Origin of the sequence: Actinoplanes sp. HUAS TT8, from assembly GCF_051380535.1 — a bacterium.
In the GTDB taxonomy this organism is placed as follows: domain Bacteria; phylum Actinomycetota; class Actinomycetes; order Mycobacteriales; family Micromonosporaceae; genus Actinoplanes.
In genome coordinates, this window is sequence record NZ_CP195646.1 from 4,570,130 (window position 1) to 5,492,875 (window position 922,746).

Genomic DNA, 922,746 nt, shown 5'->3' on the forward strand with positions numbered 1-922,746 from the left:
TCATCACCGGTGGCGCACGCGGCATGGGCAAGTCGCACGCCCGGCACTTCGCGGCCGAGGGCGCCCGGGTGGTGATCGGGGACGTGCTCGACGACAAGGGCGCCGCGGTCGCCGACGGCGTCGGCGGTGTCTACGTGCACCAGGACGTGACCAGCGAGGCCGACTGGGCCACGGCGATCGGGACCGTGCTGAACACGTACGGGAAAATCGATGTTCTGATCAACAACGCCGGGATCCTGCGGCACGGCGCGATCGCCGACATGGACCCGGCCGAGTTCCGCCGGGTGCTCGACGTGAACCTGGTCGGTTGCTGGCTCGGCGTGCACTTCGCGGCGCCGCCGATGATCGCGGCCGGGCGCGGCTCGATCGTCAACGTGTCGTCGATCGAGGGTTTCGCCGGGGCGGCCGGGCTGTCGGCCTACAGCGCCAGCAAGTTCGGCATCCGCGGCATCACCCGGTCGGCCGCGCAGGAGCTCGGGCCGTCCGGGATCCGGGTCAACTCGGTGCACCCGGGTGGCGTCATGACCTCCATGGCGATCAGCGCGGCCGAGCATCTGACCGGCGTCGATCCGGCCGCGTTCCTCAAGTCGCTGCCGATCGCGCGGTTCGCCGAGCCGATCGAGATCTCCCGCCTCGTCGCGTTCCTCGCCTCGGACGAGTCGTCCTACACCACCGGCGCCGAGTTCCTGGCCGACGGCGGGCTGCTCGCCGGGCCGGGATACTGAGATGGGCTCCCTGGACGGGCGGATCGCCGTGGTCACCGGCGCCGGGCAGGGACTCGGCGCGGCCGAGGCCCGCGCGCTGGCCCTGGAAGGCGCCCGGGTCGTCCTCAACGATCTTCCGGGACCGGGTCTCGATCGAGTGGCCGCCGAGATCCCGGGGGCCGCGGTCTGCCCCGGCGACGTCGCCGAATGGTCGACCGGGGAGGCGCTGCTGGCCGCCTTCGGCGGGGTGGACATCCTGGTCAACAACGCCGGGGTGCTGCGCGACCGGATGATCTTCTCGATGTCCGAGCAGGAGTGGGACGCCGTGATCCGGGTGCATCTGCGCGGCCACTTCGTGACGACGCGGCTGGCCACGGCGTATTGGCGGGAGCAGAGCAAAGCGGCCGGGCGGCCGGTCTACGCCCGCGTGGTCAACACCGCGTCCGAGGCGTTCCTGCTCGGGTCGGCCGGGCAGCCCAACTATGCCGCGGCCAAGGGCGGGATCGTGGCGTTGACCCTGGCCACGGCCCGGGGGTGCGCCCGCTACGGCGTGCGGGCCAACGCCATCTGCCCGCGAGCCCGCACGGCGATGACCGGGGCGTTGATGGGGCCGGCGCCCTCGGGGGCCGATCCGCTCGACCCGGCCCGGGTCGCGCCGCTGGTGGCCTACCTGGCCGGGCCGGGCGGGGAACGGATCAACGGGGAGGTGTTCGTGGCCCACGGTGATGTGGTGGCGCTGCTCGGGCCGCCCACGGTGCGGGCCGCCTTCCACGCGTCGGGCGACCGGTGGACGGTCGACGAACTGGACGCGACCCTCGGAAAAGTGTTCACGGCCGACCCGCCGCGGACCGGGTTCGTCTGCGAGGAGACGTTGCCGCTGGCCGACGCGACATTCGGGGAAGCCTCGTGAAACAGCGCGACACCGTCTCGATGCCCGCGGCCGAGATCGCCGCGCTGCTGGCCGCCGGTCGCAAACTGCAACTGGCGACGATCAACGCGGACGGTACGCCGCACCTGGTCAGCATGTTCTACGGGATGCGGGACGGGCGGATCGCGTTCTGGACCTACCGGGCGTCGCAGAAAGCCCGCAACCTGGCCCGCGACCCCCGGGTGACCTGCCTGGTCGAGGACGGCGACGACTACTTCGACCTGCGCGGCGTACAGGTGACCGGGGTGGTGACCGTGATCGAGGACCTGGCCGGGGTGACGGCGGTGGGTCGGTTGGTGGCCGCCCGGATGCCCGGCCCGACGGGCGGCGACCTGCCGGCGGAGGCGCTGGACGACTACGTCGCGCACGCGGCGCCGAAACGGGCGGCCTACGTGGTCGAGCCGCGCCGAGTGATCAGCTGGGACCACCGGCGCCTGCTCGGTTGACTCACATCATCTCGTCACCGGTCGGGATCAGGACCGTCTTGAGTTCGGTGTAGGCCTCGACGGAGGAACGGCCGCCCTCGCGGCCCAGCCCGGACTGGCCGAAGCCGCCGAACGCGACGTGCGGCTCCAGCTGGTAACCGTTGATGCCGACGGTGCCGGCGCGAACCGCCCGGGCCATCCGGATCGCGCGCTTCACGTCCGCGGTGTAGACGGTGGCGGCCAGCCCGTACGAGGTGTCGTTGGCCAGCCGGACCGCCTCCTGTTCGTCGGTGAACGGCACCACGGCCAGGACCGGGCCGAAGATCTCCTCCCGGGCGATCGTGGCGTCGTTGGCGACGTCGGCGAAGACGACCGGGTCGACGAAGTTGCCGGCCGACAGTTCGCCGTCCGGGCGCCCGCCGCCGCAGACCAGTCGCGCGCCCTCGGCCTGCCCGCGCTCGATGTAGCCGAGCACCCGGTCCAGCTGCCGCTCGTTGATCAGCGGCGCGGCGGTGACCTCCGGATCGAACGGGTCGCCGTAGGTGACCAGGCTGGTCATGCCCTCGGCGATGGCCAGGAACTCGTCGTACACGTCCCGGTGGACCAGCGCCCGGGAGTGGGCCACGCACGCCTGGCCGGAGAGGCCGAGGGTGACCGTGCCCATGGTGAGGGTCGCGGCGGCGTACACCTCGGCGTCCGGGAAGACGATCGACGGGCTCTTGCCGCCCAGCTCCAGGCTGACCCGCTTCATGCCCTCGGAGGCGGCGGCCAGCACCCGCTTGCCGACGGCCCGGCTGCCGGTGAAGGTGATCTTGTCGAGGAGCGGGTGGGTGATCAGTGCCTCGCCGGTCGGGTCGCCCGGGCCGGTCACCACGTTGAGCACGCCGGCCGGGAGCCCGGCCTCCTCCAGCAGCCGCACCAGTCGCAGCGCGGCGAACGTGGCGAACTCGGACGGCTTGAGCACGACGGTGCAGCCGGCGGCCAGGGCGGGGGCGATCTTCTGCGCGGCCAGCAGCAGCGGACCGTTCCACGGGACGACCGCGGCGACCACGCCGACCGGTTCGCGCAGGGTCATCACCAGGTGGTCGCCGCCCTGATAGCCGGGCAGGGTCTCGCCGGCCAGCTTGTCGACCCAGCCGGCGTGGTGGTCGAAGACGTCGGCGACACATTCGATCGACATCGCGTACTCGTCGCCGAAGGTCAGCGGTACGCCGTTGTCGAGCGCCTGCAGGGTGCGCAGCTCGTCGGTGTGGGTGCGGATCAGCTCGGCCGCCCGGCGCAGCACGGTGATCCGCTGCTTGGCCCGGGACCGCGGCCACGAACCCTCGTCGAACGCGGCGCGGGCGGCGCGGACGGCCGCGTCGACGTCGGCCGGGGCGGCCACCGCGAAGTCGCCGACCTGCTCGCCGGTGGCCGGGTGACGGTGGGTCCAGGTCCGGCCGTCGGCCGCCGGGCGCCAGACGCCGTCGATCAGCAGCTCGCCGGTGGCCAGGCCGACCGCGTCCCGCCTGGTCTTGATCGAGAGAACCATCCGGCACCTCCGGTGCGGCAATACTGAAACACGTTCTACTTACGCGCAGGGTACGCCGCGCCTCGCGGGTCCGCCAGAGCTTGCTCCGGGTGGCCACGGCGTACAGTCGTCGGTTGATCTTCAGCATCTACCGAACGGGGGCACAGCTGTGACGACCGAGGTGACGGCCGAACTGGCCGAGGCGATCCAGCGCGGGTACGACCAGCGCGACCGGGAGAACATGGCCCCGACGATCGCCTACTTCGAGGCACTGCTGGCCCGGCACCCGGACCACCCGGTCCTGGTGTACGAGGTGGCCGGCGCCTACGACACCGCCGGTCAGGAGCAGACCGCCCGCGGCCACTACGAGCGCGCCCTCGCCCTGGGCCTCGACGGCGACGTGCTGCGGCGGTGCCTGTGCCAGTACGCGAGCACGCTGAAGTGGCTCGGCGAACTGGACGAGTCCCTGGCCGTGCTGGACCGGGCCCGCGAGCAGTTCCCCGACTCCGATGCGGTACGGGTCTTCCGCGCCCTCACCCTCAACGACGCCGAACGCGCCGACGAGGCGGTGGCCGAGCTGCTCACCGTCGTCACCGGGCACGCCGAGGTCACCGACCTCGGGCGATGGGCGGTCGGACTGCGCGGCCTCGCGAAGTGGCTGGCCGACGGCCGCCCCGAATAGGGTGCACGCGGCGCGGAGCGGCCAGAGGTTGGATTGAACAGGGTCACTAAGATCCGGGCCGTGACCTATGCACAGCAGCCTTCCCTGAACGTCCACGTCACCCGGCGCCGCATCTTCGCGACGCTGATCGACGGCGTCGTCCTGAGCATCGTCCTCAACCTTCTGGGCCGGATCTTCGACGTCAAGGTGCCCTCGGGCACTCTCGACCTGACCACCCTGTCGTTCGGTGGCAGCCTGCTGACCGCCGTGGTCGTGCTCGCCTACTACATCGTGCTGGAGGGCTGGTTCGGCTGGACGGTCGGCAAACTCGTCACCGGCATCCGGGTGGTCGACGAGAACGGTAACCGGCCGGGCTTCGTGTCGGCCCTGGTCCGCACGCTGCTGCGGCTCATCGACGGCATCCTCGCCTACCTTGTCGCCTTCATCGTCGTGGTCAACTCGTCGCGCCGCCGGCGCCTCGGTGACATGGCCGCCAAGACCCTGGTCGTCCGCGCCTGACCGGCGGGCCGGTCAGATCGGTGCCGGGCGCCGGATCAGGACGTCGAGCGACAGGGCGACGGCACCCAGGGCGGTGACGGCCAGCGTCACCTGGGCCGCGGCGGCGGCCGACAGCAGCAGGCCGTTGGTGAGGGCCTCGACCAGGACGATGCCGCAGACGACGGTGAGCGCGCCGCCCCGGCCGCCGCGGACGCTGGCGCCGCCCGCAATGGCGGCGACGATGGCGGCCAGGCCCAGGCTGGTGGTGGGCCACGGACCGGCGGCCTGGGCCCGCCCGATGTCGGCCAGGCCGGCCAGCGCGGCCAGCACGCCGACGATGACGAAGCCGAGCAGTTTCGTGTGCCGGGCGCCGGTGTCGCCGGAGTCGTGGGATCGGCCGGCCCGGTCCAGGCTCGCCGCCACGCCGGGGTTGGCGAGGGCCAGGGCGAAAGCGAGCAGGATCAGCGCCAGGACGACGATCTCCGGAGTGCCGATCCACCACCGGAGTTGCCGGTCGGTGACCGGGACCACCTGGTCGCCGAGGATGTAGTAGCGGAGCAGTTCGGCCAGGCCGAGGACGCCGAGCGTGCCCAGCAGGGCCGGGAATCGGGCCCCTCCGACGGTGCCGGCCAGCACGCCGTTGAATCCGCCGACCACGGCGCCGGCCAGGATCGCCGCGATCACCGCGGCGCCCAGCGGCCAGTGGTGGGTGCTGACCAGGACGGCCGTGCCCGCTCCGGTGAGGCCGGCGATCGAGGCGGCCGACGGATCGATGTAGCGCATCCGCAGCAGCAGCGTCTGGCCGACGGTGAGCAGGCCGAAGCTGACCGCGGTGATCGCCATGTTCCGCAGGTTCCGCGGGTCCAGGAACACGTCGGTCCGCGACTGGAAGTACAGCGCCCCGACGACCACCACGACCACGACTCCGGCGGCCCAGCCGGCCCGCTCCCCGGCCACCTCGCCCGTGCCGGGGGAGGTCACCGGGACGGCCGGACCGTGATCGTGCCGAGGAACGCCGTCACCTGGACTCCTCTCACCGGGACGCAAGGATTGTGGACCCGGCCGCGCGGGGCTGCCATCCCCCGGGAGTGTCGGGGCGGGCCGCTAAACGGCGGGCAGGTAGCCGGGCCGTTCGCCGCCACCGTGGACGGTGACCGCCGCCCCGGACATGTACGCGGCCAGCGGCGACGCCAGGAGCAGGCACACGCCGGCCACCTCCTCCGGTGTCGCCGGCCGCCCCAGCGGGATGGTCCGCGCCACCGCCTCCGGGTCGAGGCCGAGGTCGCCGATCGGGCCGGGGACGACGCAGTTGACCCGCACGGCCGGGGCCCATTCGGCGGCCAGGCTGGTCGCGAGGTGGTGCAGGCCGGCTTTGGCCGCGCCGTAGGCCGCCGTTCCGGGTGACGGGCGGGTGCCGCTGACGCTGCCGATCATCAGGATCAGGCCGCCGCCGGGCTGTGTCCGCATGACCGCGTTGGCCGCCTGGGCCACGTGCAGCGGCGCGATCAGGTTGAGTTCGATGATCTTCGCGTGCAGCCGGGGGGACGCGGTCGCGGCCGGGGCCGGTGGGGCGCCGCCGGCGTTGTTGATCACCACGTCGACCCGTCCCAGCCGTTCCTCGGCCGTGGCCAGCAGGGCGGCCGCCTGGGCCGGGTCGCGGACATCCGTCCGTACACAATCGATCGGCCCTTGATAGGGACCCCGGGAACAGATCAGCAGGCGGGCGCCCGCGGCCAGGAAGGCCGAGGCGATCGCGGCGCCGAGGCCGCGGGTGCCGCCGGTGACGACCACACCGCGGCCGGTGAAGTCGAGGGGATCCATGGCGCGATGCTAGCCGACCAAGCAAGCGCTTGGTTAGACTCGCGGCATGGGCGTACACCTCGAAACCGGCGCCGTCGCCGAGGTGGTGATCGACTTTCCGCCGGTCAACGCGGTGCCGGCGGCCGGCTGGCAGTCCATCGCCGACCTGGTCGGCGCGGCCGGGAACGACCCGGCGACCCGGGTGGTGGTGCTGTCCGCGCGGGGCCGGGGCTTCTGCGCCGGGGTCGACATCAAGGAGATGCAGCGTTCCGCGGGCCACGAGGTGCTGCTGGCGGCCAACCGGGGGTGCGCCGCCGCGTTCGCCGCCGTCTACGACTGTCCGGTTCCGATCATCGCCGCCGTGCACGGCTTCTGCCTCGGCGGCGGTGTCGGCCTGGTCGGCAATGCCGATCTGATCGTGGCCGCCGACGACGCCACGTTCGGCCTGCCCGAGGTCGACCGGGGCGCGCTCGGCGCCGCCACCCACCTCGCCCGACTGGTCCCGCCGCAGCTCATGCGGGCGATGGTCTACACCTGCCGGCCGGTCACCGCCGCCGACCTGCACCGCTTCGGCACCGTCCACGAGGTCGTGCCGGTCGCGGAACTCTCCGCTGCGGCCAGAGCGGTGGCCGAGTCGATCGCGGCCAAGGATCCGGTGGTGATCCGGGCGGCCAAGCAGGTCCTCAACGGCATCGATCCGGTCGACGTGAAGCGGTCGTACCGGTTCGAGCAGGGATTCACGTTCGAGCTCAACCTCAACGGCGCCGGTGACCGCGCCCGGCGCCATTTCATGGAGGGCCGATGACCGTGATGAGCGTCAATGACGTGGTCGCCGAACTGCGGGACGGCATGACCATCGGCGTCGGCGGCTGGGGGTCGCGCCGCAAACCGATGGCGCTGATCCGGGCGATCGGCCGGGCCGGGCTGCGCGACCTGACCGTGGTCTCGTTCGGCGGGCCGGACGTGGGACTGCTGGTCGCCGCCGGGTGCGTGCGCCGGGTGGTCACCGGGTTCGTGTCGCTCGACAGCATCCCGCTCGAACCGCACTTCGGGCGGGCGCGACAGAGCGGGACCGTCGAGCTGACCGAATATGACGAGGGCATGCTCTATTGGGGCCTGCTCGCCGCGGCCAACCGGTTGCCGTTCCTGCCGATCCGCGCCGGCCTCGGCTCCGACATTCTGAAGATCAACCCCGAACTTCGAACCCTGATTTCGCCGTACGCCGATGGCAGTGAATTGATCGCGATGCCGGCGATCACTCTGGACGCCGCATTGGTCCACCTGAACCGTGCCGACACGGGCGGCAATGCGCGATATCTCGGCCCGGACCCGTACTTCGACGATCTGTTCTGCCTGGCCGCGCGCCGCCGTTTCGTCTCCTGCGAGCGCCTGGTCAGCACCGCGGAACTGGTGGAGGGTGGGCCGCCGCAGGGCCTGCTGCTCAACCGGATGATGGTCGACGGCGTGGTCGAGACGCCCCACGGCGCACACTTCACCAGCTGCGTGCCCGATTATGATCGCGACGAGTCGTTCCAGCGGGAGTATGCGACGGCCGACTGGGAGACGTTCCGCGCCACCTATCTGGACGGCGACGAGGAGCACTACCAGAAAGCGGTGGCCGCGCGATGAGCCGGGCCGACGTGTGCGTGGTCGCCTGCGCCGACGCGTGGCGCGGCGACGGCCCCGTCCTCGCGTCGCCGACCGGCCTTATCCCCCGGCTCGGCGCCCGCCTCGCGCAGCTCACGTTCGAGCCGTCGCTGCTGCTCACCGACGGCGAGGCCACGCTGACCCACGACGACGAGCCGGAGGGCTGGCTGCCCTACCGGGCGGTGTTCGGCGTGGTCGCGGCCGGCACCCGGCACGTGATGATGGGCGCGAGCCAGCTCGACCGGTTCGGCAACCAGAACATCTCCTGCGTCGGCGACTGGCGAAAGCCGACCCGGCAGCTGCTGGGCGTCCGCGGGGCGCCGGGCAACACGATCAACCACACCACCAGCTACTGGGTGCCCCGCCACGAACCGCGCGTCTTCGTCGACCACGTCGACCTGGTGTCCGGAATCGGTCATGACCGGGGCGCCGTCGAGATCCGGGTCGTGGTGACCAACCTGTGCGTGCTGGACTTCGCCACGCCGGACCGGTCGATGCGGCTGCGCTCGACCCACCCCGGCGTGACGGTCGGCGAGGTGCTGGCCGCGACCGGTTTCCCGATCACCGTGCCACCGGACGTGCCGGAGTCGCGCCTTCCCACCGCCGAGGAAATCACGCTGCTGCGCGACCGGCTCGACCCGGACGGCCGCCGGGAGTTCCGATGAGGACCCGTCTCACCGACCTGCTCGGCTGTCCGCATCCGATCGTGCAGACCGGCATGGGCTACGTCGCCGGCGCCGCCCTGGTCACGGCCACCTCGTCGGCCGGCGGCTTCGGCATCGTCGCCTCGGCCACGATGACCGTCGACGAACTGCGCACCACCATCGAGAAGATCAAGACCGGCACGGACGCGCCGTTCGGCGTCAACATCCGCGCCGACGCCGCGGACGCCGAAGACAAAATCGATCTTCTCGTACGGCATCAGGTGCGCCTCGCGTCGTTCGCGCTCGCCCCCAGCCGCGACCTGATCCGGCGCTGCGCCGACGGCGGCGTCCTGACCATGCCGTCGGTCGGGGCGCGCCGCCACGCCGAGAAGGTCGCCGAGTGGGGCGTCGACGCGGTCCTGGTCCAGGGGGGTGAAGGTGGCGGCCACACCGGGCCGGTCCCGACCACGCTGCTGCTTCCGCAGGTGGTGGACGCGGTCGGCATCCCGGTGGTCGCGGCCGGCGGCTTCTTCGACGGGCGGGGCCTGGTGGCGGCGCTCGCCTACGGCGCGTCCGGTATCGCCATGGGCACCCGCTTCCTGCTGACCACCGACAGCCCGGTCGCCCTCGACGTCAAACGCCGCTACCTGGCCGCCGGCCTCACCGGAACCGTCGTCACCACCCGGGTCGACGGGGTCCCGCACCGCGTCCTGCGAACCCCGTTCGTCGACTCCCTGGAACGTGCCGGCCGCCTCTCCGGCCTGATCCGGGCCTTACGCAACGCCGCCGCCTACCGCCGTTCGACCGGCCTGTCCTGGCCCGACCTGCTCCGGGCGGGACGGGCGACCCGGCAGGGGCGCTCCCTGACCTGGGCCCAAACCCTGATGGCGGCCAACACCCCGGCGATGCTGCGCGCTTCCATGGTGGAGGGCCGCTCATCGTCCGGCGTCATGTCGGCGGGCCAGGTAGCCGGCCTGATCGACGACCTGCCCTCCTGCGCCGACCTCATCAACCGCATCATGAGAGACGCCGACGCCCGGCTGGCCGCCCTGGCCGGGTGATCAGGGTTGCTTCCCACGAATCCATGACGCCTGGCGGCCAATGGGCTTTGGGGTGGCCCTGACCACCGCGGAGGCCGCCCTGGAGGGATTCGCGTTCTGGGCCGGCCACGGCCCTGCGAATCCCGGAAGGGTCCCCGCGGGAGCTGCCCAGAAGGACCACAGCGGAGATGGGACATGAAGAATTTGATCTTGATTTTGGGGAAACACCCGATGCCCGGCCGTGGTGGGCCGGGCATCGGGCAGGTTCGGCCCGGTCAGTCGAGCGGCTCGGAGCCCTTCACCACGAAGGTCCAGTGGCCGGGCTCGAAGTCGGGGGTGACGTCGAACGACGCGACGTCGCCGACGCCCTGGTAGAGGTACTCGGCGTGCTTGCTGCCGACGTAGTATCCGTCGGCGGCAGGCGTGATCACGAACAGCTGCTCGGCCTTCTCGATGTCGCACGGCTTCAGCCGGAGACTGCCGAACGGGTCGAGGGCCTGTTCAAGGCACAGATTCTTGGGGCCGGCCAGGCTGAACTGATAGTTGTTGGTCTTGTCGTCGGTGTGGATCAGGTGGAACCGGAGCGCCGTGCCCTTCTTCGAGGCGCTCAGATAGCCCTTGCCCAGGTCGGTGATCGAGGCGCCGGAGCCCGCGGCCGTGACCGTGACGAGGGACTGCGCCTCCGGCAGCTTGGGCTTCTGGGCGACCGGCTTGCTCCGCGGAGCGCTCTTGACGACCGGCTCCACGCGCTTGGTGGCGGCCGGGGCCGCCGAGGTGGTGGCGGCCGGGGCGGCGGACGGCGCGGTAGTGGTCGTCTTCGTTCCGGCCGAGCACGCCTGCGCGGTGGCGGAGACGAGCACGAGGGCGGCGACGGCACTGATTCGGGAGATTGTGGTGTTCATCGGACTTCCTGTTCTCGGAAAAGGGCGCGACTGTGCCACGGACGTCGTGTGATTCGGGAGTGGGGCTAGTCGACCGGGGCGGCGGTGGCCGGACTGGCCAGGCCGACGACCGCGACCGCGGTGCTGTCCTGCACCAGCAGGATGCGGGTGGTGGGCTGCTCGGCGCCGGCGTCGGCCTCGGTGGCCCAGGCCTTCAGCGCGGCCTGCGACGCGTCGGGCAGGGAGATCTGCTTGTCGCTGGTGTTCACGACGACGGTGCCCTTCGGGCCGTCCAGCGTCGCGCACATCGCGGTGTTGTTCGCCTCGACGTACCACGCGTCGGTGCCGCACGGCAGGCCCAGACCGCCGAACCAGCCGTCGGTCTGGCCGCGCTCGGCCGGCTTGCTCAGCTCGTCACTGATCAGATAGACGTCGACGGTCGAGGCGCCTTCCGGCAACTGGGCGGGCCCGACCGGCCAGCCGATCCAGGCCACGAACGCGGCGACGAGCACGGCGACCGAGACCGGCGCCCAGATCACGAGGGGGTTGACGCGGGTTCTGGTGGTCATGACACATTCCTCTGTTCAGAGGCCGTTTTCATCGACCTCGTTCATGGGAATGACCCTACGGACGCCCCGCCGGACGGCCATCCGACCACGGTGCTCATCCCGCGTGGTACCGCGGTACCACGCGACTCAGACGAGCCCGTTCGTGTGCGCCCAGATCACCGCGTGCACCCGGTCACGGGCCCCGAGTTTGGCCAGCACCCGGCCGACATGGGTCTTCACCGTCGACTCGGACAGGAACAACTCCCCGGCGATCTCCGGGTTGGACAGTCCACGGCCGATCGCGACCAGCACCTCCCGTTCCCGGGTGGTCAGCTCCTCCAGCAGGGTCGCGCCGACCGGGTCGGGGGCCCGCCCGCCCTGGTAGTGGTCGAGCAGGGCCCGGGTGATCCGGGGCGAGACCACCGCCGCGCCGGCCGCGACGGTGCGGACCGCGTCGATCAGGTCGGCCGAAGGCGCGTCCTTGAGCAGGAAACCGCTGGCCCCGGCGCGCAGGCCGGTGAACGCGTACTCGTCCAGGTCGAACGTGGTCAGGATGAGGACCCGGGTGCCGGGACAGTTGGCGACGATGTCCCGCGTCGCCTCGATCCCGTCCATGATCGGCATCCGGACGTCCATCAGCACCACGTCGGGGCGGCGGTCCCGGGCCAGCAGGGCACCGGCCCGGCCGTCGCCGGCCTCACCGACGATACGCAGGCCGGGCGTCGCGCCGAGGACCATGGCCATGCCCTCACGCAGCAACTCCTGGTCGTCCACGAGCAGCAGGGTTATCTCAGACATCGGCGCCTTCTGCGGGATGGGGCAGGGTTACTCGTACGGTCCATCCGACCACCTGACGGCCGGCCTCGACGGTGCCGCCGTACATGGCGACTCGTTCGCGCATCGCGTTCAGGCCCTGCTCGCTGCCGACCGACGGGGCCGGCGTGGTGCCCCGGCCGTCGTCGGCGACCACGATCCGGATCGGGTCGTCGCCGTAGTCCAGGTCGACCAGGACGTCGGAGGGCCGGTCGGCGTAGCGCAGCGCGTTCGTCAGCGACTCCTGCACGACCCGGAACACCACCCGCTGCACACCCGGTGAGGCCGGATCCGGCCCGTGGCGGCGCAGGGTCACCGGCAGACCGGCGATCCGGAACGTCTCGATCAGGCTCTCCAGGTCACCGGGGGTGTCCGGGCTGTCGTCGCGCAGCACGCCGAGCAGCCGGCGCATGTCGGTCATCGCCTCCCGGCCCAGCGCGGCGACCCGCTGCACGGCTCTGGCGGAACGCTCCGGGTCGGTGTCGGCGACCGCGGTCGCACCGTCGGCCAGCCGGACCATGATGGTCAGGTTGTGGGCGACGATGTCGTGCATGTCGTGGGCGATCCGCACGCGCTCGCGGGCCGCGGCCAGCTTGCCTTCCTGCTCCTTCTCCCGGGCCAGCCGGGCGGCCCGGTCCTCCAGCGACCGCACGTGCCGACGGCGGGTGGCGACGGTCGCGCCGACCAGCACCGGAATGATCACCGCGAGCCCGTAGAGGCCGATGAAGGGGCCGAGCCCGTAGTGGCCCTCGCGCTCGTAGGTGACCACCCCGAGCACGGCCAGCGAGAGCACCGCGCCGATCGTCGCGGCCTGCAACGAGCGGTGCACGACCAGCGAATACATCACCACGGCGAACGCGAACAGCTGGGTGTCGCCGGACAGGGCGTCGCCGGTCACGGTCACCGCCAGCACCGCCCACGGCCACGACCGCCGCCAGATCAGCGCCAGCGAGATCACGGTGTTGAGGGCGACCGCCTGCCAACCGGCGCGGGTCATGTCACCGGTCAGCATGTCGAAGTCGAGGCCGGCCGCGAGGCTGATCACGACGATGATGACGGTGGCCAGGTGGGGATGGTTGGCCCAGAAGACCCGGATCCCGGTGTCGGGTTCCACGGGTCAGAGGTTCCCGAGAGCCGTCGACGGGTCGGCCCCGACCATCATGCTCACCACCATCAGCACCAATCTGACCAGCAGGACGGCGCTGAGGGCGAGGCTGACAGCGGACGCCGTGTGTTTGACGGCGAGCGTGACGGCGAACGCGAACAGCGCCACGAGCACGCAGTATCCGATATCGACGGTCAGCGCGCCGAGGACTGTGCCGTAGCGCACATCGACGGCGTAGGCCGGTATCAGGCTCGCTGCCCCGAGCACCACCGCGACCGTGGTCACCACCAGGGCTTTCGCGGTCATCACGGCGATCCGCCGGGGAGTGGCCAGCAACGTCGTCCGGATGGTTCCGGTGGCGTACTCCGAACCGGGCACGACGGCCGCCACCACGATGATCACCGCCTGGAGGACCACGGCGGCGAGGCGTCCGGACAGCGCCGCGGCGGCGGGGGTGAGAACCAGCGCGGTTCCCGCGCAGATCCAAAACGATGTGAGGGTACGGAGTTTCAGCCACTCGGCCGCGACCAGGCGGATCATCGGCCGCGAGCCAGAGCCAGGTAGACGTCCTCGAGGGAGGCGTGCACCGGGGTGTTCTCGACCAGCAGGATCCCGGCGCGGACGGCCAGCCCGGCGATGTCGGCCGAGGTCAGCCCGGTGACCTCCAGGCGGCCGTCCGGGCGCAGGGCGACGGCCGCGCCGCGCCCGCGCAGCAGCTTCTCCAGGTCGTCCGGGCGGTCGGTGCGGACCCGCACCGCCGGGACCGTGTGCCGCGAGATCACCTCGGCCGCCGGCGCGTCGGCGAGCACCCGGCCTCGCCCGAGAATGATCAGCCGGTCCATGTCGTGGGCCGACCCGCCGGTCAGGCGGCCGGTGACCAGGACGGTGCGGCCCTCCCGGGCGAGCGTGCGCAGCAGGGCGCGCAGCCAGGCGACACCGTCCGGGTCCAGTCCGGCCGCCGGATCGTCGAGCAGCAGGGCCGGCGGGTCACCCAGCAGCGCACCGGCCAGGCCGAGCCGCTGCCGCAGGACCGGGGAATAGACGCCGGCCCGCCGTCGCGCGACGTCGGCCAGCCCGGTCATCTCCAGGACCTCGTCGGTGCGGCGGTCCGGGATCCCGTGGGTCCGGGCGAGGATCCGCAGGTGGTCGCGGCCGGTGCGGCCGGGGTGCGCCGGCGGCGGGGCGAGCAGGACGCCGACCTCCCGCAGCGGGTATGCCAGATCACGGTAGGACCGGCCGTCGAACCGGCACCGGCCGGACGTGACCCGCTCCAGACCGACCATCAGGCGCAGCGTCGTGGACTTGCCGGCGCCGGCCGGGCCGACGAGCCCGTGCAGGGAGCCGGGTTCCAGGCGGAACGACACGTTCCGCACCGCCGTGACGCCGCCGTACGTCCTGGTCAGGTCGTGAACCTCGATCACCGGGCCGACGTTACGGACGGCCGGGCGGCCAGCCATCCGACCACGGTGCTCATCCGGCGTGGTACCGCGGTACCACAGCGCCGCTAATGACGTTCGATGATGGTGACGTTGGCCTGGCCGCCGCCTTCGCACATGGTGAGCAGACCGTAGTGGCCGTCGCAACGCTCCAGCTCGTGCAGGAGGCTGGTGAGCAGGCGGGCGCCGGTCGCGCCGAGGGGGTGGCCGAGGGCGATCGCGCCGCCGTTGACGTTGACCCGGGAGGGGTCGGCGCCGGTTTCGTGGAGCCAGGCCAAAAGGACGCCGGCGAAGGCCTCGTTGACCTCGAAGCGGTCGATGTCGGCGATGCGCAGGCCGGCGCGGTTCAGGGCGTGCGCGGTGGCCTCGATCGGGGCGGTGAGCATGAGGATCGGGTCGCCGCCGCGGGCCGACAGGTGGCGGATGACGGCGCGGGAGCGCAGGCCGTATTCGTGCAGCGCCCGGCCGGAGGCGACCAGCAGGGCCGCGGCGCCGTCGGCGAGCTGGCTGGAGGTGGCGGCCGTGGTGACGCCGCCGGGTCGCAGCGGGGCGAGCCCGGCCATCCGTTCGGCGCTCGTGTCCCGGCGCGGCCCCTCATCGGTGTTGCTCCTGGCGGTCGGTGCGATCTCGGCGAGGAAGCGGCCCTGGTCGACGGCCTGGATGGCTCGGCGGTGGCTGGTCAGGGCCCAGTCCTCCAGCTCGCGCCGGGTCAGGGACCACTTGGCGGCGATCTCGTCGGCGCTGCGGAACTGATCGACCTCGTCCGAACCGTAGCGGGCCGCCCAGCCGCGGGATCCCCGGTACGGCCCGTCGGGCCTCATCGCGCTGCCGATCGGCACCCGGCTCATGCTCTGCACTCCCCCGGCCACCACCAGGTCGGCCGTCCCGCTCATGACCGCCTGCGCGGCGAAGTGGACGGCCTGCTGGCCGGATCCGCACTGCCGGTCGACGGTCACCCCGGGCACGTGTTCGGGCAGGCCGGCCGCGAGCCACGCGGTCCGTGCGATGTCGCCGGACTGCGGCCCGAGCGTGTCGACGCAGCCGAGGATCACGTCGTCGACCAGGCCCGGGTCGAGACCGACGCGGTCGAGGGCGGCGGTGATGACGTGTCCGGCCAGGTCGGCCGGGTGCACGCCGGACAGGCCGCCGCCGCGTCGCCCGACGGGGGTGCGGGCCGCCGCGACCAGGTGGGCAGTTTCCACGGTTGACCCCTTCGGCCGGATGGACTCTACTAGAACTTGTTCTAATCCAGGACCCCGGGCGGGCGCAATGCATGTGGGATACACACCGGAGCAGGAGAAGCTCCGTCAGGAGCTACGGGCGTACTTCGCCGGCCTGATGACGCCGGATCTGCGGGCGGCGCTCACCGACGACGACGGCGAATACGGCGACGGCGAGGCCTACCGGTCGGTCGTGCGCCGGCTGGGCCGGGACGGCTGGCTGGCGCTGGGCTGGCCGGTCGAGCACGGCGGGGGCGGGCGGTCCCGGATGGATCAGCTGATCTTCGCCGACGAGGCGGCCATGGCCGGGGTCCCGGTACCGTTCCTGACGATCTACACGGTCGGTCCGACGATCGCCCGGCACGGCTCGGATCGGCAGCGGGCCGAGTTGCTGCCGCGGATCGCGGCCGGTGAGGTGCACTTCTCGATCGGCTATTCCGAGCCCGAGGCCGGCACCGATCTCGCGGCGTTGCGGACCCGCGCGGTCCGGGACGGCGACGAGTACGTGATCAACGGCCAGAAGATGTGGACCAGCCTGATCCGGTACGCGAACTACGTGTGGCTGGCCTGTCGCACCGATCCCGACGCACCCCGCCACAAGGGTCTGTCGATCCTGGTCGTGCCGACCGACGCGCCCGGGTTCTCGTGGACGCCGGTGCGCACGATGGCCGGTCCGACCACCAGCGCCACCTACTACGCCGACGTCCGGGTGCCGGTCTCCGCGCGGGTCGGCGCCGAGAACGAGGGCTGGCGGCTGATCACCGATCAGCTCAACCACGAGCGGGTCGCGCTCACCTCGGCCGCCCCCTTGCGCCGCGCGCTCGACGAGGTCACCGCGTGGGCGGTCGGGACCCGGGCGATCGAGCGGGAGTGGGTGCGGTTGCACCTGGCCCGGGTGCACGCCAAGACCGAGGTGTTGAAGCTGTTGAACTGGCGGGTGGCGGTCGGCGCGGACGGCCCACCGGCGGCGGTTCAGGCATCGGCCGGCAAGGTGTACGGCACCGAGCTCGCCGTGGAGGCGTACCGGCTGCTGATGGAGGTGCTCGGCCCGGCCGCCACGATCCGCGGCGGCGCTCCGGGCGCGCTGCTGCAGGGCCGGATCGAGCGGATGCACCGGGCGTCGCTGATCCTGACGTTCGGTGGCGGCGCCAACGAGGTGCAGCGCGACATCATCGCGGCCGGCGCGCTCGGCCTGCCGGTCAGGCGTTAGGGGCGGACGATGGACTTCGAACTGACCGAGGCGGCCCGCGATCTGGCCGCGCTGACCCGGGACCTGATCGCCTCCGGTCGTCCGTTGTGGCCGGCCCTGAACGAGGCCGGGGTGGTGAACGCGACGCTGCCGAAGGACGAGGGCGGCCAGGGGTACGGCCTGGTCGAGCAGTGCGCGGTCCTGGTCGAGCTGGGCCGGGCCGCGGCCGACGTGCCCTACCTGGAGACGGTCGCCCACCCCACGGTCGGGGTCTGCGCGGCTCAGCTCGGGGTGGTCGAGCGCGCCCTGGAGATGACCGCCGGGTACGCCCGGTCCCGGGTCCAGTTCGGCCGCCCGATCGGCTCGTTCCAGGCGGTCGCGCAGCGGCTGGCCGACGCCCACATCGACGTCGAGGCGCTGCGCCTCACGATGTGGCAGGCCGCCTGGTCGCGGACCGAGGCCGACGTCGCCACCGCGGGCTTCTGGGCGGCCGAGGCCGGTCACCGGGTGCTGCACACCGCGGTTCACCTGCACGGCGGTGTCGGGCTCGACCTCGAGTATCCGCTGCACCGTTACTTCCTGGCCGCGAAGCGCCACGAGTTCCTGCTCGGCGGGGCCACCCGGCAGTTGCTGGCGCTGGCCGACACCTTCCCGGTGGAATTAGAACAGGTTACAGTTCGAGGATGAAGTTCAGCCTCGGCATCGCGCTCAGCCCCCTCGACCAGCTCATCGATCTGGCGCGGACCGCCGAGGAGTGCGGTTTCGCGTCGATCGCGCTGCCCGACTCGCTCTTCTACTCCGAGGAGGTCAGCGCGAAATATCCGTACACCTCGGACGGGAGCCGTTTCTGGTCGGCCGACACACCCTGGTCGGATCCGCTCGTCACGGCCGCCGCGCTGGGCGCCGCCACCAGCCGCATCCGGTTCTACACCCAGGTGCTCAAGCTCGGCCCGCGCAACCCGGTGCTCCTCGCCCGCCAGGTCGGATCGGTCGCGCACCTGACCGGCAACCGGTTCGGCCTGGGTGTCGGGCTCGGCTGGTCGCCGGAGGAGTCGCTGTGGTGCGGCGCCCCGTTCGCCGACCGGGGGGCCCGCGGCGACGAGGCGATCGAGGTGCTGAAGCTGATCCTGGGCGGCGGCACGGTCGAGTTCCACGGCAAGCACTTCGACTTCGGCCGGCTGCAGATGAGCCCGGCCCCCACCGCACCGGTCCCGATCTACGTGGGTGGTCACGCCGACGTCGCGCTGCGCCGGGCCGCCCGGGCCGGCGACGGCTGGTCGTCGGCGATGATGCGCTTCGACGACCTGCGCGCGACCATCGCCCGCCTGGCCGAGCTGCGAGCCGAGTACGGCCGGGCCGATCAGCCCTTCGAGATCCAGGCGGTCTGCGTCGACCGTTTCGGGCTGGACGGTTTCCGCCAGCAGGCCGACGCCGGCGTGACCGACGCGATCGTGGTGCCGTGGCGTTTCTACGGCACCGGCTTCGACGGCCCGCTGTCGGCCAAGAAGGACGGCCTGCGCCGCTTCGCCGACGAGGTGATCGCCGAGTTCAGCTGAACGCGGCGTCCACGTCCGCGCCGGTCAGGCCGAAGTCGGCCAGGTCGTAGCGATGCGCCGGCCCGTTCCGGCCGGTCCTCGGTGCGGTCATCGCCGCCCGGGCGGCCGCGCTCAGCGGCACGCCCAGGCGCTGGTAGATCCTCTCGACCGTGGCGATCGGGTCGGCCACGAAGTCGTCGTAGTCGACGTCGACGAAGTGGGCCGGGTCGTGCCGGGCCCGATCGGCCGCGAACGTGCGCAGCCCGCGCGACCACAGTGCGAGCTGCGCCCGCCCGAGCACCTCACCCCGGAACACCGTGGACCATCCGGCCGATGCCTGCGCGTTGAGGCTGCACACCGAGGCGATCACGGTCCGCGGCGCGCGATGGGTCTGGATCACCACGGCGTCCGGGTACGCATCCAGCAGCGCGTCCAGCGCGAACAGGTGGCTGGGGTTCTTCAGCACCCAGCGCCGTTCCGGGTCGTGCAGGCCGATGAGTTCCAGGTTGCGCCGGTGGCGCCGATACGCGGCGGTCCAGTCCTGCCCGGCCAGCCACGCCGAGTAGCCCGGGATCCGGGCCAGGCACTCGAACGACACCGACGTCATCGACTGCCGCAGCAGCCGCCAGCACTCCTCGACCTGGTCGGCCGCGGTCCAGTGCGCCCCCGCGAACGACGGATGCTCCGCATGGTGCTGCTCATATCCCGCCCGCAACATCGCGTAGACCGGGTTCTCCTCCCACATCGACCGTGGCGGGCGCGGCTGCGGCGCCTCGGTCAGCCACAGCTCCAGGCCCTGATGGGCCGGGTCGGCGGTGAGCAGCCGGTGCAACGCGGTGGTCCCGGTGCGCGGCAGCCCGGTCACGAAGACCGGCCGCACGACCGGCGCCCGCTGCGGGAACTGCTTCCACGCGGCCTCGCTGAGCAGGCGGGAAATCAGCGCTGCGCGCATCAACCCCCTGCTCATCCTGCTGCCGTCCGGGGTCAGGCTTGCTTCTTTCCCGTACGAGGTCAGCAGCACCCCCATCCCTTCGAGGTGGTCGTCCCCGCCGAAGTCGTCGAGGCCGGTAAGCCGGGTCGCCGACGCGTGCAGGTCCTCGATCGTGCCGACGTCGGTGCGCGTGCTGCGCATATCCGCCTCCCGAACCGAGCCGTCAGTGGTGGAATTCGCCGCAGTTGACGTCCAGGCACTGCCCGGTGATGCCGCGGGCCAGCCCGGAGAGCAGGAACAGCACGGCGTCGGCGACCTCGTCGGGTTCGGGCAGGCGGCGCAGGTCGGTGGTGGCGGCGATCTCGTCGTAGATCTGCCGGGGTGGCACCTCGCGCTGGGCCGCCTGGTAGTCGAACCACATGCGCAGACTGTCGGCCCAGATCCAGCCGGGCGCCACCGAGTTGACCCGCACCCCTTTCGGGCCGAGTTCGCTCGCCAGGTTCTGCGCGACCGCCAGCAGGCCGGCCTTGGCCAGCTTGTACGGCCCGAACGGGTGCCGCGAGTGCCGCAGCACGGCCGAGTTGACCATGACGACCGCGCCGCCGGACTCGATCAGGGCGGGCGTGAGCAGCCGGGTCAGTCGCAGCGCGGCCAGCACGTTGGCGTCGAAGCTCGTCCGCAGGTCGTCCAGGTCGACCTTGCCCAGGCTGCGCATCGGCGGCATCACGAACGCGTTGTTGACCAGTCCGTCGACACGGCCGAACTCGTCGAGGGCGGCCCGCACGAGCGTGGCGGCGGCGTCATCGTCGGCCAGGTCGGTGGGCACGACGAGCGCGCGGCGGCCGGCCGCGGTCACCTTGCCGGCCACCTCGGCCAGGTAGGACTCGGTGCGGGCGACCAGGACCACATCGGCGCCGTGCCGGGCGGCCCGGACCGCGACCGCCTGGCCCAGTCCGGGTCCGACCCCGGCGACCAGGACGACCTTGTCGGTGAGCACGGTTCAGCCCAGCATCCGGGCCGCGGTGGCGGCCTGCCGGGCGGCGATCCGTTCCCGCCACGCGGCCGGGGTGATCGGCTCGTGGTACGGCAACTGTTTGGGCAGGTCGTCGACGGCGATCAGGTCGACCCGGGGGCCGTCGGCCGCGGTGAGCGAGCGGGACAGGCGCTGCCAGCGCAGTTGCACGTAGCCGCGGTCGTGACCGGTGCGCTCGATCCAGTTGGCCACGCCCGGGTCGCGCTCGCTGATCACGTACCGGATCATGCCGTCCGGGTCGATCCGCGCCTGCGGGACCGTGAGGCTGGTCTGGTGGTTGGCGTAGTCCAGCGAGACGTACCACATGCTGCCGAGCTGCAGCCCCTGGTAGGGCGCGTCGGAGACCGGGACGGTGACGACCATGGCCTGCTCGTCGGCGAGCTCGTAGTGCCCGACCGAGGAGTACTGCGTGGACAGGCCGCCCGGGGTCGGGCGGGGCGAGGTCAGCGTGTTGACCGGCAGGTTCAGGTAGAAGCGCTCGGCGAAGGCGAGGAACGTGCGGATCCGTCCGACGAGCATCTTGCCCGCCACGGCGTACCGTCGGGTCAGTAATTCCTGCGTGAGTGGCGCGGGCCCGGCGCCGACGCGATCGGCCCGGTGGATGCGCAGCATCCCGGGCTGTTCGGTCGCCCAGTCGCTGAACACCTCGCGCACCACCAGCATGGCCGAGCCGGGGGCCAGCGAGAACGCGTTGCGGCCGCTCAGGCCCGGCCCGAACCGGAGTTCGAAGCTTCCGTCGGCGTCGATGTCGATCGCCCGGTCGTCGAACGCGGCCAGGCTGTCCGGCACGTCGACCGGCGAGTAGGAGCCGTCGAGGATCTGGAAACTCAGGTCGGTGGTGCTGCCGCGGCGGCCGGTCACCACATACTCGGCGTCGTCGCGCAACCAGGCGTGGAAATACAGAGTGTCCGGATTATCCAGACCCATTTTGGTGTACGGACCGGTGGAGCGCACGAAGTACGGAAAGTCCCGGTCGTAGGCCCAGGCCATCTGGATCGAGGCCCGGATGCCGCCGGCCAGATAGTCGTGGCCCTCGACCAGGTCCTGCTCGCCGCGCAGATGGGGGGCTTCGGCGATGACGCGCTCGGCCTGCGCGACGGCTTGGGCGAACGGCTCGGTAAGCACGACTCATGCTAGAACGCGTTCTAACTTCGGGTCAACGTCGGTTCATCGGACGCTTGACCGGCGTTAGAACGTGTTTCACTCTTGGGCTCATGCGCGCGTATCGGATGACCGGCTGGGACCGCCCGCCGGAGCACTGCGAGGTGGCCGAGCCGGCGCCCGGGCCGGGACAGGTCCTGGTCCGGGTCGCCGGGTGCGGGCTGTGCCGCTCCGACCTGACCATGCGGCGGATGCCCCGGGCGGCGGGCGAGCGCCTCGGCTGGCGGATGCCGTTCACGCTCGGGCACGAGACGGCCGGGTGGCTGCCCGACGGGACGCCGGTCGCCCTGGTCACGGCCGCCTCCTGCGGCACCTGCCGGCTCTGCGTGCGCGGGATGGACAACGCCTGCCCGCGCGGGCTGACCGGCCGCGGGTACGGCCTGGACGGTGGGCTGGCCGACTACGTGGTGGCCGACCGCCGCGGGGTGCTGCCGCTGGGCGGGCTGGATCCGCGGCACGCCGGGCCGCTCACCGACGCGGGTGCGACCGCCTATCACGCGGTGCGACGGGCCCGGCCGCGGATCGCACCCGGCGGCACCGCGGTGGTGGTCGGTGCGGGCGGACTGGGCGCGTTCGCCGTGCAGTTCCTGCGGATCCTGACCGGCGCGCGGGTGGTCGCCGTGGACGTCTCGGACAGCCGGCGCGCGTACGCGGAGTCGGTCGGTGCCCACTCCTGCCTCGACGCGGCGACCTCCCTGACCGGAAAGGCGGATGTCGTGCTCGACTTCGTCGGCACCGACGAGACGATCGGGGCCGGGATCGCCGCGGTCCGGCCCGGCGGGGCGTACGGGCTGATCGGCTCGGCCGGCGGACGTCTGCAACGCCCGTGGTTCGGGACGCTGCCCGCGGACGGCGAGGTGTTCACGTTCCAGGGCTCGTCGATCGCCGACGCGCAGGAGGTGATCGCCCTGGCCGGGGCCGGGCTGATCCGCAATCAGGTCCAGGAATTCCCCTTCGACAGGACCACCGAGGCGTACGAGATGCTGGCGGCCGGCACGCTCACCGGCCGCGCCGTCGTCGTCCTCAGTTGATCAGCTTGCCGAGGCGGGCCAGGGTCTCGTCGGCCTCGGCGACCAGGTCGGCCATCACGTCGGCGACCGGCCGGACCTCGTTCATCCGGCCGACGATCTGACCGACCGGCATCGGGACGACGCTCGGATCGCCGGACTCCATCAGCCGGGTGTGTGCCTCGGCGACCAGGAGGTTCTGCAGCGGCATGGGCAGCGGACGCGGTGCCTGCTCGTCGCTCCACGCATCGGTCCAGCGGTTGCGCAGCAGCCGGGCCGGTTTTCCGGAGTAGATCCGGCTGCGCACGGTGTCCGACGAGCCGGCCCTGAGCAGCGCCTCGCGCAGCGCCGGGGCGCTCTGATACTCGGCCGTGCCGAGCCAGACCGAGCCCATCCACACGCCGCGAGCGCCGAGCGCGAGGGCGGCCGCGACCTGCCGTCCGCTGCCGATCCCGCCCGCGGCCAGCACCGGCACGTCCTCGCCCACCGCGTCGACCACCTCGGGCACCAGGACCATGCTGGCGATCTCGCCGGTGTGCCCGCCGGCCTCGTAGCCCTGGGCGACCACGATGTCGACGCCGCCGGCGACGTGGCTGCGGGCGTGACCGGCCCGGCCCGCGAGGGCGGCGACCAGGACGCCGTGGTCGTGGGCGCGGGCGATCACGTCGGCCGGCGGCGGGCCGAGCGCGTTGGCGATCAACCGGATCGGGTGGTTCAGGGCGACCTCGACGTGCGAGCGGGCCACCGAGTGCAGCCAGCCGAGCACGCCGGCCCGCCGCTCCGCGTCGACGTCCAGCGGGGGCACGCCCAGGCGCAGCAGGGTTCGCTCGACGAAGTCGCGGTGTCCCTCGGGGATCATCCGGTCGAGGTCGACGGCGACGCCCTCGGTGGGTTCATGGCTGGGCATGACGACGTCGACGCCGTACGGGAAACCCTGGGTTTGATCGTCGAGCCACCTCAGGACCGATTCGAGTTCGTCGGGGTCGTTGAACCGGACGCAGCCGAGCACGCCCAGGCCGCCGGCCCGGCTGATCGCGGCGACCACCTGCTCGGACGGGCTGAAGCCGACCACCGGGTACTTGATGCCGAGACGTTCGCACAGGTCAGTCCGCATGGGTGGGCTCCTCGGCCGGGTGCTCGGAGGCGTACTGATGGGCCCAGCGGTAGTCGGCCTTGCCGCTGATCGTGCGGTGGATCTCGGTGACCAGCCAGACCGCGCGGGGCACCTTGTAGCCGGCGATCCGCTCGCGCAGGTGCTCCTCGACGGCGGCCAGGTCGAGCTTCGCCGACGGACGGGCCTGCACGAGTGCGGCCACCCGCTGGCCCAGCCGCTCGTCCGGGACGCCGATGACCAGGGCGTCGAAGACGTCGGGGTGGGTCTTGAGCGCGCCCTCGACCTCCTCCGGGAAGACCTTCTCGCCGCCGGTGTTGACGCACGTGCTGCCCCGCCCGAGCAGGGTGATCGTGCCGTCCTCCTCCAGCCGCGCCAGATCGCCCGGGAACGCGTACCGGACGCCGTCCACGTCGGCCAGCAGGGCGGCGGTCTTCTCCGGGTCGTTGTGATAGCCGAGCGGGAGGTAGCCGCTCTTGGCCAGCCGGCCGACCCCGCCGGGCGGCACCGGACGGTTGTCGTCCCCGAGCACCACGGTGTCCGGGCCGGGCATGACGCGCGGGTCCTCGATCGCGCCGCCGGGCACGTCGGCGACCACGCCGAGCCCGGTGAAGCCGGTCTCGGAGGCGCCGATCGCGTCGGTGACCAGCACGTTCGGCAGCAGTTCGAGGTACTGCCGCTTGACCACCGGGGAGAACAGGGCGCCGCTGGATGAGACCGCGACGACCGACGAGCCGTCGTAGCCGCCGGACGCGAACGCCTCGATCAGCGGGCGGGCCATCGCATCACCGATCAGCACGACCACGTTGACCCGGCGCCGGTCGACGGTCCGCCAGATCTCGTGCGCGTCGAAGTGCGGCAGCATCACCACGGTGTCGCCGGCGAACAGGGCCATCAGGGCGGCCCACTGCGCGTTGCCGTGGATCAGCGGGGCCAGGCAGAGCCGGACCATGCCGTCGGCGCCGAGGCCGCGCTGCGACTGCTGCCACTCGTCGTCCAGGGGGATGCCGGTCATGAAGTCGACGCCGCCGCCGAGCGCACGCCAAACGTCCTCGTGCCGCCAGAGCACGCCCTTCGGGTATCCGGTGGTGCCGCCGGTGTAGAGCAGGTAGAGGTCGTCGGCCGAGCGCTCACCGAAGTCCCGGCCCGGGTCGCCGGCCGCGTCCTCGTACGGGACGCCGTCGGCCTCACCGCCGGTGCCGTCGGGCAGCACCACCACGGTGCGCAGGCCGGGCACGGTGGGCAGCACGGCCGCGACCCGGTGCGCGAAACGACGGTCGTGGATCAGGGCGGTCAGGCCGGCGTCGGCGAAGAGAAAATGTAACTCGTTCTCGACGTACCGGAAGTTGACGTTGACGACCGCGGCGCGCAGCTTGTAGATGGCGAGCATGGCCACCACGGCCTCGATCGAGTTGCCGGCGTACAGCCCGACGTGGTCACCGGGCGCGACTCCGCGATCATGCAGGAAGTGCGCCAGGCGGTTGGCTTGCCCCTCCAACTCGGCGTAGCTGATCTCCTGCTCGCCGAAGCACACCGCGGTCCGCGGCCCGAAGGCGTCGACCGCGTGCTCGAACAGGTCCGCAATATTTGCCGCCATCATCAGAAAGTAGAACCTGTTATCGTTCCTGGCAAGGACTCGGCTAGGGGGCACTTGTGGAGCCGCACGCGATCGTCGACCAGCGCGGACCGATCCTGATCGTCACGATGAACCGGCCGCGGGTCCGCAACGCGCTCTCGGCCGAGATGATGGCGATCATGCGGGACGCCTGGGACCGGGTCGACGACGATCCGGAGATCCGGGTCGCCGTGCTGACCGGGGCCGGGGGCGCGTTCTGCGCCGGGGCCGACCTGCGGGCCATGACGTCGTCCCACCCCGGGGACACCTTCGACGGCGCCGACCTGTCACGGATCGACGCGCTGCTCAAAGGCCGGCGGCTCAGCAAACCGCTGATCGCCGCCGTCGAAGGGCCGGCCGTGGCCGGCGGAACCGAGATCCTGCAGGCCACGGATGTACGCGTGGCCGGTGCGAGCGCGCGGTTCGCGGTGTCCGAGGCGCGGTGGGGACTGTTCCCGCTCGGGGGCTCGGCTGTGCGGTTGGTGCGGCAGATCCCGTACACCATCGCGGTGGAAATGCTGGTCACCGGGAGGCAACTGAGCGCATCCGAAGCTCGGGACGCCGGACTGATCGGTCACGTGGTGGCAGATGGAGAGGCACTCGGCAAAGCCCTCGAACTGGCCGAGATGATCGCGGCCAACGGGCCCGTCGCCGTGCAGGCCATCCTGCGGACCATCCGGGAGACCGAAGGGCTGGCCGAGAACGACGCGTTCGCCGTGGAGTCGAAGATCGGGATGGCGGTGTTCCGGAGCGAAGACGCGAAAGAGGGGCCGCGCGCCTTCATCGAGAAGCGCACCCCGCAATTCAAAGGACGCTGACCTGGATCTTCAGCGGTGCTCCAAGCAGTAGGGGGCTCCGGCCGGATCGAGCAAGACGGGCCCGTGCGGGCCGGCGCCGACGAAAGTGGCACCGAGCCGCTCATGCCGGGCCCGGGTGGCCGAGACCTCCGAGCAGGCGACGTCGAGATGGGCGGAGGCCGGCTGCTCTCCATCGAGCCGGTGCAGGCGAAGACCGATCGGAATCGGGCCGGTGGGCCGCAGCCGGGCGTGGGCACCGTCGACCGGCCACCCGGTCAGCGTCGCCCAGAAGGCCAGCTCGGCGTCGAACTCGGACGGTGCCAGGTCGAGGCACACCTGATCCACCCGGGTGAGCGTTTCCCGACGGTGCTCCCCCTTCCATGCGGCGACACAGAACGCCAGCCCGGCCGGCGAGGTCAGCACCTGCCAGGAGCCGTGGTCGGCGGACACCGTGGCACCCGCCGCCGTGGCCTGCCGGACGAACGCGTCCGGGTCGCCCACCGAGAAATCCAGGTGGATGCCGGGCGGACCGTCCAGCACACCCTGCACCAACAGCCAGTCGTCCACGTCGGGCCGGCGCAACTCGATGAACCGGTCATGCTTCACCGGCTGGGCGACAGTGCCGGACACCGCCGCCCAGAACCGGGCTGCCTCGTCCACCTTGCCGAACGGGCGATCGATCACCGCGACCACCCAGTGGATGTCCGTGCCCACACTGACCCCCTCGCCATCGGCATCAACGACAGGCGCCCGGGCTGCCCATCCGCAGCAGCATTGTCGCAACCACCGGCCGGTCTCCCCTTGCCGAGCCCCTCGACCGGGAAGGGCGGCGGGCCAGTCAGGCGGTGCCTCCGGCCCGCTGAACCCGGAGGTGTGGTGGGGGCGGTAGGTTCGCGGTCATGAGCGAGACGCCACTGTCGGATGTCATGGCTGAGCATGTGCGGGACGAGGATGCGGCGACCTATGAGCGGTTCGTCGTGCTCTTCCGGTCGTCCATCGTCGGTGTCCGGGTCAGCGGGACTCCGGTGCCGGACGGGCAAGGGGGCTTGGTGTCCGACGGGTCGGTCGGTGTGGGCCGGACCGATTACGGCGATGGGCAGTGGCGGCTGCTCACGTTCGCCGATCCGGAGGCTTTCGCCCGTAAGTACGGGCCGCAGTTCAACGCGGGCATGTCGGGTGAGGCGCTGCTGGGTATCGCGGCCGGTGACCCGGAGTGTCAGGGCATCCTGGTGAACAGCGCGATCCACGACAACAGCGTCATCATCAGCAAGGAGACCGCCGCCGCGTTGATCTCCGATACCGAGTAGGGACACCCCGGCGGACTCAGATGGCGCGGTCTCGGCCGGACCAGTAGGGGTCCCGGAGGAGGCGTTTGTAGAGTTTGCCGTTGGGGTCGCGGGGCAGCTCATCGACGTACTCGATGGTTCTGGGGAGTTTGAACTTGGCCACCCGGGCGGTGAGGAATTCCAGCAGCTCAGCGGTCAGGGACGGGCCGGCCGCAGCGCCCGGGGAGGGCTGGATCACCGCTTTGATCTCCTCGCCCCACTCGTCGTGGGGGATGCCGAAGACGGCGACGTCGGCGACGGCCGGGTGGCCGGCCAGTTCGTTCTCGATCTCGGCGGGGTAGACGTTGACGCCGCCGGTGATGATGACGTCGCTCTTGCGGTCGCAGAGGTAGAGGTAGCCGTCGTCATCCAGGTATCCGATGTCACCGACGGTGAACATGCGGTGGTGCCAGGACCGGCGGGTCTTCTCGGCGTCGCCCAGGTATTCGAAGGTGGCGTCGCCCATCTGCAGGTACACCGTGCCGGGTTCGCCGGGCGGGGCGTCGGAACCGTCGGCGTCGAGCACGCGGACCCGGGAACCGGGCCAGGCCTGGCCGACCGATCCGGGGCGTTTGAGCCAGTCGGCCGCGGTGATCAGGGTGCCGCCGCCCTCGCTGGCCGCGTAGTATTCGACCACCACCGGACCCCACCAGTCCAGCATCCGGCGTTTGACCTCGTGCGGGCAGGGCGCGGCGCCGTGGATCATCACGCGCATCGAGCTCAGGTCGTGGCTCGCCCGGACCGATGCCGGTAGGGCCAGCAGGCGACGGAACTGGGTCGGCACCATGTGACTGTGAGTGACTCGATGGCGTTCGACGAGCCGTAGCATCTCGTCCGGGTCCCACCGGTCCATCACCACGACCGGATGCCCGAGCTGCAGCGAGATCACGGCGAAGTTCATCACCGCCGTGTGGTAGAGCGGCGAGCAGCACAGATGCACGTGCCCGTCATGGGGCTCAAGACCGAAAAGACCGAAAAACCACAGAGACACCTGGGGTACGGCGTCAGGGTCGGCCCCGGTCAACGGCCGCCGCACCCCTTTGGGCCGCCCGGACGTGCCCGACGTGTAGACCATCAGCGCCCCGGCGGTGCGCGGCTCGGGCCGCCCCGATCCGGGGCCGATGGCGGCGAGCGGCTCGAATCCGGGCACCTCCCCCACCGCGAGCCGCGCCGGCACCCCGGACTCCTCGGCCGCGTCCACGGCGGCCGGCGCGAACCGGGAGTGGGCGACGAACACCTCGGCGCCGCTGTCACGCAGGATGTACGCGATCTCGGCGGCGGTCAGATGCCAGTTCAGCGGCACCGAGTAGAGCCCGATCTGCATGGTCGCGAACTCGACCGCGAGCAGGTCGGCGCCGTTGGGCAACAGCATCGCCACGGTGTCGCCCGGGACCAGTCCGAGCGCCTGCAGGCCGCGCCCGATCCGGTCGGCCTCGGCGGCCAGTTCCCCGTACGTGACGACGCGCCCGTCCGGGTCGACGACCGCGGTCCCGTGCGGGTCCCGGTCCGCGATGTTCCACAGCCCGATCTCGCTCATGAGCGTCACTCTATAACGCGTTCCAGTCGCCGAACAGGCGTTAGGCAGAGGGCTTGATGCATCAACTTAGAACGTGTTTCACTGACGTACGTGGCCGCGCTCTCCGCCCCTCTCGACATCGCGTTCGACTACACGCGTTCGCTCGGTCCCGTGCTGGGCCGGTTCATGACCGGCCTGCGCGAACGGCGGGTGCTCGGCAGTCGCACGGCGGACGGCCGGGTCCACGTGCCGCCGCTGGAGTACGACCCGCTGACCCACGCCCCGGTGACCGACCTGGTCGAGGTGCGATCGACCGGCACGGTGACCAGCTGGACGTGGACCGACCGGCCGCTCGACGGGCAGCCGCTCGACCGCCCGTTCGGCTGGGCGCTGATCCGGCTCGACGGGGCCGACACGGCGCTGCTGCACGCCGTGGACGCGGGCGAACGGGCGCGGATGCGCACCGGGATGCGGGTGCGGATCCGCTGGGCGGACGAGCGGGTGGGGCACATCCGGGACATCGCGTGCTTCGAGCCCGGCCAGGACACGGTCGACCTGAGCGAGGCGGGCGGCGAGCCGGTCACGGTCATGACGACACCGATCCGGCTGTCGTACACGCACACCGCCTCCGACGACGAGAGCCGCTACCTGCGGGCTCTCGCCGAGGGACGGCTGATCGGGCAGCGCTGCCCGATCTGTCGCAAGGTCTACGTGCCGCCCCGGGTCTGCCCGGCCGACGGGGTGCCCACCGAGGAGGAGGTGGCGATCGGCGACCACGGGACGGTGACGACGTTCTGCGTGGTCAACGTGCCTTTCGCCGGGCAGCGCCTCGAACCGCCGTACGTCGTCGCGCAGATTCTTCTGGAAGGCGCGGACATCCCGATCCCCCATCTGATCCTCGGACTGCCGGCCGACCAGGTGCGGATGGGCATGCGGGTGGCCGCGGTCTGGCGCGAGCCGGAGAGCTGGACGACGAGCCCGGAGAACATCGCGCACTTCCGGCCGACCGGGGAGCCGGACGCGCCCTACGAGTCGTTTCAGGAGCATCTGTGAGTACGGACGTCGCGGTCATCGGGTTCGCGCAGGCGCCCTGCCTTCCGTCGGCCGGCACCACGAGTGGCGTCGAGACCCTGGTCCCGGTGTTCCGGCGCGCGCTGGCCGACGCGCGGCTGGATCGGCGCGAGGTGGACTTCTGGTGCTCGGGGTCGTCGGACTACCTGGCCGGGCGGGCGTTCTCGTTCGTCAACGCGGTCGACGCGATCGGGGCGTGCCCGCCGATCGGCGAGTCGCACGTGGAGATGGACGCGGCGTGGGCGTTCTACGAGGCGTACGTCAAGATTCTGGCCGGAGAGGCGGAAACCGCTCTGGTGTACGGGTTCGGCAAGGCGTCCGCCGGCCGGCTGCGGCGGGTGCTCGCGCTGCAGCTCGACCCGTACGTGGCCGCGCCGCTGTGGCCGGACTCGGTGAGCGTGGCCGCACTGCAGGCGCGGTGCGCGCTGAACGCCGGGATCGTCAGCGAGCGGGCGATGGCCGAGGTGGCGGTGCGCAGTCGTGCCGACGCGGCGGCCAACCCGTACGCGCAAGTTTTTGGTGTCTTTGACGTTGATGATCTTCTCGGTGGAGCCTATGTGGCCGATCCGCTGCGGGGGCACGACTGCCCGCCGGTCTCGGACGGTGCGGCGGCGCTGGTGCTCGCGGCCGGTGATCGGGCCCGCCGGCAGCCGCGGCGCGCGTGGATCAGCGGGATGGCGCACCGGATCGACGCGCCCGGGCTCGGCGAGCGCGACCTGACACGAGTCCCGTCGGCGACCGGAGCGGCCGAGGCCGCCGGGCTGGGCGGTGATCTCGACGTGGCCGAGCTGCATGCCCCGTTCACCCATCAGGAGCTGCTGCTACGGGCCGCCCTCGATCTGGACGAGTCGGTGCGGATCAATCCGTCCGGTGGGGCGCTGTGCGGAAACCCGATGTTCTCGGCCGGGCTGGCCCGCATCGGTTCGGCGGCCGAACAGGTGATGTCCGGGCGGGCGCGACGGGCGGCCGGGCACGCGACGAGCGGACCGGCGCTGCAGCAGAACCTCGTCTGTGTGCTGGAGGCGTCATGATCCGCGCGGCCGTGCTGGGCACCGGGCAGACACACCACCGGACGCGGCGCACCGACGTGTCGATGGCCGGGCTGTGCCGGGAGGCGATCGACCGGGCCCTCGACGACGCCGGGGTGGACTGGCCGCAGATCGACGCGGTGGTGGTCGGGAAGGCGCCCGACCTGTTCGAGGGCGTGATGATGCCCGAACTGTTCCTGGCCGACGCGCTCGGGGCGGTCGGGCGTCCGCTGTTGCGGGTGCACACGGCCGGCTCGGTCGGCGGCGCGACCGCGAACGTGGCGACGACACTGGTGCGGGCCGGAGTGCATCGGCGCGTGCTGGCCGTGGCGTTCGAGAAACAGTCCGAGTCGAACGCGATGTGGGCGCTGTCGATCCAGCCGCCGTTCACCGCGCCGATCGGGGCCGGGGCGGGCGGATACTTCGCGCCGCACATCCGGTCGTACATCCGGCGGGCGCACGCGCCTGGGCACATCGGGGCGCTCGTGGCCGTCAAAGATCGGCGGAACGGGGCGCTCAATCCGTACGCCCACCTGCGGCAGCCGGACATCACCGTGGAATCGGTGCAGGCGTCGACGATGCTGTGGGACCCGGTCCGCTACGACGAGACCTGCCCGTCGTCGGACGGGGCCTGCGCCATGGTGATCGGCGACCAGGCCGCGGCCGAGGCGTCGGCCCGCCCGGTCGCGTGGATCCGGGCCACCGCGATGCGGACCGAACCGACGTTCTTCGCCGGCAAGGACCACGTGAACCCGCGAGCCGGCGCCGACGCGGCGGCCGCCCTGTGGCGGGCCGCCGGCATCACCGACCCCCTGGAAGAGATCGACGTCGCCGAGATCTACGTGCCGTTCTCCTGGTTCGAACCGATGTGGCTGGAGAACCTGGGCTTCACCGAGGCCGGGCACGGCTGGAAACTCGTCGAAGCGGGCGAGACCCGGCTCGGCGGGCGGCTACCGGTCAACCCGTCCGGCGGGGTGCTCTGCTCCAACCCGATCGGCGCGTCCGGGATGCTGCGCTTCGCCGAAGCGGCCATGCAGGTGATGGGCCGGGCCGGGGAACACCAGGTGGACGGGGCTCGGACGGCGCTCGGCCACGCCTACGGCGGCGGCTCCCAGTTCTTCTCGATGTGGGTGGTCAGCAGCAGCTGATCGTCAGGCGAACTTGCGGGCGGTGGACTCCAGGCGCTCGCGGTGGGCGGTCCACCCGTCGCCGGTCTCCCGCACGTTGTCGCCGGGGCGGCGCCAGCCGGCCGCACCGTCGATCAGCTCGCGGACGATGTCGGCGTGCCCGGCGTGCCGGTTCAGCTCGGCCAGCATGTGCGTCAGGATCTGGTGCAGCGTCACCGGCTCGCCGCGCCACCAGCGCACCGACCCGGGCGCGTCGACCGGCAGCGCGTCGATCGTCGCGTCGGCGTGCGCCCACACCCGATGCCACAGGTCGATGAGGTCGTCGCGGGACTCGTCGGCGGTGGCCCACATGTCCGCGTTCGGCTCGGCGTCGTCGCCCACGGCCGGCAGCGGCCCAGGGAAGGGACGGCCGAACGTCTCCCCGAAGTAGCCACCGGTCACCATGGTCACGTGCTTGACCAGGCCGAGCAGGTTCGTGCCGGTGGGGACGAGGGGGCGGCGGACGTCGTACTCGGACAGGCCGTCGAGCTTGCCGAGCAGGGCGTCGCGGGCCTCGCGCAGGTAGCGGTGCAGGGTGGCTTTGGCGTCCAGGTCAGTCATGCCGACCAGGATCCCACCGTCAGGGCAGTTCGGCGACCAGGGCGCGGAGCCGCCGGAAGGCCTGCTCGACGTGCGCGTCGAGGCCCGTCGCGGGGTCGGCGTGCCAGTGGCGCATGGCCTGGGCGAGCGTGCCCCACCCCGTACGCGAAGCGATGTTGGCGGTTTGTTCGTCGAGGCCCCGGGCGCGCAGCGTGGTCGACAGCAGATCGATCAGGTGGGCCTCCTTGGCGGCGGCCCGCTCCCAGAGGGCCGGCGTCGCCGCGATCACCCGGGCCAGGGGTTCGGCGGTGGGACGGTTGCGCTCCAGCATGGGCACGATCGTGCGGAACGCGACGAGCAGTGTCGGCAGCGCGGGGACCGTCGCGGGAATCTCCGTCAGTGCGGCGGTGAGCTGCTCGGTGAGCATCCGCTCACCCTCGAAGAGGACCTCGCGCTTGTCGGCGAAGTGCCGGAAGTAGGTGCGCTCGGTGACACCGGCCCGCTCGGCGATCTCGGCGGTCGTCACGGCGTCGAAGCCGCGGTCGAGGAACAGGTCGATCGCGGCCTGCTGCAGGCGCGCTCGGGCTTCCTTACCGCTGCGGGGCATGAGGCGACTCTAGCAGAGTTAGTGACAGCGACTGACGTAACGTGTAGCGTCAGTCGCTGTCACTAACTCTGAGGGGGACTTCATGCGCACAGTGCGATTCCACGAGTACGGGCCGGCCGGCGAGGTCCTGCGCCTGGAGACCGTGCCCGTTCCCGAGCCCGGACCGGGGCGGATCCGGGTCGCCGTGCAGGCCTGCGCGCTCGCCCCGGCCGACTGGGCCCTGGCCGGCGGGCTGTTCCAGGGCGACCTGCCGCGGGGCATCGGCATCGACGTGGCCGGGACGGTCGACGCGGTCGGCGACCAGGTCACCGGCGTCGCCGTCGGTGACCTGGTGCTCGGCAACGCCGACTGGCGCGGTGAAGCCTCGGCGGGCGCGTCCGACTTCGCGATCATGAATCGGTGGACCGGTGTTCCCGAAGGGCTTGATCCGGTACGGGCGGTGGCGCTGCCGATGGCCGTGGACACGGCATACCTGCACCTCAGCCTGCTCGGGCTGGACGCCGGGCGGACGATCGTGATCCACGGGGCGGGCAGCACGGTCGGGTATGCCGCGGTGCAGATCGCGCTCCGCCACGGGATGCGGGTGATCGCGACCGCAGGGCCGGCCTTCGCCGAGCGGCTGAGTGCTTTCGGGGCGCAGGTCACGCCGTACGGGGAAGGGATGGTGGAAAGGGTTGTGGCGATGAGCGGGCGGCCGGTGGATCTGGTGCTCGACACCGCGCCGGTCGGTGGGGCCCTGCCGGACCTGATCAAGATCGCCGGCGGGGATCCGAAACGGGTGCTGACCTGCGGTGGTTCGGTCCCGGAGGCGGCGGGGCTCGGTGCTCGCGACACGTTCCACGAGGTCCGGCCGGCCGCCCATGACGCGTTGCCCGAGTTCGTCGCGCTCGCCGCCGATGGGCGCTTCGAGGTTCCCGTGGCGCGCACCCTGCCGTTGGAGGATTGGGCGACCGCCCTGGAGATCAGCCAGAGCGGGCAGGCCCGGGGCAAGCTGATCCTGCTGCCGTGACCGGGGGTCGGGCCTGTTATCGGGCGGCTTCCTCCACCAGCCGCTCGCGAATCCGGTCGGCGGCGGGCATGCCGAGTTCGGTGTAAATACGCAGGGCCGCCCGGTAGTGGATCCGGGCGTCGGCCGGCCGGCTCAGCGACCGGAAGGCCTCCCCCAGGCCGGCCTCGGCCCGCGCCTGCTGATCACGGCTGCCGATGTCGACGGCGATGACGCCGGCCGCCCGGTGGTGGATGATCGCCCCGGCGGGGTCGCCGCCGGCCTGGGCGGCCTCGCCGAGACCGTTCAGGGCCCAGGCCTCGGCGTCCCGGTCCCCACTCTCGCGCACGACGGCAAGCGTGTGCCGGTGGCACTCGGCGCCCCGGGCCGGTTCGCCGAGCCGGGTGTAGGCGGTGCCCAGGTCGTCCATGACGGCGGCTTCGGCGCCGCGGTCACCCAGCTTGCGGTATCCGGCGATCGCCTGCTCGCAGTAGTCGGCGGCCGCGCGATGGTGGCCGAGCTGGGCCTCGACGTATCCGAGGGTGGCCTGCGCGTCGGCTTCCCCGACCGGATCACCGGCCCGCCGGCACAGGTCGAGGGCCTGCCACAGGTGATCGGTGGCCGCCGGGTAGTGGCCCTGCCGTGTCTCGACGACCCCGAGGTTGACCAGCGAGCGGGCTTCCCCGGCCCGGTCACCGGCCCGGCGGAACAGCGTCAGTGCCTGCTCGTGGCAGTCGGTGGCGGCGGCGAACCGGCCCCGCCGTTTCTCGATGTTCCCGAGGTTGCCGAGCACCCGGGCCTGGCCGGCCGGGTCGTCCGCGGTCCGGAACAGTTCGAGCGCTGTCCGCAGGTGCTCGGCGGCCGGCTCGTACCGGCCGAGGCGCAGGTGGGCGGTGCCCAGCCCGAGGAAGGCGTGCCCTTCGCCGACGGTGTCGCCGGTGTCCCGGGCCCGCGACTGGGCCTGGGCGTGCAGGAGCAGGGCGTCGTGCGGGTGCCCGCCGTCGAGATAGCGGTAGAGGGTGGTCGACAGACGAACCAGATGGGAGGTACGGCCGTGGCCCGCCACCGCCACCAGCGTGGACCGTTCCGCGTCGAGCCAGGCCCGCGCGGCATCCGGGTGGCCGACGTCCGGCGACGGGCCCCGCGGCCGGGGCACGCGTGGCCGCTGGCCGGCCTCGGCCGGGTACAGCGTGTCCACCGCCGCGGCCGACACGGCCAGGTAGTGGTCGAGCATCCGGGTCATCGCGGCCCGCAGGGCGCGCGGCGGGTCCTGATCGCGGGCCCGGTCGGCCGCGTACACCCGGATCAGGTCGTGGAAGGTCCACCGGCCCGGACCGGACCGCTGGACCAGATGGTTACGGCCGAGGTCGTCCAGCGCCGCCCGGGCCGTGTCCAGATCGGTCTCGGCCAGCGCGGCGGCGGCGTACAGATCAAGGTCCTGGCCGGGATGCAGCGCGGCCAGCCGCAGCACACGCTGCTGAGATGCCGCGAGGTGCTGGTACGAGCGATCGAAGGCCAGCTGCACTCCACTGTCGAGCCGCCGGTCCCGGTGCCGCTCGTCGAGACGGTCGGCGTGGTCGGTCAGGGTCCAGCCGGGCGCGCTGCGGATGTGCCCGGCGACCAGCCCCAGGGCGAGCGGCAGACAACCGCAGCGGCGGGCGATCCGGGCCACCGCGTCCCGGTCCGGGCCGGTCGGCACCCCGGGCGTGGAGCGGATCAGAAACCGTTCGGCCTCGGCCGGTGAGAACACGTCCATGGTCAGCTGGATCGCCGGGCGAAGTTCGGCGACGCTGCGCCGGCTGGTGACCAGCACGACGCAGCCGGGGGTGTCGGGCAGCAGCGGTCCGATCTGGCCGGCCGAGGCGGCGTTGTCCAGGACCATCAGGGTTCGCCGGCCGCCCAGCCGGGACCGGAGGGTGGCCCGGCGGGCGTCCACGTCGAACGGGATCTGCTGGGCCGGCGTGCCCAGCAGCCGGAGGAAGCCGTCGAGCACCGCGCCCGGGTCGACCGGCGGCTGGGCCGGATCCAGGTTGAAGCCGCGCAGGTTGACGAACAGGACGTGGTCGAACGGCTTCTCCCGGGCCAGCCGGTGCCCGAACCTGATCGCCAGCCCGGTCTTGCCGACCCCGGCCATGCCGGCGATGGCCAGCACACCGCCGGGCGCGTCACCGCCGCGCCGCAGCCTCCTGAGTTCGGCGTCGCGACCGGCGAACCCGGGCAGGTCCGGCGGAAGCGTGTCCTGGACCCGGACCTGCGCCGACGCGTGCGCCTCACCGCCGATCACCCGCAGCGCCTGCCGCCACTGGGTCACGTAGCCGACGTCCGGGTGCAGGGCCTGCACGACGGCGATGACCAGGTCGGTGTTCATCCGCCGCCGGCCGGCCTTGAAACAGTCCGCGACGGTCGCCTTACGGGCCAGCTCGCCGCCGGGCCGCCCGGCCGCCCGCCAGGCCTCGTTGATCCGGTCCTTGATGGTGTCGTACGAGGGGTCACCGGCCCAGACCTTCAGCCGGCGCAGCCCCTCGGCGACCTCGTCGAGCGTGCCGGCCCGCCCCGGGTCCGGAAGCACCGCTGTCACACCGTCACCCAACACCGACCCCGCCACGATGTCACCGCATTTGTCCGCAATCCGGCGCGACCGGCGTCCGGGATCGTCCGGGATTCCGCTCCCGGAACCGTCGCGCCCGCACTCTCGACATCGGATCGGCGTACGGCCGGACCACCGGCTCGGCGGCATCCGAGCACAAGGGGGTAGGAAGAAAAGTGGAGTTCCGCAGCAAGATCACAGCGGTCGCCGTGGCGGTGGGGGCCACGGCGGCCGTGGTGGGAGCCGCTCCCGCCCAGGCGGCGCCGCCGCCTCCGAACGGCAGCATCTGCGCCATCCAGACCAGCAACGGCCGGTTCGTGACCGCGGTCGGCGGTGGGGGCCGGATCACCGGCGTGATGCGCACCGACGCCACCGGGGTCGGGCCGAACGAGAAGTTCACCCTCGAATCGGTCGGGGACGGGGTCCACGTCGACCTGCGGACCCGGACCGCGAACTACGTGACCGCGGTGAACAGCGGCGGGCTGACCCACAACCAGGTCACCGACGTGCTGCACACCGACGCGGTGGTACGCGGGACGTGGGAGCTGCTCGAACTGGTCGGGCAGGGCGACGGGACGGTCGGGATCCGGCTGTTCGACCGCCACTTCCTGACCGCGGTGGACGGCGGCGGCCACTCCAGCGGCGCCTTCGACTCCAACCGGACGAGCGTGCAGTCCTGGGAGAAGTTCCGCTTCATCTGCGGTTTCAGCAGCTGATGATGCCGTTGCCGGCAGGGACCGAGTCACTCGGCTCGGCCCTGCCGGCACCGATCAGCCGTCGGCGGGACCCGAGACCCGGGATCGGTGTCAGCCGTAGGTGACGTACGACCTGGTGGAGTCGTCGCTGATGACGAACTGGGAGAGGCAGGTCCCGGTGGTGGAGGCGACCTCCCAGGCGTGCCCGCGGTAGGTCGTGATGTTGACGGTGGCGGGCGGCTGCAGGGTGCGGGCCGATTCCCGGCTTCCGGACGTGTTGTGCCAGTACAGGACGAACGGTGTCCTGGTGCGGTTGGCCACGGTCAACCGGACCGGCGTCGAGTCGACCGAGTGCGACATCATCGTTCCGCACGACTGCCGTAACACGCCGATGGTGATGTAGGGGTTCAGCTGGCGGACCGGCTCGACCGTGTCCGGGTTTGCGCAGTTGGGCTCGCAGTCGGTGGCCGAGGCCGGGCCCGCCCCGAACGTCAGCCCGGCCGCCATGGTGACGGCCGCGGTCGCCGCACGTGTCAGCATCTTCATGGCCCGGAGTTCATCACCATATTTCCGGCACCATTGCGGTGTTCGCGTACAGCGGACCGCATACCGGAGTTATCGGTAGCGGACCGGCAGGTGTTTGATGCTGTTGAGCCAGCCCGACCGCAGGCGTTCCGGCGGGCCGGCCAGGCTGATCCCCGGCATGTGGTCGGCGATGGCGTTGAAGATCAGGTCGATCTCCAGGCGGGCCAGGTTGGCGCCGAGGCAGAAGTGGGCGCCGCTGCCGCCGAAGCCCAGGTGCGGGTTGGGGCTGCGGGTGATGTCGAAGCGGTCCGGGTGGTCGAAGACGTCTTCGTCGAAGTTGGCCGAACCGTAGAAGAGCGCGACCCGGTCGCCCCGGGCGATGGGCTGGCCGCCGAGGGTGGTGTCGCGGGTGGCGGTGCGCTGGAAGACGTTGACCGGGGTGCCCCAGCGGACGATCTCGTCGACCGCGGTGCGCGGCCGGGTCGCCTGGAACGCCGCCCACTGGTCGGGGTGTTCGAGCAGGGCCAGCATGCCGTGGGAGATGGCGTTGCGGGTGGTCTCGTTGCCGGCGACGGCCAGCATCAGCACGAAGAACCCGAACTCGTCGGTGGACAGGTGTTCGCCGCCGATCTCGGCCTGGACCAGGGTGGACACGATGTCGTCGCGCGGGCAGGTCTTGCGGTCCTCGGCCATGGTCATGGCGTAGCCGAGCAGTTCCATGGCCGGTTCGAGCGGGTCGGCGGCGCCACTGAACTCCGGGTCGTCGTAGCCGATCATCGAGTTGGTCCAGTCGAAGACGTTCTTGCGGTCCTCCTGGGGGACGCCGAGCAGTTCGGCGATGGCCTGCAGGGGCAGCTCGCAGGCGATCTCGGTGACGAAGTCGCCGGTGTCACCGCGGCCGGCGTCGCCGACGATCCGTTCGGCGCGGGCGGTCAGCGCCGCGCGCAGGCTGTTGATGGCCCGCGGGGTGAAGCCCCGGGACACGATCGCGCGTTGCTGGGTGTGCTGGGGCGGGTCCATGTTGAGCAGCACGTACCGCTGCATCTCGATCCGGTCGCGGGGCATGCCGGCCTGGAATCGCACGATCGCCGTGTTCTCCCAGCTGGAGAACGTCTCGCTGTCGCGGGACACGGCCATCACGTCGGCGTGCCGGGTGACCGCCCAGTATCCGTCGTCGTCGAAGCCGGCGCTGCCGCGGGCCTGCGGGATCCACCGCACCGGGGTGTTGCGCCGCATCTCGGCGAATTCCTCGTGCGGGATGCCGTTGACGTAGATCTCCGGGTCGGTGAGGTCGATCACGGATCCTCCTCGGAACAGGTTCTACCGATTCAAACATGTCAACACCCGCTTTAGGTACGGACATTGTGCTTCTATATGGAAACACGTTCTAGTACGAGGAGGGCCTCGTGGGCGTCCCGGTGATCGTCGAGGCGGTCCGCACACCGATCGGCCGGCGCGGCGGCGTGCTGTCCGGTCTGCATCCGGCCGAGCTGCTCGGCGCGGCCCAGCGGGCGCTGCTGGACCGGTCCGGGCTCGATCCGGCCCGGGTCGAGCAGGCGATCGGCGGTTGTGTGACGCAGGGCGGCGAGCAGTCGAACAACGTCACCCGGACCGCCTGGCTGCACGCCGGTCTGCCGCACACCACCGGCTGCGCCACCATCGACGCCCAGTGCGGTTCCGCGCAGCACGCCGTTCACCTGATCGCCGGGCTGATCGCGGCCGGGGCCGTCGAGGCCGGTGTGGCCTGCGGGGTGGAGTCGATGAGCCGGGTTCCGCTGCGGGCCAACCTGGGCGACGCCGGCCGGCCCCGCCCCGACTCGTGGGATCTCGATCTGCCCAACCAGTTCGTCGCGGCCGAACGCATCGCCGACCGGCGCGGTCTGACCAGGCAGGATCTGGACGATTTCGGGGTACGGTCGCAGGCCGCCGCGGCTCGCGCGTGGCGGGAGGGGCGCTTCGATCGTGAGGTCGTGCCGGTCGCGGGCGCCGACCGGGACCAGGGGCTGCGTGCCACGACCCGGGCCGGGCTGGCCGGGTTGCGACCGGTGCTGCCGGACGGGCGGCACACCGCGGGCACGTCCTCGCAGGTCTCCGACGGCGCCGCGGCGGTGCTGATGATGGACGACGACCTGGCCGGACGTCTGGACCTGCGGCCGCGGGCGCGGATCCTGGCTCAGTGCCTGATCGGCGCCGAGCCGTTCTATCACCTGGACGGTCCGATCACCGCCACCGAGCGGGTGCTCGCCCGTACCGGAATGAAGATCGACGACCTTGACGTGATCGAGGTGAACGAGGCGTTCGCCAGTGTGGTGCTGTCCTGGCTGAGCGTGCACCGGGCCGATCCGGAGCGGGTCAACCCGAACGGCGGGGCGATCGCTCTCGGTCACCCGGTCGGCAGCACCGGCGCCCGGCTGATCACCACCGCGCTGCACGAGCTGGAGCGCACGGGCGGCGGAACCGCGCTGGTCACCATGTGTGCGGGCGGCGCGATGTCGACCGCGACCATCATCGAGCGGATCGGGTGAGGGCCGGGAGGGTCACCGTGAACGTCGTGCCCGACCCGGATTCGCTGCCGACGGTGATCGTGCCGTGGTGCAGGTTCACCAGGGAGCGCACGATCGCCAGTCCGAGACCGGATCCGCCCGGTGCGGCCCGGGACGGGTCGGCCCGCCAGAACCGTTCGAACAGGTAGGGCCGGTGCTCGACCGGAATCCCCGGGCCGCTGTCGGTGACCGTCACCGTGTGCTCGGTCGCGCCGGCGACGACGGTGACCGCGACCGCCACGCCGTCCGGGGTGTGCTGCAGGGCGTTGCCGAGCAGGTTGCGCAGCACCTGCGCGAGCCGGGCGGCGTCGCCCAGGACCCGGGCCGGCTCGCCGGTGTAGCGCAGGTCGCGGTCCGGCGCGAGCACCCGGGCGTCGGCGACCGCCTCGGCGGCCAGGGTGTCCAGGTCGACCGGTTCCTGGTCGACCGGCCGGCCGGCGTCGATCCGGGCCAGCAGGGCCAGGTCGTCGACGAGCAGCCGCATCCGCACCAGCTGGGTGTCCACCCGGGTCAGGGCGGCGTCGAGCCGGGCCGGGTCGTCGAGGCCGCCGCGCAGGTAGAGCTCGATCCACCCGTGCGCGACGGTCAGCGGCGAGCGCAGTTCGTGCGACGCGTCGGCGACGAACTCGCGCATCCGGTTCTCGGCGTCCTGCTGGGCGTCGAACGCGGCGTTGACCGTGCCGGCCAGCCGGCTGATCGCCGGGTCGCCGTCATCGTCGCGGGGCAGCCGGCGGGTGCGGTCACCGTCGGCCACCTGTTCGGCCCGCGCGGCCATCACCCGCAGCGGGCGCAGTCCGCGGCCGACCACGACGACCGCGGTGGCGATCAGCGCGGCCAGGGTGACCACGGCGACCGACACCACGGTGACGGCGACGGTCGCGACCGTGGCCGCGCGATCGCTGTGGTCGGCGACGAACACGATCCGGGCCACCGTCACGGTGCCGCCGTCACCCGAGCTGTAGGTCACGGCCAGGCCGCCGGTGTCGACCGCCACCGCGAGATGGTCGGTCCCGACCTCGACCGGGGCCGGGGAGACCACCGCCGACAGCGCGGCCACATCCCGGGCCGGCAAACCCTCGATCACGGTACGGCCGTCGGCGGTGACCAGCACGACCTGGTACGCCGAACCGATGGTCTCGCGCAGCGTCGGCCCGTCCAGCCGGACCGGGCCGGCCGCGCGCAGGCCGGCCGTGACCCGCGCCGACAGGTCGGCCAGCCGGGTGGTGTCGCGGGCGCTCAGCCACCGGGACACCACGGCGATGCTGACCAGCGTGGACAGCGCGATCACGAGCGCGGTCACCAGGGCCAGGGTGACGGTCAGGCGGGCTCGGATCGAGCGCGGCCTCACTCCGGTTCCCGGATGCTGTAGCCGAAGCCGCGAACCGTCCGGATCAGCGCCGGCCGCCCGTCGTCGATCTTGCGGCGCAGGCTGGAGACGAACCGCTCGACGATGTTGGCGTGGCCGCCGAAGTCGTACTGCCAGAGCGCGTCCAGGATCTGCCCCTTGGACAGCACCTGACCGGCATTGACCAGCAGCAGTTCCAGCAGCCGGAACTCGGTCGGCGACAGCTCGACGTCGTCGGGGCCGCGCCGGACCACGTGCCGGCCGGGGTCGAGTTCCAGGTCGGCGCAGCGCAGTACACCGCCGGGGGCCGGTCGCTCGCCGCGGGCCGACCGGCGCACCAGCACCTCGATCCGGGTGACCAGCTCGACCGCGCTGAACGGCTTGGTCATGTAGTCGTCGGCGCCCAGGCGCAGGCCACGGACCTTGTCCTCGACCGCGTCGCGGGCCGACAGGAACAGCACCGGCAGGTCCGGGTGCCGGCGGCGGATCATCTGGACCACGTCGAAGCCGTCCTGTCCCGGCATCATCACGTCGAGGACCACGACGTCGACCGGGCCGTCCCGCAGCGCGGTGTAGGCGTCGGCGGCGTCCGCGGCCAGGGTCACGCCGAAGCCGGCGAAGGCCAGGGTGGAGGCGAGCATCTCCCGGATCTCCTCGTCGTCGTCCACGACCAGGACCTGCACCGTCACCACCTACCGGTTCGCGGTCAGGAGGAAGTCCTTGACCAGCCGTACGAAATAATCGGGTTTGTCCAAGTGGATCACATGGGTGGCGTCGACTCGCCGGTAGGTGCCCCGGCGCAGCAGGGACAGCGCCCGGCCGGCGTCCTCCTCGGTCATCGCGCCGTCGAGTGTGCCGTCGGCCAGGACGCTGAAGTTCGCCTGGACCAGCAGGGCCGGGCAGCCGATGGCGCGCAGGGCGGTGGCGTGGTCGAAGCCGGTGTGCCAGGTGCCGTCGTGGAAGGCCGCGCCGAAGCGGGGGTCGAACCGGTCGAGGCCGCGGATGAACTGGCGGACGGTGTCGTCGGGCAGCAGCCCGATCTCCAGGGGCTCGCCCGGGTGGGCCCGGCGGCGCTCCTTGACGGCCTCGACGAGCAGGCGGGCCGCGCCCCGGCCGACGTTCCGGTCGAAGAACGGCTTGCTGGCCCGGATCCAGTAGAGCAGGAAGTCGTCGGTGCCCTCGCGCACGGCGTTCGCGCAGGTCCGGAACGAGCGGTCGGCGATCGTCCGGGCGATCCGCGGGTACTCGGCCGAGAACAGCGGCGGGTCCTCCAGGACGACCGCGCGCACCAGGTCCGGGCGGTTCGCGGCGAGCCAGGTCGCCAGGAGCCCGCCGGAGGAGTTGCCGGTGACGTGGGCCGGTGCGCCCACGACGTCCTCGACGAATCGGGCCAGGTCGGCGCCGATCCGGGCGGCCGTCATCGGATAGCCGGGTGGGGCCGGGGTGCCGCCGTGGCCCGGGTAGTCGACGTCGAAGACGTGGAACGACTCGGCCAGCGCCGGCAGCACCCGGTTGTAGCTGTACCAGTCCATGTGCTGGGCGTGCAGCAGGACGAGCGGCGGGCCGTTGTCCGGCCCCTCGGCGTAACCGATCGCCAGGTCGCCGACCTGGGCGACCCGCTGCCGGTAGCCTGCCGCATCGACGAGTCGCTGCCCGGGATCCTGGTACGTGTCGAGCTTGTGCTTGAGCACGGCCAGCCCGGTCGCGGCGGCCACGGCGGCCGCCGCTCCGGTCGTCAGCAGGGCGCGACGGCCCAGGGAACGTTTCGTCATGACTTCCGATCCGTCGGTGGCGGTCGGAGTCAGTAAGGCCGACACGGCTTTCGGCGGCTCTACGGGAACCTGACGATTCGCTGACGGTGCTGGGATCCGTACGCCGAGCGGATCTTGATTTTTTACCAGGTGATGCCGGAAGCCCAGGTCAGAAGCTCGGTGCGGGCGGCCGTGAGTGTCGCGGCGGGGACCGTGGTGGTGTCCGAGGTGTTGATGATCAGGGCGACGTGGACGGTGCCGGAGGTGGCGCCGGACGCGGTCAGCAGCAGGCGCTGGGCGGTGGTGGCGCCGGTCTCGGGGCCGGCCGCGATCGTGCCGGTCGACGGGAGGCCGGTGCGGGTGCCGAGGTCGCTGACGACGGTGGTGCGGGCCGGGGCGAACGAGCCGGGCAGGTGCAGTTCGGTCGGGGCGGTGATGCCGGTGTCCCGCCAGACCAGGACGCCGTACTGGCGGGCGGCGACCAGGGCGGCGATCGTGGTGAGCCGGGACGGGACGGTCAGCCAGGCCTTCTGGGTGCCGGCGCCGGCGAACCCGTCGCGGGCCAGGTCCTCGTAGGCGAAGGCCAGGGTGTGCCCGGCGACCGCGGACGGGTAGAGGCGGTCGAGGACGCGGCGGTCCAGACGCAGGGCGCCGGACGCGATCACCGAGTGGTCCTCGCCGTTCCAGGCGTCGCCGGTGGTCTGGACCTTGCTCGGGTTGCCGTTCATCAGCTCCGAGTGGCGGCCGCTGTAGACGTCCCACTGCCACTGGGTGGCCGACAGGACCGGGCCGGAACCGGCCGCGTTGTTCCAGAAGTTCGCGCCGGACAGGCGGGAGTCGAGGCCCTGGTACATGGCCCGGACCATCCACGGTGTGCGGGAGTTGCTCATGGCGTTGCCGAACTCGGAGACGAATCCGGTGGTGCCGAGGGTGACCGCGCGGTCGCGGATGCGGTTCATGGCCGAGGAGTACGTGCCGTCGCCGGCCGCGGTCGGGTCGACGGTGATGCGGGCGCCGTCGTAGTAGTGGCTGTTGAAGACGTACCGGCCGCCCAGCGCCGGGATCGTGGACAGACCGCCGGCCTCGCCGAACGTGGTGTTCCAGAAGACCAGCGGCTCGGCGTAGAGCGGGAGGGCGGACCAGCCGGCGGTGTCCATCACGGCCCGGAACCGCTGGTAGAACGGCAGCAGGTAGGTCTGCTCCCAGGTCGTGCCGGACGCGCCGTCGAGGCCGCCGTCGAACGGTTCGTTGAACGGGTCGACGCCGAGCAGCATGTCCCTGGGCAGCGCGGTGCCGAGGTAGGTCAGGGCGGACATGGCCTGGGCCAGGTACGCGTCCTGCACGCCGTAGGTGTTGTGCCAGAAGTCGTAGGCGGGTTTGCGGACGGCGTTGTTGGTCAGCATGTTCTGACCCCAGAGCACGCAGATCCCGCACGACTCGGTCGGATAACTCCCCTTGGCGATCACCCATTTCGGGGCGCCGTCGCCGGTGTACCAGCTGCCGGTGTTGAAGACGTAGGACGAATAGAGGTCCTGGTGGTAGTCGAGCAGCACGTGAATACCGCGATCGGTGAACTGTCTGATCTGGGCGGCGGCCCGGCTCAGATAGGCCGTGTCGATCGTGGTCGCGGCCGGCTGCACGCCCTCCCAGCTGATCAGGAAGCGGATCGCGTTGGCGCCGGTCTGTTCGCGCATCGCCGTGGCCGAGGCGGCCGCGTCGGCGGTGCTGCGGAACGGGAGCAGCCCGCTCTCGTGGAGCTTGGTGCTGCCGGAGACGTTGAAACCACGGAAGGTGAGCTCGCGGCCGTACGGGTCGGTGAACCCGCTGGCGGCGGCGAACGCGGGCTGCGGCACGGTGACCGCGAACCCCAGGAGCATCAGCACAAAGATCCATCGCGCTCGCACCATGTATTGACGTTAATCGATCAGAAACCGGGTGCAACGACCCGAATACGCGCCACCTGCCACATGACGCGGAAGGCCGGAGCCGGGGAATGCCACGATTCCCCGGCCGGGCCGGCCTAGGAAATGGGGACGCAGGCCTGCGCCGCGGTGTATTTCTCGGCCAGCAGAAGGCCACAGACGAAACTGTCCGCGGCCGCCTCGACGCCCGGGGTGAACGCGGCCATCGCGCGGTCCGGGGAACAGGCGACGGTCTGGACGTCACCGAATTCCACGCCGCTCGCGTCGGCGCCCGAGACCCGGAGCATGACCCGGTCGTCGCAGGCCGACGCCGGCGTGAACGTCACCGTCATCGCACTGCCGTCGACCGTCGTGCACAGGCTGCCGGCCGGGTCACCGGCCGGGGCCGAGGCCAGGAAGACCTTCTCGCATTGGCTGAGAGCCGTGCTGCTCCCCGGGCTGGTGGCCGCGTTCGCGATGGCGACGCCGGCCGCGGTGACCGCCAGCAGGCCGGCCGTGACGATCGTGCCGTTGGTCAGTGTGCGTCTGCGCATGATTTCCCTTTCCGGTGCTCCATGGATGACGGCTCACCGTGGTGAAACATTCTCGGAGATCAATGGGAGCGGTCTGTCAAACAGCTATGCGACCGGGCCGCAGAAACTCCGCCCATCAGGGATTACTACAGGCAGCACACATAGAGCGACGCTTTTCTGTATTTAATCTGTGGATTTTGACACCCATCGCATAGCCATTCCACAGCGTCGATTCCTAACTTCAGCGCCCATGACCGAATCCACAGTGCCCACCCTCCACCGCCGCGGACTCCTGCGCGGCCTCGGCCTTCTCGCCGCCGCCGGCGCCGGCCTGGCCCTGGCCGGCCCGGCCCGCGCGGCCACCGCCTCCGGCACCCTGACCGTCCCGCCCCTGCTCGACCCGGCCACCGGCAGCGACGGGGTCAAGGTCTTCACGCTCGGCCTGCAGTCCGGCACCACCGAGATCCTCAGCGGAGTCCAGAGCGCGACCTGCGGGTTCAACCAGGCCTTCCTGGGGCCGGTGCTCAAGGTGAACCAGGGCGACACCGTACGGATGGACGTCACCAACAACCTCGGGGACGTGAGCACCGTCCACTGGCACGGCGCGCACGTGCCGCCCTCGGTGGACGGCGGGCCGCAGAACACCATTGCCGCGGGCGCGACCTGGTCGCCGTCGTTCGCGATCGACCAGGCGGCGTGCACGCTGTGGTTCCACCCGCACGCCCTGGGCACCACGGCCGAGCAGGTGGCCAGCGGTCTGGCCGGCATGCTGATCGTGGACGACGACACCGACGGCGCGGCGGCGCTGCCCCATACCTACGGCACCGACCAGTTCCCGCTGATCGTGCAGTCGAACCCGGTCAGCACGGCCGGCGTGCTGCAGTTCACGACCGCGGGCGAGACGGCCCGGACGACGTCGTTCCCGCTGCTGGTCAACGGGTCCAACGTGGCGGTCGCCGGCACGCCGGAACTCACGGTCGACGCCGGCCGGGTCCGGTTCCACCTGCTCAACGCGTCGATCGCCGACATCGTCACGATCACCCGGACCGACGGGGCCGCCCTGACCCAGGTGGCCACCGACGCCGCGCTGCTGTCGGCGCCGCTCGCGGTCACCGCCCTGACCCTGGTCGCCGGGGAACGGGCCGAGATCTGCCTGGACGTGACCAGCACGGACACCATCACCCTGCAGGCCACGGTCACGGCCGGCGGTGCCCGCGGCGGCAGCGGCACGTCCTCGATCGTGACCCTCACCTCGACCGCCACCGCCGCGGCCGACGCCCTGCCGAGCACGCTGGCCACGTTCACCGCGCTGGACGTCAGCAGCCCGGACGCCACCCGCACCATCGCACTGTCCAACAGCGGCAACACCATGCTCATCAACGGCGTGGCCGGAACCACGATGACCGCCATGGCGGGCGCCGAGATCATGACGACGCTCGGGGCCACCGAGGTGTGGACGATCACCAACGCGACCGCGCTGACCCACTCGTTCCACCTGCACGACGTGCCGTTCCAGGTGCTGACGGTCAACGGGGTGACGCCGACCGGCGGGTACGCCGAGTGGAAGGACACCATCCTGATCGCGCCGCAGAGCACCAACGTGATCGCCATGCGGTTCGTCGACTACGCCGACGACACGTACGGATACATGCTGCACTGCCACAACACGGTCCACGAGGACGAGGGGATGATGGCCATGCTCATGGTCATGGACGCCGCGAACTGACCGTGGTGACCGCCGTACCGTAAGCGGATCTTGATCTTTCGAAAGGGACGCCGGAGAACCGGCCGGGACGACGGCACCCGCCGCCGCCCCGGCCGGAGGTCACAGGGAGAGCGTCCAGCTGTCGAGGTATCCGGTGTCGGCCGAGGCGGCGTCCTGGACCCGCAGCGTCCAGGTGCCGTCGGCGGTCTCGCCGGACAGGTTCACCGTGTACGTCTGGTTGATGTTGTCGGTGCTGCCCCCGGCCCGGTTGTGCAGGACGTAGGCGGTGCCGTCGGGCGCGATCAGGTTGACCACCAGGTCACCGATGTAGGTGTGGACGATGTGCACCTCGACCGCGCTGGTCACCGAGGGGGTCGCGGTGCACCCGGCCAGTTCGACGGTGCTGGTCACGGTGGTGTTGTCGGGAATCGTCACGTCGGTCGCGTTGGTGGCGACGCAGCCGGCCGAGCTGTTGACGGTGACGGTGAGCGCGGCCGTGCGGGTGATCGACGCGGCGGCGGCCGTGACGGTGACCGGGGCGCTGCTGCGGCTGGCCCCCTCGGCCGCGCTGACCGTGACCGTGGTCGATTCACCGGCGGTGACGGTGGCCGGGTCGAACGAGACGGTGACGCCGGCCGGGGTGGTCCCGGCGCTGAACGTGATCGCCTCGGCCTCGCCGTTGACCAGGGTGGTGCCGACGGTCAGGGTGGTGGAGGTGCCCGGGTCGATCGCCGTGGTGGCCGACGACAGGGTGAGGGCGAAGTCGTTGCCGGTGGAGCAGAAGTCGTCGCCGGCCACGTTCACCGCGGTCCAGGCGGCCTGGACGGCCTTGTAGTCGGTGCCGCAGAAGCCGTACAGGTCGGCCGCCGCGGCCAGGGTGTAACCGCGCGCCGCGGTGTAGCTGGTGCTGGAGACGAAGTAGCTGTCCAGGGCCCGGAACCAGATGGCCGCCGCCCTGTCCCGGCCGATGCCGGTGACCGGGGACGCCGAACCGCAGAGCGGCGAGGTGCCGTACGCGGTGGCGCCGCTGCCCTCGGCCAGGTCGAAGAAGAAGTGGTTGGCGACACCGGACGAGTAGTGCACGTCGACGTTCTTGGTCGTGCTCGACCAGCAGCCGTGCGACGAGCCGTCCAGCGTGGGGTTGTACATGTACCGCAGCGGCGCCCCGGTCCCCCGGATGTCGATCTTCTCGCCGATGTCGTAGTCGCCCGGGTCGGCCGAGCTGTTAGCGTAGAACTCGACCATGCTGCCGAAGATGTCGCTGGTGGCCTCGTTCAGTCCGCCCGGCTCGCCGGCGTAGGTGAGCCCGCCGGGCACCACGTTCTCGGTGACGCCGTGCGACATCTCGTGTCCGGCGACGTCCAGCGCCACCAGGGGTTTCGCGTTGCCGGAGCCGTCGCCGTAGGTCATCTGCGCGCCGTCCCAGAACGCGTTGACGTACGCGCTGCCGTAGTGCACCCGGGACGGCACGCCCACCCCGGTGCCGAAGATGCCGTTACGGCCGTGCACGTTCTTGAAGTAGTCGAACGTGGTGGCCGCCCCGAAGTGCGCGTCGGCCGCGGCCGAGGCCCGGTCGCTGTTGGCGCCGGTCCCCCACACGTTGTCGGCGTCGGTGAAGACCGCGCAGGTGCCCGAGGTCCGGTTGCCCATGTCGCAGGTGTAGCCGTTGCCGCGCACCGGGTCGGTCAGGCTGAAACCGCTGTCGGTGGACGTCGTCTCGACCGCGACCGCACCGGCGTACAGGCTGTTGCCGGTGCCCGCGACGGTCTCGATCTCGTCGTACGAGCCGGTGACCGCCCCTGTCCGGGCGTCGCTGAGCACGTGCAGGCGTGACGGGGTCTGCCCGTCCGGAAGCCATCCGCTGACCACGGTCTCCCAGGACAGCACGCCGGTGCCCCGGCTGGCGTCGACGAACAGCTCCGGGGTGCCGGTGCCGCTCGCCCGGCCCTTGAACGCGGCGGTCGCCGCTTTGCGGGCCTTGGCCGCGGTGACCGTCGGCGTCGTGCCCAGCGTAAGAGGTTTGGCCAGGCCGACCGAGCTGCCGGCGTAGGCGCCCTTGGCGTCGGTACGGATGATCAGGTCACCGCCGTAGACCCGCAGCCCGTCGTAGGTCCGGGTGTAGCGGACGGTGCCGCGGCCGGCGGCGTCGGTCTTGCTGCTGTAGACCTGGTAGGCATCTTCGGACGAGGCCTTCACGGCGGTGGGGTGCTGGGCCAGGGCCCGGTCGGCCGCGGCGATCAGCGACGTTCCGGGGGTGACGGGCGGTGCGGCCGACGCGGTCGTGGCGGTCGCCGCCAGCCCTCCGCCGGCCAGCACGATGATGCCGGCCAGCGCGATTCCGGTTCTCACTAACGTCCTCCTGCGATCCGAGAAGAAGACATCTATTAATGTCTATACTTCTATATCCGCAGGCTTATGCGACGCGATACGTGTGTAAATTTCATGTTCCAAACCGGACAGTTAGCATCGACCGGATGTTCACCGACCCGGGAATTCGCCTCGCCACCGCAGCGGACCTCGACGCCCTCGTCGACGTCCACCGCCAGGCCCGCGAGGCCGTCTACCGCGGCGTGGTCGCGCCTGACCCGGCCTGGCCGGCCGCTGCCCGCCGAATCTACGCCGACGCCCTCGCCTCACCCGGACACGCTGTGTTCTGCATCGACCGCGACACCGAGGTGGTCGCCCTCGCCTACCTCACCACCGCCAAACTCGTCGGCCTCTACGTCCGGCCCGACCATTGGCGGCACGGCCTCGGCGCTCGGCTGCACGATCGGAGCGTCCAGCGCTGGCAGGCGGACGGCGTCCACACCGCCCGCCTCGACGTCTGGGACCGCAACCAGCAGGCCCGAGCCTTCTACTCCCGCCGCGGCTGGCGGCCCGACGGCCACAGCCGCCCAGGTCCGGGCGACACCTGCTTCCTCCGGCTGACCCTGACCGTCCCGCTCGCCACCTGACCCTCGATCCATCCGAGAGTGCTACCAGTCCAGGAGGGTTCTGGTGTCGATCTCACAGCGGAACGGGACGTCGAGCGTCAGGGTGGCGCCGAATGGCACATCGGCGTGCTCGACGTAGTGCTGGCCCTCGATGCGGAACATACGCAAGGCCACCGACTCGAAATCGGTGAGGTCGGGCTCGACCAGCAGATACCACCCGATCTGGGCGGCAGCGTAGAACTGCATCTTGAGGAGCCGGTCGTTCGCAGCATTGCTCGGTGAGACGATCTCGCAGATCAAGGCGACCTCGGATGCCTCGATCACGCCACCCTTGGGATCCGTGTCGGCCACCACAAGATCAGGAATGACGATCCGGTCGGTGCCGAGCCGGACGTTGGCCGCTTCGTAGGCACGCAGGCCGACGGCCCGAGCCGCTGGGCGGATGCCGGCCATCAGGAGGAAGGAGATGTCCTGATGAGGTTTGTTCGGTGCCGGGCTCGCCCACAGTCCCCCGTCGATCAACTCGATCCGGTTCGGCGTCTCACCGAGCGCGAAGTACTGCTCCTCGTTCCATGGACCCGGATGCTCAAACAGCGCCACACTCATCGACAACACCTCCAGACCGATAACGCGCCAATTCTGCCACGCCGTCCAGCCGGGCAAGGCACTCGCCAGTGGCCGCCCTCCAGCTGCGGCGCTCCGCCCCGAGATTCCACCCATGCCGGTGACGTCGTCCCAGCCGAGCGCCTCCACCTCACCATGAGCGCCGGGCGGTCAGGGGTGCTGACTGCTGACCGAGATCACCTCGCCGGTCAGGTAGGAGGCGTAGTCGCTGGCCAGGAACGCCACCACGGTCGCCACCTCCCACGGCTGCGCGGCCCGCCCGAACGCCTCCCGCCGGGCCAGCCCGGCCAGCTCGGGCTCGCTGATCACCTTGCTCAGGAACGGGTGGGTGGCCAGGCTGGGCGCGACCGCGTTGACCCGGATGCCGTGGGCGGCCACGTCGAGCGCGGCGCAGCGGGTGAACGCCATGACCCCGGCCTTGGCCGCCGCGTAGTGGGCCTGCCCGGCCTGCGCGCGCCAGCCCAGCACGGACGCGTTGTTGACCACCGCTCCCCCGCCGCCCTGGGCGATCATCTGCCGCAGCGCGGCCCGGGTGCAGCGGAAAGTGCCGGTCAGGGTCACGTCGAGCACGCGCGACCACTCGTCGTCGGTCATCCGGTCGACCGCGCGTTCGCCTCCCAGCCCGGCGTTGTTGATCATGACGTCGAGCCGCCCGAACTCGGCCGCCGCGCCGCTCACCAGCGCGGTCACGTCACGCTCGTCGGTCACATCGCACGGCAAGGACCAGACCCTTTTCCCGTACGTCGTGAGAAGCCGCTCGTGAGCCGCCGCAAGTCGCCGCTCGTGCCGGTCGCTGAGCACCACCCGGGCACCCTCGGCCAGGCAGCGCTCGGCGATGGCGGCGCCGATCCCGGTGCCGGCCGCCGCGGTCACCACCACGACCTTGCCGGCCAGCAGTTCGCGCCCGTCCGGCCCGGCCGTGTCCGGTGCGTCCAGGTGGTGGCCTTCCGGCATCATCGGCGGTCCTGCCGGGGCAGCCCGAGGACCCGCTCGGCCAGGATGCCGCGCTGGATCTCGTCGGAGCCGCCGTAGATCGTGTCGGCCCGGCTGAACAGGAACAGCCGCCGCCACCGGTCGACCTCGCCGTCCCCCGGCTCGGACGCCACCCCGGCCGGCCCGAGCACGGTCATGGCCAGTTCCCCGAGCCCTTTGCGCCAGCGCGACCAGAGCAGTTTGATGACCGTCGCCGTCCCGGCCGCGGGCGGCTCGGACAGCAGCCGCAGGGTGTGCGCCCGCAGCACGGTCAGGTCGATCCAGGCGCGGGTCAGCCGTTCCCGCACGGCCGGGTCGGTGGCCGCGCCGGTGCGCCGGGCCAGCGCGACCAGGTCGTCCAGGTCGTGCTGGAAGCCGACCTGCTGGCCGACGGTGGCCGCGCCGCGCTCGAAGCCGAGCGTCGCCATCGCCACCTTCCAGCCCTGGCCGGGTTCGCCGACGACCAGGTCCCGCTCGGTGCGGGCGCCGTCGAAGAAGACCTCGTTGAACTCGCTGTCGCCGGTGAGCTGCCGGATCGGCCGGACCGTGACGCCGGTCTGGCGCATCGGCACCAGCAGGTAGGACAGGCCGGCGTGCCGGGACGCACCTTCGGGGATCGGCGCGGTGCGGGCCAGCACGAAACACCAGTCGGACACGTGGGCCAGCGACGTCCACACCTTCTGCCCGGTGAGCACCCAGTGGTCGCCGTCGAGGTCGGCCCGGGTGGTGACGGCGGCCAGGTCGGAGCCGGCGCCGGGCTCGGAGTAGCCCTGACACCACAGCTCGGTGGCCGCGGCGATGCCGGGCAGGAACCGGTCCCGCTGCTGCACGGTGCCGAGCCGCATCAGGGTGGGGCCGACCATGGTGACGCCGATGTGGTCGACCCGGCCGGGGGCGCCCGCTTTCGCGTACTCCTCATGGAAGATCACCTGCCGCGCGAGGGACGCACCGCGGCCGCCGTGCTCGACCGGCCAGGCCAGGGTGGACCAGCCGTCCGCGGCCAGTCGCCGGGTGAAGGCGAGACGTCTCCCGAACGCCTCGTTCTCCCGGCCGGCGCCGCCGGCGCCCCGCAGGTCGTCGGTCACGTTGGCGGCCAGCCAGTCCCGGATCTCGCGCCTGAACTCCTGGTCATCGTCCACTGGCGTCGCCTCCCGCTCCGCGCGTAGGCTCACCCTACCAAGCACTTGCTTGGTTGACCACGGTCGCGGAGGCGGTGCCATGACCTCGACGATCCCGGCCGCCGTGGCCCGCGCGGCCCACGTCTTCGGCTCGGCCCCGGCCCTGGGCGGGTTGACCTGGGCCGGCCTGTCCGGCCAGGTCCGGCGGGTGGCCCGAGCCCTGATCGCGGGCGGTCTGCGGCCCGGCGACCGGCTCGCCCTGTGGGCGCCGAACTCGGCCGAGTGGGTGCTGACCACGCTCGGGACGAGCTGGGCGGGCGCCACGCTGGTGCCGGTCAACACCCGGTTCACCGCGGTCGAGGCCCGGGAGGTCGTCGAGCGCAGCGGCGCCCGCGGCCTGGTCGTGGTCGGCCCGTTCCTCGGCACCGACCGCCTGGCCGAGCTGCGGGCGACCGGCGCGTCACTACCCGACCTGGTCGTGTCGATCCCGGCCGGCTGGGACGACTTCCTGGCCTCCGGGGACACGGTCCCGGAGGAGGAGGCCGACGCGCGGGCCGCGGCGGTCACTCCCGACGACGTCGCCGACATCCTGTTCACCTCGGGCACGACCGGGCGTTCCAAGGGCGTGATGAGCGCCCACCGGCAGTCCCTGGCCGTCGCCGCCGCCTGGGCCGGGATCGCCGGGCTCGGGCCGGACGACCGCTACCTGGTGGTCAACCCGTTCTTCAACAGCTTCGGACTCAAGGCCGGCATCCTGTCCTGCCTGGTCAGCGGCGCGAAAATCGTGCCCCAGGCGGTGTTCGACGTGGCCCGCGCGATGGAGCTGATCGCCGCCGAGCGGATCACCGTGCTGCCCGGCCCGCCGACCCTCTACACCAGCCTGATGGACCATCCCGAGGCCGGTCGGCACGACCTGTCCAGCCTGCGCCTGGCCGTGACCGGGGCCGCGGTCGTGCCGCCGGCCCTGGTCGAGCGGATGCGCAAGGAACTGGGAGCCGAGGTGCTGACCGCGTACGGACTGACCGAGGCGGTCGTCGCCACGATGTGCCGGCCCGGGGACGACGCGGCGACCGTGGCCGGGACGTGCGGGCGGGCCGCGGCCGGCTTCGAGGTCCGGGTCGACCCGCCCCACGGTGAGGTGCTGCTGCGCGGGCCGAACACGATGCTCGGCTACCTCGACGACCCGGACGCCACCGCCCGGGCGATCGACGCGCGGGGCTGGCTGCACACCGGGGACGTCGGGCGGCTCGACGAGCACGGATATCTGACGATCACCGACCGGCTCAAGGACATGTACATCTGCGGCGGTTTCAACGTCTACCCGGCCGAGGTCGAACGGGCCCTGGCCCGGCTGCCCCAGGTCGCCGAGTCGGCCGTCATCGGGGTGCCGGACCAGCGGCTGGGCGAGGTCGGGCGGGCGTTCGTGGTGTGCCGTCCGGGGCAGACGCTCACCGAGGCCGAGGTGATCGATTTCTGCCGGGGACGGCTCGCCGGGTACAAGGTGCCGCGCGGCGTCGCGCTGCGGTCCGAGCTGCCGCACAACGCCTCCGGCAAGGTCCTCAAATACCTGCTGCGGGCGGAGGCGGCCGATGGCTGACGAGGTGCTCTACGAACGCCGGGGCGTGGTCGCGGTCGTGACCATGAACCGGCCGCGGTATCGCAACGCACAGAACTCGGCCATGACGTACGCGCTGGATCTGGCCTTTACCCGGGCCGTCGACGACCGTGCGGTACGGGTGATCGTCCTGGCCGGCGCGGGCGAGCACTTCTCGGCCGGGCACGACATCGGCACGCCCGAGCGGGACGCCGACACGTCGTTCCCGCGGCGGGCCGCGCTCTGGTGGGATCACACCGACCGGTCCGGCGCCGACCGCCGCTACGCCCGGGAGATCGAGGTCTACCTGGGCATGTGCCGGCGGTGGCGGGAGATCCCGAAACCGATGATCGCCATGGTGCAGGGTGCGTGCATCGCCGGTGGGCTGATGCTGGCCTGGGTGTGTGACCTGATCGTCGCGTCCGACGACGCGTTCTTCGCCGACCCGGTGCTGCGGATGGGCATCCCCGGCGTCGAATACTTCGCGCATCCGTGGGCCCTCGGGCCGCGCTTCGCCCGCGAGATCCTCTTCACCGGCGATCGATTCAGTGCCCGGCGGGCGTACGAGATCGGCATGGTCCACCGCGTCGTGCCCCGCGACGACCTGGACGCCGCGGCGATGACGCTCGCCGGTCGGGTCGCCGAGATGCCGCCGTTCGGGCTGGCCCTGGCCAAGCGGGCGCTGAACCAGTGCGAGGACCTGATGGGCATGCGCGCCGGGATGGACGCCGTCTTCGGCCTGCACCACGTCGCCCACGCCCACAACGCCGAGGTCACCGGCGATCCCCTGGCCGGCCTGGACCCGAAGGCGATGAAGGAGTGAACCTCGACCTGCCGCCCGAGGCCCACGCGTTCCGCGACGAGGTGCGGGCGTGGCTGGCCGCGAACGTGCCCGCCTCACCACTGCCGAGCATGGACACCCCCGAGGGCGACGCGGCGCATCGGGCCTGGGAGCGGCGGCTGGCCGAGGCCGGGCTCGCGGTGGTCACCTGGCCTCGGCAGTACGGGGGCCGGGCCGTACCCCCGATGCAGTTCTTGATCTTCGAAGAGGAGTATCACCGCGCCGGGGCGCCCGCACGGATCGGTCAGAACGGGTTGTTCCTGCTCGCACCGACCCTGTTCGCGCACGGCACCCCTGAGCAGCGGGAACGGATCCTGCCGCCGATGGCCCGGGGCGAGCAGGTGTGGGCGCAGGCCTGGTCCGAACCGGACGCGGGCAGCGACCTCGCGGCGATCCGGTCGCGGGCCGAGCGTGTCGAGGGCGGCTGGCGGCTGACCGGGCAGAAGACGTGGAGCTCGCGGGCGGTGATCGCGGATCGGGCGTTCGGGTTGTTCCGCAACGATCCGGCCGCCGAGCGGCATCGGGGACTGACCTACCTGATGGTCGATCTGCGGGCGCCGGGGGTGACCGTGCGGCCGATCCGGCAGCTCGACGGCGATCCCGGGTTCGGCGAGATCTTCCTGGACGACGTATTCGTGCCGGACGCCGACGTGATCGGCGCGCCCGGGGACGGCTGGCGGGTCGCCATGAGCACCGCCGGACACGAACGCGGGACGGGTCTGCGCAGCCCAGGACGGTTCACGGCGGCGGCCCGGCGGCTGGTCGCGACGTGGCTGGAGGGTGGCGATCCGGCGCTGCGGGATCGCGTGGCCGACGCGTGGATCGGGGCTCAGGCGTATCGGATGCACGCCTTCGCGGGGGCGCCCGGCTCGGCCAGCATGATCAAACTGTTCTGGTCGGAGCTGGACGTGGGGCTGCACGAGACCGCGTTGGAGCTGCTCGGACCACAGGCCGAGGTCGATCCGGCCTGGACCGACGGCTATCTGTTCTCGCTGGCCGGGCCGATCTACGCGGGGACCGACGAGATCCAGCGGGACATCGTCGCCACCCGGGTGCTGGGACTGCCGCGATGAACCTGGTCCCCTCGCCCGAGCAGGCTCAATTCGCGGCCGTCCTTCACGATCTGCTGTCGGCCGCTGGGGTGCCGGCCGCCGCGGACCGCTGGGCTGACGGCGATCACGGGCCGGGCCTGCGACTCTGGGAACAGTTGGCCGAGGTCGGGGTCACGGCCCTCGACGACCCGGCCGACCTGGTCATCGCCGCCGAGGAGCTGGGGCATCACGCGGTTCCCGGGCCGGTGGCCGAGACCATCGCCGCGGTGCCCGCCCTGTCGGATCGCCGTGGGCTGGGAACTCTGGCCGCGCCGCCGTGGCTTCCGTACGCCCTCGACGCCGACGTCGCGGACGTGGTACTCCTCGCCGACCACGGTATGGTCGGGCCGGCCCGCGCCGTCGTGGCGCACTCGTCGCTGGACCCGACGCGACGGCTGTTCGAGGTCGTTCCGGACGGGCCGGCCCGGACCTGCCCCGACCTCGGTCGCGCCCTGGACCTCGGCGCGCTGGTCTGCGCCGCGCAGCTGCTCGGCGCCGGCCGGGCACTGCTCGAAGCGGCCGTGGACCACGCCCGGAACCGGCATCAGTTCGGCGGGCCGATCGGGCGTTTCCAGGCCGTACGCCATCGTCTTGCCGACGTCGCGGTGGGCCTGGAGTTCGCCCGGCCACTGCTCCACGCGGCCGCGGTGACCGGCACCGCCCGCGACATCTCGGCCGCGAAGGTCGCCTGCTCGGGCGCGGCCGGCCGGGCCGCCCGCACGTCACTGCAGGTGCACGGCGCGATCGGCTACACGCGGGACCACGGCCTCGGCCGATGGCTGACCAAGGTCAAGGCCCTGAGCCTGGCCTGGGGCACCCCGGCCGACCATCGGGCGCGGGTGATGGCCGAACTGGCCAAGGAGGACCGATGCGACTGACCGACGAGCAAAAAGCATTGCGCGATTCCGTACGTGGTCTGCTGGCCGCCCGCCCCGACCCTCTCTGGCCGCGCCTGTGCAAAGAGATCGGCGTAGCCGCCCTGGCTGTCGACGCCACCCTGCTGGAGTGCCAGGTCGTGCTGGCCGAGCTGGGTCGGCAGCTCACGCCGTCGCCGATGCTGGGCAGTGCGGTGCTGGCCACCCAGGCGCTGCTGAAGGTCGGCGCCACCGAGCTGCTGCCGTCGCTGTTCGCCGGCGATCGCGTCGCGGCCCTGAAGTTCGCCGACTTCCCGGTCCTCGACGCCCCGACGGCCGACATCATCCTGACGGTCACCGGGGACACCCTCTGGGAGGTCACGCCCGCCGACGTCACCGTGCGGCCGTGCGACCTGCTCGACCCCACCCGCCCCCAGGCCGTCGTGCACCTGGGCGACGCTCCGGCCCGACGCCTCGGCGAAGCCCCCGGACTGGCCTCCTGGCTGCGCGACCTGGCCTGCGTGGCATTGAGCGCGGAACAGATCGGCGCGGCGTCCCGAGCCTTCGAGATGACCCACGATTATGTACGGCAGCGGGTCCAATTCGGTCGGCCGATCGGCTCGTTCCAGGTCATCCAGCACCGGCTGGCCGAGGCGTACCTGCGCCTGGAAGCCGCCAGCACCGCGTCCTGGACCGCCGCCGAAGCCCTGGTCGCCGACTCCCCCGACGCACCGACCCGGGCCGCGATGGCCAAGGTCCACTGCTCCGAGTCCTTCCAGGCCATCACCGCCGAAATGGTCCAGATGCACGGCGGCCTGGCCATCACCTGGGAGCACGACGCCCACCGCTACCTGCGCCGCGCCTACGGCGACGCCCAGCTCTTCGGCGCCCCGGCTACCCACCTCGACCGACTCGCGGCCACGCTGCTGCCGTACGGCATGATCGGTTCTCATGGTGGTGGCACCTGACGACGTCGACCTGGCCAACCGGCACCTGACCCCGATCGCCGGCCGCCCGCTGATCGCCTTCCGCCTGGGCGGCGGCGTCCTGCTGGAATTCGGCGATCAGCCGTTCTACGAAATCCTCGTCGAGGGCCGGATCCGCGTGACCGGCCCCGACCGGCCCGAACTCCACAGCGAGCCGGTCACCACGGAAGTCGCCGCGGCCCTCGTGCCGCTGCTGAACACCGACGTCACGGCGATCGCCCTCACCCCGGCCGGCATCCTGACCATCAACTTCGGTGCGACCCGTCTCACCGTCGAACCCGACATGATGTACGAGGCCTGGCAGCTACGCGCCGACAACGGCCTCCTCGTGGTCAACGTCCCCGGCGGTTCCGTCGCGATCTGGGAACCCGAATGACCAGCGCCAGCAACCAGGCGCCGCAATCACCTCGTCGGCGCAGCGGCGGCCGCCCTATCGTGAATCCTGACCGGTTCCGGGGCTGGTTCCTGAGCGACATCGCCGTCGCCGCTTCGCGGGGCGGCAGCTCAGTGCGGATCACGCTGACCTCCGGTGGAGAGGATGCGGCCGAGGTCGCGCTGGTGGTGGAGCAGGTCGTGCACCTCAGCATGGACACGTCGGGGTCCTGGGACGACTTCGTCGATGAGCTGAGGGTCCTCCGGCTGGCGCCTGACGAGCCGTGGCCGGAGCAGGTCCGTCATCTTCTGCACCATCACGATGGTCGTGACACCCTCACATGGCTGTATCTGGACGGCCCCGGCCCCGTCGAGGTTCTCGGCGGCGGCCTGGACATCGGTGAGGACTGATTCCATGAGTGATCGCACAGGTCTGAACTACGCCGAGTACCAGATCCTCGGTGATCTGGAGTCGCCCGCGAAGCTCCAAGAACTCGGCCGGGACGGGGCGCCGTCGCGGGAGGCGGTCACCGAGGTCCTCGGGCCCGCCCTGGTCTCGCTGGCCGAGGACGATCTGATCGAGGTGCGCCGCTTCGAGACCTGGCCGGCGCCGTGGGCCGACGGGGTCCCGGTCTCCGGCGACGAACTTCGGCAGGCGAGCGGCCGCGTCGAGGAATGGTCCGGCGACACCGATCACGATGTGCTGGTGGCTGACGTCACCGAGGCCGGCGCCGCCTACCTCTGAATTGGCTGGTCGGCACGGCAGCGGCGCCCTACGATCGGCGACCATGATCGAGCGTTGGGTCGACGGGGTGGAACGGGTGGCGGTGCTCACCGGCGCGGGTGTCTCGACGGATTCCGGGATCCCCGACTACCGGGGGCCGTCGGGGGTGTGGACCCTCGACCCGGAACTGGTCAAGGCGTTCACCTACCAGTCGTTCATGGCCGACCCGGAGGTCCGGGCGGCCTTCTGGCAGACCTATCACGGCCACCCGGCCTGGTCGGCGCGGCCGAACGCGGCCCACCGCGCGCTCGCCGACCTGGAACGCTCGGGTGTCGCGGTGCGCGTCCTGACCCAGAACATCGACGGCCTGCAGCAGACCGCCGGCTCCAACCCGCGCAAGGTGCTCGAACTGCACGGCACGATGCGCGAGGTGGTCTGCACCGGCTGCGACCGGCGCACGCCGAGCGAGCCGACGATGGCCCGGGTCGACGCCGGGGACACCGACCCTCGCTGTGTCGACTGCGGGGCGATCCTGAAACTGGCCGTCGTCCTGTTCGGTGAGCATCTCGACCCGGCCACCGCCGGCTTGGCCGAGCGGATCGCCGCGAACGCCCAGCTCATGATCGCCGTCGGCACCTCGCTCCGGGTCGAGCCGGTGGCCTCGCTGTGCGCGGTCGCGGTCAACGCCGGCCACCGCCTGGTGATCGTCAACCGTGATCCGACCCCGTACGACGACCTCGCCGTCGAGGTGATCCGCGAGCCGATCGGCACGGCCCTCCCCCGGATCTGCGCCGCCGTCGCCGAGGCCACCCGCGTCGCTCGCTGAGTGACGCGGGGCCGGCGCCGAAAAGCGTTGGCCCTTTCCGTCCGCACCCAGCAGGATGCGCTCGTGACCGCCTACCTCACCACCGAACGCCTGACGCTGCGCCACTTCACCGCCGACGACGCCGACCTGCTGATCGAACTGGACAGTGACCCCGCGGTCATGCGTTACCTGTCCGGTGGTGAGCCGACCGACCCGGACGAGATCCGCGAGCGCCACGTGCCCGGCATCCTCGCCGCCTACGAGCGGTGGGGCGGCAACTTCGGCGTGTTCGCCGCCCAGGACCGGAGCAGCGGCGCCTTCATCGGCTGGTTCCTGCTGCGCCCGGAGCGGGAGGGCCCGCTGGACGAGGCCGAGCTCGGCTACCGGCTGCGCCAGGCCGAGTGGGGCAAGGGGTACGCCACCGAGGGCTCACGGGCGTTGCTGCACAAGGCGTTCACCGAGCTCGGCCTCCGCCTGGTCTGGGCCGAGACGATGTCCCTGAACAGCGGATCCCAGAACGTCATGAAGAAGGTCGGCATGACCATGGCCGGCACCGTCGACACTCCCCCGGACATGCTGATGGTCGAGGGCGCCGAGCACGGGGGCGTGCGATACGAGATCACCGAGAAGCAGTGGGGGCAACCCTAGGACGCCGCGGAGGCGGTGGAAAGAATTGTCGTCACTCCATCGAGTGCCGACCAGGGAAGAAACCGCCGACACGGTCCCATAATTCACGGCTGTGCCCATTCCGTCGACTCCCGGCGCCTCGCAGCCGACCGAGGAGAATTCCGAACACCTGTCACGTCGCGGCGATGCCGGCCGGGTGCCGATCGCTCGGATCGGATCGGAAGTCGAGGATTCGCCGGACGGCGACCCGCAGGCCGAGCCGGATCTGGCCAAGCGCATGTGTGGCGCGGTCGCCGATTCGGTTGCCGCGAGCGCGGCCCGGCTGCACGAACTGTCACCGGCAGGGCTGGTCGGCTTCCTGTGTGTCTCCGCGCTGGCTCCGGTGATCACCACGGCCGCCGGTGCGGGCGCGGTACTGGCGGCCGGGGCCGGGGTACTCGGTTCGGTCGGAGCCAACGTGCTCACCGATGTGATCACCACAGCGGTCGCGAAGTTACGCGACCGGGGCGGCGACCGCGACGTGCCGGTGGCCGAGGTCCAGCGGGCAGTCGCCGATCGGGTCGCCGCGGCGTTCGCCTCGGCCGATCCGTCGCATCAGGATCTGCGCGACGAGATCATCACCCTGTTCGCGACGGTCGATGTCGCCGGGACAGCGTTGCGGACGGCGACCGTGGAACGGCCGGAACTGGCCGCGAACATGGCCCAGGCGTTCGTCGCCCTCAACGAGATGTTCGGGGAATTCGGCTGGGCGTTGAGCGCGGCCCGCCTGAACCTGAAAGCGCTGCACCAGGATCTCGGCCGGGAGATCGCTCGCCAGCAGGCCGACCGGGAACGCGCCCGCCAGGTCGAGGGCGACATCGGCCGCATCCTGGAAGCACTTCAGGTCCTGCAGACTTCCGGCCCGGCCGTCGCGGACGCACCTGATCCGGGTCCGGGCCGGCAACCTCGTTGGAGCGGTTCCCCGTACCGGGGCCTGTTGCCCTACGAACAACGTCATGCCGGTGTGTTCTACGGCCGCCGGGAAGCAACCGCCGGCCTGCTGGAACATCTGCGCTCGCGGCTGACCGGCGGCGGTATCGCGCTGGTGCTGGGGCCGTCCGGGGTGGGAAAGTCGTCGCTCCTGCATGCCGGGTTGATGCCCGCGCTGGCCGAGGACCGCCTGGTTCCCGGCTGCCGACTGTGGCCACGCCGGCTGATCACCCCGGGCGCCGATCCCCTGCTGATGCTGGCCACCCACCTGGGTGATCTCGCCGGCCTCGACGCGGTCACCGTCGAGAAGGTACTCACCGGCAATCCCGAACAGGCGCACCTGCTGGCAGCGCAGATCGTGGCCGGAAGCGCCACCGGTGACAGCGGTTTTCCCGCTCGGCTGGTGCTGGTGATCGACCAGTTCGAGGAGGTGGTCAACATGCTCGGCGACCAGCAGCGGCAGGCGGCCTTCCTGACCGCCCTGCACGCCATGGCGGTGACCCGGGGACCGGCCGATGCGCAACCCTCGGCCCTGGTCATCGCCACGATCCGGGGCGACTTCCTCGATCAGGCCGTTCGATTCGGCCCGCTGCGGGAGGCGGTGGAACTGGGCGTCTTCACCGTGGCCGCGATGAGCGAGTCGGAGTTGGCGGAGGCGATCACGGCACCGGCGCAGGAGGCCGGCCGGCGGGTGCCCGCCGAGGTGGTGACCGCGGTCCTCGACGACCTGCGCGACCGTAACCTGCCCGTCGGGTTCGACGCCGGCGTGCTGCCACTTCTGTCGCAGGTCATGTGGGTGATGTGGGACGACGTTCAGGGCGGCGAGCTGACACCGGAGGGCTATCGGCGCACCGGCGGGGTGGCCGACATCGTGCGGACCAGCGCCGAACGGGCCTACCTCGGATTGTCCGAGGCCCACCGGACCGTCGCGCAACGGGTCCTCAGCCATCTGGCCGTCGCCGCGGACGGCCGCCTCACCCGCCGCCCGGCCGGCCGTGCCGCATTGCGGGCCGCGGCCGGCTGCTCACCATCCGACCTGGATGTGGTGCTCGACGAGTTCACGGCCCGTCGGCTGCTCACCCGCACCGACCCTGACCTGGTCGGCATCGCCCACGAGGAGCTGCTGCGCTCGTGGACGAGGCTGCGCGGCTGGCTGCAGCCCAGCCTCACCGACCAGGCTCTGCACCGGGCCCTGATCGACGACGTGCACGCCTGGCAGAGCCACCAGCGTGACGGCTCCTACCTCTATCGCGGTGGGCAACTTCATGCTGTAAGGGAGGCCGTCGACCGCTGGACGGCCGGCACCACCCGGCAGCTGGCGGTCGACGCCGAGGCACAACAGTTCCTGGCCGCGAGCCGGCGCCGCGACCGGCGCCGGCGCGGGCTCTACCAGGCCACCGCCGCGGCTCTGGTCCTGCTACTGCTGTCGTTCGGGACAGCCGCGGTCCTGGCCGGCCGCAACGCGGACACCGCGGAGGTCAACGCGCGCCGGGCGCGGGAGCAGCACGCCATGGCGCTCTCCCGGCAGCTGGCGGCGCAGAGCGAGAACCTGAGAAGCTCCTCGTGGCGCACGGCGCAGCAGTTGGCGGCATCCGCCCTGTACGCCGCCAACACGCAGGAAGCGGGCGCCGCGGCCAGTGCCCTGCTCCTCCATCAGCCCGACACGCTCGGCCAGGCCGGTTCACCATCCGATGTGAAGTTCAGCCCGGACGGCAAACTGCTCGCCGTCGCCAGCAGCGGAGCCGAAGGTAGCGGGGTTCGGATATGGAACCCCACCACTGGAATCCCGGTCGGCTCCCCGTTGAGTACCGGCACAGGCCCGGTGCACGGGGTGGCATTCAGCCCGAATGGGAAGCTACTCGCCGTCACTTCGGTAGCCGCTGGCGCCCGCAGCGACTCGATACGACTCTGGAACCTGGCTACCGGCGAACCGGTCGGCGAGCCCTTGGCCAGCGTCAACGGCCTGGTGTCGGACGTGGCGTTCAGTTCGGACGGCAAGCTGGTCACCGCCGCCGTCCTGGACGAGTCGGGCACAGTCTTGCGCCAGGCCAAACGGTGGGACGCAGCTACCGGTCGTGCGGTCGGTGTATCCCTGGCCGGCGATCCCAGCGACGTATCGGACCTGGCGTTCAGCCCGAACGGAAAGCTTCTCGCCACCATCGGCCACAGTGGAACCGAACTCCGGCTCTGGAATTCGACCAGTGGTCAACCGGCTGGCAGGCGACTGCCGATCAAACGCATCGACGTATCGAGCATGGCGTTCAGCCCGGACGGAACGCTGCTCGCCGCAGGCCAGACTAACGCCGAAACCGGCGACAGTCTGCGGATCTGGGACGTGACCACCGGGAAACCTATCGGAGTATCACTCGGCCCGGCCGCGGGATCGGTGTCGGATGTGACGTTCAGTCCGGACGGGAAATTCCTCGCCGCCGCCACCGACCAGACCGGAAGCCGCGACAAAATCGGGCAGGTGCTGCTCTGGAACACTGCCACCCGTAAAATCGCCGATATACGGATCGCCGACGCCGGGTCGTTTGTCAGGACTGCATTCAGCCCGGATGGCAAGCTGCTCGCCGTGTCCAGCGACAATGGGTCGGTGCGGCTCTGGAACCCGGCCACGGGAAGATCCGCCGGCGCACCGCTGGCCGACACTGCAGGCCTGGTGTACAAGGCGGCGTTCAGCCCGAGCGGAAAATCGCTCGCCACCGCTGGTGTAGGCACATCGGCAAGACTCTGGAATTGGGCGACGGGAACACCCACCGGCGTTCCGCTGGGCAGCGATGCCTATCCCACAATTGATGTGGCGTTCAGCCGGGACGGAAAACTGCTCGCCACCGCCAGCGTCGGCGCAGGCGACAGCAGCGGGCCGGTGCGGCTCCGGGACCCGGCCACCGGACGACCCGTCGGGGCACCACTGGCCGACGAAATGAACGCCGTAACCGAGGTGGCGTTCAGCCCGGACGGAAGACTGATCGCCGCGGTCATCGACGACTACAACACCAACATTGCCGGCGATCAGTTGCAACTCCGGGACGTCGCGACCGGCAGATCCGTCGCGGCCCCGCTGGCCCGCGACGCCCACCAGGTGAACCATGTCGCGTTCAGCCCGGACGGGAGACTGCTGGCCACCGCCCCTGCCACCGGCCCGGTACAATTCTGGGACCTGTCCACTAAGAAACCCGTCGGCTCATCTTTGGGCACCGACGAGGACTCGGTGGAGGAGATGACGTTCAGCCCGGACGGGAAACTGTTCGCCGTTGTCACCGCCAAAGAATTCGGCGGTGCCAGCCAGGCGCGGCTCTGGGATCTGGCCAGTGGCAAGCCGGGCGGAACACTCGGTGGCGGCACCGACGCGGAGGTCCACGTGGCGTTCAGTCCGGACGGAAGTCTGGTCGCGACCGCTAGCAGCGACCGCAATCTGGACATCGGTTGGGTGCGGCTCTGGAACCCGGCCACCGGCATTCCGGTCGGCGTGCCGATCACCGCTGACAGCGGTGTGGTCAACGATGTGGAGTTTAGTCCGGACGGGAAACTGCTCGCCATCGCCGACGACGCAGGCGTGCGATTGTCGAATTACACGATCTATCTCGACCCGATTCGAAGTCTCTGCGATCAGGCCGGCGCGATCTCCGAGAAGGATTGGGCGAGGTTCGCGAGTGGTGAACCCTACGCCCCGGCCTGCGGCACCCGTTAGCCAGGCGGAGGGCGCACCACCGCGTGTGTCCGGCGGGGACTCGCCATCGGTCGATGGGTGCCAATCCGGAAGTTGATGACCGCTGATTTCCTGCTCACCCTGACGGGGCTTCTCGGGGCGTTCATCATCCCGACCCACGGCGAGTAGGCGCGGCGATGATCAGAATCGGTTTTTGAACAGCGGCGCGGAAAGTTCAAGCGGGCCGTCGACCCAGTTCCGGAGCGAGGCCGACAGCCGCCCATTGCGAACCGCGCCCTCCGGCTCCGCGACCACCACCGCATAGGCGATGAGGACCTGACCGGCACCGGCCATTCCCGCGGGAGTCCGGCGCTCCGCCAGCACGATTCGTTTGTCCCGGCCGGAGAGCAGAACAATTTCCTCGTACGGCGTCCCGTCCAGGAAACGCAGACGCCGGAAACGATTCACGACCGTCCGGATGAAAAGGTCGTCGCTCTCGGCCGCTCCCAGATAATTCTTCTTGTCGCTGCGCCGGGCGAACTTCGCCACGGGTACCGCGCCGACCGCGAGTTCGCGGCGCAGCAGGCCACAGACGAGGCCGAGGTCGAGGGCCGAGGCGATCGGTGCCACACACACCGCGTGAGCGAAACCGTGCCGGTGACTGTTCGCCGCATCGTTGATGCCGCGGAAGACGTTCGCCAGTTCCTCCTGGGGATTGACCCGCGGTGGTGGTGTGGGCTCGCCGTATCCGATCTCGAACCCGAATTCACCCATCGATGTCCCCCTTCCAGCACGACCAAAGCACCCTCAGGATCCGCTGATCATGGCGCCGACAACCGCGAACACCAGGCAGCCGACCCCGGCGCCGGCGACCGTTTGAGCCCAGTGCGCGCCGAAGATCCAACCGCCGAGTGAGGTCGCCAGCAGTACGATCCCGGCCGCGACCAGGAACCCCTGCAGCTTGACGGCCAATCCACCGATCGCCGCTCCGATAATGATCACCAATAACAAGAACAGGATGCCGAGAACGACCTTGCCGACCAATCCCAATCGGTCGGCCGTCGTCTCCGTGGCAGCCAGGATCGCAAGTGTGGGCACGCGAATCGCCTCCTGCCGGAATGATCAGGTATTCCCAGAAGGATTCGGTGATGCTATCCACGTGGACGGTGCGGACCTAATGGCCCGTCCGGCCCATCTGGACACGGCAGTCAGTCAAAAGCAGCCGACGAAGGTGCGGGTATTGAACAATTCACCCGAAGGAGGCGGCTTGAAGCGGTCTTCCACTGACACGTCGAGCCGGGCCGGGCCGCCGACGGGCGGGTCAGATCCAGTCGGTGTGGCGGGGCCAGGCGAGAAGGGTGTCGACGACCTCGGGGGTGGCGGAGAGCGGCGGCGGGGCGGTCGCGTGGTAGCGACCCTTGTAGAACAGCAGCGGCCCGCCCTCCCGGCACGCGCCCAGGGTCAGGACGCGCCCGACGACGATGGCGTGGTCGCCGCCCGGGTGGACGGCCGCGACGGAGCATTCGGCCCAGGTCAGCGCGTCGTCCAGGATGGGCGCGCCGAGCGGGGACGGGCTCCAGGCGAGGCCCTCGAACCGGTCCGGGTGGCGGCCTCCGAACGTACGGGACAGGTCGTGGTGTTCTTCGGCGAGGACGTTGACGCAGAACACGCCGGTGCGCTGGATGCGCTGCCAGGTGTGGGAGCCGGCCTGGGGGCAGAACAGGACCAGTGGCGGGTCCAGGGACAGCGGGGCGAAGGCCTGGCAGGCGAATCCGGCCGGGCCGGGTGTGGTGATGACGGTGACGCCGGTGCAGAAGTGGCCGAACACCCGGCGGAATTCGCGGGCGTCGACGTCGGTCGGGAGGGTCACCCGTGTCCGCCTCCGAAGAAGCGGTGGCCCCACACGCTGTGCGCGGTGGTCTGCCGGGCCACCCAGGTGGCGTCGTCGACGGTGAGGCCGGCGGTGCCGTATTCGATGTCGAAACCGCTGGGGGTACGGACGTAGAAGGAGATCATGTCGTCGTTGGCGTGCCGCCCCAGCGTGGAGATCATCGGCGCTTTGTTCCTGGTGCAGCGGTCGATCGCCCGGCCCACGTCGTCGATCGTGGCCGTCTCGGTCATCAGGTGGACGAGTCCGCTGGGTGCGGGGATCGGCGCGAGCGCGACGCTGTGGTGCCGGGGGCCGCAGCCGAGGAAGCGCATCCACAAGGGTTTGTCGCTGGGCGGCAGGCCGACGTGTTCGGGGACGAGGCGCATCGAGTCGCGCAGCCGGAAGCCGAGCACGTCCGTCCAGAAGTGCAGTCCCGCCTCGTCGTCGAAGGACGGCAGCACCACGTGACCCATGCCCTGTTCGCCGGTGACGAATCTTGTCCCGTAGGGGCTGATCGCGGGCCGGGTGTCGAGGGCCGCCCCGCAGAAGAATTCGAGCCGGTTGCCGGACGGGTCGTCGACGCTGATCATCCGGTCGACCCGCCGTGCGGCGAGTTCTTCGGCCGCGCCCTCTTTAAAACCGACACCCGCTTCTTCCAGTACGGCGGTGAGCTGCGCCAGCGCCACCGGGGAGGCGAGCTCCCAGCCGCTGGCGGCGAGCCGGTCCCGTTCGCCGGGCACGACGACGATGCGCGCCGGCAGGTCGTCCATGCGCAGGTAGACCGCGGCCGGGTCGGGTCCGCGCCCCTCGACCAGGCCGAGCACTTTCACGCCGAAGTCGCGCCAGGCCGGCACGTCGGTGGCCTCGACCCGCAGGTAGCCGAGGGATCGGACGAGACTCATGACGGGTCTCCTTCCAGGAAGTCGAACGCCAGGCGGTTGAACTCGTCGAACTTCTCCAGGTGGGCCCAGTGCCCGCACCCGCCGAAGACGTGCAGCCGGCAGCGCCGGATCAGTTTGAGCGCGACCAGCGCGCCGTCGAGCGGGTTGACCCGGTCCTCCCGGCCCCACACGAGCAGGACTTCGTTGCGCAGCCGGTGCGCGTCCCGCCAGAGCAGGCCCTCCTCGAAGTGCGGGCCACCGAACGAATCACGCAGGAAGGAAGAATCACCGGCGGCCGCGAGCCGGGAGTCGATCAGCTCGTCGGTGATCAGGGACGGGTCGAAGACGAGGGTGCGCAGGAACGCGGCCATCCGCTCCCGGCTCGGGGCCACCCCGAACGCGCCGAGCCGTTTGACGCCCTCGGTCGGGTCGGCCGCGAACACGTTCAGGCTGAGCCCGCCCGGGCCCATGAGCAGTAGTTTCCCGGCCCGCGCGGGGTGGTTCAGGGCGAACCGGACGGCGGTGCCGCCGCCGAGCGAGTTGCCGATCAGGTCGACCCGGTCGAGGCCGAGTTCGTCGAGCAGCCGGGCCAGGGCGTCGGCGGCGTGGGTGAAGTACTGCCCGGTGAGTTCGCCGAGCTCGGAGGCGCCGTATCCGGGCTGGTCGACGGCGAGGGTGTCGAACCGTTTGGCGAAGACCGGGATCGTACGGCCGAAGTTGCTCATCGCCGTGGCGCCCGGTCCCCCGCCGTGCAGCAGGACGAGCGGCGGTGCCCCGGCCGGCCCGGCGCGATGGAAGGCGAGTGTCATGGCCGCCTCACACCATCGCGTCGGCGACGGACAGGCCGAACTCGCCCCGGCCGTACATGGACAGGGCCCGTTCCGGGTCGTTGATGGCGTGGACCCGGCCGGCGTGCGCGTCGCGCCAGTAGCGCTGCATCGGGTGGCTGGTGTAGATGGCCCGGCCGCCCGAGTTCTCGAACAGCCGGTCGACCGCCTGGATCGCCAGTTCGGTGCCGCGGACCTGGTCACGACGTACGCGCAGGCGAAGCCGCATGGGTAGTTTTTCCCCGGCGGTGACCAGGTCCATCAGCTCGCGCATGTCGGCGGTCAGGGTGAGCCAGGCGGCGTCCACGTCGGCGGCGGCGCGGGCGACCCGGACCTGCGAATAGGGGTCCTCGGCGGCGCGCACCCCGGCGTAGGCGGCCCGGACGCGTTCGCGCATGTAGGTGACGTGCGCGTCGTAGGCGCCGGTGGCCATGCCGATGATCGGGGTGGTGATCGTGTACGGGAAGATCGACCCGTACGGGATCCGGTAGAGCGGCGCCGTGTTCAGCTCCTGCCCGGGGCAGACGCAGCGGGCGGTGTCGGCGAAGCTGAGCGACCGGTACGCCGGGACGAACGCGTCGGCCACCACGATGTCGTTGCTGCCGGTGCCGCGCAGCCCGATCGTGTGCCAGACGTCCTCGATCGTGTAGTCGGCGGCCGGGATCAGGAACGTGCGGAAGTCGGCCGGGGTGTCGCCCGCGCCGGGCACGATCCCGCCGAGCAGCACCCAGCTCGCGTGGTCGCTGCCCGAGGAGAAGCTCCACCGGCCGCTCACCCGATATCCGCCCTCGACGGCGGTGATCCGGCCGGTCGGGGCGTAGGAGGAGGACATCAGCGTGCCCGGGTCGTCGCCCCAGACGTCCTGCTGGGCGCGGTCCGGGAAGAGGGCCATCTGCCAGTTGTGCACGCCGATCACCGAGGCCACCCAGCCGGTGGAGCCGCAGGCGGCGGCGATGTCACGCACGCAGCCGAAGAACGTGACCGGGTCGGCCTCGTGGCCGCCGAACCGGGCGGGCTGCAGCAGCCGGAAGAAGCCGGTGGCGGCGAGCGACTTGACGGTCTCGGCCGAGATCGACCGGCGGTCCTCCGCCTCCTGGGCGCGGTCGCGTAGAACGGGTAACAGTTCCCGCACTCCGGAGGCGACCGCTGCGGCGCCTTCCATGAGATCACCTCTCACCGGCTTGGCTGGCTGTGCGAACGGTCCCTATACTAGAACACGTTCTACCTGACGGGCTACCGCTACCGGAGACGCCATGAGCGACGGCACGACAGCACGCACGATCGACAGCGGGGTCGTGCCGACCAGGTTCGCCCGGGGCTGGCACTGCCTGGGCCTGGCCGGCTCGTTCCGCGACGGCCGGCCGCACGCGATCGAGGCGTTCGGCACGAAGCTGGTGGTCTTCGCCGACTCGGCGGGCGCGCTGCACGTGCTCGACGGGTACTGCCGGCACATGGGCGGTGACCTGACGATGGGGACGGTCAAGGGCGACGAGATCGCGTGCCCGTTCCACGACTGGCGCTGGCGCGGCGACGGGCGCTGCGCCGCGGTGCCGTATGCGCATCGCGTGCCGCTGCGCGCCCGTACCCGATCATGGCCGGTGTGCGAGCAGAACCGGCAGTTGTTCGTCTGGAACGACCCGCAGGGCCGGCCACCCCCGGCCGAGGTGGCGATCCCGCGGATCGAGGGCGCGTTCTCCGACGAGTGGAGCGACTGGACCTGGGACTCGATCCGGATCGACGGCGCCAACTGTCGTGAGGTCATCGACAACGTGGTCGACATGGCGCACTTCTTCTACATCCACTTCGCGTTCCCGACGTTCTTCAAGAACGTCCTCGAGGGGCACGTGGCCTCGCAGTTCCTGCGGACCCGGCCGCGGCCGGACGTGCCGATCACGGCGAAGCAGTCGGGCGACGCGACGCTGCGGTCGGAGGCGGCGTACTACGGGCCGTCCTACATGATCGATTACCTGTACAACGACTATCGCGGGATCGACGTCGAGTCCGTGCTGATCAACTGCCACTATCCGGTCGCGCCCGACTCGTTCGTACTGCAATGGGGTGTGATCGTGAAAAGGCTGCCCGGCTTGACCGATGAGCAGGCGGCGCGGGCGGCGGTGAAGTTCTCCCGGAGCATCGGGATCGGGTTCGAGCAGGACGTGGAGATCTGGAAGCACAAGAGCCGGATCGACAATCCGCTGCTCTGCGCCGAGGACGGGCCGGTCTATCAGCTGCGGCGGTGGTACGAGCAGTTCTACGTCGACACCGAGGACGTCACCGAGGACATGGTCGCCCGCTACGAGTTCGAGGTCGACACGACCCGGGCCGTCGAGACGTGGACCGCCGAGGTGCAGGCCAACCTCGAACAGCAGGCGTGATGCTCTCCGAGCGGCAGGAGTATCTCGAAGGCGGCCTGTCCGAGCTCGCCTGTGAGCGCTGCGCCGCCCTGGTCCGGGTCCGCAAGTCGAGTCTGGAGCAGACCAGCGTGCAGTGGACCACCGCGGCCGCCGGGCAGTGCGACACCGATCTGGGCGCGCTCGTGCCGACCTGCCCCGGGCTGCAGGCCAGCATCGAGCGCGCGGTGCTGGCCGGTCGCTTGGAAGTTCCCTGATGGGGCACCGGTTGCGAGTCGCCGAGGTGATCGCCGAGACGGCCGACGCGGTCTCGCTCGTGCTGACCGTGCCGCCCGAATTATCGGATATATTCGCGTATCGTCCCGGCCAATACCTGACGGTCCTGCAGCCGGTGGCTCGTTGCTATTCGCTGTCCAGCTCGCCGCAGACCGACAAAGATCTAAAAATAACGATCAAGAGGGTACGGGGCGGGGAGGCGTCCAACTGGATCTGCGACCACGTCACCGTCGGCGACACATTGGAACTTCTCCCGCCGGCCGGGGAGTTCACCCCCGACTCGCTCGACGATGACCTGCTCCTGCTGGCCGGGGGCAGCGGGATCACGCCCGTCATGGCGATCATCAAGTCGGTGCTGGCGAGCGGACGCGCGCGGCTGACGCTGATCTACGCGAACCGGGACGCGGACTCGATCATCTTCGAGGCCGAGCTGTCCTCCTTGGCCGAACGGCACGCGGATCGGCTCGTCGTGACCCACTGGCTCGACAGCGAGCGCGGTAACCCCGGCCCGGACGCTCTGGCCGCGCTGGTCGCGGACGAGCGCGCTAAAACGCCGTACATCTGCGGGCCTGAGGTTTTTGTCGAGATCGCCCGTGAGGCGCTGCAGCGAGCCGGTGTCCCGCGGGATCGCGTCCGGGTCGAGCGTTTCGCGCTGGATCAGGTGATCACGGTCGATGCCACCCTGGACGTGGAGCTGGACGGGCGCACGCACCGGCTGCCGTGGCCGGCCGGTAAGCGGATGCTCGACGTGGTGATCGAGGCCGGGCTGAATCCGCCGTTCTCGTGCCGGCAGGGGCACTGCGGGGCGTGCGCGTGCCGGCTGCTCGGCGGCAAGGTCGAGATGATCAACAACGAGATCCTGGAGGAGGAGGACTTCGCCGAGGGGTACGTGCTGGCCTGCCAGTCGGTGGCCCGCAGCGAGAACGTGTCGATCACGTACTACTGAGTTGTAAGCTTTCAATTCAATTACTTCCATGTTTCGATCGCATGAATCGCAGTACATCCCCTCCGAAAGGAACTGCGCCCATGCGATCCACCATCAGGAAAGCGCTTGCCGCGTCGGCCGTCGCCACGGTCGCCCTCGGCCTGCCGGCCGCCCCGGCATTCGCCGCGACGGTCGTGGTCAGCAACGTGACCGACCTGACCAGCGCGATCAAGAACGCCACGGCCGGCACGGTCATCCAGGTCCGCGCCGGCACCTACTACCCGACGGCCACGCTGCAGTCGACCAACAACGGAACCTCCGGCTCGCCGATCACGCTCACCGCGTACGGCTCGGAGGTGGTGAAGATCAGCGGGACCAGCCTCCCCAGCGGTTCCTGGATCTTCAAGCTGACCGCCGACTACTGGAACGTCTCGAACATCACGTTCCAGAACTCCCCCGACAGCGCGGTCGTCTGCCAGTCCTGCATCGGCACCAACTGGAACAACATCAAGACGATCAACGGTGGTGACTCCGGCTTCACGCTCACCGGCGACGGGACGTCGAACAACACGGTCAAGAACATCGACTCGTACGGCAATTACGACGCCGCCGAACACGGGGAGAACGCCGACGGGATCGCCATCAAGTTCGGGTCGGGCACCGGGAACCTGGTCACCGGGGCCCGGCTCTACAACAACTCGGACGACGGGATCGACTTCTGGTCCTTCTCCTCGCCGGTGACCGTCGAACACACCTGGTCGTTCGGCAACGGCAAGAACCGGTGGGGCGACTCGGCCTTCGCCGGGGACGGCAACGGGTACAAGCTGGGCGGGGACGGCGAGACCGTGGCGCACGTCGTGAACAACTCGGCGGCCTGGGACAACGCCGGTAACGGGTTCACCGAGAACTCGAACAAGGGCGCGATCGTGATCAACCGGACGACCGCGTACGCCAACGGGAACTGGGGTTACTACTTCGCGACCAGCTCGGCCAAGCTCGGCAAGAACCTGGCCGTCAGCAACGGGAGCGGCTCGGTGTCCAAGGGCTCGTCGGTCACCTCGGCCGGCAACAACTGGGACAGCGGGATCAGCACGCCGTCGTTCGTGTCGACCGACGCGACGAGCTGCTACAACGCTCGTTCGTCGAGCGGCACGCTGCCGGCCACGACGTTCCTGACCACCGGTAGCAGCACGATCGGCGCCACGATGAACTAGCTCATCGTTCGGCGGCCAGGCGGACCGCGATGTCGATCAACTGGTCCTCCTGGCCGCCGACCAGCCGGCGCTCACCGGCGCGCACCAGGATCTCGGCGCCGGAGACGTGATACCGCTTAGCCAGGGTGAACGCGTGCGTCAGGAAGCTGGAGTACACCCCGGCATAGCCCATGATCAGCGACATCCGGTCGAGCTTGCACTCGTCGGGCATGACCGGGCGCACCACGTCCTCGGCGGCGTCGACGACGGCGAAGAAATCCACGCCCGTACGGATACCGAGCTTGTCGCAGACCCCGACGAACGCCTCCACCGGCGTGTTCCCGGCGCCCGCCCCGAACCGCCGGGTGCTGCCGTCGATCTGTCGCGCGCCCGCCCGCACCGCGAGCACCGAGTTGGCCACGCCCAGGCCCAGGTTCTCGTGCCCGTGAAAACCGACCTGAGCATCGTCGCCGAGCTCGGCCACCAGCGCGGCGACCCGATCGCCGACCTGGTCGAGCACGAGCGCACCGGCCGAGTCGACGACGTAGACGCACTGGCAGCCGGCGTCGGCCATGATCCGGGCCTGCGCGGCCAGGACCTCGGGCGGCTGGGAGTGGGCCATCATCAGGAAGCCGACGGTCTCCAGGCCCAGCTCACGGGCCAGCCCGAAGTGCTGTTCGGTGATGTCGGCCTCGGTGCAGTGGCTGGCGATCCGGCAGACCGTGGCGCCGTTGGCCGCGGCGGCGCGGATGTCGTCGAACAGGCCGATCCCGGGCAGCATCAGGAACGCGATCTTCGCCGTCCTCGCCGTGGCCACCGCCGCTTTGATCAACTCCTGTTCCGGCGTTCTCGACAGGCCGTAGGTGAAGGACGAGCCGCCGAGGCCGTCGCCGTGGGTCACCTCGATCACCGGGATGCCGGCCGCGTCCAGGGCGGCGACCACGGCGGTGACCTCGTCGACCGTGAACTGGTGGCGTTTGGCGTGCGAGCCGTCTCGCAGGGACGAATCGGTTATCTGGATCACAGCTCCTCCCCCACCCGGACCGCCGCCGCGGTCATGATGTCCAAGTTGCCGGCGTACGACGGCAGGAAGTCCCCCGCACCTGATATTTCCAGGAAGACCGCGACTCTTCCGGCGTCGAACTGAGGCTCGTTGAGCAGCCGATAGCCGGGGACATATCGGGCAACCGCTGCCACCATTTCCTTGATCGACGCGGCAACGGCGTCGGTGTCCGCGTCAGGACCGATCGCGCAGAACACCGTGTCCCGCATGATCATCGGCGGGTCGGCCGGATTGAGCACCACGATCGCCTTGCCCCTCGCGGCACCCCCGACCGTCTCCAGCGCGAGGCCCGTCGTCCGGGTGAACTCGTCGATGTTGGCCCTGGTCCCCGGCCCGGCCGAGCGCGACGCCACGGTCGCGACGATCTCCGCGTAGGCGACCGGGGTGACGCGCGAAACGGCGTACACCATAGGGATCGTCGCCTGACCCCCGCAGGTGATCAGGTTGAGGTTGGACGCCCCGAGGTGTTGTCGCAGGTTGACCTCGGGCACGACGAGCGGTCCGACCGCGGCCGGGGTGAGGTCGATCGCCCGGATCCCGGCCTCGGCGTAGCGCGGCGCGCAGGCCCGGTGCACGGCCGCGCTGGTCGCCTCGAAGACCAGATCCGGGCGCGGGTCCTGATCCAGCAGCCAGCCGGCGCCCTTCGCACTCACCGCGAGGCCCAGGTCGGCGGCGCGACGCAGGCCCGGACTGTCCGGGTCGATGCCGGCCATCCATCGCGGTTCGATCACGGTCGAGCGGATCAATTTGTGGAGCAGATCGGTCCCGATGTTCCCGGACCCGACGATCGCCGCCGTCAGCACAGGCTCAACCTCACTTCGCCCAGGCCGGTGAAGACGGCGCGGAAGTCGTCGCCCGCGTGCGCGTCGACCGCCCGGGCGCACGCCCCCGGCATGATCAGATGGCCGGCCCGCAGTCGCACCCCGAAGCCGGCGACCGTCCGGGCCAGCCACGCGACCGCGGTCACCGGGTTGCCCAGCACCGCGTCGGAGCGGCCGCGCACGACCGATTCGCCGTTGCGGAACAGCACCGCGTCGATCCCGCGCGGGTCGATGGCGCCCGGCGGCACCCGGCCCGCGCCGACCACGAACCCGGCCGACGACGCGTTGTCGGCGATCGTGTCGGCCAGCCGGATGTTCCAGTCCTCGATGCGGCTGTCGATCAGCTCGATCGACGGCGCGAACGCCTCGGTCGCGGCCAGCACGTCGTCCTCGGTGCAGTCCTCGCCGGGCAGGTCGGCGCCGAGCCAGAACGCCACCTCGACCTCGACCCGCGGGTAGCAGTAGCGCGACGCGTCGACCGGATCGTTCTCGGACAACCGCATGTCGGCCATCAGGTGCCCGTAGTCCGGTTCGCCGACGCCCATCATCTGCTGCATGGCCTCCGACGACAGGCCGACCTTGTGCCCGACCACGGCGCTGTCGCGGCGGCGGACATTCAAGAGCTGGATTTGGTACGCGTCGGAAGCGCTCAGATCGGGAAACTCCCGGGTCAGCGGGGGTATCGGTTTTCGGTCGCGCTCGGCGACACGCAGTCGTTCAGCGAGCATCGGCAGCATGGCGGCCCCCTCGGCGCCCGGAGAAGACACAGTCGGCCAGCGACAGCCCGCTGACGTAGCTGCGCGAACAGATGCCGACCGCGGTCCGCCCGGCCGCATACAGTCCGGGAACGCCCACCACCTGCCCGGTCCGTTCGTCGACCCGTAAGCCGCCGAGGGTGAGCATCGGCGCCGGCACGACGGTCACGTCGATCAGCGTGTACGGCGGCGTCCCTTCCCGGTCCCCCGCCGTCGCCACCAGCCCGGCCGGATCCACTCCCGCCCGCCGCGCGACGTCCGCCGGCGTCGCGCCACCGACCCGCCCGGCCGTGAGCAGCCACCACGCCTGCCACCGCTGGAACCACAGCGTCTGCGACCACACCTGACGCCGCGCCTCGGCCAGCACGCGGGCGTCGACCAGCAGCCAGGCCCGCCCGCCCGGTGACCGCAGGACCGCCTCGCCGACCGCCGCCCCGTACAGGTTCTCGTCGCAGACGTGCTTGCCGTCCCGGTCCACCAGCAGCCCACCGAGCAGCGCCGACGGCGGGCTCAGGAACCGCCAGACGCTCACCCGGCCGAGGTGCGCGGCGGTCGCGCCGGCGGCGACGCCGAGCCGGATGCCCGAACCGTCGTCGCCGGGTGTGCCCAGCCGCAGACCGCCCCGATAGTCCGGGGCGTGCTCGCGCATCATCGCCCGGTCGAAGACGAACCCGCCCGCGCACAGGACGACACTCCCCGCGGTGATCCTTGCCGGACGCCCGAACCGTCGCTCCAGCCAGGCCACCGGCCGGTGCAGCGCCCGGCCGAGTCCCGGCAGGTAGAGGCCCGGCTTGACCGACAAGCGGTGCAGCACCCGGTGGGCGGGCCGTGCCCAGCCGGGCAGGGTCCGGCACTCCACGCCGGTCACCCGTCCGGTCGCGTCGGTGACCAGCCGCTCGGCCCGGGTCTCGGTGAGCACCGTGACGCCGCGCTCGCACGCGGCCCCCGCGAGCCGCCGGTAGAGCGCCTTCCCCGAGGTGCCGCGCGCGAGCACGCGGTGGCCGCGCGGCGCCGACTGCCCGAAGGCGATCTCGCTGCCGGAGAAGTACAGGTAGTGCCGGTTCGTGGGGTACGACGTCTTGTACGGACACGTCCGCGCGTCGAACGGCACCCCGAGCCCGGCCAGCCAGTCGATCATGCCGGCGCTCTGCTCGCAGAACCGTCGCAACGTTGCCGGCGAGACCGTGTCGCCGACCTCTTCGCGCAGGTAGGCGGCCATCTCCTCCGGCGTGTCGACGACGCCGGCGGCGCGCTGCGGCGCGGTGCCGCCACCGGCGTAGACGACCCCGCCGGAGATCGCGGTGGCCTCGCCCCCGCCGAATCGGTCGAGCACCAGGACCCGGGCGCCGGCGTCGGCGGCCTCGATGGCGGCGCACGCGCCGGCCGCGCCGAAACCGACCACGACGACGTCCCATCTGGCGCTACCCATGCCCGAAACTATAACCTGTTCTAGTGGAGGCCGCATTCGATCTGATCGTTGTCGGCAGCGGTGGTGCCGGCATGGTCGCGGCTCTCGCCGCGGCTCGTCACGGGCTGAGCACGATCATTCTGGAGAAGGCTTCGACGTACGGCGGTTCGACCGCACGCTCCGGCGGCGGCCTGTGGCTGCCGGGCAACTCGGTGCTGCGGCGCGACGGCGTGACCGACCACGCCGAGGATGCGCGCGACTACCTCGCCCACGTCGCCGGGGACACCGTCACCCCGGACCGGCAGAACGCGTTCCTGTCCGCAGCACCGGAGATGCTGGACTTCGTGCGGGCGCACACGCCCCTCGACTTCGGGTGGGTGCCCGGCTATCCGGACTACTACCCCGAGGCGCCCGGCGGGCGTGCGGGTGGCCGCAGCATCGAGCCCAAGCCCCTGGACACGCGCCTGGTCGGGGCCGATCTGGCGACGCTGGCCGAGCCGTACAAGAAAGCGCCCGTCCCGGTCACCCAGGTCGACTACCGGTGGCTGTCGCTGGGCACCCGGCATCCGCGGGCCGTACTGACCGCGGCCCGGCTCGTCGCCCGAGGCCTGACCGCCCGCATCTCCGGGCGGCACACGCTGACGATGGGGCAGGCGCTCGCGGCCGGCCTGCGGGCCGGGCTGCGCTCGGCGGGCGTCGAAGTGCGGCTCGACACACCGATGACCGAGCTGATCGTCGCCCCGGACGGCCGGATCGCCGGGGTGCGCTCGGGTTCGCTGGTCCTCCCCGCGCGGCGGGGTGTGCTGCTGGCCAGCGGCGGGTTCGAACACAACGAACCGATGCGCCGCAAACACCAGAACATCGGGGTGGAATGGACGGTCGGCGCGACCGGGAACACCGGCGACGGCATCGAAGCCGGCGAACGGCTCGGGGCGGCCCTCGACCTGATGGACGAGGCGTGGTGGGGGCCGTCGATCCCGCTCACCGGCGGGCCGTACTTCTGCCTGGCCGAACGCAACCAGCCCGGCTGCCTGCTGGTGGACAGCAGCGGGCGGCGGTTCGTCAACGAGGCCGCGCCCTACGTGGACGCGGTGCACGCGATGCTCGACCCCGCGGTGCAGCTGCCGGCCTGGCTGATCGCCGACCAGACGTACCGTAATCGGTATTTGTTCGCCGGGCGCGGGCCCCGGACACCGCTGCCGTGCCGCTGGTTCGCGGCCGGGATCGCGCACCGGGCCGACACCCTGGACGAGCTGGCCGGGGCGATCGGGGTGCCGGCGGCCGCCCTGCAACGCACCGTTTCACGATTCAACGACTTCGCGGCGTACGGGCATGACGACGACTTCGGGCGGGGCGACTCGGCGTACGACCGCTACTACGGCGACCCGCGGCAGCGCCCCAACCCGTGCCTGGGCGCGGTCGCCCGGCCGCCGTACTACGCGTTCCGGATGGTCCCCGGCGATCTCGGCACCAAGGGTGGGCTGCGCACCGACGCGCGGGCCCGGGTGCTGCGCCCGGACGGCTCGGCGATCCCCGGCCTGTACGCGGCCGGCAACGTCAGCGCCGCCGTGATGGGCCGCAGTTACGCCGGCGCGGGCGCCACCCTCGGCCCGGCGCTGACCTTCGGCTACCTGGCCGCGCTCGACGTGGCGGGTCTACGCCAGGAAACGGGATCGCCATAGTCCCCCCGAGCAGCGCATCCACCTCGCCTGACCATTCAGACGTACGGGCGATCGATACCTCGCTCGGCCAGCGTGGCCTCGTAGAACTCACGCACGCCGATCAGCTCACCGACGAGGTCGTCAAGGTCCTCCAGCGCGTCCCCGTCACTCGGATCCCGCCGGAGCTGCCGAGCTGCGTCGGCCGCCTGCCGCACCAGCTCGGCGAACGTGTCCCCCTGAATGTGCACCCCGGGAAACGCCCGCCCGGCCAGCCGGGTCACCGCAACATTCCCGCCGCGCGCCAGCACGTCCGCCCGCTCATCACTCACCGATCGAGGATCGCATCAGCCATCGTGGGCACGGCCGCCTAGGGTTCGGTCAGGATTCGGAAACCTACCGCTCCGTGGTCGTTGTCGCCGAACTCGATGGCGTAGACGTGCTGGCCGTTGAACGTGTAACGGTCGGTCACCCAGCTGCTCGAGGTGAAGGGACCGTTTCCGTCGGTGTCGTACCTGAAGGTCTCACGCCCGGTCGTCGCGATGTTGACGCAGTCATAGCTCCAGGTGTTGGCGGTCTGATCCTCCACGCCGACCACCAGCATGCGCCGGCCGGACTCCAACGGCACCGATACCGGATCCGACCCACCCAGATTCACCTTTTTGTTGGATGTTTCGAATTTGGCCGAGATCTGGAGTGCCGCGGATTGGCAGTCCTCCGGCGTGAAATCCCCCGAATAGGTCCCGGCGAACGTTCGAATCACGTTGTTCCCGGCCCGGTAGTTCCCGCTGGAGCGCTGACCGGTGACGTTCACTTCGTGGACGGACGCCTGAGCAGGGACGGGAACCAGCAGCAGGCCGAAGATCAGACCGGCGGCACCGGTGACGACCCTTGAGGTGGAACGCATGACATTCTCCGCGGTAGACGTCGGGGACGCGATTTCTGTCAAGAGCATCTTCGGGTGTCCCAGCCGGGCCCGTGCCTGGTTTCACATTTTCGGGAAGAACAGCGCGATCTGATCAAGGCGGCGTGCGGCGGGTGGACCGTGGAGGCTGACGGTCTGGTCGCGGGCGCGACCGTCCACTCGATCGACGTCCCTTGCCCATCGGCGGGGCGCTGAGGTGGGGCTGCGCCCGGGCCCAGGTTCTGGTCGACTGTCCCGATGGATGGCGAGTCGCGTTTCAGTGGGCTGACGCTGCAGATTCCGGTCGGGGACGTCGAGGCCGGGCGACGGTTCTACGCCGGGCTGTTCGAGCGGGAGCCCGACTTCGCGCCGCACGACGACTTTCTGGAGTGGCGCGTGCTGGCCGGGGTCGAGGTGTGGTGGCAGGTGGTCGGACAGCCCGACGGCGTTCGGCCGCTGGGCTCGCGGATCCGGCTGCGTGTGGACGACGTCCGGGCGGCCACGCAACGAGCACATGCCCGGCTCGGCGTGGCGGCTTCGCCGATCACGACTCTGCCCGGCGTCGTCAGTTTCAGCGACTTCGACGATCCGTGGGGTAACCGGATCGGCTTCTACCAGGACCTCGTGCCCAGTGACGAGCAGCCCGAACCCGGCGGCAGCGCCCACGACGAGCGGATGTTCGAGCAGGAATGAACGGCCCGCTTCCTACGGGAGTTGTCGAACCCGATCGGGTGCTTCAGCCCCGGTCGAGGATCAGGCCGCTCGTGGGGACGCCGGTGCCGGCCGTGACCAGCACCGGGCCCTCCCCCGGCACCTGGTTGGCGGCCGTCCCCCGCACCTGCCGGACCGCCTCGGTGATCCCGTTCATGCCGTGGATGTAGGCCTCGCCGAGCTGCCCCCCGTGCGGGTTGATCGGCAGCCGCCCTTCGGCGATCACATGCCGCCCTTCGCCTCGGCCGCAGAACCCAAGTTCTTCCAACTGCATCAGGACGTACGGCGTGAAGTGGTCGTAGAGCACGGCGACCCGCATGTCGGCCGGGCTGAAGCCGGACTGTCCCCAGAGTTGCCGCGCCACCACACTCATCTCCGGCAGCGCCGCCACCCGATCGCGGTAGTAGCTGGTCATCACGAACTGCTCCGCCCCGCTGCCCTGGGCGGCCGCGCACACCACGGCCGGCCGCCGGCGAAGGTCGCGGGCCCGTTCGGTCGAGGTCACGATGACGGCGACCGCGCCGTCGCTCTCCTGGCAGCAGTCGAGCAGCCGGAGCGGTTCGGCGATCCAGCGTGATGCCCGATGGTCGTCGAGGGTGATCGGCCGGCCGTGGAACCAGGCGGCCGGGTTGGTCGCCGCGTGGGCTCGCGCGGCCACGGTGACCCGGCCGAAGTCGTCGGTGGTGGCGCCATAGTCGTGCAGGTAGCGCTGGGCGACCATGGCCACCTGGGCGGCCGGGGTGGCCAGGCCCATCGGGTAGTGCCAGCTCGCGTCCGGCCCGGGCGGGGCGGTGGCCTGTCCGAAGCGGCGGCCGGAGCGTTCGTTGAGCGCGCGGTAGCAGACCACGGTGTCGGCGATGCCGCAGGTCACGGCCATCACGGCCTGTTGGACGATCGCGCAGGCGGCGCCTCCGCCGTACCCGATCCGGCTCAGGAAGGTCAGCTCGCCGGCGCCGATCTCCCGGGCCACCTCGATCTCGGCGTTGGCGTCCATGCTGAACGTGGTCAGGCCGTCGACGTCGGAGGGTCGCAGGCCGGCGTCGTCGAGTGCGGCCCGGACCGCTTCGACCGCGAGCCGCAGCTCGCTGCGCCCGGAGTCCTTGGAGAACTCGGTCGCGCCGACGCCGACGATCGCGGCGCTTCGCGCGATCATGACGCTATCCGTACGGTGCCGGAGACGTGCTCGCCACCCGCGGTGCGCCCGGCCACCGTCACCACGTCGGCGCGGGCGTGTCCGCTGAAGGTCAGCGTGTCGTACGCGTAGCAGGGCGCCCCGAGCCGGATCGCGAGGCCGCGCAGCACCGCGTCCGGCCCGGCCCAGTCGGTGACGTAGCGCTGCACGAGCCCGGTGGTGGTCAGGATGTTGAGGAAGATGTCGCGGCTGCCCCGGCGCACGGCCGCGTCCCGGTCGTGGTGCACGTCCTGGAAGTCGCGGGTGGCCAGCGCACTGCTGATGATCACGGTCGGGGTGGCGGTGAGCTGCCAGGACGGGAGTTCGACGCCGGCCGGTCGCCAGATCGGCAGGCCGCCGTCGAAGCCGGCCCGGACCCGGTCGCCGATGTTCGGGCGCGGACCCCGCAGTTCGGCGACCATGCGTACGCCCTCGTCCAGGTCGACCAGCGCGACGGTGACCGGCGAGCGCCGTCCGGGCAGTGGCGGATGGTGGTGCACGACGAAACTGTGGATCGTGCCGTCACCGGCCGCGACCACGTAGCCGGGCTTGAAGGCGCCGCACGCCGGGCAGCCCGGTCCGGGCGGGTGTCGCAGCGCGCCGCACTCCCCGCAGCTCTGGATACGCAGTTCACCGGCCTCGATCCCGGCCCAGAAGAACGCCGAGTCCGGCCCGGTCACCGGCCGCAACGGTTCTGTCCTGGGCACGGGTGGGCCGCCGGGCCGGTATTTCAGGATCCGGAACCGCATGTCGGCCACCACCTCGCCGCCGACCTCCCAGGTGCTCTCGGTGGTGACGAACCAGCCCTCGCCCAGGGCCGTCCGTTTCGGGCCGGTGACCGCGGTGAGCCGGCTGCGAACGGCCACGGTCTCGCCTTCGTGCAGGTAGCGGTGGTAGTTCTGGGCGCAGTCGGTCGCGACCACGGACGGGTAGCCGGCCTCGTCCAGCACGGCCGACATCACGCGCAGCGGGTCGGCCTCGTCCTCGGTGGCCGGGCGCAGGCCGCGCATGGTCCAGACCTGCACCATCGCGGGCGGCGCGACACCGTCCCGCTCGTAGACCGGGTTGTCGTCGCCGATCGCGGCCAGCCAGTCCCGGATCGCCGGCCGGTTCACCGGGTCCCGGGCCGGTCGTGCCGGGGACGGCCCGGCCTCGGCCAGTCGTCGGGCCGCCGCCTCGATCGTCTCCGCCATCCTGACCCCCTTCTGGGCCCTCGCCTGCGGCTTGCCGAGAAGCCGGCCTCGGGTGCGGGCCCTATCTCGGCACCCGGGGTAGGCCCAGGCCCGCCGACGCGATCAGTTCCCGCTGGATCTCGTTCACGCCGCCGCCGAAGGTCAGCACCAGGTTGCGTTTGGACTGCACGTCCAGCCAGGTCAGCAGCTCGGCGGTGGCCGGATCGGCCGGGTCGCCGTGCCGCCAGACGACCTCTTCCAGGTCCTGACCGATCCGGAGCAGCCGCTCGGAGGCGAACACCTTGGTCGCGGACGCGTCGGCGGCGCTCGGCTCGGCGCCGGTCACCTGCCAGTTGAGCAGCTCGTTGACGCGGCGGCAGGCCTCGGCGCGGGCCAGGGCGCGGCGCACGTCGGGTTCGTCGTGGGTCGCGGCCCATGTCCGTACGCGATCGATGAATGCCCCGAAGCGACCGGCCGGACCGAGCATCACCCGCTCGTGGTTGAGTTGGGTGGTGAGCAGCCGCCAGCCGCCGTTCTCGGCGCCGACCAGGCGATTCGCGGGCACCCGCACGTCGCTGAGGTAGACCGCGTTGACGTGGTGGGCGCCGTCGCAGGTGATGATCGGCGTCCAGGAGTAGCCCGGATCGCTGGTGTCCACGATCAGGATCGACAGGCCCTTGTGGCGGGGCGCGTCCGGGTCGGTGCGGCAGGCCAGCCACAGGTAGTCGGCGTCGTGCGCGCCCGTGGTGAACATCTTCTGCCCGTTGACCAGGTAACCGTCGTCGTCGCGGACGGCTCGCGTGCGCAGCGCGGCCAGGTCGGTGCCGGCCTCCGGTTCGGTGTAGCCGATCGCGAAGTGGATCTCCCCGGCCAGGATCCGCGGCAGGAAGAACTCCTGCTGCTCGGGTGTGCCGTGGGCGAGCAGCGTCGGCGCGACCGTCTGCAGCGTCACCGCGGGCAGCGGCACGTCGGCGCGGGCCGCCTCGTTCACGAAGATCTGCTGCTCCACCGGTCCGAGCCCGCCGCCGCCGAACCGCTCCGGGAACCCGAGCCCCAGCCAGCCGTCCCGGCCCAGCCTGCGGACCAGGTCGCGATAGACGCGCCCGTGCCGTTCGCGCAGCACCGCCGAGCGTTCTTCCGAGGTCAAAATCTTGCTCAGGTACGGACGGAGCCGCGCCCGGAGCGCCGACTGCGCCTCACTGAGCTCGATCATCATCGCGGCCTCCCAGCCGGTCGAGACAGTTCTCGGCGCCGCCGAGGTGACGGACCAGGTCACGAACGAGTTCGGTGTGCCGGTGCAGCGGGTGGTCGGCGGCCAGGCCGAGCCCGCCGTGCAGGTGGTGGCAGATGCGCAGGGCCGGGAGCGCCTCGCTGCACAGCCAGTACGCCGCCGTCCACAGGTCGGTGTCTGCGCCCTTCTCCAGGTTCCAGCTCGCCGCGAGGGCGGCCAGGTGCATCGTGCGGGAGGCGATGTAGACGTCGGCGATCTGCTGGGCCACGGCCTGGAAGGTGGCCAGCGGGCGGCCGAACTGGTGGCGTTGGCGCACGTGATCGGCGGTCATCGCCAGGGCCCCGGCCAGGGCGCCGTCGCCCAGCGCGCACGCGCCGGCCACGCCGTACCGTAAGGGATCGGCTCTTTGATCTCCCAGAGGTTCGGCCGGGACGTCGTCGAGCCGCAGCGCGAACTCGTCGCCGCCGGCCGAGGTCGGGATGCGATGCCGGGTCACTCCGGGCGCGGTCGGGTCGACCAGGGCGATCGTCTGAGCGGCGGGCACCAGGATCCGGTAGGCGCGGTCGGCGTCCGGGACCGCGCGGCATGTCCCGGTCAGCCGCCAGTCCGCGGTGGCGGTGACCGGCTCGCCGAGGGCCGCGGTCAGCACCCGGCCCTCCAGCACGCCGGGGAGCAGGTCACGCTGCTGGTCCGGCGTGCCCCAGCGGACCACCGGCAGCACGCCGAGCGACAGCGTCGACCAGGCCGGGACCCGGGCCGCGTGCCGGCCCAGCTCGGTCAGCAGCAGGCCGGTGGCGAGGGCGCCGAGCCCGGATCCGCCCAGCTCGACCGGCACGGCCAGGCCGAGCAGCCCGGACTGGCCGAGCGCCTTCCACAGTCGGTCCGGCGAGCCGGCGTGGTCGCCGAGCACCTCGCCGGCCAGACGGACGATCGCCTCCTGGGCGTCGTCGAGCGCGAAGTCCGGACCCATTCCGCCATTAGAACACGTTTCAGTTCTGCCGGAAGGTCAAGCGCCGCAACAGACTGTCAACATCCCGTTGCTAGGCTGGTAGGACCACTGCACCACGAGGGGTAGACCATGGTGACTCCGAGAACAAGTACCAGTGTTCGCGCGGCGCGCAGCACACTCGACGCCGAGCAGGGCTCGGCCGCGCAGCGCGACCGGCGCCGCCGGATCCTTGAGGCCACCCTGGCGCTGGCCTCCAAGGGTGGCTACGACGCGGTGCAGATGCGCACGGTCGCCGAGCGCGCCGAGGTCGCCCTGGGCACGCTCTACCGCTACTTCCCCTCGAAGATCCACCTGCTGGTCTCGGCCCTGGCCGCCGAGCTGGAGAAGACCCAGGAGAAGCTGGAACGCAAGCCGATCCCGGGCGACACCCCGGACGAGCGCATGCGCTTCGTGCTCAGCCGGGTGACCCGGGCGATGCAGCGTGAGCCGCAGCTCACCGAGGCGATGACCCGGGCCTTCATGTTCGCCGATCCGTCGGCCAGCGCCGAGGTCAACGCGGTCGCCCGGCTGATGGAGGACATGTTCACGCGGGCCATGCACGACGGCGAGCCGACCGCCGACGACCGGGCCAAGGCGCGGGTCATCGGCGACGTGTGGCTGTCCAACCTGGTGGCCTGGGTGACCCGCCGTGCCTCGGCCAACGACGTGATCAACCACCTGGAGCTGGCCAGTCGCCTGCTGCTGCGCTGACGTCCCGGCGCTATTCAGCCAGGGCGACCAGTTTCGCCAGGGCCTGCTGACCGGCGGCACCGGCCTGCTTCTCCAGCATGCCGGCCATCGGGCCCTTCAGCGCCGGGCCGATGAACTCCATCTCGTACGTGATGTGCGAACCGCCCTCGGCCGGCGCGATCACGAACAGGTTCTTCGCCTTGACGCCCATCGGGCCGTCGCCGTTCTGCTCCAACCGGCCCGGTGCGTCGGCCGTGGTCACCCGCCAGGCCATCTCGGCCGGCATGCCCATCAGCTTCACCTTCTGCCGGTACGTGACGCCGTCGCCGAGGCCGGCCGGCACGTCGCCGACGAATCCCTCGTGCATCGTGTTCCATTCCGCGACCCGCGACAGGTCCGACACGACATCCCAGACCCGCTGCGGATCCGCCTTGGTATCGGCCTCAACGGTCACCTTGGCCATCACGCGCCTCCTCCAGTTGAGCAACTAGAACAGGTTATAGCAGTGTGACTTGATTCACTAGTTCGCCGACGCTGATCGGCGGCGATGCTGTTGTCATGGAACGACAAGCGGTGACCCACCGGCGCGAGGCCATCAGCGAACTCGGCGACGCCCTGCGATCCCTGGTCGAACACGCCACCACCACCGAAGCGCCGACCGACCACCTCCTCGACGCCGCCGCCACGATCCGTGCCGTGATCGCCCGGCTCGGCCGCCGGGTGCGCGACCGGGCCACCCTGTCCAGCGCCGACGACCTGCTCGGCGGCATCCGTATGTACAACCCGGTCACCGGGACCGGCAGCGCCCTCGCCCCGCCCCTGCGCATCGAGGTGGCGGACGGCACGGCGATCGGGCGGTGCACGCTCGGCCTGGCCTTCGAGGGGCCACCGACGTTCGCGCACGGCGGCGTCAGCGCGATGCTGCTCGACCAGATCCTCGGGCACGCCGTGGTCGCCTCCGGCAATCCCGGGATGACCGTGCGACTGGACACCGTCTACCGCGCGCCGGTCCCGCTGCTCACCCCGCTGCTCCTGACCGCCTCGGTGGGCGAGGTCGACGGCCGCCGGGTGACCGCGACCGGCACCATCGCCACCGAGGCCGACCCGGGCACGGCCCTGGTCACCGCCACCGGCACGTTCGTCGGCCTGCGCGCCGACCAGGCCACCCGATTGTTCGGCCAGGTCCGGCAATGATCGGTTTCCATTGACAGGAACCCGGGCAGTACCTCTGGCGTGGATCGTGGAGACCTGATCAACGGCCGCTATCGGCTGGGCGAGATGCTGGGCCGGGGCGGGATGTCGGTGGTCTGGCGGGCCGACGACGAGGTGCTGGGCCGGGAGGTCGCGGTCAAGGTCCTGTCCGCCGCGCTGGCCGACGATCCGGGGCTGCGCCAACGGATCCGGGCCGAGGCCCGCGCCGCGGCCGGCCTGCGGCACCCGGGCATCGTCGAGGTCTTCGACTACAGCGAGTTCACCGAGGCCGGACGCACCCTGTCGTACGTCGTCATGGAGCTGGTCGAGGGCCGGTCGATGGACGACATGCTGACCGCCGGCCGGCTGCCGTGGCGACTCGCCGTCCTGATCGGCGCCCAGGTCGCGGCCGCGCTCGCCGCGGCGCACCGGGCCGGGATCGTGCACCGGGACGTCAAACCGGGCAACGTCATGGTGACCGCGACCGGGGTCAAACTGGTCGACTTCGGGATCTCGGCGACGGTCGGCGAACTCGACGGGCAGGACGGCATCGTGCTCGGCACCCCGGCCTACCTGGCGCCGGAACGCGTGACGGGACAGCCGGTCCGGCCGGCGACCGACGTGTACGCGCTCGGCCTGCTGCTCTACCGCGCGCTGGCCGGGCAGATGCCGTGGAACGCGACGACCGTGACGCAGATGGTCAAGGCTCACGTCTACACGAGCCCGGCGCCGCTTCCGGCCGTACCCGGCCTGCCCGCCGAGGCCCGGCGGCTGCTGGAACGCAGTCTGGCCAAGAAACCGGGTGACCGGCCGTCGTCCGGCGAGATCGCGGAGACGCTGGGCGGGATCTGTGGGCTGCCGCCGCAGACCCTGATGCGGACCGCAGCCGTGCCCACGGTCGCACTCCCCCTGCTCCGGCGCCGTCGTCCGCGCCAGGTGCTGGTCGGCGCGGCGGCCGCGGGCGTGCTGGCGTTGAGCGCCGCCTGGTGGAGCCTCGACGAGGTCCCGGTCTCGCCACAAGCCGCGGCCGCAACGCCCACCTCGACGCCGGCGACCAGCACTTCCTCTTCGCCGAGCCCGTCGGCGACCGTCTTCGTGCGGGTGGTCGACCGGCCGACGTCGGAAAAAACGACCGCCGCCCCGGCACCCGAGGCGAAGGCGGCCCATCCCGCCGCGCCGAAACCGGCCGGGCCCAAGCCGCCCAAGCCCGCCAAGCCGCCCAAGCCGCCCAAGGTCAAGCCCGGGAAGTAGGCCGGACGGTCAGCGTCGGCGGCCCGGCTGTCCTAGCCTGGCCCGATGCGATCGATCACCGCGCTTGACGCTCCGTCCAACCTCGGTCTGCGGGCGCCGGCGCCCGGGCTCGTGCCCGGCTGCTACAAGCTGGCCGGGGCGCTGCGCGACCAGGGACTGCTGCGGCGCCTCGGTGCGCGCGACGGCGGGGTGGTCGTGCCGCCGCGCTACGACATCCGGGACTGGAAGCCGGGCGACGGGGTGCTGAACGCGGCGGCGCTGGCCGGCTACACCCGGCGGCTCGCCGACCGGGCCGGGACGGTGGTCGACGACGGCGAGTTCCTGCTCCTGCTCGGCGGGGACTGCTCGATCCTGTTCGGCGCCATGCTCGCGTTGCGCCGCCGCGGGCGGTACGGGATCGCCTACCTGGACGGCTCGATCGACTTCCGGCACACCGGCAACAGCGACTACGTCGGCGCGTCGGCCGGTGAGACCACGGCGATCGTCACCGGCCACGGCCAGCCGGACATCGTCGACCTCGACGGGCTGGCGCCCTACTGCCGGCCGGAGGATCTGGTCGTGCTCGGGGTCCGCGACTACGACGACCAGGTGGACGAGGTCCGCGCGCTGGGCATGCCGGTGTGGACCACCCCGGACATCGTCGCGCAGGGCCCGGGCCAGGTCGGCGCGCGGGCGGTGGAACGGCTGGCCGGCCTCGACGGTTTCCTGGTGCACCTCGACGCCGACGTGCTCGACCCGTCGGTGATGCCGGCGGCCGACGCGCCCGACCCCGGCGGCCTGGACTATCCGCAGCTCGTCGAGCTGCTGCGCCCGCTGCTGGCCGCGCCCGGCTGCGTCGGGCTGCTGGTCACCATCTACGACCCGGACCTCGATCCGGACGGCCGGTACGCGGCCGCCCTGACCGATGCGGTCGTCTGCGCGCTGAACAGCTGAACGACCTCAGCGCGGGGTCGGCCAGGGCCGGTCCGTCTCGACCGGCCGGCTGTAGTCGACACCGGGCACGTCGAAGCCGTACAGGCGGCGGAACTGGGTCCGGAACCATTCGATGTCGACCAGCTCCGCGGCGGTGCCGGGCGTGACCGACTCCCACCGCTCGGCGACCCGGGCCCGCACCGACGGATCCAGCTCCCAGCGGTCCAGCCGGATGCGCCCCTCGTCGTCCAGGTCCAGAGGTTCCGCACCGGTCAGCTGATCCCACATCCGCACCGACTGCTCGATCGGCGACTGCATGTCGTCGCCCAGCACGGCGTGCACCAGGCCGAGGTAAAGGGCGAGCCCCGGGATCGCCATCGACGCCTGGGTCACCGCGGCCCCGTTGACCGAGGTCAGTGCCCGCCCGCCGACCGCCGTCAGCCGCTGTCCGATCCGTCCGGCGGTGACCTCCAGGTGCTGTTTGGCCGCGCCGATGGTGCCGGACCGATAGATGGCCGAGGTCAGCTCCGAACCGATGTAGGACAGCGCCACCGTCCGGAACCCCGGGCGCAGCAGACCCCGGTCGGCCAGCGCGTCGACCCAGAGTGACCAGTCCGCACCGCCCATGACCTGGACCGTCGCCGCCGCCTCCTGGTCGGTCGCCAGCTCGACGCTGATCTGCCGCAGCACCGCGGTTCCGTCGCTGTCGAATTCGAGGGTCTTGGTGGTGTGCGCGGCACCGATCGGCTTGATCACCGACTGGAAGGTGGTGCCGGTTACCGGGTCGGTGCGGCGCGGCGCGGCCACGCTGTAGATCAGGTAGTCCAGCGCCCCGAAACGGTCGGCGACGAGGTCCAGGACCTCGGCCTTGGTGCTGTCGGCGAACGCGTCGGCGTTGAGGAACACGAACTCACGGTCGAGCTCGCGGGCCAGGGCATCGGTCGCGATGGTCCGGTACCAGCCGGCCGTCCCGGTGCGCCGGCCGGGCGGACGCTCGAATCCGATGCCCACCCCGCGAATGCCGTGGCGGACCAGGCCGGCGACGGTCGCGGCCAGCCCGTAGCCGGCGCTGGAACCGATCACCAGGGCCGTCGGTCCCGGTCCCGGTACGTCCTTCCGGGCCTCGACCACGGCCCGCATCTGCGCGACCGACTCGAAACAGCCGGCCGGGTGCGCGTCGAGGAGCAGAAACCCGCGACCGCTGGGACTCACAACGCGTTCAGGCATGGACGGTCCTTCCGCAACGGCTGGTCTGGCCACCCATCATCGGCCCTGAACCGCCGATCAGTATTCCGGGGGCGCCGAGGACGGGACTCCACGCGGCGGCCGGTTTTGCGATCATGCTGCGGTGCTGGTTGTGTTGCTGGGTCCGGTGGCGGTCACCTCCGACGATGGGGTGGCGGTGGAGATTCCCGGCGCCCGGCTGCGCATGCTGCTGGCGCGGCTGGCTCTGGCCGGCGGGCGGCCGGTTCAGGCCGACGCGCTCATCGACGATCTGTGGGGTGAGGACACCCCGGCCGGCGCGCCCGCGGCACTGCAGGGGCTGGTCTCCCGCCTGCGCCGGGTGCTCGGGACGGCCGGGACGGTGGAGTTCGCGGCCGGTGGGTATCGGTTGCCGGTGCGGGCCGACGATGTGGACGCGCACCGGTTCGAGCAGCTCGCCGCCCGGGGTGGGCAGGAGTTGGCGGCCGGGCGGTTCGCCGAGGCCGCCGACACTCTGACCGCGGCCGGGGAGTTGTGGCAGGCGGCGGCGCTGTCCGACGTTCTGGACGCGCCGTTCGCCCGCAACGCCGCGGCCCGCCTGGACGAGGCGCGGGCCGGTGCCGCTGAGGACCGGTTCGAGGCGGAGCTCGCGCTGGGCCGGCACGCGCAGGTCCTGACCGATCTCGGGGCGGCCGCCGCCGCGCGCCCGCTCAGTGAACGGCTCGCCATGTTGCGCATGCGGGCCCTCGCCGCGTCGGGCCGGCAGTCGGACGCGCTCGGCGTCTACGAGCGGATCCGGGCCGCGCTCGGTGACCAGCTCGGCGTCGACCCGTCGCCTCAGCTGCGGGAGCTGCACGTCTCCCTGCTGCGGGGGCAGACGGAGACGCCGGCGGCGGCGCCGAACCGGCTCCCGGCCGGCGTCACCAGTTTCGTCGGCCGCGAGGACGAGCTGGCCGGGATCGCCCGGCTGATGGGTGCGGCCCGGCTGGTCACGATCGTCGGGCCGGGCGGGGCCGGCAAGACGCGGCTGTCGGTGGAGGCGGCCCGGCGGGATCCCGCGTACGGGCCGGGCCGGGTGTGGTTCGTGCCGCTGGCCGGGCTCGGCGATCCGGAGCAGCTGGCCGACGCGGTCCTCGGGGTGGTCGGCTCGTCGCACGGCCGGCTCTACGGCGGCGGGCCGGCGACCGGGGCGGTGGACCGGCTGGCCGAGCTGCTCGACGTCGGGGACGCGCTGCTGATGCTCGACAACTGTGAGCACCTCGTGGAGGCGGCCGCGCGGCTCGCCGACGAGCTGCTCGGACGGGTGGCGCAGCTGCGGATCCTGGCCACCAGCCGCGAACCGCTGGCCATCAACGGGGAGGCGCTGTGCCACCTCGGCCCCCTGGACCTGCCGGCCGGGGAGCCCGACCTGGCCACCGCCGCCGGGGCGGCCGCGGTTCGGCTTTTCACGGAGCGGGCTACCGGCGTACGCGCAAATTTTGTTCTTGATGAGCGCACGGTGGACGCCGTCGTGGAGATCTGCTGGCGCCTGGACGGGATGCCGCTCGCGCTGGAGCTGGCCGCGGTGAAGCTGCGCTCGATGGCCGTGGAGCAGATCGTCGGCGGTCTCGACGACCGGTTCCGGCTGCTGACCTCGGGCAGCCGGGCGGCCATGCCGCGGCAGCGCACCCTGCTGGCGATGGTCGAGTGGAGCTGGGATCTGCTCGACGAGCGGGAGCGGATCCTGGCCCGGCGGCTGTCGATGTTCCCGGGCGGGGCGGGGACGGCCGCGCTGGAGGCGGTCTGTTCCGACGTGGCGCTGCCGGCGCGCGACGTGCTCTACGTGGTGGACTCGCTGGTCGAGAAGTCGATCGTGGAGCAGGTCGGCGGGCGCTACCGGATGTTGGAGACCGTGCGGGCGTACGGGGCGCAGCAGCTGGCCGCGTCCGGGGACGACGTCGTGGCCCGGTTCGCCGACCACCACCTGGAGCTGGCCGAGCGGCAGGAACCGCTGCTGCGCACCCGCGAGCAGTTGAGCGCGCTGGCCGTGCTCGACGCCGAGCAGGACAACCTCGCGGCCGCGTTGCGGGCGGTGCTGGACGCGGGCGACGCCGTTCGTACGTACCGATTCATCAAGGCCCTGTTCTGGTATTGGGCCAACCGGGGGCTGAACACGCAGCTGGAGGCGTTCCTGGCCGAGCTGTGCGAGCTCGGCGACCGGGTTCCGGCCGGCGCCCACCGCGCGCTGGAGCTGGTGCGGTCGACGTTGCGGGCGCAGGAGGTTCATCCGGCCCGGCTGCTGTGGATCTCCCAGCACGCGTTCGCGCCCGAGGCCGCCGGGATCGAGCAGGCGTTGACGTCGGCCGATCCGTGGGTGCGGGCCAGCGCCAACTGGGCGCACAACTTCACCCTGGTCGAGCACGGTGACCTGGAGGGCGGCGCCCGGGCCCGGGAGGAGGCGGTCCGCGGTTTCGAGCAGGCCGGGGACCGGTGGGGTCTGGTGATGAGCCTGCTGGCGATCGGGCGGGTCCCGTCGCTGCGCGGCGAGTACGCCACCTCGATCGCCGCGTTCGAACGGGCCGTCGCGATCAGCGCCGAACTGGGCACCGAGGACTATCTGTACTGGACGCGGAACCGGCTGGCCCGGGAACGGATGCGCGCCGGGGACCTCGACGGCGCCGGCCGCGACCTGCGGGCCATGCGGGAACGGGCCGGGCACCTCGGGCGGCGGCGGGAGGCATCCCTGCTGTTCGGGGTGGCGAGCCTGGAACGGCGGGCGGGCGACCTCGACGCGTCCGAGCGCATCCTGGACGGGCTGCTGCTCCGGGTGCGGCACCTGCCGTACCCGGAGCAGATGGCCCTTGATCTGATCGACGGCACCCGGATGATGAACCGTCTCGCCGCGCGCGACGCCTCCGGGGCCCGCGCGCTGCTGCCCCGGGCGGTGCGGCCGAACATCGCCCGCGAGCAGAGCAACGGGCTGGCCTGGGCCGCCGAGCAGGTCGGGGAGCTGCTGGCGCTGGAGGACCGGCCGGGCGACGCGGCGACCGCGCTGGGCTGGAGCGAGGCCATCCGCGGGGCCTTCGACCACGGCGAACCGGTCCTGCGGACCCTCGTCACCGGGCTGGTCGGCGCGCTCGGCCCGGACGGCTATCACGAGGCGTACGGCCGCGGCGCCGAGCTGCCCCGGGAGCAGGCGTTGCGGCTGCTCACCGGGGCGGTCAACGGCTGAGCGCCCGGAACACCTCGTCCAGGCCGGGCAGGCGCAGCCCGAGCTCGTCGGCCGGGATGCCGGCCGCGTCGAGCCGGCGGACCAGCGCGGACAACAGCATCGGATCGCCGGACGGGACGGTCAACCGGCCGGTTCCGGTGTCGCGGGCCGGGGTCACGCCGGTCAGCTCGTGCAGGATCCGGGCGACCGCGTCACCGTCGGCCGCGACCGTGGCCCGTACGTGCAGGATCTGACCGCCGGTGCGGCGGCGCAGCTCCCCGGCCCGGCCCTGCGCGACGACCCGGCCCCGGTCGAGCGCGACGATCCGATCGGCCAGCTGGGTCGCCTCCTCCGGGAACCGGGTGGTCAGCAGCACCGTGGTCCCGTCGCCGGGCAGCCGCCGGATCGACTCCCAGCGTTCGTCGCGGGCGTGCGGGTCGAGACCGGCGGTCGGTTCGTCGAGCAGCCCGACCGGGCCCTCGACGGTGAACCGGCCCGCGTCCGGGCCGGTCAGGCCGGCCAGGACGCGGACCAGGGTGGACTTGCCGGCCCCGGACGGGCCGAGCACGGCGGTGACCTGGCCGCTCGGGGCCCGCAGGTCGACGCCGTCCAGCGCGGTCGTCGACCCGTACCGTTTGACCAGCCCTTCGACGGTGATCATTTCTGGTCGTTGCTGAACTTGGCGGTGGCCCAGAAGTAGCCGAGGACTGCGAGGCCGACGCACCAGGCGACCGCGAGCCAGCCGTTGTGGCCGATCTCCGTGCCCAGGAGCAGGCCGCGCAGGGTTTCGATGGCCGGGGTGAACGGCTGGTACTCGGCGATGGGCTGGAACCAGCCGGGCATCTTGTCGATCGGGACGAACGCGCTGGACAGCAGCGGCAGCAGGATCAGCGGCATGGCGTTGTTGCTGGCCGCTTCGGCGCTGGGGCTGATCAGGCCCATGCCGACGGCGATCCAGGTCAGGGCCAGGGCGAAGAGCACGAGCAGCCCGAACGCGGCCAGCCAGTCCAACACGGTGGCATCGGTCGAACGGAACCCGATCGCCACCCCGACCAGACCGACCAGCACGACGCTGGCGACCGACTGCAGGACGCTGCCGATCACGTGCCCGACCAGCACCGACCCGCGGTGGATGGCCATCGTCCGGAACCGGGCGATGATCCCCTCGGTCATGTCCGTCGAGACTGACACCGCTGTGCCGATCACGGTGCTGCCGATGGTCATCAACAGAAGACCGGGGACGAGGTACGCGATGTACTCCGCCCGTCCGCCGCCGAGCCCGGCCCCCAGGGTGTCGCCGAAGATGTAGACGAAGAGCAACAGCAGCATGATCGGGGTGAGCAGCAGGTTCAGGGTCAGCGACGGGTAGCGGCGGGCGTGCAGCAGGTTGCGGCGCAGCATCGTCGTCGAGTCGCGCAGGGCGAAAGTACTCATCGGGCGGCCTCCGTCAGGGTGAAGAACACGTCGTCCAGGTCGGGGGTGTGCACGGTCAGTTCGTCGGCCTCGACGCCGGCCGCGTCGAGCCGGTCGAGGATCGTGCGTAGGTCGCGCTGGCTGCCGTCGCTGAGGATCTGCAGGGCCAGGGACTCGTCGTCGCGGTGCGCGTCCGGCAGCGCGGCGGCAGCACCGCGGTAGGCGTCCGGGTCGGTGAAACCGAGCCGCACATGGCCGCCCGGAACGATCCGCTTCAGCTGCTCGGCGGTGCCCTCGGCGACGATCTTCCCGCCGTGCAGCACGGCGATCCGGTCGGCCAGCTGGTCCGCCTCCTCCAGGTACTGGGTGGTCAGCAGGACGGTGACACCGCCGGCGACCAGCTTGCGGATGATCTGCCACATGGTGTGCCGGCTGCGCGGGTCCAGCCCGGTGGTCGGCTCGTCCAGGAAGATGATCCGCGGGTCCCCGACCAGCGTCATCGCGATGTCGAGCCGCCGTTTCATGCCACCGGAGTACGTGGAAGCCGGCTTCTTCGCCGCCTCGACCAGGTCGAAACGCTCCAGCAGCTCGGCCGTTACCCGCCGCCCCTCCTCCTTGGACAGGTGGTGCAGGTCGGCCATGAGCAGCATGTTCTCCTCGCCGGTGATCAACCCGTCGACCGCCGAGAACTGCCCGGTGACCCCGATCGCGGCGCGCACCGCCTGCGGGTCGGCGGCCAGGTCGTGACCACCGACCCGGATCCCGCCGGTGCCCGCCCCGGCCGCCACGAGCGTGGAGAGGATCTTCACGGCGGTGGTCCTGCCGGCACCGTTCGGACCCAGAAGAGCAAAAACCGTTCCTTCCCGTACGGCGATGTCGACCCCGTCGAGGACGACCTTCTCCCCGTACGACTTGCGCAGCCCGTTCGCTTCGATGGCCAGGTTCGTCATGGTCGTGCTCCCTCAGTTGCTCTGGGCGGTGATGTCGCCGTACGCGGTGGTGGCCTCGATGGCCAGCTCGATCGAGCCGTCGTTCTTGAGGCTGTTGCTGATCCGGCCGTAACCGGTGTGCGCGTTCAGCGCCGCCGAGACACCGGCGGCCGCGCCGACCGTGATCGAGCCGGCCTGGGTGCCGAGCACGACCTCGCCCCGGACCGCTTCCACGATCCGGATGTCGCCCTTGCTGGTCCGGATCTCGGCCGGACCGGTGAGCCGGCCGATCGACACGTCCCCGGCGGCCACACCGAGCCGGGCGCCGGCCGCCTCGTCGATGTCGATCGGGCCCTGCGCGGTCTCGAAGACGACGTCGCCGAAGCGCCCGACCGCCCGGAAATCGGCCGCGGCGGCCCGGCCCTCGACGCCGGAACCGGCCGGCACCCGGACGGTCACCTCGACGAATCCCGGGTTGCCGAAAAGCTCGTTCCTCGCCGCCCCGGCCTCGATGCGCAGAATCCCATCGACGTACGCGATGGTGGTCTGCTCGGCTGCCTTGACGTCCCGGCTCTTGGCCGGGTCGGCCGGCAGCACCTCGACCGTGGCCGTGACCTGGTCGGCGGCGGTGAGGCGGATGCGGCCGGCCGGGACGCCGAGGACGACGGCGATCGGGGCGGTGGTGTCGAACGTCTGCATCATGATCTCCCTGGGTGCTCTGCGTTGGCCCACAGACCATGACCGGCGGCGCTAACACGGCACCGACAGCGCACTGACACGGGCCGGAACGCGTGTCAGTCACCCGGACGCGTGCCCGCGCGCCGACGCAGATCGCGTCCCCGGCCGGTGTCGTCGGCTACGGTCTCGGACGGTCCCATCCCACAGTCCGGAACGGTGTTTCGTGTCAGGAGTCAACAGCGCTGTCGGTCCGTACCCGAAGGCGGGCGAACTGGCCGTCGTGCAGGCTGTTTTCGAGCAGTTGCCGCACATGGTGTGTGCTTTCCAGGGGTCCGAGATGCGTTTCGTGGCCGCCAACGCCGCGTACCGGGCGTTCAGCGAACGCGACGACATGGTCGGTAAAGGGATCCTGGAGGCCGTACCGGAAGTCGGGGACCAGCACTTCACCAAGTTCCTGCGCGAGGTGATGGCCTCCGGACGGCCGGCCTCCCTGCGCGATTGGCGGGGACGCATCAAGGTCCCGGACACCGGCGAGTGGCGGGAGTTCTTCGTCGACTTCACCCTGCTGCCGTTCCGGACGCCCGATGGCGAGGTCTCCGGAGTCATCGTCGACCTGGTCGACGTGACCGATCGGGTCCTGGAACGACGCGCGGCCCAGGAACGTACCGCCGAGGCGGAACGCCGCTTCGCCCAGGCCCGCAACGTCATCGACATGCTGCAGCGCCAGCTGCTGCCGCCCGGCCTGCCGGTCCTGCCGCGGGTCGACCTCGCCGCCGCGTACCTGCCGGCCGACGCCGACACCTCGGCCGGCGGCGACTGGTTCGACGCGGTCGTCCTGCCCGGCGGCCGGGTCGCGCTCGTCGTCGGCGACGTCGTCGGACACGGTGTGGCCGCCTCGGCCGCGATGGGCCAGCTGCGCGCGGTCATACAGGACCGGCTCGACGAGACCGGCGACGTCCTGGCCGCGATCGCCGCCGCCGACCGGATGGCCGGCCGCGTCCCGGACGCCCACGCCGCGACCGTCTGCGTGGTCGTGCTCGACCCGGCCGACGGGACACTGACCGGCTGCTCGGCCGGACACCCGCCGCCGCTGATCGCCGGCCCGGACAACGCCCGGCTGCTCGCCGTCGCGCCGCACGGGCCACTGGGCACCGGCGCCCGGTACACGACCTGGGCCGACCGGCTCGGCCCGGACGAACTGGTCCTGCTCTACACCGACGGGATCATCGAACGGCCCGGACGAACCCCGTCCACCTCCGTCGCCGAACTCTTCGAGGTCGTACGCCGGGCCGTCGCCGGGCGCGGCCTCGACGCCGGAGCCGGGCTGTCCACGGCCGAGCAGGTGTGCGCGCAAACCCTGGAACTGCTGCTGCGCCAGACCGGGCACAGCGACGACGTCACCCTGCTGGCCGCCCGCCGCCGCACCCCGGTGCCGCCGCTACGGCTGGCCGCGCCGAGCGCCACCACCTCGATGAACGTGGTCCGCGCGGCCGTCCGGGCCTGGGCCGTCGACGTGCACGTGGGCCGGGCCGACGTGGAGGCGCTCACCCACGCGGCGGTCGAACTCGTGGCCAACGCCTGCGAACACGCCCGGCCCGGCGCCGGCGACATCACGATCACGGTCACCGCCTCGGTGGAGGAGGACGGGATGGCCCGGCTGTCCGTGGAGGACAGCGGACGCTGGTGCGAACGGGCGGCCGAGGAGGACCGCTGCCGGCCCGCGCGAGGATACGGGCTGGCGCTGGCCCGGTCGTTCGCCGACTACTTCGAGGTGGATCGCGGACGGGAGGGCACGACGGTCACCGTACGGCGGCGGCTGTCCCGGTCGGCAAGACTGCTCACCCTCGACCTGATCAACTACGGGGGCGTGGTCACCGAACCCGACGAACTGATCATCGTGGCCGAACCGGATACGCCGTCCCGCCGGATCGCGATCAGCGGGCCGCTGGACGGGAGCACGGTGGACCAGCTGCGGGCCGAACTGGACCGGCGGACCCACGGCGGCACCCACGACCTGGTGGTCGACCTGAGCGGGGTGACCCACCTGGCCAGTTCGGCGGTGGCCGAGCTGTTCCGGCCTCGGCCGGGGAACGCGCTGACCTTGTACGCGCCGGCCGGCAGCACGGCCCGGCACGTCCTCACCCTGGTCGACCTGCCCCACACCACCGACAATCCACGCTGAACCCCACCACCTCCGGAAACCGCCCGGAAATTCGGCCGCCTGCGCTCTGAACGCCGAGCTGAGCACGCCGCCGTCAAGAAGGTCGTTGAGGTCGTCGTCCTCCAAGAGCGCCGGAAGTGAGGTGTGGTGTCAGCGGGGCATTCGGGCGATAACGTCGTCCCAGATTTCCTCGGGCCAGTCGTGGCCTACGCCGGGGAATTCCACGAACTGCGCGCCGGGGATCTGGGCGGCCAGGTCACGGCCCGCACTCGGCTTGAGCATCGGATCGTCGGCGCCCGAGACGACCAGGGTCGGCATGGTGATGCCGGACAGCGGCGGCAGTTTCACGGCTCGACCGGCGGCGAGGTGCCGCTGGGTGGTGCGCGGATCGCGGGGCGCGCGGGTGTGGCTGAGCGTCGCCGCTTCGCGGACCCACTTCTCCGGGAACGGGTAGCCGGGCGAGGCCTGCGCCCGGTAGATCGCGACCAAGTTGTCGATCTCCTGCTCGGATGTGATCGCCTTCGGCAGCTTGCGGAACTCGCGGAAGATGCCGAACTTGAGATAGCGCAGCGTCTGCAGAACCCCTGCGGTCGCCGGGCTGCTCATGCAGAGCGTGAGGCTGCGTACCCGCTCAGGGTGCAGCAGCGCCATGGCCTGAGCGATCGCCGAGGTGCCGCCCAGCACGTGCGCGCCGGACCAGCCGAGCGCGTCCATCACCGCAAGGCCGTCGGCAGCCATGTCGGCAATCGTGTACAGGGGGCGGGTGCGGCCGACCAGCGCCCGCCACGGGCTGCCGTCCGCCGGCTGCGGGTAGTGCGTGGACAGTCCGGTGTCCCGGTTGTCGTAGCGGGCCACGTGGAAACCGGCCTCGACGAGACGCTCGCAGAACGCGTCGGGCCACCAGACCATCTGATAGTCCAGCCCCAGGACCAGCAGCAACGGTTCACCAGCCGTGCCGAAGGTTTCGTAGGCGATTCTGGCGTCACCGTTCACGGCGTACTCGATGCCCATGCCTGCCTCCCCATGTTTTACAATGCGATCGCATGATAAAGGGCCGCAGGATTCGATGGCAATGCGTTCGCATGAGATAGGTTCGGTGTGTGCCGAAGCAGGTCGATCACGAACAACGCCGCCGCATCCTGGCCGAAGCGGTCTTCGCCGTCATCAGCACGCAAGGATTCGAGGCGGTGAGCCTGCGCGACGTCGCCGTGCAAGCCGGCGTCTCCATGGGAACCGTGCAGCATTACTTCCCCACCAAGCAGCAGATGCTGTTGTTCGCCCTGTCGCACATGCGCGAACGCGTGATGGCCCGACTCCAGGCCGCCGTCGCCGCGCTGCGTGAGCCCACCCGCCGCGATCTGATCCGTGCCGCTACCGCGGTCATGCTCCCGGTCGACTCGGCCGGCCGCGAAGAGGCGTGTGTCAACATCGCGTTCTTCTCGGCCGCGACGGTCAACCCGGCATATGCCGAGCAGCTTCGCGACGGATACGGACGCATCCTGACGGTGTCGGTTGCCAACTTCCGCGAGGCGTCACGGCTGGGCGAACTGCGCGCCGGCATCGATCCCGACACGGAGGCACCCGCGCTCTACTTCCTCACCCAGGGACTGGTGGGGCCGATCCTCGTCGGTCTGTACAACCCGGAACAGGCACTGGCTCTCGTCGATGCTCAGCTTGACCGCGTGTTCGGCCCGACATCCCCGGAGACTGCAACATCCTGATCGTGCTCGACGCCGGACATGGGGCCCCGCGCACTTCCGTCACAACGTTGGACTCGTCCTGGTCACCGGTCGACCGCATCAGCGACCGATCCACCATGAGGCCTCGCCGAATTCGCTGGTCTACGCCAGGGCGGCCGTGAACACGTGCTGGAAGCGGTTCACGAAAGCTTTTTCGGTCAAGGTCCAGGCCAGTCCCTCGGCCGGCGAGGGGCCGGAGGTCACCGGCGGCGCGGCGGACCAGAATTGCTCGTTGCGCAGGAACCGCTGCCCCACCGCGGCCATCAGGCGGGCGCGTTGATCAGCGGCGAGCCCGTACGCGTCGGCCAGGACGCGAACCTGATGCGCCTGGCCGCTCGCGTCACCTCGGGCCGGCTTCGACGAGATGCACCAGGACCAGGCCATGTAGGCGACGTCCTCGATCGGGTCACCCACGGCGGCGAAGTCGAAGTCGATGAAGGCGACCGGTCGGCCGGCCCGGAAGACGGTGTTGTTCGGGCCGGCGTCGTGGTGGCAAATCACGGATCCGCCACCCAGGCGCTCGGCGAAGGACCGGCTCGCCTCGTGGAAGCCGCGCAGCAGCAGTCCAGCACCGGCGACCTGGCCGTCGGTGAACGCACGCCACTTCGCGGGGACGTCGCCGGGCAGAAAAGTCAGGATGTCGCGGCCGAGTTCGTCACGGCCCAGGTGCCTCGGAACACCATGGAAGCCGGCCTGAGCCAGATGCGTCAACAGCATCGTCGTGAACGGCGAGGCCGGTCGCCGGACCGTCTCGCCGACCCGCACGACCCCGGCGGTCAGGCGCCCTCCGCCCAGGATCACCGCGTCGTCAGCCATGCGCCCAGCCTAGGTGCGGCCCGTCCGCTGAGCTGTTGTCGCGGCCGGGCCGGCGGGTGTGTCACGTACGTGCAGGGCGTTGGCGAGTTGGACGCGCGAGCGCACGTCGAGCTTCGCGAACACCGACCGCAGGTGGGTGCCCACGGTGTTCGCCGAGACCTGGAGTTCGGCCGCGGCGGAGCGGTTGGTGTGTCCGGAACCGATCAGCTCGGCGACGCGGTTCTCGCTCTCGGTCAGCGCCGGCCATCCGTGTGTCGGCCGGGCCGCGCCGCCGGAGCGGGGGCGGCGGCCGACGCCGAGCGTGTCGTCGATCGCCCGGGCGTAACCCCAGGCGCCGGCCTGCTCGAACAGTGCCCGCGCCTCCTGCAGTGCCTCGGCCCCGTCGGCGCCCAGGACAGTCCCGAGGTCGCGCAGGGCGCCGGCCAGCAGCAGCGGCCGGGGTGAGAGTCGCATCGCCGCGACCGCCCGCCGCAGCGATTCCGGGTCGCCGTCCAGGTATCCGCTCAGCTGCAGAAACACGCCTTGCAGGGTGGCGACTCCGGGGTTGCGGCGGGCGCCCAGGTCGGCGATGTGCCGGGCCTGCCCGGCCAGGGCCTCGTCACCGGCCCTCCGGGCGAGGCCTCCGAACGTACGCATCCAGGCCGGTGACCACGCCCAGAAATGGTGGCCGTCGTCGGCGGCGTCGAGCAGTGGCCGCACGATGGTCAGGGCCGTCTCCAGGTCGCCCTCCTCGCCGGCCAGCCACGCCCGGGCCAGGTGCAGGCGGGAGGCGCGCAGTTCGTCGCGGCTCTCCGGGCTGTTCTCGAGCGGGGCGATCGCCGCCCGGGCCTCGGTGAGCTGACCGCGATAGATCGCGCAGGCACACATGATCATGCGGGCGTTCATGGCGAACGCGAAGTTGCCGACCGCGTCCGCCTCGCGCAGCAGGGTGCGGGCGGTGACGTCGGCCGCCTCGATCTGGCCGAGGTTGTGGTGCTGCCAGGCCTGCGCGAACAGCAGCGACGGCAGCATCCGGTCGAGGTCGTCACCGGCGTCCCGGCGGGCCGCGGCCAGCAGGGCGCCCGCGTCGTCGTAGCGGTCCAGCTGTTGCAGTGCGCGGACCCGTTCGGCCACGTGCGCGCCGGGCGCGATCGTTTCGAGCCGGTCGAAGTGGTCGAGCACCCGCTGATGCTCACCGAGGTTGCGGGAGGCCTCGGTCAGCGCCAGCAATGCCGTACGCCGAGTGATGTGATCTTTGAATGTGGTGCCTTCGGCGAACGCGGCCTCGGCCGCGGCCACCGCGCCCGGAGCGGACCTGGTCCTGGTCGTGGCCAGTGCGCGCAACGCCATCAGGCGGGCCCGCTCGATCGGCGGCACGCCGGGCCGGGCGGCCGCGGTCGCGGCCCGGCGTTCCAGCTCGTCGCAGTCGCTGGTCTCCCACAGGGCCCAGCCGGCGGCGATCTCGATGCGCGCCCGGGCCTCCTCGCCGGCGAGGGGCAGCAGCGTGTCGGCCAGCTCCAGGACGTCGCCGTTGCGCTGCGCGTCGACGAGCACTTCGAGGGCCCGCTCGCCGGTCTCCGGGCGATCGTCGAGCTCGAACGCCTGCCGGGCGAGCGCCGCCGCCTGGGCCGGAACGAGCAGGACGCTCTCGGCCGCGGCGCGCAGCAGCACCTCGGCGGCTTCCCGATCGCCGGCGGCGGCACCGGCCTGGAAGTGCGGGACCGCGGCCAGCGCGGGCGACCCGTCTGCGATCAGCTGCCGGCCGCGCGCCCGGTGCAGGCGGTGACGTTCGCTGGGCGGGATGTGCGCGTACACGGCCTCCCGGATGACGTCGTGCGGCAGCGACAGACCGGCCTGATCGACGGTCAGCAGACCCTCGTCCTGGGCGTGCGTGGCCGCCTCGACGACCAGCTCAGCCGTCGTGTCGTCCAGGATCGCGGCGACCGCGGCGGCCGGAACGGTCCGCCCGCAGACCGCGACGACCCGGACCACGGCGGCCACGAAATCCGGCAAGGCGGCCATGCGGCGGCGAAGACCGGCAATCAATTCGGGGTACGGACCGGCGTCCGGCCGACCGCGAGCACGCCCGCGCCGCAGGGAGGTCAGCACCTGCACCGCCCAGAACGGACTCCCACCGACCCCGCGCAGCAGCTCGGTGACGGTCTCGTCCGAGGCGCCCAGGAAGTCGGCGGCGAGCGCGGCCAGGTCGTCGAACCCGATCGGCCCGAGCGGGACACGCGTGACCGCCGTCGACGGGTCGGTCGCGGCCAGGATCTCCTCGACCGGCTCGGCCGGGGTCAACCGGCTGCCCAGCAGCCACACCACCGGCGAACCGGCCAGCCGCGACGGCAGCATCCGCAGCGCGAACCGGGTCAACGGATCGGCCCACTGCACGTCGTCCAGCCCGATCAGCACAGGCTGCCGGGCGGCCACCTCCTCGATCAGCTCGGCGATGCGGTTGACCAGCCACAACTGGCGTTCGTGGAGGTCGGCCAGCTCGGCGTAGGCGGCCGCGTCCAGCAGCGGCTGCCGGCCGGACCGCAACGCGACCAGCAGCGGGGCGCCCGGCGCGATCCGGTCGATCTCCTCACTCTTGCCGACCCCGACCGCGAAACCCTGACGGCGGGCCTGCTCGGCGGCGTCGAACAGCAGGCTCGACTTGCCGATCCCGGGCTCGCCGACGATCGCGACCACCGCGGCCTGCCCGGTCCGCGCCACATGCCGGAACGCGGCGAGGACCTGGCCCAGCTCGGCCGCGCGCCCCCGCAAAATCACTCGCCCCATGATCCCCAGTCTCCGGCGCCACCCTACGGCGACGGCCACCAGAAGATCGAGGAGTTCGGTAGATCACGCTCACGCCCCGGCCTGATCCCGGGAGCCGGGCCGCGGGGTTCACGGCCCGGCCCCCGGCGGTGACGTCAGGACTGGACGAAGGCCAGCAGGTCGGCGTTGATGGTCTCGGCCTGCGTTGTCGGCATGCCGTGCGGGAAGCCCGCGTACGTCTTCAGCACGCCGTTCTTCAGCAGCGCGGCCGAGAGCGGAGCCGAGTCCGCATAGGGCACGATCTGGTCGTCGTCGCCGTGCATGACCAGCACCGGGACAGTGATCTTGCGCAGGTCGTCGGTGAAGTCGGTCTGCGAGAACGCGACGATGCCGTCGTAGTGGGCCTTGGCGCCGCCCATCATGCCCTGGCGCCACCAGTTCTCGATGATCGCCTCGGACGGCTCGACACCCGGCCGGTTGAAGCCGTAGAACGGGCCGGCCGCCAGGTCACGGTAGAACCGGGACCGGTTCGTCGCCGTCTGGGTCTGGAGGTCGTCGAAAACGCTCTTCGGCAGGCCGCCCGGGTTCGCCTCGGTCTGCACCATGATCGGCGGCACCGCGCTGATCAGCACCGCCTTGGCCACCCGGCTCTCGCCGTGCCGGGCGATGTAGTGCACGACCTCGCCACCGCCGGTCGAGTGTCCGACGTGCACGGCGTCCCGCAGGTCGAGGTGTTCGACCACGGCGGCCAGGTCATCGGCGTAGTGGTCCATGTCGTGCCCGTCGGCGACCTGCGCGGACCGGCCGTGCCCGCGGCGGTCGTGCGCGACCACCCGGTAGCCGTGCTGCAGGAAGAACAGCAGCTGCGTGTCCCAGTCGTCGGCCGACAGCGGCCAGCCGTGGCTGAAGACGATCGGCTGCCCCGAGCCCCAGTCCTTGTAGAAGATCTCCGTGCCGTCGGTCGTGGTGATGGTGGGCATCCAGGCCTCCTGTTCCGGGCGCGGTCTTCCCCGCGCCTCCGATAGCCAACCTCCGGCCGCCGCCCGCACACGAGACACGCCCGCCGGCCGGATCGCTCACACGTTCAGGTGAGATGGTGTCACCGATGGGTGGACGATGTGGGGTGATGGGTCGCCGGAAAAGCCGGACTCAGGCGGCGTTCGCCAGTTCGTCGAGCTGTTGGTGCAGGGCGGCGCGGATGCCGGCGCGGGCCTCCTCCCCCACCGCGATCCGCAGCGGCGGTGTCGGGTTGTCGGCCGCGGACAGGATGGCGGCGACCACCTCGCGCGGGTCGCCCACGGTGTCCGGGCCGAGCTGGGCGACGGTCTGCAGGAACGCGCCGACGGTCGGGGCGTAGACGTCGTCCGGGGGTACGACCGTCGCCGTGGTCACGAAGCCGGTTCCGTAGGTGCCGGGCTGGATCGCGGTCACCGACACCCCGGCCAGGGCCGGGCGCCGGCGGCCGGTGGCGATGACCGTGTCACCGCGGGCGGCCACGGTGGTGGCCAGTTCGCGGCCGAAACCGGACGTTGCGCCGGTGATCAGCCAGATCTTCGTACCCATAATCGTGTTTCTCCTTAAAAATGACGTTCGGTGAAGGCTTCGACGGTCAGCGGGGGCCGGCCGGTGATGGTTTCGACGGTGTCGTTCGTGCCGGCGAAGATGCCGTTGCGGTAGTCGACGGCGACGGCCAGCAGGTGCTGGACGAAGTGCTCGTCGTAGCCGCGTTTCCGCAGGTCGCGACCGAATTCGTCGAGGCTGATCGGCACGTAGGTGACCGGGCGCCCCAGCGTGCGGGTCATCGCGTCGGCGATCTGCTGGTGGTTCAGCTCGACCGGTCCGTGCAATTTCAGGATCTTTCCCGCGTACGGCGTGGGGTCGGTCACCAGCGCGGCGATGACGCGCCCCTGGTCCTCGGCCGCGATCGGTGCGTGCCGCGCCTGCTCGAAGGGCAGCCGCAACTGGCCCGTGGCGGCGTCGAAGAAGCTGGTCAGCCACTCGGCGAAGAACGTCGGCCGCAGGTGGACGACCGCGCCGGTGAAGTGGTCGAGGACCCGTTCGGCGATCCAGTGCTGGCGGGCGGCGTTGCTGACGGCGTCGCGCCGGGCCGAGATCTGCGACATGTTGACGATCGCCGCGACGTTGTTCTCCTCGGCCGCCTGCAGCAAGATCGCGCTGGCCTCGATCAGGCGCGGGGCGATCGGGTAGGCCAGGTAGACGGCGTCGATCCCGTCGGCCGCTTTCACGACGGCGTCGAGGTCGAGCAGGTCGGCGACGACGATCTCGGCGCCGACGGCGGCCAGCCGTTCCGAGCGTTCGTCGGCGCGGCGCACCAACGCCCGTACGTGATGGCCTTGGTTCAGAAGGGTTTTCGCGGCGTAGCCGCCGGTCTTGCCGGCCGCGCCGGTGATCAGGATGTGGCCGGTCATGGTGGCCTCCTCGCGGTGATCGGTGTCGGACGGCCGGTGCAACGCCCGAGGATAGGGGCATATGCCCGTAGTGATTATGGGCACATGCCCGTTTTTGCTGGCATGATCGGCCGGAACCCGGCGTTGGAGGCCCCGAGGTGGGTACCCGAGATGCAGTCCGTGGTGCAGAACTGTTACGCGACGGCGGCCCGCAAGGCGGCCCGGCGACTGACCGCGCTCTACGACGGCATCCTGGCCCCGGCCGGCCTGCGGTCCACCCAGTTCGCGATCCTCAGCCAGCTCGCCGTCGGCGGCCCGGCCTCGATCAACGAGCTGGCCCGCGTGCTCGTGCTGGACCGCTCCGGCCTCGGGCACTCCCTGCGCCCGCTGCAGCGCGACGGCCTGATCACCCTGGGCCAGGACCCGAGCGACCGCCGCAGCGTCACGGTCACCCTCACCGACCAGGGAAAACAAAAATTCGAGGCGGCGTACGGGTTGTGGCAGTCCGCCCAGGACCAGGTCGTCGCCGTGCTCGGGGCGACCGAGGCCGCCGAACTGCGCGACCGCCTCAACACGGTGGCCGAGGACGACCGCCTGAGCTGACCCGCCGGCCGATCGGTGAGGTGTTGAGCGCCGCTTCCTGAAGAACGGCTGAGGACGGTCCGACCGGCCACTTCTCATGGTGGCCGGCCGGCCGCCGAATTCTGCGGGCACCTCGTCGGAAGGCCCGCACCATGAACGTTCGCAAGATGCTCCTCGCCACCGCCGCGGGCGCCGCCGTGCTGACCACCGGCGCCTGCGCGGCCGGCACGACAAGCACCACCACAGCTCCCGCGGGAGCCGTCACGTCGCCGGCGCCGCTCGCCCCGGCCTGGTACAGCACCGGTGGCGCGGCGGCGCCGACGGTCGCGCCGGCCCAGGTCGCTCCGGGCGCTTACCACCCGGTGGCCACGTCGACCGGCCTCTACCTGGCCGTCTCCCCCGCCACGTCGACGTCGCCGGCGGTGATCCGGTCGGTCGCGCCGACGGCCAACTGCTCGCCGATGCTCGGCCCGGCCACCAACGTCCCGGTCGCGGCGACGGCCGGAACGGGGACGATCACCGCGCGCTGGACCGATCTGAGCGACCCGTCCGTGCTCACCTACCGGGTGGCCGCGATCCCGAACAGCGGTGCGCCGACCACGTGGCTGACGCTCGCACCCACCCACACCTGCAAGACCCTCACGACCACGATCACCGGGCTGGCCAAGGGCCACAACTACGAGATCTGGCTGGACGCCACCTACCGGGTCAGCGGCGTCACCCAGGAAACCATGATCGGCCGTTCGGCCGCCGTCACCGTCCTCTAGGGATCCCGCCATGCGCCCGTTCACCGCCGCCCTGCTCGCCGGCATCACCGCGTTGACCACTCTGACCGGCTGCACCGCCGCGACCACCGTCGCCGCATCCACACCCGCACCCGCATCCGCGTCCGCGCCGACCGTCAAGACAAAAGCAGTCCCCACCAGCAAGGCACCCGCCCTGACCAACACCGGCACCAGCTGGCCGAAGGTCGTCGGCTCGCTGATCACCTACGGACAGTGGCTGATCGCCAACCCCAACCCCGGCCTGGCCGGCACCATCACCGTCGCCGGATGCGCCGCCGCCGATTCCCTGACAAGACAATTGCAGACGTACGTCGATCAGAACGCCTACGTCCAACCGGCCGCACCCATGCTGACCAGCATTGTCGGCCCGACCACGGCCGGCGCCCAGGTGACCTTGGACATCACCGCGGTGCGGGGCAGCGAGCCGATCCACCAGCGCACCACGACCCGCGGCACCACGCACGTGACCACCGAGCGCCCTGCTCTGCCGCCGACCACCATGAATGTCACCCTGATCCGCGGCGCCGACGCCCGGTGGCGGTTCTGCGCCGTCACCCAGAACGACACGGACACGCTGAACCGCCTTCTGTGACAAAACGGTGGAGGCTATCAGTCAGACCTTCCCACCGGGCGGTTAACGGATAGACCACGACCTTGGATGCCGCCCGTCCCGCGCTGATCGCCACGGAACCGGACGGCCTGGCCCAGTGGCGCCAAGTCCCTGACCAGCAGCTGGTTCCGCTGGCCAAGACCGGTGACCTGGTCAAAGGCGAGGCTCTGATCGCCTCGGGCGGCGCGCTGGACCTGGCCGACAAGAGCTTTGGCGGCGCCCTGGACTCGCCGGCCGAGTCCGGGAGCACCGCCGGCCGGCAGGCGTTGGCCGACGCGACCGCGGCCCGGAGCCGGCAGCGCCCGGCAGGCCGAGGCCGAGGTCATCCAGTCGCAGGGTCAAATCTCCACGGTGGCCCGACTCTCCGGCGACCTGCGGGAGCTGGTGCGCGGTTTCCGGTACTGACCCGTTCCGCGTGCAGCGATACCTGTGAATGGCCTTTCAAACACATATGAAAAGGCAAAGGATTATCACGTACGGGGGAATGGCCTTTAAGAATGGCGTAAGAATTGTCGTTCGGACATTTTCTCGGGGCCGGACGGGCAGCATGCTGGGCGGGACCAACGCGTTGACAGAAAGGTCGGCCGGTTCATGCTGCGAAATTCGAAGGTGCTGTCCGGGGTGGCGGTGGCGGCGCTGCTGGCCGCCGGTGGGTGCGGCGGCTCCGATTCGGCGTCCCCCACCTCCTCGTCGGCCGGTGGTGGCCGGGGCGGACCCGGTGGCGGGCAGGGCGGCCCGGGCGGCGGCATGGGTGGGCAGACGTTCACCGCGGTGAATCTGAACACCGACGGGGACAGCCCGGGCGGGGCGAACACCGCCGAGGTGGTGACCGCGGCCAACGCGTTTCTGGCCACGCTGGACGACACGCTCAAAGCGAAGATCAACCTGGCCTTCACCGACAATCAGTCGCGGCAGACCTGGTCGAATTTTCCGGCCAGCACGGTCGCGCGCAAGGGCGTCGCGCTCAAGGATCTGAGCGAGACGCAACGCGCCGCGGCCCTGGCGATGATGAAGGTGGCGCTCAGCGCGGACGGATACCAGCAGGTGCTGAACATCCAGAAGGCCGACGACTACCTGAACGGGCTGGGCGGGCAGGGCGCCGACGGATTCGGCAACCTGGTCGACTACTACGTCGCGGTGTACGGCACGCCGTCGGCCACCGACCCGTTCATGGTCCAGTTCGGCGGGCACCACCTGGCCCGCAACCTCACCTACAACGGCACCAAGGTCAGTCAGACCCCGCAGTTCGTCGGGTCGGAGCCGACCTCGTTCGAGTCCGGCGGGCAGACCGTGGCGCCGGTCAAGGACGAGTCGACGGCCATGTTCGCGATGATCGCGTCGCTCGGTGACAGCGAGAAGGCTGCGGCCAAGCTGACCTCGGGGACCTACGACGACCTGATGATGGGGCCGACCCACGACGACGGGCAGTTCCCGGCGTCCGAGGGGCTGGCCGTGTCGACGCTCACCGACGCGCAGAAGAAACTGGTGCTGGCGGCGATCGCGCCCTACGTGGACGACCTGGCCGACGACGCGGCGGCCAAGCTCCTGGCCAAGTACACGTCCGAACTCGACTCGACCAAGATCGCCTGGGCCAACAACACCGGGCCGGACGACGAGAGCAGCTACCTGCGCATCGACGGGCCGAGCGTGTGGATCGAGTTCATCAACACGCGCAGCATGAGCACGCCGAACATCCACTACCACTCGGTGTACCGCGACAAGACCGACGACTACGGCAGCACCAAGCCGTCGTGAGGGTCGCCCGGTTGGCGGCGTGCGCGCTCATCACGTACGTAATAATCGCTTTTCTGCCTTTCTCTCCGGCCTCGGCGCATCCGATGAGCACCACCGCGATCCTGCTCGACACCGGCGGCACGAACGTGACCGGCGAGATCGAGCTGCCGATCGACCGCCTCGAAGTGGCGCTGGACGAGACGCTGACCGCGAGCAGCGTCGTGCAGCCGGACCGGCTGGCCGAGCTGCGCGGTTACGTGCTCGCGCACACGTCGGCCGGGTCGTGGACGGTCGGGCTGACCGGTGGGCGCGTCGAGCAGGTCGACAGCGTCGACCATCTGATCTTCGACCTCACGCTGACCCCGACCAAGACCGAAAACCTGTCGCTCACGTACGACGCGATCCTGCACAAGATCGTGTCGCACCAGGTGTTCGTGGCGGTCCGGTCCGGCCACAGCGACGACTACACCACCCTGGGGATCCTGGACTGGCGGCAGCACACCATCGCGGTGCCGGACACCGCACCGGCCGGCGCGGGCTTCCTGGCGGCGATGCGGCTCGGGGTGCGGCACATCGCCGGGGGCGCCGACCACCTCCTGTTCCTGATCATGCTGCTGTTGCCGGCACCGCTGCCGGCCCGCCGGGGACGCTGGGTTCGCGGCGGTGACCTGCGACGGCACTGCGTGCGGGTGGTGCACGTGGTGTCGGCGTTCGCGGTCGGCCACTCGATCACCCTGGCGCTGGCCGCCCTCGGCTACCTGTCGGTGCCGTCCCGCCCGGTCGAAGCCCTGATCGCGCTGTCCGTGCTGGTCTCCGGCGTGCACGCGATCCGGCCGCTGGTGCCCGGCGGCGAGACGTGGATCGCGGCCGGGTTCGGGCTGATGCACGGCTTCGCCTTCGCGGCCCTGATCGACCAGCTCGGGCTGACCCGCGGCTCGCTGGTCACCAACCTGCTCGGATTCAACCTGGGGATCGAGCTGACCCAGCTGATCGTGGTCGCCCTGGTGATGCCGTCCCTGCTGGTGCTGAGCCGGACCGGGGCGTACCCGTGGATCCGGCGCGGGCTCGCCGGGGGCGGGATCGTGCTGGCCGGCGCCTGGTTCGCCGAACGGACCACGCTGATCGCGACGAACCCGCTCAACCGGGTCGCGGACCAGCTCGTCGAGCACCCGTTCGCCCTCGCGGCCCTGCTGGCCGCCACCGCCGGGGTCGCGGCGGCCTGGCCACGGCTGCGGTCCGGCGCGAGACGGCCGGCCCGCACATCGATGATTGCGGATTCCGTACCGATTCCGTTCGACTGACGTTCACCCCCGCCACCCGGCCCAATTCATCGATGAACACAAAAGTAGGGAGACGTGTCGGCCGATCATGCGATCCGGGCCCGGGCGGTCGTCAAACGCTTCGGTGACGTCGTCGCGCTCGACGGCGTCGACCTGGACGTGGCCGCCGGGCAGATCCACGGCCTGGTCGGGCCGAACGGCGCCGGCAAGACCACCCTGCTCGGCCTGCTGCTGGGCCTGGCCGTCGCCGACGGCGGCACGCTGGAGATCCTGGGCACGCGGGTCTCACGGGCGCTGGCCGGACCGCACGGGGTAGCCGGTTTCGTGGACGGTCCCGGCCTCTACCCGTCGCTGACCGCCCGCCAGAACCTGGCCGCGCCGGCCCGCCTGCGCGGCCGGCGGGCCACTCACGACGCCGTCGACGACGTGCTCGACCAGGTCGGCCTCACCGACGTCGCCGACGACCGGACCGGCGGTTTCTCGCTCGGCATGCGCCAGCGGCTCGGGCTGGCCGCCGCTCTGATCACCCGGCCGCGACTGCTCGTGCTCGACGAGCCGTCCAACGGCCTCGACCCGGCCGGCAAACGCTACGTGCACCGGGTTCTCACCGCGCTGGCCGCCGGCGGCGCGACCGTGGTGCTCTCCAGCCATCGGATGGACGACGTCGAGGCGCTCTGCTCCGAGGTGACGATCCTGCACACCGGGCGGGCGGTCTTCTCCGGCCCGATCAGCAAACTGGTCGCCGAGCACCGCGAGTTGGACTACCGCCTGGTGACCTCCGATCCGGCGGCCACCCGGCGGATCGCGGACGAGACGCCCGGGGTCGTCGTCGCCGGTCACGCGCTCGTGGTCCGCGCGCTCGTGCCGGCCCTGGACGAGTTGATCGTGCGGCTGGTGCGGGCCGGTGTCGCGGTGCGCGAGCTCACCCCGGTGGTGTCGCCCCTGGAAGCGGCGTTCCTGGAGTTGACCGAAGGAAACGAGCGATGACCGCGATCACCGTGCCGTTCACCCGCGGGCTGCGCTTCGAGATCGTGAAGCTGATCTCCCAGTGGCGGATCCGGCTGCTGGTGCTGACCTGCTGGATCGCGCCGGCGCTGTTCGTCATCGGGGTCAGCCGGCAGTCCACCCTGCCGGTGGACACCCTGTTCGGCCGGGAGATGCTGGCCGGCGGCTGGGCCGCCCCGCTGGTGATGCTCGGCTTCGCCGGCACCTGGGCGCTACCGCTGCTGACCTCGCTGACCGCCGGCGACGTGTTCGCCGCCGAGGACCGCCTCGGCACCTGGCGGCACCTGCTCGTCGCGGTTCGTTCGCCGCGCCGGATCTTCGTGGCCAAGGCGCTGGCCAGCCTGACCGTGATCCTGCTGATGGTCGCCGGGCTGGCCGTCGCCGCCACCGCCGGTGGCCTGATCGCGGTCGGCGATCATCCGCTGACCGGTCTCGACGGGCACCTGCTCACCCCCGGTGACGCCGCTCTGCGGGTGCTGCTGGCCTGGGTGGCCGCGCTCGCGCCGACCCTCGCGCTGGCCGCGATCGGACTGCTCGGCTCGGTCGTGCTCGGCCGCAACCCGATGGGCCTGCTGCTGCCCGCCCTGGTCGCGCTGGCCATGCAGGTAGCGCAGATGCTGCCGCTGCCGGTCGCGGTCCGCCTGGCCCTGCCCGGCTACGCCTTCATCTCCTGGAACGGCTTGTTCACCACCCCGGCGCAGCTCGCTCCCCTGCTGATCGGGGTCGTCGTCAGCCTGCTGTGGGCGATCACCGCGACCGCCGCGGCCTATCTGCTTTTCGTACGTCGTGACTTCACCGACCTCGCCCACGACGGGTCGGGGCGCCGGGCCCTGCTCGGTGGCGTCCTGCCGCTGGGTGTCCTGGCCGCGCTGACCGTCGCCGTGCTGCTGGCCGCCGTGCCCGGCGCGGCCGGTTCCGGCATCACCCAGGACCGGGTGCAGCGCTCCCTGGCCGTCGCGTTCGCCCACCTCTACCGCCTGCAGGCCGCCCAGCTGCACCGCCCGGACGTCACCGAGGGCCAACTGCAGGCGAGCGCCGCCTGCGGCAAGGGTGGCGGCCTGGTCGACGCCGAGGGGGCCGGCAACGACTGGCGCTGCGTCGTCACCTGGCACCTGCCCGGCATCGCCGCCGTCGGGCAGGCCGTCTACCAGCTCGACATCACCCCGGACGGGCGTTACGTCGCCGACGGCGACGGCCCCAAGGAGGTCAACGGCTACTTCGTGGTGCGCACCGGCAACGGCGATGCGCCGAACCCGCTTTGGCAGTTCGACGGCAACGTCGAGCTGCTCACGAAGGGATGACGCGCATGCAGGTGTCACGACGCCGGCTCGTCAAGCGGCGCAGCGGGCGATTCGCGCTGCTCACCGCGGCGGCAACGGTCGCGGTGGTCACGGTCGGGGCCGGGACGGCGTACGGCTCGACGTGGTTCTTCGGCACCGACCGCGTCGGCGAGGTCACGGCCAAGGGCCGCGTCGTCTCCTCCGATCAGTACCTCGACCCGATCGGCGACCGGCTGGTGATCGACAACGGCAAGATCATGTCGTCGGTGGTCAGCCCGGATGGCACGCACCTGGCCGCCGCGATCACCGACGGCGGAATGGCCCTGGCCGTCGTCGACCTCAAGACCTGGCGGACCCAGCAGCTGATCGGCAACAGCGCGGCGGCCGACCTGCGGATCAGCGGCAACGACGTCGGCCAGGAGGGACCCACCTACTCGCCGGACGGCAAGCAGCTGTGGCTCGGCCAGGCCGACGGGTACCGCCGGTTCACCGTGAACGCCGACGGCAGCCTGGCCGACCCGTCGTTCGTCACGATCCCGGCCGACGGCGCCAAGCGGGCCCTCGCCTCCGAGGCGGTCTTCTCCCCCGACGGCTCGACCGTCTATTCCGCCGTCAACGGCCAGAACCGGGTGATCGCCCTGGACGCGGCGAGCGGCGCGATCACGCACAGCTGGACGGTCGGCACCGCGCCGCGCGATCTGATCGCGGTCGGGAATCGGCTGTACGTCAGCAACGAGGGCGGCCGGGCGGCCCGGCCCGGCGACACCACGATCAACTCGTACAACACGCCGGTCCCGGCCGACCCGGTCACCGCGGCGACCACCACCGGCACGGTCAGCGTCATCGACCTGACCGACCTGTCGGCCCCTGTGCGCAGCATCGACGTCGGCCTGCACCCGACCGCGTTGTACGCCTCGGGCCGGACCCTGTTCGTGGCCAACACCGCCACCAACGACGTCTCGGTCATCGACACCGCCCGCGACGCGGTCGTCCAGACGATCGCCACCCGGCCCTGGCCGGAGGCGTCGGTCGGGTACGAGCCGGACGCGATCACGCTGACCGGCGACGGGCACCTGCTGGTGACGCTCGGACGGGCCGACGCGATCGCGGTCTACCGGTACCGCGGCGCCCTCGAACCGGTCAGTTACGTCGGACTGCTGCCCACCGACTACTTCCCGGCCGAGATCACCACGGTCGGCCGCGAGGTGCTGGTCTCCAACACGCGCGGCATCGACGCGCGGCGGGCCACCACCGCCGCCGGGCACGGCACCCACGACACCACCTCCAGCCTGCAGCGGTTCCGGCTGCCGAGCGACGTGCTGATCAAGGCGTACACGGCCAAGGTCTTCGCCCAGAACGGGTGGACCCCGGGCTCGGTCGTCAAGGCGGCCGGGCGTGCGGCCCGCCCGGTGCCGGTGCCGATCCGGCTCGGCGACCCGTCGACCATCAAGCACGTGTTCCTGGTGGTCAAGGAGAACCGGACGTACGACCAGCTCTTCGGCGACGACACGCGCGGCGACGGCGATCCGGCGCTGACCACGTTCGGCGCCAACGTGACACCGAACCAGCACGCCCTGGCCCGGCAGTTCGGGCTCTTCGACAACACGTACGACATCGGCACCAACTCGGCCGAGGGACACAACTGGCTGATGCAGGCCGACGACCCGGAGTACACCGAGTCCTCGGCCGGCGAGTACCTGCGCAGCTACGACACCGAGGACGACGCGCTCGGCCACCAGCGCAGCGGCTTCATCTGGACCGGCGCGCAGGCGGCCGGCCGCAGCGTGCGCGACTTCGGCGAGTTCCACCAGTTCCTGACCAAGCCGGCCGGCGCGACCTGGCAGAACCTGTACTGCGACACCCGGAGCATGGCCGCCACCGGCGCGGACACCGCGTACCCGATGGTCTCGGCCTCCCCGATCCCGTCGCTCAACAGCGTCTCGGTCGCCGGGTTCCCGAAGTACGACACCAGCGTCCCGGACATCTACCGCTACGAGATCTGGAAGCGGGACTTCCAGCGCAACGGCCCGGCCGACCTGAACATGTTCTGGTTCTCCAGCGACCACACCGGCGGCCCGCCCAACGCGGCCGCCCAGGTCGCCGACAACGACCTGGCCGTCGGCAAGCTCGTCGACACCATCTCGCACAGCAAATACTGGAAGGACTCGGCGATCTTCGTGGTCGAGGACGACTCCCAGGCCGGCCTGGACCACATCGACGGTCACCGGGCACCGATCCAGATCATCAGCCCGTACGCCCGGCACGGCGTGGTCGACAGTCGCTACTACTCGCAGATCACGATGATCCGGACCATCGAGCAGATCCTCGGGATCCACCCGATGAACCAGAAGGACAGCGCGGCGACCCCGATGTACCCGGCCTTCACCGGGCGGCCCGACTACACGCCGTACACGGCGGTGCCGAACCGCACCTCGCTGACCCTCGGCCTGGCCACCCCGCCGCCGTGCGGCGAGGACGTGCCGGCCGCCCAGGACCCGGCCGCCGCGTCCGCGCCGACCGCGGTGATCCCGGCCGCCGCCCGGCCGCTCGCGGCGGCGTGGGACACCTGGACGGCCGGGCAGCGGCTGACCGGGCCGGATGCCCGGCCGGACTACGCGAACCCGGCCCAGATGAACCACTTCACCTGGTACCAGGCCCACGACTGGAAGCTGCCCTACCCAGGCGAGACCACCCTGGTCACCCCCGACCGGGTCCCGGGTGCCTACCTGCCCTCCACCGACACCGACTGAGTTCGGTCTTCACCGAATCCTCAGGTCGGCCGGTCTACCGTCCGGCCGTGAACCAGGTGCTGCAATTCATCACGTCGGTCCCGCTGTGGCTGACCTACCTCGTGATCGGGGCTCTCGCCTTCGGTGAGTCGGCGGCATTCGTCGGTCTCGTCCTGCCCGGCGAGTCGGCCCTGCTGGTCGGCGGTGTCCTGGCCGGCACCGGCCGGCTGAACCTGCCGCTGGTGGTGGCGCTGGCGGTCGTCACGGCGATCGCCGGCGACTCGGTGGGCTACGAGATCGGCCGGCGCGGCGGGCCGGCCATCACGACGAGCCGCGCCGGTCGTTTCGTCGGCGACGCGCGCTGGGCCCGGGCGGAAGCGTTCACCCGCCGGCACGGCAGCTGGGCCGTGCTCGTCGGCCGCTGGGTGGGGTTGATGCGCGCGCTGGTGCCACATCTTAGATCCGATGTCCAGGCCAAGCTCGGGAGCGAGACGCACGAAGCCCCCGCGGTCGTCCTGGCCGCGGGGGCTCCGGCGGATGCCACGACGCTAGATCTTGAGCGATTCCGAGGGCTTGGGCAGCAAGGACTGAATCAGCTGGCCCAGGCGTCGACGGCCAGCGTCACCGGAAAACCCGGAAGCCGCAGAGCCGACCTTCCAGAACTCGGGGCCGTCCACCACGGTCTGCTCGCCATTGACCACGGCATAGCCGGACAGCGTAGGTAGATCCGTCATAACCTCGGCATACGCATCGGCATTACCGAGACCGGCGCCATTGGCCCGGACCACCTCGATGACCAGCGGCAGGACGCGGTGTAAGGCGACGACGCCCTGCCCCTTCTGGATCACGTAGTCCTCGGGCTGGCCGGCGAACGCCTCAGGGAGCACCTGGGCGATACCGCGCCAGTATGCGTTTAGGATCTTCGCGACGGTGACGTCGTCGGCCTGCTTGAGCAGCGGCATGTCTAGCACCGGCTTGAGCGAACGAACAAACATCGGCATCGGCATGATCATGCCGTCGCCAGCGCGCTTCCGCGTGTTCGCGGGCTGGAACCGGCCGGTCCATGGCCCGTTGAGCTTCTCCAGCTCGTCCATCACGCTCTGCCCGCGTGTGATCCAGTCTTTTTCCCCGGCAACCAGACGATCGTGCAAGGCGTGGTCGGTCTGGGCGAGCTGTGCCAGCAGCGTGAAGGCCAGGCTGGTCGAGACGGCCTTCGCATTGGTATTCACCTGGTAGAACTCGTTCATCTCGGCACGAGTGGTCAGGCCCAAGGTGATGCTGACCGGAGTGGGGAACTCGTCGAATTCGGCCTGCTCGTCGACCAGCCGGCGCAACCCAGCACGGCGGTGCTGACCGTCGTAGACCCACAGCGGCACGTCGGGCTGGATCTCGATGTAGCCGGTGCCGATCCAGTTGCCACCGTTCTCAACCGCCGCGTCGTAACCGTCGCTGTCCTCGTCGATGCCCAGGACAACGCCGTTCTCGAAATCCTCGTCGCGGACGTTAACCAGCAGGGGGTTTGGCATAAGTCCGCCATCCTTGTAGTACTCGGCGGTCTGCTTGGTACGGGCAGTCACCAGTTGGCGCTGATAGCCAGACTCGGTCTCTGGATCGTGAACGTCGATGCGACCCTGCTTGGCGAGCAGCGGGGCAGGCGCGTAGGTCTGCAGCATTGGGATGCCGCGCTGCACGCACAGGGCGCCGTACAGGCGGGTGGTCTCGGTGAGGGGTGTCTCGGTCATCTGATCTCCAAGGCGTTGATGTTGGAGTCCGAACACTACCCGGCCAGGTAGATCTGCGCAACAGATCTACTTTTCAGATCTTCGCGGCAGATCTAACTGTTGGAATCCGCATGCTGGATCCGACCAGCGGATCTGCCGAGCAGATCTCCACAATAGATCTGTGCTGACTTCGGGGCTAAGAATCAGACGGGATACTCGGCTGGGAATGGCCAGCTAGGCCGCGGCCGGTGCCGGTTGACCGTGCTGTCCGCAGCCGGGGAACCGGCCGACGGGACGCGGCGCATCGCCCCGGCCGACGTCGTCGCGTTGCCCGGCCAGCTGCCCGCCACCGAAGGCCACGTACGGCGCAGGGCGGCGCCGTCTGGGCGACGGTGGTGGTCCTCGGCGGCTACTACGCGGGGGCGTCCTGGCCTCGCGTGCAGGGGCTGCTCGGGACGGCGACCTACGTCGCCGCCGGGGTCGGGGTGCTCGGCGTCCTGCTGTTCCTGGCCCGCCGGTACGCCCGGCAACTGGCCGCCGTGACCCTGGTGATCTCGCTGGTCGCCGCCGGTGCGGGACCGCTGCTGACATACCGCTGATCCCGGCCGCGGCCGGATGCCGGAAAAACATCCGGTGGCGATTTTCAGGCCGGTCTCAGGACCGCACCCCCATCGTCATCACCGACCCGCTGCCGCCCCGCGTGGCGGACTCGGCACTGACAGGAGAAACGATGGAGTACTCCAGCGGTCTGGCCACGCGCACCAGGAGCGCCTGGCTGACCAAGGTTCCGGCGATCACCGCCACGTTCTGGGTGATCAAGGTTCTGTCGACCACGGTCGGGGAGACGTTCGCCGACTATCTGGCCGTCAACGTCGGGCTCGGCCCGCTGGTGACCGACGCGGTGATGATGACCGTGCTCGCCGTCGCCCTGTTCCTGCAGTTCCGGACCCGGCAGTACACGCCCTGGATCTACTGGCTGTGCGTGGTGCTGGTGAGCATCGTCGGCACCCAGATCACCGACTTCTTCACCGACACGCTCGGTGTCAGCCTGTACGTGAGCACCACGGTCTTCGCGGTCATCCTGGCCGTCGTCTTCCTCACCTGGTACCGCCAGGAGCGCACCCTGGCCATCACGTCGATCGACACCCCGCGCCGGGAGGCGTTCTACTGGGGGGCGATCCTGACCACGTTCGCGCTCGGCACCGCCTCCGGTGACCTGGCCACCGAGGCGCTCAGCCTGGGCTTCCGCACCGGCACGATCATCTTCGCCGGCCTGATCCTGGTGACCTGGCTGGCCTCCCGCTTCGGCGCCAGTCTCGTGCTGACCTTCTGGATCGCGTACGTCCTGACCCGCCCGCTCGGCGCGTCCCTGGGTGACCTGCTCACCCAGTCGAAGGACTTCGGCGGCCTCGACCTGGGTGCCAGCGCCACCAGCCTGCTGTTCTTCGCGGTGATCGTCATCCTGGTCGTCCGCGAGCAGCTGCTGGTGAACAAGCACGGCGTGGCGGTCAAGGGTCAGGGGCCGCTCGGCGGTGCCCGCGGCGACTACGCCTGGGCCGGAGCCGCCGCGGTGGTCATCGCGATCGCCGGGGCCGGCCTGAGCGCCCTGCACAGCGGCACGACCACGCCGAGCGCGGCCGTGGTGGCGCCGGCCGCCGGTGCGACGGCGCCGGTGACCAAGGTCGTGCACCCCACCACCAAGCTCGGCAACCTGACCGCGTTCGCCACCATCACCGCCGACCTGCAGGCCAAGGTCGCCGCGAGTGACCTGGCCGGCGGCAAGACCCGCGTCAAGGACCTGGAGGTGGCCTGGGACGACGCGGAGGCCGGGCTCAAGCCCCGCGACTCGGCGAAATGGCACGTGCTCGACGGGCAGATCGACGAGGTGCTGACCGCGTTGCGGGCGGCGAACCCGAGCCAGGCCGGCTGCGCGGCCAAGCTGACCACGCTCGCCGGCACGCTGAACCAGTACGACGGCGTCTGAGCAGCGTCTTTCGGCTCGCGACCGCCCGGCGACACCCCTGAAAGGGGGGGTGCGGCCGGGCGGTCGCCGTTGCCCCCGCCCTCCCTGAGAGACGCACGGCCGGCATCTGCGACGACAAGGGACCGCGCCACCATCCGATCCGGTCGGCCAGCATCTTCGCCCAGCTCGACGCCGCTCACCGTCCGTGGCGCAACTACGCCGAGGACCTGCCCGGCCCGTGCGCCCGCCGGAACAGCACGGACGGGAAGTTCCTGGTCCGGCACACGGCCGTGCCGTACTACACCACCGAATCCCGGCTCTGTTCGATCGGCCAGGTCGAGCTCGGCAGTGCGTTGCCGGGCGATCTCGCCGCGGGCCGGCTCCCGGCCTACTCGTTCGTCTCGCCGAACGCGTGCCACGACATGCACGGCGGGCCCGGCTGCCCCGCGAACGTGGTGGCCGGCGGCGACGGCTGGCTGGCACGGTGGGTTCCGCGCATCCTGGCCGGCGCCGACTACCGGGCCGGCCGGCTGGTCGTGATCATCACGTGGGACGGGGGCTCACTCACCGACAATCACATCCCGACGGTGGTGCTCTCGCCGACGACCCGGCACGTCGTCGCCACCCGGCCGTACGACCACTGTGCGACCCTGCGCACCACCGAGGACCTGCTCGGATTGCCCGCACTGGGCTGCGCGCGGACCGCCACACCGATGACCGCCGACTTCCACCTGTGAAAGGTCCGCCTCACCGGCGGAGCAGACCGCGGGCGACCAGTTCGAGCGTCAGCGCGGCGGCGATCGCCTCGGCGGCCAGCAGCCCGATCAGGACCAGCAGCTGGGTGGCGCCGGCCTGGACGGCCGAACCGCCGCCGAGCAGCACACCTACGAACGCGCCGGGCAGCGTGACCAGGCCGACCGTCCGGGTCTGGTCCAGCGCCGGGACCAGGGCCTGGCCCGCGGTGGGCCGGCAGATCTCAAGGGCGGCGTCGCGGGGCAGGAAGCCGAGGGCGAGGGCGGCCTCGTACTCGCTGTGCCGGTTGCGCAGCTCGTCCAGGGCCCGGCGGCCGGCGAGCGAGGTCGCGGTCATCGCCCCGCCGATGAGGATCCCGGCGATCGGCAGCACCGCGATCTCGGTCGGCGGCACGGTACCGGTCGCGATGATCAGCAGACCGGTCGTCACGGCGCCGGCCACGATCGGTACGAGCACGAGCCCGCCGCGCCGCAGGGTGCTGACGCGCCGGGCCGAGGTGGCCGCCGCGACCAGCAACATCACCGCGACGAACCCACCGGTCGACCACCACGATCGCAGTACGGCAGTGATCAGCAACGACACCAGCGCCAGTTGCGCCACGGCCCGGACCGAGGCGGTGACCACGGCCCGGGACACGCCCAAGCGGCCGATCGCGGCCGCGGCCACCGCGATCAGGGCGAGCCCGCCGAGCACCACGGCCAGAACCGGCCCGATCGAGATCGTCCCCTGGGTCATCGCTCGATTACACCGCCCGCGGCCCGGACCTGCCGACCGCGAAGCCCTCCCCCACTTTGTCGATTGAGGGTTTTTCGCAGTAGGAAGTGCACATCGCCGGGAAAGCTTCAACCGTTTGTTCAACGATACCGTTGAAGGGGTGAACATTCAGGACGTGGCCCGTCCGTGCGACGGCGCGGGCATCTCAGCATTTCTGCAATCCCTTCCCGTACGGCCTCGGCTGCTCGGCCTCGGCGAGGCCCGCCATTTCGTCCCCGAGTTGGGCGAGCTGCGCAACGAGATCTTCCGGCACCTGGTCGAGCACGAGGGCTATCGCGCGCTGGCCGTCGAGAGCGACTGTCTCCTGGGCCTGCTCGTGGACGACTTCGTCACGACCGGCGCCGGTGACCTCGACGACGTTCTGGAGCGCGGCTTCAGCCACGGTTTCGGCGCGTCACCGGGCATGCGCGACCTGGTGGAGTGGATGCGCGACCACAACGAGCAGCACGACGAGAAGGTGCGGTTCTTCGGCTTCGACGGCCCTCTCGAATACTGGGCGGCCAGTCCGCGGCAGGCCATGACCGGCCTGTTCGACCTGCTCGACGGCCCCCTTCCCTGTTCCGGGGAAACCCTGGACACGCTGCTCGGGGCCGATGAACGCTGGTCGGACGAGGCCACGGTCATGGACCCGTCCCGGTCGATCGGGCAGTCCGCCGACGCTCAGCGGTTGCGGGTGATCGCCGACGATCTGCTGGCGCTGCTCGACCTTCAGGTGCCGGGGTTGAGCCGGGCCGACCGGGACCGGGCCGAGCTGTACGGACGCACCGCGATCGGCCTGCTCCGCTATCACCACGGGATGGCCGACACGTCCCCGGCCCGGATCTCCCGGCTGTCCGGCCTGCGTGACGCGATGATGGCCGCGAACCTGCAGGCGGTCGCCGAGCACGGGCCGGCCCTGGTCTTCACCCACAACCTGCACCTGCAGCGGAATCAGAGTGTCATGTCGCTCGGCGAGCATCGGGTCGAGATGTGGAGTGCGGGCGCGATCCTCGCGGCCCGGCTGGGCGACCGATTCGCGTACCTGGCCTCCGCGTTCGGTGAGGTCGGCGGTGACGTGCCGGCGCCGGACACGATCGAGGGCGTCCTGTCGACGCTCCCCTGGGACAACTCCCTGGTCGACGTTCGTTCCCTGACCGGTCTCGTCCCGCGTGTCTCCCCCGACTTCGCCTACTTCCCGCTCGACCCGGCCCACCTCGACCGGATCGACAGCCTGGTCTTCCTCAAGCGGGCCCACCCGAGTAGGTGAAGCGACTGACGGTGACCGTGCCCTCGGCCGCGTAGACGCCGGTGACGCGGCCGGTGAACGAGGCCGCCGTCTCGCACGACCAGTACCGTCCGTCCAGCTCGGCCAGGCACACGTCCCCGGCGATCAGGCGGATCCGGTCGGCGCCGTCCCCGCCCGGTTCCGGCACCACGGTCTCGATGCGCAGCTCGACCTCGCCGGGCGGGACCGACGCGGTCCAGCTCTGCTCCAGGTCGGCGACCCGGGCGGTGGCGGTGACCGTCGTCCCGCGCGCTTCGACGGTCACGTGGAAGGTCTCGTCGTAGCGGCAGCCGAGCCCGCCGGCGCCCCGGCTCGCGTCCAGCATGGCCGTGAACGTACTGCTCAATTGTCTTTGTCGTCGGCCGAGGAAAGCGGGCCGCGACGCTCGCAGGCCGCCGGCGATCCCGTGCAGGGTGAGGCGGCCCGGTGTCTCGGTGAGCGAGGCGACCTGCGCGGGTGGGCGGCCGACGGCGAGCCAGCCGGGATCGTCGAGCGCCGCCGGGTCGGCGAAGTCGAAGTGCTCCTCGACCGGAACCGCGCGCGGCGCGGGCAGCGGCGCCACTTCCGGCCAGCCGTCGTGCCAGGTCACGGTGGTCGCGAAGGTTTCCCGGCCGAGCGGGGAGAACGCGGCGGTACGGCCCAGCGGCCGCACCCCGAGCAGGATCATCACGTCCGAGCCGGCGACCAGGTCGGCGTGCCCGACGCACTGGATCGGCCCGCCGAAGCCGGCGGCGGTGAGGATCGGGTTGGCCGGCGCGCCCTCGAACGGGCCGGTGATCGCCGGGCCGCGGGCGATGCTGACGGCGTGCCCGCGTTCGGTGCCGCCCTCGGCGATCATCAGGTACCAATGTTCGCCGCGCCGGAACACGTGCGGCGCCTCGGGGAACTGCCGCCCGGTGCCGGACCACAGTTGGCGCGGCTCTCCGAGGATCTTGCCGGCGGTCAGGTCGACGCGGACCTGCCGGATGCCGTGATGGGTGCCGGCGTCCGGCCCGGTGACCACGAAAGCCGAGTACGTGACATACGCGTTGCCGTCGTCGTCCCAGGCCAGGTCCGGGTCGATGCCCTCGATCCCGTCGATCGTGACGCCGTCGTCCCACGGCCCGGCCGCGTCCTCGGCGGTGAACACGACACAGCCGCGCGGGCTGCCGGTGACGATCACGATGAGGTGGAACCGGCCGTCGTGGTGACGCAGTGTGGGCGCCCAGACGCCGAGCCCGGACGCGGTGTCCTCGATGCCGAGCTGTTCCGGCCGGGTCGCCACGTTGCCGATGTGCTCCCAGGTGATCAGGTCGTGGCTGGAATAGATCGGCAGGCCGGGCAGGTACTCGAACGTCGAGGTGACCACGTAGTGGACGCCGTCGACGAGCACGGCGCTGGGGTCCGGGTGGAAGCCGGGCAGTAGCGGGCTGGGCAGGGCGGGCACGGAACTTTTTCCCCTCATCGGGCGGTGTGGAAAGTCATCGGGCGGTGCGGACTCGGAGGATGGCGACCGCGGCGATCGCGGACAGGACCAGGGCGACCGCCCAGACCCCGCGGTAGCCGCCGGCCAGGGCCACGACCTGACCGGCGAGGACCGGGCCGAGCGCCTGACCGAGGTTGGAGCCGAGACCGGCGATGCCCAGGTCACGGCCGGCGGCCTCGCGGTCCGGCAGGACGTCGATGAACAGGGCCTGGTCGACCGGCAGGTAGATGCCGAACGCGACCCCGGCCAGGATGCTCTGCAGGAACAGCGCGGGCAGCGCGGCCCAGAGCAGCGGGATCAGCATGGAGCCGGCCATCAGCACGGACGCGGCGATGACCAGCGGTTTGCGGCGCCCGATCCGGTCGGAGTAGCGGCCGGCCAGCAGCAGCGCGACGATCGTGCCGGGCAGCGACGCGGCGGTCAGCAGCGGCGCCGTCCGGGTCGCCTCGGTCAGGCTCAGCGCCGGCGTGATGTAGCTCTGCAGCATGAACAGGGCAAACGTGGTCGACGCGGCGTAACCGAAGGTCAGCAGGATCCGGGCCAGCCACACCCAGCGGAAATCGTGGTCGCGCAGCGGGATCAGGAAGCCGCGGAAGAACGGCCCCCAGCGGTGCGGCGGCACGACCAGATCACTCGACGGCCGGTCCCGCACCAGCAAAACAAAACCGAAAACCCCGATCAAGACCAGGATTGCGTACGCGTAAATGATGTTCAGTCCGAGCACCGGGAGCAGCACCCCGGCCCCGATTCCGCCGACGATGCCGCCCGCGAAGTTGCCCAGTCCACCGATGCCGGAGGTCGTGCCCATCTTCTCCTCGGCGACCCGGTCCGGGACCGTGGCCTGCAGCGTTCCCGGGATCATGTTGAGCACGGTCTGCGCGCAGGTCCAGAGCAGGGCCAGGATCGCGATGGTGGGCGCGTAGCGGACCGCGATCAGGAAGCCGGAGCCGACGACCGCGCCGAACACCATCCACGGGGCCCGCCGCCCGAACCGGCCGCGGGTGCGGTCGGAGAGCACGCCGACGACCGGCTGCACCAGCATCGTGGCGACCACGGCGAGCGACGTGACCAGGGACAACGCTTGGGCGCGGGCGGCGTCGAAGCCGGCCAGGAGGTCGAGCAGCCGCTGCTGGTCGGCCGTGGCGGTGGTGGCCCCGGACGCGACCGCGGCTTTCAGGTCGTTGAGGGCGGCCAGGTCGATTCCGGCGTCGGCACCGGTGAACCAGTGCCCGAATTCGATCATCTGGACCTGGTTGGGCAGCAGCACGCCGAGCATGCCGCCCCAGACGGCGGTGATCGCGGCGAACGCGAGCGTGTACCAGAGCAGGTAGCGGCGGAACGGCTTGCCGCTGAGGTGGACCGGCGGTGCTTGATCAACAGACACGGGAACCCCTTGAGCGGCCCGGAAAGAAAAAGTTGAGGACGGAGCCGGTGCGACCTGGCTCACGTGAAAGCTGAGTAAAGAGTGAGTTTGGGTTCCGTGTCAAGGATGTTTCCCGAGGTCTTGCCGTCCTGCTGATTCGATTGCTAGCTTCCACTCAACATTCGCGTCGGAGGTTGGCATGAACACCGCACCGTCCCGCAAACGCGGCCCCTACCAGCGCTCCAAGGAGCGCCGTGAGCAGATCGTCCTGGCCGTCGTCGACCTGGTCGACGAGCTCGGCCACGACGGGGTGACCACCGCGCTGGTGGCCGCCCGCTCCGGGTCCAGCGAGCCGACCGTGCTCTATCACTATCCGACCAAGGACCACCTGCTCGTGGCCGCCCTGGAACGGATGGACGACCTAGAGGCGGAGATCCAGGTCGACACCGATGCCGGCGCGATGCTCGACCTCGACGCGCTGCGCGGCAACGCCGACGCCACCGTGGTCACCAGCCAGCACCGGCTGCGCCTGTTCGTCGTGCTCAAGGGCCAGGCGGCCACGCCCGGGCACCCGGCCGGGGAGTACTTCACCCGGCGCACCGCGCGGGCCATGGAGATCTTCGCCCGGCTGATCGCCGGCCGGCAGAAGGCCGGGCTGGCCCATCCCGGCCTCGACCCGCGGGACACCGCCCGGCAGGTGATCGCCCTGTGGGAGGGCCTGACGTTCATGCGCCTGACCGACCCGACCTTCGACGTGGGCCAGTCCCTGGTCGACGGCATCCGCCGCCTGACCTGCGAGAACTGGATGCGTGCCCTCGCCGTCCTGAACGACCCGACCACCGGAATCTAGGAACCACCATGACTTTCGAGCACCCGTACGTCGACGTCGACGAGCAGCGTGAGACGCCGTACCCGCACCGGTACGTGCACGGCGGTTTCACCGGCACCGAGACGCGCTTCTCGATCTACTTCCCGCCCGCCGACCGCTATCAGGGGCGGTTCTTCCAGCACATCACGCCCGTGCCGGAGAGCGAGCACCTGGCCCCGAGTGCGACCGGGCAGGAGGACAGGATCGGGTTCGCGTTCGGGGCCGGGGGCTACTTCCTGGAGACCAACGGCGGCGGGCCGTCCGGTGGTCCCGGCTCCGGCGCCGACCCGACCATCGCCGGCTTCAAGGCCAACGCGGCCGCCGCCGAACACTCACGGTCCGTCGCGGCCGAGGTCTACGGCGACCATCGGGCGTACGGGTATGCGTACGGCGGCAGCGGCGGGGCCTATCGCACCATCGGCGGGGCCGAGAACACCGCCGGCGTGTGGGACGGGTTCGTGCCCTACGTGCCGGGCAGCCCGATCGCCGCGCCCAACGTGTTCAGCGTGCGGATGCACGCCCAGCGCCTCCTGCGCGACAAGCTCGACCGGGTCGCCGTGGGTGACACCTCGACGCTGACCGCCGAGGAGCGCGAGGCGTTCGACGAGGTCACGCGGATGGGCTTCCCGGTGCGGTCGTGGTTCGGGCACCGGACGATGGGCTCGCACGCGTTCTCCACGATCTATCCGGGCATCGTCGCGGTCGACCCCGGCTATTTCACCGACTTCTGGACCGTGCCCGGTTACCTCGGCGCCGACCCGGAATCCTCGGTGCACCGTGACCGGGTCCGGCTGACCACCGAGGTCACGGCCACGCCGACCCGGGCCGACCGGCCCGATCTCGGCCCGTACGCCGAACCCGAGCAGGTCCCGCCGGGCGGTGTCGACGAGGCGTTCAAGGGGGCGCACACCGGGCAGGACACCGTGGTCGCGGTCCGGCTCGCCCGTACGCCGGACGTCGCCACGCAGGGTGCGGAACTGGTCCTGCCGGGTGGCGCGCGGCTGCGGCTCAAGGGCGTGCATGGCGACCTCGCCGTGATCGACATGCCGGACCTCGACGACTCGGCGGCCAAGCTCGTGCCCGGCGACGTCGTCGAGCTCGACAACAGCAACTTCCTGGCCGCGCAGACCTACCACCGCCACCAGGTGCCCGGCCCGGAGTTCACCGTGTGGGACCAGTTCCGCGCCGCCGACGGGACCCCGCGGCTCCCCCAGCGGCCGATGCAGCTCGGCCCGATGTTCGCCGCGGGCGCCGCCGGCACCGTCCAGACCGGGAGGATCACCGGGAAGATGATCATCGTGGCGAGTCTGCTCGACCGGGAGGCGTTCCCGTGGCAGGCCGCCTGGTACCGGGACAAGGTGGCCGAGCACGCGCCCGGCGACGTGCGGCTCTGGTTCGTCGACAACGCCCTGCACGGTGACGACGAACGGCAGGAACATCCGGACTTCACGGTCAGCTACCTGGGTGTGCTGCACGAGGCGCTGCGCAGCGTGGCCGGCTGGGTGGAGAGCGGTGTCGAGCCGGCGGCGGACACCCGTTACACGGTCACCGACGGGCAGGTGACCGTGCCGGACACGGCCGCCGAGCGTGGTGGGGTCCAGCCGGTCGTCACGCTCTCCGAGGCGGACGGCGTGCTCCGGGCGGTGGCCGAGGCTCCGGCGGGCGGGGCACCGATCGTACGGCTGCAATTCGATCTTGATGGGGACGGCGAGTTCGACATCGACGAGGCGGTGCCACCGGCCGCACGCGTCGTGCGGGAACTCGCGCACCCCGGCTCCGGTGTCGTCACCGTGCGGGTCAGCGCCCAGCGCGACGGCGACCCGGACACCCCGTTCGGTCGCATCGACAACCTCGCCCGGCTGGCTGTTCGTCAGGACTGACGCAGGATGCGCAGGGCCCCGGTGAAGGCGGCCTGGCCTTCGCCGAGGCCCGCGAAGAAGACGGTGTCGCACGCCTCGACCGCGACCACGGCCCGGTTGACCAGGTCACGCCCGGCGTCGGTGGCGGCGACGGCCCGGGCTCGCCGATCGGTCGGGTGCGGCGGCCGGTGCACCAGGTCGCGGCTCTCCAGCGTCCGCAACACCTGGGAGGTCATCATCGGGTCGGTGGCCGCCATGTCGGCCAGCGCTTTCTGGGTGACCGGGCCGGACGCCTGCAGGTAGGTGAGCGTGGCCAGCAGCACGAACTGGACGTGGGTGATGTCGAACGGCTTGAGTGCCGCCCGTTGAGCGGCCTGCCACCGGTTGGTGACCTGCCACAACAGCAGGCCCGGGCTGTCGTCGGCACTGTCGTGCGCGGTGTTCAGGCTCATGCCGGCGCGGCCATGGCGGTGCGGATCCGGTCGAGGTCGCCCTCGGTCAGCGGGACCAGGCCGCGGCGCAGCTGGACACCCCAGCCGGGCTGGGCGGTCAGGTCCAGCGACAGCGAGCGGATCGGGGTCTCCCGCGCGTCCGGCCGGTAGGTGATCCGGCGTCGCCACGGATGGAAGTCGCCCTCGTCGGCCTGCCAGATCTCGTCGTCGGCGACCACGCCGATCGCGGTGAACGCCTGCAGCGGCCGGCCGTCGCGCAGGCTGGTGCGCGGCGAGTAGTAGACGAACCAGTCGCCCGCGGCGAGCCGGGCCAGCCCGGGGCGCTTGCCGTGGCCGAGCTGGGCAATCCCCAGCTCGACGCCACGCTGGACATGATCGCGGCAGACCACGCCGAGCCAGTGGTTCATGCCGGCACCCCGGCGGCCCGGGCGGCCGCGTCGAGCCGGGCGAGGTCGGCGCCGAGGCCCTTGGCGATGTCCTTGCCGAGAACCGCGTTCCAGACGAAGGCGAGCGGGCCGGTCAGGGTGACCCGCACCGAGACGGTGGTGAGACCGTCATCGTCCACGGTCACCAGGTGCTGGAAGGTCAGCCGCGCACCCAGCAGCAGGGAGACGTCGGTGAACTCCCGCCCCGGGACGAGCGAGGCGACGACGAACCTGGTGACCGGGCCGCCCTTGGGTTTCAGCTTGCCGGTCGCGCCGGTGCGGAACGGGCCGTCGAGCCGGACCCACGCGGTGTCGGTGTTCCACTCGGGCCAGGTGGCCATGTCGGCCCAGCGCTCGAAGAAGGCCTCGGGCCGGACGTCGGAGGTGATCTGTGCGGTGGCGATCGTCGTCATGCATTTAGTATGCGCGCTTACTATCTCCGGCGCAAGCCGGTGGCGCCACCGCTCCCGTTCACATCGGTGCCCGAGGGCGGCGGCGCGCCGCTGCGATCAGCGGGCCGTCAGCGGTCCTCCCGGAAGTCGACGTGGCGGCGGGCGACCGGGTCGTACTTGCGCAGCACGAGCCGGTCCGGATCGTTGCGGCGGTTCTTGCGGGTGACGTAGGTGAAGCCGGTGCCGGCGGTGCTGCGCAGCTTGATCACCGGGCGCACGTCGGTGCTCCGGGCCATCAGCGCACCGCCCCGCGGGCGCGGATCCGGGCCACCACGGCCTCGATGCCGTCGCGGTCGATGACCTTCAGGCCGGTGGTGCTGACGTTGAGCCGCACGGTCGAGCCGTCGGCCAGGCGGAAACGGCGGCGCTGGACATTCGGGTTCCAGCGGCGCCGGGTGCGGCGGTGCGAGAAGGACACGGCATTGCCGAAGCTCGGCTTGGCGCCGGTCACGTCACAGACGAAAGACATGCCCACCATCTTGTTGGAAATGGTTTTCATTGTAAAGTCGGCCCGTGAGTATCGACCCGATCACCTCCGTCGCACCGGCCCGCGCCGATCACCGGCCCGCCGTCACCGTGCTCTCCGGCTTCTCCCCCGCCGCCGTCCAAGCGGCCGCCCGCGCCGTGCTGCTCGGCGACGACCGGCTCCTGGCGATCAGCCACGACCTCACCGGCATCCGGGACGGCATCGTGCGCCGAACGGTGCGCTCGGGCACCGAGCTCATCGAGCAGCGCACCGTCGAACTCGTGCACGGCTGCGTCTCGTGCACGCTGCGCGAGGACGTGCTGCCCACCCTGGCCCGGCTCGCCCGGGACCACCCCGGCCAGGATCTGCTGCTGGTGCTGCCACCGGCCGTCGAACCCGAGGCGGTCGCCACCGCGTGCGCGAACCACCCGGTCACCGGCACGGTGCGATTCGACTCGTACGTCACCGTCGTCGACGCCGACCGCTTCCTGGACGACCTGGCCAGCACCGACGACCTGCGCGACCGTGGGATGCACGCGGCCGACAACGATCACCGGGCGGTCGCCGAGGTCGTCGTGCACCAGGTCGAGTACTGCGACACCGTGATCCTCTGGAGCCGCCCGGACACCGACCCGCTCGAACTGAGCCGGCTCGGCACACTCGTGCACCGGCTCGCCCCGTGGGCCGTCCAGGTCCCGACCGGCACCACCAACAGCCTCGACTGCACCGGCCTGGCCGCGCTGATCCGGCGCACCGGCCGGCACGACCCGACCCGGCCCGGCATGCTCGGACGCGCCCTGGAAGGCCGGCCGATCGCCGTGCACGACCCGAGCCCCGACGGGGTGACCTCGGTGTTGTTCGAGGCCCGCCGCCCGTTCCACCCACAACGACTGCACGACTCGCTGGAGACGCTCACCGACGAGGCTTTGCGCGGCCGCGGACAGCTGTGGATCGCCAGCCAGCCCGACGCGGTGGTGGCGTTCGAATCCGCCGGTGGCGGCGTCAGCATGGTCGGCCTCGGCTACTGGCTGGCCGCGCTGCCGGTCGAACGCTGGACCGAGACCAGCGACCAGCGGCGCCTGGCCGCCGACCTGAGCTGGGACCCGTACTACGGCGACCGGCGGACCGTGCTCGCGCTGATCGGCCTGCACCTGGACCAGGCCGCGATCACCGAACTGCTCGACTCCTGCCTGCTCACCGACGCCGAACTGGCCGACGGCTTCGACCGGTGGCCGGCCCTGACCGACCCGTTCGCGGGCTGCTTCCCCCTGACCGACCACAACGACAACACCGAGGAGAACTGACCATGAAACGCGGCATCCACCCGGAGTACCGGCCGATCGTCTACCGCGACCGCGGCGCCGGCTTCGCCTTCCTGACCCGCTCCACCGCCACCAGCGACAAGACCGTCGCATGGGAGGACGGCAATACCTATCCGGTGGTCGACGTGGACATCTCGGCGGCCAGTCATCCGTTCTGGACCGGCCGCAAACGCCTGATGGACACCGCCGGGCGCGTGGAGAAGTTCCGCGCCAAGTACGCCCGTCACCAGCGCTGACTCCGGTGGGAGCGCGGATTCCGCGCTCCCACCGGGAACCTCTCAGACGATCACCGGTTCGGCCCGGCGATGAGACTTTCCCTGTCCGGCAGGACTGCCGGGAGTGCACGGAGCACGGCGATGATGCCGACCAGAGACGTCGCCGCGTAGGCAGCCAGAGCGATCGCGGGCCGGGCCGGTAGATCGAGGAGGACCCCCAGCCAGTTCCCGAGGATCGAGGCGGCCGCGACGAAGCTGAACGACCAGCTCATGATCCGGACGAACCTCTTGCCCTTGAAGGACTGCTGGCGCAGCGTCACCGTCAACACGGCGCGCGCCCGTGAGACAACGCCCAGAAGGAGGACGAACGCCACGCCGATCACCCAGAGGCGATGCCTTTCGACAGCACCGGCAGACGCAGCCATGACAGCTGACATCGACGCACCGAAAGCGTAGGTGACCAGCAAGGAGGCTCGCGGCGTAAGGCGGCGGCGCAGCATCGGGGCGACATACGGCCCGATGGTCGCGCCCACGCCGAACGCGAAGAGGACCACGGCCAGCGCGGCACCGGCCGGCCACGGCATGAACGACGCCACCCAGAGGTAGACGAAGACGCCCGACACGGTGGCTCCGACCTTGAGCACGAACTCCATGGCGGGCGACGCCGGACCGGTCCGCAGAAGATCTCCGAGGAACTCCCGGAGCCGCATTCTTCCGCCGGCGGCGCTGTACTCACCCGCGTCCTGGTCGTAGACCGCCCCGACCGGCAGCGTGCGTGAGCTCACGAACCTGAAGGCGGAGCCGACCAGGGAGAACAGCGCGTTCGCGGCCACCAGCCAGGCAATGGATCGGCTGGTCAGCCAGCTGCCGAGGGGCATTCCCACCACCAGACCGACAAAGCCCAGGACCGAGTAGATGTTCGCGTTGAACGCCAGCGCCTGCTTCTCGTCCCACTGCGCAATCTGCTGGGCGTAGAGCTCCTCGACGACGTCCATGACGGTCGGAAAAATGGCGACGACGAGCAGGTATCCGCCCAGAACCGCGGATTGCCTGGCCGGGAACGCGACGAGCAGGGCGAGCGCGACGCCGGACACCACGGCCTCGACCAGGTCGGATGCGACCAACGTCCGGGCCGGGCTGTGGGGCGCGGTCAGCCCGGCGATCAGCGGGGCGGCGAAACTGATGCCGGCGCCGGCCGTGGCGAGGACGGCCAGCCAGGTGAGCGGCAGGATGGTCTCGGCGACCGCCCCGTTCGAGCCGCCGTCGACGATCCGGGTCCCGATGATCGACATGGCGAGCCCGAGCGTCATCCACCGGCGCGCTCGGGCCACCATGGTTGCCGATACCGAGATCATCGATTCCTGAGTATGCGTGATGACTATCGGGGACCGGCCGGCTTCTCAGCCGATCGACGCGGCCGCCTGCACGATCGACTCGACCACCGCGGCGGGCTGTGAGGCCGGGATCGCGTGCGATGCCCCGGACAGTTCCACGGCGGCGCGGGCACCGGCGCGTTCGGCCATGAAGCGGTGCGCCTCAAGCGGGATGTTGAGGTCGAGCTCCGGGTAGACGAACCACGACGGTAGGTTCTTCCAGGCCGGCTCGCCGGAACCCTCGTTGAGGGCCGTGGTGTTGAGCGGGCGCTGGGTGGCGGCGTCGAGGGCGGCCCGCTCGGCCGAGACGTCGGCGGTGAACTGCTGGTGGAACCGGTCCTGACGGATGTAGAGGTCAACGGTGCCGTCGGGCAGGGGCACCTCCTGGAGCGTGTCGCCGAGCGTGCTGCCGGGGAACTTGCCGGACAGCTCGCCGATGCTCTCGCCGACCTCGGGGGCGAACGCGGCGACGAACACCAGCGCCTTGACGTTGTCGTGGCCGGCCGCGGCGTTGGAGATGACCGCCCCGCCGTAGGAGTGGCCGACGAGCACGACCGGCCCGTCGATCGTGGTGAGGAGGGCGGAGACCCCGGCCGCATCCGAGGACAGGCTGCGCAGTGGGTTCGGCGCGGCGATGACCGGGTAGCCGTCGGCCCGCAGCCGCTGGATCACTCCGGACCAGCTGGCGGACTCGGCGAACGCGCCGTGGACGAGCACGATGGTGGGTTTCATGGCAGTTCCTTTCGTGACGGCAACCAGGTGCCGAGCAGTTGTTCCGAGCGTTCCCAGAGGCCGCGAGCCAGATCGGCGTCGGCCGCCTGCGGATGGTTCGGCCGGACGGCCTTGTGCTTGTAGTAGTAGGCGCCGGACTGCCAATCCGGGCCGGGCGTGCCCTCGGCGAGCCACACCAGCTGGGACGCGCCCTGCTCCGGGGTGGAGAACAGGACACGACGCAGGCCCGGAACGGACGCGGCGAACAGGACGGCGCGGATGACCGGCTTGGTGGCCTCCGACCCGAAGTTCGTCAGGACGTTGCCGGGGTAGAAGGACGCCGCCGACAGGCCACTGTCGTGGAAGCGCCGGTGAAGCTCGGTGGTGAACAGGATGTTCTCCAGCTTGGACGCGCCGTAGGCGTCCACCGCGTCGAAGTTGCGGTCGTGGTCGAGATCGTCGAGATCGATCGGCTTGGCGAACCGCACCGTGCTCGACGTCTGGATCACCGAGGCCCGGGAGGCGACCAGCGTGTCCAGGAGCAACCGGGTGAGCAGGAACGGCGCCAGGTGGTTGACCTGGAACGTCTTCTCGAAGCCGTCGACCGTCATGGTCCGGGCCCCGAGCATGCCACCGGCGTTGTTGGCGAGCACGTCGATGTGCGGATACGCCGCCCGGAGCCGGCCGGCCAGGTCGGCGACCTCGTCGAGGCGGGCGAAGTCGGCGACGTAGCCGTCGACACCGAGCTCGGCACGGACGGCTTCGAGCCGCGGGGACGAGCGGCCGACGAGCACGACGGTGTGCCCGTCGCGGTGCAACCGGGTCGCGGCGGCGGCGCCGATGCCGCTGCTCGCCCCGGTCACGACGATGACCTTCTTCGTAGCCAACCCGCACCTCCAGTGTGGAACTCAGTCCCACTTTAGGTGCTCAGTACCAGATCCGCGATCCGGGACTGGGAATTCGGGAAACGCCCAGCACAGCACGGTCCGGCCACTCCCGAGGGTGGCCGGACCGTGATGGCGGTCGTTATGGCGAGTTAGGCCGGTGACGGGTTGATCAAACCCATCGCGCGGTCGAGCAGCGAACCCAGTTGCTGTGTTCCGTTGCCGGCGATCCACGCGGCGACGGCGGCGTCCAGACAGCCCAGGGCGCTCGCGATGAGGGCTCGGGGACGCGGATCGGTCGGGTCGTCCGGGTTGGCGCCGAGGCGCCGGGCCAGCTCGGGGGTGATCAGGGCGTGGAATTTCGCCTGCTTCTCCCGCTGGACGGTGGCCAGGGCCGGGGTGGCCACGGCGAGGGCGGCCAGCCGGAAGGCGCGCTCACTTCGGCTCGCGTAGGACTCGACGAGCGGGCCCATGGAATGGCGGAGCGCCGCCCACGGGGATTCCTCGTCCGGCCGCCGGCGCAACAGCTCCAAGATCTCGTCGACGGCGGACGAGGTCTCGCCGGCGAAGACGTCTTCCTTGGCGGGGAAGTAGCGGAAAAAGGTGCTCCGGGAGATTCCGGTGGCCGAGCAGATGTCCTCGACGGTGGTCTGGTCGAAGCCGCGGTCCAGGAACAGGTCGAGGGCCATGTCGGCGATCTGCGTCCGCACGGCCCGCCGGGCGAGCTCACGTGCACCGGGCCGACGCTCACCCTGATGCGACGGACTGCTCATTCGGTTAACAATACTACACGTCAAAAGTGGCACTGGTCTCAGAAATGTTACTCAGTACCATCTAAGAGCCTCGACAAAAACCCGATCAAGTACGGCGTGAAGGCGCGCGACCGGGTCGGCCAGCTCCGTGCCGAGGTAGTCGTCGTACCAGACCCGGTAGGCGGCCACCGCGCAGCCGACGAGCAGCCGGCGCCGCCAGTCGTCCGGATCGGCGCCCGGGTGCCGGGCCGCGAGCAGGGCGACGACCGCGTGTTCCTGCTCGACCGTGCCGGTCCGCGCCGCCCGCAGATGCTGGGAGCGTTCGGCGACCAGGCGTAGCGCGGTGAGCAGGTCGCGGTTCTCGATGGCGTACCGCCCGAGGGCCAGCAGGGCCGCCCGCAGGACGTCGGCGTCGGCCGTCCCCGGCGGTGCGTCGCCGATCCGGTCGGACACCACCGCCGTCATCTGCCGCAGCGGCTCCCCGACCACGTCCTCCTTGGCCGGGAAGTACCGGTGGAACGTCCGCGGTGCGATCCCGGCGACCGCGCAGATGTCGGCGACGGTCACGTCGTCGTAGCCGCGCTCGATGAACAGCCGCCACGCGGTCTCGGCGGTCATCGCGCGGTTCTGCTCGCGCTTGCGGTCCCGCATGCCGGCGATCTCCGTGCTCCCCTCCGGTCGGTGTGACTCCGCTCTCACCAGGCGCGGCCGTACACGTCGTCGCAACCTCAACGTGGCAGTCTCTGCCTCGTGGCAGATTGTGCCACGAAAATCTGAAGCCTCGGGAGCCCCAGCCCATGTCACAGACCGCAGAAGTGAGCGCGCCGCCCAGCGCCGAATCCGGGCACCAATGGACCAGCAAACAGCTCGTGATCATGCTGGTGATCGGCCTGGGCGCGCTGCTGGTCTCGCTCACCCAGTCGCTGCTCGTGCCCGTCCTCGGCGAACTCGCCGTCGACCTGCACACCGGCGCCGACGGCGTGGCCTGGATCCTCACGGCGACGCTGCTGGTCTCGGCGGTGGCCGTGCCCGCGTACGGGCGGCTCGGTGACCTGTTCGGCACCCGGCGCATGCTGCTCATCGCCCTCAGCGCCCTCGTCGTCGGCTCGGTCGTCTGCGGCCTGGCCGACAACGTCACCTGGATGATCGTCGGCCGCGCGATCGTCGGCCTCTCCTCGGCCGCCGTGCCGCTGGGCATCAGCCTGGTCGGCGTCGCCCTGCCCCCCGAGCGCGCCCGCTCCGGCATCGCCCTGGTCAGCGCCATGCTCGGCGTCGGCGGCGCCCTCGGCCTCCCGCTGGCCGGCCTGATCGCCGAATACGCCGACTACCACTGGCTGTTCTGGATCTGCGTCATCGGCGGCGTGCTCATCCTGCCCGCCGTCCGCCTCCTCGTCCCCGAGCCGACCCGCGACGCCAAGGGCCGTTTCGACATCCCCGGCACCCTGCTGCTCGGCGCCGCCATCCTGTCCCTGCTTCTCCCGCTCTCGCAGGGCAAGGCCTGGGGCTGGACCAGCGGCCGGACCATCGGCCTGCTGATCACCTCGGTCGTGCTGATCGTCGTCTTCGTGCTGGCCGAGCTGCGCATCAAGTCCCCGCTGGTCGACGTGCGGACCACCGCCCGCCCGGCCCTGCTGCTGACCAACGTCGCCTCGCTGTGCGTCGGCTTCGCCCTGTTCGCCACCCTGATCGGCACCGCCTCCTACGTCGAGGCCCCCGAAGCCACCGGCTACGGGTTCGGCGCATCCGTCCTGGTCGGCGGCCTGTGCATGCTCCCCGGCGGCCTCGGCATGCTGATCTTCTCGCCGGTCTCGGCCAAACTGAAGCCGCGCACCGCCCTGATCGTCGGCGCGCTGATCATCGCGGCCGGATTCCTGTCCCGCATCTGGCTCACCGGCGCCATCTGGCAGATCGTCGTCGGCGCCAGCATCGCCGGCATCGGCACCGGCATCGCCTACGCGGCCATGCCCGGCCTGATCATCCACGCCACCCCGCGCTCCGAACTGGCCGCCGCCAACGGCCTGAACACCCTGTTCCGCAGCGTCGGCAGCTCCCTGGCCAGCGCCATCGGCGGCTCCATCCTGGCCGGCATCACCATCAACCTCGGCGGCTTCGAGTTCGCCTCGCTCACCGCGTACCGCATCCTCTTCGGCGTCTGCGCCGGCGCGGCCGTGCTGGGCGCCCTGCTCGCCCTGCTGATCCCCAAGCACGCCGAAACCGCCGACGCGGCCATGCACGACGAGTAGGTCCCCCGGCACCATCAGCTTTACCGCGCGCGCCCGCACTCAGTGCCGGCGCGCGCGGCCGTTCTCGCGGTCGCCTTCGCGCCGACCAGGACGCTGCCGGCGCAGTAGGCGGAGGCCGGGGATTACTCCGGGTGCGGTAGGCGCGATGCCTGCGGGTGGACGAGGCAGGACGGCGGGCCGGCCCGGCACCATGGGATCCGGACGGCGAACAGCTCCTCAAACAGGGCGGACGCCGGTCGAAGAGAGAACAACCGCCTTATTTCGCAACGTGGGTGTTTCGGGACTTCGGAGTCAGATCGACGCCACCCCGGGTTGGCTGAGCTCGCGCCGCCGATTCGATGTCGAAAACCTTTGACGACGTACGCGATGAATGTCGGTTTTCCGGGTTTGATCGGCACTGCCTGGCAACGCATGATGCCCCGCGCTCGGGGGAGCTGCGGGGCATCGGTGCGAAGATCACGACATTCAGTTGCCGAAGTCCTGGGTGAAGTACGGGGTGCCGTTCTCCGAGTACACGGCGCCGACGCCGACCGTGGTGGAGCTGCAGTTGAGGATGTTCGCGCGGTGGCCGGCGCTGTGCATCCAGGCGTCGACCAGCGCCTCGGCGGTGGGGTAGCCCCAGGCGATGTTCTCGCCGGACGGGCTGGCGTAACCGGCGGCACGGGCCCGGGAACCGAAGTCGGAGCCGTCCCGGCCCACGTGGGAGAACTGACCGGTCTGGCCCATCCAGGCGCTGTGGTCCCGGGCGGCGGTGGTGAGCTGGTCGTTCACGGTCAGCGCGGCGCAGCCGTGCCCGGCGCGCTCGACGTTGGTGAGGCGGACGATGTCGGCCTGCAGGGTCTGCTCGGCGGCCTTGGTCTGCACCGGCGCGGCCTCGGCCGGGGACGCGGTCATCATGACGCCGGCGGCGGCCGGGACGATGAGGGCGGCCAGGGCGAAACGGCGGAGGAGAGAGCGCAAGAGGTCGACCCTTTCGATTGGTGGCCCCCGGCGTCTTCGCCGGTTGCACCATTCCCTTCGTCGGGCTTCCGGCCGCGGTGATCGCAGATCGGTGGTGCGTCGGTCGCCGTCCGGTTGCCGGGTCGCCCGACGTTGACCTGCACGTGATGGCTCCGGTTGGCGGCTCGCTCGGCGCTGACCTGGACGCGACGGCCGGCGGATTCAGCGGAAACATCGCCATCGGCCTCAAACCTCGTACCAATGGATGAATTGTGTTGAAAAGTTGGTATGCCCACGATGGGGGCAACAGTCGGTTGATTCTGGATAGGTGTCCGCCGACGCCGCCAAGTCCCGTCAGATGACGATCATCGTGGTCCTGGCCGTCGCCATGGCCGTGGGCCAGGCTGCCGCCCTGGCCAGCGCCTCGACCCGGCCGTGGATCTTCGGTGGGTCGCTGGCGATGCTCGACGCGCTCGGGGTCGTCTACAGCTGGCGGGCCGGCGCCTACAGCCCGATCGGCGCCAGTCCGTGGCGGCTGATCGCCGTCGGCCGGGCCGTCTCGCTGGGCAGCGTGGTCGCATTGGCAGTGGACGGGCTGATCGGTAGCAGCGCCTGGTGGGTGTGCGGCGCCTCGCTGCGGTTGCTGATGTTCGTGCTGCTCGCTGCCGGGGTCTTCACGGCCGGTCTGATCCAGGTGAACGGTCGTGCCCGGGTCGCGCTGCTGGCCGAGAACGTCACCGTCTTCGCCGGTGGTTTCCTGGTGATCTGGTACTTCGCGCTGGAACCGACGGCCGAGAACGAGCGGCCCTCGGTCTCCTGGATCGCCGGCGTCGGCTGGCCCCTCGGCGACATGCTGCTGCTGGCCGCCGCCGCCTCGGTGGTGCTGCGCGGCTCGGTGACCCGGTTCGCCGCCCCGGTGACGCTCTACATCACCGGCCTGGCCCTTTACTGCGTCGCCGACGTGACCTGGTTCGCGGTCACGGCCGCCACCCACGCCGGTGACGTACCGGTCACGATGACCGGGATGGTGGCCGCGAGCCTGCTGATCACCGCCGCGCCGATGCTGACGGTGGCTCGGGCCGGTCAGCCGGCCGAACGTCGCGACCGACGCCCGCCGGCCTGGGCGACCCACCTGCCGGCCGGCGCCATGCTCGCCGGATGCCTGCTCGTGCTCAGCGTCGCCGTCCTGGAAGGCCAGGTCCTGCCCTGGGGTGTTCTCGCCTGCGGGCTGGCCGTGATGCTGAGCGCCGCATCCCTGCGCCAGCTGCTGTCGCTGCGGGACAGCTGGGATCAGGCCGTCACCGAACCCGTGACCGGGCTGGTCAACCGGGCCGGGCTCGACGCGGCCCTGGAACGCCGCGCCCGGCAGGGCGAGTCGGCCGCGCTCCTGCTCATCGACCTCGACGGGTTCAACCTGGTCAACAAGGCCTACGGGCACGCGGCCGGGGACGAATTCCTACGGCACGTCGGCCGCGACCTGCGCTCCACGGTGCGCAAGGGGAACGTCTGCGCCCGCATCGGCGGTGACGAGTTCGCGGTCCTGCTGGTCGACGTCACCCGCATCGAGGACGCCGCCGCCGTCGCCGACCGGGTCCTCGCCTCGCTGGCCGAGCATCCCGGCCTGATCGAGGGCGACCTCGTCCCGGTGCGGGCCAGCGCCGGGGTCGCCTTCGCCGCCGCCGACTACGACAGCAAGACCCTGCTGCGGCACGCCGACGTCGCCCTGTACGAGAGCAAACGGGCCGGCCGGCACGGATCCACCAACTACGAGCCGGCCATGCCCGACCGTCGCGCCGCCGACGCGGCCCTCGCCGACGACCTGGAACACGCCCTGCACCGCGGGCAGTTGCACCTGCTCTACCAGCCGCTGGTCGACCTGGCGACCGAACGGCCGGTCGCCGCCGAAGCCCTCCTCCGCTGGCAGCACCCGGCCCGGGGCCCCATCTCGCCGGTCGAGTTCATCCCCATCGCCGAACGCACCGGGGCCATCGTCGGCATCGGCCTCTGGGTCCTCGAACAGGCCCTCACCCAGCTGACCGCCGGCCCGGCGACCCTGTACATCAGCGTCAACCTCTCGCCCCGGCAACTTCGGGAACCCACAATTGTGTACGACGTGAAGACCGCCCTCGCTCAAGCCGGAGTCGACCCGCATCGGCTGGTCCTCGAAGTCACCGAATCGTCCCTGGTCAACGAGACCGGCGGCATCGCCGCGCTCCGAACCCTGCGGGAGCACGGCGTCCGGATCGCCCTGGACGACTTCGGGACCGGCTACTCGTCGCTGCAGTACCTGACCCGCCTACCGGTCGACATCCTCAAGATCGACCGCAGTTTCGTCGCCGAACTCGACGAGACCCAGGAAGGCGCCGCCGTCACCGAGGCGATCATCCGGCTCGCCCAGGTCCTGCACCTGAGCATCGTCGCCGAAGGCGTCGAGACCGAACAGCAGGCCCGTGAGCTGCGCGAACTCGGCTGCGAAATCGGGCAGGGCTATCTGTACGCGCGGCCGCTGACCCCGGAGGACTTCGCCCGCTACACGGCCGACGCCCGGGCGGCCTGACCTCTCGATCACCCACGCGAGAAGCCCGGCCGCGCGGGCCGGGCCTCCCCTTGCCGATCGATCAGGCGGGCAGGTCGAACTCGCCGTTCCTGACACCGGACAGGAACGCGGCCCACTCGCCGTGAGAGAAGAAAAGCGTTCCGCCGTCGCGGTCCTTCGTGTCCCGGACCGCAACGACCTGCGGAAGGTTCTCGGCGACCTCGACGCAGTTCTGGCCACCGCCGGATCGCGTGCTCTTGTGCCAGACAGCGCCGGTCAAGTCGTGGTTGGTCACGATCGTTGCTCTCCTAGGCTCTGCAGAAGCGTAGTGATCATCTTAGTTGAATCCTCCTTGCTGAGAGCGAGCTCGGCCAGCGCGGACCACGCGTCCTCATAGACCTGCAGTTCATCGGTCTTGTCGAGATAGATCGCTCCGGTGAGATTCTCGGAGTAGACCGTTGAAGGCTCGCCCTGCTTCCCGCCGGCCAGTGGAGGAAACTCAAGGATGGTGAAGGAGCCGGCGGTGGACCCTGGATGAACCCCCACCGAGAGTGGTAGCACCCTCACCGCGACGTGCGCCAACTCATTTGCTTTCAAGAGGTGCCACAACTGCTGCTGCATCGCGCCTGGGATGTCCAACTCCCCCAGCAGCATTGCCTCCGAAACGATCGATTCATACTCGGGTGGCGCGGGAAACGACCTGGACAAGATCCGTTGTCGTTCGTGCTTCACCTTGATCCGGGCTTCCATCTTCTCTGTCGAGACTTTCGGCCGATCTGCTCGGACTACCGCCTCCATATAGGCGGGGGCCTGCAACAGGCCAGGAACGATCATGGACTCGAACTGCCTGAGCCGCGAGGCACCCGCTTCCATACTGAAGAAGAGCTCCGACCATTTCAGGATGGTGCCGCTGTAACTCTGCCACCACCCCTCGGCCTTCGCCGCTGAGGCCAGGTTGCGCAGGACCTCGGCCTCGTCCGGCGGGACGTCGTAGAAGCGGGCGAGCGCCTCGATCTCGACCGGGCGAATGGTCACGCCCGGTGTGCCGGTCTCGATCCGCCACAGTCGCTGGTACGACCAATCCAGATAGGTGTAGGCGTCCAGCATCGTGATTCCGGCGCCCTCGCGGTACTCCCGGAGAAGCCGGCCGAGCTGACGACGAGGCACGGTGGAGCCGGTTGCTCTGCTAGGCATATGTCTAGCCCTTCCTCCCATGCTGGCCAGCCAAAACCTGGCGTCTGTGGACTGCCGGACCGGCCAATCTGAAAGGAATACCGCATGATCTTGCCCAATGCCAAGAAAAGGGGTGGATTTTTCATCCAGCGCCATTGTGCGAGGCGCCGCAGCGGGCAAACATCGTCGTCGCGGCCGGGTTGTCAGCCTGACTCCGGTGGACCACCCGGCCGGCTACCTCACCATTCGATCGGCGCGAGGGGGATTGATCATGCTCGTCGTAGTCACCGCCGTCTGCTGCCTGCTCGGCGGCTATCTCGCGGGTGTCGCCCTGGGACGGGTCAGCGGCCGCTGGTGTCCCGGGTGCGGCCGCAGCCGTGAATGCCTCATCTGCGACCACGGTCTGATCTTGGAAAGGAGAAAGCGTGATCACACAAAGTGAAATGATCGCCGCTCACTTCGCACTGCTCCACGACGAGTAGGTGACCACGGTGGACTACCTGGGTCTGGTCGAAACCGTGTTGGCCGACCGTCCGCGGCTGTTCGGCAGCGCCGAGATCGGCGAACGGATCGGGGTGAGCCGCCAGCGTGTTCAGCAACTGGCCGAGCGCGACGACTTTCCCGAGCCGTACCAGGAGTTGCGGATGGGCCGGGTCTGGCTCGAACACGACATCGAGCTGTGGATCGTGATGTATCGGTCGGCCGAATAGCGGCGGACCGTCCCGTACGGGGAAATCGGGGTTTTTGGGGTTGATCCGGGCGAGAAGGAGGGGGCTGATCGGGCGTGGTTAGGCTTGGTGGGGATCAACGTTGAGCTGCTGGAGGATGGCGTGTCGCAGTCGAGCATCTATGTGGTTCAGATCGCGGATCTTCAGGGGAAGCCGCTGGATCTGGAGCAGTTCCGGGGCAGCGCGACGCTTGTCGTCAACGTGGCGTCGCGGTGTGGGCTGACCCCGCAGTACGGGGTGCTGGAGCAGCTGCACGAGCGGTATGCGGATCGCGGGTTCAGTGTGCTGGGGGTGCCGTGCAACCAGTTCGGTGGGCAGGAGCCGGGGACCGCTGAGGAGATCTCCGAGTTCTGCAGTGCGACCTACGGGGTGACGTTCCCGATGACTGAGAAGATCGAGGTCAACGGGGAGGGCCGGCATCCGCTGTACGAGACGTTGACCGTGGAGCCGGATGCCGAGGGGCACACCGGGGACATCCGGTGGAATTTCGAGAAGTTCCTGGTCGGGGCCGATGGGACGGTTGTCGCCCGGTTCGGGCCGCGGACGGCACCGGATGCGCCCGAGGTGGTCGCCGCGATCGAGGCGGCGCTGCCCGCCTGAACCCATCGGCGGCCGCGGTTCGTCCACAATGCAGGTATGAGTGAGTTCCTGGCGGACGAGGCGCTGAAGGCTCTGCAGCTGGCGACCGACGAGACGACGAAGCTGGTCGTGCCGGCGGTGGTGGGGGCGACGTTCGCCGGCGCGACCCGGCTGCGGGATCTGATCTTCAGCCGGGTGACGACGCTGCCTCGCGATCCGGGGGCGGCGGTGCGCAAGCTGGTGGGGAAGCTGGAGGCCGACGCCGAGTTCCGATCCTTGCTGTACGCGGAGATGGCCGAGCTGCGGATCGGCGGCGTGGCGGACGTGACGGTGCCGCCCGGGCCGGAGGGTTTCCGGGATCGCACCGCCACGCTGGCCGAGCTGACCGGGCCCGGCATCCGGACGATCATCGGGCCGCGGGGCTGGGGGAAGACGTACGTCCTGCAGCAGGTTCGTCATCTGCGGGCGCGGGAGTTCGGGGACGGCAGCGCGATCGTCGACTGTGCCGAGTTCCGCACCGACGGCGTGCTGCGGTACTCGGAGGTGTTCGGGTCGGTTCTGGAGCAGCTCGGTTTTGCCGTGGCCGAGACCAGCGACGCCGCCCTGTCCGCGCGGTATGAGCGGGCGCTGCTGCACGGTCGGTTCCTGATCGCGTTCGACAACGTCGCCGATGTGGCCGAGGCGCGGGCGCTGACCCGGGACTGGGAGTCGAGCCTGGTCCTGCTGACCACGCGCGAGACGTCCGGTGACCTGGCCCGGTGGCATCGGACGACCCGGCTGGTGCTCGGTGGGCTGGACGACGCCGAGGCGGCGCGGGAGGTTCTGCGGGCTCAGGCTACCGAGTCGGTGCTCGACGCCGAGCCGGTGGCGACCGGGCAGCTCCTGGCCCTGTGCAACAACGTGCCGGACTTCCTGAACCGGGCCGGGGCGACGCTGCGGCTGCGGCGTGGGGAGGCGAGGCCGGTGGCGCGGCTGGTGGCCGATCTGCGCGCCGGTCATCACCCCCGGGAGTTCGACGACATCCTGACCGGTCTGGGTATCGAGAGTCTGCCGCCGGGGGTCGCGGCCGATCTGACCGTGCTGGCCGGGCATCCGCTGGGGTCGTTCACCCGGGACAGTGCGGACGCGCTGCTCGGGCATCCGTCCGGCGCCACGGTCGACACCCTGATCGGGGCGGGGCTGGCCGTCGCCGGTCCGGACGGGCGGCTGCGACTGCTGGAGTTGGTGCGGCGGCAGAGCGCTCCGGCCCGGGCCGACGCGGACGTGGCGCTGCGGCGGATGCTGGCCACGGTCGACGACCTGGCGACCGCCGCCGACCAGGCCCTGGAGGGCGATCGGCTGCGTCCCGTCATGCTGACCGGCCGGCCGGACTGGCCGTTGACGCACCTGACGCCGCTGGAATACCTGGACGGGCACGCCGCGCTGATCGTCGAGCTGGTGCAGTTCGCGCATCACGACGGGCGTCATTCCGAGGCGATCCGGCTGTGCGGGGCGTTGGAGATGGTGCTGACCTACCACGGGCGCCATCACCTGATCGCGACCGCGATCGGCTGGGGCATCGCGAGCGCGGAAGCCGTCGGGGACGATCGAGCCGCCGCTCGCCTGCACAGCACCCGGGCGCGCATCGAGACCGCGTTGGGCCGGTTCGCCCAGGCCGAGTCCAGTCTCGACACGGCCGATCGGTTTGCGGCCCGGGCCGGATTCGCCCGTCTGGACTCGTCCCTGCTGGAGTTCCGGTCGCGGCTGGCGCGGGAGCGGGCCCGGGGCGCGGACGAGGGTGAGTTCTTGGCGCGGGCCACGGCGTACATCAGGAAAGCTCTTGATCTTGATCGGGCCCATGGGTTGAACCGGGCCCGCGGCATCCACGCCCGCGAGCTGGCCGGTCTGGAGCTTCGGGCGGGGCGGCCGGACGCGGCGATGGCCCTGCTCGACGAGGCGGCGCAGTTCACCGACAGCGATCGGCCGCGAAATCTCTCGCGCATCCATCTGGGGCGGGCCCGCGTCCACGACCGGCTGGAACAGTGGGAGCGGTGTGATGCCGAGATCGCGGTCGCGCGGCGACTCGTCGCGGACAGTGGCGCTTCGGCCTACGACCTGGAGATCGACGAGCTGATTGCCGACAGCGCGGCGCATCGCGGTGACGACGCGACCGCGCGGCGGCTGTGGGATGGGCTGGCCCAACGGGCCTACGCGGCGGCCGACCCCCGGTACGACCGGTACAAGGCCAGGCTCAGGCCGCTTCCACCCGCACCTCGATGATCCGGTCGCCGAGCCGCAACCGTCCGTCGCGGGCGCCCCGGAGGTAGGCCCACGACGCCAGCACGGTCACGTCGTCGACCCGGGCGCGCACGACGAACTCGGCCTCCCGCGTGAAGACCCAGCAGGTGTCCGGGCCCGACTGGGCGGTGATCATCTCGGCGCGGGGCCACTGCCGGAGCAGGTCGGCCGCCTCCCCCGGGTCGGCGGCGCCCACCCGCAGGATCGTGGCCGCGGCGACCTGGTCCAGCCGGGCGCGGTCGAGATCGGCGACGAGGTGTCCCGCGTGTCCGGTCACGGCCGGGTAGCGGACCATGGACACGAGCGTTTCCGAGACCTCCGCGGAGACGACCATGGCCACGGGCGGGGTGGGCTGCCGGGCGGGCACGGGCACCGGGGTGAACTCGGCCGCGTGCGGGGGCTCGTCGAGGGCCATCATCTCGTACAGCAGGGATCGCAACCGCGCGGCGGTGCTGCCCGGATCGTCGATCGCCGAGGCTGTGAGCGGCGCGTACTGGCGGGGAAGGTGCGAACGGATCGCCGCGTCGACCTGGCCGCGCAACCCGGCCGACTGATCCAGCGCGGGCGCGTGCCGGGCCAGCGCCTCGGCCGGGGACCCGGGCACGGTGGTCGGGCTCGCGTGCGGGGACAGCAGCAGCGGCTTGTCCAGGGCCGCCGCGTACACGCCGAGGGAACCGAAATCGGTCAGCACCACCGAGGCGCCGAGCAGGGCGGCCTGCCATCCGCTCTCCGGTGGGACGATCCGCAGGCCATACTCGGCGGCCCGTGACCACCACGCCCGCACCTGCCACGGGCCGTGCGCCCAGATGCCCGGATGCAGCACCGCCACCACCCGATACTCGTCCACCGGCAACTCGGCCAGCAGGCGTTCCGGCAGCTCAGGCCAGAAACCGAGCAGCGCGTCGGGACCCCAGGTCGACGCCACGACCACCAAGGTGCGACCGGCAGAATCAAAGGCACGACGATATGCGTACGGGCGGTGCCGGCTCGCCAGCATCCGGCCCAACGCCGGGTCACCAACCACGCGAGCGGTCGCCGCCACCGGCGGGTGGGCCGCGGCCAGCCGCCGAACCTGATCGGAATGCGACACGGCGACGACCGACCGGGGTGTGCCCGCGATCTTGCGCAGGCGGGCCGGGGTGGCGCCCGAGACGGTTGACGTGCCCGGATAGAACTTCAGGTGACCGACACCGTGCGGCAGCAGGATCACCGGGGCGTCGAGCTGGTCCAGGGCGTCGTTCTCGCTGGCGGCCAGCGCAAGGTCGTAAGTCTCACGGGTCGCCTGCGCCCAGGGGATCACCACCGCCTCCAGACCGTCCAGGATCGACCGGGTGCCGGTGGCGAGGCGGGCGCTGTTGGCGTCGTCAGCGGTGAAGACGACCTGGACGCGGCGATCCGGCGCGATCAGGGAGACCACATCGAGCAGGCGGGTGAGGGTCGTGGTCGTCCGCACCACCACCAGGACACGCCGTTCCGTCCGGACCGACCGCCACCCGTCTCCGGGTTCCTGGTTCACGGCTTCCGGCTCCCGGCTCCCGGCTCCCGGCTCCCGGCCAACTATCGGGGCCGGTTGAGGTTACGGGTGTCGGCGGAATCGGAAGCACACCGTGACACTAGTCAGGTATTTCACCCGGTCACGGTGTGGGACCCGGGAGGACCGTCGGCGGCCACCGCGAACTGGGCGGCGAGTTCCTCGACGAGTTGCCGCACCCGGCGCAGGTCGTCCTCACGCGTGCGGCGCCGCCCGGTGGGTGCGGGCTGCACCCGCCCGGCCCGGTCGTCGGGCCCGATGGTGACCGCGACCTGGACCGGACGGTGCAGGTGCCGGGACAGGGCGAGCTGGATTGTCGGCCGCAGGCGCAGCTCGATGACGTCGCGGGTGTACGCGTCCGGGACCACCAGCAGGACCGTGTCCCCGACGATCGTGTCGATCACCACCTGTTCGAGGTGGGCCCGCTGCTGCGCGGAGGCGATGTCGACACCGATGACGGCGACGACGTCGGCCCACAGCTGCTCGGGGTCGACGGCCGGCGCGGTGAACAGGTCACGCAGGCATCGGGTCGCGTAGACCCAGTCGATGGTTCCGGCCCGGTCCGCCTCGGCGTCGAGTGTCGCGGCGGTCGACGGGTCGAGGGGCACGTGCAGGACCCGGCTGCCCGGCTGGGACCCGGTGATGAGGTCGGTCAGCGCACGCTGCCGGCCCGCTTCGGTCAGCCACTTGTCGACGGTCATGCCGGCGGCGGCCGCCGCCGCGCTGAACGCCGAGTGATCGGTTGCATTGATCTTCACCTTCGCCACCCGCGACATTGAACTCCTCGTCAGCACGACACGCGAGCGGCCGATCGCCCCACAGCACGCCCGGGCGTGGCGGCACGATCCCTCCCCTGGCCTCGGACGACGGACAGATCGTTCGCCGGAATCATCCGGCTATGCACTTTTCCAAGTGAAGCGTTCCCAACCTCCCGCAGCCAGGAAATGGGACCTCAGGTCTCATGAAGTGGGACGGGTAACGGCATTTTCTTGTGAGGTCGAAAAGGTGTCGGCAGCCCTACCGACAAGCACTGGCAGTGCTGCCGGAGCAGTTGCGGTCTCCGGCAGGGCTGCCGGCAATAACAAAGCCACCGAAACGCACCTGAACGGGTCAGAAAAATATGTCGGTAGGGCTACCGACAAATCTCCGGCAGCACTGCCGGAAAGCACCACCGCGAAAATCGTGGCAAAACAGGGAGCGGCAACCCGAACGCGCGTTCGTCCGCACGTCAGCACACACGCGTTCCGGTTGCCAGCGGCAGATCTTCGGGCCTATCGTCGCCTGCCGTGACCCCCGAAACGCATTGGAGAACACGCGAGGCGAATCGCATCGTCGGCGAATACCATGCCGCTGGACGATGGTTCGACCGCCTGTACCAGAACCTGCTTCCGCACCTACGAAGGAATAGGCGTGAGGACCCGGCACCCGCTCACACCGACGGATTCACCGAGGTCGTTCAACGCGTTACCCGTAATACGTTCACCACGTCCGCGGTCCCCTGGCCGTACCTCGTCATCGACGCGACCGTGCTCAGTTCCTACGCCCGGCTGGACAACCTGACCGTCGGCATCGCGCTCATCGACGCGGTCACCGATGCCGGTTGCCGCCTCATCAGCTCGCCGCTGGCCTACCTGCGCGCGTCGGCCGAGGTCTACGCCACCCGCGGGTCCCACCGGTTACGCCGGATCCTCACGGCCGAACCGGACCCGGACACCGACGATCGGATCCTCACCGTCCCCGACCTGGCCGCGACCGACATCACCACCGTCGTCGCCATCGACGCGTACGAGAAACCGGACGTCGTCCATTGCGCGCTGTTGGCCCTCGCGCACCGCTGCGTGATCGGAACGCTCGACCCGGCCGCGTACCACCGCCTCGGCTACCTGCGAACCCTCGACCTGACCTGACCCCGGAAAGAGATCCGCCATGAACGTCTCCCTGATCAAGTACTACAAAGCCATCCCGGTGAGCGAACTCAAGGTCGACCCGAGCCTGGACTCCCAGCGACTGTTCCAGAAGTCATGGGCCGCGAAGTTGAATCGGATCTGGGACCCGGAGCTGCTCCTCGTCGCGATCGTGTCCCGCCGACCGGACGGCTACTACCTCATCGACGGCCAGCACAGCACACGGGTCGCCCGGGAACGCGAAGGGGCCGGTTTCCTCCGCGACTGCATGGTCTACGAAGGCCTGACCCGCCGCCAGGAGTCCAGATTGTTCCTGGCGGCGAACCGGGACCGGAAGGCGGTCCGCCCGTACGACACGTTCCGGGTCGAGCTCGCCGCGGGCGAACCCCTCGCCCTCCAGTTACAGGCCGAGGTGCACGCGTGCGGGCTGGAGATTGCCGGAAGTCCGTCGACGAACCGGGTCGCCGCGGTCCAGAAACTCAAGGACATCGCCAAGCTGCGGCCGGTACTGGTCACCCGCACACTGCAGACCGCGGAGCAGGCGTGGGGCCGGCACACCACCTCATGGGACAACATGATGATCCAGGCCATCGCCGTTGACCTGCACCTGAACTGGGAGCGGATCAGCCTCGACCGGCTCGTCCGGACCCTGGCGAGTCAGCCGGTCAGCCTGTGGAAGGCGAACGCGATCCAGGCGAGCACCGGCGGTGGCGGTTCGAAGTCCCGTTCGACCCCGCTGGCCCGAAACATCGGTGTGGCCTACAACAGGCGTCTTGGCCCGGACCGGACTCTCGTCCTGCCGTGAGCCAATCCTGACCGTCGCGCGACCGCGGATCGGGCGCCGGGCGAGGTCAGCGGTCAGCGGCTCCGTTGTCGTAGACCTGGATCAGGGCGTCGAGGAACTTGAGGACGGTGGCGCTCTCCTGGTCGGACAGGGTGGCGATGAGGTCCTCGACGCCGCCGATCAGGGGGGCCACCAGGCGGTGGGCCTCGTCGGCGGAGGGCTCACTGGCGGTCACGACGAGTTTGCGGCCGTCGGTGGGGTGGCGTTCGCGGCGGATGTGGCCGGACGCTTCGAGGCGGTTGAGGACCAGGCTGGTGGCGGCCGTGGAGATGTCCAGGCGCCGGGCCAGGTCGGTGGGGCTGGTCGGCCCGGCCGAGATCAGGTGGTCCATCGCTTCCAGGCCGGGCCGGTCGACGCCCAGGTCGCGGGCGATCCGCCGTTCGAAGCGCTGCTGACGCAGGGTGAGTTGCTGGATGCGGGCCCGGATGTCGCCTTCGGCGGGCGGGCCGGCCTGGTGACGGTCGGCACCTCGGTTGACGTCCACGCCGATCATAGTAATACTCGATATTGCTAACATCGTTGATTATCAAGGGGCGAAGCTAAATGACGTACCGATGGCGGTGGCTGATCCTCGTGGTGATGCTCGCCGCGGAGATCATGGACCTGCTCGACGCGACGATCGTCAACGTCGCCGGTCCGTCGCTGGAGCAGTCCCTGGGCGCCTCGCCGCTGGGGCTGCAGTGGGTGATCGGCGGTTACGCGCTCACGCTGGGGGCGGGACTGGTCGTCGGCGGGCGCCTCGGTGACCGGTTCGGGCGACGCCGGATGTTCCTGTTCGGCCTGGCCGCGTTCACCGTCGCGTCGGCGTTGTGCGCCGCCGCGCCGTCGATCGAGCTGCTCATCGGGTTGCGTCTGGCTCAGGGCCTGGCCGGGGCGATGCTGCTCCCCCAGGGCCTGGGCCTGTTGCGGGAGAACTTCTCCGGCAAGGAACTGGCCCAGGTCTTCGGGGTCTTCGGACCGGTGCTGGGCCTGGGCGGCATCGTCGGCCCGGTCCTCGGCGGCGGCCTGATCTCGGCCGACCTGTTCGGCTGGGGCTGGCGCACGGTGTTCCTGGTCAACGTGCCGATCGGCCTCGCTTCGCTGGCCGTGTCCTGGCGCATCCTCCCGCGCCGTCCCGGTGACCGTTCGGTGGGGGTCGACCTGCTCGGCACGGCTCTCGTCGTGGCGTCGTCGGCGCTGCTGGTACTGCCGTTGAACTTCGGTCAGGAGCGTGACTGGCCGCTGTGGACCTGGCTGAGCATCGCGGCCGGGCTGGCCGGTTTCGCCGGGTTCGCGCTGCAGCAACGCCGGGCCGCGGCCACGGGTCGTACCCCGCTGGTCCTTCCGACGATCTTCGGCCGGGGCGCCTACACGATCGGGCTCGTCGGCATCGCCCTGTTCTTCAGCGCGCTGATCGGCACCCAGTTGGTGCTCACGCTGTTCCTGCAGATCGGCCACGGCTTCACCGCCGGTCAGGCCGGTCTGGGCAACCTGCCGGTCGCGATCGGCACCGCGGTCGGCGGCGCCGTCAGCGGCGCGATCCTGGCCGAGAAGCTCGGCCGGGTGGTCCTGCAGCTGGGCGCGGTCGTCCAGCTCGGCGGGGCAGCCCTGCTCTGGAACGAACTCGGCCACGGCGGCGCGTTCTCGATCTGGCCCGTCGTGCCCGGGATCACGCTGATCGGCGTGGGTTCCGGCGCGGTGATCGCCGCCCTGTTCAGCGTGATCCTGGCGGCGGTCCGGGACGACGAGATCGGCTCGGCGTCCGGGGTTCTGACCGCGGTGCAGTCCATCGCCAGCTCGATCGGGGTGGCCGTCTTCGGGTCGATCTTCTTCGACGCCGTCACCGACGGGACGGCCGAGCACGCGTTCCGCCGCACCCTGATCGCGCTGGCGGTGCTGCTCGTCGCCTTCCTCGCCCTCACCTTCGCGTTCCCGAGGAAGGCGCGACCCGACACCCATGCGGCCGAGCCGATCGAGGCGTCGACGGTCGCCTGATCACGCCGTACACCAATGGGGTCTTAATTGATCTTGGCGGCCGCCCGCGAGACCGCCTTGGCGTCGTGAGCGAGGTCCGGATCGTTCTCCGGTCGCGGCACACAAAGGACAAGAGCCTGCGGCCGTACGGAAATGAGCAGCTCGTGGCCCGGATCGATCAGGTCGCCGTCGAGCTGGCGCGGCTGGGCCCGATTGCTGCGGATCTCCACCGTGGAGGCGGTGAACGTCTCCATCCGGGCGACGGCCGGCTTGCGCCGCAGAACCCCCCAGGCCAGCGCGAGCCAATGGCGCAGGCTGCGCGGGCTGAGGACCGCGACGTCGAGGTGACCGTCGTCCGGCTGGGCATCCGGGAGCAGCCGCATCCCGCCCTGCAACCGGCCGACGTTGCCGACGATCACCGTGCGCGGTCGGCGGGCGAACGGTGTCCCGCCGTCGAGGGAGATCCACACGCGCATCGGACGGTCCCGCAGGTGCCGGGCCGCGCCGGCGACATAGGCCAGCCAGCCGACGTGCTTCTTCGCGGTGTCGTTGGTGGCGTCGAGCATCTGCGCGTCGAAACCCATCCCGGCCATCACCGCGAAACTCTGCTCGCCGACCCGGCCGACGTCGATGCGCCGCCGGCCGCCCTGCAACGCCACCTCGATGCCGGTGGCCAGGTCGGTGCCGAGCCCCAGGTTGGCGGCGAGCAGGTTGCCGGTACCGGCCGGGAGCACGGCGAGCGCGACCTCGGTTCCGGCCAGCGCGGAGACGCAGGCCATGACCGTACCGTCGCCGCCGCAGACGAAAACGAGCTCGGCGCCGTCGCGGACCGCCCGGGCGGCCTGGCCCGCGCCGGGATCCTCGACCGTGGTCTCCAGCCACATCGGCTCCGGCCAGCCGGCCGTGGCGAGGGCGTCGGTGATGGTGCGGCGTAGTTCGTCCAGATCGGGCACCTTCACCGGATTGACGACGACGGCTGAGCGCGGTGCTGTGTCCATGGGCGTCCCCGTACCCAGATCCGGCTCGGCTCAGTCGGCCCGCCCCCGCGGTGCGGTCGGCCGAGTTCGAGGTTCGACCGGTTCGCGTCCGAATCGACGGCAATGCTGGCGAAATGCCGGAAGACGAAGACGATCACGGACCCTACGGCCACGACCTCGGGCTCGGCTCGGCCACCAAGGGCTTCCTACTGACCCTCACGGTCGGCGTGTGACCGCGGCGACCGGCCGCGGCCTCCACCGTTGTAGACGGTGACGTCGGCGCGTTCGCCGTACTCGCGGAAGGTGTCCACGGCTTCGGCGCGCAGCACGTCGAGGCGCACCCGGACACCCCGAGCCTCAAGTTGTTCCCGCCAGTCGTCGCGCATCGGGCCCTCGTCGAAACCGGTCAACTGCTCGATCTCGTCGCCCTCGCCGGCGACGGTCAGCACGCCGACACCGGACCACAGGGTGGCGCCGTAACACATCGCGCACGGCCGCCAGTTGACGGTCAGTTCGACCGGCGGCCGGCCGGCGCCGCCGAGATCCCAGCTCCCGGTGGCGGCCTGGGCCAGGCAGAGCGCGACCACCTCGGCGTGCATGCTGGACAGGCCGCTGGCCAGGACCACGTTCACCCCGACCGAGATGATCTCGCCGGTGGCGGCGTCGGTGACCGCGGCCGCGAACGGGCCGCCCGTGCCCTCGACGTGATTGCGCCGGGCCAGGCGGTGCACGAGCCGCATCCGGCTCTCCGCATCCGGCAGCAGCGGGTCGACGGTGTCGAGTTCGGCGGTGACCCAGGCGGGCAGTTCGGCGCCGAAACGTACGGAAGTCAATTGCATGTTTTTGTCCCTCGGTTCAGGCGGTGAAAAAGTGGCTCAGGCCGAGGGCCTTGAGGCCGCGGCGGTACGCCACGGAGCTGCGATCGGCCGCGATGTTGACCCTCGATGTGCGGGGCGAGCGGCAGGTTCTCCGGTTTCTGGACCTCGACCGGGCGGCGGTCCTCGCAGGTTGAAGTCGAATATCTCATCCGGCGGCTGGTCGACGGCGAAGTTCTTGGCGATCGGCGCGAACATCCGGGTCCTGCGGGCCGACACCGGGGTGGCGGCGTTCATGATGCACAGCCGGCCGCGCGGGTCGAGGGATGAGAGGCTGACCTGCGTGATCAACAGAAAAATTCACAACCTGATTCAGAGGTACGGCCGGTGAGGCGCACCCTGGTGACCGGGGCGTCACGCGGCATCGGCCGGGCCGTCGCGGTCGCGCTCGCCGCGCGGGGTGACCGGGTCGCGGTGCACTACGCCACCGGGCGGGCGGAAGCCGAGGAGACCCTGAGTCTGCTGCCCGGCTCGGGTCACACCCTCGTCCAGGGGGATGTGAGCGATCCCGAACAGGCCGCCGGCATCGTCGAGGCCGCCGTGGCCGCGCTCGGCGGTCTCGACGTGCTGGTCAACAACGCGGCCGAGGCCCCGTCGGAGAGCAACCGGCACGCCGTCGCCGACGTCTCGTACGCGGACTGGCAGCACGCCTGGCGCCGGATGCTCGACGTCGACCTGATCGGCGCGGCCAACGTCACGTACCTGGTGGCCCGGCACCTGATCGACCGCGGGGCGTCCGGCAGCATCGTCAACGTCGGCTCGCGCGGGGCGTTCCGGGGCGAGCCCGAGTACCCGGCGTACGGTGCCGCGAAAGCCGGACTGCACGCGTTCGGCCAATCGATGGCCGTGGCGCTGGCCCCGCACGGCATCTCGGTGACCTCGGTCGCGCCCGGTTTCGTCAGCACCGACCGGCAGGCCGGGAAGATCACCGAGGCCTTGCTCGCGCAGAGTCCGTTCGGACGGGTCGGCACGCCCGAGGAGGTCGCCGCGGCCGTCGTGTACCTCAGTTCCCCCGAGGCGACGTGGTCGTCGGGTGCGGTGCTGGACCTCAACGGGGCGTCCCACCTACGTACCTGAGAATTACCAGAACCGCAGGGCGTAGACGACCGTCAGCACACTCCCGCCGGTGATCACCAGGGCTCGGACCGCCCCCGGTGCGACGATGCCGCTGAGCCGGCCGGCGGCCGAGGCGAGGACGTTCTTGCGGGCGTTGACGTGCCTCGCGTCGGCGTCGCCGGGGGCCAGCGCCAGCAGGGCCGACAGGATGATGCCGAGGCCGGCGCCGAAGAAGCCGCCGTAGACGCAGGCCAGCAGCAGCCCGGCCCGTTCGGAACCGCCCGGAATGGCACCGCCCGCTCGGGCGCCGCGCAACCGGGGAGCGACCGCGAACAGGGTGGTGGCGGCGCCGATGAGCAGCGGGATCGCGACCTGAAACGGCCGTACCGGAAGCAACAGCAACAGGAGCGAGCCGACCGTGCCACCGCCACTGCCGCATCGCGGATCCTCCCGTCCGGGCGGTCCCGACAGTACCGGCGACGGCTGGTCGGCTGTTCAAACATTCCAGCCGCAACTTTTTCTCCGACAGGCGATACTCAAGATCGGTCAAATAACCATTAAAGGAGATTTCGTCATGTATTCGCGCTTACTCCCGATCGCCACGACCGTGGCGGCTCTGACTGTCGGCCTCCCCCTCCCCGCCCACGCCGCCGCCGGCGACCGCACCGTCACGGTGTTCGTCGGCAACGACACCGACTTCCCTCTTGAGAAGACCCAGTTCAACGTCTACGAGGGCGAGGTCGCACTTACTTCGAACGACACGATCGGTCCATCCGACAGCGACTACTTCGGGTCCAAGTCGACCGAGGAGCGGGGAGGAACCTCCGGATCGGCCCATTACCGATTCCGCGACAACCAGTTCATCAGGATCGCCTGGTCCAACCCTTGGGAGGGGCAGGCCACCTTCGACTGCCGCGCGCCGAGCAGTTTTACCTGCACCTATACCGCGACTTACGGGCACAACGCCACGGCGACCTTCACCGTCAGCGAGTGAGACTCCTCGGCTCACTTTCTTCAACTCGCAGTGGCGGTGGTGCTCGCGGGGACAACGGCGGACACGGTGAGCACCATCGACCCTGATCCCTGAAGGCCGAGTTCAGTGGCCGTCCAGTGGGCGCCGATAGCTTGCGCCGGTGACCACCTTCAGCGATCTCGGCACCGCCAAATACGTCCTTCTGACCACCTTCCGCCGTGACGGCCGGGCTGTGGCGACTCCGGTCTGGGTGCTGCCCGCCCCGAACGGTGAGGTGGCGATCTGGACCGGCGCCGACAGCGGCAAGATCAAACGCATCCGGCACGACGGCCGGGTGACGATCGCCCCCAGCACCGTCCGTGGCCAGGCCACCGGTGACCCGGTCGAGGGCCGGGCCCGGATCGGTGACGAGGCCGACGTGCGCTGGGCGGCCCGGCGCATCCTCCGCAAGTACGGCCTGATCGGCTTCTCGGTCTTCGCCGGCAGCATCCTGCGCCATCGCCGTATCGGCGGCACCGCCGTCTTCGTCTCCCCGGTCTGACCGCTGTTTCTACCCGCCTTCGGCCGGGTCGCCCTGGTCGCTCAGCCATCCCTGCTTGGCCGCGAGCACGGCGATCTGGAAGCGGGTCCGGGCCCCGAGCACCGCGCCCGCGTCGCTGACGTGCTGCTGAACGGTGCGACGGCTCACGTTGAGGATCCGGGCGATCGTCTCGTCCTTCATCCCGACCGCCATCATGCGCAGGATCTCCCGGGTCCGCAGGTCACGGCCCGAGGTCGGCAGGTCGTGCCGTCTGGTCAGCGACACCGGTTCGGCGCGTTCCCACACGCTTTCGAACAGTGCGACGAGCGCGGTCACCAGTGCGGGCGAGTGCACGACCAGGGAGCCCGAGGACGGGCGGTCGCCCCGGATCGGCAGCAGGGCGGCGGCCCGGTCGAAGATCACCAGTTTGACCGGGATCTGCGAGGTGAGCCGTAGTTTTCCGCCCTGGCCCGTGCCGCGCCGGGCGGTCAGCAGCGACACCGCGTCGGTGAAGCCGTCGGTCTCGTACACCGAGCGCATCTGCACGCCGGACGTGACTCCGACCGCCTCGGTGGACGCCGATCCGCCCGTCACGTACGGCGGCTTGGCCAGATGCAGCACCTCGAAGGTGCTTCCGGTGAGCAGTTGGCGGTAGCGCTCGGGCACCTCGTCCGCGCTCTTCAGCACCTCCACCACGTCGGTGGCGGGCGGCCCGGACACGGCCTCGTGGGTTTCCGAGAGCCGCTCCACGAGGTCCTCGACGAGGGCCAGTTCGGCCCGGCGCCGGGCCAGCAGGGCGCCGAGCGACGGTCGCGGCGGCGCGGCCGCCCATCGCGGTGCCGCGCCGCCGGTCGGTGTCGCCAGGGCCGAGTCGGCCAGGTGCCGCAGCGCCCGCTCGGCTTCCGAGGGTGTCACCCCGGCCGCGGACGCCACCTCGTCACGGTCGGCCGAGCGCACGGCCACCAGGTGTTCCAGCACGCGACCGGCCAGTGGATCAAGACCGGTGGCCGACCACGGTATGTCCGATTCATCCACACGTCCCCGTATCCCTCCGAGGTGAGGATGCTCGGGGCGCCGCCCGCTCCGATGAATCGGGGATTACGGATATGTAAGAACTCGTCCGCAGTGGATTCGACGGGTCTGCGCACTTGCGCAAGTGCACAACGTCGTCCTTGTGACGGAGGTCGGCGCCGGGGTGAGGTGGGCGAACCGGAGCCTGTTCACAACTCTGCAGGAGCAACAATTGCGTAGATCCAAGGCACTACCCGCGATCGCTGTCCTGGCGACGACCGCCCTCCTTGGAACCACCGCTCAGGCCGCGCACGCGGCCACCCCGGCGCCGGAGGCTTCCGTCCCGGCCACGGACACCCCCTCCATCGTGGACGAGATCGCCGACCCGGTCGACGCCACGATCGCACCGGACCGGGCCGCCAAGGCCCACCTCGCCGGCCACCAGGACCGCTACAAGATCAGCGATCCGGCCGGCACGCTCACCACCGAGAGCGTCGAGACGCAGGGCGAACGGGAGACGGTCCGTCTGGACCAGCGGTACAAGGGCCTGCCCGTGTTCGGCGCCCAGTACGTGGTGCGCACCGAGAAGTCGGCCGGCAAACGTACCGTGACCGGAACGTCAGGCAGCTACTTCACCAACCTGGACGTCGACACGACGGTCACCCCGATCCCGGCCACGGTCGCCGTCTCCCGCGCGGTCGAGGAGGTCCGCAAGGGCCTGCACCCCGGCACGGCCGTCGTGGCCTCGGCCACCACCTCCGACCTGGTCGGCACCGATCAGGGGCTGCTGATCATGCCGACCGGCACCGGTGTGCTCGCCCGGCGGGTGCTCGTCCAGGGCAAGGACGTCGTCACCGGTCAGCCCGTGCTGCGTGACGTGTACGTCGGCGCCACGAACGGGGTGCCGCTGCTGAGCGTCAGCCGGATCAAGTCGTTCGCCACCGCCCAGCAGGCCGCCGCCCTGGCCGCCGACGGCAAGGCGGCGGCGCCGACCGCGACGAAGCCGCACCCGGCGGCGGGCGGCGGGACCGGGTCGGTCGTCGGTCAGGGCACCACCCTGCACGGCGCCACCGTGGCGCTCCCGCTCGTCAAGTCCGACACCGGCTCGTACCTGATGAAGGACCAGAGCCACAAGGTCCCGGCCGGTACGACGGTGCCGATCACCACCTGGGACGCCCGAGGCCGGGACTACTACGAGTTGGGCGGCGGCCAGTGGCCCGAGGGCCTGGCGCCGTTCGCGTCACCGTCGGCCCAGCTCGGCGCCGACCTGACCGAGGCCGGCGCGGTGGACGCCGCCTGGGACGCCGCCAAGGTGTTCGAGTGGTACCAGTCGAAGCTCGGGCGCAACAGCCTGGACGGCGCGGGCATGCCGATCGATTCGATCGTCGGGATCACCTACGGCGGCAATCCCTGGGTCAACGCGTACTGGGACGGCACCCGCATGGTGTACGGCAGCGGCGACGACGAGTACCTGCCGCTGGCCGCCGACCCGGACGTCGTCGGGCACGAGATGACGCACGGCGTGGTCGAGCACACCGCGAGCCTGGTCTACGCCGGGCAGCCGGGCGCGCTCAACGAGGCGATCGCCGACTACTTCGGCAACGCCATCGACGTGGACGCGTCGGGCACGTCGATGACCGACCCGCAGGCCAGTCTGATCGGCGGCGACCTGTGCCGCACCCTCGCTCCGGCCCGGTGCGCGCTGCGGGACCTCGACGACGGCGCCACCACGGCCGACTTCCAGCACCTGATCGACATTCCGTCGATGGACGACGGCGGTGTGCACCTCAACTCGACGATCGTCTCCGGGGCGCTCTGGGACCTGCGTCAGGCGCTCGGCAAGACGGTCGCCGACAGGATCGTCTACCGGGCGGTCACCGACTACCTGACGCCCATGTCCGACTTCGTCGACGCCCGGGACGCGGTGCTCGCCTCGGCCAGGTCGTTCCGCCTGAGCAAGAAGGACCTCAAGGTGGTGCAGACGGCGTTCGACTCGCGCGGGATCACCGCGAAGTGGAAGGCGACCCTGTACGGCAAGGGCACCGACGTCCTGATCGACCGGCTCAACACCGGCATGTACGCCGATATGAAGGCCAGCACGGCCGGCGGCTGGTTCGCCGTGCCGCGGTCGGACGCCAACCGCACCGAGCCGACCTCGATCTGGGTGGGCCGTATCAACGGCAAGGGCACGCCGTACCGGATCTCCCCGGATGACGGGAGCATCAACGGCTTCCCGCACACCGACGGCAAGCGGGTCGTCTGGCTGTCGATCGGGTTGAACCCCGATTCGCCGACCGGAGAGACCAACCGCATCCTGTCCGCGTCGCTGAGCGGTGGCCCGGTCAAGGAGCTCTACAGCTCCCCGGACCGCATCAACGGCCTCGGCTTCGACGGTGACATCGTGGCGTGGAGCCAGTACGACGCCACCCAGGGATACCTCGACGTCGTGCGCTACCTGCAGGGCGGTTCACGGACGGTGCACACGATCGCGCACCCGGACTGGTTCGGTCCCGCGACGGCGCCGAGTGTCAAGAACGGGAAGATCTCCTACGTACGGTACGAGATCTACCAGCAGCCCGACGCCAACGGTCAGTACTGGTCGCTGGGCGTCGAGGTCTACGACGTCGCGACCGCGCGGCGGACCTACGCCGGCGGCGACTACGGCGCCGAGCGGATGAGCTACCCCGATCTGTCGGCCACCGGGGTCGCCTGGATGACCGACCGTGACTACGGCACGATCATCAACGGCGAGTGGAGCCAGGGGGCGTACCACGACTCCGTGCGGCTCTTCGACTTCGCCACCAGCACCAGCCACCTGCTGTTCGAGGAGAACTCGCCGCAGGCGATCCGCGCCGACACCGTCGCGCTGTCCGACACGACCCTCACCGTCACCGAGGAGGCGCCGGTGGCGGCCTGGCTCGCGACCGGTGGTTACCCCGACAACTCGCTCAATCCGAAACTCAAGCAGTACACGTTCCAGGGCACGTTCGTCGGTCCGGCGTCGTGCAGCCCGGGCGCGCAGATGTACGCGACGGCCGGGAAGGGGCGCGAGGTGGTCTTCATGGACTCGTCGGCGTCCGGCTTCGGCCTGGCCTACGCGTCCGGCGCCAAGTCCTGCAAGTAGATGAGAACAGCGACGCGCCGGGAACCGTCCCGGCGCGTCGCTGGTGCACCCGGCTCAGGTGCGGCTGGCCCCGGCTTCGGGGCCGGCCAGCCGCTGGGCCAGCCAGACCGGCAGCACCGAGAGCACGATCAGGACGGCCGCGACCACGTTGACCACCGGCGCCTGGTTGGGCCGGAACAGGTTGTTGAAGATCCAGATCGGCAGCGTCGTGACGCCCGGACCGGCGGTGAACGTGGTCACGATGATCTCGTCGAAGCTGAGCGCGAACGCCAGCAACCCGCCGGCCAGCAGCGCCGACCGGATCATCGGGAACGTGACGTACCGGAACGTCTGCCACGGCCCGGCCCCGAGGTCGGCCGACGCGTCCTCCAGGTTGGTCCCGGTCCGCCGCAGCCGGGCCAGGACGTTGTTGTACACGGTGACCACGCAGAACGTCGCGTGGCCGACGACCACCGAGAACAGGCCCTTGCCGATCCCGAGGTCACCCATCACCGAGCGCCACGCGCTGTCCAGGGCGATGCCGGTGACGATGCCGGGCAGCGCGATCGGCAGGACGATCAGCAGCGACAGGGTGTCGCGGCCGAAGAACGCGAACCGCTGCACCGCGAACGCCACCATCGTGCCCAGCACCAGGGCGATCGCGGTCGCGGCCAGACCCGCCTGCACCGAGGTGAGCAGGGCCTGCCGGGCGCCGTCGTTCTCCCAGGCGGCCGACCACCAGTGGGTCGTCCAGTCGTGGGGCGGCCAGGCGAACGTACGATCGCCGTTGAAAGAATTGACCAGGACCAACATCAACGGTACGTAGATGAAGGTCAGCCCGACAGCCATGAAGGCGCGCAGCGCCCAGCGGGCCGGTCCGGACAGTGTCACAGCTCCTCCAAGGCGCCGGATCGGCGGACCGCGGTCAGGTAGATCACCATGATCACGACCGGGACGGTGGCGATCGCGGCGGCGAACGGCAGGTTGTTGGCGGCGCCGATGTTGGCGTAGACCAGGTTGCCGATGAGCTGGGTCTTGCCGCCGACGATCTGCACGGTGATGTAGTCGCCGAGCGACAGCGAGAACGTGAAGATCGAACCGGCGAAGACCGACGGGATCAGCATCGGCAGGACCACCGAGCGGAACGTGCGCCCGGCCCGTCCGCCCAGGTCGGCCGAGGCTTCGAGCAGCGAGTCGGGCAGCCGTTCGAGCCCGGCGTAGATCGGCAGGATCATGTACGGCAGCCACAGGTACGACAGCACCAGGATCGTCGCGAACAGCCCGTAGCCGGGGGTCGCGCCGAACACCGACTCGATCGGTCCCCCGTTGGCCAACAGAATCCGCCAGGCGTACGCCTTGACCAGGTACGACGCCCACAGCGGGGTGAGAATCGCGATCACCAGCCAGTGCCGGGACCGGGGTTTCGCGACCTTGGCCATGAAGAACGCCATCGGCACCGCGAGCACGACGCAGATGACGGTGACCGCCGCCGCCACCCCGAGACTGCGCAGGGTGACGGCCCGGTACACGTCCTCGGACAGGATGGTCCGGAAGTTCGCGAGCGAGAACTCCCGGACCACGCCGCCGGTGAAGCCGTTCACGGTCCAGAACGCGGACACCAGCAGCACCGCGAGCGCCCCGAGATACGCGACGACCAGCCAGAGCAGGGGTGCGGAGAGCAGGCCGGCCAGGCGCAGGCGCGGGTGCCGGTGCAGGTAGGAACCGAGAGAGGACACGTTATCCCTTGATCGTCGTCCAGGCCTGGGTCCAGGCCGAGTAGTCCTTGCAGGTCACGTCCTTGCGGCCGTCGACGCACTGGGCCAGCGGGGTGGTCCAGTACCAGACCTGGTCGAAGTACGACTCGTCGCTGGCGTGGAACGTCGTACAGAAGGCCTTGTCGGCCGTCTGGTCGCAGGCCAGCTTGTTCGCCGGCGCCTCACCGAACCACTCGGCGACCTGGGCGTTGGCCTTGGGCGAGACGATGTGGTTCATCCACAGGTACGCGCAGTTCGGGTGCTTGGCCTTGGCCGCGACCATCCACGTGTCGGACCAGCCGGTCGCGCCCTCGGTCGGCAGAACGGTCTCGATCGGGGCACCGTCGGCCTTGGTCAGGTTGGCGATGACCTGCCACGACGTACCCAGAACGCTGTTTCCGCTCTTGAAGGCCTGAACCTCCTTGGTGTAATCGGACCAGTATTCGCCGATGTTCTTGTTCTGCTCCTTGAGCAGGTCGACCGACGCCTGGAACTGCTTGTCGTCGAGGGCGTAGGGGTTCTTGATGCCCAGGTCCGGCTTGGTCTTCATCAGGTAGAGCGCGGCGTCGGCGATGTAGATCGGCGAGTCGTACGCGGTGATCTTGCCCTTGTACGGCGAGTTCGCGTCGAACACCGCGCCCCACGAGGTCGGGGCGGGCGTGACCGTGTTCTTGTTGTACATCAGCAGGTTCGCGCCGCGGCCGTGCGGAATGCCGTAGGCGACCCCGTCGACCGAGTTCCACGCCTTGTTCTTCAGGCCGTCGAAGACGTCCTTGTAGTTGGCGATCAGGTCGGTGTTGACCGGGGCCACGTCACCGCCGTAGATCAGCCGCAGCGACGCGTCACCGGAGGCCGAGACCACGTCGTAGTCACCGGTCTTCATCAGCGTGACCATCTCGTCCGAGGTGGCCGCCACCTTGTTGTTGACCTGGCAGCCGGTCTCCTTCTCGAACGGCGTCACCCAGTCCACCGTCTTATCGGTCGACCCGTCCTCGACGTAGCCGGCCCACGAGACGATGTTGACCGTGCCCTCGCCGGCACCGAGGGTGGCCAGCTTGTCGGCCTTCGGGACGGACAGGCCGCCGGGGCCGGAGCCCGTCGTGCTGCTGCTTCCGCCGCCGCAGCCGGCCAGCGTGAGCACGCCGGCCGCCAGGGCCGCGAGGGCCATCCTGCTATTACGCATCAGTGCGCTCCAATTCACCGGTGGGGATCTCGATCACGTGCTCGTCAAGCCAGCTGAGCCGGACCCGCTGCCCGCGCAGCCCGGTCCGGAGAGTGCGGTTCTGCTCCACCACGACCACCCGGGTCCCGGCGTCCAGGTCCACCACGTAGCGGGTCACCGCACCCGCGTAGATCACTTCCGCGACGACGCCGTTGGTCTCGCCGTCGAGCGAGATGTCGATCTTTTCGGGACGAATGCTGAATCGCCCCTCGCGACCGACGAGGCGGCCGTCCAGAATGTTGGAGGTGCCGACGAAACCGGCCACGAACGTGCTGGCCGGCTGCTCGTAGACCTCCGACGGCGTGCCGACCTGCACGATCTTCCCGACGTCGAAGACGGCGATCCGGTCGCTCATGGTCAGCGCCTCGTCCTGGTCGTGGGTCACGAACACGAACGTGATGCCGACCTCGCGCTGGATCTGCTTCAGCTCGACCTGCATCTGCTCGCGCAACTTCAGGTCGAGGGCGCCGAGCGGCTCGTCCAGCAGCAGCACCTTCGGCCGGTTGACCAGCGCCCGCGCCAGGGCCACCCGCTGCCGCTGGCCACCCGACATCGCCGCCGGCTTCCGAGATCCAAAACCCTTCAGCTGTACGGATTCCAAGGCCTGCTCGGCCCGTTCCCGGCGCTCCTTCCTGGGGACCTTGCGGACCTTCAGTCCGTACTCCACGTTCTCCAGCACGCTCAGGTGCGGGAACAGCGCGTAGTCCTGGAAGACGGTGTTCACGTCCCGCTCGAACGGCGCCAGCCGGGTGACGTCGCGGCCGCCGAGCTCGACCGTGCCGGCCGTCGGCAGCTCGAAGCCGGCGATCATGCGCAGCACGGTGGTCTTGCCGGAGCCGGACGGGCCCAGCATCGAGAAGAACTCGCCGTCGGCGATCTCCAGGTCGACGCCGGCGACCGCGTCGACAGCGCCGAACGACTTGCGCAGGCCGGTCAGCCGGATCGCTGGGGTGGATGTGTCGGTCACGTTCGTCCTCAGGCTTCGATGTCCTCGGTGCGGGGTAGCGAAAAAGTATGGTGCCAGACTTTAAAGGTCAAGATTGTCCGGTAACTTCTTCGTGAACAGCGATGAGGAACAATCGAGGCCATGGGGACGGACCGAACCAGCACGTCAGCACGGGTCTTCACGCCCCTCGACCCGCACAGCCGCGCGGAGACGGTGGTCCGGCGCCTCACCGACGCGATCACATTCGGCCTGCTCACCCACGACGAGCAGCTGCCCAGCGAGTCCGACCTGGCCGCCCAGTTCGGCGTCTCCCGGGTTACCGTGCGGGAAGCGCTGGTCGCGCTGCGCCAGCAGAACCTGGTCGAGACCCGGCGCGGGCGCGGCGGCGGCAGCTTCGTGCGCGCCCCGGCCACCGGCGTCGCCTCGCCACTGCGCTCCCGGCTGGCCGCGACCAGCCTGCCCCAACTACGCGACACCGCCGACCACTACGCGGCCATCGCCGGCACCGCCGCCCGGCTCGCCGCCCAGCGCGCCGACGCCGACGACCTCGTACGCATCAAGGAAGAACTCGACGGCCGGGGCCGCCCCCTGCACCGCGTCGAACGCGCCTTCCACCTGGAGGTCGCCGCGGTCGCCCAGTCCGCGCGGCTCGCCCACGCCGAAGTAGAGTTCGCGGCCGAACTGGGCACCCTGCTCTGGTCCCCGATCGTCCCCATGAGCAGCACCGACCCCGACCCGCGAACCGAACACCACCTGATCGCCACCGCCATCGCGGCCGGCGACGGCGACCTGGCCCGTCAGCTCACCGAGGAACACATCGCGCGCGCCGTCGAGCGTCTGGTAAACCTGCATCTGCAATTGGTCGACTCGTGAAGGCTGGTCCCGTGGGACAGACGACTGCCCGCACCACCGCACCCGCGCTGGCCGACCACGTCGCCGCCCTCGTGGAACAGACGTTCACCACCGTCGACGGCCTGCGCGCCCAGGCCGAAGCCGCCTTCGCCGCCGCCGGCCCGCTCACCTCGACCACCCTGAACCCGCTGCGCCCGCACGTGAACGCCGCGCTCGGCGGCCTGATCAGCGGCGCCGGCGTGATCACCGTGCCGCTCACCGACGGCCTGCCCGGCCTGGAATGGTGGATGGGCGCCGACCCGGCCCAGCGGACCCGCCTGGTCCTCGACGTCGACCCGGACAGCGACACGTACGTCGACCTGCGCCGCATGCCGTGGTTCTCGGTGCCCCTGGAGACCGGTCGCCGGCACCTGACCGGGCCGTACGTGGACTACGTCTGCGCCGAGCAGTACACGCTCACGTTCACCATCCCGGTCCGCGCCGGCACCCAGGTCACCGGCATCGCTGGGGCCGACGTCACGGTCGGCGACCTGGAACGTGTCCTGCGCCCCGCGCTGCGGGCCGTCGGCTTGACGGTCGCCCTGGTCAACTCGCACGGGCGGGTGATCGCCGGCAGCACCGCCCAGCACATCACCGGTTCCCTGCTCCGCGACCCGAACATCGGCGCCGCCATCCTCGAAGGGACTTCCCAGTCCCTGCCTGACGGCGTCCACGTCCACCCGTGTGGCGCTCTCCCGCTGGCCGTCGTCACCTGGCCCGCTCCGCGATAGCCGGCACCACTGTCGGGTCCTTTCCGGGGGCCGTTCCTTGCCCAACCCCGCCGACCCGCTCCGCTCAGCCGGGCAGCGGGGACGTCGACCCGCTGCGGGTGAGCATCGCCATGTCGACCATGAAACAGCCGACGCTTCCCGTCGCGGTGCGGCCGATCCAGACCGGATAGCCGCCGTCACCCCAGCCGGTGCCGAAAGCGATGAGGTTGCCACCCGGCCCGGTCCCCGGCACCTCGATCGGCTCGTCGCGCGCCTTCAACTCGAACAGGGCCGGGTCGCTGTCGACGAGCGGGGCCATGGTGGTGAACGCGGCCTCGTCGAGAAGCGCCATGGTTCCGGCATCGACCCCCACGTTGTACGCCTCACCCGGGGCGAGCGCCGCCAGGTCCTCACCGGGCCGCAGCGCCATCTCCCAACTCTGAATCGGCAACTGCTCGACGGTGAGCCGCGCCGCGGCGACCCGGCTGATATCCGGCCAGCTCACCATGGCCAGGGTCACCGGATAGGAGCCGGCCGGCACCGTCACGGTGTAGGGCACGACGTTCAGGTTCTCCGCATTCCCGAACCAGGTCGGGTCGGCCGCGATCAACCGGCCGGTCGGCATGCGAAGTGTCCCGCCGGGCTTCGTCGTGGCGGTCACCCAGTCCCCGTTGTCGAGCTGATGCCGGCTGCCGTCCTGGAAAAGCCCGGCGGTCTGCTCCGGCAACGGGTATCCGGGAGGAGCGGCACTCTGCTGCGGCGTAACCGCGGGACGGTCACAACCGCCCAGGTCGACCGCGCCGGCCACGAGAGCAAGCCTGAACGCATCACGCCGATTCCAGCCCATCCACCCACCTCACGATCTTGGCCAACCAGCGGCAAAGGATACGACCACCCAAGATCAAAAAGAACCAGGTGGCTCCCCGGTTTCACCGGCACCTCGACCCCACCCTGGCGACTCAGGAACGCCGGCCCTCAATCGGCGCGCAGGTGCCGCGACCAGCGGATACGCACGCAGTTCGGGTGGCCGTACCCAAATCCGGTCATCGACCGGCCGGGCGGCTACGTGTGGGTCGGCCACCAGCTGGCCGCGCTGCCGTCCAGGTGGACTACCTCTGGCCCAACCGGCAGCCACCGGCTTGCTGGTCAACTGACTTTGAGATCCCGGTACGAGCCTTGACGTCGGAAGAAGTCTCTTGGTCGCGGCGAAGGATTGCTCTGACTGGTGCCGCGATCGGGCAGGTGAGCCGGAACCTCACTGGGCTGGTTCGTCGTCCTCGTCGAAGGGGCCCCAGGAGGCCTCGGCGACGAACTTCTCCAGGTCGGGCTGGAGTTTTCCGGCGTCGGCGACGATGGTCTCGATCGAGCGTGGGCTGCCGGAGGCGAGAGAAATGAGCTCCGGGACCGGCTCACCCACCGGTTCCGGGCGGCCCAGGGGTCCGATCCCGCTGGCCAGCAGATGAAGATAGTCGCCGAGGTTCCGGGCGATCACCGCTTGCTCGCCTTCGGAGCCGAGAAGCACGACCGGCTGAGTTTCCGGTACCGCATCCGGGTCACGCAGCCAGATGGCCACGTGGTCACCGGAACCGCTTTTGCCGAAGAGCCGGAGCGGCGGCGCCTCGGCATCCTCGTTGTCGGTCCACAGCCGCCACCATTCGGTGGCCTCCTCCGCCGAGTCGAACTCGTCGAACGGCTGGAAGTCGTGTCGGCGGTAGTCGACGGCGGCGAGCGCTGAGGCCAGCGGGGCCGGCAGCGTTTGATCGAACACGAAAAGCAGCCTACGACTCGGCGACTCGCCTGAATGCCGCCTTCCAACCATTCGATGTGCCAGTTGGCGCCCGCTGTCGAGCGGGCACGAACCGGGCCGCTGCCCGTCGTGACCGGTGCGACTCGGACTGGCGACTTCCCGCCCAGAAGCCCGGAACGCGGGCAGGACGCCGAGGTCACGCGACTGGTCCGGGCGGGGCGTTCAGAGGGAATTCAGAGGGTTCGGGTTGGTTGCGCGGCATGACGGTGGACGAAGTCGATGCGGTGGTTGTCGGGTCGGGGATGGGTGGGCTGGCGGCGGCCCGGATGCTGGCGCAGTTCGGTGGGAAACGGGTGCTGGTGCTGGAGCAGCACTACACCCCCGGTGGGATGACGCACGAGTTCTCGCGGGCCGGGCGGTATCGGTTCGGGACCGGGCTGCACTACATCAGCGCCAATGCCGGGCCGTTTCTGAACTTCATGACTGATGGGCGGGTGCAGCTGCAGCCGCTGCCGGACGACTACGACGTGCTGCATTTTCCCGGGTTCGACTTCACCGTGCCGGCGACCCGGGAGAAGTTTCAGGCTCGGCTTGTGGAGATGTTTCCCGGCGAGGCGACGGCGATCGAGCGGTACTTCCGCAAGGTGCGCCGGGCGATGCGGGGGCTCGCCGCGCGGAATGTGCTGTCGTCGATGTCTGCTCCCGTACGCAAATTGGGTTTCAAAGGTGTTGAATGGCTTTTTCCGGCGGCCTATCGGTCGTTGCGGGACGAGGTGGAGCGCAGCGTCGCCGATCCGCGGTTGCGGGCGATTCTGCAGGCCCGGTGGGGTTTGTACGGGACGCCGCCGGCTCGGAGCGCGTTCGGGTATCACGCGGCGGTGCCGACGACGTTCTTCCTGGACGGGACGGCGCATCCGGTGGGTGGGCCGAAGGCGATCAACGAGGTGGTGCTGGAGATTCTGGCCGCCCGCGGTGTGGAGGTGCGGACGCGGCAGCTGGTGCGGCGCATCGTCGTGGAGCGCGGGCGGGTGGCCGGGGTGGACGTGGTCGATCAGGCGGACGGGCGTGAATATCGGGTGGCGGCTCCGACGGTGGTGTCGGCGGCGGGGGTGCGGAACACGTATGCGCTGATGGGGCGGGAGGTGGATCTGCCGGCCGAGCCGTCCGCGGTCATGCTGTTCCTCGGGTTGAAGCGGTCGCCGGCCGAGTTCGGGCTGCGCGGGGAGAACCACTGGTTCATGCCGGATCTTGACGGTTCGCCGGACGGGACGCTGTACGTGTCGTTCGCGTCGCTGAACAATCCGGCGGCCCGGTTCCACACCGTGGAGATCCTGGAGTTGCTCGACCCGGCCCGGTGGGAGCGGTGGCGGGGGCGGCCGGATGGGTACGAGCAGGTCAAGGCCGAGTGGACGGAACGCCTGCTGGACCGGTTGGAGCAGCGCTGGCCGGGGTTCCGGGACCTCGTGGACGTGGCCGAGCTGGCGACGCCGTTGACGTTCGAGAACTATCAGCACAGTGTCCGGGGCTCGTTCTACGGGCTGGCCGCGACCCCGCAACGACTGCGCTCTTCGGTCGCGGGCGCCCGTACGCCGGTGAAAGGCCTGGTCGTGGCCGGGCAGGACGCCTGGGGGTCCGGGGTGGTCGGTGCCCTGGCCGGTGGCCTGATGGCGGCGAACGCGGTCCTCGGCGGCCGGCAGACCGGTGCGATGTGGCGCGCTCTGCTCAAGCCGGTGCCCCCGCCCGCCGGTGAGTGGCGAGGGTATCTGCGGGTGGCCGCGATCGAGGCGCTGACCCCGGAGATCCGCAAGATCCGTCTGGAACCGCTCGGGGGCGGTGGGCTGCCGTTCGAGTTCGTCGCCGGGCAATACCTGAAGGTCGAGGTGCCGGTGGCGGTCGAGCCGATCGAACGCTCCTATTCGATCTGCAGCGGGCCGGTGACGGCCGGTTTCGCCGAGATCGCGGTGAAACGGGAGGCGGACGGCCTGGGCTCCCCCTTCCTGCACGACGAGTTGCTGGTCGGTCAGGCGTTGCGGGTGGCCGGGCCGTTCGGCACGTTCACCTGGTCGCCGGAGCAGGCCGCGGCCGAGCGCGGCACGCTGCTGCTGATCGCCGGGGGTGTCGGCATCACCCCGCTGATGAGTGTCCTGGCCTCGGCTGCCGACGCCGGCCACGACGGTCCGATCATGCTGCTGATCGGCTGCCGGGACGAACCTCCGTTCGGGCGTGAGCTGGAGGAACTGAAGGATCGGCTGCCCGGGCTGGTGGTGCTGGTCTTCAGCAGCGGGCCGGACGGGCGGGGGCGGATCGGCCTCGACGCGCTGCGTCCGCTCGCCGTCGGGGTGTCCCGGGTGCACCTGTGCGGGCCGGCGCCGATGATGCAGGACCTGCTCGGGCATCTCGCGACGCTCGGGGTGCCGCGCGACGTCGTGCACACCGAGGCGTTCGTGTCCGGCCGCAGCGGGCTGACCCGTCAGGAACGGGCGCACGCCGTCGCCCGGGCCGCGCAGGAGGCCGGGGTGACCGAGTACCGGATCGCGCTGACCGACGGCGGGTCGTTCGGGTGCCCGCCGGGGCGGACGGTTCTCGACGCGGCCAACACGGCCCGGATTCCGTTTCCGCAGTCGTGCGGGGAGGGTGCGTGCGGGACCTGCCGGGTGCGGGTGGTCAAGGGCGAGTACGAGACCGACACCCGGGGGATGTTCTCGGCCGCCGAACTCGACGAGGGGTGGCGGCTGGCCTGTCAGACCCTGCCGACCGGCGACCTGGTCATAGATCGTTGAGCAGATCGTCGGCGCGCCGGGCGAACAGGTGGGCACCGCGTTCGGCGGACAGCGCCCGCGCGTGCTCGGCGGCGGCCCGCACCTCGGCGGCGGGTGCGCCGCGCCCGGCCAGCAGCCGCGCTCGCAGCAGGAGCAGCAGGCCCTCCGCGTAGCGTTCGCCGTAGGTGCCGATGGCCCGCTCGGCGCGGTCGAGGGCGTCCGCGGCGGCGTCCGGCCGGTCCGCGGCCAGCCACATCTCGGCGATCAGGCAGTACCAGGTGGACAGGCCGGTGAGCGGCGGGTCGAGCAGTTTGGCGGTGAGCACGGCCTCGGCCTCGGCGGCGGCCTGCTCGGCGGCCCGGCCGGTCACCGCGCGGGCCCAGCACCGGTTCATCCGCAGGTGGGCGCCGAAGAAGCCGAACGAGAATCCGGGGTCCTCGGCAAGCCCCTTCTCGGCGGTGCGCAACGCCCGGTCCGGGTCCCCGGCCAGGGCGGCGATGGTCGACGCGAACGCGGCCCACAGCGTGATCGCGTACGGGTCGTCGCCGGCCGCTTCGAGCGTGTCGAGCACCGGCCGGGCGGCGTCGAGGTCACCGTGCAGGGCGGAGATCTCGGCGTGCATGCCGGCGGCCATCAGGTGCAGGTCGCGGCGCAGCGAGTACTCGCTGAACCCGTCGATGCCTTCGAGCAGCGTACGGTCGGATCGGCTCTGATAGTCGACCGCGGCGCTGATGTCGCCGACGGCCCACCGGTAGATGGCCCACGAGTGCAGGCCGTAGGCCCGCAGCATCGGGTCGGCCGACGCCGCGGTCTGCTCCCGGAACTGCCGGGCCAGCCGCTCGGCCCGGTCGAGCCGCAGGCTCTGGCAGTAGGCGGCCAGGCGGGAGATCAGGAAATTGACGGCTTCCTGTTCGCGGCCCAGTTCGCGGGCCAGTTGCTCGGCCCGTTCCAGCTGATCACTCGTCGAGGCATAGCCCGGCCCCATCCCGACGACGGCGGTGAACAGGGACAACGCCGTCAATTCAAGGTCGGCATGCCCGGCCGTACGGGCGAGCTGGGCCGACGACCGCAGGTGCTGCGCGGCCGCTTCGAGGGCGGACTTGGACGCCGCCCGCCGGCCGGCACAGATCAGGGCGTCGGCGGTCCGGGCCGGGTCGGCCAGCGGCCCGGCCGCCCACAGGTGGTGGGCGACGCGTTCGGCGACCGACTCGACCTTGGTGTCGGTGGCTTCGAGGGCGTCGGCGACCCGCAGGTGCAGCTCGGTCTTGTGGTGCGGCAGGGTGGTGGTGGCGACCGACTCGCGGACCAGGTCGTGGGCGAACCGCAGGGCGAACGGGTTGCCGGGGGCGGGCACGAGCAGTCCGAGTTGCTCGACCGGTTCGATCCGGTCGAGCAGGGTCTGCGCGTCGACGGCGGCGACCCGGGCGAGCAGGCCGAGTTCGACCTCCCGGCCGATCAGGGCGGCCGCCTGCAGCAGGTCACGGGCCTGGTCGTCGAGGCGGGAGACCCGGTCGCGGACGACGTCGCGGACCGTCGACGGCACCGAGGTGACCACGCCGTCATCGGCCAACAATCGGGCCAGTTCCTGGACGAAGAACGGATTTCCTCCGGTACGGGCGTGGATGCCGCGGGTCACCCCGTCGCCGGGGTCCCGGCCGGTCTCGCGGCGCACCAGCTCGGCGACGTCGGCGGCGGAGAGCGGGCCGAGCCGGACCCGGCGGTGACCGGCGATCCGGCTGACCGCGGCCAGCAGCCGGGACAGTGGTGAGCCGGGCCCGTGTCCGCGGTCGCGCAGCAGGCCGAGCAGCGCGACCCCGGCGGGCAACCGGCCGGCCAGGTGACCGAACAGCCGCAGCGAGGCCAGGTCGGCCCACTGCAGGTCGTCGACGACCAGCAGCACGGGCCGTTTCGCGGCGACCTGGGCGAGCAGGGCGACCACCGTTTCGAAGAGCCGGAACTGGCTTCCCGAGTCGGGAAGTGCCGGTGGGGTGTCGACGCCGCCGGAGGAGTCGACCAGGGGGCCGAGTTCGCCGGCCAGCCACCGCTCGCGGGCGGGCGCGGCCAGGCCGTCGAGGATCGTCTCGACGGCGCGGGTCCACGGCCACATCGTCGGGGTGCCGGCGTCCTCCAGGCAGTGGCCCCAGACGATCCAGGCGCCCTGCCGATCGGCCTCGCCCGCCGCCTCCTCGGCCAGCCGGGTTTTGCCGGCTCCCGGTTCCCCCTCGATCAGGACCAGCCCGGTGTCGCCGGCCAGCGCCGACTGCGTGGCCTGGCGCAGCACGGCCAGTTCCTCGGCCCGGCCGACCAGGGATTCGACATGTGAGCGGCCGTCCGCGGCCGGTTCGGTGACCCGGTGGTGGGCGGCCCGCAGAGCCGGGCCGGGGTCGATGCCCAGCTCGTCGGCGAGCCGGGCCCGGACCTGCCGGTACGCCGTGCCCGCGTCGGCGGTGTGCCCGGCCGCGGCCAGGGACGCGACGAGGGCGGCGTGGACCGGTTCGTGAAGGGGCGCCATCGCGGCGGCCAGGCGCAGCGGCGGCAGGACCCGGTCCGGCCGGCCGAGCGAGACGGCCAGGCCGGCGGTGGTGACGCACACACTGAAGAACTCGTCGTCGAGCCCGGCGAAGACCGCCAGGCCGTCGCCGGCCGGCCCCCGCCACAGCGCCAGGGCCCGCGTGTACAGGTCGAGGGCCTCACCGCCGGTGACCTGCTCGGCGCGGTGGACGAGGTCACGGAACTCGGCGAGGTCCAGGACGGCGGGGTCGGCGGCGAACAGGTAGCCGTTGCCCCGGCGGTGCAGGTACGACCCGCTCGCCCGGGCCGGCAGGGACGGTTCCAGCAGCCGGCGCAGCGCGCCCACGTACTTCTGGATGACGTTGAGGGCGCTGGCCGGGACGTCGTCGCCCCAGAGCAGGTCGATCAGTTCGTCGGTGCCGACCGCCTGGCCGGCCCGGGCCAGCAGCAACCCGAGCAGCACGCTCTGCTGTCGCGGCCCGGTGTCGACGTCCACGCCGTCGCGCCGCAGACGCAGCGGTCCGAGAATGTCGACGCGCAGCACCCTCACACCTCCAGATCTCGCAGCAGGTCCTCGGCACGGCGGGCGTACAGGTGGGCCTCGTGGGCGGCCGACAGGGCCCGGGCCCGTTCGGCGGCGGCCCGTACGACGGCGACCGGTTCGCCGCGGACCTGCAGCAGGCGGGCGCGGATCAGCAGGACGAGTCCTTCCGGATAGCGCTGGCCGAAGGTGTCCAGGGCCCAGCCGGCCCGGTCCAGGGCGCCGGCCGCCGCGTCGGGCCGGCCGGCCGCCAGGTGGGCCTCGCCGAGCAGGGCGAACCAGGTGGCGACGCAGGAGCGCGGCGGGTCGAGCAGGTTGGTGACGATCAGCTGTTCCATCCGGTCGGCCGCGCCGGACGGGTCCTGGCCGGTCATGGCCAGCGCCCAGTTCCGGGCCAGCCGCTGGTAGGTGCCCTGGAAGACGAATGTGAACTCGGGGTCGACGGCGATGCCGCGTTCGGCCGCGTGCCGGGCCCGGACCGGGTCGCCGACGTTCGCCGCCGTCCGCGCGGCCATCGAGGACCACACCGTGATCATGTACGGATCGTCGCCGGCCAGCGCTTCGAGGGCGTCGAGCAGCATCGTCGCGGTGTCCAGGTCGCCGTGCTGGGCGGTCATCTCGGCGAAGATCGCCGAGGGCAGCATCTGCAGGTCGTGGCGCAGTGGATCGTCGGCGCGGCGGGCCGCGTAGTCGGCCAGGGTCCGGCCGGCCCGGTTGAGCAGGCGCACGCCCTGCCCGACGTTGCCGACGGCCCACTGGTGGATGCCCCAGGCGTTGAGGCCGTACGCCTTGATGGTCGGGTCCTCGGACGCTTCACCCTGTTCGAACAGTCGCCGGGCGAGCGGGGCGGCACGGTCGAGTTCGATGCTCTGGGCGTATCCGGCCCAGCGGGAGAACAGGAAGTCGGCCGCTTCCCGTTCCCGGCCGAGGCCGCGGGCCAGATGTTCGGCCCGTTCGAGCAGGTCGTGGGCGGCGGCCGCACCGTACACCGAGCGCATGCCGACCACGGCGGCGAGTTGTTTGAGGGCGGACAGTTCCAGGTCGGCCAGGTTCGCGGTGCGGGCCACCTGGATGGCGTTGCGCAGCTGTCGTTCGGCGGCGTCGAGCGCGGACTTGGCCGCGGCGCTGCTGCCGGCCCGCACCAGGGCGGCCGCGGTCCGGCCCGGGTCGGCCAGCGGGCCGGCCGACCACAGGTGGTGGGCGAGGCGTTCGGCGACCGGGGTGGCCCCGGGCGCGGTGTGTTCCAGGGCGTCGGCGAGCCGCAGGTGCAGCCCGGGACCCGCGCCGGCCGGGGTGACGGCGACGACCGACTCACGGACCAGATCGTGCGCGAAACGCAGCGAGAACGGATCGTCCGGGGCCGGGTCGAGCAGGCCGAGCGCCTCGGCCGGTTCCAGCCGGATCAGGCAGGTGCGGGCGTCCAGCCCGGCCGCGTGGGCGAGCAGGCGGACCTCGACGTCACGGCCGGCGAACGCGGCGATCTGCAACAGGGCGAGGGTTCCGGGATCAAGACCGGACATCCGATCGCGTACGACATCACGGACGGTCGCCGGCACCTCGGCCCGGGTGGCGGCCTCGGCGGTGATGACGCCCTGGTCGGTGGCGAGCAGGCGGGACAACTCCCGTACGAAAAAAGGGTTGCCCGCGGTGCGGGAATGGATCCGGCTCGACACCTCGGAGCTGGGGCTGTGCCCGGTCTCGCGGCGGACCAGCTCGGCGACCTCGTCGGCGACCAGGGGCCCGAGCCGGATGCGCCGGTGACCGGCCACCCGGCCGGCCACGGCCAGGAACCGGGTCAGTTCCGAGCCCGGCACGGGCGCCCGGTTACGCAGGGCGCCGATCAGCGCGGCGCCCCGGGGCAGCCGGGCCGCCATGTGCCCGAGCAGTCGCAGCGACGACTCGTCGGCCCACTGCAGATCGTCGACGACGAGCACGGCGGGCCGCCGGGCGGTGACCTGGGCGACGACGTCGACGGTCTGCTCGAACAGGCGGAACTGGGCGCCGCTGTCGGGCATCAGTGGCCCGCCGGACACGCCGTGCCCGGGTTGCACGAGGCGGCCGAGCTCGCCGGCCAGCCGCTGATCCCGCTCGGCCGGCGCGAGCGCGTCGAGCAGGCCGGTGATGACCTGCGTCCACGGCCACATCGACGGGGTTCCGTCGCCCTCCAGGCAGCGGCCCCAGACGACCAGGGCGTCACGGTGGACGGTGGTCTCCTCGAGCAGGCGGGTCTTGCCGACGCCGGGTTCGCCCTCGACCAGGACGAGGCCGGTGCGGCCGCAGAGCGCGGAATCCACCGCCAGTCGCAGAACTCTGGCCTCGTTGACCCGGCCGACCAGTGCGCCGGTCGCCACGGTCGGCTCCTCGGCGGCATCCGGGGCCGGCGTGAGCACCCGCTGGTGGGCGGCGTGCACCTCGGGGCCGGGGCGGATGCCGAGCTCGACCGCGAGCCGTTCGCGCACGGTCGCGACGTGGGACAGCGCCCCGGCCTGCTGCCCGCCGGCGCCCAGGGCGAGGATCAGGCCGGCCTGCACCGGCTCGTGCAGCGGCGCCATCGCGGCGGCCCGGCGCAGATGCGCCAGCACCCGGTCGGGCTGCCCCAGCGCCACGGCGATCTCGGCGGCGGCCACACAGGTGGTGACGAACTCGTCGTCCAGCGCGCTGGTGACCGCCGGTCCCTGCCAAAGATCCAAGGCTTCGGCGTACGTGTCGAGCGCCCGCTCGCCGCTCGCCTGCCGCGCGCGGGCCACGAGGTCACGGAAGTCGAGCAGGTCCAGGACGCCGGGTGCGGGACGGAACCGGTAGCCGGTGCCGTGCCGCAGCAGGTACGAGCCGGGCTCGCGGGCCGCGAGGCCGGGTTCGAGCAGGTGACGCAGCGACCCGACGTACTTCTGAATGATGTTGTGTGCGGTCGCCGGAGCCTCGCCCGCCCAGATCAGGCCGGTCAGCTCGGCCGTGCTCAGTGGCCGGTCGGGGACGACCAGCAGTGCGGCCAGCAGACCGGCCTGCTGGCGGGGACCGGGGTCGATCTCGAGGTTGTCGCGCCAGATCCGCAGTGGGCCGAGGATCTGCAGGCGGAGAGCGCCGCGCACGGGATCGGCCACGGCCGAACCCTATCGTCCTCTTCCCGTCGCATCCAGTAGCCGTTCAGAGCCGGTTTCTAGCGTCGGGCCACGGTTTGCCGAAGGGGGAGAAATGGTACGGAAAATGGGGACGCGGGTGGCGGTGGCCGCGATCGCGATGGCGGGGGCCGGCCTGTTCGCGGTGACCGCGGACAGCGCGTACGCGGGCGGGCGGCCCGGTCCGAAGCCGACGATCGTGCTGGTGCACGGCGCGTTCGCGGACGGCAGCGGGTTCACCGCGGTGATCAGACGGCTGCTGGCCGACGGCTATCCGGTGGTGGCCGCGCCCAACCCGCTGCGCGGGCTGTCGTCGGACGCCGCGCAGGTGCGGGCGCTGCTGGACAGCGTCGAGGGGCCGATCGTGCTGGTCGGTCACTCGTACGGCGGTGCGGTGATCTCGGCCGCCGCGGCCGGGGATCCGGACGTGAAGGCGCTGGTCTACCTGGCCGCGTTCGTGCCGCAGGCCGGGGAGAGCGTGGAGCAGCTGGCCAACCGGTTCCCGGGCAGCACGGTGGGTGAGTCGCTGAAACCGGTGCCGCTGCCCGGCGGGCAGGTCGACCTCTACATCGACCCGGCGCTGTTCCCGGCCAACTTCGCGGGCGACGTCCCGGCCAAGGAGGCGGCGGTGTACGCGATCACGCAGCGCCCGGCATCCGGGGCGGCGCTGGGCGAGCCCGCGTCCGGACCGCAGGCGTGGCAGACGATCCGCAGCTACGACCTGATCAGCGGCGCCGACCGGATCATCCCGCCGGCCGCGCAGCGGTTCATGGCGCAGCGGGCCGGCGCCGAGGTCCAGGTGGTCCGGAGCGCCTCGCACCTGGTCTTCGTCTCGCAGCCGGGCGTCACGACAGCGTTCATCGAGAGAGCGGCCCGCGAGACGGTCCGCTGACCTCGGCCGCCTCCCATATGATCGGAGGCGGGGGTGCACAGAATGACGCGGCCACGCCTGCAGCTGCTCGGCCCGCTGCGGATCTGGCGTGACGGGGCCGAAGTGGACGCCGGCCCACCCCAGCAGGCCTTTCTTCTCGCGGTCCTGCTGGCCCGGTCCGGTGAGACGGTCGGCGTCGCCGAACTCGTCGAGCTGATCTGGGGGACGGACGTCCCGGCCAGCGCCTTCAACACCATCCAGAAGTACGTCGGGTCGCTGCGGCGCCTGCTGGAGCCCGGGCTCGCCCCACGCGAGTCCGGGTCCTATCTGGTCCGTCACGGCGACGGTTACCGGTTCTGCCCGATGCCCGGCATGCTCGACGCCGTCGAGTTCCGCCGGCGGCTCGACCAGGCCCGGGAGTCGGCCGACGCCCTCGGCGGCTATCTGCAGGCGCTGGAGTTGTGGCACGGGCCGGCCGCGGACGGTCTGCCCCGGGCGGCGAGCTTCGCGGCGCTCGACGAGGAGTTCCTCGGCGCCTGCGTGACCGCCGCCGACCTGGCCGTGCCCCGGGGCCGGCCGGAACGGGTGCTCGGCCCGCTGCGCCTGGCCGCACGGATGGCACCCGGCGATCCGCGGATCCGGGCGAGCCTGACCACCGCCCTGGCCGCGGCCGGCCGCGACACCACGGGGCCGGGCGCCGGCCTGATCGGGCGGGTCGAGGAGTTCACCGTGTTGCGCCAGGCGGTGGAGTCCGGGCTCGGCGGCGGCACGGCCGTCGTCGTCGTGGAGGGCGAACCGGGCGCCGGCAAGACGCGCCTGCTGGAGGAGATCGCCGCGTCGGCCGGGCGGCAGGACGCGTACGTCGTGTGGGGCCGCTGCCTGGAGGGCGACGGGACGCCGTCGATGTGGCCGTGGGTGCAGGCCGTCCGCACCCTGATCGACAGCCTGCCGCCGCCGGCCCGCGAGCGGTGGCGGGACGGCGAACTGGGCCGGCTCGTGCAACCCCACCACGGGGTCCCGGCCGGGCCGATCCTGCCCGACAGCGGCTCGCAGTTCCGCCTGTTCGAACAGGGCGTCGCCGTGATCGCGCAGGTCGCGGCCGGGCAGCCGGTGCTGCTGATCGTCGACGACCTGCAGTGGGCCGACGTGGCCTCGCTGCAGATGTTCGCCCACCTGGCCGCCCGGCTGCCCGGCGCGGTGGTGATGATCGGCGCGCTGCGCGACCGGGCCCCGGCCCCCGGTTCGGAACTGGCCCGGCTGCTGGCCGCGGTCAGCCGGGCGCCGGGGTACCGCCGGATCCGGCTCGGGCCGCTCGGCCCGGCCGAGGTGGCCGAACTCGTGCGCCGCGAACTCGGGCGCGGTGCCGACGACAGCACGATCCGCGGCATCCACGCCCGGACCGGGGGGAACGCGTACTTCGTCCGCGAGCTGGCCCGGTTCCTCGGCGCCGGCGGCAGCATCACCACCGTGCCGGCCACGGTCCGCGACGTCGTCGACGACCGGGTCTCGCGGCTCGGCGACGAGGCCGGTGGCCTGCTGCGGGCCGCCGCGCTGATCGGCCGCAACGTCGAACTCGGCCTGCTGGCCCGGGCCGCCGACCTGACCGTGCCGACCTGCCTGGGTCACCTGTCGGCGCTGGAGGCGCTCGGGTTGCTCGAACCGGCGCCGGGCAACCCGTTCCTGGTGCGGTTCCCGCACGACATCGTGCGCGAGTCGGTCGCCGAGACCACTCCCCCGCGCTCGGCCGCCCGGATGCACCTGCGGATCGCCGACGCCCTGGAGAGTCACGAGTCGGCCGAGCGGCTCGCCCACCACCTGTGGGCGGCCGGCCCGCTGGCCGACCCGGCCCGCACCTCGGACGCGCTGATCCGGGCCGGTCGCCGGGCCGCCGGCAAGTCCGCGTTCGAGGCCGCCGAGTGGCAGCTGCGGGCCGCCGCCGACGTGGCCCGCGCGGCCGGGCTCGACGAATCCGAGCTGGCGGCGTTGTCCGAGCTCACCGCCGTCGTCGGCATGCGCTCGGGGTACGTCGGCTCGGCCCTGGACCTGCTGGAACGCGCCGAGGAACTGGCCCGCCGGCTCGGCCGCGAACGGGAAGCGGCCGACCTGCTGTTCTCCCGATGGGCCGCGCACTCGCAGGGCATCCAGCTGGACCGGGCCGGCCGGCTGGCCCGGCGGCTACGCCAGCAGGGCGAGGTGTCGCACGATCCGGTCGTGCGGGCCTACGGTCTGCATTCGTGGGGCATCCACCAGTGGGACATCGGTGACATCGGCGAGGCCTACCGGTACCTCAGCCAGTCCAACCGGACCGTGCTCGACGACCTGGCCGACCGGTCCGAGGATCCGCTGCGCCGCGACCTGCAACTGCTGTCGCCGGTGATGCTGGCGCTGATGACCGCCCTGGCCGGGGACGTGGACCGGGCCCGGCAGCTGCTCGCCACCCTGGAGGCGGCCGCCGGTGACGACTCGTACCCGTTGACCGTCTGGGCGGCGTTCGCGGTGACCGTCGCGGCCCTCGCCGGCGACCCGGCCGAAGCGCTGCGGGCCGCCGAGCGGGGCATCGCCGCCGACCCGGACATGACGTACGTGTTCCTCGGCGGCTACCAGCGGCTGGCCCGGTGCTGGGCGCGGGCGGTGACCGGGAACGACCCGGCCGCGGCGGCGACCGAGGCACAACGGCTCATCGGCGTGGCGCTGCTCGACCCGCCGCGCTCCGGCGTGGCCACCTGGTACGGGCTGCTGGCCGAGATGTGGCTGGCCGCCGGTTCACCGGGCGAGGCCGCGGACGCGCTGGACCGGGCCGACCGGTTCCTCGAATCCCACGGCCAGCGCTACCCGGAAGGCCTGATCCGGCTCAACCGGGCCCGCGTGATGCGGGCGGCGGGCGAACCGGTCGAGGCCGTCCGGGCGGTCGCCGAGCAGGCCCGGGAACTCTCGGCCGAGCGCGGGGCCCACCTGTTCGCCGACCGCGCCACCCGATTCCTGGAGTCCTGGTAAGAACGTCCAGATCCGGTCCAGAACGCGTTCAGTAGGCGCTCCTACCTTTTGCGGATATCCGATCTCCCCGCAAGAAATCAGGAGCAGAGATGTATAAAAAACCCTCGCAAGACATCGAACCCGATCCGGTACGGGCCCAGGCCATCCGGCGCCTGCACCTCAAGCGGGGCCTGCAGGTTCATGCCCTGACCTACATGATGGCCAACGTCATCCAGGTGGTCGTCTGGTTCGCCTACACCCGGGACCAGTTCTTCTGGCCGCTGTGGTCGATCCTCGGCTGGGGGCCCGGCCTGGTGTTCCACGCCTGGGCGGTGTACTCGGGCGCCGGCATCGACGAGGCCCGAATCGCGCGTGAGGTCGAGCGCATCAAGGGCTCACCGGGCCACTGAACGAGGGGCTCCGGGCGTTCAGTCGCCGTCCAGAGCAGGTCCGTGATAGTTCAATGACCTCTCCCAAGGTTGAGGTGCCGGCGCGGCCGGCCCGCACGTCGACCTAGGGGGCACGGTGAGCACGCTTCGCTTCGAGATCCTCGGGCCGTTACGGTTCTGGCGCGGCGGCACCGAACTGGATGCCGGTCCGCGCCAGCAGCGGTGCCTGCTCACGCTGCTGCTGGCCGCGTCCGAGCAGCCGCTGGGCATCTCCGAGCTGATCGATCTGATCTGGGAGTCGGCGCCGCCGTCGAGCGCGGTGAACATCGTCCACAAGTATGTCAGCGGCCTACGGCGGGTGTTCGAGCCCGACCTGACCGCGCGTGACTGCGGCCGGTACCTGTTCCGGTACGGCAACGGTTACCGCCTGGTCGCCGGTACTGCGGCGGTCGATCTGCGGGCCTTCCACCGGCACCTGGCCGATGCGCGGGCCGGCGAGGGCGCCGGTGTCCCGGACCGGGCGCTCGACCACTACACCGACGCCCTGCGGCTCGTGCGGGGACCGGCCGGCGGTGCGCTGGCCGACAGCCTGCGGGCCGCGGCGGTGTTCACGGCGTTCGACAGTCAGTTCTTCGACGCGACGGTGGCCGCCACCGAGATCGCGGTCCGGATCGGCCGGCCGGCCGAGGTGCTGTCCGCGGTGCGGCTGGCGGCGACGATGAGCCCGTTGCACGAGCCGGTGCACGCGAGTCTGGTCACGGCGCTCGCCGCCACCGGCCGGCAGGCCGAAGCTCTCGACGCCTACCGGACGATCCGGCAGCGCCTCGGCGACGAGCTGGGCATCGACCCGGGCCCGGCGCTGCTCGAAGCCGAGCGGCGGGTGCTGACCCGGTCGGTGGCCCCGGCCATGGCCGCGGCGCCGCGACCGCCGAGCCCGCACCCGGCGCAGCTTCCGCCGGACCTGCCGCTGTTCGCCGGCCGGTCGGCCGAGCTCGCGACACTCGACGGCCTGTCCGCGCCATCCGGGCCGCTGGTGGTGGCCCTGGACGGGATGGCCGGGGTCGGCAAGTCGACCCTGGCGGTGCGGTTCGCGCACCGGGTGTCGGCGCGGTTCCCGGACGGCCGGCTCCACCTCGACCTGCGCGGCGACCGGGACGAGCCGGTCACCGCCGGCGAGGCCCTGCGATCGCTTCTGTACGCCCTCGGCGTTCCGGCGGCGAAGGTGCCCGACACCGTGGACGCGCGGCTGGGCATGTACCGCAGTCTGACCGCGGACAAGAAGATCCTGGTGCTGCTGGACAACGCGCGGGAGGCCGGGCAGGTGCGTCCGCTGCTGCCGAACTCCACGACGAGCACCACCCTGATCACCAGCCGCTGTCCCCTGCCCGGGCTGGCCGCGTTCGACGGCGCCCACCTGATGCACGTCGACCTGCCCGATCAACCGGCCGCCCGGGAGTTGCTGAACCGCCGGCTCGCCGGGCTGCCGAACCGTCCGGCCGCCGGAACGGCCGACGAGATGATCGAGCTGTGCGGGCGGTTGCCGCTGGCCCTGGCGATCGTGGGCGCCCGGCTGGCCGCGCACCGGCACCTGTCGCCGCAGGTGCTGGCCGCCGAGCTGCGCGACGACGGGCGGCGGCTGTCGGCACTGGCGGTCGGCGCCGGCGACCAGGATCCGCGGACCGCCTTCTCCTGGTCGTATCGGCAGCTCAGCGCCGGTTCGGCCCGGCTGTTCCGGTTCCTGTCGACGACCTCACCGACCGGGGTACGGGTCCTCGCCTGCGCCGGTCTGGCCGGGCAGGACGTCGCCGAGACCCGCCGGCAGCTGGCCGAACTGGTCGAGGCCGCGCTGGTGACCGAGCACGGCGACGGACGCTTCACCCTGCACGGGCTGATTCGCGCGTACGCCGGTGAGCTGTTCCGGACGATCGACGCCGAACCGCCGACCGCGCGGACGGTCCTCGATCGGCGCTGGTCGGTGCTGGCCGGTTTCCAGCACGGCGGGCCGGCCCGGCTGGGGTCAGTCGTCGGCCAGGACAGCGTGCACTGACGAGACCGCGCTGGCCCCTTCGCCGACCGCGGTGGCCACCCGTTTGATCGAGCCGGAGCGCAGGTCGCCGACCGCGAAGACCCGGGCCGCGCTGGTCTGGAACGGCAGCGCCGACCGGCCGTCCGTACGCACGAATCCGCGTTCGTCCCGGGCGACGCCGGTCAGCCAGTCCGAGACCGGATCGGCCCCGATGAAGCAGAACAGCGCCCGGCAGTCGAGCCGGTCCGCCCGCGCGCCGTCGCGCCCCACGACGATCGACTCCAGGGTGTCGGTGCCGAGCAGGTCGCGGACCGCCGCGCCGGTGTGCAGACGGATCGCCGGGTGCTTGTGGATCCGGTCGGTCAGGTACGACGACATCCGGGCGCCGAGGTCGGCGCCGCGCACGACCAGGTCGACCGTGGCGCCGCGGGCGGCCAGCGACAGCGCGGCCTGCCCGGCCGAGTTGGCGCCGCCGATGACGGTGACCGGCTGATCCTCGTAGCCGCGCACGTCCAGCTCGCTCGCCGCGTACCGGATGCAGCCGGCCCGTTCGAACGCGGCCCAGCGCGGGATGTCGAGCCGCCGGTACTGCGCGCCGGTTGCGGCGATCACCGCGCGGGCTTCGACGCGGGAGCCGTCGGCCAGCAGCACCGTGGGCCGGCGCGGCTCGGACAGATCCAGGTCGGTCACGGCGCACGGCGAGAAGATCCGTACGCCGAACTTCAGGGCCTGGATCATCGCGAGCCGGGTCAGGCTCTCCCCGCTGACACCCTGCGGGAAGCCGAGATAGTTCTCGATCCGGGCGCTCTTGGCCGCCTGCCCGCCGATGCCGGAACGGTCGAGCAGCACCGTGGCCAGGCCCTCCGAGGCGGCGTAGACCGCGGCGGCCAGACCGGCGGGACCGCTGCCGACCACGACCAGGTCGGCCGGGCGGCCGTCGGTGCGGTAGGTGAGCCCGAGCGCCTCGGCCAGGGCACCGGGTGTGGCCCGGCGCAGGACCGTCCCGTTGACGACCGCGGCCGGCAGCTCGGCCTCGCCGATGCCGGCCGACCGCATCAGGGCGATTCCGGGCACCGCGTCCGCGTCGAACCAGGCATGGGGCAGCAGCAATTGCGCCACATACGTACGCAGGTCCCGCGCGGCCACGTCACCGGAGCGCCCGACGATCTCCAGCGCGTTGCCGGCCGCGGCCCGGATCGTGTCGCGGCGGGCCCGGAACGCCTCGATCAGCACGTCGGCGAGGTCGACCTGCTCGGCCAGGACGCGGCGCAGCCCGGCGGCACCGACCCGGACCACGTCGCCGGCCGACACCACCCGGGCCGTCAGGTAGACGTGCTGCCCGGTGAGCAGGCTCAGCTCGCCGAGGAAGTCACCGGGACGGCCCTGGTAGACGCGATGTTCCGGCTCGATCGTGGTCGCCTCGCGGACGATGTCGACGCTCGCCGAACCCAACAGGAACAGGTCGTAGGTGTCGTCGCCGGTGACGTACAACCGGCGGCCGGTCTCGGCGTGCTCCACGGTGCCGTACCCGGCGAGCCGCCGGAACTGCTCGTCGTCCAGGCGCGGCCCGCCCGGCGGGTTGTCGGTCATGTCGAAGTCCTCCGGATCGGCTCGTCGCGCCCCGGAAGGCTGCCGCCGCGCACTGGACGCCGACTTGACGCCGGCTCCAGTTGGCCGGCGCCAGGATCGCGGACGACCACCGAGGCGTAGCTCGCCGGCCGGTGCCCACGGGAAACGCCACCGCGGGCACCGGCCGGTTGAGGATCAGCCGATCTTGATGACCTGGGTGCCGCCGGCGAACTTGTCGAACCAGTGCTGGCGCTGCGGGTCGCTGTTGATGTTGGCGGCGACCAGGATGACCGCGGCCAGCTCGGCCAGGCCGCCGATCAGGGCGCCGACGACCGGGACGATGCCGAGGATGCCGAACCCCATGTAGATGTTGCGGCGGATGGACTGCTCCATCGTCGGGTTGCTGGCGTGATCGGGGCCGTAGACCCGGAGCTTCATCACCTGCTTGCCGAGGGTCTGGCCCTGGTTGGACTCGAAGTAGGCGAAGTAGCCCAGGTAGAGAACCGCGGACACCACCGCGGTGACGAAGTTGGTGAGGAACCAGGAGTTCGACATGGAGCCGAGGATGAAGTTGATGATGGCGGCCACGACGCCGACGATGAGGCCGTCGATGAGCCGCGCCACGAACCGGTCGACCAGGGTGCCCGGCTGGCCCACGCCGGTCGCCGGCGGGCCGTAGGGAGGCTGCTGCCCGTACTGCGGCGGACCGTAACCGGGCGGGGTGTACCCGGGCGGGGGCGGCGGGGGAACCTGCTTGTCGGCGGGCTGCCCTTCGAAGGGATCGGGATTGCTCATTGCCTTTTCCATTTCTCGTAAGTTTGGCACTATTTGACGCACGCGCCCGATTAGGGCACTCCCGTCCAGGTACTGACGTTTGTCGGACGCTGCCCTGACCTCAGCGACATAAATGTGTTGATCGGTAGGACAGCGAGATCGCGTGATCGCACATGGTGCCATGATCAGGGCCTCTGGGGAACTCCTGTCGCACTGCGGACAGTCATTCGCGGCCGAACACCGGCCCGGGGCAAAAGCATTTCCGGGCAAAAAGAACGACGATGCGACCCGGATTAAAAACACTCACCGTTTTCGTGCCGGCTCAGAGAATTCTTGCCGAGGCGCCGGCGACCCCCGAACAGGTCAGGCCGGGTCGAGGTAGGTGATCAGGGCGGCGAGGTCGCGGCGGCGGGAATCGGCCGGCCAGCTCGCCCAGGTCCGGCGGATCAGCGGGGTGCCGATCAGCGGCGTCCAGGCCACACCGGCCGGCAACGGCTGGGACCAGCCGCGCGGGGCGAACGCGAACGCCTGGCCGGAACTGACCGCCGCGAACTTCACCTCGGCGATCAGAAACTGCCCCGGCGGCACGGCCGGGCCCGGCTGCACGCCATGGCTGCGCAGGACGGCGGTGACCTCGTCGAACCAGGGCGGGCTGTCGGCCCGGGCGAACGCGAGCCAGGCGAGACCGGCGAGCTTTTCCAGCCGTACGCCGGCGGAATTTGATCTTTGATCGGAAGCGGACAGCAACACGCCCAGCGGCTCCTCCACCACCAACGTCGCGTCGAAGTCGCTGTCCAGCGGATGCGAGCGCAGCAGCCCGAGCTCCAGAGTGCCGTCGCGCAGCGCGTCGAGCTGCGCGGCCGACGCCAGATGACGCACCTCGGCCCGGGTCCGCGGATGGCTCGCGGCGAGTTCCGTGAAGGCGTTCGGCAGAAGATCAGAAGGCAATTCCAGGGGTACGCCGACCCGCAGCCGCGTGTCGGCGGCCAGCGCGAACCGGCCGACCGCGGACAACGCCTGCTCGTAGCGGGCCAGAACCGCCCGGGCCTCGGCCGCCAGCACCGCCCCCGCCTCGGTGAGCTGCACGCCGACACTGCTGCGGACCAGAAGCTCGGCGCCGACCTGCTGCTCCAGGGCGGCGACGGTCTGCGACACGGACGGCTGGCTCACCCGCAGCCGGCGGGCCGCACCGGACAGGCTGCCCTGTTCGGCGATGGCCAGAAACACCCTGAACTCCCGGAGATCCACCCGAGCATCGCACCACATCGGCCCTGATAGCGGCCGATAAGCGGGGCTTATCGCGGGCGGGATGGCCGGGCCGGGCCGGTGCTGACACCTTCCGCGAGTCCCGCCGGGGGCGCCACGGGACAGCGTCAGTCGGCGGCTTCCTGCCGCCTCACCTGTCGCAGGCGACTGGCCGCACCGTAAGTGCCCGCGTGCACCTCGCTCTCGAGCTCGCCGATGCGACCTTCCATGACAAGCAGATCGAGGAGCCGATGGTCCGCCGTCCCCGGAGGGGTGATGCCGGTGAGATCGCGCAAACCATCGACGTCACGTTGCTTGAGGAGAAAGTCGGACAGGAGCACGGCGGCGGATATGTTGAGGTGTTCGAACTCGATGACGTCCCGCAAGGCGGCTACGTCTTCTGCGGTCACACCACGCGCAGCGATCAGATTGACGAGGTCTCGACTTGCACTGTGGTCGCCGGCTCGGGTGGGTTCGTGGAGCATGGTGTGCGCCTCGTCGGCACGCCCATCATCGACGAGTCGTTCGACCAATCGATAACTGGCCATCTCGTCGCCGCTGTCGGCCCGTTGGCGCAACTCGTCCTCCCGCCCCAGCGCGGCCAGCAGCCCGCCCAACCTGAACTCGGCGGGTTCGTCGCCGGCGTCAGCGCGTTGCCGCAACTCGTCGACCTGTCCCTGCGAGACGAGAAGATCGGCCAGTAGGCGGGCGGCTCCTTGGTCGTTGGGGTGGGCGTCCGGGTTCGCCGCATGCGGACGCAGGATGGTCATCGCCTCCTCCACGCGCCCCTGGCGGGCGAGGATCCTGGCCAAAAGCATGGTGACACCCACGCTGCGCCATTCGGTGGCCTCCGCCTGACCGCGCAGGACGGTGATCGCCTCGTCGGAACGTCCACGCTGTTCCAGGAGACGGCCCAACCAGTACGTGGCATCCAAGTCACCGGCGTCGGAGCGTTTCCTCAACTCGTCCTTTCCACCTTGCGCGGCAAGCAATTCGGCCAGCAACCCGGCTGCGGACTCGTCACCCGCATCGGCATGCTGCCGCAGCTCGTCGACCTGCCCCTGTTCGTGCAGCAGCCTGATCAGCCGGTAGGAGGCGTTGCGATCGCCGGCTTCGGAACGTTCCCGCAATTCGGCGGCCCGGCCCTGGCGGCCGAGAAGCTGCACGAGTTCGCGCGAATGTTCCTCACTACCCCCGTCGGCGTGCCGGCGGAGGTGAGCTTCGATTTCCTCGGTCCGGCCCTGTTGGTTGAGCAGTCGGACAAGTACCAGGCCGGCGTACACGTCGCCGGCATCCGCGATAGGACGAATCAGGGATATCGCCTCATCGGCGTCCAGCACATTGATCACTCTGGTCAGTCGCCAGATCACCCGCGGCTCGCCTGATGCAACGCGCCCCCGTGCGATGTTTACGGCGGCCTCGATGTCACCCTGTTCGGCCAGGACATCGACCAGTTTCCAGGTGGCGTGCTCGACGCCCCGCTCGACGAGCGACCGGATCTCGTTGACCGCCTCCTGGCCACGGCCGTCTCTCTTCATCAGGCCGACGAGAGCATCAAGGGCGTACGGGACACTCGCGGCAAGCTCCCGGTAGAGCACCTCGGCGTAGATGGACCGGCCACGCCCTTCGGCACTGCCGGCCAATCGGCCGGCATCGTCGGGATGGTGGTGATCGACGAGAGCCTGCCAGACCTGGTCGGGCAACGCCGTGGTCCGGCGGGCCCCGCGGGCGTGTTGGTGCAGGTAATCGGCCGTGAGGTAGCCGGCGACACGGCCCATCCCGGCCGGAACCGGGGCCAGTGCGGACGCCGCGCCGTGCAGGGGGCGGGTGGCGTAGGCCAGCGCCCGATCAAGCCAATCCGCCGGGGCGGTGGCCTGTTGGCCGGGCGTGAGGTAAGCGGGTGCGGCGTCGGTCAGGAAATCGCGGGTGACGGGAGCGGGAGCGCCGACACGGCGGGCGTCGAGCGCGGCGGTGATGACCGCTTTGCCGTAACACTGGTCGGCCGGAGCGTTCTCCCAATGGCTGACCAGCGCCGGCCCGGCAGCCAGCACCTGAGTGAATCCGGCGTCCGGAGTGTTCAAGGCGATGCGGATGCGCGGGTCGGCGGCCAGTCTGGTGGCGCGGTTCAATTCTTCGGGACTCAATTTCTCCGGCACGGTCACGGTGCGGGCCAGGCCGAGCAGCTCCCGGTCGTTGGCGTGGGGGTCCGGCCGGCCGGGAGTGCGCGGCGCGGCGCGGGAGCTGTACTCGTCCGGCCACAACGTGGCCACCACCACCGTATTGGCGTTGACCAGGCTCCGCAGGACACCGACGGGCAAGCCGTCGGGATGGTTGAGGTAGCGCTGCAACTCGTCCAGCCACACCACCGTACGCGGAATCGGCCGAGCAGCCGCCGCGACAAGTGCCGGGGCGTCAGCGGGGTGAAGGAGCCACCACTCGGCCAGGACCGCGCTGACCGCCTCCCAAAGGGTTCGCGTCTTACCCACCGACGAACCGCCCACCAGCAGCACCAACCCGCCCGTGACCGCCGCAGCGGTGACCGCCGTGCGCAACTCGGCGTCCACATCCCGTGGCACGTACGGGGGTAACTCTCCGACCGCGCCGGCAACACGAATCGAGCCGTGCACGCCCAGCACCCTCGGCCGGGCCAGCCGTACCCGGACCGCTCCCATCGGTGCTCGCAGGTGGCTTGTCGAGACGCGTTCCCACGCCGCACGCCATGGACGTTGTTCCTCGATGCTCAGTCCACACGCGGTCAGGAAGGTGGCCACCGTGTCCGGCCCCGGCACCGACTTGCCGTTCAGCAGGTTGCTCACCGTCGACCCGGGAAGTCCGCCGCTGGCCGCAGCAGCTCTGTTCAGATCCTTGTACGAGCGGGCACCCCGAAGCTGATTCAGGGCGAGCGCGAACTCCGGCAGTGTCTGCACCTGCTCCGGGTCGGGTCCGCCGTTACCCGAACCAAGAGTCGTGTCGCCCATCCTGACCCCCTTCGGCGAGATCCACCGAACCGGACCGAACCAGCGTAGGACGCACCGCGGGTTCGTGCCATCGCCGCCCACGACCCGGTCCGAGGAGCGCTGAGCCCTTCGGCTTGCTGCCGACCCGGTGCCGAACCGTCGGCCGACGGCGCTTGATGGAGCTGTCACAGGGAGAACCGGCCGGCTCCTCCCGCCCGAACCCGTGACGGGAGCGCACAGTGAAACCTCAACCATCCGAGACGGGGACGTGGCGGCAGAGAATCGCCCTCGCCACCATCACCGGCGTCGTCTCCGGCGCAGTCCGAGCCATCACCGCCAAGATCCTCGAACACCTGATGTCGAGCTGACGATAATCCTGCGGGCCCGGCCGTGCCGGCCGGGCCCGCCCCATGGCACTCGGCTGGTAGCTTCGCGGGAAGGCCGGCCGCGACGGAGGTGGGCATGGACGGTTCCCCGACCTGGATCCAGCACAACACGGCCGGTGCCGGCGGCGTCGTCTACGGCGTCCAGGACGGACGAATCGTCCAGCACGGTCAGCCGCGCATCCGGATCCTCTTCCTGGCCGCCAACCCGGCCGGCACCACCCATCTCGCGCTCGACACCGAGGCGCGGGAGATCACCGAGAAGCTTCGGCTGGCCCGCGACCGGGACACCTTCGAATTCGTGACCCGCTGGGCGGTCCGTCCGGCCGACCTTCTGCAGCAGCTCAACGAACAGGCTCCGCAGATCGTCCATTTCAGTGGGCACGGTGCCGCCGCCGGCGAGATCGTGCTGTCATCGGCCGACGGGCGTTCTCAGCCCGTCACCGCGGATGCACTCGCCCGGCTCTTTCAGGTCATGAAGGACAACGTCCGCGTCGTCGTTCTCAATGCCTGCTACTCCGCGGTTCAGGCGCAGGCGATAGCCCGGCACATCGACCATGTCGTCGGCATGAACAAACCGATCGACGACCGGTCGGCCACCGTTTTCGCCGCATCCTTCTATTCGGCGCTGGCTTTCGGGCGTTCGGTCGCGGAGGCCTTCGACCAGGGAAAGATCGCGCTGATGCTGCACGGGATGCCCGACCACGATGTGCCGGAGCTGATCACCCGGCCCGGCGCGGCGCCCACCGATCACTGGTAACCGCCGCGGAGCAGGTCGTCGTGCAGCCGCTCCGGGTCCGCGGTGAACGGCTCGGTCGTGGCCGGCCGCAGCGGGATGAGATCTCCGCGTCTCACGAGCTCGTCGAGTTCGCCCGGCCCGTAGCGCACACAGCCGGCGTAGATCCGTAGGGTCTCCAGCAACGGCATGATCGTCGCCGGGTCGCCGTCGAGAGGGACCGTGAACAAGGGGCCGAAAATGTGGTTCATGCCGTCGACCGGGGTCGCCCCGGGCCGCAGGAACCCTAGACAAAAGGCTGTGTCCTGCTCCGATCCGCCCCAGAACAGAACGGCCGGATCGGCCGCCGCCGGAGCCCAGTGGGCAACCGCGCCCTGGAAGACCACCGTCAGCGAGTTGGGCGACGCGACGTTGAGCACGATCGCCGTCGCACCGGTGTGATCCCACTCCAGCGCCAGCAGCACGATGTTCGCGAGGTTCCCGTCCCATGGCCGGGCGGAGGCGGCCAGCAGTGCGCCGTCCAGCAGGGACGGGCGACGACCTTCGAGATCGTGCTCGACCTGCTGCACCACTTCGGCGAATCGTTCTTCCGCCGTTTCGTTCTCCCGGCGGGCGAGGGCCGCCTCCGGGAACCGCTGGGAGTGCATGAGCATCTGGTCGAGCACCTGGGCGGCCGACCGAAATCCGTTCAGGTGAGCCATCGGGTTGGCTTCGCACAGCTCCCGGTGAACGGCGACCGATTCTCTCAAGCGCTCAACGCCCTCCGCGAGGCGCCCGACCGAGAACAGCGCCGCACCGTTGTTGAGGAGGGTGCCGGCCAGAGCGGGTAGGAACAGGTCCGGGTTCCGGGCGGCCAGCTGCCGGCGAAGGACGAGAGCTTCTTCGGCGGGCGCCAGCGATGCGGCGTCGTCGCCGGCCGCGGCTTGGATCACGCTGAGGTCGTTGAGCGCCGTCGCCAGCGGGGGCACGAAGATCGCGGGGTTGACCTCGGCCAGCTCGCGGGCCATCGTCACGGCCTCGTGGATGATCGGCAACGCGGCGTGCGGCCGCCCGTTGTCCGAACGGGCCATCGCCTGGACGATGAGTGCGCCCAACAGCTCGGCCCGGTAGGCGGACGGGTTCCGCCGGGCGAGGGCGCGGAAGAGGTCGGCGGACTCCTCGCTCGACGCCAACGCAGGGGGAAGCTCGCCGGTTGTGGCGAGCAGCCCTGCGAGATCGCCGAGAGCGGCCGCCAACTCGGCCTCATAGACCTCGTCGGCCGCGTTGCCCGCGCCGTCGATCCGATGGCCGGCCAGCGACCGGTGTATCTCGACGGCTTCGCCGAGCAGGTCGATGGCCTCGTGCGGACGGCCCTCGGCGGCACGGATGGCGGCCAGGCCACGGACCGATCCGGCGTACGCGAGGCGACCCGGCTCCGGCAGCGGTCCTTGCGCCCGATAGATGACGACGACCTGTTCCACGACCTCGCCGGCCTCGGATTCCCGGCCCAGTTCGCTGAGGCAGGATGCAAGATCGTTCAAGGCCAGGACGTACGCCGTCCCGTGGGTCACGATGTCGGACATCATCAGTGTCGCCAAGCCGGCAACGGCGGACCGGATTCGGGGCAGCGCCGTATCCGGCCGTCCGGCGTTCGACAGCCGCCAGGCGAGGATGTGCTGCAACCGGGCACGTTCGGCCTCGTCGCTGGTCACCGCAAGCCGGTGGTCGGTCAAACGTTCGGCAATCGCGGCGATTCCGATGTCCACGTCCGGATCGGGTCGTTGCGGAAACCCGCTCTCGATCGCCTCCAGGACATCGACCGGAAGGTCCTCGATCGCGTTCAGGGCGAGCAGCGCGGCGTTCCCGGCCCGGACCACCATCTCCGGCCTCGACCGGACCAACGGGTAGAGCGCCCTCTCTCCGACGTGCGGCCAGCGTTGCGTCGCCGCTGCCAGATAGATGACCCCCCTGGTCAGAATCTGCGGCGTCGCCAGAAGCGTGCCGATGGTGCGGGGCGCCCAACCCTGGGCCGGGTAGGCCAGATCATGCCCCGGTGTGCTGAGAGCCAGCAGATCCTCGGCCAGGCGGTCCGGCTGAAGCGGTTCGAGCACCGCGGGCGCACTTGACGAAACGGGTGGATAGCAGGTCGTGTGGTCGGTCAGGATGCGATCGGCGTCCCCGGCCAGGTCGAGTTTCTCCACGAGCGCCGTACCGGCGGCCCGGGCCATGCTGCCGGTCAGGGCCGCCGCAAAAACGGTGTGATGCATGACGTCGGGCGACGTGCGGTACGTGCGTTCCGACGGGTTCAGCTCGTGTGTCGTGTCGCCGTAACGCAGCGCCCAGTGCAGGTGCTCCCGGTCGATCAGGTATCGCGTCAGTTCCCGCATGCCGGCGGGCGCGCGGGCGCCGGTGACCCGCAGGTCGACGCCGACCAGCGCCGACATGTGCACCGCGAGCGTCAGTCCCAGCTCCGGATCGGCCAGCGATCCTGCCGGCTCGACACCCGCCCGGTCGGTCAGCCCGTACACCTGGGCGAAGCCGTCGACGGCCGCCCGGAACATCGCCTCCCGGCCGTCGGGCGTGTTCGGCAACGGAGGTAACGCTTGTTCGGACAGATCAAATCGGTACGTGTTGTACTCGCGCCGCAGCGCCGCCTGCAGGGCCGGCCATATCTCGATGCCGCGGGCCAGGAGCAGCACCCGGGTAGGTCCGCCGGTGTGCAGTATCCCGTTGCTGAACAGCCAGATCAGGTGGGTGAAGGGCCACCGGTCGGCGTAGTCGACGATCAGTAGAAGGCCCGCCGAGCCGCCGGCGCCCAGATCGTGCTGGCCGCGCGGCGCAGCCAAGTTGCCCGGCCCGTGTTCAGCAACGACGACCTGCCAACCGGCCTGCACCGATGCGGCCGCGAACTCATCGGCCAAGCGGGTCTTGCCCTGTCCGCCCGGCCCGAAGAGCCATCGGACGGCGAACGGGTCCGCGCTGTCCCGCCACGTGCGAAGCTCCTGCAGGTCCGCCGACCGCCCGGTGAACCGGACGACGCGGTTCCGGCTGTCGAGCGCCTGGCTGGGCAGCCCACGCAAGGTCTCGGGATCGACGGGCTCCGAGCGGCTCCACGGCCGCACCGTGTAGAGCGGCACGCTGGTCCCGAACACGTGCATGTCAGCACCTCGGACGCTGTGAACGAACGCCCCCGTGTTCAGCTGGTTGCCTTCGCCTCTCGGCGGCTCCTTCGCATCCCGTCGCGGCGGCCGGGGAACCTCGTCGCCGGCGTGCAGGTGCAGGTCCCCTTCCTGCACCGCGAAGACCTGGCCGTCGCCGACGGCCCTGGCGCGTCGCAGGCGGGCGTCCATCTCCAGCACGGCGGCGACATTCCGCCGGGCAGCGTCCTGGTCGGTGGCGGCCGACACCAGGTCGGCGGCCCGGTCGAGCATCCGGGCCGTCTCGTCGCGGTCCGGGGCATCGACCCGGTCGAGCACGGCGTCACGGACGGCACCCCATCGCCCGGTTCCCATGGCTCGAACTACATGGTCGACATCCATGACCGCACCCCCTGCCTGGTCTGAATGCGAGAATCGCATTCACCAGTGTGGAACGGTGCGGCCCTTCCGTCTCTTCTTACCCGTACGTTCGGGGATGCCGACACCGCCGACTTCCGGGCCGAAACCGGCTGGGCGGCCGGACAGACAACGGCGATACGCCGGCCACTACCTCTGATGACGGCTCATAAGGAGGCCTTATCGCGGGCGGGATGGCCGGGCCGGGGCCGGTCGCTTACACCTTCCGCGAGTCCCGCCCGGGGCTTGCGGGACAGAGAAGGTGTTCGAACATGGCAACTGCACTATCCGGTAGGACGGCCCTGGTCACCGGCGGTAACAGCGGCATCGGCCGGGCCACCGCGGTCGCGCTGGCCGCGCGGGGAGCCACGGTGGTGATCGCCGGGCGGGACGCCGAGCGCGGCGAGCGGGCGGTGCGGCAGATCGAGCAGGCCGGGGGTTCGGCCTACTTCGTCGCGGTGGACCTGGACGGCGAGCGGTCCGCGCGGGAGTTGGCGGCCACCGCGGAGCGGCTCGCCGGGCCGATCGACATCCTGGTCAACAGTGCCGGGATCTTCCCGTTCGGGCCGACCGAGAAGATGACCGGCGAGCAGTTCGAGCAGGTGTACGCGCTGAACGTGAAGGTGCCGTACTTCCTGGTCGCCGAGTTGGCGCCGCGGATGGCCGAACGCGGTCACGGCGCGATCGTCAACGTGACCACGATGGTCGCCGAGTTCGGTCTGGCCGGCATGGGACTGTACGGGTCGAGCAAGGCCGCGATCGGGCTGCTGACCCGGTCGTGGGCGGCCGAGTTCGGGCCGAGCGGCGTGCGGGTCAACGCGGTCAGCCCGGGGCCGACCCGTACCGAGGGAACCGCGGTCCTCGGCGAGAGCCTGGGTAATCTCGCCGCCGCCGCGCCAGCGGGCCGGGCGGCGGCGCCCGAGGAGATCGCGGCGGCGATCGTCTTCCTGGCCGGGGACGAGGCGTCGTTCGTGCACGGCGCGGTCGTGCCGGTCGACGGTGGGCGCACCGCGGTCTGACCGCAGTTCGATACCCGTCGATGACAGAATGACCACAAAGGTAATCCCCGATTAATCGGAAAGCACAGTGAAGGGCACTCGGTTACTGACGAGAGGAGCCCTTCCCGTGTACGGACGAAGAATCGTGATCCCGGCCGCCGGACTCGTGCTGGCGGCCGGCCTCGCCGCCCCGGCCGCCGCATCGCCCGCGGACACCGGCCGGGTCGTCGACCGCCCGGTGCGCACCACCGGCTGCGGAAAACGCCCGCCGGCCGCGCCCGGTGCGGCGGTCACCCGGACCGTCGTGAGTGGCGGCCTCACCCGGACGTATCTGCTGCACCTGCCGTCCGGCTACCGGCCGGGCCGGGCCATGCCGGTGGTGCTGTCCTTCCACGGGCGCACCCGGACCAGCGAGTACCAGCAGGAACTCACCGGCATGGACAGGCTGGACGCGATCGTCGCCTACCCGCAGGGCACGATCGGCACCGACGGCCAGCCCTCGTTCCAGGGTGCGCCCTACTCGTCCGGCGTGGACGACGTGCTGTTCACCAGCGACCTGCTCAACCAGTTGCAGCGGCAGCTGTGTGTCGACCCGTCGCGGATCTACGTCTCGGGCAAGTCGAACGGTGGCGGCTTCGCCGGCGTGCTGGCCTGCCGGTTGTCCGGCCGGATCGCGGCGTCCGCGCAGGTCAGTGGCGCCTTCTATCCGCAGGGCGGTGCCTGCACCCCGACCCGGCCGACGCCGGTCATCGAGTTCCACGGGTCGGCCGACACCACCATTCCGTACGACGGGAATCCCGCGAAAGGACTCCCGCCCATCCCGACATGGCTGGCGGACTGGGCGGCGCGCAACCGGTGCACCGGCGGCCCGGTCACCAGCACGCCGGTCCCGGCAGTGACCCGTTCCGTGTGGCGTGGGTGTGCGGCGTCGGTCGTGCACTACCGGATCGAGGGGCTGGGTCATACCTGGCCGAGCACCACGTCCAACCCGGACTCGGCCACCCCCACGGTGATCGACGCGACGCCGATCATCTGGAAGTTCTTCCGTGAGCACCGCCTGCGCCGAACAGCCGGTCGAGCTGGTCGGTGAGGATCCGCAGGGCGGCGGCGCCGTCGCGCTGGCCGCCCAGCACGCTGGAGCCCAGGCCGTTGGTCAGCGCGAGCAGCGCGGCCGCGGCCAGGGCCGGGTCCACGTCGGCGGCGACCTCGCCCGCCTCCTGCGCGGTGGCGATGTGCGTGGCCAGCATCGCCTCCAGCCGGTCGGGGTAGTTGGCGCCCGGCCGCTTGTCGAGGTCCGGCTCGCTCAACACCAGGCTGTAGAAGCCGGTGTAGGCCCTGGTCAGCCGCACGCTCTCCTCGTCGGTCGGCAGGGCGGCAGTGAGCGTGCCGTAGACGACGTTGCGGGCGGTGACCGGGCTGCCGAGCGCCCGGATGCTCGCCGACACCCGGGCGGCGAGCTGCTCGGCGAGGTAGGCGAGCGCGGCCACCAGAAGCTGCTCCTTGGTGTGGAAGTAGTACTGCACCAGCCGCAGCGAGACGCCGGCCTCGGCGGCCACCTCGCGCATGGTCGCCGACTGCAGGCCGCGGGTGGTGGCGATCCGCAGCAGGGCCTCGCCGATCTGCCGCCGTCGCTGCTCATGGTCCACGCGTTTCGGCACGCCTTGATGATACGGTGGTATCAACAAAAGCGTTGGACGGAGGCCGTGATGCCGATCGGCGAGTTCCGCAACGATCAGGCCCGCACTCGTTTCTTCGACGTCTACGACGACCTCGTCACCCGGCTCTGGCCGTCCACGTCGGTCAGCTCCGACGTGGACACCAGCTTCGGCACGACCCGCGTGCACCGGCTCGGCTCCGGCGAGCAGGCTCCGTTCGTGCTGCTGCCGGGCTCGGGCGGGCCGTCGCTGATGTGGCATGCGTACGTCGCCCGGCTCGCCGCGTCCCGGCCGGTCATCGCGATCGACCCGGTCGGCGAGCCCGGTCCGTCGGTGCAGACCCGCGCCATCGACAGCGGCGACGAGTGGTCCGCGTGGCTCGACGAGGTCCTCACCGCACTGGGCGTCGGCCGGGCGCACCTGGTCGCCACCTCGTACGGCGGATGGGTCGCCCTGCGTCATGCCATGCGCTCGCCGCAGACCGTCGCCGGCCTCGCGCTGCTCGACCCGGGCGGCTTCGGCAAGGTCAGCCCGAAGTTCATCGCCTGGATGATCGCGTGCGGGCTCACCTCGTTCACGCCCCGGCCGGTCCGGCACGCGCTGGCCGGGCCGCTGCGCAACGTGACGCTGCGCGACGACGACGCCATGCCGCTGGTCAAGGCCACCTTCGGCTTCCGGCGCCGGCACATCCTGCCCACCCCGTTCACCGACGGCGACCTCGAACGGATCACGGCGCCCACGCTGGTGCTGCTCGGCGGCCACAGCCAGCTGTACGACGCCCGGCAGGTCGCGGCCACGATCACCGCCCGGATGCCGCACGCCGTCGTCGAGATCATCCCCGAGGCCGGCCACGACGTGGTCCTCCGGAATCCCGAGGGGCTCGCCGCCCGGATCGTCGCCTTCGCCGAGGCCGAAGGCTGAGTGACACCGGGCCGGGGTCAGCCGTGCGCGGCGACCATCTTCTCGATCTCGGCCCGGACCAGGTCGGGCTGGTCCTGCGGAATCTCGTGGGAGCTGCCCACGGCGGTGACCAGGGTTCGGCCCGGCCCGGCCTTGACGAACTCGGCAGCCGCGTCCCGCCAGTGCTGGGCGTCCTGCGGCGACCCGTCGAACGGGGTCTTCTCCGACACGATCACCGTGGCGGGCACGCTGTCCGGCCACGCGACCTGGTGATACGCCCGGTGCGCGGGACCGTAGTTCTGCGCCGTGGCGATCAGCTGACGCGACTGCTGCGTCGACGGTTGCGACCTCGACGCCGCGATCTGCGCCGTGCCGGCCGCCACCACCCGTGCGATCTGCTCATCGGTGGAGAACTGCGGCAGGCTCGCGTCCACCAGCACCGCACCGGACACCAAACCCGGATTTTCCCGTACGAGATAGGTCGCCACCTCGCCGGCCTGAGAATGCGCCACCAGGATCATCTTCTCGGTGACGCCCAGTCCGGTGAGGCCGGCCCGCAGGTCCGACACGGCCGCGTGCACGTCCCACGCGCCTTTCACCTCGTCGCTGGCGCCCATCCCGGCCCGGTCGTAGGTGATGATCTCCGATCCGGTCGCCGCCGACAGCTGCGGAACCAGGTCCTTCCACTGCGTGTGGTCCTCACCGCCACCGGCGTCCAGGACGATGGCCGGCGAGTGCCCCGGCGTCACATAGAACGCCAGCTCATGCCCGTTATTGTTGATCATGTGGGTCTCCGTCGCCGGTGTCCCGGCCGAGGCAACCGGTGCGGCCGACGCGGGAACCGACAACGGCGGCCGCGTCGCAGGATCACTGCACGCGACCAGAGCCCCGGCCGCGATCACGGGAAGAGCAACAGCGAGGGCCGCCCGGTGCAGCCGGGACGGGGTGTAGACGTTCATGGCGTTTCCTCTGGGCGCGGGAGCGACAACGGCCCGATCAGTCTTCGCGGCCGTCGGCTGTCGCCCGATCCCGCTGACCACCCGATCCGGGCTACCGCCAGCCCGAGTATCGCCACGGGGGCTGTCCCTACCGCGCCCCTGCCCACAAGCGGACGGCGCGCCGGCCGACCTGGACGGCATGATGCGCCGGATCGCCGCGCACCTCGACCTGGACGTCCCCGAACCGGTCTGGCCTCGCGGACCCTGATCTGCTGGCCTGGCTGCGGCGCTGACCCGCGGGAGCATCATCAGGGTGCGGCTTCGTCCCGCAGCGCCGACACCAGCGCCCGGGCACGCGCCGACGGCTGGACCCGGGTGACCGCGACCGTGGCGCGGCCGGACTGACGGCTGCCGGTGACCGGAATGGTCCGGACTCCGCCCGGCAGGGCCGGTACGGCCAGGTCCGGGACGACGGTGAGGCCGAGTCCGGCCGCGACCAGGCCGAGCCGGGTCGACCAGTTACGGGTGGAGTGCGCGACCGTCGGCTCGGACAGGGTCGGCCAGGCGCCGAACTGCGGTTCGCCGGCCGCGCCGGCGCCGACGATCCACGGCTCGTCCTCGAGGTCGGCCACCGTGAGTTCCCGGCGGTCGGCGAGCCGATGCTGCTCGCCGACCGCCACCAGTAGGGACCCGGACCGCACGGTGGTCCGGTGCAGGTCGGCCAGGTCGTAGTCCGGCAGGCCGTGTCCGACCCCGATCACCGCCACGTCGAGCCGCTTCGCGCGCAACTGGCGCAGCAGCGCCGGGGTCGACGCCTCGACGAACTGCACGGCGAGACCGGGATGGGTGGCCCGCAGCCGTGCCAGGGCCCGCGGGACCAGGGCCATGGCGGCGGCCGGGAACGAGCCCACCGTGAGCCGGCCGGCGAGCCGGTCACGCAGCCCGGCCAGCTCCTGCCCGGTGGCGGTCACGTCGGCCAGGATCGAGGTGGCCCGCCGGATCAGGACCTCGCCGGCCGCCGTGAGCTTCACCCCGCGGCGCCCGCGCTCGAAGATCGGTGCGCCGGCGGCGGCCTCCATCGCGGCGACCTGCCGGGACACGGCCGACTGGGTGTAGCCAAGCAGCTCCGCCGCCTGGGTGAACGAACCGGAGACGGCCACCTGCTGGACGACGCGGAGCCCCACCAGGGTGAACTCGGTCATGCATGCGATTTTCGCATGGACAGCAGTCCGGAACGTGTTTGGAGAGCATGGCCGGGGCGCGTCAGGGTGGAGAGCATGACGACACCGAAGTACACCCGCGACGAACTGGTGGCCCGCCTGGTCCGGGCCGGCGAGCTGGAAGTCTCCGGCGAGAACCCGGACGAGGTCGGAACCTACTTCGACACCGAGAAGTTCCGGTTCCACGGCCCGGACGGCTTCGAATCCGACTACGCCGGCCTCACCGCTTACTTCGCATCGGTGCGCGCGGCCTTCGACAACCGCTCGATCCGCCGCGGCATCGTGGTGGCCGAAGGCGACCGGATGGCCTGCCAGACCTGGATCGAAGGCACCTTCGTCGGCGAGTTCACCCAGTCGCCGGCCGGGCCGCTGCCGCCGAACGGCCGCCGGATCGTCTTCGACCTGCTCAACATCTTCCGCTTCGACGAGCAGGGGCGCCTCGTCGAGGAATGGGTGCACACCGACAACCGCAGCCTGCTGCGCGAGCTGAGCGCCGGCGAGACCGATCCCGGACAGCCGGGATGACACCATGATCAGCATGACCGCTGACGAACACGCCGCCCGCGCCGCCGAACTCGCGGCTGAGGCCGAACGCCTCTACCAGATCTGCCTGGTCGACTACCAGACCAACATCAACGAGGACGATCACTCCGAGGAGCCGTACGTTCCCGGCGCCGACCTGGCCATGCTCACCGCGACGACGCAGCTCGCCCAGGTCCACGCCACGCTCGCCCTGCGCCACCCGGCGACCGCGGTCACGGCCGAATAGCCGTGCAGGGCGCGCGATCAACTGGCCGGTAGGTTGGTCGGCATGTCTCAGGATTCGACGCCTCTGCTGCCGGAAACCGGCCGTGCGCTGCTTCACCGGCTGGCCACCGCCCAGGTCGCGGGCCGGACTCCGTCGATCGTCGCCGCTGTCGTGCGCGGCGGCCGCCCGGTGTGGCTGGACGGTCGCGGGAGCGTGGGCGGCGGGACGCCGGACGGCGACGTCCAGTACCGGATCGGGTCGCTCACCAAGACGTTCCTGACCGTGCTGGTGATGCGCCTGCGCGACGAGGGCAAACTTGCGCTCACCGACCGGTTGGAGCAGCACCTGCCCGGCACGGCGGCCGGCCAGGCCACGATCGCCGGGCTGCTGTCGCACACCGCCGGCCTGGCCGCCGAGACGCCCGGCCCGTGGTGGGAGCGCACCCCGGGCACGCTGCGGCCCGAGTTGTCCGACGTGCTGGCCGCCGAGCCGTACGTGCTGCCGCCGGGCCAACGTCACCACTACTCGAATCCGGGTTTCGCGCTGGTCGGCGCGCTGGTGGAGCGGATCCGCGGCCGGGCCTGGGGTGAGGTGCTGCGCGACGAGGTGCTGGAGCCGCTCGGGATGGCCCGGACCACCCTGCTGCCGGTGGCGCCGCACGCCGACGGCTGGGCGGTGCACCCGTGGGCCGACGTGCTGCTGCCCGAGCCGGCGGTCGACGCCGGGCGGATGGGCCCGGCCGGTCAGCTGTGGTCGACCGCGGCCGACCTGGCCACGTTCGCCGCGTTCCTGCTCGACGGCGACGAGCGGGTGCTCAGCGCCGCCTCGGTCGCCGAGATGCGCGCGCCGGCCAGTCCGCCCGAGGCGGCTTCCTGGGACAGCGGCTACGGGCTCGGCATGCAGCTGATGCGCCGCGACGGGCACGTGCTGTCCGGGCACACCGGTTCGATGCCGGGTTTCGTCTCCACCCTGTGGATCAGCCCGGACGATGCGCTCGGTGTCGTCGTGCTCAGCAACGTGACCGCGGGCCTGCCGGTCCCCACCATCGCCGCCGACCTGCTGCGCCTGGTCGCCGAGCGGGAGCCGACGATCCCGGCGCCGTGGCGGCCGCTGCCCTCGGTCGATCCGGAGGTGCTGGAGCTGGCCGGTCCCTGGTACTGGGGGCCGTCCCCCTGGGTGCTGCGCCCGGCGGCCGACGGTTTCGTGGAGATGGGCCCGATCGCCGGGGGCGGTCGCGGCACCCGGCTGCGTCCGGCCGGCGACGGCGACTGGGTGGGCCTGAGCGGCTACTTCGCCGGTGAGCGGCTGCGCGTCGAGCGTGACGCCGCGGGCGCGGTCAGCCACCTCGACCTCGGCAGTTTCGTGTTCACCCGCCGGCCCTACGACCCCGCGGCGCCTGTTCCCGGCGGTGTGGATCCGGCCGGCTGGCGGGCGGGCTGACCGGGCGGAGCGGCACCGACGCCTGGTGCACGAAGGCCGGCGGCAGGTTGCGCCACACCACGCGGCTGGTGCCGGTGACGCCGAACCGTTCCCGCAGCTGCCCCGCGAATCGGCGTCCGGGCGGCGTCCAGGCCGCGTGGGCGTACGCGAAAGTGGTGAAAACGCCGGAAGGCGCGAGAACCGTGGTGACCGCGTCCAGGATCCGCCGCCGGACCGGCTCGGCCATGACCGTCCACGGCAGACCGGAAACGATCACGTCCACCGGGTCCGTGACGAGCGTCGCCAGGTCGGTCGCGGACCCGTGGACGATCTCCACCGGTTCCCCGCGGTACCGGCGGGTGAGCTGCTCGGCGAGGTGACCGTTGAGTTCGACGGCGACGATCCGGGTGCCCGGGGCCACCCGCCGCCGGATCGCGTCGGTGAAGACGCCGGTCCCGGGCCCGAGTTCGACGACGGTCCGGGCCTGCTCAGGGCCGATACCGGCGGTCATCATCCGGGCGAGTGCGGGTGAGCTGGCGGCGACCGCCCCGGTCAGCAGCGGGTGGCGCAGGAATGCGGTGAGGATGGACATGACCGGGACGCTAGGAGCCATGATCGTCGCCGCTCGTCCTGCCGCCGGGCCGCTGTCGTCCTCCTGGAGAAGGACCGATGTCGCCGTACGGATGGACGCCCCGGCCCGCCGTGACCGATAACGTCGGCCCGTGCGCCCCCTCGTCAATCCGCTGCTGGCCGTAGGTCTGGCCGCGCCCGCGGTCGTGGCCCCACCGGCCGGACGCCCGTTCTGGGTTCAGGCTCTGGTCCTGGCCGGGCTGGTCCTGCCGCTGCTCGGGCGGCGCCGGCACCCGGAGGCGATGGCCGCGATCGTGCTCGCCGCGGCCTGGTTCGGGCTGCTCGCCCACGCCTGGGCCGGGCATCTTCCCCTGGCCCACCTGTCGTTGCCGGTCATGATCTACACCCTGGTCGTGGGCGGCCGGCGGCGGGCGGCCCTGATCGTCGCCCCGGTCGCGGCCGGGTTCTTCGCCGTGTGGTCGGCCGACGGCTGGAGTGCGCTGACCTACGGCCTGTCGCTGGTCACGGCCGGGCTGCTCGGCGAGTACGTGCGGGTCCGGCGGGCCTACCTGCGCTCGGTCGAGCGGCGGGCCGACCTGGCCGACTCCGAACGCCGGGCGCTGGCCCGGGTCGCGGCGGCCGAGGAGCGCACGCGGATCGCCCGGGAACTGCACGACGTGCTGGCCCACAGCGTGAGCGTGATGGTCGTCAACGCGGAGGGCGCGCAGCTCATGCGCCATGCCGACCCGGACGCGGTGGACCGGACGCTCGCCCTGATCAGTACGACCGGGCGGCAGGCGCTGACCGAACTGCGACGTCTGCTGGCGGTGCTGGGGACTGACGGTTCCATGTCCGTACCTCAGCCGGTTCTTGATGATCTGCATCGGCTCGCGGAAGCGGTCGGCGGGACCACGATGCGGGTCCTGGGAAGTGGTGAGGACGTGCCGGCCGGGGCCGTGGTGCAGGTCTACCGGATCGTTCAGGAAGCGCTGACCAACGTGGTCAAGCACGCCGGAACGGGCGCGAAGGTGCAGGTCACCGTGGATCTCGGTGAGCCCGGTCCGGGTCGGACGATCCGGATCGAAGTGTGCGACGAGGGTGGTGTCGCGACCGCGCGGCTGCCGTCGTCCGGGCGGGGCCTGGCCGGGATGCGCGAACGGGTGGCGATGTTCGGCGGCACGCTCGGCGCGGCGCCCCGGGCCGGCGGCGGATTCCGGGTGCACGCCACGCTGCCGCTCGACCCGCCGGTCACAGCCCCCTCACAGGCGACCCCCGGCAGCATCAGTGAATGTTCGACGAGCCAGCGGCACGCGTCCTGATCTGCGACGACCAGGAGATGATGCGGGTCGGGCTGCGCATGGTGGTGGACAGCCAGCCCGACCTGACCGTCATCGGCGAGGCCGCCGACGGCTTCCAGGCCATCGACGCCGCCGCCCGGCACCGCCCCGACGTCGTCCTCATGGACGTCCGCATGCCCGGCGTCGACGGGATCACCGCGGCGGCCCGGATCCGGGCCGCGCTGCCGGCCACCCGGATCCTGATGGTCACCACGTTCGACCTGGACGAACACGCGTTCGCGGCGCTGCGGGCGGGCGCCGACGGCTTCCTGGTCAAGGACGTGCCCGCCGCCGAGATGCTGGTGGCGATCCGCGGCGTGCTCCGCGGCGACCCGATGGTGTCGCCGTCGGTCACCCGGCGGCTGCTGGCCCGTTTCGTCACCGAAGGCGCCGAACCGCGGCCCGACCCGCGCCTGGACCGGCTCACCGACCGGGAACGGGAAGTGCTCGGCCTGGTCGCGCGGGGGCTGAGCAACGCCGAGATCGCCGGCCGGCTCTACCTCGGCGAGACCACCGTGAAAACCCATGTGAGCCGGATCCTCGGCAAGCTCGGCGTGCGGGACCGGATCGGGGCGGTCGTCATGGCGTACGAAAGCGGTCTGAGTCGGCCCGGAACCTGAAAGGTTTGGCCGGGCACCGCATGGGTTACTCGCCGGGCGGCAACTTCGGCTGTTCAGAGGTGGGGTACTCCGGTGGCGTCGCAGAACAAGGCCCGGCGCGGTGAGGCCCGCCTGCCGTCCGCCCTGACCGTGGTCGTGGCGATCGCGCTCTACGCGCTGCTGCCGGAACAGCTGATCCTCGGGCCGCGCCTGGTCATCCCCGCGCTCGAAGTCGTCCTGCTGATCGCCATCGTCATCGTCAACCCGCGCCGGATGACCCGGGACAGCCCGTGGGAACGCGCCGCCGCGCTGACCCTGGTCGGCCTGATCGCCGTCGCCAACGCGGTCGCGCTCGTCCTGCTGCTGCGGCAACTGGTCACCACCGGCGAGGACCGCGCCGTCGAACTGCTCATCGCCGCCGGTCAGGTGTGGCTGACCAATGTGATCGTCTACGGCCTGGCGTTCTGGGAACTCGACCGGGGCGGGCCGGTGGCCCGCACCCACCTGCCCCGGCGCGAACTGCCGCAGGCCGACTTCCGCTTCCCGCAGGACGAGGACCACGACACGGTCGAGGAGGTCCAGGCCGGATCGAGCAAGGTCAGCGACTGGGTGCCGGCGATCATCGATTATCTGTACGTGTCGCTCAGCAACTCGTCGGCGTTCAGCCCGACCGACACGATGCCCCTGTCGTCCCGCGCCAAGATCCTCATGGGCATCGAGTCGACGTCCGCCCTGGTCATCTCCGTCCTCGTGATCGCCAAGGGCGTCGGCAGCCTCGGCGGTCAATAAAGCAGGTCAGGGCTTGCGGCCGACCCCGCAACTGCCGTCGGTGGCCGTCGGCACCTCGTCGGACTCGGGGCGCCACTGCGGGATCGGCACGACCCCGGGTTCGAGCAGGTCGAGCCCCTCGAAGTAGCCCGCCACCTGCGCCACGCTGCGCGCGTTGTACGGGTGCCCCTGCTCCTTGGCCGCCCGGTGACCCGAACGGGCCTCGCTGCTGGAGTCGGTCCCGTCGGAGAGCACCAGGTAGCTCCCGGACGGCAGCGCGCCGAGCAGCCGCCGCAGGATCTCCCGGGCCTCGTCGTAGTCGGCGACGTTGCCGAGGATGCCGAGCATCGTCAGCCCGACCGGTTCGCTGAAGTCGAGCGTGCGCGCCGCCTCGGTCAGGATCCGCTCCGGGTCCTGCACGTTCGCGTCGATGTAGTCGGTGGCGCCCTCGGGGCTGCTGGTGAGCAGCGCCCGCGCGTGGCTGAGCACGAGCGGGTCGTTGTCGACGTAGACGATGCGCGACTCCGGCGCCAGGCGCTGGGCGATCTGGTGCGTGTTGTCGGCGGTGGGCAGTCCGGTGCCGATGTCCAGGAACTGGCGCACGCCGGCCTCCCGCACCAGGTGGCCGATGGCCCGGCCCAGGAATTTGCGCTGCTCGCGGGCGAGCACGGCGATCTCCGGGAACTTCGCGAGGATCTGCGCGGCCAGCGCCCGATCGATCTCGAAGTTGTCCTTGCCGCCGAGGATGTAGTTCCACACCCGGGCGCTGCTCGGCTGGGTCACGTCGATCTTCGGCTCGCTCACACTGTCCACAGTGTCATCATGCCCCATGGATGTTTGACGCCGGTGCACCACCGGCGGCCCCGTGAGGCAGCATCGAGGTCGTGGAGACGACTCCGGCTCAGTTGCTGCGCCAGGCGCACGCCAGCTCCGACATCGACGAGCTGGTCGGCATCGGGTGCGACCTCGCGGACTACGGTGATGCCACCGGCGCGGAGTTGTGCTTCCGGAAAGCCGCGGACCTCGGCGACGCCGTCGCCGCCTTCAACCTGGGTAACACCCTGGCCGGCCAGAAACGCCTCCACGAGGCGGTGGACGCCTACGAGCTGGCCGTCGACCGCGGCGAAACCGATGCGTGGCTCAGCCTGGGCATGGTGCTGGACGACCTCGGCGACCTGGCCGGGGCGATGCGCGCCTACAAGCAGGCCGAACGGGCCGGCGACAGCGGCGGCACCGTGTCGCTGGCCTTCTCCCTGCGGGAGCAGGGTGAGCGTTCCGCGGCCTTCGCGGCGATGGAACGGGCCGAGGCCGCGGGCAACCGGCTGGCCGCGGCGGTGCTGGCCTGCTGGCGGTGGGACCAGAGCCTCGACCCCGCCCTCGAACCGGCCCTGCGCGCGGGGGCGGAGCTGTACCCGTCGGCCCGCGCGGACCTCGGCATCCTGCTGGTGAGCACCGGGCGGGTCGACGAGGGTCGCCTCGTGTTCCTGCGCGGCCTGGAGCTGGGCGAGACCGAGAGCATGGTTCCGCTGGGGAACCTCTACGCCGATGTCCTCGGGGACGACGACGCCGCCGAGGCCGCCTACCGGGCCGGCGCCGAGCTCGGCGATACGCACGCCCACCACAACCTCGCGGTCCTGCTCGAGAGCCACGGCGACCTGGCCGGTGCCGAGTGGCATTTCCGTCAGGCCGCGGAGGGCGGGGACGCCCTGGCCGAGGCGGCGTTGCGCGACCTGCTGGAGGACTGAGCGCTGGCGCCGCTCTGGTCGCTCTGGTGCGCCGACGATCAGGCTCGGCACCGGAACGTTTCGGCGATGCGTGAAAAGTGGACGCCCAAGGCCAAAAATGGCCGAGCACCGGGGTGGCGGTGGAGTCAGGCCGAGGTGGTGGCCAGGCGCAGGCCGAGGGTGATCAGGACGGCTCCGGTCAGCGCGTCCAGGCTCCGGCGGACCCGGGGACGGGAAAGGGCCCCGCGCGGGCCTCCCCTCGGATGCCCGCAACTCTGCCAGGCGAACGCGCCGGGCGCCGACCCCGGTGGAACCCGCTCGACCTGGAGGGGCCGGGAAATCCCCCTCGAAACCTCCCGGCTCCTCGCCCCCAGGTCAGATCATGCCCGCGCGCAGGGCGTAGGCGACCGCGTGTGAGCGGTTGCGCAGGTTGAGACGGTGGGTGAGGCCGTGGATCACGTTCTTCACGGTGCGCTCCGAGTAGCAGAGCTGCCCGGCGATCTCGTTGGTGTCCAGGCCGTCGGCCATCAGCCGGAGCACGTCGATCTCGCGGGTGGTCAGGCCGGAGACGTTGAGGCCGTTCGGGGCGAGCACCTCACGTTGCAGCCGTTCGATGTGTTTGAGCAGCTCGCCGACCATGTTGGGCGGCATGACGCCGCCGCCGTTGGCCGCAGCGATCACGGTGCGGATCAGGCGGTCGGCGGTGACCGCGGACCGGTGCAGGATGGCCACCACCCGGCATTCGATCGCGGTGAGCAGTTCGGCCTCGGCAATCTCGTTGATCACCAGGACGACCGGCAGGCCGATCTCGGCGGCGGCCCGGCGCAGCGCGGCCACCGTTTCGGGGCCGAACCGGTCGCAGGCGAAGACGAGGGCCCGGCCACCGGTGCGATCGCCTGCGCGCAGCAGGTTCAGTTCGGCGCCGGATCGGAGAAGACTGGCCAGTCCCGCATGACTGACCGGGTCCGATGCCTGGAGAACCACCCGAACCCGTTCCACTGCTCCACCTCCGTTGTGTCGAGACGCGGCGACAGTCTCCGGAAGTGATCTTCAGAAAATCTTCAAGCCCGTGCGCGGCGCAGCGCTTCGATGTATTTCGGCAGCTCGACCAGGGCCTGTTCGAGGCGGCCGGGGGCCATCTGGTCGGTCAGGACGGCGGTCGTGACCTCGTCGGCCAGGTCGTCGCGCAGCTCGTCGACCCAGCCGGTGGGCATCTGCTGCCAGATCCGGATGACCCGCAGCCGGGCCCGTACCTCGGAAAGGGTTCGTTCCAGACCGGCGATGACCGCGTCGGCCTGGCGCGCTTCCATGACCAGCCGTCCCTCGTCGGCGAGGGTGAGCATGAGTTCGCCCGCGAAGGGATTGGTCAGGTAGTCGGCTGGCCCCGGCACGCGACGAGTCCATCAGCGAACCGGCCACAGCGGAACCCTCTGTTCGGTCAGCGTGCCCGACCCGGCCACGATCTTGCCCACTCCGGCCGGGCCGGGCTGGACGCGGGCCGGACCCAGCGACTAGAAATGTGAACATGCCCGGCTTTTGCGTCACGTTCCGGATGTGCCGCTGAGTGATGGATCTTCGACTGCTGGGGCCGGTGCACGCGGTCCGGGACACCACCGAGATCAGCCTCGGGTCCGCGCGCAGCACCGCCGTGCTCTGCGTGCTGGCCCTGGACGCCGGCCACGCGGTCTCCCGGGACCGGCTGATCCACGCCGTCTGGGGCGAGGACGCGCCGGCCAGCGCGATGGGCAATGTCTACACGTATGTGAACGCGCTGCGGCGGATGCTGGACGGGCTGATCGACTCCGGCGGCGGGACCTATCGGCTGAATCTGCCGGTGGAGTCGATCGACGCGCACCGGTTCGAGGCGCTGCGGGAGACCGCCCGGCGGCACCGGGCCGCCGGTGACGCCGAGGCCGAACTGGCCGCGGTGCGGGCCGCCGGCGCCCTGTGGCGCGGCGACGCCCTGGCCGGGGTGCCCGGGCCGTTCGCCGAGGCGCACCGGCTGCGGCTGACCGAACTGCGGATCGCCACCGCCGAACGTCACGCGGCGCTGCTGACCGCGGCCGACCGGCACGAGGAGGCCACCGACGTGCTGCGGGCGCTGGTGACGGCGTACCCGGGACGCGAGGACCTGCGGGCGATGCTGGCCGGGGCGCTGCGCCCGGCCTGGCGGCAGGTGCCGATGACGGTGACCCCGTTCGCCGGTGTCCCGTCGCTCGGGCCGCACCGCACTCACCCGGAGGTCGAGCGACCCTCGTTGATCGGCCGGCAGCACGAGATCGACCGGCTCCGGCGGATCGTCGCCGACGCCGCCGGTGGGCGGGGCCACAGCGTGCGGGTCGAGGGGCCGGCCGGGATCGGCAAGTCGGCGCTGCTCACCGTGGCGCTGCGGGACGCCGTACCGAAGCAATGTCTTCTGGGTTGGGTTGTCGGTGACGAGTTGTCCGGCCGGGCGCCGCTCGGGTTGCTGCTGGAGTGTGTGGACAGCGCGCTGGCCGGAACGCCGGCCCGGCATCTGGCCGCCCAGCTGGTCACCGTGGCCGGCGACGCCACGCACACCGCGCCCGAGGCCACCGTGGCCGAGGCGGTCGAGCTGGTCGTGCGGGCCGCGCGGGAGGCGCCGCTGCTGCTGGTCGCCGACGACCTGCACTGGGCCGACCCGCTCACCCGGCAGATCTGGGACGAGCTCGGGCGGCGGACCGCCGAGGTGCCGCTGGTGCTGGTCGCCGCGGTGCGGACCGGGTCGGCCGGGGCGCACGCGCTCTCCGTCGGCGAGGTGCTGGCGGTGCCGGCGCTGGATCCGGCCGCAGCGGCGGCGCTGGTGCGGGCGGTCGCGGCCGATCCCCCCGAGGCGCCGCGGCTGGGCCGGATGGTGGACGAGGCCGGCGGCAATCCGTACTACCTGCGGCACCTCGCGGCCGGTGAGACGGTGGCCGGTGGACTGCCCGCGGCCGTCGCCGCGCATCTCGCGCCGTTCGGCGCCGGGACCCGGGAGGTGCTGCGGGCGGCGGCGTTCCTGAGCGCGTACGAGCTGGCGGTCCCCGGATCGCAGCCGGTCGGGTGCTCGCGGGCATCACTCGCCGCCGCCACCGACCGTACTCCGGCCGACCTGTCCCGGGAGCTCGCGCCCGCGCTGGCCGCCGGCCTGCTGGTCACCAGCGGCGAACGGGTGGTGTTCGCCCACCGGGTGGTCGCCCGCACCCTGCACGAGGGGACGCCGGCCGCCCTGCGGGTCCCGGTGCACCGGTCGCTCGGGCTGCGGCTGGCCGAGGCCGGCGCACCGCCCGAGGAGGTGGTGGTGCAGTTCCTGGCCGGGAAGGTGCCGTTCGACACGGCGATCGGGGCCTGGCTGGCCGAGCACGTGTCCCGGCTGGCCGAGCGCGCCCCGATGATCACCCTGACCGTGCTGCACCGGGCCCACGCCGAGCCCGGCCTCGACCCGGAACTGCAGGTGCCGCTGACCGCGTGGCTGGCCCGGCTGCTGCTGCGGCACGAGCGCAACGCCGCCGTGCCGGCCGCCTGGGTGGCCGCGCGGACCACCGATCCGCAGGTCGAGGGCGAGATGCTGTGGATCGCGGCGCGCACCCACGAACGCCGCGACGAGCCGGAGACCGCGGCGGCGATCGCGCACGGGGCCCTGCGGGCCGGCCGGATCGCGCCCGAGTGGACCGAGCAGATCCGGGAACTGCTGGACCGGATCCGGCCGCGGCTGCCCGGCGACCCGACCGAGCCGCACATCCGGCGTCGCCCGGTCGTGGACGGTGATCGATGAGCGATGCACCGGTGCTGCGTGTCTCGGTCCTCGGGCCGGTCCGGGCCTGGGCCGGCGACCGGGAGGTGCCGCTCGGCCCGGCCCGGCAGCGGGCGGTCTTCGCCGGCCTGGCCACGGCGACCCGCCCGCTCGGGCGCGACGAGCTGATCGAGAGTGTCTGGGGTGCCGCGGCGCCGGCCACCGCGACCGGCAACCTCTACACGTACGTCTCCGGGTTGCGCCGGGCGCTCGGGCCCGGGCTGCTCACCTCCGGTCCGGCCGGGTACGCCCTGCGCCTGTCCCCCGCCGACGTGGACAGCGTCCACTTCGACCGGCTCTGCGCCGAGGCCGCCGGGCAGCGTGACGCCGGGCGCAACACCGAGGCGGCCGCGACCCTGGACGAGGCGCTGCGCCTGTGGCACGGGGAGGCGTACGCCGGGCTGACCGGCCACCGCTTCGAACTGGAACGCGCCCGCCTGGCCGAGCGCCGGCTGGCCGCGGCCGAGCAGCGCGCCCGGGTGCTGGCCGAGCTGGGCGACGACAGCGTGGTGGCCGAGCTGGCCGGGCTGGTCCGCGACCATCCGCTGCACGAGCCGCTGCACGCGTTGCTGGTCGGCGCCCTGCACCGGGCCGGGCGGCGCGACGCGGCCCAGGCGGCCTACCGGGCGGCCCGGGAGATCCTGCACACCGAACTCGGCGTCGTGCCGGGACCGGAACTGGCCGCGCTGCACGAACGGATCGTGGCCGCCCCGGCCGGTCCGCCGGCTCCGGACCGGGCGCCGCTGCTGCGGATCCTGCCCGATACGGTGGCCCGCGACCTGGAAAGCAAGCCGCGCAACCGGGTGCCGGGCGGGCGCGACGCCGAACTGAACCGGTTGCACGGCCTGGTCACCGTGCTCGCCGCGGGCCGGGGCCGGGCGGTGTGGATCGAGGGCGAGCCCGGGATCGGCAAGAGTGAGCTGATCGCCGCCGCGTTCGCCGGTGTCGGTGCCCGCGGCTGCCAGCTGGCCTGGAGCATCGCCGGGGGCGACGACACGGTGAGCCGCGCGCTGGGGCGGCCCGGGCCGGACGGGGACGATCTGCCGGCGTACGTCCGGAAGTTGTGTTCCGATGCTCCTCTGGTGTTGATCGCCGACGAGCTGGACCGGGCCGGCGACGCCAGCCTGGAGGTCTGGGAACGGCTGACCGCCATCACCCGGCGGCTGCCGCTGCTGCTGGTCGCCGCGACCCGGCCGGGCACGCACGAGGGCCGGCTGGCCGGGCCGCGCCGCGGCGTGCAGACCCGCCGGGGACACCTGATGCATCTCGGCCCGCTGCCCACCGAGGCGATCGAACGGCTCGTCGCCGACCTGGCCGGCGCGCCCGCGGGACCGAATCTGGCCACCGTCGTCCCGCTGTCCGGCGGCAATCCGCGCTACGCCCGGGAGATGACCACCGAGCTGCTGCGGCGCGGTGTCGTCGAGGTGAGCGGTGGAGTCGCCGAGATCCCCGGCTTCTCGCTGGTCCAGGCCCCGGCGTCGCTGCTGGCCACGGTCGGCTCGACGATCCTGGGGCTGTCCCCGGGCACCCGTGACGTGCTGCGGTCGGCCGCCCTGCTCGGACCCCGGTTCGCCGTCGACGACCTGGCCGCGGTCACCGGCCGGTCACCGCTCGGGCTGCTGTCCACGCTGGAGGAGGCGTTCGCCGCCGACGTGATCGCCGACGCCGGCACCGACCTGGCCTTCCGGCATCCGGTGCTGCGCCAGGCGCTGTACGAGAGCATCCCGGCCACCGACCGTCCCGCCCTGCACCGGCACACCGCCGAGGTGCTGCATCGCGGCGGCAGCCCGGTGACCCGGGTCGCCGAGCAGCTGATCGCCCACGGCCTGGTCGTCGACGCCTGGACGGTGTCCTGGCTGACCGAGCAGCACACCGAGCTGGCCCGCCGGGCCCCGCAGGTCGCGGCCGGGCTGCTGCACCGGGCCCTGGACTCTCGCGTGCCCGACGCGCGGCAACGCGAACAGTTGCTGGTCGCCGCGGTGCGACTGGACTTCCGGCACGAGCGGCGCCCGCTGGAACGCGCCCGGGAGGCGGCCCGGCTGGCCACCGACCCGGCCGAGCGCGCCGAGATGCGCCACCTGCTGGCCGGCATGCTCGACCGCCACGGCGAGACCGCGGCCGCCGTCGCCGTCCTGGCCGGCTCGCTGTCCGACCCGCGGGTGCCCGCGCTCTGGCGGACCCGGCACCAGGTGCTGCTGGCGAACTTCCGGCGCGGGCCGCTCGACGATCTGGACGAGGCCGACCGGTCGGCGCGGGCCCGCAACGACGCCGCGCTGGCCGAGGGCAAACCGTACGAGGCGGTGTACGCCCTGCAGACCAGCTGGCTGACCCATTCCATCCGCCGCGACCACGAGCGGGCCCTGGAGTACGTCGATCGCGCGCTGGACATCATGCGCGACCACCCCACGTTCACCGCCATGTACCTGGACCTGCTCGACAACCGGACGTTCACCCTGCAGAACCTGGATCGGCTGACCGACGCCGAGGGCACCCTGCGCGAGGGCGCGCTGTTCGCCCTGCGCCACCGGTTGCCGTCCGGCCTGCACGTCGCCTCGGCCGTGCAGCACTACTGGCGCGGCCGCTGGGACGACGCCCTGGCCGAGGTCGGCACGGTCACCGGCGGGCCGCGGTCCACGCTGCTCGGGATGCGGGAGCCGGCCGCGGTCACCACGCTGCTGCACGGGGTGGCCGCGCTGATCGCCGCCCAGCGCGGTGATCCGGTGCTGACCGGCGGGCACCTGAACCGGGCCGAGGCGCTGCCGGCCAGCGACGCGGAACGGGAGAGCACCGATTTCCAGCTGGTCGCCCGGGCGCTCGCGGCCGAGCAGCAGGGCCGGGCCGACGACGCGGTCCGGATGCTGGAGCCGCTTCTGGTGCCCGACTTCGCGCCGCTGATGCTGCGCCACCAGTGGTTGCCGTACCTGACCCGCCTCGCCCTGGACCGCGGGCACCGCGACATCGCCGAACGGGCCACCGCCCTCTGCCTTGAGGAAGCCACCAAGGAGGTACGGCGGGCCCGGGCGTACGCCGCCGCCGAACGCTGCCGGGCGCTGCTGACCGGGGACCCGGAGCCGGCGCTGGCCGCGGCCGGGCACTACCGCGGGGTCGGCCGGGTCGTCGAACTGGCGGTCACCCTGGAGGATGCGGCGGTGCTGCTGGCGGCGAACCGGCGACCGCACGAGGCGGCCCGGGCCGGCGGGGAGGCGGTCGAGCTGCACGTCGTGCTGGGCGCCCGCTGGAACGAGCGGCGCACCCGGGACCGGCTCGCCGAGTACGGCGTCGAACCGGCGGCTCAGCGCACCTCGATCTCGAACAGCGAGTAGCCGTACGCGCTGTTGCGCTTGGTGCCGTACAACCGGACATACCGGCCGGGGACCTGGTCGAGCGGGACGGTCACGGTGCCGCCCACACCCGACGTCGTCGAGTAGACGGTCGTCCACTTCGTCTTGTCGGCCGAGACCTGCACCCGGTAGGCCACGCCGTACGCGTGCTCCCAGCGCAGCACGACCTGGTCGAGCCGGTAGCGGGCGCCGAGGTCGACGGTGAGCCACTGCGGGTCGCTGAACGCACTGCTCCAGCGGGTGGCCGGGTCGCCGTCGACGGCGTAGCCGGCCGCGTACGGGTCGCCCTCGCTGCCCGATGTGGTCACCGGGCGGCCCAGCGCCAGGTTGCGGCCGGACGGGTTGCTCCGCCCCGTCGGCGTGGCCTTGGCCGTGGCCACTCGAGTCGTCTGTACCGGGGTCGGGACCGCGGCCGGCACCGACGACATGGCCGAAGGCGGCTGCACGGCCACCTCGGGCGCTCCGCCGGAAAACGTCACGGCGACCGCGGCCGTCGCGAGAATCGTGGCCACGATCGCGGCCACGGTCACCGCCCGCCGCCTCCCCCGGGCCGGCGGGGCCGGCGGGGCCGGCGGAACCGGCACCGGGCGGTCGCCGACGAGCATGCTGAGCAGCTCCTGCGCGGTCGGCCGGTCGGCCGGCTCCTTGGCCAGGGCCAGCCGCACCGGCGCGAGCAGCGGCTCCGGCAACCCGTCGAGGTTCGGCTCCTGGCTGAGGATCCGGCCGACCGTCGCCGACGGCGAGTCACCGCGGAACGGCGTCTGGCCGGTCCCGGCGTACGTCATCAGGCAGCCCCAGGCGAACACGTCGGCGGCCGGCGTCAGCGTCCCGGACGGATCGGCCGAGAAACGCTCCGGCGCCATGTACGGCACGGTCCCGACCAGCACGTCGGCCTGCGTATGCCGGCTGGTCGCCTCGAACGCCCGGGCGATCCCGAAGTCGATCACCTTGGGGCTGCCCGGCGGCAGCAGCACGTTGTCCGGTTTCAGGTCCCGGTGGATGACCCCGGCGCCGTGGATGCCGGCCAGCGCCGTCGCCAGCCCGACCGCGAGCGACTCGAGGGCGCTGCCGCGCAGCGGGCCGCGCTCCTCGACGACGTCCTCCAGGCTGGGGCCGTCGACGTACTCGGTGACCAGGTACGGCGGGTCGTGCTCGAGGTCGGCGCCGAGGAACCCGGCGGTGCAGAACGACGGCACCTCCCGGACCCGTTCCACCTCGCTGCGGAACCGGCCGGAGAACTCCGGGTCGGAGGCGAGGGCGGCGTGGACGAGCTTGATCGCCACGTGCGTGCCGCCGGCGCTCTTCGCGAGGTACACCACCCCCATGCCACCCGAGCCGAGGCGGCCGACGAGCCGGTACTCACCCAGCCGGTCCGGGTCGGACGACCGCAGCGGTCTGACGCGGTAGGCCGCTTCCACACACTCTCCTCAGCGCCTCGCGCTATCCGTGGGGAGCGAGATCATCCCACGCTGCCCGGCACCAACAGCACCAGGGCACCATCAGCTTGCGGCCGCAACATCGCCCTCCGCCGTGATCTCGACGTCGACCGGCGCCACCGACAGCGGCGTCACCACCGGATGCTCCGCGGTGTCCACGGTCAGCGCGGCCAGCGCACCCCGGTTGATCTTCGCGGTGGCGCCCTCGGTCCACTCACCGCCGTCCACCGCGGTCACCAGCGGCTGCCTGATCCGGGTGGGCATTTCTACCGGTACGCCGCCGACGGGCGCGGACTGCCCGGCCCGGGACGCCTCCACCAGGACGCCGAAGTCGCGCATCCCCTCGTCGAGCCGGGCCCGCAGGTCGGTCGCCAGCTCCCGCATCCGCCGGGTCCGCGCGGCCACGGTGTCGTCGTAGAAGAGCACCAACCGGTCCGGGTCCAGGGCCACGTCCCGGACCCGGCCGGCGCCGGCCGGCAGTTTTGGCGGGCGCACCCAGAGCCCGGCCTGGACGATCTCGACGACCGCGTCCGGGGCGTACCAGTAGACCCGCTCGTCGACCTGCTCGGCGCCGGTGATCGGCGGCCGGTGCCGCAGCACCCGCGGCCGGATCGCCTCGCCGCCGGCTTTGCGCGGGGAAAACCCCAATTCGATCGCGTACGGCTCCCAGCCCAGCACGCCGTCGGTACGTACCGCCTTGACCTCCGTCCGGTACGGGCTGCCCACCGGCACGCCGCTGTAACAGACCACCGGGTTCTCCAGCACGTCGGCCAGGGTCTGCCCGAACGAGCGGCCGGGGTGCAGCTGGACCTCGCCGTACTGGACGAACCGGGCCCGTTCCCGGTGGGCCGGGGCCAGGTCACGCCAGAACCGGATGATGTCGTCGAGGTGCAGTGTGCCCGTTCCGGGGCAACCGACCAGCACGGTCATCGCGTGGTCGGTGCAGGGCACGTCGGCGACGAGGCGGTTGCGGTGCCGGGCCAGTACGGCCGGATCGCCGGTCGGCCGGACCCAGAGGCCACCGGGCAGCGGCTCGATCTCGCCGCTGGCGCTGGACGCGGTCACGTCGGTGACCGCGGCGTCCCACGGCGGGGCCGGGAAACGCTTGCCCAGCAGGACCGGGGCCTTGCCGCGGCGGAACTGCACCCAGCCGCTGCCGGCCGCCGAGTCGACGAACAGCGTGCCCGCGGCGCCCCGGACCAGGACGCCGTCCGGGGCCACGACCGTACGGTTCAGGCGCTCGGAGAGCCACTGGCCGACCAGCGCGGCCATGCCCCGATGCTGACCGCAGGCCATGATCCGCAGGCCACGGCGGCGACGGGGCAGCGCCGCCGCGATCGACTCCCAGGAACTGGTCGGCAGGCCGGCGCCCAGGTCGAGCACGACGATGTCGTGCTCGGGGTCGGCCGCCACCGCGAGGGCCAGGTTCTGCGCCTCCGCGCTGATCTTGTCCGTCCCGTGCAGGACCAGGGCGTGGCCGACGGTGTGCCGGGCCATCTCCCCCGCGTCGTCGCCGCCCCGGAGCAGTCCTCTTATGCCGAAAACCATGTGCGGCTACCTCGATATCTCGCTCGGAGCTAACCCACCGACGCCAGGCCACCCTCGGCCCGGTCGGTGAGTCCGTACGCGGTCAGGCCGCCGACGTCGGCGACGGTCAGAGTGCGGGCCGCGGCCGTGCGCGCGAGCGCCGCCGAGAGCCGGTGGGCCGCGACCACGGTCGGCTCGGGCAGGGTGGTGACCAGCCCGGCCAGCGACGCCCGGACGTCGTCGGGCACCTCGTGGCCGCGCCGGACCAGGTAGCCCACCGCGATCTCGGCCAGTTCGGCCGCGGTGAAGGCCGGGAAGTCCCACTGCTCGGCGAACCCGTCGCGCAACGCCGGCACCTGCCGGAACAGTCCGGCCAGCGCGGCCGGTTCGCCGGTCAGCACCACCACCGGATCGCCCGGGGCGGCCAGCACCTCGGCGAGGGCCTCGGCCACCTCGACCGCGTGGTGGTCGTCGCCGTCGAGGTCGTAGTCGACGACCAGCACCCCGGCCCGGGCGTCGTCGACCGCCCGGGCGACCAGGCTGCGGGCCTGGCCGGGCCACTGCGCGCCGAGCTCGCGGGAGAACGCGACCGGCACCACGTGACCGGACGGGAGCACGCCGAGCTCGGCCAGCGCCTGGGCGTAGAGCCGGGCGATCTCGTGCCGGCCGCTGCCACGCCGCCCGGCCAGGATGACGTTGCCCTGGTCGGCGTAGCCGCGGCGACGGTTCTTGAGGTCGGCCAGGCGCAGCACGTTCGCGCCGGCCGCCTGCCGGACCCCGACCAGACCGGCCAGTTCGCCGAGGCGACGCCAGGCGTGACTGGCGGCCAGCGCCGCGGACGGATCGGTGGCCGCGTCCGGTTGGGCCGCGGCCGGCTGCGGCTCCCGCAACTGGGCGATCTCGGGTTCCAGGTCGGCGGCGGTGAGCCGGTTCAGCTCGGTGTCGCGCGACGGCGGGGCCAGCGCGAACCGGGACGCCTGGTTGTTGACGACCGCCTCGAACAGTTTGCGGGCGACCCGGCCGTTGCCGAAGGTCGGGCCCTTCGGCACCCGCTCGAAGTACGTGTACAGCGACTGGACCGCGTCGTCGGTCAGCTCGTAGTAGTGCTTGCGGCACAGGTTGGTGGCGATGGTGACCAGCTCGTCGACGCTGTAGTTGGGGAACTCGACGGTCCGGGTGAACCGGGAGGCCAGACCGGGGTTGGACGCCAGGAACTGCTCCATCAGCTCGGAGTAGCCGGCGACGATGACGACCAGCTCGTCCCGGTGGTCCTCCATCATCTTCATCAGCGCGTCGATGGCCTCCTGGCCGAAGTCCGGACCGGAGCCGCCGGAACCCGCGCTCAGCGTGTACGCCTCGTCGATGAAGAGCACCCCGCCGATCGCCTTGGTGATCAGCTCGGTGGTCTTGATCGCGGTCGAGCCGATGTACTGCCCGACCAGGTCGGCGCGGGCCGCCTCGACCATGTGGCCGCGCGAGAGCACCCCCAGCTCGGCCAGGACCGTGCCGTAGAGCCGGGCGACCGTGGTCTTGCCGGTGCCGGGCGGCCCGGCGAAGACCAGGTGCCGGCTCATCGGCGGCATCGGCAGGCCCATCCCGCGGCGCATCTCCGACATCTTGATCAGGTTGATCAGGCCGGTGACCTCTTTCTTCACCCCGTCCAGACCGATCAGCGAGTCGAGTTCCCCGAGCGCGCCGGTGAGTTCGGCCGCCGGCGCCGGATCGGCCGCGGCCGGGACCGGGTCGGGGGCCGGCGGGCCCGAGTCCAGGGTGTCCACCGTGACCTGATGACGCTGCGGCCGGCGTACGGCCTCACCGCCGCTGCCCTGGATCGTGCAGCCGCTGAGCCGGCTGGGCTGCTCGGAGTCGATGCGCACACCGTCGCCCGCGCTGTCGAGCACCTCGCACTCGCTGAGCGTGATCGCCCCACCGGCGTCGACCCGGACCCCGTCCCGGCGCGCGGAACGGATCCGGGTCCGGGTCGCGGTGAGCGTGGCCCCGGCGCCGACCAGGATGCCGTCGGACTGCGGCTGGTGCACCTCGCTGTCGCGTACGCTCGCCTGCGCGCCGTCCCCGACCAGCAGGCCGCCGCCGCTGAGCCGGACCGCGACCAGCGACGCGGCGCCGGTCCCGGTGACGCCGACCGCGTGCTCGGCGGTCGTGGTGACCCGGCTGTCCTCGACGGTGACCCGGCCCTCGATCACCTGGATCCCGGCGGCCCGGCCGGCCTCGATCGTGGCGCTGCGGACGGTGGCCCGGCCGGCACTCTCGACGACCACCCCGGCGCCCTCGGTGATCTCCGCGTGCAGGCGGGTGAACGCGACCTCGGAAGCGCCGACGGTGGCGACCCGCTCGGTGGTGCCGGTGACCGTCAGGCCCTCGAACCGCGGTGCCGCCTCGCCGTCGGCGACGACCCCGATCGGGCTGTCGGCCACCACGCAGTCGGTCAGATGCGGGACGGCGCCGTCGGTGGCCCGGATCGCGATCCGGCCGGCCTGCCGGAACGTGCAGCCGGTGAACCGGGCCGACGACCCGCCGGCCAGGTGCGCGGAGTGCGCGCCGGCCCCGGTGAACGTCGACCGGCCGATCCGGACCGGGCCGGTGCCGCGCAGGAACAGGTCGACGTTGGCGCTGCCGGTGACCGTGAGCCGCTCGGCGGTCAGCCCGGCCCGTTGCTCGACCACCACGGCCGGTTTGGCCGCGTCGACGATCTCGCAGTCCTCCAGGACACAGACGGCGTCGCCGTTGACGCAGACACCGTTGCCGGCCACGCCGATCGCCCGGCAGCGGCGCAGGGTGAGCCGGCCGGTCTCGGTGACCACCACGGCCGACGAGGCGACGTCCTGGAAGACGGTGTCCTCGATGGTGCTGGCCCGCTCGGCGGTGACCACCACCCCGGCGCCCGTGGCGCTGCTGATCGTGCAGCCGCGAGCCGCGATCGAGCCCTGCAGGCGGGCCAGGACGGTGGTCCACGACCGGCTCTCGACCCGGCAGCCGTCCAGCGCGACCTCGCCGCTGTAGACGTCGACCGCGGCCAGGCTCTCGTCGTCGCAGATCAGGTGCAGACCGCGCAGTGAGACACCGGCGCCGTTGACCACCAGGACACTGCCGGACGCGGCGTGCACCACCACCGACTCCGCGGCGTCGGCGGCGACGATGCTGACCCGTTTGCTGATCTCGAGGTTCTCCTCGTACCGGCCGGCGTGCACCGAGATGGTGACGTCGTCGCCGGCCCGGGCGAGCGCGGCGGCGATCGTGGGCAGCGCGCCCGGCTCGCCGCCGCCGACCACGAGCACCTGGCGGTTCATCGGCTCTCCTCCGAACTCTCGGCCAGACCCGGGACGGCATGGAACCGCGGGCGGGCGGCCGCCCCGATCCGCGACGGCGACTCGGCGTCGGCCCAGCGCGTGGCGTAGGCGTTCAGGGACTTGACGGCCAACTCGTCGAAGGACGTCCGGTTGTCCCGTACGCGGCCATCGGGGTTGATCTCGCTCGCGCCGACCTCACGCAGCAGCAACCGCCCGCGCCGGTCACCCGCCGGTTCCTTCCGTTCCAGAATCTTGAAGCTGGTGCCCGGCAGGAACAACACCCGGCTGCCCGCATGGTCGTCGTCGCTCGGCTCCAGCAGCTCGGTCCGGCGCGCGGTCATCGCCCAGATCAGCACGTCGGTGTCGCCGGACAGGTCGCCGCTCGGCTCGATCAGGGCGTTCAGGAAGCCCCACTCGGTCAGCATGATGCGCCCGGCCAGCAGCTCCCACTGATCGGCCGTGAGCGAGGTGGCCAGCCAGCTCGCGCCCCGGTGCGACGGCAGGCGGGTCAGACCGGCGACCGCGCAGCGCGCCAGCGGGACGTGCGGTCCCTTGCGCGCCGAACGCAGCGCCGCATCGATCACGCGGCCCTTGGCCGACAGGTACAACCGGACCGCGACCGAGTCGGTGAGCGCGTCGTCCGGGCTGATGCCCTCACCACGCAGGAGCACCGGGTGCTGCGAGAGAACCCGCGAAACCGTGGTCGCGACCAGGTCGAACTCCTTGCTCAGGGTGCGGCGCAGCCAGGCCCGCTCCTCGGTGAGACCGCGGCCCGGCGGCGGCAGGGCCGAGGTGGCGCGGTCCGGGATCGGCTGGAGACGGGGGCGCGGCCGCTGCGAAGGCGGCGGCATCGCCGCTGGTCGCGCTTCAATTGTTTCCCGTACGGCGATAGCCGGCGGCTCGGCGGCCGGACCGTCCCCGGTCGGCGTCTCCGCGGTCGGGGCGCCCACCGTCGGCGCGTCCCCGGTTGGGGCGTCCCCGGTCGGGGCGTCAACGGTCGGGGACGAGCCGGCCAGGATCGCCTGGATCGGCATGTCCATGACCGGCTCGACCGGCGACAGGGCGGATGGCGCGAGGGGCGGTGGCACCACTGCGGGTTCCCGGGATCGGGGCACCAGCAGCGGGGGCGGGGGCGGCAGCACGAACGCCGGGTCCGGCTCCGGGAGAGCGGGCACAGGTGCCATGGGCGGCGTCTCCTCGGCCCAGTCCGAGGCCGCGACCTGCGGAATCGGCAGCGCCGGAGTGACGGGTGCGGGGGTCGGCGCGACCGAGGCCGGAGCCAGCGGCGGCGGCGCCTGAACCGGCGTGCCCGGCACCGTCTCCTCGGCCGAGAACGGCGTCGGCGCCTCCTCCCCGATCGTGCCCACGGCCCGCGCGGGCCCCCGCGACGACGCCGCCACCACGGCCGAGGCGGCCAGCAGTTCGGTGCGTTCCCGGGTCGCCGGGTCCAGTTGCGCGGCGACGTCGGCGGCCAGGGTCCGCATCCGTTTCGCGCGGGGACCGTTGGCGTCGTCGAAGACCAGGGCCGGACGTTCCGGGTCGGCCAGCGCGGCCCGGATCCGGTCGGCGTCGCGCGGCGCCTCGCTCGGGCGCAGCCACAGACCGGACTGGAGTACTTCGACGACCGCGTCCTCGGCGTACCAGTAGACCCCGGCGCCGAGCTCCTCCCCCAGTTCGAGGGGGATGCGGTGCCGAATGATCCGGGGGCTGGGCGCGGGCGCCGACGGCCGTTCCCGCGGCGTGTAGGCCAACTCCTCGGCGAACGACTGCCAGCACAGCCGGCCGTCCTCGTCGACGGTGAACAGCTGCGGGCGGGCCGGCGGGCCGACCGGCACGCCGCTGTAGCAGACCACCGGGGTGCCCAGCGCGTCGGCGACCGCCTGCCCGAACGGGTCCCGGCCGGGGACGTCGATCGGGCCGTACCCGACGAACCGGACCCGACGGCGGTCCTCCTCGCCGAGCCGGCGCCAGAAGCGGTGCACGTCGTCCAGGGGAAGTTTGCCGGTGCCGGGGCAGCCGAGCAGGACGACCAGGATGCCGGGCTGGCAGGGCACGTTGGCGTGCAGCCACTCGCGATGCGGCTGGATCGCCTCGCCGGCGGTGCTGTCGTGGATCCAGACGCCGCCCGGGATCGGCTCGGCGACGCCGGTGGAACTGGTCGGGTTGGCCTCGGCGGCCAGCCCGTCCCACTCCGGGCGGGGGAAGCGTTTGCCCTCCCACTGCGGCTCCCGGCCGGGCCGGTACCGGATCCAGCCGGTGCCGGCGCCGGAGTGCACGAACAGGGCCCCGCCGGCGGCCCGCAGCACGGTGCCGTGCGGGGCGACGACGGTCCGGTTGAGCCGTTCGGACAGCCACTGGCCGACCAGGCTGCTCGGCTCGGCGTTGTCCCCGCAGATCACCAACCGGATACCGGCCCGCCGTCGGCGCGGCAGCGCCTGGGCGACCGACTCCCAGGTGAGCACCGACATCCGTCCCGGCGCGTCGAGGACGACCACGTCGTTCTCCGGGTCCTGGGCCACGTTCATGGCCAGGGACTGCGCCTGCGGGCTGATCTGTTCGGTGGAGTAGAGCACGTAGGCGTTGCCGACGGTGTGCAACGGCATGCCCCGACTGCCCTTGCCCCGCCACGACGACAGCACGGCCATCGGTTACCTCCCCGGCTCGGAGCTGGCGCCGGCGCTGGAGGGCGGCGGCTTGAGGGTCTTGAGCTGAACGTTGCCGGGCGTGGTGGGCGCCTGAGGAACGGTCGGCCCGACCCCGGCCCCGGCCGAGGTGGCGATCGCCTCGATCGCGAGGTCCGGCCCGCTGGTGATCCGCTGCAGCAGGGCGCGCGGGAACGGCACCTGGTATCCGTCGACCAGCCCGAGCGCCGAGGTCGCCTTCTTGTCGGTCAGGTGGTACTTCTGCCCCTGGTCGGCGATCAGGTACGGATCCGGCGGGCTGCTCGCGCTCGCCGGTGGGATCGGGTACACGACCATCCCGGTGCCGGCCGGCAGCCGTACGCTCGCAGTCCCGTCCTGAGCCAGCGCGGCGTTGCCCGGCGCGGTCACCACGACCCGGCTGTCGACGCTGTTCTTGCCGGACGGCGTCTGCCGCTGGCAGAGCACGAGTCCGGAGCCGTCCAGCGCGGTGGCCTCGGCCAGGCCGTCGAACGGCCCGGTCAGCGACCGATCATCGGAGCGCGGCGCGGCGGCGACCGCGGCGGCGTCCAATGCGACCGGCCGGGTGTGGTACGCCGCCTGCAGGAGCAGAAGCATGGTCCGGTTGACCGCGGTGAGCCCGTCCTCGCGCAGCACGAAGTACTGCTCACCGCCGTTGGCCGCCTGGCTGAACAGCGCGCCCGCCTTGACCCGGCGCCCGTCCACGGTGACCTCGGCCTGGCCGGCACCCGCGATCTTCGGCACCTCGATCGGGTCGCCGGCCGGGACCATCTCGGTCCACGCCGCCGGGGCCGGGATCGGCACCGCGCTGGTCGCGCCGAGCGCCACCGGGATGCTCGGATCGGTGATCAGGTGCCGGCGCCCCGACCAGATCAGATACTCCTTCGACCCGGACGCGACCAGGGCGAACCGGTCTGCCGGCAGCTCGGCCGCGGGCGCCGCCGGGTCCAGGTTGATGCCGATCTGGTCGCCCGCCGACGCGTTGACCGAGCCGCCCAGGCAGGCCAGCCACGGGCCGCGCAGCATGTCGCCGGCCGAGGACGGCATCAGCTGCGGGGCGCCCGGGATGCCGATCGGCGCACCGACCGGAACGTCCTTGAGGGAGTTGCGGGAGACCAGCTGGATCTTCGCGCCGCCGTTGAGGATCATCGCCGAGGCCAGGTTCAGGGTCGGGAAGAGCCGGCCGTCGAGATAGACGTACCGGGTGCCGGACTCCTTCTCCACGATGATCGAACCGCCCTTGCGCCACGAGTTGTTGCCGCCCGGGACGATCCAGCCGTACACGCCGAAGCAGACCACGACCAGCAGTCCGATGACGACGCCGACGGCCAGCCCGATGCTCGTGCGGCGCATCGGGTTCTCGGCCATCGACGGGTCGCCCAGCAGCAGGGCCGAGCTCATCCGGGCCATCTGGAACTGGTGCGCGTGCACGTGGTCACGTTGGGTCTGCATGCTCCTCCTATCCGAACAGGCCGCGGGCCCACGCGTACGTGTGCATCAGCTGCAGGGCGATCGGCAGGATCGCGACGCCGGCGATCACGTCGAAGACGGTCGCGGTGAACTCCCAGATCGGCAGCAGCCGCCGTGGCCACGGCCGCATCGCGGCCAGCACGGTCACGACCAGCAGGACGAGCAGGAACAGCAGGATGACGACGAGCCAGCCGGCCGTGGCCGCCCCGGCCGCCGCCAGCAGCAGCATGACCACCCCGGCGCCGCCGCTCGCGGTCAGCGCCACCCGCTGCCACACGTTGAGCAGCACCCGGGCGCGCAGCAGCAGCCCGGCCGACAGGACCGTGGGCAGCGCCCAGGACGCCCAGCCGCCGGCCGGCAGGATCACCGTGTAGAGCACCGGCAGGGCGACGCTGACACAGACGACCAGCACGCTCAGATAGTTCTGGGCGGCGTGGGCCCGGCGTTCCATCTCCTCGGCCGGGTACGGCTCGATGTCGAACTGCAGCTCCCGGCCGGTCTTCGGCAGTTGCGGGCCGCGCAGCCGGCCGGCCCGCAGCACCAGGTTCGGCGCGAACAGCACGAACGCGAACAGGATCACGGCACCCAGGGCGGCCGCCCCGGCCGCGTCCATCCCGGCCATCCGCCGCAGACCGATCACGCCGTCGACCACCGCGCCCAGACCGGAGATGCTCAGGAAGACCGGGTAGAGCAGGGTCGGCGCCCACAGGCGCTGCACCACGACCAGCGTCAGCGCGACCCCGGCGGCAGTTCCGGCGCCCGCAGCCGGCCCGGCGTCCGGCCCGGCCGCGTCGGCGACCGTGACCCCGGCCAGCAGGATCGCCGAGAGCCCGAACAGGGTGGACAGTGCCCGGTCGCCGAGGTTGCGGGCGTAGAGCACCGCGGCGATCAGCAGGCCGGCCGCGACACCACCGCCCACGCCGACCTGCAGCGACAGCGAACCGGCGTGCCGCAGAACGACGGTGAGCAGCAGGACGACCGCGGCCGAGACGCCGATGAACAGCGGCCGCCGGTACTCCGGCTGCCACTTGTCGCGCCGCTCGTTGACCGTCTCGGCGATGCCCTCGGAGATGTCGTCGAAGTGCATCTCGGGCAGCTGATTCTCGACCGGGCGCAGGTAGAGCCGCTCCCCTTCGAGCCAGTCCAGCGACTCCGGGGTGCCGGTCGGGTCGAAGGGCCGCCCGCCCATCCGCTGCAGGACCCAGGACTCCTCGGGCCGGGTCAGGTCGAGCCCGCCCTCGGCGGTGTGCTGCAGCAGCACCGGCAGCAGTGCGGCCACAGTGGTGGTCAGGGGTACGGCGAGGTCCATCCGCCTGTTCGGCCCCTCGACCGAGATCCGGCACAGGTCGCCGTTCAACGCGGTTGTCACGCAAGCATCTTGGACCGCCCGGTCGCCGGGGCCGTAGAACGTTGGCCCATAGGAACCACGGTTGTGCCCCTTGAGCCATATTCACCGTCGTGGGCATCGCCACCGGCTCGCGCGTAGCTCAGGGTGTCACCATGACGATCTTCGTGTCGATCGCGTCGTACCGGGACAGCGAGCTGGTGCCGACGGTGCTGGACATGCTGGCCAAGGCGCGCCGCCCCGAGCGTCTGCGGTTCGGCATCTGCTGGCAGCACGGCGACGACGAGGACATCACCCCCCTGCTGGACCACCCTCAGGTCACCGTCCTGGACGTGAACTGGCGGGACGCGCAGGGCACCTGCTGGGCCCGGGCCGAATGCATGAAGATGTACGACGGCGAGGACCATTACCTGCAGTTCGACAGCCACCACCGGTTCGTGCCGGCCTGGGACGACAAGATCATGCACCAGCTCCGATCCGCCGCGGCCGACAAGCCGGTGCTCTCGGCCTACCTGCCGGTCTACGAGATCGACGAGGAGCCGAACCTCGGCGCCGAACCCCTGGTGCTCACCGCCCTCGACATCGGCGCCGACACCATCCCGCGGGTCTGCCCGATGCCGATCCCCGGCTGGCGCGACCGCGACCGCCCGGTCCGCGCCCGCTTCGTCTCGGGCCACTTCCTGTTCGCCGCCGGCCAGTTCGTCGAAGAGGTCCCCTACGATCCCGAGCTGTACTTCCACGGCGAGGAGATCACCCTTTCGGTACGGGCGTTCACCTGGGGCTGGGACCTGTTCCACCCGATCCGCACGTTCATGTGGCACAACTACGGCGGCTTCTACCGCCGCAAACACTGGGACGACCACCAGCCGGGCGCCGAGGTGTTCAAGAGCTGGGGCGCCCGCGACAAACTGAGCCGGATGACCGCCCGCAACCTCCTCCTGCGCAACCCGACCGGCCCGCTGCGCTGCGGCACCGTCCGCACGGTCGCCGACTTCGAGGCGTACGCCGGAATCAGTTTCAAAGATCGCACGGTCTCGGAGGAAGCCCGGCTGGGCACCGAGCCCGCCGCCTGGGCCCCGGCCCTGGCGCCGGTCTAAACCGTGGCCGGCAGGAGACGCTCTTCGATGCCGACGCCGGTGACCCAGCGGTAGAACAACCGATGCTTCGGCGCGTAGGACCATCCACCGGAACCGCTGTAACTGCTGCCGAAATCGCCGTGCGCCGGTGGGCTCGCGAGATTCAGGTCGGGCATGCGGGACACGATCTCCCCGGTCAACGACACGAGGGATGAGCCGTTGTCGCTCGTCAGCGCGACCAGACAGCCCGACTCGGCGTCGTAATGCAGTTCGCCCTTGACCTCCCCGTCCTGGTTGCGTGGGAACACCTCGCAGTCGACGAGCGAGTTGGGCTCGAGCAATTCGTCCGACGGCGTCTCGGGGATGTCAAAAAACGCCAATTGACGGTACGGGTCGGTGCCGTCCCCTTGTTCGTCCAGCGCGAGCACGAACGTGCGGTCGCCGATGAACGCGCACGGCCGGTCCCAGTTGTAGCCGAACGCCGTCGAAACCGAGACGCCCGTCTCCTCGTACCCGGAAAGGAATGCCTCGGTCGAGAAGACGTTCACGAAATCCACGGGCGACCACGCCCAGCCGTTGCTCAGGAACCGTCGCGAATCAGGCGAGACATGCAGCAGCGAATGGAAATAGTCGATGTAGTTTTGGCTCTCGAAGACCCGGAATCCTCGCTCGTCACTCCGCCCGGTGTCCCGATTGAACACCTCGCGTTCGGTCAGGTTGGCTCCGGTCCACGCGTCGAAGACGTCCAGCCGATTCCATGCCGTCTGAGCGAGCAGCAGCGTTTGCCCGTCCCGCTCCAGAAAGCCGATCGAGTAACTGGACACATCGGAGTGGTAGTCCTCCCGGCGGAGTTCGCGAACCGCCCCGGTCGTGGTGTCGACGAGCGCCGCGTTGACCCCGAACCGCTCGGTCACACAGACCCACGGCCCGTGAACGTAGAGCCGGATCTCCAGTTCCCGGTCCTCGATCCGCCCGTCGCCGGTGCCCTCTCCGGCCTCCCGGACGTTAGGCATCTCGGCAACCACTTCGGCCTGCTCGGTCCCGGCTCCGGTCCGCCACAACCGGCCGTCGGCGAACACGAAATACGAATGCCGGACGTCGTCAGCCGCCGCGACCGCGCGCACCTGCCGATCGGATAGACGTTTCTCCACGCGCGGTATTGCACCAGAGCACCCGACTGCCGCCACGGCTGGGGTGCCACCGCCTAGACCTCGCCGACCTGGATCAGGCGGACCGCGCGCCGGGTGACCAACTGGGCGTGGCCCGGCGGCAGCTTGCAGCCGATCCAGGGCGGTCTCGAGGAAGCCCGCCTCGGCACCGAGCCGGCCGCCCGGGCCCGGCGCTGACCCTCGTCTGAACGGAGGCTCCCCCAGGGGGAGAGTCCAGCGCTTGACCCTCCGGTGCCGCGAGGCCGCACGGTGGGCTCATGACACACCACGACGACCTCCGGTCCGATTCACTTCCCGCCGCTGTCCGCGGTTTCCTCACCGCGCACGTCGTCCGCGACGCCGACACGGCATCGTCGTTCTTCGCCGAGGACGCGGTGGCCGTCGATCAGGGCGAGTCCTTCCGCGGCCGGGAGCAGATCCACACATTCCTGCGCGACGCCGGCTCCGAGTTCGAGTACACGACCGAACGGCTCGGTGCCGCCCGCGTCGACGACGACCACTGGGTGGTGACCCTGCGGCTCGCGGGGACGTTCCCGGGCGGCGTCGCCGAGCTCGACTACCGGTTCACGATCCGGGCGGACGTCATCACCGAACTCGTCATCGCCAACCACGGTTCCTGACCAGCCCGTACCCCGCAAATTTTTCGAGGAGAGAGAATGTCTACGTCAGATCGTGACCGTCTCGACGGACGCCGTGCCCTGGTCACCGGCGGGTCGAAGGGCTCGGGCCGGGCCGTCGTCGAGAGGCTGCGGGAGATGGGCGCCGACGTCTACGTGACGGCCCGGACAATGCCCGACGGCTACGAGCACCCCGACCGGTTCATCGAGGCCGACACCTCGACGGTCGAGGGCGCGAAGGCTGTCGCCGAACGGATGGCCGAGACCGGCGGCGCACTGGACATCCTGGTGCACGTCGTCGGAGGTGCCTCGACGCCGTCCGGCGGGTTCGCGGTCATCACCGAGGAGCAGTGGATGATCGAGCTGAACCTGAACTTCCTCGGAGCGGTGCGGCTCGACCGAGCCCTGCTCCCGGCGATGATCGAGTCCGGGTCGGCGGTCGTGCTGCACTTCACCTCGATCCAGCGGGAACTTCCTCTGCACGACGCGACCCTGGCCTACGCGGCCGCGAAAGCCGCGCTGCGCACCTACAGCAAGGGGCTCGCCAACGAGCTTGGCCCGCGCGGTGTCCGCGTCAACGCGATCAGCCCCGGCGGGATCGAGACGGAGGCCTACGAGAGGCTCGTGGACCGCCTCGCCGACGGCAACGGAATCAGCCGCGAACAGGCCAAGCAGAGCATCTACGACTCCCTCGGCGGCGTACCCCTGGGGCGGTTCGCCAACACCGAGGAGATCGCCGACCTGGTCGGGTTCCTGGTCTCGGACCGCGCCTCGGCCATCGTGGGCGCCGAGTACGTGATCGACGGCGGAACCGTCCCGACCGTCTGAACGCTCCGACGCGGCTGAACGGCGTCGGCGGCCGCCTGGACGAACTCGCGCACCCGGCTGCTCGCATTGGCGGTCGCCCAGTTCGGTCCCGCAACGGCACGTAGGCCAAGTCGGGCCGCGGGTAGAACCGGGCCGCGTGCTCCCCGACCGGAAACACCCCCTGGCCGGCCGCGATCAGCGCGAGCGCCTCGCCGAAGCTGCCCGCCCGCGGCCCCGGCCGGACCGGGTGGCCCTCCGGGGTCCGGTCGGGGACGGGGCACCGCCGACCCTCGATAGGCCGGCCAGCTTCATCTCGGCTCGCCATGCGCGGATCACGGCAAATGAGTACGACTGCACGAGGGCTTGATGCCGCCACCGCCGGGTTGCCGTGTCGATGCGGATCACTCTAGGATTTTGAGGGTGCGTAATCACCGAAATTCCCGCCGTGTCGGTCGGTAACCGTCTCGCACTTGCCGAGATAGGACGGCACCGCTGGGGAGGGTATCGGTGCGGCTGCGGAAATACAGCGGAGCATGTGGCAGAAATGTTTACCACGCTCATTCAAGCCGCAAATCCAGAGGATGTAAGGGAGATCGACTTCTCCGGGCATCTTGAGTCCAACGGTGGGCTGTTCGAGGTGGCGGTGCCGTCGGTGAGCGTCATCCTGGCCGCACTCGCCGCAGACGTGACCGACTTTGCCGAAGTCGAACTGATCTGGCTGCTGGAGTCCTTGGTATCCAGCGATTCTCACTACAGCGAGGAACTCCTAGGGCGCCCCAGCCTTGGGGAAGACTGCCGCGCCCTGGCCCGTGAGGGGGTCTGGGTGATCCTTCGGTACGTTTTTGGCCGCAATCGCGAAGAAGCCGGAAATATACTGTCAATAATCGAACTTGATGGCCCGAGGCGAGACTATTACAGCCGCTTCAGCAACAGCGCTCGAAAACCTCGGCACTGAAACACTTGCTCATGGCAAGCCAAGGTCATCACACGCTCGACGCGCTCTCTTCGGCAGATCAAGGCGCGGAAGCAGGCGCTTAGACCTCCCCGGTCTGGATGAGCCGGACGGCGCGCCGGGTGACCAGCTGGGCGCGACCCGCCGGCAGCTTGCGCGGCGCCGCCTCCCCCAGGAACCGCCCCTCGTCCTTCGGATAAGAGAACAGCGCCGCCGGCGTCCCCAGCTCCCACATCCGCCGGATGGCCGGGTCCATCATGGCCCGCATCGCCCCGGACGTAGTCCGCGCGATGATCAGGTGGAACCCGATAGCCGCGCCTTGGGCGATCAGCGGGATGAGCGGGTCAAGGATCGACCCCATCCCGCCCGGATTGGCCATCATCTCGTAGTCGTCGACCACCACGAACAGTTCCGGCCCTTCCCACCAGTCCCGCTTACGCAGCCGCTCGGAGGCGATGTCCGCCCCGGGCAGCCGGCGCCCCAGCGACACGGACGCCTGTTTGGCCAGTTCAGCCATATTCTGCGCAGTGATCGCATACCCAACGCGATAGTCGGCCGCGATCGCGTTGTCGAGATCCCGCCGGGTGTCCCCGATGACCACCTTGGCCTGCGCCGGCGTATAGCGCCGGGCGATGGCATCGAGCACCAGCCGCAGCATGTTGGTCTTGCCGGTCTCGTTGTCGCCGAGCACCAGCAGGTGCGGCGTGACCATGAAGTCGTGCCACACCTCGGCCAGCCGCAGTTCGTCGTGGCCGAGGCAGACCTGGAATTCCGGTTTCGGCCCGGGCAGCCGGGCGGCGGGCAGCCGGGCCGGCAGCAACCGGACCGGCGGCGCCGGGTCGCCCGGCCAGAACGTGCTGATCTCTTCGACGATCGTCTTGGTCGCCTCGGGCAGGTCGTCGGTGGCGGTCCGCCCGTCGAGCCGGGGCAGCGCGGCCAGGAAGTGCAGCCCGGCGGCGGTGATGCCGCGTCCGGGCTGGTTGGGCACCGAGGCCGCCTTGCGGGAGCCGACCTCGGACTCCATCGAGTCGCCGAGCCGCAGCTCCAGTTTGGTGCCGAGCAGGTCGCGCACCCAGGTGCGGATCTCGGACCACCGATTGGCGGTGACCATCACGTGGATGCCGAACGACAGACCGCGCGAGGCCAGTTCACCGAACTGCTGGTCGAGTTCCATGAAGTCCTGTTTCATGGTGAACCAGCCGTCGACGATCAGGAACACCCGCCCGTGCGGGTCCTGGATGCGGCCCTGGGCGCGCGCCGCCAGGTAGGCGTTGATCGACTCGAATCCGTGCTCGGCGAACGCCGCTTCCCGCAGCTCCAGGACGGCCCGCAGTTCCTGGATGGTCCGGACCACCCGGTCGCGTTCCATCCGGGTGGCGATCGAGCCGACGTGCGGCAGCCCGGTCAGCGACATGATGCCGCCGCCACCGAAGTCGAGCCCGTAGAACTGGACCTCCTGCGGGGTGTGGGTCAGCGCCAGCGCCAGCACCAGCGTGCGCAGCAGGGTGGATTTGCCGCTCTGCGGGGCGCCGGCGATGCCGACGTGCCCGTCGGCGCCGCTCAGGTCGGCGATGAGCAGGTCGCGCAGCTGCTCGCTGGGCCGGTCGACGACTCCGACCGGCACCCGCAGCCGGCCGTGCATCTCGGCCGGCTCGACGGTCATTCCGCGCATCGGGTCGGGCACGACGCTGGGCAGCAGCGAGTCCAGGCTGGGGGCCTCGGCCAGCGGCGGCAGCCAGATCTGGCGGGCCGGCGCCCCGGCCCCCTCCAGCCGGTCGATGATCACGTTCATCAGCCGCACCTCGTCGGACGTGGCGACGGGTTCGACCGGGCGCACGGCCTCGGTCTCGGGTTCGGGGCGCCGCCGCCGGATCATGCCGCTGGCGGTGGTGAACGGCACGACCTCGACCAGCGCGCGGGCGTGCGGCTCGCCGTCGGCGCCCGGGGCGCTGCGCTCGTACGGGCCGGACACGTAGGCGCCCTTGAACCGGATCAGGCTGGTGATGTCCACCTTGAGGAAGCCGTTGCCGGGTTCGGAGGGCAGTTCGTAGGCGCTGCCGACGCCGATCACCGACCGTGATTCCATGGAGGAGAAGGTCCGAAGGGCGATCCGGTACGACAGGTGCCCCTCGACCCGGTTGATCCGTCCCTCGTCGAGCCGTTGCGAGGCCAGCAGCAGGTGCACGCCGAGGCTGCGCCCGAGCCGGCCGATCGACACGAACAGGTCCATGAACTCCGGTTTGCTGGAGAGCAGTTCGCTGAACTCGTCCACGACCAGCAGCAGCACCGGGAACGGGGCGAGCGGGGCGCCGGCCGCGCGGGCCTTCTCGTACTCGAACAGCGATGCGTATCCGGCCGCCCGCAGCAGTTCCTGCCGCCGGGTCATCTCCCCGTTGAGCGCGTCCTGCATCCGGTCGACCAGCGGCAGTTCGTCCTGCAGGTTGGTGATCACCGCCGAGGTGTGCGGGAGCCGATCCATGCCCAGGAACGTCGCGCCGCCCTTGAAGTCGACCAGGACCAGGTTGAGGATCTCCGACGAGTGGGTCATGGCCAGGGCGCAGACCAGCGTGCGCAGCAGCTCGCTCTTGCCCGAGCCGGTCGCGCCGATCAGCAGGCCGTGCGGGCCCATGCCGCCCTGCGCCGACTCCTTGAGGTCCAGCTCGACGACCTCGCCGTCCTCGGTGACCCCGATCGGCACCTGCAGCCGGGCCCGCTGCGCCTGCCGGGACCGCCACAGCCCGGGCACGTCGAACGTGTACGCGTCGCGCACCCCGAGCAGCGTGGTCAGCTCGAAGTCGCTGCTCATCGGCTCGTCGACCAGTTCCAGGGTGCCGCTGGTCCGCTTCGGGGCGAGGATCCGGGCCAGCGTCTCGGCCTCGTCGAGGCTGAGCGTGTCCGGCACCGCGCTGCCCGTGGTCGCACCGGCCGGGAACTCCACCCGCTCGCCGTCCACGGTCAGCCGCAGCACGCGCGGGCCGCCGGGCAGGTCGTTGGTCAGGTCGAGCAGGCCCACGTTGCGGATGCCCTCGCCGAGCAGGCGCGAGCTTTCCGGGATGGCCGTGTGGTGGGCGACGACGAGGATGTACGGCTCGGTCGCGCTCGGCACCACCGACTTGTCCAGGTCCCCGCGGTCGGTGACGTCGGGCCCGAGCAGCTCGAACAGCTGATCGTGGTCGTCGGCGAACAGCCGCACCGGCCCGGCCGCGTCCTCGGCGGCCGGGTGCGCGCTGTGCGGCAGCCACTTGATCCAGTCCCAGTGTTTCTCCCGCTCGGCCGGCCCGCACAGCACGGCGACCCGGAACTCGTCCGGGGCGTGGAACGTGACCAGCTGGGCGATCATCGCGCGGGCCAGCCCGAGCGTGCGTTCCAGTTCGCCCTCCAGCTCGATGCTGGTGAAGCTGCGTGCGCCGACCGCGATCGGCACCCCGGACACGGTCCGGTAGGCCTCGCCGAAGCGGCGCAGCGAGATCGACGACAGTGGTTCCAGGTCCTCGATCGGTTTGGTCGACGGCGCCACGTACTTCACCGACGAGCCCTGCCGGCCCAGTCCGATCCGGACCCGGCCGAAGTCCTCGTGGCTGGGCCGCCGCTCCCAGATCCGGGTGCCCATCGCGATCGACCAGAGCGCGCCCGGGTCCGGGTTGTTCCAGAGCACCGACTGCCGCTGCTCCTGCGCCGACTGCCGCGCCTTCTTGCGGATCTGTGCGATGTAGCGCAGGAAGTCGCGCCGCTCGCTGCGCATCTTCGTCTTGCGTTCGGCGGCGTTGCGCCCGATCTGCATCGCGCCCATGCCGGCCATGCCGACCGCCATGACGATGCCCATCACGTACATCACCGGCGACCGGTTGGACATGCCGTAGAGCAGGAACATGCCGCCCATGCCCAGGCCCATCGGGATGACCATCATGAACGCCCGGAAGTCGGGCTGGGCCGGTTCGGCCATCACCGGCGGCTCCTGCAGTTCCACCTGGCCGTCGGGCAGCTTCGGCGGATCCACCCGGGGCGGGCGTTTGACAGTGACGATGCTCATCGTGCTCGGCTCTCCGTTCCGGCGGCGATCATCCGATCACCCCGTCGACCGCGTCGTCGCGGTTTCCCCACTGCGTGTCGTCGCGGTCGAGCAGGTCGGCGGCCCGGCGCTCGGCCGGTTCCTCCTCCTCGGCGTCGTCGTCACGGTCCAGACCCATCTCGATCCGGGTCCGGCGCACCCGTTCGGCCCGTTCCGCGGCGAGCCGGCTGCGATCCTCCGGCGTCAGGTCCGGCCCGCCGGAGCGCAGCGGCATCTCGGCCAGCAGCACCGACTCGTAGGACTGCCCGGACGGCCGCGGACGCGCCTTCGGTTCCTCCTCGGCCGGCGGCGGAGGCGGGCTGGACTCCACCGGTTCCGGCCCACCCCACGAGGACGGATCGTCCTCACCCTCGACGTCCTCGGTCTCCCACGGAAGCGGTTCGCTGTCCCACGACCCGAAGTCGTCCTCGGACTCCCGCACCACGGCGATCTGATCCGGCCGGATCTCCTCATCGGCCGACACCCACGCACCCTCGTCCTCATCCAGCAGCTCGCCGGCCTCGGAGCGCTCTTCCGCCCGCCGTCGCTCGGCCGGCAGCAGCGGAGGCGCGGCCAAAGGCGCCTGGTCACGCCGGCTGCCGCGCCTCTGGCCGCTTTCCCCAAAACCAACAATTAGGGGTACGGACGGAAGCCCGCCCAGTGGCAACGTCGGCGGCACGTAGTCGGCACCGCCCGCCGCCCGGCCGCGCTCGGCTCCGTCCGGAGCGTCCGGAGTGCCCGCACCCTGATCCTCGTCCCACACCACATCGTCACCGGCGACCAGCGCGGACGAGTCCGAACGGTCGGCCGCCCCACGCTGACTCTGCGGCGGCGACATCTGCGGCATCATCGGCATGCCCGCACCCGACGCGCCCGATCCGAGTCCAGAACCACTACCGGTGCCGGTGCTTGTCTCCGCCGACTCCAGCGGCGGAATGCTCGGCGACGTCACGCCACCGAAGCCCGAACTCACTCCTCCACCACCGCCGGCACCGGGCGCGGCACCACCCGAAGCCTCCGGCGCACCCGGCACCGGACCCGCATCCCAGTCCTCGGCATCACCACCGACCAGCCCGGACGAATCCGGCCGATCGGTCGCACCGGTAGCGGACTGCGGAGGTGACATCGGCGGGAGCATCGGCGTCTGCGCCCCCGGACCCAGCCCGGTGCCCGAGCCCGTTCCCGGCGACTCCACGGACGGAATGCCCGGCCCGGTGACACCGTCCACGCCCGAGCCCACGCCACCGCCGACGGCACCGGGCACGGCGACACCCGCGCCACCGCCACCGGCACCGCCGGCACCGGGCGCGGCACCACCCGAAGCCTCCGGCGCACCCGGCACCGGACCCGCATCCCAATCCTCGGCATCACCACCGACCAGACCCGACGAATCCGGCCGATCGGTCGCACCGGTACCCGACTGCGGCGGCGACATCGGCGGCAGCACCGGCGTCTGCGCACCCGTGCCGGTACCGATCCCGGAACCGGATCCGGGCGACGACGTGTCCACGCCGGGGATGGACGGGGTGGTGACACCTCCGGGCGTCTCCAGTCCGGTCCCGCCACCGGCACCCGGTGCGGCGCCGCCCGAGGCCTCCGGGGCGCCGGGCACCGAACCCGGATCCCAGTCCGCGGCGTCGCCGCCGACCAGCCCGGACGAGTCCGAGCGGTCGGTCGCGCTCGTGCCCGACTGCGGCGGCGACATCGGCGGCATCATCGGCGGCGATCCCGCCCCGGTGCCGGTGCCCGTTCCCGACGAGCCGCCGGCGCCGGTGTCGATGGGCGCGTCGACCGAGGTCAACGGCGGGATCACCGGCTTGACGCCGTCGGACGCGCCACCGTCGGCGCCGGGCGCATTGCCCGACGCGTCGAAGCCCGGCGCGGACCCGCCGGAGCCACCGCCCGCGCCCCCGCCGGGCGCGTCGGCACCGCCGTCGAACTCCGGCACCGGCACGTTGGCCGCGCCCTTGCCGCCGTTCGTGCCGCCGCTCGGAGAGTTGCCGCTGGTGAAGGGTGGGATCGGGGTGTTGGCCCCGGTGCCCGTACCGTCGCCGGTTTGATCGAAGCCCGGGAGGCCGCCGCCGTCACCGCCGGCGGCGCTGAAGGCCGGCGGATCGGCGCCGGAGGCGCCGGGCGGATCCGGAGTGTCGGCGGCGCCCGAGTCGGGGATGTCGGTCGGGTCGGGCACGTCGTCCGGGGTCGCCATCGCCGACATCGTCGCGTCCGGCGCGTCCGGTGGCGGGACGTCGGTCGCCGACGGGTCCGGCGCGTCCGGTCCGCCGGTGACCTCGTCCGGGGCGTCCGTCGAGAGCGCCGGCGGGGTCGGGGTCGGCGTGGCCGACGCCGAGGGGGTCGGCACGCTGCTCGGGGGCGGTGTCGACGACAGTTCGGGCGGGGCGCTGCTGGAGATCGACGGGGTCGGCGGCAGCGAGGACGACTCGAACGGCGGCGGGCTGTACGACGGCACGCTGTTCGACGGCAGCGAACTGTTCGGGGGCGGCGTCGAGCTGCCACCGGTCGGCGAGCCGGTCTCCGGGTTCATCGGCTGCGGGGTGTTCACCGCGCTGGTGCCCAGCCGGACGTACTCGGTGACCAGTTTGCCCATCACCTCGCGCATGGCGTTGGTCATGATCTCGGGCAGGCCGTCGACCTCGCTGACGTGCACGACGCCGTCGCCGTAGTCCTTGACGTAGTTCGATGCCCAGCCGGCGTAGAAGTGGTCGATGTAGAGGACCTGTTTCTGCGCCCACTCCAGCATGTTGCCGCTGTGGAAGAGCTGGTTCGGCACCGAGACGCCGAGTTCGCCGTCCCCGCCGTTGATCCGTTCGGCCTGCCGTTCCAGGTAGTTGGCGACGTCCAGCATCTTGGCCTTGAACGTCTCGGCGGCCGTGCCCTGCCAGGCCCGGCCGTCGCCGGCCAGGCCCTTGATCTGCGACGCCAGGTTCTGCGCCACGCCCCGCATGACCGACTGGGTGTTGTTGAAGATGTTCCCGGCGTCACGCAGCGACTGCGGGTTGACCAGGGCCGCGGCGTTCTGCGCGGCGGTGGCCGCGCCGTTGGCGTTGTTGACCGCCGAGGAGCCGGTCAGGACCGCTTCGATCCACTTCCAGTCCTTGTCCGTGTAGTCGTAGACGTTGCCTTCGCTACCGGTCTCACCGCTCGCATAGATGCCGTTGGGCCCGGTCGAGACCAGCGGGGGCGGGGAACTGGACGGATCGGCCATCAGGCGTTCTGCCCGTTCCCGTTGCCGTTTCCGTTCCCGTTGCCGTTCCCATTTCCGTTCCCGTTGCCGTTGCCGTTGTTCTCGGTGCCGGTCCCGTCGGTGCTGGTGTTGCCGTACTGCCCGTAGTGGCTGATGTTGGTGAACGCGTCGTTGAACACGTTGTTGAGTTGCTGCGCCGTGATCCCGTTCCACTCCTCGGTGGAGTCGTAGTCGGTGATCAGCGTCTCGATGTCGGCCCGGATGTAGGTGAAGGTCTCGCTGACGCTCTGCAGGAACCGCAGCGTGTCGCCGCGCAGCCCGGTCTGGATGGCCGCGCTGATGTGCACCCCGGCGCCGAACGTGCCCGGCGCGACCTTCACGTCCTTGACCGACGTGTGCTCCTTGACCACCAGGTCCTCAAGCATCTTCAGGTTCTTGGCGAACTGCCGCAGGGCCTCGGTGCTGACCGTGACCGAGCCGCCCTTCTCCCCCGAGGTGTTCAGCGGCGGCGGCAGGACCTTCGGATCGTCCAGCGCGTCCTTCGGCTTGTCGTCCGGCATGTCGGTGTCCGGGTTGGTGTCGTTCCCGGACAGCGTCGGCGGTTTGCCGTCGGTCCACTCGTTGACCAGCTTCTCCACCTTGTCGTGGATGGCCTTTTCCTCGGGTGTGCCGGCGCTGTACTCCGTACCCCACGCGAAGTAGGTGTACTTCTCGTCCTCGGTGATCGTCCCCGAGTCGACGAGTTTCTCTGCGATCTCGGAGGGTGCTTCGCCGGACATGGTTTCCTTTCGAGGCGGGGGCGACGAGTGGACCCGGATCCGGCCGGCGGTGGAGGAGAACCGGCCGGATCCGCGGGATCAGCGACCGGTGTAGGTGTTGGCCCAAATCTGCGAGGCGCGCTGCTCGGCGCTGCCGTAGCCCTCGGAGATGTTGTAGAGCGAGACCCGGCCGGACTGCAGCGCCTGGCTCATCGTCTGCAGGCCGGCCCGCCACTCGGCCTCGGCGTGCGCGTACGCGGTCTGCGCGTCACCGGTCCACTCCTGCAGGTGCGCCCGGCTGTTGCGCTCCAGCTCGTCGAGCGCCTGCTTCAGGTTGTTGTTGACCGTGTCCATGTGGTCGAGGGTGTTGTCGGCCACGGTGAAGTTGAACTTGTAGGAACTCATCTCAACGCCTTTCGGGAAGTCGGTCGGGGGTCGGCGGTCACATGCCGGGCAGGCCGCCGGACGGCGCCGCCACCGGGGCGTCCTGCACGCCGTTGCCGAGCGCCTGACCCCACTGCTGCGCGAGGTTCGAGGCGGTGTCCTCCTGGCCCTCGTACAGCTTCGCGTTGCCGCCGAGGCTCTCGATCATGCTGATCAGGGCGGTGATGACCCGCTTGAAGCCGCCCTCCCAGTTGTCCATGGCCTGGTTGAAGTTCGACGACGCGGTGCCGTCCCACGTGCTCTGCAGGACCGCCATCTCCTGGTTCACACTGGACAGCTGGCCGTTGAAGATCTGGACCTTGCCCTCGAACTCGACCCGGGCCGCGGCCATACCCTCTTGGGTAGTTCCGACGTTCTGCTGCTGAACTGCCACTGTTACCTCCCGCGAGGGCCCCACCGGGGGTGGGGATGCCCGCTCTGTCCAGGAAGCTGCGATGCGCACGCTTCGCGTTCATGGAGCGTCCCAGCCGTTTCGACAGCGGCAAATGCCTCGCCACCGTCTGTGCACGCTCGGACCGGCGATCTGCCCCGACTGACATCCGGCCCGGACAGGCGGGTAACGCTCTTGCCCGTCCCCACCCCATCGGCCCCGAATCCCTTGTCGGCCGTCGCCGGTCCCGGCTTTGCTGGGTGGTCACCGACGGAAGGGCCGAGCATGTCCGACGACCACCGCCTCGAAACCATGTTCGAGGAGTACCAGCGTCAGCGCCTGAGCCTCACCGAGCTGCACCAGCGGGTCCAGGCGATCCGGGCGACCGCGTCGTCGCCGCGCCGGGAGATCGACGTGACGGTGAACCACGGTGGTTCGGTCACCGACATCACCTTCCAGGGGACGGCCTACCGCAAGCTCGCGCCCAAGGACCTGTCCGCGCTGATCCTCAAGACCATCGACGACGCCAAGGCCAAGGCCGTCACCGAGGCGGCCGAGCTGCTCGCCCCGATGATGCCGCCCGGGATGAACGCCCGTGAACTGCTGGCCGGCAGCCTCGGGCTGGACCGGATGGTCCCGGCCGACGGGCCGCGCCTGCCGCAGATCGTCAACGAGCAGCTCCAGCGTTAGGGGTCACGATGTCGGACGAGCCGCTGTACGTCGACCCGGAGCGCCTGGCCGCCCACGCCCGCCCGTACGAGTCGGCGTCGCACGACTGGGCCCGGTTGAAGAGTCGGGTCACCGACATCCGGGCCCGCTACTCCGGGGTGTGGGGCGACGACGACCTGGGCCGGCAGTTCGGCCCGTCCTTCACCGAGGGGTTGGATTCGGTCGAGGGCCGGGTGAACGTGGTCAGCACCACGCTGGGCTACTACGGCGAGGGCCTGGTCGAGAACGGCAAGATCTACGGCGACGCCCGGGAGGACGCCGACCAGTCGACGTACCTGCTGCTGGTCGACTCCGAGACGGTCGGCGGCTACGAGGCCCCGGCCGATCCGAACGCGCCCGCCCGCCGCTTCATGACCACCGAGGGCGCCACGTACACCCCGGTCGAGGGCACCGAGCGGCCACTGCTGCGCCGCGCGATGACCGTCCAGGGCCGGATCCTCACCCCGGCCGAGGAGGGCGAGGAGGCCGAGGCCGCCCCGCGCCACCTGGCCCGGGGCCGGCTGCTGACCCCCGACGAGGAGGGCGAAACCACACCGCGTCACCTGGTCCGGGGCAAGCTGCTCACCCCGGACGAGGAGCTGACACCGCTCAAGCCCGCCCTCCTGATGCGCCGCGAGGCCGTGGCCGAGCCCGGAATCGCACCGCTGGAACCGCTGCTGCCGGCCCGCCGCGAGGCCGTGATCGAGCCGGAGGTGACCCCGCTGGAGCCGACGCAGTCGCACGTCTTCTACCGCAGCGTGCACCCCGCGACGCCCGCCGTCCCCGCGGAAGAGCCGGAGTAACCGCACCGCATGGACCTGCACATCCCCGACGACCCCGAGTACCAGTGGGCGTACACCGCGATCCTGATCGCCTCCGGCGAGCAGCTCCCGAAGGCCGACATCACCCAGCTCCGGGCGATGACCGCCGAGCTCACCGGGGTCGTCGCGGGGATGATGGCGCTGAGCACCGGCATGGGCGGCCTGTCGACGAGCGTCTACAGCGCGGTCAGCGGGCAGACCGCCCGCGAGTTCTACAACGCCACCCGCAACGTCACCGACGGCGTACCGGACGACATCAACCTGCTGCGGCAGATGATCGCCCAGGCCGACAATTTCACGCTGGACGCCGAGCAGACCCAGTACTCGGTCGCCATCGCCATGTTCCTGACCGTTTTCGACATCTTCCTGGCGCTGGTCTCCGGCTTCTCCTACCTGGTGCCGTTCCACATCGCGTCCGGTGGCGGCGTGGTCCGCGCCCTGATCCAGGGCCTCAAACTGCGGCACGTCGGCCGCAGCCTGTCCAAACTGCACGTCCCGCCGCTACCCAAGGCCCCCAAGCCCCTGCCGAAGGCCACCCCCAAGGACGTCCCGCACACCACCCCGAAGCCCACACCGAAGGACACCCCCACCCCGACCCCCAAGGACACGCCGACCCCCACCCCGAAGGACCCGCCGCCGGCCCGGCCCACCCCGCAACCCCTGCCCAAGGACGCCCCTCCCCCGACGCCCAAGGACACCCCCACCCCCAAGCCCAAGGACACCCCGTCCCCCAAGGACACCCCGACGCCCTCGGCGAAACCGCCGAGAACCCCAAAAGAACAGGCCGTCAGGTACGGCGGGGAAGTCGTCCAGGAGGCGGTCGAAGAAGCGTTCCAGGAGATGGCCGAAGAGGGCGCCGCCATGGGCATCCAGACGGCCGAGGGCAACCGCAAGGTCGGCCAGGTCAACTGGAACCAGTGGCTCTTGGCGGGCGCCGGCGGCGCGATGATCGGCGGCGTGGCCAGCGCGTGGAGCGGCGCGGTCAAGAAGATCCTGCCCCACTTCTCGGCCGGCAAGGACGGTCGCGCCATCAACGGCGCCATCGGCGAGGTCCTCGGCGAACTCGGCTTCACCAGCATCGTCGGCGGCGACTTCGTCCCCTGGGCCACCGTCACGTCCTCGATGATCGGCTCCTACGGCGTCGACTACGCCCACCAGGCGAGCAACAACCTCGCAGGCGTCCCCCAGGGCACCGGCGGCCACGGCTCCGGCAACGGCCACACCACCGTGACCCCGCAGTCCGTCCAGAACTACTTCAACCAGCTCTCCGAAACCCTGCGCAACGCCGGCGGCAACTTCCCCCAGGTAGCCCCGGTCGTGGACGCCCTCGGCGCCGACGTGGTCAACGAGATGACCGGCCAGCCCCTGACCAACGGCCCCACCGACCCCACCACCACCGCGCCCCCGACCACCGCGCCCCCGACCACCGCCACCGGTGGCATCCCCACCAGCACCGACGCCCCCATCACCACCGAAAGCCCCACCCCCGCAGCGTCATCTCCCACGGCCACCCCGTCATCCCCCTCAGCGCCGCCATCCCCAGCGCCGCCATCCCCAGCGCCGTCATCCACCTCAGCGCCGTCATCCTCGTCGGCAACCGCCTCTCCATCCACGGGCACGGCGACCCCAGCGGCCCCGTCGTCATCCACCTCGACACCCGCGCCGACGACTTCACCCCCTACCACGGCAGCCCCAGCCCCGGCGACTTCAACGGTCGCCCCGCCGACGTCCACATCGGCGCCGACAACATCCGGCGAGGGCGCCAACACATCGCCCCAGTCGCCGACCAGCGCCCCAGCCACCCCCTCCTCCACCAGCGGATCAGCAAGCGGCCTCCCCGGCTTTGACGCCCAGCCCAGCACCGACACCACCAGCACCAGCGGCAACCCCGCGCCCGACACCGCCGGCACCCCCAACGCCCCCGCCGGCACCAGTAACACCACCCCAAGCAGCACCAGCACCACCGGCTCTTCCATCACCAGTTCCCCCAGCACCGGCGGCTCCAGCACCACCCAGGGCAGCCCCACAAGCTCGTCCCCCACAAGCTCGTCCCCCACGCCCTCTTCCGCCCCGCCCCCACCCCCCGCGGCACAAACCACGACGACCAGCACCTCGTCCCCCACCACCAGCACTTCCTCCCCAAGCACGAACGCGCCCCAGACCAGCACCTCCCAGCCATCCACCTCCCAGCCGTCCACCTCGACGTCGTCCACACCTACCTCGACGCCGACCACGACCACTTCGCCGTCGACCACACCCCCAATCACCTCGGCGCCCATCTCCACCGACTCCCCAGCACCCACCGCCGACACCACCCCGCACTCCGAAAACCCGCCGTCCTACCAGGAATCCACCACCCCCCAATCCACAACGGACCAGACCACCGAAGCTCCCCCGTCCTACGACTCCCTGGAATCCCCTCCCCCGGCCTACGACGCACAGGACTCCCCGGCCACCACCACTCCCGACCCCACCAGAACCCCGCTCGACCCAGCCAAAACCGCCCCCCTTTCGCCCAGCGACAAAGCCCCCACCCAGTCCCAGAACCCGGCCCGAACCACACCTCAGTCAGCCACCCCCGCTCCACCGGCAAAGACCGCCACCGAGACCGACACCCCCAACGTCAAGACCTCCCTCGAGTCCGACGTCAAACAGGCCATCGCCTCCCTCGACCCCCACCACCACGGCGGCCATTCCCCCAAACCCGGAATATCCGAAAAATCGGGTCGAGGCGGCTACCCCACGCCCCTCATCGAGCACCAGCCCACCCCTCTGGCCTGGGCCAACGACTCCCAAAACCCGAACCCCAAAACCGACCCCACCGGCCCGATCCACGTCCCCGCCGGCCTACGCCTGATCAACGCCGATTCCGACCCGGCCCACTTCGACCACGCCGGCAAAGCCCCCAAATCCACCACGTACCAGGTCTACGGCCACGGCACCCCCGACGGCATCAAGATCGGCCCCCGCACGATCGGCGCCACCGAGCTGGCCGCGATGATCAAAAACGACCCGGCCTGGAACAACCGCCCGATCCGCCTGATCGCCTGCGACACCGGCGCCGGCCCGATCAACTCCGACCGTTTCGTCAACGACTTACGCCAGCGCCTCCCCGGCGTACGCATCGACGCCCCCCGCCGAACGGCCTGGACCACCACCGACGGCAACGTCTTCGTAGCCGGCGCGAAGATCGTCAACGGCCGCCGCCGCCCGGACCCCACCCCGCACCCGGACAACGCCTGGTCCACCGGCACCGCCCAGCGGAACCCGAACGAGCCCGACGACTCCCCGGCCACGATCAAAAACCGCCCGGTCACTGAGTCGATCACCGCCGAGAACCGCCCCCCGACCGAGTCCGACCTGGACCCGGACGACCCGTGGGCGATCGGCGTCGAGATCGAAACCCAGTTCGCCTTGGACACTCCGGGCGACGTCGACGTCGGTTACGCCACGGTCCTGGCCCAGACCCGCGACGGCATCCATCCCGCGATCAAACTGGTCATGGACCACTCCGGCGGCGAACAGATCATCGAGATCGTCACCGAGCCCTTGGGTGTCATCGACGGCGAGAACCGGCCGCCTTCACTCCCGGCGTTCCAGCTGATCAACGACCTGATCAACCGCCTGCACCAGGTGACCGCAACCGATCAGAACACCCCGCTCGCCGCGGTCCTCTCCACCCTGCCCCAGTTCGAGGTCAGCACCGTCGGCCGCCAGGTCGGCATCATCGGCGGCCAGTCCCCGAAAACCGTCTACACCCAGTACACCGTCGGTGTCCCCCTGGCCGGCATGCCCGAGTTCCTGCAGAAGGTCATCCAGGACACCCGCACCAGGAACACCCGCGAGCCGCTGCAGCACGGCCTCGATTTCGCCCAGCGCCTGGCCCAGCATTTCAGCAGCACCACCTCGAACGACCCCTACCTGAATCGCCTGGTCCAGGGCATCGGCGCGATGGCCTACACCCACACCGCCGCGATCTTCTCCAGCGCCGCCGACCAGCTCGAATCCCAGCGCGACAACAAGCCGATCGAACGCCTGACCAAGAACTACCTGGGCGCCGCCTCCCGCGTGCACCTGGCCGCGATGAACGCCCAGCTGCCCCCGACCGTCCAGCAGTTCCTGGAGCAGAACGCCGACTCGATCGGCCAGGAGGTCCTCAACCAGTACCGGCAGCAGTCCCCGGACAAAGCCGCCCTCCTCGACCAGAAGATCAACACCGACAACAACCTCACCAGCCTGTACGACGTCGACCCCCGAGCCCGCACCCTGTTCCTGAACGCGGTCCTGACCGAGGACACCCGCAACGCCCGCGGCATCCCGGTCATCGACCAGAGCGACGCCCTGGGCATCCGCACCCACCTGACCGCTCTCGATCACCACACCCCGGGCGGCCCGGTCGTCCCCCTCGAAGTCCGCCAGCCCGACACCTACCAGGGCCGCCAGCCGGGTCTCGAAGGCTCACACGCCAAGTTCACCGAGTACGCCAACCTGAGCAACCAGCTGCACCAGCTGCACGGCACCCCACCGCCCGAGCACACGCTCCCGGGTGAGCCGATGACAGGCGTCGATTCGATCACCCCGCCGCAGGACGTCGACATGGCCGACGCGATCGGCTGGGGAGACGGCTCGGGCTCGAATCCGACGGGCCCGATCCACGTCGACAGCGGCCTGCGCCTGATCGACGCCGAGACCGACCCGGCCCACTTCGAGCACGCCGGCAAAACCCCCAAAACCACCACCTACCAGGTGTACGGCCACGGCACCCCCGACGGCATCAAGATCGGCCCTCACACGATCGGGGCGGCCGAGCTGGCCACGATGATCCGCAACGACCCGGCCTGGCAGAACAAACCCATCCAGCTGGTCGCGTGCGACACCGGCGCCGGCCGGTTCGTCGACGAACTACGGCAACACCTTCCCGGCGTACGCATCGATGCTCCTCGTCGCCCAGCCTGGACCACGGCGGACGGTGACGTTTTCGTCGCCGGCTCGACCATCGTCGGCGGACGCCGACGCCCCGACACCAGCCCACACCCGGACAACAGCTGGAACACCGGTGTGGCCCGGAAGAACCCGGACGAGACCGACGACTCCCCGGAGACGATCCGCAAACGCCCGGTCAGCTCGAAGACCTACCACTCGGTCCATCCGCCGACCGGCACCGACCTGGACCCGGACGACCCGTGGGCGATCGGCGTCGAGATCGAGACCCGCTTCATCCTGACCGAGGACATCCCCTACAGCACCGTCCTGGCCCAGACCCCACCCGGCACCCACCCCGCGATCAAACTGGTCGTCGACCACGACGGCATGAACGATCCGATCATCGAGATCGTCACCGAACCCCTGGCCACCATCGACGGCGAGAACCGTCCGCCCGCCGCCCCGGCCTTCCAGACCATCGACAACCTGGTCGAGCTGCTGCACGCGGCGACCCGCTCGGGCCGCAACACCTCCCTCGCCGACGTGCTCGCCCCGCTGAAGTCGTTCCAGGTCACCGACGCCGGCCGCAACGTCTCGTACAGCACCGGCCTCTCAACGCCGGCCGTCACCGACCTGTTGCAGCAGGTCGCGAGCACCGCGACGAACCCGGACGACCCAGCCGCCGTCACTCTGACCCGGGGTGTCGAGTTCGGCCGGCGGCTCGCCGAGCAGCTCGGCGACGACAGCGTCCGCGGGGTCGGCGCGCTCGTCTACACCCACACCGCGGCGATGTTCGAGGCCACCGCGGACGCCATGGCCGGCGACGGCAACCCCGAGGAGCTGCCCCAACGCATGCGCGACTACCTGGCGGTCGCCGCGCCGGTGAACCTGGGTTCGATCGCCGCCGACCTGACACCCGAGGCCCGGCAGCTGATCGAGGACAACTTCACGAACATCACCCGCGCGCTCGCGATGACCTGGAAGCAGCAGAACCCGCAGAAAGCCGCGTTCCTCGACGCGAAACTCGGCGACGGCCAGACCTACTACGACCTGGCCCGCCCGATCCCCGCCGTCACCGCGAACATCCTGCTCACCGGCCCCGCCCTGGCGCAGTCCGGCGTCCCGGTCATCACCGCCGACAGCCCGGCCGGCCAAGCGTTCCGCAACACTCTCGCGCCGCCGGCCGCGTTCCAGGTCAGCGACGCCGGCCGCCACGTCCAGGTCGAGGGCGAGGCGGTCCCGACCGGCCTCTACACCCAGTTCACGGTCGGTGTCCCGGTCGACGGCATGGCCGAGTTCTTCCAGGCCGCAGTCGAGGACGCCACCAGCAAACCGCGCCGCTCCGGCAAGCCTTCCCCGGCTGCCAAGCTGCTCGCCGACGGTCTCACCTTCGGCGACCGGCTGGCCCAGGAGTTCGCCAAGACCTCCACCGACCAGCACCTGCGACAGATCGTCAAGGGCGTCGGCGCGCTCGCCTACAGCCACACCGGCGCCATGTTCGAGGCGAACGTCGACATCGTCGAGAAGCAGACCAAAGACAAGAACATCCCCCGGCTGACCAAGAACTACCTGACCGCCGCCTCCCGCGTCGACCTGAACGCGATCAACGCCCAACTCCCGCCCCAGGTGCAGCAGTTCCTGGAACAGAACTCGCGGGCCATCGCCGAGCAGGTCCAGACCACCTGGAAACAGGCCGATCCGGAACGGTCGAAGGTTCTCGACCAGCAGCTCGCGCCCGGTCAGACCTACTACAACCTGGACGACAACACGCCGCGCGTGCTCGCCAGCACGATCCTCTCCAAACCCGCGCTGGACCGCGCCGGCATCGAGCCGATCAACCAGAGCGACGCCTTCGGCATCCGCACCTTCCTGACCGAGGTCGACTCCCACACGCCGGGCCGTCCGGTGGTGGCCTTCGAGGTCCGCCAGCCGAACACCCACCAGAACGACCCGAACCGGGCCGGCATGCCCGGTACGCGCTCCCGCTTCGACGACTACGCCGGCCTGACCAACCGTGTCTACCACCAGCCGACCACCGCCCCGGCACCGGCCGACACCGCCATGGCTGAGGCGCTGACCTGGGGAAACAACACCGAACCGACCGGCCCGATCCACGTCGACAGCGGCCTGCGCCTGATCGACGCCGAGACCGACCCGGCCCACTTCGACCACGCCGGCAAAACCCCCAAAACCACCACCTATCAGGTGTACGGCCACGGCACCCCCGACGGCATCAAGATCGGCCCCCGCACGATCGGGGCGGCCGAGCTGGCCACGATGATCCGCAACGACCCGGCTTGGCAGAACAGGCCGATCCAGCTGGTCGCCTGCGACACCGGCTCCGGGACGTTCATCAACCAACTACGGCAACACCTTCCCGGCGTACGGATAAATGCTCCTCTCCGGACGGCCTGGACCACCGCGGACGGCGGAGTTTTCGTCGCCGGCTCGACGATCGTCGGCGGACGCCGGCGCCCTGATCTGACCCCGCACCCGGACAACGCCTGGTCCACCGGCATCGCCCGGAAGAACCCGGACGAGAGCGACGAGTCCCCGGAGACCGTGGCCAAGCGGCCGGTCTCCGAGTCCACCCACCCGTCGACACCGCTCGACGGCGACCTGGACCCGGACGACCCGTGGGCGATCGGCGTCGAGATCGAAACCCAGTTCGCGCTCGACACACCCGGCGACGTCGACGTCGGTTACGCCACGGTTCTCGCCCAGACCCGAGACGGCATCCACCCGGCGATCAAACTGGTCATGGACCATTCCGGCGGCGAACAGATCATCGAGATCGTCACCGAACCGCTGGGGGTCATCGACGGCGAGAGCCGGCCACCCGCGCTGCCCGCGTTCCAGCTGATCAACGATCTGATCAACCGGCTCCACGAGGTGTCCGGCAACGATCGGAGCACTCCCCTCGCCGAGGTGCTCGCCACGTTGCCGCAGTTCCGGGTCAGCGACGTCGGCCACCAGGTCGGCATCGTCGGCGGCCAGTCCCCGAAGCAGGTCTACACCCAGTACACCGTGGGGGTGCCCCTGGCCGGCATGCCCGAGTTCCTGCAGAAGGTCATCCAGGACACCCGTACCAGGAACACCCGCGAGCCGTTGCGGCACGGCCTCGACTTCGCCCAGCGTCTCGCCCAGCACTTCACCGCCACGGTCTCGACGGACCCCTTTCTCAACCGGCTCGTGCAGGGCATCGGAGCGATGGCCTACACCCACACCGCGGCCATCCTGGCCGGCGCCGCCGACCTGTACGAGTCGCAGCGCGACAACAAGGCGATCGACCGGCTCACCAAGAACTACCTGGGCGCCGCCTCCCGGGTGCAGATGTCGGCGCTGAACGCCCAGCTCCCGCCGGTCGTGCAGCGGTTCCTGGAGGACAACGTCGAGAACATCGGCCGGGAGGTCGTCGACCAGTTCCGGCGGCAGTCCCCGGACCGGGCCACGCTGCTCGATCAGAAACTCGCCGCGGACGGCATGACCAGCTTCTACGAGGCCGACACCCGGGCCCGGACGCTGCTGTTCAACGCGGTGCTGACCGAGAGCACCCGCGCCGAGCGGGGCATCCCGACCATCGACCAGAGCGACGCCCTGGGCATCCGCACCCACCTGACCGCTCTCGATCACCACACCCCGGGCGGACCGGTCGTCCCCCTGGAAGTCCGCCAGCCCGACACCTACCAGGACCGGCAGCCCGGCCTGGCCGGTTCGCACGCCAAGTTCACCGAGTACGCCGACCTCAGCAACGAACTGCACCGCCGGCACGGCTCCGCGCCGGACGTCGACATGGCCGACGCGCTCGGCTGGGCGCCGCCGGTGCCCGGCCTGGCCCGTACGCCGTCGTTGTTCACCATCGCCGAGGAGCCGGAGACCGACGCCGAGCTGGCCCAGGCGATCCGCCGTGCCCTGCCCGACTACCTGCGGGAGAGCCGCCGCCTGGGCTTGGCCCAGCAGGTGCTCCAGGCCCGGATCGACCCGCCGGACCTGACCACCGTGGCCCCGGATCTGGACGCCGCCATCAATCGGCAGCTGCAGAAGCTGATGCGCACCGACGTGGACCATTTCCTCGGCGACGCGCACGCCGAACCGGTCACCGTCGACGGCCGCCCGGCCGAGCTGGTGATCCGCTCCGTCCTCGACCCGGACCACCTGACCGTGGCCGGCCGGGACGACGCCAAGAACGACGGCGAGAACGTCAAGGCCGGCACCAAGGACACCGGCAAGACCACGCTGAAGAGCGGTGTCGCCGACGACCAGAGCCTGAACCCGCGGGTCGCCGTGACCGCGTTGCCGCCGGTCGTCGGCGACCTGTCGATCACCGTGCCGATGGCCGCCAGCACCACCGAGGCGCACACCGGCACGGTCGAGGACACACTCAGCAGCACGCTGAAACTCAAGAACGGCATCCAGGTCGACATGCCGTTGCGGTACGTCATCGAGCTACGCGACCCGGACGGCACCCCGCTGCGCGACCCGCTGACCGTGGACGGACGCGTCGACCTGGTCGTACCCCGGGATCTGCACCGCCCGAAGGGTGAGCGCAGCCGCCTGCGCCCGCCCACCGCGGCCGTCGTCGAGAGCGCGATCGCCCGCCCCGGCCCGGCCGGCGACTTCTACACCCAGGTCGCGCGCGAGATGCACCTCGACGCCGACGGCAAGCGGATGCTGCGCGACTTCCTCGGCGACCGCAACGTCCAGAAGGAGCTGCACCGACTCGAACACGGGGCGGACGCGCGGCCCAAGGCCGGCTGGGTCACCTCCGACCCCCTGGCCGAGCGGCCCAGCCGCAACCCGTTCCGCGGGCCGCGGCACACCGCCGTACGGATGCGTCTTGTTCCTCGCCTGACCCGGGTCGTGGAGACCGTCGAGGACGCCAAGCACGAGGTGACCAGCGCGCACGCGGCCGAGCAGAGCGACCGCCGCACCGCCTCGCGGACCGTCGGCGTGACCGGCGGGGTCGGTGCGGGCACCGAGACCGGCGCGGTGAACTTCGCGGTCGGCCCGCGCGCCGGGTACTCCCGCACGGCCGAGAACAGTCAGGAGCACTCCACCGCCACCGGCGGCCGGCAGATCACCAGCAGCGAGGGCCCGATGGTGCGCTACCAGGTGGTCTACGACCTGGAGGTGGCGCTGCCGGGCCGCAAGCCGTGGAAGCTCGACGGCACGGTGGAGAGCTTCCAGTGGGCCACCCCGGAGCGGGTCGCCGAGGCCGGTCTGGACCCGCGGGCCGACGCCGGGTGGCCGGGCCGGCACGGCGACGACCGGGAGTGGCACGCCCCGGCCAACCTGGAGCACGGCCTCTCCTTCGACGGCGCGATCCCGCAGCTGGGCGACGCCGGCAGCCTGTACGAGGCGATCGCCGACGCGCTGCGCGACGTCCCCGGCCGCCCCCGCCTGGACCGTTCCCTGTTCGGCCTGTTCCTGTCGGCCAACGACCTGCTCGGCGACATGGGCGACCCGAAGTACGACGGCCACCTGGACCCGGACGACCGGGCCGCGTGGCAGCGCGCCGACGCCGTGCGGGCCGCGCTCTCCGAGGATCAGCTGGTCAAGCTGCTCAACCGGATCGTCGGGCCGGGCCTGCACATCCCGGTGCTGTACGAGGGCACCCGGCACAACTACCCGACCATCATCAAGATCACCGGCGAGATGGGTCCGCTCTCGGACGGCCCGACCGCCCGCCGCCGAGCCGACGACACCGGCACCCGGCTGAAGGAGAAGAGCGGCACCGTCGCCGGCCGGGGCACCACCACGACCGGGGAGGTCGGCGTCGAGGGCCGGGTCTACGGGCCGCTGTCCAAACTGTACGGAACGCTGCTGGCCGGCATCCGGTTCGCCCGCACGTCCACCCGCGCCCAGTCGCTCGGCGTCACCCAGGGCGCCACGTTTCACCTGGACCACGGGACCGCGGTGGACGCCGACGGCAAGATCGCCCCGGGAACCGTGCGGGCGTTCGCGACCGAGTTGACGCTGACTGTGGAGACCGAGTCGTACCGGACGCTGAACACCACCGGCCGGCGCACCTCGATCGGCGGCCCGCGGCGCGGCATGCCCGGCCCGATCGAACCTCCCGCGATCCCGGCGCAGACCCACAAGCTCGACGTACGCCTGTTCGTGCCCCAGGACCGGACCACCCGCGAGCGGCCGGCGCCGCCGGACACGGGCCGGGCGGTGACCAGCGAGCCGATCGAACGGCCGAACCCGATCGCCGGGATCGGCGGCGGCTACTCCCGGGACCTCGACGGCAACCGGCTCACCTCGTTCACCGCGTCCAAGGCGCTGCAGGACGCGACGATGCGGGTGCTGCGCAAGGCGTCCCGGGACGACCCGCTGTTCGACTCGTCGGCCACGAACATCCCGCTGACCGTCGGCGAGGTGCTCGCCCCCGAGTCGATGACCGCCGATCCGTCCCTGTTCAGCGCGGCCACCGAGATCACCGGCCTGACCCACGAGCGGCGCACCTCGGACACCACCGCCCAGGCCACGATCCGGTTGCGGCCGGCCAACCCGCGGATCGTCGACGGCACCGAGTACGACAAGAGCAAGCAGTCGCACACCGGCGGCACCCGGGCCGGCAGCGCGAAGAGCCGCCAGTTCGAGTTCGGCCCGACCGTCACCGGGGTCGGCTCGGTCGCGCACACCCCGGTGCCGGCCGGCTGGCTGCGCTACATCCCCGGCGGGATCTTCGTCGGCCAGCTCGCCCCGCTCGCCCACCGCTGGGGCACCGGCCGCGGCCAGGACCTGACCGGCCGTTCCCGGCTCTCGCTGACCGGCCGGGCCGAGCGCAAGGTGCTCGTCCAGCTCGACCTGGACGCCGAGGTGACCGCCGAGGTGCACGAGAACCCGTGGCACCCGGGCCGCGGGAGGACCACCGCGGCGGCCGAGCACGTGCTCATCCCCGACGGCGTGCAGATGTGGATGACCGAGGCGCAGTACCACCGGCTGCGCGAACACGACGCCGAGTTCGACGCCACCCGGGCCGACATCGAGCTGGCCCGGACCCAGCAGCGGCAGCGGCAGGACCTGGCGACCGCCCAGCAGCAGGAGTTCGACCAGCAGCGGGGCACGCACGCCACCGAGCAGCGCGACCTGGGCCGCGCGCAGGAGACCGAACGCGCCGCGCTGGCCGCCGACCACACCCGGGCCCTGAGCATCCGCAAGGCCGGGCACCGCACGGGCCGGGCCACGGTCCAGAGCCGGATCGACGCCGCCCGTGACCTGGACCGGCTGCGGGCCGAGCATCGCGCCGAGTCCCGCGCCCTCGACGACAACCACACCGCGGCCCTACGCACCCTGGCCGATCACCAGACGCAGGCGCGCGCCGACCTGGCCACGGCCCACGAGGCGGCTGCCCGGGAGATGTCCCGGCAGCACAACAACGCGATCCTGCTGCGGCTCGACGAGCGGGTGGCGCGGGCTAACGCCGTACGCGAAGAATCCCCCCGGCCCGAAGCGAAGCGGGCCGTGCCGGACGGCCTGCTCCACCCACCTCCCGTGGCACGCCCCGAAGGGGCCGCGCCGGCCACCGGAGCGCCCAGCGTCGGCCTCGGCGGCACGGTGACCCCGATCGATCTCAGTGATCGGGTCGACCAGCTGCGCACCAACCTGATCAAGGGCTTCACCCGGGAGTACGACGGTGACGAGGCCAAGGCCCGGGTGACCGCCGAGCGGCTGCTGCCCCGCGACACCCTGGCCGGCCCGCACGACAACACCCGCGCGGTCCGCGACTTCCTGGCCACCCTCAACCGGCACCTGCCCGGCGGGCTCAACGGCGGCCGCACCCAGCCGCTGCGCCTGGAGGACCGGCTGACCGGCCACACCTACTACCTGACGGCCGACATCACCTTCCCCGCTCCGCTGACCGCGGCGACCGTCGCGCACGTCGACGAGCTCGGCACCTCCGGCAAGGTGGAGATCGAGGAGAACGAGGTCCGGTCCCGCTGGCGGCAGAAGCTCGGCGGTTCGGTCACCGCCCGGTTCAACCAGACGCTACGCGAGTCCGGGACGACGGCCACCGCCCCGCGGGCCGGCTCGCTCGGCACCGCGCTGCGCACCGGCCTGAAGTGGGGCACCCGGGACAGCCGCGACACGATCAGCCGCAAGACCGTGCACAAGCAGTCGCTGACCGCGACCGGGCCGATGGTGGCGTGGCGCGGCGAGGCCAGGATCGAGCTGTTCATCACCCACGGTGACCGGCACCTGGGCCGCGACGGCGAGCAGGTCGGCGACGTGCTCGCCACCGACGTGCGCACCCGCGAGGTCGAGTTCCACACGCTGCCCGGCGACACGCTGCCGGCCCCGGCGACCGGGCAGACCCGGCTCGGCCAGGCCGGCCCGATCCTCACCGTCGACCGGGCCCAGCACACCGCGGCGGCCCGGGCCGCGTGGCGCACGGCCGACGGGAGCCTGCGGCTTCCGGAGGAGCCCGACGCGTACGCCGTGGAACGCCTGCTGCCGGACATGGCCGCCCTGCGCGCCGCGGCCGCGCAGGCGATCCTGGAGTCGCACGGCGACGTCGACGACGACACCATCGCCGCCCTGGACAGCGCGCTGACCCCGGACACGGTGGCGACCGCGCTGCGGGCGATGACCGACGGCACGTTCGCGATCCCGCTGCCGATCGACGCCGACCGTTTCCTCTACGTCGACGCCCGGATCCTGGCCGCCTCGGCCCGGCTGACCGGCGCCGACCACCGCATCAAGGTCAAGAGCTCGGTCAGCGACGAGCACAAACGCCGGCAGGAGGTCACGACGACCGGCCTGCAGACCACCACCGCGCCGGTCGTCGCCGCCGCGGCCGGCAGCACGCACGGCGAGCAGCGCCGCGACTTCGGGTCGGTGCTGGGTTCCACCCAGGCCGACCGTGACCTGCTCACGACCGGGTCGCCGGCCCTGGAAACCGGCACCGAGCACGGCCACGAGCTCGGCGCCAAACCGGCCACCGAACGGCCGGCCGACCAGACACTGACCCGCGGCCTGCTCTACGACGTGAAGTTCCGGTTCACCGTCGGCACCAAGCCGGGCGTGTTCTCCGACGGGCCCCGGCGCACCGGCGGCACCGAGCTCACCGTCACCGACGCGGCCCTGCTGCGGGTCCGCGACGACGTCGCCGAGGAGCTGACCGGCCGGACGCTGCCGGCCGCGCTGACCACGGCAGCGCAGGACCTCGCCGACGCGTCGACGGCCTACAGCGCCGCAGCCGTGCGGACCGACGCGGTGCGACGCCGCGGCGCCGAGGGCGGGCCGCTGGTCGCCGCCCGGGCGGCCGAGGAGGCCGCGGCCAAGACCTGGGAAAAGACCATTCGCGCGTACGGCGTGGAGCTGGCCCAGGCGCAACGTGACCCGATCGCCCCGGCCGCCGCCCGGGCCGATCCGTCGGCCGCACCGATCTGGATCCTCGGGCGCGACGACCGCGCCGACGCGGGAGTGCTCACCGACACCGACGGCACGGTGACCGCCCTGACCTTCGGACTCACGCCCGAACACACCACCGGGTTGCGCTCTGAGGCCGAGGCGGCGACCCGCGCCACCTATCTGCACCACGACGACGGCACCCGGGTCGGCCGGGCCGTGCCGTGGCGCGGTGACCAGCCGCTGTCCGTGCACGGCGCGAGCGACGGCGACGGGCACGTGGTGGTGAACCTCGCCGGGCGCGGCGCGGTCCGGCTCACCCCGGCCGACTTCGCCGAGCTGACCGCCCGCACCCTGCGGCAGCACGGTGCCGCGCCGGACCGGTTGCTGCTGGTCCCGTCCGGGCCCGGCCCGTTCGCCCAGGACTTCACCCGAGCGGTACGCGAGCGGCTCAGTGAGAGCGTCGTCGTGCACACGGCCGACGGCCCGGTCACCGTCCGCAACGGTCGTCTGGAGGTCGGCGCCGGCCGGATCAGCACCGACACCCCGCCCGGCGCGACACCCCCGGCCGCGGCCACCCCGCGTCTGCGGGGCAAGCCGTACACGGTCGCCGACGTCAAGCACACCGTCCTGCCCGACCCGGGCGCGAAACGGGTCGCGATCATGTTCCCGTCGCGGGCCGGCGATCGGGAGACCATGCCCCGGCAGGCCGCGGCGATCATGCAGAGCGGCACGTCCTGGTACGACGTGCTGCGCGACGGCCCCGGCTCCCCGACCGAGGGCCGGGTCGAGATGCCCGGCAGCACCGGCGGCCGGACCCTGCTCGTCGAGGCGCACGGCACCGCCGACGGTTTCCAGGTCGAGATGAACGACGGCGAGATCGTCACCGTCGACGGCGACGACATGGCGATGCTGGTCCAGCAGGCGGCGGCGCTGCACCCGCAGAGCACGATCCTGCTCGCCGCCTGCGACACGTATGCGCAGGACGAGGCCGGGACGGCGGCGCACGACTTCGAGCGGCGGGTCCGGGAACTCGGGCACCAAGGACCGGTGCTGGCGCCGACCGATCAGCTGATCGTCCGGCACAAGGACGGCGACAACGACGAACGCGAGGCCGGTGACCACGTGCTGCGGGTCGCGCACGGCGGTCGGATCGCCCGGGTCGGCGACCGGGCGGCCGCGCTCGCCTCGGCGCCGCTCGGCGGGAGCCGGCACGTGCCGCTGTCCGAGGACCGCCACGACGATGTGCTCAGCCCGGCCGACCTGACCGAGGTACTACCGCCGGCCCGGCTGATCGACCGCAACGGGCAGGAGTTCGGGGTCACCTTCAGCCACGACCCCGGGCCGGTCCAGGATTGGGCCCGCACGATCGATTCCGGACAGCTGGACACGGTGTGGACGTACACGGGGGCGATCGGCGAGGGCGAGCCCAGTGCCGGGCTAGCCGACTTCTCGCCGCGGCACGGCAACGCGGTGTACGTGGTGCACACCGATGGCGCCGACGGGTGGTCGGCGTCGGTGCCGCTGCGCGACGGCGGCAGCGGACGGCTCGACGGCGCCGGACTGGTCGGCGCGCTGCGCAGCCCGGAGCACGGCGGCCTGCTGCTCGACCGGTTCCCCCGGCGGACCTCGATCCTGCTGCTCGCGCCGTGGGCCGGCTTCCACGACAGCGACCGGCACCTCGGACATCAGGTGATGCGGGCCGCGCAGCACGCCGACTTCCCCGGGAACGTGTTCGCGCTGCGGACCACGGCGGCGCTGTGGCCGGGTGGGATCGCGGTCTCCCACGACGGCGGGTTCACCAAGTTCGTGCCGTCGCGGGTGTACTTCAACCAGATCGTGCCGGCCGACACCGATCCGGCCGCCGCGATGTTCCGCGACAGCGCCACGGCCGACGCCTTCACCGTCGAGGAGGTCGCGCCCGATTCTGCACCCGCATCCGCTTCCACCCCGGTCTCCTCCACTTCCTCTTCCGATGAGGGATCACTATCGGACACCGACTCGGAGAGTGAGAGCGACAGCGACGACGATCTGCTCGACGAGAACCGCGACCCGCGCCCGGCCGTCCCGTTCACCCCGCCGGTCCGCACCGCAACCGACGGCACGCCGCGGTCCACTCTGCACGCCGACCCGCACGGCCGCCCGTTCGCCGTATCGCTGCTGCCCGATGCCGCGCTCACCCAGCGCATCACCGACCAGGCGGCCGACCTGCCGGACGGCTGGATCGACAAGGTCGAGGGCCGCCACCTGACTCCCGCCCCGTGGGCCGACGGCGCGCTGCGCCCCGACGGCCGCCCGATCACCGTCTACCTCCGGCGCGAGTTCAACGCCACCGACCTGGTCGTCCCCGCGCACGGCGGCGGCACCCGGACGCTGAAGCCGGCCGAGGTCATCGCCGAGCTGTACGCCGACCCGAACTTCCAGTCGCTGGACCGGGGACCGATCGCCACCCCGATGGTGTTCGTCATCGAGGCGATCGGCGACCCCGAGTGGACCGCACGGACCGCCCGGGAACTGCTCGACGCCCAGATCGCCCACAGCGGCTACCGGCCGTTCTACTACCTGCACGGCCTCTGGCTCAGCCAGGGCAAACTGCCGTTCTCGTACGTCGAGGAACCGGGCTCCGGTTTCCGCCTGGTCCGTGGACCGCAGGCGTCCGACCTGGAGATCGTCGAGCTGCCCGGCGGGCGCGGCCTGGCCTTCCCGACGTCCGACGAGAACCATCCGGTCACCCAGGCCGCCCGGGGCGCCCGTCGGCTGCCCACCGGCGACGACTTCTTCGTGGCCGTGGACGGCGACGCGCAACGGTTCCACCCGGCGGTCACCGGTGGCGGGCGCCAGATCGCCCTGACCGGCGCCGCCCTCGCCGCGGTGCTGGCCGGACACGGCACGTACGCCGCGCTGCCCGCCACCCGCGAGGTGACGCTGCTCTCCGGCTCGGCCGGGCAGCACAACCGGGCCGGGCACAGCGGTTACGACTTCGCCGCGGCCGCCGGCCATCCGGTCTTCGCGGCGGTCCCCGGACGCCGCCGGCGCATCGGCGCGCTCCGGCCCGAGGACGTACAGGCCATCGCCCTGCAACACCCCACGGCCGGCTCGATCGGCGCGTACTTCCCGGGCCACCAGGACTTCCACACCCACACCCACTATTCGTACGACAAGTGGCAGGAGAACGCGTCCCTCGGGCAGCTCGGCGTCTACGCGACATCCCACAAACCGACGCCGTGGGGGTACAACAAGCCCACGGTGGTCGTGCTGCGCGACGTGAACCGGGCCGGGGTCAACCTGCGTACCGGCGGCATCCTGCACCAGGGCACCGAGCACCTGCCCCCGCACGCCGCCGCCCGCGCGATCGTCAGCTCCACCGAATTCCGCGCGGCCGCCGTCGAGGGAAAGTTCACCGCCCGGCCGGTCGTCCTGCTCCTGCCGAAGGACACGCCGCCCGCCACGGCCGCCCGGCTGGCCCACGCGACCAGCCGTGAACTGCGCCGCTCCGGCTACTTCCGAACCCTGCACGCCATGGTCGGATCGGAGCCCACCGCCGACGGCTCACTCACCGAACCGGACTGGCACACCACCATCGAGCCGGATCCGCTGCGGCCCCGCGACGTCGAGATGCACGCCGTGTACTACCGCGGCGGCGGATACGCCGGTGTCTCGTTCCCCAGCCGCGACCTGGCCGCCGACTCCACCTCGACCGACCTGTTCACCGACAGCAATTTCGTCCGGCGCACGGTGGCCGGCGGCCCGCTGCGCTACAGCAGCATCCGGGAGAAGTTCGACGAGATCGGCGCCACCAGCCATCCGCTGCGCGAAGCCGACGACAAGTGGCACGCGATGATCCTCGCCCACGGCACCCCCACCGACGTGATCACCCGGATGCGCCGCGGCCCGGACCGCCCGATGGTCGACGGGGACGTCATCGCCGACCTGCTGGACCGCTCCGGCCAGCGGCAACGGTGGTCGCCGGACGTCTACGGCAGCTTCCTGGCCGCGATCTGCCTGATCGGCCAGAAACATCCGGCCGGGCCGGCGGCCGCCCTGCAGCGCCGCCTGGCCGAACTGGGCGACGACCGTCCGCTGCTGGCCGGCAGCATGAGCGTGGTCCTGCAGACGGTGACCGGCGAGATCGCGGTCGACGAGAAGGGCGAGTACCGCACGTTCCCCGCGCCCACCCCTTCCACGGCCGCGGCCCCCTCCGACAGCACCCCTTCAGCCGGCGGACCGTCCGTCACCACCCACGCCTCCGAGCAGGGTTCGCCGGCCGGCAACGAGTCGGCCGCGGCCGGCGAAGAACGAAGGCCGGGCGAGGAAGGCGTGCCGCGGCCGGACGGGGTGTTGCCGCCCGGCCCCGCCCCCACCGCGCCGGCGGCTCCGGCCGACCTGACCCTGGCCGACGTCGTGATCACCACCTCGACCGGACCGGGCGGGCGACTGGCCGCGATCGGCTTCCCGCTCGACCCGGAGCAGGCCGAAGCGTTCCGCTCGGCCGCCGTGATCTCCGAGGTCGACGGGCAGCCGGCGATCACCTTCCTGCTCGGCGACTCCTACGGCGACACCGTCCTGGTCCACCGGCGCGGCGCCGGCATCGTGCGGATGCCCGGGTCCCAGCTGGCCACCATGCTCGCCCGGGCCGGGCTGCGCTCGGTACCCGGCGTCGGCCCGCGCACCCCCCTGGTGCTGTGGAGCGGCTGGGCCGGAACCGGCTCGGCCCACTCGTTCTTCACCGGCCTCAGCGACGCCCGGGTCCCGTATTCACACGGCCTGGCCCCCGACGTCGCCGTCGAGGAAGCCCCGGAGTACGCCGAGCTCACCGACAACGGCGAGTTCCGCTGGTACGTCAACCCGAAGCCGGAACCGGCCGAGACCGGCCCGCGCATCGTCACCATGCCCCCGACGATCCTGCCCCAGCGCCGGCCCCTGCCCGTGACCGCTCCTCCGCCCGACCCCTATCGCGACGCCACTCCCCCGGCCCCCGCCCGCCATCACGACCCCGAACCCCCGATGCCCGCCGGGCCACGGCTGGAAGATCTGTGTCAGCGGACGCTGACCCGCGACGGCACGCTGGTGGCGATCGCTTTCGGTCGCGGCGCGAGCGGCCCGTCCGGCATCCGCGACGTGCTCAAGAAGATCCACGACGGCGACCAGACCCACTACGTCACCACCGACGGCCATCGGCGGCCGACCAGGCGCCGGCTCCCGTTCCCGAGCCGGGACACCGGCCCGGCCCCGACGCTCTGGATCGACATCCGCGGCCGGGGCGACCACTTCGAGGTCGACACCCCGCTGCGTTCCGGCCGGTCCACGCCGGACACCACCTACGCCTATTCCGGATCTGCACTGGCCGACCTACTGTTCCCGGCGATCGCCCAGTCACCGGCCGGGCACCCTCGGATCGTGCTGCTCGCCTCACACAGCGCGGAAACCCAGGAACCGGGCCAGGCCGGCTTCGACTTCACGACCCGGCTGGACCAGCTCGGCTACACCGGCCAGGTCTTCGGCCTCACCGGCCCGCACCACCGCGGCGCGACCGGCTCCGCCCTGATCGGCGTCGGCGGCAACGGCCGCATCACCGAGATCGTCACCGCTCCGGGCGCCGAGCCCGCTCCGGCCTCCGCGCCCGCGCCGGCTCCCGAGCCCGCCCCCGCTCCGCAGCCGGCGCTGGTCCCGGCCGGCACCCCGGTCGTCGACCCGGCCTCCGTCAAGATCGTCCGGGTCACCGATCCGGCCACCGGCGCCCTGCTGGCCGCCGCTTTCCCGTCCCCCAAGGACAAGGTCGACGGCATCCGGCCGTACCTGCAACGGGTGCTCAAAACCGGTCACCGCGTCTACGCCCAGACCGCCAAGGGCCGGCTCACCCCGAAGGCCCTCACCACCCCGTGGGGCGGCGCCGCCGGCCTGAACGGCCGCCCCCTGCTCATCCTGGAGTTGCACGGCAACGAGAAGGTCTTCGCCATCGGCCAGACCGGCGGGCGCAAGGCCCTGCTCAACGGCCGGCAGTACGCCGACCTGCTGATCGCCCTGCGCCTGCTGGACGAGGCCCCGGGCGTCCGGCAGGGCGTGATCGTGATGTTCTCCTGCCTGGTCGGCGCCAACGACCGCCCGGGCGGCGCGGCTCACGACCTGGACCGCACGCTGCGCGAGTCCGGCGAGTTCGCCGGCTCCCTCTACGCCCCGACCAAGATCTTCAACAAGATGCCGGACGCCGGGCGGCATCCGCTGATCCAGCCGTTCCAGTTGATGGGGGTCCGCGGCGGCGGCACCTTCGTAGAGATCGGACAAAGAACGTGACCGACGAATACGTGCTGCTCCTGGACCCGGCCTGGTCTCCCGACGACGGCGCCGAACCGCCGGTCGAGGCGATCGCCGGGCTGTGGCCGATGCGCGCGGACGGCACGCTGGGCCGGTTCCGCAGCAACCCGGACTACCGGCCGGTCGACCCGGATGCGCCGACCGACCCGATCGACTCGGCGCTGCGCGATCTCGCCTACGAGCAGTCCGGCACCGACGTCCTGGAGGTCGTGCTCCGTGACGCGCTGGTCGAGCTCGCCCTCAACGGCGACGGCCGCCCGCTGCTGCATCGCTCACCGGACGACGTGCTCTGCGCGGTGATCGCCACCGCCGAGCCGCACCGTCGGCGCATCACCGCCCCGCAGTGGCTCCGGGTCACCGTCGAGGAGATCGCCGAGCGGCTCCCCGACGACGTCGACCTGCTGATCAACCCGCAGGGACCCGCGGCCGTCCGCCTCACCGCCGGCTTCGTCCGGCGAGTCGCGGCGATCTCCGACAAGGACCTGATTTCGGCGTACGAGCGGATCACCGTCCCGTGACGGCGATCGCGACGTACCTGTTGATGATGGACCCGGACTGGACCCCCGGCCCGGACGACGAGGTCCCGCCGGTGACGGCCATGGCCGGCTCGTGGCCGGTCGGCTCGGACGGCGACATCGGCGGGTTCCGGCCGAACCCGGATTACCGGCCGGCCGACCCGGACGCCCCGGCCGACCCGCTCGACGCCCTGCTGCGCACCGCCGTGACCGAGGCGCCCCCGGTCGAGCTGGTTCGGCTGCTGCTGCGCGACACGATGGTCGACGTCGCGTGCGACGAGCACGAACACCCCCTCGTCGTGTACTCCCCGGACCACGCGCTGTGCCTGATCGTCGCGACCAGCGCCCCGCAGCGCGACATCGTCCCGGTGGCCGGCTGGCTGCGCACCGACCTGCTCGGCCTGGCCGGGCTGCTCGACGACGGCGTGGACGTGCTGGTCAACCCGTACGGACCGGTTCCGGCCCGGATCACCGGTGACGACGTGCGGGCCGCCTACCTGCTGGCCGGCGACGAACTGGCGGCGGCCCGGGACCTGCTGCGGGCCCGCTATCCGCTACGCGACGCGGCGGTGCTGCCGTGGATCGGCGGTCCGTCCGGGCAGACCTGACGGGCGGATCGAGCAGAGGCGCGCCGCTGGGCTCGCCTCCCGGCGCAACACCCGTCACATTGGTGGTCGTGTCCGCCGTACGGGAGCAATTCTTTGTCTTGATGGACCCGGCCTGGGTGCCGGGGCCGCGAGGTGAGGCGCCCGCGTTCGAGGCGGTGATCGGCCTCTGGCCGATCCTGGACGGCGGCCGGGTCGGCAGTTTCCGCACCAATCCGGACCATGTCCCGTCCGGGATCGGAGCGCCGGCCGACCCGATCGACGCCGCCCTGCTCGCCGTCGCCACCGCCGGCGCGGGTCTGGATCAGGTGCAGGTGCTGCTGCGGGACTGCCTGGTCGAGATCGGTGTCGACGAAGCCGGTCGGCCGCTGATCGCCGACTCGCCGGACGACGTGCCCTGTCTGATGGTCGCCACCAGCGCGATCAATCGCGGTCACGCCCCGGCGATCCCGGGCTGGCGCACCACCGACCTGGACGGCCTCATCACCGTCCTCGACGACGACGTGGACGTGCTGCTCAACCCGGGCGGCCCCCGGATGACCCGGCTGACCGGCGGGTTCGTCCGTGCGGCGCTCGCCCTGGACGAGACCGAGGTCGCCGAACTGCTGGCCGGGACCGGCGCGCAGCCACAGCATCTGACCCTCATACCGTGGGCGGCAGACCGATCGTGACCGTGACGGAAGGAACCCGATGACCGACGCCGCCCTGCACGAGCTGCTGTTGCGGGTGGCCGGCAACGCCGCCGACGACCTGGTCGCCGGCGCCCGCGACGAGCTGGCGGCCGGCCGCGCGGCCGAGGTCGCGCGCCTGGTCGCGGCCGCCGCCGGCAGCGGCTGGTTCCGGCCCACCGACGCCGACCTGGCCCTGCTCACCTCCCTCGAACCGTCGATCGACGCCGCCGCGCTGCGTGCCGTCGCCCCGACCGGTGGCGACGCGGAATTCGCCCCGGCGGTGCCCGTGCCCGGCGCTCCGGCCCTGGTCGCCGTGGACCTGACCACCGGCGGCGCGGCCCTCGACGGCCCCGACGACACCGCCGTCCGCACCGCCGCCGCGACGGCCGGGTCGGTCGCGCTGTGGCGGGCCTGGCGGGCCCCGACCGAGCTGAACCCGGAGGTCGGCCGGGTCTACCTGCTGGCCACCACCGCGGCCGCGCACGACCTCCCCGGGATCGCCGCCGGGATCCAGGCCGCGCTGCGCGGCGCCGGCGTCGACGACCCACAGGTGGAGGTGTTCCGCCCGGACACCGAACTGCCCGCCTACCAGCGCCGGGCCCGCGGTCGTTCGGCGCTGCTCTGGGCTCGCACGCCGGCCGCGCCGGTCACCCTGGCCCGCGACTTCGACGGCGACGACCCGGAACTCGGCCCGGTCTTCGACCCCGACCACGAGCACCTCGACGCCGGCGAGGCGGCCCGGGTCCTCACCTTCCTGGACGGCGGCGAGCCGCTGCTGGCCACCACCACCCGGGAGGCCGACGTGCTCGACAGTTCGCTCGGCGAGGTCGTTCCGCAGAGCTTCCGGACCGACGGAACCTGGATCTGGACCGACACCGCCGGGTACTACCTGCGGACGTACGGCCTCGCGCCCGACCCCGAGCTGCTGGCCCACATCCGCGACCGCGACTACCGCCCGGCCGTCCCGGACGACGTCGAACGGCACCGTGCGCTGGTCGAATTGTTCCGCCCGTTTCCGGCTACCGCGCAGTAGTACGCCCGATGCCGACGGCTGTTGATCGTCTGCCACGATGGTTGGCTACGGCACGGGGGATGATCGAGAGGGACCGCGGTACATGAAGCCACTGTCGCCCACCGACCCCCAGCAGGTCGGTCCGTACGATCTTGAGGGCATTCTCGGGACCGGGGGCATGGGCACGGTGTATCTGGGCCGGTCACCGGGTGGCCGGCCGGCCGCCGTGAAGGTGATCAACCCGAGTTACCTGGCCGACCCGGAGGCGGTCGCCCGGTTCCGGCGCGAGGCCGCGATGCTGGGCACGGTTCGCAGCGCGTACACCGCGGCGCTCATCGACGCGGAGCTGACGACCGCGCCGTATTGGATGGCGACCGAGTTCGTCCCCGGCCCCACGCTGGCCGCGGTCATCGCCGACGAGGGCGCCCTCTCCACCGAACGCTGCCTGCAGTTGCTGGCCGCGGTGGCCGAGGGCCTGGCCGACATCCACCGGCACGACATCTGCCATCGCGACATCAAGCCGCAGAACGTGATCCTGTCCCCGACCGGTCCCCAGCTGATCGATTTCGGGCTGGCCCGCGGGATCGGGGAGAGCGGCCTGACCATCGGCGGCATCACGCTGGGCACGCCGGGTTACATCGCCCCGGAGATGATGGTCTCCGACGACCTGAGCCCGGCCGCGGACGTGTTCGCCCTGGGCGCGACGGTGACGAATGCCGCGACCGGGCGGCGGCCGTACGGGAACGGGACGTTCGAGACCGTCTACCTGCGACTGATGCACGAGGAGATCGACCTGGACGGGGTCGATCCGGGTCTCGCCGGGCTGCTGCGGGCCTGCACCGCCAAGGATCCGTCGGCGCGGCCGACCCCGGCCGGGATCATCGCCAAGTGCCGCGATCTGCGCGCCGCTCCGGCCCGGCCGGCCCCGACACCCGAACCGGCCGCATCCACACCGTCACCGGCTGAATCGGCGCCGGTCGAACCGTTGCCGGCTGAATCAGCGACGGCCGAGCCCCCGGCCGCCGCGGCATCACTTCCGTCGCCGCCCACCGCCTCGTCGGCGGACCAGCCCACGGTCCGTTTCCAGCACCGCAAGCGACTGGCCACGGCCGCCGCGTTCGCGCTGGTCGGCGTGCTGCTCTTCGCCGGCGGCGCGTTCGCCGCCCTCCGGCTCGTCCCGACCGGCACCCCGGTCACGGTCGCCGCCGGTTCCGCCCCGCCGGCCCCGATCGTGCCCTCCCTGGAGGCGTCCGCGCTCCCGCTGCCGAGCCCGTCCCGCACCTCACCGTCCCCGTCCCGCAAGCCCTCGCCGAAACCGTCCCGGACCCCCAAGCAGTCGCCGTCGGCGAAAGCCTCCACGGTCAAGCCGGTGACCACCCCGACCACCGGCGACGGCCGCTGCATCGTCATGCCCGACTCGGACGTCAACGGCATGAAGATCTCGGTCGCCAAGTGCACCGGCGCCGCGAATCAGAAGTGGACCTTCACCAAGGAGGGCGCCCTGATGAACGCGGCCGGCACCCGATGCCTCGACCTGGGCGGCAATGCCGGCGCCGACATCCAGTACCAGGTCCAGATCTGGGACTGCAACTTCAGCGGCGCCCAGCTCTGGGTCCCCCAGCCCGACGACACCCTGTTCAACGCCGGCTCCGGTCGCTGCCTGGGCGTCCTGCCCACCGCGGCCCTGTCGGCCAAGGTCTGCACCAGCACCGCCGTCAACCGCTGGCGCCTCCCCGCCTGACCGCCCCGGCGCCGGGCGCTACCCGCCGCCGGTGTCCCGATCCTCCTTGCGCAGATCGGGACACCGCGGCGGCGGGTCGAGCCGCTCCGGGGGTAGGGATCGCCGGCCGGACCGTCCGGCTCATACGACGGGAAGCCCGCACATCGACGCCGGTTTCATCGACGCTGCATCGCGACACCCACGGTGACCGCCGTCAGCACGGCCACGCAGGTGAGGAGGACGCCGGCCGCTCCCCAGACCACCATGAGCACGGACAGGGCAGCCCACAGCAACGCGCCACCGACCGCCAGCAGGATCAGCGCCAGCCGCCGCGGGATGACACGCATCGGTCTGGCCAGCGACGGATCCTGCTCGGTCAGCCGCCCGACGATCTCGTCGAACTCCCGGCGCGTATCTCGGATGGACATCGCGGTCACCACCAATCGCAGCATGTGTCACGTCGCTGCGCTATGCCTACCCCGATCAGCCCGCCCCGGACGCACGGTCGCATGACAGTTGCATGTCATTCCCCGGCGGGGTCGAGCCGGTGCAGCACCACGACCGGGATCCGGCGGGTCGTCCGGGCCTGGTAGTCGGCGAAGCCGGGCGCCTGCGCCACCACCTCGGCCCACAACTTCTCGTACTCGTCACCCTCCGGGACGGTGGCCGTCGCGCGGAACGTGTCCGGGCCGAGCTCGACGGTCACCGCCGGGTCGTGCCGGATGTTGTGATACCAGCCCGGATTCCTCGGCGCGCCCATGGCCGAGGCCACCACGACCGCCTGCCCGCCGACCTCCAGATAGCCGAGCGGCACCGTGCGCGGCCGGCCGCTCCGTGCGCCGGTGGTGGTCAGCAACGCCAGCGTGGCGCCCTGGAACATCCCGCCGACCTTGCCACCGTTCTCGCGAAACTCTTCGATGATGCGACGCTGAAAATCCATTCCCACCCTCTGCACATAGATAGAGGACGGCTTCCCAGCCGGGAAAAGACACAGAAAAACCCCGCAGCCGTACGCGGTACAAGGAAACCGGGCTGGAAAGCCACTACCTCCACGCGTAGGCCCATACGGGGCTCGCCCGAAAATTAGCACTCACGGCGAGCCGCCGCAACGCTCAGAACGGTGGCGAGTTCCGTCGCCGAACTTCCACCGGCCCAGATGCCGAGCGTGGTGGCGTCCAGCAACGCGGCGATCGCGTCCCCGCCGCGGGTCACGCGCGACGTCGACCATCGGGGCGAACGTTCAACGTCTACGTAACGACGCCCGGTACCGCGGTCGCGGTACAAGGCCAGCCGCGGTGGCCGCCGATAGCGCACCTGCGGTACCCGTGAATGCGGTGCGAGGCTGACGACGCGGACCCCCTCCGGCCGGGACTCTGGTGACCGTCACCGATCACTACCGAGGAGTCCTGTCTCGATGGCTTCGTACCTGTCCCGGCTCGGGGCGTTCAGCGCCCGGCACCGGTTTCTCGTGTTCGTCGTCTGGAGCCTGATGCTGGCCTTGGGCATCGTCGGAACCGTGACCGGCATGAAGTTCAGCGACGGCGGTTTCAGCCTGTCGAGCACCGAGTCCGGCCGGGCCCTGGAGGTCATGCAGGCGAAGTTCCCGGCGACCGCGACCGACGACACCAAGGGCACGTTGCAGCTGGTCCTCACCGCCCCGAGCGGGCAGAGGATCACCAGCGCCGCCAACAAGAAGCTGGTCGCCGCGGCGACCGCGAATGCCGCCAAGGTCGATCACGTCGGGTCGGTCAGCGACCCGTTCGCCAAGGACCGCCCCTCCGTGTCGGCCGACGGCACCACGGCGGTCGCGACCGTGACCCTGACCGGGCTGACCGACGACGTCGACACCGAGCCGATCTACGAGAAGGTCGTCGCCGTCGCCGGCCAGGCCCGCGACGCCGGTCTGAGCGCCGAGGTCGGCGGCACGATCGGCGATCAGACGCCCGGGCAGAGCCCGGCCGAGGGCATCGGCGCGATGATCGCGTTCGTCATCCTGATCATCACGTTCGGGTCGCTGATCGCGGCCGGCGCCAACATGCTCGGCGCGCTGCTCGGCCTGGCCACCGGCCTGCTCGGGGTGTTCGCGCTGTCCGCCTGGCATCCGATCGGCTCGACCACGCCCACCCTGGCCGGCATGATCGGGCTGGCCGTCGGCATCGACTACGGGCTGTTCATCCTGGCCCGGTTCCGCACGGAACTGCGCGAGGGCCGTACCGTCGAAGAAGCCGTTGCCCGCTCGATCGGCACCGCCGGGTCCGCGGTCGTGTTCGCCGGCGCCACCGTGATCATCGCGCTGGTCGGCCTGGCGGTGGTGCGGATCCCGTTCATCACCGAGATGGGCATCGCCGCCGCGGTCACCGTCGCCACCACCGTGCTGATGGCGCTGACCTTCCTGCCCGCCCTGATGCGCTCGATGGGCTACCGGGTGCTGTCGCGCCGCGAACGCCGCGGGCTCCGCAACGGTGTTCCGCTCCAGAAGCAGGTCGCGAAGCGGGGACAGCGCCGCTCGTTCCTCAGCGGCTGGATCCGTACCGTCGTGAAGGCGCCTCTGCCCATCGCGGTGGTCGCCATCGCCGGGCTGCTCTTCCTGGCCATGCCGACGTTCTCGCTCAAGACGGCGCTGAGCACGCCCGGCGGCGAGGACCCGGCCAGCACCCAGCGGGCCGCCTACAACGTGATCGCCGACAAGTTCGGTGCCGGCAGCCAGAGCGCCCTGATCGTCCTGGTCCAGGGCACCGACGTGGCCGGCCGGATCGACCAGGTCACGAGCATGATCAAGTCGGTCGGGGACGTCGCCGCGGTCAACCCGGCCGGGGTCAGCACGGACGGCACCACCGCGATGCTGCAGGTCGTTCCGAACAGCGGGCCGATCGACGACGCGACCCGCGACCTGGTCCGCGACATCCGCGACCACGCCGGCGAGGTGCCCGGGGTGACGATCGCGGTCACCGGCTCGACCGCCGTCGACATCGACACCAACGACATGCTCAGCCGGGCGCTCGTCATCTACCTGGTGCTGGTGGTCAGCCTGTCGCTGGTCCTGCTGATCATTCTGTTCCGCTCGCTGCTGGTCCCTCTGGTCGGCACGATCGGCTTCCTGCTCTCGCTCGGCACCGCGTTCGGCGTCACCGTGAAGGTCTTCCAGGACGGCTGGGCCGACTCGCTGATCCCGGCCCCGTCCGGCAACCCGATCCTGAGCCTGCTGCCGATCCTGATCGTCGGCATCCTGTTCGGCCTGGCCATGGACTACCAGGTGTTCCTGGTCTCCCGGATGCACGAGGCCCACGCCCGCGGCATGAGCCCGGCCGACGCGATCGTCGACGGCTTCAAGCGCACCGCGGTGGTCGTGGTCGCCGCCGCGGCGATCATGATCGCGGTCTTCGCCGGCTTCGCCACCGCGGTGTCGCCGTTCGTCGCCGCGATCGGGTTCGCCCTGTCGGTGGGCGTGCTGGCCGACGCGTTCATCGTCCGCATGATCATCGTCCCGGCGGTGCTCAAGCTGCTCGGCCACGCCGCCTGGTGGATGCCCCGCCGGCTCGACCGGCTCCTGCCGAACATCGACGCCGAGGGCCGCGCCCTCGAAGCGGCCGACCAGCCCGCCCCGCAACACACCGACAACGACCTGTTGACGTCGGCCGGGATGCGCTGACGAAAACCGGAGAGGCGGTTGCCAGAACCTTGGCAGCCGCCTCTCCGGTTTCTGGTCAGGCGAAGTCGGTAGAAAGCGACAGCTCCTCCCAGGCCGCCAGGTCGTTGTCGACGACCTGGCGGCCGGCGCGCACGATGCGCAGCGCGTCCGAGCCGAGCACCAGGTGCCGTGGCGGCCGTGGCTCGCCGATGATCCTCAGCACAGCGGCGGCCGCGCGGGCGGGGTCGCCGGATTGCCGGCCGCTGGCCTGCTGTCGGGCATCGCGAATCGGGTCGAACACCTCGTCGTAGTCGCCGATGGTCCGGGGTGTCCGGATCATCGAGCGACCGGCCCAGTCGGTACGGAACGATCCCGGTTCCAGGGCGGTGACGTGGATACCGAAGCCGGCGATCTCCGGGCCGAGCGATGCGAGGAGGCCTTCGAGCGCGTACTTGCTGGCGCAGTACGCCGACACGCCGGGGAAGCCGACCAGGCCGCCCATCGAGGAAACGGCCAGGATGTGACCACGGCGGCGTTCCCGCATGTGGGGCAGGACGGCCTGGATGGTGGCCGCCGCGCCGAAGACGTTGACGTCGAACTGGGCGCGCAGCGCGGCGAGCGGGGTTTCCTCGAAGGTGCCCTCCACCCCGTAACCGGCGTTGGCGATCAGCACGTCGACCGGGCCGATCTCCTTCTCCACGTCGGCCACCACGGCGACGACGGCGTCGTGGTCGGTGACGTCGAGCAGGCGGGCATGTGCTCGCCCGGGATGCAGGCCGGCGAACGCCGCCGCGTCCGCCTCGCCGCGGACGGTGCCGATCACGGTGTGCCCGGCGTCCAGAGCGGCGACGGCGAAAGCGCGACCGAGGCCACTGCTCGCCCCGGTGATCAGGAGGTTTGTCATGTCGCCCAGCGTGGAGGGCGGGTCAGCGGACCACCAGGACGGTCTTTTCCTGGGCATGGCATACCCAGGCACGCCGCCGGGTTCCGGCCTAGCCTCGTACGGTGACCGGTAACGACCTCGGAGACTTCCTTCGCGCCCACCGTTCCCGGCTCCGGCCCGACGAGGTGGGCCTGCCGTCCCACGGACGACGCCGGGTGGCCGGGCTGCGCCGCGAGGAGGTCGCCGTGCTGGCCGGCATGAACGCCGACTATTACGCCCGGCTGGAGCAGGGCCGCGAGCGCAGCCCGTCGCCGCAGATTCTCCACGCGCTCAGCGGCGCCCTGCGCATGGACGATCCGGCCCGCGAGCACCTGTTCCGGCTGGCCGGCACGTTGCCGGAGACCCTCGGGCCGACGCCGGAGACGGTGAGTGAGCCGCTGCGGCACCTGCTCGACGGGCATTCCGGCGCCCCGGCGTTCGTCCTCAACCCGGCCAAGGACTTCCTGGCCGTCAACGCCCTGACCGAGGCCCTGTTCTCGCCGTTCGAGCAGGTGGACAACCTGGCCCGGATGACCTTCCTCGACCCGGCCGCGCCGCGGTTCTTCCGCCGCTGGGACAGCTTCGCCGAGGCGATCGTGGCCGGCCTGCGCCATGCCGGTGCTCTGGCCCCGGATCATCCGCGCCTGCCGGAGGTGGTGCAATCGCTCGACGACCACAGCGAGTCCTTTGCCGCCCTGTGGTCCTCGCACACCGTCTACGGCAAGACCCAGAGCCCCGTCGAACTCCTGCACCCCGATGTCGGGGCGCTCTCGCTGGTCTCTCTGTCCTTCGACGTCCGCGCGGCGCCAGGCCAGTTGCTGGTCGTCTACCAACCCGAACCGGACAGCCCCAGCGCCCACGCGCTCGCCCTGCTCGGCACGCTGCACGCCACCCGAGCCAGAGACGCGGCCTCGTAGACTTCGGAAACTGCGCCGTTCAGATGAAGACCGGCTCCCGCGACCGGGCTGACCCGACCGCCGCCGGGGACGCGCCGCACGGACGCCTGTTACCGGGTCACGACGGCCAATTCGAGGTCAGGCCGTTCTCGACGAGCCGGGCCGCACGATGGACGTCGGCCGTGACCTCGTCACGCAGCTTCGCCGGGTCCGAGGTGGTGGCCAGGTGGCGGCGCAGGCTTTGGAACTGGACGCGCCAGAGGCCGAGCAGGGCGGTGGCGGCGATCTGCGGCTCGGGGTCGTCGGGGCGTTGCCCGGCCCGGTCGGCAAGCAGTTCCGCGGCCACGGCGACGAAACGGTCCATCGTGTCGCTCTGGTAGGCCCGCAAGGAGGGTGTGGAGGCGATCAGCTCGCCGAAGCGCCGGTAGCCGGCGATCGCCGGGCCCGGGTCGCCGCCGGCGGTCAAGCCCGCGGTCATGGCGGTGAGTTCGGCGTCGAGGATGCGCAGCGCCGCCTGCACCGGGGACACCGAGTGGTCGGCCAGGCCGGTGCGCAGACCCGACATGGTGGTCTCAAGCTGGTCCAGGACCAGGGATTCCTTGGTCGGGAAGTAGTTGAAGACCGTTTTCTCGGAGACGCCGCAGGCCTCGGCGACGTCGGTCACCCGGAACGCGTCGAAGCCGTGCTCCAGGAACAGCCGCGCCGCGGTGTCGGACAGCTGGCGGCGCATCTCGCGCTTCTTGCGCTCCCGGAGCCCTTCGGTCATCCACCCAGCTTAGTACAGCCCCAGAATAACTTCTGTTACAGTAAATTTTCTGGGACTGGAAAAATATGGAGGCAATGGTGAGCGAGTTCCGCATCGTCCGCGACTACCCGTACCCCGTCGACCAGGTCTGGCGGGTGCTGACCGAACCCGAACTCGTCGCCCGGTGGACCGTCACCGGGCAGGGTGGGCGGCCCGAAGGCTTCGAACCGGTCGCCGGCACGCACTTCCGGCTGATCGCGAAGCCGGTGATGGGCTGGCGCGGGATCGTCGACTGCGAGGTCCTCGAGGTCGACGCGCCCCGGCTGCTGCGCTACACGTGGGTCGGGGACGAAGGTGAGGCGCCCAGCTTCGTGGCCTACCGGATCGAGGAGTCGCCGACCGGCACCCGGTTCACCTGGGAACACACCGGTTTCACGGGCGTCGGCGGTTTCTTCATGGCGAAGCTGCTGCGGTCGGTGCGGGCGAAGATGCTGACGGTCGCCGTGCCGGCCGTTCTGGAGCAGACCTGTCGACCGGCCTGAGCCTCCGAGCGGCGGTCGTGGAGCCTCGAACGCGGCGATGGCCCGCAGCCGGCTGCCGACCCGGGCGCCCGGCGTGGAAGCCTGGCCGCTCTGGTCGAGCAGCAGATCGACCGCCGCCCGCACCCCACGGGATCCGCTCGCCGGTGCCGCGCTCGCCGGCGACCTCCGGGTAGAGCCGGGACAGTCACCACCCGGTGACGGCCCGAAAGCGCGACGAAATAACGTTTTTCCCGCGACTATTTTCTAATTTTATGAGGGCCCGGAATCCTTGACCGCGCCAATTCCGATAAGCCAGAATCGGCAGCGCGACCGGGCCGTTGCGGCGCTGGTGGAGCGGGGAGGGGTCCCGCCTCCCACCGACGCGACGAGCACTCACCCCGGTTTCACAGGGGTGGTGGCGTACCGCGAAAAGCTGCGCCGCTACCCCGTTTTTCATTTCCGGCACCATTTTGCCGCGGCGAATTCCCGCCGGGCCGGTGCCGATGTTGTGACCCACGCCCGAGCCCGGTCGGCGACCCGGCAGGAGTGGGTGCCGGCGCGCTTTCCCGTGTACATCGCGAGGTCGGCCCGGCGCAGCAGGTCGCTACCGCCGTACGGGAAACCGGTCTTGATCTGCGGTTTTAAAGGCCCGCGCGGGGGTCGAGCGATCGGGCGATCTCCCCGGTGATGCCGCCGAGGTGGGCGGCCTGGTCCGGGGTGAGGCGGTCGAAGACGTGCTCGCGCAGGGTGGCGTAGTAGGTGGGGGCGGCCTCGGAATACTTCGCCGAGCCGGCCTCGGTCAGCGACGCGATCGTGAAGCGGGCGTCGGCCGGGTCCTGCGCGCGGACGAGCCAGCCCTGTTTCTCCAGGCGGGACGCGATGCGCGACAGGTGGGACGGGTTGACCCGGGAGAGCTCGGCCAGCGAGCTCATCGTGTGCGAGCGGTCGCCGTGCTGGGTGAGGCACCACAGGATCAGGAACTCGTGGTGGCTCAGGCCCCACTTCTTCAACCGGCTGTCGAGGGTGGCCGGGAGCCACAACAGCACCGACAGCAACGATTCCCAGGTCTGGGCCTGCGCCGGGGCAAGCTCGTGGTCAGCTCCCATGGGCGTGACGGTAACACGCCGATACTTTCCGCGGAAAGTGATCTACGAGACGCTTGCCGCGGAAAGTAGCTTACTCTACGTTATTTTCTAGAGAAAGCATCAACGATCGAGGAGTTCACCATGCGTGCTGCCCGCTACCACGACCACGGCCCGGCCGACGTGCTCGTCATCGAGGACGTCCCCGAGCCGCACGCCGGCCCCGGCGAGATCCGCATCCAGGTCACGGCGGCCAGCGTCAACCCGGTCGACTGGAAACTGCGCTCGGGGGCGGCCGCCGCCGCGTTCCCGGTCGACCTCCCGGCCATCCCCGGGCGCGACGCCGCCGGCGTGGTCGACGAGGTCGGCGACGGCGTCACCGGAGTCACCGTCGGTGATCGCGTCTTCGGGCTCGGCGGCCTGTTCGGAGCATCCGCCGAGTATGCGACGCTCTCCGCCTGGGCGCCCGTCCCGGAGCACTGGACCCTGGAGCAGGCGGCCGGGGCCGGGCTGGCCGTCGCCACCGCCGGGCGCGGACTCGACGCGCTCGGCGACCTCAAGGGCCGCACCCTGCTGGTCGAGGGCGCCGCCGGTGGGGTGGGCAGCGCCGTCGTCGCGATGGCGGTGGCCCGCGGCGCGACCGTCATCGGCACCGCCAGCAGCGGCAAGCACGACTACCTGCGGTCCCTGGGGGCGGTGCCCACGACGTACGGGAATGGCCTGGTCGATCGGGTGCGCGAACTCGCGCCCTCCGGAGTGGACGCGGTGCTCGACGCCGCCGCCTCGGGTTCGCTGGGCGACCTGGTGGAGATCGCCGGCGGGCCGGACCATGTGGTGACCATCGCCGACGCGGGGCGGGCGGCCGGGCTCGGGGTGCGCCACCTCTACGCGGAGAACAACTCGGCCGTGCTCGCCGAGGGCGCGGCCTGCGGATACACCCCGCACCTGGCCTCGACGTTCCCGCTCGACAAGATCGCCGAGGCACACCGGGAGGCCGAGCGCGGCCACACCCAGGGAAAGATCGTCATCGTCCTGTGACGTGCCGGCCGTCGCCGGGCCCCCGCCGGACACGGAGACGGCGTACCGTGCCGCTGTGCCCTCGCCGTGGAGGTTGTTCCTCACGTACGCCGGCGCGAGCCTCGTCCCGGTGCTGCTGCTGGGGCTGGTGCTGACCTTCGCGCTGGCGCACGAGGCCCGCGACCGCGGAATCGGTGTCGCCCGGGTCGAGGCCGCCCTGGTCGCGCGCACCGCGATCGAACCGCACCTCGCCGGCCGCGCCCTCGACACGCCCCTGCCGGCCGACGAGATCCGGGAACTGCACCAGGTCGCCGACAGCGCGATCGGCTCGGGCACGGTCGTCCGGCTGCGGGTCCGCGACACCACCGGTCGGGTGGTCTTCTCCGACGACGGCTCCGGCATGGGCGCCGACATCGAGGACGAGGTCCTGGAGGCCGCCCGCGGCACCGTGGTGGCCCACCTGACCAGGCTCAACTCCGACCGCAACGACACCGGACCGGCCGGGCCGGAAGTGGTCGAGGTCTACCAGCCGATCACCCACGGCATCCTCGAGATCTACCTGCCCTACGACCCGATCGCGCACGAGGTCAGCCAGGGCATGCACACCGTCTACCTGGCGCTCGCCGCCGGCCTGGCCGCACTGTGGATGATCCTGGCCGTCATCAGCGGATCCACCATGCGCTGGATCGCCCACCAGGCCGGCCACGACGCACTGACCGGCCTGCCCAACCGCACGGTCTTCCAGCGCCACGCGGCCGCCGCGGTCGAGGCGGCCCGGCGCGACGGCCGCACGGCGGCGGTGGTGCTGGCCGACGTCGACCGGTTCAAAGAGGTCAACGACACGCTCGGGCACCGCACCGGCGACGCCCTGCTGCGCGAACTGGGCAGCCGGCTGGCCACCGCGGTGCGCTCCGGGGACACCGTGGCCCGGCTCGGCGGCGACGAATTCGGCCTGGTCCTGCCCGACCTCGGCGCCGACGAGATCGGGCCGCTGCTCGACCGGCTGCGAGCCGCGCTCGAAGCCGAAGTCGTGGTCGGCACACTGCCGCTGTCCCCCGAGGCCAGCTTCGGGTACGCGCTGGCTCCGGCCGACGGCACCGACGTGGACACCCTGCTGCGCCGCGCCGACATGGCGATGTACCTGGCCAAAGGCACCCGCAGCGGAACCGCCCGCTACGACCGGCGGCGCGACCACTACGACGCGGCGCAACTCGCCCTGGTCGCCGAACTGCGCCGGGCCATCGAGACCGACGAGCTGGTGCTGCACTACCAACCCAAAGCCGAATTACGTACGGGAAAGATCTGCGCCGTCGAAGCACTGGTCCGCTGGGAACATCCGCGGCGCGGCACGGTGGCGCCGGACGCGTTCCTGCCGGTAGCCGAACAGACCGGGCTGATCGACCCGCTCACCCGGTGGGTTCTGGCCAGCGCCCTGGCCCAGATCACCGAATGGGGTACGGCGTGCGACACGCTGAGCGTGGCGGTCAACGTGTCGGCCCGCAACCTCGGCCGGGCCGACTTCGCCGACACCGTGCTGGCGGCCCTCGCCGAGGCCGGAGTTCCGGCCGGGCGGCTCGTCGTGGAAATCACCGAGACCGCGCTGATGACCGACCCGGCGATCGCCTCCGACGTCCTGAACCGGCTGGCCACGGCCGGGATCCGGGTGAGCATCGACGACTTCGGGCGGGGACAGACGTCGCTGTCCTATCTGTCGACACTGCCGTTGCACGAGCTGAAGATCGACAAGAGTTTCGTGGGTGACCTGCCGGAGAACATCGCGCACGCGGCGATCGTGCGGTCGGTGATCGATCTCGGCCATAACCTGGGGTTGCAGGTGGTGGCCGAAGGGGTGGAGACGACCGAGGTGTCCGACCTGCTGAAGGCGGCGGGCTGCGATGTGGTCCAGGGTTATCTGCTGGCCCGCCCGATGCCGGCCACCGACCTGCCGCCCTGGCTGGACGCCCGCCGCGCAGCCGTCATCTGAGGCTCATTACTCGGCATCGACCACCAGCGCGGACAGGGCCTGGCCGGATTCATGGGCTGGACACACTTCTGCCCGAATACCCTAAAATCACGCACGTGTCGCCGAAACGCACTGCGCTGGTTCAGTCCTGAATCCTGGCAATGATTTCGATACGCCGAAATCCGCTCCTCCGGGCTGTGGAGTCCCGCTCGGTCGACGACGATCGTATAGGCCTGAGCCTTCCCGACATCTATCAGGCCAGCAACAGAAGAATAACGGACACTGTTGCAGCCATCCTCAGATGCGTACCGGAATGGCCCTGGCAGAAACCATATCGGAGAGAAGACGCCTGATTCTGCACAAGGCGAGCATGGGCTCTGAGAATTGACGCTTGGCCGTCAGAGTGCTGTCGGCCGGTAGCTCAGGGCGATGTCGACGATGCGGTCGGGTGGGGCGTCCACCAGGTCGGGCGGCGGCCAGAAGATCAGGTCGGTTGCTCGGGGATGTGGGACGTTGGTCGTCAGCAGGAGGACGTAGTAGTCCGTGGCGTCGTCGGCGGCCTGGATCCGGCGCACGATTTCGGTCAGCTCGTCGCGAGTGATGTCGGGGATCTTCGGCCGGGAGGGACGGGCGGCCTCCAGCGCGAAATCGTCGAGGTCGCGGGACTCCCAGTAGGTGAGGAACTGCTCCGCGGTGTAGGAGTGGCCGGTGTCGGTGTTGAACGCGGCGATCGCGGCCTCGGCCGGGCCGCCGTCGTCGAGCAGCTGGGCGATGTCCTCGATGGCGGCGCTGAGCTGCACGACGCGCTCGGGTGAGATGGCCGGCGGGCAGAGCTCGGGGCGGAGTTCCATCAGCCCTGGGGTCCGGCGTCGGCGGGGGTGGTGTCGTCGAGGCTGGAGCGGGCGAGCATCTCGCCCAGCAACGGGGCGAATTTCATGAGATTTTCGCCGTACGTCGTGAGCACGCGGCCCTGGCGCGCGAACTGCAGGCCGTCGCCCAGGTCCGGGTTGTGGGTGCAGTAGATGGTGGCCGTCGGGTGGGGATCGACGAACGGCAAGTGCTCGGCCACATAGGCAGTAAGGGCGTCCAGTGACGCCTGTTCGGCCGCCGGGCGGCCGTTCTCCCAGCTGACCAGGGCTGGGGCGATGTCGCCGCCGACCGCCCAGGTGTCGGCGGCGGCTCGGTGCTGGTAGGTGCCGAGGACACCCTCGGACGGTTCGGTGATCCAGCACTGCAGGGGCTCGGGAGCGGCCGGGCGGATCGGGAAGCTGACCCGCAAGTGATGTTCCAGGGCGGGTGGGGTGGTGATGCCGACTCCGGCGGCCAGGGCTGACGTGCCGGCTCCGGCGCAGATCAGGGCGGTGTCGAACGTGTCGGCTTCGGCGCCGGAAATTACCCGTACGCCGGCTGGGGTCTCTTCCAAAGCATCGACGTGCGCTTGCCGGACGTGGCCGGTGGTCATCCCGGTCAGGAACGCGCGGATCAGGTCGACGCGGATCACGCCGCCGGCCGGGTCGATCAGGGCCGGGCCGGGGAACGTCCTGGCCGGCAGGCGCAGCAACGGTGAACCGGGGTCGACGAGCTCGTGGGCGGCGCCGGCCGCGGCCATCGCGTCGGCCCACGCTCCGGCGCCGGGACCACTGACGACCGTGCCCACGTTGTCGACGAACTCGGGGTTCCACTCGGCGAACAGCGCGCGGGAGCGGGCGGCGAGCTCGACCATGTCCGGGTAGACGTGGGCCAGGCGGAAGATTCGGGTGTCGCCGGCCGAGCGTTCACCCATCGGCTCGCCCGCCTCGAAGCAGACGACGTCGGCGCCGCGCCGGAGCAGCGCGGCGGTCGCCGACAGGCCGACGACTCCCCCGCCGATCACCGCCACCCTCATGTCAGAGCTCCTCCCGATCCTTGTCCTTCGTCGGGGACGGCGGCATGAACGCGTCCAGGAGACCGGTCTGCTCGACCGGCAGGGCCGAGTCGATCACCTTGGCGTGCGAGGGTACCGGGGCCGACAGGTGCCGGGTGAACCACTCCCCGGCCGCGACGGCGACCTGCTCCAGGGCCTGCGGGTCGCTGAAGTAGCGGTCCGCGCCCGGAATGACACACACGTCGCCGTGGGCGCGCATCACCTGCTCGGCCTCCTCGTTGAGGGCGCGCAACTTCGGGTCCAGTTCGCCGACGATGAGCAGGGTGGGCGCCTGCAACTGGGCCAGGGCGCCACCGGCCAGGTCGGCACGGGCGCCGCGGGCTACGACCGCCTGTACGTCACCGGGCCGGGCGGCGGCCGCGACCATCGCGGCGGCGGCGTTGACGCCCGATCCGAACAGGCCGATCGGCAGTTCCATGATTCCCGGCTGGGCCCGCAGCCAGCGCAGGGTGCCGATCAGACGGTCGGCGACCAGGTCGATGTCGAAGCGGCGGGCCTCGACGGCCTGCTCGTCCGGGGTGAGCGGCTCGATCAGCAGGGTGCCCAGGCCGCGTTCCCGCAGGAGGGCCGCGATGGCCCGGTCGCGGGGGTTGTCCTGGGTGAGCACCACCAGGCCGGGGGCGGCCGGCGGGATGGTCAGGTCGCCGTCGAGGCGGATACCGGCCGTTTGAATCCACATGGGCGCTCGGTTACCCCGAACAGGAGCGGTTCAACAGCCCGTCCGGGTGGGGAGTTGCCAGTCGCCGCCGCGGTCCTCCTTCGCGAAGCGTGCGGCCAGGTCGGGGATGCGCAGAAAACCGGCCAGGGCGGTGGTGGCCTGGAACGCGGCGATCGCGCGCTGGGTCGTCGGCATGCCCAGGCGCAGCAGGCGCGGGTTCACCTCGGCCTGGATCCGGTCCACGAACGGCCGCAGGACGGTGTCGTAGTTCGCCAGCGCTGTCGGCAGGTCGCCCGGGTGCCGGTTGATCTCGCCGGCCAGCACATAGGCGCCGACCAGGCCACCGGAGACACCCATTCCGCTGTACGGGGAGGCGCAGTGAGCGGCGTCGCCGGCCAGGACCACACGCCCCTTCGACCAGGTGTCGGTGCGGACCTGGACAACCTCCTGGGAGTAGAAGAAGGGGCTGCCGCGCATGCCGTCGAGGAAGCGCTCGGTCTGCCAGCCCGCGTCGCGGAACCGGTCGGCCCAGAACTCCTGCTGCAGCTCGACCGGCTGCCGGTGGATCGCCGAAGCCTCCGCGGATCTGTCCCGCAACACGAAGTACACCTGCGTCTCGGCCGGGTTGTGGCTGCGGCGCATGATCTGACGGCCACCCGGGACCATGTACGTGTCGCGGATGTTGCTGTCCGAGGCGATGCGCGGGACGAACCAGTAGGCCATGTGGATGCCGACCCGCCAGTACGGGTCGGTGCCGTCCGGGAGAATCGCCCGGCGCAGGCGGGAGCCCTGGCCATCCGCGCCGATCAGCAGGTCGAACTCGCCGGTGGAACCGTCCGAGAAGTGCGCGACCACCCGGTGTTCGTCCTGTTCGAAGCCGTCGACACCACGATCGAAGAGGTACGTCGTGTCGCCCCTGGCCGCGTCGTAGAGGATTCGCACCAGGTCGCCGCGCATGATCTCGTACTCCGACGTGAGGGTCTGCCGGCCTCGGCCGGAGGTGTTGGCCATGATCGTGGCCCGGGGACGCCCGTGCGCGTCGATAAAAGCCACACCCGCCTCATCCACCAACTGATCGCGTACGGCGTCGAGCAGGCCCATGCGCCGGATGGCCTCGATGCCCTGACCCCGCAGGTCGACCTGCGCGCCGGTGGCCCGCACGGCCGGGAAGCGTTCGGCGACGGTGACCTGGTGGCCGCCGCGCGTGAGCCAGAAGGCCAGAGCCTGCCCCGCGATGCCGCCACCGGCGACGAGGATGCGCAGAGACATGTTCCTCACCCCAAAATCTATCAGCGATAGGTTCTCTCCGAGATTATCTATCGGCGATAGACTTGGCAACGTGACAAAAATCCGCCGCGAGACCGTGGTGTCCGAGGCACTCGATCTGCTCGACGAGGTCGGGCTGGACGCGGTCAGCACCCGGCAACTGGCGAAACGGCTGGGCGTCGAACAACCGTCGCTGTACTGGCACTTCCGCACCAAGAAAGACCTGCTCGCGGCCATGGCGCAGGCGGCGATGGACCCGCATGCGGACGCGCCGCTGCCCGTGGCCGGCGACTCCTGGCCCGACTGGTTCCGGGAGAACACGAGAGACTTCCGCCGTACGCTGCTGATGCGCCGCGACGGCGCGAGGCTGCACGCCGGCAGCAGCCCGGCCGGGGACCTCGACCGGATCCTGCGCAAGATGGAATTCCTGACCGCGTCCGGCGTGCCCGAGCACGACGCGCAGATGGCGATGCTGGCGGCCAGTCGCTACACGGTCGGCAGCGTGCTGGAGGAACAGGCGGATGTGGGCGGCGGCGCCGACCTGCCGCCCGGCGTGCCGAAGATCGACCACGAATCGGCCTTCGAGGCCGGACTGGCCCTCATCCTGGACGGCCTGGCCCACCGCAGTCGGAGAGATTGACCTTCGCGGCGTCTCAAACCCGACTCACCGACCTGACTGCAGACTCGGCTGACCGGGCGTGGACGAGTATCAAACGGCAGCCTTCAAGCCACGCCTTCTCGAACCAGACCGCACGCCTCTGCGCGGCCACCCGATCGGATCGCGGCAGATTCGATTACAAATCTTGGCGAGCCGGAGTTCCTAGCGGCACATCCTGCCAGCGTGCCGCGTCAGCCGGTCACCGCCGCGATCAACGCAGAACTCGTTGACCTCGCGATCGATCCAGTAGCTCTGCCCAACGTCGATAAAGGTCGGCTCGTCCAGACAAAACCAGCGATCCACCACGCTGACGAGAGTCAGCTGATCAGCAGTCACAAGCTTGAGCATCTCAGCTCCTCAATCGGAAGCCGCACCGCACGACTCCGATGAACGTACGCCGGGCCGATAGTCACCCGCGCCGCGCTCAACGCCGAGCGGCGGCCTCACCCAGAACGACGACCCCTTCGCGGCAGAATAGTGAGCCCGCGAAGCCACTCGCGCGGGTGCCTCTGCGGCGGGTAGTCCTGCTCGCGCGCCGGGCAAAAGCAGATGGGAAGGGCGCCATGCTGACGCTGAGCACTCGAGCAGACTGGGATGAGCCGGTTGGAATCCGGGTGCCTGGCGCACCCTATCGGCGGCATGACAGTGCGCCGCTGACCGCACAGTTCCGCCGCTCTTTCGGCAGGGGAGATTCCCTCCCTCCGCCACGGCCTACGGCTCACTCCGGCGCCGCAAAGTCGCGTCAAGAACGGTGACATTTCGTGTGGTGAAGGCATTGACGGCAGCTGCGCCGAAAACGCACAGGCTCTGTTCCCACGGATGTCCAACGATACCGAACGCCTGGTCTCGTCCAACGAAGATGGTGTAGTCACCATTCGGAAACAGTCCGCCGGTGTCCCAACCCGGGACATCCTGAGGCTCGTCGGCTTGATGTGCTCGGAACAGAGCCGAAGGATGAACCGCGTCATGAAAGGCCACGGCCTCGTACCAATCGGTGCAGTCCTGCAAAGTACCAAGGACCAAGCCTGCCACCGCGATCATGCCGGCGGTAAACCCACCAGGGCAGTCGCCTTCGAAGATGGGCGACAGATCCCACGTGATTGACGGCGCCGGCTCAACGATCGCCGGCCAGTTACTCTGAGTGGTGCCAGCGCGAAAATGGAACCGAGCAGCGAAGTCGTTCCATAGAATTTTGCCAACTTCCCAGTCGAGATCAATCCAGCAATCCTCGGACACAAAGAGAGGGTAGCTACAACCTCGAAGCTTGCCCACTCCTCTGGTCTCCAGCCTCATCCGCTCTTCATCGGCGGGAGCATGAGCCAGCCAGCACGCGGAGGCGGTGAACCGTGCGTCGCGACCGGAGCGCGGCATGAGAGGGCGACCGGCAGCCGGGCTGGTCAGCCGCCCTCACCGACCTCCGAGGCGCTCCGATGAGGCGTTAAGGTTGTCTTGGATGAATGACGTGACGCTCGGGTCTGGAAGCCTTGCCGGAAAAGGCGTTTACGCCGCGCGCAACTTTGCTGCTGGCGAAGTGGTAGTGGCATACCAGCTCCGGCAGCTTGACGAAGCCGACTACCAAGCCCTCCCCGCCGGTGACGACCTCTTCGTTCACAGCTTCGGCGGACAGCGCTACCTTTACCCGACGCCGGCCCGCTTCGTCAACCACTCCGACGACCCGTCCTGCTATCAGGATTTCGACCGATGCTGCGACATCGCTTTGCGGCCCATAGCCCGAGGCGAACCGGTGACGATCGACGCCAACGCGGAAACCGCCCGTGAGTTGAGCACGTTTCTCGGGGCCTACGAATACGCGCTGAAGCATCGATCGGCGCATCATCTGGCTGCCTTGATCAGTGGTGAGGCCGACCTGTGGATCGACAACGAGGTTGCACGCGGCGGTGATGCTGTCGTCGCCGCGCTGCTCCGTGCCGGGCTGACGTCGTTGTCCCGGGTCGAGTGGATCATCGGCACAGGCCGGTGGAAGGCACTTTGCTCCACCAGAGCCGAGACAAACCTAGGTTCTCAGCACCTGACCGTGCTGCTCAAAGTTCTTGCCGGAAATTGGCAGATCGTCTATCAGCACGCAGGGTGAGCACATCGCCGATTGCCGAGTGATCTGTTCTTGGCACGACAAGACGCCAGCCCCAGACAGTCGGCCACCCGGCCGTGACAACGGCGGCCATCCTGGCGCGGATCGCGGCAGAAGAGGACGTCCTGTCGTGCCGTCACGAATGTGTTGCGGTGTCAATCGAGGTCGCGAGGCATATGCCCGAGAACGAGGCCGTCCATCGCCAGCGGCATTCGACCGAATGTCGCCAGCCGATCGACGACAAGGTAGATCTCTTCCCGTTCATCAATCCCGAGCCAACTCCAGGAGCACGTCCCGGCACCGAGTTCTCCGATGGGAGCGATACTGCGGCACTGATCGGCGCTCCACTCGATGAACCTGCCTGCCTCGCCGTCACACGCGGTAGGCATGAGGTTGAAGGGCTCACGAGCCCGGGTGATACCTGACCCGCCGTCGATGAAGCTGAGGCCTCCAAACTCGGCGAGAAACTTCTGGGCTGCCGGGTGCAAGGCAGGGAATCCGTCTGCCACCAGTTGGGCTTCCCACCGTGCCGTGTCGACCCTGCGGCCGACATACCAGCCGGAGTCCTCCAAGCATCGGCGAGTCTCCGCCGCGAAGCCGTCCATGTATTCCACGGCACGGAATGTAGAGGGCAGCGGCGTACGAGTCGAGTACACCGATGCACTCAACTCGACAAATGAGCACGCGGCGGGGCGTAAAGCGCCACCGCTTGAGGCGATGACAGGCGCGGCCGGGGCCCTGGTCTCGGGGCCCTGCGGGGCGGTGGGTGACCGGCCGCCTGGTGTGCGTGCTCAACCAGCCGCAACCTCATCGAGCGGCTGGTTGAGCACGGCTTCTCAGGGGAGGGTCCAGAGTTGGTTGGGGGCGGCCAGGCAGTCCCACAGGTGGATCTGCTGGCCGTCGTTCGACTTCACTTCGGAGACGTCGAGGCAACGGCCGGACTGCGGGTTTCGTACGGTTTTGTCGGGGTAGGCGACCCAGTTCTGCGCGGCGGAACCGTTGCAGGTCCACAGCTGGGCCTTTGTGCCGTTGGCGGTTCCGCCGCCGGCCGCATCCAGGCACTTGCCGGACTGGGGGTTGCGCCAGATCTGGCCGGTGATCGCCCAGTTCTGGGCGCCCGAGCCGTTGCACGTCCACAGCTGGATTTTCGTCCCGTCGGCGCTGCCGCCGCCGTTGACGTCCAGGCACTTGTTGGCGAAGCCGCGGACGGGACCGGTGCCGGAGCTGGACCCGCCCAGCTCCTTGATGCGGACGTTGCGGAACGATGCGTGGTCGGCGTCGCCGTGGTTCTGGAGGCCTATGTAGCCGGGCAACGACCGTACGGGATCGGGGTTGGTGAAGTCGTTGATCTTGACTCCGTTGAGGAAGATCTGCAGGTGCTCGCCTTCGACCCGGATCTCGTAAGCATTCCACTCCCCCGGCGGGTTGAGGGCGGCGTCGCGGGCGGCCGCGGTGGCGCCCTGGAACGTGTAGACGCTGCCGGTGGTGCGGTCGGGTGTGTCGGTGGCGTCGATCTGGATCTCGTAGCCGTTGTTGACCGCCGACCACGGGTCGTTCGAGGCCGGGAAGCCGATGAACACGCCGGAGTTGTCGTCACCGGTCAGTTTCCAGTCGAGTTTGAGCGAGTAGTTCGTGAACTGCTTGGCCGAGTACCAGAGCAGCCCCATCCCGCCGGTCGACGACAGTGTCGCGTCGCTGTTGGTGAAGCCGCCGGGCCCGGCCTGTGACCATCCGCTGGTCGAGCCGTTGTAGAGGGTCGTGTAGCCGGTCTCGGGCCGGCAGTCGGCGTGCGAGCGACCCGCCGCGTATCGGATGCCGCCGAGGAGATGAGCACGAAAAGCCGGATCCGCGTACGACTCGATCGTGTGGCCGCCGCCGGTGTAGAACGATCGTCCGCTGCTGAGCGTCTTGCACCACGCGTGCGGATGATCAGCACCCATCCCGCCGCCGGAGTAGGAGCTCTCGTCGAGGGTGGCCAGCACGTGCGCGGTGTCCCGCACGTTGGTCCGGTAGTTGTACCACTCGTCGGTGCGTGGCCAGGTCTGCGGCAGGTGCGCGGTGGCGGCCTGCGCGCGGTCCTCGACCTTGACGTTCGCCTGCTGGATGGCCGGGTGGGAGGCGAACCAGGCGCCGACGAGTTCGCCGTAGAACGGCCAGTCGTATTCGGTGTCGGCCGCCGCGTGCACGCCGACGTAGCCGCCACCGGCGCGGATGTACGACTCGAACGAGGCCTGCTGGCCGGCGTCGAGCACGTCACCGGTGGTGTTGAGGAAGACCACCGCCTCGTACGCGGAAAGGTTGTTGAAGGTCGTGGCGTCCTCGGTCGCGGTGACCGTGAAATTGTTGGCCGCGCCGATCTCCCGGACGGCCTGGACGCCGGCGGCGATCGAGTCGTGCCGGAAACCGGCCGTCTTCGAGAAGACGAGCACGTCGTAGGCGGGGTCCGCGGCGAGAGCGGGTGCGGGCAGGAACGCCGTGGCCAGGACGGCGCTGAGCAGGATTCTGATCATGAGATCGTCCAGAGTTGGTTGGCGGCCGCCAGGCAGTCCCAGATGTGGATCTGCTGCCCGTCGTCGGACTTCACTTCGGAAACGTCAAGGCAACGACCGGACTGCGGATTTCGTACGGTCTTGTCGGGGTAGACCACCCAGTTCTGCGCGGCGCTGCCGTTGCACGTGTAGAGCTGCACCTTCGTGCCGTTGACGGTCGCGCCACCGGCGACGTCCAGGCACTTGCCGGATTGTGGATTGCGCCAGACCTGCCCGTTCACCGCCCAGGTCTGTGCGGCCGACCCGTTGCACGTCCACAGCTGGATCTTCGTCCCGTCGGCGCTGCCGCCCCCGTTGACGTCGAGGCACTTGTTGGCGAACCCGCGGACCGGTCCGGTGCCGCCGGTGGTGAACGTGAACGTGTCCACGTCGAACAGGGCTCCGGTGCCGCCGCCGCTGAACGTCAGGTACAGCGTGGTCGTGCCGGCCGGCGGGCTGGTGATCGTGGTGCTGACGTCGGTGAACACGTTCCACGCCCCGGTCACCGGCACGGTCGCCGAGCCGAGCACGGTCCCGGTGGCCGAACCGGCCCGGACCTGCAGGGTTCCGCCGGCGCCGCCGGAGGAGACCCGGGCGCTGAGGGTACGGGCGTTGGCCAGGTTGTACGTGGCGAACGCGATCCAGTCACCGTTGTTGATGTCGCCGACCGTCTTGCCGCCCTCGGCCTCCGGCTTGTCGAAGACGTTGACCCCGGACGAGGTGGTGAAGTGCTCGGCCTGCCGGTGCCGCGGCTGCAAGCGGTGCTGCTTGTGGGTGATCAGGCCGCCGTTGTCGGCGTACTCGGCGTCGAAGATCGGGAAGATGTTGGCCGCCGAGTCGTGCTCGCCGTCGACCGGGATGGTGATCGACCCGGAGCAGCCGGCCGCCGACGTGATCTGGTGTCCGTGCTGGTCATGGCCGAGCACGTAGGTCATCTTGGCCCGCGAACAGGTCACCGTCGCGTCCTCCGGGTCGCTGACGGTCAGGCTGAACGGCACGGTGTCGCCGAAGCTGACCAGTTGCCCGTCGACCGGGGCGTTGATGGTGACCGTGGGCGCGGTGTTGCCGACGCCGACCTGCACACCCCCGGTGCCCGTCGCGCCCTGTGGATCGGTCACCGTCAGTGTGACGTTATAGGTGCCATTGCCGGCGTACGTGTGAGCAGGGTTAGCCGACGTGGATGTTCCGCCGTCACCGAAATTCCACGCGTACGTGAGTGCCCCGCCCTCCGGGTCGGAGGAACCCGCGGACGAGAAGTTCACGGTCAGTGGCGCCTGCCCGGAGGTCTTGTCGGCCGTGGCGACCGCGGTCGGCGCCTTGTTGCCACCGCCCACGTAGTCGTAGCGGTAGAGCGCCGAATTGGCGTCCCCGTTGAAGTAGCCGGTGCCGTAGTCGAGCACGTAGAGCGAGCCGTCCGGACCGAACGCCATGTCCATGACCTGCTTGCCGTTCCACGCGAAGTTCGCGATCTCGTTGATCGAGCCGTCCCCGTTCAAGTGGATCGGCTTGATCCAGCCCCGGCCGAACTCGCCGGCGAAGAAGTGGCCGTCCAAGTCCTGCGGGAACTTCGTGGCCGACGGGTTGGCGCTGTCGTAGTGGTAGACCGGGCCGCCCATCGGCGACTCCGAGCCGGTGCCGAATTCCGGCGGGGTGCCGGCGTCACCGCCGTACCGGATCCAGGCGTTTTTTGCCGGTGGCAGTTTGCTGAGACCGGTGTTGCGGGGCGAACTGTTGGTGGGGCCACCGGCGCAGTCGAACTTGGCGCCGACCGTGCCGGTGGCGAAGTCGAAGTCGGCGTAGGTCTCGGTGGCGGTGTTGGTGCCGGTGCAGTACGGCCAGCCGTAGTTGCCGGGGCCGGTGATCCGGTTGAACTCGACCTGGCCGCCGGGGCCGCGGGTGGAGGTCGCGCCCGCGTCCGGGCCGTAGTCGCCGACGTAGACGATGCCGGTGGGCTTGTCGACGCTGAGGCGGAACGGGTTGCGGAAGCCCATCGCGTAGATCTCGGCGCGGGTTCCGGCGGTGCCCGGCGTGAACAGGTTGCCGGCCGGGATTCCGTACGTCCCATCGGGGTTGACCTTGATCCTGAGGATCTTGCCCCGCAGGTCGTTGGTGTTGCCGGCCGAACGCTGGGCGTCGAAGGCCGGGTTCCGGTTGGCCCGCTCGTCCAGCGGCGAGTACCCGTCGGACTGGAACGGGTTGCTGTCGTCGCCGGTGGACAGGTAGAGGTTGCCGGCCGCGTCGAAGTCGAGGTCGCCGCCGACGTGGCAGCAGATGCCGCGCGAGGCCGGCACGTCCAGGACGGTCTTCTCGGCGCTGAGCTTCCAGTCGGCGGTCAGCGTGAACCGGGACAGCCGGTTGACGCCCTGCCAGGCCGAGAAGTCGGTGCCGGTGTCCGGGGAGTCGCCGGCCGGGGTGCTCAGCGGCGGCGCGTAGTACAGGTAGATGAACCGGTTGGTGGCGAAACCGGGGTCGACGCCGACGCCCTGCAATCCCTCCTCGTCGTGGGAGTAGACGGCCAGGGTGCCGACGACCGCGGTGGTGCCGGCGGCGTCGGTGCGGCGCAGGGTGCCGTTGCGGGCGGTGTGCAGCACCGAGCGGTCCGGCAGCACGGCCAGACTCATCGGCTCGCCGACCTCGGGTTCACCCTTGGCCAGGGTGACCTGCTGGAAGTTGCCGGGATCGATGTCGTGGGCGCTCGCCCGGGCGGGCGCGACGAGCAGAGCGGCGACCAGGACGGCCACCGAGGCTCTGATGCGGTGTGGGGACATGGGCGGGAGTCCCTTCTCAAGCGGGACGTTTCGGGCGCGCGGAAGCGGCGCGGCACCCGGGAGGGGTCCCAGCGGATTGAAGGCCTTTGTTACCGGGACATTAAAACTTCTGAATGTCTCTGTCCATCTTTCTGATCGATGCCCATCAACTTTTGTCACATCCGGCAAAAGTGCTGCGGGCTGACGGTTGGGCCCGGCGTTCGGTTGCAGCGCGACGGCGGGTGAGACATATAACTCTGTGTATAGCCTGTGTATCTCCCCGGAACGTGCCATGGGCAGTGGGATGCCGACACATCACGGGCTCGGCTCGGTCAGCATCCCGACGGAACTGATCACGAGGGGAGCCCCAGGCATGAGTAACGAGGCGCCACGACTGAGCGTTGTCGTACCGGTGTTCAACGAGGAGGCGGTGCTGCCGCTGTTCGCCGAGCGGATGCGGCCCGTGCTCGACGGGCTTCGGATGGGGTACGAGGTGCTCGCCGTCGACGACGGCAGCCGCGACTGCACCCCGGCCGTGCTCGACGGGCTGCGCCGGCAGTGGCCGCAGCTGCGAGTCGTGCGGTTGCGGCGCAACAGCGGGCACCAGAACGCGCTGACCGCCGGGCTGCGTCGCGCCCGGGGGACGTACGTGGTGAGCATCGACGTCGACCTGCAGGATCCACCCGAGACGATCGGCGACATGGTGCGGCTGGCCGAGAGCGCGGGGCTGGACGTCGTCCACGGTGTACGCACCGACCGCAGCACCGACAGCGCGTTCAAGCGGTGGACCGCGGGGCTCTACTACGGGCTGATGCGCCGCGTCGCCGGCACCGAGGTTCCGCGCCACGCGGGTGACTTCCGGCTGCTCAGCCGGACCGCCGTGGACGCCCTGGCCGAACTGCCCGAGCAGCAACCGGTGTACCGGCTGCTGGTGCCGTGGCTGGGCCTGCCCAGCGGGGAGGTGACCTACACGCGGGAGCAGCGGGCCGCGGGACGCTCGAAGTATCCGATCACCAAGATGGTCCGGCTCGCGCTGGACAGTGTCGTCGGCTTCTCGGCGGCGCCGCTGCGGGTCGCGACCTGGCTGGGGCTGCTCGGCATCGCCGGCTGCGCGGTGCTGGCGGTCGCCGGCGGGGCCGCGTACCTGTCCGGGAACGTGGTGCCCGGATGGACGTCGCTGCTCGTCGCGGTGCTGTTCCTGGGTGCGCTGCAACTGCTCTGCCTGGGGCTGCTCGGCGAATACGTGGCGCGCGTGTTCACCACGATTCAAGGGCGTCCCGCGTACGTGGTGACCTACGACTCCGGCGTGGAACAGCAACCGGCGGAGGATCTGCTGTGCAGGCTCTGATCGAGGAGACCGCGGCGCCGCGGATCGCCGTACGGGAAAAGCGTCTTTTATCTTCTCCACGACCCTGGCATGCGGCTCTGCGGGCCGCGCTGGCGGTGTGGACGGTCTTCACCGTGCTGCACCTGGCCGTCAGTGCCCTGGCCTGGCTGCCGCGCGGCGGTGATCATCCGGGCGTGTGGGCGACGGTGCTGGACTGGAACAGCTGGGATGCCGGCCACTACGTGCGCATCGCCGAGAGCGGCTACCACCTGGGCCCCGGATTTCCGGCCTTCTTCCCGCTGTACCCGCTGCTGATCCACGTGGTGAACGCGGTCGTGCCGGGCGACGGGGTGGTGGCCGCGCTGCTGGTCGCCAACCTCGCCGCGATCGGCGCCCTGGCCGTGCTGCACCGGCTGGCCGAACACGAGTTCGGGCCGCGGGTGGCGCAGCGCGCGACCTGGTACCTGGCCGCCTTCCCGATGGGGTTCTTCCTGTTCATCGGCTACAACGAGTCGCTGTTCCTGCTGCTGGCGGTGGGTGCGCTCTACGCCGGGCGGCGCGGGCACTGGTGGCTGGCGGGTGCTCTGGGCGCGCTGTCGTCGGCGACCCGGCTCTTCGGGCTGCTGCTGATCGCGCCACTGGCCGTCGAATACGTCCGGCAGCGCACCCTCAAAGGGATCCGGGCCGACGTGCTCGCGCTGGCGCTGGTACCGCTCGGGGTGGTCGCCTACAGCGTGTACTGCGCGATCGAGCTGGGCAACCCGCTGGCGTTCAGCATCGCGCAGGACCAGTGGGGGCGGCGGTACACGTTCCCGGGCGGGGCCTGGATCACCGCGTGGCAGCAGATGAGCGGGCCCCTGGCCCCGGCGACCCTGGGCGCGCTGGTCGACGCCGGCACCACCCTGGTCGCGGTGGTGCTGCTGGTGCTCGCGGTGGCCGGGCCGTGGAAATTCCGGCGCGACCAGCTCTACCTGGTCGTGCACGCCGGGCTGACACTCGTCCTGCTGATGTCGACCGAGGTCGGCGGGCGGTCGATGCAGTCGGCCGCGCGGTACTCGATGGAGGCGGTGGCGGTGCTGCTGGTCCTGGCCCGGGCCGGGGCCCGGCCGATGGTCGACCGGGTGGTGCTGGTGACCGGGGTGTCGCTGCACGCGGTGTTCCTGGTCGTCTTCATGTCCGGGAAATTCCTGGTCGCATAGGCGGTCACCAGCCGCTCGTGCCCGGGGCACCCTTGAACGGGCCGACGATGCCGGACGTGATCCAGCCGCCGTAGAAGTCGCCCTCCTGCGGGCGGACCAGCTCGCCGTCGACCCGGCACTCCTGGACGCGGCTCGGATAGAAGGCAACGGCGCCGGTGAGGTCGCGATAGGAACGAGAAGGATTTTCGTACGACCAGCCGGCCTGCGGGACCCGGACCTCGGCGACGACCAGATCCCAGTACGTGGCGTAGCCCTTGAACTCGCAGAACGAGCGGCCGGCGGCGGGTTCGAGGGCGCCCGCCGCGATGGCGTCGCGGGGCACGTAGTAGACCGGCGGATGCGAGGTCTCCAGCACCCGCCAGCAGCGATCGGTGTCGACGATCAGCTTGCCCGCGTGCGTGATCGTCACCCGGGCGGTGGTGCGCTCCAGCCGCGGCGGACGCGGATAGTCCCAGACTGATTCCATCCGGCCAGCCTGCCATATCGACGCGCGAATCGACGCAACTTGTTTGGGGGCGGATCGGCCGGGTAGTTCACGGTCAGCCCCAAATCGAAGGAGACATCGTGAGCACCGTGACCGAGTCCGTGGACGTCAACGTGCCGATCGGTACGGCCTACAACCAGTGGACCCAGTTCGAGGACTTCCCCAAGTTCATGGACGGCGTCGAGTCGATCACCCAGACCGGCGCGACCCACACCCACTGGGTAACCAAGATCGCCGGGCAGAAGCGGGAATTCGACGCCGAGATCACCGAGCAGCACCCGGACGAGCGGGTGGCGTGGAAGAGCACCGGCGGTGACACCAAGCACGCCGGCGTCGTCACGTTCCACCGCCTGACCGACACCGAGACCCGGGTGACCATCCAGCTGGACTGGGAGCCCGAGGGGATCGCCGAGAAGGTCGGCAGCGCCGTCGGCGTCGACAGCCACCAGGTGAAGGCGGACGCCAAGCGCTTCAAGGAGTTCGTCGAGAACCACGACGGGACGACCGGCGCCTGGCGTGGCGACATCGACCGCCCCGGCGTCTGATCCTCGCAGTGAGTGCTTCGGTTGGGTAGGTTGAGCCTCCGTAGGTTCGGCCTACCCAACTGTTCACCTGCCGGCCGGAGGTCGACGTCTTCATCGGCCGTCACACCGAGCTGTCTCTGCTGACGAAGCGGATCGACCACATCAAACGGACCGGCACCGGGCTCTCTGGCCATGTCATCCTGAGTTTCCCGGCGGCCCCTCGCTCGGAAACAAAAGCGGCTCCTCGCCCGGGAACAGGACCGGGTCCTCGCTCGGGAACAGGATCGGGCTGAGCAGGTAGCGGGTGCGGTCCGGGGTCGCCGGATTCGTCAGGCGGGGCGCGATCACGGCCTTCAGCTCGGCGAGCAGCGTCAGGAGTTCTTCGTTGTCGAGCCAGACGGCGTGCTGGCGGTAGCCGACCGGGTCCGTGGACGGGTCGGTGTTGTCGCGGTCGAGGTAGGCGCCGAACTCGGCGATCATGGTGGCCATGGCGGTGGCGAAGGCCTGCCGGTGGTCGTCCTTCGACAGGGAGCGGGCGGTGTCCGGGTCGATGCCGGCCCGATGCTCGTGCAGCCGGTAGTGCCGTTCGACGGCGCCGCGCACGCGGCGTTCCTCGGCGACCTGCAGGACACCGCCGGTGGCCAGTGCTTCCACGTGCCGGTAGAGCATGGCCTTCGACACGTCCGGCAGCAGCGCGCCCAGCTGAGCCGTGGTCAGTGTGCGGCCGCCACGTAACGCGTGCACGATGCGCAGCCGGGCCGGGTGCCCCAGCAACTCTATGGTTCCCATCTCCGCACGATCTCATGTTCTGCTACCTTTCTCGCAAAACGAGAACGATGGCGGTGGATGATGACGACCGAACCGACGGCGCTGGCGCTGGCGATCATCGACCTGGCCCGGGCGGACCGCTTCACCGAGATCGAGGCGCTCTTCGCGCCACCGCTACGAGCGGCCGTCTCGGCCGACACGTTGCGGAGCGTGTGGGCGGCCGAACGGGCCCGCATCGGTTCCACCTGGGACATCGGGACCCCGGTGGGCGAACCGGCCGACGCGGGCCTGACCCGGGTCGAGGTGCCGGTGACCGGGGAGCGCGACGGGCACACGGTCATCCTCAGCGTGGACCGGGCCGGGAAGGTGCACGGACTCCGGATCGCTCCGGCCGCCACCTCGGCGTGGCAGCCGCCCCGATACGCCCGGCCGGACCGCTTCGAAGAGCAGGAAGTCGTGGTCGGCTCCGGTTCGCTGGCCGTGCGCGGCACCCTGTCGATGCCGCGCCGGACCACCAGGCCTCCGGGCGTCGTGCTTCTCGGCGGCGGCGGACCGTTCGACCGCGACCAGAGCGTCGGGGCCGACAAGCCGCTCAAAGATCTCGCGTGGGGACTGGCCAGTCGTGGCGTGGCGGTCCTGCGAATGGACAAGGTGACCCACGCGCACCCCGGGCTCGCCTCGGCGCCCGGGTTCACCATGGTCGAGGAGTATCTTCCGCCGGCGCTGGCCGCCCTCGAACTCCTGCGGCGGCACGCCGGACCCGTCCACCTGCTGGGCCACAGCGCGGGCGGCCGGGCGGCGCCCCGGATCGCGGCGGCGGACGGAGCCGTCGCCGGGCTGATCATCCTGGCCGGTGACGCGGCGCCACTCCCCCGGGCCGCCGTGCGGGCGGTTCGCCACCTGGCGGCGGAACAGCCCGGACCGGACGGCCAGGCCGCGATCGAGGCGATCAGCCGGCAGGCGGCACTCGCGGAAAGTTCCGATCTGTCACCGTCGACGCCGGCCGCGGACCTGCCGTTCGGCTGGCCGGCCTCCTACTGGCTCGACCTGCGCGGGTACGACCAGGTCGCCACGGCGGCCACGCTGGACGTGCCGATGCTCGTCCTGCAGGGTGGCCGCGACTATCAGGTCACCGTCGACGAGGACCTCGCGCGCTGGCGGCACGGCCTCGCCGGTCGCCCGTCGGTCACCTTCCGCGTCTACCGGGACGACGACCACTTCTTCTTCCACGGTGGAGACAGTGGAGGCGGGCGGCACGTGGATCGGGCCGTCATCGCCGGCATCGCGGCCTGGCTGCGACCTCACCCGTTCCGGCGGCTCACCGCCGCTTGCCCATCTCTCGGCGGTCTCCGGGGCCGGCGCCCCTGACCAGCCGGCTATCCCCAGCAGAGGCAGAACGGGTGGCCGGTCGGATCCGCGTACACCCGGTAGTCCGGGCCTTCGTGCGGTAGCCGGGTCGCGCCGATCGCCAGCGCCTCGGTCTCGGCCCGGTCGATGTCGTCCACCATCACGTCGAGGTGGAACTGCTGGGGATACTCGGGGTCCGGCCAGCGCGGTGCGCGCAGGTGCGGGACGCGCTGGAAGGCCAGCCGGCGATGATCCGCGTCGTCCCGGATCACCACCCAGTCGTCGCTGTCGCGTTCAACCCGCATGCCGAGCAACCGCATGTAGAAGTCGGCCAGCGCCCGCGGGTCGGGGCAGTCGATGACCACGTGCTCGTAGCGTCCGATCATGACGTCTCCTCACGGCTCAGGTTCAGGACCTCGTCGACGGTGATCTCGAGTAGGGCGGGGTGTGGATCCGGGCCGGGCCGGTCGCCGCGGGTGCTCTCGGTGCCGTGCCAGATCACCCGGTGGCGGAGACGGTCCGGCGGCGGTCCCCACAGCGCCGGTGACATCGGCCCGAAGAGGGTCACCGACGGCGTCCCGTACGCCGTGGCCAGGTGTGACACCCCGGTGTCCCCGCTGATCAGCAGGCGGGCGTGCGCGATCAGGGCGGCGAGCGACGACAGCGAGGTGTCCGGCACGGCCGCGGGGACGAGTCCGGCGTCCGCGACCACCTTGGCGGCCACGTCGCGTTCGGCCGCGCTGCCGGTGACGATCACGTCGTGACCGGCGGCGTGCAGCTCGCGGGCCACCGCCGCGTACCTTTCCGGCGGCCACCGCCGCGACGGCGACTTCGCCCCCGGGTGGACGATCGTCACCCCGTGCGGCACCGGGTCCGAAGGTATGGCGAGGCCGAGCGCCGACGGGTCGGTGTCGACGCCGTAGAACTCCAGGAGCCGGCACCAGCGCCGCACCTCGTGCTCCTGGCTGGACCATTCGGGCCCGACCGGGCCGCCGAACGCCCACAGCTTTTCCGGGTGCTGTCGCAGCAGCAGGCGGTGTGACTGCGGCCCGCTGCCGTGCAGGTTGACCGCGAGTGACGGCGCCTCGACCCGGAACGGGGTGAGGCCGTCGACCGGCAGGACCCGGTCGACGCCGCCGATCAGGGCGATCAGCGGCGTCAACCAGCCCGGCGCGGCGAGCGTGAGCGTCTGCGACGGGAAGGCCGCGCGCAGGGCGCGCAGCGCCGGGACCCCGGTCGCCAGGTCGCCCACGCCGAGGGCACGGAGGACGAGGATCACGGGTACGACGTCTCCGTCTCCCCCGCGATGATCAACTCCCGGACGGCGCAACCGGCGGGCTGCCGCAGCGCGAACAGGATCGCCTCGGCCACGTGGGCGGGGTCGTTGAGCTTGGCGTCCGGTCCGGGCTTGTACCGTTCCTCGCGCTCGTCGAAAAACTTCGTCCGCATCCCGCCGGGAATGATCAGCGTAACGCCGACCTGCCCGGCCAGTTCGGCGGCGAGCGCCCGGGTGAAGCCGACGACCCCGAACTTGGCCGCGCAGTAGGCGGTCGCGTCCCCCACTGCCTTGATCCCCAGCGTCGACGCGATCGTGACCACGCCCCCGTGCGATTCCTTGAGTGCGGGCAGCGCCGCCCGGATCACCGCCGCCGTGGCCAGAAGATCAACGGCGACGATCCGATCCCACACGTCCCCGGGTACGTCGTCGAGCGCACCCGGTACGTCGAAACCGGCCGCGGTCACCACCCCGCTCACCCTCCCGCCCGTCTGCTCGATCGCCTTGCGGGTGGTCTGTTCGGCGGCGCGCGTGTCAGCCAGGTCGCACTCGATCCAGGGCACGCCGGCGCTCGCGGGGGCCTGCCGGTCGATGACGAACGGCCGCCCGCCGGCCCGGTCCACGGCATCGACGACCGCGGCCCCGAGACCGCTCGATCCGCCGGTGACGATGACTGCGTCCATGACTACCTCCCGCTCGTGGTGGTGACGGCGGCCTGGGCCGCGGCGATGGTTCGGGTGGTGGATCGGCCGTCCAGGTACGGCACGATCACCGTCTGACCGTCCCAGCGTTTGACCAGCTCGGCCTCGGGCAGCTCGGCGTAGTCGCCGCCCTTGACCCACACGTCCGGCCGCAGCCAGGACAGGACCGCCTCCGGTGTCGGCTCGTCGAAGACGACGACCGCGTCCACGCAGTCCAGCGCGGCGAGCAGGCGGGCACGGTCGGCCTGCGGGTTCAGCGGGCGGTCGGGGCCCTTCAACCCCCGTACGGAATCGTCGCTGTTCAAACAGACGATCAGGCAGTCACCGAGCCCGCGGGCGGCGCGCAGGGTGGCCAGATGCCCGGCGTGCAGCAGGTCGAAGCATCCGCCGGTGGCCACGACGACGCCGTTGCGGTCGCGGATCGAGGCGGCGAGCTGCCCGGCCGCGTCGGTCCCGATCCGTTCCGGGCCGGGCGCGGGCGGCGGGAAGGGCTGCGGGGTGAGGGCCGCGCCGACTCCGCCGGCCAGCACGTACGAGGTGGCCGCGGCGACGGCGTCCTGCACCGCCTCGGACACCAGCGCCCCGGCCGCGAGCGACAGCGCCGCGGTGGCCGCGAACCGGTCCCCGGCCCCGCACGTGTCGGCGTCCCCGGCGTCGGCCGGGGCCGGGATGACCAGTGGGGCCGGCCCGGCCGGGCACAGGATCGCGCCGTCGGCGCCGCAGGTCACCGCGACCGCGTGCGCCCGCCACTGCTCGCGCAGGTGGTAGCCGGTCCGGCGGCCGGCGCTCAGCGTGGATCCGTGCCCGGCGTCCCCGGTGAACGCCACCGCCTCGGCCAGGTTGGGCGTCACCAGCCGCACCCCGGGCACGGGCGGTGGGCCGGACGGATGCGGGTCCCAGACGATCGGCGCGGACGCTTTCTCCAGCGCCGCCCGGACCGCCGGGTGCCCGGCCACGCCGCGGCCGTAGTCGCTGACCAGGATCGCCGTGGCGGCGCCGAGCACGTCGAGCAGGCCGTCCGGGGCGTCGCCGGGCGTCCGGGCCGGGCCGCCACGGTCCAGCCGGATCAGGACCTGGCCGCGCGAGCGCATCCGGATCTTCTCGGGCGTGGCCCCGGGCAGTGGCAGCGCGTGCACCTCGACGCCGGCCGCGGTGAGCAGTTCGCTCAGTCGTGCCCCAGCCGCGTCCGGGGCGAGCGCGGTGACCAGGGCGACCCGGTGGTCGCCGGGGGCGGCCGCGAGCAGGGCGGCCAGTCCGGCGCCGCCGGGTCGTTCGGAGACGGCCTCCTCGTCGAGGACGGGTGCGGGCGCGTCCGGGGCGATCCGGCGGACCGCGCCGTCGACGTCGCGGTCCAGCAGGGTGTCGCCGACGATCACCAGCAGTGGTTTCGTCACGGTTGTTCCTTCCGGTGAGCGGTCCGGGGCGAGGACCCGGGGCAGGTTCAGGTCGATGTGTTCGCACATCACGTGCACGGAGATCAGGTGCAGCTCCTGGACGACCTGGGATTCCGGGGACGGGCAGTGCAGCACCTCGTCGCTGGCGTCCCCGACCGGGCTGGGACCGGGCCCGAGCATCGCCCAGGTCCGCATCCCGCACTCGCGGGCCGCGTGCGCGGCGGCCACCAGGTTCGGGCTACGCCCGCTGGTCGACATCAGCAGCAGCACGTCGCCGGGGCGTCCGTGGGCCCGGACCTGCCGGGCGAACACCTCGTCGAACCCGTAGTCGTTGCTGATCGCGGTGACCGCCGACGAGTCCGGGGTGAGCGCGATCGCCGACAGCGGCATCCGGTCGTCGCGGAGTTTGCCGACGAGTTCGGCGGCCAGGTGCTGGGCCTCGGCGGCGCTGCCGCCGTTGCCGGCGATCAGCAGACGTCCACCCCGCCCGAGGTGGCCGGCGAGTTCGGCACCCCAAGCGGCCAGGCGGGCGGCGACCGTCCGGTACGGCCCGAGCGCCGCCGCGACCGCACTCAGATGCCTGTCGAGGGGGTCGGTCACGCCATCACCGCCGGGATCGCGGCCACGCCCGCGTAGACGGCGCTCATCCGGGCCGCGATCTGCGGCCAGGCGTAGGCGTGCACGGCCCGGTCGACCGCCGCGGCCGCGTAGCCGAGCCGCCGGGTCGGGTCGCCGAGCAGCCTTCGCAGTGTCAGGCCGAGTCCGCGCGGGTCGTGGGCGGGCACGAGGTCGCCGGTGACGCCGTCCACGACGGTGTCGGTGAGCCCGCCGACCGCGGTCGCCACCACGGGTACGCCGCAGGCCATCGCCTCCAGCGGGGTGAGGCCGAACGGCTCGTACCAGGGTGTCGCCGCGACCACGTCGGCCGAGCGGTACCAGGCCGGCATGTCCCGCGCGGGCACGGCCCCGGCCAGCCGGACCCGGTCGGCGACCCGGCACTGTTCGGCGAGGGTGAGCAGGTGCCGCCCGTACGTGTCGGCCGGTCCTCCGACGATCACCAACTCGGCGTCCGGCACCTCGGGCAGCACCCGGATCAGGTCCTCGAATCCTTTGCGCGGCACCAGGCGACCGACCGAGAGGATCCGTGGCCGTTCGCCGCGCGGGGCGGCCGGCCCGTCCGGGCGGAACCGCTCGACGTTGACACCGGACGGGACCAGGGTCATCCGCGCCCGCGGGACGCCGAGCCGGACCAGCTCCTGGATCTCGTCCTGGCACTGCACGATCACCCGGTCGGCGACCCGGCCGAGCTCCCGTTCGTAGCCGATCCGATGCGCCGGGCTGGTGTCGTCGGCGCCCTGGTGACGCCGTTTGACCGTGCCGAGCGCGTGATAGGTCAGCACGGTCGGCACGTCGTGGCGGCGCGCGGCGGTGACCGTGGCCAGGCCGCTCATCCAGAAGTGCGCGTGGGCGACGTCCGGTGCGTAGTCGCGCCAGTCGTCGGCCATCCAGGACGCGAACTCGGCCATGTACGGCAGCAGCGCGTCCTTGGGCAGTTTCGCCGCCGGGCCGGCCGGCACGTGGACGACCTCGGTCCGCTCGCCGACCGGCGTCACGACCGGCAGGTCCGGGTCGTCGCGGCGGGTGTAGACGCGCAGCTCGTGCCCGTCGGCGGCCAGGGCCGAGGCCAGCTCGGCGACGTGCGCGTTCTGGCCACCCGCGTCGACCCCGCCGAGGGCGGCGAGCGGGCTGGCGTGTTCGGAGATCATCGCGATCCGCACAGGTATCCCTCCAGCAGGTTGTCCCAGTCGGCGAGGAAGCGGTCCAGCCCGTAGCGGGCGAGGGCGGCGCGGCGGCCGCGGTCGCCCATCAGGCGGGCCTGGTCGGGCTCCTCGATGAGCCAGTGCGCGGCCTCCACCAGGGTGTCGACCCGGGTGGAGAGGATCCCGGCGCCGTCCGGGATCGCGGCGACCGCCTCGGTGGTGGCCAGCGCGATCACCGGCACGCCGATCTGCATCGCCTCGATCAGGCTCAGCCCGAGCGAGGTCCAGCGGCACAGGTGCAGGTAGGCGCGGCGGCGGGCCAGTTGCTCGTGCATCACGCGCTGGGGCGGGTCCTCGTGGGCGGTGATGCCGGGCGTCGACAGGGCCCGCACGCCCATGCCGAACACGTCGAGCGGGGCGACCGGCAGGAACCGTTCGTACAGATCGGTTCCGGTCACCCGGCCCCGGCGGACCGGCTCGTTGGTGACCACCGCCAGGCGTTCCAGCTCGCCGGTCCAGCGCACCGCCGGTTCGACGATGCCGTGCTCGATCACCGCCGTCGGTGTCTCGCCGGTGTCCCAGAACAGCTGGTTGAAGTAGGTGACGTGGGCGATGACCAGGTCGTCGCGGTCGGCCATCGGGTGCCGGGTGTCCGGGACGTCGCCCTTCGGCGTGTTGTGCTCCACGTAGATCACCGGGAGGCCGGGCGGGACCAGGTCGATCTCCTCGGGCCGTTGGACGATCGCCACGTCGGCGTCACGGATCGCCTCCAGGGGCAACTCCTCGACCGATTCCGGCCAGTCGAAGGTGCAGGCCCGGCCGCGGCCCCACTGGTCGCGGGCGTCGTTGACCGGGATCAGATAGCGGTGCTTGCCCTGGACGAACGAGGTGGTCCACGAGCCGTGCACATGCCAGAGCAGGATGTTCACGCGGCTTCCTCACGAGATGCGGTGACCGGGCGGGCGCCGACCCGGGCCACGGCCTCGAGCACGCCGGCCGGGTCGACAGTGGACAGGCAGGGATGACCGGGGACCGGGCACACGGTGGCCCGGGTGTCCCGGCACGGCGCTCCGGCGACGCCGAGGCGCACGACCGGCACGCGGTAGGGACCCCACTGCGCGAACGGGACGGTGGGGGCGAACAGGCTGACCACCGGGGTGCCGACGGCCGCGGCCAGATGCGCCGGGCCGGTGTTGCCGACGACCAGGGCGGCGGCGCCGGCCAACAGCTGGGCGAGATCGGTCAAGGTGGGCGGGTGGGCGAGCTCCGCGACGGACCCGGCGACGTACGTCGCCAGGGCCGTTTCCGCCGGACCGGCCGTCACCAGGACGCGATGCCCGGCCCCGGCCAGGGTTCGCACCACGGTCCTGAGCAGCTCCGGCGGGCCGGAACGGGCCTGCACGCTGGCGCCCGGGTGCACGACCACGTAGCCGCCCGGCCCGGGCCGGCGCACCCCGCGGACGCGCAGCGCGCCGTCGTCGGAATCGGGCAGCCCGAACCCCGCGGCGGCGGCCACGCTCCGGGCCCGCTCGGGTTCCGGCACGCCCGGGGGCAGGCCGCGGTGCCGCACGTCCAGAAGCGACCCGGGATAGTCCTCGCTGATCGCGCTGATCCGCCCGACACCGGCCCTGCGCAGCACCAGGGCCAGGGGCAAGGACGATTGATGGTACGAGGTGAAGATGACCGCCTCGTCGATCCCGGCCGCCCGTACCCGCGCGGTCAGCCCGTCCAGATCGGCGTCGGCGACCGGGTCCGGCTCGGGGTCGATCCACGGCAGTTTCCACTCGATCAGCTCGTCCACGCCGGGCAGCAGCTCGGCCGCCGCCCGCCCGCGCGGCCCGCACAGCAGGACCACTCGCTCGCTGCCGTGGGCCAGGGCCCGGATCGCCGGCCCGGTGACCAGCACGTCCCCGGCCGAGTCGGAGCGCACGGCCAGGACCGTCCCGGCCCGCTCCCGGGCCACGACCGGCCGGACCAGGGCTTCCCGTTCCAGGATCAGGTCGGCCGCAGCGGTGAGGCTGCCGACGACCGCCGGAGCCGCGTCCACCTCCTCCGGCCGGGTGACCGGGGTCGGCACGAGGATCCCGGCGGCGCCCGCGGCCAGCGCGGCGCCCATGTCCCGGCCGATGTCGCCGACCACCACGCAGCGGCGCGGGGTAGTGCCGAGCGCGGCCGCGGCCGCCTCGATCAGGCCGGGTGCCGGTTTGCGGCAGTCGCAGCCGGCGGTGTCGTCGTGCGGGCAGATCTGCCAGGTGCCGAACGACCCGAGCAACTCTTCGACCTGGCGGTTGACCTGCGCGAGCTGGGCGATCGTGAATCGGCCGCGGGCCAGCCCGGACTGGTTGGTGACCACGCCCAGCCGCAGCCCGGCGGCCCGCAACCGGTCCAGGGCGGCCCGGGCGCCGGGCATCGCCACCACCGCACGCGGGTCGCCGTTGTAGGGAACGTCCGCGACGAGAGTGCCGTCCCGGTCGAACAGGACGGCGTCGTAGAGCCGGGACATCAGGCCGGCACCGCCTCGGCGACGAGCCCGGCCGGCACCGGCCGCGCGGCCCGCCAGCGCCACCAGCCCCGCAGCCAGTGCGCGACGGCGACCGGTGGGATGGCCGCGCTGGTGACCAGCATGGTGGTGACCTCAGGCCGGTCCCGGGGGCCGGGGACGATCCGGGCGGCGGCGAACTCGCCGGTCCCGGCCGCCCATCCGGTGGCGCTCGCCGCGGCGGCCAGGGCCAGGGCCCGCTTCCCGGTGACGGCGGCGGCGACGCCGGTGACCAGGGCGGCAGCGAGCAGGCCGGTGATCGCCGTGTGCCGGGGACGCCGGCCCGGCGGGATCTCCAGCAGGTCGCGCCAGCGGCGGCCGTAGAGACGGCGGAGCAGGGCGTCGTCGGCGTTGCCGCGCTGGGTGCGCAGGCTGACCCAGGGCGTCTCCGGCCGTACGGGATGAAGGATCTTCCGATTTCCGATCTGCAGCTGCCACCCGGCTCGGCGCACCCGGAAGGCCAGTTCGGCGTCCTCCCGGAACGCGCGGGGCAGGCGCTCGTCGAAGCCACCGACGGCGGCCAGGGCCGCGCGGCGGTAGGCCATGTCGGCGGTGATCCACCGGCCGTCGGCGAGTCCGGCGGTGACCCGCTCCCAGTCGGTCGGGCGCCGGTCCTCGGGCAGCGGCACGCACACCACGCCCTGCACGCCGCCGACCCGCGGCCCGGCCCGGTACAGGTCCTCGGCGAGCCGTTCGGCCCAGAACGGGCCGGGAAGGACGTCGTCGTCGAGGAAGACCACCCAGTCGTGGCGGGCCACTCGCCAGCCGGCGTTGCGGGCGGCGGCCGGTCCGCGGGCCGGGCCCTTGACCACGGCGGCGTGATCGGGAACGGTCAACGGCTCGCCGGGATCAGCCCGGTCGTCGACGACCAGCACCTCCACGTCCCGCGGCAGAGCGTCCAGCAGGACCGGCAGCGACGGCCGGCCCAGGGTCGGCACCACGATGCTTATCACGCGTCGAACACCCGCGTCCGGTGGACCGCGAACGGGCCCAGGGCCAGCAGGTCGACCGGCGCCGAGCCGAACAGCTCCATCGCCTCACGTGGTGTGTCCACCATCGGGCGCCCGGCCGTATTGAGCGACGTGTTGACGACCACCGGCAGGCCGGTGAGCCTCTCGAACTCGGCCAGCAGGGCGGCCACGACCGGCTCGGACTCATGGTGGACGGTCTGCACCCGGGCCGTCCCGTCGACGTGGGTGACCGCCGGGATCCGATCCCGCCAGTCCGGTTTGACCCGATGCACGAAGAGCATGTACTCGCTCGGGTAAACGCCGTCGAAGATGTCGTGGAAGCGTTCGGCCCGCACCATCGGCGCGATCGGGCGGAACTGCTCACGGCCCTTGACGTCGTTCATCCGCCGCTGGGTGTCCGAGCGGCCGGGGTGCGCCAGCAGGGATCGGTGGCCGAGCGCGCGCGGGCCGTACTCGCTGCGGCCCTGATACCAGGCGACGATCCCGTCCCGGGCCAGAGCCTCGGCGGCCTCGGCGGCGATCGAATCCGGTCGCGTGTAGGGCAGCGCGGCCCGCTTCAGCTCGGCCTCGAGCTCCTCGTCGGACCAGCCGCGGCCGAGCGCGGCGGTGGCGAACGGGATGCTCTGCCCGTGCACGGACAGGGCCGAGCCGAGCGCGGTGCCCGAGTCGCCGGCGGCCGGCTGCACCCAGACCCGCTCGAACGGCCCCTCGGCGGCGATCCGGCCGTTGGCCACGCAGTTGAGCGCGGTGCCACCGGCCATCGTCAGCGTCGGCAGGCCACCGGAGGCGTCGTAGGTCCACCGGGCCAGGTCAAGAATGACCTCTTCCAGGCGTTTCTGGACGCTGGCGGCCAGGTCGGCGTGCGCGTCGGTGAGTTCGCCGCCGGGCCCGCACGGCTTGGCCAGGGCGCTCCAGTCGATGCGCTCCACGACGAACCCGCCGTCGCCGGTGGCTCTGATCAGCTCGCGGAGAAGATCAAGAAACTTCGGTTTGCCGTACGAGGCCAGGGCCATCACCTTGTACTCGTCGCTGGAGTGCAGGAAGCCCAGGTGGCGGGTCAGATCCTCGTAGAGCAGCCCCAGCGAGTGCGGCAGCTCCTGAGTGCGCAGCACGGTCAGTTCGCCCCCGCGGTACGCCCCGGCCAGGTGCCCGGCGACCTCCCCGCGGCCGTCCAGGACCAGCACGGCGTTGTCCTCGGGCACGGACAGCCCGGCCGACGCGGCGTGCGCGACGTGATGCGGCACGAAGCGCACCTGCTCGGGGTCGAGCCCGGGCAGTGCCGCGGCCAGGAACTGTGGTGCTCGCCGGGCGTAATCCAGCCGCAGGTGATCCCACGGATCGTCAAGGCCCAGGTCGGCGGCGTCCCGGCTGATCCCCGGGTCGAAGGAGTAGGCGACCGCGTCCAGGTCGCCCGGGCGCAGACCGGCCTCGGCCAGGCACCACGCCGCGGACAGCTCCGGCAGCTCCCAGGCGGCGAACGGCACCGGCCGCTTGCCGTGCTTGCGGCGGCTGAACCGCTCCTCCTCGGCCGCGGCCACCACCTGGCCGTCCACGATCAGCGCCGCCGCCGGATCATGAAAGATCGCGTTGATTCCCAACACACGCATGGCGCGCCGGATACCCAGCACTTTCCGGCGTATTCACAAGGTCACAAAAAACTTCGACGGTCGAAGTGGTTCACGTTTGCGCCGGTCAGAGCCGGGAAATCGGCCGTCCATGGACGAGGTCACGCAACTCATCGCGGGGTCCCGGCGCCCCGGCAGCTCCGGTCGAGAATTGTCGATCATCAATCCGTCAGACGATTCCCCGGTCACCCGGGTAATCGTTTCCGACGAGGCCGACGTCCGGGACGCCGTGGCCGCCGCGCGCGAGGCCGCGCCCGGCTGGGCCCGGACCGCACCGGCCGCCCGGGGCGCCGCGCTGCACGCCGCGGCGAACGCGGTCGAGGCCGCCGCCGGCGAACTGGCCGAGCTGATCCACGCCGAGATGGGCAAGCCGGTCGGCGACGCCCGCGACTCGGTGCTGGCCGGGGTCGGGACACTGCGGCAGTACGCCGAGCTCGGCCCGGTTCACCGCGGACGGACCCTGGCCGGCGACGACGAGGCGATCGACCTGATGGCCTACGGCCCGCGCGGCGTCGTCGCGGTGATCACCCCGTGGAACGACCCCGTCGCGGTGGCCTGCGGGCTGCTCGGAGCCGCCCTGGTCACCGGGAACACGGTGGTGCACAAGCCGAGCGAGCGCACCCCGGGCACCGGGTACCGGCTCGCCACCCTGATCGCCGTGCACTTCCCGGCGGGCGTCCTCAACCTGATCAATGGCGACGGGCACACCGGCGCCCTGCTCAGCAGCGCCACGGTCGACGTGGTGGCCCACGTAGGCTCCACGGCCACCGGGCGGGCGATCGCGGCGGCCTGCGCGCGGACCGGCGCCAAGGCGCTGCTGGAGAACGGTGGCAAGGACCCCCTGCTGGTAGACGACGGCGTCGACCCGGCGTGGGCGGCCGGCCAGGCCGCGCTGGGCGCCTTCGCGAACTCCGGCCAGATCTGCGTCGCCGTCGAACGCGTCTACGTGGTCGCGTCGGTCGCCGACGCGTTCCTGGACGCGCTGGTCGCCGAGGCCGACGCCTGGGAGTCGCGGATCGGGCCGCTGGTCGACCGGCGGCTGCGCGACACCGTCGACGAGCAGGTGCAGCAGGCGGTCAAGGACGGCGCGACCGCGCTGCGCGGCGGCTCGGCACCGGCCGGCCCGGGCGCGTTCTACCCGCCGACCGTGCTGTCCGGCTGCACCGACGAGATGGCGGTGATGCGCGAGGAGACGTTCGGTCCGGTCGCGCCGGTCGCCGTCGTCGACTCCTTCGCCGACGGCCTGCGGCGGGCCTCGCAGTCCGAGTACGGGCTGGCCGCGACCGTGCTCACGCCGTCGATGAGCCACGCGCAGCAGGCCTGGCGGGCACTGCCGGTCGGCACAGTGAAGATCAACGCGGTCTTCGGCGGCGCACCGGGCGGTGCCGCGCAACCGCGCCGGCTCAGCGGGCAGGGCTTCGGGTACGGGCCGGAGCTGCTCGACGAGATGACGGTGACCAAGGTCGTACATCTCGAAGCGCCGCCCGCCGGCTGGTAACGCTCCTCAACAGCGCTTCCCAACAGCGCTTCTCAACAGCGCGAAGGTCCGGCGCGGGTGCGCCGGACCTTCGGGACAGCAGCGGTGGATCAGGCCATCTGCTCGGCCGGGACCAGCGGCTCCGGGTGCGGCAGGTGCAGCCTGCGGCCCTGGGCGCGGGCGATCGCCACCGCCCCGGCCACCGCCGCGGCCGTGGTGACCGCCCCGCCGATCAGCAGCGCGCCGCGCGGGCCGACGGTGTCGCAGAGCCAGCCGACCGCGGGCGCGCCGACCATCCCGGACAGCGACGACACGATCCCGACGGCGGCCAGCACCCGCCCCCGCATGTCCTCACGGGTGTCGAGCTGGATGCGGGTCGAGACGACGGTGTCGAAGACGACCGCGCCGGCCGCGATCGGCAGGATCAGCCCGGCGAACGACCAGACGTTCGGGGCCAGGCCGGAGCAGATCTGCAGAACACTGATGGCCAGGCCGGTGCCGAGCAGCACGCGCAGGGTCGAACGGCCGGAGCCGGCCAGCAGCAGCCCGCCGAGCACGGCACCGACCGCGAAGACGGTGGAGAGCAGGCCGTACCCGCCGGAGCCGCCGTGCAGCGGCCCGGCCGCCATCGACGCCATGCTGACCTGGTAGTTGCGGCCCAGCGAGCCGAGCACGAAGGAGAGCGCGAGTACGATCAGCACCACCGGCTGCCCGGCGATGTAGCGCAGGCCCGACCGCACGCCCCGCTCCCCCGCTGCGGCCACCGGCAGATCCCGCAGCTCATCGGGGCGCATCGCGGCCAGCGCCCCGATGACCGCCACGTACGAGATCGCGTTGATCACGAAGAGCACGGCCGGGCCGGTGACGCCGACCAGCACCCCGCCGAGCGCCATCCCGCCGATCCGGCCGGCCGAGCTGAGCACCGAACCAAGCGCAAGCGCCGAACCAAGCGACGACGGCGGGACCAGCGCGGAACCGAAACGGCCCAGCGACGGACCCTCGAACGAACTGATCACGCCCGAGGCCAGGGCCACCGCGAAGATCAGCGCGTGGCCACCGTGCGCCACCAGGGCCAGCGCGAGCAGCGCGCGCACCGCCTGGCTGGCGATCAGCAGCGGACGGGCCGGCAGCCGGTCGGCGAGCGCGCCACCCCAGGTGCCCAGAACCAGCACCGGCAGCGCCTGCAGCATCACGACCAGACCCATGGTGGCGGCCGAGCCGGTGTCGGACAGGACCAGCCAGTTCAGCCCGAGCACCTGCATCCAGGTACCGGCCGTCGACACCAGGTCGGCGCCGGCCCAGAGCCGGTAGTTGCGCTCCTTCAACGGTGCGAACATCGGTGCCAAAGCGGCGATACCCCCTGCGGTCCCCCGGCTCCGGATCTCGGCGCCGACGGACTGTTCGCCCGGAGTCCACGACCGCTTCGCGCGGAGCGCCACGCACTACCGGACCGCAACCGCGACGGTTGCGACGGCCGCGTCCCGGCACCCCGGCGGTCCGCCGCCGCACCGGACCGGCCGGCTCGCCGCCACCCCCGCGACTGATCCTCGCGTGCCCGTACGCCCGCGTTTTCCCAGCCCCGACCGGTTCCGGATGTGTGCCAGGTCTACTTGTCGAGTGTTTTAGCCGCCTCGATGAGGGGCACGGAGGTACTCGTGAGCAAGGAGGTGGGCGGTGTGACCACGGAGACGGCGCCGGCACAGGGCGCGATCTTCACGGTTACCGCCGATGTCCGCAGGGCCACGGGCGAACAGCCCGACTGACCACGAGCACGGGAGAAGACACGTGAAGGTACTCAAGCTGGCCGTCGGATTCGCTGCCGGTTACGTCCTCGGCACCCGCGCGGGGCGCGAGAAGTTCGAGCAGATCGCCGCGTACGCGCGTAAGGCGAGCAACCACCCGACCGCCGTTCAGGCGCAGGAGAAGGCGAAGACGCTGCTGGCCACCGGCACCCAGGCGGTCGTCGCGAAGCTTCCCCACACCGACACGACGGCGACGAGCCAGCCGGTCACGGTTCCCGCGACGACGCCGCCGGTGAGCACGCCGAGCCCGGTTCGTCAGCCCAAGCCCGCCCGGACGGTGCCGTCCGGCGTCGGCGGCGACCCGCTGGTCTAGGTTCGTCCGCGCACGTAGTTGGGGGGCAGGTACCGATCGGTACCTGCCCCCCAACTTTCTTCTGGATCGTCAGCGGGCCAGCGCGTGCTCCAGCTGGGCCTTGGACATCGAGGAACGGCCGGCGATGTTGCGTTTCTTGGCCTCGTTGTACAGCTGCTCCTTGGTGCGGCCCTGAGCGCCGGTGTGCGAACGCTTGCCGCCGCGGTGGCCCGACGAGACGTCGTCGAGTGAGGTGCGGCTGGCCGTACGGGACTCTCCGGCTCGGGCGCGCTCCTTGTTGACCGTGCGGGCGGCGATCTCCTTGGCCACTTTCTCCGAACCGCCGCGCTTCTCGACACTGTCCTTGATGTGCTCGTACTGGCGTTCCCTCTTGGGACTCGATCCTGCGGGCATGACTACCTCCTACGGTTTCAGAGAATGGGTTTGCCGCCGGTGACCGGGATGACCGCCCCGGAGATGTAGCTGGCCTCGTCGGAGGCGAGCAGCACGTAGGCCGGGGCGACCTCGCGCGGTTCGCCCGGGCGGCCCAGCGGGGTGTTCTTGCCGAACTCGGCGACCTGGTCGGCCGGCATGGTCGAGGGGATCAGCGGCGTCCAGATCGGGCCGGGGGCGACTGCGTTGACCCGGATGCCGCGGTCGCCGAGCATCTGAGCCAGACCGGCGGTGAAGTTGGCGATCGCGCCCTTGGTCGTCGCGTACGGCAGCAGCGTCGGCTTCGGCTGGTCGTAGTTGACCGAGCTGGTGTTGATGATCGACGCACCCTCGCCCAGGTGCGGCATCGCGGCCTGGACCAGGCGGAACATCGCGGTGATGTTGACGTCGAAGGTGTTGACCCACTCCTCGTCCGGGATCTCCTCGACGGTCTTGTAGGTCATCTGGTGGGCGGCATTGTTGACCAGCACGTCGAGGCCACCGAGCTCGCGCACGGTCCGGTCGATCACCTCGCGGCACTGGTCACGGGTGGACAGATCGCCGGGCAGCAGGACCGCGCGACGGCCGGCCTTCTCGACCAGAGCGGCGGTGTCGCGGGCGTCGTCCTCCTCGTTGAGGTACGAGATCGCGACGTCGGCGCCTTCCCGCGCGAACGCAATCGCGACGGCCCGGCCGATGCCGCTGTCACCACCGGTGATCAGCACCCGCTTGCCGTCGAGGCGGCCGGAGCCGCGGTAGCTGTCCTCACCGTGATCGGGCTTGCGCCGCATCGCCGCGGTGCTGCCGGGCGGTGTCTGCGCGGGTTCGTTCTCGGGCATCCTGAGCCTCCTCACATCGGGATGCCGTTGTCATTCCCCGGATGCGGACCCCAAAACGGGCACGCACATCGGCGACAGGGCGAAGGCTGACGCCGGTCCGGCCGGAGGATGCCAGTGCAGACCACGGTCAGTGATCTTGCACTGGCCCCTGTTTCGCTCTCCGCTCCTGACGGCCGGAGACCTGGGGGTTGACAGTATTCATGGGCATGTCGCCGGAGCTGACCTTCTCGCTGCTCGGTCCGCTGGAGGTTCGCCGCGACGGTCAGGCCCTGCCTCTCGGCTCCCGTCAGCACCAGCTGATCCTCGCCCTGCTGCTGGCCCGGGCCGGCGAGCAGGTCCGCGGCGACGAGCTCGTCGAGCTGCTCTGGGGCGATCAGCCGCCGGTCACGGCGCTGAACGTCGTTCATCGGGCCATCAGCCGGCTCCGGAATCTGCTGGAACCCGAGCGGTCTCCGCGGTCGGCCAGCCGCTGGTTGACGGGTGGGGTCGGTGGCTACACCTTCATTGCCCGGCCCGGCGCCCTGGATCTGCTGGAGTTCCGCGAGCTGGCCGAGGAGGCGCGTGACCGGGCCGCCGAGGACGAGGCGGGGGCGCTGAAGCTGTTCGTCGAGGCGCTCTCGCTGTGGACCGGTGCCTGCGCGGGCGGCCCGGCCCCGGGCGAGCCGGCCCGGCCGGCGTTCGCTGCTGTCGACGCCGAGGGTTCGGCCGTCGCCCGGGAGGCGGCGAAGCTGGCCCTGCGCACCGGACAGGCCGGTCTCGCGCTGCCCGTCCTGGAGCCGATCGCCGCACGGCACCCGTGGGACGAGGCGTTACAGGCTCCGCTGCTTCGCCTGATGGCCGCCGACGGGAAGCAGGCCGCGGCCGTGATGCTGTACGGGAATCTGGCCTCCCGGCTCTCCGAGGAGCTCGGTGTCGACCCCGGGGCCGAGCTGCGGGATGCGTACCGGTCGGTGATGAGCGGCAGTGTCGACGAGCCCGTCGGCGAGTCCCGCGTGGCGATGGCCGGACCGGCGCAGCTGCCTCCCGACATGCCGTACTTCGCCGGGCAGCAGGCCTTGATCCAGCAGATCAGCGGATGGACCGATCACGGCCGGGAGGCGATGCCGACGGTCGTCGTCGACGGTATGCCCGGCGTCGGCAAGACCACGCTGGCGGTGCACATCGGGCACCTGGTCGCGCCGCAATTCCCGGACGGTCAGCTCTTCGCCGACATGCGGGGATTCCATCCGTACGCGGAGATCGCCGACCCGGCCGAGACTCTGTTGTCGTTCCTCACCGCGCTGGGGCTGCCCGCCGGCTCGGTGCCGCAGGGCGTGGAGAGCCGATCGTCGCTGTTCCGCAGCGTCGTGGCCGACCGGCGGATTCTGATCGTGCTCGACAACGTCCGCGGTGTCGAACAGGTCCGGCCGCTGCTGCCCGGCTCACCCGGGTGCATGGTCGTGGTGACCAGTCGCAGCCGCCTGCCCGAGCTGGTCACCGCGCACGGCGCCCGGACGTTGAGCCTGGGTCTGCCGTCGATGGCCGAGTCCCGGGCGGCGATGGCCGAGCGGCTCGGTGGTCTGGCCTGGCGGGAGCCGAAAGCGCTCGACGAGATCGTGCAGCGGTGCGGGCGGCTTCCGCTGGCCATGGCGATCGTCGGGGGCCGGGCGGCGGCCACACCCGACTCCCCGCTGTCGGTGATCGCGGCCGAGTTGCGGACGGCCGGGGAAAATCTGGACGCCTTCGACGACGGCGACCTGAACCGGGACGTCCGGGCCGTGTTCACCTGGTCCTACCAGCTGCTCAGCCCGGCGGCGGCCCGCCTGTTCCGGTTGCTGTCCCGGCTACCGGCGCCGGTGACGACCCTGCACGGGGCGGCCGCGCTGGCCGGGATCGAACCGGCCGAGGCGCACGCCCATCTGCGCGAGATGATCCGGACCCGGCTGGTGGACCGGTGCCAGGCCGATCGGTACCGGGTGCACGACCTGGTCTCCCGGTTCGCGGGCGAGCTGTGCCGGGCCGAGGACACCGTCGAGGACCGGGCCGCGGCCTGGGGCCGGCTGTGCGACTACTACCGGCAGACCGCGCACCTGGCCAACGAACGGCTGACGCCGCAGAGCCCGCCTGGGCCGGTGCCCGCGCCGCCGCTGCCCGGTGTCGTTCCCACCCCGATCGAGACGAGTGCCGAGGCGACCGCCTGGTTCACCGCCGAACTGCCGGTGCTCCGCGCGGTCGTCGAGCGCAGCACGGCCGGCGGCGCCGAGGCCGTGGCCTGGCCGCTGGCACTGACCACCGCAGTGTTCCTCGACCGGACCTGCCGCTGGCACGAATGGCTGGCGCTGATGAACACCGGGCTGCGGGCCGCGGCGATCGCCCAGGACCTGCACGGGGTCGCGCTGACTGCGCACAGCCTGGCCGGGGCGCACTGGCGGCTGGGCAACCTGGCCGAGGCGTCGTGGCGGTTCACCTTCGCCGAGGAGCGTTTCCGGCGCGTGGCCGACGAGGACTCGGCGGCTCATGCCAAGATGAACCGGGGCATGGTCGAGATCAGCCGGGGTAACCGCCGGGCCGGCGTCGCCGACCTGGTCCGGGCGCTACGGTTGCTGCGCCACAGCGACCGGCGCCAGCTGAGTGCGTCGGCCCGCTCCAGCCTGGCCCGATGCCTGCTGGGTCTGGGCCTGCTGACCGCGGCGAACCGGCTGGCCGCCGAGGCGCTGGGACTGTATCGGGAGCTGGGCGACATGACCGGGATGACGATCGGGCACCATCTGCTGGCCGAGATCGACTCCGCCGCGGCGCGGCACGAGTCCGCGATCCGCCGGCACGAGCGGGCGGTCTCGTACGCGAAGAAATGTGGCGCTCAGGTGAACCTGGTCATGGCCTATACCGCCCTCGGCGACGCCTATCTCGTCGTCGGTGACACCGAAGCCGCGCGCCGGGCCTGGATCGAGGCGAGGTCCCAGGTCGACGATCCGACTCTGGAGCCGGTCGCCGCGATCACCGCCCGGCTGCAGAAGATCTCCGGGTGACCGGCTCCGTCCATCGATTCCAGATCCTCGGCCCGCTGCGGGTCCGGCGTGACGAGACCGAACTGCCCCTCGGCCCCCGCCAGGGCCGCGTCATCCTGGCCCTGCTGCTGGCCCGGGCCGGGCAGACGGTCACCACCGGGGAGATCCTCACCGCGCTGTGGGGGGCCCGGCCGCCGGACAGCGCGGTGAACATCCTGCACCGCTACATCGGATCGCTGCGCCGGGTGCTGGAGCCGGACCTGGCCCGGCGATCGCCCGGACGCTGGATCCTGCCCCAGCTCGGCGGCTATCACCTGCCCCTGGATGCGGACTGCTTCGACCTGCTGGCGTTCCGGGAGATCGTGCGGCAGGCCGCGACGGTGGCGCCGGCCGAACCCGAGGAGGGGCTGCGGTCGTACCTCATGGGTCTGGGTCTGTGGCGAGGGCGACCCGCGGCCGGGCTGACACCGCCGTCGGCGCCGCTTCCGGCGCTGTCCGCGATCGAACGGGAATACTCGGGCGCCGTGATCGAGGCCGCAGCGCTCGCCCTGGCCCTGCAGCGGCCGGTGAGCGTCCTGCCCGCCCTCCGGCAGGCCGCCACCTGGGATCCGGCCAACGAGAGGCTGCACGCGAGCCTGTTGCTGGTGCTGTCGGCGGACGGTCGGCAGGCCGAGGCGCTCAGCCTCTACCAGGAGGTCCGGCGGCGGTTCGGCGGGGCGGTGCCCAGGTTGGACGAGGCCTATCGCCGGATCCTGCACCAGCTTCCGGAATCCGCTCCCGGGCCGAGCCCGTCGCTCCCCCCATCCTCGGTCACCGTGTCCGCGCCGGGCCCGGCCGTGATCCGGCCCGCGCAGTTACCGACCCGCTTGCCCCGGTTCGTCGGCCGGGAATCGGAGCTCGCCCGGCTCGACGAGATCTTCACCGAGCGACGCCGCGCGCTGCTCACCGTGGCCGTCTGCGGCATGCCCGGGGTCGGCAAGAGCACCCTGGCCGTGCACCTCGCTCACCGGGTCGCCCAGCACTTCCCGGACGGGCAGCTCTACGCCGACCTGCGGGGCTTCTCGGCCGGCCCGCCCGTGACCCCGGGGGCCGTGCTGGGGTCGTTCCTCGAAGCTCTCGGGGTGCCGCGGGCCGCCATCCCGGAATCGGCCGACGCCAGGGCGGCGATGTTCCGCAGCTCGCTGGCCGGTCGCCGGATGCTGGTCCTGCTCGACGACGTGCGGGAGTCCGACCAGGCGTCGCCGTTGTTTCCGGGCGACGCCGGCAGCGCCGTGGTGATGACCAGCCGGCGCCGGCTGACCGGGCTGGCCGCCAACGTCGGCACCCGCCTGTTCGCCCTCGACGAGCCCGCGCCGGAGGAGGCGGTCGCCCTGCTCGCCGCGCGGATCGGCGACCGGACGGCCGCCGATCCGGCCGTCCTGGCCGAGCTGGCCGAGCGGGCCGGACGGCTACCGCTGGCCCTGAGCATCCTGGCCGCCCGGACCCTGCTGGAGCCCGGAGTCACACCGGCCTCGCTGCTGGCCGAGTTACGGCGGCCCGGCACCGGCCTGGACCCGTTCAGCTCGGACGAGCTCAACGAGGACCTGCGCACGATCTTCTCCTGGTCGTACCGGACGCTGAGCATCGAGGCCGCCACCATGTTCCGGGCGCTCGCCGGGCACCCGGGCCCGGACATCACCGTGCGTAGCGCCGCATCGTTGCCCTCGGCTCCGGTGGGACCGGCCCGGGCACCGCTCGAAGAACTGGCCGCCACCGGGCTGTTGACGGCCCGAATGCACGGCCGATACGTGATTCATGACCTCGGCCGCCGTTATGCGGCCGAATTACCGGAACTGTTCCGGACGGCTCACCGGATCTGATCCGGATCGCGTCCCGAATTCCTGGCATTGCCTGTCGCCGGCCGGCTTCCGGCTGCCCTTTTACCGGGTCCCACCAGCGCGATCAGAGCTTTTCCACTTGCATCCCAAGGAGATGTAACAAGGGTCTGCCTACTCTCCCGGCGGCGCGGAACCACCCACTCGGGTGAATCACTCGCTGTGTCCCTAGAACCGAGAGGCAATACCCGTGACTTCGACGCTGAGCGACCCGGTCTCCCGCATGGAGGAAGTCCACGCCCTGCACGGACGGCCACTGCTGCACTTTCTGCTGAGACTCACCCGCAACGAGCGATCCGTCGCGGAGGACCTGTTCCAGGAGACGATGCTGCGCGCGTGGAAGCACATGGACACCCTGCCGGTCCAGGAGGAGAACGCGCGTCGCTGGCTGTTCACCGTGGCCCGCCGAATCGCCATCGACGCGGCCCGGATGCGGCAGGCCCGCCCGTCCGAGGTGAACCTGCTCGACGCCAGCAGCCTGCTCTCCGAGGAGGACAGCACCGAGCAGTCGCTGGCCGTGTTCACCCTGTCCGACGCGCTGGGCCGGCTCAGCTGGGCGCACCGGACGATCCTGCACGAGCTGTACTGGAAGGGCGCGTCCACCGACGAGACGGCAGCCCGGCTCGGAGTGCCGGTCGGCACGGTGAAATCGCGCGCCCACTACGCCCTGCGGCACCTGCGCGCCGCGTTCGGCATGTCCGGTTGATCCGGCCGGCCCGATCACTCCCGGCCCCGGCCCTCGGCCACGCCCGCCGCGACGACGATGTCGGCGGTCAGCAGCGTACGCAACTGGTCGACGGTCGGTGACGGCAGCGACCGCAGCCGGCCCGCCTGCCGGGTGATCGCCTCGTCGAGCACCTTGCGGGCGTAACGACCGTTGCCGAAGGTGCGGTTCCGCGGTACCCGCTCGAAGTGTTCCCGCAGGACCACCAGCGTCTCCCCGGGACATTCGTAGCCGTTGGACATGGCCAGCCCCTGGAAGATCGCGACCAGTTCGTCCGGACTGTAGTTGGCGAAGTGGATCCGCCGGGAGAACCGGGACGCCAGACCGGCGTTCGCGGCCAGGAACGTCTCGATCTCGTCCTCGTAGCCGGCCGCGATCACCACGACGTCGTCACGGTGGTCCTCCATCAGCTTGACCAGCGTGTCGATCGCCTCCCGGCCGAAATCGTTCTGCACACCGGGCGGGGCGAGCGTGTACGCCTCATCGATGAACAGCACGCCGCCGCGGGCCCGCTCGAACGCCTCCCGGGTCCGCTGCGCGGTGTGCCCGATGTACTCGCCGACCAGGTCGGCCCGCGCCACCTCGACGAACTGTCCGCCGGCCAACGCGCCCAGGGCGGTCAGCAGGTCGCCGTAGAGCCGGGCGACCGTGGTCTTGCCGGTGCCGGGCGGACCGGAGAAGACCAGGTGCCGTGAGAGCGAGGGGGCGGGCAGGCCGGCCGCCACCCGGGCCCGGACCGTGGCCAGCAGGTCGATCATCTCGGAGACCTCACGCTTGACCGCGCTCAACCCGATCATGGCGTGCAGCCGGCCGAGCATCCGCTCCACCTCGCCGTCGCGGGCGTCACCGACCCGCAACCCGCCGGCCTCCGGCGCGCCCAGGTCCTGCGGCAGCAGCTGGGCCAGCTCCACACCCGAGGTGGAGCCGGCCTGCGCCAGCCGGAACGCCTGCCGGCCCACCATCTCCTCGAACACCTTGCGGGCCACCCGCGCGTTGCCGAAGTTGGCGTCCCGGGTCATGCCGTCGAACAGCCCGGCCAGAGCGGTACGGGTGTCGTACTCCAGCGCGTAATGATGGGTGCGGCACATGCTCTCGGTGATCGTCACCAGCTCCGCCGTCGAGTAGCTCTCGAACTCGATGGTCTTGGAGAAACGCGAGGCCAGACCCGGGTTGGCGGACAGGAACGCACGCATCTGCGCGGAGTAGCCGGCCACGATGACCACGACCTCGTCGCGGTGGTCCTCCATCAGCTTGACCAGCGTGTCGATCGCCTCCCGGCCGAAGTCGTGGCCGGAGCCACCCTCCACCGGCGCGAGCGTGTACGCCTCGTCCAGGAACAGCACCCCGCCCTTGGCCGCCTCGAACCGCTCGGTGGTCTTCACCGCCGTACCACCGATGTGCTCGGCCACCAGGTCGGCGCGGGCCACCTCGATCAGCTGACCGGTCTTGAGCACCCCCAGCGCGGCCAGGATCCGGCCGTAGAGCCGGGCCACCGTGGTCTTGCCGGTGCCCGGGGCACCCGCGAAGACCATGTGCCGCGACATCGGCGGCGCCGGCAGACCGGCGGCCGCGCGGCGCTGCGCCACCCGGTGCAGGCCCACCAGCGTGGCCACCTCCTGCTTGACCCCGGCCAGGCCGACCAGCTCACCCAAATCCTTGAGCAGCGGCGTGGCCGGGTCGCCCGGATCGGCGGACACCGGAGCCGCCGCGGCCGGGCCCGGCACGGCGGGAGCCGGCACGAGGTCCGGTGTACGCGACGGCGGCGGGACGGTGCCCGCGCCGCCGGTCTCCAGGGTCGCGTTCGGTACGGCCTGGCGGATCCCATCCGTACCGTTGCCGAACAGCGAGCCGCCGGTCACCCGGACCGGTTCGGTCGTCTCCACCAGCACGCCCTCGTGCCGGTTCTCGATCACCTCGCAGTCCTCCAGCCGGCCCGACGAGCCGGCCGCGAACCGCACCCCGGTACCGCAGCCGTGGATCCGGTTACGCACCCCGGTCAGCCGCCCCCGGTTGCCGACCAGCACACCGGCGTCCCGGGCACCGGCGACATCGCAGGAGCGCAGCGTGGCCACCCCGTCCGGTTCCACGGTGACGCCGTGCCGGCCGTCGCGCACCGACAGCTCGATCGCCTCCACGGTGGCCCCGGCGCCGACGGTGACCCCGGCGACCGCGCACCGCTCGATCCGGCCACCGCGGACCGTCACCGCGGCTTCTTCGGTGACCTGCAACCCGAAGTCCGTACAGTCCCGGGCCGTCAGCTCCTCGATCACCGGCGTGGCCGAACCGGCCACCGCGACGCCACAGCGCCCGGCGGCGACCGTCAGGCCACTCACCACGGCTGCGGACTGGCCGGCGAACAGCAACCCGATGTCGCCGCCGCCGTCGACCTGACCGCCGGCGAACCGCGGTGCCGCCGTGTCGCTGACCGCGATCCGGGCCGCCCCGCTCTCCGCCACCCGGCAGTCGGTGAACTCCCCGCCGGCCGAGCCGACGACCAGGATGCCGTGCCCGGCGGCGGCACCCACCCGGATCCGCGACACCACCGGCCGGGCCGTCCCGGAGACCACCAGACCGTGGCCGCCGACCGCGCGCACCTCGCAGTCCTCGATCACCGGACGGCCACCGGACACGGCGATGCCGACGCCCGCCGTGTCGTGCACGGTCGTGCCGGTCAGCCGGATCTCGCCGTCCTCCTCGACCGTCACGGCCGCGCCGTCCACCGAGCTGATGTCGCACTGGCGAACCGTGCCGCGCCCGCCGCGCATGCTCAAGATCCCGGTTCCGCGTACGTCGGTGATCGTGCACCCCTGGAACAGCGGGTCCGCGCCGCCGGTGACCACCAGCGCGGAGGTACCGATCTCCCGGACCACCGTGCCCGTCACGGTGGCCGCGCCGTCCCGCTCGATCAGCAGCCCGGCGCCTCCGGGGTTGCGGACCGTGCAGTCGTTCATCTCCAGACGGCCACCGCGTACGTGCGCCGCCAAAACGCCGTTTCCCCGTACCTCGCAGTCGGCGACGGTGGCCACGCCCCGGCCCACCTGCATCGACGGCAGTTCGGCACCACCGCCGGTCAGGATCAGTCCTCGCAACGTCGGCGTGCCGCCCGCGACGAAAACCGCCACACCGTCACCGCCGTCGATGGTCACCGTGCCCCGGCCGTCCTCGGCGACCACCGTGACGTCGGCCGACAGCACCAGCTGCTCCTGATAGACGCCCGGCTGCACCACGACGGTCGCCCCCGGCGCGGCCGCGGCCAGAGCCTCGGTGATGCTGGACCGGCACGCCGGATCCGTCTGGGACACCGACACCAGGCTGTTGTTCATGCTGGTCCGCTTTCGGAGGTGAGTGGTGTGGCCGGACGCCGGTAGGGCCGGCCGGCCGAGTCGAGACCGGGCGCGAGAGCCGGCCGGGCGACGCCCACGCCGCGCGGGGCGTCCCGCAGGCGGGAGAGGATACGGTCGGCGCCCTCCGGCGCACCGGCGCGTGTCCGCCGGACACCGCCGGCGTCGCGCAGCAGCACCCGACCGGCCGCGGAACCGTCACCCGGCCGGTCGACGGCCAGCACGGTGAACCGGGTGCCGGGCGGGAACAGGGCGGCGCCGTCCAGGACGTCCAGCCCGGCCAGTCGACGGGCGCTGGCCGACCAGATGGCGAACTCCATCCGGTCCGGCGTGGGCGCCCCCGGCGCCAGGTCGACGTCGAGGAAGGCCGGCTCGACCAACTCGTCGCCCGGCTGGTAGCCGGCCAGCAGGGCCGGCTCGGCCAGGGCGGTGCCGAAGACCGGCCCGAACACGGCGGGAAGGCGGCGCAGGCCGTACGCGGCCGTGCGGGCCAGCAGAGCCACGCGGTCCCGCTCGTCGTCGTCGCCCTCGCCGCGCAGCACCTGGTTGACCGTGTCCCGTTCGTCGAGCAGGTACGCGCGTACCGCCACCAGCCCGGCGGTCAGCTCGGCGGCCGAGCTGGCCACGGCCCGCAGTCCGGGGTCCTCGGAGAGGCGGCGGGCGACGATGCGAGCGTGGGCGTCGTACCTGGTGCCGAGCGCCTGGCGGACCCGGACGCGCTCGGCGACGGCCTGTTCCGGGCTCATGCCGGCCAATTCCTCCGGCAGCCAGAGCACGTCGGACGGGGCCTGGACGGCGACGACCGGTGTCTTCTCGGCCACCGGCTCGGCGATCTCGACGGAGGCCGGTTCGGTCACCGTTTCATGCGCGGGCGGGGGTGGGCCGGCCAGCGCGGCCGGCCAGCTGTGCGGCTGACGGCCGGCCAGCTGCAGGATCAGGTCGGCGGCGAGCGGCCTCGGTTCCAGGGAAGCCGGCGCCGGTGACTCCCCCGGCGCGGCGGCGGCCGGGGCGGCTTGGCGGGGAGCGAGCGCGGCCGGGAAGAGCACGGTTCCGGGTACGACTGCGGCCGGCGCGGGTGCGGTGGGCGCGGGTGCGGTGGGCGCGGGCAGAGCCACCGTCGCGGGCTCGGGGACGGCCACCGCGTCGGGCCGCGCGAGGGCCGCTGCCGCCACGGGTGCCGTCACCGGCGTGGCGACCTCGACCGGCGGCGTCACCTCGACCGGAGGCGTCACCTCGACAGGCGGCGGCTGCGGGCCCGGCGGCGCCGATAGGTCGCCGGTGCTGTGCGGCGCCGTCTTGTCGGCGATCGGATCGGCCTCGGACGCGGGCACCGGCTCCAGCTTGCGGGCGGCGCCCACCGGCGAGGGCGGCAACACCCGGCCGAGCGGATCGATCCGACGGGCCGGGCGAACACCCGCCGGGCCGGCGACCCGCGGATGCCAGCGACGGAAGGTTCCCGGGGTCATCGCCAGCCCGGTCGAGCTGAAGGACACCTCGCCGTCCGCCGCCGTCACCGGCCGGGCCAGCGCGTCGACGAGCGAGCCGAAGAGCAGATCCAGGGCGGGTCCGGCCGCGACGGTGGCCGACGGCACGACGAGCAGCGGACGGTGTTCCGGACAGACCGCGGCGAGCAGCCCGGCCAGCGCGCGGGCGGTCAGCATGCGCCCGGCCACCCGGAAACCGACCGCGTTCACCTCGATCTCGACGACGTAGCCGGCCAGCACCGGGCTGGTGAGCACGGATTGGCGGTCCCGGAAGTTCCAGCCGGCCGGCGTGGCCGTACCGGGAACATCCGGCACGGCCACGGACAAGGCCGGGCGGGTGACGGTCACCGGTGGGGGGCCGACCGGTGAGTGCCACACATCGGGCCGGTCGACCGGCCGGTAGGCCGTCGCTGCCTCACCCACCGGCACGAGCTCCAGCGGCAACCCGCGTGGGCTCTCCGCGGCGAGCGGCGGAATGGACGCTGAGGACATCCGGCACACTCCCCGTTTCGCAAGCCCGGCCCGATTGCCGTTACATGTAGACGTCATGACTGACGGCCCGGTGCCGCCAGAGTTCAATTTCGGTCAGCCGCGGTGTCGTTCGCGTACAGCCGGGCCAGCGCGCGATGCATCGACACGGTGTCCACCTCGGGCGGCTGGTAGTCCGCCGCGCGGATGTCGGCCAGCAGCTCCGGATCCGGCGCCAGCTGGTGCTCGGCCAGGTAGTAGACGGTGGCCCCGGACCAGATCCAGCGCCCGTCGGTGTGGAACGAGACCGGCACCGCGGCGGCCCGGGCCGAGTCCAGGATGTCCCCGGTGTAGCTCGGGCTGATCACCAGAGGAACCCCGTCGCCGAGGTATTCGAGCACCCGGTCCCGCTCCTGTTCGGACAGCACGGTGTGATCGTCGGCGAAGCTCGGACCGTCCTGCGGCGTGTAGTTGTCGAACAGGCGGGCGGTACGCAGCTCGGCCGGCGGGGCGGCGGCCCACACCAGCGCGCCGAAGCCGAGCGCGGTGCTCTGGTAGGCCGGCAGCAGGCCGGGATCGCGGAAGACCTCCACCTGCGGGTCGGTCTCCCCGGTGGTCGCCAGGGCGTCCTGCAGCGCCGCCGCGACCGGCACCAGCTCCGCGTCGTGGCCGGCCGCGGCCTGCACCAGGTAGAGCCGTCGCGCGGGCGGCCATTGGGTGTGACGCGCGGGGAACCGCCACGCCCGCCACACGGCCAGGACCGTGACCCCGGCGGCCCGGCCCTCGTCCAGCCCGCCGATCACCGCGGCGTCGATGTGGTCGGCGCCGCCCGGACCGTCGTACGCGATGGTCAGGTCCAGGCTGTAGGGAATGGTGTCGGCGTGCTCGGCCAGGATGTCGGGGCCGACCGGGGCGAGACCGTAGAGGGTCTGCTCGTCCGTCTCCGAGCGCTCCAGTCCGGCCACCGCCTCGGGGTCCTCGCCGGCGTCGCGCAATGTGGCCGCGAGCAGGTCGGCGTCGGCCGTGGTGACCGCGACCCGCCCGGCCAGCGCCGCGAACAGCACCGCCTGCGCGACCGCTTCCACGTCACCGGCGGCCAGCCACTGCCGGGCCGTGGCCACCAGTTCGTCGGGCAGCCGACCGGCGGCTCGCAGCAGCAGGTGATGGTAGGCGGCAACCTGTTCGGGATCGGCCCGGCCCGGTCCGGTCATCGTGCTCTCCTTAGGCGTCGGCGTCTCGGTGCCCCGCTGGACCCCAGCTCGTCCATCACGACGGAAGGCGGCGATCCCGGTTCAACCCGGGCCGGAGTTCGGCTCGCGCCACGCTGAGGTCGACGGACCGCCGTCAGCGCCCGAACAGTGCCGCCTCGGCCCGGAGGCGGTCGACCATGGTGGTGGCCGGCGGCCGGTGATCGGCCGAGCGGATCGCCGCCAGCAGCGGGCCGAACGGGGCCAGGCCGTGCTCCCCGGCGTAGTAGCCGGCCGCGTCCGGCCAGATGAACCGCCCGTCGGTGCGGTAGGTCAGCGGGACCACCTCGCCGCGGGCCGGATCGACCACATCGGCGGCGAGCGCGGTGGTCAGCAGCACCGGGTCGGCCTGGTAGAGGTAGGCGGCCACCCCGGCCCGCTCGGCCTCGTCCAGGATCGGATGGTCCGCCTCGAACCGGGGGCCGCCCGCATCGTCCACACCGTCGAAGACCGGCACCAGCTCGGGCGGCCGGGCCTCGGCCGCCCACATCAGGGTCGCCGCACCGAGTGCCGCGCGCTGATAGTCCGGCAGCGATGTCCCGGACCGGAACACCTCGACCGCGGCCACCGCGCCTCGGCCCGCATCGAGCGCCGCAGCGGCGAGCCGCACCGGGTCGGCAGTGTCGCCCACCTCGGCCAGGACGATCCGCTCCGGCCCGGGGCGCAGCACACACCAGACGCCGAGCAGATCCGGCTCGGCCGACAGCCGGGCCAGCACCGGGTCGGACTGATCGATTCCGGTCAGGTCACGATGCCCGTCGAAGGGCTGCCAATCCTGGTCCGGCGCCCGCAGCCCGACGGTGGCCAGCGCCGAGGCGGCAGCCGCCGGACCCTGGCGGCCGGCCAGGATCGCGACCGCGGCCAGGTCCGCCGTGGTCAGGGTCGCTTCGATTTCCGGTACGGCGCGCAGCACCTCGAGCATCGCCGGGGGCCCGTCGCCGGGGTGCGGCTGGTCGTCCGGGCCGGCCAGGACGGCACGGGCCCAGGCCAGCTCGGCGTCCGGGATCACCCCGGCCAGGGCCAGCAGCAATCCGTGCCAGGAATCGGTCACCGGAATCTCCCCTCACTGCCGGACGCGCCGGCGTTCCACGATCGGTTGGTGCGTGCGCCGTGGTCGGCGGGAGGCCGCGGGCCGGCCACGGCGGAACGGGCCGGCGCCGTGGTGGACCCGGGGCTGATCGCGATCCACGGTCCGGCGGCACCGGGCCCGGCGACACCCGGTGGCGGCCCGACCGGGCGGTCCAGGCCGCTCGGTGAGACCTGCACGTAGCCGCCCTCGAAGCGCGGCCGCAGGAATCCGAGCGGATCCGCGCCAAGAGCACCGGTCCAGGTCTGCCCGGCCTGGTTGACCAGCAGTTCGCCCCGGACGCCGAAGACCCGGAACCGGGAGCCGAGCCGGGCCGCCAGGGCACGCGCCGCCGAGACCGTCCGGTGCCGGTCGCTCGCGGCGAGCGTGCTGCCGGCCAGGTAGACGTCGTGGTCCCCGGTCGGGTACCGGCGTCGCAGCTCACGCCCCACCACCTGAGCGAACACGTCGGCCGGGACCGGGCGACCGTCGATCACCGGCAGCCCGCCGGCGCCCGGCACCAGCACCGTCGCGGCGCCACGCGGCACTCGCAGCACCGGCAGCAGCGCGGCCATCTCGGCCGGCCATCGTCCGGGTACCGCGAGAGTCAGGACCTCCGGCCGGTCGGCCGGGCTCGACATCCACCCCGACAGCTCGGCCACGGTCACCGGCGACGGGCTGGCCGGCCGCTGTCGCAAGGGTGTGGTCGTCGCCCGGGCCGGCCGGTGGATCGCCACCGAGACCGGGCCGGCTTCTGGCGCGGTGAGCAGCGGCGGCGCGTTCAACGGACGCGTGAGGCCAAGCTGAACCAGCAACGCCAGGTCCTGCAACCGACGGGGTTCGAGATGACGGGCCAGTCCGTGGACGTGGTTGGCGATGTCGGTCCCCGGCGCGGGATCCTCGCCGTCGAGGACGGCATGCACGGACCGGACCGGCGTCGTCCCGAACACGTGAGGCAATCCCGGGTGTCGCAGGATCAGGTTGTTCAGGGCGGCGTTGTCGACGGCTGCGCCTCCGTGGAGCCGGACCGCAGCCTCGATGTCGCGGAACAGCAGTCGCCCCAGCGCCGCCTCAAGGGGCCCGACCTGATCCGGATGGTCGAGGAAGATGTGCATACCGACCAGGGTCAGCGTCGTTTCCACGAGCGACATGTACCCGCGCGGCACGACCGCGAACTGCCCGCCGTCGACCGGCGGCAGATTTCGCTCGGGCCCGGCGAGCGAGGCGGCGAACCGGGCCGTCTCGTCCCTCCCGAGGACGCGTTGCCGGGCTGCGGGCACCCCCATCCGCTCGCCCCATTCCCGCGCCGGCAGAGGCCCGGAAGCGAACAGCGGGTCGAGGACCATCTCGTAGACCCGGCCCTCGTGCGCCACCGTGACCAGCGGCGCCACGTGCGTCCGCCAGTGCACGGAACCCCGGTTGTCCCAGCTGGACCCGGACGTGCCGAGCATGCCGACATCGAGATCGGCGCGGATGTAGAGCTGGCGGGACCGGATCCCCCACCGGGCCAGCCGGATGCCGCCCAGTTGCGCGGTGACCAGGCAGCCGTCCTCCGGCGTGGCCGCGCCGGCGGGCACGATCGGGTTGCCGTCGGTGATCCCACGATGTTGCTCGACCAGCAGCTGGTACGCCCGGACCGCCTCGGCCGGAGTGATGACCGGTTGGTCCAGGTGACCGTCCTCGGTGGTGTGCCGCAGGTAGTCGGCCCATGGTCCGGGGAGCTGCGCGCGCACCGCGGCAATTCGTTCCGGTAGCCGCAGGTCCCAGGAGGGCCTCGGGAAGGCCGTCGCGTAGGCCCGGGCGAACCGGGTGAACTCGGCCGGATCCCGCAGTAGCGGGCCGATGGTCCAGAAGATCTCGATCGCCGCCCTGAGCGGATCGCCGTCGAGTGCCTCCTCAACTCGGTGAGTCGCATCGGTGAGCTCCCGGGGAGTCATCGGGCCGGTCGGGCGCGGGACAGCGATCAGCGTGTTCACGAGCGTTAGGAGGTCGCCCAGGTGACTTGGGATCATCTCCGGCAGCCGGTTCAACCCGCCGATCTCGGCGGCGATCTGGTCGCGCAGGCCGTCGTCGGCGAGCACCCGGGACAGCTCGCCGAGGAACCGGCCGGTCGCGTCGGCCGGATCGGAGCGCCGCAGGTCGCCGAGCGCCGTGTGCAGCCGGTCCGAGACCCCCCGCGGGTCGAGCGGGGTGTTCGGGCTGTTCCGCGCCCAGCCCGGCACACCTTCCAGCGCCGCCTGACGCAGCAGGACGTCGAGCATGCGCGGCGGAGCCGGGGTGGTGTCCAGATGATCCCCGACTATCGGGGTGGCCGGGCGCCGCCCGTCCATCAGCTTGACCCACGGGCCGGGCGCGGCCGAGCCGGGCCCGGCGGTGAGCCAGCCGTCGCCCAACGGCGTACGCCGGACCGCTCCCCTCTCCAGGGTCAGCCGCTGGAAAGGCACGGCGCGGCCGGGGACCAAGGCCCCCTGGGCGTCGACGGTCGCGGCTCCGCTGAACATCGCGCCGGTGGTGGTGCTGGCCCAGACGGGGGCGCTGCTGGCGATCACCGACGGGGCGATCGGGTGATTGCCGGTGGCGAGCGCGCGGAGCATCCGCTCGGCGACGCCGCCCGGCTGGTCCAGCTCGCAGCCGGCCAGCACGATGCCGTCGGCGGCCCCGAGCCGTACCGCCGCCGGTGTGACCTGTTCAAGGGCGGCGGCGGTCCAGCCGTCGAGGTCACCGGTGAGCGGCGTGTGCGTGGCGACGCCGACGTAGCCCTGCGGAAGCCGGGCCGCGCGGGCCACGGCCGCCACGTCGTCCGAAGCGGGACCCTGCGGTGGGCGGACCGCGACGGTCGTGGATTGGGCGGGTGGATCGACACTGGTCCGGGCACTGCCCGGGGCGCCGGGTGACACGGGACCGCCGGCCGGGTACGTCAGTGACGTCGGTGGGCGCCCGAGGTTCTCCTGGTCCCGCGAAGTCCGGCGGACCGACATCTCCATGACCCCGCCGGCGCCCGGGCCGGTGCTGTTCAGCTGACTGGCCGAAGCACCGGCCAGCGCGTTCGCGGCGGACATCAGGTACGGGACGGTCGGTGTCGACGGCAGGTCGGGCAGCATGCTGCGGATCCGTGTCCAGACCGGCCCGACCGCGTCCTCCACCCCGGTCGAGGCGAGCGGCATCCTGGCCGTCCCCGTTTCCGCCGTCATCGCCACGGTCGAGGTGGGGGCCGTCCGGATCGCCTCCGCCCAGGCCGGCGCGTCACGCAGGCTGAGCAGGGTCAGGCCGGCCGGAACGTCGACGGCCAGGGACGCGCCGCTCGTTCCCACCACGAGCACGGTCACGTCGGCGGTGTAGAACCGGTAGGCCTCACTCCGCTCGTTGTTGCGCTCGGTGGTGGTGCTCAACTCACTGCCGTTTTCCCGGCCGGAGTCCCAGGCGTACTCGAGGCCGCCGCCGACGCCGGCCTTCTTGGCCTGGAAGCCGAGAATCAAGGAGGCGTCGACCGGCCGGCCACCGTCGCCGGCGACCCCGACCTCGCTGCCGCTGAACTGGCCCATGGACTCCTTCGGCGCGACGGTCACCTGCTCATAGGCCCGCCACTTGAACCGGCCAGTGACCGGGTTCCGGTCGGCGTCACGCAGCTGGAACAGGCCGTTGACCAGGAGGTATACGGTCTCATCGCCGATCTTGACGCCGTCACCACGGAGCAGGTCCAGGACACGCGGGCGCAGCATCGACTCGGACGCTTCCCGGGTGGCGAGCAGGCCCAGGGAGGCCGGGCTGTCCCGGTCGGCCGGGGACGGGCCGGTGGCAACCTGCCCGGACGCCACCTGCCCGGCGTGCGGATGCCGGGCCAGGTCGATCAGCCGGGCGATCTGTTCGGCGGCCTTCAGGGTGAGCGGCTGGAACGATTCGTCACCGACGACGGCCGCGTTGTAGGACACCCGGGTTCGCAGGGCCGAAACCTCGGCGCGGGACAGCCACGCGCCGTTCTGCGGGGTGTGCGCCAGGGCCGGGGTGATGAGGTAAGGGCCGGCCGGAAGCGGGGCGACGGCGTGCCGCGCTGCGGTGGCCGGGGAGACACCGGCGTCGCGACCGCGCGAGGGCAGCGGCTCGGTGAGGTAGGTCGGCACGACGTACCGGACCGTGCCAGCCACGTTCTCCCGCCGATGCCGGGTCGTGCTGTGCAGCTCGGCGGTCGCGGTGAACCGCTCCCGCACCGTCCGGTAGAGCTTCATGGTGGAGTCGACCAACTGGCGCGGAGCGTTGGTGAACCGCACGTCCACGGCGATCGTCAGATTCTCGGTGAACTCGGTCATGTGCTTCGACTTGGTGTTCATCCGGTAGATCGTCTTGGTGGTGGTCGCCTCGCCGTGGCTGGTCACGCTGCCGGAGGCCGCACCACCGCCCGGTGCGACACCACCGCCGACGCCGGCTCGGTTGATGTTACGAACCCGGCCACCGGCGAAGGTCACGTCCGCGGACCCGGCGTGACTCTCCTCCGACTCTTCCTGAATCCCCTGGGCACGGTACGTGGCCTCGGCGCCCGGGCGTGGGTAGTCACCGGTCGCGACCCGCCCGAGCACCTGGGCTTGGACCGTGACGAATCCGGTCTTCGGGCCGTCGAGCACCGGGTACCAGCCGACCAGGCCGGAGCCGAACAGGTCGAAGTGACCGGACTCCAGGCGCTGCGAACGGAACGTCTCGGCGATCTGGCCGTGCAGAAGGTCGTACGCCTCGTTGCCGACCCGTTCGTTCGGCAGGATCTCCCAGAGCTTGAGCGTGCGCAGGATCCCTTCCAGAACCTCAGGGGCATCGATCTGCTCGACGTGCGTGAACGCCCGGGTGAGGTCCAAGTCGATCAGTCTCCGGGTCAGCCGCGCGCTCGGAGCGGGCGGCACTCCGGGCAGGCGCAGCAGCGACGCGAGGCGGTTGTCGGCCAGGAACGACAGCAGTTGGGCGCCCTTGATACGGACGACCTCACCGGTCCGGGTGGTCCGCCGCCGGTCCGGCGTGGTACCGGTCGGCCAGGAAAGCACCCGGACCTCGAACGCCACGGATGCCCGGTAGTGGCCTCCCCGGGTGGTTTCCCGGGTGATGTTGACCATCCCGTGCTCGCTGCTCCGGCTGGAACCGAGGGTCCAGTTCCGGCCACGGCCGACGGTGAAGGTGCCCCGGGTTCCGTGGTCGTCGTCGTCCGGCACCGGGTCGCTGTGTCGGGCCGGCTTGGTGCTGAACGCCCCGCCACCGCCGAGCGACGCCCCGTACGAGTAGTCGGTGCCGTCCTTGATTCCGGACTTGCCGAGGTGTTGGGAGTATTTCTCGATCTCGCCGTCCTCGGCGGTGTCGCTGCGGACCACATCGGTGACCACCATCCTGATCACGGCGGCCGACTCGGTGCTGCCCCGCCGGCCCAGCGGCACGTACCAGCCGCGCTGGGCGGTCAGATCACCGAACGCGGCGGCCAGCTCACCGCCCTCGCCGAGCATCCGGATCGGCTTCGGCCAGGTCATCGGGTTGGACCGGAGGTTGTGGGCCCGGGCCCAGAGCCGGGCGACCGCCGCCGACAGTTCCGGCACGTTGCCGAAGAACGGCCGGATGCCGTGCACACCGTACTGGCCGAGCGGCAATGCCCGAGCCGTCAGGGTGGTCCAGGCGGCATCGGTCGGCACCGGTTCGACGATGCGGCCCGGGGCGATCTGGTCCGCCTGGGCGGTGAATTTCTCGTAGAACGCCGGCACCGACAGGTGCTCGGTGATCGGATCACCGAGCACCCGCCGGACGACCGGATCGCCATCTCCCACGCTGACCGCGATGGTGAACTCGGTCGGGATCCGGACGCTGCGGTCGACGGTGAACTCGGAGCGGACGTACTCCTTGAGCGAGGCGCTCACCGACTGCTCGTGGCCGGTCTCCCGCTCGACGCCCGCCCGGCCGGCGATGATGCCGCGGGCGGAGCTGTTCCGGCCGACCCGGGCCTGACCGGCGGGCGCGAAGCCGACGCTGGACGACGTGCCGCGGCCGGCCTCGACCGCCGGGCCACGGACCGCTCGGGTGTTGGACAGCACCTGGTCGCCGAGCTCGCCGGCGATCAGGTGGCCGGGGTGGGCGGTGACCACCACGTGGTAGGTGCGCTCGCCGAGCCGGAACTCCTCCTGGGCGCCGGCCCAGACCCGGTCCGGTTCGGCTTCCAACGTTCCCTTGCCGTACGCCGCCTCGAGTAGCTGCCGGGCCCGGGCCCAGTCCTGCATCGGCACGTTCTGGCGACCGACCGCCTGGACGAGCATCGTCTGGACGGCGGGCAGCACCCGTTCGACGCCGGGCCATCTCGTCTCCATCGCCTCGGCGTGCCCGCGGCCGGCCGCCAGCGCGACCGGCATGTGCGGCACCGCCGGCCGGGGGGTGACGACACCGGGACGCAGGTGCGGGGCCATCGGCAACGGCGCACCGATCAGCTGGTCCAGCTGCTCCGGGCTCAGCGCGCGGGACAGATTCGACGGTGGCTCCGGAGGCAGGGTGATCAGTTCGGTGTCGGTGTCCCGCAGGATCCGGCCGAAGTGCCGGAGCTCGAACGCCGTGGCGTCACGCTCCAGGACGCCCAGCTCACCCACGACGGGAGCGGCCGGGATGTCGACGATCGACCGATCGGCCGCCTGGAACTCGACGACGGCGGCGAACTCCGTACGGTAGAGGTACTGGTCCTCTGTGGTGTTGAGGACGGTGTGGCTGCCGCTCTTCACGTCGAGGGCGCTGTCGGTGCCCCAGGTCCAGGACAGCTGCGGGCCAACCGTGACGTTGCCGCGGGCCACCGAGCCCGCGGCGCCCTTGAGGCCACGCGGCAGCAGTTCGAGCCCGGCCGACACGGAGAGACTGTCGGACCGATTGCGCGACGAGCCGCGGAACATGCCCTTGTCGTCGCGGATGGTGACCCGCGGCCTGGTGGTGCCGTCGAGACGTTGCATCCGGACCGCTTCCAGGCGGATCACCGGTTGGATCCGGAGGCCCTCGACCTCGATCGGGTCCATCACCACGCCGTTGCTGAGCACCGTGACGCTGCGGTTGCGGAAGGCGCGTTCGTTGAGCACGTCCGCGGTCATCCGCCGGGCGATGTGGGCCCGGCCTGCGGCGGACAGGTTCGGCACGGCCGCCAGAGCACGGTGCACGCTGCGGACCAGATCTCCGAGGCGCACCGCGTTGATCACCTCGCGACCGCCGGTCCCGGTGTCGCGCTTGCCACTGCTCCAATCCTTCGTGGTGGCCGCGGCCGGCCGGGGTGGCGCGGTCACGTGCGCGGTCGGGAAGCGGACCGCGAAGTCGCCGGCGTCCGGTGGCGTTCGCAGCGGCGGCAGCGGCCGGCCGTCGATCGAGATGTCGAAAGCCAGGGTTCCGGTGAAATCGGTGAGGTCGACGGCGAACAGCTTGCGGCCGGAGATCACCTTGAGGTCCTGCCCGGACCCGTGCCCCCGGGCGGTGCCGATACCGATCTTCGGGACCGAGACAAGGAGCCGGGAGATGTGATCGAGCACCGAGTCCAGCAGGAACTCCGCCCCGAAGTCCGCGATGGACTTCTCGCTGCCGCTCTCGGCCGCCGAGGCGACCGCGGTGGAGGCGAACGAGACACCGTACCGGCTGGTGCGGTCCGGCTGCGGGTCGCGCACGACCAGGTTCTCCGGACGCGGCCTGATCCAGACCAGACGTCCGGCGATCGGCATGGTCACACCCTCGTGCAGGACCTTCTCCCAGTAGTCCTGCAGTGCGGTGGCGTCCTTCGACCGGTGCGCCTGGGACAGCATCTGCTCGATCTGGTCGCGTACGCCCCGCAGGAGCTCCGGCTCCGGCAGGACACCGGCCAAGGCCGCGGCCATCAGGTCCGCGGTGTCCGCCGGGTTGGTGAAGTCGGCTGCCGAGACGGCGACCTCGCCGAAGGCGCCGTGCTCGGTGTACCAGGCGGCCCGGCGTTCCCGGACCACGCCTGGAGCCGCCGGCGGGTCGGCCAGCGCGCGCAGCCGGCCGCCCTGCCGGACGAGCGGCAGCACCGGGCCGGTACTCGGCCCGTGGAACGTGGTCACCGCCCCGGCCTGCGCGGTGGTGACCCGGGTGTGGTCCCCCATCTCGCCCAGAATGATCCGGATGCCGGAACGGGCGGCCACGACGTCCGGGTCGCGATTCGCGACCGGGTCCTCTTCCAGCGCGGCCCACTCGGCCCAGGTGGACTGCGGAAGCGGTACGTCGGCCACGTCGGCCGCCTGGCGCAGCGCGGCGATGAGGTCGCTGCCGGCGGTCACCGGGGCCGGCAGGACCACGCCGTCGGCGAATCGGAGTCCCTCTCGCAGACCCGTCGCCAGCGCGGACAGCGCTTCGGCCCGATCCCAGAGGAGCGCCATGGCCTGCGCGACGTCCTCGCCGTGTCGCGCGGCGGTGAGCATCTCGGCCGGCAGCTCGGCCGGCACCGAGCCATCCGCGTCGAGCAACGCCCGGGCCGCCTCGCGGCCCGCTGCCCCGGCGGCGTCGATCGTTGCGTTCCGGCCGGTCAAGGCCTCGATCGCGGCACCCAGCTCGGCCGTCACGAGCAGGTCGTACCGCTGCTCGGGCGTGCGATCGGGCAAACCGGCCACCCACTGGCCGAGGTGGTGCCGCAGCGTCGGGGCCGAGGCGTCCTCGATCAGCCGGCGGATCTCGGCGTGCTGGGCGACCACCCCGGCGGCGGTCAGGAACTCGTCCGGGTTCAGTCGTGACTTCTTTTCCGCGTGGCTGTTCACCACGTCGAACATGTCGCGGTACCGACCGGCTGTGGCGGTCACCGCCTCACCGGTGAAGGCCGAGGTCAGGCCGTCCAAAACGGGCTCGTTCGACCAGCGCCGGACGAGCACCTGGTCGGCCTGGGACAGGTGCATCAGCGGGTGGTCGACGGTCAGCGAGCGGGTCCGCTGAGGGCCACGCATCAACGACGGCAGGCCGTTCCTGAGTTGGGTCCGCGGGTCCATCCGAGCGCGGGACGACTGCGATGCGTTTGCCGGAGGGTCGTCCTGGCCGGTCTGCCGGGCGGCCAGGTCGTCCAGGGTAAGCCGGGTCATGCTCGGCGGATCGGAGATGTCCCGACTCAGCGGCAGGAACATCAGATCCGTGACGGTGCGCGGGGCGCGGGCCAGCCCACCGCGCTGACCGTCCAGGAACGACACGCCGTGCTCGTCGTGCACCACGACGAACGCGTGCGAGATGTCCACAAGGTCGCCCCGCACCACCACCATCGCGTGCGATCCGACCGGAGCCGCCGCCATCGTCTCCCGGATCGCCGCGAACCCGTCGGCCCGGAAGATCCGCGCCTCGCCGTCCGCCAGCCCCAGCGTCTGCGCCTGATAGTTGGCCAGGTCCCGGGTCGGCAACGGCGACGCCGCCGACGCCTGATGCGGTGCACCCTCGCGCAGACTCATCGACGTGGCGATCGCCGTGATCACGCAGTTGGTCTCGAACTCACCGCCCGTACGCTGCAACGGGTTGACCCGGTGCAGCCACGGGTACGTGACACGCACCCGGTCGGCCGCCACATCCGACTCGACCGCCACCGCGAACATCTCCGGACCACCCGCGGTCTGTCCGTGATCACCGGGCCCGTCGCGCCGCTCGTCCCGGTCCCGTCCTGCTTCCTGCTCGCCGCGCAGGTCATCCCGGTCACCGGAGATCCCCATCCGACCGAACGAATCCTCCAGCGTCGGTCCATCCGGCCGGTCTCCCGACGCCGACCGGGCCGATGACCCCTCCGGGCCGGCCTGCGGGGCCGGCGAGAACGCCTCCACCAACTGATCCAGCTGCATATTCGCCTGGTGGACGAGCACCCTGCCGTCATCCGACCGGACCTGGCCCGCCGCCGCCGTGACCCGGCCACGAATCTCCCGCAGAACCGTGTCGGCCTGATGAGCGACAAAGCCATAGGCTGCGAGCCAGCTCGCCGCCTCGGTCAGAGTCCGCAGCTCCAGACTGGTCATCTGGGGCCCCGCGGCAGCGCTCCGAGCCGGCGTGGCCCGCCCGAGTTCCTCGAGGATGGACCCGAGGTCTCTCACGTCTTCCAGCACCGGGCTTTCGAGCACCGAACGCAAGGTCGTCGTCAGCGAGGGGGACTGCCGGGTGGCAACCAGATCGACAGCGAACTCGTTTACCGCCCGAACCCTTTTTTCGATCCGTTTGTAATTAAGCCGCGCCGTCGCCAGATCTACCCGAGGCCGATCGAAGTCCCGCAATTCCAGCAACACCAGCGGCACCGGGAGAGCACCGTTGTTGCGGTCCACCTGCGGATACGTGTCTTTGAGGCCGATGCCGTCCGCCTGGGTGACGACGGTGCCGGGAACGGACAACAGCGCATTGTCCAGATAATCACCGATACTGCCGGCGCCCTCCGGCGTTCTCAACGTCAGCAAATCAGGCGGCGGAGCCTGCCCGTACAGCATCTGATAAGTCGAGTCGTAGTCGGGATCCGAACCCCGGAAACTTTCTACAAGCACCGCACGGATGTCGTCGGCCCGGCGTTCCATGAATCCCATCGCCGCCGGACTCAGCAGCGCCCGCACATTCGCAAAATTGGTCCGCAGCACCGCGCTCAGGGAGTTCTTGATCATCGCTCGCACGTTCTTGTACGAGTTCAGCACGGCGGCCGTGTGGGTGTAGGCGAGCAGCAACAGCCCACGCAGCTCCTGCACCTCCCGCACCGCTGTCAACGCATTCTTGTCGATGGCACGCCAGTCGGCGCCCAATAGATCAGCGGCAAACTCGGTAGCGAACCTGGCCGCGAACCTCCGTCCGTCAGCCATCATCCGCTGCGAACTCAGGCGGAAGACCCGCCCGTTCAGCCAGGCGAGCAGCCCGTCCACACCGGCCAGCGGAACCCCGGCCGTGTAATGCATGTGCAGATCGGGAGTCGCCCCCGGTGGCGGCGGCAGAATCTGCGCACCCCGCCCGGCATCCTCCACCACGAAGCCTTCGGACGACGGGAACAACTCCGCCAGATCGGTGCCCCGCATGGTGTCCCAAGTCGCACCCCGGACCACCTCAGCGCCACCCAACCGTCCCAACACATCCGCGATCGACCTGAACACCGCATCCCGGTCCTGCCGATCGGTGTCCCCGGGCACCACCCGGATCGGGTCGGAAACCACCTCCGCGATCCACGCACGCAGCCGGCTTCCATCCGAATAGCCAGCCCGGCGAGCAGCTTCTTCGGAACCGAAAACCCGCCGTTCAGGGGTCACCCAGTAATTCGTGTAATCCAGCACCAGACGCACCCCGGCAGCTGGATGACTCACCAGCACCTCGGCGCCGACCGCAGTGAAGCCGCGGCGCAACCGCACGATGTGGCGGTCCTCGCCCTCGATCCCCATCCCCGCATAGTCGTCGCTCACCGCATGATCGAGCTGCCCGGCCAGCTCCGAGGCCGACTCCGGGGCGGCCCAGTCACCCGGTGACACGACCTCGCCCCGGCCGTTCAGGATCACCGCGCGCACCTGAACCGCACGACGCAACTCCGGCGGCAGCACGCCCTCCGGACGGACCGGCTCGTCGCGTTGCGGATCACCCCACCGCACGCCCTCGGCGGTGTGGTGCAACAGCAACGCATGCCCGTCCCGGCCACCCGCGAACGTCACCAGAACCAGCGCGGTCGCGCCCGGACCGGATTCAGTCACCGCAGCACGCAGCCGATCCGGATCACCCACCCGAGCCCAGCCGTCACCGGCCAGCAATGCCTCGACCCGGACCCGCTGCGGCGCGTCGAGCCGGAGGTCGTCCGCCGCCCGCAACGGCCGGATCCGCTCCCCGTACACCGTCCGGGCGAATCGCCGGACAAGCGCGGCGCACTCGGCCAGCGTCGGGGTACCGGTCACCCCGAGCGCCCGCACCGCGACCAGCATGTCCCGCAACCTCGACACGTCGAGGGAAACCGGAGCCCCTGGCCAACCGGTCGGCCGCGATGGCCCGGCGGGCGGCGACATCGGCCCCTGCGACGCCGCGGCGGCAGCCGTGTCCTCGGGATTCTCTGGTACTTCTTCTTCCCGGATCGGCTGAAGACCGATCCACTCCTGGGTGGAAGGCGTTGTCCCCAGCGTGGTCGAGGCCAGGGTCGCGGCGGCGGTACGGCTGTTCACCGGGCTCTCGGACTCGTCGACGGCCTCAGGCCCGGCGGTCTCGGTGCCGGTGTCCTCGACCTCCTCGATCGGGGCGGCGGTCAGCGGTGGTGGTGCGGGCATCGGGGCGGGCGGGGCGAGCCGGCCGCGCAGGGCGGCGGCCTGCGGCGCGGGTGCCTGCAGGATGAGGGCTTCGCCGGTGATGGTGATCGCCCGGGCGACGGCCGGGCCGGTGGCCGGATGCCAGACGAAAACCCAGCGCAGCCGGTCCACGGTAACCCGGTCGACGTCGCGGCCACTGGTCTTGTCACCGGTCTCGCGCAGGCCACCGACGTTCAGGCTGATCTCGGTGTCGACCCTGCTGTGGAATCCGAGGTCGAGCTGTCCGGCGCTGCTGTTGGTTCTCGGTTGCCCATCGATGCCGGCCGACGGGCTGTCACCAAAGCCAGGTGCGGTCCGGCGGCCGGTCAGACCCATCCTGCTGGTTCGGTTCGCTGAGTGCGTACTGCTCAACGACGTGGTGGTGCGCTGGTAATCCTTGATGATCGTGTTGCCCATCCGGGCACCGGTCGGGCCCACGTCACCCGTGGTGCCACCGGCAATCGGCTCGGGCACCCCGACGTGGATCTCCAGGCTGCCCACGTCATCGGAGAGATAGCCGGGTTCGGTCAGCTCGAGCGGCAACCGCTGCCCGCCCAGCAGCGGGATCAGCCACTGGTTCAGGAACGCCGGACTGACCACCTTGTCGATCCGGTCGTTCATCCGCTGCCGGCCGATCATCCACGAGCCCGGCACTGAATCCGGCCCGAACATGTCCTGCACCAGATCCCGGATCTCACGCAGCCCGCCGATACTCGCGACCCGCGCCTCCTGCAACAACTCCGGATCCAGCGACGGCGTCGGCACCGGCAACTCCGGCAGCGCCTGCCGGGCAGCGATGGTCTGCCGGATGCCGGTACCCCATCGGTAGAGCCCCGCGACCGAGGGTACGGCCAGGTCGACCAGCTGCGCGATCGGCGACGGCAGAACGGTCGTCCACGACATCAGGGGACCCGGCAGGGCAGGTAGTACCCCGGCCGGCCGGAAATCCTGCACCTCTGGCGCCGGACGCGGCTGCGGACGCTGCCGCTGCAGCAACTCTTCCGGCCAGGCAACCTGCAGGCCGTTCGGCACCACCTCCGGCTCGATCGTGTACTCGGTGTGCACCCCGGGAAGCAGCGTCACCGTGTTCAGCAACCACGGACCGATTCCCGGCACCGCCCGAACCCACGGCCCCAGCCACGGCCCGAACGAGTCCGCCAGCCACGGTCCGGCCACCGGCAGCGACCGGACCCCACCGTTCGCCGTCACCGCCCGGGTGAGCGCCCCGAAGAGCGGCGCCAACGGCACTGACAACGACGAATCGATCGTGACGTGGAGCTGCCGCTCCAGGCCCATCGCGAACTCCGCGTTCCGGGTCGGGAACTGGCCACCCGCCGACGTCAGGTACGACACGTACTCGTCGAAGACGTTCGACGCTTCCTCGGCCCGCGTGAACTCCCGGTGGTACGTCCCGCTGGCGGTGACCGCCCAGTCCGAAGCGAACGGGTCGGCCGTGTCCGCGATGAACCTCAACGCCGGCCCACCACCCCAGTTGGTGCTCCGGGAGTTGGAACTCGACCAGGAGGCCTGCCGCGAGTTCTTCTGCTCGATCACCTTGGCCGAGTCCTGCCAGCCGGTGAACGTGGGATTCAACAACTGCTGCGACATCCGCACCGTCACGGTCTGGTTCACCCCTCCCGACCGGACCGGGAACACGAACGAGAACTCGTTCATCGCCGAGACCAGCAACGCCCGCGTCGCGGTCTGCGTCGTCGCCTTCGTCAACTCCTCGGCGATCACCTCCGCGGTATGCCGGTCCACATTCGGCCGGATCTCGTCCAGCATCCGGGCCCGCAGATCCCGAGCCTGCGGAACCCTGCCGACCATCATGTAATCCAGGCCGTCGTTACGCAGCACACTGGTCGGCGGCAACAACGTCGCGTCGGCCGGCGAGATCACCGGCGCCGGCACCGGATCGGCCAGCCCGACCTCACGCGCCCGCTCCACCGTCATCAACCCCAGCGTCCGCGCCGTCACCAACCGCGACCGCGACGACACCGGCGCCTGACCCGGCAACAGACTCCGCAGCAGACCCGGCAGCTCAACCGGCCGTTCCCGCACCGTGACGATCAGATCCGTCGACCCCAGCGCCCACACGTGCGGGCCCATGTGAATGGTGACCCGGTCCTCGTCACCGGCCAGCCCACTCTGCTCGGTCACCGACGAGCCCCGCGAGTAGTTGCCCGAGGCCGTCGGATTCAGACCGTAGGGGCCACCAGCCCCGACGAACGTGGCCCCGATACCGCCCACGATCGACGGCTGGAAGTTCGCCGTGCTCTGGTTCTGCCCAACCGCGGCATGCAACAAAGAGTGCTGATACGAGTACGAGTGGTCGCTGAGCCCGATTTCGGTCAGCTGCCGCGGCACCGCCTGCAGCACCACGTCGTATTGACGCTCCTGCCCGGTCAGGCGTTCCTGCCACGATCTCGAGCCGAGCAACCCGAAGTCCAGCGTGCCGGACCAGACCGTGGCCTCGTCGAAGTGCTCACGCACCCGGGGTCCGGCGGCCAGCAACCGTGAATGGATCTCGGCCAGCACGTTCGCCGGCAGCGCCGTGACACCCAACTCCCGGAACCCGTCAAGGGCCGAGCCCATCAGGTGCCCGGTGTCCGCGACGAGCAGGACATCCTGCAGGTCGTCCTGACCGTTCAGGGTGATGTCCCAGACCCGCGGCGGGGTCGCCGGTCCGGTGGGCATCCGCACCACAGCACCGGACACCTCGTCGACCGCGGACCGGAAGTCGAGCGTCGACCGCCACGCGCCGGACTCGTCCCGTTCCTGCACGAGGTCCTCGGCCACCTGCATCTGCACACCGACGGCCAGCCCGGCCTGCCGATCGAGCACCCGCCACCCCGGAGCCGGCGCAGACGGCGAGGACACGGTGTCCGGGAAAGGCCCGACCACGGGGCCGTCCGGACGGCTCGGAGCGATGCGAGCGGGCCCAGGCGCGCCGGGGCCCGCTGGGACGGCACCCGGCGGCACGACCGCGAATTGGTTCGGCGTTCCCGACACGAGGTGGGCCGGCGGCGGCGGCATGAGCGGGGCCACCATGCTGGCACCGGTGGTGAGCACCAGCGGGGGCAGGCCGGCCGGGGCCGGGTTACGCGCCGACGCGTCGTACTGCGGGCGGGACGGGGCGACGACCAACTCGATCTGGAAGGTCACCTGACCGCCGAAGACCGACAGCCACTTCGCGCCACCGCCCTGCGAGCCGGCCACGTCGTAGCCGCTGGACTCGGTCCGCGACCGGGACATCCCCAACCGGCCGCCGAGCCGCCCGCTGCCCTGACTCAGGTGGTCTTGGCCGGCGAACTGGTAGCTACCAAGGCCCTCCAGGCCCATCGACGCCGCCCACTTACGCGTCGTCGAACTGCCGAGGCTGTTGTTCGTACCGTAATAGACCTCGGAGTTCGCCGCCTCGGACCCGGTGTGGCTCTGCCGGCCCGGGTCGTAGACCGCGGTGACCCACAACGCGACCTGCTCACCAGCCCAGTTCTCCGGACGCGCCAACACGATCAGGTCACCGCCGTTGACGATCACCTCGAGCCGCCGCGCCAGCTCCTCCGGATTCAACGCTCCGGACAGCAACTCGAAGTTGTCGAACTCCCGGTTGTTCCGGTCGTGCACGACCCCCGGGAACGCACCCGGCATCGGCAACGAATCACCGTCCAACGGATCCGGCACCGTGGTACCCGGCAACAACTGCGGATAATTTCGGTTGACCAGCCGCAGCGCCGACTCCAGCACCTGGGACGGGTCGCTGGTCCAGTCCTTGAGCCGGGCCAGCGGTGGCAGCCAGCCCGCGTACTGCGGCGGTACCCGCAACGCACCCGGTTCCCGGCCCCGCCGGGCCTCCGAGTCGGTACGCTCCTTCACCGCATCCGGGTGCTGCGACACCATCGCCGCCTGCTCCGGTGACGGCGCGGTCAGCAGATTCAGCGGCCGGCCGCCCTGGGCCACCAACCTGTCCGCGTCCACCTTCAACATCCGCAGCCATGTCGTGACCAGAACCTGCCTCGACTCGGCCCGGCCCTGCTGCTCGGCGGTCACGGTCAACCGGGTCGTCGCGCGGACGAACACGGTGGGCTCATCGACGTACTTGACCTTGAAGATCTGCACCTGGCCGGTACCCGGACCGGACCGGCTCTGACTCACCGAAGACATCACACTCGGCGCCAGTTTCACCGCACCCGTCCACCTCGGCGAGATCGTGAACGGCAGTTGCGGCAACACTGTCGGCTCGAAGGTTTCCTCCGCGGTGGTCGGCTGCGACGTCGTACGCACGTAGACATCCTGCGAGTCGACCCGGCTGAACTCGTCGAACGGGTTCACCACCTGCAGATCGTGGAAGCTCGCCTCGATCGTCACCGAACTCTTCCCGGACGCACGCCCGAAAAGGTTCGCCTGATGCAACTGGCCCGACCGGTAACCACCGGACGCGGCCTCGGTCAGGTTACCGAGCACCTGCTGGACATCCACATAGTTCAGCAACTGACGGCCCGCACCGGAACCACTGCTGTCGGCGACCCCCGGCGGCACCACACCGAACACCGCCGCCCGCACCTGCGACACCCCGGTCGCCGCGACGAACCAGGTGTTCCGCGGCAACCGCACCGCCGGCGACCCAACCGTCAGAACCGGCGCATCCGCCGCATCCGTACGCGCCGAGAAACCCGGCGCCCGAGCAATCCGATCCCGCGTCCGCTGATGCTCATCACGCAGATCAGCCGCAGTCGCATGACTTTCCTCATGACGCTCGCCCCACCACCGGGCGTCCGCACCACGCGGACCATCACTCCCCCGCTCGGCCGAACGCGCATTCTCCCGGTCATACCGCACCACCACCGCATCCGCAACAATGCCGTCGGCATACCGCACCCGCTCACCCGGCGCCTGAACAAACACCTCCACACCCGTCGACCGATAACCGAACGTAACCCCCCGATAACTGGTCGCCTTCGCCGCGTTCGTGGTCACCGCGGTCACCGCGGACCTACTGGTCGTCGACTCGCCACGCAGCATCGAACGCAGCTGCCCGGCCCACGACAAGGAGTCCAGCCAACTGCTGTCCTCATCGAACTGGTCCGTGCTCGCGTAGTGCGGCGACAACTCGATGCCGGAACCGAGTGACCGGCCGGTCGCGATGGTCCGCTGCGCCTCCAGAATCTGCTCGGTACGCGACTCGCCCTTACCCTCCGGCAAAACCCGATACCCACCGAACGTGCCACTACCCACCAGCGGAGTACCCCGAGTGTCGGTCAGCTGCTGCCAATCGGCCAGCCGCAACCGCACCGTCACCTCATGAACCACCCCACGCACCGGCACGAACACCGTCAGCTGATCACTGACCGCCTGCTGGACCTCCCCCACCAGCACATCCGCACCCCACCGATCACGCAACCACGAACGCACCCCGTCCCGATCCTCGACCGGGAACCGCCCGGCAACCATCTCGACCAACTCGTCCTGCAGAACATCACCGACCAGATCGACCGTGTCCATCCCCACCGCCTGCCACAAACCACGGTCCGTGCCGTAGGTGGGCGGCGCGAACACCATCCGCGCATCACGCTCGTCATAAAGATCGACCCGCGTCGGCGGCAACGCATCGACAGGCTCCGGAGCGGCGAGCGTGTCCGACATCTGCGGCCAGGCGTCGTAATGCTCACCGGCACCGTCGTACCAGAGCCGCAACGCCTCACCACCGGAACGCTGCACCAACGCGTCCGGATGTACGTAACCAGCCGGATTCACCCCGTCGCCGATCACCAGCGGCAAACCCAGCGCATCCGCAACCAGCACCGGGAAACCATCACCAGCACTCGACGACCAAGAATTCGACCACGACCGGACCTGCCCCGCCAAAACCACCCGATCGGCAGTCGTCGGAACATAGTCGGCAGGATTCTCGGCCACCCCGGACCGGATCGCGACCTCCCCGAAACCCGGGAACGGCGGATCCAGAACCAACTCCGCGAGCCGGCCCGACAACACCCGCAACACCGCCGGGAACTCACCATCGGCCAACACACCCCGCGCGGTCACCGGATCCGCCAACCGCACCGGCAACCCCCGCAACCAGCCGACCTGCGCCGGACTGAAACCACCCAGCCGGGCCACCGCCTCCGGCGCCGACAACACCGCCGACGACAACACACACCAACCATCACGCGGCACCCGCAACACCGGCCGCGGACCCACCACCGGACTCACCACAACCTCGGCGGCTCCGCGAGACACCCCGAACGGCGCCCGCACCACCACCGGCTCCGACGGCACCACCGAAGCACCACGCCAACCCGGACCCGGACGACCCGGCGCAAACCGCGCACCGCCGTACCGCGCCAACGCCACCCCGAGATCCACCTCGGTGACCTCGGTGTACTCCGGACCGATCTGCCACCACGCGTTCTCCGGCGAAACCCGCAGCGTCGTGTCACCCGAGATCCGGCCCGACAACAGCGAACCATCGGTGCTCACCACGATGTCCGCCGGCGTCGCGAACACCGTGCCGCCGTAGGCCTCCGCGAACATCTCGGCGAACGTCATTCCGCCGGCCACCGCCAGCACCACCACCCGCGGTTCACCGGCACCCGGCTGCGGCTGGAACTCCTGCGACCGCGCAAGAACAGCAAGGTCCTCCGGCGAATACCGCCCGCCGCCATGCTCCTCGGCCAACACCACGCTCCCGGCCGCATCCATCCGGCCACGCAACACCAGCACGCCGGAACGCTCCCCGGTACCGGTGATCGAGAACTCGGCCGGGACCACCGTCACCGGCCACCGAGCGCTCGGCGGACCGTCGAGCACGGCCGACCAGCGGCCACTCGACGGGCCGTCGAACGTGGCTGACCAACGGGCACTTGCCGGGCCGTCGAGCATGACCGGGCGGCGGGCGCTCGGCGGACCGTCGAGCGTGACCGAACCATTCGGCTCGGCAGCCGCCGTGCCGCCCTCCAACGGAGCACCGAGCAACGGTGGCGCCACCATCATGTCGGCCAGGTCGGCGTCCTCGGCCGGCAAACCCACAGGCGTACCGACCTCGGCCACCGGCACCACACCGACAGGCACGAACAGGATCTGATCGGGATCGGACGGCAGCATCGCAGGACTGCCGTCCTGGCTGTCCACGAACAAGACACCGTCCGCGTCGTGCACGACGTTGAACACATGACCGCGGTCACTACCCGCGGCCCGGGTGATGACGAAACCGTGCGCGCCGATGCCGGCCGCGCCGACCGCGCCGGCCACCTCAGCGAAGCTGCCGACCCTGGTCAGCCGCCGGTCCTGGGTGTCACCGGAGTCATTCGCGTACGCCACGACGTCCCGGACCGGCAGACCACGCTGCCCCCGATCCAGCGCCGGGGCCTGCCAGACGGTCTCCGGATCGGACACCGTCATATGCGCGGCGATGGCCGTCAGCATGCAGTTGACCAGCCAGTCGTGCTCCGGACCGACTTCCCGATCGTTGACCCCGGCCAGCACGCCGTACCGGTCACGGAACGCGGCGCCCGCGTCGCCCTCCGGACGCCACCAGGTGAACGCCTGCGGCACCACCGGGACGGAATCGCTCGGCGTCACGTCCACCGGTACGGCCGGGGACAGGCCGGCCGGGCGGGGTGTCTCGAACGCCTGGGTCATCCGGCTGAGCGCGGGCGGCAGGTGCCCGGGGGCTCCCTCAGCGGACAGGTCGGCGGTGCCTGCCGAGGTCGTGGCGACGTCCGGATACGCCGGCAAGCTGGTTACCAGCGCCCGTCGGCGGGCGTCACCCTCGGTGAATCCGGACCGGGTACGCCGGTCCTCGATGTTCCCGGATTCAGCGGCGTTGTCGACCGTCTCGGGAGCGGCGGGCTCATCCACATGGATTACCTCGACGTGAAGGGAATCGTCGGTATCGAGGTCCACGCTGTACGCCGATGCGGTGTCCTCGACCTCATCGATGTACACCTCGATGTGGGCGATTTCGACGTCGTCCGATCGCTCGCCCGAACGGGGATCAATTATCTCGATGTCAATCGATGCAGTGTTCTCGGAGCGGGATCCGGCGCCCCCGAAGAGCGACGCGTTGTCCTCGATGGGGGCAACGGTCAGCGGTGGTGGTGCGGGCATCGGGGCGGGCGGGGCGAGCCGGCCGCGCAGGGCGGCGGCCTGCGGCGCGGGTGCCTGCAGGATGAGGGCTTCGCCGGTGATGGTGATCGCCCGGGCGACGGCCGGGCCGGTGGCCGGATGCCAGACGAAAACCCAGCGCAGCCGGTCCACGGTAACCCGGTCGACGTCGCGGCCACTGGTCTTGTCACCGGTCTCGCGCAGGTCACCGACGCTCACGCTGATCTCGGTGTCGAACCGGAAGTTGACCGCGCTACCGAGCTGACCGGCCCGGCTGTCAGCCATCGGATTGCCCTTGGCATCGATCGGCGGGTTGTGGCGATACCGGAAATCCGTCTTGCGGCCCGACACACTCAGCCCGCTACCTCGCGATGCCGAGTGTGAACTACTCAGCGACGTGCTGTTGCGCTGGTAGTCCTTGATGATCGTGTTGCCCATCCGAGCCCCGGTCGGTGCCACGTCACCGGAGGTACCGCCCCGGCTGCCCGGGTCGGGCACCCCGACCTGGATCTCCAGACTGCCCAGGTCGTCGGAGAGATAGCCGGGTTCGGTCAACTCCAATGGCAGCCGCTGGCCGCTCAGCAGCGGGATCAGCCACTGGTTCAGGAACGCCGGGTTGACCACCTTGTCGATGCGGTCGTTGAGCCGCTGCCGGCCGGCCATCCACGAGCCCGGCAGTGGATCCGGTCCGAACATGTCCTGCACCAGATCCCGGATCTCACGCAGCCCACCGATGCTCGCGACCCGCGCCTCCTGCAACACTGCCGGATCCAGCGACGACGACGGCACCGGCAGCTCCGGCAACTGCTGCCGGGCGGTGACGGTCTGCTGGGTGCCGGTGGTCCACCGGTAGACCACCGCGGCGATCGGCCCGACCGTGGCGAGGACCTGCGGCATCGGCGACGGCAGGGCGGCCAGCAGGGAGGTGAGGAATCCGGACGGGGCGGGCACCACCTCGGCCAGGCGGAAGTCCTGCACCTCCGGAGCGGGGCGCGGCTGCGGACGCTGCCGCTGCAACAACTCCTCCGGCCAGACGATCTGCAGTCCGTGTGACAGCACCTCCGGCGCGATCGTGTACTCGTCGTGCACGCCGGCCAGCAACCCCGCCGTGTGCTGCAACCACGGCCCGGCCACCGTGGTCAGCCACGGACCGGCCACCGGCAACGCATGAATCCGCTGCCCCAGCCACGGCCCGAGGGTGTCGGCCAGCCACGGGCCGGCCACCGGCAACGGCCGAACCCCACCGGTCGCGGCCACCAGCCGCGCCAGCGGCCCGGCGATCAGCCCGACCGGCCCCGGCACCGACGAGTCGATCGCGACCCGGATCTGCCGCTCCAGACCCAGCTCGAACTCCGCGGTCCGGGTCGGGAACGGACCACCGGCCAAGGTCAGATACGACACGAACTCGTCGAACACGTTCGACGCGTTCTCGGCCCGGCCGACCCGCCTGCTGTACGGCACACTGCCGGTGATGTTCCAATCCGAAGCCAGCGGATCCGCCGCGTCCGCGACGAACGTCAGCGCCATCCCGCCGCCCCAGTTGGTGCTCCGGGAGTTGGAACTCGACCAGGAGGCCTGCCGCGAGTTCTTCTGCTCGATCACCTTGGCCGAGTCCTGCCAGCCGGTGAACGTCGGGTTCAGCAACTGCTGCGACATCCACACCGTCACCGTCCGGTTGAGCAGCCGGGACCGGACCGGGAACACGAACGAGAACTCGTTCATCGCCGAGACCAGCAACGCCCGCGTCGCGGTCTGCGTCGTCGCCTTCGTCAACTCCTCGGCGATCACCTCCGCGGTGTGCCGGTCCACATTCGGCCGGATCTCGTCCAGCATCCGGGCCCGCAGATCCCGAGCCTGCGGCACCCTGCCGACCATCATGTAATCCAGGCCGTCGTTACGCAGCACACTGGTCGGCGGCAACAACGTCGCGTCGGCCGGCGAGATCACCGGCGCCGGCACCGGATCGGCCAGCCCGACCTCACGCGCCCGCTCCACCGTCATCAACCCCAGCGTCCGCGCCGTCACCAACCGCGACCGCGACGACACCGGCGCCTGACCCGGCAACAGATCCGCCAGCAGGTCGACAGGCTGCTCCCGCACCGTGACGATCAGATCCGTCGCCCCGAGCGCCCACACGTGCGGACCGATGTGAATCGCAACCCGGTCCTCATCACCGGCCAAGCCCTGCTGCTCGGTCACCGACCAGCCAAACGAGACATTGCCCGACGGCCCCGGGGTCAGGCCGTGCGTGTGATCACCCCAGACGAACGGGAGCCCGAATCCGGTCGCCGCGGACGGCTGGTAATTCTCCGCGCTCTGCGACTGCCCGAACGCCGCATGCAACAACGAATGCTGATACGTGTACGAATGATCGCTGAGCCCGATCTCGGTCAGCTGCCGCGGTACCGCCTGCAGCACCACGTCATAGCGGTGCTCCCGGACATTCAACCGGTCCAGTCGCGGCCCCGACCCGAACAACGCGAAATCCAGCGCACCGGACCACACCGGCGCCTCGCCGAGATGCTCGCGCACCCGCGGACCGGCAGCAAGTAACCGCGAATGGATCTCGGCCAGCACATTCGCCGGCAACGCGGTGATCCCCAGCTCCCGGAAACCGGCAAGGGTCGGCCCCATCAGCTGTCCGGTGTCCGCCACGAACAGCACGTCCTGCAGGTCGTCGTGGCTGTCCAGGGTGATGTCCCAGACCCGCGGCGGGGTGGCCGGCCCGACCGGCACCCGCATGGCCCGGCCGGACACCTCGTCGACCGCGGACCGGAAGTCGAGCGTCGACCGCCACGCGCCGGACTCGTCCCGTTCCTGCACGAGGTCCTCGGCCAACTGCATCTGCACACCGACGTCGAGACCGGCGGCCCGATCGAGCACCCGCCAGCCCGAAGCCTGGGCAGACGACGGGGACAGGGCGGCCGGAGCGGGCACGGCCACCGTGCCGTCCGGAGGGCCCGAGGCGGGTCGGTCCGGCAACGGCGTGCCGGGACCCTGCGGCCCGGCCGGGAGATCGTCCGGAGTGGCCGGCGCAAGGTGGACCGGTTGCGACAGGGGCTGGGCTCCGGTGGTGAGCACGAGCGGGGGCAGGCCGGCCGGGGCCGGGTTGCGCACCGACGCGTCGTACTGCGGGCGGGACGGGGCGACGACCAACTCGATCTGGAAGGTCACCCGGCCGCCGAAGACCGACAGCCACTTCGCGCCACCGCCCTGCGAGCCGGCCACGTCGTAGCCGCTGGACTCGGTCCGCGACCGGGACATCCCCAACCGGCCGCCGAGCCGCCAGTCGACGCCCTTCAGATAGCTCCGGAAACCCTTCAGGAAGTTGAACGGTAGGTCCAGACCCGTCGACGCCGACCACTTGCGGCTGGTGGAGCTGCCGAGGCTGTTGTTCGTACCGTAATAGACCTCGGAGTTCGCCGCCTCGGACCCGGTGTGGTTCTGCCCGGCCGGGTCGTAGACCGCGGTGATCCGCAGCGCGACCTGCTCACCGTGCCACCCGGCCGGCCGGGCCAGGGTCACTAGGTCGCCGCCGTTGACGATGATCCCGAGACGCCGGGCCAGACCCTCCGCGCTGAGCGTGCCGGACAACAGATCGTAGTTGTCGAACGCGTGGTTCTTCCGGTCGCGTACCGGACCGGGGAACGCCCCCGGCATCGGCAGGGTGTCCACGTCGGTGACCGTGGTGCCGGGCAACAGATTCGGGTAGTGCCGGCGGACCAGGCGCAGCGCCGACTCCAGCACCTGGGACGGGTCGCTGGTCCAGTCCTTGAGCCGGGCCAGCGGCGGCAGCCAGCCCGCGTACTGCGGCGGTACCCGCAACGCACCCGGTTCCCGGCCCCGCCGGGCCTCCGAGTCGGTACGCGTCTTCACCGCGTCGGGATGCTGAGACACCAGCGCCGCCTGCTCCGGTGACGGCGTGGCACGCAGTCCCAGGGGCCGGCCGTCCGACCCGGTCAACCGATCCGCGTCCACCTTGAGCAGGCGCATCCAGGTGGTGAGGCGCACCGTCCGCTGGATCGGCACACCGTCCACGTCAGCGGTCACGGTCAGCTGGGCGGTGGCCCTCACGAAGACCGTCGGCTCGTCGACGTATTTGATCTTGAAGATCTGCACCTGGCCGGTACCCGGACCGGACCGGCTCTGACTCACCGACGACACATGGCCCGGGTTCAGCATGTTCACCGCCAACCCGAGCTTCGGCGACAGCGCGTACGCCAGTTGCGGCGCCAGCGCGCCCAGCTCGAAGGTGTCCTCGGCGCTGCTCGGCTGCGACGTCGAGCGCACGTAGACATCCTGCGAGTCGACCCGGCTGAACTCGTCGAACGATTTCACCACGGTCAGATCGTGGAAGGTCGCCTCGATCGTCACCGAGCTGTCCGGCGGCAACACACCTGGCCCGAACGGACTCGCCATGTGCAACTGGCCCGACCGGTAACCACCGGACGCGGCCTCGGTCAGGTTACCGAGCACCTGCTGGACATCCACATAGTTCAGCAACTGACGGCCCGCACCGGAACCACTGCTGTCGGCGACCCCCGGCGGCACCACACCGAACACCGCCGCCCGCACCTGCGACACCCCGGTCGCCGCGACGAACCAGGTGTTCCGCGGCAACCGCACCGCCGGCGACCCAACCGTCAGAACCGGCGCATCCGCCGCATCCGTACGCGCCGAGAAACCCGGCGCCCGAGCAATCCGATCCCGCGTCCGCTGATGCTCATCACGCAGATCAGCCGCAGTCGCATGACTTTCCTCATGACGCTCGCCCCACCACCGGGCGTCCGCACCACGCGGACCATCACTCCCCCGCTCGGCCGAACGCGCATTCTCCCGGTCATACCGCACCACCACCGCATCCGCAACAATGCCGTCGGCATACCGCACCCGCTCACCCGGCGCCTGAACAAACACCTCCACACCCGTCGACCGATAACCGAACGTAACCCCCCGATAACTGGTCGCCTTCGCCGCATTCGTCGTCACCGCGGTCACCGCCGACTTACTGGTCGTCGACTCGCCACGCAGCACCGAACGCAGCTGCCCGAACCCCGTCACATCACCGGGCCAGCCGGTGTTGTCGCCGGACTGGTGCGTACCCGCGGCCTGCCCGGACAAATCCACGCCGGAACCGAGTGACCGGCCGGTCGCGATGGTCCGCTGCGCCTCCAGAATCTGCTCGGTACGCGACTCGCCCTTACCCTCCGGCAAAACCCGATACCCACCGAACGTGCCACTACCCACCAGCGGAGTACCCCGAGTGTCGGTCAGCTGCTGCCAATCGGCCAGCCGCAACCGCACCGTCACCTCATGAACCACCCCACGCACCGGCACGAACACCGTCAGCTGATCACTGACCGCCTGCTGGACCTCCCCAACCAGCACATCCGCACCCCACCGATCACGCAACCACGAACGCACCCCGTCCCGATCCTCGACCGGGAACCGCCCGGCAACCATCTCGACCAGTTCGTCCTGCAGAACATCACCGACCAGATCGACCGTGTCCATCCCCACCGCCTGCCGCAAACCACGGTCCGTGCCGTAGGTGGGCGGCGCGAACACCATCCGCGCATCACGCTCGTCGTACAGGTCGATCCGAGTCGGTGGCAGGGCCTGGACCGGCTCGGGGAAGGCAGGCGTGTCCGACGGCAAGGGCCAGGCGTCATAGTGCTGGCTTGCCAGGTCGAACCACAGCCGCAGCGCCTCTCCACCGGTGCGTTGCACCCGCGTGTCGGGATGCACATAGCCCGCTGGACTGCTCGGACCACCGATCACCAGCGGCAGACCCAGCGCGTCGGCGACCAGAACCGAGAAACCGTCACCGGCGGCCGACGCCCAGGAATGCGGCCAGGACCGCACCAGAGCGGCCAGGCGCACCCGGTCCGCGGGTGTCGGCACATAATCGGAGGTGGCCCCGGCTACCCCGGACCGGATCGCGACCTCCCCGAAACCCGGGAACGGCGGGTCCAGGACCAACTCCGCGAGCCGGCCCGACAACACCCGCAACACGGCCGGGAACTCGCCGTCGGCCAGCACGCTGCCCGCGGTCGCCGGATCGGCCAGCCGGGCCGGCAACCCACGCAACCAAGCGGTCTGCTCCGGGCTGAAACCATCCAGCCGGGACACCGCCACCGGCGCCGACAGCACCGCTGACGACAGCACACACCAGCCGTCGCGGGGCACCCGCAGCACCGGCCGCAGAGCCGCCACCGGATCGACCGCGACCTCCGTGGAACCGGGAGACACGCCCAGTGGCGCCCGCACCACCACCGGCTCCGATGGCACCTGCGACGCACCCAGCCAGCCCGGACCCGGCCGGCCCGGCACGTACCGCCGACCACTGAACCAGGCCAGCGCCACAGCGAGATCCGCGTCCATGACCTCGGAGTGCTCCGGACCGATCTGCTGCCACCCGTTCTCGGGCGACACCCGGAGCATCGTGCCCTCCGCGGGCATCCGCCCCGCCAGCATCGAACCGTCGGTGCCCACCACGATGTCCGCCGGCGTTGCGAAGACCGTTCCTCCGTACGCTCGCGCGAAAGGCCCCGCGAACGTCGCGCCACCGGGCACCGCAAGCACCACTGTCCGCGGCTCACCGGCACCGGCCTGTGGCTGGAACTCCTGCGACCGGGCGAAGGCGGCCAACCCGTCCGGCGAGTACCGGCCCCCGCCGTGTTCCCCGGCCAGCACCACGTCCCCGGTGGCGCCGTCGATCCGGCCACGCAGGACCAGCACACCCGAACGCCCGCCATCACCGGTGATCGAGAACTCGGCCGGGACGACGGCCTCGGACTGGAACACACCGGCCGGGCCGTCGATCGTGACGGCCTGGCCGCCGGTGATGCCGTCGAACGCCAGCGGGATGCCGTCGACGACCACGTCGTTCATGACGTCCCAGCCGTCCGAGACCGCGTCCGTGGCCGCAACCGCCCCCGGTTCTGCCTCATCGGCGCCGAGCTGCAGGCCCGCGACATCCTCCGCGAGCGACGTGATAGTCACTGGGCGGGCCAGCTCGCCGTAGCGCCAGTCGCCCCGCTCGTCATCACCGAGCCCCAGGCGACGCCGGACCCGCTCGGGCAGATCCAGGACCGCGACGCCCACCGGCTCAGCGAGGTGGTAGGTGTTCAGCAGAGTCCGGTCGGTGACCGTCCGTACCCGTCCGGGCAGACTCGGCTCGGTCAGTATGAACTCGACCACCGCCGTCCACGCGGCGGCCGGGTCCGGCAACCCGTTGACCACTGGCGCGACCGAGGTCAGATGCAGATCAGCCCGCCGGTTGAACATACCGCGGATCAGCGTCGCGGCGACCCGGGCGAGCACCTGCGGCACCTCCCGCGGGCTGTAGGAACGCGGTGCCGCGAACGGATCGCGAGTCAGCCAGCTGTTGCCCGACCCCATCGAGATCTGCTGGATGGTCGGCATCGCGCCCGGGTGGCTGCCAAGGGATTCCCGCACCGACTCCAGCAGGTCGGGTCCCGTTCGGGCCATGATCGAGTGGCGTCGAGCGCGTAACTGGTCGTTACGCGCCCACAGTTCGGCAGCGGCCCGCTTCTTCGACGGATCGGATCTCAACTCTCGCTGGGTGTACGAGTAGTTCTCCTCGATCCGCTGCTCGTACAACCTGAAGAAGGGATGGTTACGGGAACTCAGCAAGGCCGAGTTGCCGTACACGGTCCCGAACGGCAGGACCTGGGAGCTGTGCGCCGCGAAACCCCGATCCCGGAACAGCGACTCCAGCTCCGCCACCCACAGAGGCCGACGGTCGGGGCGGTTCGCAGGGCCGGCCTCCGGCCCGGGTTCGGCCACCCCGTCCGAATCCAACTCCCGGGGGAGGTTGTCACCGTCGGTGTAAAGACCACCGAACCGATTCACGATCTCGACTCGAAGAATGTCACTCGCCGCGCCGAATCCCCGCCCCTGCTGTTTCGCCAACTCCGACCGGTAGAAACGATCCAACGGCATCGGATCGTTGGCGTGGAACACCTCATCGGCATTTAACAGCCGAATGTGGGTCGCCCGCGCCCAGGTGAGCATGTCCCGCACCGCCTCGGCGCGAGGCGACGTACTGTCCGGCGTCACCGCCGCCGGCGACGTTCTCTCCGCGGCTTCGAACTCCGCCCTTGTCACGTCCGTCCACAGATTGACCCGGAATCCGCCTGCGGCCGCCGACGCCACCCAAGCACTCAGATTGTTCCGGAATTCCTGCGTGGAAGCGCTACCGGCCAGCGGCCCGCCCACCCAGATCGCGTGGACGTTGAGCGACATTTCCAGGACCTCGGGCAGTTCACGTAGCTCCTCGGGAACCTCACTGTCCTCGGGCGCCCAGCTTCGCCGTTCCGGATCACGCTCATCCGTCCATACCGTACGGAGATCCGGCATCAGCGTGTCCGGCGTGATCATTTCGACCGGTTCGATGTGCCGGGCCAGATCCAACGCCTCGAAGAGGGAATCGAACTGATCAGTCTGCAACTCCTCGGCGCGGAAATCACCGAGGAACGCGGGCCGGGGCGGTGTGTCCAGCACACCGAACAGATCCGGCCCCAGCAGATCGTTGCCCAACGGCGCATCTGACCGAGCCATGTCACGCAGCCCAGCCAGCAGATCCCGGTAATCGCCGCGCGCAACCGGTGACGGTGCCGTGCCGGAGGGCAGTGGGGCGGCCGCGTTCTCTGGCTCAAACAGCAACCAGGACGCCGGGTCGGGCGACACGATCTCACCCGGCCGGCCCGGCACGCCGACCACCACCGGACCGGGCGGGGCGAGCACGTCCACCCCGGCCTCGGTGGCGAAGGCCCCGGCGAAGCCGGACCCCACCGCCGCCGTGCCACAGGAGACCAGGGCGACGTCCCGGCCGGGGAACAGATCGGCAGTGATCGCCGCAAGGTCGCGGGGCGAAAGCCGGACCTCACCGGGCGTGCCGTCCGGGCCCCGCACCGGCACCCGGACGAACTCGCCGGCGCCGTGCACCAGCACCGCGGCCCGGTCCCCGGGCGGCAGGAGGCTGGTGATCCCGTCCACCGACGCCCAGTCGGTGTCCGACAGCAGCGCCATGCCGGACCGGTCGCCGGACATCTGCCGCACCAGCACGGTCCCGCCGTCGGCAGTCCACGTGCCGTCCGCCGTGCGACGCACCTCCCGGGCGACCGGCGCCATGCCCTCGCCGGCCATCCGCAGACCGGAGAACTGGCCGGGCAGCTGAAGCCCCGGCATGGGCGCCGAAGGCTCCGCCGACAGCAGCTCGGTCAGGCCGGCGTCGTCGCCGGGCAGCCCCACCGGCGTTCCGACCTCGGCCACCGGCACCGCGCCGACCGGGACGAACAGGATCTGATCGGGATCGGACGGCAGGGCGGCGGGTCGGCCGTGCTCACCGTCCACGAAAAGCACGCCGTCCGAGTCGTGGACGACGTTGAACACCTGGCCGCGATCGCTGCCCCGGGGCACGGTGATGACGAGACCATGAGCGCCGACACCGGCCGCGGTGACCGCGGTGACCACCTCGCCGAAACCGCCGACCCTGGTCAGCTGCCGCCCTTGCGTGCCGCCGGATTCATTCGCGTACGTCAGGACGTCGCGAACGCGTAGGTCGCGTTGAGCCGGCGCGGGAGCCTGGTGGACGGTTTCCGGAGCGGCCATGGTCATGTGCGTGGCGACGGCCGTCCGCATGGAGTCGACCAGCGTGGTGGCCGGCTGGCCACTGGCCTGGGACAACGCTCCGTACCGGCTGAGGAAGGCGTCGCTCGGGTCGCCCTCCGGGCGCCACCAGGTGAACGCGCTGGGCGCCGCCGGAACGGATTCGACCGGGGCCGTCTCGATCGGGGACGGGACGTTCTGAACCGGGTGTGTGGCTGCCGGAGCGGTCTGGCCGTCGAGAGACGCCGGCGCCGTGGACGACGCGACCTCGTGGGCCGGCACCTGGCTCGACGGTACGGCAGTGCCTTCGGCGAGCGCGGGCGCCGTGGGCGCGGGCGCCGTGGGCGCGGGCGCCGTGGGCGCGGGCGCCGTGGGCGCGGGCGCCGTGGGCGCGGGCGCCGTGGGCGCGGGCGCCGTGGGCGCGGGCGCCGTGGGCGCGGGCGCCGTGGGCGCGGGCGCCGTGGGCGCGGGCGCCGTGGGCGCGGGCGCCGTGGGCGCGGGCGCCGGGCCTGGGACGGTGCCGGTACCGGTGTCGGGCGAGACGGAGACCGGCTCGTGGACCGGGGTGGGGCCGGAAAGGTTCGTGCCCGGGGAGGTCTGGCTCGGAGTGACCGGGGACGGCTGCGCCGCGGACGGTACGGCTTCGGGAACTTGCGACGTGGGCTGGGGCGCCGCCGGTGACGTGGTCGACGGCGACGTAACCGAAGGCGACGCGACCGACGGCGGCGTGGATGGTGTGGCGCCGGGCGAGGACGTGGTCGCCGCAGGCGTGGCCGGCGACGCGGGAGTCGCAACACCAGTCGGCGGAGAGGCCGGCGACACCGCCCCAGTGGACGGAGTGACACCAGGGGCCGAAACCGGCGACGGAGCTGCCGTGGACGGAACGGCGCCAGGCGACGAAGCCGGCGACGGCGTCACCGATGCCGGCGCCGAGGGGTCGGCCCACCCCGACCCTGCGTGAGGCTGTCCGCCGGTGGTCGGCGCTGCCGGATCCGTGACGTTGTAGCTGGGCGGATCGTCGCTGGTCCCGGGCTGAAGGGAATCCGGACCGACTGCGGTCACCGGCGTGGTATCACCGCCTGCTCCCCTGCCCGTTCCCGGCGCCGGGGTGTGTCCCGGCGGCAGTGTGGCGGAGTAGTCCGGCGCCGGGGTGTTCAGCAGCGTCTGCTCTCCCGTGCCCGGGGCCGGTGTGTACGTCGGGACGGGATCACGGTCCGGGATCGTCTCGGAGTCACCGGGCCGAGGGCCGGCAGCGGTCGGATGGTTGCCGTGGCCGAGTCCATGTCCGATCCCGGTGACATCACGCAGATGGGCACCGAGGTGGTCGCCGCCGAACTCGACGGTGCCGGAGGTGACGCCGGACGCGGCGCCGCCGAGCGATCCGCCGAGATCCCACGTCCCGTCCTTGATCAGCCCCCACATACCTTCGGTGAGGAATTCGGTGAGACCCTCGTGTGCGACGTTGTGCGCGTAGCTCTTGGCCACGTCCCACTTGCCGGTGCCGGCCGGTGCGCCCTTCACGTCGGGGCCGGCCTTTCCTCCCTCGGTGAACAGAGTTTTGGGTGCTCCGTCCGTACCAAATCCGGCTTTTGATCCGTCGACGGAGTCGGCGGTGTCCTTGGCCACCGAGGCGGCGCCGGCGTCGGCCGCGAGGTCGGCCGTCGCGTCCTTGCTGATGTCCTTGCCGATGACGGACGGGTCGGCCAGCGAACCGATCTTGTCGGGTTTCGGCAGGTGGGGGACGAGATGCTTGAGGCCGTTGCCGAGCAGGTGGCCGAGCCCGCCGACGCCCAGCCCGACCGCCCCGCCGAAGGCGCCGACCTGCATCGCGTCGAAGGTCTTCTTCCGGTCCCAGTGCTTGCGGGTGCCGTCCTGGATCTGGATGGCCTGGACCACGGCGTCCATCAGCACCTGCATGAAGATGCCGACGGCCTCGGCCATGCCGACCGCGATCAGTACCCGGGCCAGCCAGTTCCAGATCTTGAGCCGTCCGACCAGCAACCGCATGGCCAGGCCCTCGAGAAGGTTGGGAAAGAGCCAGGAGAGGGCCATCGCGACGAGGAATTCGATCAGCAGCTCGACCAGGGTGGCGATGATCATGCACTTGGCGTACTCGACCTCGGTGGCCGAGCTCTCCAAGCCTTGACCGAGCCGGTGAACGTACTTACCGGCCACGGTCAGATAGCCGGGATCGGTGATGTAGTCCTGCATGGCGTCGACGAACGCCTGTTCGGACGCTCCCTCGACACCCTCCGCGATCGTCCGGACCGCGGTCTGGAAGTACGGGAGGAGATCCTCGAGCCCTTCGGCCGCGGTAACGTGAGCCTGGGCTAGTTGGCGCAACTTGGTCTCGTCCGCGCCCGGGAACTGCTCACCGGACAGCCACAGCTGAAAGTTGTTGAGCTCGTCGGAAACGTCGAGACCCATGCCAGACTCACCTCCCTCGCACTACCGTCGTTCGCACCTCGGTTGATGCCGCCCTATCCCCGGCCGGTCGCGCGCCCCCCACCGCGGGCCGGCCCGTACGGGGCGTTCGGGTTCTGCGGAACCGGCTGCCAGGGCGCCCGCTCCGAAGTCTCGGCGTCGTCGAACTCGTCCCGGCCGAGCACCGACGGCGCGAGGTCCGGGTCGGTGCCCCAGACCTCTTCGTCCTCGGCCAGCCAGGTGGTCCGCTCCCGTTCCTTCTCCTGCTGGTTGCCGCCCATCGGCATCATGGGCGGCATCATCGGCGGATAGCCGCCCATGCCGGCGGCCCCGGCGCTGCCCGGCGAGCTCGCACCGGCCGCACCCACCGTGCCGGCCGTGCCGGACAGCCCGTCGAGCCGGGCGCCCGCGGCCGGGGTCGAACCGCCGGCGCCCGGCATACTGCCTACGCCCGAGCCCGGCATGCCGCCTCCGCCTGAGGCCCCGGTGGCCCAGCCGCCGTTGCCGCCCGCGCCGGCCTCCAGGTTTCCGGCGCCGAGGTTCGAGCCGAGTGGGCCGATCGACAATCCGCCGTCCGGAATTTTGCCGGGCGCCCCGGACGACGCTCCCCCGCCGAAGTCGAAGCCACCGCCGGTTCCGCCACCACCGGGCAAGCTCGTGCTACCGCCGCCAGGCAAGCTCGTGCTACCGCCGCCAGGCAAGCTCGTGCTACCGCCGCCAGGCAAGCTCGTGCTACCGCCACCAGGCAAGCTCGTGCCGCCGCCACCAGGCAAGCTCGTGCTACCGCCACCAGGCAAGTTCGTGCTGCCGCCGCCGGGCGAGACCGTGCCGGCGCCGGCACCCGGGGGGATCGTGCTGCCGCCACCAGGGCCGATCGTGCCGCCGCCACCGGGCAGGCTCACTTCCGGCTGAGATCCGGGCAGGCCGGGCAGATTCACCCCGCCGGGCTTTCCGGCGCCGACCGACGGGTCGATGTTCGAGCCACCACCCGGTTGGACACCACCCGGGCTGACCGTGGTCGGCAGCCCGTCGGGCCGTCCGTCACCGTCGGCATCCAGTTGGCCGGGCAGATTGAGGCCGGGTGAGTTCTTGCCGCCGCTGCTCGAGCCACCGGACGGCCCACCACCGAGACCCGGAACCGTGATCGGCGTGCCCGGAAGGCCGCTGAAGCCGCCGCCCGGACCGCTGACTCCACCGCCTCCGGTAGAACCGACACCGCCGACGCCGGTCCCGCCGGGAAGGACACCGCCGGGAACGAGGCCGCCGGGGTTGAGGCCGCCGATGGCGGTTCCGTCCGAGCCCCCACCGCCGAAGCTGCCGCCACCGCCGGGCCCGGCGCTGCCGGCGCCGATCAGGTCGTCGAGGGCCGGGGCGCCACTGCCTCCACCGCCCGCACTGCCCCCGCCACTACCGCCGCCCTCGAAGATGTCGCCGAGGTCGGGGGCACCGGAACCGCCACCGGTGCTACCGCCACCGGCAGGGCCGTTGAGGCTGCCGCCAAGGTCGGGTTCGCCACCGCCGCCCCCACCGGCCGCAATACCGTCGAGGCCGGCTCCGACGCCTCCACCCCCACCGGCCGCAATACCGTCGAGGCCGGCTCCGACGCCTCCACCCCCACCGGCCGCAATACCGTCGAGGCCGGCTCCACCGATTCCCGGCGACGCCACCGGCAGGTACGTACGCATGTCGTGCATGTTCAGCCGGGTGGTGTCGAGGCTGTCCCGCAGCGTCACGTACTGGCTCGCCATGGTGGCGTCCATGTTCGCCACGCTGGCGATCCAGTACGTCTGCATGTCGGTGTTGAGCTGGCTGAACGAAGCGTCGGAGAGCAGGTCGTAGGTGCGCGCTCCGGTCCCGAAGTCCAGGCTGAACTGCATGGTGACGCCGTTCGGCGGGCTGGCGCCGAAGCCGGCCGCCTGGGCCTGGATCTGGCTCAGCACCTTGCTGATCATCCCGGACGGGTCGTGCTCGCTGTGGCCCCAGAAGTCGTCCCAGGCCGCATCCACCTGCCGCCAGAAGGCACGGGCGGCCGCGGCGTTGTCGTGCAGCATCTGCACCCAGTCCTGATTGGCTTTCAGGTCGGCCTGCATCATCTTCAGCTCGTCCTGCAGATCCTTGAGGTTCTGCACGAAGGCGCCCGCCGCCGTACCGTTGAACCCGCTGTCCGGACCGTCGACCGCCTTGATCTCGGCCTCCAGCGTCTGGATGGTGCTGCCGAGCCAGGACCAGCCGTTGTAGAAGGCCTCCGCCGCGGTCTCGAACGAGTTCGGGTTGAGCACGGTGCTGCTGACCGGACCGCTGGACAGCGCCTTGACCGAGCTGTTGATGAACCTGACGTAGCTGTCGTGCGGCGAGTCCGGGCCGCCCTGGTACCAGTTCACCTGCCCTTCGAGGATCACATACTGCTGGGGCGTCGCGACCGTGATCTGGGTGGCGCCCCCGGCCGATGTGGACGCCTGCGCTCCCCCGTTGCGGTACAGGATATCCACTTTCCGGAACAGGTTGAACATGTTGTCGCCGGCCGCGGCCGGTGGCTTGTTCGAGGTGTACCAGCGGATGCGACTGAGCCACGGCATGCCCAGGAAGGTCATCCGGTCCATGGGGTCGGCGCCCAAAACCGTGATCAGGCCCGATTCCCAGGGCCTGCTGGTGTCCAGTGGCTGAGTCATCGCATTCCTCGCTAGTGGGTGTGCCTGCGGTCCGCCGTGGCCACGTCGATCGCATCGGACTCGGCGTTGGCGAGAATCGTGCTCAGGTCCTGGACGCCGGAGACGTCGCCCTGGGTGAGCCGATGGACGCTCTCCAGCATTTCCGTGACGATCTCGACCTGGATCGGGACGCTCTGGCGCAGCTGCGAGTCCAGCTGTGAGGAACGGTGGTGCTGCACCACCGGCATCGCGGCGGACGCTTCGGACTTGAACCGATCGATCACCGACCGCATGTGGTGGCGCGAGGCCTCCAGCGCGGGGCTGTTGAGCAGATCGGTGTCGGCCCCCAGGTTCTCCGGGCTCATTTCTCCTCCTCCGCGTCGGGTCGCAGACCGCCGTGCGGCTGCTGGGTCTCCCGGATCGTCTTCATGACCTCGCCCATCGCCTCGTCGAAGTCGACCGGTTTGGACAACATCTCCAGCACCGGCAGGCCGGCCGGCAGCAGGCTCTCGAACATCTGCGCCGCCTTCTCGCGCGCCTGCTGCTGCGCCTCGCCGATGGTGTCCACCAGCAGCCGGCCCAGTTCGGCCGGCGCCATCGTCCGGTACGTGCCGACCGGGAAGCGGATCTCGCTCAGCTCACCCTTTCCGTTGACGGTGACCGCCACCGCCCGGTTCTTCGCCGTCACCGTCGTACTGGCCTCGGCCACCCGGTGTTCGAAACCGTCCATCGCCGCCCGGTGCCGCTCGAACTCGGCCATCGCCTGCTCGATGCGGTTCTGCATAGGGCTTGTCATCAGACAACTCTCCGATCAGTAACCACGGCCCGACGCACGGCCACCGCCGCGAGCCGGTCCGTACGGGGCATTCGGGTTCTGCGGGACCGGCTGCCAGGGCGCACGCTCCGGGGTCTCGGCCTCGTCGAAACCATCGCGGCCGATCACCGCCTCGACGATGTCGCGGTCCGTGCCCCAGACCTCTTCGTCCTCGGCCAGCCAGGTGGTCCGCTCCCGTTCCTTCTCCTCCTGGTTGCCACCCATCGGCGTCATCGGCGGCATCATCGGCGGGTACCCGCCCATGCCCGAGGCCCCGGGTGCTGTGGCGGGTGCACCCGGGCCGCCGACCGAGCTCAGCGAGCCGGGCAGCGCACCGATCCCCGGCCCGCCGCCCACTGACCCGGCCCCACCGGGAACGCCGGCCGCCCAGCCGCTGCCGCCGCTGCTACCGCCGCCGAAAGCGCCGGTGCCGAAGTCCAGGGCCGCGCTGCCGGGGGGCGAGCCGAGCGGACCGATGCTCAGGGCGTTGTCCGGGGTCCTGCCCGGGTTCCACGGCAGTTCGCTCCCGTCGGAGCCGAGGCCACCTACGGAGCCGAGGCCACCTCCGGAGCCCGCCGGACCGCCGATCGAATCCAAGCCGCCGATCGAACCCAGTCCAGAGCCACCACCGGAACCACCACCGATCGAACCCAGATCAACGCCACCGCCGGAACCACCACCGATCGAGCCCAGATCAACGCCACTGCCGGAACCACCGATCGAGCCCAGGCTGCCACCACCGCCGGAACCACCGATCGAGCCCAGGCTGCCACCACCGCCGGAACCACCGATCGAGCCCAGGCTGCCACCACCGCCGGAACCGCCGTTCGAGCCCGGGCTGCTGCCATTGGCCGGCACAGTTGTCCCGGGCAGGGTGACCTCGCCGTCGTTACCCCCGCCGATCGAGGGAACGTTGACGTTCGACCCACCACCGGACGTGACACTGCCCGGGGAGACCGCGGTGGGACCGCCACCGAGCGGGACGTCACCGCCGGCATCCTCACCGGACAGATCGGTCAGGTCGTCGAGGCTCGGGGTGTTCTTGCCGCCGCCGCGCGAGCCGCCGGCCGCCCCACCGGCCGAACCGGTGATCAGGCCCAGCCCGCCCGGCAAACCGCTGAAGCCCCCGCTGGGGCCGCCACCGGTGGTGGTGCCGTTCGAGCCCACCTCGCCGACACTGGTTGCGCCGGTATCCCCGACGCCGAAGTCAGCGCCACCGCCAGGCCCCGAACCTGGCCCTCCGCCGGTCTGAAGCAGGTTGTTCAGATTGGGCTCACCGGCGCTTCCGCCGCCACCGGTGCTTCCGCCGCCACCGATAGTGCCGCCACCACCGCCGCCGCCGGCCGCTTTGAGGCTGTCGAACTGGAGGCCGCCACCGACCGTGCCGCCGCCTCCACCCCCGCCGCCGCCACCGACCGTGCCGCCGCCTCCACCCCCGCCGCCGCCGGTGCTGCCACCGCCGGTGCTGCCACCCTGGGGGATTCCGTCGAGGCCGGCGCCGGCGGTGCTGCCGCCGCTGCCGGCGGTACCCGCCGCCGGCGCCGTCGGTGTGTAGGTACGCATGTCGTGCATGTTCAGCCGGCTGGTGTCGAAGCTGTCCCGCAGCGCCGCGTACTGGTTGGCCATCGTGATGTCCATGTCGGCCACATTGCCGATCCAGAACGCCTGCATCGCGGTGTTGAGCTGGCTGAATCCGTCCCCGAGCACGTCGATGGTGTGTGGCCCGTTACCGAAGTCGACGGTGATGTCCCATCGCGAGATCTCGGTCGGGGGCTCGACGTGGTTCAGGGCGTCGGCCGAGGCCTTGAAACCGGCCAGTGCCTTGTTCACCTCGGCGGACGGGTCGTGGCTGGGATCGCCCCAGAACTGGTTCCAGGAGTCGGTGATCCGCTTCCAGAACACGTTCGCCGCGTCGCCGTTGTCGTGCAGCATCTGCACCCAGTCCTGATTGGTCTTCAGGTCGGTCTGCACCATCGTCAGTTCGGCCTGAAGATCTTTCAGATTCTGTACGAACGCGCCCGCCGCGCTGCCGTCGAAGCCGCTGTCCCCGCCCTCGACCTTGTCGATCTCGGTATTCAGCTGCTGGATCGTCCGCCCGAGCCAGTCCCAGCTGTTGAAGAAGCTCTGCGCCGCGGTGTGGAACGTCTCCGGGTTGAGCACGCTGCCGGCGGGCCCGGTCGACAGCGCTTTCTGCGTACTGTCGATGAATTTGACCCAGAAGTCGTGCGGTGAGTTCTCGCCGCCCTGGTACCAGTTCACCTCGCCCTCGACGATCAGGTACTTGTCGGCATTCTGGGTCTGGGTGGCGTAGGGCGTGCCGTTGTTGTTGACGACCTGCAGACTCGTGCCGCCGTCCAGCTTGCGGTAGAGGTTGAACTGGTTGGCCCCGGCCGCTCCCGGGGCGCTGTCCCCGACATACCAGCGGGTACGGCTGATCCACGGCATGCCCAGGAACCGGCTGCGGTCCATGGGGTCGGCACCCAGGACCGTCATCAGGCCCGTCTCCCAGGGCTTGCCAAGGTCCAGCGGCTGAGTCATCGCATTCCTTCGGGGCGGGGTGGATCAGCTGACGAGTACAGCGGGAGCGGTCAGACCGCCGGCGATGCGGGCGGCGCCACGATCGACTGGGTTCCGGTGCCGGTGTACCGGCCGTAGTCGGTCAGCGACATGTTCGTCAGCTCGACGTGGTCGCTCGATGCGAGTACGTGGTCGAGGCCCTGGACGACCTTGTCGAGTTTCTGGTCGATGCCGGCCAGGCGCTGGTCGAGCTGGCCGGCGACCGCGGTGACCCGGGCCTTCACGTCCTGGCCGCTCTGGAAGTTGCCCGAGCCGGGTACGACCGCCAGGTTGGCGAGCTGTCCACCGCGCGGGTGGGCCATGTCGAGCGGGTTGGCACCGCCCCGGACGACCGAGACGTTGTTGCGCATCTTGCTCAGGTTGTCGCGCACCTCGGTGATGAAGTGATCATCGACCTTGATGTTGCCGCTGTTGTCGGGCATGCCCAGCTCCTTTGACTAGGTTCGGGGAAGGGACGGATACGGGCGGCAGCGACAGCGCCGCCCGTACCCGGTTCAGCGCTGGAACCCGCGCGCACCCTGGAGGTCGGCGTCGATGTAGCCGTTGGTGATGTGGTTCAGGCTGTTGCCCTTGATCCCCAGCGCGTCCTGCATCTCCCGCATGCCCTGGGTCCACAGCTGCTGGGCCTGGTCATAGCTGTCGATGGCGACACCGGCGTTGGCGCCCTTGAACTGCTCGGCCTTGGCCATCAGCTCGGCGAGCGACGACTGCAGCTGGTCGGTGACCTGGCGCAGCGACTGCACCCCGTCCGTGGTGATGCCGGTGTTGACCGCATACGTAGCCATACTGTTCTCCTCTCCTGGTGTTCGAGTGGCCGGCTCAGGTCCAGCTGGCCGAGACTTCGCCCTGGGCGGCGAGCGCGAGGTTGTCGTCCTCGGTGCTCTGGGTCAGCTTGGAGAACTGGACCATGCTCTCGTCGAGCATGTTCAATGCGTTCTGCACCTTGCCCAGGCCCTGCATCCACTCGCCGAGACCGTCGCTGAACCGGCCCGACGCGGTGCCCTTCCAGCCGCCGACCAGGCTGGCCTGAGTGGTGCTGACCGAGTTGTGCGCGGTCTGCTGGTCGTCCGACGCCTTCTTGAAGGCGCTGATGAGGGCGACGGTGGTCGCCTCATCAACCTGCTTCATACCGTCTGCTGCCATTTACCTCGCCTTTCCAATCCCGGCCCGGATCGGGCCCGGTTCGTGGGGTCGTGCTGTTGCGTCCCGGCGAGACATCGCCCGCGGGCCGCGACCCGGACGTGACCCCGGCGCAGAACGCCGCGGTCCGCACGGGTGTCGAGGGTTCCGGGGCCACCCGGATCCGGCGTTCACTGCTGCACCGCCGACATGCCCAGCAGCGGTCCGGTGGGCAGCAGATCGAGCAGGCGGGGCGGGACCGGCCGGGCGTCGCCCGCGGGATAGCCGAGCCGCTCGGCCGCGGCGGCGTCGGCCACCGGGTACCTGACCCCGGAGTCGGTCACCAGGAACCGGCTGTTGCCCAGCGCCTGGTCGAACCGGCCGGCGACGACCAGCCCGCCCTGGCCCGGCTCGACGGCGATCGCCGCGGCGGTCCGCGCCGTACGGGTCCGGCCCAGGCCGTCGGTGACCATTCCGGCCTTGGACACCGGCGAGTCCGCGACGATCTCCACCGTCCCGTCCGCCATCCACTGCCGGCTGCACCAGGTGGTGCCGTCGGTCGGGAGGGGCACGATCCGCGGCACGTCCGACGGGACACCCGGCGGCAGTGCCGGCAACGACGAGGTGGGCAGCTGCGCCAGAGCGGAGGGGCTGACCTCGGCCGGCCGGACCGAGCCACCGGCGTAGAGGGCCGCGGTCGCCGGATCGGCCGCCAGCATCGCGTACGCCAGCGGGCTCAGCACGCTCAGGCCGTCGCGTTGCAGCAGGTAGTTACGGGTCTCACCGGTCGCGGCATGGGCCACGAACAGCTGGCCGATCCGGGTCGGGCGCCCGTCGATCGGCCGGCCCGCCCGCCCTCGGCCGGGCACGACCGGCAACGCCAGGTCCGGCCCGGCCGGTACGACCTCGAGCCAGGCGTCGTCGACCGGTGCGGCGGTGACGGTGGCGCCCAGCAGCTGGGGCAGCCAGTCCGTGGTGACCTTCAACCGGCGGCCACGCCAGATCATGAAGATCTGAGTCTCGGAACGAACCAGGATGGCCTCGTCCGGCGACAGCGGCACACCACCGCCGTGGTCGGCCGAGGTGATCGCCAATGTGGTGGCTGCGGTCTGGCGTCCGGACTGGTCCGACAGGGTCGCGGCACAGACCGTCCACACCTGGCCGGCCACCTGACCGGCCGCGGGCAGCATGTCGGGGGCACCCACGACGCCCACCGGCTGCCCGTGCGGCACCCCGGCCAGCGAGCGCCGGGACACCGACACGACGGTGGGGTCCTTGGCCAGGATGAGCCGGACCGAGGCGAAGTTGAGGATCGGGCGCAGCTGGCCGCCGACGTACACGAAACGGCTGCCCGTCTCCTTCTCGACCACCAGCGCTCCGGGCGACTGCCAGGCGGTGGAACCGCCGGGACGGATGAAGCCGTAGACCGCGAAGCCGCCGACGACCAGGACGGCGATCAGCAGGCCGGAGACGGTTCCGACGACGGTACGCCGGTTCGGGTTCTCGGCGGCGTCCGCGTCGCCGACGATCAGGGCGGTGACCAGACGGCTCCAGACATGCGACTGCGCCTGGACCTGATCACGTCGGGTCTGCACGACTCAGCCGCCCATCGCGCGTGCGGCGCCGTACAGGTCGAGTACGGCGGCGAGGACCGGGAGCAGCGCGACCGTGCCGATCAGTTGCAGCACGTCGCCGACCCGGCCCCAGATCGGCATCGTCCGTTTCCGGGGCAGGGTGCGGGCCAGGATGAACAGCAGCACGGCGAGCACCGCGAGCAGGGCGGGCACGGCCAGCAGCCGGGTCGGCGGGCTCACCCGGTCGAGCACGACCAGCGCGGTGGCCACCAGACCGGTCACCGCCGGACCGGCGATCGCCACCCGGTGCCAGCTGTTGATCAGCGGGCGCACCGCGAGCAGCCGGACCAGGGCCGCGAGCACCACCAGGACCACGGCCGACCGGCCGCCGTCCAGCGCGGTCAGCAGCAGACCGGCGGTCGCCGCGACACCCAGTCCGCCGTGCAGCCCGGTCATGTACCGGTCGGCGACGGCGGCCTGCCGCAGCAGCGCCTCGCTGGGCTCCGGGTCGATGTCCTCCTGCAGATGCTCCGGCTTGGTGGGAAGCGGGGCCAGACGGATCCGGGCCAGCCGGAATGCCGTCAGGGGCACCCCGACGGTCAGCACCGTCGCCAGCACCGCCACGATCGCACCGGCGCTGCCGGCGTCCAGGCCACCGAAAGCGGCCGGTGCCGCGCCGGCCGCCGCGCACACGGCGGCGATCCCCAAGCCGCTGAAGAGCGGGCCGCCCGCCCCGGCCAGCAGGCCGGACAGGGCCACCTGGGCGGTCGCGACGAGCACACCGGCGAAGATCTGCGGCGCACCGAAGACCAGGCGGGAGGTGCCGTCGGCCAGGTTGGGGGCGATCATTCCGGCCAGTCCGCCGTACCCGATGCCGCCGAGCAGGGCGACCAGGCCGAACCGGCGGTCGCCGAACGACCGGGTGAAGACGAAACCGGCGGTCAGCAGCACCAACGCGATCCCGGCGGCGACCCCGGCACGAGCGGCCACCGGGCCGGTGTCGGCCAGCGCGACCAGGCCGGCCAGCAGAACCACGGCGAACGTTCCGGCCGAGGCCCAGGCGGCCATCTCGGCCCGCCACCGGCCCGGCCGCTCGCGTATGCCGCTGGCCAGCCCGTCGGCCAGGTCGTCGAAGTGCACCGGCGGGATCTGCTCGGCCCGCGGGCGCAGGTACACCACCGTGCCGTCGATCAGGCCGAGCGATTCGATCGTGGCGTCCTCGTCGAGCGGCCGGCCGCCGAGGCGCTGCAACACCCAGCCGCCGTGCGCCAGGCCGGCGTCGGCCAGCCCTTCGCCGAGGTGATGCAGCAGCGCCGGCAGCAGATCGGCCACGACCACCTGGGCGGGCGCGGCAATCTCGATCTGCCGGTCCGGTCCGCACACGACCAGCCGGCACATCTCTGCAGTGGAGGCGCCTGTCATGCCCGATATCGACGGGGCGGACGGCGGCTGGTTCAAAACAAAAATTATTTCTTTCGGATTGACCTCAGGGGGCCTGCCATCCGTCGTACTTCCGCAAAGTTCGGCGAATCGGAGGCGACAAAGAGTGAGCACCGTGCTGTTCCGGCGTCCGGCGCGACGCAACGGCCCAGCCATGCCGACCGGAGAACTCCAGCTGCAGGAGCCGCCCGCCCTGCCGGAAATTCAGAACAACGGCATGCGCCAAGCCATGATGGTGCTGCCGATGGCCCTGATGTCCGGGGTGATGATGCTCATGTTCGTCGGGCCCTCACGCGGCACGGTGACCTGGGTGATGATCTCCATGATGGCGGTGGCCATGGGTGGCATGGCGGTGGCCCAGATCGCGTTCGGCAACGCCGACCGGCGGCAGCGCGTCGGCGGGGACCGCAGCGACTACCTGCGGTACCTGGCGCAGAACCGGCGGCGGGTCCGCAAGAACGTGGCGAGTCAGCGTGAGGCCGGCCTTTGGCAGCATCCCGACCCTCGATCGCTGTGGTCACTGGTCATGACGACCCGGCGGTGGGAACGGCGGCCGACCCACCCGGACTTCCTGGAGGTCCGCATCGGCACCGGCGAGCAGCGGCTCGCCACCCGGATCACCCCGTTGCAGACCAAGCCGATCGAGGATCTGGAACCGCTGTCGGCCAAATCGTTGCGCCGGTTCATCAATGCCTACACGACCCTCGCCGACCAGCCGGTGGCGCTGTTCCTGCGGGGCTTCTCGCAGATCCGGGTGAGCGGCCCGGACCGGGAGGCCAATCGCGCCTTCACCCGCTCCCTGCTGATCCAGCTCGTCGCGTTCCATGCGCCCGAAGAGGTACGCCTGGTGTTCTGCGTCGACGAGGCGGGCGCCGAGGCCTGGCAGTGGGCCAAGTGGCTGCCCCACACCCAGCACCTCACCGAGCAGGACGGCGCCGGCCACGTGCGCCTGGCCGCCGACTCCATCGAAGCCGTGGAACGCCTGCTCGGCGAGGCTTTCCTGGAACGAGCACGGTACGAGACCGGGGCCACCCCCAACCGCGACGAGCCGTACGTGCTGGTCGTCCGCGACGGCGGCCGGATGGGCAACGGCGCCCGGATGGGCACCGCCGGTTACCGCAACGCGGTGCTGCTCGACCTGGACGACCCGTCGCCGGCGAACGCCAAGGGCGTGCTGAGCCTGCACGTCGACGGCGACGACCTGATGAACCTGCGCCGCGACCGGGTCGGGGCCGAGGTCCGTTCCCGCACCGGCCGCCCGGACCGGCTGAGCGCCGGTCATGCCCGGGCCGTCGCGCGCCTGTTGTCGCCGTACCGTCTGGGGGTGGTCACCGAGACCACCGAGGACAACCTGAAGAGCATCTTCGACCTGGGCACCCTGCTGCACATCCCGGACCTGGGCCGCATGGACGTCGACCTGCTGTGGGCACCCCGGGCGGACGCCGACCGGCTGCGCGTGCCGATCGGCATCGACAGTGACGGCAACCGGGTCGAGCTGGACATCAAGGAGTCCGCGCTGGGCGGGATGGGCCCGCACGGCATGCTGATCGGCGCCACCGGCTCGGGAAAGAGTGAGCTGCTGCGGACCCTGGTCCTCGGGCTGGCCGCCACCCACTCGTCCGAGACGCTCAACTTCGTCCTGGTCGACTTCAAGGGTGGCGCGACGTTCCTGGGCCTGGACCGCCTGCCGCACACCTCGGCGGTGATCACCAACCTGGCCGACGAGGCCGCCCTGGTCGGCCGGATGCAGGACGCGCTGCACGGCGAACTGGTCCGCCGCCAGGAGTTGCTGCGGGCGGCCGGCAGCTACAGCTCGGTCCTGGAGTACGAGCGGGCCCGCGCCCAGGGAACCCCGCTCGACCCGCTGCCCACGTTGTTCGTGGTGGTGGACGAGTTCAGCGAGCTGCTGGCCACGCATCGCGACTTCATCGACCTGTTCGTGATGATCGGCCGGCTGGGCCGGTCACTCGCCGTGCACCTGCTGCTGGCCAGCCAGCGGGTCGACGACGGGCGGATCGGGCAGCTGGAGTCCCACCTGTCGTACCGGATCGGGTTGCGCACCTTCTCGGCGATGGAGTCCCGGTCGGTGATCGGTGTCCCGGACGCCTACGAGCTGCCACCGGCGCCCGGCAACGGCTATCTGCGGACCGACGTGTCCACGCTGATCCGTTTCAAGGCGGCGTACGTCTCCGGCCCCTATCGTCCACGGACCGCCCGCGCACCGCAGGAGATCGTTCAGCAGCAGGTCGTCCCGTACACCCTGGAAGCGGTCGAACTGCGGGTCCCGGAGCCGTCCTCGATGCCTGAGCCCGCCGAGTCGGAGACCACGACGGCGGACCCGGCCGGCCGGGACAGCATGCTGTCCGTGATCGCCGGCCAGCTCACCGACCGGGGTGCACCGGCCCATCAGGTGTGGCTGCCCCCGCTGAGCGCCTCACCGACGCTGGACCAGCTGCTGCCCACACTGGCGCCCGACCCGGAGATGGGACTGTGCGCCCCGGAATGGGCCGGCAACGGCCGGCTGATCGCCCCGATCGGGTTCATCGACAAACCCTTCGACCAGCTCCGCGACCTGCTGCTGGTGGAGTTGGCCGGGGTCGGTGGGCACGTCGGCATCGCCGGGGGCCCGCGCAGCGGCAAGAGCACGCTGATGCGGACGCTGATCTGCGCGCTGGCGCTCACCCACAGCCCGCGTGAGGTGCAGTTCTACTGCCTCGACTTCGGTGGCGGCACGCTGAGCACGATCGCCGGGCTGCCGCACGTGGGCAGCGTGGCCGGGCGGCTGGACGCCGACCGGGTGAACCGCACCGTCGCCGAGGTGACCGCGCTGATCACCCAGCGGGAGCGCCGATTCTCCGAGCTCGGCGTGGACAGCATGGCGACGTACCGGCAGATGCGTGCCGACGGGCGGATCACCGACGATCCGTACGGCGATGTCTTCCTGGTCGTGGATGGTTGGTTCACGCTGCGCTCGGAGTTCGAGACGCTGGACGCCACGGTTCGTCAGATCGCCGCGCAGGGTCTGAACTACGGCATCCACCTGCTGCTGACCGCGGCCCGCTGGTCCGAGGTGTACCACGGGATGCGGGACCAGATCGGCACCCGGCTGGAGCTGCGCCTCGGCGACCCGGTCGACTCGGTGATCGACCTGCGCCTGGCGGCCACCGTGCCGCAGCTGCCGGGACGCGGCCTGACCTCGGACAAGCTGCACTTCCTGGCGGCACTGCCGCGGATCGACGGCAACCCGGACCCGATCGGCATGGCCGAGGGCATCCGTAGCCTGGTCGCCACCATCGACGAGTTCTGGGACCTCGACCCGGCGCCCCGGGTTCGTACCCTGCCCGCGGTGCTACCGGTGGAGGCCCTGCCCGCGCCCGAGGGTGACATCCGCATCCCGCTCGGCCTGGACGAGGAGCGGATGCTGCCGGTCTGGCACGACTTCGCCGACCTGCCGCACCTGACCGTGCTGGGCGACGACGAGAGCGGCAAGACCACCGTGCTGCGGCACATCGCCCAGTCCGTGGTGTCCCGGTACACACCCGACCAGGCCCGGATCATGTTCGTCGACTACCGGCGTCAGCTGTTCGACTGCGTGCCGGCCGAATACCGGCTGGGTTACTCGGTGTCGCTGGACTCGACCAGGGACACCGTCAAGGACGCCGTCCTCGGCCTCGCCCCGCGGATGCCCGGCGCCGACGTCACCCCCGAGCAGCTGCGCCGCCGCGACTGGTGGACCGGTCCGGAGCTGTTCGTCCTGGTCGACGACTACGACCTGCTGGCCGGGCACGACTCGCCGCTGTTGCCGCTGGTGCCGTACCTGGCCCAGGGCGCCGACATCGGGTTCCACCTGGTGCTGACCCGGGGCGCGGCCAACGTGATGCGGATGTCGATGGATCCGGTGATCCGCCGGGTGCAGGAGACGAACACGCCCGACCTGGCGCTGTCCTGCCCGCCGAGCGAGGGGCCGCTGCTGGGCAATGTGCGGCCGCGGCAGCTGCCACCGGGACGAGCGCTGCTGTGCACCCGGCGGGGCGGCAAGCTGATCCAGACCGCGTACCGCCCGGTCGAGACCGCCGTGTCCTGAACGGCGGACGGCCCGGCCGGTGATCACCGGCCGGGCCGTCCACTCGGAACCGTTATTTCAGGGTCGCCAGCGACGGCGGCGGCCTCTGCGCAGTGCCACCACGACCAGATGGACGATCCCAGCGGTCAGCAGCGTCACCACCCCGATCACACCGGCGATCAGCTTCACCGGGTCGATCCCCGGCGCCGCCGGGATCACGAACCGGCCGGCCGGCAGCGGCGCCACCGGCGCGTCGTCGTCCGGGCCGCCGGCCACCGCCGCGTACACGTCCAGGGATCCGGGAACACCGGGCCCGGCACCCGGCTCGGCCGCGGTGATCAGACGCCGCGTCACCTGGTCGGCGGTCAATTTCGGAAGGTACGCCCGGACCAGCGCGGCCGAGCCCGCCACGTAGGCCGCGGCGACCGCCGAGCCACCGACCGTGTAGTTGCCGGTGCCGTCCGGGCCGACGCTGTACGCCTGCTCGCCCGGCGCGAACAGGTCCAGGCCCGATCCGGGCGACCCGGCCTCGGTCGCCAGCCCGTTCGCCGTGATCCCGCCGACCGCGATCACGCTGTCGTCACTGGCCGGGTACCAGGGTGCGGGCGGACGCCCGCCGGAACCCTTCTGGTCGGTCACCGCGGCCACCACGACCACGTCCCGGGCGAGCGCCTCCCGGACCGCCGCCCTCAACGACGCGTCGGGAGTGGGCGTGCCCAGCCCGACCAGGACGACATCGGCGCCGGCGGCCGTCGCGGCCCGGATGCCCTTGGCCAGGGCCTGCGGGGGGACCTTGCCGTCCCGGCCGACGACACGGATCGGCAGCACCGTCGCCTCGGGCGCGACCCCGACGAAAAGACTTCCCGGGGTCGGGCGGGCGGCGATCACCGCGGCCAGGGCGGTGCCCCGGCCGAGGCAGTCGGCATCACCCCGGCCGACCCGGGTGACGTCCTGGCCGGCCAGCACGGCCGGGCCGCCCAGACCGCCACCGCCGCGGCTGACCCCGGTGTCGACGACCGCCACGGTCACCCCGGCGCCCCGGGTCAGCGGCCACACACTCGCCGGGCCGACCCGGCGGAACGCCCACGACATCTGGTCGGCGACCACCGGCGACGGGCCGACACAGCCTTCGGTCGCGGCCGGCAGCGGAGGCGGTTCGGCCCCCGCGGCCCGTACCGGCACCGGGCCGGCCAGCGCCGCACCCGCCACCAGGACGCCGGTCAGCACCACGGCGCCGTCCCTGTTCATCCGCATCCCAGCGCTCCACCGTGCCTTCTCCGCTGCTGCCCGACGATCAACCCCACAGGTACGACGGGCCACGGCACCTGCGGTTCACCGAGGTCCGGAGGAAGTTGCGGGTGACATCTGACGTACAGTTCGAGCCGGAGGAGCGATCAACCCCGTCGCCCTTTCCGGGCCCGACGCTGCCCTTCTCTCCTGAACGACACCCTGGCTTCGCAGCCCGAGTAAGGAGAGATCACATGGACCTGTCTTCGGACCCGCGCCGCACCGAGGCCCAGCCGCCCACGGTCGCGGCCTGGCAGGCCTCGGCCGCCGCGCCGATCGCCCCGGAACCGGTCACGCCCGAGACGGCCGACGAGCCCGCGGCCGGGCCGCAGCCGGCGGAACGCCCGGCGCAGTGGGGCTGGCGGGGCCGCGCCAACCGGCTCAGCAACGGCCTGATCCACCTGCCCGCCCGCCCCGACGAACTGGTGCACCGCGCGGCCCGTAAACGTCTGCTGCGCCCGTTCAGCCGCACCATGACCATCGTGGTCGCCAACCCGAAGGGCGGCGCCGCCAAGACACCGACCTCGCTGCTGGCCGCGGCCACCCTCGGCTTCCACCGCGGTGGGTACACGCTGGCCTGGGACAACAACGAGACCAGGGGCACGCTCGGGATGCGGGCCGAACAGGCGACCCACCAGCAGACGGTGATCGACCTGCTGCGCGACATCGACGGCTTCCTGTCCACGTCGGCCAGCGTCGGCCGGCTCTCCGGCTACCTGCGCCCGCAGAGCGCCCGTTTCGACGTGCTGGCCTCCGACGACGTACCCGGCAGCATGGAGATCATCGACGATCAGGCGTTCGGCAAGCTGTGGACGGCACTGAGCCGCTACTACCGGCTGCTGGTCATCGACACCGGCAACAACGTCCGGGCCCCGAACTGGCGGGCCGCCACCTCGAAGGCCGACTGCCTGGTGGTGCCCACCACAGTCCAGCAGGACGTCGCCGACAGTGGCCTGTGGATGCTCAATCACCTGATCCGCAGCGGCCACGAGAAACTGGCCGCGAACGCGGTGGCGGTGATCTCCTGCGCCGACCCGAAGACCGACGCGGCCCTGCTGGACGACATCGCCGGGCGTTACCGGGCGATCGTCCGCGAGGTGGTGGTCATCCCCCACGACCCGTACATCCGCTCCGGCGGCCGCATGGCGTACGACGCGCTGGCCGACAGCACCCGCCGCGCCTGGTTGCTGGCCTGCACCGCCGTCGTCGACTCCTTGAGCATCCGGGACCAGGACTGAGCCCGGCCGGGATCAGCCGGCCCGGGCCGTTCCCCGGCGCCGGGCCTGCTCGGTCCGGCGCAGCTGCACCCGGATCCGGGAGTCGTCGTCCGAGGTGACCTCGCGCAGCAGCACCAGGCCGGTCTCGACCACCAGGACACGGAGCCGGGTGCCCGCCGGGAACCGGACGTGACCCGCTGCTCCGGGTAGCCGCCGGCCGCTCGCCGACCACACCGCGACCACCGCCCCGGCCGGCTCCGTGAAGTCCGGTCGGGCGAGCGCGTCGGCCGGTCCGCCCGTGATCACCTCGCCGCCCACCCGCCAGCCGCCGGGCGGCGGCTCCCAGGCGGTCCAGACCGTTCCCCGGTACGACGGAAGGCCGTCGTCCGCCGAGGGCTGAAGGGTCCACATGCCTTCGGCGTCGAGCAGCGGTGCACCCCCGGGCAGGGGCACGGTCACCACGACCGTCGGCACCGCGACCGCCGCGCGTGGCACCGCCGGCCGGGCCGGCTCATCCGGGAGCGTCGTCGCTGTCCGGGGTTCGATCACCGCGAACTCTCCGGTCCCGAGCAGGTCCGCCGACGGCAGCACGGCGAACTCGCCGTCACCGACCACGACCAGCGGCGGCCCGAACCGGGCGACGATCTCCCGCCAGCCCGGCGCCTGCCCGTCCCGGGGCGGCCGGGTCACGACCAGCCGCAGGCTCCGGGCGACCCGGGCGGGCAGGGAGCCGGCCAGCGCGTCCAGGGCTCCGGGGAGTTCGGCCACCCGGTCGGTCGCGGCGACGCCCAGCACAAGCAGCGGCTGCGTCTCGGCCGGCACCCGCCGGGCCTGTTCCGCATCCGGGTTCTCGTCGCCCCGCAGCCACAGCCCGGCCCGGATCACCTCCACGGTCAGCCCGGCGCCGACGCGCTGGACGGGCTGGTCGCCGGTACCGCCCGGCAACGGCGCCCGCCAGGCGACGATGCGGGGTTCGGCGGCGGCGCGGTAGCGCACGCGTTCCGCGTACGGCTGCCATCCGCGACGCCCTTCGGCGTCGATCGTGGTGAACACCGGCACGCCGTCGTCCGTGTCGGGCACCCCGGCCACCACGTCGATCTCCCCACCGGTACGGATCGCCAACCGCTCCCCGATGAGGTGGGCCACCACGCTGCCCAGCCCGTTCGGCAGCAGTGTCAGCCGCCGCCGGATCGCCTTGGGCAGCGCCGCGAGGGACGTCAGAGCCTGCTCGGGGTCCATCGGCGGCTCGCCCGGATGGCCGAGCAGAACGGTCGGCCGCTCCGGATCGACCGGCACGGACAGGACCTCGGCCGGCAGCGGCACGTCGTGCATCCCGCCGGCGGTCAGCCAGAGTCCGGCGGGCACGCCGCGAGCGTTCAGCCCGCCGGGCAGGACACGCGGAACCGCGTCGGGCGTCCACTCCCACGGCGCCGCCGGGAACCGTGACCCCTGCACCTCGGCACCCTGTCCGGGCCGGAACGCGATCCATCCGCCGTCGGCCACGAAGAGCAGCCCCGACGGCAGCAGCAGGACCGAGCCGGACGGCGCCACGACCTCCCGGCGCAGTCCGTCGGCGAGCGGTCGGGCGACGTCGGGGCGCCCCGCCCCGGAGAGCACGAGCCGGATCGAGCCGACCCCGATCGGCAGCCGATCCTCCAGCAGTCCGCCCAGCTCGCTGAGCCGCAGCGGCGGATCGGCGGCCACGATGACGGTATGCCGCCCCGCCTCCGGGCCGATGGCGGTCACCGCTTCCGCCGGCGGCGGCTGCACCCCCCGGTGGACGATCGTGACCCCGGCTGTACTCAGGACACGGGGCGGGTCGGACCGAGTACTCACCGGCCCATCATTCCCCATCCGGCTCACGCCGCCCGACGGCCGGGCTCCGATCGCAGTTTCTGTCCGCGCCGATGAACCACCGGCCCGCCGAGCCGTCGTATCGGGAAGGCTCCCCGGTGACCAGGAGGATTTTCGTGTCGAACCCGGCATCGTGGCCGTCACATCAGAACGGTGTTCTGGCAGCGGTTGCCACCATTTTCACCCTGGGCGTCGCCGGCGCCGCGGTCGCCAGCCAGACGGGCGGAGCCGAGACTCCCACCGGCGGGTCGGCCACGATCAGCGAGTCGTCGGCCCCGGCCGCGGCGGCCGTCCTGCCCGGAGTGGCCTTCGGCCAGGCTTCTGCGTCCACCGTTGCCTCCGGCGGACCGGCCGTGGCCAGCGGCACCTCGACACCCGGAAGTTCGACCAAGCCCACCAACCCGGTCACCACCGCCGTCGTCCCGGCCGCCACCACCGCCCCGGCCGGCACGGCCACGTCCGCGGCCGCGGCTTCCGTGCGGACGACCACGGCCACGCCGAAAGTCACGACCGCGCAGACGACGACCACACCGGCCCCGGCGACTCCGGCCTCCACGATCGCGGCGTTCGGGAACAAGTGCGTCGCCGCCGGCGGGGCGGGCACGCAGCTCCGTGTCCGCATCTGTGACGGCAGCGCGGCCCAGCGCTGGACGGTCGGGTCGGACGGCACCCTGCGCAACGCCGGCCTGTGCATGGGCCTGGCCGGGGCCTCCTCGGCCAACGGCACCAAGGTGCTGGCCACCTCCTGCTCCGGCGACTGGTCGCAGAAGTTCATCGTCAATCGCGCCCACGATCTGGTCAACACCGTCATCGGCAAGTGTGTGGACATCACCGACCGGATCAACGCCGACGGGACGCTGCTCCAGCTGTGGGAGTGCACCGGCGACAGCAACCAGAAGTGGATCCGTACGGCCTGATCGGGCCGCGCTACGGACCTTCGGTCGTACCGAACCGAGAACAGCGAAGGGGACATGATGGCTGACACGCCGATCGTCCTGTTGCACGGCTTCTATCACGGCTCGTGGGCGTGGACGGAGGTGATCACCCATCTCGCCACGCGGGGCCGTTCCGCGGTCGCGGTCGACATGGCGGGACACGGGCTTCATGCCGTGCCCCCGTCCTCGGCCGGCCGTCGGCCGTTCGATCCGGCCGCCTTCGCCACCGAACCGTCTCCGGTCGCCGATATCGGCCTCGACGTCGCCGCCGACCTGCTCCTCGCCCAATTACGGCAGGCCGGCGCCGGCCGCCCGGTGTCGGTGGTGGCGCACAGCATGGGCGGCGCGGTCCTGACCAGGGCGGTGGAACGGGAACCGGAGCTGGTGGCGCACATGCTCTACATCTCGGCCTACATGCCGGCGTCGGGCACGCCGTGCCTGGCCTATCCGGCGCTGCCCGAGGCGCAGGACAACCAGTTCATGTCGCTGCTGGTCGGTGACCCCACGGTCACCGGAGCTCTGCGGGTGGACCCCGGCAACCTCGATCCCGAGGTGCAGGCGGGTTTCCGCCGGGCCTTCTACGGTGACGTAAACAAGACGACGGCGGCCGCGGCGACCGCGCTTCTCAGTTGCGACGCTCCACTGGCGATGGTGACGGAGAGCACCGAGCTCACCGACCGTTGGGGCTCGGTGCCCCGCACCTACGTCCTCTGCGCCCAGGACCGCACCATCCCCGCGGCACTGCAACAGCTGTTCATCACCCAGGCCGATGCCGCGTTCCCGGCGAACCCCACCGAGGTCGTCAAGCTCGACGCGTCGCATTCGGCGTTCCTCTCGGCGCCGGCCCAGGTCGCCGAGATCGTCGCCGCCCTTCCGTGACCGCGGGGTCCGCCGCTCATCGATAGGCCGGGACACCGCGGTCCCGGCCCTGCTCCCCGGCGACGGCGTCGCCGACCGGAACGCCGGCCCTGGCCATGTGCTCGGTGAACCGATCGGGCCCCACGATCTCGGCGAAGATCGCCTCACGACCGCGGACCAGCGCGCCCAGGCGCTCTGCCGCCGCACGCCCGGCCTCGGCGGCGCCGCTGCGATGGCAGGCCTGGGCCAGCACCAGCGTCGCCGTGAAGGTGTTGATCTCATCGGTCACCGCGCCGTGGTCCAGCGCCCACCGGGCCATCCGGATCGCCGTCTCGTCGTCGCCGGCCTCCAGCGCCACCGCGGCACGCTTGATGGCCAGGGTGCAGCGGGCATCGTCCATCCCGGCCTCGCCCGCCAGCGCGAAACCCTCGTCGGCGGCAGCGGCGGCGGCCGTCAGGTCGCCGTCGTTCTGCCGGCTGGACGCGAGCTGCAACAACGCGTACAGCAGCACGCTGGCGTCGCCGGCCTGGCGGGCCGCATCGACCGCACGCTGTGCGTATCCGACCTGCTCGGCCCCGGACGAGGTCCCCGGGTAGGCGAGGTTGCGCAGGATCTGTGCCTGCCCGATCAGGTCCTTGCGGCTCTCGGCGATGGCCAGCGCCCGGGTCAGATATTCACGGGCGAGATCCGGGGCGTGCGGTCGTTCCTGGATCGCCGCCTCGCGCAGGATGAGCGTCTCAAGTCCCTGATCGCCCAGCGCCGTGACCGCCTCCACGGTCCGCTTCGCCTGCCGCCGGATCTCGGACGTCGATTCCGGGTGGGAGGACCGCATCGGCCGCACGTGCATGAGGATCAGGGCGGCCGGCCGGGCCCAGCCCCGGTGCAGGGCGAGGTCGGTCACCGCGACCACGGCCGCGCGCTCGCGGACGTACCAGTCGTGAGCCGCCGTGACGTCGGCCGGAACGGGCGGAAAGACGCCGGGCGGCGGCGGCCCCAGGTCGGTCGGGGGCAGCACCTGGAAGGTCAGGTACGCGTTGCGGGACGCATGCACATAGTGTTCGACCAGCCGGCGTTCGGCCTGCTCGCGGTTGTCCGCGTCGTCGTCGAGCAGTTCCGCGGCGTACGTCTGGAGCAGGTCGTGCGCCGTGTACCGGCCGGCGCTGAGCAGCGTGAACATGTTGGTCACGGTCAGCTCGGTCAACTCGGCCCGCACGTCGGCACCGGCGATGCTCGCCGCGGTGTCGGCCGACAGCACCGCACTCGGATACGCCGCGAGCAGCCGGAACAGACGTTTCGCGGGCTCCGAGAGAACGGTGTACGACCAGGAGAAGGCTGACCGTACGCTGTCGTGCTCCTCGCCGGTGTCGAGCCCGTCCAGCGTGTGCCGGGCCGACTCCAGCTCGGTCACCACGCTGGTCAGGGATTCCTGCGGGCTCACCGCGATCCGCGCGGCCGCGATCGACAGGGCCAGCGGCAGGCCGGCGCAGATCTCGACGAGCCGGTCCGTCGCGGCCGGTTCGGCCTCGATCCGGCGCGGGCCGAGGCGACGGGTCAGCATGTCCTTCGCCGCGGGCCGGCTGAGCCGGCCGACATGCACCGGCCAGGCTCCTTCCCGCGCCACCAGGCCGGGCATCCGGCTACGACTCGTGATCACGGCCAGGCAACCGGGGGCACCGGGCAGCAGGGGCCGCACCTGAGCCGAGTCGCGAGCGTTGTCCAGCACGATGATCATGCGACGGGTCGCGACCAGTGTGCGGAAACGGGCGCCGAGGGCATCCGCATCCTCGTTGTCGGGTGCGACGACGCCCATCAGGCGCAGCAGCGTCGTCAGCGCCTCGACCGGGTGCAGCTGGCGCCCGCCCGGATGGAACCCGCGCAGGTCGAGGAAGAGTTGACCGTCCGGGAAATCGGCGGCGACCCGACGCGCCCAGTCCACGGCGAGCGTGGTCTTGCCGACACCACCCATGCCGCTGAGCACCACCAGACCCGCTGCCCGACCGGCTTCCAGAGCGTCGGTCAGATCCTCGCGCGCGCTGAACCCGGGGATGCGCAACGGAAGCTGCGCGGGCCGGGGCGAGGCCGGCGGCACCGGCGCGGCCAGCGCGTCGCGATACGCGGCCTGCAGCTCGGCCCCGGCATCGACGCCCAGATCTTCGGCCAGCCGGTGCCGCACGGTCTCGAACTGCGTCAGCGCCTCGGCGCGGCGCCCGGCCGCCGTCAGCAGCCGGATGAGCCGGGCCTGCAACGGCTCATGGATCGGCATGGCCTGCGCGTACGTGGTCAGCAGGGTGAGCAGCCGCTGCGCCGCCGGCTCACCCAGGGCAAGATCAGCGGCCTGCACCGCCACCTGCGTGCGGACGGCCTCGATCGCGGTGAACACGGGCAGGCCGAGCACCTCCGGCGGCAGCCCGGCGAACGGCTGATTCCGCGCGAGAGTCAGGGCCCGCTCCAGCTTCTCCACGGCGTCAGCGGTGTCACCGGCCGCCCGGGCCTCGGCCGCCAGCGCGAGAAAGGACATCAGATCCGACGTGTCCGCGTCCTGCCGCAGCCGATAGCCCTCACCGACCGGTAGCAGCCACTCCCCGGTCTCCCGGTTCGGCAGCTCCGGCTGGAACAGCCGGCGAACCTGCCCGATCAGCCGTTGAAGCTGATTGACCGCGCTGGCCGACGGCCGATCACCCCAGACGGTGTCGACCAGGTCGGCCACGCTCACTGTGGCGCCCCGCGCCGCGAGCAGGACAGCGAGCACGGTCCGGACCCGGGCCGACCCGATCGCCACCTCGGTGCCCGAACGCCACATGCGCAGGCCGCCGAAAACGCACACCCGCACGGGATCACCCGCCCCATCCACGAACTGGTCCGGCCGCACCCTCAACTGGTGAGGGCGGCGACCTGCGGAATCTCCCGGAAACCGGCCAGGGCCGCCTCCGAGCCGACGGTCGGACGAAGGTCGGGGCGATTGGCGTACTCATGGATCGCGCGGGCCAGGAACTCCGCCTCGATGCCGGGGGCCGGCAGCAGGGTGGGATCGCCGAGCCGGAGTCCCCGCTTGCCGACCAGCTCGGGACGCGCGAAGTAGAGCCGCACCCGCTGCGAGTCACGCGGCAGAGCGGCACGAGGTGTGGCCAGCGCGTCCCACGGCACGCGCAGCGACCCGAGCGGTTGCCGGTCGAGGATTCCCTCCGGGGTGAGCCGCACCCCGAACCGGCCCAGAGCCGTCAGCCACTGGACGGACAGCCCCGTGAGCAGCACCACGACCAGGACGGCTCCGAACCAGAGGTCCGTGTCGTCCGCGACGTCACGGACCGCCGAGCCCATCATGTAGACCGCGAAAGAGGTGTACGCCGCGGCGCCGAGGACGGCGGCCGGGTTCGCCGGGCGCTCGAAGGCGGGAATCTCAGGCCGTGCCACGAGGATCGCCGGGCGGTGGATCCGGCCGGCAACAGCTGCGAGCAGGCCGAGCACCACCATCGACAGAACGGCGACGACGAAGCCCAGCTCCAGGCGGTGATCATTCCCGACCAGCACCTGAAGAGCGACCGCCAACACCAATGCCGCTATCAGTACGGCCACCCGCCGGCGAGCCACCCACCCGAAAAACCTGATCCCCATAGCGGCAGCGTAGGTGATCCTCACCCGGGCAGGTAAGGGTCGGCCCACGCACTGATCACCCGGGCCGCGCGCTGGGCCTGACCGGGCGCGGACAGCAGATGGTCGGAGCCCTCCAGCGCGATGAAACTGCGGGGATGCCGCGCCGCCCGGAAGATCCGGCTGGCGTTGGCCACGCTCACGGTGCTGTCGGTCGGCGAGTGCATCACCAGCAGGGGCCGGCCCAGTTCGACCACGTGGTGCCGCAGCTCAGCACGGCGGGTGTCCTCGACGAACGTGCGTTTGAGGATCAGCGCCTTACCGCCGACCAGCCACTCGGCGTGCCCCTCGCGCATGACGCGATCCACGAGCGCCTGGTAATGCCGTTCCACGTTCTTCGGCTCGAACGGTGCGCCGATCGTCACCACCGCCCGGACATCGGGCAGCCGACCGGCGGCGGCGATCACCGCGGCGCCGCCGAGCGAATGACCGACCAGGATGTCCGGCGGGGTGCCGCGCTCGGTCATGAACTCGGCCGCCCGGACCGTGTCGTCCACCTTCACCATGACCGAACCGTCGCCCCAGTCGCCCTCCGAGTCACCCAGACCCAGGTTGTCGAAGCGCAACATGCCGATGCCCTCGGCCGCCAGCTGCTTGCACGTCCGGGCCGCGGCCGGCGAGTCATTGCTCAGCGCGAACCCGTGGGCGAACACACCCCAGCCCCGGACCGCCCCGGCGGGCAGGTCGAGCCGCCCGGCCAGCATCGGCCCGAGACTGCTGGCGAATCGCACCTGCTCGGCCACGGCCGAATCCCGTCCTCGGTCTGCGGAACCGCCCCTTCACCCACCAGAATTCCCGAGGTACGGCCACTCCCGTGCACAAATCGCCCGGAATCCTCGCGGGAGTCCGTGATCGGGTCACGCGCCGGTCAGGAGCTTGAGGAGCAGGACGACGGGCGGGGTGGCGGCGGCCCGCCGGGTGGTGACGGCGGCGATGTGGCGGACCAGGCGGTGCGGGCCGAGTTCGACGACCGCCTGATCGGCCGAGTCCTCCAGGGCGACCCGCGGGATCAGGGACACGCCGACGCCGGCCCGGACCAGGGCCTGGGCGAAGAAGTAGTCGCTGGTCGCTGCCGCCACGTCAAGCTCGAGACCGACCCGTGCGGCGTACCGTCGCAGGTGTTCCTCGGTTTTGAGGCAGCCCAGCACCCAGCGCTCGCCGGCCAGTTCGGACAGGTCGAGCCGGGTGCGGCCGGCCAGCGGGTGCCGGCGGGGAAGGACCGCGACCATCGGGTCGTCGGCCAGTGGGGCCCAGATCAGCCGCCGCTGTTCGCCGGGGGTCAGTGGCTGCGGCTCGTCGAGGGTGTAGGTCAGGGCCAGGTCGGCCGAGCCGTCGCGCACCCGCGGCAGGCTGTGTTCGGGTTCGCGTTCCAGCACGGTCAGCTCCAGTTCCGGGTGCGCGGCGAGCAGCCGGGTCAGCGCGTCCGGGAGCAGTGCCCGCCCGCCGCTGCTGAACGTGGCGATCCGCAGCGGGGTGCGTCCGCCGGCCAAGCGGTCGATGCGCTGCCGGGTGGCGGCCAGTTCGGCGGTGACCGTCTCGGCGGCTTCGACCAGCAGCCGGCCGGCCTCGGTGAGCGTCACCCCGCGCGGGGTGCGGATCACCACCGCCGTGCCGATGGTGCGTTCCAGGGCGGCGACCTGTTGGGAGACGGCCGACGGGGTGAGTCGCATCGCGGCGGCGGCGCGGCTGAAGCTGCCGTGCCGGGAGACCTGGTGCAGGATCCGCAACCGGCCGGTGTCGATCATCAACGTTAAGCCCTCCTTAAAGCCATACCAGTAGATCATTACTTCTGCTGGAAGGTGGAGCGCGGCAGCATCGGTGATCGTGAGAGTTCTGATCATCGGGGGGAGCCGGTACTTCGGACGCCGGCTCGTTCATCTGCTGCACACCGCCGGGCACGACGTCACCGTTCTGAACCGGGGGTCGAGTGCTCCCCCGGGCGGGGTCGCGCACCTGGTCGCCGATCGGGACGACGAGCCGGCCCTGCATGCTGCGCTGGGCGGCCGGGAGTTCGACGTCGTGCTCGACCAGGTCTGCTACACGCCGCGGCAGGCCGAGATCAGCCGCCGGGTCGTGACCGGGCGGGTCGGCCGGTACGTCATGACCTCGACCGTCGAGGTGTACTTCCCGTACGACGGTGCCGCGCCCGCTCTCGCCGAGAGCCTGGTCGAGCCGGCCCGGTCCGAGGCCACGACCTGGGACTACGGGGACGGCAAGCGTCAGGCCGAAGCCGTGTTCAGCCAGGACCCCGGCTTCGAGTACGTGTCGGTGCGTCTCGCCCACGTCCTCGGCGGTGGCCGGGCCGACTTCACCGGCCGTCTGGCGCACTACGTGTCCCGGATCAGCGCCGGGGAGCCGGTGGCGGTGCACGGCCGGCCCACACCGGCCTCGTTCATCCGTGACGAGGAAGCGGCCGCGGTGCTGGCCTGGGCCGCCGCGGCAGCCGTGACCGGGCCGGTCAACGCGGCCTCGGACGGGTCGGCCGACGTGTTCGCCCTGTGCGAGGCGATCGGCGCGCGTGTCGGCCGGGAGCCGCGGTATCGCACGGTCGCGGACGGCGAGGCCGCCTCCCCGTTCTCCTTCCCGGCGTCACGCCCGATGGACACCGGTCGCGCCGTGCGGCACGGGTTCACCTTCGACGAGCTGCGCCGATGGCTGCCCGCCGCGATCGACGAGGTGGCCTGAGATGCGGCTACGACAGGTGGGACAGCATCGGGTGGGCGCGGTCGGGCTGGGCGCGATGCCGCTGTCGATCGAGGGGCGGCCGGACGAGGCGCGGGCCGTCGCCACGATCCGGGCGGCCGTCGACGCCGGGGTGACCCTGATCGACACCGCCGACTCGTATCACTGGCACGCGGGCGAGACCGGGCACAACGAACGCCTGATCGCGAAGGCGCTGGCCGGGGTGACCGGTGTGCTGGTCGCCACCAAGGGCGGGCGCGGCCGGCCCGGTGACGGCTCGTGGACGGTGGACGCCCGGCCCGCTTCGCTGATCCGGGCCTGCGAGGCCTCGCTGCGCCGACTGGGCACCGACCGCATCGGGCTGTACCAGTTGCACAAGCCGGATCCGGCCGTGCCGTGGGCGGAATCGGTCGGCGCGCTGCGCACGCTGCTCGACACCGGGAAGATCGAGTCGGCCGGTGTCTCCAATGTGACGTGCGCGCAGGTCGAGGAGGCCCGCGCGATCCTCGGGGCGGATCTCGTCGCGGTGCAGAACCGGTTCTCGCCCGCGGTGCGTGAGCACGCCCCGGTGCTGGCGCTGTGCGACCGGCTCGGGTCGGCGTTCCTGCCGTGGAGCCCGCTGGGCGGATTGTCGCGCAGTTCGCTCGACGGCCGCTCCGGGTTGGACGGGGTCCTCCCCCGGTTCGCCGCCGTGGCCCGGGCCCGCGGGGTGAGCCCGCAGCGGGTCGGTCTGGCCTGGCTGCTGGCGCTGTCGCCGGTGGTCGTGCCCATTCCGGGGGCGAGCCGCCCGGAAAGCATCCGGGACTCGGCCGCCGCGTCGGATCTGATCCTCGATGCCGGGGAACTGGAGGCGCTCAGCGGATGACCGCCGTCCATGGTTGCGCCGATAGTGATCAGCTGCACACAATGGGTGCTCGCTCGTCATGGAGGGGCCCATGTCGCGACCGGCGAAGCTGGGGCCGAACGATCCGCCCCGGATCGGGCCTTACACGACGCTCGCCCGGCTCGGCCGCGGTGGGCAGGGCGAGGTGTATCTTGCCGCCGACGACGACGGCAACGAGGTCGCGGTCAAGGTTCTGCGGGTCGACTGGGATCCGAGCGGCACGCTCAAACGCAACCTCAACCGTGAGCTGGTGAACGCGCGCAAGGTCGCCGAGTTCGTGACCGCCAAGGTGCTCGACTTCGATGTGGTCGGTGACCTGCCGTACATCGTCAGCGAATACATCGAAGGGCTCGACCTGGCCGAGCACGTGCGGGAGAACGGGCCGTTGAAGGGTGGCGACCTGCAGCAGCTGGCGGTGCAGGCGCTGACCGCGCTGGAGGCGATCCACCACGCCGGCGTCGTCCACTGCGACTTCAAGCCGGCCAACATCGTTCTCGGGCAGGGTGGGGCCCGGGTCATCGACTTCGGGATCGCTCATGCGCTCGACTCCACGCATCGGGTCGGGGAGGTCGCCGGGTCGTTTCCGTACATGGCGCCGGAGCAGATCGCCAACCAGCATCTGACCCCGGCGGTGGATCTGTTCGCGTGGGGTTCGACGATGGTGTTCGCGGCGACCGGGCGGCCGGCGTTCCCGGGTGACCGGCGCGAGCAGGTGTTCCAGGCCATCCTGACCGGCGCGCCGCAGTTGGAGGGCGTCGAGGGACCGTTGCTGACCAGTGTCCGCGCCTGCCTGCGGAAGGAGCCGCAGGACCGGCCGACGGCCACGCAGGCCCGCCGGCCGTTCTTCGGCCGCAGCCCGAACCGCCCACCGGCCGCCACCCGGCCCACGAAACCGGCGCCGCAACCCCGCACCCGGCCGGCCGCCGCCCGGCCCGCGAACCCGGCGCCGCAACCCCGCACCCGGCCGGCCCCCGCCGGGCCCGCGAACCCGGCCCCTCAGCCGCGCACCCGGGTGGAACACCCGGTCACGCCGCCGGTCGAGACGAACACCCGCAAGGCGGTGGCCGCCCTCGCCGGCTCGGTCGTGGCCACCGGTCTGGTGATCTGGGCCGTGCTCGGCCTGCCCGACGGCTCCGAGGGGCAGCCCGGCACCGCGTCCGCGTCGCCGTCCACGGCCGTCACGACGCCCTTGTCACTCATAGCGGAGTACGAAGCTTTCTGGCCCGGCCTCCGATGCGATCCCGACCCCCTCAAGACGGGTCAGCAGATCAGGGAGAAGTGCTCGCTCACGAGCTCGATCGCCATGACCTGCGTGCAGTGGACCGACCGGGCGACGATGACGAGGAAGGGCAACCGTCCGGCGAGCGAGGACAACGACCGGCTGGAGCAGTTCGAGGGCTGGCGTAACTCGTGGAAACGGGCGGATTCGGGACGGCACGGCCGGTTCTACAGCTATCCGCTGAGTGAGGACAAACACCGCGGGCGCTGGTCGATCTGGTGGGAGGACAGCGACCAGCCGATCTCGTGCTTCCTGCAGGGGCCGACCGGCAGCGAGCCCACCCTGGTCGACGCCTTCCAGCAGCACGGTTTCCTGTTCACCGAGCCCACGCCGTCCCTGCCGGCCTGAGCACTCACGGGTGGGCCCCGCTGGTCGCCACCACCCGGTCGCGGCCGGTGTGTTTGGCCTCGTAGAGGGCGACGTCAGCCCGGGCGATCAGCTCCTCCGACGTCTCGCTCAGATCCCACGACGCCGCGCCGGCCGAGAACGTCTGCCCGGCCGGGGTGACCTGACGGAGTCGTTGCATTATCGCGCAGGCGGCGTCCAGGTCGGTGTCGGGCAGCAGCACGATGAACTCCTCGCCGCCGTACCGGGCCAGGATGTCGGAGCGGCGCACCTGCCCCAGCCACGCGGCCGCGGCCTCCTTGAGCAGACGGTCGCCGGCCTGATGTCCGTACGTATCGTTGAATGCCTTGAAATGGTCGAGGTCGACCATGCAGACGCTCACCGGCCGGCCGCTCTGCCGGGCCTGCTCCAGCACCCGGGGCAGTTCGTCGGTCCAGGCCCGCCGGTTGGGCAGCCCGGTCAGTTCGTCGCGGCGGGCCAGGTCGCGCACCTGTTCGTTCTGCCGTTCGACGTAGCGCAGCAGCACGGTCAGCCGGGTGACGACGAGCACCGACATGATGGTGGAGCCGGTCGCGATGGCCCAGCCGTGCCGGAACGCACCCTGCGACATCTGCAGGACCAGCACGACCGGGGCCATGAGCAGCGCGAGCAGCAGGGTGATCATCAGCGGGATGCCGGGCGGGCGGGGCACGGCGCCGGCGCGTTGCTCGTCGGTGGCGGTGGCGTACCGGACCGCGTAGGCGAGGATCACGAATGCGGCGAAATACACCGCGTCGGTGCCGCGCGACACCCAGCCGGGCATCGGGTTGTCGCCGACGATGAGCCAGAACAGGTCACCGGCCAGAAAGACGATCAGGCCGGTGGCCAGCCACGGCGGCGCCAGACTCCAGCGGGCCCGGCCGGCGCCGGTGACGCCGCCGCTGCGGACCAGGATGAGGGCCAGGAAGATCAAGAGCAGATCACCGACGATGTACGCGACCCGGACGAGCTGCCCGAACCGGGTGTAGTCGGGGTCGCGCAGGGCCGGCTCGATCGCGTACACCCAGGCCAGCACGCTGATCCCGGCGGTGATGGTGGCCGCGTCGAGCAGCGCCGGCTGGATCAGCTGCGGCGGCCAGCGCCGGATCATCAGCGCGATGCTGGTCAGCACGGCCGGATAGAACAGCAGGTAGAAGGCGTCGGCCACGCTCGGGTAGGCGTCGCTGCCGAGCACGTCGTAGATGATGACGTTGGGCACCACCGCGGTGCCGTTGGCGAACTCGCCGAGCGCCAGCAGGTACCACGCGGCTCGCGCGTTACGCGGCAGCCCTCGTGCGGCGACCACGATCGCGGTCGTGGGCAGCACGGTGTTGACCAGCGACCAGGACATCTCCAGCCACTGGCCGGTCGCCAGCAGGAGGTATCCGGCGATGGCGAGCACCATCGCCGCGACGGAGATCCGCCACCAGCGCCGACCCATGGCACCCAGAGAATCGCATTCCGGCCCCGCCCGTCTCCCGAATCGGCTTAACCGCGCAGGCCGGGCCGCTTGACGGCCGACCCGACCAGCACCGTCTCGACGTCCGGCACCCCCAGTCCGGCCAGGTCGGTGGTGATGAACCGGTGCAACGCCTCCAGGTCGGCCAGCCAGACCGCGACGTGCAGATTCGCCCGGCCGGTGGTGCTCAGCACGCCGTGCACGGCCGGGTGCGCGGCCAGCGCGGTGCCGACCCGGTCCAGGTCGGCCGGCGGCAGGCGCAGCCACAGGTTCGCGTCGACGTGCAGGCCGAGCCGCAGCGGATCGACATAGGTCTGCGTGCGCAACGGCAGCGCGGCCAGCCGCCGCCGGATCGTCGACTCGGGTTTGCCCAGCCGCGCCGCCACGGCCGCGGCGGGCCGGCGCGCGTCCGGTGCCAGCTCGGCCAGGATCACAAGATCAAGATCATCAAGAGCCTTGGCGCGTACGTCCATGGCCAGCGCCCCACGCTCATCAGCGGTGAGCACGTCGAGCCGCCAGGCCGATGCGTCCGCGTACACGTGCAGGGCGGTCTGCGCCTCGACCGAGGTGACCGCCCGGGTCGCCGGGAGTTGCCGGAACACGAGCCGGTTGCGCGGGTCCCGCCCGGCCGCCAGCACCGCCGAGATCTCGTCCCCAGCGGCCGAGACGTCCCGGTAGGGCACGTCGTCGCGCCTGGGCGAGACCTACACGGCCTCGCTCGGGCAGGGCGCGTTCCGCGACGGTGTGCGGATCGGGCCGTCGGCCAAGACCGAACTGGGAGCCGCGCTGGTGGCGACCAGTCAGCCGCCGTTCGCGGCGGCGCAGCCCGAGGCGGTCCGGGCGGCCGGGCGGTCGCTGAGCGCGGTGCTGCTCGCGGCCGGGGCGGTCCGCAATCTCGGGCCGACGTCCTGGCAACTGGCCGACGTGGCCGCCGGGCGCATCGACGCGTTCTGGGAGTACGGGCGCGACGACAGCAACGTGCTGCCCGGAGTGCTGCTGGCCCACGAGTCCGGTGCGACCGTGACCGACGCGAACGGTGCGCCGTGGCGGGTCGGCGCCGACAGCGTCGTGGTGGCCGGCCCGGCCCTGCACACGCCCCTGCTGGCCGCCCTGGACCCGGCTCACTGAAGCTCGGAATTTTTGCTTGTCCGGGGCGGCCTGGTGCCGATGTTCGAGGCCGTGACCGAAGAGGCGGACCGCTTCACCCTGACGACCGGGCCCGACGGGCGTGCCCTGCTCACCCTGGCGCTGCGGCGTCACCCCCGGGTGAGCGCCGACGGCTTCGTCCGCGCCCAACGCTACTGGGCCTGCATCCCGGCCGGCGCGCAACCGCGCTGGCTCGCGCTCGGCGGGCGGCCGGGTGCCCCGCAGCGGGCCGAGGACGTGCACGAGGTGACCGACGTGCACGCCGAGGCCGAGGCGTACCTTCCCGGGGTTGCCTGCTCCGGCTGCGGCGACCGCTGGTGGAAGCCGATGAACCGCCACGTGGTGACCAGGTACGTGCTGACCGGCATGACCGGCGGCTGCCTGAAATGCCACCGGCCCCCGGCCGAACCGGTCGTCGTGGCCACCCCCGCGCCGGAGCCCGAGCCGGTCGCCCCCGCCCCGGCCGACTTCGGGCCGCCGCAGGTGGTCGAGGCCCGCATCCTGCCGGTGTTCAGCGTGCAGGTGGAGGGAGCCGCCGCGGCGATGCTGTGGTCGGCCACCGGCGGCAACCCGCAGATGATGTCGTTGCTGGTCACCGACCTGGTCTCGCGTAACTTCGGCATCCGCCGCCCCGGCCACGCCACCCTGTGAGGCGACGCTCCGGCTCAGGGTCGGGGTGGTTCGACGGGCCGCCAGAACGGGCGCGGCACGCGAGCGGCCGGCGAGCGGTGACCCGGCGGAAGCGATCCGGGCCTCACCCGGCCAGGGGGTTACGAGCCTCGGCGGCGGCCGCGAGGATCAGGTAGCCGGCGGCGGTCCACGTATAAGCGCGGTCGCGCAGCCCGGCCCCGGTCTCGGCGTCGAAGTTCTCGGCGAAGCCGGACTTCTCGCACAGCGCCCGGAACCGCTGGCTGATCTCGTCGGCCAGCGTGATGTGCCCGGCCCGGCGCAGGCCGTCCTCGATCAGTACGGTCGACGGCGCCCAGATCGGCCCGCGCCAGTACCCGTCGGGTGCGTACTGGGCGGAGTTCGTCGGCTCGGTGGCCGGCCCGTGCGCGGTCAGGTGCGCCGCGATGCGCCCGGCGAGCACGTCGCTGACCTGTTCGGGCAGGTCGGCTCCGACGGCGATGGGCATCAGGTCGAGCAGGCTGGCGCTGGCGCTGGTCGCCCCGGTCGTGGCGTCGCGGGCCAGGAACCGGCTGCCGTCCCACAGTTCCAGCATCGCCTCGCGGATCTCCTGCGCGGTCGCCGTCCAGTGCCGGGCGGCGGCCGGGTGGCCGAGTTCGGTGGCGAGCCCGGCCAGGCAGTCGAGTTGCTGGGTGAGGAATCCGGCCAGGTCGGCGGTTTCGACGACGCGGGCGGTGTCGAACGTGGTGGCGTTGTCCCAGCCGCTGTCGTTGCCGTGCTGGTAGTGCGGCAGCGCATGCCCGGGCGCCCGCCGGTGCACGAGCCAGAACTCGGTCCACCGGCTGAGCCGTTCGTAGATGTCGCTCAGCTGGGCCTGGGAGAGCGTCAGGCGTTCCCGCAGCTGCCGCAGCGCCCACCCGTGGATCGGCGGTTTGACGAAGTTGTGCAGCACCTCGGAGTGGGTGATCGAGTCGGGCAGCGCCCCGGACGGGTCCTGGTGGTCGAAGGGCAGCAGGAACTGGTCGAGGGCCAGGGACGGTTCACCGGCGGCGAGGGCGATGGCGTTGAAGCAGTGGTCCCAGCTCCACACCTTGTCCATCCAGTGCTTGGACATCAGCACGGCCGGCCGCCCGACGAACCCGGCCGGGTCGACCGTCGCCGACCACAGGACGTACGCGGCGAGTTCCGCGGCCGGGGTGCGGTCGCTGCGCCAGGGGGCGACGGCTTCGACGTACGCGGAGAACGTCGTGAATGCGGAGGCGGTGACCGTGTCGAAATCGCCGGCGGCGGTGTAGGGCGCCCGCGCGGTCCGGTACTCCTCGATCGCGATCTCCCACGCCTGGTCCTCGGGCAGCGTGAGGTGCCGGTCGGCCGCGCCGAGCGCCTGATCCCCCGAGCTCGCCGCAAGCGTGCCGGTGAGCACGGTGACCCGGTACCGCCGGCCGGTCTCGTAGCTGGTGAAGACGTGCGCGCCGTCGACCGGGTCCCGGTAGAGGTAGCTGCCCGCGAACGGCGTCAGCGCCGGCGCCGCGGTGGAGATCCGCAGACCAAGACCGGAACCACGCAGACGTACGGTGTCCGCCCGCTCATAGGCGGCGTCGATCCGTCCCGTCCCCCGGACCCAGGTCAGCCGCGCCGGCGTGGCGGTCACCTCCGTCTCTGCCCGGTCGCCGCCGGTCAGCGGCGTGAGGCCGAGGACCGGGTGCATCCGGGTCTGGTGGGAGACCAGGTGCACGTCGTCGGCGTACGTCTGCTCGGCCACCACCGGGGAGAGCCCGAACCAGGAGCCCCGGTAGCTGAACGGGATGTCGCGCAGGGAGAACATCGATCTCGCTTTCAATCCTTGACCGCGCCGGCCGTGACCCCGGCGGCGACGTAACGCTGGGCGACGATGAGCAGCAGCGTCGCCGGGATGGAGGCGACCACGGCGGTCGCCATGATCGCGTTCCACTGCTGGTTGTTGTTGCCGATGTAGTGGTAGATGCCCAGCGTGATCGGCTGCAGACGCCCACCGCCGTCCAGGGTGCTGGCGAACACGAAGTCCGACCAGGCCCACAGGAACGCGAACAGGCTGACCGTGACGATCGCGTTGCGTGACAGCGGCAGGATCACCGAGACGAACGTACGCCACGTCGACGCGCCGTCGATCATCGCCGCGCTGATCAGCTCGCCGGGCAGGCCGGACATGAACGCCGTGAAGATCAGCACCCCGAACGGGACCGCGATGGTCGAGTCGGCCAGGATCAGCCCCCACAGGCTGTTGAGCACGCCCGCGCGCAGGTAGATGGCGTAGAACCCCATCGCCATGATGATCCCGGGGATCATCTGCGCGATCAGCAGCACGAAGTTGAGCGCGCCGCCGCCCCGGGGCCGCAGCTTGGCCAGGGCGAATCCGGCCGGCGCGGAGAGCACGAGAGTCAGCACCACGGTGCCCAGACCCACGATCAAACTCGTTCCCAGGTACGGCATCTGCTGGTCCAGCACGGCCCGGTAGCCCTCCAAGGTCCCGTTGAACGGGAACAGATGCGGTGGGTCGGCGCGCATGTCGGTGTCCCGGGTCAGCGACACGTTGATCATCCAGTAGACCGGGAACAGCATGATCGCGGTCAGGATCACGCCGATCGCGGTCTTCACCGGCTTAGCCACGGCGTTGCCTCCGGATGTAGATGAGCCCGAAGAACAGGGCGATGATGATCAGCAGGTTCCCGACCGCGGCCCCGGGCCCGAACTCGGGCAGCAGGTTGCCGAACGACAGCCGGTAGGACCAGGTGGCCAGGGTGCTCGACGCGTCGGTCGGCCCGCCCCTGGTCATGATCCAGATGATGTCGAAGACCTTCAGCGTGTAGACCAGCCCGAGCAGCAGGGTGATCGCCGAGACCGGTCGCAGCAGCGGGAACGTGACCCGCCAGAACCGCTGCCAGCCGTTGGCCCCGTCGATCGCCGCGGCCTCGTGGACCTCGCCCGGGATGGCCTGCAGCCCGCTGTAGAGCAGCACCAGGTTGAACGGGATCCCGATCCACACGTTGGCGATGATCACGCTGGTCAGCGCCCAGTCCGGCGAGGTCAGCCAGTTGACCGGCTCGGCCCCGACGCTTCTCAGCAGGAAGTTCACGACCCCGGAGTCGCTGTTGAGCATCCACGACCAGGTCGACGCCGAGACGATCAGCGGCAGCAGCCACGGCACCAGGAACAGCGCCCGCAGCGTCGCCGACAGCGTGAAGTTCTGGGCGAAGAAGACCGCAAGGGCCAGCCCGGCGGCAAACTGGAAAGCGATGCTGACCAGCGTGAACACCATTGTGTGGAGCAGCGCCGGCCCGAACGCGGGGTCGGCGAAGACGGTCCGGTAGTTGTCGAGCCCGCTGAACGGCGCGTCGCCCCGCACGAAGCTGCGCACGGTGTAGTGGCGCAGGCTCAGGTCCAGGTTGCGGTAGAGCGGGTAGGCGTAGAACGCGATCAGGTAGACCAGAACGGGGGCGAGGAACGCCCCCGCGGTCCAGCGTTGCCGACTCACTTACCCGCCGCCGCCTGAGCGTCGGTCAGCGCCTGCTGCGGCGTCTTCGACCCGGACAGCGCGGCCTGGAACGCACCCCACAGCGGCTGCGAGATCCTTGGATACTTCGTGCCGAGGTCGTCGCTGGTCCGCCCCTTGGCCGCCTGCACCGCCTCGACCCACACCTTCAGATCAACATCGAAGGACTGCTTCTCCTGTACGGCGGTGGTGGCCCCGATGTAGGACAGCGTCGTGTCGGTCGTCAGCGCGTTGTCGGCGCTGGTCAGGCACGCGATCAACTTCTGCGTGGTGGTGTAGCGGGCGGTATGCGACTGCACCGGGGCGGTGACGAACTCGCCGCCGGTCGGCGCCGGGGCGGTGCCGCCGGCCTGGGACGGGACCGGGATGATCCCGTACGCGAAACCGGTCTTCTTGGCATTGGCCAGTTGCCACGTGCCGTTCTCGCCGAACGCGAAGTCGCCGGTGGCGAACTCCTGCCAGCTGGTCGTCTGGGTGTTGTTGAGCACCGAGTTCGGGGCGTAGCCGCTCTTGAGCCAGCCGGTCCACAGGTCGAGGGCGGCGACGCTCTGCGGCGAGTCGAGCTGGGTCAGGTTCGCGCCGGAACCCCAGAACCAGGGCAGGTACTGGAACGAGCCCTCCTCGGTGTCGATCGCCGAGAACGTGATGCCCTTCTTCCCGGACGCCTTCACCTTCTGCAGGGCGGCGGTCAGCGACGCCCAGTCCTTGATCGCGGCCGGGTCGACGCCGGCTTTGTCCAGGACCGCCTTGTTGTAGTAGAGCGCCAGGGTGTTGGCTCCGATGGGCACACCGTAGGTCTTACCCCCGGACCGGCCGGCGGCGAGCAGGTTCGGCGAGAAGGCCGACGTGTCGACCTTGAGATCGTCGGTGGTGGTCAGCACGCCGGCCTCGGCCAGCGTCGAGACCACCGGGTTGTCGACGATCAGCACGTCCGGGGAGTTGCCCTGCTGGGCGGCGAGCAGCGCCTTGTTGGTCAGGTCGGTGGTGTCGTAACCGGTGCGCTTGACCGTGACCCCGGCATCGGTGCCGCACTTGGTCAGCAGCTTCACCCAGTCCGAGCCGTTGTCGAACTGCGGATACGGGTCCCAGACGGCGAACTCGGTACTGCCGGCCGACGACGACGTGGCGTCGGTGCCGGAGGAGCATCCGGTGACGGTCAGGGCGGTGGCCAGCAGGGCGGCGCCGACCAGGCGGAACGGTTTCATGACGTACCCCTCGATGAGGTTGATCTTCTGGGTTGGTTCTCACAAGGTCGAACCGATTCGACGGTTCGGTTCGCCAGAGATTAGGCTTGACATCGCGCCGTGGTCAATGCTCGTGAAACATTTAGCGAATCGGTTCGACACATCGCAGTGGCCGGTGTAGCGCGCAGCCGGGGTGATCCGGCAAGCTGACGGCCGACGAGTGGGGAGCACGGATGAACATCGGGGAGATCGCCCGCCGGGCCGGGGTGTCACGCAGCACGGTGTCGTACGCGCTCAGCGGGCGCCGCCCGGTCAGCGACGACACCAAACGGCGCATCCAGGCCGTCATCGACGAGCTGGACTACCGGCCGAACGCCGCCGCCCGGGCGCTCAAGGAGGGCCGGACCCGCACGCTGGGCCTGGTCATCCCGCCGGCCAGCGCCCGGCTGACCGACATGCAGCTCGGCTTCGTGGCCAGCGTGGTCGAGGCGGCCGCCCGCGCCGACCTGGACGTGCTGCTCTCCCCCTCCGGCGGCGATCACGACCGCTCGTTCGAACGCCTGGTCTCCGGCCGCCGGGTCGACGGCGTGATCCTGATGGAGATCCGCCTGGAGGACGCCCGCGTCACCCGGCTGCAGCAGGCCGGGCTGCCGTTCGTGACGATCGGGCACACCGCCCACCCGGAGGGCACCGGCTGGGTCGACGTCGACTACGCCACCCTGGTCGCCCGCTGCGTGCACCACCTGGCCGACCTCGGCCACCGGTCGATCGCCCTGGTCAACCGCTCGGCCGAGCTGGTCGCGGCCGGGTACGGTCCGGCCCACCGGGCCTCGGCCGGGTTCACCGAGGCCGTCTACCAGCGCAACCTGACCGGCGCCGAGGTCCACTGCGCCGACGACGCGGCGGCCGGCGAGGACTGCTTCGAACAGCTGCCGGACGTGACCGCCATCGTCACCATCAACGAGGCGGCGCTGCCCGGCATCCAGCGCGGCATCGAACGCGCCGGCATGACCGTCCCGAAGGACTTCTCGGTCGTCGGGGTCGCCGCCCGGCACTGGGCCGAGGACTTCCGCCCGCAGCTGACCGCGGCCGACGTGCCCACCCTGGAGATGGGCTCACGCGCCGTGGAACTGCTGCTGGAACGCATCGCGGCCCCCGAGAACCCGCCCCGGCACGTGCTGCTCACCCCGCCGATCTCATTGCGGGCGAGCACCGGGCCGCGGCCGGAGCGGGCTCGGACTGCTGTCGAGCCGGCCCAGTGACGCCCATCCGGTCGACCTTCGGGCCGGCCTGAGACGCCGCCGGCACCCACGACCGCCGACTTCACCTCCCGAGGTCGAATCGGCCCGGCGCTGAGGGCCGCCGTCCTGTCGCCGGGACCTGCGGGCGGGGCTCAGCCGTACGCGCGGATGGTTTTTGGTTCGGGAGTCAGGCCGGGCACGCCGTAGCGGGCGTCGAGGATCTGCATGGCGGCGCCGGCGGCGATGGCGTTCTCGGCGAGGGAGGACAGGGAGACGTTGACGGTGAGCCAGTCGGCGCGGGGGACCTGGGTGCGGACCGCGGCGGTGACCGCCGTCAGGTAGGTGGGGCTGTGCCGGAGCAGGTCGGCGCCGGCCAGCACGATGTCGCCCAGGTCGAGGGTCTGCAGGAGGTTGACGACGCCGACGCCGAGGACCCGGGCCGCCCGCGCGATGTCGCCGGCCCGGACCGCCTGGTCGTGGACGGCTTCCAGGCAGCCGTGGCGGCCGCAGGCGCAGGGCGGGCCGTCGAGCTGGACGACGGTGTGGCCGAACTCGCCGGCGTTGGTGTGGGCGCCGCGGTGGGCCGAGCCGCTGAGCCACAGGCCGGCGCCGACCCCGGACTCGACCATGATCAGGGCGGCGTCGCGCAGGCCGGGGCCGCGGCGCCAGGCTTCGGCGGTCACGCCGGCGGTGACGTCCTTGTCGACGTGGACGGGCAGGCCGAGCGCCTGCTGGGCCTGCGCGGCCAGGGGCACGTCGTGCCAGTGCCGCAGCCCGTGGGCGTCGCGGACGGTGCCGGCGGCATGGTCCAGGGGGCCGATCATGCCGACGCCGACGCCGACCAGCCGCCGGCCGAGGTCGCGGGTGCCGCGCAGCTCGGCGACCTGCGCGGCGAGCGCTTCGAGCAGTTCGGCCGGGGTGAAGTCGGTGGGCAGCGGAACCACGGCCGACTCCAGGACGACACCGGCGAAGTCGGTCAGGGCGAGCCGCAGGGTGCGGCGGGACACGTGCGCCCCGATCGCATAGCGGCTGGTGGGCACCAGTTCGTACACCCCGGCGGCGCGGCCGGTGGCCGGGCGCCGCACCCCGGCCGGGGCGATCACCCCGTCGTCGAGCAGCCGCGCCAGAACCTTCGAGACCGCCTGCGGGGTGAGCCCGGTGGCCTCGGCGACGGCGCCGCGCTCGAAGGTCGCCGCGGTCCGCGCCTGGGCGATCACCAGGGCCTCGTTGTAGCCGCGCAGGAAGGTCTGGTGCACCGGATCACTCTAACTGGATCGTTTCGCAACAGCGTTGCTAAAGTCCGCGACCATGGAACACCTCACCGCCCGGCACCGCTGGACCGCCCTGCTCGCCCTCGCCCTCGGCGGCGTCGCGATCGGGCTCACCGAGTTCGCGGCCATGGGGCTGCTCCCCGACATCGCCCAGGACCTGCTCGGTGGCGACTCCCCCGGTCAGGTCGCGCACGCCGGGTGGACCATCACCGCGTACGCGCTCGGGGTGGTCGCCGGCGCCCCGCTGATCGCCGCCCTCACCGCCCGGTGGCGCCGCAAGCGGCTGGTTCTGGCCCTTCTCGTGCTCTTCGTGGCCGGTACGGCCGCCTCGGCCCTGGCCCCGACGTTCGGCCTGGTCCTGGTCGCGCGGTTCGTCGCCGCGCTGCCGCACGGCGCCTACTTCGGCGCGGCCGGGCTGCTCGCCGCCTCCCTCATGGGTCCCGGCAAGGAGGCGCGCGGGTACGCGGCCGTGCTCAGCGGCCTGACCATCGCCAACCTGGTCGGCGTCCCGGCGATGACCAGTCTCGGACAGGCCGCCGGGTGGCGCTCCTCGTACGGCGTGATCACCGGCGTGTTCCTGCTGACCCTGCTGGCCGTCGCGGTCAGCGTGCCCGAGGCCCCGGCCGTGCAGGCCGGTTCGGCCCGTTCCGAGCTGCGCGCGCTGGCCCGCCCGCAGGTGTGGCTGGTCGCCGCGACCGTGGCCGTCGGGTTCGCCGGGTTCTTCGCCGTGAACAGCTACATCGCGCCGGTCACCACCGAGGTGACCGGGCTGTCCACCGGCACGGTCCCGTGGGTGCTGGTCGCATTCGGGCTGGGCATGACCGTCGGCAACGCCGTCGGCGGCTGGTTCGCCGACCGCGACCTGCGACGGGCCCTGCTGCTCGGCTTCACCGGCGTGATCGGGGCGATCCTGTTCTTCGCCCTGTTCGCCGGAACCACGCCGGGCTTGTTCGCCGGCGCGTTCCTGGTCGGGGCGACCAGCCTGTTCCTCGGCCCGGCCCTGCAGGCCCGGCTGATCACGGTCGCGCCGGGCGCCCAGCTGATGGGTGCGGCGGTCAACCAGTCGGCGATGAACGTGGCCAACAGCATCGGGGCGGCGCTGGGCGGTGTGGTCATCGCCTGGGGCTGGGGCTACCTGGCGCCGGCGTGGACCGGGCTGGCGCTCAGCGCGGCCGGACTGATCCTGGCCGCGCTGAGCTTCGCCCTGGATCGTTCACGCTCCCCGCAGCCGGCCCTGGCCGACGGCTGACAGTCGCGGGAACAGCAAGCGCGCGTTGCGGATTCTCACGGCGGGAGCCGGGCGACCTGTCAGGGCCGGGCGGGGCCGGCGTACATCTCGTCGATCAGGCCGGCGTGGTTGCGGGCGACGACCGCCCGTTTGACCTTGAGGCTGGGCGTCATCTCGCCGGCCTCGATGCTCAGCTCACGCGGCAGGATCCGGAACTGCTTGACCGTCTCCCACCGGTTGAGCCCCCGGTTGACCTCGTCGACCGACCGGCGCACGGCCGCCTCGGCGTCGCGGGTGGACAGTCCGCGCGCCGCGTCGGGGTCCAGGGCGACCAGCAGACTGGCGAAGTTGCGCCCGTCGGCGATCAGGACAGCCGCGCTGACCAGCGGACACGCGGCTTTCAGGGCCGACTCGATCGCGGTCGGCGCGATGTACTTGCCGCCGCTGGTCTTGACCAGGTCCTTCTTGCGGTCGGTGATGCGCAGGTAGCCGTCGTCGCCCAGTTCACCGATGTCGCCGGTGGCGAACCAGCCGTCGAGGTCGACGGCGGCCGCGGTCTCTTCCGGCAGCCGGTGGTAGCCGCGCATGACGCCGGGCCCGCGCAGCAGGATCTCGCCGTCGTCGGCGATGCGGACCTCGGTGCCGGTCACGGCCTGCCCGACGGTGCCGGCGCGGACCCGGCCGGGCCGGTTGAAGAACGACACCCCGGTGGCCTCGGTCAGCCCGTAACCCTCCAGGATCGGCAGCCCGGCGCGGGCGAACCACTCGGCGATCTGCGGTGAGAGGGCGGCGCTGCCGGAGAACAGGATCTGCAGCCGGCCGCCGAGCAGGGCCCGGATCCGGGCGAAGACCAGCCGATCGGCGACGCGGCGCCGCCACCGCGCGGCCGGGTCGAGGGCGAACGCCCAGCGGAACAGGGCGCGCGAGAGCCGGCCGCGACCGGCGGTGGTCGCCACGCGGCTGTACATCTTCTCGAAGATCCGGGGCGCGGCGGCCATCACGGTCGGCCGGAGGGTGGCCAGGTTGTCGATGATCCGATCGGCGCGGCCGTCGATCGCGGTGACGAAACCGATCTCGTACTGGGCCGCCAGCAGCAGTTTGCCGAACACGTGGGACAGCGGAAGCCACAGGAAGTGCAGATGCTCGCCGTGCATGAACCGCTCGCCGGCCAGGGCGGCACCGAGCGACAGCCAGTTGCCGTGGGTGAGTTCGACGCCCTTGGGCCGCCCGGTCGTCCCGGAGGTGTAGACGATGGTGGCGACCGCGTCGGCGTCCAGCCCGTGCAGCACTGCGCGAACCGCCTCCGGATCCTCCCGCCGGCCCCGGTCGATGAGCTCGCTGATCGTCAGCACGTCCGGGTCGGCGACCGGTTCGAGGACGACGACGTGCCGGATCGCCGAGATCCAACCCCCTTCGGAGGTACGGAGTTTGGCGACCTGCCCGGCGTCCTCGGCGAAGACGACCACGGCTCGGCTGTCGTCCAGGATGTAGGCCACGTCGTCGGCGCTCGTGGTCGGATACACCGTGGTGGTGGCCGCGCCGGCGCACATCACGGCGAGGTCGGCGAGCACCCACTCGATGCGGGTCGAGGCGGCGATGGCGACCCGGTCGCCGGGTGACACGCCCAGCGTGAGCAGGCCGGCGGCCAGTCCGGTGACCCGCTCGGCGACCTGCGTCCAGGTCAGCGACGACCAGGCGTCCCCGGGGCCGGGGTGGCGGAACGCCTCGGTGTCGCCGAAGTCGGCGCAGCGGTCGAGGAAGCGGGCGCCGACCGAGGTGGCGGGTGTCGTCATGCCGGCTGCCTCTCGCCGGTGGCGGTGATGCCGGTGCCGGTGATCCCGGCCGACTCCAGCAGCCGGCGCCAGGCCCGTAGATCGGCGTGGTCAGCGGCCGCGGCGATGATCCGGTCCGGGCGGACCAGCAGGGCCTGCGCTCCGGCCGTGTCGAGCAGCGCGCCCAGGGCGTCGTCGGTCGCGGCGTCGAGCACGGTCACGCCCAGCGTGTCGAAGAACGCCCGGAGGCCCGGTTCGAACGCGTCGAGGCCCGGCCCTCGGCCGATGACGGCGAACCCGTCACCCAGGACCTCGTCGAGCCTCACCGGATGGCCGGCGACCTGGATCGTGGGCTGCGGGCACGGCGTTCCGGCGCCGGGAGCGACCAGTGGGCCGGGTGGAAACGCCGGCCAGGCGGTGTCGAGAACGCGCTGCTCGACCCCGGGGATCCGGGTGACAGCGCGTAACCACAGGCGGCGGGCGGCGGTGCCTCCGGTCATGATCCAGCCGACCAGGATCGCCATCCGGATCACGCGGCGTGCGTACGGGCGCCGTTCACGCCCGTACGTCGCAAGAATCTGATCCTGTGCTTTTCCGGTCAGAACCAGGGCCAGTTTCCAGGTCAGGTTGGCCGCGTCGCGGATGCCCGCGCACATGCCCTGGCCGATGAACGGCGGTGTCAGGTGGGCCGCGTCGCCGAGCAGGAACACGCGTCGGTCCTGCCAGCGGTCGGCGACCGCGCCGCGGAAGGTGTACCAGGTGCGGCGCCGGACGGTGACCGCGGCCGGGTCGACCGGGCCGAGCCACGGCCTGATCAGATCGTGCACGTCCCGGTCGGTGAGGTCGTCGGGTTGCTCGCCCGGGCGCAGCCGGAACTCCCAGCGGTAGCGACCCGGGGTGACCATCATGAACGTCGCCGCCCGGTCGCGATCGCAGACCTGCTGCACCCCGGCGTAGGCGTCGAGCGGTTGCGGGCTGTGCACGTCGACGACCAGCCACCGCTGCTCGAACCCGAGGTCCTCGAGGGCGGCGCCGATGGTGGTCCGGGTCAGGCTGTTCGCGCCGTCGCAGCCCAGCACCGCGTCGGTCCACACCTCGTGCTCGGCGCCCGAGCCGACCTCGCGGTAGCGGACCCGGACCGGGGCCGGACCGCCGGTGACCTGCTCGATCGCGTGCACCTCGACGCCGCCGCGCGGCTCCGCCGCCGGCAGTTCGGTCAGCCGGTCCCGCAGCAACCGCTCCAGGTCGGGCTGGTCGAACATGTTGGCCTGCGGATAGCCGTGCAGCGGCCCGGCCGGGTCGCGGGTGAACTCGGCCAGCACCCGCAGCCGGGCGTCGACCAACTGCATCCCGGCGGCCGGCCGGGAGATCGCCCGCAGCCGGTCGCCGAGGCCGATCCCGGCCAGAATCCGGAAGACCTCGTCGTCGAAGTGGACGGCCCGGGGCAGCGGGTAGACCTGCGGCCAGCGCTCCAGGACCAGGCAGGCGATCCCGCGCCGGGCCAGCATGATCGCGGCGGTGGCGCCGGTCGGCCCGGCCCCGATGACGACCGCGGGCACGTGTTCGGTCATCGCGCTCACCGCACCGTGGTGTGCTGGACGCCCAGGTCCAGGACGCCGTCGTCGGTGCGGATACCGGCCGTGACCTGGTCGCCCGGTTGCAGGTAGGCGCGGCTGCGCGCCTGGGTGCGGACGAACATCTCCCAGCGTTTCGCCTCGGGCAGCAGCCCGGCGATCCGCTGGACGAGGGCCCCGGGCGGTTGCAGGGCGACCCCGCCGGGTGTTCCGGTGAGCAGCAGGTCGCCGACCTGCAGGTGTTCAAGACCGGACAGCTCGGTCAGGGTGGCGGCCGGGTCGAAGACCATGTCGCCGGCGAGGCCGTCCTGACGTCGGACGCCGTTGACCGACAGGGTCAGCCGCAGGTCACGCCATCGGGACACCTCGGCGGCGTCCGGAACGCACAGGTAAGGCCCGACCGGGCAGAAGCTCGGATAGCTCTTGCCCTTGAACCACTGCCCCTGCGGCAGCTGCACGTCACGGGCGCTGACATCGTTGGCGACCACGAAACCGGCCACGAACTCGGGCAGGGTCTCGTCGGTGACCGTGATCGGTCCGGTGATCGCCCGGCCGAGCACGATCCCGAGTTCGATCTCATAGTCGAGCAGACGTACGTGCGCGGGCCGCACGATGGCGTCGTCCGGCCCCGATAGCGACGCCGTCGACTTGGTGAACAGCATGTTGAAGGCGCGGCCGGGATCCATGCCGGACTCGGCCATGTGCGAGCGGTAGTTGGCGCCCTGGCAGAACACGCGCGCGCGTGGCGTCGGATGCAGCAGCCGCACCTCGCCGATCGCGGGACCGGCCGCATCCGGGTCGGCCAGCAGTTTCCGGGCCGCCTCGACCCCGTCGGCCAGGACATCGACGACGGTCACCAGCCCGGCCGGCAGGGGCAACAAAAACCCTTCCCGGGGTACGGCCCACCGCGGTCCCCCGGCAGCGAGGTAGCGAACCAGATCGACGCTCATGACGACGCCACCTTCAGCAGACCGATCAGACGACGTACGTCGAAATCGTTGGTGTCGTCTCGCAAAGCCGAGATCACATCCCTGATCAGGTGCGGGGACGGCTTGGCGCCGAGGAAGTCGCGGGTGACCGACGGGCCCCACTGGGCCAGACCGCTGGCCGACATCTGCGCCCAGCCGGCCGCGATGCTGTTGTCGAACAGGTCGCCGTCGGCGAAGTGCTCGACCATGACACTGTCCGGGTCACGCCAGTAGTCGAAGATCTGGCTGCCCTGGATGTGCCGGCCGATCCCCCACGCACGGTGATAGCCGCGCTGCTTGAGGAACTCGCCGCCGGCGGCGACCGCGTCCAGGTCGGCGACCTGATAAGCCGAGTGGACGTAACGCGGCGCCGGGCCCAGATGCATGGCCAGGGTGTGATGGTCGGCCGGGGTGCCGCCGCGGTCACAGCGGATGAACGCCATGGTCGGGCCGCGGTCGCGCTGACCCGGGAAGTACAGGAAGTCGCTGACGATCAGGCCGAGATGGTGCAGATACCAGTCCAGGTTCCGGGCGAACGACGGTGTCTCGACGACCACGTGACCGAGCCGCTCGATCCGGGCCGGCGCGCGTTCCGGGCGCTGCGGGGTGTTGGTGCGCCGGACCGTCCCGAAGTTCAGCGGCAGCGGCGCCTGGCGCGGCAGCTCGGGCAGCGACTCCACACCGGCGACGACCCGCACCGGCATGCCGGACGGATCCCGCAGCTCGACCACCGCTCCCCCGCCGACGCCCCGGCGCTCGTCCACGGTCGCCCCGGTCTCGCGGGCCAGCCGCCGCAGATCGTCGACGCCGGCCGCGCGGAACGCCGGACCGACGAACCGTGACCGCGGGCCCCGGCGGATGATCACGCACTGGGTGCCGGCGATCGTGCCGCGCAGGTGAAGCTCCTGGCCGGTGCGGTAGGCCGTGCTGAACCCGAAGTCGTGGGCGAACCGCTCGGCCGCGTCCAGATCGGGTTTCTCGAACTCCAGCCAGGCCAGGTCCTCGACCTTGATCACCGGATTCGCGTCCCGGTCGGCCCGCTCACCGCGGTGGGCGCCGTCCTCGCTGTGCAGATCCTCGTGAGCCGTCACTGAGTGATCCTTTCCTCGTTGCTGATGAAAGTATCAGTTTGAGGAACCGGTCCGTCAATGATGGAGTCATCACTTATCGCGGGGGGCGCCTCAGCTCAGTGGGGGCAGCGAACGAGCGGCTATCGCGCGGGCCTCGTCGTGAGGCAGGCCGAGCATGCGCAGCAGGTGGACGGCCAGGCCGTCGGCGCGGCGGTCGATCTCGGCCGCGTCCTCGGTCTCCAGGCCCAGGTGCATGACCCCGAGCAGGGCGCCGCCGACACAGGCGATGGCCAGGGCCGGGTCGTCGAACTGCAGGCGGCGGACGTCACGGGCGTGCTCCAGATCTCGCAGCGCCCGCGGCGCCAGCCCGGACTTCGAGGTCAGGTAGCGCGCGCCGGTCCGGTCGATGATCTTCGCGATCTCCGGGTTGGTCTTCGGGAACCGGGCGGTGATCCGCACGGCGACCGCGAAGACCTCGGCGGCATCCGAGAGCCCGGCGGTCACCTCGTCGAGCATCGCGCCGTGCTCCTCGATCACCTGATCGATGGCCGCGTCGAACAGCTCCTGCTTGGAGGCGAAGTGGTTGTAGAACGTGCCGAAACCGAGATCGGCCGCGTCGGTGACCTCCTGAATGCTCACCTCGGCCGGGTCGCGCTTGGTCAGCAACTCCCGCGCGGCGGCGATCAGGGCGGCCCGGGTGCGAGCCTTGCGCCGGTCGACCCGATTGCCCTCAGCGCCGCTCACCATCCGGTCATCGTATCCGCGGCCTGATGACAGCCGGATTTCCCGCCCGGCCGGCCTCCCGCTCGGCCCACGTGGTGAAATCGGTCGCCGGGCGGCCCAGAACCTGCTCGACGCCGTCGGACAGGTAGGCGTCGGCGCCCGAGCGGATCCCGCCGAGCATGGCCATCCGCCAGTGGATGTAGCCCTCGGGTGTACCCGCGGCCCGCAGCCGGGCGACGTGCTCGTCGTCGCTCTCGGACTCGAACCGCACCGGGCGGCCGGAGACCTTCTCCAGGACCGCGGCGGCCTCGGCGAACGTGATCGCCTCCGGGCCGGACAGCTCCAGGATCTGGCCACGACGGCGGGCGTCGGTGAGCGCGGCGGCGGCCACCTCGGCCAGGTCGTCGACGTCGACGAACGGCTCGGCGCCGTCACCGACCGGGGCGATGATCCGCCCGTCGGCCGGGACGAACATGGCCTCGGTGAAGTTCTGCGCGAAGTGGGTCGGGCGCAGGATCGTCCAGGCCAGCGGGCCGGTACGCAGCGCCTGCTCGGCGTGGGCGACAGCACCGTCGGGCAGGAACTCGACGCCGCGGGCCGACAGCAGGACGGCGTGGGCGGCGCCCGCCCGCTCGGCGCGGTGCAGCAGCCGGGTCAGCGTCGGACTCCAGTCGGTGGCCGAGCCGGGGCCGACGACGAACACGCCGTCCGCGCCGGCCAGCGCGCTGTCCCAGGTGCTCTCGTCGTGCCAGTCGAAACGTACGGGGGTGTTACGGCCGACGGGAAGCGCCGCATCGCCGAGCAGTGCGGTGAGACGACGACCGACCTTGCCCGTACCGCCGAGAACTAAGAAATGTGCCATGCGATTGACGTTAGAGCCGGTGCCTGAGACGACCAATGCGTGAAAGCCGTCAGTCTATTCGTGTTCGTCTACGCTGGGTCGGTGGACATTCTCAGCGACGAGCTGGCGCGGGCCCGGGCCCAAGGCGCGCTGTTCTCGGTGCTGCGCCGGACCGGCCCGTGGGGGCTGCGGTTCGCCGGGGACCGTCCGCTGACCGCGCACATCCTGCTGGACCAGGACGGCTGGCTGGAACGGGCCGGGCACGAACCGCTGCCGCTGCGGGCTCGTGAGGTCGTGCTGGCCACCGCCGGTGAGCCGTACTCGGTCGTCAGCGAACCCGGCGCCGTGACGGTGCCGATCGGCGAGGCCCGGCAGCGGGGATCGGATCTTTCACCCGGGCCGGCCGCGACCGTGCTGTGCGGGGCCTACGTCCTGTCCGGAAGTGTCGCCGCCACGCTGCTGTCCAGCATCCCGCGCTTCGCCGTCGTCGCCGCGACCGAACCGGGGCACGCGGCGGCGGTCGACCTGCTCGCCGTGGAGATCAACCGGGACGGGCCCGGCCAGCAGGCGCTGCTCGACCGGCTGCTCGACCTCAACCTGGTCTATGCGCTGCGCTCCTGGTGGCAGCAGGCGGACGTGCCGGCGCCGGGCTGGTTCCGGGCGATGGGCCACCCGGCGTTGCGGCGGCTGCTGGAAGAACTGCACGCCCACCCCGAACGGCCGTGGACCGTCGCGACGATGGCGCAGGCCACCGGCCTGTCGAGGGCCGCGTTCGCCGAACTGTTCCACCGGCTGGTGGGCCAGACGCCCAGCCGGTACCTGACCGGGCTGCGGATGAGCCGCGCGCAGGACGCGCTCATCCGCAGCGACGTGCCGCTGGCGTCGATCGCGGTCAACGCCGGTTACCGCAACCAGTTCGCCTTCGCGACCGCGTTCCGCCGGGCCCACGGCCTGTCCCCCGGCCGCTGGCGCCAGCAGGCCCACGGGTCCCCGCCGCCGAGCTGACCCCTCAGCTCAACGGGGTGCCGGTGAGCTCGGCCAGCGCACCGAGCAGCCGCTCCTGGAAGGCGGCGTCGTGCACGGCCGGGTGCGGTGTGCGCCGCCGCTGGTGGAACCAGTAGCCGCCGCTGGTCAGCGCCTCCGGGTCGGTGCTGGTGGCCAGCCACTCCTGGGTCAGGTGCCCGAGCCGCAGATCGTCCGGGGCGCCCGGCCCGCCCATCCGGGTCGGCACCCAGCCCGGATCGACCGTGTTGCTGTACACCCGCGGCCGGAGCCGGGCGACCGCCGCGGCGAGCGTGGCGACGAACAGTTTGCTGTCGGAATACGTGCCGCCGCGCCGCAGCCGCGACACGTCGGCCCGGCCGCCCTCGTGCATGCCACTGGTCAGGTAGACGAGCCGTTCCGGCCCTTCGATCAGCGCGGTCAGCAGGTACGGCGCGACGATGTTGACCGGCATGATCTGCCCGCCCTGATAGACGCCCGCGTTGTGGATCACCACGTCGACCCGGCCGAGCCGACCGACCTGCTCGGCCACCGCCCGTGTCTCGCCCTGATCGGCCAGATCCCCGGCGACGGCCGCCGCGCCCCGGTCGATCAGGTCCTTGACCGCGGCCAGCCGCTCGGTGCTGCGGGCGTGCACGACGACCTGGTGACCCTCGTCGAGCAGGGTCCCGGCGGCGGCCCGCCCGAGACCGTCGGCCGACCCGGTGATGAAGATGCGCGCCACGTTGCTCCCTGTCCGCCGGCCGACTCCGGATATCAGGCATACACCCGGCCCGGCGCGGATGCCACCGCCGCCCGGTGTTCGCGGCGGCGCAGGATCAGAGCGGTGACCAGCAGAGCGGTGAACAGCGGGACCATCAATGCCCCGTACACCTTGAAGATCAGGTAGGGGTCCTCGGCCGCCAGACCGGCGAAGTCCCAGAGTCCGTGCAGGACGATCGCGGCGAGCAGCCCGGCCGCCGACATGGCCCAGCGACCCACGGCCGTCCGGCGCCGGGTGCCCGCGGCGATACCCAGCCCGGTCAGCGCGACCAGGAACGCGTGCATGAACGGGATGAGCACGAGCCGCAGGACGAACGTGACGGCCAGCAGCGTGGTCGCGTCCCGGTCGCCGGGCGTGAACTTCGTCAGGGCGCCGCCCAGGTAGTAGATGTTCTCGGTGAACGCGAACCCGGCGCCGGCCAGCCCGCCGTAGACGATCCCGTTGAGCAGCCCGCTGATCCGATCCCGGCGATGGACCAGCAGCCAGACCAGGAACAACGCCTTGAGCACCTCCTCGGTGACCGGTGTGATCACCAGCGGATGGAACCAATGGCTGAACCCGGGACCGCCGACCGCGTCGGTGAGCTGCTCGATCCATCGCTGCGAGAAGATCGCGCCGAGCGCCGCGAACGACGCGCCCCACAGAAAGGCCGAGGCGAGGCGCCCGGGACGTTCGCGGTCCCACCGGTCGAGCCAGCGGATCGCCGCCACCACGACCGTCGCCACCACGGCGGCCACCGGCAGGCCGGCCAGCGCCCCGCTCACTCCGATCTGGGTGACGACCCAGGTGTTCGCGCCGATCAGGGCCACGCCGGCGGCCAACGGCCAGATGATTCGCTGTGCGGAAAGAGTCACCCGGGCAGGAGACACTGTGCCGTCGCGGCATACTCAACCCCCGATTCGCGTACGGGAGTAAAAAGTGGCCTGGAGCACCCGCGAGCTCGCCCAGCTGGCCGGCACGAGCCTGCGCGCCGTGCGGCACTACCACGAGATCGGGCTGCTCGACGAGCCCGTGCGCCGGTCCAACGGGTACAAGGTGTACCGGACCGAGCATCTGGTGCGCCTGGTGCAGATCCGGCGGCTGACCGAGCTGGGTTTCTCGCTCGCGCAGATCGCGACCATGGACGAGACCGGACCGGCCGGGCGGGACGAGGCGATCCGGGCCGTCGACGACGAGCTGACCGCGGCGATCGCCCGGCTCGAACAGGCCCGCGCCGAGTTGGCCGAGTTCCGCCGGCACGCGGCGCCACCGGACATGCCGCCCCGGCTGTCGGCCGCCGCCAGTGACGCCGGGTTGTCGCCGGCCGACCGGTCGTTCTACGCCGTGCTGGCCCAGCTGTTCGGCGCGCAGAGCACCGAGCACTGGCGCGACCTGGTGCGCAGCTCGCACCGCGACGCCGCGGCCGAGGAGTTCGACGCGCTCACCGAGGACGCCGACGATGCCGTACGGGAAAACCTCGCCCGTCGTTTCGCCGAGCGGGCCGCCGCGGTGAGCGCGGAACATCCGCCACCGGCCGCGCTGACGGTCGGCCCGGCGGCCGGTGAGGCCCTGATCCAGGTGCTGCTCGACGTCTACAACCCGGCTCAGCTCGACGTCCTGCGCCGCATGTGGCAGCTGCTCGGCTACCTCTGATCGCCGGCCGCGCCGGGGAACGCGTCGACCCCGGTGAGCTGCGCCGACAGGGTCCACAGCCGGGCCGCCTCGCCCGGGTCCACGGCGTGGGCCATCACGCCGCCGGTGGAGTAGTCGAAACTGGTGGTCAGCTCGGCGACCTCGCAGTCCTCCAGGTAGAGACCGCCGAGCCCGTCGAGCTGCGGCGAAGTGGCGGCCCAGACCGAGGTCGCGGCCCCCTGCTCGGGAGTCTTGTAGGCGTCCGGGTCGGCCGGGGTGCCGTCCTCGTTCGCCCAGCCCATCGCCACCTGTTCGGCCAGTGGCAGATGACGCTGCAGCTCGGTGTCGATGACGCCCGGGTGCACGGCGAACGCGCGCACCCCGGACTCCCGGGCGAGGGCGTCAAGACGTACGGCGAAAAGGCTGTTGGCGCTCTTCGACTGCCCGTAGGCGAGCCACTTGTCGTAGTCCGAGGCGGTGAAATCCGGGTCCTGCCAGCGGATGCCGCCGGCGTAGTGGCCCTTCGAGCTGACCGCCACGACGCGGGCCTCGGCGGTGTCCCGGAGAGCCGGCCACAGCCGGTTGACCAGGGCGAAGTGGCCGAGGTGGTTGGTCGCGAACTGCGACTCCCGGCCGGCGCCGACGCGTCGCAGCGGCGGGGCCATGATCCCGGCCGAGGCGATCACCATGTCCAGGCGGCGCCGCGAGGCCAGGAAACGATCGGCGAACCGGGCCACGCTGTCCAGGCCGGCCAGGTCGAGGGCGTCGACCTCGGCACCGTCGAGGCCGGCCAGGGCCGTTCGCGCGAGCTCCGGTCGCCGGGCCGGCACGACGACCCGGGCGCCGGCGGCGGCCAGCGCCCGGGTCGTCGCGAGCCCGATCCCGGAGTAACCGCCGGTGACGATCGCCACCCGGCCGGACAGGTCGCGTCCTTCCAGGACCTCGGTGGTCGTCGTCCGCGGGCCGAAGCCGGAACCGATTTTGTGCTGCATCGCATCTCCTCAGGTCGGTGGGGCCGGTCCAGCCAAGCCGGGCCGGCACCGACGTTCCAGACTCTGCAAGGGGGCTACTTTCGGTGACTCCCTGCGGGGTGAGCCGGGCGGTATCGTCGCGATCATGGGGAGTTCTCCACAGGCCCGGGCCGAGATGCGCCGGCAGATCCACGGCTTCCTGTCGGTGCGGCGGGCCCGGCTCACGCCGCGACAGGCGGGCCTGCCCGCGGGCACCGGCCACCGGCGGGTCACCGGCCTACGCCGGGAAGAGGTGGCCGCGCTCGCCGGCATCAGCGTCCAGTACTACATCCGGCTCGAACGCGGCGACGCGACAGGAGTCTCGGAGACCGTGCTGGGCAGCGTCAGCCAGGCGTTGCAGCTCACCGCCGCGGAACACGAACACCTGGTCGAGCTGGCCCGCACCGGCGACGGCACCCGCCCCTGCCGTCCGGCCCTGGCGGGCACCGGGCTGCGGGCGCCGGTGCGGCGCATCCTGGACGCGATGACCGGGATCCCGGCCGTGGTGGTCGACGGGCGTCTCGATCTGGTCGGCGCCAACGCGCTCGGCCGGGCCCTGTACGAGCCGATGTTCGCCGGCGGCTGTGCCGGGGCCAACCTCGCCCGGTTCCTCTTCGGCGACCCGGCGGCGCGGACCTTCTGGCGTGACTGGGAGACGGTCGCCGACGACACCGTCAGCCGGTTGCGGGCCGAGGCCGGCCGTAACCCCTGCGACCATCGGCTGGCCGGCCTCGCCCGTGAACTGGCCGCGACCAGCGCGGACTTCCGCGACCGGTGGGCCCGGCACGATGTCCGGGTGACGGCGTCCGGGGTCCGGCGCATCCATCACCCGGTGGTCGGGGAGCTCGAACTGCCCTTCGAGACCACGCCGCTGGCCGCCGACCCCGGGCAGACGCTGCTCATGGTCACCGCTGAGCCGGGGAGCCCGAGCGAGGACGCCCTCACGATGCTGGCCGGCTGGACTGCTACCGCCCGTACCTCATAGGCGTTTTTTGAAAGAACCGCCTATCCGGGTCGGCGGGCACTCTCGGCGGCCCGGGTGAATGCGCGCAGGGTGGTGGCGAAGGCGAGCCGGCCGGCGAATCCCACCACCGGATCGATGTGCCGGGTCAGCCGGCGTGGCGAGACGGTCACGTCCTCGGTCCAGGCGACCCGGCAGTGCCGGCCGGGCAGCGGTGTCACGGTGAACAATGCCCGGCCGTGCACCACCCGCCCCGACTTGGCGACCTCGCAGCGGCCGGGGGCGGCGCCCGGCTCGTCACCGGCCGGCGGCTCCCAGACGACCACGGTCATCGGGTCGTCGAAGGCCAGCGGGCCCACGCCGGTGCGGGCCACGAACCTGGCGCCGACCCCGTCCGGGCGCGGGGTGGTGGTCCGGACCGTGGTCAGCGGCACCCAATCGCCGTGCCGGGGCCAGTCCACCAGCACGTTCCAGGCGACCGACGCCGGCGCGCGGACGTCACGGGCAACGGTGAACAGGGCCATCGCGGTACTCCCGGAACGTCGGCGGGCAGGGTCGCTCGCGGCAACGATAGGCGCACCGATCGTCAGTAGCCGGTTTCCACGCGGATGGCCACGGCCGGGCAGACGGCGGCGGCCTGCTGCACATCATCAAGAGAACCAGGATCGGGTACGGCGGTGAGCAGCACCGCCACACCGTCCTCGTCCCGCTGATCGAAGACCTCCGGGGCGGCCATGACGCACTGGCCGGAGGAGACGCACTTGTCCTGGTCCAGGATGACCTTCATCAGGAATCACCAGCTCACGGGGAGTTCGTAGACGCCGTAGACGGCGCCGTCGTGTTTGAACGGGATGTTCTCCAGGGCGGTCGCCCGGCGCAGGGTCGGGACGCGGCGGTAGAGCGTGCTGTAGACGACCTGCAGTTCCAGCCGGGCCAGGGGCTGGCCGAGGCACTGGTGCACGCCGAAGCCGAACGCGACGTGCCGGCGGGCGTCGCGGGTCAGGTCCAGCTCATCAGGGTCGGGGAAGACGTCCGGGTCCCGGTTGCCGATGTCGTTGGCCATGATCAGGCCTTCGCCGGCGCGGATCGTGACGCCGGCGATGTCGATGTCGGCCAGGGCCACCCGGCGCCGGCCGGTGTGGGTGATGTTGAGGTAGCGCAGCAGTTCCTCGACGGCGCCGGCGACCAGTTTCGGATCGTCGCCGTCGCGGAGCAGGGCCAGCTGGTCCGGGTGTTCGAGCAGGGCGAGCGTGCCCAGCGCGATCATGTTGGCGGTGGTCTCGTGCCCGGCGACCAGCAGCAGCACTCCGATGCCGGCCGCGTCGGACCGTTGCAGCTCACCGGCCTCGACCCGGGCGACCAGCTGGGACAGCAGGTCGCCGGTGGGCTGATCGGTCTTCTGTTCGAGCAATCGGTCCAGGTAGTCGTGCAGCGCCTGGAACGAGGCAGCGCGCTGTTCCGGGGCGACACTGCGGCTGATCAGGTTGCGGCTGTGACCCTGGAACAGGTCGTGGTCGGCGTACGGGACACCGAGCAGCGCGCAGATCACCAGCGACGGGACGGGCAGGGCGAACGCCTCGACCAGGTCGACCGGGTTCGGGCCGGCCAGCATCTCGTCGATCAGGTCGTCGACGATCTTCTGTACGGCCGGGCGCAGGGCCTCGACCCGCTTGATCGCGAACGGGGCGGTGACCATGCGACGCAGCCGGGCGTGCTCCGGGTCGTCCATCAGGATGAACCCGATGTTGCCCCCGGCGCCCGGCCGCGCCGGCGAGGGGAACGGGTAGCCGGGCCGGCGTGGGTCGGAGCTGAGCCGGGGGTCGGCCAGCAGCGTGCGCTGCTCGGCGTAGCGGGTGACCAGCCACGGGGTCGTGCCGTCCCAGAGCTCGACCCGGGTCAGGGGCGCCTGTTCCTGGAGTCGATGCAGGTCAGGGGGTGGATCGAACGGGCATTGGGGGGCCCGTGACATGGGGAAGGCGGCAGCGGTTTCGTGCGCCATGGGGTTAACCTCCTCGATACAGTCGTGCCGAGGTGTTAGGGCTGATTTCGGCCCTTCGTCGGGTTCAGTCAACGCGTGGGGGCCACTTTAAGTCAAGCATCTGATTTACGACTCGGAAGGCGTTCCTGGTCCGGCGACGAGACCGTCGTCGCATTGACGATTTCCCGGAGGGCGGCGACGTGCCCCTCGTACGCCTTGCGGCCCGGACGGGTCATCGACAACCACACCCGCCGGGTGTCCGAGCCGAGACGTTCCTGCTTGACGTAACCGGCGTCGACGAGGGCGGCGACCTGTTTGCTCAGTGCCGACGGGCTCAGATCCAGATGGTCCTTGATCACCGACAGCTCTACGGTGCCGCCGGCGACGAGCATCGCGCAGATCCGCAGCCGGTGCGTCGGGTGGATGATCGGATCGAGTTCCATGGTCACCGCGGCGCCCCGGTCGACCGGCGGTGCACCACGCTGCCGGCCAGGTAGAAGGAGGACGCCGCGATGGCCAGGACGACGATCGGCCACACATGCGTGGTGGTCTCGGCGACGATGAACGCGCCGAGCAGGCACGCGATCGCGGCGACCACCGAGGCGAGGAAGAGGCGGCTGGTGGGGTAGGCGAACGGCGTGCCCATCCGATACCCGGCCAGCATGTTGACCGCGATGAGCACGGCGCCGCCGGCGAGGAGGGGGACGAAGCCGTCGTCGCCCAGCGCGAAGGTCAGCGTCATGGCGCCCACCAGGAGGGCGTTGACCGGGTAGAGCCAGACGGGCCAGGGAGTGTCCCGGACGGCGCGCTGCACCGTGTCGATGTTCGCCAGCGCTTCGCGGGCCTCGGCCGGGTTCGGAACCTGCAGTTCGTTTTCCATGGTGGAAACTATCGCAGATACTTTCCGCCATGGCAACCTTCAACCGCTCGGAAACTATATGGGCGCACACGGCCTACGCTCGAACTGTGATCACCTGCGTCGTGCACTACACGATCGACCCGGCCCGGATCGAGGCGTTCGAACGGTTCGCCGGTGAATGGATGCGGCTGGTGGCCAAGCACGGCGGCACCCACCACGGCTACTTCCTGCCGGCCGAGGGGGCCAGCGACCGCGCCGAGGCGTTGTTCAGCTTCGAGAGCCTGGCCGCCTACGAGCGCTACCGGTCCCGGTTCGGCCAGGACCCGGAGTTCGTCGCGGCCGACCGGATCCGGGACGAGTCCGGCTGCGTCGTGCGATATGACCGGACGTTCATGCGGCCGCTGCTGCCGCCCGCACCGCCGGCCTGGGCCGGACTGATCGAGGGGCTGGCCTGCTCGCCCGGCACCCGGGCAACCCGGAACATCCGCTGCACGTCGAGGACGACCAGCTCTTCGTCCTGGCCGACGCCACGTCGTTCACCGACGACGAGTTGGACCGTCTCGTGTCGCTCGGCTTCACCGTGAACCGCGAGGGCGGCTTCTACTCGTTCCGCTTCGACGGCGCCTGAAACCCATGAACGGTCACGGTGAAGAGGTGCTGGTTCCTCCGTACGCGCAAATGGGGTTGATCTAAACCTCGGGGATCGACCGGCCGAACGCTTCCGGGGTGATGGCGGAGATGCGGACGAGGGACTTGGTGGCGCGGCGGTCGATCATGGCGTCGTAGGCGTCCTTGATCCCGTCGAGCCCGGTCTCGTAGTCGAAGACCAGCCCCGGGTTGATGCTGCCGGCCAGCACGTCGGGCAGCAGCTCAGGGATGTAGCGGCGGGCCGGCGCGATGCCACCGCGCAGACCCACGTTGCGGAAGATGACCGTCGGCAGTGGCACCGACGACTCGTGGGGCACGCCGACCGCGCCGACGATCGAGCCGACCCGGGCGACACCGAACGCGGTGGCCATCGACTCGCCGGTGCCCACGCATTCGAGGGCCGCGTCGACCCCGATCCCGCCGGTCAAGTCCATGATCAGCTTGGTGGCGTCGTCGCCGCGCTCGGTGACCACGTCGGTCGCGCCGAACTCGCGGGCCAGGGCCTGGCGGGTCGGGTTGCGGCTCAGCGAGATGATCCGCTCGGCGCCGAGTCGTTTGGCCGCGATGACCGCGCACAGCCCGACCGCCCCGTCCCCGACGACTGCCACCGTGTCGCCGGGCTTGACGCCCGCGCTGAACGCGGCATGGTGCCCGGTGCACATCACATCAGAAAGGGCCACCAACGATTTGAGTACGGCATCGGAGTGCGAGCCGCCCGGCACCTTCACCAGGGTCGCGTCGGCGAACGGCGCGCGCACGTACTCGCCCTGCCCGCCGTCCACGCCATGATTGCCGAACGAGCCGCCGTTGAGGCAGTTCCCGGTCCAGCCGGCCCGGCAGTTGGCGCAGGTCCCGTCGCAGAACGTGAACGGCGCGATGACCAGATCCCCGGGCGCGATCGTGGTGACGGCGGCCCCGACCTGCTCGACGACGCCGATGAACTCGTGACCGATCGGCCCCGGGGCGTGCGGGTTCACGCCGCGGTAATACCAGAGGTCGGAGCCGCAGACGCAACCGAGAGTCACTCGTACGATCGCGTCGGTCGGATGTTGAATGTGCGGGTCGGGACGCTCGCCGACCGTGATGTCGCCGGGGCCGCCGTAGAGAGTGGCACGCATGATCAGTGGTCCTTTCCTGTGGTGCCACCAGCAAACCCCCGGCCGACACCGACGGGGAGCCACTGGTCAAAGGGGTACCAGCAGGGACCCCCTCACGCGGTTCCGGATGCCTAACCTGGGTTCATGGACAACCGCGATGAGGTACGGGCGTTCCTCAGCTCCCGCCGGGCGAAGGTCACCCCGGAGCAGGCCGGGATTCCCGCGTACGGAAGTCGCCGGGTCGCCGGACTCCGTCGTGGTGAGGTCGCCGCCCTCGCCGGGGTCAGCGTCGAGTACTACACCCGGCTGGAACGCGGCAACCTCGGCGGCGTCTCCGACAGCGTCCTGGACGCCGTCGCCCGCGCGTTGCAGCTCGACGACACCGAGACCACCCACCTGCACCACCTGGCCCGCGCCGCCGGCCCCACCCCGGCCCGGATGCGAACCCGCCGGGACCGGGCGCCCGAGATCCGCCCGGCGGTCCGGCGCGTGCTCGACTCGATGACCGGGGTGCCCGCGTTCCTGCGCAACCACCGCTTCGACATCCTGGCCGCGAACCCGCTCGGCCTGGCCCTCTACGCACCCATGCTCGCCGGCGGCGCGACGCTGCCGGTGAACACGATGCGGTTCAGTTTCCTCGACCCGCACGCCCCGGCGTTCTACCCGGACTGGCCGCAGATCGCCCGCTCGTCGGTCGCCGCCCTGCGCATCGCCGCCGCCCGGCACCCCGACGACCAGCAGCTGATGAACCTGATCGGCGAACTGTCCATGCGCAGCGAACCGTTCCGCGGCTGGTGGGCGACCCAGGACGTGTACGTGCACCGCCACGGCGTCAAACGTCTCCGGCACCCGGCGGTCGGCGAGTTGGAGCTGGCCTTCGAGGGTTTCGAACTGTCCGGCGAGGACAACCTGACCGTCCTGACCTACTCGGCCGAGCCGGGCACCCCGTCCGGCGACGGCCTGGAACTGCTCGCCACCTGGGCGGCGACGCAGGACAGCGTCACCGCCTGAGCCCGCATGACGGTCCCCCGGGCTCACCGCTCGGCGTGCAGCTTGGCGGCGATCCGGTCGACGGCCTGCTTCGCCTCGACCAGGCTGACCCCGGTCTGTTTGCGGTAGGCGCGGACGGCGTGAATCATCTGCCCCTTCTCCAGGTGACGAATCACCTCAGGATCCTCGGGCGCGACGATGCCGAGGTGGTCCATCACCAGGTCGAGCTTGCGCTGGACGGCCGCGAGCTGGGCCGCGGACGGGTTCCGGTCCTGGAACCAGGCGCCGACCGCGGCCGCGATCGAGCCGATAGTGGCGATCACCAGCAAGGACGCTTCGAACGGATCCATCGACACATCTAATCAGCGGCGCGCAAGCATGATCCGGCGCCGCCCCGGGTACCAGCGCGCCGTGACGAGCGACGAGCAGACCGACCTGGAGCAGCGGCGCACGACCGCGGCCATGCACGACACGGCGGAGAAGCTGGAAGTGATCGAGGGCCGCCTGCACGACATCGCCGAGCGGGCGCGCGGCGCCGACACCACCGCCCGCATCCACGCGCTCGGGGCCGACGTCACCGCCGAGGCCGCCGCCATCGACCGTCGCGCCGACCTCCTCGACGAGACGTGACTCTCAGTGCGGCCGGTCCGGGCGTCCTTCGTTCCATGAGTTGCCGCAAACGCCGCCGGACGCGATGTGCCGCTTCCACTCCTGCTCCGCGGTCGCCTTCATAGCGGCCGGCTCCCAGTACGCGTTGTAGTCGTCGCTGAGGCACACCCGGCGGGCGGTCAGATCCTGCTCGGCGGGGGTTCTGACCCGGGACCACAGCGAACCTCGCCAGGTAAGGGCCGGCCATTCGCGGTAGGGCGCAGGTTTGCTGCAGACCATCATCCAGCCGGTCACCTCGGTGTCCGGCCGCTCTTGCTGGTCGGCGGGATCCAGGTAGGCGCCGTCGGGACCGTAGCCGACCGTGACAATGGCGTCGGTGACGCTGATGCCCAGCGATCCATCGAGAAAGACGGGGGCGATCCAGCCTTGGTGGTGCCCGTCGTCCGAGATGTAGCTCATGGCACTCCCCTGTGTCAGAAATCTTGACCAGTGCTCTTCAGATGGTGCCAGCAGACATTCCTCCGACGCGGCCACGGAGCTTCAGGAACCGGGGCGGATCAGATCAGCCGGTTTACTCGGGCTTTCTCCCTACGAGGGTCGCGACCGGCAACACCAGGCGGTTGCTTGACCTGGAGGAAAACGTTTACCCAGGCCTCTTCCCGAAAACGTTTTCGGCGCGCATATTGATGGATGCCCATCAATCTCGTGACCCCCTTGGAGGGAACGATGCGCATCCGAACCCTGATGGCGGCGGCCGCCGCCATCGTCCTCGGCACCACGATGGCCGTCACCGCCGGGAGCGCCTCCGCCGCCGCGGCCGGCTGCCAGGTGTCGTACACGATCAGCTCTTCCTGGTCCGGTGGTTTCGGCGCGAATGTGGCCGTGACCAATCTCGGTGACCCGATCACCGGGTGGACGCTGCGCTGGTCGTTCGGCGCGGGCCAGACCGTCACCCAGGCCTGGAATGCCGGTGTGACCCAGAGCGGCGCCGCGGTCACCGCCGTCAACGTCTCCTACAACGGCGCTCTGGGCACCGGCGCCAGCACGTCGTTCGGTTTCAACGGTTCCTGGACGGGCAGCAACCCGGTGCCGTCCGCGTTCACGCTCAACGGTGTCGCCTGTACAGGTTCGGTCACGCCGACGAGCAGCCCAACGCCGGTACCCAGCGGAACTGCGGCCACGAAGACGGTCCGGGTCTTCTGGCTCAAGCCGACCGACGTCACCTACGACCAGCGCTACCCGGACGGTATCGCCGCGGTCATGCGCGAGGCGCAGCGCTACTACAAGCAGGAGATCGGCAAGACGTTCACGCTGAACACCACCGTCGTCGAGGTCGTGAACGGCGAGCACGACCGGAACTGGTACATCACCACCAACTGCACCGGCAGCGACCACTACTGGTGCGTGGTCCAGAACATGCAGCAGGAGCTGATGCGCCGCTTCGGCATCGCCGCCCAGGACAGCCGCTGGCTGTGCGTCGGTGAGATCAGCGCCGAGGAGCTCAACCAGTCCGGTGGCGGCGCCAGCCCGGGCTGGGTGGTGCTGAGCGGCCACGACGCCGACGGCGCGGCCGGCGTCAACGGCGCGATGAACCGCTGGTACGGCGGCATGATCCACGAGCTGGGCCACGGCTTCGGCCTGCCCGACTCGACCTCGACCGACGGCACGCCGATGTCCGGTTCGTTCTACGACTACCCGAACACCCATTTCAGCCAGGCCCAGAAGAACGCCATCCTGGCCGGCCCCTACGGCAGCTTCCTCTCCTGATCCACCAGGAAAAATTCCACAATCAACCACGATTCGGCGTACGGGGCGAGCACCGTCCCCCGGAATCCTTGATCGCTCCGCCCCGGCGCCGATTACCCGTCAGCACTGTCACTTGAGGTCACAGGGGGATCACATTGCGTTCTCGTCTCGCCGTCCTGGTCGCCGGCTCTCTCATCTCCCTGGCCGTCGCGGCCCCGGCCGAGGCCGCCGCACCGGACCTCGGTGCGCAGGGCCTGAAGCTGTTCAAGACGTACCACGGTGACGGTGACTGGCAGTCACCCACGGTCAAGCTCAAGAAACGCGACTACCGGGCGACCGTGAAGTACACCTGCACCGATTCCTCGGGCGGTTTCATGTACCTGTCCTGGAACGGCGACCAGAACGGCTACGAGTCGGCCCACTCCTCGAAGGCCCGCGACACGGTCACCCTCAACGGCCACAAGGGCGCGATGACCGGCTACTTCAAGGTGTCGACCTGGATCGACTGCGACTGGACGGTCAAGGTGTACCAGTAAGCAGCCGGCGACGGTGGCGAACGTTGCGGATCCGCCACCGTCGCCGTCGTCTACTTGGTGTTGCAGCGCAGCCAGGAGAAGTGGTAAATCGTCTCGATGCTGCCGTCGGTCGAGTCCATCGTCAGGTAGCTGACGTCGGTCGAGGTTCCCTTGGTGACCCGCAGTTCGGTGTTGATGTTCAGGTTCCGCTGCTCACCGCAGGGGCGGAAGACCTGCGAGGCGATCGGCACCTCGTCGGTGGCGATCCAGTTGTCGTCCAGCGGCGCGGCGATCGCGTGGTTGGCGTAACTTCCGGTGGTCATGCCCTGGAAGTAGTAGTTCGCCCGCTGCTGGGCGGTCGCGCCGCTCTTGAGGTACCCGTAGCCACGGTAGTCGACCTTGGCGATCGCGAAGGTGAACCCGGCGGGCGCGTGCACAAGCACGTTGAGCTGGCAGTTCTTGCGGTTCTCGGTCACCGGGACGCCAGGTCCGGCCTGCGCCAGGTAGGCGCTGTAGATGGCGGTGAACGCGGAGTTGTCGGGCGAGACCGCGACGTCGGCGGTGCCCGGTGAGCAGCCCGAGCCGGCCATCGCGACGAGCTCGATGGACATCTCACCGGTCGGCGGAGGGTCGGTGAGAATGATTCTCGCGGACGCCGGTGATGCGATGAGCAGCGATGACGCGAGAAGCGCCAGCACAGCACAGCCGTGAGTTAACAACCTTTTCATTTTCATCCCTTCGGGAGCGGGGCGGACGGGCTCAAGCTATTGATGAGACTCAATGTGCGTCAACAGCTGACGATCTCCTTTAGGGAATTCTTGATGCCTTTCGAGAAAGAGGCCTGCAGGGCATCAAACCCATCAAAAGCCGCTTAAGGTACGGGGTTTTGCGGCTTTTGATGGCTTAGATTGCACCCTATGAGCTGGCTGTGCAGGCATTTCAGATCGAAGTAGGTCGATGCTTGTGCGGGCCTGACGGTCACCACTACGGTGGGCGCGGATGCGCTGTCCGCCGTTCTGGAATGCGTCAAGAATCAATACCGCCCGCTCCCCGGAAGGAAGTCTATGAAAAACAGGAATCGTGTGCTGACCGCCGTGCTGACCACGGCCCTCGCACTCCCCCTCGGCACACCCGCACACGCCGCGGCAAAGGCCGCCACACCCGCCATCACCGTCGAGGTGATCGCCGCCAACGGCTCCGGATGCGCTCCCGGAACCGCCTCGGTCGTCGGCAACGCCGACAGCACCGGATTCCGGGTCAGATACCGGGACTTCCTGGCCGAGGCCGGCGGCGGCGCCAGCATCGTCGACCGTCGCAAGAACTGCCAGCTCAGCGTCCTGGTGATGATCCCCGACGGCTGGACCGTGGCGATCGCCTCGGCCAACTACCGCGGCCGGGCCAACCTGCAGTCCGGCGCCACCGCACTGCAGCGCACCAGCTACTACTGGCAGGGCTCGTCGGCGACGCAGCGCAAGGACGCGACGTTCGCCGGGCCGTGGTCCGGACTCTGGACCACCTGGGACGTCGCCCCGGTCCTGACCTACACCGACTGCGGATCGCAGAGCGTGCTCAACCTCAACACCGAACTGCGCGTCGACGCCGGAACGTCCACCGGCACCAGCAGCATGTCGATGAGCAGCACCGACGGCGACGTCGACACCCTGTTCAACTTCAGCCTCGCCACCTGCTGAGGCCTGGCCACCCGCTGAGGCCTGGCCACCTGCTGAGGCCTCACCACCCTGGGACGCCACGTTCGCCGCTGACGCACCGCCGGTGGCTGACACCGGTCGCCGGCCGTGCCGCACCGCTGGGCGCGGCCGGCGACGCCCCGGCCCCGGGACGCCTACGCGACCAGGACCACCTTGCCGTGGCAGCCGCCGCGCTCGGCCTGCCGGTGCGCCTCGGCGGCGTCGGCCAGCGGCACGGTCGCCGCCACCCGGGTCCGCAGGCTCCCCTCGGCCACGGCTTCGAGCAGGTCACCCAGGGCGAGCCGATCCACCCGGACCAGCACGATCTCCTGACGCGCCAGCCGAGCCGGGTCGACCGGCGGCGTCGGCCGGGTGCTCACCAGCACACCGCCGGCGGCAACGAGCGCACCCGCCGGCTCACCGACCGGCACCGCGTCGAACACGGCCGGCATCGGTGCGAGCTCCAGACCGGCCGCCCGGGGAACGACGGTGTGCACGCCGAACCCACGAACCCAGTCCTCGTCCCCGTCGGTGGCTTGAGCGATGACGGTGTGCCCGGCCCGCACGGCCAGCTGGGCGGCGAAACCACCGACCCCGCCACCGGCGCCGGTCACCAGCAGCGTGGTCGGCTCGGACAACCCCATCATCCGCAGAGCCCGGTGCGCGGTCAGCGCGTTGAGCGGCACGGTCGCGGCCACCACCGGATCGAGGCCGGCCGGCACCGGCGCCACCCAGTCGGCGTCGGCCGCGACCAGTTCGGCGTAGCCCCCGGGCGCCCCACGGGTCAGATACCAGGGAATCATCCCGGCGACCAGGTCCCCGACGGCCAGCCCGCTCACCTGCTCGCCGACCTCCACCACCTCACCGGCGATGTCCCAGCCGAGCAGGAACGGCGGCGGCACCGGACCGCCCGGGATGTGCCCGGTGCGCGCGGCCAGATCGGCCGGGTTCACGCCGGCGGCCCGGACCCGGACCAGGACCTGGCCGGGGCCGGGCCGCGGATCGGGCAGCTCGACCAGTTGAAGGACTTCCGGACCGCCCAGCGCAGTGACCACTACGGCACGCATCCCTGCATATTACGAGCGATCGATGCGCTGGGGCAGCCCGTGCGCCGGGCTCAGCCGCGGTGGGAGCGGAGCCAGGTGCGGATCTCGGTGATGACCTGGTGGTCGGGTTCGCCGAACTCCGGGGTGAACTTCGGGGTGATGTTCATGGTGTGGGCCATGCCCGGGTAGATGACGATGCGGTGATCGCGGTTGCCGGCGGCCGCGACGGCGGCGTCGGCGGCCAGGGCCGCACGGGCCGGGGTCTGCAGGTCGTTCTCGCCGTTGAGCAGCAGGGTGGGGCCGCTGAACTTGGGCAGCGCCTGGGTGACCGTCGGGAAGCGGGCGATGTCGGCGACATAGTCCTGCAGATCCTCGAGACCCGGGACGTTCGGGTACGCGTCGATGCCCGTCACCGCGCGCAGCACCGTGCCGGCCTCGGCGTCGATGGCGATCCGGCCGTCCCCGTCGGTGTCGGTGCCGGGCCGGACCCGGTCGCCGTCGAGCAGGATCGAGCGGAACTGGCCGGCGACCTCCTTCGGCTGGCCGATCAGGCCGTTGCGCGCCTCGGTGGCGGTCAGCCGGCCATCGGCGTCCACGTCGAACTGGTCGTGCAGCTGGAGCAGCAGCCGGCCGTAGATCTGCAACGTCAGCAGCGTCCTGATGTCCTGCCCGACGACACCCATGGCGATGACGCCGGCCGGCCTGGGGATGCCGTACTTCTTCGGGTCGCCGGCCAGGTTGGCGGCGACGTCGGTGCCCTCGCTGTGGCCGAGCAGGAAGATCCGCGACGGGTCGACCCGGGGAGAGCCGGCCGCGAACCGGATCGCCGCGGCGGCGTCCAGCTGGATCCGGGCGTACGGATTCTTCGGTTTGAGCTGCGCCGGGTCGGTGCTCTCGACCGGCCCGATGCCGGTCACGCCGCGCTTGTTGAACCGCAGGGCCGCATAGCCTTCCCGGGCGGCGGCCTGCGCGAGCGGCACGAACGTCGAACCCTTGCCGTCGGGCAGCGTCTGGTTCATGTCGTTGTGGCCGCTGCCGTGCAGCATGACCACGATCGGCAGCCGGCCCTTGGCCCGGCTCGGATAGGTCAGCTCGGCCTCGGTGACCCAGCCCTAGCCGAAATCGATCCGCACCCGTTCCCGGGTGATGCCGGCCCAGCCCGGATCCGGCGCCACCGCGGTCGTGCGGGCGTCCGCCCCGGCCTGGGCGTGGGCCACACCGGCGCCGCCGGCCAGTACGGTGACGGCGGTCAGCGCGACCGCCAAGCTGCGATAACTCTTGGTCGTCGTCATGACACTGACGCTATTTCCGACAGTTGCCGGCATCGATCCCGCTAACCACCCGATTCAGGTACAGCAGGCTGTACTCGCGCTGCTCAACCCCGTACGCGCAAATCGGGTTCGGTCTTTCGACCGGCCCGATTCGTCAGCCGATCAGGCGCAGGACCTGCTCGGCCAGCACGACCACGGCGCCGGCGCCGGTCGCACTGTCCCGGACGGTCGTCGCCAGCCGCCGGATGCGGGACGTGTCGATCCGCCCGCTCCGAACCTCCGCCCGGGCCGTGAGCACGTCCTCGCGCAGCGGGCCGGCCGCGGTGATCTGCTGCGCGATCAGGTCGAGCAGGGCGGCGAGGTCGGCCGCCACGGTGTTCCGGACCGTTCCGCCGTCCCCGATGTGGTGGCCGGTCCCCGAGATGTTGCCGTGGAACGTCGACATGTCACTCCTGTCCCGCGCGCTGGCCGTTGAACGTCGAGCCCCCGCTGCCGATGTGGTGGCCGACCCCGTCGACCTGCCCGATGTGGTACGTGTGCGTGTTGACGATGTGCTTCTCACGTTCGTCGAGCTGCGACGTGTCGACGTCGTGGTCCTCCAGGAACGACTTCAGCGCGCGCAGGACGGCGTGCTCGATCCGGTGCAGGGCCTCGGTGGCCTCGGCCGCGTCGAAGTGGTCCCGCACCCGGCGCTCGGCCAGCCGCTCGCGCAGCGTCCACCAGCCGCCCCGGTCGACCGGTCCGCCCTCGCGGCGCGCCCGCGCGTCGCGGGCCGGGCTCGCACCCACGCGCTCGGAGATCTTCGTGTCCCGCCAGAGGCGCCAGAACGGGACCAGCAGCAAAACGGCGACGTCGTTGACCACCTGGGACACCGAGAGATCGCCGGTGGGCAGCAGGTCCCGGGTGAAGCGGCCGGCAGTGTATCCGGGCACGAGCGGACAGTCAGGATCGATGCCCGGAAGGACGAGGGACACCATTTCCATCGCCAGCATCGAGCGTTCCAGGGTGAACCGGACGAAGACGGTGACCTCGGATCGTCCGCAGCCGCGGTACCGGCTGATCCGGGTGTAGGTCCGGGCCACCGACGTGGGTGCGACCGCGCCTTGTCGTAGGCGCTCGGTGGGGACATGCCGCTCGGGCGGTCGGTCGGGGTCGGGTACCAGGCCCTCGATCTCGGTGGCCACGTCCCCGCGCACGCACAAGACCGTGTCGACGCGTACGCCGTCGAGCCGCAGCGGCGTCGTCCCACCCTCCGGGTCGAGGAACGTGTGCAGGTCGGGAACCTCGAACCGGAGCGGCTCGCTGCGCCGGCCGTCGCCGAGATCGCGGCCGAGGCTCACGTCGACCGGCGACATCAGCCACTCGCCGACCTTGCGGCCGCTGCCGACGAACGGGTGCGGCGCTTCCGGGGAGTACACGACGACGTTGCCAGGATCAGGATCCAGGACCCCGGCCGGACCGTCGGATTCCGGCACCAGGAAGGTGCGCGCGAGGATCCGCGCGTCGTCCACAGCGATGTAGTTGCGGTTCCACTGCCACAGCAGACCGGTCATCACCAGCACGGTCGCGCCCCCGGACACGAGCGGGACCAGGAAGGCATAAAAAACGCCGACGGCGATGAGGAACATGACGGCGACCCACACCAGGGTGGTGACGCGCCGGCGGCGAGCCCATACCGCGTCCGCCGCGGTGGCCTGCTCCAGCAGCCGCTTCTCGTCGAGCGTGGGCGCCGGGCGCCACCGCAGCCCTCGCTCACCGCCCAGCTCGTTCAGGAGAATCACCGCCACCGACGGATTGGTCCAGACGGCGGCGCACAGCACCCGGCTGTCCTCGTCGACGGGACGATCGGGAAGTGCACCGTCCGGCAAGGCTCGTCCTCCACTGGTAGCCGACGAGCAGTCACCCTAGCCACCACCGGAACCAATGGGGCGAACGGGAAATCTCGCAACACCCTGAACGACGTACGGCAATGGCAGTTTTCGAGGTGTGGTTGTCATTGCTGCCGGCCGAGCCGGCTCCTAACCTCGAATTCGAGCCCATCGCAAGACCGCGCCAAGGAGACCCGAAATGGATTTCACCGAATTCGAGTTCCGTACTCAGCCGTGGTTCGACCAGTCGGACTTTCACGGATTCAACGAGGCGATCCCGATGAAGACCATGGTCATTCACTGCTTCGATCCACGCGCGGCGGAGATTCCGGCCGCCGTCGCCGACTACTTCGGCGACGAGGTCTACCCCGGTGAGAACGTGCTCGACGAGGCCGGAAACCGGGTCGGACACACCCGGACCCTGTTCCCGCTGACCAACGCCGGTGGGCGGGCCGTCGATGCCCTGCAGGCGGTCGCCACCATGGAGTACCTGTTCCAGGTCCGGACCGTGGCCGTGGTACACCATTCGTTCTGCGGCGCCACGGCGTTCACGCCGGAACTGCTCGTGGACCGATACCGGGCGAATCACCGTACGGATATCTCGGATTTGTTCCCGAAGGACAGCCTGACCATCGCGCATTTCGACGAATCCGTGCGGCATGATCTCGCGCTGCTGCGCAACAGCCCGGCCGTGCCGCAGGCGGTCCGGCTCTTCGGTTTCTTCTACGAGATGAACACCGGGAAGTTGATCGAGATCGCCCGGGACCTGCCCGCGGAGCGGAGCAGCATGGTCCCGTGACAGATGGCCCGCGCACCGTGATCGTGACCGCCTACGACGGCGCCAAGCTGATGGACGTCGCCGGCCCGATGCAGGCGTTCAGCGAGGCCCGGCGGCCCGACGGCAGCCCTGCCTACCAGGTCGTCCTCGCCTCGGAGGACGGCCGGACGGTGACCACCGACACCGGGGTCCGGCTGGAGACCGTGCGGCTCGACGACGCGGTCCGGCCCGGGGTCGACACGCTTCTCGTGTCCGGCGGTGACCTCACCCATCCGCTGACCGTGACCGAGTCGCTGCGGTCGTGCCTGGCCGAGCACCTCGACCGGCCGCGACGGCTCGGGTCGATCTGCACCGGGGCGTTCATCCTGGCCGAGCTCGGGGTTCTCGACGGACGGCCGGCCACCACGCACTGGGCCTACTGCCGGCAGCTGCAGAGCGAACATCCGGCGGTCGAGGTCGACCCGGACGCCATCTTCGTGACCGCGGGCCGGGTGTGGACCTCGGCCGGAGTCTCGGCCGGCATCGACATGGCGCTGGCGATGATCGAGGAGGATCTGGGCCACGAGGCGGCGCTGAGCGTCGCGCGGACGATGGTGCTGTTCCTCAAGCGGCCCGGCGGCCAGTCCCAGTTCAGCGTCGAGTTGCGGCAGCAGATGCGGGACGTCCACGGCCGGTTCGACGAGCTGCACGACTGGATCCGCGCGAACCTCGGCGCCGACCTGTCCGTGCCGGCGCTGGCCGGCGTCGCCCGCATGAGCCCCCGCAACTTCGCCCGGGTCTACCTGCGCGAGACCGGGGAGAGCCCGGCCCGGGCGGTCGAGAAACTGCGCCTGGCGGCCGCCCGGCGCCGGTTGGAACACACCGACGACCCGGTCCGGGTCGTGGCCCGGCACACCGGGTTCGGCGACGACGAGCGCATGCGGCGCGCCTTCGTCAAAGCCCTCGGGGTGTCCCCGCAGGACTATCGCAGCCGCTTCGGGCGTCCGGGCGACTGACGCCCGTTCCCGATTCCACCGGAAGGTCTTTCATGTCAGGATCCCGCATCGTCTCGCTCGGGCACTATCAACCGGCCCGGGTGCTGACCAACGACGAACTCGCCACGATGGTCGACACCAGCGACTCGTGGATCCGCAGCCGGGTCGGCATCGAGACCCGGCGCATCGCGGCCGACGACGAGTCGGTCGACGAGATGGCCGAGCAGGCCGTGCGCAAGGCGCTGGCCGAGGGCGGCGTCGACCCGGCCGACGTCGACTACGTGATCGTCGCGACCTGCACGGCCGAGGATCGCTCCCCCAACATCGCCGCCCGCGTCGCCCACCGGCTCGGGCTGCGGGCCCCGGTGACGATCGACATCAACACCGCCTGCTCCGGGTTCACCCACGCGCTGGCCACCGCCGACCAGGCCATCCGCGCCGGCGCGGCCACCACCGCGGTGGTCGTCGGCGCCGAGAAGATGTCCGCGTTCACCGACTGGACCGACCGGACGACCTGTGTGCTGGTCGGTGACGGTGCCGGCGCGGCCGTGCTGATCGCGAGCGAGCAGGCCGGGGTCGGGCCGGTGCACTGGGGTTCCGATCCCGGGCTGTCCCGGGCGGTGCGCATCGAGGGGCCGGGCGGGAAGTTCGCCCAGGACGGGGCGAGCGTGTTCCGGTGGACCACCCACACGCTGCCGGCGGTCGCCCGCGCCGTGTGCGACCGGTCGGGCGTCGCCCCCGAGGAGCTCGGCGCGATCGTGCTGCACCAGGCCAACCTGCGCATCATCGATCCGCTCGCCCAGCGGATCGGCGCGACCCGGGCCGTCGTCGCCCGGGACGTGGTCGAGTCCGGGAACACGTCGGCCGCCAGCATCCCGATCGCGCTGTCCAAGCTGGTTCAGCGCCGCGAGATCGTGTCCGGGGCGCCGGTCCTGCTCTTCGGCTTCGGTGGCGGCCTGTCCTACGCGGGTCAGATCGTGCGCTGCCCGTAGATCCCGCCGCGGCCGGGACTGGCCCTGAGAGCGCTCTCACCCCTACCGTGCGCGAAGGCCACCCCTGCACACGAGTCGAGGCATCGATGGAGAGCATCACCAAGAACCGGCAGTCCCCGGCGACGCTGCGCGCGATGATCAGCCGGGCGTACGGCCCGGACCAGGTCCCGGACGGCGACGGCTGGCTGCGGGAGCTGGGGCACGGCTGGTTCAACGTGGCCTACCGGATCCAGCTGTGGGACGGCGCCGAGGTCGTCCTCAAGATCGCCCCGCCGCCGCACGTGGAGGTGATGACCTACGAACGCGGCGCGATGGCGATCGAGCTGGCGTCGCTGCGGCTCATCGCCGAGCGCACGAGCGTTCCGGTCCCGCGGGTCGAGTATGCCGACCGCAGCCACGAACTGTGCGACGCGGACTACTTCTTCATGCCGTACGTCGATGCGGAGAATTTCGGCATCGTCAAGGACAGCCTGACGGCGGCCGAACGGGACGTCTACGACGAGGCGCTCGGCGCGGCCAACCGCGAGCTCAACAGCATCCGCGGCGCCGCTTTCGGCCCGCTCGCCGGGCCCGGGGACCCGACCTGGCGGGCCTGCTTCACCCGCATGATCGGGGACGTGCTGGCCGACGGCGAACGCCGCTCGGTCGACCTCGGCTACGACTACCGGCTGCTCCGCGAGCTGATCGCCGCGAACGCGGACTGCCTGGACGAGGTGACCGAGCCCCGGTTCGTCGAGTGGGATCTGTGGGACAGCAACGTCATGATCCGGGACGGGCGGATCGTCGCCGTCATCGACCACGAGCGCGCCTTCTTCGGCGACCCGCTCATGGAGGCCGGTTTCACCGCCGTCGACCTGCCCGCCTTCGGGGATCCCACGGCGTTCGTCCGCGGCTACGGGCACGCCGAGCTCACCGCGACCGAACGCCGGCGGCGCCGCCTCTACACCCTCTACCTGGTCCTCATCATGATCATCGAGACCGACTATCGCGGGCACACCGACACCCGGCAGTACGACTGGGCCCGCGAACGCCTGCGGGAGGTCATGGCCCTGTTCGGTGCGGCATGACCGAGAGCGCCGCGATGCTCGGCCGCCGCCCGATCGGGCGGCTGCTGTGGCACACCTGCTCCCAGACCACGCTGTCGGTCGGCGTCTACGGCATCTACGCGCTCACCAACGCCTGGTTCGTCGCCCGCGGGGTCGGCGCCGACGCCATGGCCGCGGTCAACCTCGCCGCCCCGGTCCTGCTCGTGCTCGGCGCGGTCTCGACCACCGTCGGCGCCGGCGGCGGATCGCTCGTCGCGCGCCGGCTCGGGTCCGGGGATCGGGCCGGCGCGGCCCGGGCCGCGGGCAACGTGTTCGCCGTCTTCTGGCTGGCCGCCGCCCTGATCACGGTCGTCGGCCTGCTCGGCATCGAGCCTCTGCTGACCGCGCTCGGCGCCGACACCGGAACACGCGGGCTGACCCGTGACTACACGGTCGTGCTGCTCGGCGGGGCGCTCGTCTCGACCGGGTTCTCCAGCCTGGTCCGCGCCGAGGGCCGCCTGCGGTTCTCCACCCTGCTCTGGGTCGTCCCGGTCCTGGTCCAGATCACTCTCGACCCGCTGCTGATCTTCGGGCTCGGCTGGGGTGTGCGCGGCGCCGCCCTGGGCACCGTCGGCGGGCAGGCCGTCTCGGCGGCGATGAGCATCTGGTTCTTCTTCCGGCAACGCGAGCGGCCCTATCGCATCACTGGCGGTGACCTGCGCCCGCACGGGCCGACCGTGCGGGCCCTGGTCGGGGTCGGTGCCCCGTCGTTCCTGGCCGGGCTCGGCGCCACCCTGCTCGCCGTGCTGGTCAACAACACCCTGGCGCATGCCGGGGGCGCCGCCGCACTGGCCGCCTACGCCGTCTGTGCCCGGATCCAGACGTTCGTGATGATGCCGCAGCTGGGCATCAGCCAGGGCCTGCAACCGGTCGTGGCCTACAACGCCGGTCGCGGACTTCACCACCGGGTCCGTCGGGCCCGGACCCTGACCCTGACCGCCACCATCCTGTACGGCACCGCGGCCGCGCTCCTGGTCGCCGTGCTGGCCGGCCCGCTCGTGCGGCTCTTCCTGCCCGACGGCGACGCCGCGACCACCGCCCAGCACGCCCTGCGCATCATCGCCGCCGGCTTCGCCGCCGCCGGGGTCACACCGCTGATCTCGGCGTACAGCCAGTCACTGGGCCGCCCGGCTCTCTCCTACACCCTGTCCGCCGGTTCCCTGCTCGCCGTCAAAGGCCCGCTGGTCCTCGCGTTCGCCCCGACCGGGGAGACCGGTGTCTGGATCGCGCTGGCCCTCGGCGAGATCATTTCCGCCGCGGTCGCGCTGGTCCTTCTGCGCCGGCTTCCATCGGCTCAACCCCCGATAAAAGCCTGAATTCGGGCGTACGGCGTGAGCAGCAGAATCGTCGAGCCGTCGCCGAACGCGAGCCGGAGCCGGCCGTCCTTCTCGGTGGCCGAGGCCAGCTCGGCGCGGGGGCACTCCCAACGCACCCGCAGCGACGCGAGCCCGCCGGCGGCCGGGCGCAGCAGGTCCCGCCACGAGCCGATGCGCTTGGACAGCAGCATCAGCCGGCGATCGGTCAGCGCCAGGACCCGAGGTTCGGTGACCAGGCGGACGTGCTCGCCCAGCCCCTCGGCGAGGGTGGCCCGGGCGGCGGTGACCCGGGCCGGTGCGGACCGGCGGAAGCGCAGCGGTGACATCTCGGCCCGGGTCATCCCGGTCGGCGTGCGCCCGTCGGCCTTGCTGACCCAGATCGCGACGCGGAACGTCTCGCCGGCCTGCAGGTGCTCCTGCGCCCGGGCTTCCATCCGCGCATCGTCGTCCGAGCCCATCGCCGCTTCCGTCCTCACGTCGCCGACCAGCATCGTCGCCTCTCAGTCGATCACATCGACATAGGTGGAGTTCTTCACGCCGGGCCGGGCAATACCTATCGGAAAGGTATGAGCATGGCCACATCTTCGGGCCGACCGGACTAACTGCGGACAGCGCTGATTTGATCGGGACGTGACTATCGAATCCGCGACCGACACGGCGCCGCTCTTCACCCCGTACACCTTGGGTGGTCTTGATCTTCCCAATCGTTTCGTGATGGCGCCGATGACGCGGCAGTTCTCGCCCGGTGGGGTGCCCGGGGCCGACGTCGCCGCCTATTACGCGCGGCGGGCGCCGCACGTCGGGCTGATCGTCACCGAGGGCACGTACGTCGATCATCCGTCGGCCGGGTCCAGTGATCGGGTTCCGCGGTTCTACGGCGACGACGCGCTGGCCGGCTGGCGGGCGGTCACCGAGGCGGTGCACGCGGCCGGCGGCCGGATCGTCCCGCAGCTGTGGCATCTCGGCGCCACCCGGACCGCGGGCGCGCCGCCGCATCCGGACGCGCCGGTGCTGAGCCCGTCCGGCCGGCGGGCCGACGGGACCGTCGTCGGTGAGCCCGCGACCTCGGCCGATCTGGACGCGGTGGTGGCGTCGTTCGCCCGGGCGGCCCGGGACGCGCAGCTCGCCGGCTTCGACGGTGTGGAACTGCACGGGGCCCACGGCTACCTGCTGGATCAGTTCCTCTGGTCCGGGACGAACGGTCGCGGCGACCGGCACGGCGGTGACCCGGCCGGCCGGGCCCGGCTCGGTGCCGAGGTGGTGGCCGCGGTCCGCGCCAGTGTCGGGCCGGACTTCCCGGTGCTGTTCCGGTTCTCCCAGTGGAAGGGTGGCGCGTTCGACGCCCGGATCGCCGAGACGCCCGGCGAACTCGAGGAGATCCTGTCCCCGCTGGTCGACGCCGGTGTCACCGGCCTGCACGTGTCGACCCGGCGGTACTGGCTGCCCGGCTTCGACGGTTCCCCGCTGACCCTGGCCGGCTGGACCAAGAAGGTCACCGGGCTGCCCGTGGTCGCGATCGGCTCGGTCGGGGTCGCGCAGGCGTTCCGCGGCGAGAACGAGGAGCCGGCCCCGACACTCAGCGTCGGCCCGCTGCTCGAACTCTTCGAGCGCGGCGAGTTCGACCTGGTCGCGCTGGGTCGGGCCCTGCTCTCGGAGCCGGCCTGGCCGACCCGGCTGCGCGAGGGCCGGCTCGACGAGATCCGCCCCTACGACAAGGCCGACGAGGCCCGGCTGCTCTGATCCCCGCGCGGGGCTCGCCGACGCAGTCCGGCTCGCCCCGGAAAGCCGCGCGAGGTCGACGCTACGTAGTGGACTTTCGACGGATGGTGCCGTTGATGTTGGGGGCAGAGGGTGGACCTGACCCCGAGGAGGCCGCCATGTCGAGCATTGTCGTGATCTCCGGCCACCCGGATGCCGGTTCGAACACGTTGGAACTGGCCACGATCGTGGGCGAACGTGTCGCCGCCGCCCGCGGCGACGGCACGTTCACCACGGTCGACGTGGCCGAGCTCGGTCCGGGCCTGCTCACCCCGGCCGACCCGGCCACCGACCGCGCGTTGCAGTCGGCGCAGGACGCCACCCTGCTGATCGTGGCCACCCCGGCCTGGCGCAGCACGTTCTCCGGCGCGCTCAAGGTGCTGCTCGACCGGCTGCCGGCCAACGCCCTGGCCGGGGTGCTCGCCGTCCCGGTCGTCACCGCCGATCGGCAGGAGCAGGCCGATCTCGCCGAGGCGTCGCTGGCCCGGGTGCTCAGCGACCTGGGCGCCGAGGTGGTCGACTTCGGCCTGACCGCGGTCGGCTCCGAGCTGGCCGAGCTGCCCACGGTCGCCGGCCTCTACCTGGCCGCGATGAGCGGGTTCACACTGCCCTAAAACATATCTTGCCGATCGGACTTGATCCTCGACGGCGAAACCGCCTAGCGTCATCGGCAGGTTTCGATAGCCGGAGGGTGCCCGTTGAGTCCGAGTGGTCCAGGCACCGGCCGCCGCCGGCGTGAGGCGCTGGCCGGTTACGCCTTCGTCGGCCCGAGCCTGATCGGGGTCGTCGGCTTCCTGCTGGTCCCGGTCGTCGTGGTCATCGGGATCAGCCTGTTCCGCTGGGACCTGGTCAGCCCCGCCCGTTTCCTCGGGCTCGACAACTACGCCACGATCCTCACCGATCCCGCGTTCGGCCGATCGTTGCTGGTCACCGCCTCCTTCGTACTGCTGGTGGTGCCGATCGAGATCATGCTCGGCCTGTTCCTGGCCGTCCTGCTGCACCGCCGCCTGCCGGGCTCGGTGGTCTTCCGGGTGATCTTCGCGCTGCCCTGGATCTCCGCGCCGCTGGCGCTCGGCGTCGTGTGGAAGTGGATCTTCGATCCGTCCGACGGCGCGCTCAACGCCCTGCTCGGGCACCGCATCGAGTGGCTCAGCAGCCCGGCCCTGGCTCTGCCGTCGGTGGCCGTGGTCAGCGTCTGGATGCACGTCGGCTACGTCGCCCTGTTCTACCTGGCCGGACTGGCCGGGATCCCCGAGCAGTACCACGAGGCGGCCCGCATCGACGGCGCCGGCTCGGGCCAGACCCTGTGGCGGATCACCCTGCCGCTGCTGCGGCCCACCACCTTCTTCGTGCTGACCACCAACGTCATCACCACCGTGCAGACCTTCGACACCGTCTACGCGATGACGCAGGGCGGGCCGGCCGGCCGCACCGACGTGGTCGCCTCGCTCATCTACAAGGAGGCGTTCACCTCGTTCCGGATGGGACGCGCGGCGAGCATGTCGGTGGTGCTGTTCGTGCTGCTGGTCGCCGTGACCCTCGCCCAGCAGCAGTACTTCCGTCAGCGGATCACCTATGAGATCGCCTGAAGAACCATGAAAAAGAATTTCCTGACGTACGTCTTCCTGACCGTCGCCGCCGTGCTGACCCTCGCGCCCTATCTGCTCAGCGTCCAGACGTCGGTGAAGACGCCCCAGCAGTTCGCCCAGCAGTCACCGCTCGCCCCGCCCGCCCCGATCTCCGGCGGGAGTTACGCCGCCCTGGTCGTCGGCGACCACTCGCTGATACCGCCGCTGGTCATCACCCTGCAGGTGGTGATCGTGATCGTGGTCGGTGAGCTGGTGTGCTCGGCCCTGGCCGCCTACGCGTTCGCCCGGCTGCGGTTCCCGGGCCGTGACGCCCTGTTCTGGGTGTACCTGGCCACCCTGATGGTCCCGTTCGTCGCCATCATGGTTCCGCGGTTCGCCATGCTCAGCGAGCTCGGCCTGCGCGACACGTTCTGGGGCATCGTGCTGCCGGCGATGTTCGGTTCGCCGTACACCGTCTTCTTGTTGCGGGAATTCTTCCGGGCCATCCCCGAGGACCTTCTCGACGCGGCCCGCCTCGACGGCGCCGGGAACCTGCGCGTGCTGTGGCACGTGGTGCTGCCGCTGAGCCGCCCGATCCTGTCGACCCTGCTGATCATCACGGCGGTGACCCGCTGGAACGACTTCCTGTGGCCGCTGATCATCACCAGCGGCGAGCGGTGGCGGGTGCTGACCGTGGCCACCGCGGCGCTGCAGAGCCAGTTCAACGGCAACTGGACCCTGGTCATGGCCGCGACCACCCTGGCCACCCTGCCCCTGCTGATCCTCTTCGTGATCTTCCAGAAGCAGATCGTCCGATCCATCACCATCACCGGAATGAAGTGAGGTCCCCCGTGCGGAAACTCCTGGCCGCGCTGGCCGTCTCGGCCCTGGCCCTGTCCGCCTGCTCGGTCGGCGGCGGCGACTCCGCCGGCGGCGACGGGCAGACCACCGTCACCTTCCGGCTCTGGGACGACCAGGTCGCCAAGGCGTACCGGACGTCGTTCGACGCGTTCACCGAGCAGCACCCGGACATCAAGGTCGACGTGCAGCTGGTGCCCTGGGCCGACTACTGGACCAAGCTGCCCACCGACATCTCGGCCGGTACCGCCGCCGACGTCTACTGGACCAACACCTCCAACTTCGGCCTGTACGCCGACAACAACCAACTGCTGCCGATCGACGACGACCCGGGCTGGGTCCGCTCGGTCACCGCGCTCTACACCCGCAACGGCAAGCTGTGGGGCGTGCCGCAGCTGTGGGACTCAATCGCCCTGTACTACAACAAGGACCTGGTCACCAAGGCCGGCGTCGACCCGGCCGACCTCACCTGGGACCCGACCGGCGCCGCCGACACGTTCCTGCCGGCCGCCCGCAAGCTCACCGTGCCGGGCCGGCAGTTCGCGTTCAACGCCGCCTTCGACAGCCAGGCGATCCTCTGGGACTTCGTCGGCTCCAACGGCGGCACCTGGCAAAACGGCGACAACTTCGACTTCGCCGACCAGCCGAAAACCCAGCAGGCCGTCCAGTACGTGGTCGACTTGATCAACAAGGAGCACGTGTCCCCGTCGGCCGCCGACACCAACACCAACGGCGACAAGACCCTGCAACTGTTCACCCAGGGCAAACTGGCGCTGTTCCAGTCCGGGCCGTACAACCTGAAGAACATCCAGGACGGCGCCAAGTTCGAGTGGGGCATCGCCCCGCTGCTCAAGGGCCCGGCCGGGCGGGTCAGCGTGGTGCACGGCGTCGCCGCCGTCGCCTCGGCCAAGACCAAGCACAAGGACGCCACGCTGCAGGTCCTCAAGTGGATCGGCTCGGCGGCCGGTGCCGAGCCGATCGCCGCCGGTGGTTACGCGTTCCCCGGCGTCACCGCGGCCCAGCCGGCGTTCGTCGACTACTGGAAGAAGCTCGGCGTCGACGTCCAGCCGTTCCTCGACGCCTCCACCGGCACCACCTTCCCGGCCCCGGTCGGCCCGCGCGTCGCCGCGGGTGGCACCGCCGCCAACCCGATCCTTCAGCAGATCTTCCTCGGCCAGGCCGGCGTCGCCGACGGACTGCGCAAGGCCCAGGACGCGGCCAACAGCGCCATCAAGGAGTAACAATGCCCACCGCGATCATCACGGGCGGAACCGACGGCATCGGACGGGCCCTGGCCGGCACCTACCTGGAGCGCGGCCACGAGGTCGTCATCGTCGGAACCAACCCCGAGAAAGGCAAGACCTTCGAGGCGTACGGTGACAGAGCGCGCTTCCTGCAAGCCGACCTGAGCCTGGTCACGGAGAACCTTCGCGTCGTGCAGTGGCTCACCGAACGGTATCCGGCGGTCGACGTGCTGATCCTGGGAGCACGCTTCCACCGCTCGACCCGGGTCGAAACCCCGGACGGTTTCGAGAGCAACTTCGCCCTGTTCTACCTGAGCCGCTACCTGCTCGGTCACGGGCTGGCCGGCCTGCTCGGCCGCGCCGAACGCGCGGTGGTGCTCAACTTCGGCGGCTCGGGCCGGACCGGTCCGGTGCGCTGGGACGACCTGCAGCTGCGCCACGACTACCCGGGCACGGGCGCCCTCGGTCACGGCGGCGCCCTCTGCGACCTGCTCGGCGTGCACTTCACCGAGGTTCACCCCGGGATTCCGTACGTCATGAATCATCCCGGTGTCGTCGCGACCAGCTTCGCCGGCGAGTACGACACCGCCACCGCCACCTTCGTCGACCGTCTGCGCACCTCGGGCAAGCCGGTCGCCCAGGCCGTCGCCCAGATCCTGCCGTTCCTCGACGCGCCGCCGGCACCGCTGACCGCGGTGCTGGAGGGCGTCCGGGTCCCGACCGACACCCCGGCCTTCGACCCGGCCGACGCGGCCCGCCTGCATCAGCTCACCGAGGAACTGCTGACGCAGCGCGCGTACCCCTCAGTGATTTTTCGATAGTTGGTGTAGCCGTCCTCGTAGTTGAGCGCCCACCGCTGCCCCGGCTCCGGCGCGGCCGTCGTCGAGGTCCAGTACCAGCCCTTCTTCACCGTGCCCGGGAAAGCCACGGCCGAGACGGCCGGCGCCACCCGGGTGTCGTCGACGGTGCTGGACACCTCGGTCAGGCTCGGCAGCCGCCACGCACGACCACCAAGATCCAGACTCTTGCAGTACGAGGTGGCCGCACCGGCACTCATCACGGCTGAGGTCGCGCGCTGCCAGACCAGGCCGGTCGCCGGATCGGTGACCGTGCCGCCGGACACCCGATAGGCGGGCGACCCGGATCCCCCGCCGTCCGAGCGCACACACCGAACCCGGAACGCACCGTCCTGGTAGGCGCCGTTGCTGGCCAGCCCCTCGTAGAAGTTGATGATCCACGCACGCAGCGGCGTCTTGGTCACGGCCCAGGCGGTCGACGTCCAGAAGAACTGCGCCGGAGTGCCGGGAAACGCGGTCGTGTCGATCGCCGGCCCGGAACGACCGCTGTCCACGATCGAGGTGAGCTCGATCCGGGTCGGCAGGTGCCAGCCCCCGCCGTCCAGCCCGAGACCCGCACAGTACGACTTCGCGGCGCTGAACGTGTAGGTGCCCGGCGCGGCCGCCCGCTGCCACTCCAGACAGGTCACCCTGTCCCGGGTGACACTGCCGGCCTCGGCGTAGCGCGCCGGGTTGGGCAGCCCGGCCGCCTTCGGATTCGGCATCGGCCAACTCGCCCACCGATTCGCCAGGCCCGCCCCGCAGCCGGCCTGCTTCGTGACGGCCGGCACGACGGCCTTCGACGACGCGCTCGGCGAAGGCGCGACCGAGGACCGGCTCGGGAGCGGCGACACAGACTCCACGACCGGAGCGGCGGACGCCACGGCGATCGGCTGCTCCGGTCGCGGCGTCGCGGCGTAGGCGGCGCCGCCGGCCACGAGCACCGCCACGGCAGCCGCCGACACCGCGACCGGATGCGACCGCAACGAATGCCGCAACCGCGCGCCGGCCGAGCCCTTCACCAGCGCGACCGCCGTGAGCGTGGCCGGAACCGGCACCAGCGCGCAGCCGACCAGCAGCCTCTCGACGTCGACGCCCACATGCGCGTCCCGCTGACAGTCCCGGCAGTCCCGCACGTGCCGATCGATCCGTTTGCGCCACAGCGGGCTGGGCCGCCCGTCCCATCTCACGAGCACCTCGGCCAGCGCGGAGCAGCGCGGCCGAACCTCCAGGGCCGCCACCGCCAACCGGCTCCGATCCAGCTGCCCGCGCATCCGCTGAACCCGGACCGCCGCATACGCCGCCGTCGTGCCGAGCGCGGCCGCGGTGTCAGCCCGGCCGATCTCCCCGGCCGCCTCCTGCCACCACAGGGCCAGCACGGTCCGGTCCTCGTCATCGAGCCAGCGCGCCGCCTCGGCGACCTGCCGCCGCTCCCCCGACAGCCGCAACCGCAGGATCGCCAACTCCTCGAAGTCGGCGCCCGTGTCCGGCACCGTGATCGGTTCACCGGCCCGGGAGACCTGGCTCCGATACTCGCTGACCTGGCGCATCGCGATGGTCAGAATCCAGGCGCGCAGACTGTCCGGGTCCCGCAGCCCCGGCAGGTCCCGCACCACGCGCAACATGGTCTCCTGCACCACGTCCTCGACGTCGGGGCTCCCGCCCAGCGCCCGCCCGACGACGTTGTAGACCAGCGGAAGGTAGGCCCGGGCCAGGTCGTCCTGCGCCCTCCGGTCCCCTCGTCGAGCCGCCTCGATCCGGCGCCGCGCATCGTCCTTCCTCATCGCCGGCTCAACCTTCCGTCATTTCCGAAGCCCCTGTAGCGCCGCCGAGATTAGATAGCGGAAACCGCGCCTGTCAACACGCGGCAAAACCAAGGCAACACACATATCACTTTCCCCGAGGTGTTTTTTCACACTCACCCTGAGCTGCAGAAACACCAAAGATAAAGAATTCCTTAATTGCCTCGTACGGCCATTCACAACGGCCGACGATCTCGACTCATCCGCGCCGGGATTGTCCACCACGGTCCTCGACGTGCTGGAAGCCACGCGGCGCGGCGACTTCGTCCAGGAGGGCGCGGTTTGCATGTCCGCTTGGGCAGTGCGAGGATCACGCGGTCAGCCTTACGGCGAGAGGAGGTGCGGTCGAGATGTCCACCCATGAGTTTCCCGCGCCCCGTCGCCGGCACCGCTGACCTGCGGCGATCTGGGGCGCATCCCATCCTTTCGGAGAGCGCGATGGTGGCAAGCATTCACAACATCACCTTCGACACGACGGGTGATCCCTACGAGCTGGCCCAGTTCTGGTCCACGGTGGTCGGCCGCCCGCTGAGCACCGACGACCAGCCCGGCGACCCCGAGGCGTCCCTGGCCGCCGACGGCCTGCCGACAATGCTGTTCATCCGGGTGCCGGACGGCAAAGCGGTGAAGAACCGCGTGCACCTCGACCTGCAACCGCAGGACCGCACCCGCGACGAGGAGGTCGACCGGCTGATCGGGGCCGGCGCCAAGCTCGTCGGGGACCACCGCCGACCGGACGGCACCGGCTGGGTCACCCTGGCCGACCCGGAGGGCAACGAGTTCTGCGTCGAACGCAGCGCCGCCGAACGGGCCGCCGCCTAACACTCACCGTGGGGCGATCCGCACCGGGTTGCCCCACACCTCAGGCTCGCACTACTGCGACCAGCTCGGCCGACCCAGGGTCATCCGCAATGGTGCTCAGGGCAGCCAGCCTGCCCACCATTCGATGCCAGGGATCCGACCCTCATACGGGTCACCGCACCATTCAGCCCATTCGGCGGCGGCGAAGACCGGGCGAGTAACAAGGATGTCGTTGCACCGCTGCGCGCGGATGACCAGACCCCACTCCGGTAGCCACATGCCGTCGTCGAAGCCGGCGCACAGCGTGCCGGCCTGCCTGGACCGAACATAGTCCGCGAAACGGTCCACGGTCTCGGAAGGGATACCGCCGACCAACGGGATCGGCCCCACGTGAACCTGCGGTCCGCGCACGCCGTCGACGGCGACGGCGGACAATCCCTCGGCATCGTCGAAGATGACGGTCACGGCCGGATCGGTGAAGGTGGCAAAGGTTCCGCTGGAGCCCCGACGCTTCCAGCGCTCGTGGCGTGCCGGCGCGGCATCGACCGCGGAAGTCACCTCGTCGAGGCTCATACCGAACCGTAGCGGGCCGACTCGGGCCAACGGCTCGAAGTCCCAGCCGTTCACGGCGCCCACTGAGGCGCCCAAATGTGGCGGGGCAGGTCGCCGGCGTCCGGATCCCTCATCCGCCTGGCCCACTCCGACCCGACCATGACCGGCAGGGTGACGAGCACGTCGTGGACGCGGTCCGGTAGAAGGATCAGCCCCAGCGTTTCGTTGGCGGGCGACCCGAACGGACCCCAGCTGATCGGCCCGTACCCCTTCGACTCAACGTATCCGGCAAGCCACCGGGTCATCGCCGATGGCACGCCGCCGCAGAGCCGGACGCCCTCCAGCGTCACCTGCGGAGCTTGCCCTGTCCACGGCAGACCCGACCACCACGCCACCTGCACACCCGCCAGGCGTTCGCCGGAGGTGAAATAGGTAGTCACCATGACGCTGTCGAAATGAACCGCACCGTTCCACTCCTGGGCATCGGATCCGACGGCCGCTTCCGTCTCGTCGCGGCTCATCCCGAAACGCAGCGGACCGACGCCGACCAGTGGCTGGAAGACCCACTCGGGGCGCTTCGCGGGAGCAGACACTCGCCGAGCCTAGATGATCACCTGTACGCGCGAATCGGCACGCACGCTGCGCGGCAGAGGATGTTGGGCTCCTTATTACGATGCCGACCATGGGGATGTACGCGTCGATCCGCGGCTGGCTTGAGATTGACGTCAAACAACGCGTCACCGCCGAGCAGATCATCGAGCAGAACCGGCATGAGCTGTACTCGGGTGGGTGGGCGTTTCCGTCGGCGCCGTTCAACTGGTCGCTGTATCTGTTCTATGGCGGTGACATCCGGCAGGGTGAGCTCTCGTGGCTGCGCGGTCAGGTCGAGCAGCTCGCCGAAATACCACCTGTTGACGAGGACAACGACTGGCCCAGGGGGTTGTTCGTCGTCACGGCCGAAGAGCGCGATGGTGCCCAAATGTGGCAAGTCCGTGAGGCTACCGTCACGGAGCTGCCTGCCCCAGGCCTGTCCTGGCTCGGCGAGTGAGCCACACGAGTGGGTGCCGTTGCCACTGACGCAGCGGCCATCGGCAATTCCAGAGGCCGGCCAGGTCCGCAGGCGGACCACCCAGCATGATCGACGCACCCGGTCAGCGGCTCAACGAGCGCGTCGCGTAACGCTCCACGCAGCCCGGCGCGCAGTACCGGACGGCGGTAGATGCGGATGCTCAACGAACGTCGTCGGCCGCCTGCCGGGGACCAGCATTGCGCATTCGGATAACGCTGAACTCGCCTCCGGCCGCGACGACCGCATCGACATACGGCCACAGCGAGGCGGTCAAGCGCACCTCGACGTCATACCGGCCCAAGACGATCAAGCAGTCGTTGATCTCGCTCACATCCTGTACCTGAGTGGTCTTCTCGCTGACCCAGTAACCAGCGGTGGCATCCAACAGCGTGAAGTTCACTGAGTCGAGGCGATGAACCTTGAGGGACGCCTGCTGGAGCCGGGACAGCCATCGGTGCTCGACCGCGATGACACGGGTGGCGGGCGCGCTGAGCAGTGAATGCGGCGCTTGAGGCGTTGCCCAGCACACCCGTGGGCAGTCCCGGGGTAGGAGATAGTTCGGCAGGTGCGCCTCGTCGATAGCCCATACCCACTCCTGTCCTTCGTGAGGCGTGCCGGGAGGGGATGGGCGCGGGCTCATCATGGTGAAGGGGCCTTCATCACTGACATGGAACAACTTGGGCACGGGGCCAAGGTAGCGATGCCTCGCGGTCCTCAATCGCGCAACATCCGCTCATCGGCACGATGCGTGCGCCAGCCAACTCGGCCGGCGGGACATTGCGTGACGGCCTCCGTCAGCGCGCAGCGCGCTCGGCGGCAAGTCCGGATGCGCCACTCAGAGGTAGTTCTCGGCCCGAGAGCGGTGAACCTCCGGCCGGAGACTCGCACACGATAAGCACCTGGCGGGAGATCGGTGCGAGTCTCGGCGACACACCACCAGACGCGTGGAGATTTGCCTGTCGAGAACCTTGAGGTCCGCATCGACCTCAAGGTCCCAGGCGTCACGATCGTGGATGCGCGGCATGTAGCCCGAGCACCGCGGTGTGCCACCGACTCGCCGCACGAGGATCCGGAACACCCGGCAATCAATCGCATGATCGAGGTAGGGATAACCCCCGCCCGCATCGGCCTGCTGCCGGCACTGTGCGGGCTACCGGCAGCCGTGTTCGCTAAGTCCCATGAAGGCGACATCGACTGGCGGACCGGCCCGCGGCGAGTCAGAGTTCGCTGACCGACACCGCGGTGGCCACTATCTGCAGCTCGTCCTGGACACGGTCGCGCTCGGACTGCTGGTGTGGCTGCACTGCCTGCCGCACTCTGGCGGGTCGATCCGATTCATGAGACCTTCTCGGAATATCCGGTACGGTCGGTCGCGCTCGGAGCGCCGTATGTGATCGCGCTACTGAGCGCGAACGCGGCCACGGTGTTGCTGGCGGTCGCCGTGGCTCAACAGGCAACGTTTCGTGGATGGCTGCCGACGGCCCTGCTGGCCGCCTGGTGCGCGAGCCTGCTGGGCCTGACGGTGTTCCTCAAGGATCCTGCAGGTTCAGCAGGCACCTGGTTCGGCGTCGTGCACAAACTGTGTGCGACGGCGAACTTCGCGAGCCTGCCGGCGTTCGGTGCGCTGCTGTACCGACGCTTCCGAGGCATGGCCTAATGGCGTGGCTACGCCCGCACCATGGGGGTGTTCGCCGCGGCCAGCGTCGTGTGCGCGGCTCCGGCCGCCTGGGCATTCCTGCTGCACGGCGGCCACCCGCAGGTCACAGGCATCTCGCTCGGGCTAGCCGAACGGGGAATCGTCGCCTGCAACGTCGCGATGATTGCAACCCTGACCACATGGTCTCGCCCCCGCCGGCCCCTGTCTCGACGCTGAAGTACGGTTCGAAGCACAGGATCAACCTAACCGCCGAGAACCGGGATCGGGACCACGTGCGTACGCTCGACGACCGTGAACGAAGTCGTCTTTCTGCGCTTCCAGAGCACCTCACCCAACCGCCGCGGAACGTTCCCCGGAGTTTTCGGCCTGGTGAACGGGCTGGCGCACGACGGGAGGTTGACGGCCGAACAGGAACATTTCAGAAAAATCAACAACGCCTGGTACGAGGCCAACTTCACCAACCCGAACACCGTCGATCCCACCGTCTACGACCGGGCTGTCCACCCGAAGGCTGCCGCCTGGTTCAAGTCATCAGCATCGGAGATGATCGAACGAGTCAACGGCTACCTGAAAATCCTCGCCGACCACGGCATCGGATACGAACGCATCCAGTCGACCGACCCAGGCCGCATCATCTACGAAGACGAACACCAGATCGTGGTCGTACCCCACAACGAAGACCGCTCGCCCGACCCCACCGAGTAGCGCCAGTTCGCCAGATCTGCAGTGAAACGAGCGTTCATCGCGGCATGCGAGCGCGCCACCGAGTCGAACTCACGTTGCTCGCCCTCGATTAGCACGCTCGTTGGAGCGCTCATTGGCGTGAGCTCAACTCTTGTCGCCGATCGCATTCGCTGGTCGCGTGATCGGCCCAAGATTACCTATGAAGCGCGTAAGCAGCTTTATTCTGAGTTTCTCACGGAATTGTCAACCACCAGGGACATCCTCCGCGCAGCTGGGCGCGAATATTTCGCGGCTGAGGTCTCTCGCCAGCAAGCAGCTAATGAGGCGTTCCGAGTGTCGAACTTGTACTCAAGGCGGTATCAGGTGAGCAACATCGCACCGCCGGAGATCGTCGCCGCCGCGACGACCTCGGTCCTGTGACAGGCCAAATTGAGGCGTGACCTGGCTTGTCGGCAACCCTCAGTGGTGTAGGTCTGCCACGACCTCCACCAAGCGGATGGCGGAAGAGGACATTGAGCTTATCGTCGGGTGAATCGGTGAGAACGTCGCCAGGGGCGCCAAGCCGTACGGCGTTTCACCATGACGGCATCGCCGTACTGCGCATTGTCGTCAACAGCGATGCCGAGCGCCTGAACGTATTCCAGTAACAGGGGTCGGGTGAACCGCTCACTGATCTTCCTGGTCCGGTATGCGGCCGGCCTCTCGAAGTCCTGTACCTGACCGGAGGTTTCCCATGACCACCGGCGATCCTCGGCGTGAGCGGCGATGGTGCGGACGTGGTCCAGGGGTGGTTCGCCGTGTGGTCCTCCGAGCCACAGCTGGGTCGAGGCATGCCCGTAGGAGGTCATCGGCTGGTGGGTGGCGATCACCCATCGCACACCGAGGAGTTTGGCGAGGTAGCTCGTGGCCGGGAAAGGGTCGCCGCCGCCGATGTCATTGTTGAGACAAGCCGTCCAGGCCGCCCCGTGCGATGCAACAACCTCCCTGGTCCAAGGCGTCTCCAGCGGTTCGAGCGGGAGAAGGCACTCGGGCCATGGTGCCTCGCTTCTGCTCACCTCGTACGGCACGCCGAGACCGGTGCGCCAGGCGAGCAGACTCTCCGAAGCGGGCTCGATCGGCGCCTCCAGGAAGCCCACACTCCAGCCGAGCGGTGACAGCCGACCGCCGAGAACGGATGCCTCCGGTGAGATGCGATCCACAGCTTCCATGATCCAGTGGAGCAGCACCATGCGTCAGTTCATTGAGACAAAGGCACGGCCGGCAGTCCTGCGCAGTTAATCTCAGGACTCATGAGTCAGAGCGGAAGCCAGGCCGCAGCCTTCTTCAACGAAGTCGCTCGTCATCAGGTCGTCTGGTACACGAGAAACGACCAGGGCAGTCCCGCTCCGATGACCAGCAGCGGAAGTCGCGCGATGCCGTACTGGTCATCCAAGGCTCGGGCTCAGCGAGCCGTCGAGGTATGGGGTGGTGACCTACGCGTCGCCTCGATGACTCTTCAGAAATGGCGAGACGAGGATCTTCCCCAGCTTGCCGAGGAGGGCCTTCGAGCCGGGATCAACTGGACCGGCCCGCGCCTCACGGGCTGGGATTTCACCGTCGCTGAGACGCTCAACCGGTTGGATCAGGCTCTCGGGACCGGGCGATTCGCCAAGGATGAGCCGGCCGGCCCCTGAACTCGCGGTTGCCGGGCGGGGTGGCAGCCGTTCAGGTGATCACGGGGGCCGGGCGGCTACCGAATGTGGCGGGACGTCGTTTACGACCGTAAAGATCTCTTAACGGTCGATCCGTTGTGGATCGCGCAAAAGGCGCTATAGCCTATCGATGCCATGGGATATTGATGACGTTGGAAGAGGTGGCCGTGCTTCGCTACCTGGGCCGCCAGGCTGCCGGCTGGCTGGTGATGATCGTGGTGGCCACCAACGCGACCTACTTCCTGGCCAGCTGGTTCCTCGATCCGAGGTCGAACTACCGGGATCTGCGGCCGGTCCGCACGGACGAGCAGATCGCGCACGCCCTCGAACCGTACGGGCTGTCCCCGTCCTGGTCGCTGGTCCACCGCTGGTGGTTCTGGCTGTCCGACGTGGCGCTGCGCTTCGACTGGGGGCACTCCCCGACCGGGGTGCCGGTCAACGGGGAGCTGCCGCAGCGTGTCCTGGTCAGCGGCCAGCTGATCCTGCTCGGCACGCTCGCCTCGGTGGTCATCGGCGTGGCGCTGGGCGTCTACACCGCGTCCCGGCAGTACGGCGTCGTGGACCGGCTCGGGCAGGGCGTCTCGATCGTGCTGTTCAACATTCCGACTGCGGTCGGTGCGCTCGCGTTCGTCCTGGCCGCGGTGTGGTTGAACCAGTTGGCGGGCGAGACGGTGCTGCATGTGGCGGGCGCGAACACGGCCGGGTTCGAGGGTGGCGTCTGGGCGTCGCTGGTGGACCGGCTCGACCATCTGGTCCTGCCGACGCTGAACCTGACGCTGCTCGGCTACGTCAACTGGCACCTGACGCAGCGGGCGCTGCTGCTCGACATGATCAATGCCGATTTTGTACGGACGGCCCGGGCGACCGGGTTGACCCGCGCTCAGGCGATTCGCCGGCACGCGTTGCGGGCGTCGCTGATCCCGACCGCCACGTCGGTCGCGTTCAGCATCCCGGCGGTGTTCACCGGCGCGATCATCACCGAGACGGTGTTCGGCTGGGAGGGCATGGGGCGGTACTTCACCGAGACGATCGCCAAGAACGACGTGGACGGGGTGGTGGCGGTGGCCGCGTTCGGCGCGGTGATGACCGCGGCCGGCGCGATCCTGTCGGACATCGCCACGGTCGCGCTCGACCCGCGGGTGCGGGCCAGCTGATGACCCGTCTCGGCCGCACCCGGCTCTACCGCCGGCGTTTCACCCGCAACCGGTCCGCGGTGATCGGCGTCCTGATCTTCGCGCTGCTGGTGGTCTACGCCGTCGCCGGCGGCCTGGTCACCTCGTGGAGCTGGAACCAGCCGGACTTTCTGGCGCTGACCCGGCCGCCCGGCGGCGGGCACTGGTTCGGCACCGATCAGGGCGGCAACGACGTCTACGCCCAGTCCGTGCACGGCCTGCAGCGTTCGCTGGTGATCGCGCTGAGCGTCTCGGTGCTGACCACGGTCGTCTCGGCGGTGGTCGGGGCGGGCGCGGCCTACCTGGGCGGGCGGGTCGAGCGGTGGACCCTGCTGATCATCCATTTCCTGCTGGTCGTGCCGTCGTTCCTGATTCTCGCGCTGGTCTCGAACCGGGTCAGCGGCGACTGGCGGATCCTGATCCCGCTGCTGACGTTCGTCACCGTGGTCCTGCCGGCCCGCGTCATCTGGTCGGTCGCCACGTCGCTGCGCGAGCGGGACTACGTGCGGCTGGCCGAGTTCATGGGGGTCAGCCGGCCCCGGATCGTGGCCCGGCACATCATTCCGCACCTGGGTGGGCTGCTCGTCGTGAACCTGATGCTGGGGGTCGTGTCGGCCGTGGTCCTGGAGACGTCGCTGAGCTTCCTGGGCTTCGGTGTCAAGACGCCCGACGTGTCGCTGGGTTCACTGCTGGCCGACGGGTCGCTCGCGGTGAGTTCGGCGCCGTGGCTGTTCGAGGTGCCGGCCGGGCTGCTGGTGCTGCTGACCGTGTCGCTCACGCTGATCGGCGACGGGCTTCGCGACGCGCTCGACCCGACTTCGGCCGCCGGGGGCCGTCGATGACAGATCAGATTCTTACGGTACGGAATCTCAGCGTCACCTTCCCTTCCGAAACCGGCCCTGTTCACGCCGTACGCGAAATCGATCTTGATCTGCATGCCGGAAGAACCCTGGCTCTGGTCGGTGAGTCGGGCTCCGGGAAATCGGCCACCGCCACCGCGATCATGGGACTGCTCCCGCCCGGCACCGCGACCGCCGGCGAGGTGCTGCTGGACGGGCCGAACCTGCTCGGCCTGGACGACCGCCGGATGTCCGCGGTGCGCGGCAAGCGGATCGGCATGGTCTTTCAGGATCCGCTCTCCGCGCTGACCCCGATCTTCCCGGTCGGCCGGCAGATCGCCGACGCGGTGCGCGTGCACACCCGGGTGCCGAAGGCCGCCGCCTGGAAAAGGGCGGTCGAGCTGCTGGAACTGGTCGGCATCCCGCGCCCGCACGAGCGCGCCCGCGACTTCCCGCACCAGTTCTCCGGCGGCATGCGTCAGCGGGTGGTGATCGCCCTGGCCATCGCCAACGACCCGGACGTGATCATCGCCGACGAGCCGACCACCGCGCTCGACGTGACCGTGCAGGCGCAGATCCTGGAGGTTCTGGAGACCGCGAAGGCCGAGACCGGCGCCGGGGTTCTGCTGATCACCCACGACCTGGGGGTGGTGGCCGGGCACGCCGACGACGTCGCGGTGATGCACGACGGCCGGATCGTCGAGCGGGCCGAGGTCCATGATCTGTTCCGGTCACCAAAGACGCCCTACACCGCCGGGCTCCTGGCCGCGCTGAGCGACGGGCCGCGGTCGGAGAGGGACCAGAGCGACGGCGAGCCGGTGCTGCGGCTCGCCGGGCTTTCCCGCAGCTATCCGATCACCCGCGGGACCGTCCTGCGCCGGCGGGTCGGCACGCGGCACGCGGTCAGCGACGTGAGCTTCGAGGTAAGGGCCGGGGAGACGTTCTGCCTGGTCGGCGAGTCCGGCAGCGGCAAGACGACCACCCTGCTGGAGATCATGCGGCTGCAAGCGCCGGAGTCCGGCTCGCTGGAGGTGCTCGGCGTCGACGTGGCCGGCCCGGTGCCCGCCCCGGAGCGGCGGCGGCTGCGGCAGTCGGTGCAGATCGTCATGCAGGACCCGCAGGGCGCGCTCGACCCCCGGATGCCGGTCTTCGAACTGCTCGCCGAGCCATTGCAGGCGGCCGGGTTCAGCGCCGAGGCCACCCGGAACCGGGTGAACGAGCTGCTGGAACTGGTCGGACTGCCCGGTGACGTGCTCGACCGGTTCCCGGCCGCGTTCTCCGGCGGGCAGCGGCAGCGGCTGACGATCGCCCGCGCGCTGGCCACCCGGCCCCGGCTGCTGGTGCTCGACGAGCCGGTCTCGGCACTCGACGTCTCGGTGCGGGCCGGGATCCTGGACCTGCTGGCCCGGCTGAAGGCGCAGCTCGGGCTGGCCTACCTGGTGGTCGCGCACGATCTGGCCGTGGTCCGTGACATCGCCGACCGGATCGCGGTGATGTATCTCGGTCACATCGTCGAGATCGGGGACGCCGCGACGCTGTTCGCCGAGCCCCGGCATCCGTACACCCGGGCTCTTCTCTCGGCGGTCCCGATCCCCGACCCGGAACGCGAGCGCGCCCGGGAACGGATCGTGCTGCGCGGCGAACAGCCCAGCGCGGCCGACCGGCCGCCGGGCTGTGTGTTCGCCGACCGCTGCCACGTGCGGCCCACCCTCGACGCGCGGCTGCGCGAACTCTGCGTCACCGAACGTCCGCGCCTGTCCCCTCAGGTCGCGTGCCATCTCGTCACCGAAGGAGCGCCATGATCCGCCCGGTCGCGTTCGTCGCCCTGCTCACCCTCGGACTCGCCGGCTGCGGGGCCGCCGCCACGAAAGCGCCGGACACGCCGGTGCCCAGCGCGGCGTCCGGTGCGTTCGACTACAACCCGCAGCCGTACGAGAACATCAAGGACGGCGGCACACTGCGGGTCGCCGGCGCGGTGATCGAGCAGGGCAACACGTTCCACGCGGACGCGAACCTGGGCGCGGCCCGGTTCTGGTTCTGGTACAACGCGGACGCGATCACCTACTCCCCCGACGGCGCGGTCCAGTACAACCCGGACTACTACACCGACGTGAAGACCGAGGTGGCCGGCGGGAACCAGAAGGTCACCATCACGATCAACGACAAGGCCACCTTCAACGACGGCACCCCGATCGACTTCCACGCGGTAGAAGCGACGTGGAAGGCGAACAACGGGTCGGACAAGGACTTCTACGCCAGCGACACGATCCCGTACTCGCGGATCACCGCGGTGCACGCCGGCGCGAACGACAAGCAGGCGGTCATCGAGTTCAAGGGCGTCAACGCCTGGTGGACGCCGCTGTTCTCGACGCTGCTGCACCCGAAGGCGGCCGCCGACGCGACGACGTTCAACACCGCGTACCTGAAGAAGGTCGAGCCGCAGTGGGGTGCCGGGCCGTACACGGTCACCGCCTACGATCCGGCCACCGGCAACGCCACCTTCGAACGCAACCCGAAGTGGTGGGGCAAGCCCGGCAAGCTGGACAAGCGGATCATCGTCGGGCTGGAGACCCAGGCCGCGCTGAACGCTTTCCGCAACGGCGAGCTGGACCTGGCCTCCACCGGCGGCGCCGACGGGCTCAAGCAGATCACCGGGGTGACCAACACCGGGGTCCGGCGCGGCGGCAGCCCGTTCGAGTACTTCCTGTTCCTCAACACCAAGTCGCCGCTGCTCACCGACATCGCCGTGCGCAAGGCCATCCTGGAGAGCGTCGACCGGCAGCAGATCGCGTCGATCCAGTTCCAGGGCCTGGACTACGCCGAGCCGCTGCCCGGCTCGGCGATCTTCTACTCGTTCCAGAAGGGCTACCACGACAACGTCGCCGAGGTGATCAAGCACGACCCGGAGGCCGCCCGGAAGGACCTGGACGCGGCCGGCTGGACCGCCGGCAGCGACGGCATCCGCGCCAAGGGCGGCCAGAAGCTCCAGCTCAGCTACACGCTCACCGGGGACGACCCGCTCGAGAAGGCGACCGCCAACGCGTTCGCCGCGCAGCTCAAGACGCTCGGCGTGCAGGTCGATATCAAGTCGGTGTCCGAGAACGACTTCGACTCCATCGTCAGCGGCCGCAAGTTCGACCTGTTCCTGGCCGGCAACCGGTCTCTGGACCCGTTCGGCGCACGTTACCTGGACAGCTTCTACGGCAGCACCAGCAACGAGAACCTGACCGGCTCGGGCACACCCGAACTCGACCAGAAGATCAAGGACGCGGCCGGGATCGCCGACCCGGACACCCAGATCGCCAAGGCCAACGAGCTGGAACGCGAGGGTCTGGCCCAGTACGCGTTCCTGCCGCTCTACAGCGGCCCGTCGATCTACGGCGTCTCCAACGGCCTGTCCAACCTCGGCGCCACCATCTTCGGCACCCCCCTGCCGGAAACCGTCGGCTGGCAGAAGTAGCCCCGGGCCGATAAAACACCAAAAAAAACGCCTATTGGGTACGTCGTGAGCACCGCCGCCGTCTCATCGTGCCCGGATGCCACCCAGGACGATCTCCATCCACCGCTCCCGGCTCGCCTCGTTCAGCGAGGCCGGGGCGGTGGCGAGAATGAGGTACGCGTCGTCGGGTGTGATCTCCGGGCGAATGTCCCCGTCCGCCTGCGCGGCCTGGAGCAGCACGCTGAGCGCCACCCGGCCGGGATCCTGCGCAAAGGCCGGACCATCAGCGGCTCCGAGCGTGCCGGCGGCCGCCTTGATCGACTGGTTCGTGGCCGCCTCGGCCAGGTAGTCGGCCAGGAGCCGCTCGATCGAGGCCACGGCGTCACCGGGCCGGCGCAGCGAACGGGCCGCCTCCTCGACCCGGAGGACCAGCCGGTTCGAAGCCTCGTCGAGGACGGCCCGGACCAGGTCGGTCTTCGTCGGGTAGTGCCGGTAGAGCGTGCCGACGGCGACACCGGCGGCGCGCGATCTGATCCATCGACGCGTCGGGCCCGCTCTCGGCGATCTCGACGGCACCGAACGAGCCATACCCCGCGTTGTTGACCAGGACGTCGAGTCGGGCGGTCGCGCGCTCGATTTCGGCCACGGCCTCGACCATGGACGCGTCGTCGGTGAGGTCCAGCGCAAGATTGCGGACCCCGTGCGCGCTCAGGCCGGCCATGCGATCGACGCGCCGGGCCCCGACGTAGACCGTGTATCCCCGACCGGCCAGCTCCACCGCCCTCGGCCGTCCGTTGGTAGGGCGGGCGCGACCGTCAGTAGACTTGCGCGCCCGCCGCCGATCGAATCGAGATGCACGTGACAGCTGAGGAACGCCCCGGCGCCGATGCGGTTCGCCGGCTCTCCACGACCACGGAGCTCTGCGCCAACCGGCGGGAAGTGCTCGGTCACGTCGGCAACAAATGGAGCGCGCTGATCCTGACCCTGCTCGAGGAAGCGCCCCGACGCTATTCGTCGCTGCGACGGTCGTGCCGGATCACGGCACGCATGCTCACCCTGACTCTGCACAACCTCGAACGCGACGGCCTGATCGTTCGCGAGCCGGGACCGGCCGAGGTGTACTACGCCCTTTCCGAGCCTGGCCGGTCTCTCTGCGCCATCATCCGTTCGCTGATCGACTGGTCGGATCAGCATCACGAACACATACGCGAGAGCCGGCGCACCGTCGCCCCGGCCGGATGAGAGGTCAGGCCGCGGCCAGAATGGCCGCCGCGATCTCCCGGGGCCGCGACAGCATCGCCATGTGGCTGCCCGGGACGCTGACCGGTTTCACACCCAGGCGCTCGGCGAACTCGTCACCCGGGCGGGCCAGCGACTGGTCGCTCTCCCCGAGGAGGTACGCCGCCGGCAGGCCGATCTCGGTGACCGGGGGAACATCGAGGGAGTCGACCATGTAACCGCCGGGCTGCGCGAGAGTCAGCGCGAAGACCAGGTCCTGCAACTCGGTCGACTCGTCCTGCATCAAACCCATGCGGACGGCCTCGATCGGCAGCGCGACCGTCTGATCCGGAATTGTGGCGATGGCCTCGTGAATGGCCTGGCCATAAACCTCGTTCTCGTCGGCCATGCTCAAACCCGCGGCGGGGACGACAGCATTGTAATAAATAACCTTGACGACGCGATCGGTGAGGCGATGAGCGGCTCCGGTCGCGGGATAGCCGCCCCAACTGTGCGCGACCAGCACGACATTCGTCAGATCCCGCTCCTGGACCTGCTCGACCACGAAGTCGACCGCGTCGGAGAGCCGCAGGCCCACCGGCGAATCCCCGTAGGAAAGTCCCGGGAAGGTCAGCGCCACCGCACGATGGCCGTGCTCGGTCAGCAGACGCGCGACCGGATGCCAGGACCAGGCACCCATCCAGGCCCCGGGAAGAAGAACAAAGGTGTACGGAGCGGTATTACCAGAGGTCACGAAATTGCCTTTTGTTCGCCGCCCGGATTGTCGGGCGCAGCCGCAAAGTGTCACCGACAACGTAGTTCAACGTTCCGGGCGTCACCATTGATTGCCGCGTGACCTCGATCGCGAACAAGTTTGTTCCCATAGTTAAATCGAAGAAATATCGACCCTCGTCGTCACTCGCCGATGATCGTGGCTCAGGACGTGCGCCTGCTGGGTAGCCTGGCGGTCGGCTCGGATCGGGAAGGGCGGCCGGTATGGACGACGCAGAGACGCAACGGCCGCGCGCCCTTCGCGTACACCTCTCCTGGGAGCGGGTCGGACCCAGGCTGCAACCGCAGGTCACGTTCGACGTGGACGCCGAGGTGGTGGTCGCGTTCACGGCCGCTGACGGCCGGACGCTGCTGGCCGCCGTCGCCGACGAGGACGGGCCGCCCGTGGTCGTGTCGCTGTGGGATCCGGCGACCGGCCGAAGGGCCGGCGAGCCGCTGACCTGTCCGGCAGAGGTGGTCGTGGCGATGGTGCCGGCGGCGCCCTTCCTCGCAGTCGCCTACCACGACGTGGACGAATCATTCGTGCAGGTGTGGGAGCCGTTGACCGGTGAGCGGGTCGGTAAGCCGCTGCCCGGCCCGGGCGACTACGGGTCCGGCCTGGCCGCGGTCCCGATGCCGGACGGCCGGCACCTGCTCGCCGTCATCGAGGAGACCGACGGGGCGCTACGGCTCTGGGATCCGGCCACCGGCGATCTGGTGGCCGGTCCCCTGGCGCCCCAGGCCTGGGCGGTCGCGGCGGCGACCGCGCCGGACGGCCGGACGCTGCTGCTGACGTTGCACGGCGACGAGGACGAGGCGACGGTCCGGTCCTGGGATCCGGCGACCGGGGAACCGCGGGGACGGGTGTTGCGCACCCGGCACGACGAGGGCAATCCGGCCCGGCTGGCGGCGCTGCCGCAGCCGGACGGACGCCTGATCCTCGCGGTGTCGCGCGGCCACGAGGACGACGGGTTCGTGACCCGGTTCTGGGACGCGGCGACCGGCCGGAAGATCGGCGACCCCGTCGAGGGCGAGGATCTGCTGGTGGCCGACGGCCGGGTGCCGTTCGTGGCGGCCGGCGACGGGCTGTGGGATCCGGGTTCGGGCCGGCGGGTCGGCGACTCCGGCACCAACAGCGTGCCGCGCCCCCTGGCCGCCGTCCCCGGTAGTCCGGCGCTGCTGGCCGGGCCCGGGTTCGACGGCACGCTGTGGCTGTGGGATCCGGCCACGGTGCGTCCGTTGACCGACGCCGAACGGATGGGCCCGGTGACCCGGCTGACCCCGGTGACGCTGCCCGACGGCCGGGCCCTGCTCGCCGCCGAGACGGCCGGCGACGTCCATTTCTGGGACGCGCTCACCGGTGAGCCGGCCGCCCGGCCGCTGACCGGCCACCTGCGGGGTGTCACGGCGATCGCCTCGGCGCCGCTGCCGGACGGTCGGGCGGCGGTGGTGACGTGCGACGGCGCCGGTGCCATCCGCTCGTGGGATCCGGCGACCGGGCGGGTTCTCGCCGAGGTGCCGGCCGCCCGGTCCCACGTGGTCCGTTCGATGGCCCCTGTGGTCATGCCGGACGGCCGGACGCTGCTGGCCGTCGGCAACGACGTGAACGTTCTGCGGCTGCGGGACCCGGCCACCGGGGCCGCGGTCGGCGACATGTTCACCCGGCTCGACCGGCCACCGCTGCGGGCCGTCGCCACCGTGCCGATGCCCGACGGCCGCACGCTGCTGGCGGCCGGCAACGCCACTCCGGCGCGCGGTGGCGGTTTCGCGGCGCGACTGTGGGATCCGGCGACCGGCCATCCGGTCGGCGAGCCGTTCGCCGACCGGATCCAGGTGTGGTCGCTGGCCGGGCACGACAGTGGGCTGTTGGCGATCGGCACCGGTGACGGCCGGGTCCGGGTCCACGACGTCACCACCCGGGAGATGTTCGGCGAGCTGCCCGGCAAGCACCCGTGCCTGTTCACCGCGGCCGACGGCGGGCCGGTGCTGGCCGTCGCCCGCCGCGACGAGGTCCAGTTCTGGGATCCGGTCGCCCAGCGCCGCCTGGCCTCGCGGCGGATGGGAACCACCGTCCTGGCGCTGGCCGCGACCGGCTCGCGGCTGGCCGTCGGATGCGACGGGGACCTTGCCGTTCTCGACGTCACCGAGTGGGTGGCGTGAACCTCCGGGCGGCCGAACGCTGGATGTCGCTGAGCCGGCACCCGAACGTGCGTGCCTGCCATTACGCCGAGGTCGTGGACGGCGACCTCCGGGTGCACGCCGAGCACGTCGACGGGGCGCCCGCGTCCCGGTCGTCTCCCGACCGGGCTCTGGACATCGTGATCCAGACCGCGTGGGGAGTCGGTCACGCGCACCGGCACGGTGTCGCCCACGGCGACATCAGACCCGCAAACGTGCTGGTGACCGCGGACGGCACGGTCAAGGTCACCGGTTTCGGCGTCGCCGAGGCGGCCGACCGGCGCGCCGACGTGACCGGCATCGTGAGTCTGCTGCGCGAGCTGGACGGGCCGGTGCTGCCGGGAACGATCGTCGACATGGCCGGGCTCACGGCGGCCCTGATCGAGCTCCACCAGCAGGAATGCGGCCGGCCGTATTCGCGCCCGGCACCGGAGCCACTCCCCCGCACGTCGGACGAGCTGACCGATCACGCGCTCGTGCTGACCGCCCTGGGCCGCACCGGGGACGCGCTGTCCGCGTACGCGCAAGCCTTGATCCTGCATCCGGGTCATCCGGAGGCGACGTACAACGAGGGGTTGCTGCGCTGGCGCACCGGTGCGCTGACCGACGACCGGCTGCTGACCGCCATCGAGGCGATCGGTGCCGGGAATCCGCCGTGGCAGGGCGACTACCTGCGAGGACTGGTCCATCTGGAACGCGGTGACGCCCCCTCGGCGTTGCCGTTGTTGCTCAAGGCCACCCAGGCGGCCGGCGACAACATCGAGATCAAGACCGCTTTCCAGTACGCGGTGAAAGCCGACCGTCCACACCGGCTGCAACCGCGGACGATCCAGGTCCGGCGCGGCATCAGATCGGACTCGCTGCACGTGGGCCCGGGCCCGGAGGTCGACCACGTCCGGCTGAGCGCGGACGGGCAGATCGCCGTGACCGCGGGCAACGAGACGGTCCAGGCGTGGGACACCCGGTCCGGCCGGTGCCTGATGGAGACGCAGGAACACGCCGCCAAGGCCAGCGCGCTGCACCTGAGCGCCGACGGGCGGTACGTACTGTCCGGCGCCCGCACCGGAGTGGTCGTGTGGCGCCGGATCGCCGACGGGAAACGGCTGCACCGGCTGCAGACCGACGACTGGGTGATCGACGTCTGGGCCGCCGCCGACGCGCGGACCGCCGTGATCACGGTGCGCGGCCGGATCCAGCTGTGGGACCTGCACGAGGGCCGCATGCTGCGCGCCATCGACCACGACGGCCCGATCCTGCGGGCCGCGGTGTCCGCCGACGGCCGGCGAGCCGTGTCGGCCGGCCCCGATCACGTCCTGCGGGTGTGGGATCTGCCGACCGGTCGGTGCCTGGCCCGCCTGGACGGTCACACCACGCATGTGCACGCGATCCGGCTCAGCGACGACGGCCGGACGGCGGTCACCTCGGGCTCGTACGACCCGGTGATCCGGGTCTGGGATCTGGACGCCGGGCAGTGCCGGCACCGGCTCGGCGGGCACGTCACCGAGGCGCGCGGGCTCGACATCAGCGCCGACGGGCGGTACGCGCTGTCGGGCGGCGGGACCGATCACACCGTACGTCTGTGGGATCTTGAATCTGGTCGTTGCCTGCGCACCTTCGCCAGCGACTACGACGAGACGGCGGCGCTGAGCGCGGACGCCCGGGTCGCGGCCGCCGGTGGCATGAGCGGCCAGGTGCGGATCTGGGACGTCGCGGCGCCCACCGGCTACACCGCACCGGCCCAGCCGTGCCGCCCACGCTCGTTCGCCGAGGCCCGGGCGCTCGCCACCACCGCCAGCGTAACCCTCGACGGCGCGGAGCAGGCCATCGCCGAGCAGCGCTTCGGCACGGCCCATGACCTGCTGGTTCAGTTGCGCACCGACCGGCACCACGATCGGACGCCGCGACTGGTGCGGGCCTGGCAGCGGCTGAGCGCGCGGGTCGACCGGGTCGGTGTCGAGGACGTCCTGGTCGCGCGGACGCTCGGTGGCCACACCGATCGCGTCGAGTCGATCTGCGCCACGCCGGACAGCCGGAGCGCGGTCTCCGGCGGTCGCGACGGCACGCTGCGGGTGTGGGACCTGGAGTCGGGAGAATGCCTGCGCATCCTCACCGGCCACACCGGCTCGGTGCTGTCCGTGGCGGCCGGCGGTGACGGCCGGACGGTCGTGTCGGCCGGCCGGGACAAGACGGTCCGCGTCTGGGATCTTGATTCCGGTCTTTGCGTGCGCACCCTGACCGGGCACAACAGCCTGGTCTACGCGGTGGCGGTCAGCGCCGACGGGCGCCGGGCCGTGTCGGGCGCCCGCGACGGCGACCGGCTGCTGGTCTGGGACCTGGACAGCGGCGAACGGATCCACCGCCTCGACGGTCACACCGGTGGCGTGCCCACGGTGGCGATGACCGCCGACGGGCGGCTGGCCCTCTCCGGCAGCCACGACGGTACGGCCCGGATGTGGGACCTCGACACCGGCGAGTGTCTACGCGTCCTCGACGACTCGCATCGGGGGCAGGCGGTCGACGTCGTCCGGATCAGCGCCGACAGCCGCCGGGCCCTCACCGTCGGTTCGGGCGGCCGGGCCCGGTGGTGGGACCTCGCGTCCGGCGACTGCCTGCACACGTTCGAACCGGCCTGGTCCCGCCTCACCGACGCGCAGCTCAGCTCCGACGGCCGATACGTGCTGGCCGCGGGCGAGGGGCTGCTGAAACTGTACGACCTGACGACCGGCGAGCCGGTGTACGAACTCCCGGAGCGCCCCGAGCAGATCGCCGCCGCCGGCCTGAGCCCGGACGGCCGATTCGTGGCCGTCGCCGCCCGCGACACGACCGTCCGGACGTGGGACCTGACCTGGCGCCTGCAGGTCCCGTGAGAGCAAGCCGTGGGCCGCGTACCGGTGAAGTGTGCTGCCGTGGGCGCGGGAGGCGACCGACACTGGAGGGCATGACGCGCTTCTACTTCGTTGACGTGTTCGCGGATCGGCCGCTGACCGGGAACCCGCTGACGCTCGTGCCCGACGCCGATGATCTGACCGTGCCGCAGATGCAGGCGATCGCCCGCGAGTTCAACCAGTCCGAGACGACGTTCCTGCTGCGCCCGGGTGAGGACGGGGTCGCCTGGCGGTTGCGCTCGTTCACGCCGGCCGGGGTGGAGGTCGGCGGGGCCGGGCACAACGCCATGGGCGCCTGGCTGTGGCTGGCCGACCAGGGGCTGACCGGCGAGCAGCCGGCGGTGACGATGCGGCATTGCCGAAGATCCGGCTACGGGTACGGCGGCCGGCCCGCTCGCCGCGGCCCTGGTCCGCTCGGGCCGGGTGCCCGCCGATGTCCCCGTCCTGATCGAACAGGGACATCGGCTGGGGCGTCCGAGTCGACTCCGGGTCGACGTGACCGAGGATCGGGTCCGCCTGTCCGGTTCGGGCCTGGTCGTCGGCCACGGCGAGTTGCGCCTGGTCCAGGGCACCGGTTTCAGTCGGTGACGTGGGCGGCGGCGGCCAGGATCGTGTCGACGACCACCTGCGGGTGCGACACCAGCGACACGTGTGAGCCCTCGACCTCGGTCACCTTCGAGCCGGCCCGTTCCGCCTGGGCGCGTTTGACGCCCGGCGGGATGACCTTGTCCTCGGTGCCGATGACGGCCCAACTCGGCAGCGTCTTCCAGGCCGCCGGGCCGGACGGGGTGGTGTTGGCGCTCAGGGTGATCGGCCGCTGGGTCTCGGCGATCAGCCAGCGGTCGGCCTCGGGCAGGTCCTGGGCGAACGAGTTGTGCACGGTGTCGGGCTTCAGGAATGCTTCGGCGTCCCCTTCGGGGCTGCCCGGGTAGCCGACGATGTCGAGGACCGTGGTCGGGTCGGGGACGTCGAGGGCCGATCCCGAGCCGCCGAGGATCTGGAAGACGAACTCGCCCTCGTCCGGGGTGAACGCGTCGACGTAGACGAGGGCCTGCACGTCACCGCCGCCGGCGGCCGCGTTGGTGATGACGAAGCCGCCGTAGGAGTGGCCGACCAGCACGACCGGTCCGCTCGTGCGCTGGGCCAGGAACGATGAGATGTAGGCGGCGTCGCCGACCGGGCCGCGCAGCAGGTTCGGCGGGGCGAGGACCGTGAACCCCTGGGTGCGCAGTTCGGACGCGACGGCGTTCCAGCTGGACGCGTCGGCCCAGGCACCGTGTGCGAGAACGATTGTCGGTTTTGCCATGCCCGTCTCCTCAAGAGTCGCCGTGCTGAAAACCCATCAGCAAGATATACCGAATCGATAGAGCTACTTGATCTTTGAACGCTCTGTCTCACATGCTTCGCTCGCCGTTCACCATCGCCGGGAGGCGAACGAACGGTCGCCCGCCAGGACGGTTTCGGCGTCAGGAGTCGCCGGTGGAGGGACGGTCCCGGTAGTAACCGGGGACCGGGGTGATCGCGTTCACCAGGTAGTCGCCGACGATGCGGGGTTTGTAGACGACCGGGTTGTGCGAGGCCAGGGTGCGGGCGTTGCGCCAGTGCCGGTCGAGGTGCACGCCGTTGCGGACGGTCGACGAACCGCCGGCGTTGAAGGCGGTCGTCGCCGCGTCGAGGACCGCTTCGATCACCGCGACCTGGGCGGCCGAGGTGTCCTGGTAGGCGCGGGTGTAGTCGGCTTCGGCGCCGCTGCGGTGGGCGGCTTCGAGTCGTTCGGCGGCGTGCCGCAGCAGCGAGTCGGCCGTGAGCCGGCGCGCGTGCAGCGTTCCGACCACGCCCAGTACCTCCGGGTCCTGGGTGGCGTCCGGGGAGAGGGCGTGCAGGCTGGTCCGGGCCCGGGCCCGGACCAGGTCGACGGTTTCGGTGACCAGGCTGCGGGCGATTCCCGCGAGGTTGGCCAGGTGGACGATCTGGACGAACGAGTCGAGCCCGCGCAGGGATTCGCGGTAGCGGCCGACGTCGCCGAGGGGTTCGACCGGGACGTCGTCGAAGATGGTGGTGCCGCTGCCGGTCTGGCGCTGACCGATGCCGTCCCAGTCGTCGACGTGGGTGACCTTGGGGTGCCGGGCCGAGACGACGACGAAGATGCGGTTGCCGGATTCGTCGAGGACCGCGGCGCGGATGTAGTCGGCGAAGCGGGCGCCGGTGGAGTAGAACTTCTCGCCCGAGACGACCCGGGTGCCCCGAGCGTCGGCCCGGACCCGGGTCCGGGTGCCGCCCCAGCCGGCCGGGTCCTGTTCGGAGGCGGCGAACGCGGCCGGTTCGGACTGGGCGTTGCCGAAGACCGCGCCCGCCCCGATCGCCCGCAGCCATGTCGAGCGGACCGTGTCGTCGGCTTCCTGGCGCAGGATCTCGATGGTGGTGAAGTGACCGCGCCAGATCTGCGGGATGTTCGAGTCGGCCTGCCCGGCCTCGGCGAGCAGTTCGAAGAGTTCCGGGAGGCTCACGTCGAATCCGCCGTGGTCGGCCGGGACCCGCAGGCGCCCGAAACCGGCGTCGGCCAGGGCCTGGACCAGCTCGTAGGGGTGCCCGCCGAGCAGGTCGCGGGTGGCCGCGTCCCGGGCGAGTTCGGCCAGGACGGCCCGGATCCGGACCAGGGCCTCCTCGAGGGTCTCCGGCTGCCGGCGGGTGGGCCGGCCGTTGTCCACGGCGGTCATCGGGCACCGGCCAGCAGGTCGGCTCCGGCAATGGCGTCGAGCAGCCCGGCGGTGTACTCGTGCCGGGGCCGCTGGAACACGTCCTCGACGATGCCCTGTTCGACGATGCGACCGTGGCGCATCACCGCGACCCGGTCGGAGATGGCGCGGACCACGGCCAGGTCGTGCGAGATGAACACGTACGTCAACTGACGCTCCTTCTGCAGTCGTCGGAGCAGGCTGAGGATCTGGGCGGCGACCGACACGTCCAGGGCCGAGATCGGCTCGTCGAGGACGATGACGGACGGTTCGAGCACCAGCGCGCGGGCGATCGCGACGCGTTGGCGCTGGCCGCCGGAGAGTTCGCGCGGGTGCCGGTGCAGCAGATCGGCCGGGAGGGCGGCCGCTTCCAGGGCGGCGACGACTCTCGGTTCGTTGGCCCGGCGGCGCTTCCGGGGCGTTTGCGCGGGCCGGAACGATCGCAGCGGTTCCTCGACCACGTCGAAGACATCAAAGCGAGGATCGAAGGAGGCGTACGGATTCTGGTGGACGAACTGCACGTCGCGCCGCAGCGGGCGGAAGTCGCGGCGGCGCAGCCCGACGACGTCGGTGCCGAGCAGGGTCACGGTTCCGGAGGTAGCCGCGGTCAGGCCGGTGAGGATGCGCGCGGTGGTCGACTTGCCGCTGCCGGACTCGCCGACGATCGAGAACGTCTCGCCGCGCTGCACGTCGAACGTGATGCCGTCGACGGCCGCGACACCGTCAAAATCCTTGTGCAGATCCCGTACGGAAATCGCGGTTTTATCGGTTTTAGGAATTGAAGGGGCCAACGGCAGGCGCGAGGGAACGGCGTCGAGCAACCGCCGGGTGTAGGGATCGGTCGGCGCGTTGATCACCTCGCGGGTCGGACCCGCTTCGACAAGCCGCCCGGCTCGCATCACCCCGATCAGGTCGGCGCGGTCCGCGGCGACCCCGAGATCGTGGGTGACCAGCACCACCGCGGTGCCCAGGCGGTTCCGCAGGTCATCGATCAGGTCGAGAACCTGCTTCTGGACGGTCGCGTCGAGACCCGAGGTCGGCTCGTCGGCGATGATCAGATCCGGTCCGGCGGCGATGGCGGTGGCGATCAGCACCCGCTGGCGCATCCCGCCCGACAGCTCGTGCGGGTACTGCCGGTACCGGCGTTCGACGTCGGTGAAGCCGACCTGCTCGAACAGTTCGTAGACCCGTCGCCGGCGTTCCGCCGCATCCAGCCGGGTGTGCAGCAGCAGCACGTCCTCGACCTGCGATCCGACCCGGCGGACCGGGTCCAGGGACACGGCCGGGTCCTGCGGGATCAGGCTGACCGCGCGGCCGCGCAGCGCCCGCCAGCCTTTCGGCGACAGCTGGGTCAGGGCTTGGTCGCGGAAACGGACCTGGCCGCCGAGCACCTCGCCGTTGGCCGGCAGCAGTCCCAGGATCGCGTGCCCGGTGGTCGTCTTGCCGGAGCCGGACTCGCCGACCAGGGCCAGGACCTGCCCGGGCTCGACCTGGAAGGAGACCTCGTGCACGACCGGGGTGAGCCGGTGCCCGAGCCGGTAGCCGACGGTGAGGTCCTGGACGGCGAGCACCGGTTCGCTCATGACGCTCTCCCGCGGTTCAGGTGGTGGGACAGGTAGTTGGTGGCGAGCACGACGGCGACGACGGTGAGGCCGGGCCACAGCGTCAGCCAGCCGCGGGTGGCGATGTAGTTGCGGCCGTCGGCGACCAGCAGACCCCACTCCGGGTTGGGTGGCTGGGCGCCGAGCCCGAGGAAACTGAGCGAGGCGATCCAGATGATGGCGATGCCGAACTGGACGGTGATCAGGGCAAACGTCGGGGCGACAGAATTGGGTACGACGTGCCGGCGCAGGATCGTGAACGTGCTCGCGCCGCTGGTGACGGCCGCTTCGACGTAGGCGCTGGAGCGAGCCTTGAGCACCTCGGCGCGGATCAGCCGGGCGAAGGTGGCCGCCGAGGTGAGGCCGACCGCGACTGCGGCCTGCAGGACGCCGAAGCCGAGCAGGACGACGATGGTGATGGCGAACAGGAAACCCGGGATGGACAGCACCACGTCGATGGTCCGGCCGATGAGCGTGTCGAGCAGGCCGCCGAACCAGCCGGCGATCGCGCCGAGCAGCGAGCCGGCCAGGACGGCGACGGCAACGGCGGTGCCGGCGCCGGTGAGCGAGGCCCGGGCGCCGTAGACGACCCGGGTGTAGAGGTCGCGGCCGAGCTGGTCGGTGCCGAACCAGTGCGCGCCCGAAGGCGGCTGGAAGCGCGATGCCGGCTGCACGGTGAGGGGGTCCTGATGGGTGAACAGGCCGGGCGAGAATGCCCAGAGCAGCACCAGGGCGACCACCGCCGCGGCGAGGACGATGCCGGCCGTCCGACGCCTGGTCATGCCGTCACCACGCCCGCCGTGCGCCGCCCGTCGAGCAGGATCCGCGGGTCGATGAACGGGTAGGCCAGGTCGACGGCCAGGTTGACCACCACGTACGCGGCGGTGGACAGCAGCACGACGCCCTGCACGACCGGCAGGTCCTGGGTGTTGACCGCACCGACCACCAGGCTGCCGATGCCGTGCCGGGCGTAGACCGACTCGGTCACCACCGACCCGGCGATCAGCTCCCCGAAGGCCAGCCCGAGCAGGGTCAGCACCGGCAGCGACGCGTTGCGGAACACGTCCTTGCGGAAGATGAACCCCTCCCCCGCACCCTTGGCGTGCAACACGTGCACGAACGGCTGGGCCCGGGTGCTGCCGATGGAGGCGCCGAAGACCTGCGCGAGGGGCGCCGCGATCAGCAGGCCGAGCGTGATCGCGGGCGCCACCAGGGCCAGGAACGTGCCGTTGTCGACCGACGGGATCAGATGGGCCCGGAAGGACAGGTACTGCAGGGCCAGGATGCCGACCACGAACGTGGGCACCGACGCGAAGACCGCCGGCAGCCCGGTGACCAGGTTGCGCAGCCACGCCCACCGGCCGTAGTTGATCAGCAGGGCCACGGCCGTGGCCAGCACGATCCCGGCGACCAGGCCCAGCCCGGTGAGCAGCAACGTGCTGGGCAGGGCGGTGGCGAGCAGATCCCGTACGGAATGGGCGTTGGTCAATGACAGCCCCAGGTCACCGTGCAGGACGCGGCCGAGCCCGTCGAGATACTGCTGCCAGATCGGCCGGTCGAGACCGTAGTAGCGCAGCAGGACCTCGCCGTCCTGAGCGGTCAGCCCGGAGTCGGGGGCGTGGATGCGGTTGCTGATCGAGTCGCCCGGCAGGGCGCTGAGCAGCACGAACGACAGGGTGTAGGCGGCACCGAGGACCAGCAGGGCCTGCCCCACACGGCGGAGGACGTAGCGGCGCATGCTCAGCTCACCTCGACAGCCAGGTGTCGTACAGCCAGGAGCGGGCGGTCGACTCGGTGGCGAAGCCGTGCACGCTCGGGGCGAGTCCGAAGACCTGGGTCTCGTCGTAGAGCGGGATCTCGTAGGCCTGCCCGAAGATCCGGTCCTCGACCTTCTGGACGGCGGCCTTGCGCTGGGCCGGGTCGAACGTCTGGGCCTGCGCGTTCAGCAACTGGTCGAGCGTGGTGTCCGGGGTGAGCGCGTTGTTGCCGTGATACCGGTCGCCGGCCAGCGAGACCCGCAGCACGTTGGCGTCGGCGGTCGAGGTCTGGCCCTGCGAGAACGTCCACTCGTTGTTGGCGTCGGCGCCGTGCGCGCCCTCCTTGGCCGCGTACTCGGTCTGCGAGACGGTGTGGATCTGCAGGTCGACGCCGGCCTTCTTCCACTGCGACTGCAGCAGTTCCAGAACCGCCTGCGAGACCTGGTAATACGGCGCGACCCAGATGTCGAAGTGCAACTTCTTACCGGCCTTGACCCGGATGCCGTCCGGGCCCGGGGCCCAGCCGTCGGCATCCAGCAACGCCGTTGCCTTTTCAAGATCAAATTTGAGGTACGGCGATGAGTCGCCCCGGAACGGCGTGCCCTTGACCAGCGCGCTCGTCGGGATCGGGTAGCTCGGCGACAGCACCGTCTTGTTGATCTCGGTCCGGTCGGTGGCCGCCTGCAACGCGAGCCGCACCTGCGGGTCGCGGGTCGGCGCGTCGGCGTCCAGCTGGATCTTCAGCGAGTTCGTCTCGCCCTGCACGGGGAAGCCGAGCACGGTGCCCCCGCCCGAGGTCACGGTCTGCTCGTCGTAGGGCGCGATGTTCCGTGCGATCTGCGCCTCGCCCGACTGCAGCGCGCCGACCCGGGTGCCGGCCTCCGGGACCGTCTTGTAGACGACCTTGTCCAGGTAGGCTTTGCCCTGGTGAGCGGAGCCCTCGGGGGCCCAGTTGTAGTCGTCGCGGCGCTTGAGCGTCACCCCGGTGGTGCCGTCGACACTGTCCACCACGAACGGTCCGGTGCCGACCCAGTTCTCCAGTTTGCCCTGGCCGGTGAGGTCCAGTTTGAGGAACGGCTTGCCCAGGATCGAGCTGGCCCGGTAGTTGGACAGGATCTGCAGGAACGCGGCGTTCGGCTTGCTGATCCGGACCCGTACGGTCGACGCGTCGACGGCGTCGGTGCCGGCGTAGTCGGTCCAGAACGAGTCCGGCGCGATGCCCAGCGCCTTGTCGCCGAGGCCGTGCTGGTCGAAGTTGGCCTTCACGGTCTCGGCGTCGAGCGGGTCACCGTTGCTGAACGTGACCCCGGCCCGTAGGTGGAAGGTGTAGGCGAGGTGATCGGCGCTGATCTCCCAGGCGGTGGCCAGCCACGGCTTGAAGTCGCCGGTCTTCGGGTCCTGCCAGATCAGTCGCTCGGCCAGGTTGCCGGTGATGTTGCTGTTGGACCAGATCGAGTTGGTCGGCACCCAGGCCGTGTACTGGATCGGATCGTAGAAGGTGAGGGTGCCGCCGTCGACCGGTTCGCCCGCGGCGCCGGCCGTGCTGCCCGCGGATCCGGATCCGCAGGCGGCGAGCACGGCGACCAGGCCGACGGCGGCCAGCCCCTTGCGTATGTGGAAAGTGGTCATGATTCTGCCCGTCCCTGGTGAGTTCCTCCCGAGGCCTCAAATCCTACTCCGCCGATAGGCTTAATAGCTTTTAAGTCTTGTTGCGACGGTCATCGCGGGGTCAGGACGATGCGGCCGGCCAGCTCGCGGCTCTCCATCCGCTCGTGCGCGGTGACCGCCTGGCTGAACGGAAGGACGTCGATCTCCATGTCGCCGAGACCGGCCGCGACGACGTCGAGAGCGGCCATCATCGCGGGCCGGACGACCTCGGGACGGGCCGGGAGAAACGCGCCGGCGTTGAAACCGGAGACCGTGGTGCTGGACAACCACAGGTCATTGGTGCCCACCTGACTGCTCCAGTCACCACCGGCGTTGCCGACCACGACGAGCCGACTGCCGGGCCGCATGAGGGCGAACGAGCCGGTGCGCACGGCTCCGCCGACCGGGTCGATGACGACGTCGAACCTCTCGTCGCCGAGCACCTCGGGCAGCTCGGCCGAGTCGACGATCCGGTCGTACGGCAGCTTGGTCCGCGCCGCGGCCTCCCGCTTGCCGGCCCGGACCGTGCCGACCACCCGCGCGGCCCCGAGCCGCTTGGCGACGCCCGGGAACGCGGCGGCGAAGCCCCGAGCGCGCCGTGCACCAGCACACTCTCGCCCTCGGCCAGGTGCGCGACCCGGGTGAGCGCGACGTGGGCCATCGCGGCGTTCGGGACGGCAGCGACGGCCAGCGCCGGGTCGATGCCGGTGGCGACGACGAGGTGGGCCGGGGCGACGTAGACCTCGGCGTATCCGCCGGTGCCCCCGGCCGACATGGACACCACCGGCTCGCCGACCGCGAAACCGGTGACGCCCGCGCCGAGCGCACGCACCGTGCCGGCGACCTCAAGGCCCGGGACGTAGGGCGGCTGCACCACCGCGAACTGGCCCTGCCGGAAGAACACGTCGATCAGCCCGACCGCGGCGTGCGTGACGTCGATGGCGATCTCGCCCGGCCCCGGTACCGGGTCGGGCAGGTCGACGACGGTGAGCACGGTCGGATCGCCGAAGCGGGTGGCCTGAACAGCCTTCATGGGGTTTCTCCTAGCTCGATCAGTCGTAACGCATCACGTGATGCGTTACGGCGCCAACATAGCACGGGTTAGCGCACCCAGTGATGCGCTAAAGTCGGCTCATGCGGGAGAGGGCCCGGTCGGCCGGGGACAAACTGCGACGCTCCGAGGACCTGCTCGACGCGGCCGAAGCGCTCGCCCTCGAACTCGGCGGCGCCCGGTTCGTCACGGTCGCGGCCGTCACACAGCGCGTCGGACTGCACCGGACCGGGGTGCGGCGCTACTACGCCGACAAGGAAGAACTGCTCCTCGAACTCGCCGAGCGCGGATGGGAACGGTGGCGCGACGCGATCACGACCGAGCTGGGCGACCGGACCGGCCTGGACCCACCGGCGATCGCCGCGGTGCTGACCTCCACGATCGTCGGCCTGCCGGTCTTCTGCGACCTGCTCACCCACGCCACTCTCAGCCTGGAGGGCGACGTCGACATCGAACGCGCCCGCCGCTACAAGACCACCTCGTTCGCCGCGTTCGACGAGATCATCGACGCCCTCACCCGGGCCGGCACCATGCCCGCCGGCCAGCTGCAGAACCTGGTCTCGGTGACCACCGTGCTCGCGGCCGGGTTCTGGCAGGTCTCCCACCCGACCCCGACCCTGGCGGCCCTGTACGAGCAGGAACCACGGTGGGCTCACGTCGCGCTCGACTTCGCCCCCCGGCTGCGCCTGCTCCTGGAAGCCACGGCGGTCGGGCTCGCCGCCCGGACCGATCCGTAGATGCCGGTCCTCACCCTGCTCACTGCCTCGGCGGCGGCGTTCCTGCTGGCGATGCTGTCGGCGGTCGCCGGCTTCGGTGGCGGGGTGCTGCTGCTACCGGTGTTCACCGCCCTGTTCGGACTGCGCTTCGCCGTGCCCGTCCTGACCCTCACCCAGCTGTCCAGCAACGGCTCCCGTACGTGGCTCAACCGGCCGGAGATCCGGTGGCCGCTGGTCGGCTGGTTCGCCGCCGGAGCCGTCCCGCTCGCCGTCGCCGGCGGGCTGCTGCTGACCCACGCCCCACTCAGCCCGCTCAAACGCGCCCTCGGCCTGTTCCTGATCGGCGTGGTCGCCTGGCGCCGGCGGAAACGCCGCCCCGGACGCCCGGCCGACCGCACGTTCGCCGCGGTCGGCGCCGCCTCCGGCTTCGGATCGGCGCTGCTGGGCTCGGTCGGCCCGCTCACCGCGCCGTTCTTCCTCGCCTACGGCCTGACCCGCGCCGCCTACATCGGCACCGAGGCCGCCGCCGCGCTCACCATGCATTTCACCAAAATTGCCGTGTACGGAGCGGGCGACCTGCTCACCCCGCGGGTCCTGTTCTACGGCGCCGCCCTCACCCCGGCCACCCTCGCCGGCGCCTGGGCCGGCAAGCGGATCGTCGGCCGGGTCAGCGACCACACCTTCGTCCTGCTCGTCGAAGCCGGCCTGATCGTCGCCGGCCTGCTCTTCCTCACCGGCCTCGCCTGACCGGCACCTCGGGATCGCGGGTCGCGGCCCAGCTCGACAGCAGGCGCAAAGCATCGTCGCCGGCCGAGCCGGCCGGTGCGCTGAGCAGGGTCATGGACAGACCGGGGTCTGCGGTCAGCTGCAGGGTCTCGAAGTTCAGGTCGAGGTCACCGACGACCGGATGGCGGAACTGCTTCACACCGGTGCGATGCAGCCGGACGTCGTGAGCGGCCCACCTGGCCCGGAAGTCCTCGCTGCGGGTGCTCAGCTCGCCGACCAGGTCGGTCAACGCCTTGTCGTAGGGGTCGCGGCCGGCCTCGGTGCGCAGCATGGCCACGGTGTCGGAGGCGATCCGGTCCCAGTCGCGCCAGAAGTCCCGCGCCCGCGGGTCGAGGAACGCGAACCGCGCGTGGTTGGCCGGCCGGTCGTGGCGTTCGAACATCGGCGCGTACAACGCCCGCATCAACGGGTTGCCGGCCAGGACGTCCCCGCGGCCGTTGCCGACGAACGCCGGAACCTCGGTCATCAGCTCCAGGACGCGGGCCACGCCCGGACGGATCTGCTGCGCCGGCGGCTTGCGGCGGGCCCGCGCGCCCGGCCCGGCGGCGCGGGCCAGATCGGCCAGGTGCTGCTGCTCGGCCTCGTCGAGCCGCAGGGCGCGGCCGAGCGCATCCAGGACGCTGTCGGAGGCGCCGGCCAGGTTGCCGCGTTCGAGCTGTGCGTAGTACTCGACGCTGACCCCGGCCAGGTCGGCGACCTCGCTGCGGCGCAGGCCGGGCACCCGGCGGTTGCGGTTGTAGGCGGTCAGGCCGGCCTGCTCGGGGGTGATCCGGGCGCGGCGGGTGCTGAGGAACGCCTTGACCTCGTCGCGGTTGTCCATGTTCCCCAGGCTAGGGCGGATCGCGGCGGCGAGGGGTGGGCTGTCGGTACACCTTCCAGCAGCACCTTCTCCGTACGCGAAGGAATCGGTTCTCTGGAGGCCGGAAGGTTTCGGATTCGCTGGAGGATGACATGGCACAGAAGAAGGTTCTGCTGATCACCGGCGCGGGACGCGGCATGGGTGTCGACATCGCCAAGGCCGCTCTGTCCGCCGGGTACTCGGTGGTCGCGACCGGCCGCGATCCGGAAAGGGTGGAGAAGGCCATCGGCTTCGCCGAAAATCTGCTTACGGTACGGCTCGACGTGACCGACCCGGTCAGCGCAGCGGCCGCCGTGCGGGCCGCGGTGGACCGTTTCGGTCGCGTCGATGTGCTGGTCAACAACGCCGGTAACTTCGTCGCCGGGTTCTTCGAGGAGATCACCCCGGACGCGTTCCGGGCGCAGGTCGAGACCAACCTGTTCGGCCCGCTGAACGTCACCCGCGCGGTGCTGCCGGTGATGCGTGAACGGCGTTCCGGGCTGGTCGTGACGATCTCCTCGACCGCCGGTATCGGTGGGCTGGAGTTCTGCAGCGCGTACGCGGCGGCGAAGTTCGGTCTGGAGGGCTGGATGGAGTCGCTGGCACCGGAGGTCGCGCCGTACGGAATCCGCACCATGCTCGTCGAGCCGGGATTCTTCCGGACCGACCTGCTCACGCCCGAGTCGACCACCTACGCCGAGCCGAGCATCGAGGACTACGCCGAACGCACCCGGCAGACCGTGACCGCGTGGAACGGCATGAACGGCCGGCAGGGTGGCGATCCGGCCAGGCTCGCCGCCGCGCTGGTCCGGCTGATCGGCTCGGAGGAGCCGCCGCTGCGCTGGGCGGCCGGCGCCGACGCGGTCGATGTCCTGGAGCGGAAGGCGAAGCTGCTGCTGGAGCAGGCCGGTGCGCATCGCGGGCTGTCCTCGTCGCTCGGACACGAGCAGTCGTAGGGTCGGGGTATGGCACAACGACTCGTGAGCGTCTGGCAACCGTTCTTCCTCGGCAGCAAGAGTCCGGACTCGGCGGTCGAGGCCGCGCGGGAACTGGAGGGGCTCGGGTATTCGCGCATCTGGTTCTCGGCCGGTTTCGGGGACAACGTTCCGGTGCGGTTCCGGGAGATCCTGGACGGGACGAAGAGCATCGGTGTCGCGCCGGGGATCGTGAGCATCTGGCATGCGACGCCGGCCGAGACGGCGGCGTTCGCGCAGGACGCCGAGCGGGCGCATCCGGGGCGGTTCCTGCTCGGTCTCGGGGCCAGTCACGCGGTGCTGGTGGAGGGCGACGGCACGGACTACCGCAGGCCGTATTCGAAGATGGTCGCCTATCTGGACGGTCTGGATCAGGCCGGTGTCCCGCGTGAGCGGCGGGTGCTGGCCGCGCTCGGCCCGCGGATGCTGGAGTTGTCCCGGGACCGGTCGGCCGGCGCGCACCCGTACTTCGTCACTGTCGAGCACACCGCCGAGGCGCGGGCCGCGCTCGGTCCCGACCGGCTGCTCGCCCCGGAGGTCGCGGTCGTGCTCGACCCGGACGCCGAGTCGGCGCGGGCCACCGCCCGGCAGTACACGACCGGGTATCTGAGCCTGCCGAACTACACCAACAACCTGCGGCGGTTCGGGTGGACCGACGAGGATTTCGCCGACGGCGGCAGTGACCGGCTCGTCGATGCGATCATTCCCTGGGGTACGGCCGAGCAGGTCGCCGCCGCTCTGGAGAAGCACTATCAAGCCGGGGCGGACGAGGTCGCGATCCAGGTCCTCAACGGTGGCGACCGCGAGTCGTTCCCGGCCGAGGCGTTCCGCGCCCTCGCCACGACGTTGATCTAGACCGGCCGTCCGGCCAGGTAGACGGCGCGGGGGCGGTTCAGCGCCTCGATGTCCGCGGCCGGGTCGCCGTCGACCAGCAGCAGGTCGGCGTCGTACCCGCCGCGGATGCGTCCCTTGCGTCCGGCCAGGCCGCAGACCTGGGCGGCGACCGAGGTGGCGGCGGCCAGGGCCGCGGTCGCGGGGATCCCGCAGCGCACGTATTCGCCGAGCGTGGCGGGGAGAATGCCGTGCGGCTTGGCCGGGCCGAGGCCGGCGTCCGAGCCGGCGACCAGGCGCACCCCGGCCCGGTAGAGCCGGGCGACCCCGTCCTGCAGCGCCGCCTCGGTGATGCCGGCCCGCGCGGCCATCTCCACGACGGCCGGTGGGACCACGACGGACGGATCGGATCCGAGTGTGGCGCAGACCGCGATCCCGGACGCGGCCAGGGCGGCGGCCACGTCGTCGTCGACTCGGGCACCCTCGGCGGTCACGCACGTGCCGTGTTCGATCCCGTCGACGCCCGCGCGCAGCGCCTGGTGGACCGCGGCCAGCGCGTGCGCGTGGGCGGTGACCGGGAGGCCGAGCGCGTGGGCCTGGGACACCGCGGCGGCCAGTTCGGCGTCGGTGAACTGCGGCGTGGTGGTGTCGGTGCCCGGGGTGAACACACCGCCACTGGCCATGATCTTGATGACGTCGGCGCCGGCCGCGGCCCGCTGCCGGACCGCGGCCCGGATCTCGCCCTCGTCGCGGGCCTCGCCGCCCATCGACCAGCAGTGCCCGCCCACGCTGGTGATCGGCGCCCCGGCGGCCACCACGGTGGGCAGGCCCGGCACGGCCCGGTTCCGCCAGGCCAGGACGGCGTCGCGCCGGTCGCCCAGGTCCCGGACCGTGGTGACCCCGGCGGCGAGCTGAGCCCGCAGCGAGGTTTCGATGACGGCGCCGAGTTCGGCGTCGGAGAAGTCGGGGAGGCGTTCCAGCGCGGCCGGTCCGGCGTCGGCGCACAGGTGCACGTGGGCGTCGATCAGGCCGGGCAGCAGGGTGGCGTCGGGTGCCTCGTGCACGGTCGCGTCCGAGGGAATCGGTGCCGAGTCCTGCTGGACGCCCGTGATGCGGCCGTCGTCGACGAGCACGACCGCGCCGCCGCCGAGCATCTGCTCGCCGTCGAAGATCCTCGCCACTCGGATCGCCAGCATTGCCGCTCCATCATGGCCGGATAGGTTCCGAAAGTTTCGGGTCATCGGGTCGGCCGATGAACTGCCAGGATCGCACGCCCCGAGCGAGATCAACAAGGGTTGACACCCATCGATGTTACGTCTAGTTTTCGAAACGATAACCGTCGATGTCGAAAGTTTCGGTCGCGATGGTGACTCCTCGAAGCCGAGGACCGGGAGGGATGACGATGACCTCGGACGTCGTGCACCGGCGCACGTGGCGCGCGACCCTCCGCCGGGACTGGCAGCTCTATTCACTGGCCGTACTTCCGCTGCTGTTCTTCCTGGTCTTTCGTTACCTGCCGATGCTCGGCAACCTCATCGCGTTCCGGCGCTACTCCCCCGGCGGTGATCTGTTCGGTGAGTACTGGGTCGGGCTGCGCTACTTCCGGATGTTCCTGACCGACCCGACGTTCTGGCAGATCTTCACCAACACGCTGATCATCGGCGGGCTGACCCTGCTGTTCTGCTTCCCGCTGCCGGTCGTGCTGGCGCTGCTGCTCAACGAGGTGCGGACCCGCTGGCTGAAGGGTTTCGTGCAGACCGTCTCGTACCTGCCGCACTTCCTGTCGATCGTGGTGGTGGCCGGCATGATCCTGCAGATCGTCTCGGTCGACGGGGTGATCAACCAGGGTCTGCACGCGGTCGGGCACGACACGGTCTCGTTCATCCAGGAGCCGGGCTGGTTCCGGACCATCTACGTCTCGTCCGAGGTCTGGCAGACCGTGGGCTGGGGCACGATCCTCTACCTGGCCGCGCTCACCACCATCGACAGCGACCTCTACCAGCAGGCCCGGGTCGACGGGGCGAACCGGTGGCGCCAGACCTGGCACGTGACGCTGCCCGGGATCCGGCCGACGATGATGACGCTGCTGGTGCTCAACATCGGCACGTTCCTGGCGGTCGGGTTCGAGAAGGTGCTGCTGCTGTACAACCCGCTCACCTATCCGACCGCGGACGTCATCTCCACGTACCTCTATCGGGTCGGCATCGTGTCGGGCAGTTTCAGTTACGCCGCCGCGATCGGCCTGTTCGAGTCCGTGATCGGGCTGATCATGGTGCTGGGCGCGAACCGGCTGTCCCGTCGTCTGGTCGGTACGAGCCTGTGGTGACGACGATCGGGCGGACCCGCGGCTACCGCGTCTTCCAGGCGGTCAACGCGCTGGTGCTGACCATCGTCGTGGTGGTCACGCTGTTCCCGTTCGTGAACATCGTGGCCCGCTCGTTCAGCGGCGAGCGGGAGATCCGGACCGGTCAGGTCAGCCTGTTCCCGCGGGGCTTCAACCTGACCACGTACCGGCACGTCATGTCCGACTCCCTGTTCTGGATCAACTATCGCAACACCGTGTTCTACACCGTGGTGGCCACCGCGATCTCGCTCGTGCTGACCACCTGTTACGCCTACGTCCTGGCCAAGCAGCATCTGCGGGGCCGTTCCCTGCTGGTCGGCATCGCGGTCTTCACCATGTTCTTCAACGGTGGCCTCATCCCCAACTACGTGCTGGTCAGCGCGCTCGGCCTGCGCAACACCCTGTGGGCGATCGCGCTGCCCAACGCGATAAGCGTCTTCAACCTGCTGGTGATGAAGGCGTTCTTCGAGAGTCTGCCGGTCGAGCTGGAGGAGGCCGCCGCGGTCGACGGCGCCTCCACCTACGGCACGCTGTTCCGCATCGTGCTGCCGCTGTCCAAGGCGGTGCTCGCCACCATGCTGCTGTTCTACGCGGTGTCGTTCTGGAACTCGTGGTTCGCCGGATTCCTCTACATGGACCGGCAGGAGCTCTTCCCGGTCACCGTGTACCTGCGCAACCTGATCGCCGGCGCCACCGCCGGCTCCGACCAGAGCACGGCCAGCGACGCCACGCTGCAGATCGCGGCCGGCATCCAGGCCGTGACGATCGTGCTCACCACCCTCCCGATCATGCTCGTCTACCCCTTCATCCAGCGATATTTCGTCTCCGGCGTGATGCTCGGCGCCGTGAAGGGATAAGCGGGCGCTCCTCTCCCCCACTTTGGAGTTCCCGATGGTTCAGCTCTCCCGACGGCATCTGCTGGCCGCGACGGCCGGCGCCGCGGCCGTCTCCCTCACCGGTTGCGGCGACGGCGGCGATTCAGACTCCGGCGACCTGGACGGCAACAAGGCCGGCGCGATGGACGACTTCAAGCTCGGTGACCAGTTCAAGGCCACCGAGCCGCTGAAGTTCTCGATCATGATGCTCAGCAATCAGAACTACCCGTTCAACGCCAACTGGCCGTTCCTGGCCGAGCTGGCCCGGCGGACCAACGTGTCGTTCGAGGCGACCGCGGTGCCGGGCAGCGACTACAACCAGAAGCGCAGCGTGGTGGTGAGCGCCGGCAACGCCCCGATGATCATCCCGAAGACATACCACCCGGACGAGGAGGCGTTCATCGCCGGCGGCGCGATCCTGCCGGTCAGCGACTACACGCACCTGATGCCGCACTACACCGACAAGGTGAAACGGTGGAACCTGCAGGGCAACCTGGACGGGTTCAGCCAGCAGGACGGCAAGTACTACCTGCTGCCGGGCCTGCACGAGAACGCCTGGCAGGACTACTCGCTGGCGATGCGCACCGACGTGCTGACCAAGCACGGGCTGGCCGTGCCGGCGACCTGGGACGAGCTGACCACGACCCTGCGGGCGTTGCGGGCGGCCTACCCCGACCGGTATCCGTTCTCCGACCGCTGGAGCACGCCGCCGCAGCCGGGTGCCAACAACCTGATCGGCATCCTCGGCTCGTCCTACGGCACCCACGCGGGCTGGGCCTACAACAGCATCACCTGGGACAACACCGCCGCGAAGTTCGTCCTCAGCGGCGCCATGGACCAGTACCGCCAGGTCCTTCAATACCTGTCCACGCTGGTCGGTGAGAAGCTGCTCGACCCGGAGAGCTTCACCCAGACCGACGACAACGCCCGGCAGAAGTTCGCCGCCGGCAAGTCGTTCGTGATCAGCGCGAACGCGCAGACCCTGGTCTCCGAGTGCCGCAAGGACATCGCCAAGATCCCGGGCGCGACGGTCGCGAAGATCCCGCTGCCGCTCGGCCCGATGGGCGCGACGCTGCCCGGCGAGTCGCGGCTGGAGAACGGCATCATGATCAGCAAGAAGGCGCGGGAGAGCAAGAACTTCGTCGCGATGATCCAGTTCATCGACTGGCTCTGGTACTCCGACGCCGGCCTGATGTTCAGCAAGTGGGGCATCCAGGGCGACACCTACACGGGCAGCGTCGACGACGGCACGTTCGCCCTCGACCCGAAGGTCAAATGGGGTGGGCTGAACCCGACGGCGCCCAAGGATCTGCAGGTCGACTACGGATATTTCAACGGCGTTTTCGCGTACGGCGGCAGCACCAAGATTTTGAACTCACAGTTCTCGGACGAGGAGAAGGCGTTCCAGGCCGAGATGAACAAACGCCAGACGCGTGACGTCGATCCGCCGCACCCGCTCAGCCCGGAGGAACGTGAACAGGCCGCGCTGTGGGAGTCGACGCTGAAGGATCACGTATTCCAGCAGACGTTGCGGTTCGCGCTGGGCCAGCGGCCGCTGTCGGAGTGGGACGCCTACCTGGGCGAGCTGCGCACCAAGAACATGGACAAGTACCTGGACCTGGTGAACAAGGCCTACCAGCGTTACAAGGACAAGAAGTAGATGTCGGTGATCGGCGCCGGCCCGCTCGCCCGGACCGCCGCCCTCGTGCACACCCTGCTCGTGACCGGGGTGCTGGTGCTGCTCACCGGCGCGGCCGGGATCGTGCCGCTGGTGCTGCTCGACCGGGACGCGAGCAACCTTCCGCTGGTCGCGGTGTGCGCGATCCCGGCCGGGCCGGCCCTGTCGGCGGCGCTCTACGCGTTGCGCCGGCGCAGCGGTGACCTGACCGATCTCGCCCCGGCGCGCACGTTCCTGCGCGGCTACCGGCTGAACGCCACCGCCGTACTGAAATTGTGGGTTCCGTTTCTGGTCTGGGAAGCGGTTCTCGGGCTGAACCTGGCCGCGGGCGGCTGGACGATCCCGGTCGCCGCGGTCGCTCTTCTCGCCGCGCTGTGGCAGGCCAACGCGCTGGTGATCGCGTCGCTGTACACGTTCCGGGCCCGCGACACCGCCCGGCTGGCCGCGTACTTCCTGGTCCGCACGCCCAAGGTCACGCTGGGCGTCGCCGCCCTGGCCGTGCTGGCCGGCGCCGTCGTCGTGCTCTGGTCCGAGGCGGTGCTGGCCCTGGTCGCCGTGGTCTTCGCAGCGGCGCTGCTGCGCACGGCGCGGCCGCTGCGCGACGAGATCGAGGAGAGGTTCGTCCGGTGACGAAGATCCGGTACGGCGGCGACTACAACCCCGAGCAGTGGCCGGCCGAGGTGTGGGACGACGACCACCGGCTCTTCGACCTGGCCGGGATCGACACGCTCACCGTCGGCGTCTTCACCTGGGCGCTGACCCAGCCGAACGAGGACACCTACGACTTCACCACGCTCGACCGGATCGTCGAACGGGCCGCCGCCGAGGGGCGTGCGATCTGCCTGGCCACCGGCACCGGCGCGCATCCGGCCTGGCTGGCCCGGGCCCACCCGGAGGTGACCCGGGTCGACTTCGAGGGCCGCCGGCACCGGTTCGGCCAGCGGCACAACTCGTGCCCCAGCTCGCCGGTGTTCCGCCGACTGTCGGCCGAGATGGCCCGGCGGCTCGCTTCACGATTCGCCGGCCACCCGGCGGTGGTCGCCTGGCACGTCGGCAACGAGTACGGCGGCGCCTGTTACTGCGACCGGTGCACGGCCGCCTTCCGGGTCTGGCTGCGCGAGCGCTACACCACGCTGGAGCAGCTCAACGCGGCCTGGTACACCACGTTCTGGTCGCACACGTTCACCTCGTGGGACGAGATCGAGGCGCCGTCGATGCTCACCGAGCACTGGCGCGACGCCGAGCACACCGCGTTCCAGGCCATCACCATCGACTACCGGCGGTTCATGTCGGACGCGATGCTGGCCAACTTCCGCGACGAGAAGGCGGCGATCCGCGAGTCCGACCCGGACACCCCGGTGACCACCAACTTCATGGGCGCCTACCAGCCCATCGACTATCACCGCTGGGCCGCCGACCTGGACTTCGTCTCCTGGGACAACTACCCGCCGGACGACGAGCACCCGGAGTGGATGGCATTCACCCACGCCCTGATGCGCGGGATCGGCGGCGGCCGGCCGTTCTGGCTGATGGAGCAGACCCCGAGCACGACCGCGTGCCGCGACGTCAACCCGCTGAAACGCCCCGGCGTGATGCGGCTGTGGAGCTGGCAGGCGGTCGCGCACGGCGCCGACGCGGTGCTGTTCTTCCAGATGCGCGCCGGGCGCGGCGCCAGCGAGAAGTACCACGGCGCGGTCATCGGGCACGCCGGCCGCGCCGACACCCGGGTGTTCCGCGAGGTCGCGCAGCTCGGCGCCGAACTCGACCGGGTCGGCGACGCGGTGCTGGGCACCCGGGTGCCGGCCCGGGTGGCGATCCTGTTCGACTGGGACAGCTGGTGGGCGCTGGAGGCCTCGGACGGGCCGTCCCGGCTGGTCCGCTACCAGAACATCGTGCGGGCCCATCACCGCGCGGTCTGGTCCGCCGGCGCCGGCGCCGACGTGGTTCCGGTGACGACCGACCTTTCCGCGTACGACGTGGTCATCGCCCCGGCGTTGTTCATGCTCAAGGGCGATCTGGCCGCACGCCTGGAGGAGGTCGCCCGGCGCGGCGGCACCGTGCTGACCACGTTCCTGTCCGGCCGGGTCGACGAGAACGATCAGGCCTTTCTCGCCGACGTGCCCGGCCCGCTGGGCGAGCTGACGGGTGTGCGCGTCGACGAGTGGGACGCCCGACCGGCCGGGGTGGTCAACCCGGTCGACTTCGGGGACCTGCGCTGCGAGGGGAGCCTGGTGTTCGAGATCGTCATCCCGCGCGGCGCGCGAACCGTGGCGACCTACGGCGCCGACTTCTACGCCGGGACGCCCGCGGTCACCCGCAACACCTACGGACAGGGCGAGGCATGGTACGTCGCGACCGCGCTCGACCAGGCCGGCGTCGACCGGGTCGTGGGGCAGATCCTGGACCGGCACGGGCTGCGCGGGCCGTACGCGGGGGTGCCCGGCCTGGAGGCCACCGATCGGGGGCCGGTGACGTTCCTGCTGCACCACGGGTCCGAACCGGTCGAGGTGAGCGCACCCGCCGACGCGACCGAGCTGATCACCGGCGTACGGATAACTCGCGGTGACCCGATCCGGCTGGCCCCCGGCGACGTCGCCCTGCTGAGCCGGCCGACCTGATCAGGGGCGTTCGGTCGGCGAGCCGGAGGCGCCCGAGAGCAGCTGCCAGGAGCTGACCGCGAACCGGCCGGTGCTGCCGAAGTCGAGGGCGCCGTCCGGTTCGATGGTCTGGGCGGGACGGCCGGCCAGCGGTGCGATCCGGAGATATTTGCCGTCGGCCGGCGGCTTGCTGATGTCGTCGTAGGTGTTGCGCCAGGCCAAGGCCATGCCGGCGCGCTGGCCGGGGCGCAGGGTGACCGGCTTGGGCGGCAGGTCCCAGGGCATGGTGCCGAGGATCTCGGTGACGCCGTCGAGGACCCGGAGGTCGAGCACGGTGCCGTCGTCGTCGAGTGCCTGCACGGCCGGGTAGCCGTTCAGGCGGTAGTCCTTGGTACCGCAGTTGACCAGCGTGAGGCTGAGCACGCGCAGGCCCGCCGCGGCGTCTCCGCCGTCCTGCTGCAGGCGGACACCCTCGGGCGGGCAGGCGGTCGTCACCAGCCGGGGATCGAAGGACGAGGGAACCACCGAAGGGGTCGGGGAGGGAATGACCGACGGTGTGGGGACCAGCGGTGAGACGCCGTCGGCCGTGCCGATGGGACGGGCGCAGCCGGCGAGCAGCACGATGCCGGCGAGCGGGACGACACGGCGGAAGATCCTGGATCCGATCACCGGGCCATCCTGCCCGGCCGGGGCAAGGACGGCCGTCGAGGTGGTGACGCCGGTCACGACCCTTGACCGCCTACCTACTAGAAGGTAGAAATATCGGCGTGACGACGACAGCGGAACGGATCCTGGACAGCGCTCAGGCGCTGGTGCAGGTTCGGGGGTACAACGGCTTCTCCTACGCCGACATCAGTGCCGAGCTGTCGATCACGAAGCCGAGCATCCATCACTATTTCCCGACCAAGGCGGCGCTGGCCGAGGCGCTGATCGCCCGCTATCGGGCGGGATTCGCCGCAGCGGTCAAGGAGGTCGACGACAGCACCCAGAGCGCGCGGCAGCGTTTGGTGGACTACGCGGGGCTGTACGCCGCGACGTTTGCCCAGGGCGGCCGCATCTGCCTGTGCGGCGTGTTCGCCGTGGACGCGGAGAGCCTGCCCGCGGAAGTGCGGCGGGCGACGGACGGATTCTTCGACGATCAGCGGCGGTGGGTGGCCGGCGTGCTGGCCGAGGCCGGGGTGCCGGCGGGCAAGACCGGTTCGGCGGCGCAGGCCTACCTGGCCGCCCTGGAGGGAGCCCTGCTGCTGGCTCGCGCTCACGGACAGCCGGATCCCGCCGCCGAGCAGGACCGGGATGTGGTCCGGTCGGTGGCGGCGACCCTGGTCGACGCCCTGCTCTGACCAGAAAATCGCATCACCCCTGAGGAAACGCGCGGGCGGCCTGCCGCGCGGGCTTTCGCATGACCAAGTAACCATCCAACTAGTAGGTAGACAGCGTCAGGAGAAGCATCATGAACCAGGACTTCACCGGCCAGAAGCTGATCGTCGTCGGCGGCAGCAGCGGCATGGGCCGCCAGATCGCCGCCGACGTCGTCGCCCGCGGCGGCAGCGCGGTCGTCATCGGCTCGCGCCCGGAGCGGGTCGAGAAGACGGTGGCCGAGCTGGGGCAGGCGTGGGGAATCACCGCCGACCTGCGCGACCCGGCTCAGACGGCCCGGGTCCGCGAGGATCTGGCCGGCCGGCACGCCGACGCGACCCTGCTGGTCAACGCGGCCGGCGTGTTCAAGCCGCTGCCGTTCCTCGACCACACCGAGGCCGACTACGACAGCTACCTGGACCTGAACAAGGCCACCTTCCTGATCACCCAGACCGTGGCGCGGAGCATGGTGAACCATGGCCGGGGCGGCGTCATCGTCAACATCGGCAGCATGTGGGCCAAGCAGGCCATCGCCGCGACCCCGTCATCGGCGTACTCGATGGCCAAGGCCGGCCTGCACGCTATGACCCAGCATCTGGCTCTGGAACTGGCCGCTCACCGGATCCGGGTCAACGCCGTCTCCCCGGCCGTGGTCGCCACCCCGATCTACGAGGGCTTCATCCCGCCGGCCGAGGTCGACACCGTCCTGGCCGGATTCGGCCCCTTCCACCCGCTCAACCGGATCGGCACCACCGAGGACATCTCGGCGGCCGTCACCTTCCTGCTGTCCGAGCAGGCCGGATGGGTCACGGGCGCGATCTGGGACGTCGACGGCGGCGTCATGGCCGGCCGCAACCAGTAACCGACAAGGTGCGGGCGACCGCACACCCGGGCTGCCGGGGCCGGCCGATCGCACGGCGGGCCGGCCCCGGCATCGTCGATGCCGGTCCACAGGCCTCTCGCCGCATGCCAGCGGCGTCCGGATCAGGCGGCGCCGCGTTCGCCGGCCGGCCTGCGGCGCAGGTTCGGGTCGAGCCGGGCCGGGGGGATGTAGGCCTGGTCGAGGCGGGTGATGTCGGTGCCGGGCGGGACGATCTCGTCGATCCGGTCGAGGATGTCGTCGGTGAGCGTTACGCCGACGCCGTCGAGCAGGTCGTCGAGCTGTTCCATCGTGCGCGCGCCGAGCAGTGTGCTGGTCACGCCCGGGTGCGCGATGGTGAAGGCCATGGCGAGGTGGGTCAGGGGCAGGCCGGCCTCGGCGGCGAGCGGGACGAGCTGTTCGACGATGTCGATGCGGCGTTCGTCGTTGAGGTGTTTGAAGTAGCGAGCGCGGCTCAGGTCGTTCGGCCGGCCCCTGCGCACGCGGCCGGTGAGCATGCCTTGCCCGAGCGGCCCCCACACCAGGGTGCCGAGCCCGTAGCGCTGCGCGGCCGGCAGTACGTCGTTCTCGACGCCGCGGTTCAGGATCGAGTACGGCAGCTGCTCGGTGTGGAAGCGTTGCAGCCCGCGCCTCTCCGAGAGCCAATGGGCGTCGGCGATGTCGACGGCCGGCGTGTTGGACGAACCGATCGCTCGCACCTTGCCGGCGCGGATCAGGTCGGTGAGCGTGGAGAGGGTCTCCTCGACGTCGGTGTCCGGGTCCAGCTTGTGCACCTGATAGAGATCGATGTGATCCGTCTGCAGGCGGCGCAGAGAGTTCTCGACCGCGGTCATGATCCAGCGCCGGGAGCCGCCCTGTTGATTAGGGTCGGTGCCGGTCGGCCGTCCGAACTTGGTGGCCAGCACGACGGACTCTCGCCGTCCCTTGAGCCCCCGGCCCACGACCTCCTCCGAGTCGCCGTAGACGTCCGAGGTGTCGACGAGGTTGATCCCGGCGTCCAGCGCCTTGTGGATCACCCGGATCGAATCCTCGGGGTCAGGGTTGCCCACCTGCGTGGCGAACATCAGTGTGCCGAGCGCGTACGGGCTGACCTTGATGCCGGTCCGGCCCAGGGTGCGGTACTGCATGACGGTCTCCTCCCGGTATCGTGACTGAAGTGGAAAGCCTTTCCGGAACTATACGGAAAGGCTTTCCGGAACAGTAAGGAGAGGTGACTGTGCCGGATACCACCGATTCGAGGGCAGGCGCGGGCGCGCGCCGGAAGCGCACCGACGCCCAGCGCAACGTCGAGTCGCTGCTCGAAGCCGCGAAAACGGTCTTCGCCACGTCCGGCGTCGACGCGCCCGCGAAGGAGATCACCGATCTGGCCGGCGTCGGCGTCGGCACGCTCTACCGGCACTTCCCGCAGCGCTCCCACCTGATCAAGGCGGTGATCGAGCGCGAGATCGACGCCTGCGCCGACGCCGCTCCGGCGCTGGCCGCCGAGTACAAGCCGGGCATCGCCCTCGCGAGGTGGCTCGACCGGCTCGTCGAGTTCGTCGCGACCAAACGCGGATTCGCCGCGGCGCTGCACTCGGGCGATCCGGCCTACGACGGCCTCTCCGGCTACCTGATGGAGAAGCTGGCGCCGGCCCTCGGGTCCCTGCTGGACACCGCGACCGCCGCCGGAGAGATCCGGGCCGAAGTCAGTCCGAAGGACCTGCTCTACGCGGTCGCCAAACTGTGCACGCCCCTGCCGGACGAGGAGCCCCACTACGGCCGTCGCATGGTCACGCTCATCGTCGATGGACTCCGGGCCGACGTCGCCACAACACCAGCCGTTCGCGGGCGGTAGGTCAATAAATCCGGCGGCCGTGGGCGTCGGGCACGCCGGACTTGCGGAAGAAGTACGAGTTGACCTGATCGCGCCACTCCCCGGCCGAGCGCACCTGCTCGTCGAGCAGCTCGGCCACCCGTTCGTAGGCCGCCGGGGGCAGCGTGCCGGACAGCTCGGCCCAGCGCCCGCGCATTACGGCAACCTCGTCCGCACCGGCGAAGTGGGTGTCGTAGATGTGCTGGATGACCGTGACGCCGCTGCGCAGCACGTGGGTGTAGGGCAGGTGGTGGAAGAACAGGACGAGCTCGTCCGGGCAGTCCGGCCGGGAGTCGTAGATCCGCCGCCACGGCTCCGGATACTGGGCGGCCTGGCCGGTGCCGGTGGTGACGGTCCGGTCGACGCCGACGCCGTCGCGGTCGGCGTGGTGGTAGGTGCCCCATCGGCTGTACTCGTAGCCGTCGACGGCCGGGCCGTAATGATCGCCGGGGTGGACCATGAAGCCGACACCGAGCGGGGCGGTGTAACGCTCGTACGTCGCCCAGGAATTTTGCATGATCGCGTGGAGCGCGTCGCCCAGCCGGGCGGGGGTGTCCGGGAAGGTCAGGGTGATCCATTCGTCGAGCACGGCGGCCGGATCGAGCCCCGGATCCCAGGCCAGGCGGCCGAACGCGTACAGGTTGGCCTGGGCCAGGGGGTGACCGGTCCAGAACGGGTCGTCGCCGACGTTGGCGACGGCGACGAACTCGGAGGCGGAGTCGGCCAGGGCGGGTCCGTGCGTGCCGCGCAGCAGTTCGCTCCACATCGGCGCGAGATAGCAGACGTGGCGCTGCTGGCCGGTGTACTCCTGGGTGATCTGGAACTCGACGCCGATCCGGGTGCGCGGCATGGCCGGGATCAGCGGCGACACCGGCTCGCGGGCCTGGAAGTCCATCGGGCCGTGCTTGACCTGCAGGACGACGTTGTCCCGGAACGTGCCGTCGTGTGGGGTGAAGTGGTCGAAGGCGGCGCGGGCCCGGTCGATGCTCCGGTCGCGCCAGTCCTGGCGGTGGTTGTAGACGAACGCGCGCCAGTGCACGACGCCGCCGTGCGGGGCGAGGGCGTCGGCGAGCAGGTTCGCGCCGTCGGCGTGGGTGCGGCCGTAGGTGAACGGGCCGGGCCGGCCCTCGGAGTCGGCCTTGACCAGGTAGCCGCCGAAATCGGGGATGTCCTGGTAAACGGCCGCGGTGGCGTGCTCCCACCAGCGCCGCACCCGGACATCCAGTGGGTCCGCCGTGTCCAGGCCGTGCAGCACCGGAGCGGCGAACGACACCGACAGGTGGGTGCGGATGCCGTAGCGGCGGAACACCCCGGCCAGCTCGGCGACCTCGCCGAGCCGGTCGGTGAGCAGGCGGGCCTCGGTGGCGTGCACGTTGACGTTGTTCAGCGCGACCGCGTTGATTCCACAAGAGGCCAGCATCCGGGCGTACGTGGTGACGCGCGTCAAGTCCCGCCGGGGTGCGCCGGCCCGCCAGAACAGCGAGCTGCCGGCGTATCCACGTTCGACCTGGCCCATCACCGGGTGCACGTCGACGTTGTCCCAGTGGTCGAGCATCCGGCGCGGCACCGCGGGACGGCAGGTCGTCGAGGCCGGGGCGTCGCCGAGCCGGAGCAGGTGGAACATCCCGTACAGAAGGCCGTGGGGTTGATGTGCTCGCAGCCGGACCGGGCCGGAGCCGGTGGTTATCGCGAAGCCCTCGGCGCCGAGGGCGGCTTCGCCGCCGAGGCCCATCTCCACGTCGCACGGTGGCCCGCCGGTCGACCGGACGAGTTCGCCGCCGAACCGCGCGCAGGCCTGGCCCAGCTCGCCGGCCACGGTGTCGACCAGAAGTCCGTGGCCGGTCAGCCGGATCCGGCGCCGGCCGATCGCCCGCCAGGTGTCGGGCGGCAGCCACGCCGGATCGACCACGTCCATGGTGAAGCGTCTCAGTTTTTCTGTGCGGTCCTGTGTGAACCGGGTGTTTCACCACTACGTGGACCGCGTCGCTGGAGTAGCGGTGTGCTGGTCACGTGGTGATGGAAACCGCGGCCGAGGACAGCCCCGCGAACCCGGTGCCGGGCCTGTAACGGGTTGGAGGAAAACGTGTGGGCCGCAGGCCCCGGCACCTGAACCGTGAGGTTCTGGGGTGTCCGTCCCGCCGGACGCTGGACAGCCCCTGACGGGGCTGGGCGGGATCCTGCCGTCGCGTGGGCGGCAGGGGTGAAACCGGGGACACGACCGGGCGCCTTGCGGCGGCGTGGTCGTGGCGGTGTGGGGCGGTGCTTGTCCCGGCAGGGCCGGGGTGGTGACGCCGGTCGTGGTGTGGCCGCCAGGCGGCGGTGGACGGGAACGTCGACGGTGGTGCGGATGCCGGCTTCACCGGCACGGTTACGGGCGGTGTGCTGTTGTCCGGCGATGCCTCGCGCGGCGATGCGCAGGGCGGCGGAGAAGTCCCGATCTGCGGAGTGTCCGCAGGAGCAGAGCGCCCACGGATTCGCCGGTTTGTGGTTGTCGGGTGCTTTGACGTGCCGCAGTGTCTGGCCGCAGCGGGGGCAGCCGGAGCTGGTGCCGCGGGCGGGGACGGTGACGACGGTGATGTGTTCTTTCGCGCCGAGGTGCCGGACGGCGTCGGCGAGGATGCCGCGGGTCGCGCCGGACAGCCGCCGGTTCCATGCCCGGCTGCTGCCGGGGGCCTCCATCGTGGTCAGGTCTTCGAGGTAGACGACGGTCGCGCCGGCCGTGTGGGCCTGGTCGATCAGCCAGCGGGCGCCGGCCCAGGCCAGCGTGTGTCCGAGATGCCGGATCCGGGCGCAGACATGAGCGTGTTCGATGTCGAGAAGTTCGAGCTTGCTCTTGGTCGCGGGGTCGAGCCCAGCCGGTCCGCGACCGGCAGCGAGCTTCTGCAGGTGGCTGATCCTTGTTTTCAGGTGTTCACGGTGCAGGCGCAGCCGGTCGAGTTTGCGGGATATCCCGGTCGCGTCGAACCGTAGCGGACGGCCGTAGGAGATGACGGTGTCATCGGGGCCGGGTTCGGCGATTACGGCGGTGAGCAGGGTGTTGTAGCCCCAGTCAGCGCCGATCGCCCGCCGGTGCCCGGTGAGCGGAGCCGGGACCATCGGTGTCTGGAACGGCAGGTCGACCCGGACACTGCCGTCACGCACGCGCAGGGTCGGGGTGCACAGGGCTGCCTGCTCGGAGACGGTCGGTGGCAGCGGCACGGTGATGTCGTGCCAGGTCCAGTCCCGGTACGACGCGGGGTCGGCCATCACAGGGAGTTGCACCCACAGCTGGGCCGCACGCTCACCTGTGCGTTGCAGGCGGACCAGTTGCCGGTCCGCGGCGGCGAGCAGCACCTGTCCGGCGATCCGTGGTGGCGTTTCCAGTTCGGTGAAGCCGGACGGCAGCCGTCCGTGTCCGCTAGCGAACGCGATCACTTGTCGGGTCCGGTTACGGATCGTCGCCCGATCGGTTCCGGCCGGCAGACAGGCGCGAAGCAGCACCCATTCCTCGGCGGTACGTTTGCGTGGGTCAGCCGGCCAGGTGCTGATGATCGCGGCAGTGACGGCACGCCGGTGCAACGACAGGCGCAGTGCCCGGGCGGCTTCTTCCTCCGCGATCCGGGCGACCCGGTCGGGTAGCCGTACGCCGGGCGCAGCCGTGACGGTCCAGCCGAGACGCCGTAACGCCATCCATCCCTTCGATGGCAGCTTGCGGTCTGTCGCGTCGACCCCGGCGGCGAGAACGTCCAGGTTCGCGTCGGTCCACAACCTGGCCAGCAGTTCCGTTGCGGCCCGCTGGACCAAGGCCGTCAGATGTTCAGCCCGTTCGGCCAGCAGCCGCCGGGTCACCGGCACGTCACGGCAAGGTTTCTCCGGTGTCCCCGACACCGACCTGGTCGCGCCGGCGGTACAGGTAGCCGTCGCGGTGAGAACCGATCCTGTACTCATGCCACGGGCTCAGCAACCGGTTCCGTTCCGGTGCCTGCGGCGGCAAGCAGACGCCGGCGGGCCTCCCCGGAACGGATTCCGTACATCCGGCCGGCGAACGTCGACACCAGCGACATGAAATCCGCGAGGAGTTCCTCCCTCCCGCCGGCGGAACCCTTCGGGTGCAGCACCTCGACCGTCACCCCGCACTGGGCCAGTAACCCGGTAAGCCACACGACACCGAACCGTGCGAGACGGTCCTCATGCGTCACCCGGACAACCGTGAACCCATCATTGGCAGCAGCCTTCAGCAGCCGACCCAGACCCGGCCGGTTCTCCCGCAACCCGGAAGCCCGATCCTTGAACACCGCAACAACCTCACCCGAAGACGTCGCCCGCAGCTCGGCCTCCTGCGCGCTCAGCGAGGTTCCCTGGCCGGTCGAACCTGACACCCGCACATACAACGCCTCACGCCGCTTTTGTACGTCGGATGTAACGCCAAGAAACGCGTCCAGAGCTTCGGTGTCGAACCGGCGTTCCCTGCCGACCCACACCACCTCGACCCGGCCGTCATCAGCCCACCGCCGCAACGTGATCGGGTGAACCCCCAGATACGCAGCAGCCGGAGCCAAACGAAGACGAGCCATCCGGACACACTAAGACACAGGATTGCTAAGCAAAATAGTCAACTGCGTCACACCCTTTCAGCCGGTGGTGCAGGAGACGATCTGGGGTCGTGCGCCGCTGTTGCCGTTGGTCATGGTGGTGAAGCCGAAGGTGTTGCCGCTGCCGTTGGGTTTGACGGTCATGGTGTTGCCGTTGTTGCTCCAGGTGAAGGTGCCGCTCCAGGTGGTGGACACCTTCTGGGGTGCGGTGATGTTGACCGTCACGGTCCAGTTGGTGGAGCCGCTGACGGTGACCGAGGTGTTGTACCGGTCGCCCCACACGGTGCCCGGGGTGATCGACGCGGTGCAACTGCCCCCGCCCGGCGGCGGTGACGTCGGGCCGCTCGGCGACGGGGATCCCGGAACGCTGGGTGACGGGGAAACCGGGCCGCTGGGCGGCGGCGACGTCGGGCCGGTGCCGAGCGTGGGCGTCGTCCAGGTCCGCCACTCGGCCAGGTTGCCCGCCGCCTTGCTCGAGATCCGGATCGCGCCCGGGTCGTTACCGGTCTTGACCAGGAACTTCTTGATGTTCTGCTGCAGCGGGGTGGTCCACTCGGGCCGGTTGGCGCAGTGCGTCCCGTTGGCGATGTCGGACCAGTAGGTGATGTTGCTGCCCGCGCCGAGCGCCTTGTAGACCTCGGCGCCGCCCAGTGCGGCGACGCTGCCGGACTTCGGACCCAGGTTCACGATGTGCGGGTTGTCCATGATGAACAGCCCGCGCGGCGCCACCATGGCCACCATCTCGTGGGTGTCGACCGGCAGTTTGCCCGGCGCACCGGTGAACGAGCCGAACGCGTCACCGAGCCACGGCTGCTCGCCGTAGGCGCTGCTCAAACTCTGCGCGCCCTCCCCGGGAATGCCCCGGAAGATCGGCACGCCGGCGCTGCCCGACTCGATCGGCATGGTCAGCGCGATCCGCTGGTCGAACACCCCGGCCACGAACGCGCCCTTGCCGAAGCGGGAACATCCGGTCACGCCGGTCGCGTCGGCCTTGAGGACGCTGCCGCCCGACTGCTCGATCACGTCGATGATCCGGCTGACGCCCCAGCCCCAGGCCTGCAACAGCCCGGTCGTGCTGGTCGAGCCGTAGAGGGTGTAGAACGCGCCCTGCTTGTTGCTGCGCCCGGTGCCCTCCTTGCCCACCGAGTACGGGTCGTAGTTGATGACCGCGGCGCCGGCACCCCGGATCGTGGCCGTGTCGGCGATCCCGCCGTAGACCACCACCGCCGGGAACGGGCCGGTGCCGCTGGGCAGCGACACCGAGGCCGAGAAGCTGGCGCTCCGGCCGTTGTCGGTCACGTTCACCGTGATGTTGGTCGAGGACACTGTGCCGGTGACGGTCGCCGGGCGGGCCGGTTTGGTGCCGTACACGTACTTCTCGGCCTGTTTCTTGATCTCTTCCCGCCGGCACCGCCAGTCGGCGACGGTCGAGATGCGCGTGCCGTCGATCTTGGTGAAGGGGTCGGGCAGTTTGGCGTCGGTGGGCAGCGATCCGGCGTCGGGCAGGGCCGGCACCGCGCAGTCGGCGCCCTCGTCCTCGACCGGCCCGGCCAGTGCGGACGCGGCGGTGGTCTGCGCGGTGGCGGTGCCGGCCAGGGCGGTGACCGCGCCGGCGACGGCCAGTGCCGAGACGACCAGCGCGACAACCGCCGGACGGGCCCGGGAACGGCCCGAGTTGATATTCACCAGGGAGCTCCTTCCAATGGGGACGGATGCGCCGGCCATGATCGGGGAATCATGGCCGTCCGCACGGGGAATGGTGCGCCGCGGGCATGTCCGGATCCCGGTGCACCGAAACTTCCGAAGACCTCTCGGACACTTCCGGACTGATGAAGCGCACGTTACGACGCCGTGTCAGACCGGTCAATAGCAGCGATTGACGTGAATTTCCCGAACCATCTTTAATACTGATTGCTCGCTGCTTCATAAGATTCCGGCCGGTGGAGCCATCTCCGGGCCGAGCACCGCCCGGGCATCGAGACGTGGAGCTATCGATGGATTGACGTGGAGCCATACGACACTAATGTTGGTCCATGGCACAGGGCGAGATCGAGCGGTTGCCCAGCGGCTCCCTGCGCGTGCGGGTGTACGCCGGCATCGACCCGGCGACCCGCAAACGGCGATACCTGCAGGAGACCGTCCCGGCCGGGGAGACCGCCGAGCGGGACGCCGAGGCCGCCCGGGTCCGGCTGCTCGGCGAGGTCCACCGGCAGCGCGGCCCGGTGCCCCGGGCCGCCGAGGGGCCGGCCGAGGCCAGTCCGGCGGCCGTGCGCCGACGCGGCCGGCGGCGTGGCGAACTCACCGTCGCGGCGGTCGCCCGGCTGGCCGGCGTCTCCGCACCGACCGTGTCCAAAGTGCTCAACGGCCGCACCGGCGTGGCCCCGGAGACCCGGCGGCGGGTGGAGACGGCGCTGCGCGAGCACGGCTACCGCCGGCCGGGCAACCTGGTCCAGGCCGCCCACCTGGAAGTCGTCTTCTACGGCATGCAGAGCAGCACGGCGATCAACATCCTGCACGGGGTGGAGGCGGTCGCCGGCCGGCACTCACTGGCCGTCAGCTTCACCGACGCCCTGCATCAGGCGTCGCTGGGCCGCACCTGGGCCCGCGAGATGCTGGCCCGCCGCCCGATCGCGGTGATCGCCGTCCACCTCGGCTTCAGCCCGGAACAGCACGCCCTGCTGGTGGCCAGCGGGATCCCGCTGGTCGCGCTCGACCCCAACGGCGAGCCGGAACACCCGATCCCATCGGTGGGGGCGACCAACTGGAACGGCGGGATCGCCGCCGTCCGGCACCTGCTCGGGCTCGGCCATCGCCGGATCGCGGTGCTCAGCGGACCGGCCGACCGGCTGTGCGCGCGAGCCCGGCTGGAGGGTGCCCGGGCCGCGATGTCGGCCGCCGGGACACCCCTGGACGAGCGGCTGGTCCGGGTCGGCCAGTGGTTCGCGTTCGAGGACGGGCTCAGCTACGGCCGCGAGCTGCTGCGCCTGCCGGAGCGGCCCACCGCCGTGTTCTGCGGCAACGACCTGCAGGCGTTCGGCCTCTACGAGGCGCTCCGGCAGGCCGGGCTGCGCGTCCCGGACGACCTGAGCGTGGTCGGCTTCGACGACCTCACCTACAGCCGATGGTCCGGGCCGCCGCTGACCACCGTCCGCCAGCCGCTGGTGGAGATGGGCGTCGCCGCCGCGGAGCTCGCCGTCGACCTGGCCGCCGGGCGCCCGCTCGCGCACACCCGGGTGGAGCTGGCGACCACCCTCATCGTCCGCGACAGCACGGCCGCGCCGGCCGGGTGACCGGAGGCTTGCCAAGCCGAACCGTTTCCATCAATACTTGTCACTGTTTCGGGCCGTGGAACACCGTCGGGCGCGGGGAAGCCTCGACAGACCGGCCACTCTCGCGCTCCATCAACGGACCCAGGTCCTTCCGCATCGGCGCGCGCATTCCCGGAGGAGCGAACAATAGCGCGTCGATGGTGGTATTCAATCGTGGCTTTCATCGTCGTGACATTCTCTGCGATAACCGGCATGACGATTCCCGCCGACGCCGATTCGAACGGGAATTCGGGTGATGCCGCTGGGTGGTTCGATCACCGACGGCCTGACCGAATCACCGCAACCGCGCCGACGGCCGACGCCTGCGTGGCCACGACCCGGATCGTCCCCTGAAGCACGAACTGACCCGGCCAGGGCGGCCGGGTCAGTTCGCGGAGTCACGTCTCAACGTCGTCGTGGGTCACGCCTCGATGTCGGAGAACAGGCCCTTGAACGGGACCTGGCTGCCCACGAGGCCGCCGAACGCCTCGGCGGCCTCCGGCGTCGTCACCGCCGCCGAGGCGTCCTCGTAGCTGTCGAAGTACAGGTCGAGGGTCCGGTAGGCCGGGGTGTCCGTCCCGTCCTCCTTCGGCCACACCTTGGCCGATTCGAGCCGCCGCAGGTTCGGGAACTTCGCCGCGGCGGCCTTCACACCGGCGAAGACGCTCTCGAAGCCGTCGGGGTCGGCCGGGTTGTCGATGATCAGCGTGATCTTGGTAGGCACAGCACTCTCCTCAATGCGGAAAAACACAACAGACATTCAAGAAACTCAGCGGCCGTACGTCTCCAGCAGCCGAAGCCAGATCTCGCTGACCGTGGGATACGAGGGGACCGCGTGCCAGAGCCGGTCGAGAGGCACCTCGCCGACGATGGCGACGGTGGCGGCGTGGATGAGTTCGGCCACGTCCGGACCGGCCAGGGTGAGGCCGACGATCACCTTGCGGTCCTCGTCGACCACCATCCGGGCCCGTCCCCGGTAGCCGTCGGCGTGCAGCGAGGCGCCCGCCACCGAGCCCAGGTCGTAGTCGACGACCCGGGTCCGCAGCCCGGCCGCCTCGGCCGCGGCCGCCGTGAGCCCGACCGATGCGATCTCCGGCTCGGTGAACACCACCTGCGGCACCGCGCGCTCGTCGGCGGTCGCCGCGTGCCGGCCCCACCGCCCGGACTCGACCGGCTCACCCTTGGCCCGGGCCACGATCGCGTCGCCCAGCGCCCGCGCCTGGTACTTGCCCTGATGGGTCAGCAGCGCCCGCCGGTTCACGTCGCCGGCCGCGTACAGCCAGTCCCCCGCGCCGGCCACGCGCAGTTCGTCGTCGACGGTCAGCCAGTCACCGGGCGTCAGCCCGATGCTGTCCAGCCCGAGGTCCCGCGTGTTCGGGGTCCGGCCGACCGCCACCAGAACCTCGTCGGCCTCGATCCGCTCGCCGTCGGCCGTCTCGACCTGCACGATCCCGGCCTGGTCGCGGCCGACCGAGACGACCTCGGCGCCGGTCCGCACCGACGCACCGGCCTCGCGCAGCGCCTCGGCGATCATCTCCCCGGCGAACGGCTCGGCCGCGGGCAGCACACCGTCGCGGGCCAGCAGGGTCACCGACGAGCCGAGGGCGGCGAACGCGGTCGCCATCTCGGTGCCGACCACGCCGGCGCCGATCACCACCAGCCGGGCCGGCACGTGCTCGGCCGACGCGGCCTCCCGGCTCGTCCACGGCTTGGCGTCGCGCAGGCCGGCGATGTCCGGGACCAGCGCGCCGCTGCCGGTCGCCACCACCACGGCGTGCCGGGCGGTCAGGGTGACGCCGCCGACCTCGACGATCCTGGGACCGGTGATCCGGCCCTGGCCGCGGACGAGGGTGATCCCGGCCGACTCCAGCCAGGACACCTGACCGTCGTCCTTCCACTGCGACGCGAACGCGTCCCGGCGTTTCAGCACCGCCGCCGCGTCCAGCTCGCCGGTCACCGCTTCCCGCGCTCCGGGCAGCCGGCGGACCGCCCGCAACGCCGCCGCGCTGCGCAGCAGGGCCTTGGTCGGCATGCAGGCCCAGTACGAGCACTCGCCCCCGACCAGCTCGCGCTCCACGATCGCGGCGGTCAGCCCGCCCTTCACGACCCGGTCGGCGACGTTCTCCCCGACCGGACCGGCGCCGATCACGATCACGTCGTACGTGTTGCTGTCGCTCATGTCAGTTACCCTTCGCGGCGCGGCCGAGGCGGATGGCGGCGATGAGGAAGAAGATGGCGCCGGGGACGGCGTAGCCGGCCGCGTTGGTCAGCACCGGGTTGTCGGCCGCGGCGCTCGCGACGAAGGATCCACCGGCCAGCACCGAGATGCCGCCACTGACGATCATCGGCCATTGACCGCCCATCTTGCGGCGGGTCACGCCGACGATCAGCTGGACCACGCCGGCCAGGATCGCCCAGGCACCCCAGACCCGCAGCATCGCCGGGATGCCGGACGCGGCGGCGACCCCCAGCCCGATGGCGGTGAGCAGGCTGACCACGATGTTGACGTAGAGCAGAGCGGGCGAGCCGGTGGTCCGCGACGAGCGCAGGTCGTAGACGGCCGCGCCGACGTCGAAGAGCGGGTAGAGCACGAACAGTGTCACCGTGAGCGGCCCGATCTCCTTGGCCGTCGCGATGGTCACGATCGCCCAGACGATGGCGAACGCGAACCGGACGAAGTACAGCCGTCGCAGCGCGGAGGCGGTCCGGGAGATGCCGGGGGAAGCAGCGATGGTGGTCACGATGACCCCTTCAGGAGACCAAACGTTCTGTCCCGCAAAGGATGACCCGGCCGCCGCAACCTTGTCAAGACCGATCGTTCTATCTCGCAAACCGGCCGCCGGGTAGACGCCGGCCGGTCGGCAGCCGGCCGGCGTCACCCGTCAGCGACGGATCACGGTGAAACCCCCGGGCAGTACCACCGCACGGATACCCCGGCCGGTGGCGGTGGTTCGCAGGCGGCGGACGCCGGATGCGTCGTAGGTCTCGACGGTCGCCGGGCCGGTGCCGGGAACCGTGACCGTTGCCGTCCGCGGGTCCTGGGCCGCGCTGCGAAGCAGCGCCACCCCGGCCAGCACGTAGCGGGAGATCAGCGGCTCGACGATCACCGCGTCGAGCACCGCCTCGCCCCCGGCCGCCGTCGCCAGCAGATCGGTTGCGCCCGCGGGCACCTCGCCCGGCAGGGTGACCGGCAGCAACGCCCCCGGCGCCGGCGAGACACCCTGCGGACCGACGTCCCCGTGCCGCACCACGCCCAGCGACCGGCCGGTGCCGGACCAGCGGGTGACGGCCGCGCTGCCCGGCCGCAGATCGGCCACCGCAAGCACCAGCCGGGGCTGATCGGCCGCGGGCAGGGTGAAGCGGGCCGAGGCACCGGCCGGCAGGAGCGCGTACCGATCCCCGCTGAACTGGGACTCCCCGGTCCACGGCGACGGCGGGGTGACGATCGTGGCGCCCCCGGTCAGGGCCGCGGACTCGGCCTCGACGGTGGTCGCGCCGACCCGTTCGACGACGCGGCCCCGGGCGGCGAGGGCGGCCACGTCCGGATGCGCGTCGAGGGCGAGCATGCTGAGCAGGCCGTGGATGGTCGACTCGGCGCCCGCGTTGCGGTTGACGACGCCGTCGCCGGAGATGCCGTCCACCGTGCGTCCGGTCGCGGGGTCGTAGGCGGGCGTCCCGGCCGCGTTGGCGCCGAAGTACCACGCGGCCACGATGCCGGCCAGTTGACGGAAGCCGTCGCGGCCGGTGGCCGCGGCCACGGCGACCAGTGATTGGAGGCGCGAGTCCACGCCGTACGCGATCTGGGTCCGGTCGATGCGCGCGGGCAACCGGCCGTTGTCGGGACCGCCGGAGGTCAGCAGCCACGGTGTGAACACGGCCGAGTCGGTGGCCCCCGGGCGCACCAGGCGGTCGTCGCCGAGCACCTGGCCGGCGCGGGCGAGCGCGGCCGGCATCTGCGACGCCCAGGCGTGCCAGTCGGAGCCCGACAGCGCCCACGGCAGGATCGCGCCGAACGGCCATCGGCGCGCGTCTCCCCCGGCCATCGCGGCGATGCCGTCGGCCAGCTGCCGCAACGCCCGCCGGGCGACCGGTGTGCCGTGTCCGGTGGCGACGTAGGCGGCCAGCCCGAGGACCGCTTCGGCGCTGGCGTCGGCGCCGTCGACGATCAGCCACGCGGGCCGGCGCACGCCGTCGGCGAGCTGCCAGGTGCCGTACGCGGAAAGGTCTATCGCCTTGATCGCCCGATCGAGTCGCTGTTCGAGGAAGGTCGCGAAGTCCGGGTCGGCCAGGCGGAACGCGGCGTAGCCCTCGCCGAGCGCCCAGATGGCGCGGGCCAGCCAGTACGACGGCCCGCTGTCGGACGGGTCGGGCAGCTCGACCGGTTCGGGGCTGGGGTTGAGGGTGCCGTCGGGTTGCATCCACAGGACGAAGTAGCCGGAGCCGGCCGCCTGGAAGTAGGTCAGGCCGCGCAGCAGCTCGTAGGCGGCGGTCCGGCTGCGCGCCGATCCGGTCTGCCGCCAGTGCCGGAGGTAGACGATCGCGGCCCGCGCGATGTCGTCGGAGTTGAACGCGCCCTGGCCGTAGGTGTCGGTGGCCGGGTCGTAGGGTCCGCCGCCGATCCGCCGGTAGGCCCCGCTGGTGGTCGGTTCGGCGTAGGTCCAGAGCACGCCGATGCCGCTCGACGGCCGGTACGTGGTGTGACCGGCCTGCACCGGCGGAACCACGCTGTCGCGCAGGAAGTCGAGGTGGGCGGTGTTGGTCAGCCGCGTGGGCGCGGCGAAGCTCGGTGCCGGGCTCAGCAGCGGCGCGGCCAGGGCGGCGCCCCCGCCCAGCAGTACGGTCCGGCGGTTCACGGGACACGGTCCAGGCGGGCGACACCGATCCGGCTGTCGGCCATGCCGTAGAAGACGTAGTGGACGTCGTCGATCTGCTCGATGGCCGTGGGGAACACGACGTTGGGCACGTTGCCCGTGCGCTCACCGATCGTCTCGGGTACGAAGATCGGCTCGGTGGTGCGATCGAGCACGTGGCTCGGGTCGTCCGGGTCGAGCAGCATCGCCCCTGCCGCGTACGTCACCTTTTGTCCTTTCGGGTCGAAGCCGGGCGGGATGTAACCGGTGACCCCGTGATGGATCAGCAGCCAGCCCTCGGGCACTCGCAGCGGCGGTGGTCCGGCGCCGATCTTCAGTTCCTCATAGGGAAATCGGGGCATCGCCACGCAACGGTGATTGCGCAGCCGGACCAGCGCGGTGATGTCGGCCTCGACCTCCTCGGTGGGCACGTACGAGATCCAGATCCCGGCCCGCTCGTCGGCGATCCCGGCCGGCAGGTGCACGCCCTCCCCCGGCCGGAACCAGCCCAGATCCCACATCGGGCGGTGGATCATCGCGTAGCTCGGGCGCCCGTCCGGGTCGGGCACCGGCTCGGGGAAGAACACCGCGTCCTTGTTCGGGAACAGGTTGAGGTCGGTGTCCAGGTCGGGCTGGTAGGTGAACTGCACCGGGCCGAGCCGCTGCCACGACAACAGGTCATCGGAGACGGCCAGCGCGAGCCGGGGCCCGAGCGGCCCGAACGCCACGTACGTCATGAGGTGCCGGCCGAGGCTCGGCACCCAGGTCGTGCGGGGATCCTCCACGCCGGCGTTGTTGCGTCCGCGCTCCCAGCCCTCGTCGGGGGCGAGCACCACGCCCTGGCGGCGCACCCCCACGGGCACACCGTCCTCGATCTCGACCTCGGCGAGTCCGACGCGCGAGACGTTGCCGGGGGCCACCAGGCGCGGCAGCAGGAACAGGCGCCCGTCGGGGGTTCGCCCGCTGGCCGGGTTGAGAACGCCCTCGGCCTCCAGCGGGTCACGGCTGTCGGGCGTCATGACGACGCCGACCCGGGTCAGGGTGTAGGGAACCATGTCAGCCTTTCACGCCGGAGCCGATGTCGGTGGAGATGAACTGCCGCTGGAACGCCACGAACAGCGCGACCGCCGGGGCGGCCAGCACGCACGCGCCGGCCAGGATGGCGCCGAACGGGTTGGCCGCCCGCGCCGACACGTTGCTGATGTAGTTGGCCAGCGAGACCGCCAGGGGCTGCATGTCGGCGTTCTTGGTGACCAGGAACGGCCACAGGAACTCGTTCCACGGGCCGATGAAGGTCAGCAGCATCGCGGTGAGCAGGGCCGGGCGCACCAGCGGCAACGCCACCGACCAGAGGATCCGCACCTCGCCGGCGCCGTCGAGCCGGGCTGCGGCGAACAATTCGTCGGGCAGCTGCAGGAAGAACTGCCGGAAAATGAAGACCGCGGTGGTGTTGATGGCGAACGGCAGGATCATGCCCAGGTAGTTGTCGGCCAGCCCGTAGCCGCGCACGATCAGCACGTACAGCGGGATCAGCAGCAGCTGGAACGGGATCACCTGGACCAGCAGCACGAGCACGAACAGGGTGCCGCGCCCGCGGAAACGCAGCCGGGCCAGGGCGTACCCGGCGAGCACGCCGAACACGACCGTGCCGAGCAGCACGCCGCCGGTGAAGATGCCGGAGTTGACCAGCGAGCGCACCAGATCGACCCGCGAGTTGATGTCCCGGTAGTTGCCCAGGGTCAGCCCGGAGGTCGGGAACGCGCCGCGCACCGAGGTGTCCGGCGCGGACTGCAACGAGCCGATCAGCATGTAGTAGAACGGGAACAGGAAGATCAGTGCGCCCAGGAAGAGCAGAACATAGCGCATCGCCGCAGGCCAGCGACCCATGTCAGTCCTTCCCTTCGATGAAACGACGATTGACGTACGCGACGAGCAGCACCCCGATCACGAGCAGCACCCCGAGAGCGGCCGCGAAGTCGGGCTCGCCCTGCTGGATGCCGCGCTGGTACATGACCAGCACCGGTGACGCCGACGCGCCGTTCGGGCCGCCCCCGCCGGTGAGCAGGTAGGGCTCGGTGAACAGGTTGGCGCCGGTGATCAGGGCCAGGATCACCACCAGCGCGGTCGCCGGTCGGACGGCCGGCACGGTCACCGACCAGAACCGGTGCCAGCCGTTGGCGCCGTCGACCGAGGCCGACTCGTAGAGTTCCTTGGGCACGTTCTGCAGCGCGGCCAGGTAGAGCAGGATGAAGAAGCCGAGCTGCTTCCAGGTGACGAAGAACGCGATGACCGGCATGGCCAGGTGGTCGTTGACCAGCCAGGACGGGTCGGGGGCGAGCGGACCCAGGACGGTGTTGACCAGGCCGCCGGAGTTGAACAGGAACAGCCACACCCCGACCACGGCGACGCTCGCGGTCACGTAGGGCACGTAGAACGAGACCCGCAGGAAGGTCCGGGCGTGCACCGCCTGGTTGAGCGCGACCGCCAGCACCAGCGCCAGCGCGGCGGTCAGCGGGACGTTGATGACCAGGAAGACCAGGATGTTGCCGAACGCCTGCCGGACCGCCGGGTCGGCCACCACCGCCCGGTAGTTGTCCAGCCCGACGAACGGGTGGTCGACGATCGCCCCGGGCGCGGCGAAGAAGTAGTCGTGGAAGCTCATCCAGATCGAGAACCCGAACGGGTACGCGAAGATGACGGCGAGATAGAGCACGTACGGCGCGGAGAGGATCAGCCCCACCGGGTGCCGGCCGAGCAGGGCCTTCATGATCCGCTGGCGAGCTGGTCGACCTTCTGGGCAGCGCCGGCGAAGGCGTCGGTCACGGGCTGCTTACCGAAGATCACCGACTGGGAGTACGCGTCCCGGAACGCCTGCCAGATGGCCACCGAGTTCGGCACGTTGGGCACTTCCACGGTGCGCGCGGCCTGGTCGGCGAACTGCTTGTAGGCCGGATTCTTGGTGAAGTAGTCGGGGTAGGCGGTCGGCAGATCCTTGCGCAGCGGCATCTGACCGGTCGCGTCGAGCAGCTTGCCGTCCTGCTCCTGACTGGTCGCGAACTTCATCACTTCCCAGGCGGTGGCCCGGTTCTGGCAGGCGCTGTACATCGCCACGTTCTTGGCGTCGCTGAACGTCCGGATCTGATCGGCCGGCTTGCCGGTGGAGGTCGGCACCGGCACGGCACCCCACTTCACCTTGTCGCCGTACACCTTGATGGCCCACGGGCCGACGATCGCCATGGCGGCCTTCTGGTCGGCGAACGAGTCACCGTTGTACGTCTCCTTGGGCGCCAGGCCCTCGTCGTACAGCGTCTTCCAGAACGCGGCGACAGCCTGCCCCTGCGGGGAGTTGAACTGCGCCTTGCCGTCCTTGACCAGCTGCTGGCCGTCGGTCTCGGCCGCGAACAACGGGTAGAAGTCGAACCAGGACTGGAAGAACTCGCTGCTCGGCGCCGGATAGATCGCGGACGGCGCGGCCCCGGACGACTTGATCTTCCGGGCGGCGGTCATGAAATCGGCGTACGTCGTCAGGGTTGGTTTTTCGGGGTCGAGCCCGGCCTTGGCGAAGATGTCCTTGTTGTAGAAGATCATGACCGGGTTCGATTTCCACGGCATCTGGTAGAACTTGCCGTCGGCCGACTTGTACTGCTGCGCGGTGTCCCCGGTGCGGTCGCTGATGTACTGCGCGCCGCCGGCGAAGGAGTCGAGCGCGACCAGTCCGCCCTGCTTCTGGAACTGCGGCACGGCGGCCGGCGCGGTGTTGAAGATCAGGCAGGGCGCGTTGCCGGCGGTGATCGCGGCGCCGATGACCTCCTCCGAGCTCTTGCCGGCCGGGATCTCCTGCGCGGTGATCTTCTGGTCGGCGTGCTGACCGTTCCAGGCGTCGACCATGGCCTTGCCCCAGGCCAACTCCTCCTGGTTGTTGGAGAGCCAGACGGTGATCGGGCCGGTGGCGGCGTTGGCCTGCTCGGCGTTGCCGCCGCCGCTGCCGTCGCAGCCGGCCGTGAGGGTGAGGGAGACGACGAGAAGGGCCGCTGGGAACGTGCGTTTCATGGGCTTCTCCGTTCCGGTCTTACGGGGGTGGAGGCGCGGTGGACGCGCGGATCATCAGTTGGCCGGCGGGCACCGGGACATCGCCGGCCCGCCCGCTCTCGATGAGGTCGAGCAGGACTTGCGCCGCTTCGCGACCCCAGAGGTACGGGTCGGTGCGCACGCTGGTGAGCGCGGGGCTGACATACCCCGCCAGCTCGGTGTCGTCGAAGCCGGTGACCGACAGTTGCGCCGGGACGGCCAGGCCGTACTCGTGGGCGACAGCCAGCCCGGCGATGGCCATCAGGTCGTTGGCGTAGACGATCGCGGTCGGACGGTCGCCGGCGGCGAGCAGCGTGCGGGTGGCCGCCGCCCCGCCGGCCGCCGAGAAGTCGGCCTCCACCACCGGGCCGGCCGGCAGCCCGGCCTCGGCCAGGGCCTGCGCGAACGCCTGGGCCCGGCGCGACCCGTGCAGGAAGTGGGCCGGCCCGGCGACGTGCGCGATCCGCCGGTGACCGAGTTCGGCCAGGTGCCGCACGGCGGCAGTGATGCCGGGCCGGTCCTCGACCAGCACGGCCGGGAAACCGCTGGGCACGTCCGGCCGGGCGATGGAGACGGCCGGCAGGCCGAGCCGGTCCATCAGCTCGATCCGCGGGTCGACGACCCGCAGATCGAGCAGGAACACCCCGTCGACCCGGCCGGCGTCGGCCAGCCGCCGATAGCCCGCCTCCTCCTCGGCCTCGGGCACGACCTGCAGGACCAGGGCCTGCCCCCGGTCGGAGAGGGTGCGCTCGACACCGGCGATGAAGGCCGGGAAGAACGGGTCGGCGCCGAGCAGTTCGGGCTCGCGGGCGAGGACCAGGCCCACGGCGAACGAACGGGAGACCGACAGGGCACGAGCCTTGGTGCTGGGCGTCCAGCCGAGCTCACGCGCGGCGGCCAGAATCCGCGCGCGGGTCTCCTTGGCGACGCCGGGACGGCCGTTGAGCGCGAACGAGACAGTGCCCTTGGAGACTCCGGCGGCGCGAGCCACGTCCCGGATGGTCGGCCTGTCCTGCCTGCTCATCGCACCGTCCCCGAGTTACTAAACCGGTTTGAACTCGAACATAGACCCGCTTCGAAACTTGCACAAACGCAGGGAACGATGCGCACTCGGCAGTTGCTCCGGGACTTCCGGCCCGCGGCATCGGGCTCTGCTGCCCTGCATCGCGGCATCGACCGGATTCGACCATGGAAGGGAGATGAAGGAGCTGGCCATGCAGACCAGAAGCATCGTCGTCGGCACCGACGGCACGGAAACGAGCGGCGCCGCCGTGGAATGGGCGGCCCGGGAGGCGCAGCGGCGCGGGCTGACGCTGAGGATCGTGCACGCCTTCGACTGGGACTGGCGCGATTCCCGGTTCGAAGTCGGCACCGAGTTCGTCGACCTCGCCCGTCAGCAGGCCGACGCGGTCATGGCGGCTGCGGTCGAGCGCGTCCATCGGGTCGCGCCCGGGCTCGCCATCCAGACCTTCGCGCTGATCGGTCACGCCGTACCGCGGCTGCTCGAATCTGCTCGCACCGCACAACTGCTGGTCCTCGGCGGTCGCGGCCGTGGCGGGTTCACCGGCATGCTGCTCGGCTCGACCAGTCAGCGGCTCGCCCTGCACGCCTCGTGCCCGGTCGTGGTGATCGGCGACCAGCCCGGGGTCGCCGACGGTCCGATCGCCGCCGGGGTCGACGACTCACCCAGCGCCGACCTGGTCCTGGAGACCGCCTTCAGCGCCGCGGCCGGGCAGGGCTGCCCGATCACCGTCGTGCGCGCCTACGCGCCGGTGATCCCGGCCTGGCTGGCCGCCGACCAACCGCCCACGGTGGACACGCCGCAACAGCACGCCGCCGAGCTCGCCCACATCGATGAGCAGCTGGCCCCGTGGCGGTCGAAGTTCCCGGACGTGCCGGTCGAGGTGGCGCTGTCACACGACAGCCCGCCGGCCGCACTGGTCGAGGCGTCACGCACGGCCCGGCTGATCGTCGTCGGCACCCACGGGCACGGGCCCGTCTCCGGCAGCCTGGTCGGCTCGACGAGCCTGCAGCTGCTGCACCACGCGGCCTGCCCGGTCCAGATCACCCGCCGGCTCCCGGACTGAGAACCGACGCCCGACAGCACATCGCACCAGGCCGCGAGGATCGGCCTGGTGCGACCTGCTTCACCCCCCGCTGTCACGATCGCACTCCCTTCTGCCTCACCTCTATGGTCGGCCGAGCACACGCCGTGAGTCAGTGCCGGACGACTCCCCCACCGCGGACCCCTGGCCGTGTCGTCGTACAGCGATTGCGTCATACGGTGCAGTCATGGACAAAGCCCTCGCGTCAGAAGACCACAGCACCGTCGTGGTCGGCGTCGACGGCGCTCTGACCAGCACGGTCACCGTCGACCTGGCCGTGGCTGAGGCGACCCGCCGCTCCGCACGACTGTTGATCGTCCACGCCTGGCCCGGGCACTATCGCGGCCAGTTCCGGCTCCGGGGCGCGCATCACCGGGAGGCCGAAGGCGCACGTTTGCTGGATCTCGCCGCCAAGCGCGCCATCGGCAGCGAGCCCGGTCTGACCGTCGAGACCGAGCTGCGGGCCGGTATCCCGGGCGAGGTGCTGGCCGACTGCTCCGGACGGGCCGGGCTGCTCGTACTCGGTCACCGGGACACACAGCTGAGCCGCCCGGACTGGGGCTCGACCGCCCGAGCGCTCGCCCTGACCTGCCGGTCGCCGTTGCTGGTGCACCGCGGACGGGCCGGGGGACGCGGGCCGATCGTCGTCGGCGTCTCGGGACGACCGGGCGAGGCTTCCCTGGGGTACGCGTTCACACAGGCCGCGGTGGCCGGCGCCGACCTGATCGCGGTCCATGCATGGCATCGCCCGGCCGACCGGCAGCAACAACACCCGTTCCCGGTGACGAGCAACGACCCCCGGCCCGGCACGGTCGCCGAGCCGCTGGTGGCCGCCCTCATCGCCTGGTCCTGGCGGTTGCCTCAGGTCACCGCTCACCCCCTGGTCGTACCGGACCTGGACGCGCCGTACACCCTGAACCGGGCGTCACGGCGAGCCCGGCTGCTGGTGGCCGGCATCGGCGGGCGCGGCGAGCTGACCGGTCTCATCGCTGCGCCGGTCAGCTCGCCGGGCGGCCGCCTGGGGCCGTGTCCGGTGCTACTGGTCCCACCGGCCTGGCCGGTACGGCTACCGCCGGCGGCCGCAGTGGCGTCCGCCGCGATCAGCCCGTGACCGGCACGCGCCAGGTCACCACCGTGCCGCCACCACCGGGACCGGGACCGAGCTCGAAGACCCCGCCGAGATCCTCGGCCCGTCCGCGCACGTTGGCCAGGCCGCCCCGGGCCTGCGCCGGGTCCGTGCCCACCCCGTCGTCCTCGACGCAGAGCACGATCTGGCCGGTGCTCGCGGTCACCGACACCCGGGCGCTCGACGCCTCGGCATGCCGGGCGACGTTGGACAGCAGCTCGCGCAGGACGGCCAGCAGATCGGGCACGACGTCGTCGGGGACGGCGCTGTCCAACGGACCGTTGGTGTCCAGGGTGGGCCGGAAGCCGAGGCTCTCGTCGGCCGCCGCCACCACCTCACGGATCTCGCCACGCAGTGACGGGCCGACCGGGGCACGCAGTTCGAAGATGGACCGGCGGATGTCCCGTATGGTCGCGTCGAGGTCGTCGACCGCAGCGTTGAGCCGCTTGACCGCGTCCGGGCGGGTCACCTGGTGCATCGTGGCCTGCAGCTGCATACCGGTGGCGAACAACCGCTGGATCACCACGTCGTGCAGGTCCCGCGCGATCCGCTCACGGTCCTCGAGCACCGCCAGCTGCCGGCGCTCCTCCTGGGCCCGCGCTCGCTGCAGGGCCAGGGCAGCCTGCCCGGCGAAGGTGGACAGCAGCACGGCGTCTTCCTCCGTGCTCACCTGGCCCACGGGCTGAGTGACGATCAGGACGCCCTGCAGCGCGTCGACGCTGGTCAGTGGCGCCGCCAGCGCCGGCACGGCCGGAACCTCACCGGGCCACTCGGTGACCGCGCGCAGATTCTCCACCGCACGGTAGCTCTCCTGACCGAACTCGACGACGGCCGCCCGATCGACCGGCACGAGCTGCCCGACCAGCCGGGAACAGTGCGGATCCGCGCCCTCGGCCACCTCGATGGTGTACCGGCTGTTCGGTTCGTCGTAGAGCATGACCAGGACGAGCTCGGCGGCGGCCACCTCGCGGGCCCGGCGGGCGATCAGGCGCAGCGCCTCGGTGCGCTGTACCGGGCCGAGCAGCACGCTGGTGATCTCGGCGGTCGCCGCCAGCCAGCGTTCGCGCCGCTGGGCCAGCTCGTACAGCCGGGCGTTGTCGATGGCGATACCCGCGGCCGCGGCCAGGGCGATCACGATCTCCTCGTCGTCGTCGGTGAACTCGGCCGCCTCCTGTTTCTCGGCCAGATAGAGGTTGCCGAAGATCTGCTCGCGGATGCGGACCGGGACGCCGAGGAAGCTGTGCATCGGTGGATGGTTCGGCGGGAAGCCGAACGAGTTCGGATGCTTCCGGATGTCCGGCAGCCGGACCGGGTGCGGGTCGGTGATCAGCAGACCGAGCACGCCCCGCCCGTGCGGCAGGTCGCCGATCCCGGCGTGGGTGGCGGCGTCGATCCCGTGGGTGATGAAGTCGGAGAGGCTGCCGTGATCGGGTGCCAGCACACCCAGGGCACCGTATCTCGCACCGGCCAGGGCGCACGCCGCCTCCACGATGCGCCGCAGGGTGCTGCGCAGGTCGAGGTCGGTGCCGATGCCGACAACCGCGTCCAGCAGCGCACGCAGCCGCTCGCGGCTGGTCACGACGTCGCCGACCCGGTCGAGCATCTCCTGCAACAGCTCGTCCAGCCGGACCCGCGAGAGCGGAGAGAGCCCCAGGGACGGCGGTTCCGGTCGCTCGCCCCCGGCCGTCTGCTCGACCATGCCGTCAGCCTAGTAGTGCGAGTGCCACGCCGGAACGGGCCTGCTGAACCTCCTCATCCGCCATGCATCCGGGGCGGCCGGCACCGGCCGCCCCGGGAATGTCGCGCTCATTGCCCGCGTCTATCGGCTGTCCGAGCCGGCGGTGCCGGTCACCGCGGCCCGGCCGGCCTCCAGCCGGGCGACCGGCACCCGGAACGGCGAGCATGACACGTAGTCCAGGCCCGCCTCGTGGAAGAACCGCACCGAGGCGGGTCACCGCCGTGCTCACCGCAGACGCCCACGGTCAGGCCCGGTCGCGCGGCCCGGCCACGCTCGACCGCGATCCGGACCAGCTCGCCGACGCCGTCAGGGTCGATGGTCTCGAACGGCGAGGACGCGAAGACACCCAATTCCAGGTAGCGTCCGAAGAACGCGCCCTCCACGTCGTCACGCGAGAAACCCCAGGTCATCTGCGTGAGATCGTTGGTTCCGAAGGAAAAGAACTCGGCGGCCGTGGCGATCTGCCCAGCGGTCAGCGCGGCCCGGGGCACCTCGATCATGGTGCCGATCCGGATCGGCGGCGCACCGGGCACCGAGGCGAGGATCGAAACGGCTTCGGCCCGTACGATCTCCAGCTCCTGAATCGTGCCGACCAACGGCACCATGATCTCCGGCCGTGGGTCGCCGCCGGCCTCGACCCGGGCCGCGGCGGCCTGCGCGACCGCGCGGACCTGCATCGCGAACAGCCCGGGGATCACCAGGCCCAGTCGCACACCACGCAGTCCCAGCATCGGATTCGATTCATGCATCCGACGTACGGCGTTGAGCAGCACTCCGGCGTGCCCGGCATCCTGGCCGAGCGCGTCGGCCCGGGCGACCCGCGCGGTCAGCTCCTCCAGTGGCGGCAGGAACTCGTGCAGCGGCGGGTCGATCAGCCGGATCGTCACCGGCAGCCCGTCCATCTGCTCGAACAGCTGCTCGAAGTCGGCTCGTTGCAGCGGCAGCAGCGCCGCCAGCGCGTCGCCGCGCTCAGCGTCGGACTCGGCCAGGATCAGCCGCTCGACCAGCACCCGGCGATCGCCCAGGAACATGTGCTCGGTGCGGCACAGGCCGACCCCGGTCGCACCGAACCGGCGGGCCCGGGCAGCGTCTGCACCGGTGTCGGCGTTGGCATGCACCCCGAGCCGGGCGACGTGGTCGGCGTGCGTCATCAGTCGTTCGATCGCGGAGAGCAGCGGGTCGCCGTACGCGATCAATTCGCCCTCGAAGAAGCGCACCACCTTGGAAGGGTGCACCGGCACCGGACCGGGATAGACCCGGCCGGTCGCGCCGTCGATCGAGATCACCTCGCCGGCCCGCACGACCCGGTCACCGACGGTGAACGAGTCGGCGCCGATCCGCACCTGCTCGGCGCCGCAGACACAGGTCTTGCCCATGCCCCGGGCGACGACCGCGGCGTGCGAGGTCTTGCCGCCGCGGGCGGTCAGGATGCCCTGAGCAGCGATCATGCCGGGCAGGTCGTCGGGGTTGGTCTCCCGGCGCACGAGGATGACCGGGCCGTCGGCGGCCGCGGCGGCAGCCGAGTCGAAGACCACCGCGCCGACCCCGGCCCCCGGCGACGCCGGCACGCCGACGGTCATCGGGGCCGGCGCGGCGCTCTCGTCGAAGCTGGGGAACATCAGCTGGGCCAACTGCTCGCCGGTGACCCGCCGCAGTGCCTCATCGAGGGTGATCACGCCCTCGTCGACCAGTTGCGCGGCGATCACGAAGGCGGCCGCCGGAGTTCGTTTTCCGACCCGGGTCTGCAGCATCCACAGCTTGCCGTGCTCGATGGTGAACTCGATGTCGCACAGGTCGCGGTAGCGCTCCTCGAGCCGCTCCATGATCGACAGCAGTTGCGCATAGCTCGCAGGATCCACGTCGGCCAGCTCGTGCAGCGACAGCGTGTTGCGGATCCCGGCGACCACGTCCTCGCCCTGGGCGTTGCGCAGGTAGTCGCCGTAGCTGCCGCGCCGGCCGGTGGCCGGGTCACGGGTGAACGCCACGCCGGTACCGGAGTCGTCGCCCCGGTTGCCGAAGACCATCGCCATCACGTTGACCGCGGTACCCAGGTCCTGCGGGATGCGCTCCTGCCGGCGGTAGAGCACGGCCCGGTCGGCGTTCCAGGACCGGAAGACCGCGCCGATGGCCAGGAACAGCTGCTCGTGCGGCGCCTGCGGGAAGACCCGCCCGGTGTGGGCCTCGAACACCTTCTGATAGACCCGGACGAGGTCCTGCGGCTCCGACGCCGATTCCGCGTCGAACGCCTCGGCCGGCACGTCGAACACCGTGCGCCCGAACATCTGGATCAGCCGGCGGTAGGAGTCCCAGGCGAACCTCTCGTCACCGCTCTGGCGGGCCAGGCCGAGCACGCTGCGGTCGTTGAGCCCGATGTCCAGGATCGTCTCCATCATCCCGGGCATCGAGAACTTGCCGCCCGAGCGGACGGAGAGCAGCAGCGGGTCGTCCGGGTCGCCGAACGACTTGCCGAGCCCGGCCTGCATGGCCTGCAGGTGATCCTCCACCTCGCTGAGCAGGCCGGCCGGCATCGCACCGAGACGAAGATAGGCACGGCACGCCTCGGTGCTGATGGTGAAGCCGGGCGGCACGGGCAGACCCATCCGGGTCATCTCGGCGAGGTTGGCACCCTTGCCACCGAGCAGGTCCTTGAGGTCCTTGTTGCCGTCGCCGAAGTCGTACACGTATCCAGACACTTGAATCCCACCCTCACTCCCTCGCGATCTGTGTTCCTCCTTCCTTGCTAGTCCCCACGCGGCCTCGCCCAGTAGGGCCGTCGGCCCGCACAGGCGGGTCCTGAAGCCCTGTCCCGGCCGTCCTCGCCGGCGTCCGATGGGAGTAGGACCGGAAAGGAGGCCCGTAATCATGAGACAGAAGAAGATCGTCATCGGATTCGACGGCTCGTCCAGCGCCCACGCCGCCCTGGTCTGGGGGTTGGACGAGGCGAGTCGTACCGGCGCCGGGCTGCTGGGCTCGATCAGCCGGAAGTTGCTGCGCCAAGCGGACTGCCCGGTCGCCATCGTGCACGACCTGAGCGAGACAGGAGAGGCTTCATGATGGCCAAGGCCGGGGACCGGATCGTCATCGAGGTGGAGGGCCCGCACGGCTATCGGCGGGAGGGGCTGATCACGGTGGTGGGCCGGATCGACGGGCATCCGCCCTACCAGGTGCGGTGGCTGGACAACGACCACACCACGCTGATCTTCCCAGGTCCGACCGCCCGGATCGAACCGACGCCCTGAGACGCCGCCGACCTTCCGGCAGCTCGCCGCTCGTCGAGGTCCAGGTGATCCCGTCCGGCACCGGTAGACGGGCCGCGGTGGACGAGACGAAGGCCGGCGTCCGAGGGGTGCCGGCCGTCAGCTCGGTGATCTCATTCCTGAGCCGCTGCCATCTGCCTGGTCAGGTCCACGAGCCGGTTGGTGTAACCCCACTCGTTGTCGTACCAGCCGAAGACCTTGGCCACCTTGCCCTGCGCCTGTGTCAAACGGGCGTCGAAGACGCACGAGGCCGGATCACCGATGACGTCGGAGGAGACGAGCGGCGCTTCGGTGTAGCGGATGATGCCCCGCATGGACCCGGCCGCCGCGGCCGCGACCGCCTCGTTGATCTGTTCCGCCGTGGCCGGCCGGATCAGGGTCAGGGTGAGGTCGCTGATCGAGCCGTCGACCACCGGCACCCGCAGGGCCACTCCGTCCAGCTTGCCGGCCAGTTCCGGCAGGACCAGGCCGACCGCCTTGGCGGCGCCGGTGCTGGTCGGGATGATGTTGACCGCGGCCGCCCGCGCCCGGCGCGGATCCTTGTGCGGCGCGTCCAGCACGTTCTGGTCATTGGTGTAGGCGTGCACGGTGGTCAGGTAGCCCAGCTCGATCCCGAACGCCTCGTGCAGCACCCTGACCAGCGGAGCCACGCAGTTGGTGGTGCACGACGCGGCCGACACGATCTGGTGGTGGTCCGGGTCGTAGCTGTCCGCGTTGACGCCCGGCACCAGCGTGGCGTCGACGTTCTTGCCCGGCGCCGAGATCAGCACCCGGCCGGCGCCTGCCTTCAGGTGCAACGCGGCATCGTCACGGCTACGCAGCCGGCCGGTCGCCTCGATCACCAGGTCAACACCCAGGTCACTCCAGGGCAACGCGTCGGGGGTGCGTTCGGCGAACGTCGGGATCCGATGCCAGCCGACGATCAGCTGGTCGTCGTCGTGCCCGACCTCGGCATCCAGCCGAGCGAACGTGGAGTCGTACTCCAGCAGGTGCGCCAGGGTCGCCGCGTCGTACAGGTCGTTGATCGCCACCACCTGCAGGCCGCTGTTGGCCATGTCTTTCGCGCTCAGGCGGCGCAGGTAGTTGCGGCCGATCCGGCCGAAACCGTTGATCGCGATGCGGTAGGTCATCGTCGTCCTCCCCTTCGTCTCTCCCTTCAGCCTGGTCCGGGAACCGGCCCGGGGGCAGAGACGAAGGTCCCGGACAGCCGGGGCACCACCTGGGACCTCTGGCCGTTGCCCGCTTGCCCGGCCGGGTGAACGATGGAGACCCGGCAGTCCCCCGACCATTCCCCGGGCCGACGACATCGCGCCCACACCGGAGGCCCCGGACAGCCGTTCTGTCCAGGGCCTCCGACCTGTCCCGGCCCCGAGTCAGTCGTGCGGGCCCTCGCCGCCGGGATTCGTCGCGGTGCTGCTGAAACCGTCGGTCCAGGCCGCTTTGGCCCCCGAGTCGCCGATGCGGTACATGCCGTAGACACCGGCCGCGCCGGCGACGACGGCGGCCACCGCGACCACCGCGGTCACGGCCGTCGACAGCGGTGCCAGGTAGGTCCGCCGCCCGGGTGTCTCGCCGGCACCGGTCACGGCCGTGGCCTCCCGATGACGCCACCAGACGAGCAGGGCGAGCACCGCGACGGGGATGGCGTAGTAGATGGCGGTGTCGCCGAGTTCGGTGTGCTCGTGCAGGAGGACGCTGCCGGGAACGCGTCGTTCGAGCCATTCCCCGGCCCCCGTGGTCAGTGGCACGAGAGCGACGACGACCACGGCGAGGAGAGCGTTCGGCCCCGCCAGGCGACGACGGGCGTCCGGCCAGACCGCGGTGAGGACGAGCAGCAGGGCGCTCAGCGGAAGCAGCACGACGACGGCGTGCACCAGCAGGATGTGCGCGGGGAGCCCGTTGATGGTGGACATGCGGGAACCTTCCGGATCGGATCGGGTCGGGACGTGAACGGGACGATCGGTTGCCGCTGCTCGGCCGGCGATCATCAGCCTAGGGATCGGATTCTTGGAGTTTTCCGATTCGGGCGAGGCAGTCTGGGGCGGTGCAGACGACGACCACGGCGGCCTCCGGCGGCGACCAGCAGCCGTACGGCATCCGGATCCTGCTGGTGGAGGACGACCGCGGGCTCGGCGAACTCCTCATCCGTCTGTTCCAGGGGGCGGGCTACGCCTCCGACCTGGCCCGCGACGGTCAGGCCGGGCTCCACCTCGGACTTACTCGTCGCTACGACGTCCTGGTGATCGACCGGGGGTTGCCCGCCATCGAGGGTCTGGAACTGCTGGCCAAGCTGCGACGGGCCGCCGTGGGCACACCGGCGCTGATCCTGACCGCGCTGGGCTCGGTACAGGACCGGGTGGCCGGCCTGGACGGCGGCGCCGAGGACTATCTGGTCAAGCCGTTCGACGTCACGGAACTGCTGGCCCGCGTACGGGTTCTGCTGCGCCGCGACGCCGCTTCGCCGACGACCCTGCCGGTCGGGGCGGCACGGTTCGATCTGGTCACCCGCCGGGTCACCGGGCCGGGCGGCACGATCGCCACCCTGTCCGGTCGCGAGGCCGATCTGCTGCGCATGTTCGCCGAGGCGCCCGGCCGGGTCTTCGGCCGGGCGGCGATCGTCGCCCGGGTCTTTCCCGAAGCGGCCGCCGAGACCCTGGTCGATACGTATGTGCACTACCTACGGCGCAAGCTCGGCCCGGACGTGGTGCACACGGTCCGGGGCGCTGGATACCGGCTGGGAACGTTGTGACGGGCGGCGATCCGGACGGTTTGCTGCTGCGCCGGGCCCGCCGCAGCCTGGCGGCGCAGAACATGGCCGCCGTCGCGCTCATCCTGATGCTGTTCGGGCTGGTGGTGGCCTGGGTGGTCGCGCGCGGGCAGCGAACGGACCTGGAGCGCTCGCTGCTGCACACGGCCGCCACCGAGGAGGATGTCGTCGACCCGCCGGCCGGGAGCTGGATCTTCCGGCTCGATCCGGACGGGAGGCTGACGTCGACCCGGCATGCGCCCCGGACCTTCCCGGACCGGGCCGCCCTGACTCGCGTGCGTTCCGGAGGCGCCGCCGAGAGCACGTCGGTGGACGTCGACGGCACGGACTACCTGGTGGTGACCCAGCGGCAGGACGACGGTGTGGTCCAGGTGGTCGGCAGCCTGGCCACCGGGGAGGCCGAGCGGCATCGGCTGCTGACCGCGCTCGGCCTGGCCGGGCTGGCCGGGCTGGCCGCCGCCGCCGGGGCCGGCACTCTGCTGGCTCGCCGCGCCACCGCCGGGCTGGGCGACGCGCTGGCCCGGCAGCGCCGGTTCGTCGCCGACGCCAGCCACGAGCTGCGCACCCCGGTCACCCAGCTGCACACCCGCGCCCAACTGCTGCGCCAGGACCTTCAGGCCGGTGCGTCACCGGACGAGATGGCCGCCGACGTCGAACAGTTGGTAGCCGGCACCGGGCAGCTCGGTGAGGTGATCGAGGACCTGCTGCTGTCCACGCAGCTGCCGACCGGCGCCGGCCCGGTTGCCGAGGTCGATCTCGGCGTCGCCGCCGCCGTTGTCGTCGCCGCCTTCGCCGCCCGGGCCATCGGCCAGAACGTCGAACTGGCCCTGGACCCCGACCCGGATCGTCCCTCCCTGGTGCACGGGCGTGAGCCGGCGCTTCGCCGAGTGCTCACCGCCCTGGTCGACAACGCGCTGAGTCACACGCCGAGCGGCGGACACGTCACCGTCGAGCTCCGCACGGACGACACGAGGGGCACAGTCGTGGTGTCGGTGCGCGACGACGGTACCGGTTTCGACCCGGCCGATGCCGCGCGCATCTTCGACCGTTTCGCCCGCGGTCACGGCGACCAGCGCCGGTTCGGACTCGGGCTCGCCCTGGCCCGCGAGGTGGTCGCCAGCCACGGCGGCACGATCGAGGCCACCGGCGTGCCCGGTCGCGGTGCCGTGTTCACGGTCCGGCTGCCGGCGGTCCGGCCGTGAGCGGGCGCCGTTCATGGCGGACTCATAGCCGCTTCATAGCCGGGACGCCTCGAATATTCAGCGACGGGTCCGATGGTGGAGGCATGACGATCACCGTGCCGCAGGCCACCGCACCGCCCGGGGTGCTGACCTCACGGCCGGCCCCACGCTGGTGGGGTGACGCGGGCGGCCTGACCGCCGGGCTGAGCCTATTGGTCGTGACCGCGCTCTGGGTCGGCAACGGCGGGATCCAGCAGCTCGGCGGCGGCGGTGCGGACGCGATGTCGGCGGCCGGCCGGCTGACCGGGCTGTGGGCGTCCGACCTTCTGTTGCTCCAGGTGCTGCTGATGGCCCGGGTCCCGCTCGTGGAGCGGGCCTTCGGGCAGGACCGGCTGGCCCGCTGGCACCGTTGGACCGGGTTCACCTCGTTCTGGCTGATGATCGGGCACATCGCCCTGATCACCCTCGGCTACGCGGGCGCCGGGCACGCCAACGCGTTCGCCGAGTTGTGGGACATGATCTGGACGTACCCGGGCATGCTGCTGGCCACGGCCGGTACCGTCGCGCTGATCATGGTGGTTGTCACCTCGATCCGGGCGGCCCGCCGGCGCCTGCGGTACGAGTCCTGGCACCTGATGCACCTCTACGCCTACCTCGGTGTCGGGCTGGCCCTGCCGCACCAGCTGTGGACCGGGGCCGACTTCGTCGGTTCGACCGCGTCGACGGTGTACTGGTGGTCGCTCTACGCCGTCTCGGCCGGGGCCGTCGTCGCGTACCGGATCGCGTTGCCGGCCTGGCGCAACTGGCGGCACCGCCTGGTGGTCAGCCACGTCGTCGCCGAAGGCCCTGGTCTGACCTCGGTGTATCTGTCCGGCCGGGACCTCGGCGCGATGCCGGTCCGGGCCGGCCAGTTCTTCCAGTGGCGGTTCGCCGACGGGCCGGGCTGGACACGGGCCCACCCCTTTTCGCTGTCGGCGACCCCGGACGGGCGGATGCTGCGGATCACCGTGAAGGATCTCGGCGACGGCAGTGCCCGGGTCGCCTCGCTACGGCCGGGCACCCGGGCGCTGATCGAGGGCCCGTACGGAAAGCTCACCGCCGAGACCTACCGCGGCGGGCCGGTGGTGCTGCTGGGCTGCGGGATCGGTGTGACGCCGCTGCTGGCACTGCTCGGTGAGCTCACCTACCGGCCCGGCGAAGCCACCCTGATCTACCGGGCGCGCAGCGAGGCCGAGATCGCCTTCCGCGGCGAGCTCGCGTGGTTCGCGGCCCACCGCGGGGTCCGCCTGGTGTTCCTGACCGGGGTCCGCGCCGACCGGCCGTCCTGGCTGCCGGCCTCCTACGCGGGCCACGCCGACGCCGACGTGCTGCGCCAGGTCGCGCCGGACATCGCGCGGGCCGACGTCTACCTCTGCGGACCGCAGGCGTGGACCGAGGCCGCCCGCGATGCAGCCACGGCGGCCGGAGTTCCGGCCGGGCGGGTGCACACCGAACTCTTCTCCTGGTAAGCGAAAGGCCACCGAGCATGCGACGCATCACCCTCTGGCTCTTCTCCACGGTCGCCGCGCTGGTGCTGTTGTTCAGCTACCGCACCAGCACCAACGGCTCCGCCGAGGCGGCCGGCACGGTCATCACGACACCGGCCACCACGACCGCCCCCACGCCCACCGCCACGGCCACGGCCACGGCCACGGCCGGATCCGACAGCGCGTCACCCACCGCCACCACCACGACCGGCTCGAGCGCCGCCAAGACGTACACCGGGGGCACCGCCTCCACCCGCTGGGGCGACGTCCAGGTCGCCATCACCGTGACCGGCGGGAAGATCACCTCTGTCCAGGTGCCGGTCTTCCCGTCCGAGAACCATCGCGACCAGGAGATCAACGCCTCGGCGCTGCCGATCCTGGTCCAGGAGACCCTTGACGCGCAGAGCGCGAGCATCGACACGGTCTCCGGCGCCACCGTCACCAGCGACGGCTACCTGCAATCGTTGCAGTCCGCGCTGGACGCCGCTCACCTGTCCTGAGGCACGGCTGGTCCGTGGCGCAGCCAGGTCCGGTACAGCTCGTCGACACCCCAGACGATCAGCGGGAACGGAGCGAGGAAAAGCAACTCGGCGGCGGCGATCAGGGGCCGAGGTCCCGCCGGGTGAGGGACATCGACCGGTGCCGTGTCTCAGAGTTGCTCGGCGGGGCTCGTCAGGTCGCTCGTCCAGCGTTCGAGGGCGGCCCGCAGCGCGGTCGTGTCGATGGGTTTGGCCAGGTAGTCGTCCATGCCGGCGGCGAAGCACTGCTCCCGGTCCTCGGCCAGCGCGCCGGCGGTCATGGCGATGATGGGGATGTGCTGGCCGGGGGCCTCGCGGGCGCGCAGCGCGGCGGTGGCCTGGTATCCGTCCATCGTCGGCATGTGGCAGTCCATCAGGATGGCCCGGTACGAGTGGGTCCCGGTCAGGCGCAGGACCTCCTCGCCGTTCTGGGCGAGGTCGCAGTCGAAGCCGAGCAGGTCGAGCAGGTCCTCGGCGACCAGCTGGTTGATCTCGTTGTCCTCGGCCAGCAGGATGCGCACGCGATCACGCGGACCCGGGCCGGGCCGGCCGGTCGTCGTGTCCGGGTCTCCCGGGTCGGTTCCGGGCGTTCGGGCCCCGTTCAGGTAGGCGCGCAGCCGGCGCGGCCCGACCGGCTTGATCAGCAGGTGCGCGCCGAGGTCGGCCAGTGCGGTCGCCTCGGCGCCGCGGTTGGGTGAGGCGAGCAGGGCGAGGTGGCACTCGCCGATGGTGGCGACCGCGCCCATGGCCGCGGTCAGCTGCTCGTCGCCCCGGAGGAGGGATTCGTCGAGGACCACGAGCTCGGGTGCCGGCCGGCCGGCACGGTTGAGTGCTTGCCGACCGTCGGCGGCCTCGGTGACCGTCATGCCCCAGGACCGGGCGTGTTCGACGATGAGACGGCGGCGTACGGGATGCCCGTCGATCACGAGCAGCCGCCGCGAGTCGCCCGTCGGACGGTCGGCCGAACCGGCCGCCACCGTTTCCGGGAGCGGGATCGTGAAGGCGAACATGCTGCCCTGGCCCAGGGTGCTCTGCGCGGTGAGTTCGCCGCCCATCAGTTCGATGAACTGCCGGCTGATCGTCAGGCCGAGCCCGGTCCCGCCGTACTGCCGGCTGGTCGTCGCCTCGGCCTGGACGAACGGTTCGAACAGGCGCGGCAGGTCGTGGGCGGCGATGCCGAGACCGGTGTCGGTGACGGTGAACATGATGGCGTCCGCGGCCGGCTCGGCGCGCAGGATCACCTGCCCCCGCGGGGTGAACTTCACCGCGTTGCCCACCAGGTTGAGCAGGGTCTGCCGCAGGCGCCCGCCGTCGCCGTGCACCGTCTCGGGCAGGTGCGGCGGGTAGTAGCAGATGACGTCCACGTCCTTGCCGCAGGCGGCCTCGGCGGCGATGTCGGTGACGGTGTCCAGAACCTCGACGAGGTCGAAGTCGGCCCGCACGATGGTGATCTTCCCGGCCTCGATCTTGGAGAAGTCCAGGATGTCGTTGATGATGCCGAGCAGGGCCCGGCCCGAGGTGCCGATGGCCTCCGCGTAGCGCAGTTGCTCGGAGTTCAGGGGCGTGTTCAGCAGCAGGCCGGCCAGGCCGATGACGCCGTTCATCGGGGTCCGGATCTCGTGGCTGACCATGGCGACGAACTGGGACTTGAGTTTCGCGGCGGCCAGGGCGTCGTCGCGGGCGCTGGCCAGCGCCTGTTCGACCTCGCGGCGGCGGCTGATGTCGCGGATCGCCCCGGAGATCATGACGCCCTCGTCGGTCTGCAGGGGGGCCAGACTGATCTCGATGGGGAACTCGGTACCGTCGCGGCGCAGCCCGCTCAACTCCATCCCCGAGCCCATGAGCAGGTTGTGCGGGGCGGCGACGTACGCCTTGCGGTGGCGCACGTGCCGGTGGCGAGCGCTCGCGGGCATCAGCTGCTCGACCGACACCCCCACGAGATCGTCGCTCGGGTAGCCGAACAGGCGTCCGGTCTGGTCGTTGGCCAGCACGATCCGTCCCCCGCCGTCCACGATGATCATGGCGTCCGGGGCGGTCTGGACCAGGCGCCGGAATCGCTGCTCGGCGGCGGCGTGCGCGGTGACGTCGCGGGCAATGGAAGCCGCGCCGACGATCGAGCCGTTCCGGTCGCGGATCGGGGAGATGGTCAGGCTGACCCGCAGCCGGCTGCCATCGGCGCGGCGGCGCAGGCTTTCCCGGTGCACGACCGGACCGCCGGCGCGCAGCCCGGCGAGAATCTTCTCGATCTCGTCGAACTGGCCGGGCAGGGTGAGGATGCGGATGGACCGGCCGATCGCCTCGGCGGCCGAGTATCCGTACATCCGCTCGGCCGCGGCGTTCCAGCTGATGATCGTTCCGTCCAGCGTCTTGCCGATCACCGCGTCGTCGGTGCTGTTGACGATCGAGGCCAGGAATGCCTGGTTGTGATCGGCCTCGCGCTGGGCGGTCGTGTCCCGCCCCACGCCGTAGATCATGGCGCCGCCGTCGGCGAGGGTGGCGCTCCAGCTGAGCCAGCAGTAGGAGCCGTCCCGGCACTGGAAACGGTTCTCGAAGTTCGCCAGCCGGACGCCCGCGGCAAGCATCTGACGGGCATCGGCGTAGGTGCGCTCGGCGTCGTCCGGGTGAACGAACTCCAGGTACGGACGGCTCATCAGCTCGCCGAGAGTGAAACCGAGCGTCCGTTCCCAGGCTGGGTTGAGCCGCTGGAAGTAGCCGTCCCGATCGACGATGCACAGCAGGTCCCCGGACATCTCGAAGAAGTGGTCTACCTGGTCGGACATCCGCTGCCGCTCGGCCTCGGCCGCCTTGCGCTCGGTCAGGTCACGGTAGGTCACCAGTCGCATCACCTGCCCGTCCCGGGCCGGAACCGGGCAGACGGTGAGCAACACGTCGACCCGGGTCCCGTCGGCCCGGACGATGCACGTGTCGATCTCCCGGGCTCCCGGCGTGCACAGGGTGGTGTCCATCAGCTCGGCCATCATCGACCGGCGCTCGGGCGGCCACCACGGATACGGCGGCCGCAGACCAAGTACGTCGCTCGCCGCATACCCAGTTATCTCGCACCAGCGTGGGGTCGCGTGCAGGATCTGCCCGTCGGCCGCGGCGGTGAGCACCCCTTCGCGCAGCGAGTCCAGGACACTCCGGATGTAGTCCCGCTCGTCGCGAAGTTTGCGGTCGGCCGCTTCCATGGCCGCGCCGGTCCGCAGGAACAACAGGTACAGGCAGGTGATGACCATGCCGGTCGCGACGGTCACGGCCAGGCCGGAGTCGATCGGTGCGGACGATTGCCCGACCGCGGTCAGCAGCACGGCCGCGATCAGGATCGCGGCCACCGACGGGGCCAGCCTGCGGATGGCCCGCCCGCCCGGGCATCGCCCGGTGAACACGTGGCCGGGCGGCCGGTCCGGGCGGCTGAGCGTGAGTCCGACCCCGAGGGCAAGTAGCGCCGTGCTCGCTGTCCCCGAGGTTCCGGGCAAGGTCGCGCTCCCGGTCTTGATGTAGACCGCGCCGTACAGATCGCCCAGGCTGGCCATGGTCCCGATGAGCAGGACCGCGGGGACCAGCAGCCGGCCGACGAACGTGGTCCGGGTCATCGTCGTGTCCAGCACGACCAGGCACAGGCCCGCGAACAGGAACCCGACCGCCATGTGCAGCGACGGTCGGCCCGGCACCTCGTTGATCGCCCACGTCCGAATCCGGTGCGGGAACAGGACCGTGTCGATCAGGCGGGCGCCCGTGACGTACTCGACGAGGACTGTGGCGGCGGTCGCCGCCACCACGCCACCGGCGGCCCGGCCCAGGCGGTGGATCACCCGGCGGCTCTCGCCCGGCAGGATCAGCAGCAGGCCGGAACCGGCGAGCACGGACTCGGCAGCGGTGATCGGCGGCATCGGCGGCCAGCCGAGGTTCCAGCTCGTAAGGACGGGCGCCCCGGTGGCGTAACCGATCAGTGCGACAACACCGATGGCGACAGCGGACGTGGCGGCGAAAGCCGCGATCCACAACGGCCCACGACCGTGGCCCTCCGGGGCAGTGCCCGCCATGTACCTGATTATCGGTTGTTACCCGGTAAGAAGTGTTTAAGCTGAGAAAAAGGCATATTTGATCTTCGGCGGGGCCGGGGGTGCGCGTGTCCACGACTTCCACAGCGACGGTCACACCGTCGCTGAGCTTTCCCCTGACCGGGCACGCGGTGCTGTCCCTCGACGCCGATGGGAAGGTGACCTCGTACAACGAGGGCGCCCGCCTGCTGTTCGCCCTGGATCCGGCCGCCGGCCGGATCCAGGCAGCCGACGTGTTCGGACCCCCGATCGGCGTACCGGGCGGGGTGCGCACGCTGCTCGACGCCGCACCCGGCCGGCCACCGGCCTGGACCGGCAACCTGACCTGTTCGCGTGGCCCGGTGCGGCCGTTCGTCGTCACCGCCACCGCGACCCGGGACCCGGGCGGCACGCTGACGGTGATCTGCGGGCCGGCGCCGCGACCCGACACCGGGCTGCCCCCGGACCTGGCTCGCCGCATCGGCCACGAACTGCGCAGTTCGATGACCGGGATAGCCGGCCTGGCAGCGATCATGGCCAGACGCACCGACGGCCGGTCCGGTGATCAGCTGCGCCGGCTGGCCCTGATCGAGCAGAACGCCCGCGCCGCCATCACCGTGGTGGACCACGTCGTCGAACTCTCCCAGCTCGAATCCGGGCACATCACGTGCCGCCCCGAGCCGATCGACCCCCGGCCGGTCATCGCCGCCGCGATCGGCCAGTGCACCGCGGCGACGAGAACCACCGCCCGCATCCACGACACGACCACGGCCGACGATCTCGTCGCCTGCACGGACCCGGCCATCGCCCGGCCGATCATCGCCGAACTGATCACCAACGCCCTGGTCGCCGGCGCCGCCACCGAGGTGACGACGAGCGCTTTCGCCCGGGCCGAGACCGTCGTGATCGAGGTCGCCGACAACGGCCTGGGGATTCCCCGAGAGGAACAAACGACAATCTTCGATCCTTTCGTACGTGGTCAATCCGCGCCCGACGGCGCGGCCGGCCTCGGCCTCCACCTGGCCCGGCGGCGCGCCCAGCTGATCGGCGCCGAGCTGGTCGCCCGCAGCGATCCCGGCTCCGGAAGCACCTTCACCCTGATCCTGCCGTCGCCGGCCGGGTTCACCGGATGACGACCGTCCTGATCGTCGACGACCGGGCCACCAACCGTGAGGTGGCCCGCGAGGCCCTGTCCGACGGCGGCTACGAGATCATCGAGGCGTCGGACGGCCGGCAGGCCCTGCAACTGGCCCGGGCCCGGCATCCGGACGTGGTGCTCACCGACATGCTGATGCCCGGCCTGGACGGCTACCAGTTCGCCCAGGAGATGCGCAACAGCCCGGAGACGTCGGGCATCCCGCTCGTGTTCTACACCGCCAACTACAGCCGGGACGAGGTACAGCCGCTCGCCCGGGCCATCGGGGTCAGCCGAATCGTCGAGAAGACCGCTTCACCGGCGGAACTGCTCGACGCCATCGCCGAGGCCCTGCACGAGTCACCCTCGGTCCCGCCCCGGCCGCCCGACCCGCAGACCAGCCAGCACATCGGTGTCCTCAACGCCAAACTGATCGAGAAGACCGGCGAGCTCGCCGAGAGTGAGGCGCGGTTCGCCGCGATGGCCGAGGCCTCGCCGGTCGGCATCCTCATCACCGACCGGCACGGTCACGCGACCTACGTCAACCCGGGCGCCCGCCAGATCACCGGATGCACCGACGACGGCCTGCTCGGGCACGGCTGGCTGGGCTGCCTGGGCATGACGTCGCACGGCGAGGCGGTGGACCGCGGCGACTGCCGCCTGACCCATCCGGACGGCACCGAGCGGCGCCTGACGGTGCTCTCGCGCCCGATCCTCGGCGGGGACGGCACGGCCACCGGATCGGTCGTCACCATCGACGACGTCACCGCCCTGGTCGAAGCCGAGGACCGGCGCCGCCTCGCCGACCTCGACCGGGCCAGCGAGGCCCGGCGGCAGGCCACCGCCCGGTTCGACAGCATGGCCCGGCTGGCCGGCGGGGTCGCCCACGACTTCAACAATCTGCTCAACATCGTCCTGTCCTTCGCCGACTTCATCGACGAGTCGGTCGAAGACGCCCACGACACGGTACTGACCACGGAACGGGCCGACGGCATCCACCAGGACGTCGACCGCATCCGCCAGGCCGGGCGCCGGGCCGCCGACCTCACCCACCAGCTGCTCACGTTCGGCGGCAAGGAGGTGATCAAGCCCGAACCGGTGGACCTGAACGCCGTCGTACGGCAAATTCTGGATCTTGTTCCTCAGCCGGCTGCCGCAGCGGTACAGGTGACCACCGATCTGCCGGACGACCTCAGTGCGGTGAAAGCCGACGCCGCACAGCTCGGTCACGCCCTGATCAACCTGGCCACCAACGCGGTCGAGGCCATGCCGCACGGCGGCCGGCTCCGGATCATCACCGAGAACATCGTTGTGGCGGCGCTGTCCGGCGGCCCGGAGAACCTTGTGCACCTGAGCCTGGCCGACAGCGGGCACGGCATGTCCACCGAGATCCTCGACCAGGCGATGGAACCGTTCTTCACCACCAAACCGAAAGGGGACGGTCCAGGCCTGGGGTTGTCCGCCGCCTACGGCATCGTCCGCCAGTCCGGCGGCCGCCTCGTCCTCGAATCCGAGCCGGGGCGGGGCACCACCGCGCACATCTACCTGCCACCCACACGTCCGGTGGCCGGCCCGCCGGCACCGTCAGCGGCCGGCCCGGGCCCGGCGGGACGTACGGTCCTGGTCGCCGAGGACGAACCGGGGCTGCGCGAGGTGATCGTCCGGATCCTGTCCAAGAACGGATTCCACGTGCTCCCGGCCGCGGACGGTGAGCAGGCCGGGGCGATCGCCCGCGAACACGACGGCCCGATCCACGCCGTCCTGACCGACGTCGTCATGCCGGTGATGAACGGCCGCGAACTGGCCGCCGTGCTCGCCGTCACCCGGCCCGGCGTCCCCATCCTGTTCATGTCCGGCTATGCCGAACCGCTGATGAACGAGCAGGGCCTCATCGAGACCGACGCCATCGTCCTGAACAAACCCTTCACCCGCGACGAACTGCTGGCCGCCATGCGCCGGACCCTGGCCGCGACCTCACCCTCCGCCGGGTAGGTCCCGGGTGGGCCGGGACCTACGGCCCTGACCGTCGCGGCGCCGGACGGCCAGGCTGGGAGGTGAGCTAGGAGGGGCCATGGCCACCACTTCCCACGACGCCTGGCGGGGATTCCGCGGAACCGGCTGGCGCGAGAGCATCGACGTCGGCGGTTTCATCCACGACAACATCGACCCGTACTCCGGCGATGCCGAGTTCCTGAGCGGACCGACCGATCGCACCACCCGGATCTGGGACCGGCTGCGGGACATGTTCGTCGAGGAGCGCAAACGCGGCATCTACGACGTGGACGCGCACACCCCGTCCTCGATCACCTCGCACGAGCCGGGCTATCTCGACCGCAACCACGAGCTGATCGTCGGCCTGCAGACCAGTGCGCCGCTGCGCCGGGCGATCATGCCGGCCGGCGGGCTGCGGATGGTGCAGAACGGCCTGGCCGCGTACGGGTACAGCCTGGACCCGTACGTCCAAAAGGTCTTCAGCCGATACCGCAAAACGCACAACGACGGCGTGTTCGACGCCTACCCGGCCGACGTGAAGGCGGCCCGCAGTTCGCACATCGTCACCGGGCTGCCGGACGCGTACGGCCGGGGCCGGATCATCGGCGACTACCGTCGGGTGGCCCTCTACGGCGTGGACCACCTCATCGCCGAGCGCCGGGCGGTCAAGGCGGCACTGGACTCGCAGCTGTCGGACGAGGCGGTGATCCGCGACCGGGAGGAGCTGGCCGAGCAGATCCGTGCCCTGGAGGAGCTGCGGTTCATGGCCGACCGGTACGGCCACGACATCTCCGGGCCGGCCTCGACCGGCCGCGAGGCGATCCAGTGGCTGTACTTCGCCTACCTGGGCGCGACCAAGGAGCAGAACGGCGCGGCCATGTCGCTCGGCCGTACCGCAAGCTTCGTCGACGTCTATCTGCAGCGTGACATCGCCGCCGGCGCGCTCACCGAGCAGCAGGCCCAGGAGCTGGTCGACGACTTCGTGATCAAGCTGCGGATCATCCGGTTCCTGCGCACCCCCGAGTACGACCAGTTGTTCTCCGGCGACCCGACCTGGGTCACCGAGGCCCTGGGCGGCGTGGGGTGCGACGGGAGGCCGCTGGTCACCCGCACCAGCTTCCGGTACCTGCAGACGCTCTACAACCTCGGCCCGGCGCCGGAGCCGAACCTGACCGTGCTCTGGTCGCCGGCACTGCCGGAGGGTTTCAAGCGGTTCTGCGCCCAGGTGTCGATGGACACCAGCGCCATCCAGTACGAGAACGACGACCTGATCCGCCCGGCCTACAGCGACGACACCGCGATCGCGTGCTGCGTGTCGGCCATGCGCGTCGGCAAGGACATGCAGTTCTTCGGCGCCCGGGCCAACCTGGCCAAAGCTCTGCTGTACGCGATCAACGGCGGCCGCGACGAGATGACCGGCACGCAGATCGCCCCGGCCACGGCGCCGATCACCGACGACGTGCTCGACTACGACACCGTGTTCGCCGCCTACGACCGCACGCTGGACTGGCTGGCCGAGACGTACGTGGACGCGCTCAACGTCATCCACTACATGCACGACAAGTACGCCTACGAGCGCCTGGAGATGGCCCTGCACGACTACCCGGTGCACCGGTTCATGGCCACCGGGATCGCCGGCCTGTCGGTGGCCGTGGACAGCCTGTCGGCCATCCGGCACGCCCAGGTGAAGGTCATCCGTGACACGACCGGCCTGGCCGTGGACTACGCGATCGACGGCGACTTCCCGACCTTCGGCAACAACGACGACCGGGCCGACGGCATCGCGGTCGACCTGGTCGAGCGGTTCATGACCAAGATCCGGCGGCAGCCCACCTACCGCGACGCCGAGCCCAGCCTGTCGGTGCTGACGATCACCTCGAACGTCGTCTACGGCAAGCACACCGGCAACACCCCGGACGGGCGGCGGGCCGGTGAGCCGTTCGCGCCCGGCGCCAACCCGATGAACGGGCGCGACAAGCACGGCATGGTGGCCGCCGCGCTCTCGGTCACCAAGCTGCCCTACCGCAGCGCCCGGGACGGGATCTCGCTGACCATCACGGTCACCCCGGACGGGCTGGGCCACTCCCGCGACGAGCGGATCGGCAACCTGGCCGGCGTCCTCGACGGCTACACCGACGCGGGCGGCTTCCACATGAACGTCAACGTCCTGGACCGGGCCACCCTGGAGGACGCGATGGCCCACCCCGAGAACTACCCGCAGCTGACCATCCGGGTCTCCGGCTACGCGGTCAACTTCGTCAAGCTCACCGCCGAGCAGCAGCGCGACGTCATCTCCCGCACGTTCCACGGCGCGCTGTGACCGGTTTCGTTCACTCCTTCGACGTCTCCACCGGGGTGGACGGCCCGGGCACCCGGTTCGTCGCGTTCCTGGCCGGGTGCCCGCTGCGCTGCCAGTTCTGCCACAGCCCGGACACCTGGCACCGGCGCAACGGCCGGCCCACCACGGCCGGCGACCTGATGCACGAGATCGCCCGCTACGAGCGATTCATCAAGGTCGCCGGCGGCGGTGTCACGGTCAGTGGCGGTGAGCCTCTGGAACAGCCCGATTTCGTACGGGAGGTCCTGCGCCGCTCGCACGAGCGGGGCCTGCACACCGCCCTGGACACCAGCGGCTTCCTCGGCGATCGGGCCGACGACGAGCTGCTGTCGTACACCGACCTGGTTCTGCTCGACATCAAGTCGGGCGACCCGGCGACGTACCGGAAGGTGACCGGAACCGGTCGCCTGGAACCGACCGTGCGCTTCGCCCACCGCCTCGCCGAGCGAGGCGTCCCGATCTGGGTCCGTTTCGTACTCGTGCCCGGCCTGACCGACGAGCCGGCCAACGTCGACGCCGTCGCCGCGATCGCGGCCTCGGTCCCCACCGTCGAGCGCGTCGAGGTGCTGCCGTTCCACCGGCTCGGCGCCGCGAAATACACCGCGCTGGGCATCCCGTTCCCGCTGGCCGGCACGCCCGCTCCCGACCGGGAGCTGGTGGAGCGGGTCCGCGACCGCTTCCGGGACCACGGCCTGAGCGTGTACTGATCGCCACTTCTCATGACCGTCTGCTCCACCCGCGGCCGATCTCCGGGTGGAGCAGACGGTCGTCATACCCACCGGTGTCGCCCGTTCCCACCCGAGCAAGGCGGGCCCTGACAGCTCAGGGCCCGCCTCGGTGCTGCGAGCGTCAGCCGAGCGCGCCGGCTCCGTAGTAGGCCGCCCGCATGAGCGCCTGCATGTCGTCGAGCATCGGCATCCTCGGGTTGGCCGGGGCGCACTGGTCCTCGTAGGCGTTGAGGGCCTGCTGCGGCAGGGCGGCCAGGAACGCCTTCTCGTCGACCCCGATCTTGGCGAAGGTGGGTTCGATGCCGACCGCGCCGCGCAGCCGCTCGACCGCCTCGGCCAGCGCGGTCACCGCCTCGGCCGGGGTGGTCGCGGGCAGGCCCAGCATGGTGGCGATGTCGGCGAAGCGCTGCGGGGCCCGGTAGTTCTCGTACTTGGGCCAGCCGGACAGCTTCGACGGGGTGCTGCCGTTGTAGCGGATCACGTGCGGCAGCAGCACGGCGTTGGTACGCCCGTGCGCGATGTGGAAGGTCGCCCCGAGCGTGTGCGACATGGCGTGCACGATGCCGAGGAAGGCGCTGCCGAACGCCATGCCGGCGATCGTCCCGGCGTTGTGCATCCGTTCCCGGGCCTCGCTGTCGCCGTCGACCACCGACCGTTCCAGGTTCGCGAAGATCAGCCGGATGGCCTGCAGGGCGAGCCCGTCGGTGAAGTCGTTGGCGTAGACCGACACGTACGCCTCGATCGCGTGGGTGAGCGCGTCGAAGCCGCTGTCGGCCGCGATCTTCCGCGGCATGCTGGCGGTCAGCGACGGGTCGACGATCGCGACGGTCGGCGTCAGCGCGTAGTCGGCCAGCGGGTACTTCTTGCCGGTGCGGTGGTCGGTGATGACCCGCGAACGGGGTCACCTCGGCCCCGGTACCCGAGGTGGTCGGCACGCAGACCAACTGGGCCTTCTCCCCCAGGGTGGGGAACGCGAACGCCCGCTTGCGGATGTCGAAGAACTTCTCCCGCATGTCGGCGAAGTCGATCTCCGGGTGCTCGTACTTGAGCCACATCACCTTGGCCGCGTCCATCGCCGAGCCGCCCCCGAGCGCGATGATCGTGTCCGGCCGGAACGAGCGCATCAACTCGGCGCCGCGCTCGACCGTGGTCATCCGCGGCTCGGGTTCCACGTCGTCGATGATCTGCACGACCACCCGCTCCGGGCGGCGCTGCAGCACCTGGTCGATGCGCTCCACGAAGCCCAGCCGGGTCATCGTCTCGTCGGTGATCACGGTGACGCGCCGCACGTCGGGCATGTCGGTCAGGTACCGGATGGCGTACGGCTCGAAGTAGATCTTGGAAGGCACTTTGAACCACTGCATGTTGTTGGTGCGCCGCCCGATCCGCTTGACGTTGATGAGGTGTTGACCGCCGAGACGTTGTTGGACACCGAGTTGTGCCCGTAGCTGCCGCACCCGAGCGTCAGCGACGGCAGGAACGCGTTGTACATGTCCCCGATGCCGCCCTGCGACGCCGGCGAGTTCCAGATGACCCGGACGGCCTTGACCCGCTGCCCGAACTCGACGACCAGCTGCTCGTCCTCGGTATGGATGACCGCGCTGTGCCCGAGCCCATGGATCTCGACCATCGCGGCGGACGCGTCCAGCCCCTGCTCGCGCGACGCGACCCGGAGCACCGCCAGCACCGGGCAGAGCTTCTCCCGGGTCAGCGGCTCGGCCGGGCCGACCTCGCCGACCTCGGCCAGGATCACCGAGGTGTCGGTGGGCACGGTGAAGCCGGCCCGCTCGGCGATCCACGCAGCCGGCTGCCCCACCACGTCGGGGTTGAGTTTCGCGCCGCTGCAGGCCGCGCCGAACGCGGTCGCGCCGAAGATGAACTGCTCCAGCAGTCGCTTCTCCTCGGCCGAGGCGACATGCGCGTGCAGGGTGCGGAACTCCTCGACGGCGGCGTCGTAGACCTCGCCGTCGATGATGGCGGCCTGCTCGGAGGCGCAGATCATGCCGTTGTCGAACGACTTCGACAACACGATGTCGTTGACCGCCCGCTTGAGCTTGGCGCTCGCCTCGATATAGGCCGGCACGTTGCCCGCGCCCACCCCCAGGGCCGGCTTTCCCGCCGAGTAGGCGGCCCGGACCATGCTGTTGCCGCCGGTGGCCAGGATCGTGGCCACGCCCGGGTGATGCATCAGGGCGGTGGTGGCCTCGACCGACGGGTGCTCGATCCACTGGATGCAGTTGGCCGGTGCTCCGGCCGCGATCGCCGCGTCACGCACGATCCGGGCCGCCTCGGCGCTGCACCGCTGCGCCGCCGGGTGGAAGGCGAAGATGATCGGGTTACGGGTCTTGAGCGCCAGCAGGGCCTTGAAGATGGCCGTCGAGGTCGGGTTCGTGACCGGCGTGATGCCGGCGACCACGCCGACCGGGTCGGCGATCTCGGTGATGCCGGCGATCTCGTCCTGGCTGATCACCCCGACCGTGCGCAGCTTGGCCATGCTGTGCGTGACGTGCTCACAGGCGAAGATGTTCTTGACCGCCTTGTCCTCGAACACCCCGCGGCCGGTCTCCTCCACGGCCAGGCGGGCCAGCGCGGCATGCCGGTCGAGGGCCGCCACCGACGCCTTCTTGACGATGTGATCGATCGTCGCCTGATCGAACGAGTCATAGTCGGCGAGCGCCTTCGCACCGGCATCCACCAGGGCATCAATCATGATCGAGACGTCCGGGCCGGACGAGGTCGCATCATGCAGGTCCGCGGTCATGAACTTGTCACCTCAACAGTCGTTGGCGTCGGCACCCGGACGGGATGCCGTGAACCGGCCACACCTCCATGTCACTCGCCGGCCGGCGCCGGGGACAGGGCCACAGGTCCCGCCCGCGCGGGCCGAAACGGCGGCCGCGATCGCGGGCGCGGGGATAAGTCAGCCCGACGGGAACCGGCAGAACGCGGTGGCGGCGGCCGCCCAGGAGCAGACTTGACCTGGTCACGCGCGCACGTCAGCGCGTGGCCTAGACATGATCAGGGAGCCTCGACGTGTCCGACATGATGGACGACTTGCTCGGCTCGCCGCCGGAGCACGGCGCCACGCGGGCGAGCACGCTGTTCGAGCAACTGCTCGACGCCGCTCCGGACGCGACTCTGGGGGTGGACAGCAGCGGCCGGATCGTCTTCGTCAACGATCAGGCCGTCCGGATCTTCGGCTACGAGCGCGGCGAGCTGCTCGGCCGGCGCATCGAGACCCTCGTCCCGGACGACGTGACCGCGCGGCACCGCGGTCTGCGCGAACGCTACCTGGCCGCGCCGGCCCACCGGGCGATGGGCAGCGGCAATCCGTTGTACGCCAAGCGCAAGGACGGCACGGTTTTTCCCGCCGAGATAAGCCTCAGCGGGTTGCGCACCGACAACGGGATGATCGTGTCGGCGGCGATCCGTGACATCGGCGATCGCATCCGGATGGAACAGGAACGCGCCCAGCTTCGCCAGGAGGCCGATCAGGCCAAATTGCAGGAGAAGTTGCAGCGGACCCAGCGGATCGAGAGTCTCGGCCAACTCGCCGGAGGCATCGCCCACGACTTCAACAACCTGCTCGGCGTGATCCTCAACTACGCGGACTTCATCTGCGAGCACACCGCCGGGAACCCGGACCGGCCGGCGGCGCCCGGCCTGGCCGAGGTGCACCAGGACGCTCAGCAGATCATGCGGGCCGCCCGGCGGGGCACCGACCTGACCCGGCAACTGCTGGCCTTCGCCCGGCAGGACGTCACCCGGCCGCAGGCCGTCCGGGTCGACGACGTGCTGCACAGTGTCGAGGACATGCTGCGGCGTTCGATCGGCGAGCACATCATGCTCGTCGTCCGCCGTGAGCCGGAGTGCCGACACGTCCTGATCGACCCCGGACAACTGGAACAGGTCCTGGTCAACCTGGTCGTCAACGCCCGCGACGCGATGCCCGCCGGCGGTACCCTGACGATCGACTCCGCCCGGCTGGTCATCGACTCCGACTACCTGGCATACCAGCCCGCGCTCAAGCCGGGTACATATCAGCGGCTGCGGGTCAGCGACACCGGCACGGGCATGCCGCGCGACATCGTCGACCGGGTCTTCGAGCCCTTCTTCACCACGAAGCCGACCGGTCAGGGCACCGGGCTCGGCCTGGCCATGGTCTACGGCATCGTCACCGCCGCGGGCGGCAGCGTCGGCATCTACTCGGAGGAGGGCCTGGGGACGACCATCAACATCATGTTGCCGATCACCGATCAGCGCACCGGTGACGCGGCCGCGCCCGGCCCGGCCGGCCATGACCTCGGCGGGCACGGGGAGACCGTGCTCCTGGCCGAGGACGAGCCCGCCCTGCGACAGGTCTGCTGCCGGCTGCTGGACAGCAACGGGTACCACGTACTCGTGGCCGACGACTGTGCCGGTGTGCTGGAGCTGTGCCGATCCTATGCCGGCAGCATCGACCTGCTGCTCACCGATGTGGTCATGCCGCAGATGCTCGGCACCGACCTGGCCGAGCGGATCACCGGCGTGCACCCGGAGACCCGGGTCCTGTTCATGTCCGGCTACGCCACGCCGGTCCTGGCCGCCCAGGGTCACCTCGACCCGGGGATCGCCCTGTTGGAGAAGCCGTTCAGCCGCGTCGAGCTGCTCACCGCCGTCAGCCACGTCCTGCACAGCACCGGTTGACCGGCCCCGACAGGCCGACGCGCACCCGCGCCATCGACGGGCGCCGCAATGCGTGCACTTAAAAGAGATGAACGCGTAACACAGGATCTTCATAGTTTTCGATGTCGACCACATCGATCACCCTGAGGATCCCGTTGTCACTGTCGCGCGTACGCGGATTCGGGCTGGTAGCACTGTGTGCCACCCCGTTTGCACTCCTCCCGGCCTCACCAGCGGCCGCCACTGAACCGGTCAAGGCGATCACCCTCGCCGCGACCGTCACCCTGATCACCGGGGACAAGGTCACCACGACCGCCGACGGCGGCGTCCAGGTCCGCGACGGATCCGGTGAACCGACCGGATATCTCTCGCACCGCCAGGACGGGGACACCTACGTCTACCCCCACGACGTACTTCCGTATCTGGCCTCCGGTCTTCTCGACGAGAACCTGTTCAACATCACCGAACTGGTGGCCGACGGGTACGACGACGCCCACAGCGATCGCATCCCGCTGATCGTCACCTACACCGGCGCCGCTGCCCGCGCCCGTTCGGCCGCCGCACCGGCCGGGGCCGCCGACGTCCGTCCGCTGCCGAGCATCCAGGGCGCCGCCCTCACCGCGGACCGGGCGGGCGCCTTCTGGTCGTCGGTGACCGGCACGTCGATGCGTACCCTCGCCGGGTCTGGAATTTCCAAGATCTGGCTGGACGGCAAGGCCCGGGCCGACCTGACCGAGAGCACCGCGCAGATCGGCGCCCCCGCGGTCTGGCAGGGCGGCGACACCGGCTCCGGGGTGGACGTGGCCGTGCTGGACACCGGCATCGACACCGGTCACCCGGATCTGGCCGGCCCGGTCGTGGCCACCGAGTCGTTCGTCCCCGGCGAGTCGATCGAGGACGGCAAGGGGCACGGCACGCACGTCGCCTCCACCATCGCCGGCACCGGCGCGGCGTCGGGCGGCACCGAGCACGGCGTGGCCACCGGCGCCCGCCTGCACATCGGCAAGGTGCTCGGCAACGACGGGTTCGGCCAGGAGTCCTGGATCATCAGCGGCATGGAGTGGGCGGTCCGCGACCAGCACGCCCGCATCGTGAACATGAGCCTGGGCGCCGATCCGAGCGACGGCACCGACCCGATGAGCCTGGCCGTCGACGCACTCAGCGCGGAGACCGGCGCGCTGTTCGTCATCTCGGCCGGCAACGCGGGCCCGGGGGCGTACTCGGTGGGCACGCCCGGTGCGGCCGACGCGGCCCTGACCGTGGGCGCGGTCGACAGTCACGACCTGCTCGCGTTCTTCTCCAGCCAGGGCCCGCGCGTCGGTGACCGCGCGCTCAAGCCGGACCTGACCGCGCCCGGCGTGGACATTCTGGCCGCCCGCTCGCACTACATCGACGAGGGCGAGGGCTCCTACCTGACGATGAGCGGCACGTCGATGGCTGCCCCGCACGTCACCGGCGCCGCCGCCCTGCTCGCCGCCGCGCAACCCGGCCTGACCGGGCAGCAGCTCAAGGACGCCCTGGTCAGCACCACCGCGCCGACCCCGACGGTCACCGCCTACCAGGGCGGCAGCGGGCGGCTGGACGTCGCCGCGGCGGTCGCCTCGCCGGTGTTCGCCGGCGGCACGGTGAACTTCGGCTATCCGGCCTACCCGGACGCGCCGGCCGGTCCGGTCGACCGGGAGATCACCTATACCAACGTGACCGGCCAACCGGTCACGTTGAGCCTGGCCACGACGCTCGACCTGCTCAGCCTGTCGGCGAAGCAGATCACCGTCCCGGCGCACGGCAGCACCGCGGTGACGGTGTCGACCTCGTTCCACCGGGTGCCGGCCGATGTGCCCTTCTCGGGTTACGTCACCGCGACCGCGGGGGCGATCAACCTGCGTACGTCGGTGGCCGTCGGCCAGGAAGGCGTGCGCCACCACCTGGTCTTCCACGCCACCGACCGCGCCGGGGCACCCCTGTCCGGCCAGCTCGTGCTGCTCGGCCGGGACACCACCCGGACCGAGCAGATCGACGCGAGCGGCACCCTCGACCTGCGACTGCCGGAGGACACGTACACCGCCTGGTTCAGCGCCGACGTCCAGGGCGTCAACGGCGCCTCGTCGCGCGGCCTGGCCATCCTGCCGGTCACCGAGATCACCCTGGACCGGGACCGGGCCGTCGCCCTGGACGCCCGAGCGGCCCACCGGATCACCGCGACCACGCCCCAGAAATCCACTGTGACCACCGCCCGCTTCGAGATCATCCGGGAGGTCGCCGGGAACCCGTGGCTGGACGCCTGGTACGCCGGACCCCAGTACGACAGCGTCTGGGTGCTGCCGACCGCCAAGGTCGAGCAGGGGTTGTTCACCTTCGCCGCCCGCTGGCGCCTGACCCAGCCCGCACTCACCGTCGACGGCTACGACGACCTGCGGGTCCAGCGCGGCGCCACCCCGCTGCCGGCCGACGTCCGCAGCCTGGACGCGGTCCTCACCCCCGCCACCGCCCGAGGCAAAGCGCTGGTCGTCCGGTCCGGTGACACGGACTCGCTGCCGGAGCAGGCAGCCGCGGCCGCCGCGGCGGGCGCCCGGCTGCTGCTGGTCGTCAACGACGGTCCGGGCCGTCTGGCCCCATGGCCGGGCTCGGTGTGGGCGCCGGCCGATCCGCCGCCGATCACCGTGGCCACCCTCACCGCCGACGAGGGCGCGAAACTGATCGCCCGGATCCAGCGCTCGCGCGGCGTCCGGCTCGACATCACTTCCAACCCCACCACGGCGTACGCGTACGACCTGGTCAACGACTATCCGAACGTGATCCCGGCCGACCTGACCTACCGGGCCACCGCCCGCAACCTGGCCCGCATCGACGTGTCGTTCCGCAACTGGCGTCCCGGCCGAGCCCTGGAACAGCGCGCCGACACCGACCCGCTGGGATCAACCGCCTTCTTCGAGTACGCCGAGACACCCGCCCGCGCCGACCGCACCGACTGGGTCACCGCCGGCGAGAAATGGGTCGGTGACGTGCTGATCCCCGGCGAGCAGGCCCAGCACACGGCCCCCACCGCCTACCGGGCCGGTTCGGTCCAGCAGGAACACTGGTTCGGCCCGATCCAGCGCCCCCGGCTCGTCGACAACGGCAACGGCCTGGCCGTGTTCCGCCAGGAAGGCAACTGGTTCTTCGCCAACATCCCCGGTTGGGGCGACTCCGGGACCGCCCACGAAGGCACCACCAACGAGAATCCGGCCGCGAACAACGTGGTCAGCCTCTACCAGGGCAGCCGCCTGGTCGCTCAGAACGACCGGTACAACCCGCTGCTGCGGGCCGGCGGACTGGACCCGGCCCGGCTGCCGTACCACCTGATCTCGGAGAACAGCCGGGACACGTGGCCCGGCCCGTACTCGACAAACACCCGCACCGCGTGGGCCTTCACCTCCGGCGACGTCGCGCCGGGAACCCTCGACTCACCGGCCCTGATCCAACTCGACTACGCGGTCGACACCGACCCCGACGGTCGCGCCCGCCGCGACTTCGACCTGACCGTCACCGCCTCCACCCTGGCCACAGCCACCAGCCCCGGCCGGATCAGCGGAATCACGGTCGAAATCTCCTACGACGACGGCCACACCTGGCACCGAACCACCCAACGCCGCTGCGCAACCGGCTGGACCACCCACATCCAGGCGCCGCGAAACGCTCAGTTCGTCACCCTGCGCACGACCGCCCACGACGACAAGGGCAACGCGGTCGACCAGACGATCACCCGCGCGTTCGGCCTACGTTGACCGACCGGGGTGTGGGGCCGCGCGCTCCACACCCCGGTCCGGCACGACCCGGCTGCGCGGCTGGGCCGGTCACGCCCAGCGAGATGCTCCTGTCCTGCTCGGGCACCTCGAAGTCGAGCCGGCCGAGCCGCACGCCCTAGCCGTTCACGGTCAGGGCGATCAGGGCGATGTCGTCGTCGACCACGGTGAACATGGCGAGCAGACCGGCGAGTGCCTCGACGACCGCCGGCGCGCTGGTCGGGCCCAGGCCCTGCGCGAACTCGAGCAGCGCCTCGTCGCCGTACCGGCCGCCGGTCCGGGTCCGGGCCTCGGTCAGCCCATCGCTGTACAGGACCAGCGTGTCGCCCATGGCCAGGGAAATGGTCCGGGCGGCCAAGCGCGGCTCGGCCAGGATGCCGACCAGGGTTCCGCCGTCCGTCGTGTGGTAGGCGGCGGAGCCGTCCGACCGCACCACCAGCGGGGGCGGATGCCCACCGGAGGCCACCGTGGCGGTGTATCCGTCGCCCTGCCGTTCGAGAACCCCGAAGACGACAGTGCAGTGCCGGTGTCCCGACGCGGCATAGTCCTGGAACAGGACGGTGTTGAGATTGCGCAGCACCGCGATCGGCTCGGAGTCGTAGACGGCGGCCGCGCGCAGCGTGTAGCGGGCGGCGGCAGTCACCGCGGCGGCCTCCACTCCCTTGCCCCGGACGTCTCCGAGGAAGAAGCCCCATCGGCCACCGGAGAGCGGGAACAGATCGTAGAAGTCTCCGCCGACCTCGTCCGGTGAGGCCATGTGGTAGTGCGACGCCGTCGTCATGCCGGGCGGAACCGCGAGCGTGGCCGGCAGCAGGCTGCGCTGGAGGCCGGCGACGAGCACGCGCAGCCGGTCGCGTTCGCGATCGGCGGTCTGCCGGGCGTCCAGCAGCTGATTCTCGTAGGCACGCCGTTCCCGGGCATCGAACACGGTGGTTCGGATCATCAGCGGAGTGCCGGTGAGGCCGAGCCGGACAACGGAGGTGATCAGGATCGGCAGAGGTGCACCGGCGGTCCTGATCACCAGCGCGATCCCCCGGACCTCGCCCTGCAGCCGCAGCAGCGGCACACAGTGGGTCTCGTAGAGCAGACGGCTGCCGGGCGTCAGCAGGTCGCCGAAGCGCCGACGGCCGACCAGGTCCGCACCGGTAGACCCGAGCCAGGCGAGCAGCGTGAGGTTGATCTTGGCGATCGTGCCGTCCGGGAGCGTGGAGACGAAGCCGCACGGCGCATTGTCGTACAGATCATCGAGATCGTCCTCCAGCAGTGCCGGAAACGGTGAGGCGGCGGCGGGTACCGGCCGGGGCGGCACCTCGCTCCGGCGGCGTGACCGGCGGTGGAGCGGCCACACTAGGTGCGGACGCAGTCGGCGCTCGAAAGCCCTGGTCGTTTCACCCGCCAAGTCTCTCACCCGGCGACACAGCACGTCGCCTCCCGACCACGTGCCCGGCAGTTGGAAGGATCAGGCCCCCGTGACGGCTTCGGTCCCGGCGAACCTGCGCGCCACCGCGGCGGTCTCGACGCCGGCCGTGGTGACCGCGTTGTGGGCGGCGCCGTCGATGGTCACCACCGCTACCCGGTCCAGGCGGGTGCCCATCCGCTCGAGCCACGACCGCGGCGCGATCGCGTCCCGGCCGCCCCGGACCAGCAGGGCCGGCACGTGGACCGCCGCGAGTTTGCCGTAGATGTCATCGGCGACCGCATGGCGCAGCGTCCGCCGGATGCGGCGCACACCGGCTTCCCGGATGTCGCGGGCCAGGATCGGCGCCTGCCGCACGTCCTCGTGGACCAGGTCCCGCAGCAGCCGCCGGGTCTGTCCCCACGCGGAGGCGGCCGCCGGGTCGGTGGTCGGTCCGACCAGGACGAGCACGCCGACCAGGTCCGGGCGGCGCACGGCCAGCTCGACGGCGACCTGGCAGCCGAAGGAGTTGCCGAGCAGCGCGGCACGGCTGAGACCGAGCGTGTCCATCAGCCCGGCGACGGTCCGGGCGTGTTCGGCGACGTCCAGCACGGCGACCGGTTTGCCGGAGAGCCCGAAGCCCGCCAGGTCGGGCACGTACACCGAGCCCGGCCCGAGACGGCGTGCGGTGGGCATGAGGTAGCGGTGGGATACCGCGAGCCCGTGCAGCAACACCCACGGTGTCGCCGCCGGGTCGCCCGCTCGCCGGCGTACGTGCAGGTGAAGTTCCCCGCAACGGATCCGATCGCTGACGAAGCCGTCGGCGTCACCGGGCGCGGCCAGCGCCGCTTGACGATCCCGGGGGCCGAGGCGTCCCGGGCGCCGGACGCGCAGGTCACGCGGCGTGTTGGAGGTGGGATTCATGACCGGATCACCGGTGCGCGAGCATGTCACGCCAGTCGGCTTCGGCGTACCGGAATGGTGTCGTCGTGTCGAGGAAGCGATGCAGGACGGGAAGCAGCCGGTCGGTGTGGGTCTCGTGCGGGTAGTGCCCGGCACCGTCGATCTCGAGTTCCTGCGGCTCGGTCAGCAGGGCGGCGGCGGCCCGGTGGTGCGCCGGCGGGATGGTCCGGTCGTTGCTACCCCACACGAGCAGCACCGGCAGGCCGGCGAGTTGCCGCAGGTGCCGGACGGCACTGACGGTCTGCCCACGCCAGTCGATCACGGTCCTGGCCGTACGGATGAAGGTGCGGCGCTGTCCGCGATGGGTGAGCCGGCGCAGCCCTTCGGCCAGCGGCCGCGCATCCGGCCTGGCCAGCAGCCGGGGCGTGACCGCGGCGGCCAGTGACAACGCTCGCCGGGTGAGCGGTTCCGGCAGCAGGGCCAGTCCCGCCACGACAGTTTCGGCGCCGGGCAGGGTGGCCGCGCGCAACATCGGGGTGAGCTGCGGGCCGAGGCCGCCGCTGCTGATCAGCACCAGCCTCTCGACGCGCTCGGGGAACTGGTAGGCGAACTGCAGGGCCACGCCGCCGCCGAGGCTGTGCCCGATGACGGTCGCCGCGGGGTGCCCGAGCACGACGAGAAGGTCGCGCAGTGCGGCGGCGAGCGCCCCGAGAGAGTAGTCACCGGCCGGCGGGTCGGATTCGCCGTGGCCGGGCAGGTCGGGCGCGATCACGGTGTGCGTGGCGGCGAGATCCTCGATGACGTGATCCCAGGTGCGGCGGCTGCCGCCGAGTCCGTGGACGAGCAGTAGCGGTTCGCCGCTACCGGCTGTGCTGTAGGCGATGGAACTGTCCCCGGTCCGTACCCGGCCCTGGCTGATGATGTTCGTGATGAGTGCGCTCCGATGGCGATGTGGTCGATCGCCGGTCGGGCCTCGGCCGGAAAGTCCCTGTGCCCAGGGTGTGCCTCCTCGAACGGAGGCCGACACGGTCCTCGACGCGGCCGAAGCCGGCGGGTGGACGTGATCGGCGGACGAGCGAGGCCGCGAATTCTGGACGGCCCGCCACCGGCCGCGATCTGCTGCACGGCGGTGGCGTCGTTGTCGAACCAGTCCTTCATGCCCAGCGGACGCTCCCGCAAACGCCGAAGGCCGGATCGATCAGGCGTCGATGGTGTCCAGGTGGCGGCGCAGCTTGGTGAGGGCCTTGGTGAGCAGGCGGGACACGTGCATCTGGGAGACGCCGATCTGCTCGGCGATCTGCTGCTGGGTCAGGTTGCCGTAGAAGCGCAGGGTGACGATCCGCTGCTCGCGCTCGTCGAGCTTGGACATGGCCGGGCCGAGTGCGATGCGGGCTTCGGCCTCGGCGAACGCGGTGTCCTCGCCGCCCAGGGTCTCCCCCAGTTCGGTGCCGCCTTCGCTGATCGGCGTGGACAGGCTCGTCGAGTTGTAGGCGCGGGCGCCTTCCAGGCCCTCGATGACCTCGTCCTCGCTGATCTCCAGGTGCTTGGCGATATCGGCGACGGTCGGGGCGCGGCCCAGCGTGTGGCTCAGCGCGTTGTTGGCCCCGGTGATGGCCAGCCGCAGCTCCTGGAGCCGGCGGGGAACCCGTACGCTCCAGGTCTTGTCCCGGAAGTGCCGCTTGAGCTCGCCGACGATGGTCGGGATGGCGAAGCCGGCGAAGTCGACGCCACGGTCGGCCTCGAACCGGTCGACCGCCTTGATCAGCCCGACCACCGCGACCTGGTACAGGTCGTCGCGCGGCTCACCGCGGTTGGCGTAGCGGCGCGACAGGTGCCCGGCCAGGGGCAGCCACGCCTCGATCGCGCGGTCGCGCAGCCCGGGCCGGGAGGGGTGGCCGGCGGGGAGGGCCGCCATCGCCGCGATCAACTCACTGGCCTGGTCGGTGCTGGTCGCAGCATCGTCAAGGACAGCAGTGTCAGCAATGACAGTCATGCGGAACTCCTCGTAATCAACCACCACGTCAAGATCTGCGCCGTAGATGCCCGGCCGTTCGCAGCCGAAAACCACCCGAACGGCTATCAAACTACGTACAAATGGCGGTTGCTCATGTCGCATGGCAAAGGGTGCCTCGGGTATCCGGCGACCATGACCAAGAGCGAAACGATGAAAGCGGTGGTGTACCGAGGTCCGCGCGAGGTGAGCGTCGCCGAGGTCCCGAAGCCGATGATCCAGGCGCCGACCGACGCGATCGTGCGGATCACCACGACCAACATCTGCGGTTCCGACCTGCACATGTACGAGGGTCGCACCTCGGTCGAGCAGGGCAAGGTCCTCGGGCACGAGAACATGGGCATCGTCGAGCGGGTCGGTGACGCGGTCGGCCGGATCAAGGTCGGCGACCGGGTGTCGGTGCCGTTCAACATCGCCTGCGGCACCTGTCGCAACTGCGTGGGCGGCTGGACCAGCTACTGCCTGCGGACCAATCCGATCGACGGGGTCGACGGCGCCGCCTACGGCTACGCGAACATGGGCCCCTACGACGGCGGGCAGGCCGAGTTCCTGCGTGTGCCGTTCGCCGACTTCAACCTGCTCGAACTGCCCGCCGGCACCGAGCACGAGAACGACTTCACCATGCTGTCGGACATCTTCCCGACCGGCTGGCACGGCACCGAGCTGGCCGGCATGCAGCCCGGGGACCGGGTCGCGGTGTTCGGCGCCGGGCCGGTGGGCCTGCTCGCCGCGCACAGCGCCATGATCCGCGGCGCCTCCGAGGTGTACGTCGTCGACAAGGAACGTGACCGGCTCGACCTGGCCGGCAAGATCGGTGCGACCCCGGTGGACTTCTCCAAGGGTGACCCGGTCGAGCAGATCCTGGACGCCACCGGCGGCCGCGGCACCGACTGCGGCGTCGAGGCGGTCGGCTACCAGGCGCACGATCCGTCCGGTGAGGAGCACCCGGAACTGGTGCTGGACAACCTGGTCAAGGTGGTCCGTTCCACCGGCGGCATCGGCGTGGTCGGCGTCTACGTGCCGCAGGACCCGGGCGCGCCGACCGAGCAGGCGAAGAACGGCCGGATCGCGTTCGACTACGGCACGTTCTTCACCAAGGCCCAGCGGATGGGCACCGGCCAGTGCCCGGTGATGCGCTACAACCGCCACCTGCGGGACCTGATCATCACCGGCCGGGCCCAGCCGTCGTTCCTGGTCTCGCACGAGCTGCCGTTGACCGACGCGGCCGACGGCTACGCCAAGTTCGACCAGCGCGAAGCCGGCTGGACCAAGGTCCTGCTGCGCCCCGGTTCCTGACCTTTCGGGCTCTCCCCGACTGAACCGTCGGGGAGAGCCCGAAAAACCACAATCCAAGGCCGACCGCCGATTACGTACGGGCGGCCAGCCGTTCCCGTTGCGGAACCACCGTGTACTTCGGGTCCTTCGCCGACGCAACTCCCGCCTCGAAGATGCCGAAGCGGGTGCAGGCCGACCCGGCCAGCAGTGCCAGCCCGGACGCCACCGCGGCCACGCGACTGCGCCGCCCGAACAGCGCCCCGCCCACGGCCCCGCCGATGGTCAGCACCCGCGAGGCCGTCATCAGCCGCCCGGCCTTACCGCTGCGATACGTCTCCGCGACCATGCCCATACGCTTCTCCGACACCGCCGACGACGCCGTCTCCAGGGCGGCACCGAGCAACGCCAGCCGGCGAGCCGGTCCGGCCTGCGCGGTCGGCGCGGCGATCATCCCGAGTCCACCGGCCGCGGCCGCCGCCGACCCGACGAAGGTGAAGGGCAGCTCCCCGTGGGCGCCGTGCCAGGCCGGCACCGCGGTGTCGGCCAGCAGCACTCCGGTGTACGCGGCCACGGCCGGCCCGGTCAGCGCCGCCCCCGCGGTGGCCGCCTTCCCGATCCCCGGGAACAGTCCGGTCACCGACGTGGCCGCCGCGACCCCGGCCAGGGGTCCGTAGGTGGCCAGGATCCACGAGCCCACACTCATCGGCGAGGTCGGCTTGAACACCCGCAGCATGTTGGCGAACCGTTCCGGCCGGCCCAGGTCGTGGACGAGTGCGGCCGTCGAGCCGCCGATCGCCGCCAGCGCGGCCACCTTGCCCGCCCGGGCCAGCGCCGGGCGGCCGGTCAGTTCGGCGCCGGCCGCCAGCACCGACGACGCCCCGGCCAGCCCGCCCAAGAACAGGTAGCCGGCGATGTCGAGCGCACCCCAGCGCGGCGGGTTCAGGATCGGCCGCCCGTAGTAGGACGTGAACTCGGCCCGCGGCACCATCATGCGTTCGCGTTTACGGCTCATCATGACCTCCGAACGAGGAACGTTCGCGGCTCATCAGGGCCTCCGGCCGAGGAAGCTGACCGCCGCGCCGGCCAGCAGGGTGAGCGCGGCCAGCCCGGCCCGCTTCCACATCCTGGGCAGGTCGGTGGTGGTGACGACCGGGTCCGGCGGCAGCCCGTACGTCTCCGGCTCGTCGAGCAGCAGGAAGAACGCGCCGTCCCCGCCGACCCCGTCATCCGGGTCGGCCCCGTACAACCGGGCCTCCTCGACGCCGCGCTGGTGCAGCGTCTCGACCCGCTGGGCGGCGCGTTCCCGCAGCTCGTCGAGGGGGCCGAACTGGATCGACTCGGTCGGGCAGGCCTTGGCGCAGGCCGGTTCCTGCCCGTTGCCGAGCCGGTCGTAGCACATCGTGCACTTGAAGGCGCGGCCGTCGCCCGGGCGCTGGTCGATGACTCCGTACGGGCAGGCCGGCACGCAGTAACCGCAGCCGTTGCAGATGTCCTGCTGCACCACGACCGTGCCGAACTCGGTGCGGAACAGCGCGCCGGTCGGGCAGACGTCCAGGCAGGCCGCGTGCGTGCAGTGCTTGCAGACGTCGGAGGACATCAGCCACTTGACCCCGGCGCCGTCCTCGACCGGCTTGGACTGCTCGATGAAGGCGACGTGCCGCCACGTGTCAGCGCTGAGCCCGACACTGTTGTCGAACGACATGCCGGTCAGGTTCAGCCCGTCCTCGGGCACGTCGTTCCAGGTCTTGCAGGCCACCTCGCACGCCTTGCAGCCGATGCAGACCGAGGTGTCGGTGAAGAACCCCATCCGCGGCGGGTGGTCGGTGTATCCGACGTCGGTGGCCGGGTCGGCGGTGGCGTTGAAGACCGGCAGTTTCGCCCCGGAGATCAGCTGCTCGGCCATCTCAGATCTCCTGTCCGGTGTGCTCGGTGACGCCGGCGCGGCGCCGGTAACCGGCCACGAACGCGGGCAGGGCCGGTCCGCGCGGCCGGCGGCCGGGCCGGATGTCGGCCGTCCACGCCTTGACCTCCTGGATGTGGGTGTTGGCGTCCAGGGCCATGGCCGACAGGTCGTTGACCGAGTCGCCGGTGGTCAACCCGTTCGGCCCCCAGTGGTACGGCATCCCGATCTGGTGGATCGTGCGGCCCTGCAGAGTCAGTGGGGTCATCCGCTCGGTCACCAGCACCCGGGCCTCGATGGCGTTGCGGGCGCTGACGATCGTCGCCCAGCCCAGATGTTCGAGTCCGCGCTCGCGGGCCAGCTCGGGCGAGACCTCGCAGAAGAACTCCGGTTGCAGCTCGGCCAGGTAGGGCAGCCATCGCGTCATCCCGCCCGCGGTGAAGTGCTCGGTCAGGCGGTAGGTGGTCACCACGTACGGATAAGTCTTGCTGTTGTTGGGTGCATAGAGGTTGTCGGGAGCGCGGGTGTTGAGCTCGCGCACCGGACTGGCCGGGTGCTCGGGGTAGAGCAGATTCGGCACCGGCGACTCCTCCGGCTCGTAGTGCGTGGGCATCGGCCCGTCGGTGAGCCCGGCCGGAGCGTAGAGCCAGCCTTTGCCGTCCGACTGCATGATGAACGGGTCGATCCCGGAGATCGCCTCGACGCCCTTCGCGTCCTCGGGCGGCCGGTAGTCGGGCGCTTTGGTGGCCGGGAAGTCGGCGACGTCGTGTCCGGCCCATTTCCCCTGGTCAGGGTCCCACCAGACCAGGGCCTTGCGCTCACTCCACGGCTTGCCGTCGAGGTCGGCCGAGGCGCGGCTGTAGAGGGTGCGCCGGTTGAGCGGCCACGCCCAGCCCCACTCGGAGCCGGTCCAGCTCTGCTCGCGCCACGGTTTGCGGCGGGCCGACTGGTTGACCGCGTCCTGGTAGACACCGCAGTAGATCCAACAGCCGCACGCGGTCGACCCGTCGTCCTTGAGCTGCTCGTAGGTCGAGAGCGGGCCGCCGTCGGCGTCCCAGCCGTTGATCTCGGCCAGCACCGCCTCGGCCGACGGCTCGTCGTGCGGCCCGGAGGTCGGATAGTCCCAGGTCAGGTCCAGCAGCGGGCGGTCGCGCGGGTCGGTCGAGGCGGCCAGCCGGTCGCGCAGCATCCGGCCCAGGTGGTAGAAGAACCACAGGTCACTGCGCCGGTCACCGGCCGGCGGAATCGCCTCGTGATGCCACTGCAGCATCCGGTTGGTGTTGGTGAAACTGCCCGACTTCTCGGTGTGCGCGGCGGCCGGGAAGAAGAACACCTCGGTCTTGATCTCCTCGGTGCTCATCTCGCCGGTCTTGACCTCCGGGCCGTCCTTCCACCAGGTCGCGCTCTCGATCAGCTGGAAGTCGCGGACCACCAACCAGTCCAGGTTCGCCATGGCCCGGCGCTGCATCTTGCCGTTGGCCGAGCCGACCGCCGGGTTCTCCCCCACCAGGAAATAGCCCCGGCACAGGCCGTCCAACTGGGCCAGAACAGTTTCGTAGGTGCTGTGCGAACCGGTGATCCGGGGCAGATAGTCGAAGTGGAAGTCGTTCTCCGCCGTCGCGCTGGAACCCCAATAGGCCTTGAGCAGGCTCACCACGTACGCCCGCATGTTGGCCCAATAGCCCTTGGAGGCGGCGTCCTCCTCGATGAAGGTGTTCAGGTCCTCGTGCCGTTCGGCGTGCGGCATCGGAATGTAACCGGGCAACAGGTCGAACAGCGTCGGGATGTCACTGGAGCCCTGGATGCTGGCGTGTCCGCGCAGCGCCAGGATGCCCCCACCGGGACGACCGATGTTGCCGAGCAACAACTGAAGAATCGACGCGGTACGGATGTACTGGGTGCCGACCGTGTGCTGGGTCCAGCCCACCGCGTACGCGAAAGCAGTGGTTCTGTCTTTTCCGGAATTGGCCGTGAGCAGATCGCAGACCTTGCGGAACTGCTCGCGCGGGACCCCGCAGATCTGTTCGACCATCTCCTCGGTGTAACGGCTGTAATGGCGTTTCAGGATCTGGAAGACGCAGCGCGGATGCTGCAGCGTCTCGTCGCGTTTCGGCTCGCCGTGCACCGGAGCCCCGCCGGCGCCGTGCGACTCGCCGTGACCGGAACGGCCCACGCTCGGGATCGACCGGTTGCCGGACGCGGCGCCGACCTGCACGCCGTCATAGCTCCAGGAGTACGGGTCGTAGCTGCGCGAACTCTCGTCGAGCCCGGAGAACACGCCGTCCAGATCCTCGGTGTCCTCGAAGTCGTCGCCGACGATCGTGGCCGCGTTCGTATAGTTCACCACGTACTCGCGGAAGAACCTCTCCTCGTCGAGAACGTGCTTGATGATCGCGCCGAGCCAGGCGATGTCGGTGCCGGCCCGGATCGGCACGTAGACGTCGGCCAGCGCGCTGGTCCGGCTGAACCGCGGATCGACGTGGATCACCGTGGCACCGCGCGCCTTGGCCTCCATCACCCACTGGAAACCGACCGGGTGGGCCTCGGCGAAGTTCGAGCCCTCGATCAGGATGCAGTCGCTGTGCTGCAGATCCATCAGGTAGGTGGTGCCCCCGCCGCGCCCGAACGACGTGCCCAGCCCGGCCACCGTCGAGCTGTGGCAGACCCGCGCCTGGTTCTCCACCTGGACGATCCCGAGCGCCACGAACAGCTTCTTGATCAGGTAGTTCTCCTCGTTGTCGAGGGTGGCGCCGCCGAGGCTGGCAATGCCCAGCGTGCGCCGGGTGCGCTTGCCGTCGGCCGACCACTCCCAGGTGTCGGCCCGCGTCCGGAGCACCCGCTCGGCGACCATCTCCATCGCCGTCTCAAGATCCAGAACTTCCCAATCCTTGCCGTACGGGCGCCGGTACAGCACCTGGCGCTCGCGCGGTCCGGTGGTCAGCTGCAGCGTCGCCGAACCCTTGGGACACAGCCGCCCACGGCTGACCGGCGAGTCGGGGTCGCCCTCGATCTGCACGACCTCGTCGCCCTTGACGTAGATGTTCTGCCCGCAGCCGACCGCGCAGTACGGGCACACCGACTTGACCACCCGATCGGCCGTACCGGTCCGTGAACTCAGCCGCGCGGAGGCCTCCGACTTGGCGGCTGCGCCCCGGCCCAGCGGATCATCCCCGGTCAGCTGGCGATAGACCGGCCAGCCCTGGATCAACGTCTTGATCCCCACCGTGCCTCCTCACCGGCGGCCGCGCGCTCCGCGGTCGTCAGTGGGATTAACCACCGGACGGCTGCTCAAACGCAGAGTCTCCGGAGGCGGCACCGAAACTGAGGCTCATTTTTCGGAGTGAAGTTCCGAAACTTCCGGAAGCCCCGACACCGATCGCCATGACATCAGCGCAGGTAGATGCCGAGGACGGGGCCGCATTTGACGTGAGCAGCAAATATTCATCGTTGTAATTGCCGAAACGCGCTTGTAATGTTCCGGTCGTTCCGGGTCACGCCCGCCGCTCCCCCCATCCCCGCACTCGGACGCGGCCTCGTCCCGAAAGGACCGTCCATGAGAGAACACTGGCGCAAACTGCTCGCCCTGGCCGCCGCAGTCCTCGCCGGCCTGGTGGTCACCACCACGCTCCCGGCGTCACCGGCCTCCGCGGCGGCGCTGACCGAGGTCACCGGCTTCGGCACCAACCCGACCGGCATCCGCATGTACCTCTACGTGCCGGACCGCCTTCCCACCAAGCCGGCCGTGCTGGTGGCCGTGCACTACTGCACCGGCTCCGGCCCGGCGTTCTACTCCGGCACCGAGTTCAAGTCGCTCGCCGACCAGTACGGCTTCATCGTCATCTACCCGTCGACGGTGCGCACCGGCAACTGCTGGGACGTCTCGTCGACCGGCGCGCTGACCCACAACGGCAACAGCGACCCGGTCGGCATCACCTCGATGGTCAAGTACGTGCAGCAGCGGTACAGCACCGACACCGCACGGACGTTCGTCACCGGCGCCTCGTCCGGCGCCATGATGACCAACGTCCTGCTCGCCGACTACCCGGACGTGTTCGCCGGCGGTGCCGCATTCATGGGCGTTCCGGACACCTGCTTCCGGGCGACCGCCGGCAACCCGGCCGACCCCAGCCAGCAGGCCGGCTGGAACAGCGCCTGCGCGAACGGCCAGGTCAGCAAGACCCCGGCCCAGTGGGGCGACGAGGTCCGCAACTCGTACCCGGGCTACTCCGGGCCGCGCCCGCGCATGCAGCTCTGGCACGGCAGCACGGACACCACCCTGAACTACAACAACTTCGGCGAAGAGATCAAGCAGTGGACCAACGTACTGGGCGTCAGCCAGACCGCGGTCAAGACGGACACGCCGCAGTCCGGCTGGACCCGCACCTGGTACGGCAACACCTCGGCCCAGCCGCCGGTCCAGGCCATCAGCATCGCCGGCGTGGGCCACTCGTTGCCGCTGACCGGGCAGGCCAAGATGGCGATCAGCTTCTTCGGCCTGGACGGCACCACCGTCCCGCCGTCCTCCCCGCCCCCGTCCTCCCCGCCGCCGTCCTCCCCGCCCCCGTCTTCTCCCCCGCCGTCCTCCCCGCCGCCGTCGCAGTCGCCGGTCCCGGGCGGTTGCACCGCATCCATCTCGCTGAACTCGTGGACCGGCGGCTACGTCGCCACGGTCACCGTCACGGCCGGCTCGTCCGCGATCAACGGCTGGACCGTCACCACCACGCTGCCCTCCGGCTCCGCGGTCACCAACTCGTGGAGCACGACCGGCAGCGGCACGACCGGCACGGTGAACTTCGCCAACGTCAACTACAACGGATCGGTGGCCGCCGGCGCGAACACCCAGTTCGGCTTCCAGGGCACCGGCACGGGGCCGTCCTCCGCGTCCTGCTCCGCTCGCTGACCAACAGGTGACACGGGCTCCGTCGATCGCGCTCGCTGATCGGCGGAGCCCGTTCTCGACGGTCAAACGCCGGAGCGAATGCCTCAGACAAGGTGACGCATCCGCCGACCCAGCCGCGCGGAACCCCGGCCCAGCGGATCCTCCCCAGCCCGAGTGAACGCCGGCAATGGCTCCCCCGCTGAACAACAGAACGGGCGAGACCACAGTTCGCCACGAACCGTCGAAGCTCTGCGTAGAACCGCAGTTCAAGGCATCAATTGAGATCGGCTGCTGGTCCACTGTGTTGCCCGGCGTCGCGCGCCATTAGGGGTATGTCCAGTAGGATCACGAACGACACCGACGAGTTCGAAGATCAAAAAGGTGAACAACCCGAAGGGAAGCGTTGTGCCGGATTCGTACTCCTGGAACTTCTTGGGCGATCCCAGCGAGACCGAGGCTTCCACTCCCTTACCGTCGGATATTCAGGTGGAACGGTTCGCCCTGAGTCACATCCTGGTCCCGTTCGTCGGCTACCCGTCCGCCGCCATCACCGCAGTGAACATTCACCCCGAGACGTGGAACTCGCTCATGTTCCCGTACGGCGGGCTCCGGCTCGATGACGCGAAGGCCGCAGCCGGTGCCGCGACCTTCGCCGACCTGTCCGGGGTATTGCGCGGCCTGATCGACACCAATGCCGCCGCCTACCTGGACGGGGCCCGTGCCGAACTCAGGGAGTACTTCACCGATCTCCCCGAATTGGAGAGCCTGGCTCCCGTTTACCGCAACTTCTCGCTCAAGTTCTCGAAGTCGGCGGAGAAATGGACGGCCTACATCTTCACCTACCACCCGTGCCCGGAGTCGTTGCTGGCCGTCCCGGCCGATTCCCGGCGCCGGATCCCTCTGGACACCGCGGCGGCCGCAGAGGCAGTCAGCGCCAACCAGCTCGACGGGATCGCCCTGGAAGAGAACGTCGCCGCCCTGCTTCAGTCCGGAATAGTCCGCTTCTGGTCACGAGGGTGACCAGCTCAACCTCTCCGGGATTCACGTGGCATACCACCTCCTCGACGATCTGCCCGATGATCACCCGCTGACCCCGCGCCCCGTTCAGATCTGGATTCTTCTGACCATGGAGATCGTGGTCAGAACACCGGTCGGGCGTTTCCTGATTGCCAAGCAGCCGTACTACTCCGACGCGGCCGACCCCGAGTCACTCTTCGAAGGAGCCTGGGCACCCCCCTTCATCGGCGTCCCGGTTCCGCAGCGCTACGACATCGCGGGCACGCCGAGGATTCTGCGCAGCCGGTTCGCTGAGGTCGAGGAGGGCGTACACCCCACCGAGCTGATAGAGCAGTTCCTGTACGAGATGGGCGTCGAGAACCCGTCGATCGAGGAACGGCAGTCCTTCGTCGAGATCAAAAGCTCACCTCGCAATCCACACATGGTGAAGGCATACAAGATCCGGCGATTCTCGGTGCACAGCGACCTGTCGACGAGCAAAAGCAACCTGGCCGACCCCGACGGCCGTAAAGGATTCGTCTTCATACCGCTCGACGACCTCGACCGCTATGTGACCCGCGGAAAAGCTGACGACGGCAAGCCGGTGTGGATGTTCCTCGGCCTACCTCTGATGACCAACCTGGCCACTGTGCTGTCCGCGCCGGCTGAGATCAACCGGCTCAAGGCCTCGGCGATAGAGATCGGCTCGGAGTACTTCTTCCACGATCAGCACGGGCTCGTCCTGGTTCTCGACCTCAGCGGCTACGGACGAACGGTCCGCTACGTCACCGAGAACATGAGCAGTCTCGACGCCAACGGTCGCGAACTCGCCGACTTCTTCCGAGCGCGACTCGCGCAATGGTTCGCCGAGCTTCTGGCCGCCATCGGCGCCCGGCAGATCCAGCATGCCGGTGACGGATTCGTCTGCGCGTTGAATCGCGTCGACGCGTCGGCCCTGTCCGCTCTGGGCGCCGAACTGCGCAAGTTTCAGGACCGAATCGAGCAGATCAGTGCGCGCCTGCCCGACGACTACCAACTCGGCACACGCCTGGCCGTGCATGCCGGCAATTACCGGTACGGCCGGGTCGGCAGCGCGCTCTCGGCGGTGCCGGGATTCGACGGGGAAACGGTGGTCACGGCTGTGCGCCTGGAGCAGGCGCTGGCAGTGCATGCCGCGCAGAGCCGCGTGCGTCACATCGCTGTGACCAGTCTCGACGAGCAGTCCGAGAAGTTGCTGTTCCCCGGTGGCGACTGGGTACACCCGGCAGAGCCGGTCATGCTGGAGTCGAAGGAATTCAGCGGCTCGCGCCGAATATGGACACGCGGGGAAACCGGACGCGCCGCTTCCTGAGGCTGCCCCGTTTGACCACCTGGCCCGCGATACGGAGGCGGTCAGCCGTTCGGCAAGGTCCTGGCGCCTCCTACGCCTGGGATTCGGCGTCGAACTGGCGACGGATCTCGATCAGCTCCGCCGGCGTCAGCCGTGCCCGATTCCGATTAAGCTGCTCGAAGCCTGCTTCCCCGAGAAGGACATCGGTGACCCCGGGCAGATGCCGGCCCAGCACAGCGATTGTCGCGCAGAAGTCGTCCGGCGGGATCAGCGTGGAGTGGAATACGCCGGCCGGAAGGTCGTGCCAGCTGCCGGCCGGGAACACCGCGTTCTCCGCCAGAATCGGCGTCGCCGTGTACCGGCTCTCGCTCGGCCGGAGGACATCCGGACCCCCACGGCCCGTGGGCACCACACGGTAGGCACACATCCCCGCGGTTGCCCTGGTCTCCGACGCCTCGTACTGGTTTTCGCGGTACGTGCCGTAGAGGACACGGGAATACAGGGGAAAGGAGTGGCTGTGAATCTCGGGGTGACCGGGCACGCTCCTCCGGAGATGGCGCGCCCAGATGTGGAGACGGATCAAGCCGAGCCCGTCGACAAGCTCGATCTCGAACGCAGCAAATCCGTTCGGATGCCACGTGCCGGCCACCGAGCCCGTTCGGAGCATCGCGTGAACGACGGAGATCCGTTCCCGCACGGCCTCCTCCGCCAGGCTCAAGAACTGCCGATACGCCTCGTCGTCGGTCCGGGTCATCGATTCAGCACCTTTCGGAAGATCAGGCTTTGTTGATCAAATCCACGGCGGACTCCACGAAGAGCCGCCCGGGGCGGAACGCGGCCAGTTGGCGGCCCTCGAAGAAGATCGGCGGTTCCTCCTCCGGCTTGCTGTGCAGCACATCTCCGAGAGAGAGGCGTGGACCGGCCGGCGAGGGGGTGAAGGCTGGACGGATCAGCGTGACGGCGACCGCCGGAATCCGCTCGTGCCGAGCCGCGAGGCATCGGTGCATCCCGTCAAGCAGGATCATTTCGCTTCCGTTGACCTCGACGAGGGGGCTGAGCAAAACGGCACCCCGGCCGATTTCACGGCTGCCCGGCAGACGAACCGGCAGGTACGGTTGCACGCCGTGCCACAAGTAGGTCCGGAGAAGAGCGATCGCCTCCTGGAAGCGACGTGACGACGCCATCGGAATGATTGTCGACATCCGGTCCAGCGGAACGAGTTCGTCGGTGATCCGGACGTCGCCATAGCGCGGCCAGTTCCGAAGTATCGCCGTCCGCAAAGCCGCCCGTGCGACCGAGCGAGGAATCAGGTCAAGCATGCCGACCGCCTCAGTACGGCAGCCAGGGCGGTGTCAGGAGATCGGAGCTGTTCCCGTCCACGACGGAGAGAGCCAGGTACTCCGTCGGTCCCTCGGCGACCTCGACCACCGTGCCGCGAAACCGGCCGCGGTCGCCCTGGAAGAAGTCACCTCGGGATCGGAGGTGATGGATGAGGATCGGGAGCCGCGTTTCACGGGGCACGGTCTCGGGCGCGTTCGTCACTTCCACATCCACCTCGAGAATCATGGGCATGAACACGTTGTGGGTGGCGGAGGCGACCGTCCCGTATATCTCCACGTCGTTCCGCACGGTCCGGACGTCCGTGACGTCACGGAGTGGCGTCTCGGTGTCGTCGCCATAGCGGAAGAAGGAGCAGAGCAAGCCCTCGTGGGTGCGCAGCCGAATCTGCCAGCCCTTGCCGTACTCGTGGACGCGGATCTCGGGATGTTCGTGTGCGGCGGCGCTCATCGCGACCACGAGCCGTCCGACAGCAGCCGTCGAACCGGTGAAGAGCAGATCCAGGTCGTTGGGATCACGGACATGACGCGGATGCGGGTCTAGATTGAGCGACCCGGTCAGGGCCACCTGGAGGCCGGTCCCCGTGATTCCGAGGAGCCGGCATGCCGACTCCCACAGGATGCGGGCGGCCTCTTTCTGTCCGCTGTCGGGCGACTCGTCCGTGAAAAGGTCGGCACAGGGGACGTACCGCCGGACACGCCCGCGGTGAACTATCGACTTTCCGTCGAATATGGGGGCACGGTCGAAGTACGAGTCTGTTCGATCCCGGATCCGGACACGCTTCTGTTCCGCGATCCCCCGCCCGTCCCGTTGATAAGCCTTCCGATATCCCTGGCCGAACAAGCAGTGGGAACCGTCGGGGTCCGGAACGTAGACGACCTCTCCGATCAGATGGTCGGCGGGATGCACCGAACCGTGGACCGAAACGATGACGTCGTCGTCCAGGACTACGTGATCCTGGTCCTGCGGACCGGTGAGAGGGTCAGCTGTCATGTCTCTCCTGGTCAGGATCTCGCGATCGTGAGAACGGCCGTCAGGACGAGGGAGCCGACGCCGACATCAACTCTCCCAACATAACCGAGCAACGATAGCTGTCGATCTGACCGACAAAGACTTTCCGGACCGTGCACCCAAGCGCGGACCGACGCATAGGTAATCGCACTTATTTCGTTGATTGCCAGAAATGCGATGACTTGACCCGGTTACAGCCCTCTCCGGCGCGAGGACGGATGCCTCAGACGAGGTGAAGGATCTGCCGGGTGGCGGTCATTGCGGTGTCGAAGTGGAGCCGATCTCGGCGGATCTTGGCCATGACGCTGGCGCCCATCCACAGGTCGTACAGGACCTGGGCCGTCTCGCGGGGAGGGTTGACGACCGTGACCGAGCCTTCCGCAACCCCGGCGGCGATGGCGGACTCCAGGCGGTCGATGATGCCGCCGGTGCCGGCCGCGAGGGATTGGCGCATGGGTTCGGACAGGTCGGAGACCTCGGCGCCGAGTTTGACCGCCAGGCATTTGCCCTGGCAGTCGTTGTAGCTCTGGTTGTCGTACCAGCTCGCCCAGTAGTTCATCAGCCGCTGGGCCGTGGTGAGGCCGGGCTCGCTCAGGAAGGCGTCCATCTCGGCCAGGTACTCGACGAAGTATTCGTCGAGCAGCGCCTGCCCGAAGGCGTCCTTCGACTCGAAGAAGTGGTAGAACGAGCCTTTCGGCACGCGGGCCTCGCCGAGCACCTCGTTGAGGCCGACGGCCGCATATCCCTTGGTTGCGACGATGCGCCGCGCGGTGTCGAGGATGCGGTGACGGGTGTCTTCGCGGGCGGCCGGCATGGCGGCAACCCTAACATTCAGTAGACCGGTCGTCTACATCGATGATCATGACCGCCGGTGACCATCAGGAAACAGAAAGATTTTTCGTTTCGGCAGCAGCAGCCGCGGTGGCCCATCGCGTTCAAAGGGAGGAACCTTCCCCCGGCAACCGAGGAGTCACATCAATGGCCGTCAACCGCAGGAAACTCAAGCTGGGGATCGCCATGACGGCCGTCGCGGCCGTCGCTCTCGGCGTCGGCATCGGCACCGCGAACGCCGGCACCCGCGGGCCCTGGCACAGCGCCGGCAAGCCGCGCCCGAGCATGCCCACGGCCACGCTCGTCAAGACCACCCCGGCGACGACCGTCACCAGCACGACGCCGTCCCGATCGGCCTCCCCGGTCACATCCGCGCCCACGGCCGCCCCGACCACGGCCACGGCCACGGCCACGACCAGCGCGAAGCCCGCGGCATGGACCGCGCCGCCGGCCAACGCGAAGTTCGACTACCAGATCGGCGGCGCGTACACCCCGCCTTCGGGCGTCACCGTGGTCAGCCGGGACAGCGGGGCGACCCCGGCCGCCGGGCTCTACAACGTCTGCTACGTCAACGCGTTCCAGGCCCAGCCCGGTGACGAGTCGTGGTGGAAGACCAACCACGCCGACCTGCTGCTGCACGACGCGAACGGCAAACTGGTCATCGACGAGGACTGGGACGAGATCCTGCTGGACTTCTCGACCGAGGCCAAGCGGGCCGCGCTGACCACGATCGTGGGCGGCTGGATCGACCAGTGCGCGGCCAAGGGGTTCCAGGCCGTGGAGCCGGACAACCTGGACTCCTACTCCCGGTCGAAGGGCCTGCTGACCCAGGCGCAGGCGATCGCGTACGCGACGTCGCTGGCGACCCGCGCCCACGCCAAGGGCCTGGCGATCGGGCAGAAGAACACGGCCGAGCTGAGCAGCGCGAACGCCAAGAAGGTGGGCTTCGACTTCGCGGTCGCCGAGGAGTGCGCCGACTTCGACGAGTGCGGGGACTACACCACCTCGTACGGAAATAATGTGATCGTGATCGAATATTCGAAGAGCGGCTTCACCAAGGCGTGCAACGCCTACGGCAGCCGCCTCTCGGTGGTGCTGCGTGACGTCGATGTCACCACCCCGGGATCGAAGTCGTACGTCTATGAGGCGTGCTGAACCTGACCACCGACTTCGACGAGTTCGTGCACGGCCGCGGGCGGGCGCTGCTCAGATTCGCGTACGTGCTGTCCGGCGACGCGCACCTGGCCGAGGACCTGGTCCAGGAGGTCCTGGCCCGGCTGCACCGCCGCTGGGAACGGATCACCGCGATGGACAACGCCGAGGCGTACGTCCGCACCGCGATCGTGCGGCAGTTCCTGTCCTGGCGGCGGCGCCGCGCGTACCGCGAAGCGGTCCTGGCCGACGTGCCCGAACCCGCGGTCACCGACGACGAGCCCCGGGTGCTGGCCCGCGACCAGATGTGGAAACTTCTGGCCGGGCTGCCCCGGGCGCAGCGGGCCGTGCTGGTCCTGCGGTTCTACTGCGACCTGCCGGACGAGGAGATCGCCGCGCTGCTGGGCGTCGGGAAGTCGACCGTACGCTCGCAGGCGGCCCGGGCCCTCGCCCAGATGCGCACCGTGATGAGCGAGAGAGGAGTCCGTGGCGATGGATGAGCTGAACCGCATACTCGCGGAGACCATGCACGACGCCGCCGGGCAGGCCCCCTCCGACGCCGGATTGCTGGTCAACGTGCACGGGCGGTCCCGCCGATACCGGAAGCGGCGGCTGGTCACGCTCACCGCGGTGGCCGCCGCCGTGGTCGTGGTGGCCGCCGGGATCCCGGTTCTGACCGTGCTCACCGGGCGGCCGCAGCACACCGCGCCGCCGGCCGCCTCGATGTCGGCCCGACCGGTGACACCCTCGCGCCCGGCTCTGTCACCGTCCTCCCCGGTCAGCAGCCGGCCGCCGGCCCACGCCTCGTCGGCGCCGCCGTCGGTCAAGCTGGTTTCGGGGTGGACGGCGCCGACGTTTCCCTACACGCTGCCGGCCACGGACGGCATGAGCGCGCCGGTCGCGTCGATGACCGACGGTAACCCGAGCGCGTTCTTCGAGGCGACCGAGCAGCAACACCATGCGGACGTGACGGTCACCGTGTCGGCGACGAAACCGGCGTTCACCGGCTCGGCCAGTGAGACGGTCAAGCAGGTGCGCGGGCACGCGGGCATCCTGCGGACCGTGGACGTGACGCCGGCCAAGCAGCTCACGCTCTACTGGAAGGAATCGTCGAGCCGGTGGATCCGGCTCGCGACCGACGACACGTACACGCCGGCCGAGGTGGTCGCGCTGGCCGACTCGCTGACGGGCGCCGCTACCGCCGTACTGCCGCCTTTTGATCTTGATCTGAGCCCGGCCGGACTGGCCGCCGACACCGTCACGGCATCCCGGATGATCTTCCGGTCGCCCGGCGGCGGCGAGTTCAGCACCGTGCTGCGCAAACGGCAGCAGCTCACCGGCGTCAACCAGAAGATCAACGGGTACGACGCGGTGCTGACCCACCGGACCGGCGAGGTGACCCTGTCGGTCGACGTCACCGACTGGAACGCCACGCTGCGCATCACCGTCGGCGGCGGCCTCACCGTGAGCGACGCCGACCTGCTCCGCTACGCCGCCGGCGTCCACATTTTGAACCGATCAAACCCCGAATAAAAAACAGCAATTCTTCGCCGTACGGCGGTAGCACCGCCCCCGGTCAGGCGGCGGTTCCGCTGCCGCCGATCAGGCGGTGGCGCGCTCGCCGAGCAGGGCGACCAGGGCGTCAGCGGCCTCGGCGGACGACGCCGGGTTCTGCCCGGTGATCAGCAGGCCGTCGCGCACCACATAGGAACCCCAGTCGGCGCCCTTGGAGTAGTCGCCGCCCTTGGCCTTCAACTCGTCCTCGACGAGGAACGGCACGACCTCGGTCAGGCCGACGCCCTCCTCCTCACTGTTGGTGAACCCGGTCACCGAACGCCCCGTCACCAGCGGGCTCCCGTCCGGGTTGGTGACGTGCCGCAGGACACCGGGCGCGTGGCAGACCAGCGCGACCGGCTTGCCGGACCCCAGCGTGTCCTCGATCAGCTTGATCGAGTCGGCGTCCTCGGCCAGGTCCCACAGCGGCCCGTGCCCGCCCGGGTAGAACACCGCGTCGTAGTCGGCCGGGTCGACCGTGCCCAGAACCAGCGTCGACTCCAGCGCGGCCGTGGCTTCCGCGTCGGCCTCGAACCGGCGGGTGTCATCGGTCTGCGAGCCGGGCTCGTTGCTCTTCGGATCCAGCGGCGGCCGCCCACCCTTCGGCGAGGCGAGGGTGATCGTGGCGCCGGCCTGCTTGAGCCGGTAATACGGCGCCGCGAGCTCCTCCAGCCAGAAGCCGGTCTTGCGGCCGGTGCTGCCCAGCTCGTCGTGCGAGGTCAGAACGATCAGAACCTTCATCACAGGACCCTTCCGTCGCCGTTCGGTGTACGACGCCAACCCTAGACGACTGGTCTACTACCCGCAAACCTGCGGCGGCAACCGGGCGAGTTCGTCACACGAGACCGGTCACGGCATCCGCGGCTCATCGCCCGGGACGGTGAGCGCCGGGTCGACACCGGCGCGGCGGCGCTCGCGGAAGGCGGCCACGCGGGCGCGGTTCTGGCAGGTCAGCGAGCAGAATCGGCGCCGGCCGGCCGGGGAGGCGTCGACGTAGACGTCGGCGCACTGGTGGTCGGCGCACACCCCCAGCCGGTGCGGTTGCGCGGCGAGATGCTCGCGCAGGGCGAGCGCGGCCGCCGCGAGCAGACGGTGGCCGGGCGCCGGCACCGACCAGGCGGCCGCGACCTGGCCGGCGGTCACGGTCATCAGCGGACGCGGCGACGACTCGTCGAGCATGGCCGTCACCAGCCGGGCCTGGTCGGCCGGCTCGGCGGCGGCGAAGACGGCGTGGATCCGATCGGCCACCGCGGTCGCGACGGCCGGACTCGTCCGTGGATACGACGAGGTGGGCCGAGGTGGGCCGGGCCGGGCGCCGACACGCCGGGGCGAGGTGCCCCAGTCGTTCACCAGAGCGACGAGTTCTTCCGGCCGCAGGGGCTGGACGAGGGTGGTCACGCCTCCGATGGTAACGCCATAAGAGCCGCGTTCGCGTTGCAGCGCTCCGGAAGGTCTCGTAACGTCATGAAGACATTCTTTCCGTTACGGAGGTGACCCGATGAGCGCCGGCCCTCAGGTCGATGTCGAGTATCAGCCGACCCCGCAGCGAGCGACCCGGCGCGACTGGATCGGGCTGATGGCCCTGGTCCTGCCATGTTTCCTGGTCTCGATGGACGGCCACGTGCTCAACCTCGCAGCGCCCCGGATCGTGACCGATCTACGCCCGAGCGGTTCGCAACTGCTGTGGATCATGGACGGTTACGTGTTCATGGTCGCCGGGTCGCTGCTGGCCATGGGCGCCCTCGGCGACCGGATCGGCCGGCGGCGATTGCTGCTCATCGGCGTGACGTTCTTCTCCGGCGGGTCGCTGGTCGCCGCCTTCGCCCCGACACCGGCCGCGCTCATTCTCGGGCGCGTACTCATGGGCCTGTCCGGAGCGGCCCTGATGCCCTCCACGCTGGCGCTGATCCGGGGCATGTTCGCCGACGCCCGCCAGCGCACCGTCGCGCTCGGGGTGTGGAGCGCCAGCTTCTCGCTGGGCGGGCTGCTGGGCCCGGTGGTCGCCGGCGCGCTGCTGCACCGGTTCTGGTGGGGCTCGGTCTTCCTGCTGGCGGTGCCGGTCACCCTGCTGTTGCTGGTGGCCGGGCCGCTGGTGCTGCCCGAATTCCGCGACCCGGCGGCCACCCGCTTCGACTCACTGGGCGCGGTACAGAGCCTGTTCGCGCTGCTCGCCGTCGTCTACGCGATCAAGCGGGTGGCCGAGGGCCGGGGCCTGCTCACCGCCGCCGTCGCCGCCGCAGCCGGTATCGGGCTCGGCGTGATCTGCATCCGTCGCCAGCGCCGGACCGCCACCCCGATGATCGAGCTCTTCCACAGCCCGCTGGTGCGGTACGCGCTGCTCGGCAGCACGCTCACCTTCTTCGCGCTCAACGGCACCAATCTACTGCTCGCTCAGTATCTGCAGTGGATGATCGGACTGTCCCCGCTGCAGGCCGGCCTCTGGACCCTGCCGTCGGTGGTCGCATACCTGCTGGGCACGGCCATCGGGCCGGTGTTGGCGACCCGGTTCTCCCGGCTGCGGATCCTGGCCGGCGGTCTGCTGATCGCCGCGGTGGGCTGCGCCGTGTTCGTCGCCGTGCTCCTCGGCTCGATCAGCGACCTGACGGTGGTCGTGACCGGGAGCGTCGTCTTCGCCCTCGGCCTGGCCCCGGTGTACGCGATGTCCACCGATCTGATCGTCGCCACCACCCGCCCCGAGCGGGCCGGCTCGGCGAGCGCGGTGGCCGAGACCGGCGTCGAACTCGGCGGCGCCCTGGGCATCGCCCTGCTCGGATCGCTCGGCGTCACCGTCTACCGCATCGCGGTGTCCGGGGCGACCGACGGTCTGCCGCCCGGCACCCGCCAGACGTTGGGCGACGCCCTGGCCGTCGCCGACGACCTTCCCGGGGTACGAGGCGCCGAGCTGATCGCCCACGCCCGGTCCGCGTTCGAGGCGGCGTTCGCCGTCGTCTCCGGCGCGGCCTCGCTCGCGATGCTGACCGCACTGGCGGCGATCGTCACGCTGGCAGCGCGTGCCCGGCGGACCGGCCCCGACGAGGCACACCACGAGTCACCGTCGGCCGAGCGTGTCGAGCAAGCAGCCACCGTTTGTGATCATGCTTGATCGTCCAGGTTGAAGCGGCGAGCGTAGTGGGCTCGTCTGGCTTTTCACGGGCGCGGTGGCCGCGGGTGTCAGGTTTTCTGAGCTGTGTTGAGGTCGATCGTATGCTCGGTCGTGAAGCGGGAGCACCTGTCCTTTTTCTGGGCCAGGCATTCACCCCAGCGCATGACGAACTTTTCGGTGAACCGTTTGTCGCGGTCGAATTCGGCGTAGACCTTGGCTTTTCCGTGACGTTTGACCGTGACTTTCTTGTCGGCGCCTTCGCACCACGACGGACCGTACCGATCCCGGTCATTGCCGCTGGAGAACAGCACCGACGGTAACGTCCACTGCCGGACGCCGTCGTACCTCAAGCAGTTCAGCGTCTGCGCCCCGACGGTGATATTCGTGGCGACGGCGTTGATTCTCACCGCATCGTCGGTCACCACGACGTCAGTAAAAGTGATCATGAACCGGTCGACGGCGTTACCGTTGACGATGTACGGATCGGCCGGGTATTCCGGCAGGACGTAGGTGCCGTTCTGCAACTCGGGAAGACGCCAGTTGTTGTAGGAATCGGTGACCTTTTGCCCGAGAAAAGTCAGGCAGCTGATCAGCATGATCGGAATGCTGATCAGGAAGATCCAGAACTTGCCCGCTCCATAGCGTTCTTCCCGCCACGGTTCAACGACCGGCACAGATCAGCACCCCTCCGGCAAAAAGGAAAATATTCATGTTCAGGTTCGTCGATCTCGCATCAGCATGCGCTATCCGCGAACCCCGCGCCAAGTCGGCGTATCGGCGCGTTCTTGACGGCTGCGCATGGGATGTGCGGCGGGCCGTTCGGTGCGGAGCGGGTACGCCGGTCGTCCTTTATGGGCGATCACCATTCCCCCGATCGGCGCCTCCGAAGCGACCCGTTGTCCGTTTTTGACCTCGCCGGAAACGGATACGCTGCGTTATCGAGGGACAGACCGGGCACAGCGTCACTGTTCCTCGCCGGAGGGAGCGCTGTTGAGCAACCGCTGGTACACCTGGCTCAATCCGTTCACCAACGCCAAGCGGGTATTCAACCCGGCCTCGGCCGGCTTGGAACGCACCGTCGTTCAGGACCTCGCCGACCTGCGAGCGGGCGTCGGCCTGATCTGCATCGGCTACCTGAGCATCCCGAAAGCAGCGGTGGCCAACGTCGCCGTCGAACGGCTCGTGAACACCTACCTGTCGTTCTATGCGTCTCTGCTGCTCGTGGCGGTGTTCGTCGGCATCTACCGGTGGACGCACCCGGACATGTCCGCCGAGCAGCGACGGGCGGCCAACCAGGTGTGGATCAGGCTGCTCGTCGTACTTGCGGTGTTCGCCGCCTACTACCCGATCTACGAGAGCAACAACGGCGACCTGCCGGACAACCCGATCCTGCTGATCCTGGGTCTGTGGCTGGGCCTGTACTCGTTCCCCATGGGCTGGTACGCGCTGCGCTCGACGTTCGGCATCGGCGACGTCCACCCGCAGCTCGCGCCGGCGGTGACCGTGGCCGTCGCGTTCGTGGCGTTCGTCATCGACGTCGCGAACATCAAGATGTTCAAGGTCGACGAGGTCCTGCCCGACAACCTCCAGATGCCGGCGAAACTGGCCGCTCTGATAACGGTCTGCCTGCTGGCAGCGGTGGAGTCGTACCAGATCAGCAGACGCAAGGACGAACTCGCGGCGCGGGGCACCCGCGGGCCTCGGGGGCAGCAGTCGCCGATCCCTCGCCGCCAGCAACCGTTCAGCAAGACGGCGGCCACCGGAATCGTGCTGAGCCTGATCTGCCCGCCGATCGGGATCCTCGCTGCCGGATACGCCGTGATCGCGATCGACAGCCGTCGAGAACGCGGACAGGGCGCGGCGATCGCGGCCCTGGTCTTCGCCGTCGGAGTGACCTACGGGGTGCTCAAAGGCCTGGGCGGCTCCTGATCGTGGTGAACACGATGCCATGCGGGGATCGGCCGGACCCCTCAAGGCGAACCGGCGGACGACTGTCCTCCGGGTCTCCCCCACAATGCCGGCAGCCACCATCGCGGCGCGCGCGGTGGTGGCTGCCGGTTGAAGCATCACGCGGTGGGCAGGTACCGAATCGGCTGGGCAGTGACAGCCGCCGGGATGAGAGTGGCCCCCACCTTCAACACATACATGATCTTGCATGGCGATCAGGACGGTGGGCATCTCGCTTGATCCACCCACATGAGATGGTCACAAATCTCCAGAAGCGCACTCCAGGGCCAGCGCCAGAGCGCCGACCAGCGGCGCGTCGTCCACGAAGCGGGCTTCGACCAGGGCCGGCGGGAACGGGACCGAGCGGCTCAACGCCGCCGCCACCCGGGGCATGATGTGGGCGGAGGCGCCCATCAGGCCACCGCCCAGGACGACTCGTTCCGGGTCGAGCATCACGCACAGGTTGGCGATGGTCCGGGACAGGGTGGCCACCGTCTCGTCGAGCAGGGCGGCGACCGCGGGGTCGGCGCCGAGCGCGAACAGTTCGGCGGCGGTGACCGGGCGGCCGAGCAGGGTGGAGCCGCGCCGGGCCAGGGCGGCGCCGGAGACCACGTCTTCCAGCGGGGCGTGCCCGTCCGCCGCGTAGGCGTCGGTGTCCCGGTCGCGCAGGTAGGCGATCTCGCCGGCCGCGCCGTTGGCTCCGGGCCGGACCCGGCCGCCGACGACCAGGGCCGCGGCCAGGCCGGTGCCCAGGTTGATGTAGAGGCCGGTGTCGACGCCGCGCAGGGCGCCCCAGCGCAGTTCGGCCGAGGCGGCGGCGTTGACGTCGTTGTCGATGGCGACCGGGGCGTCCCCGAATTCGGCTCGCAGCAGGTCGGGCAGGGCCAAGCCGTCCCAGCCGGGGACGTTGGGGGCCAGGTGGACCCGGCCGTCGCGGAGTACGCCGAAGGTGGAGACGCCGGCCGCGACCGGGCCGGACAGCAGGGTGCGGGCGGTGTCGAAGGCGCGGCGGACCGCCTGGTCCGCTCCCTCGGCGCCGAGGGTGGGCAATCGGACCACGGTGTCCGGGCGGCCTCCGGCGAACCCGACGGCCGCCGTGGCGATAGCGATCTTGGTGCCACCGAAGTCGATCGCCAGCACCCGTGGGCCACCCGTCGCCGAGGCGGTCATCGGGGCTGGCCCCGTCGGGCCAGGGAGTCGACGGCGACGGCGACGGCCAGGACGGCGGCGGTGACCATGTAGCGGACCGACGAGTCCACGTTGAGGAGCAGCATGCCGTTGGTGATGGCCTGGATGACAACGATGCCGAGCAACGCCGCATAGGCCCGCCCGCGCCCGCCGAACAGGGACGTCCCGCCGATGACGGCCGCGGCGATCGCCATCAGCAGGGTGTCGCTGCTGCCGGAGCTCTGGTTGACCGCGGCCAACCGGCTGGCGGCCAGGATGCCGCCGGCCGCGGCCAGGGTGGAACTGGCGGCGAAGGCGATCAGCCGGATCCGGGTGACGTTGATGCCGGCGCGCCGGGCGGCTTCGGCGTTGCCGCCGACCGCGTACATGTGCCGGCCGAACAGGGTGTGCCGCAGGACCAGGTCGAGGCCGACGGCCAGGGTCGCGAAGATGATCAGGAGCAGGGGGACGCCGCGGTCGGCCGAGAGGATCAGCACGACGGCGGCCAGCGCGACGGCCAGGCCGCCGAGGCGCAGGGCGGTCCCGATGATCGAGGTGACCGGCAGGTCGGCGGCGGCCCGCAGGCGGCGGGTGACCAGGTCGCTGGTGGTGCGGACGGCGACGATGAGGACCGCGATCAGCCAGGCCACCGGGGTGGGCAGCCAGGTGTCGCTGAGCCCGGCGACGAATCCGTCGAACGGCAGGTTGATCGTCCCGCCGCTGCCCAGCAGGTACAGCATGAGGCCCTGCCAGCCGATCAGCCCGGCCAGGGTGACGACGAACGACGGCATGCCGAGCCGGGTGAACATCCAGCCGTGCAGCAGTCCGATGATCGCCGCGCCGGCCAGGGCCACGACGATCGCGGCCAGGGGGTTCCAGCCGTGGTTGACCGACAGGATCGTCATGATCACCGCGGACAGGCCGCTGACCGACCCGGCCGACAGGTCGATCTCGCCGAGCAGCACGACCATGATGATGCCGAGCGAGATGGTGCCGGTCGCGGCCATCTGCAGGGCCAGGTTGGTGAGGTTCTCGGCCGACAGGAACCGGTCGTTGAGCGAGCCGAACACGATCGCGATCAAGACCAGACCCAAGACCACCGGCCAAGATCCGATTTCCGTACGGCGTAAGCGCGCCAGCGCCGTCATGCGATTTCTCCCACGGTGGATCCGGTGATGGCGGCCACGACGGCCTCGGGGGTGGTCTCGGCGGTGCGGAACTCGCCGGCGTTGCGTCCGAGGCGCAGCACCACGATGCGATCGCTGACCGCCCGTACGTCGGCCAGGTTGTGGGAGATGACCAGAACGGCCAGGCCACGGTCGCGCAGGCGGCGGATGAGGTCGAGGACCTGGGCGGTCTGTTCGACGCCGAGCGCGGCCGTCGGCTCGTCCAGGATCACCACGCGCGGGTCGGCGACCAGGGCGCGGGCGATGGCGACGGACTGGCGCTGGCCGCCGGAGAGCATGGCGACCGGCACCCGGATGTCGCGGATCCGGACGTCGAGCGAGGCCAGCAGGTCCCGGGCGGCGCGTTCCATCCGGATCGGGCGCAGCACCGAGAAGCGGGAGCGTTCGGCGCCGAGGAACAGGTTGGCGACCACGTCGAGGTTCTCGCACAGCGCCAGGTCCTGGTGGACGGTGGCGACACCCAACTGTTGAGCGTCGTGCGGGGTGCTCATCCGTACGGGCAAATCGTCTTTTCGAATGTGACCTTGATCGGGAATGACCACCCCGGAGAGCACTTTGACCAGGGTGGACTTGCCGGCGCCGTTGTCGCCGACCAGCGCGACGACCTCGCCGGGGGCCAGGTCCAGGCTCACGTCGTCGAGAGCCTGGACCGCGCCGTAGCGCTTGGAGATCGATTGTGCCGAGAACACCTACTTGATGCCCTCTCGCTCGCAGGCGGCCTGGACCGGCGCCGTGCAGATGTCGGCGGCCTTGTAGAAGCCGTCCTTGACGATGGTGTCCTTGACCTTGTCGGCGGTGACCGCGATCGGGTCGAGCAGGAACGACGGGATCTGCCCGGTCTTGTTGTCGACCTGGGTCGGTGCGGCCGGGGTCTCCTTGTGGACGACCGCGACGGCGAGTTCGGCGGCCTTCTCGGCCTCGCTGCGGATGTCGAGGTAGATGGTCATGTACTGCTCGCCGGTGAGGATGCGCTGCACCGCCGCGAGTTCGGCGTCCTGACCGGTGATCGGCGGCAGTTTCGCGTAGCCGGCCCGTTTGATGGCGGCGATGGCGCCGCCGGCCATGCCGTCGTTGGCCGACAGGACGCCGGTGATGGTGTCCCGGCCGAGCGCGGTGATCGCCTGTTCCATCTCCTGCTGGGCCTTGTCCGGGCTCCAGTCGGGGGTGTCGAACTCGCGGCCGATCTTGACCTTGCCGTCGAGCACGTTGTGGGCGCCGGTCTTGTAGTCGGCCGAGCTCGGGTCGGTCGGCGAGCCGTTGATCATGACGATCTGACCCTTGTCGGCGCCGCCGTTCTTGCCGAGCGCGTCGAGCAGGGCCTGGCCCTGCATCTCCCCCACCCGGACGTTGTTGAACGAGACGTAGTAGTCGTAGGTGATGCCGGAGATCAGCCGGTCGTAGGCGATGACCGGCACCTTGGCCCGCTTGGCCTGGTTGACCAGGGACGCGACCGCGCCGGCGTCGACCGCGTCCAGGACCAGGGCGTTCGCGCCCTGGGTCAGGGCGGCCTCGACCTGCTGCTGTTGTTTGGCGGCGTCCTGGTCGGCGTTGAAGTAGAGCACCTTGCAGTCGGCGCACAGGGCCTTGACCTTGGCCTCGAACAGCGGCCGGTCGAACGCCTCGTAGCGGGTGGTCTTGGACTCGGGCAGGAACAGGGCGATCGTGCCGGCCTTGTTATTTTCCGCAGATTTATCGTTTTTGTCCCCGGCGCTGCACGCACCGAGGAGAAGCACAGTGGCGACGGCGAAGCTGACTGCTCTCACGGGCACCTCTTTCCAAGGGGGTGAGGAGCATCGTGCAGCGCCCGCCGAGGGTTTGGCAATGTCCTTTACGAAATTCGTGAATGAAGTTTACGAACGGGTGTGGCAGCCTGGAGCCCGTGCAGAGCAGTGCGACCGCCAGTACCACGGCCGTCCTCCGGGTGATGAACGAGCGGGCCGTGTTCGCCGAGGTCTTCCGGCTGGGCAAGGCGTCCCGCCCGGAACTGGCCGGGATCACCGGCCTGTCCAAACCCACGGTGGGCATCACCCTCAACAACCTCGAGGACGCCGGGCTGCTGCGCCAGGTCGGCCGCCGGAGCGGCCCGGCCGGACGATCAGCGCTCCTGTACGAGGTCCGCCCGGAAGCCGGTTACGTCCTGGCCGTGGACATCGGGCGCGCGTTCGTGCGGACCGCGCTGGCCGACCTGGTCGGCACGGTCGTGGCCCGCAAGCAGGAGCCGTCCCGCGGCTCGGACGACCAGGACCTGGTCGCCCAGCTCACCCGGCTGGCCGACGAGCTGGCCGCCACCGCCGGCATCACCCGCGGCGACATCACCCTGGCCGTCTACGGCACGCCGGGCATCCACGACAAGTCCGACGGCTCCCTGCACCTGGCGCCCAACCTGCCCGGATGGGACCGGCCGGACAGCCTGACCCAGCTGGGCGACATCACCAAGGCGACGTACGTGGTGGAGAACGACGCCAACCTGGCCGCCATCGGCGAGGCCCGGTACGGGCTGGGCCGCGACGTGCGGCACTTCGTGTTCGTCTCGATCGGCACCGGCACCGGCATGGGCGTCGTCATCGACGGCCGGCTGTACCGGGGCGCCCGGGGCGCGGCCGGCGAGGTCGGCTACATGCCGGTCGGCGACGGCGACCCCCTGCTGGACCAGCCGGAGTCCCGGCGCCGCGGCATGTTCGAGTCGGTCGCCTCGGCCGGCGCGGTCGTCGCCACCGCCCAGCGCCTCGGCACGCTCGGCGCCGCCACCGCGAAGGAGGTCCTGGACGCCGCCCGCGCCGGGGACCCGGCCGCCCGGCAGACGGTGGACCGCGAGATCGACTACCTGGGCCGGGCCCTGGCCGGGGTGACCGCGGTGCTCGACCCGGAACTGGTCGTGCTCGGCGGCGGCCTCGGCGCCCACGCCGGCGACCTGCTGACCGGACCGCTGCTCGAAAAACTGGGCCGACTGGTCGCGTTGCGGCCGCCGCGCATCGAGGTCTCGACGCTGGGCACCGAGGGTGTGCTTCTCGGCGCGATCGCCTCCGGGCTGACCGCCGCCCACGATCTGGTGCTGAGCCGCGCCGCCCCGTCCACGACTTGATCAATTATCCGGGGACCTCGTTTCATATTTGTCAGCTGTTTCGGCGAGGAAATACGAAGTCCTCCCGCGCAACATTTGCGAAATGAATGTCCACGTGCGACCTCCGCGACAATTCCACGATCATCCAAAGTAGCCATACCCGGTCGTCCGTTCGGTCCATGGTTACGGCTCGAACGGCGGATCGAGTTCCGGAACACGCGCTCAGATCAAGATCTACCTGCGGTTTTGCCCGGCGATTTCCGGCATGCCGGAGTTGGTGTTGCGGTCGCGTTTCGGCCTCGAAAACGTTTCTGAGCGTATTGCAAAATAGTAGACAGTGGACTTGAAAGGTACGGACACCCGACGGCTAATGTCTTTTCTGAACGGTGGGAGTGGGGCCTGCCGATTTCGGGGAAGAGGCTTGGGAAATTGGCTGCCGCCATCATGGTTTTCGTCTCGGTGGTTCTCTCGGCATTCGCGGCGGTCACGCTGTGGTGGACGATGCACGCCTGGCGTACGCCGGAGACCCTGGCCGCCACGCGGTTCGCACCGCCGGACGGGGAACAACATCTGACCTTCTCGCTGCTGGTGCCGGCCCGGCACGAACAGGCCGTCCTGGAGCACACCGTGCAGCGGCTGCTGCAGTCCACACACGAGGCCTTCGAGATCATCATCATCGTCGGGCACGACGACCCGGAGACCGCCGAGGTGGCCCACCGGGTCGCGGCCGCGACGCCGGGACGGATCCTGGTGGTCACCGACCACAACGAGGTCAAGAACAAGCCCCGGGCGTTGAACACCGCGCTGCCGTACGCCCGCGGTGACGTCGTCGGCGTGTTCGACGCCGAGGACCAGGTCCACCCCGACCTGCTGGAACACGTCGACCACGCGTTCCGGGCGACCGGCGCCGACGTCGTCCAGGGCGGCGTCCAGCTGATCAACTTCCATTCGAGCTGGTACAGCCTGCACAACTGCCTGGAGTACTTCTTCTGGTTCCGCAGCCGGCTGCACCTGCACGCCAAGAAGGGGTTCATCCCGCTCGGCGGCAACACCGTCTTCGTCCGGACCGACGTGCTGCGCCGGGCCAACGGCTGGGACGGCACCTGCCTGGCCGAGGACTGCGACCTGGGCGTGCGCCTGTCCAGCCGCGGGGCCAAGGTGGTCGTGGCCTACGACTCGACGATCGTCACCCGCGAGGAGACGCCGCACTCGCTGCAGGGCCTGCTCAAGCAGCGCACCCGGTGGCATCAGGGCTTCCTGCAGGTGCTGCGCAAGGGCGAATGGCGGCGGCTGCCCGGATGGCGCCAGCGCCTGCTGGCCCGATACACGCTGACCAGCCCGTTCCTGCAGGCGTTCTCCGGCGTGGTCATCCCGGTCGGGGTCGGGATCGCACTCTGGACCGACCTGCCCGTGCTCGTGGCGTTGTTCACCTTCCTGCCGGTGCTGCCGATGGCGGCGACGCTGCTGTTCCAGGTGGTCGGCCTGCGCGACTTCGGTCAGGAGTACGACTTGCGGATCAAATGGCATCACTACGCCCGTCTGATCATCGGAGCTTTCCCGTACGCCCTGGTCCTGGCCCTGGCGGCGCTGCGAGCGGTGTGGCGCGAGTACACCGGGCGCCGCAACTGGGAACTGACGTCGCACGTCGGCGCGCATCTGAACGAGGTGGCCCCCGCATGACCGCGGTCGAACTGGCGAAACCGATCTCCGTCGTCCCGGCCGCGGCCGACGACGTACCCGCGAAGAAGCGGTCGGAAAGGATCGACTTGGCCATCGCGGTTGGGCTCACCGCGGTGGTCGTCGGGATGCTGGCCTGGAACATCACCGGCTTCCCGTCGGCCAGCGACGACGAGGGCACCTACCTGGCGCAGGCCTGGGCCGTGCAGCACGGTCGCGGGCTGGCGCACTACACCTACTGGTACGACCATCCGCCCCTGGCCTGGATCCAGTTGGCCGGGCTCTCCTGGATCCCGGCGCTGCTGGCTCCCGGGCTGACCGCGGTGGCCGCCGGGCGGATCGCGATGCTGCCGGTCCAGGCGGTCGGACTGCTGCTGATCTACGTGGTCGGCCGGCGTGTCGGTCTGCCCCGCTGGGCGGCCTCGCTCGGCCTGATCACGTACGGGTTGTCGCCGCTCTACCTGACCATGGGCCGGCAGATCTACCTGGACTCGTTCGCCGTGGTGTGGATGCTCGGGGCGCTCGCGCTGGCCCTGTCGCCGCGCAAACACCTGTGGCACTTCGCGGCGGCCGGCGCCGCGGCCGCGGTGGCCGTGCTGTCCAAGGAGACGATCGCCGTCGTCCTGCCCGCCGTGATCCTGGCCCTGTGGCAGAACTCGGCCCGCAGCTCGACCCGGCCGTGGGCGCTGGGGGCCTTCGCCAGCGGCCTGGTGCTGGTCGGCTGCTTCTACCCGCTCTACGCGGTGCTGCGCGGCGAACTGTTCCCCGGCCCGGGGCACGTCTCGCTGATCGGCGCCTGGCAGTTCCAGCTCGGCTCCCGCTCGGGGTCGGGCAGCGTCTTCTCGGCCGGGTCGGGCGCGCACTCGCTGCTGCAGTCGTGGCTCTACTACGACGCGGTGATCCTGATCGCCGGCGCGGTGGCCAGTTTCGCCGGTCTCGCGCTGCGTCAGGTGCGGCCGGTCGCGCTGGCCGGCGCCATCCTGGTGCTGGTCGCCCTGCGGCCGGGCGGCTACCTGCCGGCCATGTACGTCGTGCAGGTCCTGCCGTTCTTCGCGATCGCCATCGCCGGCGTGATCGCCTACGTCGTCGCCGCGCTGCCGCCGGTCAACGTGTGGTGGCGGTGGGCGGTGCTGGGCACCGCGGTCGCGCTGTCGGTCGCGGCGATCGCCCCGCACTGGTACGTGGGTGACCGCCGCGCGCTGACCACGAACGACAACGCACCGTACGCGCAGGCGGCCGGCTACATCGAGGACCGGCTGCCCGGCCGGGACGGGGCGACGGTCGTGGTCGACGACGTGCTCTGGCTCGACTGTGTGGACGCCGGATATCCGCCCGACCGGGTCATCTGGTTCTACAAGCTCGACCTCGACTCGGCGGTCACCGCGCGGCTGCCCGACGGCTGGCGCGACGTCGACTTCATCGTCTCGACGCCGGCCATGCGCCAGGACCCGAACAGTCTGCCCACCGTGCGAACCCTGCTGACCAACTCGACCGTGATCGCCTCGTTCGGCCCGCAGGACGGCCGGATCGAGATCCGCCGTGTGGACAAGGAGCGCCCATGACCGTCACCAGCGACCCTACGGAGATCCAGCCCGGCAAGGTCCGCTCGCGGATGCGCGGGACGATCGGCGAGCTGCCCGTGCGGACCGCGCTGCGGCAGACCGTCGTGGTGCCGACCTTCAACGAGCGGGACAACATCGCCACGCTGCTCGACCGGCTCACCGCGGCGCTGCCGGCCGGCGAGACCGAGATCGTGTTCGTGGACGACAGCACCGACGACACGCCCGCGGTCATCGAACAGGCCGCGCGGACCTGCCCGATCCCGATCACCGTGCACCACCGCGAGAACGGCGTCGGCGGGCTCGGCGGGGCGGTCGTCGAGGGCATGCGGCTGGCCCGCGGCGAGTGGATCGTGGTGATGGACGCCGACCTGCAGCACCCGCCGGAGATCGTGCCCGGCCTGATCACGGCCGGTGCCCGCGACGGTGCCGACCTGGTCGTCGGCAGCCGGTACGCGGGCGGCGGCAACCGCGACGGCCTGGCCGGCGGCTACCGGCGGATCGTCTCGGGCGGCTCGACGGTCGTCACCAAGATGATCTTCAGGAACTCGCTGCTGCAGGTCAGCGACCCGATGAGCGGGCTGTTCGCGATCCGCACCAGCTCCCTGGCGGTCGAGGAGCTGCGCCCGCTCGGCTACAAGATCCTGCTGGAACTGGTCGTGCGCAACCGGCCCGGCCGGATCGTCGAGGTGCCGTACTCGTTCCAGCCGCGGCACGCCGGGGAGTCCAAGTCGTCGATGGCCGAGGGCGTCCGGTTCCTGAAACACCTCGGGCTGCTGCGCTTCGGCGCCCAGCGGTCCCGGATGCTGATCTTCGGGCTGATCGGCGTCTCCGGGCTGCTGCCCAACCAGGCCGCGCTCTGGGGACTCACCCACCTGACCGGCGTGCACTACCTGCCCGCCGCGGTGATCGCCAACCTGGTGGCGGTCGGGTGGAACTTCGCGCTCACCGACACGCTGCTCTACCGCTCGCGCCGGGCCCACCGCAGTTTCCGGGGCCGGATCAGCCGGTTCTTCCTGCTCGGCAACGCCGACCTGCTGCTGCGCATCCCGCTGCTGGCGCTGCTGGTCGACGGCGTCCACCTGGGCGTGCTCTGGGCGAATCTGGTCACGCTGGTGCTGTCGTTCGCGGCCCGGTTCCTCATCTCCGACAAGGTCATCTACCGGAGTCGAGCTCTGAAACCGGTGACGGCGTGAACGGCGGGGCGGTGCTCCTTCCGTACCGAAGCAATCGTCCCTGGCTGAGTGGCCGCGACCGCAAGCGAATCGCCCAGGTCCTGGTCCTCGTGCTGCTCGTGCTGGTCGCCGCGGCGGTCCCGCAGGGGCCGGCGTGGGCCGGCGCGAACCTGATCGCCAACCCGGGTCTGGAACGGGTCGACGTCGGCGGGTTCCCGGTGTGCTGGGAGAAGTCCGGCTGGGGCGACCAGAGTTTCACCTTCGGGCTGACCGGTCCCGGTCACACCGGCGCCAACGCCATGCAGATCACCCTGGCCACGTCGCCCAACGGCGACCGCAAGGCGATGATGCTGGAGAACCCGTCGTGCGCGCCCAATGTGACGCCGGGCCACCAGTACGACCTGTCGGTCTGGTACACCACGACCACCGCGAACACGGTCATGACCATGTTCCGGCACGACGTCGCGCAGGGCTGGGTGTACTGGACCGACCTGGCCACGCTGGCGGTCACCCCGGCCTGGACGCAGAAGACCGTGCGCACGCCGCAGGTGCCGGCCGACACCGACCAGATCGCGTGGGGCGTCACCATCTACGGCGTCGGCACGCTCAAGACCGACGACTACGCGATGGAGGACGTCACCGCGCCGGCCACCGGCACGGCGTGCAGCGCCGGGGACGCCTGCGTCAAGGGGGTCTGGCAGGTGCTGCCGTTCAACTCCCCCGTGCGCGGCCTCCACACCGTCGTGTTGAAGAACGGCAATGTGCTGCTCGTGGCCGGGTCGGGCAATGATCCGGACGCGTTCGCCGCCGGAACGTTCACCACGGCCGTGTATCAGCCCACCACCGGGACGTTCATCAATGTGCCGACACCGGCTGACCTGTTCTGCGCCGGGCATGTGCAACTGCCCGACGGACGAGTGCTGATCATGGGCGGGAACAAGGCGTATCCGGCGGCGGACGGCAGTCACGGATATGAGGGGTTGAAGGACTCTTACGTTTTCGATCCGGCGACCAACTCGTATTCGCGGGTCAACGACATGACCGCCGGGTCGTGGTATCCGTCGGCGACCGTCCTGGGCAACGGGGACGTGATCTCGCTGGGCGGGCTCGGGGAGGACTCGTCCGGGACGGTGGCGACCCAGTACTTCTCGCAGGCTCAACAGCGGTGGCTGGGGCTCGGCGAGGCTCACCAGACGTGGAACTTCTGGGGGCTTTATCCGTCGATGATCCTGATGCAGGACGGGCGATTGTTCTACACGGGCAGCCATGTGTTCGGGAACGGGCTGCCGGGCACCGGGTCGTCGATCTACGACTACGACGCGAACACCATCACGCCGGTCAGCGGACTGCAGAACAAGGATCAGCGGGATCAATCCATGAGCGTGCTGTTGCCGCCCGCGCAGGATCAGAAGGTGATCACCATGGGCGGCGGGAACATCGACAGCAATCCGGACGCCAACCGCCTCACCGACGTGATCGACCTCAAGCAGGCCAACCCCACCTACACGGCCGGGCCGCTGCTGCCGACCGGGACGCTCACCGGGGGCATTCCACAAACAACACATCAAGGCAAGATGTACGTCTCAGCGGTGCTGCTGCCGGATGGGAAAGTGTTCGAGACCGGCGGCGGGCTGCACAATCGGGCCGATCCGGTATACGAGGCGTCGATGTACGACCCGGCGACCAACACGTTCACCGCCGGGATGGCTGTTGACCCGGTGCCCCGCACGTACCACTCGTCGGCGTTCCTGCTGCCCGACGGGCGGGTGATGGCGGTCGGGGACAATCCGGGGAACGGATCTTTCGACATGCGGCTGTCGGTCTACTCGCCGCCGTATCTGTTCAAAGGGGCTCGGCCCCAGATCCTCGGGCTGTCCTCGGCCGAATGGGCCTATGGATCCACCCGGGTCGTCACCGTGGACGGGCCGATCCTGAAAGCCGAACTGATCCGGCCCGAGGCCGTCACCCACTCCAGCGACCCCAATCAGCGGTTCGTGGACCTGCCGATGTCGGTCAGCGGGAACACGATCGGGCTCAACCTGACGTCGAACCCGAACATCGCGCCGCCCGGGTGGTACATGCTGTTCGTGGTCGGGACCAACGGGGTGCCGTCGGTGGCGCAGTGGGTGCATGTCGGATGACCGGGCGGCGGGGGTTGATCGTCGGGGCGGTGGCCGCGGTGGGAGCGGGCGCCGTGGTGGCCGGGGCTGTGGTGGGGCTGGTGGGGCTCGGTCGGGCCGGGGTTGCCTCGGCTGAGGCTCCGGCTCAGGTGACGGCGCCTTTGGTGGCCGTTACCGGCTCCCTTTCTTCGTCTCCTATGCCCTCGTCGTCGTCTTCGCCGTCACCTTTGTTGTCATCGGCCTTGCCCAGGCCGTCGCCTTCGTTGGACAAAACGGGCACGGCGGCGCCCTTTGTCCAGCGATTCACGGACGGGCCCACCGCAAGCCCGCTGCCCCGGGTGAAGTCGCCGACGGCGCCGCTGAAGGTGCCGGCCTTCGTGGACGGTTGCGACCACAACTACGGGACTGCCACCCAGTGTGTCCCGCTGACCTTCCCGGCCGGGGTCACCGACAAGTGCGCCTGGCTCGCGGCGCACGGCTTCACCGACCTGATCGTGGCCGGTAAGGATCGCCAGAGGCTCGACGCCGACGCTGACGGGATCGCCTGTAATTAGCGGCGGCCGGCCGGAATGCGTTCACAGAGAGCGCCAAGGATCCGCACAGGGCAGAACGAACCGGGCGACGCAATCTCGTTGACAGGTCAACGAGAGGAGCACCGGATGAAGCGGGAAGCCGGACTGCGGCGCACGTCGCTGATAACCGGCGCGCTGGTCGCGGCCAGCGTCGCCGGAACTCTGGCGATCGGGGTGGCCGCGTACGCGTCGGACACGGCCACCTCCACGAGCAGCGACTCGTCCACGAACACCACGTCAAACAGCGACTCCAGCACCACCGACTCGTCCTCGACCAGCAGCAGCGGCAGCTCGCCGACGCTCTCCAGCGGGAGCGACAGCGGCTCGCAGGCCACGTCGGGAGGGTCCTGAGATGCCGCTCGTCGAAACCCTTCCGGTCGGCGCGGACACCGCGCAGTGGTCCGTCTGGGGCACGGTGGCTCGGATCGTGGTCACCGATCCGGGGCGGCTGGCCGACGCGAGCGAGCTGGTCAAGGCCGAGCTGGCCGCGGTCGATCGGGCCTGCAGCCGGTTCCGGCCCGACTCCGAGCTGAGTCACGTGGGCCGGGCCGGCGGGCGGCCGGTGCGGATCAGCACCGTGCTCGCCGGCCTGGTCGCGATGGCCCTGCGCGCGGCCGACGAGACCGAGGGCGCGGTCGACCCGACCGTGGGCGGGGCGCTGTGCGGGCTCGGCTACGACCGGGACTTCGCGCTGCTCACCGGCGACGACCGCGCCCGCGGTACGCGTCTTCCCGAGCCCGGACTGGCGGTCGGTGCGGCTCGACGCGGGCCGGCGCGAGCTGACCGTGCCCGATGGTGTCCTGCTCGACCTCGGTGCGACCGCCAAGGCCGCGGCCGCGGACCGGGCCGCCGCGCGGGTCGCCGGGGAACTGGGCGTGGGAGTGCTGGTCGCGCTGGGCGGCGACATCGCGACCGCCGGGGCGGCGCCGGACGGCGGCTGGCAGGTGCTGGTGCAGGACCGGCCGGGCGACCCGTCGTGCACGGTGCGGTTGCCGGGCGGGGCGGCGCTGGCGACGTCGAGCACCGCGAGCCGGGTCTGGGGGCGGGCCGGGGAACTGCTGCACCACATCGTGGACCCGCGCACCGGGCGGCCGGCGGCGCGGGTGTGGCGGACCGTGTCGGTGGCCGCGTTCACCTGCCTGCGGGCGAACACGCTGAGCACCGCGGCGATCGTCGCCGGGCGGCGGGCGCCCGAGATGCTGCGCGAGATGCCCAGCCGTCTGGTCGGGCGGGACCTCGACGTGCTGCTCCGGGGTGGGTGGCCGTCGTGACCGATGCGCTCTGGTATTTCGCGCGGGGCAGCGGGGTCGTGTCGCTGATCCTGCTCACCACGGTGGTCGCTCTGGGCATCGGAACCCGATCCGGGCGTACGGCGTTCGGACTCCCCCGGTTCGCGGTGAGCCTGCTGCATCGCAACGCGTCGCTTCTCGCCGTGGTTTTTCTGGCCGGGCATGTGCTGAGCCTGCTGCTCGATCCGTACGCCCAATTGAAGGTTCTTGATCTGGTTTTGCCGTTTGCCGGAAGTTATCGGCCGTTCTGGCTGGGGCTCGGGACGGTCGCCGTCGATCTGGTGCTGGCCATGGTGGTGACCAGCCTGCTGCGGCGGCGGCTGGGTGTGCGCACCTGGCGGATCGTGCACTGGCTGGCCTATCTGTGCTGGCCGGTGGCCCTGATGCACGGGCTCGGCACCGGCACCGACCGTGGTACGTGGTGGCTCTGGGCGATCTCGATGGCCTGCGCCGCGATCGTCGCCGCCGCCGTGGTGTGGCGGATTTCTACCGGATTTGTGCGGTTCCCGCAGCGGGTGGAGCGTCGTGTCGCTCCGCGGCTGCGCCAGATGGAGGAGGTCGGATGACGATCCTGGAGGTGCCGGCCGGCCGCGTGCGGCAGCGGCTGCTGGACGGTGGCGACGACGGTCCGATGCCCGCCCTGGATGCTCAGCGCATCGCCGGTCTGGCTCGGGAGGCGGGGCTGACCGGTCGTGGCGGGGCCGGATTCCCGGTGTGGCGCAAACTGGCGGCGGTGGCCGGGGCCGGGCGGCCCGCGGCGGTGATCGCCAACGCGGCCGAGGGCGAGCCGGCCAGCGGCAAGGACAAGGCGCTTCTCGCGTACCGGCCGCATCTGGTTCTTGATGGTCTGCAACTCGCCGCCCGGGCGGCCGGTGCGCGGTCGGCCCACCTCTATGCGCCGAAGGCCGCGCTGGACGCGCTGCGCCCGATGGTGCAGGCTCGCCGCGATCCGCTGCCGGTCAGCCTGCATGCGGCGCCGGACTCGTTCGTCTCCGGGGAGGAATCGGCGGTCGTGGCCGCCGTCGGTGGCCGGGATGCGATCCCGGCCGACAAACGGGTCCGGATCACCGAGGCGGGCATGCTGGTCCAGAACGCGGAAACACTGGCCCACCTGGCGCTGATCGCCCGGCGGGGACCGGACTGGTTCCGCGAGGCGGGCACCCGCGAGGAGCCCGGGACGTTCCTGGCCACCGTTTCCGGGGCGGTGAACCGGCCCGGTGTGGTCGAAGCCGGCTACGGGGTGACGCTCGGCGAGCTGATCTCCGCGGCCGGCGGGGCGTCCGGGCGGCTGCAGGCCGTGCTGGTCGGCGGGTATCACGGCGGCTGGGTGCCGGCCGACCCGCGGCTGGAGGTGAGCCGGGCGGCGCTCGGGCCGTTCGGTGCCTCGCCCGGCGCGGGCGTGGTGGTGGCGCTGCCGGTGGGCACGTGCGGGCTGGTGGAGAGCGCTCGGATCGCCGGATATCTGGCCGGGGAGGTCGCCGGTCAGTGCGGGCCGTGCGTCAACGGTCTGCCCCGGATGGCCGGGACACTGTCCGATCTGGCCCACCGGCGGGGTCGGCCCGGGCTGCCGGCCGAGGTCGAACGGCTGGCTCGGCTGGTGACCGGGCGGGGTGCCTGCCGGCATCCGGACGGGACAGCCCGGATGGTGCTCAGCGGGCTGCGGGCCTTCGACGCGGACGTGCGGGCCCACCTGGCCGGACGCTGCCTGGCCACGGAGGTGACGGGGTGACCGGGCAGCGGCTGCACATCGACTGGACGGCCTGCGACGGGCGGGGAACCTGCACCGAACTGCTGGAAGAGGTGCTGGTGGAGGACGACTGGGGATTCCCGATGGCTCGGGACGGATCGGCGCGGCCGCTGGTGCCGGAGGCGCTTGAGCGGGCGGCTCGGCAGGCGGTGGATCGGTGTCCACTGCTGGCGTTGCGACTTGTCCGGGACTGATCGGGCCGGCCCGTCGCCGCAGTACTAATGCGGCAGGGGCAGCAGCCGTGGGGCGCGGCCGGCGAGCCGGGCGGGCAGGCGGGTGCCGCCCAGCAGCGGAAGGCCGGCGGCGGCGTTGGTGTAGTAGCCGGGTACGACGACCCGGACCACGTGCAGGCCGGCCGCGCGGACGTCGGCGGTGGTGACCTCGACGGCGAGGACCCGGTGGCCGCGGCCGGTGAGGCGGTCGGTCAGGTCGGCCAGGGAGGTGGGTGGCTCCCACTCCGGGTCGCCGTCGCGGACCGTGCCGGAAAGCTCCGTCTCGAAGCGCTGCTGGACGGCCGGGTCGAGGTGCAGCTGCAGGTGGCATCCGTAGTCGACCACGTCGGCGCGGTCGGCGCGGTAGGCGGCCGCGTAGTCACGGTTCGGGCGCCACGGTTTCAGGGGGCTGCCGGGGCCGGCCGCGGCCCGTGCGAACCCGGAGTCCGGGCGGTCGTAGTCGCCCAGCAGCAGCACCAGCTGCAGCGCTTCGCCGAGGGCCTTCCGCGCGGCCTCGCCCGGGTCGGCGCCCGCGCCCATGCCCAGCGCCTGGTAGCCGCGGCTGTCGTCGCGGACCAGCGCGCCGATGACGGGCAACCCGACGTCGTTCGGGAACGCGAACCAGCGCGCGTGCAGCGGCGGGCGCACCAGTTGCCGCAGCGCCGCCGGGGCTTCGAGAGGGGTCAGGTGGCCGCGGCCGGTCCAGGCCAGGGTCATGGCGTCGCGTTCGATGACCTCGCACAGCGCGGACCAGGTCGCGCCGTCCACGGTCGCAGCGGTCGCGATGCCGGCCTGCACGATCGGGTTGGTACGCGGACCGCCGGGATGGTTGACCCAGACGAGCGAGGCCGGCACCGCCGCGGATCGCCCGGTGGCCACGTCGACCCCGCGGGCCCAGGGCACGGCGAGGTCAGCGGTCAGCGGCACGCACGGGAATCCGGTCTGCCGGTACTGCTCCGCGCTGAACAGGGCCAGGGTCGCCGGGTCGACGGCATCCGGGATCGCGGTGGCCGGGCCGACCGGCAGCCCCGGCGGGACCAGGTTTCCGCAGTAACGTTCGACGGCCTCGCCGAGCGCCGCGGCCACGGCCCGGTCCCCGTCGGCCGATGAGGAGAAGGCGTATCCGGCGCCGGCCGAGTCCGCCGGGTACGGCCCGAACACGGTGGTGTCGGCCAGGTACGAGTCGACGATGGTGTACGAGGTCGGGAAGTGGGCCGGGACGGTACGCCGGTCGAGCCGGCGCACGATCCCGGTCCGGGAGTCGACCAGCAGGTCGCTGCGCATGGGTGGCCTCTCAGGCGAGCGGGATCGGGGGCCGTGACGGGCCGGCCGGCAGACGGTCGCCGCCGAGCAGCGGGAAGGCCGGCGGCGAGTTGCCGTACAGGCCGGGCACGAGGACGCGGACCACCCGCAGCCCGGCCGCGGCCACGTCGCGGGTGGTCAGGTCGACCGAGACGGCGCGCAGGCCGGCCGCCGCCAGGCGCGACAGGTAGACCTCGCGAGCCCGGTCCGCGGGCACGGCCGCGATCCGGTCGAATGTGGTCGCCGGGTGCTCGGCGCGCAGCCGATCGAGCGGTTCGCCCTGCATGCGGGGGTCCAGGTAGAGCTGGGCGATCGCCGGCAGGTCGACCAGGTCGCGCAGGTCGGGCCGGAACGCGTCCCGGTAGGAACGGTCGGCCCGGTAGGGACGGAACACGTGCCCGGCCAGGACACCCTCACGGACGGCGTGCCAGACGTCGGAGTCCGGGTCGAGCAGTTTGCGGGTCACCGCGTACAGCCCGATCGCCTCGACCAGGGCCTTGGTGGCGGCCTCGCGCGGGTCGGCGCGGCAGGCGCTGCCGAACGCGATGACCTGCTCCCGATGGTCGGTGAGGAACGCGGTCACCACCGGCACGCCGAACGCCGACGGGATCGATCGGATCCGGACGGTCCGGTCGGCCGCGTCCGGGTCGTCGAGCCGGGCGATCAGGTCCCCGGCGTCGGTCACCAGCGGCGCCGGCTCCTCGCCGGCCCACCAGAGGGTGGTCGCGTCACGCTCGAAGATCTCCTCGAGAGCGAACCGTTCGGCGTGCGAGCGGTCGGTGCCGGTGGCGATGCCGGCGTAGGACAGCGCGTTGGTCGGCGGCTCGGTGCGGCGCGGTCCGGTGTAGTAGTTCAGGTAGGCCAGCGAAGCCGGCACCAGCACGTCGCCGCCGGTCTGCAGGTCGGTGCCGCGCACCCAGGCAACGCGCAGGTCGTGGTCGAAGGGCACGAACGGGAACCCGGCCGTGGCGTACTGCTGCGGGCTGTACAGCGCCAGGGTCGCCGGATCGACGGCGGGTTCGCCGAGTTCCCGGTAGGAGGAGATCGGCAGGCCGTCCGGGACGATGTTGCCGCAGTAGCGTTCGACGGCCTCCCCCACGGCCGCGCGCCACGCCCGGTCCGGGTCGCCGAGCGAGGCTCCGAAGCCGTACCGGTCGGCGGTGTACGCGGCATACCGATCGGTGGCGGCGACGTGCGCGCCGTATCCCACCCAGCCGGGCGGCACACCCGGCTGCCGGGGCTGGCGGCGCACCGCGGTGATGAGTCCGAGCCGCGGGTCGATCAGCGGGTTCACGTGTCCTCCCCGATCGGCAGGTGCAGGGCGATCCGGCGCACGTGCCGGCGCACCGGCGCGACCGCGGTGCCGCGGTAACGGTCGTCGGCGAGCCAGCGGGCCAGGTGCGGGAAGTCGCCGCCGGTGATCTCCAGCAGCAGGCGGGAGCCGGCCGCGACCCGCACCGCGGTCTCGTCGAGCGTGATCGGCCCGCCGGTACGCGACTCCCGGGTTCCCTGGGTGACGGCGATCGCGGTTCCGTCCGGGGACACCTCGATCAGCCGCACGACCACGTCACCGTCACCGTCGACGTCCACATCGGCCACCGGCCGGCCGGTGATGGTGATCGCGGTGTCGAGCGGCTCGCCGGCGAATCGGGCGGCGTCGGCCCGGCCGGCGATCAGCGGGGAACGGTCGGCGCCGGGGTTCGCCGACGGGTACGGATCCGCCGGGTCGTAGACGAACGACGTGCCGGCCGGATCGATGTGCCAGGTCCGTGTGCCGGCCGGTGGCGGCCACCGCTCGTGATCGGTCCAGCCCTGACCGATCACGAAAACCCGCGCGTCCGGGTGCGGCCGCTCCCGGTTCAGGACGGTGCGCACCCAGTTCAGGAGTACCTCGCCGATCCGTACCCGCGAGTCGGCGCCGTGGTCGCGGTCGCCCACGATCGTGGTGCCGCCGTGACCGAGGTCGTGATCCCACGGTCCGATCAGCAGCGAGCCCCGGTCCCCGGCGGTCCGCCACTGGTGCAGCGTCTCGTCGAGCAGCAGGTCGTACCAGCCGCCGACGTGCAGTGAGGCCGCGGTCAGCGCGGCGATCTCGTCGTCCCGCACGGCCTCGGCGTCGACGTGCTCCGGGCCGCGGTCGACGACGTCGGTCCACTCGCGCAGGTCCGGCCACATGAGATGCTCAAGATCGGTCACCGGCAGGTGCCGGATCAGGTCCGGCCGGGCGGCGAACATGTCGGCGGCCAGCCCGGTGCGGCTGGTGCGGGCCTCGGCCCGTTCGGCCCACCAGGTGGCGTGCTCGGCCAGGCGCAGGATGCCGGACCGGTCGAACTTCACCCGGGCCAGACCCATGGCCGCCCCGAAACTGATCACCGCGCGGACGGCCGGCGACCGCTCGACCGCCATCGTCCAGGCGGTGTACGCGCTGTACGACCCGCCGAGCGCCACGATCCGCCCGTCGCACCACGGCTGCGCGAGGATCCAGTCGATCAGCTCGGCCCCGTCGGCGCGTTCACCGTGGTAGGGCCGCCAGACACCGTCGGATCCGTAGCGACCGCGGACGTCCTGGACCACGTAGCCGAAGCCGTGCCGGGACCAGCCGAAACCCTCGGCGCGGTGGGCCGCCCGGTCGTAGGGCGTACGGGTCACCACCACCGGCGTCGCCGCGCCGCCCGCCGCCGGGTAGGCGTCGGCGACCAGCACGGCACCGTCGGAAGCGGTCAGCCGCACGTTCGCCCTCACGCCGTACCGGCCGGGAACGGCAGTGGCAGCACCGGATGCGGGGTGACGGCCAGCGTGGCCGGATCGATCTCCAACTGCTGCCCGGCCGCGGCCGGCGCCCCCGAGGTCAGGAACGCCTCCACGTCGGCGGCCAGCACGCCGGCGATGATCGCGCTCGCTCCGGGCCCGGGCCCGGGCACCGGCGGCAGATCAACACCACGATCAAGATATTTCCAGTACGCGATCAGCTCGTCCGGAACTCCGCAAGCGCCCAACCGCCGGGCCCGCGTGTCGGCGTACCCGGCGGTCCGGCCGGGCACCGCCATCGGGCCGGTGAACCAGCGGGTCCCCTCGGCGTAACAGCCGTGCCAGGCGACCCCGAGCCGCTCGCAGGTCGCGCCGAGCTCCCGCCAGGCGGCGTCCGGCAGCCAGCCCGCGCAGGAGAGCACCACGTCGATTCCGGCCGTGACCTCGGCGCCCGGGTCGACCAGGTCGTGCCCCTCGCGCAGCAGGCCGGTGAGCAGTGCGGCGATCGGGCCGTCACCGCGCACCTGGACGCGGCCGCGGCGCGGCGCCGACCCGGCCGGGGCCAGCACGCCCTGATCCTTCAGCGCGGCCACCAGCTCGGCGGTGCCGGCCGGGGGCTCGGCCACCGGGTGACCGTGCAGCGTGCGCCGGGTGGCGGCGAGCAGGTCGGCCGGGGCGGTGATCCGGACGAACCGGTCGCCCGGGAGGTAGTAGCGCCACACGCCGTCGGGCCCCTCGTAGAGGTGGCAGCCGGCGGTCAGCCGGGGCGGGTCGGCCAGGTTCGGCACGGTGGTCCTTTCTCGACCGGGGCCGGCGCCCCTGGGGGTCTCAGGGGCGCCGGCGTTTCTCGGTGGAACGTCAGGCCTGGTACGCGAACGGGCTCTGGACCAGGGCGTTGGTGCCGGGACCCTGCAGGGCGCGCAGCGGCTCCTGCTCCGTGACCGGCTCGAACGCGAAGGCGCTGTGGACCAGGGCGTTGGTGCCCGGGCCCTGCAGGGCGCGCAGCGGCTCCTGCTCCTTGACCGGCTCGAACGTCACCTTCATGGGGAACTCCCTTCCTTGTTGAAAACGATTGTCGTTTTCATTTGGAGACTCTACGGATCCGTCGATCGACAGGCAAGCCGTCACGGATGCAGAGCCGCCGCCAATTTCTCGACCCCGGCGACACCGGCCAGATTGGTGGAGTCGTTCTGCGGCAGGAAGACGACGTGGCCGTCGCGCACCGCGGAGACGGTGGGCAGCGCCCGGGTCAGGGCGGCCCGTGCCGACTCCTCGCTCTCGCCGGCGCTGAGCAGGTAGATCACCGTGCCCGGATCGCGCCGGGTCACGTCCTCGACCGACACCTGGCCGTAGTAGGCCCTGGCCGGCAACACACCGGAGTAGACGTTGGTCGCGCCGGCCAGTCGGGCCATGTCGCTGTAAACGCCCTCGTAGGTGTAGAGCTGGCGGTCGAAGGTGCTCAGGAACGCCACCGGCGTGGCCGGCTTGCCCGCGATCCGCTGCGCGACCGCGGTCAGCCGACCATCGACTTCTTCGCGTACGCGCTGCGCGTCGGCCGGGCGCCCGAGGATCCGGCCCAGCGCGTCGAGGTCGGTGTCGACGTCGCGCACCGTGGCCCCGGTGGCGTCGTCGCCGCAGAAGCCGCTCAGGACCATCACCTGGATGCCCTGTTTGCCGAGGTCGTCGATGGTGGGCAGTTGCTTGCCGTCGAACAGGTACTCGCCGTCGGCCCAGATCAGCTGCGGCCGCGCGGCGAGCAGCCGTTCCCGGCTCGGCGCACTCTCGCCCAGCACCGGGACACGCGCGGCGGCATCGGCGTAGGCGCCGGTGACCGTGCCGGTGCTGGTGTTGTACTGCCCGGCCAGCGCTTCGCCGGCGCCCAGGGCAAGCAGTAGTTCGGTGTTGGACGACCAGCCGGACACGATGCGGGTCGGCGGCCGGTCGAAGTGCAGGTGCCGGCCGCAGTTGGTCACATCGACCGGGAAACCCGCGGTCGAGGCGGCCGGGGCCGGCTCGGCGGTGGCGGCACCCGGGCCGCAGCCGGTCAGCGCGATCGCGGCGGCCAGCGCGCTCATCGCGTACGCAAATCGTTTCATGGTTCTTCTCTTTCTTGATCTCGGAAATCGAGGTGGGTGGCGAAGATCAGGTGGGGACGACCGGTGTCGGGGTGGGCGATGCGGTGCGCGGTGACGCCGTAGACGTCGGCGATCAGCGCGGGAGTCAGCACGTCGCGCGGCGTGCCGTGGGCGACCGGGGCGCCGTCGCGCAGCAGGTACAGGTGGTCGCAGTACGCGGCGGCCAGGTTCAGGTCGTGCAGCGCGGCCAGGACGGTGACGCCGAGCCCGCGGACCAGGGAAAGCAGGCCGAGCTGGGTGCCGATGTCGAGATGGTTGGTCGGCTCGTCGAGGATCAGCACCGACGGCTGCTGGGCGAGCGCACGGGCCAGCAGCACCCGCTGCCGTTCGCCGCCGGAGAGCGTGCCGAACGCCCGGTGCTCGTGGCCGGTCAGGCCGACCGCGGCGATCGAGCGGGCCACCACCTCCCGGTCCCGCGGCGTCTCGCGGGACCAGGTGCCGTGATGCGGGGTGCGGCCGGCCGCGACCAGCTCGGCGACGGTGAAACCGACCTCGTGGCCGGGCTCCTGGGCCAGGACGGCCACCTGGCGGGCGGCCTCGCTCGCGGACAGCTCGGTGAGCAGGTCACGGCCGTCCAGACGGATCGTCCCGGCCTCGGGGGTCAGGGCGCGGTACACCGTCCGGAGCAGGGTCGACTTGCCGCTGCCGTTGGGACCGAGCAGGCCGACGAACGAGCCGGGCGGGCAGCGGACGGTGACGTCGTGGATCAGGCGGGCGGCGCCGATGCGTACGCGTAAATCCTGAATCCGAAGCTCGGCGGCGGTCATGCGACGCCGGCGCGGCGCAACAGCACCAGGAAGAACGGGACACCGGCCACGGCGGTGACCACGCCCAGCGGGAGCTCCAGCGGCGCGGCCGCGACCCGGCCGACCAGGTCCGCGAGCACCAGGAACAGTCCGCCGGTGAGCGCCGCCGCGGGCAGCAGCCGCCGGTGGTCGGCCCCGATCAGCAGGCGGACGGCGTGCGGCGCGACCAGTCCGACAAAACCGACCCCGCCGGCCACGGCGATCACCACCGCGGTCAGCGCGGCCGCGACGATCAGCAGCCACCACCGCAACCGGTGCGCGTCAACCCCGAGCGACGCGGCCGCGTCGTCGCCCAGATACAGGGCGTTGAGCCGACGGGCCTGCCCGAGCAGCCAGCCGGTCGCCGCGGCGACCAGCACCAGCGGCATCACCAGCGCGCTCCACTGCGCGCCGGAGACCGTGCCCAGCAGCCAGAACAGGACGGCGGCGAGCTGGTTGCTGCTCACCCGCAGCTGCAGGAACGTGGTGCCGGCCTGGAACAGATAGGACAGCGCGACGCCGGCCAGCAGCAGCCGGGTCGGGTCGAGCAGGCCACGCCGGCGGCCGAGAAACAACACCAGAGCGAGCGTCGCGACCGCGCCGAGAAAGGCCGCGGCGGAAACGCCGATCGCGGCGCCGGTGAGGGTCAGGGCCGCCACCGCGGCCAGAGCGGCGCCGGAGGAGACCCCGAGCACGTACGGATCGGCCAGCGGATTGCGGACGACGACCTGCAGCACCGCGCCGGCCACGGCCAGTCCCGCGCCGACCAGGAAGGCCAGCAGGACGCGGGGCAGCCGTACCTGCCAGACGATCTGATCGGCGAGCGCGTCGGACGGTGTCACGCCGGTCAGGTGGGCGGCGATCACCGAGCAGACCCGGCCGAGCGGGATCGACACCGCACCGGTCCCGGCCGCGACGCCCAGCACGACCGGGGTGAGCAGCACCAACACGGTGATCACGACGGCATACCGGGTACGGACTGTGGACGGTGGCGGGGCGGCCGGTGCATCCCGGACCGGGGGCAGAACGTTGGTCACGCGCCCATCTTGTTGGAAACGGTTTTCATTGTAAAGTGCTCGCCGTGAGCGCTCTGTTACGCGACCCCGCCTTCCGACGGTGGTACCTGGCCCGGTCGATCAGCTACGCCGGCACCGCCGCGACCGCGGTCGCCCTGCCCCTGCTCGCCTACCAGAGGACCGGGTCGGCCACGCTCACCGGCGTGGTCGCCGCCGCCGAGTCCCTGCCCTATCTGGTCTTCGGCCTGATCGCCGGGGCCGTCGCCGACCGGGTGCCGCGGCTGCGCCTGATGATCGCGGCCGAGGCCCTGGCCGCGCTGCTCGTCCTCTCGGCCCCGGCGGCCCAGGCCCTCGGCCACCTGAGCGGCGCGCACATCGTGGCGGTGGCCGCCGCCATCGGCACGGCGTTCTGCTGGTTCGACGCGGCCGCGTGGGGAACCCTGACCCACCTCACCGGCCGCGACCGGCTCACCGCGGCCAACAGCCTGATCTGGGCCACCGCGACGGTCACCGGGATAGCCGCGCCCGCGCTGGCCGGTGTCGCCGCGACGGTGTGGGATCCCGGGGTCGTGCTGGTCGCCGATGCCGCCACCTACCTGGTGTCCATCGTGCTGCTGCGCCGCCTCGACGTGCCCCGGCCGCCGGCCACCCGGGGCACGTCGCTGCGGGGTGACATCACCGCCGGGCTGTCCTACCTGTGGCGTCAGCCGGTGATCCGCACCCTCAGCCTCACCGGTTTCGGCCTGTCGACCACCGCCGGCGGGGTGCTGGCCCTGCTGGTGGTGCACGCGCGGGAGCAGCTCGGACTGATCGGGGACGATCACCGGATCGGATTGCTCTACACCGCCGCGGCGGTGGGCGCGCTGCTGTCGGCGCTCGCGCTGCCGGCGCTCAGCCGCCGGCTGGGAACCGGACGGCTGTCGGCGGCGGCGTACCTGCTGTTCCTGCTGGCGGTGCTCGCCCTGGCCGGGACCCACACGTTCGGCGCCGCTCTGGTCGCATGGCTGGCCTGTGACTTCGCCAGTGCAACGGCAATCACCAACGGCATCACCGTGCGCCAGCAGCTCACCCCGGACGAGCTGCAGGGCCGGGTCAACACGACCGGACGGATGATCGCGTGGGGCGGGACTCCGGTCGGGGCGGCGCTGGGCGGGGTGGTGGCCGACGCGTACGGGGTCGGCGTCGCGTACGCGGTCCTTGCCCTTCCGGTCGGCCTCGGCCTGGTCGTGTTGCTCTTCTCCAGGGTGCGCCGGCTCGATGCGGTTCTTCCCGCGGCCGGTTCTGCTGATCATCAATAGACGAGGAAGGTCTTCGCCGCACTCGCTGCAGCGGCGCGGATGCGGCCTACGACCGGATCAGCGCCGACGGCCGATACGTGCCGGCCGCCGGCGACGGGCTGCTGAGGCTGCACGGCGGCATTCGCGGGCGGCGTCTCCCGGCGTCGCCGGCCGGGGTACGACCCTTGCCGGTCGGTCAGTGCCGGATTGCTGCGAGCCAGCGGCGCAGGGCCTGCTGAAGCGCCGGGGCCAGAGTGTCCGGATGCGCCGGGTCGTGCTGCAGATGGTCGACGCCGGCCAGAACCACGCGGCCGGGACCGCTCGTGCGGGCGGCGCGCAGAGCCGCGGTCACCGCGTCGGTCGTCGCGCACGGTACTTGAATGTCGGCACTGCCGCAGGTGACCAGGACGTCCGTTCCCGTCGGAACCCGACGGGCGACCACCGCCGGCACGACCGCGTCATCGGTGAGCACGAATCGGGCGTTGGCCGGGCTCTGCAACGCCTGAAGCAGTTGGGCGACCCCGGCCGGCAGACCGGTGACGACCACGGGGCGTGAGGCGCGGATGTCGGCGATCGCGGCGGCTATCACGGCGAGATCGGCATCGCGTTGTGCGGCGGTCAGCTGCCCCGCCGCCACGGCCGCGTCGTACTGGTCGCGCAGTTGCATCGCGATGGTGTCCAGCAGCCGCAGGGATTGCGGTGTGATCAGCGCCAGACCGGCCGGGCGTGGTTTCACCGAGGTGCCCAGTTCCAGTGCGGTCAGGCCGCCCTCGCTGTGCCCGACGACCAGCAGCCGGCGCGGGTCGGCCTGGGGTGTGGCGGCCAGGAGCCGGTAGGCGGCGGCCGCCTGGCGGACGAACGCCGGGTAGTCCAACCGGTCGGGGTGTGCGGCGAAGGCGCCCAGCCCGGTCCGGCCGGTGGCGTACTTGTCGAACCGGAAGGTCATGACGCCGTCGTCGCCGAGCGTGTCGGCCAGCTGGGCCAGTGTGTGCGGGGTCGCGGCCGGTGGCTGGTCCCCGTTGCGGTCGGTCGGTCCGCTGCCGGGGAGCAGCAGCGCCGCCGGCAGTCGTCGCCCGGCCGGATGCGCCGGCACGTGGATGGTGCCGTAGGTGAGCGTCCCGTCGACGGTGAAGGTGACCTCGCGGTCGTAGGCGGCCGTCGCCGCCTGCACGGGAGCCGCGAACGCAACGGGTGCGGCGGCCATGGCGGTGACGGTGGCGCCGGCGAACAAAGTGGTGCGGAGGCTTCGCATGAGGCTGCTTCCTTTCCGGCCCGGACGGTGGACTCGACCAACGCCACAGTGGCGCGAGGGTCCGCGACTCCGATGGCCAGTCGCGCGGATCGCGGCCTGCCATGCAGAAACCCTAGGACTTTCAGGAACGGTCAGTCAAGAACAATCATTCCTTAATTCGGTACGGCCTGGGCGCCGGCATGCGGTGAGCGATGATGAGTGCACCTTGAACGGCCGCGGGCTGCCGTAACGTCACCGGCAGCCCGCCACGGTGGTCTCCGTGAGAAATCAGGCGAAGCCGCGCAACCGCATCAGGGCCTCGGTGTCGACGTCGCGGCCGCGGAACCGGCGGAACGCCTCGTCCGGCGCAACGGAATCGCCGACGGCAAGGATGTCGTCGAGGAACGACTTGGCGGTGGCCGGATCCCAGACACCCCGCTGCTCGAACAGCTCCCACGCGTCGGCGGTGAGCGCATCGGCCCAGAGGTAGACGTAGTAGCCGGCCGCATATCCGTCGCCCGCGAAGATGTGCCCGAACTGGGTCGGGCGGTGGCGCATGACGATTTCCCGCGGCAGACCGATCTCGGCCATGCAGCTCTTCTCGAAGGCGCCGGGATCGATCGTGCCGTCCGCCGTCGCGGCCAGGTGGATCTTCATGTCGTAGATCGCCGAGGCCAGGAACTCGACCGTGGTGAAGCCCTGGTTGAACGTCAGCGAGTTCTGGATCTTGGCGAGCAGCTCGGTGGGAATCGGCCGGCCGGTCTCGACGTGCAGGGCGAACCGGTTGAGCACCTCCGCCGTCGGGAACCAGTGCTCGTTGATCTGGCTGGGAAACTCGACGAAGTCGCGCTTCACCGACGTGCAGGCGAGGCGCGGATAGGTGACGTCCGAGCTGAGGCCGTGCAGGGCGTGGCCGAACTCGTGGAACATGGTGATGGCGTCGTCCCAGGAGATGAGGACCGGGCCGGGGCCGGACTTCACGAAGTTCGAGTTGTTGGAGACGATCGGGGTGATCTCGTCCTTGAACCGTTCCTGGGTGCGGTACTCGTTCATCCACGCACCGGAGCTCTTGCCGGCGCGGGCGTAAGGGTCGAAGTACCAGAGGCCGACCCGCTCGCCGTCGCGCGTCACCTCGTACACCGACATGTCGTCGTGGTAGACGGGCAGACCTTCGAGTTCGGCGAACTGCAGGCCGTAGAGCTTTTCGGCGGCCCAGAACATACCGTCGCGGACGTTGTCGAGCTGCAGGTAGAGCTTCACCTCGTTCTGGTCGAGGTCGTACGTCGCCTTGCGCACCTTCTCCGAGTAGAACCGGTGGTCCCAGGCCTCGATCGTGATGCCGTCGCCGGCCTCGTCGGCGATCGCCTGCATGTCGGCGATCTCCTCCTGGGCACGCCGCAGAGCCGGCCCCCAGACCTTCATCATCAGGTCCATGGCGGCCTGCGGCGTCTTGGCCATGTTGTTCCCGACCGACCAGTGGGCGTAGGTCTCGAAGCCGAGCAGCCGGGCCCGCCGGGTCCGGAGCTGGAGGATCTCGCTGATCACGGCCTTGTTGTCGGTGGCCGTGTCGTTGTCCCCGCGCATGATCCACATGCGCCAGCCCTTCTCCCGCAGGTCGCGCTTGGCGGAGTAGGCCAGGAACGGCTCCATCGAGGACCGCGTGTTGGTGAAGACCCACTTGCCCTTGGCCCCGTGCGCCTCGGCGGCTACGGCAGCGGCCGCCCGCACCGATTCGGGAAGACCCTCGAGGTCGGCCTCGGTCTCGATGGTGAGCCGGTAGTTCTCCTCGTCGGCCAGCTCGTTCTGGCTGAACCTGGTGTAGAGCGAGGCGAGCTGCTGGTTGAGGTCTTTCAGGGTGGCCTGGTCGGCGTCGTCGAGCGCAGCGCCTTCCCGGGTGAACTTCCGGTAGTAGCTCTCGACCAGGCGCGTCTGCTCCGGTGAGAGGCCGGCCGTGGCCCGGCCGTCATGGACCGCCTTGATCCGGGCGAAGAGCCGGGAATCCTGAATGATCTCGTCGCCGAAAGCCGAGAGGACGGGCGACATCTCGGTCTGCAGCGCCTGCATCGCCCGGTCGTTCATGGCCGAGGTGAAGGTGTAGAAGAACCGCTCAGCGCGGTCGTAGTCTCGGCCGCTGTCCTCCAGCGCGGCGATGGTGTTGGCGAAGGTCGGCGCCTCGGCCGCACCCGCGATCTCGGCGATCTCGGCTCGGCTGAGCTCCATACCCTTCTCCAGCGCTGCCTTGATCGAGGCCGGGTTCACTTGATCAAAAGCCGGGTAACCGCCATGCTCTCCAGTCCACATCCTGGTCAGCCTATCCCCCAGCCCCGGCCGGAGGGGCCCCGGCCGCGGGACGGCGCCAGCCCCCGTACGGCGTGATGTCGATTTGTAATGATCTTGGCACCGGAGCTTAATCGGTTCAGGATTGGGTGAGGCCACATCCATATCAGTAACTTTCCTTTATGGAAGGACGCTTGTGGCCACGAGCCTCCGAGCGCTGTCCGCGCTCACCCTCTCGCTCACCCTGACCGTGGTCGGTCTCGGTGCGCCCGCGCAGGCCGGGACCGGCACACCACCGCCCGATCTGGGACTGCTGCGGGCCGACCGGAAACCGGCGGCACTCACCGGCGGGGCCGCACTACGCTCCCCCGCCGCGGCCGGCACCCAGCTCGGCGACGGTCAATACGTCGTACGGCTGCGGGAAGCGCCCGTCACGTCGTACACCGGCGGGGTTCTTGATCTTGCCGCCACCAAGCCGGCGGCCGGGCAGGAGCTGGAGGCGCACTCGGCCTCGGCCGAGAGATATCGGCGGCACCTCGGCGACACCCAGCGCGACGTGCTGGCTGATGCCGGGGCGACCGCGCGGCAGAGTTTCACGACCGCCTTCAACGGGTTCGCCGCGCGGCTGACCGGGGCCCAGGCGACCGAGCTGGCGAAGGACCCGCGGGTGGCCGCGGTCAGCCGGACGCAGGTCGTGCGGGCCGACGCGGCGACGCCGGGCGGCGGCGGATCGTCGCCGGCGGCGAGCGCGGACACCGCGAAGCTCGGTGGTGGCGGCTCGTCGCCGGCGACGAGTGCGGGTCCCGCGGCCAAGCCGGTGCCCGCCCAGGGCGACGGCGTGGTCATCGGGGTGATCGACACCGGGATTCTCTCTCTCTCTCTCTCTCTCTCTCTCTCTCTCTCTCTCTCTCTCTCTCTCTCTCTCTCTCTCTCTCTCTCTCTCTCTCTCTCTCTCTCTCTCTCTCTCTCTCTCTCTCTCTCTCTCTCTCTCTCTCTCTCTCTCTCTCTCTCTCTCTCTCTCTCTCTCTCTCTCTCTCTCTCTCTCTCTCTCTCTCTCTCTCTCTCTCTCTCTCTCTCTCTCTCTCTCTCTCTCTCTCTCTCTCTCTCTCTCTCTCTCTCTCTCTCTCTCTCTCTCTCTCTCTCTCTCTCTCTCTCTCTCTCTCTCTCTCTCTCTCTCTCTCTCTCTCTCTCTCTCTCTCTCTCTCTCTCTCTCTCTCTCTCTCTCTCTCTCTCTCTCTCTCTCTCTCTCTCTCTCTCTCTCTCTCTCTCTCTCTCTCTCTCTCTCTCTCTCTCTCTCTCTCTCTCTCTCTCTCTCTCTCTCTCTCTCTCTCTCTCTCTCTCTCTCTCTCTCTCTCTCTCTCTCTCTCTCTCTCTCTCTCTCTCTCTCTCTCTCTCTCTCTCTCTCTCTCTCTCTCTCTCTCTCTCTCTCTCTCTCTCTCTCTCTCTCTCTCTCTCTCTCTCTCTCTCTCTCTCTCTCTCTCTCTCTCTCTCTCTCTCTCTCTCTCTCTCTCTCTCTCTCTCTCTCTCTCTCTCTCTCTCTCTCTCTCTCTCTCTCTCTCTCTCTCTCTCTCTCTCTCTCTCTCTCTCTCTCTCTCTCTCTCTCTCTCTCTCTCTCTCTCTCTCTCTCTCTCTCTCTCTCTCTCTCTCTCTCTCTCTCTCTCTCTCTCTCTCTCTCTCTCTCTCTCTCTCTCTCTCTCTCTCTCTCTCTCTCTCTCTCTCTCTCTCTCTCTCTCTCTCTCTCTGGCCGGAGAGCGCGTCCTTCGCGGCGACCATGCCGAGGCCGAAGGGCTGGCACGGCGTCTGCCAGAGCGGGGACGGGTTCCCGGCGACGGCGTGCAACGGCAAGATCGTCGGGGCGCGGTATTTCGCCGACGGCTGGCTGTCCATGGCCGGCGCGCTGCCGGACGGTGAGCTGCTGTCGGCGCGGGACATGCAGGGGCACGGCACGCACACAGCGTCGACCGCCGCCGGTTTGCCGGTGCAGCACGCGATGGTGCTCGGGCGCGACTTCGGGAAGATCTCCGGGGTGGCGCCGGACGCGCGGATCGCCGTCTACAAGGCGCTGTGGGGCGGGTCGGGCACGGACGCCGACATCATCGCGGCGATCGATGCCGCGGTGGCCGACGGCGTGGACGTGATCAACTATTCCATCGGCAACGCGATGGGCGACTACCAGGCGAACAGTCCGATCGGGAACGCGTTCCTGAACGCGTACCTGGCCGGGGTCTTCGTGTCGGCCTCGGCCGGCAACGACGGCTGGTCCGGGATGATCAGCAACGCCGAGCCGTGGGTGACCACGGTCGGCGCGGCGGTCGAGCGCGCCCACGAGGCGAGCGTGCGGCTCGGTGACGGCACGACGATCGTCGGCACGTCGATGGACGTGCTGCCGGGGCGGGGGCGCACACCGATCGTGTTCGCCGACCGGGCCGGGTCGGTCGAGGCCGGCGCCCAGTTCTGCGCCGGGGGCAGTCTCGACCCGGCCAAGGTCCGCGGGAAGATCGTGGCCTGCGACTTCGACAGTGCCGGGGGTGCGGTCGAGGAGGTCCGGGCCAAGGGCGGCGTCGGGGTGGTGCTGTTCCAGACCGGCGGGAACGTGCGGCTCAACGTGATCTACGACTTCCCGGCGGTGTACCTGTGGAGCGCCGAGCAGGCCGGGCGGATCTTCAACTACCTGTGGGCGCACCGTGACGACGGTGTCGCGTCGCTGGTGACCGGTGGGGACGGGTCGAGCCTGGCCGGGCTGCCGAGTGTGGCCGGGTTGTCGTCGTACGGTCCCGATCAGGTGCACACCGGGCTGCAGAAGCCGGATCTGGTGGCGGACGGGGTGGACGTGGTCGCCGCGGTGTCGCCGATCAGCGACGGGCGGCTGTTCGACGCGTACTCGGGGACGTCGATGGCGGCGCCGCACGTGGCCGGCATGGCCGCGCTGCTGCGGGCCGCGCATCCGAAGTGGTCGCCCGGTGCGGTGGCCTCGGCGCTGCGCACGACCGCGGCCGACACCCGGGCCACGACCAGCCCGCTGCAGCAGGGTTCCGGTCTGCCGGCGGTGGCCCGGGCCACCGACCCGGGACTGGTGATCGAGCCGTCGGCGGCGTCGCTGACCGCTTTCGCCCAGGCGGCCGGGCCGGACGGCAAGGAGCTGAACCTGCCGTCGATCGCGCTGCGCGAGTACGACGGGCTGCACCCGGTGGTGGTGACCCGCCGGGTCACCAACGTGGGCACCCGGACCGAGACCTACCGGGCCCGGGTCGAGGGACTGACCGGGATGAAGATCAAGATCAACCCCTCGACCTTCACCGTACGGCCGGGGGCCGCCGTCACCGTGACGATCCGGCTGGAGCGGGGTGACGCGACCTGGGACCGCTACTCGACCGGTTCACTGGTGTTCAGCGGGGACCGGCACCGGGTGCGGCTGACCGTGGCGGCGCGTCCGTGGGGGTTCACCCCTCGGCCGTACGACGACACCGGGCTGGAGTTCGGCCGGACCGGCGGGTCGGGGCAGGGGTATCTGCAGCCCGGGTTCACCGGTCCGCTGACCGGACGGACCACGGGGTACACCCCGGTGACGTGGACCGACAAGACGCTGACGACGACGGTCAGCGGGGGCGCGTTCGCTCCGGGCGGGATCGGGACGCAGGGCACCCGGATCGTGGTGCCGAGCGGGACGGCCGGGCTGATCGTGCAGACCGCCGACGACGACCCGAACGTGAACCTGGACCTGTATCTGTACAAGGACGGGAAGCTGGTCGAGCGCAGCTGGGCGTTCTGGCACAGCAACGAGCGGGTGGCGCGGTTCTTCCCGGAGCCGGGCGTCTACACGGCCTACGCGTTCGCGCAGTCGACGAACACGCCGGACGTGCCGTACCGGCTCGGGGTGACCGTGGTGGCCGCGGGCGGGGCCCGGAACAACGCGACGATCAGCGTGTCGCCCCGGGTTGAGCGAGGCGGATCCGGGGACGTCACGTTGACACCGGTCGGGGTGCAGCCGGACGTCGAGCAGTGGGCGTACACGGAGTTCCGGACCGGCCGGACGGTCGTGCCCGGGCTGCTGATCAGCTCACGGTGAGGATCGGGGGCGGGAGTCCGAGGCTCCCGCCCCCGACACGTCGCTTTTGGACCTACAAAAGGCCCAAACCGCGGCAAGTTCAATCGGAGCCGAAAAGCAAGGAAGATGACATCACGTTGGACGGGCGGGTGCCCGCCACTACTTTCATGTCATCTCGGAAACACGGCGTACGCCCGATGTTTCCCTCCCCTTTTCGTCAGTTTCGAGAGGCACGACCGTGATCCGTGAACGGGCCTACCCCGTCGACCCCTGGCACATCCGGGAGACCCGGCTGGACTTGGACCTGCTGGCCCAGTCAGAGTCGGTGTTCGCGCTCTCGAACGGGCACATCGGGATACGCGGGAATCTGGATGAGGGCGAGCCGCACGGTTTGCCGGGTACGTACCTGAACTCGTTTTACGAGTTGCGGCCGTTGCCGCATGCCGAGGGTGGGTACGGGTTCCCGGAGTCCGGCCAGACGATGGTCAACGTGACCAACGCGAAGTTGATGCGTCTGTTGGTCGATGATGAGCCGTTCGATGTGCGTTACGGCGAGTTGCGGTCGCATGAGCGGTGTCTGGATCTGCGGGCCGGCACCCTGGAACGGACGGTGGAGTGGGTGTCGCCGTCGGGTCAGGGTATCCGGGTGCGGACGACGCGGTTGGTGTCGTTCACGCAGCGGGCGATCGTCGCGTTCCTGTACGAGGTGGAGCCGCTGGACGGGGCGGCCCGGTTGATTCTGCAGTCGGAGTTGGTGGCCAACGAGCAGTTGCCGCCGAGTAGTAAGGATCCGCGGGTCGCGGCGGTGCTGGAGAAGCCGTTGGTGGCCGAGGAGATGTTGGAGCAGCGCTCGGGTGGGTTGCTGGTGCATCGGACCAAGGCCAGTGATCTGCGGATGGCCACGGCGATCGAGCATCTGGTGGAGACCCCGGGCCGGCACGCGATCACCACCGAGGGCCACGGGGATTGGCTGCGCACGACGGTGGCGTGCCGGTTGGAGCCGGGGCAGAAACTACGCGTGGTGAAACTCGCCGCGTATGGCTGGTCCAGTGTCCGATCGCTGCCCGCCCTGCGCGATCAGGTCGGTGCGGCGCTGGCCAGTGCCCGTCTGGACGGCTGGGAGGGTCTGGTCCAGCAGCAGCGGGAGTATCTGGACGCGTTCTGGGACCACTCTGATGTGCGGGTCGAGGGTGACCCGGAGGTGCAGCAGGCGGTCCGGTTCGGGTTGTTCCACACGTTGCAGGCCGGGGCGCGGGCCGAGAAACGCCCGATCGGGTCGAAGGGCCTGACCGGGCCGGGTTATGACGGGCACACGTTCTGGGACGCCGAAACATTCGTGCTCCCGGCGTTGACCTATACGCAGCCGTCGGCGGCGGCGGATGTGCTGCGGTGGCGGCACTCGACCCTCGACCTGGCCCGGGAACGCGCACAAACCCTCGGACTGCAGGGGGCGGCGTTCCCGTGGCGCACGATCCGTGGTCAGGAGTGTTCGGGGTATTGGCCGGCGGGGACGGCGGGTTTCCACATCGGCGCGGATATTGCTGATGCGGTGCGCCGGTATGTGCAGGCCACCGGGGACTACGACTTCGAGCGTGAGTGTGGTCTGGAGTTGTTGGTGGAGACGGCCCGGTTGTGGCGGTCGCTGGGGCACCACGATCGGCACGGCCGGTTCCACATCGACGGGGTGACCGGCCCGGACGAGTACACGGCGATCGTGAACGACAACATCTACACCAACCTGATGGCCCAGCAGAACCTGATGACCGCCGTGGACGCCTGCAAACGGCACCCGGACCTGGCCCGCCGCTTCGGTGTGGACGACGAGGAAGCGGCGTCGTGGCGGGATGCGGCGGCGGCGGTGCACATCCCGTACGACAAGGAACTGGGTGTGCATCAGCAGTGCGAAGGGTTCACCCGGTTGGAGGAGTGGGACTTCGAGAACACCCCGCCGGAGGGGTATCCGCTGCTGCTGAACTACCCGTACTTCGACCTGTATCGCAAGCAGGTCGTCAAGCAGGCCGACATGGTGATGGCCATGTACATCCGGGGTGACGCGTTCACCCCGGAGGAGAAGGTCCGCAACTTCGCCTACTACGACGCCCGCACCGTCCGCGACTCGTCGTTGTCGGCGTGTATCCAGGCGGTGATGGCAGCCGAGACCGGACACCTCGAACTGGCCCACGACTATCTGGGCGAGGCCGCCCTGATGGACCTGCACGACCTGCACCAGAACGCCCGCGACGGCGTCCACGTCGCGTCCCTCGCCGGATCCTGGATCGCCCTGGTCGCCGGCCTCGGCGGCATGCGCGACTTCAACGGACAACTCGCGTTCGCACCGCGACTGCCCAGCCGGATCAACAACCTCGACTTCTCCCTGCTCTGGCACGGCCTGCGCCTACGAGTCAACGTCACCGCCGACGAAGTCACCTACTCCCTACGCAACGGCGGCGGCTCGGCCCGACTCACCCTGCTGCACCACGGCAAAGAAATCGAAGTGACCCAGGTCCGCCCGGTCACCATGCCGATCCCGCCCGCCGGTCCGGTCGGCCCGTCACCCACCCAGCCCGTCGGCCGGGCCCCGGTCCGCCGCGCCAACTGATTCCTCCGGTACGAACGGCGAAGGCCCCCGCTCCTCACGAAGCGGGGGCCTTCGTCACCGTCGGCCGTGCAGATACACCGGGAGTGCGGCGTGCCCGTTGCCGAAAAGGCTGGGGCTCGGCTCCAGGGTCGCCGCCGGCACCGCCAGCTCGATCGCCGGGAAGAGCCCGAACAACCCCACCAGCGCCGTCCGGCAGGCGATCCGGGCCAGCCGGGCACTCGGACAGGCCAGTGTTCCGTGGCCGAAGGCGAGGTGGGACTTGTCGGCCCGGGTGACGTCGAAGACCGTCGAATCGGCGCCGGCATACTTCGGGTTGTTGCTGGCCGCACCGTACGACGGCAGGATCACATCCCCCTTGGCGATGGTGCGGCCGCCGGGCAGTTCGATGTCCTCGACGGCGTAACGCATCAGCCGGTGATGACTCATCGGGGCCGCCACCCGCAACGTCTCCTCGACGACATCGGACCAGGTGGCCCGGCCGGCCCGGACCAGTCCCCGCTGCTCCGGCGCGACCAGCAACGCGGCGATCGCCGAGCCGATCAGGTTGACCAACGCCTCGTGACCGATCGCCAGCACCAGCGTCTCGGCCGGTCCCGACTCGCCGGCGGTGGCGGCCGACATGAACTCGGTCATCGCCCGGACGTCCGGGTCCGATGTCGCCGCCGAGTCCTCCAGCATCCGGTCGAGCGCGCGCCGGAAGACACCCCGCCCGTCGGCCGGGATCCCGAGCAGGTCGGCGAGCACCCGGACGGACAGCTCGACGGCGTACGCGGCGCGCAGGTCGACGATCGGATCGTCGTTCTCCGACAGGTCGGCCAGCAGCGCGCTGGTGTTGCGTTCGACGGTCACCGGCAGGACGTCGGGCCGGTCGGGCGCGAACACCGGGGCGAGCAGATCCCGGATCCGGTGGTGCGCCTGGTCGTGCGCGGTGGGCCGGCCGGGGTCGGGCCGGTCGCCGTACCGTCGCCGGTCCTTGACGACGCGGTGGTCGGTGAGCAGCCAGCGGAGCAGGTCGGGGTCGCCGATCGCCCAGGCGAGCTCGCCGAGGACGTCCACCCGGACCGGGCCGGTCGTCGTGTGCAGGATCCGCTCCTCCTCGGCACGCCGGCGTGCGGTGGGATCGAGGGCAAGGGTGTGGCGACGCATCTGTCGAACTCCGGGATCGTGCGAGGTGTTTCGTCCTACGCGTCTCGACGAGGGCCGGTCCGGGAAGTTCAAACCGTGCCCGGCCCGGCGCGGACGAACGTCATCCCGGTGATAGCTCTCAAGACCGATGCGGTGCTGCCGATGGCTCGTGACTGGCGAGCCGAGTTCGGGTTTCGCCTTACGGAGGAGGCGAAACCATCAACAAAGCATCTGTCAATGGGGCCATCGCGGTGGCCGTCGCCGCGTTCGGCGCAGTCACCGGCCCGGCGTACGCCGCGACGACACCGTCACACGGGTTGGGACTGGACGCACCGACGGTCGCCCGGATCTCCGCCGCCGCGGGCCTCGCCCACGCGGCCAAGGTGGGTGTACTCGGGGTGGGCCAAGTGCCCGAGTCCGTCGATCTGTCCTCGAACGCGGTACCCGCCGGTGATCAGGGACCGATCGGCTCGTGCGTGGCCTGGTCGGAGGGTTACACCCTGGCCGGCTGGCTGTCCAACTCGCAGCGCCACGCCGGGACACCGTTCGCCCCGCTGTACCTGTACAACCAGATCAACGGCGGCCGCGACGCCGGGTCCACGACCACCGCGGCGTGGGCGGTACTGGCCAACCAGGGCATCGCGGAAGCCGCCTACTGGACCCACGGGACGACCGACTTCCGCTCGCAGCCGACCACGGCGGAACGGAGCAACGCGGCCAACCACAAGTTCGGCACCTCGCAGTACCTGTTCGTGGGAGCCAACCAGGGCGACTCGGCCCGCACCGTCATCCAGCAGGCGCTGGCCAACGGAACCCCGGTCGAACTCGGCATCCCCGTCTACAAGGCGTTCAACTACCTGAGCCCCGAAAACTCCACGTTCACCGCCGCGGACGTCTCCGGTAAAAGCCTGGGTGGGCACGCCGTCGTCATCCTCGGCTACAACGCCACCGGGGTGCAGATCGAGAACTCCTGGGGCACGCGGTGGGGGGCCGACGGCTGGGCCACGCTGAGCTGGGACTTCATCACCAAGTACGCGACCGAGGCCTCGGTCACGACCGGCTTCGTCTCGGCCGGCCAGCAGCTGCCCCCGACCGTCACCGGCCTGTCCGCGACCACCGTCAACAGCCTGGGCGGCTCCAGCCTGACCATCACCGGCGCCCGGCTGAGCAGCATGGACGTCGACGCCGCGGGCGCCGTCACGTTCGTCTCGGTCGCCGACTCGGCCGTCACGGTGCCCGCCACCGTCACCGGGCACACCGCCACCAGCCTGACCGTCACCGTGCCCGCGGTCCCGACGCCCGGTTCCTACCGTGTCGTCCTGACCGGGCCCGGCGGCGCCGGCCTGCCCGTCGCCGGCCGCGACACCATCACGATGGTGACGGCCTACCCGATCACCGTTCCCGACGGCACCGTCGCCCGCACCACCGGCGGCACCAAGATCGTCGTCACGTCGAGCGGCTTCGGCACCACCCAGGCCCAGTTCACCGCGAACAAGGTCACCGCGTCCATCAACGGCAAGACCACCGGCCTGACCTGGATCGACGACACCCACGCCAGCGTGATCATGCCGGCCGGCACCGCCGGGACCAGCGCCAACCTGATCGTCCTGCGCTCCGGGATCGCCGCCCCGGCGATCACCATCCCCTACCTGGCCCCGGTGCCCGTCATCACCGCGGTGAAGACGGCCAAGGTCTCCACCGACGGCGGCGCCGCCGTCACCCTGAACGTCACCGGCATGGCGACGATCGCCCCGTCCACGACGACCGTGACCATGGTCAACATCGCCGACCCGACGATCACCACGGACGCCCCGATCACGGCCCGCACCACCACCGGGGTCACCGTCACCATCCCGGCCGCCCCCACCGCCGGCGGGGCCCCGGTCACCGGCGCCTACCGCTTCGTCATCACCGGCAGCGGCGGCGCGAGCGTGCCGAACGCCGCCGCCGACCAGATCACCTTCGTCAGCCCGATGAGCATCGCCGTCACCCCCGGCCAGACCGTCCTGACCACCGGCGGCCCGGTCACCCTGACCGGAACCGGATTCGGCGCCAGCCGGGCCGAGTTCAGCACGAAGAAGATCACCGCGACCGTCGGGGGCAAGCCCGCCGCCGTCGCCTGGGTCAACGACTCGACCCTGACCTTGACGATGCCCCCGGCCGCGGCCGGCAGCACCCCGGCGATCGCGCTGCTGCACGACACGGTCGCCGGGCCGTCCATCTCCGGCGTCACCTACGTCTACCCGGCCCCGGTCGTCACCGCGGTCAAGGCGTCGAAGGTCTCCACCGACGGCGGCACCAGCGCCGTCGTCACCGTCACCGGAGCCGACACCATCGCCCCGGAAACCACGACCGTCGCCCTGGTCGCCGTCGCCGACCCGAGCATCGTCCTGAGCGCCGACATCACCGCCCGGACCAAGACCAGCATCACGATCACAACGCCGAGCGCCCCGGCGCAGGGTGCGTACCGGATCGTCGTCACCGGCCGGGGCGGCCCCAGCGTCGCCAACCGGACGGCCGACCAGATCACCTACCGGCAGCCGTACACGGTCAGCGCCGGGGTCACCACCGTCGCCAAGACCGGCGGGAAGCTCACCCTGACCGGGAGCGGGTTCACCGCCAGCAGCGCACTGTTCGCCAAGGAAGCGGTAACCGCCCTGGTCAACGGCCGACCGGCCGCCGTGACCTGGGTGAACGAATCGACCGTGACCGTTCAGATCCCGGCCGGGGCCGCCGGCAGCGCCATCACCGTCGTCCTCAACCACGACACCGTGGCCGGTGCTCCGCTCAGCCTCACCTACGCGGCCGCCTGAACCGGACATAGGGCCGCGGGGCCGGCCCGACAACACAACCGATTCTTCTGAAGATAGGTACGACGGCTCGGCCTTCCGGCCGAGCCGTCGTACCGTTTCTGCGCCAAAGCCGTTCTTTGCCGTCCCGGGCGGAAACGTGTGGCGGTGGCGTCACCTGAGCAGTGGGTCGCCTCGCCATTCTTCGGCGGGCCAGCGTCGCTGGTCGATGTCGCCGATGACGTCGGTGTACGTGGCGACGTGCTCGCTGAACTCGGTCAGGGAGGGCAGGTTCCGGCGCAGGTCGAGTTGTGCGTTGCGCAGTCGTTGCCGAAGCTGGTGCTCGGTCCAGGATGCCGTGTAGGCGTGCATCGCGGAGTGGTGCGCGACGTGGCTTGTCACCGCGGTCATCAGGGTCCAGGAGACGAGCTCGCCGATCACAGCCGCGTGGATGTGCCGGGCTCCGGCGTCGTCGGGCCGGTTGGCGCCGATCTGGGCGACCTGGTCGACCAGGTCGAGCACCTGGGCGGTGGGCTGCACCTGGTTGACGAGTTTGGCGAACTCCTCGGGATTGCGGACGAGCATGGTGCCGAGGTAGACCGTGAGGGCCTCGGTGGAGCCCTCGAAGATTCTGAACAGCCGGAAGTCCCGGAAGTGCTGGCCGACGGTGTTGGTGTCGAGAAAGCCGCGGGCCGCCAGCACCTGCAGGGCCTTGTCGATGGCGCTCCAGCCCAGCTCGCAGCCGAGGATCTTCGCGCAGAAGAACCAGGCGTCGGGGACGATCTCGCCCGCGTCCTGCCACGCCGCGATGTGGGAGATCAGCGATTCCGCGGCTTGGACACCGGCTGCGGCGTCGGCGAGCATCTCGCGTATTCGGCCGTTCTCGGCCATCGGGCCGGTGGCGATTTCCCGTCCTTTGGCGAAGCGCTGGGCGAGCTCCAGCGATCGCATGGCCGCGCCGAGGGTCATCGCGGCCAGTACGACACGACCGCCCATGAATGCTGTCTTGGCGATGTCGAGCCCGGCCCCTTCGTCGCCCAGCAGGGCGGACGCGGGGACGCGCAGATTCCTGAAGCTGAGGTCGTATTGCGGCACGGCTCGTAGGCCCAGGGTCAGCATCTCCGGGCCGATCTCGAAACCGGGCGTGCGGCTGTCCACCAGAAACCCGGTGATCCCTCCGGGCCGGCCGTTTTCGTCCCGGAGCCTTGCGAATACGTTTACGTACCGGGCGTCACCGCCCAGCGAAATCCATTTCTTGGTGCCGTCGATGGTGAAGGAGCCGTCTGCGTTCCGGCTCGCGGTCGTCGTCATTCCGCGGACGTGCGAACCGATGCCCGGTTCGCTGATCGCGCTGGTGATCAGGGCCTGACCCCCGGCCAGGCGTGGCAGTACCTCGTCTTTGACCCGTTCGGTGGCGGAGAGTCTGACCGGCGGGATTCCCAGCGTGTTGTGCACCGCGCAGAAGACGGCGAGGTTGGCATCGATGGCGCCGAGTTGCGTGAACACCCGGTTCATGTCGGCGTGGCCGAGTCCCTGTCCCCCGTATTTCCGGGGGACCTGCAGGCCGAGCAGGCCGACCTCGGCGAAGTCGGACACCAGGGCAGGCGGCAGCGAGCGACGTTCGTCCATGACTCGGGAGTTGAGAAAATTGCGGGCGTATCCGCGCAGGAAGTCCAGTATCCGGGTCGTCGGCGACGCCTGCGGGCGACTGTCGGTCAGCTCGGGAACAACGGCATCATGGCTGATGGTTTCCGTATCCATCGTTCGCTCCTCGCGAGGATCTTGAGCATTGCAAACGTTGGGGTGAGCTGAGTGTCGCGTCGGGCCCGCATTGTGTCGGGCGCGCATGAATCTCGTGGAGCCGCGGAACGCGTCACACTCATCAGAAATACCATCGGAGCGCGCTGATAGACGCGGCTCGTCATTGATGCCGCTGATATCAAGCCGGCCTTTTCGGCCAGGTGCTTATCAGTGGTGGATCGGAATTGCTTCGCTGCGTGTCTTTCTCGGCGCCGTTCTCGCCCGGTTCGACATGCCCAATGCGAGGTCGGCCGATTTCGCATTGAGCATGATCAGTTCCGCTATCCGGACGGACTCTACAGTAGAACGTCTGGTTCCTCAACGGGTTCGCATCGTCACGGACGGTAATTTCTCCTACGGAATGGCGTTCTCGCACGCCGCCGCAGTGGTGAACACCACGGAGGTCCGGGCGGCGGCGCTCGCCGGCCGCCGCCCGCCTCTCCTAACGCCCTTCGCGGGTGTGGATCTGCGCGACCAGCTCAGCGGCCAGTGCCTTGATCGTCTCCAGCCCCGGCCGGCCCCACGGGCGTGGTTCGGTGTCCACGACACAGACCGTGCCGAGCGCGACGCCGGTCCGATCGATCAACGGAGCGCCCAGGTAGGAACGGATGCCGATCTCGTCGACCACCGGGTTACCGGCGAACCGCGGGTAGTCGCAGACGTCGTCGAGCACCAGGGCCTTGCGCCTGACGACGACGTGCGGGCAGTAACCGTGCTCGCGCGAGAACGTACGGCCGGACAAGCCGGCCTGCAGCGCTACCGGAAGCTCGGCGCCGGTGTAGAGGCCACCCAGGTACTGGTGATCCTCGTGGATGAAGTTGACCATCGCCAGCGGCGCCTTGGTGACTTCGCCCATCCTGCGCGCGAACTCGTCGAGCTGCGCGTCCGGGCCGCCACCCAGCCCGAGTTCGTTCAGCCGGACGATGCGAGTGGGCACCTCCGGATCTGCGGGGGTCAGCGGATGGTTGGCGGAGAGGTCGTAGATCATGCCGGGTCTCCGTTCAGTTGACGATGTGCGCGGGAGGCGAGCAGATGTTGCATCAAATTGATGAGCACGCCCGTCGCGGATCGTTGGTCACGCGCGTCGCAGTAGACGATCGGGACGTCCGACCGCAGGTCGAGGGCCCTGCGTAGGTCGTGCGGCTCGTATCGGCTGCCGCTGTCGAACTCGTTGACCGCGACCAGGAACCTGATGCCACGCGACTCGAAGAAGTCCACGGCCGGGAAACAGTCGGCCAGCCGGCGGGTGTCGGCCAGCACGACGGCGCCCATCGCACCGCTGGACAACTCGTCCCACATGAACCAGAAGCGCTCCTGACCCGGCGTGCCGAACAGGTAGAGCACGTGGTCCTGGCTGATGGTGATGCGGCCGAAGTCCATCGCGACAGTGGTCGTCGACTTGCGCTCAATGCCGGTCAGCCGGTCGGTGCCCACGCTCGCGGTGGTGAGCACCTCCTCGGTGCGCAACGGTTCGATCTCGCTGACCGCACCCACGAACGTTGTCTTGCCGACGCCGAAACCGCCCGCGATCAGGAGCTTGAGCGCGGACGGAAAGCCGTCAGAGCCGTCGTTGAAGGGCATAGATGATGGTCTCCAGTACTACCGGGTTCGAAGGATCAGCCATCGGGTCAGGCGAGCGAGTGTCCAATGCGCCCCAGTCCACGAGATCGGAGAGCAGGATCTTGGCGACCACCGCGGGCAGCTTCAGCCGGGCCGCGACCTCGGCGACCGTGGTGACCCGGCCGCAGAGATCAAGTGCCTGAGCGTGGTCCGGTCCGAGTTGGCCGTGCGGGCGGCGGCCGGTGGCGATCACCATCGACAGGAGGTCCATGCGCATGGTCGGCTCGGTCCGGCCGTCGCTCACCGTGTACGGCCGGATAAGGCGACCCGCGGCGTCGTCGAACCAGTGCTCGTCCTCGGTCTCGAACGTGCTCACCGTCCGCGCGGGCCCGGGAGTTCCGCCTCGTTGCGGGCCGGGGTCGACAGGTACGGCCGGACGCTTTTGACCATGTGCGCCATCTCGTAGCCGAGCACGCCCGGGTCGGCCGCCTTGCCCGCGAGCACCGCGAGCACCGCGCCGGATCCGGCCGCCGTGACGAACAGCAGAGACTCCTCCAGTTCGGCCACCACCTGCCGCACCCCGTCGCTGCCGTCGAAACGAGTGCCGGCGCTGCGGGCCAGCGAGAACAGGCCCGAGGCGACCGCGGCAAGATGATCCGCGCCGTCGTCGTCGAGTCCGTGGGCGGCCTTGCGCAGACCGTCGGACGACAGGAGCAGCGCGCTCCTGGTGTCCGGGACCCGGTCGACCAGGCCGGACAACAACCAGACCAGATCTTGGGCCGGACGTGCGGGATCGGTGCGTGACATGGGGAGTGGGGCCTTCCTCAGAGACGAATGGGCGGGGGTCAGCCGAGACTGTCAGGCGTGGGCGCGTGGTCCTCGGCCCGTGAGATGCCGTTCATGAACGACGCCATCAGGCCGGGATCGTGGTCACCGGCCGGATCCGTGGCCGGGGGCAGCGGCCCGAGCTGCAACTGCGGGGCCATGTGAGTCTGGCTGCGACGCTGCGGGAGCGGGGGCCGCAGCGGTGACGACGGCGTCTGCCGCACCGGGGCGGACGGGATCTGAGCCACCGGGACGCGAGCCGACACCGGGTGCGGCGGCGACTGCTCCGATCCGGGAAGCCGGTCCTTGACCTGGGGCGGATCCTGCGCCTGAACCGAACCCTCGGACCGGGACACCGCCGGCGCCTTCGACGGCGAACCCACCAACAGCCGCGGCAGGATCACCACTGCCTGGGTACCGCCGTAGATGTTGGTCCGCACCTGCACGACGACCCCGTGCTGCCGGGCGATCACCGAGACCACGTAGAGACCGATCCGCCCGTCCTTCAGCAACTCGTCCAGGTCGATGGCATCCGGATCGGCCAACAGCCGGTTGACCCGCTCCTGATCGGAGCGCTGCATGCCCAGACCGCGGTCCTCGACCTCCACCGCCACCCCGGAGGTGACCTGCTCGGCGCGCAACAACACCTGGGTGTGCGGCGGCGCGAACATCGTCGCGTTCTCGATCAGCTCGGCGACCAGGTGGATGATGCTGGCGACGGCGTGCCCGGGCAGCGTGCCGTCGATCGGCGGCACCAGCTTGACCCGCGAATAGTGCTCGACCTCGGCGATCGCGGAGCGCAGCACCTCGGTCAGCGCGACCGGCCGGCTCCACTGACGCCGTGACACCGACCCGCCGAGCACGGCCAGGTTCTCCGCGTGCCGCCGAATCCGGGTCGCCAGGTGATCGACCTGGAAAAGGCCCTTCAACAGGTCGGGATCCTCGACCTCGTTCTCCAGCGCGTCGAGCAGCTTGATCTCCCTGTGCACCAGCGACTGCAGCCGCCGGGACAGGTTGACGAAGACCTCGACATGCCGGCCGTCGGCGTGCGCCGCCGACGGCTGCCTGTTCTCCATCTCGGCCTGCAGCAGGCCGAGCCGCTCGGCGAGCCGGCCGCTCTCGGAGTGCGCCGTGGCCAGCTCCGAAGCTGTCACGGCGAGTTCGGAGCGCACCGTGGCCAGGTCCGCCCTTGTCACGGCGAGTTCGGAGCGCGCCTGGTCGACCAGAGCCTGCTGCGCGCTCGCCCGGGCGGCGCCGCGACGGTTCGTCCGGACCGAATAGGCGATCGCTGCCGGCACGGCGACGGCGGCGACCAGAAAAGGAATGTCGGGCATGAGCATCCTCGATTTGGGTGATGCGGCAATGTCCGTTGTGGAGGCTCAGTCACTCTAGTGGTCCCGCAGGCGCACAGCCAAGCCGAGAAATCCGGCTCGGATCTCAATTCCATAAAGGCGGGAAGCCCGCCACCGGACCCACGCCATTCACGGGCAGGACAGCCCGTCACTGGGGGTTCCCAGCCGATTGCATCCTGTCTCGAAATGGCCTCTACCAGCGCATTTCCAACCCAGACCCATGCCCGCCCCGCTCCGCCTTCCCGGCCGCCCCGATGTGACGCACATGAGGGCACTAGGGGATCGCGCAGGCCGAAAAGATAGGGGCATCGGGGGAATCCCCATTGATCTCCCACCCGAACCGTTCACAAGCAATAGGGGTCCATTTTCTTGACTCGGCGATTGTCGTGCCGGATGTGCCGCACCTTGTCGGCGACCCGGTGTCCGGCGGCCGAAGCAGCCCGTTTGATGGACGGTGCCTCTACGGGGCCTTCGGCGACAAGACCGCCCTGTTCGCGGCGCGATCGTCGAGACGATGACAGCGCTGACGGAGCTACTCGGCACCCAGATCCGCGCGGCAGCGCAACGGCGACATCGACGACCGTGCGGACCCGCATCGCCTGGCCGCGCTGCTGCTGACCGTGCTGCGCGGCATCGAGGCGGTGGGCAAGGCCGGCGTCGACGCCGAGACCATCGACGGCGTCGCCGACACCGTCCTGTCCCTGCTTCCGCGGGTCAGCGCGAACGCCACTGCTCCGGCGCGGTGAGCGGCACCGCAGAAGGCCGCTCCACGCTGGTCGTCAGGTCGATGCGACGCCCCTCCTCGGCCGACCGGAGCAACGATGTCATCGCGTCGAGCACGTGCAGGGCGAGGGCCCCGCCGGCCCGCGGCGTCTCCGCGGTGATCATGTCGAGCAGGCCGATGCCGCGGCCCGCGTCCACGTAGCCGGCCGACGGGGCAAGCGTCCGCCAGTCGTCGGACCCGAGTTCGAAGAGGCGCACGTCGCCGTCGAACAGGTTGGGGTCGGGGACGGCGAGGCTGCCGGTCTCCCCGTGGACCTCGATCGGGGCGGCCGTCGTGCGCACCGCGTCGAAGCTGGTCGTGATCGTCGACAGCGCTCCCCCGACGTGATGCAGGACCCCGGTCACGTGGGTCTCGACCGCCACGTCGATCCGTTCCCCGGCCCGCGGTCCGGATCCGATCACCCGGGTGTCGCGCAGCCGTGAGCCCGCGCCGGTGACCGCTTCGATCGGCCCGAGCAGGTGGACCAGCGCCGACAGGTAGTAGGGCCCCATGTCCAGCAGCGGCCCACCGCCGGGCCGGTAGTAGAAGTCCGGGTTCGGATGCCACCGCTCATGACCGGGAGTTGCCATCACCGCCACCGCCGACAGCGGGCGCCCGATCAGCCCGGAATCCACGGCCGCGCGGGCACTCTGGATGCCGGTGCCGAGCACGGTGTCGGGCGCGCAGCCCACCGTCACGCCGAACGCGGCCGCCTGATCGAGCACCGAACGGGCGGCCGGCAGGTCGGCGGCGAGCGGCTTCTCGCCGTACACCCGCTTGTGATTGACGATGGCGCCGAGCGCGACCGAGGCGTGCGCGGCGGGCACGGTCAGGTTGAGGACCGTGTCGATGTCCGGGTCCTGCAGCAGGTCCTCGACCGGCCGGGCGCGGCATCCGTCGATGCCGGCGGCGACCGAGGCGGCGCGGGCGGTGTCGATGTCGGCGACCGCCGCGATGGTCACACCGGGGTGCCCGGCCAGGGTGGAGAGGTAGGCGCCGGAGATGTAGCCGGTGCCTACGACGCCGATGCGGTGCGGCTCGCCCACAACATTCCCCTCTCGATCACGGTACGTACGTTCGGGTTCCCGAGCACGTCGAGGCTGTGCCCGGGTGTGGTGACGACGATGCGCCCGCGGCCCCACTGCCGGGTCCAGACGGCCGGGGAGACGATGGGCCGGTGCCACGGATGCCACGGCTGGACCGGGTGGGTGGTGGTGGCCAGTACGTCGTTGAGGTCGTCGGTCAGCACCCAGTACTGCTCGGTGGTGAGTTCGAAGTCGTCGAGGCCGGCGGTGATCGGGTGTTCCCGGCCGAGCGCGGTCAGCTCGACCCGGTGCCGCAGGAAGTTGTCGGTCTCGTCACCGCCGCAGGCGCCCGGCTCTTTGCTCGGGTGGGTGGCGAACTGGCCGCCGACCAGCTGAAGGTAGTCCGAGGAGGCGCGGAACGAGTCGGCGATGCCGCCGTGCCAGCCGGCGAATCCGGTGCCGGCCGCGACGGCCGCGCGCAGCCCGGCGACCTCCTCGGGCGCGATCTGCGACATCGTGACGCATTGGACGATCAGGTCGACCTCGGCCATCACCGACGCCTGGCCGTAGACCGTCGTCGATTCGCTGACCTCGATCTCGAAGCCGTTGGCCGCGAGGAACGGCCGGAACATCTCGGTGGCCTCGACCGGCCGGTGGCCGTCCCATCCCCCGCGCACGATCAAGACCTTCATGCCGCAACTTCTATCAGATCAAAGGCTTCTTCGGGTACGGGCGTGAAGCGCGCGACCGGGTGGCGTGCGCCCTCGGCTATGGTTTGGCGATGGCGGGAAGCAGACGTCGGGGCAGCTACTCGGTCGGCCGGGCGCGGCGGGAGCAGATCCTGGACGTGGCCACGGCCAACTTCGCGACCCTGGGTTATGCGCAGACCTCGATGGCCCGGATCGCGAGTGACGTCGGGCTGACCGGGCCCGGGCTGATGCACTACTTCCCCACCAAGAAGCATCTGCTGGTCGCGGTCGCCGAGCGGCGGTTCGACATTCTCGGCCGGTGGGCGCTGGACAGCCCGGCCGACACGGACGGCACCGGGCCGCTGCGGCAGATGATGCGACTGGCCGGCATGTGCGCGTCGCAGCCGGGTCTGATCGAGCTGTTCGTACTGGTCTCGGCGGAGGCGGCCGACCCGACGAGCGCCGCCCACGAGCTGTACGTGGCGCGCTACGAGCGGGTGGTGGCCGCCCTGACCGCCGATTTCCAGCAGGGCGTGCAGGCCGGGTTCCTGCGTGACGGCATCGACTACGAGGCGATCGCCCGGGAGTGCATCGCGGTGGCCGACGGTCTGCAGTTGCAGTGGGTGCTCACCGGCGGGCGCATCGACGTGCTCACGCTGATCCGCAGTCACCTGGAGCGGCTGGCGCCGGTGATCCTGCGGTCGGGCGAGAGCATCGACCTCTCCGGCGAGTCCGCGCCGGCCCTGACGTCCGCCTGAGCCGGCGCCGGGCGCGCGGTCAGGCCGCGGTGATCCAGGTGGCGAGCCGGTCGATCGTCCGCCGGGCGGCCGGGTGGTCGACCTCGTTGAGGTAGCCGTGGCTGGTGCCGCGTTCACGGACGACGCTGGTGTCGACGCCGGCCCGGGCCAGTTCGGCGGCGAACGCCTCACCGGACATGCGCAACCGGTCGGCTTCCGCGTTGACGATGAGTGTCGGCGGTAGTCCGCGCACGTCGTGACCGGCCGGGTAGACGTACGGGTCGGTGACCGCGTCCCCGGCGTAGTTGCGGTTGATGGCCGCCATCGACGACGGCGGGAAGGTCAGGAACGGCGGCAGCGGCGCCAGCATCGCGGCCAGCTCGTCGTCGACCGCCGGGACCTCGTTGTGCAGCACCGGATAGACCAGTGCGAGGGCGGCCGGCCGTTCGGCACCGCGGTCGCGCAGCCGCAGGCCGGCACTGGCGGCCAGGTTCGCCCCGGCGCTCGCTCCCCCGACCGAGATCCGCCGTGGGTCACCGCCGAGGCTCTTCGCGTTGTCGACGGCCCAGCCGAAGGCGGCGACGATCTGCAGTGACGCCACCGGGAAGCGCGCCCGTGGCGCCTGGGACAGCGGCGGCAGGGGCGGCATGCCGGGCCCGGGTTCGCCGGCCGGCAGCAGTTCGGGCAGGGCGTCGAGCGGCGCCAGGGTGTAGTCGACCGAGACGACGGCCACGCCGCGTTCGCACAGCCGGCGGGCGACCTGGTCGGCCTCGGGCATGTCGAGGTCGCCGAACATGAACGCACCGCCGTGCATCCACACCAGGACCGGGCCGTCCGGCTCGGCCGGCTGGTAGGTCCTGAGCCGGAAGGCGTGGCCGGCGGCTTCGAGGCCGATGTCGTCGAGCTTCATGAACGACTCCTTGGTCGGGCGCTGGGGAAGCCAGACTAGCCCCCAAAACCTTCTGTGCAAGGTTTTCCCGGAGCCTCCGTGACGCGAAAGCCAGTAACACAAGGTTTTCGCGACGGAAACCTTGTGTCTTAGGTTTTTAGCCCCTACCGTGAGCCGCACCACACACCAAGCCGCTACCCACGGTGATCGAAGCGGAGACGCAGCATGCCTGAGCAGCAGTGTTACGACCTGCGCGTCGAATACCTGACCGAGCCCATCGGCGTCGGCACGCACCGTCCGCGCCTCAGCTGGACGACCAACGGCGTCCAGGACGCCGCCGAGATCGCGATCGACCGCGGCGACGGGCACCCGGTCTGGCGCAGCGGCCGCCGCCCGGGCGGGCTTCCGGCAATCGAGTACGACGGCGAGCCCCTCGACTCCAACCAGGTCTACCACTGGCGGGTGCGGGTCTGGCTCGACGGCGCCGCCGAGCCGGGCGACTGGGCCGCCGCGACCTTCGAGACCGGACTGCTCGACCCGGCCGACTGGCTGGCCGCGTGGATCAGCCCGAAGCAGGAACCCACCGCGACGGAACGCTGGACCCTGCTCGACTGGATCCTCGGCCGGCGCCCGGAGACACCCGTCGAGCAGCGGCTGCGCCCGGTGCAGTTGCTGCGCCAGCGGTTCGACGTCCGCGGCGAGGTGGTCCGGGCCCGGCTCTACGCGACCGCCCGGGGCGTCTACACCGCGCAGGTCAACGGGCGGGACGCCGGCGATCAGGTGCTGGCGCCCGGGTTCGACAGCTATCCGCATCGGATCTCGGTGCAGTGCTACGACGTCACCGGCCTGCTCGCCACCGGCGAGAACGTGCTCGGGGTGGCCCTGGCCGACGGCTGGTGGGCCGGGCGGATCGGGCTCAGCGGTTCGAGCGCCCAGTTCGGCACCGAGACCAGCGCGACCTGGCAGCTGCACGTCGACTACCGCGACGGCGGCACCGAGGTGATCCGGTCCGGGGCCGGCGTGTGCGGCTCCCCCGGGCCGTGGGCCTACGCCGATCTGTTCGTCGGCGAACACTACGACCGCCGCTCGGAGCAGCCCGGTTGGGACGCGCCGGGCTTCGACGACTCCGGGTGGACGCCGGTGACGCCGACCGGGGAGAGCACGGCCGTGCTGCGCCCGTTCACCGGGGAACCGGTGCGCCGGGTGCTCGAACTGCCCGCCCGCACGATCGCCGGCGACGCCGGGACCGGCTGGATCGTGGACTTCGGGCAGGTCATCGCCGGGCGGGTGCGGCTCACCGTCCGTACCCCTCGAAGGGGTCAATCGATCACCCTGGAACACACCGAGACGCTGGGGCGCGACGGCGGCTGGTTCGCCAACATCACCGGGATCAACAAGGAACAATGCGACACGTACGTGGCGGCGGGGCTGGACGGCCCGGAGATCTACGAGCCGGTCTTCACCTTCCACGGCTTCCGGTACGTGCGGATCCGCGGGCTGGACCGGGCGCCGGAGCCCGAGGACGTCGTGGCCGTCGTGCTCGGCAGCGACATCGAGTGGACCGGCTCGTTCGAGACCTCGGACGCGCGCCTCGACCGGCTGCACCGCAACGTGGTGTGGAGCCAGCGGGGCAACTTCCTGTCCGTGCCGACCGACTGCCCGCAGCGCGAACGGGCCGGCTGGACCGGTGACCTGCAGGTCTTCGCGCCCGCGGCGGCGAGCAACGCGCAGGTCGTGCCGTTCCTCAGCCGCTGGCTGGCCAACCTGCGGGCCGACCAGCTGCCGGACGGTCGTGTGCCGATCATCTCCCCCTATTCGCCGTACGACGCGGAGTCGGCCGCCGCGGCGACCGGGATCGGCGCGATCGTCGCCGCCGCCGGTTGGAGTGACGCGATCGCGCTGGTGCCGTGGACGCTCTACGAACGCAGCGGCGACCGGCGGGTCCTGGCCGACAACCTCGACGCGATGCTCGCCTGGATCGAGCATCAGCGGGCCGAGGCCGGGGAGTCGCTGCTCTACCGGCCCGCCGGCCAGTTCGGGGACTGGCTGACCCCGAGCACCCTGGAGGGGCAGCCGCTGCACGAGGCGATCGGCGTCGCACCCGAGCTGACCGGCGGGATCGTCGCGCCGATGTTCCAGGCCCGGACGCTCACCGTGACCGCCCGCGCGGCCCGCGTCCTGGGCCGCGACGACCTGGCCGACGAGCTCGACGGGCGGGCCGCCGCTGTCCGGGGCGCGTTCACCGCCGCGTACGTGTCGGGGGACGGATTGCTGCCGGTGGACCTGCAGGGTCCGTACGCGATCGCCCTGGCCTTTGACATGTTCTTGCCGGAGCATCGCCAAGCCGCCGCGGCGCGGCTCGCGGCGCTGGTCGAGGGTCGCGGCGGGCGCCTCGACACCGGATTCCTGTCGGTCGGGCATCTGCTCGACGCGCTCTGGGACAACGGTTATCCCGACCTGGCCCGCCGCGTGCTCTGGCAGCCGGAGATGCCGTCCTGGCTGTACGAGGTCGACCGGGGGGCCACCACGATCTGGGAGAGCTGGGACGCGATCGGGCCGGACGGCACCGTGCGCGAGGTGTCGCTCAACCATTACGCGTACGGGTGCGTCGACGACTGGCTGTACCGGCGGGTGGCCGGGATCCGGGCGACCTCGCCCGGATATCGCACCGCCACGATCGAACCGGATCTCGCCGCGGGCGTCGACTCGGTCCGGGCCCACGTCGGCACCCCCTACGGGCGGCTCGCCGTGGCCTGGCAGCGCGACGGCGACCGCGCCGACATCCACGTCACCGTGCCCTACGGCATCACCGCGACGCTCGTCACCCCGGCCGGTGACGTGCCGCTGACCCCGGGCGAGAACAACCTTCGTACGTCAATCGGGAGTTTGTCGTGACCTTTTCCCCGCCGGAAAGCGCCCCCGCCGTGCCGTCTCCGCCGGCCGATCCGGCTTGGCGCAACCCGGGTGGCAGCTTCTACTTCTTCTACCTGTTCGCGATCGCCGCCACCGCGGGTGCGCTGCTGTCCGACGCCATCCTGACGCTGGCGCTCAAGGCCGATCAGATCGACCCGCAGCGGGCCACCACCATCCTGTCCATCGTCGTGGCCGTCGGCGGGCTGACCTCACTCGTCGCGTTCCCGCTGGTGGGACGGTTGAGTGACCGGACCACGGCCCGGCTGGGTCGTCGCCGGCCGTTCCTGCTGGCCGCGGCCGCGCTGATCGCCGCCGGCTCGGTCCTGATCGTCGCCGCGAACGACGTCGTCGTGCTGACGCTCGCCTACATCGTGGTGGGCACCGGATCGGTCGCGGCCATGGTCGCGACCGCGGCGATCGTGCCCGACCAGTTCGAACCCGACCGCCGCGGCACGCCGTCGAGCATGGTCGGGCTGGGCAGCCCGATCGGTGCCGTCCTCGGCCTGTTCCTGGCCCAGCTCGTCCAGCCGCACCTGGCCGCCATGGTGCTGCTCCCGGCCGGGGTCGCGGTGGTGGCGTTGCTGCTGCTCACGGTCGTGCTGAAGGACCGCCGGCTGAGCCCGTCGGAGCGGCCGCCGTTCGTGTGGCGCGACTTCCTGGGCACCTTCTGGGTCAGCCCGCTGCGCTATCCGAGTTTCGGGCTGGCCTGGCTGAGCCGGCTGTTCATCTTCCTCGGCGTGGCCGCGGTCAACGCGTACCAGGCCTTCTACCTGATCGACGTGCAGCATGTGGACTCGGCGACGGTCGGCACGACGATCTTCGTCGCCACGCTGATCCTCACCGTCGCGTCGCTGATCTTCGCGCCGGTGGCCGGGAAGATCAGCGACCGGATCCACCGCCGCAAACCGTTCGTCGTCGTCGCGGCACTGATCTTCGCGGTCGGGCTCGGCCTGGTCGCCGCGGCCGACAGCGTCCCCGCGTTCCTGATGGCCATCGGCGTGATGGGGATCGGCCAAGGGGTCTACTTCGCGGTGGACTTCGCCCTGGTCACCGAAGTCCTGCCGGACCCCGGCAACCCGGGCAAGGATCTCGGCATCATGAACCTGGCCAACAACCTGCCCGTGATGATCGTCCCCGCGGTCGCCCCGGCCCTGCTGGCCATCGGCGCCACCGCGGCGACCCCGCAGAACTTCACGGTGCTGTTCGGCGCGGGCGCGATCGCGGCGGTCATCAGCGCCCTGTTCATCCTTCCGATCCGCGGAGTCCGCTGACATGATCCGGAACCTCACCAGCCGGCTGCTGCACCGGGTGTTCCCCGGGCTACCGCCGGCCGCCCACCGCTACGAGATCCGCCGCGACATCGAGGTGCCGATGACCGACGGCACCCGGCTGCTCGGCGACCTCTACCTGCCGACTCCCGGCCCTGGCGTCCCGCCGCCGACGGTGCTGATCAGAAGCCCGTACGGGCGGGCCGGCATCGGCGCACCCCTCTGCCGGCTCCTGGCCGAGCAGGGACTCCCGGTCTTCTCCCAGAGCTGCCGCGGAACCTCCGGCAGCGGCGGCACGTTCCTCCCCCAGCTGCACGAACAATCCGACGGCATCGACACGCACCGCTGGGTGCGGGCCCAGCCGTGGTTCACCGGCCGGCTGGTCACCACCGGTCAGAGCTACCTCGGATACACCCAGTGGGCGGCCGCCACCCACCTGAGCGGCGACGAAGCGCCGGACGCACTCTGCCTGCAGGTCACCATGCCCGACTTCGGGGCCATCACCTGGGACAACGGCGCGTTCTCGCTGCGCAACGCGCTCAGCTGGAGCACCATGATGACCCACCGCGACCGGTTCGCCGCCGGCCTGCGCCGGGCCCTGCCCGACAAACGCCTGGACGCCGGCCTCGATCACCTTCCGCTGGCCGAGGGCGATCGGGTCGCCACCGGCGGCACCACCATCGGCTGGTACCAGGACTGGGTCAAACGCGACGACCTCAACGACGAGTACTGGACGGCGCAGTCACACACCGCGGCCGTCCCGGCGGTCACCGCACCCGTCTCGATGATCACCGGCTGGTACGACATCTTCCTGCCCTGGCAACTACGCAACTACCGGCAGCTGGTCGACGCCGGGAACCCGCCCGAACTGACCGTGGGACCGTGGGGGCACGCCAGCCCGGCACTACTCCGGGACACACCGGCCGAGGTGTACGGATTCCTGAACCGTCACCTGATGTCCGGGCCGGACACCCGGGCCGACCGGGTCAAGGTCTACGTGACCGGGGCCGAGGAGTGGCGCGGCTACGCCGCATGGCCGCCGCCGGCCCAGGCCACCGACTGGCTGCTGCAGCCCGAAGGCGGCCTGGATCGGTACGCGGCGCCGAACAGCGCGCCGAGCACCTACGTCTACGACCCGGCCGATCCGACACCGGCGCTGGGCGGGCCGGCACTGGCCCCGAACTCCGGGCCGGTCGACAACAGCGCCCACGAAGACCGGGCCGACGTGCTGACCTTCACGTCGGCGGCGCTGCCGCAGGCCGTGGAGGTGCTGGGCGAGCCGACCGCCACCATCTCGTTGCGCTCCGATCGGGAGAACACCGACCTTTTCGTACGGCTGTGTGACGTGCACCCGGACGGGAAGTCCTGGACGGTGTGCGACGGGATCCAGCGTATCGGGCGAGACGGCTCCGAACGTGACGACGACGGCGTGCGGGAAGTGACGGTGTCGCTGTGGCCGACCGCGCATCGGTTCCGGGCCGGGCATCGGATCCGGGTTCAGGTCAGCTCCGGGGCCCATCCGCGGTATGCACGCAACACGGGTGGGGACGAGCCGGCCGGGACTGCGAGCACGCTGCACAAAGCGCACCAGGAGATCCTGCACGACTCCGACCATCGATCCCGGATCGTGCTGCCCACCCGGGGCGTCGTCCTCCCGGCCGAATAGCCGGCGGCCGACGACCGGGCCGGCCGGCTCTCAACGGGTGGACGTGAGCCGGCTGCGCGCCGCATTCGATCCGGCCGCCCTGGTCGAAGCGGGAACGTATCCGAACGTCTGGGGTGGGCGGTCCTGTTCGGCATCTCGTTGTGACCCCGGTCTGACGAGGTGGTGAAACGGTCAGGCGTGACGTGTGGGACCGGAATCGGCGTAACCGAGTCGGGGCGGGGGTCGGCGACTTAGGCTCGGGGGGAATGGCTGCCCCGGACCCTGGCAGAGCGGAAAGTGAGCTGACCGCCGGGGGAAACCATGTCCAGGACATCTGATGGGTGCAGCATCGCCGAACGCGCGGACGAGGACGTCCCGACTCGGCTGCTGACGGCGCTGGCCACCCTGCCGGTGGAGGATCCGGGCCGGCGCGTTGTGCGTGGGCAGGCCATCGAGGCGTGGGTGCCGCTGGCGCGACGGCTCGCCGGGCGGTATGCCGGGCACGGCGTACCGATGGATGATCTTGTGCAGACGGCGACGCTCGGTCTCATCAAAGCGGTGGACCGGTTCGACCCGGAGCACGGCGCCTGCTTTGTCGGGTTTGCCGTGCCGACGATTCTCGGTGAGATCAAGCGGTATTTCCGTGACCGGACGTGGATGATCCGGCTTCCGCGGCGGCTTCAGGAGTTGCGGCTCGCGATCACGGCGGCCAACGCCGAGCTGACGCAGCTGCTGAGCCGTTCGCCGACCGTGGCCGATGTCGCCGCGCACCTGGGTCTCACCGAGGAGGCCGTTCTGGAGGGGCTTGAGGGCGCCCGGGCCTACGAGACGGTGTCGTTGTCGACTCCGCGCCGGGCCGAGAACGGCTACGAGCTGATCGACGTGCTGGGCGACGACGACCAGGCGTATGCCGAGGCCGAGGCGCGGATCGCGCTCACGGCGGCGATGGCTGTGCTGGACGAGCGGCTGCAGCGGATCCTGACCTTGCGCTTCTACGGCAGTCTGAGCCAGTCCGAGATCGCCGGGCAGCTCGGTGTCTCGCAGATGCACGTGTCCCGGCTGCTCGCCCAGGCCCTGCGTGAGCTGCGCGGCCACCTTGAGGTAGCTGTGTAGTACCCGGCTGACGGCTGACGACGGCCGGTAGCCGACGAGCGGATCGGCCGGCGCGATGAACGCCCGACCCGCCCCGGGTGAACCGTCACACCCCTCTCGCCTGCCATTGCCCGAACACCCGAACGGGGTATTCGGGGAACGTGGTCCGTCAATCAGGATTGGCGTCATCGAGCGGCGCGGAACACAAATACGGTCCGCCGACCGCCATTCCTGAACAGGAGAATCACATGACCACAATGGTGAAGAACAGCATCCGGGGCGCCTCGCTCAACCACAGCGAGGCCGTGCTGGGCCGGGGTCGCAACCTCAACCACACCGAGGTCGTCCTGGGGCGCGGCCGCGAGCTCAACCACTCGGAGACGGTGCTTCCACGCCGGCGGCGCGTCGCCCCGGCCGGCCGGGGCCTCCGCGTCAATCATTCCGAGATGCTGCTGACCCGCGATCGCTCCGCGCACTGATCGGCGATTCGCGGCGATGAATTCCGTCGGGCAATTCATCGCCGAACGGCCGGGAAATCGTTCGCGGTTTCCCGGCACCGTTCGGCTGCTGCTCGCCAGCGACCTGATCACCGCGGCCGGGGTCGGCCTGACCCAGCCGTATCTGATCGTCCTGCTGCACACGGCCCGCGGACTCCCGGTGGCGGCCGCCACCGGTATGGTCGCGCTGGCCGCGGTCACCAGCCTGGTCGGCAATCCGATCGCCGGAACCCTGATCGACCGGTACGGACCCCGAGCCGTCATGATCGCCGGACTCCTGGTCGCCACGCTCGGGATGCTGCTCCTGGCCCTGGGCGCCGGTTTGGCCCTGGCCGCGGCCGGCATCGGGGTGACCGGTCTGGGCTGGTCGCTATCGGTTCCGGCACTCTCCACCCGGCTGGCCCGGCTCGTCCCGGAATTCTCGCACCAGCGCGTCTACACCCTGCAGTACGTCCTGTTCAACGTCGGCCTGGCCGGCGGCGCGGCGGTCGGCGGCCTGGTCGTCGCCTCGGCGTCCGCGCTCCCGTCTCTGTGGCTCGTCGGAGCACTGCTCTGCCTGGTCAGCGCCATAATGGCTCGATTCGGCGGCTTGTCCGCATCGGTTCCGGCCGACGAGCAGGGCCCGGGCTATCGGCAGGCGCTGGCCGACCGGCGACTGCTGCCCTTACTCGGTGCGGCCGCTTTGCTGTCCACGGTCGGCTACGGAATCTACAACGCGGCGCCGAGCGTACTGGCCGTCGCCGCACACGACCCGGCCGCCCTGTCCTGGTTGAGCGTCGCCAACGCGGTCAGCGTGATCGTCGGTGCGACGATCACCTGGCGGTTCGCCGACCGGATCCCGGCCCGGGCCGCGCTGCTCTGGACCGCCGGTCTCTGGGCGGTGGCCTGGGCGATCTGTGTCCCCACCGCCCTGGGCACCGGGCTGGCCGTCCGTCCGGCGCTGACCGTTGCGGCGATCCTGACCGGGGCCGGTGAGGTGCTGCTGGCCGGAGCCCTGCCCACCCTGGTGAACACGATCGCGCCGGAGGCGCTGCGCGGTCGCTACAACGCCCTGTCCAGTCTGGCGCTGACCGTCGGTATGGGGACCGGGCCGCTGCTGACCTCGGCGGCAACGGCTTCCGGCCACACATTGCTGCTGTTGGGTACGGCGGTGGCCCTGGCCGTCGGCGCGGGCCTGATCATGGGCCGGCCGTCGTGACGACGGCGCTGGACCACGCCGATGACCTGCGCGAACAGGGTCGTTACGCGGAGGCCGAGACAATTCTCGGGCCGATGGTCGCGCAGGTCGACCGCGCGGGCGGGCCGCGCTCGGCGAGCGACGCCCACCTGCTCAACGCCTACGGTCTGCTGCTCAAGGCCACGGGCCGATATGCCGAGGCCAAGGCCCGCTATCGGCAGGCGCTGGACGTTCCTGGGCAGGCCGGAGAAGATCTCGCCGCGCTGCATCACAACCTGGCCGGGATCGAGTTCGTCCTGGGTGATCTGGACCGGGCGGCCGAATGGGGGCGGCGCGGGCTCCAACTGCGACGGACCCTGGTCGGGCCGGACCATCTGACGGTCCTGTTCGACGAGGGGAACCTGGCACCGATCCTGATCGGGCTCGGCCGACTCGATCAGGCCGAGACGTTGCTCGCCCATGTGCACGAGCAGTTCGTGGCGCAACTCGGGCCCGATGACTACGAGACCGGTGTAGCCCTGACCAACCTGGGCGCTCTGGCCGCGCAACGTGGTGACCTTCGGCTCGCACTGACCCACCTCACCGAGGCGATCCGGATCAAGACGAATCGTCTCGGGCCGGATCATCCCGAGTTGATCCGCACCCTGATCAATGTCGCCGTCGTGACCGAGCAACTCGGCGACCCGGCCGGCAGCGAGGCGGCGCAGACCCGGGCCCTGCACCTCGCCGAGTCCTACCTACCGGTCGGCCACGAGCTCCGCCAGGCGTTGACCGACTGGTAGGTCCGACGCCGTCAGCACGGAGGCGGCGCCGTCATGCGCGGCTGCCTCGTGCTGCCGCGGCCACCGAGGAATGGGCCGTCGTACCGAACTCCCCTGACATCCGGCGGCCGCTATGTAGCCATGTGTATAGTGGCGCGCCATGACGATCGCGACGGCTTTTCTGGCGTTGCTCGAGGGGCGGCCGCAGCATGGGTACGACCTCAAGCGCGCCTATGACCAGCACTTCGGGCACGATCGGCCGCTGCACTACGGGCAGGTTTACACGACCCTGGCCAAGCTGCTCAAGAACGGCCTGGTGACCGTAGACGGGGCGGACGGCGAGGGCGGGCCGGACCGGAAGCGGTACACGATCACCGAGACCGGCGTGACCGACGTGCAGCGCTGGCTCGACGAGCCGGAGAAGCCCGATCAGTACCTGCAGAGCGGCCTCTACGCCAAGGTGGTCGGGGCGCTGCTGACCGGCCGGTCGGCCGCCGACGTGCTCGACGTGCAGCGTGAGGAACATCTGGCGGCGATGCGGGAGCTGACCCGGCGCAAGCGGTCCGGGGATCTGGCCGACCGGCTCATCTGCGACCACGCGCTGTTTCATCTGGAGGCCGACCTGCGCTGGCTCGAACACACCGCGTCCGTTCTCGATCAGCTGGCCGAGGAGGTACGGCGATGAGCGCGCTGCTGGTGGCCGAGCAACTACACAAGGCCTACGGGCCGACGATCGCGCTGGCCGGTGCCGATCTGGCGGTGCACGCGGGCGAGATCGTGTCGGTGATGGGACCGTCCGGCTCGGGCAAGTCGACGCTGCTGCATTGCGCGGCGGGGCTGGCCGCTCCCGATGCGGGCTTGGTGACGTACGCGGGAAATGATCTTTTTGCCCTGAACGACGTGCGCCGCAGCGCGGTACGACGGCGCGAGTTCGGCTTCGTGTTCCAGTTCGGGCAGCTGGTGCCCGAGCTGACCGCCCTGCAGAACGTGGCGTTGCCGCTGCGGCTCGACGGTGTCGGGCGCCGGGTGGCCGAGCGGCGCGCGGCCGGGCTGATGGATCGCCTCGGGCTGGCCGACAAGGCCCCGGCGCGTCCGGGTGAGCTGTCCGGCGGGCAGCAGCAGCGGGTCGCGGTGGCCCGTGCGCTGGTCACCGGACCGAAAGTGATCTTCGCGGACGAGCCGACCGGCGCGCTCGACTCGGTCGCCGGCGAGCAGGTCATGGAGATGCTGACCGATGCGGCCCGGGCGACCGGCGCCGCGGTTGTGCTGGTCACGCACGATGCGCGGGTGGCCGCGTACGCGGATCGGGGTGTTGTCGTGCGGGACGGGCGCAGCACGATGCGGGCCGGCGTGCGATGAGAAGGGTCCTGGCCGAGCTGGCCCTCGGTGTCCGGCTGGCCTTCGCCGGTGGGCGGCGCGGCTGGCTGCGCACGGCGATGGCGACGCTGGGGGTGGGTATCGGCGCGGCCGGTCTGCTGCTGGCCGCGTCGGTGCCGACGATGCTGGACGGGCGGCAGGCGCGCACCGATGCCCGCTACGACAGCCCGGGTGGCGTGACGGTGCCGGCCGGGCGGACGACGATCCTGGCCGGCCCGGACGGGCAGTCGGGCGACAACGCGATCCGGGCCCGCCTGCTCTGGCCGGAGGCGCCGGGCGCGCCGCTGCCACCAGGGGTGCCGGCCTTCCCCGGCGATCATCAGATGTACGTGTCGCCCGCGCTGCGGGCGGCCCTGGACGGCCCGGACGGGGACACTCTGCGCCGGCAGATGCCGTACGAGATCGTCGGAACCATCGCGCCGGCCGGGCTGTCCGGCCCGCACGAGTACGCGTACTACGCCGGCTACCAGCGGGCCACGGCCCTGGTCGAGCAGCAGGTGGCCTGGCGCGTCGACCGGTTCGGCTATCCCAGCCTCGACGTGGAGGCGGGCGCGGGCGGCACCTACGTGATCGTGGCGGTCCTGGTCGCCACCCTGCTGCTGCCGGTGGCGATCTTCATCGGCGCCGCGCTGCGCTTCGGCGGTGACAGCCGGGACCGGCGGCTGGCCGCGATCCGGCTGATCGGTGCCGACAGCCGGGCCGTGCTGCGCATGGCGATCGGCGAGAGCCTGGTCCCGGCCGGGCTCGGCCTGCTGCTCGGCCTGCTGTTCTACCTGCTGATTCGCGGCCAGGTCGAGCGGTTCTGGCTCTTCGACGTCAGCGTCTACTCCGCCGACGTGCGCCCGGTGCCGTCGCTGGCCGTCCTGGCGGTGGCGGTGATCCTGGGCCTGTCGGCCGGGGTCACGCTGCTCGGTTTCCGCGGCGTCACGGTCGAGCCGCTCGGGGTGCTGCGGCAGGCGCCGACGTGGCGCGGCCGGCTCTGGTGGCGGCTCATCGCGCCGGCCGCGAGCCTGCTGCTGCTCTACCCGGTCCTGCTCGGCCGCGAGAACGTCGGCGAGGCGCGCACCGGCATCGGCGCGGTGCTGCTGATCGTGGCGCTGATCCCGCTGCTGCCGTACGTGGTGCCGGTGGTGGCCCGGCTGCTGCCCGACGGCACGGCGTCGTGGCAGCTCGCCTCCCAGCAGCTGCGGCGCAACCCGTCGTCGTCGACCCGGGCGGTCAGCGGCATCGTGGTCGCGGTGGCCGGGGCGATCGCGCTGCAGTCGCTGTTCGGGGCGGCCGAGGTGGAGCGGTCCATTCCGTACGACAAGGCCGACCCGGCGTTCCTGCTGCAGGCCCGGGACCGGACGAGCACCGACGCCATGAAACAGCGGTCGGCGAGGTTCGAGCAGGTCAGCGGCGTGCGCGCCGGAACCGTGGCGCTGTACACCATCTACCAGAAGGACATCATCGGCCTGGCCAACCTGTACATCGGCGACTGCCGGTCGCTGAGCCAGCTCGCCACCCTGACCGGCGGCTGCGAGCCGGGCGACACCTTCACGGCCGGCTCGGCCGAGAAGGTCATCACCATCGACAAAGGCGAGATCAACCCCGCCCCGGGCGTACGGCTGGCCGTCCCGGCCAAGGCTCGCAAGGCGACCCTGATCGGCAGCAACGCACAGGGCGTCGCGTCGGCCGTGCTGATGACCACCATCCCGGCGCAGCTGGCCCGGGTCGAACCCGGCTTCGTCGAGACCCGCATGTTCACCGACGAGAAACCGGCCGTCGTGGCCGGGAAACTGCGTGGCGTCGCCGCCGAGATCGACCCGCTGGCGATGTTCACCGCGATGGCGCCGGAAGGCGACCGGTTCGGGCCGCTGCGGGTCGCCCTGAACGTCGGGTCGACGCTGATCCTGCTGATGATGGCGGTCGGGCTGCTGCTCGACGTGGCCGCCCGGCTGCACGAGCGGCGCCGCATCCTGGGCGTGCTGGCCGCGGTCGGCGCCCGCGACGGCACGGTGATCTGGTCGGTGCTGCTGCAGGTGATCGTGCCGGTGGCGGCCGGGTTGTCGCTGGCCGTCGGCGCCGGGACCGGGATCGGTGCTCTGCTGATGCGGCTGTCCCAGGTGCCGGTCATCTTCACCGCCGGGACGGTTCTCCTGCCGGTCGCCGCGGGCGCCGGCCTGGTCCTGATCACCACGGTGGCGGTGCTGCTGCCCGCGGTGCGCCGGGTCACCCGGACCGAAGAACTGCGCTACGAGTGAGCGCCGCCCATCGGTACAGTCGTGGCCAGATGCCGACGTCGGAGGTGATCACGGTGCACCCGGTCTTGTGACGGCCCCATCCCGGGGCTGCGCGGAGCCGAAAGGTGCCCGTATGAGCAAGACCGACAAGACCCGTCCGCTGTGGGTCCGGATGGCGGAGACCCCGGGCGTGACCGCGATCGCCGTGCACGACCATCGGTTCGGGCCGTGCACGCTGCCGGACCGGATCGGCGCCGGCACCGCGCGGGGCGGCTGCTACTGGCGTGGCGCCGGGTATCACGTGCTCGCCTGCGACGGCGGTGCTTGCAGCCGGGAGCGGCAGCTCTGGCGCCGGCAGGCCAACCGCCAGGACCGTTACCGGGCGCGCCGGGAACTTCGCGCCTGCCGCGCCGACGACTGATCCGCCCCAAGGCCGGCGGCGGCCTACTGACGCAGGTGTTCGCGCAGCCAGCCCTCGGTGTTGCTGACGTGCAGCAGGGCCGCCGCCTGGGCCAGCGGGCCGTCCCCGGCGGCCAGCGCCTGGTAGATCGCCTCGTGTTCGGCCACGGTCCGGCCGGCGGCGTCGCCGTCGACCAGGCCGCGCCAGATCCGGGCCCGCAGGGTCTTGCCGGAGATGCCCTCCAGCAGGGTCACCAGGGTGTCGTTGCCGGTGGCGGCGATGACGGCCCGGTGGAACGCGGCGTCGTGCAGGTTGAGCAGTTCGACGTCGTCACCGGCCTCGCGCATGGCGTCCAGGTGCCGTTTCACGTCGGTCAGGCCGGGCTCGGCGATCCGGGTCGCGGCCAGCGCCGAGGCGACCGGCTCGAACAGGCGCCGCACCTCCATCAGGTCGAGCAGGGTCCCGGCGTCGCCCTGCAGCAGCTCGACCGCCCCGCCGAGGCCGCCGAGCAGCATGCCGGGCTGCAGGCTGGTGACGTACGTGCCGTCGCCGCGGCGCACCTCCAGGACGTGGGCCACTTCGAGGGCTTTGACCGCCTCCCGCATCAGGTTGCGGGACAGCCCGAGCTGGGTGGCCAGCTCCGGCTCGGGCGGGAGTTTGCTCCCGGGGGCCAGCTCACCGGACTGGATCCGCTCGCGGATGCGGGCGATGGCCTTGTCGGTAAGCGACACGGCGGTTCCTCCATGGATCTTCCGGCTCGGGCCGGCGTTCACCGGCCGGACCATTCTGCTCCGGCCGGCGCCGTGGTCAGGCACGGGCGGCCCACACCGGCCCGTCGGGGTAGGCGTATTCCTTGAGGGAGGCCGGGTGCATCTGCGCGGACAGCCCGGGTGCGGTCGGAGCGAGGTAGCGTCCGCCGACCACCCGTACCGGATCGACGAAGTGTTCGTGCAGGTGGTCGACGTATTCGATGACGCGGTCGCGCATCGTCGCGGAGACGGCCACGAAGTCGAACATCGACAGGTGCTGGACCATCTCGCACAGTCCGACGCCGCCCGCGTGCGGGCAGACGGGCACGCCGAACTTGGCCGCGAGCAGCAAGATCGCGATGTTCTCGTTGATCCCGCCGACCCGGGCCGCGTCGATCTGGACGATGTCGACCGCGCCGGCCTGCAGCAGTTGTTTGAAGACGACCCGGTTGGCCACGTGTTCGCCGGTGGCCACCTTGATCGGCGGCAACGCCCGGCGCACGGCGGCGTGTCCGAGGATGTCGTCGGGTGAGGTGGGTTCCTCGATCCAGTACGGGTCCCAGGGCGCGATCCGCCGCATCCAGTCGATGGCCGACTGCACGTCCCAGCGCTGGTTGGCGTCGACCGCGATGCGGATGCCCGCACCGACCGCCTGCCGGGCCGCGCGCATCCGCCGGATGTCGTCCTCGACCGAGGCGCCGACCTTCAGTTTGATCTGTTCGAAGCCGTCGGCGACGGCCTGCCGGGCCAGCCGGGCCAGTTTCTCGTCGGAGTAGCCGAGCCAGCCGGGCGTGGTCGTGTACGCCGGGTATCCGCGCTCCAGCAGCAGGGCGATCCGCTCGTCGCGTCCGGGCCGGGCCCGTTCCAGGATGTCGAGCGCGTCGCCGGGGGTGAGCGCGTCGGAGAGCCAGCGGAAGTCGACCTGGGCGACGAGTTCGGCCGGTGACATGTCGGCCAGAAAGCGCCAGACCGGTTTGCCGGCCCGTTTGGCGGCCAGGTCCCAGGCGGCGTTGACGACCGCGCCGGTGGCCATGTGGATGACGCCCTTCTCCGGGCCGAGCCAGCGCAGTTGCGGGTCGTGGACCAGTGAGCGGGCGAAACCGCCGAGGTCGTCGCCGATTTCGGCCACCGGGCGTCCGATCACGAACGGGGCAAGAGCAGAAATGGCATTGACCTGTACGTCGTTGCCCCGCCCGGTGGTGAACGCCAGGGCATGACCTTCCACGCCGTCGCCGGCGTCGGTGCGCAGCCGCACGTAGGCGGCCGAGTAGTCGGGTTCGGGGTTCATCGCGTCCGAGCCGTCCATCTGGTCGGAGGTCGGGAAGCGTACGTCGAGCACGTCCAGGGCGGTGATGCGCGGCGAACGGGGCATGGTGGCGAACTCCTCTGTTGCGGGGCTCAGTCCTGGACCTTGCCGCCGGTGATCCGGGAGACGATCAGCGCGGCCAGGATGATCAGCCCGTTGAGCGCCCCGATCCACTGCGCGGGGATGCCGGCCAGGGTGAGCACGTTCTGGATCATGAACAGCAGGAGGATGCCGGTGAAGGCGCCGACCATGGTGCCCTTGCCCCCGTTGAGGCTGATGCCACCGATGACGGCGGCCGCGAAGACGGTGAAGATGTAGCCGTTGCCCTGGGCCGAGGCGACCGACGCGAGCCGCCCGGACAGCAGCAGCCCGGCCAGGGCGGCCAGCACACTGCCGGTGACGATGACGGTCCACAGCACGCGGCCGGTGCGGATGCCCGCGGCCTTGGCCGCGTCCAGGTTGCCCCCGATGGCGTAGAGGGAACGCCCGGGACTGGTCCAGCCCAGCACGACGACGGCCACCGCGAACAGGGTCAGGCAGATCCAGATGGACGCGGGCACGCCGAACCATGCGGCCGTGCCGAGGTAGAGCATCGACGGCGGCAGGCGGAAGAACGTCTGGCCACCGGAGATGCCGGTCAGGGCCCCGCGCAGCACGATGAGCATCCCGAGCGTGACGATGAAGCCGTTGAGCCCGAACCGGATGATCAGCACCGCGTTGACGATCCCGATGAGCGCGCCCACGGCCAGGGTGATCGGGATGGCCCACCCGCCGGGCAGCAGGCCCAGCCCGTGACCGGTGCCGACCGGGACGACGAGCCAGGCCGCCACGCCCGGGGCCAGGCCCATCGTCGATTCGAGGGACAGGTCCATCTTCTTGACGATCAGGATCATCGTCTCGGCCAGGACCAGCAGCGCGATCTCGGACATCGTCTGCAGCACGTTGAGCAGGTTGTCCGGTTGCAGGAAGACCGGGCTGACGATCTGCCCGACGACCGCGATGATCAGGATCGCCGGGACCAGGGCGAGGTCACGCAGCCGGGCCAGCGGCACCCGGCCGCCGAGCAGCCCTGGGCGCGGGCGTACGGCCGTCGTCGATCGGTTGTCGGCCAGCGCGGTGTCAGGCATCGAGGTCCACCCCTTCCATGGCGGCCACCAGTTCGTGGTCGTGCCAGCCGCGGGCGAACTCGGCGGTCACCCGGGCCCGGAACATCACCAGCACCCGGTCGCACACCCGCAGGTCGTCGAGCTCGTCGGAGGCGATGAGCACCCCGGCACCGGATCGCGCGGTCTCCTCGACCTTGTCGAGCAGGAACTCCTTGGACCGCACGTCGACACCGGACGTGGGGTTGATCAGCACCAGCAGCCGGGGCGTGTCGGCCAGCGCCCGCGCCATGACCACTTTCTGCTGGTTGCCGCCGGAGAGCCCGGCGACGGCCAGGTGCGGGCTCGGGGTCTTGATCGCCAGCTTGTCGATCAGGTCGTCGGCGATGGCGTCCCGGCGGCGGCCGTTGATGAATCCGAACGGGCCGAGCCGGTTCGGCACGGTCAGGGTGCCGTTGTCGGCGATCGACATGTCCGGGACCAGACCCTGCCGGTGCCGGTCCTGCGGCACGAGACCGGCGCCGGCCGACAGCGCGGCCGGCACGCTGCCGGGTCGCGGCCGGTGACCGGCGATCTCGATGCGGCCGCCGGCGGCTCGGCGCAGCCCGGCGACGGTCTCGGCCACCTCGGTGCGCCCGCTGCCGGCGGCCCCGGCGAGCCCGACGATCTCCCCCGAGGCGATCGTGAAACCCACCTGCTCGTACGAGCCGTCGCCGCTGGTCAGGTCGCGCACGGTCAGAGCGGTCACGGCGCCGGGGTCCGCCGCCCGCCCGGGTTCGCGGTGCCGGGCAGCAGCCGTGTCCCCGGTCATGGCCGCGACCAGGTCGGCCCGGGGCAGGTCGGCGACCGGGGCGGTCACGACCGGCCGGGCGTCGCGGAAAACCGTCACGGTGTCACAGATCTCGTAGACCTCCTGCAGGTGGTGGCTGATGAACAGGAACGTCACGTCCTGGCGCTGCAGGTCACGGATCCGGTCGAACAGCCGGTTGATCGCCGCCCCGTCGAGCTGGGCGGTGGGTTCGTCCAGGATGATGAACCGCGCCCCGAACGACAGGGCGCGGGCGATCTCCACGAACTGCCGCTGCTCGACCGGCAGGTCACCGGCGAGGGTCTGCGGATCGACGTCCACCGACCACGTCGCCAGCAGTTGCGCGGCCCGGCGGCGCAGCGTGGACCAGGCGATCAGGCCGCCGCGGCCACGGTCGTAGCGGTTGAGGAACAGGTTCTCGGCGACGGTCAGCGCCGGGATGATCGTCGACTTCTGGTAGACGCAGGCGACCTGGCGGCGCCACGCGTTGCGGTCGGCCGGCCGTGGTGCCGGCCGGCCGGCGAAGGTCACCGTGCCCTCGTCCGGCGCCAGCAGCCCGGTCAGGATCGACACGAGCGTCGACTTGCCGGCCCCGTTGCGCCCGACCAGCGCGTGTGTCTGCCCGGCGGCGACCCGCAGGGCGGCCCGGTCGAGCGCGACGGTCGGGCCGAACCTCTTGGTGATGCCGGTCGCCTCGACGACGAGCCGGTCCGTCTCGTGCGTTGCGGTGGTCATCAGCTCGCGTTGCCCCACAGCGACGGGTCGCTGCTCTTGAGGCTGGGCGCATCGCCGTACGTCGCACCGTCGCGGGTCACCAGCGGCGCGGAGAGCTGATCCTCCAGCAGCCCGTCGCGGACCTGGATGATGGTGCTGTCATGATCGGTCGGCCCGGGCTGGAAGGTCTTGCCGGCGATCGCATCCTTGACGTACGAGAGTGCGTACTTGGCGTAGAGGTCGGCCGGCTGCGAGACGGTGGCGTCGATCTGACCGGCCGCGATGTCGGCGAGTTCCTCGGGGATCCCGTCGTTGGAGACCACGAAGACGTGTTTCGGGTCGTCCGGGCCGACCAGCAGCCCTTTCTGTTTGAGCACCTGCAGCGTGCCGGCCAGGGCGAAGCTGGACTGCATGTAGACACCGCGGATGTCCGGGTTGGCGGTCAGGTCGGTCTGCAGCTTCTGCGCGGCGATCGCGCCGTCCCAGTTGGTGGCCTCCCCGAACACCTTGATCTTCGGGAACGAGGCCTTCATGCACTCGTTGAACGCCTCGGTGCGGTCACGGCCGTTGATCGAGTCGAGGCCGCCCTGCAGCATCACCACCTTGCCCGTACCGCCGAGCTTGGTGCCGAGGAACTGGCAGGCCTTGGTGCCGTAGGCCCGGTTGTCGGCCCGGACCACCATGGCGACGCTGCCCGAGTCGGGCCGGGTGTCGACCGTGACCACCGGGATCTTCTTGGCGGCGAGCTGGTCGAGGGCCGGTGCGATGGCGGCGGTGTCCTGCGGGGCCATCACCACGCCCTTGACGCCCTGGCTCATGAAGGTCTGGACGTTGGCGGTCAGCTTGGCCACGTCGTTCTGCGAGTTGGTGGTCTTCAGCGTCAGCCCGAGCTGATCGCCGAACCGGGGCGTGTACTTGATGAACGAGTTCCAGAAGTCGGTGTCCGAGCGCGGATAGTCGACGCCGACCACCGGCTTGCCGGCGTCCGCGGTGGCGTTGTCGCGGTTGCAGGCGCTGATCGGGACGAGGACGAGCGCGGCGGCCACGCAGCGGACGATCAGGTGCTTCATCGCAGCTCCCTGGGCAGGCGACGGTTGCGGTACTCGGCGACGACGAGGTCGGTCAGTCGTTCGACCGACACCTCGGAGGTCGGCTCGTCGAAGGTGATGGTGCCGTGCTGGAGCAGGTTGACCCGGTCGCAGACGTCGAGGACCTGGGCGTAGTTGTGCGCGATGATGATCACCGAGACGTCGCCGCGGGCTTTCAGGTCGCGGATCAGGTCGAGGATGAGCGCGCCCTCCTTGGCCCCCATGGCCGCGAGCGGCTCGTCGAGCAGCAGGATCCGGGCGTCGGAGTAGACGGCCCGGGCGACGGCGACGGCCTGGCGTTGCCCGCCGGAGAGCTTGGCCACCTCGGCGCCGACGTCCGGGATGTTGACGCCCATGTCGGCCAGGTGTTCCCGGGCCAGCCGGCGCATGGCCCGGTTGTTCAGCAGGGGCCCGACGCGCAGCTCCCGGTTGAGGAACATGTTGTGGTAGACCGACAGCTCGTCGACCAGCGCGAGTCCCTGGTAGACGGCGTCGATGCCGAGCGAGCGGGCATGGTCGACGCTGCGCAGGACCACCTCCTGGTCGTTGACCACCAGGCGTCCGGCGTCGGGGCGGTGGTAGCCGCAGATGGTTTTGATCAGCGTGGACTTCCCGGCACCGTTGTCGCCGATCAGGCCGAGGACCTCACCGCGCTCCAGCCGGAGGCTGACGTCGCGCAGGGCGGTCAGCGCACCGAACCGTTTGACGACGTGTTCGACCAGCAGCGCGGACATCACGAACCTCCGGTGCGGCGCAGCCGCGACAGGTACTGGTTGGCGATCATCGACAGCAGGATGGCGCTGCCCAGGATGATGCTGAACGGATTGGCGCTGATGCCGATCAGGTTGAACCCGTTCTGCAGTTCGGCCAGGATCAGCGCGCCCAGCAGCGCGCCGATCACGGTGCCCGAGCCGCCGGCCAGGGCGGTGCCGCCGATGACCGCGGCCGAGATCGCGGTGAAGGTCAGGGCGGTGCCGCCGCCGATGTTCGGGTCGATGCTGTTGATCCGGAACGCCTCCAGCAGCCCGGCGAGCGCGCCCAGCACGGAGGCGATCATGAAGTTGCCGATCTTGACGCGGTGGACCCGGATGCCGGCCTCGGTGGCGCCGATCGGATTGCCGCCGACCGAGATCGTGTGCAGGCCCCAGCGGGTACGGGTGAGCACCACGTGGAACACCACCACCACGCCCAGGCACCAGATCAGCGACGACCAGTCGGCCGCCCCGAAGATGCGCTGGATCCGGCCCTGCGCGGCCTCCGGGATCTGTGCCGGATAGGCGTGCGAGGTGGTCAGCAGCACCCCGAGCAGCAGGTAGTACGAGCCGAGGGTGGCCACCAGCGACGGCACTCTCAGCTTGGTGACGATGAAGCCGTTGCCGAGTCCGATGAGGGCGGAAATCGCGAACGCGAGCAGGAACGCCGGGATCACCGGGATCCCGTACAGGTCGACCGCGTAGTGCACCAGGAACGGCGCGAACGCGGCGACCACGCCCACCGACAGGTCGATCTCACCGCTGACCAGCAGCAGGACGACGCCCACGGCGACGATCGCGACCGGTGCGGTGGCCTGCGCGATGTTGCGCAGATTGCCCGGGGTGAGGAAGACGTCGTCGGACGCCCGGAAGTAGATCGCCATGACGACCGCGACGATCAGCACGCTCGCCTCGCGCCAGCGCACCAGCACCGTGCCGCCGCGGCGCAGCACGGGCAGCACACCCGAACCGCGGACCCGCGGCGCCCGCTGTTTCTCGACTGTCTCCGGCATCGGCTGGTCCCGTCACTGGTGGGCGATGGCGCCGGACCGGTCGACGAGCTTGGCGTCCGTGGACGAGCCCTCGTACCGGGTCTGGTTGTCCTGGTAGGTGCCGACCTTGTCCTTGGTCACGAACAGCAGGCCGGTGTTGGTCTGCGCCGGGGAGAGCAGACCGCCGGAGATCTTGTACAGGTACAGGTAGAGAACCGGCAGGAAGCCCTGCAGGTAGGGCTGCTGGTCGATGGTGTAGTCGAGATCGCCCGACTTGATCGAGGCCAGCGTCTCCGGGATGAGATCGAAACCGCCGGCCACCTTCAGCCCCTTGGCCCGCAGGCCGTACTTCTTGACCGTCTGGCCGACCGCCTGGGTCGAGCCGGCGTCGACCGCCAGCATCCCGGCCAGGCCGGCGTGGCCCTGGGCGTAGGCGTCGACGATGGACAGGCCCTTGGTGACGTCGGCGTTGGTGGCCACCGCGGTGAACCGCACCGCGCCGCCGGCGTCGGCGAACGCCTGCTGGGCGCCGTCGATGCGCGGCTGGATGTTGAGCTGCCCGGGCGTGGCGATGAAACCCACCACCTCGCCGGACTGCACCTGGGTCAGCGCCCGCTGCCCGAGGGTGTAGCCGGATTCATAAAGACCCTGGCCGACGTACGCGAGGCGGTTGGTGCCCGGGTCGTCGCGGGCGCCGTCGGCGTTGTACGAGACCACCGGGATCCCGGCGTCGAGGGCCTGGTCGACCGGGGCCTTGAAGGCCGCCTTGTCGACGACCGCGATGGCCAGCCCGTCGGCCTTGCCGCTGATCGCCGTGTTGGTGGCGTTGACCATCTCGGCCACGACCGAGTTCTGCGAGCCGGTCCACTGGTACGAGCAGCCGAGCAGCTTGCAGGCGTCGGCGGCGCCGTACTGGGTGGCGGTGAAGAACGGGTTGGTGGTGACGTGGTTGACGAAGACGAATTTCCAGGCCGGGGTCTTCGGGAAGTTCCCGATCGCGTCGGCGGCGGTCTTGGTGTCCTTGGCGCACGCGGCGAGCAGTCCGGTCGCCGCCAGCGAGGCGCTGGCCAGCCCGGTGCCGGCCAGCAGCCGGCGGCGGGTCGTCCCGCGCGGATCGAGTCGGTCGGCCGCCTGCTCGACGACCCGGGGTGTTCCGGCCATGTCGCGATCCTCCTGTCGGTCGCCCGCGGGCCACGCCGAACCGGTGGACGGGCGCACCCGGCCGTGCCCGCCGGGGGTGCCGGCGGACAGGGCGGGGCGGGGCGTGTGCGGGGCTGAGCCGGTGCGGCGGATGCGCGTCACGGGACGGCGCGCTCGGTGGCGTCGGGTGCCATCGGGATTCCCACCGTGGCCGGACGATGCTGGTCTCACTGGACAGTGGCAATCTAACTCTCGATTGATCCCATGTCCATAGTCGACCGCACACACCTGAGCAACAAGTTGGCACCACGATACGGCGATATGAACCGATTAGACGAGAACTATGTGACCACCTCTGCCTTGATTCATGGGATGTATCGCCGGCGGTGGCGGGTCAGGCGCCCGTGGTCCATCGCTGGTTCGCGCCGCCGTTGCAGGTCCACAGCACCACGGCGGTGCCGTTGGCCGTCCCGGCGCCGGTCACGTCCAGGCACAGGCCCGACCGGATGTCGGTGATGGTCCCGTCGGCGTTGATCCGCCACTGCTGGCCGGCTCCCCCGGTGCACGACCAGATCCGGACCTGGGTGCCGGCCGAGGTGTTCGGGGCGTCGAGACACTTGGTGCCGTACACGGTCAGCTGGTTGCCGGAGGTCGCCGTCCATCGCTGGTTGGCACCGCCGTTGCAGTCCCAGATCTGCACGAGCGTCCCGTCGGACTGGCTCTGGCCGTTGACGTCCAGGCAGCGGTTGGCGCCCGCGCCGCGAATCTCGCCGGTGGCGCTCGACCCGCCGCCGAGCGAGGTGACCGACAGGTTGTCGAACTGGGCCGTCACGCCCTGCCCGGTGGCGTACCCGATCTGCCCGGCGATCCACGCGGAGTCGGTGGCGCTGCCCACCGTGGTGCCGTCGATCGCCGCGGTCAGGGTGCTGCCGTTGAGGGCGAGCGACAGCCGATGCCAGCGGCCGGTGCCCAGCGCCGACGTGGTTCCGCTGGCCAGCGTGCGCTGGTTGCCGCTGGTGTCGTTGCTGCGGATCGACCACGAGCCGCTGTCGGCCACCCGCAGGTAGTAGGCGCTGAGGTTCTGCGGGCCGTCGTGGTTGTAGTTGCCGGCCCGGCCGACGAGCTGCACGTAGCCGCTCTTCTCCAGCAGGACGTCGGTGGCCACGGTGTAGTTGCGCCAGTTGAGGTCGCCGAGCAGAGTGAACGGTTCGGCGTGACCCGACGTCCAGAAGATCGGGGCCTGTTCCGACATCTGCCGTACGCATTGACCGGACCGGCCGCCCCCGCACCCGGTCACCTCGAACGAGCCCTGGTGATCCGAGAGGTACTTGGCTTCCCGGCCGCTCTGGTAGCCGTCGAAGTTGTCGCTGTAGGGCAGCGGCAGCGCGGCCTGGGCCGGGCTGGTCGCGCTGCCCTTGCCCTGCCCGGTCGTGGTGGTGATGCTGTAGACGTAGCCGGGCTGCACGGTCAGCGAGAACGACCCGTTGGCCGGGGTGATGTCGCTGCGCCGCACGAAGTGCTCGGCCGGATTGCTCGACCGCACGTTGGTCGACCACACGTGCACGGTCCCCGCCGACAGCCCGCCGGTGACGGTGAACTGCAGGTCCTGGGCCGATCCGGCGTCCATCGTCTCGATGACGGTGCTGTAGTCGCCGGTGCTCGGGGACCGCAACGACACGTAGCTGCCGTTGTTGCGGTTGCCGCCGAGGTATCCGGTGGAGCTGTCGAGATAGCGCCAGCCGGGGGCGGTGAACTGGGTCGTCTGGGCCATGACCCAGGTGTTGCGGCCGATCGAGTAGTAGCCGGACCAGGGCTGCGGGGCGACCGCCACCCCCGTGGTCGACCAGGGGATGTTCGGGGTGATCGCGGCGATGACCGGCCAGTTCAGGTACGCGGTCATCTTTCCGTCGATGTAGTCGCGGTTGATGCCCCGGGCCAGCGCCGGCGCCCCGGCGTTGTAGTCGTCCGAGCCGTTCTCGCTGGCCCACAGCGTCTCGCCCGAGTTCACCGCGTTCGTCGAGCTCGGGCAGTTGGTCTGCGCGCTGCGGTAGCCGCAGACGTAGTGGCTGCCGACCACCGACACGGCGGACGCGAACGCGGAGTCGCGCAGCGCGTCGTCGGCCGAACCCCAGCCGAACTCGTCCGAGGCCACGATCTTGACGCCGGCGTATCCCCGCGAGTTCAGTGCCGAGCGCAGGTTCTTGTACCAGGACAGGTCGCGGCCCCGCTCGTTCCAGCCGCCCAGATAGTCGATCGTCAGGCCGTGCGAGGTGGCGCACCCGAGCCAGGCGATCAGGTAGTCGATGGAATCGCTGGACCAGAAGTTGCCGTTGCCGATCCAGCCCGGCGCGCCCCAGGACAGCCCGACGAGCTTGATGTTCGGGTTACGGGCCTTGGCCTGACCCATCAGCCACCACTCGTAGCCGCGGTCGCAGTTCACGACGCCCCGGGTGTGCTCGTGGCTCGGCTCGGCGCCGGAGGTCGAGTTCGTGTCCCCGCCGATCTCCACCTTCATGATCTGCATGGCCGCGCCGTAGCCGGGCTTGAACAGGTAGTCGAGGATGTCGCTGCGCTGCGGTTCCGGATAGTCGGCCAGCAGGCGGCTGTTGCCACCCCCGCCGCTGATCGCGCCGACCCCGTCGAAGACCCGCCCGCCGGACGAGCCGTTGATGGTGATCGCGGTCGCGGCCCGCGCCGGCGCCGGGAGCGCGAACAGCGCACCGGCCAGCGTCAGCAGCAATGCCGCCGCCCCGGCTCGATAGCGGGATATCCAGTTCGATCGCGTAGTCATGAACACGGTCCTTTCCGCCGGACGGTTACACAGTCGTTAAATTAACGTTTCCCGGGTGACCCGTCAAATGACGTACGTCAATTAGCTTTTAATGTTTCGACTTTTCCGGCGACGTCGGCATAACGCTTTCGAAAAATAAATATTATTGGTGCCGGACGAACCATTTCGACGCGGTCGGCCGGCGCTCGGTAGGATTTCGGGCATGACGGCTCAGCCCGACGCGTTCAGCCTCCCGCCCCGCCGCCGTGCCGAGCGGTTGAGCGTCGCCGTCGTCACCGAGCTCGTCGAGCTGATCGTCACCGGCCAGCTCGCCGAGGGTCAGCTGCTCCCGCCCGAGGGGCCGTTGAGCGAGCATTTCGGGGTGAGCCGCACGGTGATCCGCGAGTCGGCCAAGCGGCTGGAGGAGAAGGGCCTGGTGATCATCGCCCAGGGCCGGGGAACGCAGGTCGCGCGGTCCGGGCTGTGGAACATGCTGGACCCGGTCGTGCTGTCCGCCCTCATCGACAACGACGAGTCGCTGGGGGTGCTGGACGAGCTCACCGTGGTCCGCGGGCACCTGGAGTCGGCCATGGCCGGTGCGGTGGCCACCCATCGCACGGCCGAGGAACTCGTCCGCCTCGAACACGCGCTCGACGTGATGCGCGAGATGCAGCACGAGAGCGACTCGTTCCGGCAGGCCGACGTGGTCTTCCACCTCACCGTGATGGAGCTGTCCGGCAACCGGCTGGCCGAGAACATCGCCAAGCGGCTCTACCTGCGCGCGCTGGAGAGCAACCGCTTCCAGGGCCTGCGGTACAAGGACGCGTTCCGCTCCACCATCGACGAGCACGCCGTCGTGCTGGACGCCATCAGACGTCAGGACGCCGCCGTCGCTGAGCAGGCGATGCGCGAGCACATCATCGGGTCCTGGCGGCAGCGCCGGTTCGAGCCGCCGCCGGCCGACTCACCCGGCTGAGAAGGCCCGCAGATCGCGCCACAGCCCGGCCGGGATCCCGGCGCGGAACCGCCGCAGGTTCTCGTCGACCTCCTGCGGCGAACGCATGCCGACGACGATCGCGTCCACCGCGGGGTGCCGCAGCGGGAAGGCAAGCGCCGCCGCCGGCAGGTCCACGCCGTGCCCGGCGCAGATCTCCGCGAGGCGCCCGGCCCGCCGGAGCGTTTCCGGGTCGGCCGGGCGGTACTCGTAGGTCGCGTCCGGCGCGGGCCGGGCGGTGGCCAGCAGTCCCGTGGCGAAGACACCGGCCGCGACCACGGCCACGCCGGCCGCCGCGGCCGGTTCGAGCACCGGGTCGAGCGCGGCCCGGTCGAGCAGCGAGTACCGGTTGGCCAGCATCACCACGTCGACCAGGCCCTCCTCGATGAGCGGCCGCAGCCCGGCGGTCGCGTTGGTACCGATCCCGACCGCGCTGACCAGGCCGGCCTGCTTCAGCCGGGCCAGCGCGGCCAGGCCCTGCCGGGCGGCGCCGTCCCACGCCTGGTCGGGGTCGTGCACCAGGGCGAGGTCGATCGTGTCCAGGCCCAGCCGGGTCAGGCTCTGCTCCAGCGAGCGCCGCACCCCGCCGGCCGAGAAGTCCCAGCGCCGGCGCAGGTCGCCGGGGACGGCGAAACCCTCGGTGTCCCACCGGGCCGGGGGCGAGGCGGGTTCGAGCAGCCGGCCGACCTTGGTGGAGACGACGAACTCGTCGCGGGGACGGCCCCGTAGCCCGGCGCCGATCCGGCGTTCGGACAGGCCGAGGCCGTAGTGCGGGGCGGTGTCGAAGTAGCGGATGCCACCGTCCCAGGCCCGGGCCATGACCTGGGCCGCCGTGTCGTCGCTGATCGGGCCGGCGAAGTTGCCCAGCGGGGAGCCGCCGAGCCCGAGGACACCCGGCCCGCCCTGGGCGCGGGCCAGGATCGGGCCGGCGACGCCGGTCATCGCCCGATCCGGTAGAAGGCCGACCCGGTCCCGGACAGGATCGCCCGGCGTTCGTCCCCGCTCAGCCGCGCCAGCAGCGTGTCCACGGTGACGCGCCAGGCCGGGGCGCCCCGGCCCAGTTCGGCGACCGGCCAGTCCGAGCCGTACATGAGCCGGTCGGGTCCGAACGTGTCCAAAGCGATGTCGACCGCCTGGCGGGCCCGGTCCGGGTCGGTGCCGGCCAGGCCGGAGATCTTCGCCCAGGTGTTGGGGCGCCGGGCCAGTTCCCGCAGGTCCGCAGCCCAGGTCACGATGTCGTCGGTGTCGGCGACGCCACCGAGGTGGTCGACGACGAACCGGACACCGGAACAGCGCGCGGCCAGCGTCGCGGCCGGACCCAGTTGCCGGGCCCGGACGACCAGGTCGAACCCGAGGCCCCGCTCCCCCGCCCGGTCGAGCCCGGCGGCCACCTCGGGCCGGCTCAGCCAGCCCGGATCGGGATCGAGGTGGGCCAGATGCCGAAGGCCCACGAGACGGTCCGGGCCGAGGGCGTCGAGCTGGCGTTGCGCATCCCCGGTCAGATCGATCCAGCCGACCACCCCGGCGATGCGCGGGCCGCCGTGCGCCAGCAGGCGCCGGGTCTCGGGCAGGCTGTTGCTGGACTGGACGACCACGGCCGCGTCCATGCCGGTGGCGGTCAGCATCAGGTCGAGGTCGGGCGGGCCGAAGTCGCGGTCGATCGCGGCCATCGTCGCCGGGTCGATCCACGGCTGCGGGTCGGTGGCGCGGTCCCAGAGGTGGACGTGGCTGTCCAGCCCGCTCATGACAGTGCGCCGGCGTCGGGGACCAGGCGCAGCCCGGCCCGCTGCGGACGCACGTGCGGGCCCGCGGTCGCGGCGGGCGGGTCGACCGCCCGTACGGAATGAATGAGGTTTTCGTGCACCTGGATGCCCAGGCCCGGTTCGTCACCCAGGACGATGCCCCCGTCCTGGTACTGCTGATCCACGCTGAGACCGATCGGGGAGGTCAGCGACTGGACCTCGAAGGCCAGGTGGTTGGGCACCGCGGCGGCTGCGTGGGCGACCGGATTGGCGTGGTAGGCCACCGGGCTCACCGGCAGGTCCCGGCCGTGGGCCAGGGTGGCCACCCGCAGGAAGTGGGTGATCCCCCAGACGTTGCCGACCTGGACGATGTCGATCGCGTCGGCGTCCAGCAGCGGCCGGTACTGTTCGAGGCCGGTCAGGTTCTCACCGGTGGCGACGGCGGCGCGGACCCCCCGGCGGACCGCGGCCAGCCCGGCGGCGTCCCAGCGGCGCACCGGCTCCTCGATCCAGGTCAGGTCGACGACGCGTTCCAGCGCGGTCACGTACCGCACGGCCTGGGTGCGGTTCCAGGACTCGTTGGCGTCGAACATCAGGGCGGGCTGGGCCGAGTTGCGGCCCAGGACGTCGCGCAGTGCCTCCAGCCGGCGCAGGTCGTGCGGCAGGTCCCGGCCACCCTTCAGCTTGCCCGCGCTGAACCCGCGGTCGGCGAACTGCTGGTAGAGCCGGATGAGCGCGTCGTCATCCAGGGCGATGTCCAGACCGGAGGCATATCCGGGTACGAACCGGTCGAGCGCGCCGAGGGTCCGCCACAACGGCTCGCCCGCGGCCTTGGCCTTCAGATCCCACAGCGCCGTGTCGATCGCGCCGATCGCGCCGAACGTCGCCCCGGTGTGCCCGGTCTTGAAGACCCGGTCCAGCATCCGGTCGTAGAGGGCGGTCACCCCTCGCGGGTCCTGGCCCTCGACGGCGCCGAAGACCCGGTCGATGTCGCCGTGCGCGCCCAGGCCCACGCCCTCGATCCCGGCGTCGGTCTCCAGGATCAGCACGTGCACCTCGGTTCGCGGCCCGGGCATCACCCCGTTGGCGTCGCCGGTCGACCGGCCCCAGTCGTGCTCGGTGGTCAGGCTGCGGTAGCCGGTCACCTTCAACGTTGGCTCCTCATCGGTAGTACACGCCTCACTCCTTGGTCCCGCCCGCCGTCATGCCGGCGACCAGGAACCGCTGGGAGAAGAGGAAGACGATCAGCACCGGCAGCACCGAGACGACGGTGGCCAGCGCGAGCGTCGGCAGCTGCACCGACTGCGTGCCGGCCGAACTCGGGTTGAACGCCGGCGTCGAGGCGAGCAGGGAGGTCAGGCCCACCTGGATCGGATAGCCGTCGCTGGAGGGCAGCATCACGAACGGCAGGAAGAAGTTGTTCCAGCTCTGCACGAAGCTGAAGAACGCCACCAGGGCGACGATCGGCGCGGCCAGCGGCAGCGCCACCTTGCTGAACACCTGGAACTCGTGGCAGCCGTCGATGCGGGCGGCGGCCAGCAGATCCCGGGGGATGCTGGTGGAGAAGTAGATGTAGGTGAGGTAGACCCCGAACGGGAAGAACGACATCGGCAGGATCACCGAGAACGGGCTGCCGATCAGGCCCACCTTGGTCAGCTCCAGGAAGATCGGCAGGACCAGTGCGGTGTTCGGGATCAGCATGACGATGAGCGTGAGCACCAGCAGCAGGCGCCGGAACCGGAACCGGGTCAGGGCCAGCGCGTAGCCGGCCGGGATGCCGGCGATCAGGGCGATGACCAGCGCGCCGACCGCGTACAGGGCCGAATTGCCGATCCAGGCGGTGACCGCACCGTCCTGGAACGCGAACATCTGCTCCCCGTTGGTCCGCAGGCCATCGAGGCCGCCGATCGAGAACGGGTGGCCGGTGGTCAGTTCCCGGGCCGACTTGGTGGTGGCCAGCAGCAGCCAGACGATCGGGATGGCAAAGAACAAGACGAAGATCAAAACCACGACCGAGGCGATCGTACGGCCGCTCCAGCCGCTGATCCCCGGCTTGCCGATGTTTGCTGTGCTCATCGTTCAGTCCGTCTCGAACAGGCCGCCGCGCAGGACGAACACCGCCGACAGCGCGAGGGCGATCACCAGCAGGATCAGGGAGATGGCGGCGGCGCCGTTGAAGTCGTTCTGCTGGAACGCGTACTGGTAGGCGAGCTGGTTGAGCGAGTAGTCGTTGGGCACGATCGCGTTGCTGGCCTGCGACAACAGCTGCGGCTCGACGAACAGCTGGGTGCCCGCGGCCAGCGACATGATGCCCATGTACGAGATCCACTTGCGCAGCAGCGGCAGCTGGATGTGCCAGGCGGTCTGCCACCGGCCGGCGCCGTCGATGCGGGCGGCCTCGATCACGTCGGCGCTGATGTTGTTGAGCGCGCCGTACATGATCACGATCCAGCCGCCGGCGCCGGTCCAGAACGCGATGACGGCGAAGATCGGCGGCAGGTTGCCCGGCACGATGACCTGCACGAAACTGTCCAGCCCGAACAGTCGCAGCAGGCCACCGATCGGGCTGGCCGTCGGGTCGAGCAGGAACAGCCAGAGCAGGACGCTCGACGCGCCGGCCAGCGCCCCGGGCAGGTAGAAGATCAGTCGCAGGGTGCTGCTGAGCCAGCGCAGCCGGATCGTGTGCACCAGGACGGCCAGCGCGGTGACCAGCACGATCAGCGCGGCCAGCCAGATGACCAGGTAGAGGGCGACGTGCCCGGCGGCCGGGAGGAACCGGAAGTCGCCGAGCACCTTGGTGAAGTTGGCGAGCCCGGCGAACCCGCCGTCCGCGTCGGTGAAGGCCAGGTAGAGCGCGTACAGGGCGGGCAGGACGCCGAAGGCGAGGGTCAGCGCCGTGTACAGGGCGACGAAGCCGTAGCTCATCGCGCTGCCCGAGCCTGCGGGGTGCGTCCGGCCGGGCCGGCGGCGGGTCCCCGCCACCGGCCGTAGTGCTTGGGCTGTGGTCACTTGACCGTGTAACCGTCGACCTGGGCCTGGTTCTTGATCGCGTCCTGCCAGGCGGGCAGCATGTCGACCAGGCTCTTACCGGCGGCGATCTGCGGGGTCATGGTCTTGGCCCAGATCGCCTCCTGGCTGAAGATCCCGGATCCCCAGCCGTCCCAGATCTCGGTGCCGGCCTTGACGACCGCCTGCAGGTCGGTGGCGTAGTAGCCGCTCGACTCCTGCTTCTTGATCCACTTTTCGCCGGCCGCGGCGAAGGCCGGATAGCCGGGGGCGACGTTCACCTGGTAGTCGTCGGCGGTCGTGACGAACGTGGCGAACTTCGAGGCCGCCGCCAGGTTCTTCGAGTGGCTGCTGATGAACCAGGTGCCGCCGCCGACGTTGCCGGTCACCGCGGGCTCGCCCGGCCAGGCCAGCGGCGCGGCGACGCCGAGCTGTCCCTTGGCGACGTTGAGCGACTGCGGGTTGTTGAAGATCGCACCGGCGTACCAGGCCGGTCCGGGCAGGACCAGGACCTTGTCGGCATACTTCTGCACGAACTCGGGGGTGAAGACGCTGACGTTGGGCGTGGTCCCGTTCTTGATCAACGTGTCGAGCATCGAGGCGGCCCGCTTGCACTCGTTGCTGCCGGTGTTCACGGTGACCGCCTTCGGCCCGGTGATGCCGTTGGCCTGGCACTTGCTGGACCAGAAGTAGGTCTCCGGCGTCCAGGCGTCGCCGACCGTGCCGACGATGTACCCGGGGTGCTGCGCGGCGACCTTCTCGCCCAGCGCCTGGTACTCCGGCCAGGTGGTCGGCACGGACAGGCCGAGCTTGGCCAGCAGGCTCTTGTTGTACCAGAGGACGACCTGGGCCAGGTCGTTGCGCAGGCAGTAGACCTTGCCCTCGACGGTGCACGGATTCAGCGAGCCCGGGGTGAAGCCGTCGAGAGTCGCCTTGTCGACCAGGCCGCCGCCGAGGACCGCCGCGAAGGGCTGCTTGCCGCCACTGCCCTGGCTGGCCCACGCGGCGTCGTTGTTCTGTGTGGAGAACACGACGTCCGGCCAACCACTGCCGGCCCGATCGAACAACTGGATCTTGGTACGGAAGGAGTTCGAACCGTTGGCCGACCCGTCATAGGTGACCACTTTGACCGGCACCTCGGGATGGGCCGCCTGGAAGGCCTTGACCGCGCCCGCCCGGTCGGCGTCCACCCAGACCGTGATCTCGGCTTTCTCGTCCTGCGCGACCTGCGGGAAGCCGTAGGAGCCGGCCGACGTGTCACCGCCGCCACCGCCCTTGCTGCAGGCGCTCAGAAGCAGGGCGAGGGACAGCAGGCCGGTTATGACGTGGCGACCTCGTCGCTCGCTGAACATTCCACCCATATCGACATCCTTTGTCGGATCAACCTGTTGACGGGGGGTTCATCGCCACGAAATATAAGAGCATACGTATTACCTTTGCAAGGGATGCACAAGCGTCGACATGGAGAGGACTCCCGGATGAAGGGCGTCGCCTACCTCGGACAGGGCCGGCTCGAAACCGTCGAGCGCGAGGCCGAGCCACCCGGCCCCGGCCAGCTGCAGGTGGCGGTCGCCTACTGCGGGCTCTGCGGGACCGACCTGCACATCGTGCACGGCAACATGGACACCCGGGTCCGCCGGCCACTGGTCTTCGGCCACGAGACCTCCGGAACCGTGGCCGCGGTCGGCGCCGGCGTGACCGGCTGGGCGGTCGGTGACCCGCTGACCGTCATGCCCCTGCTCTGGGACGGGAGCTGCTCGGCCTGCCTCGCCGGGCACCAGCACATCTGCGAGAACCTGGTCTTCGTCGGCATCGACTCCCCCGGCGGGCTGCAGCAACGCTGGAACGTGCCGGCCGCGATCGCCGTACCGCTGCCGGCCGGCCTGGACCTGCGGACCGCGGCGCTGGTCGAACCGGTCGCGGTGGCGGTGCACGACGTTCGCCGGGCCCAGGTGCAGGTCGGTGACCGGGTCGTCGTGCTCGGCGGCGGCCCGATCGGCGTCCTGATCGCCGTCGTGGCCCGGGACGCCGGGGCTGACGTGCTGCTGGCCGAGGTCGACGACTCCCGCCGGGCCCGCGCCGCCGAGCTCGGCTTCGCCGTGATCGATCCCGCGACGGCCGACCTCCCGGCCGAAGTGGCACGCCGCACCGCCGGGGCCGGCGCCGACGTCGTGTTCGAGGTCTCCGGGGCCGCCGCCGCGGCCCGATCGGCCACTGCGCTGGCCAAGGTGCGGGGAACCATCGTCGTGGTCGCCATCCACGCCGCGCCCCGCGAGATCGACCTGCAGCGGGTGTTCTGGCGCGAGCTGCGGCTGCTGGGCACCCGGGTCTACCAGCGCTCGGACGTCGACCGGGCGATCGGGCTGCTCCATCGTGGCCGGATCCCGGCCGACCCACTGATCTCCGGTGTGGTCGCGCTGGAGGAGACCGCGCGGGCGATCGCCGACCTCTCGGCCGGACGGGCGATGAAGATCCTGGTCGACGTGGCCGGGACGGGGCCGTCATGAACCGGCTCTTCGACCTCACCGGACGGCTCGCGGTCGTCACCGGCGCCCGCCGGGGCATCGGCCGCGCCATGGCCGAGGCCCTCGCCGCCGCGGGCGCCGACATCATCGGCGTCAGCACCCATCAGCGCGACGACGACGAGGTGGCCGCCGCGGTCCGCGATCAGGGCCGCAGCTTCGAGGGGTACGCGGTGGACTTCGCCGACCGTGACGCGGTCGTGGAGCTGGGCGCCGAACTCGCCGGGCGGGCCCCCGACATCCTGATCAACAACGCCGGGACGATCGAACGGGCGCCGGCCGCCCAGCACCCGCTGCAGTGGTGGGACCGGGTGATCGAGGTCGACCTGTCCAGCCAGTTCGCCCTGACCCAGCTGGTCGCCCGCCCGATGCTGGACCGAGGTAGCGGCAAGATCGTGTTCACCGCGAGCCTGCTCAGCTTCCAGGGCGGCATCAACGTGCCCGGATACGCCGCGGCCAAGTCCGGGATCGCCGGGCTGACCCGGGCCCTGGCCAACGAGTGGGCCGCCCGCGGGGTCAACGTCAACGCCATCGCGCCGGGCTACATCGCCACCGACAACACGGCGGCCCTGCGCGACGACCCCGGCCGCTCCCGCGCGATCCTGGACCGGATCCCGGCCGGCCGCTGGGGGCGCGGCGACGATCTCGCGGGAGCGGCCGTCTTCCTGGCCTCCTCGGCCTCGGACTACGTCTCGGGCGCGATCATCCCGGTGGACGGTGGCTGGCTCGGACGCTGACCGGGCTCACCCGGCGCGGGCGGCGGTCAGGATCAGGTCGGCGACCTCGCCCGGGTGCGAGACGAGGACCGCGTGCGAGGCGTCGGCGACCTCGACGATCGACGTCGCGCCGGCCCGCTCGGCCATGGACCGCTGAAGGCCGAGCGGGATGTTGCGGTCGGCGCCGGCCAGCAGGAACCACGACGGCACCGACTTCCACGCCGGCGTGCCCGACCCCTCGGTCAGCACGACGTCGCGCACCGGCCGCTGCGTCGCGGCCAGCAGGTCCGCCTCCGCGATCGGCAGGTCCGCGGCGAACTGCTCGCGGAACAGGTCGGGCTCGATGTACAGGTCGTTGGTGCCGTCGGCCAGGGGAACCGCCCGCAGCGTCCGGCCGAGGGTGCTCCCAGAATCCTGCCCCTGGACCTGGCCGACGCTCTCGCCCTCGACCGGCGCGAACCCGGCGATGTAGACCAGGGCCCGGACGTGGTCGTGACCTCGGGCGGCGTTGGTGATGACCGAACCGCCGTAGGAGTGGCCGACGAGCACCACGGGCCCGTCGATCGAGCCGATCAGGCTGGACACCGACGAGGCGTCACCGGCCAGGCCGCGCAGCGGGTTGGCCGCCGCGACGACCCGGTGGCCGGCGTCGCGCAGCCGGGGAATCACGCCGGCCCAGCTCGTCGACTCGGCGAAAGCGCCGTGGACAAGCACGATGGTGGAATCAGACATAGCCCGCAACGGTAGGGGCGCCGGCCCTCCACGGATACGTTTTCCGGCCGGGACCGGGGGTGTGACCGCACTCACCGGGGCGACCCCCGGGAGACCCGGCCGAGAGCACATTCAAAAACGACATCAAACCCGCTTTCGACGTACGCCGGAAATTGTCTTTTCATCGCCGAAGGCGTGACCGAGGTCCGGCCTTTGTGACACGGGTCGAGGCCCGGGTTTTTACGGATTCTTGGCGTGCCAACGGCTGGGAGGCTCGCCGGAAAGGCGAACAAGCGCCTGCCGGGAGAGGAATCGAACCATGCACAACCCCGTACCGGAGGTGTCCTCCGACGCCGTGTACGACGTGATCGTGCTCGGCGCCGGGCCGGTCGGACAGAACGTGGCCGCCCGGGCGCGGGCGGGCGGCCTGTCCGTCGCCGTGGTGGAGCGCGAACTGGTCGGCGGCGAGTGCTCCTACTGGGCGTGCATCCCCAGCAAGGCGATGCTGCGGCCGGTCGTCGCGGTCGCCGAGGCCCGGCGGCTCGACGGCGCGCGGCAGGCGGTCACCGGCCCGGTCGACGCCGCCGGCGTGTTCCGCACCCGGGATCGGCACGTCAGCTCGTGGGACGACACCGGGCAGGCCCAAGGGCTCGTCGACCTGGGCGTCCACCTGGTTCGCGGGCACGGCCGGGTGGACGGGCCGCGGCGCGTGGCCGTCGCCACCCCCGGGGACGAGATCGTGCGGCTGGCCGCCCGGCACGCGGTGGTGGTCTGCACCGGCAGCGGGGCCGCCGTGCCGGACATGCCGGGGATCGCCGAGGCCCGGGTCTGGACCAACCGCACGGCCACCGACACCTCGAAGGTCCCGGCCCGGCTCGCGGTCGTCGGCGCCGGACCGGTCGGCGTCGAGATGGCCACCGCATGGCAGGGCCTCGGATCGGCCGTCACCCTGATCGCCCGGGAGGCCCGGGTGCTGCCGCAGTTCGAGGACTTCGCCGGCGATCTGGTCGGGGCCGCACTCCGGCAGGCCGGCGTAGACGTCCGGCTCGACGCCACGGTGACGTCCATGCGCCGGCCGTCCCCGACCGGCCCGGTGACGCTGCGGCTCGACGACCACAGTGAGGTCGAGGCCGACGAGGTGCTCGTGGCCGTGGGCCGGGTGCCGCTCACCGGGGACCTCGGCCTGGAGTCGGTGGGGCTTTCGCCGGGGCTGTGGCTCGACGTGGACGACACCTGCCGGGTCCGCGGCATCGACGGCGGCTGGCTGTACGCGGCCGGCGACGTCAACCATCGGGCTCTGCTCACCCACCAGGGCAAATACCAGGCGCGGATCGTCGGCGAGGCCATCGCCGCGCAGGCCGCCGGGCGGACACTGGACACCTCGCCGTGGGGCCGGCACGCGGCGACCGCCGACCTCCACGCCCTGCCGCAGGTCGTCTTCAGCGATCCCGAGGTCGCCGCGGTGGGCCTGTCGGCCGAGCGGGCCGGCCGGGACGGGCGGGCCATCCGGGTGGTCGACGTCGACCTGGCCGACACGGTGATGGGCGCCCGCTTGTACGCCGACGACTACGTCGGGCGGGCCCGCCTGGTCCTGGACAGCGCGACCGACCACGTCCTGGGCGTGACGTTCGTCGGCTTCGGCGTCACCGAACTGCTGCACTCGGCCACCGTCGCGGTGGCCGGCCAGGTTCCGGTCAGCCGCCTCTGGCACGCGGTCCCGTCCTTCCCCACGATCAGCGAGGTGTGGCTGCGGCTGCTCGAAGCCCTGCGGGACGCTCGATGAGCACCGCGGGCTCGATGAGCACCGCGGCTGAGCCCACGATCGGTGTGCCGTTGTCGGCCCTGGAAGTTCTCGCCGGGGACAACCGGCACGACCGGGCGGCGATCGCGCCCCGGCTCGCCGAGGTCGCCCGGGTGGCCGAGAAATCCGGATACCGACGAATCTGGTACGCCGAGCATCACCGCGCCGCGTCCAACCTGGACTTTCCGCCGCCGGTGATGGTGGCGCACATCGCCGCCGGCACCTCCACCATCCGGGTCGGCGCGGGCGGGGTGCTGGCCCCCAACCACGCCCCGATCCTGGTCGGCGAACAGTTCCGTGCCCTCGAACGGCTGCACCCGGGCCGCATCGATCTCGGCATCGGCCGCGGGCCCGGCACCCTCGACCCGGCCGCCGCCCGCGCCCTGCGGTGGGGCGCCGAACCCGCCTCGGACAGCGAATACCGCGGCCTGGTCGAGAACATCCTGACCGAGGTGACGGCCGCCCCGAGCAACCCGCAACCGTGGCTGCTCGTCTCCAGCCCGAACGGCGCGCGGCTGGCGGCCGAACTCGGCCTGCCGATCGCCTTCGCCTATCACATCCGGCCGCAGCCGGCCGCCGAGGCGATCGCCGCGTACCGGGCCGCCTTCACCCCGTCGGCCTGGGCCACGAGCCCTCGAGTGATCCTGAGCGTGACGGTGACCTGCGCCGACACCGAGGAACGGGCCGCGGCGCTGATCCGGCCGAACGAGATCTTCATGGCCGGACTGATGACCGGGGCCGGCGCGCGGGACCTGCTCGACCCGCGGACGGCGGCCGGCTACGAGTTCAGCCCGGCCGAACGAGAGGTGCTGCCCCGGCTGCGGGACAGCCAGATCCACGGCACACCGGACTCGGTGGCGGCGGCGCTGGCCGGGCTGGTGGCCCGGTTCGCCGCCGACGAGCTGATGATCTTCAGTCCGATCGTGGACCCGGACGACCGGGCCCGATCCTACGAGCTGGTGGCCTCGCGGTCGGATCCGCCGAGCTGACCTGACCGCAGGCGGACCGGCAGGCTGACGTGGCCGTTGCCCAGGATGCTGGGCAACGGCGCCAGCCGATCGGCCGGCTCGGCCAGTTCCAGATCCGGGAAGCGGTCGAAGAGCCCGGCCAGCGCGATCCGGCCCTCGGCCCGGGCCAGCGGCGCACCCAGGCAGTAGTGGACCCCGTGCCCGAAGGCCAGATGCGGCTTCTCCGGGCGGGTGACGTCGAAGACCCCGGCCGACGCCCCGAGATGCTTGGGGCTGTTGCTGGCGGCACCGAACGACGGCAGGATCGCCTCCCCCTGACCGATGGTGACGCCGCCGGGCAGCTCGATGTCCTCGACCGCGTACCGCATCGGCATGTGACTGACCGGCGCGGACACCCGCAACGCCTCCTCGATCACGTCCTCCCAGCCGGCCCGTCCGGCCCGCACGTGCCCGAGCTGTCGCGGATCGGCCAGCAGCCCGGTGACCGCCGCATCGATCAGGTTCACGGTCGTCTCGTAGCCGGCCGCGACGATCAGCAGCAGCGTGTCGATCAGCTCCCGGGCGGTCAGCGCGGTGCCGTCGGTCTCGTCGTCCCGGGTGGCGATCAGCCCCGACGTCAGGTCGTCGGCCGGATGCGCCCGCTTGAGCTCGATCAGCTCGGTGAGCAGGGTGTAGACGTCGGTCGTGGCGGCCAGCGCCTGCTCGGCGGTGCCCGTCGTGTTCCAGATCCGGTCGATCGTCTCCTTGAACGACACGCGCATCCCGTCCGGGATCCCGAGCAGGTCGCTCATGACCCGGACGGGCAGCTGGACCGCGTACGCGGAACGCAGGTCGACGACGTCGCCGTCGGCCCGGGCCAGCCGCTCCAGCAGCTCGCCGGTGTTCCGCTCGATCGACGGGACGAGAGCGTCCAACCGGCGCGCGGCGAAGACCGGGGCGACCAGGCGCCGGAGCCGGCGGTGCGCGTGGCCGTACGCGGTGAACATGTTGTCCACCGAAACCTGCAGGTAGAGCGGCCACTTCCCGACGATCTCGCCGTCGATGAACCGTGGCCAGTGCTGACGCGGGTCCTTCGACACCCGCGGGTCCACGAGCAGCTGCCGCAGCAGATCCGGGTCGCCGACCGCCCAGGCGAGCTCCCCGAGAACGTCCACCAGGACCGGGCCCGGGGCCGCGTGCAGAACGCTCTCCTCCTCGGCCCGCCGCCGGGCCGTGGGATCGAGGACCAGTCGTTCGCGTTGCATGTGATCTCTCCCATGTCGAACCGAGAGCGCGCGCTGCCTCCGCGCGCTCACTGGCCTCTACTCCGGAAGCCGGCCCCGGTTCGACGGCACGCGCCGGAATTCCGGCGGCCGGCAGCGCGGTGGTGCCGCACTCCCCCGGTCGCGTGGCTCGGGTGATCTCCGGCGTTTCCCGCAGACCTGCGCCCCGGGGCACAATGATCGTGAGCGGAGGAGGACAGCGGTGGAGCAGTTCGCGGTGGTGGTCGGGGCCGGCACGGGCCGATCGGATCAGCCCGGGGCGGTCCGGTTCCCGCATCGGTGGACGGATGAGGGTGTCACCGTCGAGTCCGACTTCACCGGGGCTCACCTGCTGCACCTGGCCGCCGCCGGTTGTGTCCTCAACGACGTCTACCGGGAGGCGGCCGGGCTGAACATTCCGGTCGACGGGGTGCGGGTGACCGCCTCGGGCGGCTTCGACACCACGACCTGGGCCTCGACCGGTATCACCTACCGGGTCGACCTGCGCTCGCCCGCCTCGGCCGAGGATCAGGCCCGGCTGCTGGCCCGGGTCGACGAGGTGGCCGAGATTCCCCGCGCGATCCGGGCCGGCGCTCCGGTACAGCGCCTTTAAAAAGAGAGTTCACTCCCTGATGATTGCCATCAGGGCCGCGGTGAAGGGTGCCGGGTCCAGGTCGCCGCGGATCGCCAGCTGCTGGCTGTAGCTGGCGCAGAGGGCCACGAATGCCTCGGCGATCGCCGCGGCGTCCGCTCGCCGGGACTCGGGCACCAGTTCGGCGACGGCCGCCCGCATGGCCGCGAGCTGCCGCTGCACCACGGCGGCGAGGGGCGGCGACACCGCCGCTTCGGCATAGATCTGGGCAACCAGCTGGGCGTGCCGGTTCTCCCGGGCCCGGGCCCGCACATACTCCAGGAAGCCGGCCACGGCCTCGGGGGTGAGCGCTTTCGGCAGGGCTTCGGTCCCCTGCTCGCAGACCGCGATGACGATCTGTTCCTTGCTGGTGAAGTAGCGGTAGATGGCGCCGTTGGAGAGGCCCGACTCGGCGATGATGTCGGCCATCGACGTGTGCGCGAAGCCGTGCGAGGCGAACCGGGCGCGGGCGGCGTCCACGATCTGCTGGCGGCGAGCGTCGAGGTGAGCCTGACTGACCCTGGGCATAAAAGAGTGACCTCTCTTTTTATCTGCTACGGTCGGAGCCTACCTCCCCCGTACCGAATCTCAGGAGTTGCCGTGCGCTATCAGACTTTCGGCCGCCGGACCGGGCTACGCGTGTCCGAGTTTGTGCTCGGGACCGCGAGCTTCAGCACGCCGGACACCTCCCGGCCGATCTTCGAGGCTTTCGTCGCCGCCGGTGGCACCACCTTCGACACCTCCAACCTCTACCAGAACGGGCAGGCCGAGACCGTTCTCGGCGAACTGCTCGGGCGCCGCCGCGACGACTTCGTGGTCATCACCAAGTACAGCGGGACCAGGGACGCCGAGCCGCGCCCGGGCACGACCGGCAACAGCCGCAAGGTCATGGTCCGATCGGTCGAGGCGAGTCTGCGCCGGCTGAACACCGACTACGTGGACGTCTTCATGCCGCACTTCCCGGACGGGGTCACGCCGATCGAGGAGATCCTGGCCGGGTTCGACGACCTGATCCGCTCGGGCAAGATCCTGCACGGTGGCCTGTCCAACTTCCCGGCCTGGCGGGTCGCCGGCGCCGCCGTCCGAGCCGACCTGCGCGGCCTGTCCCCGCTGGTCGGCGTGCAGACCGAGTACAGCCTGGCCGAGCGCACCGCCGAGCGGGAGTTGCTGCCGATGGCGCAGGCCCACGGCCTGGGCGTGGTCCTGTACTCGCCGCTGGCCGGAGGACTGCTCACCGGCAAGTACCGGCGAGGCGAGGCGGGTCGCCTGAGCGGCCGGGGCGACGCGGTCGAGGGCACCGCGCAGCGCACCGCGATCGTCGATGCCGTACTGGCCGTCGCCGACGAGCTCGGCACCACCGCGGTCCAGGTCTCGCTGGCCTGGCTGCGCCACCGGGCCGCGCTGGCCGCCACCGCCCTCATCCCGATCGTCGGGCCGCGCACCCCGGTCCAGCTGCGGGAATACCTGGACTCGCGGCACCTGGACCTGGGTGACGAGCACTACCGCCGGTTGGACGAGGTCAGCGCGGTCCGCTTGGGGACCCCGCACGAGGATGTCGCCGCCGCGCTGGGCCACGGTGTGGACGGTGACCGCACGCTGCTGGAGCCCGCGCCCCTGCCCGTCATGTGACGCATCGAGGCCCGTCGTGCAAGATCGCAGCGACGACGTGTCGAGTCTCCGGAGGAGATCTTTTGCTCAGAGTAATGATTTCGCGGGCGGTCACGGTGTGTGCGCTGGCCCTGGCCATGGTCGCGAGTGGACCGGCGGTGGCCGCTCAGGCCGCCTACTACAACACCTACGCCGACATCGCGAGTATCCCCGACACCGCTTGCTGCACGGGCGCGCAGGGGTTCGCCGCCGGGTCGACCTACCTGTACTCGATCAAGAATCACACGAACTATGACGACGTCGCCGCCATCTACCGGGTCAACAAGACCACCGGGGATCGCGTGCTGATGACCAACGGCACCGACGGCGGCACGACCAACACGTGGCTCGGGCACGGTAACGACATCACGATCGTCGACATCGACGGACAGCACCACATGTTCATCGTGACGATGGAGGCCACCGGCGCGCAGCTCGTCCGGCTCCGCTACGACGGCACGACCTACTACAACGCCGGGTCGTACCAGCTCCGCCTCAACGGGGCGGTCGCCGCGCCGTCCGGTGTCAGCCGGATCGCGGTCACCGGCACCACGATCACGTTCATGTTCAAGAGCGGTCACACGATCTACAACGGCAGCCTCCCGTTGCGGGCCTCCTCGGGCACGATCGACCTGACCAAGGCGTTCGACCTGCAGGTCGACGGCGCGCTGGTCAACGGCGCCACGGTGGCCGACCTGAGCACCTTCGCCAACCAGGGCTTCTTCTACGACGCCACCAACCAGGTTCTCTACAGCCCGATGACCAAGGAGAACCGCAGCATCGTGCTGGTCTACCGCGACGTGACGCCGGCGACGACCGGCACCGCGCCCGCGGCCACCGACCTCTCCTTCCGGATCACGTCGTCGAAGTACACGACGTTCGAGATCGAGGGCGTCGGCATCAGCGACGGCAAGCTGTACTTCGGCACGAACCGATCAAACGCGGACGGCGCCTTCGACGGGGTGCACTCGTTCAACGACTACGTCGCGGGCTGACCCCGCCCACGATCAAAACCAGGCGGCCACGTCCGGGCCGCTGATGGCTGAGGCCGCTGATGCGCGCGTACGGGCGTGAGCCGCCCCCGTCCACGGGTGGCGGGGAGCGTGCTCACGCCCGTACGGGAAACCGATCTTGATCTGTCATGGGTGATTTCGATGCATGCAGACGGGTAATAGCAGTGCGTTGACGGCGACGAACGGGGGATCATCGTGGAAGCCGCGCTGGTGGAAGACGAAGGCACGACCGGCACCGAGCTCGTCGTGCACACCGTGGACGGGCTGTCCCTGGTCCGCGTCATCGGCGACGTGGACCTGTCGGTCGCCTCCCGCCTGCGGGCGGCCCTGGAGTCGGCGCTGGCCGCGAACCCGTGGGTCGTGGTGGACCTGAGCCGGGTGGGCGCGGTCGACTCGATCGGGCTCGGCGTGCTGGCCGCCGCCCGGCAGGCCGCGGGCCGGGGTACCGGCGACCTGCTGCTGGCCGCCGCGCCGCCGTTCTTCACGTCGGTCCTGCATGCGGCCCGGTTGAGCACGGTCTTCCGGATGTACGAGACCGTTCCGTCGGCGATGACGGCCGCGCTCGCCCCAGCGGCAGCGTGAGCACCCCGCGAGGCCGCGTGGGGATGCAGATGCACGCCGGGCCGGGCACACTGCCGGGATGAGCGGACCAGCCACTCTCGACGGTGACTTCGGGCCGGCCCACGCCGGCCTGCTGCTCGGCGGCCGCTACCGGCTGCTGACCCCGATCGGCGCCGGCGGCATGGCCGTCGTCTGGCACGCGCACGATCATGTGCTGGCCCGCGCCGTCGCGATCAAACTGGTGGCCCCCGCGGGGGCCGGCGACCAGCGGGCGCGCGACCGGATCGGGCACGAGGCCCGGGCCGCCGCGGCCCTCTCGCATCCCAACATCGCCCAGGTCTACGACTACGGCGAGACAACCACCGACAACCAGATTTTCCCGTACGTCGTGATGGAGCTCGTCCCCGGCGGGACGCTGCTACGAAGGATCTCGGCCGGTCCGGTGGCGCCGAGGTTCGCCCTGCGGGTGTGCGCGGAGATCGCCGCGGCGCTGGCCGCCGCGCACGCCGAGGGCCTGGTTCATCGGGACATCAAGCCGGCCAACGTGATGCTGGCACCGACCGGCGCCAAGGTGGTCGACTTCGGCATCGCCGCGGTCGTGTCCCCGGGTGGTTCCGGTGAGCCGGACTCCGAGGTCCTCGGCACCGCCGCCTACGTGGCACCGGAGCGGCTGACCGGCGACGCGGTGCAATCGGCCAGCGATGTGTACGCCCTGGGCGTGGTGCTGTACCGCCTGCTCTCCGGCCACTCGCCCTGGACCAGCGAGGACACCCGGCAGATGCTGGAGGCGCACCTCTACGTGCCGCCGGCCCCGCTGTCGCCCCGGCCCGGCGTGCCCGATTACGTCATCGAGTTGTGCAACCGTTGCCTGGCCAAGGACCCGACGCTGCGCCCGGGTGCCCCGGAGGCCGCCGCGGTACTGGCCCGGGGTGCCGGGCTCCGCGTGGTGAGCGACGAGCCCCCATCGCCGGCGCCGTCGGTTCCCGGCGCGGACCCGACAGTTCTGATCCGCCGGCCGCCCGGCGCCCGGCCGGCGATCCCGGTTTCCCTCACCTCGGCCGCCCGCGGGAGATACCGTCGGCCACTGATCACTGCGACTCTGGTGACCGTTGTCGCCGGTGGCGCATTTCTCCTGGTGAAACCGCTTGTCTGGGCGGATAGGGACGATCCGTCGGTGGCGGGGGCTCCCCCGGCCTCGACCGCCTCGTCCGCGACCGCTCCGAGCTCGGCTCGGACCGAGGCCACGACGACTCCGGGCCTCGCGACCCGGACCCGGGTTCGCTCCCAGCCCGCGACACCGGCCGGGCCATCGGTGCGGGCCGGCTCGGCCGGTGCGCCCGCGCCGGCCGCGACCAAGCCCGCGCCGGCCCAACCGGCCCCCGGTTCCGCCGAGCGGACGCTGTCGACGGTGGCCGGCACGCTCCGTGCGACCTGTCCCGGCCCGGCAACAGCGCAGATCCTGTCCTGGAAGGCGGCCCCGCCGTACAAGGTCGAGGCCGTCGAACCCGGCCCGGCAGCGGCGCCGACGGTGACCTTCAAACACGGCAAATCGCTGCTCACCATGTCCGTGAGCTGCGCGAACGGCACGCCCGTAGCCACCTCACAACAGACCTGAGCCCGCGCCGATCCACGGCTCAGTCCGGGACCTCGGAATCGTTGCTGCCCGACGGCGGAACGTCCTCCTCGGGCTGGTCAGGCCGGGCCAACGCATACCGGGGCCCGCCGAATCGGGCGGTCACGGCCTGGGCCCGGACCGACGCCGCGGTCAGATCGTCGGTGATCTCGGAGTCTCGATGGACCGATGACGGGTTGCGCCGCCGCGAACTCTCACCCGCTTCGGCACCCGGTTCGGATCCGGACGGACCACTATTCGGCATCGACACCATCGTCACCTCTCGCTCGGACGCCCCCGCCAAGGAGCCGTGCGTCGAGGTCACGACCTCACTTCGTGCGCGACCATTCCACCCGAACCTCGCCATCGGCGGCGGCTCTCGGATGTCGACCTGCACCATCCTGTCCGAGATACCTTGCTTCCGCAAGGCCGGATGCACGTGCATTTGCATGCGCGTCAATACGTCGGTCATCCGATCGTGGCCGGCGACCGAGCGGCGGCAGTCCCGCTCCCGATTTCGAACCCTGGTTCGGGTCCGCGGGCCCAGCGACCCACCGATAGGCGATGCGTGACGATTCTTCGGCGGTTGCGCCTCGGAGTACGGCTGCTCGCGGCGTTCGCGGTGGTCGTCCTGCTTCTGCTGGTGGTGATGGCGGTCGCCCTGGGCACGTCGTCACGGCAGCAGGCCGCCGTCGGCCGCATGGTCCGGGCCCAGCAGTTCGTGTCCACCGTGAAGGACGCCAAGTTCTCCGCGGCCGACTTCAACGGCTGGCAGACCGCGTACGCGTTCGACGCGCTGCGCGGGGTGGCCGATGCCGCCCAGGACAGCGGGGAATCGCGCCGGGCGTTCCTCGACTCGGTGCAGACCTTCCGGACCCGGGTGACCGCGGCCGGCGAGCTCGCCCCGTCGACGTCGGCCCGGCAGGATCTGCAGCGGATCACCACCCTGGTCGACGAGTTCATGACCGTCGACGCGCGGATCGCTCAGCTGTACACGGCCGGTTCCGCCAAGCCGGCCAACGCCCTGGTGATCGGCAAGGAGATCGACCTCTTCCAGCAGATCGGCCGGCTGCTGGACCAGACCGCGACCGTCGCCGACGGCGAGTTCGCGGCGGCCCGGCAGGACGCCGCGGCCGCGCACGCGACCGGGGCCCGGATCGTGTGGGCAGCGGGCGCGGCGGCCGCGCTCATCGCGATCGTCCTCGCCCTGGTCGTCACCCGTTCGGTGACGCGGCCGGTCGACCAGGTGCGCCGGCGGCTCGTGCTGCTGGCCGACGGCGACCTGGCCACGCCGCTGGAGGTGGCCGGCCGGGACGAGGTCGCGGCCATGGACGGGGCGCTGACCCGCAGCCTGGACTCGCTCGGTGCGGTCATGCGCACGATCGACGAGTCGTCGGCGTCGCTGGCCGCGGCGGCCGAACAGATGTCGGCGACCTCCAGCCAGATCGCCGCGTCGGCCGAGGAGTCGGCCGCGCAGGCCCAGGTGGTCGCCGACGCGGCCGGCCAGGTGTCGCTCAACGTGCAGACCGTCTCGGCCGGCAGCGAACAGATGGGTGCGTCGATCCGCGAGATCGCCCACTCGACCAGTGAGGCCGCCGCGGTCGCGAATTCCGCCGTGCGGGCCGCCGAAGCCGCCAACGTCACCCTCGCGTCGCTGGGGCAGTCGTCGCGGGAGATCAGCGAGGTCGTCAAGGCGATCACGTCGATCGCCGAGCAGACCAACCTGCTCGCGCTCAACGCGACGATCGAATCGGCGCGGGCCGGCGAGGCCGGCAAGGGCTTCGCCGTCGTGGCCGGCGAGGTCAAGGAACTGGCCCAGGAGACGGCCCGCGCGACCGACGACATCGTGCGCCGGGTCGACGCCATCCAGGCGGGCACCAGCAGCGCGGTCGCCGCGATCACCGAGATCTCTGCGGTCATCGGGCGGGTCAACGACTTCCAGACCACCATCGCGTCGGCCGTCGAGGAGCAGACGGCCACGACCGCGGAGATCAACCGGAGCATCGGAGACACCGCGCTGACCGCCGAGCAGATCGCCGCCAACGTCGCCACGGTCGCGCTGGCCACCCAGCAGACCACCGAGGGTGTCACCCAGGCCCAGCAGGCCACCACCGAACTGGCCCGCATGTCGGGTGACCTGCGGACCCTGGTGTCGCACTTCCGTTACTGACCCCGGCGCGCTGCCCGGGCGCCACGACCTGTCGAGCCGAACACGAAGGCCAGGTGATCGGCGCGGATCGGGCGGTCGCGCGCTATCGGTGCTTCTTGAGTTTGCGGTCGTCACGCAGTTCGAGGAACGGCTCGTCGGCCGGGTCGTGACCGGCGGCGATGGCGCGGCCCCGTTCCAGTTCGGCGTCGAGTTCGGCGCCGAGCAGGATGGCGATGTTGCTGATCCACATCCAGACCAGGAAGGCGATGGCGCCGCCGAGGGTGCCGTAGGTCTTGTTGTAGTTGGCGAAGTTGGCCAGATAGATCGCGAACGCGGCCGAGGCGATCAGCCAGAGCAGGACGGCGAAGATGCCGCCGGGGCTGACCCAGCGGAACCCGCCGGTCTTGGCGTTCGGGGAGGCCCAGTAGAGAATCGCGAACATCAGGCTGACCAGGATCAGCAGGACCGGCCACTTGGCGATGCTCCAGGTCAGCACCGCGGCGTCGCCGAGGCCGATCTTGTCGCCGACGACCTTGGCCAGGTCGCCGGTGAAGACCACGATGGCCGCCGAGATGATCAGCATGACGCCGACGACGGCCGTGACCGCGACCCGGATGGGCAGCGTCTTCCAGATCGGCCGGCCTTCGGGCACGTCGTAGACGGCGTTCGAGGCGCGCATGAACGCCGCGATGTAGCCCGACGCGGACCAGAACGCCACGACGAGACCGAGGATCGCGGCAAATCCCGCGGTGCCGGGATCCTTGACCTGTCCGAGCACGGTGTCGACCAGGCTCTGCAGCTGCTGGCCAGGAGCAATTTCCTGTACGGCGTCCTGAACGGTCTTCTGGCCGTCCTTGCTGAGCAGGCCGAGCAGCGACACCAGCACCAGCACACCGGGAAAAATCGACAGCACGCCGTAATAGGTCAGGGCGGCGGCCCAGTCGTTGATGTCGTCCTCGGAGAACTGCTTGACGGTCCGCTTCAGGGCGGCGAACAGCCCTTTGCCCTTGAGCTGAGCGGGACTGTCGGGGCCCGCCTCCGGCGGTGTCCCGCCCCGGCCGGTCGGTTCGTCATCACCGGTCGTGGTGGTGGCGGCCGCGTCGATGTCGAAGCGGCCGGATTCACGGTCTGCGTTCATGATGGTGGTCCTCCGGGCACGGCCCACGGTGCAACGAGCCTGTGCCGGCCTCGGCGGAGACCGGCACATCCGAACATTCGCTCAGGAGGCGTTGCGCGCGGCCTGCTGGGTCTGATCCTTCACGTCGTACGCGGAGGATGTGGCTTTGTCCTTGGTGGTTTGCGCGGCGTCCTGAGCGGTGTTCTTGACCTGGCCGGCGGCGTGCTCGACGCTGCCGGACAGGTCGTCCTTCAGGTCCGTGGCGATGTCCTTGACCCGGTCGGTCAGTTCACCGCTGTTGTCCTTGAGCTGCTGTCCGGCCCGGCGCTCGACGTCGGTGACCGGGATCAGCGAGGCGGCCAGCAGGCCCACGCCGAATGCGATGACGCCGGCGGCGATAGGACTGCCCTGGGTCTGGGCGGCGACTGCCTGAGGCGCACCGCGGACCGCGTCGGCGGCGTCGTGCGCCTTCTCGGCCGCGATGTCGCCGAGCTGCGACGCCTTGTCCTGCACGGTGCCGGCCGTCGACGAGGTGTGGTCGGCGACAGCGTGCCGGGCGTGGTCGGAGCTACCCATGACCTTCTCCTTCACCGAGTTCCAGCGACGCTGGGCGACCTTGGCCGGGCTGGTCTTCTCGGCCAGCAGATCGACGTCGCGGGTCAGCGATGCCCGGGTGCTCTCGATGTCCTGCCTCAGCCGGTCGGGTTCTTCAGCCATTGCGCGTCCTCCTTGAGGGTGTCGACAGTGCGCCGCGGCACGGGGTCCACGGTCTGCAATTTCTTCTTGCCGGCCACGTACAGCCCGGCGCCGACGGCCGCCCAGACCACCGCCACGATCAACGCGGCCCAGCCCATCGGCATGATCGCGTCGAGGCCGAAGACCGCGGCGAAGCTGAGCAGCACCACGGCCAGGTAGCCGGCGAACCCGGCGCCGCCGAGCATCCCGGCCGCCTTGCCGGCCTTGGTGGCCTCCTGCTTGAGCTCCAGCTTGGCCAGCTCGACCTCCTGGCGGAACAGCTGCGACAGGTCGTCGCTGATGTTGCCGATCAGCTCGCCGACCGAGGTGCTCTCAGCCTGACCGGAACGATCCGGTGAGTAGTTGTTGCTGGTCACGGCCGCAGCCCCGGCCCGGGCACGGTGTGCCCCTCATCGGCCACGAGCGGGGTGCCGGTGCCGGTGGCCGCGTATTCGGTGCCCGGGTAGCCGCCGATCGGCTCAGCGGTTCCGGTGCCGGCATACGACGCGCCGGCCCCGGTCGCCGTCGCGTAATCGGTGCCCTGCGCGCCGGCCGGCGGGGTGTAGACCGGGTCCGGCGTGGCCGAGGTGTAGCTGTCGGTGGACGGTTTGTGGCTGCCCGCGGCCGGGTCGGCCTTGGCCACGCTCTTGCCCAGCCGGCCCACGACGAAGCCGGCCGCGAGCGCGGCGGCCAGGAAGGCACCCGGGCGGCGGCGGGCGAAGTCCTGAACCTCGGCCAGCACACCCTCGGGGCCGTTGCGGTCCAGGTAGTCGGCCAACTGGCGGCCGCCGTCGGCGACCCGGGAAACGACCATCGCGGCCGGGGTGTCACCACGGTCGCCGCGCATCTCGTCGAGGTGGTCGGCGGTCTGCCGGATACTGCCGACCAGCTTGTCGTTCTGGTTGCGGGCCTGCTCGCCCAGCTTGTCGCGGACCTCGCCGGCAACGTTGCGGGCCTGGGCCTTTGCCTCGGCGCCGACCCGCTGGGCCTGCTCGGCGGCGGTCTCCTTGACCTCGGTCGCGGCCTGGCCGGCGGCGTGCCGGCCCTGCTCGGTGACCTGTTTGGTCTTGGAAGTGTCATCCGGTGTCGTCAGATCACTCATATCGTCTCCTACATAGACCGGGGTACGGCGTCGGAATCCCCAGCCCGTAACTCCTCAACCCTCATCAGTCGCATTTCCTTCGGTATTTTTCGAAACACTTTCCTACGGCATCGATTTATGCACTGAACGCCAAAGAGGGCACTGATGATCTTTAACTCACCCGATGTCCGTGCAGGTCCACCTGCTCGTCATCCAGGACATCGGCCGTCACGGCGCAGGTGTCTAATTACTCGCCAGAATCAAGAAAAACAACTACCCGGGAGAATTAAAAGTCAGCAAGACCGAATACGTTTATGACCTGAAACGGTGGGAATCCGCTCTACCCCGCTACTCCCGGACCACGATTCAGGCTGATCCACCTGGTCGGGGAAGATCCTGCGGATAAGCATCCGGCGTCCTCGTCGCGGACCCCGCCCGTGATGCTGCTGTCGTCCCAGCTGATGATGAGGACACCGTCGCCGGCGCTGTCCTGGGTGACGTTCTGCACCAGCTCCGAGATGGCCAACAGGGCATCCTCGACATAGTCGGCCGGGTGCCAGGGATTCAGGATCGCGTGGGCCTGCCGGCGCAGCGGGCCGGTCGGATCGCCGTGCGCGAACGGCACCTGGACAGTGTGGGCTGTCACCGCCCCGTCCTCCCGGTCCGACTGCACGACCATGGCGCCTCACTGATCACCCAGTACCCAGCGCTGATGGTAGATCGGCCAGGACCGGTCGGGCGGATTCGGCGTCAGAACGCTGCGGCCGGGTACATCACCACCAGGAGGTGCAAGGTCGATGAGCGTACACACCGCACGTTTGAAAGTTCCGCACGGCAGCGGCGCGACGACGGCCGCCCGTACGGCCGCCCGGTCCGCGCTGCGCCTCTGGGGCTTCACCAACACCGACTGGCTCAACGACGCGACCCTGGTGATCACCGAACTGGTCACCAACGCGATCCGCCACGGCGGTGGGCTGCTCGCCCTCGACCTGCGCGCCGTCCGCGGGCAGGTCACCGTGAGCGTCACCGACCGCACCCGGGTCCGGCCCCACCGGCGCCGCGCGGACCTGACCGGCGGACGCGGGCTGTCCATCATCGACGCGCTGTCGCGGGCGTGGGGCGTGCGCCCGAACCACGCGGGCAAGTGCGTGTGGGTGCTGCTGCCCACTTCGGCCCGGCCCGGCCTCGCTTGACCTTTCCCGGCTTATAACTGTCGATGTGACGCCGGCGATCGTCGTCAGCGGATGCGCTGGGCCAGCTTCGCGACGACGCCGCCGACGGCCAGGCTGACGACCGGGGTGGCAACCGCCGGCAACCGCGTCTTCTTCATGATCCAGGCGGTGGCCGCGGTGGTGGCCACCGGCAGCGCCGCTTTCACGATCGTGCCCTTGTTCATGTCGGCGACCTTCCTCGCGACGAACGATTTCCTCGGAGATACCCGCCTCCGCCCACTGATAGTCACGACGGCGTCCCGGGCCGTGGTTCACGGCTGCTGATAGACGAGCAGAGCCACATCATCCTCATGACAGCTGTCGCTGAGCAACGCGGCGCAGATGTGGGGGCCAGCACGAGGGAGTCGGTGAGCGCCACCGCGGCCCGGTCGATGCCGGCGTCGATGACCGGCGCCGTCGGTGTGCACGAAGCCACGGGCGAATGGCCTGACTGCCGATGAGGATTTACGTGACGAAACGGTCGGCGCCCGCCCAGCGACGACTCAGAAACGAGATCGAGGTGCCGAACAGCAGATCGTGGGTGCTCTGAACATGCGGACCGCTGTCGACGGCGGCCCGGATCTCGACCACGTGCTGCGTCACGGCGGCGTGCACTGCGTCTACCAGCCGTTCGTCGACGTGGACACCGGCGCGCTGCTGGCCTTCGAGGCGCTCATGCGCGGGCCGGCCGGCTCCGAGCTGCAGTCGCCGCTGGCCCTGCTCGACGCCGCTCGGGGCGCCGGCCGGCTCGCCGAGCTGGAACAGGCCGCGTTGCACACCTCCTTGCGGGATGCCGCGGAGCTGTCGCAGGGACGCCCGGTGACGTTGTTCGTCAATCTCGAACCCACCACCCTGACCCAGCGGTGCGACCTGGTTCTCGACGCGCTGACCACGCGGGCCGACCATGTGCAGGTGGTCGTCGAGATCACCGAACGGGCGCTGGCCGAGGACGTGGCCGGCGTGCTGACCGGCGCCGAGCGGTTGCGCGCCGCGGGCTGCGCCATCGCCCTGGACGATGTGGGAGTTCATCCCGAGTCCCTCGCCTTCATCCCCCTGCTGCGCCCCGAGGTGGTCAAACTCGATCTGAAGCTGCTGCGGACGGTCAAGGATCCGGCCACGGTGGCGGTCGCCGGGGCGGTACGCGCCTACGCCGAACAGGCCGGCGCCGAGGTCGTCGCCGAGGGCATCGAGACCCCGCAGGACCTGACCCGGGCCCTGGTCCTGGGCGCCACGCTCGGCCAGGGCTGGTTGTGGAGCCGCGGTGAGCGCCGGTTCCCGCCGTCGACGTTCCGGCCGGAACGATTCGCCGCCCGCCCGATCGGTGCCACCCTGGGCACCACACCGTACGAACTGATCGGTTCCGGCCGGCGCATCCGGCACGCGCCCAAGCATCTGCTCGTCCCGATCTCGAAGACCCTGGAACTGATGGCCCTGCAGGCGGCGATCCCGCCGGTCCTGCTCGCCGCTTTTGAAGACGTCCGGTTCTTCCGCCCGTCCACCATCCGCCGCTACACCGAACTGGCCGGGCACCTGCCGTTCGTCGCCGCGCTCGGGGTCGGCATGCCACCCGCCCCGGCTCCCGGCGTGCGGGGCGCCGGCCTGTCGATCCAAGATCCGCTGGCCAGCGAGTGGACCGTCGTCGTGCTCGGCGCGCACACCGCGGCCGCCCTGATGGCCCGGGATCTCGGCGACGTCGGGCCGGATCCCGACCGCCAGTTCGAGTTCGTCGTCACCTACGACCAGGCCCTGGTCACCGCCGCCGCGCACTCCATGATCGGCCGACTCGTCAAACCGTGACGTTCGGGACTCCCAACCGGTCAGATGACGGCTTTCGACGCCGATGGCGACGTGTGGGCACCGTTACGCGACCGTCGACCTGGCTCGCGGTGATGCTCCGCGGCAGGCCGGACCGGCCTGGGTGTGGATCGCGATCATGCTCGGGGCGTGTACCCCGCCACACGTGCCGGGCACGGGCGCGTCGGCGAGCCGGCCGGACCGTTGCCCGATCCGGCCGGCTCGCACCACCCCGACCGAGGCCGGTTGACGCTCATCGACGCCATTTGACGACGGTGATGGTGGTGCCCTGCCCGGGGGCGGTGACGATGTCGAACTCGTCGACCAGCCGCCGGGCGCCGCTCAGGCCCAGACCCATGCCGCCACCGGTGGTGTAGCCGTCGGTCAGGGCCAGCTCCAGGTCGGCGATGCCGGGTCCGTCGTCGCCGAAGACGATGCGGATTCCCGTACGGTGGTCACCTTCCGGGCGGCTCACCTCGGCGTAGCCGCCACCGCCGTACACCAGGGTGTTGCGGGCCAGTTCACTCGCCGCCGTGACGATCTTCGTCTGGTCGACCAGGGACAGTTTGAGCGCGGCCGCGACCGTGCGCACCAGTTGACGGACCCGGACGACGTCCCGGTCGGTGGTCACCTCGATCCGCTCGCTCGGATCGCTCACGGGGTGCGGACCGCACTGTCGTCGAGTTCCGCGTAATCGTCGAGGTCCGCATCGCCCGCGGCGGGCCGGCGCGACAGCAGGTCCATGCCCAGCTCGACGGTCAGCGCGGTCATGATGCCGGGCAGCGACAGACCGAGCTCGACCAGGGTGATCGCGACGGCGGGCCGCATGCCGACCACGACGGTCTCGGCGTCGAGCACCCGCGAGATCGACGCGATCGTGGCGAGCATGCGGCCGACGAACGAGTCGACGATGTCGAGCGCCGAGATGTCGATGATGACGCCGTGGCAGCCGGTGGCGACGATCCGGTCGGCGAGATCCTCCTGCAGCTGCAGGGTGACCTGGTCCTCCATGTCGATCTGGATGGAGACCAGCAGGATGTCGCCGATTTTGAGGACCGGGACCCGTTCCATCAGCGTTCCGCCCGCTTGGACTTGCTGATCACGTGGCGCAGTGCGTCGGCCAGCGTCGCCTTGGTGGCGATGTCGCCGAACTCGATGCCGAGCGCGACGATCGTCTGCGCGATCTGCGGGCGGATCCCGGAGATGACGCAGTCGGCGCCCATCAGCCGCGCGGCGACCACGGTCTTGAGGATGTGCTGGGCAACCTGGGTGTCGACGGCCGGGACACCGGTGATGTCGATGATCGCGTACGGCGACCCGGTGTCGACCAGGGTCTGCAGCAGCCGTTCCATGACGACCTGCGAACGGGCGGAGTCGAGCGTGCCGACCAGGGGGACGGCGACGACACCCTCCCACAGCTTGACCACCGGTGTGGAAAGCTCCAGCAGCTGCTCGGCCTGATCGGTGATCAGCTGCTCGCGGATCCGGACATAGCTGTCGAAGGTGACGAGCGCGGCCGCGTCCACGAAAGCGGAGAAGGCCGCGTACTCGTCGAGGCTTCCACCACCATCGGTACGGCGCAGGGCGGCCAGGACGGCGTCCTTGAAGGAGTAGATGCCGGCCGCGATCTCGGTGGCGGTGAAGCCCTGCCGGGCCTGGTTGGCGCAGAGTTCGTGAAGCTGCGCGCGCAGGTCGTCCGCCTTGGGGCCGACCAGGTCTTGCGCACCGTCGCGCAGCGCCTCCCGGAAACCACGGAGCAGGTCACCGGTCTGGCGACGCAGTTCCGGGCGGCTCAGGCGTCCGCGCAGGGTCTGGGTGACACGCTCGGTCCAGTCGTCGACCACCTGCTCCTCGTTGCTGTCGAGCAGGGCCACGAACCGGCCGGCCTCATCGGCACTGAGTGCCACTGATGTCTCCTCAGACTAAATGGTGATCCGCACCAGGCGACGGAAGCAACGGACGCTACGCCGCATCGTTGCCCCACAGCAAATAACCGTGGTTCGCCCGGCCCGGTCCTGGCCCGCACCGTACAACGACTCGCGTCCGGAGCAGCCGGATTCCGCGTTACCCGGTCGGAAAATTTCGTCCCGGCTGCCGAGCGGCCACCGGGCCCGGCCGGCGAAACCACACCGGCGATGTCAGGACGTGCTCGAAATCCGGGCTCTCACCACTGTCGAATCTTGGACTGCTCGGGGTGGTGTCCGATTCGGTGCGTCGGCGGGTGGCCGGGGTGCGGTTGACTTGCGGGTCCGTGACGGCTGCATGGAGGTTCGGGTGGACGACGGTATCGAGCTGGCTGATCTGATCTGGCAGCTGCGGCACGAGATGAGCCGGGCCATGTGGGCGGGCGAGCACACCGATCTGCGCTTCGAGGCCGGCCCGGTCGAGCTGGAGCTGACCATGGTCGTCGAGAAGTCGTCGCAACCCGGCGTGAAGGCGAAGCTGCTGGTCGTGGACGCGGAGTGGGCGGCCAAGCGGGCATCGACGGTCACCCAGCGGGTCAAGATGGTGTTGCAGCCACGGCGGGCCGACGAGCCGGATCGTCCGCCGCTGATCTCCGGTCCGGCCGAGGCGGGCGAGCGCTGATCGATGGGCGGCCAGGTGGTGTCCGGCCCGGGGCGCTGGGAGGCTTTGACCTCGCAGTGGGTGGCCGAGGTGATCGTCGATCGCGTGGACGCTCCGGCGACGCGGGGGTCCGGCTATCGCGTACGCGATGATCTGGTTCTGACGGCCGCGCACGTCGTGGCCGATGCGGCCGGGGTGACGCTGCGGTTCGACGCCGAGCAGCCGGGTGAGTGGTCGGCGCCGGGGACGATCGCGTGGTGTGACCCGGCGGCCGACGTCGCGTTGGTGCGCCTGGATCGGGTCGACGGGGTCGCCGTGCTGCCGGCCCGGTTCGGACGACTGACGGCCACGCCGCAGCGGGTCCAGGCCCATGTCGTCGGGTTTCCGCGGTGGAAGCTGCGCCAGGTGTCCGGCGGCGGAGTCGTCCGGGAGGCGCATCACGCGGTGGGGTCGATCGCCGGCTTGTCCAACCCCAAGTCGCAGACCCTGGAGATCCGGGTCGACCCGCCCGGGGAGGATCCGAAGCCGGGGGTGTCGCCGTGGGAGGCGATGTCCGGGGCCGCGGTGTGGGTCGACGGCTGTGTGGTGGGCGTGGTGTCGAGCCACTACCGGCGGGAGGGGCTGGGGTTCCTGACCGCGGTCCGGCTCGCGTCCTGTTTCTCCGGGCCGGACGGGCCCGGCGCCGTGCTCGGCCTCGGGGCCGAGCCTCTGGTCGACGTCCCCGCCGAGGACAAGGCGCCGCATCGGGTGCTGGGCCACCTGCCGATGCGGGCGGCGCACTACCAGCCGCGCCGTGAACTGGCCGGCCGGATCCACGAGTCGAAGGCCACGACATCTGTACTGTCCGGGCTGGGCGGGGTCGGGAAGACCCAGCTGGCGGCCCGGTACGCACAGGATCGGGCCGACGACGGCCATCTGGTGATCTGGGTGGACGCCTCCTCCCCGGAAGCGATCGAGTCGCGCTTCGCCGAGGCCGGAGCCGCCTACGCCGGCGCGGACCCGGCCCAGCCGGCCCAGGCCGCCGAGCGTTTCCTGTCCTGGCTGGCGGACACGTCACAACCTTGGCTGATCGTCCTGGACGACCTCCCCGACGTCCGGGCCCTCGGCGAACTGCGACCGCCGGCCGATGTCGCCACCGGACGGACCCTGATCACCACCCGCCGGCGGGACCGGGCCCTGGCCGGCGGCGACGGCGAGTTCGTCGAGATCCGCGAGTTCGATCCGGGCGACGCCGAGCAGTACCTGCGCGGTGCGCTGGACGCCCACCTGGCCGACGACGTCACCGGGGTCGCCGCGGACCTGGGCTTCCTGCCGTTGGCGCTGGGGCAGGCGGCCGCGTTCATGAACGACCTGGACGTGCCGTGCGGCGGTTACCGGAAACGCTTCGCCGACCGGCGCAAACGCCTGCCGGACCTGCTGCCCGAGACGAACGCCCTGCCGGACGGCTATCGCCAGACGGTGGCCGTCACCTGGTCCCTGTCGATCGAGGCGGTCGACCGGGAACGACCGGCCGGCCTGGCCCGGCCCCTGCTGAAGCTGAGCGCCGTCCTGGACCCGGGCGGCATCCCGGACCAGGTGTTCTTCTCCGACGCGGCGCTCAACTGGCTGGGCTACCAGCGCACCCCCGACGCGGACACTCTGGCCGGCCTCGACCCGGACACGGTGCACGACGCCCTGCGGAAGCTGCACGTCTTCAACCTGCTCAGCTACGAGGCCGGGCTGGTCCGCGTGCACAACCTGGTCCAGCGCACGGTTCAGGACCAGTACGAGGCCGCCGAACTCGGCGAGGTGGCGTGGGCCGCCGCGGACGCGCTGCTGTCCGGCTGGCTCGTGCCCGGCCGGCATGACCTCATGCGGGCGAACACCCGGGTGCTGGCCCGCGACCGCATCGACGACCTGTGGCACGAGTACGGGCCGCACCCCGTACTGATCAACTACGGCATGGACCTCGGTCAGACCGGACAGGTACGGGCCGCGATCGATCACTTCACGCGCCTGGCCGAGATCTCCGAGCAGCGCCTGGGCCGCGACCACGACGCGACCCGAGGGCTGCGGGGGAACATCGGAAGCTGGCAGACCCGGGCGGGCGACACGTCGAGCATTCACGACCTCGAGCAACTCGTCGCCGAGAAGTCACGTGACTACGGCCGGGACCACCCGAGCACCCTGTTCACGCGGCACAACCTGGCCCTGGCCTACATGCAGGTCGGAGCGTTCGAGCAGGCACTGTCCGAGATGGAACAGGTGCTGGTCGTCCGACGCCGGCTCAGGATGTACGGACCCGACCACGAGTTGACCCTGACGACGTGGCACAACCTCGCCTTCATCCGGGGCGAGAGCGGTGATGCCGCCGGCGCCGCGGCCGAATTCGAGACGATCGTGGCCGAGACGATTCGCATGGTGGGCACCGAGCATCCCGACGCGCTCAGCGCCCAGCACGAGCATGCCCGCTGGCGGAACATCAGCGGCGACCACGCCACCGCGAAGGCCATCTTCGCATCGGTGATCGCCGCCCGCATCGAGCTGCTGGGGCCGACCCACCCGGACACCCTGCTCAGCCAGGAGGGCCTGGCCTTCGCCCTCAAAAGCCTCGGCGACGAGGACGCGGCCCGGGCCCTCCTCGACGAGGTGCGCGATCATCAGGAGCAAGTCCTCGACCCGGACAACCCGGACCTGCTCTTCAAACCGTTCTACGAGGCCGTCGAACGGTTGGACTCCGGCGACGGCGACGCCCTCGACGAGCTCACGCGGCGGTTCGAGGATCTGCTCCGGACCTTCGGCGGCGGCCACCGCTACGTGCAGCTCGCCGCGCAGGCCCTCGCCTTCTACCGCCAGAAGGCCGGCGAGACCGACGTCAACCCGATGGTCGTCCTGGCCCAGGGCCTCGTGAAGGTTCTGCCGCCCGATGACCCACTGCGAGACTTCTACGAGCAGGTTCTGGACCGCCGCCCGGACGAATCCGCACCCGGGAACTGACGGCGACTCAGTCCGGCCGGGCCGGTGACGTGCGCACGGCGGCGGTGCCGTCACCGCGAGTCGCCACGCCGGTCGCGGCGGTCGTGCCGGATCTGGTCGGTGCGGGCCGTGACGGCCTCGATCTGGCCGGTCAACCCCGGATGGTCGCCCAGGTGCGGCCGGGCCTCGGCGAGCAGGGCTGGTAGGGCCGATGCGTCCGGGTCGCCGAGCGCGTCGTGCAGCCGGGTGAGCGCGCCCCCGGCCGCCTCGTCGAGGTCGGTCAGCGCGGTGACCTGCCCGGCCAGCCGGCGCAGGTCGGCGGTGTTGTCGTTGGCCCAGCGGGAGACGGCCCGGTTGCCGGCGCGGCGGTCCCGTTCGGCCTGCACGCGGGCGTCGCGGGTGGCGTCCGGCTGCTCGGTCGGGGCGGAGGCGCTGCGCAGGTAGCGACGCTCGGCCGCCTGGCGGCTGGCGACACCCAGCGCGGGGGCCAGGGCCTGCCAGGAGACGCCGGCGGCGCGAGCCGCGGCAATCAGGACCGGCTCGATCTCGGCGAGCGCGCTCTGCGCCCGGCGCAACAGCACGAGGGCGGCGAGCAGCTCGGCCGGGCTCACCCCGCTGCTGCGGGCGACCCGCTCGACCTCGGCCACCACGGCGGTCAGATCAGGGCCATCTTCGTCGAACTCAGTCGTCGCCATATGTGTCATCTTTTCGTTGACGTTCTGCTTGTCATCGGGGCGATGACGTGTTAGAAACAAGGTATCGCGCATTGACCCCGTAGTCGAGACCCCAGGAGGTGGGAACCATGTTGATGCGCAGCGAGCCCTTCACCGAGGTCAACCGGCTGGCCCAGCAACTGTTCGGAGCCACGAGCACCGGAACCTGGTCCCGACCGGCCACCATGCCGGTCGACGCGATCCGCAACGGCGACGAGTTCGTGATCGCCCTCGACCTGCCCGGCGTCGACGCCGACGCGATCGACATCGACGTGGAACGCAACGTGCTCACCGTGCGCGCCGAACGCCGCCCGATCGACCTGGGCGAGAACGCCACCGTGCAGCTGACCGAACGCCCCCTCGGCGTGTTCTCCCGCCAACTGTTCCTCGGCGACGCCCTGGACACCGAACACATCAACGCCGCCTACGACAACGGCGTCCTCGTCCTGCGCATCCCCATCGCCGAAAAAGCCAAGCCCCGCAAGGTCACCGTGGCCGCACACCGGCACGGCGAGCAGAAAGTGATCACGAGCTGACCGGAGCGTTTTGACGACCGCCGCTCCAGGCGAGCGGCGGTCGTCTTTCTCCGCCGCCCTCACGCCCGGGACGTGGACGCATTCGCCGATGTCGTGTGCGACTGCGCGGACCGGTTGGTCGTCTCGGGGCCCGCTTGCCGGCCCGGGTGGTGCCGGCGTTCAGCAGCAGTGAGGCGAGGGCGCCGGGCCGGCGCGTCGCCGTCTCCGGGGTGAGGACCGTGGCGACGAAGAACGCGACGAGCGCGGCTGACATGCCGGCGAATCCGAGGCTGGGCGGGAGCGTGCTGCGGACGTACGGCGAAGGGATTTTCATGTCCTCGGTTTTTCTCAGTCGAACAGGGTGGGCGCTTCGGGGCGGGTGGCCGGCGCCCGTTTGCCGAGGAGGGCGAACTTGTCCTCGGTCGAGGTGTCCGGAACGGGCAGTCCGTGCCGGCGCAGGGCCTGGTTGGCGCGGGCCCGGACGAGATCCCGGTAGGCGCGCGGGGTGCGCGAGCCTTGGGAATACAGCTCGGCGTAGGTGTCCACCAGTTCCGGGTGCGCACGGCGCAGCCAGGTGAAGAACAGTTCCTTGACGCCGCGCATGAGGTAGAGCGAGGTCGGCAGGACCGCGGCCGCCCCGGCGTTGGCCAGGGTGCCGATCAGCTCGTCGAGGTGCTCGGCGCTGTCGGTCAGGTGGGGCAGGATGGGCGCGACGAACACGGTGGGGGCGAACCCGGCGTCGCGCATCGCCCGCAGTGTGGCCAGCCGGGCGGCGGTCGTGGGGGTGCCGGGTTCGAGCGACTGGCGCAGGGTCTCGTCGAGGAAGGCGATCGACATGCCCAGCTCGACGTTGACCTTCGTGGCCGCGGCGGCCAGCCGGTCGAGGTCGCGGCGGATGACGGTGCCCTTGGTGAGGATCGAGAAGGAGATGCCGGCGCCGGTCAGGGTTTCCAGGATGGGCGGCATCAGCTCGTAGCGGCCCTCGGCCCGCTGGTACGGGTCGGTGTTGGTGCCGAACGCGACCCGGTCGGGCCGGACCCGTTTCGTGGCCACCTCGCGGCGCAGCACGTCCGGCATGTTCACCTTGACGACCAGTTGGCTGTCGAAGTCCGCGCCCATTCCGAAGCCGAGGTGTTCGTGGGTGGGGCGGGCGAAACAGTACGCGCAGGCGTGGGTGCAGCCGCGATACGGATTCATGGTCCACTCCCCGGGCAGCATCGTGCTCGTCGCCGGGACGTGGTTGAGCGCGCTCCGGGTCAGCACCTCGTGGAAGGTGACCCCTTCGAATTCCGGGGTTCGTACGGTGCGCAGAAGGTTGTTGAGCCGGGCCAGGCCGGGCAGTGTGCCCGGCTCGACCGCGTCGATGCGCTGACCGGCCCAGCGCATGTCGCTCAGGCGCCTCTGGTGGCGGGTTTCGGCTTGTTCTTCGGCCGCAATCATGTCGACGCCTTCCGCTCTTTGTTCGACAGCGATTATGTGTCCGATCGGGCCTTTCGGGTAGGTGATCGCACGGCCAGAATCGTCGAATTACGGCCACCGGGTTGACTCCGGAAAACCAAGTCAGCTCGACGAATATAGTTGGTCGCGTGCCCACCACTCACCGAGTCGTCACCCTTGTTCTTCCGACGATGCTGCTGCTCGATTTCGCCGCGCCGACCCAGATTTTCGGCCATCTCGGTGAGGGCCGTTACCGCTATGAACTGGCCGGGATCGGCCCGGGTGAGGTGCCGACCTCGACCGGGGTGGCCGTGGTCGTGCCGCGCGGTCTGGAGGCTCTGGCCGAGGCCGACACCATCGTGGTTCCCGGGCTCGGCGACTGGGCCACCGCGACGTTCCCGGAGGCGGCCGCGGCGCTGGCCGAGGCGCATCGCCGCGGGGCGCGGATCATGTCGATCTGCACGGGGGCGTTCCTGCTGGCCGAGGCCGGTCTGCTCGACGGCCGGCGGGCCACCACCCACTGGTATGCGGCGGACACCCTGGCCGAGCGGTATCCGCGGGTCACCGTCGACCCCGATGTCCTGTACATCGACGAGGGCAGCATCCTGACCAGCGCCGGGGTGGCGGCCGGCCTGGATCTGTGCCTGCACGTGGTGCGCCGCGACCACGGTGCCGCGGTCGCCGCCGACTTCGCGCGGTGGAGTGTCATCGCCCCGCACCGCGAGGGCGGGCAGGCGCAGTTCATCCCCATGCCCGCGGCCCCGGCCGGCCGCGCGTTGTCCGACGAGAAGACCGCGGCGGCCCGCCGCTGGGCGTTGGAGAACCTGAGCCGGCCGGTCTCGGTCGACCAGTTGGCCGAGCGGGCGGACATGCCGCTGCGCTCGTTCGCCCGCCGATTCGTCACCGAGACCGGCACGACCCCGGCGCAGTGGTTGCTGGAGCAGCGGCTGCGGGCCGCTCAGACCCTGTTGGAGACCAGCGATCAGCCGGTCGGGCGGATCGCCCGGAGCTGCGGTTTCCCCAACGCGGCGGCGATGCGCGCCCACTTCCGGCGACGCCTGAAGACGTCTCCCCAGGCGTACCGGAAGAGTTTCGGTCTGGCCGGAGGCTGACCGGCGATCAGCCTCCGAGAATGGTGGCGTATCGGGACGGGTCGTAGGTCAGGGTGCTCCGGACGAAGCGGGAGATGTCGTCGACCACCACCTCGGAGTCGCCGGCCTCGATGCCGTCGAGCGCCGCGTCCACGACCCGCGCCGGGGTCACCTTGTCCAGCGGGAAGTTCCGGCCCATCTCGGTGTCGACCGGGCCCATGTGCAGCCCGATCACCTGCGTGCCCTGGGCGGCCAGTTCCAGCCGCAGCGCGTCGGTCAGGTTCCAGGCGGCGGCCTTGGTCGCGCTGTAGCCGGCCATGCCCGGGAACGAGAACCAGGACACCGCCGACAGCGCGTTGAGCAGCACTCCTCCCCCGTTCGCGGCCAGCACCGGGGCGAACGCGGTGGCCACGTAGACCGGCCCGAACACGTTGGTCTCGAACTCGCGGTGCACGGCTTCCAGGTCGGCGCCGAGCAGCTGCTGCGGCACGACGATCCCGGCGTTGTTGATCACGATCTGGACGTCGCCGGCCCGTTCGGCCACCGCGGCGACCTGATCCCGGTCGGTCACGTCGAGCGCGATCGGCTCGACACCGTCGGCCGCCGGGATCGACCGCGGGTCCCGGGCGGCCGCGTAGATCTTGGCGGCGCCGCGTTCCCGCAGCCGGCGCACGAATTCGGCGCCGATTCCCCGATTGGCCCCGGTGACGAGAACTGTCGAATCTGAAATCCTCATGGGACTTTCCACTTCCATTCCCGAGAAACATTTCTGCCCGGTCGAAGTGTGCCCCTCATCGGAAGGCGGAGAAAGACGAGATCACGGCCAGCAGCGTCGAATAAAGGCCATTTCAGATCGAGTATCGGTAGGTGATGTCGTCGGGTTCCACGATCGCGTCGTCCTCGTCGACGAACGCCACCCGCACCGGCTTGTCCGCATCGGTGGTCCGCCCGACCTCGGCCGCCCCGGGCACCCGGGGCCGATACACGTCACCCCACTGCTGCAGCGCCGCCAGCACCAGCCGCATCTCCCGGCCGGCGGTGGTCAGCGTGTACTCGTACCGCGCCCGCTGCCCCGGCTCCTTGTAAGCCTGCTTCAGCAGAAGACCCTCGTCGACCAGCTTGGTGAGCCGCTGGCCGAGAACATCGGGAGCCACCCCGAGCAGGGTCTGGAAGTCGTTGAACCGGGTGACCCCGTTGAGCGCCGCCTCGCAGAGCACACGCAGCGACCACTTGTCGCCGACGGCCCGCAGCACACGGGCGATCGTGCAGGCGGCGTCGCCCGCCTCGGCCACCCGCACTGGTGAATCGGCGTCGGCAGGCTCCGGCATGATTCGGAGACTACAACCTCAAAAACCCATGCTTGGGTACGGACACAGCAGCCCGCCCGCCGGTCCGGGTGTCAGAGCAGGTTCGCGGCGAGCATGCCGGCCAGCCAGTGCTGGTAGCGAGTGCCGTCCCAGCCGCACTCGACGGTGAGTTCGGTGAACGGGCGCGGCCCGGTGAGCACCCAGCAGGCGTCCGCGGGGGCAGCCGGTTCGACGCCGGTGCGCAGGAGGCCGCTGTCCGCGAGGTGGGCGGTGAACGCGCCGACGCCGGCCCGGCGTTCCCGTTCGCTCGCGGCCAGCACCGCCAGCGCCTCCGGGCCGGCTTGGGCCAGGAGGGCGGCCAGGGTGGCCAGGCGCTCGTTCACGGCGCGGACGAAACCCGCGTACAGCAGCATCTTTTGATCTGGGTCCTGGGTTGCCCAGACCTCGCGCAACTGTTGGCGCTCGGCCATGACGACGGGCTCGTCGTCACCGGCCAGCGTCACGTCCCACAGCGCCTTGGTCAGCCCGGTCTTGCCGCCGAACGTCTTGTAGATGGTCTCGGGCGAGACGCCCGCACGAGTGGCGACCGCCTGGACCGTGGTGGCGCGGTAGCCGTCGGCGAACAGCATCTGCCCGAAGGCCGCCAGCACCGCGGCCCGGGTGCCGCGGGCGGCGTCCTGGCGGCGTCGAGCGTCATACGGCCGACGGTTCTTGGGTGGCAATGACACAGGACACACCTCTCCGGCTTTCGTTACAGCGTACTGTACCGAATATGTCTCGTGTTCAGCGCCTCGGCGATGACTTCGTCTCCTTCTACCTGGTCGACCACCCCGACGGTCTCGTCCTGGTCGACGCCGGCCTTCCCGGGCACCTGCCGCAGGTGCGCGAGCACCTGGCGCGTTCCGGCCGTTCCCTGCGCGACATCCGCGCGGTCCTGCTCACCCACGGGCATCCCGACCACACCGGCCTCGCCGCCGCCCTGCACGACGCCGGCGCCGACATCTGGATCCACCGGCTCGACGCGCCGATCCTGGCCGACGGCCCGCGCAGCGCCCTGCGCCATGCGAAACCGGAACGCTCGATGCTGCCGTACCTGCTGCGCCGGCCCGCCGCGATCGGCGCCCCGCTGCACCTGGCCCGCAACGGCGGGTTCACCGCCGCACCGGTACGCGACGGGCGGACCTTCGAGGGCGATCAGCGCCTCGACGAGGTGCCCGGCCGGCCGCACGCCATCAGCCTGACCGGCCACACCCCGGGCAGCGCCGCCTACCACTTCCCCGACCTCGACGTGCTGTTCACCGGCGACGCCCTGGTCACCCACGACGGCCTGACCGGGCACACCGGCCCCACCGTCGTCTGCCGCGGCTTCACCCACGACAGCGCCGCCGCCCTCGCCTCCCTGGACCGGCTGGCCCGGGTGCCCGCCTCGCGGCTGCTGCCCGGCCACGGCGAGCCGTTCGAGGGTGGCCCGCAAGCCGCGGTCGACCGCGCCCGGCGCGCCGGGGTGCGGTGAGAGTCGCCCCGGCCGCGGACCGATCACGACAGCACAGGGCCGGCCGTGGCATCGGGGGGATTGATGCCACGGCCGGCTGTCCTGTCATGCGGTCGATCAGTTGGTGGCCTTGGCCGCCGCCTCGATCTGGCCGGTGACCGCGTCCGGCGCGGTGATCATGGACAGGTGCGGGGCGTTGATCTGGACCGTGGTGGCCTTGGCCCGCTTGGCCATGGCCAGCTGCTCCGCCACCGGGATGATGGCGTCCTGCTTGCCGACGACCGCCCACGACGGGATGGTGGTCCAGGCCGGGTCGCCGGACTCGTCGACCAGGGCGTTGAAGGCCAGCGGGCGCTGCTTGGCCGCCAGCACGGCCACGTCCTTGGCCGAGATGCTCTTGTCGGCGAACGCCTTGCCGAAGATCGACGGCTTCACGTACAGGTTGGCGACGCCGGCCGGGGTCTCCGGACCGCCGGGCGGCGTGGGGATGGCGACCTGGTCGAAGAGGGTCGACGGGTCGGCCGCGAAGACCGAGCCCGGCTGGGCCCCGGTCAGCGCGTACACGCTGTCACCCTTGGCCGGGATGTACGCGTCCACGTACACCAGGGCCTTGACGTCCTTGTCACCCAGCGCGGCGTTGGTGATGACCATGCCGGCGTAGGAGTGCCCGACCAGGACGACCGGGCCGGTGATGGTGTCCAGGTAGGCGCGCAGGTTCGCGGCGTCGTTGGTCAGACCCGACAGCAGGTTCGGCGGCGTGACCACCCGGTAGCCGTCGCACTGCAGCTTGGCCGCCACCTTGTCCCAGCTGGAGCCGTCCGCCCACGCCCCGTGCACCAGGACGACGGTCGGCTTGGGCTTGGCGGCGTTCAGGGAGCTGGTTCCGGCGTCGGCCGGGCCGGCGACCCCGAGCAGGGCGACCAGCGCGGCAACGCCGGCGGCGCCCACGACCACACGGCGGGTCTTCTTGGAGACGGAGAACATGATGTTCCTTTCCTTGATCACTTTTCGGGGTGGAAAGTCTGTGGTGGAGCCTCAGCCGAGGAAGGCGAGGAGCTCCCGGTTCACCTGGTCGGCGTGGGTCCAGCCGATGGCGTGCGGGCCGCCCTCGATCGACACGTGCCGCACGTCGCCGAGCAGCGCCGGGAGCCGGTCGCCGGTGACCGGCGGCGGCAGGATGTGGTCGGCGTCGCCCTGCATGACCAGCACCGGGACGTCGATCTTGGCGAGGTCGGGGCGGAAGTCCTCCAGCCACGCGTCGACCGAGTTCACCGCGGCGATGGCCGAGGCGCCCAGCGCCACGATGAAGCTGTCCTGCCAGGCCGATTCGCTGACCAGCGTGCCGCCCAGGGTGGACATGTTGTAGAAGTCGTCGAGGAACGACTTGATCGCCGCCGGCCGGTCCGCCCGGATGGCCGCCTTGATGCCCTCGAAGAAGGCCGTCGGGACACCCTGCGGGTTGTCGTCGGTCTTGCGCAGGAACGGTCCGAGCGGTCCGAGCAGGGCCGCCCGGCGCACCCGGGCCGAGCCGCGAGTGCCCAGGTAGCGGACGACCTCACCGCTGCCCATGGAGAAGCCCACCAGCGTGACGTCCTCGAGGTCGAGCGCGTCCAGTAGCGTGTCCAGGTCGGCGGTGAAGGTGTCGTAGTCGTAGCCGCCGGCCGGCTGGCTGGACTTGCCGAAGCCGCGCCGGTCGTAGGTGATCACCCGGTAGCCGGCGTCGAGCAGAGCGGCTTCCTGCTTCTCCCAGGACCGCCCGCTGAGCGGGAACCCGTGGATGAGCACGACCGGGCGGCCGGTTCCGTGATCCTCGTAGTACAGCTCGATGTCGGTGGAGTTCTCCTCGCCGACCTTGATGTACGCCATTTTCCGTGCTCCGTTCGTGGAAATAAGGTGATGAATTACAGCCGGATACCGGCGGGCACTTTCTCGTCGATCGCCCGCGGTTTCTCGGCCCAGCTGAGCGCGTAGTCGGCAACGTCCTGCCAGCCCGGCTCGCCGATGGTGTAATGCGAGCGACCGGGGAATTCCGCGTACGCGATCATCGCGGTGGAACGGCTGGCGTATTTGCGGTAGTTCGAACGGTTCACCGACGGCGGCATGAGGTGATCCGCCCCGCCGGCGACGAACAGCAGCGGCGCCCGGTCCTCGTTGGCGAAGTTCACCTCGGTGGCCGCGTGCGAGCTGAAGTTGGCCAGCACGCCGTCCCACACGATGCGCCCCGGGCCCGGGATGTAGTGCTGCTCGTAGGCCGCCAGCGTCTCGTCCCGGGTGCCGGCGCTGCTGATCGCGTAGTGGAACTGGGCCGGGGTCAGCGGCACCGCCTTGTGCCGGTTGGACAGGCTCTTGAGCACCGGGAAGGCCGCCCGGGTCTGGCTCAGCGGCACGGTGCGCACACCCTTGACCGGCACCGAGTCGATGGCCACGCCAGCCGCGCCCAGTCCCCGGTCGAGCAGCATCTGCACGATCGTGCCGCCGAACGAGTGACCCATCAGGATCGGCGGGCTCGCCATTTCCCGGACGATTTTCTCGTAGTGCGCCGCGACGCCCTCGATCGTGAGGTCCGCGATCGGCGCCGGGTCGCGCCGCAATTGCTCGATCGGCGCGTCGAGGCCCGGATAGGCCGGCGCGACGACGTTGTATCCGGCGTTGCGATAATGCTCTACCCAGTTGTCCCAGCTGCGCGCCGTGACCCACAATCCGTGTACCAGAACAATGGTGTCGGCCTGATTCGAATGTCTTGCCATGACCGCTCCTTGCCGCGTTGTCTGGAACAAGAATCGCAGCGCGGGGAGCCGGCCACATCGCATGGCTGTGTGAGGTGTTATTCCATGGCGGGTGAGACGATTCGGCAACGACGAAAAGCCCGCGGCCACCGTCATTCGACGGTGGCCGCGGGCGGGCGCGTGTACCGGTCAGGCCGCGCTGTATTCGTGCCGGGCGATCAGATGTGTCAGTTCGGCCCGCGAGGTGATCCCGAGCTTGCTGAACGCGTGACGCAGGTGCGTGCTGACGGTGTGCGCCGACAGGAAGAGCTGCTCGGCGACCATCCGGTTGGTCATGCCCTGGGCCACCAGCCGTACGACGTCGAGCTCGGAGCGGGTCAGCGCGGCCCAGCCCTGCTGCGGGCGCACGACGGCCGAGAGCCGCCGTCGTACGCCCAGCTCACGCAAGCGGCCCCGGACCCGGCCGGCGTCCCACGCCGCCCCGGCCCGGGTATAGGTCTCCAGGGCAGCCCCGAGCAGCTCGACGGCCTCGTCCGGACGGCCGTGCCGATGGGCGGCGACCCCGGCGTCCTCCTGCGCGGACGCGGTGGCCAGCGGTCGTGGACCACGCTCGAACCACGTCACCGCCTCGGCCAGGTCGTCGAACGACCCGGTGAGGATCCCGCGGGCCTGCGCGGCGACGCCGGCCAGCGTGAGCACTCCGGGGTTGCGGCGCAACTGATCGGCGGCGTGCTCGGCCGCCGCCGCGGCCAGCTCGTCGTCCCCGATCGCCACGGCCATCCGGACCAGGTGAACCGGATCGATCACGTCCCGCGGGAACAGCGGCAGCAGGGTCAGGCCGTGCAGCTGCCGGCGCAGCTCCGTCCGGTCACCGGCGGCCGAAGCCTGGTGAGCCAGCAGCCAGGCGGCGTGCCGGCGTACGGAGAGCGCGTCGGTGTCCCGGACCTCCCGCATGATCGCCGCGCATCGTTTGAGCTGGACACCGTCGCCGGTGTGAATGGCGACCCGGCCGAGCGCGACGATCGCCGAGGCTTCGTGCATGCCGACCAGGGCGGTCCCGCCCGGGGTCTCGACGGCTGCCTCCAACGCGGCCGCGGCGTCGGCCAGGCGGCCCACCTGAAGCAGCTGCCGGCCGTACCAGGCCTCCCAGAGCCGTACTCCCCACCCCTGGCGGCCCTGCCGGGCCGCTTTCAGCGAGTCGACGGTGATCTGCATCGACTCGTCGTAGCGGTCGACCAGCGCGAGTTGTTCGCAGTTCCATTCCCGGGCCAGCAGCGCGCGGGCCGGGTCGTCGGCCAGGACGGCCTTGCGGGCCGCGCTGTTGATCAGTTCGAGTGAGCGTGCGAAGTCGCCGCGGGCGTAGGCCAGCCCGCCCTCGGCCAGTTCGAGGGCGAACGCGGCGGTCGGGTCCGCGGTCGACGCCACCAGGTCGCGGGCCTCGGGTACGAGCGCTTCGGCCCGTGCCGGTTCCCCGGCCACCAGCAGGTTGTGGGTGAGGACGGCCAGGTGCCGGGCCCGCAGGCGGGGCGACAGCGACGGCAGTTCGAGCGCGCGCAGACCGGCGGTCACCCGCAGGTCCGGGGCCAGCGCGATCAGACCGGCCAGGGTCAGCCGCACCTCCGCTTCCTGGTCGACCGGCATCAACTGCCGCAGCACGCCGTCGGCCAGGTCCCGGCCCTCGCGCGCCCGCCCGGCCGCATGCAGCAACTGGATCGTCTGCGCGGCCAGTGGGGCGCGCAGCGGGTCGTGGTCGGGGATGAGTTCGAGCGCGCGGCGGCCGAGGTCGGCCGCGGTGCTCGGGTCCGAGGTGGACAGGGCGGCGGCCGCGGCCTGCAGGGTGCGCGCGGCGGCCACGTCACCCGGCGTCGCGCTGGCCGCCAGGGCGACCGCGACCTCGACCGGGGCCACCCCGGTGGCGATCAACGCGGTGACCGCCTGCCGTTGCAGGGCCCGGTAGGCCGACGCCGGCAGGGTCGCCTGCACCGCCTCGCGCAGCAGATCGTGCCGGAAGCCCAAAGCGCCGTCGACCTCGAAGAACAGGTCGGCCCGGAGCAGCTCCTCGACCGGGGCGAGCAGCGTGAACGGGGACACGTCGAGGATCGCCGCGAGCTGCTCGAAGGAGAAGCTTCGTCCCAGGACGGCCGCGACGCCGGCCAGGCGACCGGCCAGCTCCGACATCCGGGAGAGCCGGTCGCGCATGCCGTCGCGTACGCGCCGGGGCAGTTTGGCCTCGATCAGCGACGCACAGCCGGCCTCGATCCGCAGCAGCCGCTCCTCCTCAAGACCCCGCAGCATCTCCATCAGCAGAAAGGGGCTGCCGTGGGCCCGCTGGGCCAGGGCAAGCAGGGCCGGGTCGGGCCGGGCCCGCACCACATCGGTGACGATCTCCTCGGTGGCCGCGGCCTCCAGCGAGGCCAGCAGCAGGGAGTCGGCGCCCGAACCGCGCAGGGTCTCGATGGCCGCTCGCGGACCGGGCGGGGTCTGGCCGGCCCGGAACGCCGCCAGCCAGACGATCGGCACGCCGGCCAGGCGCACCGGCAGCGTCTGCAGCGCGACCAGCGATCCGGCGTCGGCCCACTGCATGTCGTCGAGGCACAGCAGGATCGGCGAGCGCCGTACCGCCTGGTCGAGCACCGCCTGGAGCTCGTCGAGCAGTCGGTGGCGGTGCTCCAGCAGGTAGTGCAGCCGGCCCCGTTCCTCCGGGTCGGCCATCGGGTCGGCGCCGTCGAACAGGGCCGAGACCAGCGGCGCCATCGGAACGACCTGGTCACCGGCCGTGGCCGTCCCCCAGCCGACCCGGATGCCCCTATGTCGTGCGGTCTCGGCGGCTGCCCGTAGCAGCGCTGTCTTGCCCAGGCCGGGACGACCTTCGACGATCAGGACACTCCCCTGTCCCGTGCCCGCCTCACGCAGCCGTTGTCCGATCAGGTCCAACTGGTGAGTTCGGCCTCGCAGGGGTGTCGGTCTCGTCGCCATCAGGTTGCTTCCCATGACCCCTCCTCGCGGGATGATCTCCGTCGAGACTCACCGTCGGTGATCGGTCACGGACGCAACATCTGTCATATGTCCGGCCGCCCGTCGCCGTGGTTGCCGTACTCGGCGGTAGCCGCCGATCACTCCGGCCGGAAACCTTCGTAGGCGCTCAGCGCATCTCGCAGGGCCGCCCGCGACGTGATCCCCAGCTTGGGGAAAATCTTGTACAGGTGGTCGCTGACCGTCCGGTGCGAGATCAGCAGCTTCTGGGCGATCTGCTTGTTGGTCAGCCCGGCCCCGGCCAGGTCGGCGATCTCCCGTTCCTGCGCCGTCAGGACCGGCGCCCCGGCGTCGGCCCCCGAGTTACGCGTCATCCCGGTGGCCCGCAGCTCGTTGGCGGCCCGGTCGCGCCACGGCCCGGCCTCCAGGGCAGCCAGGGCGTCGTGCGCGAGAGTGAGTTGTTCCCGCGCCGCCGCGATCTCGCGCCTTCGGCGCAATTGCTTTCCGTACGCCAGGCGCACCCGCGCCACGTCGAAAGGCCACTGCTCCACCTCCGGGTCGGCCAGCGCCGCCACGAAGAGGTCGTCGTCCGTGGTCATCGCGGTCGCCGCCGACGTGAGCAACCTCAGGCGCGGCGACAGGTCGCCCAGCCCGGCCTCGTTCATAGCTCGCGCGTGTGCTCGCGCCTCACCGTGGTGGCCCAGGTGCAGGGCGGCTTCCACCAGGTCGAAGCCCGCCCAGAGCGCGGTCGGCCGGTACGGGGCCAGCCGGCCCGGCGGGCTGATCTGTCCCGCGTGCCGGTAGGCGCCCGCGTAGTCGCCGGCGGCGATGTCGTTGAGGGCCCGCGCCTGCAGCGCGAAGTAGGTCACCCCGAGCGCCTGGTGCGCTGTGCCCCACCGGTACATGTCGTCGGTGATCTGGGCCGAGGCCTCGATCTCGCCGCGCCCGGCGGTGACCATCGCCTGCACGTAGTGGAAGTACCAGTGGAAGAACCGGAACCCGTGCTCGGTGCAGAGCGCGTGGCCTTCGACGGCCAGGTCCCATGCCTCGTCCCAGCGGCCGGCCAGGAACCCGTCGATGCCCAGGTGCATGAGCGCGCCGAGATGCCGGCGGGCCGGTGACCGGCCTTCGCGGCCCAGCTGGGCCAGGTGCCGTTCCGGCTCGCGCAGCCGGGGAAGGCGATCGGCGAACACCGCGGCCGTGCCGATCCGGACGAGCCGGGTGGGATCGTCGTTGGTGATCACGCTGTCGATCAGCTCGTCCAGGGCCTTGACCTGCTCGACGGCGGCGCGGGCGGGATCGGGGAAGATCGCGGCGGTGGCCTGCAGCACGGCCTCGGGCTGCGGCGTCAGCCGCCCGAGCAGCCCGTGGAACACCTCCCAGGTCTGGTCGGCGCCCACCCACCAGCTGATCAGCAGCAGGGTCTGCATGGCCTCGACCAGGTCGGGGTTCGTGCCGTCGAATCCGTGTTCGCCGGCCTCGATGGCCCCGGCCAGCAGCCGATGGGCGGTCAGCACGTCGCCGTCGGAGTTGACCAGCAGGTGAGCGGCGGCGGCCGCGGCCGGCAGCGAGTGGGCGTCGAGGGAACCGCTGCGGCGGGCGTCGCCGAGCAGGCGCCGGGCGGCCGCCATCTCGCCACCGGCGTCGGCCCCGATGTAGGCGGCCTCGGCCAGGCGACGGCTGCGGTCACCGGCCGACGGGCTCAGTTCGGCCGCCCGGGTGAGGGCGGCCACCGCGCCGATCGCGTCGCCCTGCCGCAGCAGGGCCCGGGCCGCGACCTCCAGCTGGAAGGCGATCTCCGGGTTCGCGCCCTCGGCCGACTCGGCCAGGTGCCGGACCCGGCGTTCGGGGCTGGTGGTGGTCTCGGCCAGGGCGCCGTGGGCCCAGCGTCGTTCGCGCTCGGTCGACGCCTCGACCACGGCGGCCCCGATCAGCGGGTGCCGGAAACCCAGCCGGTTGGTGCTGACCTGGACCAGGCGTTTCTCCTCGGCCGGGGCCAGGTCGTCGGGCGAGCACAGGGTGCCGCCGGCCGAGCGCAGGTGCGCCATGTCGGTGTTGCCGCCGAGCGCGCCGAGCAGCAGCATCAGGCGGCAGGGCTCGGGCAGGCCACGGACCCGGGAGACGAACATCGCCTGCAGCCGTTCGGACAGCGGCAGCACGGCGGGCATTGCCGTGAAGTCCACCCGCTGGTCGCTGTTCAGCGCGGACGGCAGTTCCAGCAGCGCCAGGGGGTTACCGGCGGCCGCGGCGAGCAGGCGGCGGCGCACGGCCGGGGCCAGCTCGGGAAAGTGGTGTTCGACCAGGCTGGCCGCCGCCGCGTCGCGCAACGGCGGCAGCACCGTCTCGGGCAGCCCGCCCTCGGCGAAGAACCCCCGCTCAGCCGACCGGCACGCCGCGAGGAACACGATCGGGCTGCCGACCAGGCGACGCGACACGAAGCTCAGGACCTCGGCGCTGGCCCGGTCCACCCAGTGCAGGTCGTCCACGATGATCAGGATCGGGGCGTCGGCCGCGACCGACCGCAGCCAGATGAGCGCGGCGTTGGAGACCACGAGCCGGTCGGCGACCGGGCCGACCTCGAAGCCGAGCGCGCGGCGCAGCGCCGCCCGATGGGCCTCGCCGAGCGCCGGCATCTGGTCGCCGAGCGGGAAGAGCAGCTGGTTGAGCGCCGAGTAGTTGACGTCGGCCTCGAACTGCACGCCGGCCGCGCGCAGCACTCGCACGCCGTCCTCGGCCTGACCGGCGGCGAACTCGTCGAGAACGGCGGTCTTGCCCACTCCGGCGTCGCCGACCAGCAGGAGCGCGCCCCCACGGATGCCGGCCTTGGCGAAGAAGTTCCGGATCGAGGCGACATCCTCGGTGCGGCCGATCAACGTCACGGCGTCATCTCCTCGACCTGCGGCACAGTCATGTGACAGGTGCTATCCGGGCCGGGCCACGTCCACCCTGATGCGGTGACCAACGAATCTCTTCCCGACGTCAACTGGCCGCCCGGTTGGGGGCCGGACCGCTGTGACAGTTTTGTCAGCCACCGGCGCCGGCTGACCGCTCCGGCCTCGATCGTCTTCGCCCGGCTGACGGCGGTATCGACGTGGCCGGCGTGGCTGCGGGGTGTGGAACGCACCGAGGTCACCGACGACATCGTGGTCGGCAGCCGATTCGTGGTCGTCGCCACGCCCCATCGGATGGACGGGATCGTGGGCGAGGTTGTGCGGCCGGGCCGGTTCGGCTGGGCCGCGGTGAGTGCCGAGCTGAGCTTCTACCAGTCATGGCTGCTTGTCGACCGGCCCGGGAACGGCACCCTGGTGACCTTTCAGGAGGCGGCCCGGGGTTCGGCCGCCCTGTTGCGCAGCCCGGGACGCTTCGAGCTGACCCGCGAGTGGATCGACGCGCTCAAAGCGACCACGGACGACGTGTGATCCCGACATCGTCGGCTCCTGTCTGTGAGATCAGGGGCCGAGCGCACCAGGGTTCAGTGCACGATCACTGACCGTGGTGTGCAGTGGCGTCGCCGGCCAGAACAGCGTCGATCTTCGCCATCGCATCGGCGAACCAGTCGGGCCCGGTGACCTCGGCGAAGATCGCTTCGCGGCCGTGGACCATGGCGCGCACCCGCTGCGCGGCCGCCCGCCCGTCGTCCACGGCACCGCTGTTGTGCCAGGCCAGAGCCAGTACCAAAGTCACGTTGAAGACGTGCATCTCGTCGCCCGGCAGACCATGGTCGAGAGCCCACCGGGCCAACCGGATCGCCGCCTCGTTGTCGCCGGCCTTCTGCGCGATGCATGAGCGCTGCACCACCAGGGCGCGGTGGGCGTCCTCCATACCGGCTTTGACGGCCAGTTCCACCGCCTCGTCCGCGGCCGTGGCGGCCAGGGTCAGGTCGCCACCGTTCTCCTCCAGGATGGTCGCCTGCCACAGCAACGCGTACACCAGCACGCTGATGTCGCCGGCCTCGCGGGCCACGACGACGGCCCGCTGTACGTAGTCCAGCATTTGACCCGTGGACGAGAACTCGGGCCGGGCCAGGTTGCGCAGAATCTGTGCCTGTCCGATCAGGTCGGCGCGGCGTTCGGCGATGGCCAGCGCGCGCTCCAGATACTCCCGGGCCCGGTCCGGGGCGTGCGCTCGGTCCAGGATCGCGGCCTCGCGCAGGATCAGCGTCTCGAGTTCGGGATCATCCAGTTCGGCGACCGCCTCCACCGCCCGTTTCGCCTGCCACCGCAGCCGGGCCCGCGGCTCCGGCTGGGAGGTCCGCATCGGCCGCACCTGAACAAGGATCAGGGCCGCGCTCCGGGCCCAGCCCCGGCGCAGGGCGAATTCGGTCACGGCGCTCACCGCCGCACTCTCGTGGCTGTACCAGAGGTGTGCCGCCGCGCTGTCGCCCGGCACGGGCGGGAAGACGCCGGGCGGCGGCGGTCCCGGCTCCGGCGGGAGCAGCAGCTGGAAGGTCAGATACGCGTTGCGGGACGCGTGTACGTAGTGCTCGACCAGCCGGCGTTCGGCCTGGTCACGATCGTCCTGGCCGCCGTCGAGCAGTTCCGCGGCGTACGCCTGCAGCAGGTCGTGGGCCGTGTACCGGCCGCCGCCGAGCGGGGTGAGCATCGTGGTCACGCTCAGCTCGTTCAACTCGGCCCGCACGTCGGCCCCGGCGATGCTGGCCGCGGTGTCGGCCGACACGACTTGGCTCGGGTAGACCGCGAGCAGCCGGAACAGCCGTTTCGCGGATTCCGAGAGCACGGCGTAGGACCAGGAGAAGGCCGCCCGTACGCTGTCGTGCTCCTCACCGGTGTCGAGCGCGTCGAGCCGGTGCCCGGCCGACTTCAGGTCGGCCACCACGTCGGTGAGGTTCTCCTGCGGGCTCACCGCTATCCGTGCCGCCGCGATCGACAGGGCCAGCGGCAGGCCCGCGCAGATCTCGACGAGCAGATCGGTCGCGGCCGGCTCGGCCCCGGTCCGTCGCGTTCCGAGCCGGCGGGCCAGCATGTCCCGGGCCGCGCGGCGGCTGAGCCGGCCGACGTTCACCGGCCACGCCCCCTCCCGCGCCACCAGGCCGGGCATCCGGTTGCGGCTGGTGATAACGGCCAGACAGCCGGGGGCGCCGGGCAGCAACGGCCGCACCTGGGCTGAGTCGCGGGCGTTGTCCAACACGATGATCATGCGACGGGTGGCGACCATCGACCGGAAGCGGGCGCCGAGCTCGTCCGGGTCGTCGTCGCCGTGCGCCGAGGCGCCCATCGAGCGCAGCAGTGTCGTCAGCGCCTCGGCCGGGCGCAGCTGGCGCCCGCCCGGCGAGAATCCTCGCAGGTCGAGGTAGAGCTGGCCGTCGGGGAAGTCGTCGGCGATCCGATGCGCCCAGTCGACCGCGAGGGTGGTCTTGCCGGCGCCGCCCATCCCGCTGAGCACGACCACCCCCTTCTCCCGGCCGGCGTCCAGGGCGGCGGTCAGGTCGTCGCGCGGGCTGAAGGCGGCGACCCGCAACGGCAGCTGTGCGGGCCGGGTCGGGTCCGGCCGGCTCGGCTCGGCCAGCGCCTCGCGGTGCGCCGCCTGCAGTTCGAGGCCGGGGTCGGCGCCCAGGTCCTCGGCCAGCTGCTGCCGGACCGTCTCGAACCGGGTCAGCGCTTCGGCGCGGCGTCCGGCCGCCGCCAGCAGCCGGATCAGCCGCGCCTGCAGCGGCTCGTGATAGGGCGCGGCCTGCCCGTAAGTGATCAGCAACGGGAGCAGCCGTTGCGCCCCCGGCTCGCTCAGGGCGACGTCGGCGCCGTGCACCGCCACCTGCGTGCGGGCCGCCTCGATGGCGGTGAACACCGGCCGGTCGAGCACCTCGGCGGGCAGCCCGGCGAACGGCTGATGCTGCCCCAGGGTCAGTGCCTGCTCCAGTTTCAGAGCGGCATCAGCCTTCTTGGCCTCGGAGACCAGATCAAAAAAGGCCATCAGATCCGACGTACGGGCATCCTGCCGCAGCCGATAGCCCTCCCCGACCGGCAGCAGCCACTCACCGGTCTCCCGGTTCGGCAGCTCCGGCTCGAACAGCCGGCGGACCTGCCCGATCAGCCGTTGAACCTGGTTGACCGCACTGGCCGACGGCCGCTCGCCCCAGAGTGTGTCGACCAGCTCGGCCACGCTCACCGTCGCGCCACGGGCCGCGAGCAGGACGGCGAGCACCGTCCGGACCCGCACCGACCCGATCGGCACCTCGATGCCCGAGCGCCACATGCGCAGGCCGCCGAAGACGCACAACCGAACAGGGGTCACTCGCTCACCTTCACGCCACGGCCGGCCTGAGGACACCGCGGGAAACGGCCGGAGTGACAAACGTAGCCGGTCAGCTCTTCTGGTCGAGGAAGGCCAGGGTCACCGCGGCGAACAGGGGCGAGTCGACGATGTTGTAGTGGGTCAGACCGGGCAGGACGGCCAGCGCGTGCCCGCCCGCCGGCCGGTTCTCGTTCATCCAGCCGCCGTCGCGCAGCCCGCCGTCGAGCAGCTTGAACACCTCGACGAAGTGGCTCGGCGGGGCCATGTCGGCGTCGGCCGCGACGATCATGGTCGGCACGCGCAGGGCGCGCACGTCCTCGGTGAAGTCGAAGTCCTTGGCCATCCACTCGCCGGCCTTGTCGAGCAGCTTGCCGAAGTCCTCCGGGCGGGGCGCGACGCGCTGGTAGAGCTCGTACATCGGCGTTTCTTTCATGAATTCCGCGGCCGACGCGTTGACCTGGCCCTGCTGCTGCAGGATCTCGGGGTAGGTGGCGTCGCGCCGGATGTGCGCGGAGGCCGCCACCAGCCGGCCCACCTTCTCCGGGTGCCGGAACGCCACGTGATAGGCCACCCCGCCGCCGAGGGAGAAACCGACCACGGCCGGACGGTCCAGACCCAGGTGGTCGATGAGCGCGGCCACGTCGTCGGCCATCAGGGCCAGGTCCAGCGGCCGGTCGATGTCGGCGGTGCGCCCATGCCCCTGCAGGTCGACCAGGATGACCCGGTGCTGCGCGGCCAATGCGGGCAGGATCGCGGCGAACATCTCGCCCGAGCCGAGGCCGCCGTGCAGCAGGACCAGGGGGCTACCCTCGCCGTACGTCTCGAAGTAGAGGTTGATGCCGTTGACCTCGGCGTACTGGCCCGAACCAAAGCTGGTCATGATGACTCCTGGTTGCTTGCTGTCGACTTGGTGCCGGTACAGACCGGCCGGGTCGGGCGAACTCATCGGTGCGCGCTAAGTTTTTTTTCGTGGGCGACACTACGGTGCAATCGCAGCAGCTGGAGGCGTTCCGCCCGGAGCTGACCGGGCACTGCTACCGGATGCTCGGGTCGGCCTTCGAGGCCGAGGACGCGGTCCAGGACACGATGATCCGCGCGTGGAAGGGGCTGGACCGGTTCGAGGGGCGGGCCTCGCTGCGCTCCTGGCTCTACCGGATCGCCACCAACGTGTGCCTGACCATGCTGGCCGGCACCCAGTTGCGGGTCCGGCCGATGGACCTCGGCCCGGCCGGGTCCGGGCACGCCACCGACCCGGGCGAGCCGCGCCCCGAGCAGATCTGGGTCGGCCCGGTCCCCGACGACCGGGTGCTGTCCGGGTCTGATCCGGCCGAGGTGGTCGCCGGGCGCGAGTCGATCCGGCTGGCGTTCGTCGCCGCGCTGCAGCATCTGCCACCCCGGCAGCGGGCGGTGCTGATCCTGCGGGAGGTCCTGGACTGGTCGGCGCAGGAGGTGGCCGAGCTGCTGGACACCTCGGTAGCCGGCGTCAACAGCGCCCTGCAGCGGGCCCGAGCCACCATCGCCACCGCCGAGGTCACCGCCGACGTCCACGACCCCCTGGACAACGACCAGCGGACGCTTCTCACCAACTACACCAAGGCCTTCGAGGCGTACGACCTGGAAGCGCTCACGACGCTGCTGCACGACGACGCGAAACTGTCGATGCCGCCGCTGCCGCTGTGGCTGCAGGGTCAGGACCAGATCGCCACGTGGATGGCCGGCACCGGCAGCGGCTGCCGCGGATCCCGCCTGGTCCCGGTGGTGGCCAGCGGCCTGCCCGCGTTCGGGCAGTACCGGCCCAGCGCGACCGGCGACGGGCACGACCCGTGGGCGCTGATCGTGCTGGAGATCTCAGCCGGGCGCATCGCCGGGGTCAACAACTTCCTCGACACCACCCGGCTGTTCCCGCTCTTCGGACTCCCGGCCCACCTCGAGTAACTCGCCGGCCAGCCCCAGCAGCCGCACGAGACCGCGCAGCTGCGGCCCGGCCCCGTCGAGCACCAGACGCCAGCCGTGCCGGCGCGCGGTCAGCCGCAGCCGGGCCAGGGCTTCGACCGTGACCACGCTCGGCCGGCCCACCCCGGACACGTCGCACACCACCACACCATGATCTCGGCCCTGCACCAGCGCGGACAGCCCGGCGCACAGGCCGGGGACGTCCGCCCGGGTGAGCGTCGCACCGACGGTGAACGGGATCACGGAATCCGCCATGTGATGAAGACCGGCGGCGTCGCGAAAACTCATCGATCACACGAACCTGCCGGGCGGTGCTGGTCCACGACCTCGCCTCGGCATCAGCCACCGTGCGGTGGCCCGCCTTCGCCTGCGAAAGCCGGATTCACGCAGCGGGATCGCTGAGGAGTGGCGGGAATGCGTCCGGCGGCCCGGTTGTCGTTCCTCATGACAGATCGCTGATTTCTGGAAGTGAGCACGATGGCCGACATCGTCGCCTGCCCCGCGTGCGGGCAGCGCAACCGAGTCCGACCGGCGGCGACGGGCAAACCGGTGTGCGGCAAGTGCCGCGCCGCGCTGCCCTGGATCGTCGACGCCGGTGACGACACGTTCGCCGAGGTGGTCGAGAAGTCGCCGATGCCGGTGCTCGTGGACATGTGGGCGCCGTGGTGCGGCCCCTGCCGGACAGTCGGGCCGGCGCTCGAGCAGGTGGCCCGCGACCTGGCCGGCCGGGTGAAGCTCGTCAAGGTCAACGTCGACAACGCTCCGGCGCTGTCGCGGCGGTTCAGCGTCCAGGCGGTACCGACCCTGATGGTTCTCGACGGCGGGCAGGTCAAGGCCCGTCAGGCCGGCGCCGCACCGGCCACGGCGTTGCGCCGCTGGGTGGAGCAGGTGCTCCCGGCCTGACCCGCCCGCACTGATCATGAAGAGCGGACGCGCGGCGTCCCGGGCCGGCCGAGCACCACGTAGGCGCTGATCGGGAAGGTGGTCGCCACGACCCGAACAGTCCTGGCTGGAACATCGATTCTGACGGTGGCCGTCGCCGCCGCCCGGCGACGAACCGCGGTCACGCCCGGCGGCAGAGCACCTCGGCCAGGCCGGTGACGTCGAGGACCTGCTGAACCATGCCCCGGCCGTTGATCACCACGAACTCGCGCTGCGCGGCCGTCGCCACCTCGTACCCCCGGACCAGGCCGGCCACGGCGTGCGAGTCGATCAGAAGCGTCCGTTCCAGATCGACCAGCACCCGGGTGACATCCGGGCGCCCGGCCGCCGCCACCAGGACGCCGGCCAGGGCGTCACCGATGCTCATGTCGAACTCGCCGGCCAGGCACACGCGCAGCACGCCGCCAGGTTCCGTGTGCTGCGAGATGGTGAAGTCAGGGGTAGCCACAACGGGCATGTCTAGCACAGAAGTACGACGAGATCCCGTACCGGACATGCCGTGTACCCGGGCCGCGACCCGATCAGCCGGCCGGTGGCTCCACGGGCCGCGCCGGCGGGGCCACGAACGACGCCCAGACGTGCTTGCCGTGCTCGTCCCGGTACCAGCACAGCTGCTGCACCAGCGAAGCGGCGATGAGCAGGCCTCGCCCGCCGACCAGGGTGCGCCGTGGACCCACCGGCATCTGCGGGGCGTGGTCCCGATCGCGGTCGCTGACGTCCAGGACGTAGCAGTCGTCGGCGCGCAGCAGCCGCACGACAACCGGCGGCCGCCCGTGCCGCAGCGCGTTGCCGGCGAGCTCGGTGGCGACCAGGCCGATCCGCTCGGCGAGGTCGCCCGGCCCGGTCAGGTCGCCCGGGTGGCCGCTCGTCAAGAGGCGGTGAAGTTCGATGCGGATCTTCCGCAGGTCATCGATGCCGGCCATGGTCCAGGAGAGCAACTCGGCGGCATCCGAGGGAAGGGCGACCAGCCGCAAGTGGCTCATGAGCCAGCTCAGTGCCCGTAGAAAAAAACCGGAAACCTCAACTTCGATCGATCGCGACATCGGTGCGGCCGTTCAGACCTAAAGCCAAGCCGCCGTCACAGTGGACATCGATGGGCTTGGTGCTGCCGCCTAGACTGTGCTGTGCGGTCGGGGCACGGTCGCCCCGTGCACCACCCGCATTTTCGGTGGAGGCGCATGTCGATTGCCTGATCAGACGGGTCCACCCGGAGACAATCACCGCCTGCACTCGATCGCCGCCGGCGTGCTGGCTCTGGTGATCGCCGCCATCGCCCAATTCGCGTTGCAACGCGGGCACAACACCCTGTTACTGCTGGTCTCCGCACTGGTGCTGGCCGCGATCAGCCTCTGGTCGCTGGCCTTCATCGCTTCCGTCGCGTGGCTGGTCGGCCGATGCGCCTCGCTGGGCCGGAACATGTCGAGGCGGGCCAGGGTCCTGGTGGCCGCCGGGATGGGTACCGTTCTGCTCGTCGGCGCGGCCGTGACCGTCGTCCGGTTGTCCGGCGACGACGCCTGCCCTCAGGCGCTCGAACTGCGTATTCTCGCCTCGTCCGATGGCCTGCAGACCACCCGGGACCTGGCTCAGGCGTACGCGAAGGTCACTGCCCGCGACAATGACGGCTGCCCCACGGTGTATCCGTACGTGTACGCCGCCGGCACGTCGGCGGTCAGCGGTGCCCTCGCGCGCCAGTGGGCCGACGCGAACGATGAGCACCCGCTCGAACAGCTCGGTCCACGCCCGGACATCTGGCTGCCCGACTCGATGCTCGACGTGCGTCAGGTGCGCGACATCGTCGTCAAGGGCACTCTGCCGTCACCGCTGGAACGGGTCACCTCCATCGCGTCGTCACCGATCGTGCTCGCCGGTACGGACGTTGCCTCGGTGCCGCACGCCGACGCCGACACGCTGCCCGCGCTGGTGTCGGCACTGCTGAACCGGCGCGTGCCCGGCCCGTCGCTGTCGGCCGCCGACCCGGTCTCGTCGACCGCCGGGCTGCTGGCCGCCGACGTCTACCTGCGCGACGCCGAGGGCGAGATCGTCGCGCCGGACGTGGCTCGCCGACGGCAGCAGATCGTCTCCGACTCCGCGAGTTCGTTCACCGACGAGGTCAGCCTGTTGTGCGGATATCAGCGGGAGAAGAAGGCTCCGGAGGCCGTGCTCGTCAGTCTGCGGAGCTGGCAGCGGTTCGTGACCGGCAAGGCGCTGGGTGCCGATTGCCCGGTGGCCGTCGCGCCACCGTCGGATCTGCCGGATCCGGTGGTGGTCACCTCCGCGCCGGCCCTGGACCAGCCCTTCGTCCAGTTCACCTGGACCGGGGCCCGCCAACGCCAGGCGGTCGATCGGTTCCGCGACTGGCTGCGCAGCGCGGAGGCCGGCGCGGTGCTGCACGGCTCGGGCCTCGACCGGCCCCTGGCCGCCTGTTCCGACCTGGACCGCAACGCGTGCCTGCCGGACGAGCCGAAACGCACGCTGAACCTGTACGAGCAGGCCAAGCGTCCCGGCCGGGTGCTGCTGGCGGTCGACACGTCGGGGTCCATGAGCCAGCCGGCCGGCTCGGCGGCCACAAGCCGGTTCACGGTGGCGGCCCGGGGCGTGGGTGAGGCGCTCGGGCAGCTCGGCCCCAGGGACGAGTTCGGGTTGTGGTCGTTCCCGATCAGCCGGGGCCGTTCGTCGTACGAGCTGGTCGGTGTCGCCGCCGGGTCGGCGCAGCACCGCACCGCGATCGTCGACGCGCTGCGGGCCGTCAAGCCGGCCGGGACGACTCCGCTCTACGCCACGATCGTGGCCGGTCTGAGCGTCCTCACCAGGAGCGCCGACGACAAGCGGGTGCAGGCGCTGGTGGTGCTGACCGACGGCGAGGACACCAGTGCCCGGCCCGGTCTCGGACCCACGCTGGAGCAGGTCGGACGCGCAGCCGGTGCGGATGTCCGGCTCTACGTGATCGCCACCGGTGAGGCCCGCTGCGACGGACCCGACGGACGAACCGGGCCGGGGCCGCTCTACCAACTGACCCGCGCCGGGCACGGGCAATGCCTGTCGGCCGGGCCCGAGGAGGTTCCCGACATCATGGCTCAGCTCTTCGAGACCCTGTGGAGCGGACGTTGACCGACACCCGAACCCCGCACGGCGAACCCACCGGCGGCCGCTCCTGGTGGCCGCGAAAGTCGCCGTGGCGCTCACTGGCCTGGTTCACCACCGGGGTGCTCATCATGGTCGCCGCCACCAGCGCCCGCGAGCTGCTCGACGAGCCGTCCCGGCCCACGCCGGCGACCGGCCGGGCCGAACTGGTGATCTACTCCGGGATCGACGAGAGCACCGGCGGGCAGCGTCAGAAGCTGATCGAGGAGTGGAACGGCCTGCACCCGGACACCCCGGCCCGGCTGGTGGGCCTGTCGCGCAGCGCGGACGCGCAACACAGCCAGATGACGGCGACCGCCCAGTCCGACGCCCCGGACGCCGACATCTACAACCTGGACACCACGTGGACGGCGGCCTTCGCCTCGGCCGGTTTCATCCTTCCGCTGGCGCCGACGACCGACACGAACGGGTTCCTGGCCGCACCGCTGGCGACGTGCAAGTTCAGCGGCAAACTGTGGGCGCTGCCGTTCAACACCGACGTCGGCCTGCTCTACTACCGCACCGAGGTGCCGGCCAGCGCCCTGCCGTCGGCGCTACCGCCGGACGCGAACGACGTGCGGGCACTCAGCGGCGCCGTGCGCGGCCTCGAAGCCGGGTTCGTCACCCCACTGGACTCCTACGAGGGATTGACCGTCAGCGCGCTGGAGGCCATCTGGGCCGAGGGCGGCGACGTGTACGACGCGAAGAACGACCTGGTCGTGATCGACAGCAAGCCGGCGCGGGCCGCGCTGCGCAAACTCGCCCAGTCGATGCAGCAGGTCGACGGTGTCCTGCCGGCCGTCGACCCGCAGTCGTTGCGGCTGCGGGAGGACACCAGCCGGGAGACGTTCCGCAGTGGCAAGGTCGCGCTGATGCGCAACTGGCCGGTCGCCTACGGCCAGCTGCGGGCGGGCGACAAACCCATGAAAGATTTCGGCGTACGGGCGTTGCCCGGCCCCAGCGTCCTGGGCGGGCAGAATCTCGCCGTGGCCAGCAGCACCGACAACCCGGCCGCCGCCCAGGAGCTGATCAGGTTTCTGACCAGCGAGGACAGTGAGCTCCGGCTGTTCCGGGACGGCGGGCTGGCCGCCACCCGCACCGCGACCTATCTGGATCCGTCGATCCCCGACAAGCCCTACGCCGAGATCTTGAAGCAGGCGCTGGACAACGCCCGGCCACGGCCCGAGACCACCCACTACGAGCTGTTCAGCAGCACCTTCCAGGAGATCGTGACGCAGGCACTGAGCAACGGCGGCACCCTCCCCGACGACGCCGTGTCCCGCCTGACCAAGGCCCTGCAGGGCCGTCTCGGCTGAGCTCCGTCGCGCGGTCGGATCGCCCGCATCGGCCGGGACGCGGCGAGCCGGAACATGGTCTGCAGCAACGAGAGGCAAATTCCGGCGTACGGACTATTGACCATGACCGCTGCGGCACAGATTCTGATGCGACGGTCAGCGCAGAGTGATCCTCTTCCGACCGTGTGGCATCACCCCTTCCCAGACACCTCCATGGGCGCCATAGATCCGAATGTGTGAACGAGCACAGATAGTCTCAGAGGAGCTGATCGCGTGCCCGCAAAGCACGAGACGGCCGTGCCGCCCCCGCGCCGCGCCGTCGCCGCGATCCGAACCCGCATCGCGCGGAACCGGGCGAACCGCCGCGCCGGCGGCACGATCCGGGGCCGTATCGCGCGAACCCTGGCCCTGCCCGTGGCGGTCATCCTCGCCCTGCTCGGCGTCATCGCGGCGGGCGAGAACGACAACTACCGCAGTGCCGCGCGGATCGACCGGGCCGTCACGCTCGACCTCGCCGCGCTCGACCTGGTGGACGCCCTGCAGACCGAGCGCGGTCTCGCGGCCGGCCTGCTCGGCGGCAACAAGGATTTCCGCGCCCAGCTCGCCGCCGCCCGCCAGGCGGTCGACGGCCGGCGCGCGACGGTCGAGGATCTGACCGGCCCCGGCGGCGAGGTCGAGGACCGGGTCGCGGCCGTGCTGTCCGACCTCGATGGTCTCACCGCGGTCCGCGCCACGATCGACACCGGCACCGGCAACCGGGCCGCCACGGCCGCGTTCTACACCGCCGTGATCGCTCGCCTGATCAACATCGAGTTCGGCCTGGACGCGGTCAACGACAGCGAACTGCGCCGTAACTACGCCACGCTCAGCATGTTCAGCGTGGCCAAGGAGTCGGCCGCACAGGAACGCATGCTGCTCTACGGCGTCTTCTCGGCCGGCCGGTTCGGTCCGGGGGAGTTCGTCCAGTTCGTCTCGGCCAAGTCGGCGCGCGACTCGGCGATCCTGGCCTTCAACCAGTACGGCAATCCGGCCGCCGTCCAGGCGCAGAACCAGGTGTTGAGCACCCCGGCCGGCAAGCAGGTCGTCGCCATGGAGAACGCCGCGCTGGCCGCCGCCGACGGCCGCCGGCTCAGGGTCAGCCCGGACGTCTATTGGACGGCGTCGGCCACCGTGCTCGGCATTCTGCTCCAGGCCGGTCAGGACATGGGCGGCATCGCCCAGGACAACGCCGGCAAGATCAAGGAGCAGGCGACCCTGCGGCTCGTCGTGCTGGTCGCGGTCATGGCGTTGTGCGTCGTCGGCGCGATCTGGCTGGCCGTCGCCGCGTCGCGCCGGCTGGCCCGGCCCCTCGCCGGGCTGGCCGAGCAGGCGGCCCGGATCGGCACCGAGTCGCTGCCCGAGGCGGTGAACCGCGCCGCGACCGGTGGCCGGGACACCCGCCCTCCCCCGGTCCGGGTGACCTCGGACGCCAGCGTCGAGGTGCGTCAGGTCGCCGAGGCGTTCGATCGTGTGCAGAACACCGCGTACGAGCTGGCCACCGCCCAGGCCCGGCTGCGCCTGGCCACCGCCGAGTCGCTCGCCGACCTGGGCCACCGCAACCAGGGCCTGCTGCGCCGTCAGCTCGGGTTCATCACCAAGCTGGAGAGTGAGGAGGCCAGCCCGACCGGCCTGGCCAACCTGTTCGAGCTCGACCACCTGGCCACCCGCATGCGCCGGTACGCCGAAAGCCTGCTCGTGCTGGTCGGCGCGGCCAGCCCGCGACAGTGGACCGAACCGCTGCCGATCTCGGACGTCATCCGGGCCGCGATCAGCGAGGTCGAGGAGTACCGCCGGGTGACGCTGCGGCGCGTCGACGACGTACTGGTCAACGGCTCGGTGGTGGGCGCGGTCGCGCACATGCTGGCCGAACTCATCGAGAACGGTCTCGTCTTCTCCCCGCCCGACGTGGACGTGGAGATCCACGGCCGGGCCGTCGGCGACGGCTATCTGATCGCGGTCATCGACTCGGGTGTCGGCATGAGCCCCGAGGACATGGACGTCGCGAATCAGCGGCTGCACGGCGAGGGCGACTTCATCACGGCGCCGACCCGCTTCCTCGGCCACTTCGTGGTGGGCCGCCTGGCCGCCGAGATCGGTGTCCGGGTACACCTCACGCCGTCGCCGGTCACCGGGGTGACGGCCCGGCTGGCGCTGCCGGCCGCGGTCATCGCCGAGCGCAAGCCGGTCGCCGTACCGGCCGATGTGGTTCCGGCCGCGTCATCGTGGCTTCCCGAGGCCGCGAGACCCCTGGTGAACGCCGCCCCGCTCCGCGCCGACACCATCGAGTACATGGTCGTGGCCGAGGACGACCCGAGGAGTGTGCCGACCTTCGCGCCGGTGCCCGGCGGATCCGAGCACACCCCCAACGGCCTGCGCCGGCGCCGGCCGCAGCGGACCGAGCGGGCCGACAACCCGAACCCGGCGCCGGCGCCGGGGCCGGACCGGCCCCGGCCGGGCCTGATCGCCGACTCACCGGAGGCGGTCCGCAACCGGCTCGCCGCGTTCCGCGAGGGCGTGCTGCGCGCCGGCGCGGACGGCAGTAACGAGGAGAAATCATGAGCACCGACACTTCGGCCGACCGCCACCAGTTCAACTGGATGCTCGGCAACTTCGTCCACCGCACCGACGGTGTCCGCGACGCCGTGGCGGTCTCCTCGGACGGCTTGCTGATCGCAAGCTCGGAGGGGCTGAGCCGGGCCGACGCGGACCAACTGGCCGCCATCGTGTCGAGCCTGGCCAGCCTGGCCCGCAGCGCCTCCCGGCGATACGACTTCGACGGCCTGAAGATCATCATGATCGAGATGCGGCGCGGATACCTGCTGGTGTCGCAGATCTCCGGCGGCAGCGTCCTCGGCGTGGTGGCCGGCAGCGAATGCGACCTGGGGCTGGTCGCCTACGACATCTCCGTGCTGGCCGAGCGCTTCGGCGCCCTGCTCACCCCGGCACTGATCGCCGAGGCCCGGCAGCACCTGGCACGATGACCGACGACAGGTGGCCGCGCCCGGGCCACCGTCCGCCTCCGCCTCGCTATGACAAGACCAAGGATCCTTTGGTACGTCCGTTCATGCTCACCGGTGGGCGAACCCGGCCGGCGCACGACGGGCTGCGCCTCGAGACGCCGCTGCGGGCGGCCCCGGCGGCCCTCTCGGCCCCGTTGCGGTTCGAGTACCACCGCGTGGTCGAGCTGTGCCGGCAGCCGCGTTCCCTGGCCGACCTGTCGGCGGCGCTCGTCGCCCCCGTCGGCGTCCTCCGCGTCATCGTCGGTGACCTGCTCACCGACGGCTACCTGCGGATCGAGCAACAGCCGGAGGTGTTCTCGACCGACCTGATCGAACGGATCCGGGACCGTATCCGCGCCCTCTGACCCGGTGGCACGGTCGGCCACCGGGACAGACAGTGAAGATCATTTTTGGAATGATGATCCGTCTCGATCCCGGAGGAGATAGATGATCAAGACTTGGATGGCGCGGATCTGCATCGTCCTGGCCTGTGCCGGCGCGCTGCTCACCCCGGCGGCACCCGGCCACGCCGACACCGTCACACCGGCCAACGCCCCGAGCGTACGAGTGCTGTCCTACAACGTCTGCGGTGCCTCCACCTGCCAGTACACCGGGACTCCAGCCACCTGGACGGCCACCGTCAAAGCCCAGGTAATCACCTGGGACGCCGATGTACTGATGCTTCAGGAACTCTGCATCGGGCAGTGGAGCAGCCTGCGCAGCGCCCTGGCGGCCAACGGCTACGTGGGCATCTGGACGTCCACGATGGCCGAGGCCGGCGGCTGCAAGAAGTGGGGCACCGATCTGCGGTTCGGGATGGGCACCTTCGTCCGGGCGTCGGAGGTCGACCGGTTCGTCGGCAACCTCACCGTTCCGACCGGGCAGGAGGGACGGGCGGTGCTGTGCGCGCGGGGCCCGGTGGACGGCCGTGTCACGCTGATCTGCAACACCCACCTGGCCCAGTACATCACCCCGGACAACGGCATGAGCCAGGTGCTGGGTTACGTCGACACGTGGGCGGCCGGGCTTCCGGTCATCCTCGGCGGTGACATGAACGAGCGACCGAACGCCACGCCGTTGCAGGTGGCGCGGGCCGGACTGCCCGGCACCGGCACGTTCGCCGAGGTCGACGAGACCGACCAGACCTGGTTCACCGCGGAGTGCCTGGCCGCCCAGGCGACCGAGTGCGCGACGGGCGAGCCGACCATCAGCGGCGACAGGAAGTTCGACCACATCCTGGTCAGCACCCGCGACTTCCACACGGTCAAGGCTACGGTCACCGAACCCGGCCTGTCCGACCACAAGATGCTGGTCGGCGCCGCCTATCCGGAGACTCGGGCGCCCAGCTCGGTGCCGGGTGACCTCACCGGGACGGACGCCCCGACCTGGTCGCCACCCACCAGGACGACACCCTGCGCCTCTACGGCGGGCTCGGCGCCGGGAAGCTGTCCACCTGGCGGTCGATCGGCAGCTCCGGCTGGGCCGACGCGGTGGTCGGACACCGCGGCGACTGGACCGGCGACGGCTGGGAGGACCTGGTGGTCATGCTCGGCGACCAGCTCTGGGTCTACCCGAACGACCACAACGGCGGGCTGGGAACCCGGATCGCGATGGGTGGACACCCGACCGGCTGGGACTACATCGACCACATCGCGGTCCCCGGCGACCTGAGCGGTGACGGCGTTCCCGACCTGATCGCGCAGAGCCCGTACTCCGGCCTGTGGTGGTTGTGGCTCGGCGACCCGCAGCAGCGTCCCGGCCTGCAGTCGAGCCCGACCCAGATCGGCGGCGCCGAGCTGGCCCAGGCCGACCTGCTGCCGGCCGGCGACGTCAACGGTGACGGCCGGACCGACCTGTGGGCCCGTGACCGCACGACCGGCGCGCTGACGCTGCGGCTCAACGCCGGCAACGGCACCCTGGCCGCGGCCACGCCGGTCTCCGGCGGAACCGCCGGCCCGCTGGCCGCCACCGGTGGCGACGTCACCGGCGACGGGCTCCCGGACCTGTGGACCGCCACGCCCGCCGGCGACCTGATCTTCCAGCGGGGCACGAGCACGACAGCACTGGGCACCGCGACCACGATCGGCACCGGCGGCTGGCCGACCGTCCGCTCACTGATCTGATGTGACCTGGCCGGCCCGGCCGCCACGGCCGGGCCGGTGTGCGGCGGGATTAAACGGCCGGTCAGAAAAGCAGGTTCAGGACGATCGTGCCGACGACCGAGAGCAGCACCGACAGGACCAGCATGACGAGACAGCCGGCCGGGCCGCCCAGGAAACGAACTTCGGTACTTCCGATACGCATGTGGCGCGGATACCCCGCGTGGCGGCGTCGATGCGTGACGATCTGGATCCGTCGCGGCGATGTCATCTTTTCGTTGACGTTCTGCTTGTCATCGGGGCGATGACGTGTTAGAAACAAGGTATCGCGCATTGACCCCGTAGTCGAGACCCCAGGAGGTGGGAACCATGTTGATGCGCAGCGAGCCCTTCACCGAGGTCAACCGGCTGGCCCAGCAACTGTTCGGAGCCACGAGCACCGGAACCTGGTCCCGACCGGCCACCATGCCGGTCGACGCGATCCGCAACGGCGACGAGTTCGTGATCGCCCTCGACCTGCCCGGCGTCGACGCCGACGCGATCGACATCGACGTGGAACGCAACGTGCTCACCGTGCGCGCCGAACGCCGCCCGATCGACCTGGGCGAGAACGCCACCGTGCAGCTGACCGAACGCCCCCTCGGCGTGTTCTCCCGCCAACTGTTCCTCGGCGACGCCCTGGACACCGAACACATCAACGCCGCCTACGACAACGGCGTCCTCGTCCTGCGCATCCCCATCGCCGAAAAAGCCAAGCCCCGCAAGGTCACCGTGGCCGCACACCGGCACGGCGAGCAGAAAGTGATCACGAGCTGACCCGTTCCGGGATTCGGACATGACAGGTGGTGACCAGCATGACCAGCACTTTCACGGCGCGGGTCAGGACCGCGCTGTCTCCGGAGTGGGATCACGGGTTCGACGAGGCGTTCACCGAACTCGTCACCGGTGACCCGGACCTGGTCCGAAACGAGTTCGACGCCCTCATCGGCGCGAACTTCAACGAGCCACCGCAACCTCCGGCGTCACCCGCACCTCCCACCGATCAGCCGGAACCACTCCCCCGGCAGGCGCAACCCGCCGAGATCGACCAGGCCCGCACCGAAACGGTCACCGAACGGCGAACCCGGCACTGACCTGGCGCCGCCGAAGGGGGCCGGACAGACATGTCCGGCCCCCTTCGTGGTCAGGACCATTTCACCGCGCCCTTGAGCTTGTTGACCACGTTGGCGACGCCCTGCGCGTGTGCGCCGGCACCGGTTCCCGGCTTGGTCGTTCATCGTCGGTCCGTGCGCCCATCGCTCTTCGCCGGCGTGTTGCCGTTTCACCCCGAGTTGCTCCGCGTACGCGGCCCAGGCGATCGAACGGCGCGGGCGGCCGGTGGTGCCCGCCGGAAGCGCCGACCGGCACGGTGACGGCCAAGGTGACGCAGGTGCACGGCAGCGGACGTGGTGAGGCGCTGGGCCGGCCGATCCCAGGCTGGTCCTCCCCGACGGCCAACGGCCACGGATCGGGTGTGCGGGGGCCCGGCAGTACCTCCCTGACCGCTGTACGCAACGGGTCGGCCGACCTAGCGTTGGGCGCGTGAACGACACCTCCGACGGCCGCCCGGCGCAGGCCGAGCTCGGCGAGTTCCTGCGCTCGCGACGAGCCCGGATCACGCCGGAGCAGGCCGGACTGCCCGACCGGGCCGGGGCCCGGCGGGTGCCGGGTCTGCGCCGCGAGGAGGTGGCCCGGCTGGCCGGGGTCAGTGTCGACTACTACATCCGGCTCGAACGGGGCCGGGCCGCCAACGTCTCCGAGGCGGTGCTGGCCGCGGTCGCCCGGGCGCTCTCGCTCAACGACCTGGAGCGCCGGCATCTGTTCACGCTGGCCGCACCCGGGCGATCGCGGCCCCGGCCGCTGCCGCGGCAGAAGGTCCGTCCCGGCCTGCGCCGGCTGCTCGACGCCCTCACCGACACGCCGGCCATCGTGCTGGGACACCGCACCGACGTGCTCGCCGTCAACGATCTCGGTCGTGCGCTGTTCGCCGATTTCGAGGCCAGGCCCCGTCGGGATCGCAACATGGCGCGCTTCATCTTTCTCGACGAGGCGGCCCGCGGTCTCTACGTCGACTGGGACGACGCGGCGCGGGGCATCGTGGCGACACTGCACCTGCACGCCGGGGCCTACCCCCACGATCCGCTGCTGGCCGAGCTGGTCGGCGAGCTCTCGGTACGCGACGACGACTTCCGCCGCTGGTGGGCCGACAATGACGTCTACCAGCGGACCCACGGCATCAAGCGGTATCACCATCCGCTCGTCGGCGACCTCGTCCTCGGTTACGAGGCGGTCATCCTGGCCGACGACCCCGAGCAGCTGCTCGGCCTCATCACCGCCGAGCGCGGATCTCCCTCGGACGACGCGCTGCGACTGCTGGCGACGCTGTCGGCCGGGTCGGACGCCGTACCCCATTGATCGGGTCCTTGAATTTCCGGTACGACATCTGGAGTAACACCATGCCCAAGACCATCATCATCACCGGCGCCAGCGACGGCATCGGCGCCGCCGGCGCGAGACAGCTGCACGCGGACGGTCACACCGTGGTCGTCGTCGGCCGCTCACCGCAGAAGACCCGGGCCGTCGCGGACGAGCTCGGCGCCCAGTCCTTCCTGGCCGACTTCACCCGGTTCGACGACGTCCGGCGTCTGGCCGGCGAGCTGCTGCAGGCCTGCCCCCGCATCGACGTCCTGGTGAACAACGCCGGTGGGGTCTTCGGCGATCGGGCGCGCACCGTCGACGGTTTCGAGAAGACGCTGCAGGTCAACCACCTGTCGCCGTTCCTTCTCACCAATCTGCTGCTGGAGCGGCTGGTGACCGGGCGGGCGTCGGTCATCCAGACCTCCAGCGTCGGGTCCAAGCTGTTCGGCCACATCGATCTCGACGATCTCAACAATGACCGGAAGTATTCGCCCAACAAGGCCTATGGAGACGCGAAGCTGATGAATATCCTGTTCAGCCGGGAACTGCACCGGAGGTTCCACGGCCAGGGGCTGTCCGCGGCAGCCTTCCACCCCGGGATGATCGCCACCAGCTTCGCCTCGGACACCACGAGCGCCATGCGTTTCGTCTACGGCAGCGGCCTTCGCCGTCTGTTCATGGCCGGACCGGAGAAGGGCGCCGAGCAGATGGTGTGGCTGGCCGGGACGGTGGCGGGAAAGGACTGGTCATCCGGCGAGTACTACGAGCGGGGCAAGCCCGCCAAGCGTCCGAACCCGCAGGCCGGGGACCCGGTCCTGGCCGCCGGACTGTGGGAGCGCAGCGCGGCGATGGTCCACCTGGCCACGGTCTGATCCGGGCCGGCCGCCGGGCCGGATCCGCGACGCGCGGCAGGCGATCTCCGGGGTGCGGGACGGGCAGACTACGCTGTGTCGTTGAATCATCCCGAAAGAGAAGTTGCAGATGATCAATGTGCAGGAATTCGCGCGCCGGCTCAGCAGTCTCGGGTCGGCGACAGTGACCAGCGAAGACGTCGAGGACGCGGCCGATGAGGCCGGGGTCCGGATCGATCCGGCCCGGGGCATCGACGCCGGTCAGGCCCAGCAGATGCTGGACCACCTCAAGCCGCCGGTGCCGGTGACCGGGGCCGAGATCGTGGCGGCGCAGTGGCCGCCGGTGGCCGCGCGGCCCGCGGCTCCGTCCGTGCTGTTCTCCAGCCCCGGCGCCGTGGACGGCCCGAGTGGGCCGGTGATGCGACCGCGGCGCTCCGGGCCGGGCCGTGGTAACGGGCGGCCGGACTCGCGGCGATCGGGCCGGTGAGCGCGGCGCCGCTGAGCCGTTCCGGCGTGAGTTGCTGATCGGTCACCGGCGCAGGTGGACCTGGCCTTCGATCTCGACCGGGAGGCCGAACGGCAGCTCGGCCTGGCCGACCGCGCTGCGGGCGTGCGCGCCGACCTGCGGGCCGAACACGTCGAGGATCAGGTCGGAGAAGCCGTTGATCACCTCGGGCAGGCGGTCGAAGCCGGGCGCCGCGTTGACCATGCCGAAGACGCGGCCCCAGGCGGCGATCCGGTCCAGGTCGCCCAGTTCGCGGGCCAGGCTCGCCAACATCGACAGGCCGGTCGACCGCGCGGCCTGGTAGGCCTGTTCCAGGGTGAGCTGGGCACCGACCTTGCCCCGCAGCGGGGACAGGGTGCCGTCGGCGTCCTGCGGCCCGTGCCCGGCGATGTAGGCGACGTCCCCGACCACGTGCACGGTGCGGAAGGGCAGGCGTACTCCGGCCGGCACGACCATCGGCGGCGGGAGGGTCAGGCCGAGCTCGGTGAGCCGGTCGGCGGTGGTGCTCATCGTGTCTCCTCTGCGGTTGGGCGGCGGCTCGATGCGGGGGCCACCACCTCGGCGACCGAACCTATCGCGGCCGGCACGGCCGGGGCGCGCGGCTCACGACGTACGGCGAAATGATCTTGATTTTGTGCCGCGTGAGCAGCAGTGCGTCTCGTGGGTCGACCGCGCGATATCCGGTGGAAACAGTTCGCGTTTAGCCTTGCGGACGAACGCAGCACCGAAAAGTCTGCGAGCCCGGACCGCCTTTCCGGAGTCCACGGGCGTCATGGAAGGGTGTCAATGAATCTTCTCCTGCTGACCGACAGCCAGGTTGATGTGCTGCCGGTTCTGGACCTGCTTCCGTACGCCGTTCAGGTCTCACCACGCGACAAATGGGCTCAGGCCATCAAGAATCCTCAGCTGGCCGCGGTTCTGGTCGACGCCACCGGGCAGTTGAACGAGGCCCGCGGCACCTGCCGGACGCTTCACGCGAACGGTCTGAACGCGCCGCTGATCGCGCTGGTGCGCGACGCCGGGCTGGCCGCGATCGGCGCCGACTGGTGCATCGACGACTTCCTGCTGACCACTGCCGGTCCGGCCGAGGTCGCCGCCCGGCTGACCATGGTCATGGATCGGCGCGGGATGGTGAGCACCGCGGCCGACGACATGATCCGGATCGGTGACCTGGCCATCGACACCCACAGCTACACCACCCGGCTGCGGGGCGAGGCCCTGGCGCTGACCTACAAGGAGTTCGAGCTGCTGAAGTTCCTCGCTCAGCAGCCGGGCCGGGTGTTCAGCCGGGATCAGCTGCTGCGCGAGGTCTGGGGTTACGACTACTTCGGCGGCACGCGCACGGTCGACGTGCACGTCCGGCGTCTGCGGGCCAAGCTCGGACCGCGCTGCGAGACGATGATCGGCACGGTGCGCCAGGTCGGCTACAAGTTCGTCGCGCCGAAGGCGGCCGACGAGGAGCTGCCGTCCTGGGATCACGAGCTGATCGCGTCGCTGGTCACCCAGTCGTAGCCCGGAAGGCCGGCGCGTACGGGAGTCGCACCTCACCCCACCGGTCGGTGAGCGCGTCCCGGAAATCGGCCGCCAGCCCGGCCAGTGCGGGCAGTTCGGTCGAGTCGGCCGCTCGTCCGAGACGGTGCAGGATCATCGCTCGCCTGGTCGGCATCGGCCGGGTCAGCGGTGATTCGTCGGCCAGGGCCCGGGGCAGCAGCCAGGACATCGACTCGACCGCCCAGCCGATCGCGGCGACCCGCACGTCGTCGCGGAAGGCGGCGGTGTCGACGTAGGGCAGCGCGCACGCCGACCGGTAGGCCTCGATCGCCTGGTCGGCGACGTCGTCCGGGAGACGCCAGGAGCACCAGCAGGACGGCCAGGGCACGGTCAGGTAGGCGACGTCCCAGGCGATGTGCCGCCACTGCGCGCCCTCGAAGTCGATCAGGGCCAGCGCATCGCCGGTGAACACGTTGTTGTCCGGGCAGGCGTCGGACGGGGTCAGCGCGGCCGGCCCGTCCTCGCCGAGTCGGGCGCCGATCCCGCGCAACTCGTCGAGGGCCTCGGGCGCGACGGTGACGCCGAGTTCCGGGCCCTGGCGGGCGATCGCCGCGCACGCCTCGTCCAGACTCGCCGCGAGCCTGGATTCGGACACCGGCCGGTCACCGGATCGGGCCGACAGCGCCTGCCGGAAGTCTTCGCGCAGCCCGGCGGTGTTGCCGTGCAGTGTTCCGACGGCCCGGGCCCAGGCCGTGACCGCGGTGACGGCCGCGGCCCTGTCCGGGCCCAGCAGCAGGTCGGCGACGCTGCGGCCGGAACCCAGGTCGGACATCACCACGGTCGGCGGTGTCACGCCTGTGGCGACCAGGTGTGGGGCCGGGACCTGCGGCGGGAGTAAGAACAGGGCCGCGCACTCCCGGACCCAGCCGTCTCCCGGGCCGGTGAACTCCTTGACGATCAGGGTGCGGTCGCCGGCCCGGATCCGCCGCACGTTCGACCGTGTGCTGCCGCCGAGCTGGTCCACGAACTCCACGTGCGAACCGGGGATCAAGGCCTGTACGCCGGCCAGCCAATCGTCCATCGGGACACCGTACAAAATCGGTCTTCGATCTCTTCTCCGAAGAGGCACCGGATCTGATGGTCGAGGACGGTTACGCGCTGCCCGACCTGTTCGACATGGAGTGGCTGACCGCCACCGCCGGCACCACGAGCCGGCCGCGCACCCCGCACGTGCAGACGTTCGCCGACAACCGGAGCCGCGACGTGGACGTGGCGGGCGAACATCAGTGCGCGTTCTGGACTACATTTCCGCACACCTGACCACGTTGCGGAGGAACGACGATGAGCAGAACCACGGCCGTGGCGGTGCTCGCCGCCACCTCGGTGGTCGCGGTGGCACTCGACCAGTGGACCAAGTGGCTCTCCACCGCGCACCTGACCGAGGGCCGGCCGGTGCGCATCCTGGGCGGGCTGGTCTACCTGTCGCTGCTGCGCAACGGTGGCGCCGCGTTCAGCCGAGGAAGCGCCCATACCTGGGTGTTCTCGCTGGTCACGCTGGTGGTGATCGGCTGGATCGGCTGGATGGCGACCCGGCTGCGCTCGTTGCCGTGGGCGCTCGCCCTGGGGCTGGTGCTGGGCGGCGCCCTCGGTAACCTGGGCGATCGGCTGTTCCGGGCTCCCGGCCCGTTCCAGGGTCACGTGGTCGACATGATCAGCGTGTTCGCGCCGTACGCGCAGAAGTTTCCGGTCTTCAACATCGCGGACAGTTGCCTCTGCGTCGGTGTGGCCCTGGCCGTGCTGCTGGAAGTGACCGGCCGGCCGCGCGACGGCCGCCCGGTCACGTCCCGCAGTGCCGTCGACGCTCCCCCGGCCTGAACTGCCGCCGGAAATCGTCGCTCACGTCAGTCCGGCGAGGAATCCGACGAGCATCGTGCCGCCGCACGGAATCACGAGCAGCCCGCCGAGCCATCCGGACAGGACACCGGTCGCCAGGCTCGGCGAACTCGATCGCACGATGAGCCCGAACGCCACGCAGATGACACCCAGCGCCAATTCGAGCACCGCCGTCAGGCAGCAGACCATGAACACCGAGTCGGGCTCGGCATAACGGGTGAAGGTGTAGACGGCGCAGAGCAAGGGACCGCCGGCGACGACGTGACCGGCCACGGCGAGAACCGTTCCCACCGCGAGCTGTCTCCGGTTCGCCGATCGTGTCACGGCGGTAAGAATGGTCGGCGATCCGGCCGGCCGGGCCGCCCTTCACGAAACATCCCGGCGCTTCACACAATCTCCACACGGGCCGATCGGGCTACCGGTGGTCAGCGCCGGTCGCGGCCGAATGGGCCGTCCGGATGTATGCCGGTCGATCAACGGCCGGTACTCTTCGCCGGGCAGCACGGCCCCCAGGCCCGACCACACCCCCGGAAGGCAACTCTCTACTTTGCGCGCCTTGTTCGTGATCGCCGTTGCGGTGCTGGCCGGTTTCCTCCTCAGTCCGATGCTGCGGGCCGACGCCGACGATGCCGGTTGCACGCCGGCCGCTGCGGTGGCACCGTCGGTGTCGGTTCAGGACAGGTGGAGTCCCGAGCAGCTGGCCAACGCCCGCCTGATCGTCACGATCGGCACCGAGCGGCAGATGCCCCGGCCGGCCCTGGTGATCGCGGTCGCCACCGCCATGCAGGAGTCGGGCCTGCGTAACCTGCGCGGCGGCGACCGGGACTCGATCGGCCTGTTCCAGCAGCGCCCCAGCCAGGGCTGGGGCACTCCGAAGCAGTTGTCCGACCCGGGCTATCAGACCCGCAAGTTCTACGACAAGCTGCTCACGATCCACGGCTGGCAGGACATGCGGCTCACCCAGGCCGCCCAGGCGGTGCAGATCTCCGCGTTCCCGGAGGCCTACGCCAAGCACACCGCGGCCGCGACCCGCCTGGTCGACACCTTGAGTCCGCAGCCCACCTGCGTCGTCAAGGCCTGACCGCCGGGCTCAGGCGGTGGCGCAGGTGCTGCCGTTGAGCGTGAACGTGGCCGGTTTGCCGGTGTTGCCGGTGTGGGTGGCCTGGAAGCCGATCGTGATCGATCCGTTCGCCGGGATCACGCCGTTGTAGGTGAGGTTGCGGGCGGTCACCGTCCCGGAGGCCGGTGAGTAGGTGGCGTTCCACCCGGAGGTGATGTTCTGGCCGCCGGGCAGGGTGAAGGCCAGCGTCCAGCCGTTGACGGCGGTCGTGCCGGTGTTGGTGACGGTGAGGTTCTCGGTCAGGCCGCTGTTCCACGCGTTCACCGTGGCCGTCACCCGGCACGGGCCGGAGGTGGGCGTCGTGGGTGAGCCGGACGGCGACGGCGAGGTGGACGGCGACGGTGAACCGGACGGTGACGGCGAGGAGCCGGAGCCGGTGAGACCGAAAAACGCGATGGCGTAGGCGGCCATGCCGGCGCTCGGCAGGCTGTGCCCGGCGCCCTGGATGCTGTACGCCTCCACCTGCGCGGTTGAGCCGGTGCCGGCGTAGCGACGCCGGTTCCAGCCGGACTGCGGCACGTCGGTGGACGTCGGTGTCTGGCTCAGGCCGGATACGTCGGTCCACTGCTCGATCTCCTCCTGCAGCAGGGAGTAGGGCACCAGGGTGTCGCTGGTGCCGTGCCACAGCTGCATGGGCGGGCGCGGGCCGGTGTAGCCCGGGTAGGCCTGCCGGACCGCGTCACCCCACTGCTGCGGCGTGCGGTCCATGCTGCCGCCGGTGCACTTGCTGCTGCTCGGCGGATAGTCGGCGGCGTTGGCGAAGCAGTTGAAGGGGACGCCCATGAACGCTGCTCCGGCCTTGAACACGTCCGGGTACAGGGCCAGCATCTCGTTGGTCATCATGCCGCCGGACGAGCTGCCGGTGGCGTAGACCCGGTTCGGGTCGCCGCCGTACTGGCGTTCGGCGTAGGTGACCATGGAGACGATCGACACCGGGTCGCTGCCGCCGCCTCGGCGCTTGGCCGCGTCCGACCAGGTGTCGAAGCAGTTGCCGAAGCCGGCTTGCTGGGTCGCCGAGGGGTAGATGACGAGGAATCCGTACCGGTCGGCCAGCCCGGCGAACTCGCTGCTGGAGTAGAACCCGGGCCCGGAACCACCGCAGCCGTGCATGGCCACCACGACAGCGGGGTGGGCCGGCCGCGAGTCCGGGACATAGATGTGCATGCGCATGCCGCCGGGGTTGTCGCCGAAGCCGGTGACCTCGGTCAGTGCGGCGGCGTAGGCCGGCGTCATGGCCGGCACGGCGAGACCGGCCACGGCCAGGCAGGTGGCCGCGGCGAGCAGGAGCGCCTTTCTGATCTTCATCGCTCGACTCCTTCACTTCCCGCACGCAGGCGGGGGCGACCGCTTCGCTCGGTAGGGCGAGGCGGCCTTCGCGATGGCAGATGGGGACGGCAGGACTTACCGGCCGATGTCGCGCCTGGCCCGGCCCATGCTGTTATATGACAGAAAGCTTCCGCCAAGGGCCACAAACTGTCAATCGATGAACCTCGATCGACTGCGCATCATGAGCATCTACAGTCGTATCCATGCCCGCCCGAGACCCGAGCGCAGCCGCCGCGGCCAACCCGTACGACATCGAAGAGATCTTTCCCGAGGACACGTCCGGATCGGTGCGGCTGCCGCGGCGGCAGGCCGGCAGCTCACCGCAGGGCCTGGCGGTGACGCTGCTGGCCGACTACACGCTGAGGTCCCGCGCCTGGCTGCCGTCCGCGGCCATGGTGGCCCTGCTGGCCGAGGCCGGGGTCACCGCCGGGGGCGCCCGGACGGCGATCAGCCGCCTGGCCCGTCGCGGTGTGCTGGAGGGGCATCGCGAGGGCCGGCGCAGCTTCTACCGGCTGACCCCGCAGGCCGCCGCCTTCCTGACCGCCGGGGGCAGCGCGATCGTCGCCCCGGACGAAGCGCTGCCGTGGGACGAGTGGTGGACGCTGATCGCCTTCTCACTCCCGCAGCAGGAGGGCACTCTGCGGCGCGGACTGCGCAGCCAGCTGCGTTGGATGGGCTACGCGCCGCTCTACGACGGCCTCTGGATCTCGCCGCACGAGCTCACCACGAAGACCCGAGCCCGCCTGGCCGAGCTGTCCCTCGGCACCCTGACCGTGTTCCGGGCGCGGCATGTCGAGCTCGGCCTGTCGATCGGCCGCGACCCGATCGACGCCTGGGACACCACCGCCATCGCCGGGCAGTACCAGTCGTTCATGCGCCACTGGAACCCGGTGCTGCCCCGGGCTCGGGCCGGCCGGATCACCGGCGCCGAGGCGGTCCGCACCCGGACCGAGGTCATGGACACCTACCGCCGCCTGCCGATCCTCGACCCGCACCTGCCCGCCCGGTTGCTGCCGCCGCAATGGTTGCGGGAACCGGCCCGCGCGCTGTTCACCGCCGTCTACGACGGACTGTCCGGCGCCGCCGAGGATCACGTACGCGCGGTCGCGAAACAGCACGCGGGTGATCTCGTCCCGGCGATCCGGGCGCACACCGTCGCCGATCTGGCCGACGGCTTCTCCCGCGTTACTCGGCCAGACCGTGACGAACCGACTGTGCCCGCCGCACCCGGTCGGGAGTGAACGGTAGGGCGGTGCCCGCCCCCACCCGGCGGCTCGGCGACCCGGCGTCGGCGTCCAGGCGCCCGAACGCCACGCAGATGACGCCCAGCGCCAGTTCGAGCACCGCCGATCAGCGGGTGGGGGGCCGGGCCGGTAACGGATGTCCAGTCCGGTCAGCCGGTCGGCGGCGCTCCGCAGGGTGGCCGGCTCGGCGAGCATCTCGGTGACGACGCCGCGCAGGTCGTCGAGGGTCACCGGGGCGTCCCGGTCGCTGTCGGTGTGACCTGGATCGCGCCCGGCACGGCGCCGGCGACCAGCCGGGGATAGAGGTCACGGTCGGCGTCGGCGCCGATCCGGGACGCGACGGCGGTTTCGATCACCGCGTCCGTCTTGTGGTGCTCGTCGGTCAGCAGCGGTCCGCTCGGCAGCCGCACCACCTGGCGCATCTCGCTCTCGTCCCCGGCGAAACCGTCCACGATCGCGGCGGTCAGCGCCGTCCACAGTGGCTCGCCGGCCGGGCGGGCGCCCAGCGCCTGGATGATCCGTTCGGCCCGCTGCTGGCCGGTCGCCAGCAGCGCTTCCTCCTTGGTGGCGAGATCGAGCCGGGACTATGGTGAGCCGCGTGGATCCGCCGCGCGGAAGCGTCCGGGTGGTGCTCACCGAATTCCTGCCGCTGGCGCTCTGGTTCGTCGTCTTCACCCGACTCGACGCCCTGACCGGCCGGGATGCCGGCGCCGCCACCGCGAACGCGCTGAGCCTGCAGGCGGTCGAACGCGCCCTGCACCTCGACGTCGAGGTGAGCGTCAATGCCTGGCTGGCCGGCCACGCGGTCCTCAGCCGGCTCGCGGTCGGCGTCTACCGGCTGTACTACCCGGTGGTCGCCGGCGTGCTCATATGGATCTTCATCCGGCACGCCGAGGTCTACCGCCGGGTCCGCCGGACCATGGTCGCGATGATGGCGCTCGCCCTGCTCGTCTACTGGACGGTCCCGCTGTCCCCGCCGCGCTTCGCGCTGCCGGGCGCGGTCGATGTCGTCGCCCGGCACGACTTCGTGGACCAGAGCTCGTGGACCCATCCGAGCCACTACACGGCGATGCCGAGCATGCACGTGGGCTGGGCGTTGTGGTGCGCCTACGCCGCATGCTCGGCGTTGCGGCCGACGCATCCACGGCGGGCCCGGCTGGTGTGGTCGTTCCCGCTGCTCATGGTGCTGGTCGTACTCGGCACCGGGAACCACTACGTGCTCGACGTCGCCGGCAGTGCCGTGCTGGTGACGGCGGCGGCCCTACTTGGCCATGCCGTGACGGATCGTCTGCGCCCGCCGCACCCGGTCCGGCGTGAACGGTAGGGCGGTGCCCGCCCCCACCCGGCGGCTCGGCGACCCGGCGTCGGCGTCCAGGCGCTTGGCCAGCGCCCGCAGCCGGTGATCGGCCGGGGCCACCGCGATCACGAAGCGTCCCTCGCGCGGCGTGCGGGCGTCGCCGCCCCAGCCGAGCATCCCGTCGCACTGGCCGACGATGTCATGAACCACGATTTGCTGGTACGGCATGAACCCGTCCCGTGCCCCGGGCGGATACGACCCCGGCCGGATGTCGAGGACGGTGCCCGACGCGTCGGTCACCAGGTCGCCCGGCCGCAGCGCGTCGATCTCGTAGTGGAAGCGGCGGGCCGCGTAGAGCAGCACCGTCGCGGCCGGACCGGGCAGCAACGCCACCGCGATGTCGGTGCCCTGCACCGCGTACGTCCGCAAGGCGGCGGGTTTCGGAGCGGCCTCGGCCGGGGCCGTGGGCAGGCCGGGAACGGTCAGCACGGCTCCCGCTCCGGCCGACGCCAGCAGGGTTCGTCGCCGCATCAGGACACCTTTCCTCGACGGAGCTGGGTCTGCTCGTTCTCGGTCAGCGCGACCAGCCGGTCGGCGAAGCCGCGGCCGAACTGGCGCACATGGTCGTCCACCGGCACCGGCGTCGTGGCCAGGCCGCGCAGCAGCAGCGCGCGGTAGGCGGTCACCACGTCGTCGCCGGTGTCGGTGAGCAGGTTCTGGGCCGCGGCCGCGGCGGCGGTCGGGTCGCCGCCGAACCGGGCGCGGTGGAACAGGCTGAACCGGACGCCGCGGTCGGCCCCGCGCAGGTGCGCGCCGAGCGTGCCGCCCGCGCGCAGGGCGGCCGCGGCCAGGTACCCGTCCACGGCGGCGACCAGCCCGCCGAGGTCGAGTGCGGACGGACGCTCGGCGATGGCCAGGTTGGCCGCGCAGTAGTCGCGGGCCGTGGTGGCCGGTGCGGTGAACCGCCAGCCGCCGTAGAACGCGATCAGGTCGCCGCCCCAGCCGCCGGCGTCGCCGCGTCCCCGCAGTTCGGCCAGGGCCGCCGCGCCGAAGCGGGCGACGTCGACGTCCACGCGGGCGACCGGGTCGCGGTAGGTGCGCACGCGAGCCAGGCCGGTGGCATCGACGTAGCCGATGAATCCGGCGTCGGTGGCACCGGCCAGTTTGCGGGTCTGCCAGTTGTCGTAGCGGCCCGCGCGCAGGTATTGCAGGACCAGTTCGCCCGGGTCGCCGTTGCCGTAGGCGACCGCGAGCTCGTGCAGCCGGTCGATCCAGTCGAGATAGTCGGCCGCCTCGGTCGCGGTCGAGCCGAAGGCGCTCTCCCCCGCGTCGGTGCCCGGGCGCTGCACGCACTTGTCGATCTCCAGGGTGCCGACGTCGATCGTGGAGATCTGGTCGAATGCCCAGTTGACCGGCAGTGGGTAGGTCACGTTGCCGGTCCAGCCCGAGGTGATGCCGCTGACGAAACTCCACCGCGGGAACGCCTCGGCCGCGAGCCGGCTGCACACGTTGCGGGCGCCGTAGACGCCGTGCGAGTACCGGCTGCCGCGCTGGCGCAGCCCGGCCTCGACCCCGAGGAAGTACGGGATCACCCGCTGCGTCACCTCGGTGTCGGTCGCGTCGTAGTCGACGGCGAAGTAGACGACCGCCCCGGCGTCGATGCCGTGCCCGGCCGCCGCGTCGTGCGCGGCCAGCGCATCCGCGTAGCCCTGGGCCCAGCCGAAGTAGGAGGCCGAGTCCGCGTACGTCTGGAAGATCGGGAACAGGCTCAGGCCGTTCGCGGCCAGGGTGGCCGGCTCGCCGGGTTTGAGTTCCTTGTCGAAGTCGCTGCCCTCGACGTTGGTCAGGTAGCGACCGATCGTGCGGTACCCGGCCGCCACCAGGGCCTGGGCGCGAGCCGTGGTCACCTCGTCGACGGTGTCGGCGGCGGTGCCCGGGCGGGCCTGGTCGCCGGTGCTGATCAGCAGCGACGCCCAGGTCGGGAAGTCGCCCTGGCCGTTCTCGGTGAGCCGGCAGAACGCCTGGAAGGTACGGGTCGCGGCGGCCAGCGGCTCGTCGAAGTCGCCGGTGAGGACCGGCGTCGCCGGGTAGTGGGTGAGCGCGGCCGAGAACAACCGCACCCAGGGGCCGGAGGAACCGGGCTTGACCAGGCCGTTCGCCTTCACCCCGGCCTGGGTCAGCGGTCCGAAGTTGCCGTTGGCCTGCGCGTCGGTCAGGCCGCCCTCGTACTGCACCGCGAAGATCAGCGCGGTCAGGAACTCGCGGGAGCGGCGGCCGTCGCAGGCCAGCACGGTGAACGCCGACCGGTTCAGGTAGCGGCCGTTCATCCACTGCTGGGCGGCCCGCAACGGCGCCGAGTCGCCGGACGCGAGCTGGTAGCTGTCGGTGAACAACAGCGCCTTGCACACCTTCGGGATGACCGTGCCGTCGATCCTCGCGGCCAGCCCGGCGTCGGTCATCAGGGTCGCGACGGCGCCGGCCACGGCCGTACCGAAGATGCCGTCCAGGCCGAACGTGGCGTAGCCCTTGCAGACCAGGCCACCCTGGACGATCTTGACCAGGTTCGGGTTCGTCTCGGCCGGACCGATCGGACCGTGCGCGGTCAGCGCGGCCAGCGTCGCGGGGCCGAAGTTGTCCGAGAGCGCCGTGATCCCCAGCTCGTGCTGCAGCCCGCGGGTCAGCGCGGCCATCGTCTGGCGTCCGGCGCTGCCGTCCTCGGCGATCACGACATACCCCGAGACCCCGGCGTACGTGGCGTTGACCCATCGCTGCACTGCCAGCACGGCGGCGTCCATCAGCACCTCTGATTCATCGTCGTCACTGCACGGCCGGGCGACACGATACCGGTCGGCGCAAAGCCGGGCGTTCCGGCCGACGACAAAAGTTTCGGAACCGGCGCCGACCTGGCGTTTCCGACATGCGAGCGGAGTCCGGCTTGTCCGATCAGGACGGTTCCGTTAGATTCCTTCGCGTTGTCACGGACGATCTTGGTGACGGAGGAATTCGACGTGCAGTCTCGTCGCCGGATCTGTCTGGTGGTGCCGACCAATCGGGAATGCGTCGCCACCCTGACCGAAGTGGTCGCCGAAGCGGAATACGCGGCCACCCATTTCGACGTCGACGTGCAATTGCTGGTGCTGGACTCGTCCGCGCATTTCCGGGAACACGCGCGGGCCTTGGAGACCACAGCCACGGTGTGGCATCTCGACGACGCGCGGCAGCGGGACTTCCTCCAGCGGGTGCTGGAAAAAGCCGACGCCGCCAAGCCCGATCTGCTGCTGGAGCTGATGCAGCCGCGCGCGCTGTCCTACGGCGCCTGCACCAACCGGGCGTTCCTGATCGCGGCCGCGCTGGGCTGCACGTCCGTGCACCGCCGGGATTCGGATCTGTACTTCCAGACGTACGCCGGGAAGAAGGTCTTCCCGATCCACGCCGAGCTCTCCGCGCTGGGACGCCCGGCCCGCGACGTGGTGGCGACCGAGGACCGCCTCGACGACGGTCGCCGGGACCTTCCGGTCGCGATGGCCGGGGCGTCGTTCGTCGGCAGCATGTCGGTCGACGTCGAGGACATCCGCGACCACGAGGCGTACTACGACCTGGTCAGCCTGTGGGCCGCGGACGGCAGCACCGACGAGGAGAAGCGGGCGCTGGTCGAGGAGTCGTTCACCGGCAGCGCGTCGTTCGACGGCGACCACACGATCCTGTCGGTGGTCGACCCGATGCGCGTCGACATGCACAACATCAGCTTCTCCGGATTGCACGAGCGGGTGCCGCTGCCGCCGGCCACCGACACCATCGGCAGCGATTACTTCCTCATTCACGTGGCCGACAAGGCCGGACTCCCGGGCCTGCTGCACAACCGGCACATCGTCAATTTCCACACCGCGGAACGCAAGAGCGACGACGGTTTCCTGGCCTATCAGATGCGGTTCGCCAAATTCATCCTGTCGATGCAGTACTTGCATTTCGTCTACCGGCGGATGACCAGCGACGACCCGGCCGCCATCGCCGCGCTGGTCCGGGCGAGCACCTGGCAGCCGCGCGAGCCCAACGAGGTCAAAGCGGACCTGATGGAGGCGGCCTACCGGCGCCTCGGCGGGCGGTTCACCCGGGTCGCCGACCGGGTCCGCGAGCAGCGCGACACCCTGCTGATCGAGGCCCGGCGCGACATGGACGACTTCGCGCTGCTCATCGACGCGTGGGCGGCGCTGGTCGCGACCGCCCGCGAGACGCCCGTCTGACATGCCCGCTCACCTGGCCGCTGCCCTGGACGCGGACGGCGATCGGATCGTCTACGACCTGACCGGCATCGAGGGCCAGTACCGGCGGCTGCTGGCCGAACTGCCCGGCGCCGACGTCCGGTTCGCGATGAAGGCGTGCCCGGTCGACGACGTGCTGAGCGCGCTGGCCGACCTGGGCGCGGGCTTCGACGCGGCCAGCCCCGGGGAGATCCGGCAGGCGTTGCGGACCGGGGTCCGGGCGCGCCGGGTGCACTACGGAAACACGGTCAAGTCCGACGACGACATCCGGGCTGCTCATCGGCTCGGTATCACCACCTACGCCACCGACTCGATCGAGGACGTCACCGCGATCGCCCGGCACGCGCCCGGCAGCCGGGTGTTCTGCCGGGTGACGACCACCGGCGAGGGCGCGGTGTGGGGACTGACCGGCAAGTGTGGCAGCGACGACCCGGTGACCGTGCTCGACGCGGCGCGCTCGCACGGGCTGACTCCGGCCGGGGTCAGTCTGCACGTCGGATCGCAACAGATGACCGTACGCGGATGGCAATTGGCTCTTGATTCTCTGGCCGATCTTCTTCCGGCGCTGCGGGCCCGCGGGATCCGTATCGATCACGTGAATCTCGGTGGTGGTCTGCCGGCCGCCGGCCATCCGGGGATGACCCCGCCGACCGCGGAGATCTTCGCGGCGATCCGGGCCGGGATGCGACGGCTGCGGACGGCGGCCGGCGGCGATCTCGGTTTCGTCATCGAGCCCGGTCGTCATCTGGTGGCCGATTTCGGGGTGCTGCGGGCGCGCGTGGCCCGGCTGACCACGCGCCGCGCGACCTGGCTGTATCTGAGCTGCGGCCGGTTCAACGGGCTGTACGAGGGCGACCGGTTGCGGTATCGGATGGAGTTCCCCACCCATCCGGACGGGCCGACGGTGCCGGCGATCGTGGCCGGGCCCAGCTGCGACAGCGACGACGTGCTGGCCGGCGGCGAACCGATGCCGGTGCCGGCCGGGCTGGCCTCGGGCGATCCGGTGTGGATCCACTCGGCCGGCGCGTACGCGGCCAGCTACACCACGGTCGGCTTCAACGGTTTCGACCCGCTGCCGTGCCAGAGCGTGCGGGCCGAACGGATCCGCCCGATCGAACCGGGCGACTGGCCGGCCATCGAGGCCCTGGAGGCCGACACCTACGGCAAGCAGGAACTGTCCGAGAGCCCGGAATCCCTGCGCTCGCGCGCCCACCAACCGGTGTCGTTCGTGCTGGACACCGGCGCCGGCATCGGCGGCTACCTGCTGGCCCTGCCCTACCCGCCGGGACGCTTCCCGGACCTGTCCCGCCCGGAGCAGATCCCCTTCGCGTCCACCAACCTGCATCTGCACGACATGGTGATCGACGAAAATCTACGCAGCCGTGGATGGGGACGGCGCTTGGTGCGACACCTCATCGCCGAGGCGAGATTGCTGGCGTACGAGGATGTCTCGCTCGTCTCGGTCTCCGGCAGCACCGGCTTCTGGGCCTCGGCCGGATTCCGCGCCCAGCCGCAGGTCCCGCTGCCGGCAGGCTACGGGCCGGACGCCGTCTACATGTCCCGCCACCTTTAAGGAACAGCCCGCATGTCGTTTCGCCGCGCACAGTTGTCGGTCGCCGCACTGTTCGGCTCGCTCGGTTTCCAGTACTCGACGTGGGCCGCCCGCATCCCGGCCCTGACCGAACGCCTGCACCTGTCCTCGGCCCAGGTCGGTGTGCTGCTGCTGGCCGCCGGCGTGGGCGCGGTGATCTCGGCCCCGCTGGTGCCGCGGCTGATGGCCGCGTTCGGCTCCCGCCGGCTGGCCGTGGCCGCGGTGATCGTGCTGGTCGGCGCCCTGGCCGGGCTGGCCGTGGTGCCGGTCTACCCGGCGGCCCTGGCCGTGCTGCTGGTCGACGGGGTGGCGGTGGGCTGCCTGAACGTCGCCATGAACGCCCAGGGCGCCGCGCTGGAGAACGTCTTCGAACGCACCACGATGGCCAAGCTGCACGCCACGTTCAGCGGCGGCATCTTCGCCGGCGCGCTGCTGGCCTCCGCGGTCACGTCACTGACCGGCGCGGTGCCCGTGCACTTCGCGATCGCCGGTGCGATCCTGCTGCTCCTGGTGGTGGCCGCCCGCCCGGCACTGCTCGACCACGACCTGCCGTCCCCGGCTCGCTCGTGGCGGCTGCCGTCCCGCGCGGTGCTCTGGCTCGGCCTGGCCATGCTGCTGGCCACCATCACCGAAGGCGCCATGACCGACTGGTCGGCGCTGTACCTGGAACGGATCGCGCACGCCGCCGAGCAGGTGCTGCCGCTGGGCATCGCGGTCACCTCGGGCACGATGCTGCTCGCCCGGCTCTTCGCGGACGGCTGGCGCGACCGCTGGGGTGATCGCACGGTGGTGGTGGCCGGCGGAACCCTGGCCGCCGCCGGTCTGGCCGCCGGGCTGCTGACCGGCGGGGCCGGGGCCACCCTGGCCGGATTCGCCTGCGTCGGCCTGGGCATGGCCGCGGTCAGCCCGTGCCTGTACATGGCCGCGGCCCGGCACGGCACCGCGGCGCTGACCACCGCGGCGACCATGAGCACGACCGGGCTGCTGGTCGGGCCGCCGGCGATCGGACTCGTCGGCCTGAACTGGAGCATGGCGGTGGTGGTGGGCACGGCCGGGTTGACCGTGCTCTGCGCGCTGGCGATGCGCTGGCCGGCCCGGGTGCCGGCGCCGGCCTAGCACTACTCGCCGCCACGGTGAAGCCGGGCCGGGCCGAAAACGGCCCGGCCCGGTGTCACCCGACGGTGTCAGTGCAGGGCGTACGCCCGGATGACGGTCTCGGTGACCGTGTTCCCCCTCGTGTCGGTGGCGGAGACGCGCAGCGAGGCGAAACCGGTGCCGCGCGGGTGGTTGACCGTGACGGTCCGGTTGTTGCCGGAGCCGCGCACGTCGGCGCGGTGCCAGGTCCGGCCGTCGTCGTAGGAGACCTCGACCTTGACCGTGCGGGCCTTGCCGGCCGTGGAGCCGGGCTGCTGCTCGACGGTCAACGGGATGTCGAAGCGGCGACCGGTGGGCGCCGCGTTGTTGGCGTCGAGGCGCGGGCTGAAGCGGATCGTCGAGATCGGCAGCCGCGTGTACGCGGTGTCGGAGACGTGGCCGGAACGGAACGTCCACGCCGCCTTCACCGAGGTGGAGAAGAGGTGTGGGGCACCGCGGGTGGCCGCGGCCTCCAGCCGGTACTTAGCCTCTCCGGCGGGTAGGTCGTACTCGTACCCCTCGCCGATCTTGGTGTTGTCCCGGTAGAGAGCGACCGTCTCGCTGTCGCCGGTGGACCAGCCGGGACGGCCGGCACCGTCACCGAACAGCGGGACTGCGGCGAACAGGTGGTCGCCCTGGCGGCTGACCCAACTGCCCTCCCACGACGGCTGGGTGACGTTCGGGCCGAACACGGCCGTGTTCCATGCCTGGTGGTAGGTGTGGCCGGCACGGAACGTGGCCCCGTTGGCGGTCTGGTCGGTGATCAGCTCCGGGGAGTCGTCCTCGGTAGCGGCCGGTATCTGCTGGGTGAAGTCGAGCATCCAGGGCGCCTCGACGCTCAGGTACTCGGTGCGGTGCGCGGGCAGGCCGAACGGCACGGACGCCGCCCAGCCGCTGGACCGCTCGTCGAACTGGGCGAAGTTGCCTCGTACGCCCTCGGCCCCGGTCGCCGACACCGAGTAGTCGGCCTTGACGGTGGCCAGGTCGCGCAGCCGCGGCTTCTTGGTGAAGCCGTCGAACATCTTGCCGCGCTTGCCGTACGCCAGGTCGGTGGTCCACGGGCTGTTCCGGAACGTGCCGTCCGGGCCCGGGTCGGCGAACGAGCCGTTGACGCTGGCCAAGAAGTAGTCCTTGGCGGCCGGGGAGGCCGGCGCCGCGGACAACGAGGTGAAGTCGAGGCCGAGCGTGCTCGCCCCGACACCGAGGTCGTCGAGCAGCCACTCCGCGTTGACGGCGGCGAGCAGGACGCCCGCGCCGCGCTGCGGCGCGGTCACGGTGATCGGCTTGACCTTACGGCCGTCGAAGATGATCGTGGCCGGTCCGTCGACGACCAGCTCGGTGTGGGTGAGCATCGCGGTGGTCTCGGCCTCCGCGTTGTTGATCCACACGAACCCGCCGTAGGTGCCCTTCGGCAGGCGCAGCTTCTCGGTGCCCTCTGCCTGGTAGACGTCGTAGAACCCGGTGCCGTCCAGGTTGAACAGCGACGCGTAGTGGTCGAGGCTCGGCGTACCGTCCGGGTTGATCGTCCGGACGGTGACGTCGTAGCTCTCCACCTCGCGGTCAACGCCGATCGGCGTGACCACGCGGACGCCGCCGGTGGCGGTGGCCACCAGGTAGTCGCCGTACAGCTTGTCGGCGAGCGCCGGGTTGCTGGTGTCGGCGGTGACCGTGGTGGTGGCGGTGCCGCCGGCCGGGACGCTCAGGTGGGTGGCGGCGACGGTGAACGGCGCGGCCGGCGTGGACAGGTTCAGTTCAACCGCGACCGGGCCCGAGTTGCGGTACGTGACGGTCTTGGTGACCGGCTTGTCGTCACCGTGCGGCCAGTACTGCAGGCCGAAGCTGAGGCTGCCCCCGTCGGCGGTGACCGTCTGGGTGATCTCCCGGGCCACGTCGACCCGGCCGGCGCCCTGCTCGAACGCGCCGACCCCGGCGGTCGGCTCGGCCGAACCCATCAGCGTGTTCTTGCGCAGGCTGGACGACCAACCGGGGTGTTCCTGAGTCAGGATCGCCGCGGCGCCGGCCACGTGCGGGGTGGCCATCGACGTGCCGGAGAGGGCGACGTAGCCGTCGACCGGCGCCGGGTCACCGATGAATCCGTTCTTCGCCTTGGCCGCCACGATGTCCACGCCGGGCGCGGTGATCTCCGGCTTGAGGGCATGGTCGCCGGCGCGCGGGCCGGTGCTGGAGAAGTCCGCCAGCTGGTTGTCACGGTCGACAGCGCCGACCGACAGGGCCGCGTCGGCGGTCGAGGGTGAACCGACCGAGTTCGGGCCGGCGTTGCCGGACGCGATCACGAACAGCGTGTCGTACTGCGCGGTCAGGTCGTTGACGGCCTGCTCGAGCGGGTCGATCTCGGGGGTGTCGCCGCCGCCGAGGCTCATGTTGACGACGGGAGCACGTGCGGCCGCCCAGGCCATGCCGGCCAGGATCGCCGAGTCGTCGCAGAACTCGGTCTCGCACACCTTGCCGATCAGCAGCTTGGCGCCGGGGGCGACCCCCTTGTAGCGGCCACCCGACGCGGCACCGCTGCCGGCGATGATCGAGGCGACGTGGGTGCCGTGCCCGACCTCGTCGTCGGTGGACGCGGTGGTGGTGAAGTTTTCCGCGCCGGCGATCTTCCCGGCCAGGTCCGGGTGGGTGGCGTCGACGCCGGTGTCGAGAATCGCGACGGTGACGCCGGTGCCGTCGTAGCCGGCCTGCCAGGCGGTCGGCGCGCCGATCTGCGGCACGCTGTGGTCGAGCGCCACCTTGCGCTTGCCGTCCAGCCAGACACCCTGCACGCCGGGCTGGAGGACTTTCGCCGTCGCGGTACCTCTGGTCAGGCCGGACCAGAGTGACGTGCTTTCGGCGGTGTCGACGCTCGCCGCCAGGGTTTTCACCGGGGCGATGTCGCGTGTCACGCGCGCTCCGCCGGCGGTGATCGCGCTGCGGGCGCCGCTCGCGCCGTTCTTGGCGTACGTCACGAGCAGGCGAAGGTCACTGCCGCCCTGGGCGGTGAGCTCGTTGACGTCGAAGAGCCGCTTGTCGAGCCGTCCGGCTCGCAGGAGCGCGAGCGCGTCGGACGGGATGACGTAGCGGTGGCCCTTGGCCGTGTAGCTCAGGAAACGGATCCTGTCACGCCCCGGGCCAGGCCGGATCGAGGCGGTCGTGCCATGAGTGACGACCCGGTCGCCGGTGATCAGCGTGACCGAGCCGGGTTTCACCTGTGCGGGCGTGCTGGCGGTCGTGGACGGAGCGGCTGCCGCCGGTGCCTGCAACGCCCCGATGACCAGGGCTGAGGTGAGCAGAACGGCGGACAGTCTTCGTCGACGCATCTGGTGCCTCCCCGTGCCGGGCCCATCCCGGCTCCACGATAGACACTGACAAATGGATGCAAGCCATTGAACCGGTTGTGAGGAACGCCTTCGCCGCTACAGGTGCGGGCCTCCGACCAGCGGGACCGGCCATCTGTAACGCCACCGAAATACCAAGACGATTTCGTCATAGTTGGATTTGAGGACACCGGAAATAATGTTTTCCCTGCTCCCCACCCGACGACAGGTCCTCTCACGGGGCCCGGGAGCCGCGCGCCTTCTCCTGGTCGAGCAGGGCGCCCAGGTCGGCGAGCCGGTGCAGGCCGTGCAACGGCTGCCGCATCCGGTGGTTACCGGCCAGCGACTTCTCGTTGCGCGCCAGGAACGACCAGTAGCCGGCCGTGAACGGGCAGGCGTCGTCCCCGGTCCGCGACTTCGGGTTGTACCGGCAGCCCCGGCAGTAGTCGCTCATCCGGTCGATGTAGGCGCCGCCGGCCGCGTACGGCTTGGTGCTCATCCGCCCGGCGTCGGCAAACTGGCTCATGCCGATCACGTTGGCCGTCATCACCCACTCGTAGCCGTCCACGAATGATCGGTGGAACCAGTCGGCCACCGCCCCCGGCCGCCAGCCGCGCTGCATCGCGTAGTTGCCGAGCACCATCAGCCGTGGGATGTGATGCACCCAGCCCCGGTCGCGGACCCCGGCCAGCACGTCGGACAGGCAGCGCGCCCCGACCGCGTCGGCGTCCAGCGTCGCGAACCATTTCGGCAGCTCACGCCGGGCGCCCAGTTCGTTGGCGGCCCGGTAGTCGGGCTCGAAGTACCAGTACAGGTGCCAGACGAAGTCGCGCCAGCCGAGGATCTGGCGGATGAAACCCTCCGCGCCGGCCAAGGGAACACTGCCTTCCCGGTACGCCTTCTCGGCCCGCTCGATCACTTCGAGGGGATCCAGGAGTCCGAGGTTGATCGCCGGGCTGAGCAGGCTGTGCGCCATCAGCGGGTCACCGGCCAGCATGGCGTCCTCGTGCGGCCCGAACGCGGGCAGCCGGTGCGTGACGAAGTGCCGCAGCCGGGCCAGGGCCTCCTTGCGGGTCGCCGGGAACATCCGCGGGCCGTCGTTGCCGACGAACGTGATCCCGTCCTCCCGCTCCCACCGGTCCAGGTCGGCGCGGACCTGCTCGTCGATCTCGTCCTCGACGATCGCCGGTGGCTCCGGGACGTCGAGCCGCTGCACGCCCCGCGGCGGCGGCTCACGGTTGTCGGCGTCCAGGTTCCACCGCCCGCCGGCCGGTTCGGCGCCGTCCATCAGGATGTCGTGCCGCTCCCGCGCGAACCGGTAGAACTCCTCCAGCCGCAGGTGGTCCCGGCCGCGCGCCCAGGCCACGAAGTCCTCCGGCGCGGTGACGAACCCGCGCGGCGCCAGCATCTCCACCTCGGGCAGGCGCCGGACCAGGCCGCGCGCGGCCCGGGAGGTCGGATGGCACACGGTCAGCGGTTCGTCGACCGCCTGCGCGTACGTGTCCACGCGCGCGAGCCGGACGTCTCCCTCAAGCGCCCGGTGGCGCAGCGCGGACAGCACCAGGTGCGCCTTCTGCCGGTGAAAGGCCCGCCGCCGGAACACCGCTTTGGACTCCACCAGCAGGACCGGCTGATCGGGCGAGTCCAGGAAGTGCGGCCCGAGTTGATCGGCGAACAGCCAGCGACGACGCATGTCACCCATTCTGCTGCCCACAGCCGGTCCGCAGCGGGACGTTCCGACAGTCCTCGAAGGTGGCGTCGAACGGCGATCCTTTCCGGCAAGCCGCCATGAATGCGAATCGGTTCGAACCTGGAGCCGACGGCACGAGCGACGCCTTCCGGCACCATGAAACGCAGACTTAACGTCCCCGACGCATCGTTGACATCGGCTGCGGTCGCTGCCTATCCTGCGGTTGGCGAATCGATTCGACAGTTCCACGACAGCCGACCGAAATGCCGATCGTGACCATCGGCCACCGCGCCGCGGCACCTGTCGCTCACACCCCCGATCTTCCTTCTCGACGGCACAGGGCCCGCCCGCACCAGATGAACCGCCCCATCTCGCCCGGGACGAGCCGCCGGCTCCGCCCGTGACTCGTGCTGCCCTCTCCCCCCGACGGAGGCACCGTGAGATCCCTGCCCATTCGCCTGGCGGCCGGCCTGCTGGCCGCATTCGGTGTGCTGGCCGCTCCGGCCCCGGCCCAGGCCGACGACCAGAGCGACAGCGTGAACTTCGCCGCCACCGGCGCCGCCCCCACCTACCGGGCCTCCGGCTGGATCTACGGCATGACCGAGAACGGCTCCGCACCGGCCGACCACTTCTTCACCGACGTCAAGTTCCGGGCCATGCGGGCCGGCGGCGCCCAACTGCCGGGCGGCGGCTGGGTCGGCGGCGGGTACGACCGCCGGTGGAACGCCACCCGCGCCCAGATGCTGCGGACCAAGGCCCTCGGCGGCACGTTCGTCCTGCTCGCCCACGACCTGTGGGGCGCCGACGGTGCCGCCATCGCCCGCTTCCCGGGCGAAAACGGCGACTGGACCGACTACAACAACTTCCTGACCCGGGTGATCAGCGACGTGAAAGCGACAGGCGTCGCGGTCGAGTGGGACATCTGGAACGAGCCCAACATCAGCCTGTTCTGGAATCGCACCCAGGCCCAGTACTTCGAGCTCTGGCGGCGGACCTATCAGCGGCTGCGGGCCGACATACCGGGCACCCTGATCGTCGGTCCGAGCCTGGCCGGCGTGCCCAGCACCTCCGGCACCTGGTGGAACCAGTACCTCGACTACGTCAAGGCCAACGCCGCGGTGCCGGACATCGTCAGCTGGCACTCGTTGCCCGGCGACCCGGTCGCCAACGTCGCCGCCGCCGACACCACGCTCAACTCCCGCGGCATCGCGCACACCAGGCCGTACCAGATCAACGAGTACGGCGCCTCGGACGAGCAGAACCCGGGCGACGGCGCCTGGTACATCACCCGGCTCGAACGGGCCGGCGCCGACGGGCTGCGCGCCAACTGGGCCAGCGGCGGCAACCTGCACAACGACCTGGGCAACCTGCTGACCCACGACACGGCCGGTCAGTACCGGCCCAAGGGCGAATGGTGGGTGTACCGCTTCTACGCCCAGCAGAGCGGCACCACGGTCGCCACCACGGCCTCGGCCGGCTACGACGCGTACGCCACCAAGACCGCCGGTAACGCCAAGGTCCTGGTCGGCGGCGGCCGGACCACCGGCAACCTCACCGTCAACCTGCAGGCGCTGAACACCACCAGCGGTGTCGTCATCAACAACCAGGTTCGCGTACGGGTGCAGCGCATCCCCTCCAACAGCGGCGGCGCCGTCGCCGGCCCGACCACCGTCCAGGACCGTGTCGTCACCCTCACCGGCAACGCCACCTCGGTGACCGTCGCCAACAGCACGATCACCGACGCCTACACCGTCACCGTGCTGCCGCCCACCGACACGAGCTTCACCAGCGTCGCCGTGGCCCAGCACAGCGGGCAGTGCCTGGACAACACCGACCTGCGCACCACCGACGGCAACCAGCAGCAGCAGTTCCCGTGCGAGGGCGGCGACCAGCAGCAGTTCAGTTTCCGGCCGGTGGCCGGCGTCGCCGACACGTACACCGTGGTCAACCAGCAGAGCGGCAAATGCCTGGACGTCAACGGCGTGTCCACCGCCGACGGCGCCGCCGTGCAGCAGTGGCCCTGCCTCAGCGGCGCGACCAACCAGCAGTTCACCCTGCGCCGGGTCACCTACACCGGCAACGACCCGCACGACTATCAGCTCGTCGCCCGGCACAGCGGCAAGTGCGTCGACGTCAGCGGGGTCTCCACCGCGGCCCGAGCGGTGATCCACCAATGGACCTGCAACTCGCCGGCGCAGAGCAGTCCCCTCAATCAGAGCTGGCGACTGCTCGGCCGCTGACCTCTACCGCTGAAGGAGATCGCCATGACTCATCGATCGCTTCGCCTGGTGCTCGCCGCAGTCCTGGGCCTGCTGCTCACCGGTGCCGTGGTCAGCGCCGGGCCGAGCGCCGCGGTGGCCGCGACCGTCGGCACACCCACCCGGGTCGTCGGCGGCCAGTCCGGCCGCTGCCTGGACGTACCGGGCTCCGCCACCACCAACGGCCTACCGACGCAGCTGTACGACTGCTCCGGCACCACCGGTCAGGCTTGGACCTACACCAATACAAAGCAACTGATCGTGTACGGGACCAAGTGCCTGGACGCCTCCGGGCAGGGCACCGCCAACGGCACCGCCGTCGTCATCTGGGACTGCAACGGCCAGGCCAACCAGCAGTGGAACGTCAACACCAACGGCACCGTCACCGGCGTGCAGTCCGGCCTGTGCCTGGACGCCAACGCGGCCGGCACCGCCAACGGCACCAGGATCATCCTGTGGGCCTGCAACGGTCAGGCCAACCAGCAGTGGGCCCAGGTCACCCCGGGCGGCAGCACCGGGGGGACCTGCGACATCTACGCCGCCGGCGGCACGCCCTGCGTAGCGGCCCACAGCACGGTACGAGCGCTCTACAGCTCCTACCGAGGCAACCTCTACCAGGTCCGGCGCAGCTCCGACAGCGCCACCCGCAACATCGGTGTCCTCACCGCGGGCACGGCCGACGCCGCGAGCCAGGACTCCTTCTGCGCCGGCACCACCTGCGTGATCACCGTCCTCTACGACCAGTCGGGGCACGGCAACGACCTGTGGTACCAGGGGTCGTCGGTCGTGCCCGGTTCGCCGCAGAGCAAACCGGCGCTCGCCACGACCGAATCGCTGACCGTCGGTGGTGCCAAGGCCTATTCGCTCTACGTCAACCCGGGCAACAGTTACTGGCGCGACGGTCACCTGACCGGTGTGCCGACCGGCAGCGCGCCCGAAGGCATGTACATGGTCACCAGCGGCACCCACGTCAACAGCGGCTGCTGCTTCGACTACGGCAACAGTGAGACCACCCGCAAGGCCGACGCGGCCGGTGCCATGGACGCGATCTACTTCGGCACCAGCTGCTGGTTCGGCGGCTGCTCGGGATCCGGGCCGTGGGTGCAGGCCGATCTGGAGTGGGGCCTGTTCCCCGGCGGCAGCAGCACCTGGAACACCAACCAGCGCGCCTTCACCAGCAAGTTCGTGACCGCGACCCTGAAGAACAACGGCACCTCCCGATTCGCGATCAAGGGCAGCAACGCCCAGAGCGGCAGCCTTTACACGCTGTGGGACGGCTCGCTGCCCTCCGGCTACAGCCCGATGCGCAAGCAGGGCGCGATCGTGCTCGGCAGCGGCGGCGACTGCTGCAAACCCGACGGCGGCGCCAACCAGAGCGCCGGCACGTTCTACGAGGGCGCCATGGTCGCCGGTTACCCGTCGGACGCCACCGAGAACGCGGTCCAGGCCAACATCACGGCGGCGGGCTACCGCTGACGGGCGGGGCCGGTCGAGGAGACAGGTCCGCCGCGAGCACGACCGCGCCGAACACGTAGATGCACCACGGCGGACACTGTCGGTTCAGCGCCGATAGGTGAGCCGGTTGGTGGTGCGGACGTTGCCGGCGCGGTCGTAGGCGCGCAGTTGCACGGTGAACTGTTTGCCGTACCTGGCCGGGCGCAGGGCGAAGGCGTATCTGCTCGCGGCGGTGGCGACCGGCGTGCCGTTGACCAGCAGTTGGACCCGGGCGATGCCGTTGCGGTCGGTCGCGGTGGCGGTGAATGTGGTGGGCTTGGAGATCTTTGTGCCGTTCCTGGGTGCGGTGCGGAACGCCACGGTCGGTGGGGTGTTGTCGACGATCACGGTGCGCGAGGTGGTCGTCGGGTTGCCGCGGTTGTCGAACACGACCCAGGTGACGGTCCGGGAACCGTCCGCGCCGGAGGCCACCGTGGCCCGGGTGTACGAGCCGGGCAGCGCGGCCCGGTCCGGGCCGTCCAGGTAGGAACCGCTGATCCCGGCCGGATCGACAGCCTCGATGGCCGTGACGAACTGCCCGCCGCGTACCAGGGCACGGTCGCCGGGCGTGACCGTGACGGTCGGCCCGCTGTTGTCCGGGACGGCGTCCGGGGTCACTGCCGCGGGTGCCTTGCCCACCGCCGAGTTTCCGACGGTGGTCACGCTGACCACGCTGACGGTGTACGCGGTGCCGTTGTACAGCCCGGCGATCGTGCAGGTCGGGGCGCTGCTGCTGGTGCAGGTCTGATCGCCGGGCGCCACGAACGCGAGGTAGTGGACCGGTGTGCCGTCACCCAGGTCCGACGAGGGGGTCCAAGAGACCTGGATCTGCTGGTCGCCCGCGGTTGCGGTGACGGTGGCCGGCGGTTGTGGCCCGGCCGGCTTGACCCCGAGCGGCAGCACCTTCACCGGACTCAGTTGGTCGTCTCCTCCCCCGTTGCCCAACCGGCCGTCGTCGCCGCGGCCCCAGCAGTAGGCGGTGCCGTCGCCGGCCCGCCCGCAGGTGTGCAGGATCCCGGTGGTGAGCTCGGTGAACGCCACTCCGGCGGGCGCGTGCACCAGGGTGGGCACCGAGCGGCTCGTGGTGCTGCCGTCACCGACCTGGCCTCGGCCGCTGTTGCCCCAGCAGTACGCCCGCCCGCCGCGGGCCAGCCCGCAGGTGTGCATGTATCCGGCGGTGAGCTGGTTGAACGTCACCCAGGCGGGCATGGTGACCGGCACCGGGATCGTCCGAGGCCCGGTGTCTCCGACGCCCAGTTGACCGTCGGCGTTGTTGCCCCAGCAGTAGGCCTGGCCGTCGCCGCTGAGCCCGCAGGCATGGGTGATTCCGGTGGTGATCTGGGTGAACTTCACATCGGGTGGCATGGTGACCGGCGTCGGGCTCGGTCGGTCCACGGTGTCGCCGTCCCCGAGCTGGCCTCGGCCGCCGGTGCCCCAGCAGTATGCCCGGCCGGTGCGGGCCAGCCCGCAGGCGTAAACGGCTCCCACGGCAAGTTGCGTGAAGGTGACCCCGGCCGGGGCGATCATCTCCAACGGACCGAGTGTGCCCTCGGAGGCGCCGCTCGGCCGGCCGATGTTGGGAATACCCCAGCAGTACGCGATGCCGTCGCCGGTCAGCCCGCAGGTGTGGGAAACGCTCGCGGCCAGTTGCGTGAACGTCACCCCCGGCGGTGCGTTCACCGGCACCGGACTCGGCCGGGTCTGCTGGTCGCTGGTACCCAGCTGGCCCTGGGAGTTGCTGCCCCAGCAGTAGGCCCGGCCGTCGTCGCCCAGCCCGCAGGCGTGGGCGGCACCGGCGGCCAGCTGCACGAAGGTCACTCCGGTCGGCGCGTTGACCCGCACCGCGCCGCCGAACGGCGGCTCCGGGAGGTTGCCGTCACCTCGTTGACCGAAGTCGTCGCCGCCCCAGCAGTAGGTTTTGGTGTCGCTGCCCAGCACACAGCTGTAGGAGCCACCCGCGGCAACCCGTACGACCTGGACTGCCGGCGCGGCCGAGGCCGGCGCCGCGAACACCAGCAGCACCACGGCGGCCGCCATCGAGACGATCGTTCTCGGCACCCGGTCAGCAAATCACGGCCGGGCGGGCCCTCGTACGGTGTCTGCGGTTTCGCATCTGGCCCGCGACGTCGGCAGCTACGGTCACGCCCGGCAGAACAGCGAGTCGGTTCACCGCCCTCGCGGAGAACGTCGAGGGCGGTGAACCGGGGCCGGTCAGCGCAGGGACCACTGCTGGTTCGCACCGCCGTGGCAGGACCAGAGGTTCAGTTTGCTGCCGTTGGCGGTTCCCGCGCCGGTGACGTCCAGGCAGAGCCCGGACTGCACGCCGGTGACGGAGCCGTTGGTGTTGACGTTCCACTGCTGGTTGGCCTGGCCGTTGCAGTCCCAGATGATGACGGCGGTGCCGTTGGTGGCGCCCTGACCGGTGGCGTCCAGGCACTTCGTGCCGCCGTACGTGGTCAATTGTTTTCCGGAGGTGTAGGTCCAGCTCTGGTTGGCGGCGCCGGTGCAGTCCCACAGCTGGGTCGCGGTGCCGTTGGCGGTGGCCGCGCCCGCCACGTCCACGCATCGGCCGGACTGGGCCCCGACGATCTGTTTGCCCTGCGTGGTGCCGCCGTTCTGCGGGCCGGCCGACGACATCACGGCCTGGGCGCCGGACGGCCAGCTGCCGTTGGTGACGGTGACGTTGTTGTTCACCACGTTGCCCCGGTCGCCGTTGGTCACGTTGGTGGCGCTGTTGCTCGTCCAGTTGCCGGTGACGGTGAAGTTGCCCATGTTCTCGCCGCCCCAGTAGTTGGCGGTCGCCCAGGTGCCGATTGCGGAGAACACGTTGCCGCTGGCCGTGTAGTACTTGGAGCCCTCGTCGAAGTACAGGCCGAACCAGCCGTTGGTCCGCAGGCAGTAGTTCCCGCTGATCACGGCGCCCGGATTCCACGACAGCGTGTAGAGGCATCCGCCGTCGGTCGTCTGCTGCATCACGTCGTGGATGTAGTTGCCGATGACCCGGTTGTTGGCCGCGGTGGTCGCCGTGGTGTAGCGCGGCTGGTAGTTGTAGAGGCCGCGGTTGGTGTACTGGGTGCTGCCGCCGGGCTCGTTCGCGCCCCAGCCGAAACCGACCGACATCCCGGTGTACGGCATGTTGTAGACCTCGTTGTGCGACAGCGTGGCGTTGGTGACGTACGTGGTCAGGACCGAGACGTTGCCCCGATGTTCCAGGCCGAGGTCGTGGATGCGGTTGTTGCTGATCGTGATGTCCCGGTTGACCATCCGGGAGTCGCCGGGGTGATGCGCGTCGGCCCGCACCCCGCCGACGACGATGCCGCCGGCCGTGCTGCGGGCGATCTCCGACCCGGTGACGGTGATGTTGCTGGCGCCCAGGCCGACCCCGCTGGTGTGGGCGTTGGCGTCGTTGCCGATGCCGATGGCCATCTGTCCGAGGTTGACGAACTGGGAGCCGCTGAAGGTGATGTGGTTGGCCGCGGAGATCTGCACGGCGGCGGGCATCTGGTTCCAGTTCGGGCGGGTGGCCTCGAACTGGGTGCAGCCCTCCTGGCAGGCGGTCAGCGCCGGCCAGTTCCAGGTGCCGGTCACGTACGCACCGGTCTGCTGGTCGGCGTAGCCCTGGCTGCTGCTGGGGCCCAGCCAGCTCGTCCCGGTGAAGGTGATCCCGGTGAACGTGACGTCGTGCGCGGGGGCGTCGTAGGTGCCGCCCACGTTCACCAGCGATTGCAGGGCCGGCAGTTCCACGTCGGCGGTGCTCATGCTCTGACCGGTCGGCGGGATGTAGTAGAGCGCGCCGGTCCCCCGGTTCAGGTACCACTCGCCGGGCGAGTCCAGGAACTCGTACGCGTTGGTGAGGTACAGCGGGCCGGCTCGGTGCGGGCTGGTGAAGGTGTCGTAGCCGAAGGTGTTGTTGTTCCACCCCGGCTGCTGCATGGTGATGAAGTTGCCGCTGATGGCCTGCACCGACACGTACCGGTCGGTGAACGAGCCGATGCTCTCCATCTGGATCCGGCTCTGGTCGGCCAGGTTGTTCAGGTAGGACAGCGCGCTGTTGCTGAACCTCAGGCCGCTGCTGGTGGCGGTGAAGTCCGACCGGTTCACCGCGGTCCGGGCCCGGGTCGCGACCGCCCCGTTGACGTAGAGCTGGCGGGTGTCGGTCCCGGCGCCCACATCGGCGCGCCAGATGTTGCGGCCGCTGTCGGCCAGGGTCCAGCCGGTGACCGTCCGCGCGCCGCTGATCGCCGGATGGGCCGACGGCGCGGCCTGCCACGACACGGTGTGCCCGTTGGAGCCGGAGTCCTCGGCGGTCAGCCGCAGCGGCGCGGACAGGCGGTAGGTGCCGTCGGCCAGCTGCACCACGATGTCGTCGGACATCGCGTCGTTCAGTGCCCGCACCGCGGCCTGCGCGCCGGCCAGTGAGCACGGCTGGGCGCTGGAGCAGCTCGTGCCCGAGCCGGTGGGTGAAGCGTAGACGGTGGTGGACGCGGCCCGGGCCGGTGAGGCCACGAACGCGGTGGCCAGGACGGCCAGGCCGGCCGCCGCGGTCATGGCTGAAAGCCGTCTTCGCGACGGCGACACTCCGAATGTCAGCGGCGAGTCTTTGCGCACCGTCTGTCTCCTTCTGCCCGGCGCCGATGGCTGGACGGGTCCCTCCGGGCACCGGGCAGTGAGGTGCGGGCCGGCGCTCCGACGAGGCACCGAATGGTCAAAGCCTCGATGCACTTCGATTGGTATGACGTATCATCTCTGATTTTTCGTCATCGCAACAGGCCGGACATCCACAATTTTCGAACGGTGCGCCCCGGATTCCGTGGCGCCACATTTTGCCTGGCCAAGGCCGCTCTGCGGTCGCGCGCCGAGTCCGTACCCAAGGAGGGTTTATTTCGATGATCAAGTGCCTCGAAAGTGTTATGTGGAATGCAATCGGGAAGTCGGAGGCGTCACTCGAAGAAATGAGCCGGCCGGTCAGCCGAACAGGTCGTCGAGGCGCTCCTGCAGGGTGGGCGTCCAGGTGAGCCGGGTGGACTCGTGGATGCCCAGCCAGTGGGAGTCCTTGCTCGGGCCGACGATCGGTGCGGTCACCACGGGGTGGTTGATCAGCCAGGCCAGCGCGAGCCCGGCCGGGGTGACGTCGTGCTCCTCGGCCAGGCGGTCGAACTCGCGGACCCGGGCCATCACCGCGTCGTCGCCGAGCAGGCCGCCGGCCCGGGGGCTGGTGCTGGCGCGGCTGCCGTGCTCCGGGCGCTCGCCGCGGCTGTAGCGGCCGGCCAGCACGCCGTTGGCCAGCGGCGAATACGGCGTGTAGGCCAGGTTCTGCGACGCGACGATCGGGAGCACGCCCTTGTCGTCGTCGCGGGCGACCAGCGAGTACTGGTTCTGGATCAGCTCGGGGCGGGCCAGTCCGAGACGGTCGGCGGTGTCCAGGGCAGTCGTGAGGGCGGCCTCGTCGACGTTGGACAGTCCGTACGCGCGAATGGTGCCTTTCTCGACGGCGGAGCTGAAGACGGGCAGCGACTCGGACCACGGCGTGCCGGGGTCGACCTGGTGGGCCAGGTACAGGTCGACGCGGCCGAGGACCTCGATGCTGTGGTCGAGCTGCCGGCGGATCCGCTCGGGCGACAGGTCCGGGCCGTCGGGGGTGACGCCGGTCTTGGACTGGATGAGCACGCTCGCGCCGGGGTGCGCCCGGTTCCAGGCGCCGAGGATGCGCTCGCTGGCGCCGCCGGCGTAGATGTCGGCGGTGTCGAGGATCTTGAAGCCCTCCCCGATCGCCCGGTCGACGAGCCGGTGCCCGTCGGTCTCGGACAACCCGATGCCGGGGCCGGTGATCCCGGCGATGCCGCCGAGGCCTCCGGCGCCGAGCACGAAACGACCGATTTGGGTACGGCGTTCTGCGGCTGTCGATCCGATCCAGGTCATGTGCCCACCTCTTCCCGTTATCGGTCCGATTTTCGGACCTACCCACCCTCGCACCGTAGCAGGGTCAGTCCGGAAATCGAACCGAGCTAGAGTGGTGTTGTGGGTAAAGACACCGAGCCGACGCCGCGCGTGTGCTCGATCGCCGACGCGCTCGACGTGGTCGGCGACCGGTACGCGCTGCTGATCCTGCGCGAGATCGGCTTCGGGGTCCGACGGTTCAGCGACATCCGCGGCCGAACCGGCGCACCCCGCGACACCCTGACCAACCGGCTGCGCGACCTGGAGACCGCCGGCGTCATCGAGCGCCGCCGCTACAGCGAACACCCGCCGCGCGACGAGTACTACTTCACCGCGGCCGGCGAGGCCATCACCCCGGTGCTGGGCGCGCTCCGCGAGTGGGGTGAACGGTTCGCCCCGAGGTCATCCGATGGTTAACGCATCAACCATTGGTAGGCTCGGGGACGTGACCGAGCCGCGGTGGTTGACCGAGCAGGAACAACAGGCGTGGCGCGGCCTCATGGCGATGGAGGAGAGCCTGGCCGCCTTCATCGACCGTCGCCTGCGCATCGGCTGCGGCCTGTCGCACGCCGACTACCAGGTCCTGGCCCACCTGTCCGAGGCGCCCGGCGGGCAACTGCGCTCGTTCGAACTCGGGGATCTGCTGCGCTGGGAGAAGAGCCGGCTGTCGCAGCACCTGTCCCGCATGCAGACCCGCGGCCTGGTCGTGCGGGAACGATCCCAGGCCGACCAGCGCGGCGCCGTCGTCACCATCACCGAGCAGGGCACCGACCTGATCGCCGCCGCGGCCCGGCAGCACGTCGCCGACGCGCGCGACGCGGTCATCGACCAGCTCACCGCGGCCGAACTGAAAACCCTGACCACGATCACCGATAAGGTACGGCGTCGGCTCGCCACCCTGGATCCGGCCGCCCGCGCCTGATCCCCCTCATGCGAGCTCCTTGCGGAAGACGAGAGCGCGGCGGCGGTAGTTCATCCGCTCGTAGAACGGCACCGAGGTCGGGCTGTGCAAGTAGGTGTCGAGAGAGATCGTGGCGGCGTGATGGTCGGTGGCCCAGGCTTCGGCTGCGTTGATCAGGGCGGTGCCGACACCGCTGCGCCGGTGTGATGCGGCGACGGCCAGGATCTGGACGAAGACGCGGGGGCGGGACAGGTCGCGCAGCAGTTCGTGCTCCGGGTGGGAGGCGGGCTCGTGGAGGCGGGCGACGAGCAGGCCGGCGATGCCGTCGTCGGCCTCGGCGACGAGATGGAGCGCTGTGGCGTCGGCTTCGGCGGCGGTGATGTCCTGCTCGAACGAGTCGGCCAGGCCGGTCGGGCTCGGGACCTGGAACGTCGCCGGGTCGAGCTGGTGGTAGTAGCGGCCGATGTCGATCCAGACTGCGGCGCAGCCTTCGCCGTCGCCCGGTCGCGACGGGCGGATACGAAGTTCAGCCATAGTGGTGCCTGCCTTCGCGGTGACTGCCGATCATGCCGGCATAGATACTGACCTCATGTCGGAACCGCTGCCGCCCGCTGCCGCGTACCGCGAACAGGCGATGGCATCTTTACATGCCGGCGACGGACTCGGCGCCTACCGCTGGGCCAAGGGCTGGATCGGGGCAGGTGGAGGCCTGCACATCGACCCCTGGTTGGTCTACGTGGCGAGCGACCTGCTGCGTGGTCAACCGCGCAACGCCATCCACGCCGTCGACCTCGCCATCGGCGGGTGGTTGCCTGGCCGGCAGGACCGGGCCGTGATGCTGTACGTCCGCGGCATCATCGTGTTTCGCCGCCTCGACGACCCGAGGACCGCGCTTCGCGATCTGGAGCCGGCACGATCGCACCTACCGGGCTGGTTGGCGCCCTTGACGGATTCTGAGATCGAAGACCGCAGTCGATCTATTGGCACAAACGTGCGCCGAGCTGTGAAAACGCTCGCCGCGATCTGACAGCGTTCCGCTACGTTTGCGACCCTCGTGCGGACTGATTGCGGACTCTTCGATCTTGGTTGCGCCTGCCCGCGCACCGCCCGCCCCGCACCCCCGCCGACGCTGGCCGCCAGTGCCGGCGTTCAGCAACCCACCGCGCCCACCCCATTCGGTGGCAAGCCGCGAAGCGGCGCGGCAGCTGCTCGGCCCGGTTACCGCGGACCCGTCCGGCCAGATCAGGTTCGGGCGTCGTCGACCGCCGTCAACGTCGGCTCCGTAGCGGGCGACCTCGTAGAAGGCTCCGGCTCAAGGGATAGGCGCCACCTCTGAGACAGCGCCTGCACGGGGATCTTCCTGCTAATCCCTCGCACTCGCATACCGCGATCACCAGACACAACTCGAACGACGCCGCCACAAACTTGCTGCACGAACTCCGCGCGGTTCAAGATCTCGTGGTCAGCGTCAGTGAGCCGGCGATGGCCCGATGGGTCGGGCAGGATTTCTAGACTTACGCCTTCTCGCACCTCCGAGGCACTGCTCACCGCCAGCTCCAAATGCTGGTCGAGAAGCCTCAGGCGCTTCTCGGCTCGGCCCGCTAGCTGCTTGCTCGACGCATAGGTCTTGGCATCAAGCTCGTCGAGCACCAGCAGAGGGATCACGAGACGGATTTGCTTGGCCTCGAATTCCTTATGCCAATCGACCTCGTTAACCGGCCGGTTGTGCATGATCGTGTTCGTGTCGAGCACCAGGATCTCGCCTTGCCGACCAGCAAGCGATCTGAACCCCGACAAAGCGCCGATCACCTCTCGCAACATCATTTGCTGCGCGTCAAGCTCCTCATGGAAGACGCCCGGGCCCACCGCCAGGTCCTCCGCCTGGCCGTTGGCTCGTAAGTACCAGTGGCGAGGCGAGTGGAGAAGCTCCAGAACCTCCGTGTCAGAAAATATGGAGCGGAACTGACGTTCTGACTCTCGGACCCACTCCAGGTACTTCATCAGCAGGTACTGGCGAGGCGCGCTACGCGTGTTCCCCGCCTCGCGCACGCGATCTTCCAGTACCTGAATTGCCCGCTCAACGCTCTGTCCCTGACGCAGCAACATGCGCGACAGCATCTTCCATCTCGGGCTGGCCCGCAAAGCCATAACACCCTGAGCGTTCTGTCAGACCTTGCACGAGGTGGCCGGCGTGCCGGCCGAAGCCGGCCGAAGGCCGCCAGCATGCCGAGCGCGGCCAGCCCGCGCCGCGCTCGCGCGGCGCATTGATCCAAGAAAGCCCAATTCGGCATTACGTCTAGACTACGCAATTTTGGGCCGGTCAGAGGGGTTGCATCACGTAAATACCAAAGGAGCACACGAAATTCTAAATAACGCACTCTCGGCGCGACGATCGATCGCCCCGCAGAAATACTCAGCAGGCTGCCTAAACACTCCCCGCCCCGGACTATGCAACCTTCCGCAGTGACCTGCGGCGTCACATCTCGCAACTTCGGCACAGCATCTTCCTCACTCTGCGCAATGCTTCAACTACGCTAAGGCGCGATCACATGCCCTCAAAGAGATCACCTTGACAAACCACCAAGGCATTGAAGGAGAATGTCAATCCGCAGAGAATGACGTCTCTGCAAAATTTCTTTTAGAGAAGGCACCGCGACGACATGGCCAAAGTCGACCCAAGACGACTGTTGCATGCGGGAGACCTCGTCGAGGACCGTGAGGTTGCCGACGTCGGCAGTGATCAACTATCCCACGCACAGATCGCTGACCAACTTGGCGAACTTGTCCGCATGGTTCCAGCCCCGTCAAACGTCGCCCTCTACGGACCATGGGGCTCAGGCAAGAGCGGGATCGGGAACCTCCTGCGCGACGCAATCGACGGCACTAACGGCATACGCTTTGTGCGATTTGATGCATTCAAATACGCCGAGACACCGTTGCGCCGGAACTTTGTCTCGGCTATCGCAACCGAGCTTAAGATAACCGATGACGCATTTCATGACGCACTTTACTCGGGCCATTCCCGTACCGAAGTCAAGGTACCCGCGGCAAAAATCCTGAAAATTATGGGCGTGTTCGCAACCTTGGTTGCCGGGATGTCGACGATCCTTGTGGGGATCGTGGCCATGATCGCACTCTTTCAGAATGGACCATACGGTTCAGACTTTTCCACCATGTGCCGAACTGCAGTAACCGCAGGCCTACTGCCAGTAGCATTGTTATCCGCCTTGGTTACGCTAGCCAACAAGACTTTGCAGGTTGATAGAAGCATTGGCAAACCAGATAGCGACGAACAATTCGAGAAGATTTTCAAGAAACTTGTTGTTCGGTCGAAGGCGAAGCGTTTAGTTATTTTTGTCGACGAGCTGGATCGGTGCGCTGCGGACGAAGTTGTGGCAACGCTCGACGCCATCCGAACCTTTCTTGGCGTCGAGCTATGCGTATTTGTGATTGCCGCAGATCAGCGAGTATTAGAGGAAAGCCTGACGCGAGCAGCAAGGCAGGAAACACCGTCTGACGAGATCAACCCTTACTACAGCACAGGTAGCGCCTATCTAGACAAGGTTTTCCAATACCAGGTTAGCCTTCCTCCGCTCATGTCACAGCGAGTCACAAGATTCGCAGCAGATACTGTCAAAAACCGGCCTGGCCTGTGGTCTGACATTAATAGCGACTATGTTGTGTCCGTGTTGGTGCCGACCCACGTCACCAGTCCAAGACGGGTCAAGCACCTAATAAATACATTTGCCCTCACCTACCGGCTTGCGCAAGATAGATATCGACTAGGGCTTCTTGCCGAAGATCCGCGGGTAACCGCAGCCGCTGTTGCAAAGCTAGTTTGTCTACGCGTTGAATTTCCCCTCTTTGCACGTGACCTTGAAATTGACTTTCGCTTACCGGAAATGGTTATAAGGATCGCCGGCGATACCACCGTAGGATTTGATAGTTCCTACTCGGATCAGGCCGTGGAGCGGGCGCGAGCATACGGCGTGTCCCGAGCTACGCCAGCCATGGTGGTGCTTAATACCGAAGACAACAAAGACGACGAAGACGCGGCACGCCGGGTGGGTGCGCAGAGCAACCGCCAGCTGCTGGACTACCTTCGACGCACGAAAACCATCCCCGGACCTAGTCGTGACCTTATCTTCATGCACAGCGGAGGAACAGCATTTGGCTTGGACGGGCAGACTGCGCTCGCGATCGAAGCCGCAGCTGAGAACGCCGATATGGAAGCAGTCACGCACAGACTTGACGGAGCCGATCAACAATCCATCTTGGGAATTGTGCAGCTTCTCAACCACATAATCCGCACGGGCATTGGTGTAGGTGGTCCGAACGCTGCCCGAACGCTACTTGAGGTCTACCAAAATCGTCCCGCGTTGCCAGTTGAGAGTATCGCCGACTCGGCGAGCGAGATGATAACCATATTCATCGAGACCGACCCCGAATTAATCAACAGTGACACGATTGATGCGGCTTGGCAGCTGGCCGGCCTAGGCAAGGAAGCTGGGGCACTTCGGCTCCGCGACTCAGTCTTAGCCATCGCAGCCACAGAAGAGCACGACCTAGATGCCTCGTTCGTACTACGCAACCCGACGCCCGCATTGACAAGCAATCCGGACGTCTTAGCACGTTTAATCGCTCGTGAGATTGTCCGCGATGGTGGCGAGAGTTCCATTGATTTGCTTCGCGAATTAGACGAATCCACGGCGTTAGCAGTCATCAACACTTCGTCACAGGACATTGCCAACTACCTTAGTGCGGCCATAGACGCCAGAAACGAATTCCTCGAAGGGCATTCCGTAGCCGCCTCCCAACCTCCGACGACCAGCCAGACAGGCCGTTCCACGCAGCTGGAAGTTGATGAGCCGTTCGATCCCGATCCAATCCTGAACGCTTTACAAAAATATGCTCTGGACTGGGCAAGTAACTCCGGTAATCTGAGTCACGCATTGGCACTCATTCTGCTACGCGTAGACAGGAGGGTTGGCCGGGATAAGGTCGATTTAATTTTGGCTCACATCCCGGCCGCAACGAACTTTGAAGTCGTCGACGCCTTATTGACGGCGACAACCAGAAGAGTTCTTCCTTTGTGGCATCGCTGGTTATCTGCGATCGCTCCCGACTCCATCACCGACCGTCATGCGGCATCAATTCGCCGCCTTGCCATGAAATTGTGGGCCAACGCGAAAGATAACGATGTTGACCTTGAAGATATCGAGACCGCCGCAAGCGCTGTAGCCGGCATTATTGATCAACTGCCACAAGGCCTACGTCCGGATCTGACAAGCATTGCAATATCCGATGTGGCCGAGGCCGCGTGGAACAACGATCTCGCTGCCAAGAGGACGGTACTGTATCGCAACGTGCGCAAATTTGCCGATCTCACGCTACTGAAACCCGCCCCCGTATATCGTGAAGCTCTCACAACGCTCAGTGAGACATTTGAGAACCTCCCAAGCAGCATAGCCGCGGATAGCCCCCTTGGGCGCTACCTTCTCGGGGACGTGATCGACATTGTTCGTACCGGAAATCCGGGTAACGAGGACGCTCCGGTGTTGATCAAAAACGCTCTTACACAGCTCAACGCAAACTCGCCAGCACATGAACCATTTTCGACCAACCTTATGCTCCAACTAATCGGCGCATCAGGGATCTCTCCCAATGATTTCGAGTCGATGCCTGTCGTTGATGACATGATCGACGTAATTAACGGCCACGGCATCGGCGCGACAGCAGCCGCTGAAGAATGGCTCGCGATAGCAAAGCCAGACACGGACGAGCTGGCTAGACTCTTCGCAACGCTGAGAAATAATAATGCCCTCACTAGAAAGGTAGCCGTAGCGGCGGTAAGTGCCCGCAGCCATTGGGCTCGCCAGCAACGCCTCGACTTTCTCCGAGCCCACATATCTGAACCAGACTCCAGCGCCCCCACAGTTGATGAAGCCATAATGATTGGACTGACTGATGTAGACGACAATGACGTAACAGATCTCATCATCGAACGATTCCAGAAATGCACGAACAACTCTCAGCGAAAAACCGCTGTTCGAGTATTGGCACAGGCCCGAATCAACGATGCCAACAGCCGCAGAAGATTAATTGAAGAGATGGTCCTTCCGATGCTTAATCCGGCTGGGGCAAGTCCTCAGGCCGGCCTTACCGAGATCGCCCTAGACACCCTATTCCAAATCGGTCCACCGTTGCCTCATGGAGTGAAAAAGGCACTCGGTGAAGCCGCCAAGAGAGCAGTATCGGGTAGCGAGTCACTTGAAAGGAAGGCCCTAAAAGTGCTCAGTCCGTTAGGATACCCGGTCGAACAGAGTGGCTGGTTCTTCAGGAAGAAGAAGGTCAAATATACCGACTGAATAAACAGCTCTAGTTATGTCCGCGCCGCATAGGTCTTCGGCGGACACCGCCAGAATCAGCGTCGCGAGTTGGTCCGCGTGCATCCCGGTCATACGCTCACTACGCGGCGGTCGTCCACCGAGGTTCTTCTGAGTCCACACAACCCAGGCGAACCCTCACCGGACGACCGCCGTTACGCATCGTCACCCTGACGCGGGACCGCAAGAAAGCAACCACCACGTTCTGAATAGGGCTCCCGCAGTAATAGTTTTTGTCTTAACAATTGCGTAGACCGACCTCTTGCAATGGGCAAAGAGCTGCGCCCTCATTTCGTCAGCAGAATATGCCGATCCGAGCCAGGTCGACCGCCGGCGCAAGCCATGAAAAGGTGGGGCGCCTTGGACGGGCCTTCATGATGCCCGCATACGGGGTCAACGGCGCAGGTCATCTCTGATCCGGTAGGCCGACTGATCTGGGCCTCCGCCTCGCGACCGGGCTCGACCCATGACCTGACCGCGACCCACGCCGGGTCACCGCGATCGTGCAAGCCATCCTCGTTCTGCACAAGATCGAGAACCCGGCCTGCTCGGTTAGAAAGGGCTCGCTGATCAGTCCTGGTCGTCGGGCACCAGCTCGACAGCGCCCGGGTATTTGTCGGGGAAGAAGCCCCAGTACGAGGTCGTCAGCGCCCCCGTCGGCAACCCGAGAGCCTCAAGGATTTCGTAGTGCCGGTCCTCGGCCATGGCGAACGCGTCGGAGTCTTGGCCGCGCAGGGCGGCGGCGATGGCGTTCAGGTCGGGTGGGCCGACCGCGAACGGGGCGAACGCTTGCGGGTCGTTGCCTCGCGGGCCTTTCGGGAACTTGTGGTCGGCCGGGTAGACGACGCCGTCCAGCTTCGCGACCATCTCGTCGTCCTCCTCGCACCACTCCACCAGCATGTCTGTCCTGGAGTCGTAGGAGTGGATCTGCCGGCCGTCGCGGATCACGTAGCAGCGGACCAGGTCCGAGTCGAAGACGTACGTGGCCAGTGTCATGCAGTTGAGGGCCGCACTCAGTTCCGCGCCGATCCGGCCGACCGGAGCGGTGTCCGAGTTCTCGCCCGGCGGGGGCAGCACCGCCACCCGGTTCTCGGTCAGCGGCACCACGAACCCGACGACCCCGAGGTCGCACAGCGCGTCCAAGGTGGCGTCAAAATCCGCGGCGACCAGCAGCGTCTCGTATGTCGTCCCCATGAGCAGCGAACCTTAGACGGTCTTCATGACCAACACGACCCCGTGGGAGGCGCGGCTCACTTTTTGGTTGATGTGTTAACCAGATCGGCCTAGGATTTGGTTAACACATAAACCGAATCGAGGATCGCCGTGACCGCCGCACCGCACTGCAGCACCCCGCTGGACCGCCTGGACGAGCAGGCCAAGCACACCCTGTTCACCGGCGCCCGCACCGCCAACACGTTCACCACGACACCGGTGACCGACGCCGAGCTGAGCGCGATCTGGGAACTGACCAGGTGGGCGCCGACCTCGGCCAACACGCAGCCGCTGCGGGTCCTGTTCGTGCGCCCCGGCGAGGGCCGCGACCACCTGGTCAAGCACATGAACGAGGGCAACCGCGCCAAGACGGCCGCAGCTCCGGCGGTCGCCGTCCTGGCCCTCGACACCCGCTTCCACGAGCACATCCCGGCCGTTCTCCCGTTCAAGCCGGAGCTGAAGAACGTCTTCGCCGGGAACGACGACCTGCGCGCCGGAACGGCTTCGTTCAACGCGACCTTGCAGGCCGGCTACTTCATCCTCGCCGTCCGCGCCCAGGGTTTGGCCGCCGGGCCGATGGGCGGCTTCGACGCCGCGGGCGTGGACGCCGAGTTCTTCCCGGACGGCCGGCTCCACTCGATCCTGGTGGTCAACATCGGACACCCCGGCCCGGACGCCTGGTTCGACCGCCTCCCCCGCCTGAGCCACGACGACGTCGTGCACTGGGCCTGAGCCCGGAGCCCGATCGTCACCAGGCGGGCCGGTTCAGCGATTCCCGCAGTTCCTGCCCGTGTTGATGCAGGCGGCGATGCGCTGCATGGTGCGGACCGAGTTGACGTTGACGAAGTCGTTGTGGTCGGAGAACGGGTTGTGGTTCTCCTCCGGGAACGAGTCCAGCGCGTACTGGCCTTTCAGCTGCACCTGCCGCGAGATCCGATACGACAGGGTGATCCGCAACTGCGGGATGGCCACGAACCCGGCCGGGCAGGCCCCGGTCGCCCGGTCGGCGAACGCGACGTGGCTGCGGTGGTTGGCGCTGTCGGTGTTCTTCCCGTCCCAGCAGCCGGGGAAGTCCTGCACCCGCTGGACCTGGCGGCCCGCGGGACACACCGGGTACTTGTCCGACAGCCGATCGGCGAACCCGGAGCAGGTCCAGGTGGCGCGGGCGTTGGCCGGGCCACGGCTGGTCGGCTTGGCGTCGCCGGTCAGCTCCCGCAGGAACTTCGGCATCGGCACGACCTTGCTCACCGGGTTCCCGCGATACTCGATCAGCACCGAGGCGGGCCGTACGATCCCGCCGGTGTTGTTCGGCAGTTCCAGGTTCGGTCCCTGCGGATCGGGCAGCGCGGCAGCGGACGGGGACGGCGACGGGGTAGGCGAGGCCGCCGGTTGTCCGTCGACGGTGCAGGCGGCCAGTTTCCCGAGCCCGTCCGGGCGGGCGGCGCTGCGGCCGATCGCGGTGGCGATGCGGTCCAGGACCGCGGTTCGTTTCGCCTTCAGCGGGCCGAGGATCGCGTTGTCGACGAAGGCCGGGCCGCCCTGCCCGCGGGTGGCGACCAGCCGCTCGTTCGCCTGCGAGATCTGCCGGTCCAGTTCGGCCAGACCCCGATCCACCTCGGCCAGCGCCGCCCGCGGCACACCGGGAAGCTTGTCGCGTACGCCCGGGCACCGCACCTGCGGGCTGGCCACCGGCCCGGTGCCGGCGGGCCCGGTGTGCAGGGCCGCGTGGACACCGTCGTAGCTGATGTCGCAGTCGGCCATCGACACCATGCCGGACGGCCACCGGCCACCGGCCCGGCGGATCGCCTCACCCAGGCCGGCCAGCGCGGCCGCCCGCTGCGCACCGAGGCTGCGCAGAACCTCGTTGTTGAGATCCGCGTTCACCCCCGCGACGGCCAGAACCCGCCGGTCGGCGGCGGCCTCGGCCCGATCCAGGTCGGAGAGCAACCGGTCCACCGACGCCTTCGCGCTGTCCGGCACGGCCGGGAGACGATCACGTACGGCCGGGCACACCACCGCCCCCGACGTGCCGGACAACGCCTCGCGGACCTTCGCGCCGTCCGCGCGCACCGACGTGTCGATCCGGACCACCGGCCAGAAGTACGACGACTTGTCCCCGTTGTGGCAGGTGGTGCCCGACGCCTCCAGATCGGCGTCGGAGGAGAACGCGGTGATCGCCTTGTTGCCGACGAAGTCGTGCACGTGCTCGGCCCCGTTGCGGATGCCCGGCTGCGCCACCGGGTTGTCCGGGCTGAACTTGCCGTTGCCGTTGGTGCCGCAGTCGACCGTGAACCGGCCGCGCGAGGCGTCACGGCCCGGCCGCGGGGTCACGACACCGGCCGCGACCTTCTCGATCGGCACGTACTGGTTCAGGCTCGTCGAGGCGTCGGCCGCACCGTGGCCGCCCCCGGAGACGAACGTGACGGTCAGGACCCCGGCCGCGGCGAGCGCGGTGCCCGCCGCGAGGACCCGTACCAGGGTCGAATTCTTCGGCGTCCGCCGCCGGTAGCCAACTCTCACGGGCTTCTCCTCATCGTGGGACGAAATCGTGGGACGAAATCGTGGGACGAACCGCCCGACCGGCGGCGTCGCTCCCCGATACGCGGCCCGGACACACCCCGGATCGCCGAGAGGACGGCAGGTAAGAAGTCGGTAATAACTCGCCGGGAGCCGCTGCGCGCAGTGAGCCGGGTCGCAAAACTTGCCTCTGACATCAACGTCAGGTTTTAGCGTGGTGGCATGCAGATCAACGGCACAAAAGCCCTCGTAACCGGCGCGAACCGTGGCCTCGGCAAGGCCTTCGCGCAGGCCCTGCTCGCCCGCGGCGCCACCACCGTCTACGCCACCGCCCGCCGCCCCGACCTCATCGACATCCCCGGCGTCGTCCCGCTGCGGCTCGACATCACCGACCCGGCTTCCATCGCCGCCGCGGCGGCCGAGGTGGGCGAGCTCGACATCCTGGTCAACAACGCCGGCATCTCCACCGACGCGCCCCTGCTCGGGCCGTCCACCGACAACATCCGCCGCGAGTTCGACACCAACTTCTGGGGCACCCTCAACGTCACCCGCGCCTTCGCGCCCCGGCTCGCCGGCGGCGCCATCCTCAATGTCATCTCGGCGCTGAGCTGGTACGCGTTCGCCCCGTCGAGCAACGGCTACGCCGCCTCCAAGGCCGCCGAGTGGTCGCTCACCAACGGAATCCGGCTCGAACTGGCCGACCAGAAGACCCAGGTCACCGCCCTGGCCCTGGCGATCGCCGACACCGACATGATGGCCGGCTACGACATCCCCAAACTGCCGCCCCACGAGGTCGTCGCCCAGGCCCTGGACGGCCTGGAAGCGGGCAAGCTCGAAGTGATCGCCGACCGGCCCACCGCCAACGTCAAGGCGTCACTGTCCGGCGATCCGGCCCTCTTCTACGCCGACATCCCGGCCGCCCTGTTCGGCTGACCCCGGCCAAGCGTCGAGCGGCGCCCCTCGACCGGGACGCCGCTCGACCTTCTTACTACCTCTGCTCGACCGGGACCGGCCGCCGACCGGTAGCCGACCAGCGGAAACCGTCACCGAGGAACGCGGCCCCGAGGATCAGCAGGAGCACGTCCAGCACCAGCTCCACCCATCCGGCGGGCACCACGTCCACGGCCAGAGCACCGAGGCAGAGCAGCACCCCCGAGCCGTACGCGCCCAGGATCCTGAGCACCGGCACCCGGCCGGCCGCGGGCTGCGCCGCGTACCGGACGAACACCGCCGACGGCAGCAGCAGAAGCGGCAACGTCACCCCCGACCAGGACCGGCCGTGCACCCAGAACCCCAGCGCGAAGACCAGGACCGGCAGCGGAAGCCCGGCCAGCGCGAACAGCCATCGGGGCCGCGGAGGCGAACTCAGGTCACCAGTGCCCATGCCGGAACCTCCGCCAGACGGACCGGACACCACGACCGATCAACTTGGACGTGCCGTAGCCCGTACCCATAAGACCTCCGATACCGGCCCCGGCGCCGGCATACGCCGCGCACCGGCGCCAGCCCAGTCGCCTGGCCGCACAGTACGCGCCACCGGCCAGACCACCCACCGCCGAACCACGGCTGGAGTACGTACGGATGTAGTCGACACCCTTCCACTTGTTGCGCCACGCCCAGCGAGCCCCACGCCAACCGGCCCGAACGCCACGATGGGCGTAGGACAGGCCGCGCATGAAGCCCTGCCACTGCCAGTTGCGCAGATTCTTGACGCCCTTGGCCAGCTGCCGGGCCAGGGCCTTGCACCAGGCACCACCCCAGCCGCAGTAGTTGCGCCGCTTACCGTCGAGGTCGGTGCTGTTGACCGGGTCGGCGCAGGCGTAGTCGTAGGCGTTGCAGCTGCCCCCGGGAACCGGGTCGACGCTGAGGAACCGGCCGGTCACCGGGTTGTACAGCCGCACACCCATGAGCAGCATGCCGCCCAGCGCGTCACCCGACCGGTATTTGGCGCCCAGCCACCCGTACCGCTGGGTCCCCTGACCGGCCAGCGGAACGCCGTACTCGTCGTTGTCGAACAGCTCGACCTCGGTCATCGCCGTGTCGATGCTCACCGCGACGTCGTCGTGCAGGTTGGCCAGCTGCAGCCGCACCTGCCCGCCGGAGACGACCGCGGCCAGATCCCCGCCCGGGCCCCGCACGTTGCGGGTGATCGCCATCGTCGCCGGGTCCTCGACGATCCACCGCGGGGAGTCGGTGTCGTCCCCGTAATGGTTCAGCTTGGTCGACGTGATGAACCAGCCGTCACCGCTGTCGGTGGCCGTGGTCGACTCCCGGAACCGCCGCGACGGGTCCATCGACCAGGTCTGCCGCACGTCACCGAGCTCCTGCTCCTGCACCAGGTCGTCGGCGTGGTAGCCGACCCGCAGACCCGGCAGTTCGACCGTGCGGCCGAACGCGTCGTAGCGGTATCCGGCGTCGAGCAGACGATCGGCGCTGTCGTAGGAGTGGTTGCTCTCCTGCGCCGCCTCGGTGCGCTGACAGGCCCCCTCGGCCCCGGGACCGTACGTCCTGACCTGCAGCCGGTTGCTGCGCGCGTCGAGGTCGTACGCCCGGGTCAGGCACCCGTCGGTCATGGCGCTGTCGTGCCGGGCCTCGGTCAGCCGGCCCAGCCCGTCGTAGGAGAACGCCTTGCTGCCGCCGGTGTACTCGTGGCGGACCACGTGACCGAGGCTGTTGAAGATGACGTTCTCCGAGTGGATGACCTCACCGTCGGAGTCACGGGTGTAGGTGCGCTCCACCGGTTTGAGGTTGGCGTCGAGCCGGTCGGTGCGGGTGATCCCACCGGGGTAACGCAGCACGGTCATCTGCTCGTCCGGCCCGTACCCGGCCGTGAACGTGCCGGCCGCGCTGTCGGTGACGCCGGTGACCATGCCGCGCGGTTCGACCGCCCGGTCGTAGGTGTAGCCGGCCGCACCACTCGGGTCGCTGACCAGGACGGTCTTGCCGAACCGGTCGAAGGTGGTGACGGTCGCCCCGCCGTCGGCATCGACGTAACGCACCATCCGGCCGAGCCGGTCGTACTCCCGGGTGATCGTCGACCCGCCCGCGGCCGACGCCGCCGGTTTCCCGGTGGCCAGGTCGTAGGCGACGGTCGACTCCGGTACGGCCACGCCCAGGTCGGCGGTCACCGCCGTACCGATCTCCCGTCCCGCCGCGTCGTGCCGGGTCACCGTGGTCCGGGTCTTACCGGCCGCGGTCTCGGTCACCTCCTGCTCGTCGCCGAACCGCTCGAAGCGGGTGATCCGGCGCACCGGCAGGGATCCGGCCATGCGATCCGGGTCGTGCCCGGTGACCGCACCGGCCGCCGAGGTGCGGCAGATGTTGCCCGCCCACTCCGGCCGGTTGCCGCAGGCCTCGTCGGCGGCGTTGGCCCCGGCGGTGTAGTAGATCGTCACCGTCGTGGCCGCATCGGTGCCGGTGGCCCCGGGCGCGAACGACTTGACCTCGCGGCCCCCCGAGTCGAAGACGTGATACTCGGTCTGATCGGTCCGGCCGGCGTCGCTGACCACCTTGGTGGCCTTCTTCAGCGCCCACCCGGAGGTGCCGCCCCGTTCCGCGTCGTACCCGTTGCGGGTCACCCGGGTGTCGGCCAGCGGATACCCGTCGATCTGCGTGCCCCGGGTCTCGCTGGTCAGCAGGTGGTAGCTCGCGCCGTCCGGCTTGTTCTCGTCGTAGACGTTGGTCACCCGGTCGCGCCCGATCACCGTCGTCCCGGCGGCGAGAGCGGCGAGCTCACCGGTGCCGTCCGGATCGGCGAGCGCCTTCTCCAGGACCAGGACCGAGGTCGGCCCGACCTGCTCCAGCAGATCCGTCCCGTCACTGCCGTACCGGCTGACCGTCGACAACGCCTGCGCCCGTGTGGCGGTGTCACTCTCCAGCAGGCCCAGCGCGGCCAGATCGGCCGCCGCCTGTGAGCGGGTACCCAGCGCCAGCGCCCGGGCACTGGCCTCCAGCGAGCGGATCTCGTTACCGAACCGGTCATACTCCTTGGTGTCGATATAGCCACCCGGCGTGGCCGTGTTGACCTCCTGCGCGTTGGCATTCAAATAATGAATTTCGGCGTACGGATATCCGCCCGTCCCCGGGACCGCACGTGACGCCCGGTTCCGGGCCGGGGTGTCCTCCGGCCCGAAGACCGCGGTGGCGTCGGTCGGCACATCCCGCTGCCCCCACGTACCGACCGTGGCCGCGTCCATGTCGTGCGGGCCGCCGGCCGCCCTGGTCAGCGGAACGCCGTAGACGATCTGGCTGGCCGTCTCACCGTCGGTCTCGGTCGTACTGCCCTGCTTGAGGGCGGCACGGCGCACCCGCAGCAGCCGGCCGTAGTTCTCGTCACCGGCCAGACCCGCGACCTGCGCGTCGCTCAGGGCCGAACCGTAGACACGCACGTCGTCGATACCACCGGCCCAGGCGTTGGCGTTCGCGCCGGCCCACTTGGCCCGGCCGACGACGTAGTTGCCGCTCGCGTTCCACCCGCCGGTGGCCGCCGTCGAGGACTGCAACACGCCGTTGACGTACAGCTTCATCTTCCCGGCGGCGGTGTCGTAGACCCCGGCCAGGTGGGTCCACTGCCCGAGCGTCGGCGCCACGTTGGACACCGCACGCACCGGAGTGGCGCTCTCGTTGTCCGCGCTGACCCGGGAGAAGGCCCACTTGTTCTCGGCCTGGACGTAGTTCAGGAAGAACCCGCTGGTGCTGGACCCGTCCTTGGACACGATCGTCCGGTTGACCGAGGTGTCGGTGATCCGAGCCCACGCCGACACGGTGTAGGACGCCGTGTTCGACAGCGGGGTCCCGGCCGCCGTGTAACCCTGGGTGGACGAGCCGGGCAACGCCAGTGCCCGGTCGCCCGGGTTGCCGGGATCGTTGCCCTCGGCCCAGGAACCGCCACTGCCGGTCGCGTTGCGGCCCGCGCCCGAACTGTCGGTCCCGTTGCCGTCGAGGTTCCAGCGCAGCGCCGCGGCGTCCACGTCCGGATTGGCGTAATCGAACATCCACGGCAGCTCGCCCGGCGGCGTGTTCGTGACGACCCGGCCGACGGCGTCGTACTCGTACGCCGTCTTCAGCGCCGGGCTGATCCGCGGATCCCACACCTCCCGCAGCCGGCCCAGGTTGTCGTAGGCGTAGCGAGCCACGTCGACCGCGGTGACCGCGCCCGCCGCCGGATCCCAGCTCCAGATCTTGACGGCCGAGACGCGATCGGTGACGTCGCCGAACACCGTGCTGCTCAGCCCGGACGTGGTGCTCGTCGCGTACACGTACTCCAGCAGCTCGCAGCCGCGCACCGGGGTCGTCGCGGCGCAGCCTCCGGTGTCGTCGACACCCGGCTCCACCGGGTTGATCACCTTCTTGAGCAGAAGACGACCGTTCGCCGTGTCGTAGACGTACCTGGTGGTCGAGTCGTCGTCGGCGGTCCACGTCGAACTGACCGTCCAGACAGTCCCCTGCTGCTTGAACTGGCTGACCGTACCGTCGAGATCGGTCAACCGGAACGTGGTGGCGTCCGGCTTGCTCAACGTCAGATGCTCGTTGCCGGGCTCCGGGGTGTAACTCACCGCGTCGGCATTACGGGAGAACGTGATCCAGTCCCCGCCGAGCAGATTGACCTGCGCCACCGACGGCGACGGGAAGGTCAGCGTCGTGTACGTGCTGCCGGCCGCACCACCGGTGGCACCGCCGCTCCACGACGGGCCGAACGGGGCGACGATCTCGGTGACCGAGATGTTGTCCCAGTACACCTTCTTACCGCTGCCACCCGCATGGCCGTTGTAGAGCCGGACCAGGGCCTCGGTGCTGCCCGCCGGAACGGTCATGTCGACCGACAGTTCCTGCCAGCCCTCGGTGTACGCGGCCATCGCCGACGGCACCGCCGTATAGGCCGTACCGTTCTTGTACCAGCCCACCATCCGCAGGCCGTTGGTGGTGTTGGCCGGCGCCAGACCGGTCGCCGCCGGCACGAAGATCCAGCCGGTCAGCCGGTAGGTCCGCCCGGCCTGCATGCCCAGGCGCATCGCACCACCGTCACCACCCAGCGCGACGTAGGTGTCGTTGCTGGTCCCCGACGTGGCCGGGGTGATCTCCACCGAGTCGACCGGGGTGACGTCACCCTGGCCCCGGGCCGTGGACCGCACAGCGGTGGCGGTGGACGGGACCGTGAACCCGGTCAGGTCGGTCGAGACCTGCTGCTGGTTGGCGGTCAGCTTCTCCGGCATCGCCACATAGCCGCCGACCGGCGAGCGCGACGACGAGCTGCGGCTCACCGACAGACCGAGATCGTCGACGTCGGACGCGTCCAGACCCAGATCACCGCTGAGCAGGTTCACCGCACCGGGCCCGACCGATTCCGAGGCCCCGCCGTCACCGCTGGAATCGACCGTGACCCGCACCCACGGGGTGTCGTACACCGAACTCGTGGAGGTCGCGGTGTAGATCCGCGCACGCACCTCGACCACACCGCCGACCGCACCGAGCGTGTCGGCCGCGGTCCAGACCGCGTGCCCGCCGAGCGTCGTGAACGCCACCGGACTGGTCGCGGTCGCCACGATCGGCGCACCCCCGGCCGACGTCAGGTTGGCCGACGGGATCGGCAGAACCGTCGCACCCGGACCACGCCGATACTCGAAGAAGGCGCGGGTGTACCCGGACACCGGAGTGGTGACCTCCAGCTTGGTGCGCTTGACGATCGTCGCACCCGGCAGAGGCTGGGCCAGCGCGGCATTGCCGGCCGAGAAGACGTACAGGTTGGCCGCCGACAGGTTCCCGGCCCGGTCCTTGGCCTGCACGGTCAGTGTGCGCTGCCCGTCGCGGGGGCTCAACGTCACCGTCGTACCGGCGGTGGCGGCCAGCGTCGTCGCCGACGCGTCGGTGTCGAGCCGGTAGACGAACGCGGCCAGATCACCGGTGCTGCCGGCCGGGGTGAACGTGAACGTGTCGGACTGCCCCGCCCCACCGTGCGGCGCACCGTCGTTCTTGTACAGGTTCGCCGAGACGAACGGCACCCCCGGCTTCTCCGTGTCCGGAGTCAGATCCGTCCACCCGGTGGCGCTGCCGGCGGCGTACGGATCGGAAGCGCTGACCCGCCACTGATAGGCGGTGCCGCTGACCAGATCCGTGGTGACCTGCCAGCTCGCGGTCGACCCGGTGGTCCACCCCGGGTTGCCGGTCAGCAGGCCGGACTGCGCCACCACGGCACCGGTCGCCTTGTTGCGCAGCTCGAACGACGCCCGCAGGGCCTGCCCGGCGTTACCGTCGGCCAGCTTCGCCGACAGCGTCGGCCGCAGACTGCTCGTCTGCGCCCCGGCCCCGCAGGACGAGTAGCACGGGGCGACCGCCAGGCCGGTCGGCACACCCGGCGCCGCGTTGTAGGTGATCGTCACGACCGGCGGGTGCGCGGCCTCCGACGAGTCGAACTTCTTCCAGCTCTTCGTGTCGGACTCGCTCGTACTGCGCAGCATCACCGTGACGTCGGCCGTCTTGGCGTCCGCGGCGTACTGCAACGCCTTGCCGACCTCGACATACACGTAGCCGTCGGCACACGACGAGTTGTAGCCCTTGGTCTCGGTCGACGTGCCGACCTTCTCCCGGGCGGTCGGCTGCGCCGCCCAGCGGGTCGAGGTGTCGGCCCGATCGGTGCGCCACGCCTCCCACGACGAGGCGGTGCACGACCAGGAATGCGTCGCCCACAACCGCAGCTTGGCCGACATCACCCGGGTGCCCCAGATCCCCGTCGTACCGAACCGCAGGTAGGAACGGGCCGTGTAGGCGCTGCCGTCGATGATGTGACCGAGCTTCAGCTCGGTGGTGCCGGACTGGTCGCTGGAGTAGCTGTTCTGCACGAACGCGTCGAACGCCACCGGCAGCGACGCGGGCGGGTCGATGGTCACCGGGAACTTCAGGTCGGCGCGCTCGACGAACGCGGCGTCCGCGGTCAGCTCCATCGTGGCCCGCCCGGCGCGCCCGGGCAGCGTACGCAGACCGACCGGGGCCCGATTGACATGCTCCAGCGCGAGCGGCGCGACCTGCGCGTCCCACATCTCCGGGGCCTGCGCACGGCCGACGAGCCGGCCCTTGCCGTCCTTGAACGCCAGCCCACCGGCCTTGTCGGCGCCGGCGGTCAGCTTACCGGTGCTCATCGGCACGGACAGCTTGGCGATGCGGCGCAGCGCGGCCCGATCCTTGGCCACGAAGTACTGCTCGTAGCCGGTGGTCTGGGCCCGCACCACGATGTCGACACCGCGCAGCACGTCCGGATAGGTCGCGGTGTCGCCGGACAGCACCGGCTCCGGAAGCTTGCCCTTCCAGGAGATGCTGGTGCGCTGGGCACCGGCACCCAGGGACACGATCTCGTGCTCGCCGGCGCCGGCCTGCGCACCGCTGAGCCTCAGGCTGCGGGCGTGCACCCGCGGCTCGACCGTGCCGTCGGCGGCCCGGACCAGGGTCAGGTCGACGTCCTGCCACTTGTTGTCCGTCTGCACCCGCACCGGGGCGAGCGCCCGCTCCTCGGTGATCGTGCCGTCGGCGTTGACGAACACCTGCGTCGTCTCGGTGCGCTGACCGAGCACCTCGACCCGGTTGCCGCACAGTTTCGCCGCGACGGCCGCCGAGGCGACGTCGGCGCGATCTACCGGACAGACCGGCGGCTTGGCCACCGGCACCTCGACCGGAGCGGCCACCGCACGCTCCGGCACTCCGATGACGGCGGCCACCACCACCGGGACCAGGGCGGCACACGCCCCCTGCATCCATTTGAGCCTCCGGCCGGCGTTCCACCGGCTGAAGGTCTCCGCACGTTCACGCGGTCTCACAGCGTCCCCCTCGTATGACACGTGGTTACCGCGAGCCAACCTATGAGTCCCGAGTGATCTTCAGCAAGAGTTACGTCGATGAATTTTGTCCACTGTGAAGTGTCAGATGTCATGGGTGTCGGGTCATCCTTTCGGTCAACCCGCCAGGCCAGAAGTCATACCGCCCTTCCTGGGCATCCATGACAGATGTCATGGCATATTCATCAACCTTTCGGCCAGCCAACCGAGAGGATCAGAACCTCGGCCCGCGAGACGCGGGCCACCTGCGCCGGGCAGCCGTGTCAGGACAGGGTCAGCGCCAGGATGGCGCCGGTGGTGGCCGGATCCGAGGCCGTCCGCCCGCTGAGGTCGTTGGCGATGTCGAACCGGCGCCGGCCGGGGAACGCTCCGGGCACGACCGGGGAGAACCGCTCGACCGGCGTCATGGTCACGACGGCCCTCAGCCCGTACACGACGGCCGCGCCGCCGAGCAGGGCCGTGACCGCACCCGGGCCGCAGAACGCGGCCAGCATCGTGGCGCCGATCGCCCAGGGCAGCACGCCCGGCCGCCGCGGACCACCGGCGACGACCTCAGCGGCCGCCGCCATCACGATCCAGAGGAACAGCGCCCCGACCCCCGTGCCGGGCGAGCCGATCCCGAGCGGGCCGGTGACGGCACCCAGCAACACCGCGGACGCGGAGACGATCAGGTACGCCGCCGGGCCGCGGCCATGGGGTTCGCCGGCGCGAGTCACCAAGGTCATGCTCCACAGTGAACCGGCGCCACTCCCGGCCGAACCGGGACCTCCCCCCGACCGGCACGAACCCTGGAGTCATCGGTGCGTCGCGCTCCGTCGACGCTCACCGCCCCTAAAGCATCCTAGGAACCTGGGCTGAAGTCGATCGCTGCGCATCAGCCGAGGACCCCCCTTGCCGTCAGCCGATTACACGCAGCGATGCGCTCAGCCGGTGGCAGCAGGGCCAGCCGGCGAGACGCGCGGCCGAGGCGACGGCCCGGCATGTCACGGCGCTCACCGAACAAACCCGCCGGCATGCCACGTTGACCGGGCCGCCCTGATCAGCAGGTCCGACGGCACTTACGGTTTCGAAACGGCCGCCGAGCGGTATCAGCAGGCCGTGAACAAGTCGTATGAGCTGGTGGTCGTGGCCAATCGTCTGCCGGTCGACGAGGTCGTCGACGACAAGGGCAAGCGCAGCTGGGCGCGCAGCCCCGGTGGTCTGGTCAGCGCACTGCAGCCGATCGTGCGGCGCCAGGGCGGCGCCTGGGTGGGCTGGACCGGGCAGCCGGGCGAGGCACCGGAGCCGTTCGACACCGACGGCATGCACCTGCACCCGGTCGGGTTGAGCGAGGACGACGTCGACCGCTACTACGAGGGCCAGTCCAACGCGACCATCTGGCCGTTGTTCCACGACGCGGTCGAGCAGCCCACCCATCGCCGGCCGTGGCGTCAGGCCTACGAGGCGGTCAACCGCCGTTTCGCCGAGGCGGCGGCCGCGCTGGCCGCGCCGGACGCCACCGTGTGGGTCCACGACTACCAGCTGATGCTGGTCCCGGCGATGCTGCGCGAGCTGCGCCCGGACCTGAAGATCGGGTTCTTCCTGCACATCCCGTTCCCGCCGGTCGAGCTGTTCATGCAGCTCCCCCGCCGCGCCGAACTGCTGCGCGGTCTGCTCGGCGCCGACCTGGTCGGTTTCCAGCGGCCCCTGGCGGCGCAGAACTTCCTTCAGCTGACCGCCCGGCTGCTCGCCCTGGAACCGGACGAGGACCGGGTGGAGGTCGACGGCCGTACCGTCATCGCCCGGGCCTTTCCGATCTCCATCGACGTCGCCGAGGTGCAGGATCTGGCCAACGACCCCGAGGTGCAGGCCGAAGCCCGCCGGTTGCGCACCGAACTGGGCGGCGGCGATCGGCGTCTCCTGCTCGGCGTCGATCGCCTGGATTACACCAAAGGCATCGAACAACGGCTTGAGGCGTACGGAGAATTGCTCGCCGAAGGCGTCGTGTCCAACGACGATGTCGTCCTCGTCCAGGTGGCCACGCCCAGCCGGATGCGGGTCCTGGAATACCAGCAGCTACGGGCCCGGGTCGAACGCGAGGTCGGCCGGATCAACGGCGAGTTCGGCGCGGTCGGGCAGGTGCCGGTGCACTACCTGTTCCAGTCGATGGGCCGCGCCGACCTGGTCGCCCTGTACCTGGCCGCCGACGTCATGGTCGTCACCCCGCTGCGCGACGGCATGAACCTGGTCGCCAAGGAGTACGTCGCCGCCCGCCACGACGACCGCGGCACCCTGGTCCTCAGCGAGTTCGCCGGCGCCGCGGCCGAGCTGGAGACGGCTTTCCAGGTCAACCCGCACGACGTCGAGGATCTGAAGCGGGGCCTGGTCGACGCGCTGGAGGCCGACGAGGCCGAGCAGGCCAAACGGATGCAGCCGATGCGCATGCAGGTCCACGACAACGACATCGACAAGTGGGCCCGCGACTTCCTCGACGCCCTGGCCGGCGACCCGGAGCACGGAGAAACCCCCGGGGCTCGTTGAACCCGAAGCCGATTCGTGCGTCATTCCCGGCGGGGAGACGACACGCTCTCCGCGCTCGGAGCCGCCCAGCTTGGCGGCCAGGCGGCTCCGAACGGCGCGGGCCCGGGCCCTTCACGAGATCGTGGCCCGGCTCGCGCCGCCTTCTCCTGGCACAACGAGCCCGGGGTGGCCGGCCGTCACTTCCGGTAGCGGCTCATGGCGTGGGTGTGAACGGCGGCCGGGTCCATGACCGTGCGGTAGTTGTACGCGGCGCAGTCCCGGAAGGTCGCGATGCTGATCTTCGTCTCGGACCGTTCCAGCACTCCCCGGGACGGGCCGTCGGAGCCGATGCCGGCCCGGTGCGCCATCCACTCGATGTCGCCGGCCTCCTCCATCAGGTAGCGCAGGACCGCCTCGTTGTCCCGGTGCTGCCCTTCGAAGCCGCGGGCCACGGTTTTCCGGAGCGTCCAGACGACCGGTGACAGGCGTCGGCCCGGAACTCTGGTCAAGCCGCCCGCCTGGTACAGGAATCGTTTGACGCCGTGTTCACGCATGGCCGGGATCAATGACCGTACGAAAGCGGTATTGATGTTGTTCTTCTCCTGGGTTTTCCGGTCGCCCAGCATGGCGACCACGTAGTCGGCGCCCGGCAGAAGGCCCGCCCAGTCGGCCGTGTTGCCGATGGTTCCCGGGTTGACCTGCAGGTCGGCACCGGACGAGGTGATCTTCTGGGGATTGCGGGCCAGGGCTCTGACCCGGTGCCCGTCTTGCAGGGCGAGGGAGACGAAGTGCTGACCCGTCTGCCCGGAGGCCCCGAACACCAGGAACGTCTTCTGCTCCATCACTTCTCCATCTGAGCGTTGGCCACACCATCAACCTAGGCACTGTCTAGAAAATAGTCAACGCCTAGAAACTAGGCGCCGCCTACCACTGCGATATGCTCACGGCATGAGGCGGCCCTTCCACCACGGCAACCTGCGGGCGGTCCTGCTCGAACAGGCCGAGGTCATGCTGCGCGAGAGCGGCGCCGACGGGCTGTCGCTGCGCGAGCTCGCCCGGCAGGCCGGGGTCAGCCACGGCGCGCCGCGCAGTCACTTCATCGACCGGCAGGCGCTGCTCGACGCCCTGGCCGAGCAGGGTTTCGACCGGATGGCCGAGCAGGTGGGGGCCGCGCTGCGAAGCCCCGGCACGATCCGGGACCGGATCCGGCTCGTCGGGCATGCGTATGTCGACTTCGCCGTCGACAACGCGGCGCTGATGGAGCTGATGTTCGCGGCGAAGTCGAACGCCCCCGACGGGCCGGTCAACGACGCCGCGGTCCGGCTGTTCACGCTGCTCGACAGCGGGCTGGCCGGCGCCTCCGGCGAGCGGGCCGACGCCGGCACCCGCGAGCGGTTCAAGCTGCTGTTCGCCGCGGCGATGCAGGGCACGGCCGCGCTCATCACGGCACGCCGGATCACCCCGGCCCACGGCAAGACGCTCGTCGACGACGCGACCGATGCGCTGCTCACGTCCGAGCTCGGCGTGCAGGTGCTGTCTCTGCGCTGAGCCACCTTTGAGCGGCCGCGGCCCGGCGGGACCGGCGTGACCGTCAGCCCGCGGCGGTGCGCCGGGCCAGGATCGCGGTCGGCGCGCGGGTCAACGGCACGTCCCGCCGGTTCGAGGTCTATGGATTCGGTGGTGATGCCGGCAGGGTCACATGTGTGCGGCCGGGGCGCCGTGCGGGTCCGCCTCCAGGGGACCGGAGCGCAACAGCAGCCCGCAGATCACCGCGCCGGCCACGAACACGCCCGCCGCCCAGGTGAACGCCGACGTGTAGCTGTGGATGCCGGCCTCGGCCAGCACCTGCGGCCCGGCCTGCTTACCGGCCAGGAAGTCGGTCATCGCGTTCGCGGCCACGGTGCTGAGCAGCGCGGTGCCGATCGAGCCGCCGACCTGCTGCGCGGTGTTGACCAGGGCGGAGGCCACCCCGGCGTCGTGCGGCTCGACACCGCTGGTGCCCGCGGTCATCGCCGGGGCCATGGCCAGGCCGAACCCGATGCCGGTGACGATCAGCGGGGCGAGCACGTCGGCCGCGTAGGTGGACGACGTGTCGATGCGCGCGAGCCAGAGCAGACCGGCCGCACCGATCAGGAAGCCGGCCGGGACCAGCGGGCGCGGCCCGGTCCGCGGCAGCAGCGCGGTGCTCGACACGGTGGCCGTGGTGGCCAGCGCGAAAACCATGGGCAGGAACGCGACCCCGCTGCGGACCGGCGAGAAGCCCAGGTTCTGCTGCAGGTAGAAGGTCAGGAACAGGAAGATCGCGAACATGCCGACCCCGGTGAGCAGGACGGCGACGATGGCGCCGCCGCGGACCCGGTCGAGCAGCACGCGCATCGGGATCAGCGGGTGCGACACCCGCGTCTCGATGACGGCGAACGCGGCCAGCAGCAGCACGCCGGCGACCAGCCAGCCCCACGTGCCGGCGGCACCGAACCCGTCGGTCTCGGCGTTGGCGAAGCCGTAGACAACCGCGAACAGGCCGGCCGAGACGGCGAGCGTGCCGGGAACGTCGATCCGGTGGCTCGGCCCGTCGGCGCGCTGGTTGTGCAGCAGCACGGCGGCGCCGGCCGCGGCGATCACCGCGAAGACGATGTTGACGTACATGCACCAGCGCCAGTTCAGGTACTCGGTGAGCAGGCCGCCGGCGAGCAGGCCGATCGCGCCACCGGCACCGGCCAGGGCACCGTAGATGCCGAACGCCTTGGCCCGTTCCTTCGCGTCGGTGAAGGTGGTGGTCAGCAGGGAGAGCACGGCCGGGGCGAGCAGCGCGCCGAACACGCCCTGTCCGGCGCGGGCGAGCACCAGGGTGCCGAATCCGGTGGCCGCACCGCCGACCGCGGAGGCCAGCGCGAAGCCGGCCAGGCCGATGATCAGCGCGGTCTTGCGGCCGATGAGGTCACCGATGCGCCCGCCGAGCGGCAGCAGGGCGCCGAACGCGAGCGCGTACGCCGTGACGATCCACTGCCGGTCGCCGGTGGAGAAGTTCAGCGCCGACTGGGCCGAGGGCAGTGCGATGTTCACGATGCTGGCGTCGAGGATCACCATCAGCTGGGCCAGGCCGAGCACGCCGAGGATCAGCCAGCGGCGGTTGTGGTGCGGGTTGCGCGCGGCGGGCGTGGCCGCGTCCTGCGGTCGGGTGCCCAGGTCCACGTTTGTCACGAGAGGTTCTCTTCCCAGAAGCCGACAAGGAGTGGAGAACTCGCCTCCACATATTTCACGCTACAGGAAGTGGAGATTTGTTCTCCATATGGAGAAGGTCACTCCGCATGCGCTAGATTTCCGGCGTGTCACCAGCATCCGAGCCCGCCGCGTCGCGCCCGCTGCGCAAGGACGCCGAGCGCAACCGCCAGCGCATCCTGCAGGCCGCCCGGGAGGTCTTCGCCCTGCGCGGCCTGGAAGTCACCCTCGACGACATCGCCCACCACGCCGACGTCGGCGTGGCCACGCTCTACCGCCGCTTCGCCAGCCGCGACGAGCTGATCCAGGCCCTTTACGAGGACCGGCTGGACAATCTGGTGGCCTGCGCCGAGGAGGGGCTGCGCAACCCGGATCCCTGGGCCGGGCTCAACGACTACTTCGTCAAGGCCGCCGAGGCCATCGCCGGCAACCACGGCCTGCGCGACATCCTGTTCAGTCGCACCTACGGCCAGGACCAGATCGACGAGAAACGCCGCCGCCTGCAGCCGGGCGCCGACGCCCTCGTCGCCCGCTGCCACGCCGCCGGTCTGCTGCGGCCCGGCGTCACCGGCACCGACATCGCCATGATCCACTACATGATGAGCTCGGTCCTGGAGTACACCGAACATGCCGAACCCGGACTCTGGCGCCGCTACCTGGCCACCCTGCTCGACGGACTACGCGCGACGCCCGGCGCGGGACCGCTCCCCCACCCCGCCCCGGAAGCCGAGACCATCGACAAACTCGCCCAGCACTGGAAACCACCCCGCCGCAACCGGCAGTAGGCAATCCTCCTACCGGCGCGCCGCACTGCCGAGCCGCGGGGTGACCGCGCCCAAGTGCTGTCCCTGCACACAGCGGGGCCGCGCTAACAGGCGAGGATGCCGTATCCGAAGCCGGCCACGACCAGGCCGTCGGCGGTCGCCGAGACGCCGGACGCCAGCAGCGCGGTGGCGCCGACCGCCTCGGCCGCGGTCAGTGTCGCCGGTTCACGGCGGGGGTTGACGACGACCAAATGGGACTGCCCGCGGACGTACGCGAAGGGATAGCCCTCGTTGATCACGCGGGTCGACGCCCGGGTCCGCAGGGCCGGGGTGGCCTGCCGCAGAGCGATCAGGTCGCGGACGATAGTGAGCGTCGAGGACGGGTCGTTGTCCTGCGCGGCCACCGTGGGCCGGTCCGGTGACGGGTCGACCGGCAGGTAGAGCCGGGACGTCTCGGCCGTGGAGAAACCGGCGTTCGGTCCGGCGTCCCACTGCATCGGGGTTCGGCAGCCGGCCCGGTTGTACGCCGGGTGGCACACCGAGCCCTCCACGTTCGGCAGGCCGGGCCGGAACGGCATGCCGATCTCGTCGCCGTAGTACAGGCAGGGCACGTTTCCCCAGGTGAACAGGAAGGTCAGCGCCGCCCCGAGCTGCTCGGCGGTGCGCGGCCCGCAGCAGAGCCGGTCGTAGTCGTGGTCCGCGGTCGACATCACGACCAGCCGGTGCGGATCCGCGGCGTGGGCGGCGTCCCAGGCGTTGAGGAAGACGCGGGTGCTGCCCGCCCCGGCGGCGTCGAAGAACGGTTCGCGGGCCTCGTGGAACGGCAGCCGGCCCGGGTAGTGGTTGTCGAACAGGCTGCCGTGCTCGTCGTGGATGACCAGGAAGAAGTCGGCGTCGAAGGCGGTCGGTCCGCCCGTGCGGGGTTCGGTGCCCTCGGGGATCAGGACGGCGTCCGGGTACTCGGCGTCCAGCCACTGCCGGATCTCGCGCCACAGCGCCACCGTCAGCACGAGACCCTCGGTCACCTGCTCGTCCTTGACCAGCGAGAACGCCATGTCGACCCGGAAACCGGCGACGCCCCGGTCGAGCCAGAAGGCGATGATGTCCTTGAGCGCCTGCCGGTTCCGCAGTGGTCCGGGGGCGTCGATCGGATCACGCCACGGTGCGTCGTCGCCCGGCCGCCGCACCCAGCCGAAGTTGAGCGCCGGCTGCTCGTCGTAGAAGTTCTTCAGGTAGTAGCCCGGGCGGCGGCCGGGCGATCGCACCCAGGCCGGCGTGCCCGGGGTGCTCAGGCTCCACACCTGATCCGGCAGGTCGTCGCACCAGATGTAGCGGTCGCCGTCGGGGTCCGGCCCGTCGGCGGCCAGCTCCCGCTGGAACCATGCGTGCTCGATCGAGGTGTGCCCGGCGACGAGGTCGAGCATGACCCGGATGCCGCGCTCCTTCGCCTTGGTGACCAGCTCGATCATGTCGTCGTTGGTGCCGTAGCGGGGAGCGATCAGGCAGTAGTCCGCAACGTCGTAGCCGGCGTCCACGAACGGTGAGGCGAAGCACGGGTTGAACCAGATCACGTTCACGCCGAGCGACGCGATGTGGTCCAGACGCGCGATGACCCCTCGGAGATCGCCGATGCCGTCGCCGTCGGAGTCGGCGAACGACTGCGGGTAGATCTCGTACAGGACGGCGTCGGCAAACCAGTCTCGACCCATGACCGCCATGCTATGAGGCCACGGGCCGGTCAAAGGCAGTCAGTAGCGGAACTTGTGCCGGGAGCTGCGCCGGTTCATCCGAGCCGGTAGGTCGTCCAGGTGGTCGCCATGGCGCAGCCGCTCGTTCGGCTCATGGCCCTGGGGGAAATGCCGCATGGTCACGACGAAGCCCTGGACCAGGCGGTCCTCGCGCAGGTCGCGGTAGGTGGCCTCGACCAGCACCTGGCTCTCGTCGGCCCGCACCAGCGAGCAGAACACCACGCCGTCGCCCGCGCCGCGCACGGCCTGGCGCAGCTGGTGGTGGTCGTCGGGGTGCACCAGGTCGGCGAGGGTGGCCAGCGGCGGCAGGTCATCGGTGCCGAGCAGTGCGCGCAGCGACGGGCTGGCGTATCGGATGCGCTGGTCCTCGTCGATCACCACCATGATGTCGGCGCTGCTGCGGATCACGGCCCGCAGATACAGGTCGCTGTCGCGGCGGCCGACCGCCTCGACCAGGAAGATGCGGTCCAGGGCGAGCGCGGCCTGACCGGCCAGCACTTCGAGGGCGTCGCGGGTGGCGGCCAGAGCCTTGCGGCGGCCGGCCAGGATCAGGGCGCCGCCGCTGGGCCGGGCGACGGCCAGCGGTTCCAGCCAGAGCGGGCAGACCAGCGTGGCGTAGTCGTCGTCGCTGTCCTCGATCCACCAGCTGCGCGATGGTGGGCCGGCACCGAGGCCGGGCACCGCCTCCGGGGTGAGCCCGCGGTCGTCGGTGGCGAAGTCGGTGCTGCGCAGGGCATCCGGGGGCATGAGCTCGATGATCGCGGCCCGGACGGCCTGGTCCACGGCCGCGGTGTCGGCGGCGGCGACCAGCGCGGCACTGGCCTGGCGCAGGCCGCGCTCCCGCATCAGGGCCTGCCCGTTCAGGGCCACCGAGTCGGCCAGCCGAGTGATGGTCAGCAGGAGGGTGAGGCCACCGGTCACGGCGATCACCACACCGTCGGCGACCGTGCCGCTGACCGCCTCGATCATCAGCACGACCGGCGGGGTGGCGACCGAGATGCCCAGCAGCGCGGCCCAGTGCGGGCGCCACGGGCGGGGACGGGGCGTCGCCGGCTCGGTGAGCCGCACCATCGACGGGTGCAGGGCGGCGGCACCCCAGGCCAGGTAGAGCACCGCGAACCCGGACTCGCTCCACCGGCCCGGCCACAGCGGCTGCACGATGTCGCTGACCAGCACGCCCACCGCGCCGACGACCAGCAGCGCGGCCGAGACGTTGCGGCCGACGACGACCAGCACCCGGACGACGACCGCGAGCAGCAGCAGGGCTCCGATGACGTACGCCCCGGAGACCTGCCCGATCCGGCCGGCGTCGCCGATGACACAGACCCAGATCACCAGCAGCGCCGAGCAGGTCAGGGCGAGCAGGTCGATGAGCCGGGCCCGGTCGACGAGGATCGCACCGACCCGGGTCAGCTGCAGCAGACAGCAGGTGACCAGCGCGAACATGGCGTAGAAGCAGAAGTTGGCCACGTCGGGCCGGTTCAGCGCGGTCAGCACGTCGCCGGCGGTGCTCGCGACGATGGCGCCGGCCAGCAGCAGCCACGGTTCGGTCCGGGCCGGGCGATGGCGGCGGACCCCGTGAACGATGGCGGACGCGCTGCCGATTCCCAGTACAGCCCATTCGATGGCCCTCAACACATCACGTTAGTACCAGCGGCCACCGAGCGTGTCCACGGCCGCACGACCGACCCCGAAAGGTTGACGGATGTGGATAGCATCGTCGGCCGTGGACGGCCTACTCGTGGTTCTGGTTCCGGTCGTCGCGCTGCTGCTGTGGGGCGCGATCTCGCCGCGATCGCAGTGGCGGACGCTGTTCGCCTGGCGCTACCGGAATCCGGAGGCGAACGAGCCGAGCGACGCGGTGTACCTGCTGACCCGGCTCGGCAACATCGCGATGATCGGCCTGCTGGTGTGGGTGGCCGTCGGGATGTCCACCGGGGACGACGACGGTGCCCGGCCCGCGGCCACCACCCGGCCACCGGCGGCCACGGCCACCGGTGACTCCGCCGCGGAGCTGAAGGCGGCGTTCGGCGTCGACCAGGCCACGGTCATCACGCCGCCCGTGGTGACGGCGGCGCCGAAGTCGAGCCGGCCGGTGAAGATCGTCCTGTACCGGGAGGTCGACGCGGCCGGACCACCGGCGTACGTGGCGCAGGCCCTGGCCGGCAGGACCGGCACCTGGGTGGTGCTGGGGGTGCGGGCCGACACGCCGCCCACCGGCGTCCGGTTCGGCAAGGTCCTCTCCGGCCTGCTCGCCGTCGACGTCTTCACCGGATGCGAGGCGCCCTGCCCGACGGCGACCGTCGAGTCCGGCGCGAACTTCTACCTTCTGCCGGTGCAGATCGACCGATCACTGGGCGGGCGGCTACTGGTCGACGCCTACGGCAAGCCGCTGCTTTCCACGCCGAAATAGGGCCCACGGTTCCGGAACCGTGGGCTCGGCCGGCCGCCCACGAGAAAGATTACCAAGGCTCTGACCTGCGCGGATGTGCGCGGCGCGGATTCCCGCGAGCGGTTCCCGGGGCGATCGGAGCCATTGACAGCCATTAACGGGACGTTCACAGTGACGGCCAAGAGAGCGCTTTCACGCTCAACTCCGTAACAGCTCCGACACCTCCCCGTCCCCCTGAGGAGCAGCTTCATGGATCTCCCCCACAAAAGGCGCGCCGTACTCGCGGCCGCGCTGACCGGCGCCCTGGTGGCCGTCGGCGTCGTCGGCACCTCCGCCTCGGCCGCGACCCCGGTGACCGTGCAGGCCGAGGCGTACGCCGCCCAATCGGGCGCGCAGGTCGAGGCGACCATCGACACCGGCGGCGGGCAGAACGTCGCCTACCTGGCCAACGGTGACTGGCTGCGCTACGACAACGTGGACCTCGGCGCGGCCGGGGCGATCACGGTCGGCGCGCGCCTGGCCTCCGACAGCGGCACCACCGGCACTATCCAGGTTCGTACCGGGTCGGCGACCGGAACCGTGCTGGCCAGCATCCCGGTCACCCGGACCGGCGGCTGGCAGACCTGGGTGACCACGTCCGCGGTGGCGAACACGCACCCGACCGGCGCGCAGACCGTCTTCCTCACCATGGCCAGCGCGCAGGCGGACAACTTCGTCAACCTCAACTGGTTCTCGGTCACCGCGGCCGGCACCACGACACCGTCCAACCCGGCCAGCCCGACCCCCACCGGAACCTCCGGCCCGGGGTGGCCCACGGTGGACCCGGTGCAGCAGGCGGCCGACACGGCCGCGTTCTTCGCGCTCACCCCGCGGCCGATCACCGGAAACGTGGTGCGGGTGCCGGAGTTCAACGCCGGTTGCACGGTCAGCCATCACCTCAACGACGACCCGATCGTCTTCCCCGGCATGGCCGGCGCGTCGCACGCGCACACGTTCCTCGGCAACACCAGCACCAACGCGAACTCGACCAACCAGTCCCTGCTCGGGCACTCGGCGACCACCTGTACCCCGGCCGAGGACCTGTCCGCCTACTGGATCCCGTCGCTGCTGCAGAACGGCACGGTGATCGACCCGGCCGGGGTCACCGTCTACTACGGCTCGCGGTTGAAGGACCCGAGCCGGACCCAGCCGTTCCCGCCCGGATTCCGGATGATCGCCGGTGACGCCAAGCTGCAGGTGCCCAGCAGCGGCAACCAGTTCTGGTGCGCCGGGCCGGGTGGCGAGATCGGCCGCAGCGCCGACGGGAACTGGCCGATCTGCGCGCAGACCGCCAACCTGACCTATCAGCTCGTCTTCCCGGACTGCTGGGACGGCGTGCACCTGGACAGCCCCAACCACAAGGACCACGTCGGACCGACCGGCCCGGACGGCACCTGTGCCAGCGGGAAGTTCCCGGTGGCGATCCCGTCGCTGTCGTTCGTCATCGACTATCCCGTGCACGGCAGCGCCGCCGGTTTCGCCCTGGCCTCGGGGATGGCGTCGTCGATGCACGGCGACTTCATGAACGCCTGGCAGCCCGCCGCGCAGGCCGCCCGGGTCCGCAACTGCATCGACCAGTCCGTGAAGTGCAACTCCGCCGGTAACAACTGACCCGGCACCGGCCGCTGCCCCCGACCGTCCACCGGGGACAGCGGCCGGTGTTTGTTTGATCCATTGACATTTGTTACCGGCCGGTGACAGCGTTGTCAGGGATAGATCTCATCGCCACCGATGGGGGTTTCCTGTTGCGCGACCTTGTCCGTGGGAAGGTCGCTGCGGCGACCTCCCTGATCCTGGTGACGGGCAGCCTCGCGCTGATCCCGTCCTCGCCCGCCCGAGCCCACGCGAAGCACCCCCGGAGCGTCGTCTCCGGCAACGCCCGCTTCCAGGTCCTCTCGCCGACCCTGATCCGCACCGAGTACTCGGCCGACGGCCGGTTCACTGACGCCGGCACGTTCACCGTGATCGGTCGCGACGACTTCACGCCGACACGCTTCACGCAGCGGACCGCGCACGGCTGGCTGACCATCGACACCGGTGCGGCCACTCTTCGCTACCGGATCGGTTCCGGTCCGTTCGACAAAGACAATTTGACGGTACGGACGAGGACCGGCCGGCAGCTCGTCACCGCCACCCCGTGGGCCGGAACGGGCGCGCCCGACTGCGGTCCCGGCGCCCTGTGCGAAGCCGAAACCCTGGCCCTGACCGGCCTGAGCACGGCCACCGACCACCGCGACTACACCGGTTCGGGCTTCGTCGCCGGCTTCGAGGGCACGAATGCCGCGCTCACCTTCGCCGTCACCCCGGCGGCCGCGGGCGCCCAGCAGCTCAGCGTCCGGTACGCCAACAGCACCGGCGGTGACGGCCAGAACGTGACCCGCACGCTGACCGTCACGGTCGACGGGGTCGCCGCCGGCACGCTGAGCTTGCCCCCGACCGGCAGCTGGGACACCTGGGCCCTGGCCTCCGTGCCGCTGACCCTGACCACCGGTCGGCACCGGATCGCCCTGGTCCGGACCGCGAGCGACACCGGCAACATCAACGTGGACAGCCTGGCCGTGCTCGCGCCGGGCGCCGCGTATCCCGGTCCGGTGACGCCGGCCCCGCAGCCGTGCGCGTTCGGCACGGTGTGCGAGGCCGACACCGGTGCCCGGACCGGCGGCGCCAAACTGGCCGACGACCACAACGGCTACTCCGGTGAGGGCTTCGTGGCCGGCCTCGAACGCACCGGCGCCGGCGTCGCGCTGACCGTGACCGGGGTGCCGGCCGCAGGCACGTACCAGGTGCAGGTGCGCTACGCCAACGGGCAGGCCGGCAGCCAACCGGTGCAGAGCCGGACGATGACCGTGGCCGCCAACGGTGACCCGGCGGTCACGGCCACCCTGCCGCCGACCAGCGGGTGGGACTACTGGCGTACGCAATCGGTGCTCGTCGGTCTGAAAGCCGGGGACAACACGGTGAGCCTCGGCTGTCCGAGCGACCAGAGTTGCAACGTCAACGTGGACACCGTCGCGGTCACCGCGAAGAAGGCGCCGCTGCTGGCCGCGCACGCGCCGCTCGGCGGGTACCGGCGCGGGCTGGACGGCGTCAACGGCGGGGCGCGGACCTACGCCGGGCTGCTGTTCCAGGACGGCTGGTCGCTGGTCGACGACTCGAACACCGGGCAGGACGGGTACGTCTTCGCCTACGGTCAGGACTATCGCCGGGCGCTGCGGGAGCTGTCCACGCTGACCGGCCCGACAAAATTGCTGCCGAACTGGGCCTACGGCGTCTGGTACTCGGAGTATTACGACCGTACCTCCGCGGAATTTGAATCTCTGGTGTCGCGCTTCAAGAGCGAAGGCGTGCCACTGGACTCGCTGGTCGTGGACACCGACTTCAAGTCGCCGGACCGATGGAACGGCTGGTCGATCGACCCGAGCCGATTCCCGGACTGGACCGCGTTCGCGACCTTCCTGCGCAAACAGGGGGTGCACACCGGCCTGAACATCCACCCGAGCATCCTCGGCTCGGATCCGAAGTTCGCGCAGGCGCAGCTGATCGCCAAGGGCAAACTGCAGCGCACCGGCTGCAACGGGGGCGCCGACTGTTACGTCTTCGACTTCGACGACGCCGACCAGCTCAAGGCGTACTTCTGGCTGCACGACCAGATGGGTGCGACCGGCGTCGACTTCTGGTGGCTGGACTGGTGCTGCGACGCCTCCCGCGGGGTGGACGCCCGGATCAACCAGGCGTACGCCGACAAGACCGGGTTCGCGTTCTCCCGGGCCTACGGGTCGTTGCAGGCCGGCGGCTACGGCAACCCGGGGCCGGTGCCGTCCGGGCCGTGGGCCGACAAGCGGACCACGCTGCACTTCACCGGGGACACCACCTCGAACTGGGAGACGCTGCGCTTCGAGGTCGGCTACACGCCGGGCGAATCGGCGGCGACCGGGCTGGCCGCGATCAGCCACGACATCGGCGGGCATACCGGCGGGCTGCAGGAACCGGGCAGCGAGCCGGGCAGCACCAAACTGCCCGACGATCTGTACGCGCGCTGGGTGCAGATGGGCACGTTCCAGCCGATCGACCGGCTGCACTCCAACCACAGCGACCGGCTGCCGTGGCAGTACGGTCCGGCGGCGAACGCGTCCGCGAAGAAGTTCCTCAACCTGCGCAAGAAACTGCAGCCCTATACGTACGCGGCGGCCAAGGAAGCCACCCGCACCGGCACCCCGATCGTGCGGGCGATGTATCTCGCGTACCCCGGTGAGCAGGAGGCCTACGCGAGCGCCGGCAGCCAGTACCTGTACGGGCCGGACCTGCTGGTGGCCCCGGTGACCACGCCGGGCGCGACCGCGACGACGACGGTGTGGTTCCCGCCCGGCAACAGCTGGACGGACTACTTCACCGGCAAGCGGTACGCCGGCGGGACCAGCGCCGCCGTCACCACGACGCTGGACACCATGCCGGTCTTCGTCCGGTCCGGGGCCAGGAAGCCGTAGCTCAGCGCCGCCCGGTGGTGGTCACCCGACCGTGACCACCGCCGGGCGTCACCCGGGTCAGAAGTCCAGGTGCTCGTATTCGACACTGTCCAGCCACCCGGTCAGCTCGGCCAGCTGATCGCGGGTGACGCCGTGGGCGACCCATTCGTCCTGCCGGTCGAGCCGCAGGAACCCTTTCCCGGCGAAGGCGCTGCGCAGGTAGTCGGTGAAGGTCAGACCGTGCTCCTCCTCGCGGACGAGCGGGTCCGCGCCGGCGTGGGGCAGCCAGACCGAGTAGGGGGCGCCGCCGCTGATGTCGGCCTTGTGCAGGTAGTCGGCGGCGATGATGATCGCCAGCGGTCCGGCGATCTCGGGATGCAGTTTCGCCGATCCCCGCTGCCACTGCTCGACCGAGGACCAGCCCGTGCCCAGGTCGATGATCTCCAGCGGGTCGGCGACCGTCAGCTGTTCGGGCACGCCGGGCGGGAACGGGGCCTCCCAGGTGTCACGCGGCACGAGGTCGATCGTGCCGACGATGCGCCAGAAGGCGGCCGGCGCCGGCGGCACCGCCGATCCCGTGATCTGTTCCAGCTGCCGTAGCCGGTCCTCGACATCCGCGGTGGGCCCGGGCAGCGCCTGCTCCGCGCTGACCGGCCAGCCGCGGGCCCGCAGAGCAGCGGTGAGGCTCGCGGCGTTGCGCCGGACACGCTCCATGGTCAGCGCGGCCACCTGCTCGGCCTCCGCGCGCCACCGCTCGTCGAGGTGAGCGACCGCCCCGAGGTCACGCCACACCCCTCGGTGGTCCCCGTCCTGATAGCGGGCCACGAGATCCCCCGGTCGCAGGGGCCGCGCGGCCGGCGTTGTCGCCTGCGCCGCCCGCCGGGCGCCGGCGGCATCCAGCGCCGGGCCGGTGACGGCGGGATCGGCATACCTGAGCACCTGGCGGGCCGACCGGCCCAGGACCTCGTGGTCGCGAAGGGCGACACACAGGTCGAGCCAGCGGTGGTCCTGCGACACCAGATCGCGCAGCTCGTCGGAATACCATTCCGGGCCGGACCGGGAGAACGATCGCGGCGACAGGAGAGCGAGAGCCTCGGCCGCGGCCGTCAACCCGGCCGCGGTCGCCAGGCATTCGCCGGAGAACAGGTGGCCGGCGTTGTCCCAGGCCGTTCCGTCGTCGGAGAACATGACCTTCAGGGCCATGAACCGGCCGAGGTGGTCCTGGTCGTGGATCCCGCGCCGCAGGACCTCGCGGGCCTCGGCGGTCCCGATCGCGAACAGCGCGTGGGCGGCGGCAACCGCGACCGGCTGGACGGGGCACTCCTCCCACAGGCCGATCAAAGTCGGAACGGCCGGCTCGAACCCCAGCAGGCCGAGTTCGCGGACCTGGTCGCTCACCGACCGCCAGCCGGCCGCAGCCTGGATGGCGGAGATGCCCACGTCGTGGTAGGCCTTCACCTCGTGCGCGGTGAACGTGTTCCATCGCTCGATGCCGACGCGGGGTTGGCGCCCGACATCCGGCCATCGGGCGAGAGCCGCGAGAAGCGACTCCAACACCCGGGAGCCCTTGATCTCGTCCTCGCCCGGGTCGCCCACCATGCGGACAGTATGTCAGCGGCTTCGCCCGACTCGGCCGACGGCAGGGCGGCGGCGTGCGATTACGAGCATTTGCGCAGCGTAAATGCGGCAATCGGGTCCCCGGCCGAGCTGGGAAGGTCAGCATCGGAACAGCTGAAAGGGCCGGGTGCGGACACCGTCGCCCCCTCATATCCCTGCTCGTTCAAGCCGATACCCAGGGTGAGGAAAATACCGTTCCCGTCTCGACTGCACGAGGCTTTGTAGTCCATAAAAGCGTCGAAAGATTGACCGCCGGGGCCGGCCGCCGACGCCGCCACCGAGCCATATGGCTCGATATACGAAGGCGGTGACGACGCCCAACGGCCCGGCCCGTCGATGCGCTGGTTCATCAGCACCAAGGTGCAATCAGTCTGGTTGGAGATCGATCCCCTGACATATTTTTCCGTTCGCGCCACGGCTCCCGCCGGAATGGCCACGGAAAACACTGCGGACAGCGTCGATGCGGCGAGGCAGGATGACCCGACGATCTTCTTCACGGCGTTCACAGGGCTAAATTTTATGTCGACGAAAAGGTTTACACCGAAAAATAGACGGATAACGCCGCAGTGGCCCCTACGGCCGGCGCGAGCGGCACGCCGAGGCGTGCCGCTCGCGCCGCTGTGGATCAGCGACTGATGCGGATGTCGTCCACGTAGCCGCGGTAACCGCCGGTCGCGGCCGGCTGGTCGTACCCGATGTCCAGCTGCGCGATCTTCTTCCCGTTGGCGACCCCGCCGAGCGCAACGGTGACCAGGTTCCACGCGTCGAGAGTCAGCTTGCCGCACTGGTACGCCGGGTGGGCCCGGTTGCCCCGCTGGTCCTTGGCGCCGGAGTCCCGCAGGTTGGTGCGGGCGCCGGTGACCGGATCGACCAGGGTCAGGTCGACCGCGACGCAGGAGCTGTTGGTGCCGGTGGCCAGCCCCCAGCTGGTCGTGCCGCTCTGCGGGTAGATCCAGTACGACAGCCGGGTGGTCGAGGTGACCGTCATGTCACCGAAGCCGAAGACCCTGGTGTAGGCGTACGAGGAGGTCGTGCTGTTGTCCTTGCCGGAGTACATCAGTACCTGTCCGCCGGAGTGGGCCCCGGTCGGGCTGGTCCCGTTGAACAGTTCCGGGCCGGTCAGCGTGCCGGTGATGCCGCCGACGTTGCGCAGGCCGCCGCCGGGTGCCGTGGTGGAGACGGAGTTGGTCCAGGTGTTGCCCGCCTGGAATTCCTCCACCCCGCTGGCGAACAGGTCGCCGGAGTTCCAGCTCGGCTCGCTCTGACCGGCCGGCTGCAGCACCAGTGCGCCGTCGTCGCCCAGCCGCAGTGTCGAGGTGCCCCGGCCCTGGCTGCCGGTGGCCCACAGCGGCCGGTCGGCGTAGTCGTAGAGGACCAGGTTGCCGTCCTGCTGGTCGGTGAGCCGGTACGCCTTCTGGCTGCCCTGCACCCACACCGCTTTCGGGGTGGCACCGCGCAGGTCGTACAGGACCAGGTTGCCGTCGGCCTGCATCCACAGGGAGTACTGACCGTTGGCCGACTTCAGTGCCGCGCCGCGGAACAGGGAGCGGCCCGGTGCGAGCGTCGGCAGCCAGTTCTCGCCGTTGAGCACGTCGCGCAGGTCGCTGTACATCGGCTCCTTCGGCTGGCCGTTGCTGTCGCGCAGACCGAAGTGGCACTCGCCGTCGGCCGGGTTGGCCACGCACAGTTCGTGGTCGGCCGCGGTGTCCTGGAAGGAGTAGATGAACAGCGGACCGGTGTACGGCCGGGACCGCCACATCCGTACGCCCTCCTCCAGGGCGTCGCGGACCCGTTCGACGGTCTGCGGCTGCCGGGAGCCCTGGCTCGGGAACCCGAACTCGGTGCCCCAGATCTTCTTGTCGGCGTCGCCGTTGCGGACCATCACGTCGCGCAGGGCGGCCAGGCCGCCGCAGAGCGGGTCGTCCGGTCCGAACCCGGACCAGTAGCGGTACCAGTTGACCGTGCCGTGGCAGGGGTCCTGCGCGTACGACGGGATGTGACCGCCGGTCCAGTCCGGGTACGGGTGGTAGGCGACGGCGTCCATGTACTTGGCCTTGCCGATGCGGTACCCGTAGTCGAGCCAGTCGCTGGCCTCGTTGTCGTTGTAGATGACGCCGTCCTTCTCGTAGGCGTCACCGCCGCCCGAGCCGCCGGCCAGCACGACACAGCCCGGGCAGGCGGTGTCGATCTCGGTGTAGGCGGCCTCGACCAGTTCCCAGTAGCGCTGCATCCGGGCGGTGGTGCTGTTGTCGCCGTAGCTGGCGAACCGTGCGAAGTTCGGCTCGTTCCAGATCTCGTACGCCTGCACCTTGGGGCCGAAGTGGGCCACCGTCTGCCGGACGATCGTCTTCCAGGTGTCATCGTCGGTCGGCAGCCAGTTCGGTTCCTTGCCGCCGTTGGCCCAGGTCGGCGTGTAGTCGAGGATCAGCAGCACGCGTACGCCGAGCGCGTAGGCGGCGTCGATGTTCTGGTCCAGCTTCTGCCAGTTCAGCGCACTGTCCCGGGTCGGCTGGACCTGATCCCATTGCAGGTCGAGCCGGACGATCGGCTTCTTGTCGCCCAGGTAGTCGTCCATCGCCGCGATCCGCGCCGGGCGCCCCTCGGTGTCGCTGCCGTCGCTGAACCCGACGTCGGCCGACGTGAAGACGTACGGCTCGGTGATCGCGGCCGGGGCCGCCCGGGCCGCCGGGGCGACGCCGACGAGCGCGGCCACCAGGATCGGGATGATGCTCCACGCGGAGATCCGCCTCATTCTTGCTCCCCCGTCATCGCCCGGACCCCCGCCGGGCGACATCGAACCGTATCAAGGTGTCGATCTCCGGGTTTCCCACCGTGGCATCTGCTTGCCGCGACCGGTCTGCTCAGATCGGGCTCCGGCCGTCCGATAACTGGCGTGACCGGTCCCGGCGGTGAAGGAGCGACGTGACGCATGCGCGGCCGCGCGTCCTCGGCGCGTTTCCGACGACCGACGTCGTTCCGCTCTGGGTCGGTGCGCCGATCCTGTTCCTGGCGGTCTGGGCGCTGGCCGTGTGGGGTGAACGGCACGGCGCCGTCCACGGGTCGCCGCTGCTGGTGGCCACGCTGGCCACCATGTTCGGCGCGTCCGGCAGCGAGCGGTTCCAGCGCCGGCTCGGCGGCGGTCGCCTGCACAACCGGGTCGAACTTCGCCTTCTGTACGCCACCTCGCTGCTCGGCGTCGTGCTGGCCCTGGCCGGTTGGGGCTTCCTGCTGCCCGCGGCCGTGATCCTGATCGGCACCCTGCACATCGGCTGGTCCGGCTCCCGGGCCTGGCGCCCGGCGACGGTGATCACCGTGCTGGTGACCGCGGCGATCCAGGTCGCCGTCCAGCTCGGCGTCGTGCCGTCGGTGGTGGCTCCGGCCCACTCGCACGTCGCCGCCGCCATCCTGCTGCTGCTGGGCGGTTTCGGGTTGAGCAATCTCGGGCTCAGCTCGGCCCGGGCCGAGCGGGCCGGGCGCGCCCTGGAACGCACCGAGGAACGCTACCGGGCGCTGGTGCAGGACTCCTCGGACGTGGTGGCCGTGATCGACGCCGGTGGCCGGCTCACCCACGTCAGCGCCGCCGTGTGCCGGGTCAGCGGCTGGGATCCGGACAACCTGCTGAACACCGCCTATCTCGACCTGTTCCACCCGGACGATCAGGAGCAGGCCCGTACCGCCCTGGCCGAGGTCACCGCGGCCGGCGCCGACGGTCAGGGCCGCCTCGAACTGCGGGTCGCGCACCGCGACGGCACCTGGCACTGGCACGAGGTCACCCTGCGCAACGCTCTGGAGCATCCGGCCGTGCGGGGCATCGTCTCGAACCAGCGCGACATCAGCGACCGCCGGGCCCAGCAGGCCCGGCTCGCCCACGCGGCGGCGCACGATCCGCTGACCGGCCTGCCGAACCGCGCGGAGGTGCTGCGGGTGCTGGAGTCGGCGCTGCGCGACGCCGCCTCCGGGCACGGTGTGGCGCTGTTCTTCATCGACCTGGACGGCTTCAAGGCGGTCAACGACGGTCACGGTCACGCCGCCGGCGACGCGCTGCTGGTGGCCGCCGCCGAGCGGCTGCGGTCCGGGCTGCGCGAGCAGGACCTGCTGGGCCGGCTCGGTGGCGACGAGTTCGCCGCGATCCTGACCGGGGTCACCGATGCGGCCGACGCCCGGGCCCGGGCCGGTCAGCTCATGGCCGACATGAGGCTGCCCTTCGCGCTGCCGGAGCAGCTGGTGACCATCGGCGCCAGCATCGGTGTCGCGACCGGGGGCCCGCAGACCGACGCGGACGACCTGATGGCCGCCGCCGACACCCGGATGTACGAGGTCAAACGGCGCAACCGGGGACGGCGCCGGCACGCCGCACCGGCTCCGTGAGACTGGCAGCCCGTCCCGGCCGGGACGGGCTGCGCGTCGCTGTGGGTCGAGCGCCGGTCAGCGGCTCTCGGCGAAGTACTCGTAGTTGTCGGCGTTGTCGACCGCGTTGGCCGGGCTCGACACGGCGAGCTGCTTGGCCGCGGTCTGGCCGTACACGTGGTCGTCGGTGCCGCCGTTGACGGTGAAGTGGCTCGACTCGTGGATCAGGGTGCCGGCCTTCGAGTCGGTGCCGGTGGCCGGCGCCGTCCAGAACGCGTTGCACAGGTAGATGATGTACGGCTGGTCCGGGTAGACGTACGCGTAGTAGTCCTCGTTGCTGGTGCAGTCGAGCGTCAGGGCCTTGGTCGTCAGCTCGGTGGTGATCTTGCTGTAGGCCGAGGTCACCCGCGAGAACCGCGACGAGCTGTAGGTGCCGAACCAGGTGGCGTAGGCGCCGCCACCGGACGGGTTCGCGGAGAGCCAGGTGGTGGACTTCTGCGAGTACGTCGCGGCGTTGGTGACGGCCGTCGCCAGCGAGGTCTTCTCACTGGTGGTGCACCCGCGGTAGGTGATGCTGACCGCTGCTGCCGCGGCGGCGACCTTCACCTGCTCGGTGGTGGTCGGTGCGACGCCGGACAGGGTGCCGGCGCCCCGGATGCCCGCGGTGGTGCGGACGGTGGCCCGACCGTTGTCGACCCGCAGCGTCGTCGTCCCGGTCCGGGCCCGCACCCGGGTCGAGGCCAGCGTGACGGCGACCGTTCCCGGCTGCGACAGGTCGTAGTCGTCGGCCAGGTTCACGGTCGCGGCGTAGACGCCACCGGCCGGAATGCGGGTGTAGTCGGCCGCGGTCGGCGCCGCGAGCTTGGCCACCTTGCCGCGATAGGGAACCGGCACACCGTCTCGGGTCACGGCCAGGACGGCTTTGGACTCGCGCGCCTGCGGCAGGTCCCGGGAGAGCACGGTGACCGCCGACGACGACGTGTTGCGCACCGTGACATTCACGGTGAGCGCGCTGCCGGTCACCTGGCCGACCTGGACGGTCGCGGTGAGACCGGTGGTGCTGGCGGCTACCGCCGCGCTCGCCCCGGCCGCGGCGGCGACCGGAACGGCAACCGCGACAGCGAGGCAGGCCGCCCAGAGCGGAGGTCGAGAGATGCGCACGTGAGTTCCTTTCTCGGCCATCGACTCCCGTGGGTGACGCCCTGTCGGGGGTCACCGGAATGGGGATCGATGCAAGTACATCAATGAATCTCAATCTATATGATCACCTTCTTCCGTTGAGAAAACTTTTCATCCCTGATGGGTCATATCGTCGGGCGGTGTCGCCGGTCCGATCAGCGCTGATCACGGCCATGTTGACCACTGGCGTCGACCGCGGCCAGGTAGTCGTCGATGGCCTTCAGGTTCTTGGCCAGCTCGTCGAGACGCCTGGCCATGCGGTCGCGCTCCTGCCGCACCCGGTCGACGAAGTCCTCGGCCGGATACTGCGAATTGGCGGCTTCGGCCAGGCAGGGCAGCACGTCCCGGATGATCTCGGTGGTCAGGCCGGCGCCGAGCAGACTGCGGATCTGATCGACCCGCTCGACCAGCGGCTCGTCGTAGTCGCGGTACCCGTTCTCGGTGCGCCTCGGGGTGAGCAGCCCCTGCTCCTCGTAGTAGCGCAGGAGCCGGGGCGACACGCCGGCCCGCTCGGACAGCTCCTTGATCCGCATGGAGATCCCCCTCACCACCGGCTTGCCTTCACATCAATGTGAAGGTTAGACGCTGGTCCGGCCGCCGCGATCGCAGCGGCCTGACCAGCGCAGTTAGGTGAGGAACGACCCGTGTCCACCACACATCTCGCGGTTCCGCGGACATCCCCCACGGAGCGCCTGCCCCTCCCGTCCCTGATCGCCCTGTTCACCGCCGGACTGATCACCACCCTGACCGAGGCCCTGCCGGCCGGGGTGCTGCCCCAGATGAGCCGGGCGCTGGGGGTCTCGGAATCGGCGGCCGGCCAGACGGTCACGATCTACGCGGTGGGAACCCTGCTGACCGCGATCCCGGTCGCCCTGGCCACCGCGACCTGGCGCCGGCGGCATCTGCTGCTGACCGCGCTGGCCGGATTCGTGATCGCCAACCTGGTCACCGCCGTGTCCGGCGACTTCACCGTCACCATGGTCGCCCGGTTCCTGGCCGGCGCCGCCTCGGGAGTCGTCTGGAGCCTGCTCGGCGGGTACGCGGCCCGGCTGGTCGGTCCCGCGCTCAAGGGCCGGGCGATGGCGTTCGCGTTCGCCGGCACCCCGGTGGCCCTGTCGCTGGGCGTGCCCGCCGGCGCCTACCTCGGCCAGGCCGTCGGATGGCAGCTCACCTTCGGCCTGGCCTCGGCGCTGACCGGCCTGCTGATCGTGTGGACCGCGTGGAAACTGCCCGACTTCCCGGGGCAGAAGGCCGAGGACCGGATGCTGCTGCGCGACATCCTGAGGCTGCGCGGCATCCGGACGGTCCTGGTGGTGACCGGCGCGTTCGTGCTCGCGCACACCATCCTGTACACGTACATCGCGCCGATCCTGGCCGACGCCGGGCTGCCCGGCCACGTCCAGTGGATCCTGCTCGACTTCGGCATCGCCTCGATCGTCAGCATCTGGCTCACCGGCGTGTTCATCGACCGGCACCACCGCCGGCTGGTCGTCGTCGGCACCGGCCTGTTCGCGGCGGCCGCGGTCGTGCTGACCGTGGCCGCATCCAGTGCCGCGGTCGACTACGTCACCGTCGCGGCCTGGGGTCTCTCCTTCGGCGGAGCGGCCACACTGCTGCAGTCGGCGCTGATGAGGGCGGCCGGTGAGCACGCCGACGTGGCCCAGTCGTCGATGGTGACGACCTGGAACCTGGGGATCGGTCTCGGCGGCCTGGCCGGCGGTGCGCTGCTGGCCGGTCTCGGCTCGGGTTCGCTCGCCCTCGCGGCGGTCGTGCTCCTGGTGCCGACCGTGCTCGTGGTCGTCCTCGCCCGGGGCCACGCATTCCCGGCCCGGCGCTAGTTTCGTCCGGAACACCAGCTGAGAACGCGAGAAGGTAGTGACATGACAACCGCGGACATCAACTTCTACTTCGACCCGATCTGCCCGTTCGCCTGGATGACCAGCAAATGGATCCGGATCGTGCAGGCGCAACGCGACTACACGGTCGACTGGCGGTTCATCTCGCTGCGCCAGATCAACGCTCACCTCGACTACGACAGCCACTTCCCGCCGGAGTACGAGGCCCAGCACACCGCCGGCCTGCGCCTGCTGCGGGTCGCCTCGGCGGCCCGGGAGAAGCACGGCCGGGAGGCGATCGGCCCGCTGTACGCGGCGTTCGGCGCCCGCATCCTGGAGACCGCCCCCGACGAGGGCCGCGCACCCGGCTGGCAGGGCACTCCCGAGTTGGCCGCGGACGCGCTGGCCGAGGCCGGCCTGCCGACCTCGCTGGTCTCGTTCCTCGACGACACCTCGCGCGACGCCGAGATCCAGGCCGAGTCGGACGAGGCGCTGTCGCTGACCGGCAAGGACGTCGGCACCCCGATCGTGCACTTCGAGCCGCCGGACGGCGTCGCGTTCTTCGGCCCGGTGATCAGCCGGCTGCCCGACGAGGCCCAGGCCGCCGAACTGTGGGATCACGTGGTGGGCCTGGCCCGCTTCCCCGGGTTCGCCGAGCTCAAGCGCAGCCTGCGCGAACGCCCGCAGCTGCCGTCGTTCGGCGTCACCACGCAGCAGGCGGGCCAGGTCGAGGACTGGCACGCCGGCAGCCGCCGCCTCAAGAAGTAGTCCCGATGTCGGCCTCGCCGGTTCCATCGCCGGCGAGGCCGACATCGTGGGCCCGGATCGCGATCTCGACACGGTTACGCACCCCGGACCGGGTGCGGATCGCGACAAGGTTCAAAGGCCGGTTCAGTAGACGAAGGTCTGCCAGCCCTGCAGGTAGTTGATGAAGCGCTCACTCACGCCACCCGAGCGAAGGTACTGTGCCGTCACCGGAAGCGCCGGGCTCTCGTAAAAGGCATCCTGCTGCACCTGCCGGGGAAAGTCTCGCCGCAGAATGCCGGCTCGGCCGATCACCACGAAGTCGCATCCCTCGTCCAGCAGCCGCCCGGCCCGTTGGGCGCTCATGATCTTGCCGGCAGCGCCGACCCGGACGCTCTTGCGCGGCAGGTTCGTGAAGACGCTGAGCATCGTCTGCCCCTGGAACGCTCCTTCGTGAACAACCTGGGCCGTATCCCACAGTGCGAGGTCGAGGTAGTCGATCAGTTCCCGATCGAGGATCTCGGCGGTGATGTCACGCAGTTCCTCCAGGCGCAGCCCGTAGCGCTCGACCGAGAGGCGCCAGCCGATCTGGAATTCAGGACCGCAGGCCCGGCGAATTCCTTCGATCACCTCGACGGTGAGGCGGGCCCGGTTCTCGGTGCTGCCGCCGTACTTGTCGGTGCGATCGTTGAGCAGCGGCGACATGAATTCCGACAGAATCCATCCGAAGGCGCCGTGCACGGAAACTCCGTCGAATCCGGCCTGCTCCGCGCGCCTGGCGGCCGTGATGAAGCTGTCCCGGATCCGCTCCACCTGGTGCGTGGTCAGCGCGTTCACGCCCGGAACGGTGGAGCCGGAGGCCGGGGCCGGGATTCCCCCCAGTTCAGGTCGAGCGCGGTGACCGGCGTGGTGCAACTGCACCGCGGACAGGCCACCTCCCTCCCGGATCGAGGTCGCCATCTCGGTGAGACCGTGAAGGTGATCGTCGCTGTGGATACCCAGTTGGCGCTTGAATGCGATGCCCCCGGGTTCGACCGTGGCGGCGCAGGTTTGCACCAGGGCGTAGTCCCCCTGCGACAGCTGCCTCATCCAGTCCTGATCGAAGACGGAAGCCGAGCCGTCGTCGTCACTTTGCTGGTTGGTGAGCGGCGCGAGCATGAAGCGATTCCGCATCTCTGGACCATGCGAGAGGGTGAGCGGTTTGAACAGATCCGAAACTGACATGACAATCTCCCGAAGACAATTGCGTCGAACATGTGGCGGACCGCGCCCGCACTTCAACAAAAGGCGCCCGCCGGCTTGTCCAGGACAAACCGGCGGGCGCCTCCCCGCTGCTCGGCTCGCCACCCCGCTCGAATCCGGGCGGCGGGGGCGTACCGGTCGGTCATGGCGTCAGAAGGTCAGGATCCGGTAGCCGTCCTTCTCCAGTTCGCGGAAGCTCGCGACCCCCGGGGTCCCCGGCGCCTGGTTCTGGCCGATCTGCTTGATCCCCTCGCTCTCGATGCCCTTGCTCGCGCCGAAAACGGTGGTGCAGCCGGAGGAGGCCACCGTGGCGACCTGCTCCTTCACCGCCTGGTAGAGCTCGTGCGCGGGGTGCGCCGGGTCCGCGAGCACGGCCGGCCAGCGGGTGCCCGTCCCCTGGAACAGGACGAGGGCCTCACCGTCCTGTGCGTACTCCCAGGCCGCCGCGAGGGCGTCGAACACCCGGCCCAGCGCTTCGTCGGTGCCGGTCGAGGGGTCGGACAGCACGACGACCGCGGTCTTGTTGCTCATGATTTCTCCTCAAGGTCGAGCGACTTGACATGCAGTAATTTACCGTACGTTCGGTAATAAACAAGGTCGCGCCCGTCACACTCGCGACCGGCCCATGGCGCACCGAGACTTCCTCGAACGCTTCGGGGCGGCCGGGCAGCAAAGATGCAGACGGTGACCGCCCGGGCCTACGGCAACGGTGGAGAAAAGCCGGCCGAACCTACGCGGAAGGCAGGAGAATGCTCGGCAGCAGCGCCACGGTCTCGGTGAAAGCCTGCGTTTCACCCATCACCCGGGCCAGCACCAACGCTCCCTCGATCCGCAGGAACGCCTCGGTGGAGGCACGCCGGGCGTCGTCGGGCTCCCGCCCCGCACGCCGGGCCGCGTCGGTCATGGCGTCGATCCAGGTCACGGCGAGCGCGCGTGCGTGGTCGCGAACCTTCGCCGGAGTCCCCGCCAGCGTCATCGTGTCGAGAACGCACGACAACGTGCCCGCCCCGTAGAAGTCACTCAGCCGGTTCGCGGTCTCGGCAACGCCCCGCGCGAGGTCGGAGTCCGTTCGCATCGGCTCCAGGATCCAGAGAAAGCGCTCACCGACCTTGGTGAGGACGGCATCGGCGATCTCTTCCTTACCGGCCGGATACCGGTGGTAGAGGCTGGCCCGCTGCAGCCCCGAGGCCGCCGACAGGTCGCCGATCACGGCCCCGTCGAAGCCCTTCTCCCGGAAAACCGCCATCAGAGCGTCGAGCAGCTGAGCTTCATCAATGGAAGGAGAGCGCGCCATGATCTCAGGTTACCGAACCTTCGGTAAACATCCCACCTCGATCCGGATCGCGGCCCGCCCGGCCCGGTCGAACCTCAGGCCGGGACCTCGGCGGCCGGCGGCTCGCCGCCGGTCGCCCGGGTGATCACGGCCGCGCCGACACAGCCGGCCATCACGGCCAGAAGGTCGTCCCGCCCGCCGGCATCGGTCCGGCTCAGGACCCTGGCGAGACCGGCCTTGAACGCCCGTCGCACGGAGGAGTCGCTCGGGGCGTGAAACGCGCTGACCGCGAATGCGGTGACCGGGCAGCCGGCGCACCGGACCACACCGCCGGTCACAAAGCAGTGGTCGGTGCGTTCGAGGGCGTCGTCGAAGGCGCGTTCGACAGCGGCGGCCACCAGTTCCTCTTTGGAAACGAAATGCCGGCCGAAGAAGCCGGGGGTCAGGCCCGCTTCCGCGGCGATCCGCTGCAGGCTGACACCGTCGATGCCGTGCTCGCCGAACAGCTTGGCCGCCACGCCGATCACCTGCCGGCGGTGCTGCTCGGCGACGGCTCGGGTCACCCGCGGCATCCCGGTCAGGCCGGTCGGGTCAGGTGCAGCGGGTGTTGACGCAGGAAGTCCAGGACGATGTCGAAGAACTCCTCGGAACGCTCGAACATCAGGGCGTGGCTGGATCCCGGTCCCGACAGGACTTCGATCCGGGCGCCCGTAATGGCCTCGGCCACGGCCTGTCCCTGCCGGACCGGTGTGAACAAGTCCTGTTCTCCGGCCACGACCAGGGCCGGGCTCACGATCGATGCGAGGCGTCCGAGCGTGTCGTGGCGCAGGTCGGCGTCGAACTGCTCGATCGTGGCGGTGATCTGGTCGTCGTTGCTCGGCAGGGTCGGGAGCACGCCGGAGACCACGTCCGGGAATGCCGGCGAGTTGATCAGCTCGGGTGAGAAGACGATGGCCATGGCGGCCAGGATCTCGTCCATGTTCCGGGTGTCCCACGTGTGCCGGATCGCGGTCAGCACACCACGCTGGAAGACGTCGACCGCCGCCCAGGTGGCATACAGCACCAGGGTCGCGACCCGTTCCGGATGAGCGATCGCCAGTTCCTGGGCGATCGCCGACCCGATGGACCAACCGAACACGTGGGCCCGGTCGATCCCGAGAGCATCCAGCAACGCGAGGCCGTCGATCGCCAGCTGCCCGGTGGAGATGACCCCGGCGCCGCGGGACGACTCACCCATGCCCCGGTTGTCGTAGGTGATGACGCGGTAGCCGTTGTCGCTCAGTGCCCGCGCTGCGGCGAGGTAGACCAGCCGGTTCTGGGCGCTGGGGCAGATCATGAGCACCGGCTCGGCGTCCTGCTCACCGAACACGTCGTACCCGACGGTGAGGTCGGCGCTGAGATCGATCGTGGGCATGGCTTTCGGGTCCCATCCGGGTTGAGTCAGCAGTGGAGACAGCACCCCGCGTCGCCGGGGCCGGCCGAGCCGGGGTGCAGCAATGGCCCGCGGGCAGAGCTCTCGGCCGGAGCCGATCGCTCTGCCCGCCGCACCGGTTGCTTACGCCGAGAGGAATGCGACGGTACGGGTGGCCGCGTCCTCGGCGTACTGGAAGATCGAGCCGTGCGAGGCGTCCTCGTACACGTGGATCTGTGCGGAAGGGATCAGAGCGGCCAGCAGGTAGCTGGCCTTGGTCGGGATCATGATGTCGTTGTCGCCCTGCAGGATCAGCACCGGCTGGGTGATGCGGTCGAGGCGCTGCACGGCCGACCAGTCCTGGACGCCCCAGTTCTCGACGGCGCGGTACTGCGCGTTCTTGGTCTCGATGGACGGCCAGGCGTCGCGGCCGTCCTGGCGGGCGAAGATGCGCCCGGCCGAGGCCTGTCCGGCCCCGAGGCTCTCGGGCGAGCCGGTGTAGAAGACGTGGATGTAGCCCTCAGGCTTGTTGTCGTCGATCACCACGCCCTCGATGACGTCCGGCGCCCAGCCCTCCATGCCCGGAGCACCCTTGGGGCCGGTGCCCGCCAGCACCAGCTTGTGCACGCGTTCCGGCGCGATGAGCGCGATCTCCTGGGCGACGAAACCGCCGAGCGAGAAGCCGAAGATGTCGACCTGCGCGAGCTCGAGAGCGTCGAGGAACGCGATGGCGTCGGCGGCCATCTCTTCGACGGTGTCGGGAGTCGTGCCGGTGGTGCCGCCGACCCCGACGTTGTCGAACAGGATCACCTCGCGATGCGCGGCGATGCCGTTGATCAGGGTCGGGTCCCAGTTGTCGACGTTGCCGCGGAAGTGCTGCAGGAACACCACGGGCAGGGCGCCGGAGGCCTCACCGAAGCGCCGGTAGGCGTAGGTGATGCCGTTGGCGGCGTCGACCTGGAAGAGGTCGGCCGAAGCCAGGTCGGCTTTCGCGGTCATGAAAATCTCCTTCAGTACGTGATGTGGCCGCCCTCCACCGGATCGGTCGGCGCCTCGGCGGCGGCCTCGATCCGGCTGGTCACGGCGTCCGGAACACACCATCGCAGCGCCGGAATCCGGTCACATCGCATAGCTGTGTGAGGTGTTATCGCCGGGCGGGTGAGCACTGACGCTCAGCCGAAGGTGAACGAGTAGGCGCTCAGGCCCGGGGACAGCGCCGCCGTCAGGGTGCCGACGCCGAGGCTCGGCCGGTGCAGGACGGTGTAGATGTTCGGGGCGCCGCCCACCGCGTACGTCCGCGTTTTGCCTTCGACGGTGACCGTCAGCGACCCGGCGCCGCTGAGATCCAGATAGATGTCGGCGGCCGTGTAGTTCAGGGTGATCACCGCATTCTTCTGCGCGGTGATCGACTCGTCGGTGACCGTCCACGTCCCGGCCATTCCGTACGAGTACGGCTCGTCGGCCAGCCCGTTCGGCAGCGTGTAGTCGGCCGTTCCCGGCCGCAACGGCGTCTTGCCCGAGTAGTACTGGGCCCGGGCCGCACCCAGATAGGTCTCGGCCGATTCGAATGAGGACGTCGGGGTCCGGTCGGGCACGTCGGTCGCCGCCGGCAGGGTCCCGTCCGGGTGCGCGCTGGTCAGCAGGTCGCGAATGAGCTGCTCGGTCTCCGGATACTGCCCCTCGCCGACCCCGACGTACCGGAGCCGGCCGGTGGTGTCGATCAGATAGTCGGCCGGCCACGACTGATTGTGGAATGCGTCCCAGGTCTTGAAATCGTTGTCCAGCGCGATCGGATACCGGATGCCGAGCCGTTGCGCGCCGGCGGCGACATTCCCGGCATCGTGCTCGAAGGCGTATTCCGGTGTGTGCACACCGACAACTTCAAAACCATTCTTCGCGTACGTCTGAGCCCACGCATTGACGTGAGGAATGGCGCGCTGGCAGTTGATGCAGGAGTACGCCCAGAAGTCGACCAGCACCACCTTGCCGGTCAGGTCGGCCGGCGCTCCCCCGGGTGTGTTGAGCCAGCCGTTGAGGCCGGTCAGTTGCGGGGCGGGGCCGCAGTCGCCCAGCTCCGGCGCCGCCTGACCGGCGAGTTGCTGGCAGGCGGCCAGCGCGGCCGGTGTCCGGTCACCGCCGCCGAGGGCTTTGGCCACCTCGCCGGCCTGGTTGATCCGGTTGTTGAGCGCGCTCGTGTAGTCCGGGATCGTGCGCTGGACCGCGTCGGTCACATTGAACGTCAGCGCCACGGCCAGGGCGACGACCACGCTGCCGGCGGCGATGCGGATGCCCCGCTGCCTCGTACGGAAAGCCCGCAGTCGATCGGTGATGCGCCATCCCGCCAACGCGAAGATCAACAACGGGATGGCCGTGCCGAGGGCGAACGCCAGGGTCAGGGCCAGGGTGGCCGGGCCGAACCGGCCGGTCGCCCCGGCCACGGTGATCGCGGCGAGCACCGGACCGGCGCACGGCACGTAGACGGCGCCCAGCGCCAGACCCAGCAGAAAACCGCCACGATCGCGGCCCGGGGCCTGCGGGGCGAGACGGGCGAACGGGCGTTCCAGCAGCGCCTCGAACCGCGGCACGATCATCCCGATGCCGAGCAGCGCCAGGATCACGATGCCGGCCCAGCGGATGATGTCCTGCGGCACCGGCAACGCCCGCAGCACCAGCGAACCGAGCACCGTGAAGACGCTGAAACTCAACGTCAGCCCGAGCACCACCATCAGCGGGCGGCGGCCGGTGGTCTCCCGGCCCCCGGCGCCGGCGGACAGGAAGATCACGGGCAGGACCGGAAGCACACACGGCGAGATCCCGGTGATCAGCCCTCCGACGAAGCCGATCAGGGTCAGAGTGATCATGGCTGCATTGTGCCCATCGTCAGCTGAGTGGCCGCTTACAAGATGCTTACGAACAGCGAACGGAGCCCGCGGAACTCCGGCCATGGAGTTTCGCGGGCCCCCGCGGTCATCACGCCTCGATGTCGGAGAACAGTCCCTTGAACGGCACCTGACTGCCCACGAGACCGCCGAAGACCTCACCGGCGGCCGGGGTCGCGACCGCAGCCGAAGCGTCGTCGTAGCTGTCGAAGTAGAGGTCGAGCGTCCGGTACGCCGGGGTGGCCGTGCCGTCCTCCTTCGGCCACACCTTGGCCGACTCAAGCCGGCGCAGGTTCGGAAACTTCTCAGCGGCGGCCTTGACGTCCGCGTAGATCTTCTCGAAGCCGTCCGCGTCGGCCGGGTTGTCGATGATCAGCGTGATCTTCGTGGGCATGACATTCTCCTTCGCAGTAACGAACGTTCTGTCCTGACCAACGATATGGCGACCGGGCCTCACGGTCAAGACCGAACGTTCTCTCTCTTTTTGGTCGGGTCAGCGCCCGTAGGTTTCCAGCAGCCGCAGCCAGACCTCGCTGATCGTGGGGAACGACGGGATCGCGTGCCATAGCCGATCCAGGGACACCTCGCCGACGATGGCGATGGTGGCGGCGTGGATGAGTTCGGCAACGTCCGGGCCGGCCAGGGTGAAACCGACGATCACCTTGCGGTCCTCGTCGACGACCATCCGGGCCCGGCCCTTGTAGCCCTCGGCGTGCAGGACAGCGCCGGAGACCCAGCCCAGGTCGTAGTCGACGACCCGGGTGTTCAGACCGGCCGCCTCCGCCGCGGCCGCGGTCAGCCCGACCGACGCGATCTCCGGCTCGGTGAACACCACCTGCGGCACAGCCCGCTCGTCCGCGGTCACCGCATACCGGCCCCAAGCACTGGTGTCGACCGGCTCGCCCTTGGCCCGCGCGGCGATCGCGTCCCCCAGCACCCGCGCCTGATACTTGCCCTGATGCGTCAGCAACACCCGCCGGTTCACGTCACCGGCCGCGTACAGCCAATCGTCGGCGCCGACCACGCGCAGGGCCTCGTCGACCACCAGCCAAGCGCCCGCGGTCAGCCCGATGCTGTCCAGACCGATGTCCTGCGTATTGGGCGTCCGGCCGACCGCCACGAGCACCTCGTCGGCCTCGATCCGCTCACCGTCGGCGGTCTCGACATGCACGGTCCCGTTGTCGTCACGACTGACCGAGACGGCCTCCGCTCCGGCGCCGGTCCGCACCACCGCCCCGGCCTCGCACAGCGACTCGACCACCATCTCGCCGGCGAACGGCTCGGCCGGCGGCAGCACCCCGTCACGGGCGAGCAGAGTCACCGACGAGCCGAGCGCGGTGAACGCGGTCGCCATCTCCGAGCCGACGACACCGGCGCCGATGACCACCAGGCGGGCCGGCACGTCCTTGGCCGAGGCGGCTTCCCGGCTCGTCCACGGGTTCGCTTCCCGCAGACCCGGAATGTTCGGGACCAGCGCGCTGCTGCCGGTCGCGACCACCACCGCGTGCCGGGCGGTCAGCGTGACCACGGTGCCGTCCACGTCGGTGACCTCGACGACCTTGGGCGCCTTGATCCGCCCCTGACCCCGATGCAGCGCGATCCCGGCCGACTCCAGCCAGGAGACCTGACCGTCGTCCTTCCAGTTCGACGAGAACGAGTCCCGCCGACCCAGCACCGCGGCCACGTCCAGCTCACCGGTCACCGCCTCACGAGAACCCGGCAGCTGACGAGCCGCTCGCAGGGCGGCCGAACTGCGCAGCAGCGCCTTCGTCGGCATGCACGCCCAGTACGAGCACTCACCACCGACCAGCTCCCGCTCCACGATCGCGACGGTCAGCCCGCCCTGCACCGCCCGGTCGGCCACGTTCTCCCCCACCGGGCCGGCACCGATCACGATGACGTCGTACGCCTGGGTTTCCATGTTGGTTTCCTTTCGAAGACAACGCTGAGGGAGGTGCCGGTCAGCGGATGCCGAGGTCCGCGGCTTCGATCAGGCGGGCCACCGCCTCGGGGCTCGCGACCGGCCGGGCGATAACCCCGGTCAAGCCGGAGACGCCGCGCACGATCACCACGGCCGGCTTGACCGGGGTCACCGTGCCGGAGGTGCCGACCGGCAGCGGAGTCGCGGAGGCCGGCAGCGCCAGGACGAGTCCAGCCACGACCGACGCGGCCGCGCCGACTGACAGCAGCGTTGTACCGACTGACATTCGACGAGGCACGAGACCATCACCCTTGATAGAACGAGCGTTCTGCCCCGCCAACGATCCGCCATCCCACGCAGGCCGTCAAGACCGAACGTTCTATTCCCCCGGTGGCGAAAGCCTCATGCTGCAGCCGGGTACCAAGGTCCGCTCACTACGATGGTCCGCCGCGCCCGGATCATCGAATGACCCGGCGGCTGCCTGCCTAGCGCGGACCACATGGCATCGAGGTCGGCGATAGGATTGACCGCAGATCCTGGCCGTCCGCCGGACACGCGAAGAGAGGACAAGGCTTTGGCTGAGGTTGCCGAGCCCAGGCCTAGCGCGCCGCGCGGGTCACGATACGCAGATCAGCGTCCGTATGTCGTCAGCGAGCGGCTTGAGGAGCTAATCGGGCCGACCACGGGGCAGGTCGTACTCAGCCGACGGCTCGACTGGTCCGGGCGTGCACGATACGACCTCGACAACCCCCGCCGGCTCGCGAGCATGTACGAGACCGTCCTGCGCGAGGCGACGACCGTCGAAGATCTCCAGCTTTGGCTTAACGGGCCGACACTCCTACGCCTTTGGGGTGGCCTGGTGCTTCCATCGCAGGTGAGACTCGCTTGGGAGGCGAAGCACGCGGTGCTTGCTGAAGCTAGCAGAGCAGCCGCGTAGTGCCTCACGAGGCGGAGCCGCTACACCTGGTGCTCGCCGAGATCGGTCTGCGGGCGGGCGGTCCGTTCGGCTTCGCCCTCGCCGGTGGGCATGCCGTCGCGGCGCACGGCATCATCGACAGGCCGAGTGAGGACGTCGACCTCTTTACCGACTGGCAACGACGCGCAGATTTTCCTACCGCCGTGGATGCGGTCATCTCTGCCTTCGAAAGCGAAGGATTCGCGGTCGCGGTCGATCTCCGCTTGGATACGTTTGCCCGTTTAAACGTCAGCCGGACCGCCGATCCGGATCAATTACATCGGGTCGAGCTCGTTGCCAACTGGCGCGCTCAGCCTCCTGTTCAGATGAAGATCGGTCCGGTCCTGCACCCCGATGACGTGATGGCGGGCAAGATGGACGCCCTTTACAACCGGGCCGCCGCGCGGGACTTCATCGACATCGATGCTGCGATAACTGGTGGCCGCTACACGCCGGAACAGCTCTGCATCCTGGCATCAGAGGCCGACGCTGGATTCGACAGGCAGTTCTTCGCTCAAATGCTTGGTGCGATCGGCCGCTTCGATGATCAGGACTTCATCGACTACGGACTCGAACCGGACCAGGTTTCGGCGATGCGTGGCCGATTCCGAGCCTGGCAAGCCGAGCTGAAATCCTTGCCGGGTTGACCAGGGGTCCTCTGATCCTTGCTCGGTCGCTACGAGCGGCAGTGGTCAGGCAATGGGGTTGAGGAACACGAATAGAGTGGCACGCGCGGGTGACGCCGAGGGTGCAAACGATCTGCTTGACAGCACAAGGAGCGTTTCGGAGGCGGTGCTCAAGAGCCAGCTTGGACCTACATCGGCTGATGGGCGGGGCCGAGCTCGGCCTCCTCGACGTCTGGTGTCGATAGGGTCCGCGGGCCGTCGGGTCGGGCCAACCCGACGGCGTCGCAGCAGCTGAGATCGTAAGTAAGAAGAGCGCCGGAGAACCGTCGCTTCGAACTGTCACGAGCTTCTCACAGAAGGAGCGCGGGGCAGTTCGTCGATCCCGACAATTGCTGTCCATTACCTTCGTCGATTGGCACAGCTTTTCGCTCGATCCACGGTGGCAGGGTGGACGGGCTCACGGCACGAAGGTGGCGAGCTGTTCGTCGAGCCAGGGGTAGAGCTCCTCGGCCGGGGTGTTCAGCCGCGACTTCAGGTAGCGGGTCTGATCGTCGGCGAGCACCTCGATCGAGCCGTTCGCGATCGCGTCGTAGGCCTGGGCGACCACGTCGGCCGGGCTGACCTTGGGCACGTCCCAGCGGGCCGACATCGGGGTGTCGATCATCCCGACCAGCAGGGCGACGACCTGGGTGCCCTGCGCGCGCAACTCGAAGCGCAGCGCGTTGGTCGCCGACCACATCGCCGCCTTGGACGCCGCGTACCCGGTCGGCACGTTGATCCAGGCCGCCGAGGACAGGATGTTGATCAGGGCGCCGCCGCCGTTGGCCGCGAGCACCGGGGTGAACGCCCGGGCGACGCGCAGGGTACCGAAGAAGTTCGTCTCGAACGTACGGCGCAGTTCCTCCTCGGGCCCGGAGATGGAGTCGCCGGCCGGCGCGATCGCCGCGTTGTTGATCAGCAGGTCGACGTCGGGCGCGGCCTGCGCGGCCCGGGCGGCGTCGTCGACGCTGGTCAGGTCGAGGGTCAGCGGCCGCACCCGGGGGTCGGCCCAGGACCGGGGCGTGCGGGCGGCGGCGTAGACCCGCGCCGCGCCACGGTTCAGGGCCTGCTGCACGAACTGCTCGCCGAGACCACCGTTGGCGCCGGTCACGAGCACGGTACGACCGTTCATCTAGACTCTCCTCAGTAAGTGGGGACTTCCCCCGGAAACCAATATGTGGGGACTGTCCCCGGATAGTCAAGGAGGAGTGTCCATGGCGACACGGCCGCTGCGGGCCGACGCCCAGCGCAACCGGGAGGCGATCCTCACCGCGGCCCGCGAGACCTTCGCGGCCGAGGGAGTACTCACCTCGCTCGACGGAATCGCCCTGCGCGCCGGGGTCGGCAACGCCACGCTCTACCGCAACTTCCCGACCCGCGACGACCTGCTCGCCGCGGTCATGGCCACCAGCATCGCGGACGCGTTGGCCGAGGCCGACACGCTGGCCGCGACGCTGTCCCCGCGGGCGGCGCTCACCGAGTGGCTCCAACGGCTCACCTGGCACCTGCGCATCTGGCACGACCTGCCGTACTGCCTGGCGACCGCCCACCAGGACACCGACTCGCCGATGAAACCGGCCTACGACCCGCTGCTGGCCCGGACCGGCACCCTGCTCGACGCGGCCAAGGCCTCCGGCGACGCCGCCGCGACGACCACCACCGACGAGGTGTACGAGCTGGTCCTGGCCCTGTCCTGGGCCGTCGACCGATTCCGCGACGACGAATCCACCGCCCGCCGCCGGGTAACCATGGCCACCGCCGGAATCTTCACGACGTGAGGCGCGCAGCGGCGGTCCCCTCCCAGCGATGATCGAGGGGGCGGGCGGTCAACCGGCCCAGCGTCCCTACCAGCTCCGGCACCGCGTCGAAGTGCGCCGCGCCGCGCGGACATCCAGGTCAACGAGGGGCCGAGCCGCCCGGCGACGCAATCGCCAAACGCCTCCGCGACCCATCGGACTAGCTGAGGTCGACAGTCGCACTCTCGGCAGTTCGCCGATGCCGCAGCGACCCGAGGCCGTGTGCAACTGGCTCGACCTCATGTCGCACCTCGGCACGAGCGTGCACTCCGGCCGGCCTGGCCGCCGATCACGTCGCGCAACCTCTTGGTGGCAAGCACTGTCGGCGCCAGATGATTGAGTTCTTCGCCGCCGGATCCTCCAGCTACTCGGCCAGGTCGACCCGCATGGCGAGACCCGCCTCGTCGCCAACAGATGCCGCAGCTCATCACCGAGGTGGACGCGCCGCTCGCCCAACCAACGACCGGCGTCGAGCACTGCGGGCCCATACGGCCTCGCACGATGGCCGGACGCTGCGGTCAGGAGCAGGGTGCACTGACCGCGATCCGGGACGCGAAACCTGCGATATGAGAGTTAAAACGATCATGCGTACGGCTTCATGAATTCCGGCAGGAGGAAGCCCAGTCGGGCTTTTTCCGCATTTTCTCGAGCAAGGATTCACTAAATCGGGGTGTTGTGCATCCTGCGAGCGGCCCGTTACAGTCCAAGACCTGGAGAGGAGGTACATCGTGCCGGTCTTTTACCGATCAACAATCGCCGTTTTCGCAAAATCAAGAGACGAGCAAATTGACCGCTCCCGCTCTATTGCAATGCGGCATGCTGTCGCCATCCGACGTGTGCCGCCCCTCTCTGCCCTGAAGGCCGAGGCCGCGTGTTTCCTACCCGTGGCATCCATCGCTTTCAGGGAGCTGGCTCCGGCCTAGATGTCGGCTCCCCTTAAATTAGGGAGCTGCTGTGCCATTACCGGCATGGATCATCGAGGTTATCAAGTCTTCGCCAACGGCGACTATTTATTTGGGTCTTGCCTGGCTGGGATACAAGTCGATCAGCAAAATCGTCGATTCGCCGCTTGCCATAGCGGTGCTCTTCAGCCTATTGGGCACCAAGGCGATTCGCGCCGATGCACGTAAAACCATGGAAATACTTCGAGAAAGAGGCGGTGGCTAGCGGCTCGCCGAACTTAATTCGGAAAGCTCTCACATCAGATTCGAGCAGCTCCGCGCCACCGAATCGCCTAAAACCGCCAACGGTCTTCGGGCGATTCGAGAGCCTCGCGCCGCCAGAGCCCCGGCAAAGTCGCGGTGATGTCCGATTCGGCCGCGACGGGAAGGTCAGCTGAATCGGTGCGGTCCGGCCACAACGAAGCCAGCGTCCGATCCACGGTGGTGGCGTCAGTGGGCCGGGCGCCGCTCAGCCGCGCTCGGCGACCATCTTCTCGATCCGCTCGAGTACCAGCTCCGGCTGGTCGTGGCGAATCTCGTGTGAGCTACCGACCGCCGTGGGCGCGAGTGGTCAGTTCGCGCCGGCCCGGCGGGCGCTCGTCGGCAGTTGAATGCCATGCTCAATGGGTCAGAAGTACTAATCAGGCAGGTAAGCATATTGATCGTGATCGACTGAAAGGTCGAGCCGAGCCAGTCGCTTCACGGTTTCCGCTGCATACGTGATGGCGGCGGTCGAGACGTCAATGCTCCCGTCCGCGGTGTCGCGGTTGCCGCTCATTTCGATGACGACCATGACTCCGGCCCGCATCCCCAGGTTTCCGCAAGCGTCGGCGATGCCGGCTCGGTGCGGTTCGATAACGTCCAGAAGCGCGGTGACGACGTCCTCGGTGAGATACGTCCGAACGCTCGCCAGCCCGAACTCCCAGTTGCTGAATCGTTGTCGTCCTGCTCGGCCCGGACGCAGGTCACCGCGTCGCCACGCTTCCGTCGGCTGCAGTCCCACCAGACGGGTGACGTCGCTCGGGTCGAACTCCATCAGCTCCAGTTCTTCGACGCTGTACGGCGGCCCACCGGTGTCAATATCTCTTGTGAGGTACAGGTACGCCCTCTGTATGCAGTCAGCGGACCGGCTGGTGGAAAGTTGGTTCCTGGGCATCGGGCCAGACAATAGGGCATGTCATACATCTGCGTCGCGCCGATGCGATCAGGATGGACGCCGGCCCTTTACGACGCACTCTCATCAAACACGTGAGCCGAGCGACGGGAAGGCGTCCTGACGCCGTACTGCAACTCTCCGTCACCACATGTTGAGCCGGTCCGGATGCCTCGGTGGTCCACCCGAGGCCGCCAGAACCGTACTGCGCGGCAGGAACGACTTCGTCCCGCCGCGCACCGCGACGGGACGAAGCGAGACTTCAGTGGCCGTGGGTCTCGGGCAGCCGCAGCCAGAGCGATGGGGCCGGCGTCGATCACGATGCCGTCGTACTCATAGGTGGTCTTGGTCAGTTGCCCTTCGCGGCGCGGCCGAGGCGGATGGCGGCGATGAGGAAGAAGATGGCGCCGGGGACGGCGTAGCCGGCCGCGTTGGTCAGTGCGGGGTTGTCGGCGGCGGCACCGGCGATGAACGAGCCACCGGCGAGCACCGAGATGCCGCCGCTGATGATCATCGGCCACTGGCCGCCCATCTTGCGGCGCGGGATGGCCACGACCAGCTGGACCAGCCCGGCGACGATCGCCCAGGCGCCCCACACCCGCAGCATCGCCGGGATGCCGGACGCGGCGGCGGCACCGAGGCCGATGGCGGTGAGCAGGCTGACCGCGATGTTGACGTAGAGCAGGGTCGGCGAGTTGGTGGTCCGCGACGAGCGCAGGTCGTAGATCGCGGCGCCGACGTCGAAGAGCGGGTAGAGCACGAACAGCGTCACCGTGAGCGGGTTGATCTCCTTCGCGGTCGTGGTGGCCACGATGGCCCACACGATGGCGAACGCGAAGCGGATGAAGTAGAGCCGACGCAGCGCGGACGCCGTCTGGGAGAGGCCGGACGAAGCAGCGGTGGTGGTGGTCACGGTGACCCCTTCGGTCGAAGTCTTGGGAGATCGAACGTTCTGTCACGACCAAGCATGGGGGCCGCCCGTCGACGTGTCAAGACGGAACGTTCTATCCGCTATGGTGAGGCCATGGTGAACAGCGAATCCGCAGGCCGGCCGTCCGAGGCCCGGGCCCGGCTACTCGATACGGCCGCCCGGATCTTCTACGCCGAAGGCATCCGCGCCGTCGGCATCGATCGCATCGTCGCCGAGGCGCAGGTCACCCGGGCCACCCTTTATCGGCACTTCCCCGGCAAGGAAGAGCTCGTCCTGGCGTATCTGAGCGATATCGACCAGTCCATCCGTGGGCAGACGGACGCCGCGCTGTCCGCCGGCCTCCCGCCCGCCGACACCATCCGGGCCATCGGCCGGTCCATCGCCGAGGGCATCCGGTCCCCCGGCTTCCGGGGCTGCGCGTTCCTCAACGCCGTCGCCGAGCATCCGGACCCCGGCTCGCCGGTGCACCGGGCCGTGCTGGCGCACCGCCGGTGGTTCCTGGACACCGTCACCGAACTGCTGGGCCGGATCCGCGAGTCGCCGGCCGGTCCGGCCGGGCGGCACCTTGTGATGATGCGCGACGGCGCCATGACCGCCGGCTGCCTGTTCGACCCGGAACTGGTCGGCGAGACCTTCCTGACCGGGGTCGACGAACTCCTGCAGGTCTACGCCACCACCGGCCGGACCGGCGAGGCTGCGCAGCCGCAGGCCGCCCCCTGAGCGGTCGAACGGCCCGGGCTCCGATCAGCGGACCAGCCGGGCACGCGGGTGCGGCGCGGAATCGACCCACGGGACAAATCCGCCGGCCGCCACTTCCCCGTCGGCTGCCGAACCACCTTCGGTGTGCTGACGACGTACCAAATTGTTGGTCTTGGATTCGCGGTCCTTGCCCTGGCTGTGCCGCTCAGGACCGGAGCAGTTGATCGACCACCCCGGCCTGCTCCCGGGCGGCGCCCTCAGCGTCACCCGCGTCTGAAAGGTGCGCTGATCCCTCGGTTACTCGCGCGTAGCAGAGTGAACGTTCTGTCGCTAGGATTGGCCGATGACGCGCGGCCAACTCGACATCCGTCCCTCCGAGGCCCGGACCCGGCTCCTCACCACCGCCTCCAAGATCTTCTACTCGGAGGGCATCCACTCCGTCGGCGTCGACCGCATCATCGCCGAGGCAAAGGTGACCCGGGCCACCTTCTACCGGCACTTCCCCGGCAAGGAAGACCTGATCCTGGCCTACCTGCGCGAGGTCCACCAGATGGATCGCAGCCAGGTCGAGGCGGCCATCGCCGCCGGCGGCCGGTCACCGGCCGAACTGCTGGTGGCCATCGCCGCCGCCCTCGCCGCCCGCATCCAGTCCCCCGGCTTCCGCGGCTGCGCCTTCCTCAACGCCGCGGCGGAATACCCGGACAAGAACCACCCCGTGCACCAGGAGATCATCGCCCACCGGCAGTGGTTCCTGGACACGCTCACCACGCTGATGGCGCAGGTCCACGAAGAGACCGCGGAACCGGCCGCCCGCCACTTCGTCATGCTCCGCGACGGGGCCATGGCGGCCGGCTGCCTCCACGACCCGGTGCTGGTGGCCGACACCTTCCTGCGCGGCATCGAGGGGCTTCTGCGGATCAACTCCGAGCGCAAGGCGGCCGAGTCCGCCCAGCCGACCGGCTGAATCCGCATCCGAGTTCAGGGACCGCCGGCGGCAACCTCAGCCGGTGGCGGTGGCGGTGGCGTGGAGCACACCCCTGAACAGGGAATATGCCTCTCCCCTCGGTTCTTGATCACCCTTGTACGGGCCGTGCCGGCCCGAGCGTGAGCCAGGAGCCGGACGTGACACAGACCATCGAACGCGACGCCGTCGCCGGCAAGATCGCCCCCGCCGAGACCGGCTTTACCGAGGCCACCCCCGCGCCCCGGCGCCGCCGCTGGATCCGGCCGGTCGCCGCCGGCGCCGTCCTGGTCCTGTTCGCGACCGAGATCATCATCGGCTGGTCGTCGCTCGCCGAGGCCCTGCACCACCTGCGGGCCCCGCGTCTGGGCTGGCTGGCCCTGGTCGTCGTGGCCGAACTGGCCGCGATGAGCGCCTACGCCCGCATGCAACGGCGGCTGCTGCACTCCGCGGGCGTGCCGTCCAGGTACCGCGACAACGCGCGGCTCGCCTACGCGGCCCACTCGCTGAACGAGACCCTGCCCGGCGGCCCGGCGTTCTCGACCCGGCTCAACTATCAGCAGATGCGGCGCTTCGGCGCCAGCCCGGCCATCGCCTCGTGGGCCATCGCCCTGTCCGGCATCCTGTCCGCCCTGGCCCTGGCCGCGGTCACCGCTGGCGCCACGCTCGCGTCCGGCGGTGCCACCTCGTGGGCCGACCTGGCGGCACTGCTGGCCGGCGTAGCGGTGATCACCCTCGGCGTACGGCACGTCGCCGCACACCCTGCGGTCGCCACCTCGCTGCTGCGCCGCCCGATCGCCGCCTACAACCGGCTGCGACGGCGCCCGGACACCGCGGGATACGACCGGGTGACCGGCTTCGTCGACCAGTTGCGAACCGCCCGGCTCAGCCCGGCGCACGGGCTCGCCGCCGCCGTCTTCGCCCTGTTCAACTGGCTTCTCGACGCGGTCGCCCTGTGGTTGTGCTTCTACGCCGTGGGCGAGGACTCCCCCGCTCCCACGGCCACCCTGCTGGCGTTCTGCGCCGCGATGGCGGCCGGATCGGTGACCATCGTCCCGGGCGGTCTCGGCATCATCGACAGCGCGTTGCTGCTCGGCCTGATGACCGGCGGCACGGCGCTGCCCGTGGCCATCTCCGTGGTCGTGCTCTACCGCGTGGTCAGCTTCGGTTTCATCATCGGCCTGGGCTGGTTCTTCTGGCTCCAGCTGCGCGTCTGCCCGGACCGCGCGGCTGCCCGGCGCCCCCGGAAGGCGTCTGGGTCGCGGGGCGGCCCGCGCACCAGTCACCGGCTGCTGGCCGTCTGCCCTGGCTCCGCCACCGGTGTTCGCAGCGACCGATAGCGCCACGACGGCCGAGCCGGTCTGTCAGTAGCGGAACGAGCCGACCAGGGTACGCAGGCGTTCGGACAGTTCGGCCAGCTGAGCGGCCGCCTGCTGGGTCTCGGTCGCGCTGGCCGTGGTGTTCTCGGCCGCTTCGGCGACCCCGGCGATGACCGCGGCGATCTCCCGGGAGCCCTGGGCCGCGTCCCCGACCGAGCGGCTCATCTCGTTGGTGGTCGCGGTCTGTTCCTCGACGGCCGAGGCGATCGTCGTCGAATATCCGCTGATCTGGGCGATGACCTCGGTGATCGCGCTGATCGCGGCGACCGCCTCGGCGGTGGCCGTCTTGATCGTGCCGATCCGGCCGCTGATGTCCTCGGTCGCGCGGGCGGTCTCCTGGGCCAGCTCCTTGACCTCGGAGGCGACCACCGCGAATCCTTTGCCGGCCTCTCCGGCGCGGGCCGACTCGATCGTCGCGTTCAGCGCCAGCAAATTCGTCTGCTCGGCGATCGAGGTGATCGCCTGCAGGACCGCGCCGATCTCGGCACTGGACTCGCCGAGGCGGGCCATGGTCGCGCCGGTGCGCTGCGCCGTCTCGACCGCCGACGCGGTGACCCGGGCGGCTTCGGACGCGTTCTCGGCGATCTCCCGGATCGACGCGCCCATCTGCCCGGCGCCGGCCGCGACCGTCTCGACGTTCGAGGAGACCCGCCCGGCCGAGTCGGTGACCACGACGGCTTGTTCGGCCGAGGTGCGCGCGCTGCCGGCCAGTCGCCCGGACACGTCGGTGATGGTGCCGCTGACCCCGCCCAACTCCTCGGCCGCGCCGGCGATGCCCCGGACGGTGCCGGCGACCTTGAGCACGAATCGGTTGAACGCGGCGCCGAGCTGCCCGACCTCGTGGTGCGGCGACTCGTCGACGCGCTGGGTGAGGTCGCCGTCGCCGTCGGCGATGTCGGCCATCCGGTCGCGCAGTGCCTTGATCGGCGCCACGATCGCCCGGCCGAGCAGCAGCGCTGCGATCGCGCTGAGCCCGATCGCAATCACCGCGAGCAGGATCGCCAGGTTCCGCAGCCGGTGCGCGGGCGCCAGCACCGTGGCGTCCGGGATCGTGACGACCAGGGCCCAGGTCGACTTCACGCCGATCGCGACCGGGACCGCGACCCGCAGCTGCGACGAGGTGACGGCCCGGGTGTCGGCGCCCAGCACCGCTTTGCCGGCCAGCGCGCCCAGCGCCCCGCCGAGCGGCTTGGTCAACTGGTCGGGCGTCCCGCCGGCGACCACGTTGCCGGCCGAACTGACCAGGGTCGCCGCACCGGTGCCGAACGGCTTCATCCCGCTGACGATGGTGCTCAGCGAGTCGAGGGTGATGTCGACGCCGGCCAGTCCGACGAACTTCCCGTTCCGCATGATCGGCATCTCGGCCGAGGTCATCAGGGTGTCCTTGCCGCCCACCTTGTAGGAGTACGGTTCCAGCACCATCTCCTGCCCGGTCTTCTTCGGCGTCTCGTACCAGGCGTTGGTCGTCGCGTCGTCGAGTCCGGCGAGAGGTTCCAGGCCCACCCTGCCCGACTCGGTGCGATGCCAGTAGGGGATGTACCGCCCGGTCTTGTCGGTCCCGGTGGTGTTGCGCAACCGGCTGTCGCGGGTGTCGAACGCGTTCGGCTCCCAGGCCGACCACACCGCCATGTATTCCGGGTGCGCCGTCAGCAGCGTCGACTGCACGCGATCGGCGACCGTCCGGGAGTGATCCTCGACCGCGATCGACTCCAGCGACGCGGCCAGGTCCCGCGCGGTGGTGAACGCGGTGTCGAACCGCCGCTCGATCTGCGCCGCGCTCTCCTCGGCCTGATGCTCGGCGTCGGCGAACGCCGCCGTCTTGAGGCTGCTGGAGGCGCCCACCACGAGAACCGTGACCAGCGCCGTAACCGAGACGATCAGCAGCACGGTCACGCTGAGCACGAGCCGGGAACGGATGGTCAACCGGTGCATGACCAACCATTCGGCACCCTTGCCGCACTCGTTAGCCGAGGGTCAGGACGGGTTGACGACGTACGACTTGATGTGGGCCAGGGCCATGTCCAGCGCGATCTCCATCGGCTTGACGTCGTGCGCGGCGTTGGCCAGCAGGTAGCCGCCCTGCAGGGCGGCCATCAGCCCGACGGCCAGGCCCTGCGGGTCGGCCTCGGGTCGCAGCGTGCCGCTGTCCTTCATCCGCTGCAGGCCGTCGCTGATCAGCTTCTCCCATGCGGCGAACGACTCGGACAGCATGGTCCGCGACGGCTCGTCCTGGTCGGACAGCTCGACGGCCATGTTGCCCAGGCCGCACCCGTACGCCCCGTTCTGCAGAGCGTTGGCCTGCACCAGCGCGTTGCGCCAGCGGACCAGACCGGAGAACGTGCGCAGCCGCTCCAGGCGGCCGTGCTCGCGCTCCAGCACCAGGGCGCCACGGAACTTGACCACCGCGCGGACCAGGGCGGTCTTGTCCTCGAAGTGGTGGTAGAACTGCGACTTGCTGGTCTGGCTGGCCTCGCGCACGTCGTCGAGGGTGGTCGCGTTGACCCCGCGGACGAACATCAGCTGGTTGGCCGCCTCGATGATCCGCTCGCGGGTCGCGATGCCGCGCTGGCTGATCCGCCGGGGCTTCGCGGGGCTCACCGTCTGTTCGTCGCTCACCCTTCGATCCTATACGTCCGGACGTACGGCCTTCCAGCCACAAACGGACTTCAGAGTCCTCTTTTCGGCTGTCTCCTCTGACCTGGGCCATCCCTTTGGACCATCTGTACCGTTGACGCACCGCTTCGTGAAGGCCTTCCGTCGAGGATGGGCGCGAAGTTGACGCTGATCCTCGGGCCGGCCGGCGTCTGCTGCTTGGGCACGCAGTGCCGCCAGTCGAGCTGGCTGCGGCCGCCCATGACGACGAGGTCGCCCGGCCCGACCCGCAGCGACGTGCTCGGACCGCCGTCGGCCGGCCGGATCAGGAATCGGCGGGTGGCGCCCAGGCTGAGCACGGGAACGACACTGATGTCCTGGACCTTGCCGATGAGGTCGCCGTGCCAGCCGGTCGAGTCCCGGTGGGTGCGGTACAGGTTCATCCACAGCTTGCGGTAGGTCGTCCCGTAGTGGTCCGAGAGCGCGTCCGCGATCTGCCGCAGCGCCGGCTGCGGTGCTTCGGCGATGTCGGGGAACTCCGCGGTCAGCCGGGGCTCGGTGAAACGGCGCCCGAACATGCTGCGATAGCGCTGCTCCCACGGCGCTGTTCGTTGCAGATGTTCCAGCAGGTCGTCGCTGTTGTGCAGCCAGCCCGGGACCTGCTCGATCCAGGACGTCCGATCCAGCTCGACCCGGGTGGCCCCGGCGAAGGAGGTGTCGAACTCGACGGTCTGCTCAGATTTTCCGGTCATCGCTGTCTCCTGTCGGGCGCTGCCGCACTCGCGGCGCATCACCTAACAACCACTTCCATGGACTGTTTAGTCCCACTCAGGGTGGACCAGGAGTGCCACAAATTCAAGCTGAAGATGCGTCATCGATGGCAAATGAAGGGTTGCCGAAGAAGCTTATTGGACTTTTTAGTCCCTACATGGCACAGTTGCGACATCGGCTCAACGCCTGACAGGAGGAACCGTGGAACCTTCGACGTTCCAGCTCACCGACGTGGTCATCAGCCACGACCCGGACAACCGCAAGTACGACGCCCTGCTCGACGGCGACGGAATCGGCATCGTCGTCTACGAGGTCTCTGCCGGGCACGTGGTCATCACCCACGCCGCGGTGAAGGAAAGCCACCGCGCCGGCGGCGTCGGAACCAAACTCATCACGTACGCGCTGGATCACATCCAGACGCTCGGCGCGCCGATCACCGTCCAGTGCCCGGTGGTGCGCGAGTTCATCGAGCACAACCCGAAGTACGCGCATCTGACCGCGCGCCCCTGAGAACCGGTGGACACCCCGGCCCGGCTCACCGCACGAGGTGTCGCCACCCGCGAACGCATCCTGCTGGCGGCCGCGCGGCTGATGTACGTCCGGGGCGTCGGCGCCACCCTGCTCGACGACGTACTGGCCACCAGCGGCACCAGCAAATCGCAGCTCTACCGGCACTTCCCCGACCGGCAGGCCCTTATCGAAGGCGTCGTCGACCTGCAGTGCGCGCAGATCCTGGCCCGCGAGCGGCTCGATCTCGCCCGGGTGCGCTCGTTCGCCGGGCTGCAACGCTGGGCGACCGCCCTGGTCGAGAACAACGCCCTGCAGAACGGAGCGTACGGCTGCGTCCTCGGGTCGATGACCTCGGAACTGGCCGGGCAAAGTGAACGGGCCCGGCTGACCATCAAGGCGACCTTCGACGAGTGGGTCGACCTCATCGAACGGGCCCTGGGCCGGCTACGGGACAACGACGAGCTCAGGCCCGACGCCGACACCCCGAACATCGCCATCGGGTTGATGGCCGCACTACAGGGCGGGTACGTCCTGGCCCGCACCGCCCACACGATCACCCCGATGCGCACGGCCCTCGACCTCGCGCTCGGGCACGTCCACCAACACCTGCGGAGTACGACGACGTGATGGACACGGCCATCAACGATGCCGAGGCCCGCCACCAGCAGCGGCTCAGCGACATGCGCTGGGCCGGCCAGCGCGTCGACGCGGTGGCGCCCGACGCGCTTCCCGGGCTCGCCCGCATGAACAACCTGGTTCGCAGTGTCCGTACGCCGGAATTCGAGAACGTCACCTTCCACGAGGTGCTGACCAAGAGCGCACTGAACCACGTGCCGCCGACCAGCCGGATGCTGCCCGGCGAGTGGACGATGAACCCGTACCGCGGATGCACCCACGCCTGCGTCTACTGCTTCGCCCGCCCCACCCACGAACGGCTCGGGCTGAACATGGCGGCCGACTTCGAGAATCAGCTCATCGTCAAGGTGAACATGCCGGACGTCCTCAAACGGGAACTGGCCGGCAAACGCACGCTTCCCCCGCGAGTCGCTTTCGGTACGAACACCGACCCGTACCAGCGTGCCGAAGGCCGCTACCAGCTGATGCCGCCGATCATCGACGCGCTGGCCGGGGCCGGGATCCCGTTCTCGATCCTGACCAAGGGCGCTGTGATCCGCCGCGACCTCGACCGGCTCGCCACCGCCGCGAAACGGGTGAACGTGGAACTCGGAACGTCGATCCCGTTCCTCGACGAAACCCTGCAACGGGAGCTGGAGCCGGGCGCCCCGTCCACCGTGGCCCGGCTGGCCACCCTCCGCGCGATGCGCGACGCCGGCTTCGCACCGACCGTCTTCGTCGCCCCGATCCTGCCCGGGCTCACCGACAGCACCGAGCAGATCGACCAGCTCATCGGCACTCTGGCCGCCGCCGGGGCCGCCCATGTGCTCCCGACCGTGCTCTACCTGATGAGCGGGGTCAAGGAGCTCTTCTTCGGCTGGCTCCGGCAGGCCCACCCCGAGCTCGTCCCCACCTACGCGGACCTCTACGCCCACGGGTCGGAGGTGCCGCGGCCCTACCGGGACGTCGTGCGGGCCCGGGTCAACCAGGCGCTGCGCCGGCACGGACTGCCGATCCCGGGCACGGGCACCGAGGACAAATTCGCGCTGCTCGGCAACCGGTCGGCGCCGCCACCACCGCTTGAGCAGACCCTGTTCTGAATCCGGCCAACCTGGAGTTGCCATGAACGACGTTCCTGAACCCGTATTCACCGGAGTGGCCGGGCACATCGGTACCTACGCCGACGCGGTCGTCGTCCCGGCCGGCTACGAGAGCATCCTCGTCTCCGGCACGCCCGGCCTCAAGGACGACGGATCCGTGCCGGCCGACTTCGCCGAGGAAGCGTCCCTGGCCTGGGGCAATGTTCGCCGGGCCCTGCAGGCCAAAGGCTTCGACCTCGACGACGTCGTCAGCGTGCGGCAGTGGCTGACCGGCGCTGCCGACATCCCCACCTACATCAAGATCCGGGCCGCGACGGTACGGCATTCACCGGCATTCATGCTCGGCGTCGTCACCCAGCTCGTGTGGCCGCAGTTGCGCGTGGAGATCGAAGTAACCGCCGTCCGCAAGCCGCGAGCCTGAATCCAACCATCGGCAGCGCAGCGCCCCGGCCCGATGGGGCCGGGGCGCTGACTAGACCATCGCGGAGCACTCCGGTGAGAGGGGCCGGCCGGGATGCAGGACCTGATCGACTAGAACAGATGGGACGACGCGCTCGCACGTGCTGATGTCCGTGACTTCGCTGTTCGCCGACTCGGGCATCCGGACGCGGTCCTGGTCATCGACGAGTCGCTCCACAAGGCACCTGCCGCCACTTCACCAAAGACCGCCTCCGTCACTGACGCCCGCTGCAGAGCCTGACCAGCGCCGAAACCGTCCTCCTACTACGCGCCCCCGATGAGCCGCCCGGTGCGGATGACCCGGGCCGGACGGCTGATGCTCTGCCTATCGCCATTGTGTGACATTTCGGAGTTCCCCTGTTTCGAGATCCGGATCCCCCCACCAGTCACCGACTTCAGTCTTGAAAACAGTCACCAGGACACCTTCGCTCGGATAGATGGCGTAGAAGCCCCGATTCCAGGTGGGCTCACTGACCACTTGTGGCGGTCTCATCCGTAGGCGTTCCTGTCCATCCAGGTTGAGAACCGCGAGGTTGTCCAGGCGTCCGTCGATGATCGGCTCGAGCACGAGGATGCTGGCCGGCTGAGGCCAATAGAGGACATCCTCCGGTGGCCTCTCGAGCGTCTTGACGACGATTTTTCCGTCATGGGGCCAGCGAATCGTGGTGGACTCCGCTGACCATTCAATATGAGGTTCTGAAGGCATTACCACCCTCCGATCGCGGCTCGACCTGATCAGGTATCGTTGCCGTTCGCGTCGGCCTGCCGCAGCTCATCCAATCGCCTTGCACCATTTTCCAACTCCCGAACCAGCATCCTGCGCTCGTGTTCGCCCGGCCCGGATCGTCGGGTCGGCTCGAATATCTCTCGGTAGACCATCCAGGCCAGGTAGATGTCCCGCGTTATGTAAGTCATGTCGATCCGAGACTTTCGTGATTCCCTCGAAGTCGAGGGTCTCATGGCTTCGGTCGTGAGCGGCAACACCGGCTGGTCGCGAGTTTGGACACCATGATCGCGGTCTGACCATGATCAATGGTCGCGAGAAGTGACACCACTGGGCGCGCTCAGGCGATCTTGCGAAGATTCGGGCATGGTGCGCGAGCCTCGTAGGCGGCGTGCATCATGGGCTGCGTGGCTGAGTTGACCTTGTTCGCGGATTACTACCAGGTCCATGTGTTCGACGATGGATCGCAGGCTGACTTCAGCGACGCGTGGACCGATCAGGCGCTGGCTGATCATGTGGCGGTGAGTCAGGACGCGGTTGCGATTGGCACGGTAGTAAACGTGGATGTCGCGGTCATCGTTGAAGTGCTGGAGGGGCCGCCGACCGATGACTCCGCCGATTTTGACCACGTGACCGAGGCAAGTATCCGTTGCTCCTCGGGGCGGTTGGTGGTCATGGGATGCACCGACTATGCGCCCGATGCGCGCCGGTTTCCGGTGCCGGCCGGCTGGCTGCGTTTGCGTTTTTCCCAGTCCAATCTTGATCGCGCCCATGAGGCTGGCATCGATTCAGATGATGATCCGGAGACGATGGAGCGGCTGCGGTTGCAGCTCTGGCCGGCTGCCGAGGCGGCTGCGGTGATATCCAAACGCTGGCGGCCGCCGTCATAGGCGTGCGCAGTGAGGGATAGGTGCTTCTGTGGCTTTTCAGGCCGTCTCGCTGCCGCAGGGTGGTTGGTCGTTGCAGGGCGTGTTCTGCAGGCGCAGGCGGGTGAGGGCAAGCATGTCGATCAACCAGCCGGGTCCGCCCGGTGATGCCTCGCTGACGCAGGAGGGTGTCGATCTCGTCGCGGGTGGCCGGGCTGGTGAGGAGCAGGAAGTCCTCGCAGATTTCGAGGAGTAGTTGCTCCTGGTCGTGTGACACGGTCGGCCGTGGTCAGTCCGTGGCGGCCGCGGTACGGGTGCGGGTGAGGCGGTAGGAGTCGGTGCCGGTCTCTGTCGGACGGTGACACCAGCGTGCTCCTGCCCTACCGGGCACCGATGCGGTTCCGCGACACCCTGGCCTACCTGCGCTTCCGGGCCGTGCCCGCCGTCGAAGCGGCCGACGACGACAGCTACACCCGGACGCTGTGCGCTCCCGGCGGTCCGGCCCGATTCACCGTGACGGCGGCAACGACCGGTATCAACGCCGCCATCCGGGTCAGCGATCCCGGCGATCTGAGCTGGGTGACGGCCCGCATCACCCGCCTGCTGGACCTGGACGCCGACGCCGCGCAGATCGACGAGACCCTGGCGCGCGACCCGGCGATCGCCCGGATGGTCACCGCGCGGCCGGGGCTGCGCTCCCCCGGCGCCGTCGACGGCTTCGAGATCGCCGTGCGCGGCATCATCGGCCAGCAGATCTCGGTGGCGGCGGCCCGGACCCGGCTGCAGATCATCGTCAGCGAACACGGCCGGCCGGCCTTCGCCGACGAACCGCTCACGATGTTCCCGTCACCCCAGCGTGTCGCGGCGATCGACCCCGAGACTCTCGGCATGCCCCGCGCCCGGGCCCGCACCCTGATCGGCGTCGCGCAGGCCTGCGCAGACGGGCAGCTCTGCCTGCAGCCCGGGGCCGATCCGGCCGAGCAACGGGCCCGGCTGATCGCCATGCCCGGAATCGGGCCGTGGACGGCCGACTACATCATCATGCGAGCCCTCGCGCACCCCGACATCCTGCTCAGTTCCGATCTCGGAGTCCGCAGGTCGGCCGAACGTCACGGCATCGACCTGCACGCCGGCCGGCCCGACCTCGCCCCTTGGCGCTCTTATCTGTCCAACCATCTGTGGGCCGCATCCCACGACACCTGACCGAAGGCGCACCGCAATATACGGACCATGCAGTCCACGCATATGCTAGCTCCACCGCATATACCCATCAGCCGCGCCGGATCACCTCTCGCATCTGGACCATATAGTCTTCGCTAGGCTCACAGCCCGTTCATCTCGTACGAGAGGCATTCCCATGGACACTGATCGGATCGTCGCCACCGCCCAGGCGGTCCTGCCGGCCGTCGAGCGCCGGCGCACCGACCTGACCACCCGCGAGTTCGCGTTCGTGGCCGACGAGCCGCACGGCGGCGCCACCAGGGACGGCCCGACCCCGACGGAATACCTGCTGATGGCCCTGGCCTCGTGCACCGCCCAGACGCTGCGCCAGTACCTGGACTACAAGTACGACGACGGTGGTGACATCACCGTGCGCATCGACTACCACGAGCCGCAGGCCGAGGGCGAGGCGCGCTACCTCCGCCGCACGATCACGCTGAGCGAGGACCCCGACCCCGACGATCTCAAGGTGATGCACGACATCGTCGAGAAGTCCCCGGTGACACTGCTGATCCAATTTGCGTACGGCATCCGCACCGAGTTCAGCTGACAAACGAGATGGGCCCGTTCCCGGGCAGGGAACGGGCCCGCGCTGCCCGGCGTGCTGATTACTCGCCGCGGGCGACGACGTCCGCGCCGATACACTGCCAGCGGCCGTCCCGGCGCTGGTAGAAGTCGGTGTAGCGGGCCTCGCGGGGCATGCCGTCGCGCTTGGTGGTGTAGGTGACCCGCCCGTGGACCAGCGCGGTGTCACCGAGCACCCGCACCCGCACGTCGTGCGCGGTGAGGTCGGTGAACGGCCGCTCCTTCGCGATCATGTCGAGGAACTGCTGCCGATCACGGAGCACCAGGTCGGGCAGGGTGGCGACAAAATCCTCGGCCAGGAACTGGTCATAGCGGGCCACGTCGCTGAACTGATCCGAGTTGATGTAGGCGGCGTTGAGCTCCAGCAACGCGGCGACGTCGGCGGATACGGCGGTCTCGGTCATCGGACTCCCCTGTCGTGTAACTCTTCCGCTTGGACCATACAGACCTTCATTCCGTACGTCTAATTGGCTCTTGATCTGGTTTTTCTTGGGATTCTTCAGGTTCTTACTGGACTATTGGGTCCGTTAGTGTGAGAGTTGGGGACCCACCGAGCCGACGAGGGGAACCCGATGGACATGGCAGCGCAGCAGGAGAAGGCCCGGCGATTCCGGTCGCTGTACGAGAACGGCATCCTGGTCCTGCCCAACGCCTGGGACGCCGGCAGCGCGGTGCTCATCGAGCGCGCCGGGGCGAAGGCGATCGCGACGACCAGCGCCGGCGTCTCCTGGGGGCTGGGTCGCGGGGACGGGCAGCAACTGACCCGCGAGCAGATGGTCGAACTGATCGCCCGGATCGTCGAGGTGGTCGAGGTTCCCGTCTCGGCCGACATCGAGGGCGGCTACGGCCCGGAACCGGCCGCGGTCGCCGAAACCGTCCGCGCGATCGTCGGCGCCGGCGCCATCGGGGTCAACCTGGAAGACTCCAGGAGCACCGACTGGACCCTGCACACCCCGCGGGAACAGGCCGCCCGGATCGCCGCCGGGCGCGGCGCCGCCGTCGAAGCCGGCCTGCCCGAGCTGGTGATCAACGCACGGACCGACGTCTACCTGCTCGGGATCGGCGCCGAGACCGGCCGGGTCGACGACGTCCTGCACCGCGCCGAGACCTACGCCGCCGCGGGCGCCGACACCCTGTTCGTGCCCGGCCTGACCGACCTGGCCACGCTCGGGCTGCTGGTCAAGGGCTCACCCATCCCGATCACCGTGATGGCCGGCCCGGGCGCGCCGTCGGTCGACGAACTCGCCGACGCCGGCATCAAGCGGGTGACCGTGGGCGGGATGATCGCCCAGGCGGCGTACACCCTGGTCGTCCAGGCTGCTGAGGAGATATTGACCCTGGGCACCTACGCCACGCTGAACACGGCGGGCAGCTTCGCCGGCATCAACGACGCCTTCCGGCGCGCCTGAGCCGACTGCGGCCCGGCCGGGCTCACGTCGACGGCCGGCACCGGATGACGTACTTCTCGATTCCGCTCAGGCTCGACCAGGCCTGATGTGTCTCGTCAGGTCCGGCATGCAACGTCTGCGCCGCGACGCGGGTTGCCGCCTCCAGCAGTTGTTCCCGTCCGGTGTGCCCGACCAGGACGCTGTACCGGCCGGGGACAATCGTCAACGGCAGGACCAGTTCGTCGCCGGTATCCACGGCGATCCGGCCGCTGAGCACGGTCAGCCCGACCGGTTGTTCCCACTGCCACGGGCCGCCGGACGGTTGCGGGCGGGCGCCCACGAGCTCGATGCGTACCGACGGGCGGCTGAACTGGTGGGCGCAGCGAACCTGGAGCACGGTGCCGGCCGCCCCCAGCATGCGGCCGCCCCGGTGGCCGGGGATGCGCGTGGCGAGCGCCGCCGCGCGCTGGTCCGCGAGTGTATCGGCGAGCGCGTCGCGGATCAGGAAGATGCCTTCGTCGGTGCTGATGACGGTCTCGGCAGAGCCGCTCATTCGAGTCCTCCTGCGATGGGCGGCCGCCCCTCTTATCTTCAAAGGAGCGGCCACCGGCGTTCATCCCTGAATGCTGCAGCTCACCGCCGCCGGAGTCCCGGCCCACCGCCTGCGTCACATCAAAGCGGCCCCGGGCGGCCCGTTGACCGGCACACCCGGCCGGTCGACCTGACCGACCAGCAACTGCGCGGCCAGCCTGAATTGTTGCGCGGCGTGAACCGCCCGGGTTGCCGCCGCCTGCGAGTCCTGCGGCATCGCGGCGAGGTCGCCCCGCGCCTCGTGCAGACGACCGAGGTACGTGTCGAGCAGGTCGAGGAACTCGGTGTGCATGATTCGCCTCGGCTCCTGCCCCTGGCTCACCGGCGGAATGGTTCTGGCTGAAGACTAACCAATAGCCGGCGGTCAGAGGGTTGGCTTTCGCGGCAGCGCCGCCCGTCCGGACGAGGCACGATGACAGGGCCCCGACACATCAGGCGTTGCGAACAGGGGGTAGCCGATGGCACTGGTGATCTACGTCGAGAACCAATGCCATGAGCGAGGGAGGGCGGTCGCCGACGACGGGGCGAACACCTTCCTGAACCTGGCCCGACGGCTCTCCGCGGCCGGAACTCAGGTCCTGGACATCATCGACCCGTACACCGACGCCATGCTGAACGTCATCCAGCTGGATCGGCTGTGCCGTGAGCTCGACGCCGCTCTGACAACAGACCTGTCGGACACCGAGCGAGCCCTGGCGACCGCCGTTCGCGCCGCCGCGGCGGAGGCCAGAGAGCAAAGTGGCTACCTTTTCATCGAGGGCGACTGAGGGAACCCTCCTCATCCTGCGCAGGCCGGGCTCACGAGGTGGCGCACAGAGGGCAGGGCAGCGAGGACCCCGGTCGGGGCGTCACGAGAAAGCGGCCACCGATCTGACCGCCGAAGCCGGCCTGTCCGAGCTGGTGATCAACGCACGGACCGACGTCTACCTGCTCGGGATCGGCGCCGAGAACGGCCGGGCCGACGACGTCCTGCACCGCGCCGAGACGTACGCCGCCGCGGGCGCCAGTCTGCTGCCGTTCACCGGCGCGGTGGGAGCCGGCCGAGGTCGGCGGCGAGCGGGTGCGTGCTATTGGGAGTGGAGCGCCAGGTGTGCTGCGATGCCGCGGCGGGCGCGGTCCAGGTGGACGGGGTCACCGAACAGCACGAACAGGTTGTTGGCGAGTAGCAAATACGCGTCGAGTTCGAATGCCGCCTGGGCCGGGTCGACCGCTTCATCGAGCTGACCTGCGCTCTGCGCGTCGGCGTAGGCGGCGGTCAGGCTCTCGTGCCAGGCTTGCTGAAGGCCGGCCAGCCGGTCGCGGATCGGGCCCGGCCGGGTGTCGAACTCGACGGTGCTGGAAGCGAAGAAGCATCCGCCGGGCAACGACCCCTTGGCTACGTGAGCGAGGAAATTCTCGAGCAGCGCGGACAGCCGGGTCACCGGGTCCGCCTCGGCCATGGCCGGTCCCACGATGTCGCGGGCATAGGTCATTGCGGCCTGCTCGATGATGGCCAGCTGAAGAGCTTCCTTGGACTCGAAGTGGGCGAACAGGCCGCTCTTGCTCATTCCGGCGTGCTCTGCCAGGCGCGCGATCGACAGGCTGTGAAGGCCCTCGACGGTGGCGAGCGCCACGGCCGTCTCGAGGATGGCCTGACGGCTGCGTACGCCATCGGCGCGTTGGCGGCGGGACGTTCCAACAGTCACCACCGAAGGGTACCGGAATGCTTGCTATATAGTACGACCGGTCGTTCTAACTAAGGAGTTCGTCGTGCAACCCCATGACCTTCCGACCCTGGTCCTCGTGCATGGAGCGTGGCATCAGGAAGCGATGTGGCACCCCCTGATCCAGGAGCTGCCGGACAGCCTCGACATCCGGACCCTCCAACTGCCCTCCAGCGCGCCCGTCCCACCGGAGCACCTCGGAAGCCTCTACGACGACGCGAAGGCGATCCGCGATCTGGTCGACGCGATCGACGGACCGGTGGTTGCCGTCGCGCACTCCTACGGAGGCGCTCCGCTGTCGCAAGGCCTGGTCGGCGCCCCGAACGTCCTTCGCCTCGTCTATCTGGCCGCCTTCCAGCTCGACGTCGGGGAGTCGATGACGTCGATCGTCGGTGAGCGGCCCTACTTCTGGGGTGCCGACCACTATGACGAGGGCTATTACGAGATGACCGATCCGGTGGGGATCTTCTACCCCGATCTGGAGCCGGAAGTTGCCGCCAAGGCAGCGGCAGCCCTGACCCTGCAATCGGTGTCGTCGCTGGAAAATACGCTCACGCAGGCGGCCTGGCACACCATCGACAGCACCTTCATCCACGCGTCGAACGACGTCGCAGCGCCGCTGCTCGAACCTTTCTCGCAACGGTCGCAACGTGTCCGGAAGATCGCGACGGCCCACGCGCCGTTCATCAGCCGCCCGGCGGAACTCGCGGAGATGCTTCTGGTGGAACTCAACGAAGCGGACGACGCTTGATCGATTGAGGCCGCGGGCGTACGAGCAGCCGCCCGTAGCGGCTCAGCGCCCGCAACGGGATACGCGCTTGAGGCATACACGAGAAGGGATAGAAAGTATGTGCAGAGAAATTGCCGTGCCCGAAGATGTCCAGGCGTCCGTGCCGCGGCGACTGCTCGGCCCCGCAGTTGACCCGATTGCGCTCGAACCGGTCGACGAGGTGGTCATCACGACCCTCGTCGACAATGTCTACGACGGCCTGCTCGTCAACGACGGCGCGGTAGTACGAGCCCCGATCGCAGCCGGAACCGCGCGGGCGCCGCAGTTCGAATCAGGCTCCACCAATGTCGGACTGGTGGCCGAGCACGGCTTCTCGGCGCTGGTAACCGTTCGCCGCGCAGGTCACAGCACGTCCGTGCTGTTCGACACCGCCCTGTCCCCCGAGGCGATGATGACGAACGCCGACCGGCTCGGGATCGACCTGAGCACGGTCCAGACGGTCGTGCTCAGCCACGGGCACTTCGACCACGCCGGCGGTCTGGCCGGTCTGGCCGGCCGCAAGGGGACGCGAGCCCTGCCGATGATCGTCCATCCGCTGGTCTGGACACGCAGGCGACTGAACGTCCCTGGTACGGACATCGGCGATCTGCCGACCCTGAGCAAACGCGCTCTCGTCTATGAGGGATTCGAGGTGATCGAGCGACGTCAACCGTCACTGCTGCTGGACCGAAGCGTCCTGATCACCGGCGAGGTCGACCGGACCACCGACTTCGAGAACGGCATGCCGAGCGCCCACGAGCAATGGGTGGGACCGGGCTGGGAACCCGATCCGCTGGTGCTCGACGACCAGGCACTCGTGGTCAACCTACGGGGCCAGGGACTGGTCGTGCTGACCGGCTGCGGACATTCCGGCGCCGTCAACATCGTCCGGCACGCGCAGCGGCTCACCGGCGTCACCCGCCTGCACGCGCTGGTGGGCGGTCTCCACCTGAGCGGCAGCTTCTTCCAGCCGGTCATCGGACCGACCGTCGACGCGTTGCGAGCGCTCGAACCCACCCTTCTGGCACCCGCACACTGCACCGGCTGGCGTGCACAGCAGACCTTGGCCGCAGCCTTGCCGGGCAGCTGGGTACCCGGGAGCAGTGGAAGCAGCTACCACCTGGCGGCCGCGTGAGCTGCGGTGGAGCGGGCGCGAATGCGCTCGTTCAGGTGACGCCCTCACTGGCGCAGTGCGGACCGGCCCTCGGCCCAGGCGTCGAGTACGTCCTGCGCCCACAAGTTGTCGATCATGAGAGCGCATCGGGCGCCCCACAGCACCTGGCCGGCCAACTCCGGTTCGGCGGCGGCGAACGTGGCACACAGGTCGTGGGCGGCGATCTGCTCGTGCACCGCGTCGGCCTCCACGTGCTCGTCGTAGAACGCCGTCGCCCGGGCATCCCCGCCCAGGCGGCGCAGGCCGTTGCCGTAGGCGCGGTTCGGCAGTGACGAGGTCATCTCGTAGGCGGCCAGGTGGCCGAGGATCGCCCCACGACGGGCTCGGTGCAGAGCGAAGTACGACATCAGGTTGTTGACCGCCAGGGTGCTCGCGGGCACCCAGTTCACGTACGCCCCGTACGTGAGATCCAGGTCGAACCAGGCCATCGTCTGTTTGAACAGCTCCTGGTGCATGCGCCCGGTGACGCCGCCGCCGTACTCGTCGAGCTGGATCTCGATCAGAGCGGCCTTGGCCCGCCCGCCCAGCCGCGGGATCGCCCAGGTGTGCGGGTCGGCCTCGCGCAGGTGATACACCGAGCGGTGCGCCACGAACTCGCGGAACTGCTCACGGGTGGCCCGCCCCCGCAGATAGCCCGACATCGACGGCCCGTCGTCGGCGGCCACGATCGCGGCCAGCGCGGCCGCGACACCCTGCGGATCGGCCGGCTCCGGACGGCCCAGACGCTCCCCGAACCGCTGCTCCAGGTCGGCCCGCACGCGCAGCAAGGACGGATGCCACTCCCACTCGTCGTCCACGCCGTCCCAGCCCCGATAGGCCATTTCGTAGCAGATGAACAGTGACAGCTGGACGTCCTCGTCACCGTCGGGCTCGGTGCTCAGGTCACCGGAGCCACGGTGGAGAACATCGACCAGATTTTCGGACAGCGGCCCGCGTGGCGACGGCAATTTCATGAACGCCCGGATTCCCGTTTACGAGTTCCCGAAACGGCAATCCAGGCGGCCATGACCTCCACCATCATTCCGTACGAGGACGGCCCGCTGATCGTGCGCGGCGACTTCCAGCTGCGCACTCCCGACGGTGAACCGATCGACCCGGCCCGCGCCACGATCGCGCTGTGCCGGTGCGGCAAGTCGGCCGACAAACCGTTCTGCGACGGCACGCACAAGACGTTCCGCTTCAAAGCCGGCACCGGCCGCGACAACCCACCCGCCCGCGCCCTCGACGCCTGATCGACGATCAATCGATGCTTGAGAGCTACTCCCTCGGTATCGATATCCGTCCTCGGTGCCCACCCCGGCGGGCGCGCACGCGATGATCGGGCGTCTCAGCGAGCCGCCGGGGAGCCGAGCGAGCGACGCCCGCGTGGAAATTTCGGCGGCAACGGCCGTACGCGCAAATCGGGTTTTGATCGTCGATCTTGTCCCCCGCCCTGATGACGGAACGTAATTACGTGCGGATGAAATCGTGTATCCGAGTGCTGGTGGGGTAGCCGTAGCGCGACACCATCCCGAGCCCGGAAGGCACACCGTGACACAGGACCAGCACAGCCGGCAGGATCCGCAGAAACAGTTCCGCGGTCCCGACGAGCAGGACAGCGACGGCATCACGCATCCCGGCCTCACCACGGAGATGGACACCGAACCCGACCACGGCGAGGAAAGCTACCGGGGCAGCGGGCGGCTGACCGGCAAACGGGCGATCATCACCGGCGGTGATTCCGGGATCGGGCGCGCGGTCGCCATCGCCTTCGCTCGCGAAGGCGCGGACGTGCTGATCTCCTACCTGCCGGACGAGGAAGAAGACGCCCGGCAGACCGCACAACTGGTCGAGAAAGCCGGTCGCAGAGCCGTCACCGTGGCGGGCGACATCCGCGACGAAACCCACTGCGCGCGGATCGTGCAGGACGCCGTACGGGAACTCGGCGGCCTGGACATCCTGGTCAACAACGCGGCCTACCAGATGGCCCAGCCCGGCGGGATCACCGACATCAGCACCGAACAGTTCGACCGGGTCATGAAGACCAACCTGTACGCCATGTTCTGGCTCAGCAAAGCCGCCGTGCCGCACCTGAAACCGGGCTCGGCCATCATCAACACCGCATCGATCCAGGCCTACCAGTCATCGCCGCAACTGCTCGACTACGCCACCACGAAAGCCGGCATCGTCGCCTTCACCAAAGCCCTCGGCGCCGACCTGGCCGAGAAAGGCATCCGGGTCAACGCCGTGGCGCCCGGCCCGATCTGGACGCCGCTCATCCCCGCCACCATGCCGGCCGAAAAAGTCGAGTCGTTCGGCGCGGACACCCCGATGGGCCGGGCCGGTCAGCCGGCCGAACTGGCACCGGCGTACGTCTTCTTCGCCTCCCAGGAATCCAGCTACGTCACCGGCGAGGTCCTCGGCGTCACCGGCGGCAAGCCGTTGTCCTGACGCGGGCCGTTCGGTGTCATCGCGGTCGAGGCCAGTGCGGACACACCGGTGCCGACAAAGCAGCACAGTTCGGCCGGCCGCTCTGTTGAACTTCACCGGCCCGGCGCCGTCAGTTCCAGGTTGTGGAACTGATCATGGCGCAGACGGCGCAGGGCACGGTACGAGGCAGCACGGACGACGGCATCAGCGCCTTCCTGGGCATTCCCTACGCGGCGCCGCTGGACGGCCCTCGCCGATTCCAGGCACCACAACCGCATGAGAGCTGGGACGGCATCCGCGACGCCCTCACTTTCAGTGCCGCGCCGCCGCAGGCTCAGATGCCGCCCCTGCCGGCGTTGTGGCATCCCGGTGACGACACCGACTGCCTCACCGTCAATGTGTGGACGCCCGACCCCGGGGCGGGCCGGCTCCCGGTGATGGTCTGGCTCTACGGCGGAGCGTCGATCTTCGGCTCCGCGAGCCAGCCCGAATACCATGGCGCGAACCTCGCCCGCGAAGGCATCGTGGTGGTGACCCTCAACTATCGGGTCGGTTTCGAGGGTCTGGGCTGGCTGCCGGACGCGCCGACGAACCGGACCCTGCTCGACCAGCTCGCCGCGCTGCGATGGGTGCAGGAGAACATCGCGCACTTCGGCGGCGATCCGGGCAACGTGACGCTCGCCGGACAGTCCGCGGGCGCCAACTCGGTGGTCGCGCTGGCCGCGGCCGAGGCCGGGCGCGGCCTGTTCGGCCGGGCGATCGCACAGAGCGTCGCGGAAGGATTCCACACCCAGCAGCGGGCACGTGAGACCGCAGAACGGATCGCGGGGGCGCTCGGCCTGCCGCTGACCGCGGAGGCGTTCACGGCGACGCCAGCCGAGGCGATCCACGCCGTCCAGCTGACCGGCCGCGAGGTCACGCCGTACGGGCTGGTGATCGACGGTGACCTGGTACGCGACCAGCCATGGCATGGCCTGCGCGCGGAGGTCGACCTCATCAACGGGTACGCCCGTGACGAGTATCGGTTCTTCGCCCTGGCGATGAACGAAGACCTGAACGCTGTGAACCTGGCCGAAGTCGCGGCGTCGCACGGCGTGTCACTCGACGCTTATCGGGCCGCATACCCCGGCACGTCGGACGCCGACCTGTACCTTCTCATCCAGTCGGACGGGTTCTTCCGCATGCCGGCGACGTGGTGTGCGGAGAAGCACCCCGGCCGCAGCTGGTGCTACGAGCTGACCTGGCCGGCTCCGGCTTTCGGCGGGGCGCTCGGGGCCTGCCATCTGCTCGACGTGCCACTGCTGTTCGGGAACTTCGAGGGACCCATGGCGGGGATGATCCTCGGCGGCTCGTCGTCGCCCGAGGCCGTTGAACTGGCCGGGCAGTTCCGCAAGTCCATGACGGCGTTCGTGGCGACCGGGGACCCCGGCTGGCCGCAGTATCGCGAAGGAGAGGCGCTTACCCGGATCTGGAACCTTCCCGTCTCGGTTGCCGCCGATCCCGTGTCGGCATCCCGAAAGATCTGGGCCGACAGGTCGTAAACGCTCCTGCCGGGTGCCTGGGGTCCTCACGCCAACTGCGACCAGGGCCCGTGTGATCCGGCGGACCGGGCGTGGTTCGGGGGCCGGTGGCACCGTTCGGTCCCCCGCCGCCACGCGTGCTCGATCGAGAACCGGCTACCGTGCGACGACGAGGGTCTGTCGACAGCAGCACTGACGAATCGCGTCGTGGGGGTAACCGGCGGATCGCAAATCGAAGCAGCCATCGCCCGGCGGCTGATCACGGGCGCGAGCCGGTCCCCCGCCAGCCCGGCGATCCGGGTCACGCATGAGCCGACCGGCGGGCCGGAGTGACTCGCCGATCGCGATCACATAGGCGTGTGCAGCGCTGAGTGAGCGCCAACGGATCCCGCGCCCCGGCTGGCTGGCCCTGATCGTCGTGGCCGAACTGGCCACGATGAGCGCCTACGCCCACATACAAGGTCGGCTGCTGCACTTCGCCGGCGTGCCGTCCTCGTACGCGGATCAACCCCGCAGGCACGGGGACCAGAGCGCGGCTGGCCGACGGACATTGGAGATGTCGGGGTCATCCCCGCAGGAGCGGGGATCAGTCGATAGCCCGGCCCACGATCACCTCTTCGGTGGGATCATCCCCGCCGGGGCGGGGATCAGCTCGGCGCCAACGTAGATCTGCGCGGCGTAGAAGGGACCACCCCCGCAGGCGCGGGGAGCAGAAACGGCTGGCCTCGCAGTTACGTCGGGTCCGGGGATCACTCCCGCAGGCGCGGGGAGCCGGGCCCGCCTGCGGTTTCAGGAGCCCGTTCGTCGGATCACCCCCGCAGGCGCGGGGAGCAGGTGCCGCCCTCGTCCAGCTTGGCCTGTGCCGCCGGATCACCCCCGCAGGCGCGGGGAGAAGGTCCGGACCGGGAGACACGCGTCGCCGTGCTCCGGATCACCCCTGCAGGCGCGGGGAGCAGCCGACCGCGAAACGACCGCCGACCTTGCTAGCCGGATCACCCCCCGCAAGCGCGGGGAGCAGATCAACGTCGACTTCAGCACAGTGATCAGGTCGGGATCACCCCCGCAAGCGCGGGGAGCAGGCTCGCCGATGCTGTTGCCGAACGGCTGACTCTGGGGATCACCCCCGCAGGCGCGGGGAGCAGGGGCACCAGGCAGGAGACCCGCGGCTACGCCAACGGATCACCCCCGCAGGCGCGGGGAGCAGTGGCTGACGTAACGCCGGGGCCCGGGCATGTAGGGATCACCCCCGCAGGCGCGGGGAGCAGCACGAGTTCGCGATGTTCGTCAAGTGGGGCGGCGGATCACCCCCGCAGGCGCGGGGAGCAGGCTACTTGACCTGCGGCTCCGAAGAGCTTACGGCCGAAATTCGTTCACTAGCCCTGACCCGCATAGTACAGTCTGACCGACTCCCGTCAGCCGGACTGACGGCCCATGGCGACCTTGCTGCAACGACTCGCCAAGGCCCAGCCGCCGCCTGCCTCACCCAGCAGATGATGACGAGATTTGCCAGCCCCAACCATTCGACGATTCTTTACTCGGCTGCGGGTGGCTCTGGCATCTCGGTGGTCCAGACCATCATGAGAGATCCCGCGAGAAGGCCGTCGCTGATCTCGCGAGCCAGTGTCTCGCCTATCTCGGCGGCTTCGCGGAGTCTTGCTTGGAATTCGGCGAGTCGCCGGGAGGCCTGCCCGTAAGCGCGCTGCTGTTCGAGTGGCAGGACCGGGATGGCGAGACGTCGGACATCGATGCGGCGCATGCTGCTGCTGGAGCTGGAGGCTCGACCGGCAACGCGCAGGTTCTGGGTTCGCGACAGGACACCGGCCACAAACCACGGGTCGAATTGTGTGACGTCGACACGCACCAGCTGCAGCCCGGGCCCGAGTTCCGCGCCGACTTGCTCAACGGTGGCCACGCGGGCGATGAGTTCGTGGCCGGTGACCGGGACGAGAATGTCGCCGGCGCGAACCTGGGGCGCGGGTTCACCGCTCGAAGAGTCGTCGACGACACCCCTGGCCGGCCCGCCGCTAAGGACATCGTCGGCGGTTAGCACCGTACTGCCCGACGGCTGAGGCGCATCTGTCCTGGAGCGCGAACCGGCACGCTGGTGGACGACGATTCTGCCGGTGCGGATCAGATCCGTCATGCTGGCGTGCCGCGCCCGTACCGAAATAGTTGTTTCTGCAGTTTGGACGGCGGGCAGGCTGGCGCGAGCCTGTTGCAGGAGGTCCTCGAATTCCCTGACTTTTTCGAGGGTTCTGGTGGGATCAACGACCTGTTGGTCCGCCTGCGGAAGGTATCGCCACGGTGTCAGGTCGACCTGTCCGTCAAGGACCTGGATGGCCGGGATGACGCGGTGAATGCTGGATTCGCTGCCTTCGCTGTCGGAGAGGTAGTCGTGCCAGGCCTGGAGGACGGGCTCCGTCAGGAAGCCGGTCGGGGCCATGGCGGTGGTGTCGACGAACAGCAGGCGATCACTGGTTTCTCGCTGCGGATCCGGCTGGGTGAGTACCCAGATGTGCAGGCTGATGCCGGCGGGTGGCATCAGGCCGGGGGGAAGCGCGACCACGGCGCGCAAAGCGCCGGAGCGGACGAGTTCGGCGCGGATGCGTCGGCCGGCCGGGCGCAGCGCGGCGGCGGGCGGCATGAGTACGGCCGCGGTGCCTCCGACGCGCAGGTGGGCGAGTGCGTGCTGTACCCAGGCGAGTTCCGGTTCGGTGCGTGGGGGCAGGCCGTGAACCCATCGAGGGTCGTAGGCGAGCTGTTCATGGCCCCAGTCGTGGATGCCGAACGGGAAGTTCGCCACGACGATGTCGGCCTTCAGCTCGGGGAACGCGTCGGCGAGCAGGCTGTCGCCGACGTGCAGGATCGGTGGCGCCCCGGCCGTGCCGGACCTGAGTGCTCGCCGGTGCACGAACCACAGGCGCAGCAGGGCGATCAGCGCGTATTGCGGTTTGATCTCCTGGCCGTAGCAGCGGGTGGGGACGCCGTCCCGGACAGCGCGGTCGGCGGCCAGGCGCAGGATCGATCCGGTGCCGGTGGTGAAATCGAACGTGATTTTGCCGGAGCCGGTGAGCGCAAGCATCAGTCGGGCAACGCTGTCAGGGGTGTTGGCCAAGCCGGACAGTGACTGTGCCGAGCTGACGTACTGGTCGTGCAGGTATTCGAGGGCGAGCTCGGGTTCTTGCTCCCGGCCGAGTTGGGCGACCGCTTTCAACACGGTGACCAGTTGTGACGACCATCGCGGGGGCAATACCGGGCTGACAAGTTCGGCCAGTCCGGGGTCGAGTGCGCGAAGCCGGGCGAGGACCTGTTTCGGCGACATCAGCGCGCCCGGCCTGTCTTCGGCCGCGAGCAGGTAGGCGCCCGAGGCGATGAGGGCGTCTTCGAGCTGAGCTGCCGGCTGGTAGTTCTCGATGTTTCGCCAGGCCAGTTGTTCGACGCTGGCCTGGTGCAATTTGCCCTGGCTGCGTAGCCACTGCTCGATTGCCTGCGCGTCGAACTGCGGGCTGCCCGGTGTCCCGGCCACCGGGGGCGGGAAGTCGGCATAGCGGCGGCGCCAGTTGCTCACTGCCGGTCGGCCGACGTTGGCGAGCCGCGCGATGCCGCTCGCGGTCAGGGTTGGACCGCCACTGGACTGGGCTCGCTGTGGATGCACAGGGAAAAGTTAGCACAACCCCCTAGTCCGTGAACTGAGTTCACAGATATAGTGCCTTTGAAGAGCGGTTCACATGAAGGTCTTTACAAGGAGATCAGCCATGGGCGGCAGACGTGGGCACAGCACGGCGATCGGGAAATTCGCCAAGATCCATCACGATCGCCGGGTCTCGGAGATCCGCAGGCTGGGCGTGACGATCCGCGAGGAGCAGAGCACTTCCGACGGCCCGAAAACCGAGGGTCGTCCGGCCGCAGGCTGACTGACCTCTGACCCGAGTACCGACAACCTGAGGAGGATCATGAACACGATTGGTTTCATCCGCATCCACGGCGGCAGCGACGCAACTGTTCTCGCCGGTGCCGTACTTGGCCGACGGCACGCGACGATGGGGCTCCCTTGACCGGCCAGAGGACGTCGACTACACCCGCGTTCGCCTCGATCCGACCCTCGGGACCGCGATCGCGGCGGCATACATGGCCGCCCCGGTTCACGATCTACGAGCCGAGGCCGCATACGCGGCGTTTCGCCGGCAGACCATCCGGCAGTACGCATATCTCGTGGGCCCTGAGGAGTTCGGCGGGCTGGGGGTGACGGTGCGGATCATGGACATCGACCCGTACAGGCACGCGGGCGACATGATCGAGGACCTGATCCGTCGCGAGCTCAAAGTCTTCGCCACCGCGGCTACCGACAACCCACACCCGTATCTCAGCGATGCCGAGAACGACATGTTCCGGGCGGTGCACGACGCGTTCGGGCACGCGGCGATCGGCCGCGGTTTCGATGGCCACGGCGAGGAAGCGGCCTGGCTCAGGCACAGTGGCATGTACTCGCCGCTGGCCCGTCGCGCACTGACGACCGAGACACGTGGCCAGAGCTGCGCCATGCTCTTTCACTATCGGGGCGAGAAGTTCCCTGATCAGAAGGCAGCGCTGCTGCCGGCGACGTTCAGCGATGTGAGGACGGTGCGGCTCGGCGTGCCGGCCGGTCGGGTTCCGCCTCACTGAGCTTCGCGATCTCACGCTGGACGGCTGACGCGGCCGGATGCTCGGAACCGTCGATCCCGATCCGGTCCTGCAGGTCACGCAACTGGCGTAACGCTCGGCTGTGTTCGCCGAGCTCGGCATGGAGGCGGATCGCGCGAAGCCGGTATTCGACGGCGGTGGCGTCCTCGTCACCGTGCTGGATCGCACGGTGATCCGCGAGCTGCCGCCATTTCCGGGCGGCAGCTCGCGGATTCCCGGAGTCGGCCAGCTCCTGGGCCTGCCGCTCGGCTTGCTTCACGGCGAGATCCGGGTCGGCGTCATCCGGTGCCGGACTTCCCCGGACTTCGACCGGCAAAGGCAATGGCACCTGACCGACCACCGCGGCGTACGCACGAACCGGATCGGGCTGATTGTTGACCACGCCAGGAATGGGCGGCAGTTCCCGGGCCAGAGGGGCCAGCACTTGGTACACCGCCGCCGCGTGGAGCGGACGATCCCGTGGCTGCCGAGCCATCAGGGCGTGGACCAGGTCGTCCACGGCAGCCGGGACCTCTGGACGCTGCTTTGCCGGGCGCGGTGCCGACGCCCGCATCTGTTCCCGCATGGTGATCGTCGGGGTTGCCCCATCGAAAGGTGGACTGCCGGTGAGCAGGTCGTACAGGGTCGCGCCGAGACCGTAGAGGTCGGTGCGGTGATCGGTGGGACGGCCCTCGATCTGCTCGGGTGCCATGTAGCCGGCGGTCCCCAGGCTGTCACCGCTCCGGGTGATCCGGGAGTAGCGGTCGTCCCCGTGGATGGCGGCGAGTCCGAAGTCGAGCACTTTGACGGCGCCGCTGGCTTCCAGCATGACGTTGCTCGGCTTGATGTCGCGGTGCACCAGTCCGATCTGGCGGGCCGCGATCAGAACACTGCAGATCTGCGCGCCGATGGCGGCCACCCAGTTGATCGGCAACGGGCCGTGTTCTGCGATCAGGTCGGAGAGGTCGACGCCCTGGATTCTCTGCATCACCAGGTAGAAGCGCCCCTCGTGCTGGCCGAAGTCGTAGACGGCAGGAACTCCGGGGTGCACGAGGCGCGCGGTCAGCCGGGCTTCGCGCTTGAACCGTTGCGCGAGTTCGATATCCATCATGGACGGCGCGACCATCTTGACGATGACCGGGCGCTTGAGCTCGTCGTCCTGGGCCGGCCAGACCTCGCCCATCCCCTGGTGGGCCAGGGGATGGCGCTCCAGCACGTACCGATTCTTGAGGCGTACGCCCGCTATCACTGCCTCACCGTAGCAACCGGCCACCGTCAGACGCGCGCCTGTTTAAGCCATTCCGCGTCAAAAGTTTGGAAACCCAGTTCACAAGTTGCGCGTTCGTGTCCACTGTGCAAGTGTGGTTCGCAGCTCGGGATGACAGCCTGCCGCATTGCTCGCGTCGCCCGCCCCTAGCCGTTTGGACGCCGGTCGCGGCGTATCGGCTGACTGCGCATATCGATCGGGAGGGCGTATGGCCGAGTTGGCCGTCGACAGAGGATTTCTGCCTGCCTTCGCCAAGCTGCAGCGGTCCGTGCAGCACGCGGTGCTCACCGCGATCGACAAGTTTTCCCAGCACACGCACGCCGGCCTGCATCTGGAGAAGCTTGCCGGAGCGCGCGACCCGCACATCCGCACCATCCGCATCGATCGGTTCTACCGCGGCGTGGTCCTGGCCCTCGGTGGTCAGCGGTACGCGCTGCTCAACGTGCTGCCCCACGATGACGCGAACACCTTCGCGGTAAGCCGTTTGTTCACTGTCAACCAGGTGCTCGGCGTCCTTGAGGTACGCGACCAGGCCGGCATCGAGGAGTTCACCCAGGCGAGCCAAGCCCCACCGGCCGCCGGGAGCCTGTTCGACCAGGTCTCGGCCGCGGATCTCAAACGCCTGGGGGTGGACAACGGCCTGATGCCGCTGCTGCGGCTGATCACGACCGACAAGCAGTTGGACAGCCTGAGCACGTTGCTGCCACAGAGCCAGTTCGACGTCCTGAGCGGCTTGGCCAGCGGAATGTCCGTACAGGAAGTCTGGGTCGAGATGGCCGAACGAATCGTCACCGAGGTCGACCCGGACGATCTGTTCACCGCAGCTCAGCGCACCCCCGAACGGATCGCCTTCGTGTCCGGCCCGGTGGAGCTGGAGGCCATCCTCGCGCACCCGTTCGACGTGTGGCGCACCTTCCTGCACCCCGCCCAGCGCGACGTCGCCTATCGCAAGGCCTACTCCGGGCCCGCTCTGATCACTGGCAGCGCCGGCACCGGAAAGACCGTCACCGGTCTGCACCGAGCGGTTTTCCTGGCCCAGCGGTTGCCCGACGACGGCTCGAAGGTGCTGCTGACCACCTACACCCGAGCTCTGGCCGACGCCCTGCGCAAACAGCTGCGACTGCTCACCACCGATGCCACGGTCCTGGGCCGGATCGACGTGATCGGCGTCGACAAACTCGCCCACCAGATCGTCACCCGTAGCGGCAAGACGTTCGACATCGCCACCGACGTGGACACCGACCCCCTCTGGGACGAAGCCGCCAGAAGAGGTCCTGATCAGGTGAGTCGCACCGCGGCGTTTCTCAAGCACGAGTGGGAACAGGTGATCCTGGCCCAGCAGTTGAGCACCGCGGACGCCTACCGCGAGGCTGCGCGGAAGGGCCGGGGTACCGGGCTGCGCGGGGCCCAACGCGATCAGGTCTGGGCCGCGATCGCCGAGGTGGTCACCAAACTGGCCAAGCAGCGCAAGCAGACCCACACCCAGCTGGCCGACGAGGCGGCGGCCATCGCCGGGCGTACGCCAAGCGGCTATCGACACGTCATCGTGGACGAGGGACAGGATCTGCACCCGGCGCAGTGGCGCCTGTTGCGCGCGCTGGTACCCGTCGGCGACAACGACATGTTCCTGCTCGCCGACCCCTACCAGCGCATCTACGACAGCCAGGTCTCGCTGGCCCAGCTCGGCATCGCGGTACGTGGCCGGACCCGCCGGCTGACCGTCAACTACCGCACCACCCACGAGATCCTCGGCCTGTCGGTGAAGGTTCTCGACGCCGACGCCGTACTCGGCCTGGACGGCGCCCCGGACACGCTGGCCGGCTACCGGTCCGTCACCCGGGGCGAGACGCCGCAGGTGAGCAACCATCCCACCCGCGACGACGAGTTCGAGGCGCTGATCGAGCGGGTCGGTACCTGGCTGGATCAGGGCGTCGAGCCGCACGCGATCGGCGTGGCCGCCCGTACCGGAAAGCTCGTCAAGGCCATCACCGCCACCCTGGCCGGCGCCTACATCCCGGTCGCCGACGACAAGCAGGGCGCCGACGGCGTACGGGTAGCCACGATGCACGGCATGAAGGGGCTGGAGTTCCGGTGCCTCGCCGTGGTCGGCCTCGACCTCGGGGTGTTGCCCGCGCCCAACGCGGTGACCCCGGCGGCCGACGATCCGCACGCCAACCGGCAAGACCTGCAACGTGAACGCTGCCTGCTGTTCGTCGCCCTGACCCGGGCCCGTGACGTGCTCTACCTGTCGCACAGCGGCCGGCCCAGCGAACTGTTGCCGGCGCTGTCATGACCATCGTCGGACATCACGGCGTGGACCTGAGCGACGCGGCCCGATCGGTTTGGGGAAAGACCGATCGGACGGGTCTGTCCACGGTCGGCTGGCTGCCGCTGTGGCGGCACCTGGCCGATGCCGCCGACGTCGCCGGCCGGCTGTGGGATCACTGGCTGAGCCCGGCCGTGCGCCGCCGGATCGCCGACCAACTGCCCGGCGGCGACGCTTCCGGCCGTACGCTCGCGGTTTGGCTCGCCGGAGTGCACGACATCGGCAAGGCCACGCCCGCCTTCGCCGTCCAGGCAACTTTCCGTCGTGAGAGCACCGACCTGGTGCGGCGGATGCGCGACCGCGGGCTCGACTTCGACCACGAGTCGATCTGTGCCGGCCGCCGGGAGGCTCGCCACGACGCCGCCGGGCACATCGTGCTCGCCGAATGGCTGAGCGAGCGGAATTGGACCGACCCGGACACCTACGCCGTCGTGGTCGGTGGCCACCATGGCCTACCACCCACCCATGAGACGCTCCGCGGCATTTCGTCACGCCAACACCTGCTCGGCGATGAGGCGTGGCGGCAGGTGCAACGCGAGATGCTGAGCTGGATGACCGACCGGGCCGGCGCCGGCGATCACCTCGACGACTGGGCCGGTGCACCGCTGTCGCAGCCGGTTCAGGCCGCCCTCACCGGGTTGGTCATCGTCGCCGACTGGATCTCCAGCAACGAGAAATTCTTCCCGTACGTTCTCGACGCCGCCGACGAGGATCGGCTCCGCGCCGGCTGGGCTGAGGTCGACCTGCCCAGCCCATGGCTGCCGACGCAGCCGCCGAGTGACGTCTCCGAACTGTTCGCTACCCGCTTCGCTCTGCCCGCCGGTGCGAGGCCACGCCCGGTGCAGCAGGTCGCCACCGACTTGGCCACCGTCATGCCCGCACCAGGCCTGATGATCATCGAGGCGGCGATGGGCGAGGGAAAGACCGAGGCCGCGCTGGCCGCGGTCGAGATCCTCGCCCGCCGCACCGGGGCTTCCGGCTGCTACCTCGCGCTGCCCACCCGGGCCACCAGCGACGCCATGTTCAGCCGGATGCTGTCCTGGCTACGCCGGCTGCCTGATGCCCAGATCGGGCGGGGCCACCGTGACGTGCGGCTCGCCCACGGCAAAGCGGCGTTCAACGCCGAGTACAACAGCCTGCGCAACACTTCCCTGCCGAGCGCCATCGCCGAGGACGCCGGCGGCACCAGCATCGGCGTACACGCCTGGCTGACCGGATCCAAGCGCAGCCTGCTCTCCAGCTTCGTCGTCGGCACCATCGACCAGCTGCTGTTCGCCGCGCTGCGCAGCAAACACCTGGTCCTGCGCCACCTCGGCCTGGCCGGGAAAGTCGTCGTCATCGACGAGGCCCACGCCTACGACGTCTACATGGGCCGCTTCCTGGACCGTGCGCTGGAATGGCTGGCCGCCTACGGCGTACCGGTCGTCGTGCTCTCCGCGACCCTGCCCGCACACCGCCGGGCCGAGTTGCTGGCGGCCTACGACAACGGCCGGCTCGGCCCGCCTCCCCCGCTCACCTGGCGAGACCGGGGCAAACCCAAAATTGATCCGTACGCGGTGGTGCGCTCCGACCTGCGTTATCCGCTGATCACCACCTCGGCCGAAGGACGCGCTGCCACTGCCGTCAGCTGCGCCGACTCCGGTCGGGGCCTGGAAGTACGGCTGTGCCGTCTCGACGATGATCCCGCCGCACTGGCCGGCCTTCTCCGCGAACAGTTGCGCGACGGCGGTTGCGCTCTGGTCATCCGCAACACCGTCGCCCGCGTCCAGCAGACCGCCGCCGATCTGCGGGCGGCGTTCGGCCCGGACACGCCCGTCGCGGTGGCCCACTCCCGGTTCATGGCGGTGGATCGGGCCACCAAGGACCGCTGGCTCGCCGAGACGTTCGGACCGCCAGGCGGCGCCGGCCGGCCGCATCGGCAGATCGTGGTCGCCAGTCAGGTCGCCGAACAGTCCCTGGACATCGACTTCGACCTGCTGATCACCGATCTCGCACCGGTCGACCTGGTGCTGCAACGTATCGGCCGCCTGCACCGGCACTCCCGCGACGCCCGTCCGGCCGCGCTGGCCGAGCCGACCTGCTGGATCACCGGAGCCGACTGGGGCGTCGAGCCGCCCACCCCGGTCGCCGGATCACGGCGGGTCTACCAGCCTGCTGCCCTGCTCCGCAGCGCCGCCGTGCTTCTGCCCCATCTGGACGGCGCACCACTGCGGCTGCCGGCCGACATCGCCACGCTCACCCAGGCCGCGTACGGGGAGGCGGAAGTGGGGCCGCAGGCGTGGCAGCCGGTGCTGGCCGAGGCGGAGGTGAAGCAGCGCGAGACCTTCGCCGCCAAGGAACTCAAAGCCGACAATTTCCGTCTCGCCGCAGTGGGCGAGCGCGGCACCCCGTTGATCGGCTGGCTCTCCGGCGGCGTCGGGGACGCGGACGACCAGACCGCCCGAGGCCACGTCCGCGACACCGACGGCGAAACGCTGGAAGTGCTGTTACTGGTCCGTACCGAAGAAGGACTGGTCATCCCGCCGTGGATCGACGGCGGCGGGATACTCGTGCCCACCGCCGACACCCCCAAATGGTGGTTGGCGCGGCAAATCGCCCGCTGCACCCTGCCGCTTCCTCGCTCGATGACGGCCCCCGATGTCATAGACGACACCATCGCCGCGCTGGAGCGCCGAGTCGACGTCACCGCCTGGCAGGACAGCCCGTGGCTGGCCGGCGAACTGGTACTGGACATCGACGGAAACGGTCTCGCGCGGGTCGGCTCCTTCGAACTGCAATACGACCTTCATGAGGGCCTCCGGGCCATGCGAAGTGATTGAGAACCCCCGCATCCGCGGGGAACCTGACTGCATCCAGCGTTTCTATGGATCACCCCTCGCGAGAGGGAAGCAGCAGTCAAAAGCGATGCACAAGCGCCTGTGCATACAGCGGTTCTAGTTACTGGATTGTCACAGTAGATAGAGGTAGCAGCTTTGGCAACTGTGGGTAACCCTCAAGTGTTCACCCTGATCGACGAAGCATGGATCCCCGTATTGGATGTGGCGGGGCAGCGCCGGGAGGTGTCGCTGCGCGGGCTCTTCGAGCAGGCCGGCGAGATCCGCATGATCGCCTGCGAACTACCCACCCAGACGTTCGCGATCCTGCGGCTGGCCCTGGCGGTCCTGCACCGCAGCACCGGCGGCCCCTTTGGCGAGGCGTCCTGGCATGCGCTGTGGCGAGATCCCGGTCTGCCGATGACCGATCTGAACGACTACCTCGGGGAGTTCAGTGACCGGTTCGACTTGTTCCACCCGCGGCACCCGTTCTATCAGGTCGCTGATCTACAGGCCGAGAAGGAGAACACGTACGGGCTGGAACGGCTCATCGCCGACGTGCCCAACGGCATGCCGTACCTGACCACCCGAGCCGGCAGCGGCATGGAGTCGATCTCCCCGGCCGAGGCGGCCCAATGGCTGGTGCATTGCCAGGCCTTCGACCCGGCAGGTATCAAGACCGGCGCCATCGGCGATCCCCGGGTGAAGAAGGGCAAGGGCTACTCGATCGGTGTCGGCACGCTCGGCAACCTCGGCGGTGTCTACCTCGATGGCGCCACGCTGCGGGAGACCCTGCTGCTCAACCTGGTGCCGGCCGCCCCGAACTGGCAGCGGGCCGACGATCGGGACCTGCCGGTGTGGGAACGCGAACCGCAGACCGCCGCCGAGGAATCCGACACGACCCGTGGCCCGTACGGCCTGCTCAGTCTCTATACCTGGCAAGCGCGACGGATCAGATTGTTCGGTGATGCGGATCGCGTCACCGGCGCGATGATCGCCATCGGTGACCGGCTCGAATGGCAGGACCGCCAGCTGCTGGAGCCGATGAGTGTCTGGGGCCGCAGCGCCCCACGCGAACGCGAGCAGAAGAGGGTTCCGATCTATCTGCCCCGGCCGCACGACCACACCCGAGCGCTGTGGCGGGGACTGCAGACCCTGCTGCCCCCGCCGGTCCCGTCGACCGGCGAACCTTCGCAGCGTCTGTCGGCGATGGTGTTGCAGTGGCTGGCCCGCCTGAGCCGTAACGGTGTGGTCGGCCAGGACTTCCAGGTTCGGCCCCGGGCGGTCAGTGTCGCCTACGGCACCCAGCAGGCGGTCATCGACGAGGTCTTCTCCGACTCGCTGACCATGAATGTGCTGCTGCTGGTCGAGGACTCACCGCTGCGGATCACCGCCATCGACGCCACCGCCGACGCCGAGGCCGCCGTCCTGGCACTGCGGCGGCTCGCCACGAACCTGGTCCGGGCGGCCGGTGGCTCCGACGACAGCGGCGCCGCCGACCGGGCAGCCGAGCAGGCGTACGCCGTACTGGATCGGGCTTTTCGTGAATGGCTGGCCCGGCTGGGGCCGGGCAGCGAACCGGCAGCCGAGCGCACCGATTGGCAGATCCGCGTGCGGCGGGCGGTGTCGCGGATCGGCCGTGAGCTCGTCGAAGCGGCCGGCCCGGTGGCCTGGGTCGGCCGGGCCAAGACCGACCGCAACGGCCGCGAGGTCCATTACTCCAGTTTCCAGGCCGAGGCGTGGTTCCGGCGCGACCTCGCCAAGGCTCTGACCATGACCACCAACTCGGACGACAACCAGGAGGTACGAGCGTGACGACGACCGACGCCCCGCCGCCGGACGCACCGGCGCGCAAGGTCAGGGGAAGGGAGCGACGCACCGCGCTCGGTGACCATGTCGCCCAGACCGTGGGCAGCCTGCAAGTCCAACTGCTCCGGGATTCGCCGGTGCCGGAGGCGGTCGGTGCGCTGGCCCGGCTGCGCCGGGTGGTCGGCCGCGATCCCGGCTCCGACTACACCCTCGAGAAGTACTTGTATGTTCCGGACGCGCTGCTCGACACCCGGCAGAGCGAACTGGCCACCGACCAGGAACACGCTGTCCACGACGCGGTGAGCCTGTACGCACTGCACCAGCAGTCACGCCGGGAGCGGATGCACGTCAACGGCCGGGGGCTCGGCCGGGCGGTGGCCGACCTCATTCAGGCCTCGGGTGGGCCGGACGGCGTGCGCCGCCGCTTCGCCGCGCTCGGCACCGCCAGCACGTACTCCGAAAGCATTTACCACCTGCGCGGCCTGATCACGATGTTGCGCGGCCACCAGATCCCTCTCGACTACGGCCTGCTCGCCGAGGATCTGCGTACCCTGCGCCGCCCCGGCGGCCGGCAGCAGGTGCAGGCGACCTGGGGACGCGAATCCTTCCGCAACCGCGTGCAAACCACGACCGAATCCGACAGTTCCACCGCTGACCTCGCCGAGGAGACCCCGTCATGAACCGCGCCATCATTGATGTGTACGCCCTGCACACCGTCCCCCCGAGCAACCTCAACCGCGACGACACCGGCTCACCGAAGACCGCCGTCTACGGTGGGGTACGCCGCGCCCGCGTCTCCAGCCAGGCCTGGAAACGCGCTGTCCGGCTGGCTTTCAGGGATCTGCTCGACCACTCCCAGCTCGGCGAGCGGACCAAGCGGGTCGGCGAGTCCCTCGCGGAACGCATCAAAGCCCTGGACCCGGGCCTGTCCGACGAGACCGCCTCGGCCATGGCCGCCGAGGTGTTCGTCGCTTCCGGCCTCGCCAAGGCGGACAAGAAGAAGACCGAAGCAAAGAACGTCGAGTCCGGCTATCTGCTGTTCCTCAGCCACCGGCAGCTGGACAACCTCGCGGCCGCGGCACTGGAGGCCGCCCGCACCGGCACACCGCTGGACAAGAACCGGTTCAAGGCGTTGGCGAACAGCGACCACTCGGTGGACATCGCCATGTTCGGCCGGATGGTCGCCGACATGACCGACATCAACGTCGACGCGGCCTGCCAGTTCGCCCACGCCATCAGCGTGCACGCGGTCGACAACGAATTCGACTACTTCACTGCCGTCGACGACCGCAAACACGACGTGGCCGAGACCGGTGCCGGCATGATCGGCACCATCGAGTTCAATTCCTCGACCCTCTACCGGTACGCCACCGTCGACGTGAACGCCCTGCACGAGACGCTGGGCTCGGCGTCGGCCACCCGCGCAGCGGTCGCCGCGTTCGTGACCGCGTTCGCCCGCAGCATGCCGACCGGCAAGCAGAACACCTTCGCCCACCGGACCCTGCCGGACGCGATCCTCGTACGGATCCGCGACACGCAGCCGATCAACCTGGTCGGCGCGTTCGAGACGCCCATCCAGGAGACCAACGAGTCCGGCCGGATCAAGCTGGCCTCGGCCGCGCTGGCCGAGCACACGGTGGCCGTCGAGAGCGCGTACGGCGACCAGCCGGTGGCCAGCTGGGTCACCCGAGTCGGTGAGCAGACCGCGGTGCTGGCCGACCTGGGCAAGGCAGTCACTCTGGACGAGCTGGTCAATGAGGTCGCCGAGCACGTCGACCAGGCGCTGGGGCAGCCCGCATGACCGTCCTGCTCCTGCGGCTCGCCGGCCCGATGCAGTCCTGGGGCTCCTCCAGCCGGTTCGCCCGGCGCGGCACCGAGATCGCGCCGACCAAAAGCGGTGTCATCGGCATGCTCGCCGCCGCCAAGGGAATCCGCCGCACCGAGCCGATCACCGAGCTGCTCGGTCTGGAATTCGGCGTCCGGCTCGACCAGCCGGGCCAGATCCTGCGCGACTTCCAGACCGCCCGGTCACTCGACGGGCGGGCCAGCGCCCCGCTGACCTACCGTTTCTACCTGTCCGACGCGGTCTTCCTGGCTGCGGTCGACGGCGATGCCGACCTGATCCGCAACCTGGGTGAGGCGCTGCGGCGACCCCGATACCCACTGTTCCTCGGGCGACGGTCCTGCCCACCGGCCGGTCCGGTCAGCCTCGGCGTCCACGACACCGACCTCGACGACGCACTCGACTCGTGGCCGTGGCAGGCCACGGAACGCCACCGCCGCCGAGCTGCCCGCACGGTCCGGCTGGAGATTCTCCGCGACGCCCGCCCCGGCGAGCCGAGCACGGAGACCATGCCCGACGAGCCGGTCAGTTTCGACCCCGCACATCGCCAGCACACCTGGCGATCGGTGCTGCGCCGACACGTGGACGTCACCAACGACCTCGCAGTGCAAACCGGCGTGACCGACCACGACCCGTTGAGTCTGCTGGGAGGCTGAGCATGTTCCTCACCCGTTTCGCGATCAATCCGGCCCGCCGCGGAGCACGCAAACTGCTCTCGTCGCCGCAGGCCATGCACGCCGCAGTCCGGGCCGGATTCGCCGATCCGGCGGACTATGAACGGCCCGGCAGCCGTACGCTCTGGCGCCTCGACACTCCTGCGCCCGCGACGGTGCACCTCTACCTGGTCAGCCCCGGCCGGCCGGATCTCACCCACCTGGTCGAGCAGGCCGGCTGGCCGACGACGGCGACCTGGGACACCCGCGACTACGACCCGCTGCTCACCACGCTGCGGCCCGGCCAGCGCTGGGCCTTCCGGCTCACCGCCAACCCCGTGCACAGCGGACGCAAGACCCCGGAGTCGAAGGAGACCCAACGTTTCGGCTACCTCCGGGTCGAGGAACAGGAGCAGTGGCTGCTCAAACGCGCCGCCCGCTGCGGGTTCACCGTGGCGACACAGCAGGACGGCCGCCCGAACCTGCGCCTGCACCATCGGCAGACGCAGAGCTTCAAGCACGGGTTGAAGCCGGTCACGCTGACCACCGTGACATACGACGGCGTCCTGGACGTCGTCGACGGCGAAGCGTTCCGCACGGCCTTGATCAGCGGTATCGGGCACGCCAAGGCGTACGGCTGCGGCCTTCTCACCCTCGCCCCGGCGGACGGAGCAGCCACCGGGAGATGAGTTCCTTCGGGATGCCACCCGCCGACATCGCCGACCTGAGCCGGGCCGAGGATCGCATCAGCTTCCTCTACCTCGAACGCAGCATCGTCCATCGAGACAGCAACGCGATCACCGCGACCGACGACCGCGGCGTGGTGCACATCCCCGCCGCCTCGATCGGTGTTCTGCTCCTCGGACCCGGCACCAGCGTCACTCATCAAGCGGTCGCCCTGCTCGCCGATCACGGCGCCACCATCGTCTGGGTTGGTGAGCGGGGCGTGCGCTACTACGCCCACGGCCGTTCCCTGGCTTCCTCCAGCCGACTGCTGATCGCCCAAGCCGCCGCAGTCAGCCACCGTGACCGGCGGCTGGCAGTGGCCCGCACCATGTATTCGATGCGCTTCCCCGGCGAAGACACGACCGGCCTGTCGATGCAGCAATTACGTGGCAAAGAAGGCGCCCGGGTCCGGCGGATATACCGCGAACATTCCAAGCGCACCGGTGTGGCCTGGAACCACCGCGAATATGACAAGGCGGACTTCGCCGGCGGCGATCCGATCAACCAGGCGCTGTCGGCCGCCCACGCCTGCCTGTACGGGATCGTGCATGCGGTCATCGTGGCGCTCGGGGCATCACCGGGCCTCGGATTCGTCCACACCGGCCACGAGCGGGCATTCGTGTACGACATCTCCGACCTCTACAAGGCAGAGATCACTATCCCCATCGCCTTCGACGTGGTTGCCGAGGGCTCAACCGACATCAGCGCGGACACGCGCCGTCGAGTACGTAATCGCGTCCACGACGGCGCCCTCCTGGAACGATGCGTCAGAGACATCCGCATGCTGCTCCTCCGACCCGAAAACGGTGCCGGAATCGAGGAGGAAGAGGATACCGTCCGGCTCTGGGACGACGGTGGTTTCGACGTCGCCGCCGGCCGCAACTACGAAGGCATCGGCGACGTGGACTTCTGATGACCGTCATCATTCTCACCGCCTGCCCGCCAGGACTGCGTGGGCACCTCACCCAATGGTTGCTGGAGATCTCCGCTGGCGTATACGTGGGCCACATCAGCACGCGAGTCCGGGACCGTCTCTGGGCACGGGTCATCGACATGGCCGGACCGGGTCGGGCGCTTCTGGTGTACCAGAAGCGCGGCGAGCAGAAACTCTCCTTCGCAGTCCACGACCACCATTGGGAGCCGGTCGACATGGACGGTGTGACACTGATCCGCCGTCCCGCAGGCCCAATATTCAATCCCGCAAATCCGACCGGCTGGAGCAAGGCCGCCAAACGGCGAAGGTTCGGTCGCCGCGGCAGACCATCCTAGGTCGGTCGGCTACGGCAGTTCTTAGTGAATAAAAACCATACTCTTGATCTTCAACGCCGCAGGTCAAATAGTCTGTTCCCCGCGCACGCGGGGGTGGTCCCACCTCGACCGATCCGGACCTGGTCGACCGGGTCTGTTCCCCGCGCACGCGGGGGTGGTCCCCCTCTCAAGATCGGGATTCGCACTCCCGTTCCTGTTCCCCGCGCACGCGGGGGTGGTCCACTCGCCGAGCGAACTGCCGTCCTGCCACGCCTCCTGTTCCCCGCGCACGCGGGGGTGGTCCCGTGTGCTTGGGCATGGGGTCGGCTGGGGCAACCTGTTCCCCGCGCACGCGGGGGTGGTCCCATGCTGTGGAACTACCGCTGGCGGAGGGGGATCTGTTCCCCGCGCACGCGGGGGTGGTCCTGAGCAGGGTCCGGGGCAGGCGCGGCCTGTAGGCTGTTCCCCGCGCACGCGGGGGTGGTCCCTGCGCGTCGACACCCTCGGTGGCGTGCTGATACTGTTCCCCGCGCACGCGGGGGTGGTCCCGACCACGCCATCCGGCTCCGCGCCGGCGGGCTCTGTTCCCCGCGCACGCGGGGGTGGTCCGGTCCCGACCCCCGGCGCACAGATCTCCACCATCTGTTCCCCGCGCACGCGGGGGTGGTCCGAGAGTGTGACCAAGGATGTTTGACGCTCCCCCTGTTCCCCGCGCACGCGGGGGTGGTCCCGACGGGCGGTTCGTGAAACCCTCCGGGGGAAGCTGTTCCCCGCGCACGCGGGGGTGGTCCCACCCAGTACCGGATCTTCAAGCGGGCCCTTAACTGTTCCCCGCGCACGCGGGGTGGTCCCAGGCCGTCACCGGGCGCGCTCCATCTCCACCGCTGTTCCCCGCGCACGCGGGGGTGGTCCCGGTAAAGCTGGCCCGTTCATCGGAGTGGCTGCCTGTCCCCCGCGCACGCGGGGGTGATCCGTTGATGGCCGAGTATTTTAAGCGTTACGGGACCTGTTCCCCGCGCACGCGGGGGTGGTCCGTGGCCGGCGCTGGTCGCGGATGCGTCGCGGCAGCTGTTCCCCGCGCACGCGGGGGTGGTCCGAACGTCTTTCCCTTGCGGGGCATCGCGCCGACCTGTTCCCCGCGCACGCGGGGGTGGTCCGGTCGTCACCCCCGGTCACCCGGGCCGGATGCTCTGTTCCCCGCGCACGCGGGGGTGGTCCGAAGTGGCCCTTGCCGGGCACCTCCAGGAAGACCTGTTCCCCGCGCACGCGGGGGTGGTGCCTGCGGATGGTATCGGTTCCTGGACGAGAAAAACTGTTCCCCGCGCACGCGGGGGTGGTCCATACGACCTGGACAGGCTAGGTCGCTTGAAGAACTGTTCCCCGCGCACGCGGGGGTGGTCCCACGGTCTGCTGCGCGAACCGGAACGCGGGGTTCTGTTCCCCGCGCACGCGGGGGTGGTCCCGCGATCAGCCCGCACCGTGACAAGGGCGCCGACCTGTTCCCCGCGCACGCGGGGGTGGTCCCACGGTCTGCTGCGCGAACCGGAACGCGGGGTTCTGTTCCCCGCGCACGCGGGGGTGGTCCCGCGATCAGCCCGCACCGTGACAAAGGCGCCGACCTGTTCCCCGCGCACGCGGGGGTGGTCCGTACTTGGAGCAACCCATGAACGACTCGGAGGTCTGTTCCCCGCGCACGCGGGGGTAGTCCGCAGCCCGGCATGTGCTACCTGAGCGCGCCCGGCTGTTCCCCGCGCACGCGGGGGTGGTTCGGGCGACGAAGTGTCCTCCACGTTCAACCTGGCCTGTTCCCCGCGCACGCGGGGGTGGTCCGGCCTCGCGCTGCTCTCGGAAGGTGGCGGCTGGCTGTTCCCCGCGCACGCGGGGGTGGTCCGTAGGAGATGAAGGCGGTGGCGGCCTCCGGCAGCTGTTCCCCGCGCACGCGGGGGTGGTCCCTCTGGAAGATCGGCCAAGACGCCATCCGAGGCCTGTTCCCCGCGCACGCGAGGGTGGTCCCTCGGCCGGGCCGAGCTGGGGGCGGCGGACGAGCTGTTCCCCACACACGCGGGGGCGGTCCGACCCTCCCGGCGCTTACCACGGGGACGCCCGGCTGTTCCCCGCGCACGCGGGGGTGGTCCGGACTCGCCGACTACGAGCGGGGGCACGGAGTCGCTGTTCCCCGCGCACGCGGGGGTGATCCCCGGCCGCGCTGGTAGAGCTGCGGCGCGTCCTGCTGTTCCCCGCGCACGCGGGGGTGGTCCGGCACCACCCGCCCGCTCACGACCGCCGAGGTCTGTTCCCCGCGCACGCGGGGGTGGTCCGTCATCGTGCCGAACTCCTCAGGTCGGTCAGGGCTGTTCCCCGCGCACGTGGGGGTGGTCCGGCCTGCGTGGCGGCAGGGCCGCCCGCTGCGAACTGTTCCCCGCGCACACGGGGGTGGTCCGCGCGGCGCGGTCTGGTACGAGGCCGAGGTGCCTGTTCCCCGCGCACGCGGGGGTGGTCCGCTGCCGACCACCAGGATGCCTGGTGTAGCAGTACTGTTCCCCCGCACGCGGGGGTGGTCCCAGTTTGTCCTGGACGTCGAGCCGCAGCGATTCCTGTTCCCCGCGCACGCGGGGGTGGTCCCACGATGCCGTTGGTGCAGGCCTCGACGCACAGCTGTTCCCCGCGCACGCGGGGGTGGTCCCGCGTAGGTCTCACCGTCCGGTGCCTCGATCAGCCTGCTCCCCGCGCACGCGGGGGTGGTCCTTGGACACGCTGAACGGCAACATCGGAAACCCCTGTTCCCCGCGCACGCGGGGGTGGTCCGACGCCGAGTCGGCGCTGTCGCGGGTGATGGGGCTGTTCCCCGCGCACGTGGGGGTGGTCCGCAGACAGCCGTCGACCGGGTTCTCGAGGACCTCTGTTCCCCGCGCGGGGGGGGTGGTCCGGGGACAACGTTTACGTTCGACGGTCAGTCCGTCTGTTCCCCGCGCGCGGGGGTGATCCGTACCCGAGCACCGCCGCAACGTCGCTCTACGCTGTTCCCCCCCCCGTTACCTTTTTGATCGTCCCCGATGGGGACAGCTCGGTCGCTCGGTCCGGTATGACTTACTGCCCCTGTCGAACGCATGATCCGGGGGGTGTTGTCGCCGGGCCGGGTGGCGTCGGCGGACCGCTGATAGGGACCCGGCCACCCCTGATGGGTAGGTCTCTCCGTAACGTGGCTGCCGGCAGTCCGACGCTCTGACCAGCGACCGAGCCCATGATGGACATCGTGGGAGACGAGACGTGACCAACGAGTACGGCGTTTTTCTGGGCTTGGACGTCGGCAAGACCGACCATCACGCGGTCGCACTGGATCCGGCGGGTAAGCGACTGCACGACGCGGCACTGCCGAACACCGAGGCCGGGCTGCGCAAACTGTTCGACAAACTCGCCCGGCACGGCCGGATCCTGGCGGTGGTCGACCAGCCCGCGTCGATCGGGGCCCTGCCCGTCGCGGTCGCCCGAGCATGCGGGCACCAGATCGCCTACCTGCCCGGACTAGTCATGCGCCGGCTCGCTGACCTGCACCCGGGCACCGCGAAGACCGACGCCCGCGACGCCTACGTGATCGCCGACGCCGCCCGCACGCTGCCGCACACGCTGCGCCGGGTCGACGCCGGCGACGACACCCTCGCCGAGCTGGAGATGCTGGTCGGCTACGACGATGACCTCGCCGGTGAGGTCACCCGCATCAGCAACCGGATCCGCGGGCTGCTCACCCAGATCCACCCGCCGCTGGAGCGGGTCCTGGGCCCGAAAGTTCAGCATGCCGCCGTTCTGGAAGTGCTGTCGCGGTGCGGCGGTCCGGCTGGGCTGCGCAAGGCCGGCCGGTCGAAACTCGCCGAGATCGTCAAACCGCGCGCACCCCGCATGGGCGTCCGCCTCGTCGAGCAGATCTTCACCGCCCTCGACGCCCAGACCGTGGTCGTTCCCGGAACCACTGCCGCCGAGACGATCCTGCCCCGGTTGGCGGACAGCCTTCGTGACCTGCTGCGACAGCGTGACCAGGTTGCCGAGCAGGTCGAGGGGATGCTCGATGCACACCCTCTTTCGGAGGTCCTGATCTCGATGCCCGGCGTCGGGGTCAGGACCGCAGCCCGGATTCTGCTCGAAGTCGGTGACGTCGCCTCGTTCCGACCTCCGGTCACCTCGCGGCCTACGCCGGACTGGCGCCGGTGACCCGCCGCTCGGGCACCAGCATCCGCGGCGAGCACCCACCCAAAGGCGGCAACAAGCAGCTCAAACGCGCGTTCTTCCTATCCGCGTTCGCGGCCCTGTCCGACCCGGCGAGCCGCACCTACTACGACCGCAAGAGAGCCGAGGGCAAGAAACACGACGCCGCCCTCATCTGCCTCGCCCGCCGCCGCGTCGACGTCCTACACGCCATGCTCCGCACTCGCACCCCCTACCAGCCGAAACCGGTAGAAAAACTCGCCCTGGCCGCTTGACAGAACCCATAGGGACACCCCCCGCACGCGGGGTTGGTCCGCAGCCGCCCGCGGCCGAGGACGGGGGCCCGAACTTTTCCCCGCGCACGCGAGGGCGGTCCGTGATTGCGACAAATCGGATAAAGAGTCCGATGAACTATTCCCCGCGCACGCGGTATAGTCCCAGGTAGATGCAGTAGCGGTCTCGCCGCGCGGCTGTTCCCCGCGCACGCAGGGGTGGTCACGACGCTTCGTCCACCGCGACCGTCCCGAAGTCCTGTTCCGCGCGCACGCGGGGGTGGTCCGGACAAGTCGTTCATCCCGGTTGGGGGCAGCTACACCCTGTCGCCGGTCTGCTCCCCGCGCACGCGGGGGTGGTCCCGAGACGCCGAACGAGAACAGGTCGTAAATGGTCTGCTCCCCGCGCACGCGGGGGTGGTCCGATGGTTCGGAAGCCGTACGGGTGCCGGAATAACTGCTCCCCGCGCACGCGGGGGTGGTCCGTGCATCAGCGAGCGGGCGTTGCAGGTGGCGTACTGCTCCCCGCGCACTCGGGGTGGTCCCGCCTCGCCGAGGTCGGCGGAGGCAGCTTTACCCTGCTCCCCACGTACGCGGGGGTGGTCCCATCTTTCGCTTTCCAGTTCGGCAGCATGGTGCCTGCTCCCCGCGCACGCGGGGGTGGTCCGGTGGTGTACCAATTCTGGCCGACCGTGCCCTGGCTGCTCCCCGCGCACGCGGAGGTGGTCCGGACCTGGCGTCGTTCGCGGGCGGCTGGTGGCTCTGCTCCCCGCGCACACGGGGGGGGTGGTCTACATCGACGACCCGGACATTCTGGAGCTCGTCTGCTCCCCGCGCACGCGGGGGTGGTCCTTTCCGGGTGACCGCTGCGGCCTTGCCGCCCTTCTGCTCCCCGCGCACGCGGGGCCCCTGTTCCCCGCGCACGCGGGGTGGTCCCGCTAGCAGCTGAATCTCCGCCGCGCTTCTCGGCTGCTACCCGCTCGCCCGGCGGCTGCTTGTCGTCGTCCGGATTCTGCCCCGCGCAGAGCGGGGGTCCGGTGACCCAGTCGCCCTTCGACGCGCTCCGCGACTGTTTCCCGCGTACGCGGGGATGGTCCGTCTCCGTACCCGGTGGCGTGAATCGCGGCCGCCAGAACCTGTCCGACCCGTCGGCGCAACTGTTTTCAAGGACGCCCGAAAACTGACCCCTTTGGCCCTGGAACCCAAGCGTTCAGAAAGGGTCAGTTTTCAGGCGCCGCCGACAAATTGGGTGGCGTAGCTACAACGGCGCAGGTCGACGTGCCTGCAGGTACCGTCGCTTCGTGTCAAGGATCGTTGAGGTTAACGCCGTGGGCACGAAAAAAGGCCAAGGGCTCGAGAAGCCGGTGGTGCGGCCATAAGCAGTGCTCGCGAGCACGACGGCCCGCTAAAGCAAAAACCACGACGAGGCTCGCGCGCTCTCGCCCGTACCAAATCCATGTTTCTCGCATGCAAAAAGGGAAGGCGGCCATCAAAGATGGCCGCCTTCGGATTTATCGCTGCAGGTCGGTGAGGATGTCGGTGGCGGTAGCGATCGGGGTGGCACGACGGTCAGCGCGGAGCAGGTCGTGGCAGCCGCGGGAGTGGATCGAGGTGATCGGGCCGGGCACGATCAGGCCGGGCCGGCCAAGGTCGAGGGCATGCCGGACGGTGTCCAGGACAGTGCTGCCCGGCACGGCCTCGACCAGTACCGTCGCGGCGGTCAGTTCGGCGAGCAATCGGCGGTTGTAGGCCTGTCGGTGCCGGGTGCAGGTACTGCCCGGCGGGTATGCGCTGAGCAGCCGACCGGTGTTGGCCACGACAGCGAACAGGTCACGATTGGCCGAAGGGTGCGAACGGTTCAAAGCCGCGGGCAGGAGCACGACCGGCGGCTGCCCGGTGGTGAGGGCGCCGCGGATGGCAGCTGCGGCGATGCCGCACCCTCCGTCGGCGACGATCGTCCGGCCGTGCTCGGCGAGGGTGCGGGCGATGTCAGTGGCGACGTGGCTGCCATAGCTGGTGCAGGCCCGGGATCCGGTGATCGCGGTTCCGGCGTCAGGCATCGGGGCCGGGCCGCGGCTCCAGAGACACAGTGGCGCGTCCGGCCCGAGACTTCCGGGCCAATCAGGATCGACCGGGGTGATCACATCACCGGGGTCGGCGACGGCGAGGTGCGCCTGCTCCCAGAGCCGGTGCGGCGGCCGGTCGTGGAGCTCACGTCGCAGCATCGCCCGGTTGATTGCCCGGCCGCTCAGCTGTATCACCGTCTGGTCGGCGCCATGGACGGCCACCAGTTGATTGAGTTCGGGATCGCCGGGTTCGAAGAGCCACGCAAGGATCAGATAGGCACTACGCAGATCCATGATCAGTCCCGCCAGCTGCGCGACGGCAGCGCGGTGAGCGGATCCGCGTCGGGAATCGTGCCGAACAGGGTGGTGATCAGGCCACGGGCGCTGGGCCCGCGACGGCGGGTGCCGGGCAGCTTGCGGCCGTATTTCCACTGCTTGTTCCAGGTCCCGTCGCTGCTGAGGATCAGCGCGTGCGGGCTGAGCAGACGTGCGCGCAGCAGCACGGCGGCCACGGCCACGTCGTACGGCCGAAGGTTGGTTTTGCAGAAGTTGGCCGTCCAGACCGGCCGCTCTTCGTCGATTGTCGGCGCCGCAAGGGTGAAGGTGTCGGCGGACAGTCCGGGTTCGGCGGCGCCGTTGAAGCTGATGGCGCAGCCGGGGTCGAGGACCGGCAGGCCCCACCCGTGCGGCCCGGCGATGGCGATCCCGGCGCGGCGCACGGCGTCGATGATCCGCGCGGTGTCGGCCACGAGTTGCGGCCACATGTGCTGGTAGCCGGGGTCGTTGACCAGCACGCTCCAGTAATGCGTATATCCCATTGAAGATCTCCAATTCAAGGTCAGAGATCCCGGGTACGGCGGTGACCACCGCACCCGGGAAATGAGCGGTCGGTCAGCCGTGCAGGAACTGGATCAGCCGCTGCGGGTTCAGTCCGAGATGGATGGCCTGTTCGAGGACGCCGGCGAGTTCGTCGTCCGGGTCGGCGGCGCAGGCGCGGGCGGCGGCGACTGCCGCGGTCACGCCGTCGCCGGCTTGCAGTGCGGCCATCGCCAGCAACATCGCGGGGGCGCAGGCCAACATGCCGGTGCCGGCGCGGCGGGTCAGGTCGGTCCATGCCTGGATCTGGGCGTCGGTGCCGTGGACGAGTTTGAAGACGGCGTCCTGGAGCCGTTTGAATCCAAGCAGGACCAGTAGTTGCGCGGCCCGGTCGTCGGGAAGCCGGGATTCGACCGCGTCGGCGAGCAGTTGGCGTACCAGGGTCGCGGCGTCGGCGAGGCCTTTCGGCCGGCTGAAGGTGTGCACGGCGGTCTCGATGGCGGCGCGCATCGCGGTGCGTTCGGCGCCGGTGATCGGGGCGAGGCGGGCGTGCAAGGCGTCCCGGTCGGGTGCGACCTGCAGGCCGACGAACGTGGCGGTCGCGGCGACGACCGAGGACTGCGGGTCGTACGGCATGCCTTCGGTTTCGCAGTCGGGGTCGCCGCATCCGACGTGCCAGATCCGGTCGTCTCCGACGCGCATCGCGTCGACGACGTTGACGCCGGCGGCGGCGAACGCTTCGATGCCCTGTTCGACGGCGTCGCGCACCGGGTGTGTCCCGTAGCCGACCAGCAGGACGTTGGTCACGTCGTTGGCGGTCAGCGCGGTCACCAGGTGGCCGATCGCGTCCCGGATGTCGGCCGGGTCCTCGGGCAGCACCTGCGCGGCGGTGCAGATGATGGTGCCGTGGTCGAGGGCCAGCGCGGTCAGGGCGTGCTGCGGCTGGTAGCCGAGCAGGTAGGGGATGATCGTGGCCGCGTCCGACGGGCTCTTGATCTCCAGGTTCATGAGCGGTTTCTCCCAACAGAGGAGGGGGAGCCCGCACGCCACCCGGCTGTTCGCCGGGAGGTGCACGAACTCCCCCGGCGAAAGGGGTCAAGCAGGGTGGATCAGAGGTGGATGCCGCCGCCTCGGCTCTTCGCGGCGTACATCAGGCGGTCCGCTTCCGCGAACGCCCACAGGTGGTTGCCGCCGGGCACCCGGCAGATCCCGGCGCTGAACCGGGTGTCGATGACGACGCCGAACAGCATCATCGGGGCCGACATCTGTTTGGCGATGGCCTGCTGCACGGTCTCGGCCGAGCGCCGGCTGATCAGGACGAACTCGTCACCACCGAGGCGGGCCACGACGTCACCGCGTACGCAGGCGCGGGTCAGCCGCTCGGCCACCATGGCCAGCAGGACGTCGCCGCCGGCGTGACCGAAGCGTTCGTTGATGCCGTGCAGGTCGTCGCCGTCGAGCAACGCGACTGTCAGGGTGGTCCCGGACGCGTCGTCCAGGTATTCCTCGGCGACCCGCCGGACGAACACTCCCGTGACCGGGTCGCGCAGCGCGAGCGCTGCCCGGGATCGGGCGCGGGCGAGCAGCGCGCCCACCACTGCCGTGTGGGCGGGCAGCAGCCCGGCCAACACCGGACCGCCGGCACCCAACACCCGGTCGGCCAACAGTGCGCCGGCGGCCAACACGACGTCGGCGGCCAACACCGTCATGACGCCCAGGGCGGGCCCGCCGGCCCACCCTTGCGTCCTCACGACCTCACCCCGGGCTCGGTCGCCATGGCGACCAGAACTTCGCGGCCGCCCAGCGTGGACAGGCACCGGTTGGCCTGTTCCAGGAATGACAACCGGACGTCGAGCCGGTCGCCGTGCTGCATCAGCAGCGTCCGGCCGTCCGGGCAGAGCAGCGACTGGCCGGGCACCGCGGACAGCCAGCCCAGGTGGGCGTAGCCGTCGAGGCCCAGCTGCAGCGCTTCGAGGTGGCCGGTCGGCAGATCCATGACCCGGTTCAGGTACGCGTTGTGCACCCGCATCGCGCTGATCCGCGGCTGGGCCAGGTAGTCGGCCTGCGCCCTCACCAGCTCGTAGCGCTTCGGGGCGGCGCGGTGCCGGTCCAGGAACGTCCAGAACGGGCGAGCGCTCGGTGTGCCGGCGACGACCTGGCGCCACAGCTGCCAGCGGTGCCAGTACGTCCGGTGCGCGGCGTTGCGCATCACGTCCAGTTGCAGACGCGAGACCGGTCCACCGGCGGCGGTGCCGCGCAACGGCAGCAGCAGGGTGCTGCGACGCCAGCGGGTGCCGGCCGGGAAGTGCCGTACCGGGCTGGTCACGGTCAGCCGGACCGAGGCCAGACGGGCGGTCGCCTCGTCGGCGACTTGATGAGCGGGGGTGTCCGCCGGAAGGCAGACGAGGGTTGTCCAGGGCATGGTGATCCTCCCGGATCAGAACAGGGAAACAGGTGCGCACGGCAGGCGCGTTTGCGGCCGGGCCGCTGGTGGTTGCGGTTCGCACTGCCGACGTACGGTGTCGCCGACCGTCCTGCTCAGGCAGGAGGTGGGCTTGTGACAGCCGTGGCCGTGGGCGGCGAAGCCGCGAGGTGCCATTGAGCGATCACAGAAGTGATGGCTCGAACCATAGGTGCCGCACCCAACAGATCCCGGACAGATCCCTGGTGTTGGCCGCCACCAGGACCGGACAGCAACGCAACAGCGCCACCTCGATCAGGGCAACAAACTGGCCGACGCTTTATCCGCGTTGGGCGTCAGAGGCAGACACCTCGATATTGGCCAACCACTTCGGCGGCTCGCGCATGACGTCGTCGCCCGAGTCGCGGACCGTCTCTCCGGGAAAGCGGTTCCGAGCCCAGGCATCGACGTTGGCCTTGCACCGGGCGCGGCCGAGCATGAGATGCACTCGGTCTCACACCCCAGGGCAGCCATCCGTTCGGGTGGCCGGCCGCGGGACGTGGCGACGATCGCCAACAATGCGAGTCCCGAGGCACGACGCGTCTTCGGACTGCGTGTCCGCAGGAAGTCGGCCGCCAGACGCTAGTGTGCGCCGCATTCGACATCCGGACTGGAGGTGCCCGATGAGGACACGCTTTTTCGCAGGGATCGCCGTATGCCTATTAGTGGCCCTTAGCGGATGCTCAAGCACTCGCCCTGATAGGAACGCTACGGGCATTCCCGAGTCTGGCAGCATGCCCACGTCTCCGTCGGCCGCGCCCGAGGTGACCCTGCCGACATGCGCGGACGTATTTCGGCCCGGACGTGTCGTCAATCGCGAGGAGGCAAACAACGGCTGCACCACCCCTGCCGGATCCGCACAGTTCGTAGGGACTTTCGAGTGCACGGACGGAACGATGTTGTGGCAGGTCGATGCCAGCACTGGAGCCGCCGGCGGCTACGCGCGGGAGGGCATGCCGTACATGGTGGTGAAGGGAGGCCAAGCCGCCACGGATCCTGGATATAAGAAGGCAGTCGAGTTGTGCCGCCCACGGTGACATGGCGGCAGGCCGGCACCAGCGCACCTCAACAGCCCGGCCTGGCAGCAGGGCAGCAACATCATCCAGGAGCAGGTATCACTATCGGGCTGCCCCGCGACCGCCTGATACATGGCGCGGGAAGGGCTGGGTGACACGCGGGGCGCACGAGTGCGCTCATGCATTCGGGTCAAGCCCAGCGGTGCTGATTCCAGAGATTCCTGTCTCCGGCCGGCGTCGTCCTCTTGGTCAGCGAATCTGGGTGGTGCTCCTGTTCATGGGTTGCCGACCGTAGCGCCCGCCGTAGCCGTCCGTCGTAGGCCGCGCGGGTGATGCCCATTCGTGCTCCTAACTGGCGGGTGGACTCCTGAGGATGCTCCACGCGCACCCGAAGGACTTCCTCGTAGCGAGGGTCGTAGCCTCGGTTACGCAGCAGCGCCGTGGCCAGTGGGATGACGCGATCAGCCATCGCCGCCCGACGGACTTCCCTGCCCCTGGTCCCGTTACTCCGGCCCAGGTCGACTATCCACTTTTCACCCCTGCCCAGCGCACTCGCCCAGGATGCGACTCCTGCCCTGCGAGCAAGATCCTGTCGCCACGCTCTGTGGTGGGTGGGTCCTAGACTGGAATCGTCGGCTTCCCATTTTCGAGTTGCTTCGCGGCGCCGCTGGTCGATGCTGCGCCAATCATCCGGGATCTGCCGCATCAAAAGCGACTGAAGGGTCGGCAACCGCCCGGACTCAGCGAGGGCCTTCTGTTCGGCTATCCACCGGCGGGTTCGGGTGCGCGCCTGCTGGGCACGCAATCTGGTATCTCGTTCTTGCGAATCGGAATACGGGTCGGCGCTGGCGACCAAAGCCAGTGCCGATGTGAACATGAGACACCATCGTCTACTGAGCCCGCTTGCGGCTGCCAGCTCATTCTGATCTTGCAAAACGCTCCTTCAGTGGATCGCAGCCCTCCGGCCTGACGCAGTTGACCCTTCACTGCCGCTTGACCCTTGAATCTCCTTTGCTGGACTCACCTCCGCCTCCAAGGACCGCGAAATTCCTCAAGGGGACATATCCTCTGTCTGCAGAGAGTCAGGCGTCACCCTTCGCTCACGGTTGATCGATTCTTCTCCGGCGATATTTCGGCGCCGGTGCAGATAGATTACCTGGGCGCATTGCAGGCATCGTCCAGTATTGAGGATAATTCACAAACAGGACTCATTTAAGGTGAGTAATATTTGCGAAGATTCCCTGGAAGGTACCTCGTAGGCGGGACGACAGAAACACTCTAGCTGCTCTAGCCTCTTTCACTGGGTCAGGCCGCGCGAGTTGCGCGACGACCCCTTTCTGCTGCTCATAGGCAAATTTGTCTCGCATGTCGAGTAGGAGCTCGCCAGCACTCATGTTTCAGCACTGCCCTCTAGGCGAATTTGCGCTTGGCTCACGTAACCAGCCAGAGGCCACCCCACAGATGCGTCACCACTCAGGCTAGTCAATTAGGCGACGTAGCGCCGACCCCGTCCCCCGTAAGGGCTAAGCCATAAGGCTTCGTCACCTCCGCTATCGACTGAGGCTCGTCGTCGATCAGCGCAGCATTTGCGAGCGGTTTAGCCGTAGAGGTCCGGTTCGGGCTTCGTGAGACTGTTCGGGAAGTTGCAAAGGTTCCTTCGCTCATATCCATCCGCCGGAAGTTCTTGAAAGGTGATCGTGGACGTATCAGGTCAGTCGATGTTGCCGATGGTGGCGATCATCGCCTTGCTGTTTTCCGGACACTTTCTCGGAGCCATGGCAATCCCCATCCTTGTGGTCATCGCAGCCTTGGCCGCCATCCGCTGGTTCTCACGGAAGGCTCGGGCTCAGGCCTATATGCGGCTGACGCCGGCACCCGTTCGGCAGCCGGGTTATGAGGGGCGTCGCCGTGCCCGTTAAGCGCCTCGCCGGGATCGCCATGGCCATACTGTCGCTGGCCGTACCGGTCCTCTACGTTGAGTGGGTCGGTCTCGACCGCCCTGACCGGGTGTTTTCCTTCATTGTGCTGCTGTACTTCTTCGGCTTTAGCGCCGCGGGGCTGATCCAGGGACCCAAGGACCAGCCGCTACCCGATGGACGCATCATCGCCGTTGTGCCGGCCTACAACGAGAAGCACGAGTTGCTGCACGGGGCTATCAAAAGCCTGCTGAACGGGACCGTAGTGCCGGATGTCATCCATGTGGTCGACGACGGTTCCGCCAGCCCGCTACCGCCGTTTTCGCACCCTCGCGTGGTGTGGCACAAGCGCGAGAACGGCGGCAAGCATCATGCACAGGCAACAGCACTCCTGGCCGAGCTGACCCACTTCGACTTCGTTGTCACGGTCGACAGCGACTCGGTGGTGGACCGCCGGGCGGTCGAACGCTGCATGCGCCGGTTCTCCGATCCACAGATCATGGGAGTTACCGGTGTGGTGTACGCGCTCAACCGGGCCGGCAACATCCTCACCCGCGTCACTGACCTTCACTACGTACACAGTTGCCTGGTCGTTCGCAACGGCCTATCCGCGACCGGTGACATCTTCACCGCGTCGGGCGCACTGGCGGTTTGGCGCTCCGAGGTCGTCATGGACAACCTGACCGAGTACCTCGAACGTGGCGTGGCCGACGACCGCCACCTGACACATTTCGCCCAGCGCCGCGGCAAGACGGCGGCCGTGTCGGATGCTTATGTCCACACCGAAGTGCCCGACAACGCCGCGGATCTCTTCCGCCAACGGATCCGATGGGCACGTGATTACTATCGGTGCACAGTCTTGGACATCAAATATCTGCGGGGCTGGTCCTGGTGGATGCGTACCACAGACTTCGCGTTCATGTGCGTGGCGCCGCTGTTCGCACTGACCGCGCTCATGGTGTTCCCCTTCGCACAGTGGGATGTTCCCTGGGCTGGAGTTTCGCTCTGGGTAGCGTTCCTGTACACGCAGACCTTCTGCTATGTCCGGGAACGCAAGGGCGTCAGCCGCGGCGAACGAATGTTCACCTGGCTGGCCTTAACCCCAGCGCTTTACGTGTTCCAACTCATCGTGGTCGGCCCGGCCATGATCGTCGGACTACTCAATCTGCGTCATAAGTCCTGGCAAACCCGCAACGACTCAAAGCAGCCGACGGTCTCCGTTGAGATGCACGGCAAGGGCCGCAGCCTCTACCTCGACACACTGCGAGCGCTCGCCATCATCCGCGTGATCGCATTCCACTCGACCGGTTTCGCCTGGCTCGGCTTGGCCTTCCCGTCCATGGGGATCATGTTCGCGCTCGCCGGCTCGATGATGGCACGCTCGATGGCGAAGGTCGGCGACCGGCCGGAGATCGTCATCTGGAACCGCATCCGCAGGCTCATGCCAGCGCTGTGGATGCTAGCCGTAGTTCTCGTCCCCGTGATGCTGATCATGGGATGGACCGACGAGGATCAGCGACCTTTCAACGCTCCCGCCGTCTTCGCCTGGGTCTTTCCACTGTCCGACCCGCCGAGCAACGATTGGGCGGTCCCGATCGCCGGCATCCTCTGGTACATCCGCACCTACCTGTGGCTGGTCCTGCTGTCACCGATGCTGTGGGCCGCGTTCCGTCGCTGGCCTCGGCTGACGGTCCTCGCCCCCTTGGCCCTCATCCCTGCCTCAGCGACCATCACGTCATCAAGCTGGCTGGCCGGCGTCGTCCTGCAGCTCGGCACCTACGCCCCCTGCTGGATCATTGGCTTCTGGCACGCTACCGGCGGCCTTCAAAAGGCTCGCCCCGCGGCTATCTACCCGCTCGCCCTAGCCGTGGGTGTCGGCGCGCTCGGCTGGCTTCATCTTCATCCCCCGGCCGGCGGAACAGTGCAGTCGAGCCCGATCGCCCAATCGCTGTTGTCCATCGCGTTCATCTGCGTACTCATGCGATTCGACCCGGCTATGAACTGGCTCAAAAAGATCAGGCTGTCGTGGCTGGTGAGCAAGATGAACTCCCGAGCCGTGACGATCTACCTCTGGCACCAGGTAGCAATCCTGACCAGTGTCGCCGTAGTCGCGCGGGCCAACCTGCACGTGGTCAGCGGCGAGACGGTGGCCGTCATCGTTAAGTTCACGCTGATCCCGCTCCTAGTCGCGGTGGCCTGCTGGCTGGTCGGTTGGGTCGAGGACGCCAATCGCTCGAAGGGGACAGCGCGCCAGCCCGCCGCCGGTCGACACGGCGCCGAAATGCTCACGGCCCTACATCCCGCGCCAGATCCCGGTCAGACCCAGATCATCTCGCCTGTTCCGTTGACGTGGCCGCCGCGCCAGTCGGCCGGGACCACTCACGCATCTGCGGCAGCCACTCCATACCAGTGACACCGGCGGCGACTGGCATCGGAAAGGCGCCACTCTTCTTTCTTCTCCCCTACCACGCGACACCCGAAAGGTGCCACGTTGACCACCCTTGAGCACCCTGGCGCGCCAGTGGAACCGACTGCGGCTTCGAGCGTGTCGGCAGACCGCGACCGGCCCCCTAGCGGTCTCGACGGTTTCCGTCCGGACATCGAAGGTCTGCGGGCCATCGCAGTTACGATCGTCGTCCTCTTCCACGCCGGGCTCCCCGGTCTCCGCGGCGGGTATATCGGTGTCGATGTCTTCTTCGTCATCTCCGGATTTCTGATCACCGGGCACCTGCTGCGCGAGATCGGCAAAACCGGCACGATCTCCTTGGCGAAGTTCTACTCACGCCGCGCACTACGCCTCCTACCGGCGGCAAGCTTCGTCGTCGTCACCACGCTGGCCGTGGCATGGTTATGGCTGCCACCGCTGCGGACCAAAGACATCGCTATGGACGCGCTGACGACAACGTTCTACGGCATGAACTATCGCCTAGCGATCCAGGGCACCGACTACCTCGGCGCGACCGCCGCACCATCTCCCCTGCAGCACTTCTGGAGCCTGGCTGTCGAGGAGCAGTTCTACCTCATCTGGCCACCACTCCTGCTGCTGTTGGCCTTCCTGACGAGGCGCCGGGCGCCGCACTTCCGCCGGAGGCTGCTCATCAGCTTCGTCGCCGTCGTCATCGCTGGCTCGTTGGCCATCTCGGTATGGCAGACGGAGGTGTCGGCACCGTGGGCATACTTCGGTCTGCAGACCCGCGCGTGGGAACTGGCGACTGGAGCTCTGGTTGCGTTGCTGGCCCAGCACCTGACCCGGCTCCCGGCAACAGTCGTGTCAGTCGGACGGCTGCTCGCCCTAGCCAGCATGGGTGTGGTCGCGATCGCCTTCAGCGAAGCAACTCCATTCCCCGGATACGCCGCCGCTGCTCCGGTCGCCGCTGCCGCGCTGCTCATCGCCGTCGGCTGTACCCGCGCCGAGTCCCAGCTACTGGGCAGCTCGATCATGCAAGCAATCGGCAAACACTCCTACTCCTGGTACCTATGGCACTGGCCGGTGCTCATCGTAGGACCGTTCGCTCTCGGCGACCTAAACGTATTCGAGAGTCTCGCCCTCGCCGGCCTGTCATTACTGCTAGCTGTAATCACGTCACGACAAATTGAGAATCCTCTACGTTCCCATGCCTGGTTCCGGCAGCGAACGGTACGAGCGATGACACTGACGTTCAGCATGACGGCAACGGTCATGGCTCTCAGCCTTGTCGTCCCGACGATCCTGCCGTCTACAACCGGATCCGGGGCGGCCACGGATGCCGCCGGTGCCGTCGGCGCCAACTCTCAGGCCGAACTCAACCTGATCAATCTCGTGAAGAACAGCGTCAAGAGCAGGGACGTGCCCGCCAACCTGCAACCACCGATCGCCCGAGCTAGCACCGACGTAGGCCGAATCTACTCTGACGGTTGCGACCCCGAGTTTCTGGAATCAGACGTCAAGAAGCCCTGTTTATACGGCGAAACCACCTCAACAAAGACAATGGTCCTCTTCGGCGACTCCCATGCCGGGCACTGGTTCCCCGCCCTCGACGCCATCGCCAAGCGAAAGAGGTGGCGCCTCGCGGTCGTCACGAAGTCCGCATGTCCCGCCGCCTCAGTGACCGTCACCATGACGGCGCTCAAACGCACATACACCGAGTGCGACACCTGGCGCGCCGCCGCATTCGACTACATCGCATCGCTCAAGCCGCAATTAGTCGTCACCTCCTCCAACAGCCACAGTGAGGCACTCAACGTCAGCGGCGACCAGAACAACGCTTGGGCGCAAGCATGGGCCACTACTTTCAAGAAGGTCGCTGGAGCGAAAGTCGTCTTCATCAGCGATACCGCTTGGCCGCAAGGCAACGTCCCCGAATGTGTGTCTAACCACGTAACCAGCGTGACCGATTGCGGCCGGGATCGGGATGCTGCGCTGGGCGACGCCCGCCGCCGCAAGCTCATCGCTGAAGCGGCTCGCCAGAACGATGCAGTCGTCGTAGACCCTGTAAAGTGGATGTGTACCGAGGACCGGTGTCCAGTCATCATCGGCAACGTCCTGGTCTATAAAGACGACAGCCACATCAGCGCGACCTACTCCAAGCTCGTCGCGCCCGCCCTCGAACAACGCATGTCAGCGGCAATGAAGGGTTGACCGGCATAGCTGATGAAAGGTGACGCGGACCTGCATGTTTCGCGCATCCGGGTCCTTACCTACGCCGGCCTGCTCGACGGCGCCTAACGTGCCCGGTGAACCTGGGTTTCCTGGACTCCTGTGACGAGTTCCCACTCGCGGCCACGATCGAGGTCGGCACGCCCGGGGCTCTATGCGCAGAAATCGTCCCGCTCGAAAGTGACACGTCATGGCCGTGCACGCCTTCGAGAACCAGCAGCCTGCCTACACCGAGAAGTGCGTGATCAGCCACCTTGACAGCGCCATGAATAGCTTGGTCGGCCTTCGGCTCGGAAGCTGGACGCAGTGGGTGCGCCTGCTCGACGCCGAGGGGTACCGGCTCACCATCACCGCCTGATCCCGCCAACAGACGCAGTCTGCTCGGACAGTCATCCCGATAGGGTTCTTTCGTGGACTCCGATTGGGCGTGGGCGGGAAGCGACCGCTTTCCCGGCTACTGCCTCACCTTCATCCGCGGGATGACCCCGGCCGCCGTCGCGCAGGTCGTCGGCGGCGGAGACCTGCGCATGCTGACCGCGGTGCAGGCTCTCGAACTGCACGGAGACCACGAGATCGTCAGGTTCGGCGCGGTGGCCGGGTGGGCGTTCTGCTACGACAGCGGGTCCACGCTCCGAGTGATGCCAGACTTGCGGTCACGGTCGCCGGAGATCGTTCAGCTGTTCCACGGCGGAGACGGCACGAACATCGTCAACCGCGTGGTCGAGGGCCGGACCACCGAGTCCTTCGAACCTGGTGTGGACATCCGGTACCCGGCTGAGGGGCCGCCGCTGCTGCGTCCACGTGTCCGGCAGCTGCTCGCCGGCGCAACGACCGGCAGTTCGCTCGTCGCTGCCGCGGTGGCCATCGGTGAGGTGGTCGGCGCTTCGGTATCCGAGGATGACCTCGACGGGGCGCTGCTGACCGGCGTCGTACGGCGCGTACCGGCCCGGCCGGGCGCCCCTGTGATCAGCCCGGCTCTGCGATCGATGCTCGTCGCCGGTGAGGTCATCGATCCGCCACGGCGCGACACCTGACCAGGGGCGGCGACGCGACGTTGTCGTGCCGGGAACCGGTTCAGGGTTGCACGCGCAGGCTGACCGGGCCGAGGGCGTCGAACTCGGCCACGAACTCGTCGCCCGCTGCCAGCGGGACGGCGGCGTGCAGCGCGCCGGTCATGACGAGGTGGCCGGCTTCGAGGGTTACGCCTTGGGCGCCCAGGGTGTTGGCGAGCCAGGCCACCACCGCCGCCGGGTCGCCCAGGGCGTCCGAGCCCTTTCCGGCGGCGATCCACTCGTCGCCGCGGCGGAAGCGCATGGTGATGCCGGCCAGGTCCAGGCCGGCCGCCGGCACCGGCCGGTCGCTGATCACCACGGCGCCGGCGGAGGCGAGGTCGGCGATGGTGTCGGCCAGGCGGATCCGCCAGTTCTGGATGCGCGAGTCGACGATCTCGATGCTGGCGTGTACCTCGGCGACGCTCGCGCGGGCCTGCTCGACGGTGATGCCCGGTCCGGTGAGGTCGGTGCCGAGCCGGCAGGCGATCTCCGCCTCGACGCGGGGCGCGATGAATGCCCCGAGGGAGAGGGCGGCACCGCAGTGGTGGACCGTCGAGGCCAGGACGGGACCGTAGTCCGGGGAGTTCAGGCCGAACATTGCCTGCATCGGCTTGGAGGTGAGGCCGGCTTTGTAGCCGGCCACCCGTTCGCCGTCGGCCTGCAGCAGCGCGAGCAGCTCGCGCTGGATCGCGTAGCCGTCGAGCGCTCCCAGGCCGGGCTGCGTGTCGGTGAAGGGTGTTACGGGCTGTCGCGCGGCGCGTGCTTCGTACAGGGAGCGCGCGAGTGTCCGCGCGGCTCCGTGGGAGAGCTGCCCCAAGCCGGTCTCCTCTGTTCCGGCGGCGCCCGGGCCGGGCGTCCGCGACGGCCGTACCGGCTCGCGGCCGATGCTTTGCGCGACGGCGGAATGCCGATGGCCGCTGGTGGATGGCACGGCCTGTGGCGAAGTCTGCATGACGAATGATGATGGCGCAAGATACGTTTCGGCAATGGCGCACCGGGACGGATCCGGCGCGCGCGACAACCGAACGGAATTGATCATCGGTGATCATGAACAGGACTCCGGTGCCCGTGCGATGCCGGGACCCGGTGTCTGGTGAAGCGCTGCCTTCTGATCGTGTTTTCGCACTTCAAAGCACTTGCTTAGGTGGCCGCACGAGCGCCTGCGACGGTCTTGACGTCCACTGTGTTCCATGTCAATATGGCCCTCGATCACGGATAAAATTGCTGATGTCAACAGCATGCCCGGGGCTTCAGCAAAGAACTGGGGTTGACATCTCCGACCAGGGGTAAAAATCCTCTGCCCGTAACCGACAAACATATTTTGTGCATATCCCGGCGTTCGACAAAGGTGAGCGCCGCGCCATGCCTGATTGCCGTTCCGGACGCCTGAGTGCCATTACCGCAGACCTCACCGCGCACCGTCGCCGCCCCCGGGCCGGCGGCGCGCCGCCGCGTGCGGAGCAGCGCAGTCGTCTCGCAACTGTTCACGACGCGACCACGCCACCGGCGGGACCGCGACTATCACAGGGAGCCCGAGGCACCATGACGAGTGAGTGGACGACCGAGCCCGCCGCCGACCTGGCAGCGGTCGCCGCCCTGCTGGAGATGGCGGAAAACCTGGGGTTGTCCGTCCTGTTGGACAGTGGTGACCCTTTCACCGCCGACGACGCCGCGGCCGCCGCGCGCATCCCGCGGCAGTCAGCCGTGTCGTTCCTGCAGGCGCTCGAGGCGGCAGGCCTGACCGTTGCGGAGGGACCGGAGCAGACGTACACCGGCACGGTGGACCTGCCGGCACTGCGCCACGCGGCCGGTTACGTCAGCTGGGCGATGACCGCGAACCGTCCGTACATCGACAATATTCACGACATCCTCAGCGATCCGGGGCGAGCACCGCAGAAGTACAGCCGGGACGGGCGCCGGGTCGCCGTCTCCTCGCGCTGGATCGGGTCGCAGGGCTTCTACCAGGCGGCGTTCGAGGAGATCGCCGAGGCCAAGCCCGGCCGGATCGTCGATCTGGGTGCCGGGGCGGCCGCCCTGGTGATCCACCTGCTGCAGACACTTCCGGACAGCAGCGGCGTCGCCGTCGACATCAGTGATGCCGCCTGCGCCGAGGCGCTGCGGGCCGGGCGACGAGGCGGCGTCGCCGACCGGCTGAGCGTGGTGAACCGCGCGATCGAGTCGCTGTCCGACGACCCGTCTCCCCTGGCCGGCGCGGATGTCGTCCACGCCGGATTCGTCCTGCACGACGTGGTGGGACGCCCGGAGGTGCTGGACGCCGTCCTGCGCGCGTGCCGAGCCGGTCTGGCTCCGGGTGGCAGGCTGGTGATCAGCGACGCGGTGCCCTACTCGACCAGTCCGCGCGAGCGCGCCTTCAGCAGTCTGTTCACCTATCTGCACGCGTCGTCGATGGGGGTCGACCTGCCCCCGCAGGCGCAGTGGGAGCAGGCCTTCCGCCGCGCCGGCTTCACCGACGTGACCTGCCGTCCGATGCGTATGCCGACGAGCAGGTTGTTCGTCGTAGCCGGCTGAGTCCCCGTAGAAAGCAGAGAAGACATGCAGGCAACCACTGCCCCCACCGGCGGCGTACGCCGCGACCCGGGCAAGGCCGGTGTGCGATGAGCCGGCCTCTGCGCGTGGCCGTCATCGGGGCCGGTCTCATCGGCCTCGACCTGGCGATGAAGATCCAGCGGTCGGCGCAGCTGGAGTGTGGGCTCGTCACGGCCCGTAACGAGGACGCGCCCGGGCTGCGGGCGGCGCGAGAACTGGGCTGCGGCGTGTCCGCCGACGGTGTCGCCGCGGTGGTGGCCGCCGCCGACCCGTACGACATCGTGTTCGACGCCAGCAACGCCACGGCGCACCCCGCGCACTGGCAAGCTCTCGAACCACTGGGCTGCCTGGTCGTCGACCTGACACCCAGCGGGGTGGGTCGCACCATGGTGCCGGCCGTCAGCGGCAACGTGCTTCCGGTGCAGGGCAACCTCAACCTGGTCAGCTGCGGTGGCCAGGCCTGTGTGCCCATTCTGCACGCGTTGTCGTCGCGCTATCGCCCGTCCTACGTCGAGGTGGTCACGACCGCCGCGAACCTGTCCGTCGGCCGGGCCACCCGGCTCAATCTGGACGAGTATCTGGCCACCACCCGCGAGGCGGTACGCGCCGGTACCGGGGCATCGGCGGTCAAGACGATCCTGAATCTGAGCCCGGCCCGTCCGCCCGCGACCTTTCGCGTCGCGATGAACTTCCAGGCCGAGGATCTGGATCAGCGTGTGGTCGACGACCTGGTCGAGGATGCGGCGGACCGGGTCCGCGCGTTCGTGCCGGGATACCGCGTCCGCGCGTGCACCGTCGCCGACGGGGTCGCGTTCGTCGCGGTCGAGGTGGAGGCGTCCGGTGACCGCATCCCGCGGTACGCCGGGAACCTCGACATCATCAACTCGGCGGCCGTCCTGGTGGCCGAGCAGTACGCACGTCAGCGGGCTTCCCTTTGCGGTACGGAGGTGACACGGTGATGGCCGAGGCAGCCGGCGACCGGCCCACGGTGCAGATCTACGATCCGACGCTGCGCGACGGGCATCACGCGGTACGGCACAACCTCGGCGAGGCGCAGTTGCGTGCCTACGCGGCGGCGGCCGACCGTGCGCGGGTGCCGATGGTCGAAGTAGGCCACGGCAACGGCCTGGGCGCGTCGTCGCTGCAGGTGGGCCGCGCCCGGTTGGCCGACGACGTCATGCTGAGCGCGGTCCGCGCCGAGCTGCGGCACAGTCGGATGGGTGCCTTCATGCTGCCGGGCTGGGGCACCGCCGACGATCTGCGCATGGCCATCGACCACGGCGTCGACGTCGTCCGGATCGGGGCGCACTGCACCGAGAGCGATGTGACGGAACGACACCTCGGCTTCCTGCGCGATGCCGGCGTCGAGGCACACGGCACGCTGCTGATGAGCCACATGGGCACGCCCGAGCTGCTGAGCCGGGCCTGCAAGCAGATGGTCGGCTACGGAGCACAGGCGGTGGGCATCTTCGACTCGGCCGGCCACTTCCTGCCGGAGGGCGTCACCGAGCGGATCGCGGCCATCCGCGACGCGGTCGACGTTCCGATCATCTTCCACGGTCACAACAACCTCGGCTCGGCGGTGGCCAACTCCGTCGCGGCGGTGCGGGCCGGCGCCACGATCATCGACGGCTGCGCCCGGGGTTTCGGCGCCGGGGCGGGCAACACGCAGCTCGAAGTACTGGTGCCGGTCCTGGAGCGACTCGGGTACGCCACCGGCATCGATCTCTACCGGTTGCTCGACGCGGCCGACCTGGCCGAGCGGGAGCTGATGCCGGCACCGCCGACGATCAGCTCGGAGAGCATCGTCAGCGGGCTGGCGGGGGTCTTCTCCGGATTCCGCAACCGTGTCCTCGACGTGGCCGCGCGGGAGCGGGTCGACCCGCGTGACATCTTCTTCGAGCTGGGGCGGCGGCAAGCCGTGGCCGGTCAGGAGGACCTGATCGTCGACGTGGCCAAGTCGCTGCGCACCGCGGCCGTGTGAGGCCTCGATGACGTGGGAACTTCTCAAGCAGGTCCTCGTGCACGACCTGCAGCTGCAGGATGATGCTCTGGTGCCGGCGGCCGGCCTCGGGGACGTCGGTCTGGACTCGCTGGCCGCCGTCGAGCTGGCCGAGTCGCTTCACAGCAGGTTCGGCATCCGGGTCGCCGACTACGAGATCCTCGACAGTGCGAGTCTCGCCGATCTCGCCGAGCTGATCACGGCGCGGAGCACAGCGTGACCGGGCCCTGGCTGCGGCCCGTGCTCACCGAGCTGCCGCAGTACACCCCGGCGCCGGGGCTCTACTCCGGCGCCGCGCCCATCCCGTTGTCGGCCAACGAGTCCTTGCACGAGCCGCTCGCGGGCATCGGCCGGGCGATCGCGGCGGCCGCCGGCGCCGTCAACCGTTATCCCGACCCGGGGTGTGTGCGGCTGACGGAGGCGATCGCCCGCGCCCGGGGCGTCGATACCGGCACCGTCATGGTCGGCGCCGGGTCGGTCGCGCTGCTGCAGGCGCTTTTCCACGCGATCGCCGAGCCCGGTGCGCAGGTGATCCACGGGTGGCCGTCGTTCGAGCTCTATCCCAGCTTGGCGGCGCTGGCCGGGGTCACCGGTGTCCGCGTGGCGCTGCGCGACGGGGCGTTCGATCTGCCCGCGATCGCCGCCCGGATCACCGCCCGTACCCGGATGGTGCTGTTGTGCAGTCCCAACAATCCGACCGGGGGCGTGATCAGCGCGGATGCTCTGCGCGCGTTCCTGGCCCAGGTGCCGTCGCGCTGCCTGGTCGTGCTCGACGAGGCGTACCACGAATACGTGCGGGACCCGGCGGCCTGCGACGGTGTGCGGTTGCTGTCCCAGCACCCCCAGCTCGTCGTGCTGCGCACCTTCTCCAAGGCGTACGGGCTGGCCGGGCTGCGGGTCGGCTATCTGCTCGGCGCGCCGGGCGTGGTGTCGCTGCTGCGCAAGGCACTCACCGTCTACGCGGTCAGCACTGTTGCCCAGGCAGCCGCTGTCGCCGCCCTCGGTCTGCAGGACCAGCTGCTGGACCGGGTCGCGCAGACGGTCGGCGAGCGCGAGCGCACCCGTGACGGGTTGCTGGCGGCGGGCTATCCGGTGCCCGGCAGCCAGGCCAATTTCCTCTGGCTGCCGCTGAAGGATCGGGCCGCCGACTTCGGTCAGTGGTGCCGGCACCGGTCGATCGCGGTGCGCGTCTTCCCCGGGGAAGGGGTTCGCGTCACCGTCGGGAGTCCGAGTGACAACGACGCACTGCTGTCGGCGGCGGCGCACTGGCGACAGGCGGTGGAATGAGATCCCCGATGACCTACGGCGAGCACGTCTGGATGCCCGACGCCAGCTCGTTGTCGCGGCGTGTGGTGGTGACGCCCGGCATGTCCGGCGGCGGCTCCCTGCTGTTCGGCCGTATCGGCGACTGGACCTGGGATGCGGTGAGCGCTGCCTGCAGCACCGATGTGCATGCCGCCCGCAACCATGACGGTGAGCCCGCGTATCTGTCGTTCTACTACTACCGGATCCGGGGCGGAACCGTCGTGCAGCCGCACGGCCTGGGGTTCGGCGACCGGTTGCAGGTCAGCTCGCGGGTCTTCGACATGGGCAGCCGTTCGGCGCTGACCCTGCACCGGCTGGCCCCGGCCGGGCTGGACCTGCCCGATCTGCCGTTGGAGGCAGCCGAGTTCCACGAGCATCCGCATGCCGCCTGTCTGTACGCCGAGACGTTCAACCGCTGGGTCTCGCGGACCCGGTCGGGCAGCAACAGGAGCCTGGCCGAGGTCTCGCCGCCCGACTTCGCCCACGAGCATCTGCCACGTCTGGCCAACGAGCATTCCCCGCGCACTCTCGTGGGCCGGGCCCGGCAGACGGGGACGTTTCATCCGGGTGGGCCGGCCGGCTACCGGCCCGGGGGATCCCCGTTGACCCGCACGTACGCGTTGGACCCGGTGCGTGACCTCAACGGCGCAGGTCTGCTGTATTTCGCCGCGTTCTTCTCCATCTTCGACACCGGGCTCCTGGCGCTGTGGCGGGCGGCGGGACGCGACGATGCCGCTTTCCTGCAGCGGCGCATCGCCGACCAGCGCATCGGATTCTTCGGTAACGCCGACATCGGCACGGTGTTCACGATCACCGCGCAGCGCTGGCTGCCGTGTGCTGCGGGACGCGGCGAGATCGCCGACCTGCAACTGCGGGAGTCCGGCAGCGACCGGCTCGTCTCGGTCGCCAGCATCGAGCTCGCACCCGCGCCGTAGCGCTCGGCGTGCGGATCCATGGTCACCACGGGGATGAGGTCAACGATGGAACATGTCGTTCTGCTCGACGAGGACGGCCGGTCGATCGGCCGCCGCGACAAGACGAGCGTGCACACCGACAGCACGCCGCTGCACCTGGCTTTCTCCTGCTACGTCTTCGACACCGCGGGACGGTTCCTCGTCACGCGCCGGGCGGCCGGTAAGAACACCTGGCCGGCGATCTGGACCAACAGCGTCTGCGGGCACCCCGCGCACGGCGAGCGGCTGGTCGAGGCCGTGCGCCGACGGGCGGGTTTCGAGCTGGGTCTGCCTCTTGACGACGTACGCCTGGTGCTCCCGCGTTTTCGTTACCGGGCGGAACTGCTCGGCATCGTGGAGAACGAGATGTGCCCCGTCCTGCGGGCCACGACCAGCCACGAACCGGCACCCAACCCCGACGAGGTGGACGCCTGCCGCTGGGTCGCGTGGCCCGCGTTCGTGGCCGAGGCGAGGGCCGGGACGAGCGGGCTGTCCCCCTGGGCGCGGCTGCAGGTCGAGCTGCTCGACGCGCTGGGACCGGACCCGGCGGGCTGGCCGGCGGCGGACCCGGCCGAGCTGCCGCCCGCCGCCCGCTGGTAAGTGGCGGCCGCGCCGGTGCCCGGCCGGTGACGGCTTGCGGTCAGTCGGGTGCCTGGCTGCCGGCCGTCAGATGTTCCTGCTGGCTCACGCCCAGCGGCGGTGGGTTCATGTCGTGCATCTCGGGGGACAGGTACACCTTCACCCGTGGGCGGACGCGGCCCGGCTGCCAGGAGAGGTAGTTGTGGATTCCGGTACCCGAGCGCAGGTCGCGGTTGGCCACGCCGGCGAGCACGTTGTCGTAGCGGCGCCGGGCCCGGGGATCCCCGGCCAGTGCACGGTGTACCCGTAGCCGGACCTGCTCGTCGTCGTCGGCATAGGTCCACAACGGTACGTACAGGGTGGCCGCCGGCCGTTCGTGTGTCTGCGCGTCGAGCAGCGACAGGCAGGTCACCGCGGGCTGGTCGGAGAACTGCAGCCGGCCGTCGAGCAGGCAACGGCAGAAGGCGCTCACCTCCCCTGGCTCGAAACCCGGATAGGCCTTGAGTACCGCCACGACCTCCTCCACGTCCGCGGTGAAGTGCCGGAAGTAGACCTTCACCCGCGCCGCGGCGTCGTCGGTCAGATCCAGCGAGAGCAGCAGCGGCACGTCGTGCCCGCTGCGCTGGGCGTGTGCCTGCACCGCCGGCCACAGGTGGCCCTCCCCCATTGCCTCCAGCGCGGCGCGCAGCACGTCGAAGGCCCGATCCGGGCCGGCGACGTCGAGGTAGAACCAGACCTTGAAGCGTGTGGCGCCGTCCGGGCTCACCTCGGCGCCGTACATGGCGACGTGCGGGCCCTGCGCGTCGTCGGGCAGCAGCAGGTCGGCGACGGCCGACCAGCGTCCGGCGCCGGCGCCGTAGCGCTCGGCGAGGACCCGCATCACCGTGCGGGCCGCCGTGCTGTCGTTGGCCGGGCGGCAGGGCAGCAGCGGCTCCATCGCGAACTGCACGGCGGGCCGGCGCCCGCCGAGCTCCACCGCCACTTCGAGGGGTGAGCCGTCCGGCGACACGTCCGACAGGGGCAGCTCGTCCAGCCGGGCGGCCCCCCAGTGCTCGGTCATGGCGCGGAACGTGCCGGTGAGCCGCGCTGCCGCGGCGCCCAGTCCCACCGATCGAGCTGTTCTGTCCATCGTCGTGGCGCAGGCAAGCCGGACCGCTGCCGGATCCTCGGTCACTCGTTCCTCCTTCGTCGCCGGGCGTCGCGCGAAACTGCCGGCGGGCAGCCACGCCGGCCGGTGGGGCGGGCACACCGCAGGCCGGCGGTGTGCCCGCTACATACGTCGGTGCCGGTGGATCTCAGGGCTGCTCGGCGAGGCTGCGTGGGCGCATGTCGGTCCAGTTCTGCTCCACGAAGTCCAGGCACGCCTGGTGGGTGTCCTCGGGGTGGGCGATCGTCCAGCCCGCCGGTACGTCGATGCCGGCCGGCCACAGGGAGTGCTGGCCCTCGTCGTTGACGAGCACCAGGAAGTTGCGTTCGGTGTCGTCGAAGGGGTTGGTCATCGAATCTCCTCATTTCTGGCTGCCGTGTCACGGGCCACGGCAGCGCGAAGGTGTGCCTCGAGAACGGGTCCGATCACGGCCAGCGCCTGTGACGTCAGGATCGTGCTGTGGCTGGCCGGGACCGGGTGGTACGTGACGGTGCCGGTGACGTGTCCGTCCCACGCCGCCGGATCGAGCACCCGCTCGCGTTCCTCGGTCGCGCCGAAGACCAGCATGTCGGCGGCGACCACCGGCGACGTGTGCCGCGTGGCGAGGCCGATGTTGTGGTGCAGAATGCGCATCAGCAGCTGGAACTCGTCCTCGGCGACGTTGCCGAGCACGGTGTTGGTGGTGCGGGCCAGCTCGGAGAATTCGGCGAAGCTCAGCTTTCCGCTCGGCAGCCCGGTGATGTCCACGCCGAGGACCTCCAGGATGCCGGTGTAGATCCGCGCCGTGGCCTCGCCGACCTTCTGCTGTTCCTGCTCGGTCAGCGGCCGGGAGGGCTCCGAGTCGAGCGCCACGACGAGGCCGACCGTCTCGCCGGCCTCCTGCAGCCGCGCGGCCATGGCGTGCGCCACCACGCCACCGAACGACTGCCCCAGCAGGTAGTACGGTCCGTTCTTCTGCACCCGGCGCATCTCCTCGATGCAGTCGTCGGCGACCTGGGTCAGGGTCTGCGGCAGCTCGCCGGGGTGAGTCAGCGCCCGCGACTGGAGTCCGTAGACCGGGAAGTCCGGGCTCAGGTGCAGCAGGAGATCGGAGTAGGACCAGCAGATCGCCGCGCCGGGGTGGATGCAGAACAACGGCGGCAGTTCGCCCTCGGTGCGCAGCGGCAGCAGTACCTCGAACGCCCGGTCCGGTTCATCGCCACCGAGATGTCCGGCGAGCTGGGCGACGCTCGGCCCGGCGAAGAAGGTCCGGATCGGCACCTGCACGCCGAGCACCTCGGTGATCCGGGCGATCAGCTTGTTCGCCAGCAACGAGTGGCCGCCGAGGTCGAAGAAGTTGTCGTCGACCCCGATCTGGCCCCGGTCCAGTACCTCGGCGAACAGGCCGCAGAGGATCTCCTCCTGGGGTGTGCGCGGGCCCCGACCGGACGGCGCCGCCGGCTCGGGCGCCGGAAGCGCCGCACGGTCCACCTTGCCGTTCGTGGTCAGAGGGATGTCGCTCACCTGCACCACGGCGCTGGGCACAAGGTGCTCGGGAAGACTCTTGCGCAGGTCGGCACGGATGCCGGCGAGGTCGGTGCCGGCCGTGACCGGGACGACGTAACCGACCAGCGCCGGATCGCCGCGGTGGTCGGGACGCACGGTCACGACGGCCCGGGCCACACCCGGATGGGCCGTCAGCGCGGCTTGCACCTCGCCGGGCTCGACCCGCATCCCGCGGATCTTCACCTGGTCGTCGGTGCGGCCGGTGAACTCCAGTTCCATCCCGAAGCTCCAGTGGCCCCGGTCGCCGGTGCGATACATGCGCGAGCCCGCGGGCCCGTACGGGTCGGCGACGAAGCGGCTCGCCGTCAGCCCCGGCCGGCCCAGGTAGCCCCGGCCGACCTGCGGCCCGGCGACGTAGATCTCGCCGTCGGTACCGGGTGCCGGCATGCGCAGCGCATCGTCGAGCACGTAGACGCGTACCTCGGGGTGGGGCCGTCCCGCGGTGACCGGACCGGCGCCCAGCGGCTCGCTGATGGTGCAGGCGATCGTGGTCTCGGTCTGCCCGTAGATGTTGGACATCCGGCGTCCCGGCGCCCAGCGGGCGGCCAGATCGGGTGTGCACACCTCGCCGCCGACCAGCAGGCCACGCAGCTCGGGCAACCGCCCGGGAGCGTCCGCCGGCATGCTCGCCAGCACCGAGGGCAGCGTCACCACATGGGTGATGCGTTCCTGCGCCAGCACCCGGGTCAGCGCCTCCCCCGCGATCAGGCCCGGCTCGGGGAGGACCAGTTCACCGCCGGAGGCGAACGCCGCGAGCAACTCCATGATCGACGGATCGAAGCTCGGCGACGACAGTTGCAGCACCCGCACGTCCGGCCCGGAGCACCAGCGTTCGAGCCACACCGCGACGGCACCGGCCAGGCCGGCGTGGGTGATCACCGCCCCCTTGGGGCGACCGGTCGAGCCGGAGGTGTAGATGACGTAGGCCGGGTGCTGCGGGCTCGACCCGGCGGTGCGCTCGCCGTCGGTGGGATCGGTGTCCGGCAGCTGACGCCGGTGCTGCTCGGCGGCGGGGTCGTCGATGTCGATGACGGCCTGGTCGGCGCCGAGCCGGGCCCGGCCGGCGGCGTCGGTCACCACGAGCTTGGGCCGCGCGTCCGCGCACAGGTAGGACACCCGAGCGTCGGGGTAGGACGGATCGATCGGCAGGTAGGCCGCGCCCGACTTCGCCACCGCCAGGACCGTGGCCACCTGCCGGGTGCTGCGCGGCAGCAGCACCCCGACGAGGTCCTCCGGGCCCACGCCGTGTTCGATCAGCGCCCGCGCCATCCGGTTCGCCCGGCTGTTCAGCTGCGCGTAGGTCAGGCTCTCCCGGCTGTCGGTCGCCGCCACGGCGTCCGGTGCGGCCGCCACCGTCGTCTCGAAGAGTCCGGCCAGTGTTGCGGCCGCCGGCACGGCACCCGGGTCCTGCTGTCCGGTGGTCAATTGCAGCCCTCCGATGGGTTCGTCCGGCGCGGCGGCGACATCGCGCAGCAACTGGCCGAACTGGTCGAGGAAACGCTCGATGCTCGTGCTGTCGTACAGGTCGGTGGCGTACTCCGCGGCCAGTACCAGACCGTCGGGAACGCCCGCGTCGTCGAAGCTCTCCAGCACGTTCAGGGTCAGGTCCACCCGCGCCACGCCGGTGTCGATGCCCTCGTTCTGCGGGCGGGCGCGCAGCCCGGCCAGCTCGAAATCCGCGTCCGGGGCGTTCTGCAGCACCAGCTGGACCTGGAAGAACGGGTGGTGCGACGGCCGGCGGTCCGGGTTGAGCTTTTCGACCAGGTGGTCGAAGGGCACGTCCTGGTGGGCGAAGGCGTCGAGGCTGGCCGTACGCACCCGGCCCAGCAGCTCGGTGAAGGTGGGCGTGCCGCCGGTGTCGATCCGCAGGACCAGGGTGTTGACGAAGAAGCCCACCAGGTCCTCGGTCGCGGCGTCGGCCCGCCCGGCGACCGGCACCCCGACCGGGATGTCGAAGCCCGCGCCGCTGCGCGTCAGCTGAGCGCCGAAGGCGGCCTGCAGCACCATGTAGAGCGTCGCCGCGCCGCTGCGGGCCAGCGCGCGCAGCGCCCGGTGCAGGTCCGCATCGAGTTCGCGCAGCAGGGTCCGGCCCCGGCCGCTGGGCTGCTGCGGCCGCGGCCGGTCCGGCGGCAGTGTCACGTCCTGCGCCATCGCCGCGAGCCGGTCGTGCCAGTATCCGACCTGACGGCTGAGCAGGCTGTCCGGGTCGGTGCCGGAGCCGAGCATCCGGCGCTGCCACAGGGTGTAGTCGGCGTACTGCACGGCCAATGGCGGCAGGGCGGGGGGCCGGTTCTCGCGGCGCGCGGCATAGGCGGCGGCCAGGTCCCGGCTGAGTGGGCGCAACGACCAGCCGTCCGCGGCGATGTGATGCACGACCAGCAGCAGTACCGCCTCGTCCGGCGCGACCCGGAACAGCCATGCCCGCAGCGGGAGATCCCGGGCCAGGTCGAAGGTGCTGCGCGAGGCCTCCCGCAAGGCCGGCACCAGCTCGGGCCCGGACACCTCGCGCACCGGCAGGTCCACCCCGGCGGGGTCGAGGATGCGCTGCCGCGGTTCTCCGCGGACCTCGGTGAAGACGGTGCGCAGCGCTTCGTGCCGGCCCACCACGTCGCCCAGGGCGGCCTGCAGCGCACCGATGTCGAGCGGTCCGGTGAGCCGTACCGCCAGCGGCGAGTTGTAGGTCGCCGAACCGCCCTGCAACTTGTGCAGGAACCACAGCCGCTGCTGAGCGAACGACAGCGGCAGGACCTCCGGTCGCGGGATCGGTTCCACCGGTGGGCGCACCGGCCCCGAGGCGGCCGTCAGGACCACGGCGAGCTCGGCGGGCGAGGGCGCGGCGAAGACCTGGTGCAGCGGCACCTCGATGCCCAGGCTCGCCCGGATGCGGCTGGTCAGACGGGTGGCCAGCAGGGAGTGCCCGCCCAGGTCGAAGAAACTGTCGTCGACGCCGGCCCGCGGCAGGCCCAGCAGGTCGGCGTACAGGTCGCAGAGGATCTCCTCGTACGGGCTGCGCGCCTGGCGGCCTTCGGCCGTGACGACCTCGGGATCCGGCAGTGCCTGCCGGTCGATCTTTCCGCTCGCGGTGAGCGGGATCCGCTCGATCGCGGTGATCGTCGCCGGTGCCATGTGCTCGGGCAGCATCGTCTTGACCGTGGCCCGCAGCGCGGACACGACCTCCCCGGCGGTCCGGGCGACGGCGGGCACGTTCGCCACGAGCTGCGGGGAGCCGGGCCGGTACACGCCGGTCAGCGGCTCGTGCTCGCCCGTGCCGGCCAGCAGCACCACCTCGTAGCAGTCCGGGGCGGACGGCGACCAGGTGAGCGCCGCGCGCAGACCCCGCTCGGCCGCGAGGCGGCGGAACGTGCCGGGGTCCGGGGCCGGCCCGGCCACGGTGCTGCCGGGTTCGCCGATCGCCTGCAGCGCTTCGGTTCCGGCCACGAGCCGCGGGTTCGGGATGCCGGTGATCCGGGTGCCGGCCGGCACGTCGGCCGGGTCGGTGACGCCATGGCCCCACCTCAGCTGCGGCAGGTCGCCGACCGGGCGCGCGGGGGCGGTGTGCAGCACGACCTCGTAGCGGTATCCGGTCAGCTCGTTGGTGGCCAAACCCGGCTTGAGCTGGATCTCCACGCCGGAGAGCCGCGGGTGGGTCAGGCCGGTGAAGAACTCGGGGGCGAGCAGGAGCTCCTTCTCCACTGCCACCGCGTGGTCCACCGACGCCGCGCTCGGCGAGGGCTGGCGGGCGTACTGCGCCTGGGCGTGCAGCATGCGCAGCAGGCCGTGGTGGCGCACGTCGCCGACGATCAGGCGGCCGCCGTCGGCCAGCAGACCGAGCGCCTGGTCGATCACGTCGCGCAGGTAGCCGGCGCCCGGGAAGTACTGCACCACCGAGTTGATCAGGATGGTGTCGAAGTGGCCGGACGGCAGCCCCGACATGTCGTGCGCGCTCTGACAGCGCAGGTGAACGTGCTCCCATTCGCGGTGCCGGGCGTACTCGCGCAGCCGGTCGATCGCCGCCGCGGAGAAGTCCGTCGCCCAGTACTGCTCGACCGTGTCGGCCAGCGGCGCCAGGATCAGCCCGGAACCCGCACCGATCTCGAGCACCCGGCGGGGTGCGAAACGCGCCACCTGGGCCACGGCGCCGCGCTGCCACTCGCGCATCTGCTCGAGCGGGATCGGCGCCCCGGTGAACGAGCTGTTCCAGCCGGAGAAGTCGTCGCCCGGGCCGGCGGCTCGCCGGCTGTAGACCTGCTGGTAGATGTCCTGCCACTCGGCCAGCTGGTCGTCGAAGCCGGCCGCCGGGTCGGCCCCGGCCAGCACGACGTAGGCCGCCAGCGACGTGCCCCCCGCACTGTCCGTGCGGGGCACCACGACCGCCTGCTCGACCGAGGGCTGTGCGGTCAGCACCCGCGCGATCTCCGCGGGCTCGACGCGGAAGCCGCGCACCTTGACCTGGTCGTCGGAGCGGCCGAGATAGAGCAGTTCGCCGGTGGGGGTCCAGCGCACCACGTCGCCGGTGCGGTACATCCGTGTCCCGGCCGGTCCGAACGGGTCAGCCACGAAACGTGCGGCGCTCAGGCCCGGCCGGTGCAGGTAGCCGCGGGCCAGGCCGTCGCCGGCCAGGTACAGCTCGCCGGGCATACCCGGCGAGGCCGGTTGCAGCGCGTCGTCCAGGACGTACACCCGGGTCCCGGGCACCGGGCGGCCGATCGGTACCGGCGGATCGCCGAGCCGGCCGCTCTGGGTGGCGACGACGGTGGACTCCGTCGGCCCGTACGCATTGGTCATGAGCCGGCCCGGTGACCAGGCCCGCAGCAGCTCGGGCGGGCACGCCTCGGCGCCGACGATCAGGGTGCTCAGACCGCTCAGGGTCCGCGGCGCCTCGGCGGGCAGGGTGGCCAGCACGGACGGCGGGATGAGCGCATGGGTGATCCGGCTGCCGGCGAGCGCATGCGCCAGCTCGTCACCGGCGAGGCGGTGCGGCGACGCGATCACCAGGGCGGCCCCGGCGTCCACGGCCCACACCAGCTCCAGGATCGCGGCGTCGAAGCTGGGCGACGAGAGCTGCAGGACGCGGCTGTCCGGACCGGCGGGGCTGCGCCGGTGCAGGGTGGCGGCGAGCCCGGCGATCCCCCGATGGGTCACGACCACGCCCTTCGGCGTGCCCGTCGAACCGGAGGTGTAGATCACGTAGGCGGGATCGTCGAGTCGCACCCGGACACCGGGATCGTCCCGGCTCTCGCCGGTCAGCTCACCCTCCCGCACGACCAGCGCCGGTCGCGCGTCGCGGAGCAGGAAGTCGATCCTGGCCCGGGGGTAGGCCGGGTCCACCGGGAGCAGGACGGCGCCGGCCTTGGCGACGCCCAGGGCCGCGGCGACCTGCGCGGCACCCCGGGCAAGCAGCACGGCGACCACGTCGCCGACGCCCACGCCCCGGTCGATCAGCTCCCGGGCCACCGCGTTCGCGTGTGCGTCCAGCTGGGCGTACGTCCAGGTCAGCTCGCCGTCGATGACCGCCGGCGCCGCCGGGCTCTGCGCCACTCGCCGGGCCAGCAGGCCGGGCAGCGTCACCGGCTCCGGGATCGGCCCGGCCTGTGCCCACTGGTGCAGCAGCCGCTCGCGCTCGTCGTCGGCGAGCAGGTTCACCCCGCTCAGCCGCTGCTGCGGCTGAGCGGCCACGGCCCGCAGCAGACGCACCCACCGTCGGGTGAACGCCTCGACGGTGGACCGGTCGTAGAGCCCGGTGGAGTACTCGACGACACCGGTCAACCCGCCCGGCCCGCCGTCCGGGGCCGAGGTCTCGGTGATGCTCAGCGACAGGTCGAAACGCGACGTGCCGGTACCCAGGCCCTGCTGGCGTACCCGCAGGCCGGGCAGATCGAAGTCGGCCTCGGCGTTGTTCTGCAGCACCATGGCGACCTGGAACAGCGACTGGTGCGACGCCGAGCGCTGCGGGTTAATCCGCTCCACCAGCTGCTCGAACGGGATGTCCTGGTGCGCGTAGGCGGCCAGGCTGTCGGCTCGCACCCGGCGCAGCAGTTCGGTGAACACCGGATCGTCCGAGGTGTCGGCGCGCAGCACGACCATGTTGACGAAGAAACCGACCAGATCATCGAGCTGCTCGTCGGTGCGGCCCGCCACTCCGGCGCCGACGACCACGTCGGTCCCGGCACCCGATCGCGACAGCAGGGCCGCCAGCGCCGCCTGCAGCACCATGAACAGCGTGGCCCCGTTCGCCCGGGCCAGCGCGAGCAACCGGCCGTGCAGGTCGGCGTCGACCGGGAAGCTCGTCACGTCGCCCTGGTACTCGGCCACCCGAGGGCGGGGGCGGTCGGCGGGCAGTGTCACCTCCTCCGGCACTCCGGCCAGCCGGCGGCGCCAGTAGGCCAGCTGACGGCTGAAGGCGCTGTCCGGGTCGGCGGGCTCGCCCAGCAGCTCCCGGTGCCACAGCGTGTAGTCGGCGTACTGGACCGGCAGCGGGGACCAGGACGGGGACCGGCCGGCGTTACGGGCCGTGTAGGCGCGGGCGAGGTCCTGGGCCAGCGGCCGCAGCGACCAGCCGTCGGCGGCGATGTGGTGCAGCACCAGCATCAGCACCCACTCGCCGGGACCGTCGGTGAACACCGATGCTCGCACCGGGATCTCGCGCGCCAGGTCGAACTCGTGCCGGGCCGCATCGCGCAGCGCGGCCGTCAGGCCAGCGCCGTCCACCTGCCGCACCGGCAGGTCGACGGTCACGTCGGCGAGGTCGAGAACCTGCTGGAAAGCCTGCCCGTCCTGCTCGGTGAAAACCGTTCGCAGCGCCTCGTGCCGGGCGACCACGTCGATCAGGGCCGCGTGCAGCGCCACCTCGTCGAGATCGCCCGAGAGCCGCAGGGCCAACGGCATGTTGTACGTCGGGGACGGGCCTTCCAGCTTGTGCAGGAACCACAACCGCTGCTGCGCGAACGACAGCGGGAGCAGGGCGGGACGGGGCCGGGAGCGCAGGACGGCACGGGCCTGCTCGCCGCTGTCGCGGATGGCCCGGTGCAGGGCCGCGGGTGTCGGCGCCTCGAAGAGGGCGAGCAGGCGCACCTCCACGCCGAGCACGGCACGGACCCGGCTGATCAACCGGGTGCCGAGCAGGGAGTGGCCGCCGAGATCGAAGAAGTTGTCGTCCAGACCGACGTGCTCCAGACCCAGCACCTCGGCGAACAGACCGCAGAGGATCTCCTCCTGCGGGGTGCGCGGCTCGCGGCCCTTGCCCGTCTCGAACTCCGGTGCCGGCAGCGCATCCCGGTCCACCTTGCCGTTCGGGGTGAGCGGCAGCTCGGGCAGGGCGACGAGCACGGCGGGGATCAGGTGCTCGGGCAGGACGCCGCGAAGATCGTCGCGGACGACGGCCATGTCGACCCCAGGGCGGGCCGCCACGGCGTAGCCGACCAGCGTCGCGGCGCCCTGGCGATCGGTGCGCACGATCACGGCCGCCCGGTCGACGTCCGGGTGACCCGCCAGGGCGGCCTCGCTCTCCCCGGGCTCCACCCGGATGCCCCGGATCTGCACCTGATGATCGGTGCGCCCGAAGTACTCCAGTTCCCCGCTGGCGTTCCAGCGGACCACGTCACCTGTGCGGTACATCCGGGCCCCGGGCGGTCCGTACGGGTCGGCGACGAACCGCCCCGCGGTCAGCCCCGGACGGCCGAGGTAGCCGCGAGCGACACCGGCACCACCGATGTAGAGCTCGCCGCGGGAGCCGGGCGGGCTCAGGCGCAGCGCCTCGTCCAGCACGTACGTGGTGATGCCGGTCAGCGGCGTGCCGATCGGCACTGCCCGGCCGGCCAGCGGACGGCTGACCGTCGTGGCGACGGTGGTCTCGGTCGGGCCGTACAGGTTGGTCATCCGGCGCCCCGGCGACCACCGTTGCACCAGCTCCGGCCAGCAGGCCTCGCCACCCACCACCAGGCTGCGCAGCTCGCTCAGCGCGGTCGCCGCCGTGGCCGGCAGGGTCGCCAGCACCGACGGCGGGACGAAGGCGTGGGTCACCCGGCCCTGCGCCAGCACCTGCTGCAGTTCCTCCCCGGCAAGGCGGGCCTGCCGGGCCACGACCAGGCAGGCTCCTGAACCGAAGGCCATCATGAGTTCCAGTACGGAGGCGTCGAAGCTCGGTGAGGCGAGCAGCAGCACGCGGCTGTCGCCGTCGACGGCGGTTCTCTCGCCGGTGCCGGCGGCGAGCCCGGCCAGCCCGCGGTGGGTGACCACGACGCCCTTCGGCGTCCCCGTCGACCCGGACGTGTAGATCACGTACGCGGGGTCGTCGACCCGGACCCGCACGCCGGGGTCCGCGGCCCGCTCCCCCACGATGCCGGCGTCGCGGATCACCAGTGCCGGGCTCGCGTCGCGCAGCACATGGTCCACCCGGGCGAGCGGATACCCGGGGTCCACCGGCAGATACGCCGCCCCCGCCTTGCCGATCCCGAGCAGGACGGCGACCTGCGCGGCGCTGCGGTCCAGCACGACGGCGACCACGTCACCGGCACCCACACCACGCTCGATCAGCGATCGGGCCACCCCGTTCGCGAGGGCGCCGAGTTCGGCGTACGACCAGCAGGTGTCGCCGTCCACCACGGCGAGCGCCTCGGGAGTCGCCGCGGCCTGCCGGTCGAAGATCTCGGTCATCGTCGCGGGCGGGGCCGGCGTGCCGGTGCCCGCCGCCCGTTCGAGCAGCAGCTCGCGCTCGCCGTCGAGAAGGAGATCAACCGCGCTCAGGGACTGATGCGCGTCATGCACGACCGCGCGCAGCAGGCGCAGCCAGCGCGCCACGAAAGTGTCGACGGTGGCCGCGTCGTAGAGCTCGGTGGCGTACTCGACGGCGCCGGTCACTCCGCCGTCGCGGTGCTCGGCGAGGCTGAGGAACAGGTCGACGCGCGACAGTCCGGTGCTGACACCCTCCATGCGAGCGCGTACGCCGGGCAGGGTGAAACTGCCGCCCGTGTCGGTCTGCAAGGCCAGCAGTACCTGGAACAGCGGGGCGTGGGCAGTGCTGCGATGCGGGTTCAGCTTCTCGACCAGCAGCTCGAACGGCACGTCCTGGTGTGCGTAGGCCGCCAGGTTCGTGTCGCGGACCCGGTCCAGCAGCTGCGCGAAGCTCGGATCGCCGGAAAGGTCGGTCCGCAGCACCAGGGTGTTGACGAAGAAGCCGACCAGGTCGTCGAGCGCGTCGTCGGTGCGGCTCGCGACCGGCGTGCCGATCGGCACGTCGGTTCCGGCGCCCAGCCGCCACAGCACCGCCGCCAGCGCCGCCTGCAGCACCATGAACAACGTGGTTCCCGAGGAGCGGGCCAGCGCGTGCAGACCCGAGTGCAGGCCGGCATCGATGGAGAACATCTGTACGTCGCCGGCGTAACTGGCCGCCGCGGGGCGGGGCCGGTCGCCGGGCAGGCTGACTTGCTCGGGCAGCCCGGCCAGCTGCTCACGCCAGTAGACCAGCTGCTGTCCGAGGACGCTGCGCGGGTCCGACTCGTCGCCGAGCAGGTCGCGCTGCCACAGGGTGTAGTCGGCGTACTGGACCGGCAGCGGCGACCACGACGGCGCACGTCCGGCGAGCCGATCGGTGTAGGCGGTGGCCAGGTCCCGGCTGAGCGGGCCGATCGACCAGCCGTCGGCGGCGATGTGATGCAGCACCAGCACCAGCACCCACTCGGCCGGTGCCGCCATGAACAGCCAGCCGCGCACCGGGATCTCGGCCGCCAGGTCGAACTGGTGACGGGCCGCTTCCCGCAACGCCTGCGGCAACCGCTGTTCCCCCGCCCCGTCCACCACCGTCAGAACCGGCACGGCCCCGTCCAGCACCCGCTGGAACGGGCTCCCGTCGTGCTCACCGAACACCGTGCGCAGGCTCTCGTGCCGGTTCACCACATCGCCCAGGGCCGCCCGCAATGCCTGCACGTCGAGCGATCCGGTGAGCCGCAACGCCAGCGGCGCGTTGTACGTCGCCGACGGGCCCTCCAGCCGGTGCAGCAGCCACAACCGCTGCTGCGCGAACGACAACGGCACCACCTCGGGCCGCGGCATCGGCCGCAACGCCGTCTGCACCGGCTCGGTGGCCTGCTTGAGCACGACAGCGAGTTCCGCCGGGGTGGGTGCCTCGAACAACGCCCGCGGCGCCAGCTCACAGCGGAACGCCTTGCGGATCCGGATGATGAGCCGGGTCGCGAGCAGCGAGTGCCCGCCCAGGTCGAAGAAGCTGTCGTCGACCCCGACCTGTTCGCGGTCCAGGACCTGGGCGAACAGCTGGCAGAGCAACTCCTCCGGCACGGTGCGCGGCCGGCGCCCGGCCGCTGCCGGCTGCTCCGGATCCGGCAGGGCCCGGTGGTCGAGCTTGCCGTGCACGGTCCGGGGAAGGTCGTCCAACAGCGTGACGGCCGCCGGCACCAGATGCTCCGGCAGTTGCCGGCGCAGGGCGGCGCGCAGTTCGTCGCCGCTTGCCGGCAGACCGGGGGCGGGCACCGCATAGGCCAGCAACCGCAGCTCCCCGTCCGGTCCCGGGCGGGCGACGACGGCCGCCTGGGCGACGGCGGGGTGCTGCCGCAGGACCGAGGTGACCTCACCCGGTTCCACCCGGAAGCCACGGATCTTGACCTGGTCGTCGGAGCGGCCCAGGTACTCCAGCTCGCCGGCGGCGTTCCACCGGGCGAGGTCGCCGGTGCGATACATCCGGGAACCGGCGGGACCGTACGGGTCGGCGATGAACCGGCTCGCTGTCAGGCCCGGCCGGCCCGTGTACTCCCGGGCCAGGCTCGGCCCGGCGATGTGCAGCTCGCCCGGCATCCCCGGGGCGACCGGGCGCAGGCTGCGGTCGAGCACGTACAGCCGGGTGCCCGGCACCGGACGGCCGATCGGGGTGTGACCGGGCCGCAGCGCCGTGCTCAGGCAGGCGCAGACCGTGGATTCGGTGGGCCCGTACGCATTGATCATGCGACGGCCGGTGGCCCACTGTGCGCTCAGCTCGCTCGGGCAGGCCTCTCCGGCCACGACCAGCACGGCGAGGTGGGCCAGCCGCGTCGCGGCGCCCGCGGGCAGCGTCGCCAGTACGGCCGGCGGCAACGTCAGGTGGGTGATGCGCTGCTCACGCAGCACCGTCTCGAGGTCCGCGCCGGCGAGCTGTCCGGGACCGGGCAGCACCAGGGTGGCGCCGGCGGAGAAGGCCATCAGCAGCTCCCAGACGACCGCGTCGAACCCGAGCGCCGCGAACTGCAGCACCCGCGACGTGCTGGTCACGTCGAGCTGCTGGTGGGCCGCCACCAGCCCGGCCAGGCCGCGATGGGTGACGACGACACCCTTGGGCGTGCCCGTCGACCCCGAGGTGTAGATGACATAGGCGGGATCGTCGAGCCGTACGCGGACCGCCGGGGGGTGCGCCCGGCGCCGACCGGCCTCGGTCTCCCGCAGCACGACCACCGGCCGGGCGTCGCGCAGCAGCAGGTCGATCCGCTCCTGCGGGTAGTCCGGGTCCACCGGCAGGAACGCGGCGCCGGCGCGGGCGACACCCAGCATCGCGGCGATCTGGGACGCGCCGCGCGGCAGCAGTACGGCCACCACGTCACCCGGGCGGACGCCTCGATCGACCAGCGACCAGGCCACGCCGTTCGCGCGCTCGGCCAGCTCGGTGTACGACCATGTGGTGTCCCCTTCGGCGACGGCGGCCGCGTCGCCGGATCGGATGAGGTCCGGCATGGTCAGCGGCGTCCCGGACGGCTGGGCCCGGCCCCAGTCCAGCACTCGGGCACGCTCGTCGGCGCCGAGCAGGTCGACCTCGCTGAGCCGCAGGCCGGGCGTGGTCACCATCGCTCGCAGCAGCCGGGCCCAGCGGACGGTGAAAGCCTCGACGGTGGCCCGGTCGTAAAGGTCGGTGGAGTACTCGACGACACCGGTCAGCCCGGCCGGGCTGCCGTCCGCCGCGGCGGCCTCGAGGAAGTTGATGGACAGATCGACGCGGGACACACCGGTGTCGAGGGCGGCGCCGGTCACGGTGAGGCCGGGCAGTTCGATGGTGCGGCCGTCGCTGTTCTGCAGGCCGAACAGGATCTGCACGAGGGGGTGATGGGCGGCCGACCGCTGCGGGTTGAGCCGTTCCACCAGGTGTTCGAAGGGCATGTGCTGGTGGGAGTACGCCGCCAGGCAGGTTCGGCGGACCTGAGCCAGCAGGTCGTCCAGGGTGGGGTCGGCTGCCGTGTCGGTGCGCAGGACCAGCATGTTGACGAACAGGCCGACCAGGTCCTCGAGGTGGTCGTCGTCGCGCCCGGCGATGGGCGAGCCGACAGCGATGTCGGTCCCGGCGCCGAGGCGGGTGAGCAGGCCGGCCAGGGTCGCCTGCAGGATCATGAACAGGGTCGTGCCGGTCGCCCGCCCGAGGGCCACGAGCGTGGCATGCTGCTCGGCGTCGAGGTCGAAGGTAACGGTCTGGCCGCGGTACCCGGCGACCGCGGGACGCGGCCGGTCGGTCGGCAGCGTCACCTGGTCGGGCAGGCCGGCCAGGGCGTCGAGCCAGTAGGCGGACTCGCGGCTGAACAGGCTGCCCGCGTCGTCGACGGTGCCGAGGTTCTCCCGCTGCCACAGGGTGTAGTCGGCGTACTGGACCGGCGGCGGTGACCACGCCGGCGCCCGCCCGGCGATGCGGTCGGCATAGGCGGTCGCCAGGTCGGCCAGCAGCACCCGCAGGGACCAGCCGTCGGCGGCGATGTGGTGCAGCACCAGCGTCAGCACCCACTCGCCGGGCCCCGACTCGAACAGCCAGGCGCGCACCGGAATCTCGCCCGCCAGGTCGAACTCGTGGCGGGCCGCTTCCCGCATCAGCGCCGGCAGCCGATCCCCGGCGTCGTTCACCACCGTCAGATCCGGCACGACGCCGTCGAGCACCCGCTGGAACGCATTGCCCTGCCGCTCGCCGAAGACCGTGCGCAGAGCCTCGTGCCGGCCCACCACGTCCGCCAGGGCGGCCCGCAACGCCTCGGCGTCCAGTTCACCCGACAACCGCAACGCCAACGGCGAGTTGTACGTCGCCGACGGGCCCTCCAACCGGTGCAGGAACCACAACCGCTGCTGCGCGAACGACAACGGCACCAGCTCGGGACGCGGCATCGGGCGCAACGCGACCGGGGGCGTGCGGTCGCCGGTGAGCTGCTCGGCCAGCCGGCGAGGCGTGGGGGCGTTGAAGAACGTCCGCATCGCGACGTCGGCGTTCAGCACGGTCCGGACCCGGGCCAGCAGACGGGTGGCGAGCAGCGAGTGACCGCCGAGATCGAAGAAGTTGTCGTCCACGCCCACCCGGGGCACGCCCAGGACGTCGGCGAACAGCGCTCCGACGGCTTCCTCGAACGGGGTGCCCGGCGCCCGGTGCGCAGCGGGCCGCAGATCCGGGGCGGGCAGCGCGTCGCGGTCGAGCTTGCCGTTGGCGGTGACCGGGAAACGGTCCAGGACCACGACCGCGGCGGGAACCATGTGGTCGGGCAGCAGCCGGCGCAGCTGCTCGCGCAACTCGACGCCGCTGACCTCGCCCCGCACCGTGACATAGGCGTGCAGTGACTGGAAGCCGTACCGATCCTGGTGGGCGATCACGACGGCCTGGGTCACGCCGGTCCGGTCCAGCAGGGTTGCCTCGATCTCGCCGGGTTCCACGCGGAAACCCCGGATCTTCACCTGATGGTCGGTACGGCCGAAGTACTCGAGTTCGCCGGTGGCGTTGAAGCGCACCACGTCACCCGTGCGGTACAGCCGCGCACCCGCGGGCCCGAACGGGTCGGCGACGAAGCGTGACGCGGTCAGCCCGGCCCGCCCCAGATAGCCTCGCGCGACGCCCACACCGCCGATGTACAGCTCACCACGCGCACCCGGCGGTACCGGCCGCAGAGCCTGGTCGAGCACGTACACGGTGGTGCCCGCCAGTGGTGCCCCGATCGGCACGGCCCGTCCCGACAGGGGACGGCTGATCGTCGCCGCCACCGTCGTCTCCGTCGGCCCGTACAGGTTGGTCATCCGCCGGCCGGGTGACCACCTCTGCACCAACTCGGGGGAGCACGCCTCGCCGCCGACCACGAGGCTGCGCAGCCGGGGCAGAGCCTGCGCCGCCTCGGCCGGCAGGCTCGCCAGCACCGACGGCGGGACGAACGCGTGCGTCACCTGCGCGTCCGCCATCATGCGGGCCAGCTCCGGCCCGGCCAGCCGGCCGGGCAGCGGCAGCACCAGAGTGGCGCCCGCGTGCAGCGCGACGAGCAGTTCGTAGACGGAGACGTCGAAACTGAGCGAGGTCAGCTGCAGAACCCGGCTGTCCCGGTCGACGGCGGCACGCGCGACGCCGTCGACCGCCAGCGCCGCCAGGCCCCGATGGGTGACGACGACACCCTTCGGCGCGCCGGTCGAGCCCGAGGTGTAGATCACGTACGCCGGATCGTCGACCCGGGCGCGCGTCACCACGTCGTGCGCGGGCAGGTCCTGCCGGCGGCGGTGCTCGTCCGGGTCGTCGACGACGAGCATCCCGGCCCGGTTCGTCACGCCGGCCTGGGTCCGGTCGGTGAGCAGCAGGACCGGGCGGGCGTCGGTGAGCAGATAGGTCACCCGGTCCGCCGGGTACTCGGGGTCGATCGGCAGGAACGCAGCGCCGGCCTTCCCGACCGCCAGCATCGTGGCCACCTGCACGGGGCTGCGGGTCATCAGCACGCCGACGACGTGGCCGGGCCCGATCCCCCGGTCGATCAGGTCCCGCGCCAGGCGGTTCGCGTAGGCGTTCAGTTCACCGTAGGTCCACCCGAGCTCGCCCTGGACAACGGCGGTCGCGGCCGGGAAGGCGGCGGCCGACGCTTCGAGCAGGGCCGGCCACACCCGGGGTTCCGGCGCCGGTACGCCGGCGCCCGCCAGTTCCGCCAGCTCAGCGGTCTCCCGGCCGGTGAGCAGGTCCAGACCGCTGATCCGCCGATCGGGGTCCGCAGCCGCCGCGCGCAGGAGCTGGACGAGCCGGGCCGCGAACGACTCGACGGTGGCCGGGTCGTACAGGTCGGTGGCGTACTCGATCGCGGCCCGGATGCCCTCCGGGGCTCCGGAGTCGTCGACCGTCTCGGTGATGTTGAGCGTGAGGTCGACGCGGGCCACACCGGTGACGATCTCGTCGGCGCGGGCACGCAACCCGGGCAGGGCGAAGGCTGTGCCGGGGTTGTTCTGCACAGCCAGCAGCACCTGGAACAGTGGTGCGTGCGCGGTGCTGCGGTGCGGATTGAGCTTCTCCACCAAGAACTCGAACGGGACGTCCTGGTGCGCGTACGCCGCCAGGCTCGTGTCGCGTACCTGTTCCAGCAGTGCCCCGAAGCTCGGGTCACCCGACAGGTCGGTGCGCAGCACCAATGTGTTCACGAAGAAGCCGACGAGATCGTCGAGCGCGTCATCGGTACGGCCGGCCACCGGCACACCGATCGGTACGTCGCCACCGGCGCCCAGCCGCCACAGCACCGCCGCGAGCGCCGCCTGCAGCACCATGGACAACGTCGCACCCCGCGCCCGGGCCAGCCGGAGCAGGTCGGCGTGCAGGCCGGCCTCGACGGTGAACATGCACACGTCGCCGGCGTAGCCGGCCTGGGGCGGGCGTGGCCGGTCCGGCGGAAGGGTCACCTCTTCCGGCAGGCCGGCCAGCTGCTCACGCCAGTACGCCAGCTGGCGTGCAAGCAGGCTCTGCGGGTCCGCCTCGTCGCCCAGCAGGTGCCGCTGCCACAGCGTGTAGTCGGCGTACTGCACCGGCAGCCGGGACCACACCGGCGCCCGACCGGCACAGCGGTCCGCGTACGCGGCCGCCAGGTCGCGGGCCAACGGGCCCATGGACCAGCCGTCCGCGGCGATGTGGTGCAGCACCAGCACCAGTTCCCACTCGCCGGGCCGGGCGGTGAACAGCGAGACCCGGATCGGAATCTCGCCCGCCAGGTCGAACTCGTGGCGCGCCGCGTGCCGCAGCAGAGCCGGCAGCTCGTCCGGGTGGGCCTCACGCGCCTCGACGTCGAGCCCGGGCACCGTCCGGACCTGCTGGTACGGAATGCCGTCGCGCTCGGCGAAGGTCGTCCGCAGCGCCTCGTGCCGAGCCACCACGTCGCTGAGCGCGGCTCGCAGCGCCGGCACGTTCAGCTCTCCGGACAGGTGCAGCGTCAGCGGCGAGTTGTAGGTCGCCGAGGGGCCCTCCAGGGTGTGCAGGAACCACAACCGCTGCTGCGCGAACGACAGCGGAAGAGGATCAGGGCGCTGGGCCGGGCGCAGAGCCGGGCGCTCGCGGCGCGCGGAGTTCTGCAGCAGGGCCGCCAGCTGAGCCGGGGTGGGTGCGTCGAAGATCTGCTGCAGCAGCACCTCGACGCCCAGCACGGTGCGGATGCGGCTGGTCAGCCGGGTGGCCAGCAGCGAGTGGCCGCCGAGGTCGAAGAAGCTGTCGTCCACGCCGGCCCGGGGCAGGCCGAGAATGTCGGCGAACAGGTCGCACAGGATCCGCTCGTGCACGGTCGCGGGCCGGCGGCCGCCGGAGAGGACGACCTCCGGGTCGGGCAGGGCCCGGCGATCGACCTTGCCGTTGGGCGTGACCGGGATCCGTTCGACGGCGGTGATCGTCGCCGGGACCAGATAGTGCGGCAGCAGGTCCTTGAGCGTGCCGCGCAGTTCGGACAGCAGCTCGCCCGTGGCCCGGGTCACCGCGGGGATGTTGGCCGGCACGGCGGCGCCGTCCGGGCGGTAGAGGCCGGCGAGCGGTTCGTCGGCGGACACGTCCGGCAGCAGCACGACGTCGTAGAGGTTCCAGCGCTGCGACGACCAGGTCGGCACGGCCCGCCAGCCCCGCGCCGACGCCCAGTCGAGGACCGCGTCGGGCTCCGGCCCGGTCTGCGCCGGCTCGGGCACCGCGTCGGCGCCGTCGAGTGCCCGTATCGCCCGCACGCCCGCCGCCAGTCGCGGGTTCGGGATCTGTGCCACCCGCGCCGGGCCGGTCACCTCGTCGAGGTCGGTGATGTCGCGGCCCCAGACCAGCACGGGCAGGGCGGCCACCGAGCGCGCGGCGGCGGTGTGGAGCACGACCTCGTAGCGGTAGCCGGTCAGCTCGTTGGTGGCCCGGCCCTTCTTCAGCGACACCTCCACGCCGGTGACCGACGGGTGGCGCAGCGAGGTGAAGAACTCCGGAGCCAGCAGCAGCTCTTTCTCGACCGCCACGGCGTGTTCGACGGCCGCACGCAGATCGGTGGCCTCGCGGGAGCTGTGCACCGCCGCCTGCAACGCTCGGAGCAGGCCGTAATGACGGACATCGCCGATGATCACCCGGCCGCCGTCGGCCAGCAGGTCCAGCAGGCTCGTCAGGACGTCACGCAGGTAGGCGGCGCTGGGGAAGTACTGCGCCACCGAGTTGACGACGATGGTGTCGAAATGGTGCCGGGGCAGGCCGGAGACGTCGTGCGCGGGGCGGCAGGACAGCTGCACGTGCTCCCAGCCGCGGGTCTCGGCATGCGCCCGGAGTCGCTCGATCGAGGCGGGCGACAGATCGGTGCCCCAGTACTGCTGGGCGAGCCCGGCCAGTGGCGCCAGCAGCAGACCGGAGCCCACGCCGATCTCCAGCACCCGGCCCGGCCCGAAGCGGGCGATCTGCCCCACGGCGGAGCTCTGCCACTCCCGCATCTGCTCGACGGGAATCGGGCCGCCGGTGAACGAGCTGTTCCAGCCGACGAAGTCGTCGCCGGGCACACCGGAGAAGCCGCTGTAGACCTGCTCGTAGATGTCCTGCCACTCGGCCAGCTGGTCGTCGAAGCCGGCCGGTGCGGCACCCGCGGCGAATACGACGTAGGCGGCCAGGGACAGCGCGCCGGAACGATCCCGGCGCGGCGTGACCACTGCCCGTTCCACCGCGGGCTGCGCGGTCAGGACCCGTTCCACCTCGGCCGGCTCGACGCGGAAACCGCGGATCTTCACCTGCTCGTCCGAGCGGCCGAGATACTCCAGTTCGCCCCCCGGGCTCCAGCGCACGACGTCCCCGGTCCGGTACATGCGCCCGCCGGCCTCGCCGTACGGGTCGGCCACGAATCGCGACGCCGTCAGGCCGGGCTGGTGCAGATAGCCGCGGGCCAGGCCCTCGCCGGCTATGTACAACTCGCCCGGAACGCCGGGCGGCGTCTGCCGCAACGCCTCGTCGAGGACGTACAGCGAGGAGTTGAGCACCGGTGTGCCGATCGGCGCCCGCGCGCCGGTGAGGGGAAGGGTGTGCGACGCGGCGACGGTGCTCTCGGTCGGACCGTACGCGTTGACCATCTGCCGGCCGGGCAGCCACAGCTCCACCAGCTCGGGCGGGCACGCCTCGGCGCCGACGCTGAGCATCCGGAAGGCGGGCAGTTCGCGCGCGGTCTGCGGGGGCAGCGTGCTCAGCGCGGACGGCGGGATGTGAGCATGGGTGATGCCGTGCCCGGCGAGGGCATCGGCCAGTTCCTCTCCCGCCAGCCGGTACTGCGCGGCGACGACCAGGCGCGCACCGGAGCTGAGCGCCCACAGCATCTCCAGCACCGACGCGTCCACGCTGGGGGACGAGAGTTGCAGGACGCGGCTGTCCGGGTCGGTCGCGCACCGCTGCTGCAGGGTGGCGGCAAAGCTGGCGAGGCCGCGGTGCGTCACCACCACGCCCTTGGGCCGGCCGGTCGAGCCGGAGGTGTAGATGACGTAGGCCGGGTGATCGACGTGCACCGGGCGTACCCGGTCCTGGTCCGAGAGGTTCTCGTCCCGGCCCGCCTCGGCTGCCTCGTCCACCAGCAGCAGCTCGCAGGGCAGGTCGGCGGGCAGCCGCTCGGCACCCGCGCGGGTGCTCAGCACCAGCCGCGGTGCCGAATCCTGCAGCACGTACCGGTTGCGTCGGGCGGGGAAGACCAGGTCGATCGGCACGTACGCGGCCCCGGCCTTGAGTACGCCCAGAACAGCGGCGAGCTGGACGACCGACCGTGGCGCGGCCACGGCGACCAGGTCCTCCGGGCCGATGCCACGACCGGCGAGGATGCTCGCGACGTGGTTGGCGTGGCGGTTCAGGTCGCGATAGGTCCACTCGGCGTCGGGAGCGCTGACGGCGATCGCGTCCGGTGTCTGCTCCACCTGGCGTTCGAGGATCTCGCCGAAGGTACGCGGCGGCACGGCCTGCTCGGTGCGCCGCCATCGCCGTAGCAGGGCCCGGTCCGCCTCCGTCGTGATGTCGAGGGCGTCGAGGTGCCGATTCTCGTCGGCGATCACCTGGCGCAGCAGAGCGGTCCAGCGGGCGACGACCGCCTCGGCGGTGCCCGGGTCGTAGAGGTCGGTGGCGTACTCGGCGATGCCGTCGATGCCGGCCGGAGCCCCGTCGGCCGTGGTCTGCTCGGTGACGCTCAGGGACAGGTCGAAGCGCGCGGTGCCGGTCGGCACCGCCTCGGCGCGGACCTGCAGACCCGGCAGGGTGAAGGGTGCGGAGGCGTTGTTCTGCAGCACCAGCGCAACCTGGAACAGCGGCTGACGGCCGGCGGCGCGCGGCGGGTTGATTCGCTCGACGACCTGCTCGAACGGGACGTCCTGATGGCCGTAGGCGGTGAGGCTGTTGTCGCGTACCTGGCGCAGCAGGTCGGCGAAGCGGGGCCGCCCGGCGGTGTCGGTGCGCAGCACGAGCATGTTGACGAACAGGCCGATCAGGTCGTCGAGGGCAGGTTCCGGGCGACCGGCGACCCCGGCTCCGATAGCGACGTCAGTGCCGGCCCCGAGCCGGCTGAGCAGGGCGGCCAGGCTCGCCTGCAGCACCATGTAGACGGTCGCGCCGTGCCTGCGGGCGAGCGCCGCCATCCCGGCGTGCAGCTCGGCGTCGAAGACGATCGGCACGGTGGAGCCGGTGTAGGTCGGTACCGGTGGACGGGGCCGGTCACCGGGGATCGTGACCTCGTCGGGCAGCCCGGCGAGCTGCTCGGCCCAGTAGCGCAACTGGGTGCCGGCCTCGCTGCGCGGATCATCGTCGCGGCCCAGCAGCTCGCGTTGCCACAGGGCGTAGTCGGCGTACTGGACGGGCAGGGGTGCCCACCGCGGCGCCTTGCCCTGCCGTCGCGCCGAGTAGGCGGCGACGAGATCGCGGGCCAGGGGTGCTCCGGACCAGCCGTCACCGGCGATGTGGTGGATGACGAGCATCAGGACGGCGTCCTGCGGGCCGGTGGTGAGCAGCTCGGCCCGTACCGGGATCTCGCGGGCCAGGTCGAACCGGTGCCGGGCCAGGCGGCCCAGCTGCTCGTCGAGGGCGGCCGGGTCCGTGCGGCGCACGGGCAGATCCGCGCGCACCTGCTCCGGGTCGAGGATCTGCTGGTAGGGCTGCCCGTCGGTGTGGGGGAACACGGTGCGCAACGGCTCGTGCCGGCGGATCACGTCGGCCAGGGCAGCGGCCAGCGCGGCGTGATCGACCGAGCCGGTCATCCGCAGCGCGAGCGGCATGTTGTACGTCGCGGAGCCGCCTTCGAGCCGGTGCAGGAACCACAGTCGCTGCTGGGCCGAGGAGAGCGGGATCCGCTGTGGGCGCGGGTACGCCATCAGTGCGGGGCGGGCCCGGCCGCCGGCTTGCTGCTGCAGCCGCTGAGCGAGCCGGGCCGGCGTAGCCGCCTCGAAGAAGTCCCGCATGGTGAGATCGAGGCCGAGCACCGTGCGGATCCGCCCGATCAATCGGCCGGCCAGCAGCGAGTGCCCGCCGCGGTCGAAGAAGTCGTCGTCGAAACCGACGCCGGGCAGGCCGAGCAGCTCGGCGAAGAGTCCGCGCACCACGTCCTCGAGCGAGTTGCGGGCGGTGCGCCCCAGCTCGGCCGGGCCGGCCTCGGGGTCCGGCAGGGCGGCGTGATCGATCTTGCCGTTCGGCGTGAGCGGCAGCCGGTCGAGCACGACGATCATCGCCGGGACCAGGTAGGTGGGCAGCACGGCGCGCAACTGCTCGCGCAGTGCGCCGGCGGTGAGCGGTGTCGTGGCGGCCGCCACGACGTAGGCCGCGAGCTGCTGATCACCCCGGATGTCGGCGCGCACGGTGACTGCCGCCGCCACGATGCCCCGCTGGCGCCGCAGCACCGCTTCGAGCTCCCCGGGCTCCACCCGTACGCCCCGGATCTTGACCTGGTCGTCGGCGCGGTGCAGGAACTCCAGCTGGCCGTCCGGACGCTGCCGGCCGATGTCGCCGGTACGGTACATCCGGGACCCCGGTGGCCCGTACGGGTCGGCGAGGAAGCGGGCCGAGGTCAGGCCCGGACGGTGCAGATAGCCCCGGGCCAGATTGGCGCCCGCGACGTAGAGCTCGCCGGGCTCGCCCGGCCGCACCGGGGCCAGCCGATCGTCGAGGATGTGGACGCGCACGCCGTCGAGGGGCACCCCGATGGGTGCGTCGTCCCCGGTCAGTGGCGCCGTCAGGGTGGCGGCGACCGTCGTCTCGGTGGCGCCGTACCCGTTGATCAGCCGCCGGCCCGCCGACCATCGGTGAATCAGCTCGGGCGGGCAGGTCTCGCCCCCGATGTGCACGGTGGTGAGGTCGGGCAGCTGCGACTCGGCGCCGCCGGGCAGCGACGCCAGCACCGGGACCGGCAGGGTGACGTGCGTGATGCGCTGCTCGCGCAGCAGACGCAGCAGGTCGTCACCGGCGGGACGCGGCGCGCGGGCGACGACCAGGGTGCCGCCGGTGGCCACGGCGGTCAGCAGCTCCCACACGGCGACGTCGAACCCGGGCGAGGCCAGTTGCAGAACCCGGTGGGCGGTGCCGGATGCGTGCTCGCGCACCACGGCGCGAGCCAGGTGGACCGTGCTGGCGTGCGAGACCGCGACGCCCTTGGGCGTACCGGTGGAACCGGAGGTGTAGATGACGTACGCCAGATGCTGTGCGGTCAGGGGTGAGATGCGATCCTGGTCGCGCGGGTTCGAGTCCGGCTGCCCGGCCCAGTCGGCGACGACCCCGCCGGGCGCTACGACCGTCCGGACACCGGCGAGCGACGGCACGGTCCGCGCGTCGTCGGTCAGCACCAGCGCCGGCCGGGCATCGGCGACGAGATGTCCGATGCGCTCGGCGGGCAGATCCGGGTCGAGCGGGAGGTACGCCGCACCGGCCTTGAGGATACCGAGCAGCACGGCGACCTGCTCGATGCCCCGCGGCAGGGCGGTACCCACCTGCTGCTCCGGGCCGGCGCCCTCGCTGATCAACCACCGGGCCACCTGGTTGGCCTGGGCGTTGAGCCGCCGGTAGGACCAGGTCCGGATGCCGTCGGAGACGGCCGGCGACTCGGGATGCTCGGCGGCCACGGCCTCGAACAGCGCGACGATCGTGCTCATACTCGGTTCCCCCGTCGGGTGGGCGGCTCTGCGTCGGTCAGGGATGGTCGAGGGGCACCTCTATGGGCTCCAGCGGCGTGCGGTCCGTTCCGACGAGGTGGTCCGGACGCGGCTCGCCGGCCGGGCGCGGAGGCTCCTGGACGGGGTTGTAGGTCAGGATCAGTACCCGCCGGGCGAACGGCGAGATGTTGGTCCCGGAGCCGTGCACGATCTGCGAGCTGAACAACAGCACGTCGCCACGGGCCCCCTTGGGGCTGGCCATGCCGTGCTGCTTCACGAGGTCGGCCAGCTCGGCGGGGGTCAGCGCGTAGTCGTCCGGATCTATGTGGCCGGTGCCGTCGCCTGCGGTCGCGCTCGGACGTTCCAGCGTGCCGAGCCGATGCGAGCCGCGCAGGAAGGTGATGGGGCCGTTGAACTCGGTGACGTCGTCGAGGAACAGCGCGACGTTGACCTGGTTGGCGACGGGCATGCCATCGGCGTCACGCCAGACGATGTAGTCCTGGTGCCAGGCCCACCGCTCCCCGCCGAACGCCTGCTTCGAATTGATCTTCATCTGGTGTACGTACAGGTCCGGACCGGCGATCTGGCGTGCCGGGCCGAGCAGCCGATCCGAACGCACCAGCCGGGCGAACAGCGGGTGGCGCCGGTGTGAGGCGTAGATGGCGCGCAGGGTGGTGCCGTCGGACTCGGTGATGAGGTGTGGGCCGGGCGTGCGCTGGTCCACTGCCAAGGCCGCCAGCAGGGTCTCCACCTCGTTGCCGGAGAAGACGTTCTCCAGCGTCACGAAGCCTTCGGTCCGATAGGCGGCATACTGCTCCTCGGTGAGTCTCATGGGCGCTCCCGATGGTGGGATGTCGGTCGATGCCAGCGGCATTAGGCGCGCAGCGGGCGCGAGCTGACCAGGCCGGGCGAGTCGTGGTGGCCGCGCTCGGCGCATCCGCATCCGCTTCAGCGCGGATGCGGGTCAGAGGGGTGGTTCCGGGCCGAGCGTCGCCGCCCGATCGCCGTCTGCATGTCGTTGGCAATACTTGCGACCATGAGCCGCCCGCCGCACCAGGGATGACCCCCAGGATCACCCCAGGGTCCACATGCGACTACGCCGAGTAGCCTGGGGTTGCGGCGGCCAGCGCCAGCGGGAGTGCGGCCCGTGAGTCGATGCCAAGCTTGCGATATGCCTGGGTGAGGTGCCATTCCACGGTCTTCACCGTGACGAAGAGCGTCTGCGCGATCTCCTCGTTCTGCAGACCCGCCGCGGCGAGCTCGGCCACGCGGTGTTGCTGAGTCGTCAGCAGCGGACGCGACTTGCGACCCGCACCCCCGGCCTCGATCGCATGTAGTTCCTCGTCCGCCCGGTCCCGCACCGCCCGCGCGCCGTAGGCGCCGGCCAGGTCGGCGGCGAGCCGCAGCTGCCTTCGGGCTTCACCACGCTTGCCGGCACGACGCAGTACTACGCCGTAGGCGAGCAGGCTCCGAGCCCGTTCCAAGGGATCGGGGAAGTTCTCCATCATCCCCGCTGCCTCCTTCACCAGGGGCAGGCCTCCGGCGCCGGGGGTCAACGTACCCAGGGTGCGCAGAGCGGCGGCGATCGGCCGGGCGGCGCCCGCGGACCGAGCCTCGGCCAGCTCCTGGCGGGCCAGCGACAGCGCTTCCTCGGTCCGGCCGGCCCGATGCAGCGCCACCGGAGCAGCCGGCCAGGAGAGCCGGACGCCCGAGGCCAGGCCCAGGTCCACGGCGAGCCGCCGAGCGCGCACCAGATCGTCCCAGCCCGACTCGGCGTCGCCCTGCTCGATGCGCAGCCGCCCGCGCGCCCGCAGCAACGGCAGTTGAGCGATGGTGTCCGGGCCCTCGACGGCGAACAGCTCCGGCTGGGCCAGTACCGCGTCCGCCGCCTCGACGGCACCCTGATCGACGAGAGCCTCGGCGCGGATCGCCGCGGCGAACGCCCGGGTCAGGCCGGGGGGATTCCAGCCCTCCCGCCCGGAGAGCACCTGCAGAGCCAGGTCCGCGGCACCGTCGACGTCACCGAGCTGGTGGTCCACCGCCGCTCGCATGCACAGGTCGAGACCCGCCAGCTCCGTGCCGATCCGGATCGCCGCGTCGCGCAATCGCAGGATCGCGTGCCGGGACTCCAGGAGCCGGCCGTCCGGTCCGAGCATCACGATGGCCAGCAGCGCGGCGACTCGCACCACGGTCTCGGCTCCCGACGGTGCGGGATCACGCAAAAGATCCTCTTGCAGCCGCGTGATGTGAGCGGCGGGCGAGCCCTGCCCCAACTGCGACCACGCGGCGCGAGCGGCAACACGCGAGGCGCCGTCCCGGGCCGATCCGTCGGGCTCGTGGACACTCGGGACGAGCTGGGCCACACCGGCCGACAGAGCCTCCAGCCGCAGGCCGTCGTGTGGATCCTGCGCCCCGGCGGAATCCCGCTGCAGCACAGTGATCGCGTCGTTGAACCTGCAGTCGAGGACCAGCCGCAGAGCGGGTGCTCCCGCGGCGTCCGGGCCGGCCGGCTCACCTTCTCCCGGCGCATCGGCGACGAGCGTCGGACCGAGCCGCCGGCCGGCATCGGTTTCCGCCAGGGCACGGGCGGCGCGGGCCTGCAGGTGACGGCGCACGAAGGCGGGGGTGGCGACGTCGACCGCGGCGCGCAGCATCGGCTGGGCGAAGTGCAGAGTCGGCCCGTCGCTCATCACCTCCGCGCCGACCAGGGCGGTCACGGCTTCGACAACGTCGGCCTCGGCGCAGTCCGCGGTCCGCGCCACGATCCCCGGGTCGGCGACGGCGCCCAGCACCGCGACGGCGCGGGCGATCCCCAGCGACAGCTCCGGCAGGCTGCGCAGTCGCCGGGACACCTCGTGCACCACCCGCGCGGGCGGGCGGCGCGAGAGCATGTCCAGTGCGGCCTCGGATACCGCGGGGCCGCGGCGGGCGAGCTCGGTCAGCAGCTCGTGCAGCAACAAGGGATTGCCGCCGGTGTCGTCGAAGCAGTCCTTGGCGAACCCGGCCGGAGTCGAGTCGCTCAGGTGCTGCGCCACCAGGTGTTCGGTGGCCTTCTCGCTCAGCGGGGCGAGCCGCACCGACGTCGTGTCCCGGGCCAGGCCGGCGGCGCTGAGCCACTCGGCCGCCGGTCCGCGATCGGCACGATCAGCGGCGACGGTCAGGACCATGGGCGTCCGTGCGGCGCGCGACGCGAGATAGCTGAGCAACCGCAGCGACGGCACGTCGGCCCAGCGCACATCGTCGACCACCACCACCAGGCGACGACGGCCGGCGACCTCGAGCAGCCCTCGCCGCAACCTGCGCAATTCGGCCGCGGACAGGGTGCCCCCGGGCTCCCGCGCGGCACGCGAGCCCTCGCCCGCCGACTCCATCAGCTGGGCCAGCACACCGAACGGCACCCCGGACTGGAACTCGTCGCCGCGGGCGGAAAGGACACAGTTTCCGCCCGCGGTGGCGCGTTGCCGCATCCTTTGCAATATGGTGGACTTGCCAAGTCCTGCGCCGCCCTCGACCACGACGAGGCCACCGCGACCGGCGTCGAGCTCACGAAGCACGTGGTCAATTCTTTGCAATTCTGCTGTCCGCTCCAGGAGGACAGGACAGTCATCACTCGAAGCACCAGTCATGCGAAGCTCCCCCGAACGCCGTAGACACAACCTACCCGCAGAGTACATAGTGGACTGTCGGACCGTCCAGAAGATATGCTCATGAGCACCTTCGAGACGATTTGCACTGTTGCCATTCGTCTCGGCCCCGGCTACCATTTGCCGCTCAGTTCCGAGAATGATCATCACACTTTGTACATTGACGAGCGTGCACCGATTATTGTCGAATGGAATCACCCAATGAGTGATCACGGGGAAACTCTTCCGCGTCCGCAGCATCGAATTTCGCCGCCGCCGGCGACCGACCCCGCTGCCGCCTACGACCAGCTGCGCGAACAGGCCGCGGCCTGCCCCCTGCGTGCCGTCGACGGATCGCTGATGTGGATCGCCGGGCGGCACGAGGGCGTGCGTACCGTGCTGAGCGACGCGCGCTTCGCCAACAATCCCGCGACGGTGCCCCACGGCAAGGCTCCGGCGTTGCAGGTCGACGCCATGCGCAAACTGGGCCTGGCCGAGGATCTCATCCCGTATCTGGCCGACACGATCCTGGACGCCGACGGCAGCGAGCACACGCGGCTGCGCCGGCTCGTGACGCCCGCCTTCTCGGTCCGGCGGGTCACCGCCCTTCGCCCGCGCATCGAGCAGCTCACCGACGACCTGCTCGACGCCTTGCCGAGCCACGCCACCGGCGGGGCGGCCGATCTGCTCGAGCACTTCGCCTATCCATTGCCCATCAATGTCATCGGTGAGCTGGTCGGTGTGCCCACGGCGGACCTGCCGGCCTGGCTGCGCTGGACCCACGACCTCTCCTTCGACCAGCAGGCCCTCGGCAAGACGCTGGGGCCGCTCGTCGACTACACCCACCACCTGGTGCGGCGGCGGCGCGTCGACCCGGGCGACGACGTGATCAGCGAACTGATCCGGATCCGCGACACCGACGGCGACCGGCTCAGCGACCGCGAGCTCGTCACGATGACCCTCAGCCTGGTCATCGCCGGCCACGACACCACCGCGAACTTCATCGCCAACAGTGTCTGGGCGTTGCTCAGCCACCCCGACCAGCTGGACCTGCTGCGCTCGAATCCCGCCCTGATGCCACAGGCCGTACAGGAACTGCTGCGATGGTGCGGGCCCGTCCTGGTCTCGCGTATGCGCTATGCCACCGGCGACATCGACGTGGGTTGGGCCCAGTTCCAGGCCGGCGATGCCATCACCGCCGCGCTCAGCGGCGCCAACCACGACCCGCGTACGTTTCCCGACCCGCAGAAGCTGGACATCAACCGGCCGACCACCGGCCGGGCCGAGACACACGTGTCCTTCGGCGCCGGCCCGCACTACTGCCTCGGGGCCGCGCTGGCCCGCCAGGAGGCCGAGACGGCGTTGAGCCGGTTGCTGGCCCGTTTCCCCGGACTCACGCTCACCGGGCAGGAGTTGCAATGGCATCCGGTCTCCGGGATGCGCAAGCTGGTCCGGCTGCCCGTGCGGTGGTGAGGTTCCCACCAGCCGCCCCTATGCCCCGGAAGGGGCCCGATCGGAGTGTCCACAGTCGGTGACCACACTGCGGCAGATGTCGTCCGGCCTGTCGTGCAAGAAGAAGTGGCCACCGGCGAACATGCGGATCCGGGTACGCGGGGCCAACCGTTGCCACCCGGACAGGAAGTCGCGGGTCACCACCGGATCGTCGATGCCACCGTAGATCGAGACCGGCGTCCGCAGCGGCGGATCGAAGACCGGCCGGTACCGCTCGATCAGATCGAGGTCGTCCCGCAGACGTGTCAGTACCTCCGGCCCGAACTCGGGGTCGGTCAGAATGCTCTCGGGCGTGCCGCCGAGCTGCCGGGCGTACTCCCGCATACTGGCGTCGGCGGCGGTGCGCACGCCCGGAGGGAAGCCGCGAGGGTAGCCCGGTGGCGCAGCCGCGCAGAGCACCAGGCGCTCCGGCAGCCGCGCGGCGGGATCGCGCTCGAGGCGGCGGACGGTCTCGGCCGCCGTGAGCGCGCCCAGGCTGTGCCCCAGCAGCACGTAGCGATCCGGGAGGGTGCCGAGCGCACCGGCCAGGGCATCGGCCCGTTCCTCGATGCCACGCGAGCCCGCGTCCTCCTCGTCCCAGTGCACGGCTGACACCGTCATCCCGGTCGCCCCCGCAGCCGCGGCCCATCCGCGGAACGCGACGACGCTGCCGCCGGCGTGCGGCACACAGACGAGGGCACGGCCGGTGCCCGGGCCAGGGGCAGCGCCGAAAGCCACGAGGGCCGCGCTCATCGCCCGGCCTCGCGTTGCGCGAAAACCTCGTACAGGCCGGTCTCTCGCAGACCCGGGTCCTGACGCACCCGGGCCGGCAATCCGGCCTCGCGCAGCAGCGCACAGAACTCGGCCAGCCGGTCGTCCTCGTCGTGCACCTCGGCGACGACCGCCTCGATGCGCGGCCAGTCCGCGCCGTCGACACCGCGCACCACGTCCAGCTCGGCGCGTTCGACGTCGACCTTGAGCAAGGCGACGGTGCCGACGTCGTACGCCCGGATCAACTCGGAGACGGTGGTGACCGGCACCGAGAGCTCATGGCCGTCGTGCAACCCCTCGACGAGCAGATCGATGAACTCGTCGTCCATGCCGCTGTTGCGCATGTAGGTCCTGGTCAGCGCGTCGTCGGCCGGACCGTCGGCGTACAGGCCGGAGTTGCCCGGGGCGGCCGGATAGTAGGTCAGGTTCCGCTCCCCCGCGACGGCAGCGACGGCGGTCCGGACCGCGACGGCACCGGGGACCCAGCGTTGCAGGTTCGCCTCCAGACAGTCGAACGTGTCCGGCACGGGCTCGGCGGCGATCACCTGCAGGTGCGGCTGCGCGGCGGCGAACATCATCGACACCAGCCCCACGTTGGCTCCGATGTCGAAAACCGTGTCCCCCGGGCGCAGTCGCTGAGCGGCGTGGCGGTAGAAGCCGTCCCCGGTGGCCTCCCGCCACATCAGCGACGCCTCCCCGGGGCTCGTGCACCACACCGCCCGTCCGTCGGGCAGCCGCAGCTCACGGCGTGCGCCAGCCATGTCTCCTCCGTTCCGTCAGGCTGCGGTGAGCCGCACCGGCGCCGACTCGTATCCCCAGATGAGGATCGATCGAGCCCGGCGCGGCGGCTGCACCGTCTCAGCCGTACGCACCCGGCGCAGCAGCTCCTCGAAGATCACCGTGAGCTCCGTCGTGGCCAGCGCCGAGCCCAGGCAGTAGTGCGGGCCGGCCGAGAAGGCCAGGTGCGGGTTGGGCCGCCGGTCGACCAGAAAGCGGTCCGGGTCGGCGAACACTGCGGGATCGCGATTCCCCGCGGCCAGCCACAGGGCGACCGGATCACCCGGCTGGAGTTCCTGACCGCCCAACTGCACCGGCGCGATCGCGGTGCGCAGGACGTGCATCGCCGGGCTGGTGAAGCGCAGGATCTCCTGCACCGCGCTCGTCAGCAGACCCGGATCGGCGCGCAGCCGTGCCCACTGGTCCGGGTTCGCGATCAGGGACAGCAGTCCGCCGACCGTGGCGTGCCGGGTCGTCTCGTTGCCGCCGGAGATCAACCCGTCGCAGTTGAGGAAGATCTCCTCGTCGGTCAGCGGCACGCCGTCGACCACGCCGTTGACCAGCGCGGTGACCACGTCCTCCCGGGGGTCCCGGCGACGCAGCCCGATCAGCTCCTCGTAGTACGACAGAATGTCGGCATGGGCCTCGGCCATGGCCAATACGTCGGCCTGCGCGCCGTCCGCGCCGAAGGCTGTCATGGTCCGGTCCAGCATGAAGTCCCAGTCGGACGGCGGCACGCCGAGCAGGTCGCAGATGACCGCCAGCGGCAGACGGGCGGCGACCCGGGTGAAGTCGCACACGCCGGCCTGGAGCGCCTCGTCGAGCGTCGCGGCGAAGGTTTCGCGCATGGTGCGTTCGAGGCGGCTCACCATCCGCGGAGTGAACGCCGAGCTGACGATCCTCTTGATCTTCGTATGCCGCGGCGGGTCGGTGATGATGAGCAACTTGCCCGCCGCGCTCGAGGTCGCGGCCGGATTCTGGTCCAGGCGCATCCCCCGTTCGGAGGTAAAGGCCCGGGGGTTCTTCAACACCTGCGAGATCAGCTCATGGGAAAGCACCACGCGGAATCGGCGGCCCTCGCGCTCACCCTCATGGATCGGCTGTTCAGCGTGCAGGCGCCGCCACAGCTGCTCGGGCTCGCCGTCGAGGTAGAGGTCCGGATCGTAGAGGTGCTCGGCGCTGGTGAGCGGCATACGGACTGATCTCCCCGTTCCGTCGGCGGCCACCCGATGATGCGCGCCGCACGGCCGGAGCACAGCCCCAGAGTTTTCCGGTACGGCACGCCGTGAAGACCAGGGGTGCCTCGCCGCGCCACCGCCTGAGCACGGTGCAGGACCGGATCGACGGGGATCCGGCCCTATCGGCGGTCATCGCCCGCACCGTGCGTCGAAGAACCTCGCGGCGGTCCAGCCTGTTCACGGCCGCGCCGGCGTGGGACCAGCCCCTCGGTCGGCAACGCCTGGCCGCGGGCCGCTCACGGATCACCCACCGAGCGTTCGCGGCGGGCCGGCTCAGGGTCGGCCGTCCGCCCGGATCCCGGTCCAGCGCAGTTCGGCGGGCAGGTGACTCATGTCGTTGAACATCACCAGCGTGGGCGCCAGGCCGGTGCGGTACTCGATCACGGTGAGTCCCGTGTTGGCGCTGTCCAGGCTCAGCCATCGCACCAGGGGCGCCTCAAGGGCTTCGCGGACCAGCCACGCGATCGGATAGGCGTGCGTGACGAGCACCTCGTACGTGTCGGGCTCGCCCGCGGCGGGCACCTGGCCGAATCGGGCCACGAGCGCGTCGGCGAGCTTTCGGCCCGCAGCGGCCTCCGTCTCGTCGTAGCCGTCGAAGAAACCGGCCCACGATCGGGGCATCTCGGCCGCGTCCGGCACGTACGGAACGTGATCGACAAGCTCGGCGGACTCCGACACGGGGACTCCGGGCAGATGGCGGGCCAGCTCCTGCGCGCTGGCCGCGGCACGCGGCAGCGGCGAGTGCCGGATGTGTTGAATCGGCAGGCCGGCGAGCCGTTCGCCCAGCAGACTCGCCTGTCGCCGCCCGGTGTCCTTGATCTCGCCGAATGCGTCCGCCGCGCCGTGTCGTACAACGTAGAGGTGTCGGGTTGCCATGGGCTCGAACCTACCTGCCACCCCGGCTCGCATCGCGCGGGATGCCCAATGTCGACAGCAGGTCCTCATGCAGCTCCATCCACACCGCGTGGCACGAGGAGACGCCGATGCCGGCCACCCACTGCTGCTCACCCGCCCGGGCCCGGACCAGTGCGGACGAGAACCGCTCGTCGTAGCCGCCCAAGCGCGCCAGCACCGCGCCCAGGCCGGCGATCAGCCCGGTCAGCTCGGCGTCGAGCGCCGTCAACTCGTCGAGCACCCGCGCGTCCCACTGCGCGTCGCTGTGATCGTTGGTCGCCAGCCGGTTCCCCTCGCTCGGCCGTAGTTGCCAGTCGGTGCAGGCTCTGACCAGCCGGCCGTTCAGCGTCTCGAAAACCGCGTGCCCCTGCTCGACGGCGTGGCGTGCCCCGGCCCGGTCGAGTTCGGCAGCGAGTTGGCGGCTGTCCTCGTCGCGGCCGCGTTCGGTGAGGGTCCAGCCGCTGGTGTCACCGAACGCGACGTGCGTGACCCAGCCATAGGCCTCGAAGTCCTCGAGCAGCTCGGTGGTCTTTTCCTCGGCGATGCCCGCTCGCTGGGAAATCGCGGCGGCGCCGGCCATGCCGGACACCCGGATTCCGTGCAGAACGAGGAGCTCCGGTGTGGAAGCGTACGTCATGGCAGAGAGCATTCAGACTGCCCGGTCGGACGTCAACGCCGACGCGCGCGGCCCGGACACGTAGGGTTGCCATCGGTCATTTCGGGTTAATCACCCTCCGGAGGATGCGATGCTTATCGATCTTATCGACGCCGATGCCGCCACCGCGGGAGGCAAGGCGGCCGCCCTCGGCCGGCTGCTGCGCGCCGGGCTGCCGGTGCCGCCGGGGTTCGTGGTGCCGACCACGGTGTACGACCAGGTCGCCGCCGGGCTCAGCAGCGGCGACGCGGGCACCACCCGGGGTCTGCTCGCGGAAGCGGTGCTCCCGCCGGAACTGCCCGGCCGGATCGAGCAGGAACTCGCCCGTATGGGTGACCCGCCCGTGGCCGTGCGCTCGTCGGCGACCAGCGAGGACACCGCCGACGCGACGGCGGCCGGGCAGCACGACACCTTCCTCGGTGTCAGCGGCACCGCGGCGGTGGCCGACGCCGTGCGCCGGTGCTGGGCCTCCGTGTGGTCGGATCGCGCCGTTGCCTACCGCCACCGGGCCGCCACCACCGAGCCGCCCGGCGTGGCGGTGCTGGTGCAGGAATTGGTGGACGCCGAGGTCGCCGGCGTGCTGTTCACCGGAACCGACGTCCGCGTCGAAGGCTCCTGGGGGCTGGGCGAGAGCGTCGTCGCCGGCCGCGTCACCCCCGACTCGTGGACGGTCTCCGGCGACCGGGTCGTGGGCCGGATGCTGGGCGGCAAAACCACGCGTGTCGACCGCCAGGACGGCACGGTCGTCACCCGGGAGGTGGACCCTGCGGACCGCGAACGGTTCTGCCTGCCCGACGAGGAGGTGCTACGGCTGGCTCACCTCGGCCGGGAGGTGGCCCGACTCCTTCAACAGCCGCAGGACATCGAGTGGGCGTACGCCCGGGGCCGAATCTGGCTCCTGCAAGCGCGTCCGATCACGTCCGAGCTTCCTGACCTGGCCACACCGGCCGACGGGGACACCACCGTCCTGACCGGCACGCCCGGCAGCACCGGCGTCGCCCGGGGCCCGGTGCGCGTGGTGCGGGGAATCGGGGACTTCGGCCGCGTCCGCTCCGGTGACATCCTCGTCTGCCGGACCACCGACCCGGCCTGGACTCCCCTGTTCGGCGTGGTCGCCGCGGTCGTCACCGAGACCGGGGGCGTCCTCTCGCACGCGGCGATCGTGGCGCGCGAGCAGGGCCTGCCCGCCGTCCTCGCCGTCGGCGAGGCCACGACCACCCTGCACGAGGACGCCATGGTCGAAGTCGACGGCAGCACAGGGCGTATCACCGTGTTCTGACGGCGCCGACCGCACGTCCGGTGCACCTTTCCCGCCGGGTCACGTGCCATCGACTCGCCATTCCGGCCAAACATTAAACCGCCACCTCCGGTACGGAATTCAGCACCCCTTATTCGACACAAGTATCCAACACCTGATACTGCAAGAAACGCGCCCGGGGCTGGGGTCCGTCCATCGGCGAGAAAAGGCGGACGCCCTTTCTCCTCCCGGCGGACCTCGGTAGCCGCACCACGGCAAGGAAGGACCTGCCGACACCGCGACAGCCGCCTGCGGCCCGACGACCCCGCCTCTGCTGCCGGTGGACCGAGCACACCCCACTGGCAGCACCGGGACAACGGATCCCACGACTGCGGATTCCAGCTCCGGCTGGCCTCTAGGCGTTTTGCCCATGTGCGGAGGGATTTGAGGAGTGGGCCGTCACGGCGTGGGCAGGGCCCCGATCCGGGCGTGAACTTGTGCGCCCATCCAGTGCGAGGTGCGTCCGCCGGCGGGGCAAGCGGGTTGCGCACGTCGGCTTCGGCCGGCCGCTCGGCCCGGTCGCCCAGGGCCCGTCGTCGTGCCGGCAGCGGCCGATGCCCCGGCTCGATGCCGAGTTTTCGCTGGTGAAACCAGTACAGGCGGCCACGATCAGTTCAGCCTGCGATACGTCGAGGGCGCGTCGGAGCCTGTGCAGGCGATGCGGGTGTCGGTGCCCAGCGGACCCCACGCTGATCGAGACCGGGCAGGCCCTTGCCGGATCGTTGCCCTCATCAACGCCGTGACCGTGATCAAGGCGCGCGGGCCGGCACATACCTGGCATCGGCGGGGCTGCGGGCCGAGCAGCACGCGAGCTCGGCCCGGCCGAGCCGGCCATCGGGTACCGGCCAGGCCGATCATCGCCGCCGTGGTGCGGCTCGGAAGAAATAGCACAGCATCACAAGATGCTCAAGGATGCCGATGCACGAAAATGCATCTCACAGATCAGATAACGGAAAGCAACGTCAGCCTTAACATTAGTTGACCATCAATGTTGCGAGTGCTAGCTTGGCGATCGTGGGTACATTCGGGGAACCGCACATTCGTGACGCTACGCAGTTTGATCTCTCTGCTTATCCGCGAGCGCCACAAAATCTTCTCCATCGAGCAGTCCCGTCCGCCGATTGCGGACACCTCGATGTTTCGGCGCGCCGGTCACCCGTGCGAGCGCCCTTGACCGGCGAAGAACGGCGCAGACCGCCAGCACACGGCACGACGCCAGGCGTGACCAACCGCCGGCCCCGCACCGCCGGATCGCGTAGCGGCCAGGCGCTCGCCCGAGCCGGCGGTGGCCGACCGTGACGGTGGCGCCCCGTGACCGTACGGCGGCCCGGACCGGGCTGCACCTCGCGGCCGGCTGGTACATCGCCCTGCCGTCGGGCTCGCTGACCACGAAGCCACAGGCGCTGCCGCTGTTCGGGCACCATCTGGTGGCCTGGCGCGACGGCAGCGGCCACGCCGTCATCGCGCAGCGCCGCAGCGAGTTGGCGAACGTGGACCCGGCCGAACGCTCGCCGGATGCCACGCGGCTGCGCAGTTACCCGGTGCTGGAACGCTACGGCTACCTCTGGGCCTGGTACGGCGGAGCCGAACCGGCGTATCCGCTCCCCCGGGTTCCGGCGCTCGACGGCGACCGGAAGCGCTACCTGACCTACCGCTTCTCCCACACCACCGAGGGATCGCCCCGGCGGATTCTGGAGAACGCGTTCGACTTCTATCACTTCATGTTCCTGCACGGGGTGAAATCCCGGATCCCGATGGACATGACGCTGCTCCCGGACCAGCAGGCCGCGGCCGAGAACGGCCCGCCGATAGCCGACGGCGCCTGGTTCGGCGCCCAGTTGACCGCCCGCGGTCTGTACATACCGCAGCCGTTCCGCACCTTCGGTTACCGCACCGAGCGCTCCGACGTGCTGGTCGACAGCTGGCCGACCGGTCAGAGGCTCACGTTCCTGCTGGACGGTGAGGTGGTGGCCAAGGAACTGCTCGGCATCACGCCGGTGGCGGCGGGCCGGACCGTCATGCGGGGCTGGACGCTGGTGGCCCGCACCGGACGGCCGATCCGAGACGTGCTGACCTACCTGGGATACCGGGCCCAGCACCGGCAGGGCACGCTGCAGGACCTGGTCATCTACCGGCACGCCGTCGAGTCCGCACCCGTCGTCCCGGTGAAGTACGACCACGGGGTGCTCAAGTTCCGCAAGTTCTACGCCGGCTGGGCCGAACACGCCGCCCGGGCCGAGGCGGGGAGCGGGTGAGCCGATGAGACACGACACGACCCGGACGAGCACAGAACTGCGGGCCGCACTCGATCTGGCGGCCAGTTGGTACGTCGCCCTACCGTCGGGGGACCTGACGAGACGACCGGCGTCGCTGACCCTCTTCGGACAGCAAGTCGTGGCCTGGCGGGGCAGCGACGGCCATCCGGTACTGATGCCCCGCGCTTGCCCACACATGGGCGCCAGCCTCGCCCACGGCAAGATCGTCGACGGCCTGCTGGAGTGCCCGTTCCACGGCTGGAAGTTCGACAGCTCGGGCACATGCGTCCAGATCCCCGGATCCGACCGCATCCCCGCCGCGGCACACCGGCGGCCATGGCCGGTGGTCGAACGATACGGCTACGTCTGGGCCTGGTACGGCAGTGCCGAGCCACTGTTCGCTCTCCCGGAGCTGCCCGCCCTCGACGCCGGTCCGGCCTGGTATCGGCGCTTCCGGTTCGCCGACACCGTCACGACATCGGTGCGGCACGTCCTGGAGAGGACCTACGACGCCGGCTACCTGGCCGCGGTGCACGGCTTGCGGGCCGGGAAACCCCGGTTGCGCATGCTGGCTCCTGAGGACTTCACCGGCGACCACGGGTCACCGATCCCGGCGCAGGCATGGCTCGGCGCCGAGATACGACTGCCCCGGCGCGCCACAGCCCTCAAGACGCTCGCCGGATCGGCAGGCACCGACGCCGGCCAGATCACGCTACGGGTCGACGGCTGGCCCACCGGACAGCGCATCTCATCCTTCTCCGACGGTGTCCCGCAGTACCGGATGCTGCTGGCGACCACACCCGTCGCGCCGGGTCACACCGTCAGGCACGTGGCGACCGCCGTCGAGAAGACCGGCCGGGTCCGGACGGACCTGGTACAGCTCTTGACGAGCCGGGTCACCGCGACCGCGACGGCTCGCCGGGGCCAGCCGGTCCGGGAGAACGACCACGCCGAGGGCAACGACGGCGTCCGGCTGTTCCAGCGCTTTTACCAGTCGTGGGTGGACCGGGTGGTCGACGCTGACCATTATCGCGCCGGCCGCTCGGCCGCGTCCGGCACTGATGACGGCCCAGGCGGCGCCGAAGGATCTATGCCGGCGTGACGGCCGGCCGGCGCAAGGGCTCCCGCCCGAGCGCATTCGCCGCCCCCGTTCCGCCTTCGTGAAACGTTTTTTCACAGCCGCCGAGCGGACGGGGCACGGTGCCGGCACAGGGGTGCACCGGACTGCGGCCCCCGGATCGATGCGAACACGGAAAGGGCGGCGTCGCCACACCGGCGTGGCAACAATTCTCGTGCTCATCCGAGCACCGTCAGTGTCCTTTTAGGAGGGTCACGGGGCGGGCCGGTCGAAAGTTTGGACTCCAGGTATGTCAGTGCGTTTGATCGACGACGTGTCCCATCGCAGCCGTTCCTCGGCCGTTCGCGGCCGGGTCCTCGAGCTGCTCGCTCTGGGCTACAGCTCGAAGATGATCTGCGAGGAGCTCTACCTGTCCCGCACCGCGCTCGATTACCACGTCGCCGCCCTTCGCGACACGCTTCAGGCGGCGAACCGGGCATCGATCGTGGCCCGCGCGTACAACCAGGGCGTGCTCCAGCCGGATTCCTGGCCTCCGGCGCTCAAAGAAGAGCCTTGAGCCGTTGTGCCTGCCCTTCTGCCGTCATGGCCGCACCCGGCCGCCGGTCGGGTCCCGGTCATCGGCGGGCACCGACGGCCCGGTGAGCCGCGGTACCAGCGACCGGCAGGCCACGGCGATCGCCACGCCCAACCCCAGTCCCGCGAGGACGTCGTGGGGATAGTGCACGCCGGCGAGCACCCGGGCGAGCGCCACGACAAGCGCGACCGGCACCGCCACCGACGCCAGGCGCGGTACGAGCAGCACGACGCCCGTGGCCAGTGCACCGGCGATGGCGGCGTGGTCACTGGGGAACGACCAGTGGCCCTCCGCGGGACAGGCGAGCCACGTCGCGGTGTCGGCGAACGCCCGGCAGGGACGCTCCTCCTCGACGGCCGCCTTCACCGCGCCGCTGACCACGTCTGCGATCAGAGCGCCGACCAGCACGGCCGGTGCCCCGAGCCACAGCACCCGGCGATCACCGCGCCGCATCCACGCCGCCACGAACACCAGGGTGAACAGCACCAGCAGACCGGCGCCGGATAGCTGTCCACCGGCGGCCGTGACCCACGGCGGGGCACCGGCGACCGCCGAGGTCAGCTCGCGATAGACAACCGCGGACGGGCCGTCACGAACCAGGAGAACGCCGTGCCCGGCGGCTCCGGGCGGCACCAGCAATGCCACGGCGGCACCGCCCGCCACCAAGGCGAGCACCACGATCACGAGTTGCCGCAGCCCGGTACGGGCGACCGGTCGGGCGCTCACCTGGCCTCCGTCAGGTTGAGGATGACCACGCCGGCGATGATCAGCAGCATCGCGCTCACCTTCGCGACGGTGAGCGACTCACCGAAGACGTGCCAGCCGATGAGAGCGATCGCCGCCGTGCCGACGCCCGACCAGATCGCGTACGCGACACTGACCTGCAGGTGCCGCACGGCCAAGGCCAGCAGCGTGAACGACAGCACGTAGGCCACTCCGACGATCAGACTCGGCACCAGCCGGCTCAGACCGGAGCTCATCTTGAGAGCGGTGGTGCCGACGACCTCGGCGGCGATCGCTCCGATGAGCAGAATCCAGGCCATTCCCATCCTTTCGTCGGTGACCGGCGCCGGCAGTGCGCCCGGCCGTGGATCCCTCAGGACCGGTCGCCACGGCGCGGCGCATCTACCGGCCCCGGGCGGGTCTTCCCGATCGGCGGTGAGCCGAAGGTGATGTTCTCCGAGCCGCTGCCGATCTGCTCGACATCGCTCCATCCGTGCCCGGCCAGGCGGTCGAGCAGCTGGCGCACGACGTGCTCCGGCGCGGAGGCGCCGCTGGTCACGCCGATGGTGCCGACGCCCTGCAGCCAGCGCGCATCGAGCTGATCGGCGTTGTCGACGAGATGGGCGGCGCGAGCTCCGGCCCGCCGGGCCACGGTGACCAGCCGCTGCGAGTTGGACGAGGTGGGCGATCCCACGACCAGGACGAGGTCGCACCGGGCGGCGATCGCCGCTATCGCGTTCTGCCGGTTGGTGGAGGCGTAGCAGACGTCGTCGCTCGGGGGTTGCATCAGATGCGGGAACCGCTCGCGCAGCCGCGTCACGGTCGCTTCGACGTCGCCGACGGCGAGCGTGGTCTGTGACAGCCACACCACGGGCCGGTCCTCGTCCAGGGCCAGGTTCGCGACGGCGGCCGGATCGTCGGGGTCGACGACATGGGTGTGCTGTGGGGCGTGACCACGGGTACCCGCGACCTCGATGTGATCGTGATGCCCGATCAGCACGATCTGGTGATCGTCGCGGGCGTAGCGGCGTGCCTCGGCGTGAACCTTCGACACCAGCGGGCAGGTGGCGTCGACGACGCTGAGCGATCGGCGGTGTGCGTGCCGGCGGACCTCCGGGGAAACCCCGTGCGCGGAGAACACGACGACCGAGCTCGGCGGCACCTCGTCCAGGTCGTCGGTGAAGACCGCGCCGGCCGCCTCAAGCTCGGCGATGACGTGGGTGTTGTGCACGATCTCATGCCGCACGTAGACCGGCGGGCCGTACTCCGCCAGTGCCGACCGCACGGCCCGTACCGCCCGGTCGACACCCGCACAGAAACCCCGCGGCGCCGCGAGCAGAACCTTGCGGGTCACATGAACGTCCCTTCCGTCGACAGTCACGGTTGATCCAGGTGTTTGAGCACTGCACCCGCGATCCCGGCCGCGTCAAGGCCGTGAGCTCGCAGGATCTGTCGCCGGGAGCCGTGCGCGACGAACGCGGCCGGCAGAGCGAGCGGCACGGTGCGGGTGGCCGAGCCGGACGCCGCCAGCGCCTGCGCCAGACGTCCGCCCACGGATCCGGTGGCGGTCGCGTCCTCCACCGTCACGACGAGTTGGTGGGCACCGGCGAGCTTGACCAGCTCGGGCGTCAGAGGCGAGATCCAGCGTGGATCGATCACCGTTGCCGCAGTGCCGTGCTCGTGCAGATCCCGGGCCGCCTCGAGACATGCCTCGGCCATGGGTCCCACGGAGATGATCAGCACGCGGGCGTCCGGCGCGGTGTGCAGCACGTCGTACCCGGCGGCACGATGCTCCGCCGGAACTTCCGCGCCCGCCGTTCCCTTGGGGAAGCGGACGGCGGTGGGGCCGTCCGAGTGGGACACGGCCTCGCGCAGCAGCTGCCGCAGCTGGGTGCAGTCTCGCGGTGCCGCCAGCCGCAGCCCGGGAACGAGCGCCAGCAGGCTCGCATCCCACATGCCGTGATGGCTCGGCCCGTCGGGTCCGGTGATCCCGGCACGGTCGAGCACGAACGTGACAGGCAGGCGGTGCAGCGCGACATCCATCAGCACCTGGTCCAGGGCCCGGGTGAGGAACGTGGAGTAGACGGCCACCACCGGGTGCAGTCCGCCGATCGCGAGTCCCGCGGCCGAGGTGACCGCGTGCTGCTCGGCGATCCCGACGTCGAACACGCGCTCGGGCGCGCGTCGCAGCAGCGGTCCCAGCCCGGCGGGCAGCGCCATGGCCGCCGTGACACACACGACATCCGGGCGTACGGCGCTGATCCGGTCGATCTCCTCACCGAAGACCGACGTCCAGGACCGGCCGGCGCCGGCGTCGGCCGGGCCGATGGCATGCATGCGGTCGGCCTCGTCGTCCTCGGCCGGTCGGTGGCCGGCGCCCTTGCGGGTGACACAGTGCACGACCACCGCACGGTTCATGGTTCTGGCCTGGCGCAGAGCTTGTTCGGTCGCGGCGATGTCATGACCGTCGACCGGGCCCAGGTAGGCCAGGCCCAGTTGATCGAACAGATTCGTCGCGCCGGGATCGCCGCCGCGCAGCCGGGCCAGGTGGTGAGCCAGAGCACCTGCGGTAGGTGCGTAGGAGCGTTCGTTGTCGTTGACCACCACGACGACCGGCAGCGGGCCGCCGCCCAGATTGTTCAGGGCCTCCCAGGACATGCCACCGGTCAGCGCGCCGTCGCCGACCACGGCCACCACGCGGCGCGGCTCGCCGCGCAACGCGAACGCCTTGGCGATGCCGTCGGCATAGGACAGGGCGGTCGAGGCGTGCGAGTTCTCGACGAAATCGTGCGGTGACTCCGCCGGGCAGGGATAACCGGACAGGCCGCCGGCCTGGCGCAGGGTGCCGAACTCGGCGGCCCGGCCGGTCAGGATCTTGTGCACGTAGGACTGGTGGCCGGTGTCGAAGAGCAGGACGTCGCGGGGCGAGTCGAAGACGCGGTGCAGGGCGATGGTCAACTCCACCACGCCCAGATTGGGGCCGAGGTGGCCGCCGGCACGGGTGACGCGCTCGACCAGGAAACTGCGGATGTCCTCGGCACCGCGCTCACACTGCTCAGGCGTCCATCGGCGCACCGTCTCCGGAGACAGGTCGTGCAGGTGCGCATACGAAGGATCGGACGCCGTTGTCCGCTGCTCGGTCACCGGCCGCTCACGGTGACCTCGGTGGGGGCGGATCCGGAGGACAGCCGCAGCGCTTCTTCGATGAGCACCTCGGCGATCTGCGACTCCGGCACGGTACGCACGACCCGGCCCTTGACGAAGATCTGCCCCTTGCCGTTGCCGGAGGCCACCCCCAGGTCGGCTTCTCGTGCCTCGCCCGGCCCGTTGACGACGCAGCCCATCACGGCGACCCGCAGCGGAACCTCGAGCCCGTCCAGCGCGGCCTGCACTTCGGCCACCAGCTCGTAGACGTCGACCTGGGCTCGACCGCAGGACGGGCACGAGACGATGTCGAGGCCGGTGCGCTCGCGCAGGCCGAGCGCTTCGAGGATGCCGATTCCGGTCTTGACCTCCTCGACCGGGTCCGCCGACAGTGACACCCGCAGGGTGTCGCCGATGCCCTGGCGCAACAGCGCACCGAAGGCCGTCGCGGACTTGACGATGCCCTGCGGCGGTGGTCCGGCCTCGGTGACCCCGAGGTGCAGCGGATAGTCGCAGGCCGCGGCGAGCAGCTCGTAGGCGCGCACCATGACCTGGGGGTCGTTGTGCTTGACCGAGATCTTGAGGTCGTGGAACCCGTGCTCGGCGAAGAGTCCGGCCTCCCACAGCGCCGACTCGACCAGGGCTTCCGGGGTGACGCCGCCATGCTTGGCGAGCAGCCGGGGATCGAGTGATCCGGCGTTGACACCGATACGAATCGAGACGTTCCGGTCCGCCGCGGCCTCGGCGATCTCGCGCACCCGGTCGTCGAACTTCCTGATGTTGCCAGGGTTCACGCGTACTGCGGCGCAGCCGGCGTCGAGCGCGGCGAAGACGTACCGCGGCTGGAAGTGGATGTCGGCGATCACGGGGATCTGCGACTTGCTCGCGATCGCCGCGAGCGCGTCGGCATCGTCCTGGGACGGAACGGCGACCCGGACGATGTCGCAGCCGGCCGCGGTCAGCGCGGCGATCTGCTGCAGTGTGGCGTCGATGTCACTGGTCGGAGTGGTGGTCATGGACTGCACCGAGATCGGGCTGTCGCTGCCGACCCCTACCTTTCCCACTTTCAGCTGACGAGTGGGACGCCGGGCAATGTGCAAAGCGGTCATGGCTGCTCCCTCACCGTGGTCGTTGCGCATGTCCTGTCCCGACGCGATCCGGGAATGCCGGTGCCCGTGGGCCGACCGGCGATCATCGGCGCCGGCCATCGACGGCGTCATCACAAATCCTTAACCGACCGACCCGCCGTGAACACCGTGCAAATGCACAGGCTTCAATGATTGGATCACGTTAGCCTTCGCTAAGGTCAGTCCGGTCGAAGCGAGGTTTCATGCTTCAGGAATTCGAGTTGTCGTCATACCTGCGAGAACAGCAGGCCCTCATCGATCGGGAGCTTGAGCGAGCCCTTGCCGATGACATTCCAGAACCGCTGGGTGCCTCGATCCGGTACTCATTGATGTCGGGTGGCAAACGGCTTCGGCCGATCTTGTGCCTGGCGGCGTGCACGGCGCACGGCGGCCGGCCGGAAATCGCGCTGCCCACCGCGGTGGCCCTGGAGATGCTGCATACCGCCACCCTTATCCATGACGATCTTCCTGCCATGGACAACGATGATTTCCGGCGCGGCCGGCTCACGAATCACAAGGTCTTCGGCGAGGGCGTGGCGGTGCTGGCCGGCGATGCGCTGCTGTCGTTCTCGCTGGAGTACGTCCTCGAGCACACCGAGGCGCCGCCGGAACGACTGCTACGGGTGTTCAACACGCTGCTGCGCGCGATCGGCGTGCACGGCGCCATCGGCGGACAGGTGATCGACATCCGGAACACCGACCGCAACGACGTGGATCTGCCGGCATTGGAGTTGATGGACGCCCGCAAGACCGGCGCCCTGCTGGTGGCGGCCCTGGTCTCCGGGGCGGTTCTGGCCGAAGCGGGCGAGGACACCATCGAACGGCTCTGCCGCTACGGCGAGAAGATCGGTCTGGCGTTCCAGATCGTCGACGACATCCTCGACGTCACCGCCACCCTCGAGGAGCTGGGCAAGACCCCGCACAAGGATGACCGGGCGAACAAGGCGACTTTCCCGAGACTGCTGGGTCTTGACGAGTCACGCCGGCGTGCCGCCGCGCTCGTGGAGTCGGCCAAACAGGATGTCGACGTCCTAGGCAAGGGCGCGATCCCGTTGTTCGCCATCGCCGACTACGTCTGTAGCCGGTCCTACTGAGGAGGGAGAACGCGGTTGAAGAGTGTGTTGCCACGCAAGATCTCCGCGCAGGCGGCGAGACCCGATGCCGTCCCGGTGGGCCTGGCGGCGAGCTGGTACGTCGGCATGTCGTCCGGCCAACTGGGACGAAACCCGGTGGCCGTCCGGCTGTTCGGCCGCGACCTGGTCGCCTGGCGGGACCGCACCGGCAGGCCGGTGATCGCCGAGCGATTCTGTCCCCACCAGGGCGCCAGCCTGGCCCTGGGCAAGGTCGTCGACGGCGAGCTGCGCTGCCCGTTCCACGGCTGGCGTTTCGAGGGTTCGGGCAAGTGCGTCCGGATTCCCGGTAGCGATCGGATCCCGACGACCGCCCGCCTGGAGACCTACCCGGTGCAGGAGCGTTACGGCTTCGTCTGGGTGTGGTACGGCACACCCGAACCGCTGTTCGCCCTCCCGGACTTCCCGCCCCGCGGCGCCGACCGCGACCGCTACATCGGATTCCGGTATGCCGACCGGACCATCGGCACCGCGCGGCAACTGCTCGAGAACGCCTTCGACTACTTCCACTTCGAGGCTCTCCACGGACTCTCCCTGGACAGCACCGAGTTCCGCATGCTGAAGGATCAGTCCGAGGCGGCCGACAACGGATCACCGATCGAGACCGACGCCTGGCTCGGCTCCTGGTTCGAGGGGGTGGCCACGCCCGGCCATCCCGTCCGCGATCCCTACCGGTGGCTGGTGGCGAAGTCCGCGACGTTCGCGGCCGGCGACAGCTTCGAGGTCCTGGTGGACGGCTGGCCCGGCGGCCAGCGCTTCACCGGGTACGTCGACGGGAAGGTGTTCTACAAGGTGCTCCTGGCCATCGTCCCGATCGAGGAACGACGGACCACCCAGGTCGGCTGGATGGTGACACCGCGCGGCAGCGGCATCGGCCTGCGAACCCTGTTCAACCTGTTCATGCTGTTCGGCCAGTATCGCGGCGGCAGCACGCAGGACCTGCCCGTCTACAACAACACCGAGGCGGAGACCGGGACGCTGCGGGCCTGGCACGACAACGGGCTGCTGCGCTTCCGCAAGTACTACCAGTCCTGGGTCGACCGGGTCGACCCGGCCTTCGGAGGACGACCGTGACCGGGCCGGGTGGCGACCGCCTGGCGACGGTGGAGCAGGCCCACGTCTCGGCAGCCGTGCCGCCGCCGGCCGGTGGGCCGCAGGCCATGACCCGGCTGGCGGCGTCGTGGTACGTGGCGCTGCCGTCGAACCTGGTCGGCACCAAGCCTCGATCCCTGACCATGTTCGGCCGTCAGCTGGTGGCCTGGCGGGACGACACCGGCCGGGCTTCGGTGCTTCCGCTGCACTGCCCGCACCTGGGCGCCAGCCTCGCCCTGGGCAAGGTCGTCGAGGGGCAGCTGCGGTGCGTGTTCCACCACTGGCGATTCGACGCCACCGGCGCCTGTGTCCACATTCCGCGCCTGGACCGTCTGCCCAGCCACCTGGCTCGGCGGCGGGCCTACCCGGTCCTGGAACGGTACGGATTCCTGTGGGTCTGGTACGGATCCGAGGAGCCGATGTTCCCGCTGCCCGCGCTGCCGTCGCAGGTACTGGCCCGGGGCGCCTACCAGCGGCACCGGTTCGCGCACGCCACGTCGGCCTCGCCTCGCCGGGTCCTGGAACAGGCATTCGACCATCAGCGTTTCGCCGCCTTCCACGACCTTGCGGCGATCGGCCCGGACCGCTCGGCGGTGCTGCCCGATTCCGGGGCAACCCTGGGGAACGGTCCGGCGATCACGGCCGACGCGTGGATCGGGGCCAGGCTGGAGTTCCACGGACCGCGGCTGCCCGACGTGCTGCGGGGCACGGCGCCGCAGCAAAGCACGGATCTGCTGGTGGACGGCTGGCCGGGCGGCCAGCGGCTCACCTTCTCCGTCGCCGGCCAGGACGTGGTCCGGGAGCTGATCGCCGTCACGCCGGTCCGTGACGGCCACACCATCGTGCGGGGTTGGTCCTTCGTGCGCCGGCAGGGAGATCCCGTCCGGGACGCGTCGAGGCTGCGGGCCTATCGCAGATTCCGCCGGCGAGAAGTCCATGAGGGTCTGCGCGTTTATGCGGACTTCGGTCAGGAGCGCGACGGTGTGCTGACCGAACAGGACGCACCGCTGGCCCGCTTCCGCGCGCACTACGACCGATGGGTGCGGCGGGCCGAGCACGACGGCGAAGACGACTCCGCGAAGTGAGCCGGCCCGCGCCCGATCAGCGGAAATTGACGACGAAACGCCGTTGCCACGGCGTTTCCACAGCGTGGTGGGAATAGTGAGTACGAACGTAGTCGACGGCCTGATCGCCAGGCAGGCCGTCCAACACGGCCAGGCACGCCATGGCGGTCCCGGTACGGCCGCGGCCCCCGTAACAGGCGATTTCCACACGCTCATTCTTGGACCGTTCCAGCAATGCGGTCAAGGCGTCCCGGAATGCGTCACGATCGGACGGGAGCCAGAAATCTCGCCAGCGGATCCAGGTGCTGTCCCATTCGACGGCCGGAGGCTTTTTCCCCAGCAGATACACGCCGAATTTCGGGGCCGGTCCCGCCGGGACGGGATTACGCAGGCCCCTGCCCCGGATCAATGCCCCGGAGGGAAGACGCAGAATTCCGGCCGATCCTTCATCCCAGGAATGCGCCGTCGCCAATTGGAACCTCCTTATGCGAACACCACTGCCGCGATGAAGACAATTCTTACCACAGGCCCCGAGGGGCCGCCAACAAGCATATGCCTCATATCGATGCCACCCGAAATGAACTCCGAGGGCAGGTGAACAGCATCATGACCCAGCAGGCATCCACCGAAAAATCGACCGCTGCGCAGCGTCTCGACCTTCCCGCGAGCTGGTACGTGGCCGTTCCGTCCGATCAGCTCGGGAAGGGCCCGCGGCAGCTGACCCTCTTCGGCCGGAATCTGGTGGCCTGGCGCAACACAACCGGGCAGCCCGTCGTGGCCCAGGGGCATTGTCCCCACCTCGGTGCGAGTCTCGGCGAAGGGCGGGTCACCGGTGGCGACCTGCAATGCGCTTCTCACCGGTGGCGCTTCGACGACACCGGTCGCTGCGTGGCCGCACCGCCGGCCGGTGACGCCTCGGCCCGGCCCGGACTGCGGACCTATCCGGCAGTCGAGCGGCACGGTTACGTCTGGGTGTGGTACGGCAGCCGCGAGCCGATGTTCGCGCTGCCGTCCTTCCCCGCCCTGGACACGGCGACCGGGTACCCCACGGGCTTCCGGATGGCCGACGACACCCGCGCAACAGTGCGCAGGATCTTGGAGAACACCTACGATCCCGACCATCTCGTGGCCCTGCACGGGCTCGAAGTGGACGGATCGACGAAGCTGCGCATGCTCGACGATCCCGGCGCCACCGCCGACCACGGTCCCCCCGTCGCGACGCAGGCCTGGCTGGGCGCGGAGCTGACCTGGCCCTCGTACAGCGGCCAGCTCGGCATGATCACCCGTCTGCTCGGCACCAACGCCAAGCAGTTCGTCCTGCGGGTGGACGGCTGGCCCAGCGGCCAGCGGATCAGCTACTTCGCCGACGGGCGCCTGCAATACCGGATGCTGCTGGCCGCCTCGCCACTGGGACCGAACCGGACCATCCAGCACATCGCGGTGGCCCTGCCCCGCACCGGCGCGCGCTGGCGGGACCTGCGTAACTACGTCCTGCACCGGCCGGAGATAACGATGACCTCGCAGCAGGACATCCCGCTGTTCAACACGATCGAGCGCGGTGACCGGCACGGCATCTACGTCGGAGGCGACCACGGGGTGCTGGCCTTCCGCAAGTACTACCAGCAGTGGGTGGACCGGGTGGCCGACGATGCCTGACCTCATCGCGCTGCACGAGCTGCGCGCGGTCGACGCCACCACCGCCGGCGCCAAAGCAGCGAACCTCGGCGACCTGATCGGTGCCGGTCTGCCCGTCCCCGCCGGGTTCTGCCTGCCCATCTCGACCTACCACGCCGTCGTCACCCCGGTCCTGGCCCCGCTGCTCGAGCGCCTCACCGCGATCCCGGCCCCGGACTCCGGGCAGGGGGCGCCGGCCTGGGAGCCGATGCAGCAGATGTCCGCGATGCTGCGGTCGGCCGTACAGGGCATCGAGCTGCCCGCCGGCCTGCTGGCCGAACTGGAACGGTCCTGGCACGAGCTGTGCCCGGCCGGCGGCAGCGTCGCGGTGCGGTCCTCCGGGACCTCCGAGGACACCGCCGGCACGAGCTTCGCCGGGCAGTATCACACCGAGCTGGGCGTACGGTCGGCCGCGCGGCTCGCCGACGCGGTCCGGACCTGCTGGGCCTCGCTCTGGGAGGTGCCGGCCGTCCTGTACCGGGCGCGGGCCGGCATATCCCACGCCGAGGCCGCCATGGCGGTCGTCGTCCAGGTGATGGTGCCGGCTGATGCGGCGGGCGTCATGTTCGTCACCTCCGGGCCCGGCGACCAGACCGGGCCGATCATCATCGAGTCGACCTGGGGGCTGGGCGAGGCCGTAGTGAGTGGTCAGGTCGATCCCGACCGCTTCTTCGTGTCCCCCGCCGCCGACCGGGTGGAACGCACGGAGATCGGCAGCAAGGCCCATCTGGTCACCACCACCGCGACCGGGACCGAACTGGTCGGCACCGACCCGGGCCGACGTTCCAGCGTCTCTCTCGGCACCGAGCAGGTGACCGAGCTCGCCCGGCTGGGGCTCCACGTGGCCCGGCACTTCGGCGCGCCGCAGGACGTCGAGTGGGCCGTGCACGACGGGCAACTGTCCATCCTGCAGGCCCGGCCCCTGACCCGCGCCTTTGCTCCGGCCCCGGCCGCCGACTGGACCAGCCCCGTCGATCGCGCGGCCTGGGCGCGGATCAGCATCTGCGACTCATGGCTGCCCGAGCCGCTCTCCCCGCTGTTCGAGACGACCCTGTTTCCCCGGCTGGTGGACCGGTGGCGGCGCAACTGGTCCGGTTCCGACTGGCTCGCCGGTCCGCTGGTACCCGAACCGATGGCGGGATCGATCAACGGCTACGCCTACCTGCGCCTGGACTTCCCGCTCGACAAGTACCCGGTGCGCACCGTCATGCTGATCGTCAGCTTCTACCGCTTCCACCTGTCCCGGCTGGAGTCACACTGGCGCAAAGTGCTGCTGCCCCACCACCTCACCCGGATCGCCGAGCTGGGCCGGCGCGACCTGCGCGATCTCGAGAACCACGAGATCCAGGACGTCATCGACGAGGCGGCCGAGCTCAGCGGCATCTACTGGGCAATGTTGGGCGGCCTGGCCTGGTACTGGAACGTCAGTGAGCTGCTGCTGGAGAAGCTGTACCCGGCGTTGGTCCGGCCGGTGCCCTCGCCCCCCGACCTCGCGCAGCTGCTGCAGGGACACCCGACCCGAACCTCCGACATGGAGGCCGCGCTGTGGCGGCTCGCGCGCGCCGGCGGCGACGACGACGGGTTCGAGGCGCTGCTCGCCGAGTACGGGCACCAGGTGTACCAGCTCGACCTCGTCGAGCCGACACCGGCCGAGGACGGCACCGCGCTGCGCACCGCCCTGGACGGCTACCGCACCGGGGACACCCCGGACCCGGCGGCGCGACTGCAGTCGCTGGCCGACCGGCGCGACACGGAACTGGCTCGGATCGATGCCCGGCTCCGCACCCATCCCGTACGCAAAAATCTTCTGCATCTTCTGCTGCGCCTGAACCGGCGCTACGCGGCTGTCCGGGACGAGGCCCTGTTCCATTTCACTCAGGGCTGGCCGATCATGCGACGCGGCTACCTCGAGCTGGGCCGGCGTCTGGTCGCCGACGGCCGCCTGGGCCAGCCGGACGACGTCTTCTACCTCACCGGCGGCGAGCTGGCGGCGGAACTGCGCGGCGACGGTCCGCGCGCGGCCGCCGGGGACCGCAGGATTGCCGACCGCAGGAACCTGCGGACGCAGCGGCGCAGCCTCATCCCGCCGCCGCTCGTCCCGCCGGATCTGCAACTCGTCTTCGCCGGTTTCGACCTGATCCCGCTCGCCTTCCTCGGCCAGGAGGGGAAGTCCGGCGATCCGACGGACCACGCGTCGGGCATCAAGGGCTCGCCGGTCAGCCCGGGACGCATCACGGCCCCGGCCCGGCTCATCACGTCGGTCGAGGACTTCCCCAAGCTTCAGGCCGGCGAGGTGCTGCTGGCCTCCTTCATCACTCCGGCCTGGTCGCCGTTGCTGAGCATCGCCGGAGCGGTGGTGACCGACACCGGCGGCACGCTCTCGCACGGGTCGATCGTGGCGCGCGAGTACGGCATCCCCGCCGTCATGGGCACCAATCACGCCACCAGACTGATACGGGACGGCCAGGTCGTCACCGTCGACGGCGACCGTGGGCTGGTGTACTGATGCCCGCCCGACACCGCACCCGCCTCGACCTCGTGCCGGGGTGAGCGGCGATGAGCGAGATGACAGCCGCGTGTTCCCGCCCCGCGGTGACCCCCGGGCGGCAGGGGTGGCGTCGCCTGTTCCGGCTCCTGTGGTTCGCGGCGACCACGACACCGCTGTTCTTCCTGGTGCCCCACCTCGACCCGCGGGAGTTGAGCCACCGGTTCAGCGGTGCGGTGATCCCACTGCTGGTGCTGGCGGCCGGGTTGAACCTGGCCGTGCATGTCGTCCAGGCCGGGTGCTGGTCGGCGATGCTGCACCCGCTGCGCCGGTTGCCGTTCGGCCTGCTGCTGCGCTACGAGTTCGCGGCCCAGTCCACCGCCTTCGCCGACGTGGCGATGGGCCGGGACCCGCTGCGGGCGCGACTTCTCGCCGGGGCGGACGTCCCGCCCGCCGCCACCGCCGCCCTGACGAGCCTGCGCCGGATCGTGCGCGCCGCCGGGATCGGGGTGCTCGCCGTCGCCGCGCCCCTGGTGCTGACCGGCCTGCCGATCCGGGTGACCGCCTACCTGTGGTTGTCGACGGTGGTGACCATCGCCCTCGTCGGCTGGCTGGTGCTGCTGGCTCGCCGCCACGGTGCCGCCCGGGTGCCGCGGCTGCTGCGCCGGCTCACCCCCGGTCTCTTCTGCCTGCGTGACGCCCGGGCGCTCCTTCTGCTGCTGACTCTGGGCATGCTGGAGGTGCTGATCGATGCCGTGGCGGCCGCGGTGGTCCTGTCCGCCCTGCACGTGTCCGTGTCGGTGGGTGCGGCCGCGCTCGTCCTGTTCTTCGTCGACATGTCGGTGAGCCTGCCGGTGTCCCCGGTCAACCTGGGCACCTTCGAGGCCGGCGCACTCCTCGGCCTGGAGTTCGCGCACGTCCCCCTCGAGGCCGGGGCAGCCTTCGCCCTGGTCTTCCACGCGCAGCAGAACCTGCCGCAGCTGATCGCCGGCCTGCCGCTGCGGATCACCGTGGCCAACCGAAGGAGAAGATCGTGACAACACTGTCCGAGTGGGTGCCCAGCTTCGACGGGGATCAGACGCTGGGCGAGGCGTACGCCGCCATGCCCGGAGACGATGCCTCCGTCGTGCCCTGGTACGTCCGCCTGCTGGAGAACCCGGCCAGCCCGGTCGCCCTGCCCGGTGCCATCGACCTGCGAGGCCACGACTGTGTGCACATCACGCTCGGGCGGGGCACCACGTCGGCCGACGAGGCGTTCGTCCTCGGCGTCACCATGGGTTCGACCGGCCGGGTGGCCGGCTGGCAGCGGCAGTTGTTCACACTGGCCGCCCGGCACCTGTACCGCGGTCCGTGGCAGCTGAGGGAAAGCGACGTGCTGCTGTTCGACATGGCCGTCGAATTCGCCCAGCACCAGGAGATCCAGCCCCTCAATGCGGTGCGGTGGGACCAGCTGTGGGACGAGCCGCTGCAGAAGATCCGCTCGTCCCTGGGCATCCGGGAGTCGGCACTGCTCAAGTTCTACGAGGCGGAACGGCTGATGTGGCCTGGTGGCGCCGCATCGAGCCGGTTGCCGACCGTGGCGTACCCGGATGAATGAGCGGACCAAGAGCCGGGTGGGTCTCGCCGTCCGGCTGCTCTTCGTGCTGGCCACCGTCTTCGTCGTCTGGCACTTCCTGCGCGAGATCGAGGTCGGCAAGTTCACCGCGGCTCTGCGCGACGCCGACTATCGGCTGCTGGCCACGGCCGTGCTGCTCAACATCGGCGCTCAGTTCGTCCGGGCGGCCAGCTGGAAGGCCATGCTAGGCGCCCGGCATCCCGTCCGGTTCGGCACTCTGCTCTGCTACGAACTGGCCGCTCAGGCGGCGTCGTCGCTGACCCCCGCCCGCGCCGGTGAGGTGATGCGGCTGTGGCTGCTCAAGCGCGAGGAAGTCCCGGTGACCGTCACCACCGCCCTCATCGTGCTGAAGAAGTCGATCGGCGCCGTGGGAGTGGCGCTGCTGGCCCTGCCCACCCCCCTGCTGCTGGCCACCACGGACTGGACGCTGGGCGTCGTGCTGGCGATCAACGCGGCCATGATCCTCCACCTGCTGCTGCTCGTCTGGGTGGCTCATCGCAGGCCGGGCGGCAGACTCCCGAAGTTCCTGCGAGGATTGGTCGACGGCATGTACTTCCTGCGCGACCGCCGCGGCTTCACCCTCGCCTCCGCGTGGATCCTGCTGGGTGAGCTCGCCGACGCCGCCGCCGCGTTCGTGGTGCTGCGCGCGCTGCACGTGAACTTGTCGTTCGCGGCGGCGATCCTGGTCCTGTTCTTCATCGACTTCGCCAACGCCCTGCCCTCCGCTCCCGCCCAGCTGGGCACCTTCGAGGCCGGGGCGCTGTACTCGCTGGGCCTGCTCGGTGTCGCCCCCGACCTCGCCCTGGCGTTCACCCTGGTCTTCCACGCTCAGCAGGCCATGCCGCAGATCGTCGCCGGCCTGCCGTTCCAGCTGCACTATCTGGCCGTCCGACGGACCACCAGACGTACCCCGACCCCTGTTGCCGTTCCGAAAAGGAAGCCCTGATGAAGCCGTGGGACAAGCTGCGGGCGTCGCGCGAAGCGCTCACCAAGTCGCGCGACATCTTCCGCGACTTCGCCCGGGATCTGTACTTCCCCGCGCTGGCCCTGTCCAGATGGGAGCGGATCCGGTGCGGTCCTGTCCTGTTCCTGGTGGAATTCCTGGTCTACCGGGTCGACGCGGTGGCGGAGCACACCCGCGACATCGCCCTCGAGGCCGACGACAACCAGGACTACCGGAAACTGGTGCGCTACAAGCAGGCCTTCGCCGCGCTGCTGCGCCGGCTGGGTGCCTACGACGACGCCGTCGGCCACCAGCTCGACCAGGGCGAACGGTACGTCCGGCTGGAGAACCAGGTCACGGCGCACGGGGCGGCCGACCACGAGACCGTCCTGCGGCTGGTGGAACTGCGCTCCTCCGACCTGCGACTGCTGCACGCGATGATCTATCCCTTGTCGGGCCGGCCGGTCGACCAGCCGATGCTCGATCTGCTGTGGCCGGTCGAGGTCCTCGCCGACATCGGCAACGATCTCGCGCATTACGAGCACGACGTCCGCACCGGGAACTTCAACGCCTACGACGCGTTTGTCCGTCTCTACGGGCCGGACGCGCCACGACGGCTCCGCGCCGAGACCGCCCGCTACGAGCGGCTGTTCCAGGAACGGTTGAGCGAGCTTCCCGACCGGCGGCGAGTGCCCGTGGCAACGCTGTGCCTGCGCCGCTACCGCACGCAGATCGACCGGATCCCGGACCCGGTCCGCGCCGACAGCCACAACGTGATGACGGAGGGCCTCGCATGACTTCCCAGGTGGTCGTGGTGACCGGCGTGATCTGCACACTGTGGTGGTTGATCGCGTACGCCGGGATCATCCACCGTGGCTTCCGGGACCGGACATACGGCATGCCGATCGTGGCACTGGGCGCGAACCTCTCCTGGGAAGCCGCGTACGGGCTGTTCATCAATCCCTTCGCCGACCACATCCACACCCTCAGCATCGCCTGGCTCGTGGTGGACCTGGTCATCCTGTGGCAGGCCTGCCGATACGCACCGCGGGAGTTTCGCGATCTGCCGTCGGTCGCCAGGTACGCCCGATTCCTGCCCCTCATCGCGGTCGTCGTCGCGTACCCGATCGTCTACCTGGGCTTTTTCGAATTTCACGATCCTGACGGCGAGTACACCGGATTCGGTGTCAACTGCCTGATGTCCGTGCTGTTCCTGGTTCTTCTGGTACGCCGGGACAGCCCTCGGGGCCAGTCGCTCTACATCGCGATCGCCAAGTTCTTCGGCACCTTCTTCGCCTGGCTGGCGACCGCGCTGACGGTGACCACCAGCACCACCCAGGCGTGGCCGGACAGTTTCTGGTCCTTCTGGGCGGACAGTGTCCGGCACAACTCCTACCCGCTGACCCCGTTGATCAACTATCTCTATCTCGTCGTGTTCGTGGCCGACATCATCTACACCGTCGCGCTCTATCGCCGGTTGAAGGCGGCGGACATCCGGCCGTGGCGGCACATCTGACCCGCCCGTCGCTGACTCCCGAAGGAGCTTCCGTGCCCAGCCCGACCCCGCCCTCCCGCCCGCAACGGACCGGCACACTCGACCGGATCGCGGATCCGCTGCGCCGACCCGCCCAACCCGACGACGTGCCCGGGACCCGTCCCTGGCCGCTGGTGGGTGACCTGCCTCGGTTCGCCGCGGACCCGCAGGCGTTCGTCACGGACCTGCACGACACCTACGGCGACCTGGCCGCCTGGTCGCTGGGCGGAAAGCGCCAGTACTGCGTCTTCCACCCCGACGACGTCGCGACCGTGCTCAGCGCCACCAACTTCGCCCTGCGCAAGGGTTTCACCGAAGGCTTCATCCAGTACGCCGACCTGCTCGGGGCGCGCGCCCTGCCGGCCAGCAACGGCGAGCTCTGGAAGCGACAGCGCCGTCTCGCGCAGCCGGCCATGCACGCCCGGCGGCTCAGCGGCTACGCGAGAACCATGGTCGGCTACGCCACCGACCTGGCCGGCCGATGGCAGGACGGCCAGGTCCGGGACGTTCACCAGGACATGGTCCAGCTGACCGCCCAGATCGCGGTGAAGAGCCTGTTCGGCGCCGAGGTGGGGCGGGCCGACGGGGACGAGATCCGCGACGCCCTGGCCGAGATGGCCAGATTCGAGGAGGTCGAGTACACCGGTCTGCCCGGGTTGCTGCCCTATTGGATGCCGGCCCCGCACCGTCTGCGCCTGCGCCGGGCCTCGGCTCGGGTGGAGACGCTGATCATGCGGGCCGTCGACCGCCGTCGCCGGCCCCGGGTCGGCTCCGACGGACCGGACACCCTGCCCGACCTGCTGGCGATGCTGCTCGACGCCCGCGACGACGACGACCGGCCGATGGACGAACGCCAACTGCGCAGCGAGATCCACACCCTCTACGTCGCCGGACACGCGACCACCGCGAACACCCTGGGCTTCGCCTTTGCCCTGCTGGCGCGCCACCCCGAGGTCCTGGAGCGGCTGCACGCCGAACTGGACGACGTGATCGGCGACGCGGAGCCCGGGTTCGAGCACGTGGCGCGGCTACGCTTCACCGAGGCGTGCGTCAAGGAGACACTGCGGCTGTTCCCGGTCGTGGCGATGCTGCCCCGCAAGGCCGACGCGCCACTCGAGCTGCGTGATCACACCATCGGGGCCGGCGCCGACATCTGGGTCAGCGCCTGGGTCACCCATCGCGATCCGCGGTTCTGGCCCGAGCCGGCCCGGTTCCGGCCGGACCGCTGGCTGGACGACACCGCCGGCCGCATCCACCGGTCCGCCTGGTTCCCGTTCGGCGGCGGTCAGCGGATCTGCTACGGCATGCGCTTCTCCCTGACCGAAACAGTGCTCGTGCTCGCCGTGCTGGCGCGTGCTTTCGCCTTCACGTCGATCAGCGACGTCCCGGTGCACTACACCAACGAGGCTCTGCTCGCGCCCGAGGGCGGCACGGTGCTGGCGCTGACCCGCCGGAAGCCGCGGATCCGTACCAGTTGAGGACCCCCGGCCGGGCCGGGTGTGACGGCCACGCCCGGCCGGCGACCTGTCGCCGCCGACCTACCTACCTGGCGCCAGCGGTAAGCCGGCTGAAACCCTGGCCGTCATCGAGCGTGTACGTCTTGCCCGACGGACCGGGAGAGGCCGGAGGTGACAAAGATCCGCCCCGCCGAACGCGATCGGTCGAGGATGCGAGCCGGACCGGCAACCACCGGAGCACGCCAAATCGACTGCGGGGTCACAGGCCGGCAAGCCAGCGATGCCCTGGGTGCACGCGAGCGAGCAGCTCAGCCAAGGTCGCGCGCTGCTCCGAGCTCATGTGCGGGACGGTCCCGTCGAAGTCGGCCTGGTCCTTCGGGCGTACATGCTTGGCCTTGAACAGCAGAACCAGCTCGGGCGCAAGGTATGGAACGCCGTCCTCGGCGTGGTGGATGATGTCGCGGTACGGAAGTCGGATCGTCTCGTCACGCCGGCAGATCCAGGTGTCGCCTTGGTGCGGTTCCCGGAAAACGTCCAGCAGATAATTGCCGGTCACCGGGTCGCGCAGCCAGGTCTGATGCGTGGCCGCAAGCTCGTCCGGTGTCGCGTCCTCCCAGATTCGGCCGTCGCTCACAGTGTCGAAGATGTATCCGGGAAAACGGCCGCGGATATCGGGGAAGCTCACCGCCGGAATCGCTATCTCGATGTCACCGTGTTCGCGTGTCTGCTCGCCGCGAAACAAGTCCAAAGCCCAACCCGCCGCCACGCACCAGGGCGCCGCCGTGCCGGCCAGGTGTTCTGCGACCTCGTTCGGAGTCCAGCACGACGCCCACCGAGCACCCAGCGCGTCGATCTCGGCCGGCGAGAGCTGGTGACCACCTGCGGGCAGTTGCTCACTCATCGCCAAAATCTAACAGCGGAATCGAAGGCCCCTCGCTCGTTTCGACGCCGGCCGCGCCGAGCAGAAGTCGCAGTGTTCTGGCGAGGGCCTCGATCTGATCGTTCTCGATGAAAATCAGATTTCGGTACGCGAGGTGGTCGGCCAATCGTTCCGCCAACTCACGCGCGACGTCGTCACCCGGCTCGTCGGTGGTCCCGCCGGAATGCCGGCCCCTGATCCACGTCTCCACGTCCGACCGCCACCAGACGCGACCCATCCTCAGTTCCTGATAGGGCGCCGGGAAGTCCGGCCGGTCGGCCAACTGTTGGATGCGCTGACGGCACAATCCGAGCCGTTCGGCGATTTCACGGCTTCCCATCAGCATCGGTTTGAGATGCACGTCCACCTATTCACCACCGTTCAGCGGTTCGAGGCGCGCGTCATTCATCCGGCCCAGAAAACGGCGCAGCGCATCCTCGGCGCCGATGCCGACTGCCGTCAGCGCGGCAGCAAGATCGCTTTGCGGAATCATCGGCCCTCGTTCACATCGGCCAAAATCTCGGCCTTCAACTGGTCCGGGGTAATCGCGCTGACCGGCTCCTGCCCGCCGGTCTCACGAACCGCGGCCCACCTGTCCGGCCACGCCATTGACGCCGGGTAATGCCACACCAGCCAGCCCGGGAAGTCGCGTTCGAGCGCCACACAGATGCCGGGCGCGTCGGCCGGCCAGCCGAGCAGATCGGCGAACAGCGGCCGACAGACGCGCAGCCCACCCGGCCCTTCCCGGTGAAGAGCGGCCAACGCCGCGAGCAATTGGTTCGCCGCGTCCGCCCCAAGCCTCAAGATCAAGACCTTGCTCCCGTACGCACGGTGTGGCAGACCGCGCAGTCGAGCGTCCGACCGCAGCCGGGGCACCAGCGGCCCCGATTGCGTCCGATGGAGAGCCCACCGATCAATCCGATCACGGCTCCCGCTATCGCGATCATGGCCAGCATCGCAATCCTCCCGAAGTCAATTGACTCTTGCGGGTACCGATGCTCACCTTGACAGGCAACACTCAGCAATGCCCTGAGCAGCGTTTTCTCAATTAATCAGAGCAAATGTGCAAGTTGCAGTCTTGACCTACCAGAAAGCCAAGCGGACCCTTCCACCGTGTAACCCAGGCTGATTTAACGTGGAAAGGGACGGACGTGTTAGCTTCCGATGTCGCAGGCTCCAACATCCCTCGGCGGACGCTTGGGCTGGCTCTGCGGAAAGCTCGCGAGGATGCCAGCATCACGATGGTCGAGGCGGCTGAGGCAATCGGCCAGTCAGTCCAGAGCCTCCGCCGCATCGAGCAAGGCACCGTGTCCACCCCCAAGGCCAAGGTGACCGTCCTGTGCATGACCTACCGGCTGCCACCGACGACTCGGATGGTCCTGGAACAGCTTGCGGCTGAAACCAAATCCAAGAGTTGGTGGCAGTCATTCGGAGATGCCGTTCCGGCCTGGTTCGAGCTCTACGTCGCGCTCGAGCAGACCGCACATCACATTCGAACTTTCGAACCGTGGCTCGTGCCCGGCCTACTCCAAGAGAACGCCTACATGGAGACGGCGATCCTTGCGATCGAGCCTGATCTGCCGGCTGACCAGTCAGCGGCCCGCGCCGAGGTTCGACGTTCGCGCCAACGGCAGCTCACCCGGTCGTTTCCTCAACCACCCCGGCTGGAAGCGATCATCGCGGAGCCGGTCCTGCTGGCCGAGCTGCCCGGAGGCGTAATGCGGGCGCAAGTGTGGCACCTGTTGAAGGCGACCGAGCTCCCGCACGTGTCCCTACGGGTCCTTCCCCTCTCGGCTGGATTGCATCGCGCATCCAGTGCCGGCGGTTTCGTCTTTCTCGATTTTCCGACCGAGAACAGGAACACACCCCCCAGCACGGTCTATATCGAAAGCCAGACCGGCGGCATCTATCTCGACCGGCCGCGCGAGCTCGAGACCTACACAAAGGTATGGGCGGGGATCGACGCCGCCGCCTTGGATCAGGCTGCATCGATAGAGTTGATGTCCCACAGGTTGAAGGAGCTGAACGATCGTGAGTCTTGACCTGACCGGCGCGGAGTGGCGCAAGTCAACCCGGTCCGGCAGCGGCAACTGCGTCGAGGTTGCCCTCGAACTACCCGGCGCGCCCGGCTACGTCGCCGTCCGCCACAGCCAGCGCCCTGGTGCCGAAGTAATCGTCTACACCGACGCCGAATGGTCCGCCTTCCTCACCGGCGCCCGCGACGGCGAGTTCGACAAACCCTGAACCCAGGCCTCGCGCCCGTCCCGACCGCTGGACACCGCGGGCTCAGTAGGGTTGATTTCCCACCGGCTGAAGGAGCTGAACGATCGTGAGTCCTGACCTGAAAGACGCGGTATGGCGCAAGTCGACCCGGTCCGGCAGCCAGAACTGTGTCGAGGTGGCCCTTGAACTGCCGAACGCGCCCGGCTACGTCGCGGTCCGCCACAGCCAGCGCCCTGGTGCCGAAGTAATCGTCTACACCGACGCCGAATGGTCCGCCTTCCTCACCGGCGCCCGCGACGGCGAGTTCGACAAACCCTGAACCCAGGCCTCGCGCCCGTCCCACGATTCAGGGACGGGCGCGAGCAAACTCGGGGGAGGTCGTCGACCGCCGATCCGTCCTCAGGAGTGGCAGTCGAGCTCGATGATGAAGGTGTCGTCCGGCAACCCGTCGAGATACGGCCAGAGCAGCGCGGTGAAGTCCGGCGTCTGCTCCACGTCGAACCACTGGCCGTCGACCGTGACCAGCGCATACGTCAGTAGCGCTTCCTGGACGGCCATGTCGATGAAGCGCTGCTCGTCGTCGCCGAGGTAGGCAAGCTCCGTGGCCCGCAGCAGCGCGAGGACATCGTCTTCGTCATCCCGGCGCGCGGTGATCTCCGCGACGAGGGGTTGTGCCTCGTACTCCGCACGCGACTCGCATTCCTCGATGGATCGGGCCGGAGGATGCCGGGACACCGCCTCACGCCATGCGGCCCACACCTGGTAAGCCCGGTCCCGCGCTGCCGTCCGCATCCCGGCCAGGTCGAGCACCTTCTTCGGACCGCCGTCGCACCGGAGCGGATCGGCCGGCCATTGGCTGCTCGGCACGATGAGCGGGTCGTCCACGTACTCCGGCCGGACCAGGAACTGCCCGGACGAGTTCCAGTAGTCCCACTCCCCCAAGCCGGTCTCGTCATCGATCCGGTAGGGCGCCAGCGCCCCGCCGACCGCCGTCCGCCAGTCCGCTTCCGATCCCGACGACAGGCAGACGTAAACCCCGAAATGCGACAAAGTCGCCTAACCTTCTGACCCGTACGTCTCATCGCACTTCACCCAGAACTGCGCCCGAAGTTTGTGCCGGGCTGCTTCATCCAAGTCGATGACGCCGAGGCGATCCGACAGGTCGGTCAGCAGCGCCTTGTCGATGTCTCGGGGAATCGACGGCTTGCCCGCGGTGAGTGCCGCGAGCTCTCCCGCACTGGCGGATCTGCGGAAAGTCGTCAGGACTCGGTTGACCACCGAGTCGACCTGCTCGTCAAAATCGGCGGCCGGGCTCTGCGGCGCGCTGTCAAGGTCCGCGCCTGACACGAACGTGGACGCCGGACGGAGCACGCCTGCTTGCGGCCGCCCTCCTTGCGGTGTCACCACCGTTGACCGCGCCGCCGGAGCCACTTCGACCTTCGTCACCGTCTGGTCGACGGTTTCCGGGAAGAGGATCTTGAGACCGTCGGCCGCACGGATGAGATGCCGGCTGATGCCGTGCGGCTTGTCCTCGGCGTTGGGAACGGCGAGCAGGAAGACCTGCACACCATGAACCTGGGCCTCCTCGACAGCCTCGGTCAGGTCGTCGTCCCCGGAGACGAGGATGAAGACCTCTGCGACGCCGTTACGCGCATGCGCCACAAGATCAAGGCCGATGCGCAGGTCAACGCCCTTCTGCTGACCTTCCACGCCGAACCGGCCGAGCCGCAACTTGACGTTGGAGAGCTCGCCGATGAGCTGCTGTTGAGGGTCGGGTACGCCGTCTCTCGCGGAGTCGTACCAGTGGACTCGCAGCATCGGCAGCTCCGACAGCTTCTCGGCCTGCTGAACGAGCCCGTCGACCAGCGATTCGTAGTCGACCTGAATTCCGTTGCGCAGCGACGTCCCGGTCACCCGCACGGCTGCGGCGCTGAGCAGGTAACCGACGTCCACGTATAGGGAGCACCTAGGCCTCACGATCCAAAGGATGCCACCAGGTCAGCGTCGGGCTACCGACCAGGGCCGGCACGGGCGGCTCGGACGAACGGAACGCAACGCTCCAGACTCCCTGCAACAAGGAGCCCAGCGATGCTGCCACAGCGAAGGCCTAGATTCGATCCGTTCGCCGCGGTGTCGGCTGGTCAGCTCCACCTCGGGCTGTGCGCGAATCATCGCGAGACTGCGTTTCCTCAGTTCACGGTCTTTCAAAAGTACGCCCGAAGGACCCGAACCTCTAACCTTCCGATCCGCAGTCATATGACTAGTGGTCACGAGTACACTCTGCGACGTTCGCACTCAAAGTCGCCCTCAAAGACATATCACCAGCTCAGGGCAACTTCACGTTTCCGCGGCCCGGGGCCGAGTGCGCGATTGACTCGCTTCCTCAACCGATCGCCGCCGCTGGAACGTACTGATTTAGTCGTGCCCGTACTGAAGCGGTCGCCGACATCCGACCACCCACGGATCACCACGCACTGCCATCACTGGGCGTAACGAGCCGTCACAACAACAACGAGCAGACATCGACGACCATCAAATGTCACCTAGGAAGAAACGCACCCCCTGGGTAGGGTCGTCGCATACTGTCTACTCGCGTCGAGGGCAACGATCGCCGACAATTTGCCTCACACGATAGGCGGCATCGACTCTTCGGATCGCTGGGTGACGCCGCTAACACCGCTTGAGCCTCTGCGAAAAGGGTCAGCGAGCGCTTTGAATCATCTGGGCAGCCTTGGCATCGAGTCGCTGAGCAGCGGGGGCACCACGCCTTCGGTAAGGAGCGAGGTGTGCTCGCAGTGATCGAAGCGCGTTTGTAGTGCGAGCAGAGTGGACGCCGGCCATCGCGTCGAGAGCGTTTGTCCAGGTCGTGCACGCCGCGTCGAGGTGGCCACCACGGCATTGGGTTTCCGCAAGGTCCGCCATGGTCAGGGCGTAAACCCGCGGATGGGTAGCAGGATCCCATGCGCTTGCTGAACGGGTTAGTTGCTCCTCAGCGGCGGGCAAGTCTCCGCACGCTTGCAGAGTCTTGCCCGCTTGATGGGCAAGCCGGGCCTCGGCTGGACCGCCCAGCGCCACCCAACTGGGCCGCTGGTCCTCGCGGTCACGCCCGATGAGGACTTCTGCCCTGTGCAAAGCGCCCGCAGCTCGCCTCGGTGATTTGTCGGCGGCGTGAGCTCGCGCTTGGGTGAGCACGAAGAGGCTTTCGATCGCTGGGTCCACACGGCCGCGGACCAGACGGAGCGCCTCGTCGGCCAAGTCGAGGCAATGCTGTGAGAGGCCGAGATCGATGGCTTGATGCGCGAGGATGCGCAGCGTGTAGGCGGTATGTGCGTAAGGGTCCGCGACCTGCGCGAGGGAGTGTGCATGCAAGTAATACCGCTGTGCGAGGCCGGCTAGGCCAAGATCGTGGGCCTTCCAACCAGCCAGGTAGGCGACCTGTGCCGCCGCGCCGTACATCTGCCTGCGGACTTCATCGGTGGCGAACCGGCTGTTGAGGTAAGTGGCCACGTCCGTGGTCAGGTATTCAGCGACAGCGCTACGGGCGTGAGCGCCCCCGATGCGCTCGTCGGCCGCGGTGAATGCGGCGGTCATGTCTTTAACTGCCTGGACCTCGCCGGCGCCAACCATGCTCGTCCCGCGGGCGGCCCGGTGAGCTTGGGCAGCGTGTTCGGCGGTCTGGTCGAGCGGTAGAAGTAGGGCGCCGAGCGAGTAGGTGATCATTGTGCGTCGGTTCACGTCGGCCCGCCCCAATCTGGCGATGGCGTCGACCGGGTCGCCCATCGCCTGCTCCTGGTCGAAGCTTCCCTCTTCGGGCGAGGTTAGTCCGATGTCGGCCAGCGTGAGCCTTCTACGGGTGTGCCGTGACAGTGCTTCGCGTAAATATTCTGCGGTCCGGTCCCGCGGCTGCATGCCCGAGAGCCAATGCGAGATGGAAGCTCGGGTGCTGCGGTCGGTCTCCCGGTTCTCCTTGGCGACCACCCGCACGGTTGCAGCCAGGGCGTCGTAACTGCAGCGGGCCTCTTTGATCCGGTCGGCCAGCGCGTGATTGGGTGCTGGTGACGTCGTGCGCATGACCTGCCTCCGGGGTGGCGAAGTCGCCGCGTCGGGTGACATCCGCCGACGGCCGGTCCGCTGTTCTGCCGACCGCCAGCACGGTGCCGTTAGGCTGCCTGGCCACGAGTGCGAGAGTGGATACCCGCATCGCTGGCGTAGTCCTGGTCGACGCGGCCGGACGGCTGTTGTTGCAGCTGAGGGATGGGAACACGCGGGTCGATCCGCACCGTTGGTACCTGCCGGGTGGGCACGTCGACGACGGTGTGGATTTTCGCGTCGCGGCGCACCGGGAGCTGGGCGAAGAGGCCGGCCTCAAGGACGACAAGCTCACCCTGTTCACCCAGGAGCTGCTGCCCTCAGGGACGTGCCCCGGGACGATCGGCGAGTTCGTGATCTTCTACGCGGCCACTGACGCCGCCGACGAGGACGTGGTGTGCGGCGAGGGGGCAGCGGTGCGGTTCGTCGACCCGGTGACGATTGCCGGCCTCGAGTTCGGCGCCGCGTAGGCCGTGGTCGTGCCCCGGTTCTTGGCCTCCGACGCGTACCGGGAGCTCGTCAGCGTGGAGCCGTCTGCGGGGCGCCGTCCATTCGTCGCCGGCACTACCGCCTTCAGGACGCAGGTGGAAGCTGAAGACACCGTCGCCAGGAACATCCACAATGACGCCCGCCTTTCGGGCAGCATTGTCGTAGGCGAGATTCCCGAGATCAGGCGCCCAACTTGACGAGCTGTCGCGCGCTTCCTGGTGGGTTGCGTTTTCTCCACTCATGACGCCGACGGTATGGGGCCTACCGTTGGCGAATATGAATTAGAGGAATACGCGGCTATCCGTCGAGGTGGAAGCGGTCAGACATGCGCCGCAACTTCTCCCGCGTAGCCGTCCGTTCCGCGTAAACAATCTTGCGCAGAGTCGCTCGCCCGATCGGGTGGTTCCGTACCAACTGCGGCGCGATCTTCTCGGCTTTCTCCAGCTCCACGAGCGCCTTGTCACGGTTGCCGTCCCACAGCCACGCACGGGCGAGGTCCATATGGTGGTGACCACGACGCGAGCTCGGCAGGGCCGCGACCCTGGCCGGGTCGGCACGCTCGTTGAGGACCAAGGCCTTTGCGTGATCACCCATCTCCAGCTGCACCGCAACCGCATGTACCTCAACGTTGCCACCGGAGAACGTCAGAGAGTGCCGGTCGAACGGCGGCTCATCCTCGATGTCCATCCGCTCTGCCGCAGTCTTGGCGTGCCCGATCCGCTCCTCTGCCTCGGCTGCCCGCCCGGCACGTGCTGCCGCGACTCCAGCCCGCAGGTGAATCGTTCCCCATGCGCGGATCGCAAGCGGATCATCGGCGTTGTACTGATCCTCGATCGAGCGCAGGGCCTTGTCAGACAGCGCAATGGAGTCGTCCCAATCGGCGGTCGCCCACATGTCCCACACCCGCATCCAGTCCGCGACCGCCTCCATGACGGGATCACCCGACAAACGTGCTGACCACGCAGCTCTCTCGCAGGCCATAGCGATCAATTCCGGATGGCCCAAGGTGTGAGCAGCTGTATGTGCAAATTTGCACTCAATCCCGTAAATCGCGAAAGCCTCTTCGCGTTCCCGTCCGGAAGAGACCTCCGCAAGGGCTCGCGACTCGCGCAGCATGTCCGGAAGCACCTTCAAGATGGCGACGTTGGCAGCCGCGTCCCGAAGCCGATGCAGCCGTTCGGTGTCGAGCCATAGCTGCTCGGCAGGCCGGGGCTGGCCATCGAAGACCGGGCTCAGGTCGTAACGGCGCAGCTCACGCAGGATGGAGGCTGCCGACACCTGCCACTGATTCTCTGAGGCTTTACCAGCAACGTACGGTCGTTCCACCAGGTCGTTCGGGTGGCAATGCAACGCCGCTGCAAGTCGGTTGATGAGCGCAGCCCGGTCGAGCTCGATGGTTCCATTCTCGACTTTCGAGACCCACCCCTGAGTGCGACCCATCTCCGCTGCGAGATCGGCTTGAGCCATGCCCAGCCGCAGCCGCGCTCGTCGGACCCGCTCGCCGATCGATTCCCGCTCCTCAAGCACCGCCGCCTCCTCGCGCTGCGCGACCACGCCGACCCCGCTGGCCCAGGCCGCTACGACGACGGTACCGGCGAGCGGCCGATGCTTGCATCGAGTGCTGACGCACTCACGCAGACTTGATCGGTGATGCGGCCTCCGGAGAAGCCCGTCGACGGGGTGATTCAGCTGGCCCCGAACGGCAGGGCCCATCCGGATTTCTGACCCTGCCGCTCGGCGGTGGATCAGCTGTGTTGCTGGCGACCAATGCCGCGATAGGTCCAGCCGGCCGCGCGCCATAGATCGGCGTCGAGGCAGTTCATGCCGTCAATCACCCGAGGCGCGGCGACGAGCTGCGCGATCGCGGCCGGGTCAGCATGCCGGAACTCGTCCCATGCGGTCAGCACGCACACTAGGTCGGCGTCGGAAACCGCGTCCTCGAAACTCGGCGCGTACTGCAGGTGCGGGCTGACGCGGCGGGCGTTGTCCATGCCGGCGGGGTCGTAGACCACGACATTGGCGCCGTGCTGGTGCAGCATCCCGGCCACCGCCAGCGCCGGGGAGTCACGCACGTCATCGGTGTGCGGTTTGAACGCCGCGCCGAGCACCGCGACGGTGCATCCAGTCAGGTCCGCTCCGGTGGGACGGCTGGAGGTGCGGTCGAGCAGCCCGGCAGCGAGCTGGACGACATGTAGCCGGCGCCGCTGGTTGATGCCGTCGATCTCGTGAAGGAATCGCAGTTCGTGGCCGACGCCGAGTTCCGCGGCGCGGGCCTGGAAGGCGCGAATGTCCTTAGGCAGGCAGCCACCGCCGAAGCCCACGCCGGCACGCAGGAACGCTGTCCCAATACGAGCGTCGAGGCCGATAGCCTTGGCCAGGTCGGTGACATCGGCGCCGGCGGCGTCGCAGACGGCGCTGACCGCGTTGATGAAAGAGATCTTGGTGGCGAGGAAGGCGTTGGCGGCAACCTTGACAAGTTCGGCGGTGGCCGGGTCGGTGACCACCACAGGAACCTGCCGGTCGTCCTGCAGGGCCAGCTCGAACACGCCACGGTGCGCCGCCCGCAGGGCTGCCTCCGCGGCTGGGGAAGATACGCCGAAGACCAGCCGGTTTGGCCGCAGGACGTCTTCGAGAGCGTGGCCCTCCTGGAGGAACTCCGGTGACCAGGCGACCTCGACCTGTACTCCGCTGGGGGCGTGCTTTGCGGCCAGCTGGGCGACCCATTCGGTGGTATTCACCGGCACGGTGGACTTGCCGACCAGCAGCGCATCGCGGGTCAGGTGCGGCACCAGGCTGGTGACCGCCGCTTCGACATAGGTCAGGTCGGCCGAGGCGCTTTCGTCGGCGCGCTGCGGGGTGCCGACGCAGATGAAGTGCACGTCACCGTGGTCGGCGGCCTGCTGATAGTCGGTGGTGAACGCCAGCCGGCCGGCGGCGAGGTTGCGGTTGAGCAGTTCGCTCAACCCGGGTTCGACGAACGGGACCTGCCCGGCGGCGAGCGCTTGGATCTTGCGTTCGTCGACGTCGACGCCGAGGACTTCGTAGCCGAGCTCGGCGAAGCAGATCGCGTAGGTGGCGCCGAGGTAGCCGCAGCCCAGGAACGTCAGTCTCGGGCGGACGCCACCCGACGGAGGGCTGTACGACAGGGGCGCGGTGCTCGTTGCTGTGGTCAACGTGGCTCCAGGTCTCACGTGACTAGGCTCGCGGGCCGTCACGGTCGGATGGATGCGGTGCCGCAAGTCCGTGACCGTAACAGCCCGCAAGCCGATCACCGCGCGGGCATTGCCGTCTTTAGCCGATCTGGTGGTAATGCGGCTGCCAGCGCTCCATCCACCGATCGACCGCCTCGCCGTCGTCGGCGAGCCAACGGGCCGGTGTGGCGCGGGCGATGGCATCGGCCTCGTGCGTGCCGCTGTCCGCGAATGCCTGCTCCAGGTGGCGCCGGACCGCCTCGGCGCCGTCTGCGGTGGTGATGTCGAACTGGCAGCGCAGGTCAGGGTCACGCAGCCATGCAGCCAACAGGTGCGCGGGCAACCGGTACGGATTGCCGACTGCCATGACCGCCGCGACCCGTTCCGGGTCACGCACCGCAGTCGAGAACGGATGGTGCGCGCGGGGCCCGGGCCGGGTGTGCGGATACCGGTCGTGGCCGTGCAACTGGACCCGGCGCCCATCGAGATACACCACCTCGACGCCACGGGTCAGCGCGAAGTGCAGGGCTTCGCGGGCGGTGTCAATGATCGGTTCGCCGGCGTCGTTGAGCGAGGTGTTGCCCAGCACCGGCACACCGGTACGGGCAGCGAACAGGTTGAGCACCTGGTACAACCGCGGTGCGTCGGCTGCGGTGATCGTCTGCAGGCGAGCAGACATGTCGAGGTGCGCGACCGCCGGGATCAGCGGCCGGCGCATCCGCAGGATCCGGGCGGTCAGCAGCATGTACGGGCTGGGCCGGGTCTGCTCGAACCAATGCTGGACCTGTTCGGCCAAAATGATCGGCGCAACCGGACGCCACCACTGGCGCCGTTTGAGCCTGTTCAGACGGTCTTTGGACTCGGCCCGGGTGGGGTCGGCCAGCAACGACCGGTGCCCCAGGGCCCGCGGGCCGATCTCGGCGGCGCCCTCGAACCAGACAATCGGACCGGCCTGAAGATCGTCGACCACCCGGGCCGGGTCAAACTTCCCCACGTTGGTGATGTGGTCGGCGAACTCGCGCAGCGCTTCATCGGTGTCGCGGTCGACCCGGCCGAGATAGGCGCCGGGGAAGCGGAACGTGAAGCCGGGCAGTCGATGGTGGAAGGCGGCCAGGCCGAGCCCGAGCGCCTGCCCGGAGTCGTTCACGCACGGCGGGGCGAGCAACCCCTTGAAGCCGTACTTGTCGAGCAGGTGGGTGTTGGTGGGGCAGTTGAGCGCGAAGCCGCCCGCCAGCGCCAGGTGCGTCTGCGTGGGATCCAGGTCATGATCGTCGAGCATCCGCTCCACGGTGCGTTCCATGACGAGCGTGCACACGCCGTTGATCAGCTTCATCACGGCCGAGATGATCGCCTCACGGGGAACGAACCGAGGGTCGAGGTGCAGTTCCCCGGCCGTGGCCGCCCGCTGCACCGCAGCGGTCGCGGCATCAAGCACCGCGGCTGTCGCCGCTCGCACGTTGCGCGTGTCGAACCGGTGACCGGCCAGCAGGGTTCGGGGATCGAGGTCGATAGCAGTCTCGGTCGCGGTGGCCAGCGCCATCAGGGTGCCTTCCTGCATCCCAGTACGCAGTGCCGCCTCGAAATACAGGTTGGCGGGCGACTCGATCGACTCCACGCTGATTTTGCCGCCTCGACCCACCCCACCGGCGTACCAGTGCTGGGCGACGTGCTGCTCCAACACCCAGTCGGGGGCACCGTCGACGGCCAGGCCGAGAATTTGTCCCTCCCTCAGCAGGTGGGTGTTCATGAGCATCGCCGAGTACAAGTGAGCGATGGTGTGGACCGGGAGATCCTGCTCGGTAAAGGCGTAGTCCTCCTGTGGGACGGTTGCCAGCCCAGGAGTGCCCCAGACCTCGTTCATCCCGGCCAGAGTGAAGCCCTCGGCACGCAGCAGACCGTCCACCAGATCGCGCAGGTCGTCGAGGGTTAAGGCCGAAATGCCGTGATGCTTCATCCC

General features: G+C 70.6%; 753 protein-coding genes, 13 pseudogenes and 3 CRISPR repeat arrays (2 of these 769 only partly in view). Of the genes and pseudogenes, 361 read left to right on the forward strand and 405 right to left on the reverse strand.

Features of this window, described 5'->3' with window-relative positions; genetic code table 11:
* The 3 genes in view from ACSHV8_RS20615 to ACSHV8_RS20625 are tightly spaced (at most 1 nt apart) and all read left to right on the forward strand, a layout consistent with a single transcriptional unit that may run on beyond the window.
* Positions 1-725, forward strand: partial view of a glucose 1-dehydrogenase gene (locus tag ACSHV8_RS20615; RefSeq protein WP_436535363.1) — the 3' portion only. Its footprint begins 28 nt before the window's first position; 725 of the gene's 753 nt are visible here — the last part of the coding sequence; its start codon lies beyond the left edge, outside the window; the stop codon is at positions 723-725.
* A 1-nt stretch (position 726) separates the two neighbouring features.
* Positions 727-1,614, forward strand: a complete 888-nt coding sequence (locus tag ACSHV8_RS20620) for an SDR family NAD(P)-dependent oxidoreductase (RefSeq protein WP_436535364.1) — start codon at positions 727-729, stop codon at positions 1,612-1,614.
* A complete protein-coding gene (locus tag ACSHV8_RS20625) occupies positions 1,611-2,078 on the forward strand; it encodes a TIGR03618 family F420-dependent PPOX class oxidoreductase (RefSeq protein ID WP_436535365.1) in 468 nt (155 codons plus the stop codon). Before ACSHV8_RS20620 ends, ACSHV8_RS20625 begins: the two co-directional genes overlap by 4 nt.
* Before the next feature lies 1 nt (position 2,079).
* Here ACSHV8_RS20625 and ACSHV8_RS20630 read toward each other — a convergent pair whose 3' ends face one another.
* Positions 2,080-3,588 (reverse strand): aldehyde dehydrogenase family protein, encoded by a 1,509-nt coding sequence (locus ACSHV8_RS20630; RefSeq protein ID WP_436535366.1) that lies wholly within the window; start codon positions 3,586-3,588, stop codon positions 2,080-2,082.
* 148 nt (positions 3,589-3,736) lie between these two features.
* On the opposite strand from ACSHV8_RS20630, the gene ACSHV8_RS20635 reads away from it, so the two are divergent.
* Together ACSHV8_RS20635 and ACSHV8_RS20640 are read left to right on the forward strand one after the other, a co-directional pair.
* The gene (locus ACSHV8_RS20635; RefSeq protein ID WP_436535367.1) at positions 3,737-4,249 is read left to right on the forward strand and encodes a tetratricopeptide repeat protein; all 513 of its coding nucleotides are present in this window, start codon (positions 3,737-3,739) and stop codon (positions 4,247-4,249) included.
* Between the two features lie 60 nt (positions 4,250-4,309).
* On the forward strand, positions 4,310-4,747 hold the full coding sequence (locus ACSHV8_RS20640; protein WP_436535368.1) for an RDD family protein: 438 nt from the start codon (positions 4,310-4,312) through the stop codon (positions 4,745-4,747).
* Between the two features lie 12 nt (positions 4,748-4,759).
* On the opposite strand, the gene ACSHV8_RS20645 is transcribed toward ACSHV8_RS20640, so the two are convergent.
* On the reverse strand, positions 4,760-5,707 hold the full coding sequence (locus tag ACSHV8_RS20645; protein WP_436535369.1) for a hypothetical protein: 948 nt from the start codon (positions 5,705-5,707) through the stop codon (positions 4,760-4,762).
* Positions 5,708-5,830: 123 nt separating this feature from the next.
* On the reverse strand, positions 5,831-6,547 hold the full coding sequence (locus tag ACSHV8_RS20650) for an SDR family oxidoreductase (protein WP_436535370.1): 717 nt from the start codon (positions 6,545-6,547) through the stop codon (positions 5,831-5,833).
* Between the two features lie 46 nt (positions 6,548-6,593).
* On the opposite strand from ACSHV8_RS20650, the gene ACSHV8_RS20655 reads away from it, so the two are divergent.
* The 4 genes from ACSHV8_RS20655 to ACSHV8_RS20670 are packed head-to-tail and all read left to right on the forward strand — an operon-like array spanning position 6,594 to position 9,878.
* Positions 6,594-7,331 (forward strand): enoyl-CoA hydratase family protein, encoded by a 738-nt coding sequence (locus ACSHV8_RS20655; protein ID WP_436535371.1) that lies wholly within the window; start codon positions 6,594-6,596, stop codon positions 7,329-7,331.
* Positions 7,328-8,155 (forward strand): CoA transferase subunit A, encoded by an 828-nt coding sequence (locus ACSHV8_RS20660; RefSeq protein WP_436535372.1) that lies wholly within the window; start codon positions 7,328-7,330, stop codon positions 8,153-8,155. The genes ACSHV8_RS20655 and ACSHV8_RS20660 overlap by 4 nt, the downstream gene beginning before the upstream one ends.
* On the forward strand, positions 8,152-8,838 hold the full coding sequence (locus ACSHV8_RS20665; protein ID WP_436535373.1) for a CoA-transferase subunit beta: 687 nt from the start codon (positions 8,152-8,154) through the stop codon (positions 8,836-8,838). Before ACSHV8_RS20660 ends, ACSHV8_RS20665 begins: the two co-directional genes overlap by 4 nt.
* Complete coding sequence (locus ACSHV8_RS20670; protein WP_436535374.1) at positions 8,835-9,878, forward strand: NAD(P)H-dependent flavin oxidoreductase; 1,044 nt, start codon at positions 8,835-8,837, stop codon at positions 9,876-9,878. Before ACSHV8_RS20665 ends, ACSHV8_RS20670 begins: the two co-directional genes overlap by 4 nt.
* Before the next feature lie 254 nt (positions 9,879-10,132).
* Here the strand turns inward: ACSHV8_RS20670 and ACSHV8_RS20675 are convergent, their stop codons facing one another.
* From ACSHV8_RS20675 to ACSHV8_RS20705, 7 genes are all read right to left on the reverse strand, one after another.
* On the reverse strand, positions 10,133-10,759 hold the full coding sequence (locus ACSHV8_RS20675; protein WP_436535375.1) for a hypothetical protein: 627 nt from the start codon (positions 10,757-10,759) through the stop codon (positions 10,133-10,135).
* Between the two features lie 65 nt (positions 10,760-10,824).
* Positions 10,825-11,307, reverse strand: a complete 483-nt coding sequence (locus tag ACSHV8_RS20680) for a hypothetical protein (protein ID WP_436535376.1) — start codon at positions 11,305-11,307, stop codon at positions 10,825-10,827.
* Positions 11,308-11,433: 126 nt separating this feature from the next.
* Positions 11,434-12,084: a response regulator gene (locus tag ACSHV8_RS20685; protein WP_436535377.1), complete on the reverse strand. Its 651-nt coding sequence runs from the start codon at positions 12,082-12,084 to the stop codon at positions 11,434-11,436.
* Positions 12,077-13,213 (reverse strand): histidine kinase, encoded by a 1,137-nt coding sequence (locus ACSHV8_RS20690; RefSeq protein WP_436535378.1) that lies wholly within the window; start codon positions 13,211-13,213, stop codon positions 12,077-12,079. The genes ACSHV8_RS20685 and ACSHV8_RS20690 overlap by 8 nt, the downstream gene beginning before the upstream one ends.
* A gap of 3 nt (positions 13,214-13,216) precedes the next feature.
* Positions 13,217-13,744, reverse strand: coding sequence for a hypothetical protein (locus tag ACSHV8_RS20695; RefSeq protein ID WP_436535379.1), 528 nt, complete (start codon positions 13,742-13,744; stop codon positions 13,217-13,219).
* On the reverse strand, positions 13,741-14,661 hold the full coding sequence (locus tag ACSHV8_RS20700) for an ATP-binding cassette domain-containing protein (RefSeq protein WP_436535380.1): 921 nt from the start codon (positions 14,659-14,661) through the stop codon (positions 13,741-13,743). Before ACSHV8_RS20700 ends, ACSHV8_RS20695 begins: the two co-directional genes overlap by 4 nt.
* 47 nt (positions 14,662-14,708) lie before the next feature.
* Positions 14,709-15,842 carry an acetyl-CoA C-acyltransferase gene (locus ACSHV8_RS20705; protein WP_436535381.1) on the reverse strand — a complete coding sequence of 378 codons (1,134 nt, stop codon included), beginning with the start codon at positions 15,840-15,842 and terminating at the stop codon, positions 14,709-14,711.
* A 67-nt stretch (positions 15,843-15,909) separates the two neighbouring features.
* Between ACSHV8_RS20705 and ACSHV8_RS20710 the strand changes: the two genes are divergently transcribed.
* From ACSHV8_RS20710 to ACSHV8_RS20720, 3 genes are read left to right on the forward strand one after another with little or no spacing between them, the layout of a single operon-like run.
* Entirely contained in the window at positions 15,910-17,070 is a 1,161-nt protein-coding gene (locus ACSHV8_RS20710) for an acyl-CoA dehydrogenase family protein (RefSeq protein ID WP_436535382.1), read from the forward strand.
* A 9-nt stretch (positions 17,071-17,079) separates the two neighbouring features.
* Positions 17,080-17,736 (forward strand): acyl-CoA dehydrogenase family protein, encoded by a 657-nt coding sequence (locus ACSHV8_RS20715; protein ID WP_436535383.1) that lies wholly within the window; start codon positions 17,080-17,082, stop codon positions 17,734-17,736.
* On the forward strand, positions 17,733-18,605 hold the full coding sequence (locus ACSHV8_RS20720; protein WP_436535384.1) for a TIGR03619 family F420-dependent LLM class oxidoreductase: 873 nt from the start codon (positions 17,733-17,735) through the stop codon (positions 18,603-18,605). Before ACSHV8_RS20715 ends, ACSHV8_RS20720 begins: the two co-directional genes overlap by 4 nt.
* Here ACSHV8_RS20720 and ACSHV8_RS20725 read toward each other — a convergent pair.
* Genes ACSHV8_RS20725 through ACSHV8_RS20735 form a run of 3 tightly spaced genes read right to left on the reverse strand, consistent with a single transcriptional unit; the run spans position 18,598 to position 21,673 of the window.
* Positions 18,598-19,716, reverse strand: a complete 1,119-nt coding sequence (locus ACSHV8_RS20725) for a sulfotransferase family protein (RefSeq protein ID WP_436535385.1) — start codon at positions 19,714-19,716, stop codon at positions 18,598-18,600. The genes ACSHV8_RS20720 and ACSHV8_RS20725 overlap by 8 nt on opposite strands.
* Before the next feature lie 22 nt (positions 19,717-19,738).
* Entirely contained in the window at positions 19,739-20,512 is a 774-nt protein-coding gene (locus tag ACSHV8_RS20730) for an SDR family oxidoreductase (RefSeq protein WP_436535386.1), read from the reverse strand.
* A 3-nt stretch (positions 20,513-20,515) separates the two neighbouring features.
* A complete protein-coding gene (locus tag ACSHV8_RS20735; protein ID WP_436535387.1) occupies positions 20,516-21,673 on the reverse strand; it encodes a hypothetical protein in 1,158 nt (385 codons plus the stop codon).
* An 89-nt stretch (positions 21,674-21,762) separates the two neighbouring features.
* Here ACSHV8_RS20735 and ACSHV8_RS20740 point away from each other — a divergent pair, with 89 nt between their 5' ends.
* Positions 21,763-22,740 (forward strand): alcohol dehydrogenase catalytic domain-containing protein, encoded by a 978-nt coding sequence (locus ACSHV8_RS20740; RefSeq protein WP_436535388.1) that lies wholly within the window; start codon positions 21,763-21,765, stop codon positions 22,738-22,740.
* Here the strand turns inward: ACSHV8_RS20740 and ACSHV8_RS20745 are convergent.
* On the reverse strand, positions 22,733-23,830 hold the full coding sequence (locus ACSHV8_RS20745; RefSeq protein WP_436535389.1) for an NAD(P)H-dependent flavin oxidoreductase: 1,098 nt from the start codon (positions 23,828-23,830) through the stop codon (positions 22,733-22,735). The genes ACSHV8_RS20740 and ACSHV8_RS20745 overlap by 8 nt on opposite strands.
* Positions 23,820-25,424 (reverse strand): acyl-CoA synthetase, encoded by a 1,605-nt coding sequence (locus ACSHV8_RS20750; protein WP_436535390.1) that lies wholly within the window; start codon positions 25,422-25,424, stop codon positions 23,820-23,822. The genes ACSHV8_RS20745 and ACSHV8_RS20750 overlap by 11 nt, the downstream gene beginning before the upstream one ends.
* A gap of 56 nt (positions 25,425-25,480) precedes the next feature.
* Between ACSHV8_RS20750 and ACSHV8_RS20755 the strand changes: the two genes are divergently transcribed.
* Entirely contained in the window at positions 25,481-26,260 is a 780-nt protein-coding gene (locus tag ACSHV8_RS20755) for a crotonase/enoyl-CoA hydratase family protein (protein ID WP_436535391.1), read from the forward strand.
* Between the two features lie 9 nt (positions 26,261-26,269).
* On the opposite strand, the gene ACSHV8_RS20760 is transcribed toward ACSHV8_RS20755, so the two are convergent.
* On the reverse strand, positions 26,270-26,953 hold the full coding sequence (locus tag ACSHV8_RS20760) for a VOC family protein (RefSeq protein ID WP_436535392.1): 684 nt from the start codon (positions 26,951-26,953) through the stop codon (positions 26,270-26,272).
* A 185-nt stretch (positions 26,954-27,138) separates the two neighbouring features.
* On the opposite strand from ACSHV8_RS20760, the gene ACSHV8_RS20765 reads away from it, so the two are divergent.
* Positions 27,139-27,546, forward strand: a complete 408-nt coding sequence (locus ACSHV8_RS20765) for a hypothetical protein (RefSeq protein ID WP_436535393.1) — start codon at positions 27,139-27,141, stop codon at positions 27,544-27,546.
* 16 nt (positions 27,547-27,562) lie between these two features.
* On the opposite strand, the gene ACSHV8_RS20770 is transcribed toward ACSHV8_RS20765, so the two are convergent.
* Positions 27,563-29,101 carry an acyl-CoA synthetase gene (locus ACSHV8_RS20770; protein WP_436535394.1) on the reverse strand — a complete coding sequence of 513 codons (1,539 nt, stop codon included), beginning with the start codon at positions 29,099-29,101 and terminating at the stop codon, positions 27,563-27,565.
* A gap of 81 nt (positions 29,102-29,182) precedes the next feature.
* Here ACSHV8_RS20770 and ACSHV8_RS20775 point away from each other — a divergent pair, with 81 nt between their 5' ends.
* Genes ACSHV8_RS20775 through ACSHV8_RS20785 form a run of 3 tightly spaced genes read left to right on the forward strand, consistent with a single transcriptional unit; the run spans position 29,183 to position 32,327 of the window.
* Entirely contained in the window at positions 29,183-30,133 is a 951-nt protein-coding gene (locus tag ACSHV8_RS20775; protein WP_436536840.1) for a Zn-ribbon domain-containing OB-fold protein, read from the forward strand.
* On the forward strand, positions 30,130-31,182 hold the full coding sequence (locus ACSHV8_RS20780; protein ID WP_436535395.1) for a thiolase domain-containing protein: 1,053 nt from the start codon (positions 30,130-30,132) through the stop codon (positions 31,180-31,182). The genes ACSHV8_RS20775 and ACSHV8_RS20780 overlap by 4 nt, the downstream gene beginning before the upstream one ends.
* Positions 31,179-32,327: a thiolase domain-containing protein gene (locus ACSHV8_RS20785; protein WP_436535396.1), complete on the forward strand. Its 1,149-nt coding sequence runs from the start codon at positions 31,179-31,181 to the stop codon at positions 32,325-32,327. The genes ACSHV8_RS20780 and ACSHV8_RS20785 overlap by 4 nt, the downstream gene beginning before the upstream one ends.
* A 3-nt stretch (positions 32,328-32,330) precedes the next feature.
* Here the strand turns inward: ACSHV8_RS20785 and ACSHV8_RS20790 are convergent, their stop codons facing one another.
* The gene (locus ACSHV8_RS20790) at positions 32,331-32,906 is read right to left on the reverse strand and encodes a DinB family protein (RefSeq protein ID WP_436535397.1); all 576 of its coding nucleotides are present in this window, start codon (positions 32,904-32,906) and stop codon (positions 32,331-32,333) included.
* A gap of 19 nt (positions 32,907-32,925) precedes the next feature.
* Positions 32,926-33,492, reverse strand: coding sequence for a TetR/AcrR family transcriptional regulator (locus ACSHV8_RS20795; RefSeq protein WP_436535398.1), 567 nt, complete (start codon positions 33,490-33,492; stop codon positions 32,926-32,928).
* An 82-nt stretch (positions 33,493-33,574) separates the two neighbouring features.
* Between ACSHV8_RS20795 and ACSHV8_RS20800 the strand changes: the two genes are divergently transcribed.
* Positions 33,575-34,501 (forward strand): NADP-dependent oxidoreductase, encoded by a 927-nt coding sequence (locus ACSHV8_RS20800; protein WP_436535399.1) that lies wholly within the window; start codon positions 33,575-33,577, stop codon positions 34,499-34,501.
* Between the two features lie 16 nt (positions 34,502-34,517).
* On the opposite strand, the gene ACSHV8_RS20805 is transcribed toward ACSHV8_RS20800, so the two are convergent.
* Complete coding sequence (locus tag ACSHV8_RS20805; protein WP_436535400.1) at positions 34,518-37,055, reverse strand: ATP-binding protein; 2,538 nt, start codon at positions 37,053-37,055, stop codon at positions 34,518-34,520.
* Between the two features lie 185 nt (positions 37,056-37,240).
* On the opposite strand from ACSHV8_RS20805, the gene ACSHV8_RS20810 reads away from it, so the two are divergent.
* Positions 37,241-37,780 carry a fascin domain-containing protein gene (locus ACSHV8_RS20810; RefSeq protein ID WP_436535401.1) on the forward strand — a complete coding sequence of 180 codons (540 nt, stop codon included), beginning with the start codon at positions 37,241-37,243 and terminating at the stop codon, positions 37,778-37,780.
* Positions 37,781-37,870: 90 nt separating this feature from the next.
* Here the strand turns inward: ACSHV8_RS20810 and ACSHV8_RS20815 are convergent, their stop codons facing one another.
* Both ACSHV8_RS20815 and ACSHV8_RS20820 read right to left on the reverse strand, forming a co-directional pair.
* A complete protein-coding gene (locus ACSHV8_RS20815) occupies positions 37,871-38,305 on the reverse strand; it encodes a hypothetical protein (protein ID WP_436535402.1) in 435 nt (144 codons plus the stop codon).
* A 69-nt stretch (positions 38,306-38,374) separates the two neighbouring features.
* Positions 38,375-39,583: a cytochrome P450 gene (locus ACSHV8_RS20820; RefSeq protein WP_436535403.1), complete on the reverse strand. Its 1,209-nt coding sequence runs from the start codon at positions 39,581-39,583 to the stop codon at positions 38,375-38,377.
* A 107-nt stretch (positions 39,584-39,690) separates the two neighbouring features.
* Here ACSHV8_RS20820 and ACSHV8_RS20825 point away from each other — a divergent pair, with 107 nt between their 5' ends.
* Complete coding sequence (locus ACSHV8_RS20825; RefSeq protein WP_436535404.1) at positions 39,691-40,809, forward strand: steroid 3-ketoacyl-CoA thiolase; 1,119 nt, start codon at positions 39,691-39,693, stop codon at positions 40,807-40,809.
* Here ACSHV8_RS20825 and ACSHV8_RS20830 read toward each other — a convergent pair.
* The 5 genes from ACSHV8_RS20830 to ACSHV8_RS20850 all read right to left on the reverse strand — a co-directional run bounded on the left by ACSHV8_RS20830 (position 40,790) and on the right by ACSHV8_RS20850 (position 46,378).
* Entirely contained in the window at positions 40,790-42,175 is a 1,386-nt protein-coding gene (locus tag ACSHV8_RS20830; protein ID WP_436535405.1) for an ATP-binding protein, read from the reverse strand. The genes ACSHV8_RS20825 and ACSHV8_RS20830 overlap by 20 nt on opposite strands.
* Positions 42,172-42,861: a response regulator transcription factor gene (locus tag ACSHV8_RS20835; protein WP_436535406.1), complete on the reverse strand. Its 690-nt coding sequence runs from the start codon at positions 42,859-42,861 to the stop codon at positions 42,172-42,174. The genes ACSHV8_RS20830 and ACSHV8_RS20835 overlap by 4 nt, the downstream gene beginning before the upstream one ends.
* Before the next feature lie 3 nt (positions 42,862-42,864).
* Positions 42,865-43,944, reverse strand: coding sequence for an alpha/beta fold hydrolase (locus ACSHV8_RS20840; RefSeq protein WP_436535407.1), 1,080 nt, complete (start codon positions 43,942-43,944; stop codon positions 42,865-42,867).
* Between the two features lie 122 nt (positions 43,945-44,066).
* Positions 44,067-45,830 (reverse strand): cellulase family glycosylhydrolase, encoded by a 1,764-nt coding sequence (locus ACSHV8_RS20845; RefSeq protein ID WP_436535408.1) that lies wholly within the window; start codon positions 45,828-45,830, stop codon positions 44,067-44,069.
* A gap of 113 nt (positions 45,831-45,943) precedes the next feature.
* Positions 45,944-46,378, reverse strand: a complete 435-nt coding sequence (locus tag ACSHV8_RS20850; protein WP_436535409.1) for a hypothetical protein — start codon at positions 46,376-46,378, stop codon at positions 45,944-45,946.
* Positions 46,379-46,607: 229 nt separating this feature from the next.
* Between ACSHV8_RS20850 and ACSHV8_RS20855 the strand changes: the two genes are divergently transcribed.
* A complete protein-coding gene (locus tag ACSHV8_RS20855) occupies positions 46,608-48,083 on the forward strand; it encodes a multicopper oxidase family protein (RefSeq protein ID WP_436535410.1) in 1,476 nt (491 codons plus the stop codon).
* A 99-nt stretch (positions 48,084-48,182) separates the two neighbouring features.
* Here ACSHV8_RS20855 and ACSHV8_RS20860 read toward each other — a convergent pair whose 3' ends face one another.
* Positions 48,183-50,411: a M4 family metallopeptidase gene (locus tag ACSHV8_RS20860; protein ID WP_436535411.1), complete on the reverse strand. Its 2,229-nt coding sequence runs from the start codon at positions 50,409-50,411 to the stop codon at positions 48,183-48,185.
* Between the two features lie 125 nt (positions 50,412-50,536).
* On the opposite strand from ACSHV8_RS20860, the gene ACSHV8_RS20865 reads away from it, so the two are divergent.
* Complete coding sequence (locus tag ACSHV8_RS20865; RefSeq protein WP_436535412.1) at positions 50,537-51,016, forward strand: N-acetyltransferase family protein; 480 nt, start codon at positions 50,537-50,539, stop codon at positions 51,014-51,016.
* A 21-nt stretch (positions 51,017-51,037) separates the two neighbouring features.
* On the opposite strand, the gene ACSHV8_RS20870 is transcribed toward ACSHV8_RS20865, so the two are convergent.
* Genes ACSHV8_RS20870 through ACSHV8_RS20880 form a run of 3 tightly spaced genes read right to left on the reverse strand, consistent with a single transcriptional unit; the run spans position 51,038 to position 53,763 of the window.
* Entirely contained in the window at positions 51,038-51,748 is a 711-nt protein-coding gene (locus tag ACSHV8_RS20870) for a Uma2 family endonuclease (protein ID WP_436535413.1), read from the reverse strand.
* A gap of 21 nt (positions 51,749-51,769) precedes the next feature.
* Positions 51,770-52,573, reverse strand: a complete 804-nt coding sequence (locus ACSHV8_RS20875; protein ID WP_436536842.1) for an SDR family oxidoreductase — start codon at positions 52,571-52,573, stop codon at positions 51,770-51,772.
* Positions 52,573-53,763 carry an acyl-CoA dehydrogenase family protein gene (locus ACSHV8_RS20880; protein WP_436535414.1) on the reverse strand — a complete coding sequence of 397 codons (1,191 nt, stop codon included), beginning with the start codon at positions 53,761-53,763 and terminating at the stop codon, positions 52,573-52,575. The genes ACSHV8_RS20875 and ACSHV8_RS20880 overlap by 1 nt, the downstream gene beginning before the upstream one ends.
* Before the next feature lie 46 nt (positions 53,764-53,809).
* Here ACSHV8_RS20880 and ACSHV8_RS20885 point away from each other — a divergent pair, with 46 nt between their 5' ends.
* The 11 genes from ACSHV8_RS20885 to ACSHV8_RS20935 all read left to right on the forward strand — a co-directional run bounded on the left by ACSHV8_RS20885 (position 53,810) and on the right by ACSHV8_RS20935 (position 66,266).
* The gene (locus tag ACSHV8_RS20885) at positions 53,810-55,306 is read left to right on the forward strand and encodes a FadD3 family acyl-CoA ligase (RefSeq protein WP_436535415.1); all 1,497 of its coding nucleotides are present in this window, start codon (positions 53,810-53,812) and stop codon (positions 55,304-55,306) included.
* Positions 55,299-56,126: an enoyl-CoA hydratase gene (locus tag ACSHV8_RS20890; protein ID WP_436535416.1), complete on the forward strand. Its 828-nt coding sequence runs from the start codon at positions 55,299-55,301 to the stop codon at positions 56,124-56,126. Before ACSHV8_RS20885 ends, ACSHV8_RS20890 begins: the two co-directional genes overlap by 8 nt.
* Complete coding sequence (locus tag ACSHV8_RS20895; RefSeq protein WP_436535417.1) at positions 56,123-57,217, forward strand: acyl-CoA dehydrogenase family protein; 1,095 nt, start codon at positions 56,123-56,125, stop codon at positions 57,215-57,217. The genes ACSHV8_RS20890 and ACSHV8_RS20895 overlap by 4 nt, the downstream gene beginning before the upstream one ends.
* Positions 57,214-58,113 (forward strand): acyl-CoA dehydrogenase family protein, encoded by a 900-nt coding sequence (locus ACSHV8_RS20900; RefSeq protein ID WP_436535418.1) that lies wholly within the window; start codon positions 57,214-57,216, stop codon positions 58,111-58,113. The genes ACSHV8_RS20895 and ACSHV8_RS20900 overlap by 4 nt, the downstream gene beginning before the upstream one ends.
* Entirely contained in the window at positions 58,110-59,057 is a 948-nt protein-coding gene (locus ACSHV8_RS20905; protein ID WP_436536844.1) for an acyl-CoA dehydrogenase family protein, read from the forward strand. The genes ACSHV8_RS20900 and ACSHV8_RS20905 overlap by 4 nt, the downstream gene beginning before the upstream one ends.
* Positions 59,041-59,451 (forward strand): DUF6188 family protein, encoded by a 411-nt coding sequence (locus ACSHV8_RS20910; protein WP_436535419.1) that lies wholly within the window; start codon positions 59,041-59,043, stop codon positions 59,449-59,451. The genes ACSHV8_RS20905 and ACSHV8_RS20910 overlap by 17 nt, the downstream gene beginning before the upstream one ends.
* Positions 59,448-59,858 carry a hypothetical protein gene (locus tag ACSHV8_RS20915; RefSeq protein WP_436535420.1) on the forward strand — a complete coding sequence of 137 codons (411 nt, stop codon included), beginning with the start codon at positions 59,448-59,450 and terminating at the stop codon, positions 59,856-59,858. The genes ACSHV8_RS20910 and ACSHV8_RS20915 overlap by 4 nt, the downstream gene beginning before the upstream one ends.
* 4 nt (positions 59,859-59,862) lie before the next feature.
* The gene (locus tag ACSHV8_RS20920) at positions 59,863-60,192 is read left to right on the forward strand and encodes a hypothetical protein (protein ID WP_436535421.1); all 330 of its coding nucleotides are present in this window, start codon (positions 59,863-59,865) and stop codon (positions 60,190-60,192) included.
* A 43-nt stretch (positions 60,193-60,235) separates the two neighbouring features.
* Entirely contained in the window at positions 60,236-60,997 is a 762-nt protein-coding gene (locus ACSHV8_RS20925; RefSeq protein WP_436535422.1) for an SIR2 family NAD-dependent protein deacylase, read from the forward strand.
* A 63-nt stretch (positions 60,998-61,060) separates the two neighbouring features.
* Positions 61,061-61,624, forward strand: a complete 564-nt coding sequence (locus tag ACSHV8_RS20930; protein ID WP_436535423.1) for a GNAT family N-acetyltransferase — start codon at positions 61,061-61,063, stop codon at positions 61,622-61,624.
* Between the two features lie 91 nt (positions 61,625-61,715).
* The gene (locus ACSHV8_RS20935; protein ID WP_436535424.1) at positions 61,716-66,266 is read left to right on the forward strand and encodes an nSTAND1 domain-containing NTPase; all 4,551 of its coding nucleotides are present in this window, start codon (positions 61,716-61,718) and stop codon (positions 66,264-66,266) included.
* Positions 66,267-66,425: 159 nt separating this feature from the next.
* Here the strand turns inward: ACSHV8_RS20935 and ACSHV8_RS20940 are convergent, their stop codons facing one another.
* From ACSHV8_RS20940 to hsaA, 6 genes are all read right to left on the reverse strand, one after another.
* Positions 66,426-66,998 (reverse strand): hypothetical protein, encoded by a 573-nt coding sequence (locus tag ACSHV8_RS20940; RefSeq protein WP_436535425.1) that lies wholly within the window; start codon positions 66,996-66,998, stop codon positions 66,426-66,428.
* Positions 66,999-67,031: 33 nt separating this feature from the next.
* Positions 67,032-67,322, reverse strand: coding sequence for a hypothetical protein (locus ACSHV8_RS20945; RefSeq protein ID WP_436535426.1), 291 nt, complete (start codon positions 67,320-67,322; stop codon positions 67,032-67,034).
* A 223-nt stretch (positions 67,323-67,545) separates the two neighbouring features.
* Positions 67,546-68,094, reverse strand: coding sequence for a 3-hydroxy-9,10-secoandrosta-1,3,5(10)-triene-9,17-dione monooxygenase reductase subunit (gene hsaB, locus ACSHV8_RS20950; RefSeq protein ID WP_436535427.1), 549 nt, complete (start codon positions 68,092-68,094; stop codon positions 67,546-67,548).
* A complete protein-coding gene (gene hsaC, locus ACSHV8_RS20955; RefSeq protein WP_436535428.1) occupies positions 68,091-68,996 on the reverse strand; it encodes an iron-dependent extradiol dioxygenase HsaC in 906 nt (301 codons plus the stop codon). The genes hsaB and hsaC overlap by 4 nt, the downstream gene beginning before the upstream one ends.
* Positions 68,993-69,784 (reverse strand): 4,5:9,10-diseco-3-hydroxy-5,9,17-trioxoandrosta-1(10),2-diene-4-oate hydrolase, encoded by a 792-nt coding sequence (gene hsaD, locus ACSHV8_RS20960; RefSeq protein ID WP_436535429.1) that lies wholly within the window; start codon positions 69,782-69,784, stop codon positions 68,993-68,995. Before hsaD ends, hsaC begins: the two co-directional genes overlap by 4 nt.
* 7 nt (positions 69,785-69,791) lie before the next feature.
* Positions 69,792-70,964: a 3-hydroxy-9,10-secoandrosta-1,3,5(10)-triene-9,17-dione monooxygenase oxygenase subunit gene (hsaA, locus tag ACSHV8_RS20965; RefSeq protein ID WP_436535430.1), complete on the reverse strand. Its 1,173-nt coding sequence runs from the start codon at positions 70,962-70,964 to the stop codon at positions 69,792-69,794.
* A gap of 91 nt (positions 70,965-71,055) precedes the next feature.
* Here hsaA and ACSHV8_RS20970 point away from each other — a divergent pair, with 91 nt between their 5' ends.
* The 4 genes from ACSHV8_RS20970 (at position 71,056) to ACSHV8_RS20985 (ending at position 74,568) form a co-directional block, all read left to right on the forward strand.
* A complete protein-coding gene (locus ACSHV8_RS20970) occupies positions 71,056-72,177 on the forward strand; it encodes a Rieske 2Fe-2S domain-containing protein (RefSeq protein ID WP_436535431.1) in 1,122 nt (373 codons plus the stop codon).
* A complete protein-coding gene (locus ACSHV8_RS20975) occupies positions 72,177-72,410 on the forward strand; it encodes a hypothetical protein (RefSeq protein ID WP_436535432.1) in 234 nt (77 codons plus the stop codon). Before ACSHV8_RS20970 ends, ACSHV8_RS20975 begins: the two co-directional genes overlap by 1 nt.
* On the forward strand, positions 72,410-73,375 hold the full coding sequence (locus ACSHV8_RS20980; protein ID WP_436535433.1) for a 2Fe-2S iron-sulfur cluster-binding protein: 966 nt from the start codon (positions 72,410-72,412) through the stop codon (positions 73,373-73,375). The genes ACSHV8_RS20975 and ACSHV8_RS20980 overlap by 1 nt, the downstream gene beginning before the upstream one ends.
* An 80-nt stretch (positions 73,376-73,455) precedes the next feature.
* Positions 73,456-74,568 carry a right-handed parallel beta-helix repeat-containing protein gene (locus ACSHV8_RS20985; protein WP_436535434.1) on the forward strand — a complete coding sequence of 371 codons (1,113 nt, stop codon included), beginning with the start codon at positions 73,456-73,458 and terminating at the stop codon, positions 74,566-74,568.
* A gap of 1 nt (position 74,569) precedes the next feature.
* On the opposite strand, the gene dmpG (ACSHV8_RS20990) is transcribed toward ACSHV8_RS20985, so the two are convergent.
* The 4 genes from dmpG (ACSHV8_RS20990) to ACSHV8_RS21005 are packed head-to-tail and all read right to left on the reverse strand — an operon-like array spanning position 74,570 to position 78,615.
* Entirely contained in the window at positions 74,570-75,571 is a 1,002-nt protein-coding gene (dmpG, locus tag ACSHV8_RS20990; RefSeq protein WP_436535435.1) for a 4-hydroxy-2-oxovalerate aldolase, read from the reverse strand.
* Positions 75,568-76,413 carry an acetaldehyde dehydrogenase (acetylating) gene (locus ACSHV8_RS20995; RefSeq protein WP_436535436.1) on the reverse strand — a complete coding sequence of 282 codons (846 nt, stop codon included), beginning with the start codon at positions 76,411-76,413 and terminating at the stop codon, positions 75,568-75,570. Before ACSHV8_RS20995 ends, dmpG (ACSHV8_RS20990) begins: the two co-directional genes overlap by 4 nt.
* Positions 76,407-77,159 (reverse strand): 2-keto-4-pentenoate hydratase, encoded by a 753-nt coding sequence (locus ACSHV8_RS21000; protein WP_436535437.1) that lies wholly within the window; start codon positions 77,157-77,159, stop codon positions 76,407-76,409. The genes ACSHV8_RS20995 and ACSHV8_RS21000 overlap by 7 nt, the downstream gene beginning before the upstream one ends.
* Positions 77,149-78,615 (reverse strand): FAD-binding protein, encoded by a 1,467-nt coding sequence (locus ACSHV8_RS21005; protein WP_436535438.1) that lies wholly within the window; start codon positions 78,613-78,615, stop codon positions 77,149-77,151. The genes ACSHV8_RS21000 and ACSHV8_RS21005 overlap by 11 nt, the downstream gene beginning before the upstream one ends.
* Before the next feature lie 23 nt (positions 78,616-78,638).
* On the opposite strand from ACSHV8_RS21005, the gene kstD reads away from it, so the two are divergent.
* The gene (gene kstD / locus ACSHV8_RS21010) at positions 78,639-80,276 is read left to right on the forward strand and encodes a 3-oxosteroid 1-dehydrogenase (RefSeq protein ID WP_436535439.1); all 1,638 of its coding nucleotides are present in this window, start codon (positions 78,639-78,641) and stop codon (positions 80,274-80,276) included.
* Positions 80,277-80,311: 35 nt separating this feature from the next.
* Here kstD and ACSHV8_RS21015 read toward each other — a convergent pair whose 3' ends face one another.
* Positions 80,312-80,584 (reverse strand): DUF6959 family protein, encoded by a 273-nt coding sequence (locus ACSHV8_RS21015; RefSeq protein ID WP_436535440.1) that lies wholly within the window; start codon positions 80,582-80,584, stop codon positions 80,312-80,314.
* Between the two features lie 38 nt (positions 80,585-80,622).
* Positions 80,623-81,159 (reverse strand): hypothetical protein, encoded by a 537-nt coding sequence (locus tag ACSHV8_RS21020; RefSeq protein WP_436535441.1) that lies wholly within the window; start codon positions 81,157-81,159, stop codon positions 80,623-80,625.
* Positions 81,160-81,414: 255 nt separating this feature from the next.
* Here ACSHV8_RS21020 and ACSHV8_RS21025 point away from each other — a divergent pair, with 255 nt between their 5' ends.
* On the forward strand, positions 81,415-81,849 hold the full coding sequence (locus ACSHV8_RS21025) for a VOC family protein (RefSeq protein WP_436535442.1): 435 nt from the start codon (positions 81,415-81,417) through the stop codon (positions 81,847-81,849).
* A 43-nt stretch (positions 81,850-81,892) separates the two neighbouring features.
* On the opposite strand, the gene ACSHV8_RS21030 is transcribed toward ACSHV8_RS21025, so the two are convergent.
* The 5 genes and pseudogenes from ACSHV8_RS21030 to ACSHV8_RS21050 form a co-directional block, all read right to left on the reverse strand.
* The gene (locus tag ACSHV8_RS21030) at positions 81,893-83,020 is read right to left on the reverse strand and encodes a lipid-transfer protein (protein ID WP_436535443.1); all 1,128 of its coding nucleotides are present in this window, start codon (positions 83,018-83,020) and stop codon (positions 81,893-81,895) included.
* Complete coding sequence (locus ACSHV8_RS21035; protein WP_436536846.1) at positions 83,017-83,328, reverse strand: acyl dehydratase; 312 nt, start codon at positions 83,326-83,328, stop codon at positions 83,017-83,019. The genes ACSHV8_RS21030 and ACSHV8_RS21035 overlap by 4 nt, the downstream gene beginning before the upstream one ends.
* 9 nt (positions 83,329-83,337) lie before the next feature.
* Positions 83,338-84,231 (reverse strand): annotated as a pseudogene (locus ACSHV8_RS21040) (bifunctional MaoC family dehydratase N-terminal/OB-fold nucleic acid binding domain-containing protein); the annotation flags it as partial.
* 61 nt (positions 84,232-84,292) lie between these two features.
* Positions 84,293-85,426 carry an acyl-CoA dehydrogenase family protein gene (locus tag ACSHV8_RS21045; protein WP_436535444.1) on the reverse strand — a complete coding sequence of 378 codons (1,134 nt, stop codon included), beginning with the start codon at positions 85,424-85,426 and terminating at the stop codon, positions 84,293-84,295.
* Positions 85,407-86,411, reverse strand: a complete 1,005-nt coding sequence (locus ACSHV8_RS21050) for an acyl-CoA dehydrogenase family protein (RefSeq protein ID WP_436535445.1) — start codon at positions 86,409-86,411, stop codon at positions 85,407-85,409. Before ACSHV8_RS21050 ends, ACSHV8_RS21045 begins: the two co-directional genes overlap by 20 nt.
* Positions 86,412-86,519: 108 nt before the next feature.
* Here ACSHV8_RS21050 and kstR point away from each other — a divergent pair, with 108 nt between their 5' ends.
* Entirely contained in the window at positions 86,520-87,140 is a 621-nt protein-coding gene (gene kstR / locus ACSHV8_RS21055) for a cholesterol catabolism transcriptional regulator KstR (protein WP_436535446.1), read from the forward strand.
* Between the two features lie 10 nt (positions 87,141-87,150).
* Here kstR and ACSHV8_RS21060 read toward each other — a convergent pair whose 3' ends face one another.
* Positions 87,151-87,582 (reverse strand): type II toxin-antitoxin system Rv0910 family toxin, encoded by a 432-nt coding sequence (locus tag ACSHV8_RS21060; RefSeq protein WP_436535447.1) that lies wholly within the window; start codon positions 87,580-87,582, stop codon positions 87,151-87,153.
* A 95-nt stretch (positions 87,583-87,677) separates the two neighbouring features.
* On the opposite strand from ACSHV8_RS21060, the gene ACSHV8_RS21065 reads away from it, so the two are divergent.
* From ACSHV8_RS21065 to ACSHV8_RS21075, 3 genes are read left to right on the forward strand one after another with little or no spacing between them, the layout of a single operon-like run.
* Positions 87,678-88,313 (forward strand): PaaI family thioesterase, encoded by a 636-nt coding sequence (locus tag ACSHV8_RS21065; RefSeq protein WP_436535448.1) that lies wholly within the window; start codon positions 87,678-87,680, stop codon positions 88,311-88,313.
* 39 nt (positions 88,314-88,352) lie between these two features.
* Positions 88,353-89,561, forward strand: coding sequence for a serine/threonine-protein kinase (locus tag ACSHV8_RS21070; protein ID WP_436535449.1), 1,209 nt, complete (start codon positions 88,353-88,355; stop codon positions 89,559-89,561).
* 45 nt (positions 89,562-89,606) lie between these two features.
* Complete coding sequence (locus ACSHV8_RS21075; protein ID WP_436535450.1) at positions 89,607-90,494, forward strand: arginase family protein; 888 nt, start codon at positions 89,607-89,609, stop codon at positions 90,492-90,494.
* A 6-nt stretch (positions 90,495-90,500) separates the two neighbouring features.
* Here ACSHV8_RS21075 and fabV read toward each other — a convergent pair whose 3' ends face one another.
* On the reverse strand, positions 90,501-91,700 hold the full coding sequence (gene fabV, locus ACSHV8_RS21080; protein WP_436535451.1) for an enoyl-[acyl-carrier-protein] reductase FabV: 1,200 nt from the start codon (positions 91,698-91,700) through the stop codon (positions 90,501-90,503).
* A 121-nt stretch (positions 91,701-91,821) separates the two neighbouring features.
* Between fabV and ACSHV8_RS21085 the strand changes: the two genes are divergently transcribed.
* Positions 91,822-94,887: an ATP-binding protein gene (locus ACSHV8_RS21085; RefSeq protein WP_436535452.1), complete on the forward strand. Its 3,066-nt coding sequence runs from the start codon at positions 91,822-91,824 to the stop codon at positions 94,885-94,887.
* Here the strand turns inward: ACSHV8_RS21085 and ACSHV8_RS21090 are convergent.
* From ACSHV8_RS21090 to ACSHV8_RS21105, 4 genes are read right to left on the reverse strand one after another with little or no spacing between them, the layout of a single operon-like run.
* Complete coding sequence (locus ACSHV8_RS21090) at positions 94,877-95,527, reverse strand: ATP-binding cassette domain-containing protein (protein WP_436535453.1); 651 nt, start codon at positions 95,525-95,527, stop codon at positions 94,877-94,879. The two genes, ACSHV8_RS21085 and ACSHV8_RS21090, sit on opposite strands and share 11 nt — an antisense overlap.
* Positions 95,524-96,300 (reverse strand): ABC transporter permease, encoded by a 777-nt coding sequence (locus tag ACSHV8_RS21095; protein ID WP_436535454.1) that lies wholly within the window; start codon positions 96,298-96,300, stop codon positions 95,524-95,526. Before ACSHV8_RS21095 ends, ACSHV8_RS21090 begins: the two co-directional genes overlap by 4 nt.
* Positions 96,297-97,229, reverse strand: a complete 933-nt coding sequence (locus ACSHV8_RS21100) for an ATP-binding cassette domain-containing protein (protein ID WP_436535455.1) — start codon at positions 97,227-97,229, stop codon at positions 96,297-96,299. The genes ACSHV8_RS21095 and ACSHV8_RS21100 overlap by 4 nt, the downstream gene beginning before the upstream one ends.
* A 12-nt stretch (positions 97,230-97,241) precedes the next feature.
* The gene (locus tag ACSHV8_RS21105) at positions 97,242-97,907 is read right to left on the reverse strand and encodes a DUF4097 family beta strand repeat-containing protein (RefSeq protein ID WP_436535456.1); all 666 of its coding nucleotides are present in this window, start codon (positions 97,905-97,907) and stop codon (positions 97,242-97,244) included.
* Between the two features lie 202 nt (positions 97,908-98,109).
* On the opposite strand from ACSHV8_RS21105, the gene ACSHV8_RS21110 reads away from it, so the two are divergent.
* Positions 98,110-100,068 (forward strand): SpoIIE family protein phosphatase, encoded by a 1,959-nt coding sequence (locus ACSHV8_RS21110; RefSeq protein ID WP_436535457.1) that lies wholly within the window; start codon positions 98,110-98,112, stop codon positions 100,066-100,068.
* Between the two features lie 129 nt (positions 100,069-100,197).
* Here ACSHV8_RS21110 and ACSHV8_RS21115 read toward each other — a convergent pair whose 3' ends face one another.
* Positions 100,198-101,058: an alpha/beta fold hydrolase gene (locus ACSHV8_RS21115; protein ID WP_436535458.1), complete on the reverse strand. Its 861-nt coding sequence runs from the start codon at positions 101,056-101,058 to the stop codon at positions 100,198-100,200.
* 89 nt (positions 101,059-101,147) lie between these two features.
* On the opposite strand from ACSHV8_RS21115, the gene ACSHV8_RS21120 reads away from it, so the two are divergent.
* Positions 101,148-101,768, forward strand: a complete 621-nt coding sequence (locus ACSHV8_RS21120) for a TetR/AcrR family transcriptional regulator (RefSeq protein WP_436535459.1) — start codon at positions 101,148-101,150, stop codon at positions 101,766-101,768.
* A gap of 120 nt (positions 101,769-101,888) precedes the next feature.
* Here ACSHV8_RS21120 and ACSHV8_RS21125 read toward each other — a convergent pair whose 3' ends face one another.
* The 5 genes from ACSHV8_RS21125 to ACSHV8_RS21145 all read right to left on the reverse strand — a co-directional run bounded on the left by ACSHV8_RS21125 (position 101,889) and on the right by ACSHV8_RS21145 (position 107,815).
* Entirely contained in the window at positions 101,889-102,602 is a 714-nt protein-coding gene (locus ACSHV8_RS21125; protein WP_436535460.1) for a phosphotransferase, read from the reverse strand.
* A gap of 9 nt (positions 102,603-102,611) precedes the next feature.
* Positions 102,612-105,365, reverse strand: coding sequence for an AAA family ATPase (locus ACSHV8_RS21130; RefSeq protein ID WP_436535461.1), 2,754 nt, complete (start codon positions 105,363-105,365; stop codon positions 102,612-102,614).
* Between the two features lie 134 nt (positions 105,366-105,499).
* Positions 105,500-106,324, reverse strand: a complete 825-nt coding sequence (locus tag ACSHV8_RS21135) for an alpha/beta fold hydrolase (RefSeq protein ID WP_436535462.1) — start codon at positions 106,322-106,324, stop codon at positions 105,500-105,502.
* Positions 106,325-106,493: 169 nt separating this feature from the next.
* Positions 106,494-106,907, reverse strand: coding sequence for a hypothetical protein (locus ACSHV8_RS21140; RefSeq protein ID WP_436535463.1), 414 nt, complete (start codon positions 106,905-106,907; stop codon positions 106,494-106,496).
* A gap of 14 nt (positions 106,908-106,921) precedes the next feature.
* Positions 106,922-107,815: an NmrA family NAD(P)-binding protein gene (locus ACSHV8_RS21145; protein WP_436535464.1), complete on the reverse strand. Its 894-nt coding sequence runs from the start codon at positions 107,813-107,815 to the stop codon at positions 106,922-106,924.
* Between the two features lie 42 nt (positions 107,816-107,857).
* Between ACSHV8_RS21145 and ACSHV8_RS21150 the strand changes: the two genes are divergently transcribed.
* The 8 genes from ACSHV8_RS21150 to ACSHV8_RS21185 all read left to right on the forward strand — a co-directional run bounded on the left by ACSHV8_RS21150 (position 107,858) and on the right by ACSHV8_RS21185 (position 117,778).
* Complete coding sequence (locus tag ACSHV8_RS21150) at positions 107,858-108,355, forward strand: MarR family winged helix-turn-helix transcriptional regulator (RefSeq protein ID WP_436535465.1); 498 nt, start codon at positions 107,858-107,860, stop codon at positions 108,353-108,355.
* Positions 108,356-108,486: 131 nt separating this feature from the next.
* A complete protein-coding gene (locus tag ACSHV8_RS21155; RefSeq protein WP_436535466.1) occupies positions 108,487-109,101 on the forward strand; it encodes a hypothetical protein in 615 nt (204 codons plus the stop codon).
* A 10-nt stretch (positions 109,102-109,111) separates the two neighbouring features.
* A complete protein-coding gene (locus ACSHV8_RS21160) occupies positions 109,112-109,711 on the forward strand; it encodes a hypothetical protein (RefSeq protein ID WP_436535467.1) in 600 nt (199 codons plus the stop codon).
* Positions 109,712-110,320: 609 nt separating this feature from the next.
* Entirely contained in the window at positions 110,321-111,484 is a 1,164-nt protein-coding gene (locus ACSHV8_RS21165; RefSeq protein ID WP_436535468.1) for a DUF3500 domain-containing protein, read from the forward strand.
* Between the two features lie 83 nt (positions 111,485-111,567).
* Positions 111,568-112,764 carry a HupE/UreJ family protein gene (locus ACSHV8_RS21170; protein ID WP_436535469.1) on the forward strand — a complete coding sequence of 399 codons (1,197 nt, stop codon included), beginning with the start codon at positions 111,568-111,570 and terminating at the stop codon, positions 112,762-112,764.
* Between the two features lie 54 nt (positions 112,765-112,818).
* Positions 112,819-113,730: an ABC transporter ATP-binding protein gene (locus ACSHV8_RS21175; protein WP_436535470.1), complete on the forward strand. Its 912-nt coding sequence runs from the start codon at positions 112,819-112,821 to the stop codon at positions 113,728-113,730.
* Positions 113,727-115,049, forward strand: a complete 1,323-nt coding sequence (locus ACSHV8_RS21180) for an ABC transporter permease (protein ID WP_436535471.1) — start codon at positions 113,727-113,729, stop codon at positions 115,047-115,049. The genes ACSHV8_RS21175 and ACSHV8_RS21180 overlap by 4 nt, the downstream gene beginning before the upstream one ends.
* Positions 115,050-115,054: 5 nt before the next feature.
* Entirely contained in the window at positions 115,055-117,778 is a 2,724-nt protein-coding gene (locus tag ACSHV8_RS21185; protein ID WP_436535472.1) for an alkaline phosphatase family protein, read from the forward strand.
* A 527-nt stretch (positions 117,779-118,305) separates the two neighbouring features.
* Here ACSHV8_RS21185 and ACSHV8_RS21190 read toward each other — a convergent pair.
* Complete coding sequence (locus ACSHV8_RS21190; protein WP_436535473.1) at positions 118,306-119,499, reverse strand: DGQHR domain-containing protein; 1,194 nt, start codon at positions 119,497-119,499, stop codon at positions 118,306-118,308.
* 371 nt (positions 119,500-119,870) lie between these two features.
* Here ACSHV8_RS21190 and ACSHV8_RS21195 point away from each other — a divergent pair, with 371 nt between their 5' ends.
* From ACSHV8_RS21195 to ACSHV8_RS21205, 3 genes are all read left to right on the forward strand, one after another.
* The gene (locus ACSHV8_RS21195) at positions 119,871-120,077 is read left to right on the forward strand and encodes a hypothetical protein (protein ID WP_436535474.1); all 207 of its coding nucleotides are present in this window, start codon (positions 119,871-119,873) and stop codon (positions 120,075-120,077) included.
* Between the two features lie 131 nt (positions 120,078-120,208).
* Positions 120,209-121,462, forward strand: a complete 1,254-nt coding sequence (locus ACSHV8_RS21200; protein WP_436535475.1) for a COG4705 family protein — start codon at positions 120,209-120,211, stop codon at positions 121,460-121,462.
* A 104-nt stretch (positions 121,463-121,566) separates the two neighbouring features.
* Complete coding sequence (locus ACSHV8_RS21205) at positions 121,567-122,178, forward strand: alkaline phosphatase family protein (protein ID WP_436536848.1); 612 nt, start codon at positions 121,567-121,569, stop codon at positions 122,176-122,178.
* A gap of 10 nt (positions 122,179-122,188) precedes the next feature.
* Here the strand turns inward: ACSHV8_RS21205 and ACSHV8_RS21210 are convergent, their stop codons facing one another.
* Positions 122,189-122,929: an ABC transporter permease gene (locus ACSHV8_RS21210; RefSeq protein WP_436535476.1), complete on the reverse strand. Its 741-nt coding sequence runs from the start codon at positions 122,927-122,929 to the stop codon at positions 122,189-122,191.
* 139 nt (positions 122,930-123,068) lie between these two features.
* Here ACSHV8_RS21210 and ACSHV8_RS21215 point away from each other — a divergent pair, with 139 nt between their 5' ends.
* Positions 123,069-124,214, forward strand: a complete 1,146-nt coding sequence (locus tag ACSHV8_RS21215) for an erythromycin esterase family protein (RefSeq protein WP_436535477.1) — start codon at positions 123,069-123,071, stop codon at positions 124,212-124,214.
* On the opposite strand, the gene ACSHV8_RS21220 is transcribed toward ACSHV8_RS21215, so the two are convergent.
* Both ACSHV8_RS21220 and ACSHV8_RS21225 read right to left on the reverse strand, forming a co-directional pair.
* Positions 124,189-125,658 (reverse strand): family 43 glycosylhydrolase, encoded by a 1,470-nt coding sequence (locus ACSHV8_RS21220; protein WP_436535478.1) that lies wholly within the window; start codon positions 125,656-125,658, stop codon positions 124,189-124,191. The genes ACSHV8_RS21215 and ACSHV8_RS21220 overlap by 26 nt on opposite strands.
* Positions 125,659-125,692: 34 nt before the next feature.
* Positions 125,693-127,081, reverse strand: coding sequence for an MFS transporter (locus ACSHV8_RS21225; RefSeq protein ID WP_436535479.1), 1,389 nt, complete (start codon positions 127,079-127,081; stop codon positions 125,693-125,695).
* A 178-nt stretch (positions 127,082-127,259) separates the two neighbouring features.
* On the opposite strand from ACSHV8_RS21225, the gene ACSHV8_RS21230 reads away from it, so the two are divergent.
* Positions 127,260-127,910 carry a TetR/AcrR family transcriptional regulator gene (locus tag ACSHV8_RS21230; protein ID WP_436535480.1) on the forward strand — a complete coding sequence of 217 codons (651 nt, stop codon included), beginning with the start codon at positions 127,260-127,262 and terminating at the stop codon, positions 127,908-127,910.
* An 8-nt stretch (positions 127,911-127,918) separates the two neighbouring features.
* Positions 127,919-129,808 carry a hypothetical protein gene (locus ACSHV8_RS21235; protein WP_436535481.1) on the forward strand — a complete coding sequence of 630 codons (1,890 nt, stop codon included), beginning with the start codon at positions 127,919-127,921 and terminating at the stop codon, positions 129,806-129,808.
* Here the strand turns inward: ACSHV8_RS21235 and ACSHV8_RS21240 are convergent.
* The 5 genes from ACSHV8_RS21240 to rpmB form a co-directional block, all read right to left on the reverse strand.
* Positions 129,799-130,239, reverse strand: a complete 441-nt coding sequence (locus ACSHV8_RS21240) for a MarR family winged helix-turn-helix transcriptional regulator (RefSeq protein ID WP_436535482.1) — start codon at positions 130,237-130,239, stop codon at positions 129,799-129,801. The two genes, ACSHV8_RS21235 and ACSHV8_RS21240, sit on opposite strands and share 10 nt — an antisense overlap.
* A complete protein-coding gene (locus ACSHV8_RS21245) occupies positions 130,236-130,646 on the reverse strand; it encodes an EVE domain-containing protein (protein WP_436535483.1) in 411 nt (136 codons plus the stop codon). Before ACSHV8_RS21245 ends, ACSHV8_RS21240 begins: the two co-directional genes overlap by 4 nt.
* The gene (locus tag ACSHV8_RS21250) at positions 130,643-131,077 is read right to left on the reverse strand and encodes an SRPBCC family protein (protein ID WP_436535484.1); all 435 of its coding nucleotides are present in this window, start codon (positions 131,075-131,077) and stop codon (positions 130,643-130,645) included. Before ACSHV8_RS21250 ends, ACSHV8_RS21245 begins: the two co-directional genes overlap by 4 nt.
* 107 nt (positions 131,078-131,184) lie before the next feature.
* A complete protein-coding gene (rpmG, locus tag ACSHV8_RS21255) occupies positions 131,185-131,352 on the reverse strand; it encodes a 50S ribosomal protein L33 (RefSeq protein WP_436535485.1) in 168 nt (55 codons plus the stop codon).
* Positions 131,352-131,585, reverse strand: a complete 234-nt coding sequence (gene rpmB, locus ACSHV8_RS21260) for a 50S ribosomal protein L28 (protein ID WP_436535486.1) — start codon at positions 131,583-131,585, stop codon at positions 131,352-131,354. Before rpmB ends, rpmG begins: the two co-directional genes overlap by 1 nt.
* 44 nt (positions 131,586-131,629) lie before the next feature.
* Here rpmB and ACSHV8_RS21265 point away from each other — a divergent pair, with 44 nt between their 5' ends.
* Together ACSHV8_RS21265 and ACSHV8_RS21270 are read left to right on the forward strand one after the other, a co-directional pair.
* Positions 131,630-132,886 (forward strand): CobW family GTP-binding protein, encoded by a 1,257-nt coding sequence (locus ACSHV8_RS21265; protein ID WP_436535487.1) that lies wholly within the window; start codon positions 131,630-131,632, stop codon positions 132,884-132,886.
* A gap of 2 nt (positions 132,887-132,888) precedes the next feature.
* A complete protein-coding gene (locus tag ACSHV8_RS21270; protein WP_436535488.1) occupies positions 132,889-133,140 on the forward strand; it encodes a type B 50S ribosomal protein L31 in 252 nt (83 codons plus the stop codon).
* Between the two features lie 50 nt (positions 133,141-133,190).
* Here ACSHV8_RS21270 and ACSHV8_RS21275 read toward each other — a convergent pair whose 3' ends face one another.
* The 5 genes from ACSHV8_RS21275 to ACSHV8_RS21295 form a co-directional block, all read right to left on the reverse strand.
* Complete coding sequence (locus tag ACSHV8_RS21275; protein WP_436535489.1) at positions 133,191-134,474, reverse strand: MFS transporter; 1,284 nt, start codon at positions 134,472-134,474, stop codon at positions 133,191-133,193.
* A 45-nt stretch (positions 134,475-134,519) separates the two neighbouring features.
* Positions 134,520-135,224, reverse strand: coding sequence for an alpha/beta fold hydrolase (locus ACSHV8_RS21280; protein ID WP_436535490.1), 705 nt, complete (start codon positions 135,222-135,224; stop codon positions 134,520-134,522).
* Entirely contained in the window at positions 135,221-136,090 is an 870-nt protein-coding gene (locus ACSHV8_RS21285; RefSeq protein WP_436535491.1) for an SDR family NAD(P)-dependent oxidoreductase, read from the reverse strand. The genes ACSHV8_RS21280 and ACSHV8_RS21285 overlap by 4 nt, the downstream gene beginning before the upstream one ends.
* Before the next feature lie 149 nt (positions 136,091-136,239).
* Positions 136,240-136,860: a TetR family transcriptional regulator gene (locus ACSHV8_RS21290; protein WP_436535492.1), complete on the reverse strand. Its 621-nt coding sequence runs from the start codon at positions 136,858-136,860 to the stop codon at positions 136,240-136,242.
* A gap of 51 nt (positions 136,861-136,911) precedes the next feature.
* Complete coding sequence (locus ACSHV8_RS21295) at positions 136,912-137,490, reverse strand: TetR family transcriptional regulator (RefSeq protein ID WP_436535493.1); 579 nt, start codon at positions 137,488-137,490, stop codon at positions 136,912-136,914.
* Positions 137,491-137,636: 146 nt separating this feature from the next.
* Here ACSHV8_RS21295 and ACSHV8_RS21300 point away from each other — a divergent pair, with 146 nt between their 5' ends.
* The gene (locus ACSHV8_RS21300) at positions 137,637-139,082 is read left to right on the forward strand and encodes an MFS transporter (protein WP_436535494.1); all 1,446 of its coding nucleotides are present in this window, start codon (positions 137,637-137,639) and stop codon (positions 139,080-139,082) included.
* A 465-nt stretch (positions 139,083-139,547) separates the two neighbouring features.
* Here the strand turns inward: ACSHV8_RS21300 and ACSHV8_RS21305 are convergent, their stop codons facing one another.
* A complete protein-coding gene (locus ACSHV8_RS21305) occupies positions 139,548-140,042 on the reverse strand; it encodes a CAP domain-containing protein (protein ID WP_436535495.1) in 495 nt (164 codons plus the stop codon).
* 20 nt (positions 140,043-140,062) lie between these two features.
* Here ACSHV8_RS21305 and ACSHV8_RS21310 point away from each other — a divergent pair, with 20 nt between their 5' ends.
* Together ACSHV8_RS21310 and ACSHV8_RS21315 are read left to right on the forward strand one after the other, a co-directional pair.
* Positions 140,063-140,290, forward strand: a complete 228-nt coding sequence (locus tag ACSHV8_RS21310; RefSeq protein ID WP_436535496.1) for a hypothetical protein — start codon at positions 140,063-140,065, stop codon at positions 140,288-140,290.
* A gap of 59 nt (positions 140,291-140,349) precedes the next feature.
* Positions 140,350-142,578, forward strand: a complete 2,229-nt coding sequence (locus tag ACSHV8_RS21315; RefSeq protein WP_436535497.1) for a putative bifunctional diguanylate cyclase/phosphodiesterase — start codon at positions 140,350-140,352, stop codon at positions 142,576-142,578.
* 61 nt (positions 142,579-142,639) lie between these two features.
* On the opposite strand, the gene ACSHV8_RS21320 is transcribed toward ACSHV8_RS21315, so the two are convergent.
* Together ACSHV8_RS21320 and ACSHV8_RS21325 are read right to left on the reverse strand one after the other, a co-directional pair.
* Positions 142,640-142,852, reverse strand: coding sequence for a DUF397 domain-containing protein (locus ACSHV8_RS21320; protein ID WP_436535498.1), 213 nt, complete (start codon positions 142,850-142,852; stop codon positions 142,640-142,642).
* Complete coding sequence (locus ACSHV8_RS21325) at positions 142,849-143,772, reverse strand: helix-turn-helix domain-containing protein (RefSeq protein WP_436536850.1); 924 nt, start codon at positions 143,770-143,772, stop codon at positions 142,849-142,851. Before ACSHV8_RS21325 ends, ACSHV8_RS21320 begins: the two co-directional genes overlap by 4 nt.
* Before the next feature lie 449 nt (positions 143,773-144,221).
* Here ACSHV8_RS21325 and ACSHV8_RS21330 point away from each other — a divergent pair, with 449 nt between their 5' ends.
* The 3 genes from ACSHV8_RS21330 to ACSHV8_RS21340 all read left to right on the forward strand — a co-directional run bounded on the left by ACSHV8_RS21330 (position 144,222) and on the right by ACSHV8_RS21340 (position 147,296).
* Positions 144,222-144,440, forward strand: coding sequence for a helix-turn-helix transcriptional regulator (locus tag ACSHV8_RS21330; protein ID WP_436535499.1), 219 nt, complete (start codon positions 144,222-144,224; stop codon positions 144,438-144,440).
* A gap of 87 nt (positions 144,441-144,527) precedes the next feature.
* Positions 144,528-145,058 carry a glutathione peroxidase gene (locus ACSHV8_RS21335; protein ID WP_436535500.1) on the forward strand — a complete coding sequence of 177 codons (531 nt, stop codon included), beginning with the start codon at positions 144,528-144,530 and terminating at the stop codon, positions 145,056-145,058.
* A 36-nt stretch (positions 145,059-145,094) separates the two neighbouring features.
* Positions 145,095-147,296, forward strand: coding sequence for a hypothetical protein (locus tag ACSHV8_RS21340; protein ID WP_436535501.1), 2,202 nt, complete (start codon positions 145,095-145,097; stop codon positions 147,294-147,296).
* Here the strand turns inward: ACSHV8_RS21340 and ACSHV8_RS21345 are convergent.
* On the reverse strand, positions 147,268-148,830 hold the full coding sequence (locus tag ACSHV8_RS21345) for a hypothetical protein (protein ID WP_436535502.1): 1,563 nt from the start codon (positions 148,828-148,830) through the stop codon (positions 147,268-147,270). The two genes, ACSHV8_RS21340 and ACSHV8_RS21345, sit on opposite strands and share 29 nt — an antisense overlap.
* A gap of 110 nt (positions 148,831-148,940) precedes the next feature.
* The gene (locus ACSHV8_RS21350; RefSeq protein WP_436535503.1) at positions 148,941-149,603 is read right to left on the reverse strand and encodes a hypothetical protein; all 663 of its coding nucleotides are present in this window, start codon (positions 149,601-149,603) and stop codon (positions 148,941-148,943) included.
* Positions 149,604-150,371: 768 nt separating this feature from the next.
* Between ACSHV8_RS21350 and ACSHV8_RS21355 the strand changes: the two genes are divergently transcribed.
* Positions 150,372-150,752 carry a hypothetical protein gene (locus ACSHV8_RS21355; protein WP_436535504.1) on the forward strand — a complete coding sequence of 127 codons (381 nt, stop codon included), beginning with the start codon at positions 150,372-150,374 and terminating at the stop codon, positions 150,750-150,752.
* Positions 150,753-150,771: 19 nt separating this feature from the next.
* Positions 150,772-151,554, forward strand: coding sequence for a DUF6551 family protein (locus tag ACSHV8_RS21360; protein ID WP_436535505.1), 783 nt, complete (start codon positions 150,772-150,774; stop codon positions 151,552-151,554).
* Between the two features lie 46 nt (positions 151,555-151,600).
* Here the strand turns inward: ACSHV8_RS21360 and ACSHV8_RS21365 are convergent, their stop codons facing one another.
* On the reverse strand, positions 151,601-152,077 hold the full coding sequence (locus ACSHV8_RS21365; RefSeq protein ID WP_436535506.1) for a MarR family winged helix-turn-helix transcriptional regulator: 477 nt from the start codon (positions 152,075-152,077) through the stop codon (positions 151,601-151,603).
* 59 nt (positions 152,078-152,136) lie between these two features.
* Between ACSHV8_RS21365 and ACSHV8_RS21370 the strand changes: the two genes are divergently transcribed.
* Complete coding sequence (locus ACSHV8_RS21370) at positions 152,137-153,567, forward strand: MFS transporter (protein WP_436535507.1); 1,431 nt, start codon at positions 152,137-152,139, stop codon at positions 153,565-153,567.
* A 23-nt stretch (positions 153,568-153,590) separates the two neighbouring features.
* On the opposite strand, the gene ACSHV8_RS21375 is transcribed toward ACSHV8_RS21370, so the two are convergent.
* Together ACSHV8_RS21375 and ACSHV8_RS21380 are read right to left on the reverse strand one after the other, a co-directional pair.
* Complete coding sequence (locus ACSHV8_RS21375; RefSeq protein ID WP_436535508.1) at positions 153,591-154,544, reverse strand: diacylglycerol/lipid kinase family protein; 954 nt, start codon at positions 154,542-154,544, stop codon at positions 153,591-153,593.
* 185 nt (positions 154,545-154,729) lie between these two features.
* Positions 154,730-155,362, reverse strand: a complete 633-nt coding sequence (locus tag ACSHV8_RS21380; RefSeq protein WP_436535509.1) for a hypothetical protein — start codon at positions 155,360-155,362, stop codon at positions 154,730-154,732.
* 363 nt (positions 155,363-155,725) lie between these two features.
* On the opposite strand from ACSHV8_RS21380, the gene ACSHV8_RS21385 reads away from it, so the two are divergent.
* Positions 155,726-156,475 carry an SDR family NAD(P)-dependent oxidoreductase gene (locus tag ACSHV8_RS21385; RefSeq protein ID WP_436535510.1) on the forward strand — a complete coding sequence of 250 codons (750 nt, stop codon included), beginning with the start codon at positions 155,726-155,728 and terminating at the stop codon, positions 156,473-156,475.
* Positions 156,476-156,478: 3 nt separating this feature from the next.
* On the opposite strand, the gene ACSHV8_RS21390 is transcribed toward ACSHV8_RS21385, so the two are convergent.
* Positions 156,479-156,856 (reverse strand): hypothetical protein, encoded by a 378-nt coding sequence (locus tag ACSHV8_RS21390; protein WP_436535511.1) that lies wholly within the window; start codon positions 156,854-156,856, stop codon positions 156,479-156,481.
* Between the two features lie 16 nt (positions 156,857-156,872).
* Between ACSHV8_RS21390 and ACSHV8_RS21395 the strand changes: the two genes are divergently transcribed.
* Both ACSHV8_RS21395 and ACSHV8_RS21400 read left to right on the forward strand, forming a co-directional pair.
* Positions 156,873-157,448 (forward strand): hypothetical protein, encoded by a 576-nt coding sequence (locus ACSHV8_RS21395; protein WP_436535512.1) that lies wholly within the window; start codon positions 156,873-156,875, stop codon positions 157,446-157,448.
* Between the two features lie 139 nt (positions 157,449-157,587).
* Positions 157,588-157,968 (forward strand): PPOX class F420-dependent oxidoreductase, encoded by a 381-nt coding sequence (locus ACSHV8_RS21400; protein WP_436535513.1) that lies wholly within the window; start codon positions 157,588-157,590, stop codon positions 157,966-157,968.
* A gap of 9 nt (positions 157,969-157,977) precedes the next feature.
* Here the strand turns inward: ACSHV8_RS21400 and ACSHV8_RS21405 are convergent, their stop codons facing one another.
* Entirely contained in the window at positions 157,978-158,982 is a 1,005-nt protein-coding gene (locus tag ACSHV8_RS21405) for a LuxR C-terminal-related transcriptional regulator (RefSeq protein ID WP_436535514.1), read from the reverse strand.
* A 208-nt stretch (positions 158,983-159,190) separates the two neighbouring features.
* On the opposite strand from ACSHV8_RS21405, the gene ACSHV8_RS21410 reads away from it, so the two are divergent.
* Positions 159,191-162,082, forward strand: coding sequence for a M4 family metallopeptidase (locus ACSHV8_RS21410; RefSeq protein WP_436535515.1), 2,892 nt, complete (start codon positions 159,191-159,193; stop codon positions 162,080-162,082).
* A 54-nt stretch (positions 162,083-162,136) separates the two neighbouring features.
* On the opposite strand, the gene ACSHV8_RS21415 is transcribed toward ACSHV8_RS21410, so the two are convergent.
* The 4 genes from ACSHV8_RS21415 to ACSHV8_RS21430 are packed head-to-tail and all read right to left on the reverse strand — an operon-like array spanning position 162,137 to position 166,004.
* Complete coding sequence (locus ACSHV8_RS21415) at positions 162,137-162,952, reverse strand: ABC transporter permease (RefSeq protein ID WP_436535516.1); 816 nt, start codon at positions 162,950-162,952, stop codon at positions 162,137-162,139.
* Positions 162,949-163,797 carry an ABC transporter permease gene (locus tag ACSHV8_RS21420; protein ID WP_436535517.1) on the reverse strand — a complete coding sequence of 283 codons (849 nt, stop codon included), beginning with the start codon at positions 163,795-163,797 and terminating at the stop codon, positions 162,949-162,951. The genes ACSHV8_RS21415 and ACSHV8_RS21420 overlap by 4 nt, the downstream gene beginning before the upstream one ends.
* Position 163,798: 1 nt before the next feature.
* A complete protein-coding gene (locus ACSHV8_RS21425) occupies positions 163,799-164,998 on the reverse strand; it encodes an ABC transporter substrate-binding protein (protein WP_436535518.1) in 1,200 nt (399 codons plus the stop codon).
* Positions 164,991-166,004: an ABC transporter ATP-binding protein gene (locus ACSHV8_RS21430; protein WP_436535519.1), complete on the reverse strand. Its 1,014-nt coding sequence runs from the start codon at positions 166,002-166,004 to the stop codon at positions 164,991-164,993. Before ACSHV8_RS21430 ends, ACSHV8_RS21425 begins: the two co-directional genes overlap by 8 nt.
* Positions 166,005-166,124: 120 nt before the next feature.
* On the opposite strand from ACSHV8_RS21430, the gene ACSHV8_RS21435 reads away from it, so the two are divergent.
* Together ACSHV8_RS21435 and ACSHV8_RS21440 are read left to right on the forward strand one after the other, a co-directional pair.
* Entirely contained in the window at positions 166,125-166,856 is a 732-nt protein-coding gene (locus tag ACSHV8_RS21435) for a FadR/GntR family transcriptional regulator (RefSeq protein ID WP_436535520.1), read from the forward strand.
* Between the two features lie 11 nt (positions 166,857-166,867).
* The gene (locus ACSHV8_RS21440; RefSeq protein WP_436535521.1) at positions 166,868-167,605 is read left to right on the forward strand and encodes a cache domain-containing protein; all 738 of its coding nucleotides are present in this window, start codon (positions 166,868-166,870) and stop codon (positions 167,603-167,605) included.
* A gap of 64 nt (positions 167,606-167,669) precedes the next feature.
* Here ACSHV8_RS21440 and ACSHV8_RS21445 read toward each other — a convergent pair whose 3' ends face one another.
* Both ACSHV8_RS21445 and ACSHV8_RS21450 read right to left on the reverse strand, forming a co-directional pair.
* Positions 167,670-168,431 (reverse strand): DUF4241 domain-containing protein, encoded by a 762-nt coding sequence (locus ACSHV8_RS21445; RefSeq protein ID WP_436535522.1) that lies wholly within the window; start codon positions 168,429-168,431, stop codon positions 167,670-167,672.
* Positions 168,432-168,839: 408 nt separating this feature from the next.
* On the reverse strand, positions 168,840-169,352 hold the full coding sequence (locus ACSHV8_RS21450; protein WP_436535523.1) for a hypothetical protein: 513 nt from the start codon (positions 169,350-169,352) through the stop codon (positions 168,840-168,842).
* A 239-nt stretch (positions 169,353-169,591) separates the two neighbouring features.
* Between ACSHV8_RS21450 and ACSHV8_RS21455 the strand changes: the two genes are divergently transcribed.
* Positions 169,592-172,111, forward strand: coding sequence for an FAD-dependent oxidoreductase (locus ACSHV8_RS21455; protein ID WP_436535524.1), 2,520 nt, complete (start codon positions 169,592-169,594; stop codon positions 172,109-172,111).
* Here ACSHV8_RS21455 and ACSHV8_RS21460 read toward each other — a convergent pair.
* Both ACSHV8_RS21460 and ACSHV8_RS21465 read right to left on the reverse strand, forming a co-directional pair.
* Complete coding sequence (locus tag ACSHV8_RS21460; RefSeq protein WP_436535525.1) at positions 172,098-175,145, reverse strand: ATP-binding protein; 3,048 nt, start codon at positions 175,143-175,145, stop codon at positions 172,098-172,100. The two genes, ACSHV8_RS21455 and ACSHV8_RS21460, sit on opposite strands and share 14 nt — an antisense overlap.
* Before the next feature lie 2 nt (positions 175,146-175,147).
* Complete coding sequence (locus ACSHV8_RS21465) at positions 175,148-178,243, reverse strand: ATP-binding protein (RefSeq protein WP_436535526.1); 3,096 nt, start codon at positions 178,241-178,243, stop codon at positions 175,148-175,150.
* Positions 178,244-178,346: 103 nt separating this feature from the next.
* Between ACSHV8_RS21465 and ACSHV8_RS21470 the strand changes: the two genes are divergently transcribed.
* The 4 genes from ACSHV8_RS21470 (at position 178,347) to ACSHV8_RS21485 (ending at position 184,538) form a co-directional block, all read left to right on the forward strand.
* Positions 178,347-179,150: an alpha/beta fold hydrolase gene (locus ACSHV8_RS21470; RefSeq protein WP_436535527.1), complete on the forward strand. Its 804-nt coding sequence runs from the start codon at positions 178,347-178,349 to the stop codon at positions 179,148-179,150.
* Between the two features lie 42 nt (positions 179,151-179,192).
* A complete protein-coding gene (locus ACSHV8_RS21475; RefSeq protein ID WP_436535528.1) occupies positions 179,193-182,123 on the forward strand; it encodes an ATP-binding protein in 2,931 nt (976 codons plus the stop codon).
* A gap of 89 nt (positions 182,124-182,212) precedes the next feature.
* Positions 182,213-182,512 (forward strand): 2TM domain-containing protein, encoded by a 300-nt coding sequence (locus ACSHV8_RS21480; RefSeq protein WP_436535529.1) that lies wholly within the window; start codon positions 182,213-182,215, stop codon positions 182,510-182,512.
* 115 nt (positions 182,513-182,627) lie between these two features.
* Complete coding sequence (locus tag ACSHV8_RS21485) at positions 182,628-184,538, forward strand: BTAD domain-containing putative transcriptional regulator (protein ID WP_436535530.1); 1,911 nt, start codon at positions 182,628-182,630, stop codon at positions 184,536-184,538.
* On the opposite strand, the gene ACSHV8_RS21490 is transcribed toward ACSHV8_RS21485, so the two are convergent.
* The 4 genes from ACSHV8_RS21490 to ACSHV8_RS21505 all read right to left on the reverse strand — a co-directional run bounded on the left by ACSHV8_RS21490 (position 184,509) and on the right by ACSHV8_RS21505 (position 191,083).
* A complete protein-coding gene (locus tag ACSHV8_RS21490) occupies positions 184,509-186,107 on the reverse strand; it encodes an FAD-dependent oxidoreductase (protein WP_436535531.1) in 1,599 nt (532 codons plus the stop codon). The two genes, ACSHV8_RS21485 and ACSHV8_RS21490, sit on opposite strands and share 30 nt — an antisense overlap.
* Positions 186,108-186,281: 174 nt before the next feature.
* Positions 186,282-186,881: an RDD family protein gene (locus ACSHV8_RS21495; RefSeq protein WP_436535532.1), complete on the reverse strand. Its 600-nt coding sequence runs from the start codon at positions 186,879-186,881 to the stop codon at positions 186,282-186,284.
* 342 nt (positions 186,882-187,223) lie between these two features.
* The gene (locus tag ACSHV8_RS21500; protein WP_436535533.1) at positions 187,224-188,126 is read right to left on the reverse strand and encodes a LysR substrate-binding domain-containing protein; all 903 of its coding nucleotides are present in this window, start codon (positions 188,124-188,126) and stop codon (positions 187,224-187,226) included.
* A 107-nt stretch (positions 188,127-188,233) separates the two neighbouring features.
* Entirely contained in the window at positions 188,234-191,083 is a 2,850-nt protein-coding gene (locus tag ACSHV8_RS21505; protein ID WP_436535534.1) for a hypothetical protein, read from the reverse strand.
* Positions 191,084-191,524: 441 nt separating this feature from the next.
* On the opposite strand from ACSHV8_RS21505, the gene ACSHV8_RS21510 reads away from it, so the two are divergent.
* Positions 191,525-192,205: a CHAT domain-containing protein gene (locus ACSHV8_RS21510; protein ID WP_436535535.1), complete on the forward strand. Its 681-nt coding sequence runs from the start codon at positions 191,525-191,527 to the stop codon at positions 192,203-192,205.
* Here the strand turns inward: ACSHV8_RS21510 and ACSHV8_RS21515 are convergent.
* Positions 192,196-195,672, reverse strand: coding sequence for a hypothetical protein (locus ACSHV8_RS21515; RefSeq protein WP_436535536.1), 3,477 nt, complete (start codon positions 195,670-195,672; stop codon positions 192,196-192,198). The genes ACSHV8_RS21510 and ACSHV8_RS21515 overlap by 10 nt on opposite strands.
* A 314-nt stretch (positions 195,673-195,986) precedes the next feature.
* Here ACSHV8_RS21515 and ACSHV8_RS21520 point away from each other — a divergent pair, with 314 nt between their 5' ends.
* Together ACSHV8_RS21520 and ACSHV8_RS21525 are read left to right on the forward strand one after the other, a co-directional pair.
* Positions 195,987-196,733 (forward strand): SDR family NAD(P)-dependent oxidoreductase, encoded by a 747-nt coding sequence (locus tag ACSHV8_RS21520; RefSeq protein WP_436535537.1) that lies wholly within the window; start codon positions 195,987-195,989, stop codon positions 196,731-196,733.
* Positions 196,734-196,839: 106 nt separating this feature from the next.
* On the forward strand, positions 196,840-197,802 hold the full coding sequence (locus ACSHV8_RS21525) for an alpha/beta hydrolase family esterase (protein ID WP_436535538.1): 963 nt from the start codon (positions 196,840-196,842) through the stop codon (positions 197,800-197,802).
* On the opposite strand, the gene ACSHV8_RS21530 is transcribed toward ACSHV8_RS21525, so the two are convergent.
* Complete coding sequence (locus ACSHV8_RS21530; protein ID WP_436535539.1) at positions 197,741-198,370, reverse strand: TetR/AcrR family transcriptional regulator; 630 nt, start codon at positions 198,368-198,370, stop codon at positions 197,741-197,743. The genes ACSHV8_RS21525 and ACSHV8_RS21530 overlap by 62 nt on opposite strands.
* Before the next feature lie 48 nt (positions 198,371-198,418).
* Between ACSHV8_RS21530 and ACSHV8_RS21535 the strand changes: the two genes are divergently transcribed.
* Positions 198,419-199,288, forward strand: coding sequence for an alpha/beta fold hydrolase (locus ACSHV8_RS21535; RefSeq protein ID WP_436535540.1), 870 nt, complete (start codon positions 198,419-198,421; stop codon positions 199,286-199,288).
* Positions 199,289-199,305: 17 nt separating this feature from the next.
* Here ACSHV8_RS21535 and ACSHV8_RS21540 read toward each other — a convergent pair whose 3' ends face one another.
* Positions 199,306-200,226, reverse strand: a complete 921-nt coding sequence (locus ACSHV8_RS21540) for an alpha/beta fold hydrolase (RefSeq protein WP_436535541.1) — start codon at positions 200,224-200,226, stop codon at positions 199,306-199,308.
* A gap of 287 nt (positions 200,227-200,513) precedes the next feature.
* Positions 200,514-201,407: a LysR family transcriptional regulator gene (locus ACSHV8_RS21545; RefSeq protein ID WP_436535542.1), complete on the reverse strand. Its 894-nt coding sequence runs from the start codon at positions 201,405-201,407 to the stop codon at positions 200,514-200,516.
* A 75-nt stretch (positions 201,408-201,482) separates the two neighbouring features.
* Between ACSHV8_RS21545 and ACSHV8_RS21550 the strand changes: the two genes are divergently transcribed.
* From ACSHV8_RS21550 to ACSHV8_RS21560, 3 genes are read left to right on the forward strand one after another with little or no spacing between them, the layout of a single operon-like run.
* Positions 201,483-201,950, forward strand: a complete 468-nt coding sequence (locus ACSHV8_RS21550; protein WP_436535543.1) for an ester cyclase — start codon at positions 201,483-201,485, stop codon at positions 201,948-201,950.
* Positions 201,951-201,963: 13 nt separating this feature from the next.
* A complete protein-coding gene (locus ACSHV8_RS21555; protein WP_436535544.1) occupies positions 201,964-202,194 on the forward strand; it encodes a hypothetical protein in 231 nt (76 codons plus the stop codon).
* Between the two features lie 42 nt (positions 202,195-202,236).
* Positions 202,237-203,613 carry a serine hydrolase domain-containing protein gene (locus ACSHV8_RS21560; RefSeq protein ID WP_436535545.1) on the forward strand — a complete coding sequence of 459 codons (1,377 nt, stop codon included), beginning with the start codon at positions 202,237-202,239 and terminating at the stop codon, positions 203,611-203,613.
* On the opposite strand, the gene ACSHV8_RS21565 is transcribed toward ACSHV8_RS21560, so the two are convergent.
* Positions 203,540-204,184 carry a class I SAM-dependent methyltransferase gene (locus ACSHV8_RS21565; RefSeq protein WP_436535546.1) on the reverse strand — a complete coding sequence of 215 codons (645 nt, stop codon included), beginning with the start codon at positions 204,182-204,184 and terminating at the stop codon, positions 203,540-203,542. The genes ACSHV8_RS21560 and ACSHV8_RS21565 overlap by 74 nt on opposite strands.
* Positions 204,185-204,314: 130 nt before the next feature.
* On the opposite strand from ACSHV8_RS21565, the gene ACSHV8_RS21570 reads away from it, so the two are divergent.
* The 3 genes from ACSHV8_RS21570 to ACSHV8_RS21580 all read left to right on the forward strand — a co-directional run bounded on the left by ACSHV8_RS21570 (position 204,315) and on the right by ACSHV8_RS21580 (position 206,887).
* Positions 204,315-205,481, forward strand: a complete 1,167-nt coding sequence (locus tag ACSHV8_RS21570) for a sensor histidine kinase (protein ID WP_436535547.1) — start codon at positions 204,315-204,317, stop codon at positions 205,479-205,481.
* On the forward strand, positions 205,451-206,119 hold the full coding sequence (locus ACSHV8_RS21575; protein WP_436535548.1) for a response regulator: 669 nt from the start codon (positions 205,451-205,453) through the stop codon (positions 206,117-206,119). Before ACSHV8_RS21570 ends, ACSHV8_RS21575 begins: the two co-directional genes overlap by 31 nt.
* Before the next feature lie 72 nt (positions 206,120-206,191).
* On the forward strand, positions 206,192-206,887 hold the full coding sequence (locus ACSHV8_RS21580) for a hypothetical protein (protein ID WP_436535549.1): 696 nt from the start codon (positions 206,192-206,194) through the stop codon (positions 206,885-206,887).
* Positions 206,888-206,893: 6 nt separating this feature from the next.
* Here ACSHV8_RS21580 and ACSHV8_RS21585 read toward each other — a convergent pair whose 3' ends face one another.
* Entirely contained in the window at positions 206,894-207,679 is a 786-nt protein-coding gene (locus ACSHV8_RS21585) for an SAM-dependent methyltransferase (RefSeq protein WP_436535550.1), read from the reverse strand.
* A 71-nt stretch (positions 207,680-207,750) separates the two neighbouring features.
* On the opposite strand from ACSHV8_RS21585, the gene ACSHV8_RS21590 reads away from it, so the two are divergent.
* Positions 207,751-208,611 carry a tetratricopeptide repeat protein gene (locus ACSHV8_RS21590; protein ID WP_436535551.1) on the forward strand — a complete coding sequence of 287 codons (861 nt, stop codon included), beginning with the start codon at positions 207,751-207,753 and terminating at the stop codon, positions 208,609-208,611.
* Between the two features lie 354 nt (positions 208,612-208,965).
* Here ACSHV8_RS21590 and ACSHV8_RS21595 read toward each other — a convergent pair whose 3' ends face one another.
* Positions 208,966-209,589, reverse strand: coding sequence for a response regulator transcription factor (locus tag ACSHV8_RS21595; protein ID WP_436535552.1), 624 nt, complete (start codon positions 209,587-209,589; stop codon positions 208,966-208,968).
* Positions 209,590-209,651: 62 nt separating this feature from the next.
* Entirely contained in the window at positions 209,652-209,933 is a 282-nt protein-coding gene (locus tag ACSHV8_RS21600) for a hypothetical protein (RefSeq protein ID WP_436536852.1), read from the reverse strand.
* Positions 209,934-210,157: 224 nt separating this feature from the next.
* Between ACSHV8_RS21600 and ACSHV8_RS21605 the strand changes: the two genes are divergently transcribed.
* Entirely contained in the window at positions 210,158-212,362 is a 2,205-nt protein-coding gene (locus ACSHV8_RS21605; RefSeq protein WP_436535553.1) for an AAA family ATPase, read from the forward strand.
* Positions 212,359-215,703 (forward strand): BTAD domain-containing putative transcriptional regulator, encoded by a 3,345-nt coding sequence (locus ACSHV8_RS21610; protein ID WP_436535554.1) that lies wholly within the window; start codon positions 212,359-212,361, stop codon positions 215,701-215,703. Before ACSHV8_RS21605 ends, ACSHV8_RS21610 begins: the two co-directional genes overlap by 4 nt.
* On the opposite strand, the gene ACSHV8_RS21615 is transcribed toward ACSHV8_RS21610, so the two are convergent.
* The 6 genes from ACSHV8_RS21615 to eccD (ACSHV8_RS21640) form a co-directional block, all read right to left on the reverse strand.
* Complete coding sequence (locus ACSHV8_RS21615) at positions 215,673-217,139, reverse strand: protein kinase domain-containing protein (RefSeq protein ID WP_436535555.1); 1,467 nt, start codon at positions 217,137-217,139, stop codon at positions 215,673-215,675. The two genes, ACSHV8_RS21610 and ACSHV8_RS21615, sit on opposite strands and share 31 nt — an antisense overlap.
* Positions 217,140-217,220: 81 nt before the next feature.
* On the reverse strand, positions 217,221-218,705 hold the full coding sequence (locus ACSHV8_RS21620) for a hypothetical protein (RefSeq protein ID WP_436535556.1): 1,485 nt from the start codon (positions 218,703-218,705) through the stop codon (positions 217,221-217,223).
* A 29-nt stretch (positions 218,706-218,734) separates the two neighbouring features.
* Positions 218,735-221,992 (reverse strand): right-handed parallel beta-helix repeat-containing protein, encoded by a 3,258-nt coding sequence (locus ACSHV8_RS21625; RefSeq protein WP_436535557.1) that lies wholly within the window; start codon positions 221,990-221,992, stop codon positions 218,735-218,737.
* Positions 221,989-224,637, reverse strand: a complete 2,649-nt coding sequence (locus tag ACSHV8_RS21630) for a hypothetical protein (RefSeq protein ID WP_436535558.1) — start codon at positions 224,635-224,637, stop codon at positions 221,989-221,991. The genes ACSHV8_RS21625 and ACSHV8_RS21630 overlap by 4 nt, the downstream gene beginning before the upstream one ends.
* Before the next feature lie 3 nt (positions 224,638-224,640).
* Positions 224,641-226,104 carry a type VII secretion protein EccB gene (eccB, locus tag ACSHV8_RS21635; protein WP_436535559.1) on the reverse strand — a complete coding sequence of 488 codons (1,464 nt, stop codon included), beginning with the start codon at positions 226,102-226,104 and terminating at the stop codon, positions 224,641-224,643.
* Between the two features lie 7 nt (positions 226,105-226,111).
* Entirely contained in the window at positions 226,112-227,491 is a 1,380-nt protein-coding gene (eccD, locus tag ACSHV8_RS21640) for a type VII secretion integral membrane protein EccD (protein ID WP_436535560.1), read from the reverse strand.
* A 131-nt stretch (positions 227,492-227,622) separates the two neighbouring features.
* On the opposite strand from eccD (ACSHV8_RS21640), the gene ACSHV8_RS21645 reads away from it, so the two are divergent.
* Entirely contained in the window at positions 227,623-228,564 is a 942-nt protein-coding gene (locus ACSHV8_RS21645; protein WP_436535561.1) for a GlcNAc-transferase family protein, read from the forward strand.
* On the opposite strand, the gene ACSHV8_RS21650 is transcribed toward ACSHV8_RS21645, so the two are convergent.
* Positions 228,561-229,694, reverse strand: coding sequence for a hypothetical protein (locus ACSHV8_RS21650; protein WP_436535562.1), 1,134 nt, complete (start codon positions 229,692-229,694; stop codon positions 228,561-228,563). The genes ACSHV8_RS21645 and ACSHV8_RS21650 overlap by 4 nt on opposite strands.
* 275 nt (positions 229,695-229,969) lie before the next feature.
* Here ACSHV8_RS21650 and ACSHV8_RS21655 point away from each other — a divergent pair, with 275 nt between their 5' ends.
* The 3 genes from ACSHV8_RS21655 to ACSHV8_RS21665 all read left to right on the forward strand — a co-directional run bounded on the left by ACSHV8_RS21655 (position 229,970) and on the right by ACSHV8_RS21665 (position 232,091).
* On the forward strand, positions 229,970-230,332 hold the full coding sequence (locus ACSHV8_RS21655; protein ID WP_436535563.1) for a nuclear transport factor 2 family protein: 363 nt from the start codon (positions 229,970-229,972) through the stop codon (positions 230,330-230,332).
* Positions 230,333-230,368: 36 nt separating this feature from the next.
* On the forward strand, positions 230,369-231,157 hold the full coding sequence (locus ACSHV8_RS21660) for an SDR family oxidoreductase (protein WP_436535564.1): 789 nt from the start codon (positions 230,369-230,371) through the stop codon (positions 231,155-231,157).
* A 514-nt stretch (positions 231,158-231,671) separates the two neighbouring features.
* Complete coding sequence (locus ACSHV8_RS21665) at positions 231,672-232,091, forward strand: hypothetical protein (RefSeq protein ID WP_436535565.1); 420 nt, start codon at positions 231,672-231,674, stop codon at positions 232,089-232,091.
* Between the two features lie 79 nt (positions 232,092-232,170).
* Here ACSHV8_RS21665 and eccCa (ACSHV8_RS21670) read toward each other — a convergent pair whose 3' ends face one another.
* The 5 genes from eccCa (ACSHV8_RS21670) to ACSHV8_RS21690 all read right to left on the reverse strand — a co-directional run bounded on the left by eccCa (ACSHV8_RS21670) (position 232,171) and on the right by ACSHV8_RS21690 (position 240,982).
* The gene (gene eccCa, locus ACSHV8_RS21670) at positions 232,171-236,118 is read right to left on the reverse strand and encodes a type VII secretion protein EccCa (RefSeq protein WP_436535566.1); all 3,948 of its coding nucleotides are present in this window, start codon (positions 236,116-236,118) and stop codon (positions 232,171-232,173) included.
* 28 nt (positions 236,119-236,146) lie between these two features.
* Positions 236,147-239,359, reverse strand: coding sequence for a hypothetical protein (locus ACSHV8_RS21675; protein WP_436535567.1), 3,213 nt, complete (start codon positions 239,357-239,359; stop codon positions 236,147-236,149).
* Positions 239,359-240,117 carry a hypothetical protein gene (locus ACSHV8_RS21680; RefSeq protein WP_436535568.1) on the reverse strand — a complete coding sequence of 253 codons (759 nt, stop codon included), beginning with the start codon at positions 240,115-240,117 and terminating at the stop codon, positions 239,359-239,361. The genes ACSHV8_RS21675 and ACSHV8_RS21680 overlap by 1 nt, the downstream gene beginning before the upstream one ends.
* A 78-nt stretch (positions 240,118-240,195) precedes the next feature.
* On the reverse strand, positions 240,196-240,501 hold the full coding sequence (locus ACSHV8_RS21685) for a WXG100 family type VII secretion target (RefSeq protein ID WP_436535569.1): 306 nt from the start codon (positions 240,499-240,501) through the stop codon (positions 240,196-240,198).
* A gap of 37 nt (positions 240,502-240,538) precedes the next feature.
* Positions 240,539-240,982, reverse strand: a complete 444-nt coding sequence (locus tag ACSHV8_RS21690) for a WXG100 family type VII secretion target (RefSeq protein WP_436535570.1) — start codon at positions 240,980-240,982, stop codon at positions 240,539-240,541.
* A gap of 213 nt (positions 240,983-241,195) precedes the next feature.
* On the opposite strand from ACSHV8_RS21690, the gene ACSHV8_RS21695 reads away from it, so the two are divergent.
* From ACSHV8_RS21695 to ACSHV8_RS21730, 8 genes are all read left to right on the forward strand, one after another.
* On the forward strand, positions 241,196-241,600 hold the full coding sequence (locus tag ACSHV8_RS21695) for a YbaB/EbfC family nucleoid-associated protein (protein WP_436535571.1): 405 nt from the start codon (positions 241,196-241,198) through the stop codon (positions 241,598-241,600).
* Positions 241,601-241,608: 8 nt separating this feature from the next.
* On the forward strand, positions 241,609-242,421 hold the full coding sequence (locus ACSHV8_RS21700) for a hypothetical protein (protein ID WP_436535572.1): 813 nt from the start codon (positions 241,609-241,611) through the stop codon (positions 242,419-242,421).
* 9 nt (positions 242,422-242,430) lie between these two features.
* Entirely contained in the window at positions 242,431-263,010 is a 20,580-nt protein-coding gene (locus ACSHV8_RS21705; protein ID WP_436535573.1) for a hypothetical protein, read from the forward strand.
* Positions 263,007-263,549, forward strand: coding sequence for a type VII secretion system-associated protein (locus tag ACSHV8_RS21710; protein ID WP_436535574.1), 543 nt, complete (start codon positions 263,007-263,009; stop codon positions 263,547-263,549). Before ACSHV8_RS21705 ends, ACSHV8_RS21710 begins: the two co-directional genes overlap by 4 nt.
* Positions 263,546-264,154: a type VII secretion system-associated protein gene (locus tag ACSHV8_RS21715; RefSeq protein ID WP_436535575.1), complete on the forward strand. Its 609-nt coding sequence runs from the start codon at positions 263,546-263,548 to the stop codon at positions 264,152-264,154. Before ACSHV8_RS21710 ends, ACSHV8_RS21715 begins: the two co-directional genes overlap by 4 nt.
* A 68-nt stretch (positions 264,155-264,222) precedes the next feature.
* The gene (locus ACSHV8_RS21720) at positions 264,223-264,822 is read left to right on the forward strand and encodes a type VII secretion system-associated protein (protein ID WP_436535576.1); all 600 of its coding nucleotides are present in this window, start codon (positions 264,223-264,225) and stop codon (positions 264,820-264,822) included.
* 19 nt (positions 264,823-264,841) lie between these two features.
* Positions 264,842-265,855, forward strand: a complete 1,014-nt coding sequence (locus ACSHV8_RS21725) for a hypothetical protein (RefSeq protein WP_436535577.1) — start codon at positions 264,842-264,844, stop codon at positions 265,853-265,855.
* 82 nt (positions 265,856-265,937) lie between these two features.
* On the forward strand, positions 265,938-267,575 hold the full coding sequence (locus ACSHV8_RS21730) for a protein kinase domain-containing protein (RefSeq protein WP_436535578.1): 1,638 nt from the start codon (positions 265,938-265,940) through the stop codon (positions 267,573-267,575).
* A gap of 155 nt (positions 267,576-267,730) precedes the next feature.
* Here the strand turns inward: ACSHV8_RS21730 and ACSHV8_RS21735 are convergent, their stop codons facing one another.
* The 3 genes from ACSHV8_RS21735 to ACSHV8_RS21745 form a co-directional block, all read right to left on the reverse strand.
* Positions 267,731-267,982, reverse strand: coding sequence for a DUF3040 domain-containing protein (locus ACSHV8_RS21735; RefSeq protein ID WP_436535579.1), 252 nt, complete (start codon positions 267,980-267,982; stop codon positions 267,731-267,733).
* 95 nt (positions 267,983-268,077) lie between these two features.
* The gene (locus tag ACSHV8_RS21740; protein ID WP_436535580.1) at positions 268,078-268,494 is read right to left on the reverse strand and encodes a nitroreductase family deazaflavin-dependent oxidoreductase; all 417 of its coding nucleotides are present in this window, start codon (positions 268,492-268,494) and stop codon (positions 268,078-268,080) included.
* Positions 268,495-268,637: 143 nt separating this feature from the next.
* Positions 268,638-268,766 (reverse strand): hypothetical protein, encoded by a 129-nt coding sequence (locus ACSHV8_RS21745; protein WP_436535581.1) that lies wholly within the window; start codon positions 268,764-268,766, stop codon positions 268,638-268,640.
* A 202-nt stretch (positions 268,767-268,968) separates the two neighbouring features.
* On the opposite strand from ACSHV8_RS21745, the gene ACSHV8_RS21750 reads away from it, so the two are divergent.
* Positions 268,969-271,203, forward strand: a complete 2,235-nt coding sequence (locus ACSHV8_RS21750) for an MMPL family transporter (protein WP_436535582.1) — start codon at positions 268,969-268,971, stop codon at positions 271,201-271,203.
* Between the two features lie 55 nt (positions 271,204-271,258).
* On the opposite strand, the gene ACSHV8_RS21755 is transcribed toward ACSHV8_RS21750, so the two are convergent.
* Entirely contained in the window at positions 271,259-272,086 is an 828-nt protein-coding gene (locus tag ACSHV8_RS21755) for an oxidoreductase (RefSeq protein WP_436535583.1), read from the reverse strand.
* 101 nt (positions 272,087-272,187) lie between these two features.
* On the opposite strand from ACSHV8_RS21755, the gene ACSHV8_RS21760 reads away from it, so the two are divergent.
* Entirely contained in the window at positions 272,188-273,021 is an 834-nt protein-coding gene (locus ACSHV8_RS21760; protein ID WP_436535584.1) for a helix-turn-helix transcriptional regulator, read from the forward strand.
* Between the two features lie 97 nt (positions 273,022-273,118).
* On the opposite strand, the gene ACSHV8_RS21765 is transcribed toward ACSHV8_RS21760, so the two are convergent.
* A complete protein-coding gene (locus ACSHV8_RS21765) occupies positions 273,119-273,766 on the reverse strand; it encodes a TetR family transcriptional regulator (protein WP_436535585.1) in 648 nt (215 codons plus the stop codon).
* Positions 273,767-273,843: 77 nt separating this feature from the next.
* Between ACSHV8_RS21765 and ACSHV8_RS21770 the strand changes: the two genes are divergently transcribed.
* The gene (locus tag ACSHV8_RS21770) at positions 273,844-274,287 is read left to right on the forward strand and encodes an SRPBCC family protein (protein WP_436535586.1); all 444 of its coding nucleotides are present in this window, start codon (positions 273,844-273,846) and stop codon (positions 274,285-274,287) included.
* A gap of 620 nt (positions 274,288-274,907) precedes the next feature.
* Here the strand turns inward: ACSHV8_RS21770 and ACSHV8_RS21775 are convergent.
* Entirely contained in the window at positions 274,908-275,372 is a 465-nt protein-coding gene (locus ACSHV8_RS21775) for a MarR family winged helix-turn-helix transcriptional regulator (protein ID WP_436535587.1), read from the reverse strand.
* Between the two features lie 120 nt (positions 275,373-275,492).
* Here ACSHV8_RS21775 and ACSHV8_RS21780 point away from each other — a divergent pair, with 120 nt between their 5' ends.
* Together ACSHV8_RS21780 and ACSHV8_RS21785 are read left to right on the forward strand one after the other, a co-directional pair.
* A complete protein-coding gene (locus ACSHV8_RS21780) occupies positions 275,493-276,386 on the forward strand; it encodes an NADP-dependent oxidoreductase (protein WP_436535588.1) in 894 nt (297 codons plus the stop codon).
* A 55-nt stretch (positions 276,387-276,441) separates the two neighbouring features.
* Positions 276,442-278,349 (forward strand): putative bifunctional diguanylate cyclase/phosphodiesterase, encoded by a 1,908-nt coding sequence (locus tag ACSHV8_RS21785; RefSeq protein ID WP_436535589.1) that lies wholly within the window; start codon positions 276,442-276,444, stop codon positions 278,347-278,349.
* A 377-nt stretch (positions 278,350-278,726) separates the two neighbouring features.
* Here ACSHV8_RS21785 and ACSHV8_RS21790 read toward each other — a convergent pair whose 3' ends face one another.
* The 4 genes from ACSHV8_RS21790 to ACSHV8_RS21805 are packed head-to-tail and all read right to left on the reverse strand — an operon-like array spanning position 278,727 to position 282,179.
* Positions 278,727-279,179 (reverse strand): hypothetical protein, encoded by a 453-nt coding sequence (locus ACSHV8_RS21790; protein ID WP_436535590.1) that lies wholly within the window; start codon positions 279,177-279,179, stop codon positions 278,727-278,729.
* The gene (locus tag ACSHV8_RS21795) at positions 279,179-280,213 is read right to left on the reverse strand and encodes an FAD-dependent oxidoreductase (protein ID WP_436535591.1); all 1,035 of its coding nucleotides are present in this window, start codon (positions 280,211-280,213) and stop codon (positions 279,179-279,181) included. The genes ACSHV8_RS21790 and ACSHV8_RS21795 overlap by 1 nt, the downstream gene beginning before the upstream one ends.
* Position 280,214: 1 nt before the next feature.
* Positions 280,215-280,931, reverse strand: coding sequence for a dienelactone hydrolase family protein (locus ACSHV8_RS21800; protein WP_436535592.1), 717 nt, complete (start codon positions 280,929-280,931; stop codon positions 280,215-280,217).
* A gap of 30 nt (positions 280,932-280,961) precedes the next feature.
* On the reverse strand, positions 280,962-282,179 hold the full coding sequence (locus tag ACSHV8_RS21805; protein WP_436535593.1) for an FAD-dependent monooxygenase: 1,218 nt from the start codon (positions 282,177-282,179) through the stop codon (positions 280,962-280,964).
* A gap of 70 nt (positions 282,180-282,249) precedes the next feature.
* Between ACSHV8_RS21805 and ACSHV8_RS21810 the strand changes: the two genes are divergently transcribed.
* Positions 282,250-282,816 (forward strand): TetR/AcrR family transcriptional regulator C-terminal domain-containing protein, encoded by a 567-nt coding sequence (locus tag ACSHV8_RS21810; RefSeq protein WP_436535594.1) that lies wholly within the window; start codon positions 282,250-282,252, stop codon positions 282,814-282,816.
* Between the two features lie 180 nt (positions 282,817-282,996).
* Here the strand turns inward: ACSHV8_RS21810 and ACSHV8_RS21815 are convergent, their stop codons facing one another.
* Together ACSHV8_RS21815 and ACSHV8_RS21820 are read right to left on the reverse strand one after the other, a co-directional pair.
* Positions 282,997-283,182 (reverse strand): hypothetical protein, encoded by a 186-nt coding sequence (locus ACSHV8_RS21815; protein ID WP_436535595.1) that lies wholly within the window; start codon positions 283,180-283,182, stop codon positions 282,997-282,999.
* 363 nt (positions 283,183-283,545) lie between these two features.
* Entirely contained in the window at positions 283,546-284,070 is a 525-nt protein-coding gene (locus tag ACSHV8_RS21820; protein ID WP_436535596.1) for a DUF2716 domain-containing protein, read from the reverse strand.
* Positions 284,071-284,287: 217 nt separating this feature from the next.
* On the opposite strand from ACSHV8_RS21820, the gene ACSHV8_RS21825 reads away from it, so the two are divergent.
* Positions 284,288-284,926: an SET domain-containing protein-lysine N-methyltransferase gene (locus tag ACSHV8_RS21825; protein WP_436535597.1), complete on the forward strand. Its 639-nt coding sequence runs from the start codon at positions 284,288-284,290 to the stop codon at positions 284,924-284,926.
* 152 nt (positions 284,927-285,078) lie between these two features.
* On the opposite strand, the gene ACSHV8_RS21830 is transcribed toward ACSHV8_RS21825, so the two are convergent.
* The 3 genes from ACSHV8_RS21830 to ACSHV8_RS21840 all read right to left on the reverse strand — a co-directional run bounded on the left by ACSHV8_RS21830 (position 285,079) and on the right by ACSHV8_RS21840 (position 290,219).
* Positions 285,079-285,528, reverse strand: coding sequence for an SUKH-3 domain-containing protein (locus tag ACSHV8_RS21830; RefSeq protein WP_436536854.1), 450 nt, complete (start codon positions 285,526-285,528; stop codon positions 285,079-285,081).
* Between the two features lie 231 nt (positions 285,529-285,759).
* The gene (locus ACSHV8_RS21835) at positions 285,760-287,433 is read right to left on the reverse strand and encodes a ThuA domain-containing protein (RefSeq protein WP_436535598.1); all 1,674 of its coding nucleotides are present in this window, start codon (positions 287,431-287,433) and stop codon (positions 285,760-285,762) included.
* Positions 287,430-290,219, reverse strand: coding sequence for a PQQ-dependent sugar dehydrogenase (locus ACSHV8_RS21840; protein WP_436535599.1), 2,790 nt, complete (start codon positions 290,217-290,219; stop codon positions 287,430-287,432). The genes ACSHV8_RS21835 and ACSHV8_RS21840 overlap by 4 nt, the downstream gene beginning before the upstream one ends.
* A 352-nt stretch (positions 290,220-290,571) precedes the next feature.
* Here ACSHV8_RS21840 and ACSHV8_RS21845 point away from each other — a divergent pair, with 352 nt between their 5' ends.
* Complete coding sequence (locus ACSHV8_RS21845; protein WP_436535600.1) at positions 290,572-291,546, forward strand: glycosyltransferase family 2 protein; 975 nt, start codon at positions 290,572-290,574, stop codon at positions 291,544-291,546.
* A gap of 113 nt (positions 291,547-291,659) precedes the next feature.
* Complete coding sequence (locus tag ACSHV8_RS21850) at positions 291,660-292,724, forward strand: mannosyltransferase family protein (protein WP_436535601.1); 1,065 nt, start codon at positions 291,660-291,662, stop codon at positions 292,722-292,724.
* A gap of 4 nt (positions 292,725-292,728) precedes the next feature.
* On the opposite strand, the gene ACSHV8_RS21855 is transcribed toward ACSHV8_RS21850, so the two are convergent.
* Positions 292,729-293,190: a DUF427 domain-containing protein gene (locus tag ACSHV8_RS21855; protein WP_436535602.1), complete on the reverse strand. Its 462-nt coding sequence runs from the start codon at positions 293,188-293,190 to the stop codon at positions 292,729-292,731.
* A gap of 98 nt (positions 293,191-293,288) precedes the next feature.
* Here ACSHV8_RS21855 and ACSHV8_RS21860 point away from each other — a divergent pair, with 98 nt between their 5' ends.
* The gene (locus tag ACSHV8_RS21860; protein ID WP_436535603.1) at positions 293,289-293,753 is read left to right on the forward strand and encodes an SRPBCC family protein; all 465 of its coding nucleotides are present in this window, start codon (positions 293,289-293,291) and stop codon (positions 293,751-293,753) included.
* Between the two features lie 174 nt (positions 293,754-293,927).
* On the opposite strand, the gene ACSHV8_RS21865 is transcribed toward ACSHV8_RS21860, so the two are convergent.
* Entirely contained in the window at positions 293,928-294,521 is a 594-nt protein-coding gene (locus ACSHV8_RS21865; RefSeq protein ID WP_436535604.1) for a helix-turn-helix domain-containing protein, read from the reverse strand.
* Positions 294,522-294,578: 57 nt separating this feature from the next.
* Between ACSHV8_RS21865 and ACSHV8_RS21870 the strand changes: the two genes are divergently transcribed.
* Positions 294,579-295,868: a hypothetical protein gene (locus tag ACSHV8_RS21870; RefSeq protein WP_436535605.1), complete on the forward strand. Its 1,290-nt coding sequence runs from the start codon at positions 294,579-294,581 to the stop codon at positions 295,866-295,868.
* A gap of 8 nt (positions 295,869-295,876) precedes the next feature.
* On the opposite strand, the gene ACSHV8_RS21875 is transcribed toward ACSHV8_RS21870, so the two are convergent.
* From ACSHV8_RS21875 to ACSHV8_RS21920, 10 genes and pseudogenes are all read right to left on the reverse strand, one after another.
* Positions 295,877-296,233 carry a VOC family protein gene (locus ACSHV8_RS21875; RefSeq protein WP_436535606.1) on the reverse strand — a complete coding sequence of 119 codons (357 nt, stop codon included), beginning with the start codon at positions 296,231-296,233 and terminating at the stop codon, positions 295,877-295,879.
* Positions 296,230-297,126: a glycosyltransferase family 9 protein gene (locus tag ACSHV8_RS21880; RefSeq protein ID WP_436535607.1), complete on the reverse strand. Its 897-nt coding sequence runs from the start codon at positions 297,124-297,126 to the stop codon at positions 296,230-296,232. The genes ACSHV8_RS21875 and ACSHV8_RS21880 overlap by 4 nt, the downstream gene beginning before the upstream one ends.
* Positions 297,123-297,806, reverse strand: coding sequence for an SDR family oxidoreductase (locus tag ACSHV8_RS21885; RefSeq protein WP_436535608.1), 684 nt, complete (start codon positions 297,804-297,806; stop codon positions 297,123-297,125). The genes ACSHV8_RS21880 and ACSHV8_RS21885 overlap by 4 nt, the downstream gene beginning before the upstream one ends.
* 2 nt (positions 297,807-297,808) lie before the next feature.
* Positions 297,809-299,200 carry a PfkB family carbohydrate kinase gene (locus ACSHV8_RS21890; protein WP_436536856.1) on the reverse strand — a complete coding sequence of 464 codons (1,392 nt, stop codon included), beginning with the start codon at positions 299,198-299,200 and terminating at the stop codon, positions 297,809-297,811.
* A 45-nt stretch (positions 299,201-299,245) separates the two neighbouring features.
* Positions 299,246-299,818: pseudogene (locus ACSHV8_RS21895) on the reverse strand (D-sedoheptulose-7-phosphate isomerase); the annotation flags it as partial.
* A complete protein-coding gene (locus ACSHV8_RS21900) occupies positions 299,815-300,996 on the reverse strand; it encodes a glycosyltransferase (RefSeq protein WP_436535609.1) in 1,182 nt (393 codons plus the stop codon). The pseudogene ACSHV8_RS21895 and the gene ACSHV8_RS21900, both read right to left, overlap by 4 nt.
* Positions 300,981-301,907 carry a glycosyltransferase gene (locus ACSHV8_RS21905; protein WP_436535610.1) on the reverse strand — a complete coding sequence of 309 codons (927 nt, stop codon included), beginning with the start codon at positions 301,905-301,907 and terminating at the stop codon, positions 300,981-300,983. Before ACSHV8_RS21905 ends, ACSHV8_RS21900 begins: the two co-directional genes overlap by 16 nt.
* Complete coding sequence (locus ACSHV8_RS21910; protein WP_436535611.1) at positions 301,904-303,481, reverse strand: HAD-IIIA family hydrolase; 1,578 nt, start codon at positions 303,479-303,481, stop codon at positions 301,904-301,906. The genes ACSHV8_RS21905 and ACSHV8_RS21910 overlap by 4 nt, the downstream gene beginning before the upstream one ends.
* Entirely contained in the window at positions 303,481-304,470 is a 990-nt protein-coding gene (locus tag ACSHV8_RS21915; RefSeq protein WP_436535612.1) for a glycosyltransferase family 2 protein, read from the reverse strand. The genes ACSHV8_RS21910 and ACSHV8_RS21915 overlap by 1 nt, the downstream gene beginning before the upstream one ends.
* Positions 304,467-306,095, reverse strand: coding sequence for a carbamoyltransferase family protein (locus ACSHV8_RS21920; protein WP_436535613.1), 1,629 nt, complete (start codon positions 306,093-306,095; stop codon positions 304,467-304,469). The genes ACSHV8_RS21915 and ACSHV8_RS21920 overlap by 4 nt, the downstream gene beginning before the upstream one ends.
* Before the next feature lie 109 nt (positions 306,096-306,204).
* On the opposite strand from ACSHV8_RS21920, the gene ACSHV8_RS21925 reads away from it, so the two are divergent.
* The gene (locus ACSHV8_RS21925; protein ID WP_436535614.1) at positions 306,205-307,611 is read left to right on the forward strand and encodes an aldehyde dehydrogenase family protein; all 1,407 of its coding nucleotides are present in this window, start codon (positions 306,205-306,207) and stop codon (positions 307,609-307,611) included.
* A gap of 89 nt (positions 307,612-307,700) precedes the next feature.
* Here the strand turns inward: ACSHV8_RS21925 and ACSHV8_RS21930 are convergent, their stop codons facing one another.
* Positions 307,701-308,927 carry an MFS transporter gene (locus tag ACSHV8_RS21930; protein WP_436535615.1) on the reverse strand — a complete coding sequence of 409 codons (1,227 nt, stop codon included), beginning with the start codon at positions 308,925-308,927 and terminating at the stop codon, positions 307,701-307,703.
* A 448-nt stretch (positions 308,928-309,375) separates the two neighbouring features.
* Here ACSHV8_RS21930 and ACSHV8_RS21935 point away from each other — a divergent pair, with 448 nt between their 5' ends.
* A complete protein-coding gene (locus ACSHV8_RS21935; RefSeq protein WP_436535616.1) occupies positions 309,376-309,705 on the forward strand; it encodes a hypothetical protein in 330 nt (109 codons plus the stop codon).
* A gap of 69 nt (positions 309,706-309,774) precedes the next feature.
* Here the strand turns inward: ACSHV8_RS21935 and ACSHV8_RS21940 are convergent, their stop codons facing one another.
* Together ACSHV8_RS21940 and ACSHV8_RS21945 are read right to left on the reverse strand one after the other, a co-directional pair.
* Positions 309,775-310,098, reverse strand: coding sequence for a plasmid stabilization protein (locus ACSHV8_RS21940; RefSeq protein WP_436535617.1), 324 nt, complete (start codon positions 310,096-310,098; stop codon positions 309,775-309,777).
* Between the two features lie 17 nt (positions 310,099-310,115).
* Positions 310,116-310,955, reverse strand: a complete 840-nt coding sequence (locus ACSHV8_RS21945) for an SDR family oxidoreductase (protein WP_436535618.1) — start codon at positions 310,953-310,955, stop codon at positions 310,116-310,118.
* A 206-nt stretch (positions 310,956-311,161) separates the two neighbouring features.
* Between ACSHV8_RS21945 and ACSHV8_RS21950 the strand changes: the two genes are divergently transcribed.
* The 3 genes from ACSHV8_RS21950 to ACSHV8_RS21960 all read left to right on the forward strand — a co-directional run bounded on the left by ACSHV8_RS21950 (position 311,162) and on the right by ACSHV8_RS21960 (position 316,522).
* Complete coding sequence (locus ACSHV8_RS21950; RefSeq protein WP_436535619.1) at positions 311,162-313,963, forward strand: AfsR/SARP family transcriptional regulator; 2,802 nt, start codon at positions 311,162-311,164, stop codon at positions 313,961-313,963.
* Positions 313,960-315,801: a BTAD domain-containing putative transcriptional regulator gene (locus ACSHV8_RS21955; RefSeq protein ID WP_436535620.1), complete on the forward strand. Its 1,842-nt coding sequence runs from the start codon at positions 313,960-313,962 to the stop codon at positions 315,799-315,801. Before ACSHV8_RS21950 ends, ACSHV8_RS21955 begins: the two co-directional genes overlap by 4 nt.
* Before the next feature lie 205 nt (positions 315,802-316,006).
* Positions 316,007-316,522 carry a sigma-70 family RNA polymerase sigma factor gene (locus ACSHV8_RS21960; protein WP_436535621.1) on the forward strand — a complete coding sequence of 172 codons (516 nt, stop codon included), beginning with the start codon at positions 316,007-316,009 and terminating at the stop codon, positions 316,520-316,522.
* Between the two features lie 14 nt (positions 316,523-316,536).
* Here ACSHV8_RS21960 and ACSHV8_RS21965 read toward each other — a convergent pair whose 3' ends face one another.
* The 14 genes from ACSHV8_RS21965 to eccD (ACSHV8_RS22030) form a co-directional block, all read right to left on the reverse strand.
* Complete coding sequence (locus ACSHV8_RS21965) at positions 316,537-319,863, reverse strand: right-handed parallel beta-helix repeat-containing protein (protein ID WP_436535622.1); 3,327 nt, start codon at positions 319,861-319,863, stop codon at positions 316,537-316,539.
* On the reverse strand, positions 319,860-321,857 hold the full coding sequence (locus tag ACSHV8_RS21970; RefSeq protein WP_436535623.1) for a hypothetical protein: 1,998 nt from the start codon (positions 321,855-321,857) through the stop codon (positions 319,860-319,862). Before ACSHV8_RS21970 ends, ACSHV8_RS21965 begins: the two co-directional genes overlap by 4 nt.
* Positions 321,858-321,940: 83 nt before the next feature.
* A complete protein-coding gene (locus ACSHV8_RS21975; RefSeq protein ID WP_436535624.1) occupies positions 321,941-323,044 on the reverse strand; it encodes a hypothetical protein in 1,104 nt (367 codons plus the stop codon).
* Between the two features lie 133 nt (positions 323,045-323,177).
* Positions 323,178-324,131 (reverse strand): hypothetical protein, encoded by a 954-nt coding sequence (locus tag ACSHV8_RS21980; protein ID WP_436535625.1) that lies wholly within the window; start codon positions 324,129-324,131, stop codon positions 323,178-323,180.
* Entirely contained in the window at positions 324,128-356,551 is a 32,424-nt protein-coding gene (locus ACSHV8_RS21985) for a toxin glutamine deamidase domain-containing protein (protein WP_436535626.1), read from the reverse strand. Before ACSHV8_RS21985 ends, ACSHV8_RS21980 begins: the two co-directional genes overlap by 4 nt.
* Before the next feature lie 53 nt (positions 356,552-356,604).
* Positions 356,605-359,217, reverse strand: a complete 2,613-nt coding sequence (locus ACSHV8_RS21990) for a hypothetical protein (protein ID WP_436535627.1) — start codon at positions 359,215-359,217, stop codon at positions 356,605-356,607.
* A gap of 11 nt (positions 359,218-359,228) precedes the next feature.
* Positions 359,229-359,561, reverse strand: coding sequence for a hypothetical protein (locus tag ACSHV8_RS21995; protein WP_436535628.1), 333 nt, complete (start codon positions 359,559-359,561; stop codon positions 359,229-359,231).
* On the reverse strand, positions 359,558-359,992 hold the full coding sequence (locus tag ACSHV8_RS22000) for a YbaB/EbfC family nucleoid-associated protein (RefSeq protein WP_436535629.1): 435 nt from the start codon (positions 359,990-359,992) through the stop codon (positions 359,558-359,560). Before ACSHV8_RS22000 ends, ACSHV8_RS21995 begins: the two co-directional genes overlap by 4 nt.
* Before the next feature lie 15 nt (positions 359,993-360,007).
* Positions 360,008-362,548, reverse strand: coding sequence for a hypothetical protein (locus ACSHV8_RS22005; protein ID WP_436535630.1), 2,541 nt, complete (start codon positions 362,546-362,548; stop codon positions 360,008-360,010).
* 50 nt (positions 362,549-362,598) lie between these two features.
* Positions 362,599-363,009 (reverse strand): hypothetical protein, encoded by a 411-nt coding sequence (locus ACSHV8_RS22010; protein WP_436535631.1) that lies wholly within the window; start codon positions 363,007-363,009, stop codon positions 362,599-362,601.
* A gap of 72 nt (positions 363,010-363,081) precedes the next feature.
* On the reverse strand, positions 363,082-363,372 hold the full coding sequence (locus ACSHV8_RS22015) for a WXG100 family type VII secretion target (RefSeq protein WP_436535632.1): 291 nt from the start codon (positions 363,370-363,372) through the stop codon (positions 363,082-363,084).
* A 34-nt stretch (positions 363,373-363,406) separates the two neighbouring features.
* On the reverse strand, positions 363,407-363,715 hold the full coding sequence (locus tag ACSHV8_RS22020) for a WXG100 family type VII secretion target (RefSeq protein WP_436535633.1): 309 nt from the start codon (positions 363,713-363,715) through the stop codon (positions 363,407-363,409).
* A 182-nt stretch (positions 363,716-363,897) separates the two neighbouring features.
* Positions 363,898-365,301: a type VII secretion protein EccB gene (gene eccB, locus ACSHV8_RS22025; protein ID WP_436535634.1), complete on the reverse strand. Its 1,404-nt coding sequence runs from the start codon at positions 365,299-365,301 to the stop codon at positions 363,898-363,900.
* A gap of 3 nt (positions 365,302-365,304) precedes the next feature.
* Positions 365,305-366,678: a type VII secretion integral membrane protein EccD gene (gene eccD / locus ACSHV8_RS22030; RefSeq protein ID WP_436535635.1), complete on the reverse strand. Its 1,374-nt coding sequence runs from the start codon at positions 366,676-366,678 to the stop codon at positions 365,305-365,307.
* Between the two features lie 196 nt (positions 366,679-366,874).
* Here eccD (ACSHV8_RS22030) and eccCa (ACSHV8_RS22035) point away from each other — a divergent pair, with 196 nt between their 5' ends.
* A complete protein-coding gene (gene eccCa, locus ACSHV8_RS22035) occupies positions 366,875-370,804 on the forward strand; it encodes a type VII secretion protein EccCa (protein ID WP_436536858.1) in 3,930 nt (1,309 codons plus the stop codon).
* Between the two features lie 57 nt (positions 370,805-370,861).
* On the opposite strand, the gene ACSHV8_RS22040 is transcribed toward eccCa (ACSHV8_RS22035), so the two are convergent.
* Positions 370,862-372,037: a S8 family serine peptidase gene (locus ACSHV8_RS22040; protein ID WP_436535636.1), complete on the reverse strand. Its 1,176-nt coding sequence runs from the start codon at positions 372,035-372,037 to the stop codon at positions 370,862-370,864.
* A gap of 227 nt (positions 372,038-372,264) precedes the next feature.
* On the opposite strand from ACSHV8_RS22040, the gene ACSHV8_RS22045 reads away from it, so the two are divergent.
* On the forward strand, positions 372,265-373,308 hold the full coding sequence (locus tag ACSHV8_RS22045) for a MinD/ParA family ATP-binding protein (RefSeq protein ID WP_436535637.1): 1,044 nt from the start codon (positions 372,265-372,267) through the stop codon (positions 373,306-373,308).
* A 12-nt stretch (positions 373,309-373,320) separates the two neighbouring features.
* Here ACSHV8_RS22045 and ACSHV8_RS22050 read toward each other — a convergent pair whose 3' ends face one another.
* On the reverse strand, positions 373,321-375,123 hold the full coding sequence (locus ACSHV8_RS22050; protein ID WP_436535638.1) for a hypothetical protein: 1,803 nt from the start codon (positions 375,121-375,123) through the stop codon (positions 373,321-373,323).
* A gap of 116 nt (positions 375,124-375,239) precedes the next feature.
* Here ACSHV8_RS22050 and ACSHV8_RS22055 point away from each other — a divergent pair, with 116 nt between their 5' ends.
* Together ACSHV8_RS22055 and ACSHV8_RS22060 are read left to right on the forward strand one after the other, a co-directional pair.
* Complete coding sequence (locus tag ACSHV8_RS22055; RefSeq protein ID WP_436535639.1) at positions 375,240-376,058, forward strand: ricin-type beta-trefoil lectin domain protein; 819 nt, start codon at positions 375,240-375,242, stop codon at positions 376,056-376,058.
* 57 nt (positions 376,059-376,115) lie between these two features.
* Positions 376,116-376,955, forward strand: coding sequence for an alpha/beta fold hydrolase (locus ACSHV8_RS22060; RefSeq protein ID WP_436535640.1), 840 nt, complete (start codon positions 376,116-376,118; stop codon positions 376,953-376,955).
* 16 nt (positions 376,956-376,971) lie between these two features.
* Here the strand turns inward: ACSHV8_RS22060 and ACSHV8_RS22065 are convergent, their stop codons facing one another.
* From ACSHV8_RS22065 to ACSHV8_RS22080, 4 genes are all read right to left on the reverse strand, one after another.
* The gene (locus tag ACSHV8_RS22065) at positions 376,972-379,764 is read right to left on the reverse strand and encodes an AfsR/SARP family transcriptional regulator (protein WP_436535641.1); all 2,793 of its coding nucleotides are present in this window, start codon (positions 379,762-379,764) and stop codon (positions 376,972-376,974) included.
* A 41-nt stretch (positions 379,765-379,805) separates the two neighbouring features.
* Positions 379,806-380,546 carry a hypothetical protein gene (locus ACSHV8_RS22070; protein ID WP_436535642.1) on the reverse strand — a complete coding sequence of 247 codons (741 nt, stop codon included), beginning with the start codon at positions 380,544-380,546 and terminating at the stop codon, positions 379,806-379,808.
* A 20-nt stretch (positions 380,547-380,566) separates the two neighbouring features.
* Positions 380,567-381,325, reverse strand: a complete 759-nt coding sequence (locus tag ACSHV8_RS22075; RefSeq protein WP_436535643.1) for an alpha/beta hydrolase family protein — start codon at positions 381,323-381,325, stop codon at positions 380,567-380,569.
* A gap of 114 nt (positions 381,326-381,439) precedes the next feature.
* Positions 381,440-382,327: a LysR family transcriptional regulator gene (locus ACSHV8_RS22080; protein ID WP_436535644.1), complete on the reverse strand. Its 888-nt coding sequence runs from the start codon at positions 382,325-382,327 to the stop codon at positions 381,440-381,442.
* Between the two features lie 79 nt (positions 382,328-382,406).
* On the opposite strand from ACSHV8_RS22080, the gene ACSHV8_RS22085 reads away from it, so the two are divergent.
* The 3 genes from ACSHV8_RS22085 to ACSHV8_RS22095 all read left to right on the forward strand — a co-directional run bounded on the left by ACSHV8_RS22085 (position 382,407) and on the right by ACSHV8_RS22095 (position 385,774).
* Positions 382,407-383,267 carry an NAD-dependent epimerase/dehydratase family protein gene (locus tag ACSHV8_RS22085; protein WP_436535645.1) on the forward strand — a complete coding sequence of 287 codons (861 nt, stop codon included), beginning with the start codon at positions 382,407-382,409 and terminating at the stop codon, positions 383,265-383,267.
* Position 383,268: 1 nt separating this feature from the next.
* Positions 383,269-384,129: an aldo/keto reductase gene (locus tag ACSHV8_RS22090; RefSeq protein ID WP_436535646.1), complete on the forward strand. Its 861-nt coding sequence runs from the start codon at positions 383,269-383,271 to the stop codon at positions 384,127-384,129.
* A 70-nt stretch (positions 384,130-384,199) separates the two neighbouring features.
* Positions 384,200-385,774 carry a serine/threonine-protein kinase gene (locus ACSHV8_RS22095; protein WP_436535647.1) on the forward strand — a complete coding sequence of 525 codons (1,575 nt, stop codon included), beginning with the start codon at positions 384,200-384,202 and terminating at the stop codon, positions 385,772-385,774.
* A gap of 4 nt (positions 385,775-385,778) precedes the next feature.
* Here ACSHV8_RS22095 and ACSHV8_RS22100 read toward each other — a convergent pair whose 3' ends face one another.
* Together ACSHV8_RS22100 and ACSHV8_RS22105 are read right to left on the reverse strand one after the other, a co-directional pair.
* Positions 385,779-387,230 carry a diguanylate cyclase gene (locus ACSHV8_RS22100; RefSeq protein ID WP_436535648.1) on the reverse strand — a complete coding sequence of 484 codons (1,452 nt, stop codon included), beginning with the start codon at positions 387,228-387,230 and terminating at the stop codon, positions 385,779-385,781.
* Positions 387,231-387,277: 47 nt separating this feature from the next.
* Positions 387,278-387,931: an Lrp/AsnC family transcriptional regulator gene (locus ACSHV8_RS22105; RefSeq protein ID WP_436535649.1), complete on the reverse strand. Its 654-nt coding sequence runs from the start codon at positions 387,929-387,931 to the stop codon at positions 387,278-387,280.
* Between the two features lie 10 nt (positions 387,932-387,941).
* Here ACSHV8_RS22105 and ACSHV8_RS22110 point away from each other — a divergent pair, with 10 nt between their 5' ends.
* Both ACSHV8_RS22110 and ACSHV8_RS22115 read left to right on the forward strand, forming a co-directional pair.
* Positions 387,942-388,376 carry an inositol monophosphatase family protein gene (locus ACSHV8_RS22110; protein WP_436536860.1) on the forward strand — a complete coding sequence of 145 codons (435 nt, stop codon included), beginning with the start codon at positions 387,942-387,944 and terminating at the stop codon, positions 388,374-388,376.
* Positions 388,377-388,427: 51 nt separating this feature from the next.
* A complete protein-coding gene (locus ACSHV8_RS22115) occupies positions 388,428-389,045 on the forward strand; it encodes a hypothetical protein (RefSeq protein ID WP_436535650.1) in 618 nt (205 codons plus the stop codon).
* A 103-nt stretch (positions 389,046-389,148) separates the two neighbouring features.
* On the opposite strand, the gene ACSHV8_RS22120 is transcribed toward ACSHV8_RS22115, so the two are convergent.
* Genes ACSHV8_RS22120 through ACSHV8_RS22135 form a run of 4 tightly spaced genes read right to left on the reverse strand, consistent with a single transcriptional unit; the run spans position 389,149 to position 393,755 of the window.
* On the reverse strand, positions 389,149-390,846 hold the full coding sequence (locus ACSHV8_RS22120) for an amylo-alpha-1,6-glucosidase (protein ID WP_436535651.1): 1,698 nt from the start codon (positions 390,844-390,846) through the stop codon (positions 389,149-389,151).
* Between the two features lie 11 nt (positions 390,847-390,857).
* On the reverse strand, positions 390,858-391,619 hold the full coding sequence (locus ACSHV8_RS22125) for a carbohydrate ABC transporter permease (protein WP_436536862.1): 762 nt from the start codon (positions 391,617-391,619) through the stop codon (positions 390,858-390,860).
* A 40-nt stretch (positions 391,620-391,659) separates the two neighbouring features.
* The gene (locus tag ACSHV8_RS22130) at positions 391,660-392,532 is read right to left on the reverse strand and encodes a carbohydrate ABC transporter permease (protein ID WP_436535652.1); all 873 of its coding nucleotides are present in this window, start codon (positions 392,530-392,532) and stop codon (positions 391,660-391,662) included.
* Complete coding sequence (locus ACSHV8_RS22135; RefSeq protein WP_436535653.1) at positions 392,529-393,755, reverse strand: sugar ABC transporter substrate-binding protein; 1,227 nt, start codon at positions 393,753-393,755, stop codon at positions 392,529-392,531. Before ACSHV8_RS22135 ends, ACSHV8_RS22130 begins: the two co-directional genes overlap by 4 nt.
* A 212-nt stretch (positions 393,756-393,967) precedes the next feature.
* On the opposite strand from ACSHV8_RS22135, the gene ACSHV8_RS22140 reads away from it, so the two are divergent.
* Entirely contained in the window at positions 393,968-394,996 is a 1,029-nt protein-coding gene (locus ACSHV8_RS22140) for a LacI family DNA-binding transcriptional regulator (RefSeq protein WP_436535654.1), read from the forward strand.
* A 131-nt stretch (positions 394,997-395,127) separates the two neighbouring features.
* Here the strand turns inward: ACSHV8_RS22140 and ACSHV8_RS22145 are convergent, their stop codons facing one another.
* Positions 395,128-396,231, reverse strand: a complete 1,104-nt coding sequence (locus ACSHV8_RS22145) for an ROK family transcriptional regulator (RefSeq protein WP_436535655.1) — start codon at positions 396,229-396,231, stop codon at positions 395,128-395,130.
* Between the two features lie 52 nt (positions 396,232-396,283).
* On the opposite strand from ACSHV8_RS22145, the gene ACSHV8_RS22150 reads away from it, so the two are divergent.
* Positions 396,284-397,495 (forward strand): MFS transporter, encoded by a 1,212-nt coding sequence (locus ACSHV8_RS22150; RefSeq protein ID WP_436535656.1) that lies wholly within the window; start codon positions 396,284-396,286, stop codon positions 397,493-397,495.
* Between the two features lie 59 nt (positions 397,496-397,554).
* Here ACSHV8_RS22150 and ACSHV8_RS22155 read toward each other — a convergent pair whose 3' ends face one another.
* From ACSHV8_RS22155 to ACSHV8_RS22180, 6 genes are all read right to left on the reverse strand, one after another.
* Positions 397,555-399,267 carry an AMP-dependent synthetase/ligase gene (locus ACSHV8_RS22155; RefSeq protein WP_436535657.1) on the reverse strand — a complete coding sequence of 571 codons (1,713 nt, stop codon included), beginning with the start codon at positions 399,265-399,267 and terminating at the stop codon, positions 397,555-397,557.
* Complete coding sequence (locus ACSHV8_RS22160) at positions 399,264-400,817, reverse strand: bifunctional 3-(3-hydroxy-phenyl)propionate/3-hydroxycinnamic acid hydroxylase (RefSeq protein ID WP_436535658.1); 1,554 nt, start codon at positions 400,815-400,817, stop codon at positions 399,264-399,266. Before ACSHV8_RS22160 ends, ACSHV8_RS22155 begins: the two co-directional genes overlap by 4 nt.
* Positions 400,818-400,822: 5 nt before the next feature.
* Positions 400,823-401,770 (reverse strand): fumarylacetoacetate hydrolase family protein, encoded by a 948-nt coding sequence (locus tag ACSHV8_RS22165; protein WP_436535659.1) that lies wholly within the window; start codon positions 401,768-401,770, stop codon positions 400,823-400,825.
* The gene (locus ACSHV8_RS22170; protein WP_436535660.1) at positions 401,767-402,879 is read right to left on the reverse strand and encodes a VOC family protein; all 1,113 of its coding nucleotides are present in this window, start codon (positions 402,877-402,879) and stop codon (positions 401,767-401,769) included. The genes ACSHV8_RS22165 and ACSHV8_RS22170 overlap by 4 nt, the downstream gene beginning before the upstream one ends.
* Positions 402,880-402,969: 90 nt before the next feature.
* A complete protein-coding gene (locus tag ACSHV8_RS22175) occupies positions 402,970-403,605 on the reverse strand; it encodes a TetR/AcrR family transcriptional regulator (RefSeq protein WP_436535661.1) in 636 nt (211 codons plus the stop codon).
* A 4-nt stretch (positions 403,606-403,609) separates the two neighbouring features.
* Entirely contained in the window at positions 403,610-404,443 is an 834-nt protein-coding gene (locus ACSHV8_RS22180) for an NAD(P)H-binding protein (protein ID WP_436535662.1), read from the reverse strand.
* Between the two features lie 81 nt (positions 404,444-404,524).
* Between ACSHV8_RS22180 and ACSHV8_RS22185 the strand changes: the two genes are divergently transcribed.
* Positions 404,525-405,427 (forward strand): cupin domain-containing protein, encoded by a 903-nt coding sequence (locus ACSHV8_RS22185; protein ID WP_436535663.1) that lies wholly within the window; start codon positions 404,525-404,527, stop codon positions 405,425-405,427.
* Between the two features lie 4 nt (positions 405,428-405,431).
* On the opposite strand, the gene ACSHV8_RS22190 is transcribed toward ACSHV8_RS22185, so the two are convergent.
* Positions 405,432-406,148 carry an SDR family NAD(P)-dependent oxidoreductase gene (locus ACSHV8_RS22190; RefSeq protein WP_436535664.1) on the reverse strand — a complete coding sequence of 239 codons (717 nt, stop codon included), beginning with the start codon at positions 406,146-406,148 and terminating at the stop codon, positions 405,432-405,434.
* A gap of 32 nt (positions 406,149-406,180) precedes the next feature.
* Positions 406,181-407,041, reverse strand: a complete 861-nt coding sequence (locus tag ACSHV8_RS22195; protein ID WP_436535665.1) for a PrsW family intramembrane metalloprotease — start codon at positions 407,039-407,041, stop codon at positions 406,181-406,183.
* A gap of 64 nt (positions 407,042-407,105) precedes the next feature.
* Between ACSHV8_RS22195 and ACSHV8_RS22200 the strand changes: the two genes are divergently transcribed.
* The gene (locus tag ACSHV8_RS22200) at positions 407,106-407,819 is read left to right on the forward strand and encodes a MerR family transcriptional regulator (RefSeq protein ID WP_436535666.1); all 714 of its coding nucleotides are present in this window, start codon (positions 407,106-407,108) and stop codon (positions 407,817-407,819) included.
* On the opposite strand, the gene ACSHV8_RS22205 is transcribed toward ACSHV8_RS22200, so the two are convergent.
* Positions 407,810-408,790, reverse strand: coding sequence for an oxidoreductase (locus ACSHV8_RS22205; protein WP_436535667.1), 981 nt, complete (start codon positions 408,788-408,790; stop codon positions 407,810-407,812). The genes ACSHV8_RS22200 and ACSHV8_RS22205 overlap by 10 nt on opposite strands.
* A gap of 124 nt (positions 408,791-408,914) precedes the next feature.
* On the opposite strand from ACSHV8_RS22205, the gene ACSHV8_RS22210 reads away from it, so the two are divergent.
* Positions 408,915-409,793: a helix-turn-helix domain-containing protein gene (locus ACSHV8_RS22210; protein WP_436535668.1), complete on the forward strand. Its 879-nt coding sequence runs from the start codon at positions 408,915-408,917 to the stop codon at positions 409,791-409,793.
* 20 nt (positions 409,794-409,813) lie between these two features.
* Here ACSHV8_RS22210 and ACSHV8_RS22215 read toward each other — a convergent pair whose 3' ends face one another.
* The 5 genes from ACSHV8_RS22215 to ACSHV8_RS22235 all read right to left on the reverse strand — a co-directional run bounded on the left by ACSHV8_RS22215 (position 409,814) and on the right by ACSHV8_RS22235 (position 412,627).
* Positions 409,814-410,293 (reverse strand): SRPBCC family protein, encoded by a 480-nt coding sequence (locus ACSHV8_RS22215; protein WP_436535669.1) that lies wholly within the window; start codon positions 410,291-410,293, stop codon positions 409,814-409,816.
* A 62-nt stretch (positions 410,294-410,355) separates the two neighbouring features.
* On the reverse strand, positions 410,356-410,559 hold the full coding sequence (locus ACSHV8_RS22220; protein WP_436536864.1) for a ferredoxin: 204 nt from the start codon (positions 410,557-410,559) through the stop codon (positions 410,356-410,358).
* A 3-nt stretch (positions 410,560-410,562) separates the two neighbouring features.
* Positions 410,563-411,768, reverse strand: coding sequence for a cytochrome P450 (locus tag ACSHV8_RS22225; protein WP_436535670.1), 1,206 nt, complete (start codon positions 411,766-411,768; stop codon positions 410,563-410,565).
* A 92-nt stretch (positions 411,769-411,860) separates the two neighbouring features.
* Positions 411,861-412,190 carry a transcriptional regulator gene (locus ACSHV8_RS22230; protein WP_436536867.1) on the reverse strand — a complete coding sequence of 110 codons (330 nt, stop codon included), beginning with the start codon at positions 412,188-412,190 and terminating at the stop codon, positions 411,861-411,863.
* 2 nt (positions 412,191-412,192) lie between these two features.
* The gene (locus ACSHV8_RS22235) at positions 412,193-412,627 is read right to left on the reverse strand and encodes a hypothetical protein (protein WP_436535671.1); all 435 of its coding nucleotides are present in this window, start codon (positions 412,625-412,627) and stop codon (positions 412,193-412,195) included.
* A gap of 86 nt (positions 412,628-412,713) precedes the next feature.
* Here ACSHV8_RS22235 and ACSHV8_RS22240 point away from each other — a divergent pair, with 86 nt between their 5' ends.
* Entirely contained in the window at positions 412,714-413,190 is a 477-nt protein-coding gene (locus tag ACSHV8_RS22240) for an NIPSNAP family protein (RefSeq protein WP_436535672.1), read from the forward strand.
* A 105-nt stretch (positions 413,191-413,295) separates the two neighbouring features.
* On the opposite strand, the gene ACSHV8_RS22245 is transcribed toward ACSHV8_RS22240, so the two are convergent.
* Positions 413,296-414,372, reverse strand: a complete 1,077-nt coding sequence (locus tag ACSHV8_RS22245) for a zinc-dependent alcohol dehydrogenase family protein (protein ID WP_436535673.1) — start codon at positions 414,370-414,372, stop codon at positions 413,296-413,298.
* Positions 414,373-414,495: 123 nt separating this feature from the next.
* Here ACSHV8_RS22245 and ACSHV8_RS22250 point away from each other — a divergent pair, with 123 nt between their 5' ends.
* Complete coding sequence (locus ACSHV8_RS22250) at positions 414,496-415,362, forward strand: helix-turn-helix transcriptional regulator (protein WP_436535674.1); 867 nt, start codon at positions 414,496-414,498, stop codon at positions 415,360-415,362.
* Positions 415,363-415,385: 23 nt separating this feature from the next.
* On the opposite strand, the gene ACSHV8_RS22255 is transcribed toward ACSHV8_RS22250, so the two are convergent.
* Positions 415,386-415,691, reverse strand: coding sequence for a hypothetical protein (locus tag ACSHV8_RS22255; protein ID WP_436535675.1), 306 nt, complete (start codon positions 415,689-415,691; stop codon positions 415,386-415,388).
* Between the two features lie 61 nt (positions 415,692-415,752).
* Here ACSHV8_RS22255 and ACSHV8_RS22260 point away from each other — a divergent pair, with 61 nt between their 5' ends.
* Complete coding sequence (locus tag ACSHV8_RS22260) at positions 415,753-415,971, forward strand: hypothetical protein (RefSeq protein ID WP_436535676.1); 219 nt, start codon at positions 415,753-415,755, stop codon at positions 415,969-415,971.
* Between the two features lie 3 nt (positions 415,972-415,974).
* Here ACSHV8_RS22260 and ACSHV8_RS22265 read toward each other — a convergent pair whose 3' ends face one another.
* Positions 415,975-416,409: a hypothetical protein gene (locus ACSHV8_RS22265; protein WP_436535677.1), complete on the reverse strand. Its 435-nt coding sequence runs from the start codon at positions 416,407-416,409 to the stop codon at positions 415,975-415,977.
* Positions 416,410-416,676: 267 nt separating this feature from the next.
* On the opposite strand from ACSHV8_RS22265, the gene ACSHV8_RS22270 reads away from it, so the two are divergent.
* Together ACSHV8_RS22270 and ACSHV8_RS22275 are read left to right on the forward strand one after the other, a co-directional pair.
* Entirely contained in the window at positions 416,677-417,717 is a 1,041-nt protein-coding gene (locus ACSHV8_RS22270) for a cellulose-binding domain-containing protein (RefSeq protein WP_436535678.1), read from the forward strand.
* A gap of 134 nt (positions 417,718-417,851) precedes the next feature.
* A complete protein-coding gene (locus tag ACSHV8_RS22275; protein WP_436535679.1) occupies positions 417,852-418,232 on the forward strand; it encodes a hypothetical protein in 381 nt (126 codons plus the stop codon).
* Positions 418,233-418,282: 50 nt separating this feature from the next.
* On the opposite strand, the gene ACSHV8_RS22280 is transcribed toward ACSHV8_RS22275, so the two are convergent.
* Positions 418,283-418,939 (reverse strand): DUF4360 domain-containing protein, encoded by a 657-nt coding sequence (locus ACSHV8_RS22280; protein WP_436535680.1) that lies wholly within the window; start codon positions 418,937-418,939, stop codon positions 418,283-418,285.
* 336 nt (positions 418,940-419,275) lie between these two features.
* On the opposite strand from ACSHV8_RS22280, the gene ACSHV8_RS22285 reads away from it, so the two are divergent.
* Complete coding sequence (locus ACSHV8_RS22285; protein WP_436535681.1) at positions 419,276-419,902, forward strand: DUF4360 domain-containing protein; 627 nt, start codon at positions 419,276-419,278, stop codon at positions 419,900-419,902.
* Between the two features lie 152 nt (positions 419,903-420,054).
* On the opposite strand, the gene ACSHV8_RS22290 is transcribed toward ACSHV8_RS22285, so the two are convergent.
* The 5 genes from ACSHV8_RS22290 to ACSHV8_RS22310 all read right to left on the reverse strand — a co-directional run bounded on the left by ACSHV8_RS22290 (position 420,055) and on the right by ACSHV8_RS22310 (position 424,084).
* Positions 420,055-420,966 carry an NADP-dependent oxidoreductase gene (locus ACSHV8_RS22290; protein ID WP_436535682.1) on the reverse strand — a complete coding sequence of 304 codons (912 nt, stop codon included), beginning with the start codon at positions 420,964-420,966 and terminating at the stop codon, positions 420,055-420,057.
* A 50-nt stretch (positions 420,967-421,016) separates the two neighbouring features.
* Positions 421,017-421,997: a hypothetical protein gene (locus ACSHV8_RS22295; protein ID WP_436535683.1), complete on the reverse strand. Its 981-nt coding sequence runs from the start codon at positions 421,995-421,997 to the stop codon at positions 421,017-421,019.
* A gap of 60 nt (positions 421,998-422,057) precedes the next feature.
* Positions 422,058-422,237, reverse strand: coding sequence for a hypothetical protein (locus tag ACSHV8_RS22300; RefSeq protein WP_436535684.1), 180 nt, complete (start codon positions 422,235-422,237; stop codon positions 422,058-422,060).
* Between the two features lie 133 nt (positions 422,238-422,370).
* Positions 422,371-422,661, reverse strand: a complete 291-nt coding sequence (locus ACSHV8_RS22305) for a hypothetical protein (protein ID WP_436535685.1) — start codon at positions 422,659-422,661, stop codon at positions 422,371-422,373.
* A gap of 1 nt (position 422,662) precedes the next feature.
* A complete protein-coding gene (locus ACSHV8_RS22310) occupies positions 422,663-424,084 on the reverse strand; it encodes a hypothetical protein (RefSeq protein WP_436535686.1) in 1,422 nt (473 codons plus the stop codon).
* 199 nt (positions 424,085-424,283) lie between these two features.
* Here ACSHV8_RS22310 and ACSHV8_RS22315 point away from each other — a divergent pair, with 199 nt between their 5' ends.
* The 5 genes from ACSHV8_RS22315 (at position 424,284) to ACSHV8_RS22335 (ending at position 429,229) form a co-directional block, all read left to right on the forward strand.
* The gene (locus ACSHV8_RS22315) at positions 424,284-424,883 is read left to right on the forward strand and encodes a hypothetical protein (RefSeq protein WP_436535687.1); all 600 of its coding nucleotides are present in this window, start codon (positions 424,284-424,286) and stop codon (positions 424,881-424,883) included.
* Entirely contained in the window at positions 424,880-425,857 is a 978-nt protein-coding gene (locus ACSHV8_RS22320) for a GlxA family transcriptional regulator (protein ID WP_436535688.1), read from the forward strand. Before ACSHV8_RS22315 ends, ACSHV8_RS22320 begins: the two co-directional genes overlap by 4 nt.
* Positions 425,858-425,889: 32 nt before the next feature.
* Positions 425,890-426,828, forward strand: a complete 939-nt coding sequence (locus tag ACSHV8_RS22325; RefSeq protein ID WP_436535689.1) for a beta-ketoacyl-ACP synthase III — start codon at positions 425,890-425,892, stop codon at positions 426,826-426,828.
* Positions 426,829-426,914: 86 nt separating this feature from the next.
* Positions 426,915-427,895, forward strand: coding sequence for a phosphotransferase family protein (locus ACSHV8_RS22330; protein WP_436535690.1), 981 nt, complete (start codon positions 426,915-426,917; stop codon positions 427,893-427,895).
* Positions 427,892-429,229: an MATE family efflux transporter gene (locus tag ACSHV8_RS22335; protein WP_436535691.1), complete on the forward strand. Its 1,338-nt coding sequence runs from the start codon at positions 427,892-427,894 to the stop codon at positions 429,227-429,229. The genes ACSHV8_RS22330 and ACSHV8_RS22335 overlap by 4 nt, the downstream gene beginning before the upstream one ends.
* Here the strand turns inward: ACSHV8_RS22335 and ACSHV8_RS22340 are convergent.
* Positions 429,208-429,705, reverse strand: coding sequence for a hypothetical protein (locus ACSHV8_RS22340; protein WP_436535692.1), 498 nt, complete (start codon positions 429,703-429,705; stop codon positions 429,208-429,210). The genes ACSHV8_RS22335 and ACSHV8_RS22340 overlap by 22 nt on opposite strands.
* Positions 429,706-429,859: 154 nt before the next feature.
* Here ACSHV8_RS22340 and ACSHV8_RS22345 point away from each other — a divergent pair, with 154 nt between their 5' ends.
* The 6 genes from ACSHV8_RS22345 to ACSHV8_RS22370 all read left to right on the forward strand — a co-directional run bounded on the left by ACSHV8_RS22345 (position 429,860) and on the right by ACSHV8_RS22370 (position 435,478).
* Positions 429,860-430,969, forward strand: a complete 1,110-nt coding sequence (locus ACSHV8_RS22345) for an NADH:flavin oxidoreductase (RefSeq protein ID WP_436535693.1) — start codon at positions 429,860-429,862, stop codon at positions 430,967-430,969.
* Between the two features lie 137 nt (positions 430,970-431,106).
* Positions 431,107-431,601, forward strand: a complete 495-nt coding sequence (locus ACSHV8_RS22350; protein WP_436535694.1) for an NADPH-dependent FMN reductase — start codon at positions 431,107-431,109, stop codon at positions 431,599-431,601.
* A gap of 84 nt (positions 431,602-431,685) precedes the next feature.
* Positions 431,686-432,576 (forward strand): carbohydrate ABC transporter permease, encoded by an 891-nt coding sequence (locus ACSHV8_RS22355; protein WP_436535695.1) that lies wholly within the window; start codon positions 431,686-431,688, stop codon positions 432,574-432,576.
* 6 nt (positions 432,577-432,582) lie between these two features.
* The gene (locus ACSHV8_RS22360) at positions 432,583-433,398 is read left to right on the forward strand and encodes a carbohydrate ABC transporter permease (protein ID WP_436535696.1); all 816 of its coding nucleotides are present in this window, start codon (positions 432,583-432,585) and stop codon (positions 433,396-433,398) included.
* An 8-nt stretch (positions 433,399-433,406) separates the two neighbouring features.
* Complete coding sequence (locus ACSHV8_RS22365) at positions 433,407-434,654, forward strand: ABC transporter substrate-binding protein (protein ID WP_436535697.1); 1,248 nt, start codon at positions 433,407-433,409, stop codon at positions 434,652-434,654.
* Positions 434,655-434,656: 2 nt separating this feature from the next.
* Positions 434,657-435,478 (forward strand): SDR family NAD(P)-dependent oxidoreductase, encoded by an 822-nt coding sequence (locus tag ACSHV8_RS22370; RefSeq protein ID WP_436535698.1) that lies wholly within the window; start codon positions 434,657-434,659, stop codon positions 435,476-435,478.
* On the opposite strand, the gene ACSHV8_RS22375 is transcribed toward ACSHV8_RS22370, so the two are convergent.
* Complete coding sequence (locus ACSHV8_RS22375) at positions 435,421-437,277, reverse strand: sigma-70 family RNA polymerase sigma factor (protein WP_436535699.1); 1,857 nt, start codon at positions 437,275-437,277, stop codon at positions 435,421-435,423. The two genes, ACSHV8_RS22370 and ACSHV8_RS22375, sit on opposite strands and share 58 nt — an antisense overlap.
* Before the next feature lie 456 nt (positions 437,278-437,733).
* Between ACSHV8_RS22375 and ACSHV8_RS22380 the strand changes: the two genes are divergently transcribed.
* Positions 437,734-438,117, forward strand: a complete 384-nt coding sequence (locus ACSHV8_RS22380; RefSeq protein WP_436535700.1) for a VOC family protein — start codon at positions 437,734-437,736, stop codon at positions 438,115-438,117.
* A 96-nt stretch (positions 438,118-438,213) separates the two neighbouring features.
* Here the strand turns inward: ACSHV8_RS22380 and ACSHV8_RS22385 are convergent, their stop codons facing one another.
* On the reverse strand, positions 438,214-438,669 hold the full coding sequence (locus tag ACSHV8_RS22385; RefSeq protein ID WP_436535701.1) for a hypothetical protein: 456 nt from the start codon (positions 438,667-438,669) through the stop codon (positions 438,214-438,216).
* Between the two features lie 50 nt (positions 438,670-438,719).
* Positions 438,720-439,241: a hypothetical protein gene (locus ACSHV8_RS22390; protein WP_436535702.1), complete on the reverse strand. Its 522-nt coding sequence runs from the start codon at positions 439,239-439,241 to the stop codon at positions 438,720-438,722.
* 89 nt (positions 439,242-439,330) lie between these two features.
* On the opposite strand from ACSHV8_RS22390, the gene ACSHV8_RS22395 reads away from it, so the two are divergent.
* Positions 439,331-439,696 carry a hypothetical protein gene (locus ACSHV8_RS22395; protein ID WP_436535703.1) on the forward strand — a complete coding sequence of 122 codons (366 nt, stop codon included), beginning with the start codon at positions 439,331-439,333 and terminating at the stop codon, positions 439,694-439,696.
* Between the two features lie 181 nt (positions 439,697-439,877).
* Here the strand turns inward: ACSHV8_RS22395 and ACSHV8_RS22400 are convergent, their stop codons facing one another.
* The gene (locus ACSHV8_RS22400) at positions 439,878-440,402 is read right to left on the reverse strand and encodes a DUF6886 family protein (protein ID WP_436535704.1); all 525 of its coding nucleotides are present in this window, start codon (positions 440,400-440,402) and stop codon (positions 439,878-439,880) included.
* Positions 440,403-441,011: 609 nt separating this feature from the next.
* On the opposite strand from ACSHV8_RS22400, the gene ACSHV8_RS22405 reads away from it, so the two are divergent.
* The 3 genes from ACSHV8_RS22405 (at position 441,012) to ACSHV8_RS22415 (ending at position 442,478) form a co-directional block, all read left to right on the forward strand.
* Positions 441,012-441,374 (forward strand): DUF998 domain-containing protein, encoded by a 363-nt coding sequence (locus ACSHV8_RS22405; protein WP_436535705.1) that lies wholly within the window; start codon positions 441,012-441,014, stop codon positions 441,372-441,374.
* A 291-nt stretch (positions 441,375-441,665) separates the two neighbouring features.
* Complete coding sequence (locus ACSHV8_RS22410; protein ID WP_436535706.1) at positions 441,666-442,079, forward strand: hypothetical protein; 414 nt, start codon at positions 441,666-441,668, stop codon at positions 442,077-442,079.
* Between the two features lie 117 nt (positions 442,080-442,196).
* Positions 442,197-442,478, forward strand: a complete 282-nt coding sequence (locus tag ACSHV8_RS22415; protein ID WP_436535707.1) for a hypothetical protein — start codon at positions 442,197-442,199, stop codon at positions 442,476-442,478.
* Between the two features lie 98 nt (positions 442,479-442,576).
* Here the strand turns inward: ACSHV8_RS22415 and ACSHV8_RS22420 are convergent, their stop codons facing one another.
* The gene (locus ACSHV8_RS22420; RefSeq protein WP_436535708.1) at positions 442,577-443,287 is read right to left on the reverse strand and encodes a hypothetical protein; all 711 of its coding nucleotides are present in this window, start codon (positions 443,285-443,287) and stop codon (positions 442,577-442,579) included.
* A gap of 60 nt (positions 443,288-443,347) precedes the next feature.
* Here ACSHV8_RS22420 and ACSHV8_RS22425 point away from each other — a divergent pair, with 60 nt between their 5' ends.
* The 5 genes from ACSHV8_RS22425 (at position 443,348) to ACSHV8_RS22445 (ending at position 449,220) form a co-directional block, all read left to right on the forward strand.
* Positions 443,348-443,731, forward strand: coding sequence for a DUF2750 domain-containing protein (locus ACSHV8_RS22425; protein ID WP_436535709.1), 384 nt, complete (start codon positions 443,348-443,350; stop codon positions 443,729-443,731).
* Between the two features lie 164 nt (positions 443,732-443,895).
* On the forward strand, positions 443,896-444,903 hold the full coding sequence (locus tag ACSHV8_RS22430) for an ABC transporter permease (protein ID WP_436535710.1): 1,008 nt from the start codon (positions 443,896-443,898) through the stop codon (positions 444,901-444,903).
* Positions 444,903-445,763: an ABC transporter permease gene (locus ACSHV8_RS22435; protein WP_436535711.1), complete on the forward strand. Its 861-nt coding sequence runs from the start codon at positions 444,903-444,905 to the stop codon at positions 445,761-445,763. The genes ACSHV8_RS22430 and ACSHV8_RS22435 overlap by 1 nt, the downstream gene beginning before the upstream one ends.
* Complete coding sequence (locus ACSHV8_RS22440; RefSeq protein WP_436535712.1) at positions 445,760-447,562, forward strand: dipeptide ABC transporter ATP-binding protein; 1,803 nt, start codon at positions 445,760-445,762, stop codon at positions 447,560-447,562. The genes ACSHV8_RS22435 and ACSHV8_RS22440 overlap by 4 nt, the downstream gene beginning before the upstream one ends.
* The gene (locus ACSHV8_RS22445; RefSeq protein WP_436535713.1) at positions 447,559-449,220 is read left to right on the forward strand and encodes an ABC transporter family substrate-binding protein; all 1,662 of its coding nucleotides are present in this window, start codon (positions 447,559-447,561) and stop codon (positions 449,218-449,220) included. Before ACSHV8_RS22440 ends, ACSHV8_RS22445 begins: the two co-directional genes overlap by 4 nt.
* 63 nt (positions 449,221-449,283) lie before the next feature.
* On the opposite strand, the gene ACSHV8_RS22450 is transcribed toward ACSHV8_RS22445, so the two are convergent.
* Together ACSHV8_RS22450 and ACSHV8_RS22455 are read right to left on the reverse strand one after the other, a co-directional pair.
* Positions 449,284-449,775, reverse strand: a complete 492-nt coding sequence (locus ACSHV8_RS22450; protein WP_436535714.1) for a TetR family transcriptional regulator — start codon at positions 449,773-449,775, stop codon at positions 449,284-449,286.
* 52 nt (positions 449,776-449,827) lie between these two features.
* Positions 449,828-449,977: pseudogene (locus tag ACSHV8_RS22455) on the reverse strand (short-chain dehydrogenase/reductase); the annotation flags it as partial.
* An 80-nt stretch (positions 449,978-450,057) separates the two neighbouring features.
* Between ACSHV8_RS22455 and ACSHV8_RS22460 the strand changes: the two are divergent.
* Positions 450,058-450,441: a winged helix-turn-helix transcriptional regulator gene (locus ACSHV8_RS22460; RefSeq protein WP_436535715.1), complete on the forward strand. Its 384-nt coding sequence runs from the start codon at positions 450,058-450,060 to the stop codon at positions 450,439-450,441.
* A gap of 4 nt (positions 450,442-450,445) precedes the next feature.
* On the opposite strand, the gene ACSHV8_RS22465 is transcribed toward ACSHV8_RS22460, so the two are convergent.
* Positions 450,446-451,171: an alpha/beta fold hydrolase gene (locus ACSHV8_RS22465; RefSeq protein ID WP_436535716.1), complete on the reverse strand. Its 726-nt coding sequence runs from the start codon at positions 451,169-451,171 to the stop codon at positions 450,446-450,448.
* A 242-nt stretch (positions 451,172-451,413) separates the two neighbouring features.
* Between ACSHV8_RS22465 and ACSHV8_RS22470 the strand changes: the two genes are divergently transcribed.
* The 4 genes and pseudogenes from ACSHV8_RS22470 (at position 451,414) to ACSHV8_RS22485 (ending at position 456,839) form a co-directional block, all read left to right on the forward strand.
* Positions 451,414-453,348 (forward strand): WD40 repeat domain-containing protein, encoded by a 1,935-nt coding sequence (locus tag ACSHV8_RS22470; RefSeq protein WP_436535717.1) that lies wholly within the window; start codon positions 451,414-451,416, stop codon positions 453,346-453,348.
* Complete coding sequence (locus ACSHV8_RS22475; protein ID WP_436535718.1) at positions 453,345-456,233, forward strand: tetratricopeptide repeat protein; 2,889 nt, start codon at positions 453,345-453,347, stop codon at positions 456,231-456,233. The genes ACSHV8_RS22470 and ACSHV8_RS22475 overlap by 4 nt, the downstream gene beginning before the upstream one ends.
* A gap of 71 nt (positions 456,234-456,304) precedes the next feature.
* Positions 456,305-456,565 (forward strand): annotated as a pseudogene (locus tag ACSHV8_RS22480) (PhzF family phenazine biosynthesis isomerase); the annotation flags it as partial.
* A 40-nt stretch (positions 456,566-456,605) separates the two neighbouring features.
* Complete coding sequence (locus tag ACSHV8_RS22485) at positions 456,606-456,839, forward strand: PhzF family phenazine biosynthesis protein (RefSeq protein WP_436536869.1); 234 nt, start codon at positions 456,606-456,608, stop codon at positions 456,837-456,839.
* Here the strand turns inward: ACSHV8_RS22485 and ACSHV8_RS22490 are convergent.
* From ACSHV8_RS22490 to ACSHV8_RS22525, 8 genes and pseudogenes are all read right to left on the reverse strand, one after another.
* A complete protein-coding gene (locus ACSHV8_RS22490) occupies positions 456,829-457,557 on the reverse strand; it encodes an alpha/beta fold hydrolase (RefSeq protein ID WP_436535719.1) in 729 nt (242 codons plus the stop codon). The two genes, ACSHV8_RS22485 and ACSHV8_RS22490, sit on opposite strands and share 11 nt — an antisense overlap.
* Before the next feature lie 160 nt (positions 457,558-457,717).
* Positions 457,718-458,968 (reverse strand): acyl-CoA dehydrogenase family protein, encoded by a 1,251-nt coding sequence (locus ACSHV8_RS22495; RefSeq protein ID WP_436535720.1) that lies wholly within the window; start codon positions 458,966-458,968, stop codon positions 457,718-457,720.
* Positions 458,965-460,569 (reverse strand): dipeptide ABC transporter ATP-binding protein, encoded by a 1,605-nt coding sequence (locus ACSHV8_RS22500; protein ID WP_436535721.1) that lies wholly within the window; start codon positions 460,567-460,569, stop codon positions 458,965-458,967. The genes ACSHV8_RS22495 and ACSHV8_RS22500 overlap by 4 nt, the downstream gene beginning before the upstream one ends.
* Positions 460,566-461,369 carry an ABC transporter permease gene (locus ACSHV8_RS22505; RefSeq protein WP_436535722.1) on the reverse strand — a complete coding sequence of 268 codons (804 nt, stop codon included), beginning with the start codon at positions 461,367-461,369 and terminating at the stop codon, positions 460,566-460,568. The genes ACSHV8_RS22500 and ACSHV8_RS22505 overlap by 4 nt, the downstream gene beginning before the upstream one ends.
* Positions 461,366-462,325 (reverse strand): ABC transporter permease, encoded by a 960-nt coding sequence (locus tag ACSHV8_RS22510; RefSeq protein WP_436535723.1) that lies wholly within the window; start codon positions 462,323-462,325, stop codon positions 461,366-461,368. The genes ACSHV8_RS22505 and ACSHV8_RS22510 overlap by 4 nt, the downstream gene beginning before the upstream one ends.
* 7 nt (positions 462,326-462,332) lie before the next feature.
* Complete coding sequence (locus tag ACSHV8_RS22515; RefSeq protein WP_436535724.1) at positions 462,333-463,973, reverse strand: ABC transporter substrate-binding protein; 1,641 nt, start codon at positions 463,971-463,973, stop codon at positions 462,333-462,335.
* Between the two features lie 89 nt (positions 463,974-464,062).
* Positions 464,063-464,527, reverse strand: coding sequence for a zinc-binding dehydrogenase (locus tag ACSHV8_RS22520; protein ID WP_436535725.1), 465 nt, complete (start codon positions 464,525-464,527; stop codon positions 464,063-464,065).
* A gap of 233 nt (positions 464,528-464,760) precedes the next feature.
* Positions 464,761-465,024 (reverse strand): annotated as a pseudogene (locus tag ACSHV8_RS22525) (alcohol dehydrogenase catalytic domain-containing protein); the annotation flags it as partial.
* Between the two features lie 101 nt (positions 465,025-465,125).
* On the opposite strand from ACSHV8_RS22525, the gene ACSHV8_RS22530 reads away from it, so the two are divergent.
* Together ACSHV8_RS22530 and ACSHV8_RS22535 are read left to right on the forward strand one after the other, a co-directional pair.
* Positions 465,126-465,779 carry a TetR family transcriptional regulator gene (locus ACSHV8_RS22530; RefSeq protein ID WP_436535726.1) on the forward strand — a complete coding sequence of 218 codons (654 nt, stop codon included), beginning with the start codon at positions 465,126-465,128 and terminating at the stop codon, positions 465,777-465,779.
* Positions 465,780-466,505 carry a sulfite exporter TauE/SafE family protein gene (locus ACSHV8_RS22535; RefSeq protein ID WP_436535727.1) on the forward strand — a complete coding sequence of 242 codons (726 nt, stop codon included), beginning with the start codon at positions 465,780-465,782 and terminating at the stop codon, positions 466,503-466,505.
* Here the strand turns inward: ACSHV8_RS22535 and ACSHV8_RS22540 are convergent.
* Positions 466,489-467,364, reverse strand: a complete 876-nt coding sequence (locus ACSHV8_RS22540) for a helix-turn-helix domain-containing protein (RefSeq protein ID WP_436535728.1) — start codon at positions 467,362-467,364, stop codon at positions 466,489-466,491. The two genes, ACSHV8_RS22535 and ACSHV8_RS22540, sit on opposite strands and share 17 nt — an antisense overlap.
* Positions 467,365-467,495: 131 nt before the next feature.
* Between ACSHV8_RS22540 and ACSHV8_RS22545 the strand changes: the two genes are divergently transcribed.
* Together ACSHV8_RS22545 and ACSHV8_RS22550 are read left to right on the forward strand one after the other, a co-directional pair.
* Positions 467,496-468,338: an SDR family oxidoreductase gene (locus tag ACSHV8_RS22545; RefSeq protein ID WP_436535729.1), complete on the forward strand. Its 843-nt coding sequence runs from the start codon at positions 467,496-467,498 to the stop codon at positions 468,336-468,338.
* A 9-nt stretch (positions 468,339-468,347) separates the two neighbouring features.
* Entirely contained in the window at positions 468,348-469,211 is an 864-nt protein-coding gene (locus tag ACSHV8_RS22550) for an LLM class F420-dependent oxidoreductase (protein ID WP_436535730.1), read from the forward strand.
* Here the strand turns inward: ACSHV8_RS22550 and ACSHV8_RS22555 are convergent.
* Positions 469,208-470,383 carry an amidohydrolase family protein gene (locus ACSHV8_RS22555; protein WP_436535731.1) on the reverse strand — a complete coding sequence of 392 codons (1,176 nt, stop codon included), beginning with the start codon at positions 470,381-470,383 and terminating at the stop codon, positions 469,208-469,210. The two genes, ACSHV8_RS22550 and ACSHV8_RS22555, sit on opposite strands and share 4 nt — an antisense overlap.
* A gap of 200 nt (positions 470,384-470,583) precedes the next feature.
* Here ACSHV8_RS22555 and ACSHV8_RS22560 point away from each other — a divergent pair, with 200 nt between their 5' ends.
* The 5 genes from ACSHV8_RS22560 to ACSHV8_RS22580 are packed head-to-tail and all read left to right on the forward strand — an operon-like array spanning position 470,584 to position 476,702.
* On the forward strand, positions 470,584-471,513 hold the full coding sequence (locus ACSHV8_RS22560) for an ABC transporter permease (protein WP_436535732.1): 930 nt from the start codon (positions 470,584-470,586) through the stop codon (positions 471,511-471,513).
* Positions 471,510-472,388 carry a carbohydrate ABC transporter permease gene (locus ACSHV8_RS22565; protein ID WP_436535733.1) on the forward strand — a complete coding sequence of 293 codons (879 nt, stop codon included), beginning with the start codon at positions 471,510-471,512 and terminating at the stop codon, positions 472,386-472,388. The genes ACSHV8_RS22560 and ACSHV8_RS22565 overlap by 4 nt, the downstream gene beginning before the upstream one ends.
* A gap of 34 nt (positions 472,389-472,422) precedes the next feature.
* The gene (locus ACSHV8_RS22570; RefSeq protein ID WP_436535734.1) at positions 472,423-474,066 is read left to right on the forward strand and encodes an ABC transporter substrate-binding protein; all 1,644 of its coding nucleotides are present in this window, start codon (positions 472,423-472,425) and stop codon (positions 474,064-474,066) included.
* Positions 474,067-474,714 carry a hypothetical protein gene (locus ACSHV8_RS22575; RefSeq protein ID WP_436535735.1) on the forward strand — a complete coding sequence of 216 codons (648 nt, stop codon included), beginning with the start codon at positions 474,067-474,069 and terminating at the stop codon, positions 474,712-474,714. It begins immediately after the preceding gene.
* Positions 474,711-476,702: a beta-galactosidase gene (locus ACSHV8_RS22580; protein ID WP_436535736.1), complete on the forward strand. Its 1,992-nt coding sequence runs from the start codon at positions 474,711-474,713 to the stop codon at positions 476,700-476,702. Before ACSHV8_RS22575 ends, ACSHV8_RS22580 begins: the two co-directional genes overlap by 4 nt.
* On the opposite strand, the gene ACSHV8_RS22585 is transcribed toward ACSHV8_RS22580, so the two are convergent.
* Positions 476,703-477,350, reverse strand: a complete 648-nt coding sequence (locus tag ACSHV8_RS22585; RefSeq protein ID WP_436535737.1) for a DUF4232 domain-containing protein — start codon at positions 477,348-477,350, stop codon at positions 476,703-476,705.
* Between the two features lie 98 nt (positions 477,351-477,448).
* Between ACSHV8_RS22585 and ACSHV8_RS22590 the strand changes: the two genes are divergently transcribed.
* Both ACSHV8_RS22590 and ACSHV8_RS22595 read left to right on the forward strand, forming a co-directional pair.
* Entirely contained in the window at positions 477,449-478,021 is a 573-nt protein-coding gene (locus ACSHV8_RS22590) for a TetR/AcrR family transcriptional regulator (protein ID WP_436535738.1), read from the forward strand.
* Positions 478,022-478,131: 110 nt separating this feature from the next.
* The gene (locus tag ACSHV8_RS22595; protein WP_436535739.1) at positions 478,132-478,899 is read left to right on the forward strand and encodes an SDR family NAD(P)-dependent oxidoreductase; all 768 of its coding nucleotides are present in this window, start codon (positions 478,132-478,134) and stop codon (positions 478,897-478,899) included.
* Positions 478,900-479,021: 122 nt separating this feature from the next.
* On the opposite strand, the gene ACSHV8_RS22600 is transcribed toward ACSHV8_RS22595, so the two are convergent.
* Positions 479,022-480,044 (reverse strand): aldo/keto reductase, encoded by a 1,023-nt coding sequence (locus ACSHV8_RS22600; RefSeq protein WP_436535740.1) that lies wholly within the window; start codon positions 480,042-480,044, stop codon positions 479,022-479,024.
* 83 nt (positions 480,045-480,127) lie between these two features.
* Here ACSHV8_RS22600 and ACSHV8_RS22605 point away from each other — a divergent pair, with 83 nt between their 5' ends.
* Positions 480,128-480,751, forward strand: a complete 624-nt coding sequence (locus ACSHV8_RS22605) for a TetR/AcrR family transcriptional regulator (protein WP_436535741.1) — start codon at positions 480,128-480,130, stop codon at positions 480,749-480,751.
* Between the two features lies 1 nt (position 480,752).
* Here the strand turns inward: ACSHV8_RS22605 and ACSHV8_RS22610 are convergent, their stop codons facing one another.
* The 4 genes from ACSHV8_RS22610 to ACSHV8_RS22625 form a co-directional block, all read right to left on the reverse strand.
* On the reverse strand, positions 480,753-482,684 hold the full coding sequence (locus ACSHV8_RS22610; protein WP_436535742.1) for an alpha-glucuronidase: 1,932 nt from the start codon (positions 482,682-482,684) through the stop codon (positions 480,753-480,755).
* 11 nt (positions 482,685-482,695) lie between these two features.
* Positions 482,696-484,603: a zinc ribbon domain-containing protein gene (locus tag ACSHV8_RS22615; protein ID WP_436535743.1), complete on the reverse strand. Its 1,908-nt coding sequence runs from the start codon at positions 484,601-484,603 to the stop codon at positions 482,696-482,698.
* Between the two features lie 89 nt (positions 484,604-484,692).
* Complete coding sequence (locus tag ACSHV8_RS22620; protein WP_436535744.1) at positions 484,693-485,322, reverse strand: IS607 family transposase; 630 nt, start codon at positions 485,320-485,322, stop codon at positions 484,693-484,695.
* 57 nt (positions 485,323-485,379) lie between these two features.
* Positions 485,380-487,026 (reverse strand): glucuronyl esterase domain-containing protein, encoded by a 1,647-nt coding sequence (locus tag ACSHV8_RS22625; protein WP_436535745.1) that lies wholly within the window; start codon positions 487,024-487,026, stop codon positions 485,380-485,382.
* 347 nt (positions 487,027-487,373) lie between these two features.
* Here ACSHV8_RS22625 and ACSHV8_RS22630 point away from each other — a divergent pair, with 347 nt between their 5' ends.
* Complete coding sequence (locus ACSHV8_RS22630; RefSeq protein ID WP_436535746.1) at positions 487,374-488,630, forward strand: LacI family DNA-binding transcriptional regulator; 1,257 nt, start codon at positions 487,374-487,376, stop codon at positions 488,628-488,630.
* A gap of 192 nt (positions 488,631-488,822) precedes the next feature.
* Positions 488,823-489,002, forward strand: coding sequence for a hypothetical protein (locus ACSHV8_RS22635; RefSeq protein ID WP_436535747.1), 180 nt, complete (start codon positions 488,823-488,825; stop codon positions 489,000-489,002).
* Between the two features lie 67 nt (positions 489,003-489,069).
* Here ACSHV8_RS22635 and ACSHV8_RS22640 read toward each other — a convergent pair whose 3' ends face one another.
* From ACSHV8_RS22640 to ACSHV8_RS22680, 9 genes are all read right to left on the reverse strand, one after another.
* Positions 489,070-489,372 carry a hypothetical protein gene (locus ACSHV8_RS22640; RefSeq protein WP_436535748.1) on the reverse strand — a complete coding sequence of 101 codons (303 nt, stop codon included), beginning with the start codon at positions 489,370-489,372 and terminating at the stop codon, positions 489,070-489,072.
* Positions 489,373-489,417: 45 nt separating this feature from the next.
* Positions 489,418-490,827 carry a dihydrolipoyl dehydrogenase family protein gene (locus ACSHV8_RS22645; RefSeq protein WP_436535749.1) on the reverse strand — a complete coding sequence of 470 codons (1,410 nt, stop codon included), beginning with the start codon at positions 490,825-490,827 and terminating at the stop codon, positions 489,418-489,420.
* A 1-nt stretch (position 490,828) separates the two neighbouring features.
* Positions 490,829-491,389: a hypothetical protein gene (locus tag ACSHV8_RS22650; RefSeq protein WP_436535750.1), complete on the reverse strand. Its 561-nt coding sequence runs from the start codon at positions 491,387-491,389 to the stop codon at positions 490,829-490,831.
* A gap of 141 nt (positions 491,390-491,530) precedes the next feature.
* Positions 491,531-493,501, reverse strand: a complete 1,971-nt coding sequence (locus ACSHV8_RS22655) for a hypothetical protein (protein ID WP_436535751.1) — start codon at positions 493,499-493,501, stop codon at positions 491,531-491,533.
* Positions 493,498-494,553: a glycoside hydrolase family 130 protein gene (locus tag ACSHV8_RS22660; RefSeq protein ID WP_436535752.1), complete on the reverse strand. Its 1,056-nt coding sequence runs from the start codon at positions 494,551-494,553 to the stop codon at positions 493,498-493,500. Before ACSHV8_RS22660 ends, ACSHV8_RS22655 begins: the two co-directional genes overlap by 4 nt.
* A gap of 1 nt (position 494,554) precedes the next feature.
* Positions 494,555-495,385, reverse strand: a complete 831-nt coding sequence (locus ACSHV8_RS22665; protein WP_436535753.1) for a carbohydrate ABC transporter permease — start codon at positions 495,383-495,385, stop codon at positions 494,555-494,557.
* A 1-nt stretch (position 495,386) separates the two neighbouring features.
* Positions 495,387-496,265, reverse strand: coding sequence for a carbohydrate ABC transporter permease (locus tag ACSHV8_RS22670; RefSeq protein ID WP_436535754.1), 879 nt, complete (start codon positions 496,263-496,265; stop codon positions 495,387-495,389).
* A complete protein-coding gene (locus tag ACSHV8_RS22675; protein WP_436535755.1) occupies positions 496,262-497,548 on the reverse strand; it encodes an extracellular solute-binding protein in 1,287 nt (428 codons plus the stop codon). Before ACSHV8_RS22675 ends, ACSHV8_RS22670 begins: the two co-directional genes overlap by 4 nt.
* A gap of 19 nt (positions 497,549-497,567) precedes the next feature.
* The gene (locus tag ACSHV8_RS22680; protein ID WP_436535756.1) at positions 497,568-498,590 is read right to left on the reverse strand and encodes a LacI family DNA-binding transcriptional regulator; all 1,023 of its coding nucleotides are present in this window, start codon (positions 498,588-498,590) and stop codon (positions 497,568-497,570) included.
* Positions 498,591-498,780: 190 nt separating this feature from the next.
* On the opposite strand from ACSHV8_RS22680, the gene ACSHV8_RS22685 reads away from it, so the two are divergent.
* Positions 498,781-499,653, forward strand: coding sequence for a universal stress protein (locus ACSHV8_RS22685; protein ID WP_436535757.1), 873 nt, complete (start codon positions 498,781-498,783; stop codon positions 499,651-499,653).
* Between the two features lie 205 nt (positions 499,654-499,858).
* Positions 499,859-500,782, forward strand: a complete 924-nt coding sequence (locus tag ACSHV8_RS22690; RefSeq protein ID WP_436535758.1) for a universal stress protein — start codon at positions 499,859-499,861, stop codon at positions 500,780-500,782.
* Here the strand turns inward: ACSHV8_RS22690 and ACSHV8_RS22695 are convergent.
* Together ACSHV8_RS22695 and ppdK are read right to left on the reverse strand one after the other, a co-directional pair.
* Complete coding sequence (locus ACSHV8_RS22695; protein ID WP_436535759.1) at positions 500,772-502,496, reverse strand: GAF domain-containing protein; 1,725 nt, start codon at positions 502,494-502,496, stop codon at positions 500,772-500,774. The two genes, ACSHV8_RS22690 and ACSHV8_RS22695, sit on opposite strands and share 11 nt — an antisense overlap.
* 120 nt (positions 502,497-502,616) lie before the next feature.
* Positions 502,617-505,228: pseudogene (gene ppdK / locus ACSHV8_RS22700) on the reverse strand (pyruvate, phosphate dikinase).
* 169 nt (positions 505,229-505,397) lie between these two features.
* Between ppdK and ACSHV8_RS22705 the strand changes: the two are divergent.
* Complete coding sequence (locus tag ACSHV8_RS22705) at positions 505,398-505,589, forward strand: hypothetical protein (protein WP_436535760.1); 192 nt, start codon at positions 505,398-505,400, stop codon at positions 505,587-505,589.
* Complete coding sequence (locus tag ACSHV8_RS22710; protein WP_436535761.1) at positions 505,586-505,774, forward strand: DUF1918 domain-containing protein; 189 nt, start codon at positions 505,586-505,588, stop codon at positions 505,772-505,774. Before ACSHV8_RS22705 ends, ACSHV8_RS22710 begins: the two co-directional genes overlap by 4 nt.
* A gap of 131 nt (positions 505,775-505,905) precedes the next feature.
* Here the strand turns inward: ACSHV8_RS22710 and gap are convergent, their stop codons facing one another.
* Positions 505,906-506,922 carry a type I glyceraldehyde-3-phosphate dehydrogenase gene (gap, locus tag ACSHV8_RS22715; protein WP_436535762.1) on the reverse strand — a complete coding sequence of 339 codons (1,017 nt, stop codon included), beginning with the start codon at positions 506,920-506,922 and terminating at the stop codon, positions 505,906-505,908.
* Between the two features lie 243 nt (positions 506,923-507,165).
* Positions 507,166-507,705, reverse strand: a complete 540-nt coding sequence (locus ACSHV8_RS22720) for a DUF2231 domain-containing protein (protein WP_436535763.1) — start codon at positions 507,703-507,705, stop codon at positions 507,166-507,168.
* Positions 507,706-507,836: 131 nt separating this feature from the next.
* Here ACSHV8_RS22720 and ACSHV8_RS22725 point away from each other — a divergent pair, with 131 nt between their 5' ends.
* The 4 genes from ACSHV8_RS22725 (at position 507,837) to ACSHV8_RS22740 (ending at position 511,766) form a co-directional block, all read left to right on the forward strand.
* Positions 507,837-508,541, forward strand: coding sequence for a response regulator transcription factor (locus ACSHV8_RS22725; protein WP_436535764.1), 705 nt, complete (start codon positions 507,837-507,839; stop codon positions 508,539-508,541).
* Complete coding sequence (locus ACSHV8_RS22730; protein WP_436535765.1) at positions 508,538-509,761, forward strand: sensor histidine kinase; 1,224 nt, start codon at positions 508,538-508,540, stop codon at positions 509,759-509,761. The genes ACSHV8_RS22725 and ACSHV8_RS22730 overlap by 4 nt, the downstream gene beginning before the upstream one ends.
* A gap of 83 nt (positions 509,762-509,844) precedes the next feature.
* Complete coding sequence (locus ACSHV8_RS22735; RefSeq protein ID WP_436535766.1) at positions 509,845-511,248, forward strand: ferredoxin reductase family protein; 1,404 nt, start codon at positions 509,845-509,847, stop codon at positions 511,246-511,248.
* A gap of 17 nt (positions 511,249-511,265) precedes the next feature.
* On the forward strand, positions 511,266-511,766 hold the full coding sequence (locus ACSHV8_RS22740) for an FMN-binding protein (protein ID WP_436535767.1): 501 nt from the start codon (positions 511,266-511,268) through the stop codon (positions 511,764-511,766).
* A gap of 149 nt (positions 511,767-511,915) precedes the next feature.
* On the opposite strand, the gene ACSHV8_RS22745 is transcribed toward ACSHV8_RS22740, so the two are convergent.
* On the reverse strand, positions 511,916-515,827 hold the full coding sequence (locus ACSHV8_RS22745) for a PAS domain S-box protein (protein ID WP_436535768.1): 3,912 nt from the start codon (positions 515,825-515,827) through the stop codon (positions 511,916-511,918).
* Positions 515,828-515,913: 86 nt separating this feature from the next.
* Here ACSHV8_RS22745 and ACSHV8_RS22750 point away from each other — a divergent pair, with 86 nt between their 5' ends.
* The 4 genes from ACSHV8_RS22750 (at position 515,914) to pflA (ending at position 521,996) form a co-directional block, all read left to right on the forward strand.
* A complete protein-coding gene (locus ACSHV8_RS22750; protein WP_436535769.1) occupies positions 515,914-516,957 on the forward strand; it encodes an ATP-binding protein in 1,044 nt (347 codons plus the stop codon).
* Positions 516,954-518,951, forward strand: a complete 1,998-nt coding sequence (locus ACSHV8_RS22755; protein ID WP_436535770.1) for an ATP-binding response regulator — start codon at positions 516,954-516,956, stop codon at positions 518,949-518,951. The genes ACSHV8_RS22750 and ACSHV8_RS22755 overlap by 4 nt, the downstream gene beginning before the upstream one ends.
* Positions 518,952-519,030: 79 nt before the next feature.
* Positions 519,031-521,271, forward strand: coding sequence for a formate C-acetyltransferase (gene pflB, locus ACSHV8_RS22760; RefSeq protein ID WP_436535771.1), 2,241 nt, complete (start codon positions 519,031-519,033; stop codon positions 521,269-521,271).
* On the forward strand, positions 521,268-521,996 hold the full coding sequence (gene pflA / locus ACSHV8_RS22765) for a pyruvate formate-lyase-activating protein (protein ID WP_436535772.1): 729 nt from the start codon (positions 521,268-521,270) through the stop codon (positions 521,994-521,996). The genes pflB and pflA overlap by 4 nt, the downstream gene beginning before the upstream one ends.
* Before the next feature lie 142 nt (positions 521,997-522,138).
* Here pflA and ACSHV8_RS22770 read toward each other — a convergent pair whose 3' ends face one another.
* The 3 genes and pseudogenes from ACSHV8_RS22770 to ACSHV8_RS22780 all read right to left on the reverse strand — a co-directional run bounded on the left by ACSHV8_RS22770 (position 522,139) and on the right by ACSHV8_RS22780 (position 524,778).
* Positions 522,139-522,810, reverse strand: a complete 672-nt coding sequence (locus ACSHV8_RS22770; RefSeq protein ID WP_436535773.1) for a hypothetical protein — start codon at positions 522,808-522,810, stop codon at positions 522,139-522,141.
* Positions 522,811-522,943: 133 nt separating this feature from the next.
* A pseudogene (locus tag ACSHV8_RS22775) lies at positions 522,944-523,381 on the reverse strand (iron-containing alcohol dehydrogenase); the annotation flags it as partial.
* Positions 523,321-524,778 carry an aldehyde dehydrogenase family protein gene (locus ACSHV8_RS22780; protein ID WP_436535774.1) on the reverse strand — a complete coding sequence of 486 codons (1,458 nt, stop codon included), beginning with the start codon at positions 524,776-524,778 and terminating at the stop codon, positions 523,321-523,323. The gene ACSHV8_RS22780 and the pseudogene ACSHV8_RS22775, both read right to left, overlap by 61 nt.
* 281 nt (positions 524,779-525,059) lie before the next feature.
* Here ACSHV8_RS22780 and ACSHV8_RS22785 point away from each other — a divergent pair, with 281 nt between their 5' ends.
* Complete coding sequence (locus ACSHV8_RS22785) at positions 525,060-526,703, forward strand: PAS domain S-box protein (RefSeq protein WP_436536871.1); 1,644 nt, start codon at positions 525,060-525,062, stop codon at positions 526,701-526,703.
* Positions 526,704-526,804: 101 nt separating this feature from the next.
* Complete coding sequence (locus ACSHV8_RS22790; protein WP_436535775.1) at positions 526,805-530,446, forward strand: S8 family serine peptidase; 3,642 nt, start codon at positions 526,805-526,807, stop codon at positions 530,444-530,446.
* A gap of 136 nt (positions 530,447-530,582) precedes the next feature.
* Here the strand turns inward: ACSHV8_RS22790 and ACSHV8_RS22795 are convergent, their stop codons facing one another.
* From ACSHV8_RS22795 to ACSHV8_RS22810, 4 genes are all read right to left on the reverse strand, one after another.
* Entirely contained in the window at positions 530,583-531,773 is a 1,191-nt protein-coding gene (locus tag ACSHV8_RS22795) for a PP2C family protein-serine/threonine phosphatase (protein ID WP_436535776.1), read from the reverse strand.
* Between the two features lie 150 nt (positions 531,774-531,923).
* Positions 531,924-532,784 (reverse strand): alpha/beta fold hydrolase, encoded by an 861-nt coding sequence (locus ACSHV8_RS22800; RefSeq protein WP_436535777.1) that lies wholly within the window; start codon positions 532,782-532,784, stop codon positions 531,924-531,926.
* A 7-nt stretch (positions 532,785-532,791) separates the two neighbouring features.
* Positions 532,792-533,790, reverse strand: coding sequence for an alpha/beta fold hydrolase (locus ACSHV8_RS22805; RefSeq protein ID WP_436535778.1), 999 nt, complete (start codon positions 533,788-533,790; stop codon positions 532,792-532,794).
* Between the two features lie 171 nt (positions 533,791-533,961).
* The gene (locus ACSHV8_RS22810; protein ID WP_436535779.1) at positions 533,962-534,756 is read right to left on the reverse strand and encodes an RNA polymerase sigma factor SigF; all 795 of its coding nucleotides are present in this window, start codon (positions 534,754-534,756) and stop codon (positions 533,962-533,964) included.
* Between the two features lie 171 nt (positions 534,757-534,927).
* On the opposite strand from ACSHV8_RS22810, the gene ACSHV8_RS22815 reads away from it, so the two are divergent.
* Entirely contained in the window at positions 534,928-536,070 is a 1,143-nt protein-coding gene (locus ACSHV8_RS22815; RefSeq protein WP_436536873.1) for a glutathione-independent formaldehyde dehydrogenase, read from the forward strand.
* Between the two features lie 70 nt (positions 536,071-536,140).
* Here the strand turns inward: ACSHV8_RS22815 and nrfD are convergent, their stop codons facing one another.
* From nrfD to fdh, 3 genes are read right to left on the reverse strand one after another with little or no spacing between them, the layout of a single operon-like run.
* Positions 536,141-537,061, reverse strand: coding sequence for an NrfD/PsrC family molybdoenzyme membrane anchor subunit (nrfD, locus tag ACSHV8_RS22820; RefSeq protein WP_436535780.1), 921 nt, complete (start codon positions 537,059-537,061; stop codon positions 536,141-536,143).
* A gap of 33 nt (positions 537,062-537,094) precedes the next feature.
* Entirely contained in the window at positions 537,095-537,952 is an 858-nt protein-coding gene (locus ACSHV8_RS22825; RefSeq protein WP_436535781.1) for a 4Fe-4S dicluster domain-containing protein, read from the reverse strand.
* Position 537,953: 1 nt separating this feature from the next.
* Positions 537,954-541,172, reverse strand: coding sequence for a formate dehydrogenase (gene fdh / locus ACSHV8_RS22830; protein WP_436535782.1), 3,219 nt, complete (start codon positions 541,170-541,172; stop codon positions 537,954-537,956).
* A gap of 330 nt (positions 541,173-541,502) precedes the next feature.
* Between fdh and ACSHV8_RS22835 the strand changes: the two genes are divergently transcribed.
* The 3 genes from ACSHV8_RS22835 to ACSHV8_RS22845 all read left to right on the forward strand — a co-directional run bounded on the left by ACSHV8_RS22835 (position 541,503) and on the right by ACSHV8_RS22845 (position 545,175).
* The gene (locus ACSHV8_RS22835; protein ID WP_436535783.1) at positions 541,503-542,849 is read left to right on the forward strand and encodes an extracellular catalytic domain type 1 short-chain-length polyhydroxyalkanoate depolymerase; all 1,347 of its coding nucleotides are present in this window, start codon (positions 541,503-541,505) and stop codon (positions 542,847-542,849) included.
* 465 nt (positions 542,850-543,314) lie between these two features.
* A complete protein-coding gene (locus tag ACSHV8_RS22840) occupies positions 543,315-543,848 on the forward strand; it encodes a hypothetical protein (RefSeq protein WP_436535784.1) in 534 nt (177 codons plus the stop codon).
* 25 nt (positions 543,849-543,873) lie between these two features.
* Positions 543,874-545,175, forward strand: a complete 1,302-nt coding sequence (locus tag ACSHV8_RS22845; RefSeq protein WP_436535785.1) for a hypothetical protein — start codon at positions 543,874-543,876, stop codon at positions 545,173-545,175.
* 70 nt (positions 545,176-545,245) lie between these two features.
* On the opposite strand, the gene ACSHV8_RS22850 is transcribed toward ACSHV8_RS22845, so the two are convergent.
* The 4 genes from ACSHV8_RS22850 to ACSHV8_RS22865 all read right to left on the reverse strand — a co-directional run bounded on the left by ACSHV8_RS22850 (position 545,246) and on the right by ACSHV8_RS22865 (position 548,317).
* Positions 545,246-545,908 carry a hypothetical protein gene (locus ACSHV8_RS22850; RefSeq protein WP_436535786.1) on the reverse strand — a complete coding sequence of 221 codons (663 nt, stop codon included), beginning with the start codon at positions 545,906-545,908 and terminating at the stop codon, positions 545,246-545,248.
* A 22-nt stretch (positions 545,909-545,930) separates the two neighbouring features.
* The gene (locus tag ACSHV8_RS22855; protein WP_436535787.1) at positions 545,931-546,473 is read right to left on the reverse strand and encodes a hypothetical protein; all 543 of its coding nucleotides are present in this window, start codon (positions 546,471-546,473) and stop codon (positions 545,931-545,933) included.
* Positions 546,474-546,483: 10 nt separating this feature from the next.
* Complete coding sequence (locus tag ACSHV8_RS22860) at positions 546,484-547,485, reverse strand: hypothetical protein (RefSeq protein WP_436535788.1); 1,002 nt, start codon at positions 547,483-547,485, stop codon at positions 546,484-546,486.
* 241 nt (positions 547,486-547,726) lie between these two features.
* Positions 547,727-548,317 carry a TetR/AcrR family transcriptional regulator gene (locus tag ACSHV8_RS22865; protein WP_436535789.1) on the reverse strand — a complete coding sequence of 197 codons (591 nt, stop codon included), beginning with the start codon at positions 548,315-548,317 and terminating at the stop codon, positions 547,727-547,729.
* 302 nt (positions 548,318-548,619) lie between these two features.
* On the opposite strand from ACSHV8_RS22865, the gene ACSHV8_RS22870 reads away from it, so the two are divergent.
* The 3 genes from ACSHV8_RS22870 to ACSHV8_RS22880 are packed head-to-tail and all read left to right on the forward strand — an operon-like array spanning position 548,620 to position 551,019.
* Entirely contained in the window at positions 548,620-549,489 is an 870-nt protein-coding gene (locus ACSHV8_RS22870; RefSeq protein ID WP_436536875.1) for an endo alpha-1,4 polygalactosaminidase, read from the forward strand.
* The gene (locus ACSHV8_RS22875) at positions 549,483-549,986 is read left to right on the forward strand and encodes a SigE family RNA polymerase sigma factor (RefSeq protein WP_436535790.1); all 504 of its coding nucleotides are present in this window, start codon (positions 549,483-549,485) and stop codon (positions 549,984-549,986) included. The genes ACSHV8_RS22870 and ACSHV8_RS22875 overlap by 7 nt, the downstream gene beginning before the upstream one ends.
* On the forward strand, positions 549,979-551,019 hold the full coding sequence (locus ACSHV8_RS22880; RefSeq protein WP_436535791.1) for a hypothetical protein: 1,041 nt from the start codon (positions 549,979-549,981) through the stop codon (positions 551,017-551,019). The genes ACSHV8_RS22875 and ACSHV8_RS22880 overlap by 8 nt, the downstream gene beginning before the upstream one ends.
* Positions 551,020-551,088: 69 nt before the next feature.
* Here ACSHV8_RS22880 and ACSHV8_RS22885 read toward each other — a convergent pair whose 3' ends face one another.
* The gene (locus ACSHV8_RS22885) at positions 551,089-551,781 is read right to left on the reverse strand and encodes a type 1 glutamine amidotransferase domain-containing protein (RefSeq protein ID WP_436535792.1); all 693 of its coding nucleotides are present in this window, start codon (positions 551,779-551,781) and stop codon (positions 551,089-551,091) included.
* A 108-nt stretch (positions 551,782-551,889) separates the two neighbouring features.
* Positions 551,890-552,438 (reverse strand): CGNR zinc finger domain-containing protein, encoded by a 549-nt coding sequence (locus ACSHV8_RS22890; RefSeq protein WP_436535793.1) that lies wholly within the window; start codon positions 552,436-552,438, stop codon positions 551,890-551,892.
* 100 nt (positions 552,439-552,538) lie between these two features.
* On the opposite strand from ACSHV8_RS22890, the gene ACSHV8_RS22895 reads away from it, so the two are divergent.
* A complete protein-coding gene (locus ACSHV8_RS22895; protein WP_436535794.1) occupies positions 552,539-554,143 on the forward strand; it encodes an MFS transporter in 1,605 nt (534 codons plus the stop codon).
* Positions 554,144-554,211: 68 nt separating this feature from the next.
* Here the strand turns inward: ACSHV8_RS22895 and ACSHV8_RS22900 are convergent, their stop codons facing one another.
* On the reverse strand, positions 554,212-554,817 hold the full coding sequence (locus ACSHV8_RS22900; RefSeq protein WP_436535795.1) for a hypothetical protein: 606 nt from the start codon (positions 554,815-554,817) through the stop codon (positions 554,212-554,214).
* A gap of 316 nt (positions 554,818-555,133) precedes the next feature.
* Here ACSHV8_RS22900 and ACSHV8_RS22905 point away from each other — a divergent pair, with 316 nt between their 5' ends.
* Positions 555,134-556,072: a hypothetical protein gene (locus ACSHV8_RS22905; protein ID WP_436535796.1), complete on the forward strand. Its 939-nt coding sequence runs from the start codon at positions 555,134-555,136 to the stop codon at positions 556,070-556,072.
* 276 nt (positions 556,073-556,348) lie between these two features.
* On the opposite strand, the gene ACSHV8_RS22910 is transcribed toward ACSHV8_RS22905, so the two are convergent.
* From ACSHV8_RS22910 to ACSHV8_RS22925, 4 genes are all read right to left on the reverse strand, one after another.
* On the reverse strand, positions 556,349-557,260 hold the full coding sequence (locus ACSHV8_RS22910) for an ROK family protein (RefSeq protein ID WP_436535797.1): 912 nt from the start codon (positions 557,258-557,260) through the stop codon (positions 556,349-556,351).
* Positions 557,257-558,339 (reverse strand): sugar ABC transporter permease, encoded by a 1,083-nt coding sequence (locus ACSHV8_RS22915; RefSeq protein WP_436535798.1) that lies wholly within the window; start codon positions 558,337-558,339, stop codon positions 557,257-557,259. The genes ACSHV8_RS22910 and ACSHV8_RS22915 overlap by 4 nt, the downstream gene beginning before the upstream one ends.
* A 62-nt stretch (positions 558,340-558,401) precedes the next feature.
* Positions 558,402-559,133, reverse strand: a complete 732-nt coding sequence (locus ACSHV8_RS22920) for an ATP-binding cassette domain-containing protein (protein WP_436535799.1) — start codon at positions 559,131-559,133, stop codon at positions 558,402-558,404.
* Complete coding sequence (locus ACSHV8_RS22925; protein WP_436535800.1) at positions 559,134-560,207, reverse strand: sugar ABC transporter substrate-binding protein; 1,074 nt, start codon at positions 560,205-560,207, stop codon at positions 559,134-559,136. It lies immediately after the preceding gene.
* Between the two features lie 116 nt (positions 560,208-560,323).
* Between ACSHV8_RS22925 and ACSHV8_RS22930 the strand changes: the two genes are divergently transcribed.
* The 5 genes from ACSHV8_RS22930 (at position 560,324) to ACSHV8_RS22950 (ending at position 568,057) form a co-directional block, all read left to right on the forward strand.
* Entirely contained in the window at positions 560,324-561,526 is a 1,203-nt protein-coding gene (locus tag ACSHV8_RS22930) for an ROK family protein (RefSeq protein WP_436535801.1), read from the forward strand.
* A gap of 408 nt (positions 561,527-561,934) precedes the next feature.
* Entirely contained in the window at positions 561,935-563,185 is a 1,251-nt protein-coding gene (locus ACSHV8_RS22935; RefSeq protein WP_436535802.1) for a glycosyltransferase, read from the forward strand.
* A complete protein-coding gene (locus ACSHV8_RS22940; RefSeq protein WP_436535803.1) occupies positions 563,182-564,744 on the forward strand; it encodes an ArnT family glycosyltransferase in 1,563 nt (520 codons plus the stop codon). The genes ACSHV8_RS22935 and ACSHV8_RS22940 overlap by 4 nt, the downstream gene beginning before the upstream one ends.
* Complete coding sequence (locus ACSHV8_RS22945; RefSeq protein WP_436535804.1) at positions 564,741-565,937, forward strand: glycosyltransferase; 1,197 nt, start codon at positions 564,741-564,743, stop codon at positions 565,935-565,937. Before ACSHV8_RS22940 ends, ACSHV8_RS22945 begins: the two co-directional genes overlap by 4 nt.
* Positions 565,934-568,057 carry a galactose oxidase-like domain-containing protein gene (locus ACSHV8_RS22950; RefSeq protein ID WP_436535805.1) on the forward strand — a complete coding sequence of 708 codons (2,124 nt, stop codon included), beginning with the start codon at positions 565,934-565,936 and terminating at the stop codon, positions 568,055-568,057. Before ACSHV8_RS22945 ends, ACSHV8_RS22950 begins: the two co-directional genes overlap by 4 nt.
* Before the next feature lie 124 nt (positions 568,058-568,181).
* Here ACSHV8_RS22950 and ACSHV8_RS22955 read toward each other — a convergent pair whose 3' ends face one another.
* The gene (locus ACSHV8_RS22955) at positions 568,182-568,343 is read right to left on the reverse strand and encodes a hypothetical protein (RefSeq protein WP_436535806.1); all 162 of its coding nucleotides are present in this window, start codon (positions 568,341-568,343) and stop codon (positions 568,182-568,184) included.
* Positions 568,344-568,374: 31 nt separating this feature from the next.
* Between ACSHV8_RS22955 and ACSHV8_RS22960 the strand changes: the two genes are divergently transcribed.
* Entirely contained in the window at positions 568,375-568,590 is a 216-nt protein-coding gene (locus ACSHV8_RS22960; RefSeq protein WP_436535807.1) for a hypothetical protein, read from the forward strand.
* Between the two features lie 86 nt (positions 568,591-568,676).
* On the opposite strand, the gene ACSHV8_RS22965 is transcribed toward ACSHV8_RS22960, so the two are convergent.
* Entirely contained in the window at positions 568,677-568,943 is a 267-nt protein-coding gene (locus ACSHV8_RS22965) for a hypothetical protein (RefSeq protein ID WP_436535808.1), read from the reverse strand.
* A gap of 17 nt (positions 568,944-568,960) precedes the next feature.
* Between ACSHV8_RS22965 and ACSHV8_RS22970 the strand changes: the two are divergent.
* The 5 genes and pseudogenes from ACSHV8_RS22970 to ACSHV8_RS22990 all read left to right on the forward strand — a co-directional run.
* Positions 568,961-569,209, forward strand: a pseudogene (locus ACSHV8_RS22970) (FAD:protein FMN transferase); the annotation flags it as partial.
* A gap of 151 nt (positions 569,210-569,360) precedes the next feature.
* Positions 569,361-569,879 (forward strand): FAD:protein FMN transferase, encoded by a 519-nt coding sequence (locus ACSHV8_RS22975; RefSeq protein ID WP_436535809.1) that lies wholly within the window; start codon positions 569,361-569,363, stop codon positions 569,877-569,879.
* The gene (locus ACSHV8_RS22980; protein ID WP_436536877.1) at positions 569,876-570,463 is read left to right on the forward strand and encodes a ferric reductase-like transmembrane domain-containing protein; all 588 of its coding nucleotides are present in this window, start codon (positions 569,876-569,878) and stop codon (positions 570,461-570,463) included. The genes ACSHV8_RS22975 and ACSHV8_RS22980 overlap by 4 nt, the downstream gene beginning before the upstream one ends.
* Positions 570,460-571,626: an NADH-ubiquinone oxidoreductase-F iron-sulfur binding region domain-containing protein gene (locus ACSHV8_RS22985; RefSeq protein WP_436535810.1), complete on the forward strand. Its 1,167-nt coding sequence runs from the start codon at positions 570,460-570,462 to the stop codon at positions 571,624-571,626. The genes ACSHV8_RS22980 and ACSHV8_RS22985 overlap by 4 nt, the downstream gene beginning before the upstream one ends.
* On the forward strand, positions 571,623-571,838 hold the full coding sequence (locus ACSHV8_RS22990) for a ferredoxin (protein WP_436535811.1): 216 nt from the start codon (positions 571,623-571,625) through the stop codon (positions 571,836-571,838). Before ACSHV8_RS22985 ends, ACSHV8_RS22990 begins: the two co-directional genes overlap by 4 nt.
* Positions 571,839-571,862: 24 nt before the next feature.
* On the opposite strand, the gene ACSHV8_RS22995 is transcribed toward ACSHV8_RS22990, so the two are convergent.
* From ACSHV8_RS22995 to ACSHV8_RS23030, 8 genes are all read right to left on the reverse strand, one after another.
* Entirely contained in the window at positions 571,863-573,140 is a 1,278-nt protein-coding gene (locus tag ACSHV8_RS22995; RefSeq protein ID WP_436535812.1) for a YcaO-like family protein, read from the reverse strand.
* Positions 573,141-573,150: 10 nt separating this feature from the next.
* The gene (locus ACSHV8_RS23000; RefSeq protein WP_436535813.1) at positions 573,151-574,452 is read right to left on the reverse strand and encodes a YcaO-like family protein; all 1,302 of its coding nucleotides are present in this window, start codon (positions 574,450-574,452) and stop codon (positions 573,151-573,153) included.
* On the reverse strand, positions 574,449-575,900 hold the full coding sequence (locus ACSHV8_RS23005; protein WP_436535814.1) for a CocE/NonD family hydrolase: 1,452 nt from the start codon (positions 575,898-575,900) through the stop codon (positions 574,449-574,451). Before ACSHV8_RS23005 ends, ACSHV8_RS23000 begins: the two co-directional genes overlap by 4 nt.
* Entirely contained in the window at positions 575,897-576,694 is a 798-nt protein-coding gene (locus ACSHV8_RS23010; RefSeq protein ID WP_436535815.1) for a hypothetical protein, read from the reverse strand. Before ACSHV8_RS23010 ends, ACSHV8_RS23005 begins: the two co-directional genes overlap by 4 nt.
* 70 nt (positions 576,695-576,764) lie before the next feature.
* Positions 576,765-576,950 (reverse strand): streptamidine-related RiPP repeat protein, encoded by a 186-nt coding sequence (locus ACSHV8_RS23015; protein ID WP_436535816.1) that lies wholly within the window; start codon positions 576,948-576,950, stop codon positions 576,765-576,767.
* 80 nt (positions 576,951-577,030) lie between these two features.
* The gene (locus ACSHV8_RS23020; protein WP_436535817.1) at positions 577,031-578,002 is read right to left on the reverse strand and encodes an ABC transporter substrate-binding protein; all 972 of its coding nucleotides are present in this window, start codon (positions 578,000-578,002) and stop codon (positions 577,031-577,033) included.
* Positions 577,999-578,808 carry an ABC transporter ATP-binding protein gene (locus ACSHV8_RS23025; protein WP_436535818.1) on the reverse strand — a complete coding sequence of 270 codons (810 nt, stop codon included), beginning with the start codon at positions 578,806-578,808 and terminating at the stop codon, positions 577,999-578,001. Before ACSHV8_RS23025 ends, ACSHV8_RS23020 begins: the two co-directional genes overlap by 4 nt.
* Positions 578,805-579,863 (reverse strand): FecCD family ABC transporter permease, encoded by a 1,059-nt coding sequence (locus tag ACSHV8_RS23030; RefSeq protein ID WP_436535819.1) that lies wholly within the window; start codon positions 579,861-579,863, stop codon positions 578,805-578,807. The genes ACSHV8_RS23025 and ACSHV8_RS23030 overlap by 4 nt, the downstream gene beginning before the upstream one ends.
* A gap of 44 nt (positions 579,864-579,907) precedes the next feature.
* On the opposite strand from ACSHV8_RS23030, the gene ACSHV8_RS23035 reads away from it, so the two are divergent.
* On the forward strand, positions 579,908-581,140 hold the full coding sequence (locus ACSHV8_RS23035; RefSeq protein WP_436535820.1) for an MFS transporter: 1,233 nt from the start codon (positions 579,908-579,910) through the stop codon (positions 581,138-581,140).
* 175 nt (positions 581,141-581,315) lie between these two features.
* Here ACSHV8_RS23035 and ACSHV8_RS23040 read toward each other — a convergent pair whose 3' ends face one another.
* Both ACSHV8_RS23040 and ACSHV8_RS23045 read right to left on the reverse strand, forming a co-directional pair.
* Complete coding sequence (locus ACSHV8_RS23040) at positions 581,316-582,371, reverse strand: hypothetical protein (RefSeq protein ID WP_436535821.1); 1,056 nt, start codon at positions 582,369-582,371, stop codon at positions 581,316-581,318.
* Between the two features lie 267 nt (positions 582,372-582,638).
* Entirely contained in the window at positions 582,639-584,651 is a 2,013-nt protein-coding gene (locus ACSHV8_RS23045; protein WP_436535822.1) for a M3 family metallopeptidase, read from the reverse strand.
* A 226-nt stretch (positions 584,652-584,877) separates the two neighbouring features.
* On the opposite strand from ACSHV8_RS23045, the pseudogene ACSHV8_RS23050 reads away from it, so the two are divergent.
* The 3 genes and pseudogenes from ACSHV8_RS23050 to ACSHV8_RS23060 form a co-directional block, all read left to right on the forward strand.
* Positions 584,878-585,270 (forward strand): annotated as a pseudogene (locus ACSHV8_RS23050) (protease inhibitor I9 family protein); the annotation flags it as partial.
* Between the two features lie 1,242 nt (positions 585,271-586,512).
* Positions 586,513-588,693, forward strand: coding sequence for a S8 family serine peptidase (locus ACSHV8_RS23055; RefSeq protein WP_436536879.1), 2,181 nt, complete (start codon positions 586,513-586,515; stop codon positions 588,691-588,693).
* A 217-nt stretch (positions 588,694-588,910) separates the two neighbouring features.
* A complete protein-coding gene (locus tag ACSHV8_RS23060; RefSeq protein ID WP_436535823.1) occupies positions 588,911-591,271 on the forward strand; it encodes a glycoside hydrolase family 65 protein in 2,361 nt (786 codons plus the stop codon).
* A gap of 54 nt (positions 591,272-591,325) precedes the next feature.
* Here the strand turns inward: ACSHV8_RS23060 and ACSHV8_RS23065 are convergent, their stop codons facing one another.
* Positions 591,326-592,417, reverse strand: coding sequence for a cytochrome P450 (locus ACSHV8_RS23065; RefSeq protein WP_436535824.1), 1,092 nt, complete (start codon positions 592,415-592,417; stop codon positions 591,326-591,328).
* Positions 592,418-592,647: 230 nt separating this feature from the next.
* Here ACSHV8_RS23065 and ACSHV8_RS23070 point away from each other — a divergent pair, with 230 nt between their 5' ends.
* Positions 592,648-595,209, forward strand: coding sequence for an IPT/TIG domain-containing protein (locus ACSHV8_RS23070; RefSeq protein ID WP_436535825.1), 2,562 nt, complete (start codon positions 592,648-592,650; stop codon positions 595,207-595,209).
* A gap of 150 nt (positions 595,210-595,359) precedes the next feature.
* Here ACSHV8_RS23070 and ACSHV8_RS23075 read toward each other — a convergent pair whose 3' ends face one another.
* The 6 genes from ACSHV8_RS23075 to ACSHV8_RS23100 form a co-directional block, all read right to left on the reverse strand.
* Positions 595,360-597,033: an acyl-CoA dehydrogenase family protein gene (locus ACSHV8_RS23075; protein ID WP_436535826.1), complete on the reverse strand. Its 1,674-nt coding sequence runs from the start codon at positions 597,031-597,033 to the stop codon at positions 595,360-595,362.
* Between the two features lie 394 nt (positions 597,034-597,427).
* Positions 597,428-597,973 (reverse strand): GAF domain-containing protein, encoded by a 546-nt coding sequence (locus tag ACSHV8_RS23080; protein ID WP_436535827.1) that lies wholly within the window; start codon positions 597,971-597,973, stop codon positions 597,428-597,430.
* Positions 597,970-598,566 (reverse strand): GTP-binding protein, encoded by a 597-nt coding sequence (locus ACSHV8_RS23085; protein ID WP_436535828.1) that lies wholly within the window; start codon positions 598,564-598,566, stop codon positions 597,970-597,972. Before ACSHV8_RS23085 ends, ACSHV8_RS23080 begins: the two co-directional genes overlap by 4 nt.
* On the reverse strand, positions 598,544-598,921 hold the full coding sequence (locus tag ACSHV8_RS23090) for a DUF742 domain-containing protein (protein WP_436535829.1): 378 nt from the start codon (positions 598,919-598,921) through the stop codon (positions 598,544-598,546). Before ACSHV8_RS23090 ends, ACSHV8_RS23085 begins: the two co-directional genes overlap by 23 nt.
* The gene (locus tag ACSHV8_RS23095; protein WP_436535830.1) at positions 598,918-599,352 is read right to left on the reverse strand and encodes a roadblock/LC7 domain-containing protein; all 435 of its coding nucleotides are present in this window, start codon (positions 599,350-599,352) and stop codon (positions 598,918-598,920) included. The genes ACSHV8_RS23090 and ACSHV8_RS23095 overlap by 4 nt, the downstream gene beginning before the upstream one ends.
* Before the next feature lie 38 nt (positions 599,353-599,390).
* Complete coding sequence (locus ACSHV8_RS23100) at positions 599,391-600,704, reverse strand: sensor histidine kinase (RefSeq protein ID WP_436535831.1); 1,314 nt, start codon at positions 600,702-600,704, stop codon at positions 599,391-599,393.
* 638 nt (positions 600,705-601,342) lie between these two features.
* Between ACSHV8_RS23100 and ACSHV8_RS23105 the strand changes: the two genes are divergently transcribed.
* The gene (locus ACSHV8_RS23105) at positions 601,343-601,468 is read left to right on the forward strand and encodes a hypothetical protein (RefSeq protein WP_436535832.1); all 126 of its coding nucleotides are present in this window, start codon (positions 601,343-601,345) and stop codon (positions 601,466-601,468) included.
* Here ACSHV8_RS23105 and ACSHV8_RS23110 read toward each other — a convergent pair.
* Complete coding sequence (locus ACSHV8_RS23110; RefSeq protein WP_436535833.1) at positions 601,437-602,531, reverse strand: Gfo/Idh/MocA family protein; 1,095 nt, start codon at positions 602,529-602,531, stop codon at positions 601,437-601,439. The two genes, ACSHV8_RS23105 and ACSHV8_RS23110, sit on opposite strands and share 32 nt — an antisense overlap.
* A complete protein-coding gene (locus ACSHV8_RS23115) occupies positions 602,501-603,202 on the reverse strand; it encodes a ThuA domain-containing protein (protein WP_436535834.1) in 702 nt (233 codons plus the stop codon). The genes ACSHV8_RS23110 and ACSHV8_RS23115 overlap by 31 nt, the downstream gene beginning before the upstream one ends.
* Positions 603,203-603,291: 89 nt before the next feature.
* On the opposite strand from ACSHV8_RS23115, the gene ACSHV8_RS23120 reads away from it, so the two are divergent.
* The gene (locus tag ACSHV8_RS23120; protein ID WP_436535835.1) at positions 603,292-603,957 is read left to right on the forward strand and encodes a TetR/AcrR family transcriptional regulator; all 666 of its coding nucleotides are present in this window, start codon (positions 603,292-603,294) and stop codon (positions 603,955-603,957) included.
* 19 nt (positions 603,958-603,976) lie between these two features.
* On the opposite strand, the gene ACSHV8_RS23125 is transcribed toward ACSHV8_RS23120, so the two are convergent.
* Positions 603,977-604,846, reverse strand: a complete 870-nt coding sequence (locus ACSHV8_RS23125; protein WP_436535836.1) for an alpha/beta hydrolase — start codon at positions 604,844-604,846, stop codon at positions 603,977-603,979.
* 204 nt (positions 604,847-605,050) lie between these two features.
* On the opposite strand from ACSHV8_RS23125, the gene ACSHV8_RS23130 reads away from it, so the two are divergent.
* The 11 genes from ACSHV8_RS23130 to ACSHV8_RS23180 all read left to right on the forward strand — a co-directional run bounded on the left by ACSHV8_RS23130 (position 605,051) and on the right by ACSHV8_RS23180 (position 618,198).
* Positions 605,051-607,720, forward strand: a complete 2,670-nt coding sequence (locus ACSHV8_RS23130; RefSeq protein ID WP_436535837.1) for a family 78 glycoside hydrolase catalytic domain — start codon at positions 605,051-605,053, stop codon at positions 607,718-607,720.
* Positions 607,717-609,009 (forward strand): MFS transporter, encoded by a 1,293-nt coding sequence (locus ACSHV8_RS23135; protein WP_436535838.1) that lies wholly within the window; start codon positions 607,717-607,719, stop codon positions 609,007-609,009. Before ACSHV8_RS23130 ends, ACSHV8_RS23135 begins: the two co-directional genes overlap by 4 nt.
* A 1-nt stretch (position 609,010) precedes the next feature.
* Complete coding sequence (locus tag ACSHV8_RS23140; protein ID WP_436535839.1) at positions 609,011-610,672, forward strand: CocE/NonD family hydrolase; 1,662 nt, start codon at positions 609,011-609,013, stop codon at positions 610,670-610,672.
* 300 nt (positions 610,673-610,972) lie between these two features.
* Complete coding sequence (locus ACSHV8_RS23145; RefSeq protein ID WP_436535840.1) at positions 610,973-611,764, forward strand: SigB/SigF/SigG family RNA polymerase sigma factor; 792 nt, start codon at positions 610,973-610,975, stop codon at positions 611,762-611,764.
* Positions 611,765-611,991: 227 nt separating this feature from the next.
* Entirely contained in the window at positions 611,992-612,222 is a 231-nt protein-coding gene (locus ACSHV8_RS23150; protein ID WP_436535841.1) for a hypothetical protein, read from the forward strand.
* A gap of 16 nt (positions 612,223-612,238) precedes the next feature.
* The gene (locus ACSHV8_RS23155) at positions 612,239-613,438 is read left to right on the forward strand and encodes an MFS transporter (RefSeq protein WP_436535842.1); all 1,200 of its coding nucleotides are present in this window, start codon (positions 612,239-612,241) and stop codon (positions 613,436-613,438) included.
* On the forward strand, positions 613,435-614,199 hold the full coding sequence (locus tag ACSHV8_RS23160) for a tetratricopeptide repeat protein (RefSeq protein ID WP_436535843.1): 765 nt from the start codon (positions 613,435-613,437) through the stop codon (positions 614,197-614,199). Before ACSHV8_RS23155 ends, ACSHV8_RS23160 begins: the two co-directional genes overlap by 4 nt.
* A gap of 139 nt (positions 614,200-614,338) precedes the next feature.
* Positions 614,339-614,863, forward strand: coding sequence for a PadR family transcriptional regulator (locus ACSHV8_RS23165; protein WP_436535844.1), 525 nt, complete (start codon positions 614,339-614,341; stop codon positions 614,861-614,863).
* Positions 614,860-615,537 (forward strand): ABC transporter ATP-binding protein, encoded by a 678-nt coding sequence (locus tag ACSHV8_RS23170; protein ID WP_436535845.1) that lies wholly within the window; start codon positions 614,860-614,862, stop codon positions 615,535-615,537. The genes ACSHV8_RS23165 and ACSHV8_RS23170 overlap by 4 nt, the downstream gene beginning before the upstream one ends.
* Entirely contained in the window at positions 615,534-617,798 is a 2,265-nt protein-coding gene (locus ACSHV8_RS23175) for an ABC transporter permease (RefSeq protein ID WP_436535846.1), read from the forward strand. The genes ACSHV8_RS23170 and ACSHV8_RS23175 overlap by 4 nt, the downstream gene beginning before the upstream one ends.
* Before the next feature lie 112 nt (positions 617,799-617,910).
* Entirely contained in the window at positions 617,911-618,198 is a 288-nt protein-coding gene (locus ACSHV8_RS23180; RefSeq protein ID WP_436535847.1) for a hypothetical protein, read from the forward strand.
* A 23-nt stretch (positions 618,199-618,221) separates the two neighbouring features.
* On the opposite strand, the gene ACSHV8_RS23185 is transcribed toward ACSHV8_RS23180, so the two are convergent.
* The 9 genes from ACSHV8_RS23185 to ACSHV8_RS23225 all read right to left on the reverse strand — a co-directional run bounded on the left by ACSHV8_RS23185 (position 618,222) and on the right by ACSHV8_RS23225 (position 629,620).
* A complete protein-coding gene (locus ACSHV8_RS23185; RefSeq protein ID WP_436535848.1) occupies positions 618,222-618,908 on the reverse strand; it encodes a FadR/GntR family transcriptional regulator in 687 nt (228 codons plus the stop codon).
* A gap of 76 nt (positions 618,909-618,984) precedes the next feature.
* A complete protein-coding gene (locus ACSHV8_RS23190) occupies positions 618,985-620,298 on the reverse strand; it encodes an enolase C-terminal domain-like protein (RefSeq protein WP_436535849.1) in 1,314 nt (437 codons plus the stop codon).
* 26 nt (positions 620,299-620,324) lie between these two features.
* Positions 620,325-621,359 carry an ABC transporter permease gene (locus ACSHV8_RS23195; RefSeq protein WP_436535850.1) on the reverse strand — a complete coding sequence of 345 codons (1,035 nt, stop codon included), beginning with the start codon at positions 621,357-621,359 and terminating at the stop codon, positions 620,325-620,327.
* On the reverse strand, positions 621,352-622,878 hold the full coding sequence (locus ACSHV8_RS23200; RefSeq protein ID WP_436535851.1) for a sugar ABC transporter ATP-binding protein: 1,527 nt from the start codon (positions 622,876-622,878) through the stop codon (positions 621,352-621,354). The genes ACSHV8_RS23195 and ACSHV8_RS23200 overlap by 8 nt, the downstream gene beginning before the upstream one ends.
* Positions 622,878-623,927, reverse strand: coding sequence for a sugar ABC transporter substrate-binding protein (locus ACSHV8_RS23205; protein ID WP_436535852.1), 1,050 nt, complete (start codon positions 623,925-623,927; stop codon positions 622,878-622,880). The genes ACSHV8_RS23200 and ACSHV8_RS23205 overlap by 1 nt, the downstream gene beginning before the upstream one ends.
* The gene (locus ACSHV8_RS23210; protein ID WP_436535853.1) at positions 623,924-624,679 is read right to left on the reverse strand and encodes an ATP-binding cassette domain-containing protein; all 756 of its coding nucleotides are present in this window, start codon (positions 624,677-624,679) and stop codon (positions 623,924-623,926) included. Before ACSHV8_RS23210 ends, ACSHV8_RS23205 begins: the two co-directional genes overlap by 4 nt.
* Positions 624,679-625,710, reverse strand: a complete 1,032-nt coding sequence (locus tag ACSHV8_RS23215) for an ABC transporter permease (protein WP_436535854.1) — start codon at positions 625,708-625,710, stop codon at positions 624,679-624,681. Before ACSHV8_RS23215 ends, ACSHV8_RS23210 begins: the two co-directional genes overlap by 1 nt.
* 12 nt (positions 625,711-625,722) lie before the next feature.
* A complete protein-coding gene (locus tag ACSHV8_RS23220; protein ID WP_436535855.1) occupies positions 625,723-626,850 on the reverse strand; it encodes a sugar ABC transporter substrate-binding protein in 1,128 nt (375 codons plus the stop codon).
* A 373-nt stretch (positions 626,851-627,223) separates the two neighbouring features.
* Positions 627,224-629,620, reverse strand: a complete 2,397-nt coding sequence (locus ACSHV8_RS23225; protein WP_436535856.1) for a ricin-type beta-trefoil lectin domain protein — start codon at positions 629,618-629,620, stop codon at positions 627,224-627,226.
* 202 nt (positions 629,621-629,822) lie between these two features.
* On the opposite strand from ACSHV8_RS23225, the gene ACSHV8_RS23230 reads away from it, so the two are divergent.
* Positions 629,823-630,575: a FadR/GntR family transcriptional regulator gene (locus ACSHV8_RS23230; RefSeq protein WP_436535857.1), complete on the forward strand. Its 753-nt coding sequence runs from the start codon at positions 629,823-629,825 to the stop codon at positions 630,573-630,575.
* Here ACSHV8_RS23230 and ACSHV8_RS23235 read toward each other — a convergent pair.
* From ACSHV8_RS23235 to ACSHV8_RS23260, 6 genes are all read right to left on the reverse strand, one after another.
* The gene (locus tag ACSHV8_RS23235; protein ID WP_436535858.1) at positions 630,564-631,535 is read right to left on the reverse strand and encodes an aldo/keto reductase; all 972 of its coding nucleotides are present in this window, start codon (positions 631,533-631,535) and stop codon (positions 630,564-630,566) included. The two genes, ACSHV8_RS23230 and ACSHV8_RS23235, sit on opposite strands and share 12 nt — an antisense overlap.
* Entirely contained in the window at positions 631,532-632,338 is an 807-nt protein-coding gene (locus ACSHV8_RS23240) for an amidohydrolase family protein (protein WP_436535859.1), read from the reverse strand. Before ACSHV8_RS23240 ends, ACSHV8_RS23235 begins: the two co-directional genes overlap by 4 nt.
* Positions 632,335-633,480: a mandelate racemase/muconate lactonizing enzyme family protein gene (locus ACSHV8_RS23245; RefSeq protein ID WP_436536881.1), complete on the reverse strand. Its 1,146-nt coding sequence runs from the start codon at positions 633,478-633,480 to the stop codon at positions 632,335-632,337. Before ACSHV8_RS23245 ends, ACSHV8_RS23240 begins: the two co-directional genes overlap by 4 nt.
* Positions 633,481-633,514: 34 nt before the next feature.
* Entirely contained in the window at positions 633,515-634,411 is an 897-nt protein-coding gene (locus ACSHV8_RS23250) for a carbohydrate ABC transporter permease (protein WP_436535860.1), read from the reverse strand.
* A gap of 3 nt (positions 634,412-634,414) precedes the next feature.
* Positions 634,415-635,260, reverse strand: coding sequence for a carbohydrate ABC transporter permease (locus ACSHV8_RS23255; protein WP_436535861.1), 846 nt, complete (start codon positions 635,258-635,260; stop codon positions 634,415-634,417).
* Positions 635,261-635,340: 80 nt separating this feature from the next.
* Positions 635,341-636,702, reverse strand: a complete 1,362-nt coding sequence (locus tag ACSHV8_RS23260) for an ABC transporter substrate-binding protein (protein WP_436535862.1) — start codon at positions 636,700-636,702, stop codon at positions 635,341-635,343.
* A gap of 117 nt (positions 636,703-636,819) precedes the next feature.
* On the opposite strand from ACSHV8_RS23260, the gene ACSHV8_RS23265 reads away from it, so the two are divergent.
* Complete coding sequence (locus tag ACSHV8_RS23265; protein WP_436535863.1) at positions 636,820-637,848, forward strand: zinc-dependent alcohol dehydrogenase; 1,029 nt, start codon at positions 636,820-636,822, stop codon at positions 637,846-637,848.
* Positions 637,845-638,600, forward strand: coding sequence for an SDR family oxidoreductase (locus tag ACSHV8_RS23270; protein ID WP_436535864.1), 756 nt, complete (start codon positions 637,845-637,847; stop codon positions 638,598-638,600). The genes ACSHV8_RS23265 and ACSHV8_RS23270 overlap by 4 nt, the downstream gene beginning before the upstream one ends.
* Positions 638,601-638,606: 6 nt before the next feature.
* Here ACSHV8_RS23270 and ACSHV8_RS23275 read toward each other — a convergent pair whose 3' ends face one another.
* The gene (locus ACSHV8_RS23275; protein ID WP_436535865.1) at positions 638,607-639,311 is read right to left on the reverse strand and encodes an alpha/beta fold hydrolase; all 705 of its coding nucleotides are present in this window, start codon (positions 639,309-639,311) and stop codon (positions 638,607-638,609) included.
* Positions 639,312-639,609: 298 nt separating this feature from the next.
* Between ACSHV8_RS23275 and ACSHV8_RS23280 the strand changes: the two genes are divergently transcribed.
* On the forward strand, positions 639,610-641,073 hold the full coding sequence (locus ACSHV8_RS23280; RefSeq protein ID WP_436535866.1) for a dihydrolipoyl dehydrogenase family protein: 1,464 nt from the start codon (positions 639,610-639,612) through the stop codon (positions 641,071-641,073).
* Positions 641,070-642,080: an MsnO8 family LLM class oxidoreductase gene (locus tag ACSHV8_RS23285; RefSeq protein ID WP_436535867.1), complete on the forward strand. Its 1,011-nt coding sequence runs from the start codon at positions 641,070-641,072 to the stop codon at positions 642,078-642,080. Before ACSHV8_RS23280 ends, ACSHV8_RS23285 begins: the two co-directional genes overlap by 4 nt.
* On the opposite strand, the gene ACSHV8_RS23290 is transcribed toward ACSHV8_RS23285, so the two are convergent.
* Positions 642,041-643,303 carry a cytochrome P450 family protein gene (locus ACSHV8_RS23290; RefSeq protein WP_436535868.1) on the reverse strand — a complete coding sequence of 421 codons (1,263 nt, stop codon included), beginning with the start codon at positions 643,301-643,303 and terminating at the stop codon, positions 642,041-642,043. The two genes, ACSHV8_RS23285 and ACSHV8_RS23290, sit on opposite strands and share 40 nt — an antisense overlap.
* A gap of 220 nt (positions 643,304-643,523) precedes the next feature.
* Here ACSHV8_RS23290 and ACSHV8_RS23295 point away from each other — a divergent pair, with 220 nt between their 5' ends.
* Positions 643,524-643,913, forward strand: coding sequence for an OsmC family protein (locus ACSHV8_RS23295; protein WP_436535869.1), 390 nt, complete (start codon positions 643,524-643,526; stop codon positions 643,911-643,913).
* 9 nt (positions 643,914-643,922) lie between these two features.
* Here the strand turns inward: ACSHV8_RS23295 and ACSHV8_RS23300 are convergent, their stop codons facing one another.
* Entirely contained in the window at positions 643,923-644,459 is a 537-nt protein-coding gene (locus tag ACSHV8_RS23300) for a TetR/AcrR family transcriptional regulator (RefSeq protein ID WP_436535870.1), read from the reverse strand.
* A gap of 72 nt (positions 644,460-644,531) precedes the next feature.
* On the opposite strand from ACSHV8_RS23300, the gene ACSHV8_RS23305 reads away from it, so the two are divergent.
* From ACSHV8_RS23305 to ACSHV8_RS23320, 4 genes are all read left to right on the forward strand, one after another.
* Entirely contained in the window at positions 644,532-645,560 is a 1,029-nt protein-coding gene (locus tag ACSHV8_RS23305; RefSeq protein WP_436535871.1) for an aldo/keto reductase, read from the forward strand.
* A 74-nt stretch (positions 645,561-645,634) separates the two neighbouring features.
* Complete coding sequence (locus tag ACSHV8_RS23310) at positions 645,635-646,573, forward strand: hypothetical protein (protein WP_436535872.1); 939 nt, start codon at positions 645,635-645,637, stop codon at positions 646,571-646,573.
* 213 nt (positions 646,574-646,786) lie between these two features.
* Positions 646,787-647,173: an STAS domain-containing protein gene (locus ACSHV8_RS23315; protein WP_436535873.1), complete on the forward strand. Its 387-nt coding sequence runs from the start codon at positions 646,787-646,789 to the stop codon at positions 647,171-647,173.
* A gap of 58 nt (positions 647,174-647,231) precedes the next feature.
* Positions 647,232-648,767 (forward strand): protein kinase domain-containing protein, encoded by a 1,536-nt coding sequence (locus ACSHV8_RS23320; protein WP_436535874.1) that lies wholly within the window; start codon positions 647,232-647,234, stop codon positions 648,765-648,767.
* A gap of 19 nt (positions 648,768-648,786) precedes the next feature.
* On the opposite strand, the gene ACSHV8_RS23325 is transcribed toward ACSHV8_RS23320, so the two are convergent.
* A complete protein-coding gene (locus tag ACSHV8_RS23325; protein ID WP_436535875.1) occupies positions 648,787-649,029 on the reverse strand; it encodes a hypothetical protein in 243 nt (80 codons plus the stop codon).
* Positions 649,030-649,332: 303 nt separating this feature from the next.
* On the opposite strand from ACSHV8_RS23325, the gene ACSHV8_RS23330 reads away from it, so the two are divergent.
* Entirely contained in the window at positions 649,333-650,934 is a 1,602-nt protein-coding gene (locus ACSHV8_RS23330) for a methyl-accepting chemotaxis protein (RefSeq protein ID WP_436535876.1), read from the forward strand.
* Positions 650,935-651,016: 82 nt separating this feature from the next.
* On the opposite strand, the gene ACSHV8_RS23335 is transcribed toward ACSHV8_RS23330, so the two are convergent.
* The 5 genes from ACSHV8_RS23335 to ACSHV8_RS23355 all read right to left on the reverse strand — a co-directional run bounded on the left by ACSHV8_RS23335 (position 651,017) and on the right by ACSHV8_RS23355 (position 654,492).
* On the reverse strand, positions 651,017-652,051 hold the full coding sequence (locus ACSHV8_RS23335) for a YihY/virulence factor BrkB family protein (protein WP_436535877.1): 1,035 nt from the start codon (positions 652,049-652,051) through the stop codon (positions 651,017-651,019).
* A gap of 81 nt (positions 652,052-652,132) precedes the next feature.
* Positions 652,133-652,747 carry a DUF3618 domain-containing protein gene (locus ACSHV8_RS23340; protein ID WP_436535878.1) on the reverse strand — a complete coding sequence of 205 codons (615 nt, stop codon included), beginning with the start codon at positions 652,745-652,747 and terminating at the stop codon, positions 652,133-652,135.
* Positions 652,723-653,142, reverse strand: coding sequence for a phage holin family protein (locus ACSHV8_RS23345; RefSeq protein WP_436535879.1), 420 nt, complete (start codon positions 653,140-653,142; stop codon positions 652,723-652,725). The genes ACSHV8_RS23340 and ACSHV8_RS23345 overlap by 25 nt, the downstream gene beginning before the upstream one ends.
* Positions 653,139-653,867, reverse strand: a complete 729-nt coding sequence (locus ACSHV8_RS23350) for a hypothetical protein (protein WP_436535880.1) — start codon at positions 653,865-653,867, stop codon at positions 653,139-653,141. The genes ACSHV8_RS23345 and ACSHV8_RS23350 overlap by 4 nt, the downstream gene beginning before the upstream one ends.
* A 319-nt stretch (positions 653,868-654,186) precedes the next feature.
* Positions 654,187-654,492, reverse strand: coding sequence for a hypothetical protein (locus tag ACSHV8_RS23355; protein WP_436535881.1), 306 nt, complete (start codon positions 654,490-654,492; stop codon positions 654,187-654,189).
* A gap of 151 nt (positions 654,493-654,643) precedes the next feature.
* On the opposite strand from ACSHV8_RS23355, the gene ACSHV8_RS23360 reads away from it, so the two are divergent.
* Positions 654,644-655,039 (forward strand): ATP-binding protein, encoded by a 396-nt coding sequence (locus ACSHV8_RS23360; protein ID WP_436535882.1) that lies wholly within the window; start codon positions 654,644-654,646, stop codon positions 655,037-655,039.
* 44 nt (positions 655,040-655,083) lie between these two features.
* Here ACSHV8_RS23360 and ACSHV8_RS23365 read toward each other — a convergent pair whose 3' ends face one another.
* Positions 655,084-655,242 (reverse strand): hypothetical protein, encoded by a 159-nt coding sequence (locus ACSHV8_RS23365; protein ID WP_436535883.1) that lies wholly within the window; start codon positions 655,240-655,242, stop codon positions 655,084-655,086.
* Positions 655,243-655,609: 367 nt separating this feature from the next.
* On the opposite strand from ACSHV8_RS23365, the gene ACSHV8_RS23370 reads away from it, so the two are divergent.
* Positions 655,610-656,854 (forward strand): sensor domain-containing phosphodiesterase, encoded by a 1,245-nt coding sequence (locus ACSHV8_RS23370; RefSeq protein WP_436535884.1) that lies wholly within the window; start codon positions 655,610-655,612, stop codon positions 656,852-656,854.
* A 250-nt stretch (positions 656,855-657,104) separates the two neighbouring features.
* On the opposite strand, the gene ACSHV8_RS23375 is transcribed toward ACSHV8_RS23370, so the two are convergent.
* Genes ACSHV8_RS23375 through ACSHV8_RS23385 form a run of 3 tightly spaced genes read right to left on the reverse strand, consistent with a single transcriptional unit; the run spans position 657,105 to position 658,758 of the window.
* Entirely contained in the window at positions 657,105-657,509 is a 405-nt protein-coding gene (locus ACSHV8_RS23375) for an ATP-binding protein (RefSeq protein ID WP_436535885.1), read from the reverse strand.
* Positions 657,506-657,922, reverse strand: a complete 417-nt coding sequence (locus ACSHV8_RS23380; RefSeq protein WP_436535886.1) for an STAS domain-containing protein — start codon at positions 657,920-657,922, stop codon at positions 657,506-657,508. The genes ACSHV8_RS23375 and ACSHV8_RS23380 overlap by 4 nt, the downstream gene beginning before the upstream one ends.
* On the reverse strand, positions 657,922-658,758 hold the full coding sequence (locus tag ACSHV8_RS23385) for an STAS domain-containing protein (protein WP_436535887.1): 837 nt from the start codon (positions 658,756-658,758) through the stop codon (positions 657,922-657,924). Before ACSHV8_RS23385 ends, ACSHV8_RS23380 begins: the two co-directional genes overlap by 1 nt.
* A gap of 367 nt (positions 658,759-659,125) precedes the next feature.
* Between ACSHV8_RS23385 and ACSHV8_RS23390 the strand changes: the two genes are divergently transcribed.
* Complete coding sequence (locus tag ACSHV8_RS23390; RefSeq protein WP_436535888.1) at positions 659,126-659,437, forward strand: trypco2 family protein; 312 nt, start codon at positions 659,126-659,128, stop codon at positions 659,435-659,437.
* Between the two features lie 3 nt (positions 659,438-659,440).
* On the forward strand, positions 659,441-662,392 hold the full coding sequence (locus ACSHV8_RS23395; RefSeq protein WP_436535889.1) for a tetratricopeptide repeat protein: 2,952 nt from the start codon (positions 659,441-659,443) through the stop codon (positions 662,390-662,392).
* 50 nt (positions 662,393-662,442) lie between these two features.
* Here the strand turns inward: ACSHV8_RS23395 and ACSHV8_RS23400 are convergent, their stop codons facing one another.
* Positions 662,443-663,066, reverse strand: coding sequence for a hypothetical protein (locus ACSHV8_RS23400; RefSeq protein ID WP_436535890.1), 624 nt, complete (start codon positions 663,064-663,066; stop codon positions 662,443-662,445).
* A 107-nt stretch (positions 663,067-663,173) separates the two neighbouring features.
* On the opposite strand from ACSHV8_RS23400, the gene ACSHV8_RS23405 reads away from it, so the two are divergent.
* The gene (locus tag ACSHV8_RS23405) at positions 663,174-663,620 is read left to right on the forward strand and encodes an Hsp20/alpha crystallin family protein (RefSeq protein WP_436535891.1); all 447 of its coding nucleotides are present in this window, start codon (positions 663,174-663,176) and stop codon (positions 663,618-663,620) included.
* 327 nt (positions 663,621-663,947) lie between these two features.
* Here the strand turns inward: ACSHV8_RS23405 and ACSHV8_RS23410 are convergent, their stop codons facing one another.
* Positions 663,948-665,039, reverse strand: a complete 1,092-nt coding sequence (locus ACSHV8_RS23410) for an Rv2578c family radical SAM protein (protein ID WP_436535892.1) — start codon at positions 665,037-665,039, stop codon at positions 663,948-663,950.
* Between the two features lie 146 nt (positions 665,040-665,185).
* On the opposite strand from ACSHV8_RS23410, the gene ACSHV8_RS23415 reads away from it, so the two are divergent.
* Entirely contained in the window at positions 665,186-666,148 is a 963-nt protein-coding gene (locus ACSHV8_RS23415) for a GlxA family transcriptional regulator (RefSeq protein ID WP_436535893.1), read from the forward strand.
* 7 nt (positions 666,149-666,155) lie between these two features.
* On the opposite strand, the gene ACSHV8_RS23420 is transcribed toward ACSHV8_RS23415, so the two are convergent.
* The 3 genes from ACSHV8_RS23420 to ACSHV8_RS23430 all read right to left on the reverse strand — a co-directional run bounded on the left by ACSHV8_RS23420 (position 666,156) and on the right by ACSHV8_RS23430 (position 668,162).
* Positions 666,156-666,863, reverse strand: a complete 708-nt coding sequence (locus ACSHV8_RS23420; protein ID WP_436535894.1) for an SDR family oxidoreductase — start codon at positions 666,861-666,863, stop codon at positions 666,156-666,158.
* Positions 666,864-666,975: 112 nt separating this feature from the next.
* Positions 666,976-667,455, reverse strand: a complete 480-nt coding sequence (locus ACSHV8_RS23425; protein WP_436535895.1) for a winged helix-turn-helix transcriptional regulator — start codon at positions 667,453-667,455, stop codon at positions 666,976-666,978.
* 71 nt (positions 667,456-667,526) lie between these two features.
* Positions 667,527-668,162 (reverse strand): TetR/AcrR family transcriptional regulator, encoded by a 636-nt coding sequence (locus tag ACSHV8_RS23430; protein ID WP_436535896.1) that lies wholly within the window; start codon positions 668,160-668,162, stop codon positions 667,527-667,529.
* A gap of 44 nt (positions 668,163-668,206) precedes the next feature.
* Between ACSHV8_RS23430 and ACSHV8_RS23435 the strand changes: the two genes are divergently transcribed.
* A complete protein-coding gene (locus tag ACSHV8_RS23435; RefSeq protein WP_436535897.1) occupies positions 668,207-668,947 on the forward strand; it encodes an MBL fold metallo-hydrolase in 741 nt (246 codons plus the stop codon).
* Positions 668,948-669,043: 96 nt separating this feature from the next.
* Here the strand turns inward: ACSHV8_RS23435 and ACSHV8_RS23440 are convergent, their stop codons facing one another.
* The 5 genes from ACSHV8_RS23440 to ACSHV8_RS23460 all read right to left on the reverse strand — a co-directional run bounded on the left by ACSHV8_RS23440 (position 669,044) and on the right by ACSHV8_RS23460 (position 677,504).
* Entirely contained in the window at positions 669,044-669,910 is an 867-nt protein-coding gene (locus tag ACSHV8_RS23440; protein ID WP_436535898.1) for an alpha/beta fold hydrolase, read from the reverse strand.
* Positions 669,911-669,961: 51 nt separating this feature from the next.
* Positions 669,962-670,792 (reverse strand): alpha/beta fold hydrolase, encoded by an 831-nt coding sequence (locus tag ACSHV8_RS23445; RefSeq protein WP_436535899.1) that lies wholly within the window; start codon positions 670,790-670,792, stop codon positions 669,962-669,964.
* A gap of 35 nt (positions 670,793-670,827) precedes the next feature.
* On the reverse strand, positions 670,828-671,673 hold the full coding sequence (locus ACSHV8_RS23450; protein ID WP_436535900.1) for an alpha/beta hydrolase: 846 nt from the start codon (positions 671,671-671,673) through the stop codon (positions 670,828-670,830).
* Positions 671,674-671,841: 168 nt separating this feature from the next.
* Complete coding sequence (locus ACSHV8_RS23455; RefSeq protein ID WP_436535901.1) at positions 671,842-674,643, reverse strand: ATP-binding protein; 2,802 nt, start codon at positions 674,641-674,643, stop codon at positions 671,842-671,844.
* 122 nt (positions 674,644-674,765) lie between these two features.
* Positions 674,766-677,504 (reverse strand): AAA family ATPase, encoded by a 2,739-nt coding sequence (locus tag ACSHV8_RS23460; protein ID WP_436535902.1) that lies wholly within the window; start codon positions 677,502-677,504, stop codon positions 674,766-674,768.
* Between the two features lie 75 nt (positions 677,505-677,579).
* Here ACSHV8_RS23460 and ACSHV8_RS23465 point away from each other — a divergent pair, with 75 nt between their 5' ends.
* Positions 677,580-678,044: an SRPBCC family protein gene (locus ACSHV8_RS23465; protein ID WP_436535903.1), complete on the forward strand. Its 465-nt coding sequence runs from the start codon at positions 677,580-677,582 to the stop codon at positions 678,042-678,044.
* A 64-nt stretch (positions 678,045-678,108) separates the two neighbouring features.
* Here the strand turns inward: ACSHV8_RS23465 and ACSHV8_RS23470 are convergent, their stop codons facing one another.
* Both ACSHV8_RS23470 and ACSHV8_RS23475 read right to left on the reverse strand, forming a co-directional pair.
* Entirely contained in the window at positions 678,109-680,877 is a 2,769-nt protein-coding gene (locus ACSHV8_RS23470; protein ID WP_436535904.1) for a BTAD domain-containing putative transcriptional regulator, read from the reverse strand.
* A gap of 70 nt (positions 680,878-680,947) precedes the next feature.
* Positions 680,948-681,757 carry an alpha/beta fold hydrolase gene (locus tag ACSHV8_RS23475; RefSeq protein WP_436535905.1) on the reverse strand — a complete coding sequence of 270 codons (810 nt, stop codon included), beginning with the start codon at positions 681,755-681,757 and terminating at the stop codon, positions 680,948-680,950.
* An 89-nt stretch (positions 681,758-681,846) separates the two neighbouring features.
* Here ACSHV8_RS23475 and ACSHV8_RS23480 point away from each other — a divergent pair, with 89 nt between their 5' ends.
* Positions 681,847-682,812: a sigma-70 family RNA polymerase sigma factor gene (locus ACSHV8_RS23480; protein ID WP_436535906.1), complete on the forward strand. Its 966-nt coding sequence runs from the start codon at positions 681,847-681,849 to the stop codon at positions 682,810-682,812.
* Here the strand turns inward: ACSHV8_RS23480 and ACSHV8_RS23485 are convergent.
* Positions 682,726-683,118, reverse strand: a complete 393-nt coding sequence (locus tag ACSHV8_RS23485) for an STAS domain-containing protein (RefSeq protein ID WP_436535907.1) — start codon at positions 683,116-683,118, stop codon at positions 682,726-682,728. The two genes, ACSHV8_RS23480 and ACSHV8_RS23485, sit on opposite strands and share 87 nt — an antisense overlap.
* A 189-nt stretch (positions 683,119-683,307) precedes the next feature.
* Here ACSHV8_RS23485 and trxA point away from each other — a divergent pair, with 189 nt between their 5' ends.
* On the forward strand, positions 683,308-683,733 hold the full coding sequence (trxA, locus tag ACSHV8_RS23490) for a thioredoxin (protein ID WP_436535908.1): 426 nt from the start codon (positions 683,308-683,310) through the stop codon (positions 683,731-683,733).
* Between the two features lie 160 nt (positions 683,734-683,893).
* Here trxA and ACSHV8_RS23495 read toward each other — a convergent pair whose 3' ends face one another.
* Entirely contained in the window at positions 683,894-684,229 is a 336-nt protein-coding gene (locus ACSHV8_RS23495; protein ID WP_436535909.1) for an STAS domain-containing protein, read from the reverse strand.
* A 64-nt stretch (positions 684,230-684,293) separates the two neighbouring features.
* Positions 684,294-684,755: an ATP-binding protein gene (locus tag ACSHV8_RS23500; RefSeq protein ID WP_436535910.1), complete on the reverse strand. Its 462-nt coding sequence runs from the start codon at positions 684,753-684,755 to the stop codon at positions 684,294-684,296.
* A gap of 202 nt (positions 684,756-684,957) precedes the next feature.
* Between ACSHV8_RS23500 and ACSHV8_RS23505 the strand changes: the two genes are divergently transcribed.
* The 13 genes and pseudogenes from ACSHV8_RS23505 (at position 684,958) to ACSHV8_RS23565 (ending at position 697,119) form a co-directional block, all read left to right on the forward strand.
* A complete protein-coding gene (locus ACSHV8_RS23505; protein ID WP_436535911.1) occupies positions 684,958-686,880 on the forward strand; it encodes a substrate-binding domain-containing protein in 1,923 nt (640 codons plus the stop codon).
* Complete coding sequence (locus ACSHV8_RS23510; protein WP_436535912.1) at positions 686,877-688,208, forward strand: extracellular solute-binding protein; 1,332 nt, start codon at positions 686,877-686,879, stop codon at positions 688,206-688,208. The genes ACSHV8_RS23505 and ACSHV8_RS23510 overlap by 4 nt, the downstream gene beginning before the upstream one ends.
* Positions 688,209-688,460: 252 nt before the next feature.
* Entirely contained in the window at positions 688,461-690,785 is a 2,325-nt protein-coding gene (locus ACSHV8_RS23515; protein ID WP_436535913.1) for a nitrate- and nitrite sensing domain-containing protein, read from the forward strand.
* A complete protein-coding gene (locus ACSHV8_RS23520; protein WP_436535914.1) occupies positions 690,782-691,207 on the forward strand; it encodes a roadblock/LC7 domain-containing protein in 426 nt (141 codons plus the stop codon). Before ACSHV8_RS23515 ends, ACSHV8_RS23520 begins: the two co-directional genes overlap by 4 nt.
* 68 nt (positions 691,208-691,275) lie before the next feature.
* Positions 691,276-691,590, forward strand: coding sequence for a DUF742 domain-containing protein (locus ACSHV8_RS23525; RefSeq protein ID WP_436535915.1), 315 nt, complete (start codon positions 691,276-691,278; stop codon positions 691,588-691,590).
* Positions 691,591-691,687: 97 nt separating this feature from the next.
* A pseudogene (locus tag ACSHV8_RS23530) lies at positions 691,688-692,515 on the forward strand (endonuclease/exonuclease/phosphatase family protein); the annotation flags it as partial.
* A 122-nt stretch (positions 692,516-692,637) separates the two neighbouring features.
* Complete coding sequence (locus ACSHV8_RS23535; RefSeq protein WP_436536883.1) at positions 692,638-693,348, forward strand: FG-GAP repeat domain-containing protein; 711 nt, start codon at positions 692,638-692,640, stop codon at positions 693,346-693,348.
* A 345-nt stretch (positions 693,349-693,693) separates the two neighbouring features.
* The gene (locus tag ACSHV8_RS23540; RefSeq protein WP_436535891.1) at positions 693,694-694,140 is read left to right on the forward strand and encodes an Hsp20/alpha crystallin family protein; all 447 of its coding nucleotides are present in this window, start codon (positions 693,694-693,696) and stop codon (positions 694,138-694,140) included.
* Positions 694,141-694,178: 38 nt separating this feature from the next.
* Positions 694,179-694,457: a hypothetical protein gene (locus ACSHV8_RS23545; RefSeq protein WP_436535916.1), complete on the forward strand. Its 279-nt coding sequence runs from the start codon at positions 694,179-694,181 to the stop codon at positions 694,455-694,457.
* 109 nt (positions 694,458-694,566) lie between these two features.
* Positions 694,567-694,776, forward strand: coding sequence for a membrane protein insertion efficiency factor YidD (gene yidD / locus ACSHV8_RS23550; RefSeq protein WP_436535917.1), 210 nt, complete (start codon positions 694,567-694,569; stop codon positions 694,774-694,776).
* 129 nt (positions 694,777-694,905) lie between these two features.
* Entirely contained in the window at positions 694,906-695,778 is an 873-nt protein-coding gene (locus ACSHV8_RS23555; protein WP_436535918.1) for a helix-turn-helix domain-containing protein, read from the forward strand.
* 41 nt (positions 695,779-695,819) lie between these two features.
* Positions 695,820-696,653: an SDR family NAD(P)-dependent oxidoreductase gene (locus tag ACSHV8_RS23560; protein WP_436535919.1), complete on the forward strand. Its 834-nt coding sequence runs from the start codon at positions 695,820-695,822 to the stop codon at positions 696,651-696,653.
* A gap of 109 nt (positions 696,654-696,762) precedes the next feature.
* Positions 696,763-697,119, forward strand: coding sequence for a hypothetical protein (locus tag ACSHV8_RS23565; RefSeq protein WP_436535920.1), 357 nt, complete (start codon positions 696,763-696,765; stop codon positions 697,117-697,119).
* Between the two features lie 42 nt (positions 697,120-697,161).
* Here ACSHV8_RS23565 and ACSHV8_RS23570 read toward each other — a convergent pair whose 3' ends face one another.
* On the reverse strand, positions 697,162-697,647 hold the full coding sequence (locus ACSHV8_RS23570; RefSeq protein ID WP_436535921.1) for a RidA family protein: 486 nt from the start codon (positions 697,645-697,647) through the stop codon (positions 697,162-697,164).
* Positions 697,648-697,917: 270 nt separating this feature from the next.
* Between ACSHV8_RS23570 and ACSHV8_RS23575 the strand changes: the two genes are divergently transcribed.
* The gene (locus ACSHV8_RS23575) at positions 697,918-698,649 is read left to right on the forward strand and encodes a winged helix-turn-helix domain-containing protein (protein WP_436535922.1); all 732 of its coding nucleotides are present in this window, start codon (positions 697,918-697,920) and stop codon (positions 698,647-698,649) included.
* Here the strand turns inward: ACSHV8_RS23575 and ACSHV8_RS23580 are convergent.
* Positions 698,636-699,709: a phosphotransferase family protein gene (locus tag ACSHV8_RS23580; RefSeq protein WP_436535923.1), complete on the reverse strand. Its 1,074-nt coding sequence runs from the start codon at positions 699,707-699,709 to the stop codon at positions 698,636-698,638. The genes ACSHV8_RS23575 and ACSHV8_RS23580 overlap by 14 nt on opposite strands.
* Positions 699,710-699,765: 56 nt before the next feature.
* Between ACSHV8_RS23580 and ACSHV8_RS23585 the strand changes: the two genes are divergently transcribed.
* Entirely contained in the window at positions 699,766-699,948 is a 183-nt protein-coding gene (locus ACSHV8_RS23585) for a hypothetical protein (protein WP_436535924.1), read from the forward strand.
* A 21-nt stretch (positions 699,949-699,969) separates the two neighbouring features.
* Positions 699,970-700,503 carry a signal peptidase II gene (gene lspA, locus ACSHV8_RS23590; protein WP_436535925.1) on the forward strand — a complete coding sequence of 178 codons (534 nt, stop codon included), beginning with the start codon at positions 699,970-699,972 and terminating at the stop codon, positions 700,501-700,503.
* A 21-nt stretch (positions 700,504-700,524) separates the two neighbouring features.
* Here the strand turns inward: lspA and ACSHV8_RS23595 are convergent, their stop codons facing one another.
* On the reverse strand, positions 700,525-700,812 hold the full coding sequence (locus ACSHV8_RS23595; RefSeq protein ID WP_436535926.1) for a hypothetical protein: 288 nt from the start codon (positions 700,810-700,812) through the stop codon (positions 700,525-700,527).
* Positions 700,813-701,083: 271 nt separating this feature from the next.
* On the opposite strand from ACSHV8_RS23595, the gene ACSHV8_RS23600 reads away from it, so the two are divergent.
* Entirely contained in the window at positions 701,084-701,602 is a 519-nt protein-coding gene (locus tag ACSHV8_RS23600) for a peptidase M23 (protein WP_436536885.1), read from the forward strand.
* Between the two features lie 9 nt (positions 701,603-701,611).
* On the opposite strand, the gene ACSHV8_RS23605 is transcribed toward ACSHV8_RS23600, so the two are convergent.
* Positions 701,612-702,946 (reverse strand): extracellular catalytic domain type 1 short-chain-length polyhydroxyalkanoate depolymerase, encoded by a 1,335-nt coding sequence (locus ACSHV8_RS23605; protein ID WP_436535927.1) that lies wholly within the window; start codon positions 702,944-702,946, stop codon positions 701,612-701,614.
* A 224-nt stretch (positions 702,947-703,170) separates the two neighbouring features.
* Between ACSHV8_RS23605 and ACSHV8_RS23610 the strand changes: the two genes are divergently transcribed.
* Positions 703,171-704,208, forward strand: a complete 1,038-nt coding sequence (locus ACSHV8_RS23610; protein WP_436535928.1) for a PaaX family transcriptional regulator — start codon at positions 703,171-703,173, stop codon at positions 704,206-704,208.
* A gap of 230 nt (positions 704,209-704,438) precedes the next feature.
* Here ACSHV8_RS23610 and ACSHV8_RS23615 read toward each other — a convergent pair whose 3' ends face one another.
* Positions 704,439-704,663, reverse strand: coding sequence for a hypothetical protein (locus tag ACSHV8_RS23615; protein WP_436535929.1), 225 nt, complete (start codon positions 704,661-704,663; stop codon positions 704,439-704,441).
* A gap of 146 nt (positions 704,664-704,809) precedes the next feature.
* On the opposite strand from ACSHV8_RS23615, the gene ACSHV8_RS23620 reads away from it, so the two are divergent.
* Positions 704,810-705,535, forward strand: a complete 726-nt coding sequence (locus tag ACSHV8_RS23620) for a phosphatase PAP2 family protein (protein WP_436535930.1) — start codon at positions 704,810-704,812, stop codon at positions 705,533-705,535.
* Here the strand turns inward: ACSHV8_RS23620 and ACSHV8_RS23625 are convergent.
* Together ACSHV8_RS23625 and ACSHV8_RS23630 are read right to left on the reverse strand one after the other, a co-directional pair.
* Positions 705,473-706,039: a hypothetical protein gene (locus tag ACSHV8_RS23625; RefSeq protein ID WP_436535931.1), complete on the reverse strand. Its 567-nt coding sequence runs from the start codon at positions 706,037-706,039 to the stop codon at positions 705,473-705,475. The genes ACSHV8_RS23620 and ACSHV8_RS23625 overlap by 63 nt on opposite strands.
* The gene (locus ACSHV8_RS23630; protein ID WP_436535932.1) at positions 706,039-708,303 is read right to left on the reverse strand and encodes a glycoside hydrolase domain-containing protein; all 2,265 of its coding nucleotides are present in this window, start codon (positions 708,301-708,303) and stop codon (positions 706,039-706,041) included. The genes ACSHV8_RS23625 and ACSHV8_RS23630 overlap by 1 nt, the downstream gene beginning before the upstream one ends.
* Before the next feature lie 195 nt (positions 708,304-708,498).
* Between ACSHV8_RS23630 and ACSHV8_RS23635 the strand changes: the two genes are divergently transcribed.
* From ACSHV8_RS23635 to ACSHV8_RS23645, 3 genes are read left to right on the forward strand one after another with little or no spacing between them, the layout of a single operon-like run.
* Positions 708,499-709,749: a DUF6271 family protein gene (locus ACSHV8_RS23635; RefSeq protein ID WP_436535933.1), complete on the forward strand. Its 1,251-nt coding sequence runs from the start codon at positions 708,499-708,501 to the stop codon at positions 709,747-709,749.
* A 1-nt stretch (position 709,750) separates the two neighbouring features.
* Positions 709,751-711,340, forward strand: a complete 1,590-nt coding sequence (locus tag ACSHV8_RS23640) for a GNAT family N-acetyltransferase (protein ID WP_436535934.1) — start codon at positions 709,751-709,753, stop codon at positions 711,338-711,340.
* 12 nt (positions 711,341-711,352) lie between these two features.
* Positions 711,353-712,474, forward strand: a complete 1,122-nt coding sequence (locus tag ACSHV8_RS23645; RefSeq protein WP_436535935.1) for an MFS transporter — start codon at positions 711,353-711,355, stop codon at positions 712,472-712,474.
* 68 nt (positions 712,475-712,542) lie between these two features.
* Here the strand turns inward: ACSHV8_RS23645 and ACSHV8_RS23650 are convergent, their stop codons facing one another.
* Together ACSHV8_RS23650 and ACSHV8_RS23655 are read right to left on the reverse strand one after the other, a co-directional pair.
* Positions 712,543-715,806, reverse strand: coding sequence for a S8 family serine peptidase (locus ACSHV8_RS23650; RefSeq protein WP_436535936.1), 3,264 nt, complete (start codon positions 715,804-715,806; stop codon positions 712,543-712,545).
* Positions 715,807-716,038: 232 nt separating this feature from the next.
* A complete protein-coding gene (locus ACSHV8_RS23655) occupies positions 716,039-717,496 on the reverse strand; it encodes a cryptochrome/photolyase family protein (RefSeq protein ID WP_436535937.1) in 1,458 nt (485 codons plus the stop codon).
* Between the two features lie 434 nt (positions 717,497-717,930).
* Here ACSHV8_RS23655 and ACSHV8_RS23660 point away from each other — a divergent pair, with 434 nt between their 5' ends.
* Together ACSHV8_RS23660 and ACSHV8_RS23665 are read left to right on the forward strand one after the other, a co-directional pair.
* The gene (locus tag ACSHV8_RS23660; protein WP_436535938.1) at positions 717,931-719,733 is read left to right on the forward strand and encodes an RICIN domain-containing protein; all 1,803 of its coding nucleotides are present in this window, start codon (positions 717,931-717,933) and stop codon (positions 719,731-719,733) included.
* 24 nt (positions 719,734-719,757) lie between these two features.
* Positions 719,758-721,227: an arabinofuranosidase catalytic domain-containing protein gene (locus ACSHV8_RS23665; protein ID WP_436535939.1), complete on the forward strand. Its 1,470-nt coding sequence runs from the start codon at positions 719,758-719,760 to the stop codon at positions 721,225-721,227.
* 84 nt (positions 721,228-721,311) lie between these two features.
* Here ACSHV8_RS23665 and ACSHV8_RS23670 read toward each other — a convergent pair whose 3' ends face one another.
* From ACSHV8_RS23670 to ACSHV8_RS23680, 3 genes are all read right to left on the reverse strand, one after another.
* On the reverse strand, positions 721,312-723,303 hold the full coding sequence (locus ACSHV8_RS23670) for an Ig-like domain-containing protein (protein ID WP_436535940.1): 1,992 nt from the start codon (positions 723,301-723,303) through the stop codon (positions 721,312-721,314).
* A gap of 153 nt (positions 723,304-723,456) precedes the next feature.
* Positions 723,457-725,793 (reverse strand): ricin-type beta-trefoil lectin domain protein, encoded by a 2,337-nt coding sequence (locus ACSHV8_RS23675; RefSeq protein WP_436535941.1) that lies wholly within the window; start codon positions 725,791-725,793, stop codon positions 723,457-723,459.
* A gap of 417 nt (positions 725,794-726,210) precedes the next feature.
* On the reverse strand, positions 726,211-727,164 hold the full coding sequence (locus tag ACSHV8_RS23680; protein ID WP_436535942.1) for an aldo/keto reductase: 954 nt from the start codon (positions 727,162-727,164) through the stop codon (positions 726,211-726,213).
* Between the two features lie 99 nt (positions 727,165-727,263).
* On the opposite strand from ACSHV8_RS23680, the gene ACSHV8_RS23685 reads away from it, so the two are divergent.
* Positions 727,264-727,599 (forward strand): winged helix-turn-helix transcriptional regulator, encoded by a 336-nt coding sequence (locus ACSHV8_RS23685; RefSeq protein WP_436535943.1) that lies wholly within the window; start codon positions 727,264-727,266, stop codon positions 727,597-727,599.
* A gap of 28 nt (positions 727,600-727,627) precedes the next feature.
* Positions 727,628-728,104: a MarR family winged helix-turn-helix transcriptional regulator gene (locus tag ACSHV8_RS23690; RefSeq protein WP_436535944.1), complete on the forward strand. Its 477-nt coding sequence runs from the start codon at positions 727,628-727,630 to the stop codon at positions 728,102-728,104.
* Positions 728,105-728,110: 6 nt separating this feature from the next.
* Here the strand turns inward: ACSHV8_RS23690 and ACSHV8_RS23695 are convergent, their stop codons facing one another.
* Positions 728,111-728,617, reverse strand: coding sequence for a GNAT family N-acetyltransferase (locus tag ACSHV8_RS23695; protein WP_436535945.1), 507 nt, complete (start codon positions 728,615-728,617; stop codon positions 728,111-728,113).
* A gap of 55 nt (positions 728,618-728,672) precedes the next feature.
* Between ACSHV8_RS23695 and ACSHV8_RS23700 the strand changes: the two genes are divergently transcribed.
* Complete coding sequence (locus tag ACSHV8_RS23700) at positions 728,673-729,110, forward strand: hypothetical protein (protein ID WP_436535946.1); 438 nt, start codon at positions 728,673-728,675, stop codon at positions 729,108-729,110.
* A 215-nt stretch (positions 729,111-729,325) separates the two neighbouring features.
* On the opposite strand, the gene ACSHV8_RS23705 is transcribed toward ACSHV8_RS23700, so the two are convergent.
* Positions 729,326-730,189 carry a PIN domain-containing protein gene (locus ACSHV8_RS23705; RefSeq protein WP_436535947.1) on the reverse strand — a complete coding sequence of 288 codons (864 nt, stop codon included), beginning with the start codon at positions 730,187-730,189 and terminating at the stop codon, positions 729,326-729,328.
* A 554-nt stretch (positions 730,190-730,743) separates the two neighbouring features.
* Between ACSHV8_RS23705 and ACSHV8_RS23710 the strand changes: the two genes are divergently transcribed.
* On the forward strand, positions 730,744-734,451 hold the full coding sequence (locus ACSHV8_RS23710) for a KAP family P-loop NTPase fold protein (RefSeq protein ID WP_436535948.1): 3,708 nt from the start codon (positions 730,744-730,746) through the stop codon (positions 734,449-734,451).
* Positions 734,452-735,039: 588 nt separating this feature from the next.
* On the opposite strand, the gene ACSHV8_RS23715 is transcribed toward ACSHV8_RS23710, so the two are convergent.
* Positions 735,040-735,663, reverse strand: coding sequence for a hypothetical protein (locus ACSHV8_RS23715; RefSeq protein ID WP_436535949.1), 624 nt, complete (start codon positions 735,661-735,663; stop codon positions 735,040-735,042).
* A 129-nt stretch (positions 735,664-735,792) separates the two neighbouring features.
* Here ACSHV8_RS23715 and ACSHV8_RS23720 point away from each other — a divergent pair, with 129 nt between their 5' ends.
* The gene (locus tag ACSHV8_RS23720; protein ID WP_436535950.1) at positions 735,793-736,413 is read left to right on the forward strand and encodes a malonic semialdehyde reductase; all 621 of its coding nucleotides are present in this window, start codon (positions 735,793-735,795) and stop codon (positions 736,411-736,413) included.
* A 33-nt stretch (positions 736,414-736,446) separates the two neighbouring features.
* On the opposite strand, the gene ACSHV8_RS23725 is transcribed toward ACSHV8_RS23720, so the two are convergent.
* Positions 736,447-738,201, reverse strand: coding sequence for a DUF1996 domain-containing protein (locus ACSHV8_RS23725; protein ID WP_436535951.1), 1,755 nt, complete (start codon positions 738,199-738,201; stop codon positions 736,447-736,449).
* A gap of 219 nt (positions 738,202-738,420) precedes the next feature.
* On the opposite strand from ACSHV8_RS23725, the gene ACSHV8_RS23730 reads away from it, so the two are divergent.
* Entirely contained in the window at positions 738,421-739,131 is a 711-nt protein-coding gene (locus tag ACSHV8_RS23730) for an SDR family oxidoreductase (RefSeq protein WP_436535952.1), read from the forward strand.
* A 55-nt stretch (positions 739,132-739,186) separates the two neighbouring features.
* Here the strand turns inward: ACSHV8_RS23730 and ACSHV8_RS23735 are convergent, their stop codons facing one another.
* The 3 genes from ACSHV8_RS23735 to ACSHV8_RS23745 all read right to left on the reverse strand — a co-directional run bounded on the left by ACSHV8_RS23735 (position 739,187) and on the right by ACSHV8_RS23745 (position 747,745).
* Entirely contained in the window at positions 739,187-739,582 is a 396-nt protein-coding gene (locus tag ACSHV8_RS23735; protein WP_436535953.1) for a hypothetical protein, read from the reverse strand.
* The gene (locus ACSHV8_RS23740; RefSeq protein ID WP_436535954.1) at positions 739,569-746,939 is read right to left on the reverse strand and encodes a LamG-like jellyroll fold domain-containing protein; all 7,371 of its coding nucleotides are present in this window, start codon (positions 746,937-746,939) and stop codon (positions 739,569-739,571) included. Before ACSHV8_RS23740 ends, ACSHV8_RS23735 begins: the two co-directional genes overlap by 14 nt.
* 344 nt (positions 746,940-747,283) lie before the next feature.
* Positions 747,284-747,745, reverse strand: coding sequence for a hypothetical protein (locus ACSHV8_RS23745; protein WP_436535955.1), 462 nt, complete (start codon positions 747,743-747,745; stop codon positions 747,284-747,286).
* A gap of 373 nt (positions 747,746-748,118) precedes the next feature.
* On the opposite strand from ACSHV8_RS23745, the gene ACSHV8_RS23750 reads away from it, so the two are divergent.
* Positions 748,119-749,540 carry an alpha,alpha-trehalose-phosphate synthase (UDP-forming) gene (locus ACSHV8_RS23750; RefSeq protein WP_436535956.1) on the forward strand — a complete coding sequence of 474 codons (1,422 nt, stop codon included), beginning with the start codon at positions 748,119-748,121 and terminating at the stop codon, positions 749,538-749,540.
* A gap of 176 nt (positions 749,541-749,716) precedes the next feature.
* On the opposite strand, the gene ACSHV8_RS23755 is transcribed toward ACSHV8_RS23750, so the two are convergent.
* A complete protein-coding gene (locus tag ACSHV8_RS23755) occupies positions 749,717-750,361 on the reverse strand; it encodes an NAD(P)-dependent oxidoreductase (RefSeq protein ID WP_436535957.1) in 645 nt (214 codons plus the stop codon).
* 106 nt (positions 750,362-750,467) lie between these two features.
* Here ACSHV8_RS23755 and ACSHV8_RS23760 point away from each other — a divergent pair, with 106 nt between their 5' ends.
* Positions 750,468-751,067: a TetR/AcrR family transcriptional regulator gene (locus tag ACSHV8_RS23760; protein WP_436535958.1), complete on the forward strand. Its 600-nt coding sequence runs from the start codon at positions 750,468-750,470 to the stop codon at positions 751,065-751,067.
* Positions 751,068-751,214: 147 nt separating this feature from the next.
* Here ACSHV8_RS23760 and ACSHV8_RS23765 read toward each other — a convergent pair whose 3' ends face one another.
* Positions 751,215-752,720, reverse strand: a complete 1,506-nt coding sequence (locus ACSHV8_RS23765; RefSeq protein ID WP_436535959.1) for an MFS transporter — start codon at positions 752,718-752,720, stop codon at positions 751,215-751,217.
* A gap of 125 nt (positions 752,721-752,845) precedes the next feature.
* Between ACSHV8_RS23765 and ACSHV8_RS23770 the strand changes: the two genes are divergently transcribed.
* On the forward strand, positions 752,846-753,523 hold the full coding sequence (locus ACSHV8_RS23770) for a TetR/AcrR family transcriptional regulator (protein ID WP_436535960.1): 678 nt from the start codon (positions 752,846-752,848) through the stop codon (positions 753,521-753,523).
* 83 nt (positions 753,524-753,606) lie between these two features.
* Here the strand turns inward: ACSHV8_RS23770 and ACSHV8_RS23775 are convergent, their stop codons facing one another.
* Both ACSHV8_RS23775 and ACSHV8_RS23780 read right to left on the reverse strand, forming a co-directional pair.
* On the reverse strand, positions 753,607-755,211 hold the full coding sequence (locus ACSHV8_RS23775) for an alpha-amylase family glycosyl hydrolase (protein ID WP_436535961.1): 1,605 nt from the start codon (positions 755,209-755,211) through the stop codon (positions 753,607-753,609).
* 39 nt (positions 755,212-755,250) lie between these two features.
* The gene (locus tag ACSHV8_RS23780; protein ID WP_436535962.1) at positions 755,251-756,888 is read right to left on the reverse strand and encodes a PAS domain-containing protein; all 1,638 of its coding nucleotides are present in this window, start codon (positions 756,886-756,888) and stop codon (positions 755,251-755,253) included.
* Positions 756,889-756,976: 88 nt separating this feature from the next.
* Between ACSHV8_RS23780 and ACSHV8_RS23785 the strand changes: the two genes are divergently transcribed.
* The 3 genes from ACSHV8_RS23785 to ACSHV8_RS23795 all read left to right on the forward strand — a co-directional run bounded on the left by ACSHV8_RS23785 (position 756,977) and on the right by ACSHV8_RS23795 (position 762,165).
* A complete protein-coding gene (locus ACSHV8_RS23785; protein ID WP_436535963.1) occupies positions 756,977-757,663 on the forward strand; it encodes a hypothetical protein in 687 nt (228 codons plus the stop codon).
* Positions 757,664-757,891: 228 nt separating this feature from the next.
* Positions 757,892-759,292 carry a DUF1996 domain-containing protein gene (locus ACSHV8_RS23790; RefSeq protein ID WP_436535964.1) on the forward strand — a complete coding sequence of 467 codons (1,401 nt, stop codon included), beginning with the start codon at positions 757,892-757,894 and terminating at the stop codon, positions 759,290-759,292.
* Positions 759,293-759,426: 134 nt separating this feature from the next.
* Positions 759,427-762,165 carry a TIM-barrel domain-containing protein gene (locus ACSHV8_RS23795; RefSeq protein ID WP_436535965.1) on the forward strand — a complete coding sequence of 913 codons (2,739 nt, stop codon included), beginning with the start codon at positions 759,427-759,429 and terminating at the stop codon, positions 762,163-762,165.
* A 57-nt stretch (positions 762,166-762,222) separates the two neighbouring features.
* On the opposite strand, the gene ACSHV8_RS23800 is transcribed toward ACSHV8_RS23795, so the two are convergent.
* The 3 genes from ACSHV8_RS23800 to ACSHV8_RS23810 form a co-directional block, all read right to left on the reverse strand.
* Complete coding sequence (locus ACSHV8_RS23800) at positions 762,223-763,743, reverse strand: hypothetical protein (RefSeq protein ID WP_436535966.1); 1,521 nt, start codon at positions 763,741-763,743, stop codon at positions 762,223-762,225.
* Between the two features lie 59 nt (positions 763,744-763,802).
* Entirely contained in the window at positions 763,803-764,267 is a 465-nt protein-coding gene (locus tag ACSHV8_RS23805) for a hypothetical protein (protein ID WP_436535967.1), read from the reverse strand.
* 119 nt (positions 764,268-764,386) lie between these two features.
* Positions 764,387-766,513: a hypothetical protein gene (locus ACSHV8_RS23810; protein ID WP_436535968.1), complete on the reverse strand. Its 2,127-nt coding sequence runs from the start codon at positions 766,511-766,513 to the stop codon at positions 764,387-764,389.
* Positions 766,514-766,683: 170 nt separating this feature from the next.
* Here ACSHV8_RS23810 and ACSHV8_RS23815 point away from each other — a divergent pair, with 170 nt between their 5' ends.
* Positions 766,684-768,129: a diguanylate cyclase domain-containing protein gene (locus ACSHV8_RS23815; RefSeq protein ID WP_436535969.1), complete on the forward strand. Its 1,446-nt coding sequence runs from the start codon at positions 766,684-766,686 to the stop codon at positions 768,127-768,129.
* 57 nt (positions 768,130-768,186) lie between these two features.
* Here ACSHV8_RS23815 and ACSHV8_RS23820 read toward each other — a convergent pair whose 3' ends face one another.
* Positions 768,187-769,269 (reverse strand): M35 family metallo-endopeptidase, encoded by a 1,083-nt coding sequence (locus ACSHV8_RS23820; RefSeq protein ID WP_436535970.1) that lies wholly within the window; start codon positions 769,267-769,269, stop codon positions 768,187-768,189.
* 173 nt (positions 769,270-769,442) lie between these two features.
* A complete protein-coding gene (locus ACSHV8_RS23825; protein ID WP_436535971.1) occupies positions 769,443-769,820 on the reverse strand; it encodes a MerR family transcriptional regulator in 378 nt (125 codons plus the stop codon).
* Positions 769,821-769,931: 111 nt separating this feature from the next.
* Between ACSHV8_RS23825 and ACSHV8_RS23830 the strand changes: the two genes are divergently transcribed.
* The gene (locus ACSHV8_RS23830) at positions 769,932-771,125 is read left to right on the forward strand and encodes an MFS transporter (RefSeq protein WP_436535972.1); all 1,194 of its coding nucleotides are present in this window, start codon (positions 769,932-769,934) and stop codon (positions 771,123-771,125) included.
* Positions 771,126-771,167: 42 nt separating this feature from the next.
* Positions 771,168-771,890: a mycothiol-dependent nitroreductase Rv2466c family protein gene (locus ACSHV8_RS23835; protein WP_436535973.1), complete on the forward strand. Its 723-nt coding sequence runs from the start codon at positions 771,168-771,170 to the stop codon at positions 771,888-771,890.
* 123 nt (positions 771,891-772,013) lie between these two features.
* On the opposite strand, the gene ACSHV8_RS23840 is transcribed toward ACSHV8_RS23835, so the two are convergent.
* The 10 genes from ACSHV8_RS23840 to ACSHV8_RS23885 form a co-directional block, all read right to left on the reverse strand.
* Positions 772,014-773,090, reverse strand: coding sequence for an NADH:flavin oxidoreductase (locus tag ACSHV8_RS23840; protein ID WP_436535974.1), 1,077 nt, complete (start codon positions 773,088-773,090; stop codon positions 772,014-772,016).
* 168 nt (positions 773,091-773,258) lie between these two features.
* Positions 773,259-773,639: a hypothetical protein gene (locus tag ACSHV8_RS23845; RefSeq protein WP_436535975.1), complete on the reverse strand. Its 381-nt coding sequence runs from the start codon at positions 773,637-773,639 to the stop codon at positions 773,259-773,261.
* 199 nt (positions 773,640-773,838) lie between these two features.
* Positions 773,839-774,402, reverse strand: a complete 564-nt coding sequence (locus ACSHV8_RS23850; RefSeq protein WP_436535976.1) for a TetR/AcrR family transcriptional regulator — start codon at positions 774,400-774,402, stop codon at positions 773,839-773,841.
* A gap of 74 nt (positions 774,403-774,476) precedes the next feature.
* Positions 774,477-774,944, reverse strand: a complete 468-nt coding sequence (locus ACSHV8_RS23855; protein ID WP_436535977.1) for a TetR/AcrR family transcriptional regulator — start codon at positions 774,942-774,944, stop codon at positions 774,477-774,479.
* Positions 774,945-774,958: 14 nt separating this feature from the next.
* Positions 774,959-775,795, reverse strand: coding sequence for an alpha/beta fold hydrolase (locus tag ACSHV8_RS23860; protein WP_436535978.1), 837 nt, complete (start codon positions 775,793-775,795; stop codon positions 774,959-774,961).
* Positions 775,796-775,936: 141 nt separating this feature from the next.
* Positions 775,937-776,791 (reverse strand): alpha/beta fold hydrolase, encoded by an 855-nt coding sequence (locus tag ACSHV8_RS23865; RefSeq protein WP_436535979.1) that lies wholly within the window; start codon positions 776,789-776,791, stop codon positions 775,937-775,939.
* 173 nt (positions 776,792-776,964) lie between these two features.
* Positions 776,965-778,653, reverse strand: coding sequence for a cytochrome c biogenesis protein CcdA (locus ACSHV8_RS23870; RefSeq protein WP_436535980.1), 1,689 nt, complete (start codon positions 778,651-778,653; stop codon positions 776,965-776,967).
* Positions 778,654-778,762: 109 nt separating this feature from the next.
* A complete protein-coding gene (locus ACSHV8_RS23875) occupies positions 778,763-779,065 on the reverse strand; it encodes a hypothetical protein (RefSeq protein ID WP_436535981.1) in 303 nt (100 codons plus the stop codon).
* 99 nt (positions 779,066-779,164) lie between these two features.
* Positions 779,165-780,592 carry a dihydrolipoyl dehydrogenase family protein gene (locus ACSHV8_RS23880; protein WP_436535982.1) on the reverse strand — a complete coding sequence of 476 codons (1,428 nt, stop codon included), beginning with the start codon at positions 780,590-780,592 and terminating at the stop codon, positions 779,165-779,167.
* Positions 780,593-780,632: 40 nt separating this feature from the next.
* Positions 780,633-780,878 carry a hypothetical protein gene (locus ACSHV8_RS23885; RefSeq protein ID WP_436535983.1) on the reverse strand — a complete coding sequence of 82 codons (246 nt, stop codon included), beginning with the start codon at positions 780,876-780,878 and terminating at the stop codon, positions 780,633-780,635.
* A 650-nt stretch (positions 780,879-781,528) separates the two neighbouring features.
* Between ACSHV8_RS23885 and ACSHV8_RS23890 the strand changes: the two genes are divergently transcribed.
* Positions 781,529-782,194 (forward strand): nucleotidyl transferase AbiEii/AbiGii toxin family protein, encoded by a 666-nt coding sequence (locus tag ACSHV8_RS23890; RefSeq protein ID WP_436535984.1) that lies wholly within the window; start codon positions 781,529-781,531, stop codon positions 782,192-782,194.
* 436 nt (positions 782,195-782,630) lie between these two features.
* Here the strand turns inward: ACSHV8_RS23890 and ACSHV8_RS23895 are convergent, their stop codons facing one another.
* Positions 782,631-783,344 (reverse strand): SDR family oxidoreductase, encoded by a 714-nt coding sequence (locus ACSHV8_RS23895; RefSeq protein ID WP_436535985.1) that lies wholly within the window; start codon positions 783,342-783,344, stop codon positions 782,631-782,633.
* An 82-nt stretch (positions 783,345-783,426) separates the two neighbouring features.
* Here ACSHV8_RS23895 and ACSHV8_RS23900 point away from each other — a divergent pair, with 82 nt between their 5' ends.
* A complete protein-coding gene (locus ACSHV8_RS23900; protein ID WP_436535986.1) occupies positions 783,427-783,990 on the forward strand; it encodes a TetR/AcrR family transcriptional regulator in 564 nt (187 codons plus the stop codon).
* 972 nt (positions 783,991-784,962) lie between these two features.
* Positions 784,963-785,175: a hypothetical protein gene (locus ACSHV8_RS23905; RefSeq protein WP_436535987.1), complete on the forward strand. Its 213-nt coding sequence runs from the start codon at positions 784,963-784,965 to the stop codon at positions 785,173-785,175.
* A 411-nt stretch (positions 785,176-785,586) separates the two neighbouring features.
* On the opposite strand, the gene ACSHV8_RS23910 is transcribed toward ACSHV8_RS23905, so the two are convergent.
* Both ACSHV8_RS23910 and ACSHV8_RS23915 read right to left on the reverse strand, forming a co-directional pair.
* Positions 785,587-785,985, reverse strand: a complete 399-nt coding sequence (locus ACSHV8_RS23910; RefSeq protein ID WP_436535988.1) for a DUF4279 domain-containing protein — start codon at positions 785,983-785,985, stop codon at positions 785,587-785,589.
* A gap of 466 nt (positions 785,986-786,451) precedes the next feature.
* On the reverse strand, positions 786,452-787,015 hold the full coding sequence (locus ACSHV8_RS23915; RefSeq protein WP_436535989.1) for a hypothetical protein: 564 nt from the start codon (positions 787,013-787,015) through the stop codon (positions 786,452-786,454).
* A gap of 111 nt (positions 787,016-787,126) precedes the next feature.
* Here ACSHV8_RS23915 and ACSHV8_RS23920 point away from each other — a divergent pair, with 111 nt between their 5' ends.
* The 3 genes from ACSHV8_RS23920 to ACSHV8_RS23930 all read left to right on the forward strand — a co-directional run bounded on the left by ACSHV8_RS23920 (position 787,127) and on the right by ACSHV8_RS23930 (position 790,033).
* A complete protein-coding gene (locus tag ACSHV8_RS23920) occupies positions 787,127-787,753 on the forward strand; it encodes a TetR/AcrR family transcriptional regulator (RefSeq protein ID WP_436535990.1) in 627 nt (208 codons plus the stop codon).
* A gap of 322 nt (positions 787,754-788,075) precedes the next feature.
* Positions 788,076-788,696, forward strand: a complete 621-nt coding sequence (locus ACSHV8_RS23925) for a TetR/AcrR family transcriptional regulator (protein WP_436535991.1) — start codon at positions 788,076-788,078, stop codon at positions 788,694-788,696.
* Positions 788,697-788,854: 158 nt separating this feature from the next.
* On the forward strand, positions 788,855-790,033 hold the full coding sequence (locus tag ACSHV8_RS23930) for a lysylphosphatidylglycerol synthase transmembrane domain-containing protein (RefSeq protein ID WP_436535992.1): 1,179 nt from the start codon (positions 788,855-788,857) through the stop codon (positions 790,031-790,033).
* Positions 790,034-790,057: 24 nt separating this feature from the next.
* Here ACSHV8_RS23930 and ACSHV8_RS23935 read toward each other — a convergent pair whose 3' ends face one another.
* The 3 genes from ACSHV8_RS23935 to ACSHV8_RS23945 are packed head-to-tail and all read right to left on the reverse strand — an operon-like array spanning position 790,058 to position 793,416.
* Entirely contained in the window at positions 790,058-792,004 is a 1,947-nt protein-coding gene (locus tag ACSHV8_RS23935; protein ID WP_436535993.1) for a methyl-accepting chemotaxis protein, read from the reverse strand.
* 42 nt (positions 792,005-792,046) lie between these two features.
* A complete protein-coding gene (locus ACSHV8_RS23940; RefSeq protein WP_436535994.1) occupies positions 792,047-792,688 on the reverse strand; it encodes a TetR/AcrR family transcriptional regulator in 642 nt (213 codons plus the stop codon).
* Positions 792,689-792,738: 50 nt separating this feature from the next.
* A complete protein-coding gene (locus tag ACSHV8_RS23945) occupies positions 792,739-793,416 on the reverse strand; it encodes an alpha-ketoglutarate-dependent dioxygenase AlkB (protein ID WP_436535995.1) in 678 nt (225 codons plus the stop codon).
* A gap of 220 nt (positions 793,417-793,636) precedes the next feature.
* On the opposite strand from ACSHV8_RS23945, the gene ACSHV8_RS23950 reads away from it, so the two are divergent.
* Genes ACSHV8_RS23950 through ACSHV8_RS23965 form a run of 4 tightly spaced genes read left to right on the forward strand, consistent with a single transcriptional unit; the run spans position 793,637 to position 796,081 of the window.
* On the forward strand, positions 793,637-793,945 hold the full coding sequence (locus tag ACSHV8_RS23950; protein WP_436535996.1) for a GNAT family N-acetyltransferase: 309 nt from the start codon (positions 793,637-793,639) through the stop codon (positions 793,943-793,945).
* 6 nt (positions 793,946-793,951) lie between these two features.
* Positions 793,952-794,572 (forward strand): TetR/AcrR family transcriptional regulator, encoded by a 621-nt coding sequence (locus ACSHV8_RS23955; protein ID WP_436535997.1) that lies wholly within the window; start codon positions 793,952-793,954, stop codon positions 794,570-794,572.
* Entirely contained in the window at positions 794,572-795,660 is a 1,089-nt protein-coding gene (locus ACSHV8_RS23960) for a radical SAM protein (RefSeq protein ID WP_436535998.1), read from the forward strand. Before ACSHV8_RS23955 ends, ACSHV8_RS23960 begins: the two co-directional genes overlap by 1 nt.
* A 22-nt stretch (positions 795,661-795,682) precedes the next feature.
* Positions 795,683-796,081, forward strand: coding sequence for a Rid family hydrolase (locus ACSHV8_RS23965; RefSeq protein ID WP_436535999.1), 399 nt, complete (start codon positions 795,683-795,685; stop codon positions 796,079-796,081).
* Positions 796,082-796,444: 363 nt separating this feature from the next.
* On the opposite strand, the gene ACSHV8_RS23970 is transcribed toward ACSHV8_RS23965, so the two are convergent.
* Complete coding sequence (locus ACSHV8_RS23970; protein ID WP_436536000.1) at positions 796,445-796,825, reverse strand: hypothetical protein; 381 nt, start codon at positions 796,823-796,825, stop codon at positions 796,445-796,447.
* 425 nt (positions 796,826-797,250) lie between these two features.
* Between ACSHV8_RS23970 and ACSHV8_RS23975 the strand changes: the two genes are divergently transcribed.
* The 4 genes from ACSHV8_RS23975 to ACSHV8_RS23990 all read left to right on the forward strand — a co-directional run bounded on the left by ACSHV8_RS23975 (position 797,251) and on the right by ACSHV8_RS23990 (position 799,480).
* Positions 797,251-797,733 carry a hypothetical protein gene (locus tag ACSHV8_RS23975; RefSeq protein ID WP_436536001.1) on the forward strand — a complete coding sequence of 161 codons (483 nt, stop codon included), beginning with the start codon at positions 797,251-797,253 and terminating at the stop codon, positions 797,731-797,733.
* A gap of 28 nt (positions 797,734-797,761) precedes the next feature.
* Positions 797,762-797,965: a hypothetical protein gene (locus ACSHV8_RS23980; RefSeq protein ID WP_436536002.1), complete on the forward strand. Its 204-nt coding sequence runs from the start codon at positions 797,762-797,764 to the stop codon at positions 797,963-797,965.
* Between the two features lie 113 nt (positions 797,966-798,078).
* Positions 798,079-798,912, forward strand: a complete 834-nt coding sequence (locus tag ACSHV8_RS23985; RefSeq protein WP_436536003.1) for a DNA-3-methyladenine glycosylase family protein — start codon at positions 798,079-798,081, stop codon at positions 798,910-798,912.
* A gap of 154 nt (positions 798,913-799,066) precedes the next feature.
* Entirely contained in the window at positions 799,067-799,480 is a 414-nt protein-coding gene (locus ACSHV8_RS23990; RefSeq protein WP_436536004.1) for an OsmC family protein, read from the forward strand.
* A gap of 58 nt (positions 799,481-799,538) precedes the next feature.
* Here ACSHV8_RS23990 and ACSHV8_RS23995 read toward each other — a convergent pair whose 3' ends face one another.
* Positions 799,539-799,919: a nuclear transport factor 2 family protein gene (locus ACSHV8_RS23995; protein ID WP_436536005.1), complete on the reverse strand. Its 381-nt coding sequence runs from the start codon at positions 799,917-799,919 to the stop codon at positions 799,539-799,541.
* A 168-nt stretch (positions 799,920-800,087) separates the two neighbouring features.
* Between ACSHV8_RS23995 and ACSHV8_RS24000 the strand changes: the two genes are divergently transcribed.
* The gene (locus tag ACSHV8_RS24000) at positions 800,088-800,924 is read left to right on the forward strand and encodes an isocitrate lyase/PEP mutase family protein (RefSeq protein ID WP_436536006.1); all 837 of its coding nucleotides are present in this window, start codon (positions 800,088-800,090) and stop codon (positions 800,922-800,924) included.
* A 22-nt stretch (positions 800,925-800,946) separates the two neighbouring features.
* On the opposite strand, the gene ACSHV8_RS24005 is transcribed toward ACSHV8_RS24000, so the two are convergent.
* Together ACSHV8_RS24005 and ACSHV8_RS24010 are read right to left on the reverse strand one after the other, a co-directional pair.
* Complete coding sequence (locus tag ACSHV8_RS24005) at positions 800,947-801,456, reverse strand: hypothetical protein (protein ID WP_436536007.1); 510 nt, start codon at positions 801,454-801,456, stop codon at positions 800,947-800,949.
* Positions 801,457-801,570: 114 nt separating this feature from the next.
* On the reverse strand, positions 801,571-801,816 hold the full coding sequence (locus tag ACSHV8_RS24010; RefSeq protein WP_436536008.1) for a hypothetical protein: 246 nt from the start codon (positions 801,814-801,816) through the stop codon (positions 801,571-801,573).
* A gap of 136 nt (positions 801,817-801,952) precedes the next feature.
* Between ACSHV8_RS24010 and ACSHV8_RS24015 the strand changes: the two genes are divergently transcribed.
* Both ACSHV8_RS24015 and ACSHV8_RS24020 read left to right on the forward strand, forming a co-directional pair.
* On the forward strand, positions 801,953-802,261 hold the full coding sequence (locus ACSHV8_RS24015; protein WP_436536009.1) for a hypothetical protein: 309 nt from the start codon (positions 801,953-801,955) through the stop codon (positions 802,259-802,261).
* A pseudogene (locus ACSHV8_RS24020) lies at positions 802,233-802,508 on the forward strand (isocitrate lyase/phosphoenolpyruvate mutase family protein); the annotation flags it as partial. The gene ACSHV8_RS24015 and the pseudogene ACSHV8_RS24020, both read left to right, overlap by 29 nt.
* Positions 802,509-802,561: 53 nt before the next feature.
* Here ACSHV8_RS24020 and ACSHV8_RS24025 read toward each other — a convergent pair.
* The gene (locus tag ACSHV8_RS24025) at positions 802,562-803,179 is read right to left on the reverse strand and encodes a TetR/AcrR family transcriptional regulator (protein ID WP_436536010.1); all 618 of its coding nucleotides are present in this window, start codon (positions 803,177-803,179) and stop codon (positions 802,562-802,564) included.
* Positions 803,180-803,243: 64 nt separating this feature from the next.
* Between ACSHV8_RS24025 and ACSHV8_RS24030 the strand changes: the two genes are divergently transcribed.
* The gene (locus tag ACSHV8_RS24030; RefSeq protein WP_436536011.1) at positions 803,244-803,948 is read left to right on the forward strand and encodes an alpha/beta hydrolase; all 705 of its coding nucleotides are present in this window, start codon (positions 803,244-803,246) and stop codon (positions 803,946-803,948) included.
* A gap of 115 nt (positions 803,949-804,063) precedes the next feature.
* Positions 804,064-805,101: an MBL fold metallo-hydrolase gene (locus tag ACSHV8_RS24035; RefSeq protein ID WP_436536012.1), complete on the forward strand. Its 1,038-nt coding sequence runs from the start codon at positions 804,064-804,066 to the stop codon at positions 805,099-805,101.
* Positions 805,102-805,145: 44 nt separating this feature from the next.
* Here ACSHV8_RS24035 and ACSHV8_RS24040 read toward each other — a convergent pair whose 3' ends face one another.
* On the reverse strand, positions 805,146-806,093 hold the full coding sequence (locus ACSHV8_RS24040; protein WP_436536013.1) for an iron-containing redox enzyme family protein: 948 nt from the start codon (positions 806,091-806,093) through the stop codon (positions 805,146-805,148).
* A 51-nt stretch (positions 806,094-806,144) separates the two neighbouring features.
* Between ACSHV8_RS24040 and ACSHV8_RS24045 the strand changes: the two genes are divergently transcribed.
* From ACSHV8_RS24045 to ACSHV8_RS24055, 3 genes are all read left to right on the forward strand, one after another.
* Positions 806,145-806,372: a CDGSH iron-sulfur domain-containing protein gene (locus ACSHV8_RS24045; RefSeq protein ID WP_436536014.1), complete on the forward strand. Its 228-nt coding sequence runs from the start codon at positions 806,145-806,147 to the stop codon at positions 806,370-806,372.
* A 298-nt stretch (positions 806,373-806,670) separates the two neighbouring features.
* Positions 806,671-807,570 carry an SDR family oxidoreductase gene (locus tag ACSHV8_RS24050; RefSeq protein ID WP_436536015.1) on the forward strand — a complete coding sequence of 300 codons (900 nt, stop codon included), beginning with the start codon at positions 806,671-806,673 and terminating at the stop codon, positions 807,568-807,570.
* A 122-nt stretch (positions 807,571-807,692) separates the two neighbouring features.
* A complete protein-coding gene (locus ACSHV8_RS24055) occupies positions 807,693-809,090 on the forward strand; it encodes a carboxylesterase/lipase family protein (RefSeq protein WP_436536016.1) in 1,398 nt (465 codons plus the stop codon).
* 1,030 nt (positions 809,091-810,120) lie between these two features.
* Positions 810,121-810,395: direct repeats of the CRISPR family, unit length 28 nt; unit sequence GGATCACCCCCGCAGGCGCGGGGAGCAG.
* 205 nt (positions 810,396-810,600) lie between these two features.
* Here ACSHV8_RS24055 and ACSHV8_RS24060 read toward each other — a convergent pair.
* Entirely contained in the window at positions 810,601-812,724 is a 2,124-nt protein-coding gene (locus ACSHV8_RS24060; RefSeq protein WP_436536017.1) for an N-6 DNA methylase, read from the reverse strand.
* A gap of 100 nt (positions 812,725-812,824) precedes the next feature.
* Between ACSHV8_RS24060 and ACSHV8_RS24065 the strand changes: the two genes are divergently transcribed.
* Positions 812,825-812,983, forward strand: a complete 159-nt coding sequence (locus ACSHV8_RS24065) for a hypothetical protein (RefSeq protein ID WP_436536018.1) — start codon at positions 812,825-812,827, stop codon at positions 812,981-812,983.
* Positions 812,984-813,032: 49 nt separating this feature from the next.
* Positions 813,033-813,731 carry a hypothetical protein gene (locus ACSHV8_RS24070; protein WP_436536019.1) on the forward strand — a complete coding sequence of 233 codons (699 nt, stop codon included), beginning with the start codon at positions 813,033-813,035 and terminating at the stop codon, positions 813,729-813,731.
* Here ACSHV8_RS24070 and ACSHV8_RS24075 read toward each other — a convergent pair.
* A complete protein-coding gene (locus ACSHV8_RS24075; RefSeq protein WP_436536020.1) occupies positions 813,673-814,977 on the reverse strand; it encodes a protein kinase domain-containing protein in 1,305 nt (434 codons plus the stop codon). The two genes, ACSHV8_RS24070 and ACSHV8_RS24075, sit on opposite strands and share 59 nt — an antisense overlap.
* A 226-nt stretch (positions 814,978-815,203) precedes the next feature.
* On the opposite strand from ACSHV8_RS24075, the gene ACSHV8_RS24080 reads away from it, so the two are divergent.
* The 10 genes and pseudogenes from ACSHV8_RS24080 (at position 815,204) to ACSHV8_RS24125 (ending at position 830,885) form a co-directional block, all read left to right on the forward strand.
* The gene (locus ACSHV8_RS24080) at positions 815,204-817,288 is read left to right on the forward strand and encodes a UvrD-helicase domain-containing protein (protein WP_436536021.1); all 2,085 of its coding nucleotides are present in this window, start codon (positions 815,204-815,206) and stop codon (positions 817,286-817,288) included.
* Complete coding sequence (gene cas3, locus ACSHV8_RS24085; RefSeq protein WP_436536022.1) at positions 817,285-820,140, forward strand: CRISPR-associated helicase Cas3'; 2,856 nt, start codon at positions 817,285-817,287, stop codon at positions 820,138-820,140. Before ACSHV8_RS24080 ends, cas3 begins: the two co-directional genes overlap by 4 nt.
* Before the next feature lie 177 nt (positions 820,141-820,317).
* Entirely contained in the window at positions 820,318-821,949 is a 1,632-nt protein-coding gene (gene casA, locus ACSHV8_RS24090) for a type I-E CRISPR-associated protein Cse1/CasA (protein WP_436536023.1), read from the forward strand.
* Complete coding sequence (gene casB / locus ACSHV8_RS24095; RefSeq protein WP_436536024.1) at positions 821,946-822,623, forward strand: type I-E CRISPR-associated protein Cse2/CasB; 678 nt, start codon at positions 821,946-821,948, stop codon at positions 822,621-822,623. The genes casA and casB overlap by 4 nt, the downstream gene beginning before the upstream one ends.
* Positions 822,620-823,744, forward strand: a complete 1,125-nt coding sequence (gene cas7e / locus ACSHV8_RS24100; protein ID WP_436536025.1) for a type I-E CRISPR-associated protein Cas7/Cse4/CasC — start codon at positions 822,620-822,622, stop codon at positions 823,742-823,744. Before casB ends, cas7e begins: the two co-directional genes overlap by 4 nt.
* On the forward strand, positions 823,741-824,442 hold the full coding sequence (cas5e, locus tag ACSHV8_RS24105) for a type I-E CRISPR-associated protein Cas5/CasD (protein WP_436536026.1): 702 nt from the start codon (positions 823,741-823,743) through the stop codon (positions 824,440-824,442). Before cas7e ends, cas5e begins: the two co-directional genes overlap by 4 nt.
* A 2-nt stretch (positions 824,443-824,444) precedes the next feature.
* Positions 824,445-825,128, forward strand: coding sequence for a type I-E CRISPR-associated protein Cas6/Cse3/CasE (cas6e, locus tag ACSHV8_RS24110; protein ID WP_436536027.1), 684 nt, complete (start codon positions 824,445-824,447; stop codon positions 825,126-825,128).
* Positions 825,125-826,078 carry a type I-E CRISPR-associated endonuclease Cas1e gene (cas1e, locus tag ACSHV8_RS24115; protein ID WP_436536028.1) on the forward strand — a complete coding sequence of 318 codons (954 nt, stop codon included), beginning with the start codon at positions 825,125-825,127 and terminating at the stop codon, positions 826,076-826,078. The genes cas6e and cas1e overlap by 4 nt, the downstream gene beginning before the upstream one ends.
* Positions 826,078-826,434, forward strand: coding sequence for a type I-E CRISPR-associated endoribonuclease Cas2e (cas2e, locus tag ACSHV8_RS24120; RefSeq protein ID WP_436536029.1), 357 nt, complete (start codon positions 826,078-826,080; stop codon positions 826,432-826,434). The genes cas1e and cas2e overlap by 1 nt, the downstream gene beginning before the upstream one ends.
* A 72-nt stretch (positions 826,435-826,506) precedes the next feature.
* A CRISPR array of direct repeats spans positions 826,507-828,914; the repeat unit is 28 nt; unit sequence CTGTTCCCCGCGCACGCGGGGGTGGTCC.
* A gap of 93 nt (positions 828,915-829,007) precedes the next feature.
* Positions 829,008-829,279: a CRISPR direct-repeat array (repeat unit 28 nt; unit sequence CTGTTCCCCGCGCACGCGGGGGTGGTCC).
* 401 nt (positions 829,280-829,680) lie between these two features.
* Positions 829,681-830,885 (forward strand): annotated as a pseudogene (locus tag ACSHV8_RS24125) (IS110 family transposase).
* A gap of 1,508 nt (positions 830,886-832,393) precedes the next feature.
* On the opposite strand, the gene ACSHV8_RS24130 reads toward ACSHV8_RS24125, so the two are convergent.
* The 5 genes from ACSHV8_RS24130 to ACSHV8_RS24150 all read right to left on the reverse strand — a co-directional run bounded on the left by ACSHV8_RS24130 (position 832,394) and on the right by ACSHV8_RS24150 (position 836,186).
* Positions 832,394-833,242: a DNA-processing protein DprA gene (locus ACSHV8_RS24130; protein ID WP_436536030.1), complete on the reverse strand. Its 849-nt coding sequence runs from the start codon at positions 833,240-833,242 to the stop codon at positions 832,394-832,396.
* 2 nt (positions 833,243-833,244) lie between these two features.
* Entirely contained in the window at positions 833,245-833,766 is a 522-nt protein-coding gene (locus ACSHV8_RS24135; RefSeq protein ID WP_436536031.1) for a hypothetical protein, read from the reverse strand.
* A gap of 73 nt (positions 833,767-833,839) precedes the next feature.
* Positions 833,840-834,772 carry a DUF4192 domain-containing protein gene (locus tag ACSHV8_RS24140; RefSeq protein ID WP_436536032.1) on the reverse strand — a complete coding sequence of 311 codons (933 nt, stop codon included), beginning with the start codon at positions 834,770-834,772 and terminating at the stop codon, positions 833,840-833,842.
* 101 nt (positions 834,773-834,873) lie between these two features.
* Positions 834,874-835,515, reverse strand: coding sequence for a GGDEF domain-containing protein (locus ACSHV8_RS24145; protein ID WP_436536033.1), 642 nt, complete (start codon positions 835,513-835,515; stop codon positions 834,874-834,876).
* Positions 835,512-836,186, reverse strand: coding sequence for a hypothetical protein (locus tag ACSHV8_RS24150; protein WP_436536034.1), 675 nt, complete (start codon positions 836,184-836,186; stop codon positions 835,512-835,514). The genes ACSHV8_RS24145 and ACSHV8_RS24150 overlap by 4 nt, the downstream gene beginning before the upstream one ends.
* Before the next feature lie 2,963 nt (positions 836,187-839,149).
* Between ACSHV8_RS24150 and ACSHV8_RS24155 the strand changes: the two genes are divergently transcribed.
* The 4 genes from ACSHV8_RS24155 (at position 839,150) to ACSHV8_RS24170 (ending at position 844,827) form a co-directional block, all read left to right on the forward strand.
* Complete coding sequence (locus tag ACSHV8_RS24155) at positions 839,150-841,570, forward strand: acyltransferase family protein (protein ID WP_436536035.1); 2,421 nt, start codon at positions 839,150-839,152, stop codon at positions 841,568-841,570.
* Between the two features lie 78 nt (positions 841,571-841,648).
* On the forward strand, positions 841,649-843,775 hold the full coding sequence (locus tag ACSHV8_RS24160) for an acyltransferase family protein (protein ID WP_436536036.1): 2,127 nt from the start codon (positions 841,649-841,651) through the stop codon (positions 843,773-843,775).
* A 208-nt stretch (positions 843,776-843,983) separates the two neighbouring features.
* Complete coding sequence (locus ACSHV8_RS24165; RefSeq protein WP_436536037.1) at positions 843,984-844,151, forward strand: hypothetical protein; 168 nt, start codon at positions 843,984-843,986, stop codon at positions 844,149-844,151.
* 52 nt (positions 844,152-844,203) lie between these two features.
* Complete coding sequence (locus ACSHV8_RS24170; protein ID WP_436536038.1) at positions 844,204-844,827, forward strand: hypothetical protein; 624 nt, start codon at positions 844,204-844,206, stop codon at positions 844,825-844,827.
* A gap of 40 nt (positions 844,828-844,867) precedes the next feature.
* Here the strand turns inward: ACSHV8_RS24170 and ACSHV8_RS24175 are convergent, their stop codons facing one another.
* Positions 844,868-845,662, reverse strand: coding sequence for a 2-keto-4-pentenoate hydratase (locus tag ACSHV8_RS24175; protein WP_436536039.1), 795 nt, complete (start codon positions 845,660-845,662; stop codon positions 844,868-844,870).
* A gap of 725 nt (positions 845,663-846,387) precedes the next feature.
* Between ACSHV8_RS24175 and ACSHV8_RS24180 the strand changes: the two genes are divergently transcribed.
* The 7 genes from ACSHV8_RS24180 to idi all read left to right on the forward strand — a co-directional run bounded on the left by ACSHV8_RS24180 (position 846,388) and on the right by idi (position 852,252).
* Positions 846,388-847,374 (forward strand): class I SAM-dependent methyltransferase, encoded by a 987-nt coding sequence (locus ACSHV8_RS24180; RefSeq protein ID WP_436536040.1) that lies wholly within the window; start codon positions 846,388-846,390, stop codon positions 847,372-847,374.
* Between the two features lie 86 nt (positions 847,375-847,460).
* Entirely contained in the window at positions 847,461-848,351 is an 891-nt protein-coding gene (locus ACSHV8_RS24185) for an acetylating acetaldehyde dehydrogenase (protein WP_436536041.1), read from the forward strand.
* Entirely contained in the window at positions 848,351-849,376 is a 1,026-nt protein-coding gene (dmpG, locus tag ACSHV8_RS24190) for a 4-hydroxy-2-oxovalerate aldolase (RefSeq protein ID WP_436536042.1), read from the forward strand. The genes ACSHV8_RS24185 and dmpG (ACSHV8_RS24190) overlap by 1 nt, the downstream gene beginning before the upstream one ends.
* 7 nt (positions 849,377-849,383) lie before the next feature.
* Entirely contained in the window at positions 849,384-849,614 is a 231-nt protein-coding gene (locus tag ACSHV8_RS24195) for an acyl carrier protein (RefSeq protein ID WP_436536043.1), read from the forward strand.
* The gene (locus tag ACSHV8_RS24200) at positions 849,611-850,681 is read left to right on the forward strand and encodes a histidinol-phosphate transaminase (protein ID WP_436536044.1); all 1,071 of its coding nucleotides are present in this window, start codon (positions 849,611-849,613) and stop codon (positions 850,679-850,681) included. Before ACSHV8_RS24195 ends, ACSHV8_RS24200 begins: the two co-directional genes overlap by 4 nt.
* Positions 850,682-850,689: 8 nt before the next feature.
* Positions 850,690-851,634 (forward strand): LnmK family bifunctional acyltransferase/decarboxylase, encoded by a 945-nt coding sequence (locus ACSHV8_RS24205; protein WP_436536045.1) that lies wholly within the window; start codon positions 850,690-850,692, stop codon positions 851,632-851,634.
* A gap of 45 nt (positions 851,635-851,679) precedes the next feature.
* The gene (gene idi / locus ACSHV8_RS24210; RefSeq protein ID WP_436536046.1) at positions 851,680-852,252 is read left to right on the forward strand and encodes an isopentenyl-diphosphate Delta-isomerase; all 573 of its coding nucleotides are present in this window, start codon (positions 851,680-851,682) and stop codon (positions 852,250-852,252) included.
* A gap of 40 nt (positions 852,253-852,292) precedes the next feature.
* On the opposite strand, the gene ACSHV8_RS24215 is transcribed toward idi, so the two are convergent.
* The 5 genes from ACSHV8_RS24215 to ACSHV8_RS24235 all read right to left on the reverse strand — a co-directional run bounded on the left by ACSHV8_RS24215 (position 852,293) and on the right by ACSHV8_RS24235 (position 881,121).
* Positions 852,293-853,405, reverse strand: a complete 1,113-nt coding sequence (locus tag ACSHV8_RS24215; protein WP_436536047.1) for a tryptophan dimethylallyltransferase family protein — start codon at positions 853,403-853,405, stop codon at positions 852,293-852,295.
* Positions 853,406-853,526: 121 nt separating this feature from the next.
* Entirely contained in the window at positions 853,527-853,730 is a 204-nt protein-coding gene (locus tag ACSHV8_RS24220) for an MbtH family protein (protein WP_436536048.1), read from the reverse strand.
* A complete protein-coding gene (locus ACSHV8_RS24225) occupies positions 853,727-877,237 on the reverse strand; it encodes a non-ribosomal peptide synthase/polyketide synthase (RefSeq protein ID WP_436536049.1) in 23,511 nt (7,836 codons plus the stop codon). Before ACSHV8_RS24225 ends, ACSHV8_RS24220 begins: the two co-directional genes overlap by 4 nt.
* Before the next feature lie 37 nt (positions 877,238-877,274).
* Positions 877,275-878,069, reverse strand: coding sequence for a phytanoyl-CoA dioxygenase family protein (locus ACSHV8_RS24230; RefSeq protein ID WP_436536050.1), 795 nt, complete (start codon positions 878,067-878,069; stop codon positions 877,275-877,277).
* A gap of 262 nt (positions 878,070-878,331) precedes the next feature.
* Positions 878,332-881,121, reverse strand: coding sequence for an AAA family ATPase (locus ACSHV8_RS24235; RefSeq protein WP_436536051.1), 2,790 nt, complete (start codon positions 881,119-881,121; stop codon positions 878,332-878,334).
* Between ACSHV8_RS24235 and ACSHV8_RS24240 the strand changes: the two genes are divergently transcribed.
* The gene (locus tag ACSHV8_RS24240; protein ID WP_436536052.1) at positions 881,083-882,333 is read left to right on the forward strand and encodes a cytochrome P450 family protein; all 1,251 of its coding nucleotides are present in this window, start codon (positions 881,083-881,085) and stop codon (positions 882,331-882,333) included. The two genes, ACSHV8_RS24235 and ACSHV8_RS24240, sit on opposite strands and share 39 nt — an antisense overlap.
* 18 nt (positions 882,334-882,351) lie before the next feature.
* Here the strand turns inward: ACSHV8_RS24240 and ACSHV8_RS24245 are convergent, their stop codons facing one another.
* The 5 genes from ACSHV8_RS24245 to ACSHV8_RS24265 all read right to left on the reverse strand — a co-directional run bounded on the left by ACSHV8_RS24245 (position 882,352) and on the right by ACSHV8_RS24265 (position 886,668).
* Positions 882,352-883,104, reverse strand: coding sequence for a thioesterase II family protein (locus ACSHV8_RS24245; RefSeq protein ID WP_436536053.1), 753 nt, complete (start codon positions 883,102-883,104; stop codon positions 882,352-882,354).
* Complete coding sequence (locus ACSHV8_RS24250; RefSeq protein ID WP_436536054.1) at positions 883,101-883,883, reverse strand: FkbM family methyltransferase; 783 nt, start codon at positions 883,881-883,883, stop codon at positions 883,101-883,103. The genes ACSHV8_RS24245 and ACSHV8_RS24250 overlap by 4 nt, the downstream gene beginning before the upstream one ends.
* Positions 883,884-883,898: 15 nt before the next feature.
* Positions 883,899-885,092, reverse strand: a complete 1,194-nt coding sequence (locus ACSHV8_RS24255) for a cytochrome P450 (RefSeq protein ID WP_436536055.1) — start codon at positions 885,090-885,092, stop codon at positions 883,899-883,901.
* Between the two features lie 318 nt (positions 885,093-885,410).
* Entirely contained in the window at positions 885,411-886,013 is a 603-nt protein-coding gene (locus ACSHV8_RS24260; RefSeq protein ID WP_436536056.1) for a histidine phosphatase family protein, read from the reverse strand.
* Positions 886,014-886,023: 10 nt separating this feature from the next.
* Positions 886,024-886,668, reverse strand: a complete 645-nt coding sequence (locus ACSHV8_RS24265; protein ID WP_436536057.1) for a transcriptional regulator — start codon at positions 886,666-886,668, stop codon at positions 886,024-886,026.
* 109 nt (positions 886,669-886,777) lie between these two features.
* Here ACSHV8_RS24265 and ACSHV8_RS24270 point away from each other — a divergent pair, with 109 nt between their 5' ends.
* The 4 genes from ACSHV8_RS24270 to ACSHV8_RS24285 all read left to right on the forward strand — a co-directional run bounded on the left by ACSHV8_RS24270 (position 886,778) and on the right by ACSHV8_RS24285 (position 891,872).
* Positions 886,778-887,965, forward strand: coding sequence for a PEP/pyruvate-binding domain-containing protein (locus ACSHV8_RS24270; RefSeq protein ID WP_436536058.1), 1,188 nt, complete (start codon positions 886,778-886,780; stop codon positions 887,963-887,965).
* A 1,313-nt stretch (positions 887,966-889,278) separates the two neighbouring features.
* Positions 889,279-890,238 (forward strand): hypothetical protein, encoded by a 960-nt coding sequence (locus tag ACSHV8_RS24275; protein WP_436536059.1) that lies wholly within the window; start codon positions 889,279-889,281, stop codon positions 890,236-890,238.
* Between the two features lie 4 nt (positions 890,239-890,242).
* Positions 890,243-891,340: a Rieske 2Fe-2S domain-containing protein gene (locus tag ACSHV8_RS24280; RefSeq protein WP_436536060.1), complete on the forward strand. Its 1,098-nt coding sequence runs from the start codon at positions 890,243-890,245 to the stop codon at positions 891,338-891,340.
* A gap of 265 nt (positions 891,341-891,605) precedes the next feature.
* A complete protein-coding gene (locus ACSHV8_RS24285) occupies positions 891,606-891,872 on the forward strand; it encodes a LuxR C-terminal-related transcriptional regulator (protein ID WP_436536061.1) in 267 nt (88 codons plus the stop codon).
* A 24-nt stretch (positions 891,873-891,896) separates the two neighbouring features.
* On the opposite strand, the gene ACSHV8_RS24290 is transcribed toward ACSHV8_RS24285, so the two are convergent.
* From ACSHV8_RS24290 to ispG, 5 genes are read right to left on the reverse strand one after another with little or no spacing between them, the layout of a single operon-like run.
* Complete coding sequence (locus ACSHV8_RS24290; protein WP_436536062.1) at positions 891,897-892,616, reverse strand: phosphatase PAP2 family protein; 720 nt, start codon at positions 892,614-892,616, stop codon at positions 891,897-891,899.
* Positions 892,613-892,933 (reverse strand): DMT family transporter, encoded by a 321-nt coding sequence (locus tag ACSHV8_RS24295; protein WP_436536063.1) that lies wholly within the window; start codon positions 892,931-892,933, stop codon positions 892,613-892,615. The genes ACSHV8_RS24290 and ACSHV8_RS24295 overlap by 4 nt, the downstream gene beginning before the upstream one ends.
* A gap of 53 nt (positions 892,934-892,986) precedes the next feature.
* On the reverse strand, positions 892,987-893,967 hold the full coding sequence (locus tag ACSHV8_RS24300) for a 4-hydroxy-3-methylbut-2-enyl diphosphate reductase (RefSeq protein ID WP_436536064.1): 981 nt from the start codon (positions 893,965-893,967) through the stop codon (positions 892,987-892,989).
* Between the two features lie 23 nt (positions 893,968-893,990).
* Positions 893,991-895,757: a 1-deoxy-D-xylulose-5-phosphate synthase gene (locus ACSHV8_RS24305; RefSeq protein ID WP_436536065.1), complete on the reverse strand. Its 1,767-nt coding sequence runs from the start codon at positions 895,755-895,757 to the stop codon at positions 893,991-893,993.
* Positions 895,754-896,896: a flavodoxin-dependent (E)-4-hydroxy-3-methylbut-2-enyl-diphosphate synthase gene (ispG, locus tag ACSHV8_RS24310; protein ID WP_436536887.1), complete on the reverse strand. Its 1,143-nt coding sequence runs from the start codon at positions 896,894-896,896 to the stop codon at positions 895,754-895,756. Before ispG ends, ACSHV8_RS24305 begins: the two co-directional genes overlap by 4 nt.
* A gap of 191 nt (positions 896,897-897,087) precedes the next feature.
* On the opposite strand from ispG, the gene ACSHV8_RS24315 reads away from it, so the two are divergent.
* Genes ACSHV8_RS24315 through ACSHV8_RS24325 form a run of 3 tightly spaced genes read left to right on the forward strand, consistent with a single transcriptional unit; the run spans position 897,088 to position 900,191 of the window.
* The gene (locus ACSHV8_RS24315; RefSeq protein ID WP_436536066.1) at positions 897,088-897,978 is read left to right on the forward strand and encodes a polyprenyl synthetase family protein; all 891 of its coding nucleotides are present in this window, start codon (positions 897,088-897,090) and stop codon (positions 897,976-897,978) included.
* 24 nt (positions 897,979-898,002) lie between these two features.
* Entirely contained in the window at positions 898,003-899,088 is a 1,086-nt protein-coding gene (locus ACSHV8_RS24320) for a Rieske 2Fe-2S domain-containing protein (RefSeq protein ID WP_436536889.1), read from the forward strand.
* Entirely contained in the window at positions 899,085-900,191 is a 1,107-nt protein-coding gene (locus tag ACSHV8_RS24325) for a Rieske 2Fe-2S domain-containing protein (protein WP_436536067.1), read from the forward strand. Before ACSHV8_RS24320 ends, ACSHV8_RS24325 begins: the two co-directional genes overlap by 4 nt.
* A 16-nt stretch (positions 900,192-900,207) precedes the next feature.
* Here ACSHV8_RS24325 and ACSHV8_RS24330 read toward each other — a convergent pair whose 3' ends face one another.
* On the reverse strand, positions 900,208-900,642 hold the full coding sequence (locus ACSHV8_RS24330) for a protein-tyrosine phosphatase family protein (protein ID WP_436536069.1): 435 nt from the start codon (positions 900,640-900,642) through the stop codon (positions 900,208-900,210).
* Between the two features lie 134 nt (positions 900,643-900,776).
* Here ACSHV8_RS24330 and ACSHV8_RS24335 point away from each other — a divergent pair, with 134 nt between their 5' ends.
* Genes ACSHV8_RS24335 through ACSHV8_RS24370 form a run of 8 tightly spaced genes read left to right on the forward strand, consistent with a single transcriptional unit; the run spans position 900,777 to position 909,899 of the window.
* Complete coding sequence (locus ACSHV8_RS24335; RefSeq protein WP_436536070.1) at positions 900,777-901,826, forward strand: Rieske 2Fe-2S domain-containing protein; 1,050 nt, start codon at positions 900,777-900,779, stop codon at positions 901,824-901,826.
* Positions 901,819-904,350 carry a PEP/pyruvate-binding domain-containing protein gene (locus ACSHV8_RS24340; RefSeq protein WP_436536071.1) on the forward strand — a complete coding sequence of 844 codons (2,532 nt, stop codon included), beginning with the start codon at positions 901,819-901,821 and terminating at the stop codon, positions 904,348-904,350. The genes ACSHV8_RS24335 and ACSHV8_RS24340 overlap by 8 nt, the downstream gene beginning before the upstream one ends.
* Before the next feature lie 50 nt (positions 904,351-904,400).
* Positions 904,401-905,366: a lysylphosphatidylglycerol synthase transmembrane domain-containing protein gene (locus ACSHV8_RS24345; protein WP_436536072.1), complete on the forward strand. Its 966-nt coding sequence runs from the start codon at positions 904,401-904,403 to the stop codon at positions 905,364-905,366.
* Positions 905,363-905,926, forward strand: coding sequence for a hypothetical protein (locus ACSHV8_RS24350; RefSeq protein ID WP_436536073.1), 564 nt, complete (start codon positions 905,363-905,365; stop codon positions 905,924-905,926). Before ACSHV8_RS24345 ends, ACSHV8_RS24350 begins: the two co-directional genes overlap by 4 nt.
* Positions 905,919-906,890 (forward strand): lysylphosphatidylglycerol synthase transmembrane domain-containing protein, encoded by a 972-nt coding sequence (locus ACSHV8_RS24355; protein WP_436536074.1) that lies wholly within the window; start codon positions 905,919-905,921, stop codon positions 906,888-906,890. Before ACSHV8_RS24350 ends, ACSHV8_RS24355 begins: the two co-directional genes overlap by 8 nt.
* Positions 906,890-907,684, forward strand: coding sequence for a hypothetical protein (locus ACSHV8_RS24360; RefSeq protein ID WP_436536075.1), 795 nt, complete (start codon positions 906,890-906,892; stop codon positions 907,682-907,684). Before ACSHV8_RS24355 ends, ACSHV8_RS24360 begins: the two co-directional genes overlap by 1 nt.
* Entirely contained in the window at positions 907,681-908,403 is a 723-nt protein-coding gene (locus ACSHV8_RS24365; protein ID WP_436536076.1) for a hypothetical protein, read from the forward strand. Before ACSHV8_RS24360 ends, ACSHV8_RS24365 begins: the two co-directional genes overlap by 4 nt.
* Before the next feature lie 32 nt (positions 908,404-908,435).
* Positions 908,436-909,899: a cytochrome P450 gene (locus ACSHV8_RS24370; RefSeq protein WP_436536077.1), complete on the forward strand. Its 1,464-nt coding sequence runs from the start codon at positions 908,436-908,438 to the stop codon at positions 909,897-909,899.
* Positions 909,900-910,137: 238 nt separating this feature from the next.
* Here ACSHV8_RS24370 and ACSHV8_RS24375 read toward each other — a convergent pair whose 3' ends face one another.
* Genes ACSHV8_RS24375 through ACSHV8_RS24390 form a run of 4 tightly spaced genes read right to left on the reverse strand, consistent with a single transcriptional unit; the run spans position 910,138 to position 911,601 of the window.
* Complete coding sequence (locus ACSHV8_RS24375; RefSeq protein ID WP_436536078.1) at positions 910,138-910,779, reverse strand: nucleotidyltransferase domain-containing protein; 642 nt, start codon at positions 910,777-910,779, stop codon at positions 910,138-910,140.
* Entirely contained in the window at positions 910,772-911,164 is a 393-nt protein-coding gene (locus tag ACSHV8_RS24380) for a helix-turn-helix transcriptional regulator (RefSeq protein ID WP_436536079.1), read from the reverse strand. The genes ACSHV8_RS24375 and ACSHV8_RS24380 overlap by 8 nt, the downstream gene beginning before the upstream one ends.
* Positions 911,165-911,290, reverse strand: a complete 126-nt coding sequence (locus tag ACSHV8_RS24385; RefSeq protein WP_436536080.1) for a hypothetical protein — start codon at positions 911,288-911,290, stop codon at positions 911,165-911,167. It lies immediately after the preceding gene.
* Positions 911,287-911,601 carry a hypothetical protein gene (locus ACSHV8_RS24390; RefSeq protein WP_436536081.1) on the reverse strand — a complete coding sequence of 105 codons (315 nt, stop codon included), beginning with the start codon at positions 911,599-911,601 and terminating at the stop codon, positions 911,287-911,289. Before ACSHV8_RS24390 ends, ACSHV8_RS24385 begins: the two co-directional genes overlap by 4 nt.
* A gap of 347 nt (positions 911,602-911,948) precedes the next feature.
* Here ACSHV8_RS24390 and ACSHV8_RS24395 point away from each other — a divergent pair, with 347 nt between their 5' ends.
* From ACSHV8_RS24395 to ACSHV8_RS24405, 3 genes are all read left to right on the forward strand, one after another.
* Positions 911,949-912,839: a helix-turn-helix domain-containing protein gene (locus ACSHV8_RS24395; RefSeq protein WP_436536082.1), complete on the forward strand. Its 891-nt coding sequence runs from the start codon at positions 911,949-911,951 to the stop codon at positions 912,837-912,839.
* Entirely contained in the window at positions 912,829-913,041 is a 213-nt protein-coding gene (locus ACSHV8_RS24400) for a DUF397 domain-containing protein (protein WP_436536083.1), read from the forward strand. Before ACSHV8_RS24395 ends, ACSHV8_RS24400 begins: the two co-directional genes overlap by 11 nt.
* Positions 913,042-913,126: 85 nt before the next feature.
* Complete coding sequence (locus ACSHV8_RS24405; RefSeq protein WP_436536084.1) at positions 913,127-913,339, forward strand: DUF397 domain-containing protein; 213 nt, start codon at positions 913,127-913,129, stop codon at positions 913,337-913,339.
* A gap of 80 nt (positions 913,340-913,419) precedes the next feature.
* Here the strand turns inward: ACSHV8_RS24405 and ACSHV8_RS24410 are convergent, their stop codons facing one another.
* From ACSHV8_RS24410 to ACSHV8_RS24420, 3 genes are all read right to left on the reverse strand, one after another.
* Complete coding sequence (locus tag ACSHV8_RS24410) at positions 913,420-914,070, reverse strand: hypothetical protein (RefSeq protein WP_436536085.1); 651 nt, start codon at positions 914,068-914,070, stop codon at positions 913,420-913,422.
* Positions 914,071-914,076: 6 nt separating this feature from the next.
* The gene (locus ACSHV8_RS24415) at positions 914,077-914,973 is read right to left on the reverse strand and encodes an NYN domain-containing protein (protein WP_436536086.1); all 897 of its coding nucleotides are present in this window, start codon (positions 914,971-914,973) and stop codon (positions 914,077-914,079) included.
* Between the two features lie 747 nt (positions 914,974-915,720).
* Positions 915,721-917,091: a hypothetical protein gene (locus ACSHV8_RS24420; RefSeq protein WP_436536087.1), complete on the reverse strand. Its 1,371-nt coding sequence runs from the start codon at positions 917,089-917,091 to the stop codon at positions 915,721-915,723.
* Between the two features lie 116 nt (positions 917,092-917,207).
* Here ACSHV8_RS24420 and ACSHV8_RS24425 point away from each other — a divergent pair.
* Positions 917,208-917,576, forward strand: a pseudogene (locus ACSHV8_RS24425) (NUDIX domain-containing protein); the annotation flags it as partial.
* 319 nt (positions 917,577-917,895) lie between these two features.
* On the opposite strand, the gene ACSHV8_RS24430 reads toward ACSHV8_RS24425, so the two are convergent.
* The 3 genes from ACSHV8_RS24430 to ACSHV8_RS24440 form a co-directional block, all read right to left on the reverse strand.
* A complete protein-coding gene (locus ACSHV8_RS24430; protein WP_436536088.1) occupies positions 917,896-919,152 on the reverse strand; it encodes a helix-turn-helix domain-containing protein in 1,257 nt (418 codons plus the stop codon).
* A gap of 191 nt (positions 919,153-919,343) precedes the next feature.
* Entirely contained in the window at positions 919,344-920,705 is a 1,362-nt protein-coding gene (locus ACSHV8_RS24435) for a UDP-glucose dehydrogenase family protein (RefSeq protein ID WP_436536891.1), read from the reverse strand.
* Between the two features lie 184 nt (positions 920,706-920,889).
* Positions 920,890-922,746, reverse strand: partial view of a carbamoyltransferase C-terminal domain-containing protein gene (locus ACSHV8_RS24440; RefSeq protein ID WP_436536089.1) — the 3' portion only. It continues 156 nt past the right edge of the window; the window shows 1,857 of its 2,013 coding nt (coding positions 157-2,013); its start codon lies beyond the right edge, outside the window — the gene reads right to left on this strand; the stop codon is at positions 920,890-920,892.

What these genes read in the sequence shown, in the direction of transcription:
- ACSHV8_RS21230 (WP_436535480.1), top strand. Translation starts at nt 127,260, where the DNA reads ATGAACACCGCACCGTCCCGCAAACGCGGCCCCTACCAGCGCTCCAAG.
- ACSHV8_RS23220 (WP_436535855.1), bottom strand. Translation starts at nt 626,850, where the DNA reads ATGGCCGGAACACCCCGGGTCGTCGAGCAGGCGGCCGACCGACTCGAT.
- ACSHV8_RS20890 (WP_436535416.1), top strand. Translation starts at nt 55,299, where the DNA reads ATGGCTGACGAGGTGCTCTACGAACGCCGGGGCGTGGTCGCGGTCGTG.
- ACSHV8_RS22680 (WP_436535756.1), bottom strand. Translation starts at nt 498,590, where the DNA reads ATGAGCAGGCAGGACAGGCCGACCATCCGGGACGTGGCTCGCGCCGCC.
- ACSHV8_RS21290 (WP_436535492.1), bottom strand. Translation starts at nt 136,860, where the DNA reads ATGAGCAGTCCGTCGCATCAGGGTGAGCGTCGGCCCGGTGCACGTGAG.
- ACSHV8_RS21975 (WP_436535624.1), bottom strand. Translation starts at nt 323,044, where the DNA reads ATGACCGGACCGGGCCGGGCCGATCCCGAACAGGTTGCCGCCTACCAT.
- ACSHV8_RS21455 (WP_436535524.1), top strand. Translation starts at nt 169,592, where the DNA reads ATGACGGTGGACGAAGTCGATGCGGTGGTTGTCGGGTCGGGGATGGGT.
- ACSHV8_RS20770 (WP_436535394.1), bottom strand. Translation starts at nt 29,101, where the DNA reads ATGAGCGAGATCGGGCTGTGGAACATCGCGGACCGGGACCCGCACGGG.
- cas6e (WP_436536027.1), top strand. Translation starts at nt 824,445, where the DNA reads ATGTTCCTCACCCGTTTCGCGATCAATCCGGCCCGCCGCGGAGCACGC.
- ACSHV8_RS21930 (WP_436535615.1), bottom strand. Translation starts at nt 308,927, where the DNA reads ATGTTCGCACCGTTGAAGGAGCGCAACTACCGGCTCTGGGCCGGCGCC.
- ACSHV8_RS21200 (WP_436535475.1), top strand. Translation starts at nt 120,209, where the DNA reads ATGGAGTACTCCAGCGGTCTGGCCACGCGCACCAGGAGCGCCTGGCTG.
- ACSHV8_RS21950 (WP_436535619.1), top strand. Translation starts at nt 311,162, where the DNA reads ATGTCGCCGGAGCTGACCTTCTCGCTGCTCGGTCCGCTGGAGGTTCGC.
- ACSHV8_RS20985 (WP_436535434.1), top strand. Translation starts at nt 73,456, where the DNA reads ATGCGATCCACCATCAGGAAAGCGCTTGCCGCGTCGGCCGTCGCCACG.
- ACSHV8_RS24315 (WP_436536066.1), top strand. Translation starts at nt 897,088, where the DNA reads ATGCTTCAGGAATTCGAGTTGTCGTCATACCTGCGAGAACAGCAGGCC.
- ACSHV8_RS21360 (WP_436535505.1), top strand. Translation starts at nt 150,772, where the DNA reads ATGAACGTCTCCCTGATCAAGTACTACAAAGCCATCCCGGTGAGCGAA.
- ACSHV8_RS21095 (WP_436535454.1), bottom strand. Translation starts at nt 96,300, where the DNA reads ATGAGTACTTTCGCCCTGCGCGACTCGACGACGATGCTGCGCCGCAAC.
- ACSHV8_RS21005 (WP_436535438.1), bottom strand. Translation starts at nt 78,615, where the DNA reads ATGGGTAGCGCCAGATGGGACGTCGTCGTGGTCGGTTTCGGCGCGGCC.
- ACSHV8_RS21445 (WP_436535522.1), bottom strand. Translation starts at nt 168,431, where the DNA reads ATGGGCTGGAATCGGCGTGATGCGTTCAGGCTTGCTCTCGTGGCCGGC.
- ACSHV8_RS24225 (WP_436536049.1), bottom strand. Translation starts at nt 877,237, where the DNA reads ATGAGCACGATCGTCGCGCTGTTCGAGGCCGTGGCCGCCGAGCATCCC.
- ACSHV8_RS23175 (WP_436535846.1), top strand. Translation starts at nt 615,534, where the DNA reads ATGAGAAGGGTCCTGGCCGAGCTGGCCCTCGGTGTCCGGCTGGCCTTC.
- ACSHV8_RS22940 (WP_436535803.1), top strand. Translation starts at nt 563,182, where the DNA reads ATGACCGCGGTCGAACTGGCGAAACCGATCTCCGTCGTCCCGGCCGCG.
- ACSHV8_RS21090 (WP_436535453.1), bottom strand. Translation starts at nt 95,527, where the DNA reads ATGATCACCGTCGAAGGGCTGGTCAAACGGTACGGGTCGACGACCGCG.
- ACSHV8_RS22120 (WP_436535651.1), bottom strand. Translation starts at nt 390,846, where the DNA reads ATGTTCTCCCTGCGCGACATCCCGTTCAGCTACCGGGGCTCCTGGTTC.
- ACSHV8_RS23870 (WP_436535980.1), bottom strand. Translation starts at nt 778,653, where the DNA reads ATGATCACTCTGACCCTGATCGGCTTCGTCGGAGGGCTGATCACCGGG.
- ACSHV8_RS21610 (WP_436535554.1), top strand. Translation starts at nt 212,359, where the DNA reads ATGAGCGATGCACCGGTGCTGCGTGTCTCGGTCCTCGGGCCGGTCCGG.
- ACSHV8_RS23400 (WP_436535890.1), bottom strand. Translation starts at nt 663,066, where the DNA reads ATGGCGACGACTGAGTTCGACGAAGATGGCCCTGATCTGACCGCCGTG.
- ACSHV8_RS21990 (WP_436535627.1), bottom strand. Translation starts at nt 359,217, where the DNA reads ATGACTCAGCCACTGGACACCAGCAGGCCCTGGGAATCGGGCCTGATC.
- ACSHV8_RS23100 (WP_436535831.1), bottom strand. Translation starts at nt 600,704, where the DNA reads ATGCCCGACATTCCTTTTCTGGTCGCCGCCGTCGCCGTGCCGGCAGCG.
- ACSHV8_RS23020 (WP_436535817.1), bottom strand. Translation starts at nt 578,002, where the DNA reads ATGAAACGATTTGCGTACGCGATGAGCGCGCTGGCCGCCGCGATCGCG.
- ACSHV8_RS20680 (WP_436535376.1), bottom strand. Translation starts at nt 11,307, where the DNA reads ATGACCACCAGAACCCGCGTCAACCCCCTCGTGATCTGGGCGCCGGTC.
- ACSHV8_RS22685 (WP_436535757.1), top strand. Translation starts at nt 498,781, where the DNA reads ATGCAGACCAGAAGCATCGTCGTCGGCACCGACGGCACGGAAACGAGC.
- ACSHV8_RS20920 (WP_436535421.1), top strand. Translation starts at nt 59,863, where the DNA reads ATGAGTGATCGCACAGGTCTGAACTACGCCGAGTACCAGATCCTCGGT.
- ACSHV8_RS21545 (WP_436535542.1), bottom strand. Translation starts at nt 201,407, where the DNA reads ATGACCGAGTTCACCCTGGTGGGGCTCCGCGTCGTCCAGCAGGTGGCC.
- ACSHV8_RS23365 (WP_436535883.1), bottom strand. Translation starts at nt 655,242, where the DNA reads ATGAACAAGGGCACGATCGTGAAAGCGGCGCTGCCGGTGGCCACCACC.
- ACSHV8_RS21805 (WP_436535593.1), bottom strand. Translation starts at nt 282,179, where the DNA reads ATGTCTCTGCGCATCCTCGTCGCCGGTGGCGGCATCGCGGGGCAGGCT.
- ACSHV8_RS23540 (WP_436535891.1), top strand. Translation starts at nt 693,694, where the DNA reads ATGTTGATGCGCAGCGAGCCCTTCACCGAGGTCAACCGGCTGGCCCAG.
- ACSHV8_RS22100 (WP_436535648.1), bottom strand. Translation starts at nt 387,230, where the DNA reads ATGGGTCGGCGCTGGTGGCGGATCTCCGTCGCGGCGATGGTGCTCGCC.
- ACSHV8_RS21295 (WP_436535493.1), bottom strand. Translation starts at nt 137,490, where the DNA reads ATGCGGGACCGCAAGCGCGAGCAGAACCGCGCGATGACCGCCGAGACC.
- ACSHV8_RS24260 (WP_436536056.1), bottom strand. Translation starts at nt 886,013, where the DNA reads ATGGCAACCCGACACCTCTACGTTGTACGACACGGCGCGGCGGACGCA.
- ACSHV8_RS21985 (WP_436535626.1), bottom strand. Translation starts at nt 356,551, where the DNA reads ATGGGTCTCGACGTTTCCGACGAGCTCAACAACTTTCAGCTGTGGCTG.
- ACSHV8_RS22870 (WP_436536875.1), top strand. Translation starts at nt 548,620, where the DNA reads ATGCCCACGGCCACGCTCGTCAAGACCACCCCGGCGACGACCGTCACC.
- ACSHV8_RS21775 (WP_436535587.1), bottom strand. Translation starts at nt 275,372, where the DNA reads ATGGGAGCTGACCACGAGCTTGCCCCGGCGCAGGCCCAGACCTGGGAA.
- ACSHV8_RS23800 (WP_436535966.1), bottom strand. Translation starts at nt 763,743, where the DNA reads ATGGTGGGCGACCCGGGCGAGGACGAGATCAAGGGCTCCCGGGTGTTG.
- ACSHV8_RS22015 (WP_436535632.1), bottom strand. Translation starts at nt 363,372, where the DNA reads ATGGCTACGTATGCGGTCAACACCGGCATCACCACGGACGGGGTGCAG.
- ACSHV8_RS21190 (WP_436535473.1), bottom strand. Translation starts at nt 119,499, where the DNA reads ATGACCGAGACACCCCTCACCGAGACCACCCGCCTGTACGGCGCCCTG.
- ACSHV8_RS24295 (WP_436536063.1), bottom strand. Translation starts at nt 892,933, where the DNA reads ATGGCCTGGATTCTGCTCATCGGAGCGATCGCCGCCGAGGTCGTCGGC.
- ACSHV8_RS23325 (WP_436535875.1), bottom strand. Translation starts at nt 649,029, where the DNA reads ATGCCGAATAGTGGTCCGTCCGGATCCGAACCGGGTGCCGAAGCGGGT.
- ACSHV8_RS24000 (WP_436536006.1), top strand. Translation starts at nt 800,088, where the DNA reads ATGGACATGGCAGCGCAGCAGGAGAAGGCCCGGCGATTCCGGTCGCTG.
- ACSHV8_RS22285 (WP_436535681.1), top strand. Translation starts at nt 419,276, where the DNA reads ATGAAAAACAGGAATCGTGTGCTGACCGCCGTGCTGACCACGGCCCTC.
- ACSHV8_RS24180 (WP_436536040.1), top strand. Translation starts at nt 846,388, where the DNA reads ATGACGAGTGAGTGGACGACCGAGCCCGCCGCCGACCTGGCAGCGGTC.
- ACSHV8_RS21280 (WP_436535490.1), bottom strand. Translation starts at nt 135,224, where the DNA reads ATGAAACCCACCATCGTGCTCGTCCACGGCGCGTTCGCCGAGTCCGCC.
- ACSHV8_RS23055 (WP_436536879.1), top strand. Translation starts at nt 586,513, where the DNA reads ATGGCCGGCGCGCTGCCGGACGGTGAGCTGCTGTCGGCGCGGGACATG.
- ACSHV8_RS22395 (WP_436535703.1), top strand. Translation starts at nt 439,331, where the DNA reads ATGGGGATGTACGCGTCGATCCGCGGCTGGCTTGAGATTGACGTCAAA.
- ACSHV8_RS23925 (WP_436535991.1), top strand. Translation starts at nt 788,076, where the DNA reads ATGACGCGCGGCCAACTCGACATCCGTCCCTCCGAGGCCCGGACCCGG.
- ACSHV8_RS24340 (WP_436536071.1), top strand. Translation starts at nt 901,819, where the DNA reads ATGCCTGACCTCATCGCGCTGCACGAGCTGCGCGCGGTCGACGCCACC.
- ACSHV8_RS21065 (WP_436535448.1), top strand. Translation starts at nt 87,678, where the DNA reads ATGGAACGACAAGCGGTGACCCACCGGCGCGAGGCCATCAGCGAACTC.
- ACSHV8_RS23875 (WP_436535981.1), bottom strand. Translation starts at nt 779,065, where the DNA reads ATGCCCACGAAGATCACGCTGATCATCGACAACCCGGCCGACGCGGAC.
- ACSHV8_RS23205 (WP_436535852.1), bottom strand. Translation starts at nt 623,927, where the DNA reads ATGAAGCACCTGATCGTCCGCTGCGTGGCCGCCGCGCTCGTCCTCGTC.
- ACSHV8_RS21115 (WP_436535458.1), bottom strand. Translation starts at nt 101,058, where the DNA reads ATGGGCATCGAGTACGCCGTGAACGGTGACGCCAGAATCGCCTACGAA.
- ACSHV8_RS21240 (WP_436535482.1), bottom strand. Translation starts at nt 130,239, where the DNA reads ATGAGCCTGAACACCGCGCACGACAGTGCCGACGACAGCCCGGGCCTG.
- ACSHV8_RS21495 (WP_436535532.1), bottom strand. Translation starts at nt 186,881, where the DNA reads ATGAGCAATCCCGATCCCTTCGAAGGGCAGCCCGCCGACAAGCAGGTT.
- ACSHV8_RS24005 (WP_436536007.1), bottom strand. Translation starts at nt 801,456, where the DNA reads ATGAGCGGCTCTGCCGAGACCGTCATCAGCACCGACGAAGGCATCTTC.
- ACSHV8_RS21740 (WP_436535580.1), bottom strand. Translation starts at nt 268,494, where the DNA reads ATGGATTTTCAGCGTCGCATCATCGAAGAGTTTCGCGAGAACGGTGGC.
- ACSHV8_RS23420 (WP_436535894.1), bottom strand. Translation starts at nt 666,863, where the DNA reads ATGAGGATTTCAGATTCGACAGTTCTCGTCACCGGGGCCAATCGGGGA.
- ACSHV8_RS22380 (WP_436535700.1), top strand. Translation starts at nt 437,734, where the DNA reads ATGGTGGCAAGCATTCACAACATCACCTTCGACACGACGGGTGATCCC.
- ACSHV8_RS23080 (WP_436535827.1), bottom strand. Translation starts at nt 597,973, where the DNA reads ATGATCTACGACCTCTCCGCCAACCATCCGCTGACCCCCGCAGATCCG.
- ACSHV8_RS23445 (WP_436535899.1), bottom strand. Translation starts at nt 670,792, where the DNA reads ATGGCGTACATCAAGGTCGGCGAGGAGAACTCCACCGACATCGAGCTG.
- ACSHV8_RS21705 (WP_436535573.1), top strand. Translation starts at nt 242,431, where the DNA reads ATGGACCTGCACATCCCCGACGACCCCGAGTACCAGTGGGCGTACACC.
- nrfD (WP_436535780.1), bottom strand. Translation starts at nt 537,061, where the DNA reads ATGAGCCGTAAACGCGAACGCATGATGGTGCCGCGGGCCGAGTTCACG.
- ACSHV8_RS20885 (WP_436535415.1), top strand. Translation starts at nt 53,810, where the DNA reads ATGACCTCGACGATCCCGGCCGCCGTGGCCCGCGCGGCCCACGTCTTC.
- ACSHV8_RS21875 (WP_436535606.1), bottom strand. Translation starts at nt 296,233, where the DNA reads ATGATCGGACGCTACGAGCACGTGGTCATCGACTGCCCCGACCCGCGG.
- ACSHV8_RS22155 (WP_436535657.1), bottom strand. Translation starts at nt 399,267, where the DNA reads ATGACGACACCCGCCACCTCGGTCGGCGCCCGCTTCCTCGACCGCTGC.
- ACSHV8_RS23450 (WP_436535900.1), bottom strand. Translation starts at nt 671,673, where the DNA reads ATGGCAAGACATTCGAATCAGGCCGACACCATTGTTCTGGTACACGGA.
- ACSHV8_RS23395 (WP_436535889.1), top strand. Translation starts at nt 659,441, where the DNA reads ATGGGCGGCCAGGTGGTGTCCGGCCCGGGGCGCTGGGAGGCTTTGACC.
- ACSHV8_RS22290 (WP_436535682.1), bottom strand. Translation starts at nt 420,966, where the DNA reads ATGCGTGCCGTAGTGGTCACTGCGCTGGGCGGTCCGGAAGTCCTTCAA.
- ACSHV8_RS21965 (WP_436535622.1), bottom strand. Translation starts at nt 319,863, where the DNA reads ATGAACAACAGCCTGGTGTCGGTGTCCCAGACGGATCCGGCGTGCCGG.
- ACSHV8_RS22630 (WP_436535746.1), top strand. Translation starts at nt 487,374, where the DNA reads ATGGCACAGGGCGAGATCGAGCGGTTGCCCAGCGGCTCCCTGCGCGTG.
- cas7e (WP_436536025.1), top strand. Translation starts at nt 822,620, where the DNA reads ATGAACCGCGCCATCATTGATGTGTACGCCCTGCACACCGTCCCCCCG.
- ACSHV8_RS24385 (WP_436536080.1), bottom strand. Translation starts at nt 911,290, where the DNA reads ATGATTCCGCAAAGCGATCTTGCTGCCGCGCTGACGGCAGTCGGCATC.
- ACSHV8_RS22440 (WP_436535712.1), top strand. Translation starts at nt 445,760, where the DNA reads ATGACAGATCAGATTCTTACGGTACGGAATCTCAGCGTCACCTTCCCT.
- ACSHV8_RS23845 (WP_436535975.1), bottom strand. Translation starts at nt 773,639, where the DNA reads ATGAGCAACAAGACCGCGGTCGTCGTGCTGTCCGACCCCTCGACCGGC.
- ACSHV8_RS23230 (WP_436535857.1), top strand. Translation starts at nt 629,823, where the DNA reads ATGACGGCTCAGCCCGACGCGTTCAGCCTCCCGCCCCGCCGCCGTGCC.
- ACSHV8_RS22825 (WP_436535781.1), bottom strand. Translation starts at nt 537,952, where the DNA reads ATGGCCGAGCAGCTGATCTCCGGGGCGAAACTGCCGGTCTTCAACGCC.
- ACSHV8_RS23200 (WP_436535851.1), bottom strand. Translation starts at nt 622,878, where the DNA reads ATGACCACCGCAACGCACGAGACGGACCGGCTCGTCGTCGAGGCGACC.
- ACSHV8_RS23520 (WP_436535914.1), top strand. Translation starts at nt 690,782, where the DNA reads ATGAGCACCGACACTTCGGCCGACCGCCACCAGTTCAACTGGATGCTC.
- pflB (WP_436535771.1), top strand. Translation starts at nt 519,031, where the DNA reads ATGGCCACCACTTCCCACGACGCCTGGCGGGGATTCCGCGGAACCGGC.
- ACSHV8_RS22095 (WP_436535647.1), top strand. Translation starts at nt 384,200, where the DNA reads ATGTCGCGACCGGCGAAGCTGGGGCCGAACGATCCGCCCCGGATCGGG.
- ACSHV8_RS22695 (WP_436535759.1), bottom strand. Translation starts at nt 502,496, where the DNA reads ATGGTCGAGCAGACGGCCGGGGGCGAGCGACCGGAACCGCCGTCCCTG.
- eccD (WP_436535635.1), bottom strand. Translation starts at nt 366,678, where the DNA reads ATGTGCCGGCTGGTCGTGTGCGGACCGGACCGGCAGATCGAGATTGCC.
- ACSHV8_RS24185 (WP_436536041.1), top strand. Translation starts at nt 847,461, where the DNA reads ATGAGCCGGCCTCTGCGCGTGGCCGTCATCGGGGCCGGTCTCATCGGC.
- ACSHV8_RS23970 (WP_436536000.1), bottom strand. Translation starts at nt 796,825, where the DNA reads ATGCCTTCAGAACCTCATATTGAATGGTCAGCGGAGTCCACCACGATT.
- ACSHV8_RS21060 (WP_436535447.1), bottom strand. Translation starts at nt 87,582, where the DNA reads ATGGCCAAGGTGACCGTTGAGGCCGATACCAAGGCGGATCCGCAGCGG.
- ACSHV8_RS22040 (WP_436535636.1), bottom strand. Translation starts at nt 372,037, where the DNA reads ATGCGGATGAACAGGGACGGCGCCGTGGTGCTGACCGGCGTCCTGGTG.
- ACSHV8_RS22225 (WP_436535670.1), bottom strand. Translation starts at nt 411,768, where the DNA reads ATGGCGCACGAAACCGCTGCCGCCTTCCCCATGTCACGGGCCCCCCAA.
- ACSHV8_RS23285 (WP_436535867.1), top strand. Translation starts at nt 641,070, where the DNA reads ATGAGCACCGCGGGCTCGATGAGCACCGCGGCTGAGCCCACGATCGGT.
- ACSHV8_RS23935 (WP_436535993.1), bottom strand. Translation starts at nt 792,004, where the DNA reads ATGCACCGGTTGACCATCCGTTCCCGGCTCGTGCTCAGCGTGACCGTG.
- ACSHV8_RS24285 (WP_436536061.1), top strand. Translation starts at nt 891,606, where the DNA reads ATGTCAGTGCGTTTGATCGACGACGTGTCCCATCGCAGCCGTTCCTCG.
- ACSHV8_RS20790 (WP_436535397.1), bottom strand. Translation starts at nt 32,906, where the DNA reads ATGACTGACCTGGACGCCAAAGCCACCCTGCACCGCTACCTGCGCGAG.
- ACSHV8_RS22150 (WP_436535656.1), top strand. Translation starts at nt 396,284, where the DNA reads ATGGAACACCTCACCGCCCGGCACCGCTGGACCGCCCTGCTCGCCCTC.
- ACSHV8_RS22020 (WP_436535633.1), bottom strand. Translation starts at nt 363,715, where the DNA reads ATGAAGCAGGTTGATGAGGCGACCACCGTCGCCCTCATCAGCGCCTTC.
- ACSHV8_RS21600 (WP_436536852.1), bottom strand. Translation starts at nt 209,933, where the DNA reads ATGCTCACCCTCGCCGACGAGGGACGGCTGGTCATGGAAGCGCGCCAG.
- ACSHV8_RS23570 (WP_436535921.1), bottom strand. Translation starts at nt 697,647, where the DNA reads ATGAGCACCACCGCCGACCGGCTCACCGAGCTCGGCCTGACCCTCCCG.
- ACSHV8_RS23760 (WP_436535958.1), top strand. Translation starts at nt 750,468, where the DNA reads ATGAGGCGGCCCTTCCACCACGGCAACCTGCGGGCGGTCCTGCTCGAA.
- ACSHV8_RS21750 (WP_436535582.1), top strand. Translation starts at nt 268,969, where the DNA reads ATGGCTTCGTACCTGTCCCGGCTCGGGGCGTTCAGCGCCCGGCACCGG.
- ACSHV8_RS20665 (WP_436535373.1), top strand. Translation starts at nt 8,152, where the DNA reads ATGAGCCGGGCCGACGTGTGCGTGGTCGCCTGCGCCGACGCGTGGCGC.
- ACSHV8_RS22325 (WP_436535689.1), top strand. Translation starts at nt 425,890, where the DNA reads ATGTCAGGATCCCGCATCGTCTCGCTCGGGCACTATCAACCGGCCCGG.
- ACSHV8_RS23610 (WP_436535928.1), top strand. Translation starts at nt 703,171, where the DNA reads ATGCCCGCCCGAGACCCGAGCGCAGCCGCCGCGGCCAACCCGTACGAC.
- ACSHV8_RS22550 (WP_436535730.1), top strand. Translation starts at nt 468,348, where the DNA reads ATGGCACAACGACTCGTGAGCGTCTGGCAACCGTTCTTCCTCGGCAGC.
- ACSHV8_RS21020 (WP_436535441.1), bottom strand. Translation starts at nt 81,159, where the DNA reads ATGCGTTCCACCTCAAGGGTCGTCACCGGTGCCGCCGGTCTGATCTTC.
- ACSHV8_RS24165 (WP_436536037.1), top strand. Translation starts at nt 843,984, where the DNA reads ATGGCCGTGCACGCCTTCGAGAACCAGCAGCCTGCCTACACCGAGAAG.
- ACSHV8_RS21730 (WP_436535578.1), top strand. Translation starts at nt 265,938, where the DNA reads ATGAAGCCACTGTCGCCCACCGACCCCCAGCAGGTCGGTCCGTACGAT.
- ACSHV8_RS23145 (WP_436535840.1), top strand. Translation starts at nt 610,973, where the DNA reads ATGTCCAGGACATCTGATGGGTGCAGCATCGCCGAACGCGCGGACGAG.
- ACSHV8_RS21790 (WP_436535590.1), bottom strand. Translation starts at nt 279,179, where the DNA reads ATGGAACTCCGCCCCGAGCTCTGCCCGCCGGCCATCTCACCCGAGCGC.
- ACSHV8_RS23190 (WP_436535849.1), bottom strand. Translation starts at nt 620,298, where the DNA reads ATGCCCCGTTCGCCGCGCATCACCGCCCTGGACGTGCTCGACGTACGC.
- ACSHV8_RS20670 (WP_436535374.1), top strand. Translation starts at nt 8,835, where the DNA reads ATGAGGACCCGTCTCACCGACCTGCTCGGCTGTCCGCATCCGATCGTG.
- ACSHV8_RS23835 (WP_436535973.1), top strand. Translation starts at nt 771,168, where the DNA reads ATGACAACCGCGGACATCAACTTCTACTTCGACCCGATCTGCCCGTTC.
- ACSHV8_RS21030 (WP_436535443.1), bottom strand. Translation starts at nt 83,020, where the DNA reads ATGATCGCGCGAAGCGCCGCGATCGTCGGCGTCGGCGCGACCGAGTTC.
- ACSHV8_RS22245 (WP_436535673.1), bottom strand. Translation starts at nt 414,372, where the DNA reads ATGCGTGCCACTCTCTACGGCGGCCCCGGCGACATCACGGTCGGCGAG.
- ACSHV8_RS21275 (WP_436535489.1), bottom strand. Translation starts at nt 134,474, where the DNA reads ATGATCTCGGTATCGGCAACCATGGTGGCCCGAGCGCGCCGGTGGATG.
- ACSHV8_RS20750 (WP_436535390.1), bottom strand. Translation starts at nt 25,424, where the DNA reads ATGGCGGCAAATATTGCGGACCTGTTCGAGCACGCGGTCGACGCCTTC.
- ACSHV8_RS23360 (WP_436535882.1), top strand. Translation starts at nt 654,644, where the DNA reads ATGAGCGTACACACCGCACGTTTGAAAGTTCCGCACGGCAGCGGCGCG.
- ACSHV8_RS22880 (WP_436535791.1), top strand. Translation starts at nt 549,979, where the DNA reads ATGGATGAGCTGAACCGCATACTCGCGGAGACCATGCACGACGCCGCC.
- ACSHV8_RS21815 (WP_436535595.1), bottom strand. Translation starts at nt 283,182, where the DNA reads ATGCTCAAGCTTGTGACTGCTGATCAGCTGACTCTCGTCAGCGTGGTG.
- ACSHV8_RS21620 (WP_436535556.1), bottom strand. Translation starts at nt 218,705, where the DNA reads ATGGTTTTCGGCATAAGAGGACTGCTCCGGGGCGGCGACGACGCGGGG.
- ACSHV8_RS22735 (WP_436535766.1), top strand. Translation starts at nt 509,845, where the DNA reads ATGACGATCACCGTGCCGCAGGCCACCGCACCGCCCGGGGTGCTGACC.
- ACSHV8_RS21105 (WP_436535456.1), bottom strand. Translation starts at nt 97,907, where the DNA reads ATGCAGACGTTCGACACCACCGCCCCGATCGCCGTCGTCCTCGGCGTC.
- cas1e (WP_436536028.1), top strand. Translation starts at nt 825,125, where the DNA reads ATGAGTTCCTTCGGGATGCCACCCGCCGACATCGCCGACCTGAGCCGG.
- ACSHV8_RS21560 (WP_436535545.1), top strand. Translation starts at nt 202,237, where the DNA reads ATGTCTCAGGATTCGACGCCTCTGCTGCCGGAAACCGGCCGTGCGCTG.
- ACSHV8_RS24130 (WP_436536030.1), bottom strand. Translation starts at nt 833,242, where the DNA reads ATGGATCTGCGTAGTGCCTATCTGATCCTTGCGTGGCTCTTCGAACCC.
- ACSHV8_RS22060 (WP_436535640.1), top strand. Translation starts at nt 376,116, where the DNA reads ATGGCTGACACGCCGATCGTCCTGTTGCACGGCTTCTATCACGGCTCG.
- ACSHV8_RS23240 (WP_436535859.1), bottom strand. Translation starts at nt 632,338, where the DNA reads ATGAGCGGGCTGGACAGCCACGTCCACCTCTGGGACCGCGCCACCGAC.
- ACSHV8_RS21185 (WP_436535472.1), top strand. Translation starts at nt 115,055, where the DNA reads ATGCAGGTGTCACGACGCCGGCTCGTCAAGCGGCGCAGCGGGCGATTC.
- ACSHV8_RS21505 (WP_436535534.1), bottom strand. Translation starts at nt 191,083, where the DNA reads ATGGGCGACACGACTCTTGGTTCGGGTAACGGCGGACCCGACCCGGAG.
- ACSHV8_RS22350 (WP_436535694.1), top strand. Translation starts at nt 431,107, where the DNA reads ATGTCGAGCATTGTCGTGATCTCCGGCCACCCGGATGCCGGTTCGAAC.
- ACSHV8_RS23500 (WP_436535910.1), bottom strand. Translation starts at nt 684,755, where the DNA reads ATGAGCCACTTGCGGCTGGTCGCCCTTCCCTCGGATGCCGCCGAGTTG.
- ACSHV8_RS23300 (WP_436535870.1), bottom strand. Translation starts at nt 644,459, where the DNA reads ATGCCCAGGGTCAGTCAGGCTCACCTCGACGCTCGCCGCCAGCAGATC.
- ACSHV8_RS22690 (WP_436535758.1), top strand. Translation starts at nt 499,859, where the DNA reads ATGGACAAAGCCCTCGCGTCAGAAGACCACAGCACCGTCGTGGTCGGC.
- ACSHV8_RS21845 (WP_436535600.1), top strand. Translation starts at nt 290,572, where the DNA reads ATGAGTAACGAGGCGCCACGACTGAGCGTTGTCGTACCGGTGTTCAAC.
- ACSHV8_RS24240 (WP_436536052.1), top strand. Translation starts at nt 881,083, where the DNA reads ATGAGTGATCACGGGGAAACTCTTCCGCGTCCGCAGCATCGAATTTCG.
- ACSHV8_RS21565 (WP_436535546.1), bottom strand. Translation starts at nt 204,184, where the DNA reads ATGTCCATCCTCACCGCATTCCTGCGCCACCCGCTGCTGACCGGGGCG.
- ACSHV8_RS24355 (WP_436536074.1), top strand. Translation starts at nt 905,919, where the DNA reads ATGAATGAGCGGACCAAGAGCCGGGTGGGTCTCGCCGTCCGGCTGCTC.
- ACSHV8_RS22645 (WP_436535749.1), bottom strand. Translation starts at nt 490,827, where the DNA reads ATGAGCGACAGCAACACGTACGACGTGATCGTGATCGGCGCCGGTCCG.
- ACSHV8_RS24205 (WP_436536045.1), top strand. Translation starts at nt 850,690, where the DNA reads ATGACCTACGGCGAGCACGTCTGGATGCCCGACGCCAGCTCGTTGTCG.
- hsaD (WP_436535429.1), bottom strand. Translation starts at nt 69,784, where the DNA reads ATGACACTCGCCTTCCATCGCGCCGGGCCGGCCGGGGCACCGCCGCTC.
- ACSHV8_RS22620 (WP_436535744.1), bottom strand. Translation starts at nt 485,322, where the DNA reads ATGGCTCGTCTTCGTTTGGCTCCGGCTGCTGCGTATCTGGGGGTTCAC.
- ACSHV8_RS23075 (WP_436535826.1), bottom strand. Translation starts at nt 597,033, where the DNA reads ATGCGCGCCCGACACAATGCGGGCCCGACGCGACACTCAGCTCACCCC.
- ACSHV8_RS20695 (WP_436535379.1), bottom strand. Translation starts at nt 13,744, where the DNA reads ATGATCCGCCTGGTCGCGGCCGAGTGGCTGAAACTCCGTACCCTCACA.
- ACSHV8_RS21795 (WP_436535591.1), bottom strand. Translation starts at nt 280,213, where the DNA reads ATGAGGGTGGCGGTGATCGGCGGGGGAGTCGTCGGCCTGTCGGCGACC.
- ACSHV8_RS20745 (WP_436535389.1), bottom strand. Translation starts at nt 23,830, where the DNA reads ATGCGGACTGACCTGTGCGAACGTCTCGGCATCAAGTACCCGGTGGTC.
- ACSHV8_RS22300 (WP_436535684.1), bottom strand. Translation starts at nt 422,237, where the DNA reads ATGACGACGACCAAGAGTTATCGCAGCTTGGCGGTCGCGCTGACCGCC.
- ACSHV8_RS22210 (WP_436535668.1), top strand. Translation starts at nt 408,915, where the DNA reads ATGGGGAGTTCTCCACAGGCCCGGGCCGAGATGCGCCGGCAGATCCAC.
- ACSHV8_RS23095 (WP_436535830.1), bottom strand. Translation starts at nt 599,352, where the DNA reads ATGTCACGCACCGATCCCGCACGTCCGGCCCAAGATCTGGTCTGGTTG.
- ACSHV8_RS21865 (WP_436535604.1), bottom strand. Translation starts at nt 294,521, where the DNA reads ATGGGAACCATAGAGTTGCTGGGGCACCCGGCCCGGCTGCGCATCGTG.
- ACSHV8_RS22665 (WP_436535753.1), bottom strand. Translation starts at nt 495,385, where the DNA reads ATGGGTCGCTGGCCTGCGGCGATGCGCTATGTTCTGCTCTTCCTGGGC.
- ACSHV8_RS22510 (WP_436535723.1), bottom strand. Translation starts at nt 462,325, where the DNA reads ATGCGCCGCTACGTCCTCCGCCGTGTGGGGCAGGCCCTGCTGGTCCTC.
- ACSHV8_RS21550 (WP_436535543.1), top strand. Translation starts at nt 201,483, where the DNA reads ATGACGACACCGAAGTACACCCGCGACGAACTGGTGGCCCGCCTGGTC.
- ACSHV8_RS23495 (WP_436535909.1), bottom strand. Translation starts at nt 684,229, where the DNA reads ATGCCCGTTGTGGCTACCCCTGACTTCACCATCTCGCAGCACACGGAA.
- ACSHV8_RS23920 (WP_436535990.1), top strand. Translation starts at nt 787,127, where the DNA reads ATGGTGAACAGCGAATCCGCAGGCCGGCCGTCCGAGGCCCGGGCCCGG.
- ACSHV8_RS24135 (WP_436536031.1), bottom strand. Translation starts at nt 833,766, where the DNA reads ATGGGATATACGCATTACTGGAGCGTGCTGGTCAACGACCCCGGCTAC.
- ACSHV8_RS22505 (WP_436535722.1), bottom strand. Translation starts at nt 461,369, where the DNA reads ATGACCAGGCGTCGGACGGCCGGCATCGTCCTCGCCGCGGCGGTGGTC.
- ACSHV8_RS24015 (WP_436536009.1), top strand. Translation starts at nt 801,953, where the DNA reads ATGGCACTGGTGATCTACGTCGAGAACCAATGCCATGAGCGAGGGAGG.
- ACSHV8_RS22670 (WP_436535754.1), bottom strand. Translation starts at nt 496,265, where the DNA reads ATGAAGGCCCTGCTCGGCCGGCACCCGGTGGGGCTGATCCTCTCCGCG.
- ACSHV8_RS23370 (WP_436535884.1), top strand. Translation starts at nt 655,610, where the DNA reads ATGCGGACCGCTGTCGACGGCGGCCCGGATCTCGACCACGTGCTGCGT.
- ACSHV8_RS22515 (WP_436535724.1), bottom strand. Translation starts at nt 463,973, where the DNA reads ATGACCACTTTCCACATACGCAAGGGGCTGGCCGCCGTCGGCCTGGTC.
- ACSHV8_RS22745 (WP_436535768.1), bottom strand. Translation starts at nt 515,827, where the DNA reads ATGGCGGGCACTGCCCCGGAGGGCCACGGTCGTGGGCCGTTGTGGATC.
- ACSHV8_RS23910 (WP_436535988.1), bottom strand. Translation starts at nt 785,985, where the DNA reads ATGGAGTTCGACCCGAGCGACGTCACCCGTCTGGTGGGACTGCAGCCG.
- ACSHV8_RS22790 (WP_436535775.1), top strand. Translation starts at nt 526,805, where the DNA reads ATGTCGACCACATCGATCACCCTGAGGATCCCGTTGTCACTGTCGCGC.
- ACSHV8_RS23560 (WP_436535919.1), top strand. Translation starts at nt 695,820, where the DNA reads ATGCCCAAGACCATCATCATCACCGGCGCCAGCGACGGCATCGGCGCC.
- ACSHV8_RS23265 (WP_436535863.1), top strand. Translation starts at nt 636,820, where the DNA reads ATGAAGGGCGTCGCCTACCTCGGACAGGGCCGGCTCGAAACCGTCGAG.
- ACSHV8_RS23065 (WP_436535824.1), bottom strand. Translation starts at nt 592,417, where the DNA reads ATGCGTCGCCACACCCTTGCCCTCGATCCCACCGCACGCCGGCGTGCC.
- ACSHV8_RS22435 (WP_436535711.1), top strand. Translation starts at nt 444,903, where the DNA reads ATGACCCGTCTCGGCCGCACCCGGCTCTACCGCCGGCGTTTCACCCGC.
- ACSHV8_RS23320 (WP_436535874.1), top strand. Translation starts at nt 647,232, where the DNA reads ATGAGCGGACCAGCCACTCTCGACGGTGACTTCGGGCCGGCCCACGCC.
- ACSHV8_RS22785 (WP_436536871.1), top strand. Translation starts at nt 525,060, where the DNA reads ATGATGGACGACTTGCTCGGCTCGCCGCCGGAGCACGGCGCCACGCGG.
- ACSHV8_RS21435 (WP_436535520.1), top strand. Translation starts at nt 166,125, where the DNA reads ATGGGGACGGACCGAACCAGCACGTCAGCACGGGTCTTCACGCCCCTC.
- ACSHV8_RS20725 (WP_436535385.1), bottom strand. Translation starts at nt 19,716, where the DNA reads ATGCGCAGCACGCGCACCGACGTCGGCACGATCGAGGACCTGCACGCG.
- ACSHV8_RS22995 (WP_436535812.1), bottom strand. Translation starts at nt 573,140, where the DNA reads ATGCGCAGCGACCTGCTGGTCGACTCCCGGACCGGGATCGTGCGCCGG.
- hsaC (WP_436535428.1), bottom strand. Translation starts at nt 68,996, where the DNA reads ATGAGTCTCGTCCGATCCCTCGGCTACCTGCGGGTCGAGGCCACCGAC.
- ACSHV8_RS21645 (WP_436535561.1), top strand. Translation starts at nt 227,623, where the DNA reads ATGACGATCTTCGTGTCGATCGCGTCGTACCGGGACAGCGAGCTGGTG.
- ACSHV8_RS23155 (WP_436535842.1), top strand. Translation starts at nt 612,239, where the DNA reads ATGAATTCCGTCGGGCAATTCATCGCCGAACGGCCGGGAAATCGTTCG.
- ACSHV8_RS24065 (WP_436536018.1), top strand. Translation starts at nt 812,825, where the DNA reads ATGGGCGGCAGACGTGGGCACAGCACGGCGATCGGGAAATTCGCCAAG.
- ACSHV8_RS22360 (WP_436535696.1), top strand. Translation starts at nt 432,583, where the DNA reads ATGAAAAAGAATTTCCTGACGTACGTCTTCCTGACCGTCGCCGCCGTG.
- ACSHV8_RS24255 (WP_436536055.1), bottom strand. Translation starts at nt 885,092, where the DNA reads ATGCCGCTCACCAGCGCCGAGCACCTCTACGATCCGGACCTCTACCTC.
- ACSHV8_RS23210 (WP_436535853.1), bottom strand. Translation starts at nt 624,679, where the DNA reads ATGTCCGCGCTGCTGGTCGAACACGTCGTCAAACGGTTCGGTGCGCTG.
- ACSHV8_RS20675 (WP_436535375.1), bottom strand. Translation starts at nt 10,759, where the DNA reads ATGAACACCACAATCTCCCGAATCAGTGCCGTCGCCGCCCTCGTGCTC.
- ACSHV8_RS23140 (WP_436535839.1), top strand. Translation starts at nt 609,011, where the DNA reads ATGATCCGGAACCTCACCAGCCGGCTGCTGCACCGGGTGTTCCCCGGG.
- ACSHV8_RS20855 (WP_436535410.1), top strand. Translation starts at nt 46,608, where the DNA reads ATGACCGAATCCACAGTGCCCACCCTCCACCGCCGCGGACTCCTGCGC.
- ACSHV8_RS22985 (WP_436535810.1), top strand. Translation starts at nt 570,460, where the DNA reads ATGACGATCCTGGAGGTGCCGGCCGGCCGCGTGCGGCAGCGGCTGCTG.
- ACSHV8_RS23435 (WP_436535897.1), top strand. Translation starts at nt 668,207, where the DNA reads ATGTCTCGTGTTCAGCGCCTCGGCGATGACTTCGTCTCCTTCTACCTG.
- ACSHV8_RS21940 (WP_436535617.1), bottom strand. Translation starts at nt 310,098, where the DNA reads ATGCCCGCAGGATCGAGTCCCAAGAGGGAACGCCAGTACGAGCACATC.
- ACSHV8_RS23960 (WP_436535998.1), top strand. Translation starts at nt 794,572, where the DNA reads ATGGACACGGCCATCAACGATGCCGAGGCCCGCCACCAGCAGCGGCTC.
- ACSHV8_RS22720 (WP_436535763.1), bottom strand. Translation starts at nt 507,705, where the DNA reads ATGTCCACCATCAACGGGCTCCCCGCGCACATCCTGCTGGTGCACGCC.
- ACSHV8_RS23115 (WP_436535834.1), bottom strand. Translation starts at nt 603,202, where the DNA reads ATGAAGGTCTTGATCGTGCGCGGGGGATGGGACGGCCACCGGCCGGTC.
- ACSHV8_RS23945 (WP_436535995.1), bottom strand. Translation starts at nt 793,416, where the DNA reads ATGACCGGAAAATCTGAGCAGACCGTCGAGTTCGACACCTCCTTCGCC.
- eccB (WP_436535559.1), bottom strand. Translation starts at nt 226,104, where the DNA reads ATGCAGACCCAACGTGACCACGTGCACGCGCACCAGTTCCAGATGGCC.
- gap (WP_436535762.1), bottom strand. Translation starts at nt 506,922, where the DNA reads ATGACCTACCGCATCGCGATCAACGGTTTCGGCCGGATCGGCCGCAAC.
- ACSHV8_RS23350 (WP_436535880.1), bottom strand. Translation starts at nt 653,867, where the DNA reads ATGAGTGATCTGACGACACCGGATGACACTTCCAAGACCAAACAGGTC.
- ACSHV8_RS21000 (WP_436535437.1), bottom strand. Translation starts at nt 77,159, where the DNA reads ATGCTCGCTGAACGACTGCGTGTCGCCGAGCGCGACCGAAAACCGATA.
- ACSHV8_RS23310 (WP_436535872.1), top strand. Translation starts at nt 645,635, where the DNA reads ATGATTTCGCGGGCGGTCACGGTGTGTGCGCTGGCCCTGGCCATGGTC.
- ACSHV8_RS23745 (WP_436535955.1), bottom strand. Translation starts at nt 747,745, where the DNA reads ATGACCTTGGTGACTCGCGCCGGCGAACCCCATGGCCGCGGCCCGGCG.
- ACSHV8_RS21840 (WP_436535599.1), bottom strand. Translation starts at nt 290,219, where the DNA reads ATGTCCCCACACCGCATCAGAGCCTCGGTGGCCGTCCTGGTCGCCGCT.
- ACSHV8_RS22250 (WP_436535674.1), top strand. Translation starts at nt 414,496, where the DNA reads ATGGACAACCGCGATGAGGTACGGGCGTTCCTCAGCTCCCGCCGGGCG.
- ACSHV8_RS22315 (WP_436535687.1), top strand. Translation starts at nt 424,284, where the DNA reads ATGGATTTCACCGAATTCGAGTTCCGTACTCAGCCGTGGTTCGACCAG.
- ACSHV8_RS23475 (WP_436535905.1), bottom strand. Translation starts at nt 681,757, where the DNA reads ATGACCAGCTTTGGTTCGGGCCAGTACGCCGAGGTCAACGGCATCAAC.
- ACSHV8_RS22335 (WP_436535691.1), top strand. Translation starts at nt 427,892, where the DNA reads ATGACCGAGAGCGCCGCGATGCTCGGCCGCCGCCCGATCGGGCGGCTG.
- ACSHV8_RS22375 (WP_436535699.1), bottom strand. Translation starts at nt 437,277, where the DNA reads ATGAGGAAGGACGATGCGCGGCGCCGGATCGAGGCGGCTCGACGAGGG.
- ACSHV8_RS21155 (WP_436535466.1), top strand. Translation starts at nt 108,487, where the DNA reads ATGAACGTTCGCAAGATGCTCCTCGCCACCGCCGCGGGCGCCGCCGTG.
- ACSHV8_RS22740 (WP_436535767.1), top strand. Translation starts at nt 511,266, where the DNA reads ATGCGACGCATCACCCTCTGGCTCTTCTCCACGGTCGCCGCGCTGGTG.
- ACSHV8_RS22205 (WP_436535667.1), bottom strand. Translation starts at nt 408,790, where the DNA reads ATGCAGCACAAAATCGGTTCCGGCTTCGGCCCGCGGACGACGACCACC.
- ACSHV8_RS21515 (WP_436535536.1), bottom strand. Translation starts at nt 195,672, where the DNA reads ATGGGAACCGGGCGATGGGGTGCCGTCCGTGACGCCGTGCTCGACCGG.
- ACSHV8_RS24080 (WP_436536021.1), top strand. Translation starts at nt 815,204, where the DNA reads ATGGCCGAGTTGGCCGTCGACAGAGGATTTCTGCCTGCCTTCGCCAAG.
- ACSHV8_RS22140 (WP_436535654.1), top strand. Translation starts at nt 393,968, where the DNA reads ATGAACATCGGGGAGATCGCCCGCCGGGCCGGGGTGTCACGCAGCACG.
- ACSHV8_RS23280 (WP_436535866.1), top strand. Translation starts at nt 639,610, where the DNA reads ATGCACAACCCCGTACCGGAGGTGTCCTCCGACGCCGTGTACGACGTG.
- ACSHV8_RS21685 (WP_436535569.1), bottom strand. Translation starts at nt 240,501, where the DNA reads ATGAGTTCCTACAAGTTCAACTTCACCGTGGCCGACAACACCCTCGAC.
- ACSHV8_RS21100 (WP_436535455.1), bottom strand. Translation starts at nt 97,229, where the DNA reads ATGACGAACCTGGCCATCGAAGCGAACGGGCTGCGCAAGTCGTACGGG.
- ACSHV8_RS23260 (WP_436535862.1), bottom strand. Translation starts at nt 636,702, where the DNA reads ATGGGTGGAATGTTCAGCGAGCGACGAGGTCGCCACGTCATAACCGGC.
- ACSHV8_RS22330 (WP_436535690.1), top strand. Translation starts at nt 426,915, where the DNA reads ATGGAGAGCATCACCAAGAACCGGCAGTCCCCGGCGACGCTGCGCGCG.
- ACSHV8_RS20800 (WP_436535399.1), top strand. Translation starts at nt 33,575, where the DNA reads ATGCGCACAGTGCGATTCCACGAGTACGGGCCGGCCGGCGAGGTCCTG.
- ACSHV8_RS23645 (WP_436535935.1), top strand. Translation starts at nt 711,353, where the DNA reads ATGTCGTTTCGCCGCGCACAGTTGTCGGTCGCCGCACTGTTCGGCTCG.
- ACSHV8_RS20925 (WP_436535422.1), top strand. Translation starts at nt 60,236, where the DNA reads ATGATCGAGCGTTGGGTCGACGGGGTGGAACGGGTGGCGGTGCTCACC.
- cas2e (WP_436536029.1), top strand. Translation starts at nt 826,078, where the DNA reads ATGACCGTCATCATTCTCACCGCCTGCCCGCCAGGACTGCGTGGGCAC.
- ACSHV8_RS21490 (WP_436535531.1), bottom strand. Translation starts at nt 186,107, where the DNA reads ATGACCGACAACCCGCCGGGCGGGCCGCGCCTGGACGACGAGCAGTTC.
- ACSHV8_RS21835 (WP_436535598.1), bottom strand. Translation starts at nt 287,433, where the DNA reads ATGATCAGAATCCTGCTCAGCGCCGTCCTGGCCACGGCGTTCCTGCCC.
- rpmG (WP_436535485.1), bottom strand. Translation starts at nt 131,352, where the DNA reads ATGGCCCGGAGCACCGACGTGCGCCCGGTGATCAAGCTGCGCAGCACC.
- ACSHV8_RS24345 (WP_436536072.1), top strand. Translation starts at nt 904,401, where the DNA reads ATGAGCGAGATGACAGCCGCGTGTTCCCGCCCCGCGGTGACCCCCGGG.
- ACSHV8_RS23860 (WP_436535978.1), bottom strand. Translation starts at nt 775,795, where the DNA reads ATGCCCACGATCGATCTCAGCGCCGACCTCACCGTCGGGTACGACGTG.
- ACSHV8_RS21555 (WP_436535544.1), top strand. Translation starts at nt 201,964, where the DNA reads ATGACCGCTGACGAACACGCCGCCCGCGCCGCCGAACTCGCGGCTGAG.
- ACSHV8_RS23340 (WP_436535878.1), bottom strand. Translation starts at nt 652,747, where the DNA reads ATGGCTGAAGAACCCGACCGGCTGAGGCAGGACATCGAGAGCACCCGG.
- ACSHV8_RS23880 (WP_436535982.1), bottom strand. Translation starts at nt 780,592, where the DNA reads ATGGAAACCCAGGCGTACGACGTCATCGTGATCGGTGCCGGCCCGGTG.
- ACSHV8_RS23900 (WP_436535986.1), top strand. Translation starts at nt 783,427, where the DNA reads ATGGCGACACGGCCGCTGCGGGCCGACGCCCAGCGCAACCGGGAGGCG.
- dmpG (WP_436536042.1), top strand. Translation starts at nt 848,351, where the DNA reads ATGGCCGAGGCAGCCGGCGACCGGCCCACGGTGCAGATCTACGATCCG.
- ACSHV8_RS21520 (WP_436535537.1), top strand. Translation starts at nt 195,987, where the DNA reads ATGGCAACTGCACTATCCGGTAGGACGGCCCTGGTCACCGGCGGTAAC.
- ACSHV8_RS23440 (WP_436535898.1), bottom strand. Translation starts at nt 669,910, where the DNA reads ATGTTCTCCGTCTCCAAGAAGACCCGCCGTGTGGTCGTGGGCGCCGCC.
- ACSHV8_RS22500 (WP_436535721.1), bottom strand. Translation starts at nt 460,569, where the DNA reads ATGAGCGAACCGGTGCTCGCCGTCCAGGACCTCACCGTCGGCTACCGG.
- ACSHV8_RS22595 (WP_436535739.1), top strand. Translation starts at nt 478,132, where the DNA reads ATGAACCAGGACTTCACCGGCCAGAAGCTGATCGTCGTCGGCGGCAGC.
- ACSHV8_RS23825 (WP_436535971.1), bottom strand. Translation starts at nt 769,820, where the DNA reads ATGCGGATCAAGGAGCTGTCCGAGCGGGCCGGCGTGTCGCCCCGGCTC.
- ACSHV8_RS20970 (WP_436535431.1), top strand. Translation starts at nt 71,056, where the DNA reads ATGAGCGACGGCACGACAGCACGCACGATCGACAGCGGGGTCGTGCCG.
- ACSHV8_RS22280 (WP_436535680.1), bottom strand. Translation starts at nt 418,939, where the DNA reads ATGAAAAGGTTGTTAACTCACGGCTGTGCTGTGCTGGCGCTTCTCGCG.
- cas5e (WP_436536026.1), top strand. Translation starts at nt 823,741, where the DNA reads ATGACCGTCCTGCTCCTGCGGCTCGCCGGCCCGATGCAGTCCTGGGGC.
- ACSHV8_RS22080 (WP_436535644.1), bottom strand. Translation starts at nt 382,327, where the DNA reads ATGATCGACACCGGCCGGTTGCGGATCCTGCACCAGGTCTCCCGGCAC.
- ACSHV8_RS23235 (WP_436535858.1), bottom strand. Translation starts at nt 631,535, where the DNA reads ATGACCGGCGTCGCCGGCCCGATCCTGGCCCGCGCCCAGGGCGGGCCG.
- ACSHV8_RS23040 (WP_436535821.1), bottom strand. Translation starts at nt 582,371, where the DNA reads ATGCGAAGCCTCCGCACCACTTTGTTCGCCGGCGCCACCGTCACCGCC.
- ACSHV8_RS23120 (WP_436535835.1), top strand. Translation starts at nt 603,292, where the DNA reads ATGGCGGGAAGCAGACGTCGGGGCAGCTACTCGGTCGGCCGGGCGCGG.
- ACSHV8_RS23025 (WP_436535818.1), bottom strand. Translation starts at nt 578,808, where the DNA reads ATGACCGCCGCCGAGCTTCGGATTCAGGATTTACGCGTACGCATCGGC.
- ACSHV8_RS21250 (WP_436535484.1), bottom strand. Translation starts at nt 131,077, where the DNA reads ATGACGACGATCGCCACCGCACAGATCACCTCCGACGTCCGGCCCGAG.
- ACSHV8_RS23655 (WP_436535937.1), bottom strand. Translation starts at nt 717,496, where the DNA reads ATGCGTCGTCGCTGGCTGTTCGCCGATCAACTCGGGCCGCACTTCCTG.
- ACSHV8_RS24140 (WP_436536032.1), bottom strand. Translation starts at nt 834,772, where the DNA reads ATGAACCTGGAGATCAAGAGCCCGTCGGACGCGGCCACGATCATCCCC.
- ACSHV8_RS21045 (WP_436535444.1), bottom strand. Translation starts at nt 85,426, where the DNA reads ATGATGATCGAGCTCAGTGAGGCGCAGTCGGCGCTCCGGGCGCGGCTC.
- ACSHV8_RS21235 (WP_436535481.1), top strand. Translation starts at nt 127,919, where the DNA reads ATGACTTTCGAGCACCCGTACGTCGACGTCGACGAGCAGCGTGAGACG.
- ACSHV8_RS21735 (WP_436535579.1), bottom strand. Translation starts at nt 267,982, where the DNA reads ATGTCCATCCGAGATACGCGCCGGGAGTTCGACGAGATCGTCGGGCGG.
- ACSHV8_RS21170 (WP_436535469.1), top strand. Translation starts at nt 111,568, where the DNA reads ATGAGCACCACCGCGATCCTGCTCGACACCGGCGGCACGAACGTGACC.
- ACSHV8_RS24045 (WP_436536014.1), top strand. Translation starts at nt 806,145, where the DNA reads ATGACCTCCACCATCATTCCGTACGAGGACGGCCCGCTGATCGTGCGC.
- ACSHV8_RS24360 (WP_436536075.1), top strand. Translation starts at nt 906,890, where the DNA reads ATGAAGCCGTGGGACAAGCTGCGGGCGTCGCGCGAAGCGCTCACCAAG.
- ACSHV8_RS23705 (WP_436535947.1), bottom strand. Translation starts at nt 730,189, where the DNA reads ATGTTGCTGCGTCAGGGACAGAGCGTTGAGCGGGCAATTCAGGTACTG.
- ACSHV8_RS23085 (WP_436535828.1), bottom strand. Translation starts at nt 598,566, where the DNA reads ATGCCCTTCAACGACGGCTCTGACGGCTTTCCGTCCGCGCTCAAGCTC.
- ACSHV8_RS24245 (WP_436536053.1), bottom strand. Translation starts at nt 883,104, where the DNA reads ATGAGCGCGGCCCTCGTGGCTTTCGGCGCTGCCCCTGGCCCGGGCACC.
- ACSHV8_RS22270 (WP_436535678.1), top strand. Translation starts at nt 416,677, where the DNA reads ATGCGCATCCGAACCCTGATGGCGGCGGCCGCCGCCATCGTCCTCGGC.
- ACSHV8_RS21425 (WP_436535518.1), bottom strand. Translation starts at nt 164,998, where the DNA reads ATGCGTAATAGCAGGATGGCCCTCGCGGCCCTGGCGGCCGGCGTGCTC.
- ACSHV8_RS22495 (WP_436535720.1), bottom strand. Translation starts at nt 458,968, where the DNA reads ATGACCGCCGTGGACAACGGCCGGCCCACCCGCCGGCAGCCGGAGACC.
- ACSHV8_RS23290 (WP_436535868.1), bottom strand. Translation starts at nt 643,303, where the DNA reads ATGCAACGCGAACGACTGGTCCTCGATCCCACGGCCCGGCGGCGGGCC.
- eccCa (WP_436536858.1), top strand. Translation starts at nt 366,875, where the DNA reads ATGCCGACCGGAGAACTCCAGCTGCAGGAGCCGCCCGCCCTGCCGGAA.
- ACSHV8_RS24375 (WP_436536078.1), bottom strand. Translation starts at nt 910,779, where the DNA reads ATGAGTGAGCAACTGCCCGCAGGTGGTCACCAGCTCTCGCCGGCCGAG.
- ACSHV8_RS23695 (WP_436535945.1), bottom strand. Translation starts at nt 728,617, where the DNA reads ATGGCTGAACTTCGTATCCGCCCGTCGCGACCGGGCGACGGCGAAGGC.
- ACSHV8_RS22305 (WP_436535685.1), bottom strand. Translation starts at nt 422,661, where the DNA reads ATGTCGACGTTCCACGGCAACATCTCGGGGACCGGCCACCACATCGGG.
- ACSHV8_RS22780 (WP_436535774.1), bottom strand. Translation starts at nt 524,778, where the DNA reads ATGACCGCGGACCTGCATGATGCGACCTCGTCCGGCCCGGACGTCTCG.
- ACSHV8_RS21725 (WP_436535577.1), top strand. Translation starts at nt 264,842, where the DNA reads ATGACCGACGCCGCCCTGCACGAGCTGCTGTTGCGGGTGGCCGGCAAC.
- ACSHV8_RS20900 (WP_436535418.1), top strand. Translation starts at nt 57,214, where the DNA reads ATGAACCTGGTCCCCTCGCCCGAGCAGGCTCAATTCGCGGCCGTCCTT.
- ACSHV8_RS23195 (WP_436535850.1), bottom strand. Translation starts at nt 621,359, where the DNA reads ATGCCTGACACCGCGCTGGCCGACAACCGATCGACGACGGCCGTACGC.
- ACSHV8_RS23545 (WP_436535916.1), top strand. Translation starts at nt 694,179, where the DNA reads ATGACCAGCACTTTCACGGCGCGGGTCAGGACCGCGCTGTCTCCGGAG.
- ACSHV8_RS21855 (WP_436535602.1), bottom strand. Translation starts at nt 293,190, where the DNA reads ATGGAATCAGTCTGGGACTATCCGCGTCCGCCGCGGCTGGAGCGCACC.
- ACSHV8_RS21375 (WP_436535508.1), bottom strand. Translation starts at nt 154,544, where the DNA reads ATGGACACAGCACCGCGCTCAGCCGTCGTCGTCAATCCGGTGAAGGTG.
- ACSHV8_RS22545 (WP_436535729.1), top strand. Translation starts at nt 467,496, where the DNA reads ATGGCACAGAAGAAGGTTCTGCTGATCACCGGCGCGGGACGCGGCATG.
- ACSHV8_RS23680 (WP_436535942.1), bottom strand. Translation starts at nt 727,164, where the DNA reads ATGACCTGGATCGGATCGACAGCCGCAGAACGCCGTACCCAAATCGGT.
- ACSHV8_RS24235 (WP_436536051.1), bottom strand. Translation starts at nt 881,121, where the DNA reads ATGCTGCGGACGCGGAAGAGTTTCCCCGTGATCACTCATTGGGTGATT.
- ACSHV8_RS22445 (WP_436535713.1), top strand. Translation starts at nt 447,559, where the DNA reads ATGATCCGCCCGGTCGCGTTCGTCGCCCTGCTCACCCTCGGACTCGCC.
- ACSHV8_RS20715 (WP_436535383.1), top strand. Translation starts at nt 17,080, where the DNA reads ATGGACTTCGAACTGACCGAGGCGGCCCGCGATCTGGCCGCGCTGACC.
- ACSHV8_RS22660 (WP_436535752.1), bottom strand. Translation starts at nt 494,553, where the DNA reads ATGGTTCCCTACACCCTGACCCGGGTCGGCGTCGTCATGACGCCCGAC.
- ACSHV8_RS23885 (WP_436535983.1), bottom strand. Translation starts at nt 780,878, where the DNA reads ATGTCAGTCGGTACAACGCTGCTGTCAGTCGGCGCGGCCGCGTCGGTC.
- ACSHV8_RS22945 (WP_436535804.1), top strand. Translation starts at nt 564,741, where the DNA reads ATGACCGTCACCAGCGACCCTACGGAGATCCAGCCCGGCAAGGTCCGC.
- eccCa (WP_436535566.1), bottom strand. Translation starts at nt 236,118, where the DNA reads ATGAGCATCGTCACTGTCAAACGCCCGCCCCGGGTGGATCCGCCGAAG.
- ACSHV8_RS20660 (WP_436535372.1), top strand. Translation starts at nt 7,328, where the DNA reads ATGACCGTGATGAGCGTCAATGACGTGGTCGCCGAACTGCGGGACGGC.
- ACSHV8_RS22610 (WP_436535742.1), bottom strand. Translation starts at nt 482,684, where the DNA reads ATGGACGTGGTCGATCCGGCGTGGCTGCCGCCCGACACCTGGCGGGCG.
- ACSHV8_RS21125 (WP_436535460.1), bottom strand. Translation starts at nt 102,602, where the DNA reads ATGGCTGACGACGCGGTGATCCTGGGCGGAGGGCGCCTGACCGCCGGG.
- ACSHV8_RS23045 (WP_436535822.1), bottom strand. Translation starts at nt 584,651, where the DNA reads ATGTGGACTGGAGAGCATGGCGGTTACCCGGCTTTTGATCAAGTGAAC.
- ACSHV8_RS22005 (WP_436535630.1), bottom strand. Translation starts at nt 362,548, where the DNA reads ATGACTCAGCCGCTGGACCTTGGCAAGCCCTGGGAGACGGGCCTGATG.
- ACSHV8_RS23675 (WP_436535941.1), bottom strand. Translation starts at nt 725,793, where the DNA reads ATGACCGCGGCGGCCGGCCTGGCCGTCCTGGCCACCGCGTTCGTGGCC.
- ACSHV8_RS23485 (WP_436535907.1), bottom strand. Translation starts at nt 683,118, where the DNA reads ATGAGTTTTCGCGACGCCGCCGGTCTTCATCACATGGCGGATTCCGTG.
- ACSHV8_RS20845 (WP_436535408.1), bottom strand. Translation starts at nt 45,830, where the DNA reads ATGGTGCGAGCGCGATGGATCTTTGTGCTGATGCTCCTGGGGTTCGCG.
- ACSHV8_RS24280 (WP_436536060.1), top strand. Translation starts at nt 890,243, where the DNA reads ATGAGACACGACACGACCCGGACGAGCACAGAACTGCGGGCCGCACTC.
- ACSHV8_RS21475 (WP_436535528.1), top strand. Translation starts at nt 179,193, where the DNA reads ATGACGCGGCCACGCCTGCAGCTGCTCGGCCCGCTGCGGATCTGGCGT.
- ACSHV8_RS20630 (WP_436535366.1), bottom strand. Translation starts at nt 3,588, where the DNA reads ATGGTTCTCTCGATCAAGACCAGGCGGGACGCGGTCGGCCTGGCCACC.
- ACSHV8_RS23605 (WP_436535927.1), bottom strand. Translation starts at nt 702,946, where the DNA reads ATGAAGATCAGAAAGGCGCTCCTGCTCGCCGCGGCCACCTGCCTGGCC.
- ACSHV8_RS21660 (WP_436535564.1), top strand. Translation starts at nt 230,369, where the DNA reads ATGTCTACGTCAGATCGTGACCGTCTCGACGGACGCCGTGCCCTGGTC.
- ACSHV8_RS22420 (WP_436535708.1), bottom strand. Translation starts at nt 443,287, where the DNA reads ATGGTGCTGCTCCACTGGATCATGGAAGCTGTGGATCGCATCTCACCG.
- ACSHV8_RS21325 (WP_436536850.1), bottom strand. Translation starts at nt 143,772, where the DNA reads ATGGGAGGAAGGGCTAGACATATGCCTAGCAGAGCAACCGGCTCCACC.
- ACSHV8_RS21050 (WP_436535445.1), bottom strand. Translation starts at nt 86,411, where the DNA reads ATGGGTCCGGACTTCGCGCTCGACGACGCCCAGGAGGCGATCGTCCGT.
- ACSHV8_RS22530 (WP_436535726.1), top strand. Translation starts at nt 465,126, where the DNA reads ATGCGGGAGAGGGCCCGGTCGGCCGGGGACAAACTGCGACGCTCCGAG.
- ACSHV8_RS21625 (WP_436535557.1), bottom strand. Translation starts at nt 221,992, where the DNA reads ATGAACCGCCAGGTGCTCGTGGTCGGCGGCGGCGAGCCGGGCGCGCTG.
- ACSHV8_RS24270 (WP_436536058.1), top strand. Translation starts at nt 886,778, where the DNA reads ATGCTTATCGATCTTATCGACGCCGATGCCGCCACCGCGGGAGGCAAG.
- ACSHV8_RS23380 (WP_436535886.1), bottom strand. Translation starts at nt 657,922, where the DNA reads ATGGAACGGGTCCCGGTCCTCAAAATCGGCGACATCCTGCTGGTCTCC.
- ACSHV8_RS22710 (WP_436535761.1), top strand. Translation starts at nt 505,586, where the DNA reads ATGATGGCCAAGGCCGGGGACCGGATCGTCATCGAGGTGGAGGGCCCG.
- ACSHV8_RS21300 (WP_436535494.1), top strand. Translation starts at nt 137,637, where the DNA reads ATGTCACAGACCGCAGAAGTGAGCGCGCCGCCCAGCGCCGAATCCGGG.
- ACSHV8_RS22425 (WP_436535709.1), top strand. Translation starts at nt 443,348, where the DNA reads ATGAGTCAGAGCGGAAGCCAGGCCGCAGCCTTCTTCAACGAAGTCGCT.
- ACSHV8_RS23840 (WP_436535974.1), bottom strand. Translation starts at nt 773,090, where the DNA reads ATGTCAGTTTCGGATCTGTTCAAACCGCTCACCCTCTCGCATGGTCCA.
- ACSHV8_RS23630 (WP_436535932.1), bottom strand. Translation starts at nt 708,303, where the DNA reads ATGGACGCCGCCGTGCTGGCAGTGCAGCGATGGGTCAACGCCACGTAC.
- ACSHV8_RS22000 (WP_436535629.1), bottom strand. Translation starts at nt 359,992, where the DNA reads ATGACAAGCCCTATGCAGAACCGCATCGAGCAGGCGATGGCCGAGTTC.
- ACSHV8_RS20740 (WP_436535388.1), top strand. Translation starts at nt 21,763, where the DNA reads ATGCGCGCGTATCGGATGACCGGCTGGGACCGCCCGCCGGAGCACTGC.
- ACSHV8_RS23650 (WP_436535936.1), bottom strand. Translation starts at nt 715,806, where the DNA reads ATGCGTCGACGAAGACTGTCCGCCGTTCTGCTCACCTCAGCCCTGGTC.
- ACSHV8_RS21945 (WP_436535618.1), bottom strand. Translation starts at nt 310,955, where the DNA reads ATGCCCGAGAACGAACCCGCGCAGACACCGCCCGGCAGCACCGCGGCG.
- ACSHV8_RS22175 (WP_436535661.1), bottom strand. Translation starts at nt 403,605, where the DNA reads ATGGTGAGCGGCGCTGAGGGCAATCGGGTCGACCGGCGCAAGGCTCGC.
- ACSHV8_RS22835 (WP_436535783.1), top strand. Translation starts at nt 541,503, where the DNA reads ATGAGAGAACACTGGCGCAAACTGCTCGCCCTGGCCGCCGCAGTCCTC.
- ACSHV8_RS22180 (WP_436535662.1), bottom strand. Translation starts at nt 404,443, where the DNA reads ATGGCACATTTCTTAGTTCTCGGCGGTACGGGCAAGGTCGGTCGTCGT.
- ACSHV8_RS22575 (WP_436535735.1), top strand. Translation starts at nt 474,067, where the DNA reads ATGTCGGTGATCGGCGCCGGCCCGCTCGCCCGGACCGCCGCCCTCGTG.
- ACSHV8_RS20795 (WP_436535398.1), bottom strand. Translation starts at nt 33,492, where the DNA reads ATGCCCCGCAGCGGTAAGGAAGCCCGAGCGCGCCTGCAGCAGGCCGCG.
- ACSHV8_RS21510 (WP_436535535.1), top strand. Translation starts at nt 191,525, where the DNA reads ATGGACGGTTCCCCGACCTGGATCCAGCACAACACGGCCGGTGCCGGC.
- ACSHV8_RS23810 (WP_436535968.1), bottom strand. Translation starts at nt 766,513, where the DNA reads ATGAGGCGGATCTCCGCGTGGAGCATCATCCCGATCCTGGTGGCCGCG.
- ACSHV8_RS21140 (WP_436535463.1), bottom strand. Translation starts at nt 106,907, where the DNA reads ATGGGTACGAAGATCTGGCTGATCACCGGCGCAACGTCCGGTTTCGGC.
- fabV (WP_436535451.1), bottom strand. Translation starts at nt 91,700, where the DNA reads ATGCCTGAACGCGTTGTGAGTCCCAGCGGTCGCGGGTTTCTGCTCCTC.
- ACSHV8_RS23165 (WP_436535844.1), top strand. Translation starts at nt 614,339, where the DNA reads ATGACGATCGCGACGGCTTTTCTGGCGTTGCTCGAGGGGCGGCCGCAG.
- rpmB (WP_436535486.1), bottom strand. Translation starts at nt 131,585, where the DNA reads ATGTCTTTCGTCTGTGACGTGACCGGCGCCAAGCCGAGCTTCGGCAAT.
- ACSHV8_RS21695 (WP_436535571.1), top strand. Translation starts at nt 241,196, where the DNA reads ATGTCCGACGACCACCGCCTCGAAACCATGTTCGAGGAGTACCAGCGT.
- ACSHV8_RS23730 (WP_436535952.1), top strand. Translation starts at nt 738,421, where the DNA reads ATGCAGATCAACGGCACAAAAGCCCTCGTAACCGGCGCGAACCGTGGC.
- ACSHV8_RS21925 (WP_436535614.1), top strand. Translation starts at nt 306,205, where the DNA reads ATGGACGAGGTCACGCAACTCATCGCGGGGTCCCGGCGCCCCGGCAGC.
- ACSHV8_RS20915 (WP_436535420.1), top strand. Translation starts at nt 59,448, where the DNA reads ATGACCAGCGCCAGCAACCAGGCGCCGCAATCACCTCGTCGGCGCAGC.
- ACSHV8_RS21970 (WP_436535623.1), bottom strand. Translation starts at nt 321,857, where the DNA reads ATGTCCTCAGCGTCCATTCCGCCGCTCGCCGCGGAGAGCCCACGCGGG.
- ACSHV8_RS21605 (WP_436535553.1), top strand. Translation starts at nt 210,158, where the DNA reads ATGGATCTTCGACTGCTGGGGCCGGTGCACGCGGTCCGGGACACCACC.
- ACSHV8_RS23275 (WP_436535865.1), bottom strand. Translation starts at nt 639,311, where the DNA reads ATGTCTGATTCCACCATCGTGCTTGTCCACGGCGCTTTCGCCGAGTCG.
- ACSHV8_RS24220 (WP_436536048.1), bottom strand. Translation starts at nt 853,730, where the DNA reads ATGACCAACCCCTTCGACGACACCGAACGCAACTTCCTGGTGCTCGTC.
- ACSHV8_RS23130 (WP_436535837.1), top strand. Translation starts at nt 605,051, where the DNA reads ATGCCTGAGCAGCAGTGTTACGACCTGCGCGTCGAATACCTGACCGAG.
- ACSHV8_RS22815 (WP_436536873.1), top strand. Translation starts at nt 534,928, where the DNA reads ATGAAAGCGGTGGTGTACCGAGGTCCGCGCGAGGTGAGCGTCGCCGAG.
- ACSHV8_RS21700 (WP_436535572.1), top strand. Translation starts at nt 241,609, where the DNA reads ATGTCGGACGAGCCGCTGTACGTCGACCCGGAGCGCCTGGCCGCCCAC.
- ACSHV8_RS21470 (WP_436535527.1), top strand. Translation starts at nt 178,347, where the DNA reads ATGGGGACGCGGGTGGCGGTGGCCGCGATCGCGATGGCGGGGGCCGGC.
- ACSHV8_RS22800 (WP_436535777.1), bottom strand. Translation starts at nt 532,784, where the DNA reads ATGAATCCCACCTCCAACACGCCGCGTGACCTGCGCGTCCGGCGCCCG.
- ACSHV8_RS20865 (WP_436535412.1), top strand. Translation starts at nt 50,537, where the DNA reads ATGTTCACCGACCCGGGAATTCGCCTCGCCACCGCAGCGGACCTCGAC.
- ACSHV8_RS21380 (WP_436535509.1), bottom strand. Translation starts at nt 155,362, where the DNA reads ATGCAATTGACTTCCGTACGTTTCGGCGCCGAACTGCCCGCCTGGGTC.
- ACSHV8_RS23865 (WP_436535979.1), bottom strand. Translation starts at nt 776,791, where the DNA reads ATGACCGCGAAAGCCGACCTGGCTTCGGCCGACCTCTTCCAGGTCGAC.
- ACSHV8_RS20875 (WP_436536842.1), bottom strand. Translation starts at nt 52,573, where the DNA reads ATGCCGGAAGGCCACCACCTGGACGCACCGGACACGGCCGGGCCGGAC.
- ACSHV8_RS20685 (WP_436535377.1), bottom strand. Translation starts at nt 12,084, where the DNA reads ATGTCTGAGATAACCCTGCTGCTCGTGGACGACCAGGAGTTGCTGCGT.
- ACSHV8_RS21150 (WP_436535465.1), top strand. Translation starts at nt 107,858, where the DNA reads ATGCCCGTTTTTGCTGGCATGATCGGCCGGAACCCGGCGTTGGAGGCC.
- ACSHV8_RS21160 (WP_436535467.1), top strand. Translation starts at nt 109,112, where the DNA reads ATGCGCCCGTTCACCGCCGCCCTGCTCGCCGGCATCACCGCGTTGACC.
- ACSHV8_RS23790 (WP_436535964.1), top strand. Translation starts at nt 757,892, where the DNA reads ATGGATCTCCCCCACAAAAGGCGCGCCGTACTCGCGGCCGCGCTGACC.
- lspA (WP_436535925.1), top strand. Translation starts at nt 699,970, where the DNA reads ATGAGCAGAACCACGGCCGTGGCGGTGCTCGCCGCCACCTCGGTGGTC.
- ACSHV8_RS23215 (WP_436535854.1), bottom strand. Translation starts at nt 625,710, where the DNA reads ATGCCGGAGACAGTCGAGAAACAGCGGGCGCCGCGGGTCCGCGGTTCG.
- ACSHV8_RS20975 (WP_436535432.1), top strand. Translation starts at nt 72,177, where the DNA reads ATGCTCTCCGAGCGGCAGGAGTATCTCGAAGGCGGCCTGTCCGAGCTC.
- cas3 (WP_436536022.1), top strand. Translation starts at nt 817,285, where the DNA reads ATGACCATCGTCGGACATCACGGCGTGGACCTGAGCGACGCGGCCCGA.
- ACSHV8_RS24230 (WP_436536050.1), bottom strand. Translation starts at nt 878,069, where the DNA reads ATGAGACTCACCGAGGAGCAGTATGCCGCCTATCGGACCGAAGGCTTC.
- ACSHV8_RS22860 (WP_436535788.1), bottom strand. Translation starts at nt 547,485, where the DNA reads ATGACAGCTGACCCTCTCACCGGTCCGCAGGACCAGGATCACGTAGTC.
- ACSHV8_RS23255 (WP_436535861.1), bottom strand. Translation starts at nt 635,260, where the DNA reads ATGAGCTACGGCTTCGTCGCCCTGTACACGGCGCTGACCCTCGCCTTC.
- ACSHV8_RS22560 (WP_436535732.1), top strand. Translation starts at nt 470,584, where the DNA reads ATGACGATGACCTCGGACGTCGTGCACCGGCGCACGTGGCGCGCGACC.
- ACSHV8_RS23180 (WP_436535847.1), top strand. Translation starts at nt 617,911, where the DNA reads ATGAGCAAGACCGACAAGACCCGTCCGCTGTGGGTCCGGATGGCGGAG.
- ACSHV8_RS22160 (WP_436535658.1), bottom strand. Translation starts at nt 400,817, where the DNA reads ATGACCGAACACGTGCCCGCGGTCGTCATCGGGGCCGGGCCGACCGGC.
- ACSHV8_RS22855 (WP_436535787.1), bottom strand. Translation starts at nt 546,473, where the DNA reads ATGCTTGACCTGATTCCTCGCTCGGTCGCACGGGCGGCTTTGCGGACG.
- ACSHV8_RS23995 (WP_436536005.1), bottom strand. Translation starts at nt 799,919, where the DNA reads ATGACCGAGACCGCCGTATCCGCCGACGTCGCCGCGTTGCTGGAGCTC.
- ACSHV8_RS23335 (WP_436535877.1), bottom strand. Translation starts at nt 652,051, where the DNA reads ATGAACGCAGACCGTGAATCCGGCCGCTTCGACATCGACGCGGCCGCC.
- ACSHV8_RS22370 (WP_436535698.1), top strand. Translation starts at nt 434,657, where the DNA reads ATGCCCACCGCGATCATCACGGGCGGAACCGACGGCATCGGACGGGCC.
- ACSHV8_RS23775 (WP_436535961.1), bottom strand. Translation starts at nt 755,211, where the DNA reads ATGGGTCGAGACTGGTTTGCCGACGCCGTCCTGTACGAGATCTACCCG.
- ACSHV8_RS20765 (WP_436535393.1), top strand. Translation starts at nt 27,139, where the DNA reads ATGAGCGAGACGCCACTGTCGGATGTCATGGCTGAGCATGTGCGGGAC.
- ACSHV8_RS23740 (WP_436535954.1), bottom strand. Translation starts at nt 746,939, where the DNA reads ATGCAGGGGGCGTGTGCCGCCCTGGTCCCGGTGGTGGTGGCCGCCGTC.
- ACSHV8_RS21075 (WP_436535450.1), top strand. Translation starts at nt 89,607, where the DNA reads ATGCGATCGATCACCGCGCTTGACGCTCCGTCCAACCTCGGTCTGCGG.
- ACSHV8_RS22865 (WP_436535789.1), bottom strand. Translation starts at nt 548,317, where the DNA reads ATGCCGGCCGCCCGCGAAGACACCCGTCACCGCATCCTCGACACCGCG.
- ACSHV8_RS20720 (WP_436535384.1), top strand. Translation starts at nt 17,733, where the DNA reads ATGAAGTTCAGCCTCGGCATCGCGCTCAGCCCCCTCGACCAGCTCATC.
- ACSHV8_RS24195 (WP_436536043.1), top strand. Translation starts at nt 849,384, where the DNA reads ATGACGTGGGAACTTCTCAAGCAGGTCCTCGTGCACGACCTGCAGCTG.
- ACSHV8_RS20910 (WP_436535419.1), top strand. Translation starts at nt 59,041, where the DNA reads ATGGTGGTGGCACCTGACGACGTCGACCTGGCCAACCGGCACCTGACC.
- ACSHV8_RS20655 (WP_436535371.1), top strand. Translation starts at nt 6,594, where the DNA reads ATGGGCGTACACCTCGAAACCGGCGCCGTCGCCGAGGTGGTGATCGAC.
- ACSHV8_RS22010 (WP_436535631.1), bottom strand. Translation starts at nt 363,009, where the DNA reads ATGCCCGACAACAGCGGCAACATCAAGGTCGATGATCACTTCATCACC.
- ACSHV8_RS23640 (WP_436535934.1), top strand. Translation starts at nt 709,751, where the DNA reads ATGCCCGCTCACCTGGCCGCTGCCCTGGACGCGGACGGCGATCGGATC.
- ACSHV8_RS21535 (WP_436535540.1), top strand. Translation starts at nt 198,419, where the DNA reads ATGCCGATCGGCGAGTTCCGCAACGATCAGGCCCGCACTCGTTTCTTC.
- ACSHV8_RS23715 (WP_436535949.1), bottom strand. Translation starts at nt 735,663, where the DNA reads ATGGGGACGACATACGAGACGCTGCTGGTCGCCGCGGATTTTGACGCC.
- ACSHV8_RS22675 (WP_436535755.1), bottom strand. Translation starts at nt 497,548, where the DNA reads ATGAAACGCACGTTCCCAGCGGCCCTTCTCGTCGTCTCCCTCACCCTC.
- ACSHV8_RS21180 (WP_436535471.1), top strand. Translation starts at nt 113,727, where the DNA reads ATGACCGCGATCACCGTGCCGTTCACCCGCGGGCTGCGCTTCGAGATC.
- ACSHV8_RS23625 (WP_436535931.1), bottom strand. Translation starts at nt 706,039, where the DNA reads ATGCGGCGACGAACCCTGCTGGCGTCGGCCGGAGCGGGAGCCGTGCTG.
- ACSHV8_RS24365 (WP_436536076.1), top strand. Translation starts at nt 907,681, where the DNA reads ATGACTTCCCAGGTGGTCGTGGTGACCGGCGTGATCTGCACACTGTGG.
- ACSHV8_RS22265 (WP_436535677.1), bottom strand. Translation starts at nt 416,409, where the DNA reads ATGAGCTACATCTCGGACGACGGGCACCACCAAGGCTGGATCGCCCCC.
- ACSHV8_RS22490 (WP_436535719.1), bottom strand. Translation starts at nt 457,557, where the DNA reads ATGGCAAAACCGACAATCGTTCTCGCACACGGTGCCTGGGCCGACGCG.
- ACSHV8_RS21675 (WP_436535567.1), bottom strand. Translation starts at nt 239,359, where the DNA reads ATGGCCGATCCGTCCAGTTCCCCGCCCCCGCTGGTCTCGACCGGGCCC.
- ACSHV8_RS21210 (WP_436535476.1), bottom strand. Translation starts at nt 122,929, where the DNA reads ATGACCCAGGGGACGATCTCGATCGGGCCGGTTCTGGCCGTGGTGCTC.
- ACSHV8_RS22230 (WP_436536867.1), bottom strand. Translation starts at nt 412,190, where the DNA reads ATGGAACTCGATCCGATCATCCACCCGACGCACCGGCTGCGGATCTGC.
- ACSHV8_RS20840 (WP_436535407.1), bottom strand. Translation starts at nt 43,944, where the DNA reads ATGACGAAACGTTCCCTGGGCCGTCGCGCCCTGCTGACGACCGGAGCG.
- ACSHV8_RS21825 (WP_436535597.1), top strand. Translation starts at nt 284,288, where the DNA reads ATGAATGACGTGACGCTCGGGTCTGGAAGCCTTGCCGGAAAAGGCGTT.
- ACSHV8_RS22755 (WP_436535770.1), top strand. Translation starts at nt 516,954, where the DNA reads ATGACGACCGTCCTGATCGTCGACGACCGGGCCACCAACCGTGAGGTG.
- ACSHV8_RS22045 (WP_436535637.1), top strand. Translation starts at nt 372,265, where the DNA reads ATGGACCTGTCTTCGGACCCGCGCCGCACCGAGGCCCAGCCGCCCACG.
- ACSHV8_RS23895 (WP_436535985.1), bottom strand. Translation starts at nt 783,344, where the DNA reads ATGAACGGTCGTACCGTGCTCGTGACCGGCGCCAACGGTGGTCTCGGC.
- ACSHV8_RS21870 (WP_436535605.1), top strand. Translation starts at nt 294,579, where the DNA reads ATGATGACGACCGAACCGACGGCGCTGGCGCTGGCGATCATCGACCTG.
- ACSHV8_RS21270 (WP_436535488.1), top strand. Translation starts at nt 132,889, where the DNA reads ATGAAACGCGGCATCCACCCGGAGTACCGGCCGATCGTCTACCGCGAC.
- ACSHV8_RS21245 (WP_436535483.1), bottom strand. Translation starts at nt 130,646, where the DNA reads ATGAACCACTGGCTCGGCGTGGTCTGCCGCGATCATGTCCAGCGTGGC.
- idi (WP_436536046.1), top strand. Translation starts at nt 851,680, where the DNA reads ATGGAACATGTCGTTCTGCTCGACGAGGACGGCCGGTCGATCGGCCGC.
- ACSHV8_RS21885 (WP_436535608.1), bottom strand. Translation starts at nt 297,806, where the DNA reads ATGGACGCAGTCATCGTCACCGGCGGATCGAGCGGTCTCGGGGCCGCG.
- ACSHV8_RS21575 (WP_436535548.1), top strand. Translation starts at nt 205,451, where the DNA reads ATGTTCGACGAGCCAGCGGCACGCGTCCTGATCTGCGACGACCAGGAG.
- ACSHV8_RS23455 (WP_436535901.1), bottom strand. Translation starts at nt 674,643, where the DNA reads ATGGGAAGCAACCTGATGGCGACGAGACCGACACCCCTGCGAGGCCGA.
- ACSHV8_RS24040 (WP_436536013.1), bottom strand. Translation starts at nt 806,093, where the DNA reads ATGAAATTGCCGTCGCCACGCGGGCCGCTGTCCGAAAATCTGGTCGAT.
- ACSHV8_RS22430 (WP_436535710.1), top strand. Translation starts at nt 443,896, where the DNA reads ATGACGTTGGAAGAGGTGGCCGTGCTTCGCTACCTGGGCCGCCAGGCT.
- ACSHV8_RS20650 (WP_436535370.1), bottom strand. Translation starts at nt 6,547, where the DNA reads ATGGATCCCCTCGACTTCACCGGCCGCGGTGTGGTCGTCACCGGCGGC.
- ACSHV8_RS20940 (WP_436535425.1), bottom strand. Translation starts at nt 66,998, where the DNA reads ATGGGTGAATTCGGGTTCGAGATCGGATACGGCGAGCCCACACCACCA.
- ACSHV8_RS20980 (WP_436535433.1), top strand. Translation starts at nt 72,410, where the DNA reads ATGGGGCACCGGTTGCGAGTCGCCGAGGTGATCGCCGAGACGGCCGAC.
- ACSHV8_RS21480 (WP_436535529.1), top strand. Translation starts at nt 182,213, where the DNA reads ATGTATAAAAAACCCTCGCAAGACATCGAACCCGATCCGGTACGGGCC.
- ACSHV8_RS20850 (WP_436535409.1), bottom strand. Translation starts at nt 46,378, where the DNA reads ATGCGCAGACGCACACTGACCAACGGCACGATCGTCACGGCCGGCCTG.
- ACSHV8_RS23015 (WP_436535816.1), bottom strand. Translation starts at nt 576,950, where the DNA reads ATGAAGGTGACGTTCGAGCCGGTCAAGGAGCAGGAGCCGCTGCGCGCC.
- ACSHV8_RS22770 (WP_436535773.1), bottom strand. Translation starts at nt 522,810, where the DNA reads ATGCCGCGGAAGATCGCGGCCGACAGCGGCTTCGACGCGCTCACCCAC.
- ACSHV8_RS23735 (WP_436535953.1), bottom strand. Translation starts at nt 739,582, where the DNA reads ATGGGCACTGGTGACCTGAGTTCGCCTCCGCGGCCCCGATGGCTGTTC.
- ACSHV8_RS21500 (WP_436535533.1), bottom strand. Translation starts at nt 188,126, where the DNA reads ATGTGGTGCGATGCTCGGGTGGATCTCCGGGAGTTCAGGGTGTTTCTG.
- ACSHV8_RS21165 (WP_436535468.1), top strand. Translation starts at nt 110,321, where the DNA reads ATGCTGCGAAATTCGAAGGTGCTGTCCGGGGTGGCGGTGGCGGCGCTG.
- ACSHV8_RS23410 (WP_436535892.1), bottom strand. Translation starts at nt 665,039, where the DNA reads ATGATTGCGGCCGAAGAACAAGCCGAAACCCGCCACCAGAGGCGCCTG.
- ACSHV8_RS23405 (WP_436535891.1), top strand. Translation starts at nt 663,174, where the DNA reads ATGTTGATGCGCAGCGAGCCCTTCACCGAGGTCAACCGGCTGGCCCAG.
- ACSHV8_RS21130 (WP_436535461.1), bottom strand. Translation starts at nt 105,365, where the DNA reads ATGGGGCGAGTGATTTTGCGGGGGCGCGCGGCCGAGCTGGGCCAGGTC.
- ACSHV8_RS22255 (WP_436535675.1), bottom strand. Translation starts at nt 415,691, where the DNA reads ATGGATCCGTTCGAAGCGTCCTTGCTGGTGATCGCCACTATCGGCTCG.
- ACSHV8_RS22895 (WP_436535794.1), top strand. Translation starts at nt 552,539, where the DNA reads ATGAGCGCCGGCCCTCAGGTCGATGTCGAGTATCAGCCGACCCCGCAG.
- ACSHV8_RS22705 (WP_436535760.1), top strand. Translation starts at nt 505,398, where the DNA reads ATGAGACAGAAGAAGATCGTCATCGGATTCGACGGCTCGTCCAGCGCC.
- hsaA (WP_436535430.1), bottom strand. Translation starts at nt 70,964, where the DNA reads ATGGAAGGCGCCGCAGCGGTCGCCTCCGGAGTGCGGGAACTGTTACCC.
- ACSHV8_RS20710 (WP_436535382.1), top strand. Translation starts at nt 15,910, where the DNA reads ATGCATGTGGGATACACACCGGAGCAGGAGAAGCTCCGTCAGGAGCTA.
- ACSHV8_RS24150 (WP_436536034.1), bottom strand. Translation starts at nt 836,186, where the DNA reads ATGCCCTGGACAACCCTCGTCTGCCTTCCGGCGGACACCCCCGCTCAT.
- ACSHV8_RS22135 (WP_436535653.1), bottom strand. Translation starts at nt 393,755, where the DNA reads ATGAAACCGTTCCGCCTGGTCGGCGCCGCCCTGCTGGCCACCGCCCTG.
- ACSHV8_RS23250 (WP_436535860.1), bottom strand. Translation starts at nt 634,411, where the DNA reads ATGAGCACAGCAAACATCGGCAAGCCGGGGATCAGCGGCTGGAGCGGC.
- ACSHV8_RS21655 (WP_436535563.1), top strand. Translation starts at nt 229,970, where the DNA reads ATGACACACCACGACGACCTCCGGTCCGATTCACTTCCCGCCGCTGTC.
- ACSHV8_RS22535 (WP_436535727.1), top strand. Translation starts at nt 465,780, where the DNA reads ATGCCGGTCCTCACCCTGCTCACTGCCTCGGCGGCGGCGTTCCTGCTG.
- ACSHV8_RS23850 (WP_436535976.1), bottom strand. Translation starts at nt 774,402, where the DNA reads ATGGCGCGCTCTCCTTCCATTGATGAAGCTCAGCTGCTCGACGCTCTG.
- ACSHV8_RS23150 (WP_436535841.1), top strand. Translation starts at nt 611,992, where the DNA reads ATGACCACAATGGTGAAGAACAGCATCCGGGGCGCCTCGCTCAACCAC.
- ACSHV8_RS23990 (WP_436536004.1), top strand. Translation starts at nt 799,067, where the DNA reads ATGGACACTGATCGGATCGTCGCCACCGCCCAGGCGGTCCTGCCGGCC.
- ACSHV8_RS24265 (WP_436536057.1), bottom strand. Translation starts at nt 886,668, where the DNA reads ATGACGTACGCTTCCACACCGGAGCTCCTCGTTCTGCACGGAATCCGG.
- kstR (WP_436535446.1), top strand. Translation starts at nt 86,520, where the DNA reads ATGGTGACTCCGAGAACAAGTACCAGTGTTCGCGCGGCGCGCAGCACA.
- ACSHV8_RS23125 (WP_436535836.1), bottom strand. Translation starts at nt 604,846, where the DNA reads ATGAAGCTCGACGACATCGGCCTCGAAGCCGCCGGCCACGCCTTCCGG.
- ACSHV8_RS22385 (WP_436535701.1), bottom strand. Translation starts at nt 438,669, where the DNA reads ATGAGCCTCGACGAGGTGACTTCCGCGGTCGATGCCGCGCCGGCACGC.
- ACSHV8_RS22810 (WP_436535779.1), bottom strand. Translation starts at nt 534,756, where the DNA reads ATGACTGTCATTGCTGACACTGCTGTCCTTGACGATGCTGCGACCAGC.
- ACSHV8_RS22540 (WP_436535728.1), bottom strand. Translation starts at nt 467,364, where the DNA reads ATGGACAACCGCGACGAGGTCAAGGCGTTCCTCAGCACCCGCCGCGCC.
- ACSHV8_RS23580 (WP_436535923.1), bottom strand. Translation starts at nt 699,709, where the DNA reads ATGGACGATTGGCTGGCCGGCGTACAGGCCTTGATCCCCGGTTCGCAC.
- ACSHV8_RS21025 (WP_436535442.1), top strand. Translation starts at nt 81,415, where the DNA reads ATGGATGGCGAGTCGCGTTTCAGTGGGCTGACGCTGCAGATTCCGGTC.
- ACSHV8_RS22070 (WP_436535642.1), bottom strand. Translation starts at nt 380,546, where the DNA reads ATGGGGATCAGGTTTTTCGGGTGGGTGGCTCGCCGGCGGGTGGCCGTA.
- ACSHV8_RS22910 (WP_436535797.1), bottom strand. Translation starts at nt 557,260, where the DNA reads ATGACCGCCTCGGCGACGGGTGGCCCACGGGTGCTGGCGATCGACTTC.
- ACSHV8_RS21765 (WP_436535585.1), bottom strand. Translation starts at nt 273,766, where the DNA reads ATGACCGAAGGGCTCCGGGAGCGCAAGAAGCGCGAGATGCGCCGCCAG.
- ACSHV8_RS22235 (WP_436535671.1), bottom strand. Translation starts at nt 412,627, where the DNA reads ATGGAAAACGAACTGCAGGTTCCGAACCCGGCCGAGGCCCGCGAAGCG.
- ACSHV8_RS24335 (WP_436536070.1), top strand. Translation starts at nt 900,777, where the DNA reads ATGACCCAGCAGGCATCCACCGAAAAATCGACCGCTGCGCAGCGTCTC.
- ACSHV8_RS20815 (WP_436535402.1), bottom strand. Translation starts at nt 38,305, where the DNA reads ATGAAGATGCTGACACGTGCGGCGACCGCGGCCGTCACCATGGCGGCC.
- ACSHV8_RS23700 (WP_436535946.1), top strand. Translation starts at nt 728,673, where the DNA reads ATGTCGGAACCGCTGCCGCCCGCTGCCGCGTACCGCGAACAGGCGATG.
- ACSHV8_RS20700 (WP_436535380.1), bottom strand. Translation starts at nt 14,661, where the DNA reads ATGGCTGGCCGCCCGGCCGTCCGTAACGTCGGCCCGGTGATCGAGGTT.
- ACSHV8_RS21680 (WP_436535568.1), bottom strand. Translation starts at nt 240,117, where the DNA reads ATGTCCGGCGAAGCACCCTCCGAGATCGCAGAGAAACTCGTCGACTCG.
- ACSHV8_RS23710 (WP_436535948.1), top strand. Translation starts at nt 730,744, where the DNA reads ATGGCCAAAGTCGACCCAAGACGACTGTTGCATGCGGGAGACCTCGTC.
- ACSHV8_RS22600 (WP_436535740.1), bottom strand. Translation starts at nt 480,044, where the DNA reads ATGCAGTACCGCACCCTGGGCCGGACCGGCATCAAGGTCAGCCCGTAC.
- ACSHV8_RS21995 (WP_436535628.1), bottom strand. Translation starts at nt 359,561, where the DNA reads ATGAGCCCGGAGAACCTGGGGGCCGACACCGATCTGCTCAACAGCCCC.
- ACSHV8_RS23565 (WP_436535920.1), top strand. Translation starts at nt 696,763, where the DNA reads ATGATCAATGTGCAGGAATTCGCGCGCCGGCTCAGCAGTCTCGGGTCG.
- ACSHV8_RS21800 (WP_436535592.1), bottom strand. Translation starts at nt 280,931, where the DNA reads ATGTGGATTCAAACGGCCGGTATCCGCCTCGACGGCGACCTGACCATC.
- ACSHV8_RS24250 (WP_436536054.1), bottom strand. Translation starts at nt 883,883, where the DNA reads ATGGCTGGCGCACGCCGTGAGCTGCGGCTGCCCGACGGACGGGCGGTG.
- ACSHV8_RS23585 (WP_436535924.1), top strand. Translation starts at nt 699,766, where the DNA reads ATGGTCGAGGACGGTTACGCGCTGCCCGACCTGTTCGACATGGAGTGG.
- ACSHV8_RS23425 (WP_436535895.1), bottom strand. Translation starts at nt 667,455, where the DNA reads ATGCCGGAGCCTGCCGACGCCGATTCACCAGTGCGGGTGGCCGAGGCG.
- ACSHV8_RS20785 (WP_436535396.1), top strand. Translation starts at nt 31,179, where the DNA reads ATGATCCGCGCGGCCGTGCTGGGCACCGGGCAGACACACCACCGGACG.
- ACSHV8_RS24420 (WP_436536087.1), bottom strand. Translation starts at nt 917,091, where the DNA reads ATGCGCACGACGTCACCAGCACCCAATCACGCGCTGGCCGACCGGATC.
- ACSHV8_RS23270 (WP_436535864.1), top strand. Translation starts at nt 637,845, where the DNA reads ATGAACCGGCTCTTCGACCTCACCGGACGGCTCGCGGTCGTCACCGGC.
- ACSHV8_RS23170 (WP_436535845.1), top strand. Translation starts at nt 614,860, where the DNA reads ATGAGCGCGCTGCTGGTGGCCGAGCAACTACACAAGGCCTACGGGCCG.
- ACSHV8_RS22850 (WP_436535786.1), bottom strand. Translation starts at nt 545,908, where the DNA reads ATGACCCGGACCGACGACGAGGCGTATCGGCAGTTCTTGAGCCTGGCG.
- ACSHV8_RS20620 (WP_436535364.1), top strand. Translation starts at nt 727, where the DNA reads ATGGGCTCCCTGGACGGGCGGATCGCCGTGGTCACCGGCGCCGGGCAG.
- ACSHV8_RS22555 (WP_436535731.1), bottom strand. Translation starts at nt 470,383, where the DNA reads ATGCTGGCGATCCGAGTGGCGAGGATCTTCGACGGCGAGCAGATGCTC.
- ACSHV8_RS21920 (WP_436535613.1), bottom strand. Translation starts at nt 306,095, where the DNA reads ATGCGTGTGTTGGGAATCAACGCGATCTTTCATGATCCGGCGGCGGCG.
- ACSHV8_RS21755 (WP_436535583.1), bottom strand. Translation starts at nt 272,086, where the DNA reads ATGACAAACCTCCTGATCACCGGGGCGAGCAGTGGCCTCGGTCGCGCT.
- ACSHV8_RS21910 (WP_436535611.1), bottom strand. Translation starts at nt 303,481, where the DNA reads ATGTCCCGGCTCTACGACGCCGTCCTGTTCGACCGGGACGGCACTCTC.
- ACSHV8_RS21540 (WP_436535541.1), bottom strand. Translation starts at nt 200,226, where the DNA reads ATGAACGTCTACACCCCGTCCCGGCTGCACCGGGCGGCCCTCGCTGTT.
- ispG (WP_436536887.1), bottom strand. Translation starts at nt 896,896, where the DNA reads ATGCGCAACGACCACGGTGAGGGAGCAGCCATGACCGCTTTGCACATT.
- ACSHV8_RS23225 (WP_436535856.1), bottom strand. Translation starts at nt 629,620, where the DNA reads ATGACTACGCGATCGAACTGGATATCCCGCTATCGAGCCGGGGCGGCG.
- ACSHV8_RS22885 (WP_436535792.1), bottom strand. Translation starts at nt 551,781, where the DNA reads ATGAAGGTTCTGATCGTTCTGACCTCGCACGACGAGCTGGGCAGCACC.
- trxA (WP_436535908.1), top strand. Translation starts at nt 683,308, where the DNA reads ATGGCCGACATCGTCGCCTGCCCCGCGTGCGGGCAGCGCAACCGAGTC.
- ACSHV8_RS21830 (WP_436536854.1), bottom strand. Translation starts at nt 285,528, where the DNA reads ATGGACGGCTTCGCGGCGGAGACTCGCCGATGCTTGGAGGACTCCGGC.
- ACSHV8_RS22090 (WP_436535646.1), top strand. Translation starts at nt 383,269, where the DNA reads ATGCGGCTACGACAGGTGGGACAGCATCGGGTGGGCGCGGTCGGGCTG.
- ACSHV8_RS21135 (WP_436535462.1), bottom strand. Translation starts at nt 106,324, where the DNA reads ATGCCCACCATCACCACGACCGACGGCACGGAGATCTTCTACAAGGAC.
- ACSHV8_RS22570 (WP_436535734.1), top strand. Translation starts at nt 472,423, where the DNA reads ATGGTTCAGCTCTCCCGACGGCATCTGCTGGCCGCGACGGCCGGCGCC.
- ACSHV8_RS23665 (WP_436535939.1), top strand. Translation starts at nt 719,758, where the DNA reads ATGACTCATCGATCGCTTCGCCTGGTGCTCGCCGCAGTCCTGGGCCTG.
- ACSHV8_RS22215 (WP_436535669.1), bottom strand. Translation starts at nt 410,293, where the DNA reads ATGGCCCTGTTCACCGTTGCCCGTGACGTCCGCGCGCCGGCGTCGGTC.
- ACSHV8_RS23755 (WP_436535957.1), bottom strand. Translation starts at nt 750,361, where the DNA reads ATGGAGCAGAAGACGTTCCTGGTGTTCGGGGCCTCCGGGCAGACGGGT.
- ACSHV8_RS22165 (WP_436535659.1), bottom strand. Translation starts at nt 401,770, where the DNA reads ATGAGCGTCGATCTGGTTCGCTACCTCGCTGCCGGGGGACCGCGGTGG.
- ACSHV8_RS21780 (WP_436535588.1), top strand. Translation starts at nt 275,493, where the DNA reads ATGCGTGCTGCCCGCTACCACGACCACGGCCCGGCCGACGTGCTCGTC.
- ACSHV8_RS21370 (WP_436535507.1), top strand. Translation starts at nt 152,137, where the DNA reads ATGACGTACCGATGGCGGTGGCTGATCCTCGTGGTGATGCTCGCCGCG.
- ACSHV8_RS21340 (WP_436535501.1), top strand. Translation starts at nt 145,095, where the DNA reads ATGAGTGAGTTCCTGGCGGACGAGGCGCTGAAGGCTCTGCAGCTGGCG.
- ACSHV8_RS21630 (WP_436535558.1), bottom strand. Translation starts at nt 224,637, where the DNA reads ATGGCCGTGCTGTCGTCGTGGCGGGGCAAGGGCAGTCGGGGCATGCCG.
- ACSHV8_RS23965 (WP_436535999.1), top strand. Translation starts at nt 795,683, where the DNA reads ATGAACGACGTTCCTGAACCCGTATTCACCGGAGTGGCCGGGCACATC.
- ACSHV8_RS22125 (WP_436536862.1), bottom strand. Translation starts at nt 391,619, where the DNA reads ATGCTGTTCCCGGTCTACTGGATGATCAACGTGTCGCTGACCCGGGAC.
- ACSHV8_RS22470 (WP_436535717.1), top strand. Translation starts at nt 451,414, where the DNA reads ATGGACGACGCAGAGACGCAACGGCCGCGCGCCCTTCGCGTACACCTC.